783 protein-coding genes, 5 tRNA genes, 6 pseudogenes and 2 riboswitches (2 of these 796 cut by a window edge) are annotated in these 922,746 nt (G+C 51.2%); of the genes and pseudogenes, 427 read left to right on the forward strand and 367 right to left on the reverse strand.

From position 1 onward, the window contains the following. On the reverse strand, positions 1-524 hold the 5' end (the start) of the coding sequence (locus FW415_RS03840; protein WP_148382970.1) for a BatD family protein. 1,426 nt of this gene lie to the left of the window's left edge; only the first 524 of its 1,950 coding nucleotides appear in the window; it begins with the start codon at positions 522-524; its stop codon lies off the left edge, out of view. Between the two features lie 96 nt (positions 525-620). Continuing rightward, entirely contained in the window at positions 621-1,331 is a 711-nt protein-coding gene (locus FW415_RS03845; RefSeq protein WP_148382971.1) for an SDR family oxidoreductase, read from the reverse strand. Between the two features lie 137 nt (positions 1,332-1,468). Between FW415_RS03845 and FW415_RS03850 the strand changes: the two genes are divergently transcribed. Then, a complete protein-coding gene (locus FW415_RS03850; RefSeq protein WP_148382972.1) occupies positions 1,469-2,164 on the forward strand; it encodes a YjjG family noncanonical pyrimidine nucleotidase in 696 nt (231 codons plus the stop codon). Between the two features lie 181 nt (positions 2,165-2,345). Next, positions 2,346-2,561: a hypothetical protein gene (locus FW415_RS03855; RefSeq protein WP_168208656.1), complete on the forward strand. Its 216-nt coding sequence runs from the start codon at positions 2,346-2,348 to the stop codon at positions 2,559-2,561. Between the two features lie 11 nt (positions 2,562-2,572). Here the strand turns inward: FW415_RS03855 and FW415_RS03860 are convergent, their stop codons facing one another. The 4 genes from FW415_RS03860 to FW415_RS03875 all read right to left on the reverse strand — a co-directional run bounded on the left by FW415_RS03860 (position 2,573) and on the right by FW415_RS03875 (position 5,399). Continuing rightward, complete coding sequence (locus FW415_RS03860; protein ID WP_148382974.1) at positions 2,573-3,229, reverse strand: phosphatidylserine decarboxylase family protein; 657 nt, start codon at positions 3,227-3,229, stop codon at positions 2,573-2,575. Between the two features lie 64 nt (positions 3,230-3,293). Continuing rightward, positions 3,294-4,178 carry a phosphatidate cytidylyltransferase gene (locus FW415_RS03865; protein ID WP_148382975.1) on the reverse strand — a complete coding sequence of 295 codons (885 nt, stop codon included), beginning with the start codon at positions 4,176-4,178 and terminating at the stop codon, positions 3,294-3,296. Between the two features lie 30 nt (positions 4,179-4,208). Then, positions 4,209-4,448: a putative signal transducing protein gene (locus tag FW415_RS03870; protein WP_148382976.1), complete on the reverse strand. Its 240-nt coding sequence runs from the start codon at positions 4,446-4,448 to the stop codon at positions 4,209-4,211. Between the two features lie 3 nt (positions 4,449-4,451). Further along, entirely contained in the window at positions 4,452-5,399 is a 948-nt protein-coding gene (locus FW415_RS03875) for a CPBP family intramembrane glutamic endopeptidase (protein ID WP_148382977.1), read from the reverse strand. A gap of 80 nt (positions 5,400-5,479) precedes the next feature. Here FW415_RS03875 and dusB point away from each other — a divergent pair, with 80 nt between their 5' ends. The 3 genes from dusB (at position 5,480) to proC (ending at position 8,086) form a co-directional block, all read left to right on the forward strand. After that, the gene (dusB, locus tag FW415_RS03880; RefSeq protein WP_148382978.1) at positions 5,480-6,547 is read left to right on the forward strand and encodes a tRNA dihydrouridine synthase DusB; all 1,068 of its coding nucleotides are present in this window, start codon (positions 5,480-5,482) and stop codon (positions 6,545-6,547) included. Between the two features lie 31 nt (positions 6,548-6,578). After that, positions 6,579-7,148 carry an NUMOD4 domain-containing protein gene (locus tag FW415_RS03885; RefSeq protein ID WP_148382979.1) on the forward strand — a complete coding sequence of 190 codons (570 nt, stop codon included), beginning with the start codon at positions 6,579-6,581 and terminating at the stop codon, positions 7,146-7,148. A 137-nt stretch (positions 7,149-7,285) separates the two neighbouring features. Next, complete coding sequence (gene proC, locus FW415_RS03890) at positions 7,286-8,086, forward strand: pyrroline-5-carboxylate reductase (protein ID WP_148382980.1); 801 nt, start codon at positions 7,286-7,288, stop codon at positions 8,084-8,086. A gap of 125 nt (positions 8,087-8,211) precedes the next feature. Here the strand turns inward: proC and FW415_RS03895 are convergent, their stop codons facing one another. The 6 genes from FW415_RS03895 to FW415_RS03920 form a co-directional block, all read right to left on the reverse strand. Beyond that, a complete protein-coding gene (locus tag FW415_RS03895; RefSeq protein ID WP_148382981.1) occupies positions 8,212-11,406 on the reverse strand; it encodes an efflux RND transporter permease subunit in 3,195 nt (1,064 codons plus the stop codon). A gap of 36 nt (positions 11,407-11,442) precedes the next feature. Further along, positions 11,443-12,507, reverse strand: coding sequence for an efflux RND transporter periplasmic adaptor subunit (locus tag FW415_RS03900; protein ID WP_148382982.1), 1,065 nt, complete (start codon positions 12,505-12,507; stop codon positions 11,443-11,445). Between the two features lie 8 nt (positions 12,508-12,515). Next, positions 12,516-13,874, reverse strand: a complete 1,359-nt coding sequence (locus FW415_RS03905) for a TolC family protein (RefSeq protein ID WP_148382983.1) — start codon at positions 13,872-13,874, stop codon at positions 12,516-12,518. A gap of 27 nt (positions 13,875-13,901) precedes the next feature. Then, positions 13,902-14,513, reverse strand: a complete 612-nt coding sequence (locus FW415_RS03910) for a TetR/AcrR family transcriptional regulator (RefSeq protein WP_148382984.1) — start codon at positions 14,511-14,513, stop codon at positions 13,902-13,904. Between the two features lie 3 nt (positions 14,514-14,516). Continuing rightward, positions 14,517-15,125, reverse strand: coding sequence for a TetR/AcrR family transcriptional regulator (locus FW415_RS03915; protein ID WP_148382985.1), 609 nt, complete (start codon positions 15,123-15,125; stop codon positions 14,517-14,519). 252 nt (positions 15,126-15,377) lie between these two features. Then, on the reverse strand, positions 15,378-16,637 hold the full coding sequence (locus FW415_RS03920) for a pyridoxal phosphate-dependent aminotransferase (RefSeq protein WP_148382986.1): 1,260 nt from the start codon (positions 16,635-16,637) through the stop codon (positions 15,378-15,380). A gap of 286 nt (positions 16,638-16,923) precedes the next feature. Between FW415_RS03920 and dnaN the strand changes: the two genes are divergently transcribed. From dnaN to FW415_RS03935, 3 genes are all read left to right on the forward strand, one after another. Beyond that, positions 16,924-18,042 carry a DNA polymerase III subunit beta gene (gene dnaN / locus FW415_RS03925; RefSeq protein ID WP_148382987.1) on the forward strand — a complete coding sequence of 373 codons (1,119 nt, stop codon included), beginning with the start codon at positions 16,924-16,926 and terminating at the stop codon, positions 18,040-18,042. A 403-nt stretch (positions 18,043-18,445) separates the two neighbouring features. Continuing rightward, the gene (locus FW415_RS03930) at positions 18,446-19,282 is read left to right on the forward strand and encodes a sterol desaturase family protein (protein ID WP_148382988.1); all 837 of its coding nucleotides are present in this window, start codon (positions 18,446-18,448) and stop codon (positions 19,280-19,282) included. Positions 19,283-19,317: 35 nt separating this feature from the next. Then, positions 19,318-19,572 (forward strand): hypothetical protein, encoded by a 255-nt coding sequence (locus FW415_RS03935; protein WP_148382989.1) that lies wholly within the window; start codon positions 19,318-19,320, stop codon positions 19,570-19,572. 108 nt (positions 19,573-19,680) lie between these two features. Here the strand turns inward: FW415_RS03935 and FW415_RS03940 are convergent, their stop codons facing one another. Then, positions 19,681-20,169 carry a lipocalin family protein gene (locus tag FW415_RS03940; RefSeq protein ID WP_148382990.1) on the reverse strand — a complete coding sequence of 163 codons (489 nt, stop codon included), beginning with the start codon at positions 20,167-20,169 and terminating at the stop codon, positions 19,681-19,683. A gap of 91 nt (positions 20,170-20,260) precedes the next feature. After that, positions 20,261-20,359: riboswitch (TPP riboswitch) on the forward strand. 53 nt (positions 20,360-20,412) lie between these two features. On the opposite strand from FW415_RS03940, the gene thiS reads away from it, so the two are divergent. The 8 genes from thiS to FW415_RS03980 all read left to right on the forward strand — a co-directional run bounded on the left by thiS (position 20,413) and on the right by FW415_RS03980 (position 28,053). Further along, positions 20,413-20,616 (forward strand): sulfur carrier protein ThiS, encoded by a 204-nt coding sequence (gene thiS / locus FW415_RS03945; RefSeq protein WP_148382991.1) that lies wholly within the window; start codon positions 20,413-20,415, stop codon positions 20,614-20,616. Between the two features lie 138 nt (positions 20,617-20,754). Beyond that, a complete protein-coding gene (gene thiC / locus FW415_RS03950) occupies positions 20,755-22,605 on the forward strand; it encodes a phosphomethylpyrimidine synthase ThiC (protein WP_148382992.1) in 1,851 nt (616 codons plus the stop codon). Between the two features lie 22 nt (positions 22,606-22,627). Further along, complete coding sequence (locus tag FW415_RS03955) at positions 22,628-23,206, forward strand: thiamine phosphate synthase (RefSeq protein ID WP_148382993.1); 579 nt, start codon at positions 22,628-22,630, stop codon at positions 23,204-23,206. Positions 23,207-23,339: 133 nt separating this feature from the next. Next, entirely contained in the window at positions 23,340-24,098 is a 759-nt protein-coding gene (locus tag FW415_RS03960; protein WP_148382994.1) for a hydroxymethylpyrimidine/phosphomethylpyrimidine kinase, read from the forward strand. Beyond that, positions 24,099-24,722 (forward strand): thiamine phosphate synthase, encoded by a 624-nt coding sequence (locus FW415_RS03965; protein ID WP_148382995.1) that lies wholly within the window; start codon positions 24,099-24,101, stop codon positions 24,720-24,722. It begins immediately after the preceding gene. A gap of 29 nt (positions 24,723-24,751) precedes the next feature. After that, complete coding sequence (locus FW415_RS03970) at positions 24,752-25,525, forward strand: thiazole synthase (protein ID WP_148382996.1); 774 nt, start codon at positions 24,752-24,754, stop codon at positions 25,523-25,525. A gap of 116 nt (positions 25,526-25,641) precedes the next feature. After that, complete coding sequence (thiH, locus tag FW415_RS03975) at positions 25,642-26,748, forward strand: 2-iminoacetate synthase ThiH (protein WP_148382997.1); 1,107 nt, start codon at positions 25,642-25,644, stop codon at positions 26,746-26,748. Positions 26,749-26,844: 96 nt separating this feature from the next. Beyond that, positions 26,845-28,053, forward strand: coding sequence for an MFS transporter (locus FW415_RS03980; protein WP_148382998.1), 1,209 nt, complete (start codon positions 26,845-26,847; stop codon positions 28,051-28,053). On the opposite strand, the gene FW415_RS03985 is transcribed toward FW415_RS03980, so the two are convergent. From FW415_RS03985 to FW415_RS04000, 4 genes are all read right to left on the reverse strand, one after another. Continuing rightward, entirely contained in the window at positions 28,050-28,430 is a 381-nt protein-coding gene (locus FW415_RS03985) for a group III truncated hemoglobin (protein WP_210420827.1), read from the reverse strand. The two genes, FW415_RS03980 and FW415_RS03985, sit on opposite strands and share 4 nt — an antisense overlap. A gap of 129 nt (positions 28,431-28,559) precedes the next feature. Further along, positions 28,560-29,636, reverse strand: coding sequence for an iron-containing alcohol dehydrogenase family protein (locus FW415_RS03990; RefSeq protein ID WP_148382999.1), 1,077 nt, complete (start codon positions 29,634-29,636; stop codon positions 28,560-28,562). Between the two features lie 52 nt (positions 29,637-29,688). Then, complete coding sequence (gene kdsB, locus FW415_RS03995; RefSeq protein ID WP_148383000.1) at positions 29,689-30,426, reverse strand: 3-deoxy-manno-octulosonate cytidylyltransferase; 738 nt, start codon at positions 30,424-30,426, stop codon at positions 29,689-29,691. Between the two features lie 16 nt (positions 30,427-30,442). Further along, positions 30,443-31,636 carry a DegT/DnrJ/EryC1/StrS aminotransferase family protein gene (locus FW415_RS04000; protein WP_148383001.1) on the reverse strand — a complete coding sequence of 398 codons (1,194 nt, stop codon included), beginning with the start codon at positions 31,634-31,636 and terminating at the stop codon, positions 30,443-30,445. Positions 31,637-31,737: 101 nt separating this feature from the next. Between FW415_RS04000 and FW415_RS04005 the strand changes: the two genes are divergently transcribed. Together FW415_RS04005 and FW415_RS04010 are read left to right on the forward strand one after the other, a co-directional pair. Further along, the gene (locus FW415_RS04005) at positions 31,738-32,169 is read left to right on the forward strand and encodes a DUF4440 domain-containing protein (RefSeq protein WP_148383002.1); all 432 of its coding nucleotides are present in this window, start codon (positions 31,738-31,740) and stop codon (positions 32,167-32,169) included. 12 nt (positions 32,170-32,181) lie between these two features. Beyond that, the gene (locus tag FW415_RS04010) at positions 32,182-33,753 is read left to right on the forward strand and encodes an amidohydrolase family protein (RefSeq protein WP_148383003.1); all 1,572 of its coding nucleotides are present in this window, start codon (positions 32,182-32,184) and stop codon (positions 33,751-33,753) included. 32 nt (positions 33,754-33,785) lie between these two features. On the opposite strand, the gene FW415_RS04015 is transcribed toward FW415_RS04010, so the two are convergent. The 4 genes from FW415_RS04015 to FW415_RS04030 all read right to left on the reverse strand — a co-directional run bounded on the left by FW415_RS04015 (position 33,786) and on the right by FW415_RS04030 (position 38,028). Then, complete coding sequence (locus FW415_RS04015) at positions 33,786-34,139, reverse strand: phage holin family protein (protein WP_148383004.1); 354 nt, start codon at positions 34,137-34,139, stop codon at positions 33,786-33,788. Positions 34,140-34,206: 67 nt separating this feature from the next. Beyond that, positions 34,207-35,490, reverse strand: a complete 1,284-nt coding sequence (locus FW415_RS04020; RefSeq protein ID WP_148383005.1) for a pitrilysin family protein — start codon at positions 35,488-35,490, stop codon at positions 34,207-34,209. A 9-nt stretch (positions 35,491-35,499) separates the two neighbouring features. Further along, complete coding sequence (locus FW415_RS04025) at positions 35,500-36,714, reverse strand: pitrilysin family protein (RefSeq protein ID WP_246858905.1); 1,215 nt, start codon at positions 36,712-36,714, stop codon at positions 35,500-35,502. Positions 36,715-36,819: 105 nt separating this feature from the next. Continuing rightward, positions 36,820-38,028: a pepsin/retropepsin-like aspartic protease family protein gene (locus tag FW415_RS04030; RefSeq protein ID WP_148383007.1), complete on the reverse strand. Its 1,209-nt coding sequence runs from the start codon at positions 38,026-38,028 to the stop codon at positions 36,820-36,822. A 74-nt stretch (positions 38,029-38,102) separates the two neighbouring features. Between FW415_RS04030 and mqnC the strand changes: the two genes are divergently transcribed. The 3 genes from mqnC to FW415_RS04045 all read left to right on the forward strand — a co-directional run bounded on the left by mqnC (position 38,103) and on the right by FW415_RS04045 (position 40,754). Then, positions 38,103-39,257, forward strand: a complete 1,155-nt coding sequence (mqnC, locus tag FW415_RS04035) for a cyclic dehypoxanthinyl futalosine synthase (protein WP_246858906.1) — start codon at positions 38,103-38,105, stop codon at positions 39,255-39,257. Between the two features lie 203 nt (positions 39,258-39,460). After that, positions 39,461-40,108, forward strand: a complete 648-nt coding sequence (locus tag FW415_RS04040; protein ID WP_148383009.1) for a hypothetical protein — start codon at positions 39,461-39,463, stop codon at positions 40,106-40,108. Between the two features lie 103 nt (positions 40,109-40,211). Further along, entirely contained in the window at positions 40,212-40,754 is a 543-nt protein-coding gene (locus FW415_RS04045) for a GNAT family N-acetyltransferase (protein WP_148383010.1), read from the forward strand. Positions 40,755-40,764: 10 nt separating this feature from the next. Here the strand turns inward: FW415_RS04045 and FW415_RS04050 are convergent, their stop codons facing one another. Beyond that, positions 40,765-41,658 carry a hydroxypyruvate isomerase family protein gene (locus FW415_RS04050; RefSeq protein ID WP_148383011.1) on the reverse strand — a complete coding sequence of 298 codons (894 nt, stop codon included), beginning with the start codon at positions 41,656-41,658 and terminating at the stop codon, positions 40,765-40,767. A gap of 98 nt (positions 41,659-41,756) precedes the next feature. On the opposite strand from FW415_RS04050, the gene FW415_RS04055 reads away from it, so the two are divergent. Next, positions 41,757-42,062 carry a hypothetical protein gene (locus FW415_RS04055; protein WP_148383012.1) on the forward strand — a complete coding sequence of 102 codons (306 nt, stop codon included), beginning with the start codon at positions 41,757-41,759 and terminating at the stop codon, positions 42,060-42,062. Here the strand turns inward: FW415_RS04055 and FW415_RS04060 are convergent. Next, positions 42,059-44,872 (reverse strand): outer membrane beta-barrel protein, encoded by a 2,814-nt coding sequence (locus tag FW415_RS04060; RefSeq protein ID WP_148383013.1) that lies wholly within the window; start codon positions 44,870-44,872, stop codon positions 42,059-42,061. The two genes, FW415_RS04055 and FW415_RS04060, sit on opposite strands and share 4 nt — an antisense overlap. A gap of 39 nt (positions 44,873-44,911) precedes the next feature. Then, complete coding sequence (locus FW415_RS04065; RefSeq protein ID WP_168208657.1) at positions 44,912-45,766, reverse strand: GLPGLI family protein; 855 nt, start codon at positions 45,764-45,766, stop codon at positions 44,912-44,914. 161 nt (positions 45,767-45,927) lie between these two features. On the opposite strand from FW415_RS04065, the gene FW415_RS04070 reads away from it, so the two are divergent. Together FW415_RS04070 and FW415_RS04075 are read left to right on the forward strand one after the other, a co-directional pair. Then, the gene (locus tag FW415_RS04070; RefSeq protein WP_168208658.1) at positions 45,928-47,481 is read left to right on the forward strand and encodes a cell wall metabolism sensor histidine kinase WalK; all 1,554 of its coding nucleotides are present in this window, start codon (positions 45,928-45,930) and stop codon (positions 47,479-47,481) included. Positions 47,482-47,501: 20 nt separating this feature from the next. Continuing rightward, a complete protein-coding gene (locus FW415_RS04075) occupies positions 47,502-48,188 on the forward strand; it encodes a response regulator transcription factor (protein ID WP_148383016.1) in 687 nt (228 codons plus the stop codon). 19 nt (positions 48,189-48,207) lie between these two features. On the opposite strand, the gene FW415_RS04080 is transcribed toward FW415_RS04075, so the two are convergent. Then, on the reverse strand, positions 48,208-51,936 hold the full coding sequence (locus tag FW415_RS04080) for a DEAD/DEAH box helicase (protein WP_148383017.1): 3,729 nt from the start codon (positions 51,934-51,936) through the stop codon (positions 48,208-48,210). A gap of 219 nt (positions 51,937-52,155) precedes the next feature. Between FW415_RS04080 and FW415_RS04085 the strand changes: the two genes are divergently transcribed. Then, positions 52,156-52,602 (forward strand): DoxX family protein, encoded by a 447-nt coding sequence (locus tag FW415_RS04085; RefSeq protein WP_148383018.1) that lies wholly within the window; start codon positions 52,156-52,158, stop codon positions 52,600-52,602. A 151-nt stretch (positions 52,603-52,753) separates the two neighbouring features. Here the strand turns inward: FW415_RS04085 and FW415_RS04090 are convergent, their stop codons facing one another. The 3 genes from FW415_RS04090 to gcvT all read right to left on the reverse strand — a co-directional run bounded on the left by FW415_RS04090 (position 52,754) and on the right by gcvT (position 55,148). Continuing rightward, positions 52,754-53,482, reverse strand: a complete 729-nt coding sequence (locus FW415_RS04090; protein WP_148383019.1) for a 2-phosphosulfolactate phosphatase — start codon at positions 53,480-53,482, stop codon at positions 52,754-52,756. A 10-nt stretch (positions 53,483-53,492) separates the two neighbouring features. Beyond that, positions 53,493-53,966: an SRPBCC family protein gene (locus tag FW415_RS04095; protein ID WP_148383020.1), complete on the reverse strand. Its 474-nt coding sequence runs from the start codon at positions 53,964-53,966 to the stop codon at positions 53,493-53,495. Positions 53,967-54,059: 93 nt separating this feature from the next. Continuing rightward, the gene (gcvT, locus tag FW415_RS04100) at positions 54,060-55,148 is read right to left on the reverse strand and encodes a glycine cleavage system aminomethyltransferase GcvT (protein WP_148383021.1); all 1,089 of its coding nucleotides are present in this window, start codon (positions 55,146-55,148) and stop codon (positions 54,060-54,062) included. Positions 55,149-55,349: 201 nt separating this feature from the next. On the opposite strand from gcvT, the gene FW415_RS04105 reads away from it, so the two are divergent. The 3 genes from FW415_RS04105 to FW415_RS04115 are packed head-to-tail and all read left to right on the forward strand — an operon-like array spanning position 55,350 to position 58,096. Beyond that, complete coding sequence (locus tag FW415_RS04105) at positions 55,350-56,978, forward strand: M20/M25/M40 family metallo-hydrolase (protein WP_148383022.1); 1,629 nt, start codon at positions 55,350-55,352, stop codon at positions 56,976-56,978. A gap of 23 nt (positions 56,979-57,001) precedes the next feature. Next, positions 57,002-57,385 (forward strand): hypothetical protein, encoded by a 384-nt coding sequence (locus tag FW415_RS04110; protein ID WP_148383023.1) that lies wholly within the window; start codon positions 57,002-57,004, stop codon positions 57,383-57,385. An 18-nt stretch (positions 57,386-57,403) separates the two neighbouring features. Further along, positions 57,404-58,096 (forward strand): NUDIX domain-containing protein, encoded by a 693-nt coding sequence (locus tag FW415_RS04115; RefSeq protein WP_148383024.1) that lies wholly within the window; start codon positions 57,404-57,406, stop codon positions 58,094-58,096. Between the two features lie 241 nt (positions 58,097-58,337). Here FW415_RS04115 and FW415_RS04120 read toward each other — a convergent pair whose 3' ends face one another. The 5 genes from FW415_RS04120 to FW415_RS04140 all read right to left on the reverse strand — a co-directional run bounded on the left by FW415_RS04120 (position 58,338) and on the right by FW415_RS04140 (position 66,199). After that, positions 58,338-59,447 carry a TlpA disulfide reductase family protein gene (locus tag FW415_RS04120; protein WP_148383025.1) on the reverse strand — a complete coding sequence of 370 codons (1,110 nt, stop codon included), beginning with the start codon at positions 59,445-59,447 and terminating at the stop codon, positions 58,338-58,340. Between the two features lie 62 nt (positions 59,448-59,509). Next, the gene (locus FW415_RS04125; protein WP_148383026.1) at positions 59,510-60,940 is read right to left on the reverse strand and encodes a RagB/SusD family nutrient uptake outer membrane protein; all 1,431 of its coding nucleotides are present in this window, start codon (positions 60,938-60,940) and stop codon (positions 59,510-59,512) included. A 12-nt stretch (positions 60,941-60,952) separates the two neighbouring features. Then, a complete protein-coding gene (locus FW415_RS04130) occupies positions 60,953-64,321 on the reverse strand; it encodes a SusC/RagA family TonB-linked outer membrane protein (protein ID WP_148383027.1) in 3,369 nt (1,122 codons plus the stop codon). A 151-nt stretch (positions 64,322-64,472) separates the two neighbouring features. After that, positions 64,473-65,579 carry a FecR family protein gene (locus FW415_RS04135; protein WP_148383028.1) on the reverse strand — a complete coding sequence of 369 codons (1,107 nt, stop codon included), beginning with the start codon at positions 65,577-65,579 and terminating at the stop codon, positions 64,473-64,475. A 62-nt stretch (positions 65,580-65,641) separates the two neighbouring features. Beyond that, on the reverse strand, positions 65,642-66,199 hold the full coding sequence (locus tag FW415_RS04140; protein WP_148383029.1) for an RNA polymerase sigma factor: 558 nt from the start codon (positions 66,197-66,199) through the stop codon (positions 65,642-65,644). A 197-nt stretch (positions 66,200-66,396) separates the two neighbouring features. On the opposite strand from FW415_RS04140, the gene FW415_RS04145 reads away from it, so the two are divergent. After that, positions 66,397-67,533: a polymerase gene (locus tag FW415_RS04145; protein WP_148383030.1), complete on the forward strand. Its 1,137-nt coding sequence runs from the start codon at positions 66,397-66,399 to the stop codon at positions 67,531-67,533. A gap of 71 nt (positions 67,534-67,604) precedes the next feature. On the opposite strand, the gene FW415_RS25510 is transcribed toward FW415_RS04145, so the two are convergent. From FW415_RS25510 to FW415_RS24885, 4 genes are all read right to left on the reverse strand, one after another. Next, positions 67,605-67,733, reverse strand: coding sequence for a hypothetical protein (locus FW415_RS25510; protein ID WP_256378905.1), 129 nt, complete (start codon positions 67,731-67,733; stop codon positions 67,605-67,607). 76 nt (positions 67,734-67,809) lie between these two features. After that, positions 67,810-68,496, reverse strand: coding sequence for a DUF4377 domain-containing protein (locus FW415_RS04150; RefSeq protein WP_148383031.1), 687 nt, complete (start codon positions 68,494-68,496; stop codon positions 67,810-67,812). A gap of 177 nt (positions 68,497-68,673) precedes the next feature. Continuing rightward, on the reverse strand, positions 68,674-69,366 hold the full coding sequence (locus FW415_RS04155) for a DUF4241 domain-containing protein (RefSeq protein ID WP_168208659.1): 693 nt from the start codon (positions 69,364-69,366) through the stop codon (positions 68,674-68,676). 10 nt (positions 69,367-69,376) lie between these two features. Continuing rightward, positions 69,377-69,553, reverse strand: a complete 177-nt coding sequence (locus tag FW415_RS24885) for a hypothetical protein (protein ID WP_168208660.1) — start codon at positions 69,551-69,553, stop codon at positions 69,377-69,379. 448 nt (positions 69,554-70,001) lie between these two features. Here FW415_RS24885 and FW415_RS04160 point away from each other — a divergent pair, with 448 nt between their 5' ends. Both FW415_RS04160 and FW415_RS04165 read left to right on the forward strand, forming a co-directional pair. Beyond that, on the forward strand, positions 70,002-70,559 hold the full coding sequence (locus FW415_RS04160) for a CAP domain-containing protein (protein WP_148383033.1): 558 nt from the start codon (positions 70,002-70,004) through the stop codon (positions 70,557-70,559). A 217-nt stretch (positions 70,560-70,776) separates the two neighbouring features. Further along, complete coding sequence (locus FW415_RS04165; protein WP_148383034.1) at positions 70,777-71,316, forward strand: CAP domain-containing protein; 540 nt, start codon at positions 70,777-70,779, stop codon at positions 71,314-71,316. Positions 71,317-71,334: 18 nt separating this feature from the next. On the opposite strand, the gene FW415_RS04170 is transcribed toward FW415_RS04165, so the two are convergent. Continuing rightward, the gene (locus tag FW415_RS04170) at positions 71,335-71,589 is read right to left on the reverse strand and encodes a hypothetical protein (RefSeq protein WP_148383035.1); all 255 of its coding nucleotides are present in this window, start codon (positions 71,587-71,589) and stop codon (positions 71,335-71,337) included. A 73-nt stretch (positions 71,590-71,662) separates the two neighbouring features. Further along, positions 71,663-72,433, reverse strand: a complete 771-nt coding sequence (locus FW415_RS04175; protein ID WP_246858907.1) for a glycoside hydrolase family 25 protein — start codon at positions 72,431-72,433, stop codon at positions 71,663-71,665. A 112-nt stretch (positions 72,434-72,545) separates the two neighbouring features. Here FW415_RS04175 and FW415_RS04180 point away from each other — a divergent pair, with 112 nt between their 5' ends. Then, the gene (locus FW415_RS04180) at positions 72,546-73,571 is read left to right on the forward strand and encodes an SPASM domain-containing protein (RefSeq protein ID WP_148383036.1); all 1,026 of its coding nucleotides are present in this window, start codon (positions 72,546-72,548) and stop codon (positions 73,569-73,571) included. Here the strand turns inward: FW415_RS04180 and FW415_RS04185 are convergent. From FW415_RS04185 to FW415_RS04195, 3 genes are read right to left on the reverse strand one after another with little or no spacing between them, the layout of a single operon-like run. Next, positions 73,568-73,942 carry a hypothetical protein gene (locus FW415_RS04185; RefSeq protein ID WP_148383037.1) on the reverse strand — a complete coding sequence of 125 codons (375 nt, stop codon included), beginning with the start codon at positions 73,940-73,942 and terminating at the stop codon, positions 73,568-73,570. The two genes, FW415_RS04180 and FW415_RS04185, sit on opposite strands and share 4 nt — an antisense overlap. Before the next feature lie 17 nt (positions 73,943-73,959). Further along, positions 73,960-74,364: a hypothetical protein gene (locus FW415_RS04190; protein WP_148383038.1), complete on the reverse strand. Its 405-nt coding sequence runs from the start codon at positions 74,362-74,364 to the stop codon at positions 73,960-73,962. 30 nt (positions 74,365-74,394) lie between these two features. Next, the gene (locus tag FW415_RS04195; protein ID WP_146859111.1) at positions 74,395-74,589 is read right to left on the reverse strand and encodes a YtxH domain-containing protein; all 195 of its coding nucleotides are present in this window, start codon (positions 74,587-74,589) and stop codon (positions 74,395-74,397) included. Positions 74,590-74,818: 229 nt separating this feature from the next. Between FW415_RS04195 and FW415_RS04200 the strand changes: the two genes are divergently transcribed. Beyond that, complete coding sequence (locus FW415_RS04200; protein WP_148383040.1) at positions 74,819-75,895, forward strand: AI-2E family transporter; 1,077 nt, start codon at positions 74,819-74,821, stop codon at positions 75,893-75,895. Between the two features lie 16 nt (positions 75,896-75,911). Here FW415_RS04200 and nadD read toward each other — a convergent pair whose 3' ends face one another. The 5 genes from nadD to paaA are packed head-to-tail and all read right to left on the reverse strand — an operon-like array spanning position 75,912 to position 79,161. Then, complete coding sequence (gene nadD, locus FW415_RS04205) at positions 75,912-76,484, reverse strand: nicotinate (nicotinamide) nucleotide adenylyltransferase (protein WP_148383041.1); 573 nt, start codon at positions 76,482-76,484, stop codon at positions 75,912-75,914. Positions 76,485-76,516: 32 nt separating this feature from the next. Next, positions 76,517-77,002, reverse strand: a complete 486-nt coding sequence (gene paaD / locus FW415_RS04210) for a 1,2-phenylacetyl-CoA epoxidase subunit PaaD (protein WP_168208661.1) — start codon at positions 77,000-77,002, stop codon at positions 76,517-76,519. Between the two features lie 10 nt (positions 77,003-77,012). Then, positions 77,013-77,777, reverse strand: a complete 765-nt coding sequence (paaC, locus tag FW415_RS04215) for a 1,2-phenylacetyl-CoA epoxidase subunit PaaC (protein ID WP_148383043.1) — start codon at positions 77,775-77,777, stop codon at positions 77,013-77,015. Beyond that, entirely contained in the window at positions 77,764-78,147 is a 384-nt protein-coding gene (locus FW415_RS04220) for a 1,2-phenylacetyl-CoA epoxidase subunit B (RefSeq protein WP_148383044.1), read from the reverse strand. The genes paaC and FW415_RS04220 overlap by 14 nt, the downstream gene beginning before the upstream one ends. Before the next feature lie 15 nt (positions 78,148-78,162). Continuing rightward, positions 78,163-79,161, reverse strand: coding sequence for a 1,2-phenylacetyl-CoA epoxidase subunit PaaA (paaA, locus tag FW415_RS04225; RefSeq protein ID WP_148383045.1), 999 nt, complete (start codon positions 79,159-79,161; stop codon positions 78,163-78,165). A 280-nt stretch (positions 79,162-79,441) separates the two neighbouring features. On the opposite strand from paaA, the gene FW415_RS04230 reads away from it, so the two are divergent. Beyond that, positions 79,442-80,053: a hypothetical protein gene (locus tag FW415_RS04230; RefSeq protein ID WP_148383046.1), complete on the forward strand. Its 612-nt coding sequence runs from the start codon at positions 79,442-79,444 to the stop codon at positions 80,051-80,053. 71 nt (positions 80,054-80,124) lie between these two features. Beyond that, entirely contained in the window at positions 80,125-81,570 is a 1,446-nt protein-coding gene (locus FW415_RS04235; RefSeq protein ID WP_148383047.1) for a S41 family peptidase, read from the forward strand. A 32-nt stretch (positions 81,571-81,602) separates the two neighbouring features. Here the strand turns inward: FW415_RS04235 and FW415_RS04240 are convergent, their stop codons facing one another. The 4 genes from FW415_RS04240 to FW415_RS04255 form a co-directional block, all read right to left on the reverse strand. Further along, positions 81,603-82,496, reverse strand: a complete 894-nt coding sequence (locus FW415_RS04240; RefSeq protein ID WP_148383048.1) for a M28 family peptidase — start codon at positions 82,494-82,496, stop codon at positions 81,603-81,605. Positions 82,497-82,550: 54 nt separating this feature from the next. After that, positions 82,551-84,695 carry a ferrous iron transport protein B gene (gene feoB / locus FW415_RS04245; RefSeq protein ID WP_246858908.1) on the reverse strand — a complete coding sequence of 715 codons (2,145 nt, stop codon included), beginning with the start codon at positions 84,693-84,695 and terminating at the stop codon, positions 82,551-82,553. Positions 84,696-84,844: 149 nt separating this feature from the next. After that, positions 84,845-86,647, reverse strand: coding sequence for a PspC domain-containing protein (locus FW415_RS04250; RefSeq protein WP_148383050.1), 1,803 nt, complete (start codon positions 86,645-86,647; stop codon positions 84,845-84,847). Between the two features lie 43 nt (positions 86,648-86,690). Further along, a complete protein-coding gene (locus tag FW415_RS04255) occupies positions 86,691-87,029 on the reverse strand; it encodes a PadR family transcriptional regulator (protein WP_148383051.1) in 339 nt (112 codons plus the stop codon). A 383-nt stretch (positions 87,030-87,412) separates the two neighbouring features. Here FW415_RS04255 and FW415_RS04260 point away from each other — a divergent pair, with 383 nt between their 5' ends. The 3 genes from FW415_RS04260 to FW415_RS04270 all read left to right on the forward strand — a co-directional run bounded on the left by FW415_RS04260 (position 87,413) and on the right by FW415_RS04270 (position 90,302). After that, positions 87,413-87,718 (forward strand): hypothetical protein, encoded by a 306-nt coding sequence (locus FW415_RS04260; protein WP_148383052.1) that lies wholly within the window; start codon positions 87,413-87,415, stop codon positions 87,716-87,718. Between the two features lie 231 nt (positions 87,719-87,949). Further along, on the forward strand, positions 87,950-89,596 hold the full coding sequence (locus tag FW415_RS04265) for a SulP family inorganic anion transporter (protein WP_148383053.1): 1,647 nt from the start codon (positions 87,950-87,952) through the stop codon (positions 89,594-89,596). 28 nt (positions 89,597-89,624) lie between these two features. Continuing rightward, positions 89,625-90,302 (forward strand): carbonic anhydrase family protein, encoded by a 678-nt coding sequence (locus FW415_RS04270; RefSeq protein ID WP_148383054.1) that lies wholly within the window; start codon positions 89,625-89,627, stop codon positions 90,300-90,302. 84 nt (positions 90,303-90,386) lie between these two features. Here FW415_RS04270 and FW415_RS04275 read toward each other — a convergent pair whose 3' ends face one another. Together FW415_RS04275 and FW415_RS04280 are read right to left on the reverse strand one after the other, a co-directional pair. Beyond that, a complete protein-coding gene (locus FW415_RS04275) occupies positions 90,387-91,478 on the reverse strand; it encodes a mannose-1-phosphate guanylyltransferase (RefSeq protein WP_148383055.1) in 1,092 nt (363 codons plus the stop codon). 3 nt (positions 91,479-91,481) lie between these two features. Then, the gene (locus FW415_RS04280; RefSeq protein WP_148383056.1) at positions 91,482-92,456 is read right to left on the reverse strand and encodes an SIS domain-containing protein; all 975 of its coding nucleotides are present in this window, start codon (positions 92,454-92,456) and stop codon (positions 91,482-91,484) included. A 177-nt stretch (positions 92,457-92,633) separates the two neighbouring features. On the opposite strand from FW415_RS04280, the gene recQ reads away from it, so the two are divergent. The 4 genes and pseudogenes from recQ to FW415_RS04295 all read left to right on the forward strand — a co-directional run bounded on the left by recQ (position 92,634) and on the right by FW415_RS04295 (position 95,525). Further along, positions 92,634-94,838 carry a DNA helicase RecQ gene (gene recQ, locus FW415_RS04285; protein WP_148389829.1) on the forward strand — a complete coding sequence of 735 codons (2,205 nt, stop codon included), beginning with the start codon at positions 92,634-92,636 and terminating at the stop codon, positions 94,836-94,838. A gap of 126 nt (positions 94,839-94,964) precedes the next feature. Continuing rightward, positions 94,965-95,028: pseudogene (locus FW415_RS25265) on the forward strand (DUF3050 domain-containing protein); the annotation flags it as partial. A 27-nt stretch (positions 95,029-95,055) separates the two neighbouring features. Further along, entirely contained in the window at positions 95,056-95,391 is a 336-nt protein-coding gene (locus tag FW415_RS25270) for a DUF3050 domain-containing protein (protein ID WP_246858909.1), read from the forward strand. A gap of 61 nt (positions 95,392-95,452) precedes the next feature. Then, positions 95,453-95,525, forward strand: a tRNA-Phe gene (locus FW415_RS04295). A 354-nt stretch (positions 95,526-95,879) separates the two neighbouring features. On the opposite strand, the gene FW415_RS04300 is transcribed toward FW415_RS04295, so the two are convergent. From FW415_RS04300 to FW415_RS04310, 3 genes are all read right to left on the reverse strand, one after another. Continuing rightward, entirely contained in the window at positions 95,880-96,473 is a 594-nt protein-coding gene (locus FW415_RS04300) for a Crp/Fnr family transcriptional regulator (RefSeq protein WP_148383057.1), read from the reverse strand. Between the two features lie 127 nt (positions 96,474-96,600). Next, on the reverse strand, positions 96,601-97,368 hold the full coding sequence (locus tag FW415_RS04305; protein WP_148383058.1) for an SDR family NAD(P)-dependent oxidoreductase: 768 nt from the start codon (positions 97,366-97,368) through the stop codon (positions 96,601-96,603). A gap of 218 nt (positions 97,369-97,586) precedes the next feature. Beyond that, complete coding sequence (locus tag FW415_RS04310) at positions 97,587-97,871, reverse strand: hypothetical protein (protein WP_148383059.1); 285 nt, start codon at positions 97,869-97,871, stop codon at positions 97,587-97,589. An 89-nt stretch (positions 97,872-97,960) separates the two neighbouring features. Between FW415_RS04310 and FW415_RS04315 the strand changes: the two genes are divergently transcribed. The 3 genes from FW415_RS04315 to FW415_RS04325 all read left to right on the forward strand — a co-directional run bounded on the left by FW415_RS04315 (position 97,961) and on the right by FW415_RS04325 (position 100,773). After that, positions 97,961-99,262 (forward strand): MFS transporter, encoded by a 1,302-nt coding sequence (locus tag FW415_RS04315; RefSeq protein ID WP_148383060.1) that lies wholly within the window; start codon positions 97,961-97,963, stop codon positions 99,260-99,262. Positions 99,263-99,335: 73 nt separating this feature from the next. Continuing rightward, entirely contained in the window at positions 99,336-100,217 is an 882-nt protein-coding gene (locus tag FW415_RS04320; protein WP_168208662.1) for a carotenoid biosynthesis protein, read from the forward strand. 19 nt (positions 100,218-100,236) lie between these two features. Then, the gene (locus FW415_RS04325) at positions 100,237-100,773 is read left to right on the forward strand and encodes a CopD family protein (protein WP_148383062.1); all 537 of its coding nucleotides are present in this window, start codon (positions 100,237-100,239) and stop codon (positions 100,771-100,773) included. 1 nt (position 100,774) lies between these two features. Here the strand turns inward: FW415_RS04325 and FW415_RS04330 are convergent, their stop codons facing one another. From FW415_RS04330 to ybeY, 4 genes are all read right to left on the reverse strand, one after another. Continuing rightward, the gene (locus FW415_RS04330; protein ID WP_148383063.1) at positions 100,775-101,935 is read right to left on the reverse strand and encodes an outer membrane beta-barrel protein; all 1,161 of its coding nucleotides are present in this window, start codon (positions 101,933-101,935) and stop codon (positions 100,775-100,777) included. Beyond that, a complete protein-coding gene (locus tag FW415_RS04335; RefSeq protein ID WP_148383064.1) occupies positions 101,932-102,513 on the reverse strand; it encodes an RNA polymerase sigma factor in 582 nt (193 codons plus the stop codon). Before FW415_RS04335 ends, FW415_RS04330 begins: the two co-directional genes overlap by 4 nt. 328 nt (positions 102,514-102,841) lie before the next feature. Further along, the gene (gene mnmG, locus FW415_RS04340; protein ID WP_148383065.1) at positions 102,842-104,710 is read right to left on the reverse strand and encodes a tRNA uridine-5-carboxymethylaminomethyl(34) synthesis enzyme MnmG; all 1,869 of its coding nucleotides are present in this window, start codon (positions 104,708-104,710) and stop codon (positions 102,842-102,844) included. A 1,545-nt stretch (positions 104,711-106,255) separates the two neighbouring features. Continuing rightward, a complete protein-coding gene (gene ybeY, locus FW415_RS04345) occupies positions 106,256-106,678 on the reverse strand; it encodes an rRNA maturation RNase YbeY (protein WP_148383066.1) in 423 nt (140 codons plus the stop codon). A 133-nt stretch (positions 106,679-106,811) separates the two neighbouring features. Between ybeY and FW415_RS04350 the strand changes: the two genes are divergently transcribed. After that, the gene (locus FW415_RS04350) at positions 106,812-107,045 is read left to right on the forward strand and encodes a FeoA family protein (protein ID WP_148383067.1); all 234 of its coding nucleotides are present in this window, start codon (positions 106,812-106,814) and stop codon (positions 107,043-107,045) included. 377 nt (positions 107,046-107,422) lie between these two features. On the opposite strand, the gene nadA is transcribed toward FW415_RS04350, so the two are convergent. Next, positions 107,423-108,430, reverse strand: coding sequence for a quinolinate synthase NadA (nadA, locus tag FW415_RS04355; protein WP_148383068.1), 1,008 nt, complete (start codon positions 108,428-108,430; stop codon positions 107,423-107,425). 756 nt (positions 108,431-109,186) lie between these two features. On the opposite strand from nadA, the gene FW415_RS04360 reads away from it, so the two are divergent. Together FW415_RS04360 and FW415_RS04365 are read left to right on the forward strand one after the other, a co-directional pair. Next, on the forward strand, positions 109,187-111,304 hold the full coding sequence (locus FW415_RS04360) for a peptidylprolyl isomerase (RefSeq protein WP_148383069.1): 2,118 nt from the start codon (positions 109,187-109,189) through the stop codon (positions 111,302-111,304). Between the two features lie 194 nt (positions 111,305-111,498). After that, on the forward strand, positions 111,499-112,002 hold the full coding sequence (locus tag FW415_RS04365; RefSeq protein WP_148383070.1) for a DUF2480 family protein: 504 nt from the start codon (positions 111,499-111,501) through the stop codon (positions 112,000-112,002). Positions 112,003-112,004: 2 nt separating this feature from the next. Here FW415_RS04365 and corA read toward each other — a convergent pair whose 3' ends face one another. After that, the gene (gene corA / locus FW415_RS04370; RefSeq protein ID WP_148383071.1) at positions 112,005-113,102 is read right to left on the reverse strand and encodes a magnesium/cobalt transporter CorA; all 1,098 of its coding nucleotides are present in this window, start codon (positions 113,100-113,102) and stop codon (positions 112,005-112,007) included. A gap of 120 nt (positions 113,103-113,222) precedes the next feature. Between corA and FW415_RS04375 the strand changes: the two genes are divergently transcribed. Then, complete coding sequence (locus FW415_RS04375; RefSeq protein ID WP_148383072.1) at positions 113,223-114,353, forward strand: hypothetical protein; 1,131 nt, start codon at positions 113,223-113,225, stop codon at positions 114,351-114,353. A 26-nt stretch (positions 114,354-114,379) separates the two neighbouring features. Here the strand turns inward: FW415_RS04375 and FW415_RS04380 are convergent, their stop codons facing one another. The 3 genes from FW415_RS04380 to FW415_RS04390 all read right to left on the reverse strand — a co-directional run bounded on the left by FW415_RS04380 (position 114,380) and on the right by FW415_RS04390 (position 115,923). Further along, positions 114,380-114,910, reverse strand: coding sequence for a hypothetical protein (locus FW415_RS04380; protein ID WP_148383073.1), 531 nt, complete (start codon positions 114,908-114,910; stop codon positions 114,380-114,382). 53 nt (positions 114,911-114,963) lie between these two features. Beyond that, a complete protein-coding gene (locus FW415_RS04385) occupies positions 114,964-115,320 on the reverse strand; it encodes a septal ring lytic transglycosylase RlpA family protein (protein ID WP_148383074.1) in 357 nt (118 codons plus the stop codon). Positions 115,321-115,428: 108 nt separating this feature from the next. Then, entirely contained in the window at positions 115,429-115,923 is a 495-nt protein-coding gene (locus FW415_RS04390; RefSeq protein ID WP_148383075.1) for a GNAT family N-acetyltransferase, read from the reverse strand. A 61-nt stretch (positions 115,924-115,984) separates the two neighbouring features. Here FW415_RS04390 and FW415_RS04395 point away from each other — a divergent pair, with 61 nt between their 5' ends. Further along, positions 115,985-117,055, forward strand: a complete 1,071-nt coding sequence (locus tag FW415_RS04395) for a lipase family protein (protein ID WP_168208663.1) — start codon at positions 115,985-115,987, stop codon at positions 117,053-117,055. Here FW415_RS04395 and FW415_RS04400 read toward each other — a convergent pair. The 5 genes from FW415_RS04400 to FW415_RS04420 form a co-directional block, all read right to left on the reverse strand. Further along, positions 117,052-117,606, reverse strand: coding sequence for a putative glycolipid-binding domain-containing protein (locus FW415_RS04400; RefSeq protein ID WP_148383077.1), 555 nt, complete (start codon positions 117,604-117,606; stop codon positions 117,052-117,054). The genes FW415_RS04395 and FW415_RS04400 overlap by 4 nt on opposite strands. A gap of 29 nt (positions 117,607-117,635) precedes the next feature. Then, on the reverse strand, positions 117,636-118,475 hold the full coding sequence (locus FW415_RS04405; protein WP_148383078.1) for a neutral zinc metallopeptidase: 840 nt from the start codon (positions 118,473-118,475) through the stop codon (positions 117,636-117,638). 334 nt (positions 118,476-118,809) lie between these two features. Continuing rightward, on the reverse strand, positions 118,810-120,285 hold the full coding sequence (locus FW415_RS04410; RefSeq protein ID WP_148383079.1) for a glutamate synthase subunit beta: 1,476 nt from the start codon (positions 120,283-120,285) through the stop codon (positions 118,810-118,812). Between the two features lie 81 nt (positions 120,286-120,366). Beyond that, a complete protein-coding gene (gene gltB, locus FW415_RS04415; RefSeq protein WP_148383080.1) occupies positions 120,367-124,896 on the reverse strand; it encodes a glutamate synthase large subunit in 4,530 nt (1,509 codons plus the stop codon). A 276-nt stretch (positions 124,897-125,172) separates the two neighbouring features. Then, a complete protein-coding gene (locus tag FW415_RS04420; RefSeq protein WP_148383081.1) occupies positions 125,173-126,714 on the reverse strand; it encodes a glycoside hydrolase family 10 protein in 1,542 nt (513 codons plus the stop codon). 160 nt (positions 126,715-126,874) lie between these two features. Between FW415_RS04420 and FW415_RS04425 the strand changes: the two genes are divergently transcribed. Continuing rightward, on the forward strand, positions 126,875-127,900 hold the full coding sequence (locus FW415_RS04425) for a DUF3500 domain-containing protein (protein ID WP_210420828.1): 1,026 nt from the start codon (positions 126,875-126,877) through the stop codon (positions 127,898-127,900). A gap of 103 nt (positions 127,901-128,003) precedes the next feature. On the opposite strand, the gene FW415_RS04430 is transcribed toward FW415_RS04425, so the two are convergent. Then, complete coding sequence (locus tag FW415_RS04430; protein ID WP_148383082.1) at positions 128,004-128,456, reverse strand: methylglyoxal synthase; 453 nt, start codon at positions 128,454-128,456, stop codon at positions 128,004-128,006. A 93-nt stretch (positions 128,457-128,549) separates the two neighbouring features. Here FW415_RS04430 and FW415_RS04435 point away from each other — a divergent pair, with 93 nt between their 5' ends. The 4 genes from FW415_RS04435 (at position 128,550) to FW415_RS04450 (ending at position 132,055) form a co-directional block, all read left to right on the forward strand. Beyond that, positions 128,550-129,131, forward strand: coding sequence for a NifU family protein (locus FW415_RS04435; RefSeq protein ID WP_148383083.1), 582 nt, complete (start codon positions 128,550-128,552; stop codon positions 129,129-129,131). A 98-nt stretch (positions 129,132-129,229) separates the two neighbouring features. Further along, a complete protein-coding gene (locus tag FW415_RS04440; protein WP_148383084.1) occupies positions 129,230-130,897 on the forward strand; it encodes a PNGase F N-terminal domain-containing protein in 1,668 nt (555 codons plus the stop codon). A 7-nt stretch (positions 130,898-130,904) separates the two neighbouring features. Next, positions 130,905-131,528: a nicotinamide riboside transporter PnuC gene (gene pnuC / locus FW415_RS04445; RefSeq protein WP_148383085.1), complete on the forward strand. Its 624-nt coding sequence runs from the start codon at positions 130,905-130,907 to the stop codon at positions 131,526-131,528. After that, positions 131,525-132,055 (forward strand): AAA family ATPase, encoded by a 531-nt coding sequence (locus FW415_RS04450; protein ID WP_148383086.1) that lies wholly within the window; start codon positions 131,525-131,527, stop codon positions 132,053-132,055. The genes pnuC and FW415_RS04450 overlap by 4 nt, the downstream gene beginning before the upstream one ends. Positions 132,056-132,172: 117 nt before the next feature. Here the strand turns inward: FW415_RS04450 and mtgA are convergent, their stop codons facing one another. Next, positions 132,173-132,901: a monofunctional biosynthetic peptidoglycan transglycosylase gene (gene mtgA / locus FW415_RS04455; protein ID WP_148383087.1), complete on the reverse strand. Its 729-nt coding sequence runs from the start codon at positions 132,899-132,901 to the stop codon at positions 132,173-132,175. Positions 132,902-132,992: 91 nt separating this feature from the next. Between mtgA and FW415_RS04460 the strand changes: the two genes are divergently transcribed. Beyond that, positions 132,993-133,610: an L-threonylcarbamoyladenylate synthase gene (locus FW415_RS04460; protein WP_148383088.1), complete on the forward strand. Its 618-nt coding sequence runs from the start codon at positions 132,993-132,995 to the stop codon at positions 133,608-133,610. Between the two features lie 47 nt (positions 133,611-133,657). On the opposite strand, the gene FW415_RS04465 is transcribed toward FW415_RS04460, so the two are convergent. From FW415_RS04465 to polA, 3 genes are all read right to left on the reverse strand, one after another. Next, positions 133,658-134,800: an aminopeptidase C gene (locus tag FW415_RS04465; protein ID WP_148383089.1), complete on the reverse strand. Its 1,143-nt coding sequence runs from the start codon at positions 134,798-134,800 to the stop codon at positions 133,658-133,660. Positions 134,801-134,899: 99 nt separating this feature from the next. Further along, the gene (locus tag FW415_RS04470; RefSeq protein ID WP_148383090.1) at positions 134,900-135,454 is read right to left on the reverse strand and encodes a GNAT family N-acetyltransferase; all 555 of its coding nucleotides are present in this window, start codon (positions 135,452-135,454) and stop codon (positions 134,900-134,902) included. A 180-nt stretch (positions 135,455-135,634) separates the two neighbouring features. Next, entirely contained in the window at positions 135,635-138,454 is a 2,820-nt protein-coding gene (polA, locus tag FW415_RS04475) for a DNA polymerase I (RefSeq protein WP_148383091.1), read from the reverse strand. Positions 138,455-138,717: 263 nt separating this feature from the next. Between polA and FW415_RS04480 the strand changes: the two genes are divergently transcribed. Next, positions 138,718-139,077, forward strand: coding sequence for an arsenate reductase family protein (locus FW415_RS04480; RefSeq protein WP_148383092.1), 360 nt, complete (start codon positions 138,718-138,720; stop codon positions 139,075-139,077). A 13-nt stretch (positions 139,078-139,090) separates the two neighbouring features. On the opposite strand, the gene FW415_RS04485 is transcribed toward FW415_RS04480, so the two are convergent. Then, a complete protein-coding gene (locus FW415_RS04485) occupies positions 139,091-140,191 on the reverse strand; it encodes a glycosyltransferase (RefSeq protein ID WP_148383093.1) in 1,101 nt (366 codons plus the stop codon). 437 nt (positions 140,192-140,628) lie between these two features. Between FW415_RS04485 and FW415_RS04490 the strand changes: the two genes are divergently transcribed. The 4 genes from FW415_RS04490 (at position 140,629) to FW415_RS04505 (ending at position 144,032) form a co-directional block, all read left to right on the forward strand. After that, positions 140,629-140,877 carry a hypothetical protein gene (locus tag FW415_RS04490; RefSeq protein WP_148383094.1) on the forward strand — a complete coding sequence of 83 codons (249 nt, stop codon included), beginning with the start codon at positions 140,629-140,631 and terminating at the stop codon, positions 140,875-140,877. Positions 140,878-141,035: 158 nt separating this feature from the next. After that, positions 141,036-142,175 carry a formimidoylglutamase gene (locus tag FW415_RS04495; RefSeq protein WP_148389831.1) on the forward strand — a complete coding sequence of 380 codons (1,140 nt, stop codon included), beginning with the start codon at positions 141,036-141,038 and terminating at the stop codon, positions 142,173-142,175. A 30-nt stretch (positions 142,176-142,205) separates the two neighbouring features. Then, entirely contained in the window at positions 142,206-143,120 is a 915-nt protein-coding gene (locus FW415_RS04500) for a YitT family protein (RefSeq protein WP_148383095.1), read from the forward strand. Between the two features lie 21 nt (positions 143,121-143,141). Next, on the forward strand, positions 143,142-144,032 hold the full coding sequence (locus FW415_RS04505; protein ID WP_148383096.1) for an alpha/beta hydrolase: 891 nt from the start codon (positions 143,142-143,144) through the stop codon (positions 144,030-144,032). Positions 144,033-144,140: 108 nt separating this feature from the next. Here FW415_RS04505 and FW415_RS04510 read toward each other — a convergent pair whose 3' ends face one another. Both FW415_RS04510 and FW415_RS04515 read right to left on the reverse strand, forming a co-directional pair. Beyond that, positions 144,141-144,770: a GDSL-type esterase/lipase family protein gene (locus FW415_RS04510; RefSeq protein ID WP_148383097.1), complete on the reverse strand. Its 630-nt coding sequence runs from the start codon at positions 144,768-144,770 to the stop codon at positions 144,141-144,143. A 12-nt stretch (positions 144,771-144,782) separates the two neighbouring features. Further along, entirely contained in the window at positions 144,783-145,706 is a 924-nt protein-coding gene (locus FW415_RS04515) for a hydroxypyruvate isomerase family protein (protein ID WP_148383098.1), read from the reverse strand. A 220-nt stretch (positions 145,707-145,926) separates the two neighbouring features. Here FW415_RS04515 and FW415_RS04520 point away from each other — a divergent pair, with 220 nt between their 5' ends. From FW415_RS04520 to FW415_RS04530, 3 genes are all read left to right on the forward strand, one after another. Then, positions 145,927-146,892 carry an SUMF1/EgtB/PvdO family nonheme iron enzyme gene (locus FW415_RS04520; RefSeq protein ID WP_148383099.1) on the forward strand — a complete coding sequence of 322 codons (966 nt, stop codon included), beginning with the start codon at positions 145,927-145,929 and terminating at the stop codon, positions 146,890-146,892. A 105-nt stretch (positions 146,893-146,997) separates the two neighbouring features. Further along, on the forward strand, positions 146,998-148,338 hold the full coding sequence (locus tag FW415_RS04525) for a Gfo/Idh/MocA family oxidoreductase (protein ID WP_148383100.1): 1,341 nt from the start codon (positions 146,998-147,000) through the stop codon (positions 148,336-148,338). 113 nt (positions 148,339-148,451) lie between these two features. Next, on the forward strand, positions 148,452-149,747 hold the full coding sequence (locus tag FW415_RS04530; protein ID WP_148383101.1) for a D-alanyl-D-alanine carboxypeptidase/D-alanyl-D-alanine-endopeptidase: 1,296 nt from the start codon (positions 148,452-148,454) through the stop codon (positions 149,745-149,747). Positions 149,748-149,888: 141 nt separating this feature from the next. Here FW415_RS04530 and FW415_RS04535 read toward each other — a convergent pair whose 3' ends face one another. Beyond that, positions 149,889-152,030: a S46 family peptidase gene (locus FW415_RS04535; RefSeq protein ID WP_148383102.1), complete on the reverse strand. Its 2,142-nt coding sequence runs from the start codon at positions 152,028-152,030 to the stop codon at positions 149,889-149,891. A 161-nt stretch (positions 152,031-152,191) separates the two neighbouring features. Between FW415_RS04535 and FW415_RS04540 the strand changes: the two genes are divergently transcribed. Together FW415_RS04540 and FW415_RS04545 are read left to right on the forward strand one after the other, a co-directional pair. Then, on the forward strand, positions 152,192-152,668 hold the full coding sequence (locus FW415_RS04540; protein WP_148383103.1) for an META domain-containing protein: 477 nt from the start codon (positions 152,192-152,194) through the stop codon (positions 152,666-152,668). Positions 152,669-152,697: 29 nt separating this feature from the next. Continuing rightward, positions 152,698-153,138 carry a hypothetical protein gene (locus tag FW415_RS04545; protein WP_148383104.1) on the forward strand — a complete coding sequence of 147 codons (441 nt, stop codon included), beginning with the start codon at positions 152,698-152,700 and terminating at the stop codon, positions 153,136-153,138. A gap of 101 nt (positions 153,139-153,239) precedes the next feature. Here FW415_RS04545 and FW415_RS04550 read toward each other — a convergent pair whose 3' ends face one another. Continuing rightward, entirely contained in the window at positions 153,240-154,688 is a 1,449-nt protein-coding gene (locus tag FW415_RS04550) for a Gfo/Idh/MocA family protein (protein WP_148383105.1), read from the reverse strand. Positions 154,689-154,906: 218 nt separating this feature from the next. On the opposite strand from FW415_RS04550, the gene FW415_RS04555 reads away from it, so the two are divergent. Further along, entirely contained in the window at positions 154,907-156,547 is a 1,641-nt protein-coding gene (locus FW415_RS04555; RefSeq protein WP_148383106.1) for a peptide MFS transporter, read from the forward strand. A 54-nt stretch (positions 156,548-156,601) separates the two neighbouring features. On the opposite strand, the gene FW415_RS04560 is transcribed toward FW415_RS04555, so the two are convergent. Together FW415_RS04560 and FW415_RS04565 are read right to left on the reverse strand one after the other, a co-directional pair. Then, the gene (locus tag FW415_RS04560; protein ID WP_148383107.1) at positions 156,602-157,285 is read right to left on the reverse strand and encodes a gluconate 2-dehydrogenase subunit 3 family protein; all 684 of its coding nucleotides are present in this window, start codon (positions 157,283-157,285) and stop codon (positions 156,602-156,604) included. Between the two features lie 3 nt (positions 157,286-157,288). Further along, positions 157,289-159,025, reverse strand: coding sequence for a GMC family oxidoreductase (locus FW415_RS04565; protein ID WP_148383108.1), 1,737 nt, complete (start codon positions 159,023-159,025; stop codon positions 157,289-157,291). Between the two features lie 100 nt (positions 159,026-159,125). Here FW415_RS04565 and FW415_RS04570 point away from each other — a divergent pair, with 100 nt between their 5' ends. Next, positions 159,126-160,616, forward strand: a complete 1,491-nt coding sequence (locus FW415_RS04570) for a gluconokinase (RefSeq protein ID WP_168208664.1) — start codon at positions 159,126-159,128, stop codon at positions 160,614-160,616. Between the two features lie 8 nt (positions 160,617-160,624). Here FW415_RS04570 and mutL read toward each other — a convergent pair whose 3' ends face one another. Further along, complete coding sequence (mutL, locus tag FW415_RS04575; RefSeq protein WP_148383110.1) at positions 160,625-162,457, reverse strand: DNA mismatch repair endonuclease MutL; 1,833 nt, start codon at positions 162,455-162,457, stop codon at positions 160,625-160,627. A 253-nt stretch (positions 162,458-162,710) separates the two neighbouring features. Between mutL and msrB the strand changes: the two genes are divergently transcribed. Together msrB and FW415_RS04585 are read left to right on the forward strand one after the other, a co-directional pair. Further along, complete coding sequence (gene msrB / locus FW415_RS04580) at positions 162,711-163,175, forward strand: peptide-methionine (R)-S-oxide reductase MsrB (RefSeq protein ID WP_246858911.1); 465 nt, start codon at positions 162,711-162,713, stop codon at positions 163,173-163,175. 120 nt (positions 163,176-163,295) lie between these two features. Then, positions 163,296-163,841 (forward strand): SRPBCC family protein, encoded by a 546-nt coding sequence (locus tag FW415_RS04585; protein WP_148383112.1) that lies wholly within the window; start codon positions 163,296-163,298, stop codon positions 163,839-163,841. Between the two features lie 34 nt (positions 163,842-163,875). On the opposite strand, the gene FW415_RS04590 is transcribed toward FW415_RS04585, so the two are convergent. Beyond that, positions 163,876-164,157: a YciI family protein gene (locus FW415_RS04590; RefSeq protein WP_148383113.1), complete on the reverse strand. Its 282-nt coding sequence runs from the start codon at positions 164,155-164,157 to the stop codon at positions 163,876-163,878. A gap of 175 nt (positions 164,158-164,332) precedes the next feature. Between FW415_RS04590 and FW415_RS04595 the strand changes: the two genes are divergently transcribed. The 4 genes from FW415_RS04595 (at position 164,333) to FW415_RS04610 (ending at position 168,594) form a co-directional block, all read left to right on the forward strand. Next, positions 164,333-166,060: a DUF4836 family protein gene (locus FW415_RS04595; RefSeq protein WP_148383114.1), complete on the forward strand. Its 1,728-nt coding sequence runs from the start codon at positions 164,333-164,335 to the stop codon at positions 166,058-166,060. Positions 166,061-166,255: 195 nt separating this feature from the next. Then, complete coding sequence (locus tag FW415_RS04600; protein ID WP_148383115.1) at positions 166,256-166,906, forward strand: ATP-binding cassette domain-containing protein; 651 nt, start codon at positions 166,256-166,258, stop codon at positions 166,904-166,906. 2 nt (positions 166,907-166,908) lie between these two features. After that, positions 166,909-168,105, forward strand: a complete 1,197-nt coding sequence (locus tag FW415_RS04605; RefSeq protein WP_148383116.1) for an FtsX-like permease family protein — start codon at positions 166,909-166,911, stop codon at positions 168,103-168,105. Between the two features lie 165 nt (positions 168,106-168,270). Continuing rightward, positions 168,271-168,594 (forward strand): Dabb family protein, encoded by a 324-nt coding sequence (locus FW415_RS04610; protein ID WP_148383117.1) that lies wholly within the window; start codon positions 168,271-168,273, stop codon positions 168,592-168,594. Positions 168,595-168,629: 35 nt separating this feature from the next. On the opposite strand, the gene FW415_RS04615 is transcribed toward FW415_RS04610, so the two are convergent. The 3 genes from FW415_RS04615 to FW415_RS04625 all read right to left on the reverse strand — a co-directional run bounded on the left by FW415_RS04615 (position 168,630) and on the right by FW415_RS04625 (position 173,615). Beyond that, positions 168,630-171,182, reverse strand: coding sequence for a DUF3857 domain-containing protein (locus FW415_RS04615; protein WP_148383118.1), 2,553 nt, complete (start codon positions 171,180-171,182; stop codon positions 168,630-168,632). Between the two features lie 19 nt (positions 171,183-171,201). Further along, on the reverse strand, positions 171,202-172,293 hold the full coding sequence (locus tag FW415_RS04620) for a DUF2891 domain-containing protein (RefSeq protein ID WP_246858913.1): 1,092 nt from the start codon (positions 172,291-172,293) through the stop codon (positions 171,202-171,204). Between the two features lie 83 nt (positions 172,294-172,376). Next, positions 172,377-173,615, reverse strand: coding sequence for an NAD(P)/FAD-dependent oxidoreductase (locus tag FW415_RS04625; RefSeq protein WP_148383119.1), 1,239 nt, complete (start codon positions 173,613-173,615; stop codon positions 172,377-172,379). Between the two features lie 66 nt (positions 173,616-173,681). On the opposite strand from FW415_RS04625, the gene FW415_RS04630 reads away from it, so the two are divergent. Further along, complete coding sequence (locus FW415_RS04630) at positions 173,682-173,996, forward strand: YbaB/EbfC family nucleoid-associated protein (protein WP_148383120.1); 315 nt, start codon at positions 173,682-173,684, stop codon at positions 173,994-173,996. A gap of 121 nt (positions 173,997-174,117) precedes the next feature. Here the strand turns inward: FW415_RS04630 and typA are convergent, their stop codons facing one another. From typA to FW415_RS04645, 3 genes are all read right to left on the reverse strand, one after another. Next, positions 174,118-175,932 (reverse strand): translational GTPase TypA, encoded by a 1,815-nt coding sequence (gene typA / locus FW415_RS04635; protein ID WP_148383121.1) that lies wholly within the window; start codon positions 175,930-175,932, stop codon positions 174,118-174,120. 262 nt (positions 175,933-176,194) lie between these two features. Then, the gene (locus tag FW415_RS04640) at positions 176,195-178,459 is read right to left on the reverse strand and encodes a patatin-like phospholipase family protein (RefSeq protein ID WP_148383122.1); all 2,265 of its coding nucleotides are present in this window, start codon (positions 178,457-178,459) and stop codon (positions 176,195-176,197) included. 66 nt (positions 178,460-178,525) lie between these two features. After that, positions 178,526-179,554 (reverse strand): COX15/CtaA family protein, encoded by a 1,029-nt coding sequence (locus FW415_RS04645; RefSeq protein ID WP_148383123.1) that lies wholly within the window; start codon positions 179,552-179,554, stop codon positions 178,526-178,528. A 96-nt stretch (positions 179,555-179,650) separates the two neighbouring features. On the opposite strand from FW415_RS04645, the gene FW415_RS04650 reads away from it, so the two are divergent. From FW415_RS04650 to recA, 4 genes are all read left to right on the forward strand, one after another. Further along, positions 179,651-180,262 carry a ribonuclease HII gene (locus FW415_RS04650; RefSeq protein ID WP_148383124.1) on the forward strand — a complete coding sequence of 204 codons (612 nt, stop codon included), beginning with the start codon at positions 179,651-179,653 and terminating at the stop codon, positions 180,260-180,262. 12 nt (positions 180,263-180,274) lie between these two features. Continuing rightward, complete coding sequence (gene rpoN / locus FW415_RS04655; protein WP_148383125.1) at positions 180,275-181,759, forward strand: RNA polymerase factor sigma-54; 1,485 nt, start codon at positions 180,275-180,277, stop codon at positions 181,757-181,759. An 8-nt stretch (positions 181,760-181,767) separates the two neighbouring features. Beyond that, positions 181,768-182,430 carry a phosphatase PAP2 family protein gene (locus FW415_RS04660; protein ID WP_148383126.1) on the forward strand — a complete coding sequence of 221 codons (663 nt, stop codon included), beginning with the start codon at positions 181,768-181,770 and terminating at the stop codon, positions 182,428-182,430. 297 nt (positions 182,431-182,727) lie between these two features. Further along, positions 182,728-183,732, forward strand: a complete 1,005-nt coding sequence (gene recA, locus FW415_RS04665; RefSeq protein WP_148383127.1) for a recombinase RecA — start codon at positions 182,728-182,730, stop codon at positions 183,730-183,732. Positions 183,733-184,010: 278 nt separating this feature from the next. Here recA and FW415_RS04670 read toward each other — a convergent pair whose 3' ends face one another. The 3 genes from FW415_RS04670 to FW415_RS04680 form a co-directional block, all read right to left on the reverse strand. Continuing rightward, positions 184,011-184,784, reverse strand: coding sequence for a DUF72 domain-containing protein (locus FW415_RS04670; protein WP_148383128.1), 774 nt, complete (start codon positions 184,782-184,784; stop codon positions 184,011-184,013). A gap of 105 nt (positions 184,785-184,889) precedes the next feature. Then, on the reverse strand, positions 184,890-185,474 hold the full coding sequence (locus FW415_RS04675) for an NAD(P)H-dependent oxidoreductase (RefSeq protein WP_148383129.1): 585 nt from the start codon (positions 185,472-185,474) through the stop codon (positions 184,890-184,892). A 44-nt stretch (positions 185,475-185,518) separates the two neighbouring features. Beyond that, positions 185,519-186,145 (reverse strand): Crp/Fnr family transcriptional regulator, encoded by a 627-nt coding sequence (locus tag FW415_RS04680; RefSeq protein ID WP_148383130.1) that lies wholly within the window; start codon positions 186,143-186,145, stop codon positions 185,519-185,521. A gap of 60 nt (positions 186,146-186,205) precedes the next feature. Between FW415_RS04680 and FW415_RS04685 the strand changes: the two genes are divergently transcribed. Continuing rightward, positions 186,206-187,399 (forward strand): J domain-containing protein, encoded by a 1,194-nt coding sequence (locus FW415_RS04685; protein ID WP_148383131.1) that lies wholly within the window; start codon positions 186,206-186,208, stop codon positions 187,397-187,399. On the opposite strand, the gene FW415_RS04690 is transcribed toward FW415_RS04685, so the two are convergent. The 3 genes from FW415_RS04690 to FW415_RS04700 form a co-directional block, all read right to left on the reverse strand. Continuing rightward, a tRNA-Thr gene (locus FW415_RS04690) sits at positions 187,399-187,472 on the reverse strand. The two genes, FW415_RS04685 and FW415_RS04690, sit on opposite strands and share 1 nt — an antisense overlap. 8 nt (positions 187,473-187,480) lie before the next feature. Then, the gene (obgE, locus tag FW415_RS04695; RefSeq protein ID WP_148383132.1) at positions 187,481-188,488 is read right to left on the reverse strand and encodes a GTPase ObgE; all 1,008 of its coding nucleotides are present in this window, start codon (positions 188,486-188,488) and stop codon (positions 187,481-187,483) included. Positions 188,489-188,762: 274 nt separating this feature from the next. Continuing rightward, entirely contained in the window at positions 188,763-189,356 is a 594-nt protein-coding gene (locus tag FW415_RS04700) for an adenylate kinase (RefSeq protein ID WP_148383133.1), read from the reverse strand. Positions 189,357-189,700: 344 nt separating this feature from the next. Between FW415_RS04700 and FW415_RS04705 the strand changes: the two genes are divergently transcribed. Beyond that, the gene (locus tag FW415_RS04705) at positions 189,701-192,724 is read left to right on the forward strand and encodes a glycoside hydrolase family 3 N-terminal domain-containing protein (RefSeq protein ID WP_148383134.1); all 3,024 of its coding nucleotides are present in this window, start codon (positions 189,701-189,703) and stop codon (positions 192,722-192,724) included. 146 nt (positions 192,725-192,870) lie between these two features. On the opposite strand, the gene FW415_RS04710 is transcribed toward FW415_RS04705, so the two are convergent. The 4 genes from FW415_RS04710 to FW415_RS04725 all read right to left on the reverse strand — a co-directional run bounded on the left by FW415_RS04710 (position 192,871) and on the right by FW415_RS04725 (position 198,679). After that, the gene (locus FW415_RS04710) at positions 192,871-193,326 is read right to left on the reverse strand and encodes a hypothetical protein (protein ID WP_148383135.1); all 456 of its coding nucleotides are present in this window, start codon (positions 193,324-193,326) and stop codon (positions 192,871-192,873) included. Positions 193,327-193,667: 341 nt separating this feature from the next. Beyond that, complete coding sequence (locus tag FW415_RS04715; RefSeq protein ID WP_148383136.1) at positions 193,668-195,422, reverse strand: RagB/SusD family nutrient uptake outer membrane protein; 1,755 nt, start codon at positions 195,420-195,422, stop codon at positions 193,668-193,670. 178 nt (positions 195,423-195,600) lie between these two features. Next, positions 195,601-197,109, reverse strand: a complete 1,509-nt coding sequence (locus FW415_RS25275) for a SusC/RagA family TonB-linked outer membrane protein (RefSeq protein WP_371417057.1) — start codon at positions 197,107-197,109, stop codon at positions 195,601-195,603. Then, positions 197,033-198,679 (reverse strand): SusC/RagA family TonB-linked outer membrane protein, encoded by a 1,647-nt coding sequence (locus tag FW415_RS04725; protein WP_148383138.1) that lies wholly within the window; start codon positions 198,677-198,679, stop codon positions 197,033-197,035. The genes FW415_RS25275 and FW415_RS04725 overlap by 77 nt, the downstream gene beginning before the upstream one ends. A gap of 171 nt (positions 198,680-198,850) precedes the next feature. On the opposite strand from FW415_RS04725, the gene FW415_RS04730 reads away from it, so the two are divergent. Next, positions 198,851-199,495 (forward strand): hypothetical protein, encoded by a 645-nt coding sequence (locus tag FW415_RS04730; RefSeq protein WP_148383139.1) that lies wholly within the window; start codon positions 198,851-198,853, stop codon positions 199,493-199,495. Here the strand turns inward: FW415_RS04730 and FW415_RS04735 are convergent. From FW415_RS04735 to rlmD, 9 genes are all read right to left on the reverse strand, one after another. Further along, complete coding sequence (locus FW415_RS04735) at positions 199,488-200,105, reverse strand: DNA-3-methyladenine glycosylase (RefSeq protein ID WP_148383140.1); 618 nt, start codon at positions 200,103-200,105, stop codon at positions 199,488-199,490. The genes FW415_RS04730 and FW415_RS04735 overlap by 8 nt on opposite strands. Before the next feature lie 4 nt (positions 200,106-200,109). Continuing rightward, entirely contained in the window at positions 200,110-200,328 is a 219-nt protein-coding gene (locus FW415_RS25280) for a hypothetical protein (RefSeq protein ID WP_246858915.1), read from the reverse strand. 86 nt (positions 200,329-200,414) lie between these two features. After that, positions 200,415-201,074 (reverse strand): M28 family peptidase, encoded by a 660-nt coding sequence (locus tag FW415_RS04745; protein ID WP_168208666.1) that lies wholly within the window; start codon positions 201,072-201,074, stop codon positions 200,415-200,417. A 16-nt stretch (positions 201,075-201,090) separates the two neighbouring features. Next, complete coding sequence (gene cysS / locus FW415_RS04750; protein WP_148383143.1) at positions 201,091-202,587, reverse strand: cysteine--tRNA ligase; 1,497 nt, start codon at positions 202,585-202,587, stop codon at positions 201,091-201,093. Positions 202,588-202,725: 138 nt separating this feature from the next. Beyond that, positions 202,726-203,856 (reverse strand): endonuclease/exonuclease/phosphatase family protein, encoded by a 1,131-nt coding sequence (locus FW415_RS04755; RefSeq protein ID WP_148383144.1) that lies wholly within the window; start codon positions 203,854-203,856, stop codon positions 202,726-202,728. 114 nt (positions 203,857-203,970) lie between these two features. Further along, a complete protein-coding gene (locus FW415_RS04760; RefSeq protein WP_148383145.1) occupies positions 203,971-205,029 on the reverse strand; it encodes an endonuclease/exonuclease/phosphatase family protein in 1,059 nt (352 codons plus the stop codon). Between the two features lie 77 nt (positions 205,030-205,106). After that, positions 205,107-206,066, reverse strand: coding sequence for a rhomboid family intramembrane serine protease (locus FW415_RS04765; RefSeq protein WP_148383146.1), 960 nt, complete (start codon positions 206,064-206,066; stop codon positions 205,107-205,109). Between the two features lie 40 nt (positions 206,067-206,106). After that, on the reverse strand, positions 206,107-206,934 hold the full coding sequence (locus tag FW415_RS04770; RefSeq protein WP_148383147.1) for a rhomboid family intramembrane serine protease: 828 nt from the start codon (positions 206,932-206,934) through the stop codon (positions 206,107-206,109). Between the two features lie 40 nt (positions 206,935-206,974). Beyond that, positions 206,975-208,384, reverse strand: coding sequence for a 23S rRNA (uracil(1939)-C(5))-methyltransferase RlmD (gene rlmD / locus FW415_RS04775; RefSeq protein WP_148383148.1), 1,410 nt, complete (start codon positions 208,382-208,384; stop codon positions 206,975-206,977). 42 nt (positions 208,385-208,426) lie between these two features. On the opposite strand from rlmD, the gene FW415_RS04780 reads away from it, so the two are divergent. From FW415_RS04780 to FW415_RS04795, 4 genes are all read left to right on the forward strand, one after another. Continuing rightward, positions 208,427-209,824 (forward strand): TlpA family protein disulfide reductase, encoded by a 1,398-nt coding sequence (locus tag FW415_RS04780; protein ID WP_168208667.1) that lies wholly within the window; start codon positions 208,427-208,429, stop codon positions 209,822-209,824. Between the two features lie 116 nt (positions 209,825-209,940). Further along, positions 209,941-210,642, forward strand: a complete 702-nt coding sequence (locus FW415_RS04785; protein WP_148383150.1) for a porin family protein — start codon at positions 209,941-209,943, stop codon at positions 210,640-210,642. 80 nt (positions 210,643-210,722) lie between these two features. After that, positions 210,723-211,358: a porin family protein gene (locus tag FW415_RS04790; protein ID WP_148383151.1), complete on the forward strand. Its 636-nt coding sequence runs from the start codon at positions 210,723-210,725 to the stop codon at positions 211,356-211,358. 377 nt (positions 211,359-211,735) lie between these two features. Then, complete coding sequence (locus FW415_RS04795) at positions 211,736-212,446, forward strand: outer membrane beta-barrel protein (RefSeq protein WP_148383152.1); 711 nt, start codon at positions 211,736-211,738, stop codon at positions 212,444-212,446. Positions 212,447-212,687: 241 nt separating this feature from the next. Here FW415_RS04795 and metF read toward each other — a convergent pair whose 3' ends face one another. Continuing rightward, on the reverse strand, positions 212,688-213,641 hold the full coding sequence (gene metF, locus FW415_RS04800; protein WP_148383153.1) for a methylenetetrahydrofolate reductase [NAD(P)H]: 954 nt from the start codon (positions 213,639-213,641) through the stop codon (positions 212,688-212,690). Between the two features lie 181 nt (positions 213,642-213,822). Here metF and lptB point away from each other — a divergent pair, with 181 nt between their 5' ends. The 6 genes from lptB to FW415_RS04830 all read left to right on the forward strand — a co-directional run bounded on the left by lptB (position 213,823) and on the right by FW415_RS04830 (position 226,407). Further along, entirely contained in the window at positions 213,823-214,587 is a 765-nt protein-coding gene (gene lptB, locus FW415_RS04805; RefSeq protein ID WP_148383154.1) for an LPS export ABC transporter ATP-binding protein, read from the forward strand. A 27-nt stretch (positions 214,588-214,614) separates the two neighbouring features. Beyond that, positions 214,615-216,138, forward strand: a complete 1,524-nt coding sequence (locus tag FW415_RS04810) for a GH3 auxin-responsive promoter family protein (RefSeq protein WP_148383155.1) — start codon at positions 214,615-214,617, stop codon at positions 216,136-216,138. A 64-nt stretch (positions 216,139-216,202) separates the two neighbouring features. Further along, on the forward strand, positions 216,203-216,952 hold the full coding sequence (gene fabG / locus FW415_RS04815) for a 3-oxoacyl-[acyl-carrier-protein] reductase (protein WP_148383156.1): 750 nt from the start codon (positions 216,203-216,205) through the stop codon (positions 216,950-216,952). Positions 216,953-217,105: 153 nt separating this feature from the next. Then, positions 217,106-220,540, forward strand: coding sequence for a hypothetical protein (locus tag FW415_RS04820; RefSeq protein WP_148383157.1), 3,435 nt, complete (start codon positions 217,106-217,108; stop codon positions 220,538-220,540). Between the two features lie 36 nt (positions 220,541-220,576). Next, entirely contained in the window at positions 220,577-226,069 is a 5,493-nt protein-coding gene (locus tag FW415_RS04825) for a DUF6443 domain-containing protein (RefSeq protein ID WP_148383158.1), read from the forward strand. Continuing rightward, a complete protein-coding gene (locus FW415_RS04830) occupies positions 226,057-226,407 on the forward strand; it encodes a DUF2019 domain-containing protein (protein ID WP_148383159.1) in 351 nt (116 codons plus the stop codon). The genes FW415_RS04825 and FW415_RS04830 overlap by 13 nt, the downstream gene beginning before the upstream one ends. Before the next feature lie 369 nt (positions 226,408-226,776). Here the strand turns inward: FW415_RS04830 and FW415_RS04835 are convergent, their stop codons facing one another. Further along, entirely contained in the window at positions 226,777-227,655 is an 879-nt protein-coding gene (locus FW415_RS04835) for an SMP-30/gluconolactonase/LRE family protein (RefSeq protein ID WP_148383160.1), read from the reverse strand. Positions 227,656-227,714: 59 nt separating this feature from the next. On the opposite strand from FW415_RS04835, the gene FW415_RS04840 reads away from it, so the two are divergent. After that, entirely contained in the window at positions 227,715-228,767 is a 1,053-nt protein-coding gene (locus tag FW415_RS04840; protein WP_148383161.1) for a nucleoid-associated protein, read from the forward strand. 116 nt (positions 228,768-228,883) lie between these two features. Here FW415_RS04840 and FW415_RS04845 read toward each other — a convergent pair whose 3' ends face one another. The 9 genes from FW415_RS04845 to FW415_RS04885 all read right to left on the reverse strand — a co-directional run bounded on the left by FW415_RS04845 (position 228,884) and on the right by FW415_RS04885 (position 240,927). Further along, positions 228,884-230,320, reverse strand: a complete 1,437-nt coding sequence (locus FW415_RS04845; protein WP_148383162.1) for a rhomboid family intramembrane serine protease — start codon at positions 230,318-230,320, stop codon at positions 228,884-228,886. Between the two features lie 122 nt (positions 230,321-230,442). Beyond that, positions 230,443-231,990 carry a regulatory iron-sulfur-containing complex subunit RicT gene (gene ricT / locus FW415_RS04850; RefSeq protein WP_148383163.1) on the reverse strand — a complete coding sequence of 516 codons (1,548 nt, stop codon included), beginning with the start codon at positions 231,988-231,990 and terminating at the stop codon, positions 230,443-230,445. Between the two features lie 134 nt (positions 231,991-232,124). Next, the gene (locus FW415_RS04855) at positions 232,125-233,261 is read right to left on the reverse strand and encodes a hypothetical protein (protein ID WP_148383164.1); all 1,137 of its coding nucleotides are present in this window, start codon (positions 233,259-233,261) and stop codon (positions 232,125-232,127) included. 95 nt (positions 233,262-233,356) lie between these two features. Continuing rightward, entirely contained in the window at positions 233,357-233,896 is a 540-nt protein-coding gene (locus FW415_RS04860) for a hypothetical protein (RefSeq protein WP_148383165.1), read from the reverse strand. A gap of 6 nt (positions 233,897-233,902) precedes the next feature. Continuing rightward, complete coding sequence (locus FW415_RS04865) at positions 233,903-234,424, reverse strand: glutathione peroxidase (RefSeq protein WP_148383166.1); 522 nt, start codon at positions 234,422-234,424, stop codon at positions 233,903-233,905. 67 nt (positions 234,425-234,491) lie between these two features. Next, complete coding sequence (gene recR / locus FW415_RS04870) at positions 234,492-235,118, reverse strand: recombination mediator RecR (protein ID WP_148383167.1); 627 nt, start codon at positions 235,116-235,118, stop codon at positions 234,492-234,494. A 19-nt stretch (positions 235,119-235,137) separates the two neighbouring features. Next, complete coding sequence (locus FW415_RS04875) at positions 235,138-236,526, reverse strand: Ig-like domain-containing protein (RefSeq protein ID WP_168208668.1); 1,389 nt, start codon at positions 236,524-236,526, stop codon at positions 235,138-235,140. Between the two features lie 117 nt (positions 236,527-236,643). Further along, a complete protein-coding gene (locus FW415_RS04880; RefSeq protein ID WP_148383169.1) occupies positions 236,644-239,811 on the reverse strand; it encodes an ATP-dependent DNA helicase in 3,168 nt (1,055 codons plus the stop codon). 3 nt (positions 239,812-239,814) lie between these two features. After that, positions 239,815-240,927, reverse strand: coding sequence for a DUF3298 and DUF4163 domain-containing protein (locus FW415_RS04885; protein WP_168208669.1), 1,113 nt, complete (start codon positions 240,925-240,927; stop codon positions 239,815-239,817). A gap of 97 nt (positions 240,928-241,024) precedes the next feature. Between FW415_RS04885 and pdxH the strand changes: the two genes are divergently transcribed. Next, positions 241,025-241,672, forward strand: a complete 648-nt coding sequence (gene pdxH, locus FW415_RS04890; RefSeq protein WP_148383171.1) for a pyridoxamine 5'-phosphate oxidase — start codon at positions 241,025-241,027, stop codon at positions 241,670-241,672. A 123-nt stretch (positions 241,673-241,795) separates the two neighbouring features. Here pdxH and FW415_RS25515 read toward each other — a convergent pair whose 3' ends face one another. The 5 genes from FW415_RS25515 to FW415_RS04915 all read right to left on the reverse strand — a co-directional run bounded on the left by FW415_RS25515 (position 241,796) and on the right by FW415_RS04915 (position 244,374). Then, positions 241,796-241,912 carry a 30S ribosomal protein THX gene (locus FW415_RS25515; RefSeq protein WP_148383172.1) on the reverse strand — a complete coding sequence of 39 codons (117 nt, stop codon included), beginning with the start codon at positions 241,910-241,912 and terminating at the stop codon, positions 241,796-241,798. A gap of 102 nt (positions 241,913-242,014) precedes the next feature. Then, positions 242,015-242,284 (reverse strand): HU family DNA-binding protein, encoded by a 270-nt coding sequence (locus FW415_RS04900; RefSeq protein WP_074241463.1) that lies wholly within the window; start codon positions 242,282-242,284, stop codon positions 242,015-242,017. A 296-nt stretch (positions 242,285-242,580) separates the two neighbouring features. Further along, a complete protein-coding gene (locus tag FW415_RS04905) occupies positions 242,581-242,883 on the reverse strand; it encodes a DUF4286 family protein (RefSeq protein ID WP_148383173.1) in 303 nt (100 codons plus the stop codon). Between the two features lie 2 nt (positions 242,884-242,885). Continuing rightward, positions 242,886-243,650: an exodeoxyribonuclease III gene (locus FW415_RS04910; protein ID WP_148383174.1), complete on the reverse strand. Its 765-nt coding sequence runs from the start codon at positions 243,648-243,650 to the stop codon at positions 242,886-242,888. A 445-nt stretch (positions 243,651-244,095) separates the two neighbouring features. Continuing rightward, positions 244,096-244,374 carry a hypothetical protein gene (locus FW415_RS04915; RefSeq protein ID WP_148383175.1) on the reverse strand — a complete coding sequence of 93 codons (279 nt, stop codon included), beginning with the start codon at positions 244,372-244,374 and terminating at the stop codon, positions 244,096-244,098. Positions 244,375-244,787: 413 nt separating this feature from the next. On the opposite strand from FW415_RS04915, the gene FW415_RS04920 reads away from it, so the two are divergent. Both FW415_RS04920 and FW415_RS04925 read left to right on the forward strand, forming a co-directional pair. After that, positions 244,788-246,644 carry a sensor histidine kinase KdpD gene (locus tag FW415_RS04920; RefSeq protein ID WP_168208670.1) on the forward strand — a complete coding sequence of 619 codons (1,857 nt, stop codon included), beginning with the start codon at positions 244,788-244,790 and terminating at the stop codon, positions 246,642-246,644. Positions 246,645-247,560: 916 nt separating this feature from the next. After that, the gene (locus FW415_RS04925; protein ID WP_148383177.1) at positions 247,561-248,067 is read left to right on the forward strand and encodes a hypothetical protein; all 507 of its coding nucleotides are present in this window, start codon (positions 247,561-247,563) and stop codon (positions 248,065-248,067) included. Between the two features lie 341 nt (positions 248,068-248,408). Here FW415_RS04925 and pyrH read toward each other — a convergent pair whose 3' ends face one another. From pyrH to FW415_RS04955, 6 genes are all read right to left on the reverse strand, one after another. After that, positions 248,409-249,122, reverse strand: a complete 714-nt coding sequence (pyrH, locus tag FW415_RS04930) for a UMP kinase (protein WP_148383178.1) — start codon at positions 249,120-249,122, stop codon at positions 248,409-248,411. Positions 249,123-249,330: 208 nt separating this feature from the next. Then, a complete protein-coding gene (gene tsf / locus FW415_RS04935) occupies positions 249,331-250,155 on the reverse strand; it encodes a translation elongation factor Ts (protein ID WP_148383179.1) in 825 nt (274 codons plus the stop codon). A 125-nt stretch (positions 250,156-250,280) separates the two neighbouring features. After that, positions 250,281-251,264 (reverse strand): 30S ribosomal protein S2, encoded by a 984-nt coding sequence (gene rpsB / locus FW415_RS04940; protein ID WP_148383180.1) that lies wholly within the window; start codon positions 251,262-251,264, stop codon positions 250,281-250,283. A gap of 45 nt (positions 251,265-251,309) precedes the next feature. After that, positions 251,310-251,699, reverse strand: coding sequence for a 30S ribosomal protein S9 (gene rpsI / locus FW415_RS04945; protein WP_148383181.1), 390 nt, complete (start codon positions 251,697-251,699; stop codon positions 251,310-251,312). Between the two features lie 13 nt (positions 251,700-251,712). Beyond that, positions 251,713-252,156 (reverse strand): 50S ribosomal protein L13, encoded by a 444-nt coding sequence (gene rplM / locus FW415_RS04950; RefSeq protein ID WP_148383182.1) that lies wholly within the window; start codon positions 252,154-252,156, stop codon positions 251,713-251,715. Positions 252,157-252,480: 324 nt separating this feature from the next. After that, on the reverse strand, positions 252,481-253,170 hold the full coding sequence (locus FW415_RS04955) for a zinc metallopeptidase (protein ID WP_148383183.1): 690 nt from the start codon (positions 253,168-253,170) through the stop codon (positions 252,481-252,483). Positions 253,171-253,738: 568 nt separating this feature from the next. Between FW415_RS04955 and radA the strand changes: the two genes are divergently transcribed. Together radA and FW415_RS04965 are read left to right on the forward strand one after the other, a co-directional pair. Beyond that, on the forward strand, positions 253,739-255,112 hold the full coding sequence (gene radA / locus FW415_RS04960; protein ID WP_148383184.1) for a DNA repair protein RadA: 1,374 nt from the start codon (positions 253,739-253,741) through the stop codon (positions 255,110-255,112). A gap of 11 nt (positions 255,113-255,123) precedes the next feature. After that, positions 255,124-255,804, forward strand: a complete 681-nt coding sequence (locus tag FW415_RS04965) for a ComF family protein (RefSeq protein ID WP_148383185.1) — start codon at positions 255,124-255,126, stop codon at positions 255,802-255,804. Between the two features lie 88 nt (positions 255,805-255,892). Here FW415_RS04965 and FW415_RS24890 read toward each other — a convergent pair whose 3' ends face one another. Then, positions 255,893-256,069 carry a hypothetical protein gene (locus tag FW415_RS24890; protein ID WP_168208671.1) on the reverse strand — a complete coding sequence of 59 codons (177 nt, stop codon included), beginning with the start codon at positions 256,067-256,069 and terminating at the stop codon, positions 255,893-255,895. 428 nt (positions 256,070-256,497) lie between these two features. Here FW415_RS24890 and FW415_RS04970 point away from each other — a divergent pair, with 428 nt between their 5' ends. Both FW415_RS04970 and metH read left to right on the forward strand, forming a co-directional pair. Beyond that, complete coding sequence (locus tag FW415_RS04970; RefSeq protein ID WP_148383186.1) at positions 256,498-257,514, forward strand: homocysteine S-methyltransferase family protein; 1,017 nt, start codon at positions 256,498-256,500, stop codon at positions 257,512-257,514. A 27-nt stretch (positions 257,515-257,541) separates the two neighbouring features. Beyond that, positions 257,542-260,250: a methionine synthase gene (gene metH, locus FW415_RS04975; RefSeq protein ID WP_148383187.1), complete on the forward strand. Its 2,709-nt coding sequence runs from the start codon at positions 257,542-257,544 to the stop codon at positions 260,248-260,250. 187 nt (positions 260,251-260,437) lie between these two features. Here the strand turns inward: metH and FW415_RS04980 are convergent, their stop codons facing one another. Next, positions 260,438-260,965, reverse strand: coding sequence for a hypothetical protein (locus FW415_RS04980; protein WP_148383188.1), 528 nt, complete (start codon positions 260,963-260,965; stop codon positions 260,438-260,440). A gap of 280 nt (positions 260,966-261,245) precedes the next feature. Beyond that, positions 261,246-263,225, reverse strand: a complete 1,980-nt coding sequence (ispG, locus tag FW415_RS04985) for a (E)-4-hydroxy-3-methylbut-2-enyl-diphosphate synthase (RefSeq protein ID WP_148383189.1) — start codon at positions 263,223-263,225, stop codon at positions 261,246-261,248. 144 nt (positions 263,226-263,369) lie between these two features. On the opposite strand from ispG, the gene FW415_RS04990 reads away from it, so the two are divergent. Beyond that, complete coding sequence (locus FW415_RS04990; protein ID WP_148383190.1) at positions 263,370-264,224, forward strand: helix-turn-helix domain-containing protein; 855 nt, start codon at positions 263,370-263,372, stop codon at positions 264,222-264,224. Positions 264,225-264,399: 175 nt separating this feature from the next. Here the strand turns inward: FW415_RS04990 and FW415_RS04995 are convergent, their stop codons facing one another. The 4 genes from FW415_RS04995 to kbl form a co-directional block, all read right to left on the reverse strand. Beyond that, positions 264,400-265,164: a tetratricopeptide repeat protein gene (locus FW415_RS04995; RefSeq protein ID WP_210420829.1), complete on the reverse strand. Its 765-nt coding sequence runs from the start codon at positions 265,162-265,164 to the stop codon at positions 264,400-264,402. After that, on the reverse strand, positions 265,161-266,204 hold the full coding sequence (locus FW415_RS05000) for a VWA domain-containing protein (RefSeq protein ID WP_148383191.1): 1,044 nt from the start codon (positions 266,202-266,204) through the stop codon (positions 265,161-265,163). Before FW415_RS05000 ends, FW415_RS04995 begins: the two co-directional genes overlap by 4 nt. 131 nt (positions 266,205-266,335) lie before the next feature. Then, entirely contained in the window at positions 266,336-267,139 is an 804-nt protein-coding gene (blaOXA, locus tag FW415_RS05005) for a class D beta-lactamase (RefSeq protein WP_148383192.1), read from the reverse strand. A 131-nt stretch (positions 267,140-267,270) separates the two neighbouring features. Continuing rightward, on the reverse strand, positions 267,271-268,470 hold the full coding sequence (gene kbl, locus FW415_RS05010) for a glycine C-acetyltransferase (RefSeq protein WP_148383193.1): 1,200 nt from the start codon (positions 268,468-268,470) through the stop codon (positions 267,271-267,273). Positions 268,471-268,608: 138 nt separating this feature from the next. Here kbl and FW415_RS05015 point away from each other — a divergent pair, with 138 nt between their 5' ends. From FW415_RS05015 to FW415_RS05045, 7 genes are all read left to right on the forward strand, one after another. Continuing rightward, positions 268,609-268,803: a hypothetical protein gene (locus tag FW415_RS05015; protein ID WP_148383194.1), complete on the forward strand. Its 195-nt coding sequence runs from the start codon at positions 268,609-268,611 to the stop codon at positions 268,801-268,803. Between the two features lie 54 nt (positions 268,804-268,857). Further along, positions 268,858-269,376: an RNA polymerase sigma factor gene (locus FW415_RS05020; protein ID WP_246858916.1), complete on the forward strand. Its 519-nt coding sequence runs from the start codon at positions 268,858-268,860 to the stop codon at positions 269,374-269,376. Positions 269,377-269,408: 32 nt separating this feature from the next. Then, positions 269,409-270,524: an anti-sigma factor gene (locus FW415_RS05025; RefSeq protein WP_148383195.1), complete on the forward strand. Its 1,116-nt coding sequence runs from the start codon at positions 269,409-269,411 to the stop codon at positions 270,522-270,524. Positions 270,525-270,567: 43 nt separating this feature from the next. Continuing rightward, positions 270,568-271,497, forward strand: coding sequence for an outer membrane beta-barrel protein (locus FW415_RS05030; protein ID WP_148383196.1), 930 nt, complete (start codon positions 270,568-270,570; stop codon positions 271,495-271,497). 104 nt (positions 271,498-271,601) lie between these two features. Next, complete coding sequence (locus FW415_RS05035; protein WP_148383197.1) at positions 271,602-271,931, forward strand: hypothetical protein; 330 nt, start codon at positions 271,602-271,604, stop codon at positions 271,929-271,931. Positions 271,932-272,111: 180 nt separating this feature from the next. Beyond that, entirely contained in the window at positions 272,112-275,048 is a 2,937-nt protein-coding gene (locus FW415_RS05040) for a pitrilysin family protein (RefSeq protein WP_148383198.1), read from the forward strand. 143 nt (positions 275,049-275,191) lie between these two features. Then, the gene (locus FW415_RS05045) at positions 275,192-275,719 is read left to right on the forward strand and encodes a murein L,D-transpeptidase family protein (protein WP_168208672.1); all 528 of its coding nucleotides are present in this window, start codon (positions 275,192-275,194) and stop codon (positions 275,717-275,719) included. Between the two features lie 80 nt (positions 275,720-275,799). Here the strand turns inward: FW415_RS05045 and acs are convergent, their stop codons facing one another. The 4 genes from acs to FW415_RS05065 all read right to left on the reverse strand — a co-directional run bounded on the left by acs (position 275,800) and on the right by FW415_RS05065 (position 279,727). After that, complete coding sequence (gene acs, locus FW415_RS05050; protein WP_148383200.1) at positions 275,800-277,713, reverse strand: acetate--CoA ligase; 1,914 nt, start codon at positions 277,711-277,713, stop codon at positions 275,800-275,802. A gap of 163 nt (positions 277,714-277,876) precedes the next feature. Then, a complete protein-coding gene (locus FW415_RS05055; RefSeq protein WP_148383201.1) occupies positions 277,877-279,022 on the reverse strand; it encodes a tetratricopeptide repeat protein in 1,146 nt (381 codons plus the stop codon). 146 nt (positions 279,023-279,168) lie between these two features. Further along, entirely contained in the window at positions 279,169-279,453 is a 285-nt protein-coding gene (locus FW415_RS05060) for a hypothetical protein (RefSeq protein WP_148383202.1), read from the reverse strand. A 64-nt stretch (positions 279,454-279,517) separates the two neighbouring features. Further along, a complete protein-coding gene (locus tag FW415_RS05065; protein ID WP_148383203.1) occupies positions 279,518-279,727 on the reverse strand; it encodes a hypothetical protein in 210 nt (69 codons plus the stop codon). A gap of 229 nt (positions 279,728-279,956) precedes the next feature. On the opposite strand from FW415_RS05065, the gene FW415_RS05070 reads away from it, so the two are divergent. The 8 genes from FW415_RS05070 to FW415_RS05105 all read left to right on the forward strand — a co-directional run bounded on the left by FW415_RS05070 (position 279,957) and on the right by FW415_RS05105 (position 290,904). Beyond that, entirely contained in the window at positions 279,957-280,466 is a 510-nt protein-coding gene (locus FW415_RS05070; RefSeq protein ID WP_148383204.1) for a helix-turn-helix domain-containing protein, read from the forward strand. Between the two features lie 230 nt (positions 280,467-280,696). Continuing rightward, positions 280,697-281,650 carry a tail fiber protein gene (locus FW415_RS05075; RefSeq protein ID WP_148383205.1) on the forward strand — a complete coding sequence of 318 codons (954 nt, stop codon included), beginning with the start codon at positions 280,697-280,699 and terminating at the stop codon, positions 281,648-281,650. A gap of 95 nt (positions 281,651-281,745) precedes the next feature. After that, on the forward strand, positions 281,746-282,168 hold the full coding sequence (locus FW415_RS05080; RefSeq protein WP_148383206.1) for a hypothetical protein: 423 nt from the start codon (positions 281,746-281,748) through the stop codon (positions 282,166-282,168). Positions 282,169-282,322: 154 nt separating this feature from the next. Beyond that, a complete protein-coding gene (carB, locus tag FW415_RS05085; protein WP_148383207.1) occupies positions 282,323-285,139 on the forward strand; it encodes a carbamoyl-phosphate synthase large subunit in 2,817 nt (938 codons plus the stop codon). Between the two features lie 129 nt (positions 285,140-285,268). Further along, entirely contained in the window at positions 285,269-287,338 is a 2,070-nt protein-coding gene (locus FW415_RS05090; RefSeq protein WP_148383208.1) for a ComEC/Rec2 family competence protein, read from the forward strand. 13 nt (positions 287,339-287,351) lie between these two features. Then, positions 287,352-288,866: a bifunctional phosphoribosylaminoimidazolecarboxamide formyltransferase/IMP cyclohydrolase gene (gene purH / locus FW415_RS05095; RefSeq protein WP_148383209.1), complete on the forward strand. Its 1,515-nt coding sequence runs from the start codon at positions 287,352-287,354 to the stop codon at positions 288,864-288,866. A 74-nt stretch (positions 288,867-288,940) separates the two neighbouring features. Further along, positions 288,941-289,504 carry an RNA polymerase sigma factor gene (locus FW415_RS05100; protein ID WP_148383210.1) on the forward strand — a complete coding sequence of 188 codons (564 nt, stop codon included), beginning with the start codon at positions 288,941-288,943 and terminating at the stop codon, positions 289,502-289,504. Continuing rightward, positions 289,504-290,904 carry an energy transducer TonB gene (locus FW415_RS05105; protein WP_148383211.1) on the forward strand — a complete coding sequence of 467 codons (1,401 nt, stop codon included), beginning with the start codon at positions 289,504-289,506 and terminating at the stop codon, positions 290,902-290,904. Before FW415_RS05100 ends, FW415_RS05105 begins: the two co-directional genes overlap by 1 nt. Positions 290,905-290,912: 8 nt before the next feature. Here FW415_RS05105 and FW415_RS05110 read toward each other — a convergent pair whose 3' ends face one another. The 6 genes from FW415_RS05110 to mutY all read right to left on the reverse strand — a co-directional run bounded on the left by FW415_RS05110 (position 290,913) and on the right by mutY (position 296,766). Continuing rightward, complete coding sequence (locus FW415_RS05110) at positions 290,913-292,289, reverse strand: LutB/LldF family L-lactate oxidation iron-sulfur protein (RefSeq protein WP_148383212.1); 1,377 nt, start codon at positions 292,287-292,289, stop codon at positions 290,913-290,915. A 32-nt stretch (positions 292,290-292,321) separates the two neighbouring features. After that, positions 292,322-292,897 carry a DUF3109 family protein gene (locus tag FW415_RS05115; RefSeq protein ID WP_148383213.1) on the reverse strand — a complete coding sequence of 192 codons (576 nt, stop codon included), beginning with the start codon at positions 292,895-292,897 and terminating at the stop codon, positions 292,322-292,324. Between the two features lie 7 nt (positions 292,898-292,904). Then, positions 292,905-293,504, reverse strand: coding sequence for a gliding motility lipoprotein GldD (gldD, locus tag FW415_RS05120; protein WP_246858917.1), 600 nt, complete (start codon positions 293,502-293,504; stop codon positions 292,905-292,907). An 8-nt stretch (positions 293,505-293,512) separates the two neighbouring features. Further along, complete coding sequence (gene gldE / locus FW415_RS05125) at positions 293,513-294,817, reverse strand: gliding motility-associated protein GldE (protein WP_246858919.1); 1,305 nt, start codon at positions 294,815-294,817, stop codon at positions 293,513-293,515. A gap of 172 nt (positions 294,818-294,989) precedes the next feature. Then, positions 294,990-295,448, reverse strand: a complete 459-nt coding sequence (locus FW415_RS05130; RefSeq protein ID WP_148383216.1) for a single-stranded DNA-binding protein — start codon at positions 295,446-295,448, stop codon at positions 294,990-294,992. A gap of 259 nt (positions 295,449-295,707) precedes the next feature. Beyond that, positions 295,708-296,766 carry an A/G-specific adenine glycosylase gene (gene mutY, locus FW415_RS05135; protein ID WP_148383217.1) on the reverse strand — a complete coding sequence of 353 codons (1,059 nt, stop codon included), beginning with the start codon at positions 296,764-296,766 and terminating at the stop codon, positions 295,708-295,710. 225 nt (positions 296,767-296,991) lie between these two features. On the opposite strand from mutY, the gene FW415_RS05140 reads away from it, so the two are divergent. The 4 genes from FW415_RS05140 (at position 296,992) to FW415_RS05155 (ending at position 301,992) form a co-directional block, all read left to right on the forward strand. Further along, positions 296,992-297,279: an HU family DNA-binding protein gene (locus FW415_RS05140; RefSeq protein WP_029464490.1), complete on the forward strand. Its 288-nt coding sequence runs from the start codon at positions 296,992-296,994 to the stop codon at positions 297,277-297,279. Positions 297,280-297,303: 24 nt separating this feature from the next. Continuing rightward, positions 297,304-298,146, forward strand: coding sequence for a tetratricopeptide repeat protein (locus FW415_RS05145; RefSeq protein ID WP_148383218.1), 843 nt, complete (start codon positions 297,304-297,306; stop codon positions 298,144-298,146). Positions 298,147-298,586: 440 nt separating this feature from the next. Continuing rightward, positions 298,587-300,137 (forward strand): Rne/Rng family ribonuclease, encoded by a 1,551-nt coding sequence (locus FW415_RS05150; protein ID WP_148383219.1) that lies wholly within the window; start codon positions 298,587-298,589, stop codon positions 300,135-300,137. A gap of 181 nt (positions 300,138-300,318) precedes the next feature. Beyond that, complete coding sequence (locus FW415_RS05155) at positions 300,319-301,992, forward strand: murein L,D-transpeptidase (RefSeq protein WP_148383220.1); 1,674 nt, start codon at positions 300,319-300,321, stop codon at positions 301,990-301,992. Here the strand turns inward: FW415_RS05155 and FW415_RS05160 are convergent. Beyond that, the gene (locus FW415_RS05160) at positions 301,978-302,769 is read right to left on the reverse strand and encodes a CPBP family intramembrane glutamic endopeptidase (RefSeq protein WP_148383221.1); all 792 of its coding nucleotides are present in this window, start codon (positions 302,767-302,769) and stop codon (positions 301,978-301,980) included. The genes FW415_RS05155 and FW415_RS05160 overlap by 15 nt on opposite strands. A 120-nt stretch (positions 302,770-302,889) precedes the next feature. Between FW415_RS05160 and FW415_RS05165 the strand changes: the two genes are divergently transcribed. The 7 genes from FW415_RS05165 to FW415_RS05195 all read left to right on the forward strand — a co-directional run bounded on the left by FW415_RS05165 (position 302,890) and on the right by FW415_RS05195 (position 308,027). Then, entirely contained in the window at positions 302,890-303,270 is a 381-nt protein-coding gene (locus FW415_RS05165; RefSeq protein WP_148383222.1) for a RidA family protein, read from the forward strand. Positions 303,271-303,274: 4 nt separating this feature from the next. Next, positions 303,275-303,898, forward strand: a complete 624-nt coding sequence (locus tag FW415_RS05170) for a 3-hydroxyacyl-CoA dehydrogenase family protein (protein WP_148383223.1) — start codon at positions 303,275-303,277, stop codon at positions 303,896-303,898. A gap of 11 nt (positions 303,899-303,909) precedes the next feature. Beyond that, a complete protein-coding gene (tsaB, locus tag FW415_RS05175; RefSeq protein WP_168208673.1) occupies positions 303,910-304,602 on the forward strand; it encodes a tRNA (adenosine(37)-N6)-threonylcarbamoyltransferase complex dimerization subunit type 1 TsaB in 693 nt (230 codons plus the stop codon). A gap of 304 nt (positions 304,603-304,906) precedes the next feature. After that, positions 304,907-305,266, forward strand: a complete 360-nt coding sequence (locus tag FW415_RS05180; protein ID WP_074241384.1) for a helix-turn-helix transcriptional regulator — start codon at positions 304,907-304,909, stop codon at positions 305,264-305,266. Positions 305,267-305,480: 214 nt separating this feature from the next. Next, positions 305,481-306,884 carry a rhodanese-like domain-containing protein gene (locus FW415_RS05185; protein ID WP_148383225.1) on the forward strand — a complete coding sequence of 468 codons (1,404 nt, stop codon included), beginning with the start codon at positions 305,481-305,483 and terminating at the stop codon, positions 306,882-306,884. Positions 306,885-307,116: 232 nt separating this feature from the next. Continuing rightward, positions 307,117-307,611, forward strand: a complete 495-nt coding sequence (locus FW415_RS05190; RefSeq protein WP_246858920.1) for a BON domain-containing protein — start codon at positions 307,117-307,119, stop codon at positions 307,609-307,611. Positions 307,612-307,652: 41 nt separating this feature from the next. After that, a complete protein-coding gene (locus tag FW415_RS05195; RefSeq protein ID WP_148383226.1) occupies positions 307,653-308,027 on the forward strand; it encodes a LysM peptidoglycan-binding domain-containing protein in 375 nt (124 codons plus the stop codon). An 87-nt stretch (positions 308,028-308,114) separates the two neighbouring features. Here FW415_RS05195 and FW415_RS05200 read toward each other — a convergent pair whose 3' ends face one another. Genes FW415_RS05200 through FW415_RS05220 form a run of 5 tightly spaced genes read right to left on the reverse strand, consistent with a single transcriptional unit; the run spans position 308,115 to position 314,066 of the window. Beyond that, positions 308,115-309,005 carry a lysophospholipid acyltransferase family protein gene (locus FW415_RS05200; RefSeq protein WP_148383227.1) on the reverse strand — a complete coding sequence of 297 codons (891 nt, stop codon included), beginning with the start codon at positions 309,003-309,005 and terminating at the stop codon, positions 308,115-308,117. A gap of 23 nt (positions 309,006-309,028) precedes the next feature. Continuing rightward, positions 309,029-310,627 (reverse strand): L-aspartate oxidase, encoded by a 1,599-nt coding sequence (gene nadB / locus FW415_RS05205; RefSeq protein WP_148383228.1) that lies wholly within the window; start codon positions 310,625-310,627, stop codon positions 309,029-309,031. 52 nt (positions 310,628-310,679) lie between these two features. Next, positions 310,680-311,345, reverse strand: a complete 666-nt coding sequence (locus FW415_RS05210) for a lysoplasmalogenase (protein WP_148383229.1) — start codon at positions 311,343-311,345, stop codon at positions 310,680-310,682. Positions 311,346-311,384: 39 nt separating this feature from the next. Beyond that, complete coding sequence (locus tag FW415_RS05215) at positions 311,385-312,719, reverse strand: PAS domain-containing sensor histidine kinase (protein WP_148383230.1); 1,335 nt, start codon at positions 312,717-312,719, stop codon at positions 311,385-311,387. After that, positions 312,720-314,066: a sigma-54 dependent transcriptional regulator gene (locus FW415_RS05220; protein ID WP_148383231.1), complete on the reverse strand. Its 1,347-nt coding sequence runs from the start codon at positions 314,064-314,066 to the stop codon at positions 312,720-312,722. A 311-nt stretch (positions 314,067-314,377) separates the two neighbouring features. On the opposite strand from FW415_RS05220, the gene FW415_RS05225 reads away from it, so the two are divergent. From FW415_RS05225 to FW415_RS05260, 8 genes are all read left to right on the forward strand, one after another. After that, positions 314,378-315,625 carry an efflux RND transporter periplasmic adaptor subunit gene (locus FW415_RS05225; protein WP_148383232.1) on the forward strand — a complete coding sequence of 416 codons (1,248 nt, stop codon included), beginning with the start codon at positions 314,378-314,380 and terminating at the stop codon, positions 315,623-315,625. Positions 315,626-315,656: 31 nt separating this feature from the next. Further along, entirely contained in the window at positions 315,657-316,346 is a 690-nt protein-coding gene (locus FW415_RS05230) for an ABC transporter ATP-binding protein (RefSeq protein WP_148383233.1), read from the forward strand. Between the two features lie 4 nt (positions 316,347-316,350). Beyond that, the gene (locus tag FW415_RS05235) at positions 316,351-316,542 is read left to right on the forward strand and encodes a hypothetical protein (RefSeq protein ID WP_148383234.1); all 192 of its coding nucleotides are present in this window, start codon (positions 316,351-316,353) and stop codon (positions 316,540-316,542) included. A gap of 71 nt (positions 316,543-316,613) precedes the next feature. After that, the gene (locus FW415_RS05240; RefSeq protein WP_148383235.1) at positions 316,614-319,013 is read left to right on the forward strand and encodes an ABC transporter permease; all 2,400 of its coding nucleotides are present in this window, start codon (positions 316,614-316,616) and stop codon (positions 319,011-319,013) included. An 8-nt stretch (positions 319,014-319,021) separates the two neighbouring features. After that, positions 319,022-319,684, forward strand: a complete 663-nt coding sequence (locus tag FW415_RS05245; RefSeq protein WP_148383236.1) for an ABC transporter ATP-binding protein — start codon at positions 319,022-319,024, stop codon at positions 319,682-319,684. 137 nt (positions 319,685-319,821) lie between these two features. Beyond that, entirely contained in the window at positions 319,822-321,267 is a 1,446-nt protein-coding gene (locus tag FW415_RS05250; protein WP_168208674.1) for a TolC family protein, read from the forward strand. A 30-nt stretch (positions 321,268-321,297) separates the two neighbouring features. Further along, positions 321,298-322,662 carry an efflux RND transporter periplasmic adaptor subunit gene (locus FW415_RS05255; protein ID WP_148383238.1) on the forward strand — a complete coding sequence of 455 codons (1,365 nt, stop codon included), beginning with the start codon at positions 321,298-321,300 and terminating at the stop codon, positions 322,660-322,662. Between the two features lie 120 nt (positions 322,663-322,782). Next, on the forward strand, positions 322,783-323,802 hold the full coding sequence (locus tag FW415_RS05260) for an NAD(P)H-dependent glycerol-3-phosphate dehydrogenase (protein ID WP_148383239.1): 1,020 nt from the start codon (positions 322,783-322,785) through the stop codon (positions 323,800-323,802). A 9-nt stretch (positions 323,803-323,811) separates the two neighbouring features. On the opposite strand, the gene hemW is transcribed toward FW415_RS05260, so the two are convergent. Next, complete coding sequence (hemW, locus tag FW415_RS05265; protein ID WP_148383240.1) at positions 323,812-324,936, reverse strand: radical SAM family heme chaperone HemW; 1,125 nt, start codon at positions 324,934-324,936, stop codon at positions 323,812-323,814. A 142-nt stretch (positions 324,937-325,078) separates the two neighbouring features. On the opposite strand from hemW, the gene FW415_RS05270 reads away from it, so the two are divergent. The 9 genes from FW415_RS05270 (at position 325,079) to FW415_RS05310 (ending at position 335,588) form a co-directional block, all read left to right on the forward strand. Then, complete coding sequence (locus tag FW415_RS05270) at positions 325,079-325,960, forward strand: DUF4271 domain-containing protein (protein WP_148383241.1); 882 nt, start codon at positions 325,079-325,081, stop codon at positions 325,958-325,960. Positions 325,961-326,117: 157 nt separating this feature from the next. Further along, complete coding sequence (locus FW415_RS05275; RefSeq protein WP_246858921.1) at positions 326,118-326,783, forward strand: uroporphyrinogen-III synthase; 666 nt, start codon at positions 326,118-326,120, stop codon at positions 326,781-326,783. A gap of 205 nt (positions 326,784-326,988) precedes the next feature. Continuing rightward, a complete protein-coding gene (locus tag FW415_RS05280; RefSeq protein ID WP_246858922.1) occupies positions 326,989-329,034 on the forward strand; it encodes a thioredoxin domain-containing protein in 2,046 nt (681 codons plus the stop codon). 392 nt (positions 329,035-329,426) lie between these two features. Then, entirely contained in the window at positions 329,427-330,725 is a 1,299-nt protein-coding gene (locus FW415_RS05285) for an SUMF1/EgtB/PvdO family nonheme iron enzyme (protein WP_246858923.1), read from the forward strand. Positions 330,726-330,843: 118 nt separating this feature from the next. After that, positions 330,844-331,578 carry a gliding motility protein GldL gene (gene gldL, locus FW415_RS05290; RefSeq protein WP_246858924.1) on the forward strand — a complete coding sequence of 245 codons (735 nt, stop codon included), beginning with the start codon at positions 330,844-330,846 and terminating at the stop codon, positions 331,576-331,578. A gap of 56 nt (positions 331,579-331,634) precedes the next feature. Next, a complete protein-coding gene (gene gldM, locus FW415_RS05295; RefSeq protein ID WP_148383244.1) occupies positions 331,635-333,167 on the forward strand; it encodes a gliding motility protein GldM in 1,533 nt (510 codons plus the stop codon). A gap of 23 nt (positions 333,168-333,190) precedes the next feature. Then, complete coding sequence (gene gldN / locus FW415_RS05300; protein ID WP_148383245.1) at positions 333,191-334,231, forward strand: gliding motility protein GldN; 1,041 nt, start codon at positions 333,191-333,193, stop codon at positions 334,229-334,231. An 88-nt stretch (positions 334,232-334,319) separates the two neighbouring features. Further along, entirely contained in the window at positions 334,320-334,892 is a 573-nt protein-coding gene (locus tag FW415_RS05305; RefSeq protein WP_148383246.1) for a Crp/Fnr family transcriptional regulator, read from the forward strand. A gap of 69 nt (positions 334,893-334,961) precedes the next feature. Beyond that, positions 334,962-335,588 (forward strand): DinB family protein, encoded by a 627-nt coding sequence (locus tag FW415_RS05310; RefSeq protein ID WP_148383247.1) that lies wholly within the window; start codon positions 334,962-334,964, stop codon positions 335,586-335,588. Between the two features lie 346 nt (positions 335,589-335,934). Here FW415_RS05310 and uvrC read toward each other — a convergent pair whose 3' ends face one another. The 4 genes from uvrC to gpmI form a co-directional block, all read right to left on the reverse strand. After that, positions 335,935-337,755 (reverse strand): excinuclease ABC subunit UvrC, encoded by a 1,821-nt coding sequence (gene uvrC / locus FW415_RS05315; protein WP_148383248.1) that lies wholly within the window; start codon positions 337,753-337,755, stop codon positions 335,935-335,937. Then, positions 337,752-338,351, reverse strand: coding sequence for a hypothetical protein (locus FW415_RS05320; RefSeq protein ID WP_148383249.1), 600 nt, complete (start codon positions 338,349-338,351; stop codon positions 337,752-337,754). Before FW415_RS05320 ends, uvrC begins: the two co-directional genes overlap by 4 nt. Before the next feature lie 145 nt (positions 338,352-338,496). After that, positions 338,497-339,771 (reverse strand): LVIVD repeat-containing protein, encoded by a 1,275-nt coding sequence (locus FW415_RS05325; RefSeq protein ID WP_148383250.1) that lies wholly within the window; start codon positions 339,769-339,771, stop codon positions 338,497-338,499. Positions 339,772-339,947: 176 nt separating this feature from the next. Then, positions 339,948-341,471, reverse strand: a complete 1,524-nt coding sequence (gpmI, locus tag FW415_RS05330) for a 2,3-bisphosphoglycerate-independent phosphoglycerate mutase (protein WP_148383251.1) — start codon at positions 341,469-341,471, stop codon at positions 339,948-339,950. Positions 341,472-341,694: 223 nt separating this feature from the next. Here gpmI and FW415_RS05335 point away from each other — a divergent pair, with 223 nt between their 5' ends. The 5 genes from FW415_RS05335 (at position 341,695) to FW415_RS25695 (ending at position 344,649) form a co-directional block, all read left to right on the forward strand. Continuing rightward, entirely contained in the window at positions 341,695-342,090 is a 396-nt protein-coding gene (locus FW415_RS05335) for a DUF4783 domain-containing protein (protein WP_148383252.1), read from the forward strand. A gap of 130 nt (positions 342,091-342,220) precedes the next feature. Then, complete coding sequence (gene nadC, locus FW415_RS05340) at positions 342,221-343,081, forward strand: carboxylating nicotinate-nucleotide diphosphorylase (RefSeq protein WP_148383253.1); 861 nt, start codon at positions 342,221-342,223, stop codon at positions 343,079-343,081. Between the two features lie 4 nt (positions 343,082-343,085). After that, complete coding sequence (locus FW415_RS05345; protein ID WP_168208675.1) at positions 343,086-343,973, forward strand: diacylglycerol kinase family protein; 888 nt, start codon at positions 343,086-343,088, stop codon at positions 343,971-343,973. Between the two features lie 11 nt (positions 343,974-343,984). Next, positions 343,985-344,320 carry a translation initiation factor gene (locus FW415_RS05350; RefSeq protein WP_148383255.1) on the forward strand — a complete coding sequence of 112 codons (336 nt, stop codon included), beginning with the start codon at positions 343,985-343,987 and terminating at the stop codon, positions 344,318-344,320. A gap of 23 nt (positions 344,321-344,343) precedes the next feature. Beyond that, entirely contained in the window at positions 344,344-344,649 is a 306-nt protein-coding gene (locus tag FW415_RS25695) for a hypothetical protein (RefSeq protein ID WP_371417058.1), read from the forward strand. 470 nt (positions 344,650-345,119) lie between these two features. Here FW415_RS25695 and FW415_RS05355 read toward each other — a convergent pair whose 3' ends face one another. Then, positions 345,120-345,692: a KilA-N domain-containing protein gene (locus FW415_RS05355; RefSeq protein ID WP_210420830.1), complete on the reverse strand. Its 573-nt coding sequence runs from the start codon at positions 345,690-345,692 to the stop codon at positions 345,120-345,122. Positions 345,693-345,858: 166 nt separating this feature from the next. After that, a complete protein-coding gene (locus FW415_RS05360; RefSeq protein WP_148383256.1) occupies positions 345,859-346,272 on the reverse strand; it encodes a helix-turn-helix transcriptional regulator in 414 nt (137 codons plus the stop codon). A 157-nt stretch (positions 346,273-346,429) separates the two neighbouring features. Here FW415_RS05360 and FW415_RS05365 point away from each other — a divergent pair, with 157 nt between their 5' ends. From FW415_RS05365 to FW415_RS05375, 3 genes are all read left to right on the forward strand, one after another. After that, on the forward strand, positions 346,430-346,648 hold the full coding sequence (locus FW415_RS05365; protein WP_148383257.1) for a hypothetical protein: 219 nt from the start codon (positions 346,430-346,432) through the stop codon (positions 346,646-346,648). 6 nt (positions 346,649-346,654) lie between these two features. Beyond that, a complete protein-coding gene (locus tag FW415_RS05370; RefSeq protein ID WP_148383258.1) occupies positions 346,655-347,143 on the forward strand; it encodes a JAB domain-containing protein in 489 nt (162 codons plus the stop codon). Between the two features lie 73 nt (positions 347,144-347,216). Then, a complete protein-coding gene (locus tag FW415_RS05375; RefSeq protein WP_210420831.1) occupies positions 347,217-347,693 on the forward strand; it encodes a hypothetical protein in 477 nt (158 codons plus the stop codon). Positions 347,694-347,960: 267 nt separating this feature from the next. Here FW415_RS05375 and FW415_RS05380 read toward each other — a convergent pair whose 3' ends face one another. Together FW415_RS05380 and FW415_RS05385 are read right to left on the reverse strand one after the other, a co-directional pair. Beyond that, on the reverse strand, positions 347,961-348,944 hold the full coding sequence (locus FW415_RS05380; protein ID WP_148383259.1) for an aldo/keto reductase: 984 nt from the start codon (positions 348,942-348,944) through the stop codon (positions 347,961-347,963). A gap of 410 nt (positions 348,945-349,354) precedes the next feature. Beyond that, positions 349,355-350,095, reverse strand: coding sequence for a biotin--[acetyl-CoA-carboxylase] ligase (locus FW415_RS05385; protein WP_148383260.1), 741 nt, complete (start codon positions 350,093-350,095; stop codon positions 349,355-349,357). A gap of 152 nt (positions 350,096-350,247) precedes the next feature. On the opposite strand from FW415_RS05385, the gene rsfS reads away from it, so the two are divergent. The 4 genes from rsfS (at position 350,248) to FW415_RS05405 (ending at position 354,250) form a co-directional block, all read left to right on the forward strand. After that, positions 350,248-350,652 (forward strand): ribosome silencing factor, encoded by a 405-nt coding sequence (gene rsfS, locus FW415_RS05390; protein WP_148383261.1) that lies wholly within the window; start codon positions 350,248-350,250, stop codon positions 350,650-350,652. A 72-nt stretch (positions 350,653-350,724) separates the two neighbouring features. Next, positions 350,725-352,758: an ATP-dependent zinc metalloprotease FtsH gene (gene ftsH / locus FW415_RS05395; protein WP_148383262.1), complete on the forward strand. Its 2,034-nt coding sequence runs from the start codon at positions 350,725-350,727 to the stop codon at positions 352,756-352,758. A gap of 13 nt (positions 352,759-352,771) precedes the next feature. Continuing rightward, positions 352,772-353,410, forward strand: a complete 639-nt coding sequence (locus FW415_RS05400; RefSeq protein WP_148383263.1) for a lactate utilization protein — start codon at positions 352,772-352,774, stop codon at positions 353,408-353,410. 75 nt (positions 353,411-353,485) lie between these two features. Further along, positions 353,486-354,250, forward strand: a complete 765-nt coding sequence (locus tag FW415_RS05405; protein ID WP_148383264.1) for a UDP-2,3-diacylglucosamine diphosphatase — start codon at positions 353,486-353,488, stop codon at positions 354,248-354,250. Here the strand turns inward: FW415_RS05405 and recO are convergent. Beyond that, positions 354,247-354,981: a DNA repair protein RecO gene (gene recO, locus FW415_RS05410; RefSeq protein WP_148383265.1), complete on the reverse strand. Its 735-nt coding sequence runs from the start codon at positions 354,979-354,981 to the stop codon at positions 354,247-354,249. The two genes, FW415_RS05405 and recO, sit on opposite strands and share 4 nt — an antisense overlap. Positions 354,982-354,999: 18 nt before the next feature. Further along, positions 355,000-357,177 (reverse strand): two-component regulator propeller domain-containing protein, encoded by a 2,178-nt coding sequence (locus FW415_RS05415; RefSeq protein ID WP_168208676.1) that lies wholly within the window; start codon positions 357,175-357,177, stop codon positions 355,000-355,002. A 98-nt stretch (positions 357,178-357,275) separates the two neighbouring features. Here FW415_RS05415 and FW415_RS05420 point away from each other — a divergent pair, with 98 nt between their 5' ends. From FW415_RS05420 to FW415_RS25705, 8 genes and pseudogenes are all read left to right on the forward strand, one after another. Then, the gene (locus tag FW415_RS05420; RefSeq protein ID WP_148383267.1) at positions 357,276-359,675 is read left to right on the forward strand and encodes an RND family transporter; all 2,400 of its coding nucleotides are present in this window, start codon (positions 357,276-357,278) and stop codon (positions 359,673-359,675) included. 253 nt (positions 359,676-359,928) lie between these two features. Further along, entirely contained in the window at positions 359,929-360,630 is a 702-nt protein-coding gene (locus tag FW415_RS05425; RefSeq protein WP_148383268.1) for an IS1595 family transposase, read from the forward strand. Positions 360,631-361,126: 496 nt separating this feature from the next. Then, positions 361,127-364,363, forward strand: coding sequence for a SusC/RagA family TonB-linked outer membrane protein (locus tag FW415_RS05430; protein WP_148383269.1), 3,237 nt, complete (start codon positions 361,127-361,129; stop codon positions 364,361-364,363). Positions 364,364-364,384: 21 nt separating this feature from the next. After that, entirely contained in the window at positions 364,385-365,851 is a 1,467-nt protein-coding gene (locus tag FW415_RS05435; protein WP_148383270.1) for a SusD/RagB family nutrient-binding outer membrane lipoprotein, read from the forward strand. Between the two features lie 288 nt (positions 365,852-366,139). Next, the gene (locus tag FW415_RS05440; protein WP_148383271.1) at positions 366,140-368,779 is read left to right on the forward strand and encodes a SusC/RagA family TonB-linked outer membrane protein; all 2,640 of its coding nucleotides are present in this window, start codon (positions 366,140-366,142) and stop codon (positions 368,777-368,779) included. After that, the gene (locus FW415_RS24895) at positions 368,748-368,981 is read left to right on the forward strand and encodes a hypothetical protein (protein ID WP_168208677.1); all 234 of its coding nucleotides are present in this window, start codon (positions 368,748-368,750) and stop codon (positions 368,979-368,981) included. Before FW415_RS05440 ends, FW415_RS24895 begins: the two co-directional genes overlap by 32 nt. Before the next feature lie 75 nt (positions 368,982-369,056). After that, positions 369,057-369,596: pseudogene (locus FW415_RS25700) on the forward strand (RagB/SusD family nutrient uptake outer membrane protein); the annotation flags it as partial. Between the two features lie 117 nt (positions 369,597-369,713). Further along, positions 369,714-370,394 carry a RagB/SusD family nutrient uptake outer membrane protein gene (locus FW415_RS25705; protein WP_371417059.1) on the forward strand — a complete coding sequence of 227 codons (681 nt, stop codon included), beginning with the start codon at positions 369,714-369,716 and terminating at the stop codon, positions 370,392-370,394. A gap of 170 nt (positions 370,395-370,564) precedes the next feature. Here the strand turns inward: FW415_RS25705 and FW415_RS05450 are convergent, their stop codons facing one another. Both FW415_RS05450 and gatB read right to left on the reverse strand, forming a co-directional pair. Next, positions 370,565-371,710, reverse strand: coding sequence for a TlpA disulfide reductase family protein (locus FW415_RS05450; protein WP_210420832.1), 1,146 nt, complete (start codon positions 371,708-371,710; stop codon positions 370,565-370,567). 187 nt (positions 371,711-371,897) lie between these two features. Continuing rightward, on the reverse strand, positions 371,898-373,355 hold the full coding sequence (gatB, locus tag FW415_RS05455) for an Asp-tRNA(Asn)/Glu-tRNA(Gln) amidotransferase subunit GatB (protein ID WP_148383273.1): 1,458 nt from the start codon (positions 373,353-373,355) through the stop codon (positions 371,898-371,900). A 90-nt stretch (positions 373,356-373,445) separates the two neighbouring features. Here gatB and FW415_RS05460 point away from each other — a divergent pair, with 90 nt between their 5' ends. Continuing rightward, positions 373,446-374,819 (forward strand): aldehyde dehydrogenase, encoded by a 1,374-nt coding sequence (locus FW415_RS05460; protein ID WP_148383274.1) that lies wholly within the window; start codon positions 373,446-373,448, stop codon positions 374,817-374,819. Positions 374,820-374,903: 84 nt separating this feature from the next. On the opposite strand, the gene FW415_RS05465 is transcribed toward FW415_RS05460, so the two are convergent. Then, complete coding sequence (locus FW415_RS05465; protein WP_148383275.1) at positions 374,904-375,914, reverse strand: PDZ domain-containing protein; 1,011 nt, start codon at positions 375,912-375,914, stop codon at positions 374,904-374,906. 328 nt (positions 375,915-376,242) lie between these two features. Further along, positions 376,243-378,855, reverse strand: coding sequence for an alanine--tRNA ligase (gene alaS, locus FW415_RS05470; protein WP_148383276.1), 2,613 nt, complete (start codon positions 378,853-378,855; stop codon positions 376,243-376,245). 288 nt (positions 378,856-379,143) lie between these two features. Between alaS and FW415_RS05475 the strand changes: the two genes are divergently transcribed. The 3 genes from FW415_RS05475 (at position 379,144) to FW415_RS05485 (ending at position 381,273) form a co-directional block, all read left to right on the forward strand. Continuing rightward, positions 379,144-380,115 (forward strand): M23 family metallopeptidase, encoded by a 972-nt coding sequence (locus FW415_RS05475; protein ID WP_148383277.1) that lies wholly within the window; start codon positions 379,144-379,146, stop codon positions 380,113-380,115. A gap of 122 nt (positions 380,116-380,237) precedes the next feature. Continuing rightward, positions 380,238-380,753: a MerR family transcriptional regulator gene (locus tag FW415_RS25290; protein ID WP_246858926.1), complete on the forward strand. Its 516-nt coding sequence runs from the start codon at positions 380,238-380,240 to the stop codon at positions 380,751-380,753. 10 nt (positions 380,754-380,763) lie between these two features. Continuing rightward, complete coding sequence (locus FW415_RS05485; protein ID WP_148383278.1) at positions 380,764-381,273, forward strand: hypothetical protein; 510 nt, start codon at positions 380,764-380,766, stop codon at positions 381,271-381,273. A 63-nt stretch (positions 381,274-381,336) separates the two neighbouring features. On the opposite strand, the gene FW415_RS05495 is transcribed toward FW415_RS05485, so the two are convergent. Both FW415_RS05495 and FW415_RS05500 read right to left on the reverse strand, forming a co-directional pair. Continuing rightward, entirely contained in the window at positions 381,337-382,437 is a 1,101-nt protein-coding gene (locus FW415_RS05495; RefSeq protein WP_168208678.1) for a mechanosensitive ion channel family protein, read from the reverse strand. Continuing rightward, entirely contained in the window at positions 382,430-383,578 is a 1,149-nt protein-coding gene (locus tag FW415_RS05500) for an amidohydrolase family protein (protein ID WP_148383280.1), read from the reverse strand. The genes FW415_RS05495 and FW415_RS05500 overlap by 8 nt, the downstream gene beginning before the upstream one ends. A gap of 121 nt (positions 383,579-383,699) precedes the next feature. Between FW415_RS05500 and prfA the strand changes: the two genes are divergently transcribed. The 3 genes from prfA to FW415_RS05515 all read left to right on the forward strand — a co-directional run bounded on the left by prfA (position 383,700) and on the right by FW415_RS05515 (position 386,327). After that, on the forward strand, positions 383,700-384,776 hold the full coding sequence (gene prfA, locus FW415_RS05505) for a peptide chain release factor 1 (protein ID WP_148383281.1): 1,077 nt from the start codon (positions 383,700-383,702) through the stop codon (positions 384,774-384,776). A 127-nt stretch (positions 384,777-384,903) separates the two neighbouring features. Beyond that, entirely contained in the window at positions 384,904-385,479 is a 576-nt protein-coding gene (locus FW415_RS05510) for a hypothetical protein (protein ID WP_148383282.1), read from the forward strand. A gap of 158 nt (positions 385,480-385,637) precedes the next feature. Next, positions 385,638-386,327: an OmpA family protein gene (locus FW415_RS05515; protein ID WP_246858928.1), complete on the forward strand. Its 690-nt coding sequence runs from the start codon at positions 385,638-385,640 to the stop codon at positions 386,325-386,327. Positions 386,328-386,396: 69 nt separating this feature from the next. On the opposite strand, the gene FW415_RS25295 is transcribed toward FW415_RS05515, so the two are convergent. Together FW415_RS25295 and FW415_RS05520 are read right to left on the reverse strand one after the other, a co-directional pair. Beyond that, a complete protein-coding gene (locus tag FW415_RS25295) occupies positions 386,397-386,576 on the reverse strand; it encodes a hypothetical protein (RefSeq protein ID WP_246858931.1) in 180 nt (59 codons plus the stop codon). Beyond that, positions 386,554-387,582 carry an aspartate aminotransferase family protein gene (locus FW415_RS05520; RefSeq protein ID WP_246858932.1) on the reverse strand — a complete coding sequence of 343 codons (1,029 nt, stop codon included), beginning with the start codon at positions 387,580-387,582 and terminating at the stop codon, positions 386,554-386,556. The genes FW415_RS25295 and FW415_RS05520 overlap by 23 nt, the downstream gene beginning before the upstream one ends. Before the next feature lie 139 nt (positions 387,583-387,721). Here FW415_RS05520 and FW415_RS05525 point away from each other — a divergent pair, with 139 nt between their 5' ends. Together FW415_RS05525 and FW415_RS24900 are read left to right on the forward strand one after the other, a co-directional pair. Further along, positions 387,722-388,204 carry a gamma carbonic anhydrase family protein gene (locus FW415_RS05525; RefSeq protein WP_246858933.1) on the forward strand — a complete coding sequence of 161 codons (483 nt, stop codon included), beginning with the start codon at positions 387,722-387,724 and terminating at the stop codon, positions 388,202-388,204. 114 nt (positions 388,205-388,318) lie between these two features. Then, on the forward strand, positions 388,319-388,468 hold the full coding sequence (locus FW415_RS24900; protein ID WP_168208679.1) for a hypothetical protein: 150 nt from the start codon (positions 388,319-388,321) through the stop codon (positions 388,466-388,468). Positions 388,469-388,637: 169 nt separating this feature from the next. Here FW415_RS24900 and rsgA read toward each other — a convergent pair whose 3' ends face one another. Genes rsgA through FW415_RS05550 form a run of 5 tightly spaced genes read right to left on the reverse strand, consistent with a single transcriptional unit; the run spans position 388,638 to position 393,545 of the window. After that, on the reverse strand, positions 388,638-389,612 hold the full coding sequence (gene rsgA, locus FW415_RS05530; RefSeq protein ID WP_246858934.1) for a ribosome small subunit-dependent GTPase A: 975 nt from the start codon (positions 389,610-389,612) through the stop codon (positions 388,638-388,640). Between the two features lie 4 nt (positions 389,613-389,616). Continuing rightward, on the reverse strand, positions 389,617-390,627 hold the full coding sequence (locus FW415_RS05535; protein WP_148383283.1) for a VWA domain-containing protein: 1,011 nt from the start codon (positions 390,625-390,627) through the stop codon (positions 389,617-389,619). Positions 390,628-390,634: 7 nt separating this feature from the next. Next, the gene (locus FW415_RS05540; protein ID WP_148383284.1) at positions 390,635-391,636 is read right to left on the reverse strand and encodes a hypothetical protein; all 1,002 of its coding nucleotides are present in this window, start codon (positions 391,634-391,636) and stop codon (positions 390,635-390,637) included. Positions 391,637-391,663: 27 nt separating this feature from the next. Further along, a complete protein-coding gene (locus FW415_RS05545) occupies positions 391,664-392,530 on the reverse strand; it encodes a DUF58 domain-containing protein (RefSeq protein WP_148383285.1) in 867 nt (288 codons plus the stop codon). A gap of 13 nt (positions 392,531-392,543) precedes the next feature. Next, positions 392,544-393,545 (reverse strand): MoxR family ATPase, encoded by a 1,002-nt coding sequence (locus FW415_RS05550; protein WP_148383286.1) that lies wholly within the window; start codon positions 393,543-393,545, stop codon positions 392,544-392,546. A 247-nt stretch (positions 393,546-393,792) separates the two neighbouring features. Here FW415_RS05550 and FW415_RS05555 point away from each other — a divergent pair, with 247 nt between their 5' ends. The 5 genes from FW415_RS05555 to FW415_RS05575 all read left to right on the forward strand — a co-directional run bounded on the left by FW415_RS05555 (position 393,793) and on the right by FW415_RS05575 (position 396,291). Continuing rightward, positions 393,793-394,125, forward strand: coding sequence for a hypothetical protein (locus FW415_RS05555; RefSeq protein ID WP_148383287.1), 333 nt, complete (start codon positions 393,793-393,795; stop codon positions 394,123-394,125). Positions 394,126-394,131: 6 nt separating this feature from the next. Beyond that, positions 394,132-394,794, forward strand: a complete 663-nt coding sequence (locus tag FW415_RS05560; RefSeq protein WP_148383288.1) for a peptidylprolyl isomerase — start codon at positions 394,132-394,134, stop codon at positions 394,792-394,794. Between the two features lie 43 nt (positions 394,795-394,837). Then, on the forward strand, positions 394,838-395,218 hold the full coding sequence (gene gcvH, locus FW415_RS05565) for a glycine cleavage system protein GcvH (protein WP_148383289.1): 381 nt from the start codon (positions 394,838-394,840) through the stop codon (positions 395,216-395,218). A 42-nt stretch (positions 395,219-395,260) separates the two neighbouring features. Continuing rightward, complete coding sequence (locus FW415_RS05570) at positions 395,261-395,644, forward strand: VanZ family protein (protein WP_168208680.1); 384 nt, start codon at positions 395,261-395,263, stop codon at positions 395,642-395,644. 212 nt (positions 395,645-395,856) lie between these two features. Continuing rightward, positions 395,857-396,291, forward strand: a complete 435-nt coding sequence (locus tag FW415_RS05575; protein ID WP_148383291.1) for a helix-turn-helix domain-containing protein — start codon at positions 395,857-395,859, stop codon at positions 396,289-396,291. A gap of 305 nt (positions 396,292-396,596) precedes the next feature. Here the strand turns inward: FW415_RS05575 and FW415_RS05580 are convergent, their stop codons facing one another. Continuing rightward, positions 396,597-399,104, reverse strand: coding sequence for a DUF5686 family protein (locus FW415_RS05580; RefSeq protein ID WP_148383292.1), 2,508 nt, complete (start codon positions 399,102-399,104; stop codon positions 396,597-396,599). A 268-nt stretch (positions 399,105-399,372) separates the two neighbouring features. Between FW415_RS05580 and FW415_RS05585 the strand changes: the two genes are divergently transcribed. The 3 genes from FW415_RS05585 to FW415_RS05595 are packed head-to-tail and all read left to right on the forward strand — an operon-like array spanning position 399,373 to position 400,731. Next, the gene (locus FW415_RS05585; RefSeq protein WP_148383293.1) at positions 399,373-400,029 is read left to right on the forward strand and encodes a hypothetical protein; all 657 of its coding nucleotides are present in this window, start codon (positions 399,373-399,375) and stop codon (positions 400,027-400,029) included. Positions 400,030-400,057: 28 nt separating this feature from the next. Beyond that, positions 400,058-400,354, forward strand: a complete 297-nt coding sequence (locus FW415_RS05590; protein WP_148383294.1) for a transcriptional regulator — start codon at positions 400,058-400,060, stop codon at positions 400,352-400,354. 11 nt (positions 400,355-400,365) lie between these two features. Beyond that, entirely contained in the window at positions 400,366-400,731 is a 366-nt protein-coding gene (locus tag FW415_RS05595) for a diacylglycerol kinase family protein (protein WP_148383295.1), read from the forward strand. An 83-nt stretch (positions 400,732-400,814) separates the two neighbouring features. Here the strand turns inward: FW415_RS05595 and FW415_RS05600 are convergent, their stop codons facing one another. After that, positions 400,815-404,183 carry a hypothetical protein gene (locus FW415_RS05600; RefSeq protein ID WP_246858935.1) on the reverse strand — a complete coding sequence of 1,123 codons (3,369 nt, stop codon included), beginning with the start codon at positions 404,181-404,183 and terminating at the stop codon, positions 400,815-400,817. 57 nt (positions 404,184-404,240) lie between these two features. On the opposite strand from FW415_RS05600, the gene FW415_RS05605 reads away from it, so the two are divergent. Beyond that, positions 404,241-404,903, forward strand: coding sequence for an MBL fold metallo-hydrolase (locus tag FW415_RS05605; protein ID WP_148383296.1), 663 nt, complete (start codon positions 404,241-404,243; stop codon positions 404,901-404,903). 31 nt (positions 404,904-404,934) lie between these two features. On the opposite strand, the gene FW415_RS05610 is transcribed toward FW415_RS05605, so the two are convergent. Together FW415_RS05610 and arfB are read right to left on the reverse strand one after the other, a co-directional pair. Then, positions 404,935-406,416 (reverse strand): polysaccharide biosynthesis C-terminal domain-containing protein, encoded by a 1,482-nt coding sequence (locus FW415_RS05610; RefSeq protein WP_168208681.1) that lies wholly within the window; start codon positions 406,414-406,416, stop codon positions 404,935-404,937. 21 nt (positions 406,417-406,437) lie between these two features. Next, a pseudogene (gene arfB / locus FW415_RS05615) lies at positions 406,438-406,821 on the reverse strand (alternative ribosome rescue aminoacyl-tRNA hydrolase ArfB); the annotation flags it as partial. 169 nt (positions 406,822-406,990) lie between these two features. Here arfB and dtd point away from each other — a divergent pair. From dtd to FW415_RS05630, 3 genes are all read left to right on the forward strand, one after another. Next, the gene (gene dtd, locus FW415_RS05620) at positions 406,991-407,443 is read left to right on the forward strand and encodes a D-aminoacyl-tRNA deacylase (RefSeq protein WP_148383299.1); all 453 of its coding nucleotides are present in this window, start codon (positions 406,991-406,993) and stop codon (positions 407,441-407,443) included. A 25-nt stretch (positions 407,444-407,468) separates the two neighbouring features. Beyond that, positions 407,469-407,795, forward strand: coding sequence for a nucleotide pyrophosphohydrolase (locus FW415_RS05625; protein WP_148383300.1), 327 nt, complete (start codon positions 407,469-407,471; stop codon positions 407,793-407,795). A 69-nt stretch (positions 407,796-407,864) separates the two neighbouring features. Further along, entirely contained in the window at positions 407,865-409,295 is a 1,431-nt protein-coding gene (locus FW415_RS05630) for a glycine--tRNA ligase (RefSeq protein ID WP_148383301.1), read from the forward strand. A gap of 150 nt (positions 409,296-409,445) precedes the next feature. Here FW415_RS05630 and FW415_RS05635 read toward each other — a convergent pair whose 3' ends face one another. Next, a complete protein-coding gene (locus FW415_RS05635; RefSeq protein WP_148383302.1) occupies positions 409,446-410,165 on the reverse strand; it encodes a ferredoxin--NADP reductase in 720 nt (239 codons plus the stop codon). 132 nt (positions 410,166-410,297) lie between these two features. On the opposite strand from FW415_RS05635, the gene mfd reads away from it, so the two are divergent. Together mfd and FW415_RS05645 are read left to right on the forward strand one after the other, a co-directional pair. Beyond that, positions 410,298-413,669, forward strand: coding sequence for a transcription-repair coupling factor (mfd, locus tag FW415_RS05640; RefSeq protein ID WP_148383303.1), 3,372 nt, complete (start codon positions 410,298-410,300; stop codon positions 413,667-413,669). A gap of 139 nt (positions 413,670-413,808) precedes the next feature. Then, positions 413,809-414,528: an SIMPL domain-containing protein gene (locus FW415_RS05645; protein ID WP_148383304.1), complete on the forward strand. Its 720-nt coding sequence runs from the start codon at positions 413,809-413,811 to the stop codon at positions 414,526-414,528. A gap of 207 nt (positions 414,529-414,735) precedes the next feature. On the opposite strand, the gene FW415_RS05650 is transcribed toward FW415_RS05645, so the two are convergent. The 3 genes from FW415_RS05650 to FW415_RS05660 all read right to left on the reverse strand — a co-directional run bounded on the left by FW415_RS05650 (position 414,736) and on the right by FW415_RS05660 (position 419,328). Then, positions 414,736-415,236 carry a hypothetical protein gene (locus FW415_RS05650; protein ID WP_148383305.1) on the reverse strand — a complete coding sequence of 167 codons (501 nt, stop codon included), beginning with the start codon at positions 415,234-415,236 and terminating at the stop codon, positions 414,736-414,738. A gap of 282 nt (positions 415,237-415,518) precedes the next feature. Beyond that, entirely contained in the window at positions 415,519-417,498 is a 1,980-nt protein-coding gene (gyrB, locus tag FW415_RS05655) for a DNA topoisomerase (ATP-hydrolyzing) subunit B (protein WP_148383306.1), read from the reverse strand. A gap of 144 nt (positions 417,499-417,642) precedes the next feature. Beyond that, complete coding sequence (locus FW415_RS05660; RefSeq protein ID WP_148383307.1) at positions 417,643-419,328, reverse strand: hypothetical protein; 1,686 nt, start codon at positions 419,326-419,328, stop codon at positions 417,643-417,645. A gap of 115 nt (positions 419,329-419,443) precedes the next feature. On the opposite strand from FW415_RS05660, the gene FW415_RS05665 reads away from it, so the two are divergent. Then, the gene (locus tag FW415_RS05665) at positions 419,444-420,370 is read left to right on the forward strand and encodes an AraC family transcriptional regulator (protein WP_148383308.1); all 927 of its coding nucleotides are present in this window, start codon (positions 419,444-419,446) and stop codon (positions 420,368-420,370) included. Here the strand turns inward: FW415_RS05665 and FW415_RS24905 are convergent. Together FW415_RS24905 and FW415_RS05670 are read right to left on the reverse strand one after the other, a co-directional pair. Then, positions 420,356-420,499, reverse strand: a complete 144-nt coding sequence (locus FW415_RS24905; protein ID WP_168208682.1) for a hypothetical protein — start codon at positions 420,497-420,499, stop codon at positions 420,356-420,358. The two genes, FW415_RS05665 and FW415_RS24905, sit on opposite strands and share 15 nt — an antisense overlap. Positions 420,500-420,859: 360 nt before the next feature. After that, entirely contained in the window at positions 420,860-421,324 is a 465-nt protein-coding gene (locus tag FW415_RS05670; RefSeq protein WP_148383309.1) for a PepSY-like domain-containing protein, read from the reverse strand. Between the two features lie 228 nt (positions 421,325-421,552). On the opposite strand from FW415_RS05670, the gene ileS reads away from it, so the two are divergent. After that, the gene (ileS, locus tag FW415_RS05675) at positions 421,553-424,879 is read left to right on the forward strand and encodes an isoleucine--tRNA ligase (protein ID WP_148383310.1); all 3,327 of its coding nucleotides are present in this window, start codon (positions 421,553-421,555) and stop codon (positions 424,877-424,879) included. Here ileS and FW415_RS25300 read toward each other — a convergent pair. Continuing rightward, positions 424,859-425,548: a hypothetical protein gene (locus FW415_RS25300; RefSeq protein WP_246858938.1), complete on the reverse strand. Its 690-nt coding sequence runs from the start codon at positions 425,546-425,548 to the stop codon at positions 424,859-424,861. The two genes, ileS and FW415_RS25300, sit on opposite strands and share 21 nt — an antisense overlap. Here FW415_RS25300 and FW415_RS25305 point away from each other — a divergent pair. Continuing rightward, positions 425,535-425,981, forward strand: coding sequence for a TraR/DksA C4-type zinc finger protein (locus FW415_RS25305; RefSeq protein WP_246858940.1), 447 nt, complete (start codon positions 425,535-425,537; stop codon positions 425,979-425,981). The two genes, FW415_RS25300 and FW415_RS25305, sit on opposite strands and share 14 nt — an antisense overlap. A gap of 269 nt (positions 425,982-426,250) precedes the next feature. Here FW415_RS25305 and FW415_RS05685 read toward each other — a convergent pair whose 3' ends face one another. From FW415_RS05685 to FW415_RS05695, 3 genes are all read right to left on the reverse strand, one after another. After that, the gene (locus tag FW415_RS05685) at positions 426,251-426,529 is read right to left on the reverse strand and encodes a hypothetical protein (protein ID WP_148383312.1); all 279 of its coding nucleotides are present in this window, start codon (positions 426,527-426,529) and stop codon (positions 426,251-426,253) included. 179 nt (positions 426,530-426,708) lie between these two features. Further along, the gene (locus tag FW415_RS05690; RefSeq protein ID WP_148383313.1) at positions 426,709-428,232 is read right to left on the reverse strand and encodes a glycosyltransferase; all 1,524 of its coding nucleotides are present in this window, start codon (positions 428,230-428,232) and stop codon (positions 426,709-426,711) included. A 136-nt stretch (positions 428,233-428,368) separates the two neighbouring features. Continuing rightward, the gene (locus FW415_RS05695; protein WP_246858941.1) at positions 428,369-430,177 is read right to left on the reverse strand and encodes an ABC transporter ATP-binding protein; all 1,809 of its coding nucleotides are present in this window, start codon (positions 430,175-430,177) and stop codon (positions 428,369-428,371) included. 157 nt (positions 430,178-430,334) lie between these two features. Between FW415_RS05695 and rbfA the strand changes: the two genes are divergently transcribed. After that, positions 430,335-430,703, forward strand: a complete 369-nt coding sequence (gene rbfA / locus FW415_RS05700) for a 30S ribosome-binding factor RbfA (protein ID WP_148383315.1) — start codon at positions 430,335-430,337, stop codon at positions 430,701-430,703. Position 430,704: 1 nt separating this feature from the next. Next, positions 430,705-431,937: an ABC transporter permease gene (locus tag FW415_RS05705; RefSeq protein WP_148383316.1), complete on the forward strand. Its 1,233-nt coding sequence runs from the start codon at positions 430,705-430,707 to the stop codon at positions 431,935-431,937. Positions 431,938-432,032: 95 nt separating this feature from the next. Here the strand turns inward: FW415_RS05705 and FW415_RS05710 are convergent, their stop codons facing one another. Then, positions 432,033-432,869, reverse strand: a complete 837-nt coding sequence (locus tag FW415_RS05710; protein ID WP_148383317.1) for a transketolase — start codon at positions 432,867-432,869, stop codon at positions 432,033-432,035. Positions 432,870-433,028: 159 nt separating this feature from the next. Here FW415_RS05710 and FW415_RS05715 point away from each other — a divergent pair, with 159 nt between their 5' ends. Both FW415_RS05715 and frr read left to right on the forward strand, forming a co-directional pair. Beyond that, complete coding sequence (locus tag FW415_RS05715) at positions 433,029-434,171, forward strand: glycosyltransferase family 4 protein (RefSeq protein ID WP_148383318.1); 1,143 nt, start codon at positions 433,029-433,031, stop codon at positions 434,169-434,171. Positions 434,172-434,264: 93 nt separating this feature from the next. Then, positions 434,265-434,828, forward strand: coding sequence for a ribosome recycling factor (gene frr, locus FW415_RS05720; RefSeq protein WP_148383319.1), 564 nt, complete (start codon positions 434,265-434,267; stop codon positions 434,826-434,828). Between the two features lie 51 nt (positions 434,829-434,879). Here frr and FW415_RS05725 read toward each other — a convergent pair whose 3' ends face one another. Beyond that, on the reverse strand, positions 434,880-435,746 hold the full coding sequence (locus FW415_RS05725; protein ID WP_148383320.1) for a DMT family transporter: 867 nt from the start codon (positions 435,744-435,746) through the stop codon (positions 434,880-434,882). A 69-nt stretch (positions 435,747-435,815) separates the two neighbouring features. Here FW415_RS05725 and FW415_RS05730 point away from each other — a divergent pair, with 69 nt between their 5' ends. From FW415_RS05730 to FW415_RS05785, 12 genes are all read left to right on the forward strand, one after another. Beyond that, on the forward strand, positions 435,816-436,571 hold the full coding sequence (locus tag FW415_RS05730; RefSeq protein ID WP_148383321.1) for a PPK2 family polyphosphate kinase: 756 nt from the start codon (positions 435,816-435,818) through the stop codon (positions 436,569-436,571). Between the two features lie 76 nt (positions 436,572-436,647). After that, a complete protein-coding gene (mscL, locus tag FW415_RS05735; RefSeq protein ID WP_148383322.1) occupies positions 436,648-437,022 on the forward strand; it encodes a large-conductance mechanosensitive channel protein MscL in 375 nt (124 codons plus the stop codon). 77 nt (positions 437,023-437,099) lie between these two features. After that, the gene (locus FW415_RS05740) at positions 437,100-438,041 is read left to right on the forward strand and encodes a DUF3078 domain-containing protein (RefSeq protein WP_148383323.1); all 942 of its coding nucleotides are present in this window, start codon (positions 437,100-437,102) and stop codon (positions 438,039-438,041) included. A gap of 66 nt (positions 438,042-438,107) precedes the next feature. Continuing rightward, the gene (locus FW415_RS05745; RefSeq protein WP_148383324.1) at positions 438,108-438,899 is read left to right on the forward strand and encodes a ScpA family protein; all 792 of its coding nucleotides are present in this window, start codon (positions 438,108-438,110) and stop codon (positions 438,897-438,899) included. A gap of 10 nt (positions 438,900-438,909) precedes the next feature. Next, on the forward strand, positions 438,910-439,812 hold the full coding sequence (locus FW415_RS05750; protein ID WP_168208683.1) for a helix-turn-helix domain-containing protein: 903 nt from the start codon (positions 438,910-438,912) through the stop codon (positions 439,810-439,812). Between the two features lie 105 nt (positions 439,813-439,917). Beyond that, entirely contained in the window at positions 439,918-440,793 is an 876-nt protein-coding gene (locus FW415_RS05755) for a pirin family protein (RefSeq protein WP_148383326.1), read from the forward strand. Between the two features lie 41 nt (positions 440,794-440,834). Beyond that, positions 440,835-441,362, forward strand: coding sequence for a YceI family protein (locus tag FW415_RS05760; RefSeq protein WP_148383327.1), 528 nt, complete (start codon positions 440,835-440,837; stop codon positions 441,360-441,362). 10 nt (positions 441,363-441,372) lie between these two features. Then, a complete protein-coding gene (locus FW415_RS05765; RefSeq protein ID WP_148383328.1) occupies positions 441,373-442,002 on the forward strand; it encodes an NAD(P)H-dependent oxidoreductase in 630 nt (209 codons plus the stop codon). Positions 442,003-442,123: 121 nt separating this feature from the next. After that, positions 442,124-442,534: an OsmC family protein gene (locus FW415_RS05770; RefSeq protein ID WP_148383329.1), complete on the forward strand. Its 411-nt coding sequence runs from the start codon at positions 442,124-442,126 to the stop codon at positions 442,532-442,534. 155 nt (positions 442,535-442,689) lie between these two features. Then, positions 442,690-443,403 (forward strand): pirin family protein, encoded by a 714-nt coding sequence (locus FW415_RS05775; RefSeq protein ID WP_210420833.1) that lies wholly within the window; start codon positions 442,690-442,692, stop codon positions 443,401-443,403. Positions 443,404-443,495: 92 nt separating this feature from the next. After that, positions 443,496-444,554: a mechanosensitive ion channel family protein gene (locus FW415_RS05780; RefSeq protein ID WP_148383331.1), complete on the forward strand. Its 1,059-nt coding sequence runs from the start codon at positions 443,496-443,498 to the stop codon at positions 444,552-444,554. A 236-nt stretch (positions 444,555-444,790) separates the two neighbouring features. Further along, positions 444,791-445,165, forward strand: a complete 375-nt coding sequence (locus FW415_RS05785; RefSeq protein WP_148383332.1) for a hypothetical protein — start codon at positions 444,791-444,793, stop codon at positions 445,163-445,165. Here FW415_RS05785 and FW415_RS05790 read toward each other — a convergent pair. From FW415_RS05790 to dxs, 3 genes are read right to left on the reverse strand one after another with little or no spacing between them, the layout of a single operon-like run. Then, positions 445,154-446,341 (reverse strand): PAS domain-containing protein, encoded by a 1,188-nt coding sequence (locus tag FW415_RS05790; protein ID WP_168208684.1) that lies wholly within the window; start codon positions 446,339-446,341, stop codon positions 445,154-445,156. The two genes, FW415_RS05785 and FW415_RS05790, sit on opposite strands and share 12 nt — an antisense overlap. 48 nt (positions 446,342-446,389) lie before the next feature. Continuing rightward, entirely contained in the window at positions 446,390-447,442 is a 1,053-nt protein-coding gene (locus FW415_RS05795) for a ferredoxin--NADP reductase (protein WP_148383334.1), read from the reverse strand. Positions 447,443-447,489: 47 nt separating this feature from the next. Next, positions 447,490-449,418, reverse strand: a complete 1,929-nt coding sequence (gene dxs, locus FW415_RS05800) for a 1-deoxy-D-xylulose-5-phosphate synthase (RefSeq protein WP_148383335.1) — start codon at positions 449,416-449,418, stop codon at positions 447,490-447,492. Positions 449,419-449,596: 178 nt separating this feature from the next. Here dxs and FW415_RS05805 point away from each other — a divergent pair, with 178 nt between their 5' ends. Continuing rightward, positions 449,597-450,622 carry a sensor histidine kinase gene (locus FW415_RS05805; RefSeq protein WP_148383336.1) on the forward strand — a complete coding sequence of 342 codons (1,026 nt, stop codon included), beginning with the start codon at positions 449,597-449,599 and terminating at the stop codon, positions 450,620-450,622. Positions 450,623-450,781: 159 nt separating this feature from the next. Continuing rightward, complete coding sequence (locus tag FW415_RS05810; protein WP_148383337.1) at positions 450,782-451,510, forward strand: LytTR family DNA-binding domain-containing protein; 729 nt, start codon at positions 450,782-450,784, stop codon at positions 451,508-451,510. A gap of 574 nt (positions 451,511-452,084) precedes the next feature. On the opposite strand, the gene FW415_RS05815 is transcribed toward FW415_RS05810, so the two are convergent. Then, entirely contained in the window at positions 452,085-452,846 is a 762-nt protein-coding gene (locus FW415_RS05815; RefSeq protein ID WP_148383338.1) for a geranylgeranylglyceryl/heptaprenylglyceryl phosphate synthase, read from the reverse strand. A 285-nt stretch (positions 452,847-453,131) separates the two neighbouring features. Between FW415_RS05815 and FW415_RS05820 the strand changes: the two genes are divergently transcribed. After that, the gene (locus FW415_RS05820; protein WP_148383339.1) at positions 453,132-456,452 is read left to right on the forward strand and encodes a vitamin B12-dependent ribonucleotide reductase; all 3,321 of its coding nucleotides are present in this window, start codon (positions 453,132-453,134) and stop codon (positions 456,450-456,452) included. Positions 456,453-457,390: 938 nt separating this feature from the next. On the opposite strand, the gene FW415_RS05825 is transcribed toward FW415_RS05820, so the two are convergent. Then, on the reverse strand, positions 457,391-458,137 hold the full coding sequence (locus FW415_RS05825) for a diphthine--ammonia ligase (RefSeq protein ID WP_148383340.1): 747 nt from the start codon (positions 458,135-458,137) through the stop codon (positions 457,391-457,393). 87 nt (positions 458,138-458,224) lie between these two features. Here FW415_RS05825 and FW415_RS05830 point away from each other — a divergent pair, with 87 nt between their 5' ends. The 3 genes from FW415_RS05830 to FW415_RS05840 all read left to right on the forward strand — a co-directional run bounded on the left by FW415_RS05830 (position 458,225) and on the right by FW415_RS05840 (position 460,859). Next, on the forward strand, positions 458,225-459,601 hold the full coding sequence (locus tag FW415_RS05830) for an alkaline phosphatase (RefSeq protein ID WP_148383341.1): 1,377 nt from the start codon (positions 458,225-458,227) through the stop codon (positions 459,599-459,601). Between the two features lie 223 nt (positions 459,602-459,824). Next, positions 459,825-460,313: a hypothetical protein gene (locus FW415_RS05835; RefSeq protein ID WP_148383342.1), complete on the forward strand. Its 489-nt coding sequence runs from the start codon at positions 459,825-459,827 to the stop codon at positions 460,311-460,313. Positions 460,314-460,355: 42 nt separating this feature from the next. Then, on the forward strand, positions 460,356-460,859 hold the full coding sequence (locus FW415_RS05840) for a YcxB family protein (RefSeq protein ID WP_148383343.1): 504 nt from the start codon (positions 460,356-460,358) through the stop codon (positions 460,857-460,859). Here FW415_RS05840 and FW415_RS05845 read toward each other — a convergent pair. Beyond that, a complete protein-coding gene (locus FW415_RS05845) occupies positions 460,835-461,266 on the reverse strand; it encodes a GNAT family N-acetyltransferase (RefSeq protein WP_148383344.1) in 432 nt (143 codons plus the stop codon). The two genes, FW415_RS05840 and FW415_RS05845, sit on opposite strands and share 25 nt — an antisense overlap. 184 nt (positions 461,267-461,450) lie before the next feature. Here FW415_RS05845 and FW415_RS05850 point away from each other — a divergent pair, with 184 nt between their 5' ends. Continuing rightward, positions 461,451-462,212: a carboxypeptidase-like regulatory domain-containing protein gene (locus tag FW415_RS05850; protein ID WP_148383345.1), complete on the forward strand. Its 762-nt coding sequence runs from the start codon at positions 461,451-461,453 to the stop codon at positions 462,210-462,212. A 160-nt stretch (positions 462,213-462,372) separates the two neighbouring features. On the opposite strand, the gene FW415_RS05855 is transcribed toward FW415_RS05850, so the two are convergent. From FW415_RS05855 to FW415_RS05865, 3 genes are read right to left on the reverse strand one after another with little or no spacing between them, the layout of a single operon-like run. After that, positions 462,373-463,701, reverse strand: coding sequence for a TolC family protein (locus FW415_RS05855; protein WP_148383346.1), 1,329 nt, complete (start codon positions 463,699-463,701; stop codon positions 462,373-462,375). A 14-nt stretch (positions 463,702-463,715) separates the two neighbouring features. Further along, on the reverse strand, positions 463,716-466,844 hold the full coding sequence (locus FW415_RS05860; protein ID WP_148383347.1) for an efflux RND transporter permease subunit: 3,129 nt from the start codon (positions 466,842-466,844) through the stop codon (positions 463,716-463,718). A 20-nt stretch (positions 466,845-466,864) separates the two neighbouring features. After that, a complete protein-coding gene (locus FW415_RS05865) occupies positions 466,865-467,941 on the reverse strand; it encodes an efflux RND transporter periplasmic adaptor subunit (RefSeq protein ID WP_148383348.1) in 1,077 nt (358 codons plus the stop codon). Between the two features lie 476 nt (positions 467,942-468,417). Between FW415_RS05865 and FW415_RS05870 the strand changes: the two genes are divergently transcribed. Genes FW415_RS05870 through rnc form a run of 3 tightly spaced genes read left to right on the forward strand, consistent with a single transcriptional unit; the run spans position 468,418 to position 470,667 of the window. Further along, positions 468,418-468,654 (forward strand): acyl carrier protein, encoded by a 237-nt coding sequence (locus FW415_RS05870; protein ID WP_012788038.1) that lies wholly within the window; start codon positions 468,418-468,420, stop codon positions 468,652-468,654. Between the two features lie 23 nt (positions 468,655-468,677). Further along, positions 468,678-469,931, forward strand: coding sequence for a beta-ketoacyl-ACP synthase II (fabF, locus tag FW415_RS05875; protein WP_148383349.1), 1,254 nt, complete (start codon positions 468,678-468,680; stop codon positions 469,929-469,931). Between the two features lie 55 nt (positions 469,932-469,986). After that, a complete protein-coding gene (gene rnc, locus FW415_RS05880; RefSeq protein ID WP_246858943.1) occupies positions 469,987-470,667 on the forward strand; it encodes a ribonuclease III in 681 nt (226 codons plus the stop codon). On the opposite strand, the gene FW415_RS05885 is transcribed toward rnc, so the two are convergent. Both FW415_RS05885 and FW415_RS05890 read right to left on the reverse strand, forming a co-directional pair. Further along, the gene (locus FW415_RS05885; RefSeq protein WP_148383351.1) at positions 470,668-471,270 is read right to left on the reverse strand and encodes a GyrI-like domain-containing protein; all 603 of its coding nucleotides are present in this window, start codon (positions 471,268-471,270) and stop codon (positions 470,668-470,670) included. It abuts the gene before it with no gap. A gap of 63 nt (positions 471,271-471,333) precedes the next feature. Continuing rightward, a complete protein-coding gene (locus tag FW415_RS05890; protein ID WP_148383352.1) occupies positions 471,334-472,287 on the reverse strand; it encodes a YafY family protein in 954 nt (317 codons plus the stop codon). A 758-nt stretch (positions 472,288-473,045) separates the two neighbouring features. Between FW415_RS05890 and FW415_RS05895 the strand changes: the two genes are divergently transcribed. After that, the gene (locus FW415_RS05895; protein WP_148383353.1) at positions 473,046-475,082 is read left to right on the forward strand and encodes an ATP-binding protein; all 2,037 of its coding nucleotides are present in this window, start codon (positions 473,046-473,048) and stop codon (positions 475,080-475,082) included. 4 nt (positions 475,083-475,086) lie between these two features. Here the strand turns inward: FW415_RS05895 and FW415_RS05900 are convergent, their stop codons facing one another. Beyond that, entirely contained in the window at positions 475,087-475,305 is a 219-nt protein-coding gene (locus FW415_RS05900) for a hypothetical protein (RefSeq protein WP_148383354.1), read from the reverse strand. A gap of 65 nt (positions 475,306-475,370) precedes the next feature. Next, positions 475,371-475,718, reverse strand: a complete 348-nt coding sequence (locus FW415_RS05905) for a PleD family two-component system response regulator (RefSeq protein ID WP_148383355.1) — start codon at positions 475,716-475,718, stop codon at positions 475,371-475,373. A 412-nt stretch (positions 475,719-476,130) separates the two neighbouring features. Continuing rightward, positions 476,131-476,328: riboswitch (cobalamin riboswitch) on the forward strand. Positions 476,329-476,473: 145 nt separating this feature from the next. Here FW415_RS05905 and metE point away from each other — a divergent pair. Together metE and FW415_RS05915 are read left to right on the forward strand one after the other, a co-directional pair. Further along, the gene (gene metE, locus FW415_RS05910) at positions 476,474-478,780 is read left to right on the forward strand and encodes a 5-methyltetrahydropteroyltriglutamate--homocysteine S-methyltransferase (RefSeq protein WP_148389846.1); all 2,307 of its coding nucleotides are present in this window, start codon (positions 476,474-476,476) and stop codon (positions 478,778-478,780) included. 205 nt (positions 478,781-478,985) lie between these two features. Further along, entirely contained in the window at positions 478,986-479,765 is a 780-nt protein-coding gene (locus FW415_RS05915; RefSeq protein ID WP_148383356.1) for a DUF4350 domain-containing protein, read from the forward strand. A gap of 228 nt (positions 479,766-479,993) precedes the next feature. On the opposite strand, the gene FW415_RS05920 is transcribed toward FW415_RS05915, so the two are convergent. Then, the gene (locus tag FW415_RS05920; protein WP_148383357.1) at positions 479,994-481,076 is read right to left on the reverse strand and encodes a metallophosphoesterase; all 1,083 of its coding nucleotides are present in this window, start codon (positions 481,074-481,076) and stop codon (positions 479,994-479,996) included. A gap of 194 nt (positions 481,077-481,270) precedes the next feature. Here FW415_RS05920 and FW415_RS05925 point away from each other — a divergent pair, with 194 nt between their 5' ends. After that, positions 481,271-482,710, forward strand: a complete 1,440-nt coding sequence (locus tag FW415_RS05925) for a capsule assembly Wzi family protein (RefSeq protein WP_148383358.1) — start codon at positions 481,271-481,273, stop codon at positions 482,708-482,710. On the opposite strand, the gene FW415_RS05930 is transcribed toward FW415_RS05925, so the two are convergent. Continuing rightward, on the reverse strand, positions 482,691-483,056 hold the full coding sequence (locus tag FW415_RS05930; protein ID WP_148383359.1) for a response regulator: 366 nt from the start codon (positions 483,054-483,056) through the stop codon (positions 482,691-482,693). The genes FW415_RS05925 and FW415_RS05930 overlap by 20 nt on opposite strands. A gap of 27 nt (positions 483,057-483,083) precedes the next feature. Then, a complete protein-coding gene (locus tag FW415_RS05935) occupies positions 483,084-484,163 on the reverse strand; it encodes a sensor histidine kinase KdpD (RefSeq protein ID WP_148383360.1) in 1,080 nt (359 codons plus the stop codon). Between the two features lie 351 nt (positions 484,164-484,514). On the opposite strand from FW415_RS05935, the gene FW415_RS05940 reads away from it, so the two are divergent. The 22 genes and pseudogenes from FW415_RS05940 (at position 484,515) to FW415_RS06045 (ending at position 509,323) form a co-directional block, all read left to right on the forward strand. After that, positions 484,515-485,147 carry a response regulator transcription factor gene (locus FW415_RS05940; protein WP_148383361.1) on the forward strand — a complete coding sequence of 211 codons (633 nt, stop codon included), beginning with the start codon at positions 484,515-484,517 and terminating at the stop codon, positions 485,145-485,147. A gap of 155 nt (positions 485,148-485,302) precedes the next feature. Further along, positions 485,303-486,103, forward strand: a complete 801-nt coding sequence (locus tag FW415_RS05945; RefSeq protein ID WP_148383362.1) for a polysaccharide biosynthesis/export family protein — start codon at positions 485,303-485,305, stop codon at positions 486,101-486,103. Between the two features lie 86 nt (positions 486,104-486,189). Continuing rightward, positions 486,190-488,532, forward strand: coding sequence for a polysaccharide biosynthesis tyrosine autokinase (locus FW415_RS05950; protein ID WP_148383363.1), 2,343 nt, complete (start codon positions 486,190-486,192; stop codon positions 488,530-488,532). 151 nt (positions 488,533-488,683) lie between these two features. Continuing rightward, positions 488,684-489,193, forward strand: coding sequence for a UpxY family transcription antiterminator (locus tag FW415_RS05955; protein ID WP_148383364.1), 510 nt, complete (start codon positions 488,684-488,686; stop codon positions 489,191-489,193). 18 nt (positions 489,194-489,211) lie between these two features. After that, positions 489,212-490,228: a mannose-1-phosphate guanylyltransferase gene (locus FW415_RS05960; RefSeq protein WP_148383365.1), complete on the forward strand. Its 1,017-nt coding sequence runs from the start codon at positions 489,212-489,214 to the stop codon at positions 490,226-490,228. 10 nt (positions 490,229-490,238) lie between these two features. Further along, positions 490,239-491,192, forward strand: a complete 954-nt coding sequence (locus FW415_RS05965) for a GDP-L-fucose synthase (RefSeq protein WP_148383366.1) — start codon at positions 490,239-490,241, stop codon at positions 491,190-491,192. 172 nt (positions 491,193-491,364) lie between these two features. Continuing rightward, a complete protein-coding gene (locus FW415_RS05970) occupies positions 491,365-492,699 on the forward strand; it encodes a UDP-glucose/GDP-mannose dehydrogenase family protein (protein WP_148383367.1) in 1,335 nt (444 codons plus the stop codon). After that, positions 492,696-493,793, forward strand: coding sequence for a GDP-mannose 4,6-dehydratase (gene gmd / locus FW415_RS05975; RefSeq protein ID WP_148383368.1), 1,098 nt, complete (start codon positions 492,696-492,698; stop codon positions 493,791-493,793). The genes FW415_RS05970 and gmd overlap by 4 nt, the downstream gene beginning before the upstream one ends. A gap of 64 nt (positions 493,794-493,857) precedes the next feature. Next, positions 493,858-495,348, forward strand: a complete 1,491-nt coding sequence (locus FW415_RS05980; protein WP_148383369.1) for a hypothetical protein — start codon at positions 493,858-493,860, stop codon at positions 495,346-495,348. Positions 495,349-495,366: 18 nt separating this feature from the next. After that, entirely contained in the window at positions 495,367-496,365 is a 999-nt protein-coding gene (locus FW415_RS05985; RefSeq protein ID WP_148383370.1) for a nitroreductase family protein, read from the forward strand. After that, a complete protein-coding gene (locus FW415_RS05990; protein ID WP_148383371.1) occupies positions 496,362-497,606 on the forward strand; it encodes a polysaccharide pyruvyl transferase family protein in 1,245 nt (414 codons plus the stop codon). The genes FW415_RS05985 and FW415_RS05990 overlap by 4 nt, the downstream gene beginning before the upstream one ends. Then, positions 497,603-498,757 carry a glycosyltransferase gene (locus FW415_RS05995; RefSeq protein WP_148383372.1) on the forward strand — a complete coding sequence of 385 codons (1,155 nt, stop codon included), beginning with the start codon at positions 497,603-497,605 and terminating at the stop codon, positions 498,755-498,757. Before FW415_RS05990 ends, FW415_RS05995 begins: the two co-directional genes overlap by 4 nt. Then, positions 498,750-499,994, forward strand: a complete 1,245-nt coding sequence (locus FW415_RS06000) for a hypothetical protein (RefSeq protein WP_148383373.1) — start codon at positions 498,750-498,752, stop codon at positions 499,992-499,994. The genes FW415_RS05995 and FW415_RS06000 overlap by 8 nt, the downstream gene beginning before the upstream one ends. 461 nt (positions 499,995-500,455) lie before the next feature. Then, positions 500,456-500,596: pseudogene (locus tag FW415_RS25710) on the forward strand (DapH/DapD/GlmU-related protein); the annotation flags it as partial. A gap of 25 nt (positions 500,597-500,621) precedes the next feature. Continuing rightward, positions 500,622-501,407, forward strand: a complete 786-nt coding sequence (locus tag FW415_RS06010) for a glycosyltransferase family 2 protein (RefSeq protein ID WP_168208685.1) — start codon at positions 500,622-500,624, stop codon at positions 501,405-501,407. Positions 501,408-501,410: 3 nt separating this feature from the next. Next, positions 501,411-502,577, forward strand: a complete 1,167-nt coding sequence (locus tag FW415_RS06015; RefSeq protein ID WP_148383376.1) for an XrtY-associated glycosyltransferase XYAG1 — start codon at positions 501,411-501,413, stop codon at positions 502,575-502,577. Next, a complete protein-coding gene (locus tag FW415_RS06020; protein WP_148383377.1) occupies positions 502,574-503,482 on the forward strand; it encodes a glycosyltransferase family 2 protein in 909 nt (302 codons plus the stop codon). Before FW415_RS06015 ends, FW415_RS06020 begins: the two co-directional genes overlap by 4 nt. Further along, positions 503,479-504,084 (forward strand): WcaF family extracellular polysaccharide biosynthesis acetyltransferase, encoded by a 606-nt coding sequence (locus FW415_RS06025; protein ID WP_246858945.1) that lies wholly within the window; start codon positions 503,479-503,481, stop codon positions 504,082-504,084. The genes FW415_RS06020 and FW415_RS06025 overlap by 4 nt, the downstream gene beginning before the upstream one ends. 3 nt (positions 504,085-504,087) lie before the next feature. Beyond that, positions 504,088-505,314, forward strand: a complete 1,227-nt coding sequence (locus FW415_RS06030; RefSeq protein WP_148383378.1) for a WcaI family glycosyltransferase — start codon at positions 504,088-504,090, stop codon at positions 505,312-505,314. Between the two features lie 3 nt (positions 505,315-505,317). Next, complete coding sequence (locus FW415_RS06035; RefSeq protein ID WP_148383379.1) at positions 505,318-506,703, forward strand: undecaprenyl-phosphate glucose phosphotransferase; 1,386 nt, start codon at positions 505,318-505,320, stop codon at positions 506,701-506,703. A 201-nt stretch (positions 506,704-506,904) separates the two neighbouring features. After that, entirely contained in the window at positions 506,905-507,609 is a 705-nt protein-coding gene (locus FW415_RS06040; protein ID WP_148383380.1) for a HAMP domain-containing histidine kinase, read from the forward strand. 226 nt (positions 507,610-507,835) lie between these two features. Continuing rightward, complete coding sequence (locus FW415_RS06045) at positions 507,836-509,323, forward strand: glycosyltransferase family 39 protein (protein WP_148383381.1); 1,488 nt, start codon at positions 507,836-507,838, stop codon at positions 509,321-509,323. 73 nt (positions 509,324-509,396) lie between these two features. On the opposite strand, the gene FW415_RS06050 is transcribed toward FW415_RS06045, so the two are convergent. The 6 genes from FW415_RS06050 to FW415_RS06075 form a co-directional block, all read right to left on the reverse strand. Then, entirely contained in the window at positions 509,397-510,521 is a 1,125-nt protein-coding gene (locus FW415_RS06050; protein WP_148383382.1) for a DUF4998 domain-containing protein, read from the reverse strand. 18 nt (positions 510,522-510,539) lie between these two features. Next, the gene (locus FW415_RS06055; RefSeq protein ID WP_148383383.1) at positions 510,540-511,703 is read right to left on the reverse strand and encodes a DUF4959 domain-containing protein; all 1,164 of its coding nucleotides are present in this window, start codon (positions 511,701-511,703) and stop codon (positions 510,540-510,542) included. Positions 511,704-511,767: 64 nt separating this feature from the next. Next, a complete protein-coding gene (locus FW415_RS06060) occupies positions 511,768-513,684 on the reverse strand; it encodes a RagB/SusD family nutrient uptake outer membrane protein (RefSeq protein ID WP_148383384.1) in 1,917 nt (638 codons plus the stop codon). Between the two features lie 170 nt (positions 513,685-513,854). Next, positions 513,855-517,301, reverse strand: a complete 3,447-nt coding sequence (locus tag FW415_RS06065; protein ID WP_148383385.1) for a TonB-dependent receptor — start codon at positions 517,299-517,301, stop codon at positions 513,855-513,857. 159 nt (positions 517,302-517,460) lie between these two features. Then, complete coding sequence (locus FW415_RS06070; RefSeq protein ID WP_168208686.1) at positions 517,461-518,417, reverse strand: FecR family protein; 957 nt, start codon at positions 518,415-518,417, stop codon at positions 517,461-517,463. Positions 518,418-518,544: 127 nt separating this feature from the next. Then, positions 518,545-519,129, reverse strand: coding sequence for an RNA polymerase sigma-70 factor (locus tag FW415_RS06075; protein ID WP_210420835.1), 585 nt, complete (start codon positions 519,127-519,129; stop codon positions 518,545-518,547). A 249-nt stretch (positions 519,130-519,378) separates the two neighbouring features. On the opposite strand from FW415_RS06075, the gene FW415_RS06080 reads away from it, so the two are divergent. Next, the gene (locus FW415_RS06080; protein ID WP_148383387.1) at positions 519,379-522,363 is read left to right on the forward strand and encodes a glycosyl hydrolase; all 2,985 of its coding nucleotides are present in this window, start codon (positions 519,379-519,381) and stop codon (positions 522,361-522,363) included. Between the two features lie 2 nt (positions 522,364-522,365). Here FW415_RS06080 and FW415_RS06085 read toward each other — a convergent pair whose 3' ends face one another. The 10 genes from FW415_RS06085 to FW415_RS06130 all read right to left on the reverse strand — a co-directional run bounded on the left by FW415_RS06085 (position 522,366) and on the right by FW415_RS06130 (position 532,439). Next, positions 522,366-522,788 carry a hypothetical protein gene (locus FW415_RS06085; RefSeq protein ID WP_148383388.1) on the reverse strand — a complete coding sequence of 141 codons (423 nt, stop codon included), beginning with the start codon at positions 522,786-522,788 and terminating at the stop codon, positions 522,366-522,368. 74 nt (positions 522,789-522,862) lie between these two features. Then, on the reverse strand, positions 522,863-523,711 hold the full coding sequence (locus FW415_RS06090) for an AraC family transcriptional regulator (RefSeq protein WP_148383389.1): 849 nt from the start codon (positions 523,709-523,711) through the stop codon (positions 522,863-522,865). Between the two features lie 9 nt (positions 523,712-523,720). Continuing rightward, on the reverse strand, positions 523,721-524,317 hold the full coding sequence (locus tag FW415_RS06095) for an NTP transferase domain-containing protein (RefSeq protein WP_168208687.1): 597 nt from the start codon (positions 524,315-524,317) through the stop codon (positions 523,721-523,723). Between the two features lie 11 nt (positions 524,318-524,328). Continuing rightward, a complete protein-coding gene (locus FW415_RS06100; protein WP_148383391.1) occupies positions 524,329-525,486 on the reverse strand; it encodes an XdhC family protein in 1,158 nt (385 codons plus the stop codon). An 84-nt stretch (positions 525,487-525,570) separates the two neighbouring features. Continuing rightward, a complete protein-coding gene (locus tag FW415_RS06105; protein ID WP_148383392.1) occupies positions 525,571-526,731 on the reverse strand; it encodes a cysteine desulfurase family protein in 1,161 nt (386 codons plus the stop codon). Further along, positions 526,728-528,854, reverse strand: coding sequence for a xanthine dehydrogenase family protein molybdopterin-binding subunit (locus FW415_RS06110; protein WP_148383393.1), 2,127 nt, complete (start codon positions 528,852-528,854; stop codon positions 526,728-526,730). The genes FW415_RS06105 and FW415_RS06110 overlap by 4 nt, the downstream gene beginning before the upstream one ends. 24 nt (positions 528,855-528,878) lie before the next feature. Continuing rightward, complete coding sequence (locus FW415_RS06115) at positions 528,879-529,328, reverse strand: (2Fe-2S)-binding protein (RefSeq protein WP_148383394.1); 450 nt, start codon at positions 529,326-529,328, stop codon at positions 528,879-528,881. A gap of 4 nt (positions 529,329-529,332) precedes the next feature. After that, a complete protein-coding gene (locus FW415_RS06120) occupies positions 529,333-531,438 on the reverse strand; it encodes a molybdopterin cofactor-binding domain-containing protein (protein WP_148383395.1) in 2,106 nt (701 codons plus the stop codon). Between the two features lie 18 nt (positions 531,439-531,456). Then, positions 531,457-531,897, reverse strand: a complete 441-nt coding sequence (locus FW415_RS06125; RefSeq protein WP_148383396.1) for a (2Fe-2S)-binding protein — start codon at positions 531,895-531,897, stop codon at positions 531,457-531,459. A gap of 179 nt (positions 531,898-532,076) precedes the next feature. After that, positions 532,077-532,439, reverse strand: coding sequence for a helix-turn-helix domain-containing protein (locus tag FW415_RS06130; protein ID WP_148383397.1), 363 nt, complete (start codon positions 532,437-532,439; stop codon positions 532,077-532,079). 81 nt (positions 532,440-532,520) lie between these two features. Between FW415_RS06130 and FW415_RS06135 the strand changes: the two genes are divergently transcribed. The 6 genes from FW415_RS06135 (at position 532,521) to FW415_RS06160 (ending at position 542,213) form a co-directional block, all read left to right on the forward strand. Continuing rightward, positions 532,521-533,399 carry an NAD(P)H-binding protein gene (locus FW415_RS06135; RefSeq protein ID WP_148383398.1) on the forward strand — a complete coding sequence of 293 codons (879 nt, stop codon included), beginning with the start codon at positions 532,521-532,523 and terminating at the stop codon, positions 533,397-533,399. 320 nt (positions 533,400-533,719) lie between these two features. Then, positions 533,720-534,325: an RNA polymerase sigma factor gene (locus FW415_RS06140; RefSeq protein WP_148383399.1), complete on the forward strand. Its 606-nt coding sequence runs from the start codon at positions 533,720-533,722 to the stop codon at positions 534,323-534,325. Positions 534,326-534,375: 50 nt separating this feature from the next. Further along, positions 534,376-535,578 (forward strand): FecR family protein, encoded by a 1,203-nt coding sequence (locus FW415_RS06145; RefSeq protein ID WP_148383400.1) that lies wholly within the window; start codon positions 534,376-534,378, stop codon positions 535,576-535,578. 277 nt (positions 535,579-535,855) lie between these two features. Continuing rightward, positions 535,856-539,446, forward strand: a complete 3,591-nt coding sequence (locus tag FW415_RS06150; protein WP_168208688.1) for a SusC/RagA family TonB-linked outer membrane protein — start codon at positions 535,856-535,858, stop codon at positions 539,444-539,446. 24 nt (positions 539,447-539,470) lie between these two features. Next, a complete protein-coding gene (locus FW415_RS06155; RefSeq protein ID WP_148383402.1) occupies positions 539,471-540,904 on the forward strand; it encodes a RagB/SusD family nutrient uptake outer membrane protein in 1,434 nt (477 codons plus the stop codon). A 37-nt stretch (positions 540,905-540,941) separates the two neighbouring features. Next, positions 540,942-542,213: a TlpA disulfide reductase family protein gene (locus FW415_RS06160; RefSeq protein WP_148383403.1), complete on the forward strand. Its 1,272-nt coding sequence runs from the start codon at positions 540,942-540,944 to the stop codon at positions 542,211-542,213. Between the two features lie 111 nt (positions 542,214-542,324). On the opposite strand, the gene FW415_RS06165 is transcribed toward FW415_RS06160, so the two are convergent. The 6 genes from FW415_RS06165 to FW415_RS06190 all read right to left on the reverse strand — a co-directional run bounded on the left by FW415_RS06165 (position 542,325) and on the right by FW415_RS06190 (position 550,817). Next, positions 542,325-544,676: a TonB-dependent receptor gene (locus tag FW415_RS06165; protein WP_148383404.1), complete on the reverse strand. Its 2,352-nt coding sequence runs from the start codon at positions 544,674-544,676 to the stop codon at positions 542,325-542,327. Between the two features lie 104 nt (positions 544,677-544,780). Next, positions 544,781-545,980 (reverse strand): PepSY domain-containing protein, encoded by a 1,200-nt coding sequence (locus tag FW415_RS06170; RefSeq protein ID WP_148383405.1) that lies wholly within the window; start codon positions 545,978-545,980, stop codon positions 544,781-544,783. Between the two features lie 70 nt (positions 545,981-546,050). After that, complete coding sequence (locus FW415_RS06175) at positions 546,051-548,399, reverse strand: TonB-dependent receptor (protein WP_168208689.1); 2,349 nt, start codon at positions 548,397-548,399, stop codon at positions 546,051-546,053. A gap of 152 nt (positions 548,400-548,551) precedes the next feature. Then, on the reverse strand, positions 548,552-549,463 hold the full coding sequence (locus FW415_RS06180; RefSeq protein ID WP_148383407.1) for an AraC family transcriptional regulator: 912 nt from the start codon (positions 549,461-549,463) through the stop codon (positions 548,552-548,554). A gap of 19 nt (positions 549,464-549,482) precedes the next feature. Next, the gene (locus FW415_RS06185; protein ID WP_148383408.1) at positions 549,483-550,247 is read right to left on the reverse strand and encodes an SDR family NAD(P)-dependent oxidoreductase; all 765 of its coding nucleotides are present in this window, start codon (positions 550,245-550,247) and stop codon (positions 549,483-549,485) included. 231 nt (positions 550,248-550,478) lie between these two features. Next, entirely contained in the window at positions 550,479-550,817 is a 339-nt protein-coding gene (locus FW415_RS06190; RefSeq protein WP_148383409.1) for a helix-turn-helix domain-containing protein, read from the reverse strand. Positions 550,818-550,943: 126 nt separating this feature from the next. Between FW415_RS06190 and FW415_RS06195 the strand changes: the two genes are divergently transcribed. The 3 genes from FW415_RS06195 to FW415_RS06205 all read left to right on the forward strand — a co-directional run bounded on the left by FW415_RS06195 (position 550,944) and on the right by FW415_RS06205 (position 553,838). Next, positions 550,944-551,867, forward strand: a complete 924-nt coding sequence (locus FW415_RS06195; RefSeq protein WP_246858946.1) for a bifunctional 2-polyprenyl-6-hydroxyphenol methylase/3-demethylubiquinol 3-O-methyltransferase UbiG — start codon at positions 550,944-550,946, stop codon at positions 551,865-551,867. Positions 551,868-551,934: 67 nt separating this feature from the next. Further along, positions 551,935-552,786 carry a helix-turn-helix domain-containing protein gene (locus FW415_RS06200; RefSeq protein WP_148383410.1) on the forward strand — a complete coding sequence of 284 codons (852 nt, stop codon included), beginning with the start codon at positions 551,935-551,937 and terminating at the stop codon, positions 552,784-552,786. 62 nt (positions 552,787-552,848) lie between these two features. After that, positions 552,849-553,838 (forward strand): aldo/keto reductase, encoded by a 990-nt coding sequence (locus tag FW415_RS06205; protein ID WP_148383411.1) that lies wholly within the window; start codon positions 552,849-552,851, stop codon positions 553,836-553,838. 199 nt (positions 553,839-554,037) lie between these two features. Here FW415_RS06205 and FW415_RS06210 read toward each other — a convergent pair whose 3' ends face one another. Genes FW415_RS06210 through FW415_RS06220 form a run of 3 tightly spaced genes read right to left on the reverse strand, consistent with a single transcriptional unit; the run spans position 554,038 to position 556,112 of the window. Further along, the gene (locus FW415_RS06210) at positions 554,038-555,141 is read right to left on the reverse strand and encodes a hypothetical protein (RefSeq protein ID WP_148383412.1); all 1,104 of its coding nucleotides are present in this window, start codon (positions 555,139-555,141) and stop codon (positions 554,038-554,040) included. Positions 555,142-555,148: 7 nt separating this feature from the next. Further along, positions 555,149-555,559: a hypothetical protein gene (locus FW415_RS06215; protein ID WP_148383413.1), complete on the reverse strand. Its 411-nt coding sequence runs from the start codon at positions 555,557-555,559 to the stop codon at positions 555,149-555,151. Next, positions 555,549-556,112 carry an RNA polymerase sigma factor gene (locus FW415_RS06220; protein WP_148383414.1) on the reverse strand — a complete coding sequence of 188 codons (564 nt, stop codon included), beginning with the start codon at positions 556,110-556,112 and terminating at the stop codon, positions 555,549-555,551. Before FW415_RS06220 ends, FW415_RS06215 begins: the two co-directional genes overlap by 11 nt. A 216-nt stretch (positions 556,113-556,328) precedes the next feature. Between FW415_RS06220 and FW415_RS06225 the strand changes: the two genes are divergently transcribed. Further along, on the forward strand, positions 556,329-556,937 hold the full coding sequence (locus tag FW415_RS06225) for a dihydrofolate reductase family protein (protein ID WP_148383415.1): 609 nt from the start codon (positions 556,329-556,331) through the stop codon (positions 556,935-556,937). A gap of 556 nt (positions 556,938-557,493) precedes the next feature. Here the strand turns inward: FW415_RS06225 and FW415_RS25715 are convergent. After that, complete coding sequence (locus tag FW415_RS25715) at positions 557,494-558,075, reverse strand: transposase (RefSeq protein WP_371417060.1); 582 nt, start codon at positions 558,073-558,075, stop codon at positions 557,494-557,496. 1,106 nt (positions 558,076-559,181) lie between these two features. Between FW415_RS25715 and FW415_RS06235 the strand changes: the two genes are divergently transcribed. Beyond that, positions 559,182-559,267, forward strand: a tRNA-Trp gene (locus FW415_RS06235). Between the two features lie 94 nt (positions 559,268-559,361). Here the strand turns inward: FW415_RS06235 and FW415_RS06240 are convergent. From FW415_RS06240 to FW415_RS06255, 4 genes are all read right to left on the reverse strand, one after another. Then, positions 559,362-559,985, reverse strand: a complete 624-nt coding sequence (locus tag FW415_RS06240) for a tyrosine-type recombinase/integrase (RefSeq protein WP_168208691.1) — start codon at positions 559,983-559,985, stop codon at positions 559,362-559,364. Positions 559,986-560,005: 20 nt separating this feature from the next. Next, on the reverse strand, positions 560,006-560,617 hold the full coding sequence (locus FW415_RS06245) for a hypothetical protein (RefSeq protein WP_148383418.1): 612 nt from the start codon (positions 560,615-560,617) through the stop codon (positions 560,006-560,008). A gap of 89 nt (positions 560,618-560,706) precedes the next feature. Further along, a tRNA-Ser gene (locus FW415_RS06250) sits at positions 560,707-560,793 on the reverse strand. Between the two features lie 70 nt (positions 560,794-560,863). Then, complete coding sequence (locus FW415_RS06255) at positions 560,864-561,109, reverse strand: YdeI/OmpD-associated family protein (RefSeq protein ID WP_148383419.1); 246 nt, start codon at positions 561,107-561,109, stop codon at positions 560,864-560,866. Positions 561,110-561,222: 113 nt separating this feature from the next. On the opposite strand from FW415_RS06255, the gene FW415_RS06260 reads away from it, so the two are divergent. Then, a complete protein-coding gene (locus FW415_RS06260) occupies positions 561,223-562,149 on the forward strand; it encodes a sugar phosphate isomerase/epimerase (protein WP_168208692.1) in 927 nt (308 codons plus the stop codon). Positions 562,150-562,271: 122 nt separating this feature from the next. Here FW415_RS06260 and FW415_RS06265 read toward each other — a convergent pair whose 3' ends face one another. Together FW415_RS06265 and FW415_RS06270 are read right to left on the reverse strand one after the other, a co-directional pair. After that, positions 562,272-563,306, reverse strand: coding sequence for an asparaginase (locus tag FW415_RS06265; RefSeq protein ID WP_148383421.1), 1,035 nt, complete (start codon positions 563,304-563,306; stop codon positions 562,272-562,274). 43 nt (positions 563,307-563,349) lie between these two features. After that, a complete protein-coding gene (locus FW415_RS06270; RefSeq protein ID WP_148383422.1) occupies positions 563,350-564,120 on the reverse strand; it encodes a TatD family hydrolase in 771 nt (256 codons plus the stop codon). A gap of 119 nt (positions 564,121-564,239) precedes the next feature. Here FW415_RS06270 and FW415_RS06275 point away from each other — a divergent pair, with 119 nt between their 5' ends. Further along, entirely contained in the window at positions 564,240-565,109 is an 870-nt protein-coding gene (locus tag FW415_RS06275) for a hypothetical protein (protein WP_148383423.1), read from the forward strand. Here FW415_RS06275 and FW415_RS06280 read toward each other — a convergent pair. Beyond that, the gene (locus FW415_RS06280) at positions 565,093-565,725 is read right to left on the reverse strand and encodes a polysaccharide deacetylase family protein (RefSeq protein WP_148383424.1); all 633 of its coding nucleotides are present in this window, start codon (positions 565,723-565,725) and stop codon (positions 565,093-565,095) included. The genes FW415_RS06275 and FW415_RS06280 overlap by 17 nt on opposite strands. Positions 565,726-565,790: 65 nt before the next feature. On the opposite strand from FW415_RS06280, the gene gltX reads away from it, so the two are divergent. Further along, positions 565,791-567,326 carry a glutamate--tRNA ligase gene (gltX, locus tag FW415_RS06285; RefSeq protein ID WP_148383425.1) on the forward strand — a complete coding sequence of 512 codons (1,536 nt, stop codon included), beginning with the start codon at positions 565,791-565,793 and terminating at the stop codon, positions 567,324-567,326. Positions 567,327-567,532: 206 nt separating this feature from the next. On the opposite strand, the gene FW415_RS06290 is transcribed toward gltX, so the two are convergent. Further along, positions 567,533-569,203, reverse strand: coding sequence for a glutamine--tRNA ligase/YqeY domain fusion protein (locus tag FW415_RS06290; protein ID WP_148383426.1), 1,671 nt, complete (start codon positions 569,201-569,203; stop codon positions 567,533-567,535). A 93-nt stretch (positions 569,204-569,296) separates the two neighbouring features. Between FW415_RS06290 and FW415_RS06295 the strand changes: the two genes are divergently transcribed. The 4 genes from FW415_RS06295 (at position 569,297) to fumC (ending at position 572,969) form a co-directional block, all read left to right on the forward strand. Further along, positions 569,297-569,716 carry a cobalamin B12-binding domain-containing protein gene (locus FW415_RS06295; protein WP_148383427.1) on the forward strand — a complete coding sequence of 140 codons (420 nt, stop codon included), beginning with the start codon at positions 569,297-569,299 and terminating at the stop codon, positions 569,714-569,716. Positions 569,717-569,800: 84 nt separating this feature from the next. Next, positions 569,801-570,619, forward strand: coding sequence for an outer membrane beta-barrel protein (locus FW415_RS06300; protein WP_148383428.1), 819 nt, complete (start codon positions 569,801-569,803; stop codon positions 570,617-570,619). A gap of 108 nt (positions 570,620-570,727) precedes the next feature. Next, entirely contained in the window at positions 570,728-571,504 is a 777-nt protein-coding gene (locus tag FW415_RS06305; protein ID WP_148383429.1) for an enoyl-CoA hydratase-related protein, read from the forward strand. A 64-nt stretch (positions 571,505-571,568) separates the two neighbouring features. Next, positions 571,569-572,969: a class II fumarate hydratase gene (gene fumC, locus FW415_RS06310; RefSeq protein ID WP_148383430.1), complete on the forward strand. Its 1,401-nt coding sequence runs from the start codon at positions 571,569-571,571 to the stop codon at positions 572,967-572,969. Positions 572,970-573,056: 87 nt separating this feature from the next. Here fumC and FW415_RS06315 read toward each other — a convergent pair whose 3' ends face one another. The 8 genes from FW415_RS06315 to FW415_RS06350 form a co-directional block, all read right to left on the reverse strand. Further along, positions 573,057-574,028, reverse strand: a complete 972-nt coding sequence (locus FW415_RS06315; RefSeq protein WP_148383431.1) for a sulfite exporter TauE/SafE family protein — start codon at positions 574,026-574,028, stop codon at positions 573,057-573,059. Positions 574,029-574,253: 225 nt separating this feature from the next. Continuing rightward, the gene (locus tag FW415_RS06320) at positions 574,254-574,919 is read right to left on the reverse strand and encodes a lipoprotein signal peptidase (RefSeq protein WP_246858948.1); all 666 of its coding nucleotides are present in this window, start codon (positions 574,917-574,919) and stop codon (positions 574,254-574,256) included. A 64-nt stretch (positions 574,920-574,983) separates the two neighbouring features. Then, the gene (locus tag FW415_RS06325) at positions 574,984-577,476 is read right to left on the reverse strand and encodes a bifunctional UDP-N-acetylmuramoyl-tripeptide:D-alanyl-D-alanine ligase/alanine racemase (protein ID WP_148383433.1); all 2,493 of its coding nucleotides are present in this window, start codon (positions 577,474-577,476) and stop codon (positions 574,984-574,986) included. A 67-nt stretch (positions 577,477-577,543) separates the two neighbouring features. Continuing rightward, on the reverse strand, positions 577,544-578,494 hold the full coding sequence (locus FW415_RS06330) for a TerC/Alx family metal homeostasis membrane protein (RefSeq protein WP_148383434.1): 951 nt from the start codon (positions 578,492-578,494) through the stop codon (positions 577,544-577,546). A 69-nt stretch (positions 578,495-578,563) separates the two neighbouring features. Continuing rightward, entirely contained in the window at positions 578,564-580,279 is a 1,716-nt protein-coding gene (gene gldG / locus FW415_RS06335; RefSeq protein WP_148383435.1) for a gliding motility-associated ABC transporter substrate-binding protein GldG, read from the reverse strand. Between the two features lie 10 nt (positions 580,280-580,289). Continuing rightward, positions 580,290-581,027 (reverse strand): gliding motility-associated ABC transporter permease subunit GldF, encoded by a 738-nt coding sequence (gene gldF / locus FW415_RS06340; protein ID WP_148383436.1) that lies wholly within the window; start codon positions 581,025-581,027, stop codon positions 580,290-580,292. A gap of 346 nt (positions 581,028-581,373) precedes the next feature. After that, the gene (locus FW415_RS06345) at positions 581,374-581,700 is read right to left on the reverse strand and encodes an iron-sulfur cluster assembly accessory protein (RefSeq protein ID WP_148383437.1); all 327 of its coding nucleotides are present in this window, start codon (positions 581,698-581,700) and stop codon (positions 581,374-581,376) included. A gap of 13 nt (positions 581,701-581,713) precedes the next feature. Further along, entirely contained in the window at positions 581,714-582,892 is a 1,179-nt protein-coding gene (locus FW415_RS06350; RefSeq protein WP_148389850.1) for an IscS subfamily cysteine desulfurase, read from the reverse strand. Positions 582,893-583,011: 119 nt separating this feature from the next. Here FW415_RS06350 and mce point away from each other — a divergent pair, with 119 nt between their 5' ends. Continuing rightward, the gene (mce, locus tag FW415_RS06355; protein WP_148383438.1) at positions 583,012-583,410 is read left to right on the forward strand and encodes a methylmalonyl-CoA epimerase; all 399 of its coding nucleotides are present in this window, start codon (positions 583,012-583,014) and stop codon (positions 583,408-583,410) included. A 191-nt stretch (positions 583,411-583,601) separates the two neighbouring features. On the opposite strand, the gene murF is transcribed toward mce, so the two are convergent. After that, positions 583,602-584,876, reverse strand: coding sequence for a UDP-N-acetylmuramoyl-tripeptide--D-alanyl-D-alanine ligase (gene murF / locus FW415_RS06360; protein ID WP_148383439.1), 1,275 nt, complete (start codon positions 584,874-584,876; stop codon positions 583,602-583,604). A 132-nt stretch (positions 584,877-585,008) separates the two neighbouring features. Between murF and FW415_RS06365 the strand changes: the two genes are divergently transcribed. The 5 genes from FW415_RS06365 (at position 585,009) to apaG (ending at position 587,866) form a co-directional block, all read left to right on the forward strand. Beyond that, positions 585,009-585,380 (forward strand): hypothetical protein, encoded by a 372-nt coding sequence (locus FW415_RS06365; RefSeq protein ID WP_148383440.1) that lies wholly within the window; start codon positions 585,009-585,011, stop codon positions 585,378-585,380. A 76-nt stretch (positions 585,381-585,456) separates the two neighbouring features. Next, entirely contained in the window at positions 585,457-586,002 is a 546-nt protein-coding gene (locus FW415_RS06370; RefSeq protein WP_148383441.1) for a YceI family protein, read from the forward strand. A 13-nt stretch (positions 586,003-586,015) separates the two neighbouring features. Beyond that, positions 586,016-586,942, forward strand: coding sequence for a DUF5777 family beta-barrel protein (locus FW415_RS06375; protein WP_148383442.1), 927 nt, complete (start codon positions 586,016-586,018; stop codon positions 586,940-586,942). A 93-nt stretch (positions 586,943-587,035) separates the two neighbouring features. Then, positions 587,036-587,365 (forward strand): DUF4157 domain-containing protein, encoded by a 330-nt coding sequence (locus FW415_RS06380; protein ID WP_148383443.1) that lies wholly within the window; start codon positions 587,036-587,038, stop codon positions 587,363-587,365. A 114-nt stretch (positions 587,366-587,479) separates the two neighbouring features. Continuing rightward, positions 587,480-587,866, forward strand: coding sequence for a Co2+/Mg2+ efflux protein ApaG (gene apaG, locus FW415_RS06385; protein ID WP_148383444.1), 387 nt, complete (start codon positions 587,480-587,482; stop codon positions 587,864-587,866). 19 nt (positions 587,867-587,885) lie between these two features. On the opposite strand, the gene FW415_RS06390 is transcribed toward apaG, so the two are convergent. Next, positions 587,886-588,908 carry a hypothetical protein gene (locus FW415_RS06390; protein WP_148383445.1) on the reverse strand — a complete coding sequence of 341 codons (1,023 nt, stop codon included), beginning with the start codon at positions 588,906-588,908 and terminating at the stop codon, positions 587,886-587,888. A gap of 20 nt (positions 588,909-588,928) precedes the next feature. On the opposite strand from FW415_RS06390, the gene FW415_RS06395 reads away from it, so the two are divergent. The 9 genes from FW415_RS06395 to FW415_RS06435 all read left to right on the forward strand — a co-directional run bounded on the left by FW415_RS06395 (position 588,929) and on the right by FW415_RS06435 (position 598,642). Next, entirely contained in the window at positions 588,929-589,654 is a 726-nt protein-coding gene (locus FW415_RS06395; protein WP_148383446.1) for a porin family protein, read from the forward strand. 25 nt (positions 589,655-589,679) lie between these two features. Continuing rightward, positions 589,680-591,347 (forward strand): NAD+ synthase, encoded by a 1,668-nt coding sequence (locus FW415_RS06400; RefSeq protein WP_148383447.1) that lies wholly within the window; start codon positions 589,680-589,682, stop codon positions 591,345-591,347. A 40-nt stretch (positions 591,348-591,387) separates the two neighbouring features. After that, positions 591,388-592,665, forward strand: a complete 1,278-nt coding sequence (serS, locus tag FW415_RS06405; protein WP_148383448.1) for a serine--tRNA ligase — start codon at positions 591,388-591,390, stop codon at positions 592,663-592,665. 98 nt (positions 592,666-592,763) lie between these two features. Next, positions 592,764-593,060 (forward strand): cytochrome c, encoded by a 297-nt coding sequence (locus FW415_RS06410; protein WP_168208693.1) that lies wholly within the window; start codon positions 592,764-592,766, stop codon positions 593,058-593,060. A gap of 71 nt (positions 593,061-593,131) precedes the next feature. After that, positions 593,132-593,677 (forward strand): GNAT family N-acetyltransferase, encoded by a 546-nt coding sequence (locus FW415_RS06415; protein WP_148383450.1) that lies wholly within the window; start codon positions 593,132-593,134, stop codon positions 593,675-593,677. A 3-nt stretch (positions 593,678-593,680) separates the two neighbouring features. After that, complete coding sequence (locus FW415_RS06420) at positions 593,681-594,721, forward strand: M48 family metallopeptidase (protein WP_148383451.1); 1,041 nt, start codon at positions 593,681-593,683, stop codon at positions 594,719-594,721. Between the two features lie 78 nt (positions 594,722-594,799). After that, positions 594,800-595,876: a ThiF family adenylyltransferase gene (locus tag FW415_RS06425; protein WP_148383452.1), complete on the forward strand. Its 1,077-nt coding sequence runs from the start codon at positions 594,800-594,802 to the stop codon at positions 595,874-595,876. A gap of 104 nt (positions 595,877-595,980) precedes the next feature. After that, positions 595,981-597,429 (forward strand): DUF1800 family protein, encoded by a 1,449-nt coding sequence (locus FW415_RS06430; RefSeq protein ID WP_168208694.1) that lies wholly within the window; start codon positions 595,981-595,983, stop codon positions 597,427-597,429. A gap of 10 nt (positions 597,430-597,439) precedes the next feature. Further along, positions 597,440-598,642 (forward strand): DUF1501 domain-containing protein, encoded by a 1,203-nt coding sequence (locus FW415_RS06435; protein WP_148383453.1) that lies wholly within the window; start codon positions 597,440-597,442, stop codon positions 598,640-598,642. Between the two features lie 148 nt (positions 598,643-598,790). On the opposite strand, the gene bla is transcribed toward FW415_RS06435, so the two are convergent. The 4 genes from bla to FW415_RS06455 form a co-directional block, all read right to left on the reverse strand. Continuing rightward, entirely contained in the window at positions 598,791-599,732 is a 942-nt protein-coding gene (gene bla / locus FW415_RS06440) for a class A beta-lactamase, subclass A2 (RefSeq protein ID WP_148383454.1), read from the reverse strand. 100 nt (positions 599,733-599,832) lie between these two features. Then, entirely contained in the window at positions 599,833-600,345 is a 513-nt protein-coding gene (locus FW415_RS06445) for a hypothetical protein (protein ID WP_148383455.1), read from the reverse strand. 24 nt (positions 600,346-600,369) lie between these two features. Beyond that, positions 600,370-602,439 carry an OPT family oligopeptide transporter gene (locus tag FW415_RS06450; protein WP_148383456.1) on the reverse strand — a complete coding sequence of 690 codons (2,070 nt, stop codon included), beginning with the start codon at positions 602,437-602,439 and terminating at the stop codon, positions 600,370-600,372. A 106-nt stretch (positions 602,440-602,545) separates the two neighbouring features. Next, positions 602,546-604,249, reverse strand: a complete 1,704-nt coding sequence (locus FW415_RS06455) for a peptide MFS transporter (RefSeq protein ID WP_148383457.1) — start codon at positions 604,247-604,249, stop codon at positions 602,546-602,548. Between the two features lie 194 nt (positions 604,250-604,443). Here FW415_RS06455 and purD point away from each other — a divergent pair, with 194 nt between their 5' ends. The 7 genes from purD to FW415_RS06490 all read left to right on the forward strand — a co-directional run bounded on the left by purD (position 604,444) and on the right by FW415_RS06490 (position 612,428). Beyond that, a complete protein-coding gene (purD, locus tag FW415_RS06460; protein ID WP_148383458.1) occupies positions 604,444-605,724 on the forward strand; it encodes a phosphoribosylamine--glycine ligase in 1,281 nt (426 codons plus the stop codon). 153 nt (positions 605,725-605,877) lie between these two features. Then, the gene (locus FW415_RS06465; protein WP_146860025.1) at positions 605,878-606,900 is read left to right on the forward strand and encodes a rod shape-determining protein; all 1,023 of its coding nucleotides are present in this window, start codon (positions 605,878-605,880) and stop codon (positions 606,898-606,900) included. A 66-nt stretch (positions 606,901-606,966) separates the two neighbouring features. Next, positions 606,967-607,869, forward strand: a complete 903-nt coding sequence (gene mreC, locus FW415_RS06470; RefSeq protein ID WP_148383459.1) for a rod shape-determining protein MreC — start codon at positions 606,967-606,969, stop codon at positions 607,867-607,869. Continuing rightward, positions 607,866-608,375, forward strand: a complete 510-nt coding sequence (locus tag FW415_RS06475) for a rod shape-determining protein MreD (RefSeq protein WP_148383460.1) — start codon at positions 607,866-607,868, stop codon at positions 608,373-608,375. Before mreC ends, FW415_RS06475 begins: the two co-directional genes overlap by 4 nt. A 30-nt stretch (positions 608,376-608,405) precedes the next feature. Beyond that, positions 608,406-610,370: a penicillin-binding protein 2 gene (gene mrdA / locus FW415_RS06480; protein WP_148383461.1), complete on the forward strand. Its 1,965-nt coding sequence runs from the start codon at positions 608,406-608,408 to the stop codon at positions 610,368-610,370. Positions 610,371-610,377: 7 nt separating this feature from the next. Then, entirely contained in the window at positions 610,378-611,664 is a 1,287-nt protein-coding gene (gene rodA, locus FW415_RS06485; protein WP_148383462.1) for a rod shape-determining protein RodA, read from the forward strand. A 17-nt stretch (positions 611,665-611,681) separates the two neighbouring features. Continuing rightward, positions 611,682-612,428 carry an MBL fold metallo-hydrolase gene (locus FW415_RS06490; RefSeq protein WP_168208695.1) on the forward strand — a complete coding sequence of 249 codons (747 nt, stop codon included), beginning with the start codon at positions 611,682-611,684 and terminating at the stop codon, positions 612,426-612,428. On the opposite strand, the gene FW415_RS06495 is transcribed toward FW415_RS06490, so the two are convergent. From FW415_RS06495 to FW415_RS06530, 8 genes are all read right to left on the reverse strand, one after another. Beyond that, positions 612,425-612,922, reverse strand: coding sequence for a hypothetical protein (locus FW415_RS06495; RefSeq protein ID WP_148383463.1), 498 nt, complete (start codon positions 612,920-612,922; stop codon positions 612,425-612,427). The genes FW415_RS06490 and FW415_RS06495 overlap by 4 nt on opposite strands. Positions 612,923-612,926: 4 nt before the next feature. Beyond that, on the reverse strand, positions 612,927-613,556 hold the full coding sequence (locus FW415_RS06500) for a hypothetical protein (RefSeq protein WP_148383464.1): 630 nt from the start codon (positions 613,554-613,556) through the stop codon (positions 612,927-612,929). 22 nt (positions 613,557-613,578) lie between these two features. Then, positions 613,579-614,142, reverse strand: coding sequence for an RNA polymerase sigma factor (locus FW415_RS06505; protein ID WP_148383465.1), 564 nt, complete (start codon positions 614,140-614,142; stop codon positions 613,579-613,581). Between the two features lie 146 nt (positions 614,143-614,288). Next, positions 614,289-615,251 (reverse strand): transketolase family protein, encoded by a 963-nt coding sequence (locus FW415_RS06510; protein ID WP_148383466.1) that lies wholly within the window; start codon positions 615,249-615,251, stop codon positions 614,289-614,291. 42 nt (positions 615,252-615,293) lie between these two features. Continuing rightward, complete coding sequence (galE, locus tag FW415_RS06515) at positions 615,294-616,325, reverse strand: UDP-glucose 4-epimerase GalE (protein WP_148383467.1); 1,032 nt, start codon at positions 616,323-616,325, stop codon at positions 615,294-615,296. Positions 616,326-616,409: 84 nt separating this feature from the next. Next, the gene (gene rfbA, locus FW415_RS06520) at positions 616,410-617,270 is read right to left on the reverse strand and encodes a glucose-1-phosphate thymidylyltransferase RfbA (RefSeq protein WP_148383468.1); all 861 of its coding nucleotides are present in this window, start codon (positions 617,268-617,270) and stop codon (positions 616,410-616,412) included. 202 nt (positions 617,271-617,472) lie between these two features. Beyond that, positions 617,473-618,477, reverse strand: coding sequence for an inorganic phosphate transporter (locus FW415_RS06525; RefSeq protein ID WP_148383469.1), 1,005 nt, complete (start codon positions 618,475-618,477; stop codon positions 617,473-617,475). Between the two features lie 22 nt (positions 618,478-618,499). Then, positions 618,500-619,150 (reverse strand): DUF47 domain-containing protein, encoded by a 651-nt coding sequence (locus FW415_RS06530; RefSeq protein WP_148383470.1) that lies wholly within the window; start codon positions 619,148-619,150, stop codon positions 618,500-618,502. Positions 619,151-619,304: 154 nt separating this feature from the next. On the opposite strand from FW415_RS06530, the gene FW415_RS06535 reads away from it, so the two are divergent. From FW415_RS06535 to FW415_RS06560, 6 genes are all read left to right on the forward strand, one after another. Next, positions 619,305-620,138 (forward strand): UDP-2,3-diacylglucosamine diphosphatase, encoded by an 834-nt coding sequence (locus tag FW415_RS06535; protein ID WP_148383471.1) that lies wholly within the window; start codon positions 619,305-619,307, stop codon positions 620,136-620,138. A 248-nt stretch (positions 620,139-620,386) separates the two neighbouring features. After that, a complete protein-coding gene (locus FW415_RS06540; RefSeq protein WP_148383472.1) occupies positions 620,387-620,755 on the forward strand; it encodes a hypothetical protein in 369 nt (122 codons plus the stop codon). A gap of 371 nt (positions 620,756-621,126) precedes the next feature. Next, positions 621,127-622,473: a hypothetical protein gene (locus tag FW415_RS06545; RefSeq protein WP_148383473.1), complete on the forward strand. Its 1,347-nt coding sequence runs from the start codon at positions 621,127-621,129 to the stop codon at positions 622,471-622,473. 126 nt (positions 622,474-622,599) lie between these two features. Continuing rightward, positions 622,600-625,515, forward strand: a complete 2,916-nt coding sequence (locus FW415_RS06550) for a TonB-dependent receptor (RefSeq protein ID WP_148383474.1) — start codon at positions 622,600-622,602, stop codon at positions 625,513-625,515. 182 nt (positions 625,516-625,697) lie between these two features. Further along, positions 625,698-626,801, forward strand: coding sequence for a M57 family metalloprotease (locus FW415_RS06555; protein ID WP_148383475.1), 1,104 nt, complete (start codon positions 625,698-625,700; stop codon positions 626,799-626,801). 102 nt (positions 626,802-626,903) lie between these two features. Beyond that, positions 626,904-628,223: a porin gene (locus FW415_RS06560; RefSeq protein ID WP_210420836.1), complete on the forward strand. Its 1,320-nt coding sequence runs from the start codon at positions 626,904-626,906 to the stop codon at positions 628,221-628,223. Here the strand turns inward: FW415_RS06560 and FW415_RS06565 are convergent. The 3 genes from FW415_RS06565 to FW415_RS06575 form a co-directional block, all read right to left on the reverse strand. Next, complete coding sequence (locus FW415_RS06565) at positions 628,220-628,696, reverse strand: hypothetical protein (protein WP_148383476.1); 477 nt, start codon at positions 628,694-628,696, stop codon at positions 628,220-628,222. The genes FW415_RS06560 and FW415_RS06565 overlap by 4 nt on opposite strands. Positions 628,697-628,755: 59 nt before the next feature. Continuing rightward, positions 628,756-629,808, reverse strand: a complete 1,053-nt coding sequence (locus FW415_RS06570; protein WP_168208696.1) for a cell wall metabolism sensor histidine kinase WalK — start codon at positions 629,806-629,808, stop codon at positions 628,756-628,758. A gap of 143 nt (positions 629,809-629,951) precedes the next feature. Further along, the gene (locus tag FW415_RS06575; protein WP_168208697.1) at positions 629,952-630,641 is read right to left on the reverse strand and encodes a response regulator transcription factor; all 690 of its coding nucleotides are present in this window, start codon (positions 630,639-630,641) and stop codon (positions 629,952-629,954) included. Between the two features lie 270 nt (positions 630,642-630,911). Here FW415_RS06575 and FW415_RS06580 point away from each other — a divergent pair, with 270 nt between their 5' ends. The 7 genes from FW415_RS06580 to atpA all read left to right on the forward strand — a co-directional run bounded on the left by FW415_RS06580 (position 630,912) and on the right by atpA (position 639,484). Further along, entirely contained in the window at positions 630,912-633,098 is a 2,187-nt protein-coding gene (locus FW415_RS06580; RefSeq protein ID WP_148383478.1) for a hypothetical protein, read from the forward strand. Between the two features lie 86 nt (positions 633,099-633,184). Next, entirely contained in the window at positions 633,185-634,951 is a 1,767-nt protein-coding gene (locus tag FW415_RS06585; protein ID WP_148383479.1) for an ABC transporter ATP-binding protein, read from the forward strand. Between the two features lie 251 nt (positions 634,952-635,202). Beyond that, complete coding sequence (gene atpB, locus FW415_RS06590) at positions 635,203-636,345, forward strand: F0F1 ATP synthase subunit A (RefSeq protein ID WP_148383480.1); 1,143 nt, start codon at positions 635,203-635,205, stop codon at positions 636,343-636,345. A 58-nt stretch (positions 636,346-636,403) separates the two neighbouring features. After that, positions 636,404-636,667 carry an ATP synthase F0 subunit C gene (gene atpE / locus FW415_RS06595; RefSeq protein WP_120518686.1) on the forward strand — a complete coding sequence of 88 codons (264 nt, stop codon included), beginning with the start codon at positions 636,404-636,406 and terminating at the stop codon, positions 636,665-636,667. A 90-nt stretch (positions 636,668-636,757) separates the two neighbouring features. Continuing rightward, complete coding sequence (gene atpF, locus FW415_RS06600; RefSeq protein ID WP_148383481.1) at positions 636,758-637,252, forward strand: F0F1 ATP synthase subunit B; 495 nt, start codon at positions 636,758-636,760, stop codon at positions 637,250-637,252. Positions 637,253-637,257: 5 nt separating this feature from the next. Next, positions 637,258-637,818, forward strand: a complete 561-nt coding sequence (gene atpH, locus FW415_RS06605) for an ATP synthase F1 subunit delta (protein WP_148383482.1) — start codon at positions 637,258-637,260, stop codon at positions 637,816-637,818. Positions 637,819-637,906: 88 nt separating this feature from the next. After that, a complete protein-coding gene (gene atpA / locus FW415_RS06610) occupies positions 637,907-639,484 on the forward strand; it encodes a F0F1 ATP synthase subunit alpha (protein WP_148383483.1) in 1,578 nt (525 codons plus the stop codon). An 82-nt stretch (positions 639,485-639,566) separates the two neighbouring features. Here the strand turns inward: atpA and FW415_RS06615 are convergent, their stop codons facing one another. The 5 genes from FW415_RS06615 to FW415_RS06635 are packed head-to-tail and all read right to left on the reverse strand — an operon-like array spanning position 639,567 to position 649,609. After that, positions 639,567-639,980: a hypothetical protein gene (locus tag FW415_RS06615; protein ID WP_148383484.1), complete on the reverse strand. Its 414-nt coding sequence runs from the start codon at positions 639,978-639,980 to the stop codon at positions 639,567-639,569. Positions 639,981-639,991: 11 nt separating this feature from the next. Beyond that, on the reverse strand, positions 639,992-641,833 hold the full coding sequence (locus FW415_RS06620; RefSeq protein WP_168208698.1) for a RagB/SusD family nutrient uptake outer membrane protein: 1,842 nt from the start codon (positions 641,831-641,833) through the stop codon (positions 639,992-639,994). An 11-nt stretch (positions 641,834-641,844) separates the two neighbouring features. Then, positions 641,845-644,925, reverse strand: a complete 3,081-nt coding sequence (locus FW415_RS06625; RefSeq protein WP_148383486.1) for a TonB-dependent receptor — start codon at positions 644,923-644,925, stop codon at positions 641,845-641,847. A gap of 15 nt (positions 644,926-644,940) precedes the next feature. Beyond that, positions 644,941-646,734 carry a RagB/SusD family nutrient uptake outer membrane protein gene (locus FW415_RS06630; RefSeq protein ID WP_168208699.1) on the reverse strand — a complete coding sequence of 598 codons (1,794 nt, stop codon included), beginning with the start codon at positions 646,732-646,734 and terminating at the stop codon, positions 644,941-644,943. A 10-nt stretch (positions 646,735-646,744) separates the two neighbouring features. Beyond that, entirely contained in the window at positions 646,745-649,609 is a 2,865-nt protein-coding gene (locus FW415_RS06635) for a TonB-dependent receptor (RefSeq protein ID WP_148383488.1), read from the reverse strand. A gap of 416 nt (positions 649,610-650,025) precedes the next feature. On the opposite strand from FW415_RS06635, the gene FW415_RS06640 reads away from it, so the two are divergent. From FW415_RS06640 to FW415_RS06660, 5 genes are all read left to right on the forward strand, one after another. Next, positions 650,026-651,033, forward strand: coding sequence for a LacI family DNA-binding transcriptional regulator (locus FW415_RS06640; RefSeq protein ID WP_148383489.1), 1,008 nt, complete (start codon positions 650,026-650,028; stop codon positions 651,031-651,033). Between the two features lie 153 nt (positions 651,034-651,186). Continuing rightward, the gene (locus FW415_RS06645; RefSeq protein ID WP_148383490.1) at positions 651,187-653,343 is read left to right on the forward strand and encodes a TonB-dependent receptor; all 2,157 of its coding nucleotides are present in this window, start codon (positions 651,187-651,189) and stop codon (positions 653,341-653,343) included. Between the two features lie 14 nt (positions 653,344-653,357). Further along, entirely contained in the window at positions 653,358-654,005 is a 648-nt protein-coding gene (locus FW415_RS06650; protein WP_148383491.1) for a hypothetical protein, read from the forward strand. Between the two features lie 73 nt (positions 654,006-654,078). Further along, on the forward strand, positions 654,079-654,378 hold the full coding sequence (locus tag FW415_RS06655) for a transcriptional regulator (RefSeq protein ID WP_148383492.1): 300 nt from the start codon (positions 654,079-654,081) through the stop codon (positions 654,376-654,378). A gap of 94 nt (positions 654,379-654,472) precedes the next feature. After that, positions 654,473-655,309, forward strand: a complete 837-nt coding sequence (locus FW415_RS06660; RefSeq protein WP_148383493.1) for a class I SAM-dependent methyltransferase — start codon at positions 654,473-654,475, stop codon at positions 655,307-655,309. 18 nt (positions 655,310-655,327) lie between these two features. On the opposite strand, the gene pdxA is transcribed toward FW415_RS06660, so the two are convergent. After that, the gene (gene pdxA, locus FW415_RS06665) at positions 655,328-656,398 is read right to left on the reverse strand and encodes a 4-hydroxythreonine-4-phosphate dehydrogenase PdxA (protein WP_148383494.1); all 1,071 of its coding nucleotides are present in this window, start codon (positions 656,396-656,398) and stop codon (positions 655,328-655,330) included. A 95-nt stretch (positions 656,399-656,493) separates the two neighbouring features. Here pdxA and rsmA point away from each other — a divergent pair, with 95 nt between their 5' ends. The 4 genes from rsmA to FW415_RS06685 all read left to right on the forward strand — a co-directional run bounded on the left by rsmA (position 656,494) and on the right by FW415_RS06685 (position 659,302). Continuing rightward, positions 656,494-657,246, forward strand: coding sequence for a 16S rRNA (adenine(1518)-N(6)/adenine(1519)-N(6))-dimethyltransferase RsmA (gene rsmA, locus FW415_RS06670; RefSeq protein WP_148383495.1), 753 nt, complete (start codon positions 656,494-656,496; stop codon positions 657,244-657,246). After that, positions 657,243-658,187 (forward strand): NAD(P)-dependent oxidoreductase, encoded by a 945-nt coding sequence (locus FW415_RS06675; RefSeq protein WP_148383496.1) that lies wholly within the window; start codon positions 657,243-657,245, stop codon positions 658,185-658,187. The genes rsmA and FW415_RS06675 overlap by 4 nt, the downstream gene beginning before the upstream one ends. Before the next feature lie 135 nt (positions 658,188-658,322). Then, complete coding sequence (gene greA, locus FW415_RS06680) at positions 658,323-658,796, forward strand: transcription elongation factor GreA (protein WP_148383497.1); 474 nt, start codon at positions 658,323-658,325, stop codon at positions 658,794-658,796. Positions 658,797-658,912: 116 nt separating this feature from the next. Beyond that, positions 658,913-659,302, forward strand: a complete 390-nt coding sequence (locus FW415_RS06685; RefSeq protein ID WP_148383498.1) for an HIT family protein — start codon at positions 658,913-658,915, stop codon at positions 659,300-659,302. Here the strand turns inward: FW415_RS06685 and FW415_RS06690 are convergent. After that, positions 659,297-659,998: a response regulator transcription factor gene (locus FW415_RS06690; protein ID WP_148383499.1), complete on the reverse strand. Its 702-nt coding sequence runs from the start codon at positions 659,996-659,998 to the stop codon at positions 659,297-659,299. The genes FW415_RS06685 and FW415_RS06690 overlap by 6 nt on opposite strands. 159 nt (positions 659,999-660,157) lie before the next feature. Further along, complete coding sequence (gene ruvC, locus FW415_RS06695; RefSeq protein WP_168208700.1) at positions 660,158-660,718, reverse strand: crossover junction endodeoxyribonuclease RuvC; 561 nt, start codon at positions 660,716-660,718, stop codon at positions 660,158-660,160. A 13-nt stretch (positions 660,719-660,731) separates the two neighbouring features. Between ruvC and FW415_RS06700 the strand changes: the two genes are divergently transcribed. From FW415_RS06700 to FW415_RS06710, 3 genes are read left to right on the forward strand one after another with little or no spacing between them, the layout of a single operon-like run. Next, the gene (locus FW415_RS06700; protein WP_168208701.1) at positions 660,732-661,739 is read left to right on the forward strand and encodes a lysylphosphatidylglycerol synthase domain-containing protein; all 1,008 of its coding nucleotides are present in this window, start codon (positions 660,732-660,734) and stop codon (positions 661,737-661,739) included. Between the two features lie 9 nt (positions 661,740-661,748). Then, positions 661,749-662,537 (forward strand): DUF3108 domain-containing protein, encoded by a 789-nt coding sequence (locus tag FW415_RS06705; protein ID WP_148383502.1) that lies wholly within the window; start codon positions 661,749-661,751, stop codon positions 662,535-662,537. A gap of 40 nt (positions 662,538-662,577) precedes the next feature. Then, positions 662,578-663,279 (forward strand): response regulator transcription factor, encoded by a 702-nt coding sequence (locus FW415_RS06710; protein WP_148383503.1) that lies wholly within the window; start codon positions 662,578-662,580, stop codon positions 663,277-663,279. 119 nt (positions 663,280-663,398) lie between these two features. Here the strand turns inward: FW415_RS06710 and ruvB are convergent, their stop codons facing one another. Beyond that, positions 663,399-664,427: a Holliday junction branch migration DNA helicase RuvB gene (gene ruvB, locus FW415_RS06715; protein WP_148389855.1), complete on the reverse strand. Its 1,029-nt coding sequence runs from the start codon at positions 664,425-664,427 to the stop codon at positions 663,399-663,401. Between the two features lie 58 nt (positions 664,428-664,485). Here ruvB and FW415_RS06720 point away from each other — a divergent pair, with 58 nt between their 5' ends. Further along, complete coding sequence (locus FW415_RS06720) at positions 664,486-665,463, forward strand: M20/M25/M40 family metallo-hydrolase (RefSeq protein WP_148383504.1); 978 nt, start codon at positions 664,486-664,488, stop codon at positions 665,461-665,463. A gap of 194 nt (positions 665,464-665,657) precedes the next feature. Here FW415_RS06720 and FW415_RS06725 read toward each other — a convergent pair whose 3' ends face one another. After that, positions 665,658-666,518 carry an endonuclease/exonuclease/phosphatase family protein gene (locus tag FW415_RS06725; RefSeq protein ID WP_148383505.1) on the reverse strand — a complete coding sequence of 287 codons (861 nt, stop codon included), beginning with the start codon at positions 666,516-666,518 and terminating at the stop codon, positions 665,658-665,660. 176 nt (positions 666,519-666,694) lie between these two features. Here FW415_RS06725 and FW415_RS06730 point away from each other — a divergent pair, with 176 nt between their 5' ends. Together FW415_RS06730 and FW415_RS06735 are read left to right on the forward strand one after the other, a co-directional pair. Then, complete coding sequence (locus FW415_RS06730) at positions 666,695-667,081, forward strand: hypothetical protein (protein WP_148383506.1); 387 nt, start codon at positions 666,695-666,697, stop codon at positions 667,079-667,081. 17 nt (positions 667,082-667,098) lie between these two features. After that, complete coding sequence (locus FW415_RS06735) at positions 667,099-667,395, forward strand: hypothetical protein (RefSeq protein WP_148383507.1); 297 nt, start codon at positions 667,099-667,101, stop codon at positions 667,393-667,395. 24 nt (positions 667,396-667,419) lie between these two features. On the opposite strand, the gene FW415_RS06740 is transcribed toward FW415_RS06735, so the two are convergent. After that, positions 667,420-670,593, reverse strand: coding sequence for a S41 family peptidase (locus FW415_RS06740; protein ID WP_148383508.1), 3,174 nt, complete (start codon positions 670,591-670,593; stop codon positions 667,420-667,422). 145 nt (positions 670,594-670,738) lie between these two features. Here FW415_RS06740 and FW415_RS06745 point away from each other — a divergent pair, with 145 nt between their 5' ends. After that, on the forward strand, positions 670,739-671,554 hold the full coding sequence (locus tag FW415_RS06745; RefSeq protein WP_148383509.1) for a CHRD domain-containing protein: 816 nt from the start codon (positions 670,739-670,741) through the stop codon (positions 671,552-671,554). 16 nt (positions 671,555-671,570) lie between these two features. On the opposite strand, the gene leuS is transcribed toward FW415_RS06745, so the two are convergent. Beyond that, positions 671,571-674,348: a leucine--tRNA ligase gene (gene leuS / locus FW415_RS06750; RefSeq protein ID WP_148383510.1), complete on the reverse strand. Its 2,778-nt coding sequence runs from the start codon at positions 674,346-674,348 to the stop codon at positions 671,571-671,573. Between the two features lie 99 nt (positions 674,349-674,447). Between leuS and FW415_RS06755 the strand changes: the two genes are divergently transcribed. The 3 genes from FW415_RS06755 to FW415_RS06765 all read left to right on the forward strand — a co-directional run bounded on the left by FW415_RS06755 (position 674,448) and on the right by FW415_RS06765 (position 676,471). After that, entirely contained in the window at positions 674,448-675,320 is an 873-nt protein-coding gene (locus FW415_RS06755; RefSeq protein ID WP_148383511.1) for an ABC transporter permease, read from the forward strand. 19 nt (positions 675,321-675,339) lie between these two features. After that, positions 675,340-675,591 (forward strand): DUF3098 domain-containing protein, encoded by a 252-nt coding sequence (locus FW415_RS06760; protein WP_148383512.1) that lies wholly within the window; start codon positions 675,340-675,342, stop codon positions 675,589-675,591. 85 nt (positions 675,592-675,676) lie between these two features. Then, positions 675,677-676,471 (forward strand): undecaprenyl-diphosphate phosphatase, encoded by a 795-nt coding sequence (locus FW415_RS06765; protein ID WP_148383513.1) that lies wholly within the window; start codon positions 675,677-675,679, stop codon positions 676,469-676,471. 1 nt (position 676,472) lies between these two features. Here the strand turns inward: FW415_RS06765 and FW415_RS06770 are convergent, their stop codons facing one another. Further along, entirely contained in the window at positions 676,473-677,690 is a 1,218-nt protein-coding gene (locus FW415_RS06770) for an alanine dehydrogenase (RefSeq protein ID WP_148383514.1), read from the reverse strand. A gap of 65 nt (positions 677,691-677,755) precedes the next feature. Continuing rightward, complete coding sequence (tsaE, locus tag FW415_RS06775) at positions 677,756-678,217, reverse strand: tRNA (adenosine(37)-N6)-threonylcarbamoyltransferase complex ATPase subunit type 1 TsaE (protein ID WP_148383515.1); 462 nt, start codon at positions 678,215-678,217, stop codon at positions 677,756-677,758. 252 nt (positions 678,218-678,469) lie between these two features. Here tsaE and FW415_RS06780 point away from each other — a divergent pair, with 252 nt between their 5' ends. Together FW415_RS06780 and FW415_RS06785 are read left to right on the forward strand one after the other, a co-directional pair. Continuing rightward, a complete protein-coding gene (locus FW415_RS06780; protein ID WP_148383516.1) occupies positions 678,470-680,575 on the forward strand; it encodes a cation-translocating P-type ATPase in 2,106 nt (701 codons plus the stop codon). 22 nt (positions 680,576-680,597) lie between these two features. Further along, complete coding sequence (locus tag FW415_RS06785) at positions 680,598-682,496, forward strand: ATP-dependent DNA helicase RecQ (RefSeq protein ID WP_148383517.1); 1,899 nt, start codon at positions 680,598-680,600, stop codon at positions 682,494-682,496. A 74-nt stretch (positions 682,497-682,570) separates the two neighbouring features. Here FW415_RS06785 and FW415_RS06790 read toward each other — a convergent pair whose 3' ends face one another. From FW415_RS06790 to FW415_RS06835, 10 genes are all read right to left on the reverse strand, one after another. Beyond that, entirely contained in the window at positions 682,571-683,617 is a 1,047-nt protein-coding gene (locus FW415_RS06790) for a Gfo/Idh/MocA family oxidoreductase (protein WP_148383518.1), read from the reverse strand. 43 nt (positions 683,618-683,660) lie between these two features. Further along, positions 683,661-685,205 carry a helicase HerA-like domain-containing protein gene (locus tag FW415_RS06795; RefSeq protein WP_148383519.1) on the reverse strand — a complete coding sequence of 515 codons (1,545 nt, stop codon included), beginning with the start codon at positions 685,203-685,205 and terminating at the stop codon, positions 683,661-683,663. An 86-nt stretch (positions 685,206-685,291) separates the two neighbouring features. Continuing rightward, positions 685,292-685,735: a hypothetical protein gene (locus tag FW415_RS06800; protein WP_148383520.1), complete on the reverse strand. Its 444-nt coding sequence runs from the start codon at positions 685,733-685,735 to the stop codon at positions 685,292-685,294. Between the two features lie 12 nt (positions 685,736-685,747). Further along, complete coding sequence (locus tag FW415_RS06805; RefSeq protein WP_148383521.1) at positions 685,748-686,587, reverse strand: MBL fold metallo-hydrolase; 840 nt, start codon at positions 686,585-686,587, stop codon at positions 685,748-685,750. Continuing rightward, positions 686,568-687,872: an MFS transporter gene (locus FW415_RS06810; protein WP_148383522.1), complete on the reverse strand. Its 1,305-nt coding sequence runs from the start codon at positions 687,870-687,872 to the stop codon at positions 686,568-686,570. Before FW415_RS06810 ends, FW415_RS06805 begins: the two co-directional genes overlap by 20 nt. Positions 687,873-687,886: 14 nt before the next feature. After that, on the reverse strand, positions 687,887-688,507 hold the full coding sequence (locus FW415_RS06815) for an ATP-binding cassette domain-containing protein (protein WP_148383523.1): 621 nt from the start codon (positions 688,505-688,507) through the stop codon (positions 687,887-687,889). Then, positions 688,491-689,291: an acyl-ACP--UDP-N-acetylglucosamine O-acyltransferase gene (lpxA, locus tag FW415_RS06820; RefSeq protein ID WP_148383524.1), complete on the reverse strand. Its 801-nt coding sequence runs from the start codon at positions 689,289-689,291 to the stop codon at positions 688,491-688,493. The genes FW415_RS06815 and lpxA overlap by 17 nt, the downstream gene beginning before the upstream one ends. Before the next feature lie 4 nt (positions 689,292-689,295). Further along, complete coding sequence (locus FW415_RS06825) at positions 689,296-690,711, reverse strand: bifunctional UDP-3-O-[3-hydroxymyristoyl] N-acetylglucosamine deacetylase/3-hydroxyacyl-ACP dehydratase (protein ID WP_246858953.1); 1,416 nt, start codon at positions 690,709-690,711, stop codon at positions 689,296-689,298. Positions 690,712-690,756: 45 nt separating this feature from the next. Then, on the reverse strand, positions 690,757-691,812 hold the full coding sequence (gene lpxD, locus FW415_RS06830) for a UDP-3-O-(3-hydroxymyristoyl)glucosamine N-acyltransferase (protein ID WP_148383525.1): 1,056 nt from the start codon (positions 691,810-691,812) through the stop codon (positions 690,757-690,759). 91 nt (positions 691,813-691,903) lie between these two features. Next, positions 691,904-692,974, reverse strand: coding sequence for an HD domain-containing protein (locus tag FW415_RS06835; RefSeq protein ID WP_246858954.1), 1,071 nt, complete (start codon positions 692,972-692,974; stop codon positions 691,904-691,906). A gap of 395 nt (positions 692,975-693,369) precedes the next feature. Between FW415_RS06835 and FW415_RS06840 the strand changes: the two genes are divergently transcribed. The 6 genes from FW415_RS06840 (at position 693,370) to FW415_RS06865 (ending at position 699,864) form a co-directional block, all read left to right on the forward strand. After that, positions 693,370-694,923, forward strand: coding sequence for a response regulator (locus FW415_RS06840; protein ID WP_148383527.1), 1,554 nt, complete (start codon positions 693,370-693,372; stop codon positions 694,921-694,923). A gap of 20 nt (positions 694,924-694,943) precedes the next feature. After that, entirely contained in the window at positions 694,944-695,267 is a 324-nt protein-coding gene (locus tag FW415_RS06845; protein WP_148383528.1) for a hypothetical protein, read from the forward strand. 11 nt (positions 695,268-695,278) lie between these two features. Further along, positions 695,279-696,040 (forward strand): MBL fold metallo-hydrolase, encoded by a 762-nt coding sequence (locus tag FW415_RS06850; RefSeq protein ID WP_148383529.1) that lies wholly within the window; start codon positions 695,279-695,281, stop codon positions 696,038-696,040. Positions 696,041-696,077: 37 nt separating this feature from the next. Continuing rightward, the gene (locus FW415_RS06855; RefSeq protein ID WP_148383530.1) at positions 696,078-696,809 is read left to right on the forward strand and encodes a helix-hairpin-helix domain-containing protein; all 732 of its coding nucleotides are present in this window, start codon (positions 696,078-696,080) and stop codon (positions 696,807-696,809) included. 14 nt (positions 696,810-696,823) lie between these two features. Continuing rightward, positions 696,824-697,963, forward strand: a complete 1,140-nt coding sequence (locus FW415_RS06860; protein ID WP_148383531.1) for an acyl-CoA dehydrogenase family protein — start codon at positions 696,824-696,826, stop codon at positions 697,961-697,963. Positions 697,964-698,235: 272 nt separating this feature from the next. Further along, positions 698,236-699,864: an NADP-dependent glyceraldehyde-3-phosphate dehydrogenase gene (locus FW415_RS06865; protein WP_148383532.1), complete on the forward strand. Its 1,629-nt coding sequence runs from the start codon at positions 698,236-698,238 to the stop codon at positions 699,862-699,864. Between the two features lie 594 nt (positions 699,865-700,458). Here the strand turns inward: FW415_RS06865 and FW415_RS06870 are convergent. The 6 genes from FW415_RS06870 to FW415_RS24915 all read right to left on the reverse strand — a co-directional run bounded on the left by FW415_RS06870 (position 700,459) and on the right by FW415_RS24915 (position 705,733). After that, entirely contained in the window at positions 700,459-700,653 is a 195-nt protein-coding gene (locus tag FW415_RS06870) for a hypothetical protein (RefSeq protein WP_148383533.1), read from the reverse strand. A gap of 10 nt (positions 700,654-700,663) precedes the next feature. Beyond that, positions 700,664-701,902: an ATP-dependent Clp protease ATP-binding subunit ClpX gene (gene clpX, locus FW415_RS06875; RefSeq protein ID WP_148383534.1), complete on the reverse strand. Its 1,239-nt coding sequence runs from the start codon at positions 701,900-701,902 to the stop codon at positions 700,664-700,666. A gap of 170 nt (positions 701,903-702,072) precedes the next feature. Next, complete coding sequence (clpP, locus tag FW415_RS06880; protein ID WP_148383535.1) at positions 702,073-702,777, reverse strand: ATP-dependent Clp endopeptidase proteolytic subunit ClpP; 705 nt, start codon at positions 702,775-702,777, stop codon at positions 702,073-702,075. Further along, positions 702,767-704,140 (reverse strand): trigger factor, encoded by a 1,374-nt coding sequence (tig, locus tag FW415_RS06885; RefSeq protein ID WP_148383536.1) that lies wholly within the window; start codon positions 704,138-704,140, stop codon positions 702,767-702,769. Before tig ends, clpP begins: the two co-directional genes overlap by 11 nt. Before the next feature lie 653 nt (positions 704,141-704,793). Continuing rightward, positions 704,794-705,567, reverse strand: coding sequence for a hypothetical protein (locus tag FW415_RS06890; protein ID WP_148383537.1), 774 nt, complete (start codon positions 705,565-705,567; stop codon positions 704,794-704,796). Positions 705,568-705,589: 22 nt separating this feature from the next. Then, on the reverse strand, positions 705,590-705,733 hold the full coding sequence (locus FW415_RS24915; RefSeq protein WP_168208702.1) for a hypothetical protein: 144 nt from the start codon (positions 705,731-705,733) through the stop codon (positions 705,590-705,592). Between the two features lie 18 nt (positions 705,734-705,751). Here FW415_RS24915 and FW415_RS06895 point away from each other — a divergent pair, with 18 nt between their 5' ends. After that, entirely contained in the window at positions 705,752-706,324 is a 573-nt protein-coding gene (locus FW415_RS06895) for a hypothetical protein (RefSeq protein ID WP_148383538.1), read from the forward strand. A gap of 45 nt (positions 706,325-706,369) precedes the next feature. On the opposite strand, the gene FW415_RS06900 is transcribed toward FW415_RS06895, so the two are convergent. Next, positions 706,370-707,362, reverse strand: coding sequence for an AraC family transcriptional regulator (locus tag FW415_RS06900; RefSeq protein WP_148383539.1), 993 nt, complete (start codon positions 707,360-707,362; stop codon positions 706,370-706,372). An 818-nt stretch (positions 707,363-708,180) separates the two neighbouring features. Here FW415_RS06900 and FW415_RS06905 point away from each other — a divergent pair. The 5 genes from FW415_RS06905 (at position 708,181) to FW415_RS06925 (ending at position 716,274) form a co-directional block, all read left to right on the forward strand. Beyond that, positions 708,181-708,747 carry an RNA polymerase sigma factor gene (locus FW415_RS06905; RefSeq protein WP_168208703.1) on the forward strand — a complete coding sequence of 189 codons (567 nt, stop codon included), beginning with the start codon at positions 708,181-708,183 and terminating at the stop codon, positions 708,745-708,747. Between the two features lie 82 nt (positions 708,748-708,829). Then, complete coding sequence (locus tag FW415_RS06910) at positions 708,830-709,990, forward strand: FecR domain-containing protein (protein WP_148383541.1); 1,161 nt, start codon at positions 708,830-708,832, stop codon at positions 709,988-709,990. A 283-nt stretch (positions 709,991-710,273) separates the two neighbouring features. Further along, positions 710,274-713,510, forward strand: a complete 3,237-nt coding sequence (locus FW415_RS06915) for a SusC/RagA family TonB-linked outer membrane protein (protein ID WP_168208704.1) — start codon at positions 710,274-710,276, stop codon at positions 713,508-713,510. Positions 713,511-713,531: 21 nt separating this feature from the next. Continuing rightward, a complete protein-coding gene (locus FW415_RS06920) occupies positions 713,532-714,965 on the forward strand; it encodes a RagB/SusD family nutrient uptake outer membrane protein (RefSeq protein ID WP_148383543.1) in 1,434 nt (477 codons plus the stop codon). Between the two features lie 10 nt (positions 714,966-714,975). Next, the gene (locus tag FW415_RS06925; protein WP_148383544.1) at positions 714,976-716,274 is read left to right on the forward strand and encodes a TlpA disulfide reductase family protein; all 1,299 of its coding nucleotides are present in this window, start codon (positions 714,976-714,978) and stop codon (positions 716,272-716,274) included. A gap of 209 nt (positions 716,275-716,483) precedes the next feature. Here the strand turns inward: FW415_RS06925 and FW415_RS06930 are convergent, their stop codons facing one another. The 16 genes from FW415_RS06930 to FW415_RS07000 all read right to left on the reverse strand — a co-directional run bounded on the left by FW415_RS06930 (position 716,484) and on the right by FW415_RS07000 (position 733,907). Next, complete coding sequence (locus FW415_RS06930) at positions 716,484-716,750, reverse strand: hypothetical protein (RefSeq protein ID WP_148383545.1); 267 nt, start codon at positions 716,748-716,750, stop codon at positions 716,484-716,486. Positions 716,751-716,930: 180 nt separating this feature from the next. Next, positions 716,931-717,380 (reverse strand): MauE/DoxX family redox-associated membrane protein, encoded by a 450-nt coding sequence (locus FW415_RS25720; RefSeq protein ID WP_371417043.1) that lies wholly within the window; start codon positions 717,378-717,380, stop codon positions 716,931-716,933. 11 nt (positions 717,381-717,391) lie between these two features. Then, a complete protein-coding gene (locus tag FW415_RS06935; protein WP_148383546.1) occupies positions 717,392-718,009 on the reverse strand; it encodes a redoxin domain-containing protein in 618 nt (205 codons plus the stop codon). Positions 718,010-718,466: 457 nt separating this feature from the next. After that, the gene (locus tag FW415_RS06940) at positions 718,467-718,820 is read right to left on the reverse strand and encodes a helix-turn-helix domain-containing protein (protein ID WP_148383547.1); all 354 of its coding nucleotides are present in this window, start codon (positions 718,818-718,820) and stop codon (positions 718,467-718,469) included. 262 nt (positions 718,821-719,082) lie between these two features. After that, entirely contained in the window at positions 719,083-720,162 is a 1,080-nt protein-coding gene (locus tag FW415_RS06945) for an alpha/beta hydrolase (protein WP_148383548.1), read from the reverse strand. Positions 720,163-720,758: 596 nt separating this feature from the next. Further along, positions 720,759-723,305 carry an AAA domain-containing protein gene (locus tag FW415_RS06950; RefSeq protein ID WP_148383549.1) on the reverse strand — a complete coding sequence of 849 codons (2,547 nt, stop codon included), beginning with the start codon at positions 723,303-723,305 and terminating at the stop codon, positions 720,759-720,761. 433 nt (positions 723,306-723,738) lie between these two features. After that, positions 723,739-723,810: transfer RNA gene (locus FW415_RS06955), tRNA-Arg, on the reverse strand. A 55-nt stretch (positions 723,811-723,865) separates the two neighbouring features. After that, complete coding sequence (locus FW415_RS06960) at positions 723,866-725,620, reverse strand: long-chain fatty acid--CoA ligase (RefSeq protein ID WP_148383550.1); 1,755 nt, start codon at positions 725,618-725,620, stop codon at positions 723,866-723,868. Between the two features lie 18 nt (positions 725,621-725,638). Next, the gene (locus FW415_RS06965) at positions 725,639-725,923 is read right to left on the reverse strand and encodes a 2TM domain-containing protein (protein ID WP_148383551.1); all 285 of its coding nucleotides are present in this window, start codon (positions 725,921-725,923) and stop codon (positions 725,639-725,641) included. A 58-nt stretch (positions 725,924-725,981) separates the two neighbouring features. Beyond that, a complete protein-coding gene (locus FW415_RS06970) occupies positions 725,982-726,653 on the reverse strand; it encodes a YceI family protein (RefSeq protein ID WP_148383552.1) in 672 nt (223 codons plus the stop codon). A gap of 12 nt (positions 726,654-726,665) precedes the next feature. Further along, positions 726,666-728,327: a phenylacetic acid degradation protein PaaN gene (gene paaN / locus FW415_RS06975; protein WP_148383553.1), complete on the reverse strand. Its 1,662-nt coding sequence runs from the start codon at positions 728,325-728,327 to the stop codon at positions 726,666-726,668. Positions 728,328-728,378: 51 nt separating this feature from the next. Beyond that, positions 728,379-729,458 carry a lipopolysaccharide assembly protein LapB gene (locus FW415_RS06980; protein ID WP_148383554.1) on the reverse strand — a complete coding sequence of 360 codons (1,080 nt, stop codon included), beginning with the start codon at positions 729,456-729,458 and terminating at the stop codon, positions 728,379-728,381. A gap of 83 nt (positions 729,459-729,541) precedes the next feature. Continuing rightward, positions 729,542-730,777, reverse strand: coding sequence for a DUF1015 domain-containing protein (locus FW415_RS06985; RefSeq protein WP_148383555.1), 1,236 nt, complete (start codon positions 730,775-730,777; stop codon positions 729,542-729,544). A 185-nt stretch (positions 730,778-730,962) separates the two neighbouring features. Beyond that, entirely contained in the window at positions 730,963-732,069 is a 1,107-nt protein-coding gene (gene serC, locus FW415_RS06990; RefSeq protein WP_246858955.1) for a 3-phosphoserine/phosphohydroxythreonine transaminase, read from the reverse strand. A gap of 135 nt (positions 732,070-732,204) precedes the next feature. Beyond that, positions 732,205-733,173, reverse strand: a complete 969-nt coding sequence (locus FW415_RS06995) for a zinc dependent phospholipase C family protein (protein ID WP_246858958.1) — start codon at positions 733,171-733,173, stop codon at positions 732,205-732,207. Positions 733,174-733,262: 89 nt separating this feature from the next. After that, positions 733,263-733,907, reverse strand: a complete 645-nt coding sequence (locus FW415_RS07000) for a DUF502 domain-containing protein (RefSeq protein WP_148383556.1) — start codon at positions 733,905-733,907, stop codon at positions 733,263-733,265. 169 nt (positions 733,908-734,076) lie between these two features. Here FW415_RS07000 and FW415_RS07005 point away from each other — a divergent pair, with 169 nt between their 5' ends. The 4 genes from FW415_RS07005 to FW415_RS07020 are packed head-to-tail and all read left to right on the forward strand — an operon-like array spanning position 734,077 to position 740,795. After that, a complete protein-coding gene (locus tag FW415_RS07005) occupies positions 734,077-734,688 on the forward strand; it encodes a TetR/AcrR family transcriptional regulator (protein WP_148383557.1) in 612 nt (203 codons plus the stop codon). 16 nt (positions 734,689-734,704) lie between these two features. Continuing rightward, positions 734,705-736,066, forward strand: a complete 1,362-nt coding sequence (locus FW415_RS07010; protein WP_148383558.1) for a TolC family protein — start codon at positions 734,705-734,707, stop codon at positions 736,064-736,066. A gap of 36 nt (positions 736,067-736,102) precedes the next feature. After that, positions 736,103-737,212 carry an efflux RND transporter periplasmic adaptor subunit gene (locus FW415_RS07015; protein WP_148383559.1) on the forward strand — a complete coding sequence of 370 codons (1,110 nt, stop codon included), beginning with the start codon at positions 736,103-736,105 and terminating at the stop codon, positions 737,210-737,212. A gap of 34 nt (positions 737,213-737,246) precedes the next feature. After that, a complete protein-coding gene (locus FW415_RS07020; RefSeq protein ID WP_148383560.1) occupies positions 737,247-740,795 on the forward strand; it encodes an efflux RND transporter permease subunit in 3,549 nt (1,182 codons plus the stop codon). A gap of 89 nt (positions 740,796-740,884) precedes the next feature. On the opposite strand, the gene FW415_RS24920 is transcribed toward FW415_RS07020, so the two are convergent. Then, positions 740,885-741,022, reverse strand: a complete 138-nt coding sequence (locus FW415_RS24920) for a hypothetical protein (protein WP_168208705.1) — start codon at positions 741,020-741,022, stop codon at positions 740,885-740,887. 25 nt (positions 741,023-741,047) lie between these two features. Here FW415_RS24920 and FW415_RS07025 point away from each other — a divergent pair, with 25 nt between their 5' ends. From FW415_RS07025 to FW415_RS07065, 9 genes are all read left to right on the forward strand, one after another. Further along, the gene (locus FW415_RS07025; RefSeq protein ID WP_168208706.1) at positions 741,048-742,136 is read left to right on the forward strand and encodes an SGNH/GDSL hydrolase family protein; all 1,089 of its coding nucleotides are present in this window, start codon (positions 741,048-741,050) and stop codon (positions 742,134-742,136) included. 35 nt (positions 742,137-742,171) lie between these two features. After that, a complete protein-coding gene (locus FW415_RS07030; RefSeq protein ID WP_148383562.1) occupies positions 742,172-742,963 on the forward strand; it encodes a TIGR00266 family protein in 792 nt (263 codons plus the stop codon). 778 nt (positions 742,964-743,741) lie between these two features. Next, positions 743,742-745,115 carry a 2'-5' RNA ligase family protein gene (locus FW415_RS25520; RefSeq protein WP_256378906.1) on the forward strand — a complete coding sequence of 458 codons (1,374 nt, stop codon included), beginning with the start codon at positions 743,742-743,744 and terminating at the stop codon, positions 745,113-745,115. Positions 745,116-745,312: 197 nt separating this feature from the next. After that, the gene (locus FW415_RS07040; RefSeq protein WP_148383563.1) at positions 745,313-745,909 is read left to right on the forward strand and encodes an RNA polymerase sigma factor; all 597 of its coding nucleotides are present in this window, start codon (positions 745,313-745,315) and stop codon (positions 745,907-745,909) included. 82 nt (positions 745,910-745,991) lie between these two features. Continuing rightward, complete coding sequence (locus tag FW415_RS07045) at positions 745,992-747,158, forward strand: FecR family protein (protein ID WP_168208707.1); 1,167 nt, start codon at positions 745,992-745,994, stop codon at positions 747,156-747,158. 413 nt (positions 747,159-747,571) lie between these two features. After that, positions 747,572-751,045 (forward strand): SusC/RagA family TonB-linked outer membrane protein, encoded by a 3,474-nt coding sequence (locus FW415_RS07050; protein WP_168208708.1) that lies wholly within the window; start codon positions 747,572-747,574, stop codon positions 751,043-751,045. 10 nt (positions 751,046-751,055) lie between these two features. Continuing rightward, complete coding sequence (locus FW415_RS07055; RefSeq protein ID WP_168208709.1) at positions 751,056-752,675, forward strand: SusD/RagB family nutrient-binding outer membrane lipoprotein; 1,620 nt, start codon at positions 751,056-751,058, stop codon at positions 752,673-752,675. A 23-nt stretch (positions 752,676-752,698) separates the two neighbouring features. Continuing rightward, the gene (locus FW415_RS07060) at positions 752,699-753,199 is read left to right on the forward strand and encodes a DUF1735 domain-containing protein (RefSeq protein ID WP_148383567.1); all 501 of its coding nucleotides are present in this window, start codon (positions 752,699-752,701) and stop codon (positions 753,197-753,199) included. Between the two features lie 136 nt (positions 753,200-753,335). Beyond that, positions 753,336-753,923, forward strand: coding sequence for an RNA polymerase sigma factor (locus FW415_RS07065; protein WP_148383568.1), 588 nt, complete (start codon positions 753,336-753,338; stop codon positions 753,921-753,923). A 53-nt stretch (positions 753,924-753,976) separates the two neighbouring features. On the opposite strand, the gene FW415_RS07070 is transcribed toward FW415_RS07065, so the two are convergent. From FW415_RS07070 to FW415_RS07105, 8 genes are all read right to left on the reverse strand, one after another. Next, positions 753,977-755,665 carry a hypothetical protein gene (locus FW415_RS07070; RefSeq protein WP_210420837.1) on the reverse strand — a complete coding sequence of 563 codons (1,689 nt, stop codon included), beginning with the start codon at positions 755,663-755,665 and terminating at the stop codon, positions 753,977-753,979. 37 nt (positions 755,666-755,702) lie between these two features. Then, positions 755,703-757,400 carry a RagB/SusD family nutrient uptake outer membrane protein gene (locus FW415_RS07075; RefSeq protein WP_148383569.1) on the reverse strand — a complete coding sequence of 566 codons (1,698 nt, stop codon included), beginning with the start codon at positions 757,398-757,400 and terminating at the stop codon, positions 755,703-755,705. Positions 757,401-757,409: 9 nt separating this feature from the next. Next, complete coding sequence (locus FW415_RS07080) at positions 757,410-760,790, reverse strand: TonB-dependent receptor (RefSeq protein ID WP_168208710.1); 3,381 nt, start codon at positions 760,788-760,790, stop codon at positions 757,410-757,412. Between the two features lie 287 nt (positions 760,791-761,077). Beyond that, on the reverse strand, positions 761,078-762,232 hold the full coding sequence (locus FW415_RS07085; protein ID WP_148383571.1) for a FecR family protein: 1,155 nt from the start codon (positions 762,230-762,232) through the stop codon (positions 761,078-761,080). A 434-nt stretch (positions 762,233-762,666) separates the two neighbouring features. Further along, entirely contained in the window at positions 762,667-763,653 is a 987-nt protein-coding gene (locus FW415_RS07090; RefSeq protein WP_148383572.1) for a FecR domain-containing protein, read from the reverse strand. 21 nt (positions 763,654-763,674) lie between these two features. After that, positions 763,675-764,184 carry an RNA polymerase sigma factor gene (locus FW415_RS07095; RefSeq protein WP_168208711.1) on the reverse strand — a complete coding sequence of 170 codons (510 nt, stop codon included), beginning with the start codon at positions 764,182-764,184 and terminating at the stop codon, positions 763,675-763,677. Between the two features lie 110 nt (positions 764,185-764,294). Continuing rightward, positions 764,295-765,056 carry a head GIN domain-containing protein gene (locus FW415_RS07100; RefSeq protein WP_168208712.1) on the reverse strand — a complete coding sequence of 254 codons (762 nt, stop codon included), beginning with the start codon at positions 765,054-765,056 and terminating at the stop codon, positions 764,295-764,297. Between the two features lie 227 nt (positions 765,057-765,283). Next, entirely contained in the window at positions 765,284-765,601 is a 318-nt protein-coding gene (locus FW415_RS07105) for a carboxypeptidase-like regulatory domain-containing protein (protein ID WP_148383575.1), read from the reverse strand. Positions 765,602-766,072: 471 nt separating this feature from the next. Between FW415_RS07105 and FW415_RS07110 the strand changes: the two genes are divergently transcribed. Both FW415_RS07110 and FW415_RS07115 read left to right on the forward strand, forming a co-directional pair. Further along, positions 766,073-767,923 (forward strand): 2-oxoacid:acceptor oxidoreductase subunit alpha, encoded by a 1,851-nt coding sequence (locus FW415_RS07110; RefSeq protein ID WP_148383576.1) that lies wholly within the window; start codon positions 766,073-766,075, stop codon positions 767,921-767,923. Positions 767,924-768,050: 127 nt separating this feature from the next. Beyond that, positions 768,051-768,635, forward strand: a complete 585-nt coding sequence (locus FW415_RS07115) for a DUF6134 family protein (protein ID WP_148383577.1) — start codon at positions 768,051-768,053, stop codon at positions 768,633-768,635. Positions 768,636-768,771: 136 nt separating this feature from the next. On the opposite strand, the gene FW415_RS07120 is transcribed toward FW415_RS07115, so the two are convergent. The 7 genes from FW415_RS07120 to gldA all read right to left on the reverse strand — a co-directional run bounded on the left by FW415_RS07120 (position 768,772) and on the right by gldA (position 774,935). Continuing rightward, positions 768,772-769,962: a Gfo/Idh/MocA family protein gene (locus FW415_RS07120; protein WP_148383578.1), complete on the reverse strand. Its 1,191-nt coding sequence runs from the start codon at positions 769,960-769,962 to the stop codon at positions 768,772-768,774. Positions 769,963-769,983: 21 nt separating this feature from the next. After that, entirely contained in the window at positions 769,984-771,159 is a 1,176-nt protein-coding gene (locus FW415_RS07125) for a nucleoside permease (protein WP_148383579.1), read from the reverse strand. 89 nt (positions 771,160-771,248) lie between these two features. Beyond that, the gene (gene nth, locus FW415_RS07130; RefSeq protein WP_148383580.1) at positions 771,249-771,893 is read right to left on the reverse strand and encodes an endonuclease III; all 645 of its coding nucleotides are present in this window, start codon (positions 771,891-771,893) and stop codon (positions 771,249-771,251) included. An 18-nt stretch (positions 771,894-771,911) separates the two neighbouring features. After that, positions 771,912-772,133 carry a hypothetical protein gene (locus tag FW415_RS07135; protein WP_148383581.1) on the reverse strand — a complete coding sequence of 74 codons (222 nt, stop codon included), beginning with the start codon at positions 772,131-772,133 and terminating at the stop codon, positions 771,912-771,914. Between the two features lie 153 nt (positions 772,134-772,286). Continuing rightward, on the reverse strand, positions 772,287-772,595 hold the full coding sequence (locus FW415_RS07140) for a septum formation initiator family protein (RefSeq protein ID WP_148383582.1): 309 nt from the start codon (positions 772,593-772,595) through the stop codon (positions 772,287-772,289). Positions 772,596-772,683: 88 nt separating this feature from the next. Further along, positions 772,684-773,976 (reverse strand): phosphopyruvate hydratase, encoded by a 1,293-nt coding sequence (gene eno / locus FW415_RS07145; protein ID WP_148383583.1) that lies wholly within the window; start codon positions 773,974-773,976, stop codon positions 772,684-772,686. A gap of 59 nt (positions 773,977-774,035) precedes the next feature. Further along, positions 774,036-774,935: a gliding motility-associated ABC transporter ATP-binding subunit GldA gene (gene gldA / locus FW415_RS07150; RefSeq protein WP_148383584.1), complete on the reverse strand. Its 900-nt coding sequence runs from the start codon at positions 774,933-774,935 to the stop codon at positions 774,036-774,038. A 343-nt stretch (positions 774,936-775,278) separates the two neighbouring features. Between gldA and FW415_RS07155 the strand changes: the two genes are divergently transcribed. Continuing rightward, positions 775,279-776,967 carry a M23 family metallopeptidase gene (locus FW415_RS07155; RefSeq protein WP_168208713.1) on the forward strand — a complete coding sequence of 563 codons (1,689 nt, stop codon included), beginning with the start codon at positions 775,279-775,281 and terminating at the stop codon, positions 776,965-776,967. Positions 776,968-776,975: 8 nt separating this feature from the next. Beyond that, positions 776,976-777,365: pseudogene (gene bcp / locus FW415_RS25310) on the forward strand (thioredoxin-dependent thiol peroxidase); the annotation flags it as partial. Positions 777,366-777,457: 92 nt separating this feature from the next. Here the strand turns inward: bcp and FW415_RS25315 are convergent. Further along, the gene (locus tag FW415_RS25315; protein WP_246859050.1) at positions 777,458-778,471 is read right to left on the reverse strand and encodes a hypothetical protein; all 1,014 of its coding nucleotides are present in this window, start codon (positions 778,469-778,471) and stop codon (positions 777,458-777,460) included. A gap of 92 nt (positions 778,472-778,563) precedes the next feature. After that, entirely contained in the window at positions 778,564-780,111 is a 1,548-nt protein-coding gene (locus FW415_RS07165; RefSeq protein ID WP_148383587.1) for an SUMF1/EgtB/PvdO family nonheme iron enzyme, read from the reverse strand. 184 nt (positions 780,112-780,295) lie between these two features. On the opposite strand from FW415_RS07165, the gene porU reads away from it, so the two are divergent. From porU to FW415_RS25725, 7 genes and pseudogenes are all read left to right on the forward strand, one after another. Next, positions 780,296-783,664: a type IX secretion system sortase PorU gene (gene porU, locus FW415_RS07170; protein WP_148383588.1), complete on the forward strand. Its 3,369-nt coding sequence runs from the start codon at positions 780,296-780,298 to the stop codon at positions 783,662-783,664. Between the two features lie 116 nt (positions 783,665-783,780). Next, positions 783,781-784,932, forward strand: coding sequence for a type IX secretion system outer membrane channel protein PorV (porV, locus tag FW415_RS07175; RefSeq protein ID WP_148383589.1), 1,152 nt, complete (start codon positions 783,781-783,783; stop codon positions 784,930-784,932). A 104-nt stretch (positions 784,933-785,036) separates the two neighbouring features. Then, positions 785,037-785,519, forward strand: a complete 483-nt coding sequence (ispF, locus tag FW415_RS07180; protein WP_148383590.1) for a 2-C-methyl-D-erythritol 2,4-cyclodiphosphate synthase — start codon at positions 785,037-785,039, stop codon at positions 785,517-785,519. 31 nt (positions 785,520-785,550) lie between these two features. Next, positions 785,551-785,994, forward strand: coding sequence for a dUTP diphosphatase (gene dut, locus FW415_RS07185; protein WP_148383591.1), 444 nt, complete (start codon positions 785,551-785,553; stop codon positions 785,992-785,994). Between the two features lie 2 nt (positions 785,995-785,996). After that, on the forward strand, positions 785,997-787,736 hold the full coding sequence (locus FW415_RS07190; RefSeq protein WP_148383592.1) for a tetratricopeptide repeat protein: 1,740 nt from the start codon (positions 785,997-785,999) through the stop codon (positions 787,734-787,736). A 38-nt stretch (positions 787,737-787,774) separates the two neighbouring features. Further along, on the forward strand, positions 787,775-788,605 hold the full coding sequence (locus FW415_RS07195; RefSeq protein WP_148383593.1) for a DUF4292 domain-containing protein: 831 nt from the start codon (positions 787,775-787,777) through the stop codon (positions 788,603-788,605). Positions 788,606-789,748: 1,143 nt separating this feature from the next. After that, positions 789,749-790,024 (forward strand): annotated as a pseudogene (locus tag FW415_RS25725) (murein hydrolase activator EnvC); the annotation flags it as partial. Positions 790,025-790,155: 131 nt separating this feature from the next. On the opposite strand, the gene bshA reads toward FW415_RS25725, so the two are convergent. Next, positions 790,156-791,334 carry an N-acetyl-alpha-D-glucosaminyl L-malate synthase BshA gene (gene bshA / locus FW415_RS07205; RefSeq protein ID WP_148383595.1) on the reverse strand — a complete coding sequence of 393 codons (1,179 nt, stop codon included), beginning with the start codon at positions 791,332-791,334 and terminating at the stop codon, positions 790,156-790,158. A 131-nt stretch (positions 791,335-791,465) separates the two neighbouring features. Here bshA and FW415_RS07210 point away from each other — a divergent pair, with 131 nt between their 5' ends. Next, complete coding sequence (locus tag FW415_RS07210) at positions 791,466-792,839, forward strand: M20/M25/M40 family metallo-hydrolase (protein WP_148383596.1); 1,374 nt, start codon at positions 791,466-791,468, stop codon at positions 792,837-792,839. Positions 792,840-792,846: 7 nt separating this feature from the next. Next, a complete protein-coding gene (locus tag FW415_RS07215) occupies positions 792,847-793,242 on the forward strand; it encodes a hypothetical protein (RefSeq protein WP_148383597.1) in 396 nt (131 codons plus the stop codon). Positions 793,243-793,292: 50 nt separating this feature from the next. On the opposite strand, the gene FW415_RS07220 is transcribed toward FW415_RS07215, so the two are convergent. Continuing rightward, the gene (locus tag FW415_RS07220; RefSeq protein WP_210420838.1) at positions 793,293-794,003 is read right to left on the reverse strand and encodes an SAM-dependent methyltransferase; all 711 of its coding nucleotides are present in this window, start codon (positions 794,001-794,003) and stop codon (positions 793,293-793,295) included. Next, complete coding sequence (locus tag FW415_RS07225) at positions 793,987-794,766, reverse strand: EI24 domain-containing protein (protein WP_148383598.1); 780 nt, start codon at positions 794,764-794,766, stop codon at positions 793,987-793,989. The genes FW415_RS07220 and FW415_RS07225 overlap by 17 nt, the downstream gene beginning before the upstream one ends. Positions 794,767-794,860: 94 nt before the next feature. On the opposite strand from FW415_RS07225, the gene FW415_RS07230 reads away from it, so the two are divergent. Continuing rightward, the gene (locus FW415_RS07230; RefSeq protein ID WP_148383599.1) at positions 794,861-795,466 is read left to right on the forward strand and encodes a DNA-3-methyladenine glycosylase; all 606 of its coding nucleotides are present in this window, start codon (positions 794,861-794,863) and stop codon (positions 795,464-795,466) included. Between the two features lie 6 nt (positions 795,467-795,472). Here the strand turns inward: FW415_RS07230 and FW415_RS07235 are convergent, their stop codons facing one another. From FW415_RS07235 to FW415_RS07245, 3 genes are all read right to left on the reverse strand, one after another. After that, on the reverse strand, positions 795,473-796,492 hold the full coding sequence (locus FW415_RS07235) for a PorP/SprF family type IX secretion system membrane protein (protein ID WP_148383600.1): 1,020 nt from the start codon (positions 796,490-796,492) through the stop codon (positions 795,473-795,475). 241 nt (positions 796,493-796,733) lie between these two features. Then, on the reverse strand, positions 796,734-797,387 hold the full coding sequence (gene upp, locus FW415_RS07240; RefSeq protein WP_148383601.1) for a uracil phosphoribosyltransferase: 654 nt from the start codon (positions 797,385-797,387) through the stop codon (positions 796,734-796,736). A 76-nt stretch (positions 797,388-797,463) separates the two neighbouring features. Further along, on the reverse strand, positions 797,464-799,326 hold the full coding sequence (locus FW415_RS07245) for a von Willebrand factor type A domain-containing protein (RefSeq protein ID WP_148383602.1): 1,863 nt from the start codon (positions 799,324-799,326) through the stop codon (positions 797,464-797,466). Positions 799,327-799,421: 95 nt separating this feature from the next. Between FW415_RS07245 and FW415_RS07250 the strand changes: the two genes are divergently transcribed. After that, entirely contained in the window at positions 799,422-800,513 is a 1,092-nt protein-coding gene (locus FW415_RS07250; protein ID WP_148383603.1) for an anhydro-N-acetylmuramic acid kinase, read from the forward strand. Here FW415_RS07250 and ade read toward each other — a convergent pair. Continuing rightward, on the reverse strand, positions 800,493-802,136 hold the full coding sequence (ade, locus tag FW415_RS07255) for an adenine deaminase (protein ID WP_148383604.1): 1,644 nt from the start codon (positions 802,134-802,136) through the stop codon (positions 800,493-800,495). The genes FW415_RS07250 and ade overlap by 21 nt on opposite strands. A gap of 104 nt (positions 802,137-802,240) precedes the next feature. Here ade and FW415_RS07260 point away from each other — a divergent pair, with 104 nt between their 5' ends. The 3 genes from FW415_RS07260 (at position 802,241) to FW415_RS07270 (ending at position 804,102) form a co-directional block, all read left to right on the forward strand. Further along, positions 802,241-802,963, forward strand: coding sequence for a hypothetical protein (locus tag FW415_RS07260; RefSeq protein WP_148383605.1), 723 nt, complete (start codon positions 802,241-802,243; stop codon positions 802,961-802,963). Positions 802,964-803,048: 85 nt separating this feature from the next. Beyond that, positions 803,049-803,375, forward strand: coding sequence for a hypothetical protein (locus FW415_RS07265; protein WP_148383606.1), 327 nt, complete (start codon positions 803,049-803,051; stop codon positions 803,373-803,375). A 4-nt stretch (positions 803,376-803,379) separates the two neighbouring features. Further along, the gene (locus FW415_RS07270) at positions 803,380-804,102 is read left to right on the forward strand and encodes an AAA family ATPase (RefSeq protein ID WP_210420839.1); all 723 of its coding nucleotides are present in this window, start codon (positions 803,380-803,382) and stop codon (positions 804,100-804,102) included. 9 nt (positions 804,103-804,111) lie between these two features. Here FW415_RS07270 and FW415_RS07275 read toward each other — a convergent pair whose 3' ends face one another. Next, complete coding sequence (locus tag FW415_RS07275) at positions 804,112-805,116, reverse strand: YafY family protein (RefSeq protein ID WP_148383608.1); 1,005 nt, start codon at positions 805,114-805,116, stop codon at positions 804,112-804,114. Positions 805,117-805,271: 155 nt separating this feature from the next. Between FW415_RS07275 and FW415_RS07280 the strand changes: the two genes are divergently transcribed. Together FW415_RS07280 and FW415_RS07285 are read left to right on the forward strand one after the other, a co-directional pair. Next, positions 805,272-805,859, forward strand: coding sequence for a hypothetical protein (locus tag FW415_RS07280; protein ID WP_148383609.1), 588 nt, complete (start codon positions 805,272-805,274; stop codon positions 805,857-805,859). A 199-nt stretch (positions 805,860-806,058) separates the two neighbouring features. Further along, on the forward strand, positions 806,059-806,694 hold the full coding sequence (locus FW415_RS07285) for a peroxiredoxin (RefSeq protein WP_148383610.1): 636 nt from the start codon (positions 806,059-806,061) through the stop codon (positions 806,692-806,694). Between the two features lie 520 nt (positions 806,695-807,214). On the opposite strand, the gene FW415_RS07290 is transcribed toward FW415_RS07285, so the two are convergent. The 5 genes from FW415_RS07290 to FW415_RS07310 all read right to left on the reverse strand — a co-directional run bounded on the left by FW415_RS07290 (position 807,215) and on the right by FW415_RS07310 (position 813,825). After that, entirely contained in the window at positions 807,215-808,750 is a 1,536-nt protein-coding gene (locus tag FW415_RS07290) for a S41 family peptidase (RefSeq protein ID WP_148383611.1), read from the reverse strand. Between the two features lie 244 nt (positions 808,751-808,994). Continuing rightward, on the reverse strand, positions 808,995-809,729 hold the full coding sequence (locus FW415_RS07295) for an RluA family pseudouridine synthase (RefSeq protein ID WP_148383612.1): 735 nt from the start codon (positions 809,727-809,729) through the stop codon (positions 808,995-808,997). Between the two features lie 37 nt (positions 809,730-809,766). After that, the gene (locus tag FW415_RS25320; RefSeq protein ID WP_148383613.1) at positions 809,767-811,236 is read right to left on the reverse strand and encodes a pseudouridine synthase; all 1,470 of its coding nucleotides are present in this window, start codon (positions 811,234-811,236) and stop codon (positions 809,767-809,769) included. A gap of 40 nt (positions 811,237-811,276) precedes the next feature. Further along, complete coding sequence (gene rlmN, locus FW415_RS07305; RefSeq protein WP_148383614.1) at positions 811,277-812,317, reverse strand: 23S rRNA (adenine(2503)-C(2))-methyltransferase RlmN; 1,041 nt, start codon at positions 812,315-812,317, stop codon at positions 811,277-811,279. A 134-nt stretch (positions 812,318-812,451) separates the two neighbouring features. Further along, entirely contained in the window at positions 812,452-813,825 is a 1,374-nt protein-coding gene (locus tag FW415_RS07310; RefSeq protein WP_148383615.1) for a serine hydrolase, read from the reverse strand. A gap of 210 nt (positions 813,826-814,035) precedes the next feature. Between FW415_RS07310 and FW415_RS07315 the strand changes: the two genes are divergently transcribed. After that, a complete protein-coding gene (locus tag FW415_RS07315) occupies positions 814,036-815,235 on the forward strand; it encodes an acetyl-CoA C-acyltransferase (RefSeq protein WP_148383616.1) in 1,200 nt (399 codons plus the stop codon). A gap of 78 nt (positions 815,236-815,313) precedes the next feature. Next, the gene (locus tag FW415_RS07320; protein WP_148383617.1) at positions 815,314-816,237 is read left to right on the forward strand and encodes a DMT family transporter; all 924 of its coding nucleotides are present in this window, start codon (positions 815,314-815,316) and stop codon (positions 816,235-816,237) included. 41 nt (positions 816,238-816,278) lie between these two features. Here FW415_RS07320 and FW415_RS07325 read toward each other — a convergent pair whose 3' ends face one another. Beyond that, complete coding sequence (locus FW415_RS07325) at positions 816,279-816,860, reverse strand: RNA polymerase sigma factor (RefSeq protein ID WP_210420840.1); 582 nt, start codon at positions 816,858-816,860, stop codon at positions 816,279-816,281. A 785-nt stretch (positions 816,861-817,645) separates the two neighbouring features. On the opposite strand from FW415_RS07325, the gene FW415_RS07330 reads away from it, so the two are divergent. From FW415_RS07330 to FW415_RS07345, 4 genes are all read left to right on the forward strand, one after another. Beyond that, positions 817,646-818,995, forward strand: coding sequence for a sensor histidine kinase KdpD (locus tag FW415_RS07330; RefSeq protein WP_148383618.1), 1,350 nt, complete (start codon positions 817,646-817,648; stop codon positions 818,993-818,995). Positions 818,996-819,048: 53 nt separating this feature from the next. Beyond that, positions 819,049-819,858 carry a HesA/MoeB/ThiF family protein gene (locus FW415_RS07335; protein WP_148383619.1) on the forward strand — a complete coding sequence of 270 codons (810 nt, stop codon included), beginning with the start codon at positions 819,049-819,051 and terminating at the stop codon, positions 819,856-819,858. 66 nt (positions 819,859-819,924) lie between these two features. After that, positions 819,925-820,734: an alpha/beta hydrolase gene (locus FW415_RS07340; protein ID WP_148383620.1), complete on the forward strand. Its 810-nt coding sequence runs from the start codon at positions 819,925-819,927 to the stop codon at positions 820,732-820,734. Between the two features lie 113 nt (positions 820,735-820,847). Continuing rightward, the gene (locus FW415_RS07345) at positions 820,848-821,264 is read left to right on the forward strand and encodes a hypothetical protein (protein WP_148383621.1); all 417 of its coding nucleotides are present in this window, start codon (positions 820,848-820,850) and stop codon (positions 821,262-821,264) included. An 88-nt stretch (positions 821,265-821,352) separates the two neighbouring features. Here FW415_RS07345 and FW415_RS07350 read toward each other — a convergent pair whose 3' ends face one another. Further along, the gene (locus FW415_RS07350) at positions 821,353-821,730 is read right to left on the reverse strand and encodes a hypothetical protein (protein WP_148383622.1); all 378 of its coding nucleotides are present in this window, start codon (positions 821,728-821,730) and stop codon (positions 821,353-821,355) included. A 175-nt stretch (positions 821,731-821,905) separates the two neighbouring features. On the opposite strand from FW415_RS07350, the gene FW415_RS07355 reads away from it, so the two are divergent. After that, positions 821,906-822,940, forward strand: a complete 1,035-nt coding sequence (locus FW415_RS07355) for an AraC family transcriptional regulator (RefSeq protein WP_148383623.1) — start codon at positions 821,906-821,908, stop codon at positions 822,938-822,940. Between the two features lie 60 nt (positions 822,941-823,000). Here FW415_RS07355 and FW415_RS07360 read toward each other — a convergent pair whose 3' ends face one another. Beyond that, on the reverse strand, positions 823,001-823,912 hold the full coding sequence (locus FW415_RS07360) for an LD-carboxypeptidase (protein WP_246858965.1): 912 nt from the start codon (positions 823,910-823,912) through the stop codon (positions 823,001-823,003). Between the two features lie 264 nt (positions 823,913-824,176). Here FW415_RS07360 and metG point away from each other — a divergent pair, with 264 nt between their 5' ends. The 7 genes from metG (at position 824,177) to lpxB (ending at position 832,928) form a co-directional block, all read left to right on the forward strand. Then, the gene (metG, locus tag FW415_RS07365) at positions 824,177-826,288 is read left to right on the forward strand and encodes a methionine--tRNA ligase (protein ID WP_148383624.1); all 2,112 of its coding nucleotides are present in this window, start codon (positions 824,177-824,179) and stop codon (positions 826,286-826,288) included. A 119-nt stretch (positions 826,289-826,407) separates the two neighbouring features. After that, positions 826,408-828,810, forward strand: coding sequence for a 3-hydroxyacyl-CoA dehydrogenase/enoyl-CoA hydratase family protein (locus FW415_RS07370; RefSeq protein WP_148383625.1), 2,403 nt, complete (start codon positions 826,408-826,410; stop codon positions 828,808-828,810). A 21-nt stretch (positions 828,811-828,831) separates the two neighbouring features. Next, complete coding sequence (locus tag FW415_RS07375; protein WP_148383626.1) at positions 828,832-829,725, forward strand: ABC transporter ATP-binding protein; 894 nt, start codon at positions 828,832-828,834, stop codon at positions 829,723-829,725. 12 nt (positions 829,726-829,737) lie between these two features. Further along, positions 829,738-830,520 carry an ABC transporter permease gene (locus tag FW415_RS07380; protein WP_148383627.1) on the forward strand — a complete coding sequence of 261 codons (783 nt, stop codon included), beginning with the start codon at positions 829,738-829,740 and terminating at the stop codon, positions 830,518-830,520. Between the two features lie 98 nt (positions 830,521-830,618). After that, positions 830,619-831,389: a 5'/3'-nucleotidase SurE gene (surE, locus tag FW415_RS07385; protein ID WP_148383628.1), complete on the forward strand. Its 771-nt coding sequence runs from the start codon at positions 830,619-830,621 to the stop codon at positions 831,387-831,389. Positions 831,390-831,407: 18 nt separating this feature from the next. Further along, positions 831,408-831,707 (forward strand): hypothetical protein, encoded by a 300-nt coding sequence (locus FW415_RS07390; RefSeq protein WP_148383629.1) that lies wholly within the window; start codon positions 831,408-831,410, stop codon positions 831,705-831,707. Between the two features lie 33 nt (positions 831,708-831,740). Beyond that, the gene (gene lpxB / locus FW415_RS07395; protein WP_246858966.1) at positions 831,741-832,928 is read left to right on the forward strand and encodes a lipid-A-disaccharide synthase; all 1,188 of its coding nucleotides are present in this window, start codon (positions 831,741-831,743) and stop codon (positions 832,926-832,928) included. Here the strand turns inward: lpxB and FW415_RS24925 are convergent. Then, positions 832,925-833,092, reverse strand: coding sequence for a DUF6728 family protein (locus FW415_RS24925; RefSeq protein ID WP_168208715.1), 168 nt, complete (start codon positions 833,090-833,092; stop codon positions 832,925-832,927). The genes lpxB and FW415_RS24925 overlap by 4 nt on opposite strands. Positions 833,093-833,121: 29 nt before the next feature. Between FW415_RS24925 and FW415_RS07400 the strand changes: the two genes are divergently transcribed. The 3 genes from FW415_RS07400 to FW415_RS07410 are packed head-to-tail and all read left to right on the forward strand — an operon-like array spanning position 833,122 to position 837,155. Continuing rightward, positions 833,122-835,557, forward strand: coding sequence for a glycoside hydrolase family 2 protein (locus tag FW415_RS07400; RefSeq protein WP_148383630.1), 2,436 nt, complete (start codon positions 833,122-833,124; stop codon positions 835,555-835,557). Beyond that, a complete protein-coding gene (locus FW415_RS07405; RefSeq protein WP_148383631.1) occupies positions 835,472-835,681 on the forward strand; it encodes a glycoside hydrolase family 2 protein in 210 nt (69 codons plus the stop codon). Before FW415_RS07400 ends, FW415_RS07405 begins: the two co-directional genes overlap by 86 nt. A 58-nt stretch (positions 835,682-835,739) precedes the next feature. Continuing rightward, a complete protein-coding gene (locus FW415_RS07410; protein WP_148383632.1) occupies positions 835,740-837,155 on the forward strand; it encodes an alpha-L-fucosidase in 1,416 nt (471 codons plus the stop codon). A gap of 26 nt (positions 837,156-837,181) precedes the next feature. On the opposite strand, the gene FW415_RS07415 is transcribed toward FW415_RS07410, so the two are convergent. From FW415_RS07415 to FW415_RS07430, 4 genes are all read right to left on the reverse strand, one after another. Continuing rightward, positions 837,182-837,967: a hypothetical protein gene (locus tag FW415_RS07415; protein WP_148383633.1), complete on the reverse strand. Its 786-nt coding sequence runs from the start codon at positions 837,965-837,967 to the stop codon at positions 837,182-837,184. Between the two features lie 58 nt (positions 837,968-838,025). Further along, positions 838,026-838,835 (reverse strand): hypothetical protein, encoded by an 810-nt coding sequence (locus FW415_RS07420; RefSeq protein WP_148383634.1) that lies wholly within the window; start codon positions 838,833-838,835, stop codon positions 838,026-838,028. Between the two features lie 24 nt (positions 838,836-838,859). Further along, positions 838,860-839,891: a LacI family DNA-binding transcriptional regulator gene (locus FW415_RS07425; protein WP_148383635.1), complete on the reverse strand. Its 1,032-nt coding sequence runs from the start codon at positions 839,889-839,891 to the stop codon at positions 838,860-838,862. A gap of 320 nt (positions 839,892-840,211) precedes the next feature. Next, complete coding sequence (locus FW415_RS07430) at positions 840,212-842,779, reverse strand: zinc-dependent metalloprotease (protein ID WP_148383636.1); 2,568 nt, start codon at positions 842,777-842,779, stop codon at positions 840,212-840,214. Between the two features lie 572 nt (positions 842,780-843,351). Here FW415_RS07430 and FW415_RS07435 point away from each other — a divergent pair. The 5 genes from FW415_RS07435 to mnmE all read left to right on the forward strand — a co-directional run bounded on the left by FW415_RS07435 (position 843,352) and on the right by mnmE (position 847,908). After that, positions 843,352-844,206: a MotA/TolQ/ExbB proton channel family protein gene (locus FW415_RS07435; protein WP_148383637.1), complete on the forward strand. Its 855-nt coding sequence runs from the start codon at positions 843,352-843,354 to the stop codon at positions 844,204-844,206. A 71-nt stretch (positions 844,207-844,277) separates the two neighbouring features. Then, a complete protein-coding gene (locus FW415_RS07440) occupies positions 844,278-844,943 on the forward strand; it encodes a biopolymer transporter ExbD (protein ID WP_148383638.1) in 666 nt (221 codons plus the stop codon). A gap of 52 nt (positions 844,944-844,995) precedes the next feature. After that, on the forward strand, positions 844,996-845,583 hold the full coding sequence (locus tag FW415_RS07445; protein ID WP_148383639.1) for a biopolymer transporter ExbD: 588 nt from the start codon (positions 844,996-844,998) through the stop codon (positions 845,581-845,583). A 46-nt stretch (positions 845,584-845,629) separates the two neighbouring features. Continuing rightward, positions 845,630-846,466: an energy transducer TonB gene (locus tag FW415_RS07450; RefSeq protein ID WP_148383640.1), complete on the forward strand. Its 837-nt coding sequence runs from the start codon at positions 845,630-845,632 to the stop codon at positions 846,464-846,466. 74 nt (positions 846,467-846,540) lie between these two features. Further along, positions 846,541-847,908: a tRNA uridine-5-carboxymethylaminomethyl(34) synthesis GTPase MnmE gene (mnmE, locus tag FW415_RS07455; protein WP_148383641.1), complete on the forward strand. Its 1,368-nt coding sequence runs from the start codon at positions 846,541-846,543 to the stop codon at positions 847,906-847,908. A gap of 158 nt (positions 847,909-848,066) precedes the next feature. Here mnmE and FW415_RS07460 read toward each other — a convergent pair whose 3' ends face one another. The 4 genes from FW415_RS07460 to FW415_RS07475 all read right to left on the reverse strand — a co-directional run bounded on the left by FW415_RS07460 (position 848,067) and on the right by FW415_RS07475 (position 854,674). After that, complete coding sequence (locus FW415_RS07460; protein ID WP_148383642.1) at positions 848,067-849,524, reverse strand: IPT/TIG domain-containing protein; 1,458 nt, start codon at positions 849,522-849,524, stop codon at positions 848,067-848,069. A gap of 12 nt (positions 849,525-849,536) precedes the next feature. Continuing rightward, positions 849,537-852,959: a TonB-dependent receptor gene (locus FW415_RS07465; RefSeq protein ID WP_148383643.1), complete on the reverse strand. Its 3,423-nt coding sequence runs from the start codon at positions 852,957-852,959 to the stop codon at positions 849,537-849,539. Between the two features lie 89 nt (positions 852,960-853,048). Then, the gene (locus FW415_RS07470) at positions 853,049-854,029 is read right to left on the reverse strand and encodes a FecR family protein (protein ID WP_148383644.1); all 981 of its coding nucleotides are present in this window, start codon (positions 854,027-854,029) and stop codon (positions 853,049-853,051) included. 63 nt (positions 854,030-854,092) lie between these two features. After that, positions 854,093-854,674 (reverse strand): RNA polymerase sigma-70 factor, encoded by a 582-nt coding sequence (locus FW415_RS07475; RefSeq protein WP_168208716.1) that lies wholly within the window; start codon positions 854,672-854,674, stop codon positions 854,093-854,095. Positions 854,675-855,239: 565 nt separating this feature from the next. Here FW415_RS07475 and FW415_RS07480 point away from each other — a divergent pair. The 19 genes from FW415_RS07480 (at position 855,240) to FW415_RS07570 (ending at position 883,965) form a co-directional block, all read left to right on the forward strand. Beyond that, positions 855,240-856,262 carry a type IV toxin-antitoxin system AbiEi family antitoxin gene (locus tag FW415_RS07480; RefSeq protein ID WP_148383646.1) on the forward strand — a complete coding sequence of 341 codons (1,023 nt, stop codon included), beginning with the start codon at positions 855,240-855,242 and terminating at the stop codon, positions 856,260-856,262. Further along, the gene (locus tag FW415_RS07485; RefSeq protein WP_148383647.1) at positions 856,246-857,085 is read left to right on the forward strand and encodes a nucleotidyl transferase AbiEii/AbiGii toxin family protein; all 840 of its coding nucleotides are present in this window, start codon (positions 856,246-856,248) and stop codon (positions 857,083-857,085) included. Before FW415_RS07480 ends, FW415_RS07485 begins: the two co-directional genes overlap by 17 nt. A 371-nt stretch (positions 857,086-857,456) precedes the next feature. Then, positions 857,457-858,062, forward strand: a complete 606-nt coding sequence (locus FW415_RS07490; protein ID WP_148383648.1) for an RNA polymerase sigma factor — start codon at positions 857,457-857,459, stop codon at positions 858,060-858,062. Between the two features lie 57 nt (positions 858,063-858,119). Beyond that, entirely contained in the window at positions 858,120-859,310 is a 1,191-nt protein-coding gene (locus tag FW415_RS07495; protein WP_168208717.1) for a FecR family protein, read from the forward strand. Between the two features lie 343 nt (positions 859,311-859,653). Continuing rightward, entirely contained in the window at positions 859,654-862,947 is a 3,294-nt protein-coding gene (locus FW415_RS07500; RefSeq protein ID WP_168208718.1) for a SusC/RagA family TonB-linked outer membrane protein, read from the forward strand. A gap of 11 nt (positions 862,948-862,958) precedes the next feature. Then, positions 862,959-864,362 (forward strand): RagB/SusD family nutrient uptake outer membrane protein, encoded by a 1,404-nt coding sequence (locus FW415_RS07505; protein ID WP_148383651.1) that lies wholly within the window; start codon positions 862,959-862,961, stop codon positions 864,360-864,362. A 20-nt stretch (positions 864,363-864,382) separates the two neighbouring features. Further along, positions 864,383-866,551: a redoxin domain-containing protein gene (locus FW415_RS07510; protein WP_148383652.1), complete on the forward strand. Its 2,169-nt coding sequence runs from the start codon at positions 864,383-864,385 to the stop codon at positions 866,549-866,551. A gap of 276 nt (positions 866,552-866,827) precedes the next feature. Then, a complete protein-coding gene (locus FW415_RS07515) occupies positions 866,828-868,189 on the forward strand; it encodes a DNA mismatch repair protein (protein ID WP_148383653.1) in 1,362 nt (453 codons plus the stop codon). Continuing rightward, positions 868,170-869,492, forward strand: coding sequence for a DNA mismatch repair protein (locus FW415_RS07520; RefSeq protein ID WP_148383654.1), 1,323 nt, complete (start codon positions 868,170-868,172; stop codon positions 869,490-869,492). The genes FW415_RS07515 and FW415_RS07520 overlap by 20 nt, the downstream gene beginning before the upstream one ends. Positions 869,493-869,602: 110 nt before the next feature. Beyond that, positions 869,603-870,190: an RNA polymerase sigma factor gene (locus tag FW415_RS07525; protein WP_148383655.1), complete on the forward strand. Its 588-nt coding sequence runs from the start codon at positions 869,603-869,605 to the stop codon at positions 870,188-870,190. Positions 870,191-870,420: 230 nt separating this feature from the next. Continuing rightward, positions 870,421-871,128 carry a hypothetical protein gene (locus FW415_RS07530; RefSeq protein ID WP_148383656.1) on the forward strand — a complete coding sequence of 236 codons (708 nt, stop codon included), beginning with the start codon at positions 870,421-870,423 and terminating at the stop codon, positions 871,126-871,128. 97 nt (positions 871,129-871,225) lie between these two features. Further along, positions 871,226-871,972 (forward strand): hypothetical protein, encoded by a 747-nt coding sequence (locus FW415_RS07535; protein ID WP_148383657.1) that lies wholly within the window; start codon positions 871,226-871,228, stop codon positions 871,970-871,972. A gap of 188 nt (positions 871,973-872,160) precedes the next feature. Continuing rightward, positions 872,161-873,378, forward strand: a complete 1,218-nt coding sequence (locus FW415_RS07540) for a FecR family protein (RefSeq protein WP_148383658.1) — start codon at positions 872,161-872,163, stop codon at positions 873,376-873,378. Between the two features lie 106 nt (positions 873,379-873,484). Then, the gene (locus FW415_RS07545; RefSeq protein WP_168208719.1) at positions 873,485-876,820 is read left to right on the forward strand and encodes a SusC/RagA family TonB-linked outer membrane protein; all 3,336 of its coding nucleotides are present in this window, start codon (positions 873,485-873,487) and stop codon (positions 876,818-876,820) included. Then, a complete protein-coding gene (locus tag FW415_RS07550; RefSeq protein WP_148383660.1) occupies positions 876,820-878,220 on the forward strand; it encodes a RagB/SusD family nutrient uptake outer membrane protein in 1,401 nt (466 codons plus the stop codon). The genes FW415_RS07545 and FW415_RS07550 overlap by 1 nt, the downstream gene beginning before the upstream one ends. Before the next feature lie 22 nt (positions 878,221-878,242). Then, positions 878,243-878,950 carry a DUF4843 domain-containing protein gene (locus FW415_RS07555; RefSeq protein WP_148383661.1) on the forward strand — a complete coding sequence of 236 codons (708 nt, stop codon included), beginning with the start codon at positions 878,243-878,245 and terminating at the stop codon, positions 878,948-878,950. Positions 878,951-878,955: 5 nt separating this feature from the next. Beyond that, entirely contained in the window at positions 878,956-880,479 is a 1,524-nt protein-coding gene (locus FW415_RS07560; RefSeq protein WP_168208720.1) for a PKD-like family lipoprotein, read from the forward strand. Positions 880,480-880,555: 76 nt separating this feature from the next. Continuing rightward, complete coding sequence (locus tag FW415_RS07565) at positions 880,556-881,491, forward strand: ABC transporter ATP-binding protein (RefSeq protein ID WP_148383663.1); 936 nt, start codon at positions 880,556-880,558, stop codon at positions 881,489-881,491. A gap of 155 nt (positions 881,492-881,646) precedes the next feature. Next, positions 881,647-883,965, forward strand: a complete 2,319-nt coding sequence (locus FW415_RS07570; RefSeq protein ID WP_148383664.1) for a Gldg family protein — start codon at positions 881,647-881,649, stop codon at positions 883,963-883,965. Between the two features lie 188 nt (positions 883,966-884,153). Here the strand turns inward: FW415_RS07570 and FW415_RS07575 are convergent, their stop codons facing one another. The 6 genes from FW415_RS07575 to FW415_RS07600 all read right to left on the reverse strand — a co-directional run bounded on the left by FW415_RS07575 (position 884,154) and on the right by FW415_RS07600 (position 890,109). Next, positions 884,154-885,062: an AraC family transcriptional regulator gene (locus FW415_RS07575; RefSeq protein WP_148383665.1), complete on the reverse strand. Its 909-nt coding sequence runs from the start codon at positions 885,060-885,062 to the stop codon at positions 884,154-884,156. 3 nt (positions 885,063-885,065) lie between these two features. Continuing rightward, entirely contained in the window at positions 885,066-885,425 is a 360-nt protein-coding gene (locus FW415_RS07580) for a hypothetical protein (protein ID WP_148383666.1), read from the reverse strand. A 212-nt stretch (positions 885,426-885,637) separates the two neighbouring features. After that, positions 885,638-885,826, reverse strand: a complete 189-nt coding sequence (locus tag FW415_RS25730) for a DUF2147 domain-containing protein (protein WP_148383667.1) — start codon at positions 885,824-885,826, stop codon at positions 885,638-885,640. Positions 885,827-885,938: 112 nt separating this feature from the next. Beyond that, positions 885,939-888,320, reverse strand: coding sequence for a TonB-dependent receptor (locus FW415_RS07590; protein WP_148383668.1), 2,382 nt, complete (start codon positions 888,318-888,320; stop codon positions 885,939-885,941). Between the two features lie 4 nt (positions 888,321-888,324). Beyond that, positions 888,325-889,107, reverse strand: coding sequence for an SDR family oxidoreductase (locus tag FW415_RS07595; protein ID WP_148383669.1), 783 nt, complete (start codon positions 889,105-889,107; stop codon positions 888,325-888,327). Positions 889,108-889,356: 249 nt separating this feature from the next. Further along, entirely contained in the window at positions 889,357-890,109 is a 753-nt protein-coding gene (locus FW415_RS07600; RefSeq protein ID WP_148383670.1) for an SDR family NAD(P)-dependent oxidoreductase, read from the reverse strand. A gap of 90 nt (positions 890,110-890,199) precedes the next feature. On the opposite strand from FW415_RS07600, the gene FW415_RS07605 reads away from it, so the two are divergent. Beyond that, the gene (locus FW415_RS07605) at positions 890,200-890,577 is read left to right on the forward strand and encodes a helix-turn-helix domain-containing protein (protein ID WP_148383671.1); all 378 of its coding nucleotides are present in this window, start codon (positions 890,200-890,202) and stop codon (positions 890,575-890,577) included. 122 nt (positions 890,578-890,699) lie between these two features. Then, positions 890,700-891,395, forward strand: a complete 696-nt coding sequence (locus tag FW415_RS07610; protein ID WP_148383672.1) for a FadR/GntR family transcriptional regulator — start codon at positions 890,700-890,702, stop codon at positions 891,393-891,395. Positions 891,396-891,611: 216 nt separating this feature from the next. Here FW415_RS07610 and FW415_RS07615 read toward each other — a convergent pair whose 3' ends face one another. Beyond that, positions 891,612-891,884, reverse strand: coding sequence for a hypothetical protein (locus FW415_RS07615; RefSeq protein WP_148383673.1), 273 nt, complete (start codon positions 891,882-891,884; stop codon positions 891,612-891,614). 73 nt (positions 891,885-891,957) lie between these two features. Here FW415_RS07615 and FW415_RS07620 point away from each other — a divergent pair, with 73 nt between their 5' ends. From FW415_RS07620 to FW415_RS07675, 12 genes are all read left to right on the forward strand, one after another. Beyond that, a complete protein-coding gene (locus tag FW415_RS07620; RefSeq protein WP_246858967.1) occupies positions 891,958-893,004 on the forward strand; it encodes a sialidase family protein in 1,047 nt (348 codons plus the stop codon). A gap of 12 nt (positions 893,005-893,016) precedes the next feature. After that, a complete protein-coding gene (locus FW415_RS07625) occupies positions 893,017-895,998 on the forward strand; it encodes a TonB-dependent receptor (protein WP_148383674.1) in 2,982 nt (993 codons plus the stop codon). An 18-nt stretch (positions 895,999-896,016) separates the two neighbouring features. Continuing rightward, entirely contained in the window at positions 896,017-897,513 is a 1,497-nt protein-coding gene (locus FW415_RS07630; RefSeq protein WP_168208721.1) for a RagB/SusD family nutrient uptake outer membrane protein, read from the forward strand. After that, positions 897,507-897,773 carry a hypothetical protein gene (locus FW415_RS07635; protein ID WP_148383676.1) on the forward strand — a complete coding sequence of 89 codons (267 nt, stop codon included), beginning with the start codon at positions 897,507-897,509 and terminating at the stop codon, positions 897,771-897,773. The genes FW415_RS07630 and FW415_RS07635 overlap by 7 nt, the downstream gene beginning before the upstream one ends. Before the next feature lies 1 nt (position 897,774). Next, positions 897,775-900,336 (forward strand): sodium/solute symporter, encoded by a 2,562-nt coding sequence (locus FW415_RS07640; protein WP_168208722.1) that lies wholly within the window; start codon positions 897,775-897,777, stop codon positions 900,334-900,336. Positions 900,337-900,338: 2 nt separating this feature from the next. Then, the gene (locus tag FW415_RS07645) at positions 900,339-901,268 is read left to right on the forward strand and encodes a DUF6772 family protein (RefSeq protein WP_148383678.1); all 930 of its coding nucleotides are present in this window, start codon (positions 900,339-900,341) and stop codon (positions 901,266-901,268) included. A gap of 15 nt (positions 901,269-901,283) precedes the next feature. Beyond that, complete coding sequence (locus FW415_RS07650; RefSeq protein ID WP_148383679.1) at positions 901,284-901,622, forward strand: hypothetical protein; 339 nt, start codon at positions 901,284-901,286, stop codon at positions 901,620-901,622. 3 nt (positions 901,623-901,625) lie between these two features. After that, positions 901,626-902,300: a DUF1080 domain-containing protein gene (locus tag FW415_RS07655; RefSeq protein WP_148383680.1), complete on the forward strand. Its 675-nt coding sequence runs from the start codon at positions 901,626-901,628 to the stop codon at positions 902,298-902,300. Between the two features lie 56 nt (positions 902,301-902,356). Continuing rightward, on the forward strand, positions 902,357-903,199 hold the full coding sequence (locus tag FW415_RS07660) for an oxaloacetate decarboxylase (RefSeq protein WP_148383681.1): 843 nt from the start codon (positions 902,357-902,359) through the stop codon (positions 903,197-903,199). 665 nt (positions 903,200-903,864) lie between these two features. Next, complete coding sequence (locus tag FW415_RS07665; protein WP_148383682.1) at positions 903,865-906,975, forward strand: SusC/RagA family TonB-linked outer membrane protein; 3,111 nt, start codon at positions 903,865-903,867, stop codon at positions 906,973-906,975. A gap of 55 nt (positions 906,976-907,030) precedes the next feature. After that, positions 907,031-908,470, forward strand: coding sequence for a RagB/SusD family nutrient uptake outer membrane protein (locus FW415_RS07670; protein WP_168208723.1), 1,440 nt, complete (start codon positions 907,031-907,033; stop codon positions 908,468-908,470). A gap of 197 nt (positions 908,471-908,667) precedes the next feature. After that, entirely contained in the window at positions 908,668-910,131 is a 1,464-nt protein-coding gene (locus FW415_RS07675) for a hypothetical protein (protein ID WP_148383684.1), read from the forward strand. Between the two features lie 51 nt (positions 910,132-910,182). On the opposite strand, the gene FW415_RS07680 is transcribed toward FW415_RS07675, so the two are convergent. Next, positions 910,183-910,794: a phosphatase PAP2 family protein gene (locus FW415_RS07680; protein WP_148383685.1), complete on the reverse strand. Its 612-nt coding sequence runs from the start codon at positions 910,792-910,794 to the stop codon at positions 910,183-910,185. 975 nt (positions 910,795-911,769) lie between these two features. On the opposite strand from FW415_RS07680, the gene FW415_RS07685 reads away from it, so the two are divergent. The 10 genes from FW415_RS07685 to FW415_RS07730 all read left to right on the forward strand — a co-directional run. Further along, entirely contained in the window at positions 911,770-912,312 is a 543-nt protein-coding gene (locus FW415_RS07685; RefSeq protein WP_148383686.1) for a discoidin domain-containing protein, read from the forward strand. A gap of 149 nt (positions 912,313-912,461) precedes the next feature. Beyond that, on the forward strand, positions 912,462-915,536 hold the full coding sequence (locus FW415_RS07690) for a TonB-dependent receptor (RefSeq protein ID WP_148383687.1): 3,075 nt from the start codon (positions 912,462-912,464) through the stop codon (positions 915,534-915,536). Positions 915,537-915,590: 54 nt separating this feature from the next. Continuing rightward, entirely contained in the window at positions 915,591-917,408 is a 1,818-nt protein-coding gene (locus tag FW415_RS07695; RefSeq protein WP_148383688.1) for a RagB/SusD family nutrient uptake outer membrane protein, read from the forward strand. 11 nt (positions 917,409-917,419) lie between these two features. Continuing rightward, positions 917,420-918,361 (forward strand): hypothetical protein, encoded by a 942-nt coding sequence (locus FW415_RS07700; protein WP_148383689.1) that lies wholly within the window; start codon positions 917,420-917,422, stop codon positions 918,359-918,361. Between the two features lie 152 nt (positions 918,362-918,513). Further along, complete coding sequence (locus tag FW415_RS07705; protein WP_148383690.1) at positions 918,514-918,972, forward strand: carboxymuconolactone decarboxylase family protein; 459 nt, start codon at positions 918,514-918,516, stop codon at positions 918,970-918,972. Positions 918,973-919,038: 66 nt separating this feature from the next. Then, positions 919,039-919,530: a DUF1097 domain-containing protein gene (locus FW415_RS07710; protein WP_168208724.1), complete on the forward strand. Its 492-nt coding sequence runs from the start codon at positions 919,039-919,041 to the stop codon at positions 919,528-919,530. Between the two features lies 1 nt (position 919,531). Then, positions 919,532-920,377, forward strand: a complete 846-nt coding sequence (locus tag FW415_RS07715) for a sigma-70 family RNA polymerase sigma factor (RefSeq protein ID WP_148383692.1) — start codon at positions 919,532-919,534, stop codon at positions 920,375-920,377. Between the two features lie 62 nt (positions 920,378-920,439). Further along, complete coding sequence (locus FW415_RS07720) at positions 920,440-920,646, forward strand: hypothetical protein (RefSeq protein WP_148383693.1); 207 nt, start codon at positions 920,440-920,442, stop codon at positions 920,644-920,646. 35 nt (positions 920,647-920,681) lie between these two features. Beyond that, positions 920,682-922,469: a DNA methyltransferase gene (locus FW415_RS07725; protein ID WP_168208725.1), complete on the forward strand. Its 1,788-nt coding sequence runs from the start codon at positions 920,682-920,684 to the stop codon at positions 922,467-922,469. 104 nt (positions 922,470-922,573) lie between these two features. After that, a protein-coding gene (locus tag FW415_RS07730) for a GH92 family glycosyl hydrolase (RefSeq protein ID WP_148383695.1) crosses the window boundary here: on the forward strand, positions 922,574-922,746 show its beginning. Its footprint extends 2,062 nt past the window's final position; 173 of the gene's 2,235 nt are visible here — the first part of the coding sequence; the start codon lies at positions 922,574-922,576; the stop codon falls past the right edge of the window.

Raw genomic sequence — 922,746 nt, forward strand, 5'->3', positions numbered from 1 at the left:
TTCCGCAGTTTTTCCTTTACATCTTCACCCGGGCGAAGCACACCGGGTTGCGATTCCCCACGGTCCGGGTACGCTCTGCGCGGCGCCGGCTGCTGGCGTTGCGGCGGAAGCTGCGAACCTTCGCCACCTTTCACCACCTCGATATTCACGGGATTGCTTTTCACGATCCTGCCGTCTACCCGCGCGGTAGCGCCGGGAATGGTAAAAGAACCGGCTTGTTTCGGTTGCAGTACATAACTGAAAGCGATGTAAGTGGATGCGCGGCCGTTGATGATGGAACTGCCCTGCATCTGCTGCTGGCCCTGCACGATGTTGAACCCTTTGAATTCGGGAGGATTGAAAGCGCTGAGATTGACAGGATTCTCAATCAGGAATTGTATCCTGACCAGTTCATCCAGCGCAATGGTATTTGAATTTACAGCAGCCGTGAACCGGAACTCCTGGGCATTCGCCATAACGGCTACACAACAGGTCAGCAGGAGTGTGCAAACAGATCTTTTAAAATTGGCAGTAATAACCTTCATCCTGGAAACAAATTTAACCAAAGCGCCCGGCGCAGCCTTTCTATGCTCGTTAAAAGTTAGTTAAAAATAGGCTCAAATTAGCCACTGGAAAGGATTTCATTCGAAATCACCCAACATGGGCCGCATCAGTATATCTTCCACAACAGCCTGTTTGCTAAGGGTATAGGCGGCCCAGATCATGGCCGATACGTCAGCGGGCTCCATCAGGCGGTCCTCCGGCCCGCTGAACCCCTCCCACGAAGCGGTAAGCGTGGGGCCGGGACTAATGGAAGTGACTTTCACGTTAAAAGGCTTCATCTCTTCCCGCAGATTTTTGGAGAACCCCAGCAGCGCAAACTTTGTGATGCTGTATGAACCCCCATTGGGATATGCTTTGTGGCTGGCAGTGGAACAGAGGTTGAAAATATGCCCCCTGCGGGCTTCCTGCATAGCCGGCAGCAGTTGCCGCGTGAGATGATAAGCGCTGTAAACGTTCACATTCATCATTTTCTCCAGATGCCCGTCCGCTTCCTCATGCACCGCCCCCGGTACAAAAATGCCGGCGTTGTTCACCAGGATGTCCGCTGCAGGGCCGAGCTCCTCCTGAATTTTACGGGCAAATGCCAGCACTTCCGCTTTCACGCCCATATCCACCACTTCCGCCAGCACTTTCGCCCCGGCCCGCTGCGCTTCTATCGCAGCCTTCGCAACGGCAAGCGCCGCCGCATTCCGCGCACATATGGCAATATCAAAACCTTCCGCCGCCAGCTTTTCCGCTATGGCACGGCCGATTCCCTTACTGGCTCCTGTTATGACTGCATACTTCATGCTGTTCTTTTATTGTTATAAACACATAAAAATAAGCTGTGCGAACGAAAACCGGAAAAAACGTTAAAACTACGTTACGCCGGGCAGTTCTGGCACAGTTGTCGTACTTTTGTTATTGTAAGCACTGTGGCACCATTATGAGATACAAGCATATTTTTTTCGATCTGGATCATACCCTTTGGGATTTTGAGGCCAACGCCATCGCAACACTGCAGGAACTTTATGAGGAACATTCGCTGGAAAGCCTGGGGATACCCTCGTTTGACAAATTCTACGCGTCTTATTCCGTTATCAACGATAAACTGTGGGACCGCTTCCGGAAAGGATTCATCAACCGGCAGGAACTGCGTACCAAACGTTTCAGCCTGACCTTCCTGGATTTCAGGATCTGCAACGATAAAGTGTGCCATGACCTCGGTATGCGCTTCCTGGAAGTGCTGCCTACCAAAACGGCCCTTTTCCCGCACACCACCCATGTGCTGGATTACCTCCGCGAAAAAGACTACCCCATCCATATCATTACAAACGGCTTTGAGGAAACGCAAAAGCTGAAGATGGCACATTCCGGCATACAGCATTACTTCACGCATATCATCACCTCCGAGACCTGCGGAAGGCTGAAGCCGCACCGCGAGATCTTCGATTATGCGGTGAACCTGGCTTCCACGAAGCATGAGGAAAGCATCATGATCGGCGATACGCTGGATGTAGATATCCTCGGCGCGCAGGAAGCGGGCATGGACCAGGTGTATTTTGCGCCGGATAAAGTACAGGAAGGAGTGAAGCCCACTTATACGATCAGGTGTTTGCAGGAATTGAAGGAGATATTGTAAGTAAAGGGGAAGCGCCTGTCCCGTTAATTTCCCGTGCAAACTTCAGCTGTGCCGCGACTACCAGCCTCTCATCAGGTACCCGAATAAAAAGAGGGTATATCGTACTTGACACACCCTCCTTTGGATATCTTTTTTCAATCTTTATTTTTCCGTTTCGACCGGTTTTGCATTGGCCGACCTCATGGTTGCTGCTTTTGAAGGCATGCAGCAGGATTTGCCGATTGCGGAACTATCCCCGTCATTACAGGTCACCGTTTCTTTCTTCGTTACCGGCGCATTTTCAGCTGGTTTTCGCTGTGCGGCTATGATCACACAGGTTAGTAATACCAGCACTGCAAATCCCAACAAAAATTTTTTCATCACTGATTATAACAGGTTAAAAAATGAAGCAGGCTGAAGGTATGGTATTTACCCCAGCTTCGCAATCACCGTTTGCCCGCCTCTCACGGTCTGCTGCAACTGCACATCCACTTTGGTGCCAACGGGCAGGTAGATGTCCACACGGGAGCCGAATTTGATAAAGCCCATTTCGTCGTTCTGTTTTACCTGCATACCGGCTTTGAGATAATTGACGATCCTCCGGGCGAGGGCGCCGGCAATCTGCCGTACCAGTATTTCCTGCGTGCCGTTGCCGATCACCACGGTATGACGCTCGTTTTCGGTGGATGATTTCGGGTGCCAGGCCACGAGGTATTTGCCGGCATGGTACTGGCTGAGTTTTACCTCCCCACTGATCGGGTTCCTGTTCACATGCACATTGGCCGGGCTCATAAAAATGGATACCTGCAGGCGTTTGTCTTTGAAATATTCCGTTTCCACCGTTTCTTCGATCACCACTACCCGTCCGTCCGCCGGAGCGATCACCAGCTGTTCATTCAGGGTATGCTGGCGTTTGGGAATGCGGAAAAAGGAAACGATGAACAGGAAGAACACCAGGGAAAAACCCAGAACGGTCCAAAAAAGCACCGGCGATCCGGGCAGGAAATAAAATATCGCGCCATTGATCAGCGCCAGCAGTATAAAGGTCAGGGTAATAGTGGCTGTTCCCTCACGGTGGATAGTCATTGTTCTGTTTTATGATGTTAAGTTCGGCACGAAGTTATGAAGAAAATGCGGGATGTGTTTTCTGTTATGCAATAAAGAGCCTGGCATAGATCCAGGCAAAAGGAGCAGCTACCAGCAGGGAATCGAACCGGTCCAGAAACCCGCCGTGCCCGGGCATGATGCTTCCGGAGTCTTTAATGCCGGCCAGGCGTTTCAGGCGGGACTCCAGCAGGTCTCCCGCCGTTCCAAACAGCGCTGCTATGCAGGCCAGCCCGATCCAGTGAGGCCAGTGCAACCACTGATCGCCCCAAAAATAGCCGAAAACACCAGCCGCGGTGATCGCCAGCACCATCCCGCCGACTGTTCCTTCAATGGTCTTTTTCGGGGAGATGGAGGGAAAGAACGGCGTACGGCCGATCAGGGAGCCTACGATATAGGCCATCGTATCATTGATCCAGATAAAAATGATCAGCAGGAGCGGAATGAGATAACCGTATCCCCGGTGAACAATGGTATGCCATCCGGGTACAACACCACCTTCGTATAAACGCAGATCCACGATCAAACTTAACGGAGCGGTCACATATAACAGGCCGAGCAGCGAATACCCGATAGTCTTCAGCGAGAAGTTACGGCTCATCAGTATCTCGCCCAACGGCAGCAGGAGAATGAAAATAAAGGCCATCACCCAGCCGATCTCCCCCAGTGAAACACCACAGCCGGCAAAATGCTGGTCCGTTACCGCCATCATCATCGCGCAACCGGCAACCAGCACGCCATAGCGGTGCCAGGCAGACACTTCACTGTATTCCGCATCGATCTGGCGAACCAGCCGGAAGTACTCCTGCAGGGCAAAAAAATTGATCAGAAAAAAAAGAAGGAAAAATGACAGCTCATTCCACAGGATGCCCCCGAGCATGATGGCAACAAAAAAAAGGGCAGTAACGGTACGCGTGACGAATGTCTTCATGCTTGACTACGATGTTGAACCGGCGTAAAGCTACACATTGTTTTCCACGTTACCAGCCTGCCCGCTGCCTGCCGCGATCAGTTCTTTTGCCTTCGTTTCGTTGGACTGGTGCACATACACCTCGTCCATACCGGGCAGCATGGTCACAAAAGACGAATCCTGCCGGTTGACCACCACGGCCTCGATCTCATTTTCAAGCAACATTCCCTTGATGATCTCCGCTTCGTAGGAGACGTTGCTCCCATAAACTTTCACCCAATCTTTTTCCATATATCAGTCTTTAAATATTGAATCTTCATTCTCCTCTTCCTTTTCCGCCGGCAGTTCAAAGGTCTGGCCCGCCGCTTTTGCACGTTTGTGTAATACAGTCAGCAAAAATCCGACCAGTAACAGGCTGATGGCACCGTAATAAAGCGGGGTATGCTCGTCTTTCAGCACATCATAATCAATCATTTTTGACTGGTACAGGTACACCAGCACTACCTGCAACCCGTTGTTGAGGAAGTGGGCGGCAATGGACAGCCAGAGGTTGCCGGTGAGCAGGTAAATGGCGCCCATGACAAAGCCCAGCACTACTCTCGGTATAAAACCAAGGAACTGCATATGAATGGCACTGAACAGTATGGCGGTAATGATCACGGCCAGCCAGCCATTCTTTACGATCTGCATGATCAGCCGTTGCAGCACGCCCCGGAAGAACAGCTCTTCCGCGATGGCCGGCAGGAGGGCCAGCAGCAGCAGGGAGAAAAGCATATCGCTCAGGCCGGGCATATCCAGCAGCAATTTCGTCTGTTCCGCCGCCAGGTCTTCCATATCCCGGATGGCATAGGATACCTGCCAGCTGTTGTTCCATTCCGCCGTTACGCCCACCAGCGGCAGGGCGCAGGCCAGCACCAGAACGGCCAGCACCAGCTGGCTTCCCTTCGGGGCCTGCCGCATGCCCAGGTATAGCGCCGGGCGGGGATGCGCCAGGTAGGCGAAGATCAGCGCCGGCGCCAGAAAGCCCACCACCGTGTACAACAGCTGTACGGTCTTGAGCCCCCGCACAAAAGCCGGATCTTTCCAGACTGTGGCATCGCGGAACTGTTCTATCGTATAGCCGCCGCTGATAGCCGGAAAAAATCCGGCCATGAACAGGGAATGCAACATCATGAACGCAAACATCAGGCCCAGGAAGGTCACCAGTTGCATGAAAGGGGAATATTGACGGAGGTAGCCCATAAACAATCGCTGTAGTAAATTTGCGTAAATTTACAGCGTGTTTGCCAGTGTTCGGCAAAATACATTTGAATACGGATTATATGGTGAAAATAGGCGATATAGAACTGGGTGAATTTCCGCTGCTGCTGGCGCCCATGGAAGATGTGAGCGATCCTCCCTTCCGTGTGGTATGCAAAGCGAACGGGGCGGACCTGATGTATTCCGAGTTCATTTCTTCGGAGGGGCTTATCCGTGATGCGATCAAAAGCCGGCAGAAACTGGATATTTTCGATTACGAACGCCCCGTGGGCATACAGATCTTCGGCGGGGACGAGGAGCCGATGGCGATGGCCGCCCAGATCGTGGAAGCTGCGAATCCGGATTTGCTGGACATCAATTTCGGCTGCCCGGTGAAAAAAGTGACCTGCAAGGGCGCCGGAGCCGGCATCCTGAAAGATATTCCCAAAATGGTACGGCTTACCGAAGCCGTGGTGAAGGCCACACGCCTGCCCGTGACCGTCAAAACCCGGCTGGGGTGGGACGATAACACCAAAAACATCGAGGAAGTGGCGGAGAGGCTGCAGGACGTGGGGATCAAAGCGCTCACCATCCATGGCCGCACCCGCACGCAGATGTATAAGGGGAATGCGGACTGGTCCCTCATCGGCAAAGTGAAGAACAATCCCCGGATCCGTATTCCCATTTTTGGTAACGGGGACATCTGTACGCCGGAACAGGCCCTGGCCGCCCGGCAGAAATTCGGGATAGACGGGGTAATGATCGGCCGCGCCGCCATCGGGTACCCCTGGATTTTCAATGAAATAAAACATTACCTTCAAACCGGCAGCCACCTGCCGCCGCCTACGGTGGAGGAACGGGTGAAAGTCTGCAAGCAGCACCTTCACCACAGCGTCAGCTGGAAGGGCGAGATCGTGGGCATACTGGAGATGCGCAGGCATTATGCCAATTACCTGAAAGGTTTGCCGCACATCAAAGAATTCCGCGCACAATTAGTAACTTGCAATACACCGTCAGCGGTAGAAGAGGTCTTGGATGCCATCGCATTACAGTATAAAGATCATATATTTGAGCGGACAATGCCCCTGATAGCTGATACAACCGAATCGTCAGTTCATCCAGATGAAGTAGTGTGTGGTTTCCCTGGTTGATCCCTTTGAATCACAAAAAAATACCTTCACAATGGCCACGATTAAAAATCTGAGGAACGAAGTCTGGAAAGACTTGCAGATTAAAAACAAAGCTGCGCTGCGCAAACGGTACGCAGTGTCCAACATGGGACGGGTGATCAGTTACCGTGAAAGCATCGAGGATGGCAAATTGTTGACCGGCTCTACCGTAGAGGGATATACGGTGCTGAACATCAAACCGGCGGATACCTACCAGTCCCTTTACCTTCATCGTGAAGTGGCCAAGCTGTTTTCCCCGAAATCAGGCCGATCGCAGAAATACGTCATACATCTGGATTTCGATAAAAAGAACAATAAAGTTTCCAATCTCCGCTGGGCGTCCAAGGAGGAAATGGAAAAACACCAGCAAAAAAGCCCGGCCAAACTGGCCTACAAGGAAAAACAGCGCAACCGTCTGAAAGGGCTCAAGCTGAACGTTGCGAAGGTAAAAAGCATCAAACGCCTGCTGGAAAAGCCCGGCCGGAAAACGATGAAACAGATCGCCGAACAGTTCGATATCAGTGAAATGCAGCTGTACCGCATCAAAAGCGGCGAGAACTGGGGGCATGTAACACTGGATTAAAGCCTGAGTCATCAGGAATAGTCATATTGATGTTGTCTGACGATGGTCTCCGGTTTTCGGAGGCCATCGCCTTTTTACACTGCCTTGCAGGGTTGCAGGTTTTGTCATACCTTACTCTTCCAAAATGATAGACTGTTATGTCCGGTAAGAAAATAGCCATTATCGGCGGAGGGAATTTAGGCTCCGCCATTGCCGAAGGCCTGCTGAAAAGCGGGTTTTCCCAGGCATCCGATATCACCATCACCAAAAGGAATATCGCCACCCTGTCCGCCCTCCGCGATCAGGGCGTGCAGGTAGAATCAGACAATGCAAAAGCCATCAGCCAGGCAGAAGTGGTGGTGGTAGCGCTCAAGCCATATAATGTAAAGGAAGTGCTGAGCGAACTGCGCGCTTCCTTTGATGTGGAAAAGCAGATCCTCATCAGCGTGGTCACCGGTGTGTTGCTGGATGACCTGGAAAAGATCACGCTGCCCGGCCTGCCTATCTTCCGTGCCATGCCCAACACCGCCATCGCCATACAGGAATCGATGACCTGTATTTGCCACCGCAATGGCAGCGCAGAACAGGTAGCTTTCGTGCAAAAAATGTTCGATCAGCTGGGTGTGACCGTCAGCATCGACGAAAAGCTCATGGATGCCGCCACCGTGCTTGGCGCCTGCGGTATTGCCTACGCCTTCCGTTTCATCCGCGCCAACATCCAGGGCGGTATAGAAATAGGGTTTGATGTGCGTACCGCCAACCTGATCGCGGCGCAGACCGTAAAAGGGGCGGCCGAGCTGCTGATCAGGGAAAAACGCCATCCTGAAGAGGAGATAGACAAGGTAACCACCCCCAAAGGTTGTACCATTGCGGGTTTGAACGAAATGGAGCATCAGGGGTTCAGTTCTTCGCTGATCAAGGGGATCATGGCTTCGTATGACAAGATCATCAAGGGGTAAAAACACACCGCAGTTGAAGGCAAAACATAAAGGCCGGGGTAAGACTACCCCGGCCATTTAGTTAAACCTACAACTGTTACACTGTTTGTAACACTTATTCTTTATAGTGCTTACCTGAAACTTTATCAGTTCATCATCGAAGCGGTGTCCATTTCCATCACTTCTATTTCCGCTTTGGTGGGCGCTACCATCCGCTGACGGATCAGGCGCTTTTTGGAAATGCGGCCCATGCCGAGTTTTTGCATGCCTTTATCCACCACATAATAGATTACCGGTACAACGATCAGCGTCAGGAACATGGAACTGATCAGGCCACCGATGATCACCCAGGCCAGACCGTTCTTCGTGGAGGCCACACCTCCCGTTGCCAGCGCGATCGGCAGCATACCGATCACCATGGCGATGGTGGTCATCAGAATGGGACGGAGACGCGCCTGGTTCGCATGGACCAGCGCATTGTAAGTACTTTGTCCTTCCTCCTTCATCTGGTTGGTAAAGTCCACCAGGATGATCGCGTTCTTTGCCACAAGACCGATCAGCATGATCATACCCAGGATGGTAAAGATATTCAGCGTATTGTTCGTCAGCGCCAGCGCCAGCAACGCACCGATGATGGAGAGCGGGATGGAGAACATCACCACGAACGGGTAAATGTAGTTATCGTACAGCGCCACCATGATGAGATATACCATCACGATGGAAATGAGCAAAGCAACGCCCAGCGTGGAGAAGGAATCGCCCTGGTTTTCCGCGTCACCGCCGAATATATAAGACACGCCGGTCGGTTTCTGCAGTTTTTCTACCGCTGCCCCGAACTCCTGGGTCACGGTACCGGACGGGCGGCCCATTACCTGCGACTGTACGGAAACGGAAGTATTCTTGTCACGCCGCTCGAGGTGGCTGGGTCCCGAACCTTCGGTTACATTCGCGAACTGGGCCAGTTTTATCAGCTCTCCGCGATTGTTCACAAAGTCGATGTTCTTCACATCATTGATATTCTTGCGGGAGAAATCATCGAAACGGATATTGATATCATATTCATATTCCCCCTGACGGAATTTCACCTTGGAATCATCCGCCGTACCGCTGAACGCGGTCTGCATAGTACCACCCACTGTTTCGAGCGAAAGGCCCAGGGCAGACATCTTATCCCGGTCCACCTGCACATTGATCTCCGGGTTGCCTTCTTCTACCGACAGTTTCACTTCGCTGGAGCCTTCTATCTTCTGCAGTTCACCCATGGCCAATTTGGCAAAGCTCATCACACTGTCCATATCCGTGCCCATAACCACCAGTTCCACCGGAGCACGCTGCGCGGTACCGAGGATGCTCACCGGCGTGGTTTTCACTTTCACGCCCGGCAGCTGCTCTTTCAGCTCTTTCTTTACCTGGGCGCCGAATATGTCCGCAGCCGGCCGGAGGTGCTGATCTACCAGCATCACCGTTATCTCCGCCTTGTATGCTGTGGATTGGGACGCGCCGAAACCATCTTCCGAGGTCTGGCCTACGGTGGTGATCAGCGAAGTGATCTCCTGCTTTTTGTCCAGTATCTGCTCCGCCTTGCGGGTAGCCAGGTTCGTCTGTTCCAGAGAAGCGTCTTTCGGCATTTCCAGCATCACGATGAACTGGCCGCGATCACCCTGCGGAATGAACTCTCCGCCGATATACCCTCTGCCCACGAGCTGGAAAGAAGCGATCAGCAAAGCTACGGCGGCAACAATGGTGATGGTCTTGTGCGCCAGCGCCCATTTCAGCGTGCCGGTCATCCACTGTGTGAATTTATTCAGCTGCTTTTCAAACCAGAGAATGAATTTTTCAAAAAGGTTTTTGCCCGTGAGATGCTCCAGCTTGCCGAAACGGGAAGCCAGCAGCGGCACGATCATGAAAGATGCCAGCAAGCTCAGCATGGTAGAGATCATAACCACCACGCAGAATTCCCGGAGGATCTTGCTCACCAGTTCATTCGTCAGTGAAATGGGTAAGAACACCACCACAATTACCAGTGTAATGGAGGTAACGGTGAACCCGATCTCCTTTACGCCGTCAAACGCCGCACGTACTTTGTTCTTGCCCATCTCCATATGACGATAGATATTTTCCAGCACCACAATGGCATCATCCACCAGGATACCTACCACCAGCGAGAGGCCCAGCAGGCTCATCAGGTTCAGCGAGAAGCCGAACAGTTTCATGCCAATGAATGTGGCGATAAGCGATGCGGGGATGGAGATCATCACGAAGATAGCGTTCCGCAAACTGTGCAGGAACAGCAGCATCACCGCAGCCACCAGCAGGATAGCGATCACCAGGTCATGGATCACGGAATCCGCTGATTCCAGGGTGAACACCGAAGCATCGTTCGCAATTTTTATTTTCAGGTCGCTGGATGCATATTCTTTTTCAATGCCGGCGATCGCTTTCTGCATCAGCTCACTCACGGTCACGGCATTTGCGTCCGTCTGTTTTTGCACCTGCAGGGCGATAGCGCTTTTGCCGTCTACCCTCGCCACTCTTTCTGCATCTTTCTGCGCATCCTGCACATCCGCCACGTCTTTCAGGCGTACCTGGGTGCCGGTAGCGGTAGTGGTCAGCACAAGATCTCTCAGCTGGTCCACATCCTTATATTTACCGGCAAGGCGCACCAGTATCTGCTGGTCCAGGGTTTTTACCTTACCGGTGGGGAAGTCGAGGTTCGCATTCGTCACGATCTGGCGCACCTGCAGAATGGACAGTTTGTAGGCTTCCAGTTTTGCAGGATCTATATTGATCTTGATCTCCCTTTCCTGTCCCCCGATGAGGGTGATCTGCGCAACGCCCGGCAAGCGGGACAGCTGCGGCTGGAGTTTTTTATCCACCAGGTCGAAGAACAGGCGGTCATCCATATCCGCCGTGGCGGAAAGCGTCATGATCGGCAGGTCATCCAGCGAGAACTTGTTCAGGGAAGGCGGTTTGGCATCGCCGGGGAGGTCCGCCAGGATAGCGTTCACTTTCCGTTGGGCGTCCTGCAGCGCAATGTCCACATCCGCATCGTTATTCAACTCCACGGTTACGATGGACAGGCTTTCGGATGACTTGGCGGTCAGTTTCTTGATCTTTTCCATGGACGCCACCGCATCCTCGATCTTTTTCGTCACCGTACTTTCTACTTCCTGCGGCGAAGCGCCGGGATATACCGTAGCGATCGTCACGATCGGGGAAGAGAACTTGGGCAGCAGCTCATAGTTCAGCGACTTGTAGCTGATGAAGCCGAGCAGTGTAAGGATGGTGAACAGCACCACTACCACTGTTGGCCTTTTTATCGAAATCTCTGTAATCTTCATGAGTAATTAGTTTGTTAGCATACCGGTAATCCAATCCTACTTTTGGAGCACTGTTACTTTTGCGCCCTCGGTCAGGTTGATCTGGCCGCTGGTGATCACCGTTTCGCCTTCATTCAGGCCTTCCCTTATTTCTACTTTATCGCCGAAGATCCTGCCTGCGGTAACCTTGCGGATCTTTGCGGTATTGTTTTCCATGACATACACGTTGTTGCTGTTCACACCGCCGATGAATGCCGCGCGGGGGATCAGCATGGCAGCGTCCTGCTTCGGCATGGCGAAGTGCGCTGTGCCGTACATGCCGGCCTTCAGGGCCTTTCCGCTCACGTTCGCCACTTCCATTTCCACCGGATAGCTCAGGCTGGCATCGCCTTTGGCAGCGATAAAGGTGATCGTGCCGGTATATTTGATCTCGGGGTACACATTGCTGCTTACCTCCACTTTATCGCCATTCTTCAGATGGATCACCTGTTGTTCCGGAACGGTCACGCGCAGTTTCAGGCGGGATACATCCACGATGTCGAACATTTTGGTGCCGGGAGAGAGGTATGCGCCTGTTTCCACGTATTTGGCGTTGATGGTTCCGGAGATGGGCGCTTTCACATGCGTATCGCGGATACGGCGGCTCGCAGCGTCGTATTTGTTTTTAGCGAGGTCGTATTGCAGACGGGCATCATCCATTTGTTTTTTGGTCACGCCGCCGGTCTGGAAAGCGCTTTCATATCTTTCCTTGTCTACTTTCAGCTGTTCCAGATTTACTTTGGCAGATTCCAGGTCAGTACCCACGATCTCGTCGTCCACGCGGGCCAGCGCCTGGCCCTGCTTCACATAGCTGCCTTCGTCCACATACAATTTGGTCACGCGGCCGGACACTTCACTCATGAAGGTCAGTTCACGGAAAGGCTCAAAATTGCCGTTGGCATCGAACTGCTGTTCGAATGCAGTGAGGGTCACCTTTTCGGTCAATACCGGAACATCGCCCGTATTGCTTTCCTTTACGTATTCCGTTTTTTCAGCGTTCGCCTTTTTGTTGGCGTTCAGCTTCCAGATGATGGCGGCAAGTGCCGCTATTGTTAAAGTGCCGTAGATTAAAACTTTCTTCATGGCTTGCATTAGTTTAAGAGTGATGGCAGGTTACCGTTGGATTTGATCAGTTCCAGTTCTGCAAGTTTGTATTGCAGGAGCGCTTCGTTATAGCTGTTCTGTGCTTCCGCCAGCGAGGTTTCTGCATTCAGCAGGTCGGTAAGGCTGGCGAGGCCCAGGGTGTAGTTGTTCCGGGTGGAGTAGTACACTTCATCCGCCAGCGAAACGTTCTCTTTCTGTATGCGGATCGTGCTCAGGTTATTGAGCATCTGCAGGCGGGCGTTCTCGTAGGAAGTGTTGAGGTTGATCTTGTTCTCTTCCAGTTGTTTGCCCACTTTCTGAAGGGTGATGTTCGCCTGGTTGACGCGTGAGCGGCGGGCGAAACCATCAAAGATGGGGATGCGCAGCGTAAGGCCTACGGAAGCCATGCTGAACCAGTTGGCGGTAGAGCCGCTGCCACCGAACAGATCGAATTTATTGGACATGCCGTTGTAGGAATAGTTGCCTTTGAAAGCCAGGCTGGGGAAGTATTCCGCGATGTAAGCCTTTTTCTGCAGCGTTTGCAGTTCTTCTGTTTTTCTCAGTATCCTCGTCTCCGTTCTGTTTTCCAGGTTGAAGCCGGCAAAATCAGCCGTTCCGGCAGCTTTCCGCTCAATGTCGCTCAGCTCCAGGGAAGGTAACGCGATGGGTGTTGCTACAGGCATGCCCATTTTTTGCTTCAGCTGGTTTTCCTGCACTTTCAGCTGGTTCACCAGCTGGCTTTTCTGCGTCTGGTAGTTCACCAGGTTCACTTTGATCCTGTCCAGATCGATCTTTTTGGCCAGGCCGTTCTCGAACTGGCTTTTGGTGGTGGCCACCAGTTGTGTAAGTTTATTGATATTCGTGTCCAGCACGTTCATGCGTTCTTTTTTTACCAGCAGCTGGTAATAAAGATTGGCTACGTCATAGATCACATTTTCTTTCGTCTGTTCGGTCTGCAGGGAATAGTATTCCTCGCCGGACCTTGCGGCTTTGAGGCCGGTGAACACGCTCTGGTTGAAGAGCTGCTGGTTCAGTTCAGCCGAGGCGGTAGCATTCCAGGTGGTGCCGGCTTCCACGAGCGTGGTTTTGCCCGGCTCGCCGGTAAGTTCTCCCGGTAATACAAGCACCTGTTTCTTCAGGTTATCGGTCAGGTTACCGTTGGCGGTCACCTGGGGCAGGGCCTGTGCGCGCACCTCGGCGGTCTTCTGCCTGCCGATCTCTTCTTCCAGCCTGCTGAGTGCAAGGCGCTGATTGTTGGACACTGCGTACTGCAGGCATTCCTGCAATGTCAGTGGTTTCGTTTGTGCGTTAGCGTTATAAATCCCCGCTGTTGTTATCAACAGGAAGGATAGCATCCATCTTTTCATGTTGTTATGCAATTATGGCAAATGGTTTTATGTGATCCGGTGATGGGCGGCAAGGTATTGTTCTGCCTTCCGGTGCCCTTCGGGTGTGGCGATGCCGTGTATATAATGTTCCGTTACTTCATACATCACTTCATGGATGTCAAACTCGGTTGCGGGAAAGTGGAGAGGGTTGAAGGCAGAATCCAGCTGCATCAGGCGCATGTGCACCATGATGTTCGTTCGGATGTTACTGCGGTACAAGCCCTCGCGGATGCCGCGTTCGAGGTTATCCTGAATGTTCTTTGCAATGAACTGATGTTTGAAATCCGTGATCTTCTTCCAGGCTGTCGGGTGATATTTCTCCAGTTCAAAAAGCAATATCGGGTTGATGCTTTTGACGAGCACCTCTGTTTGTCTGAGGGACAGCACCAGTTCCTCAATGGCATCCCGCCCTTCTGCGCAGGCTTTGGTGATCCGCATGCAGTGCGCATTGGTCAGGAATCCCGTAAAAGCCTCCACCAGTTCCGATTTATCGGCAAAATGCTCATACACCGTTTTTTTGGAGATGCCGCATTCCCGGGCAATGTCCTGCATGGTGATGCTTTTGATGCCATAGATACTGAACAGGCGCAGCGATGTTTCGAGTATTCTGTCACGCATGCCCTACTTTTTTAACCCTTTTAGAAACAGGCCGGTCAGCAATACCTGCCATTCATGGATCGTATCAAACTCTTCGTCTGTAATATCGTCCGTGATGGAGTTGTGTGCCAATACCGACATTCGGAGGCCCATCATCGAATGGATATACAGTGCCGCGACCTTTTCGGGATCCTCCGTATGCAATTCCCCGCTCTTCACTCCTCTTTGTATAATATCGTTAACGATACGGGTTTCCCGCTCGCGTGCCGCTTTAAATAATCCGGCAGTATTGTGCATCTGTTTCTCCCGCAGCACCTTGAAGAGTTCCAGGCGGCAGAATTTTTTCACAAAAGCCTGGCGGGTACCGAGCATATCGGTCAGTGCCTGTTCGGCGGAACCGGCTTTGGCGGCTTCCTGCTCCAGTTCGTTAAAATACCCGTCTGCCACTTTTTCCAGCACGGCAATATGCAGCCCGTTCTTGTCCGGGAAATAGTAATAAAGCGATGCCTTCGAGCAATGCAGGTCATCGGCGATCTCATTCATGGTGGTCTTCGACGCACTGTAATGAGAGAACCTTTTCAGAGCCGCATCAATGATCCGCTCCCGCATCTCGTCTCTGTTTTCTGTGTGCATTAACTTTCTGACTTTTTTAGTTACAAAGTCAAAATTATAACGAAATATCGAATTTGGTAAAAGAAGTTGACCATTTAACGGTTTTTTAACTTTTGGATGACAGGAATGGTTTTGGGAGTTTCCGTGGTGGGGGTTGATAATCAATCAATTGCTATACTGACCCTGGGGAAGGGCATTTCGGGGCGTTAAAGGCAAAAAAACAGGCTGTACCGGATGATACAGCCTGTTCCCATTATGTTTAACCTTCGAGGATTATTGCAGTTGTTCCAGTGTGGCTTTCAATTTAGCCAGCATTTCGGGGATCTCCGCTTTCACGCAGGTGCCCACGCTCAGGCGGTACCAGGGAGAGTCTTTCGCGGAACCAAAAGCGTAGAATGGCACTACGGCCAGTTTTGCTTCGTCCAGGATGTAGGAGGTCACAGCAGCCTGGTCCGCCAGTACGGTGCCGGCGGCGGTCTTCTTGCCCACCAGGTCCAGCTTGATGGTCAGGTAAATAGCCGCCTGCGGCGCGATGGCATCCACGGCGTGACCGGCCTTTTTCAGGGCATCGAAGCCTTCATAGATCTTCACCAGCCTTTCTTCCACTTCTCCCTTGAAATGCGCGAGATATTTGTTCACGGCCTCTTTCTGCACGAGGTATTTGGCGGCGGCTTTCTGTTCAGCCATAGGGCTCCAGGCGCCAACGTGGGAAAGGATGGCTTTCATCTTGCTCATGACGTGCTTCGGGCCCAGTGCCCAGCCCACGCGCACCCCTGTACCCGCAAAGGCTTTACTCATGCCGTCGATGAAAACGGTGTAGTCTTTCATCTCCGGGCGGAGGGATACGGGGTTGTAGTGCTGGGTTTCCCCGAAGGTGAGCACCCAGTACATCTGGTCGAACAGCACGTACAGTGGTTTTTCACCGGCGCCGCGGGATTTGTTCTCTTCCAGCACCATATCGCAGATATCTTCCAGTTGTTTTTTACCGAAGGTGGTGCCTGTGGGGTTCTGCGGAGAGCAGAGCGCCAGCAGGGTAGCACCTTTCAGCAGCGGCTTCAGCTCAGCTGCCGTGGGCATGAAATCATTTTCCACTTTGGTTTCCAGCACTACGTGCTCCCCTTCCATGAAATGCGTGTAGTGATTGTTGTTCCATGACGGGGTAGCGTAGATCACCTTCTCGCCACGGTCTACGATCGTGCGGTAGGTGGCATATATAATGGGGCGGCCACCGCAGGAGATCACGATCTCGCTGGCGGGATCATAGGTCAGCCCTTCCCTTTCAGCAATAAAGTCACCCACGGCCTTGCGCAGTTCCGCAATACCATCCGCCGGGGGATAGTTGGTATATTTATCCTTGTATGCCTGGATGATCTCGTTCTCGAACTCCACCGGGATCGGGAACACCTTGGGGTCAAAATCACCAATGGTGAAATTGTAGATCTTTTCGCCCTTAGCCTGCTTTTCCTTGATCTCTCCGGCCAGTTTGATAATTTCGGAACCTATCAGCGTTTCGGCTAAATGAGACAGTTTCATAACCCCAAATTTTAGTTTTTTATGAATGATGATTTTTGCGCCGCAAAAGTAACCGTTTTATTAATAATTTGAAACAATCACGCCCGGTCTTTTCACTATTTTCAATGAACCGCGCATTTCTACGTGATTTGTCTAAAAAATACCCGTTATTCTGCATTTTTCCGCAAACATTCCGCCCGGCAGGATGCTGGTTGCCTGTTCTGTATGTTGACAAATGCACCGGGGCGGATAACCAAAAGATTTTATCTTTGTTTACTTACATTTGCAACAATTATCAAGTAACCTTATGAAGTTTATCGTTTCTTCCTCTACTTTATTAAAACAATTGCAACAGATCAGCGGTGTTATTAACTCCAACACAGTATTGCCGATCCTGGAAGATTTCCTTTTCCTGATAGACAAGAATGAGCTCACCGTAGTGGCAACGGACCTGGAAACCGTTATGAAGGTAAAGCTGGAGGTGGAAGCCAAAGAGAATGGCCGCATCTGTATTCCCGCCAAGATCCTGATGGACTCCCTCAAGAACCTGCCGGATCAGCCGCTGACCTTCAATATCGATCTCAACTCCTTTGCCGTGGAGATCACGTCGGACAATGGCAAGTACAAAGTAATGGGCGAGAACCCGGAAAACTTCCCGAAGGAGCCCGCCGCCGAAGATGCCACCAATTTCACGATGACCGCCTCTGCCCTCATCACCGCCATCAACAAGACGCTCTTCGCCGTGAGCAACGACGATCTCCGCCCCCAGATGACCGGTGTGTTCTTTGAGCTGCAGCCGGAAAATATCACTTTCGTGGCCACCGATGCACACCGCCTCGTCAAATACATCCGTACCGATGTGAAATGCCCGCAGGCAGACAGCTTCATCGTGCCCCGGAAACCGCTGAACCTCCTCAAATCCGCCATTCCCGATAACGAAAGCGAGATCAGGGTAGCCTACAGCAGCAACCACTTCTTTGTATCGCACGACAATGCGCAGATGATCTGCCGCCTCATCGATGCCCGGTTCCCGGACTATAAAGTAGTGATCCCGAAGGAAAACCCCTACCGCCTCACCCTCGTGAAAAGCGACTTCCAGAACGGCCTGAAAAGGGTCAGCGTATTCGCCAACAAAAGCACCAACCAGGTAGCCCTCAGCATCAGCGGCAGCGAATTGCAGCTGTCCGCCCAGGATGTGGACTTCTCCTTCGAAGGTAACGAGCGCATGAACTGCCAGTACAGCGGGGAAGACATGCAGATCGCCTTCAATGCCAAATTCCTCATTGAAATGCTGCATGCCGCAGAAGGAGACGAGATCACCATCGACCTGAGCGCCCCCACCAAAGCCGGTATCCTTCGTCCTGTTGAAAAAGCGGAGAATGAGGATCTGTTGATGCTGGTCATGCCTTTGCTGCTTAACAACTAATCTATCTTTTTCAGATATCAGAAAAGCCTGCACCGAAAGCGATGCAGGCTTTTCTTATGCAGATGCCTGTCATTGATGCTATATTGTACCCTTTTCAAATATCCCGCCTGTAAATTCTCATCTGCCCTCAAATACTCCTGGCACTCCCTTTTTCCTAATCACTCCCCCCGTCTCCCATTAGTTAAACTTATACATTATCAAAACACTCTATCTGACAAACCGCCCGGATTAATTAACAATTTGTTATTATATAAAGTATTCTATCAATGAATTGCTTGATTTTCCCGGAACAAAAAATCCGCTGAAACCCGCTACAATTGGGCGAAATGTCGTAATTTTTCACTGTCGTTGTAACTGATACATGTTCTAACCCTAGCCTACCTACGAAATACCCCTTAAATTTATGATCGACTTTTTTGAACATATTCCATCTTATTACAGAACTGCTATGCTCGTAGCCGGCCTGGTACTGCTATGGGTCATAGAAGGGGTTATTCCCCGCATGCGTTTTTCGGATAAGCATAATAAATACCGGCATGCCGGCACCAACCTCTTTTTTACCCTCACCACCGCAGCGGTGAATCTTGCATTTGCCTTTCTTATTATAAAAGCATCCATGTGGACGGCCCGGGAGCAGTTCGGCCTGCTGTACAGCCTTTCCCTGCCCCTCTGGCTGCATGCCCTGCTGGCTGTGCTGATGATGGACTTCATCGGGGCTTACCTGGTGCATCTCGTACAGCATAAAGTAGCCTGGATGTGGCATTTTCACAAGATACATCATACGGACAAGGAAGTGGATGCCACCACGGCCCTGCGCCATCACCCCGTGGAAAGCGTTTTCCGCGTAGGGGCGTTGTTCATTGCTATTGTGACCATGGGCATACCGGTATGGATGGTGATGCTGTACCAGTCTTTATCCGCCTTCATGAGCCAGTTCAATCACGCGAATATTCATTTACCGCACTGGCTGGACAAAACGTTAAGCTGGATCATTGTGTCGCCGGACATGCACAAGGTGCATCACAGCCGCTATCAGCCGGAAACAGATTCAAACTATGCCAATATTTTTTCGATATGGGACCGCCTCTTTGGTACGTTCGTGACGGTGAAAGATACGGCCAGCCTGCGTTACGGGCTGGATGAATACCAGGATGCGCGGTACAGCCAGATAGGTCCCTTGCTGAAAGCGCCTTTTGAAGAAGTCCCTGACCCTGGCGGACAGGCAAGCTTGCAACAATAGTCATTTATTTTTATCACCTATATAATCGATTCAACATGCCACACACAACAAGTCTCCCCAAGATCGCGGGATACGTTTCAATTTTCATCGGTGTGCTGTCCGCTGCATTCTCTTTTGTGACCAGTTCGCCGGAGGCGGCCATGTACCTGGGCGGAGCTGCCGTGGTAGCCTGCCTTGCAGCCGGAGTGATCGCCCGCAAGAATATTGATGAACTGCAAATGGCCGTGGCGGGGTTATTCCTGTCTATCGTAGGTTGCGCTGTCGGCGCATGGCAGGTCTATAATTTCTAGGTCTGAACAGAGCGGGGCTACAAGTTCCTCTTTTCGGGTGCCGGCGTAAAAACCGTAACCTGATGAAGAAAACCTCCCGAATCCGGATCGGGGAACTTGCCACGCGTCTTATTTTCCCTTACGCTGCCGCGTAAACCGCTCCAGGTAACCCGCCGCAGCATTGATCGGGAAAAGCACCAGCGCAGTATCGTTCAGCGCCCTCACCAGCATGGTGTCAATCGCAGGGCCCGCATTCTCCACGCCCTCTGCATGGCTCCATAATATCAGCGTATCATGTGAAAGTTCCCATTTATCGTACAGCAGCGTATGCATGTTGACGGATACTGCTTTGCCATTCTTCCGCAGCTCGATCCCCTGTAAAATACTGTCTATACCCGGTACCGGCTGTATCCATTTGCCCGGCAGCAATGTTGCATCCACTTCGGCCATTGCTGTATCTGCCTGTGCCTTCAGCGTATCCGGAAATTGTGTGCCCGTATCCAGAGATGGCACCAGGCTGTTGTTCCGCGCACTGTCGCTATCATTCGCCGCCTGCTGTTTTGGTTGACAGGCCGCCAATATCAACGCCAGGCCTGCTATCATACCGGGTTTTATCATACCGAAAATTTATGGGTCAGTTACCGATATATCAAAGATAATGCTAAATGCCGGTCCCGATTTGGAAATTGGAAAACAAGGCCCTAGATTTACATCACTTTAGGGGTGTTCCGGGAAACCGGAACTGAGATGATACCCTCAGTCACCTGATGCAGTTCACACTGCCGTAGGGAAAAGTAAACTGAACTCCTTCTCATCTTCACATCCTTAAAGTTTATTGTTTCACCTAAACTCCTTGCAAACATGGAAGTGCTTGTAAACAATAAACTTTATGCGGTGCAGCCGGAAACAACCGTTACTGCACTCTTACAGTTTATTCAACTCTCATCGCTAAAAGGCGTTGCCGTCGCCGTCAATCAACAGGTAGTCCCGAAAACGGACTGGCCCGGAACATTTTTGCGCCCGGATGACCAGGTGACCATCATACGGGCCACCCAGGGCGGTTGATCCGATCTGTGAGCCGGGCCGCCGGCCGCTGTTCAGCATCGTTGCGTCGCACACTTGTACGGCTGTTCCGCTATGGGCGGACGAAGCATCCTTTTATTCATCATGGCCGGCCAGCGCCGCCGGCACAATACGATCACCATGAAAAACATCATCAGCCGGGAACCCTTCCCCGCGTCAAAAAAGATCCATGTCAAAGGCTCCCGGCACGATATCAGCGTAGCCATGCGGGAGATAACGTTAACGGACACACGTCTGCATGGGCGGCATGGCGAAACAGAACCCAATGCGCCCGTTACCGTGTACGACACCAGCGGTCCATATACCGATCCTGAAGCTATGATAGATGTCCGCAAGGGCCTGCCACGCCTGCGGGAACCGTGGATCAGCGGTCGCGGAGACGTGGACCAGCGCGGTGAGTTCACTTCTCAATACGGCCGCGAACGTCTGGCGGACCCTGCAACACAGCAGCTCCGCTTTGAGCACCTGCGCCTGCCTTACAAGGCAAAACCCGGCGCCAATGTCTCCCAGATGCACTACGCCCGAAAAGGCATCATCACTCCCGAAATGGAATACATCGCCATCCGGGAAAACCAGCGCGCGGAAACGCTTTTCTCCGCCAGCAATGCCCTCTGGCACCAGCATAAAGGCAACAACTTCGGTGCGGGTATGTCCGAAAAATGGATCACACCGGAATTCGTTATGCAGGAAGTAGCCGCCGGCCGCGCCATCATCCCCGCCAATATCAATCACCCGGAAAGCGAACCGATGATCATCGGCCGCAATTTCCTCGTGAAGATCAACGCCAACATCGGCAACTCGGCCGTTACCTCCAGCATAGAGGAAGAAGTGGAAAAGGCCGTGTGGGCCTGCCGCTGGGGCGCAGATACCATTATGGACCTCAGCACCGGCAAACACATCCACGAAACCCGGGAATGGATCATCCGCAACAGCCCTGTGCCCATCGGCACCGTGCCCATTTACCAGGCCCTGGAAAAAGTGAACGGGAAAGCGGAGGAGCTGACCTGGGAACTCTTCCGGGACACACTTATTGAACAGGCGGAACAGGGAGTGGACTATTTCACCATCCATGCCGGGGTGCTGTTGCGGTATATACCGTTAACGGCTAAACGAATGACGGGAATTGTGTCGCGCGGCGGTTCGATCATGGCCAAATGGTGCCTCTCCCATCATAAGGAAAGCTTCCTTTACACCCATTTCGGAGAGATCTGCGAGATCATGAAAGCCTATGATGTGGCCTTCTCCCTGGGAGACGGCCTGCGGCCGGGCGCTATTGCCGATGCCAATGATGCGGCACAATTCGCGGAACTTGAAACACTCGGAGAACTCACCAAAGTGGCCTGGGAACAGGATGTGCAGGTGATGATAGAAGGGCCCGGACATGTGCCGATGCAGCTCATCAAAGAGAATATGGACAAGCAGCTGAAGCACTGCCATGAAGCGCCGTTCTACACGCTCGGCCCCCTCACCACGGATATTGCCCCCGGCTATGACCATATCACCTCCGCCATCGGCGCGGCCATGATCGGCTGGTTCGGCACGGCCATGCTTTGTTATGTTACGCCCAAGGAACACCTGGGGCTGCCCAACCGGGAAGACGTGAAGCAGGGTGTGATCACCTATAAACTGGCCGCTCACGCAGCTGACCTCGCCAAAGGGCACCCTGGCGCGCAGCACCGGGACAATGCCCTGAGCAAAGCCCGCTTCGAATTCCGGTGGGAAGATCAGTTCAATCTCTCCCTCGATCCCGATACGGCTCGCAGCTATCACGATGAAACGCTGCCGGCGGAAGGCGCTAAAGTGGCGCATTTCTGCTCCATGTGCGGCCCGCATTTCTGCTCCATGAAGATTACGCAGGAAGTGCGGGAGTTCGCCGCCGGAAAAGGCGTAGCGGAAGAGGCCGCGCTGTCCGCCGGAATGGAGGAACAGTCAAAAGCCTTCATCCGGCAAGGTGGGGAGATCTATTTGTAACACCGCTATTTAACAGGCTTGCATGATCTGGGTCATTACATCTCCTGAACGGATATACGAAGAAGTGGAGCGCATCAATCAACTGATGACCGTAGCGGACGTGCTGTTGCTGCGCAAACCGGGATGGATGGAGGAAGAATATGCGGCCCTGCTGGAACAGTTGCGCCCTGCCTTCCGCAACCGCATCATGATCGGAGAACAACCGGCCCTCGTGCAGCAATATGGACTGATGGGCCTGCATCTCAGCGAAAAGAAACGGTTGCAAGCCTCGCCCGGGGAGCTATCGGATTATGCAGCTCTCGGTGTACCACTCAGCACGTCCATCCATCGGCCGGTTTGTCCTGGTAAAATGTGGCGGCACCTCTTGCTGGGCCCGGTGTTCGACAGTATTTCCAAACCCGGTTACGCCGGTAACAGCGCCGTGACGAAGAACATCCCGTCCAATGCGGTAGCCATTGGCGGGGTAAATGCGGCAAATGTTGGTACGGTGCGGTCCATGGGATTCAGCGGGGCTGCGGTGCTCGGCGCCATCTGGCAGGAACGTTATGATCCGGCGGAGGTCTATCGGCAGATCAAAACAGCCTGGGTGGCAGGCCGCTGATGGGCACCGGTAGCGGGACAAAGTAAATCGCTGCCCGGGTAAGCAGGCATCTGTCCGCTTACCTGATCTGCCGGACTAAGCCATCATGGCAACCGGGAGCAGGTTATACAACATCATTAAACAACCGCGAAGTATGCGCAGGCAAACAACAAAACCATACGTCATGAGCCTTGCCGGCCTGGACCCTTCCGGCGGCGCCGGGCTGCTGGCGGATATCAAGACTTTCGAAGTGCATGGGCTCACCGGCTTTGGCGTCTGCACCGCGTTAACGGTACAAACGGACAGCGAGTTCCTGGGCGTGGAATGGGTGCCGGCGGACAGGATCATTGCCCAGGCAATGCCGTTACTGGAAAAATTTCCGGTACAGTTCTGCAAAGTGGGGCTGATCGCTCACCCGGACGTGCTGCTGGAGGTGCTGCCCGCCCTGCGTTCCATACGGCCCGGTCTGCGCTTTATCCTTGATCCCGTACTGAAAGCATCTGCGGGATACGTTTTTCACGCAGCGCTGACCTCACAATGGAAGGCCGTACTGCCGGAACTGATGTTGCTGACCCCTAACAACGGTGAAGCCATCGCCATGAGCGGGCTGCCTGACGGCCCAAAGGGCGCGCAACTGCTTTCCGCCTCCTGTGCGGTACTGCTGAAAGGCGGGCACAGAACGGACAAACCGGGATGGGATACGCTGTATCACGATAACGGATACACGGAGTTTCCTCCGGCCACAGCAGACGCTCCACCAAAACACGGCTCCGGATGCGTATTATCGGCAGCAGTTACCGCGGCACTGGCCAAAGGGCTGTCGCTCCCGGAAGCCTGTCACGCTGCAAAGAATTATACATTGAACTATTTACAAAGCAGCCCCGGCTTGCTGGGGCATCATCAATATTCATAAATGGAGCATCTTTTATACATCTCGCAACAAACACCTTCCGCATCACATACGGATAATATCCGCGCGGCCTGCGAAGCAGGTTGCCGCTGGGTACAGCTGCGGGTCAAATCACCCGATGCGGGGCTGCGAGAGCAGCTGGCTTACGCAGCCAAAGCGGTCTGCGATGAGTACGATACGCAACTCACCATCAACGATCATCCCTCGCTCGCTGCGGCGGTCGATGCTTTCGGCGTGCATGTGGGCAAGCTGGATATGCCGGTGAAGGAAGCGCGAAGCATCGCCGGCCCGCAAAGCTGCATCGGCGGAACGGCCAATACCCTGGAAGATGTGCTGGCACATGCTGCGGGTGGAGCGGATTACATCGGCATGGGGCCTTATCGCTTCACCACCACCAAAGAAAAATTAAGCCCGGTACTTGGGCTGGAGGGCTATCAGCAAACAATACCGCGCCTGCGTGAAATGGGTATTCATATTCCCGTACTGGCGATCGGCGGCATTCAGCTGGCGGATATCCCCGGACTAAAAGCCGCGGGGCTAAGCGGCATCGCCGTATCCGGACTGATCACACATGCGGCGGACAAGAGAAGCCTCGTGCAACGGATAAATGAATTGTGGAACGGATAATATCCTGTTACTAAAACAAAAAACTGCTTATGGAACCTTTGATCATTGCCGGAAGGACCTTCGGCAGCCGGTTGTTCACCGGTACAGGGAAATTTGGTTCCGTTACCGCCATGGAAGAAGCAATCCTCGCTTCAGGCTCCGAGCTGGTAACGGTAGCGCTTAAACGAATTGATACGGGCAACCCGCAGGAAGACGATATGCTGGCCTACCTGCAGCATCCGCACCTCCATCTGTTGCCCAACACCTCCGGCGTACGCACGGCCAAAGAAGCCATATACGCCGCGCAGCTGGCCCGCGAGGCGATGGAGACCAACTGGATCAAGCTGGAAATACACCCTGATCCAAGATACCTGCTGCCCGATCCGGTGGAAACGCTGGAAGCGGCAGCGGCGCTCGTGAAGCTGGGATTTGTGGTATTGCCCTATGTACATGCCGATCCGGTGCTTTGCAAAAGGCTGGAAGAAGTTGGCACCGCTGCCGTTATGCCGCTTGGCGCGCCCATCGGCAGCAATAAAGGCCTGCGGACGCTGGATTTCCTGGAGATCATTATTGCCCAGAGCAATGTGCCGGTAGTGGTGGACGCCGGCATCGGCGCTCCGTCCCATGCTGCGCAGGCCATGGAAATGGGGGCTGACGCAGTGCTGGTGAATACGGCCATCGCCGTGGCGCGGCAACCGGCGCTGATGGCCGCGGCATTCCGGAAAGCGGTGATCTCGGGCAGGGAAGCTTTTGAAGCCGGCCTGGGAAGCATCAGCGCACAGGCGCATGCCAGCAGTCCGCTGCTTTCGTTCCTGGATGAATAGGGACAAAATATGTTCATCATCGCGCATCGCCCGGATAGGCAGTTGCATACGCGACAGATGCAGTTGATGTAATAATAAAACAATACCGGGTTCCCGAATCATAAAAACAAACCCAAATGAGCTTTGAAAATATATTCCGGCAATATGCCTGGGATGATGTGAAAGCATCGATCTATGCAAAAAAGCCGCGGGATGTGGAAATGGCGCTTGCCAGGAAGCAGCGTACGCTGGATGACTTCATGGCGTTGATCTCCCCGGCCGCAGCACCGTACCTGGAGCAGATGGCCATGTTAAGCAGACAGCTCACGCAGCAGCGTTTCGGAAAGACGATCCAGTTATATGTTCCCTTGTACCTCTCCAACGAATGCCAGAATATCTGCACCTACTGCGGGTTCAGCTATGACAACCAGCTCCGCCGCAAAACGCTGACCGGCGCGGAGATACTGCGGGAAACCGCCGTGATCCGGGAGATGGGGTATGAGCATGTATTGCTGGTTACGGGTGAAGCGCACCAGACAGTGGGAATGGACTACTTCAAAAAAGTATTGCCGCTCGTCCGCGCTCATTTCTCGCAGGTTTCCATGGAGGTGCAGCCGATGGACCAGGAGGATTATGAGCAGCTGATCCCGCTGGGATTGCATACGGTGCTGGTGTACCAGGAAACTTACCATGAAGGGGACTACCGGAAACATCATCCGAAAGGCAAGAAATCCCGCTTCGGCTACCGGCTTGAAACACCGGACAGGCTGGGGCGCGCGGGCATTCATAAAACAGGGCTGGGTGTGCTGATAGGGCTGGAAGACTGGAGGACGGACAGCTTTTTTACGGCTCTTCACCTTGACTACCTGCAACGGACCTACTGGCAGACAAAATACAGCATTTCCTTCCCGCGCCTCCGGCCCTTCTCCGGTGGCCTGGCGCCCAAAGTGGATATGCAGGACCGTGAGCTGGTGCAGCTGATCTGTGCTTACCGGTTGTTGAATGCGGACCTGGAACTCAGCCTGTCTACCCGTGAATCCGAAAAGTTCCGGAACCACCTGGTGCAACTCGGCATCACCGCCATGAGCGCCGGTTCCAGAACCAATCCCGGCGGGTATGCCGTAGATACGCAATCCCTGGAGCAGTTCGAGATCAGCGACGAAAGAAGCGCGCAGGAAGTGGCGGCAATGATCCGGGAACAGGGCTACGAGCCGGTATGGAAGGACTGGGACGGGTTTGCGTGATGGCAAGTGTTTGCTGACGAATCGCATTCGTAAAAGACTTCCGGGGAAGACGGTTTTTCGCTCGGCAGATTCAAGCCTTCCCGCTAACTTTGCGGCATGGATCAGCAGAAGGGGAAGATTTACACCGTGCAATTCTGGCTGCTTTGCTCCAGCAGCCTGCTTTTTTCCGCCAGTTTCAACATGATGATCCCGGAACTGCCGGCATACCTCACCAGCCTCGGCGGGGAGGATTACAAAGGGTACATCATCGGGCTTTTCACGCTGATGGCGGGATTGTCCAGACCCTTCAGCGGCAAGCTGACGGACACGATCGGGCGGGTGCCGGTAATGGTATTCGGTTCCCTTGTTTGTGTCGTTTGCAGCCTGCTGTATCCGCTTGTGGGTTCCGTCTCTGCATTTCTCTTACTGCGTTTCTTTCACGGGTTTTCCACCGGCTTCAAGCCTACCGGTACATCGGCCTATGTGGCGGACCTGGTGCCGTACACCCGCCGTGGCGAAGCCATGGGCATTGTAGGGCTGTTCAGTACTATCGGGCTTTCTCTGGGGCCTTCCATCGGCGGACAGATCGCGCATATGTGGGGCATCATGAGCATGTTCAGGATATCGGCAGTTTTTGCCCTGTTGTCCGTCGTGATACTCATTGGCATGAAGGAAACACTGCATAACCGGCAGACCTTCAGCCCCACTTTATTAAAGATCTCCCGGCATGAAATATTCGAGCCGCTGGTGTGGGCGCCGGTGGTCATCACTTTTCTCACCTACTTCAGCTACGGCGCGCTGCTCACCGTCATTCCGGATTTCAGCGCTTACCTGGGCATGGAGAATAAAGGACTGTTCTTCACTTTTTTCACCGCCAGTTCCATTGCCATACGGCTTGTTGCGGGCAAGGCATCGGACAGGTTCGGGCGGGTGCCTATGCTGAAGATATCGGCAACGCTGATGGCAGTGTCCATGCTGATGATCGGGCTGGCGCATACGCCGGCGGCGCTGATCGCTGGGGCGCTGGTGTACGGTGTTTCACTGGGTATCAATTCCCCGGCAGTAACGGCCTGGACGATCGATCTGGGGAGGCCCGAGCACAGGGGCCGCGCGTTGGGAAGCATGTATATTGCTTTGGAAGCGGGTATAGGGCTGGGGGCCTTCTGTTCAGCGGAATGGTATAACAACAAACCGGAGCATTTCTCTACGGTATTCTTCATTATGGCGGCCGTGACCATCTTTGCCACCATCTACCTGATGTTCATTTACCGGAACAAGTATGTGCGTTACATGCGCAGGAGCCTGAAACTCCGCGCGCGTCACTAAGCCTTGTAAATACCTCTTTCAAACAGGATCTTGCCCAGGAATACCTGCGCGATGGACCTTGCTTTGACCCTGGCGGTGGAAGCCCTCGGGCCTTCAAACAGTTCGTCCAGCGTCTGGTTGAACAACAACAGCCATTGATCAAAATGTTGGCCATCCACCGGCAGGGTGCGGTGTTTGGGGAAGGGGCGGCCATGATACTCCATGATGCCCAGCAGCTGTGCGCCCCAGAACTTGTACATGGTTTCCAGATGCGGCGTCCAGGCATCAGGGGCTATGCGCTCCGCAAAAACAGGCCCCAGCAGTTCATCCTGCCGGATCTTGTCATAGAACGTATCTACCATCAATTGTATGTCCGCCATTGTTGCTATGTCTCTCATGATACCCCAAAGTTCCGGATTATTGTACAACCGGCCGATGACCGTGGTCATGTTTCAGACTGCGCGACAGTCATTACAGTTTGCCCGGATAGCTTCCGGAGCCTTTAATGCGTCACATATTCTGCCGCATTAAAGCTGCTCGTAAAGTTTCCGCAACCTGTCACGCGTCATTTTCTGCTGCCAGTCCTTTCCCAGGGCATTCTCCCACAACGGCGCCAATCCCATCGATACATCGATCATCTTATCGAAATCAGCATCTGTCAACCCTTTGGTAATATGCTGCGGAATGGCGACCTGGTGTTTCTCTACCATCTGCTTGAATTCCTTCACGCCTGCGGGATAAAATTCTTCCAGCTTGTCAAACACAATGCAGTTGCCCACGCCGTGTTTGGTGCCAAGCAGGTAACTCAGGCCATAACTCACCGCATGGGCCACGCCTACCTGTGAATAGGCGATACTCATGCCGCCTGCGTAGGAAGCCATCATCAGTTTCTCATCGGAATCCCCGTCCCAGTTGCTTTTGTGCAGGTAGATCTCCTGGCACAATTCCAGCGCCTTTTCACCGTAGGAACGGCTGAAAGCGTTGAGGTACGTGCCTTCCAGGGATTCGATACAGTGGATATAACAATCCATTGCCGTATAGAAACGCTGGTTGACCGGCGCACCCTGAATCAGTTCGGGATCCAGCACGATCTGGTCGAACGGTGTATAGTCGGAATTCATGCCCAGCTTTTTCGTCGGGCCGGTCAAAACGGTTGTTCTGCTCACTTCCGCACCGGTGCCGGACAACGTGGGAATGCCCACCTTATAGACTGCCGGATTCTTTATCAGGTCCCATCCCTGGTAATCGGCGGATGATCCGGGGTTGGTCATCATCAGGGATACGGCCTTGGCCATGTCCATTGTGGAACCTCCGCCGATGCCGATGATTCCGCTTACCTCGCCGAATTCCGCTTTCAGTTCATCACGCAAACGGTCCACATAAACGGTCTTTGGCTCATGGGTCACATCGATGAACACTACTTTGTCTTTGCCGCGCAGCGGAATGCGGGAAACAAAGGACGGATCGCCCTCAAAGAAATGGTCCACAAAAAAGATCATCGGCGCATCGCCCTTACGGTGCGGCGCAATGATCTCGTCCACCTGGTTAAAGGCCCCGCGGCCGAAGATCACGTATCCAACCAGTTTAAAATTCCTGAATTTCATCTGTTACAGATTAATATTTGTTCCGTTCAGCGATGAGATGAGCGGTATTGGTTTAATTGTTTTCCAGCAGTTTTGATGCCCTGTCCAAATCCTCCGGTGTATCGATCTCCACGCCCATATATTCGGTCACCACCATCTTTATGGGAATACCGTTTTCGAGGTAGCGCAGGCATTCTATCTTTTCGGTGGATTCCAGCATGCTTACCGGTGTTCTGGTAAATTCCAGCAGGGCTTCACGGCGGAAAGCGTAGATGCCGATATGTTCGTAATAACTGGAGCCGGAGGAGGTATCGCGCGGATAAGGGATCACGGAGCGGGAGAAGAAAAGTGCATTGAATTTCTTGTCCACCGCCACTTTCACGAAATTGGGATCTTCAATATCGTTCCAGTCCGTCAGCTCCTGCATGAGCGATGCCACCTGCACCTTACGTCCTTCTTCTCCTTCAAAGACCTGCATCAGCTTTTCGAGCGGTTCTTTCTGGGTGAACGGTGTATCGCCCTGTACATTCACAACGATCTCCACATCTTCCATTGTTTCCACGGCCTCGGCTATCCTGTCGGACCCGCTTTCGTGCTCACGTTTGCTCATCACCGCCCTGCCGCCGTTCCGGATGATCTCGTCATAGATAACATCGCTGTCCGTCACCACCATTACCTCATCAAAAACACCGGTGCCACGTACGGCTTCATACGTGCGCCAGATCACGGTTTTACCGGCCAGCGGGGCCATCAGCTTCCCCGGGAAACGGGTTGCAGCATAACGGGCGGGGATCAATGCAATTTTCTTCATTGGGTTGGTCTTGGGTTTATAAAACGCTTTTCACAGCTGCCGCCAGCTTCGCAGCCCTTTCCTGCAGCTCCTGGTCTGTCCATGCGAGGCTGATGGGGAAGGATATACAACGGCTGATGATCGCATCTGAAGCGGGAAATTCTTTTGTTTTATACACTTCCATGGCCTTTGCCAGCGGTGCGGCAAAGGGGTTGAGCGTGGCGCCTGCTTTAAAATGATTCCATTTGCGGAAGTAATGCCAGTTATTGTCGAACCAGTAAAATGCCGGCAGGCCCGCAGCTTTGATGGCCGTGGTGGCTGCGCGGGCGGTGCTTTCATCCGGCAGGAAGAAGGACAGGTGCGTAGCGCTGTCCCCCGCTTCATCGGGAATACGGCGGAAAGTGACCTGCGGGATTTCGCTCATGGCGGATTTCAGCACCTGCTTGCTGTTGCGCAGAATGGCCAGGAAACGGTCCAGCTTGCGGATCTGCGCCAGGCCAACGGCTGCATGCAGTTCGGAGATACGGAAGTTGAAACCCAGGTGCGGATGGCCGTCAGCGCCCCGGTCAGCACCCCCGAGGTGATCGTGACCATGGTCTGAATAAGCATCCGCCCTGGTGTACACGGCCTCATCATTAGTGATGATGGCGCCGCCTTCCGCGCAGGTGATGGTTTTCACAAAATCGAAAGAGAATGTACCGGCATTGCCGATGGAGCCGAGGGCTTTGCCTTTATAGGTTGCGCCGGTAGACTGGCAGGCGTCTTCCAGCAGGAGCAGCTGGTGTTCACGGCAGATATCCAGCAGGGCATCCATGTCCGCCATCGAACCGCACATATGCACCGGCATAACGGCTTTTGTTTGCGGAGTGATCGCCGCTTTTACGGCAGCGGGAGCAAGGGTAAGGGTGTCGTCTACATCTACCAGTACCGGTGTGGCGCCAACCGACAGCACCGCTTCAAAGCTGGCCACAAAGGTGAAGGTGGGCATGATCACCTCATCGCCCGCACCAATGCCCAGGGCCGCCATAGCCGTTGTCAGCGCCGTAGTGCCGCTGGAGGTCAGCTGCGCGTATTTCACATTGAAACGCTCGCAAAGGGCCTGCTCCAGCTCCTTTGCCTTCCATATTCCTTTGCGCGGGCCTTCGAAGCCATAACGCATATAGATGCCTGTTTCCAGCACATCGTTTACTTCTTTTTTTTCTTCAGCGCCAAATAGTTCAAATCCTGGCATATTGATCAAGTTTTTATTTTTCCGGAACGATTGTGCAAAGGTAGTATAATCAAGGTATGCATAAATGACAAAAACTGTTTATCTTTTGCTAAAAATCTGCCATGCGTTCACTCGTCATTATCATAGCGATATTCACCTTAACAGGGCCGCTGCAGGTCGCTGCCCAGTCAAATGACATTGCCAGTATCCGCACGCTGATGGATGCGCAGACCAGCGCCTGGAACGCGGGAGATATCGACGGTTTTATGGCGACCTACTGGCAGTCGGATTCCCTTCTTTTTGTGGGCAAGAATGGGGTTACTTATGGCTGGAAGGGCACGTTGGCCAATTACAAAAAGAACTACCCGGACAAAACGGCGATGGGCACCCTCTCTTTTAACCTGCTGGAATTTAAAAAACTCGCCGCCGATGTGTATTTTGTAGTAGGCAAATGGCATCTGGCCAGGACCATCGGTGATCTCTCGGGGCATTTCACACTCGTGATACGCCGGATCGGTGGCGAATGGAAGATCGTGGCCGATCACAGCAGTTAAAAATATCTTTGTATGATAAAGCATTACCTTCTCTTTCTGGCCCTCGCTGCCGGCACAGCCTGCAAGGGGCAGGATTGTGACATCCTTATCCGGAATGCCAGGATCGTGGACGGAACGGGGAATTCCTGGTATTATGGGGACCTGGCGGTGAAGGATGGGCGGATACTGGGAACCGGCCGGCTGCCGGAAACCCTGAAGGCAACACGAACAATTGACGCAGGCGGCCTGGTTGTGGCGCCGGGGTTTATTGATGTGCATACCCATATTGAAGGGGATGACTTCAAGGTACCCACTGCCGATAATTTCATTCACGATGGCGTGACCTCTGTAATAACCGGCAACTGCGGCTCTTCGCATACCGATCTCTCCAGGTATTTCTTTCAGCTGGACAGTATGAAACTTTCCATCAATGCCGGTTCCCTGATCGGGCATAATGATGTGCGCCGTGCGGTGATGGGCAGTACGGACCGTGCGCCCCGCCCGGAAGAACAGCAGCAGATGGAAGCGCTCGTGGAAAAAGCAATGCAGGATGGGGCCGTGGGCCTCTCTACCGGGCTGATCTATTTGCCGGGATTGTATGCCCGTACGCCGGAAGTGGTGGGCCTGGCAAAAGTGGCGGCGGAATACGGCGGCGTATATGCCACGCATATGCGCAACGAAGGGGATGCCGTAGAAGCGGCCATAGAAGAAGCGCTGACGATAGGAAGAGAGGCGAATATCCCCGTGGAGATCTCTCACTTCAAGATCGGCGGCAAACAGAACTGGGGGCGTTCGAAAACTACGGTGGCCATGGTGGAAAAGGCGCGCCGGGAAGGGCTGGAAGTAACGATCGATCAGTATCCTTATACGGCCAGCAGCACCAGCCTGCGTACCATGCTACCTGACTGGGCGCTGTCCGGCGGAACGGACTCGATCACCTGGCGCCTGCAGGACGCCGCTACCCGCAAACAGATCGCTGACGAAATGATCGCCGTGTACAAACGCCGGAAGCTGAAGCACCTGGATTATGCGGTGGTGGCCTATTACAAAACAGATACCACACTGAACGGGAAAAATATCGCGGAGATCAACAAACTGCGGGGAAAACGGCCGAAGCTGCGGGAGGAGGTGAATACCGTGCTTGACCTGCTGGCACAGGGGAATGCCGGCATGGTATTCCATGGCATGAGCGAGGCTGACGTGAAATATATCATGCAGTATCCTTTCAATATGTTCGCATCTGATGCCAGTATCCGGGAATATAATGTAGGCGTGCCGCATCCGCGCGGCTACGGTACGAATGCGCGTGTGCTCGGGAAGTATGTGCGGGAAGAAGGGGTGTTGCGGCTGGAAGAAGCCATCCGGCGGATGACCTCCCTCCCTGCGCAGAAATTCCGCCTGCAAAACAGGGGATTGCTCGTTCCCGGATATGCGGCGGACATTGTGATCTTTGATCCTGCCACGGTTAAAGACCTTTCCACTTTCACGGAACCGCATCAATATTCAACCGGTTTTCAGTATGTGCTGGTAAACGGAAAGGTAACGCTGGATAACGGAAAACATACCGGGATCAGGAACGGGGAGGTATTGCGATTGCGGTATTAGTTTGCAGTTGCGGTATTTGGCCGGAACTGCTTTTACTTTTCGCGGTCGGTACCGGGCCCCAGGGACAGCAATACGCTGCTGATCACAGACAGCACTACGCTGAACAAAAGCGCCCACCAGAAATTATCTACTTTGAATCCCTTCACCAGGCTGCTGGCCCACATTACGATCAGTGCATTGATCACCAGCAGAAAAAGCCCGAGGGTCAGCACGGTGACCGGCAGGGTGAGGATCACCAGCACCGGTTTTACGATCAGGTTAAGCAATCCCAACACGATCGCTACCAGCAGTGCGGTCGTGAAGTCAGAAATAGATACCCCCGGCAGAATATACTGCGCCAGTAAAGCTGCCAGCGCAGTAACAAGGATACGGATGAGTATTCCCATAGTGAGGCTGTTGTTTGTTATTGTACCTTTCAAATTACAAAAATAGGCGCAGAAAGTTCACAGACACCTATATCACGATCAATTCATAAAAATCCTCCCGGTTATAATACTGCTTTGCCAGCTGTTGCAGTTCTTCGGCAGTGATCGTTTTGATCGTGCGGATATTATTGTAAAAGTAGTGCTCGTCGAGATCGTTCAGGATGAGATTCTTCCAGCGCTGGATCACCTGGAAAGCACCATCGAGGTCTCCAAGGATGGAGCCGATCATGAAGTTGCGTACCAGGCTCAGCTCTTCTTCGGATATGATCTCCTTTTGCAGCAATTCCAGTTCCTTGTATATCTCCGCTACGGTGGCTTCACAAACATCCCGCCCGGCTTCGGTCTGGATATTGATGGCGCTGGCCTGCCGGAAATTATACATCTGGGAATGGATGCCGTAGGTATATCCTTTTTCTTCCCGGATGTTGCTCATCAGCCTTGATCCGAAATACCCGCCAAATATGGTGTTGAGCACCAGCATTTTCGGGAAATCAGGGTGATAGCGGTTCGGGAAAGGCCGGGCGATGCGCACGGCGCCCTGTACACCGTTCTCGTCATTAAAAATGCGGAACTTCCTTTCCTCTGCTGGCAGAATGGGCAATTCCGGCCGGAGCATATGGTTTTCCCCGTTCCAGTTCGTGCTGCCAAAATACCGGTTGAGCAGCGGGATCATATCCGCAGGAAGATTGCCGGCCAGGAAGATCTTGCAGTTGTTGTAGGTATAGTGTTTTTTATAGAAGGCGCGCAGCGATTCCGCCTGCAGCGCATCAAACGCTTCCATGCTGCTGACGCGGCCATAGGGATGGAATTCTCCGAAGAGGTATTTATCGATATGGCGATTGGCCACGAACTCGCATTTCTGCAGGTTCACGGCCAGCTTTTGTTTCATGTTCTGCGTATAGATGGCCAGCTCTTCCTCCGGGAATACCGGGTCCTGGATCACTTCCTGCAGTATGGGCAAAAGGTCTGCCGTATGTTTGGTAAGGCAATGCAGGGTAAAGGTGGCATTTTCGTGGAAGCAGTTCCTGTTGAGATAAGCACCATAGTACTCTGCCATTTCGTTGATCTCCAGCGCGGAGTGTTTGCTGCTGCCGTTCTTCATCAGGAAGTTGGTGGAGGCGGCCACCAGGGAGCCCGTTTCGAACCAGCTGCCGGCGGGAAATACCAGCTCCAGCTGCAGGGTTTCCTGCTCTTCTGACCGGATCACATACACGGGAATCCCGTTATCCAGCCTGAACAGTTCATATGGCTTCAATAAAACTTCAAATTCAACGGCGTCTTTTATGGCGGGTGCCTGGCTTCTGTCGATCATAATTCGTTCCTAGTTTCCTGCGTAATAGTGAATGGTATTGGAGTTCTTTTCCGAGAATATGGTCTGCGCTTCCTGGTGGATATCCGCCGTTGTCACCCTTTCATAATGCTCAAACTCCTTGTTCATAAATCCGGCATCGCCCATCAGTTCATAATAGGCAAGATTGTTGGCGCGGCTCAGCAGCCCCATATCCTCAAAAGCCAGCATGCTTTCCACACGGTTCTTTACCTTTTGCAGCTCTCTTTCCGGAATGATCTGCTGCTGCAGCTTCTCCAGTTCCTCCTGTATGCCCTTTTCAGCGTCTTTCATCTTCACCCCTTTTACCAGTTTGCCTTCAATGGACAACAAACCGGCATCCAGGCTGCCAAAGTGGGCGCAGTCGATATAGCTGAACAGCTTCTTTTCTTTCACGAGCGCCTGGTGCAGGCGTGATGAGCCGCCGCCGCTCAGGATATCGGAGATCAGGTCCGCGGTGTAATACCGCTGGTCTTTCCGGGGATAGATGTGATAGGTTTTGTACAGGGCGTCCAGCGGCACCTTGTTGCTGATCTCCAGCAGGTGCGGCGCTGTCTGCGCCGGTTCCACGGGCAGGTTGCGCACATATTTTTCGCCGGAGGGAATATCCCCGAACCATTTTTCGGCCAATGCTTTCACCTGTGCGGTGGTCACTTTCCCGGCAACGGAGAGAATGGCATTTACGGGGCGGTAATGACGAAAAAAGAAGGCTTTCACATCATCGAGCTTTGCGTCCTCGATATGCGACAGCTCTTTACCGATGGTCATCCAGCGATAAGGATGGCGGCTGTAGGCCAGTTCCCGCATCTTGTGCCATACATCGCCATACGGTTTGTTGATGTAATGCTCTTTAAATTCCTCACAAACCACTTTCCGCTGCACATCCAGGCTTTTCTCTGAAAAAGCAAGGGACAACATGCGGTCGCTTTCCAGCCAGAAAGCGGTTTCCAGGTTCTCCGCCGGCAACTCTACATAATAATTGGTAAGGTCGTTGGTCGTATAGGCATTGTTTTCGCCGCCGGCCATCTGCAATGGCTCGTCATATTCGGGAATATTTACAGATCCGCCGAACATCAGGTGCTCAAACAAATGTGCGAAACCCGTCTGCGCAGGGTCCTCGTCCCTTGCCCCCACATCGTACAGCACGTTCACTACCGCCATGGGTGTGGTATTATCTTCATGAACGATCACGCGCAGACCGTTAGCCAAAGTGAATCTGTTAAAATGGATCATAGCTTGTCTATAGATAAAAATACGGCGCTCACCGGCTTCCGGTTGCGCCCAAACATACAAAGTTAAAACAAAAGCAGCTAGCTACAATATGCTCCGGATCGGGAGTTTCTTAAGGAGCAGCTTCCCGTCGCGCAGCAGCAGCAGGGTGGGGCGTGTGCCGATGTTCTTGAGCTGGTCCCGGTACACCTGCAGGCTATTGGAGAAGTTGTTGTTCACGGCCAGAATAAAATCCCCTTTTTTAAATCCGGCCTTTTCCGCAGGGGAGCCTTTTATCACATCCGTGACCTCTATGCGCCCATCTATCAGGTAGATGATCAGTCCGGTATAGGAATAGTCGAACTGGTCCCGGAAATGGGTGTTGGGCATCAGGTATATCTCTTTGCGGGCATAGTTGAGGGTGATGTTGAACCTTCTCAGCAGGTCGTTGCCGATCATGCCGCCGAGAGAAGGGTAGGATGTGATATTGGTCACATCATCGAACAGGTAGGTAGGCACGTTCCGGAAATTGTAGATGCCAACCCTGAATTCGGTGATGGTGGTGATGAACATCTGCATTTTGCCGCCAAGCCCCTGTGCTTCGGTGGGGATCACCTTTACTTTCCGGCGCTGCAGCAGGGAGCTGTCTTTCACGAACCGGGTACTGAGCAGCAGGCACATCCCGGCGCCGGTATCAAAATAGAACCTGTGGCTGGTTTCGCGCTTGCCGCTGCGCATCGGTGAACTAACCACCGGAATGAAGGTCAGGTTGGGCCGCATGAGGTGCCCTCCGCGGGGATACCGGAAGTTGCCGAAGGTGTACACCAGTATCAGTTCCTTGTCGTAGTCGATATGCACGATGTATTTGCTCAGAAAGCTGTAGCCAATGATCCCGTCTATCTGGAGGCCGTACACCTGGCTGATGAGCTGGTAGTCATTGACGTGAAAGTCAAGACTGTCTATACTCAGCCCCGGAAAGTGCAGTGTGCGGTCGTGTGCGAAGGAAATGTTCTTGCTGGCGCCCAGCCCGCGTACGATCTTGTCTGAGGGTGTCAGGTCGATGCCCAGCCTGATGCAGGTGCCGGTATCCAGCGAAATGCCCGCGCTGCCGGTATCCAGCAGGAACTGAAGGGTGTCGGGATATTCATCCAGCTTTGCCTCCAGTACCACAACACCACCATAATACTGTCTGAAGGGGAAACTGGTGACGAATTGTGCTTCCGGCTCCGTCGTGGTTTCGTCCTGGGCATATACAGTGATATTGCACAGCAGCAGGCTCAGGATAATACATACGTGGAAGTAGATCTTGTGCATAACAGTAACAGGCTCTCCATTAAATTTAGCATTTTACTTCCTGAATACCGCAGCGGATTTATACGAACGGCAAAATGCCCACTTTTCTTACCTTTGATGTCAAGATGCAATTACAGGATTTATACAAAAAGGCGCAGCAGTTTGAGTTTCTGACGGCGGAAGAGGGTGTTTACATGTTTGAACAGGCGCCGCTGGCGGAGCTGATGCAGATCGCCAATGAGTTGCGGAAGCAGCAGGTGCCGCATGGCAAGGTGACCTGGCAGATAGACCGGAATGTCAATACCACCAACGTCTGCACCGCCAACTGCAAGTTTTGCAATTTTTACCGGATTCCCGGCCATAAGGAAGCCTATATCACTGAAATTGATGAATATAAGCGCAAAATAGACGAAACCCTGAAATATGGTGGCGACCAGCTGTTATTGCAGGGCGGGCATCATCCGGAGCTGGGTCTCAGCTTTTATGTGAACCTCTTCCGTGAACTGAAAAGCCTGTACCCGGAACTGCGGCTTCACACCCTCGGCCCCCCCGAGGTGGCGCATATCACCAAACTCGAAAAAAGCACGCATATCGAAGTGTTGCGGGCTTTGCAGGAAGCGGGAATGGACAGCCTGCCGGGCGCCGGCGCCGAGATACTGAACGACCGGGTGCGCCGCCTGATCTCCAAAGGAAAATGCGGGGCACAGGAGTGGCTGGATGTGATGCGGGCTGCTCATAAACTCAATATCGCCACCTCCGGCACCATGATGTTCGGGCATGTGGAAACGGTACTGGAACGTTTTGAGCACCTGGTGGACATCCGCCAGGTACAAAGCGAAAAACCGGAAGGGCATTACGGCTTCACCGCCTTCATCCCCTGGACGTTCCAGGACGTGGATACCCTGCTGGCCCGTATCCGCGGTGTACATAACATGACCACCTCCGAAGAATACCTCCGCATGATCGCCATGAGCCGTATCATGCTGCCGAATATCACCAACATTCAGGCTTCCTGGCTGACGGTGGGCAAATCCGTGGCGCAACTGTGCCTGCACGCCGGCGCCAATGATTTCGGGTCTATCATGATCGAAGAAAATGTGGTCAGCGCAGCAGGAGCGCCGCACCGTTTCACCTATAAAACCATCCAGGATGCGATCCGCGAAGCAGGATTTGAACCGCAGCTGCGTACACAACTTTACCAGTTCCGGGAGATTCCCCCGCAGATCGAGGAGCAGGTGATCAACTACTAAAAGCAGGCATTACAACAACGTTTTTTCTTCGTTTTTATTGTGTCGCGCCGCCTTTACAACCGATTGTATTACATATACTTAAAGGGCCTCACGGCCCTTTTTTCATTCCTTTAACAGTAACGCCAAATTATTGTTAAAGCAGGAAACGCCATGTATCTTTTGCACCCTGTTTACCGTCTAATAGATACTAAAACACTCGAGCGATGAAGAACGAAATGAAATTTTTAAGCGTGGGTGTGCTGGCAGCGGTAGTGTTATTCCTGGCTTCCTGCTCCGGCACAAAGGTCACTTCTTCCTGGAAGGAGCCGGAAGTGAAGCTGGACCAACAACAGAAGATCATGGTGCTGGCCCTCGTAAATGACAGGCAGGACGCTCTCCGGAAGAATATAGAAGCGGAAATGACCGCGCTGCTGAAACAACGCGGCTACGATGCCGTTCCGGCATTTGCCACATACCGGAAAGAAGACCTGAAAGGGCTCTCCGAACAAAATGCCATCAACAAGATCCGAAGAAACAATATCGACCAGGTACTGACCATTGTGATGAAAGACAAATCGAAAGAGAAAAGTTATGTACCGTCCAACGGATTTTATGGTCCTTTTCCCATGTATTACGGCCGGTTCTGGCCCTATTACGGCATGATGAACGACCGCATCTACCGCCCGGGGTATTACACGACCAATACAAGGTACTTCCTGGAGGGCAACCTCTACAGCATGAAAGACAACAAGCTGCTGTATTCCGTGCAAACGGAAACCTTCGACCCCTCTTCTGCCGCAAGGATGGCTGTAGTGTACAGCCAGCAGGTGGTAAAGGATATGACGAGACAGCAACTGATCACCAAACGTTAGCGTAGTACAGTACCGTCATAATCAAAACTGACAGGTGATCTGCCCCCGGGTGGATTGCCTGTTGGTGTTTTAAGGGGGTTTGTTTACCTTACCGGTCTCTGTTATGTTGGAACTCAATGTAAATGAAAATATCCGGCTGAGGCAATTACAGGTGGAAGATGCGCCCGCGCTGTTCCAGCTGATACACGCATCCCGGAAAAGCCTGCGGCGCTTTCTGCCCTGGGTGGACTACACAACAAAAGAAGACGATTCCCTGCGTTTCATTGAACTGATGCAGCGTAAAACAGATGAAGAGGAAGCCGTAGCTTTTGGCATCCTGTACAACGATACGTTATGCGGGGTAGTGGACCTGCACGACTGGGACCATGCGCTGCAGAAAGCCGAGATCGGTTACTGGCTGGCACCGGCCTGGCAGGGAAAAGGAATCATGCTGCATAGCTGCAAAGCACTGATCGGTTACGCATTTACCGCCTTGCGGCTGAACAAGGTAGAGATCCGTTTTGTGCTGCAGAACGACAAAAGCGCACAGATACCCATCAAACTGGGATTCACCAGGGAAGGCATTCTGCGGCAAAGCGCAAAGCTGCACGGGCATTATGTGGACATGGTAGTGATGGGCATGCTGCGGCCCGACTGGAAATACTGAGCCGCCCGGATCAGATATCGCAGATCCCTACGGCCTGTTTCAGCGAACCCAGCTTGTCCGGGCGCTTGGGCACAAATTCCTGCGCCACAAAGCCTTTAAATCCGGTATCGAGCACGGCCTGCATGATGGCGGGGTAGAACAGCTCCTGTGTTTCATCGATCTCGTTGCGGCCCGGCACTCCGCCGGTATGGTAATGCGCGATGTATTGCTGGTTCTCCCGGATGGTGCGGATCACATCGCCCTCCATGATCTGCATATGATAGATATCGTACAATAATTTAAACTGATCGGAGCCGATAGCCTTGCAAAGCTCTACCCCCCAGGCGGTATGATCACACTGGTAATCGGCATGGTTCACTTTACTGTTCAGCAGCTCCATAACGAGGGTGACCTTTTTCTTCTCCGCATAACCCATGATCTTTTTCAACCCGGAGGCACAATTCTCCAGCCCCTGCTGATCATCCAGCCCGTCACGGTTACCTGAAAAACAGATAAGGTTCGTGAATCCGGCCTTTGCCGTTTCATCGATCATATGCTGAAAGTATTCGACCAGCTTGTCGTGATGCTCCAGGCGGTTCCAGCCCCTGGTAATGCCCCAATCCTTGTTATTGCTGGCTACCATGGCGCAGGTAAGGTCATATTTCTTTGCCGTGGCAAAGTCATCCGGCCCCAGCAGGTCGATGGACTGTATACCGATGTCTTTAGCGGCCTTGCACAGCTCTTCCAGCGGAATGCCGTTATAACACCAGGCGCAAACGGAGTGATTGATCCTGCCTTTCAGTTTTTCGCCTACTGCATTTTCATGCGCGGCTACGCGATTGGTGAGGGAAGAGAGGGCGGTGCCTGCCAGAGCCATAGTTGCTACTTTTTTGATCGCATCTCTGCGGGAGTGATGGGTTGTCATATCCACGTGGTTTACAGGGGTGAATTTAACAGAAATTTTTAGTCTGTGAAAGTAACATTTTGGTAGGCTATTTGATTATACTATAAAAAACTGTGCAAATGGAAAGAAAAGCTACCCCCAGTTTGCTTGTTTGCCTGGTGATGGACCTGATCGGCTGCGCCAGTTATGCGGTGCCGCTGCTGGGAGAGGTCAGCGATGTGACCTGGGCGCCGATATCCGCTATTGTCTTTTACCGTTTGTTTGGCGGGCCGGTGGGGATGTTCGGCGGGCTGTTCAACTTCATTGAAGAACTGTTTCCCGGCCTTGACTTCATCCCTACCTTTACCATCAGCCGCCTGGTGATATATCTGCTCAGGCAACGGCAGCCTTATCAGCATGATCTTCAAGCCGGAAAACGGGCCTAGAAGCGCATTCTTCCGCCTCCGCCGCCCCGCATTCCACCGGGCAAACGCATCCCTTCTCCGCGATTGCGGGAAGGCCTGCCGCCAAAGCGGTTCAGGAAATACGTGAAACTCACCATGAAATACTGCTGCAATACCATCGTCTGCGAATCCTCAATATAGTTGTCTTGCACCGTTCTGGACACGCTTACGTTCTGGTTCAGCAGGTCGAATACCTGGAATTTAAGCAACCCCTGTTTCTTTTTGAACATCGATTTTCCCACGAACCCGTTCAGCATTGTGTACTGCACATTATATCCTTCCCCTCTCCCCGTGTTCGCGGTATAATCGCCATCGGCGCCGATACTGAAGCCCAATGGCAGGTTTACGTTCGCATCCAGACTGAAACCGTAGTTGAGGTAATTGTAATTGGCTGTTTTATCGATGCTGAAACGGGCGGAATTATAGTTCACATTACCGCCGGCATTGATATCCAGCAGATCTTTATAGGCAAACACGAGATTGGCGCCCTGCATGATATTGAGGTTGCCCGTGAAGTTCTTCTGGTTGTTCACAAAACTCACTCCACGGCTGTAGCTGACGGAGGTATTGGAATTGAGACTGAGCTGCTTGTCCTGCACCTTGCTGAGCGTGAAGCCATTCACCACATAGGCATTCATGCTATAGGCGCCGTTGACGTTCACCGGCTGGCTGATCTGTTTTCCTTCTTCCGTGAGGAATGTGGCGTTCACGATCTGGTTCAGCACCATGTTGCCGCCCAGGGAGGCAAAAAAGCTGCGCATGCTCACCGGGTCGAAATTATTGAAGGTAATGTTGAGGTTATTGGTAAACGTTGGTTTCAGATCAGGGTTGCCTAAACGGATGTATAGCGGATTGGAGTTGTCCGGTACCGGCTGCAGCTGCTCCAGGCTGGGCTGCTGGGTTTGCCCGCGATAGGAAAGGCGCAGCCTTTTGTTCCGGGAAAAATTGTAGTTGAAATGTGCCAGCGGCGCAAAGTTCACGGTACTTTGCGTGATGATGCTGTCTTTTGTGATATTCTTGCTGTTGAGATTGTTGAATTGCAGATTGAGGCCGAGTGTGTAGTTATATTTCAGGCGCTGCGTTTTTACGCTGAGGCCCGCCTGATGATTGCTGTAGGTATTGTTGAAGGCATTGGTCAGGCTGTCGTCCAGAACGTCATACACATCGCTGATCTTGTCCTTGTCATAAGTGCGGCGGTCCGTTGAACTGAAATTGTTGGTATAGCCGTAGTTGGCTTCCAGAAACCGGTCGTTCCCCAGCGGCTCCGTGTAACTCATGCGCACCCCCAGCCTGCGGCTGCTGTTGGATTGCAGCACTTTCTGGTCTATGGAATCAGTGAAGCGCGTGTTCTTCAGCTCATAAATGGTTTGCGACTGGTTGACGGATTCCCTTTCCGTGCTGCTGAAGCCGAAGTTCAGGTTGGCGCTGAACGTCCGGCCCTTTTTATCGAATTTCTTGCGGAACAGCGCATTTCCGCTGAAGTTCGGGGATTTTGCGGAAGACGAGTTGTAGGTCTGCCCGGTATTCACCGTGTCCCGATCGTTATTCAATGTGGTGTTTCTGCTTTGGGAATAGCTATCGCCCGAGCTGTAGCTGAAATTCGGTGTAATGAGCAGGGAATGCGAGGAATCGATATCGTACTCGATGCGCATGTTGGCACTGTGGCTGCCGTTATTGCTGAGGGAAGCGCTGTTATGGTCCACGTAAGACGATGAATCCGGCTTGGGTTTGTTGGTACGCTGGCTGATGGTTTCATTCTTCCGCTGTACATCGCTCATAAAATAGCTGCCGCTTACACGGAGTTTTTTGGAAAATTCATCACTGAAGTTGATGCCGCCATTCCAGTTGCGCATCAGGCCGTTGCCGCCGTTGGAACTGCCGCCACTGTTCCCCGCACCTCTCATTCCGCCGCCGAAGTTGAAGCCGTCGGAAAAGGTGAACCCGGTATTGTTCACATTATTGCCGCCACCCAGAACGGACAGCTGCTGCCCCTCCCGGAACCGGTTGAAGCTGGCGTTTGCGGAAAAACGGTCATCACTCCCATATCCTGCGGTGGCACGGCCGAAGACGCCCTTTCGCCGGTCCGGCTTCACGGTGATATTGATGGTTTTTTCCCGTTCTCCGTCATCAATGCCGGTGAACTGCGCCTGTTCGCTTTTCTGATCGATGAGCTGGATCTTGTCCACAATTTCCGCCGGCAGATTGCGGGTGGCCATTTTGGGATCGTTGCCGAAAAATGGCTTTCCGTCCACCAGCACTTTCTTCACGGTTTCCCCATTCGCGGTGATCTTCCCTTCCCTGTCCACCTGCACGCCCGGCAGTTTCTTAAGCAGCTCTTCTACCAGGGCGTTTTCGCGTGTTTTGAACGATCCCGCGTTGAATTCTATGGTATCTTCCTTTATCACGATGGGCGGTACGATCTTGATGATCTCCACTTCCTCCAGGTCCAGCCCTTTGTGCCGGAGCGCAAGATTGCCGAGGTCCACCAGGCCGGTGGTGTCTTTTATACTGATCTTGCGGGCCAGCTGCTGGTATCCCAGGAATGATACAACGAGCAGGTAATTTCCCGGCTGCGGGTTTTTGATGGCAAAAACGCCATCCGCGTCGGACACCACACTGGTGAAAACCGCGGAGTCCTTTGCCATCAGCAGGGCCACTGCGGCATTCGGCAGCGCTTCCTTGCTGTTCGCATCTGTCAGCTTTCCTTTGATCTGGCTTTGCCGGGTCTGCGCCGAGGTAACGGCAGTAGCGGCCAGTAACGCCATGGTAGCGAGTAAAGCTCTTATCTTCATATCTAGGGGATAAAGGGTTGATCCGTTCTGCCGTTTTTTTTATTCGGCAGACATCTGTGTCTGAAATCTTTCCATTTGTTCGTTGGCGAACTGCTGCATAATCTGACGCCTTTTCTCTTTCAATTCTTCGCCGGTAATTTGCTCTGCGTCTGCAGGAAGGCTTACATCCGCCAGGGGAACGGGTTTCAATTCCACTTTTTCTGCTACGTAGGACCGTCTGCTGCTTTCGATGGACAATACTACCCCTTTTTCCGGAAGCACGCCGTTAACCGGAGAATACGTAAACGGGATGTCCGTTGTGTACCAGAGCACAAAGGTCTCTTCGCCCTGTTTGGCCGTGGCCTTGTGACAGGTATATCCGGCAATCACCTTCGTCCGGGAAGATTTTTTCAGGGTAGCGGGCTCCTTGAAATCTTCCTCGGAATACCAGGTATGCTTCACCACACTGTCCTTCATCTCTTTCAATACGTTCTGGTATTTTTTCCTGTCAAGATCAATATACGATGCGTTGCTGAGAGGAGGTCGCAGTGAGGACGGGGGGCGGACGGAGCGGGTAACAGGCATGCCGCCGGGGACCGCGGACGTGCTTGCCACAGCGCTGAACATTACCGGACCACCCATGGGGCCACCGCCCTGGGCTTCAACTTTTACCTTTCCGCCCGAAAAGGAGATCACCTGTTTGGAATCGATCACGTCGGGAAGGTCCATAGGCGTGCCGTCCGGGTTCATCGGGGCGGCCGCACCCGAGGTACGCACGCCATTTTCTATTCTTACAACGCGCATCTCGCTCATATCTATCCGTGAGGTCATGGTATATGTTATCGTTCCTGATGTTGTCTGTGCCTGTACGCCGGTTACGGTCGCGAGCAGAAGGGCAAAAAACGTTGTTTTCATGATCATGCGGTTTTGTACTGTAAAGTTGCAGTATGCTGTGGAGGACAGCGGTTAAGCAGTCTTATTTACTGTTAAATAGTGTTAAGCCCTGATCGGAGATGCTCCGGAATTGGATAGCTTTACATCCGATGCGTAACAGAATCCGAAATATACTTATCCTGATGTGTACCTGCATACTGGGTATTTTTGCCTTTCAGGGTTACTGGCTGTATAATTCCTACCGCCTGAATCTGGAAGGGTTTCATAAGGATATCAACGATGCGCTCCGCATGGCGGTGTTCAATAAGCAGTTTACGGATGCCGCGCGGTATATCCGTTACCGGACTTCCGGCGCTTTTCCTTCTGCCGCCTCCGTCCCTGTCGTTCCCGGGCAGGGTATGAGCACAGTGGTTTACCTTGAAACGCATACCATAGAGGATTCTTTACCGGGGCGGGCCGGGGTGGCGGGACGCGTAATTGAAGGCAGGCTCGCCGAAGACATACAGCCGGAGAAAGGGTCGCGTGTTCATGCGAACCCGCCTTTCCGCAAAAGGATGCGTACACAGCACTGGACAAGGAGCGACAGCATCTACCGTACAGATTCGGCGCGGCCGGGAATGGTTGCCATGCGCGCCATGGCGCTGGACGATGCCGGAACGCGGGTATATGCGGATTCCATGGCCCAGAGCATTTCCAATATGCTTATCCTCAACAAATTCTACGGAGAGCAATTCTCCATTCAGAAGCTGGATTCCGCTTTCACCGGCGAACTGCTGAGCCGCGGCATTACAACGGACTTCCGGCTGGATACCATGACCTTTCCCGGAAGAGACTCCGTATCCGTAACGCGGGAGCATCAGCCGGACCTGCTGAAAACGGCCCGCATCCCCTTCAACCCGCTGAGCAACATCCTTGTGCAGGCTTCTTTTAACAGCCCCATGAGGCTGATCCTCGGGAAAATGACGGGCACCCTGCTCAGCTCCGCGATCCTGCTGATGCTCACCGTGCTCTGTTTCCTGTATATGCTGCGCACCATCCTCCGGCAGAAAAAATTGTCAGAAGTGCGGAACGACTTCATCAACAATATGACGCATGAGCTGAAAACGCCCATCGCTACCGTATCGGCTGCGGTGGAAGCCATGCAGAACTTCAACGCGCTGAACGACCGGCAAAAGACCCGGCAGTACCTGGATATTTCCCAACAGGAGCTGCAGCGCCTGGGCGACCTGGTGGAAAAAGTGCTCCACATCGCCGCAGAAGAAAAAGAAGATATGGAACTGTTCCGCGAACCGGTGGACCTCAACGAGCTGATCCGCCACATCATCGTCAACCACCGCCTGAAAGCCAACAAAAAAGTGGATTTCACCTATACCATGCTGGCCGATCCGGTGGTGAATGTGGACAAAACCCATCTGTCCAATGCGCTCAACAACCTGGTGGACAATGCGATCAAATATTCCCGCGACCCTGCGGAGATCACGATCCGCGTGGCCCGGCAGCAGGACCGGTTGCAGGTTTCCGTAACGGACAACGGCATCGGTATCCCGTATAATTATCAGGACAGTATCTTTGAAAAGTTCTTCCGTGTGCCTACGGGCAATCTGCACAACGTCAAGGGTTTCGGGCTGGGGTTGAGCTACGTGAAAAAGATCATCGAGAAACATGGCGGCAGTATCCGCGTGAAAAGCGAGCCTGAAAAAGGCAGCGAGTTTTTACTGGAAATCCCCCAGGTATGACCCCTTTAAAAGAAAACATCATGAATGCGAGCATATTACTGGTAGAAGACGAATGGCAGCTTGCGCAGATCGTGAAAGACAGCCTGGAAATGCGGGGCTTCCGCATGTTCTGCGCGAAGGACGGGCGGGAAGGGCTCCTGCTTTACCAGGAGCAAAAACCGGATGTCATTGTGCTGGATATCATGATGCCCAATATGGACGGCTTTACGTTCACCTCCGAGATCCGGAAGGCGGACAAACAAACGCCCATCATCTTCCTGACCGCCAAATCGCAGACGGCGGACCTGGTGAAGGGTTTCGAGCTTGGCGGTAATGACTATCTGAAAAAACCCTTCAGCATGGATGAGCTGATCGTGCGTATCCGTTCCCTGCTGAGCCGCTTCCAGGCATCCGCTCCCGCAACGGAAGAAAGCACGGTGGTTGCCATTGGCCAGTACAGCTTCAATTACACCAAGCAAACGCTTACCCGCAACAATATCTCCGAATTTCTTTCCCACCGCGAAGCGGAGGTGCTGTGGCGCCTGTGCAAACACCGCAACCAGGTGATGGAGCGGAAGCCGATACTGATGGACCTCTGGGGCGATGATAATTTCTTCAATGCGCGCAGCATGGATGTGTTCATCACCAAGTTACGGCGTTACCTGAAGGAAGACCCGCGCATACAGATCGTGAACATCAGGGGCGTAGGCTACAAACTGATCAGTTGAACATGCCCGTTGCTCCGGGTTAACTGAAGAGGTAGAGCACATCTTCTTTGGAGAGCTTCTTGATGAAGCCGGAGTCGTCCGCAATGATATCTTTCACGAGCGATTTTTTTCGTTCCTGCAGTTCCAGTATTTTTTCTTCCACGGTATCCTTGCAGATCATGCGGTAGGCGAAGATGCTTTTCGTTTGCCCGATACGGTGCGTACGGTCGATGGCCTGCTGTTCCACCGCGGGGTTCCACCAGGGGTCCACGATGTACACGTAATCCGCAGCCGTGAGGTTCAAACCCACGCCACCGGCTTTGAGCGAAATAAGGAATACCCGGCAATCTTCGTTGTTCTGGAAATTCTGGATGGCCTTTTCCCGGTCTGTGGTGGAGGTGCTGCCGTCAAAATACTCATAGGGTATTTTCATGTGCGTCATCCGTTCGCGGATCAGGCCGAGCATGCCCAGGAACTGGCTGAACACCAATACCTTGTGATGCCCGCTGTTTTCGGCTATTTCGCGCGTCAGCTCATGGAGCTTGACGGAGTGGTTAGGGTATTTCTCAGCTTCATTGAGGATGGCCGGCGAGTCGCAGATCTGGCGCAGTTTCATCAGCCCCTGCAGGATCGTCAGCTGGCTGCGTTCCATGCCCTGGTCTTCTATCACGCCTAATATCTTGGAACGGTACGTGTTGCGGTAGGCATCGTAAATATGCCGCTGCTCGGCGTCCATCTCGCAAAAGATCACGGTCTCGATCTTCTCCGGAAGGTCTTTGGCCACCTGCTCTTTGGTGCGGCGCAGGATAAAGGGATAGATGAGCTTTTTAAGATGCTCTTTGCGCTCCTCATCCTGGAACTTGTCGATAGGCGTGGCAAATTCATTGCGGAAGAAGTCCACACTCCCCAGCATGCCGGGATTGAGGAAGTTCATCTGCGCATAGATATCGAAGGTGTTGTTCTGCATCGGCGTACCGCTCAACGCAATGCGGTTGCGGGTATTCAGCAGCTGCGCGGCCTTCGTTACTTTGGATTGCGGATTTTTGATCGCTTGTGATTCATCGAGTATCACATAATCGAAATCCATTTTCATCAGCAATTGCACATCACTGCGCAGGGTACCGTAAGTGGTGATCAGCACATCGAATTTCTGCAGTTCACCGGAATCGCGCATACGGGCGGGGCCGTGATGGATATGATAGGTGATGTCCGGCGTGAATTTTTTGATCTCGTTCTCCCAGTTATAGATCAGCGTTGTAGGGCAAACTACCAGTACCAGGCATTGCTGGTTGATGTTCTTGTAATGCTGAACGAAGGTGAGGGCCTGTACGGTTTTACCAAGACCCATATCATCGGCCAGGATACCGCCCCACTTCACTTCATCCAGGTAATTCAGCCACTGGAAACCGCTTTCCTGGTAGGGACGGAGGTTGGCGTTCACATTCGCGGGCAGGTCCACCGTTCTGATCTCATCGAACTGCAGCAGTTTGCGGCGTTTCTCATCCAGTTCCACAAGAATGGCTTCATCATCAATGAACTCGTACAGTTCATCGATCACGGAGAAGTTGTATTTGCTCAGCTTCAGTCCGCCGCCTTTATCTTTTTCTTCCCCAACCTTGAAGAGCAGGGAATATTTTTTCAGCCATTCTTCCGGCAGCAGGCCCAGGGTACCGTCCGCCAGTTGCACGTAATTCTGTTTGTTGGCCAGTGCCCGCTTGATATCGCGGATGCCTACTTTCTGATCGCCATACAGCACTTCCACCTGCGCATCAAACCAGTCGATACCCGAACTGATCTGCAGATTGGTGACCGGCTTGGCCTGGTTGAAGCGGAAGTTGCGCAGGTTGTCGAACCCGAAAATGCGGACATCCATTTCCTTCAGCGCGTCAAAGAAGAGGAAAAACCAGTTGTTCTTCAGGGCTTCCTTGGAGCGGAGGAAGAAATAATTGTAGTTGCTGAGATTGGCAAAATTGGTATGGAGGGTGCGCAGCCTGGCCACGAAAGCGTTCTCTGCTTCCTTGTTCCGGTGAATAATGAGCACTTTATTCCCTTCCTGTACGGTGATGCGGGTATCGTCATTCCATTCCACTTCATGCCCGTGATAGGAAAAGCCGGGCTGGATCACGAAGGTCTCCCCCATTTCCTTCAGGTACACGCGGCTTTCCGGCACTACATCGTCCACTTCGGAGAGCAGGGCGGAATCGAACTGAACCGCATAGTTCTTTCCGAGGGGCAGCATGACATCTTTCAGGAAGTCCTGCCACTCGGAGGACGGTACTTTCAGGGCGCTCATTTGCTGGTAGCGCATGATGCTGATGCTGTCCTGGGGGTTTTTGAAATGGTAGATGCTGCCGTTGTGCAGGAAAAGCATGGGGCTGGCCCACTGGTTTTCGGAAACGTTCACCGGCTGGTCTTCAATATCCACCCAGGCGGTCACTTCCACATGCCCATCGGCCGATGATGCTTTGAAATATGGCTGCAGCGGCTCTTCCTCCACCTGTACGGGTTGCAGGTTCTTGGTCTTGAAGCTCTGCCCGTCCCGCAGGAGGAATACCAGGCGGTGTTCCGTTAGCATGGGAAACAGTTTTACCAGCTTTGGGTGCAGGTATTCAACGATCAGCTCCATGGTTTCCATGGGCAGGCCGTCTTCGTTCTCATGCATGATATTGTCCCAGATGCCGGCGAAAGGCGAGTTCTTGTTGAGGAACTTGCTCACTTCCGCATGCTGGATCTTTCTGATGGGTGTGATAAGGTCGCGGTCCCGTTCCTTGAACTGGTAGAAATCCACGTATTTCCCAAGGTCCAGTTTGCTCACGAGGGAAACGAATTCCGTTTCTTCTTCATTGGCGTCTCCGCTGACCAGTTCTGCCTGAAAATAGGGGAAGAGGGTATCGTTCGCGTTCAGCACCACGCCGAGGCGGCGTGTAACCGTGATCGTTTCTTCCTCCGCAGGCTCCTGTTTCACCGGTACCGGTGCTTCCACTTTTTTGATGGACGGGTCCAGCACGCGCAGGAAGGGTTTGCCGTTAAGATAGGAAAATGTGAATTTCCCCTCGAGGTCATCATTCAGGGAGTATCCGTAAAGTGCCAGGAGCTTGTTCTTTTCCTTGTCCCAGTTGCGTAAAGTATCGAAATAGAACGGGCCGTGCGCATTCAGCAGCTGCAGGAACAGTGCGGTCTTGTGCACGCAAAGCGGATGCTCATGTTCATCGCAGACGCAATGGGTATCGAAATTCCTTTCTTCGTTGCGCTGCAGGATGAGCGTATATTTTTTGCCTTCAAACTTCAGCTCCGCCTCTACTTTTTCATCTTTTGCCGATTTGATGACGGCTTGCGTTTTCCGGAGGATGCGTTCCGCTTCCGCCATGATAGCGCTGGAAGTCAGGAGCTTCACCGTTTTCAGGTCTATCGATTTCATTTTGATCAGCGTATGCTGCTGATCGTATTGCGTTTCGTAAGATTCAAAATGATTCCTGTCCAGCATTTCCTGCAGCTGGAAGAGCGCAGCGGCCTCATGGCGGCAGATATCGCCGAGATTGTAGGGGCACTGGCAGCGAACGCTCATGGTTGCCGGCTCATGGTATTTGCTGATAGACACCTTGTAATAGTTGGCGTGGGTATCGCTTTTTACGCGGAATATGGCGGATTTCAGCACCGGATCTCCTTCCAGTAATTCCACGCCGCCTGTGGCGAATATGCGTTTACCCCTGCGGATCACCTCATCAGTGCCGTTATTATAAACATATTTTAATAAGTGGGGTAGCGACATGCTTTTCCTGCGATTGCCTCCTTTTACACGAACCGGGGCTATAAATTCTGTTTAAACGGCTCGTAAAAAGGCAATCCACAAAAGTAAGCATAAAATTTCAAATCGGGGCCCCTCCTGTGGCCCTATACGAAGCCATTTCAAAAAAATGTGCAACTCAAACGGTAATTTATCCATTGAGTGAGGGGGCAGGAGCGCACTACTTTTGTAAAAAACTTTTCTATGGGAAACACACGCACTATTGACAACGAAAAAGCCCTGAACCTTGGCTATCTGATCCTCCGCCTTGGCGTGGGCGTGCTGTTCTTTATATTCGGCTGGATGAAGTTTGCCGGTGGGGAGCAGTTATGGCAGGGTGTAGGCAGCGCAATGGGAACACTGGGCATTACCGCCTGGCCGGTTTTCTGGGGGTTGCTGGCCACTGCGGCCGAATTCCTGGGCGGACTTTTGCTGATACTGGGCTTGTTCACCCGTTTCGCCGCGCTTTCCCTGGTGCTCACCATGATCGTGGCGGTAGTCTTTAAGCTGAGCACAGGCGCAGGAATGGCGGAATTTTCCTCTCCATTCACCATGCTGCTGGTCAATATTTTCTTTATGCTGGCCGGTGGCGGGGTGTATTCAGTGGACCATATCCTGAAACTGAAAAAACGGTCCGCTTCGATCGTATAGTGAGCTTGCTCAAGACGCAGCCTGCTGTCACGGGCAGATACAGCGCATGCAGCAAAAGCGGCACAGCCAAACTGAAATGCCCCCGGAAAGTCAGCTGCTTTCCGGGGGCATTTTTATAGCTGGAAAATACGATAACGGACCCGGCAGCGCTCTACTTCCCTTCGATCACCAGCTCCCCATTCCGCAGGATGGGCAGTACATTGGCGCCGTCGTTGGTCAGGCAGTAGCGGATATCTTCCTCCAGGCCGAATTTAGCGAGCCGCTGGAAATGCGAGGCTTGTTTCATATAGCCGAAAATATCGGCTTTGGCGGAGTTGTACAGTGTTTCGGCAGTCAGTGCGGAATCGCAGTTCATCTCAAAATGCGTTTTTATCCGGCTGACCACAGCGCCGGCAAACAGGGTATCTTCCATGTTCACCCTGTCTTTCCAGGCGGCGCACCCCAGGATCACATTCTGCCCCTGCCCGATCAGGTATTCACATACCGCAGAAATATTGGGGAAGGAACCGGTGACGATCTGTATGGCATCCTTTGCCATATGCAGCAGCTTCGTGCCGTTGGTGGTGGTCAGCACCAGCACTTTCCCGCCGATAAATTCGTTGGGGTATTCAAAGGGGGAATTGCCGTGCAGCAGACCATCAGCGATCTTCCCGTCCCGCTCCCCGGCGGTGATGGCATTGAGCAGGCGCCCGATGCTTACGCATTCTTCAACGCTGGCCACAGGTATCACTTTAGCCGCACCGTTGTAAAGGGCGGTGCAGATCGTTGACGTGGCACGCAGTACATCAATAATTACAACAATACTGTTCTTTACATCGAACAAATGCAGGAGGGCGGGTGATAAACACACTTCCAGCCTGGGTTTGGTATTCTCACTCATGCTTTGTTTTTTAATCCAGGATCACTCTCCACTTTTCAGACTCCGCATATTCCTTAATTATTTTATTCCGTTGCTGCAGCAGCCGTGTCATGTATCGCTTCAGATATATCTTTTCAAACCACTTGCCAAAAATGCTGTACGGCGCCGCGAATTCAAATATATCCATCATCACGGTACCATTCTCGATTTCCCGGAAATGGTGCTCATGCTTCATATAGGCAAAATCCCCTTTTTCCATTTCATCGCAGAAATACGTGTGTTTCTGCATGGCCGTGACCCTGACGGAGAGCTCCCGCATTTTCCGCAGGTGCTTTGCGCGCCAGGTAACCGTCTCATCAAATTCGATCAACCCGCTCGTCCGGCCCTTGATGGCCTGTTCCTGGCGATGTTCCATGCTGCGTTTGTGCAGCGTGATGCTCCGGCTAAGGTCAAAGACCCTGGATGGCGGAGCATGAATGACCGTGGTCAGATGAATAAGCGGCATAGCAGTGATATGGTTTAAAGATATGGTCTTGATGTTGCCGGCAGGCTTTCAATAACGCCGCATTTTCCCGCTAAATTGTATGCCCTCTGCGTATCAGCTGAGGAACGGCACCTTGGAAACACGGGCTTTCAGCGCTTTGTCCCGCACGGCGATATATATTTCTGTGTCAAGTGCTGCGAATGCTGTTTTCACATAGCCCAGCCCGATAGCCTTTTGCAGGGAGGGAGATTGTGTGCCGGAGGTTACCCTGCCGATGACATTGCCTTCTGCGTCTTTGATCTCGTAATCGTGACGGGGAATGCCTTTTTCGATCATTTCAAAACCCACGAGCTTCTGCTGCGCGCCTTCCGCTTTCACTTTCTCCAGGATGGGACGGGCAGTGAAGTCTTTGGTGAATTTGGTGATCCATCCCAAGCCTGCTTCGAGCGGATTGGTACGGTCATCGATATCGTTCCCGTAGAGGCAGAAGCCCATTTCCAGACGCAGGGTGTCACGGGCGCCCAGGCCGATGGCTTTGATGCCTTTATCCTTCCCGGCTTCAAATATAGCGTCCCAGATCTTGTCTGCCGCGCCATCTTTGTCCTCAAAATAGATCTCCACGCCACCCGATCCGGTATAACCCGTTGCGCTGATCAGCACATTTTCCACACCGGCAAAAGTGCCTTTTACGAAAGTATAGTACTTCAGATTGATGATATCCTTGTCTGTCAGCGTCTGCAATGTGCTGGTGGCATTGGGCCCCTGAATGGCCAGGAGACAGGTTTTTTCGGAAATGTTGTGCATTTCCACCCCTTTGGTGTTGAAGCCGCTGATCCAGTTCCAGTCCTTTTCAATATTGCTGGCATTGACCACCAGCATATACACGTTATGCTCTTCAATGCAATACACCAGCAGATCGTCCACGATCCCGCCTTCCGCATTGGGCAGGCAGCTGTACTGGGCCTTGCCGGCAGTGAGCTTTGCGGCGTCATTGCTGGTCACCCGCTGGATCAGGTCCAGGGCGTTCTCTCCCTTGAGGATGAATTCACCCATGTGGCTAACGTCAAAAACGCCCACGCTGTTGCGTACTGTTGCATGTTCATCATTGATGCCGGTGTAGGATATCGGCATATTGTATCCCGCGAATGGAGCCATTTTTGCTCCCAGTGCAATGTGCTTGTGCGTAAAGGGCGTGTTTTTCATCCTTTTGTCTTTTTTTGATCATGGAACGGCCGTAGCGCCGTTTTCATGTGTTGGTTGTTTTTGATGCTGTTTGGTTTGCTCCCCTGCGGGGCCGCGCAAATTTAGTATTTAAGTTTGACTAAAAGATAAAGTCGGGGCGGAGCAGGACAATCCCGTGATAAATACATCAATTGGCCTATTTTTACCAAAAATTCCCCTGCAGTGAAAAAAAGTTACCTGTTACTCCCGCTTGTTTGTATAACACTGGCGGCGTACCCGCAAAAGAAAGCAGACCGTAGAATATTGGCGAACCTGCAATCCCATGTGACTTACCTTTCGAGCGACAAGCTGGAAGGCCGCCGCACCGGAACTGCCGGAGAGCAGCTGGCCGCCGCATACATCGCGGAACAGATGAAGCTGGCCGGCCTCAGCCCCAAAGGCGCCGAAGGTTATCTGCAACCCTTCATCGTCCGGGAAGGGAGAGACCCCGGCCCGCAAACGCTCCTGTCCATCAACAATACCAGACTCGTTCCCGGTGAGGACTTCCTGCCGCTCCCCTTCAGCGCCGTCAAAGCGGCAAAAGGGGAAGTGCTGCCCGGCGTGAATGAAGTAGATAATATCTGGCTGATCGATGTAAAGGAATGGGAGGATGGCAATAACCCGCATGCACTGGCACAGGAAACCTACATTAAAAAGGCAAAGGACGCTAAAGAAAAAGGTGCCACCGGTGTTGTCTTCTACAATGGCCCCGAAGAACGCAGCTCCGTTGCGCGGTGGCTGGATCAGCCGGGGGGCGAAACACTCACCATCCCGGCCGTCTGGTGCAATGAAAAAACCAGCGCGCTCCTGGGAGCAGGCGATGCAGGCGGATTCGAGATAGCCATGCAGGTGGATTTCAAGCCCGTGCGGCGCACCGGTACGAATGTGGTCGGGTATGTGGACAACCAGGCCGCCACCACCATCGTGATCGGTGCCCACTACGATCATCTCGGGTATGGAGAGGACCGGAACTCCCTGGCCCCCAACGAAAAAGCCGTCCACAACGGCGCGGATGACAATGCCAGCGGCACTGCCGCCATGCTGGAACTGGGCCGGATGCTCAAAACATCGAAACTGAAGAACAACAACTACCTGCTGGTAGCCTTTTCCGGGGAGGAACTGGGGCTGTTCGGCAGCAAATACTTTACGGAAAGCAATATCATCCCGCCGGGCAATGTAAATTATATGGTGAATATGGATATGGTGGGACGGCTGAATGACGAAAAAGGCCTGCAGGTCGGCGGCATAGGCACATCACCCGCCTGGGGCGCAATCCTGCAGAAAAGCCTGCCCTCGTCCCTCAAAGTGCATTACGATTCCTCCGGCACCGGCCCATCCGATCACACCTCGTTCTATCGCAAAAATATTCCCGTGCTGTTCCTCTTTACCGGTACGCATGCAGATTACCACAAGCCAACGGACGATGCGGACAAGATCAATTACAACGGCGAGCTCACCGTACTGAAACTTGTGTACGAGATCGTTGAACAGACCAATGCGCGGGAACGCCTGGCCTTCAGCAAGACCCGCGAAATGCAGATGGGCGCCAGTACCCGTTTCACCGTAACCCTCGGCATCATGCCGGATTACACTTATAGCAAGGGGGGCCTCCGGGTGGATGGCATCTCCCCCGGAAAACCGGCAGAGAAAGCCGGGATGCAGGCAGGCGATGTGATCGTTCAACTGGGTGAAACCCCTGTCAGCGATGTGGAAACCTATATGACCGCCCTGTCAAAATTCAAAAAAGGAGACAAGACCACCGTAAAAATCAAGCGGGGGGAAGAAGTCAACGTTTTTGATATCCATTTTTAAATCCGGTTTTTATAACTTGCGGCATGCGTTATCTTTTTCTCACATTGGTGGTGCTGGCAGCGTGTAACCCTGTACGTGAGCGCACGGATACAGCCAACTATGATCTGATCACCGAAAAATGTTTTGTGCTGCGGGAGCATCCTGACCGTTCGGACAGTGTTGTGAATGTGCAGCGCGACAGTATGGTGCGTTTCCTGGAACAACATGATTACAAGGCCCGGTATATGGAAAAGGACAGCCTCGTATTCCGCCGGGTAAACGGCCAGGAGGTGGCGATCGCGCTGCTGCCGCCGAAAGACGCCTGGGAATCCAACGCCATTATTATATTCGATCCTGTAAAAAGCCCGCTGTTCGTAAACCTTCACCGAGGCACAGACCAGGTGAAGCGGTACCTCGGCGAACATTGAACTGATAAATAATATCCCTTGCCTGTACACCAACACATCAGGGTAACAGCCGAAGCAGTAGCACTTCGCTTTACCTCGAAAGACGGTTTTATGGTGCTGCTCAGCAAACGCAGCATTCCCCCGCACATTTTCAAATGGGGCCTTCCCGGAGGGTTCGTTGGTAATGACGAATCGCTGGAAGATGCCGCACATCGCGAGATCCGCGATGAGACCGGCCTCCGCGCAGATTATCTTGAACAGTTCCGCACTTTCGGCGCGCCGGACCGGGACCCGCGGGGACGGGTGCTTAGTGTCGCGCACATCGCCCTGATAAAACCCGCCGCCTCCCGCCTCATCCCCGGCGCAGGCAACAAGGAAGCAAAATGGTTTCCCGTTCGGGAACTGCCCCAGATGGCATTTGATCATACGGAAGTGATCTCATCCGCCCTGGAATACCTGCGCATGCGTATGCGCCACGAACCGCTGGCATTTGAACTGCTTGATGCCAAATTCCCGGTTTCCGAACTGGAAAAGCTCTATGAGTGGTTATATGACCGCCCGGTTGACCGCCGCAACTTCCAGAAAAAGATCCATAATCTTGGCTTGCTGAGCGCTGAACAGGAAAAGTTGAAGCATCCGTTGCAAGGCCGTCCCGCTCAACTATATAGCTTCAACCGGGAGAAATTCTCCGAATTGCGGGAAAAAGGCACGGTGGTGGAAATTTTTGCATAATCTGCTGATTGTCAGATTTCATGTTCTTAAAACACAAAAAAATATATTTCGAACTGGTTGAATATCAGCATTTGTGTATTAAGTACGATAATTGTCTAAAAGTCTTTACTGTGCTGTATTTCAGGTAATTGGGCGGGTTATAGGTAAAATAACCGGCCAGGTGCTGCCGGCCGGTTGCAAAAACAGAAAATTACTGTTGATTCACCCTTTTTACGAACAGGCCTCCTTCCGGCGACCACAGTTACTCCCTCCCGAATATCTCATTCAGTTTCTGCTCCAACGCATCCCCCCGCAGGTTCTTTGCGATGATCACTCCATCCGGCCCAATCAGCAGGTTTGCCGGAACGGCCCTGATGTGGTATTGCAGGGCCACCGCATTTTTCCATCCTTTCAGATCGCCCAGGTTTACCCAGTTCAACTTGTCGTCCCCGATCGCCTTCAGCCATTTTTCCCTGTTGTCGTCCAGCGAAATGCCCACTATCTCGAAGTTGCTGTTCCGGTATTTGTGATAGGCTTCCACCACATTCGGGTTTTCCGCACGACATGGTCCGCACCAGCTTGCCCAGAAATCCAGCAGCACATATTTTCCACGAAACCCGGAAAGCGTCACCGGCCGGCCCTTCACATCCTGCTGTGTGAAATCCGGCGCTATTGCACCCACGGCCGTCAGGCCCTGCTCATACAACGCAGCAGCCAGCGCCTTCCCTTTCCGGCTGTCTTTCAGTGCGGGAGACAAGCCCTCGAAAACCGGTCTTATCTTCATCACATCCGGGTCTTTTCCGGCCAGCTCTGATAATGCCTCCAGGCTTAAATAAGACGCCGGGTGATGTTGAATGTAAATATATTTCAGGCTGTCCCGCTCCGCCCAGGTTCGTTTCAGCAGCGTGGTAAGACTGTCCATCAAGCCCAGCGTCTGCCGCTCCGGTGATGCCGCCCTGAAAACCGCATCCATTTGCAGGCCGGCCTCCTCCGAAGGCGCCAGTACGCCGGCATAATATCGGGCATATTCGGCATTGAGCGGAGAGCCGGAGACCACGGCATTTTTAACGGAATCCCGTCCTTTTATCAACATTTGCCCGTTATCCAGCCATATCAGCCTGGCATCTGCATCATGGCCGGCGTGGCCGATCACGATATGCACCTTCGATGGCTCCTCCACCTGATGATGGAAAACAAAGGCGCCATTTTGCTGTGCGGCAGAGTCGATGATCTTCTGATCGGTCCAGCCCCAGGACGATATTAAATACGCTTTTTCCGTATGCTTCAATTCCGGCAACAATACGGTTATCTGCTGTGCAAAAGACAGCGCGGGCGCAAACGCCAGCCATGCTATCAGAAAGTATCTCATCATAAAGGTTTATACATGCGGAATCAGCCGGGAAGTCAGGCTCCCGGCCGATTTCCTGTGTTATATCAATAACCGGGGTTAGGTGTAAGCGATGGATTAAGCAGCAGATCGTTTTCCGGGATCGGGAAAAGCTGCTTATCAGAATTCCAGGTGGCGTCTTTCAACGGCGCGGCTGCAGCCATTACCGCATCGATGGTCCCCGACCTTTTGAGGTCGAAGAAACGGTTGGCGAATTCGGTGAACAGTTCCACTTTTCTTTCTTTAAGAATGGCCGTCAGCAACCCGGGTTGTGTGGCGGCTGTTGTGGGGAGCAGGCCTGCGCGGATTCTTACGGAATCAAGATCGGCCTGTGCGCCGCCTATGTTGCTCTGCTGCGCACGGGCTTCGGCCCTGATCAGGAACAGTTCGGCCTTACGCAGAAAAATAGCGCGTTCGGCGCCTGCAGCATTCGATCTGAACTTATTGGGGAAGTGGTAGGTAACCGCTGGCGTTACGCCCGTATATTCGGTAGACCGCACCCAGGTGGAAAAGCGGCCATCGTTCGTTTCAAACGCGTCCAGCATGGTATTGTTAAAGGCAACCAGCACAAGGTAAGACGAAGGAGCGTTGGTTATAACGGGCGGCATTGCGTTATTATAAAACCCGTATTCAAAGGCCTTTTCATCATTCTTGTTGGCTATGGCCCAGATCGTTTCCTTATTGATGCCATTATTCGCCAGGAACACCTCGCTTAAGGGGGACAATTTGTAGGCCGGATCTGTCAATACAGCAGTGGCCGCGATCTCTGCATTTTCCCATTCCTTCATATACAGATATACTTTGGCCAGGAAAGCGGTAGCCGCGCCTTTGTTGGGCCTCACCCTGTGCGTAGTGGCGGTCCCGTACCCGTCGCGATACCCGGTGCTTAACATCGCCTCCGCATCCTTCAGGTCCTGCACGATCTGCGCATAGACCAGGTTGACCGGTGTTCTGGGCATACTGCCATTTGTACGGTAGTCCGTCGTCAATACCAATGGCGCATCTCCATACAAATTCACCAGGTAGAAATACAGGAATGCCCTGAGGAAAAGGCTTTCTCCCAGCCACTGGTTTTTGTTGTACAGCACTGCCGATGTACTCCTGATACCCTCTATGGTGGCGTTCACCGCAAAGATCTTCGCATAGATATTGCTCCAGTGGCTGGTATTGGCAGATGTGATGCTATTGGCATAAAAGGCGAGGCTGGTGGTATTGCTCGTGGCGATGGGCATCAGCTCGTCTGTGTACAATCCCGTAAGATAAGGGATATTGGAGCCCGTGGCGCCGGAAAAAACACCGGACCCCGTTAGGCTCAGGAAGTTGCCGGTAACTATGGCGGATACGGAATTGTCGGATACATAGGCATCGGTACCGGCGATGGTGCCTGCCGGCAGTTTGGTATTGTCCAGGTATTTTTCGCAGCCGGTGAAAGCGAATAAAGCAGCGGCTATGATAGTGCTTGTTATGATCGTTCTCATGTTGTTACGCTTTTATAAAGTAAGATTGATGCCCGCGGTGAATACACGCATGGGCGGGATAGTTCCCGCATCCAGATTTTCAGGATCGAGGCCGTCATAACCGGATATGGTCAGCAGGTTTTGCCCTTGCAGGTACACGGACAGGTCTTTTATCCGCATTCTTTGCAGCAGGGCGGCTTTCACGTTATACCGCAGGCTCAGGTTCTGCAGCCTTGCATACGAGGCGTCGCTGTAAGCCCCGCTGCTGGCCTGGTAGTAGAAGTGCCTCGACCAGTTGCTGAAGTCCGCGCTGATTTTCGGTACGTCCGTAACATCCCCCGGCTGCTGCCATCGGTCCAGCCAGAACGTACCGCCGTTAAGGCCCATGTAACCCAGCGGGAAACCTGTCTGCGCCAGCATATTCTTTCCCAGCCGCTTTGTGTACGCGAAAGAAACGTCCAGCGACCATCTCTTATAGGTGAACGAGTTCTGGAAACCACCGTAATATGCAGGAGCAAGGTCGAGGAAAACGGTTTTGTCCTCATTTTTCAATCCGCTCGTATAGTCTCCTTTGGTACCATCCAGGGTTATAAAACTGTAATAGCCGGTCTCCGGATTGATGCCGGCATAATTATACAGCACGACGCCGGTTACCGGTTTGTCCAATACATAATTCGCGTTCAGTGTGGTATTCACAGGCAGCTTGACGAGCCTGCTTTTTGGAATGGAAATATTGAAACGGGTAGACCAGCGGAAGTTCCGGTGTTTGATGTTCAGGGAATTCAGGCTGGCCTCCCAGCCGCTGGTACGGATGGTAGCGTCCGAGTTCACGGCCATGGAGCTCATGCCCGTTACGCTGTTCAGGGGCTGATTGATCAGCTGGTTGGATGAGATGTTCCGGTATGCGCTCACCTCCGCATATATGCGGTCATCAAAAAATCCCAGCTCCAGCCCTATTTCGGATTTCCTGTTCTTTTCCCAACTCAGCAGCGGGTTGGCCAGCCTGTTGGGACTGAGGCCGGTTTTGCCCAGGTATGTTCCGGACGCTGCGCTGTATGTGCTGAGATAAGCAAAGTCGCCCACAGCATCACCACCGATAAGCCCCGTGCTTCCCCTGAGTTTCCCGAAGCTGATAAACGGCGCCAGGCCCTGAAAGAATTTTTCTTCGCTGAAAAGCCAGGAGAGCGCCACTGAACCAAAGTTGCCGAACTTTCTGCCCGGCCCGAATTTGGTAGAGCCATCCCGCCGCCCGTTCAGGTTGACGATGTACTTTTCATCCCAGATGAATTTCAACACAGCATAAGCGCCTACGGAGCGGTAAGGGGTTTCATTAAAGGAGGTCGTTACCCTCGTGCCGACAGAAGGATTGCTCAGCAGCGCATCAGACGCAAAACCTTCGCCATGGATCTCGTTGGAGAAGGACAGCTTGTTATCCAGCCGGCCGCCGGTCCTGATATTCAGGTCACCTTTGCTGAAGACCCGGGTAGAAAATTCGGCATAAGGCGAAAAGCTGATCGTGCGTACGTTGTATACGTTGGACAAGCTGTGCGTTTCAGCGGCGGCATTGGCATAGGTGGGCGGTTTGGCCGTAGTGGGGTATGCCATGAACTCGCGGCTGGAGATCTCGTTATAGCTGATATCCGCATGCAGTGTCAGCCCGTTGAAAGGCCGGTACACGAGGGAGCCATTCCCCAACAGGTTGTTGGTGACATTCTTGTATATCTTGCTGATATCGCCCGCCAGGTCATTGGTGCCTTCTTCCCAGCTGATGTTGCCATCCGGGAGGAATAATGGAGGGCCGTTGGGCGCTGCCAGCGAAATGGAAGAAGAAAAGTCCATCGGCACCATATCGTTGCCGGATGACAGATATGTTGCCGCCAGCATGATGCTGAATTTGTTGTCATTCGTCGTGCTGTTCAGCGACAGCCGTATTGAACCATCTGTATGAGAGCCCCGGTGGCGCTGGATGTTCCCGTTATTCCGGAAGCTGCCGCCAACAAGGTAGCTGGTGTTTTGCGATCCGCCACTGTAGGAAATGGAAGCGTTGGTGGTTTGCGCGTAGCTGCCCAGCAGGTCTTTCCGGTAATCATTGTAACGGTCTTCTGGCCAGGTACCGTTGATGTCCTTATCCATCGCTGAGGGTGTTCTGCCATCGTTCTTCAGTCCCTCGCGCCGCAACATGAGATATTGCTCCGTATTCATGATCGGCGGTGTTTTCCCTAATACAGATACGCCGGTATATACATTTGCATTGAAAGTGGGCGATGTTCCCAGTTTTGCTTTTTTTGTGGTCACGAGGATCACCCCGTATGCGCCCGAGGTGCCGTACAATGCGGTAGCGTCCGCGTCTTTCAGCACGCTGATGCTTTCGATGTCATTTGGATTAAGATAATTCAGGCCGTTGCCGCCCTGAAGGAAGGATGCCGTACCATAACTGGTATTGGCAGATAGCGGCAATGTGGCGCCGGGATACATTACGCCGTCCACAACCACCAGCGGCGGCGGTGCGCCGGTGGCCAGATTGGCCGCGCTTCTTAACCGCAGCCTGAAGGCGCCGCCCGGCTGACCGGTCACCTGCTGAATGAACAGGCCCGGCACTTTACCCTGAATGGCTTCGAATACGTTGTTCACAGGGTTCTTGCGGATCTCTTCCGCCGTGATGGTCGTTACGTTGCCGGTATTGAACCGCTTGGATGTGGTGGTATTGCCGAAGCCGATCACCTGCACCTGGTCAAGTTCCGAAGAACTTTGCGGCAAGGCCACCATGATGTCGTTCTTATTTGTCAGCGTCAGCTCCTTCTCCTTGTATCCGATAAAACTTACGATCAGCACTGCCTGCTCCCTGACATTTTTCAGCCGGAAGTTCCCTTTACCATCGCTGCTCACGGCGTTATTGGTCCCTTTAACCCTGATGCTGGCGCCCGGTAGCGGCTGTCCGCGTTCATCCGTCACCTTGCCGGTAACGATGCGCGTTGTATCCATATGCGGAGCAGTAAGGACCGGGAGCATCACTTTCCCCGGCCGGATGTACACGAATTTTTCCGGCTCTTTTATTTCGTAGATGAATGGCAACCCTTTCAGACAAAGGTCCAGTGCCTGCATCAGCGAGGCGTCTTTCAGGTGTACCGTTACAACCGGCGCCTGAGCGATCAGCTGGTCGGACCAGAAAAAAGAGTAGCCGGTCTGTTCCTGTATCTGATCCAGCACTTTCTCCAGTGATAAAGCGGATGCGGAAATCGTGACCTTTTGCGAATAGGCGCCGGCCGTCACATGCAGGCTGGCCACCATCAGGATAAATGCTGTGAGTTTCATTGTCAACCACCATTTGGACCGGAAAAGACCTTTACCCGGCAGGTACATGCACAGGCCATCCCATGCCTTGCAGAAAGCAGTTAGTTTCATACTTTTGTAATGTTGGGTTTTAGCTGAAAAATTGCTGTTAGCGAACACTTTTTGCAGGGTAGCCCAACGATATCCGGATTCCGAGTTCCAGTCGGGATCCGTTTTTTTTGGGCCGGCCCTGATATTTTACTTGTTACATATGCTTTATTGATTATGGTATAGTCCCCTTTACGATCAGTTTGCCGTTGGTCCATTCTACAGGCAGCCCGTTGTCATTCAATGCCTTTATGACGAGCGACAGGTGTACACTCCGGCTGATGGAGCCACTGAAGCTCATTTCAGGAATATTTCCTTCAAAAACCACATCCACATCGTACCAGCGGGATACCTGGCGCATGAACGCAGCAACATCCAGATATTTCATGGATAATTGCCCGTGCAGCCATGCGGTTGCCTGCCGGGTGTCCACTTCTCTCACCGCCCAAACCCCCGTTACGCCAAGCGCTCCCTGTTGCCCGGGTTTCAGCACGGTTTGCCCGATACGCACAGCGCCTTCCAGCAATGTGGTCTGTATGGCCGGCTCTTCTTTATATGCCATGACGTTGAAGCGGGTACCCAGTACCTCTACCATGGCCTCACGGGCTTTTACAACGAAAGGTTGGCCGGCATTCCCGGCCACTTCGAAATATACTTCCCCGGTGATCTCCACTCTTCTTTCCTCACCGCTGAACGCCACCGGATAACGGATGGAGCTGGCGGCATTGAGCCATGCGCGGGTACCGTCCGGTAAATCTACCTGATACTGCCCGCCTCGTGGGGTGGACAATATATTGTAGGCGAGCATGCCTGAATTTGCGGATGGCTGTGCATAGGCAAGGCGACCACTGTCCACTTTCATGATCTTCACTCCGTTCTGTTCCGCCAGGTGCCCATTGGCGGCATCATCCAGTGCGATCTGTGCGCCATTGGCGAGGGTGAGCGTGGCTTTGAGGGTGCCGGGTGCATGGTCAGCCAGCTGCAGGGCCGGCGGTGACGGTCTGAACCAGAAATAGGCGATAGCAGCGATGGCAAGCACTGCCGCAGCAACAGCCAGTTTTTTGTAAATGGAAAAGGTGCGGGCTTTGCGGATACGCATGTGTATATAGGCAAGCGATTGCGCTTCCAGCTGTGCGCGGCCCGCCAGTGTGTCCGCATCCACTTCCGTGCTTTCCGTTTCAAAAGAAGCATAAAATTCCTGCAGCAGCTTTCTTTCTGCAGCAGTGGCCACGCCGGCGTTATAATGTTCGATTGCCTGGTTGATATCTTCTGGTAAATTCATAATGTGCCTACAATTAGTAGTATAAAAAGAAGCGGGGGAGTATGAGCCTCCCTAAACATATTTTATATCTTAAATAGTATGGTGATGACTTTAAGCACCTTGCGAAAATGAGAGAGGGCTTTGGTGAGGTGGCTTTTCACGGTAAAGGGGGATAGGTCGAGTTTATAGGCGATCTCCCGGATGGTGTACCCTTCCAGCCGGCTGTAACGGAATACCAGCTGCCGGACCGGCGGCAGGGTATTGGTTTCTTCCAGGATGATAGCCAGCAGATCTTTGGTGTACAGCAGCTGGTCAACGGAAACGTCATCCGGCAATGTCTCCGGAAGCGCTTCATCTATCAGCCGCATTTTTTTTCCGGAGCGGAGATATGCGAGGGATAGATATTTGACGGCGGTAGCCAGGTAATTCTCCAGCTTTTCGATGTCGGTTTTATGCCGGTTGTTCCAGAGGCTGATGAAGACTTCCTGCATGATGTCCTTTGCCGTATCGGCATCCTTTACACGCTGCAGGGATATCGCCATCAGTTTCTCCCAATAACGGCGATGTATTTCGTTGAAAGCACGGTGATCATCCTGTTTCACCCGCAGGAAGAGCTCGCTGTCGCTTAGCGCTGTGTACATATGGTCAGCTTCGTTCTGGTTGATATCGGGAAATAAAACTTTGTGCGCGAACAGGTACAAATGTTGTGGTTGGCCCGTCAGGACGCGTTAAATGTAGTGATCTTTCAGGAATATTTCCCGATTATAAGGCAGGCATCTGCCATGCCATGACGGCCGTCCATGATCGTACTTCCGGTTTTTTTTGCATCTTGCGGCCTATGCGTAAAACCATAACAGCAGTCTCCTTATTGATACTGGCCGGTTCCGTGAAAGCACAGGACACCATCCGGCTGCGCAAAAGCAGCTTGTTCCCCCTGCCGGTCGTCGGGTATTCCCCGGAGAAGGGGTTTGAGTTCGGCGTCGCCGCGCTGTATTCCTATTACGCAGATAAAAAAGACCCTTCCCCGCTGACCCGGAACTCCACCGCCAGTGTGCTCGCTACTTTCACCACCCGCAACCAGTTCAAGTTCGACGCCCGCTCCGAGAACTGGACGAGGGGCAACGACTATCATTTCAAAACCAATTTCCGCTACCATAATTTCCCTTTCTATTTCTTCGGACTGGGAGACAGTACACAGTACGACAACCGCTCACTTGTGGGGAACAAACGCTACAAGCTCCTGCTGGAAGCTGAAAAGCGCGTCACCAGTCACTTCTACGCGGGCCTTTCCCTGCAATACCAGCATGACAGGTTCACAGCCGATGATGAAAAAGGCGCTTATCCGATGGCAAGCCTGCAGGACAAGGAGGGAGGGCATGTTACCTTCATCGGTGTCACGGGCGTCTTTGACAACCGGGATAACCAGAACTATACTACCCACGGTTCCTTTTTCCGCTTCAATGTGGCATACGCACCGGCTTTTCTGAGCAAACACCCGCTCTGGCGCCTGGAAGCGAAGGCCAATCATTTCTTCCCCCTCTCCCCCAAAAGCACGCTGGGCCTGAACGCCTACGGGCATTCGTTGCAGGGGGAAACGCTGCCTTTTTACCTGCTGCCGGAACTTGGGAACGATAATATTATGCGCGGCTACTATACCGGCCGATACCGCGGACAGAATTACCTGGCGGCACAGGCGGAATACCGTTACCTGATAGATCCGAAGATCCGCATCAAGCTGTGGTTCCTCGATCTGCAACCCACTTTTGCACTTGCGGGCTTTGCAGGGGCCGGTAGCGTTACAGGGAACCGTGACTTTTCCTTTTCGCGGCTGAAACCCAACTATGGCCTGGGCATCCGTTATTTCTATGACAAGGTTTCTCGTCTCACCGTGCGGCTGGATTACGGTTGGGGTGAAAAGCGGCCGGGAGAGAAGCGCCAGGGCGGGTTTTATCTTTCGCTGGCAGAAGCCTTCTGATCATTGCCGGGCAATAAAAAAGCTACCTGCCGGAGAGCAGATAGCTTGCATATAAATAAAAAGTTGATCTTCTAGCGCTTTACATATTTTACCATGGCATAGAGGAACATCAGGCCAAACAGGATGATGAAGAACCACGCACCGAAATGACCGATCTTATTGCCGATCTCATAAAAAGAGTTGAGTAATACAGTCAACATGATATACAATTTTAGAAATTTCAGGGGGCAAGTTAGCGCTTTATCAGGAAAAAGACAATGAGTTTTCTCCCTGCTGTTATGCTTTCTCTTTGATCAACACCCTCGCAAGGCGGTATTCATAAGCGCCGATATCCTGTATCCGGCCGTCGCGGGGAATGCGGCGGACTTCCAGCTGGTAGATAAACCCTTGTTCGAACGAAAAACCGTCGATCGGCTCAGAGAGCTTTTCCCAGGTATCCCCGCGTTTATTGCCGTATTGCACTTCATAACATTTTGTTTTGCCGAAGCCCGGGCCACGATCGCATTCAGCTTCACTTTTCACCCAGATCAGCAGCGTTTTTTCCGCCGGCGCCGGTTTTTCCCTGCGCGTGAGCTTCAGGCCCTGTTCCCCATAAGCCTGCCCCTCGTAAATGAGGCTGCTGTCCGACAGCCGGAAACGCAGGGAATCCTTTACCGGGTCTCCGCTGCCCACCGTTACCATAGACAGCAACACCGTATCGTCAGACATCTTCCAGTTACCGATCTGCACTATTTCCGGGGCCTGGTTCAGATAGTCTGTCAGCATTACGGCATCGCCGGTTGGCCTTAATGTGAGCGCGATCATCCGCCCGGGGGAGGACGCGGCAGGGAGGCTGGTCTCGTAATACCCGTCCGGCGATGCGGTAACGGTATTGATCGTATCCTGCGTGGCGGCGGTTTTAGGATTGTTCTGGCACGAGGAGAACACCCCGGCCAACATGGATAGCCAAAAGATTCGTTTCATATAAAGCATAACAATAAAAACCAGGTTCGGTTTGGTCATTTCCCGGGGGAAATATTGCTTTGAAAAATGATATCCCCTTCTGAAAACAGTGCTTTTGCGCGTGCAAAACCGGCGTTATTAACAACAACAATGTCAAGCAGAACAATCCTTTCTCGCTGATTAACATATAATTAGTATTTATAGCACCAGAAAATCAATGACCAGGCTGCATACCTCGCCTTCTTTTGAAATGCCCCAGTATGCAGGATAAATGCCATCCCCATAGCCGGTATTGAACATGATCACGTTGAGGCGCGGACGGGATGGAAGATAGAAATTAAAACAGCTTCCCTCCCTGTCCGTATGATTTCGCCGGTTAAATGCTTCGGCAAAGAGCGAATCGTAAATATCACCCTCCGGATGATCGCGGAAGAAACTGTCCAGATAGCGATTGTAGTGTTTCTGCGAATACGCATCACAAAGGCAGCCGATGCCCGCCTCCGCCGTAAACCCATAAAACTGCGCGCCCCCTTCCCGGGAGGTCCCGCTCAGCCCGGGCACCATAGCCAGTTCCCAATGAATGGCCCGTTTGTCGGAGAACATCATTTTGATCAATGCATTGCGCCGGTTGTTCCGGTGGCCTGCCAGCACCACGGAAACCGGATATTCCCCCGGCGCCATGCGCCTGGTGAACGGCAAGGTGTCTTGCAGCCCCAGGAGCGGGTCGCAGGCTACCACAAAGCCGCTCGGCAACACCAGTTTACCCAGAAAACGGCATTCCAGATGGGAATCTTCTCCCCTGGCCCTTTCAAAATATCTCCCGTAATCAATGCCGGAATGCCTGACCCTTTTGACGCCGCTCCTCCTGAACAGATTTTGCAAACATTTCATGCTGTACCCCTTAATACCTGTGCGCTGAATAGATACATATTTCCATTGCCTGATGGTCATCAGGGGAAAGCAGGTCCGCTGTGAAGAAGACGACTATGCGGGTGTTTTGTTGCGCACTGGCGGGTTTACCGGGATCATGGCAGATGATGCGCCGGAACCGCAGCGCTGTGAGGGAATGGTTTGGCATTTTGATACAGTTATAACAGCGAAATGGATAAGTTACCCGATTATATCGTCGCCTTAAAAATACAACCTGTCCACCGGAAAACCCCTGTTGTTCCGCCTCATATTGATATATAAATTTTTATATTTTATTATTGTTTTATATATTTGGTGCGCTATGGAAGGAATATTGGTATGAAAGCCCGGAGTACCCTATGCCACAAGGAACACAACAGTACGGACCGCCAACAGACGCGGCAGTTATTCACTATTAATTAACGATCAATGCCTTAACAGGAATTTTACATGCTGAAGGTGCGGGTTAACAAAAGTCGACCGTAATTTTGCCGGCGTATATGATACATTTCATTTGCCAACTTTAGTTTCATCGCGCTATACTCCGCCGGTGAAATATGATAACCTCTTCCTTTCGCAAAAGCCAGCATGATTTAAGGACCTAAAAAAAATCTGATATGAGATTTACATTTGCGCGCGCCGCTATGGCCGCGACTGCATCCGTATGGCTGCTGCTGACTGTTGCTTGCAACAAAGAACCGCTGGAAAACATTATTGCACCGCCCCCGCCGCCGGTTGCGGACACTGCTTTCGTCATGAACAACCCTGTTGACCAGGTGTTGTTGCTTAAACTGATCAACGACATTCGCGCCAGGGGTTGCGACTGCGGCGATACCGTTATGGGCCCGGCACCGGCGCTCCGCTGGAACAAATCGCTGGAAAGAGCGGCTTATCTTCACAGTAAGGACATGGAGGCCAAAGATTATTTTGCCCACAATGACAAAGAGGGTAGAAATGCCGGTTACCGCATCTCCACGATGGGTTATCCCTGGCAATCCTGGGGCGAAAACATTGCGCTGGGTATTCTGACGGAATATTCTGTGGTTGACGGCTGGAGCAAAAGCCCTGTGCATTGCCGCGTAATGATGAATGCCAGCTTTTCGGAAACGGGGATCGCCAGGATAGGCTACTTCTGGACACAGGAACTGGCCAGTCCAAAGACGGCTACCCATTAAAAACATAACAGCTTTTCAGGCTCACATCATCCTGATTTATAATCTGTTATTTTCATTAACATCTTTTTTGCAAGGCTTCACTGGATTATTTCCAGGTTCCCGCTATCTTTGGAGCCTTGTTTATACGTTTTAACCCTTTCCTCTGAAAAAGCCAACGTGCTTTAACCTCCTCCTATCAAGAACCCAGTACCGATTTTTTTAATTAACTGGGATTTTCATGTATTCGATAAAACGTTTTGTACCCTTTATTCTTTTAATAGCTGTGCTGGCCGTTGCCTGTACAAAGGAAGCGCCCGTTGTGCCGCAGGAACCGGATACGGAAGACCCTGGCACCGTGGTGGTGATCACCAATAATGTCAACAAAGATACCCTGCTGCATCTCGTCAATGAAGTGCGCGCGAGCGGCTGCAACTGCGGCGGTACGGTGATGCCTCCGGTACAACCGCTCACCTGGAACGTATTGCTGGAGCTGGCGGCGGCCAATCATAGCAAAGACATGCAGGAGCGCAAATACTTTTCCCATACCAGCCCCAATGGCACTACCCCCAAAATGCGGGTGCAGGCGGCGGGCTATAATTATGCCTGGATGGGGGAGAATATTGCATCGGGACCAAAAACCGAACTGGCGGTCATCAATGGCTGGCTGGGCAGTCCTGACCATTGTAAAAACCTGATGGGGGCGCAATTCCGGGAAATGGGCGTTGCCAGAGCGGGCAACTACTGGACACAGGTGCTGGGCGCCGCCACAAATAAATAGGAGTACCGCGGACGTTCATCAGGCGTCCGGAGGCGGCATTTTTTTCCGCCATAAGCGCCAGACGAGATAGATATAGGCAGCAAGGCTCAGCCCAAACCAGGTATAGAATCCCGTCAGCCGGGCGGGCGTGGATTCTTCCGGCACAGCAAACCCGAGATACAAACCGAAAAAAATATTGATCATCATCCAGAAAAGGAAAATGAACACCGTCCGGATGATCTTCACAAAAAACTGCAGCAGCTTCCAGTCAAAGTTCTCATTTGGCTCCTCCATATTGTAATGATTAATGCTTTAAAGGTCCGGATTTTGCCCCGCACGGCAAACTGTTTGTCGCGCATACGGCGAACTATGGGATGCACAACTCCCGCAGCGCAGCGCTGTCTCCCTGGAAAACGTTAAAGTCCACCGTTGTACGGATACCATTCACCCGCCCGATGTCGCTATGCTGCCAGAACAACCACTTCCGGGGGCTGCGCGGCCGGTCTTTCTGATAATAATGGGCTACCCATAGCGGGTATTCATCAAACTCTTTTCCGAGATAGGTTTCATAAAAATGGATATTGGTATAGATGATGGGTTTTACACCGTATGCCTTCTCCATTTCTTCCAGCCAGATGCGGGCGGTACTGCGGATAACAGCGGCAGGCTGATTGTTATGCACTTCGACATCCAGCACCGGCGGGAGGTCCCCGGACCGGAGCGAAACCACGTTACGGAAATTCGCTGCCTGTTTGAGGGGATCGCGGGTGGAATAGAAAAAATGGTATGCTCCGCGAATGATCCCCGCCTCTCCGGCTTTCTCCCAGTTCCGTGCAAAAGCAGCGTCCTGCCGGGTGATCCCTTCGGTGGCTTTGATAAAGGCAAAGGATATACGAATATCATCCACCTGCATCTGCCGCACGGCCATCCAGTTCACCTTTCCCTGAAATTTGGAAATATCAATGCCATGCATCGCATAGCTAACGGGCATATCAATACCGAATTCCTCATACCGCACAAACTCCAGCTGCTGCTTCTCACGCAGCCACAGCCAGCCAATGACGGCCATTCCGGGAAGAATGATCGCCAGTATTAAATAGATGAACGGGCGCTTGCGTATGCGTCTGGTTTTTGCCACGGTGAGTACTGTTGTCCTTGAAAATACGCAACAAGTATAGGGCTATTTTTTGTCCCCTGCATGAAAGCCGGGATAGTTGTGCTAAATTTATACTTCTAAAGAGGCCCGAATTATGCCGAAACCGAACCTGAACGACGCACTCAATTTCCTGTCAAAATTCACATTCCGCCGTGGCTGGAATGCCGGAAAGGTACTGGGAAGCTATTACTGGAGCAAATGGCGGAACAAACCCGTGCAATGGGGCTTTCCCATTTCCATCTCCTTTGAGCCCACCACTTCCTGCAACCTCCGCTGCCCGGAATGCCCGAGCGGCCTCCGCGCATTCACCCGGCCAACGGGTATGCTGCAGAACGATTTTTTCCGGCAAACCATCGATGAACTGCACCGCGACCTGTTATACCTGATCTTTTATTTCCAGGGGGAGCCTTACCTTAATACCGCTTTCCTGGACATGGTAAAATACGCTTCGGAAAAAGGCATCTACACGGCCACCTCCACCAACGCGCACTATCTAACGGATATGAATGCACGAAAGACTGTGGAAAGCGGGCTGGACCGGCTGATCATCTCTATCGACGGCACTACGCAGGATGTTTACACACAATACCGCATCGGCGGCAATCTCTCCAAGGTGATCGAAGGCGCAAAGAATATCGTGAAATGGAAAAAGGAACTGAATTCCAAAAAGCCGTTCGTATTCTTCCAGTTCCTGGTGGTAAAACCCAATGAACATCAGATAGAGGATATCAAAAAACTGGCGAAGGAGATCGGCGTGGATGAAGTGCGGTTCAAAACGGCGCAGGTATATGATTATGAAGAAGGCAACAAACTGATCCCGACGATCGATAAATACTCCCGTTATCACCGGAACGACGATGGCACCTATGCCATCAAACACAAGCTGGATAACCATTGCTGGCGTCTCTGGCATTCCCCGGTAATTACCTGGGACGGGCTGGTGGTGCCCTGCTGTTTCGATAAGGATGCGCAGCACCGGCTGGGAGATCTCAAGAGCAGTTCCTTCAGAACGCTCTGGCATAACGAGAACTACGTCAGGTTCCGCACGCAGATACTAAAGGGCAGAAAACACATCGATATTTGCGCTAATTGCAGCGAAGGCGCTAAGGTCTGGGGCTAGTCGTCAGACCGGGAAGTTTCGCCGGAGGCCGCTTTTGCGGCCGCTTTCCTGCGGCGGCGTTTCCGTTGGAAATTATCCACCAGCTTGATCCCCAGGCGTACGCCTATAAATTCCAGCGCGGTCATCAATGCCGTGGACAATACAGATTTGGCCTGGCTGCTTTTCCAGGCCACTTTAGCCACACTGCCTACAATACCCATAATACCGCTGTTGGCGATACCGGGCACCACAGTGTTCATGGCCATGGTCTTATAGTTGCCTTTCAGATGATCCACCCTGGCCCCCAGCTCGTTCTCCAGCCGCCGGGTTTTATGTTTGAGACGGGCGATCTCTTCATCCAGCATCTCGAGGTTCTTGATCTTTTTAGGCATGAAAAGCGCGTATTAAATTATTCATTCGATACTTTTTCTGTTACTTTCTCGTCTATCTTCTCCTCCATCTCTTCGATCTCCTCTACCAGCTCCGCAGCCAGCATATTCGCCAGCGGCCGCTGTATCAGCGTTTTTCTGAATGCCAGCATCAGCAGCAGGAGCAATACAAAAAAGCCCGCAGCGCAGGAGAATCCGATCGTAAAGCTGTTGGTCATTTCCCCGATCCAGAAGCCTACGACCATTCCCAGGAACACGATCACAAAAAAGAACAGCAGGAAAGCGAGCAGCAGCGAAAAGAACAAACCTAACGCCTTGCTTAACTTTCCCGCTGCCTGTAACTTGATCAGATCAAGCCGGGTTTCAAGGTAATTTTTGGCCACCTTGCCTGTCTCGGTGAAATACTTGGAAAAATTATCTTCCATGCAATTGTTTTTAGGATGCTAAGAAGGAATTCAGGTCAATTCATTTTCGATCGCATCTTCATACTGCTGCTTTTTTGCACGGAACTTTTCCTTCAGTTTATCCGCCTGGTATTTCAGCTTGTCTACCAGCTCGTCCTTTTTATCGGAATTCAGAAAATAACCAACGGCTACGCCAACGGCGGCTCCCACGATAAATGATACGACTGCTTTTGAACTTCTGCTCATAGTCATGTGTTTTTAGATGTGAAAGATTTGGGTTCTTTGGTGCTGTACGGTGGTGATAAAACCCCGCACGGTAAGGTTACAAACTTTGTTCCATATTTGTTCCAAAGGTATAAATTTAATCTTGAAACAGCCATATAATATTGGCGGGGTGTCCGTTTCAGCGGATTGGCATACTTTGTGATCCCATGAAAATCGCGTAAGTTTAACATACCACCACACCACAGATATTATGAGCCATCTTGACAATGAACGCCTCAAACAGGTCCTTTTTTTATTGATCATCGCCTTTCTGAGCATCGTCCTGTTCCGGGAACTGTATGTCCTCTTCCCGGGCTTCCTCGGGGCGGTCACGTTCTACGTGCTGTCCCGCAACTATATGTTCCGGCTGGTGGAGAACCGCAAGTGGAAGAAAAGCTGGGCCGCTACGCTGATTATGGTGTTGTCTTTTCTCATCATTCTGTTGCCCATCGGGATGCTGATAAACATGCTTACCGCCAAGGTGTCTTATGCCATTACCCATTCGTCCGACCTCATCAAAGGTCTGCAGAGCATTAATGCACAATTGCAGGAATCCATGGGCGTCAACCTCATGACCCCGGACCGCTTGTCCAAATTGCAGGAATACATCACCAATGTGCTGCCGGCCTTTGTTGGCGCCACTTTCAATACACTCACCGCTGTTGCCATCATGTATTTCATCCTGTATTTCATGCTGGTGAATGCCCGGGAAATGGAAGAAGCGTTGTATGAATACATTCCTTTGAAGGATGAAAATGTAGAACTGTTGGGGAAGGAAATGAAAAATATGGTGGTGAGCAATGCTATCGGCATCCCGCTGATCGCCCTGATACAAGGGGTGATCTCGCTTGTCGGCTATCTGATATTCGGCGTGCCGGAACCGGTCTTCTGGTTTGTGGTAACCTGCTTTACCGCCATGCTGCCGATTATCGGCGCGGCGGCCGTGTATGTGCCCATGGGCATTTACCTGCTTTCATCGGGACAGACCTGGCAGGGTATTGCCGTGCTGGCATATGGCTTCGGCGTGGTGGGTACGGCGGACAACCTGTTCCGCATGCTGCTGGCAAGAAAGATCGGTGACGTGCATCCGCTGATCACCATCTTCGGGGTGATCGTAGGGGTGAACCTGCTCGGTTTCATCGGGCTGATATTCGGCCCCCTGCTCATATCCCTGCTGATCGTGCTGATGAAGATCTATTCCAATGAATACCTCGTAAAGAAAAGGGAGGTAAAGGTGGTGCGAACGGCCCATTCCAAAGAAAAGAAAATGAAACAAACGGGGGAATAATTCCACAATCCGTGATTCAACCCCTATAATAGTTATTCTCCATCATGTATTTCCACACATTGTCCGGTACCATGTAACGGACGGATTTCCCTTCCTGTATCCAGCGGCGGATACTGGTAGCGGAGATATCCAGCATAGGCGCGTCCACCAGTGTTACCCGCGCGCCGTAGGTGTCTTTTACCTCATGGCCGGGACGGTTATAAACGTATATCGCATAATTATCCAGCAGCTGCTGGTAATTCTTCCAGCGGGGAATATTCTGAAAACTGTCGCTGCCCATGATCACCACGAATTCCTGCGAAGGGAATTTTTCGGTGAGGTAAGTGAGGGTATCGATCGTGAAAGACGGGCGGGGCAATGAGAACTCGATATTGCTGACGCGAAGACGCGGCTCGTCCTGCACGGCCATTTCGGCAAGATGCAGGCGATGATGTTCGTTCAGCAGGGTAGTGGAAGTTTTCAGCGGGTTGTGCGGAGACACGACCAGCCACACTTTATCCAGGTCCGTGTGATAAGCCATAAAGTTCGCAATGATCATATGGCCGGTGTGCACAGGATTGAATGAGCCGAAGTATAATCCGATTTTCATGGCGGCAAGATACAAAAGTTGCGGGAAGGGCTTTATTCCAGCGGCTTGAATTGTTCGAACACCTGACCGCAGTCCCTGCAGTAATGAATGGCCCTGCAGAGGGTGGAGCCGAAGGGTGAGCGCAGATAGGTGTTTTTGCCGCCGCAATGGGCGCAGGGCGTTTCCAGCAATATCTCCGAGTAGGCTTCTCCGTTAGCGATCTGCGGCGGCGCAATGCCGAAATTCTTCAGTTTTTCCTTGGCGGCCGCCGTCATCCGGTTGCTGGTCCAGTGCGCTTCCTTGTCTATCTCCACATTCACGGTCGTATGCAGCGCGCCTTCCACCACGGTTTTGATATTCCGCCGGATCAGCTCCACTGCCGGGCATGCCGCAAAGGTGGGGATCATCCGTATCTGCACTTCCCCGGCAGACAATTCCACGCTGGTGATCATGCCCAGGTCCAGCACGTTCAATACGGGGATCTCCGGGTCCATCACCTGTTCCAGCGCCTTGTATATATTTTCTTTGCTGACCTTCATATGGGTGGTTTTACCAGGTTGCTGCGGGGTCTGTACGGAATACGGCGCCCATTTCATCCAGCAGCGGCTGCAGGTGTTCCGTATGATATCCCTGCCTTCCGCCATAAGCGGGCTGTACATTCTTTTCATCCGGCAGGTTAAGCGCAGCAAGCGTCAGTATGGAATAGATCCGTTCCATCCATAATTCCTTCAGCGCCTTCTCTCCGGGATATACTTTCTCCTCTACCAGCAATGCCTCTGCATCGCCACCCGGCTCAAAAAGCCCGAGCGCCAGGGGGAAGCAAACGTTCAATGCGGATTGCATGCGGGCGTAACTTTCTTCGCCACCGCGGCATAACTGGGTGATCCATGCATTGGCGTGCAGGGTATGATACTTGATCTCTCCTTTCAGTTTCTTCGCGAGCGGCTGAAGCGGGGCAAAGCTGCTCTGTTGCAGCTGCCCGTACCGTATGGCCTCGGCATGATCGAACAGGAAATGCCGCATCAGGCTGAAATCGTATTCGCCATTGGGCTGCTCCACGAGATGGCAGCAGCGGTAGTCCTTTTCGTTACGCAGAAAAGCGAACTGATCGGGGTCTGCTCCGCCGAGCGCTTCCTGCTGAATGCGATACAAGGCCCAGGCATGGCCGATCTTGTCCTGCGCCATGGAAGAGAATGCGATGTCTTCTTCCATTACCGGGCCCAGGCCGGTCCATTCGGAATTGCGGTGCCCCTGAACCAAAGCATCATCCGCCATCGCGGTAAGCAGGTATGTTAATGCGTTATTTTTCGTCATGCTGGGATGATTTCCGGTATTTGTTGATCTTTTCCATCACTTTGAAGCCGCTGGCATCGCGATAGGTCTTTTCCAGGTTGTTGGCGAACATGTCCTCGTCTTCCGCGCTGAAAGCGAGGATGTCCGCACTGCGCACGACCCAGATATTGACACATTTCTTCCGGCGGCCGAACTGTTCCTTGGCGAAAATAAGCGCCATCTGCGCATTCGGCGCATGTACGCATCCTACATGCTCGTGGTGGGCGCCGCGTTTTTCCTGGTGAAAGACTTCGAATACATTCCAGTTCTCGCCGTCCTGTACGGTTACCGCTTCGCCGGAGGGACTAAGCTGCAGGCGGTTGACGCGTGGATCTAATGATTGGTTGTTCATGCTGTTTTTATCTGTTTAAGCTACGGGAGCCGCTATCCTGTCTTTCGGGTCCATAAGGGCCTTGCGTACCCATCGCCCGTGGGTTTCCGCCCATTTGCGCACATCCAGCCTTTCCCTGTTGCAGGGGCCGCCGCCATTGATCACTTTCTTGAAAAGTTCCCAGTCGGGGTCCGAATATTCCCACCTGCCGGTCGATTCGTTCTTCCGCAGGTTTTCATCCGGCAGGCTGAGGCCGAGGTCCCATATCTTGGGCACATAAGCGTCCAGGAACTGGTTGCGCATATCATCGTTGCTGGCCATTTTTACTTTCCATTGCATCAGTTTTTCACTATGCACGGAATTTTTATCCGGCGGGCCGAAAAAATGCATGATGGGCTGCCACCAGCGGTTCAGGGCATCCTGCAACATTTCCCGCTGCGCCGGTGTACCGGTAGCCAGCTCAATGAATGCATCGTGGCCCTGCTTGAGATGAAAGCTTTCCTCGTAACAGATCCTTTCCAGCGCGCGGCAATACGGGCCATAGGACCCTTTGGCATTCGCCACCTGGTTCACAATGGCCGCGGCATCGATCAGGAAACCGATCACGGTCACATCCGCCCAGGTCTCCGCCGGATAGTTGAATACATTGGAGTATTTGGATTTTCCGCTCAGCAGGTCATTGATCATTGCTTCCCGGCTTTTGCCGAGGGTTTCGGCAGCATTGTACAGCAACTGGCCGTGACCGATCTCGTCCTGTACCTTGGCAATGAGCGCCAGTTTACGTTTGAAACCCGGTGCGCGGGTGATCCAGGTGCCTTCCGGCAATGCGCCCATGATCTCTGAATGTGCATGCTGTTCTATCAGCCGGATGAGCTGGCGCCGGTATTCAGATGGCATCCAGTCCCCTGGCTCTATCTTTTCTCCGCGGGTGATGCGGGCCTCGAACTCCGTCAGCTTTTCCGGATCGTCATGAAGATGCTCTTCCGTCAGCTGCCGCTTGTTCGGCTCATCGAAAATATATCCGCCTCCGTACATGGGACGATTGTTTTGGTTACTTGTAAATTAGTGAATTTTGAGCGATCACCCAATTTCGCTGCATATGAGCCCGCTGTTCTGTACACCGGGACGAAGCGGCAACGCAGGAGCTGGTGGCGTCAAAAGAGAAATAAGAGAACGGCAGTTCGCCGGGGATTTCCGAACTTTATATGCATTGGCAGCGCAATTTCCGGAGGAAGGCCCCGGCCCGGCCGCATGTGGCGATGGCTGCACGGCTCCCGGATAAAGGATCCTGCCGCAACCCGAATTTCAAAAGCTTATGACGACCCATACGCTGTTCACCACGTTCTTCTGCTGCCTTGTCTTCCTGCATCCGGCAACGCTCACCGCACAAAAAGTGGTAAAGGTCATTTTCCGGGAAGACGGCCGGCCGGAAGACCGGAACTCGGATACCCTGTTCTACCACCAGCGCGCCGCATCGGCGGAAGACTACCGCGGCAGGGCGCCCTTGTCCCCGAAAAGCGAGGCCGTCAGCTTCACCAGCTTCGCATTCGAAGGCGGCAGCAGGCAATTCAAAGACACCCTGGAAGTCACCCTCGTACTGCAGGTGTTCTGGGTAAAAAGCAGTTCCTGGCTGCGCCGCCGCCCGCCGGATGAACATACCCTGGAACATGAACAGATCCATTTCGATATTACCCGCCTCGTTGCCGAGCGCTTCCGGCGCAAAGTACTGGAAATGGAACTGACCGCCGATGACCATGACAGCCGCATCCAGTTTGAATACCTCGAATATTTCCGGGAAATGAACCGCATGCAGAAAGCATTCGACGATGAGGTGCGGAGCGGTATGGACCATGCCGGTCAGCAGGCCTGGCGGGAAAATATCCGTAAAGCCCTCCTTGATGCCGGCGTAAAGCCTGCCCGTTCATAAAATTTTTGCCCCCCGCACACCGTTTATTCGTTTATATTACATAAAGATTTTATTTACGCTCAAGCCGATTTATGAAAAAGCGAACCATGCCCCGCTTCAGCCTGCTGTTCCTCTGCACAGCCATGCTGGCGTTTAATGCCTGTAAAAAGAAAGACACGGCGAACCCGGACCAGGCGAATACCAATAAGTATGTGAACGACTGGATCTATGCCAATATGAAAGACTATTACTACTGGACTTCCAGCATTCCGGCCAATCCCGACCGGACGAAGGCGCCGGATGATTTCTTTTATGGCCTGCTGAAAAACCCGGACGACCCCTATTCCTGGATAGAGAACAATTTCGAGGAACTGCTGGCTTCCCTCAGCGGGGTACAGAAAGAGGCCGGATACGGTTATACGCTCTTCCTGCATAATCAAAATACACTGCTCGGCGCACAGGTGACCTATGTCAAAAAAGGCTCTCCCGCGGAAATAGCGGGACTGAAAAGGGGGGATATGTTCTTCCGGATCAACGGGCAGGATTTTCCGTATTCCGAGGCCAATGGGGGACAGCAGATCAATGCATTCCTCTCCGCCCTGCGCGAGAACCACACGATCAACGTACAGCAGTATTTCCTGTCGGCTGCCGGAGAGGACAGCCTGGGCGCTGCCCGCAGCCTTTCGCTGAACACGGTCGTATTTGCCGAAAACCCGGTGTACCTGGATACCGTGTACACCATCGAAGGCAAACAGATCGGTTACTTCATGTACAATTTCTTCTCCCCGGATAAAGGGGATTCCACCAACGCGTACGACAATGCGGTGGACGCCGTGTTTGCCCGGTTCAAAACCGCCGGGGTGCAGCACCTGATCCTCGACCTGCGTTATAACCCCGGAGGGGACCAGGTATCCACCATCAACCTCGGCAGCCAGATCGTAAAGAATTATGCCGATAAAAAACTGTTCTTCCGCCGGGAATACAACACTTTGCTCACGACCGAATTTACCCGGGATTACGGGGCTGATTTTTTCAACATGTACTTTACGCCGGAAGCGGGAAATATCGGGAACAGCCTGCAGGACCTTGTTTTGCTGACCAGCAGCGAAACCGCCTCCGCCAGCGAGCTGATCATCAACGGCCTGAAACCCTATATGCCCGTGTACATCATCGGGGACACCACAGCGGGCAAAAACGTTGGTTCCACAACGCTCTACGAGGAAAACGACCGCAGGAACAAATGGGGCATGCAACCCATTATCACCAAAGCCTTCAATTCCCTGGGTCAGTCGGATTACGGGTTAACGGGCTTTTACCCGGACCAGTGGTTCTTTGAAAGCTTCAATCTCGGGGTGCTGGGGGATACCAGAGAACCCTTGCTGAACCTGGCATTGAAGAAGATCGTTGGTGCGCAATGGGGAAGGATGGCGCCGCCCGCACCGGGTTCCCGCACCAAAGTGAAGAAGGTCGGGTCTTCCAATATGTCCCGGGCCTTTTATCAGAAAATGTTCGAACGCCTGCCGGCTAGAAGGCCGTAAAGCCTGACCGGCACTATCACGAAAAAGACGGGCTACCCCCTTTCATCGATCTTTTTCACCACCTCCAGCACACTACGCGCTGCCTGGTAAAAAAAAGAAGGATGGATCGTACTGAACTCGTCCGTCACCTTATGATAATCCGGATGGTCTTCCACGCCAAAATAGAGGAAGGGGATCTTGCGGAGATGGAATACGTGGTGATCGCTCTGGCCCGTCCAGTCATTGCCGCCATCCTCCGGCCGGTCATGCCCTGTCAGCAACCGGATGGGGCTTCCGGCAGCAACAGTGTTGATGAAGGGTTTCAGAAAAGGATAATGATAGGTGCCGCAGACGTACAATTCCCGTTTGTCGCTATGACTGATCATATCCATATTGATGTTCAGGATGATGCGTGCAGCCGGTACCGGTAGCCGCGCTGAAAAATCCTTCGCCCCCTGCAATCCCGTTTCTTCCGCATCAAAAGCGGCAAAAATGAGGGTGTGCTTTGGCGGACGCTGGCTGAAGTATCTGGCCATGGCCAGCAGGCCGGCCACACCGGAAGCATTGTCATCCGCGCCGTTATAAATGCTGTCTGTTCCCGCGGATTGCGCCCTGGTGCCGATATGATCGTAATGTGCGCTGATCACGATAAAGCTGTCCACCTTCCCTTTGATATAGCCGTAAAGGTTAGTTCCCATGATGCGGCTGCCGCGGGAGTTGAAGAAAAATGCCTGTTCATACGTGTTGTGAAACTGCTGCAATCCCGCTTCCCTGAACCTGTCCAGCAAATAGAACTGCGCCATGCGGTTGCCTTTGGTGCCGGTCCTTCGTCCTTCCATTTTGTCAGCGGAAAGGGTTTGTACATCTTTCAGCAGTTGTGCGGAATCGATCTGTGCGGTGGCGGACAGGGCTGCCATACAGGCGGCAATGGATAGTAATTTTTTCATGCGGGCGCGTTTCTTCAAAAATATAAAATCTTTGCGAGCGCGGGGAAAGATGTGCTATTTGAACAATTCGTAGATGATCCAGCTGCAAACGTAGGCCAGTGCGGTCATGTATATGAACTGGATAATGGGGTATTTCCAGGACCGGGTTTCCCTTTTTACAATGGCCAGCGTGCTCATGCATTGCATGGCAAAAGCGTAGAAGATCATGAGCGAAAGGCCGGTGGCCAGGGTGTACACCGGGGTACCGTCTACCCGGGTGGCGGATTCCATTTTCTGCCGCAGCGTGGCGTCGCTATCCTCGGAATCACCCACGCTGTACAGCGTAGCCATGGTTCCCACGAATACTTCCCGGGCCGCAAAGGAAGTGATCAGGGCGATGCCGATCTTCCAGTCGAAACCCAGCGGCTTCACAGCCGGTTCAATGGCATGGCCGAGTATGCCGGCATAGGAGTGGGACAGTTTTTCCGATTGCAGTTGTTTATCCAGTTCTTCCAGCTGTGTTTCATCTGTGGTCTGCGCCTGCAGCTGTTCGTATTTTGTTTCTACGGCCTGCATTTGCGCTCCGGGCCCGTAAGAGGCGAGGAACCAGAGGATAATGGAGATCACCATGATCACCTTGCCGGCATCCATAACAAATATCTTCGCTTTCTCCACCATGGTCACGGCGGCGTTCTTCCAGCGCGGGGCGCGGTACACCGGCAGCTCCATAATGAAATAGCTTTTCTCCCGTATTTTGATGAACAGCTTCATGACAGCGGCTACAAGAATAGCCATGACGAAACCCAGCAGGTAAAGGCCCATCATCACCAGGCCCTGGAGGCTCAGGAAACCCAGTACCATACGGTCCGGGATCACCAGCGCGATCATGATCGTATAAATGGGCAGGCGTGCGGAGCAACTCATGAGCGGCGTGATCATAATGGTGATCAGTCTTTCCTTCCTGTTCTCGATATTCCTGGCAGCCATAATCGCCGGAACGGCACAGGCTACGCCGCTGATCAGGGGCATCACGGATTTGCCGTTCAGGCCCACCTGGCGCATCAGCCGGTCTGTAAGAAAACTGATCCGGGCCATATAGCCGGTATCTTCCAGGATGGTGATCAGCCCGAAAAGGATCATGATCTGCGGAATGAACACCGCTATCCCGCCAAGGCCGGCAATAATGCCGTTGATGAATACATCGCTGACCTGGTTGGCCGGCAGCACATCCGTCAGCCATCCGCTAAGCGAACCGAAGCCGGCATCGATGAGGTCCATCGGGTAGGAAGCGATCCAGAAAATGCTCTGGAAGAGCAGGAAGAGGACCACCAGCAGAATGAGGTATCCCCAGAAGCGGTGCAGCAGGATATTGTCGATCCTTTCCGTCTGGAGCTGTTGCTGCAGCGGGTCCGTTTCCACGACGGTGCCGTTCATGACTTGCTTGATATGCGCATAACGCTGCATGATCTCGTCCGCCTGTATTTTGGTCTTATTGAACCCGTGCTGCTGCAGTGAGGCCTTTATGGCCGCCTGCTGCGGTTTCCCCAGAAAATGCAGTTCGTCATAATTGACGGCTACATGCAGGGCGGCGTAGTCGCTCGTAACGGCACATATCTTTTTAATATCTTCTATAACGGCGGGGGCCAGCTCGTGATTGGGGATAAAATCCCGGGCGGGGGCGCCGAATTTTTCCTGCGCGATCAGTTCGATGTTCTTTTTCAGCTGCTGCAGGCCCTTGTTGCGGCGGGGGTTGATGGCTACTACAGGTACGCCCAGTTCCCGTTCCAGGCCGGCCAGGTCCACTTCCACACCTTTTTTCTTCGCGAGGTCCATCATGGTCAGTCCAATGATCACCGGTACTTTCAGGTCTATGATCTGGGAGCAGAACAGGAGGTTGCGCTTGAGATTGGAGGCATCGGCAATTATGAGTACCATATCCGGCCTGTCTGCCCCCTTCGGGTTGAGCAGCACATCATACGTCACAAATTCATCAGCGCTTTTGGGATACAGGCTGTAGGTACCGGGCAGGTCAATGATATTGGCCTCCAGCTGTGGAGCAATGCGGGCAATACCGGTCTTTTTGTCCACCGTTACCCCCGGGAAGTTGCTTACTTTCTGGTTTAAACCCGTCAGCGCATTAAAGAGAGAACTTTTGCCACTGTTAGGATTGCCTACCAGCGCAATATTGATTGGTACCTTCATCCTGATCTGATCCTCCAAAATTTTGAATATGCAAAACTAGCAATTATCGGGGGATGGGCGTGATCGAATCGGGAAAAATACTGTTAAAAGCGGCTGGGCGTAAAAAAACCGCGGTGGATACCGCGGTGATCGTTCATGTATTGAAACTAAACTTATTGTGACGAAGATCAATTCAATTTTTCGAATGTGTTCTGGAACATGAAGCTGGCCACCGCCAGCGTCAGGCTTTTTTTGTCTTCCGCATCTTTCCTGCTGCTATCCTCCACCGGGGTGGTGTTCTGTTGTTCCGGCCGTGTTCCGGGCCCGCGGTAGCGGTACTCGTTGCGGGGGGCGGTTGTGTCTGCCGGGGTGTTCCGCTCTTCCGGTTTTCTTTCATGCAGGTCCTTCCGCTCCCAGCCGTCAGGTGTCATCCTGATATCGATCTGATCATTATTACGGTCCCAGTTATAACGATCATCCCACCATTCCTCGCGCCAGTTGCGGATAAAGCTGTAGTGATGCCTTACTTCCCGGTCTATCACGATGTGTTTGCCTACCGGCACCCGTATCCGTACGGTCACTTTCTGGTTGCGGTATTTGGAATTGCGGGGAATGGAGAATCCGGAGGGTATGTAGAGCACGGAGTCCTTCTGCTCCAGTCCGAAATATATCTCGCGGGCCAGTTCTTCCGCCTGGCGCCAGTTCTTTCCCCTGGAGCTTCTTTCCACTTCCACCTCAAAGCTGTCCGTTTCGCTTTTCAGGACCTGGATCCTGATATCATCGATGATCACGGTATCATCCAGCACACGCAGATTGCCGTCGAACAGGTTGATCTCTTCCATTTCCAGCACGGTCCGCGCCTTCTTGACGATCAGCCGTCCCTTTTCAGGCTGGACGATATTTACGATCTCCGGTTCGGGCGTATTATACCGGGCTTTGAAATCCTGCGCCAGGGAAACGCTCAGCCAGACGGAGAATACCACTCCCATCAACCAGAAGAATCCGAGCGTATATCCTGCAAATCTATTTTGCTGTTTGATGCCCGTCATCTTGCGGATGAGGAAGGCCACCAGCGAAAGGATAGGGATGCCTACCAGCAGGGCCAAGGCCGGCCAGAAGAGCATGGTTTGCACTCCATTATCCAGTAAGAGGTCTTTGACAGGGATCAGGACCGCGGAAAAGACAGCTGACATAATCAGGCCAACTACCAATACGAAGAGTATCACTACAGCGAGGAAAAGGAAAAAGCCCTTTGCAATGAAAACAATGACATTTGCCAATCCTTTGAAAAACCCTTCTATTGCAGTACCGGCATCTCTACCGTACTGTTTCCCGCGGCCCTCCGAAAAATTTCTGACATCATCCCCCATTCTTTCCATACGGGAACGGAAAGTGTTCATTTCTTCCTGTACGGTGGCCTTGATATTGTTCAGATCTACCCGTTCGCCGCGCATTTCCAACTTTTCCGCTGCGGTATTGGCCTCGGGAGTGGCAAACCAGAGGATGAAGTAAAGCAGGATGCCTCCGCCCCATAAACCGATGGCAGCAATGGCAAATATGATCCGGAATACCAGCGGGTCCACATTAAAATATGCGCCCAGCCCGCTGCAGACGCCGCCGAGCACTTTGCCGTCCGGGTCCCGGTAGAACCGTTTACGCGGACGTATATAAGGGGCGAAAGACTCGGAGGCGGATTTATGATGGCTGCTGCCTGTTGTATCGCCGTCTTCTTCCACAAATTGTTCGGGCGTGCCCATGGAAGTTTTGATGGCCTGCACATCCTCATCGGTGATGCAATGCGCTCCTTTACGGATCTTGTCCTGGAATATCTCAGCGATCCGGCTTTCAATATCTCCGACGATCTCTTCCGCGCCCTCCTCCTTGGAGAAGTAACGCCTCAGGCTATCAAGATACTGTCGAAGGATCTCGTAGGCGCTGTCCTCGATAGGGATCAGGCGACTCGACAGGTTTATGTTGATAATCTTTTTCATCTGCTTAATCTGATTTAGGTTTTAGGTAAACTCGGATTGTATATTATTGGATGGTGTTGGGTTGCGTTAACTGATGGACCGCATTGGCCAGTTCATTCCAGGTATTCTCCAGGTCCCGGTAAAAGAGTTCTCCTTTGTCGGTCATGGAAAAATATTTCCGCGGGGGGCCTGAACTGCTTTCCACCCACCGGTAGGTGAGCAGCTCCGCATTTTTGAGGCGTGTCAGAAGCGGATATAAGGTCCCTTCCAGGATATCCAGCTTCGCTTCTTTCATTTTTTCAATAATGTCTGAAGGATAAGCCTCGCCTTGCTTGATGATGGAGAGAATGCAAAACTCCAGCACCCCTTTCCGCATCTGCGACTGTGTATTATCAATATTCATGGCAAGTGAGCTTTAAAAACCGTTATTGTTTCAGTTGAGTGTATAATATTCAACCTCATGACACAAAGATAGAAAGAATTTACTACTATGCAATACACAATACTCTTTAATGCAAAATAACTTGCTTTGAACATTACCGGTAAAATGAGGTTATACGCGCTCTGGCATTAGATTTGATGGGTTTCAGGATGATGAGGGTGCTGTTCCCGGATTGTGATGAGCGGTTATATGAAAGGATGAAGGAGTTTTCCGGGTCGATCGATATAAATAGCAGAAAAAGAAGGGAGTACAATCGATTTAACATTTCTTTGACCCTCGAAAATATGATTTATGGATTGCGAGGGTTACTTTTGCTTACATACAAATAAGTGATATAGGTATTGATGAAAAAGTTACTCAGTATATTTCTTCTTGGCCTGATGTGCGTTCAACTGCTCCCGATCGAGCAGATGGGGAAATTACTGTTCAACAACCAGATCGTGGAAGAACACGTGGATGGTGGTTGCTCTTCATCAAAGAACCTGAAGCTTAATTCCGGCGACATCAATTGTCACCGGTACGGTGACCTGGATGTGGAGCTCAATCCCGAGCTTTTCGCAAACGCACTTTCTTTCCGTTATCATGAGGATATTCCTGCGAGCCCCGTCCAGGAGATCCAAACGCCTCCTCCAAACAGTCATGTTGCTTAAATGACGATCACGTGTGCCGCCTGTTTCAGCGTGCGCGCATGTATTTCCTTCTTATTTGTACAATTCTGATTACACATTGATGTGTGCCTGACTTTCTTCGTATGGTCTTTCCGGAACATACAGGAGCGCCGGGCCTTGTGGCCTGGCCGTTAAACCGGTAGTGCATTGTTGACTGCATGCAATGCCGGATATGGCCGCATCTGTGTTATGATCTGCCTAAATCAACGCTATATGAGCAAGAAAATTGGACTTTTTTCGAATATCAAAGGTGATCTACCGGCCGGCCTTGTTGTATTTCTGATCGCTGTGCCGCTCTGTCTCGGCATAGCCCTGGCATCCGGTGCGCCATTATTTTCCGGCATGATCGCCGGTATTGTCGGCGGTATAGTCGTCGGTTCCCTGAGCGGCTCCCAGCTGAGCGTCAGCGGTCCTGCCGCAGGCCTTACGGCCATTGTGCTCAGTGCCATTACCCGGCTCGGCGCCTTTGAAACCTTCCTGCTGGCCGTTGTGCTGGCCGGACTGTTCCAGCTGGTGCTCGGTTTTGTAAAAGCCGGAACTGTCGCCAACTATTTTCCTTCCAATGTTATTACAGGTATGTTAACGGCCATCGGCCTGATCATCATCCTGAAACAAATACCGCACGCCTTCGGATATGATGCTGATGCGGAAGGGGATTTCGCCTTTATCCAGACGGATGGAGAGAATACTTTTTCCTCGCTCATCAGTATGCTGAATCACATCCACCTTGGCGCGGTGCTGATCACACTGCTCTCCATCGGCATTCTGTTATACTGGAGCAAGATACCGAAGGTAAACCTGGTACCGGCGCCGCTGGTGGCCGTGCTCGTGGGCATCGGTCTCAATGAGCTTTTTGTGTCAGCCGGCTCACCGCTTGGCCTTTCTCAAAGTCACCTGGTGACGCTGCCGGTGGCCGCATCATTCGGGGAATTCGTGGGGCAGTTCACCCTGCCGGATTTCAGCCAGCTGGCCAACAGCGAAGTATGGGTCGTTGCCGCAACAATAGCCGTGGTAGCGTCCATAGAAACACTGCTGAACCTGGAGGCTACCGACAAACTGGACCCGATGAAACGGTATTCACCGCCTAACCGGGAACTGAGGGCACAGGGGATCGGCAATATGGTCAGCGGCCTGATCGGCGGTATCCCCATTACCTCCGTGATCGTCCGCTCCTCCGCTAATATCAATTCCGGAGGCCGTACAAAATTGTCCGCCGTTTCCCATGGTATATTACTTCTGGTCTGTACTGCACTGATCCCGGGGCTGCTGAACAAAATACCACTGGCTACGCTGGCTGCTGTTCTGCTGGTGACCGGTTATAAGCTCTGCAAGCCCACCGTCTTCAAACAGATGTTCGCAAAAGGCAAATATCAATGGATCCCCTTCCTGGTAACCGTTTTGGTGATCGTATTCACCGATCTGCTGGTCGGCGTTGCGGTTGGCCTCGCTGTGAGCGTCCTGTTCATCATGTGGGGTAACATGAAAAGCCCTTACTTCTTCCAGAAAGAAAGGTACCGTACGGGCGATCTCATCCGCCTGGAGCTGTCACAGGAAGTATCCTTCCTGAACAAAGCGAACATCCTGCTGACGCTGGACCGCCTGCCGGAAAACAGCACAGTAGTGATCGACGCCAGCAAAACGCTGTATATAGACCAGGATGTGCTGGACATTATTCGTGAATTCGCGCAGATCAAAGCCGCCCAGAAGAAAATAAAAGTGGTGCTGAAAGGATTCAAAGAAGCATACAAGATCAACAACACAGATCATCTTTTCCTGGAAACGCCGGAAAAAGAGAAACCGGCAGCCGTTGTCGCCAATGGCACACACAAAGACCTGCTGAAAGAGTTATCTGTAAACTAAAACAATCATCGATTAAAATAACTGACCAATGAAAGCACACAATAAAGTATCACAAAGCAGCCTCACTCCGCATACCGCACTGGAGTTCCTCCGCGAAGGCAACGAACGTTTTGTAAGCAACCTTCGCATCAACCGCAACCTGCTGCAGCAGGTGAATGAAACTAAAGAAGGCCAGTGGCCTTTTGCTGCCATCGTGAGTTGTATGGATTCCCGTACATCCGCGGAACTGGTCTTCGATCAGGGCCTGGGCGATATTTTCAGTATTCGTTTAGCCGGCGCCGTTATCTCCGACAACGTGCTTGGCAGTCTTGAATATGCCTGCAAAGTAGCCGGCTCAAAGATCATTGTTGTACTTGGGCATACGCATTGCGGCGCCATCAAAGGCGCTTGTGACGGCGTAGAAATGGGCAATCTCACGGGATTGCTCAACAAGATCCGGCCTTCCGTACAACAGGAAAAGTCGGTTGCGCAAAACCGCACATCCCAAAACCAGGAATTCGTGCATGCGGTAACTTTACTGCACACAGAGCGCTCCGTACAGCAGATACTTGAACAGAGCGCCATCCTGCAGGACATGGTAGAGAAAGGAGAAGTGGGTATCATCGGGGCGGTGTACGATGTGGAAACCGGTGTAGTTACTTTCTGCGAGCATACCAAACGGATCGGACAACGGACAGAAAAAGTTGTGGAGAGTGTAGAGGCATAAGCCATGTACAAATAAGCAAAAGCCGGAAGAGCAGTCACTTCCGGCTTTTTTTATGCGTTGATGTCTTTGATGGTCTTTGGGTGGTTACAGGAACTTGTCCCCTTTATGGCGTTTCACCTCCGCCACATATTCCTTGATCTGCTGCTCGTTCTCCTTTTTGCAGACCAGCAATACATCGGGAGTATCTATCAGGATAACATCATCCAGCCCCTGCAATACTACCAGCTTGTCATTCGGCGCTTTCACCATGCATCGTGTGGCGTCTATCACCATCACGTTCTTTCCCTGCACGGCATTGCCGAGGTAATCCTTCTCCAGGTTCTCATATGCGGAAGCCCAGGTGCCCAGATCGCTCCAGCCAAAGTTGGCCGGGATCACATACACATTGTCCGCTTTCTCCATGATGCCGTAGTCGATCGAGATATTGGTGCACTGGGAGTAGATCATTTCCATCATTTCCTTTTCCCCGGGAGTGTTCAGCGCGGCGTGCTCCTGTACGAACAGCTCATCCATTTCCGGCAGGTAGGTGGCAAATGCTTTCAGGATGCTTTTGGTATTCCAGACGAAGATGCCCGCGTTCCAGAGGAAGTCCCCGCTTTGCAGGAAGGTCTTGGCCAGCTCCAGGTTCGGTTTCTCCGTGAAGGTCTTCACCTTGTACACGTTATCCGCCGCCTGCTCTGTTTCGAACTGGATGTACCCGTAGCCGGTATCCGGGCGGGTGGGTTTGATGCCCAGCGTGAGGAGCGCATTGTTCTTTTGCGCAAAAAGCAGCGCATTCAGGCAGGTCTGCGTGAATTGCATGGGGTCCATGATCAGATGGTCCGCCGGTGCGCAGATCATGCTGGCCTTGGGGTCCTTTTTGTGGATCTTGTGGGAAATATAGGCCACGCAGGGCGCCGTATTCTTCCGGGAGGGTTCGCTGACGATATTCTCCTGGGGAAGACCGGGTAATTGCTTGCTCACTGTGGCGGCGTATTGGTGATGCGTCACCACATAGATGTTCTCTTCGGGGATGAACTGCTGGAAGCGCTCATAGGTCCATTGCAGCAATGTTTTCCCCGTATTCAGGATATCCAGGAACTGCTTGGGATAATCCGTCCGGCTGTAAGGCCAGAAGCGGCTACCGATACCCCCGGCCATAATGGCCACGTAAAAATGGTTATTCAATGGTGTCATCGCTCAAATAATTCCTTCTCTGATTAAATCGTGTAAATGTATAATTCCGTGATACTGATCACCGTTCATGACCAGCAATTGGGTAATATCGTATGCTCTCATGAGCTCCAGGGCATTTACGGCCAGCTCATCGTGACCAATGGTCTTGGGGTTGCGGCTCATGATGTCTTCAGCTATTACGCCGCTGGCATCCATGTTCTTTTCCAGCATCCGCCGGAGGTCGCCGTCCGTAATGATCCCTTCCAGCCCGCCTTTGTCATTCACCACACCGGTCACCCCGAGCATTTTCGAGGAGATCTCCACGATCACTTCCCGCAGGGTGCTTTTCAGCTTAACTTTCGGGATCTGGTGCAGGCGGCTCAGGTCGCCTACCCGGAGATACAGTTTCTTCCCCAGTGTGCCGCCGGGGTGAAATCTGGCAAAATCCTCCGCGGTGAACCCTTTCAGTTCAATAAGACAAACCGCCAGGGCATCACCCATAACAAGCTGGGCCGTTGTGCTGGAAGTAGGGGCCAGGTTATTGGGACAAGCCTCCTGGGCTACGCTGGTATTCAGCACAAAATGTGCCGACTGCGCCAGGTAGGAATCCATTTTGCCTACCATGGCTATCAGGGTATTGCCCATATTCTTCAGCAAGGGAACCAGTACCTTTACCTCCGGGGATTCCCCGCTTTTGGAGATGCAAAGCACCACATCATCAGGAGTGATCATCCCCAGATCGCCATGGATGGCGTCCGCAGCATGCATAAAGAGGGCGGGAGTGCCCGTGGAATTGAAGGTGGCAACAATCTTTTGGGCGATAACCGCGCTTTTGCCTATCCCGGTGACCACCACCCGGCCCCGGCATTGCGCGACCAGGTTGACCGTTTGTTCAAAATCGTCATTGACAAAGGCCTCCAAACCTTCAATGGCAGCGGCCTCCAGCTTGATGGTCCTCTTTCCTGTTTCCCGGATATTAACGGTGATCTTCTGTTTCATGCGGCAGCTACAAATTTATCATTTTTTAGTCAAGCCAGGCGGTCCTATAAATTATATTGTCATAAAGTAGTTTTTTGAGTAATTTCGTGTCCCCCAAAAAAACATGTTGAATAAATTTCATCTATCGGTTCTGTTGATTTCGTCTCTGGATTACACTAGTATTAAACATTTAACGTGATGGCAGTTGCAAAGGTAAGTTTGTTGGATGCATTACACGAACATTTTGGGTTTGATTCCTTCAAGGGAAACCAGGAGAAGATCATTAAAAATATACTTTCCGGAAAAGATACATTCGTGATAATGCCTACAGGTGGCGGTAAATCCCTGTGTTACCAGCTCCCCGCGCTCATGAGCCCGGGCGTGGCGCTCATCGTAAGCCCCCTGATAGCGCTGATGAAAAACCAGGTAGACCTGGTTCGGTCATACAGCAGTAAGGACAATGTGGCCCACTTTCTCAATTCCACCCTCACCAAGGCCCAGATCAAGAAAGTACGCACGGACCTCCAGTCCGGAAAGACCAAAATGCTGTATGTGGCGCCCGAAACGCTTACGAAACAGGAAAATATCGACTTCTTCAAGGAACTGGAAATATCCTTTATCGCGGTGGACGAAGCGCATTGCATCTCCGAATGGGGGCATGATTTCCGGCCGGAATACCGCCGGCTGAAGGAAATGATCGACATGATCAGCAGCAAGCTGCCGGTCATCGCCCTGACGGCTACCGCTACGCCAAAGGTGCAAAGCGATATTGTCAAGAACCTGGAATTGAGGTCGCCCGAGATCTTCATGTCCTCCTTCAACCGCCCGAACCTGTATTACGAGATCAGGCCCAAGCGGAAAAAGGACCAGACGATCCGGGAGATCGTTAAATTCATTCACCTGCACAAAGGTAAAAGCGGCATCATCTACACGCTGAACCGCAAAACCACCGAGGAGCTGGCCGATATGCTCGTGGCCAACGGCATCAGGGCCGTAGCCTATCATGCGGGACTCGATTCCGGCACCCGGGCGCAGCGGCAGGATATGTTCCTGCTGGAAGATGTGGAGGTCATCGTGGCCACTATCGCCTTCGGTATGGGGATCGATAAACCGGACGTCCGTTTTGTGATCCATTACAACATTCCCAAAAGCCTGGAAAACTATTACCAGGAAACCGGCCGCGCCGGACGGGACGGGCTCGAAGGCATCTGCGTATGTTTCTACTCCTACCAGGATGTGCAGAAGCTGGAGCACCTGATGCGGGACAAGCCGCTCAGCGAAAGGGAAATGGGCGCGCAGCTCATCAACGAAACCGTTGCCTACGCAGAGAGCGCCGTCTGCCGCCGGAAAGTGATCCTCCATTATTTCGGGGAGAAATATGAACAGGAGAATTGCGGCAAATGCGACAATTGCCTCAATCCGAAAGAGAAAATAGAGGTGAAGAACCGCGTGGTGATCACCCTGAAGGCCATTCAGAAGCTGGAAGAGCGCTTCGGGACGGATTACGTCGTGAATATCATCACCGGTAAAGCCAACCCCCAGATCACCACTTTCCGGCACGACAAGCTGGATGTATTCGGGGAAGGGAAGGAGTTTGACGCACATTTCTGGAATTCCCTCATCCGGCAGATGATGCTGGAGGGCTTGATAGAAAAGGATATTGAAGAGTACGGCCTGCTGAAGATCACCGAAAAAGGCCGCAAGTTCATCAAAAAACCATTTTCCATCTGGGTAGCACTGAACCATCAGTTCGAAGAAGATACCGCCGCGGAGGAAGAAGACGCCCTGTCCGCCGAAGCCCAGGCTTCCGCAGATCCCGTGCTTTTCGACATGCTGAAAGAGCTGCGCAAAAAGGTCGCCAAAGAAAAGAATCTCCCCCCATTCGTCATCTTCCTGGAAACATCCCTGGAAGATATGGCCACGCAATACCCCACCACCGTTCAGGAACTGGAAAAGATCCAGGGAGTGAGCAAAGGAAAAGCGGTCCGCTACGGAAAGGTTTTCGTGGATGTGATCGCCCGGTTCGTGGAAGAGAACGACATCGTGAAACCCGATGATTTTGTGATGAAAAGCGTGGTGAATAAAAGCGGGCTGAAAGTTTTCATCATCCAGAACATCGACAAGAAAATGCCGCTGGAAACCATCGCCAAAAATAAAGAACTGAGCATCCCGCAGCTGCTGGACGAAATGGAGACCATCGTAGCCAGCGGTACCAAGCTCAATCTGGATTATTGCATCGATGAGGAACTGGACGATTATGCGCAGGACGAGATCATCGAATACTTCAAAGGCTGCGAAACCTCCAGTCTGCAGGTAGCCAAAGATGAACTGACGGAAGGAAACTATACGATCGAACAACTGAAGCTGATGCGGATAAAATTTCTGGTGGAATATGGGAACTGAGTTGATCCGGCAGCAGATCTCCCCGGTACGCGCCCGCATCGTGGAACATCCGCTTTACAGCCGTTTACAGACCATAGAGGATGTTTGCCGCTTTATGGAGCATCATGTTTTGCGGTTTGGGACTTTATGAGCCTGTTGAAAGGCCTGCAAAGGGAGCTGACCTGCGTATCCACCCCCTGGGTACCCCAGGGTGCTCCCGGGACCCGGTACCTGATCAATGAGATCGTTACAGGGGAGGAAAGCGATGTGGATGCTGAAGGCAGCCGTGTTTACCTACGGCCGGGAAGACCTGATCCCGGACATGTTCCATTCCCTGGTAAAAGACCTGAACGCCCAATTTCCCGGCAAGCTGGATATCTTCATTTATTACCTGGAAAGGCACATTGAAGTGGACGGGGACCATCACAGCCGGCTGGCGCAACAGATGGTGGAAGAGCTTTGCGGGGATGATGCTGGTTTATGGTCGGAATGCGCAGCATATGCCGCGAAAGCCCTGGCGTTGCGGGACCGGTTGTGGAGCGGCATCCTGGAGGGACAAGAAAATCTTCAATAAACTTTTTGTTTTTTAAAAGTTTGTCTTACTTTTGCAGTCCCCTTAACAAAACGGGGTACCTGGTGCGGTAGCTCAGTTGGTAGAGCAAAGGACTGAAAATCCTTGTGTCGCCGGTTCGATCCCGGCCCACACCACAGAAAGCCTTCGGTTTCCGGAGGCTTTTTTTATGCACCAAAGGCGCCGGCTGGCGGGAGATTGATCTGTTTTGGCACGAAAAGCAGCACTGGCATAATACGGGGTTAAACGCAGGTTTATTTTTGCCGCCTTTTCGGCACTCATTGTGTCATTATATTGAGTTATTTAAACAAACGGACCCGTAAGGGTTAAAGGGAATTCCCTCTCTTTTTCCACAGAACAGCCTTCGAAGTTCGAAGAACCGGGGGAAAACCGGAAAAGGCCATATTGAAAAAACAGCCCTTTTTTGTTCCTCACAAATGATTGATTTTCATTGTAGGTTTCTTCTCGTTCTCACTTCAAATAACATCTGCTCAAGGATCATTCCTTCGCTTTCTTGCATGCTGCTGCCTTACCCGGCTAAGCGTTTCCCGGGACAAACCGAGGAACGAAGCGATCATATGCAACGGTACCCGGTCGTAGATCGTGGAATATGTTCTGAGGAAGTTATCGTATTTCTCTTCTGCGGTGTCACTGATATTGCTAAAAATTCTGTTTTGGTGTGCTTCATAATTGTTAGCTGTCAGTTGCTCTATCAGGTTTTTAAAATTGGGGATGGTCTCAACCAGATAATTGAATTTTCCCTTCTCTATCATCAGCAATTCGCTGTTCTCCAGCGCATCGATGTTATACCTGGAAGGTTGGCCTGATTGATAACTGGAATAGTCATTTATCCACCAATTCTCTATAGCAAACCTCATAATATGATCCCGACCGTCTTCGCCAACACGATACAGCCGAAGGCATCCTTTCGCAACAAAACTCTGGAAATGGCTGACATCGCCTTCCTGCAATAAATACTGGTGTTTACGGATCTTCTTTGGTATGGTCACTTCCTCTACAAGTCTAAGTTCATCCCCGGTCAGACTACCTTTTTCAACCAGGTATTTTGCTAAAGATTCGAACATTATCAAACAGCTTTCCCCAAAGCTATTTAAAAATCTTATCAATCGAATCGGGTAAGATGCGAACAGAAAGACGAACAAACGGCAGTATGCCTGAATCCGGAGTTCTGCATACTGCCGTTTGTTTCAGTTATTTCATCAGGCTGATATTGGTCAACCCGCCATCTGAAAGAATCTCGCTGCCGAGGATGAAGGAAGAATCATCAGAAGCGAGGAATGCGGCGGCCTTGCCTATATCGGACGGCAAGCCCTGCCTCCCCGCAGGTGTTAGGTCTTTCCAGATTTGTTTAACCTGATCAACCTGCTCCTGTGGTACGATCTTGGCAAATACGGGTGTATCAACTGAACCTGGCGATAGTGCATTCACCCTGATCCTTCTAGATAACAAATCGAGCGACAATCCTTTCGCCAGTGAAATTACAGCTGCTTTAGCGGCACTGTATATGGTCATTCCTGGTGCTGCGCGATGCGCGGCGCTGGACCCAATCAGAATAATTGAGGCGCCATCATTTAAATATGGCAATGCTTTTTGAACCGTGAAGTAGCTGCTCTTCAAATTCAGATCCATATACTGATCATAGTTGTCTTCTGTGACATCGGTAATCACTGCCATTGGACTGCCATCTACAACGCCGCCAGCATTGACAACCAGGGTATCAATTTTTCCGAACTTATCAAATGTCCCTTTGAATATTCGTTCCAGATCGTCCATGTTTGTCACATCTCCTTTGATACCCATGAAACCCGTTCCAAGTTCTTTAACGGACCTGTCAAGTGTTTCCTGATTTCTTCCGGTGATAGTACCGGTTGCACCTTCGTTGCTGAATGCTGCTGCAATGCCAAACCCTATACCGCTGTTACCTCCGGTTATTACGGCTACTTTGTCTTTTAATTTCATCGTTTTCGATTTTATTATAAAGCAAAGTTGAGCCATTTATGCCCTTGGGAACAAGGACATCTGACACAAAATATTCGTGATAAATGTCACCGAAATAAGGCTGTGTCAGGAGGTTCGTGCATGATACCGGACTTCATGATACAACCCTGAAGCACCCTTCTTTTGATCAGCATTACGCTACTTCACATTCCCCGCAAAACATGCGGAGAATAACGCGCTTATTCTCCGCACCGCTCCCGGAACTCGTCTCCTGTATTTCCCCCAGCCTCCAACACACCCCCATAACGCCGCACAAGTGCCGTCAATTCATCAAAATAAACCGGCTGCCGCCATAGCTGATCCAGCTTTTCCCCAAGCCGGCCGGCCTTCAACAGATTTTCAGACAATGGCTTCCGGTGAATGGAAACATTTGTTCTCATATTCCTCAACTCCCGCTTCAGCTGTGTCAGCTTCGTTCTCAACTGTTTCTTGCTATGACGGCGCCTTGATTTCATTCTTTGCATATTGAGTGTTTTTGACGCACATATTCCGGATACTGCTGCTAAACTTTTGCTAAACACTTGTTAATCGAAGGATTAATTATTTTTGATGAATGACCACGAACCAGATCCCGCAAAATGCTACAACTGCCTGGCGGCTGAAAGCCATATTCACCGGCTCCATCGGTAACCTGGTAGAGTGGTACGACTGGTATGCCTATGCCGCATTCGCCCTCTATTTCGCGCCGGTTTTCTTCCCCACAGGCAATCCCACCGTACAATTGCTGAACACTGCTGCCATCTTTGCCGTTGGCTTCCTCATGCGGCCCATCGGCGGATGGCTGTTCGGCAGCATTGCGGACAGGCAGGGCAGGAGAACGGCCATGACCTTATCCGTATTACTGATGTCCTTCGGATCATTCATGATCGCCTGCACACCTTCCTACAAATCCATCGGCATCATGGCGCCGGTGCTGTTGCTGCTGGCGAGACTGCTGCAGGGGCTGAGCGTGGGAGGGGAGTATGGCACTTCCGCCACCTATCTCAGCGAAATTGCTACGCCGGACCGGCGGGGATTCTTTTCCAGCTTTCAGTATGTTACACTGATAGGCGGGCAATTGCTGGCGCTGGGCATTCAGCTCTTGCTGCAAAAGATCTTTCTAACGCCCGAACAGCTGGCTAACTGGGGCTGGCGCATTCCTTTCGTGATCGGCGCCATCCTCGCGCTTGTTGCACTATATCTCCGGCGGAACATGCACGAATCCATTTCACTGGAAAACAAAGGGAAAGACCGGGGATCGGTTATTGTGCTGTTCACCAGGCATCCTAAAGCGGTGCTGACGGTTGTGGGCCTGACCCTTGGAGGGACCATCGCTTTTTATACTTATACTACCTACATGCAGAAGTTCCTCGTGAATACGGTGAAGCTTTCCAAAGAAAATTCCACGCTGATCTCTTTTTCCCTGATGCTGATCTATGCTGCGCTGCAACCTTTCTTCGGATGGCTGTCTGACAGGATCGGGAGAAAACCCCTGCTGATCGGCTTTGGGGTACTGGGCACGCTCTTTACGGTACCGATACTCACCGCAATAAGCGTGGCTTCCTCCGCCTGGGCTGCCTTCTTTCTGATACTGGCGGCGCTGCTGATCGTCAGCGGATATACCTCCATCAACGCCGTTGTGAAAGCGGAACTATTCCCGGCAGAAGTACGTGCGCTGGGCGTGGGCCTTCCCTATGCCCTTACCGTGGCTATTTTTGGCGGTACTGCGGAATACCTGGCGCTGCACTTCAAAAATATCGGGCAGGAATCATGGTACTACTGGTACGTTACGGCATGTATCTTTGTTTCCCTGCTGGTGTACGTCACTGCTAAAGACAGCCGCAAGACCTCATTTATTGATAAAGAACAATTGTAACGCTATGCTCCCTTTTGCCGGAATGCCCTATGGCCCTGCCCCTTCGTTTTGTTTTCCACTGACTGAACTGTGCATGTATATCCTCTTTGCGCTTTGCTGCATGCACGCCTGGAAGCGCGGGGCGGGCAGCATGGCCTACCTGCTTGGGGGACTGGGGTTCGGATTATTGCTGGAGTACGTGAATGTTGCCACCAGCGCAGGTTACGTGTATGGCAAATTTATGCTGATGTTGGGTGTGCCGCCGAACGATATTCCCGTTTGCATAGGCATGGGGTGGGCGGTAATTATGTACACGGCCCGGCTTGTTACCGATGCCTTGCATGTTCCCCTTTGGGCCGCCGCCGCGATAGACAGTTTGCTGGCCATTAATATTGATCTGAGTATGGATGTGGTCGCCTATCGCCTGCATATGTGGCATTGGGATTGGGAAAACCGTGCGGGTGTTGAGTTTTCACTGACCGGAGGATGGTTCGGCATTCCATACGGCAACTTCTACGGATGGCTGCTCGTCGTTTTCTACTATTCCTCTTTCGCGCGGTTGCTGGAAAAGACAAAGCTGGCAAAACATACTGCCTGGCGTATCCTTACCCCATTGCTGTCCATCCTCCTTTCACAGATCGCCCTGTATATTTCCCTGTTTCCCCTGTCTGACTGGCTGAAGCTGCTGGGCGTTACCAGCACACACCGGTTCATTGCGGTGCTGGCCATCTTTGCCCTCCTCGCGGTTGCCGGCTTGCGTCAAAGAAAAATACAGACCGGCGCTAAACTGCCCCTGGTCACCTGGCTGGTGCCGGCATGGTTCCACGTGTATTTCATCAGCTGGTTTTTCGCAGCGGGATTTTACCAGGAGAACGGCTGGATGACTTTCTGGAGCATCACGAATTTTATAGCCGGCTGCATTATCCACTGGCTGTTGTATAAAACGCTGACAAAACGCAGCACCGCATCCATCTGAATTATGTAATTTGCAGCACATGTATTACTTCTACATCAAGGCGCTGCACATCATTTTTATCGTTACCTGGTTTGCCGGGTTATTTTATATCGTGCGCCTTTTTGTATATCATACGGAAGCCCTGGCGGAAGAGGAACCTCGCCGCAGTATTCTGCAGGATCAATTCAGGATCATGATGAAACGGCTCTGGCTGGGCATTACATGGCCTTCCGCTATCCTTACGCTGATATTCGGACCATGGATGCTGATCCTCTATGGCTCCATTCCCGGATGGATGTGGGTGAAACTGGCTTTCGTTGCTGGCTTGTACGGCTATCATTTTTTCCTGCACAGCATTTACAAGGGCTTCGGGCAAAACAAGTTCAGGTTTACTTCCACACAATTAAGGGTATGGAACGAAGTGGCCACCCTCTTCCTCGTGGCCATCGTTTTCCTCGTGGTGCTGAAAAGCATGCTGAGCATGGTGTGGGCAGTAGCCGGACTGGTCATTTTTGCGATCGTGCTGATGATCGCTATCCGGGTGTACAAATCGTTGCGGGAGAAAAAGAACCGCTGATCTATTTTTTCCCCATCGTTACCTGGAGGGAAAGGCCCGCGGAATAAAGCTTCACCCTCCCTTCTCCAACTCCGCCCAGCGGCACTTTTACATACGGCTGCAATGACCATTGCAACATGCCGGTTGTACGTTTTTCCCAGTTCACCCCAAGGTTCAGTACGGAAAAATAATGGTGGTTGCGGTTGCTGTATTCATGAGAACGTTTTGTACCGTTCTCGTAGAAGTAATCATACTTTTCATTGAGCATAAAATAAGAAGATGCGCCGGCAACCAGGCTCCAGCTGCCTCCTGGTTGTGTGAGAAACCGGTAACTGGCGTTCAGCGGAATATCCAGTACATTACAATCAGCATCGATCTTTGTATAGGTTACAGGATAATCGAAATGATAATCCTTAGGCGTTGCCCCATAAAGTTTTTTGGAATAGACCGCACCCGCCTGAATGCTCCAGCGATCATTAAAATGATATCGCAGGATAATACCGGTGCTTAACCCCACCCGGCCCATTTTCATCGAGGATGCAATATTCACATCAGGCCCGATGGTGATGCCTCCCTCAAAACCTTTCCGTTTCTTTTTCTCCGGCAAGCTGTCTGCCGGTGCGGCTACCGGTGCGGCGGTTTCTTCCACCTTCGCAGGGAGTTGCTGTCCGCTGGTATCCGTCTTTGCAGTAGCGGCGCCTGGCGATTGCTGCGCTACGGTAACTTGTTCCGTTTCCCCCGGTAAATTCACCGCCTCCTTATCCACATCTCCATTGTTTTTTTCCTTTTGATGATGCACCGTTGCAACGCTTCTTCGGGGAGCAGACGGCTCCGCTGCAAACGATGATGGGTTCCCAGGAGAAGCTGGGGGCAATACCGCAGGCAACAACGGTTCGGTTTCACCGGATGCTTTTTCCGGCGATGGAATGGTTGTGGAATGTGGAATATCCTCAATACTTGTAAGTGGTCTTTCTGCTGATGTTTGCTGCTGCCCGCTCCACCACCAGAAACTTCCTGCGGCAATAAAGATCAGCAGCCCGGAAAGTATCCACCAGAAAAAAACAGGACGGCGGCGGCGCGGATCATCGAGCCGTTTCTTCATTTGTTCCCATGCGGCGGGATCAAATGGCATTTCCGCATCCTGCAGTTTTTTACGAATACTATTTTCAAACTGTTCGCTCATTTTTGCATGGTTGCACCGATCATGCCGGTGTCGGGATAATTATTAAATGATGATTGTTCCTCTATCTTCTCTTTCAATATCCGTTTTGCCTTGAATAAATTGGATTTGGAAGTGCCTTCGGAAATACCGAGCATCGCGGCAATTTCCTGATGCTGGAACCCTTCCATCACATATAGATTAAAAACTGTCCGGTAAGCAGGGGGAAGCTTTTGAACTAGCTGGAGAATTTCATCGTAAGAAAGTTTATCCATAGCTGCATCGTCCGTTACACCAAGATCATAGGCCTGGGTAATATCATCGGAAAAGGAGATCTTCTTTCTGCTTCTTAAATGATCAATGGCGGTGTTGGCCATGATCTTGCTTAGCCAGCTTTTGAAAGGCCGGGATATATCGTAGGAATCGATGTGGTTAAAAATTTTAAGGAAGCCGTCGTTCAGTATTTCAATCGCTTCCTGTTTATTGTTCGAATAACGTAAACAGATAGCCATGGCATATCCAAAGAACTGCCGGTAAAGTGCTTCCTGGCTGCTGCGGCTCCATTGCCTGCAACCTTCGATAATTTCAGATATGTCCTGCACTGCTTAACTACGTTAACGTATAAGTTTTACCCTCTTCTTACGGTCATGGGTACAAGTGGGTTGCCTCGGATGGATAAATCAATAACATTGTCCCTGATTTTTGGTTCAATTTCCCGATTTCTTCAAAAATCGCATTTTCAGGCGATATTTCGGACTTTATCCTTTTTTGATAGCGTTACCTTATCCAACCCGGGATCATTAAAATTTGAGGGGTCTGGTAAAGTCGACTTTTCTTACTGAAAATCAATATCTTATCTATTTTTGGCGTGCTGACGCAAAAAAAGGGCGCCAACACCATGGCACCCCGCGTATTTGAACAAATGATACGTCATCGCCCCATGTACACCATGAGAATTTGAACATCACTGGGATTCACTCCGCTGATCCGGCTGGCTTGTCCTAAAGTCCGTGGTTTGATCTTCGTAAATTTCTGACGGGCTTCGTTGGAAAGGGATACGAGTTTTGAATAATCAAATGCATCCGGTATCACCAGATCCTCCAGTTGGCTCATTCTTTTTACCAGCTCATTTTCCTTTTCTATATATACATCATACTTTACCTGGATCTCTACCTGTTCCAGTACATCTCTTCCGAAATCTTTAAGGGCGTTTGCCACACTGGGAAGATGATCTTTCATGGATATAATATCCAGTCCGGGGCGAAGCAATAGCTGATGCGCTCTTTGTTTTTGCGTAAGCGGAGCAGAGTTATTGCTGTTCAGCCAGGCATTGGCCTCCCCGGGTTCCAGCGCCAGTTCCTTCAGTATAGTCTTTGCCTTTTCCACACCGGAAAGTTTATCGCTCATTTTCTGCATTCTTTCTTCGGTAGCCAATCCCAGTTTGTAGCTTCTTTCCGTCAGGCGGAGATCAGCATTATCCTGCCTGAGCAGCGTGCGGAACTCTGCCCGGGAGGTAAACATGCGATAAGGTTCATCGGTCCCTTTGTTGATCAGGTCATCTATCAGTACACCGATATAGGCTTCACTGCGTTTCAATACCAGCGGTTCCTGTTCCCTGACTTTGAGGTGTGCATTGATACCTGCCATTAAACCCTGGCATGCTGCTTCCTCATATCCGGTAGTGCCGTTGATCTGGCCCGCGAAGAATAGGTTCGATACCTGTTTTGTTTCCAGGGAGAACTGCAGCTGGGTAGGGGGGAAGTAATCATATTCTATCGCATATCCTGGTCTGAACATTCTGGCATTTTCAAAACCGGGTACCAGGCGCAGCGCTTTTTGCTGAACGTCTTCGGGCAAGGAGGTAGAAAAACCATTTACATATATCTCCACGGTGTTCCAGCCTTCCGGTTCTACGAAAAGCTGGTGCCTTTCTCTTTCAGCGAAACGGTTGATCTTGTCTTCAATACTTGGGCAATACCGGGGGCCTGTTCCCTGTATTCTGCCCTGAAACATGGGGGAGCGATCAAATCCTGTACGTAAAATATCATGCACCTGTTCGCTGGTATAGGTAATGAAACAACTTCTTTGTTGCTCAGGTCTGATCTTTTCCACGTCCATATAAGAGAAGCCAACGATCTCTTCATCCCCTTTTTGTTCTTCCATTTTGGAGTAATCGAGACTTCTGCCATCTATCCTGGGGGGAGTGCCTGTTTTAAGGCGATCGCTTTCAAGACCCAGTGACAGGAGTTGTTCCGTTATGCCGGTCGCCGCTTTTTCCGCAACACGTCCTCCACCGAACTGTTTATCCCCGATATGGATCACCCCGTTCAGGAATGTTCCATTGGTCAATACCACTGCTTTGGCCTCAATCTCATGTCCTAATCCGGTAACTACACCATGGCAGACCCCGTTTTTCACGAGCAGTCCCTTTACCATATCCTGATAAAAATCTACCCGGGAGGTATTCTCCAGCGCTTCCCGCCATTTGGCAGCGAACAACATGCGGTCGTTCTGTACTCTCGGGCTCCACATAGCAGGTCCTTTACTGCGGTTCAGCATCCTGAACTGGATCATGGATTGATCGGTAACAATACCAGAGTATCCCCCAAGTGCATCAATCTCCCGGACGATCTGTCCTTTTGCGATTCCTCCCATGGCCGGGTTACAACTCATCTGGGCGATGGTCTGCATATTCATGGTAACAAGCAACACCCGGGACCCCATATTTGCCGCCGCTGCAGCAGCTTCACATCCGGCATGGCCGGCCCCGACAACAATAACATCGTAAGATGGGAACATATTTTAAAATTGAAGTGCAAAGTTACATATAAAGATTGATGGGAGTGGGGCAAAAACAGGAGGATAAATATAGGTATCCCGATGTTCCACGTGGAACATCTTGAACTGCGCTGCTGATAAATAAGGAAGAAGTACGGTTTTTACTCAAAGCAACTATGCAATATGCACAAGACACAGACGGCTCCGATCCTCTTTCAACTCTTGCACACCCCAATGCATGACAACCAGCAAACTCCAGGTTAACCAGGTAGCTATTCCGCAACCTAAATACTATTCCCGTAACCCAACCACCGAAAATATCCGTAGATGACTGTCGTAGTCAACCGCCTAATAGTGCAAGATGGAATATGTCATTCACTAGTTGCAACCCCTCTTTACAGGTTTAGCAAATAAATAATTACTTCATTCACCTCGGATAAGAAAGCTCTTAAATGAAAAAATCCACAACCAACTCTGACACATATCACTCCATGTTTCCGCAACAGGCCGGTTAATCACCAGGCAAAATGATGTTCCCCTTCCCTGACATTCCCCTAATATTTCCAGAGGAAAGCTTGAGATGCCGGACTACCGTATTCCATCAATAGCTAAACCCGGCGCCCGAAACCGGTAAGGATCGGGTTAACCCCGCAGTCTGGGTTATTATTAGCTTCAATCAGGACTAACGAACGGTACGAAACCTTACAAAATTCCCATAGAAACACCTAACGTCATCTAAATGCATCTAATAAATACACAGATACGGGAGGTACCATCAAAGGTTCAATCCATAAACAGAAGAAAAACAAAGCTGATTACAAACAGCAAGGTCTTATGCAATTGTAAAGAGTAGGACAAAGCAACTAAATTCAGGTGAAATAGTTCAGATGTAATCTAACGGTTGAATAAAGAAGTTAAGGTTTGATCTGACGGCTATCCCGAATCTTTTCAACTTTTTGAATGCCCATCTCCCTCCGGAGGCATTCAAAGAGGGGTAAAGAATCATCATTTTTATGGCGATGATATCGAAGCTGTCCGATAGCTATTGTAAGATTAAACAGTAGCAACTCAAATATCAGTCTGTACCCGCAGATGGAATCATCAAAGGCTCAAACCAGGGTCTGCCAACGGAACGATCATCCTGCAGATCCTCATATAAAACGCCCGAAAGGAGTGAGCCAACCAGGTACGATAGACAACTACATAGGTTCAATCCATAAACAGTAATAAGAACAAGTCCGCTTGATAAAAGCAAGGCCTCATGTCGAAGAAGAGGGTAGGGTAACAACTAACTCCATCAGCTTAACCTGAAAACTAATAGGGAGTAGTTCGAATCTATGTAGAGAATCGTTCACGCTGAGGGAAGGATCGAAAGCCAAACATCCAACAAACAATAAAGAATAGTAACCTCATTAAAGGAGGCTTCATTATTACGAACATCAGGTGCCGAAAGAAGGCATGACCACTGAAACCTAATTAAAGGAGACTTCATTATTACCCTCCTGAAAATATTCCATCCCATGTGGCTGACTATAAAAAGATGTTCCACGTGGAACATCAATACTACTACTTGTCGAAATACAGCTTCAAATATTCATCCTCTTTCTGGCGCATGATCTCCACTTCCTTTTTGGTCTTATCCCGGTATCCGCACAAATGCAACGCACCATGAAACATCACCCGGTGCAATTCATAATTCTCGGTTATCTCATAGCGCTCCGCATTTTCCTTCACACGATCTATGCTGATATAGATTTCCCCCTCTGTTATATCCGGGTCGGGTGACAGTTCGAATGTAACGATATCCGTGTAAGTGTCGTGCTTCAGAAACTCCTGGTTGATACGCAGCAGATACTCATCATTGCAAAAAACATATTGCAGATTGGAAAGCCCCTGTTCCTCCCGTTCGAATAACTCCCGGATAAACCCTTTGAGCCTGGTCCTGTCCTTTAAACCAACTTTAACTTCGTGCGCAGAGAAATAAACCATTTTGTAAAATTATAGTGAAAAGTTCGTTCACGCTTGCTCATTTTTTGCATATTGATGTTTGTGCGATACCTTTGCGATGTAATAGCTGCGGCCCTGGTCACAGACTGGTTTTAAACCCGCTTAACAAAAAAATATGATCAAACTATCTTCTCTCATGATTGGAAAAAGCGCAGTGATCCGGGAATTCGAAAAAAGTGATGTTTATATCAAACTCATGGAAATGGGTTGCGTTCCGGGAGAAACCGTCAAGGTGGAAAAAATCGCTCCCCTCGGCGACCCCATTTGCATCATCGTTGCCGGCTATAACCTCTCGCTCAGGAAAACAGAAGCAGATAACATCTGGGTAGAAGAAATTCTGGCCGTTTAATCCATTCATCAAAAAATAGTAAAAGAGGGTGTATCATCAATTCGATACACCCTCTTTTTATTTTTGCAGATGTTGTTACCCAGGTCATAAAAGAAATCCCGCATCAAGATTACATACGGCATCGGCGATGTCGAAAACCTTCTAGTCAGATACCCAAACCTTCACCAGCTATCAAACATCATCTGGTAAACATCTGGTAATCTGGCAGCGCATAGACCCTAATCTCCCTCATTCCGCAGCTTCTTTTCCACATCCCAACCACCAAAATACCATTTAAAACACCCTCAAAATCGCATCATAAAATTGAATATCAAATAAATATATAGATCACATAATAAACATAAAATAAATTCTTCACCACTTCCTCACCCCACAATCTACAACCCGGCTTTTGCACTGATATCCAACATCCTGTCTATCGGCTTCTTCGCCGCAATCCGCAACTTCTCATCCATCGTGATCTCCGGTTCCTCATACTCCATACACAGGTACAACTTCTCCAGTGTGTTCAGTTTCATATGCGGACAATCATTGCAGGCACAAGCGTTGTTCGGCGGCGCCGGAATAAAGGTCTTCCGCGGATTCTCTTTCTGCATCTGGTGCAGGATACCGGTTTCGGTCACCACGATGTACTCCTGGGCATCATCCCGCTGGGTAAACTTCAGCAAGCCTGTTGTTGAACCTATGAAATCAGCGATCGCCAGCACCGGCGCCTCACATTCCGGATGGGCAATGATCTTTGCCTCGGGGTGCCGCATCTTCAGCCGGGTGATCTTTTCCAGGCTGAAAATCTCATGCACCATGCACGCCCCGTTCCAAAGCACCATGTCCCTACCCGTCTTTTTGATCAGATAAGCCCCAAGGTTGCGGTCAGGTGCAAAGATGATCGGTTGGTCCTTCGGCACGCTTTCGATGATCCTTTCGGCATTGGAGCTCGTGCAAATGATATCGCTGAGTGCTTTGATACCCGCAGAACAATTAATATAGGAAATCACGATATGGTCGGGGTACTTTTCGCGGAATTTCCGGAACAACTCCGGCGGCGCACTGTCCGCCAGCGAACAGCCGGCTTTCAGGTCCGGCAAAAGCACCTTCTTCTGCGGGCTCAGGATCTTCGCTGTTTCGGCCATAAAATGCACACCGGCAAACACAATAATATCCGCATCCGTTTTTGCAGCCTGCTGGCTGAGGCCTAAACTGTCACCAATATAATCCGCCACATCCTGTATATCCGGCTCCTGGTAATAATGCGCCAGGATGATCGCGTTCTTTTCTTTCTTGAGCCTGTCGATTTCCGAAAAAAGATCCAGCTGAACATCCACCTCCATATCCAGGAACCCTTTTTTCTGCAAATTTTTTTTTGCTTCCGATAACGCCGTAATCATAACTATAGATTTAATTTTCTTTTTAAAAAGAAGAAAAAGCCCACTACTATTAGGGGTGTGAATATGGGGGTAACTCAGATTCACAACCATATACAAATGTACTTGTTATAATTATTCCTGCCGCTATCCACAGGAAATTAACAAGCCTTTTTCGCGCTGCTGCTGACTTTGGCATGTTTTATCCACAGTGTGGACAGTGGGGGGACTGAACAACTTTCTGCCGCCCGGAGTATTAAGAAAATGTTAAGAGAGGGAGGTTATCCACGGTGTCGAATGCCGGAACTGTTCCGGCCGTAAAAACAAATTTAGTTTTACCTCCTTCGGGAAGGCAGTTTACCCACAGAAATCAGGGTTAACCCCACGGTTGTTAACATAAACTGTGGAAAAAACGACCCGGTTTTCTGAAATTTCTCCGGGGTAGAAAAATACCGGCAACCGCCATTTTAATTCACAAATTCCTGTGGATTATATAACCGATATCCTTATTTTGTGGATAACCCGCATACAGTTCCACGGATATGCTTGTTCCAAAAACCCGTGTACTTAAAGGCTTTCCCGGAAAACCGGCGGAGAAATGAATAATGCATCAATAAAAAACAAAATGTGGATAATGTGTGGATCAAATGGGAAAACACTGCCCGGAAAATGTAGCTCAAATCCTTTACTGTATTGACTTTCGGGGCTAAAAAACCGATTTTGTAGTTACAACTATTTTATTCTATTTTTGCTACCTCTAAAATTTAGACTATATAATATATGTCAGTTATTCAGAAAATCAGGGACAAATATGCCGTTGTCATTATCGTATTGATATGCCTGGCTATTGTGAGCTTTTTGCTGCAGGATGTTTTTTTCGGCAACAACTCAATGTTCAGTCAACCTACGGAAGTAGGTGAGGTAAATGGAGAAGAGCTGGATTACCGCGAGTACCAGCAACGTATTGAGAGCATGCAGGAAAGAATGCGCCAGCAGATGCAGGGTGCCAGCCTGGATGACCAGACGCAGCAATATATCCGTGAACAGGCCTGGGACCAGTTCCTTCGTGAAAAGATCATGCAGGCGCAATATGATGAGCTTGGCATAGCCGTCACCGAAGCGGAGATCACAGACCAGATCTACGGCAAGAACCCTCACCCCCTCGTGCTCCAGTATTTCGCTGATCCGCAGACCGGGGAGTTCGATCGCAGCGTGTTGCAACGTGTAGCCGAACAGGTTAAGCAGGACCCCACCGGCCAGATGAGCCAGCAGATCCTCGCTTTCGACCAGATGATCGCTGAATACCAGAGAAATCAGAAATATATCACCCTTGTTCACCAGGGTATCCACTATCCGAAATGGCTGGCAGAAACAGAGCACGCTGCCAACGCACAAAATGCTGACATCAGCTATGTACAGGTTCCCTACGCTTCCATCCCGGACAGCACCATCAAAGTAACCGATGCAGAACTGAATAAATATATACAGGAAAACAAAGCGCTCTTCCAGGTTGAAGACAATCGCAAAATTGAATATGTGGCCTTCAATGCACTGGCTTCCGCTGCGGATTCCGCACTCGCATTCGAAGAATTCGAAAAGCTGAAAGCTGAACTGGATACCACACCCGATGTAGCCGGATTCATCAAACTGAATTCAGAACTGCCTTTCTATGATGGCTATGCCCCGCGCAATACCATCCAGGTACCTGCCAAAGATTCTATTATTGATCTGCCTGCAGGAAAAATTTACGGCCCTTACCAGGATAACAATCTCCTGGTTTTTGCAAAAGTACTGGACCGCAAAACACTCCCCGATACCGTAAAGATCCGCGAAATACTGATTGCCATACAGCCGGGTGTTTCTGATTCCCTGGCAAAGAAAAGAGCAGACAGCCTTGAAGCCGTGATCCGCGGCGGCGGCGATTTTGCTGCACTTGCCTTGCAGTTCTCCGATGATCCCAACAGCAAACAGAACGGTGGTGAATACACACTCACCCCCAACGGATATTTTGCCAATGAACTGCAGGCCGTAAAAGACTTTGCTTTCGAAGGCAATTCAGGTGCGCTGAAAGTAGTGAAAATGCCCATCGGTTACGCCGTTGTAAAGATCACGGAACAGAAGAACTTCGGGCCTGCCCTGAAGATCGCCTACCTCGCCAAGAGAGTGGATGCCAGTCCGGCTACGAGCAGTGAAGCCCTGGCCCTGGCCAACGACTTTGCTTCAAAGAACGGTGACTGGAAAACTTTCCAGAAAACGGTGGAAGAAAAGGGGCTTGATAAACGCCGTCAGGACAATATCGGCCCCATGGACTTTGTACTTCCCGGTCTCGGTAGCGCCCGCGAAATTGTAAGCTGGGCTTATAATGCAGACAAAGGTGATGTGAGCCCCGTGTTCACTTTGGAAGATAAATTCGTTGTAGCGGTACTGACCGGCGCCCGCGAAGCAGGCACTGCTCCGCTGGATGAAGTTCGTCCGCAGGTAGAAGCAGAAGTAAGGAAGAACAAAAAGGCAGACCAGATCATCGCGAAAATGAAATCGCCTGAGACCATTGAAGCCGCAGCCAGCGCCACCAACCAGCCCGTGCTGACCGCAGAGGCCATCAGCTTCGCTTCTCCTTTTATTCCTTCCCTCGGGTTTGAGCCGAGAGTAAGCGGCGCCGCCTTCAACAAGGCCTGGGGCACCGCCAAATCCACCGCGCCCATCCAGGGCAACAGCGGGGTATATGTACTGAAAGTGAGCAACTATGTACCATCCGGACAACCCGCCCTGGATTATCCGCAACAGAGCGCCGCATATGTACAGAACCTCCGCCAGGCTGTAGATAACAGGTTATTCGAAGCGCTGAAAAAGAAAAGCGACATCAAGGATAACCGCGCATCCTTCTTTACCGCCAACTGATCTGATATTTATTATAGTTATTATAGTCTAAGGGCTGACCATTACATTTTGGTCAGCCCTTATTTATTCAGGTACTGATCGTCCAAGCCATCCTCAAAGTCTTCGTTTTTCCTTTTGGTCAGCCGCTTTGTTGACCCCGTGTCATCCTTAACCCCCGTTGTTCACCGCGCGGCCAAATTCCGTAATTTTGCAGTATGGAAGAAATTGTGAATAAAGTAGCGCAAAGCGCACTGACCACCATCGACCTGGAAAAATTCTATCCGCAGGGAGAAACGGCTGTATTTGATCTGAAGGATCATCTTTTCATGGAATTGATCCTGAAGGAAAAGGAATTTCGTGCCGCCTTGCAGGGGCTGGACTGGGAAGTGTACCGTGGAAAGAACGTAGCGATCGTGTGTACGGCGGATGCGATCATCCCCATCTGGGCTTATATGCTGGTGGCAGCTTACCTGGAACCGGTGGCTGCTTTTTACGCATTCGGGGATGAGGAATTCGTGCACAAAACGCTGTTCCTTAAAAATATCGCCACCATTGATCCGGAACAATACCGGGACGGGCGCGTGGTGATCAAAGGTTGTGGCGACAAAACAATTACCGAAGCGGCTTATGTGGAAGTGACCCGCCTGCTCCGCCCTGTGGTGAAAAGCATCATGTACGGTGAACCCTGCTCTACAGTGCCCGTATTCAAGAAGAAATAATTTCAGAACCAGCCGCGCTTCCGGAAAATAATGATCATGGCGGAGAAGATGAACAGCATAACCCCCAGCACAATAAAATAGCCGTTGGGGTTCCTCAGTTCCGGCATCCGTTCGAAGTTCATTCCGTAAATTCCCGTGATCACCGTCAGCGGCGCCAGCAGGGTGGTTACCACCGCCAGTACTTTCATCACTTCATTCAGTTTCTGCGACATCTGCGCATGGTAAAGCTCCTGCAGGTTCATCACCATGTCCCGGTAGTTATCAGCAAGATCATTTGCCTGCACAATATGATCGTACACATCTTTGAAATATTTGTAAGTGCTTTCGTCGATCAGGCTGCTTTCCGATTTCAGCAGGCCATTGGTGAGCTCCCGCACCGGCGCGATTCCCCGTTTGAACAGCAGTATCTCTTTTCTTAAATAGTTGATACGGGCCAGCGTCCGGTTATTCGGCTGCCGGGGAATGATCTCTTCCAGCAGCTCTACCCGTTCCCCCAGGCTGTCCATGACCATAAAATAATTATCCACGATCTCATCCAGCAAGGCATACAGCAGGTAGTCCGCTCCCGAATTGCGGATCTTGGTGCCGTTGCTGCGCAGCCGCTCCCGGATCGGATTGAATACATCCCGCCCCGGATCATCCTGGAAAGAGATCACCACATTATTGAGCAGCAAAAGGCTCACCTGCTCTTGGTCTACCGAAGCGCTTTCCGCGCGGAAGCTCATCATCGGGAGGAGACAAAAAAGAGAATCGCCGATCTCGTCCATTTTCGCGCGCTGCCCTTCGCTCATGATATCTTCCATCAACAGGTGATGGATATTGAAACCCCGGCATATGGCCTCTACTTCCTGCCTGCGCACACCATCCACATTGATCCATTTTACACAATCGCCTTTTGAAAAACGCAGGCAGTCTTCCACCTGTTCCATCACTTCTTCCCGCACCGTTTGGGCATCATATTCGAAAACAGTGACTTTCACATGATCTACCGGTTTGCGCGAAGTAGCGGCTGTGACCGGGTTAAAGTTCATCAGCCTTTTTTTTCTGACCTTGAATGGATTGATGACATCGGGAATGGGCAGAAGTCCGCGTTTAGCCATACGGGTACAATTTAGATACTGCTAAAATACTTCTTATTAAATTAAGATTGTCGTAACAGCCGGATAACATACGCGGTGTAGCTTCATTGCATGCGCACAGGCATTTTATTCCTGGCTGCAATGGCTGCCACACTTTTTTCCGTTATTTCCGGCCAGCGGGCCCGTCACCTTTCTCCACAGGCCAGGCATACCTGGAGCTGGTATCAGCTGCAGCTCCGGCAGCTGGAGAAAGAAGCCGGCTTTCTGCTGGAATCCGTACAGCAACAAGATAGCGACCCCGAGATCCAACAGCAGTTCCTGGAAACAAGACGGGTGTATAAACGGCTGGAGTTGCTGCTGGAATATTTTCAGCCAGCTGCTGCGGCAATGCTGAATGATCCGCAACGCAGTTCCGGTTTGGGCGCATTGGAAACCAAGTTGTTCCCGTTTATCCGGGAGAAAGATACCGGGGGCATCCGGGCGGTTTCGGAAAAAATGTTATCCGGTATCCGCGCTTTGAGGGCGGAGGCGGATTCTCTGTCTGTCGGCGACGCACAGCTTTTTGATGCCATGCGGCAGGAGATCGTGAGGATACTGGCTTTCGGGATCAGTGGCGCCGATTCTCCGCTGGCGCAGGAAAGTATGCTGGAAACGCGATCTGCGCTCAACGGGATAAAGGCCGTTTGGCTTTTTTATCAGGAAAAACTGGAAAAACGCAATCCGGAACTGGTGGAGCATACCCTGGAGCTTTTCGCCGGCGCCCGCCGGATGCTGGATACCGCCACCGGTTTTGATACATTTTCCCGGGCGGAGTTTATCAATGATTACCTGAATCCCTTGTCCGTCAGGATCAAGCTGGCCCGCGAAGCCCTGAAGATACCCTACGCCGATTCCGTTGCCTTTCTTGACCCCGCCGCTTCGCACGTATTCGCCAGGGGCGCCTTTCCTTTTTCAGCGGAAGAAGAGGCCGCTACCAGGATGGAAAGCCGTTTCGACCGGTTCATGCGCGGAAATGGGGAGCAGCTGGACCGGAAGGAGATACGGGGCTTCAATCTGTTCATGGGGAAGGCAAAATGCGGCACCTGTCATATAGCCCCGCTGTTCAACGGGCAGGACCCTTTGTCCGGAAATGACACGCATAATGCTACCGCTGTCATCCTTCGCAATTACCGGGACACTATTTCCGGCATGCATTATTCCCGGCAGCTGACATCAGGGGAACAGCAGGATGTGATCGCCTTCGTCAGAAGTCTGCATGATGTGGAAATATAACGTTTCGTGAAACGCAGCCCGTATTGTCAGGGTGTTTGAATGATGCATCCGCACCAATGCACAAAAATGAGATGATAGGTTTTCACCAGCCTCCGGATCGTCTTTTCCGAGGATTCGCCAACTTCCAGCAGGCCCAGCGTTTTCACGATACCGTTTTCCTCCAGGCCGTAATAGCAACCGGAAGGAGTAGACAATGCAAAACCATGTTTTACAAAACCGGATTGTATTTCCCAGGCAATACTGCCCACTACCTGTGTGCGGAGGATCGCTTTCAGCTCGAAGAGGGGAATGAAAAGATCAGCAGGCCCGATCCGCTGGCGGACGTGTGTGCGGAAAAATGAACGCTGGCCATCGGCAATTTCTCTGCTGTAATTGATCCGGATGTCTTTGATCTCATCCATTTCTTCTCCCGCGCAACACAGTTTGTCGATATTGATAAACTCGGCCTGTCGCCAGTCGTCTCCGGTAAGGGTCAGGGTAAAGTCCGGGTAAACAGGCAAGTTGGTCATGGCAGGGCGTTCATTGGAAACGGTAGGCAGGGTAAACCAGGTATCCATATTTGAACACATCAATTACCCCGAATATATGACGAAAAATTGTTAAACAGCGATCATTTTTTGTACCGGATCTTCACATTGACAACACCGGCGTTCAGCATGCCGAGCCTTCCGGCGGCCTTTCTGGAGAGATCTATGATGCGCCCGGCAACGAACGGGCCGCGGTCGTTGATACGCACTTTGATGGTGCGGCCATTGGAAAGATTGGTGACCTTCACCTTCGTGCCAAAGGGAATGGTCTTGTGGGCAGCCGTCATCCGGCGTTGCCGGAAGATCTCGCCGCTGGCCGTTTTCCGGCCCTGGAACTTGTCAGCATAATAGGAAGCCTTGCCATTCTCTGTGATCTTGCGCGCACAGGAGGAAAAGAGGAACAGGGAAATGATGGATAGTAAAACGAGGGAATGGTTCATCAGTTCATTATAATTTTTACGGATCAGACGGCGTTTTTAATGACGGCATAATAGTTTATAACGGATGTCACCGAAGGCCGTTTGAAGATTAAAATAATCGTGCCGGCTTTACAGCGTCAATTGCATGATGGTATCATTCATAAAATATCCGTTGCCGATGTCAATATCTTCTTCACCTGTTTTTATGAAACCGAAACGTTCGTAAAAACCGGTAGCTTTATTTTCGCGGTTCACGTTGAGCCATACCTGTTGCATGCCAGCTTCCCCCGCGATCCGGGATACTTCCTGCAGCAGGGCTTTACCCACCTGTTTCCCCTGCATGGAAGGGAGAACATATATCTTGTGCAGCTTGGATACGGGCTGATGGTGATAGTTCAGTTCATACGCGGCAAATCCGCCGGGCATTCCGCTCCATTCCGCCAGCAGGAAAACATGGCCGCTGCGCATTTGCTGCAGAAGGGCGTTTTCATGATACATCATGTGCAGCATATACCGGATCTGTTCGGGGGAGAGAATATCCCGGAATGTATCCGGCCAGGTATCATACGCAATTTGTTGAATGACCGGTATCTGTTCTTCCCCGGCCCTTGCGATCGTTAACATGCCTGCAATTTACAGCTTATCAACATTGGCGCATCTTTTTTGTTATTTTACAAAAAAACATATGCGCAGAACGCTATGCGGATTACTGGTATGCCTGTATTTCCCGCTGCAGGCTCAACACCTCCGGCCAGGATTCGATGCAAATGAATATGCGGAACTGTTGCAGCTGCCCGAGCGGGGAGACAGCACCGTGATGCAAAAACACCCTGATAAATATACCCTGCTATACACCAGCCCGGAAGTGGGCTTTTATAACCGCTGGCTGCTCTGGAAACGGCAGGACGGAGTGGGAATAGTGCAGATACGCGGCACGATCGGGAAAACGGAGAGCTGGCTGGCTAATTTTTATGCTGCCATGATACCGGCAAAAGGTTCGCTGCAGCTGACGGACAGCAGCCGTTTCGATTACCAGCTGGCAGCGGATACCGTCGCGGCGTATGTACATGTGGGCTGGACGATGGCGCTGGGCTTCATGGCCCCGGATATCGTCAGGCATATCAGGGCACTGTATGCAGAAGGCGTAAGGGAGTTTATTATCACCGGGCACAGCCAGGGTGGCGCCATCGCATTCCTCACACGGTCTTACCTGGAATACCTGCCCGGCATGCCGGATGATATCGTGTACAAAGCCTATTGCAGCGCCGCGCCCAAGCCGGGCAATTTATACTATGCCTACGATTTTGATCTCATTACCCGCAATGGCTGGGGATATCGTGTGGTGAACAGTGCGGACTGGGTGCCGGAGACGCCGCTTTCGCTTCAGACGGTCAATGATTTTAATGCCGTGAACCCTTTTATCAATCTGAAAAACGGGCTTAAGAAACAGAAGTTCTTTGTGCGCCTGTACGGCAATATGGTGTATAACAAAATGACCCGGGCAACGAACCGTTCGGTACGCCGTTTCCGCAAATATCTTGGCAACACGGTGTATAAACTCTCTGCCAAAGGCCTGCCGCAGCTGAAACAGCCGGAGTATGCGCACAGCAATAATTACATGACCGCGGGAGCGCCGGTGATACTGATGGCGGATGAAGCGTACCACAGCAAATTCCCGTTCGACGGGCAGAACGTTTTCGTACATCATATGCCGGCGAAATATCTCTACCTGCTTAAGCAGTACTATCCGGATTAGCTGTTCAGCCGCTGGAACAAACCTTCATAGTCTTTCACGAAACCTTCATCGTCTACAATGATCTCCGCCTTGAAATCTTTCGCAACGCCTTCGTAGCGGTATTTATTTGCCGAAAGCCGGGTGTACCACTGTTTCACGGGCTTGATCTCGCCTTTGAAGATATTGATGTAAAGCACATCTATTTCCTGGCGGTCGTTCAGTGTTTCGGCGAGGCGCCGGATGGGAAGGGTATTGGTGAGCGGGGTGAGGGAGATATCTATATCCGTACAGTCATCCCACTCCGGGCGGGCATGGCCGCTCTGGGTCCAGTGTTTGCCCGGTTCCCGCTGCAGGGATATCCATTGTGTTTCACCGGCTTTTTCGATGGCCATTTCCAGGGAAGTAGCCTGCCAGAGCCGGTCCGTAATGATATCGTAGGTAACGGAGAACGGGGTGTCTTCCGCAAAACCTACGATGGTGCCATCGATCCGTATATCTGTATCCGTTACTTCCACGTTACAGTATTCCATCATCTGATAGTGTAATGCTTTCCAAACAATTTGTCTTTTCATGTCAGCCTTATTGGTGGATATGTGATCATTTACAATTCGGAAAATGTGTCACCTTGCCGGATATCACCGGTTTCAAACCCCTTTTTGAACCAGTACATGCGTTGCCGGGAAGTGCCATGGGTGAAAGCGTCCGGCACAACATAACCCTGTGCCTGCTGCTGAAGGCGGTCGTCCCCGATGGCATTGGCCGCATTGAGGGCCTCTTCGATATCGCCGGGCTCAATGATGTTCTGTAACTGCTGGGTATGATGCGCCCATACGCCGGCCAGGAAGTCCGCCTGCAGTTCCAGCTTTACGGAGAGTTTGTTGTATTCCGTTTCGCTGACGCGGCCGCGCATGCGCTGCACTTTGTCCGAGATGCCGGTGATCTTCTGGATGTGATGCCCCACTTCGTGAGCGATGACGTAGGCCATGGCAAAGTCCCCGGGAGCATTGAGCTTGTGGTGCAGTTCGTCGTAGAAAGACAGGTCGATATACACCTTTTCATCCGCCGGGCAGTAAAACGGGCCGGAGGCGCTGCTGGCGTTGCCGCAGGCGGATTCCACCACCCCGGTGAAGAGCACGAGTGTCGGTTCCCGGTATTGCTGGCCCATTTCGGAAAATACCTTGTTCCATACATCTTCGGTTTCCGCGAGCACCACTTTAACGAACCCGGCGGCCTCGTTTTCCGCGGCCTGTTGTTCCGGGGAAAGTTGCTGCTGTGGTCCTGCCTGTTGCATGTTCATGACCTGGGAGGGATCACCGCCGAGGAAATAGATGAGCAGGGCTATAACGATGCCGCCGATGCCGCCTCCGGCGATGAGGCCGCCCCGGGAGGCGCCGCGGCGATCTTCTACATTACCGCTTTCGCGGCGTCCTTGCCAACGCATATGGAATGAGGTTTTGGTTAGTCGTATAAAATTAAGAAATAAACCAGATGCCGGGTCAGAATTCCGGTCGTTCTCCGGCTGGCCATCTGGACAGGAAATTTGGGTGTTAACACCGGTTGGGAAAATGAACAAAATGAACAGCGCGGGAGAGCGGAGAACCCTGTTAATTTGTGATTGTTCACATAACCATAAGTGGGGTTAAGATTTTTATGGCTGGCGGCGGTCTCTACCGCTGCCATTCCCGCCCAAGCAAAAGGCCGGGTAAAAACCCGGCCCGGCTGAAGGTTACAACAAAATCTAAACCTGCTTATGAGAAATCTTGAATTATTCGTTTTTAGATGGACAATGCCATCACGGAATGGTCCTTGCTTTCCAGCTGGGAACTGCCCATCAGGAACTCGTCCACTTTCCGCGCACATTCCCGTCCCTCACTGATCGCCCACACCACCAGGGATTGACCCCGCCGCATATCGCCCGCAGTAAATACCTTGGGAATGGATGTCTGGTATGCCTTTTCGGTGGCTTTTACATTTCCCCGGTCATCCGTTTCCACACCAAGATCGTCAAGCATGCCCTTATGTTGCGGATGCAGGAAGCCCATTGCCAGGAATGCCAGTTCGCAAGGCACTTCCCGCTCGGAACCCGGCACTTCCGTAAAGCGCGCCGGACGGCCATCTTCACCGGAAGTCCATTGCAGGTCTACCAGCAGCAAACCTTTCAGGTTCCCTTTATCATCGCCGACAAAAGACTTGGTAGCGATAGCCCATTTGCGGTCCGCCCCCTCCTCATGAGAAGAAGATGTTTTCAGCACCATCGGGTAAGTGGGCCAGGGCATGTAAGGCGTTCTTTCGCCGGGAGGCTTGGGCAACAGCTCCAGCTGTGTGATGCTCCGCGCACCGTGACGGTTGGATGTGCCAACACAATCCGAACCCGTATCGCCGCCACCGATCACCACAACATTTTTGCCTTTGGCGATAATATCTTCTCCTTCCACTTTCAGTTTGCTTACCCGTTTGTTCTGCTGTTTGAGGAAGTCCATCGCAAAATGAACACCTTTCAGCTCACGGCCGGGAATGGTCAGGTCCCGCGGGATGGTAGAGCCACCGGCGAGCACCACCGCATTATATTCGCGCAACAGGTCATTCACACTAACGTTAACGCCTACATTGGCATTGCACTGGAACACAATTCCTTCTTCTTCCATCAGCGTGATCCTGCGGTCGATCACCCATTTTTCGAGTTTGAAATCCGGGATGCCGTAACGGAGCAGTCCGCCCGGCCTGTCATCCCGCTCCAGCACGGTCACCTGGTGGCCGGCGTAGTTCAGTTGTGCGGCGGCCGCGAGCCCGGCGGGACCGGAGCCGATCACCGCTACTTTCTTGCCGGTGCGTACGCGGGGAACTTTGGCTTTCGCCAGCCCTTTATCAAATGCGATCTCGATAATGTGTTTCTCTATTTCCTCGATGGCTACCGGCGGCTGGTTAATGCCCAGTACGCAGGCGCTTTCGCAGGGGGCGGGACAAATCCGGCCGGTGAATTCAGGGAAGTTGTTGGTAGCCGTAAGAATATCATAGGCCTCCTGCCAGTCCTTCCGGTACACGGCATCGTTAAACTCCGGGATCACATTCCCCAGCGGGCATCCGCTGTGGCAGAAGGGAACACCGCAGTTCATGCAGCGTGCGGACTGCTCATTCAGCTTCGGCTCCGGGAAGCGTTCCACAAATTCATTATAGTGTTTGATCCGCGCTTTCGGATCAGCCTTTCCGGGAAGCTCCCTTGTAAATTCCAGAAATCCTGTAGGTTTACCCATATCTCTTTGCCCCGTGAGGGGACGCTTTTTAAAGTGAATCAAAGCATTCTCCGGTGCCTGTGCACCGTTTCAGAAGGCCCGTCAGACCTTGTTTTTTACGCCTTTCTGCGCAGCAGCTTTCAATGCGGCCTTGTATTCTTTCGGGAATACTTTTACGAAGTGGCGGAGCTGGTTTTCCCAGTCTTTCAGAATGAACTTCGCCACCGTACTGTTCGTATAAGCGTGATGTTTCGTGATCAGGTCCTGCAGCTGTGCGGCATCTTCTTCGCCCAGCGGGTCCAGGTCTATCATATCCGTATTGCAGCGGCTGCTGAAAACGCCTTTCACATCATATACATAAGCGATCCCGCCGCTCATGCCCGCGCCGAAGTTGCGGCCGGTTTCACCCAGGATCACCGCTTTGCCCCCGGTCATGTACTCGCAACCGTGGTCGCCGGTGCCTTCTACCACAACCGTTGCGCCGGAATTCCGCACGCAGAAACGCTCACCCGCTTTACCGCGGATGTATGCCTCTCCGGATGTGGCCCCATAAAGCGCCACGTTACCGGCGATGATATTTTCCTCTGCCTTGAACCCTGCTTCCGTAGATGGATACAGGATCAGCTTGGCCCCGGAGAGCCCTTTCCCGAAGTAGTCGTTCGCTTCGCCTTCCAGCTCCAGCGTTACCCCTTTGGTATTGAATGCCCCGAAGCTCTGCCCGGCGGAACCGGTGAACTTGAAGTGAATGGTATCTTCCGGTAATCCTTCGCTTTTGTAAATCTTGGATATTTCGTTGGACAGGATGGTGCCGATGGTACGGTCCGTATTCTTCACCCTGAACTGTCCGAACAGGCGGGTTTTATTTTCCAGCGCCGGTTTTGCGGCTTTCAGCAATTGCCAGTCCAGCACTTCCGCCAGGCCATGGTCCTGCTCCTCCTGCTTGTACAGGCCGGTATCTGCTGCAGCCGGCTCACGGTACAGGATGGGAGAAAGGTCCAGGTGTTTATATTTCCAGTGGGAGATATTGTCCCGCACTTTCAGGGTATCTGCCTGGCCCACCATTTCTGCTACGGTACGGAAGCCCAGTTCCGCCATGATCTCACGGAACTCTGCTACCAAGAAGTGGAAGAAGTTCACCACATGGGTGGGATCTCCGGCGAAGCGTTTCCGCAGTTCCGGGTCTTGTGTGGCAACGCCAACGGGACAGGTGTTCAGGTGGCATTTGCGCATCATGATGCAGCCTTCCACCACCAGCGCCGCGGTGGCAACGCCCCATTCTTCGGCGCCCAGCAGGGTAGCGATGGCAATATCGCGCCCGGTTTTCAGCTGGCCGTCCGTTTGCAGGGTCACGCGGCCTCTTAATTTATTGCGGACAAGTGTTTGATGTGTTTCCGCCAGGCCCAGCTCCCAGGGCAGGCCGGCATGTTTGATGGAACTGATGGGCGAAGCACCGGTACCGCCATCGTGGCCGGATACGAGTATCACGTCCGCATGTGCCTTGGCCACACCGGCAGCAATGGTGCCTACACCGGCTTTGGATACCAGCTTCACGCTGATGCGCGCGGCGCGGTTCGCATTTTTCAGGTCGAATATCAGCTGCGCCAGATCCTCGATAGAATAAATATCGTGGTGCGGCGGCGGGGAGATCAGGCCTACGCCGGGCGTAGCGTGACGGACCTTCCCGATCCATTCATCTACTTTATGGCCGGGCAGCTGGCCGCCTTCCCCGGGCTTGGCGCCCTGGGCCATTTTGATCTGCAGTTCGTCAGCATTCGTCAGGTAATAGCTGGTCACGCCGAAACGTGCGGAAGCTACCTGTTTGATGGCCGAGCGCATGGAATCTCCGTTCGGCAACACCTCATAGCGGATCTCATCTTCTCCGCCCTCACCGGTATTGCTTTTTGCACCGATGCGGTTCATGGCGATCGCCAGCGTGGAGTGTGCCTCATGGCTGATGGAACCGAAGCTCATGGCGCCGGTGGCAAAACGTTTCAGGATGCTTTCCGCTGATTCCACTTCTTCCAGCGGAACGGAGGGGCGGGTACGGTTGAACGTGAACATGCTCCTCAGGGTAGCGGCTTTTTCGCTCTGATCGTTTACGGCTTTGGAATATTTTTTAAAGATGTTGTAGTCGTTCATCCTTGTTGAATACTGCAACAAGTGAATGGTGGTAGGATTGAAAAGGTGGAATTCCCCTTTCCTTTTCCACTGGTAAATACCGCCGGTGCTGAGGCGCTGAACGGGTGTTTCCTTGCGGCCGTAGCTCGTCCAGTGCTTGGCCAGCGTTTCCTGCGCGATCTGGTCCAGCCCCATACCCTGAATACGGGAAACAGCGCCGGTGAAATACTTGTCCACCACAGATTTGTTGATGCCCAGTATTTCAAAGATCTGCGCACCCTGGTAGGACTGCAGGGTGGAAATACCCATTTTGGAGAACACTTTCAGCAATCCTTCGCAGATCGCCTTGATGTAATTCTTTTTCAGTTTATCCACATCCAGGTCCGTCTGCAATTTGCCGTTCAGGCGCATGTTGCGGATGGTGCTCAGGGCCAGGTACGGGTTGATAGCCGTAGCGCCGAAGCCCAGCAGGCAGGCGATATGATGCACTTCCCATACGTCCCCGGCTTCCACGATCAGGCCCACCTGGCCGCGGTAACCTTTGCGGATCAGGTGGTGGTGAACAGCGGAAAGCGCCAGCAGCGAAGGTATCGCCGCATGTTCAGAATCAATGGCGCGGTCAGACAGGATGATCACTTCAAAACCGTCTTCCACCGCATCCACCGCATAACGGCACAGCCTGGCCAGGCCCTTTTCGAGGGAGCCGGGTTTACCGTCTGCCTTGAAATAGGTATGTAATGTCTTGGCCTGGAAGATGCCGGTATCTATACTGCGGATCTTTTCAATATCGTAGTTGTTCAGGATGGGATGCGGCAAGGCAACACTGTGGCAGTGCAGCGGATCTTCATCCAGCAGGTTGCCGTTATTGCCTACGAAAGTGGCGAGGGACATCACCAGTCTTTCCCGGATGGGATCGATGGGCGGATTGGTCACCTGGGCGAACAGTTGTTTGAAATAGCTGCTCAGATGCTGCGGCTGATCGCTCAGCACGGCCAGCGGAACGTCCGTGCCCATGGAGCCAATGGGCTCCTTGCCCTCAATTGCCATGGGAGCGATGATGCTTTCGAGATCTTCGGTGGAGTACCCGAAGGCGCGTTGATATTTGAAGATCTGCTCTTGTTCCAGGTGAGTAAAAGTTACCCTCGGCTCAGGCAGCTCATCGATGCGGATCTTGTATTTATTCAGCCATTCGGCATAAGGCTGCTGGGAGCAGATGGACTGTTTCAGTTCCTCATCGCCGATGATGCGGCCCTGTTCCATGTCTACCACGAACATCTTGCCGGGCTGCAGGCGGCCTTTCTCTTTTACATTTTTCGGGTCGATGGGCAGTACGCCGGCTTCCGAGGCCATAATTACCCGGTCATCCTTCGTTACCACAAAACGGGAAGGGCGGAGACCGTTACGGTCCAGCGTAGCGCCGAGTATCTTGCCGTCTGTGAAGGAGATGGAGGCGGGCCCGTCCCAGGGTTCCATCAGCGAAGCATGGTATTCATAAAAAGCTTTCTTTACCGGGTCCATATCCTCGTTGCCGTCCCAGGCTTCCGGGATCAGCATCATCATGACATGCGGGAGGGACCGGCCGGTAAGGTTCAGCAGTTCAATCACATTGTCCAGGCAGGCGGAGTCGGATTGACCGTCTTCCACGATGGGGGAGAGCATTTCCATCTCTTCCGGTGTGAAATACTTCGTCACAAAGCTGCTTTCGCCGGCGCGAAGCCAGTTCAGGTTGCCTTTCAGCGTATTGATCTCGCCGTTGTGCGCAATGAAGCGGAACGGATGGGCCAGTTTCCAGCTGGGGAAAGTATTGGTCGCAAAACGGGAGTGGATCAGCGCGAAAGCGGAAACTGCGCGGATATCCCGGAGATCAGGGTAGTAATGGCCCACCTGGTAGGTGGTCAGCTGACCTTTATATACGATGGTGCGGGACGAAAGCGAAGCAAAGTAGATCTCCGCCTTGTCTTTCGGAATGGAGTTGCGTACGGTCTTGGTAATATAATTACGCAGCACGAACAGTTTGCGTTCGAACTCTTCCTGGTCTGAAATATGATATGGGCAGGCGATGAACAGCTGTTCCATCTCCGGCTCAACGGACAGGGCGGTTTCACCGATACCATCGGGACGAACGGGCACCTTGCGGTATCCGAGGATGTCCAGCCCGATCTTTTCCGCACAACGCTGTATGATCTCGCGGCACTCTTCGCGCCAGCGCGGTTCTTTCGGGAAGAATACCATCCCCACACCATATTTGCCCGTCTCCGGAAGACGAATGCCGAGTTTCAGGCATTCGGCATAAAAGAATTCATGTGGCAGTTGTATAAGTATGCCGGCACCGTCGCCCGTAGTACGCTCACATCCACAGGCGCCGCGATGTTCCATATTTTCCAGCATTGTTAATGCATCCTGGATGATCTGGTGGGATTTGCGTCCCTTGATATGGGCGGTAAAGCCCGTACCGCAGGCATCATGTTCAAATTCCGGTCTATACAAACCTTGCAATTGGCTCACTTCACGCATTGGCTTAGATTTTTTTCCTTTTATCAGATACCTCACTCCACGGCAGGCAAGGCCTATCTCCGTGGAACAGTACCGTAATTTGTATTGGGAACGTTTAAAGATACTAATAGAATGCGGAATTTTTTATAGAATGCACTATTAAAGCCACAAAATTTAGAAAAATGTAAAAATCAACGGGCTTCTATTTAAATTTTATAAAAATTGAACGGTACATCCGGTGATGGCGGGCATAAAAAAGCCGGGCATCACTCCCGGCTCCTGAAAGACGTGTGCTGGCTAGGGTTCGAAATGAAAATGCGGCTTTCCCCCGATGATTTCCATACGCAACGGATCACTCTGAAGGCTTTCATTTTGCATACGGTCAAGTGCCGTAACAATATAAACATAAGGCCTGCCTTTAATGTATGTTCGGTCCATCCAGAAAGGGTCCGGCATCTGCGGCACAATGGCCAGGATGTGGGCCGGATCGTTCAGGTTGATGGCCTGTTGGGCTTCAAAGCGATACAATACATACTGGCGGGTCTGACCGGAAGTATCATCGTCTGACCACCGGATCTCAAGGCCCTGGGGCCTTTCAAAAGCATCAATGAAATACGGCGCCAGGGGCGCTTTATCGTCCAGCCAGGGCATGGTGGGGCGCAGCGCCGGATAGCGGTAAAAGTGGTTTTTCAGGGAATCCGCGAATCCCAGCGGATTGTCCGCAAAGGTTTTGCCACTGTAAAAAACGCTGCCCTGCACGGTATTGAGGGAGCGGGCAGCCTGTATCTGCCGGGGCATTTCCATCGTGCTTTTCCAGCCGGCTGTGCTGCCGATGCGGTAGGGGGCATGGCCGATGTACATATGACGGCCATAAGCATGGTCCGCCCACCAGTTCACCAGCACCTCGAACGGCACCAGGCGATGACCGAATTCCCAATAAAGCTGCGGGGTCAGGTAATCGATCCAGCCCAGGCGCTGCCATTTGATCACATCCGCATAAAGGTCATCGTAATTGGTAAGGCTCCCTTTGGTGGGGGTACCGTTCGGGTCTTTGTCCTGGCTCCGCCAGACCCCGAAGGGGCTGATCCCGAACTTCACCCAGGGCTTTTCCTCCCGGATGGCCGTGTGCAGCATATATATAATACTGTCCGTATTCGAGCGCCGCCAGTCATCGATGCTTTTCCCCCGGCCATAGGTACGGAAGGAGCGGCTGTCCGGGAAATCCCTGTTGGCGATGCGGTAAGGATAGAAATAATCATCGAAATGAACGGCATCAATATCATACCGGCGCACCACATCCCGGATCACACTGGTCAGATAACTGCGCGCCTCGGGAATGCCCGGATCGAAATATTTGTTATTGCCATAAGTAACGAACCACTGCGGTTTCATGATGGAGATATGGTTGGGCGCCAGCCTGGCCGAGCGGTAGTTGATCACTGCGCGGTAAGGGTTGAACCAGGCGTGGAACTCCATTCCCCGTTTGTGCGTTTCTGTTATGATAAACTCCAGGGGGTCGTAATAAGGAGCGGGCGCTCTGCCCTGGGTTCCGGTGAGGTACTCGCTCCATGGCTCATACGGGGAAGGATAAAAAGCGTCGCTGGCCGGTCTTACCTGGAAGATAATGGCATTGATGCCGGTACGTTGATAATCGTCCAGCAGCCGGATCAGTTCCTGCTGTTGTTCCGCGGTGCTCATGCCCTTGCGGGAAGGCCAGTCGATATTGCTGACAGTAGCGATCCATACTGCCCGGAGCTCCCTTTTCGGAGCCAACTGGGCCTTGCTTTGCTGGATGAGACAGCAACATCCTATTAATCCTGCCAGAATAAACTTCAACATGAACTCAACTGTTTTACCGGAAATGGCCTTTACCTGAAAAAGTGCGAAAATAAAGTACTGCGGTTAATTACCAAATACGGAAGATGCTCATTTTCAGCAAAACAAGCGCCATATTTTACAAGCGGTAAAAAGATCGTACTTTGTAGAAAGCGTCCGCGGTATGAAACGAAAAACGGTTATTTATGTTGTTTTGTTCTTTGCCGGCATGTGCCATGCATGCCGGGCGCAATCCGTTCCAACCGGAATGGAAACGGCTGCGCAGCAGTTCATCGCTTCCCTGGATGCGCCTTTGCGGCAGCAGGCCTGTTTCCCCTGGGAAGATGAGGAGCGGTACAACTGGCATTTTGTGCCGAAGCAACGGAAAGGGTTGCCTTTAAAGGACATGACGGCGGCGCAGCGGGAGAAAGCATACCTGTTGCTGAAGGCCTGTATGAGTGGCAGCGGTTATCAGAAAGCCCGTGCTATTGTGGCCAATGAAGAGATACTGAGAGCGCTCGAAGGGCGCGGACCGGAAGACAGCTATCGTGATCCCGGGAAATACTACTTTACCGTATTTGGCGAACCCGCTGCCGGAAAGCCCTGGGGCTGGCGGATGGAAGGGCATCACCTGTCGCTGAACTTTTCAGCGGTGGACAGCAGTCTCGTGGCTGGTACCCCGGCTTTCATGGGCGCCAACCCGGCCATTGTGCCCGATGGGCCAGCTAAAGGCAGGCAGGTTTTAAAAGAAGAGTCTGCCTTGGGGTTTCAATTGCTGCATTCGCTGAACAAGGCCCAGCTGCAGCAGGCGCTGGTCATGGATAAAGCCCCGGCGGATATTATTACCGGCAACGCCCGGAAGGCCTGGCTGCCGGAACCTCCCGGTCTGCCGTTCCCGCAGCTGAACCCGGAACAGCAGTTGCTGCTGAAGCGGCTGCTGGCGGTGTATGTGGACCGGTACACCAGCCTGATGGCGGATATCCTCTGGAAAGAGATCACGGCGGCCGGGCTGGACAATCTGCATTTCGCCTGGGCCGGAGCGCAGCAATGGGGTGGCGGGCATTACTACCGCATACAGGGGCCTACATTCATTATAGAATATGACAATACGCAGAACAACGCCAACCATGTGCATACAACGTTCCGGGACCTGAAGAATGATTTCGGGGAAGATATGCTGAAACAGCATTATGAGCAGGCGCACCGGTAAGTGTGATAAAAAAGGGGTTTCTCCCGTAAAAAAGGTTCCCCGTTGCTCTGCATGACCAGGAACAAAGGGTGTGGAATTTGCCGGAAAACCGCCATGGTGGCGGTCAGACCTTTCTGCCGAGGTACTGCCCGTAATCCGGGAGGATCACCGTGTACTCCTGGTGCATCAGGGGAGAGGTCAGCAGGAAGTCTGCTGAGGCCCGGTTGCTGGCCATCGGGATGTTCCAGACCACACCCAGCCGTAACAGGGCTTTGATGTCCGGATCATGCGGCAGGGCTTCCATCGGGTCCCAGAAAAAAATGATCACATCCACTTTTCCCTCGGCAACCAGTGCGCCGATCTGCTGATCGCCACCCAAAGGGCCGCTTAACAGCTTGCGGACAGATACGTCCAGCGTATCTTCCAGTAGTTTCCCGGTGGTTCCGGTGGCATAGAGCTCGTGGCGTTTCAGAACGGTCTTGTTATAAACAGCCCATTCCATCAGTTCCGCCTTTTTGTGGTCGTGCGCAATCAGAGCGATCCTTTTGCGCGCTTGCAGCGTTTTGGTTTGTACCATATCACAAAAATAGTCAAATTGATCACAGTTGGGATTTTGCCCGGGTACTCTCGGCTATTTTTGCTAAATTTGCAGGAGAAAATTGTTAATAAAATGATCAAAACAGGAAATCCAATCATCAGTATCTATACGGAAATGACGCCGAACCCGGAAACGATGAAGTTTGTGGTGAACAAGCTCCTGTATCCGAATAAATCGATAGATTTCCCAGATGCAGCCAGCACCGGCCCATCTCCCCTCGCAGCAGAACTCTTCACCTTTCCCTTTATCCGGGGGGTGTTCATCTGCAGCAATTTTGTAACGCTTACCAAAACGGCTGATACCGACTGGACGGATGTTATTCCTACCATCAAACAATTCCTGAAGGAATACCTGGAAGACAACCGCGCGGTGATCAACGAAGAGGATATTGTATCCAACATCACCCTGAGCGGGGATGAGACCGAAGTGGTGCAACGCATTAAAGAATTACTCGAAAACTACGTGAAACCTGCAGTTGAAATGGACGGCGGCGCCATCCAGTTCAAGGATTACCAGGAAGGGGTTGTGACCCTCGCCTTGCAGGGTTCATGTTCTGGCTGCCCCTCCTCCATGATCACGCTGAAAGCCGGTATCGAAGGCATGATGAAGCGGATGATCCCGGAAGTGAAAGAAGTGGTAGCCGAAGCAGAATAAGCCATAGTTGAGTGAATGATAGTGTTATAAAGCGCAGCAAGCAGGCTGCGCTTTTTTCATTTATGATGCTTAGCTTTACAACCTTCAAATAACCAGCTATGAGAGGAATTATCATCGCCTGCGCACTGAGCCTGGCCGCAGGGCCGTTATTCGCACAGCAGGAAGCCGTAGTCACTTACGGGTTTCGCAACAACGGGAAAGAATCGGGAGGAGAGCAAAAGCTGTATATCCGCGGTAACCGCGCAAAAGTAGCCGGAATGGGCAGACAGACGGAACAGCAGTTCCTGCAGCTTGCGGAAAAGGCCAGCTACCAGGTGCTGAACAGTAACGGGAACACCTATACGCTGAAGAAACCTTTCAGCGAATATACGCGGCCGGAATTACTGCCCGGTGCAGATACTATTCTCGGCATTCCCTGTAAAAAGGCCAGGGCGATCATCCGTTCCAATACCATCGAAATCTGGTACACCAATGACCTGAAAGTGAAAGGTACGCCGAACATCACGGTGGCGCCGGGGCTGGGGCTTGTGCTGAAGATCGTCCGTAACGGCAATTCGGAAACCTTTGCAAAACAGATTGAATATCGGCAAGTGACCGACGAAGAGCTGGATTGGCCCAAACAATGGGGGAAAATGGTGGATGAACCGGCTTACCAGCGCCAGATCATAGAGAGCAGATACAGTACAATTACCATTTTCGACCGGGAGCAGATCAGTTTTGGCAACGAGATCAACAACCCTGCGGACGACCAGCGCGATGTGACCTACCGCTATTCCGGCGGTACGGTGATCCTGAAAAAAGTGCAACTTCCCGCTGTGAGGCGCGGTCAGCGCATGTTTGCAGAGCTTGTGCAATATTCCAACGGGGACGCGTACGACCGTACCGGTTCCGTATTCATGATCCCCGGAGACCGGCCGCTTTCTTTTCTCAACGGCCTGAAGGATGGCGTGAATGCGCTGCCGGTGTACACCGCCAGGAATGGAAAGCGTTACCAGGGCGTGGTGGCCACGGAGAATTATCTGCCGCCGCTGGAACTGATGCGTTTTTTCACACCATTCGGGGTAAGGCATTTCAATGAACAGGTAAGGATCAAAGGATATGACTGGGCGGATTCCGCAGTGTATAAACAGGATATTTCCGCACTGCTGCCGCGTTTGCAGGGGAATGTATGGATAGGGGTGTTTATCGGCAACTACGATAAAGGCGGGCATAAGGCCAGCCTGCAGTTCAAATATTATCCGGGCTTCGACGGAGAAGCACAGGAGGAAGAAAGCAAAACATGGGTGATGCCGGTATTCAACAGCACGAATGTGATGGAAATGGCGGGTCAGGAATACGGCACCATGTTCGAAACAGATTCCCTGACGGTCACGGTAGATATACCCGAAGGGCTGAAAAACCTGAAGCTGCGGTACATCACCACCGGCCACGGCGGATGGGGAGGAGGAGATGAATTCAATCCCAAGCTGAATGAGATATTTGCGGATGGTAAACGGGTGTACCATTTCATCCCCTGGCGGGAAGATTGCGGCACCTACCGTTTCCTGAACCCCGCTTCCGGTAATTTCGGCAGTGGTCTGTCCTCCTCCGACCTGAGCCGTTCCAACTGGTGCCCCGGCACGCTCACGCTGCCGGCAGAGATCCCGCTGCCGGACCTGAAGCCCGGCAGGCATACCCTGCAGGTGGCTATCCCACTTGGCAAACCGGAAGGCGGCAGTTTTTCCGCCTGGAATGTTTCCGGCGTTTTGATCGCAGACAAAGAATAAGCCCTTCATGGAAAATATCTCGCAGGAAATTATGGCCGGCTTTCAGCACCTGACGTGGCTGGAAGCTATTGCCGTGCTGTTTGGCGTACTGAGCGTGCTTTGCTCGCGCCAGAACAGTGTGTGGGTGTATCCCACCGGTCTCGTCAGCACCGGCATCTATACTTATATGCTGGCGCAGCAGCACTTCAAGCTGTACGCGGAATCCGCATTGAACGCCTATTATTTCATCATGAGCGTGTATGGCTGGTATTACTGGATGAGGAAGGATGCCGCGAAACAGGAAACGGCAATAACGCGCATGGATAAACGGGAATTCGGCATCGCTTCCGCCATTGCGGTAATTGGCTGGGCCGTGATCTACACCCTGCTGCGGAACTTCTCCGATTCCGATGTGCCGGTGCTGGATGCATTCGTTTCCGCTACGGCCTGCGCCGGGATGTGGCTGCTCGCCAAACGCAAGGTGGAGAACTGGATCTTTTTGAACATTTCCAACTTCGTGGCGGTGCCGTTGTTGTTCTATAAACATCTTGCGCTCACCGCGCTGCTGACAATATTTTTATTCATCGTGGCGGTGACGGGATACTTTCACTGGCTGAAGATCTACCGTCGGCAGCAATTGACAGCACCATGAAGAAAATAGTGATCATAGGGCCGGAGTCTACCGGAAAAAGTACGCTCAGCGCTCAGCTGGCCGCTCACTACCAAACGGTATGGGTGCCGGAGTTCGCGCGGGGGTACCTGGAAACGCTGGGCCGCCCGTACGAACAGGAAGACCTGCTGCGCATTGCGGAAGGCCAGTTGCAGCTGGAAGATGAACAGGCCGCAAAAGCAGAGCGGCTGATGATCTGCGATACGGACCTGCAGGTGATCAAAGTGTGGAGTGAGGCGAAATACGGGGATTGCGATCCCCGCATCCTGGAGCTGATCGCCTCCCGGCAGTATGACATGTACCTGTTGACCTATATCGATATCGCCTGGGAAGATGATCCTTTACGGGAGCACCCGCTTCCCGAAGAAAGAATGCATTTTTACATGGTGTACCGGGATATTGTGGTGAATGCGGGACTGCCCTGGGCAGACATCAGGGGAGGTTATGCACAGCGGTTGCAGACGGCGATCGAAGCTATTGACGAACTGTTGAAGGGAAATCAAGAATAGCCCGATACCCGGAGCGTATTTGCCGGTGTTTGCAGCGCTCTTGCAGATCAAACAGCATTGAGAACTGCCGTTTGCGACAAACTTCAGGATGTCCTGGCCTCAACCGGATAACAGCCATCATTTTTTAACAGCCCTGCTATTCGAGATAAGCTCCGCAATATCCGGGTCCGGTCCGATGTTGCGCATTTGCTGCAATATTCTGCGCTGCCGCCAGACGGTGATCTTTGCGGGAGGAACAACCGTGTACCTTACGGGATTAGGCAGGCATGCCGCTATCATGGCCGCTTCCTCGCGGTTCAGCCGCGATGCGGATTTTTTGTAGTAATGCTTTGCGGCCGCTTCAATGCCAAATATGCCTTCGCCGGTTTCCGCCACATTGAGATATACTTCCAGGATGCGCTTTTTGCCCCAGAGCTGTTCGATCATAAACGTGAAATACACTTCCAGTCCCTTTCTGAACCAGCCACCATGCTGCCATAGAAAAACATTCTTCGCTACCTGCTGGCTGATGGTGCTGGCGCCCCGCATGTTCTTGCTTTTGCGGTTGTGTTTCATCGCTTTTTCTATCGATTTGAAATCAAAACCATTGTGGTCAGGGAACAACTGGTCCTCACTGGCGATCACGGCCAGCTTCGCGAACTGCGAAATTTCATCCATATCCGCCCAGCTTTTCTGCAAGGGCTTATCGGTCCCCCACAGGCTGAACCAGCTGCTGATCATCGTAATGGTAACAGGGGGATTTACCCAGCGTAACAGGACGATGTACAACAGTTGCGCGATAAAAAGGGCGATGAATATTTTCTTCAGTAACCTCCAGGTCCGGGGCACAATACCTTTTAATTTCATACCGGCCGGCAAGTTAGCAAGATTAATTCGTATTTTCCGGCAGGCAACATTGCCCTGCCGCCGATTGTTATAACTAATAAAACCCGGGACCATGCTGTTACAACTACACCCGCAGAATCCCAATCCGCGCAACCTGAAAACGATCATCGAATGCCTGAAAGACGGCGGTGTGGTGATCTATCCAACGGATACGGTGTACGGAATGGGCTGCGATATTTTCAAAAGCAATGCTGTTGAGCGGATATGCCGGATCAAAGGGATCGATCCTAAAAAGGCGCATTTCTCTTTTATCTGTTATGACCTCAGTCATCTGACGGACTATACGAAAAGTGTAGGCACTCCGCTTTTCCGCCTGCTGAAGAAGGCCTTGCCCGGCCCTTACACTTTTATTCTTCCGGCCAGCAGACAGGTGCCGAAGATGCTGAAAACAAAGCGTGATACCGTGGGCATCCGTGTGCCGGACAACCTCATTTGCCGTACTATCGTCAAGGAGCTGGACAATCCTTTGATGAGCACCTCCCTGCCCATTGAGGAATATGTGGAGGAATATACTGATCCGGAGGTTATTCACGAAAAATTCGGGAAACTGGTGGATATCGTCATTGACGGCGGTCCGGGCGGCCTGATCCCCTCTACGGTGATAGATTGTACCGGGGAGGAGCCGGAAATGATCCGGGAAGGAGCGGGAAATTTTGCGGAACTGGTATAAAAAAGGGCTGGCGAGTTTAAACCGGCCAGCCCTGCAAACAGGATATCCTACAATCCCATTTTCCTGGCAATTTCTTTAGGGATCGCCTTTTTATTCACCATATAACAGGTGGTCTTGTAAGCGAAATACGGCATGGACGCAAAGAAGTATCCGTCACCGTTTGCAGTGCCCCAGGAATTCTTCACCCGGAAGAATTTGTTGCCCTGCTGATCTTTTACGATACCGGTGATGTGCATACCGTGATCATCCTGCGTTTCAAAATTATCGAAAGCCTGTTGACGGTTTTCCTGTGTGATCTCTTTTTCCTTCAGCGGCTGAACGAACATGTTTTTGCGCTCTTCGTCACTGTAATCTGCCCAGTCCTTTTCCGGCACAATGGCCAGGCCATCCCGGAACGAGAAACCTCTTTCGCTCACATCAGCCGCCCAGGCCAGGGTGTAGCCGTTCAGCAAAGCCTCTTCCGCAATGCCGGTGAATTCGGACAGGGGAACGTTGTACACTTTTTCCCAGTTCCAGTTATCCGGCACTTCGAGCACAAATTGTTCATAAAAAGGGTGATGGGAAAAGGAAGAGATGATCACATAATCATCCGCATTCAGGCCAAGTTCTTTGGCGAAGGATTGCGGCGTGTATGTTTTGCCGTTATGGGTGAATTTTTCCGGCGCCGCGCCGAGGTAAGCATCCAGCACCCCGTCGAAAGCTTTCTGCCAGTTGGGGTTAACGGTTTTGGCATTGCCCAGTTGCTTCACCATACCTTCCAGCAGCCCCGCCATTTCCGCATGGTTGTAAGTTTTTCCGCGGTTGCCGTCGTAAGCTTCCTGGGGAACGAGGCCATAGTTTTTCAGGCAAAGCAGGTCATCGGGAAATCCGCCGCCTTCACCAAAATTGGCTTTACCATGCATCCGCACGTAATTGGCGGCTTTCAGCGGGTACATTTTCCGCACTACGTACATTTCGCTCAGGTTGAGGTTTTTGCCTTTTCCGGAGCGCAGCAGTTCGGACTCAAAAAAGGAAAGACCGGAAAAGGACCAGCAGGTGCCGGTCATGCCCTGGTTCTGTACATCGAATGCATCCTGATTTTTGAGCACGGTAAACTGATACCTGCTGCCTTCCTTGTTGGTGAGGGTCGCATCCTGTGCAATGGCGGCCATGCTGAACAGCATTGCGGCGCCAACCAATAACTTCTTCATGTGCTGTTTTTGATTTTGCTGTAAAACTAAAAAATAAAGGACTGCCGGCCGGTGCTCCGGCCGTTGTTCAGATAACGGCAAATGTAATGGTTAAGGCCCTTATCCCTGCCCGGAGGATTGATGAGCGGTAGCAGGGGCCTGATATTGTTCCCTTGTGATCTCCCAGCGCCACAACTCTCCGGCATCGGTGCCATTTACCGCGCCGGCAAACCGGAGGCCGCATTTCTGCAGCACTTTCACGGCCGCATTGTATTCTTCCAGGGTATGTGCGATCACTTTTGTGACGTATGGATGGCCGAAGGCAAAACGGATCAGCGCCTGCCCTATTTCAGTGGCATAACCCTGTTCCCGGTAATCGGTGGATACCTCATAGCCGATCTCCACAACGCCATCGGGCGTGGGGCGGCCTTTAAAGCTGGCCGTGCCAATGAGACGGTTATCTGCTTTATGGATGGCGAGGTAAAAGAACCACCCCATCAGCGAAGGGTCATTGCGCAGTTTATCATAAGCAACCAACACCATTTCAGGATATTCTGTCCAATTTTCTGGCACGTCTATCCCCAGCGTTTGGGCCAATGCTTCATTTCCATGCAAGAGCTCCTCAAAATGTAATAACGTGCAAGGCAACAATTGTAACCTCAAAGTTTGGATCATAAGCGAAAACTAATAAAGGATTTTGGGAAATGCAAGGGGCATAGCAGGAAGAAGCGGAACAAAAATTATGGTCAAAAAGGGTGACGAAATGAGTGAAAAGGGGAAGGCCAGGCGTAAAAATGGCAGCCCGCTTTTACGCCTGGCGGGCAAGGGTATTTTTTCCCCTTCCGGGAAGATGATCTAGTGTGCTTCCAGCCAGTTTTTACCGGTGCCGATCTCGGCCTCTACCGGTACGGTCAACGGCATGGCATTTCGCATTCCTTCGATGATGAGCGGTTTGATGGCCTCCACTTCGTCCACATGGGCGTCAAACACCAATTCGTCATGCACCTGCAGGATCATGCGGGACCGCAGGTTATGTTCCCTGAACGTTTTGTGCAGCGAGATCATGGCCAGCTTGATCATATCCGCTGCGGTGCCCTGTATGGGCATATTGATGGCATTCCGCTCCGCATAGCCGCGCACAACGGCATTGGAGGAATTGATGTCTTTCAGCCAGCGTTTGCGGCCCAGGAGCGTTTGCACATATCCTGTTTGCTGCGCGAATTTCACCTGGTCTTCCATGTATTTTTTGATGGAAGGGTATTGGGTAAAGTAGTTGTCGATAAGCACTTTGGCTTCACTGCGGGCGATGCCGAGGTTTTCGCTCAGGCCGAAAGCGCTGACGCCGTAGATGATGCCGAAGTTTACGCTTTTGGCATTGCGGCGCATTTCCGGCGTAACATCGGCCAGTTCCACACCGTAGACCTTTGCTGCGGTGGCGGTATGGATGTCCAGCCCGCTGCGGAAGGCTTCTATCATATTGGCATCTTCACTGATGGCGGCGATGATCCGCAGCTCTATCTGGGAATAGTCGGCGGACAGCAGGGTGTATTCGGGGCCCCTCGGCACGAACGCTTTCCGCACTTCACGCCCTCTTTCGGTACGGATGGGAATATTCTGCAGGTTCGGGTTATTGGAGCTGAGCCTTCCGGTTACCGCTACGGCTTGATTGTAGGAGGTGTGTACCCGCTGGGTGCGGGGATTGATCATTAACGGCAAGGCATCTACGTAAGTGGATTTCAGCTTGCTCATTTCCCGGAACACCAGGATGTTTTCCACGATGGGATGTTTGCTGGAGAGCTTGGCCAATACATCTTCCCCTGTGGCGTATTGCCCCGTGCGGGTTTTTTTGGCTTTGGGGTCCAGCTGCAGTTTTTCGAACAGCACTTCGCCGAGCTGTTTCGGGGAGGCCAGGTTGAAACGTACGCCGGCCTGCTGGTACACGCTTTCCTCTGCCTTCCGGATCTCCGTTTCCAGCTCCCGCGAGTAGTCCGCCAGCGCCTGCGTATCTATTTTGATGCCCTCGTACTCCATATCGGTCAACACTTTCACGAGCGGGTTCTCCACATCGTAAAACACTTTCTCCACTTCCCGTTCTTTCAGCAGCGGCTGGAATTTGCTTTTCAATTGAAGGGTGATGTCCGCGTCCTCGGCCGCATATTCCTTGATCTTTTCGATCTCCACATCGCGCATGCTGCCCTGGCCCTTTCCTTTTTTGCCGATGAGGGTTTCGATGGAAACAGGCATGTACTGGAGATATTGGGCACTGAGCAGGTCCATGCTGCGGCGCCCTTCCGGCTCAATGAGATAATGGGCGAGCATGGTATCGAAAAGCTGACCCTTTACGGGGATGCCGTACCATTTCAGCACGATCATATCATATTTGATATTCTGACCGATGAAGATGGCATCTTCCCGTTCGAATACCGGGCGGAATTTTTCAAGGATCGCCCTGGCGCCGGCTTCTTCGGGGGGAAGAGGGATGTACCAGGCTTCTCCCGGCCTGATGGAAAAGCTCATGCCAACGATCTCGGCCATATTGGGGTCCGTTCCCGTGGTTTCTGTATCGAAGCAGATCTCCTTTTCATTCATCAGCACGGCGATGAGGGCCCCCTGTTTTTCAGGGGTATCCGCCAGTTCATAATTGTGAGGGGTATTCTCGATGTTCTTGTCCGCCGGGATGCCAAAATCCTGTGTTTCCGCGGCGGGCGCTGCAACCGGAGGCGCCGGCGCTGCGGTGGCATTGCCGAACAGGTCCGTCTGCACCGGTCTTCCTGAAGCGGCATCTCCGCCCAGCGCGCTGTAACCTTCTCCCAATATGCGTTTGCCAAGGGTCTGGAACTCCAGTTCCGCAAATATCCCGGACAGCTTTTCCTTGTTCAGTTCCGTGCAGCAGAAATCCTCTTCGTGGAAGCTCACCGGCACATTGGTGATAATGGTTGCGAGCTTTTTGGAGAGGATGGCGCTTTCGGCGCCGGCCCGGATCTTTTCGCCCATCTTGCCGCTGATCTTGTCAGCATTCGCCAGCACATTTTCCAGGGAGCCCCATTCCGCCAGCAGCTTCATCGCCGTTTTTTCCCCTACACCGGGGATACCGGGGATGTTATCCACGGCGTCGCCCATCAGCCCCAGGATGTCCACTACCTGCCCAACGTCCTTGATCTGCCAGCGTTCGCAGACCTCCTTCGGGCCGAGCACTTCCACTTTACTGCCGAGGTACGGCGGCTTCCAGATGAAAACATTGTCTTTCACCAGCTGGCCGTAATCTTTATCCGGCGTAACCATATACACTTCGTACCCCTCTGCGGCGGCCTGCCAGGCTACCGTGCCGATGATATCATCAGCTTCATATCCGTCTATCTCCAGTACGGGAATGTTGAACCCTTCAATGATCCGCTTGATGTCGGGGAGGGCATCCAGGAGATCTTCCGGCGCGTCTTCCCGGTTGGCCTTGTAGTCTGCAAAATCAGTATGCCGCTCCGTGGGGGCATGTGTATCGAAAGCCACCGCAATATGGGTAGGTTTTTCCTTGTTGAGAAGGTCCAGCAGCGTAGTGGTGAACCCGAACTGGGCATTGGTGTTGCGTCCTTTGCTGGTAAGCCGCGGGTTCCTGATCAATGCATAATAGGCGCGGTATATCAACGCCATGGCGTCTAGTAAAAAGAGTTTCTTGCTCATGCGGTAAAAGTAAACAATTACCATTATGCAGAACACGGGATTTCCTAATTTTGCCGCCGGGAAACCAACAGTCATTATCACATGGGATGGGACCGGCAGTCTATACCGGGCATCCCGCAGCCACTGCGCAAAACTTTGGGAGCAGCGGAAAAATCAACAGGAAGAGATGGAGCCGGCATGTTTGAAATAGTCATCAAGCCTTGGGAAATGATTGTTTCAAACACCTGAGGCGCCATCCGGCCTGTAAAAAATAAAATGAACGAATGAAAAGGATGTATTATTTATCGACCTGCGGCACATGTAAAAAGATTCTTGAAGAAACGGATGCCGTAGGGAAGGGCTTTGCTTTACAGGATATTAAAAAGGACAGCATCACACCGGCGCAGCTGGATAAAATGAAGGAGCTGGCGGGAAGCTATGAATCGCTTTTCAGCAGGCGCTCCCAGAAATTCCGGCCTATGGGGCTGCATGAGCGCGATCTGACGGAAGAGGATTACCGTGCGCTGATCCTGGAGGAATATACTTTCCTCAAACGCCCGGTGACGATCGCGGGCAACAGGATATTTATAGGGAACGATAAAAAGACGGTGGAAGCGCTGAAGGGATTCGTTAATCAATCCTGAATGCATTTTTTTTCTAAAGTGTTTTCACGAAGTCTGCCACCACTTTTTTATACGCCTGCATGTCCTGCCCGTGCTGAAAACCGGTGAACGGGAAAGATTTAACATTTTCTAAAACTTTCGGGAGCGAGAACTGGTGTTGAGGGATGCTGTAGAAGTACCCTTTTTCCATCAGGTATTTGCCGAGGTACTCCTGTTCGGATTGTCCGGGAGTGGGTATGAGGATGGCTTTTTTGTTGAGTTTAGCGAGGTCCATCAGGGTGGTGTAGCCGGACCGGCTCAGCACCATATCGGCGGCCAGCATGGCTTCGTTCAGTTCCTTTGCGTCGAGGTGGCTGACCTGCCAGATGCCGGGGGCGATCTCTTTTTTCTCCGCCTGGTCCGGCCGGCCGCTGACGATGAGGGCGGCAATGCCAGGCTGCTGTTTCAGTTGTGCCAGGAGCAGTTGTTCCAGGTTGGTGCGCTGGGGCTCGGGGCCGGAGATCAGCGCCAGCAGATCATACTTCTTTTGCACGCCGTCCCGCGGTTCAAAGCGGGACAGGCAGCCGATGTAGGTGGTATGCGGGGGAAGGCTGGCGGGATGGGCCAGTTCGCCGCTGAGGTTGGGTTCGCCGGCAAAATCCGGTATCCAGCAGGCGGAGTACCGCCGGATGAACCGGTAGTTGATCCGCTGCAGTAAACGTTCGGTAAACCCGCCGAAAGGCGTTTTTATCAGCAGCTGATGGGATATGAAAATACAGGGAATATCGGGATGGTACAGGCCGAAGCGATTATCAGAAATGACGGCATGTATGCCCAGATCAGCCACAGTCCTGCGTAGCCAGGCTTGCTCATACCGCACGGCCCGCCATATCTTGGGGATCTGCCCGATGATCTTGAGGCCAAAAAAAGCACCCTTTTGTGAATAGCGGATATTGTATCCCGGCAGGGGCAAAATGGTCAGCCGGGGGAATTCCCGGGCCAGCAAAGCCGCATGTTTCCCTTCGGCGGCAATAACCACCTCGCAGCCAGCGTTTAATAATTCGTGGATCAGCGGAATGTCGCGCGTGGCGTGGCCAAGCCCCCAATCCAGGGGAACGATGAGCACTTTTTTTTGCACCGGGGAGTATGTGGACAAATAAATAGAAATTTTTTGCGAAAATAGTTTAATTTAGAAATGACCATTGTTAAGAAAAGGTAAACTCTCTCATCGCTTGGCCAGCTTTATTGAAGATTTTTATCAATACCGATATCGGGCAGGGGGAATTTCCGGATCAAAACAGCATAGACCGGTAGAGAAAAATACATCGCATCGCCCGGAATAAACAAGATGAAGAGATGAAAAAGTTTAAATGGTTATTATTATTTTCCCTTGTTCTGGGGAGCATAATGTGGGAAGGTTGCAGCGTGTTGAAGAAAAATGATTGCGGATGCCCGTCCAGTCCCAAAGGGCGAATGAAACATTAATTATCAGACACACTATACCTGGCTCAAACTGAAAACCTGAAAAGTAATACAGGGAGGGTACACGTTATGAAAAAAAACAAAAGAGAAAACAATCAAACGTAATTAAGCATGAAGCCTGTAGAGAGGGATTTACTCATCTTGCTGCATGAAGACCGTTACAATGAGCAGGAAATCCAGCATGAAGTTAAACAGATCAGCGATATGTTATCGTCGGTTGAAACCATGGAGTACCTGACCCGTGCCACAGAAGTTGCGGATTGTAACAGGCACCGTATCAGCAGCAAACGCCGCGTGCTGGAACGGGCCTTCTATCGCAAGGAGCCAAAGGCATTCGAGTTTATCATCCACAAAAACTGACTGATCTTCCCTGTTCATCCGGCGGATATTATTCCGTCTGTTCTTTGCTGTCCCATTATCCGCTCTTCCCTGTCTCTCAACCGGTTGCCAGTATGTGCATGGCATGTTTTTTTCTGAAATTCTTGTTGTAGGTTTGCGACCAAACAATATCCGTTGTGATGATAGATTTTACGCACTTACAAGACTTCCTGAAACCGGTTTCCAAAACAATGCTGAATGATGACGAAGCATATGACGATCTGCAGATCGGCCGTATGATCGACCTGTATGAAGAAGACCATACTCCGGACCTTGATGCTGCCGATATTGTGCTGTTGGGAGCCAATGAAGCCCGCGGCAACGGCATGCCCAACAGCAGTAACACCGCGCCGGACGTTATCCGCCGGCAATTCTACAGACTCTATCACTGGCACCGGGATGTTCGCCTCGCAGATGCCGGCAACCTGCAGACCGGGCGTTCCGTTACGGATTCTTATGCCGCGCTCAAAGCCGTGGTCACCGAACTGATCGATGCCGGCAAAACCGTGATCATCCTCGGCGGTTCGCATGACCTCACCTACGCACAATACCAGGCTTATGCCGGCAAAAAATATATCATCGAAGCAACCGTTGCCGATGCGCTGATGGACCTGCAGGAAACTTCTTCCCTGCGCTCGGAGCGTTTTCTGCTGGACATGTTCATGGAACAACCCAATTTTCTGCGCCACTACAACCACATCGGTTTCCAGAGTTATTTCGTGCAACCACGCATGCTGGAAACGCTGGACAAGCTGCGGTTCGACTGTTACCGCCTCGGCAAAGTGCGCGAGAACATGGAAGAGATCGAACCCGTGTTGCGGAATACGGACCTGTTCAGTGTGGACATCAATATGATCAAACACACCGATGCACCGGCCAGTTCCCTCTCTCCAAACGGCTTCAGCGGAGAGGAAGCCTGCGCCCTTTCCCGTTATGCCGGTATGAGCGCCCAGCTTAGCAGCTACGGCATTTACGGGTATAATCCTGATAAAGACCGCGATGAACTGACAGCCAAACAGATCGCACAGATGCTCTGGTATTTCATGGACGGGCGTTCCGTGAAGAACAAGGAAGCACAGCTGGCCGAACGGGAATCATTCCTTGAATTTCATATAGCCTTTACCGATATAGATACCGTGTTCCTGAAAAGCAAAAAAACAGGGCGCTGGTGGATGCAGTTGCCGGACAAGGAATTTATTCCCTGTGCTTACAGCGATTATCTGCTGGCGAGCAACAACGAAATTCCGGAACGCTGGCTGCGCAGCCAGGAGAGGCTGTAAGCATATCATACATATATTCGCATACGTCCCATGGTTAACAAATCGCAGGCATTGGTCACCAACCGCCGGGCCAGGATCGCCCGCCTCGCGCTCATACAGGGAGTGCAGGACATAGTATTGATCACGATAGGGGTACTGCTGGCGGCGGTAGGCCTGAAAGCTTTTCTTTTGCCGAATGGCTTCCTGGATGGAGGGGTGACGGGAATATCCCTGCTGGTGAACCAGCTGACCGGTGTTTCCATTTCCATTCTGCTTGTTACGATCAATATTCCGTTCATCATGCTGGCATACAGGCAGCTGTCGAAGGCTTTTACCATAAAGACCATCGCTGCGATCGTCGGGCTGGCCATCTGCCTGGCGCTGATCAAGGTGCCCGCCATTACGCATGACAAGCTGCTGATCGCCCTCTTTGGCGGGTTTTTCCTGGGCGCGGGCATCGGCATGTCTATCCGCGGCGGCGCTGTGCTGGATGGTACAGAAGTGCTTGCCCTGTACATCAACCGCAAAACGGTAATGACAGTAGGGGAGGTGATCATGTATTTCAATGTGGTGATCTTCAGCGTAGCCGCTGTGCTCATTAATGTGGAAACAGCCATGTACGCGCTGCTGACCTATCTGGCGGCTTCCAAAACGGTGGATTTTGTGATACAGGGCTTTGAAGAATACATCGCCCTTACCGTGGTGTCCCGGGAGAGCGAGCTGGTGAGAAAAACGCTCACCCTGAAGCTGCGCAAGGGGGTGACGGTGTTTAAAGGGAAAAGCGGGTTTGGCAAAAGAGGGGAATCAGACCAGGAAATAGATATCATCTATGCGGTGGTAACGCGCCTGGAAGTACACCGGATCATAGACGAGATTGAAAAAATCGATGAAAAAGCGTTTATTGTGCAGCATAATATCAACGATACCCGTGGCGGGATGATCAAACGCCGCGCCACGGCGCATTAATGAACGCATCAATTCTACCGCATGAACAAACGGATAAAAAACGGCTTCGCAGCTGCACTGATGATGACAACAATTACGGTATCTGCACAGGAAAGGATCGATTTGTACCCCGGCCAGCCGGAACTGCAGATCGCAGGCGGCAGAAAAGTGGCGGATGTGCCGCACATCGAGTATTATAAAGCACCGGCGGACAAAAAGAACGGCGCGGGCATACTTATTTGTCCCGGTGGCGGATATACGCACCTGGCCACAGGCCATGAGGGGAAAGACATTGCGGAATTTTTCAACGCCCAGGGCTACGATGCCATTGTACTGCACTACCGCCTGAATGATGCTGCGCAGCAGGGTTCCCGCTTTCCCGCACAATACAATGATGTAACGAACGCCATGCGCCTGGTGAAATCCAAAGCGGCATCTTGGCAGATCAATCCGGAAAAGATCGGTGTCATCGGATTCTCTGCAGGCGGGCATCTGGCCTCCATGCTCACCACCATGCATCTCCCGGCCAAAACCAACGCCGGTAACGAACTGGAAAAATGGAGCAGCCGCCCCGCTTTTTCCATCCTTGTTTACCCGGTCATCAGCATGTCTGAAAGTTTTATGCATAAAGGAAGCATGCAAAACCTGCTGGGCCCCGATGCCAGCGCGGCCATGAAGGATTCACTGTCTACCGACAAGCGGGTAACGGCACAAACGCCGCCGACCATGCTCATCCATTCTACAGACGACAAAACGGTGCCGGTAGAGAACAGCCTTGTGTTCTACCAGGCATTAAAACAGCATAAAGTGCCGGCATCCCTGCATGTGTACGATCACGGCGGGCATGGCTACGGCATGGCGCCCAAAGACGCTGTGCTGAACAGCTGGCCGGGCCTGTGCATCAGCTGGCTGAAAGATGTTGTTTTCAAATAGATCAGGACCGGCGTTACGGCTTCGTAACTTCTTCCCATAAAAAATGCCCCCGGAAGCGACCTGCTTTCCGGGGGCATTTTATTTTCGGGCACTTTTATATGCCGCGTATCATTTTATTTTTTTCTTCACCGCTTCCGCCAGCAGTACAGCGCCCTGTTTGTCCGGATGCACCCCGTCCGCGAAATATTCGCCATGCCCGGTCAGTGCTTTATAGAGATCGATCGTCTTCACCTTTTCCGCTTTCGCGATCTTTTTAATGGCCGGAATGATCTCTCCTTTCACTACCGCTTCGCGGATACCGAAATTATCCCGGAACACCGGCACCGGATAGCAGAGATATATTTTTGGCCGGGAAGCCAGTTGCTTCCATTCCCCTACAAATGCCCGGTAGTCCGGAATAAAATCCGCCTTGTTGGCATCCCAGTTATGCGGTTTGGAATCGTTGGTGCCCAGTTTGATGATCACAATATCGGGCTGCCATGCCTTGGCTTCTTCGAAAGGCTTTTCTATCCAGTAAGGATGATCGCCTTTTTTCAGCAGCGTTCTGGCCCCGATGCCGTAGTTGCGCACTTCGTAACCCTCGCCCAGCAGGCGTTGGAGATGTTTGGGGTAGGTGCTGTCTCCCAGGCCTCTGCCGGCGGTGATGCTGTTGCCTATACAGGCTACTTTGATTTTCTGCTGTGCATGAACGGACAGCATACCTGCCGCCAGGAGCAACAGGAGGAGTATTTTTTTCATACGGGAAGTTTATCAGAGGAAATTATCACTGTCACGGTAAGCCTGTATCAGGGCCTGCTCACCTTCTTTGCCCGGTTTGGCATTGCCGTGTTCCATGCCCATCACGCCTTTATAGCCTTTATTGTGCAGGTGTTTGAATACATTTTTGTAGTTGATCTCGCCGGTGCCGGGCTCCTTGCGGCCGGGATTATCACCGATCTGGATGTAAGCGATCTCATCCCAGCACAGATCGATGTTCGGGATCAGCTGGCCTTCGTTCTTCTGCATATGGTAGATATCGTAGAGGATCTTGCAGGAAGGGCTGTTCACCGCGCGGCAGATCATGTAGGTCTGATCGGAAGTGCGCAGGAAAAGCTCCGGGGTATCGCTGAGCGGTTCCAGCACCATGGTAAGGCCGCCTTTTTCCAGGATCTCGGAGCCCCGGCGCAGCGCGTCTATCACATGGCCGGTCTGCACCCCGATGGGCAGCCTGCGCTCGAAGAAGCCGGGCACTACCGTTGCCCATTTGGCATTGACACGTTTGGCCAGCTCCACGGAGCGTTCACAGGTTTTGAGGAACACATCCAGGTGCTCTTTTTTACCGGTGGTAAGGGATACTTTCCAGTTCTCTCCGCCGTCTATCACAAAAACGCCCATCCGCATGTTCAGTTTGGCCAGCAGTTCACCGATCTTGTTTTGCATGGCCGTATCCCGGCCCAGCATGCCATTATCCTCTATGGAGCGGAAGCCCTGATCGTGCATGAACCGGATCTGATCGAGGAAGTTATCACCGGCGCTGTTCTTGAACATACCGGCATGCGGTGCATAGTCCAGATTAAAGGTCTTTTGCGCAGACCCTTTACCGGCGGCTGCAGCATTTGCGGTAGCAGTGCCTCCGAATGCCAGTGCCGAAATGCCGGCGAGCGTGCTTTGTTGGAGGAAGGTTCGTCTTTCCATACGTGTTTTTAGTTAGATGAAGGGTGGATGATCGTTTGCGATCCGAAATTTAATCGCTTTTGCAGGTAAAACCCAGTGATTTGATAAAAAAATCCCGAACCGGCATTTTTCGGGATAAAATGCAAGGATAATTGCCGTTTATTGACGTTCATAAAAAAAACATTGCTTTCGTAGCCCGGAATTAATAAATTCACACGCTTAATATTACCACGTATTGCCCATGACTAAAAGAACAGCAGCCCTGTTGCTTGCAGGATTTATCCCAGGCGCAGCCTTGGCACAGAACGGAGAGCCATTTGAAGCCTACGCACAGAAAATACCGGGAACGGAAGTGACCATACAAATGGTCCCTGTAAAGGCCGGGGAGTTCCTGCTGGGCAGCCCTGCAAAAGAAAAAGGCCGCAATGCAGATGAAGGCCCGCAGCAGAAAGTGAAAATCGATGCTTTCTGGATGGGTGCATATGAACTGACTTTCGATCAATTTGATATTTATACCGATGCGGAAAAGGATAAAACGCCTTTACCGGACGGCATGACGCGGCCCAGCCCGCCGTATATCGATCTCACCCTCGGGATGGGCAAGAGCGGCGGATACCCGGCTAACAGCATGAGCCAGTACAGTGCGCTGATGTATTGCCGCTGGCTGTATAACAAAACAGGGGTGTTCTATCGCCTGCCCACAGAAGCGGAATGGGAATACGCCTGCCGTGCGGGCTCCGCTACCGCGTATCCTTTCGGTGACGATAGCGGGCAGTTGGACGAATATGCGTGGACGGTTGCCAACAGCGGGGAAGTATATCACAAGGTTGGAGAGTTGAAACCCAATGCTTGGGGCCTGTACGACATGCTGGGCAACGTGGCGGAATGGACGCTGGACCAGTATGATGAAAAAGGCCTGCAAAAGGCCGCAGCTGTCAATCCCTGGAACAAACCCACGGAAAGCACACCCCGGACCATCAAGGGAGGGCATTACCTGGATGAGGCATCGGCCGCCCGTTGCGCATCCCGCCTGAAATCCGAGGAGTCCTGGAACTTCCGCGACCCGCAGATCCCCCGCAGCAAGTGGTGGAATGCGGACGCGCCATTCATCGGTTTCCGGATCGTCCGTCCCCTGAAACAGCCCACAAAGGAAGAAGCGGAGCAATTCTTTGCAGCGGTGGCGGACAAGTTCGTCGGCGCCCGCTAAGTCGTTTATTTGTTAAATCCGCGCAAGGGCATGGATTTAACAAGAGTAAGTTGTAATTTCTAGGTTCCATATATCATCTAAAACTCCCCGGTAAAATATACCAACATGGAAAACGAAAAAGCACAAACATTCCACGGGCAAAGCCGCAGAGACTTTGTCAAGAAAACAGGCGTACTGGCAGGCGGGCTTATTGCAGCACCGTACCTGTCGTCCCAGGCAAATTATTTCTCCGGCGCGCCGGATGTGATCAAAGTTGCGCTGATCGGTTGCGGTGGCCGCGGTACCGGTGCTGCGGTGCAGGCATTGAGCACCAAGCAGAATGTTCGCCTCGTTGCGATGGCAGATGCCTTCCGCGACAGGCTGGACGGCAGCTATAATAATATCAAGGAAGCCATCAAGGCAACACCGGAGCGTTTGCAGGTGCCTGATGAAAATAAATACACCGGCTTCGATGGATATAAAGAAGCCATTGCGAAAGCGGATGTGGTGATCCTTACCACGCCTCCGGGCTTCCGCCCCATTCATTTTGAAGAGGCCGTTCGCCAGGGCAAGCATGTGTTCATGGAAAAACCGGTGGCCACAGATCCCGCCGGTATCGCCAAGGTGCTGGCTACCGCAGAGATCGCCAAACAAAAGAAACTGAATGTGATCGTGGGGCTGCAACGCCACTACCAGACCTCCTACCGCGAGCTTTACAAACGCGTACAGGACGGCATGATCGGAGATATCCTTTCCATGCAGGTTTGGTGGAACCAGGGCGCGCTCTGGGTAAAACCGCGTAAACCCGAATATACGGAGATGGAATACCAGATGCGTAACTGGTATTATTTCAACTGGCTCTGCGGCGACCATATCGTGGAACAGCATATCCATAATATCGATGTTGGCAACTGGTTCATGGGCGAAACGCCGGTGACCGCGGTAGGTATGGGCGGCCGCGCCATCCGTACCGGCAAGGAATACGGCGAGATCTACGACCATCACTACGTGGAATACCGCTACAAGAACGGCGTGGTGATGAACAGCCAGTGCCGCCACTGGAAAGATTCCGTTAGCCGGGTGGATGAAGAGCTCGTGGGCACCAAAGGCCGCGTGATCTGCGACAGGGGCGTGATCCTCGATCATAAAGGCAAACCGCTCTACCAGTTCGACCGCAAGAATCACAACCAGCCCTATCAGCAGGAACATGACGAACTGTTCGCTGCCATTGCCAAAGGCGAATACAAATTTGCCGATACGCAGCAGGGTGCCGAGGCTACCCTGTCCGCCATCATTGGCCGTCTGGCGACCTATTCCGGGCAGTCCATTGCATGGGACAAAGCGCTGGCCTCCGGCCTGAGCATTCAGCCGGAACGTTATGCATTCGATGCGCCGCCGCCGGTTATGCCGGATGCCGAAGGCAATTATGCCTACGCCAAGCCGGGCGTTACAAAGTATTTCAGCTGATGATCCATATTATTTAAAGGGAATACCCGCATAATGGAGGGGACGTATCAAAAGGCTGATACGTCCCCTTTTTGTGCCGGCACTTTTTCCATAAATGTTTTATCTTGATAAGCATGAGATCATTTCTGTTCAGCATCATCGCTTTCCTGATCACAACGGCGGCCCTGGCCCAGCCGAAGAACATCCGCAAATGGGCCGATGAAGAGCTCCTTCGTAAAAAAGATATCCGGAATGCCCATACCGGTATCTGTATCATGGATGCCGCCACAGGAAAATACTGGCTGCAGTACCAGGATGACAAATTTTTCACGCCGGCCTCGAATACCAAGATCTTTACCCTTTTTACCGGGCTTGAGCTGCTGGGGGATTCCCTGCCGGCCATGCGTTATGCGGAAGATGATACGGCCATCTACATACAGGGGACCGGAGACCCTTCCTTCCTGCATCCCGATTTCAGCTACCAGCCGGTCATGGAAAAGTTAACGCAAACGGATAAACGTATCTGGCTGGCTCCGGCACTTATCCGGAACAAACGTTTCGGTCCCGGTTGGGCCTGGAGTGATTATGCGGACTACTACCAGCCGGAGTTGAATGCATGGCCGATGTACGGGAACGTGGCCAGGATCAATATCACCGGCAGCGCTTATACGGTTTCGCCCGCTTATTTCGCCAGGGACCTGCAGCTGGTCCGGGAAAAAGCGCCGGAAGAGGTATTGGCAGACCGGGATGAGCGCAGCAACCGCTTCATCCTGCACTATCGTACGGATGACAGAGCGAGCCATGATTTTGAAGTGCCTTTCATCACCGGGGGCAATGAACAGCTGGTACAGCGCCTGCAGGACACACTACGCAGGGAAGTGGGTTTGCTGAACACCCCCATCCGCGGGCCCCTGCTCAAAAGCATACCGGTGGATACCCTGTTCCAGCCGATGATGCACCGCAGCGATAATTTTTTCGCGGAACAGATACTGATGATGTGCTCCGCCATGCTGGGAGACAGCATCGATTCCAGGAAAACGATCCGGTATATGCTGGACAGCACATTGAAAGACCTCCCGCATCCGCCGCGCTGGGCGGACGGTTCGGGGCTTTCCCGTTATAACCTCATTACGCCGCGGGATTTCGTGTATGTGCTGAACAAAATGTATAAAAAATACCCGAAGGAGAGGCTGTTGCCGCTCTTCCCGAGCGGCGGCAAAGGCACGCTGCGCACCTATTATCAGCAGTTGCCGGGCCGGCTGTATGCGAAAACCGGCACCCTCAGCGGCTGCGTGGCCCTCAGCGGGTACATTGTCACCAGGTCGGGGAAAACACTGGTGTTCAGCGTACTGGTCAATAATCATGATACAACGTCAACGGTTGTACGAAGAGCGGTGGAGCGCTTTCTGCTGAAAGTAGCGAACGGGTAGGGAAGCAGCGTTTCGGTGAGCCGGTCTGCCCGGGAGATCACGGCAGAAAACGCAAAAGAAAAGGAGTTGTTTTAAAAGTAACGCTTACGGGTGTCCGTATTACTTTTAAAACAACTCCTTTCCGGATGACTGTTGCCGCGATTACTTCACCAGCTTCAGTTCATTAATAATATGTTTGGCGCCGCCAAGTTTATCAATACACCACAGCACATAACGCACATCAACGCAGATGGTGCGGTTGTAGTTCTTATCGAACTGTATCTTGTGGCTTAACGCTTCATAGTTGCCGTCGAATGCCAGCCCGATCAGTTCTCCGTTCCCGTTGATCACGGGAGAGCCGGAGTTGCCGCCGGTAATATCGTTGGTGGTAATAAACCCTACTACCAGGTCTTTACGTTTCGCATCGATATATTGCCCGAAATCTTTCTTTGCTACGAGGTCCGCAAACCCCGGAGGCAGATCGAACTCATAGTCGCCCGGCACGTATTTTTCCATTACACCGGATGCGGTGGTAACGTAGTCATACGCCACGGCATCACGCGGGGAGTAGGGTTTCACCTGGCCATAGGAAAGGCGCATGGTGAAGTTTGCGTCCGGGTAGCGGGATGCATTGGGCTGCTGTTGCATCACACCCTTCAGGTACAGACGGCCCAGTTCATTATTTTGCGCAGTGAACTGCTGGTGCAGCGGGAGGTATTTGCCTACATAGTTCTTCACAAAGGCGGAAGCATAGGCGTAGGCAGGGTCTTCCTGCAGCACTACGGCATCAGGGTTGGCCGTGAAGGCCTTCCATTTTGCATCGTTGAAGATCATGGTATTGGCGAACACGGATGCGGCCCAGGTCTGGTAGGTTTTGGCATCATCGAGGCTGCCGTAGGATTTGAGCCCTTCATAGAACCCGATGGGATGCTGGTCTTTCGGGATGTCCATATAATAACGCTGGGCCATGGCCGCCATTATCTTCTGGTCACTGGGCTTGTTCTCATCTTTCAGAAAGTTGGCGCGGGCGGCGTCAGCTGCGGCTACGGCAGCTTTTACATCACCTTTTCTGAGGATGGCGTTTTCTACTGCAGCCAGGTTGGAAGCGTAGGCGGCAAGCGCGGAGCCGAAAATGCCTTCATTCAGGTACACGCGCACTTTGGCATAAGGCTCCCAGGCTTTGTAGATCTTCTCATAATCCGGGAAAATGTGCTCAAATTCAGGTTTGCCTTTTGCCCACTGACGGAAAGCGGCTTCCTGCTTTTGTTTATCCTCGTACACATGATATTTGATGAGCTGTTTGCTTTCACCATCGAAGAACTTCCAGTAGTTGGCGATACCGGCGTAGGAGGAGGCAAGCTGCAGTTTTACGGCCGGATCTTTTTTCATTTCCTCGAACATGTATTTGAGGCGGATGTCGCGGAGATTGACGGTGGAGGGATTCTCCACATCGATCTTCAGTTTTACGCCATATGATGTTTCGTAACGGTTGGTACCGCCGGGATATCCGAAGATCATGGCATAGTCATTCTCTTTCACGCCCTTGATAGACACCGGCAGGAAATACTTCGGTTTCATCGGAACATTGTCCGCTGCATATGGTGCGGGTTTGCCATCCTTGCCGGTATACACGCGGAACACGGAAAAGTCTCCGGTATGGCGCGGCCATTCCCAGTTGTCCGTATCGCCGCCGAATTTGCCCACGCTTTCCGGCGGTGTGCCAACGAGGCGGATATCGGTATATCGTTCATATACAAAAAGCAGATACTGATTCCCTTTGAACATCGGGTTCACGCGGGCCTCGTAGCCCGTGCCTTCCGTGGCCGCGGTGATGATGCCGGATGTAACAGCCTGCAGCCGTTGTGTGCGTTCTGCATCAGGAGCGCCGGCAAGCGCCGAGTCCACTTTCGCTGTTACGTCTTCCACCCTTACCAGGAATTGTACGGAAAGTCCTTTGGATGGGATCTCCTCCTGTTTGTTCTTTGCATAAAAACCGTCGCGGAGATAATTCTTCTCCATGGTGCTCGCATTCGCAATAGCGCCGTAGCCGCAGTGATGATTGGTAAAGATGAGGCCCTGGTTGCTGACGATCTCACCGGTACAGCCACCGCCGAAAATGATGATGGCATCTTTCATGGAAGATTTGTTGATGCTGTACAGCTGTTCCTTTGAAAGCTTCAGCCCTTTCTTCACCATGTCGGCATATACTTGCTGTCCTAACAGGTAAGGCAGCCACATGCCTTCATCAGCCCTTACCAGCTTTACGGAAAGCAGGAGCAGCAGGAGGAATAGATTTTTCTTCATATTGCAGGTTTTGTAAAAAGAGGCCCAAACCTACCGAATTTTCACAATATTCAACAATAAGGCTTGATTCTTGTTAAGATTCCTTGTGGCATGGACCGCTACATGAATCTCCTTGCTTTGCCCGGCCCCGGGTGGCCGCTTAAATAAAAAACAAAACAGAGATGAAACAACTATTATGCTGTTGCGCATTTGGCCTTACCGGCCTGTTATTTGCCTGCCAGGGGACCAATAAGCCCACAGGCCAGGATACCACCACCGTGGCCGGAGTATCTTCCGCCACCACGGACTGGCAGCTGGAAGGTACCCGCTGGAAGCTGAAGGAATTTCCCGGCAGCGCTACCCCATTACCCGCGATGGAAAAAGAAGTTTTCATGGTCTTCCAGGACTCCTCCGCACAGGTGATGGGTTTTCTGGGGTGTAACGGATTTGGCGGGAGTTATGTGGCCGATGCCTCCGGGGGGCTGGCTATCACCAATGTTATGTCCACCCAGATGGCCTGCCCAGCCCTTGATGTGGAGAATGCTTTTTCAAGGGCGATGGAAATGGCCAACCGGTTCACTATTGAAAAAGACCTGTTGAGCCTGCAGAAAGGGGATTCTGTTATGGTCACCTTTGAGGCCGGGCCGTTACAGGAATAATATTCATCACTCACCAAAATAAACAAGTCATGCAGAAGTATTTTCTTATTCTGGCTGCGGCCGCCTTCATGGCCTGCCAGGGAAACAGAACAGATAACACATCTGACAGCGCCTCCGAAAAAATGCAGGAAGGCATGGAAGACATCAGGGAGGGCGCCGAAATGGAAGCCGATACTGCCGGGGCCTATTTCCGGGAGCAAAGGGATAAACTGGCCAAAAGCATTGAAGAGCGCCGGGCTGAGCTCGATGCCAAGATCGAGGAACTGAAAAAGGATGGCAGCGCGAAAAGCGAAAAGGCCCGCAAACGCCTGGAAAAAGTGCGTGATGATCTGGATGCGAAGCTGCAGGATGTAAAGAACAGTACTGCTGAAACCTGGGACGATACCAAAAAGGGGATCGACGAGACCATGAAGAAAGTAGATGACGAATGGCAGGAGTTCAAAAGGGATTTCAAGGAGTTGTTCCGCTAGTACCTTTTTTGTTAACCGATACACCACTGAACCGCAATAAAAGAAAAACGCTGTGGGGCGAAAATTCCACAGCGTTTTTTTATGATCAGATGCAAAGGTGATTATACACCCAGCGTCCAGCCGTCGCGGTAATTGCGTTTTACGAACTGGTTGGCATCATCGAAGTTGGTGATCTTCATATTCGGCCCATCCCACAACAGTTTGATGTAACGTCCCGGATAGTCGAAGCCGTTGCCGTTTGCTTTGGGCTTGCGCACATCATAGCTGCGGATGGCCAGGTTGCCCATCAGGATGGTTTCCGTAAGCGGACCGGAGATATCGAACGGAGCGCTCAATTCTTTTTTGCCATAACCGGCGATACAGGCATTCACCCATTGCACATAGTGGCCTTCCGGAACACGCGCGATGGTCTGCTTCACATTTACTTCCTTGTTGCGGGAAGAGGGCAGCAGGGATGGGTACATACCGTAGGTGCCGCACATCATCTTGCCTTTGGAGCCGATAAAGATAGCGCCGTTCCCGCCGTCTCCCATTCTTTCGTTCGGGCCCAGCTCTTCCGGACGGGCAGGTTGAATACCGCCATCCATCCAGTGCAGCTTGATGTCCGATTTGCCGCCTTTGCCTTCGAAGTTCATGATCACATGAGAAGAAGGAGGGCAGCTGTCCGGGAAATAGCCCTGTTTGAATTCATCTACATACACACTGCCCACGCTGGCTTCCGCAGAGGTCGGATAACCGAGGCCCAGTACGCGGAAGGGAGGTTCCACAATGTGGCAACCCATGTCCCCAAGTGCGCCGGTACCATAGTCCCACCAGCCGCGCCAGTTAAACGGCACCAGTTTCTCTACATAATCCTTTTGGGGAGCAGTGCCAAGCCAAAGGTCCCAGTCCAGCCCCTTGGGTATCTCCGCTTTCTGGGTAGGCCAGGGAATGCCCTGGGGCCAAACGGGGCGGTTCGTCCAGCAATAAACGGTATGCACGTCACCGATCAGGCCGGCGTTGTACCATTCCATCAGCTGGCGCACACCATCGCCGGAGGCGCCCTGGTTGCCCATCTGGGTCACTACTTTATATTTTTTCGCGGCTTCGGTAAGCATGCGCGCTTCGTAGATGTCGTGGGTGAGGGGCTTTTGCACATAAACGTGCTTGCCCAGTTGCATGGCCGCCATAGCTTGTATAGCATGGTTATGGTCCGGCGATGATACCGTTACGGCATCGATGTTCTTGTGCTCTTTTTCGAGCATCTCGCGGAAGTCCTTGTAGTACTTCGCTTTAGGGAAGCGTTTTATGGAATTTGCGGCACGGCGGTCGTCCACATCGCATAATACAACGATGTCCGACGGGCCTTTTGCGATCTCGGTAAGGTCGCTTTCGCCTTTACCGCCAACGCCGATACCCGCAACCCTTAACCGGTCGCTGGGCGCTGTGTACCCTTTACCTCCCAATACGTGACGTGGAACGATCATAAAACCGGCAGCCGCTGCGGTGCTGTTCGTTAGAAATGATCTACGGGAAATCTGGTTTCTTTTGTTATTTTTTTCCTGAACCATGATTTTATAAATTTTCGTTCAATATAATAGAAAAACAGTAGTCATTAATAAAAATATCTATGAATGGTTGCGCTGCTAAAACGATTTTCACAAAGGATACGGCATGCGTTCCCGAGAAAGGCTTCCAAGTTAATAAATTGATGAATAAGCCGTCATTAAATTTGGGGCTATTGCCGTTTTGTTGTTATTTTTAGCAGATCACCAAAACTGGTCGCTATATGCCATCCAACCATAAACATCCGGCCGCGCTGCCCTTTCTCTTTTTTTCTGAAATGTGGGAGCGGTTCGGGTTCTACCTGCTGCTCGCCATCCTGCAACTGTACCTGACTGATGCGGAATCCGGCGGATGGGCGATGGACCGGAGCAAGGCGGTGGATATTTTCGGCACTTTTATCGCTTTCGTTTATCTCACACCATTTATCGGGGGGCTGCTGGCGGACCGGAAACTGGGATATGCCAGGTCCGTCATCATCGGCGGCATACTGATGGGCCTTGGTTATATGGGGCTCGCGGTGCAGAACCTCACGGTTTTTTATCTGTCGCTGGGACTGATCTGCGTGGGCAACGGCTTTTTCAAACCCAATATTTCCACCCTGCTGGGGAATGTATATAATGATGAAAAATACCGTTCCCGGAAGGATACGGGGTACAATATCTTTTACATGGGCATCAATATCGGCGCCTTCATCTGTACGTTCTTTGCGGCTTACCTCCGGAACAGCATCAACTGGGGCGCGGCTTTCATGGCTGCGGGTATAGGGATGTTCCTCGGTGTGCTGATCTTTATCGTGGGCCTGAAACATTACCGGCACGCGGACGTCCGCAAGCCCGAGCAGCCGGGGGACATGCCGCTGGGCAGCATTTTTGCCCAGGTGTTCCTGCCGGTGCTGGTTGTCGGATACATCGGCTGGGTGATACCCGGCAATATTTTCGGCTCTGATTCCACGGATGCCTTCATCTTTGCCTGCCTGCCCATCGTTTATTTCTTCACCAACCTGCTGCGCAAAGCCAGCGGGGCGGACAAGCAACCCGTAAAGGCATTGCTGGCCATCTTTGCCGTATCCGTGATGTTCTGGGCCGTATTCAAACAAAATGGTACAGCGCTCACCACCTGGGCGCAGTTTTATACGGACAGGGAATTGCCTGCCGCCATTGAAGGGCCGGCCCGTTCATTGTATCTGGCGGAAACCGTTGCCAATACAACCGATTCCGTTGTTGCCTATGATGGGGAATTCCGTGTGATCAAGGATGCGCAGGGGCAACCGGTAAAAGAATATGGCAAGCCCGTGTACCTGAAAAACGTGGCGCCGGAAGAAATGCCGGCGGAAGGGGAGACCATCAGCGTTGTCAATACAGAACTGTTCCAATCCGTCAATCCTTTCTTTGTTATTGTGCTTACTCCGCTGATCGTGGCTTTCTTTGCCCTGCTCAGGCGGCGGAACAAGGAGCCCTCCACGCCTACCAAGATTGCCTGGGGGCTGCTGATCTCATCCCTGTCTACTTTTATGATGGTGGCTGCGGTGGTTTATTGCGACAATGGCGCCAGCAAGGCATCGTTATGGTGGCTGTTCGGATGTTACGGCGTGATCACGGTAGGAGAACTGCTGCTCAGCCCGATGGGCCTTTCGCTCGTATCCAAGCTTAGCCCGCCGCGCCTTACTTCACTGATGATGGGCGGATGGTTCCTGGCTACTTCCATCGGCAACAAATTGTCGGGCGTGCTGGCTGCGATGTGGGACACGTACGACAACAAAGTGAATTATTTCCTCGTGAACTTCGTGCTGCTGGGTTTTGCCGCCGGGCTGATATTCGTGATGCTGCGGTGGCTGAACAGGGTGTTCAGGGAGCATACCTCCTAGGGCATTGCTTTCCGGCGGCACTTTTATCGCAGCGCTGCCGGAAAGCATCCCGAATTACTCTTCCCAGGTCATGATCGTACCGCGGTCTTCCGGTTTGAGGCATTCGCGCAGGGTTTTTTCATCGTAGGCCAGGTTGTATTGCGCCAGCACATCCTCCGGTACGCCGTCCCATACATTCGGCTGGTTGCCTTTGTATCCGAGATCGCGGATACCAGTTTCACTTGTGAAAAAGCCCGAAGCCGTGAGGTTGCGCAGGGTGCTGAAAAATGCTACCCCCTGGCTCAGTTCCGGCGCGGCATTATAAGGGAAGGCGATCTGGTCGATGATCTTTGTCTGCTCGGCGGCCGGCAGTTCCGTAAAAACCTTGTTATGTAATTTGAGGCAATGCACATCCAGCCAGCGAAGCCCTCCGCGCAGGGGCGTCTGGTATTGCGGCATATCCTTTGCTATAAACGCTATGAAGTCCGGCACCCCGGCATCCGAAGCGCTCCCCGAATGGTCGTCCGCGGGGATGATGATATCCACCAGCACCGTGATGGTCTGCATTTCCGCTGGGGTGAAGAAAGTCTCCTTGGAGAGTGATTCATCCCTTATAACCTCATCAGACGTGCGGCCATAATCTTTGAACACACCCTTGCCGATGGGGGCTTTATCTCCTTGCTGTTCACATGCCGATAATATCACGCCTGTAGATACGGAGCCAATGAGCAGGGCTTTCAGCGATTCTCTTCTGTCCATGTGTTAAAGATTTTGTTTTTTCAGTTCACTTACAATGTATTCAGATGCCCGCATGGAAAGCGCCAGGATGGTCCAGGTGGGATTTTTGTCCGCCTGCGAAACAAACGCGCCGCCATCCACCACAAATACATTCTTCACATCATGCGCCTGGTTGAATTTGTTGAGCACGGAGCGGGAAGGATCATCGCCCATGCGGGTAGTGCCCACTTCGTGGATGATGCGGCCGGGATTTTCCAGTCCGTACATGCTGTCCGCACCAGGTTTGTTGCCAAGCGGGATGCCCCCCAGCTCATGAATGAGCTTTTCAAAGGTATCCTGCATATGTTTGGCCTGTTTGATCTCATGATCGCTCCAGGTATAATGGAAACGCAATACCGGGATACCGAACTTGTCCACCACATTCGGATCGATCTCGCAGTAATTATCTTCCCGGGCAATGGCTTCCCCTCTGCCGGCGAAACCTACTGTGGCGCCATAGAAGCGGCGGTAGTCGTTTTTAAGAGAAGCGCCGTAGCCCCCCGGCATAAGGCTGGCCGCGCGTTTCGGATCATTCTTCTGCAGTTGCTCGATACCGAAGCCAAAACCATACATGGGCATGGACAAGCCGCCGCCCATCTCGATATGATAACCTCTTGCAAAGTCCAGCTTCTTGTTATCCAGCCACCAGGGCACATACACATGCATGCCGCCCACACCGTCCTCATTATATCGTTTGCGGTCCATCAGCTGCGGAAGGAAAGCGCTGCGGGATGAACCGGTGGAATCATGCAAATACTTGCCGACCACGCCGCTGGAATTGGCCAGCCCATTGGGGTGCGCCGCGGATTTGGAGTTGAGCAGCAATCTCGCTGATTCGCAGGCGCTTGCCGCCAGTACGACCACCTTTGCATTCACCTGGTATTCCTGCAGATCATTACGGTCTACATAAGACACGCCGGTGGCTTTGCCGGAACTGTCGGTCAGCACTTCCCGGGCCATGGCATCGGTATAAAGGTCCACATTGCCGCTTTTCATGGCGGGTTTAACGAGGCAGGTGGAGGAGGAAAAGTCTGCATACACCGTACATCCGCGGTTGCACTGCCGGCAGAAAAAGCAGGTCCCGCGGTCTTTATTGACCGGCCTGGTGAGTATAGACAGCCGGGAGGCGATCACCGGCAGCCCCATCTTTGTACCGGCCTGCCTGATCAGCATTTCATGCAGGCGGGGTTTGGGCGGAGGAAGGAAGAGACCATCCGGTTCGTTGTAAATACCTTCCTTGCTGCCGAATACGCCGATCAGTTTGTCTACCCGGTCGTAGTAAGGTTTGACGTCATCGTAGGAAATGGGCCAGTCGTCTCCCAGCCCATCGAGACTGCGGTGCTTGAAGTCGTTCGGCCCGAAGCGGAGCGAAATACGGCCCCAGTGGTTGGTTCTGCCGCCCAGCATGCGGGAACGGAACCAGTCGAATTGCGTGCCGTTCTTTTTCGTGTATGGCTCACCGTTAATTTCCCATCCGCCGTATGCGGCATCGAAATCGCCAAAGGGACGGGTAGTGCCGGCCCCCCTTCGCGGGGATTCATAAGGCCATTTCAGCTGTGTCTGTTGTTTCGGGTCTGCCGGATCGTAGTTGGGGCCCGCTTCCAGGACCGCAACCGTCAAACCTGCTTCGGAAAGGACTTTGGCGGCCATACCGCCACCGGCGCCGGAGCCAATGATGCATACATCATATGCCTTCGGCTGTTTTTTGATCTCAAATGCCATTGAATCGTGGATTTTGTAAAAGATTTGACCCGCTGAGTATTTAAATCTATAAATTAAATGCGGAAAATGGAAGCTGTTTTTTACTTTCGGCATGTATTCTATGACAACTACTAACACAGCGCCTTATATCCTTGGGGTAGACATTGGCACAGGAAGTGCAAAAACGGTGGCGGTAACGCCGTCCGGACAAATATCCGCGTCGCATCGGCAGACCTATACCTCCTTACATACAGAATCCGGCTTCAGTGAGCAGGACCCGCAGGCGGTGCTGGCCGCTATCATCGACACCATTCATCATACCGTACAGCAAATGGGCACCGCCCCTGCGGCGATTGCGCTAAGCTGCGCCATGCACAGCTTTATGGCCGTGGATGAGCACGGGCAGGCGCTGACGCCGCTGATGCTCTGGTCGGACAGTCGCAGTGAGGCATTTGCCGCCGCATTGAAAGACACGGATTTGGGACGGCGGATCTACCAGGCCACGGGAACGCCTATTCACCCCATGTCTCCTTTTTGCAAGCTGCAGTGGCTGCGGGAACACCAGCCCGAGATATTCCGGAAGGCCGCCTGTTTCATCGGCATCAAGGAATTATTCCTGCATCGCTGTTTCGGAGAGTTCATCATAGACCATTCCCTGGCTTCGGCAACGGGGATGTTCGATATCCGCACGCTGGACTGGTATCCGGAAGCGCTGGAGGTAGCCGGTATTACGGACGAGCGTTTGCCGATACCGGTGGAGACCACGAGGCTGCTCATCGGGATGGACCCTGCCATGGCAGCGGACCTGGGTGTACCGCCTGAAACATTGATCCTGGCGGGCAGCAGTGACGGTTGCCTGGCCCAGCTTGGCAGCGGGGCTGTTGAGCCAGGCCATGCCGCGTTAACGATCGGTACCAGCGGCGCTATCCGGATGATGACGCCCAAGCCGGCGGAAGACGAGCAATCCCGTTTGTTTTCCTATGCGCTGACACCCTCGCATTATGTCTGCGGCGGCGCGATCAATAACGGCGGCGGCGCTTTGCAATGGTTCACACAGGCTTTCCTGCCCTGGTCTGACTACAATACTTTCGTGAAAACGGCCCTGTCTGCACCACCCGGAGCGGACGGGCTCCTGTGTTTGCCTTACCTGCTTGGCGAACGGGCCCCGGTTTGGGATAGCCGTTCCCGTGGCGCCTTTGTAGGCGTGCAGCAGCAGCATACCGCCGCGCATTTCCAGCGGGCAATGATAGAAGGGATCTGCTTCGGGCTTTACAGTGTGGGAGAAGCGCTGGAAGATGCGCTGGTGCCGATCGATGAAGTGACCGTGAGCGGCGGGTTCACGGCATCTCCGCTGTGGATACAATTGTTGGCGGATATTTTCCAGAAGCCGATGTTATTGCATCAGGATGAGGATGCTTCCGCCCTGGGGGCAGCCCTGCTCGGCTGGCATGCGCTGGAAAAGATCGATGCCTGGAAGTTCAGCCCGGCCGCGGCCGCGCGGGTGTTCACGCCGATGGAGAACGATCATGCCGTGTACATGCGGAATTACAAAGCGTATTCCCTGCTGTATCACCAGTTGAAGGATGTGATGGAGATCCTGCGGGAGGGATGATCACGGGCTTAAGCTCCCCGTTCAAACATCCTTTCCAGATCGTTCAGTTTGAAAGAAATGAATGTGAAGCGCCCGCCCGGTGAAACATTGGGTGCGGAGCAGGCAAACAGTTCATCTATAATATTCTGCATTTCCCTGGTGTCCAGGAACTTTCCCGCAGGGATGGCGTTATTGCGCGCCATGGAACGTACCAGCTGCTCCCGGCGGCTGAGCTTCAGCTCATTGCTGAAGTGCTTGAATTGCTCCAGTAATCCTTCTATGCTCGCCTGTTCGTTGCCCGTCTGAATGTCCGCCGGAGTACCGCGGACCACGAAGGTATGCTGGCCGAAGGGCTCAAGATCGTATCCCAGCGCCTGCAGGTCAGGCAGCATTTCGGTAATGATCATGGCATCCGCCGGCAGCAGCTCCAGCGTTTGCGGGAAGAGGCTTTGCTGCGTGGCCACCGGCTTTTCCGCCAGGGCGCGCAGATAGCGCTCGTAAAGGATGCGCTCATGCGCCGCCCGCTGATCTATCAGGATGAAACCTGATTTTATCTGGGACAGGATAAATTGCTGATGTACCTGTACCGGCACTTTCAGTTCCGTAGCGGCTTCCTGCCAGCGTTCGTCGATCACGGAAGCGGTTTCCGTATGCACAAAAGGCGTTTTCTCGGGGGGCGGGCCCTCGTAGAGATCTTTCCAGTGGCGGAGGTTGCTGCTCTGGTCGATGATATGCGCCTGGTTGGCGTGGGTGAAAGTTTTGTAAATGGAAGTACTGGCGGACTGTGCTTTCTTTTGTTCGGTGAAAGGCTGGGTCACGGCATCCAGCTGCTGGATGCCCGGGTCCAGGTCGAAATCGAGCGCCGGTGTTACGCTGAATTGCGCCAGGGCGTGTTTGATGGCGGATTGTACAAAGGCGTAAAGGATCTTTTCATCATCGAATTTGATCTCCTGCTTGGTGGGATGTACGTTGATGTCCACATGAGCAGGGTCGAGATCGATAAACAGCACATACAGGGGGTAATTCTCCGTGGGGATCATTTCGGAAAAGGCATTCATGACGGCATGATGCAGGTATCCGCTTTTGATGAAGCGGTTATTGACGAAAAAGAACTGGTCGCCGCGGGTTTTTTTTGCGGTCTCCGGTTTTCCCACGAACCCGTTGATATTCATATAGTCCGTGCTTTCCTTCACGGTGACGAGCTTGGAATTGTAGTGCTGGCCGAGAATATTGACGATCCGTTGTTTGAGGGAGCCTTTTTCCAGGTGGAACATTTGCTGCCCGTTGCTGTTGAGGGAGAATTGCAGGTGCGGGAAGGCAAGGGCCACCCGGATGAACTCATCCACAATATGCCGCATCTCGGCAGCGTTACTCTTCAGGAAATTGCGGCGGGCCGGAACATTGAAGAAAAGGTTCTTCATGGCGATGCTGGTGCCGACTGCGGTTTGGCAGGGCTCCTGGCGTTTGACGAAGCTATTGTCTATTTCAATGAAGGTGCCGACCTCTTCCGTATGCATGCGCGATTTAAGCTCCACCTGCGATACGGCGGCAATGGAAGCCAGTGCTTCGCCCCGGAAACCCATGGTACGGATATGAAAAAGGTCGTCGATGGACTGGATCTTTGAGGTAGCATGACGTTCGAAACACATGCGGGCATCGGTCTCGCTCATACCGCTGCCATTGTCAATTACCTGGACGAGTTCCTTCCCGGCATCTTTTATAAATAGTTGAATCTCTGTAGCTCCGGCGTCCACGGCATTTTCCAGTAACTCTTTGACTGCCGATGCCGGCCGCTGAATGACCTCGCCTGCTGCTATCTGGTTTGCTATATTGTCCGGTAACAAATTGATGATATCCGCCACTTGCCTGCCTTTTGGCGTAAAGGTAGCAATTTTTACGCTGGTGCCGCCCCGCGTCGCCCATGCACAAAAATATTGTTAAATGCCCCGGCCCGGCAAACTATACGCCCGTTGGTTTCGTACCTTTAATAACAGATTAAACGTATTTAATACATAATTACAGATTGAAATGAGGGCATGGAATCTTCTTATTTTGGGACTGACTTTATTGATCAGCCATTGTACATACTCGCAAAACGGAGTTAAAAAAAAATCGATGGAAGAAAAAAAGAATCCGGTGTACTCCCGCACGGATACTGGTAAAGTAAACCTATCAGACACAGAGTGGAAAAACCTGTTAGCAAAAGACGTGTATGATATCGCCCGCGGAAAAGGCACCGAATGGGCGTTTACGGGTAAATACTGGAATCACAAGGAAAAGGGCACCTATTATTGCGCCGCCTGCGGAAATCCGCTGTTCGTATCAGACACAAAATTTGAAAGCGGCTGCGGCTGGCCCAGTTTTTACCAGCCGATCAGTAAAACCAGCGTATTATACACGCCGGACAATTCACACGGCATGCAGCGAACGGAAGTGCAATGCGGCCGTTGCAAGGCACATCTGGGCCATGTTTTTGATGACGGTCCTCCGCCAACGGGATTGCGTTATTGCATCAATTCCGTGATCCTTGATTTTGACAAGGCGCAGGATGCTGAAAAACAATACAGGAAGAAGGAATAGCCCGTCCCGGCAATGCTTGTGAGTAAAGGTCAACCCCGTGCTGTCCCCCCGCTCAGCTATAAATGCCTATGCCGCCCCCCTGAGAACAATGTATATTTAGCCGCCCCTGAATAAATCATCATGAGAGGTTTAATTGTTTGCGCCTGGATGGCAGGTATTATTCTCGTGTTGTTCGTGTTGCTGCTGCTGGCAGCCCCGGTAAAGGTACATATTGAGCGTTCCCGGGAAATAAGGGCGCCGGCTCCGGTGGTCTGGGAGCATATTGTAAAGCTTGAAAAGTTCGGGGCCTGGAGCAACTGGTGGAAAACCGATCCGGCAGCCGCATTCCGGCTGGATGGAGTGGATGGCGCCGCAGGAGCATCTTCGTCCTGGAAAGGGCAAAAGCTGGGGAAAGGGAAACTGGAGCTCGTTTTTCTCCTCCCTTATTCCGAAGTACGGCAACGCCTGAGCCTGTATGAGCCGTTGGAATCCGGTTATGACGTCTGGTACCGGCTGGCGGAAAAAGATAGCATTACACAGGTCACCTGGGCGATGGACGCCAGTTATCCCCGCCCGCAGAATGTTCTGGGCCTGTTCATGAAAAGCAGCATAGAAAGGGATTTTGCACAGGGGCTGGAAAACCTGCAGAGAATTGCGGAAACAGATGCTGCCGGAAGGAAGCGGTAATCGGCCGGCATTGGTAATGACCGTGCTGTACGGATCAGGAGCTTATGCTGGCCAGCTCGAAAGTATTCGGCTCAAATTCAATGATGTCATATACAGCCAGCTGGAACTTATCAAGCGGATCTTCCGCAAGGATGGCCTCCACCTCTCGCCGGCTGCCGGCATTACAAAGAATTATTCCGCCCGTACGGGGCTTGCGGCGGCCGGAAAGAATAAAACGGCCTTCGCGGGACTGCTTTTCCAAAAACGCATTGTGGGCGTCAATGTAGTGGTCTATAGCCGCCACCGGGCGGATATACTGTAACAGGATCAAATACATGGCTTAGAGGTCTTTTCAGTAAAGCAAATGGTTAAAAATCAGAATATTTACAAAGGTAGATAAATTGTTGATAGTAGCATCTTTCCTGCCGGATATCAATAAAATTAAACGTATTAGCAAAAAACCTTGTATTTTTAACCGTAATTTTCAAATCCAATTTAACATTCACCTCTTTATGAAAAGAACGTTTACAAGGGCTTTCCTGTTTATGTCCGGGGCAGCCGTGCTATTGTTAGCCGCATGTTCCAAAACCCCGGAACAGGGTAAGCATATTCCGAAAACGGCTGCGCTCGTAGTAGGGATCAACTCCAAGCAAATACAGCAGAAACTCGTGACCGAAGGGCTCACGGTAGATAAACTGTTTGAATCACTTCAGCAGAAAGATACCAGCAGCGCCATGGGCAAAGCATTGAAAGATGCCGAGAACTCCGGAGTGGACCTGCAGGGGGATGTATATGTTGCTATGGTGCCGGGCGAAAACGGCAAGGCGTACTTTGCAGCATACGCTTCCCTGAAAGATGAAAGCAAATTCGAAGCGTTCATCAAGGAGAAAACGCAAAAAGAAGTAACGGCAGGTACCGACTTCAAATACGTTGCGGACGGCAACGGTAAAGGCATTATCGGTTTCGACAAGAATATGATCATCGGTGTTTTCGGCTTTGATCCCAACGCTTCCCAGTATGGTGGCGGAAATGAGGGGCTGGACGAGAAAAGCGCCGTAGATATCGTGAACAGCCTCTTCCATATGAAAGCAGACGAATCCATCGCGGGCGTTGAATCTTTCAAGGACGTACATAAAGAAAAAGGCGATGCCATCTTCTGGATGAGCAGCGAGCAGATCTATGCTTTCAATCCGGGCACCCCTTCCGGCATGGCCGCGCTCATGACCACCAATGTGAAAAAGCTGACAGCCGGCTCTTATCAGACCGCTGCCGTGCATTTCGAGAACGGCAAGATCAAGGTGAACAGCCTGTCTTATACCGGCGAGGAAATGCAGGCCATCATGAAGAAATATCCCATGGAGAAAGTGGATATCGATATGCTGGAAAAATATCCTTCAGAAGATATCTTCGGGTTCATGCTGGTGAACTTCGATCTCCGGATGCTCGGTGATATCATCAAACTGGTAGGTATGGACGGTCTTGCGAACGTTGGCCTTGCAGAAGCCGGCATTACGCTGGATGATATCCTGAAAGCATTCAAAGGCGAGATCGCGCTGATCGGCTCCGATTTTTCCGTGAAAAGCCAGCCTTCTGAATGGGATCCTTCCTACAGCACCACCAAACCCGAACTGAAGTGGGCATTCAATATGAAAGTGGGCGATAAGGCTGCTTTCGAAAAAGTAATGAACTCCCCGATGGTAGGCCAGATGTTTACCAAGCAGGGAAATGAATATGTTCCCAATCAGCCGCTCGGGCCGGTTGCCCTGTCCGTTAACGACCAGCGCATCCTGGCGGCCTCTGATGCGGAGCTGCTCTCTGCCTACGATGCCGGCAAAGAAAAGGCATCAGTAGAAAGCGGCGTACTGAGCAAAGTAAAAGGAAGTGTGATGGGCATGTACCTCAACGTGGAGAAACTGGCAAGCAATATTCCCGCTGAAGAAATGAAGTTGCCGGATAGTGTGCTGAATGATCTGAAAGGCCTGCTGAAAGACGTGACCGTTGTGTCAGAACCCGCCAGCGGCAAAACCCAGAAATCCGTGCTGGAGCTGAACTTTAAAAATGAAAATCAGAATACGCTGGTGCAGATCACCAATTTCACCACCAGGATGTACCACTACTACCTGGCGAGGAAAGCGGAAGACAGGGCCAAATGGGGCGCAGTGATAACAGACACCGCAGTAACCACCGTACCACCGCCGCCCATTGCAGAAGGCGAAGAAGTGGTGCCGGGAGATAATTAATTGCAGCGACCGCTGCAGCAGAAGGAGGGAGTATCAACAGCCGGATACTCCCTCTTTTTATGTGAGGCCGGTCTGTTTACCCGCTCCCGGGTTGTGCTGCGGAGGGCACGGATTTATTTAACGCTCCCCGTTCCGCAAAACAGCGGGAAAACTTTATATTTATCTTCTTCATAGCCCATCAAACAGAACAGCAATATGCAGATCCAGCTTTCTGCGGTAGTGCCCGTTCCGCTGCGTGAAAAAGTGCTGCAGCAGCAATCGGACATCTGGAACCGCGATATCAGCTTTTTGCCGGCACAGACCATCAAGATAAAGGCGCCTTCCGGCACCGGCAAAACCACGCTGGTACACTATCTCTACAATATCCGTTACGATTATACCGGCAGCATCGCGATAGACGGAAAGCCCTGGCCTTCTTTTTCGAAAGATCAACTGGCCGCCATCCGTCAGCAGCAGATCAGCGTTGTGTTCCAGGATCTCCGCCTGTTCGATCAGCTGACAGCCAGGGAAAACATCGAACTGAAAAGGGTAATGAGCCCCCAGCCCTACCATCCCGAAAGCAAGATCGGGGAAATGGCGGACCGCCTGGGCGTCAGCCATGTGCTGAACCAGAGCAGCGCCACCCTCTCCTACGGAGAAAAGCAGCGTATCGCTATCATCCGCGCGCTGATGCAACCTTTCCAATGGCTGATGATGGACGAGCCTTTCAGCCACCTGGACGAAGCCAACACCACAAAAGCGGCACAGCTGATCGCAGAGGAATGCCGTGCCCGGAACGCGGGGTTCGTGCTGACGGACCTGGACCATGACAACCATTTTGATTACCAAGTGACCTATCATCTTTAGCCATGCATTTTTACCAGATACTGAAAAAGATCATCCGTACCGGCGTTGGCAAGGCCCGCTTCCTTATGGCGGCCATCGGCCTGGGCATAGCCATGCTCCTGATACTGGTAGCGCTGCAGGTACATCACAACTTTTCGGAATTGCTCTACGGGGAACGGAACCAGAATGAACGGGCGGATTTCCTGGTGATCAACAAAAGGATTACCAATGAGATGATGGGCAACAGTGCATTAAGCACCTTCAAACCGGAGGAGATCGAAGCATTTAAGCAGCAACCCTTCGTAGATGGCTTTGGCGTGATCACAGCGGGACAATATAACGTGAAGATGGTGGCGGACCAGCTGGGTTTTTCCACAGAGCTTTTTTTCGAAGCCGTGCCGGACAGCTTCATTGACGTGCAGACGGACCAATGGAAATGGCAGCAGGGCCAGGAAGTGGTACCGGTGATCGTGCCGAGCGATTTCCTGGATATGTTCAACTTCGGGTTTGCCATGGGCAACAACATCCCGCAGTTCTCCGAAGAAACCATCTCTTCCCTCACCCCTGGCATCGTGATCAGCCAGGGTATGCGCAGCAGCCAGTTCGCCGGGCGTATCGTGGGATTTTCAGACCGGATATCCACCGTGCTGGTGCCCATGTCCTTCATGGAGTGGGCCAACGGCGCATATGGTACAGGCGAGGAAAAACCGCCGTCCCGTGTGATCATCAAAACCAAAGACCCCAGCAACCCCGTGCTGACGGATTACCTGGAGCAACACGGGTATTCCACCAACAAGGAGAAAACCCGCTTCAGCAAAGTGCGGGTGATCGTGCAGACTATCGTAAGCGTAGTAGGCTTCTTCGGTATTGTGCTGCTGATGTTCGCCCTGCTGGTGTTCAGCATGTTCATTCAGCTGGTGATCGCTTCCTGTAAAAGAGAGATCAGGCTGCTCATTACCCTGGGCGCTGCACCGGGACAATTGCAGCGGTACCTGCTGAAACAGTTCGTTCCCCTGTATATCATCATCGGCCTGCTGGCGCTGGTAATGGTTACGGGCCTGCAATGGTGGGCCTCCGGCCTGCTGGCCAGGCACCAGATGTTCGTTCCGGCGCTGCCCGGCATCATCACCTTCATTGCCGCGGCCGCCATCCTGGTACTGGTGTACCTGGTGAACCTGTTTGCCGTCAGAAAACATATCGCCGGAATGGCATCATCTTAATCCATCAAATAAAGAACAATGAAAAAGACCCTCTTTCTGTTACTCACAATGGCCTGCGCAGCCACCGCCTGTCAGCAAAATGGTTCCTCAGAGGCTGGCCAGCAGGACAGCTTGACTTTTCTGGAAGGAAAAGCTAACTTGGCCGCCGTTCAAAACAGATTAGCCATGCCCGCAACAAAAAAATTCGTACACGTTGTCAATTTTTACCTGAAACCCGGCCTGTCTGCCGAAGATGTGAAGAAATTCGAGGATGGCGTAAGCTCACTCGGGAAAATTGAAACCCTGCTGGTGTTCAATGTGGGTAAACCCGCGGAAACAGACCGTCCTGTTATCGACCGGAGCTACAGCTATTGCCTGCTCACCGTTTTTAATGACAAAGCCGGGCATGACGTTTACCAGGAAGCTCCTATACACCTTGAGTTCATCAAGAACTGTGAACATCTCTGGGAGAAAGTGGTGGTCTTCGATTCCGAAACGATCGATCAGTAATAAAACGGCGCTGACCAGCGGATGTTTTGCATCCTTTAGTCAGCGCCTTCTTCTTCGTATGGAATAATGAAAGTATGCCTGGCCCGTTCGGAGCTGAGCAGGTAAGGCACACAGAAGGCGGCGGTCATTACAGGCAGCGCAAAGACGGTATTCTCGCTGGCAAGGTAACTGGTGCCATTCAGAAAGTCCGTCAGTATGTAATCCAGAATGATGATAACCGGAGTAAAGATCAGGAGAAAGCTGAATGTACGGGGGAAAATATCCCGCCGTTTGAAGAAAAGCACAGCCGCAAAACAGCCCACCACCAGCATGAAAACAGCGATGACGGCCTCCATCAACATCACCAGCTGAATAACGGAAATATTCCTGCCGGGGTTGGCAGTGTACAGCAAAGTCCAGGCCCGGTTCGAGAAGGTATTCATGTCGAAGATCGCAATGATGGTGATGAGGGGGTAAACGACCACCAAAAGTCCGATCACCAGCAGCCCCCGCTGTATATTCCAGGCTTCATGCGCGGCAGGCTGCCGCCGCAGGGAACGCCGGTAAAAAAGCTGGCATCCGCGGATGAACAGCCCCCCGCAGATAAAAGCCACGGCAAAGGCCATCCAGTTCATATCTCCGGGCGTCCCGCGGGTTGTTTTGCCCGCCAGTGAGGGCCTCCAGGTAAAACGGAAAGCCGTCAGCTCCGTTATCTTATTCATATCTTCCACATACTCCGCCATTTCTTCCGGCTTGATATGGTCCCGCAATACATGGAACTCATAGTTCAGGGACACATGGTTCTCAAATAACACCGGCCCGAATGCCACTTCATACGCCTCTTTCTTGTAGGACAACGGCTTATAGTCCAGTTTCCAGTTCTCCGGAAATATGATGTTGATAAAGTGTTTGACATGATAGGGAAAATTCATGGCCAGCGGAGTGGCCCTGCTTTTGTCCGTGCTGATGATCTTGTCCGTCAGCAGGTGCGCGGACGTATTGAACACATATACATCCGGCTGGAGGCTGTCCTGCTTCCAGGGACTGCTGATGTCGTACTGTTCTTTTACCCGGATGATGTTTTCATTTTCATTATCATCGATGATGAGTGAATCCGTCATTTCCGCATCACCGAACAGGCCGGCATAGAAGTTCGTATAGGATTGTTGCGTATTGTTCCTGCTTTCGCCGGACAGGTAACTGCGGAAATTATCGGCATGATAGCCTTTGTATTCGGTTTCCACCACCAGTTTGGCGATGCCGTTCCGGGTGTCCGGCAAAGTGATATTCTCCTGTGCGAAAATGCTGCCGGTGTTTTTTACAGGGATCTGTGTAAGCCCGCTGGTGGTATCGGTGATCACCAGGGCTTGTCCATATGCGGGATTATACCGGTCCTTCAGTTTCCCGCGCTGATAGCTGACGGTGGCATCCACAAAATAGGTATGGTCATCGGTTTGAAACCTGGTGATCATATGGTTGAAACGGTTGGGGCTGGGCAGCATGCCGGCTATTTTATCCCTGACGTCCGTATTCACATAGACGATATTGGCCTCTATGCCCGCCGCGCGGAGGAGGGCGCAGAGCAGCAGGGCTTTATCCTTGCAGTCGCCGAACCGTTGTTTGCAAACTTTCTCCGGCGTATTCGGGCGCTGTGAATATTCACCCATTTCGATGCCCATATAACGGATATCGTCCTGCACGAAGCGGATCGCTTCAAGGATATACTGCTCTTTGTCCCCGGCGGCGGTTTTTTTCAGGGAAGCCACCCGCACGGTTATTTCCGGGCCGGAGAAAGGCATATCGGTGACCTGGCGGGCCCATTCCGCCACATCGGCCCAATTGGCAAATTCACTCACCTGGGTATAGGGATACCCCGTGTACCAGGAGGGAAGGTTTTTGTCGGTATTCTCCCTCACCTGTACCGTGTCCTGCAGGTTCCATTCATACAGCGTCAGCCCGTTACGGTTTTTTTTCGCCGGCTGGGGCGCATCGTTGAAACGTTTGAAGGAGAGCTTGCGGGAGGGGCTTACCAGCATCGATTTATAAAAATTCAGGATAGGCTCATATGCCGTGAAATAGAAGGTATGACTGAATTTGCCTTTATAAATGGGGTTCTCGCCAACGATCGAATAGGCATATTCGATCTGGTCGCCCTTGCGCACATCCTCCACAATATAGTAAGCGTTGTAGATGCCGCTGTAGATGAACATGGACAATTCCGTTTCCTGCTGCAGGATCTTGAACCTGGATGGATCAAGCCGGTTGATGACCTTTCCGTTGCGCCGGATGGTGATCTGGTGGAATTGCAGTTTTTCATATTGCGGATCATACTCCGCATTGATCTCTGAGCCGTTTTGTATGCCCGCTTCGGAAACGATCTGGCGGATGATGTGGCGGTACACGGTTTTCTGCTCCAGATGCCGTTGTTCTTCAAACAACAGCTGGTAGTACCCGTCGCTTATTTTTTTCAGGTCCGGTTTACGGTTCAGGTCCGGCTGATACGGCACCAGCCATTCCGGTGCCGGCGAGATGGAGAAATTCCTGCCCTGGGCCGACAGCAGCGCGGGAAATAATAACACCAGGCATAGCAGGAAGGGATAACGGCGCATGGGATAAATATTTTTGATGCTAGTATTCTACCGTCAACGCATATACGGCAAAGGTAGCCAGCCAATGTTCCCCCGCATAATCGCCACTGGCCACATGCGGCAGGGCGGCGTGCAGATGACGGTTGGCCATTTCGCGGATGGCATTGCTATTGGCGCCTGCATGCCTGGCAATGCCGTAGAGGCACCATGCCCGGCTCAGGTTAAGTCCGTCCAGATGCACCAGCTTTCCATCTGTACGGTCATTCACCGTAGCGATCCGGAAAAGTTGGCTGTCTTTTTCGAACAGGCCCGGCAGGAATGCCTTCACCCAGCGCTGATAGCCGGCTGCGGGCAATATCCGCCACATCAGGTCAGCTTCTTCGAGGCAGGGAGAGAGAAAATCGTATCCGCCGGGCTCCCATGTAGCGGGGCAATCACGGTCTTTCGCATAGAAACGCATGGCTGCATCCCGGATGGAAGATTGCAGGGAAGTGTCATTGGAGAGGGCGGCATAATCCCAGGCGAGGCGCAGGCCGAATGCCAGGTTGGTATGTTCACCCACACGGATGGGATAGGCGATCTTCTTCAGGAAATCCTGGTAGGCCTTGCTGAAAAACCAGGCCAGCGGCGCGATGTTATGCCGGAGTTCCCGGGCCAGGGGATCGTTCCAGGTCATCAGTTCGGATTGGAGCTGCAGGAGCCAGCTCCATCCGTAAATGCGTTCAAAGCCTTTATTGTCCTTCCCGCGGAAGATCTGCAGCTCCGTTCGGATGTTGTCGGCCGAGAGGTTTTCGGACAGCTTCTTCCGGATGAGCGTAGCATTCGGCAGGTCAGGGAAGGTTTTCAGCAGGCGTATCAGCATCCAGTGGCCGTGTACGCTGCTATGCCAGTCGAAGCAGCCATAGAAAGCGGGATGATATGTTTTAGGCGGCCTGATCAGGGAACTATCGGGGAATACGATACCCGTCTTGTACGGGAATTCGTGCTGCATACATTTCAGCGGCAGCTGTGCAAAGTGCATGGCGCCTTCGGTGGTCAGCCGCAATTGCCCGTTCTTTTCTTCGTATAACGGCGTTTGTGCGTAAACGTTTGCTGCCATCAGGCAGGCGGTCAGCAGGGATAGCAGTTTCATCCGTTGATATTTTATTTTTTTACGGGCCGGATGGAACCTAGCACTAACATTCCCCTGTGTGATAAAATGTATCAAGCTCGGTTTCATCGGTTCAATAACAGTTTGAAATAAAAGGAAGGTCTGGTGAGCTTCTTGCGAAGGTCTACTTCATAGAACATACAGGAGATGACATCTTTCAGCTGTTTGTTTTTGGCGCCCATTTTCATCAGCCAGTTAAATAACCGCGGATACCTGACCAGTTGCTGCAGGCGGTGACTGAGCTTCAGTTCCGGGCCCAGTACCCGGTACACGTTTTCATCGTACGCCATCATCGTTTCGGCAGAGAAATCCCCTGTTTCCAGGCACGCCGCAGCTTGTTTGGCGGCGATAGCGCCGCTGTAAATGGCATTGCCGATGCCTTCCCCGGTAAACGGGTCGATAAGGAAAGCGGCATCACCCACCAGCATGTAATGCCGGCCGGAAATACGGCGTTTCCGGGAACCGAGCGGAAGGCCGTAACCATCCAGGCTGCTGGTCATTTCCGCTTCGCTGAAGCGTTCGGCAAAAACGGGGTCCTGTTTAAGGGTATCGGTCATGAGTTTTTTCAGGTTCACTTTCCGGTCCCGTACCGCATCGCTCAGCATATCCATCCCTACATTGGCTTCGCCATTGGGCAGGGGAAAGATCCAGAGATAACCCGGCAGAAGATCTTTCAGGAAATGCAGCTCTATAAAGCTGTCCGGATGCATGCCCTTTACGCCTTTATAATAGGCGCGGATGCCCGCGGCATAGTATTTCGGTTCCATCCGGATGCCCGCCACATCGCGGGTAAAAGAAGAGTGCGCGCCATTGGCAATGATGAGGAGCTTTGCTTTTACAACAAATTCCCCTTTGGCATCGGATACGAGATAACCGTCTTCCTGCTCCTCGTATTGATCGATACTAACGCCTTCGAACAAACGAACATTCTGACAACGCTTCAATTCATCCACCATAAAGTTGTCGAAGTGGATGCGTTTGCACACGAATCCGATGGGGGCGTCTTCAGTTTTGTTGTAATCGGGTTTGTAGGGAACATTGAGGCTTTGGCGGCCGGGGGAAACGAAGTTGACGCCCCAGCTGTTCTCCTTTTCGGCGAATTGCCGGAGCCGTTCTGCGATGCCTTTGTCGATCTTCTGAAGGCCGGTGATCACTTTGCCGCTGAGCCCGTCCCCGCAGACCTTATCGCGGGGGAATACCGCTTTGTCTGCCACCACGCAGGGAATGCCAAGACGGTCCAGCTGCAGCGCAGCGGTTGCGCCTCCGGGGCCTGCGCCGATAATACATACAGGTGTGGTTATCATAATTTGCCAAGATACGTATTCTGGCGCCGCGGAGGAAATATATATCTTTACCAAAATTTGTCAATTATGTTCGGAGATCTGTTCGGAAAACTGCAGGAAGCGCAGCAGAAAATGAATGACAGCAAGGAGCGCCTGAAATCCGTGATTGTGGAAGGCGAAGCCGGTAACGGCCTGGTGAAAGCGGTGGTAACGGGCAACCGTGAAGTGAAAAGCCTGGATGTGGATGCCTCGTTGCTGGCTGCGGACAGGAAGGAAGAGCTGGAAGACCTGCTGATCACGGCGCTCAACCGCGCCCTGAAAAATGCAGAAAATGCCTGGGAAAGTGAAATGAAGGGTGTTGCCGGCGGTATGCTGGGCGGCATTGGTTTGCCCGGGATGTGAACGTAACAAAGCATTTTAAAGGCCGGCCCTCGTATAGAACGGGGGAGCTCTCCGGCAGCCGCAAAAAAAAGGCTGTACCAATTTTGATACAGCCTTCTCATATCCTTTTTGTCTTGCCAGCTTAGCTCACCTCTTCCGCTTTCATCTGCTTTTGGAACCTTTTCCGTTCTTCTTCGTCCAGGATGGTCTTACGCATACGGGTATGGTTCGGAGTCACCTCAATGCACTCGTCCTGCTGAATGTACTCCATACATTCTTCCAAAGTCATCAGTATCTTGGGCGCGATGTTGGTGGCACCATCGGTACCGCTTGCGCGCATATTCGTCAGTTTCTTGCCTTCGTTCGGGTTTACCACAAGATCGCCGGGTTTGTTATTCTCACCGATGATCATGCCTTTGTACACCTCTTCTCCCGGATCAACGAAGAATGAGCCCCTGTCCTGCAGCTTGTCGAGAGAGTAGCCGGTAGTGGTACCCGCTTCCTTGGCGATCAGCACACCGTTGCCGCGGCCGGGGATGGGGCCTTTCCAGGGTTTATAATCATTGAAGCGGTGCGCCATTACGGCTTCACCGGCAGTGTTGGTCAGCATTTGGGTACGCAGGCCGATAAGACCGCGGGAAGGGATCTCGAATTCCAGGTGCTGCATGTCGCCTTTCGTCTCCATGATCAGCATTTCACCTTTACGGCGGGTCACCAGGTCGATCACCTTGGATGCAAATTCCTGCGGAACGTCTACTACCAGGGTTTCATACGGCTCGCATTTTTTACCATCGATCTGCTTGATGATAACGGTAGGCTGACCTACGGTCAGTTCATATCCTTCGCGGCGCATGGTTTCTACCAGTACGCCCAGGTGAAGGATACCGCGGCCATATACCATGAAGCTGTCCGCAGAATCGGTATCCAGTACCCGCAATGCCAGGTTCTTTTCGGTCTCTTTCATCAGGCGGTCGCGCAGGTGACGGGAGGTCACGAACTTGCCGTCCTTACCGAAGAAAGGAGAGTTGTTGATGCTGAACATCATGTTCATGGTCGGTTCATCAACACTGATCACCGGGAGTCCTTCAGGGTTTTCGAAGTCGGCGATGGTGTCGCCGATGCCGAACGTTTCCAGGCCTACTACAGCGCAGAGATCGCCGGGTTGCACTTCCGTAACGCGTTTTTTGCCGAGCGATTCGAACACATACAGTTCGCGGACGCGGGATTTCTTGATGGTACCGTCAGCCTGTACGAGGGAGATGGGCTGATTTTCCACAATGCGGCCCCGGGTCACTTTACCAACGGCAATACGGCCGAGGAAAGTAGAGTAGTCCAGGGAAGTGATCTGCATTTGCAGCGAACCTTCGGATATTTTGGGTTCCGGCACATGCTCAAGGATACCGTCGAGCAGGGGCAGGATGTCTTCGCGGGGAGTCAGGGAATCATTGAACCAGCCGTTCTTGCCGGAACCGTAATAGGTCGGGAAGTTCAGTTGTTCTTCGGTAGCGTCCAGGTTAAAGAACAGTTCGAATACCGCGTCATGTACTTCATCGGGACGGCAGTTCGGTTTGTCCACCTTATTGATCACCACGATCGGCTTCAGATGCAGGTTCAGGGCTTTCTGCAAAACGAAGCGGGTCTGCGGCATGGGGCCTTCAAAGGCATCCACCAGCAGGATCACCCCATCGGCCATTTTCAGCACGCGTTCAACTTCACCACCGAAGTCGGCGTGGCCCGGGGTGTCTATTACGTTGATCTTCACGTCTTTGTACACCACGGATACGTTCTTGCTGAGGATGGTGATACCGCGTTCCTTTTCCAGGTCGTTATTATCCATTATCAGGTCTCCCGTCTCCTGGTTGGAACGGAAAACGTTGGTAGAGTGGAGGATTTTATCCACCAGGGTAGTTTTACCATGGTCTACGTGCGCAATAATGGCGATGTTTCTGATTTGCATGTGAATTGTGTGTGTTTCGGCCGTTTTTTTTGCCAAACGGCGCTTAAGAAGGCGCAAAGGTACGAATAATAAGGGAACTTTGTTGCAGGCCAGTCTTAAATAAGTGTGAAATTAAAGCCCGCCGGGGCATCGCATTTGCGGCCTGTTGTATTGGTTTATAATCAATGCTTTATGAGAGGGGGGCTTGGATGCCAATGACGCATTCTCCTGAATGGGGCAGGATGCAGAACCGCGGGATGCCGCATATCGAAGCACTCCCGGGTCACCGCGCCGTTGAAAGCGCTTCAGCGGCAACCGGCGGCAGGGCTTCCTGCAGCATTTTGAAAGCCTGTTGGTTCGCGGGATTGTCCAGCGCCCGCGCAATGTCCAGCTTTTCGCGTGGCGTAAGGTGCCAGCTGAGCGCCGCCGCTTTGTCCGCCTGCTGCGGCACATACTGGAAGATGAGGCGTTTGAACTTCCCCGGAAAATAAGCTTCCATATAGTTGATCAGGTGATCCTGGTGAAAATCCTGCATGGACATCCAGTGCGCCTGCATGGAGAACAAGGGTTCAAAGAGCAGATCGCCGAGATCTTTATGTTGTTTGATAGGGCTTACATCGTTCTTGCGGGTATCGCGGATCTGCATGAACACCACGCCACCGGTATTTTCATTGATCCACTGCCGGAAGGTGTAGAGGAACCGGAGGCTGGTCTCCTGCCCGAAATTATCGCGTATGCCCGCATCCATCACATCCACGATCGGTTCACTGGGCAGGAACACATTCGGCAGTACATAAGGAAAGGTGGCGCTCATGCGGATGGCGCTGGTCACCCGCAGCTGGTCCGCATGCTGGCGCGAAAAGAATTGCAGAAAGTCCACACCGTCCACATCCCGCATACTGCGTGTCGGATAACGGTAGTCGGCGGCACAGAGGTAGCTGACCGGTTGTGGGGAGATCATCAGCCTGCGGCCATCCGCATTGATCGTGGCGCACCAGATCAGCAGGGGGATCTGCGCTTTGCGCTCGGCCTCCCGGTATGCACCCACCGTTTTGTTCAGCACATTGTCCGTATTAATGTTGAGCTGCATTTCAAAGGCATATCCCCTGTCTTTTGCATAAGTATTCTTGCCGATGCTGAAATGCCGGAAAGGCGTGATGAAATCATTTACAGCAAATGAGCTGAACACGGAATTGAGCAGGTCGCGGGAGATCTTTTCACAATAAAGGCTGTCATACAGATTGCGGGATGCAGGCAGCTCATTCAGCTGCTTGCGCAGATAGAGCTCACGGAAATAAGTGGCGCCGAGCATGCCGCCCGAGGCACCCGTCATCAGCATGGTATGCCTGAGCAAACGGCCTTTCAGCAGGCTGTCGTACCGTTGCAGCACATTCATCGTCCATGCTGCGGAACGGCTGCCGCCGCCGCTGGTATTGATGATGATCAGCGGCGGTTTCGACCCTTCCGGGAATTTCGCTTTCCAGTTCTCCAGTATCTGCAGGGTGTGCTTTTTGTCCGCCTCGCTTCTCGAAGCCGTAAAGAATGCCTGGAGATGCGGCACACTGTATTCCGGCCGTTCCCCCTTATCCCGGTAATTCAAACCGTATGCCTTGTTGCGGTTATCTATCCACTGGTTGGTCACCATCCAGTTCAGCCCCAGCACCACCAGTACCAGCACAGGAATGGCCCAGCTTTCCAGCAGGTAAGCATATGCGCCCGCTATACCGATCAGGAATGCAAAAAAGATCAGTACGCTGGCCCCTGCGGGAATGCGGAAGGCGTTGTAATCCATCAGATAGGCCATCACAACGAGGAACAGCAGCGCCAGCCCTACGGTGATAATAGCAGCGAAATGGTGTTGCCGGAAGATATTGTCCAGATAATGTTTGTTATAATGATCCACATTCCTGGCCCGTCGGATCCGCCAGGGGCTTGAAAAATAGTTGGTCACGGGCAAGGCGTTCTCATCCCTTTCCTGGTTGGGCTTCATCACGGTGCGCAGAAAATTGCGCGGGTTGCCGAACTTTTTGATCAGCCGCCGCCCGATATTTTTGTCAGCATTGAAAAAATAGAAAAAGGAAAAGAAGATCACAGCCAGGTACCCGCAGATAAAACCCTCCACCAGCAACAATATCTGTGGGATGGTATTCAGTTCCTGAAAGCGCTGATACTGCCAGCCCCGCCAGATCAGGCAGATCAGGAAGGCAGTGGGGATGATGGAATTATTCAGGCAATAGCGGAAAAATGGCTGGGAGGTAGTGGCCAGGAACTTGAAGCGGCCGCTGTGGAGGATGAATGTAGTGATGTTCCAGCTCATGGTGAAAACGGCCGAGGCGACCCCCAGTACCGTAGTGCTGTAAAAGTTCACTTTCCCCAGGTACTCCGGCGCCAGGAACAGCGCGTCCCCCCCGAACAGCTTGGCAAAGCCGCCGTTGATCGTGCTGAATAAAATGGCCCAGAAGATCAGCAAAACCTGATACTTGCGGAAATGCAGCAGCAGCAGCTGAATAGGGAAGGAGTAGAAGGTCCTTAACCAAAGTCGTTTCACCAAATCAAATTACGAATTATCCGCTACGAATAACGTAAGGATTTACATAATAAACAAATTCATAATTTATTTTTTTGTCTTGAAGCGGGCCCAGACCATCACCATCAGCAGCAACATGCCCACGAACTGGTGTGCCAGTGCGAAGCCCAGCGGGATCTTTACAGCACTGTTCAGCACCGTCAGCACCCCCAGGAACACCTGCAGCAGCACTACCAGCAAAGCCAGTATGCGCACTGCGGCCAATTGGGGAAACCTGCGGCTTTTTACGTACCATACGGCGATCAGCGCTGTCAGCAAATAAGCCAGCCCGCGGTGGATGAACTGGATGGTGATCCGGTTATGGGTGATATCCTCCAGGAAGCCGCCCTGGGTAAACATGCCCCCGGGCCACCACATGCCGTTGATGGTGGGCCAGGTGCTGGCGGCGAGCGCAGCGTGGATGCCCGCCATGAAGGCGCCGTAGATCAGCTGCAGGGTCAGCAGGGCCAGTATCCATCCCGCCAGATTCCGGAGAGCAGGGGCGGAAACGGTTTGCTGCGGCGGTATGGATAGCTTCAGTGCAAACCAGAGCGTGTACCATAGCAGGCCGAGCGCCGCTATAAAGTGAATGGCTAAACGAATATGACTGACGTACAGGTCCTCCTCATTCAGGCCGCTTTGCACCATCACCCATCCGATCAGCCCCTGCAGCGCGCCCAGCAGAAAGAGAACGATCATGGGGCCGATCATGCTTCTGCCGATCTTTTTCCGGATAATAAAATAGATAAAAGGCACGGCGAAAACGATACCGATCAGCCGCGCCCAGTTCCGGTGCAGCCACTCCCAGAAGTAGATCCATTTGAAGTCGGACAGCTCAAAATGGCTGTTGACATATTTATATTGTGCAATTTCCTTGTATTGTTCGAAAGCGGCTTTCCAGGCGTCCTCATTCATCGGCGGCAGCGCACCCAATATGGGTTTCCATTCCGTAATGGAAAGCCCCGAACCTGTGAGCCGCGTGATCCCGCCCAGCAACACCTGCACGATGATCATTCCCACACCCGTAAAAAGCCAGGCCACAATGGCCCTGTTCTGCTTATTTTGCTGTATGTCCATAAACCCTGCAAAATTAGGGGGAAATTGCCGGGCGGAGGGATGATTTTTGTCAATCCCTTTGATTTTGTAATTTTAGCGCGAATAAAAACTGTTAACTTGTTACTGCCATATTACCAGGATGCATTGACCGAGGCCGGATGCGATGAAGCCGGAAGAGGTTGCCTCGCGGGCCCCGTATTTGCCGCTGCGGTAATATTGCCAAGGGATTTCCACCATCCCCTGCTCAATGATTCCAAGCAAACGAAAGTATGCGACAGGGATACGCTGAGGATGGTGATCGAAGCGGAAGCGATAGCCTTCGCCGTAGCCAGCATCGACAATGAGGAAATAGACCGGATCAACATCCTGAAAGCCTCATTCAAGGCCATGCACGAGGCTTTGGCACGATTATCGCTACAGCCCCAGATGTTACTGATAGACGGTAACCGTTTTCATCCCTATGGCAATATCCCGCATACCTGCGTTGTCCAGGGCGATGGCAAATATGCATCCATAGCGGCAGCTTCAATCCTGGCAAAAACCTACCGGGACGAATATATGCAGCGGTTGCACGAGCAGTTCCCGCATTACGGCTGGAAGGAAAACAAGGGGTATCCAACCCGCTTTCACCGGGATGCCATAAGGCAACACGGCGATACGCCCTACCACCGGAGGACGTTCAGATTGTTACCGGACCAGCTAAGCCTTGAAGGGGATGAAAAGTGGTAAAAGAAACGAGCCATGTTAAAGCAAACGCAACAACAGAAACTATTACAGAAATTATCACCGCAACAGATTCAGCTGATGAAACTGTTGCAGGTACCCACGGCCGTGCTGGAAGAACGCATCAAGGAAGAACTGGAAGAAAACCCTGCCCTTGAATACAGCGAAGACGGCCAGGAAGATGATTTCAAGGAGAACAGCGAGGAATTTGAAGCCGGTTCGGAAGACGAGTTTGAACCCGATGGCAGCGAAAACGAATACGATAATATCGACATTTCAGAATACGTTTCAGAAGGGGATGATGAAATTGCGGATTATAAGCTGCGCGATGATAATTATCCTGACCCGGATGAGAACCGTACCATCCCCGTCCGCGTGGAAACCACCTTTCACGACCATCTGCTGACGCAGCTGGGTATGCTCAGCCTGGACGGCGACCGGCAACGCATCGCGGAGCAGATCATCGGCAGCATAGATGATGACGGGTATCTCCGGCGCGAAGTAAGCGCCATTGTGGACGATCTTTCCTTTTCACAGAACGTGCAGACGGATGAAGAGGAAATACGCCAGCTGATAAAGCTCATCCAGCAGTTCGATCCCGCGGGCGTTTGCTGCACGGACCTGAAGGAATGCCTGCTTCTGCAACTGCGGCGCAAAAACCCCGAAGACCCCGGCGTGATCACCGCCACCCAGATACTCGATCACTACTTCGAAGAATTCACCAAAAAACATTACGAAAAGATCCAGCGCTCCCTCAATCTTTCGGATGAAGACCTGAAAGAGGCCATCGGACAGATCATCAAGCTCAATCCCAAACCCGGCGGCAACTATAGTTTGCTGAACAAGGCGGAGAGTTACGTGATCCCGGATTTTTTCATCCTCAATAACAACGGAAAACTGGAGCTTTCCCTGAACAGCAAGAACGCGCCGGACCTCCGGATCTCCGAAGGCTACCGGGACATGCTGCGGGAATACGACCGTGGCGATAAAAAGGACAAGCGCCAGAAAGAAGCCGTGCTGTTCATCAAACAGAAGATCGATGCCGCCAAGTGGTTCATAGACGCCATCAAGCAGCGGCAACATACCCTGCTCAGCACCATGGAGGCCATCATGAACTATCAGTACGAGTTCTTCCTTACCGGTGATGAGACCACCATGCGCCCCATGATCCTGAAAGATATTGCGGACGTTACCCAGCTGGATATCTCAACCGTCAGCCGTGTAGCCAACAGCAAGTTCGTACAAACGGAATTCGGCACCTTCAAGCTGAAGTTCTTCTTCTCTGAATCATTGTCTACCGACAGCGGCGAGGAAGTATCCACCCGCGAAGTAAAAAAGATACTGGCGGATATGATCGGCGGAGAGAACAAACGCAAACCGCTGAGCGACGAGAATCTCACCAAAATGTTGCAGGACAAGGGGTACAACATCGCGCGCCGTACCGTGGCAAAATACCGCGAGCAACTCAATATTCCTGTAGCACGTTTACGCAAAGAATTATAAAAACTTTCATGGAAGAGCGCACCACCGTTAAATTTTCGCCCGGCCTGCGGGCAGCAGCACAGGTATTTTCTTATCTCCTGCACCCCCTGTTCATTCCCCTGCTTATCACGCTGATCGCAGTTACCGCTCTGCCGGAGTACTTCGTTAATTTCAAACAGATCAGCCTCCGTTTCCCGTATGATGCGCTCTTCTTTCGCGTGATCGTTACCTGCCTGCTCTTTCCCCTGCTGGTAGTGGTGCTCGCGCGGCTGCTGCGGTTTGTGGACAGCATACAGCTCAGCGGGCAGCGGGACCGTATCATTCCCTATGTAGGTACCATTATTTTTTATTTCTGGGCTTTTTATACCTTCAAACGCCAGGGCATCAGCCCGGGTTTCTACAACGCATTTTTCCTCGGCATCTTCATTTCCGTCGTTGTTTCTTTTGTTGCCAACAGTTTCGTGAAGATCAGCATGCATACCGTAGGCTGGGGCGGCGTGCTGGGTTTTCTGCTCGCCCTGATGTGGGGGCTGGGCATGAACGTATCCATCCCGCTGGCAGTAGCCTTCATCCTCGCCGGCCTTGCCGCCACAGCGCGCCTGGTGCTGAATGCGCATACGCCGGGTGAAGTATATGCAGGCTTCATCGTGGGCATTCTCTCCCAATTGATCGCCTACGCTATCGTCGGTTAGTTGCTGGCAGCCGGCTGAAAATCGCAGCCAGACATCGTTGCGTCGCACACTTCATCTTTTTGTGCAATGCCGGGCAACGCTTTTCGTGCAAAAAAAATAAATTTTCCGCTACGCATGTTCCGTGCGTAAAAGCGATGCACCTTTGTATCGTCCTTTGCGTGTTACCCCAAATTCAAACACAAAAAACGGATACTATTAATATTAGCAATCAAATTAAAAATGCTAAATTTTTTAGGATGATTCGAAAATTGGATTATATTTGCACAATCAATAACTACTAACCTAAACGTACCAAAGATGTCAAACGTTAACGCAGATAAACTGAAGGCGCTCCGTCTTACGATGGACAAGATCGAAAAGGATTTCGGCAAGGGATCCGTGATGATGATGGGAGAAAAGGCAGAGGCGCCGATGGAGGTGATCTCCACCGGATCATTGGGACTGGATATTGCGCTCGGTATCGGTGGTTTCCCCAAAGGCCGTATCATCGAGATCTACGGTCCTGAATCTTCCGGTAAGACCACCGTGGCTATACATACAATTGCAGAAGCACAAAAGAAAGGCGGCATTTGCGCCATCGTCGATGCGGAACACGCATTCGACAGCTCATATGCCCGCAGGCTGGGTGTGGATGTGGATTCACTCCTGATCTCCCAGCCGGACCATGGTGAGCAGGCGCTTGAGATCGCAGACCGCCTGATCCTTTCCGGCGCGGTAGATGTAGTCGTAATCGATTCCGTGGCAGCGCTGGTACCGAAAGGTGAGCTGGAAGGTGAAATGGGCGAAAGCAAAATGGGCCTCCAGGCACGTCTGATGTCCCAGGCATTGCGGAAACTCACGGCCACTATTTCCAAAACGAACAGCTGCTGCATTTTCATCAACCAGCTGCGGGAAAAGATCGGTGTGATGTTCGGTAACCCGGAAACCACTACCGGCGGTAACGCCCTCAAATTCTACGCTTCCGTGCGCCTGGATATCCGCCGTATGAGCCAGATCAAGGACGGCGATGAAGCGGTAGGTAACCGCGTAAAAGTAAAAGTTGTCAAAAATAAAGTTGCACCTCCCTTCCGTCAGGCTGAGTTCGATATTATCTATGGCCTGGGCATCTCCAAAGTGGGCGAGCTGATCGATATGGGTGTGGAATATGGTATCGTCCAGAAAAGCGGTAGCTGGTTCAGCTACGAAGGCAACAAACTGGGCCAGGGCCGCGATGCCGTCAAGCAACTCCTGCTGGATAACCCTGAAGTGGCTAACGAAATAGAAGCCAAGATCAAGGCAAAACTGGCAGAACAACAGGCATAAATAATTTCAATGCAGCAAAAACTAGCCCGTTGACAACCGCTGCAGCGAAGAAGAGTTAAACGTTAATTAGAAAGATTAAACGTTTGTTTGGGTTAGTTAGTAAAAGGTCCGTTGTCCAGCGGACCTTTTCGTTTTTCATCAGGGCCTCTGTCCCGCGGACTTTTTCGTTTTTCATCAGCGTCTCTGCCCGGCGGACCTTTTCATTTTTCACCGGGGTCTCATCAGCACATTTTGCTCATCCCCATACCCGTTCATTGCTCCCGGCCTTCTTTTCCGGATCAAATAGCCCGTTTCCCCGCCATCCCTTCAAGGATATATTTTTCCAGCAACCGCGCATTTTCGATCGAATAACCATAAAAATCATTATTGAAGAAGATCCACAGCTCATGGCCATCCCGCAGCCAGCGTACGCACTTCCGCGCATAAGCCAGCAGGGTATTGTGGTGATAGCTGGACGCATATAACTTGCCCGGCCCGTGAAAACGGATGTAGATATGCCGGGCTGTAACCATTTCGTGATACGGAAAAGGCATGCCGGACTGGGCAATGACCAATGTTATATCGAATTGTTGCAGTAATTGCACACTTTGGGGTTCCAGCCAGCTCTCATGCCTGATCTCCAATGCAAACGCATATTCCCCGTAATTTTTTTTCAGCAGCTCGAAAAACGGCCGGGCAACTTCAACATGAAAGGGAACATGCGCAGGCAGCTGTATCAGCACCGGACCGAGTTTTTCCTTTACAGGGTCAAAGCGGTCGAAGAACAAACGCAGGCTTTCCGCTGCATCACGTAATTTCTGATAATGACTGACATAGCGGCTCAGCTTCGGGCAGAACCGGAAATCCTCCGGCACCGCTGCTGCCCAGTTCAATACAGTCTGCGCTTTGGGCAAATGATAAAAGCTGGTATTGATCTCCACACATTGGAATTCCCGGCTGTAATATTCCAGGTATTGAACCGGCTTGAGCTTCTCCGGATAGTAAAGCCCCTTCCAGTCCTTATAGCTCCATCCGGAAGTGCCGATGTGCAGGTGTTTCCTTAAATCCTTCATGCAGCCGTTTACGGCATGTCATTCAATATTGGTGCCTGTGTCACGGTCTTTCATGTTGCGCATGTTGTACATGGCGTGGCATGTCATTCAATATTGGTGCCTGTGTCATATGCCTTTGCCGCCAAGGCGACGGATTTTTTCCAGCCATTTCCCTAGCTGTACTTCCTTTTTCCAGCGCACCTGGCTGATGGTGGTGATCCTGACCGGCTTCACACCACAAAAAGCCAGCGTAGCCTGCTTCATGGCATGATGCCCTGCTGCGCGATACACCAGGGCATTATACCAGGCGGGGCTATCCATCGTTGTGATCAGCCGGGCCGATCTTCCTTTCAGCAGTTTATCCCAGAACACGGAATCTTTGCGGTATTGAAAGGCTTTTCCGGGCAGGAACACCCTGTCAATAAAGCCCTTCATCAGTGCCGGCATAACGCCCCACCAGGTGGGGTACACCCAGACCATATGATCGCACCACTGCAGCCTTTCCCAGGCCATTTCCAGATCCGGCTCCCAGGGTGTGCGCTGCTTGTAGCCGTATTGCAATACGGGATTGAATTGCAGCTGGTTCAGGGATAACAGATAAACCTCATGTCCCGCCGCGGCAGCCCCATCCCGGTAAGCCTCCGCAACCGACCGGCAGAAACTGTTATCGTCCGGGTGCGCCATGATGATCAGTATTTTCTTTGCTTGCATGATACAAAGGTGAGCATTCCACCGTCTGCTTTTTTTGACAAAAGTCAAATTCCCGAATGATAGCGGTCTGACCCGCCCCATTTTGCCCGGATACGGCTTAGTGTGGCGGGAGTAATACCAAGATAGGATGCAAGATACCCCAGTGGCGTGCGTTGGAGTAGCGCGGGGTTATTCATGAGCAGATCCTGGTAGCGTTCTTCCGCTGTTTGAAAACGAAGCGAACGTAACGCCGCTTCCTGCTCAAGGTAATAGCGGCTGATCATCAAACGGCCCAGCCGTTCGACCTCGTGAAACTCATTATAAAGCAGTTCCAGATCATTGTAGGCAATGGATATCACCTCACTTTCCTCAACGGTCTCGATGCTGTAATAGGAAGGCTGATGGCTCAACAGGCTGTCCATCGCGCACAAAACACTGTTTTCCATACCCAACGCAATTGTTACCTCTTTCCCCTGGTGGTGGTGATAGCTACGCAGCAGCCCCTTTGAAACAATATAAAGATGGGCCGCCACCCGGTGCTGTTGATGAAGCAGATGCCTGCGGGGATATTTCTCCTGGTAGAGGCAGCAGCTCATAGCAGCCATGGCCTCGGGGGAAAGCGGTGTTACCGCGTGAAAGAAGCGCAGCATTGATTCAATGGCGGGATTATATAATTGTTCCTTCGTTGCCACAGTACCAAGGTAACAATAAATGGGGCTTAAATACCGTTCGATTTTGTATGTTGTGTACGCATGCGTGATTATTACTACATACTGGGCGTAGATGAGAACGCTTCCCCTGACCAGATCAAAAGCGCATTCAGAAAGCTATCCATGAAATTCCATCCCGACAAGAACAACGGGGAGAAATTCTATGAAAACCGGTTCAAAGCCATTCTCGAAGCCTGGGACGTACTTTCTGATCCGGCCAGAAAAGCAGGGTATGACCGCCAGCTGAAAAGGTTCCGTACAGCCGCAGAAAGCATCGCGTATAAAGATGCTTTGATCCGGAGGTACGAAGCTGAATTGCGGCAGCGTTCGCCGTCTGTCCGGCAAACAGGGCAACCGAGTTATCTGGCGAATTCCCGCATGCCTGTCCGCATGATCATCATTACGGCCGGCATCATGATATTGTTTTTTGTTTCGCTTTACCTGTTTGCGCCGCGTGACCCAGAATTGCCTGGCAAGAAACGTTATGCCCTGGTGCCTGATACGGAAGACGCTCTGCCGGCGGCAGCTGTTAAAACAGGAATGCCCGTTCCGCTGCAGGATATGCGGCTGCTCTGGGATGGGAAGCCGGTCAGCCTCAGGGAAATTCTGGAAAGCCCGCGTCATTACCGCAGCAATTATTCCACGACTGATATTAACGGCGATGACATCCCCGAACTGCTGGTCACCTACCACACCGGGGGAGCGCATTGCTGCAATGTCGATCACCTTTTTGTGCTGAACGAAGCTGACCGGTTTGAACTGGCCTTTTCTTATATCGGCGGGCTGTATGTTTTGGGGAACAAGCTGACGCTGTACTTTTATCAGGATATTGGCGAATATCACAGCTGCTACAGCTGTACGGTTTCCGGAAAGCTGCCCCGGCAGGATGTAAACGCGGAAATAAACACTTTTTTCGAGGGAGGGAAACCGGTATTGGCGGAAACCGACACACAGCTTAACGCGTCCATCGTGGTAAACCTCGCCTACCTCTCAGGCCGCGGTATCCCGCCCCTTGATGCCCGTGGAAGGGACGACGGCAGCCGCAAGGAGATCATGCTGCATATGATCGCCTATCATTTTAACAATCACGACGCGGTTAAAACGAAAGCGTTGTTTGACCAATATTACAGGTGGGATGATCATGCTGCAAGATGGAAAGATCTGCAGACGATGATCAGCAGGTACGAAGAGATCATTTTTTCCAATGCCGCTTACAGGAAGAAGCAGATTTTCTGAGCCACCCATCGGGATCGAACCGACGACCTGTTATTTACGAAACAACCGCTCTGACCAACTGAGCTAGGGTGGCTGGTAAATTTATATTGACGACGGGCTTACTTCGGCGTTCAGCGCGTCCCATAATACATCTTTAAGCTCCTGCAGGCCGGTTTGGGTGACCGCGGAGATGAACACATGCGGGATGTTTGGCGGCAGCTCTGCAGCAATAGCGGCCTTCAGTTCATCATCCAGCATGTCGCTTTTGCTGATAGCGATCAGGAACTGTTTGTCCAGCATTTCCGGGTTGTATTGTTCCAGCTCATTTACCAGCACATTATATTCTTTGCGATGGTCCGCACTGTCCGCCGGGATCACAAAAAGCAGCACGGCATTTCTTTCAATATGCCGCAGGAAGCGGTGTCCCAGGCCTTTTCCTTCATGTGCGCCTTCAATGATGCCGGGGAGGTCTGCCATGCAGAAGGATTTGTCTTCCCGGTAAGCCACCATGCCCAGTTGCGGGGTAAGGGTGGTGAACGCATAGTTGGCGATCTTCGGCCTGGCCGCAGTGATCGCTGAAAGGAGGGTGGATTTCCCGGCATTGGGGAATCCTACCAGTCCCACATCCGCCAGCACTTTCAGTTCCAGCAGCTTCCATCCTTCGCGGCCGGGCTCTCCGGGCTGGGCGTATTCAGGAGCCTGGTTGGTGGCGCTTTTGAAGTACGCATTGCCGCGCCCCCCCTGCCCGCCTGGCATGAAGATCACTTCCTGCCCTTCTTCCATGATCTCCGCTTCCACTTCGCCGGTTTCCTCATCCCGTACGATGGTGCCCAGCGGCACTTCAATGATGATATCCTTGCCATTGGCGCCCGTGCAGTTGTCCCCACTGCCGTTCTCGCCGTTCTCCGCGATCACATTCTTGTACCAGCGCAGGTGCAGCAAGGTCCATAACTGGCCATTGCCTTTAAGGATAAGGTGCCCGCCGCGGCCGCCGTCGCCGCCATCAGGGCCTGCCATCGCCTTGAACTTGGTGCGCATGAAATGCCTGCTGCCCGCGCCGCCATGGCCGGATTTACAAAATACCCTGATATAGTCTACAAAATTCTCCATAATTCAATCTCCCGTTTGCGGGCAGGACTCGCGTATGTTGTCAGCAAAAATAGCCCTAAATGTATTTACTGTAAAAAGCAAAACGCAAAGATCGTAAAGTTTCGCTTTACATGATCTTTGCGTTTTGAAAGCATGCAGAAGGCTGCCCTCTTTTATGCCGTTATCCGGTGGGAGGAAGCTTCGGGTATCCGCCGCTCCGGCTCCTTCAGATATTGTTTAAAAATGTTTGCCGGCCTGAACTTTTCCCTTGCGGGGCAAAGCTCCCGGGGCCTGGCTATACTCTTTCCCTTTCACCTACCAGCAGGTCTATTTCCTTGCACAGCAGCTCAAAGGTCGCTTCAATCGTTCCATCGCCCTTAACTTTCCTCAGCTTGCCGAATTTGGCATAATGGTCCGCTACCGGGGCGGTTTTGTTATGATATTCCACGATGCGGTTCTTTACCACGCCTTCGTTGGCATCATCGCTGCGGCCGGAGGTCTGCCCGCGTTCCAGCAGGCGGCGCACCAGTTCGTCTTCCGGCACTTCCAGGCTCAGCACCATGGAAATGGCTGTTTTTTTGAGCGAAAGGAGCTTGTCCAGCGCATCAGCCTGTGCCGTAGTACGGGGGAACCCGTCGAATATAAAGCCCCTGGCATCGGGGTTGGCGTCCAGTTTTGAGCTGATCATCCCGATCACCACTTCATCCGGCACCAGGTTGCCCTGGTCCATGAACTTTTTTGCTTCCATCCCAAGCGGCGTTTTGTCCGCGATCTCTGAACGCAGCAGATCTCCGGTTGACAGGTGGAGAAGTCCGTATTTCTCAATGATGTTGGCACTCTGAGTTCCTTTTCCGCTTCCGGGAGGGCCAAATAAAATAAGATTGACCATGTTCTTCGATAATGTGTTCAATACGTAAGCCGGGGCTCACATGTAAGGTAAACAAGTTACAGTTCTTCTGTAACTTTTGTAAGCTGCAAATATAACAAACAATTGAATGTATTGGTAATTAAATTCAAATTGCTTGAATAACATGAAATAATAATGGAAAATAGTAAATAGATTTTAATAAATAAAGCAAAATGATAGACGAATTAAAAAAACATTCTTCCACTATACGGTAAACATCTCCCAGACGGTCTTTAATATGAAATCTGGCCGTAATGTATTAACCGCCAGTCACTTTTATCGCTGCTACAGCTGTTTTAGCAGCACAAATTTTGTATGTTTATATCATGATGAAGCAAATTTTGGTATTAGGACTCACGGGGCTGCTACTCTCCGCAAACGGGAACCCGGGCCCGGCATCATACATCCAGCCATTACAGCAGGAAAAGCCGGCTCCAACGCCGGCAGAGCGATGGGTAGACAGTGTATTCAATTCCCTCAGCCATGAGGAACGGATCGCACAGCTGATCATGATCCGCATGCACTCTAATCTGGGTGCGGACCATATAGCCTCCGTCATGGCGGATATCCGCAATAACAAGATAGGAGGGCTGGTGACCTTCCAGGGCGGCCCGGTGAGGCAGGCGCATCTGGTGAACAGGTATCAGGCCATGAGCAAAGTACCGCTGCTGGTGGCGGTGGACGGTGAATGGGGCCTGGGCATGCGCTTTGTGGACAGCGTGATCTCCTTCCCAAGGAACCTTATGCTGGGCGCGGTGCAGGACAGCACCCTGATCTACGAAGTGGGGAAGGCCATCGGCGAACAGTGTAAACGCATGGGCATCCAGTACAACTTTGCGCCTGTGCTCGATGTCAACAACAATCCCGAGAACCCGGTGATCAACGACCGTTCCTTCGGGGAAGACAAATACCAGGTGGCCCGCCACGGTGTGGCCATGATCAAAGGCATGCAGGACGCGGGAATTATGGCCTGCGCCAAGCATTTTCCAGGGCATGGGGACACGGACGTTGATTCCCACTATGATCTGCCTTCCATCAACAAATCTCTCGCAGAACTGGACTCACTCGAGTTATACCCTTTCCGCAGAGCCATAGAGGCCGGTGTGGGATCGATCATGATCGCGCACCTGTATATCCCCGCTATCGATAAAAAAGCCAACACGCCCACATCCATCTCTTATAAAGCTGTGACCAACCTGCTGCAGAAAGACCTGGGTTTTGACGGCCTGATCGTGACGGATGCGCTGGAGATGAAAGGGATTTCCAAGTACTACAGCAAAGGGCAGGAATCGCTCCAGTCCCTGCTGGCCGGGAACGACCTGATGGAACTGCCTTCCACGGCCAAGGGCAGCATCACCGCCATTGCGCAGGCCATCAGAAAAGGCGCCATCAGCAGGAATGAAGTCTACCGCCGCGTTAAAAAAGTGTTGCGGGCGAAATATGAACTGGGCCTGCACGATCTTAAGCCGATAGATCCCGCTAATATCACGAACGACCTGAATGCAGCCGTGCTGCCGTTACGGGAACGCATATCCCGAAACGCGATCACGCTGCTGCGGAACGATAACCACCTGTTGCCCTTCAAAGCGGTTGACGCCACCCAGAAGATCGCCGTGCTTTCAGTGGGGGTAGACGGCAATAACACTTTCCTGGATGCGGTGAAGGAATACCGGCCCGAGGTGGATTCCTACGTGTTTTCCTCCCGTCAGTCCGCCACGCAGATCCCGGCCATGGTAAAGCGTTTGAAAGACAACTATGAAGCAGTGATCATCGCTGTTCAGAATTATAGCCGCAGACCCGCAAATGATTACGGGCTTAACCGCGCCTCGCGTCAGCTCATCAATCAGCTGCAGGAGGAAATGCCGGCAGTGACGATCGCGTTCGGGAACCCTTATGCGATCCGCTATTTCTGCGATGCCACCACCATTATTGCCGCATACGAGGATGACAGCATTACACATAAGGCTACGGCCCGGGTGCTGTTCGGCCAGGCTGAGCCAAAAGGCAGGCTGCCGGTAACGGTTTGCGACAACTATCATTTCGGGGCGGGTATCACCGCCATCATCCCGCCACCGCCGCCGCCGGCATTACTGCCATCCGCCACGCCGGAATCCGTGGGGCTGGACGGCCGGATACTGGAACGTATCGACTCGCTTGCCTATGATATGATCGATAAAGGCGCCGCTCCGGGTTGCCAGATCCTGGCACTGAAAGACGGCAAGATGATCTACAATAAAAATTTCGGGCATTATGATTACAGCCAGCGGGAAGCCGTCACCGAAAACTCGGTATATGACCTGGCATCCGTGACCAAGATATGCGCCACCACTTTGTCGGTCATGCGCCTTTATGATGAGGGGAAGCTGGACCTGGACAGTACCCTGGGCAAGTATCTGGTATGGGTAAGGGGGAGTGACAAGGAAAAGCTGCGCATCCGGGACATCCTGCTGCATCAGGCGGGATTGGTCTCCTATATCCCGTTCTACCGGGAAACGCTGTATCCCAATGGCTGGCCTGATACCATGGTCTACAAGCCTGTTCTGGATTCCACCTATTCCGTCAGGGTAGCGGAAAGCCTGTATATGGCCCCTGCCTTTATCGATACGATCAAACGCCGTATCCTGGACAGCCGGATAAAACCATCCGGCAGGGCCTATGTGTACAGCGATAACGATTTTATTTTTCTCGGCAAGGTGGTGGAGGCAGTTTCCGGCATGCGGCTGGACCGGTATGTGCGGGAAACATTTTATGAGCCGCTTGGGTTGCTGACCACCGGTTTCGGGCCGCGCAGCCGTTTGCCGCTGAAGCAGCTGGTGCCTACAGAGTTCGAAAATTATTTCCGGGTGCAATGGATCCGCGGGGATGTACATGACCCGGGGGCCGCCATGTTCGGCGGTATTGCCGGTCATGCCGGGCTTTTCTCCAACGCTACTGATATTGCGGTGCTGATGCAAATGATGCTGAATGGCGGAAGCTTCGGTGGGCAGGAATACATCAAGCCCGAAACCATCCGGCTGTTCTCTGCCTATGGCAGCACCATCAGCCGCCGCGGCCTGGGTTTCGACAAGCCGGAGAAGGATAACCTCACCCGCAGGCCCAACCAGGCATATCCCTGTAAAAGCGCATCGCCGCTTACTTTCGGTCATACGGGTTTTACCGGGACCTGTGTATGGGCCGACCCTCAGTACAACCTGGTATTCGTATATCTGAGCAATCGCGTATGCCCTAACGGTGGCGCAAACACGAAAATATCGCAGCTGAACGTGCGGGGAAATATGATGGAAGTGCTGTATGATGCGATGGTGGACAAAAGCGCCATGAGCAACGGCCTGCTGTCCGGGAATTTCTGATGACCGAAAAGGAAATGCAAAAGGCTGTACCAAAAGTATGCTGGCCGGATCTTATCCGGTTGCCTGACGGCGGGATCATCGTTTGCACGATTCGCAAGCCGTCAAGATTACTTTTAGTACAGCCCCTCCTTTTTTGGGAATATTAATTACTCTACTGAAGCTCTCCGGCGGATCACCGTTTGCGTTCTGATGTCAACGGCTTTTTCCAGCTTGCTTTTACCATTGCGCACCTCGAATGTATAAGATCCATCGTCCAGCTTGTCCATATTATACCGGGCAACAATCCTGGATGAAGCAGCGTCCAGCACTTCCCTGTGCAGGGTGTTATTATTCGCATCACGGATGAAAAGTGTCAGTTTCTCCCCTGCCGGGTTGTCGATCTGAACAAGGAAACGGAGGTCTCCGGTGTTTTCCTGCTGGATATCCAGCTTATATTTTTTGATCATGTCATTCGTCTCTACCGGGGCAACTTTTGTCTTGCTGTTTTTGCTGCCGGCGAAGGCAAATGTTTCCTGCTGTGCGGAAGCCTGCATGGAGAGGCCAAGTACGAGCACTGTAGCCGTAAAGAATCGTTTTGGTGAGAAAACAATACTGTGTTTCATAGTCTTGTTAAAATTTAAATAGTTAACTCTGTGGGTCTTTGTAAGTAATTTTTTACAGCACAAAGTTCTGAGGCTATCATTAACGCAACATTAAGGGGGCATTAAGTAAATATGAGCAGATGATTGCCTTAATGTTATGGCCGGGCTGATGTGTCTTAGTGGAATCTCCTTAAGCTAATACTATTTTTTGAGGTTAATGTTTTGTTAACCGGAAGACGAAAGTACGACTTCTATCCTTTCAACGATCAAACCGGCATAGAAATTTTTCAAAAAGAAATGTGTATTTATGACGCAAACGCTGTCCCGGTCCATATGGACCGGGATCAGTGTTGCAGCGGGATTTAGTACAATGGATTCTGTATCATTTTGTTATTCCTGCGGATCTCTTCCGCGAGAACAGGCAGGAGGTAGTGTTTTTCCGTGAATTTCCGTTCCTGTACACCGGATGTTAACACTTTGTAAGTGTATGTGAGGGTATTGTCCGGGTTCAGCTTTCCTTCTATATCTATCGCTTTGGCCGGGCCGCTGAATGCGGAGGTGGCGATCAGCCAGCGGCGTGCATCGAAGTAGCGGTGTTCTTCAAACGCCAGTTCATACCTGCGTTCGTAGCGGTACATTTCCATCAGGGCCTGCCCGGTGACGGTTGCGGTGAGCGCAGGCATGCCTGCGCGGGTGCGCACTTCGTTGATCGTTTCCCGGGCTACCGGCTCTTCGCCAAGGGCGAGGGATGCTTCTGCAAAGTTCAGCTTGATCTCTGCATACCGGAAGTACAGCCAGGGCTGATCTCCACGAAAGAATTGCGCGTCCAGGTTGATGTCCATGAACTTGCGGAGGTAATAACCGGTGTAGGTGCCATTCCAGTTTTCAATGGGACTGTTGCGTGTATCCAGACCATTTACCAGCTCAATGGTGCCGTCCGCTCTTTTGCGCTCATAACGGGCGGTCTGTATAACACCTACCGGGTCGTTGGACTGGGCATCACTGGGGCGTTTTTTCCAGGGAGCGCCGTTGTAGAGGATGGTGGCGTAGAAGCGGGGATCGCGGCCTACATACGGCTGGCTGGCCATGACGGGGTCGTTCCAGCTGAAGTTGGTGCCGTCCGCCATCTGGTATCCTTCCACAAAGTTTTCCAGCGGCACATTGCCGCCCCAGTTATGGTATCCGTTCGGCCCATTGTACAGGTCATGGGAAGTGCCGAGTTGCTGGCGATTGAAGTATTTGCAGAAGATCACTTCCGGATTGTCCTTGTCCAGGAACACCCTGGTGTAGTTCTCCACCGGGGATGCAGTGGGTTTGTGCAGGGAAAATACATTGCTGTCGATAATAGCTTTCGCAGCATCCCTGGCCAGCCTCCAGCGCGCCATACGGTCGCCGCCCACATAGCCGAATACAGGTTCTGTGTTTCCCGGCCTGTTGAAGAGATCGCTGGCAGCGTACAGGAGTATGCGTGATTTCAGGGCCATGGCCGCGTAGTTGGTAGCCCTTCCCTTATCATCCCGCTCATGTACGGCCGGCAGCAATGCCATAGCGCTGTCGCATTCCGCAACGATATAGTTCACGCATTCCTCAAAACTGTTTCGGGGGATCAGCATTTCCTCTCCGTCTCCCAGTTCAAAGATCTGCGTCACCAGCGGCACTCCGCCCCAGTATTTCACCAGCATATGATAGAAATAAGCACGCAGGAAATGTACTTCTCCTTTGAGCCTGGTGCGTTGGGCTTCGTCTTTGAACGGGGCATTGTCTACCATCTCGAAAAAGATGTTGCAATTCCGGATGGCTTTGTAATGCACGTCCCATTGCCCGAAACCGCCAAGCGCTCCAAGATCTTCGGCGGACTGTGCTTCCGTAACGGAAGTGGTGGTGCCGTAGTTGTGGATAAAGCGGCTTTCATCTGTTATGGAGGACAGCATTACTTCGTTGAAACCATGCCGCATTTTGGTGTAGAGGTCGTTCACGTAAGCCTCAACCAGATTCGGGTCTTGCCAGACGTCTTCCTCCGTAAACTCCGTCAGCGGTTTTTTCTCGAGAAAATCCTTGTTGCACGCGGTGTTAAGAGCGAGCACAGTTATGATGAGTATGTTGATGATCTTTTTCATCGGGTAATATTTTATTTTTTACTGGCCGGATGACATCGAAGATGCATCGTGGCTAATAAGGTTTAAACATGCCTGAGCTAAACCTTGCATTAACACGGCCCTGTATGATAAAACGTATCACGCCCGGTTTCACCGGGTTATTTTTTTGATCAGGACCAGGTGTTTCGTAGCGCAAGATTTAGAAGGTTACGTTCAGGCCGGCGTTGAAGATCCTTGTTTGCGGGTAGAACTGGCCGCTGCCGGTGGGGGATTCCGGGTCAAAGATCTTCACTTTGTCGAATGTCAGCAGGTTCTGTCCGCTGATGTAAACACGAAGCTCTTCCAGCCCGGCCTTTTTGCGAAGCCGTTCGGAAACGGAATAGCCGATCTCCAGTGTTTTGAGGCGGAGGTAGTCGGTATCCCAGAGCCAGAAGGTGTTTGGCCGGCTTACCCAGTATTCGCGGTCCCGGTCATACGGGCGCGGCATGGAAGCATCTATGTTATCTTCCGTCCACCTGTCCGCCGCGATCTTCATCGGGAAGTTGCCGATCAGCCCGGATTCTGTGCGGATGTACTGGCTGGAACCTGTTGCGGCCTGCCAGAGCATGGTGAGGTCAAAGCCTTTGTAATCGGCGCCCAGGGTGAGACCATAGTTCCAGGTCGGGTATTCGGAGCGGTTCACGCGTACGCGGTCCAGGTCATTGATCTGTCCGTCTTCGTTCACATCCCTGAATATTACGTCTCCCGGAACGGCGCCGCCGATGTGGGGATAGTCGTCTATCGCCTTCTGGTCCCGGAAAATGCCGATGGCTTCGTAGTAGAGGTTTGCGCCGATCTGCTTGCCCGTGGAGCGCTGCCATTCCGGAACGTTGGGCACTTCATCCCAGAACACGATCCTGTTACGGGCATGCGAGATGTTCGCCACTACTTCGTAAGTGAATTTGCGAACGGTGCGCTTGTGCGTCAGGTGCAGATCGATGCCCTGGTTCTCTACTTTGCCGATATTCTCATCCGGTAGTGTGAGGCCGGTGTAAATGGGCACGGATGCGGAGCGGGTGGTGAGAATGCTGTAACGATGCGTACGGAAGTACTCTGCTTCCAGGCCGATCAGTCCATTGAAGAACTTGGCTTCGATAGCCACATCCAGGTTGTTGGACACTTCCCAGGTGATGTTCTCATTGGGAATGCGGAGGGCGTAGATGCCCTGGTACAGCTTGTCTCCGAACACCATGCCGCCACCCGCAATATTGAACGTGTTCAGGTACTGGAAGGGGTCCACCTGGTCGTTCCCCATTTGTCCGTATGAGGCGCGCAGTTTGAAGTAGTCCACCGTGGAGCCGACGTTGTTCTTCCAGAAATTCTCGCGGGATAGCACCCATCCCGCGGAAACACCCGGGAAGAAGCCGAAGCGGCGGTGGGAGGGAAAATTCTGGGAGCCATCGTACCGCCAGTTGAAGTCGAACAGGTACTTCTCGTCGTAGTTATAAGACAGCCTGCCGAAGTAATTAAGCCTCGCGTAGTCGAACCCGCGTCCGGTATTATCTTTTTCTTCGTTGCTGCCGGCAAAGAGCTGATCTACTGCGCCTGACATGAAATACCGTCTCCTGGCCCAGAGGTTGTCCCCTTTCGATTCATTGCGTTCGATTGCAACTATGGCGCCTACATTGTGTTTGCCAAAGGAGCGCAGATAATTGATCTTGGCATTGATGGTAACGCTTTGGTTCTGGTTGAACCATTCTTCCCAGTTCGGGGGAGGCGATGCCGCGCTGCGAGGCTTCCAGCTGCGGCTGGTCATTGGCGTCAAAGCCCTGCAGGGTGTAGAGCGTCCAGGGTTTGATGAAGCGTTTATTGAAGTTGAAATTCTGGTCCAGCGCAAAATTGCCGTCTACGAAGAGCCCTTCCACCCCCGGGATATATAACATTACGCCGAGATTGGAGTTGATCACGTATGTTTTGTCGCGCTGGTAACCGATCTCATTGGTACTGGTCACTACGGGATTGTCGCCGTACTCAATATCCGGTCCCGGCAGCCCGTTCGGCCAGCGGGCGGCTTCTGTTGGCCTGCCGCGCAGCAGGGCGCGGAAGATGGAGCCGGCACTTCGGGGCGGGAAATTCCGGTCTTCCAGTCTGCCGGCAAGGTCGAGGCGAAAGGTCAGGTATTTGTTCACATTGGCATCCAGGTTGGCGCGGAGCTGATGTTGCCGGTAATTGGTGGCGCTGTTCTTGAAGATGCCGTCCTGGAAGAGTGTGCCGAACGAAACGAAGTACACGAACTTGTCCGATCCTCCGCGGAGGGAGAGGTCGTGCCGGCTTTGGCTGGAGAGCGGTTTTACCACTTCATCGATCCAGTCGGTATTCGGATAGCGCCAGGGATCGGAGCCATCTGCGAATTTTTGTATTTCTTCTTCCGTGAATTTGGGCTGATCTCCGCTGTTGACATTGATCTCGTTCACGATGCGCGCATATGTAGGCGCATCCGCCATTTCCGGCAGGCGCGTAGCCTGGGTGAATCCCTGGTTGAAACTGTAGCTCAGCAGGGGTTTGCCAGTGCGGCCGCGCTTGGTGGTGATGAGGATCACACCGTTCGCGGCACGGGAGCCGAAGATGGCCGCTGATGCGTCTTTCAGTACGGAAACGTTCTCGATGTCGTTCGGATTGAGCCGCTGGAAGCCATCGCGCGGAATGCCGTCGATCACCACGAGCGGGTCGGAGTTGCGGAAAGTGCTGCGGCCGCGGATCAGGATGCGGGAGCCGTCATATCCCGGCTCGCCGCTGTTATTGATGGCCATCAGGCCCGAAACCCTTCCTACGAGGGCATTGGAAACGTTCACCGTTGGGGCCTGCCTGATCTCGGAGCCTTTCACGGTGCTGACGGAGCCGGTCTTGGTCACCTTTTTAGTGGTGCCGTAACCGGTAACAACATACTCGTCCAGCTGTTGTTCTGTTTCTTTCAGCAGGATGTCGAAAGTGGTTTTTCCATTTACCGGGTACTCCTGCTGTTCGTACCCGATGAATTGCAGCACCAGCGTGGCTTGCGGGTCTACGTCCGTAAGGGTGAAGTTCCCCTTTTCATCTGTGGCCGTGCCTTTCTGTGTGCCTTTCACCATCACGGTAACGCCGGGAAGGGAGAGGTTCTTTACATCCCTGATCCTGCCTTTTACGGTGATGGTTTTCGATTGCTGGGCGGTGGGTTGCTGAGATACGGAAACGGGCATGTTTCCGAACAAGGCGAATGCCGCCATAAGGATGGCGCCGCCATAACGTGGAATGGGTCGCATAAAGATTAGGTTTTCGTTGGGTTAAAAAATAATAACGCTCACTGTCGTATGTCTTATTCTTGTCTAGTCAAGTTATCTAGTTTTTCTTTAAATATTTTCGAAATTAAGCGTCTGCGATACGCGTTTTGTTTAAAAAACATTAGCTACCTTCAATCCAGAATCCACAACGTCATGAAATTGAGCCGTCTCCCTGGTTTGATCGTTGCCATCGCTTTACTGGCTTCCTGCGGAAAGGAAGAAAGCCTGGAAGAGCCGTTCCGCGGCAATTCCTGCGATTATGCGCCTTATACGGCGGGTTCTTCTTTTGAGTATGAGCAAACCGGAGGTGATCCGGCGGACACTTTTCAATACATCCTGGTGGCGAAAGGGGATACGGTCTTCAACGGGGAAACTTACCTGTGGCTGGAAGATGATGCTTCTTCCGGGTTTTCCCTTTTCAAATGCGGGGAGGGGGAATATGAGCAACTGGTGGATGTGAGCAATATTCCTTATGCGCCGGCGGACCCGGTCAAAACGGTTTACCTGCGGGATGATCTGCCCCGCGGCGGCAGCTGGATAGAGCAGTTACCGCTGACCATCCCGGGTGTCGGGGACCTGTTGCTGGTGATGCAGTACACGATCGTGGAGAAAGGCACGAACAAAACAGTACTTGGAAAAGAATACAGTGATGTGATCGGTGTGCAGATGGATGTGTCCATGCCGCCGCTCATTCCGGCCCAGGTGCTGAGCACCAGTTTTTACGCGAAGGGAGTGGGATTGATCCAGGCGGACCGGGAGGAGGATACTACAAGATTGGTGACGTACACGATCAGGTAACGGGCACAGCATCTTTCCAGGCCCAGAGGTACCGGCAGGCATGTGTTCTGTAAGGCGACCATTTCTCAGAGAGTTTCATTAACCTGGCCCGGTAAGTTTTCCGGTCAGCCGTATCCAGTTTATAAAGTTTGGTCATTGCCTGTTGCAGCCCCAGGTCATCACAGGCAAAAATATCTTCCCGCCCCAGGTAGAACATCAGCAGCATTTCCACCGTCCATCTGCCAACGCCTTTGATCTTTGTGAGATAGGCGATCACTTCTTCATCCTCCATTTTGCGAAGCCTGGCATCCGTCAGTTTTTCGGTTATCACAAAATTGGCAACGTTATGCACGTAGCTGACCTTGGCATTGGAAAGCCCGATAGCCCGGAGCCGTTCCGGAGGGGTGTCCAGTATCTGCTGTGGCCGCGGTTCTTTGCCGCCGTATAGTTCCAGGAAACGTCTGTAGATCACGGCAGCCACTTTCACGGAGAGTTGCTGGCTCATGATGGAGCGGATGAGTTTCAGCGCGATGTTACGCCCGGCCGGCAAAACTTCCAGCGGAGCGCTGACGATGGCCTTCAGCTTTTTGTCCTTTTGCAGGTGTGCAATGTAAACGTCGTGAGGTGTCATGAGTTCAATAATTGAATGGCTGACCGTAGATCACGTTGAGGAGCGTCTGGCCCACGGCCTGCATGGTCCTGCGGTCTATGACGCTGATGTTGTCTTTCGTGGTATGGTGATGCGGCATGAAATTGCCGTTGGGTTGTGTGGCGATGATGTTCCAGCGTGGGGATCTTTGCGATGGTATTGATGTAATAGTGGTCGTCTTCCGCGCCGGCGCCATTGTCCTCATACCGGAAAAAGTCCGAGAACCCGCTTTGGTTGCCAACGTCCCAGATCATTTTGGCCTGGGGGAAAGCGAATTGCCTGGAGTAGCTTTCATAGTAGAAAGCGGAATTCCGTCCGCCCACCATATCCAGCAGCACGCCATAATCCGCCTTGTAGCCGGGGGATATGCGGATTTTTGGCCCAGTATTGCGCGCCGAGGCAATAGCTGGCTTCCACCTTGGATTCACCGTAATCTTCCACGTCGGTCAGCAGGATATCGATACCGGTTTCCGGCCGCTGTGCGTGGAACTGCCGGGCCATTTCCAGCAATACGGCTACACCGCTGGCGCCATCGTCCGCACCATCGAATTTTTTGTTGCCGCCGCCGGCCTCTTTATCGGCATAAGGCCGGGTATCCCAGTGGGCAAGCAGCAATATGCGGCGTTTGGCGGCCGGATTAAAGGCAGCGATGATGTTGATGCAGGGGAGTGACCGCTGTTGGGGGGCAATAACGGTGGCGCGTTGTACATACACCGTGTCCGCCAGGCCCTGCAGGCGTCCGGTGAGCCAGGCTGCGCAGGCTTCCTGTTCCGGGGTCCCGGGGATGCGGGGGCCGAATGCGAGTTGCTGCTCAACATAGGCGTAAGCAGAATCTGCGGAGAAGACAGGGGCTTCCGGAGCGGATGGCCCTGTGCCGGTACCGGTATTTTGCCGGTTCCCCTGGTTACAGGCTGCGAACAGGATCACAACCAGCATGATCATCCACCTCATAGCGTAATATGCTGTTTTATTCAATGGCATAACTCACTGTGCCGTCTTTTTCGTCCTTCAACTGTATGCCGATGGATAGCAGCTGGTTACGGATCTTGTCTGAAGTGGCGTAATCTTTTTTGCCTTTGGCTTCCTTGCGGATATCGATGAGCAGTTGCAATACGCCGTCCAGCTTGTTATTGTCCTCTGCTTTTTCGGGCCTGAGGCCGAGGATATCGATGAGATAGGTTTGCCAGGTCTGTTTCATGAATGCGAAGGTGCTTTCATTCAGCTCATGCATTTTCACCTGTCCGCTGCGGAGGGAATTGATGACCGGCGCCATTTCAAAAAGGTTGGCGAGCACTTTGGCGGTGCTGAGGTCATCGTTCATGGCGGCCTCGCAATCGCGGCACCAGGCGGTCACCTGCGTATCCAGCTCCTCATTAATGGCGGCGCCGTTGCTGACATAGGTGAGTTTTTGCAATACTTCGTAAGCCTGCCAGAGGCGTTGCAGTCCTTTTTCCGCGGCCTGAAGGGCCTCGTTGGAAAAATCCAGCGTGCTGCGGTAGTGCGTCTGCAGGATGAAAAAACGGATGGTCATCGGGCTGTATGCCTTTTCCAGGAGGGGATGTTCACCGGAGAAAAGTTCTGTCAGGCGGATCTGGTTGTTATAACTTTTACCCATCTTCTTGCCGTTGATGGTGATCATGTTGTTATGCACCCAGTAGCGTGCCATCATTTCTCCCTGTGCAATTTCGCTCTGGGCAATCTCGCATTCATGATGGGGGAACTGAAGGTCCATGCCACCGCCATGGATATCGAACTGTTTGCCGAGGTATTTGCTGCTCATGGCGGAGCATTCGATGTGCCATCCGGGGAAGCCGTCGCCCCAGGGGCTTGGCCATCGCATCAGGTGTTCCGGCGGCGCTTTTTTCCAGAGGGCAAAATCCACTTTGTTCCTTTTCTCATCCTGCCCGTCCAGGTCGCGGGTGGTTTCCAGCTGATCTTCGATCACCCGGCCGCTGAGGATACCGTAATGATGGGCTTCGGAATATTTCTTCACATCGAAATAAACAGAACCGTTCACTTCGTAGGCGAAACCGGCATCGATGATCTTGCGGATCATTTCTATCTGCTCCACGATATGGCCCGTGGCGGTTGGCTCGATGCTGGGGGGCAGGGTATTGAACTGCTCCATGGCCCAGTGAAAGAGGTTGGTATATTTCTGTACCAGTTCCATCGGTTCGAGCTTTTCGAGCAGGGCGCCTTTGGCGATCTTGTCTTCCGCGGCCCGGCCTTCTTCCTCAAAATGTCCCGCATCAGTAATGTTGCGCACATAGCGTACTTTATAACCGAGGTGGAGGAGGTAGCGGAACAATACATCAAATGTGATATTGGGCCGGGCATGACCGAGGTGCGATTCCCCCGAAACGGTGGGACCGCACACGTACATACCAACGTGGCCGGGATATAAAGGAGTAAAGATCTCTTTTTGCCTGCTGAGGGTATTGTGCAGTTTAAGCTGTTCTGACATATCTGTTATTTCGGACCGGCAATTTCGGACTTTCTATGCCGAATTTCGAATTTTTTAAGCAAAAAGCAGCGGGATTTATCAATTACCAGTCATGTTGGTCATCCGGACTGTGCTGCGCTGCGCTGTGACAGCAGCGGGTCAGGGTTCGGCAGCGGTTTGCCGCAGTGTAAGGTTGGTGATGACCGGATAATGGTCGCTCAGGTCGGACCGCAGCGTCTGGAAGCCGTTTACCGTAAAACGTTTGTCCGCAAAAATATAGTCTATCCGGAGGGTAGGCGAAAGGCCGGAGAAGGTTCTGCCGATGCCGCTTCCTTTCCGCAGGAATGCATCCTGCAGGCTGCCTTTTACCTTGAAATAGGTGTAGGAGGCCGGCGTATCGTTGAAATCCCCGCAGACGATCACGGGATGAGGGCTTGTTTTGATGAAATCCGCCACGATATTTGCCTGGCGGCTGCGGCGGGTATAGGCATCGCGCATTTTGTTCATGATACCTTTGGCGGCTACCAGCCCGGTATCTTCCTGTTTTTTTATTTTTTCGATGGATTGATAATCCTGTGCATTGAAGCGATAGGATTCCAGGTGCATGTTCACAATGCGGATGGTGTCTTTACCGCGGACGATATCGGCATAAATGAGGCTTTCGCCCATCGGGCCGGGGGACATCTTTACCTTGTCCGACCGGATGACCGGATACCGGGAGAAGATGATAGAACCCCAGTGCTGGCTTCCCTGCCGGTTAAAATCGCTGGAAAAGAAGCGGTAGGGCAAATTCATTTCTGCGGAGATATCTTCCCTGTTGTTGAAGTCGTCCTGCTTTTCGCTGGTGTAGAAATCCTGCAGGCACAGGATATCCGGCTTTTGTGCCTTGATAAGCCGGAACATGGCATCACGGGTGGGCCTGCTGTTCTTCTTTGTATAGAGGCCAAACAACGCAACGTTATAGCTCATTACGCTGATGCTGTTCTTCGGTTTATCGTTCGTATCCCATGACGAAGGCCAGCGAACGGCAATAAAAGCGGAAACGGATTTCCAGCCGATCACCAGTGCCATCAGGGGAAGCAGTGCGTATTTTGGATGGAATATCAGCCAGAAGATGAGGAAAAGCACGAGGATAACAAGCATGAAAGGGAAGCCCAGCGTCAGGAAACTGATCGGCCAGAACCTCACCGGCGAAATAAAAGGCGCCAGGCAGGCCAGGAGGAAAAACAGAACAGTTACCACGTTCACGATCAGGAAAAATCCCTTTGTAAAAAGCCGTAAAAATTTCAAAAGGCGAATCGTTTGTCCGCCATAAATTTAACGCATTAGCAAACAACACGTTAATAATTTTGTAAGCGGATAACCCGGTTGCGGAAGAAAGCGCTGGCGGGAGTGCCGGCGTGATCATTTCGGGAGGGACAATCTTGCCATGATCGGAAAGTGCTCAAATTCCTTTCGCCGCAATATGGAAAAGTCTTCGACGGCGAACCGTTTATCCGGAAGGATATAATCTATCCGAAGGGTGGGCGATAGTGCCGAGAACGTCCGCCCGAAACCTGAGCCGCGTTGCAGGAAGGCATCCTGCAAGCCACCGCGGATAGTGGTGTAAGTGTACGAAAGCGGGATATCGTTGAAATCACCCAGTACGATCAGCGGGTGCCTGCTCTTCGTTATTTCCCGTCGCATGAACTCCGCCTGGCTGGACCGCAGGCCGAAAGAGCGCCGCATTTTACCGAGCAGGCCTCTTACCTTATGTTTATCCGGAGCGGTGACGGTTCCGTAATCCTCTGCATCCAGCTGATAACTGGCGAGATGCGCGGAGATAATGCGGACGGTATCGCCGTGTATGAGCAGGTTGGCTGTCAACAGATTCTCGGCTGTTGGCCCGCCGCCGAGGTCCGCCATGGCGGAATCTATGATCGGGAACCTGGAAAAGAGCACGGTGCCGTAGTGCCAGGTATCCCAATGCGTACGGTGTTCCACAAAATAGTAATAAGGATAGCGGAGCTTCGTACGGATGCTGTCCAGGTTATTGGTCTTATCCGGATGATCATTGGTATAGAACTCCTGCAGGCAGAGGATATCCGGGTCAGCTTCTGCTATTTCCCCGTTTATGCGCAGGCGTATATTTTCGATGTTCTTGTAATCCTTCAGCCCCATGCTGCTGCAGTTAAAGGTCATCACGGTAAAAGAGCCGTCCGAAGCGCTGCTACTGCTGAAAAGATGAAAGCCCCAGGTGACTGCCATGGCCGGTACTGTCAGCAATATTCCTCCGGCGGAAAACAGCCAGTACCTTCGCCGGTACAGTACCCATATAACAATAAAGATGGCGCAGGCGATCCACAGAAAAGGGAATGCAAGACCGGCGAATCCGGCTATCCAGAAAGCTGCGGGGTTCAGGAAGCGAAAATAAGCGGAGCAGAGCAGGCCAATAACCAGGAGAACGTTGGTCCAAAGCAACAAACGCCGGACAATTACAGGGATATATTTCACGACCGGGGATAATTAATCTCCTGAAAAATAATAAAACTATATGGAAATCAAAATTCCCCGCTTTTTTCCTTGCTGGCGCGAAGCAGGGTTTCTTTTTCTTCAGCGGTAAGGCTCTGCATTCCCGCTTCGTTGATCTTGTCCAGAATCTCATTCACTTTCTGCTCGCTTACCGTAGGCCCTCCGACCTTGATGAACGGCGCTGGCGATGTGCCGGCACGAAAAGCGGTGCTGGTGCCGGCGGACTCGTTTTTTCCTGCTTCTTTACCGGATTTGGGATGGAACACATGGGAAATATGGAAAAAGAGGTTGTTGATGCCATTTCCCCAGTTACGGCCTTTTTTGAAGCTGGCCATGAACAGGTAACCCATGAGAGCGCCGCCGGCCAGGAAAAACAGGTAAGCGTAGCTTGCGCCACTGCTGAAAACGGCTACTGCATTCAGTGCAAGATAGATGAGCGTGATCACCCAAACCGGCAGGCCGCCTTTCACCAGGAGGGGGAATACGCGGTTATTGGGGGCCAGTACGGTAACGCCAACCGCGAGGGCCATTACGCCGGCCCCTGCGCCCATGATGCCGTTGCCGGCGGCAAGGGACTGCAGTGCGGGAACGAGGTTCATCCCGGCGAGATAACAGGCAAATCCGGTGAGGCTGCCGAAGATATATAGGGGGACAACAAGCCGGTGGCCGGAAATATTCTGCAGGAGGCTGCCGAAGCAGAACAGCCATATACCGCTGCTGAAAATATCCCAGAACTGCAGGTGCGCAAATGGCGCCGTGATGAGCGTCCAGGGTTTTTGCAGCAATAACATGGGATCTGCCGGAACGCGGGTATTGCCCAGGATGTCCCGGTTAAAGGCCGGCACACCATAATCCTCCATCTGATAGATGATCTTGATGAAATACAGCAGGATATAAACGGTGATATTCAGGACCAGCAACTGAGTCACCATATTCTTCTCTTCCCCGAGGGACAGCCGGGGCAGCCGCTCTTTTTCCGCTACGTGCATGGCTCAATGGTTTGTATGACAAAATTAGGCATTTTTGCCCTCAATAGAACGTTCGCCGGTTGCGTTTGTTCCATATCTTCAGCAGTATATAAGCAAATAGTACGCCACCCAGATGCGCAAAATGCGCAACATTGTCGCCGGCGGAATTGCGGAAGCCCAGGAACAGTTCCATGAGGATGTAAAAGCCCACAAAATATTTTGCCTTGATGGGGAAAGGGAAGGGAATAATGAAAAGCGTACTGTTGGGGAAAAGGTAGCCGAAAGCGAACAACACGCCGAAAACCGCGCCTGAAGCCCCTACAGTAGCCGTATCCCGGTAGCTTTCCAGGTATCCGGCCAGGTAAGTCTTGCCCAGCTGGATCATTTTCGGGCTTTCGGCGGGCCCGGCGCTCCAGGCATCATAGAGGCCATCGAGCGCGGGAATCTGGTATTTTTGCTGGAAAGCGGCGAAAGTATCAAACGAGGGGTTGGCGAAAAATGCGCCCACGTAGTTCGATAGCTGGACGTTGTCGTATGTCAGCACCAGCATATGGCAGAATGCGGCGCCCAGGCCGCAGATCATATAAAAGATCAGGAAGCGTTTCGGCCCCCAGACGTTCTCCAGCGTACTGCCGAACATCCAGAGCGCAAACATATTGGAGAACAGGTGGAAGAAAGATCCGGGATCATGCATGAACAGATGGGTAATGAACTGATGCGGCATGAACAGGTCCGAACCCCAGTAATGCAGGGCAAAGAGGGTGGACATATTGTAACCGTACATATTACCCAGGGTGACCTGCGCCAGGTACACCAATCCGTTAATGATCAACAGGTTCTTGATTACCAGGGGCAACATCTGGAATCTGCCGGGTCTAAACTCACTCATTTGCGTATATACTTAATCGTTAGTGATCCGTTTTCCTTTTTTAGTATCTCCGTTGCAACAGCACTACATTTTCTATGTGGTGGGTATGCGGGAACATATCTACCGGCTGTATTTTTTCGATCGTGTATTTTTCGTTCAGCAATGCCAGGTCCCTGGCCTGCGTTGCAGGGTTGCAGCTGACGTACACGATCCGCGGTGCGGCCACTTCCAGCAGTTTGGCTGTCAGTTTTTCGTGCATGCCGGCCCTGGGCGGGTCTGTAATGATCACGTCCGGAGCGCCGTGCGCGGCAAAGAATGCATCATCACAAATATCGGTCACATCCCCTGCAAAAAACGTAGCGTTATCCACGGCATTGGCGGACGCATTCTCCCTGGCATCGTCAATAGCCTCGCTGATCAGTTCTATACCGATCACCTTTTTTGCCTGCCGGGATACGAAAATGCCGATGCTGCCTGTACCGCAGTAAAGGTCATACACTACCTCAGCGCCGGTGAGCCCGGCAAAATCACGGGTAACCTTGTACAGCGCCTCCCCCTGGTAAGTGTTTGTCTGGAAGAACGATTTCGGGCCAATCTTGAAAGTAAAGTCTTCCAGCTTTTCCGTTACATACCCTTTGCCCGAGTACACTTTTGGCTCCAGGTCAAATATACTATCATTCTTTTTGGGATTGACGGTGTACAGCAATGTTGTGATCTCCGGAACGGTAGCCAGCAGATGATCCAGCAACGCTGTCCGCTCTGCTTCCAGTTCGTGGTGGATCACAAGGTTTACCATCACCTCGCCGGTGGTGCAGATACGCAGCACCAGGTTGCGCAACCAGCCTTCCTGGCGGCGGATGTCGTAGAAGGGGAGGTGATGCTGTTCCGCCCAGTCCCGTACGGTATTCTTGATAAGATTGGCGGGCTCTTCCTGCAGATGGCAGGTCTGTATGTCCAGCACTTTGTCAAATAGCCTGGGTATGTGAAACCCCAATGCGTTGCGTTTGGGCCACTCCTCTCCGGCCGCCCTGATCTCTTCGTCCGTCAGATAGGCTTTATTGGAGAAGGTGAACTCCAGTTTATTGCGGTAACGGCGTGTTTTGGATGCGCCGAGGATGGGGGAGATGGCGGGGAATTCCAGGTGCCCGATACGCTGCAGATTGTCTTCCACCTGCTGCTGTTTGTATTCCATCTGCTTTTCATACGGCAGCATCTGCCATTTGCAGCCACCGCAAAGACCAAAATGATCGCAGAACGGAGTGGTCCGTTCCGGAGAAAAGGTGTGCACCTGCGTTGCTTTTCCCTCCGCCCAGTCTTTTTTATTCTTGCTGAGCCTTACATCCACCACATCTCCCGGCACCACGCCACCTTCAATAAAGATCACTTTACCGTCTACCCGTGCTAATGCCTTTCCTTCGGCAGCATAGCCTGTTACGGGAACTTTTTCCAGAACTACGTTTTTTTTCCTCACGGGTGCAAAGGTAGGATGGTTTTCCTTACTTTTATTGCACCTATGCAAAATCTGCTATGCTTATTATGCTGCCTTTGCAGCGCTTTCACCCTTAAGGCACAGGGTTATGAGATCACCGTCAGGATCAATGGATACCAGTCCGGATACCTTTATCTCGGGCATTACATGGGCAAAACCACTTATGTGATGGATTCCGCCCGCATCAATGCGGATGGTGTAGCCGTTCTCAAAGGCGCGGAGAAACAGCCCGGGGGCATTTACCTGATCGTATTGCCCGGCAAGAAAAGGTATTTCGAGATGCTGATGGACGAGGTCCAGACCTTTTCCATAGTCGCGGACACGGCGGACCTGGTAGGAAAAACCGAGTATAAAGGGTCTCCGGACAATGATATGTTCAAGGCCTATAACCGTTTCCTGGCATCCCAGGGGGCGGCACGGGGAGAGATACAACGGCAGCTCGCCACAGCCCGTACGGCAGCGGATACCGCCAAAGTAGCCCCGCTCACCGCCGAACTCGGCAAAAAGCTCCAGGAGTATCGCGATGAAGTGATAAAACAACACCCCAAGTCTCTGCTGGCAGCCATTTTCAGGGCCATGCGGGAGCCGGAGGTGAAACCCATGGCGCGGAAAGCAGACGGCTCGCTGGATTCCACATACCCCTACCGTTACTTTAAAGCCCATTACTGGGATGATGTGGACCTGTCCGACGGAAGGCTTGTACGCACACCCATCATCGAAACAAGGTTGAACCGTTATTTTACCCAGCTTGTGGCTCCCGTACCCGATTCCGTGATCGTGGAAGCGGATGCGCTGGTGAAAAAAACAGGCGGGGATAAAGAAAGCTTCAAGTTCCTGGTATGGTGGCTTACGCTGCAATATGAAGCATCGCCCATCATGGGGATGGATGCGGTATTCGTACATCTTGTAGAGAAGTATTACGTAAGCGGCCAGGCATTCTGGGTAACAGAGGAGCAGAATCAGAAGATCATCGACCGTGCTTATACCATGGCTCCGAATCTCATCGGGCAGAAAGGAGCGCCTCTGCCGTTGCAGGACACGGCCGGCAAACCCGCATCCCTGTACGACATCAAGTCAAAATACACCATACTCGTTTTCTGGGACCCCACCTGCGGCCACTGCATCACCGAAGTGCCCCGGCTGGATTCCGCTTTCAACGCCAGCTGGAAGCAAAAGGGCGCGGTAATGTTCGGTGTCAAAACCGAAGGGACGCAGGAAGAATGGCTGAAGTTCATCAAAGAAAAAAAACTCAAGGGCTGGATACATGCCTGGGACCCCGGATATAAAAGCAATTACCGGCGTTTTTATGACGTGTACAGCACACCGCTCGTATATCTGCTCGACGAAAACAAAAAGATATTAGCAAAGCGCCTGGGTGTGGAACAATTGGAAGATTTTCTGCAACGGGCAATGCGGGAATAAAATATCAAACCGTCCTTTCGGGCTTCTGTAACAAATTGATTTTCATCATGATATAGGTTGATAAAAACCCTTTGGCACAGTCTTTGACTTTATCATCATAACCAAAACTTAAGGTTATGACGAAAAAGATAGTGCTATCACTTATGGCAGTCGGGTTGTCTGCAGCAGCAATGGCCCAGGTACGTGTCGGCATTAAAGGTGGGCTGAACATGGCAAATATTACTACAACAAACAGCGGAGCTGTTGACAATAGCAGAGTTTTACCTTCTTTTCATATCGGTGCCATTGCGGACTTTCCTCTTTCAGAGATTATCTCCTTTCAGCCTGGTGTTTTCTATACCGGTAAAGGCTCCAAGCTGGAAAGAGGGGACGACAGCAACGTTACCGGTTACTTCAGATCGGAAACAAACCCACGTTACATTGAGGTCCCTCTTAACTTTGTAGGCAAGATTCCCGTTGGCGGACAAACGAAACTGTTCCTGGGCGTTGGCCCGTATGCCGCATTTGGCGTAGGGGGACAGAATAAATATGAGTTTAATTCCCCGCTTGGTGAAATGACAGGTGAATCTTCCATCAAATGGGATGATGACACCCCCTTCACCGATGACGACCCCAACCAGGGCTTTGACAAATACAAGAGATTTGACTACGGCGGTAATATTCTGGCCGGTGTGGAGTTCGGCAACTTCCTGATCTCCGCCCAATACGGCCTTGGCTTAGGTAAAATACTGTCCGGTTCAGACAACAGCAGCAACGACAAGAGCAAAAACAGGGTATGGGCCTTCTCTCTGGGATACCTGTTAGGCGGCAACCGTTAAAGAATTTTGCTGTTCAGCACGATTTATACTGTCCCATTCATCCTGACATATAAGTTTTTCTAAAACAACAAAAGTAAATCATGAAAAAAGTACTGTTATCCGTAGCAGCGCTGTTCTTCGCCGGTGCATCCTTTGCACAGGTGAAGTTCGGTGTGACTGCAGGACCGAGTTTCTCCAGTTACACAAGTAAAGTAAGTGGGGACAAAGAAACCAGCAAACTGATGACTGGCCTGCGTGCAGGCATAACCGTGGATCTTCCGCTGGCAGATGAATTCTACATTCAGCCGAGCCTGCTTTATGTAGGTAAAGGCGGGATGATGGAGTCGGAGAACTTTGATCTGAAGCTGAAAACCCGTATCAATTACCTGGAGTTGCCGATCAATTTTATGTACAAACCGGAAGTAGGCAATGGCAATATCTTTATAGGGTTCGGCCCTTACATCGCATACGGTTTGGGGGGTAAAAGCGAGTTGGCGGACGATAACGGCAATAAGCTGAGCAGTGACATCGAGTGGGGCAATGACAACATGAGCCAGATGAAAAGGCTTGATGCCGGCGCCAACTTCCAGTTCGGCTATGAGTTCCCCATGGGCTTCAACATCGGCCTGCATACAGACCTGGGCCTGGTGAATGCGCGCGGTAACGGTGACGACGACAACTCCTTCCGGAATACTTCATTCGGGGTATCCGTAGGATATAAGTTCGGTGCGCGGTAAGTAAGGCAAGCAACTGATATACCGGCTGGTTAGGCATTACCATTAATTGTAATGCCTGACCAGCCGTTTTGTTTTGCCGGAATTTTTCTGCCGGCCGAACTTTTCCGATGAATGACTGTTATACATCTTGCCCCTGATAGCATTTTGAATGAGCGGTCTGCCGGGCGCCGGGTTATTTTTTTGTTATCGGCCGGCCTCCTTTGGCAGAGGGCTTTTATTTCGAAAATTTAAGCAGTATGTTTGGGTCATTATTCTTTCGAGGGACAGTCATTTACATTCATCGTTTAATTAACTGAAAGCCGCTGCATCCGAATACACCCAGCGGAAATTTAGGTACTCTCCTATTACGAAAACCCCCTGTTTAAAACCTTATCTGTATGAAGAGAGTTTTACTGCTTTTTATTGTTCTGATCTATGCATTCCATAGCAGCGGACAGGTGAGTATGGGCCTGAGGTCCGGCTACACCGCTGCGAGCCTGGAAGTGACCGGCGAAACCGGGGGCGGCACCGGGGAAACGGCGGGAGGGTACACCACCTTTCACGGCTGGCATCTTGACCTGGTGATAAACGTGCCCGTGTACGAGGGGCTTTATTTCCAGCCTGTTATCCGTTACATCACAAAAGGGACGGGTTTCGGCAGGCCGCAGCCCATTAAGCCGGAGCTGTCCGGTGCTTATGTGCCGGCCGGCAGCAAGTTGCAGCTCAACTACCTGGAGTTGCCGTTAAACGTCGTATATAAGTTCCCGTTAGGCAGCGGCAAGGTCACCGCAGGGCTCGGACCATATGTGGCCGCCGGCCTGAAAGGGCGTTATCATTTCAACATTGTGCAGAACGGGCGCAACATTACCAACAATTCAAAGCAGGTGCAGTTTTCGCGAAAGGCCAACGATAACCTGGCTGTTGTCAGGATGTATCCCTGGGATGCGGGGGCCAATTTTGCCCTGGGCTATGAATTCAACAATGGCATTATGCTGGGCGCCAACTACAGTATGGGAATGACCGATGTTGACCGCAGCGAATACACCACCAGCCGGAACCGTTACCTGGCCGTAAGTGTAGGGTTCCTGTTCAATCGCGAAGATTACTGAATAATTTCCCCGGACGGGGACGTTTCAAAAGATAAGACCTGAGGGAAACCAGTTCCGGAAGGTCAGAAAATAGCGGGTATTCCGGGTTTCCGGGGTATCCGCTTTTTTTATTCCGGCCATGGGGGTAAGGATATTTTGCCGCGTCTTAATAGCAGCAATACATCACAATAAGTTTCTAAACAAAAGGTGTGACAGTTATAGGGAAAAAATGCCATCGCGTATCTACGCAATGGCCATTTTTTTATTTGATAGATTCTACCACTTTACGGATCACATGCGGTTTGCCCAGGGTATAGTAGTGCAGGACGGGCATTCCGGCGGCTTTAAGTTCTTTGGATTGCTGGATGAGCCATTCCGTGCCCACCTGTTCCACTTCCTTGTCCGTTTTGCATTTCATGGCTTCAATGGCCAGGTCGTCCGGCATGTCCACATGAAATGTGCGCGGCAGTATGGTCAGTTGTTTTTTAGTGGTCAGCGGCTTCAGCCCCGGGATGATGGGTATTTTAATGTCCGCTTCGCGGCATTTGGCCACGAAATCGAAGAACTTCTGGTTATCGAAGAACATCTGGGTGACGATATAATCCGCTCCGGCCTCTACTTTACGCTGCAGGTATTTCATGTCCGTAGCCATATTCGGGGCTTCGAAATGTTTTTCCGGGTATGCCGCCACGCCGATGCAGAACTTCGTTTTAACACCGCCCATGAGTTCTTCCTCCAGGTAAATGCCGTTGTTCATCTGCGCGACCTGGTGAAGCAGGTCGATCGCATAGCGGTGGCCGTTGGGGTGCGGTTCGAAGAATGTTTCGTTCTTCGGGGCGTCGCCGCGCAGCACCAGCACATTGTCAATCCCGAGGAAAGCCAGGTCGATAAGGGCATTTTCCGTTTCTTCCTTGCTGAAGCCTCCGCAGATGAGGTGAGGCACGGCGTCCACATTGTAATGGTTCATGATGGCGGCGCAGATACCCACAGTGCCGGGGCGTTTGCGGATCTCCACCTTGTCGAAAGACCCGTCCGCACGTTTTTTGAACATATGCTCGCTGCGATGGTAGGTCACATTGATATACGAGGGCTTGAACTCCATCAGGGGGTCCAGGTGGTCGTAAATAGACTCAATGCTTTTGCCTTTGAGCGGAGGCAGTATCTCGAAAGATATCAGGGTGTCCTTTGCCTGTGCAATATGTTCAGTAACTTTCATCTGTTAATAATTGATTTTTTAGTGGCCAGATGAAACCTCGCATCACCATGCTTGGTTTCATAATATTTGGGTATTCTTGTAAAAACCTCGCAAAAATAGTATTTAGCCCAATAATTAACTAATAGCTGTTCAAACCGCTGTCCATTCACCGATTTTGTTATTTTTGCTAAGTTTCAATAATATGGCGTTAAAAATACACACACAGGAGCTGGTAAAGCGTTACCGCAGCAGAACGGTGGTCAACCATGTGTCCGTAGAGGTTACACAGGGCGAGATCGTGGGGCTGCTGGGGCCCAACGGAGCGGGCAAGACCACTACATTCTATATGGTAGTGGGCCTTGTGAAGCCGGACGAGGGGGAAGTGTTCCTGAATGAAGAGAATATTACCAAGCTGCCGATGTACAAGCGGGCACAGATGGGTATCGGCTACCTGCCACAGGAGGCCAGCGTTTTCCGTAAGCTGAGCGTGGAGGACAATATCGCTGCCGTACTGGAGATGACGAAGCTGAGCAAGGCGGACCAGAAGGAGAAACTGGAATCCCTCCTGGGCGAGTTCCGCCTGCAGCACGTACGCAAGAGCCCCGGAGATGTATTGAGCGGCGGGGAGCGCCGGAGAACGGAAATTGCCCGCGCACTGGCCGTTGACCCCAAATTCATACTGCTGGATGAGCCTTTCGCCGGGATCGACCCCATTGCGGTGGAGGATATCCAGGGCATTGTGGCCAAGTTGAAATACCGGAACATCGGTATCCTGATCACGGACCACAATGTACAGGAAACACTCTCCATCACGGACAGGGCCTATCTGTTGTTCGAGGGCAAAATACTGAAGGCCGGCACCGCAGAGGAACTGGCGGAAGATGAACAGGTGAGAAAAGTGTATCTTGGCCAGAATTTCGTACTTCGCCGGAAAGATTACCTCGACGAAGCCGCTAAGAATCAATAACCTATCAAAACCCTGGCAAAAACCGGTATGAAGATTTTAAGTCCAGCGCTGTCACAATTGGCCAGAATTCGCATGGGCCGCATTGAGCATTTCATGCAATATCCGCTGCAGATCCAGCAACAGGTATTCCAGAATCTGCTCAGCGCTGCGCAATACACCGAATTTGGCAAACAGTACGGCCTCTCCACGCTTTTCAGACTGGAGGAATTCAAGCAGCGGGTCCCGGTTCACAACTATGAAAGCATGAAACCTTACATCCAGCGTGTGATGGAGGGCGAGCAAAATGTGATCTGGAACACCCCCATCAAATGGTTCGCAAAATCCAGCGGCACCACAGCAGACAAAAGCAAATTCATCCCCATTTCCCAGGAAAGCCTCGATGAATGCCATTATCGCTCCGGGCGCGATGTTTTTTCCCTTTATTACAACAACTTTCCCGATTCCGATGTGCTCACCGGCAAATCGCTCGTGATCGGCGGCAGCCACCAGGTGAATAAACTATCCCCTGACAGTGACAGTTATTATGGGGACCTGAGCGCCGTGATGCTGCAGAACATGCCCTTCTACGGGCATATGATCCGCACGCCGGACCTGTCCATCGCGCTGATGGACGAATGGGAGGAAAAAATAGAACGGATGGCCAATGCCGTCATCCACGAAAACGTGACCTCCATCGCCGGTGTGCCTACATGGACCATCGTGCTGATCAAAAGGATATTTGAACTGACCGGCACAGACAACCTGGCCGACGTCTGGCCGAACCTGGAACTGTACATGCACGGCGGCGTGAGCTTCACGCCCTATCGGGAACAGTTCAAAAAACTGATCCGCAAGCCGGGGATGAACTACCTGGAATCATACAATGCCTCCGAAGGCTTCTTTGCCGCCCAGGATGTGATCGGCGAAGAAGGGCTGCTGCTGTTCCTCAACCACGGCATCTTCTATGAATTCCTGCCGATGGAGGAATATGGGAAGGATTTCCCCCGCACCTTGCAACTGCATGAAGTAGAGACAGGCCGGAACTATGCCCTTATCATCAGCACCAACGGCGGTCTCTGGAGATATCTTGTGGGTGATACCATCCAGTTCGTGTCCTTGTCGCCCTTCCGCATCAGGGTGAGCGGCCGCACCAAATCTTTTATTAACGCTTTCGGTGAAGAACTGATCGTAGATAATACGGATAAAGCTATTGCAAAAGCCTGCGAGGAAACCGGCGCTACCGTGAACGACTATACGGCGGCTCCCGTTTATTTCAGCGATGAAGGCAACGGCGGGCATGAATGGCTGATAGAGTTCGAGAACAGGCCGGCTGACATCGAGCGGTTCATAGACGTGCTGGACGACACGCTCAAAGCCATCAACTCCGATTATGAAGCCAAACGGCACAAGAATATTGCGCTGTACCGCCCCACTGTGCATCTGCTGGAAGCGGGCACTTTCACCGAATGGCTGAAAAGCAAGGGCAAACTGGGCGGTCAGCATAAAGTTCCACGACTGAATAATGAAAGGAACGTATTGGAAGAGATCCTTCGTTTTATTGAAAAACACTGAGCGACAGGATAATTTTTCTATTACCTTCGTTCATCAAATTAAAGCTAAACCTATCTGTTAAAAAATGAAATTACTTAACAACAAAGTAGCCATCGTAACAGGCGCCAGCCGTGGGATCGGTGAAGCGATAGCGCTGAAATTCGCGGATGAAGGCGCCCATGTTGCATTTACTTATGTTAGCTCGGACGAAAAGGCGAAAGCGCTGGAAGCAAAACTGATCGCCAAAGGGGTGAAAGCCAAAGCCTATAAAAGCAATGCCGGTGTTTTTGAGGATTGCGAAGCCCTTGTGAATGATGTGATGAAGGAATTCGGTACGGTGGACATCTGTGTGAACAATGCCGGTATCTCAAAAGATAACCTGCTGTTGCGCCTCAGTGCTGAACAGTGGGATGAAGTGATGGACGTGAACCTGAAGAGTGTATTTAATATGACCAAGCTGGTGATGCGCCCGATGATGAAAGCCAAAAGCGGCAGCATCATCAACATGAGCTCTATCATCGGTATAAAAGGGAATGCCGGCCAGAGCAGCTATGCGGCATCAAAGGCGGGGATCATCGGTTTTTCCAAATCCATCGCGCAGGAGATCGGCAGCCGCAATATCCGCGTGAATGCAGTGGCGCCGGGTTTTGTGGAAACGGATATGACGCATTACCTGAAAGATGGCGAAGGCGCGAAAGCTTACCTGGACCAGATCCCGCTGGGCAAGTTCGGGTCTCCGGAGGATATCGCGAATGTATGCCTGTTCCTGGCTTCCGATATGGGGGCGTATGTAACGGGGCAGGTGATCAGTGTTTGCGGGGGGTTGAATACGTAATAGATTATTTTTTATATGTCGGCCGCAGGTTTACAGCCTGCGGCTTTTTTTATTGTGTTAAAAAGTGGAATACAGAACAATGCCGGATTAAGTTGCATTTTTCAAATAATAATGTATTTTTAAAGTATTGTTTAAGCCGTAGCCCGATTATCTATGAAGTATATTCTAACTCTTGTCTTATTATTCGTTTTAAGGGTACATACTTTTTCCCAGGTTGATCTGTCAACTGGCAAGGCGGAATTTTCAACGCCTCTTTTCAGCTATAATGACCCAAATAGATTAAACTATGGTCTTGTTCTGAACTACACAGGAGGGGGCGGTGTTAAAGTTGATGAAATTGCTTCTGAAGTTGGGCTGGGCTGGAATCTGAACAGCGGAGGGGTCATTAGTCGTCAGCAGAATGGAGAACCAGATGACCAGCACAGAAGTGGAGTTACATATCTGTTAAGCGGGTATCTTTACTCGCAATACGCTCCGGGAAGTGCTTGCAGCAAAAGACTTGGATGGGTTCCCATTTCCCAGTTTTATGATCAGGTTAATTTTCTGGATAGTGACGCTGCGGACAAAGAGCAGGACATTTTTCATTTTAATTTCAATGGCAAATCTGGTTCATTTGTTATTGGAAAGAATAACGAATGTGTTAGCCTTACTAACTCCAGGTTGAAAATAACGAAAGTAGATGAAGATATGTCTGCCAATAATATTGTTACCCGGATTACGAAATTTATTATTACAGACGATGACGGCATTCAATATATATTCAATGAGAAGCAGCTAAGCAGGCTTTACAAATATGGGGACACTCATACTAGCATTGGCGTTACCCCGGAATTTAGTACGCCCGGATTTTGCTCGTTAAGCCAGGAAGGATATTTATTGACAGATTATTCTATAGTGACCGATTGGTATCTGTCTGAAATTAAAAACCCGTTGACCAATAAAAGTATAGTTATAAACTATGAAGGATATGATCTGTCATACCTGGGCGCACGGCGGCCATTTTTCACCAGATCATATATGAATGGGGAATACAGAACCAATATTGTTGATGTACGTCAAAGATTTATTGGTGTTTTGAAACGAGTAAGCAGTGTGTTGTTTCCCAATGACAGGAAGATAGAATTTGAGTATAACTCCTACGACCGGGTTGACTTACCGGGATCGAGATCATTGAACAAGGTACTTGTTAAACAAGGGGCAACCTTGCTATTTGGATATCAGTTTGGTTACAAATACTTTTCGAAAGGGGATCTTAGGGACGTTACATATACGTTTCCAAGCGCAGAAGCTCCAAATGCCAGAATGTGTTTAACTTCTTTCCGAAAGTTCGGGCCAAATGATTTTTTTGACCAGCCATACGAGTTTACGTATTATCAGGGCCCAAGCTCTACAGATAAGGAAAATTGGGTGCCTCCTCGAAATAGCATTATGCAGGATTATTTCGGATACTATAATAATATTCCCGAAGGAGCTTATGAAGGAACTAATCAATATCAAACGGCGGATTTTACCTTTCACAACCTTCACAGAAAATTTCATACTCCAAGGAACAACCTACCTTATAATGATCCCGGGAGGCTTCCCGGTGGGGCAACTCACATTTATGTTGCCGCGAAAAACGGTGCATTAAAGAAGATAAAATTGCCAAATGGAGGCTTCATGGAGTTTGAATACGAGCCGAATACAGCGCAATCTTCATCAGGTCAGAAAGTTATGGGAGGTGTGCGCGTAAAGAAAGTTATTTTGAATGATGGATTGAGTGGCACTAATGATATGACCACCGAATATAAGTATGTTCGGGAAGATGGAACAACATCCGGTTGGGGATATGAAGAGCCAGTATTGACGGGCACAAGAAGAGCAATAAGCAAACAACCTGCTGGTGGAAACTACTATGTATCTACAGTTGTCTACGCATTAGCCAGGGCTCCAATCGGAGGAAAGTTCATTTATTTCAACAATGGGGCAAGCATGGTTCATCAGGATAAATCTTATTCTGATCAATCAAATAGTGCTATTATATCTATTGTTAAAACGTTTTTTATTTACGTTGCACTGCAAATTTTTAATGGAGGAGGAGCGACTATCACAATTGATTCTGATATAGCTGTAACAGTTCCATTTACGGCTCATAACCCGCTCCCGTTCTCATACTCAAGAGTGGAAGTATATAAAGGCAGTTCAACGGACTATATAGGTAAAACCGTTTATGAATATACTTCCCCCGAAGATTACCCCCTTCTGGTCCCGGTACTTGAGAAACCGTATTCAGGCAGGCCCCGGTTTATGCCATGGGCATATGGGCTATTAAAGCGAATGACAGTGTACACTAAAAATAATCGAATTGTAAAAGACATATTTCATAAGTATGCTATTTACTCTTCGAACATGAACAGTGATTTTGCAAATAGTAAATGTCAACCATTACAGACGTACATGTCTACATTGGCAGACGCGGAAGCAGGGCAGCATTATATTACGTTCAACAGCGACTTTTATTTTCAAATATCGGGGAGATCGGAGTTAGTTTCAACTGTTGATAGAACATATGATCTGACAGGGCACTATAAAGAATCGGTTTTAGACTATTCGTATGATCCAGACAGCTACCTGATAAAGAAGATCAGTACTAGCAATGATCGTGGGGAACTGGTGGAAAAGAGAGTTTATTACCCCCAGGATTATACTGTTGCCGGTGTTCTTCAGCAAATGAAAGCTGCCAATATTGTTGGTGAGCCGGTTTCAACTGAAACATGGCTTTTCAAAACTCCTTCAGACCCCCGTCTCATGGAATTGAACGTGAAGGATTTTCAAGGTATTTCAAATGGCGACTTCATGCCGGTGAGGAAATATGAGTTGCAAACAGCGGCTCCTATACCAGAATCAGTGATTCAATCTTTTAATCCGAGTCAACTTATCAGAAATACTACGTATATAAAAGAAGACAGTTACGCAACGTTTAATAGCAACGGATCCCCATCGCAAATAATTCAGAAGAATCATTTGGGAAGCATTATTTATGACGCGGCTGGTATGACCGGCATCGCAACGGTAGAGAATGCTTCAATATCCAATATAGCGTTTACCAGTTTTGAGGCGGGTGAACCAGGAAACTGGACAATTGTCGGTTTACCACAATATGTCAGTGATACAACTGTCCCTACAGGGATCCGATGTTTGTCAATACAGAGTGTTACCAGGCTTGAAAAATCGGGTTTGGAAGCCAATCGAAAGTACCGGGTGACGTATTGGTCAAAAAATGCTAGTATTTCTGTGACAGGGGGAACATTGCTGGAAAATAAAACGGGCAACACAATAAATGGATGGACTTTTTGTCAACTCCTGTTTTCAGGCGCACAAGCCATTTCGATTTCTGGAAGTGGGTTGATTGACGAAGTGCGCCTGTTCCCGTTGGGTGCCAGGATGAATACAATAACGCATGATGAGGGCGGGAATGTCACCTCGGAATGTGCGACTGACAATACGGTGTTAAAATATGAATTTGATGAATTGGGCAGGATAAAATACACTAAAGACCAGTATGGAAATATTCTCAGATACATGGAGTATCATAATAGACAACTATAAAGAAAAGAATCAAAAGTTACACCCTAAACCTGTACAATGCAGAATTTCATCTTTAGAATTGCCTTGTTTTCCCTTGTGCTTCAATTTGGGTGGACAGAATATGTATGTGGCCAGGCAAATATTTCGGGACCTACTACCGTTCATGTAAATTCGACTTACACATACGTTCTGTTTGGCGGTTCCGGAAACATAATGTGGGTAGCCCCACCAGGCGGCAATATTGTCTCGTACGGATCGGGTAACCAGTCGGTCACCATTCAATGGACGCAGACGGGAATTTTTGAACTGGAGGCGTATTATGGCGGCACCTTTGATCCTGCAACGCTATCTGTGATAGTTGCTACTCCACTGCAAGGCGGCACAATTGGATCCCTGAAACCATCCTGGGTGTACGGAGAGGAAATGGAGGTGCTTACAAATGTCACGCCCTCCACGGGAGGTGCTTGTGCTGTCCCTAATTCACCATCATCAGTATCATATCTATGGGAGCACTCTTATGATAATGTGGTATTCAATTACATACCTGGGGCAACATCACCCGAATACAGGGCAAAAGAACCCATAACAAAAACTACATATTATAGACGTAGAGCGTATTGCGGTTCAGAAGAGGCGTCTAGCAATACTGTTACGGTAAATGTTCAGCCTTTGCTGGTTGCAGGACGAATCGCGTCGTCACAGGTGATTGGTCCTTCCGGTACTCCCACTGCGCTAGCAGGTGTTGATAATCCAGGTGGTGGAACAGGTACTTTTACCTACCAGTGGGAACAATCTTTGGATGGACTTGCCTGGAACCTCATAAATGGAGCAACGGGAAGTTCTTACCAACCGCCGTCACTTTCACAGAATACCTTTTATCGCAGGAAGGTAGTGTCGGATGTTCAGACGAGATATTCAAATACAGTAAAAATTTTGGTTAAGAATAATATTGTACAAAATAAACCGGCAAATACCATAGTAAACCCTTCTGAAGCGGAAAGAACTATTCCTGATTACTCAGGCATTACATCCAGCCATCTGAACAAGGTCTCACAGTATGATATTTCCAGACCAGGTGTTACCAATGAAGCACAGGTTCTTGCCCTAACACAAAGAACGGATTTCAAAAGAACAACAGCGTACATTGATGGCATCGGGAGGATGTTGCAATATGTTCTACATAAATCAAGTACCTCCGGGAAAGATATTATAGATTTTGCAGTCTATGACAAATATGGCAAACAAACCGTAAAATTTTTACCCTACCCGGCCTCAACGGATCAGAATAATGGAGGAAGCTTCCGTACCAATGTAGCATCGGAACAGGAAGCCTTTTATGATGGCCTTACACAAAATTCAGAAGGATACTATTATAGTGCTTATCAGGCGGAGCAATCCGAATTCAGCAGGATCAGTCAGGTGATGGCTCCTGGCAAAAGTTTTGCCGGACAAAAGTCAGGAAATCGTGAAGAAAGCCGTATTAGCAATACTTTTGATAAAGTCCGTCTTTGGACTATAGGAGATGAAGAGGGGGCATTTCCTGTCAGCTTAGAGGAGTATGGTTCCGGTAGACTAACCGTAAACGTTCATACCACAGCCCAGGAAGAAACAGTGACAACATATCTTGATGCCAAAGGGAAGGTAGTATGCACATCCCTGAAGTCCGGCATTACAGATATGGAAGATGAAGGCATCCGAACCTACTATGTGTATAATGATCTTGGACAATTAAGGTATATTATTACTCCGCAAGCGCTTAAATACTGCAAAACAAATAACATTTGGGACCTTAATGCATCCACAGCAACCAGGAATATTGCGAAGGAACTTTGTTATAGGTATTATTACAACAACAAAGGATGGTTAATACAAAAGCAGTTACCGGGTGTTGAAGGAGGTGCAGAATATTTTATTTATGATTCCAGAGGCCGGCTGGTTTTTGCCCAAAATCCATTGATGCGTGCTACAAATCCCGGTCAATGGGTACTTTATTTTTATGATGAGTTGGACAGGCTGCTTATAACAGCATTATATACTGATCCATCAGCAACGTATTCCAGTCTTGAAGCAATGCTTGACACTCCTTCAGGAAATGTAAGCATTGTTCATACGCTTCCGCCCATTGAAGATCTTTATATAGATACAAGAGATGTAAGTGTACCAAAATATGAAGCAACCAAAAGCATAAATATTCTTTCAGGTTTCGAAACGGAAGCTGGCGCAAATATTACATTTGAGATAAGCGCTACCCCTACTCCCCGAACAGAGACTTTTATAGTCAATAACCCTGTTCCTGATATCTCAGGATACGAAGTATTAGCCATTTTATATTATGATAACTACGACTGGTCTGGAGCCCACCCTTTTAGCACAGCATTTCAGAACACCGGCGGAAGCAATCCGTATGTTGAGGCTGTTATACCAAGGCGTATTGCTACCGGGAAGCTAACAGGCGTCAGGCAGGCAGTCAGGGAGAAGGGCATTATGCTCAGCACAACCATTTATTATGATGAATATAGCAGAGAAATACAGAGCCATTCAGAAAATATTGCAGGAGGTGTGGATGTTTATACAACTCAGTATGACTTTTCCGGGAAAGTTGTATCAAGCTATATTCATCATAAGAATCCGCAATCCGCCAGTACCCCTGAACTCAATGTATTGACAAAGTTCATATATGAAAACGGTGACCAATTGAAAGAAGTGCATCACACATTGGTAGGGCAGCCAGGAATGAGCGAAAAAATACTGAATTCGTTTACTTATGATGAAAGAGGAGCCGTAAAAACCCAGACCCTTGGTAATCTCGAAGCATTGAATTTCGATTATACGCTCCACGGGAACTTGAGCGGGATTAATGCGGGGTACTCCCGAGATAAAGGAGATCCACATTATTTTGGGATGGAGATTTTTTATGATAAAGGCTTTGAAGCTACCAGAAAGGATGGTGGAATTGCGGGCGTTACGTGGAGAAGAAGAGGAAATGATGATGAGGCCCACGCATATGGATATAAGTATGATCATGCAGGACGTCTGGTAAAAGCAGACTATACCCAAAACACTGCAGGTACCTGGTCCAGCGATTTGGCGGATTTTAAAGTCGCAATTCCTGCATATGATGATAATGGGAATATTAAACAAATGACCCAGGATGGAATGTTGCTCGGCAATGTCAAAGCTGTTCTGGACAATTTGGTATATCAATATGAAAACAATGAATACAGCAATCGGCTAAGATCAGTTACCGATGACAAAGGAAACCAACAGCAGGGGGATTTTAAGGATTTTAATGACGGCGGAGCAGACTACTTTTATGATGTTGAGGGGAATATAATTAAGGATAAGAATAGAGGTATTTCCATCTCGTACAATTATTTGGTAAATAAGCCCGCTAAAATATCTTTTGATGATGACCCCGGCAAAAGTATTGAATATGTGTATTCCGTAAACGGAAATAAGCTACAGCAAATTGTAAAATCGGAGGGAATCACTACCACATATTCATACATTAATGGATTTATTTATAAGAATAATGAACTGATGCTGTTCCCGCATTTTAGCGGCCGTGTCAGAAAAAATGCAAATAGCCAATGGATATATGATTACTTTATACAGGACCATGTGGGGAATGTACGAACTGTGATAACTGAGGAAACAAATATAGTCCCGTACAGAGCAACGCATGAAGTAACTCCCCAACCTACACCACCTGTTCCCGAACGGGAGATGTTTAATTTTGCAGTTGAACCGGAGAATATACCTGTAGGGCATAAATTCTACGACTATGCGGGCACTAATAGAAAGTTTATCAAACTGAATGGAAATACACCGGAAAGGAGAATTGGCACAAGTAAAGTGCTTCGCGTGATGGCTGGAGATAATATAGAAGTTGGAGTAATGTCATATTATGCCCAGAATTCTCCCGATAATAATGTGCCCAACCAGCCGGTAAATCAGATCCTTTCCCAATTGGTGAACGCATTTTTGGGGTCTGCCACGACAGTTATACCTAATGGTCATGGTAACTTACTCCAAAGTACCAGCAACGGAACAGTGCTGAATACACAGGATATTTCCTCTTTCATCTCAACCAACCAGGGCAATAATCCAAGTTCTCAGGTACCGAAAGCATACTTGAACTATGTTTTATTTGATGACAACTTCAAAATGGTGACAGGCGGCGCATTACGTGTCAGCCAGCCTGATGCCATCACCCCATTGGCCGCACAATTAAGCATAACAAAGAATGGCTACGTATATGTGTATCCTAGTAACGAAAGCCCGACAGATGTATATTTTGATGATCTGATAGTAAAGCACACAACAGGTCATTTGCTTCAGGAAGATTCCTATTACCCGTTTGGGTTATCTATTAGGGCCTTGAGTAGTAAGGCATTAAACCGGGAAAAGAATAACTACCTGTTCAATGGCATTGAAAAGTTATCCGAGTTTGACCTTGAGATATATGATGCATTTTATAGAAACCTGGACCCACAAATAGGCAGGTGGTGGCAGCGTGACCCTGCATCTGAAAAGTACGCGTCTCATTCGCCGTATAATCTTAGTGGGAATAACCCTGTTAATTATTCAGACCCATTAGGTGATGATTGGTTCAAGGGGCGTGGAGATGCTTATATTTGGTTGGAGAGCACGGATATGCGTGTAGTTTACAATGGTGAATTATGGGAAAACATAGGTAAAGTACTGAAAATAGAGAAAAACGGGCTTTCTCACCTTTTTATAGGGAAAGATTTAACGCATATTGGCCTGGTTGATGGAAGTGAAGGAGCAACCCCTTTTCATAGCGGACAACAGGAGTTCGTTCGTTTCCTTGTCGCAAATATTGATGCAGAAGTGGTCAATAACCTTCAACGAGACATGCTCAGGGGAAAGCTGAAAAGGGAGACTACATATGCAAAGGGTATATATGGTGGAGTTCCTGCTGAGCGAATTGACCAGTTGAGGCGTGAAGTTAGTGAAGAGTTTATTCCGTCCCTCAAGGATGCTTACGCTGCAAAAATTTCCGGCATTGACCCCTCTACTTTTGGGTATGCAATAAACCCGCTTGCCAGGGCAAATTATGCGGGAGCAAGAGCAAGGACGGTATTTACGAATGATGAGGCTATGAGTTTGTTCTCTAAAACCGGGTTCGAAGTGGCAACCGCATGGGCCGGGTCCCTTTCTTTTGTCAAACCGCAGTTTAAGGCTGCTACAAGGGCGATTGTTAAGGAAGCGGGACGGGGATTTAAGTCTTTTTCAGCGTTTAAAAGAGCAATGGGGCCGGCCGGAGAAGGCCTGGCCTGGCATCATATAGTAGAACAACATGCGGATAATATTGCAAAGTTTGGAGCCGAAAATATTCATAATATAAACAATCTTATTAAATTGCCACATGGCGCAGGCTCAATTCACGCTAAAGTAACGGGACATTATAACTCCCTCATGCCTGGTACGAGCATGCGGGTTAGAGATCACGTAAAAACATTAAGCTTCGAGCAACAGTACCAATATGGAATAGACGTATTAAAACGATTTGGATGGACTCCTTGACAATAAGAGAAAATATAAAGGCGAAATTTCTGGATAAAGCCATAGAGCATGGCAACGCCATATCGGTTGGCGACCATAAAAAGGCAAATAAGATTCACAAAAAAATACAAGCCTTGTATAATCAAGCAAAAGAACAGAACCAAGCTGATGTTTTTAGTGAATTGCTTGACAACGCTGATGAAAATGTTAGACTTTGGGCAGCCACATTTACTTTAAAAGTATTTCCTGAATTAGCTGAGAAATCCTTAATAAGTTTGTCGGAATTATCAAGTATAACTGGTTTATCAGCAAAGACAACACTTCATTTGTGGAAAGAAGGCAAGCTAAATTTACTTTAACAGAGGAAGCTGTCAGTATAGGTAAAAAAAGACAGTCGGGGGTTACGGTCGTATCTCTTATTCCGGTAAATCAGTCCGTTTTCAGAAGCTTTTGTTATAGACGGCATCGACTTTATTTCTATAGGAACAGCACCGATTATTAAATGCGCTGCTTCAGCAATTCCAACAAGGCAAAAAATTTTCAAACAGCTTACCCGGCCAAGTATGATTGGCCAACTGGACCTCGTTCTAAATTCCTATAGTCGCTTTTCTTGACGAATATGGAATCCGATCCCGTACTCGTTAAGAAGTTATAAATCTAATTGATTAGTTGTTTGAGGCATTCATCCGCATCCATGATGAGAAATTCTCACATCTGTCGCACAAACCTCAATACCCCTTCCCCGCAATCTCCACCCTGAACATCTCTATGCACTTCCGGTCCTGCATCGTTACAAAAACCGTTTTCCCGTCTTCCCCGCCGAACACCAGGTTGCTGCAGGATTTGCCTTTCAGCGGTATTTCCCGGATCTGGTCGCCGGCCGGGGAAAGCACCACGATAGTGCCTTTACCGTAACGGGTGATATACAGGTTGCCCGCTTTATCGCACTTCATGCCATCCAGCCCGAAATCCGGGAAAACAGCAAAGAGTTTTTTATTGGAAATGCTGCCATTTTCGGCCACATCGTACTTCCAGACCTTGCGTTGTACGCTTTCATTGAAGTACAGCACTTTTTCATCAGGACTCAGCTCAATACCATTGGTGGTACCAAGGCTATCCGCCAGCGGAAAGGGCCTGCCCCCTTTGAGAATGATCCAGAGCTTGCCGGTGCCGTCTTTCCAGTTGGGATCGGAGGCGTAGAGGTGGTCTTTTTTGCTGATGCAAAGATCATTGGGCTGGTTGAAAGCCGGGTTATGCAGATAGGTGCTGATCTTCTTTGATTTCATATCCACCTTCAGCACTTTATGCCCTTTGAAGTCGGCCAGGAACATTTCCCCGCCCTTGCGGGAGAATTGAATGCTGTTGGCGATGCTGCCTTCCGGCAGGGTCACGAAAATCTCGCCGGTACCGTCTTTGGCGATGGCGCCGACAGTACCGTCCTGCCCGAAGTTCACCACATAGAGATTGCCGTTTTTATCGAAAGCCGGGCCTTCTATATTCGAGGAAAAAAGATTCTCGGCCGTGAAATCTTTGGCGGTGTACAGGGAATCCTGGGCGGATGCGGTAATAACGCCAAGCAGGCAAAGGGCAGTGAGCAGCTGTTTCATGCAGGTAAATTAAATTTTTTTAACGGAAAATTTCCAAATGCTCCTAATTTGCAGCCCGTATGATTCATGTATCAGATATCAAAGACCTGGAAAGGCTCACGATCCACAAGGTGGGCAACGCCACGAATGAAGACCCGCTGGTATTGTCGCAACAGCCACTGGAGCTGAAAGACGAGACCATCGGCGCCCTGCTGCTGAGCTATTTCATCCAGCCCTTCACGAACAATGCGGAATATTTCCGGTTTTACCATGAAGCGGATATTCAGCTCAATGAAGTGTACAAATATTGCAGCCTGATCTTTGAAGACCCGGAAAACTTCCAGGAACAGTCGGTCAACATCGCCAAACATCTTTATAAACACTCTACCCACCCCAAGATCAAAGGGGGAGAATTATACATTGTGCATTTCTCAAAATGCCAGGTGGATGGGGAAGAAGTGGAGGCGATCGGCATTTTCAAGTCGGAGAACCGGGATACTTACCTCAAAGTGTTCCTCAGTAATGACAATTATGAGGTGAATTATGATGATGGCATCAATATCAACAAACTGGACAAAGGCTGCCTGGTATTCAACGTGGGGAGGGAAGAAGGATATAAAGTGAGTATTGTGGACAGCATCAGCAAACAGAACGAAGCGGTGTACTGGAAAGATGCTTTTCTGCAGGTACAGCGGCGGGAGGACAGCTACCACCAGACGGAGACCATGGTGAGCATCTGCCAGCAGTTCATCCAGAAGAAGTTACCGGAGGAATTTGACATGAACCGGGTAGACCAGATAGAGCTGCTGAAAAAATCCGCTACCTACTTCAAGGAAAAGGAACAGTTTCAGGCAGATGAGTTTGCCGAAGAAGTGCTGGGGCACCCTGATGCAGTGGATGCTTTCCGGAATTACCGGGAACATTTCCGGGATGAATACCGGCTGGATGTGCCGGACGAATTTGATATTTCCTCTCCCGCGGTAAAGAAACAACAGCGGGTCTTTAAAAGCATCCTCAAGCTGGACAGGAACTTTCACGTCTATATCCATGGCAACCGCGAGATGATCGAGAGAGGATTTGACGAAGAACGGAACATGAATTATTACAAGTTGTATTTCGAGGAGGAGAAGTAAACGGGTGCATACCATGGAACCCCTTCATTGTTTTCCTGCGGATCGGGTGCAACTGGCAGATCAGTTGCTTCCTTATTGTGACCTGCGGTTGACCGGTCTTCGGCCGTCCGGAGTCACTACCAGTTCAGCTGCTTCCTTATCCTGCTCAGTTCCTGCAAGGCATCGATGATCTGTTTGTCATACGCGTTCCCACCTTCACGAAGGGTCCTGTAGCTGTAGGCAAACATGTTCCGCTGTGTCACAAAAAGCCTGCGCATGATCCTGTTGCGCTCCCGCGCGTCCCGGCTAAGGGACAGGGAATCGATCTCATCCATAATGCGCAGGTTCTCATCCATATAATAAATACCAAAATTCCGCAGCCATTTTTTCCGGGCTTCCTCGGATACTACGCTGTAACTGCCCTGCGCCATGGTAAAATTGTATCCGAGCGTTTCCACTTTTGCGATGTAGATGCTGACATCGCGCGGCAGGGCAAAGTAAACAGCCAGGATAAGCATGAGGATGGCAGATGTTGCCACCCGGGTGCTTGTTGCCCGCCTGGAGGGATCTATAAGGCCGGGATACAACAGCCACGCCATGAGCATACCGCAGAGCAGGCCGCTGATATGTGCGGCATGGTCTATCCGGTTGGTGAAGAAAACGAGCGACAGCCGGAGGATGATGTAAATACCGATGCTGATGAGCAGTGCGCGGCGTTCTCCGGGGGGTAGCAAACGGCGCAGCAACAGCATGAGTATAAACCCGAACAGGCCGAACATGGCGCCGGAAGCCCCGATGGAGGGCGTAATGTCATACCACCACAGGCTGCCCAGGGCCGAAACGACAGCGCAGGAGAGATACAGCAGGAGATAGCGCCATTTGCCCAGCAGCGGCTCCAGGTAAACGCCGCAGATCATGATGCCGTACATATTGAAGAAGAGATGGAGCAGGTCCGCATGCAGGAAAGCAGCGCTTAACAGCCGCCAGGGCTGCCCGAACAGGGTCACTTCCTTGTAGTTGGCGCCGAAGGTTTCCAGCAGGCCGGTATCTATCATCCACCAGGCGCCTCCCTGGTAGAGCGTGACCAATGCCAGCAGGAGGTATATCACCACATTCAGCCCGATAATAACGGGTGTGATGTAATAACCGCTGACCGGCCGGAACACCCCGAAAGGCCCTTTTACCACCTGCCTGCTGTGGCTGAGTTGCGGAGCGATTGCGAATTGCTCTTCCGCTATATCTGCCAGTATTTCGGGACTGATGGTGAGCCCGGTTTGCGTGATGGCTTCCACCAGCCGCCGGATATTCTGCCTGTTGCGGCCAAAATCCAGCACCTGTGCGCCGGTGGAGAAACTGAACAACTCCAGTTCTCCGTCTGCTGTCAGGGTTACGCTCACCTGTTCATTCCAGGAGCGCAGGCTGAACGGGGTGAATGCGGTGATGCCATTTGCCGTGATCGCGGATATTTCCCAGCCCAGATCTGCCATGGCCATCCGGGTAATGAGCAGTTGTTCCGCCAGGCTGCGGTTTTCCAATGTGAATGTGGTGCTATATCGGGGAGGGAATCCGATCATTTACGGGATAATAAATCCGGGCGGTGGTATATTTGGTTCAGTCGTCCTGCCATGTTCCTGCAAGAAAAGAGGGTGTATCAAAATGATGCACCCTCTGGTATAATACGGTTCAATATTGCTTTTTATTGTTTGGGGTCCGGTTTCCGGGGAGGCCGGTTACGGTTCCTGTTGTTACCGCCCTGGCCACCAGGCTGTTGTGGTTTGTCTTCTCCCGGCACCCGTGGTTCGCGGTTTTCCTGGCGGGGAGGCCGTTCGCTGCGGGGCTGGCGTTGTTCACGTTGTTCGCCGGACTGCTGCGGCCGTTTTTCCCTTTGTTCGTTCCGCCGGGCTTCCCTGGGTTCTCCGGCTTTTTGCTCGGGGCGCGGGCCTTTTTGTTCTCCCCGTTGCGGCCGCTCTCCTCTTGGAGGGCGTTGCTGGCGGTTATCCGGACGTTGCTCCCGCTGTTTTTGCGGCTCCTTCTGTTCGCTGCGTTCTCCGCGGGGCTTTTGTTCCTGGGGTTTTTGTCCCCCTTTATTCGGCCGGGCTTCTTTCTGGTCTTTCTGCTTTTCGCGGGATTTCTGCTTGCGTTTCTGCGAAGCTTTTTCCAGCGAGCGGAGGCTGATCTGCCCAACCACATCTGCAAAACCAAGATCTGCTTCCTTGGGTTTGGTGGTCACCACTTCCACTGCTTTCAGTTCATCCGGTTTGATGCCCTGCTTGTTCTGCTGGTGGATCTCCTTTACGCGGGAGATGGTCAGCGGGTACTGTTTGCTGCTGTTGTCATAAGAATACCACATCAGGCTTTTGAAGATATCCCGCTTCTGCAGGGTAGCTTTTCCTCCCGAGGTTTCGATGGTATCACAGTCATCAGGGAAATCTTTCAGGGCATCCAGGTAGGTATCCAGCTCGTAATTGAGGCAGCATTTGAGGCGGCCGCACTGGCCGGAGAGTTTGGCCTGGTTGATGGAAAGGTTCTGATACCGCGCTGCGGTGGTATTAACGGATTTGAAATCAGTGAGCCAGGTGGAACAGCACAACTCCCGTCCACAACTGCCGATACCGCCCACCTTGCCGGCTTCCTGGCGGGCGCCGATCTGGCGCATTTCCACCTTTACCCTGAACTCGGAGGCATATATCTTGATCAGCTCACGGAAATCCACACGATCATCGGCGGTATAAAAGAAAGTGGCTTTACGGCCATCAGCCTGAATCTCCACTTCGGCCAGCTTCATTTCAAGGCCAAGCCCACGGGCAATTACCCGCGCCTTGATCAGCGCGTCATGCTCCCGTTTCTTGTTCTCGGCCATACGGTTCATGTCTTCCTGGGAAGCACGGCGCAACAGTTTTTTCACTTCAGGAGTGTCTTCCACCCGCCGCTTCTTCATTTGCAGCTTTACCAGTTCCCCGGTAAGACTGACCATGCCCACATCAAAACCGCTGATGCCTTCCACGGCCACCATCTCTCCTTTTTCAAAGAGCTGTTTGGTGGAATTGCGAAAGAAATCCTTGCGACTACCGTTATTGAAACTAACTTCTAAAATATCAAATGGTGCTACGCTATCACTCAAGGGTATATTGGACAGCCAGTTGAACACATTCAACCTGTTGCAACCTCCGCTGCTGCATCCTCCATTACTCTTGCATCCCGACGGCTTCCCTTCCGCACCCGTACCACATCCGGCACAAGCCATATATTACGGTTTATTTTTATTATGAAATAATTATTATCCCTGCATTCCCAGGTCACTAAAAGTACATATTTACTTCCATAATCAAAAGTGAGCATAGGGAATGAAGGCACAAAGGTAAGGGAAATTGTTGACAGCTAGACCGGCAGGGGCTTTCCCGAAAAAATGTACTGCAAGCGGATGGACAGGGCATGGAACAGTATTTTGCCGTTGGCATTCCGCTCGATATGGTAAAAAGCATTGTCCAGCGCTTCCGCGAGCTGCTCCATTTGCCCGAGATTGGCCAGTTTCTTCAGTTTTTCCGCAAAATCCACCTCCTCGTCCGAGAAGGCCAGCTGGCTGCTGTCCATATACTGCAGCCGGAGGCTGTGTTCCAGTACGTTAATGAAATACCGGAGGAACTGTTTCTGGTTCTCCCGTCCCACTTTCGGGCTGGCCATATGGTCTACCCACTCCTGCAGGCCTTTGCGGTTCTGCATGAAAATGCAATTGAGCCAGGTGCGCAACAATTCATGATAATCATTATCGGAATGTTGCAATAGTTGCAGGGCTTCCCGGTAATTGCCGGAGGCGATGGTGGCGATCTGGCGGGCCCGCTGTTCCGGAGCCTGGTTGCGCTCCACGAGGGCTTTTACCACTTCGTCCTTCGACAGGGGAGGGATCTTGATCAGTTGTGTGCGGGAGAGGATGGTGGCCAGTATCTGCTCCTGGTTTTCGGCAACCAGGATAAAAATGGTATTGAGAGGCGGCTCTTCTATCAGCTTTAATAGACGGTTGCCCTCATTGCCAAGGTATTCCGGCATCCACATCAGCAATATCTTGTACGGGCTTTCGAAACTTTTCAGGTTGAGCCTGCGGATGATATCCTGGCATTCATGGGCGGTGATATTTCCCTGTTTGTTTTCCGCGCCGATGAACTGCAGCCAGTCGTACGCATTGCCGTAGGGTTGCTGCGAGATGAATTCCCGCCATTCGGCCGCATAGTCTGTACTAAGGGGTTTATCCCCGGTTTTACGGGGGACGACGGGATAGGAAAAATGGATGTCCGGATGAATATATTGCGCTGCTTTCCTGCAGGCGGCGCATTGCCCGCAGGCGTCCTGCTCCCGGCGGTCCTCACACACCAGGTATTGCGCAAAGGCAAGCCCTGTCGGCAGTCCTCCCGCACCTTCCGGCGCCAGCATAATCATGGCATGACTGAGGCGGTTATGGTTCACGGCATGTAACAGCTGTTGCCGCGTTGCATCCTGCCCGATGATCTCTGAAAAATACATGGGCGTAAAAATACTTCATTTTAACATTCGGGGAGGACGGCGATTTTATACCGGATGGCAAACCGGCCTGTTCCGGGAATAATACCGGCGCCCGCCTAGTGAATGGACAGGAAACAGACTTCAGAGAAAGTGCCGGTGGCGGTGATGACCGGTGCGGTGGTCCGGAAGAAATAGTTACCGGTTACGGTACGTCTTTCCGGGTTTACAGCCGTGATATGGATGGATGCGGTATCTGTTGTATGGAAGCTGTATTGCTGCCCTCTTCTGACGCCGATCAGTACGCGTCCTGTGGTGTCGCTTCCTGCTGTTCGGGAATAGGTATATGTCCTGGTGCCGATGGAGTCCTGCCGCAACTGGTCGTTCGTGAAATAGCCGACATCGGCCACATTCAGCACTACTTTAACGGTATCGATATATGCTTCCACACTCAGCAGCTTGAACCTGCCTGTGTTCCCGGAAGGGCGCAGCAGTGTGGAGCTGAGTATTTTCAAAGGATACAGGTTGCCGCTGTAGTGAATGTCTGCAATGGCGTTTTCACAGTTTTGCAGCGAAGGATCATCGGATTTCGAACACGTGGTAAAAAACAGGACAGCACAGCCCATGGCTGTGAGAGAAAGCAGTAGGCGTTTGGTCATGTATGCTTATTTTTCGATCGCGGCAATTATTTCCGGCGCGTCCGGCTGTGTCCTGGGTTTGAAAACAGCGATCAACTCGCCTTTTTCATCCAGGAGGTATTTCTGAAAATTCCAGGTCACTTCTTCCGGGTCCAGCTGTTTTTTCCGGCTTTCTTCCTGCAGCCATTTATACAGCGGATGGATGTCAGCGCCTCTTACGGAGACTTTAGCGGCCATCGGGAAAGTGACAGCATATTCTTTTGTGCAGAATGCCTTGATCTCCTGGTTGGAGCCCGGTTCCTGGCCACCGAAGTTGTTGGCCGGGAATCCTACGATCACCAGTTTGTTCTTGTATTTTTTATGCAGTTTTTCAAGCTCCGCATATTGCGGGGTGTTGCCACACATGGAAGCGGTGTTGACGATAAGGATCTTTTTGCCTTTAAACCCGGAGAAATCTATTTTTCCGCCGTCAAGTGATTCAACTTTGAAGTCATAGACATTGCCGAAAGCAAATGAAAAAAATGCGGAGAGCAGCATTAACTTGATCATGGCACGGATGATTTTTAACGTTGTGTTTCATAAAGTTAAGCATCCTTGCGCTAAAATCCATGTTATTCTAACGTGAACCCTGTTGCAGGTAATTTTCGAGCGGGAGGCGGTTGGTCAGGGAGCGGGCCAGCGTCATTTCATCGGCATATTCCAGTTCCCCGCCGAAAGCAATGCCCCGGGCGATGGTGGTGATCTTTACCGGCCATTCCTTCAGTTTTTTGGAGAGGTAATATATGGTGGTATCTCCTTCGATGGTGGGGCTCAGGGCCATGATGACCTCTTCCACGCCCTGCTGCTGCACCCTTTCAATCAGTGTATGGATGTTCAGCTGTTCCGGGCCGATGCCGTCGATCGGGGAGATGATGCCGCCCAAAACATGATACACACCGTTGAACTGCTGTGTATTCTCTATGGCGATCACATCCCGGATGCTTTCCACCACGCACACCACATTGGAATGCCGGGCGGTATTGGCGCAGATGCTGCAGGTGTCGTCATCGGACACATTATGGCAGTATTTGCAGAATTTGATCTGCCTGCGCATGCGGGCCACTGTTTCGGAGAACAGCTCTACCTGGGCGGTATCCTGCTTGAGCAGATGCAGCACCAGCCGGAGGGCCGTTTTCTTGCCCACGCCCGGCAGCCGGGCAAATTCATTAACAGCATTTTCTATCAGTGCGGAGGAAAAGATCATGTCACAAAGTTACAGATAACTACAGATTCACGTTAACGGGCACCGTCCAGTTCTTTTTGATGTTGATCTTGTCGTGGATGGGGAATACCTTTTCGGGCTGTTTGCGCGGCATGCGGTAATATCCTCCGGTATCCCATATCCCGTTGCCGTCCAGGTCCACCAGCACACGGATCTCGTATTCGCCGGGTTGTATAAGCCCCCGTTCCCATGCGCCGTTGACGATCACCCCGGAGTATTTGATCTCTTTATTGGCGACCATCTGTATCACGAAGCGGTAGCTGGTGTCCGCCGGGAGTTCGTTCCTGGCGCTGTCCCCGATGGAAAGCTTTACTTTCACGATGCCGTAGTCATCCAGACCTTTGGCGGAAAAGTCCGTTGTATCCGCCTTGTTCGTCTGGCCGGTGGTGTCTGTGGCGAGGCCTTCCGGGAGGATGAGGCGGTAGGGCTTGGAGGGTTTCCAGTTGTACAGGAGCCGGAAACTCTTGCCGAGCGTGTCTGCACGGTGGAAAGTAAAGGCCACGGGCACAAAAGTGGTGTCTTCCAGCAGGAGTATGCGGGAGGAGTCTATGGTTGCCAGGGGAAGGCTGGCTTGCAGGGGAAGCGAGTCTCCCAGTTCCTGCTTGCCGCTGCTAAGCCCCGCGCTGAGGGTCAGCTTTGGTTTTTTTGCCTGTTTTTTGTTATCGGCCGGCTCGGGCTCCGGTTCGGGCTCATCTTCCGGGAACAGCACAGTGTCTCTTTCCTTGAACAGCGCCAGGTTGATGCCATCGATGTTTTTGTCGAGATGCACGAGGCTGTCCGCGAAAGCGATCAGTTCCGTGGGTTGTGTATATTGAAAATCACGGTCTTCTTCCTTAAGCGCAAAAATGCGGTAGGTGCCGGGTTTCAGGTTCTTGAAGCGGTATCCGCCATTTCCCTTGGTCCTTGCCACGTACAGCGGTTTTTCCTTCGATACGGCAGAGTCTTCCAGGTTGGCGTATAACATTACGGACACATTACTGTCCGGCAGGCCCGTTTCCGCGGTGATCAGCTTGCCGGTGAGCTGCAGGGAATCCAGGTAGGTACCGGTGGATACCACATATTGGAAATCCTCGATAGGGTTCCGTTCATTCACGTCCTTGACGGCGTCGCCGAAGTTGAAAGTGTAGGTGGTATTGGGTTGCAGGGAATCCTTGATCTGCATGGTAATGATGCGCAGCTTGGCGGTAATGGTGGGTGTGCGCTTGAGCGTTGGCGAAATGATCAGCTTGTCGATCACGTTATCCAGCTCCACATATTCGTTGAACCGGAAGGTCACCAGTTTGCTGTTGAAGTTCAGCGTGGAGTCCCGCGGAGAGATGCCCAGCAGCTGCGGAGGGAGGGTATCCCTGGGGCCGCCGCCCGGCGGCACGATGTTGGCACATCTTGTCAAGCTGCTGCTAATAGCCAGTAGTACGATCAGTGAGCAAATCCAGCCCGGGAAGTTCCGATTCATTTTTTCCTAACCTGTATATTTGATTTGATGTGCAAACTTACTGTTTGTTGCCGATTATTCTTCTTCCTCCTCTTCCACCAGTGAATGCAGCGCTACCTGCAGCCGGTTGTCCTTCACGAAATTGCACCAGCGGCAATCCTCTTTTCCGCAGCCGGTATAGAAATCCTTGTTCTGGATCTTCGCCCAGGTATCAGTGATCTGCTGTGTAACAGTGGTCGTATCTTCCGCGGTGATGGTGATCTTTTCCCGGAAATACTCCTTTTGCCTGTTCGGCTCAATGAAATCAAATTCCGTGCTAACAACCTGCCAGTCCTTCTGTTTATAATTATCTAACAAAATTTTATAAAATACTCCCTGCCGCCAGTAGTCGCCACCATCCGGATTGCGTTCATTCGGGCGGTCAAACTTCCGGAGGTCTTTCTTCGCTTTCTCGAAATCCCCCGTTTTGTAATCCACCACATTCACTTCCTTGCCGTTGAATTCCAGCTTGTCGATCTTTCCTTTTACCGGAACGCCGTTCACCACAACGTTGCGGATATTGCGCTCGATGCTGACCACGGTGTTCCAGGTGTGGACGTACTTATCGTAATATTCCGTGAGAATGTCCCGCCCGTATTCCATCCTTCGTTCAAACGCTTCCCGGGTAAAGCATTCCCGGTTGCGCCGCATGCTGTAGGAGAAATCGCGGATGAATTCTTCCACCGGCGGGAAGATGCTGTTGTTGTTCTGCATTTTCTGGAACAGCTTTTCCAGCGCATAATGCACTGCGGAACCGAATTCCGTGCTCTCGGAGCGGCCAACGGGCACGCGAACGAGGTTCTGGTAAAAAAAGGCGAGCGGACAGCGCAGGTAGTTGTTCAACGCGGTAACATTCATCACAAACCCGCTCAGCAGGGTATCTATGAACAACTGGTCCACTTTCTCTATCTCCGGTGCGGATTCTTTCCCGTATTGCAGCAGCTCGAACTGGAAAAGCGTTTCCTCAGGCAGCTCGATCTTTTGCTCGGGCAGGATGTGCGATTGCAGTATCTCGGAGATGAACATGCTCGGCTCCAGCGGTTTGCCGTCCTGCCGGAACTCCGGATAGCTGATGTATAAATATTTTTCCGCCCTTGTCATGGCCACATAGAAAAGACGGCGAAGCTCCTGTTCATCGGTGGAGGTAGCTTCCGTGGAAAACACGGTATCAGGCAGGGTGAATCCGGAGGCGCTGCGCTTTTTCTTTTCCCAGAGGTGGGAATTGGTGCCGGCCATGAACACATATTCAAATTCCAGCCCTTTGGCGCCGTGCGCGGTGAGCAGGTTCACGCCTTTTTCATTACCGGATACCTGTACCAGCGGGATGGGCAGTTTATTGCTTTCCATGAGGGCGACGGTTTCCATCATGGACACGATATTCATATCCGGGTTGCGGCGGGTTTCTTCTTTTACAAAATCAAACAACGCCTGCAATATCTTCATCAGCCAGATCTTTTCCGGCGATGCCATTACGTAGGACAAGATGCCGCCTTCACTGATGACCTGCGCAAAAAGCTGCTGCAGGGTTACGTTATAGGCATCCCCGATCCACTTCTCCAGCAGGTTGCCCAGGCGCATGGCTTCCTCATGCGGGGCGAGAGAGAACAGCGTAGGGTTGCGGGTCTTGTTCCACTCCTGCAGGTATTTCCGGATGGATGTTTTTTCTTTTTCGCTGTAGCCTTTTTCCGCCACTTCTATACTGATCCGCGCGGCTTCGATCGGCGGCACGCGGTAAAAGTCGTAGTGCATGATCTCGAAAAGCAGGTCGTCCCCGCTATAGGGCGTTTCCAGCTCGCTGGCAATGTAACGCAGGATGTGGATCACTTTCCGCGAGAAGGGCTGTTCGAACAGGTTGATGCTGCGTTTGGAATAAAAAGGCAGTTGCTTCAGGCGGAAATATAATGCCAGCTCTTCTCCGTATTTGTTTTCCTTGTAGATGATGGCGATCTTGCCTGGTTGTACCCCCGTTTGCAACAGTTGCTCCACTTCCAGCGTGATGGCGGCCATCTCGTCGCGGGGAGTGTTGTACCGGCGGATGACGGGCGGAATGTCCAGCCCCTGCAACTTTTCATTGGAGGCCACCAGTTGCTTGCTGAGGCCGGGGAGCTGGTCTACCAGCCGGGAGCCTTTGTTGTTGCTGATGAGCGCCATGGATACGTCCAGTACTTGCTGCACGGAGCGGTAGTTCTGGGTGAGCACCACCGTAAGCAGGTCTTTGGCAAAACCTTCCGCAAACTGTGCCATGTTCTCGATATTCGCGCCCTGAAAGCGGTAAATGGACTGGTCATCATCGCCAACCACGAACACGTTGGGTTTTTCTTCACCACCGGTCAGCAGCGAGATAAGCTTGTTCTGCGTGCCGCTGGTATCCTGGTATTCATCTACGAGAAGGTACTGGAAGCGTTCCTTATAATCGGCCAGCAGGTTGGGATATTGTTCAAAAGCCCGGATCACCCAGTTGATCATGTCATCAAAGTCGTAACGGTTGGCTTTGTGCATCATCTGCTGGAAGATATCGAACTGTTCCACCGCAGCAAGCAGCCGGACCATTTTCTCTTTTTCGCCGGCCAGCTTCTCCTCTTTCAGGTCGCCTTTTTTGAAACGTCCGCTGGCCCTTTTATAGATGTAATCCTCCCGTCCCGGCAGTGACGCCACATAGGCCTCCACTTTTTCTTTGATGAATGCGGGGCTCCATCCTTCCCTTTTCATGGTGGAAAAAAGGTTGGCCAGGTTGCGCATATCAAAATACACATCCCCGCGGTAACGCTTCAGGGGATTGTCTTTCTGAAACCCGTCGATCAGTGTTTTGAGCAGCTGGATCTTTTCGAGATCGGAGATCGGGTCCAGCACGTTCTTTTCAAAGAGGGACAGGTTATCCTGGATGACTTCGTTACAAAAAGAATGGAAGGTATGGATGTTGACGCGGTAGGCATCGGGACCGATAAAATCGGTCAGCCGCTTGCGCATGGCTACCGTGCCGGCGTCCGTATAGGTGAGGCAGAGGATGTTATGCGGGAGGAAGTCCGTATCCCGCAGGATCTTGCCGATACGGGAGGCGAGGATCTGTGTTTTTCCAGTACCCGGTCCGGCAATGACCATTACCGGGCCTTCGGTATTGTCTACCGCCAGCCGCTGGCGTTCATTCAACCGGGCATAAACATCCTGGAACCTTTGGTTATATTGTTGCGGATCTCTCAGACTCATATATTATTGCAGGTAAGCTTCATTCACAATATCTTTCACATCCTCAAAGGGAACGAACAGGGTGATCTGGCCCATGACATAAGCGGCGATCTCATAGGGAGTATAGCAAAAGGTAACGCCTTTGCCGGTGATAAAAAAATTCTGATTGGGCATGATGGATGCTCCGAAGAGATACCCCTGGTTCAGCTTTTCGTTGGCCGGTACGTTATACTTTGCGCGGAAGGCCTTTTCGAGGGCGACGGACAGCACTTTTTCATACCCTGGTTTGAAGACATCGGCCGGTGCAAGCACTTTTTTCCTGGCCAGATCGATCACGGAAAATATGCTGCCGTAATTGCCATGCGCGCCGCCGGTATATTCGTAGCCCGCGGATTCCAGCACAACAAGCGGATACTGGTTCCATACTACCCGGGTACGGCTTTCGGCAGTCCAGTTCCAGGTAGCGCCCATTCCGGTTTCGAGGGCATTCGTGTCCACTTCGCCGCGCTGCTGCAGATAGTCCTTCAGAAAGCCGTTTACCGGTGCTTTTACCAGGCTGTCCGGGTTCCGTATGGATTTTCCGATGGCCTGCCGGATCACCTCCAGGCCGGCCTCATCCGTGCCGCCAACCGGCCATACGATGCTGGCGGAAGCGATGGCCATGGGAGACCCGGGATCATTATAGAAAAGAACAGCGGAATCTGAAAAGCTGAATACATCGAACAGCACGGCACCTTTCGTATCTTCCTGCAGGTCGAATTCGAACTGGCGGCTGCCCACCCAACGGCCTTTGAAATGACCGTCCGGCGTGATCTCCCCTGTGAAAACAGGGGGTGTATCGTCCATGCCGGAGTATTCCGCGAGAACGATCCTGCCGGACGAATCCTGCTGGTGATACAGGGGGATGGGATGGCCGATACTGTCATAAGCATACCATCCTTCGTACTGCTGCTCTCCTGATCTGACGAGTTGCATCGTCACAGGCTGCCCCGCGAGTGTACCTTTCAGCCTTGTATAAAAAACGGGGCGTTGTGTTGCGGCGGCAACCGTTGAATCCTGTGACGCCTGTTGCTTTGCCGGCTGCTGGCAGGCCGCCAGGCAGATGATGAAAGCAGGCAGGCAGCGCTGTATTTTCATGAATACCATTTTAAAAACTGATGTAAATTACCACTTCTACAAATACTGGTCAGCATCTGTGGAGAGATAAGCATTAATTTTGCCAAAAAGTTCACCGATGATCAATCAAAAGATAGCAGCATTGCGGCAGGATTACAAAAGAGCAACACTTGACGAGCAGGATGCGGCGCCGGTGCCGGTGGCTCAGTTTGAGCGCTGGTGGCAGGAGGTGATACAGAGCGAGCTGGAGGAGCCGAATGCCATGACATTGGCTACCAGCACCGCGGATGGCCGGCCTTCAGCGCGGATCGTGCTGTTGAAGAGTTTCGATGAGCAGGGTTTTCTTTTCTTTACGAATTACGACAGCCGGAAGGGGCATGAGCTGGCGGAGAACCCCAGGGCAACCCTGCTGTTTTTCTGGAAAGAGCTGGAGCGCCAGGTACGTATAGAGGGCACCGTTACAAAAGCGGGTGCCGCGGTGAGTGATGCATATTTCCTGTCTCGCCCCATGGGCAGCCGGATAGGTGCGATAGCCTCGCCACAGAGCCAGGTGATTCCCGGGCGGGATTTTCTGGAGAACAGGGTGTTGGAACTGGAGAGGGAGCTTGCACAGACCGGGCCGGGGCGTCCGGAACATTGGGGGGGATATGTGGTGAAACCTGAGGTGGTGGAGTTTTGGCAGGGGCGTAGCAGCAGGCTGCACGACCGTCTGCGGTATGTTTTGCAGGAAGGGAATAGCTGGAAAATAGAGCGCCTGGCGCCTTGAGGGGCCATATCGGCGGAATAAAAAGGCTGTATCAAAGATATATTGGCCGGAACGGAAGATCAGGGCATCAATGCCCCGGTGAACAGGTGCGGGTTTGTCTTTGATACAGCCAGACTATTGGTGCTAGGCTTTCTTCTCAGCTTTAGGCGCAGCAGTCTTTTTGACTTTGGCAGGACGGCTTTTGCCGAATGATCCGTTAGAGATTTTGCCTTTCTTTGTTTTGATATCTCCTCTACCCATGGTTTAAGTAATTAATGATGAATGATAGTGTTTGTGCTGCAAAAATAAAAAAAGCAAGAAACAAATAATGTTCCTTGCTTAAATAAGTTGGGTCGCCAACTCCTAGAGCTTGTCAGACAGTGCTTTACCAGCTTTGAATTTAGCAACTTTCTTAGCTTTGATCTTGATGATCTGGCCAGTCTGGGGGTTTCTACCGTTACGTGCAGCACGTTTGGAAACAGAGAAAGTACCGAAACCAACCAAAGTTACTTTACCACCTTTTTTCAGGGTATCAGCAACAGCTTTAGTGAAAGAATCCAAAGCATCGTTAGCTTGTGTTTTAGTAACGCCAGCATCTTTGGCGAGTTTGTCGATCAATTCGGCTTTGTTCATAGTTAGTTAAGATTTAACTAGTGAGAAAATGTTTGATGTGAGCAAATATAAAGCGTTTTACGAGATTGCCAAATTTTTAAAATATTTTTTTAAGCGCTGAAAAACCCTACAGGTAACGGTTAGAGCAGATTGGCTCTTTCAGGCTGCTAAACGAAAAGGGAATAACCGGTACTTCAATCCCTTTACTGCATTGAGTTTTAATGATTCCTGCTATAAAACGTCCTTATTCTTCAACTATTGTACCAAAGCCTGAACCCCTTGAAAATAGTGAATTTCCTGTGGATAAGTTTGCGCTGTCAGACCACCTGCATAACGGTCCGGAACGCTACAAACTGGTCTCCGAAGGCATCGAAGCTCTTCTGGCGCAGCAGGCCCGCATGCTCCTGGAGATAGGTATGATAGTTCTCCAGGGTATCGGTGAAATACTGCACGGCATAGGTGGGGCCATCGGAATCGTCCTGATCCAGCAGCCTGCATATCCGGTAATCGTGGAAAAGGCCGGTGGCGATGATCTCCGGGATATGCTCCTTTTTCATCCATTCCAGCCAGCTTTCATGGATCATTGGCGATACCTTGGTCGTTACATTATATATAAGCATGCTTATGGTTTCAATTGAAGGTAAACGGGACAGTGGTCGGAATGCTTGACGTCCTGCCAGATACTGGCATCGGCAAGGCGGTCCTGCAACGGCGAGGTTACATTGATATAATCGATGCGCCAGCCTTTGTTGTTGTTCCGGGCATTGGCGCGGAAACTCCACCAGCTGTATTGATGCGGTTCGGGATGAAAATGCCGGAAGGTATCCACAAAGCCGTTATCGAACAGTTTGCTCATCCATGCCCTTTCTTCCGGCAGGAACCCGGAGGAGTCCTTGTTGCTGACGGGGTTGTGTATATCGATCGGCTTATGGGCGATATTATAGTCACCCACCACAACGAGGTTCGGGCGTTCTTTCCGGAGCTGGTCAAGGTATCCGTAGAACTCATCCAGCCATTGATATTTATAGGTCTGTCTTTCTTCCCCGGTAGTGCCGGAAGGGAAATAGGCATTAATGAGGGTGATGTCCCCGAAATCGGCCCGTAAAACCCTTCCTTCGGCATCGCTTTGCATGTAGCCGTTACCGTATTGGACGTTATCGGGTTTTATTTTGGTCAGGATGGCAACCCCGCTATATCCTTTTTTCTGGGCGGGGTACCAGAAATCCTCATACCCCAGCGTTTCAAACTGGAGATAGTCCACATTCTCGCGGTGTGCTTTTACTTCCTGAAGGCAGATGATGTCTGCCGGATCGGTTTTTAGCCATTCGCAGAAGCCCTTGGTCATAGCGGAGCGCAGTCCGTTTACATTATAGGTAACGATTCGCATGGGAGTATAGTTTATGACAAAAATAAGGATTCAAATGGCGGAATGAAAAAAGGTTGCCTGGTTTGATGCGGCAACCTTCAGGTGTATTTGGTATAATAGATCAGGAGAGTTCGTTATATGGCAGAGAGGAGGACCGGTCAGAGGCTTGCGATTTGATGGGTATGTCGGGATCGGGGCGGCCTTCGGTTGCTGGGTACAGGATGAAAGAAGCGTCGTTATGTAATATGGGTCTGTATCATGCAAAGCGGCTGCATCTGTCTCCGGGTCTGTGTATCATGCAAAGCGGCTGCATCCACCATCCGGGTCTGTTGTATATGCAAAGCGGCAGCATCTACCATCCGGGTCTGCGTATCATGCAAAGTGGCTGCATCTACCTCCGGGTCTGCGTATCATGCAAAGAGGCTGCATCTACTATGGATACAGCCTCTTTTGCTTAATGAATTGATTACAGGCGGAGCAGACCACCTCCCAAACCGCCGAGCAGGCTGTTCAGCAGGTTGGTAACCGGTGCCAGTAAATCTCCGAGACCGCCGAGGCCGGGCAGGGACCCACCGCCGCCGCCGGGTAAACCGGAGGTCAGGCCGCTGGTATCCAGCTGTGCGCCTACAGTGATTTTTCCATCCACATTAGTGATGCTCAGGGCGAGAAATCCGCCATTAACGTCTTTTGCATTGGTTGCGTCCAGTTCCTGGCAACCATAGTTGTGAGCTTGCAAGCTTTCCATATGATAGGATTTTTGGTTAAAAACAGCGTTATAACATGGGAACCGGTATTTTCTTTTCAGGAAAACAAACCAGGCGCTGGTCACGCCGGGTATGGGGACAACCATGATCATTTTCTATGACGGAACTAAATTAAGCCACCGGAAGCGTTCCTGCGCTGTTCATTTTGTTCATTTTTAAGTGATTGGCCTCAACGTGTTCATTCTTATAAAAAGCTGTAATTTGCAAATGCTTAACAAAATATTTCACAAATAGCCATGATATTGAGTTGTATAAAGCTGTTCCCTGGCCTACTGTTACTGCACAGCGTTGTTATGGCGAACTTTAAGCCCCAGGCAGTTTCCGGGTTGATATTAACGTTTACTGAGCCTTGTATATTGATATGGTAAAGATCCTCTACTGCCTGATGCTCTGTATGCCAACCGCACTCTTCGCTCAGAAGCAGGCCATCAGCCAGTTAAAAACAGGATTGCCGCTACATGGGGGGGACAGCCTTCAATATGCCGATGCACTCAACCGTCTTGGCCTTCTTTACCTCTTCCGGCAGCTGGACAGCAGCTATTATTACGCCAGGGAAGGGTATGCGCTTTCTCACCGGCTTCGCTACAACAAGGGAATTGCCGATGCCGGGATAAATCTTGGCTCCTGTTTTACCCTCTTTCACAACAACAGACTGGCCACCCGGTTCTACCAGGATGGCCTGCAGCGTTACCGGCAGCTGGGGGATTCTGCCGGTATCTGCAAGGCGTTGTTTTGTATCGGTATCCTTTATCAGCAGGATAACCGGCAGAACATGGCAGCGTCTTATATAAATGATGCGATGGCCATTGGCAGCCGGCTGCTCCACGACTCTGCCTGGGCGCCCGTGCTGACCGGTTATTATATGGTGTTTGCGGGGGACAGCTCCCGCCAGGATTCTGCACGACTGGCCCTCCGGAAATCGCGGGAGATCGCCGGAATGTATGGCGACAGGCAGACGATCATCAGTACAGACCTCTGTTTTGCCCGGGAGCAGATGCGTGCCGGAAAGCCGGGGACTGCTGTGCAAGATCTCACAGTGCTTGCGGCTGACGCAGCAGAAGGGGGATTTTTATATCTCGCCGCCTCCGCTTATGGGCAGCTGGATGAGTATGCGGCGATTTATCATCTGCCTGATACCATTCAATACCGCCGGAAAATGATGCAGGCCGCCATGGATGGCGGATATAGACAACTGCTCATCCGGCCGGCCGCGGCACTTTACCGGTATTACAAACAACAGGGCCCCGCCGCTGCCTTGCCATATGCGGATGTGCTGGAAAGGATATCGGAAGACCGCGAAGGCATAACCCGGCAGGAAGGCGGGAGTTATCTCGAGGTGCTTCTTCAGGAAGAGGAGCGCAGGACACAGCGGCTCAGCAATGCGCTGCAGCAGCAGAACCTGGTCCTGGAGTCCCTGGAATCGAGGAACAGGAACCTGCTGATCTCTTTTTTTGTGGTCTGCGGCCTTCTGCTGACCGGCCTCATTATTATGAATTTCCGGTTAGTCCATTTCACCCGCCGGAGCACAAACCGCCAGGAGCAGCTCAACCGTGCGCTCAATGAAAAGAACCGGCATCTCCAGCATCATGACGATTTCAAGAACAAACTGCTGAGCATTCTGGCGCATGATTTCCGTTTACCGCTCGGGCATATCATCAATGCATCCCAGTTATTCGCCCGGGAAGACATCCGGAATGAGGAGATGCGGGAGATATCATCCTCCATCGCGTCGATGGCAACCGAGACGCTGCACCTCTTCGAGAGTGTGCTCAGGTGGGTGAAGTCGCAGCTGGCCGGCTTCGAGTACGAGCCGAAGCCCTATCTGCTGCATGAGTTGTGGAGGGAAGTGCAGGAACCGATGGCCGGGGATATCCAGGCCAGGGCGCTTCAGCTTGCGCTGAATATTCCGGGGGAGCTTGTGGTGCAGGCTGACAGGGAGATGCTGCAATTCGTGAACCGGAACCTGCTGCATAACGCGGTGAAGTTTTCGCCGGATGGAGGAAATATAACGATCGACGCCCGACCGGAGGACGACCGTGTAATCATTACCGTTACAAATGAAGGAGGGATCGCTGCGGCGGACATTCCCTTTGTTTTTGATTACAAGATCGCGGGTAGATATGCCCGGGAAACCGGTCGTGGTGCGGGAATTGCCCTGATCATCTGTAAGGATTTTGTGGAAAGGATGGGCGGAACGATATCCGTGCGGAGCGATGGCCGGAGTTTCACTGCTTTTGAATATGTGATCTGAATTTATGGTGTTAACACCTGTAGTTGAATTGAATAAAATGAACAGCCTTTTTATCATCCCGGCTCATTAAATTGCACTCGTTAATTTATTTGTTTAACCCGTAACAAGAACCCGTTACCATGAAAAACACCAAAACAAATTCTTTTTCGAACGGCCGTATTCAGGCATCATTTTTCGGCAGGGCCGTGTCTCCTGACCGCTCACCTGAAAGAGGGCTAAGCAGGATATTGATGCAGTTGTCAACTTCCTTTCTTCCTCCTCGTCATGCCGGGGATATTGCTGCCCGGGAGCAGCCGGAACGTTGCGGCCAAAAGCAGGAATAATTCAGTTATCCCTGGTAGTGAACACCAGCCATTTTTTGGACCGGGATCAATTGCTCTGCTGTTATCTCTTCCCTCCACCCGGAGAAGTATTCATTGGCAACCGACACTCCACTTCTGGCGATGTGCCGGGCATGGGTTGACTTGAGGAGTATCGCCTGGTCAATATGCAGAAGGATAGCGGGCGGAACAGAAACTGTATGAACTATGTACAGCGGGATGCCGTTTGGTCTACGTTTGATCCGCGTTTGATCCACACGCATCGGTATCCCGAAGTTTGTCTGCTCACGATATACGATGCATGGCGGCCTCGTGACGCTTCCCCGGAAAGCCCAGGGGGGAAGAGTTCCCGGTTTTTATATCCGATAGCAAAATGACTGCCTGAAGGCTTGCTGATGTTGGATGGTTGGCCTGTGGGCTGAACCGAGCGCTGTGTCGCGTTCATTAGCGTAGATGACCTTTCCCCGGATTTAGCCCGTTATGCGATGCGCCTCCGGTAAGCCGCTACGCAGGCGCAACCATCCGCTATCAGCAGCACTTCCGGTCATCAGCCACTTTGTCTAACGGTTTATATCCTTCACCTCATTTCGGACATCATGGAATATTTTTCCGCGAGTTGCCGTCACGGGACCTTGCTGTTCCGTGATGATTATCATAAAGAGATCATGCTGAACAGCCTGGCCTTTATGGCCAGGAACGAACGTATATGGCTATACGGCTTTGTTATCCTGGAAGACGAGATACACCTGTTGTGGAAAAAACGACCCGCCTGGGAAAACAGGAACATCCGGCAGATGCTGCTGAAATTCACGGCGCAGCAGATCAAGCATCGCCTCAGGAATGCCCGCTCGGGAGAACTGGAGCAGTATCAATGTCAGCGGGCCGACCGGCAGTTCCAGTTCTGGGAACCCGCTGCCTATAGCAGCCCGGTGCCGGATGCCTGTGCCGCCACAGAGAAACTGGAGCAAATGCATGATGCCCCATTTACCGGTGGACTTTGCCACCACGGTGCGGCATATGCCTTTTCTTCCGCCAGATTTTATCACAGCGGGGAAGATCCTCACAGGATGATGACCCACTACCACCAATACTTTCCGCCATGACGTGCTGGAATTTGGGGTAAATTTTATTCAAAGTACATTTTATCTATATGGGGTTAACATATATGAAATATGCCGGGGGATTCCTCTCCTGGTACTACTCAGGTTAATGACCATATAAAATACCGGTGCGCCGGCATTTGATTTAATCACATACGTAGATGGGGCTGTTGTCAAAGGTAATGGTATCCGGCTTTTATCCGGATACCCGATGGAGAGAATTGTCGTTGCACGTCGCTCAATCCGTCAGATTACTTTTGAAACAGCCCCATATTATCAATCCGAACGGTGTTATAAATGGCAATTGCCCACCGCGCGAAAGAGGATCGTCTTTTTAAACAGGGTTATCCTTTTACCAAGGTGCCAACATTCCTGCCCATAATGACGTGCAGGAGGTTTCCCATTTTGTTCATGTCAAACACAATGATCGGCAGCTTGTTTTCCTGGCAGAGGGTGAACGCGGTCATATCCATTACGTTCAGAGATTTCTGGTACACTTCGGCGAAGGTGATCGACTCAAATTTTGTGGCTGTAGGGTCCTTCTCGGGGTCTGCGGTGTAAATACCGTCTACCCGCGTTCCTTTCAGGATCACGTCCGCCTGTATTTCGATGGCGCGAAGGGAAGCAGCGGTGTCCGTAGTGAAATAAGGATTTCCTGTTCCGGCGCCGAAGATCACCACACGCCCTTTTTCCAGGTGACGAATGGCGCGGCGGCGGATATAAGGTTCCGCGATCTGTTCCATTTTAATGGCAGATTGCAGGCGCGTGTACATCCCTGCTCTTTCCAGACCACTCTGCATAGCCATACCATTGATGACCGTAGCCAGCATGCCCATATAGTCGCCCTGCGCTCGTTCAATACCGGTTTCCGCTTCATTCATTCCCCGGTAAATATTCCCTCCGCCGATCACGATCGCTACCTGCACCCCGAGGTCGGTAACCGATTTGATATCATGCGCATACTGGGAAATTACCTTTGGATCGATTCCATAATTACTATCTCCCATCAGGGCTTCGCCACTCAGCTTGAGCAGAATTCGTTTGTACTTTGGCAACATGTCAGCTATGATTATTTAAGATCTATTTCTCGTTCTTTCCGAACATTCCCTGTCGGATGCTACCGTTGGGGTACCCGGGCGCAGCTTCCGGACCGCTCTATCCGGTATTAAATATACAAATCCATCCTCAAAAATATCCCCCGGATGTGTATATGCAAAAAAAAGGAGAGAATTTTTACATTCTCTCCTTTTATATGATCTGGTAAGATTATCCCAAAGCCACGCGTTTGAAGGAAGAAACCTTCAGTTCCGCATCTACGGATTTCAGGTGGTCTGCTACAGATTTGTTGCCGTCTTTTACGAAGGCTTGCTGCAGCAGGGTGCTTTCCTTATAGAATTTATTGATCTTGCCGGCAGCGATCTTTTCGGCCATTTCAGCGGGTTTGCCTTCTGCCTTGATCTGCTCAACAGCGATCTCTTTTTCCCTTGCGATCAACTCAGCAGGAACACCATCCGCATCTACTGCGATCGGGTTCATGGCTGCGATCTGCATAGCTACGTCTTTACCTACCTCTTCAGAAACCGGTTTGCTGAAGCCAACCAGTACGCCCATGCGGTAGTTACCGTGGATGTAGGCAGTCACAGCAGCAGCTTCGATCCTTTCGAATTTGCTCAGGGTGATCTTTTCACCGATCTTGGCCACCTGGTCGTTCACTTTATCCGCAACGGAAGCGCCATCCAGCTGGGCAGCATTCAGTTCATCCGCAGACTGGATATTATTGGCCAGTGCCAGATCAGCAATGGATTGTGCAAATTTGATGAACTCGTCATTCTTCGCCACGAAGTCGGTTTCGCAGCTCAGGAGTACGATCACGCCTGCTTTGCTGTCTGCAGTGGTCTTGGCGATCACTACGCCTTCTTTGGTTTCGCGGTCGGAACGCAGGGCAGCTACTTTTTGTCCTTTTTTGCGCAGGTAATCAACTGCTTTTTCAAAGTCACCGTCTGTTTCCACCAGCGCCTTCCTGCAATCCATCATACCAGCTCCTGTTTGCTGACGCAGTTTGTTTACATCAGCTGCTGTAATTGTTGCCATGGTATATAATTCAGTTTAGAGTTATTACTTAGTTTGAGAGGGGCCCGCCGAGGGGATGTTATAATGTGAATCGTGAACGACGGTTATCATTCACGATTCACATTATTTTCTATGTATTGTGCTGATTATCTGGAGGGGCCGGGTCTGCCTGCTCCTGAGGGACGGAATCCTCCGCCACCACCGGGGCGATTGCCACCAGGACGGCTTCCGCCTGGACGGTTACCACCGCCGCTTCTGCCGGGTCCGCCACCGCGGTTACCACCACCGGGTCCACGGTTACCGCCGGGTCCGCCGGTTCTGCCACCGGGACCACCAGGCCTGCGGCCTCTTTCGCCACGTTCATCACCGCCTTCCAGTTCAAACTTGCGCAGTTTGTTGTCTGTTTCTTCTTCCTCTACCTCGTCTGTTTTTTCAACAGCTCTTTCGGCCAGGCCTTCTGCGATAGCTGCTGTAATGTAGCTAACGATGATAGCGATGGATTTGGTAGCGTCGTCATTCGCAGGGATAGCGAAGTCAACCTTGGTAGGATCGGAGTTGGTATCCACCATACCGAATGTAGAAACGCCGAGGCGTTTGGCTTCAGCCAGTGCAATGTGCTCATGGCTGATATCTACGATGAACAGGGCAGCCGGAACACGTGCCAGTTGAGCGATACCGCCCAGCACTTTTTCCATTTTGTCCTTATCGCGGGAAAGCGTCAGACGCTCTTTCTTGGTAATGTTATCGAAAGTACCATCCGTCAGCATTTTCTCGATGCTCTGCATTTTCTTTACACTCTTCCGGATAGTTGAAAAGTTGGTCAGCATACCACCCAGCCACCTTTCGGTCACGTAGGGCATGTTAACACGTTTTGCTGCATCGGCAACGATCTCTTTCGCCTGCTTTTTGGTAGCAACGAACATGATCTTTTTGCCGCTTTTTGCGATGGATTTCAGCGCAGCTGCTGTCTCCTGCAGACCTTCAACAGTTTTGTTCAGGTCGATGATATGAATACCTTTCTTTTCTGCGAAAATATAAGGCAGCATCTTCGGGTTCCACTTTTTCTTCAGGTGACCGAAGTGTACACCGGCTTCCAGTAACTGCTGCTGTAATGAAGTATTATTTTCCATGTTGTTTTAATCAAATTGATGTTCAGGAATTGAATGCTGCGATCATTAACGTTTAGAGAACTGGAAGCTTCTTCTTGCTTTAGCCTTACCTGGTTTCTTACGTTCAACTTGCCTCGGGTCACGTTTCAGCAGGCCCGCAGCTTTCAGTGCAGGGCGAAACTCGGGATTGATCTCGCATAATGCGCGGGCAATACCCAGTTTTACTGCTTCAGCCTGACCTTTGATACCGCCGCCCTGTGCATTCACTTTTACATCGAATTTATCCAGCGCGTCAATGGTTTTGAAAGGGGCTTCTACCTGGTTCTGCAGATAGATCAGCGCAAAATATGTTTTATAGTCTTTGTCGTTCACCATGATGGTGCCGGTACCTTTGCTCACATATACGCGGGCAACTGCTTCCTTACGACGACCGATAGTATTTTTCTGTTTTTCCATTATTCAGGTGTAATTAGAAAGTTAAAGTCTGCGGTTTCTGAGCGGTGTGCGGATGTTCAGCACCGGCATAGACAAAAAGTTTTTTGTACATCGCCCGGCCCAGACGGTTTTTAGGCAGCATGCCTTTCACAGCTCTTTCGATCACCACTTCCGGACGGCGGCGGAGCAGGTCCTTCGCAGTTTCGGCTTTCTGACCACCCGGGTAACCGGAATAGGTCTGGTATTCTTTATCGTTCAGCTTGTTGCCGGTGAAAACCACCTTTTCGGCGTTGATCACGATAATATTGTCGCCACAGTCAGTATGAGGTGTGTAGTAAGGTTTGTTCTTACCTCTCAGGATCGCTGCGATCTTGGCGCTCATTCTGCCCACTGTTTGATTGGTAGCATCTACAATGTACCAGTCGCGCTTAACATAAGCGTCATTGGCAGATTTTGTTTTGAAACTTAAAGTATTCATTGCTTAATAAAATAAATTTAATCTCGCCCTATTTGGGACGGCAAAGCTAAGATGGAAAAACAGAATAACCAGCGATTTGAGGTTATTTTTTCCAGCGCCCCTTTGTAATTGATTGATTTTCAATAAAAAATTTGACAAACAATTATCAACAGGTTATACAGGTGCCGGTTTTGCTGGTGTTTTAGCTCCCCGGCAGGCCGGAGCCCGCCCTCCGGAAGGCCTCCGGCTATCCCGGAATGCGGGAGCCTGCGCGCCGGTACCGGAACAAAAAGCGATTCCCCGGCAGGGAATCGCTCTTATATTATACCTCATCTTTATAGCCGGTCAATTCCTGTCCCGCGCACCCAGATAGATCATCAGGTACTGGAACAGTATCACGATGGAGGACACCGCCGCCACCACATAGGTCATAGCCGCCCACCACAGCGCATCCTTGGCCATTGCATGTTCTTTCTGGTAGGTGATGCCCGCATTGTCCAGCCATTTCAGCGCCCTGTTGGAAGCGTCAAACTCCACGGGGAGCGTGATCACGGAGAACAGGGTGGTCACCCCGAAAAGGATCACGCCACCCAGCAACAATTGCGGGAATACCTGTAACAGCAGAATGCCGGCCAGCAACACCCACTGCACGAGGCTGGAACTTACCTGCACCACAGGCACCAGCCTGGAACGCAGGGTCAGCCAGGAATAGGAGGTGGCATGCTGCACGGCGTGCCCGCATTCATGGGCCGCCACGGCTGCTGCAGCCACACTGTTGTTATGATATACATCCGGACTGAGGTTTACAGTCTTCGTCTGCGGGTTATAGTGGTCGCTCAGGTGCCCTTCAACAGATATTACTTTTACGTCATGTATGCCGTTCTCACGGAGCATTTTTTCCGCGATCTCCCGCCCGGTAAGGCCTGAGGAGGTCGGTACCCCGCTGTATTTCTTGAATTTGCTTTTTAACCGAAAGCTCACCAGCATGCTGATTCCCACGAAAATCAGCGATACGATCATTATTCCAGGTGTCATAGTTTATCTTGTTAAATGTAATTGTTGTAAAAATACCCCTATGCTATATCAAAACCCTTACCAGTCCCCATATTTAACAATTTTTACAGGAAACCACCCGGTTACGGGAGTATTTTGACAGCACCAAAAAATTAACACTGACAGTTTGGCGGAAAGACGGGTTTTCCACCCCTTATTCATGATGATTTTATCTCTTGAATTATAATTATAATATATAGTTAAATTAATATATGAATGCTTGTGTTACTGCCCCTCTCTATCAATAATTTACGAAAGTTTGCAGAAAATAACTTGGAGGCGAAACAGGCTACAATAGTGGATTCCAGCCGACGGACTGCCAGTAGAATTAACACTTTAAAAGTTATTAACATCCTTTAAATAAACTTTTTTATTCTCAACCCATTTAGTAATTTAGTCCTGAATTTAATGGGTTAGTAAGTAGAAAGAGTCAGCGGAATCATCCGTTGGCTCTTTTCTCTTTTATGCATTTTTTGCGAACGTTTTCCTTGATCTCTCCCTTCGAAAAATATATCGGCGATCTCGTTGCTTTATTATTTTACTTTGCTGCATGGCTAAAATCAAAACGGCTTTTTTTTGTCAGAACTGCGGATATGAATCGGCAAAATGGACGGGTAAATGTCCTTCCTGCAATCAGTGGAACACTTTTGTAGAGGAAAAGGTACAGAAAGATATGCCCTTGCGTCAACAGGAATGGAAAGAGAAACCGGAGAGCCCGCGTGCGCCGAAAGTAGTGAACCTGGAAGCAGTGGAAGGCATTGCAGAAAAAAGATGGCTTACACCTGACGCCGAATTGAACAGAGTGCTGGGAGGCGGCATAGTGGCGGGTTCGCTGGTGCTGGTGGGTGGGGAGCCGGGCATCGGAAAGTCTACCCTCTTCCTGCAGAACGCATTGCTGCTGAACGGGATCAGAACGCTTTATATCAGCGGAGAGGAAAGCGAACAGCAGATCAAAATGCGGGCAGACCGTTTGAAGATAAGTAACGAACAATTTTACCTGCTGACGGAAACGTCCACACAAGTCATCTTCCAGGAAATAAAAAAGCTGCAACCGCAGCTGGTGATCATCGACTCTATCCAGACGCTGCAATCCCCGCTGATCGAATCAGCACCGGGAAGCGTGTCGCAGATCAGGGAAACGACCGCCGAAATGCAACGTTTTGCCAAGGAAACGAACACCCCTGTTTTCCTCATCGGCCACATTACCAAGGACGGGGTCATTGCCGGCCCGAAGATATTGGAACACATGGTGGACACCGTGCTCCAGTTTGAAGGGGACCAGCATTATGCCTACCGCATCCTGCGTACGATAAAGAACCGCTTTGGGTCCACATCGGAGCTGGGCATCTACGAAATGACGGGGCAGGGCCTCCGGCAGGTGAGCAATCCCTCCGAAATACTGATCTCGCAAAGGGAGGATATGCTCAGCGGTATTGCCATCGCAGCCACTATTGAAGGGCTGCGACCGCTGCTCGTGGAGGTGCAGGCGCTCGTTACCCAATCGGTGTACGGTACGCCGCAACGTACCGCTACGGGGTTCGATCTGCGCAGGCTGCAACTGCTGTTGGCCGTACTGGAAAAACGCGGCGGCTTTCATTTCGGGGTGAAGGATGTGTTTCTCAATATCGCGGGTGGCCTGAGGGTGGAAGATCCTTCCATTGACCTTGCGGTACTTTGTGCGCTGTTATCCTCTTATGAAGATGCGGGCATTCCCCATAAATACTGCTTCGCGGGGGAAGTGGGGCTGAGCGGGGAGGTTCGTGCCGTGAACCGCATCGAACAGCGTATTGCCGAAGCGGAGAAGCTGGGCTTCGAGAAAATATTTATATCCAAATACCATCAAAAAGGACTTGATTTCAGTAAATTCAATATTGAAGTCGTTGCCCTCGGAAGAGTGGAAGAGGTGTACCGGCTGCTGTTTTAAAGCTGGACTTTATGTTTGGACCATTGTTGCATTTGTTATACCCCCACACCTGCGAAAGTTGTGGCCACGATCTTTCCCGTACGGAAGAAGTCCTCTGTCTTGCCTGCGCTCACCGGTTGCCGGTCACCGGTTTCCAGTTAAGCGAGGGTAACCCGGTGGAGCGGATATTTCATGGCCGCATTGCCCTGCGGCATGCCACTGCAGGCTATTACTTCGGCCGGCAAAGCCGCCTCCAGCAACTTGTGCATCAGTTCAAATACCACGGCCGGAAAGACATTGCCCTCTACCTCGGGCGGCAACTGGGCCTGCAGTTACGGCAAAGCGCCTGGTGGCAGGAGATATCCGCCGTCATCCCCGTGCCGCTGCATGCCGTAAAACAACGGCACCGCGGATATAACCAGGCATCGTTACTGGCCGCCGGTATAGCGGGGGTACTGGGTTGCCATACGGCCGAAGCGCTCGAAAGGATCCCTAATTCAGATACCCAGACGCGTAAATCAAGAATGGAAAGATGGGAGAATGTTTCCACTGCATTCGCCCTGAAGGCAACGGATGCATTAAAGCCCGGACATGTATTGCTGGTAGATGATGTGCTGACCACGGGCGCAACGATGGAAGCCTGTGCCCGCGCGATAATGACGGCAAACAACATGGAAGTGAGCATTTGCAGTCTGGCTTACGCAAACAGATAGAAGAAAATACAGGTGCTCGAAAACACCTGTCTCAGGTAACTATTCCACGTTATGAATACGCAATTGTTGCATTAGGTCACTACAGCTGTCAGGAAGCGTCTTTCTTCTTCCGTTTGCCCGGAGCCTGCGCCCCCTGCTGCAGCTGCTTGTTTACATACACCACCCTGAAAGATTCATCTGCCAGGGAACTTTCCGCCAGCACTTGCTGCAGACCCAGCTTCGCCAGGTTACGGCTTAATGCTTTCACGTCATTTTTGATGTTCATAAGGATTGCTTTACAGGTTCAATGATATTGTTTCCAGCTGATGGGAGAGATATCAGCGGCACATATATGAACACCCGGCGGCTGCACGATGCCGGTAGGAAAATGCCCGCTGCGGGACAACCTGTTTTTGTTGCAAAGGTCTTGTAAGCATGATAAAGACAAGTTAATGGTTGGTTTCTGTTATTACTCTACAAAAGTAGTAGACTTTGTGGAGTAAACAAAATTCTTTCGAAATATTTTTATGAAGACGTTTAATGATATTGATAACCAGTAGTTTAATGTTATTTGTTGCCAGCTGCTCCTCACAGGAAATACCATATACGGTTATTACCTGAGACTTTTCTATCTTTGCAAACGCCTGCAGGTAGATTTGTTTATTGTTCGGCCTGCGGGTTCATTCTAAACCGTAACTAATAAACGTAATTGCCATGAAATCTTTGCAACAGTGCGCCGCCGAGCGCATTCTGATAATTGACGGTGCGATGGGCACCATGATCCAGCGCTACAAACTCCAGGAATCCGATTACAGAGGGGAACGTTTTAAAGACTTTCACACGGATGTGAAAGGGAATTCCGATTTGCTGTCCATTACCCAGCCGGAGATCATTGAAGCGATCCACCGGGAATACCTGGAAGCAGGAGCGGATATTATCGAGACCAATACTTTCAGCAGCACCGTGATCGCGCAGGCGGACTATGATATGCAGGACCTCGCGGTTGAAATGAACACGGCTTCGGTGACCATCGCCCGGCGTGCTGCGGACGACTATACCCGCCGCGATCCCGACAAACCCCGCTTCGTTGCCGGCGCCATCGGTCCGCTGAACAAGACGCTTTCCATTTCCCCGGATGTGAACAACCCGGGTTTCCGTTCTGTAACTTTCGATGAGGTGGTGGATGCCTACTATCAACAGGTAAAAGCGCTGGCAGAGGCCGGGGCGGATATTCTGCTGATCGAGACCATCTTTGATACCCTGAATGCCAAAGGCGCCATCTTCGCTATCAAGAAATACTTCCGTGACTCCGGTAAACCTGAATTGCCGGTAATGATCTCCGGTACCATCACCGATGCATCGGGCAGAACATTGAGCGGCCAGACGCTGGAAGCGTTCTATATTTCCGTGATGCATGCAAGGCCGTTCTCCATCGGGTTGAACTGTGCACTGGGCGGTAGCCAGATGCGGCCTTATATAGAGGAGCTTTCGCAGATCGCAGGCTGTTTTGTCAGCTGCTACCCGAACGCCGGATTACCCAATACTTTTGGTGAATACGACGAGCAGCCGCATGAAACGGCGCATATTATTGAGGAATTTGCCCGGGAGGGTTTTGTAAACATTGTTGGCGGCTGTTGTGGAACCACTCCGGACCACATCCGTCATATGGCTGAACACGTGAGATCCATTCCACCGCGTCCTTTACCGGTACTGGAAGCAACGCTGGCATAATCAGCACATGAACCACAGTCATTAGTAATGAACACTACGCGTACGATCAGACCGTACCTGCGCCTCAGCGGCCTGGAGCCGCTTGTGGTAAGGCCGGAAACCAACTTTATCAATGTCGGGGAACGCACCAATGTTACCGGCTCCAAAAAATTCGCAAGGCTCATCCGTGAAGGATTGTTTGAGGAAGCGCTGTCCGTTGCCCGCCAACAGGTGGAAAATGGTGCGCAGGTGCTGGACGTGAATATGGACGATGCTTTGCTGGATGGCGAAAAGGCCATGACCACATTCCTTAACCTGCTGGCCTCAGAACCGGACATTTCGCGTATCCCCGTGATGATCGATTCCAGCAAGTTCAGCGTGATAGAGGCGGGCCTCAAATGCCTGCAGGGCAAATGTATCGTGAACTCCATCAGCCTGAAAGAAGGAGAAGAAAAGTTCATCGAACATGCCGTTATCTGCCAGAGCTACGGCGCTTCGGTTGTGGTCATGGCATTTGACGAGAACGGCCAGGCCGATACGCTTGAAAAAAGGGTTACCTTCTGCCATCGTGCTTACAAAATACTTGTTGATAAAGTGGGTTTCGACCCCCAGGATATTATTTTCGACCCCAACATATTCGCCATCGCTACGGGTATTGAAGAGCATAACAACTATGCCGTTGATTTCATCGAAGCCTGCCGGCAGATCAAAAAGCTGATGCCGCTGGCCAAGATCAGCGGTGGCGTTAGCAATGTGTCCTTTTCCTTCCGGGGTAACGATACGGTGCGGGAAGCCATGCACTCCGTATTTCTGCTGCATGCGATCAAAGCGGGACTGGATATGGGGATCGTGAACGCGGGGATGATACAAATTTATGATGAGATCGAACCGCAGCTCCGGGAGCTTTGTGAAGACGCCATCCTCAACCGCCGTGATGATGCAACCGAAAGGCTGATCAATTTTGCCGAGACCGTAAAGGCCAAAGGCAAGGTAGCCGAGAAGAGCGAAGCATGGAGAGCCGGTACCGTGGAGCAAAGGCTCAGCCATGCCCTGGTGAATGGTATCACCGATTATATTGAAGCAGATACGGAAGAAGCCCGGCAGAAATATCCTCGTCCACTTGAAGTGATCGAAGGCCCGTTGATGGACGGCATGAATATCGTAGGCGACCTCTTCGGCAGCGGCAAGATGTTCCTGCCGCAGGTCGTGAAAAGCGCCCGCGTGATGAAAAAATCCGTAGCGGTGCTGACGCCTTATATCGAAGAGGAAAAAGCACAATTTGTGGCGCTGAACGGCGGACAGGTCAAATCCGCCGGAAAGATACTGCTGGCAACCGTGAAAGGAGATGTGCACGACATTGGCAAGAACATCGTGGGTGTTGTATTGGGATGTAACGGGTATGATATCATCGACCTTGGCGTGATGGTGCCGGCAGAGAAAATACTGCAGACGGCGAGGGAGCAGGAAGTGGATATCATCGGTCTCAGCGGCCTGATCACACCCAGCCTGGATGAGATGGTGCACATTGCGCGGGAACTGAAACGCCAGCAATTCAATATCCCCCTGCTGATCGGCGGCGCCACCACATCCCGCACGCATACAGCGGTGAAGATCGCGCCGGAATATGAGAACGGGGTAGTGCATGTACTGGACGCTTCCCGCAGTGTGACGGTTACCGGTAACCTGCTCAACAAGGCACTCAACAAGAACTTCCTGGAGGAAGTGAAAAGCGAATACGTGAAGCTGAACGAAGCCTTCCGGAACAAAAGGCCCGTAAAGCAATACCTGCCCATTGCGGAAGCCAGGCAAAACAAGGTGAAGATAGACTGGGAAAAATTCAACCCTGTGAAACCGGCTTTCATCGGCACAAAAACATTTGCCAACTACGATCTCGGTGAGATCGCGAAGTATATCGACTGGCAGCCGTTCTTTATTTCTTGGGAACTGCACGGCAAATTCCCGCAGATACTGGAAGATAAAGTGGTAGGCAAGGAAGCCACCAGGCTGTTCCAGGACGCGCAGGACATGCTCCGGCGCATCATTGCCGAAAACTGGCTGACCGCAAGGGCGGCGATCGGCATTTTCCCCGCCAACAGCGATGGGGCAGATACCATTCATGCTACTACGGAAGACGGCGCCATCATACCCCTGGAGTTCCTGCGCCAGCAGATCAAGAAAGCACCCGGACAACCGAATATCAGCCTGGCCGACTTTATTGCGCCGGCCGCTTCCGGCAAGCAGGACTATATCGGCGGTTTTGCCGTAACGGCGGGTGAGGGCATTGAAAAGTGGCTGGATCAGTTTAAAAAAGAGCATGACGACTATAGCAGCATCATGTTAAAGGCGCTGGCTGACCGTATGGCGGAGGCATTCACAGAACTGATGCATGCACGGGTGCGGAAAGAATTCTGGGGATATGCCAGCAAGGAGCATCTTAGTAATGAACAGCTGATCAAGGAGGAATATCTCGGTATCCGCCCGGCGCCGGGTTATCCCGCCTGTCCCGAGCATACCGAAAAGTATAAACTCTTTGATATGCTGGGTGCAACGGAAGCTACCGGTATTACACTCACCGAATCGCTGGCCATGTACCCTGCATCCAGCGTAAGCGGCTGGTATTTTGCCAATCCGGAATCGAAATATTTCGGGCTGGGCAAAATAGAAAAAGATCAGCTGGAGGATTATGCACAAAGAAAGGGCTGGACCGTGGAAGAAGCAGAAAAATGGCTGCGGCCCAATCTCGAATATGATATTTAAGCGGGGATCATACCTGCATAAAAGGGGAGGCTGTATCAAAGGTAGATACAGCCTCTTTTTATTCGGGTCCCTGATTGGAGATAATTTTCGTTTACGCGGTTTTCAGCGCCTTCATTTTACCGTTGAGTCATCCTCCTCATTTTTTGCTCACGGCTGACAAGTGTTTGTTTACCTGATGCTCCAACACTTACCTGTCGATATCAATGCTTTTGATCAGCTCGTCTCCCCGGTAGAAACGCACTTCTTTCAAACCTTCTGTTTTAGGGAGAATGCCGGCCCATACCGCCGCGGTATTATATGTCCTCTTGGGCGTATCGATCCTGATCGAAAAGTGAAGGTGAGCGGCTTCCTCTGTTTGTGCAGCGGAAACCAGTTCCAGGTGCTGCGTCAGGCTGGATGGCATAAGCGTTATGACCGCCATCATCTCCCGGGTAAAATCTGCCGTGTCGATAATATTATTCATTGTTTTTGCAATGCCCAGCACGCTGTCACGCGCTGCTGCGGATTCAAACAGCCAGCAGGCAATGCTGTCGTTCTGTTTGATATCATTCCGGGCAAAGTAGCCGGTTGCGGGTTTGACGGCCAGTTCCTTCTGCTGAAGGCTCAACGCCCGGGCGCTGTCATATGATGATACTCTTCTTTCCGAGGTCTGGGAAGTATTGGGGCCGCAGGCAGTTATCATGATCAATGCCCCGGCAGCAAGCAGATTTTTCATATCGAACGTTTTCAGTTGTTCAGCAAGCGGAATACCAACCTTAACTGGTTGATTTACAGCGGATAATTTGTGGAATGATCTTAATAAGCGGGAAACTACGCAACATTTTGCGTATAACTACGCTTGACCTACCCTCATGAGGGTAGTACTTTTGTGACACGCTAATAATGCAATTAACCCCAAAGCCCTTCGGGGAAATTCAGAACACAAAAAGTTAAGGTACACTGCTTTTGTTAACCCCAGTTACAGTTTTAGAAGGGATGCCGTGATGCGTCCCTTCTTATTTTGTGTCCACCCACATGCCGTTATCACGGATGAGGTTGATCAGTTCGTCTACGGCAACATCGCTGTTCAGTCCCCTTTTCACTACTTCTTTGCCACGGTACAATGTGATCTTTCCCACACCGCTGCCCACGTAGCCGAAATCGGCGTCCGCCATTTCTCCCGGGCCGTTGACGATGCATCCCATAATGGCGATCTTCACGCCTTTGAGGTGATTGGTGACTGCCCGGATGCGTGCGGTGGTTTCCTGCAGGTCAAAGAGTGTCCGGCCACAGGAGGGGCACGAGATATATTCTGTTTTGGAGATCCTGGAGCGGGTGGCCTGCAGGATGCCGAAGGCAATATTGTTGATGAGACCTGCCGGTTCGGTCACCGCAGCAGGCTGATGTGCGATCGTAAGGTCCGGCTGCGCTTTCAGCCAGAGACCGTCCCCGAATCCGTCCAGCAACAGGGCGCCGGTTTCCGTAGCATGATGGATGAGGTCTTCCTCCGCATTGTTATGCGTGCTGTTGCACAGCAGCATAACGGGCTGGGTTATACGTTTTTCCATCATCCCGGCTATCGCTCTCCTGACAGTGGCCATGGCATGTATGGAGTTGGAGTAGATGACAGGCACCACATTTTCCTGCAGCTGTTCCAGGAAGGCGGAAAAGCTTTCCCGGCCAAAGTCGTCCGCGTTGGCCGCAACGAAGTTGATCGTTGCAAGGCGGTCATGCTGGCGGGCGGCCAGGTAACCGGCGATATCCATCCAGGGGAAATACTTTTCTTTATCGGCGGCCTCCAGCCAGGTATGATATTGCACGATCACCTTCAGGGTGCCGGGCAGCGCGAAATGCAGCACTTTGTCCCCAGTGAACAGGTAGTCGGCTGCCGCATCTCCGATGTTCCATTTATCCGTGGGCTCATCGTAGGTGTATCCGATGGGTTGAAGGTCTTTTGGCGTAATCGTGTGAAGGTGGCTGAGGTCGGCCACCACCACGGGAACCTGTTTGCCCCCGATATTATCTACGGCAACGGTTTCCCGGCGTTTGTAGGCGAACGGGGAATAGGGCAGCCTGTTTTCATCCAGCGGTTCGATGGCGGGATGTGACACCCGCCGGGTATAACGTTTCACCAGGTCGCGGCAAACGGGCAGTTCAAATTCAGGGTCTTCCGTGAGGGAAACCCGGATGGTATCGCCCACACCATCTTCCAACAGGGTACCGATGCCCACGGCGGACTTGATCCTGCCGTCTTCCCCGTCCCCGGCCTCGGTTACGCCGAGGTGCAGCGGGTAGGCATGGCCCAGTTCCTGCTGCATGGTCTGCACCAGCAGGCGGTAGGCCTGTACCATCACCTGGGGGTTGCTGGCTTTCATGCTCAGCACGATGTTCCGGTAATGAAGGTCTTCTGCGATGCGCAGGAACTCCATGGCGCTTTCCACCATACCCATGGGCGTATCGCCGTAGCGGCTCATGATACGGTCGCTCAGCGAACCGTGGTTGGTGCCGATGCGCATAGCTGTACCATACTCCTTGCAGATCTTTACCAGCGGTGTAAAGCGTTCCCGGATGCGGTCGATCTCCTCCTGGTACTCCGCGTCTGTATATTCCAGCAGCTCGAATTTCTTCTTGTCAACATAATTACCCGGGTTCACCCTTACTTTTTCCACGATGCGCGCCGCTACTTCTGCCGCATTGGGGGTGAAATGAATGTCCGCCACCAGCGGGGTCGTGTACCCCCTGCGGCGCAGCTCTTGCTTTATCGGGAGAAGGTTCTCGGCTTCGGTTTTATTGGGTGCGGTGATGCGTACGAGCTCCGCCCCTGCCTCAATACAGCGGATGGACTGCTCCACGGTAGCCTGTGTGTTCATGGTGTCCGTGGTGGTCATCGTCTGGATGCGGATGGGATGAAAGTTGCCGATAAGGAGGTCTCCCACCTTCACTTCGAGCGTGGGCAAACGTTTATATTGGGTAAGTGATTGGCAGTACAGTTGCATGAATGATCAGAATAGATGTAGGCACAAAATTAACAAATCCCGGCGGACCTGCAGTTTTGTTATTTTATATGAACGGTAAAGAACACAGACCGGAATTGCCTAGTTTTAATCCGATAAGCCGTTTGTAGCCATTATAAAGATCTCGTGGACACCATACCCTATCAGCAATTACCCTTCAGCGGGCAATTCAGCATTTTTGAAGTGGAGCATTTCCATAGTGAGCTGACCACACAGCCTCACCGGCATCATGATTTCCAGATCGTCTGGTTCACAAGGGCTTCGGGGGAGCATATTGTGGATTTTGTGTCTTATCCGCTGGAGGACAATATGGTTTTTTTATTGGGACCGGGGCAGGTGCACCAGCTGCTGGACGCGAGCATTTTCGGCTTCAGCATCACCTTTACCGAGGCTTTTTATTTCAGTAACCGGCACGACCGGGAAGCACTGTATGATTTCACAACGCTTTTCGATGATTCCCAGGCGTATGCGCCCATCCGGGTGAGCCGCCCCGCTGCGGAGAATTTTTCGCACCTGATCACGCTGATGCGCAGTGAGCTGGCCGTTCAGATCGAAGGCAGCAACAGTGCCGTCATCAAGCATTATCTTAATGCCTTTCTTTTGTTGATGGAACGGGAAAAGAAGCATAATGCCGCCAATTCCCCCGGGCTGCAGCATCATGACGCCCGGATCGTAAAGCTGCGGCAGCTGGTAGAGCGATATTTTCGCAGTGAGCATAAGGCCGATTTTTATGCCGGGCAGTTCGCGCTCACCGCCAAGCGGTTGAATGAGATCACCCGTGAAGTGCTGAACAAAACGGTAACGGATATGGTGCGCGACCGGCTGGTACTGGAGGCAAAGCGGCAACTGGCCTTTAGTCACAGAAGCGTAAAGGAGATATGTTATGAACTTGGGTTTGAGGACCCGGCCTATTTCAGCCGGTTTTTCAGGAATCATACCGCATCGTCCCCGCATGCATTCAGGGATGCGATGTTCAAATAGTACCATTCATTCGCCGGTTTGTCCAATCACGATGAACGGATACACACTAATTTTACATATCGTTTAAACGGAAACTATGTGTTTAACGCGTTTGACTGACGCGTTTTTTATTTGGAGAGGAAAGTTACGGAAAGCCGCCTTGTTCAATACAGGAGCGGTTTTTCTGTTTCTGCGCCTACCAGTCCTTTTCTACCATGCCTGGACTGGCCTTTGCCTTTTTCATCTTGTCTTCCTGTAATTTCTTCTCCTGCTGTGCGAGGGCCTGCAGGAGGCGCTTGGCTTCTTCCTGCGTCAGCTTGCTGGGTTTGGGCTGATTCTGCTGCTGCTCTTTTTCCTGGTCCTTGTCTTTCTGCTGGTCTTTTTTATCCTGTTGGTCTTTATTCTCCTGATCTTTATTCTGGTTGTCCTTCTTGTCTTTATCCTTGTCCTGATTCTGCTGGTCTTTCTTATCGTTTTTATCCTTATTATTTCCTCCGCCCTGTTGTTGCTGTTTTTTCAGCATAGCCTGCGCGTAGGCGAGGTTATAACGGGCCTGTTCATCTGCAGGATTGGCTTTGAGCGCAGCCTTGTAGCTTTTAATGCTTTCTTCCCATTTTTTGCCCTCCATGAAAGTATTGCCGATGTTATAATTGGCATCCGCTTTCACGTCTTTGCCGGCCTCGTTTTTCAGCGTGTTGGCATATTGCTGGCGGGCCGCGTCGTATCGTTTCTGCTCGTAAAGTGAATTACCAAGGTTGTAGTGCCCGGCAATGGATTTATTGTTGCGTTCCAGTGCTTTCTTGTAACTGGCTTCGGCATCTGCATACTGCTGTTTTTTATACTGTTCGTTTCCTTTCCGGATCAGTTTGCTGGTGCCTTCCTGTGCGGATGCAGCAAGGGCGGAGCAAAGCAGTAGGCCAATAACGGCAACGGGTATATGTAAAAAGCGGTACTTCATCATCTGGCGTTTGCGGTTTTAAGTCCCGGCAATGCATCTGCATCGGCTTTTTTCTTTTTGCCTTCCGGCAGAAAGAATTCGAGCAGGATCAGTAGCAGGCAGATCCCCAGGAAGTATTGAAAATAGCTGTTATAGTCAGAGAATACGTTTTCGCCGAATTCTTTTTGTTCCATACTGTCGATCTTCGCGGCAAGCGCTTCCACTACATCATCTGTGTTGTTCATCAGGTGCAGGTACATGCCTTTGCCGGTAGAAGCGAGGGATTTCAGGGCATCTTCATTCAGTTTCGAGATCACTGTTTTTCCATCGCGGTCTTTTTTCAGGCCGCCGGCGGCAGGATCGGGCAGAGGCGCGCCGGTGGGGGAGCCTATGCCGACAGTGTTGATCACAACGCCGTTCTCCAGGGCTTTTTTGGCTTCGGCAACGGCGCCTTCGTTATGGTCTTCCCCGTCTGAAATGATGATCAGCGCTTTATGTTTGCGTTCCTTTTTGTTGAAAGCTTCATCGCTGATACGGATGGCCTCATTGATCTCGGTGCCCTGCCTGGGAATCAGGTCCGGCGTAATGCTGTTCAGGTACATGCGCGCCGCGGAATAGTCTACCGTCAGCGGCATTTGCAGGTAGGCGTTCCCGGCAAAGACCACCAGGCCCACCCGGTCATTATCCAGTTTATCCATGAGTCGGGTCACCAGCTGTTTGGCGCGGGTCAGCCGGTCGGGTTTCGCATCGGTGGCAAGCATGCTTTTGCTCACATCCAGCGCTATAATGACATCCACGCCTTTACGGGTGATCTTTTCCAGCCGGCTGCCTTTCTGCAGGTTGGCCAGGCCGGCCACACCAAAGAAAAAAGCGATGAACACCAGCAGGAACTTGATCGTGAACAGGCGGCGGGAATATCCGCTGAATAGTTTCTCTACCATTACCGGATCACCTATGCGGCGCACGGAGCGCCTTTTCCACCAGGTAACCCAGGCAAATGCCAGTACCAGTACGATCAGGAGCACAAATGCCCAGAGGTATTCCGTATGTTGAAATCTTAACATGGCTAAAATGACGCACCCCGGTCAGCGCCGGGGCGATAGTCAAAAATAATTTTTTTATAACGTATTACAAGGGTGGGCCGAAAGGATTTATGAGTTTTTTAACAGCGAAGCCGGTAACCCCGGGCTGTTGGCTACTTTTCCCCTTTGAAAAATCCTTCTTCAGTGAGGATGCTGCGCATCAGTTCTTCCCTGACGGCGGGAATATCCAGGGCCGGATCTTCCGTTTCAAAGTTCAGCACAAAAAAGCTGGGATGTTTGTTCTCTTCGATCCAGCCGACCATCCAGCCGATCTTTTTCGGGCCGGTAATGCCCCATCCTGTTTTATAGGCCAGTTTGTACTTCGGCGTTTCTTCCCGCAGCATAAGGGCGGATACCAGTTCCTGCGCGCGGCGCTGGAAGGGAAGCTGGTTGAAATACAGTTGTTTGACGAGGCCAAGTTCCTCATCGGGAGAGATCTGCAGGGAATTGTCCAGCCAGAAAGTATCGACCTTGCTGATGATATGGTTGCCGTATTGCACGGTATCCAGCCAGTGCTGCATGGTATCCCGGCCGATGCGGCGGGCCACTTCCTGGTAGTAAGGCACGGATGACAGGCGAAAGGCCTGCGCCATGGTGAGGTCCTGGTTCCATTCCTGGTCCGGGCGGGAAATACTGTCCCAGGGAATGATCATATTGGTATCGCTGATTGCGCCGGTGTGGAGGCCAACCAGGGAATTAAATATCTTGAAGGTGGATGCCGGGGTGAACCGCTGTTTTGCCCGGTCGATATTATAGGCCCTGAAAGTGCCCTGACCGTTGTCGAACACCATGAAGCAGCCTTCCAGCTTGTATTTGGAAAAATATTTTTCCCAGCTTTTTACTTCTTTGACGTTGTTGGGCGAGCAGGCGCTGAGCCAGAGGGCGGCGGCAAGCATGAACAGGCTGATCGGTTTCATGGGCTTTTGTTTTTCGATAATGTGCAAAAGTAAGGCTTGCGGAATGGATTTGCTGCAAAAAAGGGGGCTGATTTTGGTCAGCCCCCGGGTGTGTATATATTTTAATGGTGGTAATATCAGCGGAGTTGTGTTCAGGCGCCGGCAGGTTTCAGCACGCCCAGTTCATTGCCCACTTTGGTGAAAGCGGCAATGGCCTTGTCAAGATGCGTCTGTTCGTGCGCAGCGCTGAGCTGAACGCGGATGCGGGCCTGGCCTTTGGGCACTACGGGGTAGAAGAACCCGATAACGTAGATACCTTCCTCCAGCAGCCTGTCTGCGAATTGCTGGCTGAGTTTTGCGTCATAGAGCATCACGGGCACGATCGGGTGGTCGCCGGGCTTGATATCGAAGCCGGCTGCCGTCATTTTCTCCCGGAAGTACCGGGTGTTGGATTCCAGTTTATCCCGCAGTTCGGTAGTTTCGCTGAGCATATCCAGCACGGCGATGGAAGCGCCGACGATGCTGGGGGCTACAGAATTGGAGAACAGGTAGGGCCTGCTCCGCTGGCGCAGCATATCGATGGTGGCCTTGCTGCCGCTGGTGAAGCCGCCGGAGGCGCCGCCGAGGGCTTTGCCGAGGGTGCCGGTGATAATATCCACGCGGCCCATGACATTGCGGTATTCATGGGTGCCGCGGCCGGTTTTGCCGAGGAAGCCGGAGGAATGGCTTTCGTCTGACATGACGATGGCATTGTACTTGTCCGCCAGGTCGCAGATCTTGTCCAGCTGCGCAATGGTACCATCCATGCTGAATGAGCCGTCCGTTACGATGATACGGCTGCGGGCGCCCTGGGCTTCCTGCAGTTTGACCTCCAGGTCCGCCATGTTATTGTGTTCGTAACGGAAGCGCTGGGCTTTGCAGAGGCGTACGCCGTCTATAATGGAGGCATGGTTCAGGGCATCGGAAATGATGGCGTCCTGCTCTGAGAACAGGGGCTCGAACACGCCGCCGTTGGCGTCAAAGGCCGCTACATAAAGGATGGTGTCTTCCATGCCGAGGAAGCGGGATATTTTTTGCTCCAGCTCCCGGTGAATGTCCTGCGTGCCGCAAATGAAGCGTACGCTGCTCATGCCGTAGCCGTGTGTATCGATGGCTTCTTTGGCCGCTGCCACCACTTTGGGGTGGGACGACAGGCCCAGGTAGTTGTTCGCACAGAGGTTGATCACGGTCTTCCCGCCCACGGAGATCTCGGCGCCCTGCTCCGATGTAATGATCCGCTCATGCTTGTAAAGCCCTGCAGCCTGGATCTCTTCCAGCTCCTGTTGTAACCGTTTTATAAAGTCCTGGTTCATATCTGACAAAGTTAGGCATTAAATGTATCCAGTATTTTATATGCGTGCCGCCTGATTTTGCAGAATGGTAAAAAGTTTGACGGAGGTGTAACATTTATCTGCCGGTTTGCGTCATATTATTATCATGGACGGTAGATTATGACGAAAGGTACTGTACATTCGGTCATCCGGCGCTTGCCGGTGGTAGCTTGTGTGGCCATACTGGCGGGTTTCCTGCTGCTCACCTGGTCTGCGACCGGCCCGGGAATACCCTGGGAGCCGGCGGAGAAGGGGCAGTTACCGGCGGTTGTCAGAAACCTGCATATCGTAGAAATATTGTCATGGAGCTGGTAGAAAGGGGCATTTGCGCCACCCCGGGCAAAGGGTGGGCAAGGCTTTTCAACCAAAATGTCGGAAATTGCACAAAAGACCTGCCACCGGATGACGGAAAAGGAGTACAACAAATGCGTGGATCTGTACAGCGATAACCTCTTCCGGTTCATTGTAAAGAACCTGGAAAATGCGGAAGATTCGAGGGACGTGGTACAGAACGCGTTTGAAATATTATGGAAGCATAATAGTGATGTGCCTTTTGAAAAGGCCAAGAGCTATTTGTTTACCGTAGCGTACCATAATATGATCGATCATGTGCGGAAAGTGAAGCGTATTACACTGGTGGAGGAATTCAAGGAAGAAGCGAGGATTTCCGAACAAAAAGTGCATAATGCACGTAATGTCATAGAAAAAGCCCTCAAAAGGCTGAGCGATGTACAGCGTTCCCTCATCCTGCTGAAGGATTATGAGGGTTACAGCTACGAGGAGATCGGGGAGATCATGCAACTAAACCCTTCGCAGGTAAAGGTATATTTGCACCGGGCAAGGGCCCATCTGAAGGAATACCTGGTTAAAATGGAAAACGTGATCTGAAAACAAACAAGGTATTCATCAAACAACAGCCTATGTCGGCAGACATCAACATATCGAACTACGAAAGCTACCTCTACTGTTATGTGGACGGGGAGTTGAATGCGGAAGAAACGGCAGCCCTGGAACGCTTTATCGGCGCAAATCCCCAGGTACGTGCGGAGCTGGAGCTTCTCATGGCCACCCGCCTCCGGCCGGAAGTTGTCGTGTTTGACGCCAAGGCATCCCTCTATCGCGGCAGCGAAATACATGTACAGAACTACGAAGGATATTTACTGAGTTATATCGATGGTGAGCTTGATCCAGCGGAAGAAGAAGCCCTGGAACAATTCATGGCCAGCCATCCAAAAGTGCGGCAGGAGCTGGTGATGTGGCAGGGTACGAAGCAACATGCCGACCCGTCCATCAGATTTGATGATAAATCCGTTCTCTATCGCCACAGCAAGTCCCGGACATTCCGGATGCGTACGGCTTACTGGTGGGCTGCCGCAGCGATGATAGCCGGTGTGCTGGCTTTCCTGGGACTTTCCGACCGGTTTAGGGACCATCAGGCCCTTACACCCCTGGCAGGTGTTGAAAAAGTACCGCCCGCCGCCAATATCGAGCCGTACACAACAACTGATCCGGAAGAGCAGGTTCCCGATAGCCGCGTTACCGTGAAAGGGGAGACGTTGCCGCCATCAGCCGCGCCAACAGCGCCTGACAGCCGTACCGCGACTACCGTTGGTGAAGATATAGCAGCCCCGGCCCCTCCGGTTCTGGCGCAAACCACCGCTAAACAAGGAGCCGCTACACCCCGGCAACAACCGGAGCAGCCCCAACAGGCGGTAACAAAAACAGCAACAACAACATCATCAATAAACCTGGACAATCTCCATACCGCAGAGAAAGCAACGGCCCTGATCGACAGGCAGGAACTGGATGCAGCCCTCAGCGCCACGCCAAAAGAAGTGCCTGGAACGGAGATGCTGGCAGCGGCGAAGCCAAGACCGTCCCTCGACGAGCAAGCGCCGGCTGCATTGGCAACCCCAGCGCCGGCTGCGGCAGAACCGGGGGAGCTTATCCTCTCCGTTACCGGTAATGGGTTGGAAAGCAAGGTGTTAGATAAAGTATCCAACGTAGCAAGATTCTTTTCAAAGAAGAAAAAATAGTAATCAGGCGGGGAACCGCTAATGAGAAAACAGGCACAGCCATATGAAGCATAAAATTTTACTCACTCTCCTTACCGTGATCCTGGCGCTGGGTGTTAAAGCCCAGCAGACAGCGCTGGATACGATACAGATCAGGGGACTGATCATGGTAAAAGGCAAGGACGCCAACGGGAAAAGCATATTCAGAGCTTACCAGGATACCGCCTATGCCCGCAAGAAACTGGAAAGGAACCTTCACACCCGCTGGCTGGTATTTGATGTGGGGTTCAATAATTACCGGGACCGCAGCGACTACAGCGCAGCGATGATCATGTCCCTTTATTACCCCGGGCAATCCAATGCCATCCCCGTTTACGCGGATTATCTCTCCAATGACAAAAGGTACGATTACTCCGGAGGAGCGCTGAACACCTTTGCGCCCCGTAATGCCAGCGAACCGCTGACACCCTCCGAGTTCAAGCTGATCCCCGGCAAGTCCATGAACTTCAATATCTGGCTGCTGATGCAACGGCTGAACATTCACAAGCATAAACTGAACCTCGTCTACGCCCTCGGGGTGGAAATGAATAATTACCGGTATGCCCGCAGCATCAGCTATGTGCCGGGCTACCCCACCACCATTATCCGGGATTCGATCGAGTTTTCAAAGAATAAACTGTTCGCGCAATACCTGACCATCCCCGTAATGCTCAATTTTAACTCCAATCCTGCACGCCCCGGCCGGTCATTTGAGCTGAGCCTTGGTTTTTCAGGCGGATATTTGCTGAAATCCCGTACCAAACAAGTGAGCGAGGAAAGAGGGAAAGTGCGGCGTACAGACGATTTCAACCTGAACAAATGGCGCTTTGGCCTCACGGGGGAGATCGCCTACGGCCCCATAAAGCTGTACAGCAACTTCGCGCTGACGCCTTTGCATGACTATGGCCTGGAGCAATATCCGTTTGCTGTAGGGTTCCGTTTTAATGGATTTTAGAAAAAAAAGAAGCAACTTTAGGACAGAATCAACATTCCAGGGGGTAACATTTCCCCCCGTTCATTTATCCTATAAAAACTGTACACAACCAAATCCTGACCAGTATGCGTTCAATCCTGACATTTGTAGCTGTTGTAAGTGCGATCATATTTATCCATGCCAGCGATATCAAACTACCGGAAACCCCGGCCCCGGCCAGCCCTTCAAATGATGTTTCCATTCCCGGTACCATGCGCGTCCTGCCAGCTCCGGCTGCAACCGAAGCCATGGTGTATATGAACGACAGCCTGTTCCAGGCCTACCGCGGCAACCACAATTACTTTGTAACCGGCCATTATCATGTATTGTATGTCAAGACAGATTCCGGTTTTGTTGCCGCTAAAGGCCCCCTCGCCGCCAAACGCCTGGCTACCCTGAGCCTTTTATACCGGTAAACCCGGTTTCGGTGCTTCTCCCCGCCATTCCATTGCATCTCACTCAACCCCTCCTGATAAACAATCCGTCACAGCTATTTCGATTTAGCCGCTTCATCCGGATAAAACTTGCCGCCTGCTGCACGAATGTGCCGTAGCATTTTTATATTTGGTGTAAACACAACATTTCAACCCAGCCATATGAGACCATTCAAACTCTTTTTATTCCTGTTCCTTACCGCTACCCTGCAAATCTCCGCCCAGGGCAGATACGAGTGGAAGGAAGCCACCTCCGGCGGTTATACCTACCGCTACGTTACCGGAGACCCGATGCAGGCGCGCTATTACACCCTGAAGAACGGGCTTACCGTTATATTCAGTGTGAACAAAAAGGAACCCCGCATCCAGACCCTGATTGGCATACGTGCCGGCAGCAACAGCGACCCGAAGGACCATACAGGCCTGGCACATTACCTGGAGCACCTGCTGTTCAAAGGCACGGCCCAATACGGATCGCTGGACTGGGCAAAGGAAAAGCCGTACCTCGACCAGATTGAGGGGCTTTACGACACCTACAACCAGACCACGGACCCGGAACTGCGCAAAGGGCTGTACAGGCAGATTGACAGCGTTTCCGGCCTGGCCGCCAAATATGCCATCGCCAATGAATACGACAAGATGATGTCCAACATGGGCGCACAGGGGACCAATGCCCATACCTGGGTGGAAGAAACGGTGTACGAAGAAGATATCCCCTCCAATTCCATTGACAAGTTCCTCTCCGTACAAGCCGAGCGCTTCCGCGATCCGCAATTCCGCATCTTCCACACGGAGCTGGAAGCCGTGTACGAAGAAAAGAACCGGGGGCTGGACAATGACGGCCGCAGAATGTATGAAAAGATGCTGGAAACGCTTTTCCCTACCCACAACTACGGGCAGCAATCCACCATCGGCACAGTGGAGCATCTGAAGAATCCTTCCCTGAAAGCCATTCGCAAATTCTACAACGAGTATTATGTGCCCAATAACATGGCCATCATATTTGCCGGGGATTTTGATCCGGATTATGTCATCCGGCGCATCGACGAAAAGTTCAGCTATATGCAGCCGAAACCGGTGCAGGAATACAAAGCACCCGTGGAAGCGCCCATCACCGCGCCGATCGTGAAAGAGGTGTTTGGTCCTGATGCGGAGAATGTGAACCTCGCCTTCCGCATGCCCGGAGCGCTGGATACGAAAAATGCCGTTATGCTGACGGTGATCTCCCAGATCCTGTCCAATGGCAAAGCCGGCCTGCTTGATCTGAACCTGAACAAACAACAGAAAGTCCTCGGCGCTGGCGTGAGCACACTGCCCTGGAAAGATTATACCGTATTTGCACTGAGCGGCCGCGCCAAACAGGGCCAGTCGCTGGACGAAGTGAAAGATCTCCTGCTGGGGCAGCTGGATATCCTCCGCAAGGGCGAATTCGATGAAACCCTGATCACCGCCATTGTCAATAATTTCAAACTCTACGAGATACAGGGCCTCGAAAGCAACGGCAATCGTGCCAACAGCCTGATGGACGCCTTCATCAAACACCGCGGCGAAAACTGGCTGCACGACGTAGCGTATATCGATGACATGGGTAAAGTAACGAAACAGCAGATCGTAGCATTTGCCAATGAATACCTGGTCGACAATTATGTACTGCTTTACAAACGCAAAGGAGAAGATAAAGACATTGAAAAAGTAGACAAACCACCGATCACCCCGGTAGAAGTGAACCGTGATGCGCAGTCCGAATTCCTGAGAACGGTTTCCGCCATGCCTGCTACTCCCGTAAAACCCCAGTGGCTGGATTACAGCAAGGACATTCAGAAAGGGAAGGCCGGCCATGCGGATATGCTGTATGTGCAGAACAAGGACAACAGCCTCTTTCGGCTTTACTATCGTTTCGACATGGGCGCCTGGAGCAACAAGAAGCTGCCGCTGGCCGCACAATACCTGCAGTTTCTGGGAACGGACAAATATTCATCTGAAGAGATCAGCAAGCAGTTTTACAACATCGCCTGCTCATTCAATATCGCCGCGGGATCTGAGGAAACCACCATATCCATTTCCGGCCTTCAGGAGAATTTTGACAAAGCCGTTGAACTGTTCGATCACCTTTTGCTGAACTGCAAAGCGGATGAGGCTGTGCTGGATGGATTCCGCAACCGGATACTCAAACAAAGGGCAGACAACAAGCTCAACAAAGGGCAGATACTTAACGGCCTGCGTTCTTATGCCACCTACGGCCCCAGGAACCCGTTCAACAACCAGTTGAGCAACGAGGAGCTGGAAGCCGTAACTGCAGCCGAATTGGCAGCATTGCTGCACGACCTCCCCGCTTACCGGCATACAGTGATCTACTATGGGCCGCAGTCCCTTTCCGCAGCATCCGCCGCAGTGAAACGGCTGCATCATGTGCCTTCCTCTTTCAAGGCATATCCGGTTGCACAGCAATTCGAAAAAACAACGCAAGCTGCCAGCAAGGTATATTTTGCGGACTATGATATGGTGCAGGCCGAGGTAAGCTGGGTACGCAACGGCAATCCTTACGACCCCTCCCACACCGCTGTGGTAAACCTTTTCAACAACTATTTCGGTGGCGGTATGGGTTCCATTGTGTTCCAGACCATCCGGGAATCGAAGGCGCTGGCCTATTCCACTTATGCCTATTATGCGGCGCCCAACAAGAAGAATGACCGGTACGCGATCATGGCCTATGTCGGCAGCCAGGCAGATAAGGTAAATGAAGCCATCGCGGGAATGAACGAATTGCTCAACGCACTGCCGCAGTCGGAAAAAGCCTTTGAGACCGCGCGCAGCAGCATGAAAAAAGATATTGAAACAGAACGCATTACGCAGGACGGCATTATCTTCAGCTACCTGAGCGCGCAAAAGCTCGGCCTGGATAAAGACATCCGCAAAAGCGTGTACGAAAGCATTGACAAACTGACGTTTGACGACATCAAACAGCTTCACCAGCAAAATATTGCCGGAAAACCTTATTCCTATTGCATCCTGGCATCGGAGAGCCGCTTGAAGCCGGAAGATCTGAAACAATATGGCGAGGTACAGAAAGTGTCGCTGGAGGAGATCTTCGGGTATTGATCGTTATAATCATAAAGAAAAAGGGGCGCATCAGATTCGTGATGCGCCCCTTTTTTGTGCCAGACAATATTCCCGCTCTTCCTGCCGTTAATTCTTCTTGAAAAACCTCCGGGCAAATGTGGCGCTATTGTTTCCTTATCATCTTGTTACCTTTATTCGCGTTTGAGCACAACGCGGTGGACCTGTACAGTGTACGTCTTAACCCTTCCGCCATCGACGCGGAAAAGGTCTTTCTCCTGGTAGATAAAAGCGATTACCGTATGTATCTGTACGAAGATGCCACCCTGTTAAAGATATACAAGGTGGTGTTCGGCAACCGTGATGTTTCCGACAAATTCATGCAGGGCGACCGCCGTACGCCCAACGGTACTTTCCGCATCCGCGCCAAGCGGGTAGATAATCGCTGGAGCCGTTTCCTGCTGCTCGATTATCCGAATGCCGAATCGTATCAGCGTTTTCAGCAACGCCAGGCAAGGGGCCTGATCGGCAAGGGGGCGGATATCGGTGGTGGCATCGGCATACACGGTGTGGAGCCCGCAGCCGGTATCCGGGATAATTATGTGGATCAGCGGATCAACTGGACGCTGGGCTGTGTGAGCATGAAGAACAGCGATGTCAACGAGCTGTACAATGTTGTGATCGTTGGCACACCGGTGGTGATCCGCCCGTAAGCGTCCGCAGCCACATAAAAAATCCCGGCAGCCAGCAGCTACCGGGATTGTGATGTACAAGCAAGCTGACAGGAATTCTCCTACAGCTTTCCCTGTTTTATTTCTTCTACCACCGCGGGATCAAGCAGCGTTGAGGTATCACCGAGATTATCCAGTTCTCCTTCCGCTATCTTGCGCAGAATGCGCCGCATGATCTTGCCCGAGCGTGTTTTGGGCAGGCCCGAAACGAACTGTATCTTGTCCGGCTTCGCGATCGGGCCGATGATGCGCGAAACGGTCTGGATAATATCCTTCTTTGTCAGTTCCAGATCGTGATGTTTCCTTTCAGTAATGACGAATGCATAGATGCCCTGCCCTTTGATGTCGTGGGGAAATCCGACTACTGCGCTTTCCACAACGCCGGCGTGCATGTTAATGGCATTCTCCACTTCGGCGGTGCCGATGCGGTGGCCGCTGACGTTCAGTACATCATCCACCCGTCCGGTGATGCGGTAATAGCCGTCTTCATCACGAAGGCAGCCGTCGCCCGTGAAGTAAAGGTTTTCGTAGGTCGCAAAATAAGTGGTCCTGCAGCGCTCATGATCGCCGTAGGTGGTGCGGAGCATGCCCGGCCAGGGGAACTTGATGCAGAGGTTGCCGTTCACGCCGTTACCTTCTATTTCCTTGCCATTTTCGTCAACAAGAATGGGTTGGATACCGGGCAGCGGCAAGGTGGCGTAACCGGGTTTTTCTTTCGTAATGCCTGCCAGTGGCGCGATCATAATGCCCCCCGTCTCTGTTTGCCACCAGGTATCCGTGATGGGGGCTTTGCCTTTGCCGATCTGATCTTTATACCAATGCCAGGCTTCCTCGTTGATCGGTTCACCCACAGTGCCCAGGGTGGTCAGCGAACTGAGGTCCTTGTGGTTTACCGGTCCCAGGCCAAATCCCATCAGGCTGCGGATAGCGGTGGGGGCGGTGTATAGCACGTTCACCCTGAATTTGTCTACAATATCCCAGAAGCGCCCCGCATCCGGATAGGTGGGAATGCCTTCGAACAGCACTGTTGTTGCCCCGGCGCTCAGCGGCCCGTACACGATATAGCTGTGCCCCGTGATCCAGCCGATGTCTGCCGTGCAGAAATACACCTGTCCTGGTTTATACTGGAAAGTATTGATGAAAGTATAGTTGGCATATACCATATAGCCTCCGCAGGTATGCACCACCCCTTTGGGTTTGCCTGTGGAGCCGGAAGTGTAGAGGATGAAAAGGGTATCCTCGGCGTCCATCTCTTCAGCCGGCGCCGGTGGGTTGCCCATGGTCTCCACTTGCTTGATCTCGTCTTCCCACCACACATCGCGGCCTTTCAGCATGCTCACAGGGGTGCGGGTGCGGGTGCAGACGATGACCTTTTTTACGGATGGGCAGGCCATTAGCGCATCATCTATCACAGATTTCAGCGGAATGTCCTTACCACCGCGGTAAGCGCCGTCGCATGTGATCACGAGGCTGGCCTGAGCATCCTGTATGCGGTCGGCAATGGACTGGGCGCTGAAACCGCCGAACACCACAGAATGGATGGCGCCCACGCGCGCGCAGGCCAGTACGGCGATCGCCAGTTCCGGGATCATTCCCATATAGATACATACCCGGTCTCCCTTCTTTACGCCGTTATTCTTCAGCACGTTGGCGAACTGGCAGACTTTATTATACAATTCCCGGTAGGTAAGAATACGATGCCTTTCTTCCGGATCGTTCGGCTCCCAGATGATCGCCGGCTGGTTGCCAAGTGTACCGAGATGCCTGTCCAGGCAGTTTTCCGTAATGTTGAGTTTCGCGCCCGTGAACCATTTTACATCCGGGTCCTTGAAATTCCATTCCAGCACTTTGTCCCATTTGCGGCGCCAGTAAAAATGGTCCGCCACATCCGCCCAAAATCCTTCCGGGTCTGTTACACTGTGCTGCCATGCTTGCTGATATTCATCGAAATTGCTGAGTTGGTATGGGTACGACATGATTCCCAATTAGATTTAAAGAGTTTATACAGTTTTTTTAACGGGGCTTAAATTTAATGATTTATGATTGAAGATTATCGAATTTGCGCACCGGATGATTGTAAAAAAATTAATCCCGGCCTTTTGAGTGCCGGGATTAGCAGGATCGTATCCATAGTTGTGTTTACAGCGTTTTTACCCTTTCTTTTACATATGCATGGATGGAAGTTTCGTTCTTACCTTCCGGTTTGGCCACTTTCAGGTACTGCTGGTAGTGCCTTTTGGCCTTCAGCGGGTCGCGGAGGGACTGATCATATATTCTGCCGATACCATATAGCCGCATTGGATCTTTGAACAGGTAATAGGCCGTATCGTAGTGGGCGATAGCATTTTTGTACTGTTTCATCTGCTCAAAATTATCCGCCATGCCCGCGTAGTAGGAATCCAGGTTTTTTGACTTCGCCATGTCGATGCAGGCCATGTACATCTGGTTGCTCTGGTCATACCGGCCGAGCGCTGCATAGGCCACGGCGGCGTAATACATGACGGATTCCGGCGCTGCCTGCGCGATGGTGACCATCCGGTCGTGCACGCGGATGCAGCTGTCATACTTTTTCATTTGAAGGTAAGCCGCCGCCAGATAAATGCAGGCCATAGGCTCCACGGTATTGGTGCTCAGCAGGCGCTCACCGTATATTGCCGCTTCTCCGTATTGCTTTTCCAGGAAGGAAAGCTTCACCATTTGCACGATCACGCTCACCTGGCTGCTGTCAATTGCATAATAAGCTTTCAGCACACTGTCCGCTGCTGCATTTTTCTTTTGCAGCATCAGTTCCGAAGCCATGGAGGTGACTACGGATACATCTTTCGGATTCAGCTCGTATGCCCGCCGCAGGAAATGGAAAGCCGTGTCCTGCAATCCGACGATGTTTTCGCACACACGGCTCAGCTGTTTATAATAGGCTGCATTGTGCGGCCGTAGCGCTACCAGTTTTGTAAAATGCCCGAAAGCCACTACCGGTTGTTGCTGTTGCCTGGCGATATTCCCGAGGTGCTGATGCGCCTGGATGTGGCTGGAATCCTTTTCCAGTACCAGGTGATAGTATTTTTCCGCCTGCGGGAACTGCCCGTTCTGGTAATAGGCGTTGGCCAGCAATCCCAGCCCGTATGCTTCCCGGGGCTTTATGCCTTCCAGGTACCGGATGGCCAGGTCATACTGCTGTTCCTGGAAATAGTCCATCAGCAGCGGCTTGTCTATACTATCCTGTGCCTGGCCCATAACAATACTGGCCGGCAGGAGCAATATCAGGAGAAAACGGGTACAGCGCATCGCTCAAATTTTTATAAAACTAAATATTTAGTTTTATAAAGAAAAATTTAGTTCACTGTCTGGAACCACAAAAAAGCTAAAAAGCATATCGCTTTTTAGCTTACCATAAGGTAGGGGGGATGTGTGGTTTTTGATGATCCGGGGGTTCAGACCGGTTGGTTTTCGTTTTCCGCGGCAACCAGGGTAACGGTACTGGGAATTGGGGCGTTCACTTCAAAATCCTGGTAGGAGAGGGTGGTGATGCCCTGGATCTTTTTGACGGCAATGGCATTAATGCGTCGGGTATCGCAGAAATGTTCCGGTTTGCCATGAAGGGTGATGGTTACGTGGCGGATGGCCTCACCTCCGCTTTCATAAAGCTGATGAATGAATCGGGCGATGATATTCCGCAATTGTTCTTCCCGGAGGGGAGATGGCTTGATGGTTTGCATGCTTTCAAGGTTTACGCAATGGTGCTTTGTTGTTCATAGTGGAAGGGCTATTTACGCAATTGTGTCAGGAGCGCCCCCTGTGTTTGCTGTTCTGTTCCTGGATGTTCTTCAGCAGGGTATCCGCCACGGCCAGGATCTTATCCTTTTCTGCATTGGAAAAGCTGTTTTCCCCTTTGGCTTTCCGGTAGAATGTAGCCTCGCTCCAGCCGCATTCTTCACAGACGCTTTCCCGGAAGATTCTGGGCAGTTGGATTAACCCTGCATGTGTTTCCATGAGGAGGTTTGAGGATGAAAGTTTCTTTGCTCGCATTTGATAGAAATTTTATCATTTTTAAAATACGATTCTCCAAATGTCAATTAAAATGTTATATTGATATAGAGATCATCATACAATACATTGACATTCAGTACAAGTATAACAAAATTTATTTACAGTGGAAGCTGTCTCCAAAAATATTATTCACGAAGGCGCACGATTGAAACAAATAGTGAGGGACAAGAAGATGAAAATCCTTGCCTTTGCTGACATCGCAGGTTTTTCGAACCAGATAGCCCATTATTATTTCCGCCAGGAGGCCATTAAACGGGCTACGTTGCTGGAGTTTTGCACGTTGCTTGGCATTACCCTGGAGGAATTCTATGCCTGGTCCAACCCCCGGAAACCCGCTCCCGCTGCCAATGATCTCCACCACGGCCAGCGGCTTGGGACACTGATAGATGAAAAAGGGCTGAATAAAACAAAACTGGCGGAAAGGATGGGACTAAGCCGCCGGGCCTTGTATAACCTGCTGGATAAAGCTGCTTTCACCCCGGAACAGCTTAAGAAGGTCTGCCTCGCGCTGGATATGACACAAAAGGAGTTCCTTGGCAACGCGCGGGTAAATGATGGCGGCGATCCTTTGCAGGAAGTGGAAAGCTGGAAGGACAAATACTACAAGCTGCTGGAAGATCACAATAAAGTGCTCATAGAACTGTCCAGATTAAAAGAACAACTGCAGTCCGGCACTTCCTGAAACTAAGATGCCATTGCGGGAGCAACAGCATCTTCAGGGTTGTCACAGGTAAGGAATGTAAGGGTTGTTGTTAACATAGAAAGGATGAACGATGGCTGCAAGTTAGCAGGCTTTCATCAATTAGTGGCCGCCGATCAGGAAAATAACTTTCGGGATTGGGAAAAAGTATTCTTTCCGAAATACGTATATATTTATATTGTTATCTCTCTTAACCCACATCGCTATTATCTATGAAAAAAAGAATCGTTGGCCTGATCTTCCTTTGCTTCTTTGCATCAATTTCTTTATTTGCGCAAACCGTGACCTATAACTGGAATGGCGTGGCTTTTGGCGTTAATGGAGAACCGTCAGAACGCTATACCATTGGCCGTATTTATTACAATGCTATCCAATGGGGATATTACAGCACAATCAAAATAAAGCTGAGGAGCAAATGGTATCGCGCGGGTTATGCGGAGTACATGATCATGAATGGGCCGAACTTTGCCAACAGTTATTGTATTACCTCCTACGGTCCCGGTACTGATCATGTACGAATAACGCTCGGCCCTCAAACTTCTGCCGGCAGCTCTGCGGGTGGCGGTGAAAATTATTATAAAGATATTTATCTTGACGCCGGGTACTATACCTTATGGTATGCAGAGGCAGAAGCAACCGGACAGCTGTTTAGCATGGACAGAACAAGTATCACAGCGGGAGAGTATTATGCCGCCACTTTGTATTCGTCGCCGGCAGTACAAACGGTCGCCGCGTTTGCCGAACATAAGAGAGTGATGTTCACAAGCGGCAGTGCCACCGCTTATTTCCATGATAAAGTCGGCATCGGCACCCTCAACCCCCAGGCCTCCCTCGCCGTAAACGGCGATATCCTCGCCAAAAAAGTAAAAGTCAGCACCGCCGCCGCCAACTGGCCGGACTATGTGTTCAAAGAAGAATACAAGTTGCCCTCACTGGCCGAAGTAGAAGCTTTCGTCACCACCCATCACCACCTCCCCGGCGTTCCCTCCGCGGCACAGGTAGCAACGGATGGGCAGGACATCGGCGAAATAAACAGGCTCCTCCTCCAAAAAATGGAAGAAATGACCCTCTACATGATCAACCAGGATAAAATCATAAAATCCCTTGAAAAGCGCATCACACAGATAGAAACCCCCGGGACCGACTCATTATCAGCTATTAAATAGCCACTTTTTTCCGCTGCGGGAAAAAAGGCTGTCAAAAAACGAATAATTTACATATATTAGCAATAATATATCTGTAACCACTTATTCCTGTGACTATGAAACGCGGCTTATTATCCCTCATCATGTGCCTGCTCCTCCTGGGCGGGAAAGCGCAAGGCCCCGATCCTGCTTTAAAGGAATTTGAAAACTTCTGGAAGAAACTTTACACGGCCATCGTACAGAAGGACTTCCAAACCATCAGCGAGTACATCGAATTTCCGCTGGTGGTGGAAAAGAACCCTGCAGATACCTCCGTTCAGACCATTCGCAAGGAAGAGTTCGGGAAGTTTTTTACCATCTACCTCAACCTCCCCGTCAATGAAACATATCATAACAAATATGAACTGCTCAGGGCGAGAAAAACCCTGAACGAGAACGACCTCTCCCTGCTTTCCGACGATTCGGCCACCATTGAGGATTTCGAGTTCCAGAAAATTGACGGGCAGTGGAAACTGGTGTACATTTACGCCACCGAATAAACATATATCGTTATATATACGATCCTTCCGGGCACTTTTTTTAAATTTAATCTCCTTAAAAACCAATTATTCCCGTAATTTTGCACGATTTTTTTGTCCGATCAGGACAGTAAGAGTCGCATGGTTTTTCATTATCAATAGCTAATAAAAAAAGATGCCCAAAGACACCTCTATCAAATCAGTCCTTATTATTGGCTCCGGTCCCATTATTATTGGTCAGGCCTGCGAATTTGACTATTCCGGTTCCCAGGCAGCACGTTCGCTGCGGGAAGAAGGAATTAAAGTGATATTGATCAATTCCAATCCGGCCACGATCATGACTGACCCGATGATGGCTGACAGGGTGTACCTGCTGCCGCTTACCGTGGAAAGTATTGAACAGATACTGGAAGAGAACCAGATCGATGCGGTGTTGCCCACCATGGGCGGCCAGACTGCGCTCAATCTTTGTAAGGACGTAGATGAGCTGGGCATATGGGAGAAAAACAACGTTCGCCTCATTGGTGTGGATATTAAAGCCATAGACAAGGCGGAAGACCGGGAACAGTTCCGGCAGTGGATGATAGAGCTGGGCATACAGGTAGCCCCTGCCCGTACGGCCAACTCTTTCCTGGAAGGAAAGGAATTTGCCCAGGAGATCGGTTTCCCGCTGGTGATCCGCCCCTCCTTCACCCTTGGCGGTACCGGCGGCGGATTCGTACATTCAAAGGACGATCTGGACGAAGCGCTCGACCGTGGCCTCAAAGCATCGCCCATCCATGAAGTACTGGTGGAAAAGGCCGTGCTGGGATGGAAAGAATATGAGCTGGAGCTGCTGCGGGACAAGAACGATAATGTGGTGATCATCTGTACCGTGGAGAACCTCGACCCGATGGGCATCCACACCGGAGACTCCATCACCGTGGCCCCGGCCATGACCCTCAGCGATACCGCCTACCAGGATATGCGCAACAAAGCGATCGTTATGATGCGCCAGCTGGGCAACTTCGCCGGCGGCTGTAACGTTCAGTTCGCCCTCAATCCTGAAAATGAAGAATTGATAGCGATCGAGATCAACCCGCGTGTAAGCCGGTCCTCCGCCCTTGCATCCAAAGCAACCGGTTATCCCATCGCCAAGATAGCGGCCAAGCTCGCCATCGGCTACTCGCTGGATGAGTTGAGCAACCAGATCACCAAAACCACCTCCGCATACTTTGAGCCGGCGCTGGACTACGTGATCGTTAAAATGCCCCGCTGGAATTTCGACAAATTCAAAGGCGCAGACGATACCCTCGGCCTGCAAATGAAATCCGTTGGTGAAGTAATGGCCATCGGCCGCACCTTCCCCGAAGCCATTCAGAAAGCCTGCCAGAGCCTCGAAAACGAAGCTGTTGGTCTGGGTTACTACGGCAAATCCCTCATGAAGAGCGAACAGCTGGTGGAAAAGCTGAAGCGCCCCACCTGGGACCGCATCTTCCGTATCAAAGACGCACTGATGGAAGGGATGTCCGTAAAATCCCTGCACCAGGCTACACAGATAGACCGCTGGTTCCTCCACCAGATCAATGATATCGTGACCATCGAAAAACAGCTGATGGAGCACGACCTGGCTTCCGTTCCCACGGGACTGCTGAAAGAAGCCAAGCAAATGGGCTTCTCCGATAAACAGCTGGCACTGATCTTCGGCAACTGTGAAGAAGATGAAGTGTACGAAAAAAGAAAAGCCGCAGGCATTGTACGTACCTACAAAATGGTGGATACCTGCAGCGCCGAATTTGAAGCAAAAACACCCTACTTCTACTCCGCCTTCGATACACAGAACGAAAGTATCCCTACAGAAAAAGAAAAAGTGATCGTACTCGGCTCCGGCCCCAACCGGATCGGCCAGGGGATAGAATTTGATTACTGCTGCACGCACGGCCTGCAAGCCATCCAGGAATGCGGTTATGAGGCCATTATGGTGAACTGTAACCCCGAAACGGTGTCTACAGACTTTGATATGGCGGATAAACTGTACTTCGAGCCGGTGTTCTGGGAACACCTCTGGGAGATCATTGAACTGGAAAAACCGGTAGGCGTGATCGTACAGCTGGGTGGACAGACCGCTTTGAAACTCGCCAAACGCCTTACAGAGAAGGGCATCAGGATCATCGGCACTTCTTTCGATAACATGGATATTGCAGAAGATCGCGGCCGCTTCTCCGACCTGCTGAAGGAACTGGGCATTCCCTACCCTAAGTACGGCACCGCCTTTAATACCGATGATGCGATAGAGGTGGCCAAAGAAGTCGGTTATCCCGTACTGGTGCGCCCGTCCTACGTGCTCGGCGGTCAGCGCATGAGGATCGTGATCAATGAAGAAGAACTGGAACAATCCGTACTGAGCCTGCTGAAGCATCTGCCCGGCAACAAAATACTGATCGACCACTTCCTGGACCGTTGTCAGGAAGCCGAGATAGATGCGATCTTCGACGGGGAGAACTTCCACGTCATGGGTGTAATGGAACACATCGAGCCGGCGGGCATCCACAGCGGGGACAGCAATGCCGTGCTGCCAGCCTTCAACCTCGGCCCACTGATCGTGACCACCATGGAGTACTACGCGGAAAAGATCGCCAGGGCGCTGGATATCCGCGGCCTGATCAACATACAGTTCGCGATCAAGAACGGACAGGTATTCGTGATCGAAGCCAATCCGCGCGCATCCCGCACCACACCGTTCATCGCCAAAGCCTACCAGGTGCCTTACCTCAACATTGCCACCAAAGTAATGCTGGGCGCCAACAAGCTGACGGACTTCAAGATCGTGAAGAACCTCAAAGGTTTTGCCATCAAGGAACCTGTATTCTCTTTCAACAAGTTCCCGGGCGTGAACAAAGAGCTCGGACCTGAAATGAAATCAACCGGTGAAGCCATCCGCTTTATCAAAGACCTTAGAGATCCTTACTTCAGAACGCTCTATAAAGAAAGGAGCATGCACCTGAGTAAATAATTTGCTGAAATTTATCGGCAGCGGCTGTACAGATGTGAAACACCACATTTTGTACAGCCGTTTTTTATGGCAAGCATCGCAGCGGATTGATTTTTTCTTTAAATTGATGACGCAAAATCATTGTTTGTTATGTTTGTTAATCTTTGGAAACGAGCGCCCTTCCTGCGTTTGATCATACCGCTACTTACCGGGATGATCATTGGAATGTTTACACATCCTCCGTTCATTCCCTTATTGCTGATCTTTTTTTTAGCAGGATGTTTTGTTCCCCTGCCGGTCAAATGGCGCTTTGCATGGCGTAACATCCGCGGGGCCTTGCTGTTGCTGGCCATTACCTGTTTCGGTCTGCTGCTCATGCAAAGAGCCGATGTCCGCCGTCATCACAACTGGGTCGGTCATCATATCAACGATTCCGCCCGCCTCATCCTCACCCTTCGGGAGCCGCCCGTGAAAAAGAACAAGTCCTGGAAAGCGGAAGCAGAGGTTACCGCTATCCTGAAAAATGCCGGAAGCAAGCCGGTACGCGGCCGCATTTTTCTTTATTTCCGGGAAGAACCGGATTTGCAGTATGGGGACAGGCTGATGGTACAGACCGTATTGCGGCCGGTCAAAAGCATGGGTAATCCCGGAGAGTTCGACTATGGCAGGTATTGCAGCTTCCGGAACATTTTTCATCAGGCCTGGCTGCAACGCCGCGAATGGCAGCAGCTTCCCGGCACAGATAAGGAATGGTTGCAGGACCATCTTTTCAGGGCCAGGGATTATTGCCTGCAAACGCTGAAGACCTATATTCCGCATCCCGGGGAATATGGCATTGCGGAGGCGCTGATGATCGGATATCGTGGTGATCTGGACAAAGAGGTGGTGCAGGCTTATACCGATACCGGCGTTGTGCATATCATCGCCATCTCGGGTCTCCATCTGGGGCTGATCTACATGTCGCTATTGCAACTGCTGCAGTGGCTGCCGCAAAGAAGATGGATGAATATCGTCAAGGCATTGTTGCTTATCATTGTGCTTTGGGCGTTTTCACTGCTTACAGGGGCTTCCGCTTCCGTATTACGTTCAGCCGTGATGTTTACCACGGTTGCTGTGGGGCAGCTGATGATCTCCCGGCATACGAATATCTATAATACACTGGCCGCTGCCGCTTTCCTGCTGCTTTGCTACAATCCTTACTTTCTGCTGGATGCAGGTTTCCAGCTGTCTTTCCTGGCAGTTGCGGGCATCTTGCTGTGTTACCGGCCGGTGTATGACTGGTGGATGATCAGGAACAAATGGCTGGACAAGGTATGGCAGATGATGGCGGTTTCCCTGGCGGCGCAGGTGTTCACCTGGCCCGTCTGCCTGCTCTATTTCCATCAGTTCCCGAATTTCTTTCTGCTGGCAAATATCATTGCCGTGCCGATGGCGACCATCCTGTTGTACAGCGGTATATTATTGTTGTGCTTTTCTTCCCTGCCGCTGATCGCCGCATGGCTCGGGAAGCTGACGGGCTGGGGGATCATGGCGATGAATGCCGTCATCGCAGCGATTGGCCGGGTACCGGGTGCGGTGACCAGGGACATTAATGTGGACCTCCTGCAGACCTTTTGCCTGTATGGCATCACGATAGCGCTGTGCGCCTGGCTCCTGGCGAAATGGAAAGCGGGGTGTTACTGGATGTTGGGCGCAGCGGTCATTTTTGCCGGATGGCTGGCCGTTATCCGCATTTCCGCAGCCCGGCAGCACCGCATTATCATCTACAATGCTCCACGCCTTTCCGCTATCGAGTACATCCGCGGGCGGCGAAGCGCGTTGTATGCGGACAGCGCAACGTTAATACAACGCTATATTCAGCCGGCCCATGCCTTCTACAGGATAAAAGATACGCTGCCGCACTTCAAACGCGGTGCGGTTGATTCCTCGTATAGCCGTAAAAGTGAGTTGTTCTGTTTGGGCGGAAAAACGTTCCTCCGGCTGGCGGGAGTGCTGCCGGTAAAGGCACCGGAAAATCGCATCCGGATAAATTATATTTTATTGTCACACAATTCAAAGGTCGATATCAGGCGTTTGCGGGATTTTTTTATATACGATCAGCTGGTTTTTGATGCTTCGAATGCAGCTTTCCTTATCCGGAAGTGGAAAAATGCCTGTAACGAACTACCTTTGCGCTGCTTTTCGGTTCCGGATGAAGGGGCCTTTGTCGTAAATCTCTAATTAATATTGTTGCATGCAGAAGCAAATCAAATCCGCTTTGATCTCCGTTTTCTATAAGGATAATCTGGAGAATATCGTTAAAACATTGGGCCGGCAGGGCGTGACCATTTATTCCACCGGTGGTACGCAGAAATTCATTGAGGACCTTGGCGAAAAATGTGTGGCGGTTGAAGATCTGACTGCTTATCCGTCCATCCTGGGCGGCCGGGTAAAAACCCTCCATCCCAAAGTTTTCGGCGGCATCCTCGCCCGCCGGGAGAATCCCCAGGACCTGGAGCAGCTGAAACAATACGAGATACCGGAAATAGACCTCGTGATCGTGGACCTTTATCCTTTTGAAGAAACGGTAAAAAGCACCACGGAAGAACAGGCCATTATCGAGAAAATAGATATCGGCGGCGTTTCCCTGATCCGCGCAGCCGGCAAAAACTATAAAGATGTTGTGATCGTAGCGTCAAAGGACCAGTATGCTGCGCTTGAGCAGGTACTGACGGAAGGCAAAGGCGCTACCAGTCTTGAGCAACGCCGTCACTTTGCATCCAAAGCCTTTGAAGTATGCGCACACTATGATGTGGCGATCGCCGGATATTTCCTGAAGGACAAGGAAAAAGAGCATTTCCAGCTTTCCGCTCCGCAGGGCCAGGTGCTCCGTTATGGCGAGAACCCCCATCAGCAGGGCGTTTTCTATGGCAACCTGGATGAGATATTCGATAAGCTGCACGGCAAGGAACTGTCTTACAACAACCTGGTAGACGTAGATGCCGCCGTTCAGCTGATCGCAGAGTTCTCTGAAACAGCATTTGCGGTGATCAAGCACACCAATGTTTGCGGCATTGCCACCCGGCCCACACTGGCTGCTGCCTGGGAAGCGGCGCTGGCGGGCGACAAGGAAAGCGCCTTCGGCGGTGTACTGGCCTGCAACAGGCCAGTGGACGCTGAAACCGCCAAAGCGATCAATGAGATATTTTTCGAGATACTGATAGCGCCCGCTTTTGAGCCGGCTGCATTGGAAGTGCTTCAGGCAAAGAAGAACCGCATCCTGCTGTTACAGAAACAACCCGTACAATCTCCGCAGATGTTCAAGAACGTGCTGAACGGAGTGCTTGTGCAGGATAATGATAAAGGCAGTTTCGATACCTGGAACGATACGGGCGCTCAACCGGCCACGGCAGCGCAGAAAGCAGATCTGGAATTTGCCAATATTGTTTGCAAGCACCTGAAATCCAATGCAATAGCCTTGGTGAAAGACCTGCAGCTGGTAGGCAAAGGCTGTGGACAAACCTCCCGCATCGATGCCCTGCGCCATGCCATTGAAAAGGCACGCCAGTTCAATTTCGGCCTGAATGGTGCGGTTATGGCCTCGGACGCATTCTTCCCGTTCGATGATTGCGTTCGCATCGCCCATGAAGCAGGCATAACAGCAGTGATCCAGCCGGGCGGCTCCATCCGTGACAACGATTCCATCAACTACTGCAAGGAGAACGGCATGGTAATGGTGATCACCGGCATGCGGCACTTCCGTCACTAGCAAAAAAGGAACAATAACATAAAAGGAAAGGCTGTTGAAAGACAGTCTTTTTTTATGTAGTATTGCCAATACAGATGCCGTTTTTGCAGCAACATATGATGAAAGATGCCGATGACGCCACGCTGATCCGGAACTACAAGGAGTCCGGCCGGCTGGAATATCTGGCGGCGTTGTACGAGCGGTATATGGACCTGGTTTATGGCGTATGCCTCAAGTACCTGGACGATGAATCGGCGAAAGATGCCGTGATGCAGATATTTGAAGAGCTGATCGGAAAGGTAAAGCAGCATGAGATACAGCAGTTCCGCGGATGGCTGCATGTGCTGAGCCGGAACCACTGCCTGATGAAGATCCGGGCCACGAAGGGCAGAACAGTGTCCATTGATGAGCAGGTGTTTATGGAAACCGGGGAAAATAATCATCCTGATAACGGATTCAGTCTGGAAAACAACCTCCAGGCGATGGAAAAGTGCCTGGATACCCTGCCCGAGGAGCAAAAACGCAGCGTAAACCTGTTTTACCTGCAGGAAAAAAGCTACCGCGAGGTAGCGGATATCACCGGCTACGAAATGAATAAAGTAAAGAGCTATATTCAGAATGGGAAGCGGAACCTGAAAATCTGCATGGAGAAGAACTGATGGCTGATCATAAATTACATATCACTGCTGAGCTTATCCGCCGGTACCTGGAAGGGAAACTGGACGACAAGACCATGCATGCCATTGAAAAGCAGGCGCTGGACGATCCTTTCCTTGCTGAGGCGCTGGAAGGTTACGCGCGCCAGGCGGAAGACCGGCAACCTGTGCCGGCCGATCTCCGGAGCAGGCTGGAACAACGGGTATCGCCGCCGAAAGGGGGCCTTCTCCGTAAAATGGAATACCGCTGGCTGGCCGCCGCGTCCGTGTTGATCCTGCTTTGCATAACAGCTGTGATGTTAATGAGACCGGCAGAGAAAGAGTTGGATATGGCACAGGTGAATCCGGTTAAAATAACGGATACCGTAGCACCGCAAAAGCAGCCCGCCGATACGGCCATTCCGCGGCCCATGCCCCCGGTCCCTGTGGAGGAACAAAAGGGCCCGGAGCAGGACTCGCCCGAAAAAAAGGCCGGTGAAGCCAAACAACCATCTGAAGTAACGTTCCAGCCATCACCACCGCCTGCGCTTGCCGCAGCAAAGGCGAAAGCGGAAGCCGCCGATGCAGCAGTTGCGCGAACGGAAGCGACGCAACACGCCGCGGCGAGGGAAAGGAACTTTAATGCCGTCACCGCACCGGTAAGGCAGGATTCCGGTCTTTTTGCCAAAGCTAAAGTGGACACGATCAGGATCCGCGGCATTGCCCGGAACGATAACCAGCCGCTATCCGCAAAGGCGGGGGAAAAAGTGGAAGGGCTCATTGCCGGTGAACCGGCCCCATACCCTGATTTGCATGCGGATGCCAATGCCCGCCTCATCAGCGGTGTGGTGATCGATGAAAAGACCGGTTCCAGGCTGCCGGGAGTGCTGGTGTCCCTCGAAGGCTCCAACCGCGGTGTGGTCACAGATACCTCCGGCGGATTTGCTTTACAGGTGGATAAAAAAGACAAGATACAGCTGGGATTCTCCTCGATCGGATATGAAAGGAAAAGTGTTGCCGTAGCGCAAAATACCAGCCGGGTCAATGTAGCTTTGCCCTCCAATAACGAAAAGCTGGAGGAAGTGGTGGTGACCGGGTATGGCCGCAGCCGGAAAAAGGCGGTTATCTTGCCCTCGCCTTCCACAGGAGAGCCGGCTTACCGTGCTTATCTCGAATCAAGGAAAACGATTCAGCTAAAAGGCAACAACATCCAGCCCGATTCCGGAACCGTGTTGTTATCGTTTACGGTAATGCCTGACAGTACCCTCCGCGATTTCAAAGTGCTGCAAACGATGGGCAGCGTAGCCGATGAGGCCGCCATCAGGATCGTAGCAGAAGGGCCGCGATGGCATCCCGTTCCCGGTAGGAAACGCGGAGCAACAGCAACGTTAGAGGTCCCTATTATTATAAAGAAAGAAGAGTAAAGGTGAAGTTATTTCTTCCGTTCTTTCCACATCTGGTTAAAAGACTTGGGCGCAAAGACCGGCAGCGCACGATCATCTCCCCAGGCTTTTCCAAACAGTCTCCCGATAACGAAATTTTTTGTTTTGCCTCCTACCAGGTTCATCATCCTGCGGCTGAGGCAGGCTTGTTTCCAGCCGTACCAGCCTATCTTTTCCCCGCCGGAAGTATGATGCTCCTCCACCGCTTTGTGGCGGTTGTGCAGCAGCAGTTCATGCAGGTTGATGCGAACCGGGCAAACCTCCGTGCAGTTGCCGCACAGGGATGAGGCAAAGCTCAGGTGCATATATTTTTCAATGCCCTGCAGATGAGGGGTAATTACCGCGCCAATGGGGCCGCTGTAAGTCGTTTTATAAGTGTGGCCGCCGATATTCTTGTAAACGGGACAGGCGTTCAGGCAGGAGCCGCAGCGTATGCAGTACAGGCTTTCACGGGCCACCTCATCCTTGAGGATGTTCGTGCGGCCGTTGTCCAGGAAGATCACATACATTTCTTCCGGTCCGTCTATTTCCCCTTCCTGTCTTGGACCGGAAAGGATGGTATTGTAGGAAGTGATCTGCTGCCCGGTACCATAGGTGGCCAGCAGGGGCCAGAACAATGCCAGGTCGTTGATCGAAGGCAGTACTTTTTCAATGCCTACCAAAGCGATGTGCGTTTTGGGAAAGGATGTGCTGAGCCGTGCGTTTCCTTCGTTCTCGGTAACGGCAATGCCGCCGATGTCCGCAATGATGAAATTGGCGCCGGTGATGCCCACTTCTGCGTCCAGGTATTTCTGGCGGAGCTTGTCACGCGCCACCAGGGTCAGTTGTTCAGGGGAAAGCGCAGGGTCGGAGCCAAGTTTCTCATGGAAAAGCTGTGCTACCTGTTCCTTGCTTTTATGCATGGCCGGCGTTACGATGTGGTACGGCGGCTCATCGTCCAGCTGCTGGATGTATTCGCCCAGGTCCGTTTCCACGCTCTCGATATTGTTTTGCTGCAGGAAGTCATTAAGATGGATCTCTTCAGTGGCCATCGATTTGCTCTTCACGACCGTTTTGCAGTTTTTCGCCCGGCAGATGGCCAGTATCTCTTCCCGCGCCTGTTCCGCATTTTCTGCCCAGATCACCTTGCCCCCGCGTTTCATGAAGTTCATCTCGAAATCCTCCAGATGTTTGTCCAGGTTCTCGATCGCCTTCCACTTCACATTCTTCGCGCGTTCCCTGGCGGTAGGCAGGTCTGCAAATTGCAGCTTGCCGTTCTTCACAGCAGCATTATACTTGCTTATATTGAAATTGATCGTATTGCGGTGACCCAGATCAGCCGCTTTTATTTCACTCTCGGAAAGAAAGGTGCTTGCCGTCTTATTCATGTCTGTAAAGATAGTCAAAAAGTGATCTGCTGTTATCCTGCCCTGTACTGCTTTTGCGCGATCTTGTCCAGCACGTCGTAGAATTCCGTGCCGTATTTGCGGGTGATCGCTTCCCGGAGGAACTTGTACACCGGCACCTGTAGCTGATTTCCCAGCTTGCAGGCGGGTTTGCAGATGCTCCATTTATCGTAGTTCACGGCTTCGAAGGATTCGTATTTAGTGATGCGGATGGGGTAGAGGTGGCAGGAAATGGGCTTTTTGAAATCCACCACCCCGTCCTTATACGCTTTCTCGATACCGCAACCCACATGCCCCGCTTCGTCTATCGTGGCATAAGCGCAGATGGCGCCGTTCACGATGGGGGTAACGTGACCGTGCTCGTCGTCCCAGGTATGCAGGCCTGTTTGCGTTATTTCCCGGATGCCCTCCTCCCGCAGGTAAGGCTTGATCTTCGGGTAGATCTTTTTCAGCACAGACAGCTCCGCCTCTTCCAGCGGGGCGCCACAGTCGCCCGCAACGCAGCAGGCGCCTTTGCAGGCAGACAGGTTGCAGACGAAATTTTTCTCGACGACATCGTCACTTATGTATTTGTCATCTATCACTATCATCGTTCTCTCAGTTAGCTTTCCATTTCAGCGTTTCCACCATATGCCACATATCCTCTTCCAGGAATTTGTGCATCGGCGCCAATGAATCCGCATTGGGCGGCGCATAAAAATACAATGCTCCGCGCAAAAAATGGCGGGCGGAATCGGTCACAAAGAACTGTTTGGCAGAGGCTGCATTGCCGCCAATCTCGTAAAACAGTCCGTGGGCGTGGTTTGTGGTATTGATGCTGCTTTCCTCGATGGATTCAGCTTTGGCGGTGTGTTTATAAGTGAGTTTGAAGGCGTCGCCGATCAGCTTGTCCAGCGAGTTATTTGCGCCAACGGCCTTATAGCTCATGTAGATCTTTCCGTTCATTTCCGGGAAATCAACATTGATCCACCAGGGATTTTCGGCTTTCTCGTCGAAGAACAGCGTATCCTTCACGATATTGGCATATACCGGGTATTCAAAGGAATAAGGGTAACCCGGCTCATCGAAAAGGCGGTATTGCTTTTCGGGCAGGTCTATCCTGAAATATCCCCTCGGCTTGGGTGTGAAGGTCTGTTGCTGGCAGGCGGCAAATACGGGCAGCAGCGCTATAATGACGATATAAAAGGCTTTATTCACAACTCGCTTTATTCAGTTTCCGTTCCGGGTTTGAAGCTGACCTGTATTTTCTGGATGCGCATTTTGGTCACTTCAAGGATGGTGAAGTCGAAATGCGCATAGCTGATCACGCTGTTCTCTTCCGGGAATTTTCCGGAAAGCTCAAGGATCAGGCCGCCGAGGGAATCGCTTTCGCCCTTGACGGTCTCAAAGGTATCCGGCGCAATGTTCATGATGCGGCAAACATCGTTCAGCATGGTTTTGCCTTCAAATACGTAAGTATGGTCATTGACCTTGGAAAAGTTGAATTCTTCCTCATCAAATTCATCCTTGATATCTCCGATCACTTCTTCCATGATGTCTTCCAGGGTCACGATGCCGGAGGTGCCGCCAAACTCGTCCACTACCACGGCAAAGTGCATATGCCGGGTCTGGAATTCATTCAGCAGGTCTTCAATGAGCTTGTGCTCATGTACAAAGAAAGGCTGGCGCAGGACCTCGTGCCAGTCGAAATCATTTTTTTTATCCAGATGCTGCAGCAGGTCCTTTGTATGTACAACGCCCACGATCGTATCCAGATTGTCCCGGTACACCGGCAGGCGGGAGTAATGAAGGTCTGCCACGGTTTTCACGACCTCACCGAAAGGCATGTCGTATTCCAGTCCGTTCACATCCAGGCGGGTGCGCATGATCTGTTTTACGGCGATATTCCCGAATTTAAGGATGCCCCTGACGATATTCTTTTCTTCCTGTGATGCACCCGGTTCCACACTCATTTCTATCACTTCGTCGATCTCGTGGTAATTGATCGGGCGTGTGCTGCGGTGGAACAGGCGGGCCTCTATGCCTTCGCTCATGCTGACGAAGAAATTGCTGACCGGCTCCAGCGTGGCGTGAATGAGATGCACGAACCAGGCGAAGTAGGTGGCAAAGCGCATATTGTTCTGCGTTGCCCATACCCGTGGCAATATTTGCCCGAAGAACAGCAGTACGACGGTGATGATGGCAATGCGGACGATAAAGGACAGAAATTCCAGGTCCCGCAAGGTTTCTACCTGGGCAATGAGATAGTTGGTAATGAAGATGAATGCGATATTGAAAAGGATGTTGGCGATCTGAAGGGATGCCAGCAGGGATTTCGGCTTTTCCAGCAAGCGGGTGATCATTCTGCCGGCATTGCTCTGCCGGGTCTTTAAAACGTTAAGGTCCTTATAGTTGAGGGAGAAAAAGGCCACTTCGGCCCCGGACACGATAAAATTGAGCAGTAATAATGTAAAAATGACCAGCAAAAACACGATCACATTTGGTGCAGGTGCCGCCAGCTCTTGTAACAAAACACTCCTGATGGGTAAAATGCTAGCCGATAGGTAAGCCAAGATATTTAAGCTTTGGTCAAAAATAATGGGAAAGTAATTCAGGTCTTGAGTGATGAATCGCTTTCCCCGCATGCAAATATAAAGAATGTACCGTTACGGGAGATAGTATATAAAAACTTAATTTGACGGGTCAGAAGGGCAGATCATCCGCCGGCTCGCTCATGGGCGGCACTTCCATACCGGTGTACCCTTCACCGTGGGAGCCGCTGCTCTGGCCGGAGTGATGATGTGTGGAGTGGTCGCCGTTGTTGACATCCATTCGTTTGTCGAGCATAACGAGGTTATCGCCTACTACTTCGGTAGCGAATTTCTTGTTGCCTTCCTTGTCTTCCCAGCTGCGGGTACGGAGGCGCCCTTCAATATAAACGAGGCTTCCTTTGTGCAGGTATTTTTGAGCAAGTTCGGCCAATCCTCTCCACAAAACTACGGTATGCCACTCTGTTTGGGAGATCAGTTTGCCGGCGCGGTCTTTAAATGTTTCTGTTGTAGCCAGGGAGAATTTGGCCACGGCTATATTACCTTCCAGGAATTGAACATCGGGGTCTCTGCCAAGATTGCCAATCAGGATTACTTTATTAACACCTCTCATAATTGTAGGTTTTAATCTGTCCTATTAATAGATTCTTCTCACGGTCAACCTTTCTAAAGTTAGTGTTTTTTTCAAATCAACGGATAGAATTTTTGACCTGTTGTTTTACTGCTAATGCGTTGCCAATGTGATATTTAAGCAATATTGCCAAAAGCATGCCCGTTTATAGACAGGGGACAGGAAAATAGATCCGTTGAATGGATGGTTGACGGCTTTGCGGTGCCGTTGGGCCTTCCGGGGGCACCGGGCGGTATTATGTTCATCGTTGCAGAAAGTCTACAATGATCTTTGGGAATGCGTACTGCCCCAGATCAGCGGGGGCCACGGGCAGGAAGCCCTCCGGTGCCGGGAAGGCCCTGGTTACGGAAAGCCTGATAAAGCGGGCATGGATGGTTTGATGGGTGAGTTGCTGCTTTATTGTTGCGGAGGAATGTACGACCTTGTAAGGGTGCTTTCCCAGGATGCGCCGGAAAGCCGGGCTTTGCAGCAGTTCAGCATCTGTTGCCGGCGCCGGTGTTTCGAGCAGCACAAATTCATGAAGGTTCTGCCAGATATCCTTTTCCCGGCGTTTGCGGATATATATCCTGCCTTGTTGTTCCAGCAGCAGGTAATGGAAGTATCTTTTTTTGATAACGAGCTTTTTGGATTTTACCGGCACCAGGTCCGTCAGTCCTTTATTATAAGCCTCACACCGCGTTGAAAGGGGGCAGGTGGTGCAAAGCGGCTGCCGGGGTTTGCAGACAACAGCACCAAAATCCATGATAGCCTGGTTGTAGACGGCTGACTGATCTTTGGCAAGCACCTCCCCGGCAAGCTGCGTGAACAGCTTTTTGCCCGCTGTGGAATCCGTAGGGGTGTCTATTCCGAAGAAGCGCGCCAGCACCCGGTAAACATTCCCGTCCAGTACGGCGAAGGGCAGATCGAAAGCAAAGGAGGCAATGGCGGCAGCAGTATAGGCGCCTATGCCTTTCAGTGAACTGATGCCTTCATAGGTGGATGGGAATACGCCATTGAACCTGCCGGCGATCTCCCGGGCGGCGGCCAGCATGTTCTTGCAGCGGGCGTAGTAGCCCAGGCCCTGCCAGAGGCGGAACACTTCCTCCTCGGGAGCGGCGGCCAGCAGGTGTACAACCGGGTATTTTTCGATAAAGCGTTCATAGTAAGGCCAGCCCTGTTCCACCCGGGTTTGCTGGAGGATGATCTCGGATAACCAGATTTTATAGGGGTTTTTTTCGCCTTTCCAGGGCATGCTGCGGCCGTTGTGGAGGCGGTTCCAGGTAAGGAGACAGTCCGTAAAAAATCTCTTTGTGTCGGTCATTTGCCCAAAATAATTTATATATGTCGCTATTTTTTTATATATTCGTGTTCCCGGAGTCTCCGTTATTGCTGGATTATAGCGTTTTAGGGCTGCTGCGGGAGCACAAATAAACGTATTTTTAATGGCCGCTATCTATAATAAAAAAAGATAAATTTTATTTGCTTGAATATTCAGCAATTAAATTTTTTTTAATAACTTTGAAAACAAGTAATCCTCCGCTTCATTATGAGAAAAGCTGATTTGATTAACAACATTGCTGAAAAAACCGGCATTCCGAAAGTAGACGTGTTAGTAACACTCGAGGCCATGTTCAAGGAGGTAAAGGAAGCGTTGGCAAATGGCGAGCATATCTACATTCGCGGATTTGGCAGCTTCATTACCAAGAAACGTGCAGCCAAGATTGGCCGGAACATTAAAAAGAATGTTGCTGTGGAGATTCCAGAGCACTACATTCCAGCATTTAAGCCATCTAAAGAGTTCGTTGCCGAAGTAAAGAAGCTTAAAAGTTCTTAGATTTGCATCCTAACATTTTTTAGGATGCGAAGAAATCAACTACTCCTCATTGGCCTTGCTGTTGCTGTTGTAACGGTACTGTATGCGTTTGGCCGTATCACGCCAAAGGTACATGATCATGCTCATGCTCCCGCGGGCGTAATGCCGGAAGGACAGGCCGCTGTAGCCGATTTCAAGGATTTGCTGCAGAAGGCCAAGGAGAAAGTTCCTGCTGAGAAGCTGGCAGAGATCACCAGTCTCGAGAACACCGTTGTACGTGGTGATGTGAAGTCACAGCAGATCACTGCCTACATGCAACTTTACACGATCTGGGACAACCTCAATGAACTCCCCGTGGCGGCATATTATCTCGCCGAAGCCGCCAAGTTGGAAAATTCCGGAAAAAGCCTCACCTTTGCAGCCAATTTATTTTTAGACCATCTCTCGCACACCCAGGACGCGGGCGTAAGAATGTGGGAGGCGAACAACGCCATGGAATTGCTGGATAAGGCTATCGCGCTGCAGCCAAACAATGACACACTGAAGATAAAACTGGGTTCCCTTTTGGTCAGCAATACCAATGAACCCATGAAAGGGATCGCAATGTTAAGGGATGTAGCGGAAAGGAAACCCGATTTCCTCGATGCACAGCTTGCATTAGCGAATTTCAGCATTACCTCCGGCCAGTTCGATAAAGCGATCGAAAGGATGGAAGAAGTGCTGAAACGCCACCCGGACGAGCCGAAAGCACTTTTCCTGCTGGCAGTAGCGTACCAGAACAAAGGAGAGAAGGACAAGGCAGTGGAACTGCTCCGGCAGTGCCGCAAACTGATCAAAGATCCTTCCCTGGCGGCAGAGATCGATGAGTATATTAAAAGCATTCAATAGTATATTTTAAAACATTAAAAATTTTTTTAGCATGCCCTGCGGAAAGAAAAGAAAGAGACATAAAATAGCAACCCACAAACGGAAAAAAAGGCTGAGAAAGAACCGTCATAAGAAAGGCAAGAAATAATTTCTCCTGTTTCCCCGCCATTTATACTGTTCAGGTATAAAGTTGTCGGAACGGCAGACTTGATAAAATTTTTATGTGAATCCTGCATGGTTTTAGCGATAATCATTAAATTGCTGAAGTCATGCAGGTTGTTTTCATAGGTCGGCCTTAATATCCGTACTTTACCTGTATATCACTAAACCCTTTGCAATCCTCATCATCTCGTAGTGAAGCTGGTTTTTCCCGTGCCGGCGTATCATTTGGGCATGCTGTACCCTGTTCTTTAACAGGCGGGCGCATAAAAGTGAAGTATTTATGGATAAAATTTTGACGCTTGAATAAGGAATTGATTATAAATGCCGCACCATCCGGTGTTGAAATTGCATTGCTGGAAGATAAGAAGTTGGTAGAACTGCACCACGAAAGCGGTAATCCCAATTTTGCAGTGGGGGATCTTTATTTGGGCAAAGTGAAGAAGCTCATCCCCGGGCTGAACGCAGCCTTTGTAGATGTCGGTTTTGAAAAAGACGCATTCCTGCATTATACAGACCTGAGCCCCTACATCCGCTCCATTCTCAAATTTACCCAACACGCCATCACGGATAAATCCGGGGCATTCGACTTTGCAAAATTCAAGAACGAGCCCGAGATCATCAAGACCGGCAAGATCACCGAAGTGCTCGGCGGAAAGCCCAATATCCTCGTGCAGATACTCAAAGAGCCCATTTCCTCCAAAGGGCCACGCCTGAGCTGCGAGATATCCCTTCCCGGCCGGTTCATCGTGATCACCCCTTTCAACAACGTAGTGGCCGTCTCCAAAAAGATCCACTCGTCTGAAGAAAGAAAACGGCTCCAGAAGATCGTGGAAGCCATCAAGCCGCATAACTTCGGCGTTATCGTGCGCACCGCGGCAGAAGGCAAGAAAACAGCGGAATTGCATGAAGACCTCACCACCCTGGTCAGTACCTGGAAGACCATCCAGGAAAACCTCCGCAATTCACAAGCCCCGCAAAAGATACTCAGTGAGCAGACAAAGACCACCAGTATCCTCCGCGACCTGCTGAACGAGAGCTTCAACCGTATCGTGATCAACGACAAGAACATTTACACCGATACCAAAACATACATCCAGAAGATAGCGCCGGAGAAGCAGGACATCGTTACCTACTATCATAACGGCGCACCCATCTTCGATCATTTCGGCATTACCCGCCAGGTGAAAGCTTCTTTCGGCAAAACAGTGAACCTGGACAGTGGGGTGTACCTCATCATTGAAGCTACCGAAGCCCTGCATGTTATTGACGTGAACAGCGGCTACAAAAGCTCCAGCAACAACCAGGAACAGAATGCCCTGGCCTCCAACCTCGAAGCTGCGGCCGAAATTGCCCGGCAACTCAGGCTGCGCGACCTCGGCGGCATTATCATCATCGATTTTATCGATATGAAACTGCCGGAAAACAAAAAAAACGTGTACGAGGCCATGGAAAAATTCATGGTGCAGGACAGGGCCAAGCATACCATTCTGCCGATCTCCAAGTTCGGCCTCATGCAGATCACGCGCCAGCGTGTGAAACCGGAGATCACCATCTCCGTTGCGGAAGACTGCCCCGCCTGCAAAGGCACCGGCAAGATCGGCGCGTCCATGCTCATTGTGGAAGACATTGAAAAGAACCTGCTCTACCTGCTGAACCACCAGCACAAAGGGCTCACCATCCGCATCCACCCCATCCTTCATTCCTATCTGACCAAAGGATGGATGCTCCGGTCACGGCAATGGCAATGGTATTTCAAATACAAGAAATGGATCAAACTGAAGGCGGATTCCAATTATCACCTCACGGAATACCGCTTTTTCGACGCGAATGATGAAGAGATCAAATTATAAGGTTACATCAGACAAGATATTCAGGCAAACCGTCCCGGTAACAACAACCAGGGGCGGTTTCCTTTTTAACACCGGCCCCCGTTCGGATTAACTTCTTTTTACCTTTGCACGATTGTTGATTACATAAAGCCCGCAACATACGGCGCATATTTATTGTTATCCTTCCGAAAAACATTGGACCATGATAAAGAAGATACACTTATTACTCGTTTTACCGGTTTTGCTCGCTGCCTGCGGCCAGGGCGGAAACTCCGGCAGGCATGGCGTGCTGCGCGATACCAGCCACTATACTAAACAGGAATACATCAACATTCCGCTGGACAGTAATAAAGTGTCGGATTTTCTGCAAAAGCACCCGGAATATGCCCCTTTCGGGGAAGATATACGCGAGTTTTACCTGAAAAGGGATTTTCACTATGCATGGATCGATGAAGAAGGCATAACGGAACAGGCAGGCGGCCTGATCAACATGATGCGCAGCGATGTGGAAAACGGCATCAGCATAGACAGTTCACTGGATAAAAGCGGCCTGCAGGCGATGTACGACAGTATTGCGCTGCGGGGGGCTGATATAGACCGGAATGATCCCGAGGTAACGGCTACGGAACTGACCCTCACCGGCCAGTTCTTCGTATATGCGAACAAGGTATGGGGCGGAATGACCAGTGATTCCGCACGCAACCTGGAGTGGTACATTCCCCGTAAAAAGATCAATGTGAACAGTGTGCTGGATACCATTATCTCCAATCCTGAAAAAGTGCTGTCCGGAGAAGAGCCGGTAAATCGCCAGTACAAGCTGCTGCGCGATGAGTTGCAGAAACTGGGCACCCTGGTGAAATCAAATCCCCGCTGGGATTCGTTAAAGATCGAAAAGAAGACGGTGACCTTTAAAAGCGGAGATTCCTCCACTGTGATCGCGGGCGTGAAGTCACGCCTTCAGCTGTTGGGGGACCTGAAAGAAAAAGACTCTTCATTATTGTTTACGCCGCTGCTGGACTCCGCTTTGCGGACCTACCAGTCCCGCATGGGCCACAAGGCAGACGGCATTATCCGCCAGCAAACGCTGGATGCGCTGAACCGCCCCCTGACCCATTATATGCACCAGTTGCTGCTGAACATGGAGCGGCTGCGCTGGGTGCCGGTGGAGGTGTCCACCGACTACATCCTGGTGAACATCCCCGAATTCAAGATGCATGTGTATGAAGCGGGGAAACTGGCCTGGTCCTGCAACGTAGTGGTGGGCACACCGGGCGCCAGCACCGTGATCTTCAGCCGCGAAATGAAATACGTGGTGTTCAGCCCTTACTGGAATGTACCGCCGGGCATCCTGAGGAATGAAGTGTTGCCGGGCATCCGCCGCAGCAGGTCTTACCTTTCCCGGCATAATATGGAAGTTGTGGGCGCCAGCGGTAAAGTGATCTCCCCGGGGTCCATCAACTGGAGCCAGTACAAAGGGTCCGGCTTCCCCTACATTGTGCGGCAGAAACCCGGCGGCGCCAATGCTCTCGGCAAAGTGAAGTTCCTCTTTCCGAACGAATACAATATTTATCTGCACGATACGCCTTCGCGCAACCTGTTTTCAGAGACACGGCGGACTTTCAGTCACGGATGTATCCGGGTGCAGGAACCCAGGCGCCTCGCTTTATGGTTATTGCGCAACGATTCCACCTGGACGGAGAAAAAGGTTGATGCAGCGATGAGTGCCGGAAAAGAAAAATATGTCACACTGAAAGAAACCATACCCGTGTTCATCGGTTATTTTACCGCCTGGGTGAACAGCCAGGGCCAGCTGAATTTCCGTGATGATGTGTACGGCCATGATGCAAAACTGGCCAGGCTCCTATTCGGAAAGTAAGGCCGGAGAGGGCTTCACGGCACCGACCGTCAGCCTTTTCAGCAGGAAATAACCGCCCCATAACACCAGTACGCCGGTCAGCAGCAGTCCATAGTAAAATCCCGGCTCCATCGTACTGAAAAAGAGGGAACTGTTCAGCATCAGGATGGCGGTTACCACATTATTGGTCAGGTGAATAAAGAAACACATGCAGAGGTCCCGCTGACGCAGGTAAAAATATCCCGTGAGCAGCCCGAGCAGAAAAGCGCCCGGCATCTGCGACGGATCAGGATGCGCAAGCATGAAAAGCAGCGAGCTCTGCAACAGGGCGATCCTTCCTGAATAGCGTTTTAATAACGCTTCCATGATAATTCCCCGGAACAGGATCTCCTCCATGAATGCCGCGATCATCACCGAGCCGGTTATCGTATAAAGGGAGGCAGTATTCACGCGCGTAAAGGAGACCTCCGGCCAGTAGGGAAGCGGAAGCCATTGTGATGCCGCATCATTCAGCACTACAAGCGAGAGGCCCATTACCAGCGCCAGCAACATGGTCTGCGCTGTGATATGGACCTGCGGCACAAAACGAAAATTCTCTTTCTTTCTGATGAGGGCATAGAGGATGACGGCGGTGCCGCTTACCAGGTGAACCGTGAGTAAAGTAGCGGGATATTGCAGAAGGTTCTGCCGGGTAAAAAGAAAAGCCAGCGCAGCGCAGGCGATCCAGGCAAAATAGAGGCGGAGCTGCATTTGCCATGCTCCGTTCAGTGAAAGACCATGCAGGGTTTTGACATACATAATCAGCAGATAATGTTTGCAGATATGGTTTTTCCAATAACGTCGGACTGCTAATATAAGCTTTTTCAATATCTGATGCAATAAGTTATTGCGAATGCGAAAACCTTATTTTTGCCTATTATGGAAAAACAGGTCATTAATACAAACAGTGCACCCGCACCCATCGGTCCTTATAACCAGGCTATCAAGGCGGGCAGCATGCTTTTCGTATCCGGACAGATTGCCCTGAATGCCGAAACCAATCAGCTGGTAAAGGATGATATCATTGCGGAAACGCACCAGGTCATGCAAAATCTGCGTAACATCCTGGCGGAAGCCGGAATGGATTTCGGTGACGTGGTGAAGAGCACCATTTTCATTATGGACATGAATGATTTTTCACAGATCAATGAAGTGTACGGCAAGTATTTTACCGGTTACTTTCCCGCACGCGAAACGGTACAGGTGGCAGCGCTGCCTAAAGGCGTGAACGTAGAGATCTCCGTGATCGCCATCAAATAGTGTTATGCGGATTCTTGTTACAGGAGAAGGGTTACGGCAGGAGGAGCTGCGCAAGGGCAGGGATTTCGGGGCACATGAACTATTGTGGTCCGATGTTTTTGTGCCGGGCACGGACCTGGTGATCGATCTTTCGCTGGATGAGCAGCCGGACCGGCTGGAATGGTATGCCGCACAGCCCGGGGTGCCGGTGCTGGGATGCATGGTAAAAAAGACTTTCAGCCAGCCGAATGTTTTTGGCTGTAACTGGCTGCCGGGATTTATCGGCATGCCGCAGCTGGAAGTGGGGCTGACGCCGCTGGCAGATCTACAGCGGCTTGACAAGCTGATGCAACAACTGGGATGGGCGTACGAAACTGTGAATGCCGTGCCGGGCCTGGTGACGCCCCGCGTCATATGCATGATCATCAATGAAGCATATTTCACCGCGGAGGAAGGCACCGCTTCCCGCGATGATATTGATATTTCCATGAAACTCGGTACCAATTACCCTTTCGGCCCCTTTGAATGGAGCCGCAGGATCGGTATCCGGAACGTACGCGATGTGCTGCAGGCCGTATATGCACATACCGGTAACGGGCGGTACAAAGCATGCCCGCTGCTGGAGCAGGAATGCGGCGCAAACCTATAAATCACACAAGTTTGGCATTGATCCTTCATATAGACACGGCAACCGCAACAGGTTCCGTTTGCCTTTCCCGCAACGGCGAAGTTTTGGAAACGATGGAAAACGCTGATCAGAAAGATCATGCGGCCACGATAACTTTGTTTATTCAGCAACTGATGAAGCGCCATCACATCGGTCCGGAAGCGCTCGATGCCATAGCCGTAAGCGCCGGCCCCGGCTCTTACACCGGCCTGCGTGTGGGCATAGCCACGGCAAAAGGGCTTTGTTATACGTGGGACAAACCGCTGATCGGCATATCAACGCTGCAAATGATGGCAGCGGGAATGCTGCAGCAACTGATACGCGAAGGAACATCTGCCGGCGATGCATACCTTGTTCCCATGATAGATGCGCGGAGGATGGAGGTGTTTACAGCAGTGTACAGCACCGCGCTGGAAGCCGTGCTGCCTCCTCAGGCCATGGTGCTTGAGCCTTCTTCCTATGGCGCTGTTACCGGCAGTAAACCGGCCTTTTTCTTTGGCGATGGCGCTGCCAAATGGCAGGCCTCCGCTATTGCTGTTCCTGATGCTTTTTTCCCCGAATACGGCATTTCTGCTGCCCATATGGTGCCACTAGCCGAAAAAGCCTTTGCTGATAAGGATTTCAAAGATGTGGCCTACTTCTCCCCGGATTATCTTAAAGCCTTCTATTTCCCCCGGAAGACCTGACATGCAATAATTTTTTAGCAGATTTTTAGCATTTCACCGCATCATATTACGCATTCCGATTCGTTATTATTTGAAGACAGGGAAGGGCGCTGAAAAGCAGTGCAGTATTGTCATGATAATGTCAAATTACAGAAAAATGAGGTATATCCGGCGTGATATATTAAAAAAGAAGGTATAGAAATTTTTTTTATTGTGACAGATATTATAATTTTGTATAATCAATATCCGTGACTGTTTTCTAATAGTCGCGTTTTACTGTCCGTTGATCCCTGTCATTTCATTATTTTTTTAAAACTATTTTGCGATGGAAAAACAATTATTAACTACCTCTTCTAATACTCTTATTATTTCTAGGGGTAACAATGAAAAAGATCAGATCAAATTGGATTACATTGCCGTTAAGAAGGCCGCGATGGTGTTGAGAGCGATCAACCACAAGCTGCGCCAGCAGATGATCAAGCTGCTGGAGGATCACAAGCGCATGACCGTGACGGAGATTTATGTGAAGCTGCGACTGGAGCAATCCGTAGCATCTCAGCATCTGGCTATCCTGAGGCGTGCCGGTATCGTGATCACCGAAAGGGACGGTAAGTTTATCCACTATACGATCAACAAGCAACGCATTGCTGAAGTGGCCAAATTTGTCGAGGAACTGGTTGGTTAATCCGCTTATCTTTTTCAATTCCGAGGGCCGGACGGCCCTGCACCATACTGAGGGCCCCGGGGATTCCGGGGCTTTTTTATGCCCTTTTCCCCGCATGGGTGCCCGGGGTGTCATGTTTCTGTGTGCTGCCGCTACCGAAGGTTTGACCTCAAATTGACATCGGCGGACGCTCACTTCTGAACTTCTTTGTATTTTTGCCAAAATCAAAAACCATATGTTCATTAAGCAATTGTACACCGGATGCTTATCCGAAGCCGCGTACTTTATCGAATCTGAAGGAGTGGCCGCCGTGATAGACCCCCTGCGTGACATAGCGCCCTACCTGGAACTCGCCCGTGAGCGCAACGCTACCATAAAGTATATTTTCGAAACACATTTTCATGCGGACTTTGTGTCCGGCCACCTCGATCTTGCTGCGGCAACGAAGGCGGACATCGTTTACGGGCCGGAGACCACTACCGGTTTCCCCGTGCATATTGCGGCGGACGGTGAAGCATTCAGCATAGGAAAGCTTGTTGTACAGGCCCTGCATACCCCCGGGCATACGATGGAATCTACCTGTTACCTCCTTTTAGACGAACAGGGGCAGCCGCATGCCGTATTTACGGGAGATACCCTGTTTGTGGGGGACGTGGGCCGGCCGGACCTGTTCAGCGGCAATCAGAGCAAAGAAGAGCTGGCGGGATATCTGTTTGAATCGCTCAACTCGAAAATAAAAACACTGCCGGATAATGTGATCGTATATCCTGCGCACGGCCCCGGATCTGCCTGCGGGAAGAATCTGGGCCCCAATACCTATAGCACCATCGGCGATGAGAAAAGTTCCAATTACGCACTGCTGGCCACCTCAAAAGAAGAGTTCATCCGCCAGGTGACCGAAGGGCTGAGCGCACCGCCGCAGTACTTTCCCATCAACGCAAAGATCAACAAGGAAGGATATGATGCGCTGGACATGCTGATGGAGAGAAGCCTTCGTCCCCTTTCCATCCAGGATTTCAAAGCAAAGGCAAAAGACGGCGCTGTGATACTGGACACCCGGCACGCCAATATTTTCACGGAAGGATTTGTGCCGGAATCCATCAGCATAGGACTGGAAGGGCGCTTCGCAGAATGGGCCGGCAGCCTTTTGCCATTTGACAAACCGGTTATACTGGTAACGGACCCCGGGCAGGAACAGGAAACCATCGTCCGCCTCGCCCGTGTAGGGTTCGATAAAGTGGAAGGCTATCTTGAAGGCGGTTTTGAAGCCTGGAAGGCAGCAGGGGAAAAGATAGACCTGATCATTTCCGTAGACCCCGACGAACTGGCTATGGACCTGCCGCATGATCCCAATCTCGTTGTCATTGATGTACGCAAACCTGCAGAGTATGCGGACGGTCATATCAAGGATGCACTGAACATCACACTCAGCGAGATGACAGATCCCGGTTCCCTCGCAGATCTTGAAGATAATCACAACCTTTATGTGCATTGCCAGGGCGGCTACCGCAGCGTGATCGCCTGCTCCGTCATGAAACGGGAAGGCATTCACAACCTCCGGAATGTTAATGGAGGCTTCGCAAAAATGAAAGATCAGAAAGGACTGGCCGTTGTACAGGAGAAAAATGTGCTGAACTGACATCGGCATAAAAAAATTTGAAGCCCGGAGGTACACATACTCCGGGCTTTTTGCATGCAGTTAACAGCAATGGATGAACGCTTATACATTTTAGTAATTAAATACATACAATTAATTACACTTATATTTAATTAATACTTTTATCATATCTCGTTGCTTAACAATTATTTAAATCAAAATAAAATTGATATTTGGCGCAGGATTTGCTAACTTCTGTTAAAATTTTAATCTTATGAAACAGCGTAAATCCATTTTAACCACCTGTCTTGTTATAATGATGGGTGTGTTCCTGTACGCTTGCAAACCAAGCGACGCCAAAGTTCAGCAGGAAGTGAACGACAAACTTTCTACATCAGCACCGGGCGTGATTGCGGAAGTGAAGGATGGTGTAGCCACGTTAAGTGGTGAAGTGGTGGACGAGGCAGCAAAAACCTCCGCTGAAGAGACGGCAAAAGGCGTAAAGGGCGTGACTTCCATTACCAATAACATTATGGTGACCCCGCCACCGCCACCACCGCCGCCGGTAGTGATCAATCCTGACGATATATTGAGGAACAGCGTGGACTCTGCGTTCCAGGCGAAAGGGATCTCCGGCGTTACCGCTACGGTAGCCAACGGTGAAGTAACGCTTACCGGCACCATCAAGCGTGCGGACCTGAAGAAAGTTATGCAGGCAGCAAACGAGATCAAGCCCAAGAAAGTCAACAATAAACTGACCCTGGAATAAAAGCGTTCATTCCGGATAATTAACCTTAAAAAAGCAAGATCATGGCATTACAGGAAAAATATGCCGAGCTCATCCAGCAGGCAAACAGCGCCGGAGTAACCGGTTTACAGGTGGCGGAGCAGAACGGGGTGCTTTATGTGACCGGGACCGCACCATCCGTTGCTGTGAAAGACCAGCTGTGGAGCACGTATGAAAAACTTGATCCCGATATGCGTTCAGGGGACGTAGTATTGAATATCGCTATTGCCGCCGGCGCCGAAGAAGAATACGAGGTAAAGGCAGGCGACAGCCTGAGCAAGATCGCAAAAAACTACCCCGGCCTTACCTGGCAGAAAATTTTTGAAGCCAATAAGGACCAGATCAAGAATCCGGATATGATCCATCCGGGTCAGAAGCTGAAGATACCTTCTGCGTAAGCACTCCATGTTATTCGTGCAAAACGGGGCCGCCTTTGATCTTCAGAGGTAGTCCCGTTTTCATTTGCAGCCGTCTGCAGTATCGTTTCAATTATTCCCTTCATATGCCGGGTCATCATACTCCAGCTTGTATTCATGTTTCCAGCGGCGGTGGCTCCATACCCATACTTCGGGCTGTTCGCGGATGTTATTTTCCAGGTATTTCACAAATGCTTCCGTAATTGCTCCTTCCGGCTCGTTGAGCGGGTACTCGAAGGCCAGTGTCAGCGTAGCTTCATAATAACCGCGTTTCAATTTGCGGATATTTCCAAAAACAACAGGAATATTATACCTGCGCGCACTCATTTCAGGCCCTTTATAGAAAGCCGTCATTTTGTTGAGGAACGGGTACCAGTAACAGCGGCGGGGATTACCGGGGTTCTGGTCGGCCACCAGTGCCAGCAGGTATTGTTTTCCGATCCAGGGCGCCATCCCGTTGCGCATATCATTGGCAGGGATCAGCTTTGTGCCCAGTTTTTCCCGGAAGTGCAGGAACATCCGGTTCACGGCTTTGTTGGTAATGGGCATGAATACCACCAGGAAAGGAAATTGTACGCCCTGACTGCAGATCATGTTAGCCCATTCCCAGTTGAAGTTATGCCCCAGGTGCAGCTGGCAGCTGCGCCCTTCATCGTACAGCTTTTGAAAGATCGAAAGATCGCAAATGAAACGTTTCCGGAGAGAACGTTTGCTCATGGTGAGCAGCTTGATGGTTTCCACCATCATATCGGTAAGGTTGCGATAGTATTTTTTTGCCAGCACACGGATCTCCCTGTCCGTTTTCTCCGGGAAAGCCTGTTTCAGGTTGCCTATCACCACTTTCCGGCGATAGCCGATGACGTTGTACACCAGAAAGCACAACCCGTCGCTGATGAAATACAGCAACCATAAGGGGAGTAAAGAAAAGCCATAACAAAATGCCAGCAGGATATAATACATGTCCAATCGCGCTTTTAATCCGGTTACAGGATGATGTTCTGCACCAGGTTACTCTTTTCAGGATAATCGGTATTAAAGTGCAGCCCCCTGCTTTCTTTCCGGAAGCTGGCGCCTTTTACGATCAGGTAAGCCGCAGTAATGAGGTTCCGCAGCTCGCAGAGTTGCGGGGATACGGCGGTTTCCTTGTACAGGGCCTCCGTTTCCAGATGCAGCATATCCAGCCGCCGCATCGCACGGGCAAGCCTCACATTGGTCCGTACAATGCCCACGTAATCGCTCATGATCTGTTTAAGCTCCTTGAGGCTCTGGGTGATCAGGATCATTTCCTTGGGTGCATTGGTACCGGTGGCATTCCAGTCCGGCACGTTTTCCCCGAAGGGGATATTATCGATGATTTGTACGGTCTCCAGGTAGCACCGGTGGGCAAATACCATGGCTTCCAGCAGGGAGTTGGAAGCGAGGCGGTTGGCGCCATGCAATCCGGTACTGGCGCATTCGCCGCAGGCGTATAGGTTACGGATGGACGTTTGCCCGTTGCTGTCAGTTTTAATGCCGCCGCAGCTGTAGTGGGCGGCGGGGGCTACCGGTATCATATCTTTTGCAATGTCGATGCCGATGGACTGGCATTTCTCGTAGATATTGGGGAAATGATGGATGAACTTCTCTTTGTCCATATGCCGGCAATCGAGGTACACATGTTCCGTACCCGTGATCTTCATTTCGCTGTCTATGGCGCGGGCCACGATATCACGAGGCGCAAGGGAGAGGCGGGCATCGTACCGGTGCATGAAGTCTTCCCCGCTTTTGTTGCGCAGGATGCCGCCGTCGCCGCGAACGGCTTCAGTGATCAGGAAAGAAGGGCTTTCGCCGGGCTGAAAAAGGGCGGTGGGATGGAACTGGATGAACTCCATGTTCTCGATGCGCCCCTTGGCCCGGTACACCATGGCCACACCGTCACCGGTAGCGATCACGGGATTGGTGGTCGTGCGGTACACCTGGCCATTGCCGCCGGTGGCCAGCAGGGTTACGCGGGAAAGGATCTTTTCGATCCTGTTGGTGCGCAGGTTCATGACATAAATGCCATAACATTCAATATCGAGGGTGGATTTTGTAACGAGGTAACCCAGGTGGTGCTGGGTGATAAGGTCTACCACAAAGCAATGCGTGACCAGTTCTATATTCTTTTTGCTGCGGATGGCTTCCAGCAGCGCGCGTTCTATTTCGCGGCCGGTCACATCCTTGTGGTGGATGACCCGGAACTCGGAATGCCCGCCTTCCTTGCCGCGGGAAAGATCACCGTCTTTCTCCTTGTCGAAATTGGCGCCCCAGGCGATCAATTCATTGACTCTGTCCGGCCCCTCTTTCACCACGATCTCCACGATCTTTTCATTACAAAGCCCGTCCCCGGCAACGAGGGTATCTTCGATGTGCTTTTCAAAGCTGTCATTCTCCAGGTCGTTCACCACGGCTACGCCACCCTGGGCGTATTTTGTATTGGTCTCGTCCTCCCGGGTCTTGGTAATGATCGTCACTTTTTTATCGGGGCATTGTTCGGCCACTTTCAGTGCATAAGTAAGGCCTGCAATCCCCGAGCCTACTACCAGGAAATCTGTCTGATGCATAAGACACCAAAATTAGGCAATTTCAACATTGTTCCGTGTAAAAAGATGGTACTCAGCCCTCCGATCGCAGGTGCCGGGTGGCGCCTTCCACGATCATCCACTGGGCGCACCCGTAGGTAAGCATAACCAGCCCGCTGCCGCCGGGGATGTTCATATAGAATTTTTCCACTGCCAGCAGGGAATCCGAGAACACAAAAAGCACTGCTCCGGAAACACATAGCCGCCCCGCCTGTGAGCCGTTCAGCCCAAAAGCAAGGATGGCGGACAGCAGCATGATGCTGATGACCGCCGCGTAGAGTATTACCGGTGTTTTCAGTTCGCCCAGCTGGGGGGCATTGAACCAGACTAACCCTGAAGTATATACGGCTACAAGGGCCATGACGGCCAGGGCTTTCCTGGTCAGCGCGGGCCTGGGCTTTACCAGCAGAAAGAAGGAGATGTAAAGGATGTGGGCGATCAGAAAGCAGGCCAGTCCTTCCACGAACATTTCACCGAACAGCAGCAGCACATCTCCCCACCAGGAGAAGATAAGCGCGGCGAAAATGAGATTGCGCGAGCGTTGCGGCAATCCGCCGGCCTGCGCCCAGCAATAACAGCCGAGCCCGATCATCAGTAAAGGCTTGGAAACATAACGTGCTTCGGGGATATCCAGTGCTATCAGGCAGATGTCCGCCAGCAGCAGCAGGAAATAGATCGCCCCCCATGAAATTGATTGCATAAGCCGGGAGAAATATATTCCTCAACTTACTACATTTTATCAATTATTCAGCAATACAAAGAAGGTAGTGCCCTTGCCGGGAGGGCTGCTTACTTTCAGCTGACCGCCATGCATCTGGATGATCTGCTGCGAAAGGCTCAGCCCGATGCCGGAACCTTTCTTTTTAGTGGTGAAAAAGGGAATAAAGATCTTTTCCATCGCTTCTGTTTCAATGCCGGGCCCATTGTCCGTTATTTCGATGATGATCTGTGAAGCGTTGCCCATAGAGCCTTTCACACTGATCCACGGTTCTCCGGTATGTTCCAGTGCATCCATGGCATTTTTGATCAGGTTGATCAGCACCATCTGCAATTGTGCGGCATCGGCATGCACCATGATATTGTCCGGTGAAACATGGGCGCGGTACGAAATACCGGCGGCTTTCATTTCAGGCTGCAGCAGGTTGCTGATGGTATTGATCAGTTGTTTCAGATTGATGCTGGTGAACTGCGGCTTGGGCAATGTGGTATAGTCGCGGTACGCGTTCACAAAATTCATGATGCCCTTGCTCCGGCTTTCGATGGTGACCAGTGCTTCTTTCAGGTCGTCCATCGCTTCTGTCTGTGAAGTGTTCATCGGGATATCATGCTCCACGATCTCCTGCATGGTGCCGATGAGGCTGACGATCGGGGTCACGGAATTCATGATCTCATGCCGCAGTATCTTCGTGAGGTTCTGCCAGGCCTCCAGTTCTTTTTGCTGCAACTCTGCATGGATGTTCTGCAAAGAGATGAGTTTCACAAAGCGCCCCTGCAATCTTACGGATGCGGCATGGATGGAAAGCTGCTGCCCGTTCTGCGTGGCGTACAGGGCCTTCTGGCCGGCCGGCAGGTCCTGCAACAACTCCGCCAGTTTGGGATGGGCATGCTTCAGTTCATCCAGGTAGCGGAGACGGTAGATGCCCATCAGCCGGAAAGCCGCGGGGTTGATCAGTTCTATCTTTCCGTCACTGCCGAAGGATAGTATGCCGATGCTGATATGCTGAATGATGGTATCAATGTATTTGAGGTTGGCCTCGCGTTCGGCCCGTGTTTGCCGGAAAGCTTCCAGCACTTCGTTGAACTGGTGGTTGAGGGCGCTGAAGCTTTTGCCCAGCTTGTTGTCCGCACTGAAACGAATGGAGAAATCCTCATACCGGATAGCTTCCAGGAACAGGGTGAGCTTGCGGTTCACACGGTTCAGATAATGATAGAGGGAGAATACCTGTGCCAGCAGTACGGGAACTACCAGTACTGCCATTAGCTGGTAGTCATTCCACCAGCACCAGCACCCGGCCGTGATGGTAAATACCAGCAGCAGGATGCGCAACAGGATATTGTAACCGAAGCGCTTCATTCAGAGGTTATATTTTTCCATGCGGCGGTACAGCGCGGCGCGGCTCAGGCCCAGTTCTTTTGCGGCATCTGTAATGTTGCCATTGCATTTTTTCAACGCCTGGGATATCATGTTCCTTTCCATGTCTTCGAGGTTGAAGCCGGTATCCAGTGTTTCGGCGGCTGTATTTGTTTTTACAAACACGTCCCTGGGCATTAATGTTTTGCCCTGGCAGAGGATCACGGCTCTTTCGATGGCATGTTGCAGTTCGCGGATATTGCCGGGCCATTCGTATTGCTCCAGCTGGGTGATCAGCGTATCATGAAGAAAGGCCACCGGCCGGTTGTACTTTCTGCGGTAGATGCCGAGGAAGTATTCTGCGAGCGGCACAATATCTTCTTTTCGTTCCCGGAGCGGTGGAAGATGTATTTCGATGGTATTGACACGGTAAAGCAGGTCCTGGCGGAATTGCTGCTGCGCGGCCATTTGCTGGATGTTCCGGTTAGTGGCGCAGATAAGGCGCACATCCAGCGGAAGGGCTTTGTTGGAGCCTACCCTGGTGATCTGGCGGTTCTGTAGTACGGTGAGGAGCTTGGCCTGAAAGGGGAGGGCAATGTTCCCGATCTCGTCGAGGAAAATGGTGCCGGAGTTGGCTTCTTCAAAGCGACCGCTGCGGTCTTCCCGGGCATCCGTGAAGGCGCCTTTTACATGGCCGAAAAGTTCGCTTTCGAACAGCGTTTCGCTCAGCGCGCCGAGGTCTACCGGAACGAATTTTTTATCCTTCCGCTGGCTCAGGGCGTGAATGTGCCTGGCCAGCAGGTCTTTTCCCGTGCCGTTCTCCCCCAGGATGAGGATGTTGGCATCCGTAGCGGCTACGCGGGAAACGGTTTCCATCACTTCCTGCATGCCCGGGCTGTCGCCGATCAGCACATTATCAGTATGCAGGGTAGCGCCGCCGGACTTTTTCTCCTGTGCCGCCTGGTGCGTAGTGACGGCCGTCTGGATAGTCGCCAGCAGCTTGTCGTTCTCCCAGGGTTTCAGCACAAAGTCCACTGCGCCGGCCTTGATGGCACGCACGGCCATTTCCACATCGCCATAAGCGGTGAAAAGCACCACTGTGGCCTTGGGATTGATGTCCAGTATCTTGTCCAGCCATTCAAAACCTTCTTTTCCGCTGCTCAGGTCACGCGTGAAGTTCATATCCAGCAGTATGACATCATAGTCGAAATTGGTGACCAGGTAGGGGATCTTCTGCGGGTTCTTCTCGAAATCCACCTGCGTGAAATGCCTTTTCAGCAGCAGCCTTGCGGCGCGCAATACATCTACATCATCATCAACGATCAGGATCTTTCCTTGCTGAGTACTCATCTTTTGAATAAATTAATAGTTCCAAATGGTGATCGCAAAACGCATTCCGTTCGGCGTGGATGCGGCAGGTTCCCGCCAGGTCATAACAGAGAAGCGGCCCTGAGCAATATTAAACAAAGATTTTTTTCTGCCGGCGGCTTATTTTGAAAGCGTCCGGGCGCCTCCGGAACTGTCCGATACCGGACACCCCTTGTCCGCTTTGGAACAGGAGGTATATTCACTGACTTGTCTGAAAGGGCCACAGCCCTGTGTTTGAGCGTTTGGCACGGCTTGGCACATGGATTGGGTATGTTCCGGCAGCAATTACGATCATGGACAGACAACTTAAAAAGAAATTCTGGAACAAGCAACGCATCTTCCTCGCTGGCGGCGGCGGTACACTGGTACTGCTCGTACTCTGGGGATTCATTTTTGCCGATAAAAGAAGCAAACTGAATGTGGAGAAAGACAAGATCACCATTTCCGCTGTTTCCAAAGGTGTTTTTGATGAATACATCGTGGTAACCGCCGTGGTGCACCCGCTCAAGACCATCCGCCTGGATGCTATTGAAGGCGGCTATGTGGCCAACAAATTCCTGGAAGGCGGCAGCATGGTGAAAGCGGGGGATTCCATTCTCCGCCTGGAAAACCAGCGGCTGACCATGGAATTCGTGAACCGGGAAACAGAAATGTACCGGCTGATCAACGAACTGCAGAATACAAGGCTGCGCTTGCGGCAAGACCGGTTTGCGCTGGAAAAGACCCTCAGCGACCTCGATTATCAGGTGGACCAGGCCAAAGACCTGTATGAACGCAACCACAAGCTGTTCAAAGACAAGGTGGTGGCCGAACAGGAATATCTGAAAACGAAACGGGACTATGAACGGCTGGCGCGTCAGCGCGAAATAGAGGTGCAATCGCAGGACTATCAGATCAAAAATTCGGTGACGCAGATCGAGCAGTTGGAGGGCACCATCTCCCGTACGCAGCGCAACCTCCAGCTGATGAAGGAAAATCTTAAGAACCTGGTAGTGAGGGCCCCGGTTGACGGGCAGCTGTCATCCATCAATGTGGAGGTAGGCACGAGTATTCAGGCAGGGGAGAATATCGGGCAGATCGATGATATGGACGGGTTCAAGATGCGCGCCGAAGTAGATGAACACTATATTTCCCGCGTATTCACCGGCTTGAACGCCAATTTCGAGTTCAACGGGAAAGCACACCCGATGACAATAGCCAAAGTGTACCCGGAAGTAAAGAACGGGCGCTTTGAAGTAGACATGAATTTTTCAACAGCGGTGCCGGAAGGGATCCGCCGCGGGCAATCCTCTCCTATCCGCCTTGAATTGGGAAAAGCATCAGAAGCTGTATTATTGCCTGCAGGAGGATTCTTTTCCGACACCGGAGGCAACTGGGTGTATGTGGTGGACAACAGCGGGAAACGTGCTGTGAAACGCAAGATCTCCCTGGGCCGCAAGAACCCTGTTTATTTCGAAGTACTGGAGGGCCTGCAGCCGGGCGACCAGGTGATCACGTCCTCTTACGAGAATTTCGGGGACAAGGAAGTATTGGAATTTTAAATCATCATCCATTTACCAACAATCTGAAAAAATGATCAGAACAGTCAACTTGCAAAAACTCTTTACAACGGAAGAAGTAGAAACCACAGCGCTGAACGGCATTAACATGGATGTGCAGGATGGTGAGTTTGTGGCGATCATGGGGCCCTCAGGCTGCGGTAAATCCACTTTGCTGAACATTCTGGGCCTGCTGGATAATCCTTCCGATGGTGAATATCATTTCTGGGATAAGGAAGTGGCCAGGATGAGCGAACGCCAGCGTGCGCAGCTCCGTAAAGGCTCTATCGGCTTCGTGTTCCAGAGCTTCAACCTCATTGATGAACTGACCGTGTTCGAGAATGTGGAGTTGCCGCTGCTCTACCTCAAAGTACCCGCCAGTGAAAGAAAACAGCGGGTGGAGCAGGTTCTGGAGCGCATGAGCATCATGCATCGCCGCAACCACTTTCCACAGCAGCTTTCCGGCGGTCAGCAACAGCGGGTGGCTATTGCCCGCGCCGTAGTGGCAAAGCCAAAGCTGATCCTTGCGGATGAGCCTACCGGTAACCTCGATTCCGCCAACGGCGAAGAGGTCATGAAGTTGCTGCAGGAACTGAATGATGCGGGAACTACCCTCATCATGGTTACGCATTCCCCGTACGATGCCGGTTTTGCGCACCGCATTGTGAATCTTTTCGACGGAAAGGTGGTCACCGAGAATATCAAGGAACAGTTTCACATATAAAGTCATGGAAAAGCTGATCGCCGCCTTCGTCAACAGGTCTACCGCACCGCCACCCGTTTCCGGGGACGGGCTCCATTATTCCGGTTGGGCGATGATGGACATCATCCCCTGGATGGCCATTCCCCTGCTGCTGGTGCTGTTTGCAGGGCTTTATTTCATGAGCCTCAGCAGAAGGAAACATCAGCCATTGCATTAATCGTCCCCGGAAGCTGCATTGTTAAATCGTCATACATTTTTTGCGAAATCAGCATAAAAAAATATACCGGCATGTTCAGGAACTACATCAAAATAGCATGGCGCAACATATGGAAAGCAAAGCAAATCTCGTTCGTGAATATCACGGGACTCGCAGTTGCGACCGCAGTGGCTTTACTGTTATGTCTTACGGTGTACAGGGAATTCACTTTTGATGATTTTCACGAAAGGAAGAAAGACATTTACATGGTCTACATGGACGAGTATTACCCCGAACGGACCAGCTCCCGGGCGAACATGGCGCATCCCCTGGCGCCTGCCCTCCAGCAGGAAATACCGGGCATAAAAGCAGTCACCCGTTACGCGAATGACGGGGCCAGCGTGCGTGTCGGCGAAGCAACGGGGGACGCGAGTGTTCATTGTGTGGATACCGGCTTCCTGCAAATTTTCTCCTTTCCTGCTGTGAGCGGACGACCTGAACTGGGCGTGAATGATGTGATCATCACCGAAGAAACTGCATTGCGGTTCTTCAAAGGCCAGGACCCCGTAGGAAAAAGCATGACCCTGAGCCGCGGCAACAAATGGGAAAATTTCAGGGTCACCGCCGTGCTGAAAGATCCGCCTTCCAATTCGAGCCTTGAGTTCGATATGCTACTGCGCATCGAGAATGGCTATGGTTACCAGGACAATAAAAACGAATGGGAGCATTTCAGCCTGATGACCTTCGTGGAGCTCATGCCCGGCGTTACAACGGAATCGTTTTCAAAAAGAGGGAAGCTGCTGCTTGACAAATATTATGAAGAGAAGATGCGCGATATGAAAGCCGATGGCGCAAAACCCGGCAAGTACGGCGGGGTGATGCACATCGGGTTAATCCCGTTGAAAGATGTGCACTTCAGCAAAACCAGCTCGCTTGGCAGTGCCAACAAGACCATGTTGTTCATGATGGTCTTCGTGGCCGGATTCCTGCTTTTCATCGCCGGCATCAACTTTATCAATCTCACCATTGCACGGGCCTTTACCCGTGCAAAGGAAGTGGGGATGCGTAAAATGATGGGGGCTGGAAAAGTGCAGGTAGCCTTGCAGTTCTGTGGCGAGGCGCTGATACTTTTCATCATTGCGCTGGTGCTTGGCATTTTGCTGGCACTTGTTTTAATGCCGCAGTACAATGCGCTCCTGAACTATAAATTGTCGTTCAGTATATTGAAAGAACCGCAGGTGCTGGCGTGCCTTGCCGGAGTTTTTCTGCTGGTTGCCCTGCTGGCCGGCGGCTACCCCGCCCTGGTGCTTGCGCGCTCTCATACATTGCAAATATTGAAAGGAAAGATCAGCACCGGCAGGAGTAATTACCTGCGCAATTCGCTCATCGTTACACAGTTCGTTTTTTCATCCCTGCTGATCTGTTGTACGCTGATCGCGTGGCAGCAGATGAATTACCTGCGCAATAAACCGCTTGGTTTCAATACGGAGGAAGTGGTGAGCATTCCGCTCGGGAATCTGCCTCAAACACCGCTGGTAGTAGAGCGCATGCGCGCCGGACTTGCAGGGCAGCCGGGCATTATTGGCGTGACGTCCGCAGACAATAACTATGGCCGTGGCCGCGATGGCAGCATGTCCGTTTCTTTCGTAGGATTCCGGCACAAGAACCGCGAAGTGGGGTCCAACTTGTTGACGATCGGGTATGACTATGTGAAAACGATGGATCTGCAGCTGATTGCCGGACGTGATTTTGACCGGGACATGCGCACGGATTCCAGCGGGGTGGTGATCAATGAACGGATGGTTGCGGAACTGGGAGAGAAAGATATTATCGGGTATCGTTTCCGTTTTGATGAAGATGGAAAAGAGTACCATGTACTGGGGGTAGTAAAGGATTTTCACTTTCAGTCCCTGCATAAAAAGATCGAGCCGATCACAATGGTCATAGCAGGAACGCCGGCCTACGTGTTCGTAAAAGTAAATCCCCGTAACCTGGAAGCAACCATGAAGATCATTGAAAAGGCCTGGGACAAGGTGGCGCCCGAAACGCCGTTCCTCGGATCATTCGTAAACGAGAATACGAACCGCCAGTATAACCGGGATAAAAAACTTTCACAGATATTTGTCAGTGGAGCGGTGCTGACCATCATCATTTCCTGCATGGGGCTGTTTGCCATTGCGATGCTCGCCATCGGTCAACGCACGAAGGAGATAGGTGTACGCAAGGTGCTGGGGGCCAGCGTTCTGAGCATCACAACGCTGATATCCAAAGACTTTCTGAAGCTCGTGGGCATTGCGATCCTGATCGCATCGCCGCTGGCGGGTTGGATCATGAACGAATGGCTGCAGGAGTTTGCCTATAACATTGGCATCAGCTGGTGGGTTTTCGTGGTCGCGGGATTGCTGGTCCTTACGATTGCCGCCTTTACCATTAGCTTCCAGAGCATCCGGGCAGCCCTGACGAACCCCGTAAAATCCTTACGAACAGAATAATCAATATTATGATCCAATTACGTCACATCAGCAAATATTACCCGGTAGGGTTCGGCAAACACGAGATACTGAAAGATATTGACCTGACCATCCATGAAGGGGAATTTATATCCGTGATGGGACCTTCCGGTTCCGGGAAATCCACCTTACTGCACATCCTCGGCCTGCTCGAAGAGCCCTCCGGCGGAGATTACCTTTTCCAGGGAGAACTGGTACACCGGATGAATGAGAAGAAACGCACCCAGCTGCACCGGGGAGCTATCGGTTTTGTATTCCAGGCCTATCATCTGATAGACGAGCTTACCGTATATGAAAATATAGAAACGCCGCTGCTATACAAAAACATGCCGGCCGCGGAACGCAAGAGCAAAGTGGCCGACATTCTGGACCGGTTTAACATTGTAGCGAAGAAAGATCTCTTCCCCAACCAGCTTTCCGGCGGTCAGCAGCAACTGGTAGGCATTGCCCGGGCCATTGTGGCGGAACCGGCGGTGATCTTTGCCGATGAGCCAACCGGCAACCTGCATTCCGACCAGGCCCGGGAAATCATGGAATTATTCGCAGAACTGAATAAAAAAGATAAAATAACCATCGTTCAGGTAACCCACTCTGAAGCCAACGCAGCCTACGGCAACCGGATCATCCGGCTCCGGGACGGGCAGGTCTTATAAATTTCTGCTATCTAAAAACTCATCATATGATGTTTTACCTTAAATTCGTGTGGCCCGGTGCCATACCCACCCGGGATTTGCCATTTATCAAGAACATGGGAATAGTCACCACTCAATTACAATATTTTTGTCAGGCTATGAGAATAAAGACCCTCGCCATTGCGTCCGCGCTCATTTTGCTGCTGTTTATCTCACCATTGTCCGTGTCCGCACAGGACAACTGGAGTTATCAGCGTTGCCTGGAATATGCACTGACGCATAACCTGACCCTGCAGCAAAGCGTATTGCAAAAACGGCTGTCAGAACTGACGCTCAAGCAGAACCGGCTTTCCCAGCTGCCCACCATTAATGCCGGGGTAAGCGGGGGATACCGTTTCGGCCGCTCCATCGACCCCACGTCCAACACCTTTGTTACGCAATCGTTGATGAATAGCGGTCTGAGCCTGGATATGAGCGCAGACCTCTTTGGATGGTTCTCCAAGCAAAACACCATCGCGGCCAGCAAATACCAGCTGTATGCCAATAATTTCCTCCTGGAGAAGGCAAGGAATGACATGGGTGTGAATGTGGCCAATGCTTTTTTGCAGATATTATTGGCCAACGAACAGGTAAAACTGAGCAAATCCCAGGTTGCCCTGAGCGAAGCGCAGCTGGATAACACCAGAAAACTGGTATCGGCAGGCTCGGTGCCGGAAAGCAACCAGGCCGATATGGAGGCCCAGCTCGCCAGGGACAGCTCCACTCTCGTAGATGCGCAGAATAATGCCATTGTGCGGGTATTGCAGATGAAAGCCTTGCTCAATCTGGACTTCGCCGTGCCGTTCACCACTGAGTTGCCGGAGGATATTGAATCCATACCCATGCTGAGCCTCACGGAGACCGCTCCCGAGATGGTTTTCAGCGCGGCGCTGGCATCGCAGCCGCAGTACAAATCGGACGAAATGATGGTCAAGGCCGCAGAGCGGACGCTGGCCTCCGCCCGGGGAGCATTGTATCCCAGTCTCCGTTTCAACGCCGGCGCCGGTACCAATTACGCCAATACCAATTTTCAGCCCTTCGGGCCATTGATCCCGAAAGTGGATACCATCGGGCTGGTGAATGTGAACGGGACCGACTATAACGTTGTGCGCCCGAGTGTCACCAGCGATGTAAGAAGAGTGCCGTTCGGCGATCAGCTGAATAATAACTTCGGCCAGAACATCGGCCTTTCCCTCAGCATTCCCCTGCTCAATGCCTGGCAGCTGCGCGGGAACGTGGAAAGAGCGAAAATAGATATTGAGAACAAACAGCTCACGCTGGACATCAACAAGCAACAACTCCGCCAGGATGTGTACACCGCGCATGCCGATGCGGTTGGCGCTTTTCAGAAATATCAGGCAGCGATCTCTACCGAAAATGCATCACAGAAAGCATATGATTTTGCTACCAAGCGGTACAATGTAGGCCTGATGAACACCGTAGAATACGTTACGACACAAACGAACCTGTTCAGGGCACAGATCGACAGGGTATCAGCGTTATACGATTACATTTTTAAAATCAAACTGCTGGAGTTCTACCGCGATCAGCGAATATCGTTGTAGGATAACAGCCGCAGCAACACACAAGCGTATATGAAGAAGAAGAAACTCCTTTTCTGGCTTATCGGCATACTGGCCGTTCTTATTATCATCGTGATGATCGTGAAGAGAGCGGGCAAGGATGATGGCATAAAAGTGTCCGTTGATAAGGCGGCAAAGAAGGACATCATAGAAGTGGTATCCGCCAGCGGAAAGATCTATCCTGAAATAGAAGTAAAAGTAAGCTCGGACGTTTCCGGCGAGATCACCGATCTTCTTGTGCTGGAAGGGGATTCCGTAAAAAAGGGGCAGATACTCGCCCGCATATACGCAGATATTTATGGCTCCATGCGGGACCGTGCAGCCGCCGCCGTCAGCCAGCAGGAAGCAGAGCTGGCCAACAGCACCGCTTCTGTCAATGCTTTCAAGGCCCGGCTGGACCAGGCAAAAGCTGCATACGACCGGAACAAGGAACTGCTGGACCAGAAGGTGATCTCCCGTTCAGAATTTGAAACCGCCGAAGCTACTTATAAATCTGCCTTATCCGACTACAATGCCGCCCTGCAAAGGATCAACAGCAGCAGGTTCGGGGTAGCCAGCGCACAGGCCAATCTTACCGAAGCCAACAAGAATCTTGGCCGTACGACCATCCAGGCGCCAATGAGCGGCACCGTGTCCCTCCTTTCCGTTAAAAAAGGGGAACGCGTGGTGGGAACCGCGCAGATGACCGGTACGGAAATGCTGCGCATAGCGGATATGAGCACCATGGAAGTGCAGGTGGATGTGGGCGAGAACGATATCCCGAAAGTGAAATTCGGCGATTCTGCTATCATTGAAGTGGACGCATACAATACCCGTAAATTCAAAGGCGTGGTCACCCAGATCGCCAGTTCCAGCAAGGGTGCAGCCACCTCTTCCGCCGCTACCACATCTGCGGAGCAGGTGACGAACTACATCGTGCATATCCGCATCCTTCCGGAATCGTATGCAGATCTGATGGACCCGGGCAGCAGGAGATTCCCCTTCAGGCCAGGCATGAGCGCCAGCGTGGATATTCAGACGCGTACAGAAAAACAGGTGCTCTCGATCCCCATCAACGCGGTAACCACCCGTTCGCTGTCCGATACCGCCAAAGTGAAGGAAGCCCAGCCCGCAGGTCCGCCGCCGCCATCTGCCGCCACCGGGGAGGAAAAAAGGGATTTCAGGGAAGTGGTGTTCGTTTTACAGGCCGACGGCACGGTAAAACTTGTGGAAGTGACCACCGGCATCCAGGATGATAACAATATCCAGATCACCTCCGGCCTGAAAGAAGGGGAAGAAGTGATCAGTGGCCCTTATACCGCTGTTTCCCGAACACTGGAAAACGGTAAAAAGGTAAATGTAGTACCCAAATCGCAACTCTTCGAAACCGCGAAATAAACCATGCATTTTTGCAGGAGAGCAGGCATATCTCGGGATGTGCCTGCTTTTTTATATGCGCCCTTTAAGGCATAGCCCGTCGATTTTTTTTACCTTGCAGGAAATTTAGAGCAGTTGAGTATGGTCAATCACATTGGAATTATTGGAAGCGGGAGCTGGGCAACAGCACTGGCAAAGATACTGACAGACAACAACCAGCATATTCACTGGTGGATCCGTAACCAGGATACCATCCGTCATATGCAGCAACGGCACCACAATAAACATCACCTCAATTCCGTCTATTTCGATACCCGGCTTTTGGAGCTTAACAGCAACCTTGAAGAAGTGGTTGCCGCGTGCGATACGCTCATCCTGGCCGTACCTTCCGCTTTTCTGCGGAGCGTGATGGAAACGCTCCCCGCAGATGCGCTGAAAGGCAAGAAGGTGGTATCTGCCATAAAAGGGCTTGTATCAGGCTCTAACCAGCTGATCAACGATTACCTGGCGGAGAGGTTCGATCTGCCGCTGGAGCAGTATTACACGATCACCGGACCCTGCCATGCGGAAGAAGTGGCGAATGAAAAGCTGTCTTACCTCACTTTCTCCGGCATAAAGGATGATGTGACCGAAGCTATTGCCGCATTATTCAATAACAGCTATCTGCAGACCATCGTCAATAAAGATGTGATGGGCGTGCAATTTGCCTCTGTGCTGAAGAATATCTATGCGATGGGAGCGGGTATTGCGCATGGGCTTGAGTATGGCGATAATTTCCAGAGCGTGTTCATCACCAATTGCTTCCGCGAGATGCAGGAGTTCCTGGAAAAATACGAACAGATACAGGCCGGTTCAGGCAAAGAACCTTCAATGCACAACTATAACGCCAGCGCTTATCTGGGAGATCTGCTGGTAACCTGCTACTCCCTGCACAGCCGCAACCGTACTTTCGGCAACATGATCGGCAAGGGATACAGCGTAAAGGCTACACAGCTGGAAATGAACATGGTGGCGGAAGGCTATTATGCCAGCCGCTGCATCTTCGAGATCAACAAAGAGATCGGCGCGTATATGCCCGTAGCCCAAAAAGTCTACGCTATCCTGTGGGAGAACCTGCATCCGGAAGAAGCCTATATGGAACTGGAAAAGGGTTTTATATAGCTACCGGTATCAAAAGAACATCGCTGCCGCAATTCCGTCGGCAAAGAATTTTCCCTGGCGCGTAAGCCGCAGCATGGCGCCTTCCTGCTGCATCCATCCTTTTTCGGTAAACTCTTTGGCCGCCGCCAGGATCTGTTCGCTTTTGTCCTGCCCGAAACGTTCCGTCACCCGCTCCAGGTCAGCGCCCTGCGAGGTCCGCAGCGAGATCATGATGTATTCGTTCAGTGCCATTTTCGGGCTGAGCATCTCTATTTCAAAGGGCACAACGCCCTTCCGGATATTTTGCATATAGAGGGAGTTGTTGGCCACGTTCCATTGCCGGGAAAGCCCGTTAAAGGAATGTGCGGAGGGGCCGATACCAAGATAGGGCCGGCCTTGCCAGTAGCTGCTGTTGTGCCTGGACTGTTTGCCCGGCTGCGCGAAATTGGATATCTCATAATGCTCGTACCCCGCTTCTTCCGTCCATTGCATCAGCATTTCAAAATGAAGCGCCGCCCTGTCCGGATCAATGGGAGCGATCTTGTGATGCTGAATGAAATGGTCCAGCGCAGTGCCCGGCTCTACGGTCAGCGCATAACAGGACAAGTGGGGGATTCCGAGGGCGGTGGCCTGCTGCACGTTCTGCTCCCAATGTTTGTCCGTCAGGGTAGGGGTGCCGTAGATCAGGTCTATGCTGATATTGTCGAACCCTGTTTTCCCCGCCAGCTCAAGGCAGCCGGTCGCCTGGGATGCATTGTGCGCACGGTTCATCCATCGGAGGTCTTCCTCAAAGAATGACTGCACGCCGATGCTCAGGCGGTTGATATCCGCATCCCGCAGGGATTGCAGTGTGGTGGCGGTAAGATCGTCCGGATTGGCTTCCAGGGTGATTTCGGCATCTGCCGTAACCGAAAAATGACGGTGCAGCTCCTCCAGGAGCCGGGTGATGTCCGCCGGTGGCAGGAGGCTGGGCGTTCCGCCGCCGAAATAGATCGTTTCTACCGCATGCCCCGCCAGATATTCCTTTTGCAGAGCAATTTCAGCAAGCAGGGATTGCACCATCTCATCGCGGTATTGCAGGGATGTGGAGAAATGGAAATTGCAATAATGGCATGCCTTTTTGCAAAACGGAATATGAAGATAGATACCTGCCATGAGTTGTTTTAAGAAAGAATCGCCGCGAATATTTGCAAACCTCGAAAATACATCTGAGTTTTGTTGATATTTTTGGAACAAGAATAGTTAATTGCATCACAAAACATACCCTCGTTTGCGCATCCTCTTGATATTTATATTGATGATCTGTTCCTCAACCGCCCTCCGGGCGCAGTCGGGCGATACATCCTTCAAAGTTAAGCCAGATTCTTCGCAAGCCGCTGCGGTATTTCTGCAGGACTCCGTGGTGAAGAAGGCAAGGGTACACATGTATGATACCGTGATGCAGCAGCTGGCCAAAACGAACCGGTACCTGAATACCGCCGGTAAAACCCCGGTGTACGATATCAATCCCCTGCGGCATGATCAGCGGCAGGATTGGCTGGTGTACCTTGTTGGAGGCGTGTTACTGCTGTTGGGCATTATCCGCACCGCTTACCTGAAGTATTTTTCGGACCTGTTCCGGGCTTTCCTGAACCCCACGCTCAGCCAGCGGCAGCTGAAAGACCAGCTTTCCCAGTCGCCTTTCCCCAACTTCCTGCTCAATGCGTTCTTTGTGGTCAGCCTGGGCCTGTATCTCTACCTCATGATGTACCGGCTCAATTACCCTACCGATGCCATTGCCTGGATGCTGATCCCCGGCCTGATGCTGCTGGTGGGCCTGATATATGCCGTCAAATACATTGTGCTGAAATTCTGCGGATGGCTGTTCGGCAACGAAGACCTGATCGATGCGTATGTTTTTATCCTGTACCTGATCAACAAGATCCTGGGCATTCTGCTGGCGCCGTTCCTGGTGATACTCGCTTTCTGCCGGCCGGAAATTGCCGCCACCAGCCTATATATTTCGGTATTCTTTATTGTATTATTGATTGTGTACCGATACGTAAGGTCCTATTCCCTGGTGCGCCAATACTTGTCTTTTAGCAAATTGCATTTTTTTCTTTACCTTTGCGCATTCGAAGTAGTGCCGGTATTAATAATTACAAAGGTGTTACTGATTTGGTTAACTGGTAATCCGTAGATTACTGCGATTGTTAACACAAGAGCAAATACGTATGATTAAAGGCGGGTCAAAAAAAGATTTGCAGGAGAAACAACTAACGATCCTAATTTCCCAACCTAAGCCAGAGACAGAGAAATCACCTTATTTCGACTTGGCTAAGAAATTCAATGTTCGGTTGGATTTTCATCCTTTTATTAGAGTAGAAGGCGTAGCGGGTAAGGACTTTCGCAAGCAGAAGGTGGATATCACGAATTATACTGCCGTGATCTTTACCAGCCGCAATTCTGTTGATCATTTTTTTCGTGTATGCGAAGAACTGAAGGTGAAGGTGTCCCAGGATTGCAAGTATTTTTGTATCACGGAAGCAGTGGCGCTGTACCTGCAAAAGTTCATTCTTTACCGCAAGCGCAAGGTTTTTTATGGGGCTGACGGCTCTACCAAAAGCCTGCTTGAAGTAATGAACAAGCACCGTGAGAATGAAAAATTCCTTTTCCCTAGCTCGGATAGTCAGAAGAAAGATATTGAAGAGTGGCTCAAGACCAACAAATGCGAGTATGCCACCGCTTCGCTTTACAAGACCGTTTCGAACGATGTGAAAGAGATACTGACGAAAACGGAGTACGATATGATCGTATTCTTCAGCCCCTCCGGTGTGAAATCTCTTTTCGAGAATATGCCGAAGTTCCAGCAGAATGGTACACATATCGGGGCTTTTGGTCCCACTACCTCCGCGGCAGTGGAACAGGCCGGCCTCCGGCTGGACATCAAAGCCCCCGCGCCCCAGGCCCCCTCTATGGTGGCCGCGCTGGAGCAATACCTGCTGGGATTGAATAAAAAATAGGATGGCGAAGGCCGGACGAGATATTAAAAAGGGCGTACCGCACAGGCACGCCCTTTTTGCGTTCAGGCATTGCCGGCCGGCCTCCTGCAGCATGCGTGCTTCCCGGAATAATCCAACAACAATAGTATTTGGCACAAAGAATGATGCTTTCATGGGATGTTTTGTAATCATTTGATCTTTAACTTGCACCTGTATTTGACCATCTATGATGAACCGACTAGCAAAGGAGACCAGCCCCTACCTGCTCCAGCACGCGCATAACCCGGTAGACTGGTATCCCTGGGGAGAGGAAGCGCTGCAGAAAGCCGAACGGGAAGACAAGCCCGTTCTCGTGAGCATTGGCTATGCCGCCTGCCACTGGTGCCACGTCATGGAGCGGGAAAGCTTCGAGGACGAGGAGACCGCCCGTATCATGAATGAACATTTCGTCAACATCAAAATAGACCGGGAAGAGCGCCCGGACATCGATCATATTTACATGGACGCCCTGCAGGCCATGTCCGGTTCCGGCGGCTGGCCGCTCAATATGTTCCTGCTGCCCAACCGCCAGCCCTTTTATGGCGGCACTTATTTTCCGCCAAAGCAGGCATATAACCGGCCTTCCTGGAAGGAAGTGCTGCTGGCCGTTTCCGAAGCCTTCAAAACAAAACGTGCGGAGCTGGAAGAACAGGCCACCCATCTTACCCAACACCTTCATCAAAGTAACCAGTTCGGCATGGAAGCCGTGAATATGCAGCTTCCACGGGAAGAGCAGTTCACCTCCGCCCAATGCAACGCGATAACGCTGGCCATCATGGGCCAGGCAGACCGGGAATGGGGCGGTTTTGGCCGTGCCCCCAAGTTCCCCGCGTCTTTTACCATCCAGTACCTGCTGCGTTATTGCCGCGCCCATCCAGATGAAGAAGCATTGCAGCAGGCGCAGCTGTCGCTCGACAAGATGATCGGCGGCGGTATTTACGATCAGCTGGGCGGCGGCTTTGCCCGGTATTCCACTGATGAAAAATGGCTGGCCCCGCATTTTGAGAAGATGTTGTACGACAACGCCCTGCTTACGGATACGCTCTGCGAAGCCTGGCAGCTGACAGGTAAGGCGCGCTATGCGGCAACCATCCGGCAGACGCTCGCGTTTATCCGGCGGGAGATGACATCTCCGGAAGGAGGCTTCTATTCAGCGCTGGATGCGGATTCAGAGGGCGTTGAAGGCAAATTTTATGTGTGGAGCGAAGAAGAGATACAAGCTGTGCTGGGGGATGATGCCGCGGCATTTAATGCATACTACGATGTCAGCCGTCAGGGCAACTGGGAAGACCATAACATTCTCTGGACGCCGCGCCCCCTGGAAGAAGTGGCGGCCGGTCTGGATATGACCCCGGAGCAGCTGGAAGCGCTGCTGGAAAGGAGCCGCGCGAAGCTTATGCCCGTTCGTGACCTGCGCATACGCCCCGGTCTGGACGACAAGATACTCCTGGGCTGGAACGCCCTGATGATCCACGCCTGCTGCAAAGCGTATGCAGCACTGGGAGAGAAGGCCTGGCTGGATATGGCGGAAACCGCCATGCACTTCATCTGGGAAAAAATGCGCCGGAACGAAGCATCTTATGCCTTCTGGCATACGTATAAAGAAGGGGATGCCCGTTATCCCGCTTTTCTTGATGATTATGCCAGCCTCATCCGCGCAATGATTGCTTTACAGGAAGTTACAGGAGAACTCGACTGGCTGCGCAAGGCAAAAGATGTAGCGCAGTACGTTGCAGAACAATTTGGAGACGAAACGGAACGTTATTTCTACTACACTGCAGCGGGACAGGCCGATGTGATCGTGCGGAAGAAAGAAGTGTACGACGGCGCAGTGCCCAGCGGCAACGCCCTGATGGCGCATAATCTCTGGTACCTGTCCATTGTGTTCGACCGGCGTGACTGGGCGGACCGGGCGGTGGCGATGACGGCGAGCCTGGCGCAGTCCGTTACCCGATACCCCACCTCTTTTGGCATATGGGCATCCATGATCCTCAGAATGGTGGAAGGCACGCCGGAGCTGGCGGTCTCCGGCCCGGAGTACCGGTTGCGCATGGAAGCGCTCAATAAAAGGTATATCCCTGGAAAAGTGTTGCTGGGTGCGGAACATGATCAGGAAGACATGCCGCTTTTGCAGCAAAGGGAGCAAAAAGGGAAAACCCTGATCTATCTCTGCCAGGATTATCATTGTATGAAGCCTGTGGAAGATATGTCAGAAATACATAATTTAATATGATATTTGTTGTAAATTGCAAGCCCTTTGATTAAATTGGGTTTGCCGGGAATAATTAACATTGGGAATTCCAAAATAAATATTATATTTATCTTAAATGCGTTTATAGGGTTGACAGTAAAGCATTTAAAGATTCCCCGAAATGGTATTCCGCTGTGGCTAAATACTGAAACGAAATGTTGATTGCATAATAAAATGTTAAAAGTCACGTTTAATTTAGTTACGAAGCACCGTGTAGAAGGCATGAAAAAGTTGGATAAAAACTAACTACGGATTAAAAATAATTATTACATTTGCTATCTTTCTGATAAACAACCAGGTGAAAAGTGTGACTAAAAATGATATCTTGCGCGTGGGCCATTGCATCTGGCAGGTTAAAGAAAAATCGTATTCTAATGAAAGTCACCCTTATGAAGCTTAATTATTGCAGTGGGCTGATGGTTGTATTGCTGCCACTTATCCTGGCGAGCTGCGGTGGTGGTAAAACCCCTAAAAATGCTCAGGGACAGTTGATAGGTGTAAGCCCCAGACCAAAGTACTCCCCCCCCGTACCTTACGGAATGGTATATGTACCATCCGGCACCTTCCACATGGGACCGAGTGATGAGGACGTGAACTACGCCTACACGGCAAGGAACAAGTCCATTTCCATCTCCGGTTTTTACATGGATGCCACAGAGATCACGAACAACGAGTACCGTCAGTTCGTGAACTGGGTGAGGGATTCGATTGCCCACATCCTGCTTGGACATGTAAAGAACGATGACGGACAGGATTATATCGACTGGAAACAGAAGATCGACTGGAAGGATAAGGCTACCTACGAGAAGCTGGATGCGATGATCTATTCCGCGGAAGACCGTTTATACGGCCGGAAGGAGATCGATATCCGCAAGCTGCTGTATCACCAGGAAACTTTCAACTGGGAGAGAGCAAAGCAGCGGGAGAACAAAGATCTTTCCCGCTCGACCTTCATCGAGAAGAAAGACGTGGCCATTTATCCGGATACATTATGCTGGATACGTGACTTCTCTTACGCATATAATGAGCCCATGACGCGCATGTACTTCTGGCACCCGGCGTTTGACGATTACCCGGTAGTTGGGGTCACCTGGCATCAGGCGAATTCTTTCTGCGAATGGCGGAGCAAGTTCTGGGAAGACTACCGGACTTCGAAGAAGCAGTTCACGGAAGACAAGTTCCAGTTGCCTTCTGAAGCACAATGGGAATATGCTGCACGCGGCGGCCGCGAACAGGCGCCTTATCCCTGGGGCGGTTATTATATCCGCAACAAGAAAGGCTGTCTGCTGGCGAACTTCAAACCCGGCCGCGGTAATTATCCGGAAGACGGCGGTTTTTACACCGTACGGGCGGATGCTTACTGGCCTAACGACTACGGGCTTTACAACATGGCCGGTAACGTAGCAGAATGGACGCAGGACATCTTCTATCAGAATGCCTATTCTTTTACTTCCGATATGAACCCTTATCTGAAAATGGACATACCGGATGATGCTGCACCAAGGATGAAACGCAAGGCAGTAAGAGGCGGCAGCTGGAAAGATATCGGTTACTTCCTGCAGAACGGCACCCGTTCATATGAGTACCAGGATAGTGCTAAGTCCTACATCGGCTTCCGTTGTACGATCGCCTTCCTCAGCAGGTCCAAGAACGATTTTAACAAAAGAAAATAGGAAAATAGCTAATCTCTGGCGATGAAAAACCTCCAGTAAAAATCACAGATCATGGCAAATTTGAAACGAGCTTTTTACCTTTTAATCACCCATAAATATTAAATTTTAACCTATGGCTATGAATCCTAAAACAGCAAAATGGCTTAACTTCTTTGTATGTATCGGCGCTTGCGTCGTGATCATCGGAGCATTGTTCAAAATCCAGCACTGGCCCGGCGCAGACGTTGCGCTGATCGCAGGCCTCAGTGTGGAAGCCGCAATCTTCTTCGCATACGCATTTGTTCCGTCTGACCACGGTCCGGAAGCACCTCCCGCAGCAGTTGCCGCTGGTTCTCCCGCACTCGCCAATATGGACAAAATGCTCCAGGAAGCAGACATTACACCCGTAAATCTTGCACGCCTGAGCGATAATTTCAGCAAACTCGGTTCAACCGTAGATAAAATGCGCGACATCAGCGATGTGGTTGCCGCTACCGGCGATTATACGCAGAAAACGCGCGAGGCAGCCACTGCCATTGGTTCCGTAACACAGGCATATACCAATGCAGCAGCAGCGGTAGCTACTTTCAATAACGCGTCAGAATCTACCCGCAGCTTCCACGAGCAGGTGCAGTCCATGACCAAGAACCTGGCTTCGCTGAATGCGATCTATGAACTGGAACTGCAGGATACCAATAACCACCTGAAAGCAATGAATGGTTTCTACAGCAACCTGCTCTCTGCTTCACAGGCAATGTCCGGCAGCGTGGATGACGCCAAGAAAACGCAGGAGCAGATATCGCTGCTGGCCCGCAACCTTGGCAACCTGAACACGGTTTATGGTAACATGCTTACGGCCATGCAAGGCAGATAAGGTAAAGCTAATAGTAACAGAAACAAGAGACTTTCATTTAAAACTTGTAATTCACTATGGCATTACCCAAAGACCCCAGGCAGAAGATGATCAACTTCATGTACCTGGTGCTGACAGCGATGTTAGCGTTGAACGTATCCGCCGAGATTATTAATGCATTTGATATTGTAAACGACTCAATAAAAACTTCCAATAATTCTATTGATAGCAAAAACAGCATTACATATAACCAGTTCGCCAAGCTGATGTCTACGGATGCCGCGAAAGTAGGCCCGTTGAAAACAAAAGCCGACCAGGTGAAGAAACTATCCGCAGCTGCGGTAACATACATAGATTCGCTGAAAAGCCAGATCATCGCTGCGAGCGGTGGCCTGAATGAAAATGGCGAGATCAAGAAGAAAGATCACCTGGATGCCGCCACCCATGTGATGGAAAATGAAAAGAAAGGCCCTGAACTGCAGGCAGAACTTAAAAAACTGCGAAGCAGCATGCTGGCGCTCGTCAACCCGAAAGACAGGGATGCTATGGCCGCACAGTTGCCGCTGCAGGTGGAAGAGCCGCCTGTAAAGAAAGGGTCCGTAAAGAAGAACTGGACAACTTACCATTTTAACATGGTGCCCACCATCGCGGCTGTCACCATCCTTGGCAAGTTCCAGAACGATATCAAGAACTCTGAATCCATGATCATTGACAAACTGCTGAAAGAAGTATCGGAAGACGATTTCGTGTTCGACCAGCTGGATGCCTTTGTTTCATTGAACTCAAAGAACTTCACGGCCGGACAGACGCTGACCGCTACCGTGGTGATGGGCGCTTACAGCAGCACCGTGAACCCTACCATCGTAGTGAACGGTTCGCCGGTGCCGGCTACCGCGGGTAAAGGGGTGTATTCCCTGGAAATAGGCAATGCGCTGGGTGAGCACACGATCTCCGGTACTGTACAGCTGACAAAGCCTAACGGTGAAGTGATCAACAGGCCATTCACGGAAACGTACAACGTAGGGGCATCCGCCACCTCCATTTCCGCGGATAAAATGAATGTACTGTACATCGCCCTGCAAAACCCGATCTCGATCTCCGCGGCCGGTGTGCCTGCAGAGAAGATCCAGGCATCCATCAGCAGCGGATCGCTGACAAAGACTGGCCCCGGCCGGTATCTGGCCACAGTAAGCTCAGGTACCAAGGCAACGATCAGTATCTCTGCAGAAGTAGATGGCAAGATGAAGGACCTCGGCGCTAAAGAGTTCCGTATCAAGAATATTCCTGACCCGATCATGAAAGTGGGCTTCAACAAAGGTCCCGGCATGAAAGCGGCAGAATTTAAAGCACAGGGCGGCCTTCGGGCTGATCTGGAAGACTTCCTGTTTGAAGGGGTAAAGTATGCTGTGGTAGGTTACCGCATGGGTATTGAACCGAAAGGCCGTGATTATATCGAAGGTGACGCCACCTCCGAATACTGGCCCAAAAACCTGACAGGCGCGATCCAGTCCATCAAGCCGGGCGACAACGTTTACTTCGATAACATCAAGGTAAAGGGTCCGGATGGCAGAGTTCGCTCTATGCAGAATATCAATTTCAAGATCAATTAACGAAACACATTAATTACTGGGTTATGCGAGCAGTAATATTAAAAAGGCTTAGTTGGAGCGCGTTTCTGGCGGTAGTGATGATATCCACCGCAGATGCACAATCCCGGCGTCGTGGCAGTACCACACCAGCCAATGAACCGGCGTCCCAGGAAAGCGCCCCGGTCACCAATCCGGCTACCGGCAATCCTGTACAGGTACCAGCCCCTCCTCCGGGAACAGATCCTTCAGGCGTGGCGCCCTCCCTGCGTCAGGACGGCGTTGGCACCCCGGTGGACACGCCCCGCAGGTCCCTGCGCATAGACGGTGTTTCCGAGAGAAGTCCGAACCGCGATCGTGTGCCGATCACTTATGATCACATCCGCGAAGACGACAAGTTCTGGGAAAAACAGATATGGCAGGTGATCGACGTGCGCGAAAAGATGAACATTCCCTTCCAGTACAATGTGGAAGACGAGAATGGCATCAACCAACTGCTGATCAATATTCTGCTCGAATCTATCAAGAACCAGGAGGTGGAAGCCTTCAACCCGATCGATGACCGTTTCAGCACACCGATGCCTTACCAGGAGATCATGACCAGGCTGACGGGAGAAGTGAGGACGGTACGCAGCATAGACCCCGTAACCGGTGAAGAAAAACTGGTGGAAACAAGGGATGAATTCAATCCCGAGACCATCCGGCAATACAAGATCAAGGAAGTATGGGTGTTCGACAAGGAAGCCTCTGCATTGAAAGTGCGTATCCTGGGCATTGCGCCCATGGTAGCCCGCCTCAATGACGATGGCTCCGTACGCGCCTCCATGCCCCTGTTCTGGGTATATTATCCTGATCTGCGCCCAATCCTGGCCAAATACGATGTGTACAACCAGAATAACGACGCCGCAACGATGACCTGGGAAGACCTTTTTGAAATGCGCTTTTTCGCCAGCTTCGTTGTGAAGGAAAAGAATGCCTTCAACCGCGAGATCCAGCACTACATTAAAGACGGTGTGATGCGCCTCCTCGAAGGTCAGGCCATCAAAGACAAGATCTTTAACAAGGAGCAGGACCTGTGGGAGTATTGATCTGCACAACAACGTTCAAATCCTGTTAGCAATAATGAAAAGCTGCCTTCCGCATGGGAGGCAGCTTTTTTTATGATTATCTTGCGTTATGCAAATGCTCCGTTCCGCCATAGATGCCGTGTTGCCCTTCCCGGAGGAGGAATGGGAAGCCATGGCGGCCTGCTGGCATCCGGTGTCTTACCGGCGCAAGACGGTGATTACGGCGGCAGGGGATGTGGAGCGCTATGCCTACTTTGTAACGGAAGGAGTCCAGCGCGCTTTCTGCCTCGCGGAAGGTGACCGGGACGCAACGCTGGTCTTTTCCTATACCGGTTCATTTGCCGGTATCATCGATTCCTTTTTTCTTCAGCAACCTTCCCGGTATTATTTCGAAACGCTGACCCACAGCGCATTCCTTCGTGCCTCCTATGCGGATATCCGCCGGTTGATGGACACCTACCCCCTTATTGCCAGATGGGTGCACCTCTCCACCATGTATGCCATGGCCGGCATGATGGAACGGCATATCGAGGCCCTCACCCTTGGCGCTGAACAGAAGTTCCGGCGCCTGCTCACCCGCAGCCCCCACGTACTGCAACTTATTCCGCATAAATACCTCGCGTCCTACCTCGGCATCGATCCCGCCACTTTCAGCAAATTGCTGGGAAGCACCCGCCTGTAAGAAATCTTGGCGGCGGCAAAGATTTCCGGCAGAAGGATACGATAGCTTTGCAGTAGAAAAATAAAAAGCATGCCCTCATTCAACAGCCATACATTGCTGCAGGCCCTGCACCAGGATGTCAGCGCCTTGCTAAACGAAACGCACACACGTTTTCGAGCCGTTAGCGAAACCATTCTGCTGCAGCAGCCCGCGCCGGGAAGCTGGAGCGTAGCGCAGTGCCTGGATCATCTCAACGGATACGGCCGTTATTATATTCCCCGGCTGCGCGAGGCGATCGCCGAAGGGGAACAGCGGCAACTGGAGGCCAGACCGGTATTCCGGAGCAGCTGGCTTGGCAATTATTTCACGAACCTGATGAAGCCGGAAGCAGACGGCTCCCTGCGCGGGAAGATGAAGACGCCTAAAGATCACCGGCCGGCACCGCAACCGGACGCAAAAGCGGTGATCGCGGAATTTGTCAGCCAGCAGGAACAATTGCAGGAATTGCTGACCCGCGCACGTAATGTTGATATCCGGCGGCTGAAGGTGCCGATCTCGTTAACGAGATTCATCCGGCTGTCCGCCGGTGACACCTTCCGGTTCCTGATCGCACATGAACAAAGACATATATTGCAGGCAGTGCGGGCATTGCTTGTTGTAACAGGAAAATCGCCCACTGCGGTATCAGTGCAGTCACTTTCCGGCAACGCCCGCTAACATTACAAACAGGCTGTAAGCTGCTCCTGTCGCTCGTTCCGGCAGGAGCTTTTTTATTAACCGATAACAAATACTTAACAACTGTTAATCAGTTGGAATATTACTTTAGTGAAGGAAACAGCTAAAAATTGTCGCTGCAACAACAAAGAAGATTCCCGGTATTATCCGGTTTCCAAAATAAATCTGTGTCTTTTAATGGTTAACTTGGGGAAAGGAGCCTGGTTCTCAAACCGGGCTCTCTTATTTTACATGAGCGTTGACTGAACCTCGTGTAAACGCTGGAACAACTATATTTCTCTCCCGGATTTCTCCATAACACATGGTGTTCGAAAGCATTAACAACTAATTATGCCTCTTCCGTTCCGTTCTCATGAAAATGTTTCCATACCAGTTCGGCTTTGCGTTGTCCCACTTCTTTCACCAGTTCCTCCATTGACAGTTGTTTGATCTTGTTAACAGAGCGGAAGGCCTGTAATAATTGCGTAGCTGTGCTCTCTCCAATGCCTTTAATACTTTCCAGCTCATTTTTGAATGTGCCTTTGCTGCGTTTCTGCCGGTGAAAAGTAATGCCGAAACGGTGCACTTCGTCCCGGATGCGGCGGATCAGTTTCAGGCTTTCACTGTCGTATGGCAGTTTAATGCTCTCCTTGTCACCCGGAAAAAATATCTCTTCCTCGTTTTTGGCGAGGCCCACCACCGTCATGCTGCCAATGAGGTCCAGTTTGCGGATGCTCTCCATGGCGGCGCCCAGTTGCCCCTTGCCGCCATCGATCACCACCAGCTGAGGCAGTGGCTGCTGTTCATTCCGCAGGCGGCTATAACGCCGGAAAACCACTTCTGTCATAGAGGCGAAGTCGTTGATCCCTTCAACTGTTTTGATATTGAAATGCCGGTAGTCTTTTTTGGAAGCCACACCATCTTTGAACACCACGCAGGCGGAAACGGGATAGCTGCCCTGGAAGTTGGAGTTATCGAAGCATTCGATATGTACCGGCAGCTCGGAGAGTTCCAGGTCCGCCTGCAACTGGTACAGCACTTTTTTCCGTTCTGCATCGCTCTTGCCTTCCAGGTGGAGGATCTTTTTCTTGTGTAGCTCTTCGCGGAAGTAATTGACATTTTTGGTGGAGAGGTCCAGCAGTTTCTTTTTATCACCACCTTTGGGAATGGTGACGGCCACCCCTTCTTCCGGATACGCTACTTCAAACGGCAGTACGATCTCGCGGGCGAGGCTGTTAAACGCTTCACGGAGATATGCGATGGCATACTGCATCACTTCTTCGTCCGATTCCTCCAGTTTCTTTTCGAGGGTCACTGTTTTGGTATCGGCAATTGTGCCGTTCAGTACCCGCAGGTAGTTCACATAGGCAAAATTCCCTTCACTGAGAATGGTGAATACATCCAGGTTGCCCACCCGGGAGCTGACGATGGTGGAACGGGCCTGGTATGCCTGCAGGCTTTCGATCTTTTTCCGCTGTATCTCCGCTTTTTCAAACTCCATATTGGCCGCATGTTCCTGCATGCGTGCCCGGAAAATATTCAGCACCGGGGACAGGTTGCCCCGCAGGATCTCCTTCACCTGCTGCAGCCCGTCCCGGTAATCCTCTTCCGTCTGCAGTCCTTCGCAGGGGCCTTTGCAGTTGCCAAGATGGTATTCCAGGCAAACCTTGAATTTGCCCCGCTGGATGTTATGCGGACTGAGGTTCAGGTTGCAGGTGCGCAGGGGGATATTGTAACGGATCACTTCCAGTACCTCCCTCACACGGCCCACCGAAGTAAAAGGCCCGAGGTATTCCGAGCCGTCTTTGATAATGCGGCGGGTCAGGAAAACGCGGGAGAATGGCTCGTGTTTGATGACGATGAAGGGGTAAGTCTTGTCATCTTTCAGATTGATGTTGAAGCGGGGCTGGAACTGTTTGATCAGTGAATTTTCCAGCAGAAAGGCATCCTGCTCCGAATCCACGATGGTGAATTCGATATGATGGATCGTTTCAACCAGCTTGCGTGTTTTGAAATTGTCGTGGTGCTTCACGAAATAGGAGCTGATCCGTTTGCGGAGGCTTTTGGCCTTTCCGATGTACAGCAGTTCTCCTCCCGCATCGAAATATTTGTAAATGCCGGCCTGAACGGGCAATGTATGGGCTATCTGTTGGAACTCCGCGGCTGTCATATCTTGTATGTTGACGGGTAGAAGAGCGCTTCCACTTCCATATGCTCCGGTTTCATGAAGATGATCTGCTGGAAAGTGCTTACCCGTAATGCTTTATTTCGTTCGTAAAATACTTCCTGTTCATACCGGTACATCAGGTTGCGGGTGTGGGAACTGACCTGTGCCGTTTTGATGCGGCCCCGGTTGTCCACGTCCACGATCAGCTGATAGGGCCAGGTCTGTTTGCCCAGTGAGCGGATAATAAAAGTGGTATCGCTGCTGAACTGGTTGGCGATGGTGTCCGTCCTGTAGCCGTCTGCCAGGGAAGGTTTGCTGACATCGGCATCCATCAGCGGACGGAACAGCGCTTCCAGCGCCGTGCTGTCCGTTACCATGCTGGAATCCTGCTGTCCGTTGATCCGCACGACCTTGCGTATTTGCAGCCCTTGCGCCATCAGCCGCGCCATCTCCTGCCGGTAGTAACCGTCTGGTGTACGGTAGCTGGTATCCAGCTGTGAGGGTTCCGGTGTGCCGGGATCCACAATATTGCAGCCCGCCAAAATCAGGCAACACAGCAACATTGAACGGAGAGACCCTGATAAATCGCATTGTTCCATATCAGCAAATTTAATGGCGAATCCACAATCATCACATAAAAAATAATGCGCCGTGAAAACGGCGCATCTGATGCATGAGCAAATCTGTCGAGAGCACTAAAAAGGTCTGGCTATTAAAAGCCGGTATGGTAAAGCCCTGAGGCTGTTATTCCGCGTTTTTTACATTGATCTTGCTGAGCAGCACGGGGTTGCTCATATTTTTATAATCATATTGATATATCCCGTTTACAGCGCTGACGATCAGCCCCTGATTATAAGGGATCACATCATATGCATTAACACCTTCCACCAGTTTGGTCGTTTTGATCTTCAGCGGGTCCGGCGCATCGAGGAACCGCAGGCCATGCACGCCTTCACAGATGAAGAGCTTCCCGTTGTCTATTCCCAGGCCATGCGGGTTTTTCATCTGGTAGGTAGCCAGTTTCACCGGATTGTCCACATCCGCAACATTGAACACCTGCAGTTCATTGAACGTACCGGCGCAGGTGGTGCCTGTCCGGAGCGTTACGTAAGCGGTAGTTCCTTCCACCACTACCGGGTCGCAGGCGGTGAAGTGGGTAACGGTGGAGCGTTTGGCCGGGGCTGCCGGGTTGTCTATATCGTAGATATACATCGCATTGGAACTGCCGATGAAAAGGTATTCGCCATACGGGAATATCGTTTCAATAGCCCATCCGATCTGTTGTTCGCCTTTGAATGCCGGATCGGCGGAGTTGCCGAGATCGAATGCTTTCAGCTGTGAATAGTTCACCGTGTACAAATGGTCTTTCGCAATGGTGAAACGGGCCATGGAACCACCTTTCCCGGTTCCTCCACCGCTGTTGCTTTTCAATGCGGAGGCAAATGACTGCGCGCTGGCGTCAAACATCATTTCCGGCCACGTTTGTGCGCAATCGTAATTGTATGTAGTATCCCGGGAGGTATATCCCACGATCAGGCTGTCCTGCTGCGCATAGTGGTATCCTAATACCAGCCCCTCCGTGGTGGTGGGATAATTGATCACTCCGGGAATGCGTTTTTCCACCCGAACGTCCAGCGGATTGCTGATATTGAACACCAGCAGATCGCTGTAACTGTCTGCATACAGATAATTACCCTTTACCGCCATGTCAATGTTACCGAGAATGTTGATGAAAGACACCGGCTTCGGCGCCGCCGGATCACTGTTGTCGATAACGTGAATGCCTTTGAGCACCTCATTCACAAAGAGATATTGATCTTTTACGTATATCTTCCCCGCCTGTTCAATTTCCACTGGTGCTGTTGACATAGCGGAGGCATAATATTCTTCCATCGACATCCAGATGGGCGTAAAGATCTTGGTTTGGACGGTCCTGTTGCACTTTTCCTTCACACATCCGCCGAAAGTCATTACAACAGCCAGCAAGGCTATTGGTATCGCAAACATTGACGTACGCATAGGGGTGGATTTTGGAAGTAGAACGGGAGGCGTAAGGGGAAAGTTACAGGGAGGCTAAAAATTAAGGGGCCCCGGCAGTAAATTGACTGTTCCGCGGAGTTGTTCCGGAGGAGAATTGCCTTGCCGGAGTGCGGTGAATTTACTGTCGTGGCCCCTTGAAGAAAGCGGGATATCGTTTATACCAGTACGTTGCCGGTCATTTCTTTCGGTATGGGCAAGCCCATGAAATGCAGGATGGTTGGCGCAAGATCACCCAGTTTGCCATTTTTTACCGGCCCTCTGAAATCGGCGCTGATAATGAAGAACGGCACGAGATTCAGCGTGTGCGCGGTGTTGGGGGTTCCGTCCTCATTCACCATATAGTCCGCATTGCCATGGTCCGCCGTGAGGAATACTACATAATTGTTGAGCAGGGCAGTCGTTACAACTCTTGCTACGCAGGCATCTACGGTCTCAACAGCTTTGATGGCCGCCGGCCAGATACCGGTATGGCCTACCATATCAGCATTGGCGAAGTTCAGCACTACAAAATCGGCCGTTTTTTGTTCCAGTTCAGGGATGATCATATCCGTCAGTTCGGGAGCGCTCATTTCCGGCTTCAGGTCGTATGTAGCTACTTTGGGAGAAGGCGCCAGCAGGCGTTTTTCTCCAACGAAAGGCGTTTCACGGCCTCCCGAGAAGAAGAAGGACACATGCGGGTATTTCTCCGTTTCGGCGATGCGGATCTGTGTTTTGCCATTTTTCTCCAGCACCTCGCCCATGGTCATCACCAGGTTATCGTTCGTGAAAATCACATGTACGCCACGGAATGATTTGTCATATTCCGTCATGGTCGTATAGTGGAGGGCCAGCGGCTGCATGCCGGCTTCCGGGAAGGCTTCCTGTGTGAGTGCTTCGGTGATCTCGCGGCAGCGGTCTGTGCGGAAGTTGAAGCAAAGCACGGCATCGCCTTCGTTGATGGTGGCAATGGGAAGGCCCTGGTCGTTCACTGCAATAACGGGTTTGATAAATTCATCCGTCACCCCTTCCGCATAGGAAGCTTTGATGGCCATCGGAATATCTTTGGTGGGCGTGCCTGTGCCATGCACCATGGCATCGTAAGCGAGTTTTACCCTTTCCCAGCGCTTGTCCCGGTCCATGGCATAATAGCGGCCGGTTACGGAAGCGATGCGGCCGGTGGTCTGCTGCATATGCAACTGCAGGTCTTCGATATAGGCCAGTCCGCCTTTCGGGTCCGTATCCCGCCCGTCCGTGAATGCGTGTACAAACACTTTCTGCAATCCACGTTGATGTGCAATGCTGATCAGCGCTTTGAGGTGATTGATGTGGGAATGCACGCCGCCATCGCTCACCAGTCCGATGAGGTGGAAAGCCTTGTCGTTTGCTTTGGCATAGTCCATTGAGGCCAGCAGAGCGGTATTGGCCGCCAGTTCACCCGTACGGATGGCCACATTGATGCGCTGCAGTTCCTGATATACGATGCGGCCCGCGCCGATATTGAGGTGACCTACTTCGGAGTTGCCCATCTGGCCTTCCGGCAGCCCCACTTCCTCACCGCAGGTAACGAGGGTAGCATGCGGGTATTGATGATATAAACTGTCTACAAAGGGAGTATTCGCACTTGCGATAGCGTCTGCGGCGGGAACCAGCCCTTGTCCCCAGCCGTCCATAATGATCAGGATCGCTCTTTTGTTTTCCATACTTGTCCGTTAAATACTTGATGATTGAATCGAAGGGTGAAATTAATCAACAAATCTGTTATGTATAGCACTTTAGTTTAATTTCACATGCCGGTAATTTATTATATCTTAACCCCCGCATTTGTAGCACAATAATGTGATTTAGCTTGATCATCAACAATTTGGCATAGTTTTCGCCATTCTTGCAGTTGATAAAAGTATAATTCGACTTAAACAACGGATAATGAAAAAGTTAATCTTTGGGCTTGGGGTTTTGTTAGCATGTGGTATGTTTACGGCCTTCACCCTGATGGCCGGACCTTTTGAGGATGCCGTCAGCGCCATTAAGAAAGGAGACGCTGCGGCCCTGGCCAAAATTCTGGATAATACCGTGGAAATCAGTATGCACGGAAAATCCAATTCCTACAGTAAAGCACAGGCAGAGATCATCCTGAAGGATTTTTTCAGCAAGAACACGGTAAAATCTTTCGAGATCATTCACAAGGGTGGTCAGGAAGGCGGTTCACAGTTTGGCATCGGCACCCTGGTAACATCAGGCGGCAACTACAGGACCTCGTTTTTCCTTCAAAAGAAGGGCAACACATTAGTATTGAATGAATTAAGATTCGAAAATAAGTAACGGAAATTAGCTTGGACAGATGGAATTTGAAAGGCCGCACTGAAAAGCGCGGCCTTTTTGCTGGCCATCGGTGCATCTGTTGTTGAACTTAATAAGTAACTTGGCGCATTATTTCAAACCAGCAGTTGATATGATACAGAAAGAAGCATTGACGGACTTTATCAGCAGTGCGCTGAAAGAGGATATTGGCAGTGGGGACCATACCACGCTGGCATCCATTCCCCCGACGGCGCGCGGCACCGCACGGCTGAAAATAAAGGAAAACGGGGTGCTGGCCGGTATGGAAGTGGCGGAAGCCGTTTTCCGGTATCTGGATATGTTCACTGTTTTCAAACCGTTCAAGCAGGACGGCGACCTTATGCAGGCAGGAGAACCCGCCTTTGAAGTGGAAGCAGCCGTGCATACCCTCCTGATGGCAGAGCGCCTGGTGCTTAACTGCATGCAGCGCATGAGCGGCATTGCCACCCTCACCAGGCAATACACCAACAAACTCGCCGGATATCATACTAAAGTGCTGGACACCCGGAAGACCACGCCCAATTTCCGCATGCTCGAAAAAGAGGCCGTGCGCATTGGCGGAGGCGTGAACCACCGGATGGGCCTGTATGATATGATCATGCTGAAAGACAATCATATTGATTTCTGCGGGGGCATCACCCCGGCTGTTAACAATGTGGTGACTTACCTGGAACGCAACGGTATGAACCTGCGCATAGAAGTGGAAGCGAGGAATATGGAAGATGTGAAAGAGATCCTGGAAGTGGGGAAAGTGCATCGCATTATGCTGGACAACTTTACACCGGAGCAGATTCCCGCGGCGCTTGAGCTGATCGGCGGTCGCTGCGAAACGGAAGCGTCCGGCGGCATTAACCTGGAAAATGTGGAGGCCTATGCGAAAACGGGGGTAGACTTCGTTTCTGTCGGCGCCATTATTCACCATGCCGTAAGTCTTGACCTGAGCCTGAAAGCCGTTACCCATCCCCATAAATAAAGCCTTGAGGAAAATACTGATCATCATCAACCGCAAAGCCGGTACAGACCGGGAAAAGCGATTGGGCGCGTCCATCCGTCAGCACCTCCCATCTCCCGGGTTCTCCGTGGAAACCACCTATCTGCAATACCTCGGGCATGGTACGGACCTGGCGCGGGAAGCCGTAAAGCGGGGCGTAGATACCGTGGTGGCCGTTGGCGGCGATGGTTCTATCAACGAGATCGCGCAGGGCTTGCTGGGTTCCGGCACGGCGCTGGCGATTGTGCCGCTGGGCAGTGGCAACGGGCTTGCCCGGGCGCTGAAGATCCCGCTGGATGCGGGGCTTGCACTGGCAGTCATTGCTGCGGGCCATAGAAAGCCGATGGATGCGGGCTTTGCAAATGAACATCTTTTCCTGAGTAATGCAGGCGTAGGTTTTGACGCACTGATCGCCGACCGCTTCCAGCATAGCAGAAAACGCGGACTGATGAACTACGCGCGGCTGGTGATCGGCGGGTTCGCCTCCTATCGCCCCGCCCGATACAAGATCAATACAGACGGTGCCCAGCGCGAACAGAAAGCCTTTCTGATGACGGTAGCCAATGGCAATCAATTCGGTTACGAATTCAAGCTGGCCCCCAAAGCCAGCGTACATGACGGCCTGCTGGATGTATGCCTGGTGCCGCCGCTGCGGTTCTTTGACCTGCTGCCGCTGAGTTTCTTTTCGCTCCGCGGGAATATCGACCAGAGCCGTTATATGGAACATTTTACCGGCAGGGAAATTGAAGTCAGCAGCGATGAATTATCCTGCCTGCAGGTAGACGGCGATGCCGTGCCGCTCACCAATGGCAAAACAGTGTATTTTCGTGTTGCGCCCGGCGCATTACAAGTGATCGTTCCTGCTGAACAATAAAAAACAGTGTTATGAGCAAGAAAAAACATTCCTCCTCCAGCGGTATTGTATATTCTACTGACCCGAATTTTTCCTATCCTGAAGCAGCGCGCCGGGATCAGGACACACTACCTCCCGCACAGCAGCAGCTGAAAGTAACGCTGGATAAAAAGCAGCGCGCCGGCAAAACCGTTACCGTTGTAGACGGGTTTATCGGTAAAGATGCCGATCTGGAAAAGCTGGGCAAGGAATTAAAAACAAAATGCGGCACCGGCGGAAGTGTGAAGGATGGATTCATTCTGATACAGGGCGATTACCGGGAGAAGGTGATGAAGTGGTTGGGGGATTGGGGGTATAGGGTGAAGTGATGGGGTATATTTTTTATATGCAGATGAATCCTGAAATAGCAAAACCGGCATTATCGCGTCGTGGTTTTTGGGATGTAGACCTGAAACGACTTGATTTTGATCGTTACCCTGATTTTACAATCGTCAGGGTAATGGAGCGGGGTACGTCAAATGATATCAGGGAAATCATACGTTATTACGGCAGGAAAAAAGTTTGCGCTACCGTTACTAATTCCGAACGTCTTTTACCAAGAGCCCAGGTAATTTCCCGCCGGCTCTTTCATCTTCACAATAGCGATTTCAAATGCTTCACCGCGAAATCGCAGGTGATGAATTATTCTAGATATTGATCAGATCAAAACGCTCAAAACATTATTGGAGAACAAGGGGCTTAACCGGTAATTCCGCAGCTGACCGGGCATCGTTTTCGCCTTCGGGAATGATACAAATACCCAGCGCATCTTCCAGCTTGGTGATGGTTTCCAGCGTCAGGTTTTCGTGCCCTTTTGCAATTTTATTGATCTACTGCGGCGATATGCCCATCTTTGCCGCAAGATCTTTTTGCGACATCCCCTGCGCCCTTAATGCACCCATCACCTTTACGGTAATTGTTGATTGATCGCAGCGTCTCTCATCATTTCGTACCGTTCTTTCTTGCCGATTCCCTGTCTGATCCAAACTGCATTAAGGTTTTCAAGATTGGAAAGGACTATAAGACGATGAGTGTCGGCACAATCTCTTATCGTTTTACGTTCGTATGCTTCTTCAGGGTATTGTTCTCTCCATTGTTTTGCAGTGAGACCGAACACCGCTAAATTTATCAAGTCCGCCTCTTCAGCGTATATGTACACATCATTTTTTTGGGGTGTGTCCCCCAGGGAATGAGTTTCTCTTTTATAGCATCGGTATGAATCCTGTAGTTTGTAGCCGCTAAACTTCTTCTAAAGTTCCATTCCAGATGATGCGCATTACTTTCAATTTCTTTCAGCCGTTGAAACTCTTTTATTAAGTATAACTTAAACGCCGGACTTATCCATGTGCCGAATTCAAAGGCAATATCCTTGTGGGCATAAGTCCCTCCATACCTGCCTGTTTTTGCAATAAGCCCAATAGCATTTGTTTTTTCAGTCCATTCTTTTACGCTTATTTTATAATTATTTAATCCAGCTTGACTTTTAATTATGGCAGATTCGCCATAATTAAAATCAGGGTTATTGATTGATTCCCATATGCTTAAAAATTCAACAGTATTCCTGTTCCTAAGCCAGTCGGATATAAAAAAATCCCCTTCCTTGGCTTTAAGCATATCAGTTATTGATATATAGTCATCGTTGTTATAATCAACAACGCGTATAGTAGTATTATTTACTATTATTTCTCTTTTCTTAGCCATTTATCTCACGATTAATTGTCTTTCTTTAAGAAAAATGCTGCGTGATTTAACTATTTTCTCAATGACAGGCTGTATGATTGCGGTTGAAGTATTTGGTATAACAATGGTTTTATCTTTCTGCTTTATTGGGCCAATGCCAAATTGGAGTTTGGTCTTTCAGGGATGGCTACTGTTGAGTTTGCTTGCCTTGCATCATTTCAATTTTCTCTCTTTCAGCAGTAAGCAGACGCTCGTATAACTCTACTAATTTTTCAAGCGGGTTAAAGGTGAAAGTCGGATAATGACTGTAAAGACCATTGAGGCCATTCGAAATGGCGTGATCATTAAAAGTGTTATTGATAATGCTGATCGCAGCTTCCTCACTAAAATTCCTTATCGCTTCCGCCGGAACTTTCAACACATTCGCTACCTGTTCCAACAACTCCGGTTCAATGCTCTCTTTTGCTTCAAGCAAAGAAACTTTTTTTTGCGTCCAGTCATCGCCCAGTTCATCGGCAAGCGCCTCCTGTTTGATACCGAGCATTTCCCTGAAACGCTTTACGTTCCTGCCTTCGTGTACGGTTTTGTTTTGTGTTTCCATGTTAAATGATTTGTACAAATATAAAGGTATAGCCAATACGAAATCATCATCACCACAGAATATTTTAGTACTGAACAGAATGGGTTATTCACAGCATGACATATAGCTTCGCTTCCCGAAATCATGAAATATTTTGTTAACCGAAAATGTGTTTATCATGTGCAGCAACAAACTCTTTAAGCTCTTCGAAGGCTTCGTTTTACTGGCTGATGTATTCCGCGATCTGATCTGTAAAAAATTAAAATGGTCGCCTTCCGATTTTTATTTTCACTTGCATCATCCGGGACATCTTCGCAAAAAGGAGATCAGGAAAATTTGCAAGATCGCTAAAATGCTGCTGGCCGATATGCTCAGCAGCCATCCTAACCTTAAATGAAATACCATGGAAACATCATCGATCCTTATCCCGGAAATTGAATTGACCTACAAGCCTTCCCGCCGGCTATCCTCGCTTCCCGAAGTAACAGAACCTGAAGATGCCTACAAATTGTTCACAGCTTCCTGGGCGCGGGATAAACTGGAATTTGTTGAACAGTTTAAAGTCATGCTGCTGAACAACGGAAACCGTCTGCTGGGCATATGCCAGCTGTTCACCGGCGGCGTTCGCAGAACGACCATTGATATTAAACTGGTAATGGTTACCGCTATCAAAACATCTACGCAAAAAATGATCGTTGCGCACAATCATCCCGGAGGATCGTTGCTGCCAAGCGATGCGGATATTATTTTAACACACAAACTTCTTAGAGCCGCAAACATATTGGACATCGATTTGCTGGATCACCTGATACTGTCCGCCGAGGGCTATTATTCATTTCTTGAACACGGGAAAATGAACAGAAATGAACCATTCCTCACCATTAATGAATAAAATGGTCGCTTTCCGTTTCGGGCGAATATCTTAATATTCAGTTTTTAATCATTAACCCTAAATATTTCTACACATGAACAACCAGATCGCGTTGGACATTCCTGCAGAAACCATCCAGCAGGTGCAGGAAAAACTCTCAGAGGCCCGTCAACTGCTGGAGCCATTCCTTATCTCCCTCACCAACGATCAGCGGCGGACAACGCCCAAAATGGGAGACAAAACCCTGCCCTTTGTAACAAAAGTGCTGGAGTACAGCAGGAGCAATCCCACGTTTGTGCCTCCGTACATGAACATTCCGGAAATGGAAACAGATGTGCAGGCAGCGGAAGTACTATTGGGCATGCTGCGCAGTTCCGAACAACTGACCAGTAACCTGGATGATACCGTTATGCTCAGCGGCAGCGAAGCATATATTGCGGCACTTGGTTACTACAATGCTGTGAAACATGCTGCTAAAAGCAACATCCCCGCAGCTAAAGTGATCTATGAAGATCTTCGTAAACGTTTCCCGGGACGTCCCCGGAAGGATGGGTCGGACAACGGGGAATAGCCTTCCCCAAGCACTGAAAAATCCTGATCGGAGCTGTTTCCGGTCAGGATTTCTGCATTTAAGGGCCCTTTTAATACCTATGGACTTCCAAAAAGTCCCTCGAAGGGGGTAAAAAGTACTTCCGAAGTACAAAAAGGTACTTTCGGGGTAGTAAAAAGTGCTTCCGAAGTACTTTTTAATGCTGCAGGGGAGGAAAAAACCAGTTCCGAGCTACTTAAATACCCCGCAACAGTACTAAAAGGTACTTCCCAGGTACTTTTGCCCCGCCTATTTGTTCACCAGCTTCAACGCTCCCTCGGAATACCGTTCTCCGCTCACACTATACCCGGCCATCAGCGTTTCTATTTCCTGTACATCGGAGGGGGAGAGCTGTATATCCGCCGCCGCGGCATTTTCCTGCAAATATTTCCTGCGCTTGGTACCGGGTATGGGAATGATATCATCCCCTTTGGCCAGCAGCCATGCAAGGGAGAGCTGTGCTGCCGTGCATTGCTTGCCGGCCGCCATTGTCTCCAGCGCTTCCACGATCTTCAGATTATTGGCGAATGCTTCTGTCTGAAAGCGGGGAAGCCCCCGCCGGAAATCGTTCTCTTCCAGCTTGCCCAGGTCTTTCACCGCACCGGTCAGCGCCCCCCGCCCAAGCGGACTGTAAGGCACAAGCGCGATATCCAGTTCGCGGCAGACGGGCAATATCTCCTTTTCTACGTCCCGCACCCAGAGGGAGTATTCGCTTTGCAAGGCCGTAACGGGATGCACGGCATTGGCTTTCCGGATGGAAGCCGCGGAGGCTTCAGACAGGCCGAGATACCGCACTTTCCCCTCTTTCACCAGTTCCGCCATGGCGCCCACGGTTTCCTCGATAGGCACATTCGCGTCTACCCGGTGGGCATAGTACAGGTCGATGGTTTCCACGCCCAGCCGCTTCAGGCTGGCTTCACAGGCTTGTTTGAGATAAGCGGGGGAGCCATCGATATAAGTGCTGTTGTCATCGCGGTAGCGGAAGCCGAATTTCGTGGCGAGGAAAACATCCTTACGCCGGGTGGCAAGCACTTTGGCCAGCTGCAGCTCATTCTGGCCGTTGCCATACATATCGGCGGTGTCCCAGAAATTGATGCCCAGGTCGAGGGACAGCTCCAGTGTGGCCTGCGATTCCGCATCGTCCCTATGGCCATATGCATGGGCCATGCCCATACATCCCAGCCCGATGGCGGATACTTTTTCACCTGATTTGCCTAAAGTTCTGTATTGCATCGTAATAGGATTTTAGTGATACAAAGGTACCGCCGGAATAACTGCGGCTATTGTGCTGATCAAACAATTACTTGCAAAATTCAAAAGGTTTCCCTCAAATTGCAACAACTGTTGCAATTAATTTTTTGGATAGTTTCAAAAGAATGGCCATCTTGTAACCCTCCATTTATTGACCAAGATGCGGGATAATTCCCATTGCTGGCGTTTTTGGAGAAGCTGAACGTTTGTCTTTACAATTTCCACTTCTCCAGAAGCCAGTTAAATTAACTGGCTTTTTGCTTGCTCCTTTACTAACACAACTGACCCAACGCCAACCAACCCGCATGTACTATTTTACCACGTTTTGCTAAACGTTTACCTTGTGTTCTCCTTGGGTTGGGCTTGTGTTGAGGCAAAGTGCTAATCCGGCATCACTTCACCATCACAAATTCCACCTCTCCGAACCCCAGTTCCAGTACTTCCCCGCTTTTTTCCAGGCACAGCCGCCCATCGGGCAGCACATCCCGGATCACTCCGGAAAAGATATCGCCATTCATTTTATACAATCCCGGCTCATTGAACCGGTAGAGGCAGGACTTGTATTCTTCCAGCCAGTCGCTGAAAACAGCCGGATGCAACCGACTATGCCTTTCTTCAAGACAGTTGCAGAGTTCCCGCGCCAGCGCCAGGCTATCCCAGGTTCGGCCGGTGATCTGCCGCAGCGATACGGGATTGACCAGATCTTCCGGAAAGCGGACAGTGTTAATGTTAATGCCCAGCCCTGCGATGGCATATTGCCAGATATTCCCGCGCAAAACGTTCTCAATGAGGATGCCACCTGCCTTTCTGTCACGCCAGTAAATATCATTGCTCCACTTGATACGGGTTTCATCGCCGGCGTAGCGGGAAAAGAAATCATAGGCGCCCAGTGCAACGGCTACGCTGAGCATGAATTGCTGCTGAAGGGTCAGGGCTGGTTGCAGCACGGTGGTTAACATGATATTCTCACCGGGAGCGGAATGCCATGACTTGCCGCGTTGTCCTTTCCCGGCCGTCTGCTCCATGGCGAACCAGGTACTGCCGTCTGCCACTGGCCCGGCATTCACCTGCCCCATGGCATAGTTATTGGTGCTATCAACAGAGCTCAGTATATGAAATGGGTAACCTATCACAAATCCATTTTAAAGTCCGGAGAACAAAGTAAAGGATTTTAACAATTTTTTACCGCTTCATTCGTCCTCATACTGTGAAGCAGCGATGATATTTTGACGCTGGTTTAGTAATTTTGAAGATTAAAGATTATTTTTAACAAAAACAGCATTTATTGGCACCCTTAACCATTCTAAATTCCAGGAAAAAGGCGGTAACCCGCGTTAACAGGAACAGCAAGATATTTACTACCATCATAAAGGCCATCCAGGATAAAAAGGGAGAAAATATTGTTTCCCTCGATCTTCGCAAGATCCCTGAAGCTGTAGCTGACTTCTTTATCTTATGTGAGGCCAATTCCAATACTCAAGTTAAGGCAATTGCAGACTTCGTGGAAGAGGAGGTGAAAAGGAATACGGACGAGACGCCCTACAAACATGAAGGGTTTACCGCCCAGCAGTGGATATTGGTTGATTATGTGAACATTGTAGTGCATATTTTTATCCCCGAAACCCGCAAGTTTTATGGGCTGGAGGAGATGTGGAGCGATGCCGGGCGTATGGAACACCTTGAAAACTGAACAAAACCCCCGGTTTTGTATTAATTATTTGTATAAAAAGACAACACTCACTCGTAAAGGAGCGAAAGAATCATGGAAAAAGGAGGCAACAACTATAACAAGGGATCCGAAAAATCTCCGAAAAAAGGCCCTAAGTTCAATATATACTGGGTCTATGCCTTCATCGGCATAGCTCTCCTGGCAATGAACCTGTTTGAATTCAAGAGCCCCACCAAAGAGCTCAGCAGCTTTAAGGAATTTCAGCAGAAATTCCTGCAGACCGGAGATGTGGAAAAACTGGTGGTCGTGAACAAGAAGATCGTGGAGGTGTACATCAAGAAGGACAGATTGAACGATCCCAAATATGAAGAAGTGTCCAAAGGCCGTTTTGGCGCACAGAATCCCGGTCCGCACTATCAATTCACAATCGGTAGTGTAGAAAGTTTCCAGAAGGAGCTGGACAAGGCACAGGCGGATATGCCGCTGGAAGATCAGATGAACGTGTCCTATGCGGACCGCCAGAACTGGTTTGATCCGCTCATGCAGATACTGCTGCCCATCCTGCTGCTGATAGGCATGTGGGTATTGCTGATGCGTAAAATGGGCGGCCCTTCCGGCGGAAGCGGTGGCCCCGGCGGCATCTTCAACATCGGAAAATCAAAGGCTACATTATTCGACAAAGGCACCCGCGTGACCATCACATTCAACGATGTGGCCGGTCTTGATGAAGCCAAAGTAGAAGTAATGGAGATCGTGGATTTCCTTAAAAACCCGAAAAAATACACCGCCCTCGGTGGCAAAATACCCAAAGGCGCATTGCTCGTTGGCCCTCCCGGTACAGGTAAAACCCTGCTGGCTAAGGCTATGGCCGGGGAGGCACAAGTGCCTTTCTTCTCCATGAGCGGGTCCGACTTTGTGGAACTCTTCGTAGGTGTAGGCGCCAGCCGTGTGCGCGACCTGTTCAAACAGGCCCGCGAAAAAGCGCCCTGTATCATATTCATAGACGAGATCGATGCCATCGGCCGCGCCCGTGGCAAGAATGTGATGATGAGCAACGACGAACGCGAAAACACCCTCAACCAGTTGCTGGTGGAAATGGATGGTTTCGGAACAGACAGCGGCATCATCATCCTGGCCGCCACCAACCGTCCGGATGTGCTGGACAGCGCCCTTTTGCGCCCCGGCCGTTTCGACCGCCAGATATCGATCGACAAACCGGATCTCAGCGGCCGTGAGCACATTTTCAAAGTGCACCTGAAACCGATTAAAACTTCTCCCAATCTCGATATCCTGAAACTCGCCTCCATGACCCCCGGTTTTGCCGGAGCGGACATCGCGAACGTCTGCAACGAAGCTGCCCTCATCGCAGCGCGTAAAGGCAAGAGCGAAGTGGAAATGGAAGACTTCAACGATGCTATCGATCGCGTGATCGGCGGTCTCGAAAAGAAGAACAAGATCATTTCCCCCGAAGAGAAAGAAGTGATCGCATACCACGAAGCCGGCCACGCCATCTGCGGCTGGTACCTGGAACACGCGAACCCCCTGGTGAAAGTGACCATCGTACCGCGCGGCGTTGCAGCGCTTGGCTATGCCCAGTATCTCCCGAAAGAGCAATACCTCTATAATACGGAACAGCTGCTGGATGATATGTGCATGACCCTCGGCGGCCGTGCCGTGGAAGACCTGGTATTCGGCAAAGTATCCACCGGAGCGCAGAACGACCTGCAGGTGATCACCCGCATGGCCTACGCCATGGTGACCGTGTACGGGATGAACGAAAAGATCGGGAATGTATCCTTCTATGATCCGAACAGCGATCAGGCCTTCACCAAGCCGTATTCAGAAGAAACGGCCAAGATGATAGACCATGAAGTACGCCTGCTCATAGAAAAAGCATACAACCGTACCAAAGCCCTCCTGGCCGATAAAATGGATAACGTGAAAATGCTGGCGCAGGAACTGCTGAAGAAGGAAGTATTGTATAAAGATGACCTGGAAAGGCTTATCGGCAAACGCCCTTACGATACGCACAAAGAACATCAGGTGCCGAAAGAAGGCATGACCACTGATGGCGTGCATCCTTCCGATATCATCAATCCTTCACCTGCCAACGTTATTTCAGAATAGGATTGCAGATTTTATGAAAGTATCTCCTGCCAAAGAAAATATCCTGAAAAGGGTCAGGAACGCCCTCAGCCAGCCGGTGCAGCTACCTTTTCCCCATGCGGAAGGCAGTAACCCGGTGTTTCAGACGGCACATGACGGACTTGAGATCAAGTTCGCCGAAGAGTTTACCAAACTGCAGGGCAAATTCATCTTCTGTTCTTCCTGGGACGAACTGTCCGAAAATCTGCAGGCGCTCGTGGAAAACAAGGAATGGACGCATGTGCATTGCAAAACGCCTTCCCTCCTGAAAGTGCTGAAGCCCTACAATCCGGCTTATCTGAATGTAGGGGATGAACATACGCTGGATGCCGCTATCACGGACTGCGAATATCTTGTGGCGCGTACCGGCTCCATCGTGCTGAGCGCCGCACAGCCATCAGGCCGGGCTTTACCGGTGTTCGCTCCCGTACATATCGTCATCGCGCATACCCATCAGCTGGTGTTCGATCTGAAAGACGGGATCGCAAAGATGAAGGAGAAATACCCGGGGCAGCTGCCTTCCATGATCTCCTTCGCCACCGGCCCAAGCCGTACGGCGGACATCGAGAAAACACTGGTAGTTGGCGTGCACGGCCCCAAGGAGGTGTACGTGTTTTTGCTGGATGAAGTGTAAAAATTACTGAACATACGATCCGTAAAATGCAAAAGGAAATCATCACTTTTGCATTTTACATTTATAGCAATACCCATGGAGATCTCATTACCACCGGATAAACGCATTTACTTCGCTTCGGACTTCCATCTCGGCGCACCCGATATGCAGAAAAGCCGTGAACGCGAACGGCTGGTGGTACAGTGGCTGGATGAAGCGGCCAAAGACGCGCAGCATATCTTTCTCGTGGGCGATCTCTTCGATTTCTGGTTCGAATACAAACATGTGATCCCCAAAGGCTACGTCCGCCTCCTCGGCAAACTCTCCGAGCTGCGGGACAAAGGCATCGGAATTTCCGTTTTCATCGGCAATCATGATATGTGGATGAACGGCTATTTTGAAGATGAACTGGATATCCCCGTGTATTACGAGCCGCAGCAATACGTTATCGCCGGAAAGAAATTTTACATCGGGCATGGCGATGGGTTAGGCCCCGGCGACCACGGCTACAAATTCCTGAAAAAAGTATTCCGCAACCCCGTTTGCCGCTGGCTGTTCTCCTGCATCCACCCCGGCTGGGGCATTTCAATGGCCAATTACTGGAGCCGCAAAAGTCGCGCTGCTACCGGATCGCAGCTGGAAGAGTTTTTAGGTGAGCAGGATGAATGGCTGGCGATATACAGTAAAGAGATATTGCAGAAAGAGCATTTCGACTATTTTATCTTCGGTCACCGTCATCTGCCGCTGGACCTGAAAGTGGGGGACAACAGCCGGTACATCAATCTTGGGGACTGGCTGAATTATAATTCCTACGCCGTGTTCGATGGTAATACAACAGCGTTGAAGTACTACGGGCGTTAGCCCAGTATCTCGTGCAGGATGGGCGGAGAATGCAGCTCCGTAAAATCAGGCAGATGCAGCTTGTAGAATTCCAGGTAAGCATACAACATATTCCTCCTTCTTTCTTTATTCAAAGCGATCTTGTCCAGTTCAGCCGGATGCGTGATCTGCTGCAATCTTGCGGTGATCTCGCTGGAGGTTTCATCGAGGTAATTGGAGTGGTGAGGCGGCAGATCGGTAAAGGTGCCTTCCTGCAGATCCAGGTACGGCGTGTATTCCGAATAATGTCCCGCAAAGTGGAAACCCAGATGGGCTGCCAGTTTCAGCGTGAAGTAAAGCGGAAGATTGGCGGCTACGGTATTGGATTCTGTATCCAGCGCCCTGAATACGCTTTCCGCAAAATGATACATGTCGGGATTATGTTCCGGTTGCTTCAGGCATTTCTGCAACAATTCGATAAGATAAAGCGCTACCGTATTTTTTACGATGCTCACATGCATGGACGTGTACACATGACCCAGCTTGAATTCCGAAATGCGCTGGAGGTTCTTCTGCTCATGATGGTACACCACCAGTTCCAGGATATTGCCCGGTTGCAGCAGGTTGCCCCTGGCGGCTTTAGGCTTGGAAGACCGTACGCCGTTCACGATGTAGGATTGAATGCCGAACAGTTCTGTGAAGATGCTCAGGATCACACTGGTATCGCCATACTTTACGCTGCGCAGCACTATGCCGGGTGTTTTGTGGAGCATGTTTGCAAAAATCGGATATCAGTGGATAAATACCAGCTTTGTGACTAACTTTTCCCGGCCGGTGTCGTCTGCCGCGAAAACCAGGTACACGCCGCTCTGGGGCCGGTGGCCGGTGTAATCCCTGCCGTTCCATACCGCCTGCCCGCCGCTGGCACGGGGCTGGTACACAAGTTTCCCCGTTACATCCGTGATCTTCACAATGGCATTGTGCACCAGCCCGCGTATGGCAATGGTGCCTTCATAACCGCGTGGCACCGGGTTCGGGAACACCAGCACGTCGTTGCCCTGCGTGGTGCTGCCCTCCGTGGCCGTCCCGCGCCAGGAAAGCAATCCCGTGGCCGTGGCAAAGAACACTTCGCCGGATACCGGATGCACGATAATACGATGAACGATATTGGAAGATAAAGGGCTGTTGCCGGTATTAAAATGCTGCAGGATATGCTCTCCGTCCGCGCTGATCAGCCATGCCCCGTTCTGTGTGCCCACCCATTTGCGGTCGGCGCCGTCTACCGCTATAGTGTTCACCTGTTCATTTTGAAAAAGGTAACCCGCAAAATTGTCCTGCTTCACCACCGGCAGATAAGCATCGCATTGCTGCAAAGGGCATTGCACAACGGCTACGCCCCGCGCCGTACCGATCCATATCCAGCCGCTCCGGTCCTTTGCCAGGCAACGAACGTCAGCGCTCGGCAGATTGCCCCGCCCCGCGCCGGTCTGGTACAGCTTCCACTGATCGTCCGCCGTCTGCTCCAGGCTGCTGCCGTGATTAAAAACAAATACACCATTGTTGCGGGGAGAAACGATCCATTTCTGGTCCGCATCATCCACCAGTATCTGACTGACGGCATTGGACAAATGAAAAATCGGGATGCGGAAAGACAGCCAGCTATTGTCCGGCTTCTTTACCAGCAGGTTTTCCGGAGAGCCGAAAGCGCTCACCCACAGATTACCCGCCTTATCCGCAGCAAGACCGCTGATCAGGTGAGGCGATGACGGTTTTTCCACCGTGTACCGGCCATTGCCGGAAAGGGATATTACACCGCCTCCGAAAGCGCCGGCATATACCGCCCCGCCTGCTGCCGCTACCGTAATAATATCCTGCAGGGAATCCGGGAAAGTATGGTTTATCCATTCCTCCTGTGCAAACTGATACAGTCCGTTCCCGTTTCCGGTGGCCTGCCAGTTGGCACTGACGCTCCCCGCCGCCGCCCAGAGCGATTCCCCGATGATGGTCATCTCTCCCGTAACGATGCCGCGCGGCCCATTTGGCGTGTAGTTGCGGTAAGTGCCGTCATATTCCACCAGTCCGTTCTCCATATCCGCGAACCAGATATTCGTGCCCGTGATCAGGGCATCCGCAGGATGGGGGATGGCTGCGTCCCGGAAGGTATTCGTTTCCGGATGCAGCTCCAGCACACGGTCCTCCTGAATAGCAAAAAGCACATTGCCGGAAGCCCTGAGCCGCTGAATGGGCTGTCCATTCCCGAACCAGGGCTGCCACTGATCGTTCTGCAGGATGTACACGGAATCTCCCTGCAGGCAGAACAGCTGTCCGCCGCTTTGCGCCACAGCGGTTACCGGTCCTGCGCCGAGGCCGGCGGAAACGTCCGCCCAGTTTGCCGGGTCCGCCAGGTTGCTGCCTTGCAGCAGGCCACGCCGGATGCCGTCCGTTGCAGCGGCATAGAGGTATGGCCCGTCCACCGCCGTAGCGTGAACATCTCCCGCCGTATAAGTGTCTGTGATCTCGTGTTTTTCCAGGTTCAGGGTTATGATGCCAATGCCGGTAGAGAGGTAGGCATGAAAGCCATGGAAGGCAATATGCCGTATGCGTTTATCGCCCGGCACCGGGCGGAGCCAGATATCCGGGATGTTGATAATGTTCCCGTCCTGCAGCACATCCAGGTTACTGTTGTCATAAGCGATCACCAGCGAACGGGTACTTTCATGGAAGCCAATGGCCGAAATGCCTGCGTCATGAAGACCGTTCACCTTGCTGTAGCGCGTCAGCGTTTGATCATCCGGCGAAATGGAAAAAAGGCTGAAGGGCGTGGCACAGTACACCTGTCCATCCCCGGCCGCCAGCGCAGTGGCTTGCCGGTAGGGGAAATGCCCCCGCCAATGCCCTATCGGAACGGACTGTGACCAGCCGCAAAAGGCCCAGCTGAAAATGCATACCAGAAAAGCACGACGGAACATGATCCAAAAATAACCGCTTTGCATAAATTATTTTGAATATTCATAATTTATAATTCCTTTATTACCTTTATGGCCTTTACCAAACCAAAGCAATATTTATGTGGCAGCGCCTGGCAGGTTTTGTTCTGAAATCCCGATTATGGCTACTGGCTTTGTTATTGATAGGCACCGGATTCATGGCCTACCATGCGAGCAAGGTTGAATTATCTTACGACTTTACCGGGGCGATCCCCCGCGATAACCAGAAGTTCCTGGAGTATCAGCAGTTCAAAAAAACATTCGGGGAAGACGGGAATATGATGGTGATCGGCATCGAAACCGACAGTCTCTTCCAGCTTGATTTCTTCAAAGACTACGTAAAACTGAATGACGATATCCGCAAGATCCCTGCGGTGGAAAATACGCTGAGCGTCCCCGTGGCGGTGAATCTCATAAAAAATGACAGTACCCGCAAACTTGCGGCGATGGAGCTTTTCCGGCCCGTTCCGCAGGACCAGCAGGCGCTGGACAGCCTCGCAGCTGTCTTCTATTCCCTGCCCTTCTACAAAGGCCTGCTTTACAGTGAAAAAGGCAATGCCTTTCTCCTCGCTGTGCAGATCAACAAGGAGGCCCTCAATTCCGCCCGGCGGATAGAAGTGGTACAGGCGATATCCGGTGTTGCACTGGCCTTCGGGGAACAGCATAACATGGATGTAAAACTCAGCGGGCTGCCCATGATCCGCACCATCATGGCCACCAAAGTAGCGGACGAGCTGAAGATGTTCCTGAAGATATCCTTTGTGCTCACCGGGCTGATCCTGCTGCTGTTCTTCCGTTCCTTCAGCGCCGTAGTCATGAGCATGATTGTGGTGGCGATAGGCGTGATCTGGTCCGTAGCCACTATTGTGCTGTGCGGGTACAAGATCACTTTGCTGACCGGGTTGATTCCTCCACTGATCGTGGTGATCGGGATTCCCAACTGTGTATATTTCCTGAATAAATATCATTCGGAATACGCCCTGCACGGCAAAAAAACGGAAGCGCTGGTGCGCATGGTGCAGCGAATGGGTATTGTGACCCTTTTTACAAATCTTACCGCAGCCATTGGCTTCGGCGTGTTCTATTTTACGAATAGCGCCATCCTGAAAGAATTTGGTGTGGTAGCCGGGGTGAACATCATGCTCATCTTCCTGATCTCCTTCATCTTTCTGCCTTCGGTGCTCAGCTATCTGCCGCCGCCGAAGACGAAGCATACCAGTTACCTGGAGAACGGGATGTTCCTGGCCGTGCTGGACTTTCTCAACCGGCTGGTCTTCCGGTACCGGCCTATGGTGTACCTTTTTACAGTAGTGATGGTTGTTGCCGCTATCATCGGCATGATGCGGCTGCGGCCGGTAGGGTTCATTGTAGATGATATCCCCAAGTCCGACAAGCTGTACACCGATCTGAAATTCTTTGAGCGTAATTTCAAAGGTGTAATGCCGCTGGAAATTGAAGTGGATACCAAACGGAAGAACGGCGTTGTCAACCTGTCCACCCTCGAAAAGCTGGACCAGCTTAGCAAGATCATTGCGGAGCAACCGGCTTTTGCGCGGCCCCTGTCCGTTGCCGAAGGCATCAAGTTCGCCAAGCAGGCTTATTATGGCGGAGACAGTCTAAACTATGCTGTTCCCAACCAGTTCGATATCGGCTTCCTGGCGCCCTACCTCCGGATGAAAGCCACCGGCGAAAGTTCATCGACCTTCACCAGGCTGGTATCCTCTTTTATGGACAGCAGCCGGCAGATCGCGCGGGTGAGTGTGAATATGGCTGATGTAGGCTCTGTGGAACTGCCGCGCCTTATCGATTCGTTGCGTCCGCATGTGAACGAGATATTCGATACCGCAAAATACAAGGTCACCTTCACCGGTACCAGCATCATCTTCCTGGAAGGGAGCCGGTTTATCATTAACGGGCTGGCGGAGAGCATCGTGCTGGCCTTCGTGCTGATCGTGTTCTGTATGCTGTACCTGTTCCGTTCCTGGCGGATGCTGGTGATCTCGCTTATACCCAATATCATTCCGCTGCTGGTAACAGCCGGGGTCATGGGCTGGCTGGATATAGCTATCAAACCATCCACGGTGCTGGTATTCAGTATCGCCCTCGGTATAGCCATCGACGTTACCATCCGTTTTCTCGTGAATTTCAAGCAGGAGCTCCCGCTGAACAACTACGACATCTCCGCTACCGTGCGGCAGACCATCAATGAGACCGGGTTGAGCATTATCTATACTTCCCTGATCCTCTTTTCGGGTTTCATGATCTTCGCGTTCTCCGAATTTCAGGGTACGAAGGCGCTGGGATGGCTGACCTCGCTTACCCTGATCATGGCCATGGTCACCAATCTTACCATCCTTCCGGCTATGTTGCTGTGGATGGAAAAAGCCCTGCAGAAAAAGGCCAGAAAGAGGGAGCCGACACCTGTGGATGAGGAGGAAGACCTGGCGTTGAAAGACATCGGATTGGAAGAAGAAGGCTGAAATGCTGTTTTTCATTCATCCTGAAATTTTGCCGCTCACACAAATTAATATTATCCGGGCATGATAATTATTTTTCATGCCTCAGTTTCAAAACCTTAGTCCGTGGCCGAAAGCCACGGATTTTTTCATTTCGGCCCCGTATTTTAATCTAGTAGGGTGCGTTCATCACAGGCATATCACCGTTTGTAATAAACAATTATATATACCAGAGAAAAAGTAAGAGGTTTAGCATGCCATTCTAACCTCTTAGTCCATGAAAAATAAGTTCCTAAAAGGCGCTCATTTGTCCGAGCGCAAGTTTAAGGAGATACTTAAGTTATTCTCCGAGGATTTAACAGCCACGCAGATCGCAAACATCAGCGGGGTAAGCAGGGTAACCATCAACAGTTACCTGAAAAAGATCCGGTTGCAGATCGTAAAATATTGCGAGTCCCTGCAGCCGGAAGCCTCCACCAACAGCGTTTCCTGGATTCAAAGGACGCATTCCCACGCTAACGGGCATGATACGGCTGTAGCTGTTAAAGCAGACGTAGACCGTATCATCAAGCCGGTAATTTTCGGTATTTACAAGCTGGATGACAAGGTGTTCACCGAGATCCTGCCGGATGTCAGCCGTTCTATGATACAGGCGATATCGCGCGGAAGGGCCGTACTGGAAACAGTAGGCAGCGCCGAGCGTATCCGCCGGTTCAACGGTGTGGTGGACCTGGGCCAGTACCGGCTGTATCATCTGGGTAACAACCATCAGGACCCTGAAGCCGGCAAATCCACGCTGGATGATGTAGACGGGTTCTGGGGGCTGACCAAGCACCGCCTTGCGAAATTCAAGGGGTTGAACCGGAATACCGCTTACCTGCATCTGAAAGAATGCGAGTTCCGTTACAATTACCGGCATGAAGACCTGTACAACGTTCTGTTGAATCTCTTGAAAACATTCCCCTTGAACTTGTCTTGACCGTATAACGCCGGTGTAAGGAGCAACATGAAAACGATGTTGCCATGGTAGATTTAAGCACCAAAATCTGCCGCTTATGAAAAGGAAAATACGGACGCAACCGGTATGGATGTTAACATTCATATCAGCAGACAAAGGTGCCGCAGCAGCACCGTTGGCTGAAAACCCTTTACTGGAAAGGGTTACACAGAATAGAAGAAATCTGCACGGATCAGGTATCTGTGTTCAAAATATTATAAAGAGTCTCGATTTAGATTTTGGTTGATGATAAGCGGGTGATAATCTTGTCGCCTGCTTTTTCTTTTTGTACTCCGAAAGCCCCTGTGGCCTTGCATTGCAGGCACCCCCAACGTTATTTTTAACTTATCTTGATTACCTCATCTTAAAACCAAAACTCATGTCACCTCCTAAAAATTATTGTGGGGTTTGCGTTAAGGAATCCCTAAGAACCTTATCTTTGACTGTTAAATTTTCGTTAAACAACTAAATTATGCTTATGAGGAAAGGTCTAACAGCCCTGTTCCTGCTTCTGGTATGCCTCTCAGGACAGGTAATAGCGCAAAGTCGTACCGTCAAGGGAACGGTCACGTCTTCTGAAGACGGTTCACCCATACCTGGTGCAACCATTCTTGCTAAAGGAACAAATGTCGGAACAGTAACAAATGCAGAGGGCGCGTACACGCTGAATGTGCCTGAAGGCGTTACAACACTGGTTGTCAAATTCATCGGTATGCGTGATCAGGAAGCGCGGATCACCGGCACTACCGTGAATGTTGTGCTCAGCACAGACGTTACGAACCTGACGGAAACGGTGGTGACCGCGCAGGCGATCCGCAGGGATAAACGCTCCCTGGGCTTTGCAGCTCCCACTGTGAAGAATGATGAACTGACCAGAGGCCAGAGCGTAAGCGCCCTGAATGGACTTACCGGTAAAGTAGCCGGTCTGAACATTTCCGGTACAGCTTCCGCACCCGGTAGTTCTACCCGTATTGTACTGCGCGGTGGTTCTTCCATCTCGGGTAACAACCAGGCGCTGCTGGTGATAGATGGTGTGCCTATCGACAACAGCGGCCTGATGGGCGGTGGCGACAGCCGTTCTTCCGTTGACTTCGGCAACAGGGGGAACGACATCTCCCCTGATGACATCGAATCCATCAACATCCTGAAAGGTCCTGCTGCAGCAGCCCTTTATGGTTCCCGCGCATCCAACGGCGCTTTGATCATTACTACGAAGACTGGTAAAAAAGGTCAGCAGAAAATGAATGTGACCTTCAACACGGCCAACACATTTTCCAATGTGCTGAAAATTCCCGAGTACCAAAACGAATTTGGCCAGGGTTATGATGACCCAAGCTATCCTAATGGTTATCACACCGACCCCAAAGAAAACTGGAGCTGGGGCGCACCTTTCACCGGCGAAATGCAGGAATGGGGTCAGGAAATCAACGGCGTAAGACAACAAAAGCCTTACAGCGCCCTGCCGGATAATGTGAAGGACTTCTTTGACCTGGGGATGGCTACGAATAACAACCTGGCATTCTCCGGCGCAGGGGACAAGACCACCTACTTCCTGTCGCTGAACGCCCTGAACTCAGACGGTGTAATGCCCGGTCACTCCGATACCTACAACCGGTATAATGTGCGTTTCAATGGTTCAGCGGACCTGGCGCACAACATCACCTCTTCCCTGAACATCAACTATTCCAAGATCAAGTCCAACATGGTACAGGGTGGTCAGGGGGATGGTTCTGTATGGAACTCCGTGATCCAGACGCCGAGGGATATTCCACTCACCAGCCTGAAAGATCTGAACAACCCGTACAACAGCTTCGGTAGTATCTTCGACGTAGCAGGCAACCCGCTTTATGGTTATTACGGCGCTTATACCGTAAATCCATACTGGCAGCTCGCCAATTACCGCAACGAAAATATGGTGGACCGTGTGACCGGTAACTTCCAGCTCGTTTGGAAGCCGCTCTCCTGGCTGAACATTACCGAAAGACTTGGCGCAGACGTGTATGCTGACCGCCGTAAATACAAATATCCGAAGTTCAGCTTCGCGCCGGCAGATAATACTTCCGGCGAATATGACGCGGCTGCCAACACGCAGACCGCACCCGGCAAATACCAGGAAGAGACCTTCAATCTGAGCGAGATCGTGCATGACCTGATGGTGACCGCCGAGCACACTTTCAGCAGCGACTTCAAAGGAAGCCTGATGGTGGGCAACAACGTTCGGCAGCGTCAGTTCGATGTTTCTGATGTACAGACCAACGAATCAGGCGGCCTGGTAGTACCCGGATGGTACAACTTCGGCAACAGTAACGGTCCCATCGACGCGGTGAACACTTACTCCAACCGCCGCCTGGTTGGATTGTATGCAGACCTGAACCTGAACTACAGGGAAATGTTGTTCCTGGGTGCTACAGCCCGTAACGACTGGTCGTCCACCCTGCCGAAAAACAACCGTTCCTTTTTCTACCCCAGTGTGAACCTTTCATTCGTGTTCACTGAATTGCTGAAGGATTCCAGAACTACCAACTGGCTGGACTACGGTAAGATCCGCGGCAGCTGGGCCCAGGTAGGTAACGACGCTGATCCTTACCAGCTCACCACTTACTTCGACCGTACCAATGTGAACTCTACAGGTTTTGGCTCCACCCGCTTTCCGCTGAACGGCGTTCCGGGCCTGACTCAATCCAACGTCATCGGCAATCCCGAACTGAGGCCCGAGATCACCACCGCCTTTGAAGTAGGTACTGAGCTGAGCTTCTTCAGGAACAGGCTGAGTGTAGATTTCTCTTACTACCAGAATAAATCCAAAGACCAGATACTGAGCATTCCCGTTACTGCCGCAACAGGTTATACCTTTAAAGTGGTGAACGCCGGTTCTATCCAGAACAGAGGTGTGGAACTGGCGCTGCGCGGTACGCCCATTCAGACATCTTACGGTCTGAGCGTGGAGCTGTACGGTACATTTGCAAAGAACAACAGCGAAGTGCTCTCGCTCCTGCCCGGTGTGAACCAGGTAGTGCTCGGCGGTTTCGGCGGTATGGCTATCGTTGCAGCGGTGGGTAAACCTTACGGCACCTTCTACTCACAGGAAGTACAGCGCACACCGGAGGGCAAAGTGATCGTAGGCACCAACGGTATGCCGCTGCTCACCACTACTTCCGTATATCTTGGCACTTACAACCCTGACTACCAGGCTTCGCTCGGCACCAACATCAAGTTCAAGAACTGGAGTTTCTCCGCACTGTTCGACACTAAACAGGGAGGCATGTTCTTTTCCCGCACCAAAGACATGATGGACTTCGTAGGTGTGTCTAAAGAAAGCGCCGCCAACGGCCGTGTTCCGCACCCGTTCCCGAATTCAGTGAGAGTTGATCCGAGCGATCCCACCAAATATATCGAGAACGATACGCCTTATGACATGGTCGGCTGGTGGACACAGGTGATCCCTTCCGGTGCACATGTGCTCGATGCTTCCTTCGTGAAACTCAGGGAAACGAGCCTGACCTACCGCCTGCCCAAGTCACTCCTCAACAGGGGGCCTTTTGGCGACGTAACGGTAGGCCTGTTCGGCAACAACCTGTTTATGTGGACGCCGAAAGAAAACGAATACGTGGATCCGGAAGTTAACTCCGGCGGTTCCTCCAATGAACAAGGTCTTGACTTCTCCGCACAACCTTCCTTGCGGAACTTTGGTTTCAATGTAAAAGTCACTTTTTAATAGTTAACTAATAATCTGACAATGAGAAAACTGAATATAAAACTGATGACGTTAGCGTTTGCGATGGTGGCTTTTGCTTCAGGGTGTAAAAAATTCCTGGACATCAACGAAAGCCCGAACCAGCCGACAGACGCAGATGTCAAGCTGCTCCTGCCTTCTGCGCAGGCCGCAACGGCCCACGTTCAGGCCAATCAATTTGGCATCAACTCCGGCCTCTGGGCGCAATACTGGACGCAAAATCCGTACTCTTCCCAATACAGGACCAACGAGCGCCACCTCAACCAGCCCTCTACGGCTAACACGCCCTGGTCACTGCTCTACGCAGGGGCATTGCAGGATTATAAAAATGTATTGGAAAAAGCGGGCAACTATACGCAACACGCCGCGATCGCATACATCATGAAGGCATATACCTTCCAGCTGATCACCGATGCCTGGGGCGACGTTCCTTTGACAGAAGCGCTCAACGAAGGCGGCAGCCTGAGTATCGCTTATACTGCTCAGAAGCAGGTGTACGACAGCATCTTTGCGTGGATCGATAAAGGCACCGCCCTCATCGACCCGGCCAGCCAATACGTGGTAGCAGACGAAGATCTCGTGTTCCAGGGCGACATGGATAAATGGACGGCCTTTGCGAATACACTGAAACTGCGCGCATATCTCCGCCTGGTAAGAGTGGATTCTGTTTTTGCCGTAAACGGTGTTAAGACCCTGACGGGCAAACCATTTCTGACCGAATCGGCACAGATCCAGTATTCCACCACCGGCGGCAACGAAAATCCGATGTTTGCAGAGATCCTCGGTCTTGGCAGAACGCAGAACCTCGTAGCCAGCACTACTTCTGTGCAGGTGCTTACCGATAATGACGATCCGCGTCTGACGAACCTGTACACCACTGTAACGAGTGCCACCACAGGGGCGGATACCGTAACCGGCATTACACAGGGCTTCTACAACCAGTCCCCTACTTATGAGTTTTCCTACCCGAACATCGCAACAGGTGGTCTCGGTAGCGATAACAGGTCCGCCCTCGCACCCGTAGTGTTCATTTCCGAAGCAGAAAGTCATTTCCTGCAGGCTGAAGCGCAGGCCCGCGGCCTGATCGCCGGCAATGAGGAGGCTTCCTACGAAGCAGGCATCACTGCCAGCTTTGATGCAAATAACGTTGGCTCCGATGCCGCCGGTTATATTGCTAACGCGCCAATAGCCGAATACCCGGCGGTGGATGCCAATCTGGACCTGCTGCAACGTAAACTGAAGGCCATCATCACCCAGAAATGGCTGGCAATGAACGGCTGGCAGACCTTCGAAGCATGGACGGAATGGCGCCGCACCGGCTTCCCGGACTTCCTGGTAAGATCCAGAACAAGCGCACTGGCCGCCGGTCAGTTCCCGGTTCGCTGGCCTTATCCCGAAACAGAAGCCAATACCAATGGCAGCTTCCCGGGGCACCAAACACTTGTAACACCCGTATGGTGGGATAAATAAGTAAAGCGAATATTCAATATTCCTTGGGGGGACTAAAAAGTAAACTTCGTACTTTTTAGTCCCCTCGTTTTTTCCGGAACCTGGCGCAAACCGGGCTACGCAGTTATTAAAAAAGACGGGGATTTTTAGCTGCCGCCCGTTTATAGCCGATAACATTGTGGGTCCCGGTGATTGATTTTCAGGGACCTCTTCATGTTAATTTTTCATATAACATGTTTGTGTACTAGTATTAGCGCCTGAAAGCCAGTATCTTGTGCATTTATCTTCGAGGGGAATAAACACGATGTTATGAAACAAACGCTACCCTTATGGCTTTTACTGACCATGGGCTTTACCAGCGTTGCGCAAGAGCCGGCAAAAACAGATACCACCATCCGCAAACTGTTGGATGAAGTGGTGATCACCGGCTACAACACTGCCACGCGCAAGCAATACACCGGCGCTGTATCCACTGTTGGCGCGGAGCACATCAATGATGTGCCGATGGCTTCATTCGACCAGATGCTGCAGGGCCGCGTACCGGGCCTGTATGTTGCTTCGGGCAGCGGGCAACCGGGCGCTCCCGCCAGGATACTCATCCGCGGGCAAGCCACCAAAGGCGGCCTTGTATCTCCCTTATATGTAGTGGACGGCATTGCCGTGGAAAGCGGTGTCTTCATGACCATGAACCCCGCGGATTTTGCCACTGTCAGCGTATTGAAAGATGCGAATGCAACGGCGTTATACGGCTCCCGTGGCGCCAACGGCGTGATCCTGATCACCACCAAAAGAGGCAAGGCCGGAGATATCAGGCTTTCTTTCAACACCCAGCATGGTATATCCATGCCTACCCGCGCCCGCTTTAACATGATGAATGCACAGGAGCGGCTGCAATTCGAAGAAGAAATAGGCCTCGAAACCGGCCGCAATATCGGCGCGGGCTGGCGCTTCTCAGCGCTTAATCCGGCTAACGCAGCCCTTCCTGACGATGAAAAGGCACGATATGCGGGCATACTGGACAGCCTGCGGAATATCAATACGCAATGGGATGAAGTTTTCCTCCGGCATTCGGCTCCCTTTCACGAATATGAGCTCAACGCATCCGGCGGATCGGACGCCATCCGCTTTTATTCTTCCGCCAACTACTATCAGCAGGAAGGCATTGCATTGCGTTCGGGCATTGAACGTTACAGCTTCCGCACCAATCTGGATGTAAAAGCGGAACGCTTTACCGCTGCCATCAATATGGCGGTCGGTTATTCAAAGAACGACCTGATCGAGAACGAAAATTTTTCTTCCGCCACCAATACTTTTGCCGCGGTATATTATGCCTTGCCTTATGAACAGCCTTATGTGAACGGCCAATTGGTGCATTCAGGGAATAAAGCCCGTTTTGGTGGAACATACGATACCCGCGAAGGGTCTGATGCGCTGGAAAGAGTGCAAAACACCACTTACCAGGTGAACCAGCTCAAGGGTGCGCTGACCACCAATCTGCGGTATAATTTCACCGACTTCCTGTATGCCTCTGCCAATCTCGGTCTGGATTACCGGGACAATGCGGAAACCCGCACCATCCGCCCCGGCTCTTACAGCGGAGGCTTGCCTGCAGTGCCGGGGAGGCAGGGTTCCCATCGCGAGGAATCTGCCCGCTATTACCAGTTCACCGCCACCAGCGGCCTGACCTTCAACCGGACCTTCCGCCAGGTGCATGACCTTACCGTGGCCGGTTTTTATGAGTTCAACCGGATGAAATCTTCCGTGTACAACTTCACCGGTTATGGGATCACACCCGGGCTGGCCGGCACCGTTTCAGGCATTACGCAAGGCTCTGCCCTGAACGGTTTCATCCCCACTGTGGGCGGCGGCAAAACAGGTTCCGCACTGGCTTCCCTTGTGGGCCTGGCCCGTTATGTGTATGATGATAAATATACCCTCAACCTTACTTTCCGCCGGGACGGCTCTTCCACGGTTCCCAAAAAGAACCGCTGGCATAACTTTTACTCCATCGGCGCGGGATACGATATCAAAAAGGAAGCTTTCCTGCAACCGCTGAACTGGCTGAATACATTGCGCCTGCGCAGCAGCTACGGCACTTCGGCCTCTCCTTTTGCGGGTAACTTTGCCTACACCTCCGGCTACGGCGGCACCCGGTATGACGGTATGCCGGCTATCGCTCCGATATCTGTTGGCAATGAAGACTACGACTGGGAATATACAAAGATGCTGAACATCGGCATCGATATCCTGTTGCTGCATGACCGCATCCGTTTGATCGCAGACTGGTACAACCGGCGTACCGAGGGCGTTTTCGTGGATGAACAGCTTTCGCAGACCAGCGGGTTTTCCTCCCGTACCATTAATGCCGGCGTGATCCGTAACCGTGGCATTGAACTGGACTTGAGCGGGGACATCATCAGGAATCAAACGTTCACCCTCTCTGCCGGCTTTAACTTCGCCTACAACAAAAACCGTGTGCTGAGCCTCGGCAAAGCCAATGAATTCACGCAAGGCGCCAGTATTGTTCGTGTAGGGCTTCCCGTTAATTCCCACTATGTACAGAAATGGGGCGGGGTAGATCCTCAAACGGGCAAGACGATGTATTATGACAAGGAAGGCAATCTGACCAACGTGTACAGTCCGGCTACGATGAGCGTTGCCGGGTTCGGCACCTGGGACCCTCCCTACACCGGTGGTTTCTTCACCCGTGCGTCCTGGAAGGGCTTCACGGCTGATGTGCTCTTCAGCTTCGCACAGGATTTCTACCGGTACAATTCGGAAGAATATTACATCCTCAACAGCAACCAGTTCGTGACCAGCAACCAGTCACGCAAGTGGCTGAACCGCTGGCGGAAACCGGGCGATATTACGGATCAGCCGGGCATTTACGGAAACGCGCACCTTCACTTCCCGCGATGTGCAGGATGCTTCGTATGTCCGTCTCCGTAATGTGCAGCTGAGTTATACGGTCCCTTCGCGGATACTGGAGCATACCAGGATATTTCGCAACGCAATGATATATGTACAGGGCCAGAACCTTCTTACATTCACGAGCTGGAGCGGCTTTGATCCGGAAGACAACAACGGTACGGCATTCTTTGAATACCCTGCCGCCAGGACCATCACCGCCGGCGTCCGCGTACAATTCTAATCATTCAAATTGAAGCACATGCAATCCCTACGTTTATATAGTGTCCTTTTCATCAGTGCCCTGGCAACTTCCTGCATGGCAGACCTGGATGTGAAGCCAACAGAGAATATTGACCAGTCGGTCGCGTTCAGCTCGGTGGATGATCTCAATGCCGGGGTATTGGGGGTATATGCCGCCATCTCTACCCATTCCATCAGCGTCAGTTCCCTGCTTTCTGACGAGAACATGTGGCCGCTGGAGAATAACACCGGCCGGGGAATATTGGCCTTCAGCTGGAAGCAGGACGGGCTTACTTCCGATGTTATCGCAGCCTGGGCCAACTTTTACCAGGTGCTGGACCGCGCCAACCGGATTCTCGCCGTGATCGACGGCGTGTATGCCACTTCGCTGGAAGAACCTGCGAAGCGGCAGATGAAAGGAGAGCTGCTGGCCCTCCGCGCCTTCTGCCACCTGGAATTGCTCCGGCATTATGCGGTGGACTATGCGCCGGCATCCCCGGGCATTCCGCTGATGCTCAGATCGGAGATCGGGAAACCGGGCCGGGATACCGTGAGGAAAGTGTATGAACAGATCAATACTGATCTCGCCACCGCAAAAACGCTCATCCCCGCAACATTCACCAACAGAAACCGTATCACCGGCCTTGCCGTCAGCGCTATTCAGGCCAGGGCTGCTCTGTGGCAGGAGGATTGGGATGCTGCCATTGCCGCCAGCACGGAGGTGATCGAAGCCATGCCGCTGGCAGACAGAGCGGAATTCCCGGAGATCTGGCTGGACCGGTCCAATGCCGAAGTGGTGTGGAAACTGAAGCGGGAAGCACAGGATGCCAAGTTCGGTGACTTCTATCGTGATGGTTCCAACAGGGTGCTGTTTGCGCCATCATTCAAACTGATCGCTGCGTTTGATGCGGTAAACGATGTACGGTTCAATGCGTATGTGAAAGATCTGGCGGCGGGTGAACCGGTACGGCGGTGGACAGTTAACAAATACACCGGCGGCCAGGCAGCCCTTGTCAACCTGGCGGATATCAAGCTTTTCCGTGTGGCGGAAATGTACCTGATCCGTGCGGAAGCCTATGCAGCAAAAGGCGTAACCGGCCTGGTGCCGGGAACAAAAGACCTGAACGATCTCTGCGCGGAGCGCATCGATGGTTACCTGCCGCAGACCTTTGCAACATCTGCGGCCCTTGTGGATGCCGTATTGCTGGAACGTTACCGGGAACTGGCGTTTGAAGGGCACCGGTATTTTGATCTCCGCCGTAAAGGCCGCAATGTGGAAAGATGGCCGGAGGATGTAATTCAGGCGCCCACGGCACTGACACTCACGCCGGATGACAGGGGATATTACATTCCTATCCCGGTACGGGAGAGACAGGCGAACGAGAACATTTCCGAACATCCGAAATATGAATAGCCGGAATGGAGCCATATAAACAGAACAAGCCTTCCCGGATACGGACGGGAGCGTTACGGTTTTAAGCCGGGCCTTGAAGCGATGAACGGAACAGGCTTACCGGATATCCAAACAAAAAGCGGGTGTATCATCGTTCGATACACCCGCTTTGTTTATAATTTCGGCTTGTTTTACTGCAGTACTTCGCTGAGCTTTTCTTCCAGCCCGCGGCCCCGCAGATTCGCGGCAACGATCTTGCCCTGAGGGTCTACCAGAATGTTCGTAGGAATGCCGGATATGCCGTACAGCGGCACCACGGCAGATTCCCAGAATTTCAGGTCGCTCACATGGCTCCAGTTCAAACCGTCATCGGCAATGGCTTTCAGCCAGGCATCCTTCGTTTTGTCCAGCGATACACCCAGTATCGTGAAGTTTTTATCCTTGTATTTGAGATATGCTTTTACCACGTTCGGGTTTTCCTGGCGGCAGGGCCCGCACCAGCTGGCCCAGAAGTCTACCAGCACATATTTGCCTTTGAAAGAGCTGAGGCTGATCTGTTTACCGTTGGGATCGGGTAGCGTAAAGTCCGGCGCCTGCTGGTCGATCATGGATTCGGGACCGCTGGCGGCTCCTTGTGTGGCTTCCTTCTCCACATCGGCTATATAAGCGGCCATGTCTTTCGCCATGGTATTTTCAGGAAAGCGTTTGATAATGCTTTCGAATTGTGCTTTATGGTCCAGCAGGTCCTTTGCGTCGTCAAAGCGTACCAGCTGCATGGCAAATACGGCGGAAACAGGATGTTTGGTCTTTTGCGCAGCGTCCAGGAAATGCTGGCGGATGTTCTTTGATTCCTGCTCGAACGCTGTCCGGCGTGCTTCCAGCAGGCTGTCCGGGGCCTCTGCCATGCGCAGGCTATCAAGTTCCTGAATATCCCTGCTCATGATCTGGGCCTTTTCACTGTAGGTGTTCAGCAGTTGCTGTATCTCCGAAGTGGCTTCGGAACCTTTTATCCTGATATCTTCCAGTTCGTTATAGTCTCCATTGATGCTCATGTCCCCGGCGTCGAGGGCAAGCAGGATGTATTTGCCATTCTCGAAACGGATACGGTAAAGGCCCTGTTCGGTCACCATCCCGTCCAGATCAAATTTCCCGCTGGCATCCTTCACTGCCGTAGTGTCTACAATCTTCGGCGCCTGGCCGGTCAGTTCTTCGAGATATACTTTTTCCAGCGGAGCATTGGCCAGTTGTACATCGATTTTGAAAGCACCCTTCTCCGGGTGAGAATTACAGCCCGCAAAAAAAGCAACGGCCGCAAAGCATATGGCTAATTTTTTCATCCTTTTTTCCTGTTTTCTATGATGTCTTCAAAATTAGGGTTAAAAATCGGACCCTTTTCAGCAGAATTGTTAAATTATGTAACCGGTCCGCCAATGTTACAACGGTCTGGTGAACTTATGGCAACAGACAGCATTTACTCCGCAGTGGCATAAAATGTATTCCCGCTGAAATGGATGAGCGGTTTCTCTAGCTGTTCAAACGTTTCATCAACAGCTCGTTAGTGAGTTTCGGATCGGCTTTGCCTGCGCTCATTTTCATCACTTCTCCCACAAAAAGGCCGATCAGCCCCTTCTTTCCGGCTTTGAATTCCGCCACCTTGCCGGGGAATTTTGCCAGTACTTCTTCTATCACCGGCAGTATGCTGCCTGCATCGGTGTCTTGTATGAGGTTCAGTTCCGTGGCAATAGCGATGGGTGTTTTCCCTGGTTCTCCGATCATAACGGGCAGAATGCGGGATGAGGCGATGGAGAAATTCACTTTGCCATCCACGATCAGCGCGATCAGCGCAGCAAGGGAGGCCGGAGGCAGGGGGAATGTTTCCATGCCTGCACTTTGGTCGTTCAACCAGGATTTGACAGGTCCCAGCATCCAGTTGGCGGCGGCTTTGTGATGAGGAGTGGCTGCAATCAGCTCCCCGAAATAAGCAGCGGTCGCCTTATCGTCACAGATCACCCGTGCATCATATTCCGGCAGCCCCAGTTCCCGGATATATCGCTCAATCATCTCTTCCGGCAGTTCCGGCAGGCTTTTGCGGATATTTTCCAGGAACGCGTCTGTAAGATTGAAAGGAGCCAGGTCCGGGTCGGGGAAATAACGGTAATCATTGGCTTCTTCCTTGGAGCGCAAAGGGAAGGAACTGCCGTTGGATGCATCGAAACTGCGCGTTTCCTGCACCACGCGGCCCCCTTCTTCCACCAGGGTGATCTGCCGTTTTATTTCATTGTCGATCGCACGTTTCACATTGCGGATGGAGTTCATATTCTTTACTTCCACCTTTGTACCCAGTGATGTGTCGCCTTTAAGGCGGATAGAGATATTGGCGTCGCAGCGCATGCTGCCTTCTTCCATATTGCCGTCACAAACGTCCAGCCAGCGTACGAGGCGGCGCAGTTCGGTCAGGTAAGCGTAGGCTTCGTCACTGTTATGAAGGTCCGGCTCCGTTACGATCTCTACCAGCGGAACACCCGCGCGGTTGTAATCTACCAGCGTATTGTCGGCGTCCTGGTCGTGCATGGATTTACCGGCGTCTTCCTCCAGGTGAATGCGGTTCAGCTGGATGTGGCGGCTCTTTCCGTCAACAAATACCGGCACATGACCGCCGATGCAGATCGGTGCCGTATGCTGACTGATCTGATACCCTTTGGGAAGATCCGGATAGAAATAGTTCTTGCGGGCGAAGAAGTTCTCCCGCGCTATCTCGCAGTGGCAGGCAAAGCCCAGCTTGATGGCAAGCTCCACCGCCTTTTTGTTCAGAAATGGCAATGTACCGGGATGACCGAGGGTCACCGGGCTGATATGTGTATTGGGCAGGCCCCCAAAAGCAGCACTGTCGCCACTGAACAGCTTGCTTTGTGTTAAAAGCTGGGCATGTACTTCCAGGCCTATCACTGCTTCATACTTGTTATAATCGATGCTCGCGCTCATATTGAATTGTCCGGACTGATTCGCACAAAGATATTCAAACTGCAAAAAAGCAGGGAATTTTCGCGAAATTGTAACAGATAATCTTGTCCTATGGCTTCTATTACAGCGATATACACAGCCCAGCGCAGCTTTTTCCATTCGGGAGCTACCCGTTCTCTTTCATTTCGCAAGGCGCAACTGAAAAAACTCAAAAAGGTGCTGAAAAAGTATGAAACGGCTATCCTGGAGGCTTTGTATGCGGACCTGCGCAAGCATCCCATGGAAGCTTTCGGCAGTGAAGTGGGCCTGCTTTATGAGGAGATCGATCATACACTGGCTAATCTCCGTGACTGGATGCGGCCGCAGCCGGTCACTTCGCCATTGCTGCAATACCCTTCCGCCAGCATGGTGTACCGCGAACCGAAAGGCCTGACCCTGCTCATCGGCCCCTGGAATTACCCTTTTCAGCTGGTGATCGCGCCGCTCATTGCCAGCATCGCGGCCGGTAACTGCGCTATCCTGAAACCTTCCGAGCTGGCGCCGGCGACTGCTGCCGTTACGGAGGAGCTGATCCGGGAAGCCTTTGACCCTGCTTTTGTGACGGTCATCACCGGGGAAGGGCAGGCCGTGATACCCGCCGCTATGCAGCACCGCTTTGATCACGTATTCTTTACCGGCAGCATTCCCGTAGGCCGGAAGATACTGGAAATGGCCGCGCCCCATCTTACGCCGGTGACGCTGGAACTTGGCGGCAAAAGCCCCTGCATTGTGGATAAAAGCGCGGATATGAAAACTTCTGCCAGGCGGATCATCTGGGGCAAATGCTGGAATGCCGGACAAACCTGTATCGCGCCGGATTACATCCTTGTACAGGAACAGGTGATGGAACCGCTGACAGTCCAGCTGAAAGCCGCCATCCGGCGTTTCTTTGGTGAGGACCCGGAAAAAAGCCCCGATTATGCCCGGATCATCAACGAAAAACGTTTCGACCAGCTGACGGCCTATCTGCAGCAGGGGCGTGTTATCGCAGGCGGGCAAACGAACCGGGCTGAACGGTACATCGCGCCTACCTTGCTTGCCGATGTGCCGCTGGATGCACCCATCATGCAGGAAGAGATCTTCGGCCCGCTGCTGCCGCTGATCCCGTACAAAACGATTGAAGATGCACTGCAGATCATCGCCCGCAATCCGAATCCCTTATCGTTATACCTCTTTTCGAAAAGCCGCCGTATGGAAAAGACGTTTATAACGCAGGTGCCCTTCGGCGGCGGGTGCATCAATAATACCCTGGTGCATTTCACCAATGAGGAACTGCCTTTCGGCGGGGTGGGACAAAGCGGGATGGGGCGGTACCACGGCCATGCGGGGTTCGGGGAATTCTCACAGGTGAAAAGCGTGATGAAAACCGCTACCTGGCTGGATATTCCGGTGAAATACCCGCCCTACGGCAATAAACTGAAGATCGCCAGGATGATGATGCGGTAAAAAAACGGCCCGCATCATGCGGACCGCTTCTTTTTGCTTTACACTTAAACTATAATCAAACTTTACTTTATACGATGTTGCCGGTTACAGGTGCTCTGTATTCAGTGTCTTCGGCACTGCGATATTCAACGTTTGTTCGTTGCCGTTACGCTTTACTGTTGCCTTGATACTGGTTTTATCTTTATTGTCCTGGTAAATTTCCACCACATCTTTTGCGTTCTTTACGGCCTTGCCGCCGATGCCGGTGATCAGGTCATCTGCTTTGAAGCCCGCTTTGGCAGCCGGTGAGCCAGGGGTTACGTTCAGTACTTTGGCCCCGCTGTTGTTTTCTGTGTCCTGTACGGAAAGGCCGAGGCGGGTGCCGCTGTTCTCCCCGAAGAATTGCCCGAAAGGCGATCCTTCGCGGCGGTCGGGCATCCGGAAACGGAAGAAGTCGTTGCCCTGCCCATCCGGCGTCCGGAACAAATTGTTATCCCCGTCCGGTGTCATCCGGAAGGATCGGGGCGCAGTGTCCGGCCTTTTATCCAGCGTGGCGGTAGCCTTGCCTTCCTTTCCATTACGTTTATACGTTACGGTGATTTCGTCGCCGGGACTCATTTCACCTACGGCTTCGTATAATTCCTGCGGTTCACTAACGGCTTCGCCGTTCAGATGGGTGATCACATCCCCGGCTTTCAGTCCGGCTTTTTCCGCTGCGGAGCCTTTGGCAACCTCTTTGATGGTGGCGCCTGCGGCTTCCAGCTTTTCGGTGATCACGCCCAATACCGCCCGGTTGGGTGTAAAGAACGACCATGCGTTATCGCCACCGGGCAGCGTCATTTCGCCGCCGGAAGACAGATTGCCGTTCCTTGGCCTGATCACGCGGTGCTGTACGATGATGTCACCGTTTTTATAGTCTTCGATCTTTTTTCCATCAACCAGCACTTTTCCGTCTTTGATCTCCACGGTCACTTTGGCGTCTTTTTCACCGCCTTTTCGCTTGATGACGATCTCGTCATATTCGCCCATTTTATCGGAGCGTTTTTCCTGTGCAGCAGCCGGAATGGCCAGTGCCGGGATCGCCGTGAAACTGAGGATGTATAAAAATCTGCGCATGAAGCAAATTTAGGGGCTGCGGGAGGAAAAAAAATGTTAAAAACGGGCGGCAGATTTTAAGGGATTGTTAAAAATCAGGTATGGAAACCGATTAAGTTGGGACTACACCAAACCAAAGATTTGCTCAGGTTGACCGGTAACCTGGTCAAGCGGGAGGCCCTGATTTTTCACAGCGCTTTTATATCGCTAACATTTTTTTGCACGGTAATTTATGTCAATGTGCTTTTTTTGGATGGCAATCTGATTGAATTATGCAATATGGCCTTTAAAAACAAGGGTCGGCCTTCGCGGCCGGCCCTTGTTTCGATGTAATATTTCAACCTTGGTTTTACAGCAATGCTTTCACCTTCGCGATCACCTGCTCCAGCTGCCCTGCGTCCTGCCCTCCGGCTGAAGCCAGCACGGGCTGACCGCCGCCACCGCCTTTGATAAGCGGGGCCACCTGCTCCTTGATGATCTTCTGGGCGTTGAGGCCTTTATCTTTCACCAGCTGCTCATCTACCAGTACGGTTACCTGCGCTTTGCCGCCTACGTTGGCGCAAAGCACGGCCAGGTAAGGAGTTGCAAGCTGGTCTTTTACCGCCATCGCAAATTGTTTCAGCATGTCAGCATTGCCGGCTTCAACAATGGCGCCCAGGAAGTGTACGCCGTTCACGGTTTCTGCCTGCTGCGGGAGGGACGCTGCCTGTTGCTGCACCTGTTTAAGCTCCAGTGCAGCCAGCTGTTTTTCCAGGCTGGCCTTGTCGCTGATCAGCTGATCGATCGCTTTGGCCAGCTCTTTCGGATTCTTTAACAGCCCTTTGGCTGATTTAAATTGCTGCAGCTGATCTGTTACAAAGGCTTCCGCCTTTGCGCCGGTAACAGCTTCTACACGCCGTACACCCGCGGCCACGGCGCTTTCCGCGGTGAATTTGAACAGGCCCAGCTCCCCGGTGCTGCCTACATGTGTGCCGCCGCAAAGTTCTATGGAATATGCCGGATCGATGGTTACCACACGTACCGTTTCACCGTATTTTTCGCCGAACAGGGCCATGGCTCCAAGCTTCAGGGCTTCCTCGCGGGGCAGCTCCCGGATCACAACAGGGATATTCTTCCGTATTTTTTCATTGACGATCGCTTCTATCTGCGCCAGTTCCTCATCTGTTACCTTGGCAAAATGAGAGAAATCGAACCGGAGATAGTCCGCATTCACAAGCGAGCCCTTTTGCGCAACGTGCGTACCCAGTACCTGGCGTAAAGCGGCATGCAGCAGGTGGGTGGCGGTATGGTGACTGGCCGTATCCTGCCGTTTGGGTGCATTCACGGAAGCGATGAGGCCGCCGTCTATCGCTGCAGGCAGTTTGTCTACAAAATGTACGATCAGGTCATTTTCCTTTTTGGTATCGGTGACCGGTATTTTCTCCGTCCCGAAGGTCAGCGTGCCGGTATCACCAACCTGTCCGCCGCTTTCTGCATAAAACGGGGTTTTGTCCAGCACCAGCTGGTATTGTTCTTTGCCTTTTGCTTTGATCTTGCGGTATTTCAGCACTTTGGCAGGCATTTCCAGTTCGGTGTACCCTGCAAAGATGCCCGAGGGCTGGTCCATCAGCACGGTCCAGTCGCCCATATCCAGTTCTGTAGCGGCCCGGGAACGGTCTTTCTGTTTTTTCATTTCCGTCTCGAAACCTGCTTCATCCACCGTCAGTCCCTTTTCGGAAGCGATCAGCATGGTAAGGTCCAGCGGGAAGCCGTAGGTATCGTATAATTCAAATGCTACGGCCCCTTCGATGTTTTTGGCCCCGGATGCGGTGATATTATCCAGCCTGCCCAAACCGCTGTCCAGCGTCCGCAGGAAACTGTTCTCTTCTTCGAACACCACTTTCTTCACGAAATCTTCCTGTTGCTGCAGCTCGGGGAATACCTTGCTGAACTGTGCCGCCAGCACGGGTACCAGGTCGTGCAACAGCGGTTTTTTGACCTCGAGGAAAGAAAAGGCGTAGCGCACTGCCCGGCGAAGGATGCGGCGGATCACATAACCAGCGCCGTTGTTGGCAGGCAATTGCCCGTCCGCGATCGTGAAGCAGATAGCCCGGATGTGATCGGCGATCACCCGGAAGGCGATATCGGTCTTTTCTGTCTGACCATATTGTTTACCGCAAAGTTTTTCGGTGGCGTGGATGATGGGCATGAACACATCCGTATCGTAATTGCTTTGCTTGCCCTGCAGTACCCGTACCAGGCGCTCGAAGCCCATGCCGGTATCCACATGCCGGGCGGGAAGCGGCTCCAGGCTCTTGTCTTTCAGACGGTTGAACTGCATGAACACGTTGTTCCATATTTCAATCACCTGCGGATGGTCGTTATTCACCAGTTCATGGCCCGGTTGCAATGCCCTTTCGGCATCGGTTCTGCAATCCACATGAATTTCCGTACAGGGGCCGCATGGTCCGGTATCCCCCATTTCCCAGAAATTGTCCTTTTTATTGCCCATCAGGATGCGGTCTTCCGCGATATGTTTTTTCCATTCCGCGATCGCTTCACTGTCCGCCGGCAGTTTTTCTGCCGTATCTCCTTCAAAAACAGTCACATACAGCCGGTCTTTTGGCAGTTTGTACACTTCGGTCAGCAGTTCCCAGCTCCAGGCAATGGCTTCCGGTTTGAAATAGTCGCCAAAGCTCCAGTTGCCCAGCATCTCGAACATGGTATGGTGATAAGTGTCGATGCCCACCTCTTCCAGGTCGTTATGCTTCCCGCTGACCCTCAGGCACTTCTGCGTATCCGCAGCTCTTTTGTAAGGCGCCGGTTTGTTTCCGAGGAACAGGTCTTTGAATTGGTTCATCCCTGCATTGGTGAAGAGCAGTGTAGGGTCGTTTTTCACCACAATTGGGGCTGAAGGCACGATTTGATGGCCTTTGGAAGCAAAAAAATCCAGGAACTGTTGTCTGATCTCGGCTGCGGTCATAAAATATTACTACGTATTAATATCTAATTTTAATTTTATAATTGCGTCAATCCCAAATTTGGCTTTTATTTGTGATCTGAAAAAGGTCACTCATAAAATTGAGATTCAAAAGGTTGCCGTTTTAGCCTAATTCTATTAGGTTTGTGAGCTCCTGAATAAACCGTATCCGTTTTCCGCGAGGGTTGAACGCGGTGCAAAAATATCGAAATAATTAAAACAAGGTATAATCGCCATTTGCTTCGTTAACAGGGACGAATGGGCGGCACCCTCATCAAGCCAACAAGGTTCATGAAGAAGATCAAATATTTTTATAATACGCAGACGCTGAAGTATGAAAAGCTGGTGGTGTCTGCGCGGGTGAAGATCTTGAGGGTTCTGGGTTTTATTTCCGCGGCGATCGTTACCGGCATCCTTTTCCTCTCTGTAGCTTACCGTTTTCTGGACTCTCCCAAGGAAAAGATGCTCCGCCGGGATATTGACAATATGAAAGAGGAATATGACGCTTTGCAGGGCCGGCTGGTGGAATTGAAGGGGCAACTGGACGAGTTGCAGCACCGGGATAATGAGATATACCGGGTCATATTCGAGGCCGCACCGATCCCGGACAGTGTACGGGTTGGAAATGTGGAGAAAGATGCAGAGATCGCCCGGCTCCAGTCCAAACCGAATGAAGCGATCATCAGCGCTACCGCCGGGATGCTGGAGCGGTTGGTGAACAGGGTAGCCGTACAGGAGAAATCATATATCCAGATAGAAGACCTCATCCGGAACAAGCAAAAGATGCTGGCTTCCATTCCGGCCATCCAGCCGGTGTCCAATAAGGACCTGGACCGTATCGCCTCCGGATTCGGATATCGCATCGACCCTATTTACAAGACCATGAAGTTCCACAGCGGCCTTGATTTTACCGCGCCTTCCGGTACGCCTATCTATGCAACGGGAGACGGAAGAGTGGAAGAAGCCAGCCTCAGCGATGTGGGATATGGCAACCATGTGGTCATCAATCACGGGTATGGTTACAAATCCCTGTACGGACATATGGTCCGCATCAAAGCGAAACGGGGACAGACCGTGAAACGGGGAGATGTGATAGGATGGGTAGGCAGCACCGGCAAATCTACCGGTCCGCACTGCCATTACGAGGTAAGCAAGGGCGGTATCAAGCTGGACCCGGTTTACTTTTTTTACAACGATCTTACACCTGAACAATTCGACCGCATGCTGAAAATTGCCCGCTCCGGCAACCAGTCCTTCGATTAGTGGAATGATTATTGGAGGAAAAGCGCGATTGTGCATAAAAATGACAGGTGCGCCCGGCGGGGATGCGTGAGCTATTCCGTAATATTGTATCCGTATTCTCTTATCTACAATTGATCTCGGTTATGATGCAGCAACTGGACTTATTTGGAGGCGAGCCGCAGCAGGCACCTGCAAAGCCTGCGTCAGCGGCGCAACCCGGAAAGGACAAAGATGGCGCTGTGCCCGCAGAACCCTTGCCCGTCAAGGGTAAAAAGCGTGGCCGCAAAAGTCTGAAAGAGCTTGCCGGTGATCCGCATGTGATCCAGGAACTGGAAAAAATGACGCTGGACAAGCAGTACTATTCCATCAGTGAAGTAGCCGGCATGTTCAGGGTCAACACTTCCCTGGTCAGGTATTGGGAGAACGAATTCGATATCCTGCAGCCGAAAAAGAACCGGAAGGGTGACCGGCTTTTCCGCCAGGAAGACATACAGAACCTTAAACTCATCTATCATCTGTTGCGCGAGCGCAAATACACAATTGAAGGCGCCAAGCAGAAGCTGCGGGAAGACAAAAGGGTAGCCTCCCGGAATTTTGAAATGATAAAGTCCCTCCAGAAAGTGCGGCAATTTTTAACGGAATTAAAAGATCAATTATAAAACACAAATTATGCGTTTACACACAGTATTATTAGGATGCGGGTTGTTGCTGTCTGCTGTAACAATGGCCCAGAACGGGAGCAGCGACAAACAATTGAAAGGCAGGATCCAGATGAAACAACTGATCAGCGATTCCGCTTATGCCTGGTTTCATACGGGCGTGAATAAATACCAGGTGAATGACAATATGGTCAATTACATCAAGACCAACAAAGATAAAGTGCAGCTGGTAGCCCTTGTGAATACCTCAGATGCAGGCAGCCGGGCATTATTGCCGAAATTCTATAAAGTAATGATACTCGCCAGCGTTCCGGAAGAAAGCATCCACCTTTACGGATTCGATAACAGCGGAAACTCCGGCGATGCTGTGGCAGATGGTTATAAGGCAAAGAAGCTGCCGGTGATCCTGGTGATGCGCGATGGAAAAGAGGAGGGCCGCATCAGCGGTACGCCTAAAGAGACGGTGGAGCAGGACCTTGCACAGATCATCATGAATATGAATAAGAAAGAAGCGAAATAGGTCATACAACCTGTATATAACAAAGGGACCATGTCGATAAGATATGGTCCCTTTGTTTGTGGGTTACGCGGCAGGAGCATCCGCTTTGACCGCCAGCCGCACCCCATGGCTTTCCAGTATCCGGATCGCTTCCAGGTTCACCTCTTCCCGCATTTTTATATATTGGGCGTTTTCCAGGATGTTCGTCATATAGATGACCTGCAGCATGAATGAATCCTTTCCGAAATCAAAAAGGCTTACGGAGAAATCTTTCTCTACGTCCCGATGGCTTTGCAGGTAATCCTTCAGGCTTTTGATAACCAGCATCAGCTTGTCCGAAGGCGTGTCAGGGGCCAGTTCCAGTTTCAGCACAACCCGCAGCTGGGTGCGGAGGGAAAGGTTATCCAGCACACTGTCTACCATCTTTTTATTGGGCACCGTTACGAATGTTTTATCCAGTGTGCGGATGCGGGTGCTTCGCAGCCCGATCTTTTCCACTACGCCCTGAAAGGTATCCACTTTAACGCTATCGCCTACACGAAACGGTTTATCGAAGAAAATAATGAAGGAACCAATGAGATTTTCTATGCTTTCCCGTGCAGCCAGGGCGAGGGCGGCCGCACCAATGCCCAGGCCGGCAACCAGCTTTTCCACCAGCTCCCGCCCGAACAGGATGTTTATCAGCGCTATGGCGCCGATGATGAAGATGATGGCTTTGAAGAAATCGCGAAAGAATACGATGAACTGACTATCGCTTCTGTCTGCCGCCAGGCTGGCTTTCTTTTCGATGATCAGCGCAATGAAATCTATCAGCCTGATCACGATCCAGATAACGGTACAGGTGAAGGTGATCTTCACGACAACCTGGGATAACATTTGCAGGGTGTAGGGCTGCCCCGTCCGGTTGTAGAGTATAAGGTCAAGTTCCTGCGGGAATACCAGGTGGTTGCTGCCCATGATAAAGGCCGTCAGCAGCAGGAAGTATTCCAGCGGTTTCAGCAGCAGTTCCACAAATTGGTGTTCTGCTATCTGCGGCGACCAGTGGCGAATGAGCCGGAAAAGCCGGGAGGCGATATTCCTGGAGAGGAATCGGCGGATGAAGAAAACGATCAGCACGATGCCGGTCACAATGCCGTAGTTGCGGAGGCTGTTGCCCAGAATGTCCGTATTCAGTAGTTCATTCATAGATGGTATATGCTTTTGCTTTGTTGCCATGGACCTGTACAATGCCCGGGCGTTTACCTTTTTCAAAGCTGCCGAGCGTATCTGCAAAACCCAGTGCTTCGGCGCCATTGATGGTGGCCCATTGCATGATGTCAGACAGGGGAATGGCAGGATAATGGCGGCGCAGGGCCTGTATCTCTTCCCAGATAGACAATTGATGATTGGAAGCAAGGCTGTCGGTGCCCAGTGTCAGTGTTGCACCATTCTCCAGCAACGCGGGAATATCCGGAAGACGATTTTCAATATAGCTGTTGGCGTTGGGGCAGAGGCACCAGTACACGCCGGGCCGGGCTGCAAAACGGATATCCTCCGCTGAAGTATAGGTATTATGCACGAGCAGCAGGTTGCCGCTGTCTTTAAAATACGGGAAAAAGCTTTGCAGGCTGCTTTTGCCCGTGGCCTCAAAGCCATCGGGATGAATGCCGAAATGCCGGTAAAACTCCAGGAAAGGCCCTGCTTTCCGGCGGTACAGTTCATCTTCCGCCGCGCACTCCTGATTGTGGATGGTCAGCGGGGTATTGTTTTCCTTGGCCGCGATCATGCGGAACAGGGTAGGCGAAACGGAATAAGGCGCATGTGGTACGAGGGAAGCCGGGAGGTTTTGCGAACGGAACTGGGCGTACACGGTGGCGGAGTGCTCCAGGCGCTGGGGGGCAGTGGCATCCACGAAACCCATGCATTCAATAAAATTGTGCCAGCGGATGGGGGAGCCGAGCTTGTAGGGCAGGGTGGCGGCGGTATTGCAAATATCCCCTACGGCCACGATGCCCTCCGCCTGCATGGCGTTCCCGGCATCGGTAATGGCCTGCTGCAAAACGTCCGGTCCCGGCGGCAGCCGCTGTTCCATGACGGTGGTCAGAAACACCGGGAGGCCGGTATGCTCCGGAATAACCCCTTTCATATGCGACAGCTCCAGGTGGCAATGGGTATTGATAAAACCCGGGCAAAGCCACCCTTCCAGCTGCCGGATATCATCCCCCGCCCAGGAACGCGGCACCACGGCGGATACCGTTCCCAAACCATCCAGTATCAACACCCGGTCCGGCCCAAGGAAACGCCTCCCGTCAAAAATATCGTCGGCTGCCAGCTTGATCATCTCCATACTTATTGTCCGCTTCGTTCTTTTTAATAGGCAAAAATGTAATTTTGCAACCCGAAGCAATTACGAAATACGGGTTTTTCCGGGAAATGTTAATCTCGTAATTGATAATTCGCTGGTAATTATGATAGATAAATTAGATGCCATCAGGGGAAGGTACGAACAGGTAGAGCTGGCGCTTACCAATCCCGAGATAGTAAAAGATAACAAACAGTTCAGCAAGCTGAGCAAAGAGTTCAGGCAGCTGGAAAAGATCGTGAAGGTATATGATGCCTATCGTAAGCTGCTGGATACCATTGCCTTTAACAAGGAAGTGCTGGAAAGCGGGGATGAGGAAATGCGGGAGTTGGCCAAGGAGGAAACCGAGTCCCTGGCGGAACAGAAAGAAAAGATGGAAACGGATATCCGCAACCTGCTGATCCCGAAAGACCCGCAGGACGAGAAGAACGCGATCCTGGAGATCCGCGGCGGCACCGGTGGTGATGAGGCGAGCCTTTTTGCAGGCGACCTCCTCCGCATGTACCTGCGCTTTTGCGAGAACAAAGGCTGGAAAACAGCCATCATGAACGAAAACCCCGGAGCCGTAGGCGGCTACAAGGAAGTAGTGGTGGAAGTGACCGGGGATGATGTGTATGGGACACTTAAATTCGAATCCGGCGTTCACCGCGTGCAGCGTGTTCCGGCCACGGAAGCATCCGGCCGGGTGCATACTTCGGCGGCTACAGTGGCCGTATTGCCCGAGGCGGAAGACGTGGACGTAGAGATCCGGGACGCCGATATCAAAATGGATACCTTCCGCTCCTCCGGTGCGGGCGGCCAGCACGTTAACAAAACGGAGTCGGCCGTACGGCTGACCCATATCCCTACCGGCGTTGTCGTGGAATGCCAGGAAGGCCGGAGCCAGCACTCCAACCGGGACATCGCCATGCGTATGCTGCGTACCCGCATCTACGAAGCGGCCGTGCGCAAACACGAAGACGCTATCGCTTCCAAGCGCAAAAGCCTCGTTTCCACAGGTGACCGCTCCGCCAAGATCCGTACCTATAACTACCCCCAGGGCCGTATTACCGATCACCGCATCGGCATGACGGTATATAATATGGATACCTTCATGAACGGGGAGATCGGGGAAATGATAGAAACCCTCCAGTTTGCCGAAAATGCTGAAAAGATGAAATCCGGCGATCAGATGGTAATGTAACCTTAATGTTGCAGGAAACAACAATTTGCCAGTACGGCTGTTATTATCCATACAACAGTTCGGGATCAGCTAATGACAGTCATTATACCTGTATCATATCTTTTCATTCCATCTTAAACATTTCAACATGTTGGACCAATTATTACAACTGGTGCGCGACAACGCCCAGGAAACCGTAGTGGCGAACCCCGCCATTCCCAATGAGCAAAATGAAGCGGTGATCAGCGAAGCCAGCGGTACTATCGCAACCGGACTGCAGGACGCCCTTGCCAGCGGCAACCTCCGGGAGGTCATGAGCCTCTTTAACGCCGGCGGTGAGGTGGATAACAGCAATCCTGTGGTGAACAACATCTCCGGGAACCTGATCGGCAAACTTCAGGAGAAATTCAACCTCAACGGGGGGAACGCCTCCGCTATCGCCGGTTCGCTTATCCCTGCCGTGCTGGGCTCCCTCGTCCGGAAAACCAATGACCCCGGTGATAACAGTTTCTCGCTCGATGGTATTTTCAGTTCCCTCACCGGCGGCTCCACACAAGGTCTCAATCTCAATGGCATCCTGGGTAAATTTGCCGGCGGTCTGGATAAAGACGGTGACGGGGATGTGGATATGGAAGACTTCAAAAACTTGATCAGCAACGGCGCCAGGCAGCAGCAGGGCGGTGGCGGACTTGGCGGACTGCTGGGCGGCCTCTTCGGAAAATGAACCTCGGTTGGTTGTTTTTGTTAATTTGTTTATTGCTTGTTTTACAGTTGTTTATGCGGGGAAAATTGATCTTGGCAGACTATTTGCTTAGGTTACTAGGTAGTGAAAACAGGCAAGCAAATTTTCTGATAAATCTCTATTAATGTTAAAACTTAACTATGATGAAAAGACGAATGAATGCAATGGTGGCGATAGCGTTGGCCGGAACCCTGATGTTCGGCAGTTGCAGCACCTGGCAGGGAATGGATAATACGAAGAAAGGTGCTGTGATCGGTACCGGCGGTGGCGCAGCTGCCGGCGCGGCCATTGGTAAAGCTGCCGGTAACACGGCTCTTGGGGCCATCATCGGTGCGGCAGTGGGCGGTACCGCAGGGGTGCTGATCGGCAAAAAGATGGATAAGCAGGCGGAAGAGATCAAGAACGAAGTACCCAACGCTACGGTTGAACGTGTAGGAGAGGGTATCAACGTGACCTTTAATTCCGGCGTACTGTTCGGGTTCGACAAATCCGACCTCACCGCTACCGCGCAAAGCAACATCCGTGAGTTGGCAGCTGTGCTGAACAAATACCCGGATACGCATGTTCGTGTAGAAGGCCATACGGACGATACCGGCGCCGATGCTTACAATTACAGCCTGTCCGAACGCCGCGCCAAGTCGGTAGCGAACTACCTGACTGCCCAGGGCGTTGCCTCCGGCCGCGTGCAAACATTCTGGTATGGCGAAACACAACCGAAAGTAGCGAATGACAGTGAAGCCAACCGTGCCCAGAACCGCCGTGTGGAGTTCTCCATCTATGCCAACGAAAAAATGAAGGCAGAGGCGAAGAATGAAGCGGGCAACCAATAGAAGAAGCGTTAGATTTTAATTCTCATAAGCAAATGAAGTCGATCCTCCCGGTTATGCCGGGAGGATTTTTTATACCAGCCTGTCCAGCCCCGCCAGTATTATCCGGCAGGCTGCCCTGATCTCTTCTTCACTGATGATCAGCGGCGGAACGATGCGCAGGCATTGCGGGGCAAACAGGAACCAGTCCGTGATCAGCCCGTTCGCTATACAATAATCGATGACCTTTTTATTCGAGGGAAAGTCTTCCAAGTTCCACCGCAAGCATCAACCCTTTGGAGCGCACTGCCTTGATCTTCGGATGCTGCAGCAGTTGCAGGAAAAGCTGCTCTTTGGCCGCAACCCCGGGGATCAGATCTTCGCTGAGAAGCGCTTTCATACCTGCCAGTCCGGCTGCGCAGGCTACGGGATGTCCGCCGAAAGTGGTGATATGTCCCAAAACCGGTTGATGGGTCAGGCTCCACATCACATCCCGGTTGGCAATGAAAGCGCCCATCGGCATGCCGCCGCCGAGTGCCTTGCCCAGGAGAAGGATGTCCGGCACCATATCATATTGTTCAAACGCCCAGAGGCTGCCGTTTCTGCCCAGGCCGCACTGTATCTCGTCCAGGATAAGGAGGGTGCCGGTTTCCGAGCATTTCTGCCGCAGGGCGCCGAGCCATTCCCGCTGAGGCGCCAATACACCGGCTTCTGCCTGTATGGTTTCTGCGATCACGCAGGCGGTACGCCCGGTTATCGCGGTTATCGCCTCCATGGAGTTGTGGGTGAGGTGCTGTACATCCGGCAGCAGGGGACGGTAGGCATTGCGCCAGTGCTCGTCTCCCATAATGCTGAGCGAGCCTTGTGTAGAACCGTGGTAGCTGTTGCGGAAAGCAATGATCTCCGTGCGGCCCGTGTGGCGTTTGGCCAGCTTCATAGCGCCTTCCACCGCTTCACTGCCGGAATTGGTGAAATACACGCTGTTGAGGCCCGCAGGCAAATGATCCGTCAGGTATTTCGCATAAGCCACCTGCGGTGATTGCACAAACTCGCCATACACCAGCAGATGCATGTAAGTGCCTGCCTGCTCCCGGATCGCTTCCACCACGGCCGGATGGCAATGCCCCACATTACAAACGCTGATGCCCGCTATCAGATCCAGATATCGTTTACCCGCCGCGTCCCACATATACATTCCTTCCGCTTTCACGATCTCCAATGCGAGCGGGGCATCGGACGTCTGCGCCACATGCTGTAAAAAAAGCTGCCTGTTATTCATTGCGTAGTAAGAAAATGGAACTTAAAAGTATAAAGTTAATCCCGATAACAGGCCGCATATTCCTTATTAATTTTTTACTTTTAGCATTCAACTTTTGATGATGCCAGTAATTTTACCAGTAAAAGGAGTAGCTCCGCAGATGGGCGAACATTGTTTTATTGCGCCCAATGCCACGATCGTAGGCGATGTGATCATGGGAAAAGATTGCAGCATATGGTTCAATGCCGTTGTACGCGGGGATGTGAACAGCATCCGGATGGGCGACAAAGTGAATGTGCAGGATGGCGCCGTGATACATGCTACTTATCAGAAAACCAAAACGGTCATCGGCAATAATGTTTCCATCGGGCACAACGCGATCGTGCATGGCTGCATCGTGGAAGATAATGTGCTGATCGGTATGGGGGCTATCGTTATGGACAATGCCCACATCGGCAGTAATACCATCATTGCCGCCGGAGCTGTGGTGCTGGAAGGCACAATTGTGGAAGCCGGCACCATTTACGCCGGCGTACCTGCCAAAAAGGTGAAGAACGTCAGCCAGGAACTGATCCACGGTGAGATCGATCGTATCGCCAATAACTACATCATGTATGCGGACTGGTTCAGGGATCAGGTGTGAGCCATAAAGCGTCCGCGTATGCCCCCCGCTTTCCTGCAAACAGCTGCTCCGGCTATTTAATGGAGGTCATGTTACAAAAAAATGTTATATTGCATAGATAAATTCGCTATCCCTATGAAACGAAAATGGCTCTTGCTCCTCTGGCTGGGTTTTTTACTGGCCGGCTGCGGATCGCAGAAGTATGGTTGCCCCGGCAGCACGTATTATAACAAGAACAACGCAAAGCAGAACGCCAAGGCGTCGAAGCAAATGAAACTATTCTAAATCACGTAGTTATGCGTAAGCTGTGTTGTTTATTGCTGGTCTGCGGATTTTTTGCGAGCGGTTGCCGTACGCAAAAAACCGGCTGCAAGGTACCCAAACGCAATATGGGTGCAGAAAGAATGATGGATGAAATGAGCCAGCCTCAGAAAAAGGGGCTTTTCAGGAGGGGTTAATAATTATTCTCTTCGATACTGTGCCAGATGGCCACATAACTCAGGTAGCGCTCCATATCCAGCTCACCGGCTTCCACCGCTTCTTTTACCGCACATCCCGGCTCATCCAGATGCTGACAGTTATTAAACTGGCAGTCGTTGATATAGGGCTGCATGTCCAGGAAGTAATGTGACAGCTCGGTACGGGAAATATCCACGATCCCCAGTTCGCGGATGCCCGGAGTATCGATCAGTCTGCCCCCGCCCGGCAGGTCGAACATTTCCGCGAAAGTGGTGGTATGCAAACCCTTCCCGCTCCATCCGCTGACATTTTTGGTACGGAGGTCAAGCCCCGGCAATATTTGGTTGATGAGGGTGGACTTCCCCACGCCGGAATGCCCGGAGATGAGGGTGGTCTTGTCTTTCAGCAGCGCTTTTATCTCATCGATGCCGTCGCCGGTATGGGCAGCAGTGAGCACTACCGTGTAGCCGATGCTCTCGTACACCGCTTTCCAATGCTCGAACTTTTCCATTTCCTTTGCTTTGTACACGTCTTTTTTGTTGAAGATCAGTACAACAGGGATGTGATAGGCGGCTGCCGTTACCAGGAAACGGTCGATGAAGCCCTGCGACGTGCGGGGCTCTTTTATGGTGCAGACCAGTGCTGCCTGGTCCAGATTGGCGGCAACGATATGTTTTTTGTGTTTGCCCTGCGGGGAGCTGCGGACGATGTAGTTTTTTCGTTCAGCGATGTCCGTTATCATGGCAATGCCCTGTTCCGCTTCTTCAATGGCAATGGTCACCTCGTCACCCACGGCAATGGGATTCGTGGACGTGATATCTTCATTTTTCTTGAAAATACCTTTCATTCGCGCCTGGAAAACTTCGCCGGTGGCGGTTATAGCAGTGTACCAACTGCCGGTGGATCTATATATCCTTGCTTGCACGGGGCAAAGATACACGAATTGCGGCGTTTCATGAGAAAACGCCATGCGGTCAGGGGAGCCTTTTGAACAGGGTGTACCGCAGGAGGACTTCCAGCAGCAGACAGGCCAGCGCGATCATCGCCAGCGGGAAGAAATGCTCCTGGAACCGTTTGTACGAGGTGATCTCCACCTTTGTACGTTCCAGTTTGTCGATCTCCTGGTAGATATTTTGCAGGGATGCATTATCTGTGGCGCGGAAGTAACGGCCGCCGGTTTCTGTAGCGATCTTCCTCATCAGCGGTTCATCGATCTGTACATCGGTCATCTGCATTTGAACGCTGCCATCAGGCATTGTGGCGGGGGAGGGGGCTTTGCCCGTGGTGCCAACGCCAATGGTATATACCTTGATCTTGTAGGCCTTTGCTATTTCCAGTGCCGTGAGTGGGTCTACGAGCCCGGTGTTGTTCACGCCGTCTGTCAGCAGGATGATGACCTTGCTTTTTACCTTGCTGCTGTGCAGGCGGTCCACTGCCGTAGCCAGTCCCATTCCGATGGCGGTGCCGTCCTGCAGCATGCCGCTGCGGATCTGGATGATCTGTTGTTTCAGCACCGCATGGTCCATCGTGATCGGGCATTGGGTAAAGCTTTCGCCGGAGAAAACAACCAGGCCGATACGGTCGCTGATGCGGCTGTCCACAAATGTCATGGCCGTTTTCTTGGCGGCCTCCATGCGGTTGGGGCGGAGGTCTTCCGCCAGCATACTGCCGGATATGTCAATGCTCAGTACGATATCGATCCCTTCACTGTCGATGCTTTCTGAAGTATTGGATGTTTGCGGGCGGGCCAGCGCGGTCACCAGCGCGGCAAAAGCGATAATGCGCAGCGCCGGCAGCAAGGGGCGGAAGCGCACTTTCCAGGATACCGGTAATCCTTTCAGGCCCTGCAGGGACGATACCTGGAAGGAGCCCTGCCATTTGCGGCCGGCTCTGACCGTCCACCAGATCATCACAGGGATGAGCAGCAGCAGCCAGAAAAAGGCCGGGTGAGCAAATTCAATATTTTTCCAAAGTTCCGCGTTCATCTTTGAATTACTGGTTTGTGCTGTTGTCTGACTGATTGTTTGCTGCCGCAATGGCGGAGGGCTTCGTCCATTCCACGATGGCAATGGCCTTCTGCAGGCAATCTTCATGTTCCTGCGGCGATGGCTGCAGCTTGGCGAATTTTGCCAGGTCCGCCAGCACCAGAATGTTCTGCAGCTTGTCCCGCTGCTGGTTCAATACGGTAACAGGCTTGATGTTCTGCAGCAGTTCCGCGCTCGTTTGTTCCAGTGCGGCAATATGGAACTGCTGTTCAAAATACAACCGCAATATATCGGTGAGCTGCGTGTAATACAATTTCACCTCCGTATTCCAGGTCTTTTCCCGGCCAAGTTGCTCCAGCTGCTCCATGGCCAGCTGGTACGGCAGCTTCGAAGGTTTCGGCGGTTCGGGCGCTGCCGCGGGTTTCCGCTTGCGCCAGAATACGAAATAAAGCACGATCAATGCAATGAGCAGAATGCCCCCAAGCAGGAACGGCCAGTAGTCCAGCAGATTCCAGGATACGCTCCGCAAAGGTTTGATGGGTTTGAAGGCCTTGGTGGTATCTACGGCTACGGTATTTACGTCAATGAAGATCGGATCTGTAAAAACGGAATCATATGAACCATCTGTTACCGAAAACACCTCGAACTTCATCGGCGGCAGTTCCCAACGGCCGGAATCAAAGCTGGTGAGCCTGATCGTTTGCTTCCAGAGTTTCTGGTTTTCATTGGAGCCGGTGGTATCGAGGGAACTGCGTTCCACGATCTCCAGGTGATTCAGGGAATCCGGGAGGTTGGGGAACACCACTTTGATATTTGCGCCTTTAAGCGCATAAAGCATCACTTTGGCGGTAACCGAGATATTCACCGCTTCGCCTATACGAATTTGCGTGGTATCGGGTACTGCCGTTACCTTGAAGTAGTCCTGGTATTGTTCCTGGGCCCTTGAAGAGCTTGCGGCAAGCAGGAGTACCGGCAGTGCAAAAATGAATATTTGTTTCTTTAATCTCATCCGGTGTAACAGTGCGCTGTTTTAAACTTATACCCTGTTAAGGAAAAATGTCTGTAATACTTTCACGTAATCTTCATCCGTGCGAACGCTGATCAGCTCTGCACCGCTTTTCAGGAAAGCGCTCCGGCAATACTGTGCGTGTTGCTGGAACTGCTGTGTATAGTACTCGCGAACTTTCTTGTCGCTGGTATCCACCCATTGCGAAGCGCCTGTTTCGCCATCGGTCATTTTTATCATGCCTACCGGCGGCAATTCCTTATCCCGCGGATCATACACCTGTACGCCTACCACATCATGCCGCTTGGAAGCAATGTTCAGCGCATCCTGGTAATTGCCGGAAAAGAAATCACTGAGCAGGAACACGATGCTGCGTTTTTTGGTGGCATTATTGAAGAAGCGTAATGTTTCGGAGATATTGGTGCCTTTTCGTTTAGGCGTAAAAGATAACAGTTCGCGGATAATGAAAAGGATGTGCGATTTGCCCTTTTTTGGCGGGATGTATTTTTCCATCCCGTCGCTGAAGAAGATCACGCCCACTTTATCGTTGTTCTTGATGGCGGAGAATGCCAGCACGGCGCAAAGCTCTGTGACCAGGCTACGTTTGGAATGCCTGGCGGTGCCGAAGGATTCGCTCTCGCTCACATCCACCAGCAGCATTACGGTCAGCTCCCGTTCTTCCTCGAATACTTTCACAAAGGGATGATTGAAGCGCGCTGTCACATTCCAGTCGATCGAACGTACATCATCCCCGAAGTGATAATCGCGCACTTCGCTGAAGGACATACCCCGGCCTTTGAAGGCACTGTGGTACTCTCCGGCAAAAATGTGATTGGTCAGCCCTTTGGTCTTGATTTCCAGCTGGCGGACCTTTTTGAGTATTTCTGACGTCTCCATGTTTGTTGCAGATTTATGGCACTTCTACCACGTTGAGGATCTCGCTGAGGATGTTCTCGCTGGTCACATTCTCTGCTTCCGCTTCATAGGTCAGCCCTACGCGGTGGCGCATAACATCGAAGCACACACTGCGCACATCTTCGGGAATAACATATCCCCGGCGGCGCATGAAAGCATATGCCTTGGATGCGAGGGCCAGGTTGATGCTGGCACGGGGCGAGCCGCCATAAGCGATCAGCGGTTTCAGCTTCGCCAGTTTGTATTCTTCCGGATTACGGGTGGCAAATACCACGTCGATGATATATTTTTCGATCTTTTCATCCATATATACCTCGCGTACAAGCTTGCGGGCTTCCAGGATTTCCTGCGGTTGCACAACGGGCTGTATTTTGATATGCCCGTCCGGTTGCAGGTTCTGGCGGATGATATGACGTTCTTCTTCCTTGGTCGGGTAACCGATGACCACTTTCAGCATGAAACGGTCTACCTGCGCTTCAGGCAGCGTATAGGTGCCTTCCTGTTCGATCGGGTTCTGGGTGGCCAGCACGAGGAAAGGTTCTTCCAGCTTGAAGGTGGTATCGCCGATGGTCACCTGCTTTTCCTGCATGGCTTCCAGCAGGGCGCTCTGCACTTTTGCCGGGGCACGGTTGATCTCGTCCGCCAGAATGAAATTGGCGAAGATGGGCCCTTTACGCACCATGAATTCATTGCGCTGCTGGTTGTAGATCATGGTACCTACAACGTCGGCCGGCAAAAGGTCCGGCGTGAACTGGATACGGGAAAACCGGGCATTGACAGCTGATGACAGCGTTTTGATAGACAGCGTTTTGGCCAGTCCCGGCACACCTTCGAGCAATACGTGGCCCTGTGCCAGTAAACCGATCATTAGTCTTTCTACCATGTACTTCTGGCCCACGATGGCTTTGTTGATCTCCAGGTTCAGAAGATCAACGAAAGCACTGGCCTGATGGATCTTTTCATTGAGTTGACGGATATCGTACGATGTATTTTCCATGTATGTGCATTTCGAGTTTGCTAAAATACGTTTTCTGCTCCTAAACTTCTGCCGGTAAGGGTCGGGCGCCGTTAAAATGCTGTTAAATCATCCCCCGGAACGGCTTTCCCGGTAAGCAGATATGAGTTAAAAAAAATTCCAATTTAATAAAGCACTTTGATATTTACGTCAATTTTTTAGGTAAACCGTACATTTGTCGCCGTTAACCGGCTGCAATCGGTATGCCATAGATCAATAAAACCAACGAATGAACAACGACGACTTTGATATAAGATGGAAAAAGGTGGAGACAATGCTGGCGGAACGCTTCGGCAAAACCCCGAATATGGAGGCTATCCTGATGCTGGTAGGGATACAGGAACTGAACAGCGTCAAAAAGAAATTCACGAAGGAGCAGAAGCAGGACCTCATGCACATTGCTGTTTGCACCCTGCTGAGCCAGAGCGGGTACTTTGAACCGGAAGGCCGGGATAAGGACGGGTGGCCCCATTTCAAAGAGGTCAGTCCCGTTCCGAAAATGGAGCTGGAAGAGCAGGAAAGGTTCCTCAAAGAACATGTGATCGCTTATTTCGAAGAATAGAAACATATGCCGAGAGCTTTACTCCTTTCATTTTTGCTTTTCGCCGCTTTCGCGGCCAGTGCCCAGCGCAACCGGAAGGTGATCGTATCAACGGACCACGGCACCATGGTGATCCGGTTGTATGACCAGACGCCTTTACACCGGGATAACTTTATCAGGCTGGTGAAGAAGCGCTTTTATGACAGCCTTCTTTTCCACCGGGTGATCGGGAATTTTATGATCCAGGGCGGGGACCCGGATTCGAGACGGGCGAAAGCCGGCGCACAACTTGGGAACGGCGGTGTGGGATATACGGTTCCTGCGGAGTTTCAGCTGGACCTGTTCCATAAAAAAGGGGTACTGGCAGCGGCGCGGGACAATAACCCGGCAAAGGCGTCCGATGGCTGCCAGTTCTATATCGTACAAGGCAAGAAGTTCACGGACGGGCAGCTGGACACCCTGGAGCAAACCCGCCTGGGTGGCCGCAAGATCCCGGTAGACCAGCGGGAGGTGTATAAACAGATTGGAGGAACGCCGCATCTGGACCAGCAATACACGGTGTTTGGCGAAGTAGTGAAAGGGCTTTCGGTGATAGACAGCATCGCCGCGGTGAAGACGGATGCGAACAACCGGCCCCTGCAGGACGTGCGGATGCGGCTGCGTCTGAAGAAGAAGTTTTTATTTTTCTGAACATAATCTTTCTTTATTTTTACCGCTCAAAATCAAAATCAACATGAATTTTCCGTCACAGTTACGTTATACCAAAGACCATGAATGGGTTTTGCTGGAAGGGAATACTGCGAAGATCGGTATCACGGATTTTGCTCAGCGTGAGCTGGGCGATATCGTATTCGTAGATATCAATACTATCGGCAAATCCCTGCAGGCAGAAGAGATCTTTGGTACGGTGGAAGCGGTAAAAACCGTTTCAGACCTGTTCCTGCCGGTATCCGGCACAGTTTTGGAGATCAATCCACAGCTGGAAAGCAATCCTGAACTGGTGAACAGCGATCCGTACGGCGAAGGCTGGATGGTAACCGTTCAGGTAAGCAATCCCGCGGATGTTGAAGCGCTGCTGACCGCAGATGCTTACAAAGCATTGGTGGGTGAATAAAAGATGAATGAGACTAATACGAATAGTAAACCATCGCAAAATATGAGGATGATCCGTTATTATCTGCCAGCAATGGGATGGATCATCCTCATCCTTTTTTTATGCACGATGCCGGGCTCTTCCCTGCCTTCTTCATCGTTGTTTGACCAGTTGCATGTGGACAAGATCGTGCATTTCTTTTTGTTCGGCGGAACGGTGATCCTGCTGGCATACGGGTATTACCGGCAGCGGCAGGGGATCAGCGGATGGGCATTGCTGGCCATTGCGCTGGTGGCGGGTTTATATGGACTGATCATTGAGTTCATACAGAAGTATTTTACCGTGAACAGGAGTTTTGAGATCATGGATGTGGCTGCTGATACTGCGGGGGCACTTATGGGGGCCCTGATCTTTCAGGTTATCGGCAAAAGGGTGCTGAAAAAATGATCTTCATATAATATGCAGGAACAGGATAGGATGATGCGCTCAAATGAGCGCTTTTTTTATGCCAGCCATGCAGAATGTCCGAATTTCGGAGAGTACATTAACCGGGAGTGATAATTTCTCGGAATTGATGTTTTAAATTTGGCAACAGCAGTGAATTCCCCTAATTTTATCCGGATAGTTTTTGTTAACTTCTTAAGAATCATAGCATTCCTATGGACATAGGTCCCACCATCAGAAAGCTTCGTGAAGCCAGAAATATCACCCAGGAGTATATGGCATCACGGCTGAATATTGGCGTTACGGCATATGGCAATATCGAACGAAGTGATGTAAAACGACTGCCGGTAGAGCGGGTTTTTGAGATCGCGGCGATATTGCAGGTACATTATTCCGAGATATTTGGCGGCCCGGAGAAGGAGATGCCGGAGGAAAAACGGTTCAAGATGGATGCCTGTGTTCTCGCGATGATGGAATACTTCAGGAAAGACAAGCAGTTACTTTGCGATATGCTGAACGCGTACAAGGAGATTCACATGGGTGTTGATGCCATGCTGCAGGAGCATATCAATGCTTTGAACCGGATCATGAAGATGCAGGTAGAGATACATCAGAGCCTCATCGCATCGGCGAAACAGTCGCGGAACTGAACGTTGGCGGTAGTGCTTTCCGGCTGTTGATGTGTTCGGGGAATCTCCGGATGGGGGTGTTGCGGGTGAAAGTGTTAGGGGGAATACCCGGATTGGGTATTGTGCGTAAATGTGTTCGGGAAAATCCCCGGATTGGGTGTTGTGGGTGGAGGTGTTCGGGGGAATCTCCGGATCGCATATTGTGCGTAAATGTGTTCGGGGAAGTCCCCGGATATCGCATGCTGTGTTATCTGCTGGCAAGGGGGACAAGGGAAAGCTGTGCGCTGGAGAAGGGCCGGGAAGAACGCCCGCCCGCGGCCTCTACCCTAGAATTGCAGCTTGAAACTGCCGAAGATGCCGAACCTTTTCTCATAAGGCTCCTCGGGCAACGGTTTGGGGGCCAGGCGCCAAACAAAATCAACCCGTATGAACTTGAGTATGTTCTCGATACCGGTACCTACTTCAAGGTATGGATTGCTTTGCAGCGTCTTGAAAGGATAGCCGTGATTGAGGTTCAGCGCCTGGTTGTCGGTTGACAGCTTGCCGATGATACCTTTGGCGGTCCAGAATTGCCGCAGCTTCAGCTTGCGCACCAATGGGATATAATTAAAGATGCCATTGCCCAACGAATGCTCCACATTGAAACCCGCATATTCGTCACTCAGGAATTCGAAGCGGTTCATCATGTTGAAAGCATATTTGTTGTAGTAGTAGATTTCGTTGCCGGGGTGTATTTCCAGCAAAGGATAAGGCATGGCGGATCCAAAGATCTTGCCGCCGAACACATTGTAGTAGAAACTGCCGAAGGGCGGCAACTTCACATAATCCGATACGGTAAAGGCTGCTTTATGATAGTGATAACTACTTTTCGCAATACCCTTAACACCCATCGCATACTTCAATTCCACGATCGGATATTTGCTGCCCAGGCTGAAACGGTAATAATTGCCCTCCAGGAATTCTTCGCGGAATGCATACCGAAGTTTTACCGCCACCTCCATGTTCGTCATGGGATCCAGCCCATTTCCGTTGTGAGGATACAAGCCGGCTGCCGGCAAAGGGTCGAACGGCATGAACTGTTTATGTACCAATGAAAAGTGATGGGAGAATCCGGAATAGTATTCTTTATAGAACTCCGCACGCTTTTCATCTATCAGCATAAATTTCTGCGGAACATTGGGTTTACGGATAGCCAGTGAAAAAATGTTGTCTGTCCCCACTTCATCATAATAGGTGGCGCCATTATCCAGGTCCCGCACAAAGGAACCATATACGTACATGCGCGGATGGCGTTTGAGCAGCCACAGGCCCGAAAGCTTTCCTTTAAAGCGGTCATCACCGAAACCATAGGCAAGGTATCCGTTCAGGTACAGGTCCTTATGAAACTGCGGTGTAGTGCCCAGATCCAGGCGCAGCCTGAAACCTTCCAACCGGTTCTGGGAAAACAGGTAAAAATATGGCCCCCATTCCAGCGGCCCGAAGGGTTTGTAACCGGTTGCCAGAAAGCGGATGGTGTTGGAATATTTCTGAAATAACGGGATCTTCTGCAGGGTATCCACCATTTTATAGATCGCCTGCTCATTCTTTGACAGGCTTTCGTGCCGGTTGCTGTTCCAGAAAACATCGGTACGGTTCCGCGCGCTGTCCACCACCACAATATTCTGCGGATACCGTTTCTCAGTGAAAATGTTCGTGGCTGCGGTATCATTGACGACCATATCCTGGTAGGTGGTGGTTTTTCGCCCGATGAACTCGATGCTTTTCGTTGGCTTGGGACTTGGCGTCCAGAAGTCCACAATGAACTTGTCTTTAGCCAGATACCAGCCGCTGCTGTCGGGGAAAGGTTTGAACTCCTGCACCAGGCTTACCTTCCGAACAAAATTGATATTGGCATCCCCCGGCACCGCCATGGTCATTTTCTGGATGGCGTAGGTAGAGTCCTGTACCCAAAGTTCCCCGGCAAAAACGTTCTCACCCCTGCGCCTGGGCTCAAAGTTCATTTTGATGAACCGCTGGTTATGAACATATTGTGTATCCGTGATACGATAGTTATAAAAAGTGGCGCCGCTGTTGCTGATCGGGCTCACGAAACTTTTATCGAATACCGGGATATAATTGTCATATATGTTGATGTTCTGGTACATGCCGCCGAGGAACTTCGTCACACTCTCATTGTCAAGACCCGAGGTACGGCTGGCCTTGATCACTTCCTTCGTTTTCTTCGGATTGCGCTGAAAATAATAGTCCGAGATGCTTTCCGTGAGGAACACCGGCAGGAAGGGCTGGTTTTCGGTGGTGCTGTCAATATTCTGAAGGATAAAGGAAAAGGGCTTGGTGAAACGATTGCGGGATAACTTGGTGGTATTGAGGTTCTTGATGTCCAGTTCGAGTTTATTGTAGATCTCATATTTATAGCTGGCCAGCCGGTCGTAGTTATTATCCGGCTTCCGCCGGATAATATGCCGGAGCAGGATCAGCGCGAAATTCACATTCGCTTTTACCTCGTATTGCTTGAGCGAAACATCACCGCGGCTGATCTCGAAATGAATGGTTTGCTCCCGGAGGGTGCGGTCTACATACATCACCGTGCGCTGATAACCCATAACCCTCACCAGCAGAGAGTCCGCCGGTATGGCCGTCAGGTCGAAGATATAAGCGCCTTCTGCATCGGTGACCATGCCGGTATTGGTGCCAACAAACTGTAATGTGGCAAAAGGGATCACTTCCTGGGTATGCGCATCTTTAACAATGCCACTGATCTTATATTGGGCGCTAAGGGGGAAGAAGCTGATGATGCAAATAACAAAAGCTATGGTTCGTTTCCAGCCAGTCATACACGAGGCAAATTAGATATTTTCATATTAACAACATTAGATCAGGTCCAAAAGCGACAGTTTTATAACAAAATTCAGGTTATGGTGCCTCCTGCCTGGTTGAAGACGGACGAGCCGCCGTTTTATTGTATGATGGCAGGTTACCTTAAAGTAACCCTCAAAGCGGCTGCTTTGCAAACATGACGGATCAGCGCAGCAGCAACCCCTATCTTACTGTCATAATAGTGTGCCAATTTTTGCTAACTTTGATGCACAAAGTGCTTTTCTTATGAACGAGCAACAACATCTCGACACCCTCAGTGACATCAAACGTATCATGGAGCGCTCTACCCGCTTCATGTCCCTCAGCGGCCTCGGCGGTATCGGAGCCGGTATCAGCGCACTTGCGGGTGCATGGGTCGCCAGGAACATCCTGGCGGCTTACAGTGCCTCTTCCGGTAAAAGCGGTTACGAGGCGCTGACCCGCAGCGGCAATGGACCCGAAAGCGACCTGCTGCTCCGGCTTTTCTTGCTGGCATTGGCAGTGCTGGCCGTGGCCCTGGCTTCGGGTTTTTATTTTACCTGGCGCAAGGCCCGCCAGCAGGGGCTTCCCGTCTGGGATACCTCGGCCCGGAAAGTCTTTATAAACCTGGCTATCCCCCTGGTAGCCGGCGGCTTGTTCATCCTGGGTCTGCTGTACAACCATCTGCCCGGACTGGTAGCGCCTGCCTGTCTCGTGTTTTACGGCCTGGGGCTCGTGAACGCCAGTAAATACACGGTGACGGACATACGTTACCTTGGGCTGGCGGAGATACTCCTCGGCATCATCGGCCTGTTCTGGCTCTATAACGGACTGGTTTTCTGGGCCCTGGGTTTCGGCGCCCTGCATATTATATACGGAGCACTGATGTGGTGGAAGTACGAGCGTATCCCCGCCGAAAAATAATCGCTGCTTGTCCAATAAAAGTATGGTCATGAATCCGATCGGTAACCTGAACAAAATATTCGAAAGCCGCATACGCCTGGGGGTGATGAGTGTGCTGATAGTGAATGAATCCGTCAGCTTCAACGATCTCAAGGAAATGCTGGAAGTGACGGACGGTAACCTTGCCTCACATCTCTCCACACTGGAAGAGAACGGCTATATCAAGGTGCACAAAGGCTTTATCGGCAGAAAGACCAATACCACCTATTCCATCACCAAATCCGGCGATAAGGCATTCAGGGGCCATCTGGCCGCACTGGAAGCCATGATCAGATTCAGCCAGTAAAAATTTCCCATATGTCTTCTTTCACCCGAACCATCACCCGGCGCCTGCAAAGTTTTGCCTTCGCATTCAGCGGACTGGGGGCTTTTCTGCGCAGCGAACCCAACGGCCGCATCCACCTCGCCGCCACCCTTGTTGTGCTGATCCTCGGGGCAATACTGCATTGCAGCACAGGTGAATGGGCTTTGCTCCTTATCGTGATGGCCATGGTGTGGGTGACCGAACTGCTTAATACCGCTATTGAAAAGATAATGGACCACCTCAGTCCCGAACAGCATCCCCGCGTAAAATGGATCAAAGACGTGGCTGCCGGTGCGGTACTGATAGCGGCTATCGCCGCCCTCGCTGTTGGCGGGCTGATCTTTATCCCCAAATTATGATCTCCGGATCAGGCGCCTGCCTAAAAAAAGATCGGGTGTATCCAGACAGATACACCCGATCTTTTTTATAATCAATGCAGTTATTAAAAATCAACACCCAACGCAAAGTAAAGCATGGGTTTACCGCGGAAGAAACCGGTCATCGGCCAGCCTGCATCGAAGCGGGCAAAATAGCCCAGCAGCGTAGTTCTTGCGCCAAACCCGTAACCACCTACGAAAGGACCGAGGAAACCTTCCTTGATCCGTACTGTAATACCATCCTGACTGGTGTAAGTGGTATAGTTGGCATCCTTGAAGCTCAGCTTCTGATTCCATGCCGTACCGATATCCACAAAAGAGGTCAGCTGGAAATTCCGGAGGAACGCCGAGTTAATGGGTTTGTCTATGAAAGTGGTGAACACCGGCAGGCGTAATTCCGTGTTCATCAGCATAACATTGTTGCCGTTTTTGATATTCTGCTTGTACCCGCGAAGATTCACCGCCAGCGTCTGGTACGCATATGTATCGTTATTCATCGGGGTATTGGTGTGGATGGATGGCGTGAACATCCAGTTATCTACACCGCCCAGGAAGTAAATGAGCTTGCGGGTGCCCCAGGAAAGATCCGCCGCAAAGCGCGTAGCCCAGATGAAGTTACGCTTGATCTCCACATAGTGACGGAAATCAACGCCCATGTTGTAAGTAAACTTGCCCTTCGGCACATTCTCGTTGAATAACGCCGTACGGTTGCCGGATATCTGGGACATCAGGTCCGCATATATCTTGTAACGTGTTCCCTTGAAGATATTGATCGCCGGGTTGAGCGTATTGTCATGCACATATTCCAGGCGGCCCATCGCGTAGGTTTCCTTGTAGTTCGGCTCCTTGAGGGACAGCTCGTCGTTCGCCAGAATATCCAGATCATCAGTACGCATGCCTACGGTCAGGCGAAGGCTGCGTACCACATCAAACGGGTAGCGCACTTCCAGCTGGTAGATATTCGTCTTGTTCTTCACCGGGTAACCAACGTAGGAGTTATCCACCTGTACGCCGAGTTCACCTTTATCCACTTTGCGGTAATAGGTCAGCTTATAATCGAATCGTTTTTTCAGATAGCCGAAGGAGAACATGTACTCGCTGCCATCCAGTCCTGACGGAACGCGGAAGGCCCCGCTGAATTTGTAATCTTCCATGAGATCGCTCACACCGATGCGGATCAGGCCGTTGACGGGGTCAGTAAGCCGGATGGGTGATTGCGGCCGGCCGCCGAACGGCTGGTACCGGTTCATCAGCACCGAATTATCCAGTTGCGCTACCAGGTAATCCGATGAGAACCTCAATTTATAAGCGCTCAGCCTGGCTGATCTGAGTATCGGGGGCTCTTTAGGTTCCGGTTCGGAGGCTTCCGCCAGAATGGAAGAATCCACCGGTTCATTGGCAAATTCGCTCTGGAAGAAATCGGCTTGTTTTTTTGCCGTATCCTGCTGATAATAGCTCGGCAGTCCCATTTTAATGCTGTCTTCCCGCATTTTGCCGGCCATGAAACGCGTTGGCCTGGCCGTTACGTTCCTTCTGCGGAGGGTGTTCGTATCTACTTTCAGTTTGTACAACCGTTTGTAGTCGCCTACCTGTATGACCTCGGACACCAGTCCCTGGTCCCCGGCAATGCGGGATTCCCGGATACCGTACTGGTAATTGGTGATGGGGAATACATAGGTTGAATCATTCGTGATAGTGATCACCTGCATGGAATCCGGTGCCGTAGCGCCATATTCTGCCAATGCAGAGTCCAGCTCAAGCTGATCAGGGTTGTGGAGAATGTCCGCCCCGACATAAAACAGCGAATCCACTCCTGCCCTTTCCGCCTTGAAGAAGCCGGCATAACGGTTGTTGATACCATTGGCATCGCTTACAAAAGTGAAGTGGGTGGTATTGTATTGAACAGGCATACGGGCATTGCCGTAAGCCAGGTTTGTCAGTTGGGAGATCTGTTTTTCGGAAGACTTGTTCCAGTTATCGATCAGGAAGATGTTGTAATTGTTATGCGGCAGCACCGTGTCTGCGCTCCTGGCCCTGGGCGAAGGGCGGTTGGAGGAATAGATGATCCCGCTCTTGCCGGGGAAAGCCACGAAAGAAGGGTCGAGGTCATCATACACATCATTGGTGATCTGCTCCGTTTTACCGTTGCTGATGCTGTAGGTAAAGATGTCCGTATGCCCGTTCTTTACTGCGGACAGCAGCAGGGAGTTATCGAATTCGAAGAAATATTTCATATCTATCACCCGGTCGAATTGCGGGAGGTCCTGCCGGATCTTGATCTTTGTGATGAGGTCGTACACCAGCAGCTTGTTCTTGCCTTCGTGTTCATAAATGACGGCAAGGCGGTTGCCTTTCTGGTTCCAGGCGAGGAGGGGATAGTTGGGATCGAGTTTCGATGTCAGCTGTCTTACACCGCTTTTCAGCAATACCTTATTGGTTCTCCAGCCCTGGTTGATCTCCACCTGGTAGAGGCCTTTGGTATATTTGATCACCGCGTAGGTATTGTTCTTCGGGTTAGCCTGATAGCGGTAGTAATCTGTTTTTTTGGTCACTTCGTTGGAGATCACACCGGTGCCGCGGGTAACCTGGCGTCTGCGGCGGTTATCTTCCTGGTAGCGCTTGAGGGTATGCATCATGAAATCCTGCTGCGCCTTTTTTGGTGTCATACGCAGTACCTGCTCAAAGCCTTTTTTCAATCCGCGGTTGATGCGGGTGATATACATGAGGTAGGGAACAGCGTCCCTGCCGTATTTTTCCTGTACATAATACCAGAAAGCCTGGCCTGCCAGCAGCGGTTTGTCGTATGAAAGCTGGTTGAACGTACGGTATTTGCCGGATACCATGATGGCTTTCAGCTCTTCGTCCAGTTTGGGATTCCAGTTCTCGGCGGCGTATGCAATAAAGCCATCTGTAAACCAGTTGGGAAAATCCATCAACACCGCATTGCCCGCAAATTCTCCGATATCTTCCCCGAACAGCAGGGTTTCCAGCATTACCCGGGCAATGCCCTGGCGGATCTGGCGGCGGAGATTCTCATGATCGCCATCGAAATATACCAGTAATTTATTGCCGACGAGTTTGGTCACCCCGCCGGTATTCTGCCAGTCGATACCAATCCCCACATTGGATTGCTTGAACTCGCCGAAGCTGTTGTAGACCACAATATTCACCTTCGAGCGAAAGGTAAATTCCATGAACTCTTCCATGGAGGGCAATTCTTTCTCCGCGGTCTGTGCCACGTATTTACCAAGTTCAAGGCCGTTCTGGGAAAAATAGGTATTAAAATGACGGGTGGTATAGAAACGCCATTTGAAATTCTTGTGTTGAACCCTGTTTTGCCCGAACTCCACTGTATTAGTTTGCGCCTGAACGTGAAACGTGCCAATCAATAGGATACCAAAGAAAAAGAATGACCTGGTAATAAATCGGTTCATACGGAAAGTATTGATAATATTGTGTTCTGAATTAAAATTAGCAAAAATCGGTCAACAATGTTTGAAATCAAATATTTCACGGTTAATCCCCTCCAGGAAAACACGTACGTCCTTATAAACGACAAAAAGGACTGTATCATTATAGATCCGGGCTTTTATTATCAAAATGAACGGGAAGAATTCCTTCAATTCATACGGGAAAACGGCCTGAAGGTTGTCCGCCTGCTCAATACGCACTGTCATCTCGACCATATTTTCGCCAATAGCCTTGTGGCAAAGACCTTCAGTGTGGGGCTGGAGATCCACCGGAAAGACCAGGTGGTGCTGGACCGGTCGCCCCAGTCTGGCATCATGTACAACCTGCCTTTTGAGCCTTCTCCGATGCCCAAAAGTTACCTGGAAGAGGGAGATAAAGTGGTGCTGGGAGATGATGTGCTGGAAGTATTGCTGACGCCCGGGCATTCACCGGGCAGTATTTCCTTTTACTGCGCCGCACAGCAGTTTGTGATCGCCGGGGATGTGCTGTTCAGGCAGAGCGTTGGCCGGTCCGACTTCCCGGGCGGGAATTTCGATACCCTGGCCCGCAGCATCCGGGAAAAGCTGTACAATCTGCCCGATGAAGTGGTGGTCTATCCCGGCCATGGCCCCTCTACCACCATTGGATTTGAGAAGGAACACAACCCCTTTGTTCCGGAGGACCCGAACACGAGATTTGCATAACCGGCTGTTTGTCAATCTTTCGCATGAGATATCAGGGCTTGCGCAACAACAGCCGCCTGAAATCGCCCCTTTCCATCCAGCCGGTAACGGCCATGTATATACCCAGCCCCACGAGGCCGCAGGCATGTACCGTCCAGATACCCGGCTGCAGCGACCGGATATAATGGTGGACGATGTAAATGCCCGAAGCCAGCAGCAGGAAGAACAAGACCCGTTTCGCATCATAAGGCACCGGGTAGTATTTCTGCCCCAGCAGGTAGGAAACCATCATCATAAAGGCATAACAGATAAAAGTGGCCCAGGCGGAACCGGTGTAGCCGAAGTAGGGTATCCACCAGATATTCAGCAGAATGGTAATAGCGGCACCGGCCAGCGTGATGTAAGCGCCGGTCATATTCCGGTTGGTAAGTTTATACCAGATGGACAGGTTGTAATAAATGCCCAGGAACACCGTGCCCATGGTAAGGATCGGCACAATGTTCAGCCCCTCCGCATATACCGGGTCTTTCCGGGTGATCAGTACTTTCCACACATCCAGGAACAGGGCCACCACGAGAAAGACCGCCCCGGAGGCTATGGTGAAGAATTTCATCACACGGGCATAGGTAAAGCGGGAATCCTCATTTTTGCTCTGGTTAAAGAAGAACGGTTCCGCACCCATCCGGAACGCCTGTATGAAAATGGTGATCAGCATCGCCAGTTTATAATTGGCGCCAAAGATCCCAAGTTCTGTGAGCTTCTCTTCTGCCGGCAGGGTAGACACCTTGGTGTACACCAGCCTGCTCAGCATTTCATTGATCATCCCTCCGAATCCCACGATCACCAGCGGCATGCTGTAACGCATCACATCATTCCATAACTGTTTGTCGAACAACCAGCGGAAAGCCGTCACCTCGCGGTAAAGGAACACCAGTGCAAAAAAGCTGCCCAGCATATTGGCGATCAGGATGTAACCCACCCCGAAAGAAGCGTTGTACCAGCTAAACAGCGGATTACCGGCAAATTTCGGGCAGATGATGAGGAAGAAGATCGTGAACAGTATCTGCGTGATGATCGTCAGTACCTTTACCAGCGCATATTTACGCGGCCGGCCTTCCTGGCGCAGCCTGGCGAAGGGAAGGGTGGCGAGCGTGTCGAAGAAGATGATCCAGGCCATGTAGACGACATAATCCTCCCGCCCGGAGATCTCCAGAAAATCTGCCAGCGGCCTGGCTCCTGCAATGATCAGCACGGTGAGCACCGTGGTGGACACGAACAGCGAGATGCAAAGCGTATTGTAAAGCTTCGTTTTGTCGGTTAGCTGTACAAAGCGGAAATAGCTGGTTTCCAGCCCGTAGGTAAATAAAATGTTCAGGAAAGGGATGGCGGCATACACCTGGGTAATGACCCCGAACTCGTCCGGCGAAAATATGCTGGTGAAAAATAGCTGGAGGATAAAGCCGAGAAACCTGGCCGTTATTGTTGGCAGGCCATACCAGATGGTCTGGCCCGCAAGTTTTTTGATACTTCCCAAAACGCTGATTTTGTGCTAAAATTAATCGTTTCCAAATTGATTGCGGCGGTTGCTTTTCTTTTCGCTTATGCGTTTCTTGAATTGCAGCCTTTTCTCGATCATCGCTTTCGTCGGTTTTACCTTGATCCGTTTTTTCGGGACGATCAGTGCCTGCTGCAACAACCGGCTCATCTTTTTAATGACCTCCACCTTGTTGCCCAACTGGCTGCGTTCCGTCTGGGACCGCACCTGCAGCAAACCTTCGGCATTCAGCCGGTCGCCCAGTTTCTCCATCAGCCGCGCTTTCTGCTCTTCCGTGAACACCGCTGAAGCAGCGATATCAAAATAGCCTTCCACCATGGTTTCCACCTTGTTCACGTTCTGGCCTCCCTTGCCGCCGCTGCGCGCCGTTTTGAATTTTATTTCCGATGATATGTCAGGCATAAAGCATTGCTTATCTTTAAACACAAATTTAAAGGGAATACACGGAATAAATATTAACTGATGAAAGCGGGCATGGCGCAAGCGACGCACACTGGAATGATTATTCACCATGCGAGATGCCATGTGACCGCTAAAAAGCAATTATAAACACATGAAAGCGGTGATACAAAGAGTGGCAAATGCGGCGGTAACCATCAACGGTGTGGTGAAATCGGCCATACAGCAGGGCTTGCTGGTGCTCGTGGGGATAGAGGATGCAGACGGTGCGGAAGATATCACCTGGCTCAGCAGCAAGATCGTGAACCTGCGCATCTTTAATGACGATAATGGCGTTATGAACCGGAGTGTGCTGGAAACCGGCGGAGACATCATCCTCGTCAGCCAGTTCACCCTTCATGCTTCCACGAAAAAAGGCAACCGCCCTTCCTATCTCAAAGCCAGCAGACCGGAAGTGGCCATTCCGCGCTACGAAAAAATGAAAGCGCAGCTGGAAGCGGACCTGGGCAAGCCCGTTGGCTCCGGGGAATTCGGCGCAGATATGAAAGTTTCCCTGCTGAATGACGGCCCCGTTACCATCATCATCGATACAAAACACCGCGAGTAACCTTCATCAAAAAAAAGAAACGATTATGACCATCAAAGAAGCCCAGGAGCAGGTGGACCAATGGATCAACACCACCGGCGTACGGTACTTTTCCGAACTAACGAATATGGCGATATTAACGGAAGAAGTGGGAGAAGTGGCCAGGATCATCGCCCGGCAGTATGGGGACCAGTCATTCAAAGAATCGGATAAGCATAAGGAGCTGGCTGATGAGCTGGCAGACGTGTTCTGGGTAGTGCTTTGCCTGGCCAACCAGACGGGTATTGACCTGACCGCCGCGCTGGAGAAAAATTTCGATAAAAAGAACATCCGGGATGCTACCCGGCATAAGGACAATGAAAAACTCAGATAGCAAGCATTATACAAGTAGTTAATTAATATAATACGTCTTTTCAAAATTCAAATTTATCTTTGCGCGACTATGGCAACAGATCAGAATAAATTCCAGGCGATCATTTCGCATTGTAAAGAATACGGTTTCATCTTTCAGTCCAGCGAGATTTACGATGGATTGAGCGCAGTATATGATTATGGCCAGTATGGTGCTGAGCTGAAGAAGAACGTTCGTGATTACTGGTGGAAGAGCATGACGCAGATGCATGAGAATATTGTGGGGATCGATTCTGCGATCTTCATGCACCCCACGATCTGGAAAGCTTCCGGGCATGTGGATAATTTCAGTGATCCGATGATCGATAATAAAGACAGCAAGAAGCGTTATCGTATAGACCATCTGATCGAAGCCCATGCGGAAACCCTGCCTGAACCGGCCGGCGCTGCATTGATACAGAAGATGGAAGACCTGCTGAAAGAAAATGATTATGCCGGCCTGAAAACACTGATAGAAGAAGAGAAGATAAAGTGCGCCGTAAGCGGCACCAGCAACTGGACGGAAGTACGCCAGTTCAACCTGATGTTTTCCACCCAGTTGGGCAGCGTAGCCGAAGACGCCAGCGAAATATACCTGCGCCCGGAAACCGCGCAGGGCATTTTCGTGAATTTCCTGAATGTGCAGAAGACCGGCCGTATGAAGATACCTTTCGGTATCGCGCAGGTGGGCAAGGCTTTCCGCAATGAGATCGTAGCCCGTCAGTTCGTATTCCGGATGCGGGAATTCGAACAGATGGAAATGCAGTTCTTCATCCGCCCCGGCACCCAGCAGGAGTGGTATGCCTACTGGAAGGAAGAGCGCATGAACTGGCACAAAAGCCTCGGCCTTAAACCGGAGCACCTGCAATACCACGATCACGTAAAGCTGGCGCATTATGCTGATGCAGCTGTGGATATCGAATACAATTTCCCGATAGGGTTCAAGGAAGTGGAAGGGATCCACTCCCGCACGGATTTTGACCTGAAGCAGCATCAGCAATACTCCGGCAAGAAGATGCAGTATTTTGATACTGAGATCAATCAGAATTATATTCCTTACGTCATTGAAACTTCTATCGGTCTGGACCGTTGCTGCCTGATGGTGTTAAGCGAGGCTTATGAAGAGCAGGACCTGAGCACTGCGGAAAAAGCGGATAGTCGTGTTGTATTGAAATTCCCCGCGAAACTGGCGCCCATTAAACTGGCTGTTTTCCCCCTCACTAAAAAAGATGGCCTGCCGGAACTGGCAAAAGAACTGATGGCAGACTGCAAAAAGAATTTTTATTGCTATTATGAGGAGAAGGATAGCATCGGTAAACGCTACCGCCGCCAGGATGCCATCGGCACACCTTTCTGCGTAACGGTAGACCACCAGACCAAAGAAGACGGCACCGTAACCATCCGCCACCGGGACAGTATGGAGCAGGAGCGTATTCCCATGAGCAGCGTGAAGGAACTGGTGATGAAAGCGGTGATGGATTAAGGGCGTATTCACCGTGCAGACCAGCCTCAAGCGGTACAGATTTACCCACGAAAGGACGTTTTGAGCCTTAAGAAGAACCTGCAAGCCGTGCCTGTAACTGCATTGTGGTCGCAGTAAGAGAGCGGATTGACCTTTCTGTTCATTCCCGCATCACCCATACAGTTCCAGGTGAACATCATGCCGGTCATACCCCATGGCCTGTATCTTCTGCCGTGCTTCATCGATCATGGCTTTCCAGCCGCAGAGGTAGAAATGCGCCGGCCTTTTGTCCGCCAGCAACTCCTCGTACACAGCATGCACATATCCTTTCCGGCCGCTCCAGGACGGGTCGCGGGATAAAGTGGGAATGTACTGGAATCCCGGCATCTCCTGTTGCAATTGCATCATCTCCGCCTTGTACAGCAGGTCGCTTTCCTTCCGGGAGCCGGAGATCAGGTAAATATCAGGGTGTTCGATGCCGTGCAGCCTGAGGTGATGCAACATGGAGCGGAAAGGCGCAATGCCGGTACCGGTGCAGATGAGGAAAATGTCACGGTCCATCGTCTCCGGCAGCACGAAATGGCCAAGCGGCCCCCGCAAGGTCAGCTCACTGCCTTCTTTTACTTCCGTAAAGAGGTAAGTGGAGCCGGCCCCTCCTTCCAGTAATACGATCACCAGTTCGATCTCGTTACTGCCGTTGGGATGGGAGGCGATGGAGTAGCTCCGCCATCGTTTATTTTTCTGTTCGTGGATCGGCAGGTCCAGGGTCACAAACTGTCCGGGTTTAAAATCAAACTTGTCTTTTTCGGTAACGCGGATCCAGAACCTTTTCGTGTTATGCGTTTCGTCCACGATCTTCGTGACCACGCCTGTTTGCCATTGTTCCAGCATGCAGCAAGGATTTATGCATTATCTACTCCCTTATCAGATCAGTATCCTATCAATTTACACAAAAATCCAGAATTTATAAAATCGCGGCAGCTGCGCCTGTCCAATATAAAATGCATTATCTTTGCATCCTTCATGAATTTGCAGGGAGTTTTACAGTTGTTTGATCGCGATAACCGTCTGAAATCACTGGCGGCCGGGATCGCCTTGCCCGAACCCCGCTATTTTCACCTGACAGGCCTCTCCGGCAGCGCCGCAAATTTCGTGGCGGCCCATGCCTGGGGCTCAACGGACGCCAATCATCTCATCATCCTGAACGACAAGGAAGAGGCCGCCTACTTTCACAACGACCTGGAGCAGCTCACCGAAGCCCTCGATATCCTTTATTTCCCGGATTCCTTCAAGAAAACCGGCCAGTTCCATGAACTGAACAGCAGCCACAGCATGCTGCGCACGGAAGCGTTGATGAAGTTCACCGGCCGGAACGTCCATAAAAAGATACTCGTTACCTATCCGGAAGCCCTTTGGGAGAAAGTAGCCGGAAATGCCGCGTACAATGCCAATATGGTGCATGTGAAAGTGGGCGAAACATTGAAGGTGGATGAATTGCTGGAAAAGCTGGTGAGCTGGGGCTTCGAACATTCCGATTTTGTTTACGGCCCCGGTCAGTACGCGGTCCGTGGCGGGATACTGGATATTTATTCCTTCGGCAATGAAAAACCCTACCGCCTGGAGCTTTTCGGAGAGGAGGTAGACTCTATCCGCCTGTTTGACCCGGAAACCCAGCTCAGCGAACGCAAACTCATGCAGGTGACGCTCATTGCCAACATGGATACCCGCGCCAGCACTCACCTTAAGATGAGCCTGCCGGATTTCCTTCCGGAAAACACGGTGGTCTGGATCAAAGACCCGGTATATGTACAGGGCGTAATACAGCAAATGGAACAACGGCTGGACGACTGGTTGCAGACCGGTCAGAAAGTAAAGGCCGGGGAAGAGGAGGAGATGGAAATTGCTGAAGCGGATTTCGTAAAGGGCAGGGAATTGATGGAACTGCTGTTGCAGCGTTCCTGCGTGGTGTTCGGCCCGCATTTTTCTTTTGAGAAAGTCCCGGCCGCCGTAGAGACCTTCCCCTTCAGCACAGCGGAACAACCCGTATTCAACCGGCAGTTCGATCTGTTAATCAAAGACCTCGCACAACATAATACCAATAAATACACGCTCTTCATCTTCGCCGAAAACCCTCGCCAGCTGGAACGCCTGCGCAGCATTTTCGAGGACCTGAAGGCCGATTTTGTCTTTTACCCCATTCCCGTGGCCATCAGCAGCGGATTCATCGATCATGACCTCCGCATCGTCTGTTATACCGATCATCAGATCTTCCAGCGTTTCCATAAATCCAGGGTAAAGCAGGCCTATAACAAGAACAAGGCTATCACGCTGAAAACCCTGCGGGAGCTGCAGGCCGGTGATTTCGTCACGCATATCGATCATGGTGTAGGCGTGTACAGCGGATTGCAGAAGATCGAGGTTGCCGGTAAAATGCAGGAAGCCATCCGCATCATCTACAAAAACAATGATCTGTTGTATGTGAACATCAACTCACTGCACAAGATCAGCAAATATACCGGCAAAGAAGGCGTTGAACCCCGTGTCAACAAACTCGGCAGCGATGCATGGGACAAGCTGAAGGAAAAGGCCAAGACCCAGGTCAAAGACATCGCAAAAGACCTCATCAAACTGTATGCCGCGCGTAAGGCGCAGCAAGGGTTTGCTCACGCGCCGGACACCTATCTTCAAACTGAACTGGAGGCATCTTTCCTGTATGAGGACACGCCCGATCAAAGCAAGGCCGTATCCGATGTGAAGCGCGATATGGAATCCCCCGCCCCCATGGACCGGCTTGTATGCGGCGATGTAGGGTTCGGGAAAACGGAAGTGGCCGTCCGCGCCGCCTTCAAAACCGTTGTGGACGGCAAACAGGCCGCCGTACTTGTGCCCACCACCATCCTCGCTTTTCAGCATTACAAAACGTTTTCGGACCGCCTGAAAGACTTCCCCTGTACGGTCGACTACATCAACCGGTTCAAATCCGCAAAAGAAAAAAAAGAAACCCTGCAGCGGCTGGCGGACGGAAAGATAGATATCATCATCGGTACGCATGCCTTGCTCGGCAAGGATGTGAAGTTCAAAGACCTTGGCGCGATGATCGTGGACGAAGAACAGAAGTTCGGCGTTACCGCGAAGGAAAAGCTCAAAACACTCAAAGTAAACGTAGACACGCTGACACTAACGGCAACGCCTATTCCGAGAACACTGCAGTTCTCGCTTATGGGCGCGCGCGACCTGTCCGTTATCAATACCCCGCCGCCCAACCGTCAGCCCATAGAAACGGAAGTGCAGGTGTTCGACAAGGATGCCATCCGCGACGCGATCTACTATGAAACGGAACGCGGCGGCCAGGTCTACTTCATCCACAACCGCGTGAACGGCCTCCGCGAAATGGCCGGCCTGCTCCAGGAGCTTTGTCCCGATCTGAGCATCGCCACGGCGCACGGTCAGCTGGAAGGGCACAAGCTGGAAGAAGTGATCCTCGATTTTATCGACCGGAAATATGATGTGCTGGTTTGCACCAATATCGTGGAAAGCGGGGTGGATATCTCCAACGCCAATACCATCATCATCAATAACGCCCATCACTTCGGGCTGAGCGACCTGCACCAGTTGCGCGGCCGCGTGGGCCGGAGCAACAAGAAGGCATTCTGTTATCTGCTGGCGCCGCCGATGAGCACACTTCCGGCGGACAGCCGCAAACGCCTGCAAACCCTCGAACAGCACAGTGAGCTGGGCAGCGGCTTCCAGATCGCGATGCGGGACCTGGATATCCGCGGCGCGGGGAACCTCCTGGGCGGCGAACAAAGCGGCTTCATCTCCGAGATCGGCTTCGACATGTACACCAAGATACTTGATGAAGCCATCCGCGAACTGAAACAAACGGAATTCAAAGACCTGTTCAAAGAACAGCTCGAAGAGAAACGGGACTTCATCAGCGATTGCACCATCGATACCGACCTCGAAATACTGATCCCCGATTCCTACGTGGAAAGCATCCAGGAACGCCTGAACCTCTATCAGGAACTGGATAATATCACACAGGAAAACAAATTGCAGGAGTTCGCGGCCGGACTGGAAGATCGTTTCGGACCGACGCCTGATCCGGTGAAAGACCTTTTTACCACCATCCGCTGCAGATGGATGGCCATCGAACTGGGATTCGAAAAGATGATCCTCAAAGAAGAAACGTTGCGCTGTTACTTTATCAACAACCCGGACAGCCCTTATTTCGAATCACCCACATTCCAGCATCTGCTGCATTATATCCAGGCACGCACCAATAACGCCCGGCTGAAGCAGACCGGGAAGAATTTTATGCTGATCGTATCCCGCATCAAAACGATGGATGATCTGTACACCTTCCTGAAAGGCATTATCGATGCGCGCAGCTAAAGAAATGTAACTTATTTTTGCCCGGAACGTTACATGCTGAACAACTCCTTTAAAACTTAAAAAAAAGTTAAAGCCTGCAAGGGCATATGGAAACAAACCTTAACCCTGCATCCTGAGATTGAATTTAAAAAGCAAAACCATGAAAAAATTGACCGTATTATTAATGGGACTCTTTATGACAGCAACATCTTTCGCCCAGACCACCGACAACAAGCCCCCGGTGAAGAAGATCGAAGTGAACGGCTCCGCCGAAATGGAGATCACTCCGGACGAGATCTTTGTGAACATTACCCTGCGGGAGTATATGAACAGGAACACCAAAGTGGCGATCACCACGCTGGAAGCGAAACTGCAAAAGGCCGTGCAGGATGCCGGTATCCGGAAAAGCGATTTCACCATCGAAAATGTATTCGGCTACAATTACGACCAGTGGTGGCGTAAAAAGAAGAACGATGAAGACTTCCTGGCGCGTAAGCAATACCGGCTGAAGCTCAACCGGCTGGACAAGATCAATGGTATCCTTGCGGCAGTGGATGAAGAAGGTATCGAAGCCGTGAATGTAGCTTCTTATACCCACAGCAAAATGGAGGATTTCCGCAAACAGGTGAAAATGGATGCGCTGAAAGCAGCCAAAGCAAAAGCGGAATACCTGCTCGGTGCCATCGATGAAAAGATCGGTGGTGTAATAGAGATCCAGGAGTTCAATACAGACCATTACAGCGATGTGCGCCCGGAAATGGCCAATGTAAGGATGTTCGCCTCCAAGGCTGCCGATGCGGGAGGAGCGCCGGATTCCAACATTGATTTTAAAACGATCAAGATCCGCGCAGAAGTAAAAGCGGTGTTCGGCATAAAATAGTGCGGAAGAAAGGAATAGAAAGAGGGTGTATCCGATGCGGTACACCCTCTTTGCGTTTGCAGTGGTGGCCATGGGCAGAAGCCGCGTGGCCGTTGAATGCCGTTAATGCTGTCTTAAGTTGTCTGTTTTTTCCGGTTGGCTCGCCGTAGCTCGCTGACCGGAATTTTCGTCATAGGTAAAGGGATAAATAGGACAACAGTTGTAAGGTTATTTCAATGTCAATACGGATACTTCAAATTTGCCCTCCGAGACCGTTTTGCTCAGCGAAGGATCATCATCGCTGATGATCACACCGGAAAAAGTGCCTTTCGCCCGGGTCTCCGAGATCGTTTCGAGCTGAATGCTCGCGGCGGCGCCCTCACTGATATTATCGGCAGAATAGATGCCTGCGTACAGGTTGCGCGACCAGGCAATGGAATTCAAAGCCTCGTCACTCAGGGAATAGGTGCCGGTTTTCAGTTGTTTGTCAGGAAAGATCACGTTAACGGTGACCATGTTGTTCTGCGCCGTCAGGCCGGAAATGACCAGGAAAGCGCCGGTTTCTGCGGTATCATGGAGGGTGGCCGTCAGTTGCCGGGTGACCGTATAAAGCGTATCATTCACCTTCAGGGAGAAGGAACCGGCAGCGGTGTTCTTCTCTTTCTCGCAGCTAAAGAACAAACCGGTAACCAGGAGGCCAAGGGCCAGGGTAAGGTGATTACATTTCATAGGATAAATAAAAAATTGAGCGATTATATATAGCAATATATAGTTGTCATCAGAAAAGCCCCCTTTTTAGCGGCCTCCTGGTGCGGTTTTCATACAAGTTTTGATGTTTTTATTGCGGTAACACTGCGGGGTGTTACGTTTGATTGTTTTCGTGTGCAATATAATCTTTATATATAGATTACAGAAATTTTTTATAGATAAAATTTGATATTTGTATGATCCTGATAAAAAAAGAGCCGTTTCGGTTAGAAAACGGCTCTTATACTATGACTTTTTGAAATGTTATGCGTCGATTTTAGCGTATTTGGCATGAGACTCGATAAATTCCCGGCGTGGGGGCACTTCATCACCCATGAGCATGGTAAAGATCCGGTCGGCTTCAAATGCGCTGTCGATCGTCACCTGTTTCAGGGTGCGGGCGTCCGGGTTCATGGTGGTATCCCAGAGTTGTTCTGCGTTCATCTCACCAAGACCTTTATAACGCTGTATGGTTACACTGTCTTCCCTTCCGCTGCCCGCTAGTCTGGCCACAGCTGCTTTGCGCTGTTCTTCCGTCCATGCATAGATATGTTCTTTCCCTTTCTTCACCTGGTATAAAGGTGGCTGGGCGAGGTACACAAACCCTTGTTCCACCATTGCCTTCATATAGCGGAAGATAAAGGTCAGGATCAGTGTGGCGATGTGGCTTCCGTCCACATCGGCATCCGTCATGATGATCAGTTTATGATAGCGGAGCTTGGTGAGGTTCAGTGCTTTGTCATCTTCCGGTGTGCCGATGGTCACGCCAAGCGCTGTAAAGATGTTCTTGATCTCTTCGTTTTCGTAGATCTTGTGTTCCAGCGCTTTCTCCACGTTCAGGATCTTTCCCCGCAGCGGGAGAATGGCCTGGAAATTACGGTTGCGGCCCTGTTTGGCCGTACCACCCGCGGAGTCTCCTTCGACGAGGTAGAGCTCACATTTTGCGGGGTCGTTATCGGAGCAGTCCGCCAGCTTGCCGGGCAGCCCGCTGCCGGTCATCACGCTTTTGCGTTGTACCATTTGCCGGGCCTTGCGGGCGGCTTCACGCGCCTGGGCGGCCAGTACCACCTTGTTAATAATGGTCTTTGCCTCACGGGGATGTTCCTCCAGGTAAGCATCGAGCACACTGGCCACAGCGCTGTCCACAATACCCATTACATCGGAGTTGCCCAGCTTCGTCTTGGTTTGCCCTTCGAACTGCGGCTCGGGAACTTTTACGCTCACGATGCAGCTGAGGCCTTCCCGGAAGTCGTCCCCCGTCACTTCCACCTTGGACTTTTCAAACATCTTGTTCTTGTCGCCATAGGCCTTGAAGACCCTGGTGATAGCCCTGCGGAAGCCGGCTACGTGGGTGCCGCCTTCTATTGTGTTGATATTGTTGACATAAGAGAAAACATGTTCATTGAAGGAGTCATTGTACAATATGGCCACCTCTACTGCTACGTTGGAAGCAGGATCATGTGTTTCGATATAGATGGGGGTAGGTACCAGCGGGTTGCGGCGGCCATTCTTGTCCATCAGTTCCACAAATTCTACAATACCGCCTTCGCTGTAGAATACTTCGCTGAATGCGTTGCCGTTTTCGTCCTTTTCGCGCTCGTCGGTGAGTGTGATGCGGATCTTCCTGTTCAGGAAGGCCAGTTCGCGTAGGCGGCCGGCCAGGGTTTCGCGGTTGTATGTGGTTTCAATGAAAATGGTGGCATCGGGTTTGAAATGCACGATAGTACCGGTAATATCACTGGTTCCGATCTCGCGGACACTGTACTGGGGATGGCCCATTCTGTATTCCTGCTCGAATATCTTGCCCTCGCGGTGAACGGTTACATGCAGCGGGTCGCTCAAAGCGTTCACGCAACTTACGCCCACACCGTGAAGACCACCGGATACCTTATAGGTGTTCTTGTCGAATTTGCCGCCGGCATGAAGCACGGTCATCACCACTTCAAGCGCCGAGCGTTTCTCTTTGGTATGCATGCCGGTGGGGATACCACGGCCATCGTCTTTCACACGTACGGAGTTATCCTCGCAGATCGTCACTTCAATATTCTTGCAATAACCGGCGAGGGCTTCGTCAATAGAGTTGTCCACTACTTCATATACCAGATGGTGTAACCCTTTGACCCCGATGTCGCCAATATACATGGCGGGACGTTTCCGCACGGCTTCCAACCCTTCCAATACCTGAATACTACCCGCATCATAGCCATTGCTAGGGGTAGTTGCTTGCACTAGTTCTTCACTCATATTATTAGCTGAAAATCTTTTTTAAACAAATCAGTAGACAATCGTGCAAAAATAAGCAAAATCAGGCTAATTTCCATGAAAAACAATGCATATTTGAGAGGGGTGGATACTATGTGAATAGCGCATAAACAATGGGGTAACACATTACTTTTTTCGTTTACCCATTGACTCCAGCAAAGGGGTGCCCACGGTCTCTTTTACCCCGGTGAAAATCGTTTTCCAGACCAGGTTGAAGAATGACTTCCGGATATCCCGGCGGAAAACTGGTTTGACCACCCGTACAGCCTCGCCGGGGGAGGGGTTTTCGTTCTTGATAGCCAGCAGGTTCGCGAAAAGGGATGCCAGCCCCTTCCGGCGTTTGTTCCCCTGTTTATCCTCTTCGTCTTTCAACATGCCGATCTTCAGGTTGGAATACAGGAATTTCAATGTGCCGGAAGCGCTTCTTTCATTGCCTTTCATGCTGAATTCCAATTCCCTGATATGCGCTGAACGGATCTGGATATTTCCCATTGCTGTGGTCATACCATTTAATTCCTTTCCGTCCATATTATTCAGCTGCCCGGAAACCGCAAAGGCCCCGTTGGTGTCGCCCAGCGTAAAATCAAAGTGGGCCCGGAGCTTGCCGGTCTGCATCAGGATGGCATGCAGGTCTGCCTTGCAGTGGTTATCTTTCGCCACCGCTGAATCCACATTGGAAATGTTCCGGAAAATGCCGCCGGCATTATGGAACATCACCTTGCCGGTTTCCCCGGTTTCGGCACTGACCTCCGTGTAGGAAATATCCACCCCTTTGACGTTTATCGAATCTATATGGAGCGGCATCTCCATTTTGTGCAGCAACTGGTTGGGGAATTGCCCCAGTTTGTTGCCCGGAGGCATCGGCAGTTTGCGGTTACGGTAGGCGTGCAGTTCACCGCCATTGATGTCGATGGCCTTGACGAAGAATTCCTGCCGCTGGAGGAGACTGATGAAGGGAATGCCCTGGAAGCGCAGTTCCCGGAATGCCAGCTGGAAGCGGTCTTGCTGCGTTTTTATCTGTTTGTCGAAATCAGCCTTGCTATAACGGGGCTCCAGTTTTATCTCTCCTATGTTCATCTCCCGTGCCACGGCATTGTAGCTGATCTTGTTCACATGCAGCCAGTACAGGCTGTCCGGTGTCCGGTAATCCCACTTATCCAGGGTCAACTCAAATTCCCGGGCGTAGAGGAAACGCGCCGGGTCATGCTCACTGATGGAATCTATCTCCACACCCCGGATATTCATGCCCACTCCTTCCAGTTGCGTGATCGCCCTGCTGCTGTCTTTCCGGATCTGCGTAAAGGTCAGTTTTGTGTCAGCCAGGTCGATCCGCCCCACGCTGAAACTGTTGATATTTTCATGAATGGAGGCATACAGGCTTTGCCTTGGCGTGGTATCAACGCTCCGCAGGTCATCTATGATGGTGATCTCCGGATCTTTAACCACAATAGCCTTCACATCCACCTTTTTACCCAGAAAATACCGGAGAACGTTCATTCCGCTGATCTGCAAATGGCTCATTGTGGCATTATACACCGTGGATGGGGCGCGTTGTTCAGCTACCATACGGGCGTACACGGCACTGTCCGGCAAAAGCACCACATTTTCAATGCCCATGCTGCCGGTCAGCAGGTTAAGACTGATCTCCCGGTAGGCAAGGGTATAAAGGCTGTCGGAGCTTTCTTTTACAGAACGGCTCAGCTGTTTGTCCAATATCCCTTTCCAGTGAACGCTCAGATACCATGCAGTACCAAGTATAAGGACTATTAATATAGCCAGTGACATGAGTATGATCTTCCAGATACGTTTCATTATGGACGGTTGTTGCTAAATCTGTACCAAATCAGCTGTTTGGGGGCTGAATTGTAAGGTGTTTGTAAAACTGGTAATATTATAACAACGATTCATTAGTTTTGTGTGGCTTTACATGAAAGAAGTACAGGAAATATTATCAATTGCGATCCCGCAACCAGCGTTGAGCGACCAGCTGCAACTTGCCGAAACGGCCAGTGTGTCAGTGCCCGACTGTCTGGATTACAGCCTGCAGCGCTACGTCTTCGAGCGTCCCCTGCCGGTGGAGGATGTGGCAATGGTGGTATACCAGCCCGCAAAACGTGGACAAACGGCAGCGATAGAGCTGCGTTACTGCGTGGCGGGGAACAAGTATTGCAAGAATCCCAACTGCACGGACGAGGTATGCGCGGGAGGCCATAAAAAGAATGATTGTAATAATAAGCTGCCATCTGTGGATATGATCACGGTGCGTTTTCAGCCGGCTTTTATTCAATCGCTCCAGAAAGGGAACTCCTCCTCCACAATTTTCGAAATGCAGTCCAGAAAGCCTTTTGTGAAAACCATTCAGCTCTGTACCAAATCGAAAGCGGTGCTGGAGCAGATGGTGCATAACAACTATGAAGGTGTGCTGCGGAATATCTTTCTGCAAAGCAAGTCCCTTGAACTGCTCCTGTTCAGCTCCGATCAATTCATCCAGAATGATCCTGATGAACGTTATGGTTGCCGTTTCCTCACCCAGATGGAAGATCGCGGGAAGATCGAGAAAGCCAGAAGCATCCTTTTGGAGCAGCTGGATGCACCGATCACCATCCGGGAGCTGGCCCGCCGGGTAGCGATGAACGAATGTTACCTGAAAAAAGGTTTCAAAGCGATGTTCGGTACTACCATCTATGATTATTTCCAGAAAGAAAGAATGGAAAAAGCGAAAGGCCTGTTATACGAAAAAGGGCTCTCCGTTTCTGAAGTGGCCATCATGATGGGGTATTCCTGTATTTCCCACTTTTCCACGGCTTTCAAAAAACATACAGGCCTTAAGCCATGTGAATTATTGCTCCGCTAAACGAGCCGTGACGTTGCGTTTCCCCGTTTCTTCCCAAGTTGCACGATACATTTTCCCTTTACGATCATTTGTTTTCCCGATTTCGAAAGCCATTTCATGGTGTTTGCCTTTTCTTTGTGCTACGATCATTGGATGTTTATCCGCGGGTCCTTATAAGCTTCCTTATCAGATTTGACCTAAGGAAAAGCTTGCAGACGATAGTAAAGCCATTATAAAGCAGTACCTATCAAACACCACTTGACCTTAAGAGCGGGGACTGCGAGTCAGTAAGTTTTTCCACCGTAATTTGCATAAAGCCGTTACTTTTCAAGTAGCGGCTTTTTCGGTTTTTGAACACAGCAAGCGCGTGTTCGGAACCCATGTTAAAATAACATCACTTTTGGCTAATTTTGTTCATTTCAAACAAAAGAAAAACCCCGCCCAAAAGAGCAGGGTCTGTCCTATTTATCCCTATACCTATGAAATACTTAATTAAATTTCTTTTATTTTCTACTCAACAATAGTGCCAATATCATTCAAAAGTACAGTTTTGGCAGCTCCGTTGTCGTCAATGTTTACCTTATAATAAGCCGCTACATCAGCCCTTTCTATCTTCCATCCATCTTTAACAACGGCGGAAGGATATTTGTTCTGTAAAGTACCCAAAACTGATTCGGGCAGATTATTGCTTGCATATTCGCTGCGGGTAGCGACCCAGGTACCTTCGGTACTATATTCTACTGCAGTTTTTACTCCTTCCTGCTCAAAAGCTGCGATCCAGTTGCCTGATGCAGTCTTTTTCCAGGACGCGTCAGCTTTCCCTGTGAATTGCGCGTTCTGTTGGAAAGCTTCTTTCACAGCGGCCGGAGCCTCTACTTTTTTTGCAGCGGATTTGGTCTTAGATGATTTTTTTTGCGAAAATGCTACGCCGGAAGAAAATATAGCAGCGCATATGATTAACGTTACTTTTTTCATAAAAGATATGGTTTACTGCGTTGTGATCTTTTTCCAATCTAACCAAGAACAATGCCAAAAACGCAAAGAAAGTATAGTTTATTGTAAATTAATTAATTTTTGGTTGAATTTATTCAACAAACCTGTTATTTTTTATGAGCGGTAAGGCCACTCATAATCCTCCCTGTATTTTCGTAACTTTGCACGATTTTAAATACCGTCAATAACAATAAAGGAGAGGAATTGTTTATGTCCAGCAAATATCAGGAATATAATCAGTTGAACTTGCCACAGATAGAACAGGATATACTGCAAGCGTGGGAAGAGCACCAGATTTTTGAAAAAAGTGTATCGATCCGCGAGGGCGCTGCGCCTTTTGTATTCTATGAAGGGCCTCCCAGTGCCAATGGGTTGCCGGGCATTCACCACGTAATTTCCCGCGCCTTGAAGGATCTCGTCTGCCGTTACAAAACGATGCAGGGGTTTCAGGTAAAACGTAAAAGCGGCTGGGATACCCACGGCCTGCCGGTGGAACTTGGTGTGGAAAAAGCGCTGGGCATTACAAAGGAAGATATCGGTAAAAAGATCTCCATTGCTGAATATAATGATACATGCCGCAGAGAGGTATTGAAATATAAGGACCGCTGGGAGGAACTGACCCGTAAAATGGGGTACTGGGTAGACCTGGAACGGCCTTATATCACCTTTGATAATAATTATATTGAAAGCCTCTGGTGGTGTCTGCAACAGCTGTATAAAAAAGGCCTGCTGTACAAAAGCGTCAGCATTCAGCCGTATTCACCCGCAGCGGGTACCGGCCTCAGTTCTCATGAACTGAATCAGCCCGGTACATATAAAGACGTTAAAGACACTACGGTGGTAGCCATGTTCAAAGCCATTGACGCTGAGAACTCCAGGTTCCTGTTTGATGCCGCCGGCTCTGATCAGGTGTTTTTCCTGGCATGGACCACCACGCCCTGGACCCTCCCGTCCAACCTGGGGCTGACCGTTGGCGCCAATATCGAATACCAGTTGATTAAAACATTCAATCCCTATACCAGCCTGCCCATCAACGTTATTGTGGCAAAAGACCTGGCGGGCAAATATTTCAAAGCGGAAGGGGAAAATGCTGATTTTGAAGCCTGGAAACCGGAGGATAAAGTCCTGCCCTGGAAAATCCTGACCGCTTTTAAAGGAAGCCAGCTGGAGAATATCCGTTATGAACAGCTGCTGCCCTATGCCCAACCCGAGGAAGGAGACCCGTTCCGGGTATTGCTGGGAGATTTCGTGACCACCGAGGATGGTACCGGCATCGTGCATACAGCACCTGCCTTCGGCGCGGACGATAACCGTGTCGGTAAAAAATATGGCATCGGCATACTGACGCTGGTGGACCGGCAGGGCAAGTTCCTGGATAATGTGGGCGAGTTCGCCGGCCGTTATGTGAAGGATTACAAGAATGATCCGGCGTATAAGGACGTGGATGTGGACATTGCCGTCAAACTGAAAAAAGAGAACCGCGCCTTCAAAGTCGAAAAATACGAACACACCTACCCGCATTGCTGGCGTACGGACAAACCGGTATTATACTATCCCCTCGATGCCTGGTTCATCAAAACAACGGCAGTAAAAGACCGGATGGTGGAATTGAACAAGACCATCAACTGGAAACCGGCGGCTACCGGTACCGGTCGTTTCGGGAACTGGCTGGAGAATATGGTGGATTGGAACCTGAGCCGGAGCCGTTATTGGGGAACCCCATTGCCGATCTGGCGTACAGAAGACGGCAGCGAAGAGATCTGCATCGGCAGTATTGCCGAACTGAATGCCGGCATACGTCTCGCTAATGAAGTGCTGGGCGGGGATGTGAATAAGCATTACCTGCATGAAGGCATACTGGACCTGCATAAACCGTATGTGGATGATATCATACTCGTTAGCTCCACCGGCAAGCCCATGCGCCGTGAGCCTGACCTGATCGACGTATGGTTCGACAGCGGAGCGATGCCGGTAGCGCAATGGCACTACCCGTTCGAGAACAAGGAAATGATCGACAACGGATCTGCCTTCCCCGCTGATTTCATTGCGGAGGGGGTGGACCAGACCCGGGGGTGGTTCTATACGCTGCATGCCCTGGCCGTGATGCTGTTTGACAGCGTAGCTTACAAAACCGTTGTTTCCAACGGCCTGGTGCTGGACAAGAACGGCAACAAGATGAGCAAACGCCTTGGCAATGTGGTGGACCCGTTTGCCACCATCAACCAGTTCGGCGCCGACGCCACCCGCTGGTACCTCATAACCAATGCATCTCCATGGGATAGTATGAAGTTCGATCTGGACGGGATCAGGGAGGTGCAGCGCAAATTATTCGGTACATTATATAATACGTATAACTTCTTTGCGATGTACGCCAACCTGGACGATTTCCGGTTCAGGGAAACATACATTCCGCTGGATCAGCGCCCGGAGATCGACCGCTGGATCATTTCACTGCTGAATACCCTCGTGAAACAAGTGGGCAGCAGTCTGGATGATTATGAACCCACCCAGGCCGGCCGTGCTGTGCAGGAATTTGTGGACGAGCACCTGAGCAACTGGTATGTAAGGCTTTGCCGCCGCCGGTTTTGGAAAGGGGAATATGAGCTTGACAAGATCAGTGCTTATCAGACCTTATATGAGTGCCTTGAGAAGATCGCGCAGTTGATGGCCCCCGTTTCTCCATTCTTTACAGACTGGTTGTACCGGAACCTGAATACAGTGAGCGGTCGCCGCGAGGCAGCCTCTGTTCACCTGACGGATTTTCCGGTGGCTGACGAAAAAGCAATTGACAGGGGCCTGGAAGAACGGATGCAGCTGGCGCAGGATGTTTCCTCACTGGTGCTGTCTCTCCGGAAGAAAACCAATAACAAGGTGCGGCAGCCTCTTCAGAAGGTATTGATACCGGTGCTGGACCCGCATATGCAGACTCAACTCTCGTTAGTGGAGCATTTGGTAAAAAGCGAAGTGAATGTAAAAAGTATTGAGTATCTTACGGAAACGGAAGGTTTCATCAAGAAAAAGATTAAGCCAAATTACAAAACGCTGGGCAGCAGGATGGGAGCGAAGATGAAAGCGGTTGCCAGTGCGATCAGCGGTTTTTCCCAGCATGACATTGCTACGCTTGAAAAGGACGGGGAATTTGGCTTAATAATTGATAATGAGCGTATTCCGATTTCATTATCCGATGTCGAGATCATTTCTGAAGATATTCCCGGGTGGACGGTAGCCAACAAAGGTGCGCTGACGGTGGCCCTGGATATTACAATCACTCCTGCGTTACTGGATGAGGGCAATGCCCGTGAGCTGGTTAACCGGATCCAGAAGATACGGAAAGACAGTGGTTTTGAGCTAACTGACCGGATTGCTGTAAAAGTGCAGGAGGTTGATGGCCTGAAGTCGGCGATAATTAACTTTAATGACTATATTTGCACGGAAATTTTGGCAGATAGCCTGGATGTGGTGACGCAATTACAGGAAGGCATTGAAGTAGAAGTTAACGATCTTAAGTTCAACGTATTAGTTAACAAAAAAAGCTAATCCCATGGCAACAAAGAAGAAGGTTGCTAGTAAAACTACCAAGAAGGCGGTACCTGCCAAGAAAACTGTAGCTAAGAAAGCGGCTCCTGCGGCAAAGAAACCCGCGGCTAAACCCGTGCCTGCCAAAAAAGCGGCTGCTCCCAAAAAAGGGGCATCCGGCAAGGCAAAGCCGATAGCAGCGAAGCCCGCATCCGGTAAAGCGGCAGTAAAGAAAACACCAGTGAAAGCCGCTCCCAAAAAAGCGGCCGCCGCCAGGAAACCCGCAGTTGCCCCAAAGAAAGCAGCCGTTGCCAAAGGACCCGCGAAGAAAGCACCAGCAAAAAAAGCACTACCGGCTCCAAAAACGCCGGTAACGAAGTCAACTCCGGCGAAAGCAAAAGCGCCCGCAGCGAAGAAGGCTCCCGTGACGAAAGCACCGGCAGCAAAACCAGCGCCGGCAGCAAGCAAGCCCGCAGCGCCGAAAACGATTGCCAAGCCGGTTATTTCTAAACCCGTAGAAAAAGTCGATATAATGCCAGCAAAGAATAAACAGGAAAAACCAGCGAAAGAGACAGTCAAGAAAGCGAGCAAAACAGAAGAACCTGTAAGAAGGACAACTGAAAGGCCAACTTCAAGAACTGTTGCCAGTAAATCTTCTACTCCAGGCAGGCCAACGATGAAGACGGTCACCACTTATGCTCCGGAGTTCACTAAATCCGTGCTGGATCAGCCGGACGCGCCTACCGGACCGATCTACCGTTACAGCGATCCCGAACTGCAGGAGTTCAAAGAGATCATCCTGAAGAAACTGGAAGCTGCCAAAAAAGAACTCGTCTATCTCCAGGGGCTTATCACCCGCAAGGATGAAGCCGGTACTGATGATACCGAGAATAAGTACATGAGCATGGAGGATGGCAGCGGTTCACAGGAAAGGGAACAGTTGAACCAGATGGCCAGCCGCCAGATCCAGTTTATTGATCACCTTGAGAAAGCCCTCATGAGGATCGAAAATAAAACATATGGTATCTGCCGCGTGACCGGTAAGCTGATAGACAAAGCCCGCCTGAAGGCAGTACCTCATGCCACCCTGAGCATCGAAGCCAAACTGGCCAAAAGCAAGTAAATAATATTCGTCTAGCAAAATAACTGAGAGGGCTGTTCGAAAGAACGGCCCTTTTTCATACATCGCTTTTATCAGCGGGTATGCCATAAACCCTGCTTACAATAAGGCCGGGAAATCCCGGCCCCTGAACGCGGTCAGGAAAAAGCAAATCCGAAGCACTGCGCGGTCAGACTGGCATCTCCCATATTTCAAATCTACAATGCGTGCAAATAGATGGCTGTCGATGATCACCAATCTGCCTCAACCCCGAACACCAAATACCAAACACATCAAGCCGCACAATCAGCACCACTCCGTGTTCCCCTGATCTTTTGCATGGTTTCAAGTGCCACCCTCACCCGCTCTATCATTGCCTCTAGCAAATCGTCAGAAGGATGCATTTCCGCAGATGCCTCCGCATCGCTGATCAATTCCCGGATCTCTTCAAGCGTCAAATGCGCACTCCTGCTGATTTCCAGCGTAACCATATTGAACTGCTGAATGATCTTTTCATCTGTGGCAAGATCAATTGCTTCATGCAACCGCTCCCGCATTACCGAAACTTTCATAACGTTTTAGTTTTTTACGAATGTAGCAGCAAGCATGAAAACAGCCCGCAAAAAACAGCGATACTTCCTTCGCGAAACCGCAAACTTTCTCCGTTTTTTAAACATTCTGAGCACCACAGCACAAAAAAATGCCTCCCGGTTGACCGGAAGGCATTATCTGTTAATTGATAATCAAATTGTTATTCTTCTTCTGCCACAGCAGGAGCCATCGCTTTTCTAACCTGCCTTGCCGCCAGGTACAACAGGCCGGCTGTAGCCACTACCGCCAGGCTGCCCAGCCCGATATTGCGCATCTGCCGTTTGGATGGCCAGCGTCTTCCGTTCTTTACGGGGCTCGCCTGCGCGATATCCAGCAACGGGGCCATGCAGGGATCTTCAATCACCTTGTCTGCCATGAAACCAACCTCCACAAGTTGGGGATGATAGGCAACACCGATACCCGCTTTTTCCAGCATGGCGTGGTCGCTTTCCCCATTCCCCACATAGATGATGTTCTGCGGCGGGATGTGGTATTTGTCCGCAATATATTTCAGGATATGACTCTTGTCGTAATGCTGCGTATTTTCCCCCGGCTCCAGGAAGTAATCGGGAATGCTGAGCTCGCCGGTGGCCACACTATGGATCAGGTGAAGACGGTTCGCAAAGGCGAAATCTGCCCCCAGTTTGTTCTTCATATGTTGTGCAACGCATTCGAAACCATCTGTAATGAATCCGCAGACATACCCGCGTTTCTTCAGCTCCCGGATCACATGGCGGATATCCGGTGTGTATGGAATATTGTCCGCCACTTCCAGCAGCTCAGCCAGGTTCCTGCCCTGGAAAAGCGCCGCAGAGCGCTGGAGGATCGATACCGGGTCTGAATAGTGCTGCAATATCTGGATCAGCGCTTCCTCCTGGTCAAAAGCGGCCGCAGCGAGGTAAGTATAGTTCTGTGTGAAAACGGCTTCATCCAGGTTAAAGATCACCATCTTCTGCAGCTTGTCGATCGATTCGAGAATGGAATATTCCATCTGTTCCCGGATGATATTGATATTCCCCAGCGTCTCCAGGTTCTGCAGGGGAATGCTTTCCGCCTTGCGGAGGATAGTGCGGGATACTTCGCGGGACATTTTGCTGAGCTGCTCCCAGGTCTGCATCGCATTTTCCAGCCTTCCGATATTTACTTCCTTTATGCGTGCGTTTTGCAGGTACATATCTATCAGCAGGCCAATATCAACGCCATAGTCATTCTCAAAATGCACTTTCTGCAACAGCGATTTACGCGCAGCGATCATTCCGCTCAGCGGTTGCTGAAAGTTTGCCAGTCCGGGGAAAAGTATGCTCAGCAAAGGTTTTGCTACCAGCTGGGTAACGCGGCCCGCCTGCCGTTCAAAATATGATTTTACAAAATCAGCTTCATCATTTACAATATCGTCCGTCAGCAGTTCTACCAGATTGTCAGGGTAAGTAAGAATATCTCCGTCGACATACATGATCACATCATGTTTTGCCGCCATCATACCTTCGCGCATGGAAATACCTTTGCCACGCTGACTGCTGGTGATCACACGCACTTTTTCTTTCATCGCTTCCTCTACGGTACGGTCTGTTGAATTATCGTCCACCACAATGATCTCTATAGGCCGGGAAGTTTTCCCGATCGTCTTTATCACCTGGCGTATGGTGGCGCCTTCGTTAAGCACTGGTATAATTACGGAAATCACAGGTGCAATTAGTTTTAGTGAACAAATAAGGTTCCTTCAGGCAGGCTCAAAGTACCAAAAATAATACCATTTGCCAATCAAAGTTAAAGCACCTTCGCAGCGGTGAAGATGCTTTAAATATGTGAATATTTTTCTACTATTTAAATTCCTGCATCTCTACCAGCTTCTTGTAAATGCCGTTAGCAGCAAGCAACGCATCGTGTTTGCCTCTTTCCACGATCTCCCCTTTATCCATAACAATAATGTCATGCGCATGTTGAATGGTGGAAAGCCGGTGTGCTATCACGATAGTAGTGCGGTTTTGCATCAGTTTGTCCAGCGCCTCCTGTACGAGTTTTTCGGATTCTGTATCGAGTGCGGAGGTAGCTTCATCAAGAATGAGAATGGGCGGGTTCTTGTAAATGGCGCGCGCGATCGTCAGACGCTGCCGCTGGCCGCCACTGAGTTTGCTGCCACGGTCACCAATATAGGTCTCGTACCCGTTCTCCAGCTGATCGATGAATTCATGGGCATTGGCGATCTTTGCCGCTTCCATGACTTTTGCTTTATCCACATCAGGCTGACCAAAGGCAATGTTGTTGAACACCGTATCATTAAAAAGAATAGCTTCCTGAGACACAATACCCATCAATTGCCGGAGATCTTTCAGCTGCAGATCGCGCACATCCCGGCCGTCTATTCGCAGGCTGCCCCCGGCGGCATCATAGAAACGCGGAAGCAGGTCTGCCATGGTTGATTTGCCTGCGCCGCTTTTGCCCACCAACGCTACCATCGTCCCTTTTTCTATCCTGAGGTTGATATCCTTAAGCACGTACTGCTGCTCGTATTTGAAGGAAAGATGATCGTAAGCGATATGACTGTCAAATGATGTGATCTTTTGCGCATCAGGTTTGTCCTCGATCACATTCGGCTCGTCCAGCAGTCCGAATATCCTTTCGCCTGCAACAATACCGCGCTGCATGGATGTAAAGGCATTGGATATGTTCTTGGCGGGTTGCAGGATCGTAAAGTAGAGGCCGAGATAGGTAATGAACTGTTCCGCCGTCAATTCCTGATCCCCTTCGAAGATCATATATCCCCCTACCATTACCAATACCACCACCAGGATCACGCCCAGCGCTTCGGATACCGGGGAAGCCATTTCACGCTGATTATAGATAGCCTTGCTGAGTTTTGTAAATGCCCGGGTAACCTCACCGAACTTTCGCTGCATGTAACTTTCCGCCGTAAAGGCCTTGATAATGCGTATGCCGCCAAGGGATTCCTCGGAAATGTTGAGCAGTCTGCCAAGCATCTCCTGGCTGTAATATCCTTTCTTGCGCAGTTGTTTGGAGATATAAGCCACCAGGAAACCGGATATCGGGAAGAAGACAAGCGTGAACAGCGTCAGCTTTACCGAGATGTAGAACAGCGCGAAGAAAGTGAAAATGATGATGAAAGGATCACGCAGCAACACCTGTATCGAGTTGGCAATGGTGTACTCCACTTCAGATACGTCATTGGTCATGACAGACAGCAGATCACCCTTGCGGCGCTGATTGAAAAAGGACATGGATTGCGAGGTGATGCGTTCGTATAGCCGGTTCCGTATCCTTTCCAGGATATTCATCCGCAGGCGTACCATCACCCGTACGCTCATGTAACGGCCAACATTGGCGATCAGTGTGGAAGAGGCGATAACGATGCAGACAAACGCCAGCGCATAGCTCTTCCCGTTTTCCGTAGCGAACTTCTGAAAATAGAAGGTGAACAGATCGATGAAATATCTGATCGTAAAGGAAAATTCAGGTATTGCCGCCACGGTGGCCTGCTCCGGAGGATCGAACAATACCTGCAGCAGCGGGATCAGCATGGTGAAGTTGATCAGGCCGAATATGATCCCGATCAGGGCGTAGATCACATATTCAGGTATATAGTGATGCAAAGGCCGTACAAACCTGAGCATTCGCAAAAAAGTATTCATTCCGGTAAATTGATGATCCGCAAAAGTACGCTAAAAGGGCGAATGTTGGGAAGGCCGCGGGTTTTGCGGATAACCGGTTAAAATGGTTATTTTTGGCCGGATTCCTGTGATATATCATGCAGGTTTAAACTGAGAAAAGATGCAAGAAACAAAAAGGCAAAAGCAGGTAGGGCAGCTGGTGCAGCAGGAGTTGAGCGATATATTCCTGCGCATGGGCTTCAATGTTACGGAGGGCGGCATGATCTCCATCTCGTCCGTGAAGATGACGCCGGACCTGCTGGAAGCGCGTGTGTACCTCAGCATGTTCCAGATCAGATCACCCGAGGAAATGCTGGGACGTATGAAAGAAAAGATGGGCGAGATCAGGCGGGAACTGGGCAACCGTGTGGCCAAACAGCTGCGCAGGGTGCCTGAACTGGTTTTCTTCCTGGATGATACGCTGGACCAGGTGTTCAAAATGGAAGAGTTGTTCAAGAAGATCAACGAAGAGAAAAACCGGGAATCATAACATGATCTGGCAATTCGCTTTACGTTATTTCCGTGCCCGCAAGTCCACCAGCGCCATCAATATCATTGCATGGGTGAGCGTTGCGGCCATTGCCGTCGGCACGGCTGCGCTGATCACCGTGCTGAGTGTCTTCAACGGATTCACCGGCCTGGTGAAATCCCTGTATTCTTCTTTTTACCCTGCGCTGAAAGTGATGCCTTCCAGCGGCAAGACCATCCTGCTGACCGATGCGCAACTGAAAGAGATCGCTGCCGTACCGGGTGTAGCGCATTTCTCCCAATCCATAGAAGAGAAAGCTGTGCTGCGTTATGGAGAAGATCAGACGATAGCTGTGCTGAAAGGGGTGGACCGGCAATTCGTTCAGGTTGCGGGAGTGCAGGACAAGATCGTGCGTGGAGAGTTTGACCTGGGGCAGGAGAACGGGTTCAGTGCAGTACTGGGTATAGGTATTGAAACGGCGCTTGGGGTGGATGTAGAGCATAGCTTTGTGCCGGTGAACGTGTACATGCCCAAAAGGGACGCCGGCATCTCTTTCAATGCGGCCATGCCGGAGCAGTCGCTGAACAGTGGTGTGATCTATCCTGTAGGCACATTTGCCATCCAGCAGGAGTTTGACAGCAAATACGTGTTGACGGATATCGGCTTTCTCCGTAACCTGATGAACCTCCGCCCCGGGGAAATGTCTTCCCTGGAGATCTCGCTGCAGCCGGGTGCTTCGGAGAAACGGGCGAAAAGGAGCATACAGGCGTTGCTTGGAGATGAGGCTAAAGTGCTGACCCGGGTAGAGCAGAATGCCACCATTTACAATGTGATGCAAACGGAGAAATGGGTAGTGTATGTATTCCTCAGCTTCATCCTGGTGATCGCGGCGTTTAACATGATCGGTTCCCTGTCCATGCTCGTCATAGAAAAGCAGAAAGATATTACCATTCTCAAGGCGATGGGCGGACGCAACAGTCTTATTCAGCGGATATTCCTTGGGGAAGGCCTGATCATTGCCGGTGCCGGCAGTGTACTGGGTTTCACCATAGCCATTACGATCTGCCTGTTGCAGCAGCGCTTCGGGCTGGTCAAACTGGGGGGCGGCTCATTCCTGATAGATGCTTTCCCGGTGGAAATGCATTGGGAGGATTTTGTGCTGGTGATCGTAACGATCCTGGTCATTGGTGTGCTGGCAAGCTGGTATCCGGCCAGCCGTGCGGCAAAACAGGAAATCACGCTCAAGGCGATGTGATACCGCATCAGGGAAAACCGACTTGTGCAGGCATAAAAAAACCGTTCCGGAATACGTTTCAGAACGGTTTTTTTATGATATCAGTCTGACAGTGATCAGTAATCTCCTAAAGTCTCGGGCAGTTGTGCCAGGGCTTTGGCCAGTTGCTCGTTATTCGGAGCGATGCCGTGCCATTCGTGTGAGCCCTCCATGAAATCCACGCCTTTGCCCATTTCCGTTTTCATGAGGATAACGATGGGCTGGCCTTTGCCGGTGAGCCCCTGGGCTTTTTCCAGTGTGGCGATCACTTCGTCCATATCATTTCCATTCATGGTCAATACTTTCCAGCCGAAGGCCGTGAATTTGGCATTGAGGTCGCCCAGGTCCATCACCTTGCTGGTAGGCCCGTCGATCTGCTGGCCGTTGTAATCCACGGTGGCAATGAGGTTGTCTACTTTATGATGTGCCGCGAACATGATCGCTTCCCAGTTCTGCCCTTCGTCCAGCTCACCGTCCCCATGCAGGGAGTAAACCAGCCGGGTATCCTTGTTCAGCTTCTTGGCCAGCGCCGCACCGAGCGCAACGCTGAGGCCTTGTCCCAGGGAACCGCTGGCAACGCGAACGCCGGGCAGGTGTTCATGCGTGGTGGGGTGGCCCTGAAGGCGGGAGTCGATCTTGCGGAAGGTGGCCAGCTCCTCAATGGGGAAATAGCCGGAACGAGCCAGCGCACTGTAGAAGACAGGGGAAATGTGCCCATTGGACAGGAAAAAAACGTCCTGGTCTTTCCCGTCCATATCAAAAGGCTGCGGATGATGCTGCATCACCTTGAAGAACAGGGCCGTAAAATAATCGGTGCAACCGAGGGAACCTCCGGGATGCCCGCTTTGTACTGCATGTACCATCCGTACTATGTCCCGCCGTATCTGGGAGGCAATATCTTTCAGTTCTGGCATGATAATTGGCGTTTTAGAAGCGCAAAAGTAATAAGAAATTGCCCGGAAATACAGTACAGCGGTCAAAATTTTGCCAGAGATGGTTAAAAACCATGGTTTTTAAAATTTGTTGATACGCATTTCACTGAAATTAATATCTTTGCAATCACAACCCCCCGTATGGAGAATGTAATTATCGCGACTGTCCTGAGTTTCGTTATAACCTACTTTGCCATCCCCGTTCTGATCCGGGTGGCTGAGTTAAAGCATCTTTATGACGAACCAGACGAGCGCAAATCACATAAGTCCCGTATCCCAACGCTAGGCGGTCTGGGCTTTTTTGCAGGTTTCCTGCTGGCAACCGCTGTTTGTGCCCCTGCGCAGCAAGCCTTTCCGTTGCAATACCTCCTCGCCGCATTTTTCATCATTTTCATAGTGGGAATGAAGGATGATATCGTTGGATTATCACCTGTAAAGAAACTGATCGGCCAGCTGGTAGCCGCTTTTGCTATTATATATCTCGGTAATCTCCAGATCCAGAGCATGTATGGCTTCTTCGGTATCGGCCAGTTGCCCTATCACTTCAGTCTGTTGCTGACCTACTTCACGTTCATCGTGGTGATCAATGCCTTCAACCTGATAGATGGTGTGGACGGGCTTGCGGGTAGCATCGGCATGCTGGTGTCCGCTGTGCTGGGTGCTTACTTCCTGTACGCGAACGAGTTGTTGTATGCCGTGATGGGCTTTTCCATGGCTGCGGGCCTGGCGGCATTCCTGATCTTTAATATCACCCCTGCGAAGATATTTATGGGCGATACCGGTTCCCTGCTGGTGGGACTGGTGAATGCCACACTGATCGTGAAATTCATCGAAGTCGCCGGCAATCCGGCCGGAAAGATGCCGTTACAGGCCGTTCCCGGCATTGCTTTCGCCATCCTGATCGTTCCGCTGTTCGATACCCTGCGGGTATTTGCGATCCGTATGTCCAGGGGCCGCTCTCCTTTCACGGCGGACCGCCATCATATTCATCATTATATGCTGGCACTGGGGCTTAGCCATCGCCAGACCACCCTGGTAGCGGTATTATTCAACATCGGCTTTATAGGGATGGCCTATTCCCTGCAATATATCGGCAGTACTTACCTGCTTCTCCTTGTGGGCAGCACTGCTTTTGTGCTGACCAGTGTTCTTTTCGTTCTGAAAAGGAAAAAGGAAACCGCCAGAACCACGATTATTGTGGCAGAACCGGTGGAAGTTCCGCAAACCATTACCAAGCCAAAGATACTGCGTATGAACCCCGAAGGGGTGTTGCAGGACAAATGATCTGTCTTCAGTTTCTGCATTGTCCCGGGGCCTTCATCCTTTGATGATTAAAAGATTTCATGTAGGTTTGCAAGCACTCAAGTAACAATTCTTATGCAAGACGATCTAAATTTAATTCTGGAGGATGCGCAGGATTCCATGCAGAAAGCTATTTCCCACCTGGAAGCAGAGCTCACCAAAATTAGGGCCGGCAAGGCAAATCCTGTTATATTGGATGGTATCACAGTAGACTATTACGGAGCGCCTACAGCATTGAACCAGGTTGCCAACGTTAGCGTAGCAGATGCGCGTACGCTTACGATCCAGCCCTGGGAGAAGAACATGCTGCAACCCATTGAACGTGCGATCATCGCATCGAATATCGGGCTTAATCCACAGAATGACGGCCAGATCATCCGCCTTTTCCTGCCGCCGTTGACAGAGGAACGCCGGAAAGAACTGGTGAAAAAGGTAAATGCAGAGGGGGAACAAGCCAAGGTAGCAGTACGGAATATCCGGCGCGATGCGATCGAAGCCATCAAAAAACTGCAGAAAGACGGCCTGAGCGAAGATACTGCCAAGGATGCCGAGGCAGATGTACAGGAGCTAACCGATAAATATATTGTTGCGGTGGACAAACATTGCGCCCAGAAGGATAAAGAGATCATGGCTATCTGAAGCGATAGCCGGAAAATACAGATACAGGGGACGGGCCGCAAGCCCGTCTTTTTATTTGCGGTTCACCAGGTACACTCCGCCCATGATCAGTACCAGGCAAAGCACCTGCAGCATGTTGACCAGTTCCCCGGCCAGCAGCCCCCAGCCGATGGCTACCACCGGAAGGCCATAAGTGACCATTGACGCGAATATAGCGCCTGCGGACTTGATCAGCTGGTAAAAGAGCATGGATGCGATCCCCGTACCCATGATACCCAGTACCATACTGGCGCCGAGGCTCATCCAGGCTTTGTCCGACTGCCCGAAAACAGTGAAGAAATCACCGGAAAGCAATACCGGCAGCGCGAATACCGCCATAAAGAACAAAGAAACAGACACCAGTTGCAGGGAGGCAAAGCCTTTCAGATGATGATGCACAATGGCGATATTGAGCCCGTAGCACGCCGTGGCCAGTAACACGAAGAAGCCGTAGTACCAGTAGGCGTTCGTATGAATGCCTTTGGCCAGGAAAAGACAGATCACGCCGGCAAGACCAATGGCCAGACCGGTCAGTTGCCGCCGCGTCACCGGCGCACGGAAGATCATCAGCCCGAACAGCAGCGCAAATACCGGCGTAAAAGAATTGAGCATGCCCGCCAGTGAGCTGTCTATCCTCGTTTCCGCGATGCAAAAGAGATAAGCGGGTATCCCGTTCCCCAGGAGCCCCGAAAGAATAATGACAGGGAGCTTGTTTTTAGGGGTCTGCCGGATGAACCGGAAAAAGAAAGGAAGCATGGCCAGCCCGCCGGATATCAGCCGGATGCTGGCTACCTGGTAAGGGTTGAAGGCCTCCAGCCCAAGCTTCATCAATATAAACGAACTGCCCCAGGTAAGGGAGAGCAACAGGAAGATTCCCCAGTTCAGCAAGCGATGGTCCATACAGGTGCAAATATACAGTTTCCCGCAGTCTGCATCATTTTGCTTAAATTTAGTACATAACTAACGCATATGCCTACTGTTAAACTCTCGGAGATCGCCACCGGCGCTCCCAAAAAAGTATCAAAGGAAGCCGCTGAAACGGCGATGAAAAAGATACTTGATGAACTGGACGAACTACAAAATCTCCTGTATGCTGAACATAAACACAGTTTATTGGTTGTATTACAGGGAATGGATGCCGCCGGAAAAGACGGGGCTATCAGGGATGTTTTTGGCCAGCTTAACCCGATGGGCGTAAAAGTTCAGCCTTTCAAGGCGCCCACGGAAAGGGAAACCGACCATGATTTTCTCTGGCGTATTCACCTTCATGCACCCCCGAAAGGGGTGATCCAGGTATTCAACCGATCCCATTATGAGGATGTATTGGTACAAAGAGTGCATAAATGGGTGGATGAAAAGACGATCCGGAAGCGAATGGACGCCATCAATGATTTCGAAAAGCTGCTCACCGTCCATAACAACACGCATATCCTGAAATTCTATTTGCACGTATCTCAAAAGGAGCAGGCGCAGCGGCTTGAGGAACGGACCAAAGACCCGCGGAAGATGTGGAAGTACAACGAGAAGGACCTTGCGGAAGCGAAGCTGTATAAAACATACTGGAAGGCGTATGAAGATGTGTTCAAACATTGCGGGAAAGTGCCCTGGCATATCATCCCGGCGGATGACAACTGGTTCAAGGAATTCCTGATCGCAAAAACGGTTAGGGATACACTGAAATCCCTGAAAATGAAGTACCCCCGTCTTCCGGAAGCCAAAAAATAACTAAAATAAAATTCCATATTTTATTAATATCGCACTTGTCTGAGCACATTTATTAACGATTAAAAACCTGGAACGTATGTCTTTTTTCAGCGAGTTTAAAACCTTTGCCATGAAAGGCAATGTAATTGATCTGGCCGTAGGCGTTGTTATCGGCGCAGCATTTGGCAATATCGTAAAATCCCTGGTGGACGCGATCATCATGCCGCTGGTAGGTATTCTGCTGAATGGTGTCGATTTTAAGGAAAAGATGATCAAGGTCGGTGCGGCTGAAGTCAAATACGGCCTGTTCATACAGGCGACGCTGGAATTTATCATTGTAGCCCTGGCCATCTTTTTTGTGGTAAGGACCATCAACAGGCTCAAGAAAAAAGAAGAACCGGCCCCTCCCGCAGGCCCTACTGTGGAACAGCAACTGCTGATGGACATCAGGGAAGAACTTAGAAAAAAATAATACTTTTGCGCATCGGTAAACGGTTGGCTGTACTATACAGCCAACCGTTCAGTTATTACACCATTTAATCTACAATAATGAAGAAGATCTGTTTGTTCCTTTCTTTGTGCGCGCTTTCTTTTTATTCGGCACAGGCACAGGATGACAGCATGAAAAAACTGCGGGAGGAAGCTGCCAAGAAAATCCAGAACAAGGAAATCGACAGCGGCAAGCACTGGATAAGAGGAGCCACCTTTGGCCTTACATTCAATCAGGGCTCCCTGACCAACTGGGCCGCAGGTGGAGACAAGCTGTCCCTTTCATTGCTCGGTACCCTCAATCTCATGGCCAATTATAAAAAAGGAAGACATTCCTGGGACAATAACCTCGATCTCGCGTATGGCTATGTGAATACCACCAGTCTCGGCAGCCGGAAGAATGACGACCGTATCGACCTTACCTCCAAGTATGGGTACGAAATCGGCAAAAACTTCTATCTGAGCGGGCTTTTCAATCTGCGCACGCAATTCGACAAAGGATATCTCTATCCCGCGGATACCACACCGGAGCTGATCTCCCGGTTTTTCTCCCCGGCGTTCATCGTGCTTTCGCCGGGTATAGACTTTATGCCGAACAAGGAGTTTTCACTGTTCGTATCCCCGATTACCGCCCGCTGGGTGTTGATGATGGACGATTCCCTTTCTGCCAAAGGCGCTTATGGCGTGGATACCGGCAAACATGTTAAAAGTGAATTCGGCGCTTACCTGTCCGCTACCTGGAATAAGAACATCACCAAAAACATTAATTACCGCTCCAAACTGGAGCTCTTCTCCAATTACAAACACAATCCCGGCAATGTGGACGTGTTCTGGACCAATATGATCACCCTCAAGGTCAACAAGCTGATCTCCGCCAATGTGAGCGTAGATATGATCTATGATGACGATGTGAGGGTATTCGAGAACAGCAAGACCGGGGTGCTGGGGCCACGGCTGCAGGTCAAGCAGACCATCGGGGTAGGGCTAACCGCCAAATTCTGATTCAGCGGGAATTTCCTTATTTTTGATAAACCTGTCGGGCATTCCGGCAGGTTTTACTGTTTAATTATGAGTTCCGAACAAGATATATACAAGATCAAGCTGCCCCAGTTCGAGGGGCCGTTCGACCTGTTGCTGTTCTTTATCGAGCGGGATGAGCTGGATATTTATAATATTCCCATCAATAACCTGACGAAAGACTTCCTGGACTACATACACCATCTGGAAACGCTGAACATTGAACTGGCCAGCGAATTCATCCTTTTCATTTCCACCCTCATGCGCATCAAAGCCAAAATGCTGCTGCCGCGAAAGGAAGTGGATGAAGCCGGGAACGAGATCGATCCCCGGCAGGAACTGGTGGACAAGATACTGGAATACAAGCGCTACAAACAGGCCGCGGCAGAGCTCGCCGAGCAGGAAGCCGAGCGCATGCTGCTGGCCAAACGCGGTAATATCGCCAAGGAACTGGCCATCATCGGGGAGGCCACCAGCGAAGGTTCCGAAGTGCAGACACTGACGCTTTTCAAGCTGACCAAAACCTTCGAAAAGGTGATGCAGCGCGTAAAGGAACGGACCAACAAGCCCCAGCACGTGGTGTACAAGTACGATTATACCATGGAAGGCTCCCGTGAATACATGATGGACCTGGCGAGGTCTGAACGCACAATGGCCTTTGAAAAGATATTCGATCATTGCAAGGACCGCGTGCATGCCATTTTCCTCTTCCTCGGCATGCTGGAGCTGGTACAGGCCAAATACCTGAGCATTATGGTGGGGGATGGCCGCAACAATTTCATCATTGAATACGTAGATCCTTCGGAAAGACCGGAGGATGCTCCTGTTGTTTTTGAAGATTGATTGTAAAACGATGGCAGAAAAAAAAGAACAGATCGAGATAATTTCCCTGCCGGAATACGCGCATGGAACACATGAGGATACAGATTTCAGTGTATCTACCCTCTGCGGGCTGGGGGAAGGATTCTTTGAGCATCAGTCCGCCCCGCACCGCCATGATTTCTACACCATTTTCTGGATCAAAAAAGGTCAGCTGACCCATACCATCGATACCGTCACACATGTGGTGAAGCGCAATACCCTGTTTTTCCTCGCGCCCGGCCAGGTACACCAGATGAACTTTTCGGAAAAAGTGGATGGATACATGATCGCATTCCACGATTCCATGATGTGCCCGAACGAACAATCCCGGATGGTACATGTCAGAAAAGGGCTTTTCGTGAACGACCGGTTCAGTTCCGTTATCCAGATCAATGATGCCAATGACGAAAAGGAACTGGAATGGATGGTGCAACGCATGATCAGGGAAACAGCGGACAAGCTGCCCAACTATGAAGTGGTGTTCCAGAACCTCCTGCAATATTTCCTCGTGATCGCTTCCCGCCATGCGGAAAAAGCGGTACAGGTCATCCCCGAATATCATGCAAAGCATAACAGCGCGCTCTTTCTCAACTTCAAATCGCTGATAGAGGAGAAATTCACAGCGCTGAAGAACGTATCCGACTATGCAGCGCTGCTGCATGTAAAACCTGTGCTGCTGAACGAGATCAGCAAACAGCTGTCCGGCATCACCGCAGGGGAGCATATCCGCAACCGTGTGATCCTCGAAGCGCAGCGGTACCTCTACAACACTGATCTTACCGCCAAGGAGATCGCTTACAAGCTCGGTTTTGAAGATCCCCATTACTTCAGCCGCTTCTTTAAAAAATATACGAACCAGTCCCCTTCCGGCTTCAAGGAGCTTGCAAAGGTGTAAGGGCTCCCGTCTTGAAAAAAGTCCACCTTTAACGGCAAACTATCCATTCTATTTAGATGTTGTAACATGTATTTTTGTGTTGTCATTAAAAACAGGAGGAACAAGATGGCAACGGTTAAAAAAGCAGCACATGTTTACAAAGGCGCCGCAGCCCATATGGTGGGCGACGGGTTTAAGGTGCAGAACCTTTTCCCCAACGGCAATCGCATCATCGGGAAGCAGCTCAGCCCTTTTTTCCTGCTGGATTATGCCGCTCCCAGCTATTTTCCGCCTTCTGACCAGCCTCGTGGCGTGGATGAACATCCGCACAGGGGATTTGAGACAGTGACCATCGCTTATCAGGGCACGCTGCAGCACCGGGATTCCGGCGGTAATGCCGGCCGTATTGGTCCTGGTGACGTACAGTGGATGACTGCAGCCTCCGGTGTGGTGCACGAAGAAAAACATGATGAGGAATTCACAAAAAACGGCGGTACCCTTGAAATGGTACAATTATGGGTGAATCTGCCCAGGGCGCATAAAATGGACAAGCCCCGTTACCAATCCCTGCAAAAAGATGATATTCCCGTTATCCGCTATGATGACGGCAGTTATGTGCGGCTGATCGCAGGTGAATGGGAAGGGCAGCAGGGGGCGGCAAAAACCTTCACCCCGCTTAACGTTTTTGATATGCAGCTGAAAGCGGGCAAAACCATTCAGCTCAGTCTGCCGGACGGGCATAATGCCGGCCTCGTGGTGATGAAAGGTGAAGTAAGTATCAATGACAGCCATCAGGCCAAGGCAGTGGAGATCGCTGTATTTGAGCAGGCCGGTGAAAACATAACGGTCACCGCCCGGGAGGATAGTTCCCTGCTGTTGCTGAGCGGAGAGCCGATACAGGAACCCGTCTTCGCTTACGGCCCCTTTGTTATGAATACGAAAGACGAGATCATCACGGCGATAGATGATTTCAACAACGGCAAGATGGGCCGCCTGAATTAAGACCACTCTAATCATTTCATAAACTACTAAAAACACAAAAAATGGCAACCTGGAAAATTGATCCCGCGCACAGCGAGATCGAATTCAAAGTAAAACACCTGATGATCACCAATGTGACCGGTCACTTCGGGGAATACAGCGCTACACTGGAAAGCGGAAAAGATGATTTCAGCGATGCAGTCATCAGCTTCGAAGCCGATGTGAACAGCATCAGCACCAAGAACCAGCAGCGTGACGAGCATCTGAAAAGTGCAGATTTTTTTGATAGCGCCAAATATCCGAAGATCACCTTTTCTTCAACGGAAGTGAAGAAGAAGGATGCAGAGAATTTTGTACTGACCGGAGACCTCACCATCCGCGATGTAACCCGTCCCGTGGAGCTGGAGGTGGAATATACCGGTACGCTGGTGGACCCTTATGGTCAGACCAAGGCTGGTTTTGAGCTGAAAGGAAAGATCAACAGGAAAGATTTCGGCCTTACCTGGTCCGCTACCACAGAAGCCGGCGGATTGGTACTGAGCGACGATGTTCGCCTTGTACTGGCCGTACAGATGGTTAAACAGGCATAAAAGCATAACAATGGATATCCTTGAGAAATTGACATGGCGTTATGCCACAAAGAAATTCGATCCGGCAAAAAAGCTGGATGAAAGGCAGCTGGACAGGATACTCCGTGCCACCCGGCTTTCAGCATCTTCCTACGGGCTGCAACCCTACAGGATCATTGTGATAGAAGACCCGGCGGTGCGTGAAAAGCTGAAAGCGGTGTCGTACAATCAGTCACAAATAACAGACGCCTCCCATCTCATTGTGTTCGCAAGGCATGATCAGTTGAGCCCGGAGCATGTGGAGCGTTATGTTGAAAATATTGCCAGTACCCGAAGATTGGAAAGAAGTCAGCTGACAGGGTTTGAGAATGTGATGAAAGGAACGCTGAATAGTCTGGATGAAGAAAGAGCCGCAAACTGGACGGGCAAGCAGGCTTACCTGGCGCTGGGTACGCTGCTCACGGCATGTGCGGCAGATGGCATAGACACTTGCCCGATGGAAGGATTCGATGCGGCCGCATACGATGGGATTTTAGGACTGAAGGAGAAGAACCTGCGCACGGTAGTAATTGCAGCGGTAGGATTTCGCGCAGCAGAAGACGGTATGCAGCATGCAGAGAAAGTGAGAACGCCCCTCGAAGATTTTGTTGAAACAGTGTAGTAGAAATGTTTGGGGTTTTACGGTAAGACCGGGAGACGTATGTCCCCCGGTTTTTTATTGGTGATAATTCATTAATTTAGACGGCTCTTAACGAACAAATCACCCACAAAATAATAACACCATGAAAAGATCTGCATCCGCTAACTGGAAAGGTACGGGCAAAGAAGGAAAAGGCACCGTTTCAACTGAGACCGGCGTTTTAAAGGATACACAATATTCATTCAGCAGCCGTTTCGAAAGCGGTGCCGGCACTAACCCTGAAGAACTGATCGCTGCGGCGCATGCCGGCTGTTTCAGCATGAAACTGAGTTTCATCATTTCAGGCGCAGGCCTCACGCCGGGCAGCATTGATACGAAATCGATCGTTACTTTCGAGAACGGCGCCATCCCCAATATACACCTGGAAGTAACTGCCAGTGTGCCCGGTCTGGATGCCGAAAAGTTTGCTGAGTTTGCCGAAGATGCGCGCGCCAACTGCCCCATTTCCAAACTGCTGAATACCAACATTACTATGGATGCCAAACTGGTGTAACCAGGCATTCCGGAAACATGGCGAAAAGGCCGGACAAGCAGAGGAAACCTGCGTCCGGCCTTTGTTTTGTGCATCCTTTTGTCGAAATTGTCCATTGCCGGACGGAGGGAATTGACCGACCTTTGTGAGAGAAAAAATAATACAAGGAGGACATCATGAAAAAAGTAATTCACCGCGGCAATACCCGCGGATTCGCAGACCATGGATGGTTGCAGTCTTTTCATACCTTCAGCTTTGCAGGGTATTATAACCCGGAGCGTATCCACTTCGGTGCGCTGCGCGTATTGAACGATGATACCGTAAAAGGCGGCATGGGCTTTGGCTCGCACCCGCACGACAATATGGAGATCGTGAGCATTCCGCTATCCGGTGCACTGGAGCATAAGGACAATACCGGCCGCCACAAGATCATCAATCAGCACGATGTGCAGATCATGAGTGCAGGATCGGGCATACAACACTCCGAATTCAACGCATCAAAGACCGAGCCGGTGAAATTCCTGCAGATATGGCTCTTCCCCAAACAAAAGGATATCACACCGCGCTACGACCAGAAGACATTTGATCCCGAAGGACGGAATAATCAATTGCAAACAGTTGTTTCCCCCGAAGAAAATGATGCAACGCTCTGGATCAACCAGGATGCATGGTTCTCGCTCGGTAAATTCGACAAGGACAGGACCATCAGCTATACCCCGAAGCTGGAAGGGAACGGGGCCTATCTGCTGGTATTGAAAGGCAAAGTGGAAGCAGGTGGTGAAGTGCTTGAAAATCGCGATGCACTGGGCGTTTCCGAATACGGATCATTGGATATAAAGGTGCTGGAGGATGCGGAATTCCTGCTGATGGATGTACCTATGCTGAGTTGATCGTATCATCATCTTGTTAATTATATGAGAAAAACCTGTGTCGTTCCGGCACAGGTTTTTATATTTGCCGGAGGACCAATACGATTTGAATTATGGATGAGATTTTACAACAACAGTTCCTGGGCAACAGCGTGCAATCCTGGATCATCGCTTTGCTCATCTTTTTGGGAGGAATGCTGATCATCAGATTGTTCAGAAAAGGGTTATTGTCCGCATTGAAAAAATGGGCAGAAGGAACGGAAGGCGATTACGACGATTTTATTGTTGCTGAAACAGGGCGCTCGGTTGTTCCCCTGTTATACTTTGCTGCTTTTTACGCCGGATTTCACTATCTGACGTTCTCTCCGGCAACAATGCGTGTGTTCAAAGCAGCAGCACTGTTATACCTGACCTTTTTTGTGGTACGTCTGATCACAGCCGTATTGCAGTTCATTATTATGCAATACCTTTCCCGGCAGGACAATGGTGAGGAAAAGCAGAAGCAGGTGAATGGCCTCATGATCATCATTTCTGTGGTGATCTGGGCGTTGGGACTGGTATTCCTGATGGACAACCTCGGATTCGATGTTACGGCCATCATCACTGGTCTCGGTATCGGCGGTATTGCCATAGCATTGGCGACACAACATATCCTGGGTGACCTGTTCAGCTATTTCGTGATCCTTTTCGACCGGCCTTTTGAAGTGGGGGATTTTATTATTGTGCAGGATAAAGTGGGAACGATCGAATACATCGGCATCAAAACAACGCGGCTGCGCAGCCTAACGGGGGAGGAGATCGTATGTTCAAACACTGATCTCACCAATTCCCGCATACATAACTTCAAGAAGATGCAGCGGCGGCGGATCGCGTTTAAAATATCCGTTACTTATGATACGCCTCCGGAAAAGCTGGAACTGATCCCCGGTATGGTGAAACAAATTATTGAAAATGAAGCTAATGTGGCGTTTGACAGAGCCCATTTATTCAACCTGGCTGATTCCTGGCTGGAATATGAATGTGTGTATTTTGTGGACACGTCGGATTATGTGCAGTATATGGATGCGCAGCAATCGATCAATTTGCAGCTGATCAGGAAGTTCGGCCAGGAGGGTATCTCGTTTGCATTCCCGTCACAGTCGATCTATCTTAACAAAGTAGATCCGGCATAAATTTTTAGCGGGACGGGCGGCTCTAAAAGGAAAAAGTGTCGTAAATTAGAAGTGAAAGGCAGTAAAGTATCGTGAGCATGTACCCGTCTCTTATCTCACACGCAAAGTATATTGACCATTTGGTTCCTTCGGGGAAGGAAAGACGATTGTTTTAACATTCACAGGATGATTGACACATAAGCATGGGATGTATGACGGAACAAAGCTCCGCATCATTTAACTTAAATCAATACATCATGGAAGTACCAACACAGTCCGCTGACCTGCAGGAGCAGATCATTACCTGGAAAGGTGAAGTAGATCATGTGCGCAATGACTTGCGCGCTATGCGTTGCAGGTTGGAAGAAATGGCCGCACATCAGGCCAACCATGAAAGAATGATACAGACAGAGCATTTTCAGAACCAGTTCATCCGGCAACTGGAAGTGGCAGATGAAATGTTCCACGACCTTAAACAGTCTGCCAAAAGCATGGGTAACGGCCGGCCGGCTATTGTGCATGACGACAGGCCTGTGGCCGATTACGATACCTTGCAGGACCGTATGCAGGTTTTCCACAAACTATATAGTGAATTGAAAGGGGACTTTTCCCGGTTTGAGTCATTCCGGTAAATTGCCGTTCCGCAGCTGTTTTAATTTGTCCCGGATCTTGTGAAGCATCACGTCCAGTTCAGACGTGCTTTCCTGCAGCATGCCAAAGAGCTGGGTGTTCAATGCCGCATCATTGTTTTCCAGGTCGATCACCGACATAATGCCCAGAATGGAGGCCACCGGTTTTCTGATATCATGTGAATTGATCCGGGCGATCTCCTTCAGCGTTTCATTCTGCTGCTGCAATTGCTGAATGGATTCTTTTCGTTCGGTAATATCCTGTATCACGCCTATCACACGTACGGCATCCTGTTTTTCGTTGTAGATGATGTGGCCGCGATCGTGTACATATTTGTAACTGCCGTTGGCGCAACGGAAGCGATATTCGGCTTCCCAGTTCAGCTGTCTGGCGGTGGTGGCTTCGCGGAAGGAGGTGAGCATATCTCCCGCATCATCCGGATGGATCCTTTCTATCCACCAGCTGCTTTCTTCCTGTATATCCGTTTCTTTGTAACCAAATAGCGAAGAGGGGCCGTGGTTGCGGGTGACCCGGCCTGATATCATATCCCAATAATAAATGGAGTCCTGTGTTACCTTGGCCAGCAGGTCATACCGCGTACCAATATCCTTTGCGATGATGGTGGAGCGGATCTCGGCCTCTACGTCCACCGCCATCACCAACCGGGCATCCCGCCCGCCATATTTCGTGCTGTGCGACCAGATCTCTGCGGAAAACACCTCCCGGTTCTTTTTCTGGTGCTGCCAGATACCGCGGTACACCATCTCCTGCCGGGTGTTCTTCACATCGTCCAGCAGTTGCTGGATGGTAGAGGGTTCCCGGATATTGAGAATGCTCATGCGCATAAATTCCTCCTCACTGTAACCGTACTGCCGTACGGCAGCTTCGTTCACGGCGAGGAAGCGCAGTGTTTCCCAATCGTATATCCACATGGGAACGGGGTGCTCGTAGAAGAGCTGCCGGTATTCACTACGATTTACCGGGGAGCTTTTTGCCAGCACATACACGAACACAGCAGAAACTGTGATAAAGGCCGCATGCAGTAGATATTCCAGCAAAGCGGGGCTAACCTGGGGCAGTTGTGCTGAAAGAAAAAGCCATATTCCGCGATAGCCGCACAGCCATATTATTCCAAGCAGGAGATAAAGGCCGGCTGCTTTCAGAGCAGCATAGCTCATGGCAATAGTTTGATTGAAATTATGGCATTTTGAGATACCGGCAAACATTTACCATACCAGTGTGACATTTTTACTTTGTGCATACCCGGTGCAGGTCAGCACCAGTCCCTGGGACAATTCCCTGTCCGTCAGCACTTCGTTAACGGACATCCAGACCGATCCTTCCGCACATCGCGCTATGCACGAGCCGCAGACGCCGCCATTGCAGCTGTAGGGCAATTCTATGCCCTGCCGCAGCGCGGCATGCAGGATGGTTTCATTGCCCGGTACGGGAAAGGTCGTTTCTTTTCCATTGTGCCGGAGCAAAACCTGTTTAATGCCCGTGTCTTGCGGGATGGGGGTCCTGGCGATCTTCGTTTCGGTATTGACAACAAAGTTCTCTTTGTGCAGCTGCGCATTACTGAAACCCATAAAGGTAAGCGTGAACTGCACCACGCGCATATAGGCAGCAGGGCCGCAGATGAAGAACTGGGCTTTGTCCCGCTCGTACTTCAGGTGTTGCGGGGCGATCATTTCCAGCAGGCCGTTACTCATCCTGCGATTGGTCGTAGCAGTATCCGCCGGGTCGCTGAACAGCCAGAGGATGGTCAGGCGGTCCGGGAACTTTTGCTGTAACGCCAGTATCTGTTTCCGGAAAATAGTATTCTTCTCGTTGCGGTTCGAGTAGATGAGCGTGATGTGGGCGGCTGTCTCTTTGTACAGGGCTTCCTGCAGAATGGAGAACAGGGGTGTAATGCCGCTGCCGGCGCCAAGCAGGAAGATGTCCCGGCGGGCATCCGGCATACTGTCCAGTGTAAACCTCCCGGAGGGAAGCAGTGATTTTACCTGGTCGCCCACCTGCCAGGTGCGGTGGATATGACGGGATATCTCCCCGTTCGTGATCTTTTTGATGGTAACAGCCATGAACGGGTCTATGCCCGGGGTCGTGCAAAGCGAATAGGAGCGGCGGTATTCTTCGCCATTCAATTCAACAAGAAAGGTAAGGAACTGGCCGGCTTTGTACGGAACGGGTCTGCCCTGCACTTCTTCCAGCCGGTAGGTGAACGTATCCGGTGTTTCCTGGATAATAGCCGTAATGCGAAGGTGTATATATAGATCCATTAGATAATTCCGGAGCCGTCTCTGCTGCTGCTCCGTATGATCTGTTATCAGCTTGCGTGAACAGTAATGGTACTTTTAAGCATTTCCCGGACAGCGTTGGCGATGGCCACGGCATCGTAGCCGCATTCGCGCTGCAGTTCCGCGGGTTTTCCATGTTCTACCAGGCGGTCCGGTATGCCCAGCCGGCGGATGTCCGCCTTATAATCGTTATCCGCCATGAATTCCAGCACTGCACTGCCGAAGCCGCCCTGCAGGGCGCCGTCCTCTACGGTGATCACACGGTCGTAGCGCTGGAAGATATCATGGAGCATGTCCGTATCGAGCGGTTTGACGAACCGCATATCGTAATGGGCGGGCTGGAGGCCGTCGGTCATCAGTTCTTTGAGCGCTTCGGTCACAAAGTTGCCGGGATGGCCCAGGGAAAGGATGGCTACATCGCGGCCGTCCTGGACCTTCCTGCCGGTACCGATGCGGATGGCTTTGAAGGGCCTGCGCCAGTCTGCCATCACGCCTTCCCCGCGGGGATAGCGGATCACGAAAGGCGCGTTGTTCTCCGGCAATTGCGCCGTGTACATGAGGTTGCGCAACTCTTCTTCGTTCATGGGGGCGCTGATCACCATATTGGGGATACAGCGCATATAGGGGATGTCGTACGCGCCATGGTGGGTGGCGCCATCTTCTCCTACGAGCCCTGCCCGGTCCAGGCAGAAGATCACCGGCAGATGCTGGATAGCTACATCATGCACTACCTGGTCGTACGCCCTTTGCATGAAGGAAGAGTAAATATTGCAGAACACGCGCATACCCTGTGTGGCGAGGCCGGCGGAGACGGTCACGGCGTGCTGTTCGCAAATACCTACATCGATGGCCCGGTCCGGCATCTTTTCCATCATGAGTTTGAGGGAGGAGCCGGAGGGCATGGCGGGCGTAATGCCCATGATATTTTCGTTCTGTTCAGCCAGTTCTATGATGGTATGGCCGAAAACGTCCTGGTATCTGGGAGGTTGCGGCGTTTCTACGCTTTTTTTGAAGATCTCGCCGGTGATCTTGTCGAACAGGCCGGGAGCATGCCATTTGGTCTGGTCCTTTTCCGCCAGGGCATATCCTTTCCCTTTGGTGGTAACGATATGCAGCAGTTTGGGACCCGGGATGTCCTTCAGGTCCTGCAGGGTATCCACCAGTTTGGTGATGTTATGGCCGTCGATAGCGCCGAAGTAGCGCAGGTTAAGGCTTTCGAAGAGGTTGCTGGAGCGGGATACCATGCCTTTGACGCTGGCTTCCAGCTTGGAGGCCATGTCCCGCGTGAATTTCCTGCCTACCGGCAATTTCCCGAGCAGGTTCCACACATCATCGCGGAACTTGTTATAGGTGTGGGAAGTGGTGATATCGGTAAGATATTCTTTCAGCGCCCCTACATTCGGGTCGATGGACATGCAGTTGTCGTTCAGGATGATCAGCAGATTGGCGTTGGCCACACCGGCGTGGTTCAGTGCTTCGAAGGCCATACCCGCCGTCATGGCGCCGTCGCCTATTACGGCAATGTGCTGGCGGTCATGCTCGCCCCTGTTCCTGGATGCGATGGCCATGCCCAGCGCTGCAGAGATGGAAGTGCTGGAATGCCCTACCCCGAAAGTGTCATATTCACTTTCACCGCGGTTCGGGAAACCGCTGATACCCTTATACTTGCGATTGGTATGGAAAACGTTCTTGCGCCCCGTCAGTATCTTATGGCCGTATGCCTGATGCCCTACGTCCCATACCAGCTGATCATATGGCGTATTGTAGGCATAATGCAGGGCTACGGTAAGCTCTACCACGCCCAGGCTTGCGCCGAAATGGCCGCCATGGACGCTCACTACATCGATAATGAACTGGCGCAGCTCATCGCAAACCTGGTGCAGCTGCTCCCTGCTCAATTTTCGCAGATCAGAGGGGTAATCGATCTGGCTCAGTAATTGACCGGCCGTAATTTCCATATTCGCATCAGGGTTTAATGCCCAAAAATACAAGTTTTTGCGCTATTTCCCGGCCCCCATTTAAACGCCAATTCCACCATTGATAAAAATTGCCTTCCGGGAGAGTGCTGCAGGTGCTATTTTTGGAATAAGCGCCCGGTGGTCACTAAAGTCGCAGGAGTTTGCTAACTTTTCATGAATGTTTAAGCGTTTGTCAAAATATTGGTGGTGCCAGATCCTGGGGTGGGGAGCTTATGCCTTTCTATATTTCTTTTTCGGCTTCTTTTTCGGTATACTGGGTTGGTTATGGGTAAAGTACGTGCTATCCGTAGTGGTGCTGGGTATCCTGATCACGCATGCTTTCCGGGCAATTATCGTCAAATACAAATGGATCCAGATGCCATTTGAGAAGCTCGCCATTTATTTCTTCTTCGGGGTACTGATCTGTTCGATACTTGACTCTTTTCTGCTGACCTCTCTCGGGATGCTTTTCAACGATGAGCAGCATGATTTTTATGATATGTGGGTAAGGTCTTTCATCCAGCAGACAGTTTTTCTCTCCCTCTGGGCGGTGATCTACTTTCTCTGGCATTATGTGGAGGAAAGCCGGAATTCGCAGATGGGCAACCTGCAGCTGGAGGCTACCGTAAGAACGCTGGAGCTGAAAACGATCAAATCGCAGCTGAATCCGCATTTCATCTTCAACGCCCTGAACAGCATCCGGGCGCTGGTAGACGAGAATCCCCGCCGGGCCCGTACCGCCATTACCGAACTGAGCAATATCCTGCGCAGTTCCATGCAGGCGGACAAGGCGGAGACAGTCAGCCTGGAAAATGAACTGAGCATCGTAAAAGATTATCTTGCACTGGAAACCATCCGTTTTGAGGAAAGGCTGAAGGTGGAGTTTGATATAGATCCGGAAACAATGGAATTGCCCGTTCCGCCCCTGATGTTGCAAACGCTGGTGGAAAATGCCATCAAGCACGGTATTTCAAAAGAGGTTAGAGGAGGGCATATCCTGATCGGGTCACAGGTGCGTAACATGCAGCATGAGATCACCATCCGCAATACGGGCCAGATCGTCGAGAATCTGAGCGGTAACGGCTTCGGCCTGAACAGCACCCGGCAGCGGCTTGGGCTGCTGTTCGGTAAAAAGGCCTCTTTCGAGATCTATAACCTGGATCCCGCAACGGTGGAAGCAAAGGTGCAGATGCCGTTGCTGTAAATATATCATCAACCGAAAAGTAAAGACAGTATGAAATCGAGCAAAAAAACTGTAGTTCACACCGCGAAATGTTAATGCGAGGTTCCATCTGCCCATTGAAACGCAAAACGTTCACCGCGGCAAAACCTGGTGAACGAAGTAAAATACAAATATTACCAGATGAAAAAAGCATTGATCATAGACGATGAACGACTGGCCAGAAGCGAACTGAAAAAGCTGCTGGCAGACCATCCGGAGATCGTTGTAGTAGGAGAGGCGGTGAATGCAAAAGACGGAATCGAGAAGATCGAGACGCTCCGGCCGGACCTGTTGTTCCTGGACATCCAGATGCCCGATAAAACGGGTTTTGACCTGCTGGCGGAACTGGAAAGATCGCCGCAGGTGATATTTACGACCGCATATGACGAATATGCGCTGAAGGCATTCGAATACAATGCGCTGGATTACCTGCTCAAACCCGTGGAGCCCAAGCGCCTGGCGGACGCCATTCAAAAATTGCATCAGCTGGACGAAAAAGAAAGGCTGGCCGCAGCATCCGGCATCCGCAACATCCTGGGAGAGAACGACCAGGTGTTCGTGAAGGATGGCGACCGCTGCTGGTTCGTGAAACTTCAGGAGATACGGTTGTTTGAAAGCGTGGGCAACTATGCCCGGGTCTATTTCGAGACCAACAAGCCGCTTATCCTGAAATCCCTCAATGCGCTGGAGGAGCGGCTGGACGAGCGGGTGTTCTTCCGCGCCAACCGCAAGCATATTGTGAACCTGCGGATGATCGAACGCATCGATACCTATTTCAACGGCGGGCTGCTGCTGGAAATGCGCGGAGGGGAGAAAATTGAAGTGAGTCGCAGGCAGGCGGTGAAATTCAAGGAAATGATGAGCCTTTAAAAGGCCGCGGCCTGGCGTAATGTTTGCATTTATATCACTGAAGGCCGGTGTTTTGCCGGTTATATTAAAACGAAGAGGGACGATTCCTGGCGGAAGATCGGCCCTCTTTCATTTTAAGTAAAAGGGCCGTCCTTGAAAGGACGGCCCGGCTAAATTATGCTTATGAAAAAAGGCCTTGTGGGCCAAAACTTATGTCTGCGTTTATCCGTTGCCGTTAGTGACGTTTCCTGTGCCTGCATACGCCAGCCATACCCTTTCCGGGGTATTAACACTGTGCATTGCAAACAGCAGTATCTGCCGCATACCTGTAACGTCCCCATTTCAGGGGGCTTGTGAAATCCGTTCAGGTCGATTAACAAGGGAATGAAAAAACTTTGATCTCAACTGGATGGACAATTGCTTTCACGGGAGCATACTTCACGTTATGCCAGGGATCGGTTGGTTTGTTCTGGTTTTCTACTAGCTCTAAATTTCCGTGCTAAGATATATAACCTTCGTGAAGTTTTTATTACTTTCTACAAACAATCAATAATTTTTGGAATACTGGAAAAGTTTACGGCAATTGAAGTGGTGTTCAGTGCCTTGAGGAGACGGGCGCCTGGTGTACAGCATCTGCTATTTCCTTGATCAGGGACGTATCCTTTTCGATAGCATTGCCAACAACAATAATATCAGCTCCGGCTTTGCAGTTGAGGTATGCTTTTTCGGCATCTTTGATGCCGCCGCCAACGATCACGGGAACTTCCACCTGGCTGGCTACGCGATGGATCATACTTTCGGCAATGGGTTTCCGGGCGCCGCTGCCGGCATCCATAAAGATTACTTTCATCCCAAGCATATCACCGGCCATGGCTGTGCACATGGCAATATCATCCTTGTCCGCCGGAATCGGGGCGGCATTGCTGATATAGGAAACCGTGGTGGGCGCGCCGCCATCAATGACCATATAGCCGGTGGAGATCACTTCCAGCCCGCTTTTTTTAACGGCTGCGGCAGATACCACATGCTGGCCGATCAGCAGTTCCGGGTTGCGGCCGGAGATCATGGAGAGATAAAGCAGGGCATCCGCATATTTCGACACCTGCGAAGGACTGCCCGGAAAAAGGATCACTGGAATTGAGCAGGTGGCCTTGATCTGCTGAACCACCTCATCGAGGTGATGGGTGATCACAAGACTGCCTCCCAAAAAAATATAATCAACCCCGGCTTCCGTACATTTAGCAGCCAGATCAACGATCCCGGTAGGGGTCACCTTGTCCGGATCTATCAGCACTGCGAATGACTTTATACCTTTTGCCTTTCTCTCGATGAAGGAACTGTATATTTTTCTGTACATTAATTTTGCATTGTTCCGGTTGTCGCAAATGTATAAATTTTTTTCTAATAAGGTACAGGGTTTCATAAATATGTATGACGTTGAATCTCCAACCGAAATAACGCCAAAAGGATGCCAATTCCCCCTCTTTTGCCGTTAAATGTTAATCGGCGCAGACAACACCCTTATGCACAGGCTGTGGATAATAAAACTGGGAATCGATATCATTAAAAATTATTTTAGTAATCCCGCATAGAGAGTTATTAATTAATCGAATTGCTAATCCTGTATTAAATTATTTAGGGCATGAAAAATCAAGTTACCAAGGCTGGAGGCCTGGCGTTTTCCCGTCACTTCACCCGGGAAGGCGTGAGTCCGTATGACCAGTTTGAATACGATCTCCGTACCTCCGTGATCCGCAACCCGGGAGGTGATGTAGTGTTTGAGATGAATAATGTGGAAGTCCCCCGGTCGTGGTCGCAGATCGCCACGGATATCCTTGCCCAGAAATATTTCCGTAAAGCAGGCGTACCTCAGCCGGACGGTTCTACCGGCCGCGAAACCTCCGTCAGGCAGGTTGTGCACCGTATGGCCAATTGTTGGCGCGCCTGGGGAGAAAGATATGATTACTTTGCCTCAAAGGAAGATGCGCAGGTGTTCTATGAGGAACTGGCGTATTGCATGCTCAACCAGGCCTGCGTACCCAATTCCCCACAATGGTTCAATACCGGCCTGCATGAGAGTTACGGCATCACCGGCAAACCCCAGGGCCACTACTACGTGGAACAGCGCACCGGCAAGCTGGAAAAATCAACATCCGCCTACGAAAGGCCGCAGCCGCATGCCTGTTTTATATTGAGCGTGAGCGATGACCTGGTAAATGATGGCGGTATTATGGACCTCTGGGTCCGGGAAGCCCGGATCTTCAAATACGGTTCAGGCGTGGGCACGAATTTCTCGCAGATCCGCGGTGAAGGCGAAAAGCTGAGCGGCGGCGGTACCTCCAGCGGGTTGATGAGCTTCCTCAAGATAGGCGACCGGGCGGCCGGCGCCATCAAATCCGGCGGCACTACCCGCCGTGCAGCCAAAATGGTGTGCCTGGACCTGGACCATCCCGAGATACTGGAATTCGTGAACTGGAAAATGGAAGAGGAAAAGAAGGTAGCGGCCCTCATTGCCGCCGGCTATTCCGCTGATTATGAAGGAGAAGCCTACCGCACCGTCAGCGGGCAGAATTCCAATAATTCCGTACGCATCCCCAACAGCTTCTTCCATACGCTGGAAGCGGATGGCGACTGGGAACTCAAAGGCCGCATGAACGGCAAGACCGTTAAAACCGTGAAAGCCAGTGATCTGTGGAACCAGATCGCCTACGCGGCATGGCGTTGTGCGGACCCCGGCACCCAATACGACACGACCATCAACGAATGGCATACCTGCCCCCAGGGCGGGCGCATCAACGCCTCCAATCCCTGTTCCGAATACATGTTCCTGGACAATACAGCCTGCAACCTGGCCTCCGTGAACCTGCGCCGCTTTTTCGACGAGCGTACCACGCAATTCGATGTAAGCGGGTTCGAGTACACGGTGCGGTTATGGACCGTAGTGCTGGAAATATCCGTGCTGATGGCTCAATTCCCCTCAAAAGAGGTGGCCCGCCTCAGTTACGATTACCGTACCCTGGGCCTCGGGTATGCCAATCTCGGTTCCATGCTCATGGTCAGCGGGATAGCGTATGACAGCGAGGAAGCCCGCGGCATTGCCGGCGCTATTACCGCTATCATGACCGGCGTATCCTACCGGACCTCCGCCGAAATGGCCGCCCACCTCGGCCCCTTCCCGAAATTCGAAGAGAACAAAAGCGATATGCTGCGGGTAATGCGCAATCACCGGGCCGCCGCCTACGATGCCGCGGACGCGTATGAAGGCCTGGAGATCAGGCCGCAGGGGATCAATGCCCGGTATTGCCCGGATTACCTGCTGAAAGCCGCCACAAAAGCCTGGGACGATGCCGTGAAGCTCGGTGAGCAGCACGGGTACAGGAATGCACAATCCACCGTGATCGCCCCCACCGGCACCATTGGCCTGGTAATGGATTGCGATACGACCGGTGTGGAGCCTGATTTCGCGCTCGTGAAGTTCAAAAAACTGTCCGGCGGCGGGTATTTCAAGATCATCAATCAATCCATCCCCACTGCCCTGCGCCATCTAGGGTATAAGGACAATGAAGTAAAAGCGATCGTGGACTATGCCAAAGGCACCGGCAGCTTCTCCGGCGCCCCTTATGTCAACAAGCAGAGCCTGAGCGAAAAAGGCTTCATAGCAGAGGAACTGAAGAAACTGGACAGTGCGGTGGCCTCTTCTTTCGATATTGCTTTTGTGTTCAATGTGTACACCCTGGGCGAAGAATGCCTGCAGCGCCTTGGATTCAAGCCGGAACAGTATTTCAATATGGAATTCAGCCTGTTGCATGAACTTGGGTTTACAGATGAAGAGATAGAGGCCGCCAACGATCATGTTTGCGGTACGATGACCGTGGAAGGCGCACCTTATCTGAAGGATGCACACCTCCCGGTATTTGATTGCGCCAACAAGTGTGGCAAAAAAGGAGAGCGTTTCATCCACCCCCATGGCCACATCCGCATGATGGCCGCTGCACAGCCCTTCATTTCCGGCGCCATTTCCAAAACCATCAACCTGCCGAACGAGGCCCAGGTGGAAGAAATAGCAGATGCTTACAAGCTGAGCTGGGAGCTGGGCCTCAAAGCCTGCGCATTGTACCGGGATGGTTCCAAGCTGAGCCAGCCGTTAAGCAACAAGAGTGACAAACGGAAGAAAAAGGAGGATACCGCCGAAGCAGCGGATACCGGGGCACAGATCATCGATATGAACCAGCTGACCATCGATGAGCTGCTGGAAGAGCTGAACAAGCGCATGCTGGCCAGTTCCGACACCTCTCTGAAACGTGCGCTGAGCCGCATCGTGGAAAGAAAGACCCTGCCTGCCAAACGCCGCGGGTTCACCCAGAAAGCCAAAGTGGGGGGACAGCCCATCTTTCTGCGCACCGGAGAGTACAACGATGGCACACTGGGAGAGATCTTCATCGACCTGGCCAAGGAAGGTTCCACCCTGCGCAGCCTGATGAACTGCTTTGCCATAGCTGTGTCCGTAGGCCTGCAATATGGCGTGCCGCTGGAAGAGTTTGTGGACAAGTTCGTGTTCACCAGGTTTGAGCCGGCCGGTATGGTGGATCATCCGAATATCAAATCTTCCACATCACTGATCGATTATATCTTCCGTGTGCTGGGATATGAATATCTCGGGCGGACGGACCTCGTGCATATCCTTGACGGACCCGGCAATACCGGGGAAGAGGAATGGGATGAGCCGGCAGTAAAACCGGAGCTTTCCAATGTAAGGGTGATCGGCGCCGTAGCCGGACAGGCGCCCCAGAAGGCCGTAAAAAGTCAGCCTGTGGCTGCAGCCAGCAGCGAAGGAGGAACGCAGGAATACATGCGTAGCATGCAAAGCGATGCGCCGGCCTGTAATACATGCGGTCATATCACCGTTCGTTCCGGCACTTGTTACAAATGTCTTAACTGCGGCAACAGCATGGGCTGCAGCTGACAAAAACGGGATGTAGTTTAGGAATGTTTAACAAAGCATAATCCGTTTTTGTGTTTTTTGCCGATCGCTGAAAGTCGCTGTGGTATTGGCTTTGTGAGGGACAAATGATAAAAAAACTTTGTTAATTATTTGTTATTCGGAGGTAAAAATTTCAAATAAAGTTAATATAGATATACCTTTGATTTTAAATAGGGTTTTCATAGGATAGTAACAAATTGAGGGCGCTTTTCTAGGTGCCCTTTTTCTTTTCCCCTAACTGAAGAAGATCATCCTGCTTGTTCCTCCGGAGCAGGCAAAAGAAGATGAGGAATAGACCTTACCAGGTATGACTAGCTTCCTTTATACGCTGAAAACCAATTCCCTTTCGACCTTTATCAGACCCCGTTAAACCGCAGTCCGCAATCGCCTGCCAGGGAACGGCTCGTTGGATGTTTTCCGATATCCGTTGACCCGGCTCCGGGCGCCTCCAATCCCGCATGCTCGTACCAGGGAATGTTCCGGTAGTAGTCCTGCGCAAAAAGCAGTGCAAAAACCAGCCAAACGAAATATCCCGAAAGCCGTTTGTTAGCGATCGAATTCTTCCGATGCCCTTTTGTAGTGGAAAATCTTCAGTTTTGGGACGCTATTTGTTAAGAACAAAAAATAATCTGCCCCTCAAAAAGCGAAGTTTTATTCGATTACATCTAAAAAAACACCATTTTTTTGATATTTGACTATTTAACAGGGTGTATTTTGAGGTTTTTAAATATTACATGTTAATCCTTTCTATTTATTTAATTTATTTTATATTTGTTTAAGTATTAATTTTTATATGGTTACTGTCCTATGAAAAACCAAATATTCCTACACCGCAAGAATCTTCTTGCACTGTAAATGACTCTCGAAAGCAATGGATTTTTCCATTGCTTTTGTTTTTTCAGGAAATGCGGGTGAAACGATCAGACGGGGAGCAGATCGCAGAAATAAAACCGGGTGTCCCAATCGGTGGGTGTGGTGTTGAAGCAGTCATCGCCCTCATCTTTATAGCAATTACTTCCTTCATCCCGGGCCGGGGTGTATAAACGTTCTACCGTTTCGCCTGTTTTAAAGGCGACAGGCGCTTTAAAAATGGGGCCTTCGAAAACAAAGCTGTGAAACTCGCCGTTTTCTCCGCAGGGGTCAACGCCTGCAGGGAGATCGGCGAGGAAGGCCTCGTCTATCAGCCGTCCCGCAAAAGAGGCCGGGAGGTATTTTGCATTCACACAAACAACAACAGCTTTAAATCCGGCTGCGATGAAAGCTTTTACCAGCCGGGCACTGTCCTGTTTCCACAAGGGAAAAAGGCCCTGCATGCTCACTTTCGACAGTTGTGTTTCCCGGTAAGTGCGCAGGTCTTCCAGGAATATATCCCCGAAAACGGCATGTTCAACACCTTCGGCCCCGAAAGCGGACAGCTGTTCCTGCATAATGGCATTATAATCTTCCATCGATGCATTTTCCGGCAGCCAGGCCTTTACCAGCGGGATGCCCGTTTGCTTCGCCTGCTCATCCAGCAGCGCTTCTCTCACGCCATGCATCGATACCCGGCGGTGAGCGCCACTGAGCGTAGTGAACAGGTAACGGATATCGTATTTTCCCTCCTGCTGCAATTGCCACAGGGCAAAGGAGGCGTCTTTGCCCCCGCTCCAGTTGATATATGCCTTCATTTAACGTAAAAATAAATAAATCCGGTGTCTGTGCAGGCAAGTCCCTCCCCGTAATGCCATATATTTGAAATCGTAATTTCTACCCTTATGGCAAACCGTTTCCTGTCCCTCTTTCTCCTGATCTGTTTTACCGGCAGCGCCCTGGCGCAAGGTCCGCCTGCCGTTACCGCACAACGATCGCTCATTGCCGGCCCGATGGCGGGATCGGTGGAACTGCGCGATGTTATTATCTGGCTGGAAGTTGCCCCCGCCGTAAAGCAGGTGGCGATCCGGTATTATCCGAAAGGGAAACCGGCCCTGGCAAAGACCGAAGCCTGGAAGGGGGCGTTGGGCAACCGGTACAATCCGCTGAAGATCACCCTGGCCAACCTTGAGCCGGGCACGACCTATGCATACGATGTTTTGCTGAACGGCGGGAAAGTGCGGCTGCCTGCCCCTGCGATGTTCACCACCAAGGCTTTATGGCAGCACCGCGTTCCGGCGCCGGACTTCACTTTCCTGGCCGGCTCCTGCGCCTACTTCAATGAACCGCCGTTTGACCGCCCCGGCAAGCCTTACGGGAACGATTCCTCCATTTTCGAAACGATGGCCCGCACTCCGGCCGATTTCATGCTGTGGCTGGGCGACAACTGGTACACCCGGGAAGTGGATTACAGTTCGGTGCCGGGTTTGCAGTACCGTGCGCACCGCGACCGGTCCATGCCGGTGCTGCAAGGCTTTCTGCAGGCCATGCCGCACTACGCCATCTGGGACGATCATGATTTCGGGCCCAATAACGCCAATAAATCCTACATCTTCCGGGACGTTTCCCGGGAGATATTCTCCCAATACTGGCCGAATCCCACTTTTGGGGAGAACGGCCGGGGCATTTATACCAAATACAGTTACAGCGATGTGGATTTCTTCCTGCTGGACGGCCGTTACTGGTCCAGCGCCGGAGAATTGCCGGACAGTGTGGACGGGCAGCCCAATCCGGACAAAAAGATGTACGGGGATGAGCAGATGGAATGGCTGCGCAATGCCCTGATACAGAGCAATGCAACCTTCAAGTTCATTGTGACCGGGAGCCAGGCCTTGAACCCGATCTCCATTTATGACAGTTTTCATCATTTCCCCGTTGAATATGAATCGTTTATGCGCTTTTTGAAAAGCAATGACATCCCCGGCATCATTTTCCTCACCGGAGACCGGCATCACTCGGAGGTGATCCGCCTGCCCAGGGAAGACACCTATCCTTTATATGATATTACCAGCTCTCCATTGACCTCCGGTGTGGGCGGAGTGCTGTACGGCAATGAGAAGAACAACCCTTACCGGGTGCCCGGCACCCTGGTGGTCACGCAGAATTTCGCCAGCCTGAGCGTAACGGGCGTGAAAGGGAAACGGCGGTTGAAAGTGGTATTTATGGACAGGGAACAACGGGAATTGGCCGTTTTTGAGGTATCCCAGCAGGATCTGCGGTGAGCAGATTGCCGAAATCATACCCTCAAAGCGGGCTTTTCAGCATTTTTTTAGAAAAATCCGGGGCATGTTGCAACTTTTTGAACAACCGGTCGTCTTTTTAGTACATCCCGCGAGCAGTTGATACCGTTAAAACCACTGTTTGTACCGTAGAAATACGGATTTGTACCGGGAACATATTTTATATGATTTATTTTGTATTTTTAGGCTCTTAAAATATACCCTTATGAAAAAGCTGTTGTTTTTGCTGATGCTCGTTACGGTAGCGGCCACTGCAGCGATCGCCAATAACGGTGATAAGAGAAATAATGGTGATAAGCCCGATAAAGGCGCTAAAGCCAAAACTGCCAATGTAAACAGGTTGGAAGAGTTCATCTGGACGCTTCCGCAATCCCAATCCCAGGTGGAGAAGGTAGACGATTGTGAAATGCAAAAAGCAATGGTCGATCTTTATAAATGGTATCTGCAAAATGAAACCCGCATCAACAACAGCCCTGTGCTGACCGGTGATGATCATGAAGCAGTGGTGGCTCCTTTCAAGGTAGATCCCAAAGTGCTGCAGCAGTACCTTAAGTTCATCAAAAAGAATTTCCCCGGGCTCAACGAAGATGATCTGACGGACAAACACGATGTTTCCGCCACAAAGAAAAAGAGCGCACCGGTATCTTACCGTGATGACCTGGATGCGCCTATTTCCGTGACCGCTTCGAAATAATTCCTCCTTTTCCTGATTTGAAAATTTTCGTAAGTTCGCTGAATGCACTTTTTGCAGTTTACTTACAACAAGGAAGAGGTCATTAATGCATTACGTTTCCACTTTCTCAGAAGAGGCGAGATAAAGGTTTTCCGCAATACGCTGATCATCCTGCTTATTGCGGCTATTGCCGGTTATCTCTTCAGGGTCGTCAATTTTAATGCATTGCTCGGGATCTGTGTGATGATGATCATCATCGGGTGGGCATTCTGGTATCTGCTCCCTGTATCTACCTACAACAAGGCGGCAACTTTCAAAGACAATATCCGTTTACGTTATAACGAAGAAGGACTGGCTATTTCTACCGGAACGGCCGGTGAACGTTCCTTGTCCTGGCGGAATTTTTCGCAGATCGTGGAAACGCGGTCGTTCTTTTTTTTGTACCGGGACAAGCGGAGTTTCTTCCTCATCCCCACCAGTGCATTTGCCAGTGAGGACGCCCGTAATGCTTTCAGCATCCTGCTGCAATCCATTTTTTCAGATTACAGCCGTTTGAACATTTCATAGTGGGGGATACCTACTTCCACAAATTCCTCTCCCCTGACCGAGTAGCCATTTCTGATGTAGAATGGCGCAGCTACCTTCCGGGCATGCATCATCAGTTCAGCAAAACCGCTGTTCCGGGCCTGTTCCTCCGCAAAAGACAGTATCCGGCTGCCGGTCCCTTTACCATGCAGGTGCTCATCTACTGCCATCTGCCGCAATTGTACCGTTATATCGTTCACGGGAGTGAGAATACAACAGCCCAGGATCCGTTCCTCTTCAAAACAACCGATCAGCACATCATTTATCTCCTGCCGGAGGTATTCCGGTGAAAAAACGAGACCCAGGGGCTTCCGGAGTATCCTGTCCCGCAACTGTATCATGGCCTGGTGATCGCAGCTGCCATATTCAATGATGCGCATAGTGTCCATCCCGTAAAATTACTGCGGAAAACCCTGAAAATGATCATCAGCGTTGGGGAGCCACCGATGGGCGTATGGCATGATATTCGGTTGATGAATGCCGGATTTATGCGCGCGGGTCAGGTGTATTGATCCGCCGGAATTATTTTTAACTTTTCATTTGGCACGGGAACGCTAAATTTGAAAGATTAGTATGAAGTATTCTCTGTTTAGATACGCTGTTGCACTTTTCGTATGTACGCTGTTCCTGTTGCAGGAAGCGGCAGCCCAGGTGCGCATTACGGGAATGGTAACGGACGCGGACAGCCGTGCGGGCCTGCCCTCTGTAAGTATATGGAATAAAAGATCGAAGTCCGGCACCATCAGCAACGAAACGGGGCGGTATTATATTGAGGCATTGCCCGGGGATACGATAGAGTTTTCCATGCTCAGTTATGTGCGGTACCAGATGGTTGCACCCGGCATTTCCTCCAATCAGAACGTGGAGCTGAAACGACAGATATTCGGATTACAGGGCGTAAATGTGCGTGGCCGCATCTATCACCGGGATTCGCTGGCCATCCGTGATGAGTACGGAAGGTATTTCGGCTATAAAAGGCCCGGGGCCATGGACGTGCTGAAAACCCTTCCGGCCAACCCCATTACAGCGCTGAGTTACCTCATCCCGAGCAAGACGCGCAAACGTAAAGAGAAATTCGGTGAACAGCTGGTGTACTGGGAAAAGGAAAAACATATCGATTACCGCTATAACCCTGAACTCGTTGCCAAGCTCACCCGACTGGAAACGCCGATGCTGGATACCTTTATGCTGGTACACCGGCCCAGCTATAGTTTCCTCATGAATGCATCTGATTATGATCTGATGCTCTTCATCAAACAATCGTATGCGAAATTCGTGAAAGACCGCGGGCTGAAACCGGAAGACCAGGATACTACCGGCACGGCGCAGCCTTAGGGCGTTTTCATTTCACCGCAGGGGCTTTATCATGGCGGCAAAAAAGCCGGCCGCTTTCGCAACCGGCTCCGCATTCATCATTTCCGTTTAAATTATTTCAGAGAACCCGGCTTTCCGCCGCTTGGGTGTTGTACCTCGCCTGGATGAGGCGGGTTCCCGTTTATTTCAACAATTCTCCTTTCAGCCGCATCAGTTCCGTTTCCGCCACTTTGGTGTTGTATCTCGCCTGGATCAGGCGGTATGCGGCGAGTTCCAGGCTCTCCTGTGCTTCTCTCAGCTCCAGCGTAGTGGAAACTCCCTGTTTGAACCGTTCCAGCGCCACCATCACATTTTCCCTGGCCAGCTCTACACTTTCTTCCTCAAGACTGAGGGCCTGTTTATAATATTCATAATCCCGGAACGCATTCCGCAGGAACAGGTTGACCTGTGACTGCTGATTCTCCAGCGCCAGCTGCTGGTACTGGATGTCCAGCTTGGCGGCCTTGATCTGCCGGTGTGCGTTAAGCCCGTTGAAGATGGGCACTGTGGCAGAAAAACCGTAATTAAAGCCCCTGTTCTGGTTGAACACCGGGCTGAACTGGTTCACGGCAGCACTGGCGCGGGACTGGTTAAAGTTGTATGCCGAGTTGAAGGAGATTACCGGGAAGAGGTCGCCGGTCCGTTCTTTCAGTGTGATGCGTGATATTTCCAGGTTCTGCCGGGCCACCTGCAGCAGCGGATTGGTGTTCCCGATATTTTCCAGGATGGCCCCGAAGGAGAGGCCAAGGTTCACCGGTATGGTGTCCAGCACATCGTAGTTGGTGCTTTCATCCGCAATGGCCAGCAGCTGGTTAAGCGCCGCTTTGCTCTGCTCAATGGCCGTTTGCTGGCGCAGCCACATGGCGCGCTGGGCATTGTAATCCACTTTCGCCTGAAGCCAGTCCGTTTTAGGAGCAAGGCCTGTCTGGAATTTGGCGTCCGAGAGTTTCACCCGTTCGCTGGAAATATCCATTTGCTCCGCCAGGGCCCGCAGCTGCTGTTTTTGCTGGGCGATGTTGTAATAGCTGTTGATGATATTGGCGATGGTGTTCTCCACCTGATTTTTAACGCTCAGTTCCCCCAATATCTCTATGGCCTGGAAGCGCTGCCGGGTGGCAAACATTTTGAGACCGTCGAACAATGTCCAGTTCAGGTTAACAGCGGTCTGCCACTGCTGGTTTTTCAGGCCGCTGGTATCTCTTTTGGAGCCGTTGCCGAATTCCTGTTTGGTGGCCATATTGCTCCAGGTTTTGGTGGCTGTGCCATTGATACGGGGAGCAAAGGCAAAGTTGGCATATGCAAAATCATTCGCGGCTACTTCCGCATCATTGCGGGCCATCCGGATGTCGAAATTATTTTTTAGTCCGAGGTCTATCGCCTGTTCCAGCGTCAGCACTTCCTGTGCGCGGGCGGCCTGTGCGAACAATATTGAAAAACATCCTGCTGCAAAAAGCTGTCGTGTCAATTTCATGGTGATTTATACATTTATGCGTGTGCCGCTGCTGCAGCTGCTTCCGGATTCTCTTCACGGAGCGCGTTTTCATATTCAACATTCTTTTTCCTGCGGCTGAGGAAAGTGTACATCGCCGGGATCACGTAAAGCGTCAACACCAGGGAGAACATGATGCCTCCTACGATCACGATGCCCAGCGGAATACGGCTGGTTGCCGCAGCGCCGATACTCAGCGCGATGGGCAGTGCACCCAGCGCCATGGTAAGGCTGGTCATCAGAATAGGGCGCAGGCGCATGACGGAGCCATCTACCACAGCGGCGGCCTTTTCCTTGCCGGAATCGCGCATGTGATTGGCGAACTCCACGATCAGGATACCGTTCTTGGTCACCAGGCCTATCAGCATGATCACCCCGATCTGTGAGAAGATATTCCAGGTTTGCCCGAATATCCGGAGCGAAAGCAGGGCGCCTGCAAATGCCAGCGGCACGGTAAGCATGATAATAAGGGGGTCTGCCCAGCTTTCAAACTGAGCGGCCAGTACCAGGTAGATCAGCACCAGCGCCAGCAACAGTGCAAACATGGTATTGGAACCGCTTTCCGCATAATCGCGGGAAGATCCGCTGAGGGCGGTATCAAAAGAAGCATCGATCACCTCTTCCTGTTTAAGCTTGTCATAAATACCGCGCATGGCCGCAATGCCATCGCCAATGGTGTAGCCGGGCGCAAGGCCGGCGGAGATGGTGGCGGACTTCATCCTGTTGAAGTGATAGATCACGGGAGGGCTGGTCTCTTCCTGAATGGTGACCAGGTTATCCAGCTGTATAGCCTCACCGCGGGTATTCCTGACGTAAATGCTTTGCAGATCGATCGGGTCATCACGGTCTCCGCGGAACACCTGCCCCATGACCTGGTATTGTTTGCCGTTGCGGATGAAATACCCGAAACGGCGGTTGCTCAGGGCCAGCTGAAGGGTGGAAGAGATATCCTCTACGGAAACGCCAAGTTCGCTTGCTTTTGCGCGGTTGATATTCACGCGCAGCTCCGGCTTGTTGAATTTAAGATCGATGTCCACCGTTGAAAATACAGGATGATCGTTTGCTTCTTCGAGGAAGCGGGGAATAACGGAGGAAAGTTTTTCGAAGTTCACGTTCTGCAGTACGAAAGCTACGGGCAAGCCGCCGCGCCGGCCTACCTGGATAGTCTGCTGTTCTATGGCAAATACTTTTCCCTGCGGGAAGCGGTACATGTTGCGGTTCACCATGTTCACAATATCATTCTGAGAGCGCTCTCTTTCATGCGGATCGTTCAGCGCCACGTTGGCGAATGCAGAGTTGACCGCACCGGCGCCCGAAAATCCCGGAGCGGTAACAGAAAGGATCACCTCCTTTTCCGGAATGGAATCCTGCAGGAACTGCACGAGGTTGGTCACATACGTATCCATCGCATCATAGGATGTGCCTTCCGGCGCGGTGATGGAAAGGCGGAACCTGCTTCTGTCTTCCACCGGCGCCAGTTCAGACTGCAGGCTGTTGAATATGATGTAAATCATGCCGAGGCAGACCGCGATGATGACCACCGCCGCCCAGCGGGCTTTCATAAAAGCGGAAAGTGAGCTCCTGTAACCCTCTTCCATCCAGCGAAAGAAAGGTTCTGTTTTTTCGTAGAACCAGGAATGTTTATGGGTTTTACGCGCCAGCTTTACGTTCAGCACCGGCGTGAGCGTGAGCGATACGAATGCGGAGATCAGCACCGCGCCGGCCACTACGATCCCGAATTCCCGGAACAGGCTGCCCACAAAACCCTGCAGAAAGATGATGGGAAGGAATACGAAGGCCAGTGTAATGGAGGTGGCGATCACCGCAAAAAATATCTCCTCGGAGCCTTCCTTGGCGGCGCGCATCCTGGGCAGGCCTGCTTCTATCTTTTTATAAATATTCTCCGTGACCACGATACCGTCATCCACCACAAGTCCGGTTGCCAAAACAATTGCCAGCAGGGTAAGGATATTGATGGTAAAACCGCAGAGGTACATGATAAAGAATGCACCGATCAGCGATACCGGAATGTCCACAATAGGGCGGAGGGCCATCAGCCAGTCCCGGAAGAAGAGGTATATGATAAGGATCACCAGCACCAGTGCGATGATGAGTGTTTCCTGCACTTCATGGATACTTTTTGTGATGAAGCTGGTATTGTCCATCGCAATATTCAGCGTGAAATCTTCCGGTACTTCCGCTTTCAGGTTCTCGTATCTTTTATAGAATTCTTCCGCGATGGCTACGTAATTGGTGCCGGGCTGGGGGACGAGCGCGAGCGCGATCATGGGAATGCCGGATTCCTTCAGCTGGGTCTCTTCGTTCTCGGGGCCGAGTACGGCCTGTCCTACGTCGCGCAGGCGGATCTCGGCGCCATTGATATTTCTGATGATGAGCGCGTTGAACTCTTCTTCCGTGTCCAGCCGCCCGAAGGTACGCACGGTCAGTTCCGTGGCATTGCCGGTGATCTTGCCGGAGGGCAGTTCCACATTCTCTCTTTGCAGGGCCTGCATCACGTCTCCGGGTGTGAGGCTGTAAGCGGAGAGCCGGGCAGGGTCCATCCAGATGCGCATGGCGTATTTTTTTTCGCCCCAGATCTGTATGGCGCTGACGCCGGGAATCGTCTGCAGTTTCTCCAGCAGCACGTTGGTGGCATATTCCGTGATCTCCAGCTGATTGCGGGTATTGCTTTGCACGGTCATGGAGATGATAGCATCCGAGTTGGCATCCGCTTTGGTTACCACGGGCGGTGCTTCCAGATCCTGCGGCAGGTTGCGCGCAGCCTGGGAAACCTTGTCGCGCACATCGTTGGTAGCGGCCTCCAGGTCTTCTCCCAGTTCAAACTCCACGGTGATATTGCTGCTGCCCTGGCTGCTGAGGGAAGATATATTCTTGATACCGGCTACGCCGTTGATGGCTTTTTCGAGCGTTTCGGTGATCTGTGTTTCAATGATGTCTGAGTTGGCGCCCGGATAGGAGGTGCGCACGTTCACTATCGGGGGGTCAATGGCGGGAAGGTCCCGCACCCCGAGGAATGAAAAGCCCACAAGGCCGAAGATCACAATGATGAGGTTCATCACTATGGCCAGTACCGGCCGTTTGAGGGATATGGAAGGTAAGCTCATGTTCTTCTTTTTGATATCGGTTACTGCACCTTGTTATACTGAAAAGGCATGCCGGGCTTAAGTTGCAATATGCCGCTGGTAATAACGGTGTCGCCTGGCTGCAAGCCATTCAGGATCTGTACGTTATTCTCGTTCCGGACACCGGTTTCCACGATCACGAATTTTGCGCGGCCGCTGTCCGCCACGATCACCTGTTTGTTGCGGGTGCCGGGGATCACAGCCTGGGAAGGGATCATGATGGCGTTCGGGTTATCTTTCAGGGAGATGGACGTTTTGGCAAAAGAGCCCGGGAACAGCCTTCCGTTTGCATTGGGTACCATTGCGCGGATCTTCACGCTGCGGGTAGCCAGATCGATCTTCGGGTCGATGGCGTAAATGTTACCCCTGTATTTACTGGTGTCTCCGGTAACGGTGAAGAACACAGGATCGCCTTTATGAATGGCATTGCGGTATTTTTCCGGTACGGAAAAGTCGATCTTCAGCGGGTCCAGCTGCTGGAGTGTAGTCATGATCGTTGTTGGTCCCACAATGGCGCCTTCGCTGACATACCGGAGCCCCAGGGTTCCGCTGAATGGTGCGCGGATCTCCGTTTTCTGTAATTGCGCCCTGTTGAACTCAATATCCGCGCCGTATGCGCTGAACTGGTTGGCCGTTACATCCACATCCTGCTGGCTGATGCCGTTGATCTTCAGCAGGTTCTCCTGGCGTTCCAGGGTGGTTTTCGCGAGCTGTTGCTGTAATTCGAGCTTCCTGATCTGTGCCAGAATGTCCCCGTCGTACAGTTTGATGAGCAAAGTGCCTTTGCCTACCTTCACGCCTTCTTTAAAATTGATATGAGTGATCCGGCCGGTGATCTCCGGTTTCAGTTCCACTTCTTCATTGCTCTGAAGTGTACCGCTTGCTTCAATACTCTCATCCAGCGTAACGGGTTTAACTACATAAGCATCGGCAAGGATCGGTCTCCCGGCGGGGCGTGCTGCAGCCTGCTGGCCGGAAGGTGTTTTTTTGCCGCTTTTCGTGAACAGTCTGTAGGCAAAGTAGCCGGCGGCTACCAGAACTAGTAACAGGATGATGATTCGTATGGACTTGTTACGCATGTTTGGATATTATAAATATAGTATGATGCTATTGTCAGTTTTCATTCAAGGCGCCGGAAAGGCGGATGCTTATCTTTAATAATGTTCGGGTAATCGCAAGTTACGGGAATTCGTAGCTGGACAAATTTAATAATTGGACGTCAGGACAGTGGCCATCAGGTTTCAAATATGGTTAAGTGGTGGATTTAGCGGGTTGAATGGTCAACCTGAATGTCGTAACACTTATATGCTATATAAGAGTATATTTGGAGACGGATACCATATATATATGGTGTAAATACGGGAGGTGACATAAGGTTTTTTGCGTATATGGAAAAGCGTGAAACTTGGTCGCAACCCGCCATAAGCGCGATTCACGGGAGATTAGAGAAGTTAAGTAATTGGTAAATTATGGGGTAAAATTTGAGGTTCGTCTTGGCAATTCAATAAAAATTATATTTTTGCAGTCAAGTTTTAAACCAAAAACACTTAAAATTATGTCAGACATTGCATCAAGAGTTAAAAAGATCATTATCGACAAATTAGGCGTTGACGAGGCCGAGGTAACTCCTGAAGCCAGCTTTACCAACGACTTAGGCGCTGACTCTTTGGATACTGTAGAACTGATCATGGAATTCGAAAAAGAATTCAACATCTCCATTCCTGACGAACAAGCAGAGACTATCACCACTGTTGGCCAGGCAGTTGCTTACCTGGAAGAACACGTAAAATAATCCAACTAATCAGAACTGTTTTAATGCAACCAAGACGAGTAGTCGTTACAGGTTTAGGCGCGCTGACACCGCTCGGTAATTCCGTTGATACTTTTTGGCAGGGATTGGCGGGCGGTGTATCCGGCGCTGACTTCATCAAGCAGTTTGACGCTTCTAAATTCAAGACCCGTTTTGCCTGTGAGCTGAAAGATTTTGATCCCGCGCATTACCTCGACAAGAAGGAGGCCCGTAAAATGGACCCCTTTACGCAAACAGCCGTTATTGCAGCCGACCAGGCCGTGTCCGATGCAAAAGTGGACCGGAACAGTGTGGATGTTGACAGGGTGGGTGTGATCTGGGGAACGGGTGTGGGTGGAATGATCAATTTCAGTCATGAGTTGAAGGAGTTTTATGCCGGCGATGGAACGCCGCGTTTCAGTCCTTTTCTCATCACACGGCTGATACTGGATATTGCCGCAGGGCACATATCCATGCGTCATGGGTTCAGAGGCCCTAATTTTTCAGTTGTTTCTGCGTGTGCTTCGGCAACAAATGCGATCATCGATGCCATGTACCATATTCGCTGGGGCAAGGCAGACATGATCATTACAGGCGGATCAGAGAACATCATCAATGAGCCTTGTGTTGGCGGCTTTAATGCCATGAAGGCACTGAGTGAGCGGAACGATGATCCGAAAACAGCATCCAGGCCATTTGACCTGGACCGCGACGGGTTTGTGATGGGCGAGGGCGCCGGTGCACTGGTACTGGAAAGCTACGAGCATGCCATGGCCCGCGGAGCAAAGATCTATGTTGAACTGGCCGGTGGCGGTGCTACGGCAGATGCCCATCATATCACGGCCCCTCACCCGGAAGGGCTGGGCGCCATGAATGTGATGAGGACCGCGCTGAACGATGCCGGTCTCAAGCCGGAAGACATAGATTATATCAACGTACATGGCACCTCTACTCCGCTTGGCGATATTGCGGAAGTAAAGGCCATTCAACAGGTATTTGGAGAAGCGGCATATGCATTGAACATCAGCTCCACCAAATCCATGACAGGGCACCTGCTGGGTGCAGCAGGGGCAGTTGAATCCATCGCCGTTATCAAAAGCATTCTGGAAGGCCTTGTTCCCCCTACCATTAACCATTTTACAGACGATCCCCAACTGGATCCCAAGTTAAACTTTACCTTTAACGTCGCACAACAGCGAAAAGTAAGAGCAGCCTTCAGTAATACCTTCGGGTTCGGCGGGCATAATGCCTCTGTTATTTTCAAAACATTTGTTCCTTGATTGTGTGAAAATACTTCCAGGTTTCTTATATAAGCTCGTTTATAGAAAAAGGCAGTTGTACAAAGACCTTTATAACCTGCTCGGATTTCATCCCGGTAATATGGCTTTGTATGAAGTAGCCCTGAGCCACCGTTCCAGCAAAGAGAAATTTCTCGAAAGCAATGAACGGCTGGAGTACCTCGGCGATGCCATCCTGGGAGCAATCATCGGTGATTACCTCTTCAAGAAATACCCCTACAAAACAGAAGGTTACCTTACAGAAATGCGCTCCAAGATCGTGAACCGGCAACAGCTCAACGATATTGCCATCAAAATGGGCCTGCGCAAGCTGACGATCTACGACAAGTACAACAGCTTTCTCAAGATCAGCCAGATCTTCGGCAACACCCTGGAGGCCCTTGTTGGCGCCGTGTACCTGGACCGCGGGTATAACCAGACCAAGCAGTTCGTGCATAAGCGTATCCTGGTGCCGTATATCGACCTGGAGGCGTTGGAGACCGTGGAGATGAACCACAAGAACAAACTCTATGGTTGGGCCAATAAACAGGGTAAAACGCTGGAATTTGAGCTGATAGAGGAGCAGATGGACAACGGGCGCCGTATTTTCACCGTTGGCGCCATGCTCAACGGGGAACTGATCTGCACCGGCAAGGCTTTCAACAAGAAAGACGCCAGCCAGATCGCCGCCTCCCAGGCGATAGAAATGCTGGGTATCGGCGGCGATGACGGCAAATGATCATTTCGATCTTACATCCAGCCTCAGTATTGTTTTCAATTTTTCTTCCGGCGTGCGGCCGGGCTGACTCAGATAGATCTCGTGGTGCATACCGCTGACCTCCAGCTGGTGCTGCGCGATGTATTCCAGGAGTTTCATGATACTGGCAGTTTCCTGGTGATAAGGGCCGGTGTGAAGGATCTGTACGGCCAGCGTACCGGGCAACCGCTCGAACCGCAATTCATCCAGGTGCGCGGTTTTCCTGTTGCCCGCAAGCGCCACCGCCTGCCGGAAATCATGAATGGACACAAATCCGGGCATTTGCATGACCAGTTTCCAGTACCACTCGCTTTTGGGAACGTCGGACACCTGATCTCCGCTCTGCGTCCACCAGTAGCCTTCAAACGCCGGCACTTTGAAATCTTTCTCCTGCAGCTTGCAGATCTTTTTAATGGTATAGGCTACGTTGTACAGGGCTTTTACCCTGGCGGCAAAAACAAGCCCATTGGGGTCTCCCGCGCCTTCAATGGTAAGGTAGTCTGCCGGGGCGATAGTCACCAGCTCGGGGGTGGGCCTTGCCTTGTAGTAGTATTTCTGCTCTTTGGAAAGGTCTGTCTTTTGCATACGATGTAATTTTCAACAAAGAAAATACGGCGCTTTGACAACCTTATGTCAGCAGCAGTACCCTCAGCCATAATGTTTCGCCAGCTCCTGTATCCTTTCCCGGATCAATATCCTCAGGTCCTCCGGCTCAACAATGGTGGCGCATTTGCCCATCATCAGCAGCCACCGGGCAAAGTGACCGAGGCTATGATAGAGAAAGCTCATTTCCACATGATCTTCTTCGGTTTTTTCTTCCACGAAGCCGTAATAATATTTTTGTTCCTGCAGCCAACGCGCAACATCATGTGTGAACCGCACTTTTACGAGCACAGGCTGGTCCGGGTCCGACTCAAATTCATGGGTGATATATTCCTGCAGGCTGATACGGGCGGATTTGTCGAATGCCTGGTCGGTGAGGGTCAGGCTTTTGATCCGGTCGGCCCGGAAGTCCCGGTAGTCCTGCCGCAGCCGGCAGAAGCCGATAAGATGCCAGTTGCTGCTCATATGGAAAATGCCGATCGGTTCCACTTCACGGCGGGAAACGGAATCGTTGTAAAAGGAGTAGTATTCGATGGAGAGGACCTTTTGCCGGGCCAGCGCCTCCTGTATCTCGCTGAGGAACCTGTTCGGGAACTGGCTGTCCCCGCGATTGCTGCCTAATACCGCAATGTTGCCGTCCAGAGATTCCAGGAAATCCTTGTCGCTCCCTCTCAGAACGGCCCGGACCTTTTGCATGGCGTTGCTGAACTGCTGCTGATTGGAAATGTCGCTATGTTTTTCCATGAGTTTTTCCCCTGTCAGCAATGCCGCAGCTTCACTACGGTTGAACATGACGGGAGGCAGATGATATCCGTCTACGATATAATAGCCGGTGCCAGCTTCAGCGCCGATGGGAACGCCGGCCTCCATCAGCGCCTTCACGTCCCGGTACACGGTACGGAGGCTGATATCGAAGCGGTCAGCAATTTCCTGGGCCTTCACTATTTTTTTCCCCTGGAGCTGTACGAGAATGGCGGTAAGCCGGTCTATGCGGTTCATGCTTCAAATTTACATCTTCCGGGCTGCTGCTGTTAGCTGTCCCGGTAATTTTTCCTGCAGATATATGGTGCCACGCACATGTTTTTGACAGAAAGGCCGTCTAAATACTTGAATAGTCTCAATACCCAACATATTAAAGTACTAGTTGCTGTTACAGCATATAGTTAGGTTAAATGGTAAAGCCCTGGCAATTCCTTGCCGGGGTTTCTTTATGCAATGCCATGATGGGTAATGGCCCATCAGTTGCGCAGCCATTCACACGTTCGTGTAATAACAGACTTTTAACATTATAACCTGTCGGGCTGATCTATATTTGGGCGCATATGGCAGTTTTGGGGTCCAGGGTGACCATAAACGGGGCTGTCATAGGTTAATTTGGAGCGTATTTAACAGGTCTGGAGGTCTCTCCGGACCTGTTCAGTTTTCCTTCTTCATGCTTTTTTGTTAACAAGCGTTTAACAATTATTACTATTTTGTGTTATTATCTTAGTTCAGCGGGCTTCCGGTCCGTGACTATTTCGATTACCAGTAAGTTCATCATAAATTGGAGAGTAAATTTCGAATGGCCCGATCTTCATCGGGCTAATTTTTTGCCAACGGATGTTTTGTTAATGGATTGTTGTTGGTTTGCCCGACAAATTTCATTGAATTAAACATATTTTATTGATAACCAATAATTTGATAATGAAATTGCTCCTATCTGAAAAGTTGATCATATGTGAAAAAGGCTTACATTTGGAGCAGGTAGTGTTATATCAATGATCAGCCACTGGCTCAATATCATTAAGAAAACAGGCCTTACTTCAGCGGTGAAAGATGACGAGGCGAAGAGGATTATGGTGGTGAACTCTTTCAGTTTTATTACGGCCCTGTTATGCAGCCTCTACGGGGTGCTGTTATCTGTTATTTCCGGACAATGGATCATCTGTTATACGGCAATGGCTTTTGTTTCCGGCTTCTTCAGCATTCTGCTGCTCAATAAAAAAGGACATTATCCACTGGCCAAGTTCGGGCTGACATTCGTCTTTTCTGCCGTCATGCTCTACTATGGCATATTGTTCGGTGAACAGACCCAGGTGCATTTCCTGGGGCTCTTTCTTATTTGTGTGCCATTGCTTGTATGTTCCCGGCGTGAGAAGGCGTTACGTTGCATTTGTATTTCCCTGCCTATCGTTGGTATGATCATGCTGGAATCGAATTATTATTTCGGTGTTTTTGAGCCGATGATGCTTTCTGCTTCAGACAGCAATCTGTTCCGCTGGCTGATCATGTCCGTTGTGGTATTCCTGCAGGGCCTGGTCATCAGCTTTCACCAGAGCAGTATCATTGGCCTGCTCAGGACGCTTCATGTGAGGAATGATGCGTTGAAACTGAGCCGGGACGATATTGCAGGCAAGGAAGCAGAGCTGCAAACCGCCTACCACAAGCTGGAGAATTATAACCAGGTGCTGGAGGAAGAAGTGAAACAGCGGACGCATGAGATCAACGAGAGCAGGATCGTTGTAGAGAGCATCCTGCATCACCTGCAGGGCAATCACGAGGAACTGCAGCGGAAAGATATGCTGCTGGAGCAGCACGTATCCGAATTGGAAAGCCTGAAAGCCAGTCTCATTGAGGCAAAGGATGAGGCAGAACGGGCCAATGCCGCCCAATCAACCTTTCTCCGGGAGATCAGCCATGAGATCCGGAACCCGCTGAATGCCATTATCGGCATAAGTTACCTGTTGCTGAACGATCGCCGGAACAAAAACAAGATACCGCGCAGTGTGGTGGATTATATTGAGAATATCAATGCCAGCAGCCATGGTCTCATGGAGATCATCAACAATGTGCTGGAGCTGGCGAAGATCGAGGCCGGGCGTACGGATGATCTGCAAATTGCACCTTTTCATCTGGGAGAATGGGTACGCGGTGTAGCAAACATCTACCAGAATGCCGCGAAGATAAAGGGGGTAAGCCTGCAGGTACAGGTAGATCCGCAATTGCCCGAATACATTTTGGGGGACCGGGTGCATCTCGCACAGGTATTGAATAACCTGCTCGCCAATGCCATCAAATTCACTCCCGGCGGCAGAAAGGTGCATCTGCATTTCCATTGCCCGGATGCAGACCATTGGCATATTCGTGTTGTGGATGAGGGGATGGGTATTCCAAAAGAAAAGTTTCCGTTGATCTTTCAGCCATTTGAACAGGCCGACCGTTCTGTGTACCGGAAATTTGGCGGTACCGGCCTGGGGCTTGCCATTTCGCGCCGCCTTGTGGAACTGATGGAGGGCCGCATAGAGGTCCGCAGCGAACCGGGCGAAGGCACGGCCTTTACCGTGATCCTGCCCCTGAAGCAGGGACTTCTGGCGCCACAAGCTTTCCAGCTTCCCGCTAAAAAAACATACTCCGCAGTACCGACAGATAAAAAAGTGCTGCTGATGGAAGACAGTGAAGTGAACCAGATGATCATGGACCGCTTCTTTGCCAATCTGGGACTGCAGCTCACGATTGCCTGCAACGGGGAAGAAGGCATCAGTAAAGCCCGTCAGTTACTTCCGGACCTGATCGTGATGGATATGCACATGCCCAGGCTGGATGGGTACGATACCCTGCGCCTGATCCGCCAGGATCCCCTGTTAAAGCATATTCCCGTGATCGCTATATCAGCGGATGCGTTCAGCGAGCAGCAGGAAGCTGCACTGATGGCAGGTGTGAACGATTACCTGACAAAGCCCGTAAATTTTGACCGGTTATACGAGATGGTAAAAAAATATCTTCAGCAGCAGGCCCTGCACCGGGAACTGGCATAACGGCTCATTTCAAGAAATGTTTTGTAATAGCCTCCGCCAGCTGCATCACCAGCTCCGCATCAACCGGCTCGCCGGCGGTTACGGCACGAAGCTGGTCTTCTTCATCCAGCTCAAAAATGATCCTGCTGTCTGCCGCCGTCACATGAAAAGATACCGTATAGCCTTTAACGTAAGGACTGACCTCATAAGCCTGATCACGGATGAGAATGGAAAAAGGTTCCATGAATGCGAGTTTCCGCAAAGATATACATTAAAAGAAGGGAACGAACAACAGATGGAAGGCCGGCATTACACCTCTACCTGCCCGTATCCGAGCAGCCGGTTTACCTTTCCCGCGAGGTCGTATGGCGACAGCGGTTTGTGAATGAACTCATCCGCATCGATCCCGAACCAGCTGCCTACGCTGTTTTCAATGAATGATGAGATCAATATCACCAGTACCGGAAAGTAACGCGCAGCCTGGCTTATACGTAACTGTTCCACCATTTCCTTAAGATGGGAGAAGGGCAGCTTCAGATCTATCAGGATGAGATCATACGTTTTCGTCCTGAGGCTAAGCGCCGCTTCTCTCCCGTTCATGACGGTATCTGCTTCGTACCCTTCCCTTCTGAGCACCATTTCTATAATCCGGAGCATCAGCAGATCATCTCTACTACAAGTATCCTATTCATATACAATATACAATTCGATCATCCGGAGACATAACGCACACATATCCGGCTGCTGATGCCAGCGGTGCGTATGGTTATCCGGATATGTTAATATTATTACTCCTTACCGAGTGTGTAGCGTGTGTACGTCTCCGTTAGGTTTAGATAAGACGGGATATACCGTGCCATAGGTTAAAATCAGGATTGCTAATCATCAAACTTTCGGTAGCAATACATTTTGTTGCGAAGATATTTGCATATTCTATGCCAAAAATACATTGTTAATCATTCTTAACAATATCAGGTATGCATGGTATGCCTTTAACCCTCACTTAACAAAATATAGGAAATTATTGGCCACCTTCCTATCTTTGCCCTCAAGTTCTTTACTTTATTTCTTTTTTCTTTCTACAGCGCGGTAGGCGACGAAAGTCGCCTTTAATAAGGAACCGTGTGCAAATCACGGGCTGTCGCGCAACTGTAAGTAACTACCTGAATTATTACCAGATTGGTCCATTGTCCTGACCTGAACAGGGATGAGAAGGACGGTAATAATGTTACAAGCCAGGATACTTGCCCGCTGTATAAGACAAATGCTTTCGCGATTTGAAGCAGTAGTCGGGAAGGGACAGGTGTGCCCTGTCTTTTCGTTCCTCACCTTCTACACAATTCCTGAAAGCATACCGGAAACTGTAAGGAGCATTAATGCACAATTAATGTTTAACCAAAAGTTTTATGCGTATGCTCAAACACAACCTTGGCTATCCCAGAATGGGAAGCCGCCGCCAGCTGAAGAAAGCTTGCGAGCAGTACTGGCAGGGCCTTATTGGCCGCAGTGATCTGTTCCTTACCGCAAAAAGGCTGCAGGAGGAACACTGGAAGATCCAGCAGGATGCCGGGATGGATCTCATCCCCTGTAATGATTTCAGTTTTTATGACCAGGTGCTGGACATGAGCCTGCTCCTCGGCGCTGTGCCGGACCGTTATGCGCCCGTTGTTACAGAAGTGGGCGGGAACGCTGAGATCGATCTGTATTTCGCCATGGCCAGAGGATTCCAGCAGCAGGGGCTGGACATTACCGCCATGGAAATGACCAAGTGGTTCGATACCAATTACCACTACATCGTTCCCGAATTTACGGCAGACCAGCAGTTCCGCCTGTTCTCCAACAAGGTATTCAATGCCTTTGATGCTGCCCGGCATTTTACGGGTGTTATTCCCAAGCCGGTGCTGATCGGTCCGGTTTCATATCTGCTGCTTGGAAAGGAGAAAGGCAGCGGATTTCACCGTATAGCGCTGCTCAACCGGCTGCTGCCCGTGTACATAGAGATACTGCAAAAGCTGCGGGAACAGGGAGCGGTATGGGTGCAGCTGGACGAGCCCTTCCTGGCCACCGATCTCACGGAAGCAGAAAAGGAAGCGTATGTGCAGGCATACCGGGAGATCGCCCGGCAAACCAAAGGCCTGAAGCTGATCGTAGCCACTTATTTTGAAGGGCTGCGGGAGAACACAGCGCTTGCCGCCAATTTACCGGTCTGTTGCCTGCATATAGACCTTACCCGCGCGCCGCAGCAGCTGGATGCCGTTCTGCAAGCCATGCCGCCGAAAACCTCCCTGTCCCTCGGTGTGGTGGACGGCCGGAACATCTGGAAGAATGACTATGATACATCCTTGTCTTTCATCCGCAAAGCAGTAGCTGCGCTTGGAGAAGAGCGCGTGATGATCGCCCCCGGTTGTTCCCTCCTCCATTCACCCGCTGACCTGTCCCTCGAAACGGAGCTTGACCCCGAGATGATTTCCTGGATGGCCTTTGCCCGCCAGAAGTTGCAGGAAGTGCAGGCGCTTGATCTTATCTTTCAAGGCAATATGGCCTTGCTGGAGGCGAACAGGGCTGCCATCTCCTCCCGCCGGGGATCCAGCCGTATCCACAAACCGGAGGTAAAACAGCGAACCGCCGCCATTACGGATGCAGGTGTGGCCCGCCAAAGCGCTTTCCCGCAGCGGCAACAGCTGCAGGCGGACCGGTTCAGGTTGCCACTGTTTCCGACAACTACTATCGGTTCTTTCCCGCAGACGGATGATATCCGCCAACTGCGCGCGCAGTTGCGCAAAGGCGCCATCACGCAGGAAGCATATGACGAAAAGATCGCGGAGGCTACGGCATCGGCTATACGCTGGCAGGAGAAGATAGGGCTGGACGTACTGGTGCATGGGGAATTTGAACGGAATGATATGGTAGAGTACTTCGGCGAACTGCTGGATGGATTTACGTTTACCCGTAACGGTTGGGTGCAGAGCTATGGCAGCCGTTGCGTAAAGCCGCCGGTGATTTACGGCGATGTGAGCCGTCCGGAGGATATGACCGTGAAATGGACGAAGTACGCACAATCCCTGACCAGTCTGCCGATGAAGGCCATGCTTACCGGACCGGTAACGATCCTGCAATGGTCCTTTGTGCGGGACGATCAGCCGCGTTCGCTTACAGCCAGCCAGATCGCGCTCGCCATCCGGGACGAAGTAGCGGCACTGGAACAGGCCGGTATCGGTATCATCCAGATAGATGAACCAGCCGTCAGGGAAGGATTGCCATTGCGTAAAGAAGATCGTGAGCCGTATCTGGACTGGGCTATCCGGGCTTTTCGTATATCGGCTTCCGTTGTCAGGGATGATACGCAGATACACACGCACATGTGTTACTCCGAGTTCAACGATATCATTCGTCACATCGCCGCAATGGATGCTGATGTGATCACCATTGAAACCTCGAGGTCACAAATGGAGCTGCTGGAAGCATTTGCGGATTTCCGTTATCCCAACGAGATAGGCCCGGGAGTATATGATATCCACTCGCCCCGCATACCCACCCGGGCAGAGATGTTCAGCCTTCTGCAAAAAGCAGCGGAGCGCCTGCCGGTGCGTAATCTTTGGGTGAACCCGGATTGCGGCCTTAAAACGAGAAAATGGCCGGAAACGGAGGCCGCGCTCGCGAACATGGTAGATGCAGCCAGGGAAGCCCGGGCCGGCATCAGTGATCTTGTGAAAGTATAATTACAAGGCTGTCTCAGAAGTATGTCTACCGGAACGGAGGGCTTCTTTACCCCGCAGGCAAGATTACTTTTGGGACAGCTGATTTTCCCGCATGGCAAGCTGTAATTCCAATTTTTTTGCCCTAAAAGCCTTGACAGTGCTTCTTCCGGGATGATTTTCTGCAAACGTTTGCATATGTCGGTAAACAATAGTAATTTGTTTTACGATGAAAGCATTAATATATACCACGTTAATGATGGCCTCGCTGCAGGCCTCCGCGCAAACCGTAGTGCTGGACAGTTATTTTAACAATGAGCAGAAGAAAGACGCCAACGGTGTACTTCGCTCCTGGCATTATAAATGGTCGGAGAAGGAAATGAGCGGGTTCTCTATACTGGGAGACCTGTTCCTGAAACACGGTGCGGATACCGCTACGTTATACGAAGCGCCCGATGCAGCAAATCTGCGGAATGCCGATGTGTACATCATCGTAGATCCGGATAACGAAAAAGAGAATCCCGCACCGGCTTTTGTTGAAAAAAAACATATCAATGCCATTTATAAATGGGTTAAAAAAGGAGGGGTACTGTTACTGATGGGCAATGACAGCGCCAATGCGGAACTGCAGCGTTTCAGTGAGCTGTCCGGCCGCTTCGGCATCACTTTTACCAATAAAAGCCGGAATATGGTGAAGGGAAAAGACCTGCCAACGGGTGCGGTGCATATCCCTGCAAACCATGCTGTTTTTCCCTCCATTAAAAAAGCCTATCTGAAGGAGATCAGCGTGCTGTCTCTAAGGCGTCCGGCAAAAGCGGTGATAAAAGAAGGAGAGGATGTGATCATGGCTGTAGCCAAAGTGGGCAAAGGCACTGTGTTCGCCGTGGGTGATCCCTGGCTGTATAATGAGTATGTGGATGGCACGAGGCTGACGCCGGATTACGAAAATCCCGCCGCCGCGGAGGATCTCGTGAAATGGTTGTTGCAGCAGGTGAAACGGAAAAGGTAAAACTGGGAATTTATTATTAAGGGCTGCCTCAAAAGTAATTTTACCCGTTTTTATCTGGGTACTTGGTGGAGAGAGTTTTCTTTACACGATGCTCAAATCCATCAAATTACTTTTGAGGCAGCCCTTTTTATTGGCTCCGGGCGTTATTTAAACCATGCGCTTTAGTGCTTTGCAGTTGGCTGCCTGATCTTCTCTGAACAATGCCGGGCCTATTATTTTACTTTCATTTTAGTCGATCGGGATCTCAAATTCATCGTGCGACGCTGTTCTCCAGGCGAACTGTTGCGTTGTGGGAGAGATCGCAAACAGCGGAGAGAAAGTTTTTACTTTCACCGTATTGTTGGCGGTGAACTCCAGGATACGGAGCCACCCATCACCACCATTCCCGTACCAACCGCCGCCGAGGGCCTGTGCATTGAATACCATTTGCTGCACTTTTTTGCCGGCGGCATTCACATCCGTCCTGAAGGCAATATGACCCAGCGGATCATCCGGTTTACCGATGTGCCCGCCAAATACCATGCGGATATTTCTGGAAGGTTTGATCAGGCGCTCGAAAATGGCCGCGCCGTAATTCCTGTCCTTCAGCTTGTACTTTTCCTCTTTGATGTGTTCGTTTTTGCTGTTCATATAGGAATGCGTCAGCACGATCACAAAATGGTCCTTATACCGCGGTTCATCCACCAGTGCCTTTGCCCAGGTGAGAATGGTATCCCGGGGCGCAAACTCCAGGTTCAGCACCAGCATTTTCTTCCCGTGCGGGGACGTAAATTCAAACGAAGCATTTTCCATGGTGGGGATGCCTTCGCCATTGAGCGCCACATCACGGATCATCTTTTGCGTGAGAAAATTCTTGTCTACCGGGAAGTAGGTATTGTATTGCGTTCTTCTTACCTCAGCGCTGCGGTAGCCATAGTCGTGATTACCGGAGGCATTCACATAAGGCACTTTACCGTCCAGCCGGGAGAAGGAGCGGGCAACGGATTCCCATTGTCTTTTGCTGGGCTGGTTCACTTTAATGCCATCAGGGTTGATGATGTCGTTCTGCTCCACCAGGTCTCCCGTGCAGAGGACGAGCTTGATGCGCATGGAATCGATGTTCTCCGCGATCCAGCAGGTCATCAGTTCCAGCAAGGGCTGGTTGCGCTCGAACTTGACATAACTCTGCGGGTCCGGAATAAGGATCATGGACCAGGAGTCCGGCTTCGTCAAAGCCGGTGGCGCATATTTTTTTTGCGCATGAACGTGGAAACCGGCCAGAACAATAATGAGTAGCGTGCAGAGGCCGCTGCGTAATGATTTGCGTGTCATGAAAATATAAAGATTTGGAATAGCGGGAAGATAGCAGCATTCTTGTCAACACGCAATGCTTTAGTTGAATTTTATTAAATTTTGTTGAAAAATATTTATTCTTCCTCCCTTTAGTATCATTTTTCAGCCCCCGGGGGGGATTTATACTAGTTTAAGTATCATCCCTGCCGGAGGAACAGGGTTAACTTGGTGTTGTGAAGTGTTTATTGCAGACCATATCTTTTATCCTGCTGTTCTCCTGTGCGCAGGCACAGTTCGCGGACTCGCTGGATATCCGCGTGGGTACACAGGGAATGGTGGCCACAGCGGACTATCAACCCTTGTGGCTGGTATCCAACCGCTTCGGCACCATCAGCGACCGCAAATCGGACCTCTCGTCCTATATCCGCATCCGCAACCGGCATGTGCTGGGGCAGGGGGAAAACTTCCAGCTGCGCTATGGCCTGAGTCTCTATAACAACAACCGCTTTGGCGATGTGCTTTTGCAGGAAGGCTACATAAAGGCCGCATTCAAAAAACTGGAGCTGAGGGCAGGGCGGTATGAGGAGATCATCGGGGAGATGGACAAAGACCTTTCTTCCGGCTCCCTTGGTCTCAGCGGAAATGCCATGCCTGTTCCGAAGATCAGCATTGCGTTGACGGATTATGTGGATATTCCCTTCACCAATGGCTGGGTACAATTCAAAGGCCAGTTCGGGCATGGCTGGATGGGGAAGCGGCAGTATATCCGGAATGCTTTCCTGCATGAGAAGACCATCTATCTGCGCATCGGGAAAAACCGGCTGAAGCTCTTCGGAGGATTGCAGCATTATGCTGTATGGGGCGGCAACCGCAAAGATCTGCCCAATATCAAAGCTGATTTTTCCGATTATCTGAATGTGGTATTTGCAAAGGAAGCGGATGACGGAACGGTGATCAGCGATGAAATATTGCCCAACCGGCCGGGGGATCATCGGGGTGTGCTGGAAGGAGGGATCGACTGGGAGAATGACAACATGCACCTGCGCCTCTTCAATCAAACGCCTTTCGAAACCGGCCAGGGGATCGATCTGCGGAATATAGACCGGTTGCTGGGCATCGTTTATACCAACAAGAAAGAGAACGCGATCCTGCAAAAATTGACCGGCGAGTTCATCTACACAAAACAGATGAATGACTTCTTTCACATACAATACCGCGAAAGCTACTATAACAACGGGATTTACCTGACCGGCTGGGAGTATCAGGACAGGATAGCGGGCACACCGCTGTTCATCAACCGCCAGCGCGGAAGCAAATATTTTGAAAGCATCCGGCCGTTCGACTGGGATGCTCCTAAAGATTCGATCAGTGGTAAAGGCTGGAATATTCTCAACAACCGGGTGACCGGTCTTCATCTGGGAGCGATGTACAACATCGGGCTTTCGCTGGCCGGCAAAACCTTTCTGACCTGGACAAAGAATCACGGCACCTATCATAACGGGTTGTTCGACCCTGCGAGAACGCAATGGTACACGTTGCAACAGGTGAGTTACCGGACGCCGGTGAACGGTCTTTCCCTCACCGGCAGTGTGGGGCTGGACTGGGGGGAGATATCCGATAATACAGGATTCATGCTTGGCGTGCAGTGGCAGTTCAGCGGAGCGCGTCCCTGATCACGGCATGCAGGTTACGGAAAAGGAAAGGTTTGGTCACATAACCAGCGGCGCCTTTTTTCATGGCCAGGTTGATCTCGTCTATTTCTGTTTTGGCGGACAACATGACGATGGGGATTTTCTTCAGCTGTTCATCCTTCTTGAACAGCTCCAGCATGTCATAGCCGTTCAATACCGGCATATAGATGTCGCTGATTACAAGATCAGGTTTGTGACCACGGGCGAGCCTGAGGCCTTCATTGCCGTTAACAGCCGTGATCACATCATAATGATGCAGTTCCAGCAATGATTTCAGTGTTTCGGATAAGCCAGGCTTGTCTTCGATGAGCAGTATTTTCTTGTTCATTGTCTTTACTTTGGAATCCACACTTCCTTAATCCTCTTCCTTGTATCTAAAGACCAGGGTGAATGTCGTTCCTTTTCGTTCCTCGCTCTCTACTGAAATCATGCCGTTGTTGGCTTCAACGAAAGTTTTGACAATAGCGAGACCCAGCCCCGTTCCCTCGTAGCCATCCACATTGCTGCCCCGGTAAAAGGAAGTAAAAAGATGCGGGATATCTTTCTGCGGTATGCCAATGCCGTGATCGCAGACCTTCACGACCAGTTTGTGTTTATGATAGGAAAGTGAAATGGCGGGATCTTTCTTTTCGGAGTACTTGAATGCGTTGCCGATGAGGTTGGAAAATATTTTTGCCAGATGGTCCTTGTCGGCAAAGACCTGCCGCGGTGTGCCGGTCGTTTTGATGATGAGGGACCGTTCATCTTTGCGGTTGGAGAAATATTGATATTGCAGGGTAGCGATGAGTTGCTGCACATCTACGGTTATTTTCTTTGCCGCGAAGTTGTTGGAGACGATCTTGCTCAGTGTGAGTATCTCGTCCAGCATCGTATTCAGGTTGAATATTTCGTCTGATATCTTGGTGATATTGTGCCGGAAGAAATCGTTGTACCGGTCATCCAGCTGCAACCTTGTTTCCAGCAGGTCCATTGTGGAAGCGATGGCGGTCAGTGGTGTTCTGAACTCATGCGATGCCATGGACATGAAGTTCACTTTCATTTCGTGCAGCATTTTTTCCTTCTCGAGATTTTGCAGCTGCAATTTGAGTGTTTGCTGCTTTTCCACGGTCCTGCCGATGGCCAGCCAGTAAACTTTACGTTGGACCTTGATCAGGCTGACCCGGAAATCGATCAGTTGTCTGCGACCGTCAGGGTACACGGGCAGGAGAAATGCATCAGGAAGGGGAAAGGGCATGTCTTCATTTTGCAGGGAGCTTCCGCCGTAGCCGGATCGAAGGGGTTTGCCGGTGATGCCGGAAGCTTTGCCGTTGCCCAGCGCGGCCAATGCCGGTTTATTGGCTTTGATAATGATCAGCTCCTTGGTGCTAAGTACCAACGCGGGTTCTTTGATCCCGTTCAATAAATGGGAAATCCTGATATGCTGATGCGGTTTCATCCTTCAGATAAAAGATATGGTTCTCTTCGTAAAAATAAATCCAGGCGGAAATTCTTCCCGTCAAGTTAAGCATTGCCAGCCGCATTTTGTGGAAAAACTTTAACAATTTCTTAGGATACCTAACAGGAACAATGGTATATATATTTCCTTAATATAATTTTTTTTAATTTATTACTTAGATTAATAATTAATGAATAAGCATGTCTAATTGAACAGTTATCAATAAATTAAACTATACCCTAATGAATTTTTAATTTTTGGACTTATCTTTGATAATAGACAATCCTTGGAACCGTATTGAAGAGCTAGGCGATAGCTTTTGAGAAAAACCATATCAACGTTAACCATTATATGATAACTATAGGCATCATTGAAGACAATCATTTTCAGCTCAATAACTATAGAGAATTTCTAGAAGATTTTCAGGAGTGCAAGGTCGTATTTGCCTGCCGGTCCATGGAAGAATTCAAGGCATTGCCGTATAAAGATCCGGATGTGAAAGCTATCCTGCTGGATATTTCGTTACCGGGGGAATCGGGTATTCAGGGGATCGAGGAGCTGAAAAAGACCTTTCCCGATGCAAAGATCATTGTTTTGTCCGGCCACGATGGCCAGCAGTATGTTATAGAATCCATCATGAATGGCGCGAGCGGTTATATTATTAAAACGAGCCGGCTCATGGAGATCTATCATTCCATTCTTGACGCTGTTAACCAGGGCGGCACACTTTCCCCGAAGGCAGCGCACATGCTCATCAATCACATCAGCAAAGACCCGCTGGAAAGCATTAAAGACAAACTGACCAGGCGTGAATACGAGTTGTTGACCCTTTTGAAGGAAGGGCACACTTATAAAGAAATGGCAGAAAAACTCTATGTTACCGTCTTCACGATCAATCAACACCTCAAAAAGATCTATCAAAAGCTGAATGTAGCCTCAAAATCAGAGCTTATCTCCAAGATATGGTCGAATAATCTTTTCTGAAATATATGCTGGCAGCGGCTTCCTACTTTAATGAGTAAGCGCATTCGGAAGTATCAGGGGTTTTGTACTTCAGTAAGTAGTATTGTTGGCGCATGAGTTGTTTTAATATTGTAGTGTGAAGATGGAAAGTAGCACGCTTAAACTAAATCGATATTATGCGGAAGAAGCGGGGACCATTTCTTGTATTGAAAACCATATTGATAACCTTAACCAGCTGGACTTTCACGTCCTGCGTCAGCACAAAGAACGCCGTATATTTCCATAATGTGAATGATACGACGGTGCAAACAGTAAATGCGGCCTTTGAGCCGGTGATACAGAAAAATGATGTACTGCAGATCACGGTCAGCAGTTTGAGCCCGCAGGAAGCGGCTATGTATAATCTTCCGAATGCAGGCACCGCGCCGCCGGCCATGGCCGGGGCAGCCGCAGGAACAGGTTTCCTGGTAGACCAGCAGGGCTACATACAATACCCTGTATTCGGTGCCGTTAAAGCGGAAGGGCTTACTACAAAAGCACTGACCGATACATTGCGCAATCAGTTCAACGAGCGCAGATTACTTTTAAATCCCGTTGTGAATGTACGTTTCCTCAACTACAGGGTAACTGTGTTGGGGGAAGTAGCAAAGCCTGCCGTGGTGAACGTGACAAGCGAGAAGATATCCATACTGGAGGCATTAGGCATGGCGGGAGATATTACGGTGTACGGAAAGAAAGATAATGTAATGCTCATCCGGGACGTGGAAGGGCAGCGTACCATCAAACGGCTGAACCTGAATGAAGGTACCATATTTACATCGCCATATTATTTTTTGCAACCCAATGATATTGTGTACGTAGAACCCAATAAATCAAAAGTGGCAGGCGCCGAAAGATCGAGGCAGGTGTTACCGGTAGTGCTGAGCGGGCTTTCACTGCTCGTTATCATACTGGACAGGCTGGTGATAAATAACTAGAACGTACATACGTAAATATTGAAAAACCATTTCTGCGCACATGCTGTGTGCGGACAGGGATAACCATATTCAGAAGGGACCATTTTATGCAGCAGACAAATTCACATAAGCGAGTACAACCCCAGGAGCAGGTAGATCTGCTTGCCCTGATCCGGTACAGGTACCTGGCATACTGGCCTTTGTTCCTGCTGGCGATTGCCGTAGCGCTTGGAGGTGCTTACGTTTATCTCCGTTATGCAACGCCTGTATATAAAATATCAGCTTCGCTGCTGGTAAAAGATGAATCGAAAGACCTGAGCGAATCCAATATCATGACCTCGCTGGACCTCTTCGGTTCCAAAAAGAATATCGAGAACGAGATACAGATACTGACCTCCCGCACGCTGGCGCGCGATGTGGTGCGCAACCTGCACCTGTATGGCGAGATATTCCAGCAGGGGAACATCCGTGATATTGTGGCATACAAGGATGCGCCGGTGCAGATCAGGTTCCTGGAGCCCTGGAACATCAAGAACGGCGCTCCGGAAACCGTGCCGCTGGAGTATGATTCCGCGCACAGGAGGGTGCTGCTGGACAGTAAGGCGTACCCGCTTTTTGACACCGTATCAACACGCTGGGGCAAGTTGGTGATCACGCCCAGGGCTGGCGTGGAAGTGCCGGAGAAATCCTGCTACCTGCGGGTGGCCAACGAAAAACAAACCATGTCCGCCGTTCTGAGCCGCCTCAAAGTGACGCCCATATCCAAGCTGGCGACCGTCATCAAACTTGAATACAGTGATGTGGTGCCTGCCCGTGGGGAAGATGTACTGAACAATCTGATCAGCGAATACAACAAGGCCGCTGTAGCGGATAAGAACAGGCTGGCCGCCAGTACCATGGCTTTCGTGGAAGAGCGGTTGCGCATTGTTACGGGCGAACTGAGTGAAGTGGAGAAAGAAGTGGAACGCTTCAAAACCGGTGCCGGCATTGTGGACATGGGGGAGCAGAGCAAGCTTTTTCTGACGAGCGTGCAGGAGAATGATACCAGGATCGGTGAAGCCAATATGCAGCTTTCCGTGCTGGATGAAGTGGAAAGATATGTCAGCGGAAAGACGGAAGGCGTAAATGTAGTGCCTGCCACCATTGGCATTTCCGATCCCGTTTTGCTGGAACTGGTGGGTAAACTCTATGAAACGGAGCTGGAGCGGGAAAGAATGGCGAAGACCACCGCAGAGAACAGCCCCATTATGCAAAGCCTGAAAAAGCAGGCCGAAATGCTGAAACCCGGGATCATGGAAAATATCAGCAGTCAGCGTGCCAACATCCTGGCCAGCCGCGAAAGGCTGGAAGCGGCGAACGACCGTTTCATGGGCATGCTGCGCACTGTTCCCGGAAAGGAAAGAGCATTGCTGGAAGTAAGCCGTCAACAGGCCATAAAGAATAACATTTATACTTTCCTGCTGCAGAAAAGAGAGGAAACCGCATTGGCATACGCTGCGGCTATTTCAGACAGCCGGATCGTTGATGCCGCAGAGTCCGCTTCCGGACCCTTCAGCCCCAGGCGCTCCATGATCATGGGCGTGGCTGCTCTGGCAGGAATAGTGGCGGTTGCCGGTTTCATCACCCTGAAAGATATGCTGAACCGCGAGATTACATCCCGTGCGGATATTGAAAAAGTCACATCCGCCCCGATCGTTGCGGAGATATTGTTTGACGAAAGCAAAGAGCCGGTAGTGATTGCAGATGGCAGACGCAGTCTTGTTGCAGAGCAGTTCCGTTCCCTCAGAACATCGCTCTCCTACATCGGGTTGAATGGAGATAACAAAACCCTGCTGGTCACTTCTTCCATTTCGGGGGAAGGGAAGAGTTTCGTATCCCTCAACCTGGCTACCAGTCTCTCTTTGCTGCGCAAGAAAGTGGTGCTGCTGGAATTTGATCTGCGCAAACCGATGCTCAGCAATATGCTGGGGGTGCAGCGGGACCCTGGCATCACCAATTACCTCGTGGGTAAATCCTCCCTGTCTGACGTGATCCGTCCCGTGCCGGGGAACGAATTCCTGTTCCTCCTGCCGGCTGGCGTTATTCCGCCGAACCCTACGGAGCTGATCCTCAACGGCAGGATGGAGGAAATGGTCCGCCACCTGAGAAATATGTTCGATTATGTGATCATTGATACCGCACCGGTAGGGCTGGTAACTGATGCCCGCCTGCTGGCGCCCCTCACAGATGCCTGTCTGTACGTAATGCGCCACCAGGTAACGCCGCGGCTTTACCTGAAGCTGATAGACGAATTGTACCGCAACGGTGAAGTGGGCAAGCTCAACCTGGTGTATAATGGCGTGAAGCCGCGCGGTGTGGCCGGTTACGGCTATGGGCACGGATACGGATATGTGGATGAGCCGAAGAACGGCAAATCGAAAAAGTTGATACGGAACATCTTTAATATTTGAAGAGAATATAACCATGTATGCTATTGAAAAACTCGTCATGTGACTGAGAGAGCGAAGCTGTGCTATAACCCGGCAAGCTTCGCCGCCCGCCTTTTATTATTCCACGTTATGAAAAACGAACCAGCTATCGTTAACCATAAAATTGAAACTTATGCAACAGGAAGTGCATGCTTGGTATGCCGTTTATACCAAAGCAAGATGGGAAAAGAAAGTGGCTGATCTGCTGGCCCGCAAGCAGCTGGAAAGCTATTGTCCGCTTAACCATGTGGAGCGGCAATGGAGCGACCGCCGCAAGTTGGTGCAGGAGCCGCTGTTCAAGTCCTATGTATTTGTGCGTATCCCTGAGAGCAGGAAAAATGTGGTGCGCGAAACAGAGGGCATCATCAATTTTGTTTACTGGCTTGGGAAACCGGCAGTGATCCAGGATGATGAGATCGATCTGATCAAACGTTTTCTGCGTGAATACAAAAGCGCCACGCTGGAACAATTCCCCATCCGGCAGAATGACCTTGTGGAGATCACGGCCGGGCCGCTCATGCATCAGCGTGGAAGGATCGTGGAAGTGGGAAGGAACAAGGTGAAAGCAGTGCTTGACAGCCTGGGATTTGCCATGATAGCCACCGTGCGTAACAACGAAGTGGCCGTATTGGACTATGCATAACTAAACCCGACATACCAAATGCAGCATATTATTCTATGCGGTGGCTCCGGCACCCGCCTGTGGCCGCTATCTAACCGGCACACGCCCAAGCAGCTCCTGCCCTTGTTCGAAGGCCGCAGTTTACTGCAACTGACATACCTGCGCAACAACGCTGCCTGTTCCGGCGTGCTGGCGATTGCCAATGAGCAGCAGGTGGAGGTGATCTCCTCCCAGTTGCTGGATGCCGGCGCAACCGTGCGCTGCATTGCAGAGCCGGTTGGCCGCAACACCGCCGCCGCTATTGCACTGGCTGCATTCATGGCCGATCCTGAAGAGATATTGCTCATCACACCTTCAGATCACCTTATTGGCACACCCGATGTATATGCTGCCACCATTGCAGCCGCCAGGCAACTTGCGGAAGAAGGGAACCTGGTGACCATCGGCCTGCGGCCGGCATATCCCGAGACGGGGTATGGCTACATCCACCACGACGGCAACGATGTGATCCGTTTCGTGGAAAAACCGGATGCCGTCAATGCTGTACGCATGATGGAGAGCGGAGACTACCTCTGGAACAGCGGCATCTTTTGCAGCAAGGCTTCCGTAATGCTGGATGAACTGGAACGTTTCGCTCCGAAGATCTATGCCGCCGGCAAACATGCAGCGGAAGAGCTGATACGCACCGGCAGCATTTCCCTGTCTGCCATGGAAGCCATTCCGTCGGACAGTATTGATTATGCTGTTATGGAAAAGAGCCTTCGGGTGAAAGTGGTGCCCAGCACCATGCAATGGAGCGATGTAGGCAGCTATGAAGCCCTCACGGAAGCGCTGATGGTACATTACCAGTACAGCAATCAGCAGGCCGTGTTCATCGAAAGCGATCCGCGCAACAGCATGGTCATTGGAAAAGAGAAACTGGTCGCGCTTGTGGGTGTGGACAATATGGTGGTGGTAGACACGCCCGGCGCATTGCTCATCATGCAAAAGGGGAAAGGACAGGAGATCAAACAATTGCATAACTGGGTAAAAGAGAACCGCCCGGAATTACTCTAAAAGCATAACAATGGAACTGAAATCCAGGATATACATAGCAGGGCACCGCGGAATGGTCGGCGGCGCCATCAAAAGAAAGCTGGAGACCATGGGCTACCAGCATATCATCACCCGTACATCCGGTGAGCTTGATCTGCGTGATCAGCAAAGCGTGCAAGCCTTTTTTGCGGAAGAAAAGCCGGAGTATGTTTTTCTGGCGGCGGCCAAAGTGGGCGGCATTCATGCCAACAATACCTACCGTGCGGAATTTCTCTACGATAACCTGATGATAGCGTCCAACATCATTCATGCCGCATGGCAGCAGCAGGCAAAGAAGCTGATGTTCCTCGGCAGTTCCTGCATTTACCCGAAACTGGCGCCGCAGCCCTTAAAGGAAGAATACCTGCTCTCCGGTCCGCTCGAAGCCACAAACGAACCATACGCCATCGCGAAGATCGCTGGCATCAAACTCTGTGAGGCTTACCGCGACCAGTACGGCTGCAATTTTATCAGCGTCATGCCTACCAACCTTTACGGTATCGGGGATAACTATCATCCTGAAAATTCACATGTACTGCCTGCGCTCATCCGGAAGTTCCATGAAGCAAAGCAGGAGAACAAACCGGCAGTGACTGTTTGGGGAACGGGAACGCCTAAACGCGAATTTCTTTATGCCGATGATCTCGCGGATGCATGCACCTACCTCATGCTGAACTATGATGGACGGGAACTGGTGAATATCGGGTCCGGTGAGGATCTCAGCATCCGTGAACTGGCGGAAACGGTGAAAGAAGTGGTTTGCTATGAAGGTGATATCGTTTTTGATACCGCCAAGCCGGATGGCACGCCGCGCAAGCTGATGGACGTTTCCCGGCTGCATGCGCTGGGCTGGAAGCACCGTACTGATCTGAAAAAGGGGATAGCGCTGGCTTACGGGGATTTTTTGAAAGAACAATACCATCACATGAATGCTATGCATCATTAGATATACCGGGGTATTGAACAGGCGTCCCTGCTTATATAGAAAATCAACAGAGGCTGCCCTGTAAAGTAAAATATGAACAGATGAAATAGCATTCCATCTGCCCATGAAAGGATCAAATATTCATAGATGAAATAACATTCCATCTGACCCGTGAAAAATCAAATATGAACAGATGAAAGTAGTCGTTATAGGAACAGGATATGTGGGATTGGTGACCGGGGCATGCCTGGCGGAAGTAGGCACCACGGTTGTTTGTGTGGATGTGGATCATCAGAAGATCGATAATCTGCGCAAGGGCATTCTGCCGATTTATGAGCCCGGTCTGGAGGAAGTGGTGACCCGCAATGGTCAGAACGGCCGCCTGTCTTTCAGCACCGATCTGCAGGATGTGATCGGCGGGGCGGACCTGGCATTCATCGCCGTTGGCACACCTCCGGGGGAGGATGGCAGCGCGGACCTGCAATACGTGCTGCAGGTAGCGCGGGAGATCGGCACCTATATGACGGATTACCTGGTCGTGGTTACAAAGAGCACCGTACCGGTGGGAACGGCGGTAAAGGTCAACCGCGCCATAAAAGAAGCCATGATGAAAAGAGGCGAGCTGATCGATTACGATGTTGCCTCCAACCCCGAGTTCCTGAAGGAAGGCGCTGCCGTGGCGGATTTTATGAAGCCGGACAGGATCGTTGTGGGCGTGAATACGGAACGCGCGCAGAAAGTGCTGGACCAGTTGTACTATCCTTTCCTGCTGAACGGGCATCCGATCATTTTCATGGATATCGCTTCCGCGGAAATGACGAAATACGCGGCCAATGCCATGCTCGCCACAAAGATCTCTTTCATGAACGATATCGCCGGGCTTTGCGAACTGGTGGGCGCTGATGTGAACAAAGTTCGCAAAGGCATCGGCAGTGATCCGCGCATCGGTCACCGGTTCATTTACCCGGGTATCGGCTATGGCGGTTCCTGCTTCCCGAAGGATGTCAAGGCGCTGGCAAGAACGGGTCTCGAATACGGCCGCCGCCTGCGCATACTGGAAGCTGTGGAAGCGGTGAACGATGATCAGAAAAAAACGATGTTCAGCAAAATAGACCGGCATTTTGAAGGCGACCTGCGCGGGAAAACATTCGCGATCTGGGGCCTTTCCTTCAAACCGAATACGGACGATATGCGGGAAGCACCATCACTCGTGCTGATCGATGCATTGCTGGAGGCGGGCGCAACGGTGCGGGTCTTCGATCCCGTGGCCATGCATGAAGCCCGGAAGGTGCTGGAGGACAAAGTTGCCTGGTGCACAGACCTCTATGATGCCGCTGCAGGTGCGGATGCCATAGTACTGGTAACGGAATGGAACGAGTTCCGCCTGCCGGACTGGCAACGCATCAGGGCGAGGGTGGTATTTGACGGCAGGAACATCTACGACGATGTGATGCTGCAGAAAAGCGGATTTACCTATTACGGTATCGGAACAACACAACATACACTTACTAAAATCATGACCACATGAAAGTTGCTTTAATTACTGGTGTTAACGGGCAGGATGGCGCCTATCTGGCAGAGTTGCTGCTGGAAAAAGGATATATGGTGCATGGCGTAAAACGCCGCGCCTCCCTGATCAACACGGAAAGGATCGATCACCTGTACCAGGACCCCCACAGCGCTGATGTACGCTTCAAGCTGCATTACGGCGATATGACGGACAGCACCAATCTCATCCGCATCATCCAGGAAACCCAACCTGACGAGATCTACAACCTCGCCGCCATGAGCCATGTGCGCGTGAGTTTTGATACACCGGAATACACCGCCAATGCAGACGGCATCGGCACACTGCGCATCCTCGAAGCCCTGCGCATCCTGAAAATGGAGAAAAAAACAAGGGTGTACCAGGCCAGCACCTCCGAACTGTACGGTCTTGTGCAGGAAGTGCCGCAAAAGGAAACTACACCCTTCTATCCCCGCTCTCCATATGCTGTGGCAAAGCTTTACGCCTACTGGATCACGGTGAACTACAGGGAAGCATACGGGATGTACGCCTGCAACGGTATACTGTTCAACCACGAAAGCCCGCTCCGCGGTGAAACATTTGTAACGAGGAAGATCACCCGCGCAGCTGCTGCCATCGTGTTGGGGCTGCAGGACAAATTATATCTCGGCAACCTGGATGCCCGCCGTGACTGGGGGCATGCCAAAGATTATGTAGAAGCTATGTGGCGCATCCTGCAGCAGGATGAACCGGAGGATTATGTGATCGCCACCGGCATCACTACCCCGGTACGTGATTTTGTAAGAATGGCATTTGATGAGCTGGGCATTGAGCTGGAATTTATGGGTGAGGGCGTAAACGAAGTTGCTGTGGTGAGCGCCTGCCGGAACAAGGACTATCTGCTGCCCATCGGCAAAGAGGTGGTAGCCGTAGACGCGAAGTATTTCCGGCCTACGGAAGTGGACCTGCTGATCGGGGACCCTACCAAATCCAAAACAAAACTGGGCTGGGAGCCGGTGTACGATCTTCCGGCGCTGGTAAAGGAAATGGTGGCGATGGACGTGGAGCTTTTCCGGAAGAAAGACGTTGCACAGTTTGAGCATTTGATGGGATAAGGAGAAATATAAAATGCAGGCAGCAAACAGAGTTGTATTAAATACGGGGTTCCTATACGGGAAGATGGTGGTCTCCATGTTCATCGCGTTGTATGCAACACGCCTGGTGTTGAATGCGCTCGGTGCGGAGGACTACGGGATATTCAACCTGGCGGCGGGCCTTGTCGCTTTACTTTCTTTCCTGAACGGCGCCATGACGCTGGCTACGCAACGGTATATGTCCTTTTCCCTAGGCGCGGGTGATCGCGCACAGCTGCGGAAGGTCTTCAATTCCGGCATACTGCTCCACCTCATTATCGGTATAGCGGTAGTGCTGTTGCTCGAAGGCGTGGGCATGTACCTCTTCTCGAATGTATTGCGTATTCCGCCGGAGCGGCTGTTTGCGGCCAAAAGCATTTTCCATTTCATGGTGGTCACCGCGTTCTTTACGATCGCTTCGGTGCCTTACGACGCTATTATCAATACGAATGAAAATATGTTGTTTGTGGCTGTGCTGGGTATCATTGAGTCGGTCGCGAAACTGAGTCTTGCCATCTACCTTCCTTACGCTTTCAGCGACCGGCTCATTTTCTACGGCGCAGCGCTCGCCATATTGTCCGTGCTGCTGCTGATCGGGAAAAGGATCTATTGCACCAGGAAGTATGCGGAGAGCAGGGTACGGAAGCAGGAGCTGGACAAAGGACTGATAAAAGAGATGTTCGCATACGCCGGCTGGTCCGCCATCGGTGCGTCCGGTGTGATCGCCAAAAGCCAGGGTGTAGCCGTTATACTGAACGTTTTCTTCGGGGCAGTGATCAATGCAGCATTTGGTATCGCCAACCAGATCAATGCACAACTAACATACTTCTCGGTGACCATGCTGCAATCACTGAACCCGCAGATCGTCAAGAGCGAAGGAAGCGGCAACCGGAAGCGCATGATACAACTGGCCATGATGGCCTGCAAGTTTTCTTTTTTTCTGCTGGCATTCTTCGCCATTCCGGCCATTATTGAAATGCCCTTTGTGCTGAGAATGTGGTTGCAGAACATTCCGGAACACACGGTGATGTTCTGCCGCCTGATCATTACCGCCTCTCTGATCAATCAGCTGTCTTCCGGTTTGCAGATCGCGGTACATGCCGTAGGCAGGATCAGAAAATACCAGATCATCATCAGTGTACTGTTGCTGCTGAACCTGCCCGGCGCATGGCTGCTTTTGCATATGGGGCTGCCGCCATTTACCGTGATGCTGTTCGCCATATTCGTAGAGATCATTTCCTGCGGCTTCAGAGCCATAGCCGCCCGGCGGCTGACAGGGCTGAAAGTGAGCGAATATCTTTTTAAAGTGATATGGCAGGCACTGGTACCGGTAACCTTAGCGGTGGGCATTGCCGTAATACCCTCCCTGCTGATGGAAGAAGGATTTTTAAGACTGCTGATCACCGGTTTGATCAGTTCCCTCTCTTTCTTTATCAGCATCAGATACCTGGGGCTGACGGCCTATGAGCAGGAGAAACTGGAAGAGATGCTGGAGAAGCTGATCACAAAAGTAAGTACGAGACTAAAACCTGTTTAAAACTGAAACTTTCCTGCTATGTCAGTGAGAAACCTGGTGGGCCGGATGATTCCCGGTGATCTGAAATATTACATGTATTCGCTCAACTATTATTGGGAGGATATCAGGCGCTACAAGAAGTATTCCAACGGGTACCTGTCGCCAAACAAGGAAAAGATATTGCTGGGCAAGATCATTGTGACCTATCATATCATTGAAAAGGGACTGACCATGCCGGATATGCGCCCGGGCTTCGGAAAAGATGCCCTGCACACGCTCATCGGCCTTTGCCATACTTATATCGGCAAACAATGCAATCAGCAGGACGATCACTTTACGCATGCCGTGAAGTTGCTCAATGAATATGTGCGCGTACACAAAGCATTGCAGTTTTCCCTCGATCCGCTGTTGCTGGAAAAGATCAAAGCGCTCAGTGAGCGGACGAAGGTCATGGACACCTGTTCGCAACTGGGTTGTGACAATGATGAATATTTCAGGCATGCGGACAGCCCCTTCCGGGATTTTGCGTTCTCCCGCCACAGCATCCGCAATTTCATCAATAAACCGGTGGACCGGGAGCTGATCCTGAAAGCCGTGGAGATCGCGCAGAAAAGCCCCTCTTCCTGCAACCGCCAGCCCAACCGCGTGTACATCCTGGAGAACAGGGAAAATATTCAATGGCTGTTGGAAAGCCAGAAGGGCAACCGGGGTTTCGGGCAGATGATCGACAAGGTAATTGTACTGACCGCGGAAGTGGGCGTGTTCAATGGGTTTACGGAAAGGAACGAGGCATTCCTCAATTCCGGCATGTATGCCATGAGCCTGTTGTACGGCCTGCATTACTACAGGATAGGTGCGGTATCGCTGGCATATGTGCGCGTATCCAGGGAGGATGATAAAAAGCTCCGCGCGCTCTGCGGTATCCCTGATTCGGAAGTAGTGTCCATGCTCATTGGCTGCGGCCATGTTCCCGGCAAGCTTTCCATTGCAAGTTCACCGCGTTACAAGGTGGATAAAATCGTAAAAGTCGTATCATGAGAGAACACAAAAGAATAGGTATCCTTACTTACCGCTCCGTTTACAATTTCGGCGCCAACCTGCAGGCCATGTCCACCGCAGGATACCTGCGCAAACAAGGATATGATCCCATTTTCATCAACTGGATACCTTTTGACCTGGAGAAACAGTACCTGAATGCCGTGCCCGCGGAACAGGCGGAGGCCCATCATCTGGTGCAGGACCTGCATTTGCCCGCCACTCCTGTTTGCCGTACGGACCAGGATATTGCCGATGCCATTGAACGGTACAACATAAAGGGCGTTATCACCGGCAGCGATGCCGTAATGCAGCACCGGCCGGTGCCGCTGAAGCAACGCCTCTACCTGTCCCGCAACGTAAAGCCGCCCACGAGTGACAGGATGTTCCCGAACCCTTTCTGGGGCAGCTATTTCCCTTTGCTGAAAGAACCGGTCCCGCTGGCGATCCTGTCCGCCTCCTCCCAGAACGCACCTTACCGGTTGTTTGAAGAGGAAAAGAAAAGAGGCATGCGCACTCACCTGGATTATTTTTCCTACATCTCTGTGCGCGACAAATGGACGCAGGGCCTCGTGAAATATGTGACACGCGGCGCCATCATTCCGCCGGTCACACCTGATCCGGTATTTGCATTCAATCATAATGTGGATGAATCGCTTTACAGCAAACAGCTGCTGGAACGATTCCATCTCCCCGAAAAATACCTGCTCATCAGCTTTAAAAAGAAAAGCGTGCCGGATGAATGGATGCGCTCTTTCAGAAAGCTGGCGGAACAGGAAGGATATACGCTGGTGGGGCTTACCTACCCTGAGGGTTTCGCGGATTATGGTCTGGATATCAACATCCGCATTCCCCTGGACCCGCTGGAATGGTATTCCCTGATCAAGCACTCCGGCGGTTATATCGGCCACAACATGCACCCGATCATCGTATCGCTGCACAACGGCGTGCCTTTCTTCAGCTTTGACAATTACGGCATTGTGAAGTACCGCTTTTTTGTGAACAAGGATTCCAGCAAGATCTATCATATTCTGGACAAAGCGGGTTTCCTGGAAAACAGGTGTTCCGTACTGGGGTATGCTCCCGAGAAGGTAAGTCCCGCCCAGGTGCTGGACAGGATAGTGCGTTTCGACAGCCGGCGGTGCCTGGCCTTTGCCGCGGAGTATTATCATGAATACCAGGAGATGATGACAGGCATTGAATCCGCATTGGAACATCAACACAGTAACCTGCTGGTATCATGAATATCCTGTTCTTTACCACCATATCGCCCTTTCCGCAGAACGGCGGGGAAAAGATCCGGAGCAGTTATCTGCTGAAAGCGCTGGCGGAGCTGGGGCATCGTGTGTTTGCCATTATCCGTAATGAAGAGCAGGCGGACCTGGAGCAATACCGGATCAGCGGTGTGGAGTTCCTTACGCATCGGAAAGTGCCGCTGGGTGTAATGGACCGGATTACGGGAAAACATTACTTCCGGCAATCCGGGGAAGTACTGCGTTTATTCAAGACCGTTTGTACCAACTACGATATTGATGTAGCATTCCTGGATTACGGCTTCATTGGCCAGTACATGCAGTTCTTTTCGGATCGCGGCATTCCGGTGATCCTCGGCACACATAATGCTCAGGCCATGCATACGTTGCAGGTGCCGGCGCATAATTTTTTACAGAAGCTGCGCCGCTCCCAGCTGGTGGCGCTGGAGAAGATGCACGAGCGCCGGTATTTCAAACAGGCTGCAGCCGTACTGGTCGTAAGCGGGCATGACAGATCATACCACGAAGATTTCATTGAACCGGAAAAAGTATTTGTTGTGCCGAATTTCCTCGATGAAAGGGAATACAATATCCGGGAGCAGCGGGAACCAGACCTCCTGGTGATGACCGCTAACTTCGGCATGTTCATGAATAACCAGGGCTTGAAGTGGTTCCTGGAGGAAGTATGGAACGACGATCTGGCCGCACGTTTCCGGCTCTGGCTCGTTGGCCGCCAGTCCAAAGAAGCCCTGGCCCGGCTTGCCGGGAAAAGTAAATGGAAAAACGTTACCGCCATCGGCAGGGTAGCGGATATGAAACCTTACATCGCAAAAGCAGGCGCTGTGATCATTCCCCTGCTGCACGGCAGCGGCACCCGCCTGAAATGCCTGGAGGCCATGGCATTGCAGACACCGGTCATCGCCACTTCAAAAGGTGTGGAAGGGGTGGACAGCAGCCATTTTACCATAGCAGATACCGGAGAAGGATTTCGGAAAGCCTTGCTGGCCTTCCGTGGGAACGGGCGGACCGGCGCCGCGTTGCGGGAGGACTTTATGAAGGAATACAGTGCGGACGTAAACCGGCAACGGCTGGAACATATCCTGCAATTCGTTTATAACCGACAAAAGGCCATGCATGTATAAGAAGATAGGCGTAGTGTTATATGCACTGTTAAGCACCATTGATGTGAACGTGATCGGTCAGCTGCGGCTGAACGAAGTGGTGGTATTGCTGGCGGCGCCCTTTGTTTTCCGGCAAACGGACCTCCGGGAATACCCGTACCTGAAAAAGGCGCTGGCGGCATTGCTCATGCTGCTGGCCTTCCAGATCATTACGGATGTACTGGTGGTGCATGCTTCGCCGCAGAACTTTATGCGCGGATGGGCTGCCACCATTATTTCCATGTTATCCCTGGTATTCCTCTTCAAAACGCTGAACGACCAGTCCACGATCCTGCTGTTCATCGGCATGACCATTCTCCGCAATATCATTTATACGGATGATATCGTGGATTCGGACATGAGTTATTTCAAGTTCAAAATAGCCCCCATTCTCTCCTATACCGTGTACCTCATTATTTTCTGGCTGTACGCGCGGAATGAATTGAAACTGGTCATGACAGTGATGATCGCATACAGCCTTCTGTGTTTCGCTTCGGACACCCGTTCTACCGGTGTGATCTTCTTTCTCGCTGCGGTGATCATCTATTTCATGAACACGAAGGCGAGCATTTCAGGGCGGCGCATTGCAGCGTTCTCTATCGTTGCGGCCGTGCTCTTCCAGGTATGTTACATGTTTTATGTGAATGCGGTGATGAACAACGAGATCGGCGGGGAGCATTCCCGGGCGCAGCTCTCGCGGCTGGAGAACCCCTACAATCCCCTCGGCCTGCTGATGACCGGTCGTGCTGAAACTTTTGCAGCCGCCACCGCTATAGCCGATGCGCCGCTGTTTGGCCACGGGTCCTGGGCGATAGACAAGACACTGAAATATTATATGATCCTGCTTGCTTTTCATGAAGAGGAGATGAATGTGATCAAAGCGTATGAAAAGGACAGGCTGATACCCAGCCACTCGGTACTGATGGGGGCCTGGGTGAATGTGGGGCTGGGAGGGTTCATTGCTGTTGTATGCCTGTTCTGGTTCCTGATGAAAATGGGGTTCCATATTATACGGAACGGTCAGGAGCTGCAGCTGTACCCGGTGCTGGTATTGATGGTCATCGGCCTGATCTGGACGTTCCTCTTCTCGCCGATACAGCATTTGCGCTTCAATATACCGGCCATTGCCGCGATTGTGATGACAACGTATTACGAACTGGCGGGGGCTGCATCCCGGCAGGAGGAAGAAATAGAATTAGCTGAACTCAACCCGATATAACTATGATCACCGAACAATTATTCGAAGAAAAAAAGGACGCCGGAACAGGAAAGGTGAAGATGTACCGGGATAATCCCCTGTACTTTCTGAAGCGTTCGAACATTTCCCTGTACAAGAGCTTTTTGCTTTATCTCTACTACAGTGTGGCAATATGGCTCCCCGATCCGCCGCGGCCTATCGGCGGTCTTTGCCTGTCATTCAGGACCTGGCTGGCCTCAAAGTTATTCCTGAAAGCGGGGAAACACATCAAAGTAGGCAGGAACACCCGTTTCGGCAGCGGCAGGAATGTGGTGATAGGAGATTATACCGGACTCAATACCAACTGCTGGCTGGGTAACGATACTGTTATTGGCAGCGATGTGATGTTCGGTCCGGAAGTCACCATTCTCTCCGGCAGCCACCATTTTGAGCGGACGGACATTCCCATGCGGGAGCAAGGCGCTACGCCGCGCAAGCCGGTAGTGATCGGGGACGATGTGTGGATCGGCACCCGGGCCATCATCCTGCCTGGCATCAGGATCGGCTCGCATTCCATTATCGGCGCGGGCGCCGTGGTAACGAAGGATGTTCCCGAGTATGCCATCGTGGCCGGCAATCCCGCCGTCATCAAAAAATTCAGAAAGTAATATGAGCAGAACCATATCTGTTGTTATACCGGTATATAACGGGGAAGAATATATCAAAGATACGCTGGACAGTATTCAGCGGCAGACCTTCCGTGATTTTGAACTGATCGTAGTGGATGGTTTGTCTAAAGACCGCACGCTGGAAGTGGTGCGGTCACATGCGCAACGGCCGGACATCCTGATCTCCGAAAAAGACGAAGGGATGTATGATGCGCTGCGGAAAGGGCTGGACCTCGCCAGCGGGAAATATCTCTGCTATATCAATGCAGATGACAGGCTGTTGCCTTACACGCTGGAGAAAGTAGTGAAGAAGTTTGAAAGCGGGTGTTATGATATCGTATTCGGCGATGTGAACTACATTTCGGAGACCGGCGCCATCGCTTACACCTACAAGGGCGTAAACCTCGGCCATCAGGCCATCCGGAACCTGCGCCGCGTACCTTTCGCACAGCAAAGTTCCTTCTGGACGCGGGAGATATATCACCGCAAAGGCGGATTCGACAAGTCCCTCAAATATTCGGCAGACTCAAAGTTCCTGCTCTCCATCTGCCTAGACCCCTCCGTGAAAAAGGGTTACATCCCCTTCCCGCTGGGAGAGTACAGGATGCATGGCAATTCTTTTTCTGTATCTGTTACCGACCGGATGATCGCCGAGCATCAGCGGATGAAGAAAGAGCTGGACCTGGCGGAAAACAATGTTGCCCGGTATTTCTACGAGATGATCACCAAAGTGGTGAACGCCCGCGGCATCTATAAAAAACTGACTTATAAAGGCACGAAATTCTGACACATGAAGATCCTTTTTATCGTACCCTCATATAAACCCGCTTATATCTACGGCGGCCCGATCGTATCGGTGGCGCGGCTTGCGGAAAGCCTGGTGCAGATCGGCCATTCGGTGACGGTGTACACCACCACAGCCAACGGCAGAACGGAGCTGGACATGCCGCTGAAAGAACCCGTGATGATGGATGGCGTGCAGGTGAAATTCTTCAAAAGGATCACCAAAGACCATACGCATGTATCGCCTTCATTATGGAAGGCAACCTGGTCCACCGTAGACGAATATGATGCCGTGCATATCCATTCCTGGTGGAATTTCCTGATCATGGGAGCTTCGCTCATCTGTACCATGAAAGGCGTGAAGCCTGTACTGAGCCCCCGCGGCATGCTCTGCGAGTATATTTTCAACAGCAGGAACCAGTTGAAGAAAAAAGTGCTGCATAACGTGATCGGAAAATACCTGTTGTCAAAAACTTATCTGCACGTTACCTCCCAGGTGGAATGGAACGATTGCCTGCGGCTGAATGACAGCTGGCGTGGCGGGCTGATCCACAATATCGTTGACCTGCCCTATCTGCCCGATAAAAAGGAACAAAGTAAGGCAGATGGCATTTTTACGATCAGCTTTCTTTCGCGCATAGACCCGAAGAAAGGACTGGATATTTTGCTGCATGCCCTCTCTGGCGTGAATTTCAACTACCGGCTGCGCATCGCGGGATCGGGAGAAGAAGCTTATGTGCAGCAGATGAAAAAGATCATCAGCAACAATGGTATGGACGATAAAGTGGAGTGGGTTGGATGGAAAGGCAGCCAGGAGAAGTTCGCCTTCTTCGCGGAATCGGACCTTTTTGCGCTCACCTCGCATAATGAGAATTTCGCCGTGGTGGTGATAGAATCCCTCTCCGTAGGCACCCCTGTACTGGTCAGCGAACATGTGGGCCTGGCGAAGTATGTGCAGGACAAACGGCTGGGCTGGGTCACCGGCATCGGCAGCGTGGAAGAGGTCAGGATAAACCTGCAGCAGGCCTACCATTCCCGGGAAGACCGCCGCCGCATCCGCGAACAGGCGGTAGAGATCATCCGGCAGGATTTTGACGAGGTCAAACTGGCAACCGATTACGTGGACATGTACCGGAACGTTAACGACATCAGGATAAAAAGGAACCAAGCATGAAAATAGCCGTCGTCATCCTCACTTACAATGAATCAATGCATATCCGCCGCTGTCTGGAGAGCGTGCGGCAGATCACGGATGAGTTGTATGTGATCGATGCCTATTCAACAGACGATACGCTGGAAATAGCAGAATCATACGGCGCAAAGATCTTTCAGCGCAAATGGGTGAACCACGCCAACCAGTTCCAGTGGGCGCTGGACAACTGCGGCATCAGCACTCCCTGGGTCATGCGCATGGATGCGGACGAGTACCTGGAGCCGGCATTGGTAAAGGAGATCAAGGAGAGAATGGATAGCATTCCGGCATCGGTGACCGGCATCTACATCCGCAGAAAAGTGTTGTTCAAAGGAAAATGGATCCGTTACGGCGGCTTTTATCCCCACACCCTGCTGCGCATCTGGCGGAATGCCAAAGGCAGTATAGAACAGCGCTGGATGGATGAGCATATTGTGGTATCCGAAGGCGAAACGATCATGTTCCGCGAGCACATCGTTGACTATAACCTGAATTCCATCCACTGGTGGGTGAACAAACATAACAACTACGCCATCCGGGAAATGATAGACCTGCTGAACATCAAATACGGTTTCATGGAAGGCGATCAGCGGTTATTGCATAGCGGCGGCAGTTCACAGGCCCGCCGTAAACGTTTTCTGAAAGAAAAGGTATATGCCGGCATCCCGCCGGGAGCGAGGGCTTTCCTGTATTTCTGCTTCCGGTATTTTGTGCGGTTCGGCTTCATGGATGGTTACCGCGGGTTCATTTTTCATTTCATGCAGGGATACTGGTACCGTTTGCTGGTCGATGTGAACGTAAAGGAATTTGAACAGAAGATGGAAGGGGATGCCAGCAAGGAACGGCTCAAAGAAATATTGCGAACCGATTATAACATTGCGATTTGATACAGGAGATCACAACCATCCGTCAGGATACGGCGGCGGAGAAAACGCGGAGGGCAACAACGGACCTCTCCCGGTTCAGTGCCGGGGACTATGTTGCCGGACCGAAATGGAAAGTGCTGATATGGTATTTTATCAATTACTACATCATGAACAGCGCCTTCCCCTGGCCTTATGGCCTGAAAAGCCGGTTGCTGCGCCTTTTCGGGGCAAAGGTCGGCCGGGGGCTGGTGATAAAGGCAAAAGTGCGGATCAAGAATCCCTGGCGCCTCAGCATCGGGGACCATTGCTGGATAGGCGAAGAAGTATGGATCGATAACCTGGAGGATGTCACCATCGGCGATCATGTGTGCATATCCCAGGGTGCGCTGCTGCTCACGGGCAATCATGATTATACGCTGCCGGATTTTCCTTACCGACTGGGGAAGATCACACTGGAAGATGGCGTATGGATCGGCGCCAGGTCCGTGGTTTGCCCGGGTGTAACCTGCGGCTCGCATGCCATCCTTACCGTCAATTCAACTGCAACAAAGCACCTTGAAGCCTGGCGGATCTATGGAGGAAACCCTGCCGCATTCGTCAGGGAAAGGGTCATGAAAATATAAATTATGGGTAAAAGACTATTGCTGATAGGCGGGAATTATGCGCCGGAACCCACTGGCATCGGGAAGTTCAACGGAGAGATGATGAACTGGCTGGCAAATAACGGGTACGAATGCACGGTGATCACCAGTTATCCGTATTACCCGCAATGGGAAGTGCAGAAGCCGTACGACAGGCTCCGTTCCTGGTACGGGAAGGAAGAAATGAGCGGCGGCAGGCTGAAGGTGTACCGCTGTCCGCAGTACGTGCCGGCCAAACCTTCGGGGAAAAAGCGGATCATGCTGGATTTTACCTTTGCGGTTTCCGCATTTTTCAAGTTGCTGCAATTGCTGCCCGGCAAAAAATATGACCTGGTGATCAGTGTAGTGCCGGCATTTCACCTGGGATTGCTGGCGATCATGTACAAAAAGCTGCGCAAGTCGAAAGTGCTTTATCACATACAGGACCTTCAGATAGAAGCAGCGCGGGACCTGCAGATGATCCGTTCGGGGAGGGTCATCAATATGATGCTCAGGCTGGAAAGGTTCATCCTGCGGAAGGCGGATTTCGTCAGCAGCATCTCCGGAGGCATGATGCGCAGGATAGCGGAGAAGGTGGACAAGGAGATCAGTTTTTTCCCGAACTGGGTGGATGTGGAGCAGTTCCATCCACTGGAAAACCGGGATCAGCTGAAAATTAGCTATGGTTTTTCTCCCGAAGATAAAGTAGTGCTGTATTCCGGTGCCATCGGGGAAAAACAGGGATTGGAGGCCATTCTGCATGCTGCCGCGGCGTTGCGGGAGGTGAAATTCGTGATCTGCGGATCAGGGCCGTATAAAGAAAAACTGGTGGCGCTGGGCAAAACGCTGGGACTGGAAAATGTGTTTTTCCTGCCCTTGCAGCCGCTGGAAGAATTTAACCGTTTTCTGAACATGGCGGACGTACACCTGGTCATACAAAAAGCCAGCGCCAGCGACCTGGTGATGCCCTCCAAGCTCACAACAGTGCTGGCAGTAGGGGGCCTGGCCCTTATAACGGCCAACCCCGGCTCCAGCCTGTACGAACTCGTCAAAGAACAGCAGATGGGCATACTGGTGCGTGCGGAAGACCAGCAGGCGCTGACGGACGGCATCCGTCTGGCTGCACAAGGCCATCATGCGGAATTGAGAAACAACGCGCGCGATTATGCCGCTGAACATTTGTCCATATCCAGGGTCATGGCCCGATTTGAAGAAACCATCGTCAACCGGTAAAGTATGTTGTACAGATATCTGAAAATATTTCTGGTTCAGATCATAGTGCTTGATTTCATTTGCCTTAACGGCCTTTTCTTTCTCGCCGGCTTCGGTCTGCGGCAGTATGATCTGGAATTGCACCAGGGCGCCGATGCCCTGCTGCTGGTGTCCAATATTGCCTGGGCCATTTCCCTGTACACCTCCGGATTGTATTCCGTCAGCCAGCGGCTGTCATATGAAAAAATGGCGCGGAAAACGGCGCACAGTGTGGTGATGTACCTGCTCATCCTCCTGCTGTTCCTCTTCCTTTATCAATATCTCTACTCCCGCTTTTTTGTGATGATGTATTGCTCGCTGTTCATGGTGGCAGTGATCATCAACCGCCTGTTGTTCTACTGGATCTCGGATTCCGTACGCCGGAGCAAGGGCGTGGAACGGAAGATGGTGATACTGGGATATAATGAAATGTCCAAGCAGCTGGCGGACAACCTGCTTACGGAAAAGAGCAATCTTAAAATGGAAGGCTATTTTGAAGAGTACAACAAAGTGCAGGAGTTGTCGTATTACCCGGTAATCGGCAACCTGAGAGATTGTGTGCCGTATGCGAAGACCAATGGCATACGGGAGATCTATTCCACACTGTCACCCGAACAATTTCCTTATCTGTACACACTGGCGTATGAGGCGGAGCAGCATTTTATCCATTTCCGTTTTGTGCCGGATTTCAAAATGTTCGTGAACCGGCAGATACATGTGGACTACTTCAACAACATTCCCATTATTTCCCTGCGCGCCGAGCCGCTTGATGATATTGCCAACCGCATCCGCAAACGCCTTTTTGATATTGTGTTCAGCTCCCTGGTGATCGTTTTCCTGCTGAGCTGGCTGATCCCTCTGCTGGCGCTGCTGATCCGGCTGGAATCCAGCGGGCCCGTGTTTTTCATCCAGCACAGAACGGGAAGGAACAACCGGTCTTTCCGCTGCCTGAAGATGCGCAGTATGTATGTGAACAAGGATGCCAATTCCAAACAGGCTACACGGAACGACAAGCGGTTTACGAAGATCGGCCGCATCCTGCGGAAAACCAATCTTGATGAAATGCCGCAGTTCTTCAACGTATGGCTCGGCGATATGTCCATCGTAGGCCCACGCCCGCACATGCTGAAACATACCGAAGAATACTCCGCCATCATCCAGCAGTACATGGTGCGTCATTTCCTGAAGCCCGGTATCACAGGATGGGCGCAGGTAAACGGTTACCGCGGCGAGATCACCGACAATCAGCATCTGCGCAGAAGGGTAGAGCACGATATCTGGTATATGGAAAACTGGTCTGTTTACCTGGATCTTCGCATCATTTTCCTGACGGTCGTCAACACCGTGCGCGGAGAAAAAAATGCATTCTGACAGCAACCTGTTATTCAACATTTTAGGGGCCGGGACTGTTATAGCCTTTAACGGCGCGTGTTTGATATATTGTTTATAGAAATTTATAATATATATTTGGCGTCAGAAAAAATAGTATTTTGTAAGAACACGTTATGGCGACCAATGCCAGGCAGCCTGAGTTCAAATTTTGAAACTGAATACAAAAACAAGGGGTCTATAATGAAATCTTCCACAGGAACACGCAATCTTCCTGAGAATAAGTGGCTGATCGATGATGTTTTTCATGAGTTACGGTCTATTCTCTCCGGCATACTCTCCAGTGTAGAGTTGATAGAACTGTACGCAGCCAGGCCGGGTTCGGAGGAGAAGATCAACCGGCAGGCCGGGTCTGTGAAATTGCAGGTAACGGAGCTGGAATTTCAGTTGCAGAATGTAAAGATCATTCAGCATATCCTGAACAATACGCTCAGGCCTCATCTTGCGCCGGTTAATATATTGCATACGCTGGAAGCTTTTGTGCAGGATGAACGTTACGGCTTTCTGTTCAGCCAGGGAGTATCGTTTCAGGTGAATACGGAAAACGAGATGGCGGAAGTGGATGAGTTGTTGCTGAAGCAGATGGTCCTGAATATGGCTTACCGGATGATGAAGAACGCCATGATAAATGACCAGCCTTCCATGAGCTTTATTTTCGATGCGGACCAGTTGACCATCAGCGCCAGATATACCGCTAACGGCACTGTTTCGTCCACGCTCAGGGCTTTTACAGGGGAAGACCGGCTGTATGCCGGTGCTTTTATGGATCAGCGGATATGCCAGTTGATCGCGATGATCGCGGAGATGCATGGCGGAAGCTTCGGCATTGAAGTAGAGCAGGAGCGGAATGTGGAAATGCTGGTAAAGATGCCTTTGTCGATAACATGACCGGTTTCGGCGATATATTGATGATGAAATCTCCTAATTTTGGATAAATTAGGAGATTTTTTGTTTTTTGGGGGGTATCGGAACAAACTGAGCAGGTAATTATGGACTGGTGGCCGGAGGATGTTTGCAGAAAGAGGAGCGTGAAAGAGCCGGTTCCTGCCTGTCCGGGAATTGCTGAAAAGTGGCAGGGTGATCTTTCCATATCATGACCGGTTAAACACTTCATATGAACATTGCGGATCTGTCAGCTTGGGCAAAGGTAAACAGGCTTGTTGTTGCAGCACTACTCATCATCTTTTCACTAAGGATCATCTTTACCGGCGTAATGGGCCTGATGCCGCAGGACGCTTATTATTATTTCTATTCGGAGCACCCGGCGCTTTCCTATTATGATCATCCTCCGGCCATTGCCTGGCTGCTGAAAGCATTCACGACAGTACTGGGAAAGGAGGTGTTCGTTATCAAGCTGGCGGATACGGTCACTACCTTGCTGACCTTGTTCTGCTTTTACCGCCTTGCGCGGCTTTTTACGAGCCGTCATGTCGCCGGAAAGGCGCTGCTGCTATTGTTTCCCACGCTGATGATCACCATCCTGTCGCTGGTTTCCACTCCGGATGTTCCCTTAATGCTCTGCTGGACGCTGACGCTGCTTTGTCTTTACCATGCTGTTTTCCGGGGAAAGAAGATGTGGTGGATATGGGCAGGCGTCATGATGGGCCTGGCATTCGATAGCAAATACACCGCGGTATTCCTGCCATTCGGGTTGTTGCTGTTCCTTGTTTTTTCGGCGCAATACCGCCGCTTGCTCTGGTCTCCCTGGCCCTGGCTGTGCTTTCTTTTCATGGCGTTGCTCAGCAGTCCTGTTATTATCTGGAACCTGCAGAACGACCTGGCATCTTTCCGTTTCCAGTCTTCGGGACGTACGGGAGGTATAGCATTCCGCCCGCTGGACATCCTGGGCGTCATCGGTCATCAGGCAGCCATCCTGCTGCCGGTGCTGTTCTTCGGGCTGATGGTCATATTGTATAAAACGGTACGTAAATACGGGCTAAGGATCGCAGCTGTCCCTCCAAAGAAATTGTTTCTCCTTTGCTTTTTCATCCCGGCGTTCGCGGGCTTCTTCCTGATATCCGGTATTTATTGGGTGAAGCTGAACTGGATGATGCCGGCATATATCAGCGGTATCATCTGGGCAAGCGCGTACTTCTCCCATAAATACATCCGCTGGCAGCAGGTGGCCGCGGTGATCGTACATCTTGCCATGGCTGTGGAACTGCTTTTTTATCCCGTTCCGGTAAACTCTGATGATGTATGGATGGGATGGGGGCAGATGGCGGGAGCCGTTCGCGAGGTCAGGGAACAGTACCCGGAAGACTTTGTTTTTTCAGCGGATAGCTATAAGACCAGCGCCGTGTTGAATTTTTATTTCGATGAGATGGTGTATGGCGAGAACATCATCGGGGAGCCGGCTTTGCAGTTTGATTATGTGAATACCGATCTGAATGCGTTAAAAGGCAGGAACGCTTTATTCGTCAATTCTGTAAAGGAGCTGGGGGATGAGGTGGATGAAAAAGCCTTTGTGTTACGATTGAAAGCATATTTCACTTCGGTGGAAGCATTGCCGCCGGTTATCAGTAAACGCGGCGGAAAAGTGGTGCGGAAATTCCTGGTGTACCGGTGTTTTGATTACCATCCGGAAGGGGTGGGGAAGTGATCTGCTGCCCCTCGGAAACAAAAAAAAGAGCCGGCGCTAATGCACCAGCTCCTTTTACAATTAATTGCGATCATCACTGCTCCACTCCATACACCGCAAACTCCGCCAGGTGCGAATGCACCGTCACCCCTTTCGTCATATACACCCTGATGTGCCGCATTACCGGTGCGCCGATGATGTTGAATGATTGCGGACCAGTCTGATCAGGCAGCGTAAATGTTCCGCAGGTACGCCATTCCACACCGTCATCACTTCCCTGTATGGAGAATTCTGTAAAATCTTCCCGGTAATAATCCGGGCGGGAGATCAGTTCTACCCGCGTCACCTGTACGGGACCTTGCATATCGAATGCCAGCCAGTAAGGATAGCCAGTGATGGCCGAAGTATGGCGGGAATGCCAGTAGGTATCCGTTCTTCCGTCCAGCACAAATTCCGCCGGGCCGCCATTGGGCAATTGTCCCGTTGCTTCAAAAGTACTGGCCGTTGCCGTCCATGCAGTCCGGTCAATCTTCGATGCCGGTGTTTGTTCTGTGTAATCCGTATAGAAGGTATCGATGGCGAGGGAATCCGGCAGGAATAGGGTCCTGTAAGCATAGGATGTATTGGGCTGGTAGTCCATGATCCAGCTGGAATCCGATCTGGCGTCGAATTGCATGGTGGCCAATTCGCCATCCGTATTCGTGTACCGCACTTCGGTGGCAATGGCGCCGCCGGTGGTGTCCGCTGCACCCCATTCGATCAGCATAGAGCCGTCTGTTCCCAGTGTGCTGGCGTTGAGCGCTCTGGTGAGGAGGCCGGACTGGTAGCGGCTGCCGAAAACTGTTCCGGAGACTTCTACCGGGATGGAAACGTTGCCCTCTTCATCATAAGTACGGATATTGAATGTGTAGTCGTTTTCCGCCAGGCTGGTAAAAGTGTACCGGACGGTATCTTCTTTTTCACCGATGTTCAGCTCAATGGAATCGGTATAGTTATTCCAGTAAATACGGGCTTTGACCACCTGCGGGTCGGGGCCGCGGAGCCAGGAGATCATGGCGCGGTTGTTACCGGGGTGAACTCTCGGGGAAAGGGCCTTGCCGGGGTAGATGATGCCGCCCGGCGCCAGGAACTCCTTGTAGTTATCGTCCATTTTTCTGCAGGCCGCCAGCAGGCAGATGGCGGTGCAGATCATTGTCAGGTAATATAGTGGTCTTTTCATGTTAGTCGTTTTGTGTCATTACTGTATCTGTCCCCAGAAGAATATTTCCGCGATGGTTACCTGGGGGCCGCCGCCGTAGGTGGCCAGCGTTTTCCAGCGTACATAGCGGTATGGCGGGGGAACAAAATCGAGGTCATGATCTTCGCCGAGCACATGAGCGGCATTGATCTCTTCGGCCGTCGGGGTGCCGGAAGGCTGGTAGTTGCTGAATTTTCCCAGCAGGTGCCAGTTGTTCCAGCCTCCATCCGGGTCGGGATCATTGGAACCGTAAAGCTCGTACACCTTTACATTCCCCCCGGTGAAAGTATAGTTGGGAAGGCGCTGGTGCATTCTCACACGGCTAAGCACTACGGATACACCCAGGTCTACCGTGAACCATTGCGGTGTGAGCGTGTTGTGCTTTGATGCGAAGATGCTGCCGATGTCTCCATCCCACATCCTTTCAATAGGATATTGCGGTTCCACCGGATCATAAGTATCAGTGGGGAGGCGGACAGCCGCAAAGGGCTTCGGGATGATCTCTTCGAAGAAAGGTGTGAGCGTGGCAAGGAGTGTGTCAGAGCGGTTATTCCAACGGTCCCGCAGATAAACAGCGAAGCGCTTTTCCGTGGGTGGCAGACCTCTGAAGGATAGCACACCCTGTGGCGCCCTGGTGTAGAAGGCCTGCAGTTCCGTCCAGAACCCCTGCCCGCTGGTATCCGCCAGCAATATCACGGTCAGGTTCGCTTCCAGGGGATTTTTGAAGCGCATTTTCACACCGCCGAAGGCGGCTTCTATTGTCAGGGAATCGAATACGGTGCGCACCGGGGGAAGTAGCGGAGTAACGGAGATGGTGACCGGCTCGGATGATCTTTCATTTTTGCCGACGCTGTACAGTTGTATATCGTATTTGCTGGTATCGCCAAATCCGTTCAGCATCAGGGTATCCGAATAAATGGAGGACTTCGCTTCCATGCGTACGCCCGGCCTGATATCGTACACGGCTTTCACGTATTGCAGTCCCGGATCTTTGGGCAGTTTGTAGGTCAATATCGCGCCGCCGGGAGTGCTTACTACTTTGATATCGCTGATCTGTGCGGGAATGGCGGTTGAAGTGTCGATATGGTCCAGCCGGTCCATTTCCTTGCAACCTGCCCATAAGAGGAACCCTGCGCAGGTTGAGATATATAATAGCTTTTTCATCAGTTCATATTTTAGTTTTTACGGGTCAGATGAAATGGTTATTTCATCTGTTCATTTTAAGTATTTACCAACCGATGTTCTGTACCAGGTTCCGGTTGTTCACGATCGTGGCTTCCCGGATGGGGAAGAAATAGTCTTTCAGGCTGAAGGTCTGGTTGAACAACACTTTCGGACGGTAGAAGAAAGATTCTGCTGACTGTTCTATATCCCATCCTTCTATCGGGCGCCGGTATTCGCCGACGGCGGTTTTCCAGCGGCGGATGTCCCAGAACCGTTGTCCTTCGAAGGCCAGTTCTATCAGTTGTTCCTGGTGGATGATCTCCCGCATTCCTTCGGGGGTAGCGTATTTCCCGGGCAATGTGGACCAGGTGTCCCAGGAGTATTGTACATCTTCCAATCCCGCGCGTTTGCGTACCAGGTTGATGTATTGATGTACTTCAGGCGTGGGGCCTTCCGATTCGTTCAGGGCTTCTGCATACATCAGATAGAGGTGAGCGAGGCGGATGACGGGCCAGGGATAGGAAGTGATCGTGTAATCAGAAACGGAGGAGCCCTGTGTGTTCTGGAAGTGCACATATTTTTTGATGAAATATCCCGTCACTGATCCTTTGTCCGGCTGCACCTTGCCGTTGGGTTGCCCTTTTTTGGCGGCAACGTAGTAAAGTGTGGCAGGATTGGCGTCATCGTACTGTCCCTGTCCGTACCATACTCCGCCATCGAATCCAAGGTTGGCGTAGAAACGCGGTTCGCGGTTGAAGTTCAGCGAAGCTGTCGTATAGCCGTTCCGGATATACAGCGCTTCATCAGGCTCGGCGCTGCGCAATGCATATTTGTTGGCCGCCCATGTTTTGTCTTCTGTGATCGGTACGCCTTTATCCGAATAGAACATTTCAACGATCTTCAGCGGTGGCGCCAGTTCAGACACGATGCGCGGGTTATCGATATAGCGGTGGTCCACATTCGGCGTAGCCACTCTCTGGATCAGGCTGGCGATGCTCTGGGTGTTGGCCCAGATGATCTCGCTGTTCCATCTTTCTGTGAATACGTTGCGGATGGCCAGCTGTGTTTTGGTCGTATCGGTGAGATTGTACTGCTGTACATTGGGCCTGTATTCATAAAGGGCCAGGCCGGCATCGTGGCAAACATCGATCGCTTCCCGGCAGGCCGTCACGGCGGAGTCCCACTTGGCGGCGGACACGGTGGTATTGAACAGTTGTACGCCATTATTGTTTTTCAGGGTGGCCTGGTCTCCGTTGCCGTTAAAAAGCGGGCTGGCGGCTGTTACCAGTACTTTGGCCTTCAGCGAGTAGGCGATCGGCTTTGTAATGCGGCCGAGCATTCTGGCAGGATTGGCGATGTTCAGCGGCAGCTCGTCCTTGGCTTCATCCAGCAGTTGCGTGATATAGCGGAAGCAGGAATCCACGGGATCACGATACACTTTCACCCGGTCTATATCCACATCAATCGGCAGGTTTTCTTTGATGATGGGGATGGGCCCGTACATTCTCACGAGATAGAAGTGATACCAGGCTTTGAGGAATTTCACTTCTGCGATCCATTCTTTCCGTTCATTGATCTCAAGGTCCGGTACCTTGCCGATGTTTTCGAGGAAGATGTTGCAATCGCGGAGACCTCTGTACAGGCTTGTCCAGGAGCCTTCGCCGTAGGGGTTTACGGTATTTTGCAATCCGCGGGCGATGTTGAAAATATTGTGATCGAACTCAGGGAAGCCGGGGTCTGTCAGCGCCCACATCTCATCCCCACCCAGAATTGCAGGGTCCGCGGTGAGATCACCGTCCCTGGGCATATACGAATAACAGGTGTACAGGAATTTTTCCGCTTCTGTACGCATGGTAAACGCATTATCGATCGTGGAGATGTTGTCCGGCACCACATCGAGGTATTTGGCGCAGGAACCGAATACCGTCAGGGCAACGAGCATGCATCCTGCTATACGTTTGCTGTTCATTATCTTTTTCATCCGTTCATATTTAGTTTTCTACGGGCCGGATGGAATGTTATTTCATCCGTTCATATTTGATTTTTGCAGGTCAGATGGAATGTTATTTCATCCGTTCATGTTTGATTTTTTGCAGGCCGGATGGAATCCTATTTCATCCGTTCATGTTTATTTTTCAGCTAAGCATTCATTTAGTTAAAGGTCACATTCGCGCCGATGTTGAAAACACGCTGTACAGGATATCCGAGGCCATTGCCGGCCATTTCCACATCCCACATTTTAAACTTGCTGAACAGCAGCAGGTTTGTACCGGTGAGGTAGAGGCGGACATTGCTGGTATGCAGCCTGCGCTGGATGTTCTGCGGCAGCGTATAACCCACTTCCAGCTGCTTCAGCCGGAGGAATGCGGCATCGCGCATGAACCAGGTGCTGGTCTGATTATTATTGTTGTTCAGCGTTGCGCTTAGCCTGGGCCAGATGGCGTAGATGTTCTGATTGTCTTCAGACCAGTGGCTTTCCGCATATGCCTGGAGCAGTTGTGTTTCGTTCTGGGCGGCAATGTTATTGTCCCGTTTGAATGGAGAGGTGGCATTCGCATCTATCCAGAACGACTGGTTGGCAGCTCCCTGGAAGAAAGCGGAGAGATCGTAATTTTTATAGCGCAGCGAGAACCCGGCGCCGTAAATGATCTCCGGTACCAGCGGGTAGCCGATGGGCACCTGGTCTGCTTCCGTGATCTTGCCGTCCCGGTTCACATCCATGTATTTGATATCGCCGCCGCCATATACAGCGCCGAATTCCTGGCGGGGCGAGTTGGCGGCTTCCTTGTCATCCACGAACAGCCGCTCTGCGATGTAGCCGAACTGCTGGTTGAGGGAATTGCCCACACGGTAGCGCCAGAACTCGGCGTACTGCGGTTCTTCGAATACCCGGTATTTGCTGGTGGCATAGGTGAAATTCCCGCGCACGGAAAGCCAGAGGTCTTTGGTCCAGGATTGCCCGTAATCCAGTGAAAGGTCCACACCCTGCCCTGAAGCTTCGCCCACATTAGCCCTGATGGGTGCGGAGAGGCCCATGGTATTGGGGATGGCTTCACGGGTCATCAATATGTTATCCCGGTATTCTGAAAAGTATTCTGCAATGATGTTGATCTTGCCGAAAAGGCCCAGCTCCATGGCCACGTTCTGTTTGCGGGCTGTTTCCCAACTGATCTCGGTATTGGAATAGCGGGATACAAGGATGCCGTTCTTGAACTCGTCCAGTTCTCGGCCGAAGCGGGCGCCTCTGCCGGAGTTGTTCATATCTACATTGGAGAGATAGAAGAAACGGTCCTGTGCCGTACCGATCTGGTCATTGCCGACCATTCCGTAAGAGTAACGCAAACGCAGATTGGAAACCGTTTTCAGCATTGGTTCCCAGAATTTTTCCCGGGAAATGCTCCAGGCCGCACCGCCGGAAGGGAAGAAGCCGAACCGGTTGCTTTTGTAAAATCTTTCCGAGCCATTGTATCCGAAATTGAATTCGGCAAAGTAGCGGTTGTCATAGGAGTAGGTAGCGCGACCGGAAAGCCCTACGTTCCGGGAGGGGAGCGATTGCTGAAGGTCACCGGCATTGGCATTGAGGCTCTGTCGGGTGATGAACACCAGCAGGCCGCTAACGCCGTGTTTGGCGAAATCGCGGTTGTAGTTCACCATGGACTCCATGTAAAAAGTGGAGTTCAGTGTTTTGGGACCTTCATTGTAACCGAGGTATTCCGTACCATCATCGTTGATCTTTGATATCGTATAGCTGTCGCTTAACCGGTCATAGCTGGCAATGTTGTACCAGAAGGGGTTGTAAAAGCGGTTGACATCGAAGTTGGAGGTGCGGTTGGTATTCATCATGGTTCTGACGGAAAGCCCTTTCACCAGTGCGCTCAGGTCCTGCTTCAGTTCAAACTGTGCCAGCATCTGGGCGCGGGATTGGTCACGATAGCCTCTCACCATGTCCGCATAAGGGTTCAGGTATTCGCCGCGTTCGCCGTAATTTCCGAACATGATATGGCGGATATGCTTGTGCTGTTCGTCTACCGGATAATAGGCCGGGAACAGTACGGGATTGGACTGCATGATCTTGCGGTACATGCCCGCACCGCCGTCTATCGGTCCCGTATAGTCGTCGAAGTTACCACTGAGCCTTACGATCAGTTCGGTTGATTTGGTGAGATCAATGTTCACATTGGCGCGCAGGGAATAGTTCTTCAGATCGATATTATTATTGAAGTTATTGCGCTTGTCCACTTTCAGTATGCCATTATCTCTGCTGAAGGAGCCCGCCACATAATACCTGGCTACGTTCCCGCCGCCGCTTACATTGAGGTTCACGCGCTGGTTCATGGTATTGTCTTTGAACAGCATTTCCCTCCAGTCGTTAGCAGGGTACACGAGCGGGTTCATGCCGGCAGCGGTATTGGCGATCTTTTCTTCCGTATAGGGAAGTGTGCCGAGAGGGTTGCGCGTCAATACCGCTTCGTTGTGCAGTTTCATATAGGTGACAGGGTCGGCCAGTTCGATATTCTGCGTAGGTGCGGAGATTGAATTTTCAAGGCGGAAGGAGATCTTGGCTTTTCCGGCAACCCCCTGTTTGGTAGTAACGAGGATGATGCCGTTAGCGCCACGGGCGCCGTAGAGTGCAGTAGCCGTGGCATCTTTCATGATGGAGAAGCTGGCGATATCGTCCGGTTGCAGGCGGGCGAGGTCTGTGGTGGTCAGCTCAATACCATCGATAAGGATAAGCGGGCGGGTATTGTTGCCAAAGGTGGTAATGCCGCGTACGAAGAAGTCCGCATTATCTGCGCCTGGCTCACCGCTCCGCTGATAGGCGATCACACCGGCCAGGCGTCCGGCCAGGGCGGTGGTCAGGTTGCTGGAAGGCACTTTCAGGTCTTTGGGATTGATGGTCGTGATGGAGCCGATAACACTTTCTTTTTTCTGCACCCCGAAGGCAACGATGGTGACTTCATTGAGAGCGTTGGCAGGGTTGGGCTCCATCTTTACATCCAGCGTGCTTCTTTTGCCGACGGTGATCCTGCGGGTAATAAAGCCCAGGAAGGAGAACACCAGCACCTCATCATCGTTATTGATCTGCAGGGTATATTTTCCTTCGGCATCCGTAACCGCGCCGCGGGTGGTGCCATCCACTTTTACGGTGGCGCCGGGAAGCCCGCCGTTCTCATCGTAGATCTTGCCTGTGAGAACGCGTTGCTGAGCCGGAGCTGCAGGAGAAAGCGGAGCATCGTATTGCACAACGATCTCGTCTCCCAATACCCTGTAGCTGATCCGTTGCCCCTGGAAACATTTGTTCAGCACATCTTTCAGCTTGTTGTTTTTTGCGGTTACGTTTACTTTGACGGTGCTGGCGGCGATCTGCCCGTTGTAGGTGAATTTCACGGACGCGGCATCTGCGATCTTTTCCAGCGCCGGGCCGAGCAGCTCATTCTTCAGGTTGATCGTTACCTGTTTGTCCAGCAACTCCTGCCCCCTGGCATGGCCCGCCAGAACGGTGAGTGCCGTGGAACACAACAGGCAGAAAATAAAGAAACCATGCTTCAGGGAACACAGCACTTTACCCCTGCCTGACAGGGCGTACTTTTTTTTCATACTTTTACGCATATTTAATTGTTAGATAATGGCTGTAACGGATGCTGGTTGGCACTTTCGCGTCCGTTATGCAGTTGAATTGTGAACATAGGCACTCCTTTCATGCCCGTGGTGCGGACATCGCGGGTATGAAAGAAATTTTTACAGATCACTTTTCTTTCATCGACAAGTTCCTTGTGTAATGATATACTGTTCCCCCTTTTTAATGAGACTCGCATTGATAACCAGGCAGAGCTTGTTCAGGAATGCTTCAACATCTTCCCCTGCTTTTAACCTGCCATAGAAGAGACAGTCGCCTGTTGATCGGTCTGCCGATATTTTCACGCCGAACATATGCTCCAGGTCTTTTCCAATGGCATTGACACTGGTATTCCGGTATTCTATATTGCCTTCCCTGCGCTGGAGCATGATTGCCGCGTCAGGATAAGCGAAGGTGTGGATCGCGCCATCCGCTTTATTGAAGACCCCTTGTTGCTGTGGTTCCAGTTTTTGCTGTTGCGGCCCCCGGGCCAGCAACACAGCCCCGGTAAGCAGGGTTACCTCCACTTCCGTATCATCGGCGTATCCCCTGATATTGAAAGATGTGCCCAATACCCTGGTGCTAAGTTCCCCGGTATGGATCAGGAAGGGACTGCTTTCATTTTTTGCCACTTCAAAGAAGGCTTCGCCTTCAAAAGTGACTTCGCGCTTTTCTCCGGTAAATTTTTCGGGGTACCGGAAAATGCTGCCCGGCGCCAGCCATACCCATGTGCCATCCGGCAGTTCGATCTTTTTTCGTTCGCCAAAGCTGGTGGTGACAAGCCGTGTGATTTGCTGCGCGACGGGCTGGTACAGGAGCTTGCGGGTGATGAGGCCCGAGAGGATCAGCAGGATGAATACTGCCGCGTATTTCAGGAACGTGAAACGTTTGCGGGGCTTTGTTTTACGGATATGTGCGCGCAGATTGCCAAGCATCCGTTCTTTCAACTGCGTTTTTTCTTCCGTTGAAGCCACCGGCCATTCCGATACCTTGTCGGCTTCCCCGCGGTACCAGTTGAGTAATTCCTGCCGTTCAGCCTCCGTGGCGGAACCATCAAGATATTTTTCTATAAGGTCGTAAATGTTGGTTCTCTCCATTGAAAAATCGATTTTGCAATGATCGGCAAGTATATAAGTACCATAACCGGGCATGATCCCTTAGTAGGGGCAGGAAATTTTTCAGGGATTTTTTTGATGAAAAACCGCTGGTGCGGTGGAGGGTAATTTACTGTTGACTGATGAGCAGCAAAAGCATGGGCGCCGAATGCTTCAGATTGATCCTTATGGTTTTCAATGCTTTCGTCAGATGCGCTTCCGCTGTTTTGGGAGAGATGTTCATCTTCGCAGCGATCTCGGGAATGGTCAATCCTTCCCGGCGGCTGTATTCGAATACGAGGCGGCATTTTTCGGGAAGCTGTTCCACGATGCCTTCAACATATTCTTTCAGGAAGCGGGCATATATTTTTTCCTCTTCGTCATTGACGGACCATTTGTGGTAATTGTCCTTCACGATCTCCAGCCGTCTGCGCTGCCGGCGGATATGCTTGAAGACAGAGAACTTGATGGCGGTAGCCAGGTAACCATTCAGCGTATCGATCCGTACATCGCCTTTCCTGTCCCACAAACTGATAAATACCTCCTGCGTGATCTCTTCCGCCAGCACCTGGTCTCTTGTAAGATTATAGGCGATGGTGAACAACTTTTCCCAATAACGGTGATAGATCTCGGTAAAAGCCTCCTCCCTCCCCGCAACGAGAAGGCTGATCAACTCCTTATCCGAAAAAGTATAACCGGACACTGTTTTGGCCACAGATTTGAAATTTAATAGCCTCTAAGATTAATACTGCTCGTGGACGACCGGTGCTGCCAGGTCCTTTTAAAGTTAGGTCCATGTTGCGGGCGGAACACGCCTCCCGTGACCGGCTAAAGTTAGTATTTCATTTTATACGATGATAGTGAAAACAAAAAAGGACAGACAGTACAGGATGCCGGTTTATTTTGGATAAACGAACTTTAAAAACATTAAAATATCTTTATTTTTATTTACATTTTTGTGTTTATGCCTATTGACCGCAGAAAATTTATCCAGCTATCCACGTTTTCGGCAGCCAATTTCGGTCTGCTGGCCCTGGCCGGGAAGGCCGGTTTTGCGCTCGGCGTTTCGGCTCCGGCAGATGATCTGTATCGCAATTTTCTTACCCCGGCCCTGCCTTACCGCCCCGGATGTTATTGGTGGTGGTTCAATGGGCTGGTCAGCCGGGAGGGGATCACGCGGGATCTGGAGGAGTTCATGGCCAAGGGGTTTGGTGAGGTATATCTGATCAACACCTCCGGCGGTCTTGGTGGCGCGCAGGTGCCGCAGGGCGCGCGGCTGCTGTCCGATGAATGGCGGGAGCTGTACCGGCATGCGCTGGATGAGGCTGCCCGGTTAGGCATCGTAGTAGGGGTGAACTTTTCTTCCGGCTGGTGCATGGGCGGCCCCTGGATAAAGCTGGAGGATGCCGGCCGCTGGTTCCTCCAGTCAAAACTGCAGGTCACCGGGCCGCAGCGTTTCTCGGGAAAATTGCCCCTGCCGGGAAACCGGGATGGATATGATCACGTTTTCAACCCGCCGGGTTTCAAAGATTATATCGATCTGCCACTGGAAAAACTGGATTACCGGGATACCGCCGTAGTGGCGTTTCGTGTGGAAGATGAAATGCTTTCCCGTTTCCGTGAGCCTTTGAAAGCACTGCTTCCCGCGAAAACCAACCGCAAAGATGCCAGCAATTTCATCCAATCAAAAGATGTAATGATGCCGGTGCTGGAACCCTGGCATTCCGGCGAAGATGACCGCCCCATTGCGGTGCAGGATGTGGTGGATATCACAGATAAAATGGGGGAGGACGGGCATCTGGAATGGGAAGTGCCGGCAGGGAAATGGGTGATCCTGCGTACCGGGCACCGCATGACCGGCTCCAAACTTCTGATCGCACAACCGGAAGCAAACGGACTGTCGGTAGACTGGTTCAGCAGCAAGGCGGTTGATCTGCAGTTTGAACATATGGGTAAAATATTGATTGGCGATGCCGGTAAGTTGACCGGCACTACATTGAAATACCTGGGTGATGACAGTTTTGAGGACGGTTTTCCAAACTGGACCCATACCATCCTGGAAAAATTCAGGCATTACCGGAAATATGACCCAACGCCATACCTGCCCGTGCTGAACGGTTACATTATCGGCAGTGCGGAAGTATCAGACCGTTTTCTGCATGACTACCGGAAAACCGTTGCCGACATGATGGCCGATGAACATTACGGTCATTTTGCGAAACGCTGTCACGAGCACGGCATGCTCGTACGGAATGAAGGCGCCGGCCCCAGCCGTTCCGGTACCATGTGTATGGATACCCTGAAGAACCTTGGCAGGAGCGATCTGCCTACGGGCGAGTTCTGGCTGGGCCTGCGGCATGATGAAGCGGGCGGGCTGGATGAAAAACAGTCTTACGGCATCACCCGCCTCGAAGGCGGGCAGAACAAGGTGACCAAAATGGTGGCCTCCGCGGCGCACATCTACGGAAAGAAAACCGCTTCTGCCGAATCGTTTACCTCCTTCCGGCATTGGCTGGATTACCCGGGCAATATGAAACAGGCTACGGACAGGGCCTTCTGCGAAGGCATCAATCAATTCCTGGTGCATACGTCTACAGCTACACGCCCGGAAGACGGTAAGCCAGGATATGAATACGGCGCCGGCACACACTTCAATCCCAATGTGACGTGGTGGAGCCATTCCGCTCCGTTCCTGACCTACATTACGCGATGCCAGTACCTGTTGCAGCAGGGTCTTTTTGTGGCGGACGTCCTGTATTACAACGGCGATGTGGCACCGAACATCGTAGCGCCGAAACATACCGATCCCTCCCTCGGTAAGGGTTATGATTATGATGTCTGCAATGAGGAAGTATTGCTGACAAGATTGTCTGTAAAAAATGGCCGTATTGTCTTGCCGGACGGGATGAGCTACTGCCTGCTCGTACTGCCGGATGATAAACGTATGCCCGTTCCTGTTATAGAGAAGATCCGGGAGCTTGTTAACGCAGGCGCTACCGTTGTCGGCCCCAAACCCGGGCAGGACCCGGGGTTATATAATTTTCCGTCCAGCGATGCAACGGTGCGAAGGGTAGCGGAGGAAGTCTGGGCCAGCCTGCGGGTTCACGCCGGCGTTACGATCCGTGAGGTATTGCTGAACGCCGGGGTGCAACCGGATTTTGAGTATGATGATCCGGATGCTTTCATCGATTTCATTCATCGCCGGGATGGCGATACGGAAATTTATTTTATCGTGAACCGCAACAACCGCCCCGAAAAAGTACAAGCCACTTTCCGGGTGGCAAACCGGCAGCCTGTGCTGTGGGATGCGGTGACAGGTGAACGGCGTGCGCTGACGGTATCGGCAACAGCTTCCGGCAGCACCACCGTGCCGCTGGAGTTTGAACCTTTCCAGTCCATGTTCATCATCTTTTCCGGTCCTTTAAAGAAGAATAGCAGAGGGGTAAATTTCCCCGCTGTCCGCGAGTTGCAGGAGATCAAGGGGGCCTGGAATGTGCAATTCGATACGGAATGGGGCGGCCCTGCTTCCGTAGTATTCCAGGCGCTGATGGACTGGACGCAGCATTCCGATGAAGGTATCAGGTATTATTCCGGTTCCGCTACTTACGTCAAGCAGTTTGATATGGATGTGATGGCACCTGCCGGTACAAAGGTGCTTTTGGATCTCGGTACGGTCAAAAATATCGCTTCGGTAAAACTAAATGGGGCGGACCTCGGTATTGTGTGGACGTTCCCCTGGCGGGTGGATATCAGCAAAGCGTTGAAAGCAAAAAGCAACCGTCTTGAGGTGGAGGTCATCAATCTCTGGCCCAACCGTTTGATCGGAGATGCCAGGCTCCCGGCGGAGCAAAGGCTGACGCGTACCAATATCACACTGAAGAAAGATGCGGCTTTACTATCATCGGGATTGCTTGGGCCGGTGAGGGTGTTGGTGGAGGATGGTATATAAACTCACACCTGCTCCGCCAACCCCGCATACTTCCTCACCAACAGCATATTCACCACCGAAAGCAGCAAAAAGCCCCCCGGAATATAAGGCGGCTTGATTTTCAAGGGCAGCACACTGGCCGGAACATCCGGATGCAGATGCACATAAATGCCGGTCAGCATCATGATGACAATGATGAACGATGCCAGGGTCAGGCAAAAGCGCATTTTATACCGGAGGGCCAAACTTGCGATCAACAGGCATCCGGTCGTGATTTCTCCCGCTATGCCCATTATGTATGATGTGGTCCCCAAACCACTGGTTTCGATCTGTACCGCATACCAGCTTTTAAAGGGATCTGCAAATTTAAGGATGCCAAACATCAGCATCGCTATGCCCAGGAACCAGGAAATGGATTTAAAGACAGCAATAGGTGAGATGACCATTTTTTTTGCCATGAAAGTATAAAGCAATGGAGGATGGTAATTGACCGGGAGGTTCAAATTGTTGTATAAAACGTTCAGACTTTTTTTATCGATTTTCTGTACGCTGAAGGAGAGCGCCCGTGCACCTGGCTGAATGAGCGGGAGAAATGCGATTGATCGCTAAACCCGGTTTGGTAGCATATCTCGCTGATGGAGAGCGTGGACGAGGATAGCAGGTTTGCGGCCTTTTCGACCTTTTTTCGTTTGATATAATTGGCCGGAGTATCATTGAACTGTGCCTGAAATGCTCTTTTAAAGCTGGAGAGGCTTTGGCCAGACAGCGCCGCCAGTTGATTAATGCTCAGGTTCGAATACAAATGGGTGTCAATTATTTTTTGCAAGGCGGCTTTTCGTGGATCGAACAAAAAGGACAATAACGTCGAAATGGTTTCCGCTTTGTCTGACTGCAGCAGCAGGTGCATCAGCTCTTTCAGTTTCAGCAGGACCAATTCCTCATTGACGAGTACGGGATTATCAAAATAGAAAAGGAGGCTGTCAGCGAAATGGGCAAATACGGAGGATGCCGTTATTTTTTTGACAAATCCATTCTGCGGCTGGTTTGTCAAGACTGCGGGCATGTCATTTTTATATATTTCTGCCAGCACTTCAGGATGAAGATGGATCGCCAGTATCTCACAGGTATCAAACCCTGTGCTTCGCACGATGTCAGCAAAATAGCTGCCGCATTTCAATAGTACGCTTTCAGCGGCATTGATCTGCAGTTTTTCTTCCGGTGAGGAAAGTTCTGCCGCACCGTTCTTCACATAAATAAAACAGGCTTCATCTCCGAACACAGCGCTGTACCTGAAAGGGGCTTTAACGACCAGTTTTTCAACGATATATTTCTGCTTCAGCCTGAAAAATTGTTGTCTGCTTACTATCATTGATCCATATTATTCATTGCCTGTCAATTCCCTGTAACCTTCATCCGTATCGATATCCACGGCCCCCGCAGGGAATGGGACCAGTGCAGTGCCTGTTCCGTGCTTTTCGATGATGCCCCTGGCCCCGGTGTCCCCCGTCAGTGCCAGCAATTCCGGGAATACCGACCGGTGGAACAATGCCGGCACGCCTTTTCTGTCCGCATAAAAGCTGGCGGTAATTTCCGCGCCGGTGTGCTGCTGTTTGGCGATTAATGATAAAATGTGCGAGGTATCCACATGCGGCTGATCACAAACCATCAATATGATATGGGTTACCTTATCCTGGTGATCCATCATATGCTGCACGCCGCAGCGGATGGACGATGCCATTCCTTCCCGGAACCCTGTATTCAGTATAACAGCAACATCCGGCGATCTTATTTCCCGCACCAGCTTTTCCGCTTCCGCGCCCAGCACCACAACAATAGCAGCGGGATTGGCCTGTTGCGCTGTCTGGATGGTATTATTCAGCAGGGAATCCCCTTTGTACTGCAGCAATTGCTTGGGCCTGCCCAAACGGCTGGATGTACCTGCGGCCAGGATGACAATTCCATATGCATGTTCCAAGGCAGTTCGTTTTAGCGTGAGAGGAAATCTGTTTTTCGCTGATGTATATGGCCGGTGTAGTTCCGGAGGTATGCACCGGCTTTTTCGGAGAAGACGGCCTTTATCTCGGCACAGATGGCCAGTGCGATCTCCTCCGCAGTTTCCGCGCCGATATCCAGGCCAACGGGACTGTATATGGCGGATAACTGTTCGGGTGTGAGCGTTGTTCCTTCTTCTTCCAGTTCCGTCAGCATCCTGGCGAGTTTCTTTTTTGGGCCAAGCATGCCGATATATTTTACCGGAAGGGTTACCAGTTTTTTCAGCATGGCCTTGTCGTAATGATAATTATGCGTCATCAGCGCTATTGCAGTGCGGTCGTCTATCACCACCTGCTGCAGGGCGCTTCCGGGATCGGCGATGATCAGTCTGCAATCCGGGAAACGGCGTGCGTTGGCATAGTTCGGCCGCCCGTCCAGCAGTGTGATATCCCAGCCCAGTATGCCCGCGATCTGCACAAGGGGAAGCACATCGTTTCCTGCGCCGGCAATTACCAGTGAAACCGGAGGGGCCATATACTCCAGGAAGGCGGAGAGGGGAGCCTGTTCCGGTTGTTCTTTCGCGGGGACGTATTGTATGAAGGCGGTGTTCTTTGCTGCCAGAATGTTTTCCGCATCCCGTGTTACCGCATGCAGCGCTACCGGCATACTCCCGGACTGGAACTGTTCTCCGCCGGCTTTGAGCAGCAGGCGGGTACCTTGTTGCGGATGCCACTTGTCCTGCAGGGAAAAGAAAGTAACCAGTACGGATGCCTCCCTTTTTTCCACGGCATGTTGCAGCAGTGTAACGGGATTGATTGCTTGTTCAGGGTTCAGCGGTTCTATCAGCACGCGGATGATCCCGTTGCAGCCCAATCCGGCACCGAACACGGCATCCTCTTCATCGGCGGTGTCGTAAGTGGCCAGCAGGGGTTTCTCCTGCATGATCACGGCCAGCGCTTTCCGTAACGCGTCCCCTTCAAGGCAGCCTCCGCTGATCGCGCCGGTGAGCATCCCGTCTTCCGTGATGAGCATGCGGGCGCCCGGCCCTCTGTAGGATGAGCCGGATACATGCACTACCGTTGCCAGTGCTGCTTTTTGTCCCTTCCCGGTGGCCGTTTCACAGGCTGCTATGATCTGTTTGATCTCTTTCATGGCTGTTGCACGCTTATGTACTGATGAATGTAATCCTTCCGAAGCGCTGCGGCCTGATCCTTTCATGGCAGTCAGGCGATTGTTTTATATATTGATGCATTGCAGTTGCCGTACTGTTTCCGTTAATATTTCCACGGCGATATCTACTTCGTTATCTGTTGTAAACCGCCCCAGGCTGATGCGGACGGAATTGCCGGCTTCTTCACCGGTTAAGCCCATGGCTTGCAGCACATGGGACGGCTGTTGCACGATGCCGCTGCAGGCGCTTCCACGGCTGAGGGCCAGCCGTCGGGATACGGTCAGCAGCAATTGCTCGTTGTCTGTTCCCGGGAAACGGATATTGCTTACATGTGGCAGGCGTTCTCCCGCTCCGTTTATACCTGCACCCGGGATTTTTTCCAGCAGCGCAGTTTCCATCCTGTCCCGCAACTGCCGCAATCGTAATGCTTCTTCTTTCATTTCCAGGCGGCAGATGTCCGCCGCTTTGCCAAATCCGGCAATCCCCGGCGTATTGAGCGTTCCGCTGCGGGTCCCTCTTTCCTGTCCGCCGCCATGTTGCTGCTGTAAAATATTTACGGGCGGACGGCGATGGCGGACAAATAATGCCCCCACGCCCATCGGGCCGTACAGCTTATGTGCGGAAAAGGCCATCAGATCGATATGCGCATCCGCCACGGAAACCGGGATCTTTCCAACCGCCTGCGTGGCATCGCACATAAAGCATATGCCATGTTTTCGTGCGATCTCGCCGATCTGCCTGACGGGGTTGATCACGCCGGTTTCATTGTTGGCATACATGATGGCGATACAAACCGTGTCTTCCCGGATAGCCTGTTCCAGCTCATCCAGCGATAACATGCCCTGCCGGTCTACCGGAAGCCGGGTGGTGGCATAGCCGTTTTTTTCAAGATGATCGCAGGTATCCAGCACGGCTTTATGTTCAGTGGCTGCGGTAATGATATGACGGCCTGCGGCGGGATTTGCTGCTGCAAGCCCTTTCAGCGCCAGGTTCACCGCTTCTGTGGCCCCGGAAGTGAAGATGATCTCCCGGGGTGTGGCCTGCACCAGGGCTGCCACCTGTTCCCGGGCCTGTTCAACAGTCTCTTTGGCCAGCCATCCGAAACTATGGTCCCTGCTGGCCGGGTTCCCGAACTGCCGGGTAAAATGCGGCAGCATGGTCTCCACCACCCGCGGGTCGCAGGGTGTAGTCGAACAATAATCCAGGTATATGGGCGCAGCTATCATGCGAACAGCCCGCTTTTGATGAATGGCTGATCTTTCAGTCTTACGCCCGACGCGGCAAATACGGCATTCGCCAATGCCGCACCGGCGGGTGGCAAGGCCGGTTCCCCGAGGCCGGTGGGAGGGGCATCGCTTTGGATGAAATGCATCTCCACTTCCGGCGCTTCGTTCATGCGGATCATCCGGTAGGTATTGAAATTGGTCTGATCCGGTTTCCCTTTTGTGAGCGTCAGCTCTCCGTACATAGCATGCCCGATCCCGTCAATGATACTGCCTTCCAGCTGCGTTTCCGCGCCACTCAGGTTCACCACTCTGCCGCAATCCACAATGCAATACATTTTCTTCAGCCGGAGTTTGCCATCGGAAAGTTTTTCTACTTCCGCGATCTGCGCTACATAACTTTCAAAGGAGAAATGAGCGGCAAATCCCTGGAAGATATTTTCGCCTTTGGGTTTTCCCCATCCTCCCACTTCCGCTGCCTTTCTGATCACCGCGGCAAACCGGTCCGGCTGATAATTCACTTTCCCCACCGGCGTATTTTTGGCCTGCTCCAGCAGCTCCAGCCGTAATGCCACCGGGTCTTTCCCCGCCTGTCGCGCGATCTCGTCGAGGAAGGACTGTTCCGAGAATGCGATGTAGTTGTGGGTTGGTCCACGCCATGGGGCGGTGGGGACCGGTGATTTGTAATTATGGGTATCTACCTGCAGGTTTTCCACCGCTCCGGCGGGGAAGCTGTCCGGACTGGCAGAGCCGCCCATGCCTGCGGAGTGATGATGCCAGGCGATCAGTTTATTGTCTTTATCCAGTGCAGCCCTGTATCTATAGCTGTACATCGGGCGGTAGAACCCACCGCCCATATCGTCTTCTCTCGACCAGATCACATTCACCGGCAGGTTTCCCGCCAGGCTGGATACGAGCGCCGCTTCTTCCACAAAATCCGTCATCAGCCTTCTGCCGAAGCCACCACCCATCCGGGTCATCATCACCGATACTTTTTCCGGGGGAAGTTTCAGCAGCTCCGCTACGCGGCCTCTCGCCCTTTCCGGCGTCTGGATCGGGCCATAGAGTTCAGCGCCGTCCGCCGTTACGTGCGCAAAAAAATTCATCGGTTCCATGGTATTGTGGGGCAGGAAGGGCGCATCAAAGTCCATTTCCACCACTTTTGCCGCGCTCCGGAAAGCGCGGGAGATATCGCCATCTTTTCTTCTGGGTTTCTCTTCAGGGCTTTTCACCAGGAGAGCATGCAGTTTTTCGGTATAATCGGCCGTGCTTTCCAGTTCACCTTCCGCTTTCCAGTTTGCTTTCACTTTTTTTGCGGCCTGCATCACTTCCCAGGTAGATGATCCCAGTACTGCGATCTTGTTGTCGAACCGTAATACCTGCTTTACGCCCGGCGCTTTTTCGGCTTCGGTATCATCAAAGGATTCCAGCGTCATGCCAAATGCGGGCGGGCGGATGATGGTGGCATACAGCATGCCTTCCCGCCTGGTATCGATACCGTATTTGTATTGCCCGGTAATGATCGCGTGATTGTCTACATTGCTGATGCGTTTGCCGATCAGTTTGAATGAAGACTCCGGTTTAACGCTTACATTGGCCGGCACTTCCAGTGTTGCGGCTTTTTCCACCAGTTCGCCGTAGCTCATTTTTTTGCCGTTGGCCTTTTGCACCACCATGCCGTTCTCCGTGGAGCAGGCATCCGGCGCAACCGCCCAGGCCGCCGCCGCGGCATTGATCAGCATCTGCCTTGCCGTAGCGCCCGCCTGCCGGAAGGATTCCCAGCTGGTGCGCACCGAGCCGCTGCCTCCGGCTACCTGCCGTTTGTATTTTTCAGTGTCCAGCCCCGCCTGTTCCACTTTGATGTTTTTCCAGTCCACATCCAGTTCTTCCGCTACCAGCATCGGCAGGGAGGTTTTCACCCCCTGACCCACTTCCGGGTTGGGGCTCATGATGGTCACGCGGCCTTTTGTATCGATTTTAATAAAAGCGTTCAGATCAACGAGCTGTCCGCTCTCTTCTTCCGCAGTGCAGGAAGAAAGAAAATTGAATCCGAGAACGAGACCGCCGCCGGTTAGTGCGCTGATGCGGATAAAATTCCTTCTGTCCAGTTTAACCTGACCCTCCATAGTTGCTTGTTTAAAGATTTACAATTATTCAGCGGCCAGCCTGATGGCTTTTTTGATGCGGTTGTATGTGCCGCAGCGGCAGATATTCGTCATGGCATTATTGATGTCTTCATCAGACGGATGGGCATTGGTTTTCAGCAATGCCGCCGCAGCCATGATCTGTCCGCCCTGGCAGTAGCCGCATTGCGGCACATCCGTTTCTTCCCAGGCGCGTTGCAGGGGATGATCGCCTTTTTCGGACAGTCCTTCGATGGTGGTGATCTTTTGATCGCCCACGTTGGATACGGGCAGTACGCAGGAGCGCACAGCGGTATCGCCAATGTGTACCGTGCAGGCCCCGCATTGGGATATGCCGCATCCGTATTTTGTCCCGGTAAGCCCGATGACATCCCGGATCACCCATAGTAGGGGCATTTGCGGGTCCACGTCCACTTCATGTTTTTTGCTGTTGATCGTCAAGCTGAATGTAGCCATAATGTCAAGATGTTTTTTTGAGCCCTTGCGGGATCAGTGGCAAAGTGTATAGTTTTATTCCGGTGGCATCGGCGATGGCATTGCGGATAGCGGGGGCGATGCCTACGATGGGCGTTTCTCCGGCCCCTGCGGAGGGGATGTCTTTCCGGTTGAGCAGCACAATGTCCAGCGGCGGGATGTCGGTGAACCGCGGCACCCGGTAACTGGAGAGGGAAGGGTTCAGGATACGCCCGTCCGCAAAGTCGATCTCTTCGAACAACGCGCCGCCAAGGCCTTGCAGGATGCAGCCCATGACCTGGTTTTCCAGGTGCAGGGGATTGATGATCGTGCCGCAGTCGTATGCCGCTGTGATGCGGAGGACCTTCAGTTGTTCAGATGCCTCGTCGTACATGACTTCCGCACAGGTAGCGATGTAGGAGTTCTTCACAAATCCGCAGGCGATGCCCTGGCCGTGACCTGCTTTTTTTGTTTTATTCCAGCCGAATTTATCCGCAGCAGCCTGCAGCACATGCTTCAATCTTTCATCATCCAGGTTGGCCAGCCGGAATGCCAGCGGGTCCCGCTGCAATGACCTCGCCAGGTCGTCTATCACGCTTTCCATGGCAAATATATTGGCCGTAGCGGCCAGTCCGCGGTAGGAGCCTTGTTTTAACGGTGTTTTGGAAGGATGGAACCGGATGTGTTTCGTGCCGGCCTGATAGGGGAGGTCAATGCCCGCGCTGCCGGAGTTGTAATTATGGAATTCCCAGGATTGCAGTTTCCCGTCTTTATCCGCGCCTGCCGAAACTTCGATCAGTCCGCCCGGCCGCAGATATGCCCATTTGAATTCTTCTTCTCTCGTCCATACCACTTTTACCGGTTTGCCTACGGATCTGGACAGCTGCGCTGCTTCCAGCGCCGCCTCCCCGCTGTGTTTGCCGCCGTATCCGGAACCGGTATCGGGCATGATGACGCGGACCTTTTCCTTGGGCATGGAGAAAGCCCGGGCCAGTTCTTCCTGCACGCCGAATGGCCGCTGCGTGCCGGTCCATACCGTCAGTTGCCCGTCTTCCCAGGTAGCCAGCGCGGCGCGCGGTTCCAGGGGAACGTGCGCAATGTATTGTACTTCAAACGACTGTTGTATGCGTTCCGGTGCATCCGCAAACGCTTTTCGGGCGGCATCTCCATCGCCTTCCCGCCCTCCGCGTTGTTCGGAATGTTCTTTCAGGTAAGCGAATATATTCGCCTTTGACGGTTGTGGCGTGGTATCCCAGCGCGCATCGATCCTGCTCAGCGCATTCGCGGCTGTTTGCGGGTCGGCCGCCGTTACACCGATAAAATCCTTTTCCCGCACGACGTTCACTGCGGGGGATATGCGGGCTTTTTCCACATCGGCGGACACGAGCGACGCGCCATTGGCCGGTGCGCGCAGCACCTTTCCATACACCATGCCCGGCAGTACCATATCGGACACATATTTGTGCCGGCCGGATACGAAACTGCTGCCGTTGACTTTCGGTACGGCTGTTCCGGCCACTTTCCATTGATCTGCCGGGGTGAGTTTTACCTGGTCATTTACCGGCAGCACGGATTTTTTGCCTTTGGTAAGTTCCGCGTAGGCCACCGAACGGCCGGAGGATTTATGCGTTACCCGGCCGTTGCCGACCTGGATGCTTTGTTTATCCACTTTCCATTCCGCTGCAGCCATGTCCACCAGCGCTTCTCTAAGCGAGGCGGCGGCTTTCCGCAGCCGGGGCCCCATGGTGGGGGTGGAGAGGCTGCCATATGTACCACGGTCATATGGTGTCAGTAAAGTATCGCCCATGATCATGTCGATCGAATCCACCGGTACTGCCAGCTCTTCCGCCACTACCTGCGCCAGCGAGGTGCGGATATTCTGTCCCACTTCCACTTTGCCGGTGAATACGGATATTTTCCCGTCTTCATGAATATGTACCCAGGCGGCTATGGACCCTTCATCCGGAGCGGCGGTGAGGGAGCGCGACAGTCCGTTCAATTCCGAGTAGGTGAGCACTACGGCAATACCGCCGCCAAGCAGCCTGATGAAATTCCTTCTGTTGATGCCGCGGCCGGTGCCGGGTGTTTTGTCTGCTGTGCCTGGTTTATGCATGACTTTCCATTTTGAAGGTTAGGCTTTGATGATGGCATTGATGATGCGGGGATATACGCAGCAGCGGCAGATATTGCCCTGCATGGCTTCGATGACCTCCTGGCGGCTCGGTTTCGGATTTTGGGCTTTGAGCGCAACAGCAGCCATGATCATCCCCGGTGAGCAATAGGCGCACTGAAAGGCGTCCTCATCCAGAAAGGCCTGCTGTACCGGATGCAGTTTCCCGTCTTTTTCCAACCCCTCAATGGTAACAACGGCTTTGTGCTGCACGCTGGCCACCGGTGTAATACAGGATGGCACCGCATGCCCGTCTACCAGCACTTTGCAGGCGCCGCAGGCGCCCTCTCCGCAGCCGTATTTACTGCCTGTCAGGTTCAGATGCACACGCAGGGCATCGAGCAGACTGGTATTGTCCGGCACATCGAGGGTATAATCTGTAGCGTTTACATTGATTTTCATAAGAGGCGATTATGATATTGAGCGATCGGGAGTGGTCTGTAACCAAATATAATAATTATCAGATACAAGGCACAGTTAAATGGGATGACCGGAAATGGCCGTCGTTGGAGCAGGAATTTCCGGAAAGCTCCGCTGCGATGATGATGTGGAAGGGGGGGAAGTGCTGATCCGGGTTTTTTTTACCGGCGGGTTGCTTTACGTTCTTTAATTGCCCATGAGGCCATGGCATTGATCACCGGTATCAAACCTTTTCCTGCCCTGCTCAGCTTGTAGATCACATAGGGCGGCACAACGGGTTTGGCTTCCCTGATCACGAGGTCATCCGTTTCCAGTTGTTTCAGGTGCTGTATCAGCATTTTTTCCGTTATCGCGGGTATGGCCCTTTTCAGTTCACTGTACCGCTTGTTGCCGGTTGACAGATGATAGAGGATGATGGGTTTCCAATAGCCGCCAATTCTTTCCATCACATAGGTTACCGGGCATTGTTCCAGTGCATACCGCTTGTTCTCCTGGATGGTGGATGCTGTTTTGATCGCTGCCATATTGATACATACTTTAGGGTAAGTACTTGTCTAAAAGTAAGTACAAAAATACCTTTGTTCCGAAATAAAAACAATACTGACATGAAAATAACAATTGCAGGCTCTCTTGGAAATATCGGAAAGCCTTTGACACTACAACTGGTGGCCGCGGGGCATGACGTAACGGTTATCAGCAGTAATGCGGACAGGAAGGCGGACATAGCGGCGCTTGGCGCCAGCGCCGCTATTGGTTCGGTAAGTGATGCCGCGTTTTTACAGGAAACGTTCAGGGGGGCGGATGCTGTTTTTGCCATGACACCTCCCGGTTTGGGTGGCGTTAACGTAGTTGCCAATACTACTGCCGCAGGAAGGGCTTATGCAACCGCTATCAGGGAGGCCGGTGTCACCCGCGTGGTGATGCTGAGCAGTGTAGGCGCTGATCATCCTGACGGGAACGGGCCAATTGCAGGCGTGCATAATATAGAGCAGCTGTTCAATGATCTTGAGGGAGTAGCAGTGACCATCCTTCGCGCGGGCCTGTTTTATACCAACTTTTACAACAATGTGCCTTTAATCAAAGGCATGGGTATTATGGGCGCGAATTATCCGGCCAGCCTGAGCCTTCCGCTGGTGCATCCAAAGGATATTGCCGCTGCTGCCGCCGAAGAGCTGCAAAGGCCGGCAACCGGCAAGAACATACGGTATATTGTCAGTGATATACGCACACCGGCTGATTTTGCAAAGGTGCTTGGCGCGGCTGCCGGCAAGCCGGAACTGCCCTGGGTAGAGTTTACGGATGAACAGTCGTTGCAGGGTATGCTGCAGGCCGGATTAACGGAAGAAATTGCCGGGCTGTACACGGAGATGGGCGCAGGCTTCCGCAGCGGCAGACTTTTGGCGGATTTTAAGCAAAACGGTGCACCGGTGACCGGCCGCACCAGGCTTGAAGATTTTGCGAAGGAGTTTGCGGGGGCATTTTGATAGCGGGGTGATTTGTAATGCCAATATGCAAAAAAGTATAGTGAACCGTTGAAGCATCGTGTAAACGATTGCCCGGCGCTGTCAATACCTGAATAACAGGAGGCTGTATCAAAAGATCGATACAGCCTTTTTTTATTCGGGTCCTGGTGGAGATAATTTTCGTTTACGCGATGCTCAGCGCCTTCATTTTACTTTTGAGCCATCCCCTTTTTGCATGCCGGAAGTAATGGCGAACGGGATTGCTGACAAATGGCATATAGGCTATTTGAAAGTTTTATATAAGTTTACACTTTCGTAAGTTGAAAATCACAGATCGCTGATTGACAGACTATTTACCAGATAACGAGAGCGAATTGCTTGCAAGAATAGCTGAAGGAGATGAGGCTGCCTTCAGCCAGGTATTTCATTTCTATTATCCCCGCCTGCTCAGTTTCGTCAGCCGTTTCGATCAAAATTCCGGTAATGTGGATGAGGCCATCCAGGAAACCTTTATCCGGGTATGGATATCCCGTGATCAGTTGCCTGATATTGATAATTTCCGTGCCTGGCTGTTCACGATTGCATCCAGGGAAGCGATTGCACTGATCAGGAAAAATCTGCTAAAGCAAAAGACCGGTCAGGCCTTTTTAAAGAACCGGCCTTTCCCTGATCCGGCAACGCCTGCGGAGCTCACGGAGACCGGAGAGATAAAGCGCCTGGTGGGCGAGGCTGTTGCCCGTATGCCGCCGGCGCGCCGCCGTATCTACCTGATGAGCCGGGAAGAAGGCCTTAAACCGGCAGAGATCGCTGCCAGGCTAAATCTTTCCGTCAGCACAGTCAAAAACACACTTGTTTCCGCATTGCAGGATATCCGCAGGTTCCTCGCCCTGCATGGCCATATGATCGGCCCCCTGCTCGCCGCTTTAATTTTTTTTCGGGGTGAATAGTACGTTCTTCCCCGTCATGCTTCTATAATGTATCAAGCCATCATCAGGTCATGGAATATCCGGTAGTCAGACAACTAATAGAGAAATATCTGCATAACACGCTCTCCGATGAGGAAAAGCTGCAGCTGCTTCGTTTGACGGAAGATGCGAACGATCCTTCGCTGATAGCTTTACTGCAGGAGATGCTCGCGGAAACCCCGGAGGCTCATCTTCCGGTTGATGAGGAACGGCTAAGGCTTTCATTGATGAAGGTACTGGAAGTGGATAAACCCGTCGCTCCGCAAGGCGTGCCGGTGAAATACCGGCGTATGCGGGCCATCAGCACTACCTGGTTGCGTTATGCGGCTGCCGTAATATTGATAGCCGGTGCCGGTACTTATCTATGGCTTAAAGATGCGGACCGGGGTACGCCAGCTGCTACAAATGCTGCTATACCTGGTGATGATATTGTTCCTGGCGGACAGAAAGCCGTGCTTACGCTGGCCGACGGTACGGTCATTCAGCTGGATAGCGCCGCTAATGGTCAGCTCGCAGTCCAGTCCGGCAGCCAGATCATGAACAGCAACGGGCTGATCTCCTATACGCCATCAGGCAGTGAAGCGCATGTAATGGCTTACAATACCCTGCGTACGCCCAGAGGGGGCACATACCAGCTCAGTTTGCCCGATGGCACCAGGGTATGGCTCAATGCGGCCAGCTCCATCAGCTATCCGGTGGTTTTTTCCGGTAAAGAGCGCATAGTGAAAATGACGGGAGAAGCTTATTTCGATGTAGCGCAGGATGCGCAGGCGCCGTTTAAAGTGAAGGTCGATGAAAACAATTTGATAGAAGTACTGGGAACACAGTTCAATGTCAAGGCCTATAAAGAAGATGACCTTGTGAGCACTACCCTGCTCGAAGGTGCGGTGCGTGTGGCCGGCAATGGAAAACAGCTCACCCTGAAACCGGGGCAGCAGGCACAGGCTTCCGTTGAGCAATTGTCGGTAAAAACACTGGGCCAGGCGGGTATCTCACAGGTGATAGCCTGGAAGGAGGGACGGTTTAATTTCCAGGATGCCCATTTGCAGGAGATCATGCGTCAGCTGTCCCGCTGGTATGATATTGAAGTGGTGTATGAAAAAGGTATCCCTGATCTGGAGTTTATCGGTGAAATTGAAAGGTCATTGCCGCTGGGGGAAGTGTTGAAAGGCCTGAAAATGTCCGGCGTGAATTTCCGTCTTGAGAAAGGGAAACGGCTGGTAGTATCTCCATGATGAATTAAATAAACAGCCGCAATCTATCTCGCTTCAGATATTTAAAGAACGACAGCACCAACCAAAATTGCGGGGCTGAACTAAAAAGTAAAATGATGGGACCGGTATGGCATAGTGCGATCCGGTTTACATCACCTGCCCGGGAAGGATACTTTTCAGTTCAGTCTCCCGGATGACTTTTTTATTCACTTTATCAACTAAAAGCATTTTAATGGCTGCTCAACCAAAACCTGCCGCATTCCGATGGCAAGCTGCATGGCCTGTGTTTATGTTCCTGATGATGACTTGCCTCCGTACGAACGGCCAGTCCACCGGGCCACTGATCACCTTTACCGGAAAAGATGTGCCGCTGGTCACCGTATTCCAGACTATCAAGGAACAGACGCGGTACAGCGTATTTTCAGGCAAGAATCTTTTGAAATCAACCCAGCCTGTTACCTGCGCGGTGCGCAACATGCCGCTGCCGGAGTTCCTGGACCTTGTGCTGCGCAATCAGCAACTCTCCTATGAGATCAGTAACAAAACCATTTTCCTGAAAGCTGCTCCCGCCGGCTCCGCCAACGAACGTCCCGGTGAAACGGGAAAGATCAGCGGCACAGTGAAAAACAAGGCCGGCACTCCCATAACCCCTGCAACGGTCATGCTGGAGCCGTTGAAAAAGGGTGCCGTTACCAATGAGCGGGGGGAATATAATTTTAACGATCTGCCGGAAGGGTTCTATACGATCCGGGTCTCCTGTATAGGGCATGCCGTGGAAGAAAGAGAAGTATTTGTGAGTAAAACCGGCGGTGTTTTGTATGCTGATTTTGTGCTGAATGAATCTTCGAGCCAGCTGAAGGAAATAGTGGTGAGCAGCGGCTACCAGACGTTTTCCGTAAAGCGGAGCGCCGGTGCGTACGCGAAGCCCGATATGCAAACGCTCCGGAACAGGACTACCTCCATGAACATACTGCAGCGCCTGGACGGGCTGGTGCCGGGCCTTACCGTTAACAATGCGCCTTCCGCTACGGGTACCCCGGTATTGATCCGCGGCCTTACTTCCATCAACAGCAACAAGTCGCCGCTGCTTGTGGTAGATGGTGTGCCGCTGGACAACATCACCTCCCTGAATCCGCAGGACGTAGAGGACATCACGGTTTTAAAGGATGCGTCCGCGGCTTCCATCTGGGGGGCGAGAGCGGCCAACGGCGTTATTGTGATCACCACCCGCAGGGGTGGCCGGAACGAAAAGCTCGCTATCGAATACGATGGTTTTGTGAACTTCCAGGGGCGGCCGGATGTAGACTACTACCCGGTGCTCAGCAGTCAGCAATTCATGCAGGCCGCCAGTGATATCTTCCGGCCGGACCTGTATCCCTGGGCTAACGTCAGCGCCTACACCGGCCTTGGTTCTACAGGCGTTCCGCCGCATAACGTCATCCTGTATAACCGCTACCGTGGCCTGATATCCGATGCGCAGGCCAATGCAAGTCTGGATAGCCTCGCATCCATCAATAACCTCCGCCAGATACGCGACATCTGGTACCGGCCCGGTCTGCTTACCAATCATACCCTTTCCGTGAGAGGCGGCGGGGAGTCGTATGGCATATATGGTTCAATTGCCTACACCGGCACGCAAAGCAACCGGCCCGGTGAAACGAATAACACCTATAAGATCAACGTCAGGCAGGATTACCAGGCCAACAAACATCTTGATCTGTTCCTGATCACGGATCTTACCAACGTCAATACCAGCTCCCCCAGGAACATTGAAGCGGATAACCGTTTTCTGCCCTATCAGCTGTTCCGTGATGCGCAGGGCAACCCGATCTCCATACCCTATGTGAAACAATTGTCCGATTCAACAAGGGCGGCATTTGAAGGGAAAAGCGGCATCAACCTGGATTATAATCCCCTGCAGGAGAGGCAGTACGGTTATACCAAAGGGGACCTGCTGGCGGCGAGGATCACGGCGGGGCTTACAGCCAGGATCGTTGACGGATTATCCTTTACGGGAGTGTATGGTTTGTTCAGAACGGCGGAAAGGGTACGGTCGTATGACGACAGCCGCAGCTATCTTGTCCGCTCTGAAGCCGCGCAGTTCACCGTGCCCGCCGCCACACCGTCCCAGCGCCCTGTATATTACCTCCCCGTTACCGGCGGAAGGTATGCGCTGACCAACATCGCACAAACCAACTGGACGGTGCGCAACCAGCTTGCGTATGACCGTTCATGGGATGGCAGCAGGCACCGGCTTTCCCTGCTGGCGGGTCAGGAAGCGCAGGAGCAACTGGCGGTGAGCAGCCAGTCGCTTATCCGCGGGTATAACGAGTTGCTGCAAACCTATCCCGCTATCGATTATGCAACGCTGTCCACAACCGGCGTAACCAATCCGGTAATGCCCAACAACGGTTCACGAAGCCTGCTGGCAAATGCGCAACCGTTCACTGAAACAGAGGGGCGCGTCCGCTTCCTTTCCTACTATGGCAATATGGGCTATACATATCTCGACCGCTATACGCTTAGCGGCAGCATCCGGCTGGACCAGTCCAATCTCTTCGGGCGGGACCGCTCCACGCAAAGCAGGCCGGTATGGAGCCTTGGCGCACGCTGGGAACTCGGTGATGAGGCCTTTATGGAACAGCAGCAGGTGTTCAATAATCTTTCACTGCGCGTGTCGTACGGCCTTACCGGCAATTCACCCATTCCCGGGACCGCCGCGTCGTATGACATCCTGGGGGCGCAATCCGGCGCTACATTACCGGGCAATACGGGGCTTTCAATCGTAACGCCGGCCAATGCGGCGCTGACCTGGGAAAGCTCCCGCACCTTGAATATCGGGGTGGACTTCGGCATCCTGAAAGGTAACCGGCTCAGCGGTTCCGTTGATTTTTACAGCAAGCAAACGGAGAACCTGATCGGCCAGATGGAAGTGAACCCGCTGTCCGGCTACAACAACGTTACCGGGAACTTCGGGAATATGCGCAATACCGGCATTGAGGTTTCGGCGCGTTCTGTCAACATCGAAGCCGGCCGTTTCCGTTGGATCAGCCAGCTGGTGCTTGCTTACAACCGCAACAAGATCACAAAGCTAAACCAGCCCGCGGTGATTGCTACCGGGGCGCAGAAGGCCAGTACGGTTTACCTGGCGGGTTATCCCGCATTTGCAGTTTTCGCGTATGATTTTGCAGGGCTTGATGATGAGGGCGATCCGCAGATCATGCTGCAGTCCGGCAAGCTGACCAAAGAAAGGAACGCGGCTTTACCGGATGATATACGCTACATGGGCACTTATCAACCGGTATGGAACGGCGGGCTTTCCAATATTTTCATTTTCGGCAACATTGAGCTGGCGGCCAATATGGTGTACAATTTCGGCAATGTGATGCGCCGGGATGTGAATGATTTTTATGCCGGGAACGGCCTGATCCCGCTGACGGCCAACAACGCCATGCAAAGCGGTGACCTGCGTTTCCGCAGCGGGAATGTGCATGCGGAATTTGCGGACAGGTGGATGCAGCCGGGTGATGAGCTGACCACGAATGTGCCGTCCTGGATACCGGTAGCCAGCGTCAATAACAGCAGGCGGGATATACGATACTACACGCAGGGCGATATCAATGTAGTGAGTGCAGCTTTTGCAAAACTGCGGGATATGTCCCTTTCCTACGATGTTTCCCGCAAGCTCGTATCGCGCGCCAAACTGAGCGGTGTCAGGCTGCGCCTGCAGGTATCCAACCTGATGTTGTGGAAAGCCAACCGCTACGGCATCGATCCGGAGTTTCAGGATGCGCCCGGCGGCAGCATTGCCGGGGAAAGGGCCGGGGGGATCCGTTATATGCGTACCAATCAGGGCACCGTTACCGCAGGTTTGAATATTCGGTTTTAACAAGGAACACTACAAAAAAAGGACATGAAAAAATATACTGTTGCACCGGCTTTACTGCTCCTTTTGCTGATAGCCGGCATATCCTGTAAAAAGAGCTTCCTGGAAGTTTTGCCTAAAGGGAAAGTAATTGCGGTCGGCTATCAGGATTACGAACTGCTGCTGAACAACACGAACCTCCTGAATGTGGGCACAGATGCCCAGCTGATGATGGGAGACGAAGTAACAGCGGCAGAGCCGTATTACAGCGGTCTCACATTACGGGAACAGCGGCTTTTTACCTGGAGCGCCCAGATCTACCAGCCCGATGAGAACAGTCCGGAAACCTCCGGGCCGCTGGCCAGCATCTATACCTATAACAAGATCATTAACGAAGTGATGGAGGCGCCTGACGGCACGGTGGAGCAGAAAAAGGCAATACTGGCCGAAGCGCTTGCGGGGCGTGCCTGGACGTATTTTCTGCTGATCAATTATTACGGCAGGCCCTATGAGGCCGGCACGGCCGCCAGCGATCCGGGTTTCCCGCTGATCACCACGGCGGATATTACCGTCAACCGTTTCAGCAGGGCTACTGTGCAGGAAGTGTACGATCTCATCACCGGAGATCTGCAAAAAGCGCTGCCGGACCTGTCCGCCGACGTTTTTCATCGCCTCCGCATGAGCAGGCCCGCCGCGCAGGCCCTGCTGGGAAAGGTGTATGTATTCATGCAACGGTATGAAGAAGCGCTGCCGCTTCTTGAATCGGCTTTGCAGGGGCTGGCAACGGCACAGACGCCTGTGGGCCTGTATGATTATAATGAAACATTTGCGCCGAACGGAGCGTTTATGCCGATCGATATCTTCGGGCCGAATTATCCTGTTACCGCCAACAACCAGGAAGCATTATACCTGCGGCAGTTTTCGAACTTCCATGTGCTGTTCAATACGCTGCAGGTAAATGGAGAAACCATGTCGATATACGAGCCGTCAGACCTTCGCCTGCTGCTGTATTCGAAAACGCCTTTCCCTACCGGGGCGGAATTTCCCGCAGGCTCACAACGGAGGACCGCTCCCAGTATCGTTCCCTTCGGTGTGGTAGTGCCGGAGATATACCTGCTGATAGCGGAGTGCAAAGCCAGGGGAAACGACCGGGATGGCGCCGTGACCGCACTGGAACAATTGCGCATTAACCGCATGCCGCCGGCGGATGCAGCCGTGCCGGCGCCAGTGGCCGCGGATCAGCTGCTGTTGCTGCAATTTGTGATGGAGGAACGCCTGCGGGAATTTGCGGGGCTTGGGGTCCGCTGGTTCGATATGAGAAGGCTTTCTGTTGACCCATTGTTCAGCACTCCTGCTTACACCCATACCCTGCACCAGGCAGATGGCAGCACCACCGTTTACAACCTGGCACCGGAACGTTTTGTGCTGAAGGTCCCGCCAAAGATACTGCTGGCCAATCCGGGCATGGAAGACAACCCATAATCAAGATTCAATGAACTGAAAAAAAATATATCGTTATATGAAAAAGATCAAACTATCGTTACTTGCTTTGTTGACCTGTTTTTCATTATGCGTGCATGCACAGCAGCAGAATGCTTTAATGGAGCAGATGAAAGCCATGACGAAGGAACGTGATCCGCAGAAGAATGTACTGTTGATGAACAGGATCATTGCGGAAAACAAGCTGGATACAATCGGGGATGCGGAAACGATTGATGTACTGAAAGGCACGGTAGCACTGGCTTTTCTGCGGGAACGCCGGTACGATGCATTCAAGGAATACATCGGCGGGATAAAAAGCAAGTTCAACCAGACTTCTTATATGGACATGGGCGCCAGTATGCTGGTGCGGGAGAAGATCGATACGAAGATGGCGGAAAAGCTCGCCAGGGAAACGATCGATCTCTATCTATCGTATAAGGACGATCCGTCCGCCAAACCCGAAGGCATGTCCGCCGCCGACTGGAAGCGGTTCATGGATTTTGCGCAGTACCCGTATTATGATACTTACGCCAGCGCGCTTTTCGCCAATGATAAATTCAGGGAAGCCCTGCTGTACCAGGAAAAAGCGTTCAACGGTCCGCCCGAAGAGGGGCTGTCAACTTCAGTAGAACGATATGCGCGTTTGCTGGCGCTGAACGGTCAGGAAGAAAAAGCGTATGATCTGTTGGTATCACTGACCAGAAAGGGTAAATCAACAGCAGATATGAATGCGCAGCTGAAGGAACTGTATGCCCGGAAAAACGGAGACACTGCAGGGTTTGAGGAATATCTCGGCAAGCTGCAGCAGGATGTGCAACTGGCGCTGAAGGAATCGCTGAAGGCCAAAATGCAGGACACGGAAGCGCCCGGCTTTGCCTTATATGACCTGGCTGGAAAAAAGGTATCCCTGTCTGACTTCCGGGGAAAAGTAGTGGTACTGGATTTCTGGGCCACCTGGTGCATGCCCTGTATTGCCTCTTTCCCTGCGATGCAAAAAATGGTGGAACAGCATCCCGAAGTGGTATTCCTGTTCATAGCAACGCTGGAGAAGGAAAAGGATGCGCTGCCAAGGGTCAGGTCATTCATCAAGAAAAGAAAATATCCCTTTCATGTGCTGATGGATGTGCCTGTTGCTGACAAACCCGGCAATTACCAGGTTGTTTCCGCATACAAGCCCAATGGCATCCCCGCAAAAGCAGTGATAGACGGCAAAGGAAGGCTCCGCTTCCTGAGTACCGGATTCTCGTCCGATTCGGAATTGATCAATGAATTGGAAGCGATGATCGATCTTGCCAGGCAAGGGTCGTAGCGGGGTATGAAATGGTTTATTCCCAACGGGTTTACTGTTCCTGATAGAAAAGGCCCGGGTTTTAGCCCGGGCCTTTTCTAAACCGTAACCGGTTATTAATATTTATGCAAGCTAGAATTTAAATGTCACGCTTCCGAGGATGTTCAGTTTTTTCTGCGGCGTGCCATTGGAATTCCAGTATTCTTCGTTCAGCAGGTTGTTCCCTTTCAGCGACAGCCTGAACATGGGTTGATCATAAAAAACGGCCAGGTTCAGCAAAGTGTAGGAAGGCAGCACAAAAGTGTTGGTCGCCTCAAACCAGGAGTCGGCCACGTAGTTGCCACCTGCACCGAAGCCCAGGCCTCTTGCTTTGCCGCGGGTGATGTAGTAGCTGATCCACAGGTTCACCACATCTTTGGGGCTGGCAGTTATGTACTTGCCTTCCAGTGCAGCGTTCGCTTTTTCATATTTGTTCTCGTTATGTGCGTAGCCGGCCACGATGTTCAGGCCGGCAACAGGGTTGGCTATCAACTCCGCTTCATAGCCTTTGCTGTGCTGGGTAGCATCTTGCCGGGTGAAGTTCCTGCCATCCACTACTTCAGTACGGGTGGAGTTGCTGACGGAAATGTCATAATAGCTTATGGAACCATTCAGCTTGTGCTGGATAATGTCCAGTTTTACACCGGCTTCCCACTGGTTGCCGTACTGCGGTTTCAACTCCAGTACCGTATTGTCCGGCTGTACTACCGGCGCCCGGTTTACGAACCCGTTCATGTAGTTGCCAAAAATGGATACCTTATCCGGTACCGGCTGGTACACCAGGCCGAACTTGGGCGACAGGGAAGTCTGATCATACCCTCCGGCGTATTTGCCGGTAGCCACGCTGTAGGAGCCGTCTGTTGTGAAATGGTCCGCACGCAGGCTCAGCATGGCCATTAACGTGGGAGTGAGGTTCAGTACATCGGAAATATAGGCGCCGTAGCTGTAGGATTTGTTGCTGCTGGCGGAAAACCCTTTCTGGAAGGCCAGCGCGTTGATCTTTTCCGCATTGATGTCCGGCAGTGAACGGTTCAGGTTCACGGTATCAAAGCTTACGGTCGCGCGGTAAAGGTCATTGTAATTATAATTGTAGTCCAGCCCTATCACCACGCGGTTGCGCAGCTTTCCCAGGTTAAAGTCGCCGATAAAGTTCTGCTGGAGCTGGATGTTCCCGAACGTTTCCGGCGTCTGGTTCCTCACGGAGCGGGCAATGGTGGAGTCCGTGAGCATGCTCAGGGTGGTCCACAGGAAATGTTTGTAGAAGCCTTCGGAGAACAGGACGTTGGTTTGCGACTTCCATTTTTCGGAGAACTTGTATTCCATCTGCCCCTGCAGGTTGTTGATGCCGTTGCTCACGTCCACGCTGTTGTTGATCAGTGATCGCTCGTAACCCAGGGGCAGGTCCCTGAAGCTGCGGGCTGTAACATTGGCCATCGCGCCAATGGCAAAAGAAGTGGTGGTGTAATTGCTGCGCGTAATCTCCGCGTCTATGATAAATTTCAGGCGATCGTTCACCTGGTAGCTGAAGCTGGGCGCAATGGTGTAGTTCCCGGCGTAGCCCTGGTCCTGGAAGGAGCTTTCCGTTTGCCCGGCCACATTGAGGCGGAACAGCGCAGTATTCTCCTTGTTAAGGGGGGTATTGATATCCGCTGCTATCCTGGCAAAGCGGAAGCTCCCGCCGGTAAAGTTCACTTCTCCGCCAAAGCCCTGGTATGGCTTTTTGGTAATGTAATTATATACACCGCCGAAAGTCACGTTGCGGTTGCTGCCGAACAGGGTGCCGGAAGGGCCCTTGATCACCTCCAGGCTTTCCAGGATGGCGGGGTTCAGCGGCACAATGGCGCTAGTGACCATGCCGTTGCGCATGCCGGTACCAGTGGCAAAGCCGCGCAGGCTCATACCCTGGGAGCCGCCCGCAGCGAAGTTGGGCACGGCGCCGGGAATATTCCGGTACAGGTCTGTTCGCTCGGTGATCAGCTGCTCCTGCATCAGGGCCTTGCTTACCACCTGGTACACCTGCGGGTTTTCCAGATTTTTTAAAGGCAGGCGGGCTACCTGCTCCGTTTCCTTATTGGCAAACTTGTTCTGGCTGCTGGTGATGATGATCTCCTGCAACTGCGTGTTGGACACCTGCAGTTGCAGCACCACCGCGGTAGTCATGTTCTTTTCAACGGTTACAGCTTGCACCAGCTTCTCATATCCTACCAGTGAAACTTCCAGCTCATATTGGCCGGCAGCTACCCTGCTGATGGTGAAAGTGCCGTCTGCCCCTGTAATGGCGTTCTTGCCGGTGCCTTTTAAAACTATGCTAACGGATGGAGCCGGTCTGTCGTCATTGGTGGTTACCTTTCCCTTAATGGTCCCATAGCCGGTTTCCTCTTCATGTACATTCGCAAAACCAAGCACGGGTAGCAGTAAAAGTAGAAAGGGTATAATTCGCATCATAATATTTTTTGCAAAGGTGTAATATAAACGCCTGACACATTTACTCAATCGGGAAAATCTTTTACGCAATAGGGAAACTTATTGAGATAGAAGCGTAAAGTATTTCAGGGCGTATGCAAACGGCCGGGAGACTGATAATTTATTGGCTTTGCCGGAGTGCCGCTGACAGCGCTCATTTTATTGACAGGTCTGGAAGCCGGTTTTTTCTTTTTCCTTCTTCCCCACCAGACCAGGAAACCGGTGATGGGCAAAGAAGCAGCTATCAGGGCGGCGAAGAACATCAGGAGCCGTCCGGGGAGCCCGGCGATACTGCCCACATGGATGTCGTAGTTCATGCGCACAGCTTTTTCCGCCAGGGTGGCGTTTTGGTATTTGCCTAAGTAAGGAGCGGGGATCTCCCGGCCGGTATGCTGATCGAAATAGAGATAGTCTGCATTATAGAATTGGTTAGGACTCGGATAGGCCCTGACAATGACGGCTGCGGAGTCGTTCGCGGGCAGGGAAATGCTGTAGCCTGCGGCGTTCGGATAACGGGCCAGGAACGCTTCAAACACCTGGTTGATGCTGGTGCTGTCTTTCACGGGTGCATGATTATCGGACTTCACGGGTACGGCGCCCGGCCTTTTCTTTCCACCGCTGAATACCCAGAACTCGGCCTGCGCCATCCAGGTAAAACTCCACACCAGTCCCGTTAGCGCGGCGAAGGCAACGATCCAGCTGGCGTAAAAGCCCAGTACATTATGCAGGTCATAGTTCCGTCTTTTCGGCGAAGCATTCAGTTTGATGCGGAAGCTCACCTTCCGGCGGGCCTTGTTGCGTGGCCACCATAGCACAATACCGGTCACCAGAACGAGGAAGAAGACCAGTGTTCCGTACCCGACGATCACATCGCCGATTTCGCGCGGCAGCCACAGGTACATGTGGCCGTTCAGTATGAAATGAAAGAATTCATCATCGCGGTTGAGTACCTTCTGCACTTTGGCGGTGTAAGGATTCACATACACGTTGTAGTAGTGATACGGGTTCTTCTGGAAGAACTGGACCACCGCCGCTTGGTCTTTTCCTCTATACAGGATGCGGAACGCCTTTTCTCCGCCCATACTGGCCTCCCCGGCTGCGCGGATGGCGGTTACGGGTTGGAAAGGCTGGTCCTTCGGAGTCACATGCCGGTAAGGCTCCGTGTATTCAGATAATTCCGGTTCCCAGGAGTAGATGGCACCGGTAATGGAAATGATGAATACGATGGTCCCGGACACGAGTCCCAGCCATAGATGCAGCCAACCGAAGATCTTTTTGAAGCGCATGTGTTAAAATATAAAATGAAAGCAGGTGTTTGTCCTGCTTTCATGGATGTATTATTAATGGCCGGAAATCCTATAATTTGATAACGAGATTCACCGCATAGTTGCGTGGCGGCTGCGGCTCGCCCCATGGACCCCAATACATGGTATTTGAAATATTATCCAGCTTCACGCCAATGCGGTAACCGGGCCGGTCGTAAAACACGGTGCCGTTCACGAGCGCATAGGAAGGGAAGAACAGTGTATTGGCGTCATCAAAGGGCGTTTCGCTGTTGTAGAACACACCACCGCCGATGCCCAGACCCTGCAGTTTCCCGTTCATCAGCCGGTAGCTGATCCAGGTGTTGGCCATATGCTTGCCACCGGAACGTGCCGGCCGTTTGCCCACGTTGGCATTTGCTTTGGTGATCTCGCTTTCATTGAAACCGTAACCCGCCAGCACGTTGAGGCCGGGGAAGGGGTTAGCGATTACCTCGACTTCAAAGCCTTTGTTCTGCTGTGTTCCATCCTGTATCATGAAAGCCGGGTCTTCCGGGTCAGCGCGCAGCTTGTCGGTCACGCTGATGTCGTAAGCGCTGAGCGTAACGTTCAATTTGCTCTGGAACAGGTCCGCTTTCACGCCGCCTTCCCATTGGTTGGCCTGCTCCGGTTGGAAGAGGTCACCCTGTCTGTCAGTTTGCGCGCTGTAACTGAAACCGTTCTGGTAGTTGGCGAAAACAGATAGCTGATCTTTGATCACCTGGTACACCGCGCCCAATTTGGGAGAGAAGGAGGATTTGCTGTAGTTGCCGGTAACGACGCCGTTCAGCATGTTGGTAGTGCCCTGGTTGTCCACCCTGTCCCAGCGCAGGCTTAGCATGAGCAGCAGGCGTTCCGTAAAATTGATCACGTCTGAGGCATAGATACCATAGCGGTCCAGGTGGCTCTTGTAGAAGTTGCGGGCCGCTGCAGTAGGCGTGGGGAACAGGGGGTAGATCTTTTCCATCATCAGGAAGGGAGTGGGAGCTGACGCGCTCACCGTATCGAGGATGAAGCGGGAGGTATAGGTGGGCTGCGTAATGTCAGCCAGGTAATCCACACCCGCCAGCACACGGTGTTTGATCGGGCCGGTATGGAAGGTGCCGTTCAGGTTCTGCTGGATCTGGACGGTATTGTAGTTGTGGCTGTACTTCTGGAGCGTCCGCGTGATGCTGTCTGTGCCGGGCCGCCAGGTGCCGGCGAACTGGTACTGGTTGCGGGCATTCACGCCGCCGGTGGAGAATACGGTGGTGGTGTTCCAGTTGCTGCTGATCTTGTAATTCATCTGTGCGAACACGTTGTAGCCGGGGAAAGTGGATACGAGATCGTTGGTGTAATAGGTGCGGTTGTAATACCTGCCCATCGCTTCCTTGTAATCCGTAACACCGGCTGCGGGGTTGAGGTAAGCGATGGAAGGTGTTCCCTGGTTGCGGAACATCTCAAGGTCTACGAGGAAGCTCAGCCGGTCATTGGCTTTGTAAGAGAAGGCGGCGGACAGGAAGTAGTTTCTTTTGAAGCCAGCTTCCTGGAAGCTTTCCACGCCATGTCTGCCGAAATTCACACGCAGCAGCGCCGTTTTTTCGTTGTTCAGCGGCGCATTAAGGTCGATGGTGATGCGGTTCAGGTTATAACTTCCCGCGGTCAGGCTGATGTCTGTTTTGAAGGTTTCAAAAGGCTTCTTAGTCACGCGGTTCACCAGCCCGCCGTAAGACACGGCGCCGGTGCCGAACAGTGTGCCGGAAGGGCCTTTGATCACTTCGATCCTTTCCAGGTTGGATACGTCTACCATGACCAGTTGATTGGCCATCATGCCATTGCGTATATAGTTCTGTGTACGGAAACCGCGGATGATGGTAGAGGTACGGCCATTGCTCACCGTTTCGGTGGAATTCACCCCGGCTGCGTTCTTGATCGCATCTTTATAATCGAGAATAACCTGCTCCTGCATCAGCTCAGCACCCACGATGTTGTACACCTGAGGGTTTTCCAGGTTTTTCAGTGGCATGCGCGCCACGTAATCCGTTTCTTTCTTCGCGAATTTGTTACGCCCGCCTGCCACGATCACTTCCTGCAAGGTTTGCCTGGAGACGCTGAGCCGGAGATCGGCTTCCACCGTCTGCCCCGCGGCTACGGTCACGGAACGGCTGGTTACATCATGCCCGGCTACAAAGGCTTCCACAACATATGTTCCGGGAGCGATATTGCGGAGTGTATAGGTCCCGCTTTCGCCGGTAATCGTCTGTTTACGGGAATCCTTCAAGCGGACGCCCACACCGGGAACCGGTGCGCCGTCTTCCGCTGTAACGTGACCTTTAATGGCGCCGTGTGCCGGATTCTGGGCTTGGGCATTCATGCTCAGGAGGACAAAAGACAGGCATGCCGTTGCCAATGCAATAACTCTCATAGTCAGTTTATAGTTTAGGAATATAGCGGGTATGCGACAATGGATGAGCATTGTATTGCCGCGGCAAAGGTAGCAGTCAAGTCCCGGGAAACGGGATCGAATCCGGAATTTGATTTATGCAATCGGGAAAATGAGGTAATGGGGCTACGGAATCAGTTGAAAGCCTGCCTGAATTCCAAAGGAGAGCATTTTGTCTTTGCTTTAAACAGTTTGCTGAAGGATTGCGGGTGTTCAAACCCCAATTCATAGGCGATCTCGGAAACGGATAAGCTGGTCGTGGAGAGTTTCTCCTTCGCCTTTTCTATCAGTTTTTCGTGTATATGTTGCTGGGTGCTTAACCCTGTGATCTGTTTCAATACGCTGCTTAAGTATTTGGCGGAAATGTTCAGTGAATCAGCAATGAACTGAACGGAAGGCAATCCTTTCGAGATCAATTCCTCATTGTTGAAGTAGTCTGATAATACACCATCCAGCTGTTCCAGTATCTCATAATTCTTCTTCTCCCGGGTGATAAACTGGCGGTTGTAGAACCGTTCAGCATAGCTGAGCAATAATTCGATCTGGCTGATGATGATCTTTTTACTGAAATTGTCGATGTTGGACAGGTATTCCTGCTGTATTTTCATCAGAATATCCGAAACGATCTGCTCTTCTTTTTCAGAAAGGAACAAAGCTTCATTGAGCGAATAATCAAAGAATGCATACTTCCGGATGGTTTTTGCGAGCGAGGTATTCCATAAAAAATCAGGATGGATGAGCAATATCCATCCTGAGGGTTTCTTTGTCAGCTCCTGGTCGTTCATCTCCACACGCAACACCTGGTTGGGCGCAAAAAATGACATCAGGCCTTCGTCAAAATCATATTCCAGCTGTCCGTAGCGGAACTTGCCCATCACATCTTTCTTCAGGGCGATGGAGTAAAAGTGCTGCAACCAGTGCGAGACACGATTCCCGTGATACATCGCTCCGTAATCCACCACACTGATCAGCGGATGTGCCGGTTTGGGCAAATGGTTCAACTCATGAAACTGGCTGATAGTAGTGATTTTAACTAATTCGCTCATATCCCAAAGTTAACAAAAATCAGATGTGCACACCTCCGGAAACCTCAATGCGCTGTGCATTGATCCAGTAGGCTTCGTCCGTGCACAGGAAGGCAACAACAGCGCCAATGTCGGTTGGCAGGCCCACACGGCCCAGCGCTGTTTCCGCGGCTATTGTCTCGTTCATTCCGGCATTGTCACGCACGAAACCGCCCATGATATCTGTTTCTATCGCACCCGGCGCCACTACATTGGTCCTTATTTTCCTTTGTCCCAGTTCCCGGGCCATATATTTCGTCAATACTTCCACCCCGCCTTTCATAGCGGCATAGGCAGCAAATCCGGGTGTTGCGAAGCGTGTGAGCCCGGTAGAAATGTTTACGATTCCCCCGCCGTCATTCATGATCTTCAATGCCTGCTGGGTGATGAAAAACGGCGCCATCAGGTGAATGTGGATCATGTCCTTAAAGTCCGAAATGGAAGCATCGGCAAATGGGGCCGGGGAAATGCTGCCCGCATTGTTCACCAGATAGTCTATCGTGGAGGTGCCGAATTTTTCGGCCAGTGCCGGCTGTAATCTTTCCCGGAAGAAGGGTTCGTAGGCTTCATAATCAGATACGTCCAGGGGAATTGCCGCGGCTTTTTGTCCCAATGCTTCAATTTCAGCTACTACTTCCTGAGCGGCTGTTACATTGGATTGATAAGTGAGTACCACATCCAGCCCCTTTTTTGCCAGATTAACAGCCATATCTCTTCCCAAACCACGGCTTCCGCCGGTCACTACCGCAATTTTACTTTTCTTCATTGTTTACATTTTTTGATAAAGCAAAGTTCAGGCGGAGTTCATGCTTTGAAGTGCCGAAAAGTCAGAATGTTGTAGCCAAAATTCAGGGGAAGGTAGATAAGGGCCTTTCGGGGCACGGCATGCCCTTTCCCGCCGGGTGGCGGACTCCGGGCTTTTTTTGTTGCCGGGATGGTGGTTGACCAATGTCAGGGGCTTATATCGCTTTAATTTGCGATGTGATCATCAGGGATGCTATTTGCCAATAACCTCCCTGCGATGAAGAAGTCCCCAGCTCCAGAGTTCGTACAACACTTTTTTAAGTGACATGCCATGGGCTGTCATGGTGTATTCGATCTTTGGGGGGAAGGTATCATGTACATCTCTTTTGACAAGTTTGTTGGCCTGCATTTTTTTGAGTTCCGCGGACAGCGTTTTGTCCGTTATCCCATTCACTTCTCTTGCAATTTCCTTAAACCGTTTAGGCCCACTGCACAGCGAATACAGGATCAGCAACGTCCATCTGCCCTCAACAGCCTCCAGCGCATCTTTGATGGAAAGCATGGCCTTTGAGCAGTCTTCTTCTAACAGCATAGTCTTGATTTTATACTTACTTTCTTCCGGGAAAGCGCTTTCATTTTGGAAAGTGCTATCATTTGGAAAGCAAAGGTAAGTACTTTTGTGAAGTGAAGACCTTGGCATAATAAGGACCAATGTCACATGATCGGCATCAGCATAGTATTTCCGGACAAAAAAAGCAAGAACGTGATAGAGATTTTCAAAACAAATATTCAGCAGCAAAGTCAGACTGAAGCACTAGGCAGGGTACTGACAAGTATCTTTCCGGATTGCAGGATCAATTTTGACATCGATGATCGCGATAAAATACTTCGGATGGAAGGTTCGTTTGTAGATGTCCGTGCAGTGATCTCAGTTGTGGAAGACCTTGGTTTTTCGTGTAAGGTGATACCTGACCGGGTCTGTGAAGATACCGCCAATCCGCCGGAGGAAATGCGGGCATTCTGGGAAACCGGTTTTCTCGAACATAAGACCATGTGGGGTTTTGAGCCGGCAAAATCAGCCATCATCGCCAGGGATGTATTTGTGGAAGAAGGTATCAGGGATGTACTGGTGCCAGGCATTGGCTACGGCAGAAATGCGCGTGTTTTCATTGACAGCGGTATAAAAGTAACCGGTATTGAAATATCCGGGGCGGCAATTGAATTGGCAAGAGAACATTATGGTACTGATATGGACATTTTCCATGGATCAGTGACTGATATGCCCTTTGATGCGCATCTGTATGAGGGGGTTTTTTGTTACGGGCTTGTTTATCTGTTAGACCCTGACCAAAGAAAGAAGATGATAAGCGACTGTTATCATCAATTGAAGCCCGGCGGCTGGATGATCTTTTCCGTCGTCTCCAAAAATTCCCCGAATTACGGAAAGGGCAGGGAAGTTAGAAAAGACACGTTTGAAGTCGGGAGAGGGGGACAGGTGTTTTTCTATGATATGAACGCCGTTAAGCGGGACTTTGGAGGATATGGTTTGGAGGATTTTTTTGAAATTGAGGAGCCGAATAATGCTGCGGGGAACCGGCCATCCTTCAGGTTTATTGTTATCAGATGTAAAAAGGGGGAATAGTCATTAGCCACCGGAAGGAACAGGCGCCATCCACCGGTTTATTTCATTAATTTTGTCAAAACAATGTATGGGTTCTCTGCTGGATGACATCAAACAGAACGATAAACTGCCGATCCGCCTTGTTTCGCCAGGATTTGGCCAGCTCCCTTCAGATGAGCTCTTCAAACAGGGCCATACCCATCGTAAAGCCTATTATTTCTTTCTGTTCATGGTGGATGGCTGTACGCAGCACCGTGTCGATCTTCAGCAGTTTGATATCCATACAAACGAGTTGCTGATCGTTCTTCCTCACCAGATGCACGAGCTTCCGAAATCGAAGCATGGTTCAGATTATTTCAAGATCGGTTTTGATGAAAGCTGCCTTTCCCTGTTGCCCAGACAATATCCTTTCCTGGTGAATCCCCTGAACACCCAAAAGGTGATTTTCAGTCCAGCTGCCGCTGCCAGGCTTAAATCGATCTTCGAAATACTATTGGAGCTGTTGAGCGTGATGACCACTGATCCGGAGCTTATCCTGGCGCACCTTAACAGCTTGCTGACAGAAATAAATGCCGCATATTTTAATGCTGACCGGGTGCCGGCTGATGAAAAACTTTCCAAATACATCGACTTCAAGGTTTTTGTGGAGAACAACCTCACCGATCATCCTACGATCAGGGAGATTGCAGAGAAACTGGCCATTAACACCAATAGTTTATATGGCATTGTGAAGCAATATTCCGGCCTTTCCCCCAAAGAGTTCATGATCAATCGCCTGATACTCGAAGCACGCCGCCGGCTGTATTATGGTGAGAGCGCCTCTGTCAAAACGCTTGCCTTCGAGCTGGGTTTTAATGATCCCGAATATTTCTCCCGGTTGTTCAGGAAGGTCACGGGTAAAACGATTGCCGCATTCTTTCAGGATTTGTCAGGGAAGTAATACGTTTTGTCCGGCTGTTTAAAGAATGTTCAGCTCATTTTTGTTCTTCAAAAAGATCAACAATGAACAGAACATTAGGAACAAACGGCCCGTTAGTGTCCGCTACAGGTTTGGGATGCATGGGCATGTCCGGCGCATACGGGCAATCAGATGAAAAGGAGTCCATCGCTACCATCGAGCGGGCGCTTGAGCTCGGGCACAATTTTTTAGACACCTCCGATCATTATGGCGCGGGCCACAATGAGGACGTGATCGGCCAGGCTATCAAAGGTAAACGTGAGAAAGCCTTTCTCTCCGTTAAAACAGGCCAGCTGCTTGCTCCCGCCGCCAATGGAGGTATGGCCCCCGGTCCGGTAAATACGCATCCGGATTACCTGCGCAATGCCGTTATTTACAGTTTGCGGAGGCTTAAGACGGAGTATATCGATCTTTATACCCCGGCCAGAGTTGATCCGAACGTCCCTATCGAAGAAACCATCGGTGCGCTGGCTGATCTTGTGCAAAAGGGGGTGATCCGCTACATTGGTTTGTCGGAAGCATCAGCGGAAACCGTTCGCAGAGCTGCCGCTACGCACCCGGTTATCGCGCTGCAAACAGAATACTCGTTATGGAGCAGGGATATAGAGGCGGAGGTGTTGCCTACTATAAGGGAATTGGGTATTGGTCTGGTTGCCTATGCGCCTTTAAGCCGGGGTTTTTTAAGCGGGGAATTCAGGAAACCGGAGGACATTAAAGATAACCGGGCGCACATGCCCCGGTATCAGGGCGAGAACTTTTACAAGAACCTCGAGCTGGTTGAAAAGATCAGGGCTTTGGCTGCCGGTAAAAATTGCACACCCGCGCAATTGGCCATCGCCTGGGTGCTTTCTCAAGGCGATGATATCATTACTATTCCGGGTTCCAAACGAATAAAACATCTGGAAGAGAATATCGCGTCTGAGGATGTTGAACTTACCCGGGAAGATATTGAAAGCATTGATGCCATTATGCCTGCGGGGATTGTTTCCGGTGCGCGGTACCCGGAGCGGTTTCTGAGTACTTTAAACCGGTAAATGCAGTGAGCAGGCTGCTTTTTGAATTGGCGTAACATCTTCCGGGTTTGATCTTAGCCTTGGGGATAGTGCCCGATGGCAAAGATCACACCACAACAAAAACGCTGATCCCCGGCGTTTTTGTTGTGGTGAATATAGATGATTACTTTCGGACGGATAGGAAAGATCAGAAAGCGGAGTTTAGCAGCTGCACGCATGCTTATTTCCTTTTTACGGCATACAATATCATCGCCCCCAATACGATAAAAGCTGTTGCAAGAAACGCCCAGCGGTTTGTTTTTTTAGAGGATGCTGCAATAGTATAATTCGCATTCAGCAACCGGTATGTATCTATTTTCCAGGTTAATGTGTCATTAGACAAAATGCCATCCGATTCAACAATATCACCCGGCATCACCAGTTTGTAATCAATAGAAGCATTAAAATAGGTTGACAGGCGCTCAAACGCTTCCGGTTCGATAATTTGCTGTACCAGGCTATCGTTACCGGATTTGGCGAAGTTGCCGAACGCCTGTGTATTAAATGACTTGTCCAATATCGGCATCAAATCAGATTTGGTCAGCTCTTTAGCATGCCGGGCATAATACAAGGCAAAAACACTATCCTTTTGCGCTTCCATGATAGTTTTGGAAGGATGGTTGGCAATTAATTCCAGATGCCTGATCAACTCGCTGTACTGCATTTCAAATAAGTTGTGCAGCAGCCACTTTCCCGCTTTTTCCTCAATGCTGTTCAATATATCATTAGCCTCTACGCCGTTCATTCCTTTCAAAATATCAGGTTTGCCGGTCAGCCAATAGCCAGCCTCCTCTGCACTCAGGTACCTGGTCACCGGAATGGCGAATGTGATGGGCAGTTTGGAAAAGGACTCTTTAAAGTTGTAGTAGGTATAGAAGAAACGGAACCGCTTTTCCAGTGCCGGCTTCATCGTTATATCGCGCCAGGCATGCGATGACTTTATCTGGAAGGAATCTGCCAGATGCTGTACGGTGTTATAGTGCTTGCGGGCTATTGCGGTGATGACTTCCATGCTATCCTGCGGATCTTTCTTCCAGCCTGTTACCGGCCAGTCGGTCCTTATTTCCTCCCCTTTATATTTCCATTGTATATCCCAGCCCGTAAGGTCCATTATAAACGGGTGGTCAGCAGTGTCGCCCTGTATGAACTTTTCATCTACAGCGGCGGTCGATACCCTGTTGAGACTTCCATCGCTGTTTAGCGTAGTGGTCATGTTGACATTATTGTTGCAGGCTGCCAGCAACGAACCGGTCACTATTATTAAACCCCTGATAGTTGTTTTCATGGTATGATTATTTTCCTGGTATATGATTATATCGTTCTCTGAAGGAGGCTATAGGACTTTTTTCTTTCTTATACTGTATATAATAGTCCAGCAGATCATCTATGGATTTCGTTTGAGGTAACCTGCTGTGATCGCGGACAGCTGTTTTATAGTATGGATTACCCATAGCGTTTGATTGATGATCGCCCCCTTCAGCCAGCTGCTGATACAGCAGAAAAGAAAGCAGTATGACAGCTGCCGCAGTGGAAACAATCCGGGCCATACTTAGCAGTTTGCCGCCGGTATTGCCGGCCTGCTTTTTATTAACAATACCGGATAAAATGTTGTCCGTAAGTTTAGCCGCATCCATTTCTTTCAACGCAGGCCGGGCGGCCCGCAATGCAGCCAGTATTTCTTCCAGTTTTTTATCACTTTTCATAGATCATCATTTTGCGTAGTGCTTCCTTTATATTTTTCTTGGCCAGATACAGGTTGCTTTTCACTTTTTCAGCAGTCAGTCTGGTGATCACCGTTATTTCCTCCGTTTCCAGGCCTTCCAGATATTTCAGCGTAAATACCAGTTTTTGTTTTGGGGTGAGGGAATGCGTAAGCTGTGCGATGACGGATGCAATATTCCTGTTCAATAGCTGTTGCTCCAGGTTGGAATTTGCCAACTGGTCGCTCAGCAATATGATATTTTCTTCTGCATACGGTACCAGCGTTTTCTTTGAGCGCAGGTAGTCGTAGCTGCAGTTGGTGGCAATGGTGTACAACCAGGTACGGAAGCGAAACTTCGGGTCATAGGTTTTACAATAGGTCCATGCCCTTAAAAAAGTCTCCTGTACCACATCCTTTGCATCATCTTCGTTGCCCACCAGTCTGAATACATAGGCGAAAATCTGAGACTGGTATAGCGTTACGATCTGCCCGAATGCAGCCGTATCGCCTTGTTGGCATCGTGCTATCCATTCGTTAAGGCTTTGTTCGTGCATGAACTGCTTGTTTGTAGTAGTTATACTGTTGCATTCCGGGGAAAGTCGAAAAAATAGGTAAAATAGTTGGTTATGCAATTAGCCGGGTCATGCTCGAGCTTTAACAGCCATTGCTACCAGGACTTTGCGCATTCTGCCCCTGTAATTGTCGTATTTCACACTGTAGTGGTTCCATGTGTGTTGACGAGATTTGTAGCATAATAAATCGGAGATAATATGAGAAAAATAATTGTGCTGTCAATGATTTCATTGGATGGGGTCATGCAGGCACCCGGTGGGCCTGAGGAAGATACTTCAGGCGGTTTCAAATATGGTGGCTGGGTAGCACCGTATTCTGACGAAGTTTATAATGAGGTGCTGCAGAAAGAGTTGAAACCTGCAGATTATCTTTTGGGTAGGAAAACATTCGAAATTTGGGCCGGCTACTGGCCTGACCATGCTGACTTTTGGCCAGGTGTTAATGAAGGCACAAAATATGTGTTTTCCAAAAGTATGAAGAAGTCGGACCCGATGGTTACCGGGTGGAAAAACTCCGTGGTTGTAAGAAATCTGGCGGATATCAAAAAGCTCAAGAATTCAAATGGCCCGGACATTCAGGTGTGGGGTAGCAGTGAACTCGTTCAACTCCTCCTTAAGAAGGATATTGCGGACGAACTCAGGCTTAAAATTCACCCCTTGACTTTAGGCAAGGGAAAAAAGCTTTTTGGGAATGGAACGATTCCGGCAGCGTTTACACTGGCAGAGAGTATTGTTACGCCAAAAGGAGTCATTATTGCCCATTACAAGCGGGCGGGGAACGTTGAGACAGGTACTAGCGGGGCCTGAAATAAAGTAAAAGGGATCAAGTCAAATTCCCGGGCGGCTCACCAGTTTGTTATTGCGCCTTATTGCGGGTAGGAGTTATTCATACTATTCAGTACCGGATCGCAGCCTTGTGAAAAGCGAAGGATAACCGAAGGATCACACCGGGGCATGTGGACTTCTATGTTGTAAACCAAATTTTGCGGGATATTTTTTCGGCCTTTTTACCCTTCCATTGTTTGAAACCCTGCCGGGAAGGGGGGAACGGCGCGGCAGCAGCGCCTTCCCCGGTTTGGGAAGTCTTTTGCCGGCATCTGTTTTTAAGGAGATAAAAGTTCACCTTCGCCATTTTTCAATGGACGCCAGGCACATAACCCATAAAACAGACTTCTCTTAGCAGACATTGTGGTTAAACAAGCTGCAATTTGATATTATTTTCTATAGGATGCCAGTTGCAAACTTGATAAGAGCGGTCCAGGGCAACGATAGTTGCAACGGCCGCAGTCCACCTGCTGCATTCCCTGGCATAAATGTGTTTTACAGGCCTTATTTTTCGTGAATGTTTACTACTATCTTCAGGCTATCCCCCAATTATATAAGTTTGTTGCTTATGGAGTACCGCCCTGATCCTGGCTAGTAATTTACGGGTGACCTTGATAATGGCTTTATTAGCATTCATCCGTGGCAGTACGGATTTGTAATATAGCAACAAGACCGGATCTTTACGGATGGCCATCCAGGCACATTCGATGATCATGTGCTTAATAGTGGCATTGCCTCTTCTGCTAAGGCCCCTGACCCTCTCATGCTCCCCACTGCTATAGCTATTAGGGCTTAATCCACAAAAACTGCAAAGGTGGTCCAGACTCCGAAAGCGGTGAATATCCCCTACCACAATACATCCATGCGGCATATGTGCATCTTCCATGCTATTTCCGTTGACTTTGATCAGGAACATAGATGGCGACATGCCGATAAGTTCTTCGGGGGTAATTTCGTTCTCGTGGTAGTCCTGCGCTGGCGATGGGAAACCGGCATTGATGGCCGTGTCGAAGAAGGGAATTTTACGGGTAAGTTTATCCTGCCGCCCTTTGGCAGATTTCTTAGCTACTCTCGTGCCACTAAATTTATTAGCAATATTGGCTAATAAATTTAGTTTTATTTACCTAATTATTTTGGTTTACTGAAAAAATTATTGCTAATGTGTCAATTATACGCATAGGCCATAAATCACATATTTAAATACAGTAAGTACTCTCGAATTTTTCTTAAATAATTCGACATAAATAAGTGAAATTCAATAAGTAATGAGAGTATTTTAAATTTAGATGGGGGGCAAAGGTAAATAAAAAAACAACACGCCACAAGCCAATTTGTGCGCATTTTTTTGTGGATAATCGTTGCTGGAAAACACTGATAAAACATTTATTTTTGAAAATAATTAAGCCTCGGCTGTAACCGAGGCTTAATAAAAATATTGATTTGGGCTACCAGGTGTGGAAACATCCTTAGGTTGTAAGAGTAAAGTAACGATACTTCTCTCACTTTTCCAACCTTGAATTTTCCCCACTTTGTGTAAAAAATAGAATTGTTAAGGATTTGGCGGATATGAGCGGGACACTTATATTTGCCGAGTCATTAAACATTTGTCGATGGTTTATTGCTAGAAACAGGAAGCCTCCCGACGAGTTAAAAAAGCTAAAGCCCAGTCTGTGTGTCCAAACAGCCTGGGCTTTTTAATTTTTTGCAATTCTTTGCAAAGCTCCACTGTCGCCAGGAGCAAGGTTGGCGGCGAAATAGAACAAATGTTTAATGACACTTGAACAATGTTCTTGCAAATGCAAAGACGGATGGGTGTTTACTCCCTACATTACCGTAAAAGGTATTCGTAGGAGACACCCACAAGGGCGAGTTTACCGATTCGCGTGCCGTTGTTGCTGCAAGAACTGAAACCGAATCCCTGTGGTGGACACACAGGAGAACTCCTAAAGGGGAGTCGTTGAAACCGGACAAAACGTGAGATTCCGGATGCCCTCCAAGTCGCACAACTTGGGGGGCTTTTTATTAAACGAATACTAAACGTTTAATGTTGGACAAATTTGAAAGATTTAATCCACAAATCATACCTTATTCATCAGTTAGAAATCATTTTTTACATTTTTTTAACATTTGTTATTCGCTCTGACGGTCATAAAATTAAGCATCATTAATATTTGGCACAATATTTGAGTGTATTATGCACTCCGTATTAAACAGACCTAACGGTCAGTTTAGCATGGCAGAGTGGCTTATAGCGCCCGTCTCCAAAACGGGTGAGGGTAAATCCTCCGCGGGTTCGAATCCTGCTGCTACCTCATAAGCTTTATTTTTTAAAGGCTCCTCACCTATCCAACGGTACGTGAGGAGCCTTTAAAGGTTTGGGATGCCGCCGTAAAAAAATTCGAGGGGTTAGAAATCCGGTGAATTTGCAATGATCTGCTTCCGCATGCGCTCCCCCTCTTTCTCCAGGTAGATCTTCGAAGTATTCACCGAGGTATGCCCCCATCCCACCGATACGGCCGGCCGGTCAATGCCCACATCACGTTTCGCGTCCCCGCCGGCACCTTTGAATGAATACAGGCTGACATCCAAACCGAGTTGCGCTTTCACGTATTTATTCCACAGGCGGGAAAAATTGTTGGTGGTCAAGCTGCGGGGGCCGGACTGGAGCTTACGGCCGAAAAGGTAGTTCGTGGCCGGCTGGTCACCTTGGCGCTCCCTGATCCAGTCCAAAAGGAAAGCCGGTACAGGCACCAGACGGAAGACTTTAGTTTTTCCTACTTCATAGCTCAGCTTGATAACCGAGTTCAACCAGTCCACCATAGTATACTTCACCTGCAGTATTTCATCTGGGCGCATACCGGTTACATATTCCACTCGCAGCAGGTTCAACAATTCTGGGTGGGCCTTCGCTAGGTGATTTTTAATCACCTCTGTTTCTTCGTCGGTTGCATGGCGGTGTATGCCGAACGCAATGGGCGGCTTGTCGTCAATCTTATCACAAGGATTGTACTCGATAGCATCCAGCCCCACAAGGGTGTCAAAAAAGGCACTCAGATATGATTTGTACCGGTTGAATGCATTGGGCGTCCAGGTCTTGCCTTTTCCTTCCTTGTCGTACTCTCCTGCCGGTCCTTCCCGATCTGTTCCAGGATCATGCGGACGTGAAGCCTCTTCAGCCGATTCAGGGGGATCATATCAATTCCAAGTGCTTTGGCAGCTGGCACGGCATACCGTAGCCCGGTTTCGTAATTGAACTTGGTCTTTCGCTTCAGATACTTCTTTTTTATTTGATAGGAGAGATCCAGCGCCTCGGCAAGTGGCGTGTCGGGTGTTGCGATTGGAATGCCATCTGGCGTTTTCAGAATGATTGCTGCCGGCGGTGGGGTAGGTTCATTCGGCTTGATGGAGTTGAGGTAAGTTTCGATGTTGCAGTCGAAGGGATTCCAGCCATCTTCCAGGGCTTTGGAAACAACCTTCTTTACCATTTTGCCCTCTATATCTCGTTCACGGGCGGTTTTGAAGAAGTTGATACCCAAACGAACTTGTACAGGCTTGCGTTTCATCCGGACCGGACATGTAAAGCGGAAGCCCACATACCATTCCTTATCTGTATCGCCGCCGTACCTGTACAATTCGGGGTCAGAATAACCTTGTTTCAACATACTAACTAAAATTAATGTTTGACTTTTCGTTTGACATTATTCTAGTTAGCATTTCGGAAATTGCCGAAAATCAAGACTATAAAGAACTGCGGAGGAGAAGGGATTCGAACCCTTGATAGGCTTTCACCTATACACACTTTCCAGGCGTGCCAGTTCAACCACTCCTGCACTCCTCCGTACGGTTGAATTGATTATTCAGGGCTGCAAAGATAATCCTTTGCACAAATAATCCAAAAAATCCCCCCTTTATTCTCCCCGGTACACCATATTCATGTATTTCCCGCCTTCCCGCAGTTCATCCAGCATCTGGTTCAGCCGCTTCTGCCGCGTTTCCTCCCGTTTAGCGCTGCTGATCCAGAATATATAGTCGTTTTGCTGGTAGGGCGGGCGTTTTTCGTACTTTTCGTACAGTTTGTTCCGGGTCAGGGCTTCGGCAATGAAGTCCGGCATCGGGTATCTCGGGCGCTTCAGGGAGCTAAAATCCTTTTTCATACTCACTTTTTACGGGTCAGATGGAGCCAACATCTGCTCAAAATCGTGCTGGCTTCACAAGACATTTTTGTATTTTGTTTACCCACGTAATTTACCAAAGAAACGCAATCATCATGCCGTACACCCGCCGTAATTTCATTCAGACTTTAGCCATGGCCGGGGCTGTCCTGCCTTTGAAGGGCCTGGCCTTCCAACCCGCCGACAGATGGGAAATCCATTGCTTCTCCAAGCCCTTTCAATGGATGGATTATGACCTGCTTTGCGAAACCTTCGCCGCGGCGGGACTGGATGGCGTGGATTACACCGTGCGGCCGGACGGGCATGTGTTGCCGGAAAGGGTAAAAACAGACCTCCCCCGGGCCGCCGCTGCCGTAAAACGGGCGGGCATGAAAAACCTGATGATGACCACCGCCATCCTGGACGCAAAGGAGAAATACACGGAACAGATACTGGAAACCGCTGCCGGTGAGGGTATCCGCTACTACCGGATGGGCTGGTACGATTACCTGAAAGGCAAACCCCTGCTGGAAAGCCTCCAATACCGCAACCGCCAGCTGAAAGAGATCACGGAACTGAATAAAAAGTACAATATCCAGGCGGCCTACCAGAATCATGCGGGCATCAAGGTCGGGGCATCTGTATGGGACCTGTACGAAATGATCAAAGATGTAGATCCGGCTCTTACCGGCGTACAATACGATATCCGGCATGCCACCGTGGAAGGCGCCAACAGCTGGCCGCTGGGGCTGGAGCTGATCAGCCCCCACATCAATTCACTGGTCATCAAAGACACTAAATGGGTGCAGCGCAATGGCCGCTATGTATTGGAGAATACGCCGCTGGGGGAAGGGATGGTGGATTTCAAAGCGTTCTTCAGAAAGGTAAAGGCCCTCAACATCCATGTGCCGCTAACCCTGCACCTGGAATATGCATTGCTAAGCAAAGCGGAGGAAACGCTGCCGGTAAAGGAGAAACAGCAGATCGTATTGAATAAACTGAAAAAGGACGTGCAGACGTTGAAAGGCTGGCTGAAAGAATAACGCGGGGCGCTTGCTTACCTGATATTCCCGGCTTGAGGGCGGTTTACAGCACCCAATCCCGGGCGCCTCTCCCTACAACCCCTGCTCCGGCAGGTTGCGTTCACGGCGCAGGGGCAAAGCTCCTACAACTCCTGCTCCGGCAGCGTCAACTCCCCGCGCAGGGGCATTTCTATCAGCCGTTTGATCTCATCCGCCGGAATGTTCTGCCCCAGCAGGAACATCAGCTTGGTAGTGGCGGCTTCAAACGTCATATCATGACCGCTGACAACGCCTATTTTCTGCAGTTGCTGGCTGGTCTCATACTTGCCCAGCTCCACTGATCCGCCATCGCACTGCGTAATATCCACCATAATGATCCCCTTGTCCGCCGCTTTTTGCAGGCAGTCCGTGAACCACGACTGGGTGGTGGCGTTCCCGCTGCCGAAGGTCTCCAGCAACAGGCCGCGCATGCCGGGGGTATTGATGATCGCTTCTACCGCCCGGCGGGTAATGCCCGGGAAGATCTTCAGCACCCCGATGTTCGGGTCCATATTCTTGTGCACCACCAGCCCTTTTTCCGGCGCGGGCAGCACGTACTGGTTTTTATATTTTATATCGATGCCGGCCTCCGCCAGTGCGGGGTAGTTCATCGAATAGAACGCCTCGAACTTCTCCGCGTTATACTTCTTGGCGCGGTTGCCGCGGAACAGCATAAAATCGAAATAAATGCAGACTTCCGGCACCATACAATGCCCGTTGCTCTTTGTGGAAGCTATTTCCATGGCGGTGATGATGTTCTCCTTCGCGTCCGTTCTGATCTTGCCGATAGGCAGCTGGCTGCCGGTAAGGATCACGGGTTTGGAGAGATTTTCCAGCATGTAGCTGAGCGCGGAAGCGGTGAAAGCCATGGTATCGGAACCGTGCAGTATCACAAAACCATCATACCGGTCGTACCGGTCTTCAATAATACCGGCCAGTTCAGACCATATCTCCGGTTGCATGTCCGACGAATCCAAAGGCGGATTGAAGGCATAAACATAGAAATCAATTCCCATCCGGTACAGCTCAGGCAGGTTGTTCCTTATTTCATTAAAACCGATGGGCCGTAAAGCCGCCGTCTTTTCGTCGTAGATCATCCCCACGGTACCCCCGGTATAGATGATGAGAATTTTCGTCATTTATTCGATCAATAGAATTGCTGCAAATGTATTCACTTATCAGTTAAAGCATTTTAAATAATTTGCGGGCATTACCTGTTGTAATCTCAGCTACTTCTTCAATTTTTAGATTTTTTACATCTGCGATCTTCTGACCGATCAACGGAATGTATGCGCTTTCGTTGCGTTTACCGCGATAGGGGACGGGTGCGAGGTAGGGGGCGTCGGTTTCCAGTACGATATGTTCCAGCCCGATATCGGCCAGCAAAACATCAAGCCCGGCCTTTTTGAAAGTGACCACCCCGCCGATGCCGAGGTAAAAACCCATATCGATGATCTCCTGCGCTTCCTCTCTTGTACCCGAGAAACAATGGAACACGCCGGACAGGGTGCCGTCATGCAGCTCCTTCACCACGTCTATGCAGGCCCGCGTAGCCTCGCGGCTATGGATCGAAATGGGCAGCTGATGGCGGATGGCCATGGTTATCTGCTGACGGAATGCGGTATATTGCTGGTCTTCATACGTTTTATCCCAATAAAAGTCCAGCCCGATCTCCCCCACAGCATGAAAAGGGCGTTTTTCCAGCCAGTGCCGCACAATAGCCAGCTGCGCTTCAACGTTTTCTGTCACGTAACAGGGATGCAGTCCCATCATCGGCAGGCACTCCCCCGGGAATTGGGCCTCCAGGGCCAGCATCCCCTCAATGGACCCCTCGTCGATATTCGGCATCAGCAGCGGGCTGACGCCCAGGCGAAGCGCCCGTTGCACCATTTCCGCCCTGTCGCCGGCAAACTCTTTGGAATACAAATGGGTATGGGTGTCGGTCCAGTTCATTACATATAGTTTTTTTCAATTAATTGTTTATCTTTATTTTCGCAAAAATTATAATATTTAAAATATACCTTTTCGCAAAGGTACAGTCTGAATACCATACCTATAAAAACCACTATTGCATGAAACACTATTTTAACACCAACAAAGTACTTACGCTGACGGCTGTGGCTATCAGCTCTATAACAATTTTCTTTGCCTGCAAGAAGGAGGATAAGGAGGGTGCAGACGAACAGCAGGATGTGCAGGTGATGGGCGTAGCACAGAAAGAAGCCGAGATAAATGCCATATACGAAGATGCGCTTGAAGTGACGCTGGAAACCAGTGCCAGCGATAATGGCCTGGATGGTTCCAGCCGTAAAGCTCCCACAGGTACTGAGCCACAGGCACGCTTCTGCCCCAGCATGGAGATCTCCTACCTGCCGGCGGACCTGGAGACCTGGCCCAAAACAATCCGGATCGATTTCCTGACCGGTTGTACAGACCAGTTTAACCGCACCCGTAAAGGCGCCATCCTGGTTTCACTGAATAAACCGATCTTCCTCCAGGGCGCCGAAGCTATCATTACTTTCGAGGATTATTATGTGAACGATATTAAAGTAGAAGGTACGCAAACGGTTCAGAGCCTCTTCCCCGGGTATGCATACAACGTATCCGCCGGCAAGCTCACCTTCCCCGGCGGCAAAGTCATGGAATACAGCGGCTCCCGCACCATCACGCTGAAAGAAGGCGCGGAAACGCCGCTGGTGCTGATGGACGATGTATATGAATTAAGCGGGAACGCCACCGTGAAAGACAGCCTGGTAACGGCCCAGGTCGTTACAACCGAAAAGCTGATCCGCAAACTGAATTGTGCCTATATCGATAAAGGCATCCTTACCATTACAGCCAATGGCCAGGTAGCCACACTGGATTATGGCAATGGCGAATGTGACAACAAGGCCATGCTCACGCTGAAAGATAAAAGCAAAGAGATCACCCTGCCGAGATAAGCGGAGGAATCGCCTCCACCCGCAGCCCCTGACGTTTACAATGCTCCAGCACCCGCGGCAGCGCATGGCTCATGCGGTCCCAGGCTTTTTCACTATCGTGGAACACCACGATCGATCCCGCCTGGAGCTTGAAGATCACGTTCTGCAAACAGGCTTCGCCGGTGAGACTGGTATCGAAATCACCGCTCAGCACATCCCACATGATAATGCGGTAACTGCTTTTCAGCTGTTTGATCTGGAAAGGGGAGATACGGCCGTAAGGCGGACGGAAAAGATCGGAACGGATGTACTTGGCCGCCTCGGCAATATTGTCGAGATACGCCTGCGTACCGGTTTTCCAGCCGTTGAGATGATTGTGGGTATGATTGCCGGTGGTATGCCCGTCCAGCAATATCTGCTGGTAGATATCGGGATGTTCCACCACATTTTTGCCGATGCAGAAAAAAGTGGCCTTTGCGTCATATTTTTTCAGCTGTTCCAGCACAAAGGGCGTGGCTTTGGGATGCGGACCGTCGTCAAAAGTGAGGTACACTACCGGTGCAGCGGGAGAGAAATTCCAGATACAGCTTTTGTACAGTGATTTGAGTAATGCCGGTGTTTTCGTAAAATATAACATGCATTGCAGTTTATCCGTTATCCAAAATCGCGTTCCCAAGCCCGAAATTATTATTTTTGCCCCGTATGAGTCAGAAAAAAGTACGGGTGCGCTTTGCGCCAAGTCCCACAGGAGGTCTCCACCTGGGCGGTGTCCGCACCGTGTTGTTCAATTACCTGTTTGCCCGCCACCACGGCGGTGATTTTGTATTGCGAATAGAAGATACCGATCAGACCCGGTTTGTGGCGGGAGCTGAGGAATATATCATGGAATGCCTCCGCTGGTGCGGACTGGAACCGGATGAAAGCCCCCTGAAAGGCGGTCCATACGGCCCTTACCGCCAGAGCGAGCGGAAAGCGTTGTACCGCCGATATGCGGAGCAGCTGGTGGAAGCGGGGCACGCCTACTATGCTTTTGATACACCGGAAGAGCTGGAAGCCATGCGGGAAGTGGAGAAGGCGAAAGGCAACTACGCACCGCAGTACAATCACACCGTACGCAGCGTCATGCGCAACTCCCTGTCGCTCGGCGAAGCGGAAACGAAAGCGCTGCTGGAGAAAGGCGCGCCGCATGTGATCCGCATCCGCATGCCGGAGGAGGAAGAAGTGAAGTTTAGCGATATGATCCGCGGGGAGGTGAGCTTCCAGGCCAGTACGGTGGACGATAAGGTGCTGCTGAAAGCCGATGGCATGCCTACCTATCACCTGGCGGTAGTAGTGGACGATTACCTGATGAAGATCACCCATGCCTTCCGCGGGGAAGAATGGCTGCCCTCCGCACCGGTGCACATCCTGCTGTGGAAATACCTGGGCTGGGAAGCGGATATGCCGCAATGGGCGCATCTGCCGCTGATCCTTAAACCGGACGGTAACGGAAAACTGAGCAAACGGGATGGCGATCGTTTAGGCTTCCCCGTATATGCCATGAACTGGACGGACCCCAAGACCAATGAGCTGACCCGGGGATTCCGGGAAAATGGGTTCCTCCCCGAAGCTTTCGTGAACATGCTGGCCATGCTGGGCTGGAATGACGGTTCCGGGCAGGAAATATTCTCCATGGCGGAACTGATCGAAAAGTTCTCCATCGAACGGGTGCATAAAGGCGGCGCGAAATTCGACTACGAAAAAGCCAAATGGTTCAATCATCAATACATCATCCAAACGCCGGACGACAAGCTGGCCGCATTGTTCCAGCCGGTGCTGAAAGAAAAAGGCATCGCCGCGGATGATGCGTATGTTGCCCGTATTGCCGGCCTGGTGAAGGAACGCTGCCATTTTATCAATGAGATATGGGATCACGGATTCTTCTTCTTCGCAAAACCGGAGAAGTACGATGTGGATGCCGTGAAGCCCAAATGGAGCGCTGAAAAACAGGCTTTCTTCGAAGAATGGACGAGTGCGCTGGAAATGCTGTCGGACTTTACCTTCACACCCATTGAGGAGAGCTTCAAACAGCTGGCTGCCGCTAAGGGCATCAAACCTGGCGAGCTGCAGCTGCCTTTCCGCATCATGCTTTGCGGCGGAAAATTCGGGCCGCCGGTATTTGCTATTGCGGAAACATTGGGGAAAGGCGAAACGATCGAAAGAATACAACAGGCGCTGGCGGCTTTTGCCGGATCATGAAGATTTTGATACGCGGCCGGCCGCGAGGAACCGGTCTGTGGAGGCAGGCACCGTCGGGCCTTCAAATAGAACGAGGACGACTCAAAAGTTAAATGACGGCCCGGAGAATCGTGTAAACGAAAATTATTGCTATCCGGGCCTCCAAATAAAACGGGGGTGTATCAAAGCAGATACACCCCCGTTTCCTTTATCAGTCAAAATTCTATCTATCCTTTCTTCGATTCCTTCGCCCAGGTATCCTTCAACGTTACCGTACGGTTGAACACCGGTTTGCCCGGCGTTGAATCCGTATCCGCCACAAAATACCCTTTCCGGAGGAACTGGAACCTGTCACCGGCCTTTGCTTCCAGCAACAATGGCTCCATATATGCCTGCCGGATCACCTGCAGGGAATCAGGATTGATATAGGATTTAAAATCACCTTCTTCCGCAGCGGGGTTTTCTACCCGGAACAGCCGGTCGTACAGCCGTACTTCCGCTGTAGCGGCATGCGCGGCGCTTACCCAGTGTATGGTGCCTTTCACATTGATGCCGCTTTTGTCCGAACCGCTATGGCTTTCGGGTAGATAACTGCAATAAATGGTGGTGATATTGCCCTCCGCATCCTTGTCGAAGCTTTCGCATTTGACGATATACGCGTATTTCAGCCGTACCATCAGGCCGGGGCTGAGACGGAAGAATTTTTTATTGGGCGCTTCTTCCTTGAAATCTTCCCGCTCGATGTACAGGGTATTGCTGAAAGTAACCGTACGGCTGCCGGCGCTGGCATCTTCAGGGTTGTTTTCCGCCTGCAGTGCTTCGGTCTGCCCTTCCGGGTAATTGGTGATCACCAGTTTCACCGGATCCAGCACCGCCATCACGCGGTTGGCCGTTTTATTCAGCTCTTCGCGGATACAGAATTCCAGCAGGCCCACGTCTATCAGGTTATCCCTTTTCTGTACGCCCACACGGTCTGCAAATGTGCGGATGCTGGAAGGGGTGTAACCCCGGCGGCGATAGCCGCTGAGCGTTGGCATCCGCGGATCGTCCCAGCCGGTCACATGTTTTTCGGTCACCAGCTGCAGCAGTTTTCGTTTGCTCGTTACCGTATAATTCAGGGCAAGACGGGCGAATTCATATTGGCGGGACGGGAAAATTTCCAGTTTTTCGATGAACCAGTCGTACAACGGCCGGTGCGGCACAAATTCCAAAGTACAGATGGAATGCGTGATCTGCTCGATGCTGTCGCTCTGCCCGTGCGCGAAGTCGTACATCGGGTAAATGCACCAGGTATCGCCGGTGCGGTGATGGCGGGCATGTTTGATGCGGTACATCAGCGGATCGCGCATATGCATGTTGGGGGAAGCCATGTCCACTTTCGCCCGCAGCACCTTGGCGCCGTCAGGGTACTTGCCGGCCTTCATGTCGGCAAACAGCTGAAGGTTCTCTTCCACACTGCGGTCCCGGTACGGGCTGTTCTTTCCCGGTTCGGTGGGGGTGCCTTTCATGGTGGCGATCTCGGCGGGCGTGGAATCATCTACATAAGCCAGCCCTTTTTCGATCAGCTTTACGGCAAAACCATATAATTGCTCAAAATAGTCGGATGCATAGAACTCTCCGGCCCAGTCGAAGCCCAGCCATTTGATATCTGCTTTGATGGAATCCACATATTCGGTTTCCTCCGTAACGGGATTGGTGTCATCGAAACGCAGGTTGGTCTGCCCGTTGTATTTTTTTGCCAGGCCGAAATTGAGGCAGATGCTTTTGGCATGGCCGATATGGAGATAGCCGTTCGGCTCCGGCGGGAAGCGGGTCAGCACCCGTCCGCCATGTACACCGTTGGCAATGTCTTCTTCAACGATCTGTTCCAAAAAGTTCAGTGATCTTTCTTCGCTCATATATTGCTGCTTTTACCGAATTGCAAATGTAAGATAAACTGGTAAATCCAGTTCAGCCCGGAAAACCCTACATTTACACTCCAATAACGTATTATGATCCAACCAAATCAACGTCCCATACGTGTGCTGGTGGCCAAGGTAGGGCTCGACGGGCACGATCGCGGCGCCAAGGTGATCGCCGCGGCACTGCGCGATGCCGGTATGGAAGTGATCTACACCGGCCTCCGCCAGACCCCGGAAATGGTCGTGAACGCCGCGCTGCAGGAAGATGTGGACGCCATCGGCATCAGCATCCTTTCCGGCGCCCATATGACCGTATTCCCCAAGATCATTGCGCTGATGAAGGAAAAAGGCATGAACGATGTGCTCCTCACCGGCGGTGGCATCATCCCCGATGCCGATATGCGGGAATTATACGCCCTGGGTGTCGGGAAACTCTTCCCGCCGGGCACCCATACGCAGGAAATTGCGGGCTATATCGCGGACTGGACAAAGGAACACAGGGAATTTTAAGATTTTTGAAACTTTTTTGTAACCCGGTCGTCTTTATAATTATCAAGGCATTGAACATCCATTCACAAGCTTAAAGAAGTCAGTATGAAATTTATCCGCTACACATTGATCCTCCTGTCCCTCGTTGCCACCACAGCACTTCACGCACAGGAAGCTCCGGAAACGGAGAAAAAAGAAAGCAACAAGAAAATCAGCTATCATTTTCACCTATATTCCCCGCCCAAACCGCGCCACAGCTACATCACACACGGCGGGAACGGTCCGCTGCTGTCATTTGCCAATGTGAAGGATAATGGCGAGTCGATCAGGAATATCCCCAGATTTACCATGTTCTTCAACGTTGGTTCCAACTATAACTACGATTTCTCTAATAACGTAGGCATATTTACAGGGCTGAATATCAAGAATATAGGTCTTATTACCAAAGAGGACTCCCTGAAGCTCAAGCGCCGGGTGTACACGCTGGGCGTGCCGCTGGGCCTCAAATTCGGCAATATCCGCGACGGGTTCTTCTTCTTCTTTGGCGGGGAATACGACATGGCCTTCAATTACAAGGAAAAAACCTTTATCGACGGGGACAAAAAGAGCAAATTCAATGAATGGTTCAGTGACAGAACACCCACCTTCATGCCTTCCCTGTTCGCCGGCTTCCGCTTTCAGCCCGGCTTTGGCGTGAAAGTGCAGTATTATCTGAATGATTTCTTCAACAAAGACTTCTCCCAGACCATCGATGGCGTGAAGACGTATCCCTATGAGAATATGGAGGCCAAAATGGTGTTCGTAACCCTGAGCTACAACTTCGGCGGCTCCGGCATCAAACATCATGATTATCACAAAACGAAGACCAAATACCGCAAAGGGACCAAAGTGATCATCGAAAAGAAAACCGTGATCGATAACTGATCCCTGCAACAGCCATAATATGGAAGGGCGCCGGAATACGGTGCCCTTTTCATTTCGGTGATGGCATATTAAACCTTAATTTAGATGCAGGTAAAAACTGCTTTAGATATGTATAAGACCTTAACAACCACGCTGAACGACGGTATCCTGGAGATCGCCGTCAACCGCCCGGACAAGATGAATGCGCTGAACCAGGACGTTATGAAGGACCTCGGACTGGCTGTAGACGAGATATATAAACGGGACGATGTGTATGCCGCCATCATCACCGGTACCGGTCCTAAAGCCTTTGTGGCCGGGGCTGACATTGCGGAGTTCCTGACCCTGTCCCCCAACCAGGGACTGGAGCTGGCGAAGCGCGGGCAGGTGGTGTTCCGGCGGATAGAGGTAAGCCCCAAGCCCATTGCGGCCGCGGTGAACGGTTTTGCGCTTGGCGGCGGCTGCGAGCTGGCCATGGCCTGCCATATCCGCGTAGCCAGTGATAATGCGAAATTCGGCCAGCCGGAAGTGAACCTGGGCATTATCCCCGGGTATGGCGGTACGCAGCGGCTGGTGCAGCTTGTAGGGAAAGGGAAAGCGCTGGAACTGATGATGACGGCGGATATGATCGGGGCGGAAGAAGCCCGGCAACTGGGCCTGGTGAACCATGTGACCACACCGGCGGAACTGATGGACAAAACCCGCTCCATCCTGCAGAAGGTCCATACCAAAGCCCCGCTGGCCATCGCCAAGGTGATCAGGTGTGTGAACGATTACTTCCAGGAAGATGTGGACGGCTTCGAAACAGAAATGCAGGAATTCGCCAAATGCTTCTCCACCAGCGATTTGAAGGAAGGTGCCGCCGCTTTCATCGAAAAGAGGACGGCAAATTTCAAAGGGGAATAATATGATATTTGACAGCCTTTCCTAAACCGTAATTGCCTATTTTTACGGCCCAAAATACTACCATATGGATTTCAGGATAGAGAAAGACACGATGGGAGAGGTGAAAGTACCGGCAAATGCATACTTCGGTGCCCAGACCCAACGCTCCATCGACAATTTCAGGATCGCACAGGACACGAACAAAATGCCCAAAGAGATCATCGCGGCATTTGCTTACCTGAAGAAAGCGGCTGCCCTCACCAACCAGGAAGCCGGAGTATTGCCCGCCGAAAAAGCCGCGCTGATCGGCAAGGCCTGCGATGAGATACTCGAAGGCAAGCTGGACGCGGAATTTCCGCTGGTGGTATGGCAAACCGGTTCCGGTACCCAGTCCAACATGAATGTGAATGAAGTAGTAGCCTACCGCGCACATGTGCTCAACGGCGGCCAGCTGACCGATAAGGACAAAGTGGTGCACCCGAACGATGATGTGAACAAATCACAATCTTCCAACGATACCTTCCCCACTGCCATGCATATTGCAGCATATAAAATGTTGCTGGAAGTAACCATCCCCGGCATCAAAAAACTCCGGGAAACGCTGGCGAAGAAATCAAAGGAATTCATGCATGTGGTGAAGATCGGGCGAACCCACTTCATGGACGCCACTCCGCTGACGCTGGGGCAGGAGATCAGCGGGTATGTTTCACAGCTGGATCATGGCCTCCGCGCCATCAATAATACCCTGCCGCACCTGAGCGAACTGGCGCTGGGCGGTACGGCCGTGGGCACCGGCATCAATACGCCGGAAGGATATGCAGAGAATGTAGCGAAGAAAATAGCGGAGCTGACCGGGCTGCCTTTCGTGACCGCGGAAAATAAATTCGAGTCGCTTGCCGCGCATGACGCCATCGTGGAAGCCCACGGAGCGTTGAAGACCGTAGCCGTAAGCCTGATGAAGATCGCCAACGATATCCGTATGCTCAGCTCCGGCCCACGCTCCGGTATCGGCGAACTGTATATCCCGGATAATGAACCCGGCTCTTCCATCATGCCCGGTAAAGTGAACCCCACGCAGTGCGAGGCCCTCACGATGATCGCCGCGCAGGTGATGGGGAATGATGTGGCGATCAACATCGGCGGAGCTACCGGCCATTTTGAGCTGAACGTGTTCAAACCGATGATGATCTATAACTTCCTGCACTCTGCCCGCCTGCTGGGTGAAGGCTGCGTAAGCTTTAACGACAAATGCGCGGAAGGCCTGGCGCCGATCGAAGCCAATATCAAAAAGCATGTGGACAATTCCCTGATGCTGGTGACCGCGCTCAACACAAAGATCGGCTACTACAAAGCCGCCGAGATCGCGCAGAAAGCGCATAAGGAAGGCACTACACTGAAGGAAATGGCGGTGAAGCTCGGATATGTGACCGAAGCGGAATTTGATGCCTGGGTAGATCCCGCCAATATGGTCGGGAAAATCTCCTGAATGTATAGAGAATAACACTTTAAGAAAATAAAACGGGCTGCCTCTTTTAATGGAAGCAGCCCGTTCTCTTTTATGGCAAGGATCGATCTATTGCATAAAAGCCATAATGATCGTGCGCAGGCTCATGGCGATCACCAGCACACCCACGATGATCATCAGCGGTTTTCTTTTCATCCGCTTCACCAGCACTGCCGCAAAAGGAGAGGCGATCACACCGCCAAGGATCAGCCCTATGATCACCTGCCAGCTGTCCACACCATTGAATAACAGGAAGGTACCGGCGCTGGACACGGAGATAAAGAACTCAGCCGCGTTTACGGAACCGATGGTATAATTTACCGTGCGTCCTTTGCTCAGCAGGGTAGACGTAACGATAGGTCCCCATCCGCCGCCGCCCACAGCATCCATGAAGCCGCCGAAGAAAGCGAGGGGCCCCAGCCTGCGGGTCTTGCTCTTCGGTTTGTGGCGCTGCAGCGCCTTGCGCAGGATGAGCACACCGAGGATCATGAGATATGCGCTCATAAAGGGTTTGATCACTTCGCCGTCTATCTTGTCGGACAAAAGATAAGCGCCGATAATGGCGCCGAGCATGCCGGGGATCAGTAAATGGAGGAATAATTTCTTGTTGACGTTGCCGAGTTTGAAATGGGCGATACCCGAGGCCCCGGTGGTGAATACTTCCGCAACATGCACACTGGTGCTGGTCATCGCCGGGGATACGCCGAGGCCCAGCAACAGCGATGAAGAAGTGGCGCCATAGGCCATGCCCAACGCCCCGTCGATCACCTGCGCCGTAAGGCCCACACCCATAAAGAAAAGCAGCTTGTCCGTAAAAATATTCCTGGTGATCCGGGCGATCTGCGTTTGCGTATCATGCGAAATGCCGTAAACATAAGTGAACCACAGCCCGGCTACCACCGCCAGCACGGAAACGCCGATGGATACCCAGATCCAGCGCTTTCTGTTATTGTCTTCATTTACAAGATCAATAAGCACCTTTTGCGTTTCAACGGTAGCGACGCGTTGCTCAACCTTATCGATCACCTCGTTATTCGACATAAATTATAATACTTGTATAGTCTACAGGAATTGTGGACTAAAAATATACTTAATCCCCGGTATATCCAAATATTTTGCCCCTGATCCGGAAAAATGGCGGGGAACTGCGGCGGGGCTTCAGTCCCCGCCGGAAATCACAGGGCTGCCCGAGCAAAAAACGGACAAAAAAGGGGTGTATCATCATCCTGATACACCCCTTGCTTGCGGAATATTTTTGACGATATCTTACATCGCCTGTTGCTTGTCATTTACCATAACACCGCTTTCCACCCCCGCAGGCGCTTCCTCTTTTTTGACCAGGAAGCGTTTCTGGAAGAGCAGGATAGCGATCACGCCAACGGAGATCGCAGCATCCGCGATGTTGAATACCGGGCGGAAGAAAATAAAATGCTCACCGCCCCAGAAAGGCACCCAGTCCGGCAAAGTACCGTCGAACAGCGGGAAATACAGCATGTCCACCACATTGCCGTGCAGGAAAGTACCGTAACCGCCGCCTGAAGGCATGAACTGCGCTACATCATAGCGGGTGCTGGCGGAAAAGATCAGGCCATAGAACATGCTGTCTATCAGGTTGCCTGCCGCGCCGGCCAATATCAGGGCGCCGCAGATCAATAAACCTTTATGGTATTGTTCCTTGACCAGTTTGTTCATATAGAAGAATCCCACTACTACCGCAACAAGCCGGAACAGTGTCAAGGCTATCTTGCCGAATTCTCCGCCGAATTTCAAACCATAGGCCATCCCTTCATTTTCAATGAAATGAATATAAAACCAGCTGGATATCACCGGGAACTGTTCTGCAATGGTCATATTCGTTTTGATCCAGAACTTCAGCACCTGGTCAGCCAGCAGGATCAGCACTACTATCAGGACAATGTGACGATATTTCAAAATTTTCAAATTTTCTCAAAAATAATGTATTATTTGAAAGATGCTAATCTGCCAGCGTTATGTTTTATTCCTGGAAATACACCCTTTTTACGCGTTGGGATATACCGGTGAGTATTTCGTAGGGAATGGTTTCCGCCCATCCCGCCAGCTGCTGTACGGGCAGCTCTTCTCCGAAAACGATCACTTCATCACCTTCCTCTACGCCGGGAATGTGGGTCACATCCAGCATGAGCATATCCATGGCCACAACTCCCGCCACAGGGGCAAGCTTTTGCCGGACGAGCATTTTGCCTTTACCGTTGCCCAGCCGCCTGGGGTACCCGTCGGCATAGCCGATGCGGACGGTCGCAATAACGGAAGGCACTTCGGCTTTCCATTTCCCGCCGTATCCGACAGTATCTCCCGCGTGTATGCGTTTCAGTTGCGCCACCGTTGTTTTCAGCGTGCTTACATTCCGCAGGTTCTCCTGGAATCCGCCCGCATTGTCCACCCCGTACATGCCGATCCCCAGCCTTACCATGTCCAGTTGCAGCTCCGGATGCCGGTGAATGGCGGCGCTGTTGGCAATATGGCGGATCACGGCATAACCCAGCTGTGTCTGCAGGTTCACGCTCATTTTATTGAACAGCTGGCCCTGCCTGCGGGTAAGCTCATCATTATCCGCATCCTCGCTGGCGGCGAGGTGACTGAATACGGATTGCACTTTGAACAGCCCGTCTATTTTCAGCCGCTGTACGAGTGCGGGCATATCCTGTTCTTCAAACCCGAGGCGATGCATGCCCGTATCCAGCTTGATGTGTACGGGATAATCCGTTTTATTGGCATAACGTACTACTTCTTCGAATTGTTCCAGGCTGTGCATGGAATACAGCTCCGGTTCCAGGTTCCATTGCAGAATGGCATCAAAAGTGGTCGGTTCCGGGTTCATGACCATGATCGGTACCGTGATGCCCGCGCGGCGCAGTTCTACACCTTCATCCGCATATGCCACGGCCAGGTAATCCACGCCGTGGAACTGCAGCAGGCTCGCGATCTCGTAACTGCCGCTGCCGTAAGAGAAGGCTTTTACCATGGCCATCAGCTTTGTGCCGGGTTTCAGCGTGGCCTGGTATGCTTTTATATTATGCGCAATGGCACTGAGATTGATCTCGAGGATGGTCTGATGGGCTTTCTGTTCCAGCAGCTTGCTGATCCGCTCGAACTGGAATACCCTGGCGCCTTTCACGAGGATGGACTCATGCTGGAAGTCCGCCGGGTTGAACTCCTGCAGGAATTCTTCGGTGGTGGCATAAAAGGCGCTCTTCAGGCTACGGAAGCACAGCTTTTCGCGGACGATGCTTTTTCCGATGCCGATGATCTTCTGGATGCCTTTTTGTTCCAGCATGCCCGCCACTTCTTCGTATAAAGTGGCTTCGCTTTTGCCGCTCTGCAGGATGTCGCTCAGGATCACCGTGCGGGCCGAATGCTGCCGCTGCTGCTGCAGGAAGTCCAGCGCAATGGCCAGTGATCCGAGGTCTGAATTATAGCTGTCATTGATGATGCTGCAATCGTTGATGCCCTGTTTCAATTCCAGCCGCATGGCGATATTGCCAAGATGGTCCATCCGTTCCTGGATCACTTCCTGCGGTTTGCCGAGGTAAAGCATGAGCGCCCAGCAGTGGATCGCATTCTCGATGGAACCCTCATCCACAAAGGGAATACGGATGAACAGCGGTTCCTGTTTGTAAAGCGCATCTATGCGGGTGTGACTTTCGTTCCTGTCAACACTGACAATACGAAGGTCTGCATCCGTTTTCCGGCTCCAGGTCAGCAATTGCAGATCATTATCCACTTCCCGTTTACCAACCAGGTTATGGAAACTGTTGACGCATTCGTTGAGCGCCAGATAATCCTTGCAATAGATCAGCACATCACTTTTCATGAAAAGGATGAGCTTTTCATTCACTTTCTGGCGGATGTTCAGAAAGCCTTCGTCATGGGCTTCGCCGATATTGGTGAAGATGCCGATGGTGGGCCGGATGATCTTTTCCAGGTTCACCATTTCGCCGGGCTGGGAAATACCGGCCTCAAAGATACCGAGCTGATGGTCCGCATTCATCTGCCATACGGAAAGCGGTACGCCGATCTGCGAATTGTAGCTTTTCGGGCTGCGGACGATGCGGTAATCTTTTTCCAGCAGCTGAAAAAGCCATTCTTTTACGATGGTCTTGCCATTGCTCCCCGTGATACCGATCACCGGCACCTGGAACTGCTGGCGATGCCAGGCCGTGAGGGTGTGCAGCGCCTGCATGGTATGTTTTACCAGGATGATGTTGGCATGCGGGAATTCGTGCAGCGGAGGCGGTTCGCTGACCACAAAGTTGCTGACGCCTTTCCGGTAAAGTTCCTGCATGTATTGGTGCGCATTCCGGCGGTCGCTGACAAGGGGAAAGAACAAAGAAGTTTCTGCCGTTAACAATTTGCGGCTGTCCAGCAAAATATGCTCAATCTCCGGACTCCCCGTCTGCTGCAACAATTCACCCTTCAGGATCTTGCTGATACTTTCTGCTGTGTACAATTTAATATGGTTTTTTTAGCACAACCTTACGGGGACTCTAAACCCGCAAGGTTCAATATGATGATCACTAGTCCTCCAGCCTGCCTTCCGGTTTAACCGGCAGCTTTTTCTGGAACAGTATGGAGTAAACGATGGAACCGGCAAGGCAGGCAACGATAACGATCAGCGATACCCATACCGGCAGTTTGAAATGCCAGATCTCGGCCAGCATTTTCAGGCCGATGAATACGAGAACGATGGCGATGCCCTGTTGCAGGTAATCGAACTTGTCCACCGCGCCGCGCAGTAAAAAGAACAGCGAGCGCAGGCCAAGCACGGCAAAGATATTGGAGGTATAAACAACCAGCGGTTCCTTTGAAATGGCAAAAACGGCCGGAATGGAATCCAGGGCGAAAACGATGTCTGTCACCGCCAGCATCACCACTACAACGGCGAGCGAGGTAAAATACACTTTGCCGTTGTGGTTGATGGTGAACCGGTCATGCGGCTCCGCATGGGAAATACGCATGTATTTCTGCATGAACCGGTAAGCGAAATTCTCTTCCGGCTTGAACTCTTCATGCTGGTCTACCACGAACATCTTGATGCCGGTGTACACCAGGAAGGCCCCGAAAATATAAAGTATCCATCCAAATTTCGCGATCAGCGCAACACCCACTGTTATGAAGATGGCGCGGAATACAATGGCCATGAGAATGCCGATCAGCAGCACACGGGCATAGCTGGTTTCTTTTATCTTGAAGAATCCGAAGATCAGGATGAATACAAAGATGTTGTCGATGGAAAGCGACCATTCCATCAAGTAGGCGCTGATATACTCGATAGCCATCACGGAGCCGTCCTCATACCAGATAAATCCGAAGAAACCGAGTGACAATGCCACCCAGAAACAGGTTTGGAGCAATGCCTTTTTGATAGATATGGTCTGCCCTTTTTTACTCAGCAGGCCAAGGTCGAAAATAAGCGCTAACACAATCACAATACCAAATACGGCATACGTCCATTGCTGTGGTGTCATTTGACGGTGAAAAATTTAATGAATGGCAAAGATAATGTTTTCGAAGTTTCCTTTCCGGGAAAAGGGCGCTTATGCGGCATACCTGCGTTGGCGGATGAACTGGAACACCATGGCAAACAGCAATATAGCGCCGATGGGGACTGCAAATGCGATCAGCTGCCACCTGGTGCGGTCCTGTTTCACTTTTTCGGCATCCAGCAGCCGGAGCGTCAATGCTTTATTGCGGGTGTCCATCACCGGCGTTTCATTGGTCAGGTATTCCAGGCAGTTGAGGAAGAATTCCTTGTTGGCGAACACATATTGAGGATTGAACTCGTTCACACCCATCTGCATGGGGCCGTTCTTTTGTGAGACCACATTGGTGACAATGTCCGCATCACTGACCACGATCATACGGTTGAGGGTGTCCGATATTCCCTTGAAATCCTTTCCGGTAGAGGCTTTAAGTGCAGCGCGATCTGCTGCGCCGAGCCGGTTGTTATACAGGGAAGGGAACCTGCCTTCAAGCAAAACAGCTGTTGGTATGTGCTGCTGGCGGTATTCCCGCGGGTTGGGTTGCTGTTGCACGCTTTCAAGGCTGATCTCCGCAGGCGCCTTGATGGTCCGGCTACGGGCCGAGGTGGCCAAAAGAACGGTTTTACGGATATCCCCGCCTTTGATGGTATCTATGGAACTGGCAAAACGGCTCATCACCAGGTCCATATTCCGGACAATGGGGTGGGTATTGCCGGGTGTCAGCAGGGGGAAGTAGGGGAAGGGTACCGGCCGTATCTGCGGTTTGTCCCCGATGTTGCCCACCACAAGCGGGATCATATCGCTTTGCAGGTCCATGACCAGGTCCTGGTTCACCCGCGCGCCATATTTGAAAAGCAGGTCTTCCAGCTGAAGGTCCCGGCTGAAGGCCACAAAACTGCTGCCCCGCAGGCTGTCCACCGAGGCCGTGAGCGGTTCGATGAACCAGAACACTTTACCGCCATGCATGACATACTGGTCGATCTTCAGCTTGTCCTGCTCCGTAAAAGTTTCCACGGGCCGTACGAACAGCACGGCATCGAATTCCTGCGGTATGAAAGGGTCGTATTTCAGGTTGATGGTATCTACCTGGTAAATTTCGTGAAGGGTTTTCAGGGCATCATAAACGTTGCTGCCTTCCGGTTGGCCATGCCCCAGCATATATCCTACGAGCGGGCGTTCCGGTTGCAATAACTGGCTGATGGCGCTGGCGAATTTGTATTCCAGGAGGGCTTCCGAGCTGTTGAGCGCCTGCATCGGGTCCAGTCCGCCCTGGCTTTTGAGCAGGTTGATGCCCGTTTCCCGGCCTTTGGTGGAGAGCACCGCGCCGGGGAAAATAAGCCTTTCGGCAAAGGCGTCGTTATTGTCTTCCTGCACCTGCAGGTTGAACGGCAGGATGCCTTTGGCCATCAGCGTATCCTGGAAAGACATCCGTAACGAATCCGGCAGGTCCGTACCGGGATTGACAAAGCGAAAGCGGATATTGCTGCCGCCGTACTGCTGGAACTCTTCCAGCAATTCCCGCGTAGCATCGGCCAGCTGGCGGAACCCGGCGGGGTAATTGCCCTTCAGGTACACCTCGATGTTCACCGGGGCGTCCAGCTTGCGCAGCATGTCACGGGTGGAAGGCGCCAGCGTATAACGTTTTTCGGCGGTAAGGTCCCACCGCGCATGAAAATACGAGGCGGCAATATTGACAGCCACCAGCAGCAGTACGATGCCGATGGTGCGTTGGAGGTATTTCTTGCGTTTATCCGTTCTTGTTATTTCCATGGTTCATCGGTTATCCCTGCCAGATCTTGCGTTGCAGGGATATTTTTGTCAAATAGAGCATCAGCCCCGTTACACTGAAAAAATAGATGATATCCCGGCTGTCTACCACGCCACGGCTGATGGAATTATAGTGATAACGGATACCGGCCATTTGCAGATAATAGTCCGCACCACCCGAGAATACCGGTACTTTGCTCAATGCATCAAAGCCGTTATAGAAAATGTAACAGGTAAAGATCGCTACAAGAAAGGCCACCACCGCATTGGTCGTGAGGGAGGATGCCCATATGCCGATGGCGGTGAAAGTGCCGCCCAGCAGGCACAGGCCGATGTAAGAGCCGATGATGGCGCCATTGTCCAGCTGGCTGCCGCCGGCTGCAAGAGCGGAAATGGCAAGATAATAAACAATGGTAGGCACCAGGGCGATCAGCACGATCAGCACACAGGCGCCGAATTTTCCCATCACGATCTGCCACCAGGTGATGGGCTTGGTGCTGAGCAGCTCCATTGTGCCGCTTTTGAACTCATCAGAAAGGCTGCGCATGGTAATAGCCGGTATCAGCAGCAGGAATATCATCGGCGCCAGTTCAAAAAGCCCGTCCAGATCAGCATATCCCATATCCAGCAGGCTGGTGTCCGGGAAAACAAAGAGGAACAGCCCGTTTGCCAGGAGGAACAGGATAATGGCAACATACCCGGTGATGCTGCTGAAAAACTGGTGGATCTCTTTTTTGAATATTGCGAACATGACGATGGCAAATATATAATTTACAAATTATGAATTTTCATAAAACGGGATAATTGCGGTAAAAGAAAAAGGAAGGGCCTTCAGGGGCCGTTTGCCCCAAAACGTTGCGGCCGGTGTATATATTTTCCGTTGTGGCAGACATAATGTATGTGCAGAGGGCGGCCTGGTGGTGTGCGCCGGGGGCAGGAACAATAGTAAATAAAAAAATGAGAGGATGACTCAATAGTAAAATGAAGGCGCTGAGCATCGCGTAAACGAAGATTATCTCCATAAGGAACCCGAAAAAATGAGGCTGCATCAGCGGTTGATGCAGCCTCGTTGACCCTGAAGATCGTATGTATACCGGCTATACGGCGAAGCTCTCGCCGCAGCCGCAGGTGCGGCTGGCATTGGGATTATTGAAATAAAACCCTTTGCCGTTCAGTCCGTCAGAAAATTCCAGTATTGTATTGCACAGGTAGAGGAAACTTTTCAGGTCCGTCACCACCTTTATACCTTTATCTTCGAACACCTGGTCCTTCGGTTTGTCCTCGTTATCAAATTCCAGCTTATAGCTGAGGCCGGAGCATCCGCCGCCTACAACGGATACACGCAGGAAATAATCCTCCCCTAATGTGCCGTCCGCTCTGAGTGCCGCTACTTTCTCCCGTGCCTTGTCGCTGATGTAAATCATGGCAGTCCTCTTTTTATATATGATTAAAATCCCCTAAAGGGCTCATTTCCCGTAATTTATCCACCGATTCCTTGACGGTTCGTATCGCAAAACCGATCTCCTCCTCCGTTGTGAACCTTCCCAATGCAAAACGTAGCGAAGAATGTGCCAGATCATCCGGCAGGCCCATGGCTGTCAGTACATGACTGGGTTCAATGGAGGCGGAAGTGCAGGCAGACCCTGAAGAAACGGCCAGGTCCCTGTTGAAGCCCGTCATCAAACCCTCTCCGCTGGCATATTTGAAGGAAATATTGGTCACATGTGGCAGGCGTGGGGCCTGCGCGCCGTTCACGCTTGTTCCTTCCAGCCCCAGCAAGCCCTGCTCCAGATTGTCCCGCAAGATTGTCAGGCGGTCCGTTTCGGCTGCCATTTCCTGCATGGCCAGTTCACAGGCTTTCCCGAAACCCACGATAGCCGGTACGTTTAGCGTGCCTGAGCGCATCCCTTTTTCGTGGCCGCCGCCGTCCATCTGGGCGGCCAGCTTCACGCGGGGCCCTTTCCGGCGCACGTACAGGGCGCCTATGCCTTTGGGACCGTACAACTTATGTGCGCTGATGGCCAGCAGATCGATCCCGTCATGCTGCACATCCACGGGAATTTTGCCAACCGCCTGCGCCGCATCCGTCATCATTAAAACGGCGTGTTTTCGGGCGATCTCACTGATCTCCTGTATCGGCTGGATCACCCCGGTTTCATTATTGGCATACATGATGGCTACCAGGATGGTTTCGTTCGTGATAGCCGCTTCCAGTTCGGACTGATCGATGAGGCCGTTGGCGCCGGTTTTGAGCAAAGTCACCTCCGCGCCCTGCTTTTCAAGATGCCGGCAGGCATCCAGCACAGCTTTATGCTCGGTTTCGCAGGTAATGATATGGCGGCCTTTGACGGCATAGGTCTCAGAAACGCCCTTGAGCGCCAGGTTGTCCGCCTCCGTAGCGCCGGAAGTGAACACGATCTCCGACGGCTCGGCACCGATCAGCGCCGCTACCTGCTCCCGGGCTTTCTGCACCGCTTCCTCCGCTGCCCAGCCGTAAGCGTGACTGCGGCTGGCCGCATTGCCGAAATGCTCCGTGAAAAACGGCAACATCGCCTCTACCACCCGCGGATCGCAGGGAGTAGTAGCGTTATTGTCCAGGTAAACAGGTAATTTCAGCATCATATATCCAGTTTCAGCACTACCACAAATTTACGATATAAGTTCTATTTTTGGCCGGTTGGCACTATTGTAAATCCGATGCCCCGCATAGGCTGCATCTATATTATCTGAAGATTATGCTGAAAGTAGAACATATCGGTATCGCAGTCAGGTCGTTAGCCGTATCTGTACCCTTATTCGAAAAACTGCTGAACACCCCCTGTTACAAAACGGAGGAAGTGGCTTCCGAAGGGGTAACGACGGCTTTCTTTCAGCAGGGGGAAACAAAGATCGAACTGCTGGAATCCGTAAAGGCAGGCAGTGCGGTGGCCAGGTTCCTGGAAAAGAAGGGAGAGGGAGTGCATCATATCGCCTTCGAGGTGGCTGATATTCATGCCGAAATGCAACGGCTGGCAGGCGAAGGCTTCGAGATCATTCATCCGGAGCCCCGCATCGGGGCGGACAATAAGCTGGTTTGTTTTCTCCATCCAAAATCAACGAATGGTGTATTGATAGAGTTGACCCAATCCCGCTGAAAATATTTTTTTGATTTCCCGCAACCTTTTTATCGCCTGCATGTTGTAGATAAGTAGGGAAACCTTACCGTTTGAAGCAATGAATGCAATGCCGAAAGGCTTCATGATACTCTAAAGTTGGCATAGGTTATGAAAACCTGTGGGTTCTTTAACTCGCAGGTTTATTTTTTACCCACACCTGCCGCTGCCGTTCATTCCGGCAATACCTTTTCCATACCCACGCTACGCGAACCTTTCACAAGGAAGCTGGTATCTTCAAAAGCCTGTTGTTCCACCCAACGCCGGGCATCCTCTGCTGTTGGCAGAAAGATGTAAGGATGGCTGATCTTTTCAAAATCACCACCTACCAGTACTACTGCTTTCCAATGGGTTTGCTGCAGCAGTTCCGCCAGTGCCTGGTGTTCATGCAGACTGTCGGCTCCCAGTTCCTTCATGGCGCCCAGCAACAATACTTTGGCCGGGGCATTCAGGCCGGCGAAGTTGGCGATAGCTGCTTTCATGCTGGAAGGATTGGCATTGTAGGCATCCATGATGAAGGTGTTGCTGCCGCGTTGCACGATCTGCGAGCGGTTATTGGAAGGGATGTATTGCTCAATCGAATCGCGGATCTTTTCCGGCGGCACGTTGAAATGCAGGCCGATAGCGATGGCGGCCATCACGTTCGGGAAATTGTAATCGCCCACCAGTTGCGTGGCGATCCTGCCGGTGGCTTTTGTTTCCAGTTCCAGGAGCGCGGTGCCGGCGGCGGGAGTGCCGGTGTAGTCAGCATTTTCCCTGCCGTAGGTGATCACGGTGCCGATGCCTTTGCTCATTTCCACCAGATAAGGATAATCCCGGCAGACAAAAGCCGTGCCGCCGTTGGCGCGCAGGTGATCGTACAATTCGCCTTTGGCCTTGCGTACGCCTTCTTCGCTCCCGAACCCCTCCAGGTGGGCTTTGCCGATATTCGTGATCAGCCCGTGCGTAGGCAATGCCACTTTACAATAACCTTCGATCTCCAGCTGGTGATTGGCGCCCATTTCAATAACAGCCATTTCCGCATCGGGGGGAATCCCCAGGAGGGTGAGCGGCACGCCGATGTGGTTGTTCAGATTCCCGGCGGTGGCATATGTGCGGTAAACGGAACCCAGTACGGTACGTACCATTTCCTTCGTAGTGGTCTTGCCGTTAGTACCGGTAATGCCGATAAAAGGGATGCTGAACTGGCGGCGATGATGGTTCGCAAGTTCCTGCAGTGCCTGCAGGGCATCGGGTACCAGCATCATCTTCTCCGGAACGGTATAAAAAACAGGGTCATCTACTACCGCGTAAGCCGCTCCAGCATCCAGCGCCTGTTGCGCATATCCGTTCCCGTTAAAGTTGGGCCCGCGCAGGGCAAAGAAGATATCACCGGGTTTGAGCTTGCGGGTATCCGTCTGTACAGCCGGATACCGGCGGTACACCTCGTATAGTTGTTCGATGTTCACGGTGTATTGTTTGCCTGCAAAAATAAGAAATGGAATCCCTCGTTTTATTTATATCTTTCCAAGGCAACTGTAGCCCTTGCGGTTGCGTATAAAAATCCTGGAAAACCTGTGTTTCACTAACTCGAAAAATTTATGAGATCTTTTCTGACCGGCCTTGGTTTTATCCTTTGCTGTGCTTATGCCTGGAGTTGTTCATCGGAAAAAGCTCCGGAACCGTCCAATACCGCCTGCGATACGATGATGGTCACCAGTGCGCGTATTTATGCCATTATACAGGCAAGCTGTACGAATTTCAACTGCCATCCCGGTGGCGGCTCACCGGTAGTGGCTGATTTTTCCAGCCTGGCTGAACTGAAGGGTTACATCGGGAGTCATGGTGCAGACTTCCGGCTGCGGATGACCAGCGCCAATGCGGATATGCCGCAGTCGCAGGGCTTTCCGCCCCTGTCCCGCGCAGTACGGGATTCCATTGCCTGCTGGATGGAAAAGGGAATGCCGGACTGAAGGTACAAGACAGAAATTTCGGGATAACCGCGCTAGTGGCGGTATCCTGTATTTAAAGGACAAGATATTCATGCACATGAGATCACTGATCATTTCCGCCATTTTCCTGCTAACGGGCTTTGCGGGTACCGGACAAGACATCTACTCCTGCCGGAACGTCTCGTTCAGCTTCTATTCCAGCGCTCCGATGGAAGATATCGAAGCAAAAACCGCCCGGGGCGTATCCGCCATCAATATCAAAACAAAAGCCGTCTACTTCCAGGTGCAGGTCAATACCTTCCAGTTCAAAAAAAAGCTGATGCAGGAGCATTTCAATGAAAACTACCTGGAAACCGACAAATATCCGTACGCATCATTCAAAGGCAGGATCATTGACAATGCAGATATGACAAAGGATGGTGTCTATCCGGTTACCGTGGAAGGCACGCTCGGCATACATGGGGTGGACAAGATCTATAAAGAAAAGGGTACCGTCACCGTGAGCAACGGCAAGCTGACGGTCAACGCAAAATTCAATGTGCGTGTGGCGGACCACAAGATCAAGATACCCAGCCTGGTCATCAAGAATATCGCAGAAGTGGTGGAAGTGACGGTGAATGGCGTGTATGAACCCGTGAAATAATCAAATCAATAATATGCTGTATTTACGTGTACTGGCTGCCGCGCTGCTGTTATCTCCGGTGGCCCTGGCACAGGATGACCTGAGCGCCTTGTTCGAAAAGGATACGGTGCGCCGCGAACCGGTGATCGCAACTTTTAAAAGCACCCGTATCATCAACGGGCAATCCAATGAGACTTTGGCGAAAGGGGACCTGGACTTCCGGGTGGCCCATCGTTTCGGGGATATCGGCGGGGCCGATGGCGGGAGCAAGACCTTTTTTGGAATGGATAATTCCACGGATATCCGTATCGCATTCGAGTACGGGATCACGGACCGGCTGACGGCCGGCATCTCCCGCGCCAAGGGCAGCGGCAACCATGCTCAGCTGTATGAGGCCATGGGGAAATTCAAAGTGTTGCAGCAAACGATGGATAATCGTATGCCCGTGGGCGTAACATTGTTCGGCAACGCGGTGGTAACGGCCATGAAAAGCAGTACGGATGAGGCGGATGCCAGCTATTTCGGCAATTTCAGCCACCGGATGTCTTATACCGGGCAGGCAGTGATCACCCGCAAATTCGGGAATATGCTGTCCCTGGCGGTATTGCCTACCTACATTCACCGCAACCGCGTCGCATTCATGGATATGAACGATATGTTCGCCCTGGGCCTCGGCGGCCGCCTGCGTTTTTCCAACCGGGTAGCGCTGGTTGTGGACTATTTTCTGCCGTTCCGGGATCAGGCGGGGAGAGATTATTTCGAAGGCCGGGGCATGAAATTCTACAATCCCCTGGGGGTAGGCGTGGAGATCGAGACCGGTGGGCATGTTTTTCATCTCAACTTCACGAACTCCACGGCTACGCTGGAAAACCAGTTCATTCCGGAAACCACTTCCACCTGGATGGACGGGCAATTCAGATGGGGCTTCAATATCTCCCGCAGATTTTCCCTGGGCCGGTAGGGGTAACGATCGGCCGGAAAGCCGCTGACCGGAGCAGGGGGCATGCTCAACGTGGCCATGCCCCGGCACCCATCTAAAATAGTAAATTGCGGGATGGACAATAACATCCATTGCCGCATCCGCGAGAACTCGCTTTTCGCCCGTTTCGCCGCCTGGAAGCTCAAAAGCTCCGGAGCGGCGATCGTTTTCGGGAACGTGATACATCTGTACGGCGTTACCCGCGAGGCCTTTCTGAGAGACCGCCGCTGGGTACGGCACGAGGTTTGCCATGTAAAACAGTACAGGAGATACGGCTACAGGCGCTTTCTGTGGCGGTATGTGGTGGACTGGATCAGGGCCGGGTACTGGAACATCCCCTTCGAAAAAGAGGCCAGGCTGGCCGAAAATAACCCGCGGGAGCTGGACGGCGTGGAAATAACCTAAAGAATCGTTAAATCCATCCCACACATATAAAAAAAAGTTGCAACGCAGTTATTTTCCTTATTTTTACGTTACTGGGTTTATTAGGTTTATTTACTACGTAAAAGGATTGATCTTATGGTAAAGAAGGTCACAGAGGGCATTACCATCAGCGTGGAAACATTCTACCAGCCGGATTATTCCAATCCAATCGGGAGTGAGTTCATGTTTGCGTACCGCATCACTATTGAGAATAACAATACTTTCCCGATCAAACTGTTAAGACGCCACTGGTATATCATAGATTCGAATGGCTCACACCGCGAAGTGGAAGGCGAGGGCGTAGTAGGGGTTCAGCCGTTACTGGCGCCGGGTGAGAGTTATCAGTATGTTTCCGGCTCCAACCTGAGAACGGAGATCGGCAAGATGTACGGAACCTACCAGATGGAAAACCAGCTGAACAAGAAACTGCTGGAAGTAAAGATTCCCGAGTTTCAGATGGTAGTGCCGTTTAAAATGAATTGATTTTTTCCCTGTTGCTTTTTTAAGGCCGGTACCTGGCCTCATTGAATATGCTCATGATCTGCTGCATATTCAGCAATTTTTCCAATGTCACTTCCGGATGTTTTTTCATGTAGGCCTGCACAATGCGGTAGCCCGTGAATGCGCCTATCTGTCCCGGTGCTTCCGCCGGCATCCCCTGGGTAGAGGGGCCTTCACCGAGGTAACGGAGTATGTCCTGCCAATCGCCCGTATAGAGCAGTTTGTGCTGTATGAAGAACTGCCAGATCATTTCTTCATTTTCATTGCAGAAGTCCAGCTGCGCCTTCGTGTACCCCAGGCGCACTTCTTCCGGGGTATCGGGCAGCACCATTTCCAGGAAGTACTGCTGCCGTCCGAGGTCCAGCATCTGCTCTACGAGTTTGCTGCCTTCACTGCGCAGCGGAAAGTATTGCTGATGCAGCACTTTCATCACATTCGGCGCAATATATTCCGGGGTGAAGCGGCGGACGATGTAATCCGGGTAATCGGGCACCAGCCTGTACACCGGGAAATCCGCGCCCATATACATATCCAGTCCGATGCCGAGGGTGGAATCCACCGTTACCGCGCCGTAGTTGCTGATCGCCGAAATGAAGCTGACCACCCGGGGCGCCTTAAATGCAGGAAGGTAATAGCTGGCCAGCCGGAAAGATTGTGTGAGCGAACGCTCCACAGGTTCCATATCCGCGAAATGCGCTTCCACCGAATCCTGCAGATCGCGAAAGTCCCGGTTGCCAAGGAACTGCCGCAGCGGCACCTCCAGGTATTGGCTGGAATCTGACAACCCGCCGAAATTCATGATCTCCCGCAGATACACGGGCAGGAAGTCCGGATACTGTTCCGCCAGCAATTTTATGCCGCTCATCACGTTATTGGTATCGATCCGGAACAGCTGCTGATCGAAGCGTTCCACCGTTACATTAATGGGGATATGGCTCACATCGGGGACGTTCTTCCTGGCCTTGCAGGCGGTAAATATCAAAATGAAATAAAGCGGGATACATTTATTCAGGTAATTTCGCATCGCCTATAAAAACTTTAGAAATGGTAAAAATATTGCATCAGAACGTATTATCGAAATCTTTGATCCTTTTGTTTGCACTGGCAGCCATGGGCAGCAGCGCCAGTGCCCAGCGTTTCAGCGACCATGTTTCCGGCAATATCGGCCGCAAGGTGCGGCTCGGTTTCCGGCTGGACCCCGGCGGGTCCGTTATGCGCCCGCAGGACAACGGTGTAACCCGTAATGGCGGCAGGTTCTATTTCAGCTATGGCGTGCTGGCGGATTTTTATCTCGATGCCAACAGCAACTATGCGCTGGCTACCGGGCTGGGCATCAGTCACATGGGCAGTGTATTGAAATATGATGTGGGAAAGGGGCTGGACAAGTTCAGGGCTGAGCCCACCGAATATGATCTCCGCCTGCAGTACATCGAGATACCCTTTGCACTGAAGCTCAAATCCAATACCGCCGGCGGCATAGGCATATGGGGACAATTCGGCGCCTTTGCCGGTTTCCCGGTACGGGCCCGCGCCAATGTGATCAGCGCCCTGCAGCAATATGAAAAGGAAAATGTGCTGCAGGATATCAACCGCATCAATACCGGCATGCTCATTGGCGCAGGTATCGAATATCCTTTAACGGAAACGCTCACAGCCGTGGCCGGCTTCAACTTCCAGAACGGCTTTACCGATGTCACCAGGAACAAAAAGTGGGATGATGGAAGAGTGAATATGAATGTATTTGCTGTACGCCTGGGCGTTTATTTTTAGACAGGATTCACCGTAACTTTGCCCCATGAAAATATTTTTGGCCCAGCAGAACTACCACATCGGCAACTTCGAAGCCAATACGGCCCGGATCATTTCCGCTATTCAGGAAGCCGCGCAGCAGGGAGCCGACCTTGTGCTTTTCTCCGAGTTGTGCGTCTGCGGCTATCCGCCGAGGGATTTCCTGGAGTTTGAGGATTTCATCGCCAAATGTTATGCCGCCATAGACGAGATCAAAGCCCACACCGGCGAAGTGGCCGTATTGCTCGGCGCACCCTGCAGGAACCCCGTGAAAGAAGGTAAAGATCTGTTCAACGCCGCCTGGTTCCTGTATGAAGGAGAGGTACAGCAGGTGGTGCATAAAACCCTGCTGCCTACCTATGATGTGTTCGATGAGCATCGTTATTTTGAACCGGGATATGAATGGAAGGTGATCCCCTTCAAGGGAAAGAAGCTGGCCGTCACCATCTGCGAAGATATCTGGAACCTGGGCGACAATCCGCTTTACCGCATCTGCCCGATGGATCAGCTGATGGAGCAGCAGCCTGATGTAATGCTGAACCTTTCCGCATCCCCGTTCGATTACGATCATGATGAAAGCCGCAAAGAGATCATCAGGGCGAATGTGCGTAAATACCGGTTGCCGATGTATTACTGCAATACCGTAGGATCGCAGACGGAGATCGTGTTCGACGGCGGCTCCATGGTGTTTGACGCGCAGGGGAACATCGTAAAGGAGTTGCCTTACTTTGAGGAAGCCCTGGACCATGTGGAGCTGGATACGCTGACCGGTGGCGCCGGAGAGGCTGTGTCCGCCCATGCCACCGCCGATCTCTCGGCCCTGGAATTCGATCACAACATCCACCGCATTCATGACGCGATCGTACTGGGCATCCGTGATTATTTCGGGAAGATGGGATTCAAACAGGCCATCCTCGGCTCTTCCGGGGGGATCGACAGCGCGGTGACGCTGGCCCTGGCCTGTAAAGCACTTGGCAGGAAGAACGTGCGCGCCGTGCTGATGCCATCGCCCTATTCCACCGAACATTCGGTGGATGATGCCGTGGCCTTGTCGAAGAACCTGGAGAATCCTTACGACATCATCCGTATCAACAATATTTATGAGAGCTTCCTGGAAACGCTGGACCCTTATTTTATGGGGCTGCCTTTCAACGTAGCCGAAGAAAATACCCAGTCCCGCATCCGGGGAAACCTGCTGATGGCGTTGTCCAACAAATTCGGGTACATCCTGCTCAATACCTCCAATAAAAGCGAGCTGTCCACCGGTTACGGCACCCTGTATGGCGATATGGCCGGCGGTCTCTCCGTGCTCGGAGACGTGTACAAGATGCAGGTATATGCCCTGGCCCGCTACATCAACCGCGGGCGGGAGGTCATCCCGGTGAATATCATCGATAAAGCCCCTTCCGCCGAATTGCGCCCCAACCAGAAGGACAGCGACAGCCTGCCGGACTATGCCGTGCTGGACAGGATACTGTACCAGTACATTGAAAGACGCCAGGGGCCGCGCGAGATCATCGAACAGGGCTTTGATGCGGCACTGGTGGCAAGGGCGCTGAAACTGGTGAATACCAATGAATACAAGCGCAACCAGTTCTGCCCCATTATCCGCGTATCATCAAAAGCCTTCGGCGTAGGCCGCCGGGTGCCGATCGTAGGGAAATATTTGAGTTAAGGGAGAAGCCCGTTATCTTTGTCCAAATTCAACAGTAATAATGTTACAGGTACAATTTATTCGTCAAAACAAGGAATTGGTGCTGGAAAGGCTTGCGCTCAAACATTTTTCAGAGCCGGGCCTCGTGGAGGAGATCATAACGCTGGACGACCGGCGGAAGAAGCTGACACTGGAATATGATGAAACCCAGGCGAAAGTGAATGCGGCATCGAAGGAGATCGGAAAACTGATGGCATCGGGAGACAAGGCTGCCGCCGAAGCCCGCAAGCAGGATGTAGCGAACTATAAACAGGCCCTTGGCCCGATTGACGAATCATTGCGATCCACCGAACAATTATTGCAGGACACGCTTGTGAAGCTGCCCAATCTCCCCGGGCCGCAGGTGCCTGCCGGCAAAACGCCGGAAGATAATGTGGAAGTGTGCGGCGGTGGCAGCAAACCATCCCTGTATGAAGGGGCGGTGCCGCATTGGGACCTGGCAAAGACCTATGATCTGATAGATTTCGAACTGGGCAACAAGATCACCGGCAGCGGATTTCCCGTGTACAAGAACAGGGGCGCGCGGCTGCAAAGGGCCCTGATCAGCTATTTCCTGGACTATAATACCGCTAACGGCTACACGGAAGTAACGCCGCCGTATATGGTGAATGAAGCTTCCGCCTATGGCACCGGACAGCTGCCGGACAAGGAAGGGCAGATGTACCACGTAACAGCGGATAACTTCTACCTGATCCCCACCGCCGAAGTGCCGGTAACGAATATCTACCGGGACGAGATATTGAAGGAAGCGGAGCTGCCGGTAAAGATGACGGCCTACACCCCCTGTTTCAGAAGGGAAGCCGGCTCCTATGGCAAAGATGTGCGCGGGCTCAACCGCCTGCATCAGTTTGAAAAGGTGGAGCTGGTACAGCTTGTTCGTCCAGACCAGTCCTACGCCGTGCTGGAGGAAATGGTGGCCCATGTAGAGCAGCTGATCATTTCGCTTGGTTTACCCTACCGCATCCTGAACCTCTGTGGCGGCGATATGAGCTTTACCTCCGCACAGACCTACGATTTTGAAGTGTATTCCGCTGCGCAGGATAAATGGCTGGAAGTAAGCTCCGTGTCCAACTTTGAAAGTTATCAGACCAACCGGATGAAGATCCGTTATAAAGATGAAAACGGGAAGAACCAGCTGCTGCATTCCCTGAATGGCAGCTCACTGGCGCTGCCCAGGATACTGGCCTGCCTGCTGGAGAATAACCAGACAAAAGAAGGTATTCTGCTGCCGGAAGTGCTGCACCGGTATTTCGGAAGCGACCGCATAAGCAACGGATAAGGATAGATCATCGTATTAAATATAAAAGCGTACCGGCAAACCCGGTACGCTTTTTGGTTTTTTAATGTTATTTTACGGAAGGTCTTAAAATGCAAATTATGAAAACACTAGGTCTGATTATGCTGGTGGCTATTGTTCTGGCAGGTTGTGCCATGGGCCTTAACCCCAAGAATACCGCGAAAGTGGAAGCTGCTTTTGCGAAGTATGAGGAATCGGAGGGCAAATCCGTTTTTCGCGAAAAATGTGCAAAATGCCACGGGTACATGCTGCCCGAAACCCGCACTGCGGAAAAGTGGCCGAACATTCTTGACCGGATGGCGAAGAAAGCAAAGTTAACGGACGACCAGAAATCGGCCGTGCTGGCATTCGTGACCGCACATGCCAAAGCCTCCTGATTTGGGTGGCCCCGAACTTACCAAAGGCGGCTGAGGCCGCCTTTTTTATTGACATACCATTATATTTGTGCATGCGCCATTTCCTTCCCAATGGTAAACAGCTTGTCATCCGGCCGCCGGAGGTCCGCGATGCGCAGGGCTGCCTGGATTGTTTTCTGCAGCTCACGCAGGAAACGGACTTCCTGTTATACACGCATGAAGAAGCAAAAGCTTTTGACCTGCATGCGGAAGAGGCGTTCATCGCCTCTTATGTGAACCATCCCAATCATCTCTTCCTTGTAGCGGATGTGGAAGGCGAGATCGTTGGCACCCTGACGCTGAACCAGTACAAATTCAGAAAGCAGCAGCATACGGCGCTGCTGGGCATTGCCGTGCTGCATAAATACTGGAATATGGGCATTGGCAGGCGTTTGCTCACCGCGGCTATCCGATGGGTGGAAGAACATCCGTCCATTGCCGTGATCCATTTTGAAGTATTGGCCAACAATGAAAGGGCCATTCAGCTATACCGCAATTTCAACTTCTCCGAACATGGCCGCATTCCCCAGGCGATCCGGCAGCCCGATGGCAGCTGGGTGGACCTGGTGGTGATGAGCAAACGCATCAAACCCCTGTGACCCATGCAGCGATTCGAAGGTTTTTACAGTTATGATTCGCGGGACAATGTTCAGCAGGCGATAGTAACGGTATCGAACAAACGGGTAGAGATACACCTGAAAGATGCACATGGCAATCCGCGTGTGGTGCATTGGTACTGGCATAATGTGCAGAAGGGCCAGGGCCCCGATTGGCATCATACCGGTCTTCCGCAGCAAACCCTGCGCATAGCGGATACCGCCTTCGGAAACATCATGGAGAAGCAGCTGTCGAAGAAACGGCGTAACCCGGCGATCCCTTTTTTACTGGGGCTGGGCGCATTCCTGATCGCCTTGCTGCTGGCGGCTTATTGCTGGCTGATCCCTTTCCTGGCAGCACGCGCGGCGAACGCCTTGCCCGTGGAATATGAAGTGGAGATGGGAGAGCATGCCTACAATGCCCTGATCGGTGAATTCAAAGTCAATGATACACAAACGGTGAAGGTGAACCGCTTCTTCGAAGCATTGCACATCGCTTCGAAATACCCGGTAAAGATCACGGTGGTGGAGGAGGAACAGGTGAACGCCTTTGCGGTGCCGGGCGGGCATATTGTGGTGTTCACGGGGCTGCTGGACCGGATGTCGCGCCCCGAAGAACTGGCGGCCCTGCTGGCGCACGAGTTCTCCCACATCGAAAAACGCCATACCACCCGTTCCCTGTTGCAGGGGCTCGGCACCTATACGATGATCAGTCTTGTCTTCGGCGACCTTTCCGGCATTGCGGCCGTGGTGGCGGAGAACGCCCATACCCTCCGGCATCTCGAATACTCCCGCTCCCTCGAAAAGGAAGCAGATCTGAACGGGCTGGCACTGCTGGAAGCACGGCATATCAGCGGCGAAGGGTATATTCAATTGTTCCGCACGCTGCAAAAAGGAGCCGGCGCTGCACCTTCCGAATGGCTGAGCAGCCATCCGGACCTGGACAACCGGATCAGCTACGTGAAGGAACGGCTGAAAGATCCGCCTCCTGCAAAAATTTCCGGGGAGCTGGAAGCTATCTGGCTGGATATCAGCACGGGCCGTTGATTCCCCGGCCCGCAATTCCGTTACAGCATCATTCACCTGTTGACAGCGTCCAAAAAAATTACGAAATTAGCCCTCGATATGGATCGCTATGACCGACAAACACGCCTGAATGGTTTTGGGCCCGAAAAACAGGAGATGCTTTGCAATGCTGCCGTACTGGTAGTGGGAGCAGGGGGGCTCGGGGTGCCGGTATTGCAATATCTTACGGCAATGGGCGTCGGCACGATAGGGATCGTGGAGCAGGATACGGTTTCCGTGACCAATCTTCAAAGACAGGTGATCTATCGTACGGACGATGAAGGGAAACCGAAATTGCAGACGGCCATCTCCAGGCTGGAAGCCCTGAACCCCAATGTACAATTCAACCCTCATCCGGCTTATCTTTCAACTGCCAATGCATTGGAGATCATCGGGCAATACGACGTGGTGATCGACTGCAGCGATAATTTCGGCACACGTTATCTCGTGAATGATGCCTGTGTAATACTGGGCAAGCCTTTTGTATCCGGTTCCATTTTTGAATATGAAGGGCAGGTGAGCGTATTCAATTACAAAGGCAGCGCCACTTACCGTTGTCTTTTTCCCGTTCCGGGCGATGCGCCGGATTGTAATGCCATTGGCGTACTGGGCGTGCTGCCGGGTATCATCGGCTGTTACCAGGCCAATGAGACGGTGAAAGTGATCTGCGGGATAGGGGAACCGCTCACCAATCAGCTGTTAAGCATCAATATACTGGATAACATCCACCAGATCTTTACCTATCAGACGATATCCGCCAATCTCCGGATCAGCGAACTGCAGGATAGTTATGGGGACAGCGTGTGCGATCCCGTGACGATGGAGCTGCTGACCGTTAAGGAATTGCAGCAGTGGCTGGAGAACGGCCACGACTTCCTGCTGGTGGACGTACGGGAGAAGGATGAATGGGACATCTGTCATATTGATGGCGCCGTGCACATCCCCATGCGCCGGGTGGAAGCCTCCGTGTCCAGCCTCTCCAAGAAAAAACCGGTGGCGGTGATCTGCCATCATGGTATGCGCAGCAAGGCCGTAGCGCAGCTGCTCGTACAGGTGGGCTTCAGCGAAGTGTACAATGTTACCGGCGGTATTCATGCCTGGGCGAGTGAAATTGACCCGGGAATGGCCACCTACTGACCCCAAACTACTCATCTGGAATGAATTTTGCACTTTTCATCGTGACCGGTTGTTCGCCGGTTAAACCTTCTGTTTATCCTGCCGTCTCATTGTAAATCTTTTTTATGGCTCCTGTTCCCGAACACATACAACTGCAGCACCTGGGCTGGAGGGCGGGCTTTGGCGAAAGCCTCCCGGTGATCCGCACCTGGGCAAAAAAACGACGCCGGGAAGTCGTCCGGAAATTGGTCCTCGGTCCCGAATCCGCGCCGGAACCCGTACGGGTGGTAGATGAAACAGATCTGCCGGATTACAAAAAACTGCGGAACATGGGCGCCGAAGAACGGAGGGCCCTTCAACGCATGAACGCAAACGGCATTAAAGACCTGAATGTGCTGTGGACGCATGCGATGATCAGCAGCGCGCATCCGCTGCGGGAAAAAATGGGCCTTTTCTGGCATGGCCATTTCGCCTGCAGGACGCAGAACGTGCTTTTCAACCAGCAACTGCTGCAGGTCATCCGCCAGCACGGGCTGGGCAACTTCGGCACATTGCTGACGGAAGTATCCAAAACTCCCGCCATGCTCGCTTTCCTGAATAACCAGCAGAACAGGAAGCAAAGACCGAACGAAAATTTCGCGCGGGAGGTGATGGAGCTTTTCACCATGGGACAGGGCAATTACACGGAAAAAGATATCAAAGAGGCCGCGCGGGCCTTCACCGGCTGGTCCTTTGATGCAGCCGGACAATTCAGGTTCAGGAAGAATGTGCATGATGAAGGCAGCAAGACGATCCTTGGTAAAACCGGCCACTTCAACGGTGACGACGTGATCAAAATTCTGCTGGAGCAAAAACAGACCGCCAGGTACATTACCGGGAAAATATACCGCTACTTTGTCAATGAAGAACAGCCGGATGACAAGCATATCGCGCAGCTGGCGGACAAATTCTATCAATCGGGTTACGACCTCCGCGCGTTGATGCAGGAGATATTTACGGCGGACTGGTTCTATGATGAAAAAAATGTAGGTAGCCGCATCAAGTCCCCGGTAGAACTGCTGATCGGCCTGCGAAGGGCCATTCCCATGCAGTTTGAGCAGGAGGAGGCCATGCTGGTGTTCCAGCGCGTGATGGGGCAGACCCTGTTCTATCCCCCCAATGTGGCCGGCTGGCCGGGCGGGCGCAACTGGATAGACAGCTCCAGCCTCATGTTCAGGATGCGGGTACCGCAGATCATCCTCTACTCCCAGGAACTGAACATCAAACCGAAAGAGATCACCCCCGAAATGGAAGAAGGGCAGAACTACAGAATGACCATGCAGGTGAATGAATTCCTGAGACGGCAATATGCCCGTAAGGTGAATGCGAATATCGACTGGACAGCCTACATCGAAGGATACAAAGATGTGCCGCGGGAGCAGCTGGCGGACCAGATCGCACAATCCCTGCTGGTAAAGAACGGGAATATCGATAAACAACTGCTCGAAAAATATTCAGACAGCTCCAGCCGGGAGAACTATATCAAAACGGTGACCATCGATGTGATGAGCACACCGGAATATCAACTCTGTTAAATCTGCTTTTATGACCTTACATCTCAACAGGCGCCGGTTTTTGCAGGTAGGCTCGCTCGCTTCCGCCAGCCTGATGCTGCCCCGTTTCCTCAAAGCCATGGAGCAGGGAAATATGGTGCCCCCCGGCAATAAAGTGCTGGTGGTGGTGCAGCTCTCCGGCGGGAACGATGGTCTCAATACCGTGATCCCTTACCGCAACGATATTTATTACAAATTACGCCCGCAGCTGGGCATTAAACGGGAAAATGCGCTGGCGCTGAATGATGAACTGGGCATTCACCCTTCGCTGGACGCCTTCAAATCATTCTACGATGATGGTGCGCTGGGCGTGCTGAACAGCGTGGGATACCCGAACCCCAACCGCTCGCATTTCCGCTCCATGGATATCTGGCAAAGCGCCAGTGATGCCGAAGAGCACTGGAGCACAGGCTGGCTCGGCCGTTACCTGGATGTGCAGTGCAAGGACTGCGGAAAACCCACGCAGGCCCTGGAGATCGATGATACGCTCAGCCTCGCCATGAAAGGGGATGATGTAAAAGGCCTTGCCCTCACCGATCCCAACCGGCTTTTTGGCGCCAGCAATGCCAGGTACTTCCGGGAATTGCTGGAAAGGCAGCATGCGGACGAGCATCAGAATGTAGGCTATCTGTATAAAACGATGGCGGAAACCATGTCATCCGCTGCTTACATCCAGCAACAATTCAAAACGTACAAAAGTAGGGAATCCTATCCCAATTCCGAGCTGGGGCGCAATATGAAGACGATTGCCGAGTTGATCATGACAGACATCAATACCAGCGTGTATTACGTTTCACATGGCAGCTTTGATACGCACGTAGGGCAGGAAGGGCAGCAGAAACGTTTGTTCACCCAACTGAATGATGCGTTGAAAGTTTTTGTGAGCGACCTGAAAAAGAATCACCGTTTCCAGGATGTGCTGGTGATGACGTTCTCCGAATTCGGGCGGCGTGTAGGGCAGAACGCCAGCGGCGGTACGGATCATGGCACTGCGAACAACATGTTCCTGATCGGTGGCGGGCTGAAGGAAAAAGGAGTGCTGAATGAGGGGCCGGACCTGCATCATTTGCAGGATGGCGACCTGCAGTACAAAGTGGATTTCAAGAGCGTGTATGCCACCCTGCTGAAAAAGTGGCTGGGAGCGGATGACCGGATGATCCTGAAAAAGGAGTACGAACATTTGACCTTTATATAGCGGAGGGAATGCTGTATAGACCTTTCCGCAAAACGGCAAGAGGGTGTATCAAATGCGATACACCCTCTTTTTATTCTGGTACCTGATGGGTAGTTATTTCAGCGATGCGCAGGACCTTTGGTTATTCCTGATACATCTTCTCTTCCGTTTACCGTACAGCTTTATCGAATGCAGCTTTCGCTATTTGCGCGATAGTGGCTTCCCGCGTGGCTTCATCGGATTTTGCGTTCATCACATATACGACAACGGCAAGTTTCTGGCCATTGGGCAGGAGGATAATGCCGGCATCGTTGGTGGCGGCGGCAATGCCGTCCCTTGTGCCGGAGGTGCCTGTTTTATGGGCAACCTGCACGCCTTCCGGCAGCAGGCCCTTGAGACGTTTGGGACCGGTACTGGTTTTGAGCATGATGTCCCACAGAAAATCATTGCTGGTCTTTGACAATGCAGTGCCTTTGTTGAGGATGTCCAGCAGCTGCACCATGGCGGAAGGGGCGCAGAAATTGGTGAACTGTACATCCCATGCTGTTGCCATCTTTGCTTCACTGGCCACGATGGCGATCTCTTTTACGCCAAGGCCATGCACATAATCATTGATCACAGCTTCACCGCCGGCAAGGTCTATCAGGAAGTCGCAGGCGATGTTATCGCTCTGGGATACCATGTATTCCAGCAATTGCGCCAGCGTCTGGTCAATGTTGCCATCAGGGAAAGCATCCCGGAGCGGGCTCCAGGTATTCGGGACCATCCATTTCTTATCGATATAGATCTTCTGGTCCAGTTTGAGCTTGCCTTCATCTACCTGATGCAGAATGGCCATGGCGATGGGGAATTTGAAAACGCTCTGCATCGGGTACACGGGATCGTTCTGGAAGAAGAGGGTATCCCGGGTATCGAGGTTCATGATCCCTGCGCCTATTGTGCCGCCGGAGCGGGCTGCAATGGCCGCGATCTCGCTTCGCAGCGAATCGTTGAGTTTCGATGGGCTGGCAGCAGCGGCATCAGTAGAATCGGCGGAATTGTTTTTAGTGGCAGGCGCATTGCAGGCAGCCATCATCAGTAGTGTTACGGCGGATATCGCAGTCAGCTTCATATAGTCAGATTAACGGTGTTTGGGAGCATCAAGATAAAAAAAAGGTCATCACGATGTATCGCGATGACCAATATAATCTGGATTTTTTTCAGAAGACCTGTCAGGGATAATTCCTGTACACGACTTTAAAATATCCGTCCCTGATCTGTTTCAGACTTCCATCATCCAGGCTTACCAGTGTGCCGTTGAATTGCCCCACCACCACGGAATCTTTCAGTTCATGAATGGTCACGGTCAGTTCTCCGAACTGATCGTCCGCCGTGATCAGTTCGAACGAAGGATTCATTTCCATCAGCATGGCAGTGCCCGGCGTTGTGTTCCGGTACACGCCCGGAGTGATGGCCGGCAGCGGTGTGGTGACGCGGATATTGATCACATCTTTCTGATAGCTGTACCCGGTGATCAGCAGCTCCGCATGATCATTGTCCGGGTCCGTATCTGTGAGGATGCCGGGTGCATAATAGGCGCGATGGGTCTGCTCCGATAGCACTACTGCGTCATCCATTTTAAAGGAGATGAATTTACGCCGTGGCGCCACATCTTCGTCTGACTTGCAGGCGGCCAGCAGCAGCAGGGAAGCGATCACGCCTGTGATGGGCAAAGTCTTTGGCATAGGATAATACCGTTTTATGAATAACTATAACTTGTCGATCGATGTTTGCTTTTGTCTGCCGATGCGGTACAGGGTGTAACCCATTACAGCAAAGAACAGCACGCCGAGCAACTGGTAACCGCCGCTTCCCAGGAAACGGCTCAGTCCGTGTTCCGCATTTACTTTCGCCAGACCGCCAGCTACGTTGTCGTTCACCGAAAGGATCGCTACGATCACACCGGCTACGGCGCCGCCAGCTACCAGTCCTGTTGCAAAGAGGTTGCCCTTGCCCAGTTCTTCTTCCTCAGCGCTCAGCTGCACACCGGAACGCTTCTGTTTCCATTCCACCAGCCCGCGGATGGCGCCGCCGATGAAAATGGGGAGCGTGGTGGCCAGCGGAAGATATGCGCCTACGGCGAAGGACAGGGATTTCACACCGCAAAGCTCCAGGGTAATGGCGATGAATACGCCCACCAGCACAAACTGCCAGTCGAGGTTGAAGGACAATATGCCTTTAACCAGTGTCGCCATCAAAGTAGCCTGCGGGGCGGCATATTTTTCCGTACCAATAGCATGTTTGATGCCCTGTGCGGCCATTTCCGCTGTCGGCGTATCCAGTATATGCACCGTCCACCCGATCACCAGCGAAGATACGATCGCTCCGATGAATAACGCTATTTGCTGGTTTTTTGGTGTGGCACCCACGATATATCCTGATTTCAGGTCCTGCGAGGTGGCGCCGGCGTTGGCTGCCGCGATGCAGATCATGCCACCTACCACCAGGGCCATCGGTTCGAATACTTTGCCCGTCCATCCCACGGAAATGAAGATCAGGCAGGTGCCCATGATGGTAGCGATGGTCATGCCCGAAATCGGATTGTTGCTGCTGCCGATCAGGCCAACAATGCGACTGCTCACGGTTACGAAGAAGGCGCCGAAGATCACCACCAGCAGGCCTATCAGCAGCTTGTTCCAGATCGAGTCCCCCGGCAGCTGCGGCAGGAAGGCCATCAGCAGAATGAGGGCGATGCTGCCGAAGATCACCACTTTGAAAGAGATATCTTTTTCTGTTCTGGGCACGGCATTGGCCTGATTTTTTTCTTTGAGTGACCCGAGGCTGTCCCGGAAGGAAGATACGATGGTGGGGATGGTTTTCAGGAGGGTAATAAAACCGCCTGCCGCTACGGCGCCTGCGCCGATCTGTTTGACGTAGGCCTGGTAGATGGCAGAGGAGTAGTCCCCGAAAGTGCGGGTAGCCGGGTCCCATCCGCCGCTGCCGCCTGCGGTATTAAGGTCCGCCAGCATTCCGAGCTTTACCAGCTGGGCCGCGATCACCTCTCCCGGAATGAGTGAAGCCAGCAGGGGGATCAGGCAAAGCCAGGCCAGCACCCCACCAGCCACCAGCACCCCGGCGATGCGGGGGCCGATGATGTATCCCACACCGAGGTATTCCGGCGTGATCTCGCCGCTGACCTTTGCGGAGGGGAAAATTTTATTGGCCTGCCTTGTCATGAACGTCGGCACTTCGGCGATCACATGCAGTACTTTTTGCAACAGGGCGTAAGCCAGGGCAAAGCCAAGTCCAAGGAAAGCCGTTTTGGCGAATTCGCCGCCTTTTTCGCCGGCTTTGAGCACGGAGCCGCAGGCGGTACCTTCAGGGTATGGCAGGGTATCATGCTCTTTCACGATGAGGGAACGCCGCAGGGGGATCATCATCAGTGTGCCGAGAATGCCGCCGAAAATGGCGAGTATCAGGATGGTAACGTAATCGAAATAAGCTTCTCCGGTGCTGACACCCAGTTCATTAGCGGAGAGGAACAGGAATCCCGGAAGGGTGAACACTACCCCCGCAGCGATGGATTCCCCCGCGGAACCGGTGGTCTGAATGATGTTATTCTCCAGGATAGTGGTTTTGAAGAACTTCCGGCCCAGGGTGATGGCGATCACGGCGATGGGTATGGACGCCGAAACCGTCAGTCCCGCCTTGAGGGCCAGGTACACCGTGGCGGCGCCGAAGATCACGCCTGCAATACATCCGAGGAGGATGGATTTAAGGGTCAGTTCTTTCATTTTGACTTCCGGCGCTACAAAGGGCTTGAATTTGGTGGATGACATACAGGAAGTTGTTGGTGGATGGATTTTATTAATTTATATATTAAATATAGTGATTTTTAGCGGGGTGCAGATAAAAAATGCGGAGTTGACGGCTCCGCATTTTTTGTTATTGTGCATTCATCATTTTCTGTAACTGCTTGGTAAGGGCGAACAGGATAATGGATGCTATCCCGGCCATCGCTACAAAGAGCATGAAGAATTCATAATGGTTATTCATATGGTAACCCAGGAAAACGGTTGTTTTGCCATCCGGGTACAAAGCGCTCAGTTCGCCGGCCAGCTTGTTGGCTACGGCATTGGCGAGGAACCAGACGGCCATCAGCAGCGATGCGAATTTTGCCGGCGCCAGCTTGTTCACCAGGGCCAGGCCAATGGGGGAAAGGCAAAGCTCGCCCCAGGTATGCAAGGCGTACATGCTCACGAGGAACATCATCGTTACTTTGGTGCCCGGCGCTACGTCTTTTACCCCGAAGGCGATCACGAGATAGCCGACGGCCAGCAGCATGAGGCCGATGGCCATTTTGGTGGGGGAAGAGGGTTCATATTTCCCGAGCTTCAGCCAGATAAAGGCGAATATCGGGGCAAAGGCCACCACAAAGATCGAGTTGAGGGATTGGAAGGTGCTGGCAGGCAATTCTTTAAGGATGATATTGCCCTGATCACCTGTCAACAGGGAGATATTCAGGTAAACCACATAAGCTGATGCAGCGGCGAGCAGCAGGTAAATGATCACCCTTACGCCCTTGGGGTCTTCCTGCAGGTTCTTGTGCGCGCTTTTGAAAGTCTTGAACATCAGGTACAGGAAACCGGCGGAAAGAATGGAAACAAGCCAGGTCGGGATGTTTAGGTTCAGTTCGCGGTTGGTTTGTTCATCGGCAAAGAAAGTAAGGGAAGCGCCGGCTTGTTCGAATGCGGTCCAGAAGAAGATCACGAAAAAGGCGACGATGAATATCACGGCTACTTTTTTCTTTTCGGGTATCGTCAGTTTTTTATCGGTGAAGATCATGACGGCGATAGCCAGCACCGCCAGGAGCAACAGGTAGGTAAGGAAGGGGACCACGCGGGCGTCTGTGTACAGCATGCCTACCATGGCGCAGGACATTACGAAAAGGCCGATATACACCAGAACGGCCTTGCCTTGTTTGGCATCTGCAGGAGGAGTGCCAAGCGGGGTGCCATCCGGACGGCGGAGGTAATGGTCTTTCAGCCAGCGGAAGGTGATCACGCTCAGCAGCATGCCGATACCTGCTGCCAGGAACGACCATTTGAAATCAGCGGGATTGCCGGTGTCGCCTACAGCGCCGCAGATAGCAGGCCCCAGGGCGCCACCCACATTGATACCCATATAAAAGATGGTATATGCGGCATCTATCCGCCGGTCACCCGGATTATAAAGCTGACCCACCATGGAGGAAATGTTCGGCTTGAAGAAGCCATTCCCCGCAATGATCACGCCCAGACCGGTAAAGAACAGAAAGGTGGAAAGGTCCGGAGAGGTATTGTACACCGATGCACAGCCAAATAATATAAACTCGCCCAGCGCCATCAACAGGCCGCCGACGATGATAGACCGACGGTTGCCCCAGTACCTGTCTGCCACGAAGCCGCCGATCAGCGGGGTGAGATAGGAAAGGCTGGTGTAGCTGCCGTATAAACTTGAAGCAAACGCTTTGTCAAAAGCCAGGGCTTTGGTAAGGAAAAGCACGAGAATAGCTCTCATGCCGTAATAATTGAAACGTTCCCACATTTCCGTGGTAAACAATACGTATAAGCCCTTCGGATGGCCTGTTGATGCTAGCTTCGCATTCATAAATGGTTAGTTTGATTTAGTTGATTTCTCTTTGATAAGCAGTTTCTGTGAAAATAAATGCGGCAATATAAAGAAAATCAGGTATCCCGGTGAAAAAACTGGCTTTTTTGGGTTTACTTTGCAAAAAATTTTCCGTTTGCAACTTTGTTGCCTTGCAACCGGGATCCCCTCATGTTATTACTTTTCAATCCATTATGAAGATTTTACTTTTAGGTAGTGGTGGCCGGGAACACGCCCTGGCATGGAAAATAGCACAAAGCGCTGCCTGTGAGCAGTTGTACATTGCCCCCGGAAATGCGGGCACGGCGGCGCATGGCACGAATGTGAACATCGCCGTGAATGATTTTGAGCAGATCAGGTCGTTTTGCATCGATCATCAGATAGATATGCTGGTGCCGGGTTCCGAAGAACCGCTGGTACTGGGCATTTATGATTTCTTCAAGTCGGATGACGCCCTGCGGCATATCCCGGTGATCGGCCCTTCCAAAGAAGGCGCGCAGCTGGAAGGCAGCAAGGCTTTTGCCAAGCAGTTCATGCAACGTCACCATATTCCTACCGCCTCCTATCGTGAATTTGACGACAGCAGCTTCGAGGAAGGCCTGGCTTACCTCCTGCAGCATCCCGTGCCCATCGTGCTGAAGGCAGACGGCCTGGCGGCAGGCAAGGGGGTGGTGATCACCTCTGCTTATGAGGAAGCGGCAGCGGAATTTGAAGGCATGATCAAATCGGCCAAGTTCGGGGATGCCGGCAGGAAAGTGGTCATAGAGCAGTTCCTTACCGGGATCGAGCTTTCCGTTTTTGTGCTGACAGATGGCAAAAACTATAAGATATTGCCTACGGCAAAGGATTATAAACGTATCGGAGAAGGAGACACCGGCCTGAACACCGGTGGCATGGGCGCGGTATCCCCGGTGCCTTTTGCGACTGACGCCTTCATGGAGAAAGTGGAAAATACCATTATCCGCCCTACAGTTGAGGGATTGCGCAAAGAAGGCATTATCTATCAGGGCTTTATTTTCTTCGGGCTGATCAATGTGGAGGGTGAACCATTTGTGATCGAATATAACTGCAGGATGGGGGACCCGGAAACGGAAGTAGTGATCCCGCGCCTGCAGAACGATCTGCCGGAGTTGTTCACCGCGGTGCAGCAGGAACGGCTGGATACCATGCAGATAGCGGAAGACCCGCGCGCTGCGGCAACGGTCATGCTGGTCAGCAAAGGTTATCCGGAAGCCTATGAGAAAGGCAGGGAGATCACCGGCATACCATTGCCGGCGAAAGACCAGCTGGTATTCCATGCAGGCACCAGGGCGGCTGATAATAAAGTGCTGACGAATGGCGGCCGGGTGATGACCGTTACATCTTTGGCAGGCGATTTGCGGATAGCGCTCGCTCACTCCAGACAGACGGCAGAAGACATTCAGTTCGAGGGCAAGTACTACAGGAGAGATATTGGATATGAGTTCATTAGCTGATGAACTTCGTAGAGGGATCAGGGATAGATAAAAAACGCATGTTGCAGCTGTGGCATTTAATTCGCGTACCTGCTTGAAAAATCCGATAATTGCATCGTATATTCGTTAGAATTATTCATTTTTGTATTCAAATATTTTTGACCGTATCAAACAATGGGCTTCTTTAACTTTTTAACTCAGGAGATTGCAATAGACCTTGGAACCGCCAACACGCTGATCATTCACAATGATCAGGTGGTTGTGGACGAACCTTCCATTGTGGCTATAGAAAGAGCCAGTGGCAAGATCGTTGCTGTGGGCAAAAAGGCGATGATGATGCACGAGAAGACGCATGAGTACCTGCGTACCATCCGCCCGCTGAAGGACGGTGTGATCGCGGACTTCAATGCTGCGGAAGGCATGATCCGGGAGCTGATCAAAATGATATATCCCAAGAAGCCCCTGTTTGCGCCCAGCTGGAGAATGGTGATCTGTATCCCTTCCAGCATCACGGAAGTGGAGAAACGTGCAGTGCGCGATTCCGCGGAACAGGCGGGCGCAAAGGAAGTGTACCTGATCCATGAGCCGATGGCGGCTGCCCTCGGTATAGGCATAGATGTGGAAGAACCCGTAGGTAATATGATCATCGATATCGGAGGCGGTACCACCGGCATCTCCGTGATCGCCCTGGCGGGTATTGTTTGCGATCAGAGCATCCGTATCGCGGGCGATGAATTCACAGCGGATATCATGGAAGCGCTGCGCCGCTACCATAGCCTGCTCATTGGTGAGAGAACAGCAGAGCAGATCAAGATACAGATCGGTTCCGCACTGAAGGAACTGGACAATCCGCCGGATGAGATACCCGTTAACGGCCGTGACCTTGTAACCGGCATACCCAAACAGATCATGGTCTCCTACCAGGAGATCGCGGAAGCCCTGGACAAATCCATCTTCAAGATAGAAGAAGCCATTCTGAAAGCGCTGGAAACAACACCGCCCGAGCTGGCATCCGATATTTACCGCCGCGGCCTGTACCTTACCGGTGGCGGCGCCCTGCTCCGGGGGCTGGACAAACGCCTTTCCCAGAAGATCAAACTGCCTGTGCACGTTGCGGACGATCCGTTACGCGCCGTGGTGAGAGGAACCGGCATCGCCCTGAAACATATCGGCAAATATCCTTTCCTGATGCAATAAAAATACTGGTACGGCCCCGCACACCCGGGGCCTGCCGTTTACCCGGAATCCTTACATTCGAATCAAGTGCGAAACCTGATCATTTTTTTAAGGCGGTATTTCAACTTCTTTCTGTTTCTGCTGCTGGAAGTGATCTGCTTTATTTTCGTATTCCGGCATAATAACTTTCAACGCACGGTGTACCTCAACTCTGCCAACAACCTCAGCGGCAGGTTGTATTCCCGGTACAACGATGTCACCTACTATTTCCACCTGCAGACCACGAACGACAGTCTCGTCAAAGAGAACACCATACTGCGGAACGAGCTGCTTTCGAGTTTTTCCGCGGCCGATACCGGCAGCACGGTCCGGTTCGATACCCTCCGGCGGTTCAGCAATGATTCCGCCCGCAGGCTGCTGGGTGTTGAGGCCCGCAAATTCCTTTATCGCGAAGCCAAAGTGATCAACAATTCCGTGAACCGGGAGATCAATACCGTTACCATCCGCCGGGGAAGCAAGCACGGCATCCGGCAGAACATGGGCGTGGTCAGCTCTACGGGCATCGTAGGCGTGGTGCGGAGCGTTAGTGAGAACTATGCGGTAGTGGTATCCCTGCTCTACAAATCATCCGCTTCGGCTACTTCCAACTTCGGTGTCAGCGCCAGGCTGCGCCGTTCCGGCGAGATCGGCACGGTGTACTGGGACGGCGACAATGCGGCCTATGCACAAATGAAGGACATCCCGCGCAGCGCCATCCTGCAAAAAGGAGATACGATCGTTACCAGCGGTTTCTCCGCATTCTTCCCGGAAGATATTCCCATCGGGTACATCGATACCTTCCGGGTGTCCGACCGGTCCAGCACCTCTTACAGTATCCGGCTGAAACTGGCGACGAACTTTTATAACCTGCAATATGTGTATGTGATCGAAAATCTGCTGCGTGATGAGCAGACGAAACTGGAAGATTCAACACGCAACCTGCTAAAATGAGCTTACTGTTAAAAAATATCATCCGTTTCATACTGCTGATCCTGTTCCAGGTGCTGGTGCTGGATCAGATATTGATACATCAGCTGGTGAACCCGTACCTGTACATGCTTTTCATCCTGCTGCTGCCTTTCAACCTGCCCCGGCCCGCCGTGCAGTTGCTGGGCCTGTTCCTTGGCCTTACGCTGGATATGTTCTCGGACACGATGGGCCTGCATGCGGCAGCCTGTGTGTTCATCGCCTATCTGCGCCCTTTCATTCTCAATATCCTCTCCCCGCAGGGTGGCTTTGAGGTGATCCAGCGCACCCCGTCCGTGACCAGCATGGGCACTTCCCAATTTGCTATTTACGTGTCTATCCTTGTTCTGTTGCACAACATCGTATATTTCTGCCTGTCCGTTTTCAGTTTCGCTGATCCCCTGTACCTGTTGATCAAGATCCTGTTATCCACAGCGGTCAGCCTCTTTCTTGTGCTGATATATGAGTTGTTGTTCTTTAGCAGGAAATAAGTATATTATGACATTAATTCAGGAACCTGCATGTCTGTTTACAATCAGCCCAGAAAGAGAATTATCCAGTTGATCATCCTTGGCATGGTGTCGCTCATCGTGGTGAGGCTGTTTTTTTTGCAGGTCATCGAAACGAAATATTCCAAGCTGGCGGATGCCAATGCCGTATTGAAGAAGGTGATCTATCCCAGCCGCGGCATTATTTATGACCGGAACGGGCGGAGTATTTTGCGGAATGAAGCGATGTACGACCTGGTGGTGACGCCTTCCAATGTAAAAAAGATCGATACCGCCTATCTCTGCGATATATTGGGAATTGACGGGGAAGAGTTCCATAAACGTATTGTTGATGCTATCGTCAGGAATGGCCGTGTACGCCAGTCCGTTTTCGCTTCCCTGCTCACGCCGGAGATGTATGGACGCCTGCAGGAGAGCATGCACCGCTTTCAGCCGGGGTTTGAACTGGTACTGCGGCCGGTGCGGTCCTACCCCTATGGTGTGGGAGCGAATTTCCTCGGGTATATCAGCGAAATATCCCCGCAGTTGCTGAAAGATCCTTCCGGCGCCTACAGCGCTTATCACCAGGGCGATTACATCGGCGCAACCGGGCTGGAGAAAACATATGAGAGCATTTTAATGGGGCAGCGGGGTATCCAGTACCTCATGAAAGATAACCTGAACCGCCCGCAGGGCTCATTGGAGAACGGGGAGTTCGATACGGTCGCCATCGCCGGAAAAAACCTGCGGCTCGCGCTGGATATCGAACTGCAGGTGCTGGGAGAAAGATTGATGAGGGGCAAGGTAGGCAGTATCGTCGCTATCGATCCGCAAACCGGCGGTATCCTGGCCATGGTCAGCGGTCCTTCCTTTGACCCGAATCTGCTGTCCGGCTCCTTCCGGGCAAAGAACTTCAACAAATTGTATGTAGATACGACGAAGCCGCTGTACAACCGTGCTATTCAGGCCGCTTATCCACCCGGTTCAACATTCAAGCCTATTACGGGCCTGATCGGCCTGGAAATGGGCGTGATCACGCCTTCTTTCGGGTTCAACTGCCTCGGCGGATATGGGTTATGTGGCCGTTTCAGCCGTTGCCTGCACAGCAATTTCGGCCATGCGGCCAATATACGGCTGGCCCTCGCCAACTCGTGCAACTCCTATTTCATGCATGTGTACCGGCTGTCTGTTGATGCAGGCAAATGGGGAGGCGTCATGAAAGGGCAGGCGAAGTGGACGGAATATTTAGAAGCCATGGGCTTCGGACATCGTCTCGGAATAGATATCCCGAGTGAGCTGGGCGGTATTATACCGGATACGGCCCGAATGAACAGGCGATATAATAATTTATGGAATTCCTGTTCCGAAATGTACGTGGGGATGGGCCAGGGGCTGTTGGGCGTTACGCCTCTGCAACTGGCAAATGCCATGTGCATCATCGCTAACCGGGGGCATTATTATATCCCGCACTTTGTAGAGAGTATCGATGGGGATAATTCAGACATCTTGCATAAGTACAAAGAGCAACACCAGGTAGCGCATATTTCCGACGAGGCATTCAATTCAGTGGTGCTGGGACTGGAAGATGTGGTAACACAAGGCACAGCACGCGGAGCGGCCATTGACGGAATTATCGTATGCGGCAAAACCGGTACTGCGGAAAACAAAGCCAGGATCAACGGGAAGATCGAAAAACTGAAGGATCACTCTTTGTTTGTAGGTTTCGCACCGCGGGACAATCCGAAGATAGCGATTGCAGTGATCGTGGAGAATTCCGGCTTCAGTACAACGTACGCGGTACCTATCGCCAGCATCCTGATGGAAAAATACCTGACGGATTCAATTTCGGCGAAACGCAGGCCCGTTCTTCAACGGATGTTGGAGGCCACTACCATGTCGCCTGAAATGAAAGCAAAATCGAAACTTGATTCGTTGAACAGTGTGAATTACGGCGTAACCGTGGGAGAAGACCTGTTGAACAAGATCATCTCAAAATAACCGACAAATGAACCGCTCACAAGCGAAGCTGACAGCAGGAATCGACTGGCCCATATTCGGGATGTACCTTGCACTGGTGCTGATCGGGATAATGGCCATCTTTGCGGCGGAATACCGGGAAGGGGATGATATCATCCGGAACCTCCTGGGGCAGAACAAGAACTGGGCCCGGCAGGCGCTCTGGTTCGCGGTGTCTATGGTACTGGCGGCGGGCATCTGGCTGACGGACAGTAAATTCTTCACGGCAACGGCCAATCTGTTGTATGCCTTCGGGATATTGCTTTTATTGCTGGTGCTCGCCATGGGGACCGGCGTGAAAGGCTCCAACTCCTGGCTGGAGCTGGGCGGTTTCCGTTTCCAGCCGGCGGAGCTCACCAAGCTCTGTACGAACCTCGCGCTGGCAAAATACCTGTCATCGCTTGAAACGGATTTCAGCAAGTTGCGTTCCCGGTTGATCGCGGCTGCCATGGTGCTTTTCCCCTTTGGGATCATCATTCTGCAGAATGAAACCGGCCTGGCGCTGGTGTACCTGGCTTTCTTCCTGGTGATGTTCCGTGAAGGCCTGCCAGGTATTCTGCTGGTCATCGCCTTTTCTGTGGTCATCCTCGTACTGTCGGCCCTGCTGGTAGACAAGTTTATCCTGTTGTACATATTCTCGGGCATTGCCGCACTGGTGATCTATTTCAGCCGGCGGGAGATCCGGCGCAAACGGTCCAGGATGGTGCTGATATTGACGATATGGGCTTTTTGTTCGGGATTTGTAATGTTCATAGTGCCTTTCATCTTCACTAAAGTGCTGAAAAATTACCACGTGCGCCGCATTGAGGTGATGCTGGGCAAGGAGAACGATCCCGAGGCTACTTACAACACCCGCCAGAGCATGATTGCCATCGGCTCCGGGGGATTCTGGGGCAAAGGGTATCTCAAAGGCACACAGACCCGGTTTGATTTTGTGCCGGAACAAAGTACGGATTTCATCTTCTGCACCATAGGCGAAGATTTCGGCTTCGCCGGCAGTTTCCTCTTCCTGGCCATTTATGTAGCCCTGCTCTTCCGGATCATCCAGGTGGCGGAACGGCAACGGTCCACTTTCAGCCGCGTATATGCGTACGGGGTAGCCAGCATTATCTTTTTGCATCTTTCCATCAATATATCCATGACCATCGGCTTAGCCCCGGTGATCGGTATTCCGCTGCCCCTCGTGAGTTACGGCGGCTCTTCGCTGATGACCTTTACCATGCTGATATTTATTATGCTGCGGCTGGATGCGGACAGGCAGATGGTTTTACGATAAAGCCGTACTTTTGCCGCATGGCTCGCATTATTCCCCTGTCTGAAGGCAGTTTTACAGTAGACGGCACCAAAAGCTTCGTTCCCTTCGATGAACAGCAAGATTCCCTGAAAGACCGTAACAGCGGTTCTTTGCTCGTGGAGATCCAGCCTTTCCTGGTGATCACGGACCGCGATATCCTCCTGCTGGATACCGGCCTCGGCTTCCGCACCGCGGACGGGGTGCTGCAATTGCACCAGAACCTGATCAACAACGGCATCAACCCTATGGAAGTCACCAAAGTACTGATGAGCCATCTGCATAAAGATCATGCCGGTGGTATCAGCGTGGAAGACCCGGTGACCGGTGAACGCTCCCTGAGTTTCCCCCATGCCACGTATTATGTGAACCGGGAGGAACTGGAATATGCTTTTGCGAATGACGGTAAATCTTACCTGAAGGCTGAAATCGACCTGTTGGCGAAGCGGGACAATGTGGTGATCACCGATGGGAATGGCAGTATTGACGGGTATATCCACCATGAAATGACCGGGGGGCATTGCCCTTATCACCAGGTATTCCTTATTGATGACGGGGAGGATAAAGTATTCTTCGGCGGCGATGTGGCGCCGCAGATATCGCAGATGAAAAGCCGTTTTGTGGCGAAATATGATTACGATGGAAAGCGCAGTATGGAATTACGCCAGGAGTTCATGGAGCGGGGCAAGGCAGCGGATTGGACCTTCCTGTTCTATCATGATACGAAACTGCCCACAACGAAGTTCTAGGGCCGGTTCTGCCGTTTGATCATCTTATTGTCCCGGCGTTCCTTCATCTGCCGGATCATCATATTCCGGAATTCCCTTTCCGAGCGATAGAGGATGCCTACTTTGCGGGCGGGGATGGCTTTCAGGAATTCCTGTTTGTAGCGCGTCTTGATATCCAGCATCTTCCTTTCATATCCCAGTTCTTTGTCCAGCGCAGCTGCCGCTACTTTATCATCTGTGCGGGGTTTTCCTTTCAGCTCCTGGGTTTTGCGCTTGCGTTCGGCGATCAGCTGGTTCACCTCATGGGTGTATTTGTTGTAGAGCGGCCAGAATTTCTGCGCCTCTTCCGGCGTAAGGTCCAGCTCCCTGGAAATATAGGCGATCTCCAGTGACTTGATCTTGTCCTGCTTGGATTGTGCCTCCTTTGCATTGTCCTGCGCCAGGGTCACCTGTGCAGGCAAAAGCATGATGCAGAGCAATCCGGAAAACAGCCGGATCAATAAACCTGGTTTCATATTTTTAGTTGAACGGAACATCTTTTAACAAGTTATCTTCCAGTATTTCTTCGATCTCTTCAGCGGAAAACTCCTCCGGCAGCGCAATGTCCGGAAGATTAACCGTTTCTTCATTCACTGATGCATTGGCGAAGATATTTTCAGTATCGAAAGCATCTGTGCGGAACTGCAGGTAATCTATGATCTCCTGGTCGCTCAGCTGGGCCAGCTGCTTGTCCAGCGATTTTGTGCCGAATTGTTTGGAAAGCAGTACAGCGCCGATGCTGATGGCGCCGGCAATAGCTGCGGCCACCAGGCATTTTTTATACAGGCGAAGCCTGCGGCCCATTTTTACCACCCTGCCCGGAGGCGCTTCCAGTTTGCGTGCAGACACGTTGCGGGTGAGCGCATCAAAATACCCATCTTCTACCGTGAAAGGCGACTGGCGGGGAATAGCAGCCAGGAAAGGGGATAACTCAGCCAGTTCGGCGGTTATTTCCTCTTTTTTTTCCATGGCACGGATCTGTGCCATCATTTTGCCCGGGAAATCCTCAAAATATTCGCCCGGCACATCGAATTCAGGAGCCGGGCCCAGCGCATCAAGCCCCGGAGCGATCTCCCGTAATTCCTTTCCGATATCATTCCCTTTGTTCATATAAATAAGACGGCAATTGTCGTCAATGGTTTAAATCAGCGTTCTTCATGAATTCTTCCACTTTTTTCACGGCATGATGGTAGGAAGCTTTCAGCGCCCCTTCCGATGTATCAAGCACATGGCTCATCTCTTCATAGGGCATTTCCTCATAATACCTGAGGGAGAAGACCGCCCGCTGTTTCTCCGGCAGTGAAAGGATCGCTTTTTGCAGCTTCCATTCGATCTTTCCGGCGTCGAAATGGCTGTCTGCCTGAAGTTTATTGCTCAGGCCGGACTCCACGTCCGAGAGGGAAATGGCGGCCTTCCGCTTCTGCTGCTCCAGGAAAGTGAGGCACTCATTCGTGGCGATCTTGTACAACCAGGTATAAAGGCGGGCATCCTCCCGGAAGTTCCCGAGGCTCTTCCAGACCTTAATGAACATATTCTGCAATACATCGTTTGCATCCTCATGATCGATGACCAGGCGCCTGATATGCCAATACAACCTTTCCTGGTACTTCCGCATGATCAGCGTAAATCCCTTTTCTTTTGTTTCAGGCTGCCTGTATAGCGACAGTAGTTCGTTATCTTCTTGCGATACAGCCATAAATGGGTAGACAGTGAAAAAGACAGATCCCCGGTGGAATAAGCATTTGTTAAATATATCAAATTCCATGGATACAAGCTCCCTTGAAAAAGAAAAACCATCATTGAGATGGTTTTTATTGTAAAAGGTTTAATCGCCTGTAAAATTTAACTTTTCTTCCGGGCCATGGCCTTGAGGGCTGCTTCTACGATCTGGGGAGTATCCAGCCCGTATTTTTTCAGCAGTTCCAATGGCGTGCCGCTTTCCCCGAAAGTATCTTTTGTGCCGATGTATTCGATGGGGATGGGCATATGGCGTGCGGCTACCTGTGCCACGCTGTCTCCCAAACCGCCGAGCACATTATGTTCTTCCGCGGTAACGGCGCAGCCGGTTTTGGTGATGGATTTGAGGATGGCCTCTTCATCCAGCGGCTTGATGGTGTGGATGTTGATCAGTTCTACGCTGTAACCCTGTTCTTCCAGGATGCGGCCGGCTTCCACGCATTTCCATACGAGGTGCCCGCAGGCAAAGAGGGTAACGTCCGTTCCTTCGCTGAGCACCTGGGCCTTTCCGATCTCGAATGGCTGGTCTTCCGGGGTGAAGTTGGGCCATTTCGGACGGCCAAAACGGAGATATACGGGACCTTCATAGTCAGCAATAGCTATGGTGGCTGCTTTGGTCTGGTTGAAATCACAAGGCACGATCACGGTCATCCCGGGGAGCATCTTCATCATACCGATGTCTTCCAGGATCTGGTGCGTAGCCCCGTCCTCACCGAGGGTAAGGCCGGCATGGGATGCGCAGATCTTCACATTTTTGCCGGAATAGGCAACTGACTGGCGGATCTGGTCATATACGCGGCCGGTGGAGAAGTTGGCAAAAGTAGTGGTGTAAGGTATTTTGCCGCCGATGGTAAGGCCCGCGGCCACACCGATCATATTGGCTTCTGCAATACCGCATTGAACAAAGCGGTCGGGAAATTCCTTGATAAAGGCCTGGAGCTTCATGGAGCCCAGCAGGTCTGCTGTCAGCGCGATGACGTTCGGGTTCCTGCGACCCGCTTCCAGGATGCCCTCGCCGAATCCGCCGCGGGTTTCCTTTTCATTCAGTACTTGTATGTCTTTTACCATTATGCCTGAGATTTGTGCCGCAAAGCTAGTAAAATAAAAAAATTAATTGTTCAAAACCCTGTCGCGCAGCGCTACTTCCCATTGCCAGGCTGTGCGCATCATGTCTTCGATACCGGATTCCGGCACCCAGCCCAGTTTTTCCCGGGCTTTGGTATTGTTGGCGTAGATGGCGATCACATCCCCGGGGCGGCCTTCACCCAGCTCATAGTTCAGTTTGAGGCCGGATACCTTTTCGAATGCCTGGATGGCTTCCAGCACTGTTACACCATTGCCTGTGCCGAGGTTGAGCACCTCGCAGTTCTCCGTATTGCGGCTTTCCAGCAGATACTGGAGCGCTTTGGTATGGGCATTGGCAATGTCCATCACATGGATGTAATCGCGGATGCAGGAACCGTCGCGCGTAGGGTAATTGGTGCCGAAAACGGTCATTTTAGGCAGTTTGCCGATAGCCACCTGCGTGATCACCGGCACGAGATTGTCCGGCTTGCCCAGCGGCAGCTCCCCGATCAGTGCGGAAGGATGCGCGCCTACGGGGTTGAAATAACGCAGCAGGATGCTTTTAGTGCTGTTCACCCGGCTGTAGTCCTCAATGATCTGTTCACCCATCTGCTTGGTGCGGGCGTATGGGGACTGGGCTTCGCCGAGCGGGGTTTCTTCCACCACGGGCAAAGCTTCCGCATTGCCGTACACGGAACAGGAGGAGGAGAACACAAAATTGGGGATGTTGAATTCCTTGATGCATTTCAGCACATTCACCAGGGAGGTAATGTTGTTCTGAAAGTAGTACAGGGGATCATTTACGGATTCCCCTACGCTTTTGAGCGCTGCAAAATGGATCACACCGATGATATCCCTGTTCTCGTGGAAAACCGCATGGGTATCCTCCAGGTTGCAAAGGTCCACTTTGTAGTTGCGCACTTTTTTACCGGTGATCTTTTCCACCCCTTCCAGCAACTGCGTAGAGCTGCGGATATTGCTGTCTACGGATACTACTTCAAATCCATGATTGATCAGATCTACGATGGTATGGGACCCGATGTATCCACACCCGCCGGTGACGAGGACTTTTTGCATTTTTTATCAGTTAGATTATATGAGGTAAATGTAATCGTATTCCTTATGATATCGTCCGCTCCGGCTGCGTGCTGAACGGGCCGGTTATCTGATCAGGTTCATCAGGTACTGTCCGTACCCGCTTTTTACGAGCGGTTTGGCCAGTTTTTCCAGCTGTGCCTTATCAATGAACCCTTTTCTGTAAGCGATCTCTTCTATGCATGCGATCTTGATGCCCTGCCGTTGTTCGATCACCTGTACGAACTGGGAGGCCTGCATGAGCGAGTCGAAAGTGCCGGTATCCAGCCAGGCGGTGCCGCGTGGCAGGATGGAAACTTTAAGGTTGCCCCTGCGGAGGTATTCCCTGTTCACATCTGTGATCTCGTATTCCCCGCGCGGGCTGGGCTGCAGGTCCCGGGCGATGTTCACTACTTCATTATCGTAAAAATAGAGTCCCGGCACGGCAAAGGATGATTTGGGCTTTTCCGGTTTCTCTTCGATGGACACGGCTTTCATGTCCGCATCGAACTCCACTACGCCGTAACGCTCCGGGTCGGATACCTGGTACGCATATACGATGCCGCCATCAGGGTTGACGTTATTGGCCAGCTGCGTGCCGAGGCCCGCGCCGTAGAATATATTGTCCCCCAGTACCAGGGCCACATTGTCGTTGCCGATGAAATCTTTCCCGATCACGAAAGCCTGGGCCAGTCCGTTTGGCACCGCCTGCTCCGCATAAGAGAGCTGCAGGCCGAACTGGCTGCCGTCCCCGAACAGCCGCTGGAAAGCGGGAAGGTCATGAGGGGTGCTGATGATCAGGATCTCCCGGATACCTGCCAGCATCAGCGTGCTCAGGGGGTAGTAGATCATCGGTTTGTCGTACACCGGCATGATCTGTTTGCTGATGGCGTAGGTAATCGGATGCAGGCGCGTTCCGGACCCTCCGGCGAGAATAATTCCCTTCATGAATAAAAGCGAGTTTTGGAGGCACAAAAATAGGGGAGGTGGGCTATTTGTCCTAGTAATGCGCAAAAAAATTAGCAGATACGCATAAAATTAACGGTGTTTGGCGGTAAACAGGGTTCAAACGGCAGAAAAAAAGGCTGACAGCACAAGCAGGATGCCGGAATTGGCGGGCTTGTGCTGTCAGCCTCGTATGAAGTGATTATTATATGAAGAGGTCTACAATGAAATACACCCCTGCTGCCAGCAATGCGCTGATGGGAATAGTGAGTATCCATGCCCAGAGCAGGTTCACGGTAACGCCCCAGCGAACGGCGGAGAGCCTTTTGGTAGCACCCACCCCGATGATGGCGCCGGTAATAGTATGGGTGGTGCTCACGGGGATACCAAAGCTTTCCGTGAGGTAGAGGGTAACAGCACCGGCTGTTTCCGCGCTCACACCTTCCAGCGGGGTTACCTTGGTGATGCGGGTGCCCATGGTTTTCACGATCTTCCAGCCACCGCTGAGCGTACCCAGGCCTATGGCGATAAAGCAGGAGAAAGGCACCCAGTCCGGTACGTCCTTCAGATTGCCGATGCTGCCCTGAGCCACCATGGCCGCTGCAATGATACCCATCACTTTCTGGGCATCGTTACCGCCGTGACCGAGACTGAAGGCCGCTGAAGACACCAGCTGCAGACGTTTGAACCAGCTTTCCGCCCGGTAGGGATTGCCTTTTTTACAGATGTTCACGATCAGCACGGTGATCACAAAGGCTACCACCATGCCTATAAAAGGAGCCAGTACAATGAAATATACGGTAGGCAATACTTTGGCGTAGTTGATCACATCGAAAGACCCGCCGGCATTGGCTACAGCTGCCCCGATGAATCCTCCGATCAGGGTATGGGAGGAGCTGGAGGGGATGCCGTACCACCAGGTCAGCAGGTTCCAGGAAATGGCCGCGATCAGGCCGGAAAAGATCACTTTAAGGGTGATAAACTGTTCAAATACGGACTTGGCAATGGTATTGCCCACCTTGAATTCGCCATAAATATACTTGGACACAAAAAAGGCCGCAAAATTGAAGAGGGCCGCCCACAATACCGCCTGGAAGGGTGTGAGCACCTTGGTAGACACGATGGTGGCAATAGAATTGGCTGCATCATGAAAACCGTTGATATAATCAAAAATAAAGGCCAGGATTATAATAACAACAAGAAAGACCATGAGAAGGATAAATTAGGCTGCACTAAGCATATTTGATGATAATGGTTTCTATCACATTGGCGGAATCTTCGCACTTGTCGGTAGCGATTTCCAGCGCCTGATAGATCTCGCGCATCTTGATCAGCTCTACAGCATTGCTTTCCTGGTCGAACAGATCGGCGATGGCACGGTCATAAATATCATCCGCATGATTCTCGAGGCTGTTGATCTTTACACAGGCATCGGTGATCACGCGCATATTGCTCATATTGCGCAGTTCCGGAATGGCCCGGGCCAGCTCCTGTACGCCCTGATTGATCAGGTCCGCCAGCTTGCGCACACTGTCATTGATATTGGTCACCTTGTACATGTCTATACGTTTGGCGGAACCATGTATGTAGTCTGCCACATCATCCAGCGTGGAGGCCAGGTAGTGGATGTCTTCCCGGTCAAAGGGAGTAATGAAGTTCTGCCCCAATTCTACGAAGATACGGTGCGTATAATCATCGTTCTTGTGCTCCAGCCGCTCGATCAGGTGCACTTTGTCCTTACGGATATCCATGTCTTTTGTCTCCACCAGTTCCACCAGCACTTTGCCCATTTCCACAAGATTCGCCGCCACATCCTCAAATAAGGAATAAAATACCCGGTCTTTAGGCATGAACAGTTTAACAATAGAATTAAAGCCTCCCATATAAGTTTGTATTAGATGACAAAATTTGCGGCAAAATTAGCTATCCAGCTGTATAGGAGCCAAAGAAAAGTGAGAATTAATAATTACTTAACACTGAGTTAATATAAAAGTAATATAGTCATTTTTTCTTTGCATACGAACCGAAGGTCTGAAAATGTCCGAAAAACGCCCATTAGATATAGTCGTAATCTCCGATGTTCACCTTGGGATCTACGGCTGTCACGCAAAAGAGCTTGTAAACTACTTGGACAGCATAGATCCGCGGATCCTCGTTCTGAACGGGGATATCATCGATATCTGGCAGTTCAGCAAGCGCTTCTTCCCTAAATCCCATACCAAAGTGATCCGCCGCATCCTGAAAATGATCGGCAAAGGCACGGAAGTCTATTACCTCACCGGCAATCACGACGAAGCCCTTCGTAAATACGCAGGCTTCGGGCTCAGCAATTTTGTGATCGATAACAAGCTCATCCTGGATGTGGACGGCAAACGGCACTGGTTCTTTCACGGGGACGTGTACGATGTGACCATGAAAAATTCCAAATGGCTGGCCAAGCTGGGTGGAAAAGGATACGATCTGCTTATTATCCTGAACCGCCTGGTGAACCATATGCTGGAAAAAATGGGCAGGGAGAAGATGTCTTTCTCCAAAAAAGTGAAGGAAAGTGTAAAGCAGGCCGTTAAGTTCATTTCCGATTTTGAGCAGACCGTTGTGGAAATAGCCGTAGATAAACAGTTCGATGTGGTTTGCTGCGGTCATATTCACCAGCCGGTCATCAAGGAAATGAGCAGCAATGGTAAAACTGTAACGTACCTCAATTCCGGCGACTGGGTGGAAAGCCTTACCGCTCTGGAATACATGCAGGGGGAATGGAAGCTTTACCAACACCCGGCTTCATCCGTCAAAACCGTGATACCGGAAGAGGAAGAAGAGACCATTGCCCTCGAATGGGCAGCGTCCCGCGTCATTTCTTTCCCCGGAAGCTGAAGATCATGTCTGGCCTTTTAATGAACATTTCATGTAATAACTACTGCTCTGAGCTTGCCTGTCGCCGGCATTCGTGCCAGTTCAGGAAGAGTGCGATGTAACCGCAGTCAATTCGTTATTTGCCAATTTGTTAAAAAAAACCTTATTCATAATTACATAACCTGCTGGTAATATTTAATTAACCAAGCCATTGTAAGTTTGGGGAACCAGTAAGAAAATTGATGAAGACGCTCAAGTTACATCCATTAATGACCATCTCCCTATTGCAGATGCAGATCCAGCGGCTACTCCATTGCAATGTTGCGGTGTATATCCGGCATTCCCCGGGTAATGCCTTCAATACCCTGCGCGATGCCGGCCTGGAAGAAGAAATGATGGTGGAGCACCCGATCGATGAAACACTCAGTCTCCGGGAATTTGAAGAAGAGGTGGAAGAGAAGTTCAATTTTTCGATGGAGTTGTGCAACAAGGATTCCAAACCATTTACCAATAAAAGCCTGCGCCTTTTTCAGATCACTCCCTGCAGTGAGGAAGAAGGAGGGCGGCAGCTGGATATTTCGCTGGAACTGCTGGCCAGGCAGGGCAGGCATGGTAACCAGCAGAACCGTGCGGTATAGATGCATTGTATGTTAACCTGTTTTTTTCTCTTTCGCCTTCTCTTTGGTAACAATTATTTAATACACAGTTAACATTGCGATAAAACAATTGGATTATTGCTCCCCGTTCGATGTTTTTCAAGTGAATATATCATTACCGGAATTCCTCCCTAAATCAATCCTGTAGCGGATTCTTAATAATTCCTTAATACGCTTTTTGCCCTTGCTCCGGGATGTTATCTGTTTCTTTGCACAAACAAAGTTTTGTTATGATTACTGCTAAGAATTTTCTCTCAATCCTGACATTGTCTGCTGTTGTTACAGGCATGTACGCTTGTAAAAATGACGATAACCCTAAGCCGACACCGGAAGACAAACATCCTTATGCTGACATGATCGTTGACAATGGAGTGATCCTCTACGAACCGATCAAAGGCGGGCGCCTGCTGTCCAATGACTCCGTATATTATCTTGATGGATATGTTTTCGTAGAAAGCGGCGAGCTTAAGATCGAAGCTGGTACGGTGATCATGGGTTTTGAAAATCCTTCTTCTGTTGCTGAAGGAAATGAAACATCACTTATCATTACCCGTAATGCAACGATCAATGCAGCCGGTACAAAAGAGAACCCCATCGTTTTCACTTCTGAAAAAGACCAGGAAGCCCTGGGTGGTACACCCAATCTGGGCCCGACCAACTCTAAACTCTGGGCTGGAGTGATCATTCTGGGTAAAGCTCCGGTATTCGCCGGCGGCGCCACCGAATTGCAGATCGAAGGTATTCCTGACGGGGAAGCCCGTGCGTTATATGGTGGCACAGAATCTGCGCATAGCTCCGGTATCCTGAAATATGTTTCTATCCGTTTCACCGGAGCCGAGATCGGTCCTGGCGACGAAATTCAGGGTCTTACACTGGGTGGCGTAGGTAGCGGTACAACTATTGAAGATATCGACATTTTTGTATCTGCAGATGATGGCATCGAAATTTTTGGCGGTACCGTGAACATCAAACGTGTAAGCGTTGCATTCGCAGAAGACGATTCTTTCGACTTCGACCTCGGCTGGTCAGGTTTTGGTCAGCACCTGTTCACATTGCAGAACAACGACAATTCCGATTTCCTTGGCGAGTGGGATGGTGCTGATCCCGATGATGCCACTCTCTACACTACCGCCCGTATCTATAACTGGACGGCGATTGGCCAGGGTGCTGCAGGAACGCGTGATGACGGATTCTCCGCACTGGTGATCCGTGATGGTGGTGCACTGTCTATCTACAACAGTATTCTGACCGACTTTAACGGTAAAGGTATTGAAATAGAAGACCGCGGCGAAGGCTTTGATTCCTATAGCAAATACATGGCAGGTGAAAACAAGATCACCGGCAACATCTGGTACGGTCACGGAGCAACTTCCATCCTGGATATGGTGGTACCGACCACTGCAAGCGGTTTTACACCTGCTGATCCGACTGGTGCTACCATCGGTGCAAAACTGACCACTGACAACAATGTATTTGTAAATCCGCAGCTCAAAGGTATTTCCCGTACCAACGGCAGCGCAGGCCTGGACCCCCGTCCGGATGCCGCCGCCGCAACAACCAATGTAGCAACAATACTGGCTGCCGATCTGGCCAATGGTGCTGTTCAGACCAACTACAAAGGTGCATTCGACCCCGCCGGCGATGGCACTACCTGGTTAGCAGACTGGTCTACCCTGGCAAGGTTCGGTTACCTGAAATAATTCAATATATCACAATGAAAAAAAGGAGGCATTCAGCGAGCTTCCTTTTTTTCATTGGTAGTCAAATGATGTAACAGCAAGTTTTATAGTATATACACAAGTTTTATCTGTGTAATTCAAACAGCCATGAGATATATTTTTACAGCGTTATTTTTATTGACCCTCATACCGGCCGCAATGGCACAGGTAGGCACTGTTTCGGGCACTGTGGTAGATGGAGAGAATGGGGACCTGCTCATAGGGGTGAATATCCGCGTTAAACAGACCAACGGCGGCGCCGTTACCGGCATTGATGGCAAGTATAACCTGAAATTGCCTCCCGGTAAATACACACTCGAATTCTCTTATGTTTCCTACCAGTCCAAACTGGTAGAGCAGCTGGATGTTAAATCAGGCGGACTGACCAGCCTGGATATTGCGCTTTCCCAAAAATCGGTAGACCTGCAGCAGGTGGTTATCACTGCCAGTGCTATTGATAATAGTGAAGTATCTGTTTTACGGCTTCAGAAAAACTCCCTGTCTGTTCAGGATGGCATTTCCTCCCAGGAAATCGCCAAGATCGGCTTCAGCAATTCCGCTGAATCCATGAAACGGGTGACCGGGGCCTCCGTAGAAGGCGGCAAGTTCATTGTTATGCGCGGGCTTGGCGACCGTTACAGTATTTCACAGATGGATGGCATGTCCCTGCCCAGTACAGACCCCTATCGCAATAGTGCGAGTATGGACCTCATCCCCTCTACAATGGTGGACAACATCGTTGTAAAAAAGACATTTACGCCGGACCTTCCGGGAAACTTCACTGGCGGCGCGGTAGATATTACTACCAAATCCCTGCCTGACCGTTTTTACCTGAATGTCTCCGCTTCTGTTGGCATAAATGATCAGGCTACTTTCAATAACAATTTCCTGTCCGATCCCATCAAAGGGAAAACAGATTGGCTGGGTTTTGACGATGGCTCCCGGAAACGCCCGGACCTGGCCCGCAATAATCCCTATATGACCAGTCTGGGTAGTACGATTGCGAATATTCAGAACAATCCGGACAACCAGCAGCTCATCAATGACTTCAATACATCGATGCGGGTATTTGCTGACCGGCCATATTCCGTTTCAGCAGGTTCTCCTGGCCTCAACAGAAGCCTTAACCTGGCTACCGGCAACCGCTTCAAGACGGCGAACGGAAATGCTTTCGGGTTTAACCTCGGCTTGAATTACCAGCACGATAACAGGTTCTACGACAACCGTTCCATTAACAACTATAAGGCAAACATCTCCAGTGAGAACAGGATGCAGCGTTTTCTTTACAGTTCGGGATCGGAAAGCCAGTCTACTGCCACTGTCGGAGGGATCGCTTCGGCAGCCTATCAGTTTGGCAAGAATGAAGTAGGCGTTAGCGCCATTTATAATAATACCGGAGACCAATCTGTGCTGAACCTGGATAAAGGGTCTTTCCCCGGCGCGCTTTCCTCAGGGGAGTATCGCAACAGGGTGATCGGCTTTCAGCAGCGCAGTTTATTGAATACGCAGCTGAAAGGCAAGCATATGGCATCCTTCTTCGGAGAAACCAAGATAGAATGGGCCGCCAACTATATACTTTCCAGCCAGTATGAACCGGACCTGCGTTTCCTGGGTGCACCGGTTACCACCGCAGGCACCTATTATTTTGTTCGCGAAGTGCCCAATCCTTTCCATTTCTTCCGTGATCTGAAAGACAATCAATATATGGGGAAACTGGACCTGACCAGTACCCTCAAAAAATTCACGTTGAAGTATGGCGGGTTCATCAGCAGGAAGGAACGTGATTTTACGGAATACCGCTACCAGTTGTCCACCACCGGCACCAACCCGGCTGATGCGGAGTATCTGAGTTTCGGCGAGGCCGGCGGCGATTTTGACCGTTTCTTTAGTGCAGGCAATACCGGCGTACTGGGCAAAAGCGGATCACAGGCCATTTTTGGGAACTCTTATGAAGATCAAACCCAGCCTTCCAATCTGTATGAAGGATACGAGCAGGTGATGGCCGCATATCTGATGGGAACGTTCAATATCACCCCGAAGTTGAAAACCGTGGTGGGTGCAAGGATAGAAACTACAGATTATGAAGTGGCTGTGAAATCGAGCAACAAAGCTCCCGGCAAGATCGATGCGCTCGATGTATTGCCCTCCCTCAACTTTATCTATGCGTTAAACGATAAAACCAATCTCCGTCTTAGCGGCAGCCGTACCTTAGCGCGCCCTAACATGCGGGAAATGGCGCCGTTCATTTCGTTCGATCTGCTGGGTGGATTTCCTATCGTGGGCAACCCGGACATTGAAAGGACCAATATTACCAATGTGGATTTCCGCTATGAACTGTTCCCGAAATCGGACGAACTGTTTGCAGTCAGCCTCTTCTACAAGAATTTCCAGAATCCGATCGTTACAGAATTAGACGCAACCTCCGATCAGCCGCAGTACAAGTACGTAAACAGTGAGCAAGCCAATCTCGCGGGCGCCGAAATAGAATTCAGAAAAGGGCTTGCTTTCATCGATCCGGCCATGAAGAATTTCAAATTTGGTGTAAACTTCACGTACATATATTCCAGGGTGAGGTTGCGGCCGGAGGAATATGAGATCCGTAAAGTGGTAGATCCTGAACTGAAGAACTGGCGTCCGTTCGCGGCACAGTCCCCGTACATATTCAATCTGTTGTTATCTTATGATCAGAAAGAAAAGGGTTGGGAATCCACCGTGTTTGCCAACCTGTTCGGCCCCAGGCTTTCTGCCAACGGCGCCGGTGCAGCTCCGGATGTTTATGAGGTGTTTGGCCGCCTGAAAGATAAAGCGGAAAACAGGCTCAAGAATAATGTTCCCGTTCCGGAGCTGAACTTCCGGATCAGGAAGCAATTCAAAAGCCACTTCTCTGTTGCATTGAATGTGAATAATATTCTCGATTACGATGTGGTGAACTACCAGGAGCATAATGGAGAATATTTCACGACACAAAGTTATAACCCGGGCAGGGTCTATAAACTGACACTAGGGTACTCTATCAGCAGGTAATTCCTGATTTTGTCAATAATTGTTTCGCAAAGGGCCGTTTCCGCAAGGGAACGGCCGCTTTGTTTGAATTAACAATAGCTTAATGATGTGGTAATATTACCTGTGTATATTTCAATAAATCTGTTCATACTATTTGCATTAACCCTGTATAACCCGATTTCTTACCCTCAAAGCTCACCCTTATGAAAATGTTAAAACCCTTTCTGCTTCTTTGCTCGATCCTGTTTATTATCTCCTGCCGGAAAGAGGTGGCCCCTGAACAGTCTGCCGTCAGCGAAAGCACTCAGTCCCGCGTGAACCCCGAACACCTGCAGGCCGCCTGGCTGCTCGGCTTTGATACGGTCGGTGCCCGTTACCTCAACGACGGACTGCTGGTAGGCGGAGACGTATTGATGGATAAACAGTACCTTGAAAATTTACTGAAGGCTTACAAGGCCTCTTCAGCTAACGAGCGGCATGCCCATACGGCAAACCTCGTAACAGGAAACAATACCAATATCACAGTCAGCCTTCAGGATAATCTGATCAACACCTATTCTGTTGTACTTGCTTTGCAGGGAGCGCTGAGTCATCTGAATGCAGTCAGTGACTGCCGGCTGAATTTCATGTATGCTTCCAATGATGCAAATGCGGATATCAAAATATACAGGTCTTATGATTTCAACAGTTATGCCTACGCATTCTGGCCTACCGGAAACGGGCAGCCAGGCAGCAAGGTCTATTTTAATCTGGACCTGGCCAATGGCAGAACGCAAGGGCAAAATATACTGCTTTTTGTTCATGAGATCGGTCACTGCCTTGGCCTGAGACACGCGGACTGGGACAATATCGGCGAACCTGTAGCAGCCTATGACGATGACTGGACGTATGGCGGGGCGACCTATATTCCAGGAACACCCACGTACGATGCCAGTTCGGTCATGAATCATGATATCGGTATCCTCGGCCTGTCATGGTCTTCCTTTTCCACCTATGATATTGTGGCACTGCGTTATCTGTATCCATTGGAAACAGGAACAGTATTCGAAAGCTATATCAATGGCCCTGTGAACATCAGCCAGGCAGGGCAGCACAACCATTCAAACGGCGCTGCGTACAGCTGTGGCAACTACGAATGGCGTTTATTGAATGCCAGTGCCCAGGTCATTTACGATTTTTGGGATGAAGAGTGCGGCGGGCTGGAATGGAGTAATATCCTTTCGCCGGGAACCTATTACCTGGAAGCCCGGCTGAAGAATACGGAGGCGCCGGGAGTGTGGTATTCCAAAGCCGTAAACGTTCAATAAAACAATAATACAGGGTTAGTCAGGAAGAAGCCGGTCGGAAAGACCGGTTTTTTCTTTTAAAAACTGGACTGTATTTTTGCGATTCTATAAAAATGGCTACTCATGATCCGAATCAGGCAAGTTGCATTGACTGTTTTTTTTATATGTTTTGCTTTTTCCGCCCGGGCACAGTTCCTGATGGATATGATAGATACCACTACCGCATTGGGAAAGGGCATGATAGCCATGTACCAGAATTACGACCATCTCCGCATCAGCGGGTATATGCAACCGCAGTACCAGTACTCCACCGGAAAGGGTATGGGAGACTACCAGGGCGGGGCTATGGCGCCGGAATCGGATAACCGTTTCATGTTCCGCAGGGGCCGTATCCGCTTTGACTATGCACACTACAACAAAAAGAACCTGCCTACCGTACAGTTCGTATTCCAGTTCGACGGAACGGAGCGGGGCGTGAATATCCGTGACTTCTGGGGACGTTTTTTTGATGGTAAATGGGATGTGATGTCGCTCACCATGGGCATGTTTGCGCGGCCTTTCGGCTTTGAAGTCAACTATTCCAGCAGCGACCGTGAGGCGCCGGAACGGGGACGGATGTCCCAGATACTCATGAAAACGGAGCGGGATATGGGAGCTATGGTCAGCTGGGAACCCCGCCAGAAATCCCATCCCCTGTCATTCCTGAAAGTAGATTTCGGACTTTTCAACGGCCAGGGCCTCGCCGGGCCGGAGGATTTCGACAGCCACAAAGACATTATCGCAAGGGTAGCCCTGAAACCAACGGCGATCAATCAGCAAAAATGGCTGCTCTCCGTAGGCGCATCCATATTATACGGCGGCCTGGAACAGTTCACTCCTGTCATCTACCGCATGCAGAAGGGCCGCAGCACCGAAGATTTCGCGCGGGACTCCTCGGCCGCCAACATCGGCCTGATCGCTCCGCGGCACTATTACGGCGGAGACGCCCAGTTCGTGATTCCCAACACCAAAGGGTTCACCCAGTTCCGCGCGGAATACATCCGCGGCACACAAACATCCACAGGCGACAGGTCCGAAACACCCGGCTCCATCCCCATGATCGATGAAGCTTACGCCCCGCTGTATATCCGCAACTTCGATGGCGCCTATCTCAACTTCCTGCAGCACCTGGGCAGCGAAAAACATCAGCTGGTCCTTAAATACGACTGGTACGACCCCAACACCCGCGCGAGCGGCAGGCAAATAGGGAAAGATGGTCTCAACCTCACCGCGGCCGATATTCGTTTTGATACTTTCGGGGCAGGGTATGTGTACTATTTCAACGAGCATATGAAAGCTACGCTGTGGTTCGACCGTATCTGGAATGAATCCACTTCCCTCGAAGGGTATGAATCCGATGTAGACGATAATATGTTCACCTGCCGGTTGCAGTACCGGTTCTAAAAAACAACACTGCATTCCATATAGTATTCATATTTTTTGCTGAAATACTTCGACGAATCGGATACAGGAGCGTAGTCAATCCTGATTTCAAAAGGGGAGAGCCTTTCGGCAAAAAGCGTATCCAGGTAGTCATCCGGTGTATCCAGTACAAGTTTTACGATATTGCTGTCTGCCGTTGGCCAGGCTTCGTAAGTGCCGATGAAGTTACGGCCGTTTCCGTTGATGAGGGAGAAGTGGCCTTTCGGGTGCAGCCTGAGATTTTCGCCTTCCCCGGCGGTATAATCGATCTGCTTCCAGCTCGTATCTGCCGTATATTTTCCGGACAATGCTTTCAGCCCCCAAATTCCGTGATAAAATGTGGTTGCGGGCTCGGATTCGGATTCTTTGTGTTTATCTTCCTCACTCGTATTGTCTTTCTTACATGCCGCAAAAAATAGCAGGAGGGCGGGTAAGCAACGGAAAAGATGTTTCATGATAAGGGGTATTTGGGTTGATAACTATGAAACGTTGCCTCTCCCCGAAAAGTTACAGGTCAATTGTCCTTCCCAAGCTCCAGCGTGAACCCGAAGGTAGAACCCACATCCAGCTTGCTCCGCACATTGATGGTCTGGTCATGCGCCTCCACAATATGCTTCACGATCGCCAGGCCAAGCCCCGTGCCGCCGATATCCCGGCTGCGGGCCCGGTCCGTCCGGTAAAAGCGCTCGAATACACGCGGCAGATGCTCTTCAGACATGCCGATGCCGCTATCCGAGATCTCTATCAGCACCCGTTTCCCGTCCATATTGTAAATGCTGGCAATGGTCTGCCCTTCGGGCTTGCCGTACTTTACGGAGTTCTCGATCAGGTTGATCAGCACCTGGCGGATCTTTTCCTTGTCCGCCATCACATGTATCGGCGCTTCGCAGCCTTTCTTGATGCTGAATTTGATCTCTTTCTGATTGGCTTTCAGGGACAGGGTGTCGAATACATCCTTCACCAGGTCCTGTATCACGAACAGTTCCTTGTTGATGGTCATCTCCCCGCTTTCGAGCTTGGATATCTCGTCCAGGTCATCGATCAGCCTGCAAAGGCGGTCAATATTCTTGGTCGCGTTCTTCAGGAACATCTTGTTGACGGAAGGGTCTTCAATAGCGCCGTCCAGCAATGTATGGATGTAGCCCTGCACGGCAAAGATGGGCGTTTTCAGCTCGTGGGAAAGATTAAGCAGGAATTCCTTGCGGAAAGCTTCGTTACGGCGCAGGTTCTCCAGTTCTTCCTTCTTCTGGGACGCCCATTTTTCCACATCCTCGCTCACTTCATCTATCGTTTTCAGCGGCAGGATGTTCTTGTTGAAAAAATCTTCCCTTTTGGACGCCTTGGTCTGGTAGATGAATTTGTAGATCAGTTTGATCTTCCGGTAGATGAAATTCTGCAGCGTATAGAGGTACAGGTAGTAGGATACGAGGAACGTCAGTACGAACGCGATGAGCGTTACCCTGAGGCTCATATCCAGCACCAGGCAGCCCAGTACCATAATAAGGGAAAGCACCAGCGCGGTAAAGCCGGCGAGTTTCTGCGGAGAAAGGTTTTTGGCTTTGAACATACTCCAGAGTGAGTAGTGATTGTAATACTGGGAAATTAACCCAAATTTTTTATTTGCCATGACAATAAGGGGAAAAGCAAAAAATAAAAGCCGGGGCTCCGGCTTATTGATTACTTGACTCCTGCTTTTCTGTTAACGGTTTATCACATCTCGAATTTGTACCCCACGCCCTTGACAGTGGTGATCAGGTCTACCCCCAGCTTCTGGCGTATTTTACGGATGTGCACATCGATGGTACGGTCACCTACGATCACTTCGGTGCCCCATACCTGGTTGAGGATCTCGTTACGGAGGAATACCCGCCCGGGTTTGGAGGCGAGCAACTGTAACAGCTCGAATTCTTTTTTGGCCAGGATGATCTCCAGCCCTTTATACGTTACCGTGAATTTCTCCCGGTCAATGATCAGGTCTCCCAGGTGCAATTGCTGTTCTTCCACCTTGTTCAGCCTCCGGAAGAGCGCGTTGATGCGGCTGACCAGCAATTTGGGCTTTATCGGCTTGGCGATGTAATCGTCCGCCCCCATATTCAACCCCTCTATCTCGCTCTTTTCATCGTTCAGCGCCGTCAGGAACAATACCATGGTTTCCTTGAACTCCGGCAGCTTGCGGATCTCCTTACAGGTATCGATGCCATTCTTGTTCGGCATCATGATGTCAAGCATGATCAGGTCCGGCCGGAAGATCTTGGCCTTCTGGATAGCCTCGCTGCCATCCTTGGCCGTTACCGTATCATATCCGGCACTTTTCAGATTGTAGCTGATGATTTCCAGGATGTCCGCTTCATCATCCACGACAAGTATTTTTCCAACAGCAACCGCTTGATCCATCAACATAAAACTTTGTTTTAGACGGCACAAAATTAATCACCACATTGCCGATTCATGAAATGATAACATTATGTAATTGTTAATTCGGCCTGCACTGCCATTTTCAGCACAATTGCAAAGGTACTGTTTTTTTGCCCGTGAAGGCATGAGAGGGTATGATCTGTTTGATATAAAACGACTTTCAAATGAATCATTTTTTGCATAACATACCGGGGATTGGTAATTCGCAATAATTGGTAGTAAATTTGCAGTATAGTGTCGGCGTAATTCAGTTATATGAGGAAATTATTACTAGTCATATCTTTGGGGATTGTTTACAGCGGATCGTCCTTTGCACAGCAGGTGAATATCCCGATCTCCCGGCAGGGCTTTCATGACAATATCGACAAGGAACAGGTAAATGCCGATAAATTCGACGGCAAGGCGGATAACTATGTGAAGGTCTCTGACGACCGGAACATGAGCCTGCAGGTGACCAGTGCGCTCACCACCGGAGTAGATGAATTGCAGGTGGAAATAGAGCTGGATACCGCGCTGGACCATCGCCTGAAAGTCAAATATCTCTCCGGCCTGCAGCAATTGCTGAAAGATTATAACAGCAAACGGGCTTTCAACCGTATTGACGCGGAAGAAGCACCGGCCATGGTACAGGCTTACCGGGGTATGATGAAGGCCGATATCGCCGGGAAAAGCATTTATCCGGTGGCCAGGACCCTGAGCTTTGAAGCCGGGGAACGCATTATCGAAGCCTTTTCTTCCAATCCCGGCTACAAGGATTCCCGCGCGGAGATGTTCTCCAAATACGCCTTCAAGAACCTGGAGACCATCATGCCGAAGCTGGGGCCTTACCTGGACTACTCCGTGACTGATTCCATCATAGCCGCCGTAGCAAAGAAATACCCCAACCAGGTATTGACCTATGCTACTTCCTATACACCTACCGCCGGGGCCATCCGCCGTAATCCGGACCCCCTGGTGCAGCAGATCGTGCAGATCGGCCGCTCCCCCCAGTCCACCAAGCTCATGCCCTTCATCGATCAGCTGATGAGCGGTTCCGCTACCATTTCAGCACTGGAACAGGCGGTAGAGAACGATGACAATTACTTCCGGCAGATGGTGAAAGCCTCCATCATACTGCATCGCAGAAAAGCGGACGGAGAAAACCCCATCGGGCTGAAAGCCATGAGCGAGAACATGCATGCCAAATCCCTGCGGTATATCCGCGAGATCAACGACCTGCACGACGAAAGCCATACCGTGCGCTTCCGTATCGTAAAAGACTTCACGCCCGAAGAGCTGTACTACCTCATCATCAACGGGCAGGAAGAACTGTTCACCTCCAGCTATACCAATGCCGCGAAGAACGGGTTGTACGATCAGATGATGCTGCGCATGAACCCTTCCCGGGGAGACAGCCTGCTGATGCTCGTGAGCTTCGACCGGTTCAAGAAATTCATTGCCATGGCCGCGGGCTTCAATACGCTGGACCACTTCCTGAAATCCATGGCGCCGGAGAATGCCAACTACCTGATGGTGAAATTTGTGCGCAGCCTGGAAAAAACGGAAGATCTGGAAGACGCGGTGGACGTGGCCAACTCCTTCGGCAGCATCCGCGATCCCAAGCTGCTGGACTTCCTGCGAACGGAAGTGCGCAAGAACCTCGTGTTCGTGACCGGCAAAAAAGATAAAAGAGGGATGACCATATACGAGCTGCTCAACAGCATCTTCATGGAACAGGGCGCCGATGGCGATTCCGCCTGGGCCTCCGGTATGTCCGCCAAATTGCAGCTGCCGCCGATCAACTATGTGGCGTACAACACCCTCCCGAACGACAGCGGCCGTGTATATCAGCAGGTATTCTTCTATGGCGATGATGACGGCAAAAGCTCCTACGCCAGCTTTATGGGCAACTTCCCGGCCAGTGACTGGAAAGTGAACAAAGGCCAGTACTGGACAACCATCACCTCCCAGAAAGGCAAACCCACGACCATTTTTGCCAATAATCCGCTGGAAGAGCCGGAGGACAAAACGGCCATCGACAAACTGGCGCAATACCTGGATGAACAGGATATTCACCCCACCATATTCATCCACCGCGGCCACAGCTACCATGTGAACACCACGCTGGACAACCTGCAGAGCACCGCCCGCATCGTGATCCTCGGCTCCTGCGGCGGCTATCATAACCTGGCCACCGTACTGGAAAAAGCGCCGGAAGCGCATATCATTTCCTCCAAGCAGGTAGGTACCCGCTGGGTGAATGAACCCATCATCCGCAGCCTGGAAGATGTGGTGCGCGCGGGAAAGGATGTGGACTGGGTGGAGATGTGGGCAGGCCTGAGCAGGAAGTTCGATGCAGACCGCGCCAACAAACCGCTGTTTGATGACTATGTGCCGCCGCACAAGAACCTCGGCGCCATCTTTATCAAGGCATACCGCCAGGTGATGAAAGAAACGAACTGATCAAAAAAAGCTGAAATAATAAAAAGGGAGATGACCGTACGGCTTCTCCCTTTTGCATTTTACGATTAAGCCTTACTTTTACACAGATGGAAAACGTTAAACGGGTATTGAATGTAAGTTTGCTAAGACGGGTCTTTTCCTTTGCAGCGCCCTATAAGCGCTACTTTTATCTGTCCATATTCCTTACGGTAATGCTGGCGCTGGTGTCGCCGGTCAGGCCCTTTTTGATCCAGCTTTCCGTTGACAAGTATATTACCAATCAATGGGTGCAGATGCTGGTCATCGTTACCATCATCCAGATAGGGATGCTCCTGCTGGAAACCGTGGTGCGCTTCCTGTTTTCCTATATGACCAGCTGGCTGGGGCAATCCGTGATCAAAGACCTGCGGCTGGCCGTGTACCGGAAAGTGGTAAAGCTCAATCTCGCTTTTTTCGACAGAACGCCCATCGGTACGCTCACCACCCGTACCATCAACGATATTGAAGCCATCAATGATATTTTTTCCGAAGGCATTATCTCTATCATAGCGGATCTCCTGATGATCCTGGCCATACTTGGCGTCATGTTCCATGAGGACTGGCGCCTGACGCTCATCAGCCTTTCGCCTTTTCCCGTGCTGATACTGGCCACATACTGGTTCAAGGAAAGCGTGAACAAGTCGTTCCACCGCGTACGGAACGCAGTGGCCGCGCTGAATGCCTTTGTGCAGGAACACATCACCGGGATGTTCATTGTACAGGCCTTTTCCGCCGAGAACCGCGAGTTCGGGAAATTCCGCAATATCAACAAGGACCACCGGAAAGCCAATATAGACGCCATCTTTGCGTATTCCATCTTCTTTCCTGTGGTGGAGATCATTCTGGCTATTTCACTGGGATTGATGGTGTGGTGGGGCTCCAACAAGGTGCTTAACCACGAAGTAACGCCCGGTGTGATGATCGCTTTCATCATGTACCTGAACATGCTGTTCCGCCCGCTCCGCATCCTGGCGGACAAGTTCAATACCCTGCAAATGGGCATGGTAGCCAGTGAACGGGTGTTCAAGGTGCTGGACAGTACCGAATACCTCCCGGATAACGGCACGCATTCCGCCGCAGGCATGAAAGGCGCCATCAATTTCGAGCACGTCTGGTTTGCCTATAAGGAAGACCGGTATGTGCTGAAGGATATCACCTTTCAGGCCAAACCCGGGCAGACCATTGCGCTGGTAGGGCATACCGGCTCGGGGAAAACCACCATCATCAGCATTCTCAACCGCCTGTACGATATACAGAAAGGCCGCATCTGCATAGATGACATCCCCTTGCAGGATTATAAACTGGATGAATTGCGCAGCCGTGTGGGCGTTGTGCTGCAGGACGTTTTCCTGTTCGCCGGTTCCGTGTACGAAAATATCACCCTGCGGAACCCCGCCATCAGCCGGGAGCAGGTGGAACATGCAGCCCGGCTGATCGGCATGCACGATTTTATCATGCAACTGCCCGGCGGGTACGATTACCCGGTCATGGAGCGGGGCAGCACGCTTTCCCTCGGCCAGCGGCAGCTGATCTCCTTTATCCGCGCCCTCCTGTATAATCCCGCCATACTTATTCTGGACGAAGCCACCTCTTCCGTGGATACCGAATCCGAAATGCTCATCCAGCATGCGATAGACAAGCTCATTGCCGGCCGTACGGCCATCGTGATCGCGCACCGCCTCAGCACCATCAGCAAGGCGGACCAGATCATTGTGCTGGATAAAGGAGAGATCAGGGAGCAGGGGTCCCATGAAGAACTGCTGAAGCAGGAAGGCTATTATTACAAGCTGTACACCATGCAGTTCAAGAAAACAGCGACCGGCACCACGGCATGATAACCATCAGGCAATTGGCAAGTACAATATGTATTTCAGACACTAAGTAAGCGCGCGCTTTTTTTTACAACAAATGATGATTTTATGTAAAATGAACAGCGTTTTGATACGCTTTATTTACCTTGTAAGCAGTTGATCCTTAATTCTTTGCTCATGCATGCCCCTACGCGATATGATCCTCGTCAGTTTTTTACTTCGCCGTTACTATTTTATATAAAATCGCCTACCTTTGCACAAAATTTCAGAAAACGGTGATTTCCTTGAATCGGTTCAAATATAAGCTGGTAGCCCTGATAACAGTTTTTTCCATAGCTGTTTCGGGAGCATTTGCTTCAGGCAATGAAGGCCATGGTCCTCATGCTGAAGGCGGACATGAAGAAAAGAAAGGGTTTAATGCGAAGGAAGTGATCCTTGGCCACGTAAAGGATGCCCATGACTGGCACCTGCTGAGCATTGGCGATCTGCATGTGACCATGCCGCTGCCGGTGATCATTTATAACGAGGAACGCGGTCTTTCCGTATTCTCCTCTTCCAGGTTCCATCACGGTCATGAAGCGTATGACGGGTATCGGCTCGTGAATGCGCATTACCTGGAAGAAAAGGGCCTGAACGCAAAGGCGTATACGGACGGCAGCATTATTGCAGTAGACGCCCAGGGCAACCCCACCGGCGAGAAGATCTACGATCTGTCCATGACCAAGAACATTACTTCCATGCTGGTAGCAGCCATTCTGCTGATCATCATTATGCTGAATGTAGCGAAGAGCTATCGCATCCGCGGTCACCGCCAGGCCCCCAAAGGCCTGCAAAGCCTCATCGAACCGGTGATCATCTTCATGCGCGATGAAGTGGTGAAACCCAATATCCCCGGCAAAAAAGCAGATAAATACGTACCTTTTATACTTACCATCTTTTTCTTCATCCTGATCAACAACCTGCTGGGCCTGTTGCCCGGTTCCGCGAACGTAACCGGTAATATCGCCGTTACAGCCGCTCTGGCGCTGATCAGTTTTGTAGTGATGATGGCAAGCACCAACAAGCATTTCTGGGCCCACATCTTCAACCCTCCGGTTCCGGGCGGTGTGAAAGTGATCCTGGCGCCGGTGGAGCTGATCGGTGTATTCACCAAGCCGATCTCCCTGATGATAAGGTTGTTCGCCAACATCCTGGCAGGCCACATTATCATCCTGAGCATCATTTCACTGGTATTTATTTTCGGTTCCCTGAATAAAGTGGCCGGTTACGGATTTTTACCGATCACTATTGCCTTTAATATCGTGATGATGCTGCTGGAACTGCTGGTAGCGTTCATCCAGGCGTTCATCTTTGCGAATCTGACAGCAGTGTTCATCGGCCAGGCCATGGAGCATCAGCATGATGAGCACCATCACTAAGTTTAGTGCAACCAGAATAATAAACGTTTAATCTTTAATATCAAATACACATTTCATTATGGCACTTTTAACTGTTTTAATGCAGGCTACTGAAGCTGCTTCTACGGGTCTGGCACAAGCCGGTGGCGCTATCGGTGCTGGTATCGCTGCTATCGCAGCCGGTATCGGTGTAGGTAACATCGGCAAGAGCGCGCTGGAATCCATCGCCCGTCAGCCTGAAGCGGCTAATGACATCCGTGCAAACATGATCCTCGCTGCGGCGCTGGTAGAGGGCGTTGCCCTGTTCGGCGTTATCGCTGGTCTGCTTGCAGTAGTTCTGTAAGAACAAATTTTTACTGCATCCGGCGCACAGGGCAATGGATGCAGTAATTACATTCCCGGAAAAGTATAACAACTATTTAAATACTGATATATGGATTTGTTGCAACCGGCGTTAGGCCTGTTTTTCATTTCATTACTTATCTTCATCATCGTTTTCCTCATCCTGAAGAAGTTCGCGTGGAAACCGATCCTGTCCACACTGAAAGAAAGGGAAGATTCCATTTCTGACTCCATTGCCACAGCCGAGCGGGTGAAAGAGGAAATGGCGCAGATGAAAGCAGAGCACGAACATGTACTGGCCGAAGCGAAAGCCGAGCGCAGCCTCATCTTGAAAGAAGCAAAAGAAGCCAAGGAAAAGATCATCAGCGAAGCCAAGGCGCAGGCCCAGGCAGAAGCCAAAAAGATCATCCAGGACGCTTCCGTAGCCATCGAGAACCAGAAAATGGCGGCCCTTACCGATGTGAAGAACCAGGTAGGCACCCTCGTGATAGAAGTAGCGGAGAAAGTATTGCGCAAAGAACTGTCTGACAAGCAGAACCAGGAAGCTTACATCAGGCAACTGGCTGAGGAAATAAAAATGAATTAAAGATTATGCAGAATCCCCGTTTAGCATCCAGGTACGCTAAGTCGCTGAAAGACCTTGCAGTGGAGAGAGATCAGCTGGAAGCCGTACATAGCGATATGTTGCTGCTGAAGGCCATCACCCGCAGCAATGCGGACGTGGTAGTCCTGCTGAGAAGCCCGGTGATCAAAGCCGATAAAAAGATCAAGATCCTCGGCGCCATCCTCGACGGCAAGATCAGTGCCATCACCACCGGTTTCATCCGCCTGCTCAATACCAAGGGCCGCGAAAGCCTGCTGCCGGAAATAGCTGTAGAGTTTGAAAAGCAATACAACATACTGAAGAATATTACCCGTGTGAAACTCACCTCCGCCGCTCCCCTGGAAGCCGGCCAGCTGAACATGATCCGGGAAAAAGTAGAAGCTTCGGCAGGCCGCAAGGTAGAGATCGAAACAGCCGTAAACCCCGATCTGATCGGCGGTTTTGTACTGGAGACCGGTAACGAGCTGTTCGATGCATCCATACAGCGTGATCTGAAAGACATCAAAAAACAGTTCCTTAAAAATATTTACGTACCTGAGCTCAGGTAGGTATTTAACAGCAGCCGCTGCGTAACCGCAAAGCTGTTGTCGTTATATTTAGTTTAAACCTTAACGACTCTTTAAAAAAGCATAACAAATGGTTGACATTAAGCCAGATGAAATTTCGGCGATATTACGCCAGCAACTCAGCAACTTCAACGCCTCCGCGGAGTTGGAAGAAGTAGGTACCGTGTTGTCTGTAGGTGATGGTATCGCGCGTGTATATGGACTGAACAACGTTCGCTCCGGTGAACTGGTGGAATTTGAGGACGGTGTAAGAGCGATCGTACTGAACCTTGAGGAAGACAATGTGGGCGTGGTATTGATGGGAGATGCCAAAGGCATCAAGGAAGGCAGCACTGTACGCCGTACCGGCCAGATCGCCTCTATCAATGTAGGTGAAGGGCTGATCGGGCGTGTTGTGAACACCCTCGGTACCCCCATCGATGGTAAGGGCCCCATTACCGGAGAGCTGTATGAAATGCCCCTGGAGCGTAAAGCACCGGGCGTTATCTTCCGTGAGCCGGTAAAGGAACCGCTGCAGACCGGTATCAAGGCTATCGATGCCATGATCCCCATCGGCCGCGGCCAGCGTGAGCTGGTGATCGGTGACCGCCAGACCGGGAAGACCGCCATCTGTATTGACACCATCATCAACCAGAAAGAATTTTACGATGCCGGTAAACCCGTGTATTGCATATATGTAGCCATCGGCCAGAAAGCCTCCACCATTGCAGGTGTGATGAAAACCCTGCAGGACAATGGTGCTATGGCCTACACCACCATCGTGGCCGCTTCCGCATCCGAGCCCGCTCCGCTGCAGTTCTACGCTCCGTTCGCAGGCGCTGCCATCGGCGAGTTCTTCCGCGACACCGGCCGTCCGGCGCTGATCATCTATGATGACCTGTCCAAACAAGCCGTAGCATACCGTGAGGTATCCCTGCTGCTGCGCCGCCCGCCCGGCCGTGAAGCTTATCCCGGTGACGTATTTTACCTGCACAGCCGCCTCCTGGAGCGCGCCGCGAAGATCATCTCCAAAGACGAGATCGCACAGCAGATGAACGACCTGCCCGATTCCATCAAACACCTCGTAAAAGGCGGTGGTTCCCTGACGGCTTTGCCGATCATCGAAACACAGGCCGGTGACGTATCCGCATACATTCCCACAAACGTGATCTCTATCACCGACGGACAGATCTTCCTGGAAGGCAACCTGTTCAACGCCGGTATCCGTCCCGCCATCAACGTAGGTATCTCCGTGAGCCGCGTAGGTGGTAACGCACAGATCAAGTCCATGAAGAAAGTGGCCGGTACGCTGAAACTGGACCAGGCGCAATACCGCGAAATGGAGGCCTTCTCCAAATTCGGCGGTGACCTGGACGCGGCTACCAAATCCGTACTGGACAAAGGCGCCCGTAACGTGGAGATCCTGAAACAGGCGCAATCAAGCCCCTTCTCCGTAGAGAAACAGGTAGCTGTGATCTATCTCGGTACAAATGGACTGATGCGCGAAGTGCCGGTGAAAAATATCAGGGCATTCGAAGAAGCCTTCCTGCATGAAATGGAAGTAAGGCTGCCCGATGTACTGGCTGAATTCAAAAAAGGCAATCTGCCCGAAGATGGCCTGAAAAGAATGGTGGCCCTGGCCGATGAGCTGAAGCCCCGCTTTGCATAAGCAACATTCGATCATGTAAATAGAACAGCCCTCCGGACCATCCGGAGGGCTGTTTTTTGTATGGGAATAGTATGGGGACAGATCAGGGTGTTACTTTGATCACGAAGGTCCTGCTGGTAGGCTTGTTATCCAGGTCCACCGCATTGATCCTTACCGTGGTCTCCGCCGTGATGCCGGTGAGCGGGTACACCAGGTTGAACACCGTAGGTGTGGAAGTGGCCTGAAAGCCGTTGTAGGTTTCCAGCAACTCTTCATTGCCGCTGCCCGTTTTTTTGAACAGCTGTACTTCTTTCAGCTGCAATGGCGCGCTGACGCGGGCTTTCACGTTCCATTCCGTAACGCCTGCATCCAGGGTAGTGGTCACGAAATCCGCATTCTCCACCTGGCTGCCCTCATAGAACAGTACTTCCGGCGGGAACTTGTCGTAGAAGTTATCTTTTTTACAACCGCTGAAAGCCAGCAGCATAACACTCAATATTAACAGGATGTTTTTCATGATTCGTCGGTTTACCAGCCGGGGTTTTGCTGCATGTTCGGATTATTGTTCACTTCAGACTGCGGGATGGGCAGCAGGTTGTGGCGGGACTCGAATACCCTTCTCTCCCAAACCTTGACGGTGTACAGGAAAGAGCCGTCCAGCCGTTTGAGCACATCGTGCTCATACACCACTTTCTGTGTTTGCTCCCCAATGAGCCAGCGGCGGATATCGAAGAAGCGGTGTTCTTCGAAGGCCAGTTCTATCCTGCGTTCGTTGCGGATGAACTTGCGCACATGCTGCTGGTTATTCACATCCCAGCCGTTACGGGCAAAGGTGGTGGCCATGTCCGGCATATCCGCGCGGGCCCTGATCAGGTCGAGCACCTGATGCACTTCCGTACGGGCAGCCCCGTCCGGCAGGTATTCATTCATCGCCTCGGCATAGTTCAGCAGCACTTCCACATAACGGTACACCGGGAAGTTATGACTGGTCTGCCCGGTAACGCCGTTGTTCAGGGAAATGTTCTTCGGGTCCATGAACTTGCGGAGGAACAGGCCGGTGTGACCATAACCGTTCAGGAACTCCTGTCCGAAGGAACCATCCTCACCGCGCCAGGTGTTGAAGGTAGCGCCGCCGAATTTGGAGCCGTTGTACCAGAGCGAGTGGTAGAAACGGGAGTCCCTGTTCTCGTATGGTTGCTGCGGATCGAAGCCGGAAGCGGGGTTCACGATGAACTGCCCGTTGCCGTCCAGCAGGGGAACGCCGTATTCATCGGTCTGGTAAACGGGGTAACCTTCCCTGGTCTCGAAGCAGGCGGCATAGTTGAAGGTCGGCAGCGTGTAAGAAGCGTCGCCTGCGCGTTGCATGGCGCCGGGCAGCTGCCATTTGTCCAGCTCATTGGTGAGGCCCTTTCTGCCATACCCCAGGATGTATTCCGTATTTACACGGGTGATGAACACATTGAACCATCCCATGGCATCCATGGAACCGGGATAGGTGACCCTGGTGCCGAAATAGTTGGCGGGTTCTGTTCTGACTACCAGGCTGTACACCTGGCCGCCGTTCTCGTCTGTATGGTCCATCACAGCTTTGGCCGCATCAGCCGCTGTTTTCCAGCGGTTGGCATCGTAGCCGCCCCATGCCCAGGGGCTGGCCTGGCCGGAAGTGGTGTTGTTGAACAGCGGGCTGGCCAGGTGCAGGAGCAGCCTTGCCTTGATGGCCTTTGCCACGCCGCTGGTCACCCGCATGAAGTCGATACCCGTCTGGCGGGCAGGCAGGTGAGCGGCGGCGGTGTCGCACTCATCCAGGATGAACTGCTGCACTTCCGCCAGTGTGGCGCGCGCGGTGTACAATTCGGGGGATTCGCGGGTCAGCACTTTGGTGATGACGGGCACACCGCCATACCAGCGTACCAGCTCTGCGTAGAAGAAAGCGCGCAGGCATACGGCCTCATATTTCAGGCGCTCCCTTACTTCTTCGGAGCTCATATATTGCTCCGGGTCCAGCGGCGCACCGTCGATCTTGCTGAGGAAGAGATTGCAGGCACGGATGGCGGCATAATAATCGGCCCAGCGCTTGAACTTGTCCGGCATGCTGGTGGGATTGTATGCGCCCACATGCACGGAGTTTACCCAGCCCCACCAGGGACGGGATTCACCATCGTCCGTGCAGGCATCGAGATATACGTTGTTATCCCAGCCGTAGGGGATACGGCGGTAGATATCGGTCAGGAACTCCTTGGTGTATCTGGAATTGGTGAATACACGTTCCTCGTTCAGGTCTCCTGATTCAGCCTTGTCCAGCAGCCCCGCACCGTCTTTGGTACAGGATGCCAGCATCAGCAGCAGGAGGAAGTATGTGAGTTTTTTCATGGTCATCTTTTTTACAAGGTTACTTTTATACCCAGGTTCCAGGTCCGCAGCTGCGGATAGGAATTGCCGATCTCACTGCCGGATTCGGGGTCCCAGTTCATCATTTTATCCCAGGTGATGAGGTTGTTGCCATTTACGAACACCCGGGCGGTGGACAGCCTGATCCTTGACAGCAGGGCTTTGGAGAGACTATAACCGATCTCCACGTTCTTCAGGCGCACATAGTTCCTGGTGTACAGCCAGTAGGTAGATTTGCGGTGATTGTTCGTATTCTCTGAAGGGTGAAGCCGGGGATAGGTGGCATTGTCCCATGAAGAGGGGTCATTGGGGTTCCAGCGGCCGAGGTGATGTTGCATCACTTTGCCCAGCTGGCTGAATTCCCATACAGCATCTTCGCGGAAGTACATATCCGCATTGCCCGCGCCCTGTACCAGCACATTGATGTCGAAATCCTTGTAGCCGCCGCCTATGGTAATGCCATAGATGAATTCCGGTACGCTGCCTTTGCCGATCGCGCCTTCGTCGTAGCTGTCCACCAGGCCATCGCCGTTCAGGTCCTTGTATTTGATATCACCGGGATATACCACGCCGTAGGAGGGGATGGGCAGTTCTTTTTTGAGCACGGGGAAACCGCCTTCCAGCAGAAGCTGTCCATTGCCGTCCAGCTCAAAATCATTCATGGAATAGAGGCCCATGTCCGTCAGGCCGAAGTGCTGGCCGATGCGTTTGCCTTCTCTTTTCTGCCAGTCATACCGTTTGCCTTCTTCGTCTATCCGCCGGATCACGTTGCGGGCGTAGGTGAAGTTGCCTTTGATGAAATAGTCGAATGCGCCTTTTTTGTCGCTGAAGCCCAGTTCCATATCAAAGCCCTTGTTATGCACACGGCCGATATTTTCGGGCGGCAGGCCCTGACCGTCCCTTCTGCTGGAACCCTGCGGGTTGTTCATGCCGAACACCAAGGGAACGGAATAGGGAATGGCGAGGATATCGTTGCGTTTTTCGGAGAATACATCCGCCGTCAGGCTGATGCGGTTGTTCCACATCCGCGAGTCAAAACCGATATTGGATTTTTGGGCCCTTTCCCATGTCACGAATGCATTGCCCGGCTGGCCTTCGATGATGCCCCTTTCGGAATAGGTGTTCTCGCCCCAGTATATCCTCCAGCCGTCTTCATTCGGCGCATAGATGTAGCGCTGCTCATAGAGATAGCTGAAGTTGCCGATCTGGTCGTTGCCGATCTCTCCGTAGGAGCCCCTGATCTTCAGGTAATTCACGAAGCTGTTGGCGCCCCAGAAAGTTTCCTCTGAAGGCACCCAGCCCAGTGAAACGGCGGGGAAGAAACCGAAACGGCGGCTGGGATCGAATTGACGGGAACCGTTGTAACCGGCGTTCACTTCGAACAGGTATTTGTTCTTGTAGCCGTAGGTAGCGCGGCCTACCCAGCCCAGGTACCCTGTGGGGATCTGCGCTTCCCAGAAGTTCTGGATCTGCTGGTAGAGGATCATGCCGGTTACCGCATGGTCACCGAAAGCATTGGTATAGTTGAGCGCGCCTTCGAATGACTGCCTTCTGCTGCCCGGGCCTTTGCCGGTGGAAATGGACAGCTCGGTCTGGGATTTGTTCAGCGTGTACATGCCGAAGCGGTTGTATTCGAATAGTTGCGGTTTCTCCACAATATCCCGGCGGGATTCGTAGCTGCTGTTGAAACCGATGAGGGTGCGGAAGGAGAGGCCTTTCAGTATTTTGCCCAGATCCTGTTTAATGGTGAAAGCGCCTTCCAGCACATTGGTGTTGCGGCGGCGGTTGCCGAATTGCGACAGGAGGGCGTAGGGAGAAAGGCGGCTTTCGTCGGAACGGCCGCCCATGGAGCCATCAGGATTGATATAAGCCTGGAAGTTGGGCGGCAGCCTTCTCAGCTTGTCGAACAGGTCTTCCCCGAAATTCGGCTGCTGTCTTTCTTCGAAGCGGCCCGTCAGATCGATGCCGATCTTCAGGGTAGGGTTCACGGTAAAATCCAGGTTGGAGCGGAAGCTCATACGGTCGAAGACGGTGTTGGTCGGATAGCGGCTGTTCGGGAATTCCTTGTACAGCCCTTCCTGGTGCAGATGGTTGGCGGAGATGTAATACGCCAGCACATCATTGCCGCCGCGTACGCTGATGTTCGTCAATTGCTGCCAGGAAGCCTTGCGCATGAAGTCTTCATAGTAATCATTATCAGGGTGCGTGTAGGGAGAGTTGCCGAGGCGGTAATGCTCCAGGTCGCTTGCCGTATATTCTACCGGTTTGCCTTCGTTGGTCAATGCCTCGTTGGTGAGCATGGCAAAATCATACGAGCCGAGGTATTCCGGTTTGCGGATCGGTTGCTGTACGGCGGCCTGGGTAGACAAGCTCAATACCGGCCGGCCTTTGCTGCCGCGTTTGGTGGTGATGAGGATCACGCCGTTCGCACCGCGCACACCGTACACAGCAGTAGCGGAAGCATCTTTCAGTACGGAGAAGGTCTCGATGTCCACCGGGTCTATCTGCCGCCATTCCCTTTCAATACCATCTACCAGCACAAGCGGCGCGGTAGTGTTGGTGGTAGCCATGCCGCGGATGAGGATCTGCGCATTGTCATCCCCCGGTTTACCGGAACCCATTACGCTGATCACACCGGACACGCGGCCCGCGATAGCGTTGGACAGGTTGGGCGTGGAAGCGCGTTGCAGGTCTTCTGAATTCACCTGGGAGATAGCGCCTACTACGCTGGCTTTCTTTTGTGTACCGAAACCAACGACCACGTAGTCGCTCAGTTTGGTGGCATCCGCCTGCAGCGTGATGTGCAGTACGGACTGGTTCGTGATGACCACTTCCTGCTGAACGTAGCCGATATAGGTGACCTGCAGCGTGCCGGTACTGCCGGTCAGCGTAAGTTTGAACTCGCCCGTGGCATCAGTGATGGCGCGGTTGGAGGTGCCTTTTTCCACGATGTTGGCGCCGATGAGCAGCTCGCCATCCTGGTCCACCACCTTGCCGGTGATGGCTTTGCCCTGTGCCATCAGTTGCGGGATGGACAGGCAGAGCAGTATGATTACGGATAATAGTTTTTTCATCTGTCGCGTTTTAATTTATTGCCAATCCGGATTCTGGCGCATGTTGGGATTGCGGTTCATTTCTATTTGCGGGATGGGGAAGAAGTAGTGTTTGGATTCGAACACCTTGTCCTCCACGCGTACATCCGGGTTGTAGGTCAGGTTGCCGCCCGGGTCCCTGGTGATCACCATGCCGCGGATAAATTCCGGCAATGTTTCGATGATCATCCAGCGGCGTACATCGAAGTAGCGGTGATCTTCAAAAGCCAGCTCTATGCGGCGTTCGTTGCGGATCTGCTCGCGGAGCGTTTCTTTCGTCAGGGCCTGGCCCCGCCGTGCGAAGGAGGTTTCGATATCGGGCATGCCGGCGCGTGCTCTCACCAGATTCAGGGCCTGTACCGGTGTCAGAGCATTGCCGGCGCCGGGAACGGTGTAAGCCGGCCCGCCTGCCTCGTTGCCAGCTTCGGCAAGGTTCAGCAATACTTCCGCATACCGGAAATATACCCAGTTGTGATAAGCGGAACCGCTGTTGTTCACGGGGTTTACGTTGGCGTAATCCATGAATTTGTTCAGGTAGTAACCTGTTTTGGATTTGGCATTGCCCGAGGCATTCACACCGCCTTCGAACAGCTGGAAGGTGTAATTGGAAGCATTCGCAAAACGGGCAAAATGGGCGCCGTTGTGAATGATGCTGGCATAAAAGCGGGGATCTCTCCCGGTGTACGGCGCGCCGGCATGCGCCGGATCGTTCCAGTTGAACAGGGTACCGTCTTCCATTTCGTAGGCATCTACCAGGTCCTGGGAGGGGCAGGTACCGCCGCGGGCATTGGTGAAGCCTGCGGGGAAGTTGTCGTTTTCCGTATCGCGGTTAGGCGTGCGGAGGCGCGCGAAGATCAGTTCGCGGTTGGTATTGCCTGCTCCCCAGGCGTTGAAGAAGGAGGCGTAATTCGTCCGGCCGTTGGCACCGGGGGTGTAAAGCTGATACCAGTTCAGGTCTACCAGGTCCTGCGCCGCCTTGGCGGCCGGTTCCCAGCGGGTGGCGTCCACATTGCCGTAGGAGGTCAGGGAATCTTCGCCGGCGCGGTTATAAAGGGGGCTGGCGGCGTAGAGCAATACCTTGGCTTTCAGGGCAAGGCAGCTGCCACGGTCCGCGCGGCCTACTTCCGTCGGTTGATTGTAGGGTTCATCAGGCAATAGCGCATAAGCTTTATCGCATTCGGCAACAATGAAATCCACGACGGACCGCACCGAATTACGGGGGATCAGCACATCTTCGCTGGCTTCGAAAGAACGGTCTACTATAGGAATGCCGCCCCAGCGCTGGAACAGGAACCAGTGGTGCAGGGCGCGGAGAAAGTGTGCTTCGCCCACCATACGTTTCCGGAAGCGTTCGCTGGAAGTAAGGGGCAGCAGGTGCAGGTTTTTCAGCGCCGTATTGGCCTTCCGGTTACCGTGATAGCCGCCGTATTTCATCCAGGAACCGATCTCGCCCGCACCGTCGCTGTTGCGCCAGTAACGCATGTTGGAGGGGTTCCAGTTGCCGGCGCTCATGCGCTGCGCAGCGGATTGAACGGTCTGGTTGGTGGACACATGCGCAGCCTCGTCTGTTGCGGAAGCCAGCATGGCATTTCCTTCCAGCCAGTTAAAAGAACCGGATACATCAGCCGGGAGGTCTGTATAAGCATTATTGATGAACAGTTCCGCCCGCGCAGAGTCCGAGAATACGTACTCGGCGGATTTGAATTCCACCGGCACCACGAAAAGCGGCTTCCTGCAGGAGGCGGCTGCAATGCATAGCGCGGAGGATATGATGATAGTACATTTTTTCATGATCATGTTTTTAGAAGGTTACACTGATGCCGGCATTCAGCACGCGCTGGATCGGATATACAACATAGTGGCTGGAACGTGCTTCCGTATCGATCAGGTCGGTTGGCGACCAGGTGAACAGGTTGTAGCCGCTGCAATACACCCGCAGATTTTCCATGCGGATCTTTTTGCTGAGTTTTTCGGGGAAGGTGTAACCCAGTTCCAGCGTTTTCAGACGTACCATTTTGGCATCTCTCAGCCAGTAGGTGGAGGTGCGCTGGTTGTTGGCCTTGTTGCTCAGCGAAAGGCGGGGATAGGTGGCATTGGCCCAAGTGTTCGGATCTTCCGGGTTGTAGCGGCCCAGGTGATGGTCGCGCACCGTGCCGTTGTCGTGAAACTCCCAGATGGATTCGCCGGTCAGGTTCTGCATGGAGCCATTGTGACCGGTGAACAGTACGTTCAGATCGATACCGCGGAACCTGGCGCCGAGGCCTGCGCCATATTGCAGGGTGGGGAAACCGCCCTGGCCCAGGAATACTTCGTCATATGCATCGATCACCCCATCATCGTTCTGATCTTTGTATCTGATATCGCCGGGCCTTACTACGCCGAAAGTCTGGCGGGGGCTGTTGTCGATCTCCGGCTGGTCTTTGAACAGGCCGATGGCCTCCAGCCCGAAAATGGCATCCAGCGGCCGGCCGGTACGGGCCTGGTAATCGAAGCGCGGTTTTTCCTCACCCCGGTTGACCACCGTATTATTGGCCTTGGTGATGATACCGGTCAGCGCCAGCTCCAGGTCGCCGAATTTTTGCGTATAGCTTACGGAAGCATCAAATCCTTTGTTCTCGATCACGCCGATGGGAAAGTCAGGGAAGCGGATACCCATCAGATAAGGCAGCGCCGGCTGGATCATGATATCCGTGTTCTTTTCATGGAAGTAGTCGAATGATACGTTCAGCTTGTTATTGAAGAATACCGCATCGATGCCCACATCTGTTTTCCTGACCTTTTCCCAGGTTACATTGTCCAGCGCGAAAGCTGTTTCGTTCCAGCCGGAATAACCGATGGAAGTGTACCCGAAGTTCACCCCGCCGGCGCCGGCATATTTCTGGAACCACAGGAAGTAACCGCCAATGTCGTCGTTGCCGGAAATACCGTGAGAGGCGCGCAGTTTAAGGAAATTCACCCATTTGTTGTGCTTCAGGAAGTTCTCTTCCGTCAGTACCCAACCGATCGCACCGGCAGGGAAGAAGCCGAATTTCATGCCGGGCAGGAACTGCTCGGAGCCCTGGTATCCGAAGTTGAATTCCGCCAGGTATTTCTTGTTGTAGGCATATGCAATATGGCCGTTACCGCCCAGGTAAGCCTGGGGAATGTCGCCGTTGTTCTCGGAGTAGATGATACGCTGTGCTACGGCGGCAAAGCCGGAAACGGCATGTTTGCCGAAAATGCGCTCGTAGTTCAGCGAGGCGTCCGCATTCAGGGTGCGGCGGGTGGAAGGATATTCCACGCCGGAAGACATCTGGGTATCCGAGCCCGTTTCCACATACCTGATGGTGCCATCCGGTTTATATTCCACGTTGCCGTTCGGCTGGCGGAGGTCGAATACCTTGAAGCTCTTGCTGCGGTTGGTGACCATATCGTACCAGCTGTCAAATCCAACGCTGCCGCGGAGGTAAAGGCCTGGTGTGATAAAGTCAAGTTCATGCCTGGCGCGTAATGTGGCGAACATGTTGCGCACATAATAGAGGGAATACCCCTGTTTGTTCAACAGGCCATAAGGGTTGCCGGTAAAATCCTTTGTGCCGCCCAGGTAGCCGTCCGGCGTGAAAACGGGGAAAGCGTTCGGCGGCGTTTTATAGAGGGAGCGGAATACGCGAAGGGAGGATTCAGACCGGGAACCGGGGAAGGTGCGCTGCTCCTGGCGTCCGGAAAGGTCCAGCTGCAGGGAGAACCGTTTGTTGACATTTACATCGATATTCGATCGCAGGGTGATCAGGCCGAAGTCCGCATTCGTGTTATAAGTATTGGCGGCCTTGTCAACATTATAGAGACCGCTGTTGCTGGTGTAACCGGCGGAGACGAAGTACCGTGCCGTTTTGTTGCCGCCCTGCACATCTACGCTGTACCGTTGCTGCCAGGTATGCTGGTTCACGTATTCATCATACCAGTTGATGTCCGGGTACAGATAGCGGTCCATTTCCGTTTCATAAATTCCCTGGGAAGCCTGCTGGTATTTGTCCAGGTCCGCGGCCGAATAGCGGGGCTGGTTGCCGTCGTTCACCAGCGCCTCGTTGTACAGGGTAGCATACTGGAAGGAGTTGAGCAACCGGGGTTGGGTGGTAGGTGTTTTAACACCGGTCCGGGCATTGAAGGATATCCTGATATTGCCTTCCTTCCCTCTTTTGGTAGTGACGAGAATGATGCCGTTACCTCCGCGCAGGCCGTATTGCGCGGTTGCCGCAGCGTCTTTCAGCAGGGTAATGCTTTCGATCTCGTTCGGGTCCAGCAGGTCCATGCTGCGTTCAAAACCATCTACGAGAATAACCGGGGTATTGGTACGAAAGGTGCGTTTGCCGCGCATCTGGAGGGAAGCGCCCTCGTCCCCCGGCTCACCATTGTTTTGCATGACGAACAGGCCAGCCAGCCGACCCTGCATTCTGTTCAGATTGTTGATGATGGGGACGTTCATGACAGCAGCCCCGCTCATTTGCGAGATGCCGCTGGTCACTTCGGAAGACAACTGCCTGCCCATAAAGGTATGGATGATCGTTGTGCTGTCCGGCTGCTGTGCCAGCGCAGCCGGCGAAATACCCAGACAGGCAGCGATCCCGATAGCCGCTCCCAGGTATCGCCGGTAACCGGGCCTGGCCATGGATGATACTGATGCTTTCATAGCGTGATAATTCAAATAATTAGGAAATAACGTGGTTGATGGAGGCAAATAACGCCCCGGTCCCGTTACTACGGAACATGGTGGTTATAGCGGTTCAAGAAGGAACAGATCGTTCTTTTGCCGGACAGGAAAGGGGTACGCCAGTTTTTCAGTGTCCGGGAAAAGGCTGTTGATAAATAAAGGTTAATGGGCTGCGAATGCCCTTGATCTCATCATGGATAATACTGTTTTTGCTAACGTGAATACTGTTTTACGACTTCGTCTGCTTTCGTGGAAAATCGATTTTGCCGGTAACTTAGGAAAAAGTATGTTGGCTTCCGGCTTTTTTTACGGAAACGTTTCCGTAAAAATGCGGGGGCATTTAGTTGCTTTATCATCGGGATAGGTTTATTTTATAGGGAGGATGTGTGTGATTCATGATCAAGATAGATATCAAATACCTGGCAAAGGAGTTAAATCTTGCCATTTCTACAGTATCAAGGGCATTACGGGACAGTCACGAGATCAGTGCGGAAACCAAGGAAAAGGTGTTTGCGCTGGCGAAGCGATTGAACTATCAGCCCAATGCAAATGCGAGCGGTCTTCGGGGACAGAAAACGAAGATGATCGCTGTTGTGATACCCGAAATGGTGAACGACTTCTTTTCACTGGTCATCAGCGGGATCGAGAAGGTGACACAGGCCCAGGGATATCACATCCTGTTATATTTCACACATGGTGATCATGCGCTGGAAGTATCCTTCATCAACACGCTGGCCAATGGAAGGGTAGATGGCGTTTTACTGTCCATCACCGATGAGCACAACGATAATTCGCACCTGGAGCTGCTGAACAAAAAAGGTATTCCGCTGGTGCTTTTCGATCGGGTGAGCGAGCGCATGGATAATGTAAAAGTGACGACCGATAATTATGATAGCGGCATTCTGGCCACCCGGCACCTGATCGACATGGGGTGTAAAAAGATCGGGTACCTGAAAATACACAAGAATATCCCGGTAGGCACCATCCGGATGAACGGTTACCTGGATGCGCTGAAAAAGCACTCGGCGCAGAAAGTTCCGCTGGTACTGGAATGCCCGAGCGGTAACGACGAAGCGTTTGAATCTATCCGGAGGATGCTGGTGGCGGAAAAGCCTGACGGGATCTTTGCTTCGGTGGAAAAGCTGGCCGTGATCTGTTACCGTGTCTGTGAACAGATCAGGCTTCACATCCCGCAGGATATCAGGATCATCAGTTTTTCCAACCTCCATACCGCTTCATTGCTGAATCCTTCGCTGACCACCATAACACAACCTGCATTCGAGATCGGGGAAACGGCGGCAAAAGCCCTGCTGCGCATCATCCAGAAGAAAGGAGGGTATAACGCCGGGGGTAATGTGGTGTTGCAGTCCCGGCTGATCAAACGTAATTCCACGGCGCGTTAATTTCAGGAGTATGATATTGCCGTTCTCTCCAATGTAGCTTCGCCGGAATGTTGTGATTCAGCCGTATTGCAGTTCCCTCCCGCTGACTAAACTTTAATTTGGTTTATATTGTAAACTACTTTACATTTGTCGTACCCAAATCATTTAACCTGTATGCACAAGCCATTCTTAACCCTGACCGTACTGTTTTTCCTGCCGTTGCTGCTGCAGGCCCAGCAGACCATCAGCGGCCGGGTGACCACCGCCAAACGAAAACCCCTGGCGGGAGTGAACATCGCCATCAAAGGCTCGTACGATGGTACGTCCAGCAAAGCGGACGGCACTTTTTCCTTTACCACAGCCGCCACCGGCGAACGTTTCATCACCGCCAGCCTTACCGGCTACCAGACCCTGGAGATCAAAGCGGATGTGGCCGATGCGCAACAGTTGCAGCTGGTGCTGCGGGAAACCGTCAATGAGTTGAAGATGGTGACCATCTCCGCGGGCAGCTTTGAAGCCAGCGACGAGAAAAAGAACACCATGCTCAAACCCCTGGATATTGTCACGACGGCAGGTGCGAATGCAGACATCGTCAGCGCCCTGCGGACGCTGCCCGGTGCACAACAGGTAGGCGAGAAGGAAGGGCTGTTTGTGCGTGGCGGAACCGGCTATGAAACACAAACGTTCATCGACGGCATGATGGTGCGCAATCCCTTTTACAGCGGAATGCCCGACTTTGCGGCACGCGGGCGTTTCTCCCCTTTTCTCTTCAAAGGCACTACCTTCAGCAGCGGCGGTTACTCCGCGCAATACGGCCAGGCCCTCTCTTCCGCGCTGGTACTGGAATCCACAGATCTGCCGGACCGTTCTTCCTATTCCCTCGGCCTGGGCACCGTAGGGCCAAGTGTGGGCGTGGACATTCTTACGGAGGACAAAAAGAAAGCCTACGGTTTTGAAGCGGATTATACCAATCTTGCCCCTTACTTCGCGCTGGTGAAACAGCAGCAAAAACCCACCATCGCACCGGAAGCCACCAACGCCTCCGCCAACTACCGCCTGAAAACATCCAGCACCGGCATGCTGAAATTCTTCGTTACCGGCAGCTGGAACCGCTTCGGGTTCCAGGGCGAAAGCCTGGAGCATCCGGGATACAAGGAAGACTTTGAGCTGGAGAACTATAACATCTACACCAATCTGAACTATAAGGAAAGTCTCGGTAAAGGATGGCGGATGAACCTGGGAACGTCCTGGAGCACTAACCGCGACCGTATTTATATGGACACGATCGGCTGGAGCCCTGATCCTTCAAGGGTCCGCGCCCGGCAGGACCTCAGCCAGTTCCGCATGGTATTCTCCAAAAATATCGGCCGTTATTCCCTGCTCCGCTTCGGCAGCGAATACCAGTACGCCGATGAACGGTCCGCCTTCGATCAGTATAACGCGGATTATGTGGACAGTTATGCCGCGGGTTTCGTGGAGGGCGATATCTATTTCACACCGCGGTTCGTGGGCAGGCTGGGCGGACGGTACGAATATTCCTCCCTGCTGGCGAACGGCAACATTGCGCCGCGCGCTTCCCTTGCTTACAAGCTGGACGGCCGGAGCCAGGTAGCCCTGGCCTACGGTGAATTTTACCAGAAACCGGAACCGCAATTCCTGCGCTTCTCGCATGATCTGGGGTATATGCGCGCCACCCACTACATCGCCAGCTATCAGCGCATATCCGAATTTTATACGCTGAGGGCGGAAGTTTTCTACAAGGAGTATTACGACCTGGTGAAAACAGTACCGGACTACAGCAATAACGGGAACGGATATGCGAAAGGCATAGAACTGTTCTGGCGGGACCGCAAGACGATCAAAAACGTGGATTACTGGCTGTCCTACTCCTGGCTGGATACCAAACGGGATTATCTGAATTATCCCTACCGTGTGCAGCCGGATTTTGCCGCAGACCATACCGCCACGCTGGTGTACAAGCATTATATATCGGCACTGCAGCTGAACCTGGGCGCCACGTATTCATTTGCAACAGGCCGCCCTTACTATAATCCCAACCGCCCGGAAAGCGAGTTCATGGAAGACCGGACGAGGACGCTCAATACGCTCAGCCTGAATGTGAACTACATCACAAAGATCGGGAAAGCATTCACCGTGTTCGTATTCACCATGACCAATGCACTGGGCAATGACCAGGAATACGGGTTCCGTTATTCATCGGACAAGATGCGCCGTGCGATGGTAGGGCCTATGGCGCCGAGGTTCTTTTATCTCGGTATGTTCATGAGCTTTGGTATCGACCGTACACAGGAAGTAATTAACAGGCAATAATAAATTTCCCAAAAATGAAGCACATCCTTTTTTCTCTTATGCTGGCCGGCGGTTTTACGCTCGCCGCGCAGGCCCAGAGCGGGCAGTTCGAAGAAGCCATGAAACAGCAGGTGGGTTTGCTGGACAGCAACAGCACCTATAGCGCCAGTGGCATGCAACAGCTGGCCAATACCTTCGAACGCATCGCCGCGGCAGAACAAACGCAATGGCTGCCTTATTATTACGCTGCATATTGCCGCGTGAACGAGGCTTTTATGACAAAAGACAAGGGTATGATAGATGAACTGGCAGACAAGGCATTGGTAAATGCCGAGAAAGCGCAGGCGCTGAAAGGAAAAGATGCGGACATCCACTGCATTCTCTCCATGATCCTCTCTGCCCGCATTGGTGTGGACCCTATGACCCGCGGCATGAAATACGGCCCGGAGTCCGGCGCGCTGCTGGAAGAAGCAAAGGCCATGGACCCGGAGAACCCGCGCGTGTACATGCTGCAGGGGCAGGCGCTGCTCTATACGCCTGAAGCCTTCGGCGGCAGCAAATCCAAAGCAAAACAGCTGTTCGGTATTGCGCTGGAGAAATTTGCCGCAGCAAAGCCGGAAAGCTCCATCGTACCACAATGGGGCGAAGCCTATACGAAAATATTGATCGGAGAGATCAAATAAATAATGGCGCCGGCTGAAGAGCATGCGCTTTTTGGCCGGCACTTTATTATTTTTATCGCCAAAACCACGGTGCATGAATTTCAAGGAGCTGGATCCCGTGCTGCATTCCCAGTTGAGGCTGGCAATCATCTCGGTATTAGTGCGTGAGCAGGAAGCAGAATTCACGTTTTTAAAAGAGCAAACCAATGCTACGGCAGGGAACCTGAGCGTACAGATCAATAAGCTCAAGGATGCCGGGTACATCGATGTGATCAAGCAATTCAGGGAAAATTATCCGCAAACCATCTGCAAGATCACCAGAGAAGGGCAAAAAGCCTTTGAGAACTATGTAAAATCCATTCAATCATATCTTTATACCGGCAAAAAGAAATAATGCCGGATATTCCCCACTGTTAACCCGATGCAGTGTGTTGCTTTACCTTCAATATGCGCGCAACGCATCTTGCATACCATTAAAGCAGACACATATGGAACTACAGGATCATCCACTGAAGGTAGCCCCCACGGCCGCATTAGTACTGTCTTATGCCCATTCGTTATACACCCGGGGCCTTGCGAAAACCTATTTTGAGCAGCTGGACCTTGCGGAAGGGAAAGCCCTGGCCGCAAAATTGCCCACGGAAGCGGGCGGCCTGGTATGCTGCCGCAAACGCTTTATCCGGCACCAATTGGAGCAATTCCTGGACAATGAGGACCCTGTGCAGGTAGCCATACTGGGTGCGGGGTTGGACCCGCTCTCCCTGCATCTGCTGGAATTTCACCGGGAAGCCGTACACAGCATCTATGAAGTGGATGCAGATCATCTCAGGCAGAAGGAACAACATTACCATACATTGCTGCCGGCCCGTCAGCCGGTACGTTTTATTCAGGCGGATATGAACGATACCCTGCATCTCCCGGACCTGCTCCGGGATGCGGGGTATTCCTTCGGCCGCCCGGCCATTATCATATTCGAAGGAGTGGCCCATTATATGAGCGATGAGCAGTTCCTGAACCTGATGCAGCTGTTCAGGACGCCGAACAAGACCAATGTGGTATTCATGGATTATACGCTGCCGGAGTATGCCATGAGCCCGGCTTCCAGGCCTGTTTTCAAAGCGGTGAAAAAGCAGATAGAATCCCTGGTCGGGCGACCGCTCAGCGTATATAGCCGCCCGGATATTTTTCAGCTGGTGGAAATGTTACAGGGAGATGTGGCCGGCGTTGACTCCATGAAAGACATGGAATTCAAACTGAACGGCCGCAATGAGCGGTATCATGAAGAAGGGGAAGGATTGATCGAGATGATATCCTTTTATTTGTGAAGGCTGGCCGCGGCGGGATCAGATCCCTTCCGATGCCAGTTCAGATTTCTTCAGCGGGTTCTTCGTGTTCTCCGCATAACGTTTCCGCTGCCCGATGATATCGATGCAGGTATAGATCGCCTGGCGGAAAGAGGATTCATCTGCGGTATTCTTGCCGGCAATGTCGAAAGCGGTGCCATGATCGGGAGAGGTACGCACTATGGGAAGTCCCGCCGTGTAGTTGATCCCTTCTCCGAGGGCCAGGGATTTGAAAGGGATCAGCCCCTGATCATGATACATGGCCAGTACGCCATCGAACCTGCGGTACATTTCACGGGCAAAGAAAGCGTCTGCACTGTAAGGCCCGATGCACAGGATACCCTGATGCTTGGCTTGCCTGATGGCCGGTGTGATGTGTTTGATCTCCTCATCACCGATCAGGCCCTCGTCCCCGGCATGGGGATTCAGTCCAAGTACGGCAATACGCGGGTTATCTATCCCGAAATCCCTCACCAGGCTGTCGCGCATGATCATGATCTTGCTCAGGATATTTTCCTTGGTGACATATTTTGCGATATCGGCAACCGGCACATGCTCTGTAAGCAGGCCGATGCGCATGTTCTCCGCGGTCATGAACATCAGTACATCCTTGCTGCCGAAAGCATGCTGCAGATAAGGGGTGTGGCCGGTAAAGCTGAAATCCGGGCTCTGGATGTTCTTTTTATGGATAGGGGCGGTAACGAGACCTTCCACTTGTTTGTCTTTCAGGCATTCGATAGCCACCGCCAATGAACGGGCCGCATATTTGCCGCCGGTTTCATTCAGCGATCCGGGCATGATCTGCACTTCTTCCTCCCAGCAGTTGAAAACGCTCACCTGCTTGGGGTTCAGACGGGAAAAGTCTTTTATGCTCTGGTAATTGAAATTGTTCTCGTTGAGCAGTTTCCGGTAGAAGTTGACCGCCTTGTTGGAAGAAAAGATCACCGGGGTGCACAATTCAAGCATACGGGTATCAGTGAAGGTCTTGATGATGATCTCGGTCCCGATGCTGTTCAGATCTCCTACCGTGATCCCGATCACGGGCCGGTGCGTATGTGTGGCAGTACTCATGCGATGCTGTATAAAAAGTATCTGACAAATATACGGGGAATAGTTGACTTTGCGGGGCCGCTTAAACTGAAGACTATTCCTTAATTTTGTGCCGGATGTACACGCTAAAAAAGTCACTGGGACAGCATTTTCTCAAAGATGAGAACATTTGCAGAAGGATCGTTGAGGCATTGCCGGTGGCTGCCGGGGATCAGGTGCTGGAAGTAGGGCCGGGCGCCGGGGCTATCACAAAATACCTGCTGGAGCTGCCCGGGATCACCTTCAGGGCCGTTGAGCTGGATACGGAAAAGGTCCGGTACCTGGAGCAGACCTATCCCGCCATCAAGGGAAAACTCGTCAACGAAAGCTTCCTGGACATGCAGCCGCCCTATGAAGGCGCATTTGCTGTCATCGGCAATTTCCCGTACAATATCTCCACACAGATCATGTTCCGCATACTGGACTGGAAAGCGCAGGTGCCGGTGGTGGTGGGCATGTTCCAGAAAGAAGTGGCGCTGCGTATTGCGGCAAAGCATGGCAACAAGGATTATGGCATCCTGAGCGTATTCCTGCAGCGGTTTTACGATGTGGAATACCTGTTCGAAGTGCATGAAGATAGTTTCAATCCGCCGCCCAGGGTGAAATCCGCCGTGATCCGGCTCACCAGGCTGGCATCACCTTTGCCGGTGAAAAGCGAGAAAAAATTTACGCTGCTCGTCAAAACAGCATTCGGACAGCGCCGCAAGCAGCTGCGCAATCCGCTGAAAGGTTTTTTCGACAAGGCATTTTTACAGGAACCGATATTTACAAAAAGGGCGGAAGAGCTGACCGTAGCGGATTTCGTAGCCCTGACCGAACATATGTTATGAGCCAGAAAGTTTTAATTACCGCCAAAGTACATCCATATCTGATCGATCAACTGGAAGCAAAAGGATATACCGTCAGTTATCAGCCTTCTGTTACCTATGATGGTGTGATGCAGGAAGTGCACGATTGCGTGGGGATTATTGTCACCACCCGCATCAGGGTAGACAGGGCGATGATCGACCGTGCAGCGCAGCTGATGTGGATCGGCAGGCTGGGGTCGGGAATGGAACTGATCGATGTGGCCTATGCAGAAAGCAAAGGCATACGCTGCGCCAGCAGTCCCGAAGGCAACCGGGACACAGTAGGGGAACAGGCCGTGGGCATGCTCATCATGCTGATGCATAATCTTTTGAAAAGCAACCTGGAATTAAGGGAAGGCATCTGGGAAAGGGACGGCAACCGTGCGTACGAGCTGGGCGGGCTGACGGTAGGCATTATCGGGTACGGCCATACCGGCAGCGCTTTTGCCCGGAAGCTGCGGGGCTTCGACGTGCGCATCCTGGCATATGACAAGTACCGGCAGGGATATGGGGACGAGCTGGTGGAAGAAGCGGCTATGGAGCGATTGTATGCTGAGGCCGATATTGTGAGCACGCATCTGCCGCTGACGGAAGAAACGCGGCACCTGGCCAGCAGCCGGTTCTTCGGATCTTTTCACAAGCCGGTATATTTCATCAATACCTCACGCGGCAAGGTGGTCAACACAGCTGACCTCATTGAAGCTATAAAAGCCGGTACAGTCCGCGGCGCCTGCCTCGACGTGCTGGAAAACGAGAAGCTGGATACTTTCAACGCAGCAGAGAAAGCGCAGTTCCGCTTTTTGCTGGAAGACCCCCGTGTGGTGCTAACGCCGCACATCGCGGGATATTCTCATGAAGCCAGCATCAAAATGGCGGAATACGTGTTGCGCAAACTGAATATCCAGCCTGCGTTCAGCGTATAAATTATGCTTTTTTAAATGTGAAAAGGGGCTTTCATCCCGATTAAAAAACATTATATTTGCAATCATCACACTTAATGACGTCTTTGCGAAAGCGGGGACGTTAATTTTTTTTCTTTATACTAAATCATTCAGGTTATGTCTGGCGTCAACTATGTAACCAAAGAGACCCTTGAATTAATGAGGGAGGAGCTTACGCAACTCAAAACCAAAGGAAGGGCCGAGATAGCCAGAGCTATTTCGGAGGCTCGTGAGAAAGGGGATTTGAAGGAAAATGCAGAATATGATGCGGCCAAGGAAGCCCAGGGCCTCCATGAAGCGAAGATCGCCGTGCTGGAGAATGCCATTGCTACGGCAAGGGTGGTGGAAGCCGATTCCATCGATACCTCCAAGGTATCCATTCTTTGTAAAGTGACCATTACGAACGTAGCGAATAAGAAAACTGTCACGTACCAGCTGGTATCCGAGCAGGAAGCCGATCTGAAAGCCGGCAAGATCTCCGTTACATCGCCCATCGGAAAAGGCCTGCTGGGCAAGCAGGTTGGAGAGGTGGCCGATGTTATTGCCCCCAATGGCAAAATGAAGTTTAAGATAGACAATATTACGGTGTAGCCGCAAGCTCTTTTTCTCTCCCGAAAAGGCTCCGTAAGGGGCCTTTTCTGTTTCAATTACAAATTATTAGGCTTAGCTTCGTATTTGCACTTGTTTCATCTATAAGCTTATTTACCATGACCATCTTTTCCAAGATCATTAAAGGCGATATCCCGAGTTACCGCATTGCCGAGAACGACCGTTTTTATGCCTTTCTCGATATTTTTCCCCTGGTGAAAGGGCATACCCTGATCGTACCGAAAGTGGAAACGGATAAGTTCTTTGACCTGGAAGATGACCTGCTGCGGGAATGGCTGGTTTTCGCGAAACCGATAGCACAGGCCATAGAAAGAGCGATACCCTGCAACCGGGTGGGGATCAGTGTGGTAGGGTTGGAAGTGCCGCATGCGCACATGCACCTGGTGCCGGTCAATTCCGCGGATGACCTGAACTTCACCCGATCGAAGCTGAAGCTGTCGCCCGAAGAGTTCAGGGAAGTGCAGGCGCTGATTACCGCAGGACTATAAGGTGGGGACGTAGAATTTGAACCCGATACCGTGGAGTGTTTCGAGCTTCACATCTTTGTCATCACTGAAGTGCTTTCTTATTTTGGTGATGAATACATCCATACTGCGGCCAAGGAAATAATCGTCTTTCCCCCATACGTGATAAAGAATCTCCTCGCGTTTAAGGGTTTTGTTCGCATTCTCGCAGAAGAATTTCAGCAGGTCGGCCTCCTTTTGTGTAAGGGTGGCTTTCAATTTACCATTCTTGTCTGTCAGTTTGAGTTCCCCATAATCAAAGGTGGTCTTGCCAACAGTGAAAGTAGCCCGTTTGTCCGCATTCAGCGGGCGGGTACGTTTCAGGAATACTTCAATACGCAGCAACAGTTCCTGCATGCTGAAGGGCTTGGTCACATAATCGTCCGCGCCATGTTTGAAGCCGCTGATCTTGTCCTCATCCTCCGATTTGGAGGTCAGGAACAGGATCGGGATCAGATCGTTTTTCTGCCTGATCTGTTTGGCCAGCTCAAAGCCATTTTTCTTCGGCATTACAACATCCAGCAGACATATATCGAAAAGGCTTTTCTGGAACTGTTTCCAGGCTATGTCACCGTCAGAGCAATGGATCACCTCGTATCCGGATTCTTCCAATCGCTTTTTGGTTATTGCACCCAGGTTGTAATCATCCTCAACTAGTAAAATTCTAGCCTTCGTATCCATCTACGAAAAAAATTAGGGGTGATAAATGATTGATCTTCATATAGATAAGTACGCGTTGTTAGGTACAGTTGTAGCGCGCCAGCCATAATTTAGTTCAAAATAAGTACAATTTCTCAATTAACAAACAGCGGTCATCTGCTATTTGTTCATTTGATCGGCTTACTTGCCCACCCGTTCGGGATGTTGCTGCAGAAACTTTTCCCAGCCTTTTGATTTGCCGGCAGTTGCAAAAGGGCTGCTTTCCTGGAAGTGATGGCAGACGGCTACGGCCAGGGCATCGGTGGCATCAAGATATTGCGGTTGCTCCGAAAAGTGCAGGATGCGTTGCAGCATTTGCCAGACCTGTTCCTTGTTGGCGCTGCCATTACCGGTGATGGACTGCTTTACTTTCTTCGGGGAATACTCCGCCACAGCCACCCCGGCCTGCATAGCGCTGGCGATGGCTACGCCCTGGGCGCGTCCCAGCTTGAGCATACTTTGTACGTTCTTGCCGAAAAACGGCGCTTCAATGGCGCAACTGGCCGGCCGGTGCTTCAGGATAAGCTCGTTTACCCGGTGATGGATCATCCGCAGCCGTTCATAATGATCTTTTTTAGGATTGAGCTTGAGCACATCCATATCCACGATCTCCACCTTCTGACCCTGAACAACGATTAATCCGTATCCCATAATGATCGTACCCGGATCTATGCCAAGAATTATTTTTGAATTGTTTGCCAAGTGGAGGTTATTTTTGCCAAAATCCGAAAGTCTGAACAAAAGTACCAAAATAATCCTCAATTACGTGCTGGGCGGCGCCCTCTTCATCTGGTTGACCTACGCCATCTATCAGCAGCTCATACATCAGCAAAACCTGCCGGCTGCATTGGCCCATATGCAAAGCACGATACTGGAGAAGGGTTTGTTGCTTTTGTTGCTGGTGGTGGTGTTGATGTTCGTGAACTGGGGACTGGAAGCGAAAAAATGGCAAATGCTGGTAGCTCCCCTTGAAGCAGTGCCCTTTGCTAGAGCCTTTGGGGCCATTCTCAGCGGGGTGACGCTCTCCGTGAACACTCCGAACCGGATCGGCGAATACGGCGGCCGCATCCTTTACCTGGAGAACCGGAACAAGCTCAAAGCCATTGCGGCTACCATCGTGGGAAGCTACAGCCAGCTGATCATTACCATCGTGTTCGGCCTCTGCGGCCTGATCTATTATATTAATAATTTCCAGTTGATCAAGGCGGACAATTACTTCGCGCCGAATTTCTGGGAGAAATTATTGTTAGGAATACTCATAGTCATTTGCGTCTTCATTGTAATACTTTACTTTCGGTTACAGATCATCGTAGCCGTATTTGAAAAGGTGCCGCTGTTACGAAAATTGAAGGTGTTTATCCAGATCATCGCCCGGTATTCCCCAGGCCAGCTGCGGAAATTGCTGCTGCTGAGCACCCTGCGTTATATGGTGTTTACGGCACAGTATTTGATTTTGCTGTACGCACTGGGCGTGACTTTCGTGTGGTGGCAGGGGTTCTTTATGATCAATATGATCTACCTCATTATGGCTATAGTGCCCACTATCGCCATTGCGGAGCTGGGGCTCCGGGGGCAGGTCAGCATCTATTTCCTGGGCCTGTTGAGTGCAAATACGGCAGGGATCGTGGCTGGAACGGTAGCTATCTGGCTGATCAACCTGGTACTACCGGCGGCAATAGGCAGCATTTTGCTGCTGGGCGTCAAAATTTTCAAGGATAAATAGCAACGATCGATGAAGTATTTTCTATTACTGATGGTGTTAACCATAACCGGGCGTTCTTTTGCACAAGATAATTTTTGTGGTATCTCCAATACGAGCTTCAAAGCCGGTGAATCCCTGACCCTCAAAGTATTCTACAACCTGGGCAGCGTATTCGTGGGCGCAGGAGAAGCCACCTTCAACTGTAAACTGGAAAAATACGGGGGGCGCGACGCCTATCATGTCGTAGGCGAAGGCAAGACTTTCCGCACGTACGACTGGATATTCAAAGTGCGCGACAAATACGAAAGCTATATCGATACCTCCACCATGCTGCCTATCCGCTTCATCCGCAACGTCAGCGAAGGGGGGTACAAGATATACAACAACGTGGGGTTCAACCGTGATGCAGGCACCGCCACCAGCACCAACGGTACTTTTAAAGTGCCGGACTGCATCCAGGACGTGATCAGCGCCATTTATTACGCCAGGAATATCGACTTCTCCAAATACAAACCCGGGGACCGCATACCTTTTGCCATGTTCCTGGATGACGAGGTATATAATATCTATATCCGGTATATGGGAAAAGAAGAGGTCAATACCCGCTACGGGAAATTCCGGGCCATCAAGTTCAAACCCCTGCTGATCAAAGGCACCATTTTCGAAGGCGGGGAGCAGATGACCGTATGGGTGAGCGACGACGGCAACAAGATCCCGCTGCGGATAGACAGCCCCATTTCCGTAGGAAGCATTAAAGTGGATATGACCGGATACGCGAACCTCCGCCATCCCCTGACATCGCTGATAAAGAAAAGGTAAGCCTCAACCTTATTCACCTTTAACCGTTATATTTGTAATTATGGAAGAACGCAAACCCAAGATACTGCTGGCAGAAGATGATACCAATCTGGGCATGGTACTGAAAAACTACCTGGAGCTGAATGACTATGATGTAGAGTTGTGCCGGGACGGTATTCTAGCGCTGGCTGCATTCCGCAGGGATAAATTCGATATCTGCCTGCTGGACATCATGATGCCGAATATGGACGGTTTCAAGCTGGCGGAAGAGATCCGCGATGTGGACCCGGACATTCCCCTCTTCTTCCTCTCGGCCAAGACCATGAAGGAAGATATCATCCAGGGGTATAAGCTCGGGGCGGATGATTATATTTCCAAACCTTTCGACAGCGAACTGCTGTTGCTGAAGATCAAGGCCATCCTCAAACGCAACCAGGAGCTGAACAACAAGGAAGAAGAACTGTTCGAATTCAATATAGGGCAATACCATTTCAATTCCCGCCTGCGTACCCTCACAAAAGGCAGCGACTCCAGCACGCTTTCCCCGAAGGAGAACGAACTTTTGCATATGCTCTGCGAGCACAAGAACGATCTGTTGCCGCGCGAGGTAGCCTTGAAAAAGATCTGGGGCAGCGATACCTACTTTAACGGCCGCAGTATGGATGTGTACATCGCCAAACTGCGGAAATACCTGAAAGAAGATCCCAATATCGAGATCGTGAACATTCACGGCAACGGGTTCAGGCTGGTGGTAAAAGATTAAATGGAAAAAGGGGCGACAAGCCCCTTTTTTTATGATGTTTTTTTAACGATAGGGTTTGAGGCCACTTCAACACAAGGAGAACACAAGGAGAAGCACCCGAGCGAAGTGTTTAAATAATATCAGAACAGCAGCTGCGGCCCTCCTTTGTGGGGAGATTTCCCCAAATGCGTATAAGCCTTCTCCGTTACCTCCCTTCCCCTCGGCGTACGTTTGATAAAGCCTTCCTGGATCAGGAATGGCTCGTAGACTTCTTCCAGCGTACCCGGCTCTTCCCCTACGGCGGTAGCAATGGTGGTGAGGCCAACGGGACCGCCTTTGAAGTTCTCTATGATCACGTTCAGGATACGGTTATCCATTTCATCCAATCCATATTCATCCACGCTCAACGCTTTCAGGCTGAACTCGGCAATGCCCATATCTATCACCCCGTTCCCCATCACCTGCGCAAAATCCCGCACCCGGCGCAGCAGGCCGTTGGCGATACGCGGCGTACCGCGGGAGCGGCGGGCAATTTCCATGGAAGCATCGGAAGTTATTTTGGTGCCGAGCAACCCGGCTGCGCGCCAGATGATCTTTTGCAGGATGGCCGAGTTGTAATATTCCAGGCGTGACTTGATGCCGAAGCGGCTCAGCAGCGGAGCGGTCAGCAAGCCGGAGCGGGTGGTGGCGCCCACCAGCGTGAAGGGGTGCAGGTTGATCTGTACGGAACGGGCATTGGGCCCGGAATCGATCATGATATCAATACGGTAATCCTCCATGGCCGAATAAAGGTATTCCTCCACAACGGTGCTCAGCCGGTGGATCTCGTCCACGAATAGCACGTCTTTTTCCTCCAGGTTGGTGAGCAGGCCCGCCAGATCGCCCGGTTTTTCGATCACCGGCCCGGAAGTCTCCCGGATATTTACGCCCAGCTCATTGGCCACAATACGCGACAAAGTTGTTTTTCCCAATCCCGGAGGGCCATGGAAAAGTATATGGTCCAGCGCCTCATCACGGAGCTTGGCCGCCTTGATAAAGATCTTCAGGTTATCAATGATCTGGTCCTGCCCCGAAAAATCAATGATCTCCCTGGGCCGGATACTGTTCTCGAACTCCTTTTCGGCGGCGCTCAGCCTGTTCTCATCTGGTCTTATGTTGGAATTGGACATTAGATCTCCTTTCAAAACCAAAAGTAATCGTTTATTTTTAACGAAATCCGAATCTGCTATGAAATGTAAAGCGCTCAGCCTGTTTTGCCTGCTGCTGACAGGCGTATTATCCGTAAAAGCCCAGCAAATCAGCGAAGATGAAGTAAAAAGGATCATCAGCATGCTTGCGGCGGACGACATGCAGGGCCGCGCCACTTATTCTCCCGGCATTGAAAAGGCATCCATATTCATTGAACAGGAATTCACCGCAGCGGGACTGGAGCCGCTGCCCGGGCAGCAGGATTTCCGCCAGCGTTTTGCCACGGTGGGCCGCCAGGTAAGGGCACTGGATTCCGTAACAGAGGAAGAAGGGCCGAAGTTCCTGCATAACGTGGCCGGTATGATCAAAGGCAGCAGCCATCCGGATGAATACGTGATCTTTTCCGGACATTACGATCATATCGGTATCCGTAAGGCCGTGGAAGGGGACAGTATCGCCAATGGTGCGGATGACGATGCATCCGGCATCACCGCCGTTATATTGCTGGCGGAATATTTTAAACAGCATCCGCCTGCCCGCTCGGTGATCTTTGCGGCCTTCACGGCGGAAGAGATCGGCGGTTTCGGTTCCCGTTTCTTCTCACAGCAGCTTGATCCTGAAAAGATCGTCGCCATGTTCAATATCGAGATGATCGGGAAGGAATCGAAGTTTGGCCGCAACAGCGCTTTCATCACCGGATTCGAACGGTCGGATTTCGGGGAGATGTTACAGCGGAACCTTGAGGGCTCCAGCTTTCAGTTCCACCCGGACCCCTACCCGGAGCAACGCCTGTTCTATCGCTCCGATAACGCCACGCTGGCCCGCCTTGGCGTTCCGGCGCATACCATTTCCACTACGCAGATCGACAAGGATACCCTGTATCATAGCGTTGATGATGAAGTGGAGAGCCTGGATATGAAGAACATTGCCGATATTATCGAAGCGATCGCCGTCAGCGCCAAAAGTATTGTGGACGGGAAGGATACACCGGTGAGGATCAGGAAAGAGGAAGATTAAAGAAGTGCTTTAACGTAAAAAAGGCTGTTTCAACGGTAATGTACCCGGTTTTTCCGGATACCTGACGGGGAAAGGTTTCGTTTGACGATGCCCGGTCAGCTTACAGTTGGAACAGCCTTTTGTTTATCGGTACTTACTTCGATCAATGCGGCCTATTCTTCGCAGATGCAGGAACAGCCTCCTGCAGGTAGTACTTACCTGGCGAATGTCAGCTTTGCGACCTGTGCGAAGTGATCGGATGCGAACAGCCCCTTCCAGGTTTGCGTGATACAGGCATGCTGCCATACTTCCCATTTGCCTTTCAGGAAAATATAGTCGATCGGCTGATCGCCAATTTCGTGTGCTTTGAAGCTGTTGAAAGTGCTATGCGGACCGTAATGCGGTGTTTTGCTGAGGGCTTTGGCGTCTTTCAGGTGGAGCGGGTTCTGTGCGTCCACGATCACGCGGATGGGCTCATCCTGCGGTTTGGCGTTGAAATCACCCGTGATGATGGCGGGTGTGCTGCCGGCGATCTCGTTCACCTTTTGCAGCAGCAGTTTTGCGCTTTCGCGGCGCGCCACTTTGCCGATGTGATCGAAGTGCGTATTGAAATGATAGAATTCCCTGCGTGATTTGCGGTCGCGGAAACGCGCATAGGTAACGATGCGGCAGATAGCAGCGTCCCAGCCTTTGCTGCCAATGACTTCTGGTGTTTCCGACAACCAGAACGTTTTGGAGTCCAGCAGCTGCATGCGGGCGGTATCATAGAAGATGGCGGAAAATTCTCCTTTTTTATCGCCGTCATCCCGGCCTGCGCCCACGAATTTGTATTGCGGAAGCGCCCGGGAGAGGTCCTGCATTTGTCCCCATAAAGCCTCCTGAACGCCCAGTACGGCAGGCTGATGATAAAGTATCTGCGATGCTACTTTGTCCGCCCGGTTAGGCCATGCATTGATGCTGTCCCCTGGGTTGTTGTAGCGGATGTTGAATGTCATTACCTGCAGGCTGTTATCTTGTGCCATGGCAGCAATTGTTGTGAAGAAACAGCACAATAGTGCGATGATGTTCTTTTTCATCTCTTTGTTTTCGTTGTTTTTTTCAGCTGATCGGGAGCCGGTGTGTACAATATTGCCAAGTTAGAGATTTGTATGCTAAAAGTGATATGTTAGTATCTAATTCCGAGATATTCCCTACGTTAAATAATTGTTTCCACCTTTTTTTCTCCTAGTTTTGAACAAGAGAACGGAACGTTATGGCAACGGTTATCGGGCAAGCAGAAACGGGTTATTATTCAGGCGGGCGGATGCATTTGCGGGGGATACTTTTCCGGGATGAGCGTTCCTGCTACCATGCCTGCATCCCTTCGCTGGATGTGTCCGGTTATGGCGCCAGCAGGCAGGAAGCGAAGCAGTCGCTGCTGGTGATGATGAACTGTTATTTTGAGCGGGCGATGAGATTGGGGGCGTTGGAAGAAGACCTTCGCCGGCGTGGCTGGGTAACGGACCCGCCGGTGATGTATCCACCGGCTTTCAGCCACTCCGATATGCAGGACGTTTTTGATTGTATCCGGAGCGGTACGGGGATTTACAATATTTCCTGCACTATTGAGTTGCCGCCGGCGGAGCGTATGTTGACCTGAAAAAAATCATCGAACATATGAATACCATGAATTTGTCCAACATTCCGCTGGATGCGGTACGCGCATTCCTGTTGCAGCGGGATTACCATTTTGGTTTTGTGCATAGCGGCCATGAGTTATGGGTGAAGGAAAATATGGTGCGGCCGGTGGTCTTGCGGGCGGGGTTTGACCCGGTGCCGGAGTTCATGATACGCAACATATTGCGGAGCATGGACGTGCGGGGAGAGGAGCTGGAAGGTTTTGTAGCGGCGAGGTACGGCTGTACAAGCGGTGGAGGAAGAAAAAAGGACCGGAAAGTTCCGGCCCTTTTGTAGCAGTTGTTATATTGCTGTTGCAATTTATTTCAGGTCATTCATGATCTCCTGCACAGCCTTTTCCAGCTGCGGATCTTTATCTTCCAGGCGGTCGGTAAAGGATGTCTTTACATAGATGTCCGGCGCCACACCTTCCTTCTCCAGGTTTTTACCGTCCAGGGTATAGCAGCCCCAGGAAGGCAGGCGGTAAAAAGAGCCGTCTACCAGGCCTTTGCCGGACGTGAAGATGATCCAGCGGTAGGATTCCGTACCGATGATCTTGCCCAGTTTCAGGGCCTTGAAACCGGCAGCGGTCATTTCCGCGTCACTGAGCGATTGCTCGTTGATCAGCAACACGATCGGTTTGCCGGCAGGTGCAAAGTTGGGCTGCGGAGACAATTTGCCGCCGCGGTATTGCCATTGCAGGTAGGGTTTCTGAGAGAGGAACTTCAACACCTCATCGTGTACATTACCACCGGTATTGTAACGGAGATCGAGGATCAGGGCATCTTTGCTGCCGATCTTCGCTGCCATGTCTATAAGGAATTTTTCCAGTTCGCCGCCACCCATATTTTTCATATGCGTGTAAGCGATCCGGTTATTCCCCAGCTTGTCCACCTTTGATTCATTGGAAGCGGTCCATTCATCGTACAGCTGTTCGCCCAGCGCACCATAACTTTGCGGGTGCAGCCTTACATCGTAAGGTTTGCCTTCACGCTCAAAGGTCAGTGTGATCTCTCTTTCGAAAGAAGGACGGGTGAAGTACTGATCGCGGCACAGCGATTTGTCTACGTTCACACCATTGACCTTTGTGAGCACGTCACCGGCACGAACATCTACATTCACCCGGTCTGCATTGCTTTTGGCAACAATGCGGGAAACCGTATAAGGATGCTGATCATTGAAAAGAATACCGGTTTCCATTGTACGGTAACTGAGGTTGATCTTTTCTTCCTCACCGGAAGAATTGAAACCAAGGTGAGAGGAGTTCAGCTCACCCAGCAGATCATTCACCAGTATCCGCAAATCGGTCCGGTTATTCACATAGGGAATGAAACGGGCATATTGCTCACGCAGTTTTTTCCAGTCCGCCCCATGGAACTCCGCATTGTAAAAATTCTCTTCAACGTTCGCCCAGGTTTCATGGAATATCTGTTCGAATTCAGTGCGGAGATTGCGGTAGAATTGCTGGCTGATCTCAATCTTGTCCAGCTTGTTGGCATCAGGATTGAGCTTCTGGATATGGCCGCCGGCAAGGATATACAGTTTACCGTCCGCTTCTTTAATATCCGAGCCGCCACCCATCTCGGTACCGTTGATCTTGTCCGTCTTCGGCGCTTCGAATGGCTCCAATACGGTTTTCCATAATGCGGACCTGCCATCGGCATGATTGGAGATATAGAAAACAGAGGTCTTGTCCCCTTTCTGCAGGATATACAGCGGACCGTACTGCGAACCGAAGGAAGGAGAGATCTGATCGATCCTGTCCATGATCTTCGCCGTATTGATCGTTACCGGTTCAGGCGTTTTTTTCTCCGCAGGCTTCTTGTCATCCTTCTTGTCATCTTTTTTCTCCTCTTTCTTCTCCTCTTTTTTCTCTTCTTTTTTGAAAAGCTCATCAAATTTGTCAGCACGGAAAGGATCATCAAACTTGTCCAGCGCTACGCGATAGACCTTTGGATTTTGCAGGCCGAAGGGATAGGCCGGCTTCGTACGGGAGGAACTGAAGTAGATATATTTCCCGTCGGGCGACCAGTAAGGGTTGGTTTCCGTGACGCCGGTATTGGTCAGGTTGATGGTGGTCTTTTTCTTCAGGTGATGCACCAGTATGTCCTGCTCGAAATTCCGGTACGCGGTGAACACCACATATTCGCCATCAGGAGAGAAACCGGGCATGGCATTCTGGAAGGCCCATATCTCGTCTTTTACAATGGTACGGGATTCGAGTGTTTTCAGGTCGATCACCCGCACTTCATCACGGCCGCTGAGGTACACTCCCTCTGTACGCTCCTTGTTCACCGCGAGCATGCGGTTGTTCCGTTTGTCTTTTGTCAGCTGTTTGGGCGTCCCGTTGCCGTCTGCGGCCACAGTGAACCAGTTCAGGTATCCTTCCACCGTTTCATTGTACAGCAGGGTGCGGTTATCTTTCAGCCACTGTACCTGCACCGCCCGTTCCGAGGCACGGGGGATCTGGCGGACGAACTTGCCTTCTATATCGGAGACGAAGATCTCCCCGCGGGAAACGAAGGCCAGTTTCTTTCCGTCCGGGGACACATCGTAGTGGGAAATCTTGCCGGACACTTCAAAATCCTGCTCCTTGGGCAACACCGGGTTGCGGAAAAGCCTGATGGGCAGTTTTTCGGACTTGCCGGACGCTACATCGTACACCCATACCTGGTAGTCCCGCTCAAAGATCACCTTGCTGCCGTCAGCGCTGGCGAAAGGGCGTTTGATGGAGGAGGTGAACTTCGTGAGCGCTTTCTTCCGGCCATTGCTGAAAGTGTACAGGTTGTATTCTCCGTTCTCTTCATCGGAAACGAAGTACACATTGCCTTTGCGGTCGATGGTCGTCCACATGTCCTTGCCGCGGTAGTCCGTATAGCGTTTATATGTTTTGGAAGCAGGGATGTAGGACTGGATGTCCGGATTGAAATCTCCCTTGTAACGTTTGCGGTTGGCCGCGAAGCTGCTTTCCCAGGTATCGTTGAAGAACAGTTCGCCGGTAAGCGGATGTTCCGCGATATTATGAATGAGGTTGAAGTGATGATCGAATACACGAACGGGTGTACCGCCATTCAGCCCTACTTTATAACTGGTGGGGTTGCCGTTGCGGTTGGAAGTGAAATACACGTGTTTCGAATCCCAGCTCCAGGATTCCATCTGGTCTGAGGCTTCGTGCATGGTCAGCTGCTTCACTTCGCCGCCGTCCACCGGCATCAGGAAGATATCCGCATTCCCGAACTGGGTGGCCGTAAATGCGATCCACTTGCCGTCGGGTGATACTTTTGCGAGGGTTTCATTGCCCGGCATAGCCGTAAGGCGGGTGGCACCGGGCTGCTGAATGGTTGTTTTCCACAGATCACCCTCAAAACTGAAGATCACGGTACGCCCGTCAGGTGTGAGGGTGGGGTAAGTCGTGAAATAAACTTCGGATGAAGATTGAGCTGTGGCAGGCAGGGAAAGGGCTGCGGCCAGCAGCCCGGTAAGGATTGCTCTCATATGGCGGGTAAATTTGTTGATTCGGGATGAAGTTAATACAGAATCGGCTGATCCCGAAACCACTTATCCAAAAATGGCGGGGCGGGAATATGCCGGTAATTTGGACTGATCATTGTATGAGAAAGCTTGAACAAAACCTTTCGTTATGAAAAACAAACATGTATTTGCCGTGACGGCCTTTGCGCTGGCTGGTTTTATCTCCTTCTCCTCCTGTAATAAGAATGACGACGATGACCGCCCCATACTGTTGTTCGAGATACCGCTCAGCACTAAAATGGAAAATCCTGCCCCGGCGGGCAGATCGGAAACAGGTTTGCTGACCATGCAGCTTAATGCTGATAATACGCTCCACTACACTTTCAAGGTAGATAATCTCGCCTCGGGTGACGCGCTTACGATGGCCCACTTCCATGCGGGTGATCCCGTGACCAACGGTCCCGTTATTCTTCCTTTTCCAGCCTGGACGGGAAATACCAGTAGCGGCTCACTTACGCTGCGGCAATCGCTGGTGGACAGTCTGAAGGACCCGGACAACGACATTTATTTCAACGTTCACTCCACCCAGCAGCCTGCAGGTTTGGTGCGCGGCACCGTGAACAGTGACCTGGTGCTGGCAGAAACTATCAACATGTCCGGCGTGAATGAAGTGCCCCCGGTAGTGACTACCGCCACAGGTGTTGCTTTGCTCCGCCTTACTGTAGACAGGAAGCTGTATTCCAAAGTAACGGTAACCGACCTTCCTGCCGGTGATGCGCTCACTATGGCACATATTCACAGCGGCGCTACAGGAGCGAACGGAAGTGTGCTAGTGCCGCTCTGTGCCACTGCCGCCGACTTCGGAATATCCAAAATGACACAGCTGGACGAAGCTAAGGCCAGTGCTCTGCGCACAGAAGCATTGTATGTGAACGCACACTCTTCCACCTGGCCGAATGGCGTGGTACGTGGACAGATACGGTAACTGCTGAAAAAGGGTGCTAGATCACTACATTGATCATTTTCCCTTTCACAAAGATCACTTTCTTCGGCGCTTTCCCATCCAGCCACTTCCGGATCACTTCGTTGGACAGTGCGATCTTTTCCGCCTCTTCAGCGGACGCGTCCAGGGAGATATTGATCGTTGTGCGGAGTTTGCCGTTTACGGACACGGGGTATTCCTTGGTGCTTTCAGTCACGTATTTCTCTTCAAATACAGGGAACGCGGCATCGAGGATGGAACCTTTGTTGCCGATGGTTTCCCAAAGCTCTTCGCTGACATGCGGGGCAAAGGGCGTCAGCAGCACAAGGAGCTGCTCCAGGATGGCTTTTTTATGGCATTTGAGGTCTGTCAGTTCATTTACGCAGACCATAAAGCCGCTCACAGCGGTATTGAAAGAGAGCCTTTCGCTGTCGTCATCTATCTTGCGGATGGCTTTATGGAGGGCTTTCAGTTCGTCCGGAGAAGGGGCTTCTGTGGTGACGATCAGCCCTTTCTGTTCGTCCATGAAGAGGCGCCAGAGCTTTTTCAGGAAGCGGTGAACGCCTTCAATGCCTTTGGTTTCCCAGGGTTTGCTTTGCTCTACCGGGCCGAGGAACATTTCATACATCCGGAAGGTATCCGCGCCGTACTTCTCTACCAGCACATCCGGGTTCACGGTATTGAAAAGGCGTTTGCTCATTTTTTCCACCAGTGTTCCGCAGATGTATTTGCCATCTTCGAGGATAAACTGTGCGTTGGCAAAATCGGTGCGCCATTTTTTGAAGGCTTCGGTATCGAGTTCCAGGCCGTCTACGATGTTCACATCTACATGCAGCTCGTCCGTTTCATATTGGTCACGGAGGCCGGCGGACACGAACTGGCTGGTGCCGCGTACGCGGTACACGAGGCGGGAGCTGCCGGTGATCATGCCCTGGTTGACCAGTTTTTTGTAAGGCTCGTCAAAACCGATGTATCCGAGGTCGAACAGCACTTTCGTCCACATACGGGAATAGAGCAGATGCCCTACGGCATGTTCGGTACCGCCGATGTAGAGGTCTACCTGCCCCCAGTAATCGGATATGCTGCGGTCGCAGAAGGTTTTGCCGTTATGCGGGTCCATATACCGGAGGAAATACCAGCTGCTGCCGGCATAACCGGGCATGGTATTGGTTTCCCGGCGCAGGGAGGTGCCGTTTTCCGCAGGCAGGTTCACCCAGTCCGTGATATTGGCGAGAGGGCCTTCTCCGTCCTCGCCCTGTTGGTAATGTTCAACGTGGGGGAGTTCCAGGGGAAGATCTGATTCCTTCATGGCCTCCGGCACACCGTTCCGGTAGAGGATCGGGAAAGGCTCACCCCAGTAGCGCTGGCGGCTGAAACCGGCATCGCGCATACGGTAATTGATCTGCCTTTTGCCGATGCCCAGGCCTTCGATCCTGGATAACACCGCTTCGGATGCATCTTTCATCTCCATACCGGTGATGAAATCGCTGTTGAACAGTTTGCCTTCCTTGGTGGGATTGGCCTCCGAGCCATTGAAGGCTTCACCGAGGATATTGGTAATGGGAATGGAGAAATGATTGGCGAAACTGAAATCCCGCTGGTCGCCGCAGGGCACGGCCATGATGGCTCCCGTGCCGTAACCGGCCAGTACATATTCAGATATCCATACGGGGATCTTGCGCCCATCGAAGGGATTCACGGCATAAGCGCCGGTAAAGCAGCCGGTGATCTGTTTCACTTCAGCCATACGTTCCCGCTCGGAGCGGCTTTGCACGTATTCTTTATATGCGGTGACCGCATCGCTTTGCTCATTTGTAGTGATGCCGTCTACCAGTTCATGTTCCGGGGCCAGCACCATAAAGTCAACGCCAAAGATGGTATCAGGCCGGGTGGTGTACACCACGATGCTCTCCATGGAGCCGGCGATGTTGAATTTGATCTCGGCGCCCTGGCTTTTCCCGATCCAGTTGCGTTGCATGTCTTTCATGGCCTCGCTGAACTGTACTTTCTCCAGCCCCTGCAACAGGCGGTCCGCATACTCGGTAATACGCAGGAACCACTGGCGCATTTTCTTTTTGATGACGGGGTGGCCGCCGCGTTCGCTGACGCCGTTGATCACTTCGTCATTGGCCAGCACAGTGCCGAGGGCGGGGCACCAGTTCACTTCCGCGTAGGCGAGGTAACCGAGGCGGTATTCCATGAGGATGCGTTGCTGCTCTTCATAGGAAAATTCGTTCCAGGAATCGGCGCTGAAGCGGATGCTCCGGTCGCCGGGGCATTCGTGGTGGTGGTTGCCGTCCTGCTCAAAGATGCGTACCAGTACTTCAATGCGCTCGGCTTTACCGGCATGGCGGTTATACCAGCTGTTGAACAGCTGCAGGAAGATGTGTTGCGTCCATTTATAATAGGCAGGGTCGCTGGTACGGAATTCGCGGTCCCAGTCGTAACAGAACCCGATATTATCCAGCTGGCGGCGGAATGCTTTGATGTTCTCCTCCGTGGTAACGGCGGGGTGTTGCCCGGTTTCCAGGGCATATTGCTCTGCCGGCAGGCCAAAGGCATCGTAGCCCATGGGATGCAGCACATTAAAACCTTTGAGGCGTTTGTACCGGGCGTAGATGTCCGATGCAATGTATCCCAGCGGGTGGCCTACATGCAATCCGGCGCCGGAAGGATAGGGGAACATATCCAGCACATAACATTTGGGTTTGCTGCTGTTGTTGCTCACCTGGTATGCTCCGGATGCCGTCCATCGTTGCTGCCATTTCCGTTCTATCTGCCTGAAATTATATTCCATACCTAATAATATACTAAATAATGTTAAATTACCGTTAGGGAGGGCAAAATTAAACATAAGTCCCAAATTTTATTATTTTCGCCCATAAACTATAGATGAATGGCTCAATCAGGGAAATCGTCAGCTAAGAAATCGAAGCCTTCGTATGTATATTCTATCATCGGTATTACCCTTGTGTTGCTGCTGCTCGGGGTGCTTGGCCTTTTTATGATCAATGCCAAGAACCTGAGCGACTATTTCAAGGAAAGCATTGAGTTGCAGGTGATACTGCGGGATAATGTGAAGGAGGAACAAGCCGTATTGCTGAAGGACTCACTGGCGGTAAAACCGTACGTGAAGAGCATTGAATATGTGACCAAGGATATGGCCGCCGAAAAGTTCAAAGCCCAGAACCCGAACGAGAATTTCGCTGTACTGGGGTTCAATCCCCTGTATTCCAGCATTGATATACGGCTGTATGCCTCTTATGTGCATGCGGACAGCCTGAAGGCGATAGAGAATGATATTGCCAACCGCAGTGCCGTAAGGGAGCTGTTCTATCAGCGTACCCTGGTGAGCGAAGTGCTGGATAAAGCGAAGCAGATAGGGCTGGTGATGCTGGTGATCAGCGGTCTGATGGCCGTTGTGGTGCTGTTCCTGATCGACAATACCATCAGGCTGGCCATGTTCAGCAACCGCTTCCTGATAAAAACGATGCAGATGGTAGGCGCCACCCGGGGCTTCATTGCCCGGCCGTTTGACGTCCGCAGCATCATCAATGGCGCCATAAGCGCCGTAATTGCCATAATAGGGCTGATATTCCTTATTTATTTCGCGGAATCCACCCTGCCCGGCCTGCGGGGGATGCGGGACTATTTCATGATCGGGCTGTTGTTCATCGGGCTGATCGTGATCGGTATCAGCATTTCCCTGGTGAGCACGCACCGTTCCGTGATGAAGTACCTGAAACTGAAGCTGGACGATCTGTATTGATCCTGATTAAAACTGCAATATGTCAAAAGAAGTTAAACAAACACAACAAGAACGCGGGCTTTTCGATAAGACCAGCTACCAGCTTATTATCGCCGGTGTGGTGGTTATCGTGATAGGGTTTCTGCTGATGATGGGCGGTGGCGGAGATGATGCCGCCCGTTTCGATGCGAAGGAAGTGTACAGCTTCCGCCGGATCACCCTGGCGCCCATTGTGATCATGCTGGGCCTGCTCCTGGAAGTATATGCCATAATGCGCCGGCCGAAGCAGTAGGGTTTTTGTTGTCAACATTTTTTATTCAGATCCACAGCGATGAGATGATCATCGCTTTTCTTATGTGAATCGGTAAACGGGATTTATGAGCATTGTAGAAGCCATTATCATAGCCATTGTAGAAGGGTTAACAGAATTTCTGCCGGTATCGTCCACCGGCCATATGATCATCGTCAGCAGTCTGATGGGGATCAATGAGGACGAGTTCACCAAAATGTTCGAGGTCTGCATTCAGCTCGGGGCCATCCTGGCTGTGGTGGTGCTGTACTGGAAGAAGTTCTTCAACTTCAGCAAGCCCGCTTTTTATATCAAGTTGTTCCTCGGCGTACTGCCGGCGTTGATCCTGGGTTACCTGTTCGCGGAGCAGATCGATTCGCTGCTGGAGAAACCGGAAGTAGTGGGATTGATGCTTTTCCTCGGGGGGATCGTGCTGTTGTTCGTAGATAAGTGGTTCAAAAACCCGGTAATTGATTCGGAAGAAAAAATGAACTATTTCCAGGCGATCCGGATCGGCTTTTACCAATGCCTCGCCATGATCCCGGGAGTGAGCCGCAGCGCTGCCTCCATTATCGGGGGGATGCAGCAGAAGCTGACGCGCAATGCGGCGGCGGAATTTTCCTTTTTCCTGGCAGTGCCTACCATGGCGGCGGTTACAGGGTACAAGCTGCTGAAGAGCCATGAACTGGTGACCGGTTCCATGGAAAACCTGAAACTCCTCCTGATCGGGAATGCGGTAGCCTTTGTGGTGGCCATGATCGCGATCAAATTCTTTATAGATACCTTGAAGAAATTCGGTTTCCGCGTGTGGGGATATTACCGTATCGTAGTGGGCGCAATTATTCTTGGCGCTTACTTTATGGGCTACGAACTGGAAATGTAACCTAGCCTTTCACGGCCAGCAGCAGTTCCAGATCTGTGTACTTCAGCTTGAATTTTTCGCTCAGGTGATAATTGGTCAACGCGCCTTTGTAGAGGTAAATGCCGTTGCGGACCCCTCTCTTTATCCAGACCAGGTTCTCGAAGCCGCCATCATCCGCCGCTTCCAGCAGCAGTGGCGTCAGTACGTTGCTGATGGCCTGTGAAGCGGTACCGGCGAAGCCGGAAGGGATATTCGGCACACAGTAGTGGATCACATCATATTTCTTGAACACGGGGTTTTCGTGGGTGGTGATCTCCGAGGTTTCAAAACATCCGCCACGGTCTATGCTCACGTCTACGATCACAGATCCTGCTTTCATATTGCTGACCATGGATTCGGAGACCACAATGGGGGTACGCCCGCTCTGGGAAGACAAAGCCCCCACCGCCACATCTGCATTGCTCAGCTGTTCCGCCAGCACACGGGGCTGGATCACGGAGGTGAATACCCTTACACCGATATTGTTCTGCAGCCTTTTCAGCTTATAGATGTTATTGTCGAAAATCTTTACCGAGGAACCGAAGGCCAGTGCCGTGCGCGCGGCAAATTCGCCAACAATTCCCGCGCCGATGATCACCACCTTCGTTGGCGGGATGCCGGTAACGCCGCCCAGCAGGATGCCTTTGCCGCGGTTGCTGTTGCTGAGGTATTGCCCGGCAATGAGCATCACCGCTCCGCCGGCAATCTCGCTCATGGCGCGTACGATCGGGTAAGTACCGGCGTCATCTTTAAGGTTCTCGAAGGAAAGCAGCGTAATGCGCTTGTCCATCATTTTTTGCAGCTGTACCGCTTTCAATACAGACAGATGGATGGGTGAAATCACGATCTGGTGGGGGTGCAACAGCTCTATCTCTTCATCGTTCAGTGGTGCGGATTTGACGATGATATCCGCTTTGAACACGTCTTTCTTGTCATACACGATCTCGGCGCCGGCTTCGGAGTAGTCCGTATCATAAAAGTGAGAGCCATCTCCCGCTTTATGCTCCACAACTATATGATGACCATTATTGGAGAGGATGCTCACGGCATCCGGCGTTAATGCTATGCGGCTTTCCTGAAAAGATGTTTCTTTCGGGATACCGATGAACAGTCGGGAGTTTTTTTGCGGAATATCCAGTGTTTCTTCCAGCGGTGAATAAGTAAATCCGGCGCTCACAACAGTTTTTTGCCTTGGCTCCATAATCGTAGACAGTTGATTGTTAGGTCTTTTTCAAAGATACATTTATTTGTTTACTGCTGTAGCTGTTATTGCGGCGAGGGCGTAAGATCGCCGGGTCGGGCGCTTCCCGCCACGATCCTGCGCTTCTGGTCCGGCGTAACGGAAAGGAACACATATACCGTATCGGCCGGCAGCAGCGGTTCGATGATCTCCGGCCATTCCACGAAACAGATCGCATCGGGGTGATAGAGGCAATCTTCCACACCGGCGCCGGCGGCTTCTTCCAGGCTGCGCAACCGGTAAAGGTCGAGGTGATAGATGATGCGCTCCTGTTGCCCGCCGTTCTTGAAGCGGTATTCATTGATGATGGAAAAGGTGGGGCTGGCTGTAGCATCTTCCACGCCCTGGGCGGCGCAGAGCGCTTTTACGAAAGTGGTTTTCCCGGCGCCCATTTCCCCGTCCAGCGCAAACACCTGTTTGTCCGGGAATGTTTCCCAGAAACGGCGTGCTGCCTCGGGCAGTTCGTCATATGAAAAAGTCAGCTTCATACAGGGCTTAAAATTAGTGATTTATATTAGCACTATTGTTGCGAAAAAATTGCGTTTCTTCGGTACCGGCCAACGGGACTGCCTCCCCAGCGATCATGCCGTTGAAAAGCACCCCGGTTGCAATAAACGGCCCATCCTGCCGGAAGACCCGAACAGCAGGCTGACAGCGCTTTTTAGGCGTCCTTAAAAAGCACCGCCGTTGCATTAATATATTCCCTTTCAAAAGTCGATATGGGGTAATTTTGTACCATTATGGAAACGATCAATTGCAAAGTAAAAGGGATGAATTGTTCCAGCTGCGCGCTGACGATCTCCAGATATCTTGAGAAGAAAGGCATGGAAGATGTGGTGATCAGCGTGGCAACGGAGGAATTGCAATTCAATGCTCCCGGAGGGGCGGATACGGAAGATGTGCTCAAAGGCATCAACCATCTCGGCTACCAGGTGATCCTGCCGGATGCGGCGGGATCAAAAACGCCCTTTTTCAATACCCTGAACTTCAAATTCATTTTCTGCCTTGTATTTACCGCGCCGTTACTGCTGCATATGTGGGTGGACTGGCATTGGCTGCATAATCCCTGGATACAGCTGGCGCTTACCATTCCCGTGTACATTGTGGGGATGCTTCATTTCGGTGGCAGCGCCTTCCGTTCCCTCCGCAACGGCATGGCCAATATGGATGTGCTGATCACCCTGGGCGCAACGGCCGCCTTTGCCTACAGTCTCACCGGTACATTGCAAAACCTGGGAGAGGATTACCTCTTTTATGAAACCACTGCCGCCATCCTCACCCTGGTGTTCCTGGGGAACCTGCTGGAGGAAAGGTCCGTTAAATCCACCACTACCGCCATTGCGGAGCTGGCCAGAATGCAGCATACCCGTGCAAAGCGCATCCATGCCAACGGAGAGGGACAGGAGCATATCGATGAAATAGACAATGCGGAGCTTCGTGTTGGCGACCGGGTACTGGTGAACACCGGGGATAAGGTGCCGATGGACGGTACGATCTACTGGGGCAACGGGCATGTGAACGAATCGATGATCACGGGAGAAAGCGCCCCGGTATCAAAAAAGGAAAAAGACAAAGTGATCGGCGGCACCATCCTGGAAGACGGGTCGCTGAAGCTTTATATCACGGCCACCGGTAAAGACACGGTATTGTCCTATATCATCGATCTGGTAAAGCAGGCGCAGGGCAACAAGCCGCCGATGCAAAAGCTGGCGGACCGGATCAGCGCCATTTTTGTGCCGCTGGTGCTGGGCATTGCGCTGGTGACCTTCCTGGGATGGTATTTCCTTGGCGGCACTTCCCTGGACGTAGCCCTGATGCGCAGCATTGCAGTACTGGTGATCGCATGCCCCTGTGCGATGGGACTGGCCACACCGGCTGCGGTAATGGTAGGCCTGGGCCGCGCCGCGCGCAACGGCATCCTGATCAAAGGGGCCAACACACTGGAAGCCTTCCGGAACATCCGCCAGATCGTTTTTGATAAAACCGGCACACTCACCACCGGAAAGCTGCAACTGGGCCAATGGCAGGCCATCGGCATGCCGGAAGAAACTTTTAGATCCATGGTGTTCAGCCTTGAAAAATATTCCTCTCACCCCATCGCCCGTTCTGTTGTCACATTCTGGAAAGGCGTGCCGGAAACTCCTTTGCAGCAGGTGCGCGAACACAAAGGTGTGGGCATGGCGGCAAGGGATGCGGAAGGAAATGAATGGAAGCTGGGTTCTTTCATCATGGCAAAAGCGGCAACACCCGATGATACACACAATATTTACCTGCTGAAGAACGGGGTGCTTGCCGGGTGGCTGGACTTTACAGACGAATTGAGGTCCGATGCCAAAGCGGTGATGGCGCAGCTGAAAGAAAGCGGTATCCGCACCATTCTCCTGAGCGGGGACATGCAGCGGAAATGCGATCAGATTGCACAGGAGCTGGGGATGGACGAGGTGTTCGCAGAACAATCCCCGGAACAGAAACTGCAAAAGATCGATGCACTGATGGCACAGGCGCCGGTGGCAATGGTGGGCGATGGCATCAATGATGCCCCTGCGCTGGCGAAAGCAAGCATCGGCATATCCCTGAGCGACTCCACACAGGTAGCCATGCAAAGCGCTAATGTCATCCTGCTGAATAACCAGCTGGGTTCCCTGCCGCTGGCATTGGGCCTCGGCCGGCATACCTATCTCACCATCAAACAAAACCTGTTCTGGGCCTTTATTTACAATGTGGTGGCTATTCCCGTTGCTGCGCTGGGTTACCTCAACCCCATCATCGGGGCATTGGTCATGGGCCTGTCCGATGTGGTGCTGGCGATCAATTCGGTAAGACTAAGGTTCAAGCGGGTAGTGTGACCGTTTTCCTTAATTTTACATCTTGTCTTCACCACTTTCCATACTAAAACAATTCTGGGGCTTTGACCGGTTCAGGCCGTTGCAGGAAGATATTGTGCTTGCCGTAGCGGAGGGCCGGGATACGCTGGCGCTGTTGCCTACAGGCGGCGGCAAATCCATTTGCTTCCAGGTGCCGGCCATGATGAACGATGGCCTTTGCCTGGTGGTCACCCCGCTGATCGCATTGATGAAAGACCAGGTGGAGAACCTGAACAAACGCGGCCTTCCGGCGTTTGCGATCTATGCCGGCATGCAAACGAGGGATGTGGACAAAGTGCTGGCGCTGGCCCGGGAAGGGGAAATAAAATTCCTGTATGTATCTCCGGAAAGGCTGCAAAGCAAACGCTTTCTCTGGTATTGCGAGGTGTTGCCGGTAAAGCTGATCGCGGTGGATGAAGCGCATTGCATCTCCCAGTGGGGATATGATTTCCGGCCGGCCTACCTGCAGATTGCGGCCATCCGTGAGCATTTTCCGGAAGCAACGGTGCTTGCGCTAACGGCCACGGCTACACCCAAAGTAAAAGATGATATCTGCGAACGGCTGCAGTTGAAAGATCCGGCAGTGTTCGTAAAAAGCTTCGCCCGCGCCAATTTATCGTACAGCGTACTGGAGGAGGAAGGTAAACTGGCGAAGATCCGCCAGATACTGGAACGGGTACCGGGCAGCGCGGTGGTGTATTGCCGCAACAGGCGCCAGACGAAGGATATTGCCGGCCTGCTGGTGGCACAGGGAATATCCGCCAGTTATTACCATGCCGGCCTGCCCTCCACAGAGCGGTCTGCCCGGCAGGAGGCCTGGATAAAGAACGAAGTGCGGGTGATGGTTTGTACCAATGCCTTCGGGATGGGTATCGATAAACCGGATGTGCGGCTGGTGATCCATGCGGATGTGCCGGACAGCATAGAAGCTTATTACCAGGAAGCCGGCCGGGCCGGTCGTGATGAAGAAAAAGCCTATGCCGTACTGCTCTGGCATGAGCACGACCTGCTGGAAATGCAGGCGCGCATCCCCCTGCAATTCCCTTCTCTCGAAGAGATCCGCGAGGTGTACCAGGCGGTGGTGAACTACCTGCAGGCGCCGGTAGGGAGCATGGAAGGCGTGTATTACGATTTTGATATCAACGATTTTGTCAAACGGTTTTCCATCAATATTACACTGGCATTCAGTGCGCTTCGCATCCTGGAGCAGGAAGGGTTCCTGCAGCTGAGCGAAAGTGTGTTTTTACCTTCGCGGGTGGAATTTGTGCGGGACAGGGATGGGTTGTTCGAATATGAGCAGATCAATCCGGATATGGAACCGCTTATCAAAACACTGCTCCGCACCTATGAAGGCATCTTCGATAATCCTGTTCCTGTTTACGAGAAACAGCTGGCGCGCCTGATGCGGATCGGGGAGCAGGATGTGATACATGATCTGCAACTGCTGCACCGGCAGGCCGTGATAAAATACCAGCCCCGCAAAGATGAGCCGCAGCTGAGCTTCCTGCAGGAACGGGTTTCCGTTCCTTATTTGCGGATAGATATGGCGTTGTTGCAGCAAAGACAGCAAGCGATGGAAGAGCGTATTGCGGCTATGGCCGCTTATGTGCGTAACAAAGAGACCTGCCGCACGCAACAGCTGGTCGCTTATTTCGGGGAGCGGGATGCTGCGCCTTGCGGTGTTTGCGATGTATGTACAAAAAAGCAGCGCGGAGCCATGAAGCTGCATGAGTTTGGCGAGGTATCGAAAGCCGTGCTGGAAATCCTGAAGGAAAAGCGCTCGCTGGAAAGCCTTATGCAGCAGGTAAATGCGGAGGAAAGCAGGGTACTGGAAACCCTGCAGTTCCTGATCGCGGAAGGTTGTGTGCAGCGGGACAAAGATGGTATGCTGCAGGCGGTGTAGGTCTTGCCGCATTTACCGTGGTCTGCGCTCTTGCTGACTGTACGATGCCGTTATATTGTGTATGCTGTTGAGCGTTACAGACTAACCTGCCGCCCTTCTTCGCTGCTCCGGAATGCCGCTTCGATCACCCTTACCACATTCAGCCCTTCTTCAGCCGTCACCGGATTAGGTTTCCCTTTCCGCAACGCTTCATAAATGCCCTGGTAGTAATCCAGGTAGTTGCCGTTGCCGGAGGGCAGGAATGCTTTCATCACTACCCCGTCTTTTTCCGTATGCAGCAATCCCCATTCGTTGGGTGCTTCCGCCCCCCAGTCCGGCGTATCCGGCAGCACGCCTTTCATCAGCAGGGCTTCCTGGATGTCTGATTTCGATTTGATGAATGTGCCTTTGCGGCCGTGGAGGATATAAGCCGGCAGCGCTTCGCGCACGAGGTAGCTGGATTTGAGGCGTACGCGCAGCTGATCGTAGTACAGCAGCAGCTCAAAGTAATCATCTACTACAGAATCTTTACGGATGATGCGGATATCGCCGTAAACGGATTTGGGCATGCCGAAGATGGTCAGCGCCTGGTCTATCAGGTGAGAGCCGAGATCGTACAATGCGCCTGTTCCTTTTTCCGCTACTTCCTTGTGTTTTTTATAGCTCAGTTCTTCCTTGAACCGGTCGTAATGGAATTCCACTTCCAGCACATCGCCAAGTAATCCGTCTTCCACTACTTTCCGTACGATCTTGTAATCGCTGTCGTACCGGCGGTTCTGGTACACGCTCAACAGCAGTTTTTGGGAAGCGGCCAGTTGCACCAGCTCTTCGCCCTGCGCAACGGTAACGGTGAAGGGTTTTTCCACGATCACGTTCTTGCCGGCCAGCAGTGCTGCTTTGGTATAGTCGTAGTGGGTATAGTTCGGTGTGTTCACAACGATCAGTTCCAGGGAAGCATCCTGCATCAGGGCATTCACGTCCCCGTAGATCTTCACGTAGGGATAACGTTGCTGTGTGAGGTGTTTGCTGCGTTCTACCACGGCTGTCAGTTCAAAATCGGGATGCACATGAATGAACGGAGCGTGGAATGCGTAGCCGCTGTGGCCGTAGGAGCATAGTCCTGTTTTGATCGGTGATGACATGGTAACTGAATTTCTGTTGATGCGAAAAAATATTTCAAGTGCGTTATTTCCTGCTTTTGCCGCCCATGCCCAGTACGCCCAACAATGCGCGGACGCCTACGCTGGTCAATGTACGGGCGGCCTGTCTGCCGGCAGAGCTGCCCAGGAATTTATCCAGGAAACTTTTTTCCTGCTTTTGTCTTCCTTTCCGGGCCGCCGGTTGCTCAGCTTCTTCCTCTTTTGCTTTCTCTGCCGCCGCTTCCAGCTTTGCCGTCAGTATTTCGTATGCGCTTTCATTATCGATCTCCTGGTTGTACTTCCTGATGAGCTTCGAGCTGCTCACCAGCTGATCGATCTCGGTTTCCGTCAGCACGTCCATGCGTGATCGCGGGGACGTGAGCATGGTGGCGGCCAGCGGCGTGGGGATGCCTTTTTCACTGAGGCATGTCACCAGCGCTTCACCGATGCCGATCTGCGTCAGCAGTTCATCCGTTTTATAGAAATCGGAAAGCGGGTAGTTCTCGGCGGTTTGTTTGATGGCTTTGCGGTCATTCGCCGTAAAAGCGCGGAGGGCGTGCTGCACTTTCAGGCCGAGTTGTCCCAGTACGGCCGGTGGCACGTCCATGGGATTTTGCGTGCAGAAGAAAATGCCCACGCCTTTGGAGCGGATCAGTTTGATGATGGTCTCGATCTGTTGCAGGAGGGCATCACTGGCTTCCTGGAAGATCAGATGGGCTTCATCGATGAACATCACCAGCTTGGGCTTGTCCAGATCACCTTCTTCCGGCAGCGTGGCATATAGTTCGGCCAGCAGACTGAGCATGAAAGTGGAAAAGAGCTTGGGCCGGTCCTGCAGGTCCGTCACCCGCACGATGGATATTTTACCGCGACCGTCATCGCTGATGTGCATGAGGTCTTCCACTTCAAAGGATTTTTCCCCGAAGAACAGCGCGGCGCCCTGTTGCTCCAGTTCTATCACTTTCCGGAGGATGGTGCCGGTGGAAGTGGTGGATATCTTGCCGTAGTCTTTTTCCAGTTCTTTTTTGCCCTCATCGCTGGCGAACTGCAGCACTTTTTTGAAGTCCTTCAGGTCCAGCAGCGGGAGCTTGTTATCATCGCAGTATTTGAATATCATGGCTACGAGCCCGGCCTGCGTATCGTTCAGTCCAAGTATCTTGGAGAGCAATACCGGCCCGAATTCGCTGACGGTAGCCCGGAGGCGTACGCCCTTTTCCTGGCTGAGGCTCAGCAGCTCTACGGGGTAGGCGGCGGGATGATAAGTTTCGCTGATCTTCACATACCGTTCTGCTATTTTGGCGTTGGAGGCGCCTGCGGCGGCGATGCCGCTGAGGTCTCCCTTGATGTCCATCAGCATTACCGGTACGCTGGCATCGCTGAGGCCTTCGGCAATGATCTGCAGCGTCTTGGTTTTGCCCGTACCGGTGGCGCCGGCAATGAGGCCGTGGCGGTTGAGGGTCTTTAAAGGCAGCAGCACGTCGGCGCCGGTCACTACTTCTCCGTCGAGCATGGCACAGCCCAGCTTGAAGTATTCGCCTTTGAACGTGTAGCCTTTCCTGATATAGTCGAGAAATGCTTCCTGATTAGCCATGACAGGGTATTTTCAATTTTCAAGATAAGCGGAGGATAGCCGGTTTTTTTAAGCCGGCCTGTTTCCGGTAAGCAGTGAAGCTGCGGTTACTCTTCTTTCAGCAAGGCTTTCGCCTCTTGTACGCTTTTTTCCATCAGCGCCTTGATGTCCGTCATTTTCTTTTTCTCCGCTTCCAGGTAGGCTTTCTTCTCTTCGAGGGTTTTGCCTTCCTGGGTGAGGTCGAAAGTATGCATCCAGGTGTTCATTTCCCTGTTGGCGCTGTCCAGCAGGGCATTGGCGGACCGGTAGGCCGTGGCATCGGCTTTTTTGCCCTCCAGGCTGTCCGCTACTTCAGCCGTGCGGGCAGTCAGGCGGCGGATGGCCATGGTATAGGTCATGCCTTCATCATGCAGGGAGATCACCTCCGTTTGCAGGCTGTCCACCAGCAGGGAATCGCTGTTGGCCGCTGTCTGGGAGCTGGTATTGCCCTGGCAGGCAGCCAGTGTAAAGATCGCTGCCACCGGCAGGATACGGGTCATGCGTTTATACATAAGGTCTGATTTTTACAATGAACTTAACGGGAATGATTCTTTCAGCCGGATACCTTTTTCCGTGGAATGCAAGATACCACATTCAATAGAAGGATCATGCTCAAAATACAACACGTATTCCTTTTCGTTGGCTTCGAGGAGGAAACGTTTTTTCTCTTCGAGGGTAGTGAGCGGGAACATATCGTACGCCATCACATAGGGCAGGGGGATATGCGCCGCAGAAGGCAGCAGGTCTGCCATGTAAATGATCGTCTGGCCGTTGTATCGGATCTCCGGCAGCATCATGGCGTCTGTATGCCCGTATGCGAAGCGTACGCGCATGTGATCGGAGAAAGATACCCCATCGTGCTGCTCAATGAATTTCAGCTGTCCGCTTTGCTCGATGGGCAGGATATTTTCTTTGAGGAAGGAGGCTTTCTCGCGGTCATTGGGGTTCACGGCCCATTTCCAGTGCGCTTCGTTGCTCCAGTACACGGCGTTCCGGAAGGCAGGCACCAGTTTGTCATTCTCCCTTTCTATACTGCCGCCGCAGTGATCGAAATGGAGATGGGTGAGGAACACGTCCGTGATATCGTTCCGGTGGTAGCCGAGGGCCTGCAATGACTTATCCAGCGTATCCTCTCCATGGAGATAGTAGTGGCTGAAGAATTTGTCGTCCTGTTTATTGCCGATGCCGTTATCGATCAGGATGAGGCGGTTGCCGTCCTCCACCAGCAGGCAGCGCATGGCCCAGGTGCACATGTTGTTCTCGTCCGGCGGGTTGAGTTTCTGCCAGAGGGTCTTGGGCACTACGCCGAACATCGCGCCACCATCCAGCTTGAATAATCCTGTATTAATCGTGTGTAGTTGCATACGCTAATCTACGTTGTTTATGCAAAGCAGAAAACAGCCAGATCAAACCAATGGAGAAAAACAGGATCAGCACCAGCACGGAATTGCGCATGCCGAATTCCTGGTCTATCCATCCGAAGGAGAAAAGGCCGATCACGATAGCCAGTTTTTCGGTGACATCATAGTAACTGAAAAACGAGGCGGTATCACGGGTTTCGGGGATCAGTTTCGCGTAAGTGGAGCGGCTGAGCGACTGAATGCCTCCCATCACCAGGCCCACCAGTACGGCAAGGATATAAAACTGGGTGACGGTATAGGTATTGTAAGCGCCGATGCATACGCCGATCCAGAGCGCTACCGTAGCGATGAGTACCTGGAAGTTGCCGAATTTTTCGGACAGACGGGCCATGCCCCAGGCGCCGAGTATGGCTACCAGCTGTATGGCTACGATAGTGCCGATCAGCTCGGAATCGCCCAGTTTCAGTTCTTTGGTGCCGAATATGACCGCTACCATCATCACCGTTTGCACGCCCATGCTGTAAAAGAAGAAGCTGCGGAGGTAACGTTTCAGCACCGGCATGTTGCGTACCTGGGCAAATACCTTTTTCAGTTCTATGAACCCTTCAGTGAATACGCCGGCATAATGTTTCTCTACGGCCGGCGGGGAGGGCGGGAGCCGTGCAAAGGTGATCTGTGCGAAGCCGATCCACCATACGCCCACCAGCAGGAAGGTGATCTTCAGGGCCATGGCGGCGCTGATGCCCATGGCGTCCGCGGACAGCACGAGGGCAAAACCCACGAGCTGAAGAAGGACGCTGCCGATGTACCCCAGGGAGTAACCGCGTGCGCTCACCCGGTCCCGCAGCTCCACCGGCGCGATCTCCGGCAGGTAGCTGTTATAGAACACCAGGCCGCCGCTATACCCCATTGCGGCCACCATCAGGCCGATGATGCCCAGCGGAATGCTGTCCCCGTCGAAGAAGAACATCGCGGAGCAGGCCAGCCCGCCGAGGTAGCAGAAGAATTTCAGGAAACTCTTTTTATTCCCGCGTGTATCCGCGATGGATGACAGGATGGGGAGGCTCAGCGCAATGATCAGGTAGGCGAGGGAAAGGGCATAATCATACAGCACGGAATTCTTGAAGGTCATGCCCAGGAAAGGCACTTCGCCATCCTTATACTTGTCGCTGGTAACGCCCATGTAGTATAAAGGGAAGAAGGTGGTGGTGATCACCAGGTTGTACACGGAATTGGCCCAATCGTACATGGCCCAGCCGTTAATGACTTTCTTGTTCGGGAGATTCATAGTGGGAAGTTAAATCAGCTTTTAAAATCGGTTATTCTTATCCGTTCTTCACAGAATCCGTATTCCTGTTCATCGTTGGAGCTGACGATCACCATGCGGTTGCCGCAATGATCGCGGATCAGCTGCTGGTAAAGGGCAACACCGGCGGCATCCAGGTTGGTGCAGGGTTCATCCAGCAGCAATACCTGCACATCCGAGAAAATGGCGAGTGCGAGGCGCGCGCGCTGTTTCATGCCCGAAGAAAAATTGCGTACTTCCTTGCGCCATGCTTTCTCCAGCCCCACAAGTTCCGCGATCTCCGCGGGTTTATACCCCGGGAGGAAGGATTTGAAATGCAGGTGGAAGCTGAAGCACTCCTGCAGGGTGAATTCTTCTACCAGTTCGAGATATGGCGCAACGATAGCGCTATGGCGGAAGAACTGGTCCTGCGGGAGCGTTTGTTCATTAAAAAGGTATTGGATATCGCCTTCGCTGTGGTGGTGATGCCCGCTGATGATCTGCAGCAAAGTGGATTTGCCGGAGCCATTGGGGCCAAGGATGGCGTAGTGCCCTGTACCGGAGAATGTATAGGAAAAACGACGGAATATCCAGTCGTAGTTGAACCGCTTGCCTGTCTGGTTAAGCGAGATCGTCATTCGCCCTGGTGCTGTATCCTCTCATGATGCCGCGCCCGGAGTCGCGAATGAAGGAGAGTATCTCATCCCTTTCGTCCGTGGCCGGGAATTCGGCTTCAATGATGCGGATGGCTTTTGAAATATTGTTGCCTTTTACGAAGAGTATGCGGTAGATGTCCAGGATGTGGTTGATCTTTTCCAGGGAGAAGCCTCTGCGTTTGAGGCCGATGGAGTTGACGCCTACATAGGACAGTGGTTCGCGGGCGGCTTTCACATAGGGCGGAACGTCTTTACGTACGAGGGAGCCGCCGGTCACGAAGGCATGGTTGCCGATCTTGCAGAACTGTTGCACGGCTACCATTCCCGCCAGTACCACATGATCGCCTACCGTGATATGGCCGGCGAGGGTGGTGTTGTTGGAAAATACGCAGTAATTCCCCACGGTGCAGTCATGCGCGATGTGGCTGTAGGCCATGATCAGGCAGTTGTTGCCGATGGAGGTCTTCCAGCGGTCCTTGGTACCGCGGTTGATGGTCACATACTCCCGTATCGTGGTGTTGTCGCCGATCTCCACAGCGGTATCCTCACCTTCGAATTTGAGATCCTGCGGGATGGCGGCGATCACAGCGCCGGGGAATATACGGCAGTTCTTGCCGATACGGGCGCCTTCCATGATGGTGACATTGGAGCCGATCCAGGTGCCTTCCCCTATCTCTACATTCTTGTGAATAACGGTGAACGGATCAATTTTTACATTGGGCGCTACTTTGGCGTCCGGGTGGATGTATGTGAGCGGATGAATCATGCGTTTATTTTCCTTCGCGTTTAACAATTTGGGCAACCATATCTGCTTCTGCGCATACTTTGTTGCCAACGAATGCCGTTCCTCTCATTTCCACCAGGCCTCTGCGGATGGGGCTGAGCAGCTCCATTTTCAGCACCATGGTATCGCCGGGCATTACTTTCTGTTTGAATTTGCAATTATCGATCTTCAGGAAGTAAGTATCATAGTTTTCGGGATCGGGCATGGGGTTCAGGGCAAGGATGCCGCCTACCTGCGCCAGGGATTCACAGATCAGCACACCCGGCATTACGGGGTTTCCGGGGAAATGGCCCTGGAAGATCTGCTCATTGAACGTTACATTTTTGATCCCCACCACACGGGTATCGCTCAGCTCTATGATCTTGTCCACCAGCAGCATCGGGTAACGGTGCGGCATGGTGCGTACAATGTGGTTGATATCATAGATCGGCGGCTGATTGGGATCGTAAATGGGAACGTCCCTGTTATGTTTGTTCTTCTTGATGTATTGTTTGATCATGCGCGCAAATTCCACGTTGGAGGCGTGGCCCGGGCGGTTGGCGATGATATGTGCCTTGATGGGGAAGCCGATCAGGGCAAGGTCTCCCACAATGTCCAGCAGCTTGTGGCGGGCCGGTTCATTCGGGAAGTGAAGCTGTGTATTATTGAGAATGCCTTCGCGTTGCTGTACGGACATTTTTTCCCGGTCAAAAGCCTTGGCCAGCCGGTTCAGCTCTTCTTCGGTCACCGGCCTGTCCACCACCACAATGGCGTTGTTGATGTCGCCGCCTTTGATGAGGTTGTTGGCCAGCAGGTATTCCAGTTCATGCAGGAATACAAAAGTGCGGCAGGGCGCTATCTCCTTGCGGAAGGCCCCCAAGCTTTTGAGATTGGCATGCTGGGTGCCCAGCACCTGGGAGTTGAAATCTATCAGGGCGGTAATGCGGTAGTCTACGGAAGGGAGCGCTACCATTTCCACTTTCTTTACCTCATCGTAGTATTTGATATTGGTGTCGATGGAATAGTAGATCTTTTTGGCATCCTGTTCCTGGATACCGGCTTCTTCCAGTATTTCGATGAAAGGCTGGGAGCTGCCGTCCATGATGGGGATCTCCGGGCCATTCAGTTCTATCAGCACATTATCCACGCCCATGCCTACGAGGGCGGCGAGGATATGCTCAACGGTGCTGACGCGGGCGCCGTTATGCTCCAGGGTAGTGCCCCGGGCGGTATCCACTACATAGTCCACGTCTGCTTTAACGATCGGTTGATCAGGCAGGTCAATACGCTGAAATTTAATGCCAAAGCCAGGCATGGCCGGCTTCAGGGTCATATTCACTTGTGCTCCCGTGTGCAAGCCAACTCCCGATATCGTCGCAGGGGCTTTAAGGGTTTGTTGGTTTGGCTGTTGATTTTCCATCATTAATAGCTTCGTATTCAATGCGTTAAAAACTCCCCGTCAACGTGGTCATACTCCTTCCCGCTCAGATAAAAATTGCTTCACCATATCTTCCAGCTCTTTGACCCTTTTTTCAAGATCGGGCAAATTTCTAAAAATTGCCTGACTTTTCAGCGAACTTTTATAATCATAGGCCGGAGAACCCGTCAAAGACGTGTTGGGCGTAGTAATTGATTTTGAGAGGCCGCTCTGGGCGTTGATCTTTGTACCATCGGCGATCTGTATGTGCCCCACGATGCCTACCTGCCCGCCGATCACGCAGTTTTTGCCGATCTTGGTGCTGCCGGAAACGCCGCTTTGCGCCGCAATAACGGTGCTGTTGCCGATCTCCACGTTATGCGCGATCTGGATCAGGTTATCCAGCTTCACGCCTGCATGGATCACGGTGGAGCCCATGGTAGCCCTGTCTATGGTCGTGTTCGCGCCGATCTCTACATCGTCATGGATCACCACATTCCCTACCTGCGGTACCTTTTTATAAGTGCCGTCCGCCTGCGGGGCAAAACCGAAGCCATCGCCGCCGATCACGCAGCCGGCATGCAGGATCACCCTGTTGCCCACCACACTGTTATCATACAGCTTCACGCCCGGATATAATACCGTGCCATTGCCGATCTTTACATTATCCCCAAGGTACACGCCGGGGTATATCTTTACATTGTCGCCCAGCACCACATTCTCACCGAGATAGGCAAAAGCGCCGATGAACACGCCCTGACCCATTTTTACCGTGGGCGGAACGTGCGAAGGCTGCTGAATGCCGGTCTTGGCGCCAGCTCCTACCATCTGCTGGTATTTTTCCAGCAACAGGGCAAAGGCGCTGTAGGCATCCTTCACCCGTATCAGGGTAGGCTTTATACTGCCTTCGATCACGAGGGAATCATTCACGATCAGGATAGAAGCCTGTGTGGAATAGAGGAATTCCTCGTATTTCGGATTGGCGATAAAGCTCAGCATACCATCCCCCGCTTCCTCTATCTTCGCGATATTGTGCACCTTCACTTCCGGGTCACCTTCCAGTTTCCCGTTCAGTATGGTAGCCAGCTGTAATGCGCTAAATTGCATAGTTATAAATTAAAATGTTTCACTCCGGGCTGCCGCTGCAAGATATAAATATATTCCGTAACATATTAAGTACCTATAAATCGTTGTTAGCCTAGATTTTTGGATGACAAATGTAGAATTTTTTTATCGGTCTTGCCAATGTATGCGATATAAGCGCATTATCTATCGAAGAAATGTCCCTTACAGTGCCATCCTTGAATAAAATATTGATCTGTTCGTCGCCGTCATTATAGGCCCTGAGGCTGGCCGTATCCGTAAATACGAAGTATTCCGCCTCGGCATCCGTCAGGTCCCACCGCCTTTTCACCTTGTCCCTCAGCGCTTCCACCTGCTGCGTGGTAGCAGTCTCCTCGGTGAAGGTCACCTTGAAAAGCTGGCGGTTCACCAGCCACTGGCAAAGCAGGCTCAGCACCTTGTCCTCATGCTGCATCCAGACCTTGATAGCGCTCATGATGTCGTAATCGTCCAGCAGGCAGAACTGCAGCAGGCATTCCTCGTCATTCTCGAACGCTTCCCGGCTGATGCGGTTGTATAAAAAGTATTGCAGCGCCGGGGAGGCAAAAAGTTCTTTTCCGCTGATAGCCAGCACTTTAGCTCTGTGCAGTACTTTTACCAGCATGTTCTCCGCGCTCAGCACCGTTTTATGCAGGTACACCTGCCAGTACATCAGCCGCCTCGCCACAATGAACTTTTCTATAGAATAGATACCTTTTTCCTCCACCATCAGTTCGCCATTGAACACGGTCAGCATCTTGATGATACGGTCGTAGCTGATAACGCCTTCGGAAACGCCGGTATAAAAGCTGTCCCGGCTCAGGTAATCCATCCTGTCCACATCCAGCTGGCTGGAAACCAGCTGGTGCAGGAAATGCTTGTGATAGCGGTCGTTGAAGATATCCAGTGTCAGGTCCAGCGCACCGTTCATTTCGCGGTTGAGCACCTGCATGAGCAACTGGGATATCTCTTCGTGGGACACATCTTCCACCAGCGCATGTTCCAGCGCATGGGAATACGGTCCGTGGCCGATATCATGCAGCAATATGGCCATTTTGGCCGCCACTTCCTCGTCCTCCGTGATCGCCACGCCCTTTCCCTTCAGCTCGCTCAATGCACAACTCATCAGATGGTATGCTCCCATACTGTGGTGAAAACGTGTGTGCATAGCGCCGGGATAGACCAGGTGTGCAAGCGCCATTTGATGGATCCTGCGTAAACGCTGGTAACAAGGGTGGGATATGAGGCTGAAAATCAATGGATGATCTATAGTAATGAATCCATACACCGGATCATTTACAATCTTGCGTTTTCGGTCATTCATTCGGAAAGTTTAAAAACTGTCGCTACAAAGCTAACTTTTTCCGATAGCAAGGTATTGCGTGACAGTTGATATTTTAACAAATATTTTAACGAACGAAGGGCGTTTTCCAAATAAAATCCTCGGGGGGGAATGATTTTTGACAGATAGGCGTAATTTTAAGCAACACCAGAAAAGCTGCAAGGAGACCGGGCATACCATATGCGAGGTTCCATCTGGCCCTGGAAATCAAATAATAGCAGATGAACCAGATCAACATACTTTGGGTGGATGATGAAATAGACTCCCTGAAATCCCAGATCATTTTCCTCGAAAGCAAAGGTTACAACGTTTCCGCCCTTACCAATGGCTATGATGCCCTGGAATTCCTGAAGGACAATATTGTGGATGTGGTGCTGCTGGATGAGTCCATGCCGGGGATCACCGGCCTGGAGACCCTGGCCAGGATCAAGGAGATGCGCCAGCAGGTGCCGGTGGTCATGATCACCAAGAACGAGGCGGAGAATGTAATGGACGAAGCCATCGGCTCACAGATATCCGATTATCTCATCAAGCCGGTAAACCCTAACCAGGTACTGCTTTCCCTCAAAAAGATCATCGACAACAAGCGGCTGGTAGCGGAAAAGACCACCACCGCCTACCAGCAGCAGTTCCGCACCCTGTTCATGGCGCTGAACGACAACCCTAACCATGCCGAATGGGCCGATATCTATAAAAAGCTGGTGTATTGGGAAATGGAAATGAGCAAAAGCGACAGCCCTGAAATGCAGGAAGTGCTGCAATCCCAGAAAGCGGAAGCCAATACCGAGTTCGCCAAATATATCGGCCGGAACTACGCGGACTGGATGCGGCCCGGCACAAAGGACGCGCCCGTCATGAGCCATACCCTCTTTGCGGAGAAGGTCGTGCCTTACCTGGACCCCTCCGTGCCGAATTTCTTCATCCTGATCGACAACCTGCGGTACGACCAGTGGAAGACCATCCTGCCGATATTCTCCGAATCTTTCCGCCTCGTGGAGGAAGACACCATCTACAGCATCCTGCCCACATCCACCCAGTATTCCCGTAACGCCATCTTTGCCGGCATGCTGCCGGTAGATATAGAAGCCAGGTTCCCGCAGGAATGGAAGAACGATGATGAGGAAGGCGGCAAGAACCTGTATGAGGAGAAATTCATGGCCTCGCAGCTGGCCCGCCTGAAAATGGACCCGCGTTTCTCCTACACCAAGGTGGTGAACCATACGGACGGCCAGCACCTGGTGAATAATGTGCATAATATGCTGGATTACCCGCTGAATGTGATCGTGTACAACTTTGTGGACATGATGTCCCACGCCCGTACCGAAATGGAAGTGCTGAAAGAGCTGGCGGGCGATGAAACCTCCTACCGCTCCATTACCGCCAGCTGGTTCGAGCATTCCCCGCTGCATCAGGCCCTGAAGAAGCTGGCGGACCGGAAGATCAACCTGATCATTGCTACGGACCACGGCAGCGTAAGGGTGAAAACACCGGTAAAAGTGATCGGGGACAAGCAGACCACCACCAATCTGCGCTACAAGCACGGCCGCAATCTCAACTACGATCCGAAAGAGGTGCTGGCCTTCCGGGACCCCCGCGATGCCGGGCTGCCGAAGCCAAATGTCAATTCTTCTTATATCTTTGCCCGCGAAGACGGATATCTTTGCTATCCCAACAACTATAATTATTTCGTGAACTATTACCGCAACACTTTCCAGCACGGTGGCATTTCCCTGGAGGAGATCATCGTACCGGTAGCGAGGATGGTGAGCAAATAGCGGAAAAAAATGAGACCATCATGAACCTGAAGAGTACCCCCAACAACGTGGCGAAACTGGAGAAGATCTTTGAGGAGGCCAAGTACATCCTGCGGTACGAGAAAGGCACTTTCAACTCCGGGTACTGCGTGCTGGAGCACAAGAAAGTGGTAGTGATCAACAAATTCCTGAACATCGAAGGCCGGATCAACACCCTCATGGATATTCTGCCTTCCATTACCCTGGAAGAAGGCTTCCTGACACCGGAATCGCAGAAGCTGTACCGGCAGGTGATCGACAACCGCGCCGCGGAAGATGCGGCAGATGCCGCAGCAGGAACGCCGTCTACTGAAACACCCGAATAACCGAGACCATTTTGAAAGTAACATTCCTTGGAACAGGCACTTCACAGGGCGTACCGGTTATAGCCTGCCCCTGTAAAATATGCGCTTCCGCTGATCCGCGGGACAAACGCCTGCGCAGCAGCATTCTCATCAGCGCTGAAGCCGGCAATATTGTGATCGACACCACGCCGGACTTTCGTTACCAGATGCTGCGCGCGGATGTGAAATCCCTGGAAGCGGTATTGATCACCCATTCGCATAAAGACCATATCGCCGGAATGGACGATATCCGCGCCTTCAATTATTTTCAGCAGCAACCGATAGATATCTGGGCTTCGGCCTTCTCCCAGGAGATCATCATCCGAGAGTTCGCCTATGCCTTTGCGGACTTCAAATATCCCGGCATCCCGGAGATCAATCTCAAACCCATCACCGATGAGCCGTTTTTCATCAATGGGCTGAAGATCACACCCATCAGCGTCATGCATCACAAAATGCCCGTGCTGGGTTTCCGCTTTGGTGACTTCACCTATATTACAGACGCCAATTTCATTGCGCCCGAAGAAAAAGAAAAGATCAAAGGTTCAAAAGTGCTGGTGCTGAATGCGCTCCGCCGGGAGCAGCATATCTCGCATTTCACGCTGGATGAAGCCATCGCGCTGGGAGAAGAACTGGAAGTGCCGCAGGTATATTTTACGCATGTCAGCCATCAGATGGGCTTCCATCAGGAAGTAGACCCCACGCTGCCCGAAGGTATGGCGCTCGCATATGACGGGCTGACCGTGGAATTGTAAAAAATCCGATATTCGGCACAGATCAAATCCATTGTTTGTGCCGAAGAATTTTCTCACCGATTATTGCAGTTTTTCCCGCCGGGAACGTACCGGTATCGCCGTGCTGCTCGGCCTCATCACTTTGCTTTGCTTCCTTCCCGATGCCTGGGAACATTGGCGGAAAGAAGAGCCGCCGCTGGATACCGCAGGGTTCCATCATACCGCCATGCTGCTGGAAACGGCGCTGGCCGCAGCACCGGAAGCGCCCCGTTACCCCGAAAGATATCCGCGTAAAGCGCAATACACCACCTACCGGAAAAAAAGCCCCTACCGGAAAGACAGCGCTTACCGCCAGTTTACCCGCCCCGTCTTTGAACGACCTAAGCCTCCGTCCGCCGTAGATATCAATACGGCGGATACACTGCTGCTGGACCGCCTGCCGGGCATTGGCCCCGTTCTTGCAAGAAGGATCGTACTGTTCCGGGAACGGCTCGGCGGATTTTTCAGTATAGCACAGGTGGCGGAAACATATGGACTGGCGGATTCCGTATTCGTGAAAATTCAACCTTTGCTGCAACTGGGTAATGTTTCTCTAAGAAAGATCGATCTCAATGAGACAGATGAAAAATCTTTGGCCGATCATCCATATATAGATACGAAACTGGCCCGTACCATTATACGATACCGTAATAGCCACGGGCCTTTCAGGAGTGTAGAAGGACTAAAAGCCATTGCATTGGTGGATGAGGTTATTTATCGTAAACTTGAAAATTACTTAGTGGTCAAATAAAAATAATTTCAGTTATGAACTTTCAGCCGACGGAAATGCAACAACAGATCGCGCAGGTGATCCGGGATTTTGGTAAAACGAACATCCTGCCCAATGTGCTGGCCTGGGATGAAGAGCAGATATTTCCTGCGCCATTGTTTAAACAGATGGGGGAGCTTGGTTTGATGGGCGTACTGGTGCCGGAAACCTACGGCGGCTCCGGTCTGGGTTATCTTGAGTATGTGACCGTGATCAGCGAGATATCCCGTTTCTGCGGCGCCATCGGCCTGAGCGTGGCCGCCCATAACTCGCTTTGCACCGGGCATATTCTCCAATTCGGCAATGAAGAACAAAAACAGGCATATCTTCCCAAACTCGCCACAGCAGAGTGGATCGGCGCATGGGGACTCACAGAGCCGAACACCGGTTCAGATGCCATGAACATGAAATGCACCGCCCGTAAAGATGGGGACGACTGGATACTGAACGGCACAAAATGCTGGATCACCCACGGCAAAAGCGGCGATGTAGCCGTGGTTATTGCCCGTACCGGCGAAGTGCGGGACAGCCACGGGATGAGCGCGTTCATCGTGGAGAGAGGAACACCCGGTTTCAGCGGCGGCAAAAAGGAGAACAAACTGGGCATGCGCGCCTCCGAAACAGCTGAAATGATATTTGACAACTGCCGTATTCCCGGTAAAAATCTCCTGGGCAATGAGGGCGATGGCTTCATCCAGTCCATGAAAGTGCTGGACGGCGGCCGCATTTCCATTGCGGCGCTGTCGCTCGGCATCGCCAAAGGCGCTTACGATGCCGCATTGAAATATTCACAGGAACGCTATCAGTTCGACCAGCCGATCGCCAATTTCCAGGGCATTTCGTTCAAGCTGGCGGATATGGCCACACAAATAACCGCAGCTGAACTGCTGACCCTGCAGGCTGCCGATATGAAGAACCGCCATGTGCCGATGACCAAACAGGCCGCCATGGCAAAATATTATGCCTCTGAAGTAGCGGTGGCCGTAGCCAACGATGCCGTACAGATCTTTGGCGGTTACGGCTATACGAAAGATTTCCCCGTGGAGAAGTACTACCGGGACGCCAAACTCTGCACCATCGGGGAAGGCACTTCCGAGATACAGAAGATCGTGATTGCCCGCGAAGCGCTGCGGTAGACAACGCTGCAAATTTATTTCCCTTCCCTTTGGGACTTTTCAGTATCGATGGCACATACTATATGTGACTGCCCGGGGCTTGTTTCCGGGCAGCATGTCATTATCTGAAAAGCATTAACCGGATTTAGGTAGTCTTTTCTTTGCATAAGTTTTCTCTATACTGCCATGAAGGAATGCTATAAGACAATTAAGGAATTCGATGTATTTTGCAATCGTTTGCAATTTGAGCATTGAAAAATGCCCCGCACTGATACCTAATTATATATACTGATATGACCACTTTTGAAGAAAGACTCAATGCCCTTTTCCCGGCAAATGCTGACATTCCTGCGGAATTCAGGTTGCCGGCGGAAGTCCATCAGCGGGAGTACCTCTCCGATGGCGTTATGAAAACATGGAATGGAGCAGTGCATACGGTGCTGTCTCCCGTTTGCCTCAAAACCCCCAATGGCCTGGAGCGCAAGGTGATCGGCTCTTACCCGCTTTGCGGAGAAGAAGAGGCTATGGCCTCTCTTGATGCCGCCATCAACGCGTACCGGGATGGCCGCGGTGAATGGCCTACGATGCCGGTAGCGGAGCGCATCGCCTGCGTGGAGAAATTTACGGGCAGGATGATCGCAAAGAAACAGGAAGTCGTGCAGCTGATCATGTGGGAGATCGGCAAGTCGTACGCGGATTCGGTGAAGGAATTTGACCGTACCGTGGAATACATCAATGCCACTATTGACGCGCTGAAGGAGCTGGACCGGAAGTCTTCCGGGTTCACCATAGAGCAGGGCATCATCGGGCAGATACGCCGCTCTCCGCTGGGTGTGGTGCTGTGCATGGGCCCGTTCAATTACCCGCTCAACGAAACATTCACTACGCTGATACCGGCGCTCATCATGGGCAATACCCTGCTCTTCAAACCGCCGAAACACGGCACCCTGGTACATTATCCGCTGCTGGAAGCTTTCCGGGACTGTTTCCCGAAGGGTGTGGTGAATACTATTTACGGTCGCGGTAACGTGATCATTGCGCCGCTGATGGAATCCGGGAAGATCAATGTGCTGACGCTGATCGGCTCCAGCAAAGTAGCCAACCAGCTGAAAAAGATGCACCCGAAAACGAACCGCCTCCGCGCCATCCTGGGCCTGGATGCCAAGAACGCCGCCATCATTACGGAGAAGGCAGACATCGATCTTGCTGTAAAGGAATGTGTGCTGGGTTCATTATCGTTCAACGGTCAGCGTTGTACCGCCATCAAGATCATCTATGTGCATCGCAATGTTGCGGATGCTTTCCTGGAGAAACTTTCGGCGGCGGTAGCGCAGCTGAAGTTCGGCATGCCCTGGGAGAAGGACGTATTCCTTACCCCTGTGCCGGAACCGCATAAACCCGGTTACCTGCAAAGCTGCGTGGCCGATGCAGTAGCGCATGGCGCAAAAGTGATGAACAAACACGGCGGGGCCTCCAATGCTTCTTTCGTATATCCGGCAGTGGTATATCCGGTCAATGAAAAAATGAAGCTTTACCGCGAAGAGCAATTCGGGCCGGTGATTCCCGTGTTGCCGTTCGACAGTATCGAAACGCCGATCGAATACCTGATAGCATCCGATCACGGGCAGCAGGTGAGCATCTTCACGAATGATGCGGATGAGCTGGCTACGCTGATAGATCCGCTGGTGAACCAGGTCAGCCGTGTGAACATCAATTGCCAGTGCCAGCGCGGGCCGGATATTTTCCCCTTTACCGGAAGAAAAGATTCCGCGGAAGCTACACTGTCCGTCTCCGACGCTTTACGTGCATTTTCCATTCGCTCTATGGTGGCCACTAAACAGACGGATGAGAACAAAGCGCTCATCAATGAGATCGTAACGGCGCAGTCCTCGAATTTTCTTTCGACAAAGTATATTTTTTGATAAATTGTAAACGCACTGTCCTGCTAAAACTTAGCAGGACAGTGCGTAATTATTTTGATAATAATTATGATTTACATCATTTGTGTGATGGAAATGTGTAAACAGAAAGTTAAATTTGGGTTAAATACTTTCCTTACCAATTTATCAACCTAAAAACAAAACAGAAAGATCGAGAAAATTTTACTCCAAAATTAAGCCGCCTCCCTCGGGGCGGCTTAACTATTATGCGGATTCATCCTTTTCTTTGATCAGCTGCAGGAACCCGATCAACCCGATGGCTTCGGTATTGCCGGACATGGGGAAGGGGTAGCTAAAATCGTGTAAATTGAAAGTCTAACTTTCAAATAGCATGGTTTTGGAAATGAGCACTTATTTCACTGGTAAAAAAGAATTTTCGCCGCCCGTAGGGGTGAGGGGCTTTTGGTCGCGTTATATACACGCATCTATTTATAAAAAAACAGAGACGCTTGTTAAGGCGCCTCTGCTTCAAAAAATTGCGAATATGTTATTGTTGATCGTTGCGTATATCAGGAATCTCGGAGATATGATCTTTTGTTTCCTGCACGATGTGTACCGGATGATGTTCCGTACGGCTTAGTCCAGGAAGTCTTCCGCCGCATCCGTTTTTTTCGGTTGGGCGGCCATACCTGAGAACCAGGTGTCCACATTTCCGGCGATCATCGGCGGAAGTTTGCTTTTCACAAAATCCTTCACGGCTTCGATGGCTTTTATGGCCTGTTCCTCGTTGATGCCGGCTTTGTCTTTCAGTTGATCTATCAGTTCCTGCATGGGATCAGTTTTAGGCTACTTTTAATTTCACCAGTGTGCTGTTCTCCAGTTTTTCTTCTGCGAAGGCACGGGTGAGGGTGAATGTTTTTTCGTCGCTGGAGGGGAGGTGGAACATGGCATCGGACAGCAGCACTTCGCAGATGGAGCGGAGGCCACGCGCGCCCAGTTTGTATTCCAGGGCTTTGTCCACAATGTAGTCCACGGCGCCGTCTTCCACGTCCAGTTCAATGCCTTCTACTGAAAAGAGTTTTTTGTACTGTTTCATGAGGGCATTGCGGGGTTGCGTGAGAATATTGGTGAGCGCGTCCTTATCCAGCGTATTCAGGTAAGTGACTACGGGCAGGCGGCCGAGCAGTTCGGGGATGAGGCCGAAGGTCTTCAGGTCCTGGGAGTTCACATACCGCAGGATGTGCTTGCGCGCGTCTTCTTCTTTTTCCTTGTTGACGGTGAAACCGATGGAATGCGTTTGAATCCGGCGGCTGATGATCCGGTCCACCCCATCGAAGGCGCCTCCGCAGATGAAGAGGATGTTCTGGGTGTTTACCTTGATGAGCTTCTGTTCCGGGTGTTTGCGGCCGCCTTGCGGGGGCACCAGCACTTCGGTGCCTTCCAGCAGCTTCAGCAGGCCCTGCTGCACGCCTTCGCCGCTTACATCGCGGGTAATGGAAGGGTTATCGCTTTTGCGGGCGATCTTGTCAATTTCATCGATATACACGATCCCCCTTTCGGCGGCTTCCACATCGTAATTGCAAACCTGGAGCAGACGGGTAAGAATGCTTTCCACATCTTCCCCAACATAACCGGCTTCGGTAAATACGGTGGCGTCCACGATGGTGAAGGGCACATTCAGCAGCCTGGCGATGGATTTGGCCAGCAGGGTTTTGCCCGTACCGGTTTCGCCTACCATGATAAGATTGCTTTTTTCGATCTCCACGTCATCATCTCCTACTTGCTGGTTCAGCCTTTTGTAGTGGTTGTACACCGCTACGGCCATTATTTTCTTGGCATCATCCTGCCCGATCACGTAATCGTCCAGGAACTTCTTGATCTCTACGGGTTTGGCTACTTTGGGAACAAAATGCGAGGGCGTGGTCTTTTTGGCATCCTGGGGCATCAGTTCCTGTTCGATGATCTCCTGCGCGTTGGCTACGCAGTTTTCACAGATATGTCCATCGGCGCCTGCAATCAGTATGCGCACTTCATCTTTTCCGCGATTGCAGAACGAGCAGCGTATTTTGGACTCTTTCATTTAATATTATTTATATGTTTTGCTTTTTCACTCTTGCGGAGGGATACAAATTTACATTTTTTTGCCGAGGGAAGCCCGTTTTAGGGGATTTCCGGGCAAAAAACCTCCGTTGAGGAACAGCTATTGGCCGTTAAAAAGAGGGCCGGCCTTAGTGGCCAGCCCTTCCGGTATTATTGGGGGGTATTTTCCCCTCTTTTCTTCGGGTTCTTTTCGAGCACATCATCAATGATGCCGTACTCTTTGGCTTCCTCCGCAGTCATCCAGTAGTCGCGGTCTCCGTCCTTTTCCACTTTTTTCACGGGCTGGCCGCTGTGGGAGGCGATGATCTCGTTCAGCTCCTTTTTCAGCTTCACGAACTCGCGGGCGGTGATCTCGATATCGGAGGTCTGGCCTTCCGCGCCGCCGTGCGGCTGGTGGATCATCACACGGGCATGTTTCAGCGCCGTACGTTTGCCTTTCTGGCCGGCTACGAGCAGTACAGCGCCGAAAGAGGCGGCCATACCGGTACAGATGGTCGCGATCTCGGGAGATACGATCTGCATGGTATCATAGATGCCGAGGCCGGCGTACACGCTGCCGCCGGGGCTGTTGATATACATCTGGATGTCCCGGGTGCGGTCAGCAGATTCCAGGAACAGCAGCTGGGCCGTGATCACGTTCGCCACATAATCGTTGACAGGATCGCCCAGGAAAATGATGCGATCAGCCATCAGGCGGGAGAATACGTCCATTTGCGTTACATTCAGCTGACGCTCCTCAATGATGTAGGGGGTCAGGGAATTGATCTGGTGACGGGCATAACTATCTACCACCAGGCTGCTGATACCGCGGTGATGGATGGCATATTTCCTGAATTCGTTGTTATTAATGTTCATGATGGTGATGTTTATGAGGTAATTTTACAAATTCTTCTGCAGTTATTTCCTCCTCTTTTACGTTCACCTTGGTTTCTACCCAGTCAAACAGCTTTTGGGTGATCATTTCCCGGTAGGTCTGGTCCACATACTTTTCATCCTGCAGCAGACGGTCCAGGTAGCTGTCCAGCCACTCGGCCTGCTCGCCGCCCATTCCGTAGTATCCGGTGATCTTGGCGCGGGCATTTTCTTTCAGTTCCTCGAAGGACACTTCCAGGGAATTATCACGGATCAGTTTGTCGCTGATCAGCGTCCAGCGCAGCTGATGGTCGAAATTCGGGTATTCGTTCTCGGCTTCCTCGGCAGTTTTGGGGTTATCGCCACCCTTTTGCAGCCAGCGTTTGAGAAATTCTTTCGGAAGCTCGATGGGAGTTTCGTGCACCAAAGTTTCGAAGAGGTCGTTATGAAGGTGGTTGGTGGCTTCCTGTTTCCAGTATTTGCCGATCTCCTCTCTCAGTTTTTCCCTGAAAGCCTCAACGGTAGTGATATCCTGACCGGGATAAACTTCTTTGAAGAATTCTTCGTTCAGTTCTCTTTTTTCGATCAGGCCTACTTTGGTGATGGTAAGTTGGTAGTATTTTTTGCCGGTTTCCTTGTCACCTGCGTCCAGGCCGAGGTCTTTGGCAATAAATTCCAGTCTTTCTTTATCGAATGCCTTGGAGAGCTGCACAACGATGGTATCGCCGGCTTTTTTCCCCTGCAGTTTCTCCTGGATGGCGGGAGCGAAGTATTTCAGCAGGAGGGAGTTTTCCTTTTTCTCCGCGCCTTCGGCGATGTTGCCTTTGGCATCGCTTTCGAGGAACTCGATGGTCAGCACATTATCTTCTGAAGAGATGGTTTCGGGTTCGGACATTTTGCCGCCTTTCAGCTGCAGGCGTTCGATCTCCTGGTCCACCATTTCGTCGGATACTTTCACTTTGTAGCGGGTGATGGCTGTTTTGGCCAGGAGTCCCTCCACGTCAAAAGCAGGTTTGAGGCCTACTTCAAAATCGAAGTCGTATTCGGCGGGTTGGTTGTAGTCGAAATTTTTGGCTTCTGTGTCCAGGGAAAGGGGTTGGGCGAAGATCTCCAGCTTTTCCTGCTGCAGGTAGCCCATCAGTTCTTTTTCCACGGTTTTGAGCACTTCATCGGCAAAGAGGGCCTGTCCGCTCATTTTTTTGATCATGCCCGGGGGCACCTGGCCTTTCCGGAAACCCGGGATGTTGGCGGTTTTGGAAAAGTGTTTAACAGCTTTGTCGAAGTTGGGAAGGTAGTCTTCCCGGCTCACTTTCACAGTGATCTTATCATTCAATAAACCAATGTTCGCTCTGGTTACGGTTGCCATTTTTGTTTTTTGTTATAGTATTAAAACACAGAATAAACTAGTTATTCAGGCCGGTGAAGCACTGTTACGCGATAATTGTGCCATGCGCCTGGAGGTGCGGGAGTCCCTGCCTTTTTAGCAGGCCGGTGGCAGCAATTGTCAGCCAATGCTGTTCGCTTACTGTCAAACCGGATTGAAGATCAATAGGGGAGGAAGGGACCCGAACCTGTAACTGGCCACATCCCTTTTGTTTAAAATATTGATTAGCAACAATTTGTAAAATTCCGGGTGATGTGGCGAAGCGCGAAGATAGTGCGTTTATATGATTCTAGCCTGTGGAGGGGGCAAAAATTTGGGTTGGGGGTGGGTGGGGATTGTTGTTTTGTCGGCGCCCGGCCGTTCCGCGCTTGCGGGGGAATGACGGGTGAACCGTCTTTGCTTCCTGGCGGTAAGGTGGAGTTGATGCGGCGTTCAGCTGTGGCGGCAAGATGGATGCTTTTGAAAGAAAATAGCCCGGAAAGAAAGGAGGTTGTCAGCAATTCCGGCCTGTTTTCGGGGAATGCAGGTGTGTGATGGGGAGTGCCGGGCACGGGGGACCGGGGGCGAAGCCCGGATGGCAGGAATAGATATATGTATATATTAGGAGGGATGGATATCTGGACGGCGGTAAAAGCCTATTCCCGCAATATTTCAGATGCAGCATCTCCGATAACGATGGATAGCGGTTTCCGTGCCGGGACGAAACACGGGTGATCTTCCTGCCAGGTCTTTTTTCCAGCCATCGCTTTTTTGCGGGCCGGAGGCACTACCGCCACGATGTCCGCCGCTGTCAACCGCCTGTCTCCGGAGGGTGTCAGCCGGTTCTCTTTTACATGGCAGCCCTGCACCTGCAATATCATCAGCAAACTGCCCTTGCCAGGCACATGTACGGTTAAATTTTCACCGGCAAATGATCCATCCAGATCTACCGTTTTTGTGATCTTGCCGGAACCTGTTATCCTGCGTTCCGCGAAATTGATCCGGACGGCGATGAGGCTTACCTGCATATGAGATATTCCTCCCGGCGTGGGGAATTCCTGTGCGGGGATATGCAGGGTGTCGCCATACCGTACCGGCATTTTCCGGAAGAACTTGTCTGTGCCGGCGTACCTGTTGAACTGAAAACCCGTCAACATATCTGAATTACGCTGTCCGGCTTTTACCAGGGTGCTGTTCAGGCGGTTTACCAGTGATCCGTCGTATGGCACGTCCAGCAGACCGCAACATGCTTTTCGTATCAGCCTTCCTTTCCGGCTGGCGGCGCCAAATTGCCTGGCAGCCTGCCGGCTGGCTGTAGTTTGCCGCACCTGTGCGGGCATGCTGCGGATAAAATGCCGGCCGTTGCGTTCGTAGCCGATCACATTATCGAGCTTGCCGGTGAAGATGAATAGTCCTGTTTGTTTTGCCATATCAAAGGATTTGACCGGGAAATTACGGGAAGAAATTATTCACAAAAAGGGCATACACCACTTTCTGCACAACTGCATATTTTTTCTGCACAAATACAAATCCTTTCCTTTCCGGATACCGGAGCTTTGTTCCCGATATCAAAAGCGCTTTTGTCCATTTTTTCATCACAAAAACTTTTATCAAATGGCAAAAAATTCAGAGAACGTAGTAATGGCCGGGACCTCCGGTAAATTGGCGGATCAGCTTGTTATCCGCCGTGAACAGAATGGCGACCTGGTTTATGCGAAGAAGCCCAGGAAAACGGAAAAGACGCCCTCCGCCAGCGTGGTAAAGCAGCGGTCCCGTTTTGGCGAAGCTGTCCATTACGCCAAGGCGGCCCTGAAAGTACCGGACATCAGGGCTGTATATGAGGCCAAATCAAGGACAAGAGACAACGAGTCCGCCTTCAATGTTGCCGTAGGAGACTTCTTCCATGCGCCCCGGATCAGGATGGTCAATACAGAAGGCTATACCGGCCAACCGCAGAGCTCCATCGTCATTCGCGCGATAGATGATGTGAAAGTGGCAGCCGTGTATGTCACCATCCAGGACCCGGACGGGGCCGTGGTGGAGCAGGGCGCGGCTGTGCAGCATGAAATGGAGCTGGACTGGACGTACACGGCTACCGCCACGCTGGCAACCCTGGAGGGCAGTATCCTTACCATCAAGGTGAGTGATCTGCCGGGTAACCAGGTAACGGAGGAGCACCTCCTGTAATCGCTGGTGGTCATAAGTATGATTTTGGTGATGCCGGGCGGATGTCTATCTGCCCGGTTTTTCATGCCGGTACTGCAACGGCGTTTGACCAACATTTTGTTTAAAAGCGCGTATAAATGCCGAGCTGTCGGTATAACCCACTTGATGCGCAATTTCATTTACGGGCATGTCAGTTTCCAGGAGCAGGATACAGGCTCCGGTAATGCGGGTCTGTATTTTCAGGCTGTTCATATTGATGCCGTATTTTAGATTGAGTCCGTCCAGGAGCTTGCGTGGATGCAGATGTACCAGTTTTGCCAGATCTTTGTGGTGGCGTATATCACCGGGATTGGCCCGCTGCAGCTGAATGGCGGCTTCCAGTGCCCGGAGATCGTCATCCGTATAGTGATAGGCAGACCGGGTATCCGTCTCCCTGCCAGCCGCCTGTACGTCTTCGATGTACAGCAGCAACAGCTCCAGCACGTGGGCATGGAGCTGCAGTTCCCGCAATGGTCTTTCGAGCCGGCAGTGCAATATCCTGTGCAGCACCTCCCTGGTGCGCGGCCCTATATGGCAGGAGGTTTGCTGCAATCCCTGCGGAAGGCCCCTGACCGCGCTGCTCCATACTTCCCGGATGAGACGGTATTTTCCTGCCAGTTCCTTGAGCATGGATGGTAACAAGGCGACCTGCAGTACGGCATATTCCCGAGGCTCCAGGTGTGCGAAGTGCGAGCCGGGCGGTACATAGCTCAGGTGGCAATGATTTTCTGTGAAACTGGTCCTGCCCAGCCCGGCTATTGTGCCAGCCGTACCTCCCTGCATGAAATACCCGAGCGTGATCATAGGGGATGTTGACCGGACGTGTACATCAACCGGCTGCCGGATCTTGAAAATGTGTTGCGTAAGGGAAAACTGGGGGCAGGGGACACGTTGTACCGCCACGCTGCCAAAGGTGCCCGTCAGGCAGGAAGCCTCCGCATACCGGATAAAGTAAGGGTGATCGTAGGGCGGCATGAGGGTCTTTTCCATCGTATTTCCATCGGGAATCAGGTATTCCATAATGACGTGGTTTTTGGTGTTGTTTCTGGTTGGCGCTAAAGTGGAGAATCGGTTGTTTGTCTTGCTGTAATGGAGGCGTTAATTTATATCAACAAGCGATAGCCGCCAAAAAGTTTGACAGTTAAATTGTCATAATGCGTGTAATTGCGTATTTCTACGCATGCGTAGAAATACGCAGGGGTCAGTAAAATCAATATGTGCCGGGTCTCCACCCTGCGGCGGCCGTGAATGGTTACCCGTTCGGCGTTGGGGGATGTGTGTACCTGTTCTGATCAAAGAGGCGTCGTTTGACCGGTTTCGAATGTGCAATACAATATGAAGATGCGGGTGCCGCCTTTATTGAGGGTGATGAAGGAGTAAATTTTATTGTCTTTGACAAGTACGGAAAGGAAGGTTTGCTGTTTGTACTTCACTTGGTAGATGTATTGTTCATGGGTTTTGTTTAGCGCCATTAACATTTATAGTGTATGCCATACCGTTAGCATTAACATTTGACGTTAGCCCTTGCTGGTAAACACTTTAGTATTTTCGGGGGAATTGACTTTTGTTAATGTTTTGTTAGAGCGCAGCAAACCCCTGTGATAATTTAACAAACCGGTTTATTTTTCCGTTAATAATAATGAAACTGTAACGATTTCCCGACCTATGCAAAAAAGAACCGTACAGGCACCAACCGCTGTTTTCTTTTTCTTCATGCAGGCTTAGGGCAGCACATCTCACTGTTGTTACCCCAAACAAATACAGGCATATCTCTTTAGATATGTGTACAAGGAGGCTAACTTTGTATGATTGATAGTGTACCGACTAACCGTTTTGCGATGAATGTTCGAGGCGAACCGGAGGATCACTTGCTGCTTGAGCGGATGAAGCAGGGTGATACTGCGGCGTTTGCTTTGCTGTATGACCGTTACTGGCCGGCACTTTGGCGGTACGCGGTAAATGCCATGCGGGATGCGGATGACGCGCAGGATGTGGTGCAGGATATTTTCACCACGCTGTGGGATAAACGGGATACTCTTCAACTGCATACTTCTCTTAAAGCTTATCTATATCGTGCAACACTGAACCGCATCATCAACCTGCGGAACCGCACCAAATACGCCGAGGAATACATCGCTACTTTTAAGGACGCCTTTGCATCCGGTGACTATACTACAGACCATGCCGTACTTGTGAATGAATTGATGGAGCGTTTTGAGCACGGGCTGGAAGCCATGCCCTCAAAAATGCGTACCATCTTCGAGCACAGCCGCATGGAGTATAAGTCGCATGCCGAGATCAGCGAAGAGCTGGGCGTGAGCCGGGAGAATGTAAAACGGCAAATCAAGAACGCCCTTATCATACTGAAAAAGAGAATGTTGACCCTTGTGTTATGCCTGTATTAAAAAATCTTTAAGTTTTTCTTACCCCGTTGGCCCCTTCATTTGTCTCAGGTTGTAAAAGAGGGAAAAACCGCAGTTACCGCATATGAATGAAGAGGAAATAATAGCACTGTTACATCGCTACGACAATGGAGCATGCACACCTGAAGAAATTGCCATCATTGAAAGCATACAGCTTCGCAGGTTCAGCAAGGAAGGCGCCGTGAGTTACGGTGAGCGCCGGGAGCAGGTAAGGCTTGCGCTGATGGCGAACATTGAGGCAGAAGCTGCCGCCGGCCGGCGCTCGGGGATGATGCGGTTTGCGCGGATCGCTGCTGCTGCGGTGCTGGTATTAACCGTAACAACCGGCCTTTATTTCCTGCTCAAAGATCGTCCTGAAGCAAACGAAGCGCTTGTAAGCGTTAAGCCTATTGAGGATGTGGCCCCCGGAGGCAACCGCGCTTATCTCACCCTTGCCGATGGCAGGCAGATAGCGCTGGATAGCATAGACAATGGCACATTGGCGCAGCAGGCCGGTATGGTCATCAGTAAAACGGCTGAAGGCGAAGTTGTTTATACACCATCGAAAACGTCCCCCCATATTCCAATAACAGAAAACCCTATTTTCAACACCATAACAACTCCTAAAGGCGGCCAGTATCAGGTAGTTTTGCCTGATGGCAGTAAAGTTTGGCTTAATGCCGCATCATCCCTTACATTCCCCGCAACATTTGACGGCATGACCTCCCGGTCTGTAAATCTTACCGGTGAAGGTTATTTCGAAGTAACGCATCAAAACAAAAAACCATTCCTTGTAAAGTCCATTACACAAACCGTCCAGGTTTTGGGAACCCATTTCAACATCAATTCCTATCAAGACGAAGAGGCCGTTAGAACCACACTTTTGGAAGGCGCTGTTCGCATTTTCTCCACTAAGCTTAATCTAAGCAAAACACTTAGCCCCGGCCAGACGGCCACACACCAAAACGAAAGGATTACGATTGAAGCAGCGGATGAAACCGCTGTCGCATGGAAAAACGGCATGTTAGAATTTAAACAGGCTGACCTGAAAAGCATTTTGCGGCAGGTAGCCAGATGGTATGATCTGACGATCGTTTACCAGGGAGCAGCCAGTACAGAAAAATTCACCGGAGGTATCTCCAGAGAAAGTAATCTGTCAGAACTGCTTTACATCCTGGAAGGGATGGGCATCAATTTCAGGATCGAACGCCGGGAAAATGAGAATTTCCTGATCGTGAAGAACTAAATAAACAATTAACCATAATCTAAACAAAGTATGAATAGAGCAGAATAGCACCTATACTATTCCCTCCCGGCATATAAAAGCCGGATACGTGTTCAGACGCATCCGGCAGCGTGTTTGAGGAAGTTCAATATCAATTGACAGAGACATTTCACTAACCAACAAACGAAGCAAAAGTATGAAATTATTTACATGCTGCGCCTTTCCTTTTTCAAAGGGAAAGAGGAGGTATTTCCATTTGCCAAATGTAATACCTGATCAATCTATACCCATAAAGAAAATAATCATGAGGATTCAGCTAGTAACCTTTTTGATTTTGATCTCCTGCCTTAACGTCTTTTCCAGGGCTAATGCCCAAAAAATCAGCTTGCAGGTCAAGCAGGCTGACCTGGAGACGGTTTTCAGGGCTATAGAAAAGCAAACGGATTATCATTTTACCTATGCAGTTTCCGTTCTGGCAAAAAGCAAAGCAGTTACTGTGGAGTTGAAGAATGTAAGCGTAACTGAAGCGCTTGATCATATTTTTATGGAATTGCCTTACAGGTATGAGATACTTGGTAGGACGATATTGATTAAGGCTAAGCCGGTGGAGCAAAGTGGACCTGAAGTTAACAAAGCCATTATCATCCGGGGAAAGGTTACCGATAAACAAAACCGGCCTTTGGAAGGAGTTAGTGTTCGTATTAAGGGAACCAGTACCGGAACGCTTACGGATAAGGATGGGAGTTACTCCGTAGAAGCGGAGCCCAATGGTGTTATTATATTCAGCTACGTGGGCTACCAGACCTTTGAGATCAGGATCAATGGACAGACTGAGATCAATATGACAATGGTTGAGAATACCAACCAACTCGAAGAACAAGTAATCAAAGGTTACTACACCACCACCAAAGAGCTCAACACTGGTAGCATTTCAACTGTGAAAGCTGAAGTGCTGGCGCAACAACCCGTTGGCGACCCGCTTGGAGCGCTACAAGGCAGGGTTTCCGGCTTTTACGTTCAGCAAAGCAGCGGCGCTCCTGGCCGTGCATTCACAGTACGGCTACGTGGCCAGAACAGTCTTCGGCGGGACGCCAATGACCCGCTGTACATTATAGATGGTGTACCGTTCAACTCTGCGCCCATGAATTCTTCAAATTTCGTTCCGGGCGCCAGCGCACCAGCAAGCCCGCTGAATGATATCAATATCAATGATATTGAAAGCGTGGAGGTGCTGAAAGATGCGGACGCTACGGCCATCTACGGCAGCCGCGGCGCCAACGGCGTAATCCTCATCACCACCAAAAAGGGAACGGCAGGGAAGACAAGCTTGACTGTAAATGTGTATCGAGGTGCCGGAAAGGTAACCCGTATGATGGACCTAATGAATACGGAAGAATACCTGGCTATGCGTCGCAAGGCTTTTGCTAACGATAATCTGCAGCCTGGTGTGGTCGATTATGACCTGAACGGTACCTACGATCAAACAAAAAACACCAATTGGCAAAAAGAACTCATTGGTGGCACGGCGCACTTAACCGATATTCAAGCTTCTGTTGGCGGTGGCAGTGCCGAGACTCAATTTCGGCTGTCAGGGGGTTACCGCAGTGAAACCACCGTATATCCAACCGATATCCCGAGCCGAAAAGGAAGCGGGTCGTTTTCACTGTCGCACCTTTCTGAGAACAAAAAGCTGAAACTGAACTTCAGTGGCTCCTATGTCGTTAACCTAAACCGCCTGCCGACCTCCGACCTTACGCAAAGCATCTTACTGGCACCGAATTCGCCAAATGTGTACTTGCCGGACGGAAACTTGAATTGGGCCAATGGCAGTTTCCAGAATCCAATAAAAGATATAAAGCAACGCTACAAGGAACTCACAAATAATTTCATGGTAAATTCTGGTTTTAATTATGAATTGCTGCCGGGCCTGCTTGCGGGGGCAAAATTTGGGTACTCAAAAAATACCATGGAATCTTCCCGTGCTATTCCATTTATATCGTTTAACCCAACGCTTTCAAATCCTGCTTCCAGAAGATCCAGTACAAAAGCGAATACCAATAGGAGTTTGTGGATTGTCGAGCCTCAAATCAGCTATCGAAAGGAACTCTGGGTCGGAACACTTGATGCGTTGATAGGTACAACCTTCCAGAGCGGCATGGAAAGTAGAATTTTAAGTACCGGATCGGGTTTTTCAACCGATGCACTGATAGATAATATTGCCGCCGCAACGACCAAGGGCATTGGTGAAGATACTAGAACAGATTACCGCTTCAATTCAATATACGGCCGAATTGGCTATAACGTCAACAGTAAATACGTTCTAAATCTCACCGGAAGGCGCGATGGCAGCAGCAGGTTTGGCCCGAGAAAGAAATTCGGAAATTTTGGGGCAGTTGGCGCAGCATGGATTTTCTCAAATGAGCGATGGGTAAATTCTTCATTTACCTGGCTGAGTTACGGAAAGCTCAGAGGTAGCTATGGCATCGCGGGAAGCGATAAACTGGATGATTACAAGTACATGAGTACCTATTCCGGAATAACCAGCAATCTCACATACCAGGGAATAAGTGGCATCACTGCTACACAACACACCAACCCAAATTATAGCTGGGAGGCAGTTAAAAAGCTGGAACTAGCAATTGAGCTAGGCCTGCTGGATGATAAGTATCAGGTCAGCGCAAGTTGGTACAGGCACCGGACCAATAACCAACTTGTAGGCTACAGCCTACCAGATTTCACGGGATTTTCCGTTGTACAAGCAAATCTTCCTGCAACTATACAGAACCGCGGCCTGGAACTCGAGCTTAACATGACCCCAGTCGAAAAAAGGAACTTTAAATGGCAGGTGAGTACCAATGTTTCGTTCCCGAAGAATAAACTTGTTTCCTATCCCGGTATTGAAACATCTTCGTATGCAGACACTTACGCCGTCGGTTATCCTTTATCGATGCAGTACACTTACGATTACACAGGAATTGACCCCCAAACAAAACTATACACATTCAGGGATATCAACAAGGATGGTAACATTACGCTCGATGCTGATAGAATTCCCACGTTTATTGGGCAGCGCGCTTTTGGTGGGGTGAGCAATTCCCTTTCATACCGAAACTGGAAGTTGAATATTATGGTATCCTTCGCAAATCAGCAAGCACTGAATTTTTACTTTAACACAATGCCTGGGGCATATCTCGCCGGGAAAAGTAATCAGCCGAGGAGTGTGCTAAATGACCCAAACTTGCAACCCTACTCACAAAGTTTCTCGGGAGAAATATTTAAGGGGAATCGATTGTTTGATCAAAGTAACGCCAAAATTGGCGATGCTTCTTACGTAAGGTTGAAAAACATTTCGCTCGCATGGAGTATTCCGAAGGCCTGGCAAAATGCAATTTCAATAAAGAATGCAAGTATTTATTTGCAATGTCAAAATCTGTTGACGATTACCAAGTACAAAGGACTTGACCCGGAAAATCCATTTTCCGGAGCGCTTTGGTTGCCTCCTCTGTCCATGACGACGCTCGGTATTTCAGTCAACTTATAATTCAATCCTAATCCGAATCTTATGAAACGTTACATAATACCGACATTGATGCTCATTTCGCTGAGCCTAGTATCTTGCAAGAAGTTTCTCGATGTAGAAGCACCAAAGGATAAGCTGGTTACGGCGACCGTATTTGAAAATGACGAAACCGCTATTGCCACAATTACTGGAATTTACAGTCGAATGTATGTTGAAAGCAACAATTTACTGGGCTATCATCTTAATTTCCAATTTGCGCTACTCGCGGACGAATTGCGAAATTACTCAAGTGGTGCTGAGGTTGTAAGAGTATATACAAACAGTTTGAACGCAGCGAATCCAACCACGCCCAATTACTGGCAACTGGGCTACAACTTTATCTACAATGCCAATTCAATTTACGAAGGGTGTGAGAATTCAAAAGCCATGACACCGGCAGTAAAAAAGCAGATAATGGCCGAATCGCTATTCGTTCGCGCATGGTGGCATTTTTTCCTCACGAACGTTTATGGCGATATTCCAATTTTAACGAACACCGACTATGAAACTAACCGGATAAAAAGCCGGTCGGCCCAGGCGGACGTGTATAAGCAGGTTGTTGCTGATTTAGTCAAAGCAAAATCCGAGATCAGCGAACTGTACCTTGCAGGAAACACAATTGCCGCATCTACGGATCGGGTTCGGCCTAACAAATCGGTCGTATCGGCATTTCTCGCAAGGGTTTATCTCTATGCTGGTCAATATTCCGAAGCCGAAGCTGAGGCAACAACGTTGATCACTAACACAGCCCAATACAAACTTTCCGCAACCGGCTCCACGTTTTTAAAGTCGAGTACGGAGGCAATTTGGCAGCTAATGACGCCCCTGCCATCTACGACAACTGCGAATACCTTTGAGGCCTTGCATTTTGTTTTGAATACTAAACCGTCTTCAGTTGCTGGCACCAACTGCGTTACCATCAGTTCATCACTGCTAGCAGCATTTGAAGCCACTGATAAAAGAAAAGGAGATTGGATTGGCAAATTTACAGACAATACAGTAACCCCAAATGTAGATTACTTTTATCCTGCAAAATACAAATCCATTAGCACTACGGTTTCAACGGAATATACAACACTGCTCCGTCTGGGAGAACAGTTTCTTATCCGGGCTGAAGCCAGGCTTGCTCAGAATAATTTAAACGGAGCTGCAGAGGACGTTACGGCAATACGAGTGAGGGCTGGTCTGCTGCCGACAACAGCAAGCGATAAACCCGCCTTGACAGCTGCCATTGCCCAGGAGCGAAGATTGGAGCTTTTTGTTGAATATGGGCATAGGTGGTTTGATCTGAAAAGAACTAATAAAATTAATGAGGTAATGGAATTCGCTGCTCCAGCAAAAGGAAGTACGTGGGCAAGCTATAAGCAGCTTTTCCCAATTCCAATACGAGAGGTGCAGAGCGCACCAAACTTAAAACAGAATTTAGGGTACAATTAAATAAATCACAATGAAGACGATCGTAACATCAATAATGTTAATATTCCTTTTCACTTCTGTACTAGGGCAGGAGTCTGAAAGCGTATATCCGAAAATCGGAGAAAAAATCGCGCCGTTTCAACTTACTGGAGCTGGGAATGACGGAGATAAAGTCATTACTTCAGAGCAATTAAAGGGCAAGTTTACAATTCTTGATTTTTGGTCAAAGTATTGCGGCGCTTGTATTGCTAGTTTTCCGAAAATGGATTCTTTGCAGAAGAGCTTCAGTGATGATTTGCAAACTATTCTTATTGGCTACCTTGATGACCAACAGCGAATTAAATCAGTTTTCGATCTCCACAAAAGGAAGAATAACCTAAATTTAACAACTGTTTACGATACAGCAGTTTTTAATCGATTCCGAGTTCATGGCGTACCACACTTAGTATGGATTGACAAGTCTGGTATCGTAAAGGCCGTAACTTTACCTCAAGATGCCAATAAAGAAAACATAAGCAAATTCATTAAAGGTGAGGACTTTGATTTTGAGGACATGAGTTTTGATAGTAGAAAAAAGACTAATTTCGATATTAGTAAGCCCTTTCTAATTAAAGGTAACGGCGGCCAAGAAGACAATTACCTTGTTAGATCAATTTTAACGAAATGGGAAGAAGGCATGCCGATATCAGGGCCTGGGCAAATAACAAAAAGAACGAAGCGGATCGAATGCCTTAAGATGAATATCGAATCACTTTACCATACGGCATTTTTTACTAATGTTAACAACGGTTCACCAAATTGGAATTTTCCAATTTTTGAAACAAAGGATTCATTGAAATTCAAAGGAGACGATAACCTATTCTACTGCTACAGTCTATCTTCACCACCAGGATTTATTTTGGGAGTTCAATTGCAAAGAATTATGCAAAATGAACTCAAGAACTATTTCGGATATGGTGCGCGCATTGAGAAGAGGGATTTACCCTGCTGGAAACTTGTTGTCATAAACAAACAGAACCTCGAAGAATTCAAGTCGAAAAGTTCGGATAAAATTAGTTATTGGGATGATTCAGGAGGTTACGTTTATAACACAGCTATGGAAAATATTGCTAGTTTTATTGGTTCGCGATTAAAACCTGCTTTAAACGTTGTTGATGCTACCTACATTGATTTTAAAATCGACATGGGATTTAATATAGATATGTCAGATTATGAATCAGTACGGAGAGCGCTTAAGAGGTATGGGCTCGATTTGATCCTTTCTTCCACTCAGCAAAATGTCTTGGTGATTACGGATTTTCAAGACGAAAGGCTACTTTCTAGGCAATAGGATTCTTCGGATTTTAAAGCTACAACAGACTTCTCTTTTAATATTTCTATTAGTCTAACATAGGTAACTTTTTTTAAGTAAATCATATAATTAATTTGCATAACTACTTGTGCGAGCATTTGTTTGCCGGGGGGGGGACGCAATTGCAATTATACAAGTGAAAACTGTAACCATCGAACGATGGCTACAGTTTGTTAACGCAACTCCAATTATGGTTTTTGCAGTGGTTCAATGCAGTCCTGTGTATCAGGATCAATGCGGTTGAAAAGTTGCAAGTTAGCACTTGCTTCGGGAACGAACTCAACGCAATCAGAACCTAAAGTAGTGCAAGGGTGAACTACCTGAGTGGAGAAAAGGCAATCTTGGGTTGATGGGTCGATGTAGTAGGCACCTACAACAGCAGTTCTAGCGGAAGCAAAAGCGCCAACGGCAGCCAACAGTAATGCGCCTGTGCCGAGAATGATGTTTCTTTTCATGACTTAAGTTTTAAATTTGGTGATAAAGATGCTTACTCTTTTTAAGGTTTTCAGCTGCCCCTTTTTTATAATTGACTGATCAGTTTTAAGGTTACTGTTTTAACGGTAGCCGATCGGCTCTATACATTCTTTTGTTACTGGATCTAAGTTCATCTCCAATATTCAAATTTGTATGCACAATTAGTTTGCTGTTGAGTATGACAACTTCGTCGAATTGCGGTTATCCTTTTTTCGTATAAGCCATATTCCAATAGCCGACAGGAGCAGGAAACAAATATTGAATATCATATGTGCTGGCCACGATAGTTCTCTTATTATGCCCCCGCATTGGCATGGTCTTTCGTCTGTGAAGCTAAGTACATATCCAACATAAATCGTGAACACAGACATCAGAATGAAAGAAGCATACATTCCAATTTTTCTGGTTCTTTCAAAGAACAGAAGTATTGAAACAACGATTTCGGAGAACGGAATCACAATTGCCAATGATATCGATAAAGGCGCGAGGGCCGGCGAAGCCTGGAGATCTAGGATGTATGTGTCGTACAAAAAGACCTTATTGAGCGCTGTATAAAGAAATAGCAGAATGAATGCGTATGAGATAACTTCAATCAAAATGTTCTTTTTCACAGATTTTGTGTTTATTGGTATGAACTAACTGACTTTTTAAGTTTTTCTATTGTTGTCTTTCCCTGGTATAGCACCTTGAGATTTTTTCGCTTATCGTAAACCGCTACCAGTGGAGTAGAATGCATTTTAAAGTGTGCGGGAAGAAATTTGGAATAGTCATATCCCACAGTTACATTGTGATAATTGTTCAACTTGTAATGCGAAATAAAAACCTTCATCCGCTCAAATGGCTCGTATGTTATAAAGTAAATGTTGGTGTTTTTGAAGAAGTCTATGTTTGCCAATATTTCACTGGTTTCCTCCTGGCATTCTTTGCAATCTGCGCTGAACTGAATCAGCAATACTGGTATTCCGTTGGGAATATTTTTTGAGTTGAAAATAGTGGTGCTGTCTTCTAGTAATATTTCAAACTCCGGCAATTTGGCTATGGGATCATTATTGCAAGCGGTGGCTAGTATGATGACTGACACGATTAAAATGCGGCATTTTTTCATAAAGCAATCAATTTGAATACGCGGCAGCAGGCGGACCTGACAAGTTTCAAATAGCACCGCAGACACAGGAAACCCTGGCACAACCCAAGCCGCGATGGATGACCTGTACACCTGCGGAACCCTTTCTGTTAACATTAAGAATAAAAAAATGGAACTAATAGATTCTCAATTTATTTAAGTGTTTTTAGTTATGATTCGTGAATTTCAACAGGACAGCTAGTGCTAACAATTCCATTCGAAAAGATCAGCGTCGGCGGATTCATATTGATTCAAGGCGCCGCTGCTGAGAATGAATCTTTCATTTTGATAAACGAAATTGAAAGACTAAGACAAAGCTATGTCTGCTGAATCCGGTACGGATTCAGTGGAATAAATGCACCAATATAAAAAGTAACGGGTTTCTGGTCCTAAGCTATCGGCTAACAATTCCGGGCAATCAATCGGGATTAGATCCGGCGTCTTACATTTTTCTGTCTGCTAAATCTGCTTCAGGTCACCCTGTAAGGCTGTGGAATTAGGTTACTGTCTCTGTGTCTTCTTGATGTGAAATTAGGGCAACTGATTTAGACAACCAAGCACAAAGTGTTGTCATTTATTGCCCGTTTCCTGCATTGTTACCGCAGTCAATCGTAGAGGGGTAGTAGCCGAAAAACCGCTTGTAAGCACGGCTGAAGTTCGCCGTATTGCTATATCCCTGGACGATGGCCGCTTCTTTAATCATTGCACCGTCCTGTATCAATTGTTTTGCATGAAGCATGGATTGGCGGAGGTAGTAACGGTGAATGCTGACTTTAAACAAGCGCTTAAACCCCCGAAGCAGCTTGTTTTCCTCTATGCTAAACAGTTCCGGAAGGTCGGGGATATGAATGGGATAGTTCCTGCTGTCTTCTAAATACCAGCGGATGCGTATAAGGGTTTTGATTTCTGCGTGGGTTAATCGTAACATAGTTTTGTCTTTTAGGTTAAGCGTTGGAGTGAGTTCACTATGTGATAGGATGGCAATTTAAGAATAATTTGCATTCGGTTGTTGCAAAAATTTATCGATTTTTATTTTCGTTTTGCCCAGTTGTCGCATCAGGAACTTATCAAATCAGGAGGGCAAGCCGTCCTGAATGATATGAGGTTCATGATGCCAGGTTTCCGTTCGAGTTATTTCACGACGTGAATATCAACAATGAGTATGTATAATACTCCCCAAAAACTGATGATCATCGCAATATTTTATCGATGTAACGATAGGCCTCCATGCGTACGTCTTCCGGAAAATCGTGCCCCGCATCAGGATATCTAACCTGCAGACGATCGGCGGCGTTAAGGAATTGATATACTTCAGCGGCTTCGCGGATACCCTTTTTCACACCTTCAACATCGAAATTGCTGTCTTTCAACGGCGAGTTTGAAAAGAATGCACGCGGCGCAATAAGGGCGATCACTTCCGGAAAATCAAACGGCACTTTTTCCAGCTGATAATGGTCGCGGATCAACGGCATATACCTGTCCTGCGCCCAGGGGCCAAGTTTTCCGCCATACCGTTTTGAGGCTTCTTCCCCGATGTTGTAATGATCGAACTTCGTCCAGCCGCAACTGGCCACTACTACTTTCAGCCGTTCGTCAAAAGCTGCGGCGAACATAGCGTTGTGCCCACCAAGCGAATGCCCGAGCACACCGATGCGCTCGGGGTCTACATCATTCCGCGCAGTCAGAAGGTCGATGCAGCGAATATGGTTGAACAGGGCCTTCATGGTGCCGGACCGGTAGCGGTCGGCATGAAAGTCATAATCGCTCAGATCGCCCATGCTGGGATAATCGGGGGCAATGACCACATATCCCCGTTCCGCCAGTTCTCTGGCATGTGCGCGGTTGGGCTTGGGACTCGCGCCATCCACGATCTTTTTCCCCAGTGCGCCTGTGCCGTGCAGTACCAGCATGGCAGGCAGTTTTCGTATAGTGCCATGTTGTTCTGGTATGTATAGATATGCCGGCACCCATTCACCGGGAGCGGCTAGGAAGCGGATCTCGTGGCGGGTGTAACCATCCCTTTTTTCGCTGCTTTTTATCTCCATTTGAGGGGCCTTCTCCTGAGCGGTTTCCGGTAGCGGCCCCATGACCTGTTGCATGCTGTCCTGGATCTGCCTGCGTTTTATAGCCCAGTCAGCTTTTGTTTTTACGGGTTGATGATCGCCGTTTTTATCAATATATGTTAACAGTCCGCCGGGAAGCTGGAGGTCGAAGCTGAATAATGAAGCAAGGCATGCAGTGAGCAATAAAACGGGAAGTAGCTTTTTCATCGATGGGTGTTATTGATGCTCATCCAAAATAAGCACAAAAAAACGCAAATAAAAGTGAGGTTCAGCTACGGGAAGACCGCTGCTAGATATCCCGAGGACTCCAAAGTTGATCATATATTAGTTAGGGAACATCCTGCCTATTTCTTCAGCGGGCAAACAAAATCAGCCTCCTTCCGGATTCAGTGTTACATATTCTGCTGAGAACAACGTGTAGTAACCAAAGCTATTTGGAAAGACAGGATTTTTCCTGTGGGAATAGTTTTTTTATCTAGTCGGGATTTGGATGGTTTTGGAGGATTCCATTTTACAGGCGACGAATCCTACCTGTAGGGATGAAAATCTGGCAACATAAATAGATAGCCAATGGTTTATCTTACCATCGGTTCACAGCGAGGTCGTGCCCTCTGTTTCTTTTTAAGAAGGCATCACGTTTGCGCCAATTTAGATCTATGAGATGGTGATAGGAATGGTAAAAATGCAAGCAGTAGAATAGTTCAGAAACGAGGTAAATTAGAAAGGCCGGGATCAAAAAAAATGTCTGTAAACAAAACGCCGTCATTTTGGTGAGTTGCGCCGAAAAAAATAGCGAGGACTATCTAATTCTGTATTTCACTTAATTTCTTTATCAGAGTCTCTTTTTCATTACTGCCGTTTGTTGCAAAACGCAGGAGAGATAAACCGTATTTTTCTAATATTTTATCCTTTATCCTATCTCTTTTTTCTTGTTGTGAGCCATATCTATGATATTCAAACCCATCAACTTCTATAGCAAGGACAGGATTTTTACCGAATTTGTTGTAAATCAAAAAATCTATATGAGTTAACGGATTATTGGCATATTTATGTTCTATCTCATTTAGATTGGAAAAATCTTTGATAAGACCCCTTACAGGAAAATGCAAGAGGACGTCATATTTTGAGAAATTGTCGCATGATAACACTTCTTTAATGAGAGCATACGTTAAGTTTTCACTGTCAAATTTTGATACTCTGCCTCTTCTTGAAATAATTGTTGCCCGCTTCTCCTCATACCCTTTGTACAGATAATCGAATAGGGAGTTCAGGCTACTTTGAACTACTGAAAAGTTATGGTACTCAATATATCGTATTAAATCGGCAATGTTGCCGTCTTTCTCGCTGTCATTCCCATTTACAACCAATATCAGTCGCTCTATTGCACGAGAAACTGCCACATTTAAACGATTAGGGTTATCCGTAAAATCTGAAATTTCATTATCAACAGTGGAAAGTATGATAACTTCATTTTCTCTACCTTGAAATTTATCAACCGTATCCGCTTTTATTGCCGTTCCGGTAAATGCTTTTTGCAGTGCGTTAGTTTGATTGCGGTATGGGGTAACAATTCCCAGATCAACCGTTTCAAGGCATTCGTTTGGGATGATTTCCTGTTTTATAACGTCAATTTGCCTTTGATTCATTCTTTCCCGTGCATGATTGCCAGGAGAGGTTTTGTAAACAATAAGGGGAGGGTGTTTGTTTGCCTGTTCCGTAAGTACAACAAGTTGATTTTTGTAAAACTTTATATTGCAAAATTCTATGATTTTCGGATGACAACGATAATGTTCCTTCAAAAGTGTTTTTGGCATGCCGGGGAAAAGTTCCAATACTGAGGATAGTAAGCTGTGATTTGAATAGCGATAAGGTTCAGGAAGGGTGAAAGAACGAAAAATCAGGTCGGTTTTATCTTTCGTGACATTATCAACCACATTGGGGAGCTGTTTCAGATCGCCTACAATTACGGCTCGTTTTGCACAGGATAACGCAAGCGCGCCTGTTGTCAGATCAACTTGTGACGATTCGTCTATTATTACATAATCGTAAAAAATATTATCAGATAAACTTTGTCTTAACGAGTATGTTGTACTCATAATCACGGGATAGTCCCGGATGAATTCGGACGATTTGGAACGAAGTTCTTCTATGGCATAAATTTCCCTTTTATTGCTTTGGTATCTCTTGTATAGTTCTGCTTTCAATAGTTGCATCGAAAGATTTGTGTATTCTTGCATTTTACTGTCAAAGGAAATCCGCTTGATGAAATCTTTCAATATTTCTATTCTCTTTGTAAATTCAGAAATTTTCGTTGGATAATATTTTGACTGGCATATCCAAATCATCCTTTCAAAAGAATATGCATAGAACAGTTTCTCTTTGATCCCGTATTTTATTCGGAGAATGAACCTTTTAATAAAGCCAAACTCCTTTCTTTTACTGGCTTGGGTTTCAATAGACAACCACAACAAGAGCAAGGCATCAGCACTTATGTTTTTCTTAAATGTAATGGACTCACCTGTTTGTTCTTTGTAAGTGTTTTGAAAATGTTGATATTCGGTTTTTATATTATCAAGTTCCTGTTTCAATAAGGCTAATTCGTTCTTTCTGGAAAGATATTCAGTGAGTTGATGGAATAGTTTTTGCACATTTTCTATTAGTTTCGATTTTTCCGTGTCAGATAAACTGAACCTTGATAAATCGGGAATATTTGTTTGGCAATCAATAAACTCTTTTTTGTTTTGAGCATTTCCAAGCAGTGCGGCGATAAATCCGATGCCATTTTTTTCAAGTTTTTCGTAAACGTTTTTTGTCGCAGAATTATTACTTGATACAACTGCAATGCTTTGCCCATTCATAACGGCATTGGCAATAATGTTTAATATGGATTGTGTCTTTCCTGTTCCTGGAGGTCCCTCAATAACGCTCATGGAACAAGAAAAGGCGGTATTTACGGCATTTTTCTGACTAATATTAAATCCAAAAGGGAAGATCTCTACTGATCGGCTATTGCTACTAGTCTGGGGAATGGTTCCACTCAAGTAATTTGAAAGAATACAATCTTCTGGTAGAAATGATATCTGCTGGTAAATTTTTGCAAGTATATTGTTGCCGTCTTCCGTTTTTAATCCGACTGTATCCGCTAACTTTCCCAGATAGTTAAAGATATTGCAGGATTTGTCATCACTTATTGCTGTTCGGACAACTTTTATTCTCTTTGTATTGTATGAATATGGTTTACCATTATTCTTGAAAACTATAACGCATTTGTCGTCGCGATATGAATAGGAAACAATGCGGTTTGTTTCGTCTTTCCCGTCAATATATATCAGTTCTCTTTTTAGTGACATAGTTTGGAGTCTATCATTTATTCAGTTTTCAAGGTTGCCATATGTTTTTTCCGTGTTGATTTTTAGTGAGGTGAAATATGTCGTCGGATGTCAGGTTACTAATATACCTAATTTCTGCCAGATGAGTTGCATGCCTGCATGCGATATAAAAATGTTGACCTTGTGGTGATCTGGGCCTGTGAATCCAACCCACGCAGGAGCGCTTACTAGGATATTTTATTCCTTGCCAACGTGAGGCTAGGAAAAAATACTGTACTTATTCTGCTAATGGCTACTATGTGGAAATTTTCAATGTAACTATTTGATTATACAAGGATCAGTAATGAAAAGACTGGAGGAAGGGGTAATAAGTCAACAAGGTCAATCAATGGGACAACTAATTGCCCAAAATGAAAAAGGTGCCGATTTTATCGACGCCTTCGCGAAAAAATCGTAGCCCGGACAAGAATCGAACTTGTATCTAAAGTTTAGGAAACTTCTATTCTATCCATTGAACTACCGGGCCATCCGCCATCAGCGGGACGGCAAAAATAAGCGTTTTTATGAAATTTCCTCAAAATTTATGCATAGATCCGCTCAATGACATCCCGGTACTTCTCCAGGATCACTTTGCGCTTCAGCTTCAATGTGGGCGTCATTTCCCCGCCTTCCACCGTCCACTCATGCGGCATCAGCTCGAATTTTTTTACCTGCTCAATATGGTTGAACGACTGGTTATACCGCTCCACCGCCTGTTTGTACAGGGCCTTGACTTTCGGGTCGTTCAGCGCGGGTTGCACATTGTTCTTCCTCGCCCAGTCTTCCAGGTTGCGGAAGTTGGGCACGATGAGTGCGCCGGCGAATTTACGGTCCGCGCCCACCACCATGATCTGCTCGATGTAAGGGGATTCCCGGAATTTGTTCTCGATGGGTTGCGGCGCCACGAACTTGCCGCCGGAGGTTTTGAACAGTTCTTTTTTACGGTCGGTGATCTTGAGGAATTTGTTATCCACCAGTACGCCGATGTCGCCGGTATGGAACCAGCCGTCTTTGATCGCATCGGCTGTGAGGTCCGGCCGCTTGTAATAGCCCATCGTCACATTGGGACCTTTGCAGAGGATCTCTCCGTCCTCCGCTATCTTCACTTCCACATTGCTGATCACCGGGCCAACGGTGCCGAACATACGGTCTTCTTTCTCCTTGCGGTTCACGCTGATCACCGGGGACGTTTCAGTGAGACCGTACCCTTCCAGGATGTTGATGCCTGCGGCCGTGAATATCTTCAGCAGCCTCACCTGGCAGGCGGCGGCGCCGGTAACGATGCATTGCAGATTGCCGCCCAGAGCCTCCCGCCATTTGCTGAAGATCAGCTTGTTCGCGAGCCTGAGCTGCATATTGTACCAGATACCCTGGTTTTTATTCAGCTCAAATTCCCGGGCAATGGCTACGGCGCGGAAGAACAGGGCGCGTTTGATGCCTTTCAGCTCCAGGCCCTTCTCCATGATCTTTTCATAGACTTTCTCCAGCAGCCGCGGCACTGTGGTAAAGATACCGGGTTTGACCTCGCGGAGGTTATCGGAGATCGTTTCCATGGCTTCGGCATAATAAACCGACACACCGGAAAGCAGGTAGATGTAGGTCACCATCCGCTCGAATATGTGATTGAGCGGCAGGAAGCTCAGCGCCCGCGCCTGTTCGTTCACCGGCAGGTATTCCTTGCAGGCGGTAACGTTGCTCATAATGTTCTCATGGGAGAGCATCACGCCTTTGGGTGTGCCGTTGGTGCCGGATGTATAAATGATGGTAGCCAGGTGTGCGGGCTGGATGCTGTCTTTGATGGCCTGTACTTTCTCCTCATCGCCGGGTTGCGCCAGCGCGGGTATCTCGCTCCAGTGCCTCACGCCGGGTATTTGGTCGAACGAATAGATATCCAGGCCGGCCATGTCTTTCACCTTGTTGTAAAGCTCTTCCCCCTGCACGAACAGTATCCGCGCTTCGGAATCCTGCAGCACATATGCCAGTTCGGCTTCGCTGATGGTGGGGTAGATGGGCACCAGTACGGCGCCGGTCTGCTGGCAGGCCAGGTCGGTCAATATCCATTCAGGGCGGTTGATGCTAATGATAGCGATCTTGTCCTGCCGCTCAATGGTCATATCGTTGCCGCTGATGCCCAGCTGCAGCAACCCTGCGGCGAACCTGCCGGTGATCTCCATGACTTCGGCGGTGCTGTAGGTGCGCCAGGCGCCGTTTTCTTTACCGGCCAGCATGTCCTGTTGGGGATAATGGCTGTGCTGATGTGTTACAACATCAAATAAGCGGGTGGGCAGTTGGTGCATGATGCAGTATTGAGGTGGCTACAAGCCCTGGCGTTCTTTCTCCTGCTGCAGTTTTTCGTACTCACGTATGGTATCGCCGTAGGGGTCTTTGTGGAATGCGTTGTAGTATTGGAAGGCCAGCGCCAGTCCCCATCCGAGCATGGGCCATACCGGCCAGGGCACTTCTCCGTGAGTGCCGGTCAGCAGCCAGATCGCCCATAAAGCGCCGTTGATGATCAGGTAGGTCATCAGGTGATTCCGGAAGTTGGCCCGGGCTTTTGCGCGGCGCCACAGCTGTTCGTCTCTTTGCTGGTTTGTTTCCATATAGCAGGTTTTTGGGAGCGGGAACGTTTTGTACAATATAGCAAAAAATCCGGATTTTCTATCGGGCCGTGATATCGAAACGGATATTCACAATGGAGTTGATGAGCTTGTCCTGCAACGATTTGTCGGCGCGGTAGGTCATTCCCCACAGTGTTCTGTCGATATTGAAATTCGCGGTGGCTTTCACTTTCCCGTTCTGCAGCACGATCCTGGCGGGGAAGGTGATATTCTTGGTGACGCTTTTCATGGTCAGGTTGCCTTTGATCATATGGGTGGCATCCTTCAGCAATACGCCTTTATCGGTCTCACTGGGGTGATAGGGACTGACACCGGTGATCTCGAAGCTGGCAACGGGGAACCGGGCGGCGTCAAAGAAATTTTCGCCGCGCAGTTCCTCTTCCAGTTTTGTGCGCATATCCGGTTGTGCTTCCAGGTCGGTATCCCGGAGGCTGTTGATGTCGATGGTGAACTGGCCGCCGGTTAAAATACTGTCTTTCGCAAACAGCTGTCCCTCCGTAAAACGGAAGGAGCCGCGATGCTCGCCGGTGGGTTTGGTGCCTATCCAGTACAGGGCACTGGCGGCGGTATCCAGCCGGTAAGTATGCTCATGTTCATCTGCCGGCTGTTGTACGGCCTGGGCTTCGGTCACTTCAGCTTTATCCGCTTTGGGTACCTGCTGACAGGCGGCGGCAAAAAACATGACAAGGAAAACAAGTACTTTATACTGCATAACGGGCGCGTTTTAATCCACATATGTTCTGTTCCCGACCCAGACGAACCTTTTCACGATGAATTCCTGGTTGGTAAAACTGGCATTCCCGGCCGGGTTGCCCCCGGTCACATGAAAGTCTGAGAACGCGGCATGCTGGTTCACCCAGATGAAGCCGGTAAAGTTGAAAGATACGGGGGTGAACACGCTGTTCATGACCGTAGCGATCTTTTCTTTCACGGTGTCATCCGTAGTATATGCGCCGCAGGTGATCGCGCCGTGCTGTGCGGCCATCCGGGAGGCCAGCAGCAGGGAGTGATCGGTATCTTTTGTTTTGATCAGGAGCACCACCGGGCCGAACAGCTCTTTTTCAAAGATGCCCTGATCTGCGGAACTGACTTCCAGTATCGTGGGAGAACAGGTCCTGGCTGAACCATATTCTTCATTCACAACCGGCGTGCCATTCAGCCATACTTTGCCGCCCAGTTGCCCGGCTGCATTCACGCGTTGCAGGGTGGCTTCGTTCTGGATGGCCCCCAGGGTACCGGCGCCCATTTTCGGATTGTTCACCAGCGCGGTTACGGCATCCCTGAACTTTGCGGCTACTTCGTTAAAGCTGATCTTCCCTTCCGGTGTGCTGATGCCCGATTCCGGGATAAAGAAATTCTGCGGGGCGGTGCACATCTGCCCGGAGTAAAGGCTGACCGAAAAGGCCAGGTTCTGCAGCACGGCATCGATATCTTTCACGGAATCGAGGATAACGGAGTTCACCCCCGCTTTCTCCGAAAATACGGTTTTGCCTTTTGCGGCAAGGGATTCCACATAATTGCCAAAGGAGCTGCCGCCGGTATAGTCGATCAGCGCGATCTGCGGATGTTCGCAGAGTTCCTTCGTGATCAGGTGGTCGCTGCTGTCTGCCGCCAATTGGCAGAGGTAAGGGTCCTGCCCGTTCTCTTCCAGCACTTCCTGTATGGCGGCAATGGCGATGGCGATGGGCAATACGGCTTTGGGATGCGGCTTGACGATCACGGGATTGCCGGTGATCATGTCCGCATACATGCCTGGTAAGGAATTCCACACCGGGAAGGTGGAGCAGCCGATAACGAGACCGGGCCCTTTGGGTACGGTGCGGAAGGATTTTTCCAGTTTGATGCTGAATTTGCCCATCGGTTTTTCCCACTGCAGTTTTTCCGGGAAATGCCGGAGCTGCTGATATCCCATGGCAATGGCTTCCAGTGCACGGTCGTTCGCATGGGGGCCGCTGGCCTGGAAGCTCATCATAAAGCTCTGACCGGTGGTGTGCATGGTGGCATGGGCGATCTCGAAGAAATGCCCGCTGATCCTTTCCAGCGTTTCCGTGAGGATGCCCGCGCGGTCTGCCGCGGATAATGCAGCCCAGCGGTCGCCGGCGCGCCTGGCGGCTTTCACCAGTTCTTCCGTGGCGGTAACGGGATAAGTGATGCCCAGCGGCTCCAGGGTGTAGGGAGATACTTCCTCCCCGGCCCGGCCTTCGGATACATGCTGTTTCAGCCGGGTAAAGGGTTGGTTCAGCAGGCTTTTGAAGGCCGCTTCGCCCTTTGCGGGCGCATCTTCACCGTAAGCTTTGGGATGTTCGGGGTACTGGGCGTAAAATGTCCTTTCGTGGTTGGCTTTTACCGCGTTGTCAATAATGTTTTGGTGTTTTGTGATCAGCATAATCTATGGTTTAGGATATTGTTGTTATGCCTCCGTAAAAATGCAGCCGGCCTATTTGATGACCGCCAGCTTGCCCGTATTGTAGAACTCGTCCTGCCGCAGTTTCAGGGGATGATTCCGCTGCCAGGCAGTGAAAGCATCGTAATTGGTCTTGTGCAGGGTGGTCCATGCCTTGTACTCCGCCGGGTTGGCAACCGGACCGAACATCCAGTGGTTATATGCCTCGAACATGCCGTCTTTCAGCAGCCTGCGCTGGAAATCGAACAGCGCATACGGATATTTCATGCCGTAGAAATTGTACCAGTCCAGCAGGAACCTGGTGCGCAGCATGATCAGCGATTCCGGTTCTATGCCGGTGGCGATCACGCTGACCTGTTTGGCCATGATACTTTTATAGGCATCCATGAAGCCGGTTTCGGAAGATTTTTTGCCTTTTTTGTCTGATGGTTCACCGGGGATGGAATTGAAGATGGCCGGATCATCGAACAGTTTTTTATAACATTCTATAACGATGCTCCTTACCTCCGCGGTGCGGGTGGTATAACTTTCCAGGTTGATGAATGTTTCGCCGTAGAGGATGGCCCAGATGGGCTCATTGGTCCACAGGTAGCTGCGGGCGGCGTGGTAGTAGTTGCCGGGGAAATTGGGATCTACTTCAATGCCCTTCACCCATTGGCGCAATGCGCCGTCGAAATTCTTCATATTCTGCAGCAGATCACCGTAGTCGTTATGCAGCTCCCCGCTTTTCGGGAATCTTTTCAGGCCGCGGATATAGAGCTTTTCGGCCCCTTTCCAGTCCTGCTTGCCCTGGTAGATGTTCCCGGCGATCTGGTAGAGATGGATATCCGCATCCTTTTTATCTACCAGCGGGGATACCACGGCGTATGCGCGGTTGATGTCGCCCTTCAGGTAGTATGCAAATGCCAGGTCCCTTTTCAGTTCAATATCGTCCGGAGCGGTCTGGATCGCCTGGTTCAGCACAAGTATCGCATTGGCATAGTCGCCGCTGCGCAGGAAAGTGCGCGCAGTGTTCTGCAGATCGGTGTTATCCTGCGCCGCCGCCCATTGCAGCAGGGTAAGCATACCAGCCAGCACAAGGGACCATCGTTTAGTTACCTTTTGCCATTCCATCGTTCAATGCGTTTTTTGTAAATGTAAGAAAAAAGCGTTGACCCCGGAGCAAGGCGGGGCCAACGTTTCAGATGAGTTTAGTTTCAGATCAGGTGGGTCAGCAGCCCGTCACGCAGCTTGGGCTCAAACCAGGTGGATTTGGGGGGCATGACGTTCCCGCTGTCCGCAATGTCGAACAATTGCTGGATCGTTACGGGGTACAGGGCGAAGGCTACTTTCATCTCGCCGCCGTCCACTCTTTTTACCAGTTCGCCCAGTCCGCGGATGCCGCCAACGAAGTCGATACGCCTGTCCGTCCGCGGGTCTTTGATGCCCAGCAGCTTGTCCAGCACATTATTTTGCAGGATGGTCACATCCAGGATGCCGATGGGATCGGTGGTATAAGTGCCTTCCCGCGCCACGAGGCGGTACCAGGTCCCTTCCAGGTACATGCTGAATTCATGCATCATGGATGGCCGCTGTTCATGGTGGCCCACGGCTTCAACAGTAAAATCATACTCCAGGCTGGAGATGAATTCCTCTTTGCTGAGGCCGTTCAGGTCTTTTACCAGGCGGTTATAGTCCAGTATCACCAGCTGGCTGGCCGGGAAAATGGTGGTCAGGAAATAGTTCAGGTTGGCGCCGCTGTGAATATCTTCTCCCGAAGCTTTCTGCACCAGCGCGGCGGAGGCGGCGCGGTGATGGCCGTCGGCAATGTAGGTAGCCGGAACCTTTTCTTCGAACAGCCGGGATATCTCATCGCCTGCGCCGGCTTCGTCCACTACCCAGATCGTGTGGGAAATGCCGTCTTCCGCCGTGAAATCGTACACGGGAGCATGCTGTTGCTGCCATTGGTCGATGATGGTGTTCAATTCAGGCACATCATCATAAGCGAGGAACACGTTCCCCGTTTGCGCGCGGGTGGCGGTAATGTGATTGATACGGTCCAGCTCTTTATCCGGGCGGGTGAATTCGTGTTTTTTGATGATGCCGTTGTTATAGTCATCGATCGATGACGCACATACCAGGCCTGTCTGGGAACGGCCGTCCATCACCAGTTTATAGATATAGTAACAGGGCGTCTCTTCATGGAACAGTGTGCCGCTTTCCCGCAGCTGCTGCAGATTTTCGGCGGCTTTGGCATACACTTCATCGCTGTGTACGTCCGTACCTTCCGGCAGATCGATCTCGGATTTTGATACGTGATAGAAGGAGTGCGGGTTACCGGCAGCTTCTGCGGCTGCTTCTCTGGAATTCAGTACATCGTAAGGCTTCGCGGCTACCTGTTTTGCCAGGGCCGGCTGTGGACGTAATGCGCGGAACGGTTTGATGATTGCCATGATCGTATAGTTTCAGTTAAGAGGCGTAAAAATAGTAAAACGAGCGGGGTATAAAGAAAAGTAGGGGTTAAAATGTGAAAAGCAACCTGGGGGGAGGGGAACTGCTGAACGGGAAACACAGGCCTGCGGTAAAATAAGAGAGGGTGCGCCTTGTGACGCACCCTCGTATATAATATTTTGTTATGTTATGCTTTCTTGAGTGAGAAGAATTTCATGGCTTCCACCATTACTTCCACACTTTCCAAAGGCAGCGCATTGTACAGGGATGCCCGGAAACCGCCGGACAGGCGATGGCCTTTGATGCCAACGATATCTTCTTTCTTGCAGAATTTCAGGAATTCTTCTTCCAGCTCCGGTTTGTCTATCGTAAAGGTAACGTTCATCCGGCTGCGGTCTTCTTTCACTACATTTCCGCGGAACAGCGGGTTATGGTCGATCTCGTCGTACAGGAGCGCGGCTTTTTTATTGTTGATCTTTTCGATAGCGGCTACGCCACCCTGGCCTTTCAGCCAGCGGAGGGTGAGCATGGTGATGTACACGGCGAATACCGGCGGTGTGTTCAGCATGGAGCCGTTTTCGATATGCAGCCGGTAATCCAGTATGGAGGGGATCTTGCGGGTCACCTTGCCCAGCATGCTCTTCCTTACGGCTACCATGGTGGCGCCCGCGGCGCCCATGTTCTTCTGCACGCCGGCATAGATCAGGGCAAAGCGGTTAAAATCCATCTGGCGGCTGAGTATATCGGAACTCATATCGGCGATCAATGGCACATCTGTATCCGGTATCGTTTGCCACTGTGTACCATAAATGGTGTTATTGGTGGTGATATGCAGGTATTTGGCTTGCTGGGGTACCGTAAACTGCTTCGGGATGTGATGGTAATTCGTTTCTTTGGAGCTGGCAATAACATCTACATAACCAAACTGTTTGGCCTCCTTGATGGCTTTGTTGGACCACACGCCGGTGTCAATATAGGCAGCTGTTTCACCGCTGTCCAGCAGATTCATCGGGACCTGCATGAATTCGGTGGTAGCGCCTCCGTGAAGGAACAGCACTTCAAAGTCGTCATCCAGTTGCATAAGCTCCCGGGTGAGACTGCGCGCTTCTTCCATCACGGCGGTGAATTGCTCCGTGCGGTGTCCTATTTCGAGGATGGACATTCCCGTGCCGTCAAAGTCAATCAGCGCTTTGCTGGCTTTGTACAGCACTTCGTTTGGTAATACAGAAGGACCTGCATTAAAGTTGTGCACCTTCATGTTGCGATCTAAATTGAATACGTTTTCTTGTTCCACTTTCTATGGTTTTTCGAAGGAATTTGGTAAAAAATCGCGGTTGCAATGTAAAACCGGAAGGATTGGTCAGTGAGGACAGGTTAAAAGACAGATAGAGGGACAAATATAATCCTTCTTTGTCAATTCTTAAAATTCTTAATGTTCCCTCCCAAATATTTTCCCCTGCTGCCAGAGACTGTCCATCTGCCGTAATGCTTCCTGTTCCTGTACTGTGGGCGATCCCGGCGCCAATGTGGCCAGGGACGGCTGCCCGGCGTCCGCCCAGGCGGTGTACCAGCAGGCTGCCACGGCAGCGATGGAACCCCGCATGCGGCGCTCCACCATATCGCCCAGCAAGGCCTGGTAGGCCCGGGTATATTCCGAGGAATAATTCCTGACCAGTACCCCTTTCCGTATCTCGTAGGCATACCGCCGGTCTGCCGGGAAACTCAGGCTCAGCTGCTTTTCCAGCCACAACACGGTATCCGACGCCCTGGCGCTTTCCCCGATCACCTGCCAGGCAAATGCCCGGAAGTCCCGGATGTAGGCCGCGCGGCCGGTCCAGTAATCAAACCGGCTGTCCGCCAGCAGCTCCGGGATGCGCGATTCCCACAGCCCGTGGATCCCGTGCTGCCCCGTGAATTGCCCGTTGTGGTTGGAGCAGGCATGCAGCGGCACATGCGCATCGGCCATGTAATGCCCCAGCTCGGCCGATAACCGCAGGATACGCGGCCCGTCGCCCGCCAGAAATGCCTTTGTGAGCTGTGCCATCATCCGTTCCAGGTGCCAGGGCAGCATGCCGTAGCGCTGCAGCGTGTCCGCGGTGAACTTTTCCACCGCCTGCGGCCAGGTGCGCGGGATGTTGAGGAAGCCGTAATGGTCCACATCCAGGTAATGCCTCGGGCCCTCTTCCGGTATCATATACCGTCTCTTGTCAGGCGCGGTGGACTGCTGCATGATGTACTCGATATGCGGTTTGTACAACACCATCATTTCCGGCGGAAGGGAGAACACGGCCAGCCGGTTGATCCGTTCATGCCCGAAGAATCCCCAGGCCCGGGATGGCGAACGTAAAAGAAAGAGCGCTGCCAGCACTAATGCTGCGGTTTTGAACAATGGATGCATCGGTAAAAATTATGGATGCAAATTCGGATTTATTTCAGCAGTTTGATCATGCCGTTTGATGTATCGCATTCATTTCGGATGACTGCAGATCATCGGCCTGGTTCAACCGGTTGCGCCGGCATTTCCGTGATATGTGTCACCCCGCCGGACACCGCGAATTTCATGGCCTCACCGGCGGAAATATTGGTCAGCGGCCGCACTTTTTCCTGCCGCACAATGAACACCTTGCCCGTGATCGCATAGGCATGCGGCACATACACCGCCAGGAAACCCTCCAGTCCCAGGCTTTTCACATCTTTCTGGGTAATGAACCCCATCTCCCAGACATCCTCCCCGTACACATTCACCAGCACCGGATGATCGAACTTCTTCTTTTCCCCCACAAAGGCATCGAAAACATCCTTCACCGAGGAATAAATATATTTAATAAAAGGTGTGCGCTCCAGGATATGATCGAACATATCTATCAACCGCCCGACGATGAAGGAGGAACTCACGTAGCCGACAAATATGATGAGTATCAATACGATAGCAAATCCCACCCCCTGGTAGCGCAGGAAATTCATCGGGTGATTGGTGGGGATCAGGTCCCGCGGCAGCAGGTTGTCGATCGTGATAAAGCCCCAGTACAGCGTAAACGCCGTGATGCCGATCGGGGCCAGGATCAGCAGACCCTGGAAGAAGTAGCGCAGTATCCGGGAGACCAGCACCTTGAATCGCAGTTTTGGAGACATATATAGACAGGATATTGAGCGCTAAAGGTACGGAATACAGGGCTTTTACTGCCGGTTACCCCCAAAAGTGATGACGAACCGCATTTATCATAAAATTCAAAAAATAACTACTGGAAACTTTGGCGGTTTAAATAGTTTCCATAGTTTTGACCCTGTATTAAAATAGCTAATGGAAGTACAAGAGCGAATCCTGGACACGGCGTTTCACCTTTTCCGCCAGTATGGCACCCGTTCCATCACGATGGACGATATTGCCGTACGGATGGGTATATCCAAAAAGACCCTGTACGCGCATTTTGCGGATAAAAGCGATCTGGTGATGAATGTGATGGACCGGCACCTGAAGCTGATGCAGGCACAATGCATCGAAAGCAGGACGCAGGCAAAGGATGCTGTGGAGGAATTGTTCCTGGTGATGAAAATGCTGGAGGAAAGGCTGCGGAATATGAACCCCGTGGCCATGATGGACCTCCAGAAATTCCATGCGAAGGCCTTCCGGCTATTTGAGGACCACAAGAATGTGTTCATGCTGGACATGGTCCGGCAGAACCTGCAGCGCGGCATTGAGGAGGGATTATTCCGGCCGGACCTGGAGCTGGATATCCTGGCGCATTTCCGTACGGCTTCGGCCATGTTCTGCTTCCAGCCCGAACTGTTCCCCATGAACGGTTATGATATGACGAAAGTGCAGCGGGTGCTCCTGGAACATTTTCTTTACGGCGTAGCCACACTGAAAGGATATAAAGAGATAGAAAAATACAAAAACGAAAGATTACCCTAAATAAATACTGAGAATTATGCACTTTAAATGGAAGCTCATCGCTCTCACGGGCACGATGATGCAATTTTTAACCTACGCTTATGCTCAGCAGCAACCGGATCCCGGAACGACCATGCGGTTTTCGGCAAAGCAGGCGGTGGATTATGCACTGGCAAACCAGTACGCCGTCCGTAATGCGAGACTGGACGAGCTGAAGCAGCTGGCCATCAACAAAGAAGTGAGCGGCCTTGCGCTGCCGCAGGTTTCTGCATCCGGTACGTTCCAGGACAACCCGATCATTCAGAAACAATTGCTGGATGCGTCCAACTTCGACACTTCCGCTCCCAAAGGCACGCTCGTTCCCTTCGAATTCGGCCTGAAATACAATGCTCTCGGTACCGTGAACGTCAACCAGGTGCTGTTCGACCCCAGCGTGCTGGTGGCGCTGCAAGCCAGGAAAACACTGGAAGAACTGGCCCACAGAGGGATCAAAAAAGCCGAAGTGGATGTAAAAGCAGAAGTCTATAAAGCCTATTATAATGTTGTGGCGGCGGATAAAGCCCTGTCCATTCTCCAGGAGAACATCACGCGCATGCGCAAATCCCTGGACGAAACCCGGGAGATCTACAAGAACGGACTGGTAGAGAAACTGGATGTGGACAGGCTCGTTGTGCAGATGAATAACCTCACCACCCAGGAAGTAAGCCTGCGGAATCTTCGTGATGTGGGCATAGCCGCCCTGAAATACCAGATGGGCATGCCCATTAAACAACCGCTGGAACTGACGGATACCCTCAGCACCGATGAGATCAAATCCGTACTGGTAGAAAACGAATCCTTTGTGTACCAGAGCCGCGTGGAATACATGCTGCTCGAATCGCAGAAGAAAGCGAACGAGTATAACCTGAAACGGTATAAGCTGCAGGCGCTGCCTACACTGTCCGCTTTTGGCACCGGCGGCATATCCCGGCAAAGCAACCAGTTCGATTATTTCCAGTCTGAATTATGGTATGGCTATACCTCATGGGGCCTCAATCTTTCCATTCCCATCTTCTCCGGCATGCAACGCAGAAGGAAAGTGGACCAGGCATGGATAGACGTGAAGAAATCGGAACTGGACCTGGAGAATATGCGGAATGTCATCGATCTGGACCAGGTACAATCAGCCACCACGCTGCGCAACAATATCAAAACACTGGAAAGCCAGGAAGAAAATATGCAGCTGGCGCAGGAAGTGATGCGGATGACGGACATCAAATACAAGGAAGGTGTTGGCTCCAGCCTGGAAGTGATCACCGCGGAAACTTCCCTGCTCACCGCACAGAACAACTATTTCTCGGCACTGTTCGAGGCTATGGTATCCCGTATTGATTATCTTAAAGCATACGGCAAACTCTAATCATCAACTATTACATCTGCCTAAATCCATCATATCATGACCAGAAAATATTTCACGCTTCCATTGATCACTTTAATCCTGGCTGCCTGCGGCGGTGAGGGCGGCAACAAGGCTGAGCAGCTGCAGAAGCTGAAACAGGAGAAAACCGCACTGGACCAGAAGATCACAGCGCTGGAAAAAGAACTGAAAGCCGGTGATTCTTCCGTGAAAATGAAAACCGTGACCATTGCCCCGCTGGAGACGACAACTTTTGAACATTATCTCGATATACAGGGCCAGGTTGACGCCCGGGAGAACGTAAATGTTTCCCCCCAGCAACCGGGCATCATCAAATCCATCCTCGTGCGGGAAGGCCAGCAGGTCTCCAAAGGCCAAACGCTCGCCCAGCTGGATAACCAGGTGCTGCGGGCCAGCATTGCGGAACTGCAGACAAGGATAGACCTGGCCAAGATCATGTACGAAAAGCAGGAGAATCTCTGGAAACAGCAGATCGGTTCCGAAGTGCAGTACCTCAATGCTAAAAACCAGTACGAAAGCCTGCTGAAAAGCAAGAAAACGATGGAAGAACAGGCAGACCTGACCCGTATCACCTCTCCCATCAACGGTACTGTGGATGCCGTGATCGCCAAACTGGGCGACAATGCCGCTCCGGGAATGCCTGCATTCCGCGTGGTGAACAGCACCAACCTCCGGGTAGTGGCCAATATCGCAGAATCCTTTGGCGGCCGCGTAAAAACGGGAGATGAAGTGATCCTGTCCTTCCCGGATATCAATAAAGAGATCCGCACCCGCATCGGCTTCGCTTCCAAAGTAATTGATCCGCTAAGCCGTACCATCAATGTGGAAATACCGCTGAAGGCCGACAAGGATATCCGCCCGAACATGATCGTCCGGCTGCGCATTGTGGATTATAAGGCAAATGATGCCATCGTTATACCGGTAAGCGTGATACAGTACTCCATGGGAAAACCGTATGTGCTGACCGTAAAAGGCCAGGGCAAAGAATTGCAGGCCGTAAGGAAGAATATTGAAATGGGGCGTACCTATAATGATAAAGCAGAGGTGAAGTCCGGCCTTACCGCCGGTGAAAGGATCATTACAACCGGCTTCCAGGGACTGAACAACGACGATTACGTGAAATTGTAAATGGCGTAGTGCAACCCAATTAAAAAATTACCCAATGAAGGACTTAGAAAAAGAATTTAAACCTACCAGTTGGTCGATCGATAACAAGGTGAGCATCTATGTGATCACCATTATCATCTCCATTGCAGGTATCTTATCCTATCAGGCGCTGCCCAAGGAACAGTTCCCGGAAGTAGTATTCCCGCAATTCTATATCAGCACAGTGTACGACGGCACTTCCCCGGAAGACATGGAAACGCTGATCACCAAGCCCATCGAGAAAAAGCTGAAATCCATCTCCGGCGTAAAGAAAATATCCAGCAGTTCCGTACAGGATTACTCCGCGATCAATATTGAATTCGATGCGGACCAGGATATTGAAGCGGCCCGGCAGGAAGTGCGTGAAAAAGTGGATGAGGCCAAAAGCGAACTGCCCTCGGACCTGGAGGATGATCCGCAGATCATCAAGATAGATGTGTCCCAGATCCCCATCATGAACGTGAACCTGAGCGGTGATTTCGACCTGCAGACCCTGAAAAAGTATGCGGATGATATGCAGGACCGTATTGAATCGCTGAACGAGATCACCCGTGTGGATATTGTGGGCGCACTCGAAAGAGAGATACAGATCAACCTGGACAAATACAAGATGGAAGCGGCCCGGGTGAGCTTTGAAGATGTGATCGGCGCCGTAGCTAACGAGAACAGGACCGTGACCGGTGGTCTCGTGTCCATGAACGGACAGAAACGTACACTCAGTGTGAAAGGGGAATATAAAGACCCCCTGAAGATCCGCGACATCGTGATCCGCAGCGCTTCCGGCTCCGTGGTGTATCTCCGCGATATCGCGGAAGTAGTGGACGGCTTTGAAGAACAGGAAAGTTATGCCCGCCTGGATGGTAAAAGCGTGATCACCCTGAACGTGATCAAACGAAGCGGTCAGAACCTGATCGATGCGTCAGACAAGATATTCAAGATCGTGGATGAAATGAAGGAAAGTACCCTTCCCAAAGGGCTTGATGTGACCATCACGGCAGACCAGTCCGAATCCACCCGCGTTACCCTGCACGATCTGATCAATACCATTATCATCGGGTTTATTCTCGTAACCTTTGTGTTGATGTTCTTCATGGGCGCCGTAAACGCGATCTTCGTGGCCGCATCTGTGCCCATCTCCATGTTCATTGCCTTCATCATCATGCCCGGGCTCGGTTTTACCCTGAATATGATGGTGCTCTTCTCCTTCCTGCTCGCATTGGGTATTGTGGTGGATGATGCCATTGTGGTGATCGAGAACGTGCATCGTATCTTCTATGAACGGAAGGACCTGGGGATCGTGAAAGCCGCGAAAATAGCGGCTGGCGAAGTATTCATGCCGGTGCTCTCCGGTACATTGACGGTGCTGGCGCCTTTCGTGCCGCTGCTGTTCTGGCCGGGCATCATCGGTAGCTTCATGTACTTCCTGCCAATGACCCTCATCGTTACCCTGCTGGCCTCGCTGTTTGTGGCATACATCATCAACCCGGTGTTTGCGGTGGACTTTATGGACCGCCATGAAGGAGAGAACCATCCCAAACCGAAGTTTGACAGGAAGTTCAAAGTGCTCACCGCAGTTTTCTTCTTCGTTGCGCTTATCGGTTATATGAGCAGCTTCGGTGTAGGCAACTTCGTGGTATGCATTTACCTGCTCATTGTACTGGAACGCTTCTGGCTGGGCGGTGTGGCGCGCAAGTTCCAGAATGGTTTCTGGCCGCGCGTGCAGAACAGGTACCGCCGCATCCTGAGCTGGTGCATCGTGGGATGGCGCCCGGTGAAAATATTGTTCGCTACCTTCGGGCTGCTGTTGTTCAGTATTATGATCACCGGTCTCCGCAACCCGAAAGTGGTGTTCTTCCCGCAGGCAGATCCCAACTTCATCTACGCATACATTGAACTGCCTATCGGTACAGATCAGAAATATACAGACTCCATCACCAATATCATCGAGCAACGCATCACCAAGGTAGTGGACGGGAAAAATAACCCGCTCGTGAAATCCATTATCTCGAACGTAGCCGTTGGCGCAGGCGATCCTTCCCAGATGGACCTCAGCGTGCAGCCAAATAAAGGCAAGGTGACCGTAGCATTCGTGGAGTTCGCCAAACGTGACGGGCAGTCTACCGTAGAGTATCTGGACAAGATCCGTGATGCGGTAAAAGGTGTGCCTGGCGCAGACATCACCGTAGAGCAGGAACAAGGCGGGCCTCCCACCGGCAAACCGATCAACATCGAAATTTCCGGAGATGAGTTCGAACTGCTGGCTACTACATCCGAACGCATCAAACGTTACCTGGACAGCCTGCAGATAGGTGGGGTAGAAGAACTGAAGAGCGATTTCCAGAGCAATAAACCGGAGATCATCGTCAACATAGACCGGGAAAGGGCCAACAGGGAAGGGATATCCACCGTGCAGATCCAGAACGCTATCAGGATAGCGCAGTACGGCGTAGAAGCGTCCAAATTCCGTGATCCGGAAGATGATTATCCCATCAGGGTAAGGCTGAAGGAAGATCAGCGCAACAACATCAACACGCTGATGAACCTGCAGATCACTTACCGGGATATGAACATGGGCGGACAGATACGCCAGGTGCCTTTGAGCGCCGTAGCGGATATCGAATACTCCAACACCTACGCCGGCATCAAACACATTGATGAAAAACGCGTAGTGACCTTATATTCCAACATCCTCACCGGTTACAACGCCAATGAGGTAGTAGCCGCCATCACCCAGGCAGTACAGGAATTCAGCCCGCCGGACGGCATCACCGTAAAAATGACCGGTGAGCAGGAAGACCAGCTGGAGACCATGAACTTCCTGTTGATGGCAATGCTGGGAGCAGTAGGCCTGATCTTCATGATCATGGTAGCACAGTTCAATTCCGTTGGCCGTGCGCTGGTGATCTTCCTGGAGATACTGTTCAGTATCATTGGCGTGTTCCTGGGCTTTGCGATATTTGGTATGGACATCTCTATTGTAATGACCGGTGTAGGTATCATGGCGCTGGCCGGTATCGTGGCACGTAACGGTATTGTACTGGTAGAGTTTACAGACCTGCTCGTGCAGCAGGGCGTACATATCAACGAAGCCGTTGTAGAAGCCGGCAGAACACGTATGACGCCGGTATTGCTCACCGCCATCGCAGCCATCCTTGGCCTGATACCGCTGGCCGTAGGGTTGAATATCGACTTCGCGGCGCTGTTCTCCGAATTCAATCCGCATATATTCTTTGGAGGTGATAACGTAGCCTTCTGGGGACCGCTGGCATGGACCATGGTATTTGGCCTCGTGTTCGCCACCTTCCTCACCCTGATCCTCGTACCCGTGATGTATGCCATGAACAAACGTGTGATAGATGTACTGGATCATTACAAGCTGCCCCGCGGACTGAAATATGTTCCGTTCCTGGTGCTGATCCTGAAGATCTTTTTGAAAAAAGAAACCATCAGGAAAATGCACGACCCGGAATATGAGTCGCCCCGCCCTTACAACTTCTTCAACGGTCATGCCGACGAAGCAGACAAGGAGCAGGCGAAACAGGCGAAGGGAGTAGCCATTCATTAAGAACTGTTTTTTCTATAGTTATAATCAGAGCAAACAGTGTAACAGTTGTAGGTTAACAAATGCCGTCCCGAATCTTCGGGACGGTTTTTTTATGCCGGCTGCCGGTGAAACGATGCGCCCAGGGCGAAGGACTGGGAGGATGCGCAACCGGCTGCGGAAGCGTTTACGGGGAACCTTTCCGCGCCGCGTTTATTTTCCGGGAAGCCCCGGTAGCGGAGTTTGAACATGCCGGAAATTGGATTATTTTTCAGTATGAAATATTCACTTGCCTTTTTGCTCTCTTTATTGTTGTGCGGCGCAACCGTAGCCTTTGCTCGCCAGCAGGACACTACCCGTTATACCGATGCCCGCGAACTGCTGATCATCGGCAAGGCCCTGCCCACAAACCCCGTATGGGTGCGGTGGGACAGCAGCCAGTCCATTCCCATGACGCCGGCAGTCAAATCCCTGGCGAGGCACAGCGCCGGTATAGCTGTGTTATTTGAGACCAATTCCACTTATCTCCGGGTAAAATGGTCCGTTGCACAGCGGAAGTTCTACAACAATATCACACCCATTGCCCACAGCGGGCTGGATCTGTATGCCATGGAGAACGGGCGCTGGCAGTTCGTGAACACCGCACGGCCGGGGGACCGGGAAACCAGTTTCGCTTATCCGGTTGTCAGTAATATGGATGGCGCTACCCGTCAATACATGCTGTACCTTCCGATCTACAATGAACTGACATCGCTGGAGATCGGCGTATCGCCGCAGGCCATGTTGGCCAAACCAGTAAAACCCGGTATTGATACCACCCGGCGCATTGTTATTTATGGCTCCAGTATTCTGCAGGGCGCGTCCGCCAGCCGTGCGGGCATGACCTATCCGTCTATTATCAGCAGGCGTACAAGCTGGGAAATGGTCAATCTCGGTTTCAGCGGCAACGGCAAAATGGAATTTCCGGTAGCGGAACTGCTGGCCACCATGCCGGCAGCTGTTTTTGTGCTGGACTGCATCCCGAATCCCACACCCGCGGAGATCCGCGAACGCGCTTATCCTTTTATCAAACATCTGCTGGACAAACGTCCCGAAGTACCGGTATTGCTTGTGGAAACATCCAACCGGGAAACAGGCTTTTTTGACAGGAAGATCGGCGATGTGGTGCGGGAGAAAAACCGGCTCATCCGTGAAGTGTATGAGCAGTTGCGCAAGGAGGGATACAAGCAGTTGCATTACCTGCGCGGGGCAGACCTGATAGGGCATGACCACGAGGGAACGATCGATGGAACGCACAACACGGATATCGGCTTTATGCGGCAGGCTGAAGTAATCTTGCCCGTACTCAAAAAGCTGATGAAATAACAAATTTCGTAACTTGCTTTTCATAAGATGAACCTATGCTTAAAAATCATGAGATCGACTACCGCATACACGGTGAGGAGATGCAGATCGTAGAAATAGAACTGGACCCGCAGGAAAGTGCCGTAGCGGAAAGCGGCAGTTTTATGATGATGGACGGAGAGATCAGGATGGAAACCCTCTTTGGCGATGGCTCCGGCCGTCAGCAGGGGATCTTCGGCAAACTGATGTCCGCCGGCAAGCGCCTGATCACCGGTGAAAGCCTTTTTATCACCGCGTTCACGAACGTCGGGCAGGGCAAGAAACGGGTGAGTTTTGCCGCTCCCTATCCCGGCAAGATCATTCCGATGGATTTATCCTTATTAGGCGGAAAGATCGTCTGCCAGAAAGATGCATTCCTTTGCGCGGCGCGCGGCGTGAATGTGGGCATTGAATTCCAGCGCCGCCTGGGCACCGGTATCTTTGGCGGGGAAGGCTTCATTATGCAAAAGCTGGAAGGCGATGGCCTGGCTTTCGTTCACGCCGGCGGCCTGGTGGTGGAAAAGGAACTGCAGCCCGGGGAATTGTTGAAAGTGGATACCGGTTGTGTAGTAGCATATACACAGCAGATAGATTTTGATATAGAGTTTATCCGGGGGATCCGCAATATGGTATTCGGTGGGGAGGGGCTGTTCTTCGCCGTGCTGAGAGGGCCGGGCAAGGTATGGCTGCAAAGCCTGCCGATCAGCCGGCTGGCGAGCCGGGTACTGGCATACGGCACCGGGCCCCGGAAAGAGGAAGGCAGTATCCTTGGCGGGCTGGGAAATTTGCTGGATGGGGATGGCAGATAACGAAATTATTGATTTGCAGATATTTAGTTGCCGGATTGCTGAAATTTATATTTGTTCCCCGCAGTCCGGCAGCAACTTAAACAAGTAGTTTTGTAAAAAAAGATGGCCATTTATCCTTTTTTTGCAAATTATTAACGAACAGAATGCTAGTATTGTCTTAATATTGCCCGGAGGCTTGACCAGATACACCAGATTATTTGTATATTACAATCAGGAAAAGCGGCTGGCACTGTGTGGGTGTCACTGCAAGTAAAACAGATGTGATATCTTTTTTTTAGGATCCAAAAAAGCTGACGCAGATAGAAAGTAGACCCTGGTGCTATGAATAAGAAATGAAAACTTACTCATGTTAATTTCAGGTGAATCCAAGGCAAAAATAATGTAAAAACCAGGTTTTCTAATGGTAGCCCTGAGAGCATTCCAACAGCGCAATTGTAACTGGCATGTGGAGGTTTCAGGATGATATCCGGTTAACCAATTACCTTAAGTTCCTGTCGAAAAGTTCCTGTCGAAGCGGCGAAGGGAATAATTTTTAAATTTTCCGCAAAAAAATTGTAATGCAGACGGCACTCAATTATCTTTGCTGTCCGAGAAAAAACAGATAGAGAAAGTTAAATTTTTATTGAAACGGAAGCCGGTATTCTTGTAAAAAATATAACAGATTTGTCCCGACGTTATGCGGGTGACCGGCACCCTAGTAATATAAACCTAAACAAGTAGGTGAATTTCATTTTTATGAAATCATTGAAAAATTGCTTCAAACGCTTAATCAAGTAAGATGAATTTTGAGAGAAACGAACGCCCCCGAAAGTATTCTCCTGGCTACAACAGAGATCAGCAAGAACCCAACCAAGACCAGGAAGGTGGTGAATTCAAGAAACCCGAATTTGGCAAAGACGGAGAAAGACCTTACACTCCCCGTAGTGAAGGCGGTTACACTCCCCGCGAAGGTGGTTATACCCCGCGTGAAGGAGGTTATACGCCCCGCCGGGAAGGAGGTTATACCCCCCGTGGAGAAGGCTATACTCCCAGAGGAGGAGATGGCAATTTTAACCGTGAAGGAACATACAACCGCGAAGGCGGCGGCTATCCCCCCCGTAATGAGGGTGGTGGATACCGCGACCGTGATGGCGGCGGTGGTTACAATCGTGATCGTGACGGCGGCGGCTATAACCGCGACCGTGGCGAAGGCGGTGGTGGCTACGGCGGCGGTTACGACCGTGGCGGCGGTGGTTATGACCGTGGTGGCGGCGGGTACAACCGCGGCGGCGGCGGATATGATCGCGGCGGCGGTGGTGGTGGCTACGACCGTGGCGGTGGTGGCGGTTACGATCGCGGTGGCGGTGGTGGCTATGGCGGCGGCGGCGGATACAACCGTGGCGGCGGTGGTGGTTACGATCGCGGCGGTGGCGGCGGCGGTTATGACCGTGGCGGCGGCGGTGGATACAACCGTGGCGGTGGCGGCGGTGGATATAATCGCGGCGGCGGCGGTGGTGGCTTCAACCGCGGTGGCGGTGGAGGCGGCTTCAACCGTGGCGGCGGCGGACAAGGCCGTGGCCAGGGTGGTCCCAGAAATTTCAACCGTCCTCCCAAAGTAGATAACAAGATCTATTTTATCGCTTTGCTGCCCACAGCTGAAGTAGGTAAAGAGATCATCAAGATAAAACAGGACTTCGCGGAACAATATGGTCCCACTTACGCACTGAAAGTATTACCGCACATCACCCTGCAGGTACCTTTCACCGCAGACCCGAGCCTCGAAAGAGCATTCTGTGAGGAACTGACGGAATTTGCCAAGACGCAGGCGCCATTTGAAGTGTCCCTGAACGGCTTCGGCACCTTCCCGAACAAACAGAACCGCGTACTGTTCATCAACGTGGAGAAAAGCGAAACCATGAGCGCCATGCATCGCCAGCTGATCAATTTCCTCCGGAAAGAATTCGGCTTCAGCACTATGCTTGCCCGTACAGGCTTCACTCCGCACGTAACCGTTGCCTTCAAAGACCTCGACGACGCACAGTTCGAAAAGGCATGGCCGGAATACGAAAACAAAGAATATACCGCTACTTTCAAAGTCAACAACCTCTACTTCCTGCGCCATAACGGCAAGTCATGGGAAGTACTGCAGAAATGCAAACTGGGCGGCGCCTGAGAAAGAAACGATGGTAAATAACAGATTCCGGATCTTGCAAAAGGTCCGGAATTTTTTTTGCAGATATCGTTCCCGCTGACTGGTGTGCATGTTCTTTATATTTTTTGTTATTTTACGCCATCGTGATCAACCATGCCTGGCTGTAGCCCTGCCTGCTTGACATTCAATCCGGATCAACCATTATCTTGTAGTACTATATGCAGGACCCGTCGCTTATTGAAAAGAATATATTGCTTCTTGTTGCGGAAGGGGACAGGGCGGCTTTTAACAGCCTCCTGCATACATGCTGGAACAAAGTTTATACCCTGTCACTCACCTACCTCCGGTCTGTGGAAGATGCACAGGAGATCACACAGGACGTTTTTCTGAAAGTCTGGCAATCCCGCAGCCAGTTGCCTGCCATCCGGAATTTTGACGGATGGTTGTTTGTGCTGACCCGCAATGAAGTGCTCTCTGAACTGCGTAAAAAGAAAGTACGCCCGGTTATTTCCGCAGAACCGGGAGAAAGGGAGGAAGATACCATTCTGCCGGATCACCCGCTGATCTATAAAGAAGCCAGTGCCTTTATTGCAAAGGGAATAGCAGCGTTGCCGCCCATGCGTAAGAAAGTGTTTATGCTTAGCAGGATGGAGGGGAAAAGTTATGAAGAGATCGCCACGCTGCTGCAGATATCCCGCAATGGCGTGAAGGACCATATCGTAAAGGCCCTGCATTTTCTCCGCAATTACCTGCATGAACATGAGGGTGATGTATTGTTGCTGATCCTGCTGTTCATGCAGCATATGAAAAGTTGACCCCCCTCAAAAAATAATGCTGCCCGGAACTACCCTCCCGCTTTTTTTATGCGTCTCTATTAATAGTGCCAACATCTATGCTATGAGCGAAACGCGATTCAGCGCCTTACTGGAATTATATGTTACCGGCCGTTTGTCGGCAGCCGATAAAGCGGAATTCTTTCAAATGCTGCACAGTGGCCATTATGACGAGCAACTGGAGCAAATAATGGAAGAGGACTGGCGTACCGGCCGTTATGAGGAGGAAGAGAACCAGCTCCTGCGCTCCCTGATTGCCGAAAAAGTAAACTTCCGGATCGACAGCGAGCTTGCTGACAAGAAAGCCGTTCGCCCGCGTATATCATGGCTGCAAAGCCCCTGGCTGCGATATGCAGCGGTACTTGCATTGTTGCTGAGCATCGGCGCATACTTCTGGCTGCAACAGCGGCCTGCGGGAAATACTGCCGTGGCGGACGTAGCCCCTGGCGGCACAAAAGCCATACTCACCCTGCAGGACGGTTCCGCCATTCCGCTGGATAGTACCGGCCGGCAAAGCATCCGGCAGGGCCGGAGCACGGTACTGCAACAAGGAGGGCAACTGCAATATGATGTACAGGGGAAAGCAGATGTGATCCTGCATAATACGCTGACAACTCCCCGTGGCGGACAGTTCAGGATCATACTGCCCGATGGCAGTAAAGTTTGGCTGAACGCAGCTTCCTCCATTCGTTATCCTACTGCATTTGCCGGAAAAGAGCGGCTGGTGGAAGTTTCAGGAGAAGTATATTTTGAAATAGCCCCGGACGCGCAAATGCCTTTTGTGGTAAAAATGCAGCAGGGCAACCGCGTGGAAGTATTGGGCACACATTTTAACCTGAACGCATATACGGACGAACCTGCTATACAAACAACACTGCTGGAAGGCGCCGTGCGTGTGAGCAATGCCACCGGCAATGCGGTGTTGTCGCCCGGCCAGCAGGCGCTGGTATCGCCGGATAACAGCATCCGGGTTGTACCGCACAGGAATGCGGCGCAGGTAGTGGCCTGGAAGGACGGGCTTTTCAATTTCGAAGGCGCCACGCTGGAAGACGTTATGCGCCAGCTCGCACGCTGGTACGACATCGATATTGTATATGAGAAGGGAATACCGCCCATTGGCTTTGGCGGAAAGATAGAAAGGGACCTTACACTGACGGGGGTATTGAAGGTGCTGCAAACAGCAGGGGTACATTTCAGGCTGGAGGGGAAACGGCTCGTTGTAATGCCGTAATATTTTAAAGCGACAACAACCAATCATAAGGGTTTATCAAGAAAAAACCGCTCCGGCGTAGGACCCGGAACGGCGAATAGCTGATAGATCCTGTAAACAACCAAGTTCAATGTCAATTGCTTTATTCATCTATCAACCAATGCAAAGCTATGCAAAAAAAGGCTCTTTGTAAGTGCATGCCTGTGTCCGCTTCGGACATTCCTTTTAGCCTGTACCGCGACCGGTATAAGGCCAATATTAACCAGATTGAGAAACAGGGCTTTGAGGCAACAGTCCGCAGCAGGATCAGCCGGGTAACCGGGAAGGCAACCAGATGGGCATTCCGCCGCTTCGACAGCGATATAATCGTGCATGCAATGAGACCGGCCGGGGGAAGCTCCCGCCGCCCGGGTGTAAATATAATTGTGAATACGATGAAACTTACTGCAATACTGCTCATCACGGCATTACTCGGCGCACACGCCTCCGTCCGTTCGCAGACCGTTACGTTCACCGGTCAGCGTGCTGACCTGCGGAAAATATTTTCCGTTATTGAAGAACAAACCGGTTATGTCGTGTTCTATAATATCGGCCTGCTGAAGGATGCAAAGCCGGTGACTGTCAGCGCGCAGGACATGCCGTTAGACCTTTTCCTCAACAAGATACTGTACCAGCAATCGCTTAACTATAATTTCAATAACAAGACGATCGTATTATTCAGGGATGCGGACATCATCGCCCGGCTCCATGCACAAATACCTGTGCTGACGGATCTGAAGGGGCAGGTACTGGATATGGAAGGCAACCCCGTACCGGGCGCCACTATTGCCGTGAAAGGCAGCAGCAAGGCCACTTCCGCATTGGGCGACGGAAGCTTCGCATTAACCGGCATCCCGGATGATGTTACGATCATTATCTCCGCCGTAGGCTTCACCCCCACGGAGATCGGCATCCGCAACGGCATACCGTTCAAAAAAGGGAAAACAGGCAACGTATCGCCCCGGGATGACGGCGGCTGGATGATCCGCCTCGTTAAATCGGATATCAAACTGAACGAAGTACAGATCACCGCCTACAATATTGAAAAGCGGACCAAAGAACTGGGGTACTCCATTGCCAGGGTGAGCGGGGAAGAGATCAACAAAGCCAACTCGGGTAATGTACTGACGGGATTGATCGGCAAGGTATCCGGTATGACCATCACCACCCAAAGCTCTGACATGACGCCGGAAATGCGCATCCTTGTACGCGGCATCCGCTCGTTCGGGCAGAACAGCAATAACCAGCCGATGTTCATTCTCAATGGCGCGCCTTTGTCTTTCGGTACAGATCAATCGGCGGCGCAGCAGGTGATGAGCTTCATCAATAATATCAATCCGGCGGATATCGATAACGTGACCGTACTGAAAGGCGCCAACGGTACCGCCTTATACGGTCCCGAGGGCATTAATGGTGTGATCATCATCACTACCAAAAAGGGCCAGATGGGTAAACCTGCCATCAACTTTCGGAATAATACGTCGTTCCAGCGTGTGGATTACCGCCGGGAAAGAAGGCAGCGCACTTATGGCATTGGCAGCGGGCTGACAGACGAGTTCGGCAACGGTATTTATGATGCCAGATCAACTTATGGATGGGGCCCTGCATACGATGGCAGCATGGTACCCATCGGCTATCCGGATGAAAATGGCGAATTGCAGAGGGTGCCTTACCGCGATACAAAAGATGCCCGTAAATTTTTTCAGGTAGCCAAAACGGTACGGAACAATTTATCCTTTTCATCATCGGATGCCCGTTCGTCGTTTTACCTGGGGCTTGGGCATGCTATGCAAACAGGCCTGCTGCCTAAAGACAAACAAAATCAGTCCACCATCCTGCTGAACACCAGCAGGAATTTCGGGGTGATAGACATCCGGCTGAATATCAATTACGCACATACCTCGGATGACCGCGGCCCCGATATTACATCGAACGTACGCGGTCTGCCGACTTTTATTCCGATTCTGCAATACAGCGACTACATAAACGATCACTGGTCGCATCAAGACCGCTACTGGAACGGGATCAGTCCATATCAACAAATAGATAACCGGCGTACCCGGTCCACCGTCAACGCAGTGTCCGGCAATCTCATCCTGGAAGTAAAGCCCTTCAGCTGGCTGAGTATCCGGGACCAGCCCGGTATCAACTACACGGGAACATATGCAAAATCAACCTCCGCGCCGCTATATTTTTCGGATTTCGCAGCGCAGGATTACAACAAAATGTATGACCGTTTCGCTACTGTCGGAGAGGATATGTCCGTGTCCACCTCCATCAACAACGATTTTGTTATTTCCACTATCCATCATCCCGGTAATTTTCTCATTCGCACCAATGTGGGCAATACCATTCGCGAGAACTACTACAAACAACTCAAAGCGGGCGCGGAACTGGTAGTGCCGGTATATAACCTTGCCTTTACCTCATATGGATTGTTTCCGGAGGAAGTTGCGGTGCTATCCAGATCATGGTCTTTATTCGGCAATGTAACTGCGGGGTATAAGGACCGCATCTTCCTGGAACTGACAGGCCGTAACGAGTGGGATTCCAAACGGGCGAAGATAGCGCGTGGGCAGGATATGTATTTCGGGGTGAACACATCGGCAGTACTGTCAGAAATATTCCCTTCCCTGAGGGACTGGAAATGGCTCACTACAGCGCGTTTGAGGGCATCAGTCGCCCAATCTGCCAATATGAATATTGTTCCCTATCAGGCGGAACGCACGCTGGGCCTGATGGGTGGTTATCCTTATCAGGACAATTCGACCGGAGATTACCTGCTTGGGTATGCTTTCTATCCCGGTAATCCCAATCCGTTGCTGAAACCGGAAAGAGTGATCTCCCAGGAATATGGCGGTAATTTTTCCTTTCTGAACGACCGCATTACGGTAGACGCTACTTACTATTACCAGCGCAACAATTCCGTGATCCTGAATGTGGATAATGCATGGCTCAGCGGTTATCCCAGTATCGACAATGCCGGCTCCTTCCGCAACAACGGATTTGAATTTGACCTGAAAGTAGATCCCTTGTTCCAGTTGCCGAACAAAATGGCGCTTTCCGTAGAAGGAAGGTTCGCCATCAATGATAACAAAGTATTGTACCTCACAGATGTATATGGCGGGCTGTTTCCGGTATCAGACGGCGCCGGGCAGAAGTACTATGCGCAGGAAGGGTCTCAGGCATTTTCCTTTGCGTTCAGGGACTGGGTGCGCGACCCCCAGGGCAGGGTGATCGTGGACAAGGTTACGGGCCTGCCGGAAGCCCAGGGATATGAGGAATTTTCCCTGCGCGGCAGAACCCTGCCAAAATATGCCGCATCTGTTGGTCTGAACTTCAACTGGAAGAATTTTTCCGCCAGCATATTACTGGATTATCTGGGCGGATATGAGCACAAGTTCAGCACGGATTATGATCTGTGGGCCGGTCTCCACACACTGACGACACTCAATGGAAGGGAACGTTTTGTATTCCCGCATTCTGTGTATGATGATGGTTTTGGCAAATATGTGGAGAACAAGGATGTGGTGGTGAACAGCGCCAACCAGGAATTGTATTCCAGGTTCGAGCAGGTAAGTCTGCATGGTCTCACCAGCGCCGCTTTCTGGAAATTGCGGGAAGTAGCGTTCCAGTATGTGCTGCCTTTCAAAAGAGGAATACTGAAGGATGTCACCTGCAGCCTGTATGGCCGCGATCTGTTCTCCATTTATCCCCGCTCCAATATCAACGGCGATCCGGGATTGATCAAAGGGCCGGGACAGCGCCAGTTTTCGTCCGTACCCAATAATCTCTCCGGGGGAAGCTCCGATAACACGGCATTGCCGGGAACGGTTTTGTATGGTTTCACAGCAGGACTTAAATTTTAAAATGATGACAATGCGTTTTTTATATAGAATATGGTCATACCTCTTATGCATGGTGCTGTTAACAGCAAGCTGCAAGAAAGGCTGGCTGGACGTGAATTATAATCCGAGGGACCTGACCGATACAGAGGCTACACCGGACCAGGTGCTGGCGCCACTGATGGAAAGTTCTATCGCTTCAAAGGATACCCGGTTCCTGCAGCATTGGATGGGTTACTGGGCCTATTACCAGTTTCCTCCGGGCCATACTGTGGTAACATATAACCGCACAGAGGCGGAACCAGGGGTATTCTCCGCAGCGATAAGCCCGGAGATCAAATTCCTGGAAACCAGATCGCAGGAACTTGGACAGACATTTTATACCGGTATTGCAAAGGTATTGCGAGTTGTACAATTTCAGCGTGCAGTGGACGTGTTGAACAATATGCCTTATACTGATGCATTCAATTCGTCCGTATTGCAACCGCGGTATGATGATGCCATGGCTATCTATGAAGAGCTGATGCGGGAGCTGGATCGTGCGTCTGATCTCATCAGCCATGCAAAGCCGGAGCAGAACCTGAAGATCAGCAGTACAGATATTATGTTTCATGGAGATCAGGTCAGCTGGTTGAAATTCATCAACACACTCAGGCTGCGCTTGCTGATACACCAGGCGAACCGCACAGACCGCGCAGCATATATTGCAGCAGAAATGGAAAAGATCACAAGCGAAGGCAGCGGTTTCCTCGAAAGCGGTCAGGATGCATCCGTGAATCCGGGTTATGTGATCAGGAAGCAGCTCTCGTATTACTTCGGATGTTATTCCAATCACAACCAGCATGGCGGAGGAGATTATGACGCTGTGCTGCAAATAGGTTCCTATCATTGGTCGCATGCGAACATCTATGCCATGAACCTGCTCAAAGCCGATAATGATCCGCGCCTGGAGTTGTTTTACAGCAGCATTGATTTACCGGTGCCAGCCGGCGCTCCGGAGCCTTTTCCGCAGCCGGGCCGGCAGGATTTCAGGGGGAACAGGTTCGGGGATTATGTGAACAGCAGCCTGTATCCCTATCAGGACGTAACCTATATATCCGCGGTAGGCGGATCGCGCAATAATGACGTAGTATCGCCCGCGGCCAAAGGGATCATTAAAGGAAGAGATATGGCGGACTGGGTGATGACCAGTGTTGAAAGTAAATTTTTGCAGGCGGAGGCAGTGCAGCGTGGATGGTTGCCAGGCGATGCGGAGAATGCCTATAAGGATGCGGTAAAGGAATCTTTCCGCTGGCTGAATGCGGGCGGTAATACAAGTATGCCCGAATTGTCCGATGCCATTTTTGATACCTGGTACATACAGCAAGCTGCCAATCCCAACGTAAGCTGGGCTGCGGCGCCGGATAAATACAAACTGCTGATGTTTCAGAAATACATGGCCTTCAACGGCATAGAGCCGCTCGAAACATGGACGGATTACCGCCGCAACGGCCGCTTCCCGGATCTCCCTGTTTCTGCGTCGCCGCAGCGTGTGGGCAATGCCATTCCTTTCCGCTTACTTTACAACAGCAATGAATATATCGTCAATCCAAAGAACGTAAACGCACAGGGCCAGCTGGATATATTCACCAGCAAAATCTGGTGGATGCCGTGATCGTCAAATCAATACTACAACACATGAAACAGATCATTCTATTCTTCTTAATACTGTTCGTTCTTCCAGGATGCCTGAAGAATGAAGTTACACTGGATTATACCGGCATCCAGCCAATAGTGCTCATCCCCAATGCCAACTGGCCTGTGAAAGGCTATGCTTCGCAGCCGGAAGATAGCGCGGCGGGCACTGTGCAGCTGAACCTCTATGCCAAGGTATCTTATGAAAAACCGCTGGACAAGAACGTACTGGTGAAATTTACGCTGGATAATGCATTGGCAGATGCTTACAATGATCAATGGGGGACCGCTTACCGTTTACTGTCTGCAGACTGTTACGAGGTGAGCAGTCTTGACCTGGTCATTCCTTCAGGTGCACAGCAGGCCATCCTGCCCATAACGATCATTTCCGAGAAGATCGATCCGCAGTATGATTATATTTTGCCATTCACTATTGCTGCTGCTGATGGCAATACCGTAGCATCGAATTTCAAGAGTATGATCTTTACGTTGAAAGGACAATAAGTTATATACTACCTGAGTGGAGGGCTGACCAAAAGGTCGGCCCTTTTCTTTGCCAACACCCCTCATCCTTTGCCCCTTGCTGAATGTTCTTTATATTTGTCAGGGTATCCCGATTTACTTTTTATTTTATTCATAAATGGAACTAAGCGATCTGGAACTGATCCTTTTATGGCAAAAAGGGGAAGAACGGGCATTCGAAATGATCTATAAACGATACGCCGTTCAACTGCTGTCCATTGCTTATCGCAAAGTCGGGGAGCGAGATATTGCCGAGGATATTGTGCAGGAAGCTTTTATTACGCTATTCAAAAACAAGGAGTCCGCCAATACCATTGCTTCCCTGTTCGCCTACCTCTATGTTACCCTGAAGAATAAAATCCTGGATGCTTACCGTCGTGATGCACTGCAGAAAAAATATGCGCAGCATGCCAACATCCGTTTTGAAGTAGAGGATAACTCCCCTTATTTCCAGATAGAAACCAGGGACCTGGAGAAAAAACTCGAATCGGAGATCGAAAAATTGCCGCCGCAATGCGGGAAGGTATTCAAACTCAGCCGGCAAAAGCATCTTTCCAACAAGGAAATCGCGCTGCAACTGGGCATTTCGGAAAATACCGTGGAACAACATATGCGCAAAGCGTTAAGGATACTGAGAGGCAACCTGCTGTATTATGATAAAAGCATCATGCTGCTGATCGTTATGGCATATGAGTGCCTCCAATAAAAAAATCCCGGCCGTTTGACAGGCCGGGATCTTTCAATATCCATTCCCTTCCGCTAATTGCCATTCGAGAGTTCCAGCGTCAGTGTACCGACGTTGGGAGATATCCTGAATACCTTCCCTTCTCCCGGTGTTGAAAAGCGGCCATTCAAAGCCTTTATCACATAGTTCATGCCTTCTGATGCGCATTGTATGCGATCCGGCTGGATATCCCGGAAGGGAAGCGCCGCTGTTCCCGCCGTTGTCATATCCAGGAACCACTGCGCTTTTTGCCGGTTTCCTTTCAGCTGTATTTTCATCGTTCTTTCGGTGATTTCCATATCCAGGCGGCCGGTGATGGTCTTCAGCGGCCAGGAGATCCGGAGTTTTCCGGCAGCATTGGTGATCACGGGATCGCCGCCGGTGATGGGGACCTCTTTCCCGTTGACCAGCGCTTTGAACCGGATGCCCGCGTAGTGATCTTTTGTGCTCCACAGGTAACCGTCCACGAAGGGGAGCGTGAGAAAAACACATTCATTGGAAGTGGCTTTCTGTGTGGTGTACACGGAAGGAAATTGCTCATCGAACAGGTGGATGTCCCGGATGCGCAGCTGCCCGTTTTCCCAGAGCAGGTTGAGCCTGTAGAAGCGGCTGTTGAACCATACCGTTTTGCGATCGCTTCCCGGAAGATCGTTATTGACGGTAAAAGCGGTAGCCGGGGTGACCGGAAATTTTTTGCTGAACCATCTGCCCGAGGCTTCGAGTGTTTCCACCCTGATCTTCCCTTCATCCCGTAACCGTGCGATCAGCGGCATCTGTATCCTGAAACCTTTTTCCATCGCCTCCCAGGTAAAGGAGTTTTCCTGCCCGGCCTGGGTGTAGTTGAATGCCAGCGAGGCCCCTTCCACAAATTCCCGCATGAACCAATGCACCCAGGTGGAATCGCCACCTGCTTCCGGGTAAACGGGTTCCAGTGAGATCACGCCCTGCCTTCTGGCGCCGGGATGCATGTCGTACTGGCGCACAGGATCGCTGCCCAGCATCCTGAAAACAGGTACCGGCAGCTGGTTTTCTGCATGCTGCGCCGGCATGTAGGAATTGATCCTGCTGGGATAATAGGCCTGGTTCCAGTACCCGCCCCAGAGGGTATAGCCATCGGTACCATACTGGTCTTTACAATTCGCGGATGCCACTATGCCATACTTGTCATACATATAATTCAGCGTATGGGCATCAATGAACCAGGAAGCTACGGACCGGGGATAGTACCCGAACACCGCTTTGAAGTCCGCCATATAAACATCCACGATCTTCTCCCGCTCCTCCGGTGTGTAGCCGGTGGAGAATCCTACATCCGCGTGCCAGTCCCAGGGATAGCGGCCCCGCCATTTCAGCCCGGCCTTTTCTATCAAAGGTTGCGGCAGCTCCCACCAGGCGCCTATTTCATATTTTTCTCCCGGCAGGGCTTTTAACAGCTGCTGATACCGCTGATCCATCAGGGCATCATACTGCAGTAAAAAACTGCCGCCAAGATCGTATTGCCGCATGCTCTCCACCTGCTTTACGACCGTCTGAAACAATACATCCTGTGTGATCTTTGCATCGCGTGGCTCCAGCAGGCGGATAAAATTGACGATGTTCACGATCTTCGGGCCGTCATTCCCTTTTCCCGGACCGCTGTGCCAGGACGCTTCCCCGCAGAACGGGGCGAGCAGTATCATGATCAGGCATCCATACTGTACAGCTTTTCTTGCGCTTTTGTGCATATGTTGATTGTTGTTTACGAAATTCTCTATGTGGCTTTTACCATTCCGGGTTTTGCGGCAGCGAATAACCGCTGGCCAGATAAAAAGCTACCTCTTTTGTTGGCAACGGCTGCCAGTAATGTTTAGCCGGATCGAAGATCCTGTTCGATTCCGCGATCAGGAAGCCGTTGGCATCGGTTCTGTTCTGATAGACGGGATCGCTGTAAGGCGCCCTCGTTTCCCAGTCCGTTCCTTTTATTTTGATGCCTTTTACATCCTGCGGCAACACTGTTTCCGCGGTTTTCCAGCGCCGGAGATCGTCATACCGGAATCCTTCCAGCGCCAGCTCGATCGTCCTTTCCCGCCGGATCTCCTCCCGCATATCCAGCCCGTTTGTTGTAACAAAAGCATTGGTCAGATGCGGCATATCCACTCTGTCCCTTAGCAGGTTGACCGACATGTTGAGATCAGCATCCGTGATGGCCCCGTTCCTTTCAAACTTTGCTTCGGCGTAGATCAGCAGCACTTCCGCATAACGGATAAGATGACGGTCGAACTCGAAAAGGCTGGCATCTCCCATACGCCCCGAGTTATTGGCTGTGGCGTCTTCCGACATGTATTTGTAGAGTATATATCCCGTATTGAAATTACGCTGCGGTTTATCCGGCCAGTTCTCCACTTTCGTCACCGGGTTGAATACACGGTTGGTAAGCGTACCGGGGATGATCATGGTCATGGTCATCCGTGGGTCCCTGTCTGCAAATTCGGATGAAAATGTAGCGTATCCGTGGAATACGCTGGCGGGATGGGTGATGGGTAGCCCGGTATCATCCAGGTACATATCCACCAGTTTCCGGGTGGGGTTGTAACCGGACTGGTCATATGCATACGGCATGTCGTGCCCCAGGATATTCCTGGCGTAACGCCTGTCCAGGATGCACTCGCGGGAATCGTCGCCGGGTTCGAGGAAGAGGTAGCGGTAGCTTTGCCCGGCGCTGCCGGTGTACAATCCATATTGTCCGCTGGTCATCACTGTTGTGGCGGCGGTGATGGCGGCATCCAGGTACTTGTTCGCATCGCCCTCTCCATGGAATTTCTGCCAGGTGCCTTCGAACAAAGCTACCCTCGCTGCGAGCGACAACGCGGCGCCGCGGGTGATCCGGCCGATATCGCCGCCGGCCAGTTCTCCCTGCAGCTGCAGGTCTGCACTGGCATCTTCAAGGTCTTTCAGAATGAAATCCACAGTTTCCGTGCGGGTAGACCGTGGAGTGAAAAGCTCCGCATCGCCCGTATTCAAAACTTTGGTGATCAGTGGTACGCCACCGAACACGCGCATCAGCTTGTAATAATACCAAGCCCTGAAAAAGCGGGCTTCGGCCACATAGCGTTTGATCAGCGGATCGGTAGTACCGGCTCCTTTTTCGATCACGTTATTGGCGGAGCGGATGTTGTTATAGCTGCCGGTCCACTGGCCGGAGGTTTCGGTGGGCTGGTAGGTGCCATTGCTCACGGAATTGGGATCGTTGAAAGCGATATCGGATTCGGTGTCCTCGAACCCGAACCGGTCCAGCCCGTTATAAAGCTGATTGGCGCCCAGTTTGAAATCATTGGGTGTTTTCCAGAAGATACCATCTGTGATACTATCTTCGGAAACCAGGTCCAGCTCACTTTTGCAGCCGGTGTACATGAGCAGTGCCATGCATAACAGTATGCCGGTACGCGCTTTTTTATGATGGATAAGATTTGTCGATTTCATGAGATTGAATTAGAATTTAACATTCAGCCCTGCAGCAAATATTTTATTGAACGGATAGGTGCCTTCATTCCGGAAGCCGTCTTCGGGATCGAAGTTGTTGCCCAGCGTACCTTTGGAAATGGTGAACAGGTCCTGTCCGCTGAAGTATATCCTGGCGCTCTTCATCCTTAATCTCGCCGCCAGCGTCCGGGGGAGATCATAACCCAGTGTGATCACCTTGAACCGCAGGTAGGCCACGTTCTGCATGACGAGGGCGGAAGTGCGGTAATTGTAGTTCCTTACATCGTCATAACCCATGTTGCCGGGGATGTAGCGGGGATATTGGGCATCCGGCCTTTCGGGGCTCCAGGTTTTGTTGTGGTAGTACGCCAGCGAAGGCCAGAAGAATGTATTGGGCGTACTGATGGCACCGCTGTATTGAATATTGCGTTTGCCTACGCCTTGCAGGAAAATGGAGAGATCGAAATTTTTCCAGCCGAGATTGATGTTGGAAGAAAAGGTGTAGCGGGGCAGCAGATTGCCAAGGTATTTCATGTCACCGGACAGCCCTCTGGTCTGATCGCCGAATGCGGTCAGCCTTCCATCACCATCCAGGTCTTTATACATCACATCGCCTATGGCTATCCTGGCGGGAACGTTCTCCAGCTGCTTGTAGTCATCCAGTTCCTTCTGCGTTCTGATAATACCCGCGTATTCATATCCGAAATAGGAGTAGATGGAGTAGCCTTCCCGCACGAAATTAAGGCCTTCGCTATAGTTGTCGCTGTTCTTCAGTTCCACCAGTTTGTTCTTGCTGTCGCTCAGCTGCAGCATCACGCTGTAACGGAAATCGTTGATCTGGTCTTTCCAGGTGAGTGCTGTTTCAAAACCCCGGGTAACGAGGCGGCCCTGATTGGAGGAGGGCGGTGATCCGCCATAGGTGGCCGGTACGGCGATCCCTACCAGCATGTCGTCATTGATCTTGGTAAAATAATCAAAGGTGAATGACAGCCGGGATTGCAATACCGCAACATCCAGCCCTATATTCCTGTTCTCGATGGTTTCCCATGTTCTGTCCGCTGATGCGGGATTTGAGTTGGCCCCGGTAAGGCCGGCATTCGGTGAGCCGATGGGATAGTTGCCACCGATGGATACCAGCGGGATGTAATCATACAAGCCCAGCGAACCGATTTCCTGGTTACCCATTTTGCCCCAGGAAACCCTGAGCTTCAGCATATCGAAGATATGCAGCGGCTCAAGAAAACGTTCCTGCGTAAGGTTGTAGGCGAGCGCTACTGACGGGAATACCGCGCTCCAGCGTTTGTCCGGCGCAAATTTGGAGCTGCCGTCCGCACGGGCGGTGATATCCAGGATGATCTTTTCCTTATAATCATAGCTGAGCCGTCCGAAGTAGGAAGCCAGTGCGGAATTGGTAAGGCTGCCGGTAAAGTTGGCATACGCCGTTTGGGTGCGGTCGGCCAGATTCAGGGTAAAGATGTCGTTGCTCAGGAAATTGTATCCCCAGGTGGTTTGGCCCGAAGCATTGTTCTGCTCCAGGGATGCGCCGCCGGTGAGGTTGATGCCGTGTGTGCCGGCAAACCTTTTGGTATAATCGAAATACACCTGGTACAGTTTATTCAGCGTTTTGGTGTTCTGATAGTAGGCGGAATTGGGGTTCTGCCTTACATCCTGTACATCGCCCGCATAATTCCAGCGGGTGAAGGTGCGGTAATTCGCATGATCGTTGTAATAATCCATTTTAACGGAAGCCTGACCGGTGAGCTTCAAACCTTCCATTACCGCGTAGTCGATCTTCAGGTTGGTGGTGAACCTTGAATAATTGATATTCCGTTTACCGGTTTCTGCCAGCGTCTGCGCGGGGTTTTCGTATCCCTGGTATCCATAGAACTGACCTTCGGGATTGTGTACCGGTGCATATGGGAACTGGCGTGGAACGTTGGTCAACGCATTGCCGAGGTTGCTCGGCTCCCTTGTTACCTGGTTCTCGAAGCTGGTGCGGGTTTCCACGGTCAGGCCTTCCAGCAGCCGGAAATCGTAGTTAAGCCGCATGTTATAACGGTCCATATTGTTCTCGCCGAACCGCAGGTTGCCGTTATCCCGGTTATAACCGAGGGACAGGAGATAGCTGTTGTTTTCGCCGCCGCCGGATACGGAGATATTGTGTATCTGCTGGCTGGAATTCTTGTAGATCTCCTTGTTCCAGTCCGTGTACCCGTAAAATCCCGGATAGTTGGTGACCCCGTAGTTCCAGCCCCCGTTAGGCTCTACCGGCGCATTGGCTTTGATCTTCTCAAAAACGGAAGGGTCGAATCCCGCCTGGCCAACGGTGCGCAATCCTTCATCCAGCATTTCCGCGAACTGGAGCGTATTGGTGATCTTGCGCAGGTAGGTAGGTTTTTTGAGACCGAGGTTGAGGGTATATAGAACTTCCGGCGGTCCTTTTCTGCCTTTTTTGGTGGTCACGAGGATCACGCCGTCTGCCGCTCTGGCGCCATAAATGGATGCCGCCGCATCTTTCAGTACCGTGATATTGGCAATGTCGTTCGGGTTGATCACATTCAGATCTCCGGGTATGCCATCGATCATGACCAGCGGTACATTACCATTGATGGAGGAGTATCCGCGCGTCTGCAGGGTATAGCCCTGGTTGCCGGGCTGACCGCTGGCCCTGGTGATGGTGACGCCGGGCAGGGTTCCCTGTAAGGCATCGAAGCTGTTATTCAGCGGACGGTTCTCAAAAACTTCGGAATTTACCGTGGAGATCGCGCCGGTCACCGCTCCCTTTGTACGGGTGCCGTAACCCACTACCACCACTTCATCCAGTTTGGTATTGGCTTTCTTCAGCAGTATGGTGATCTGCGTCTGGCCGGATATCACCACCCGTTTTGTTTCGTATCCGATGTAGGATACAACCAGCGCCGCGGATGGCCCCGGAAGGTTCAGCGAAAATGCCCCGTTCTCGTCTGTACTGGTTCCGGTGCTGGAGCCTTCCACACCAACGGAAACGCCGATCAGGACTTCTCCGGTAATGGTATCCCGCACTACGCCGGTCAGCTGCTGTCGTTGGCTTGCGGTAACCAGTTCCGGTGCGCGGGGCGTTTTCTGCATGATCAGGATCGTATTGTTCCTGACCTGGTATTCAAACGGCTGATCCCTGAAACAGCTGTCCAGGAAGCGCATGATGGGCATTCCTTTTGCGTGGATGGTGATCGGCTTTGCATGTTCAAGCGTAGCGTTGTTGTACAGGAAGTCATAGCTGGTCTGCTTCCGGAGTTTTGCAATAACTTCGGACAGTGAGGCATCCTTTACGATGACCGTTACTTTCTGGGCGTAGCTTTCAGCTCTTACCTGCAGAAACGTGGCTGTTAATAATAGAAATATCAGTTTCATTTTTAGGAGCAATCTGGAAAACGCATAGGCATCCCACCTGAAAAACGATTCAGTGAATTTTTTGTACATTTGAATAAGATTGACGTTAGTAGATAATTTAGACCTTAGATTATGTATTACCTGCGTCAGCAATCGCTAATAGACCAGGGGCGGCTCTAACGTCCTTGGTCTTGGTAATTTTGGCCATTGCGGTAACATTCTGTATAAGCACCTCCTTTTTTAATGATTTTGGCAATACTGCACCCGATGCCTGTGCTGACTGGCGCCGGGCGCAAATTCATACGTGGCTATTTTGTAACAATGATCTTTCTCTGGTCTATTTTAAAGTGTACATCACCAAGCTCCTGCAGGTTATTCAAAATGTTATGCAGATCGGAAGAGCGTGAGAAAGTACCACCGAATTTTTCATGTTTGCCGGTGTAGTGAAATTCAATTTCCACATCGTACCATCTGCTGACAGTTCTTAAAATGGCGGCAAGGTCCTCGTTGTCAAACAGGAAGTAACCGTTCTTCCAGGCCATCACCTCTTCTGTATTTGCCTGCCGGATCTTTATATCGCCTGTGCTTCTGGATAGCTGTGATTGCTGCCCCGGTACCAGTACCTCCGCATCTTTTGTCAGCATGTTGCTGACCCTGATGCTTCCCTGCAGCAATGTGGTGCTGATCTCCTGTTCATCTTCATATCCTGCTATGTTAAAATGTGTGCCAAGCACTTCGATGGACTGGTTGCCGGTAGTAATGATGAAGGGCATGCTTGTCATATGCCGCACTTCAAAATAGGCTTCTCCCGTCAGCGTTACTTTACGTTCTTTCCCCTGAAAGGCGACCGGAAAGCTCAGTTTTGAATCGGAATTGAGCCAGACCGTGGTGCCGTCCGGTAATGTTATCTGGTATTGCCCTCCCCGGGGCGTGTATAAAGTATTCAGCGCGGCCGGGGCATCTATGCCGGATGCATTGGCAGAAACGCCGTATAACAGCCGGCCGTTGGCAGCCTTGATAATGCTGGTGCCCTGCTGGCTGGCGAGCTGTCCGTCCGATGCGTCATCGAGCGATATCTGTGAGCCATCGGCCAGGGTAAGGATGGCTTTGTTCTTTCCCGGTGTTATCGTTGCGGCTGCAAGCTGATCCGCCGGTGCTTTTGAGGGTAGCAAATAGGTCCTGATGGACCAGGCCATGCCGGCTAATAACGCAATAACGGCAACGGCCTGCCAGATACGCCTGAGTGGTCGCCCGGCCTTTTCCCTGCGGGTAGTTCTCCGGAAGTTCATATATAATTTACCGGCCAGTTCTTTCGCCCCGCTTTCCTCTTCCAGCCACTTGTTAAAATCAGCAGGATCATAGTTCAGGGAATGATACCATTCATTGATCTCGGCCAGTTCTGCTTCGTTGCATTGGCCATTGCGGTAACGTTCCAACAGGTATTTCAATCGTTCTGCATTCATGAACTTATATCTTGGTTGTTATGATTGCCTGTGATCACAGGCCTCCTTTAAGAATAGACGTTCAACGAAAGCGCACCCGTTACCCCGGTGCGCCGGCAAAAAAATGAAGAAAAGCTATCCGGCTCCTGTGGTTTCTCCGGAAACCCTTAACTGTATTGTGTTTTAGCGGAATGTTACAGACACCTTCACAAGGTGGGGAGCAGGATGGAGCAGGATGCCGATGGGGTAAAAAGCAGGTTGGGGCAGGGGAGGTTAGGCGTATATCGGGTAGTAGGAAGGTGCGCCGGAAACTTCCGGTGCACCTTCGTGTTGTTTGAAAAAACTGATAGAATAGTTTCCGTTGATGCTTTTACAATAATCATGCGATGAGACAACAATTCAAAGCGGGCAGGCTTCTACATGAAATGCCACGCGCTGCCGACTGCGGCAATGATCTACCGGCTGATGCGGTACAGGCCCTCTTCCTCTTCCGTAAAAGTCACATGGGCGGCCGTGCTGATCACTTTCAGTATTTCCTGCAATTCCGGATGATCGAATGTTCCGGTATAGGTCAGCATCAGCAGCGAAGGATCGTCTACGATGAACCGGACGGAGAAATATTCTTCCAGTGTGCTGAGGGTGCGGTTCAGTGGCAGGTTATTGAAATGCAGCCGGTTTTCTTTCCAGGCCATGAAATTCGGATCGGCCTCCTGGATTTGCTGCGGTGCTTTGTTCTGCTGCAAGATGGCCGTATTGCCTGCCGTCAGCACCAGTGATCCTTTGTTATCCTGTTTGCCCGAGAAAGCCACTTTGCCGGTCACCACATTCAGCCGCACGGTTTTATGTTCATAGGCCCTGATCACAAATGAGGTACCCAGCACCCGGGTTCGGGAAGCGCCGGCGGACACAATGAAAGGACTGGCGGCATCCGGTGCTACGTCAAAGAATGCTTCCCCTTCAAGCGCTACATTCCGGTGGTTTGCGGCAAATCCTTTTTTGTAGCTGATGCGGCTGTTGCGATTGAGGAATATTTTGCTTCCGTCCGGCAGGGTCACTTCTTTTTTGTCAGCTGCTGCGGTGATCACCGTAGTGCTGTTCATATTGGAGAGGAATGTGAAGCCAAGGCCCGCTGCAGCGATGATCACTACAGCTGCGGCCGCCAGCCGCCACCAGTTCCTGCGGGGGGTGACCACTTTCAGCGGCACAGGGGTTTCTTCCTGCTCCATGTGCTGCCGGAACCGCAGCCAGTTCAGTGTCACATCCGGTTCGGGCGCGTCTGCGGCGTCCCCGGTGAGGTCCCAGGTCTCCCGCAGGGCGTTGTAATATTCCCGGTTGGCGGGGTCCGCCTGCAGCCAGGAATGCAGTTCCGCCCGCTCTGCTGCGGTGATCTCCCCTTCTATGTCACGGGCGATGAGGGCGTCTATATGGTCGTTGTTGAACATGCGCTGTAATTTATTTGTTCCCTACTCCAGGTACTCTTTTAATGATACACGTAATTTCTTCAATGCGGTGATCATCTGGTTCTCGACTGTTTTGACAGATATCTGCAATGTTTGTGCGATCTCTTTATAACTCATTTCCTCGTACCGGCTCAATACAAATATCTCGCGGCATTTTTCCGGCAGCTGTGCAACAGCCTGGCGGATGCGTGCCTTTGTTTCCTTCAGGTGTACCGCGGGGGCGGGGGCTGCCAGTTCTTCCTGGCCCGGCCCGATCTCCAGTGGTGTGCCGCCGCGGCGCTTCTGCTTGTCGATATGATCCAGCGCCATATTTACCGCGGCCCGGTGCAGATATGCTTTGAAATACACTTCTGTAAGCTGCTGGCGGCGGTTCCATATCTTGATGAAAACCTCCTGTGCCAGATCTTCCGCGGTGGCCATGTCCGGCACGAGGCGGTAAATGGCCTTGCATACCATCGGGAAATAAGCGGAGAAGAGCGCTTCCATGAACCTTCGCTCATCTTCCTGTAACAAATTTTGTAACCTCGCATTTTCGGGCATGGTGCAAAAATAACCATTACCGGCGTTCGTTGCTGCTGAGGGGGGTGACAGTATTCCGGTAGCTTTCATGGCGATGTTCATTCCTATAACTTGATAACCTTTCCTGATCCGTTGATGCTGGTATTGACCGTACCGGGCGTTTCCTTGTACCTGATGTTGCCGCTGCCGGTGATGCGGGCGTCCAGGAGATCCAGCACCCAGATCCGCTGTTCGCCGGAGCCGGAGATCCTGATCCGGGCGTTCTCCACCTGCAGGCCGATGGCGTTGATATCCCCGGAGCCGTTGATTTCGGCGCGGTAATCGCCTGCCCTGCCTTCGACCTCCATATCCCCGGAGCCGTTCACGATCAGTTCCACTTCGTTGGCATCCAGCTTCAGCCGGGCGTCTGCACTGCCGTTGATCTCATAGGAGAACAGGGTGGAAGTGATGGTGTCGTTTGCGGTAAGGGAGCCCGAGCCGGAGAAAATGATCCTGCGGAACTCGTCGTTCTGCACATATACGTTTATCGGGCGGAAGCTTTTCAGGTTGACGTTATTGCGGATCTTGACGTGAAGGGTGGTGCCATTCACGAAGGTTTCCACGAAACGCATCACATTGTCTTCTGCTTCAATGACCACCGGCACGCGCTGGTCCTGCTCAAGATGCACCTGCAGCGGTCCTTCCAGGGTGATATCCTCGAACCGGCCCACGGCCCTTTCTTCGGTGACCATGCGGCCAGAGCCGTGTACATTCTCACGGCTGCAGCTGCTGAGTATCAGGCCAAAAATAACAAGGAGGCAAAGCAGCAGGCTCACGCTGAGCCCGCTGTTGGTAATCACGATCGTTTGTTTAGTTGTCAGTTTCATGTTGATTGATCTTTTTAGGGCAAGCCACAATGGGTGACTTTCTATTATGACGGGAAAAGAAAAGGGCACCCCCAGAGCGCCCTTAAATATTCTTTTCGTTATACCGGTGCGGCCATCGTGTTGCCTCCCCCGTAATTCCGCCATGATCCGCCGGATTACCTGCCGGACAAAAAAAGCCGGGCCCCGTAATCACGGAACCCGGCTCGATTAACCCCTATGAAAACCAACTATTGCACTAATTTGATCTCACCGAGATCGGTAGCTTTACCGTCTTCCACTTTTACATCAGTGATAGTGGCATCCTGGAATGGTTCTTTGGCGTCAACAATCACGGTGTAAGTGCCGGCTTTTGCATCAGTAAAGGAGAATGTTCCTTCAGCGATCGCAGTTTTCAATGTGTCCGTTCCGGAAACAGCCCATGCTTCAGTGGCTCCGTCAGCAGGAACTACTTTACCGGAAATGGAACCGCCTTCGATACCTTGGAAGGCAAAAGCGCCGATTGCTACGGCCGCTACAGCTAACAGACTCAGTTTTGCTTTTTTCATAGCATACAAATTTTGAAAGGTTTAAATAATAAAGAATGGTTCAGGTAGATGTTTTTGCCGATAGTTCTCAATTTTGATCCGTAAATCTGTTCTCAGGGAATATTTTGCAATTACCATGCCTATAACACGTTCGTGTTAGTGTTTAACAATTCTTTAAAGAATCTTTAACATTTAGGCCATTCAAATGACCGCTTACACAGTTTTTCGTATATGCGTTGAAGTGGAAAAAGCGAGGTGGCGGGTTTTCCGGCTTCGTGCAGGGCTTTTCCCTGCAGACGCCTTGAGAACCAATTCTATGCCAAATAAACGGCAGTAGGACTTTAGGGAAGTTGAAAAATGGCTATGGTAAAGGGTTTCAGGATATTTTGGAAAAGTCTACAAGGTTTGTGTACTTTTGTTTCCCGTTTCGAGCAGGAAGTTATCCGGTGATTTCATAATTTTACAGACTATATCATAATAAAGAACAAGTCAATGTCCAATAATACATCAATCCAGCAGATAGAGGATGTCGTAATAAAATTCGCGGGAGATAGCGGGGACGGGATGCAGCTGACCGGTACGCAGTTTTCCAATAATACTGCGCTGATCGGGAATGACCTGAGCACCTTCCCGGACTTTCCGGCCGAGATCCGCGCCCCGCAAGGCACATTGCCTGGCGTGAGCGGTTTCCAGCTTCACTTTTCCTCCAACCGCATTTTCACCCCGGGCGATGCCTGTGACGTACTGGTAGCCATGAACGCGGCTGCGCTGAAAGCCAACCTGAAAGGGCTCAAGAAAGGGGGGATCATCATCGCCAATACGGACGGCTTCGACAGCAAGAACCTGCGCCTGGCCAATTATCCGGATGGCGTCAATCCCCTGGAAGACGGCTCGCTGGTTGATTATCAGCTGCATACGATGGATGTGACGAAGATGACCCGTGAAGCGCTGAAAGACATGAGCATGGGCATGAAGGAAAAGGACCGGGCGAAGAACATGTTCGTACTGGGTTTCCTGTACTGGTTGTATGACCGGGATATGCTCAGCACCGAAAACTTCCTGCGGGAAAAATTCGGTAAAAAGCAGGAGATACTGGACAGTAACCTGAAAGTCCTGCATGCCGGGTACAATTTTGCAGACACGGTAGAAGCGTTCTCCACCCGTTTCAAGGTGGAAAAGGCCCGCATGGAGCCGGGCACTTACCGCAGCATTACCGGCAACACGGCCTTGTCATACGGTCTGATCGCTGCTTCGCAGAAGTCCGGCCTGCCCATTTTCCTGGGAACCTACCCCATTACGCCGGCTTCCGACATCCTGCATGAGCTGAGCCGTTACAAGAACTTCGGCATCCGCACCTTCCAGGCGGAAGATGAGATCGCCGGCATCACCTCGGCCATCGGCGCCTCTTATGGCGGCCACATGGGGGTGACCACCACCTCCGGTCCGGGTATGGCGCTGAAAGGCGAAGCCATGGGCCTGGCGGTTATGCTGGAAATACCTTTATTAATAATAGATATCCAGCGGGGAGGGCCATCTACCGGGCTGCCGACCAAAACGGAGCAATCCGACCTGCTGCAGGCATATTATGGCCGCAATGGCGAATGCCCGATGCCGGTCATCTCCGCATCCACCCCCTCAGATTGCTTTGACGGCATCTACGAGGCATTCAGGATAGCGGTGAACCACATGACACCCGTGATCTTCCTGAGCGATGGATATATCGCTAACGGCGCGGAACCCTGGCGTTTTCCCAAGAGCGATGACCTCATCCCGATCCCGGTAAAATTCAAAAAAGGCCTGGAAGAAGGAGAGGAGCAGTTCCTGCCTTATGAAAGGGACGAAAACCTGGTACGCCCCTGGGCTGTGCCCGGCACAGCGGGACTGGAGCACCGTATCGGCGGGCTGGAGAAGCAGAATATCACCGGCAATGTCAGCTATGATCCTGAAAACCACCAGTTAATGGTGAAGATCCGCCAGGAGAAAATCGACAAGATCGCCGATCACATACCCCTGCAAAAAATTGAAGTAGGTCCCGAAAAAGGGAAAGTACTGGTGCTTGGATGGGGGTCCACTTTTGGCGCCATCAAGAGCGCTGTGCTGGAACTGGTAGCTGAAGGGCATGCAGTGGCCCACGCACATCTGCGCCATCTGCGCCCCTTCCCGAAGAACCTGGCCGAAATACTGCATAGCTATGACCAGGTGCTGATCCCCGAGATCAATAACGGTCAGCTGATCCGGATCATCCGCGACCAGTTCCTGATTCCCGCCCAGGGTTATAACAAGATCATGGGTGTGCCTATCACCAAAGGAGAACTGGTAGCCAGGATCCGGGAAATGCTTTGATCCGCCGGTAACTTTTTTTATAATGACGGAATGCATATTATTGTATTTCGTCATTTGTTTTGTATATTGATGCACGTAAACCATGCCCGGCGCCGGTAAATCATACCGCCAATTACGGACCTTTCTGATGTGTTGCTTCGGATGGGCCCTTCTTCTGACAGCTTCCGCGGCGGCCGGCCAGACCCGCATTTACGAAATACGTTACGGCAACAACGTCATTGGAACACTGGATGCCAGGCAGGAAACAGCCGGCGTCATCCGCAAGCTCTTCCTTAAAAGCCGGGTACAGATGAAACTGCTGTCCCGCATGGAAGTGGATATTTATGCGGAATACCGGAACAAAGTGCTGCATACGGCGAAAGCCATGCGCCTGCAGGGTAAATCAGCGGCAGATAATAAAGATACCTACACCGAAAAAGCCGCCAAAGGGTACACGGTAACCCGGAAAGGGGAACGCAGCAGCCTGCCCCATGCCCAGATCACCTATTGCGTCAGCGACCTTTACTTTTCGGAGCCGAAGGATATCCGGCAGGCTTATTCGGAAACGCTTGGCGTCTTTCTGCCTGTCAAACTGCTGGCGGATAAACGGTATGAACTGACGCTCCCTGATGGCAGGAAAAGCCTCTACCGTTATGATAAAGGAAAGCTGAAAGAGGTGGAGTTCTCCCATCCCCTGGGAAAAGCGTATTTCACCTTCCTGGAGGAGAAGTAGCCTGTCTGGTCAAACAAAAAGGATGTACCTTTTGCGGTACACCCTTTTACCTGGAAAACATAGTATCATATCTGTTCGACAGCAGCATGCACCTGTTGGTGAAGGAGGCGCAATGCGCGTGTCGATCCAATTACGGTCACACTTCTTTTTCGATGATCTGCCCCGTTTTCTTGTCCTTCAGAATAAGTTTGGAAGCGCCGTAGTGCGTGGTTTCCTCTTTGATAAGATAATACTGATCGTTATAACTGTTGAGGTCCTTTTCCTTTCCAACGTCTTCTTTTCCGCGCCATACCGGCAGCTCTACCGGCTCCCAGCGTTTCGATCTTGCTGATTTGTAGGCAGCATCGAGGATGGCATTCACCACGTAACCGTCATAGAAGGTCTCGCGGGGTTCGCGGCCTGCTTCCACGGCATTGAACATGTCTGCAAACATATGATTATAGCCCAGTTCATTCAGTTCATCACCCACGGGGAAGAGCCAGCCGGTGTTGCTTTCCGCTTTTTCGGCCACGTAGTCCGCGCCCTTGCCGGTGGTGAACATATCAAAGCCTGTTCTCAGGAAGCTGTTCAGCCAGATGGTGCCTTCAGAACCCATCACCTCATCCCGCAGATCAAGACCGCCGCGGAAGGTCCAGCTCACTTCGAACTGCCCGATCGCGCCGTTGTCGTATTTAACCAGGCCGATGGCATGGTCTTCCGCATCGATCGGCTTTACCTGGGTATCTGCCCAGCACATGACCTCCAGGGGCCGGATATCTTTCCCGATGAAACTGCGCCCGATCTCTACACAATGACAGCCCAGGTCGAGTATGCAACCACCGCCTGCCTGCTCTTTATCCCAGAACCATTCGCTATGCGGACCGGGGTGCGTTTCCCTTGATTTGGCCCAGAGGATACGGCCCAGCGCACCGTTTTGCACACTTTGCAACGCCTTCAGGAATTTCGGCGTGTACACCAGGTCTTCCAGGTAACCGTTAAAGATACCCGCCTGCTCTACGGCATCCATCATGCGCTTGGCCTCCTCCGCATTCCGCCCCAGCGGTTTGGTGCACATGACGGACTTCCCCGCCTTGCAACAGGCCAGCACGGCCGCTTCATGCAGGTTATTGGGCAGGGAGATGCAAACCATGTCCACTTCAGGATGATTGATCGCTTCTTCCATATCCGTTGTCCAGTGATCGCACTTGTAGTCCTGTGCGAACTTCTTCGCGGTTTCTTCACGGCGGGAATAGATGCTTACGATCTTGTCCCGGCTCCTTTGTCCCTGCAGGGAATCTGCATAAAATCGCCCGATGAATCCGGAGCCCAGCATTGCAATTTTTGCCATATGAATTGTGTTATTTTTTTGTCAGACAGGTTTTTTATCCCGGAACGCCAGCACGAAATACAGCATCACGGCTGCCGCGATGTACACCGGCACCATCCAGATCGGTTCCCATTGCCGTATGCCGTTCACCGTGTAGTAATCCGCCACATATCCGGAGAATAGCGTGCCGATGACCATGCCCAGCCCGTAGGTAGCGAAGGTGAACAGCCCCTGCGCCGCGCTTTTGATCTTTTCTCCCGCCCTGTTCTCCGTGTACATGTAACCGGTAACGAAGAAGAAATCATAACAGACGCCGTGCAGGATGATGCCGGCATATAACATCCAGATGTTCGCGCCGCTGTCCCCATACGCAAAGAGCACATACCTCAGCACCCAGGCCGTCATCCCCAGCAGCAGCATGTTCTTTACGCCGATGCGGCGCAGCAGCAGGGGAATGGCGAGTATGAATACCGCTTCCGAAGCCTGGCCATAGATCATTTTCCCGGCGGCGTTCTCCATACCCGCTTCATGCAGGAAGAGATTGGCGAAGCCGTAATAGAAGCTCAGCGGGATGCAGATGAGGATGGCCGATATGAAGAATACGAGATACGAGCGGTTCCTGAACAGCACGAGGGCTTCCGTGCCAACGGCGGATGCATCGCTTTTGCCTTTCGGCGGGGTATCCGGCAGCAGGAATCCGTAGATGCCGAGCAGGGCGGAAGCTCCGGCCGCAATATAAAAGGTGCCGGCTGTCTTCTCAATGAGCATATAGCCGATCAGCAAACCGGCCACGATCCAGCCCACGGTCCCGAACATCCGCACGGCAGGGAATTGCTTCCCGGGATCGCTCATCTGTCCGAATGCCACACTATTGGTTAGCGCGATAGTAGGCATGTACAGCAGGGAATAAAAGAGCACGATCCCGATAAAGATCCAGGTATCGGATGTTTGTGTGGCGAGGTAGAGCGCCGCCGCGCCAACGAGGTGGAGAACGGCCATGACCTTTTGCGCCGGAAAGTACCGGTCGGCCACCATCCCCACGAAGAACGGGGATATCATGGTGGCGATAGCCAGGGCCATATAGGCGTAGCCTACTTCTGCACCTGTTGCGTGCAGATTGGTGACCATATAGGTATTCATGGTCACATACCATGCGCCCCAGATGAAGTATTCGAGGAACATCATGAGTGAGAGCTGGAACCGGGTGTTGCTGTTCAAGTGAAACGGGTTTTAGGTTAACCAAGATAAGGAAACAAACGATTAAAAACCCCGGTATGGCTTCTCTGCCTGCCGGCGCTTTTCCGCTGTCAGGCTTTAACCAGCTGTTGGTAATATTTGCAGACCGGCCGGAGCCCGCATTCCCCGCATTTGGGGCTGCGTGCCAGGCAGATGTAACGGCCGTGCAGGATCAGCCAGTGATGCGCCACATGTACCTTTTCTTCGGGAATGTATTTCAATAGCTGCTGCTCCGTTTGCAGCGGCGTTTTGGCATTTACGGTCAGGCCCAGCCGGGCGGATACGCGAAAAACATGGGTATCCACGGCCATATTCGGCTGATGATGGATAACGCTGGTGATCACATTGGCGGTCTTTCGGCCCACACCGGGCAGTTTCACCAGTTCCGGCACAGTAGCCGGTATCTCGCCATTGAAATCGTCCATTACCATGTTAGCCATGCCAATGAGGTGCCTGGTTTTATTGTTGGGATAGCTGATGCTCCGGATCAGCGGAAAAAGGTCATCGAACGTGGCTTTGCTCAGGGCGGCAATGTCCGGGTATAACTCAAAAATGGCGGGAGTGGTCATATTCACCCGTTTGTCCGTGCATTGGGCGGACAAAATAACGGCTACCAGCAACTGGTAGGGATTGTCATAGATCAGTTCTGTTTCTGCATCTGGAGCATGCTGCTCGAAATAATCGATCACGTACTGGAATCGCTCTTTCCTGGTCATGCCTGCAAAATAGTAAAACTAGCGCTCTTCTTTTTCGCTTTGGGCATAGTCAAAAATAGCGATCAGGGTGCTGGTGCGGGGGGTGTACTGCACTTTATCCAACGCCTGCAAGGTAAAAAGGTGCTGTTGATGCTCTTCACGGGCCAGTTCCATATGCTCTTTCATGTTCATCGTTGTTTTGCCTTCCGGGTTAGTCACAGTACAGTTAGCAGTAGAAAAAGGGAGTGTAAAATTGCTCATGCGATTGATTTGTTTTGTTTTAACGGAATTTACAAGATTAACACATACATAACGGAGAATGACGGGGCGGTATTGTTAATTTAAGCCTTTTTTTTGAGAAGCGCAATTTTTTAACAAAAGTGAAACATCTGTATCAACTTGAAATACAGAAGATTAGTTCTGGCTGGTGGTAGGGTCGGGGATGATGAACAGGTCTTCATCATCTTTTTTCATACGGTATTTCTCCCGGGCGAATTTTTCCAGTTTTTCGGGGCTGGACAGCAGTTCGTATTGATCTTGCCGGGTCCTTTCAATTTCCTTTTTATAGAATGCTTTCTGGGCTTCCTGTTCCCTTACTTCGGAGTAAAGCTGGTATTGGGTAAAGATATTATTGCGGTCGAGGAACATCAGCCATATGAAGAAGGCTGCTCCGCTCACAACATATTTGTTGCGCAGGACGGCTGGTATGCTGATCTTCTTCATTCGCTAATGTTTTAGAATATCCGGGTACCGGACGGACATCCGGCACCCGGAAAGATTTGAATATTGACCACTATAAAAAATAATGCTGTTATTTCTTACCAAATTTAACGGAATTTCCCGGATAAAAAGCGCTGCTGTCCAGCAGTTCTTCGATGCGGATCAGCTGGTTGTACTTGGCCATGCGGTCTGTACGGCTGGCGGAACCGGTCTTGATCTGACCGCAGTTCAGTGCTACCGCCAGGTCGGCGATGGTGGTATCTTCGGTTTCACCGGAGCGGTGGCTCATGATGGAAGTGTAACCGGCTTTGTGGGCCATGGTTACCGCGTTGATGGTTTCCGTCACTGTACCGATCTGGTTCACTTTTACCAGGATGCTGTTAGCGATATCCTGGTCGATACCCTGTTTCAGGCGTTTTACATTGGTTACGAACAGGTCGTCACCCACGAGCTGAACATTGGCGCCGATGGCTTCGGTCAGTTTTTTCCAGCCGCTCCAGTCGTCTTCGGCCATACCGTCCTCGATGGAAACGATGGGATATTTTTTCACCCATTCTGTCCAGTAGGCCACCATTTCATCGCTGCTGATGATTTTCTGGGAGCTTTTGTAGAATTTGTAGGAGTTGGTCTTCTCGTCGTACATTTCGCTGCTGGCGGCATCCAGGGCGATATTGATCTGGGAGCCGGCTTTGTAACCTGCGGCTTCGATAGCCTGGAGCACGGTTTCGATCGCTTCTTCATTGCTCTGGATCTCGGGAGCGAAACCGCCTTCGTCACCTACGTTGGTGCTGTATCCTTTCTTTTTCAGTACGGATTTCAGGTGGTGGAATACTTCCACGCCCCAGCGGAGGCCTTCGGAGAAGGAGCCGGCGCCATTCGGTACGATCATGAATTCCTGGAAATCGATCTTGTTGTCAGCATGTGCGCCGCCGTTCACGATGTTCATCAGGGGAATGGGCAGCGTGGTGGCATTTACGCCGCCGAGGTAGCGGAACAGGGGCAGGCCGAAGGCTTCTGCGGCCGCTTTGGCTACCGCCATGCTCACGGCAAGGGTGGCATTGGCGCCCAGCTTGGCTTTATTTTCAGTTCCATCCAGTTCTATCAGGAGCTTGTCTACACCCGCCTGGTCGCTGATATCCCAGCCGATCAGTTCATCTGCTATCGTTTCGTTCACATTGGTCACAGCTTTGATCACGCCTTTTCCCATATATGCCCCTTTGTCACCGTCACGGAGCTCAACGGCTTCGTGTTTGCCCGTGGAAGCGCCGGATGGCACAGCGGCCCGTCCAACATGGCCGTCTTCCGTAGTTACGTCTACTTCCACCGTCGGATTGCCGCGGCTGTCTAAAATCTGTCTGGCATGGATCTCTGAAATGATACTCATGGGTAAAATTTTTTATTTTTTTAATTCTGGAAAAGTGAATCCGGACGGCAAACGTACCACTAGTTTGTCAGTTCCCTGAACACGTCTTCGAGCGAATGCGAATTGCTCTGCAAAGAAAGGATGTTCCGGTTATTTATCAAAGCGAATTGCAGGAGGTTTTTCCGTACGGTCTCCGCATCTGCCGTATATAGTCTCCATTGATGGCCTTCGGCGGCCACAGCACGGGTTACGCCGGGGAGGGCCTCCAGTTCGGCAAGGCTGACACTTTCCCCGAAACTCACCTGGATATAACTGCCTGAGCCCCGTTGCAGGGCGCTGATAGCGTCATCGGCAATGATCCGCCCCTTGTTGATGATGATCACCCGGCTGCACAGGGCCTCTACTTCCTGCATGATATGGGTGGAGAGCATCACCGTTTTGTTCTCTCCCAGCGCTTTGATCAGCGTTCTGATCTCCGCCAGCTGATTGGGATCGAGCCCGGAGGTGGGCTCATCCAGGATGAGCACTTCCGGGTCGTGCAGCAGCGCCTGGGCCAGGCCCACCCGCTGTTTATACCCTTTGGAGAGAGCCCCGATCTTTTTATGCTGTTCCGGTGTGAGGCCGGTAAGCCCGATCATTTCGCTGATCCGCTTTTGCGGACTGCTTAGCCGGTGCATGCCCGCCATGAATTCCAGGAATTCCCGCACGTACATGTCCGGGTACAGCGGATTTGCTTCGGGAAGGTATCCCACCCGCTGCCTGACCTCCATGGGGGCTTTCGCAACATCAAACCCGCAAACGCTTGCCTGCCCCTCACTTGGTGGCAGGTAACCGGTGATGATCTTCATGGTAGTGGATTTGCCGGCACCATTTGGACCTAAAAAGCCCACGATCCCGCCTTTCTGCAGCTCAAAAGAGATGTTGTCCACTGCTTTCTGCTGACCATACAGCTTCGTGAGTTGTGAAACGAGAATAGACATGGATAGTTTTTGCGGAGACTAAAGTAAGCGAAAATTGTGAAAACGGGACCGGGCTTTTGGCCGGTCCCGCCAGTTTCAGGGTGCTTGTTGATAAAAGAACAGTTGTAGGTTGTTATGATTAGTAAGAGACATTATGTTACAGGGGGAAAAATACAGAAATCCGCGGAGCTTTCAATTTAAAAATTATGTTAAGTTCTGAGGCATGTTTTTTGATCCACTGTCAGGCTTTCCTGTGTGCCGATAATTTTTACTATTACATTTGCAGGATGAAGCCTGCATGTTTAAAGTAACCAGCTTGAATATCCAAGGCGCAGTCCCGCCCGTAAAAAATAAAAATAAACGGATGAAAAGATCGATCGTTTTTTTGCTGCTGCTTCCGCAGTTCATGCAAGCCCAGCAATTGCCGGAAAAGCACTACCCGAAAGGATATTTCAGAAACCCGATGAATATACCGATAGAGCTGGCCGGTAATTTTGGCGAGCTGCGCCCGAACCATTTTCATTCGGGTATAGACATCAAGACGCAGCAGCGCGAGAACCTTCCGGTGCATGCTGCAGCGGAGGGATTTGTAAGCAGGGTGGGCATTTCCCATCTCGGTTTTGGAAATGTGCTGTATATCGATCACCCGAACGGATATACGACCGTGTATGCGCATCTGAACAGATTTTATCCCAAACTCGAAGCATATATCACCAGCAAGCAATATGAGCAGGAAAGCTGGGCAACGAATATTACGCTGCCTGCGGGACTTTTTCCCGTGAAAAAGGGGGAATTTATTGCCTGGAGCGGAAATACCGGCGGTTCCGGCGGGCCGCATGTGCATTTCGAGATCAGGGATACCAAAACCGAAAAACCGGTCAATCCCATGCTTTTCGGGTTCAGCATTCCCGATACGCGCAAACCCGAAATATCCCGCATTGTGGTGTACGACCGGAACAAAAGCCTGTATGAGCAGACTCCCAAAGTAGTGACCGTCAAAGCCACAAAAGGAGGGTATGTAGCCAGCACGCCCGTAGTGAAAGTGGCGACGGACAAGGTGAGCCTGGGCCTGAGCGCCATCGACCGGCAGAGCAATTCCCCGAACCCCAACGGGATATATGAAGCTATGCTGATAGAGGATGGAGAGATCAACTGCGGATTTCAGCTGGATAATATCGGGTATGATGAAACCCGTTATCTCAATGCCCATATCGATTATAAAATGAGGAAAGGCGGCGGGCCTTATGTACAGCTGTTGTTCTCCCTGCCCGGCAATAACCTGGGAGTGTACCATGAGGTCGTGGGCAACGGCATTGTTGATCTGTCTGACAAGCAACCCCATCCCGTGACGCTGCGGGTGACGGATGCTTACGGTAATGCCTCCGATGTAAAACTGACCCTGCAGCAGTCAGGGGATGTGGTAGAGACCCCGGTTTGTACGAATGCCATGTATCCCGGTTCGCGGAATATATTCGAGAACAGCGAGGTGGAATTTTTCCTGGAAGAAGGTTCCCTGTATGACGATATATGTTTCCGCTACCAGGAAATTCCCAACAGCAAGGCCTACTCCAACACCTTCCGGCTGCATACCGCCCTGGTACCGGTGCATCACAGCTTCAGCCTGCGCATCATGCCAAAACGCACGGTGCAGCCCGAATTGCAGGATAAAATGGTGATCGTACGCAAAGGGTTTGGAGAGGGCATTTCCGCTGCAGTGTATGAAGACGGCTGGTATAAAGGCACTTTCCGCGATCTTGGCGATTTTTATCTGACGGCGGACACCATATCTCCGAGGATCACCCCACTGGGAGGGATCAGGTCAGGCGCAAACCTTTCCAAAGCCAGCCGGATCGCTTTTTCCATGAGCGATGCCAGCGGCATCAAGTCCTACCGCGCGGAGCTGGACGGTAAATGGCTGATGTTCTCCCGCCGGGGCAATGTGTTATCCTACAAATTCGATGAACACTGCCCGCCCGGGAATCACAAGCTGACGCTGAAGGTGACCGATATTGTAGATAATGAAACCACTTATATATTGACTTTTAAAAGATAGCCATCATGATGCATCTAAAACAGGGCGACGTTGCGCCCGACTTCACCGCAAAAGACCAGCAGGGGAATACGGTTTCCCTGACCGATTTCAAAGGCAAAAAAGTAATCCTCTATTTCTATCCTCACGACATGACGGAGGGATGCACGATCCAGGCCTGCAACCTTCGTGACCACTACAGCGTGTTGCTCCGCAAGGGGTATGTTGTCATTGGTGTGAGTGAAGATGATGAAAAGAGCCATCAGAAGTTCACCGAAAAGTACGATCTGCCTTTCCCCCTGCTGGTGGATGTTGACCATACCATCCTGAACGACTATGGCGTTTGGGGAGAAAAGACGTTCATGGGGCGTACCTATGACGGCACGCACCGCACTACCTTCCTGATCGATGAGGAAGGTGTAATCGCGCACATCATCAACAAACCGGATAATGATTACCATGCCCAGGAAATACTGGAGTTATGGGAAGGCGCCGCTCCGGAGGAGGAGACCGCTCAGGCAGATGCAGAGCGTGCCGGGGAGGAAGTCGTGGAGGCTGAAGTGGTTGAAGAAGAAATACAGGAAACACCGGTATCATCCGATCCCGTGGAGAAGGCGAAGGCGGTGGTGCAGGAACTGAAGGAGACCGGCACACATTCATCAGTGAAAGCCCGCAGCAGAAGGGTGCCGGCTGTTGCAAAGGAAGCTGCGAAAAAAGCGGAAGCAGAGAAGACAGCTGTGGCGCCGAAGAAAGCTGCAGCAAAGAAAGCGATGCCTGAAAAGGCAGCATCGAAGGAAGTAAAGAAATCAGCACCTAAAAAAACAGCTGCTAAAAAGGCCACACCGGAGAAAGCTGCTGCAAAGAAAACCGCAACCAAACCGGTGAAGAAATCGGCACCTAAAAAGGCAGCATCTAAGAAAGCCACGCCAAAGAAGGCCGCTGCTAAAAAGGTGGCAACCAAACCGGTGACGAAATCGGCACCAAAGAAGGCAGCCGCTAAAAAAGCCACGCCGAAGAAATCTGCTGCTAAAAAGGTGGTAACCAAGCCGGTGAAGAAATCAGCATCCAAAAAGGCAGTAGCGAAAAAAGCCACGCCGAAGAAATCTGCTGCAAAGAAAACCGCAACCAAACCGGTGAAGAAATCGGCACCAAAGAAGGCAGCCGCTAAAAAAGCAACACCGAAGAAAGTTGCTGCTAAAAAAGTAGCAACCAAGCCAGTGAAGAAATCAGTACCAAAAAAAGCAGCCGCTAAGAAATCAACGCCAAAGAAATCCGTTGCAAAAAAAGTGGCAATCAAGCCGGTGAAGAAATCAACACCAAAGAAGGCCGCCGCGAAGAAAGCCACGCCGAAGAAAGTTGCTGCAAAGAAAACCGCAACCAAACCGGTAAAGAAATCAGCACCCAAAAAGGCTGTATCCAAAAAAGCGACGCCGAAAAAATCAGCACCCAAAAAAGCTACAACAAAGCCGGTAAAAAAAGCCGCCAGTAAAAAGGCAGCAACCAAACCGGTGAAGAAATCAACACCCAAAAAATCCGCAAAGAAAAAATAGCCCTCAAAGCATCAAAAAAAACGGGAAAGAAGTTAAACCTCTTTCCCGTTCCTATTTTTATCAATTTGAATTATCTCTTCTGACGCTGTTTCTTGAATATCTGCCCGGTTTTGAACTTGTTACCTTCAGGGCTGCCCACACGGTCCATCGCGCAACGGAACCCTACGGTATTGGTCGCCATATCTTCCTGCATGAAACGGCGTGTACCGGGAGACAGCCAGTAAGCACGGTCGTTCCAGCTACCCCCTTTGATCACACGGGATTTGTCGTTCACCAGTGAAGTGATACCATAACCATATTCCACCAGGGAAAGGGAGTCACCATCCAGGTAGTTGATCACGTCGCCTTTCTGATAGTTCAGGCGGCTGGCGGATTCCTCATCGGTCACATCACGCATTTTCAACGCACCAAGGCTGTCTTTTTCAAATTCTTTCTCGGCATTCTGATATACCGTCTGGAATTTGTTACCGCGGAAGTAGTTGAAATCATCGCCATCGATAGTGGTCAGCGGTCTGTACACATCCTGTACCCATTCGCTCACGTTACCTGACATGTTATAGATACCAAAAGTGTTCGGGAAGTAAGATTGAACAGGAGCGGGGATAGACGCACGGTCATTCAGGCCGCCTGCCATACCCATGTTGTCACCTGAACCGCGTTTGAAGTTCGCCAGGAACTGGCCCTGCCAGTTACCGCGGCGGATATCGCGGAGGCCGCTGTTGTTCGTACCCCAGGAATAGATCTGTTTGTTCATGATCAGCTCTTCACCGCGTTTACCTTCCTTTTTGGAGGGGTTCGGGTTCTGGCCGATATATCCTAATGCGGCATATTCCCATTCCGCTTCAGTGGGCAACCGGTAGGCGGGCAGCATGATGCCGTCCTCAAACTGTGCGCCGCGGGGAGAACCGTCAGCATTACTGAACTGCTTGCGGGTGCTTTTGCTCAATTTACCCGGTGTACCTTCGTACAGGCCGGCCATATAAGACTTGGAATCAAAAGTATTGTCATCCGCCTGGTTCATGATATCTGCCTGCGAAAGAAGGCCGGCATCCATCAGCAATTTCTCGTTCACGCGGTTGGAACGCCATTTGGCATAGTCGGTCGCCTGTTTCCAGGTCACACCCACCACCGGATAATTGTTATATGCAGGGTGGCGGAAATAATATTCCACCAGCGGCTCATTGTAAGCCAGTTCGCTACGCCATACCAGGCTGTCCGGCAACGCATTGCGGTACACTTCGGGGAATGATTCGCCGTACATCCGGCTCAGCCAGTACAGGTATTCACGGTAATTGATGTTGGATACTTCGCTTTCATCGATATAAAATGATGAAACCGTGATACGGCGGGGAATGTTATTCCAGTCGCCCATCACGTCCTGCTCGGTAGCGCCCATGGCGAAAGTACCGCCCTGAACGAATACCAGGCCCGGACCAGTGAACTGGTCTTTGCTCTTGGCAACGGAAAAACCACCCATTTTAGGGTCGTTATACGCCCATCCGGTGGCTGAAGAAGATTCCTTCTTCTTTCCAAAAAGCCCACCGTTCTTACAGGCCGACATCGACATCATCAATACGCCGGTGCCCAGGATCAAGGATAAGGAGGTTAATCTGCGCATGCTAAAACAGCTTTTATCGATACAATTTAGATATTCATACAAGTAAACGCAAATGTAGTAATTTTTATTTTATAGCAAAAAAAATTAATCTATAATCAAATGCGGCTAATGCTGTATCGTTTAGGTTTGATAACTCCCGGATATACATTAGGTTTGTAATAAATATAAACATCCTGCCGCCCTTATGCTCCGCTCCGGTTTTGCCCTCATCAGCGCCATTTTCCTGCTTTGCCGTACGGAAAGTACCCTGGCACAGCGTGTTTATGCGGACAGGTCCGTACTGGCGGACGGCAACTGGTGCAAACTGGCGGTCAAGGCCGCCGGCATTTACAAAATAGGTATTCCCCAACTCAATGCCATGGGAATTTCCACGGCCAGCCTGCCATCTTCCCACATCCGGCTTTTCGGTAACGGCGGCGCCATGCTGCCGGAGGACAATGCCGTTCCACGGGCAGATGACCTGCCGGAAATCGCCATCTCTGTAATGGATGGAGGGGATGGACTGCTGAACGGGAATGATTACATTTTATTCTATGCCCCCGGTCCCCATACCTGGCAAAAAGACGCACAGGGCTACCGCCACACGTATAATTTATATGCGGATTCCGCCTGTTATTTCCTGCATATCTCTCCCGGCGGCTTGCGCGTGCAACCTGCCCCGGCCGTGCCAAACCCTAATTTCAATGTCAACTCCTTTGATTTCCGGGTATTTCGTGAAGATGAGCTGCACAACATCCTCTCCAGCGGAAAGCAGTGGCTTGGAGACGAGTTTGGCAACGGGAACGGCAGCACAGCGGAACGCACCTATACCATCAGCCTTCCGCCCGGCGGGCTGACGGATGTTTTCGTTCGTTTTCAGGCCGTGTCGCGCAGTACGGGCAGCTCCCGTTTTGATGTGCTGGTGAATAATGTGCTGGCCGAAAGTTTTTACCCCGCGCCGGTCAGCGGTAATATCTTCGAAGAATATGCAAGTCCGGCCGGTGGCTGGTTCCCCGCACAGGGCGGTGGTACCGTTACCCTCCGTTACCAGGGCAATGCCTCGGCGCAGGGCTGGCTGGACTTCCTGGAAGTGCAGGGCCGTGCTGCATTGCGCATGCCGGCCCAGGGCGCGCTGTTGTTCAGGGACGCATCCGGAACAGGGCCGGGGCGCATCGGGCGGTTCACTATTGACAACGCTGCCGCGCAGACGCAGGTCTGGGATGTCACCATTCCCGGGCAGCCCCGCAGCCTTCCGGCCTCATTCAGTGGCGGCAGCCTGCAATTCAACGCAGATTGCGCCACCCTGAGAGAATTTGCGGCGTTCACACCGGAAGCCCTGCCGCAGCCGGAATACATCGGCCCGGTCCCCAATCAGAACCTGCACGGCGCTTCCACCCCGGATATGCTCATTATCACCGCCACCGGCCTGGAAAGCGCCGCCGCCCGCCTCGCGGCCTGGCATAACACCGCACAGCAACTGCAGGTGTCGGTTGTAACAGTGGACCAGATCTATAATGAATTTGCGTCAGGCTCACCGGACCCCACAGCGTTGCGGGATTTTGTGAAGATGCATTACGACCGCGGCGGCATCCGTTACCTGCTGCTCTTCGGACGGGCCTCGTACGACTACCGGGACCGGTTGCCCGGCAACACGAATATTGTGCCCACCTGGCAAAGCAGCTCCTCCTGGCATGGCATCACTGCTTATATGTCTGACGACTATTTCGGCTTCCTGGATGATGGGGACAATATCGGCAACAACGGCCAGGTCAATCTCCTGGACGTGGCTATTGGCCGCCTGCCGGTGAGGAATGCGGCTGAAGCGGACGCGGTGGTAGACAAGATATCAGGTTACCATACCCCCCGGAGCTTCGGCCCTTGGCGGAATGAAATGACCTTTGTGGCGGATGATGAAGATAACAACCTGCACCTGGAAGACGCAGAGACCGTCAGCCGGATCATTGAAACGGAACAGCCCGTTTATAATGTTGACAAGATATATCTCGATGCCTACCCCCAGGTATCCTCCTCCGGCGGCAGCCGTTACCCCGCTGCCAATGAGGCCATCACCAACCGGATCAACAGCGGAACGCTGGTGTGGAACTACACCGGGCATGGCGGTTTTTCCCGGCTGGCGGAAGAAGCCATCCTGGAGGAAGCTTCTTTGTCGGGATGGAAAAATGCGGGCCGCCTGCCCCTGGTAGTAACGGCTACCTGTGATTTTGCGCCGTTTGACAATCCGGCCTTCCAGTCCCTCGGTGAAAAACTGGTGCTGATGCCGGAAGGCGGCGCTATTGCGCTGATGACTACCACCCGTGCAGTTTTTGCCGCATCCAACCTGGTGATGAACGCCAATTATTTCCGGTTGGCCTTTCACCCCGGCACCTCGCTCGGTGAGGGGGCGCGGCTGGCGAAGAACGAAACATATGCCGCTCTCGGGGACGTGATCAATAACCGGAAATTCCAGTTGCTGGGCGACCCGGCGCTGCTGCCGGCATTTCCGTTATGGCGGGTGTACACAGATTCCATCAACGGGCAGCCGCTCAACGGCGCAGACACCCTGAAAGCCCTCGGTAAATACACCATTCAGGGCAGCGTCAGGGATACGGATGGTATGATAAAACAGGACTATAACGGGATGATGACCACCACGGTGTATGACAAGCCCGCCGGGAGCAGCACCCTGGGCAACGACCCCGGCAGTACCGCCGTGGTGTACCGGCAGCAGGACCGTATATTGTTCAAAGGCACGCAACAGGTGCGGAACGGCCGGTTCAGCTTCACCTTTGTGGTGCCGAAGGATATACTGCAGGAAGATGGCCATGGCAAGATCAGTTACTATACGCAAAATGAGACCAGCGATGGCGGAGGGGTGTACGGGCAATTGCCCGTGAACGGCACTGCCGCAGCGCCTGCGGATAATGAAGGCCCGCAGATACAAGCCTGGATGAACGATGAAAACTTCCGGGACGGTGGGCTGGTTAATGAAGAGCCGCTGCTGTTTGTGCGCCTGTACGACGATAACGGCATTAATGCCACAGGCAACGGCATCGGGCACGATATTGTCGCTATCCTGGACGACAGTACCCGTTTCTATAATCTGAATGCCTGGTTCGAAGCCCTGCAGGACGACTACCGGCAGGGGGATATCCGTTTCCCCATGGCCGGCCTCGCACCGGGAGAGCATACGCTCACCATCAGGGCCTGGGATACCCATAATAATTCTTCCACCATCCGCATCCGGTTCAAGGTAGTGCTCAAAGCCGCGCTGGCAGTGGAAAATGTCTTCAATTACCCCAACCCTTTCCGCGATCAGACCCGCTTTGTATTCACACATAATCAGCAAGGAACTGATCTTGATGTGGTTATCCGTATATTTACACCCGCCGGACAACTGGTACGTACCATGAGCAGCACAATAAATTCCGTCAACGGCCGTTATGATGGCGTTCCCTGGAACGGGACCGCCGATTCGGGAGCGAGATTGACCCCTGGCATATATTTTTATCAGATTGTGGTTAAAGACGAAAAGAGCAAAGAAAAAGTGTTTGGCGGAAAGATGATATTATTGTAGATTACATATTATTTTTTATATAAATCTGATAGAAAAAATGTATGCATTCTACCCATCCCTTGAAATTTATAAATTACAGATTAATTTTACATTTAAGCTAACTAAATAAGTATTGCATGTTTTCCAGGATAACAATAGCTTTGGTATGCACCTTTTCCCTGTTCCTATGCCAAGATACTTTTGCTCAGATCAGTTCCGATGAAAGGGACGGAAAAGTAAATGCCATCAACACAGCTGTACCTTTCCTGCGCATATCCCCCGATGCCAGGAGCGGAGCGATGGGAGACGTGGGCCTTGCGCTTTCACCGGATGCCAACGCTGTTTACTGGAACCTCTCCAAACTCCCCTTTGCAGAAAAGAAAGCCGCTATCGCGGTCACCTATACGCCCTGGCTGAAGGAGCTGGTGAACGATGTATTCCTGGCGCAGGTAGCCGGCTATACGCAGCTGGACGAGAACCAGTCCATCGGTGCTTCCCTGCGGTATTTTTCCCTGGGCGACATTCAGTTTACAGATATGAACCAGGCGGACAATGGTACTTTCCGCCCGCGCGAGTTCGCGTTTGATGCGGGATATGCCCGCCGGCTGAGCCAAAACTGGTCTATCGGCCTGGCGCTCCGCTATATCCATTCCAGCCTGGCTACCGGCCTGAGCGTGGACCAGCAGACCATCCGCCCCGGCCGGGCCGTGGCAGCGGACCTCACTTCCTTTTACACGAAGAATTTCGAGACCGATAACGGCGTTAACACATTGAGCCTGGGTTTTGCGATGACCAATATCGGTACCAAAATATCTTATACGCAATCCGCCCAGAGAGATTTCCTGCCCACCAACCTGGGGCTGGGCGCAGCCTACACGATCGGTATCGATGAATATAACAAGTTCACGTTTGCACTGGACATCAACAAGTTGATGGTACCTACGCCGCAGACCGACAGCACTTACCCGGATAAAAGTGTGCTGGAAGGCCTGTTCTCCTCCTTCGGTGACGCTCCGGGCGGTTTCAAGGAAGAACTGCACGAGCTGATGTATTCCGTGGGTGGCGAATACTGGTACAATAACCAGTTTGCCGTTCGTGTGGGATACTATAATGAGCATGCCACAAAAGGCAACCGCAAGTACTTTACGGCCGGGCTTGGTGTGAAGTATGATATTTTCGGCCTGAACTTCTCTTACCTGGTGCCTTCCGGCGCCGGTATCCAGAGAAATCCGCTGTCTAACACCCTGCGCTTCACGCTTTCTTTTGATCTGTCGCGGAATGAGGAATAGCACCGTTTCTTTGCCATAAGAAATATACCATTAATAAATCCTCCGTAGCTAAGGGGGATTTATTATTTTAGCCCACCGCCGGAAAGGCGCAATTGATTTGGATTATGAGCAAACTAAGGATAGGATTAGGGGTGGATTTCCACCAACTGGTGCCGGGGCGTGACTTCTGGCTTGGAGGCGTATTGGTGCCGCACCACAAAGGTGCATTGGGGCACAGTGATGCGGACGTATTGTTGCATGCCATTTGCGACGCCATGCTGGGGGCCGCCAGCCTGGGAGATATCGGGCTGCACTTCCCGGATACGGACCAGGCATACAAGAATATCGACAGCAAGATACTGCTGGCCCGCTGCCGGGAGCTGATCGCCGAAAAGGGCTATAGCGTGGTGAATGTGGATGCCTCTCTCTGCCTGCAGGCGCCGAAGATCAAGCCATATGTGCCGCAAATGCAGGAGGTGATCGCCGCGCATATCGGGGTTACCATAGAAGATGTATCCATCAAGGCCACTACCACCGAGCAACTGGGGTTCGTGGGCCGGGAAGAGGGAGTCGTAGCCTATGCTACCGTATTGCTCGAAAAGCAGTAACCATTTATTTTTTACGTTTTACCTTTGTGCAATGGCTGAAATACAAGTTAAGATCATTAATCATTCGGATAATCCGATACCCGCATATGCTACGGCTGATGCCGCCGGCATGGACCTTCGCGCCAACCTGGACGGGCCACTGACCCTGCAGCCGATGGAACGCACCCTTGTGCCCACCGGCCTGTTCATGGAACTGCCGTCAGGTTACGAAGCCCAGATCCGGCCACGCAGCGGCCTCGCCATTAAACAGGGGCTCACGCTGCTGAACACCCCTGGCACGATAGATGCAGATTACCGTGGAGAGATCAAGATCATTATGATCAATCTGTCCGGGGAACCGCAGATCATCCGGCATGGGGACCGTATCGCACAAATGGTGGTAGCACCGTTCGTACAGGTGACCCTGCATGAAGTGAAGGAACTGAGCGAAACAGAAAGAGGGAGCGGAGGGTTCGGCCATACGGGAAAATCCTGAACATGCGTCACACTATCATCGCCATAACAGCAGGCGCCGCAATGCTGGCGGCAGCATGCGGAAGCAGCAGAAGGATTGCGTCCGTACCGGCTGCCCTGCAACAGGAGATACTGGAGCAAAGGGCGGACAGCCTCTTTTTTGCAGCCCAGCGCTCCAAAATGCTTGGCGATTATAGAACGGCCATCACGCAGTATTCCGATTATATCCGTCTCAACAAGAAGAACGCTACTGTTTTCTATGAACTGAGCCGTCTCTTTACCGAAGTGCGCAATCCCTCTTACGCACTGGGCTTTGCCCGCCGTGCTGCTTCGATGGACACTTCCAACAAATGGTTCCAGCTGGCGCTTGCGGACGCTTTCACCATGAACGAGATGTTTGACAGCGCCGCCATGGTGTACGACAAACTGATCCGCCTCAGTCCGCTGGATGAGGATCTGTTGTTCAACAAGGGGATGGCGCTTTCCAAAGGCAAGCATTATGCTGCGGCGCTGACCGTATTTGATACCCTGGAAAGCAGGGTGGGGGTGGTGGAAGATCTTTCTTACCAGCGGCAGCGCATTTTCATGCACCTTGGTATGGCGGATGAAGCGGCGGCAGAGGTCAGGAAACTGATCAGCCAGGACCCTGCTGAACTTCGTTACCGGGGCATGCTGGCCGAGATATACGAGTCCGTCGGCCGTCAGGGTGATGCCAGGAAAGTATATGATACCATCCTGCAGCAGGACCCCTATCATCCCCGCGCGCTGATTGCCATTGCCAACATGGAAAAAAGGAACGGGAATGAACCGAAATACCGTGCCTACCTGATCAAGGCATTCAACAATCCGGATTACAGTATAGACGAAAAAATATCCTTTGTATATCCGTACCTCCAGATGCTGGAAACAGATACAACAAAGCGGGATGAAGGGTTGCTGCTCACGGGGCTCATTGTGGAATCACATCCGGGTGATGCCAAAGCATACGCCCTCCGGGCGGATATGTTCTCCCAGGGTGAGATGCCGGACAGCGCGCTGGTGAATTACCGTAAAGCCCTCAGCCTGGATTCCACGCGTTTCAGCGTATGGTACCAGATGATGTGGCTGTATTCCCGTACAGATCAGCAGGATTCCCTGCTGCGTGTAAGCGATCACGTTATCGGTATCTTTCCGAAAGAATTTATGGGCTACTATTTTAACGGCCTTGCGAATTATTTCAAGCAAAGGCATGATGCCGCCATCCGCTCCCTTAACAAGGCATTGTCCATCGGCGGGGAAAGGCGTTTTGTAGCGGATGTATATGCTCTGCTGGGAGATACCTATCACGCCACCGGCCTGCACAACAGCAGCGACAGCAGTTATGATATGGTCCTCAGCCTTCGCCCGCGGGACCATCTCGTCATGAACAATTACAGCTATTACCTTTCCATGCGGGGAGATAAACTGGATAAAGCGGAACAGCTCAGCCGCCGTTCCCTGGAACTGCAGCCCGAAAGTCCAACCTACATGGATACCTACGCCTGGATACTGTTCCGGCTTGGAAGATATCGCGAAGCAAAAGAATGGATAGAAAAAGCCCTGCAACATCCGGAGGCACAGCAGGACCCGGATGTGCTGGAACACTATGGCGACATCCTTTTCAATCTCAATGAAAAGGACCGGGCCGTGGAATACTGGCAGCTGGCCAAAGCCAAAGGCGCTAATTCCATTGGCCTTGCCAGGAAAATAGCAGAGAAACGTTACATCAAAAGTGTGGACCGCTGAGCGAAACGGCCAGGGTAAGCATAAATCATGAGTTCTAAATGAAGCAGAAAAGAGTACTACAGATTGTTGCATGTTTGGTAAGCCTGGCACTATTCTCCTGCCGATCTACCCGTACCATTACACGCGCAACTTTCCCCTCAGATACTACCGCCGTGAGCACGGATTCCCTCAGCGGGGAAAAAGAAAGCGCCCTCGCAAGGTCCATTCTCGAAAAAGTGAATGCCAACCGTATGGAATTCAGAACGTTCACCGCTGAACTGAAAATGGATTATGAGGATGATAAAGGGAAGAAGATGAATAATCTGGGCGTGAATATCCGCATGATGTATGACAGCGTGATCTGGGTAAGGGTATCCGGCCCCCTGAATGTGGAAGGCGCCAGGGTGCTCATTACGAAAGACAGCATCAAGATCGTCAATCGCCTGGAAGGCACGGTTACACTCCGCAGCACCAGCGAGGCACAGGAGCTGCTGAAGCTTGGCACGGATTTCAAAACGTTGCAGGACCTCATCGTCGGCAACCCCGTTTTCCTGTCCGATTCCATCTCCAATATTGTTACGACGCAATCCGTTATATCGTTTGCATCCGTTCAGGAAGATGTGACCAGCCTTTTCAACGTCTTTGCGGATGACTACGTGCTGCAGCAATGCAAGATCACGGAAAAGGACGATGACAGTGATACCCCGCGCACCGGAGAACTGACCTATGGCGATCATAAAACCGTGAATGGCCGCAAGTTCGCCTTTCAGCGCAGGATATACGCGGAAGACAAGAGCGTGGTGAAAGTTGCGCTGGACTTTAAAAAGGTGGAGTTCGACAATGAACAGACCTTCCCCTTCCCCATTCCCGCCCGTTATACACGGGAGTAAGCAATTTCGTAGTATATTTAACGTTATAAAACATCACTAAACATCAAAATGGTGCATTTGAAAAAGTTTATCCCTGTTTTGTTGCTGATGCTGCTGGCATTGACGCCTGCCGTTCTGAACGCTCAGAACAACCAGCCTACGCGGGAAGAACTGGAGCAGCGGAAAAAGGAACTGCAGAAGGAGATGGACGCTGCTCAGGCCATGCTGAATGAAACGAAAAAGTCAAGCAAGGAAAGCCTGGCGCAGTTGCGGGCGCTCCGGAACAAGCTGGACCTGCGCAGCAGAATGATCCGCAATATCAATGACGAGATCAGGTTAATCAACAGAGATATCAATGCCGCGCTGCAGGATGTGAAAACACTGGAGCGGGACCTGGATACGCTCAAGCAGCAGTATGCGCAACTGATCGTATCCGCCTACAAGAACCGCAGCTCGTATGCCATGCTCAACTTCATCTTCTCGGCAGACAGCTTCAATGACGCCATCAAACGTTATCAGTATCTCAAGCAATACCGGGAATTCCGGAGCCGCCAGGCCGGCAATATCCTGGAAACCCAGGAGCAGCTGAAGCTGAAAGTAAAGAACCTGGAAGAGCAGCGGAAGAAACGTTCCTCAACCCTGCTGACCGAGCAGGAGCAACGTACCATCCTGGAGAAGGACAGGAAAGAAAAAGATGAAGTGGTCTCCAAGTTGAAAGGAAGAGAGAAAGAACTGCTGGCAGACATCAGTCAGAAGAAAAAAGACCAGAAGAAAGTACAGGACGCCATCCGTGCCGTGATCCGCAAGGAAATTGAAGATGCGCGGAGAAAAGCCGCCGCTGAGGAACTGGCCCGCAAAAAGGCCGCAGAAGCCGAGCGCAAGCGGAGGGAAGAAGAAAGGAGGCGTGCTATTGCCGCTGCCAACGAAGCAGCAAAGAATAATAATAATGCCACGGCAAACGTAAACATACCGCCACCGGTGGTGGACAAACCGGCGCCCGAGCCGGAGGAACCGGCCAAACCCACCAGGGTGATCAATGTGCTGGAAGCCACGCCGGAAGCCGTAGCCCTATCGGATAATTTTGAAGCCAACAAAGGAAAGATCCCCTGGCCCATAGAATCCGGCATCATCCTCAGTTTCTTCGGCAAACAGAAGAATGCGGACATGGAAAGGATCACCGAAGAAAACGACGGCATCCTCTTCGGCACCAGGCGGGGAGGCAATGTGAAAGCCGTATTTGAAGGAGAGATACGCAGGGTATTCTCGGTACCGGGTGCGGGATATGTGGTGATGATCCGGCACGGCCAGTACTTTACCAACTATATCGGTCTGCAGAATATCCAGGTGAAATCAGGGGATAAGGTAAGGACCGGGCAGGTGATCGGCACCGCCAGGTCCAATGAAGATGACAGCGCAGGGGTGGTCGAGCTGCAGATCTATAAAGGGCAGTCGTTGCAGAATACGAACATCTGGATCAAACGGTAAGAGACACAACAGGATATAAAGCAGGAGGGGGTGTATCAATAATCTGATACATCCCCTCCTGCTATGCGGTATTCGATAGTATTCGTTTACTTTATCGCGCCAGTGGATTTCCGCTGCATGACAGCGGCCGTATGCAGCTGCGCCTGCTGCAATACCATATCATACAGCGCTTCATATTGCGGGATGATATTATCGATATGGAAGCGCAGCGCCTGGTTCAGCGCGCCTTTGCGGAGACGGGCCAGCAATTGTTCGTCCTGCAATATCCTGATGGCATTGGCGGCCATCGTGTCTACATCCCCTACAGCGCTGCTGTACCCTGTCTGCCCGTCGATATTGATCTCGGGAAGGCCGCCGGCATTGGAAGAAAGCACCGGTACCTCGGAAGCCATCGCCTCCAGCGCTGCCAGGCCGAAGCTTTCATACTCGGAAGGCAGCAGGAACAGATCACTGATAGACATCACGTCCTCCAGTTGCTCCTGTTTGCCAACGAAGCGGATATCGTCGCAAAGGCCCAGTTCCCGGCACATACATTCAATGGCCGGCCTGTCTGGCCCGTCGCCCACCAGCAGAAGCTTTGCCGGTATTGCCTCGCGCACCTTCGCGAACACCTTTACCACATCCGGCACCCGCTTTACTTTGCGGAAGTTGGAGACGTGGAGGAGAATCTTTTCCCCCTCCGGCGCAATGGCCTGCCGGAAATGCGGCAGTTCCCGGCGGCGGAAGCGGCTGGTATCCACGAAATTGTAGATCACCGATATCTCTTTTTCGATGTCGAACGATTTGTAGGTCTCCTCCCGCAGGTTGTTGGACACGGCCGTGATGGCATCCGATTCATTGATCGAAAATGCCACTACCGGCGCATAGGTCTTATCCCGGCCTACCAGCGTAATATCCGTGCCGTGTAATGTTGTGATGAACGGTATATGCTTTCCCTGCTTGGCAACGATCTGTTGTGCCAGGTAGGCAGTGGACGCATGGGGAATGGCATAATGCACATGCAGCAGGTCCAGTTTCTGGTTCAGTATAACATCTACCATGGTGCTGCTCAGCGCGCTCTCATATGGCGGGAAATCAAAGAGCGGATAAGTGGGCACCTGTACTTCATGATAATAAATATTGGCGTGAAACGCGTTTAAGCGAACGGGTTGCTGATAGGTGATGAAATGTACCATATGTCCCTTATCTGCCAGTGCCTTTCCCAGTTCCGTAGCCAGCACACCACTACCCCCGTAGGTAGGGTAGCAAACGATTCCTATGCGCATCCGTAAAGTGGATTTTGTGAGACGCTAAGGTAAGTAATTTACCCGCATGACGGTATTGCCCTCTGTCATCCCACCTTCATTTGGGGTTGAGTGGCAGATTGATTAGTTTAGCTCAAAATCTATATCGCTACATGAGAAAGCCGCTTTTAATATGGATCGCCTGTTGCATGGCCCTGTTCTCCTATGCACAGCAGGGCGATTCCCTGACCATCCGCGGGATCGCAGACGAAATATTAACAAATAGTAAAGCCTATGAAAACCTCCGGGTGCTGACCAAGACCATCGGCGGCCGCCTGGCCGGTTCCCCCCAGATGGTCAAAGCCGAGTTATGGGGAGAGGCTGCGCTGCGCGATGCCGGTGCGGAACGCATCTTCCGGCAGGAATGTATGGTGCCGCACTGGGTGAGGGGTGAAAAGGAGCAGGCCCGCATCATCAGCAACCGCCGGGATTTTATTCCGCCCCTCAATGTTATTGCCCTCGGCAATTCCGTAGGCACGGGCCCGGAGGGGGTGACCGCGCCGGTGATGGAAGTACGGTCTTTCGAAGAGCTGGAAAGGCGGAAAGACGAGGTTAAAGGGAAGATCGTGTTCTACAATTACCCTTTCAACCCGCGGTTTATCAAAACCTTCTATTCCTACGGCGATGCCGTACGCTATCGCGGCCAGGGGCCAAGCCGGGCCGCCAGATACGGCGCCGTGGGAGTGATCGTACGGTCCATGACCCATGGTACGGACAATCACCCGCATACCGGCGGTACCCACTATAACGATTCCTTCCCGAAGATCGCCGCCGTAGCTATCGGTCTGCATGATGCGGAGCGCCTCAGCAAACGGATCGCCGGAGATGCCAGCGCAAAGGTCTTCCTCCGCACCACCTGCGAAATGCTGCCGGATACCATCGGGCATAACATTATCGGTGAGCTGCGCGGCAGTGAGTTCCCGGACGAATATATCACTGTTGGCGCCCATCTCGATTCATGGGATAATTGTGAAGGCGCGCATGATGACGGTGCGGGCTGTGTGCAGTCGATAGAGTTGCTGCGGGCCTTCAAAAAGCTGGGCATCCGCCCCAAACGCACTATCCGCATTGTATTGTTCGCCAATGAAGAGAACGGCACCCGCGGCGGCCGGAAATATGCGGAGCTGGCGAAAGCCAATGGGGAGCAGCACCTTTTTGCCCTTGAAAGCGATGCCGGCGGATTTACGCCCAGGGGGTTCATGTTCGAAATGGAAGATGCCCGCCGTGAAAAGGTGAAGCGCTGGGCGCCGCTGTTCCTGCCTTACGGCATCTATGATTTTGACGAAACCGGCGGCGGAGTGGATATCGGTCCCCTGCACCGCGAACTCGGTACACCGGTATCTGAACTTTCGCCCGACTCCCAACGTTATTTTGATATCCATCATGCCGCCTCCGATGTTTTCGAAGCCGTTAACAAACGCGAACTGGAGATGGGAGCAGTGGCCATGAGCGCATTGATATACCTGATTGACAAATACGGTTTATAGCACTATTATGAGAAGATTCGTATTCATTGTTGTCTTCATTCTCATCGCCATTTTCGGCATATTTTTCCTGTACCGCTATTACTTCGTCTTCGGCCGGGGTGCAAAGGCCGGTGAGCTGAACTTCTTTGTACAGAAAGGCTACGTCTGGAAAACATATGAAGGGAGGCTGATACAGACCGGCTTCAAGCCGCAGAACCTCGGCGGCGTACAGTCCAACGAGTTCGAGTTTTCCGTTACCGATGAAAAGGTAGCGCAGCAGCTGATGAGCAGCAGCGGAAAGGTCCTGGAGCTGCATTACAAGGAATACCTCGGTGCGCTGCCCTGGCGCGGCATGAGCACTTTCATTGTGGACAGCATCATTTCCGTGACCGATCCGGCAACGGGGAAGAGAGTGGCCTTTTAGCCCGCGGAAAGCGTCCCGCGGCCATGGTTGCATACGGGCCAGTGCGGAATCTACCCGGCATATAACAAAAAGATCGCGGGCCGTTTGTGAAAATCTGCCCCCGTTTGCTTTTTCCATTGCGCGACAGTCTGGGTGCGGATATATTCCGTGGGGGCCGTCAGGTCCGCCGCCACGCATAACAGTGTATTGTCCTTACAGTTGGCCAGAATGTCTTTGAGCACCTGGTTGTTCCGGTAAGGCGCTTCAATGAATAACTGGGTCTGCGATTTTCGGGCGGATGTGGCTTCCAGTTCCCGGATAGCCTGCGCGCGTTCAAGCGGTTTTACCGGCAGATATCCCGAGAACTGGAAATGCTGGCCGTTCATACCGGATGCCATCAGGGCCAGCAGCATCGAATTGGGGCCTACGAGCGGCACCACCGTTGCGCCCAGGCTGTGTGCTGTTTGCACCACCAGCTGCCCCGGGTCCGCAATGGCCGGGCATCCCGCTTCGCTGATCACGCCTATGTGTTTCCCCTCCTGCAGGAATTTCCGCGCCAGCGCAAGGTCCGGCGGATGATGCTCATTCATCGGCAGCAGCTGCAGGGCATCAATATCAATATTTTTATCCAGCGCTTTCAGAAAACGCCGCGCTGTGCGCTCGTTCTCCACATAAAAAATGCGGAGCCGCCGCACCGTATCCGTGATATAGGCCGGCAGGGAAAAAAGAGCGTCAGCGCTGAGCACGGTTGGGATGAGATATACTTTACCGGGCTGGCTCATCAGGGAGATTTTGTTGTTGCAAATGAATGGTAGCGGCAATAACGGCGTAACAGGGCGCCAGCACCCAGCCGATCACCGGAATGAACATCATCAGGTAGAAGACCAGGCCGTTGCCGAGGGCCATCCCCTTATGCTGCCCGATATAGGTTATGCTTTGCCCCATCGTCCACCTGCGGCGCTCAAAGCTGTAATCCATCATCGAAAAACCGAAATAGTAACACTCCACGAACAGCGCGATCAGCGGCGTCAGCCAGCCGAGAATGGGAACAAAGGCCAGGACGGCAATGATCAGCATGAAAACGGTCTGATAGAGCAAATTGCGCAGCGACAATTTGATGCCGCGCAGTACATCCTGCAACAGTTGTGAAAAAGAAAAGGGGAAATCCCTGTTATGCAGAATGGCTTCCGTTTTTTCAGACAGGTAAGCAAACACCGGCGAGCCAACGATCAGGAAAAGATACTTGAAGAACGAAAAATACATGATCAGAAATACGATCCGCACCGTAAAACCCACCAGCAGAAAGAGGAAATTCACCCATCCGTTCTGCAGCTCTTCCATCCACACCTTCAGCGTCAGCAGGTTCAGCACATAATCAATGAATACCCCCGAATAATCCCAGACGAAATAAATGCCGGTAACGAAAAGTATGCAATAGATGATGCCCGGCACGTAGATCCACTTCCACAGCCGGTGCTGTGTAATGAATTGATGCGCTTTGGCGTATGATTGTATCGCCCCGAGTACCTCTCTTAATGAAAACAACAGTTCTCCTTTTTAGTATGACAGAAAACAGGCATGCAGCAATACACCTGTGAATATTGCATGTAACGAAGCGAAATTAATAATATTTTGCAGCATGGCTAAACTGAACAGTGCTTTTTATGAGCGGGCAGATGTTTTGAAGATAGCGCAGCAACTGCTTGGAAAGTTGCTGGTCACGGAGATCGGCGGTGTGCGTACATCCGGGAGGATAGTGGAAACGGAAGCCTATGCCGGGGCAACGGACCGTGCCTCGCATGCCTGGAACAACCGCCGTACCCGCAGAACGGAAACGATGTATGCCGCAGGCGGATTGGCCTATGTGTATCTCTGCTACGGTATTCATCATCTTTTCAATGTGGTCACCAATCAGCGGGATATTCCGCATGCGGTGCTTGTACGTGGACTGGAGCCTGTGGACGGGATTGGAACGATGTTGTGGAGATGCGGCAAACAACGGCTGGATACCACGCTCACTGCGGGGCCCGGCAGCCTGTCGAAAGCCCTGGGCATTACCACGGCGCTGACCGGGGAAAGCCTGTCCGGCGATGTATTGTGGATCGAAGATGCGCCGGTTCTGCCGCGGTCGCAGATCGTCAGCGGCACACGTGTTGGCGTGGCGTATGCACGGGAAGATGCTTACCTTCCCTACCGTTTTTCCGTTAAAGGGAACAAGTGGGTGAGCAAAGGCAAAGGGTTGTAGCGAACGCTAGAATTTCGGGCAAAGTGTTCTGTTCCTGTTGTTCTCGTTTTTCGTGCGGATATATATCACCGATAATTCCATGCCTCCGCGGTAATTGGAGGCGGGTTTGAGGGTGGATACGTTCAGGTCGTACGAAAGGCCCACCTTGATGCTGTTGAATTCAAGGCCCAGATAAGGATTCACCGCATCTTTCATACGGTACCAGGCACCGAGATAGAAGATGGTAGGCGCATCCTGCATATCATTGAGCATAAACCCGTAAGCGCCGCCAAAAGTGGTTTCCGTGGCCTGGTTCTGCCGCATGTAGTGCGCGCTGATGTGAATGCGGTTACTGCCGTTCACGGGAAAAGAACCGCCGCCATGTACGGTATAACGGTAGCTCAGCCGGTTATTGTCCTGCCCCAGGAATGTTTCCGTGGGCTGGGTAAAGTGATAGTAGGATACGCCCATGTAGAGATTGGACGATTCACCTACCAGGCCGCTATATAGCAAACCCACATTATAATCAAGATAAGAGATATTCGGTGAAACGATGTTCTCATTGCTGGGCAGGGAAGGGTCGTAGCCGTTATCGCCGATCTGGTTCTCGAACTCCAGTTTGCTCTGATCTATCCTTTTCTGCACCCAGGCCGCCTGTACACCGAGGCCCAAGGTGTGATTGCCTTCCACATCCAGCCCTTTGTGGTACGCCGTACTGAGGCCAACGTAGTTGGATGTAAGCGCGCCCGCGCCGGTTTTATCATACAGGGCCAGTATGCCCACTCCCCAGGTATCCGTATAAGAGATCACGTTCTTCAATATGCCGAAGTCAGCTGACATGGTACCGGTAATATAAGGAGAAGCGATGCTGCGCCATTGTGACCGGTAGTTGCCGGCAAGACGGAGGTCTCCGGAAAAGTAGCCGGTAAAGGCCGGGTTCAAAGTGAGCGGTGACGCGAAAAACTGCGTAAAATGCGGGTCCTGTGCTTTAGCAGGACTCAAGGCAACATAAAGGGCTATGGTTAATAGGAGTAGAGCTTTTTTCATTACTTCTCGGTTAAAGCATATAGGGACACTATACAACGTGAAGGTACAAAACTAATTTCATATTTCAAATTAAATCTATATAACGTAAAGCCGCCATAGTAAGCCATTATAAAAGATTTAAAATGTGTGATGTAGATTAAAAACGCGCTGAAGGTCTCCGGTTGATGCTTCTGCATAACGCCACGATGCACAAAATATTGTGACGAATCCCGATTTTATAACGTTCGTTCGGATGGTTTTGTTACTGCTGCAGTTTCGGCCCGAATGCCAGGTCGCCGGCATCCCCGAGGCCTGGCACGATGTAGCCTTTTGCGGTAAGTTCGTCGTCGATATCGCCCGTCCATATGCTGATGTTGGCGTCTGCGTTCCGCTGTACATACTCAATGCCGATGGTGCAGGCAATGGCGGTTACGATATGGATATGCGCCGGTTTCCCGAAGGTCTGCAAATGCACGATGGTATTCACGAGGGAGGCGCCGGTGGCCAGCATGGGATCAGAGATGATCAGCACCTGGTCGTCCAGCGGAGGGCAGGAAACATATTCCAGGCTGATCTCGAAAGTCCCGTCCCGGTTATGTTTCCGGTAGGCGGAGATGTAGGCATGGTCCGCTTTATCGAAATAGTTCTGCAGGCCCTGATGGAGGGTGAGCCCTGCCCGGAGGATGGTCCCCAGCACCGGCTGTTGCTTCAATACCCGGCAGTTCGCAGTTCCCAGCGGGGTCTGTACTTCCTTGTCCGTGTACGTGAGTGTTTTGCTGATCTCGTAAGCCGCTACTTCACCCAGCCTTTCCAGGTTCCGCCTGAAGCGCATCCGGTCCGTCTGTATATCCGCATCCCTGATCTCGCTGACCCAATCCCCGATCAATGAATTGGTTTCACTCAAATTGATTATCATAAGCCCTGCCTTTTTGCTGAGCCAAAATACCACTTTATTTTGATAGGGCCGATGTTTGGCGGGGATTTTCAAAAGATCATTTCACGGCCACGGCTTCCTGCAGCAGCTTCGCCTTTTTCACCAGCTGGATGAACTCCGCGCGGTATCCTTCGGGGTCCTGCCCTTTGGCGCCCGCAGCCAGCGCAATGATGCCGTCGTAATTCGCGCTTCCGCTGAACTCGCTGTTGCGCAGCAGCATGCCGAATTGGGCAACCGCAGCCGCCAGGCGCAGATCTTCCGGGCTTTGTGTTATGGCTGTTGCGCGGGTGGATTGCACCTTTTCCAGCAGCCGGCTTTTGTTGCCGTCCGGGGCTTTATAGCGCATTTTTACGGTGAAGGCTTCGTGTTCCGCGGCCCCGGTGTTCCGCACCGGCCTGGTTTCCTGGTATTTGAGCGGGTCCACCGTGCTTCCCCGTGGCATGGGGGCGGTCACCGGCACGATCTCATACAGGGCCGTAACCGTATGCCCCGCGCCCATATCGCCCGCATCTTTTTTGTCGTCATTGAAATCCTCATCATTCAGCAGGCGGTTCTCATACCCAACTAACCGGTAAGCCCGTACGAATTTTGGATTGAACTCCACCTGCAGTTTTACATCTTTCGCAATGGTAAAGAGCGTTCCGCCGAACTCGGTCACAAACGTGCGGCGGGCCTCCTCGTAATTATCGATGTAGGCATAGTTGCCGTTTCCTTTATCCGCCAGTGTTTCCAGCTTGTTATCCTTGTAATTGCCCATGCCGAAACCGAGCACGGAAAGGAAGATGCCTTTTTCCCGTTCCTGCTCAATGATGCGCTGCAGTTCGCCATCACTGGAAGGACCTACGTTGAAATCTCCGTCCGTAGCAAGGATCACGCGGTTGTTGCCTTTGGGGATGAAGTGTTTCATTGCTGTGGCATAGGCCAGCCGGATGCCCTGCCCGCCTGCTGTGGAACCGCCGGCGGAGAGGTTTTCCAGTGCATCAATGATCTTTGTTTTATGCGCTCCTGAAGTGGGGGGCAGTATCAGCCCCGCCGCGCCTGCATACACCACGATCGCTACCCGGTCCTGCGGCCGCAGCTGCTGCACCAGCACTTTGAAGGCCTGCTTCACCAGCGGCAGCTTATTGTCCGCGTCCATAGAACCGGATACATCCAGCAGGAAAACCAGGTTGGATGCGGGGAGGTCATTTACCGGCACCTTTTTACCCTGTAATGCCACACGCGCCAGCAGATGATCTTTGTTCCAGGGGCAGGCCGTCATGTCCGTATGAATAGCCACGGGATCACTGTTGACGGGCGCGGGGTAGGCATAATCGAAGTAATTGATCAGCTCTTCCACCCGTACAGCATCAGCCGGTGGCAACAATCCCCGGTTGAGCATCTGGCGCACCTGGGAATAGGAGGCCCGGTCCACATCCGCAGAAAAAGTGCTGAGGGGCTTGTTTTTCACCTGGAAAAACCCGTTTTCATTGATGGGGCTGTAATCATTGGTATTGTAGCGGGGAGGAGGGGGCGCAACGGCAAACGATACGCTTCTTGTTGTCTTGCTGGCCATGGCGGTCACCACGCGGTTTTCCCTTTTCCCGGCATAACCGGTCACCACAACTTCGCTTAACGGTGTTTGCAGGGTATGCAGGGGAATGATAAAGCTGCCATCGTGTATCGAAAAACGTTTTTCCGCAGGCTGGTAACCCAGGTACTGCACCCGTACGGTAAAGGAATCCAGCGGGATGGTAAAAACGAAACGCCCTGCAATATCCGTAGCGGCGGTTTGTTTCGTTTCCCTGATCACCACCTGCGCAGAAGGCAGGGGGTAATTACCGGCAGCGTCCACAACAACGCCGGTGATGGTCTTTTTCTGCTGCGCGGCAACACCCAGTGTAAAGAGGACGCAGAGCAGCAATACAGCTAACTTTTTCATGAGAGCAGGATTTGATTACAGCAACAGGATGCATCAGGGGGCAGGTATTCCATAAAATATTTTTTCATCCCGTTATCTTTGCAAAAATTTGCAGCATGGTATATAATGTAATAGGCTTGATGTCAGGGAGTTCGCTGGATGGGCTGGATATTGCTTTTGTGGAGCTGACGGAAGTGCGCGGGGTATGGACCTACGTGATCGAAGCCGCGGAATGCATTCCGTATGATGACAAGTGGAAGGAAGACCTGCGATCGGCCGTGAACATGAATGCCCGTGACTACATGTTGCTGCATGCCGCATACGGACATTATACCGGAGCGCAGGTGAAGGCGTTCATTGCCCGCCATCAGCTGGATCACCGCGTACATTTTATTGCATCGCACGGCCATACTGTTTTTCATATGCCGCAAAACCGCATGACGGCGCAGTTGGGGGACGGCGCAGCCATCGCCGCGGTCACCGGTCTGCCCGTGATCAGCGATCTCCGTGCCATGGATGTGGCTTTAGGCGGACAGGGTGCTCCCATTGTGCCCATCGGCGAGCAATTGCTGTTCGGGGGATATGATTACTGGCTGAACATCGGCGGCATCGCCAACCTTTCCGCAAAGCACGGCGATACTTTCCACGCATTTGATATTTGTCCCGCCAACCGCGTGCTGGACGCCCTGGCCTCGGCGCTCGGCAGGCCTTATGATGAGAACGGGGACCTGGCTTCGGGCGGGGTGGCCGACAATGCCCTGCTGGAAGCGCTGAACAGCCAGCCCTACTATGCACAAACATTTCCGAAATCCCTGGCCAATGATTTTGGTACGGATGTGATACTGCCGTTGATCGGGCAGCACAGCTTGTCCGTACAGGGTAAACTGCGCACCTATGTAACGCATATTGCACAGCAGGTAGCAGCGGGTGCAGCCCTCGTATCTGAAGGGGAGACAGCCGGCAGGAAATTGCTGATCACCGGCGGCGGGGCCTTTAACCGCTTCCTGGTGCTGCAGATACAGGAATTGCTGGAAGCCGCGGGTATCACCGTGATCGTGGCGGATGAGCAGACGGCTGCTTACAAGGAAGCGCTGGTGATGGCCCTTATCGGGGCGCTGCGCTGGCGTCAGCAAACCAATGTATTGTCTTCCGTTACCGGCGCTTCGCGCGATAGCGTGAACGGTACGTTATGGCTCGGCGAAGGCTGAGGTAAAGGCAAAAGTATCGCCGTCGAATAACCCCTTGTCGCTGAGTTTCAGGTGAGGGATCACCAGCAGCGCCATAAAGGAAAGCGTCATGAAAGGAGCATCCAGCCCGCTGCCCAGCGCTTTGGCCGCCGCGTCAAGCTCACTGTAGGATGCCGCAGTCCGGTATCCGTCTTCCGCACTCATCAGTCCCGCTACGGGCAAAGCCAGTACTTTGCTGTCAGTCCCGTTATATACAGCAATCCCGCCGTTGTTCCTGACAAGCAGGTTCACCGCTTCGCAGATGCTTTCATCATCCACGCCCACGGCAATGATATTATGGCTGTCATGCGCTACGGTGGAAGCAATGGCGCCTTTCTTCAGGCCGAAATGCCGGATGAAGCCCATGGACACGGGAGCGTTGTGGTAGCGGTTCACCACGGCTATTTTGAGCGTATCCGTTCCCGTATCACTGTCGATCGCTCCGTTCTCTGCCGTCAGTGTGGCTTTCAGGGCATTGGTGATCAGCTGGCCTTCCAGCGCTTCGATCACTTTTACCGTTGCCTGCTTTCCTTCGCAGGGAATGCGGAAGTCCGCCGGTGTCAGCGGATCGCAATGGAACTGGTTGATGGTTTGTATGGGAACGGAATTGATGAGAGATCTGCCGTTTTCGGCAACCGCTTCTCCGTTGATAAAAGTCCGCATGACCTGAAATTCCTCCAGGTTGTTGACGATGATAAAATCCGCCGGATCTCCTTCCCGCAGCAGGCCCACCGGCATATTATAATGCACAACCGGGTTGATGCAGGCCGCCTGGAGGATGTTGTACAGGTCGTGTCCTTTGGCCAGCGCCCGTTTCACGAGCACGTTGATATGCCCTTCCACGAGATTGTCCGGATGCTTGTCATCACTGCAGAACATCACCATTCGGGGATGGGAGGAGATGAGGGGGGAGAGCGCTTCGAAGTTCCTTGCGGCGCTGCCTTCGCGGATGAGGATATGCATGCCGTGCTGGAGTTTGTCCAGCGCTTCTTCGAGGGTAAAGCATTCGTGGTCTGTGCTGATGCCCGCCCGGATGTATTTTGCGGCATCCGCGCCCCGGAGGGCGGGAGCGTGGCCATCCACCGGTTTGTTATATCGTTTTGCCGCCGCTATTTTGGCCATGACCTCCGGATCTTCGTGTAATACACCCGGATAATTCATCATTTCAGAAAGGTAATAGATATCGTTTCGTTGGAGGAGTTTTTCCACATCTCCGGCATTGATGGCCGCGCCGGCGGTTTCAAAGCCAGTGGCCGGCACGCAGGAAGGAGCGCCGAAACAGCATTTGAAGGGCACCTGTGCGGCATTGTCCAGCATATATTCCACCCCTTTGACGCCCAGTACATTGGCGATCTCGTGGGGATCCGAAATGGTGGCCACCGTACCGTGGCAAACCGCCAGCCGGGCGAACTCGGAGGGAACAAGCATGGAGCTTTCCACGTGTACATGCGCGTCTGTGAAGCCCGGCAGGATGTACTGCTGCGGTACCGCAGCGCCGGCAGGCGCGATATTTGTGATACGGCCATCGGCAACGGTCACTACGGCGGGGAAGGTCCTTCTGCCGGGAATGTCCACCAGGTGGCCGGCAACCTCGAATTGTTTCATCTGTCAATAGTTGAACGTAAAACTCGGCAAAAACCGTCAAAAGTCTTTGCTATTATCATTAAAAAGATACATTTGTATCGGATAACAATTAAATCATCTTTTTTATGAGGAAACTTAGCATGTTAACCCTATCCCTCGCCCTGGTAGCGTTAACGATCACCACAAAGGCACAGACGATCGATGAAGTGGTCGGCAAACATATTGAGGCCATGGGTGGCGCGGACAAGATCAAGGCAGTCAAATCCCAGTCTACAGAAGGAACCATGGAGATACAGGGAATGGAGTTCCCGTTCAAGACCTGGAGTGTGCACAATACGGCCATGCGTATTGATTTTGATGCGATGGGCACAACCAATACCCAGGTTGTATCCACCAGCGGCGGCTGGATGTTCATGCCCGTACAGCAGCAGCAGGCCCCTGTTGATTCCGATCCGGAAACCGTGAAAGAAGCCGCGTCGGAGCTGGACCTTACCGGGGAACTGTTCGACTACAAGGCCAAAGGCCATACGGCAGAGCTGATCGGCAAGGAAACCCTCGAAGGGCAGGAGCTTTACAACATCAAGTTCACCCGCAAGAACGGTACGGTAAGCACGATACTGATGGATGCCGGCACCTACCTGATCAACAAGAGGATCACCAACAAGAACATCCAGGGGCAGGAAGTGGAGATCACGGAGGTATTGAGCAATTACAAGAAAACGGAAGACGGCTACACTTATGCCGCTACCATTGAGCAGTTGCCGATGGGTATGAAGATGAATTTCGGGAAGTATGCATATAACCCCGTCATTGATGTGAAGATGTTTGAGAAGCCGGCGGCTGAATAAATATATTGGGTGTGATGCCTGAAAGCCCCTCGCTGCGGTGAGGGGCTTCGTTTTTTAATGATAAAATAGTCGTAACTTACTGCATATGAAATCCAGAAAAGCGAAAACAATACGTATTGCTGCGAACCAGACTCCCCGTTCGCGTGGGGTGCATGAGGAGGATCTGAGTGCAATGGAGGAATTCATGGACCGTTCATTCTTCAGGGAGATCGGCATCAAGGCAGCTACCAACGCTGTTAATGAAAATAAAGCGATGGGGATACCGGTTACCTTTCTGCAGGATGATTGGGTAGTGAGAAGAATGCCGGAAGGAAACATCGAGAAAGTAACCCGCGTATCCGGTTCGGACAGGATAAAGTACAGGCAATTAAAGAAAGGAACCGTGTTACATGTTAAAAGAACAGCACACTAGGCGGATGCGTGTTTTTGCCGGTCCCAACGGGTCGGGGAAAAGTACGATCATCAAGGAAATTCAGAAGAGATATAAAACCGGTGTGTATATCAATGCGGATGACATTGAGAAGTCCGCCAGAGAAAAAGGCTTCGTCAATCTTGGCGACTATGGGTTGGAAGCTACCCCGGATTCATTCAACACCTACCTGCAACACTCCACACTTTTCGCTAAAGCCCGGCAGGAGGGCTATCAGATCGACCTGACATTCTCGGATAATGTGATAAGAATTATGGAGAGCACCAATTCGTATGAAGCGGCCCTGATTGCCGACTATCTGCGGAATCTGCTGATCGGAAAAATGGAAACCTTCTCCTTCGAGACCGTCATGTCCCATTCATCCAAACTGGAAACTTTCAGAAAAGCACATGAGGCGGGATTCAAGATATATCTGTATTATATCGCCACAGAGTCCCCGGATATAAGTGTACGCAGAGTGGAAGAACGCGTCAAAAAAGGCGGCCATCCCGTACCTCCTGAAAAGATCGTTGAGCGGTATGTACGGTCGCTCGAACTGCTCAGTGACATGATCCCGTATTGTCACCGCTGTTTTATATTCGATAACTCACTTGATACCGGTTACCGGCTTATTCTCGATGTTGAGGATGGCGAACGGGTAACGGTACAGACAGAGGATGCCATTCCTATGTGGACAGATATCTATCTTTTGCAGAAACTGGGGATATGATCCGCCGGTTCATGAATACCGCTTCAACATATCTTCCGCTTCCTGCTTCAGCCGGTCCGCCAGGTGCTGCGGTTCCAGCACTTTTACTCTTCCTCCCGCACTGAGCAGGAGCATGATCAGTTCATGATTGACCACGATCTGCAAGCCTATCCGGCATTCCTCTTCATCATCTTTCAGAATGGTCTGGGAGGGATGGAGCGGTTGTGTTTTTACATATTTGCCCTGATGGGGGGTGTAGGATAATACGATGTTCTCCGGTTGCCCTTCGGTGACGGTGATGCCGATGGCATGCTGGAAATAGCTGGCATCATCGAAATTCTTTTCATCGAAATGCTTGTTGGTAGGCCATATCTGTACGATACGGTCCAGCGCAAAGGTAAGCACGGTGCCGCCTTTTGCTTTCTGGCTTTTGCCGATAAGGTAAAAGCGGTGGTTGTATTCCCGGAGGTGGTAGGGCTCTACCCAGTGCTCCTTGGGCTCACTGCGGTCGAAACTCTGGTAGGCAATGCGGATCACTTCCAGTTCCTTGATGGCGTCCACGATCTCGGGGATCAGTTCAGCGCCTTTGTACTGGCTGCCGCGGCTGAATTTGATGAGGCCCCGGTTCTCCAGTTCCTGGCGGTTCATTTTCAGGCTGGCGGCTATTTTGAGGATGGCGTCTTCAAAGCGCTGGATCACCGGCAGGCTGCGGAACTGTTCCAGTATGCCGATGGCAACTTCCAGCCCCTGCAGGTCCGCTTCGTCAATAGGGCTGCTGCTGATGGAGAAGTTCTCGTCCTCATACCGGTAAGCTTTGGAGCTGCGGTCATACTTTATCGGGGCGAAATAACTCAGCTCAGGGGCATTGCGCATGTCCTCGATATCCTTTTGAATGGTGCGCACGGCCACCGAATCGTCCATTTTATCAGATACATACTTTACCAGGTCATCCAGCGTGGGCTTTGGCAGGCGTTTGTTGCGCAAACGTTCATCTATCCAGCGGTACCGGGAAAGGGCATCTTTATTCTTGGGCATGTGGCTGCATTTGGTAGGGCGTAAAAATAAACATTTTTGCTACGCAGATCCCTTGCGTTCGGCCATGATATTTTCGTATCGTTAAAAATTCACAGCGCAACCGGGCGTAAAAAGCAAGGTGCCGCTCAATAAACGAAAAGGTAAACATTTGACGCATGAAAAAGGTATCTGTAAACATCGCAAGAGAAAAGGAAGTCACCGCTATTAAAGTTGGACAGATCATCCTGGACGATTCACATTACCTGACCTGCTGGGGTTATCTGGAAACAGCGGAAGGTTGGCGGAAATGTGATTTTGTAACTAACTACGATGTGCTGAACACGATGCTGCGGGCCATCGAGGATAAGAGTGAAGCGGTGCAGATGGCCATTGTGCAGCAGCTGGAATGTATGGGTGATAAACCGGAAATGATTGATTTTGAGGCACAACTGGGTGAAGCGGTGCTGTTCGATAACCTGCGTTTCCACCTGACCAGCCCCCGGTTCGATGGTTTTGAAGCGGACCTGGACGATGCCGCCGGCAGCTGTTTTTATATCCGAAAGGCAGAACCCTGCACCCGGGCGGAGGCCTTTGAGCATAAAGTTGACCAGTGCATGCAGACGCTGGGTAAACATTACGAGTTGTATCTGGGCTACCTGGAGCTGGATTTTGATGAAGAGGCAGCCCGGCAGCATGCGGATCTGGGTGATGACATGAAATACACCCTTGCCTACCATGCCTGGAAACAACTGTCCGGCCGATAGTGATAGCCTGATAAACCTGGAAACAACAGTTTACCCGCCAGGTGGCTTCCCCGCAGGGTTTGCACCGGTGACGGCGCGCTGAAATACACCCTTGTTTGTGTGCCGGGTGAAAGAAATCCCGAAAAATCAGAAAAAAAATCCTTTAAGTCTATAATATTTGTAGGAAATCAGTATTTTTGGTTCCTGTAAACGGAGTTATATGAGTTTAAGGTTAGGGGACGCGGCTCCCAATTTCAAAGCAAAAACGACCATTGGAGAGATCGATTTCTACGAGTATCTCGGCGATAGCTGGGGTGTTTTGTTTTCCCATCCCGCAGATTTCACGCCCGTTTGTACAACAGAACTTGGTAAAACAGCCCTGCTGAACGGGGAGTTTGCCAAACGTAATGTTAAAGTGCTGGCTCTCAGTGTGGATCCGCTGGATAAACACAAGAGCTGGATCAATGATATCAATGAAACACAGGGCTGCGATGTATCCTTCCCGATCATCGCGGATGAAGATAAAACAGTAGCGAACCTGTACGATATGATCCATCCGAATGCTTCGGAAACTTTTACCGTACGTTCCCTGTTTGTGATCGGGCCGGATAAAAAGGTGAAACTCACCATCACTTATCCGGCATCTACCGGCAGAAACTTCGTTGAAGTGCTGCGCGTGATCGATTCCCTGCAGTTGACCGCCAATTATAGTGTAGCTACCCCGGCAGACTGGAAAGACGGAGAAGATGTAATTGTAGTTCCGGCTGTAAAAACAGAAGATATTCCGGCTAAATTCCCGAAAGGACATAAGATCATCAAGCCGTATCTCAGAACAACGCCGCAACCCAACAAGTAACCCGGTGTTTTGAGTGATCCGGCATCCGGACCGTGTTATGAAAAAGCAAATCCGCTATATACTATTCAATGAACTTCCCTCCGGGAAGTAAAGATATTACTGGGGCTAATGGACCGCGTGACAAGTGGTGACCGGCGTTTGCTCCTTATCGTTTTTTTTAATGGTTGGTTTTTGATTTTACGAAACGGGGATTTTTCCCCGTTTTTTTATGTCCATAATGCAGGCTCCCCATGATTTCAGGATAAGACCACCTTGTAACGGTAAAGCGAATACCGTATCTGGCAACTTAACTGTAAAGCCGATACTGTATCTAAGTTTCGCCACTGTAAAGTTTTTTCTGTATAAGACAAGAATATATCGCGCCGCATCAAGTCCACCTCAAGTCCACCTTCTCTCCATAGATATTCCGGGGACCACCCGCCGTTCCTCCGCCGTCCACCCGCTATTCCAGGGCCTGCGGGTAGCCGTCACAAAAAAAGCCGCAAACCAGGTCTGCGGCTTCCATATCAAGGGAAATATCCTATTGTTTCAGTTTGCGGCGCTCTTCTACCATACCATTAAACCCTTCAGCACCAACATTTTGTGTGGTGATATCCACGTTGTTGGTGACCCTGCCGTTGACCATGATCCGGTCATCGGAAGTGCGCATGCCTTCGTTGTTGATATAGGCCAGGGCTTTGGAAAGACCGTTTTCCAGCGGGTCCCCGAAATCCCGCGTAACATCGTCAACAGAAGAGATATCTACATCAAAACCGGCGAAATAATCGCCCGTGCCTAGGGAGTTCACACTGCTGAACTGGCTCATATACACCGTGAATTTGTCGATCCCTATCCCGAAGAACCCTACGGGCTTGCCATACGTCTTGTCCGAACCAACGAGTTTGACGTTCATATGCGGCCGGAGACTGTTGATCGCCAGCTCACTGGCGGAAGCCGTGGACCCGCTGACGATGAACACCACGTTACTGATCGCGCCGAGACTGCCTTTTTTGGAAAAGTAATTGGTATTGCCCTGCTCGGAATAATCCACATCCGCATAGGTCAGCTTCCGGCCGTTTTGTACCACCTGCTGGTTATTGGCATCCAGGTAAGGAATGGCTTTCAGGATGGGGGCATTGCCTTCGCGGAGCAGCTTGTTGAAAAGCTCCTTGTACATGACCTTTCCGTTTAGACTGGAAGGGCCGATCAGGTTGGCCAGATATTCAAAGGTCTGCACATATCCACCGCTGTTATAACGGAGGTCTACCACCAGGTTATTGACGTTTTTGCTGGCAAATTCGGCAAAGGCGTTATCCAGACCTGGCTGTGCATTGGACAGGCGGGAAAAGCGCGCCAGGTTGATGTATCCTGTGATCTTGCCGCCTTCCGTGAAGGTCTTCCAGGTGTACACCGGATCATTGGTATAAGTGCCTTTGGTCAGTGTGGTGGAGAAGGTTTCCCCGGTCACCGGCCGTTTCAGGGTGAGCTGAAGGGTGTTGCCGGCCAAGGCTGCAGTCACTGCCGAGGAACTCACCACAACCGGAAGCCCGTTCATGGCGGTGACCTGGCAACCGCGGGTAATGGTGGCCTGCGCCGCCGGGCCGCCTTTTTCTACGAGGCGGACGTATAATGAATTGGTAATGCCATTATTCACGATGGTGAACCCTATCCCGAAGTCGTCTCCCTTCCCCTCGAGGTCTACCGTGCCCTGGATACCCTGGGCGGCGTTGCCCTTTTCGATAAAAGAGTATTTGGGACGGTTGCTGGTCGTGTATTCGTAGGCCTTACCTGTCAGGGGATTGATCTTGTACTGGGTGATCTTGAGCAGTTCCGCCTCCAGGCTTGTCAACTCGTCTGACCCCTCGAAAGAGCGGGGATTGAAGGTTTCGTAATCAGGCAGGGCATCGTACCAGAGATAGGTTTCTTTAGCATAGAGGAACAGCGAATCAAGACTTAACTGCAAACGGTTGCCCGAAGCGGGCGGAGGGTCTGGTGTCGGTTCCGTATTGGACTTTTTACAGGCTGGCATAGCGGCAGCCAGCAATATCATGCAGGCGGCGATCCTGAGCTTCATCATAAATTGAAACGGTTTACTATGAAAAGTTACGTTAATTCAGGCAGATTAAGGCCGGGAAACCGACGAATACGCTGATCGGGACGACCATTCCATTCTTCAACAATTTCAGCCTGAATGAATTATCCGTCGTTTAAAGTGTTATCATATAAACGAAAATTAATGTGGAGTTGATATGTTTACCGGCGGAATAACTGCCACCCTTACCTGCCGCCCGGGAGGATGCTTCCTGCTGTGTCTACGATAATTATGGCAGTTGGTTGCCTTTATGTTTCCGCAGTTGCTGCAATACGGCCTGCATATCTTTCGGCAGGGGGGCTTCCAGCTCATGGGTGATCCCTTTGTCGTCCGTGAATTTCAGCCGGAAGGCATGCAGCGCCAGCCTGTTCAGCAATGGTTTTTCTTCTTCCGTGAATTTCCCCAGTTTGAATTTCTTTTTGATGGCGGAGAGCAGCACCGGCGTTTTGCTGCCGTACAATTCATCCACGGCAATGGAGTGGCCGAGGGATTTCATATGCACCCTGATCTGGTGGGTGCGGCCGGTGTGGATGCGGAGCTTTACGAGGCTGAACAGTCCGAATGCCTCCAGCACTTCGTAATCGGTGTGGGAGGGGCGCCCCTTGGCATTGGTGACCATTTTTCCCCTCTGAACGGGGTGTTCCATGATGGGTGCGGTGATGCTGCCGGACGGCTCGGAAAGCTCGCCGCTTACCAGGCCCAGGTAATATTTCTCCACGTCGCGGGATTCGAACAGCTGCGAAAGGTATTTGTGGGCAGCTTCGTGTTTGGCGAACAGCACGATGCCGCTCGTATCCCTGTCCAGCCGGTGGACGGTGAAGATCTGGCCGTATTTGTTCTTCAGAAGGGTAGACAGTGCTTCGAGGGCATTGTCGTGCCGGTCCGGAATCGTCAGCAGGCCGGACGGTTTGTTGACAGCGATAAGATCGTCGTTCTCGAATATGATGAAGGAAGCGATGTGCATGGGCGTAAAAAGCGGGGGGACTGGCCCCCCGGTGTGCTTATTTAAAATGTTTGAGCAGGATCACTTCCTTGTCTGTCAGGAAGCGCCATTTACCACGGTTGACGTTCTTTTTCGTCAGCCCGGCGTACATGACACGGTCCAGCTTCTCCACCTGGTATTGCAGGTGTTCGAAGATGCGGCGGACGATGCGGTTCTTGCCGCTGTGGATCTCGATGCCGATCTGCTTTTTGTCTTTATTGTCCACATACCCGAGGGCATCTACGAGGGCTACGCCGTCTTCCAGGGTAACGCCGGCGATGATCGTCTCGAAGTCGGCTTTGGTCAGTGGTTTATCCAGTTCTACGTGGTAGATCTTCTTGATGTTGTGTTTGGGGTGGGCCAGTTTCTGGGCCAGCTCCCCGTCGTTCGTGAGCAGGAGCAGTCCGGATGTATTGCGGTCCAGGCGCCCTACCGGGAAAAGTCTTTCCTCTGCGGCTTCTTCCACCAGTTCCATCACGGTGCGGCGGCCTTCAGGATCATCGGTGGTGGTGATGTATCCTTTGGGTTTGTTGAGCAATACGTACACGAGGTTCTTTTGGATGTAGATGCGTTTGTCATTCAGCTTCACCACATCTTTGGCGGTCACTTTGAAAGCAGGCTCAATGATCTTTTCATCGTTCACGAGCACTTTTCCTTCTTTGATATAGTCAACTGCTTTGCGACGGCTGCAGATGCCGCAATGCGCGATGAACTTGTTCAGCGGCATTTCGTTTTCAGCGGCGTCTGTGGCGGGGGAATCTACGGCAATGCGTTTGCGGGTGCTTTTACCTTTGGGGGCTTTGGCGCCGTGTACTGCTGCCTTGCGCTCGCTTTTCTTCGGGCGGTCGCTATCATTGCCGGAACGCTTTTTCGGACTGGTTTCCCCGTCGCCGAAACTTCTTTTGGGTCTGTCTTCGTCTTTACTGAAACTTCTCTTTGGCCTGTCTTCGCTGCTGCCGAAGCTCCTTTTAGGACGATCTTCGTCTTTGCTGAAGCTTCTTTTCGGTTTATCTTCACTATTGCCAAAGCTTCTTTTGGGTCTGTCTTCGTCTTTACTGAAGTTTCTCTTTGGCCTGTCTTCACTACCGCCGAAGCTTCTTTTAGGACGATCTTCGTCTTTGCTGAAACTTCTTTTCGGTTTGTCTTCACTATTGCCAAAACTCCTTTTGGGCCGGTCTTCGTCTTTGCTGAAGCTCCTCTTTGGCCTGTCTTCGCTGTTGCCGAAGCTTCTTTTAGGCCGATCTTCGTCTTTGCTGAAACTTCTTTTCGGTCTGTCTTCACTATTGCCAAAACTTCTTTTCGGCTTGTCTTCATTGCTGCCGAAGCTCCTCTTCGGCCGGTCATCATCACTTCCGAAACGTTTTCCTCTCCGCTCTTCCCCTTTTGCAGCACGCTCATCTCCCGAACGTTTGGAAGATGCTGCGCCTGGTTTGCTACGGTTTTCTTTGAACGGTGTGAACCCTTTTTTAGCGGGTCTGCTTTTTTTCATGCTATTTATTTAAAGTTGCTGCATTCCTGCAGTAAAAGCTTTATGCTTTGTTGGCCAGTTGTCCGCAAGCTGCGTCGATATCTTTTCCGCGGCTCCTGCGCAGGCGGGCATTCACCCGGTTTTTGCCGAGATATTCCATGAATGCTTCCGTCGCTTCCGGTGTCGGTTTCTGGAACCTTGCCTGGTCTATCGGGTTGTATTCGATGATATTCACGAGGTCTACCGGCACCTGGCGGTAAATTTTGATCAGCTCATCCGCATCCTTTTCCGAATCATTGAAATCCTTGAAAAGGATGTATTCGAAGGATATCTCGTTCTGCGTGGCTTTATAGAAATAATTCAGGGCATCCGTCAGTACCTTGAGGTTGTTGGTCTCATTGATCGGCATGATCTGGCTGCGTTTCTTATCATTCGCGGCGTGGAGGGACAGGGCCAGGTTGAATTTCACCTGATCGTCTCCCAGTTGCTGGATCATCTTGGCTACGCCTGCGGTGGAGACCGTGATCCTTTTGGGGCTCATGGCCAGGCCGTCCGGCGAGGTGATCCGTTCGATGGATTTGAGCACATTCCTGTAGTTCAGCAGCGGTTCCCCCATCCCCATATACACGATATTGGTGAGTTTTTTGCCGGATTGCTCCATGGCCTGCTTGTTGATCAGGGCTACTTCATCGAATATCTCGTCAAATTCCAGGTTCCGTTTGCGGTCCATATACCCGGTGGCGCAGAACTTGCAGCTGAGGCTGCAGCCCACCTGGGAGGATACGCAGGCAGTCTGCCGGGTGGAGGTGGGGATCAGCACACCTTCCACAAGGTGGCCGTCGTGCAGGCGGAAGCGGCTTTTGATGGTACCGTCCGTGCTCTGCTGGGTGGCATCTATCCTGATGGAAGGCAGGGAGAAATTCTCCTCCAGCGTGGCGCGCAAAGGCTTGCTCAGATTGGTCATCGACTCAAAATCCGGCGCCTGCTTCAGCCACAGCCATTCGTACACCTGTTTTGCCCGGAAAGGCTTCTCTCCCATTGTTGCAAAGACCTCCTGGAGCTGGGGCAGGCTCAAATGCCTTATATTCTGCTTCCTCATCATCGCGCAAAGGTACGTCCATATTTCGGATTTGAGGCTGCCCGGGAGAAGGAGAAAGCCGGCAATTACCCCGAAAGGCTAAAAAGCAACGAAAACCGCTCATTCCACCTCCTTTTACGGGGTTCAATCGTCCTTCCTTAATCGACCCTTTTCCCTTCCATCTTCCTTTCCCCCTGAAAAATGTACAGTTTCCCGACTTTCCCTGCTTCGTCCGGAATAAACTCTACCGCTATATCAATGTCCCTCAAAAAGAACCGTTTTTCCGTTTCCGCATACAGGATCGATTTGGGCTGGTCCACAGGCTGGGCTGTCAGGTGACCGTTTTCGAATACGATCATGATCCGGAACCGGGATGTTTCATAGGTCCCCGTGTATGTCCGGAGGATATTTTCGCTTACCGTAATCGCCGGCCTCTTGAATGGCAGCACATATGATGTGTCGTAACAGATCTGTAGAACATGATTGACAATTTTATCGATCCCGTAACTATTGCCATTTGTGCAAAATGCGATCGCCAGGCTGTCCTTCGGATAGTAGGCCAGATTTGCATGAGAAGCGATATACCCGCCTCCATGCCCAAAGCCTTTTGACCACTGATCGGGTACGAGATGAATGCCCAGGCCATAGAATCCGGTGATGCCGGTCATTAGCGCCAGGCTGTTTTTCGAGATCAGCTGTCCGGTGAATAATCCATGGACGAACCTGGTCATATCAGAAGGGGTGGAAACGATACTGCCTGCCCCTCCCGGTACCAGGCCGCTAAAGTCACCTTCCTGCACCTCCATCCAGTGATCCTTGTCGTATTGATAGGAAAGGCTCTTGTTCTCAACAGTATCCAGCGCGCGGCCAAAATAGGTGTCGGACAGGCCGGTCCTGGAGGCTATCCTGTTGTTCAGGGCTGTACTGTAGGGCACGCCATCCAGTCTTTCAATGATATATCCAAGAAGAAGATAATTTGAGTTACTGTACTGGAATTTGTCACCCGGCTCAAAATCAGGCTTGAACCCCGAGATCAATTGCAGCATTTCTGCCGGTGTTTGTTCCTTAGGGGTTGCCGGTGCTCCCTCACCGGCATCGGTAAAGTCGTGTATGCCACTCTTGTGGCTCAGCATATCCCGGATGGTTATCGTATGCGCATTGGCTACCCCGGGAAAGAACAGGTCAAGCGTATTTTCAAGCTTGAGTTTGCCCTCTTCCGCAAGCTGCAGGATCATGGCAGCCGTGTACATCTTGGTGACCGACCATATATGGTATTTGGTATGCACATCTGCCGGGATTTTCTGCTTTTCGGAAATGAATCGATAGCCGGTAGCCCGGCTGTAAAGGATATTCCCGCCCTTTGATATGGTCAGGCTGCCCATGGCTTCGTTCCTGCCTTCCAGGTAACTGAGCAGTTCATCAAGCTTTGCAGCGTCCGGATCCTGGGCGGATGTTATGCTGCAAGTTGCCATCAGGATGACAAAGGCGATAGTTTTTGCCGTCAATGACCGGGTAATTTTTATTCTTTTCATGTTGATGGGGATTCGTTTTTAAACGCATAGCAAGATGGCTGCATTTCTAAAAAGCGTTGTCGTAAATGTGACGAAACCACGGAAGTAAGGGGTGGATATATCTCCTTTCAGCGGGAGGATTACCGGTTGAGGAGAGAAGGGATTTGCAGCCTGTCAGGTTATCCCGAATACTTACAATAAATTCGCACGCAAACATTCAACTGAGATCAAATGCAAGCAGCTTATATCGTTGATGCCGTTCGCAGCCCGATCGGCCGCTATGGTGGCGCATTGAGCACCATCCGTCCTGATGATTTACTGGCCCTGATGCTCCGGTCGCTCCTGGAGCGCAATCCTGCCGTTGATCCTGCCGCTATTGAGGATGTGATTGCCGGCGCCACCAACCAGGCGGGGGAGGATAACCGGGATGTAGCCAGGATGGCGGTATTGCTGGCAGGGCTGCCGGTTTCCGTGGCCGGCAACACGGTGAACCGCCTTTGCGCCTCCGGCCTTCAGGCCATTATGGATGCCGCAAGGGCCATCATGTGCGGGGAAGGAGAGGTGTATATCGCCGGCGGGGTGGAAAGCATGACCCGCGCCCCTTTGGTGATGCCCAAGCCGGACGCTGCTTTCAGCCGTAAAACAGAGATATACGACTCTACCATCGGCTGGCGCTTCACCAATCAAAAGCTGGCGGATGTATATTATCCCTTCTCCATGGGTGAAACGGCGGAAAATGTGGCCCGGGAATGGAAGATCAGCCGGGAGGAGCAGGACCGTTTTGCCTTTGACAGTCAGCGAAAGTATAAACAGGCACTGGAAGCGGGTTTGTGGGAAGATGAGATCATTCCGGTGAAGATCACGCCCAACAAGCAGGAACAGGTGATCTTTTCCAGGGACGAGCATCCCCGGGAGACCAGTCTGGAGAAGCTGGCCGGCCTCAGGCCCGCTTTCCGGAAAGACGGTTCCGTTACCGCAGGCAATTCCGCCGGTATCAACGATGGCGCTTCCGCCCTGCTGATCGTATCCGAAAGTGCATTGAAACGGTTCAACCTGCAGCCGCTGGCTATTGTCAGATCAATGGCCGTGGCGGGAGTGGACCCTGCCATTATGGGCATCGGTCCCGTTCCTTCCACCGCCAAGGCGCTGAAGCGTGCCGGACTGAAGGTGGGGGACCTGGATGTGATAGAGCTGAATGAGGCCTTCGCGTCCCAGTCTATCGCCTGCATCCGGGAATTGGGACTGGACCCCGCGAAGATCAATTTCAACGGTGGTTCCATCTCCATCGGTCACCCGCTCGGCTGCAGCGGCGCACGCATCACCACCACGCTCATGCACGAGATGAAACGGCGGAGCGGCGTGAAATACGGCCTCGCCACCATGTGCGTTGGGGTGGGGCAGGGTGCGGCCATTGTTTTCGAGAAGGTCTGACGGCCGGCCTTTTGTGATAGCCCTACCGGTTCCCGGATGGTATTTACCGAATACTGTCCGATTTTTGCCCCGTAAACCATGAAAAGATCCAGCTACGCCCTAGGCTTTGCCATGGCCCTGATCGGCGCTTTTATGTTCTCCGCAAAGGCAATTTATGTAAAACTGGTGTACCGTACGGAAGCCATCGATGCCATTTCCATGCTGGCATTACGGATGCTGTTCTCCCTGCCGTTTTATGCCGTTACCGCCTGGGTATTGGCCCGGCGGCCGGGTAATGTAAAGCTCACAGCGCGGCAGTGGGTATGGCTGCTGATTTTGGGACTGATGGGTTACTATTTCAGCAGTTTGCTGGATTTTATGGGCCTGGCCTACATTTCCGCCGGGCTGGAGCGGCTGATCCTTTTCCTCTACCCTACTTTTGCCCTGCTGATCGGGGCCGTGGCCTTCCGCCGGAAGGTCACCCGTTTTCAGTGGACCGCCTTGCTGATCGCTTACGTGGGCATGCTGGTAGCGTTCATGGGAGACGTGCAGCAGGAATGGAACCCGTCGGTGATCACCGGATGCCTGCTGATACTGGGTTGTGCGGTAACCTATGCCATTTATATCGTGGGTGGGGGAGAGCTGATACCGAAGATAGGGTCTATGAAATTCACGGCTTATGCGTCAATGGTGGCCGCGCTGGGTATTTTTGTACAGTATTTTGTGCAGCATGGTGCGGAAGTCCGTCATTTCTCGGGCCATACCTACTGGCTATGCTTCCAGATGGCTATCGTTTCCACGGTGATCCCCACTTTCCTGACCAGTGAAGGCATCCGGAAGATCGGTTCCGGCAATACGGCGATCGTCACCAGCATCGGGCCGGTGGCTACCATCGTGCAGGCCTATATTTTCCTGGATGAGCCGATCACCTGGCCGCAGCTGGCCGGCACTGCGCTGGTATTGGCCGGGGTACTGCTGATCGGGAGAAAAGGGAAAGAAGGGACAATAAAAAACGAGCGGTAGACATTACATCCCACCGCCCGTTCATGGCAAGCAAAAAAAGGTTACAAACAAATCTGCTTCTCCGTCATCATCTTCCGGAGATTGATCAGGCCATATCTCATACGGCCCAATGCAGTATTGATACTCACACTGGTGAGGTCTGCTATCTCTTTAAAACTCAGTTCCGCATAATGGCGGAGGATGATCACTTCCCGCTGCTCTTCGGGGAGCAGGTCCAGCATCTTGCGCACATTGTCATGGCTCTGGCGGGTCATCATCCGCTCTTCCGCGCTGGGCTCACTGAATCCCAATACATTAAAGATATCCTTGTCGTCACTGGTCTTGATCAGCGGAGTGCGTTTGATCTTTCTGAAATGGTCTACGCAGAGGTTGTGAGCAATGCGCATGGCCCATGGAAGGAACTTGCCTTTCTCCGTGTACCGCCCTGCCCGTATAGTGTCAATGATCTTGATGAAGGTATCCTGGAAGATATCCTCAGCGAGAAAAGTGTCTTTAACGAGCAATACGATGGAAGTGAACAGTTTGTCCTTGTGCCGGTATACCAGTTCTTCCAGGGCTGAAGAATGCCCCTTCCTGAAGAGGGTGATCAGTTGTTCGTCGTTCAGTTTGTACATTACTTGCATAAACGTCTACCAATAACGGTTAGTAAATAGTACGGACTTTAACAGTCAGTAGGTTGTGTGATAGCGTAGAGTTTATGCGATAATGTCCAGTTTTTTTGGTAATGAATTTGGCCGTATTAGGTATAAGACCCGGTTATTGCAAATATAGCGGAATACTTGAATAAAACAATATCCCGGAAGTAAATTTGGTATTAAAGATGTACGTAGGGCGCGGGATTCGGGATTGGCCGGCGGGAATTTTTCTGATAAGAAATAAAGATTACATTAAGAATTTGTTTAATCGCTTGTTTTCCAGGGAGAATGGGGGAACGGGGGAAATCCTTCCGGCGGGGATATTTTTTTATGATAAGCTTCCGGTAACTCTTCTGTCCGCGGTTTAGAATCGTCCGCCGGTTTCCGGATATTCCGCAACCTTTTTAACCGGGTCCCGGGTCAGGCCGGATGAAAAAGAAAAAGGGACCTAGACAGATCCCTTACCATTTTATCAACCAAAATCTAAATCGCTTATGGAACGAATCCACGTCGATGTATGTAGAAAGTTTATTCGCTTGTTTTGTGTTACCTATACAGTAGCAAATTTGATACCAGATAACACAGCAAAGTTATGGAAACTGGGTGCAATTACAGCATAAATTCTCCGTTAAAATTACGTTAAAGTAATGCTGTTTTCCAGAAAACAGTATGGATAAGGCTTTTAGCGGTTTAATTTTGTACCATAGTTGCTATAGCAAATAGTTTGAGGGGGATGGATTTTCCCTATATTTATCGTTTAGACGTCTTATAACATGTTGCCACTTAAGAAGATATTTCCTGTCATCATAGCACTGATCACCTTGTCGCTGTTGGGTATCATTTTCATACAGGTAAGCTGGATACGCAATGCCGCGCATATCAAGAAGGAGCAGCGCGATCAGCGGATGCAGACGGTTGCCTACACAGTGGCCGCGGAGCTTTACAAGGGAACGAAATTCCCGCTGGGAAAGGTGAAAGTGGACAGCCGGGTATCCAAGGACGGCAGTGCCAGCCGCTTCAGTTTCGACCCCATCGATCTGCAAAGACTGCCTTCTTCCGTGAGCGATGTATTTGATTCCCGCGATGTATATGAGATGATCAAGCGGGGCATGATAGAGAACAAACTCGATACGGTATTCGAATTCGGCGTGAATAACATCAACGGTGCAAAGCTTTATTCACCGGGCTATTGGAATGCTTCCCTCAGGGCTTCGAAAGACAGCGCCAACCTCCTGATGTACCTGTCTCCCGTTGTGGAAGACGGACAGCAGCTGAACCTGGAAACGGATGAAACGCTGGTGATCATCGTTCCCGAGAGCAGCCTCACCTCCCTGCAATCCCTCGGATGGATGATATTCGGCAGCGTATTGTTCACCACCATTATCGTTACCGCATTTGCCCTGACCATCCGCACCCTTTTCGGGCAGAAAAAGCTCTCGGAGATCAAAAGCGATTTCATCAACAATATGACCCATGAGCTGAAAACGCCACTGGCCACCATTTCGCTGGCCATCGATGCCATCGGCAACGAAAAGGTTATGGACAACCGCGACAAGATCCGTTACTTCTCCGGTATCATTAAAGAAGAAAATAAACGGATGAACAAGCAGGTGGAATCCATTCTGCAATCCGCCCTGCTGGAAAAGGAAGAACTGACGCTCAACCTTCAACCCATAGATATTCATCAGCTGATCACATCTACCGTGGAGAACCTGCAGCTGCAGCTGGACGGGAAGAACGGCAAGGTGTATCTTCAGCTGAATGCGCATCAGCCGATCATCAATGCGGATGAAGTGCATATCTCCAACCTGGTTTTCAACCTGCTGGACAATGCCATCAAGTATTCGAAAGAGAACCTTGAAGTGCGCATTACCACCAGCAATACCCGCAAGAGCCTGGTGATCTCCGTTGCGGATAACGGCATTGGCATGAGCCGCGATACCGTATCCCGCATCTTTGAGAAATTCTACCGCGCACATACCGGTAACGTGCATAACGTCAAAGGCTTCGGCCTGGGGCTCAGCTATGTGAAAGCGATCGTGGATGCACATAAAGGGAAGATAAAAGTAGAGAGCATTATGGGTAAGGGAAGCCGGTTCACGCTGGAGTTTCCGCAGGACTAGTCACACATTTCTAACTATCTTTGGACCAATAAAAGAAACATCAGCGCATACACATGTTGTCAGAAAAAGAACTATCAAGATATCAGCACGCTATTGCAGTGCCCGGCATGGGCGCCGCACTGCAGGAAAAATTAAAGGCCGCCCGCATCCTGGTGATCGGGGCAGGTGGATTGGGAAGCCCTGTGGTGCAATATCTTAGCGCTTCCGGTGTAGGGGTGATCGGTATTGCGGATTACGGTGTTATACTGGAAGAAGACCTGCACCGTCAGCCTTTATATAATATGCAGGACCTGCGGAAGCACAAAGCCAAGATGGCGGCCAGCCGGCTGTTTTCCCTCAATCCCTGGAACAAGCATTTTCCCTTCCTCGTGCAGATCCGTCCGGATAACGCCCTGCAGATATTCAGCAGTTTCGATCTGATTGTGGATTGTTCGCAACACCGCATTACCCATTTTGTGGTGAGTGATGCCTGCCTTGCGCTGGACAAGCCCTTTGTGACGGGGGAAGTCCACAACTGGGTGGCCTGGTGGGGCGGCTTTAATATGCCGCAGCCTGAACTGGCGGGCAGGGTGGCTTCCTACCGCTGTAACGACTTCAAGGTAGATGATTTCCGGAATTTCGATGCCGGCGCAATGGGCGCCACCCACGGCGCCACCGCCCTGCTGATGGTCAACGAGATCATCAAATACCTGGCGGGTGTTCCCGGTCTTGCCGGTAAACTCCACACTTTCAACTATCTGCACCGGAAGTTCGAGGTCAGCGACCTGGATGCCGATGCCGCAGGCATTGCCGCCGTAAAGGCCCGCGGGCTGCTCACCGCAGCGGAATATGGACTCGAAGTAGTGCCGGATGTAGAGGATTGACAGATACTCCTCAGCCCTCCCTGAATATACCTTGTCCGCTCCCGGGCAGCAATAAATCGCTCACTTATGTCATTCATCCGGAAACATCTGAAGAAAATAGCGCTCTGGGCCATTGGTATCTATCTGGCTGGTGGCATAACATTGTATTTCCTGCAGGACAAATTGCTTTTCCATCCCGAGGTGCTGCCGGCCAGCTACCGGTTCAAATTCGACGTGCCTTTCCAGGAAATGCTGATACCGGTCAACGATGAAGTGAAGCTGAGCGCCGTCATGTTCAAAGCGGAACGCCCGCGCGGCATGGTGCTCTATTTTCATGGCAATGCAAAGAATATCAACCGGTATGCGCGAATGATGACCAATTTTACGAGGAACAACTATGATGTGCTGATACTCGATTACCGGGAGTTCGGCAAAAGCACCGGCCGCCTTTCCGAGGCAGCTTTGTATGAAGATGCGCTGGTGATGTACAAAGTGGCCCGCTCCCGTTTTGCGCCCTGGCAGATCGTGATCTACGGCAAGTCCATCGGCACCGGCATTGCGGCGCAGCTGGCAGCGGTACGGGACTGCAGGCGCCTCATCCTGGAAACACCCTACTACAGCCTTGAAGACGCCGCCTCCGAAGTGGCGCCTATCTATCCTGTTGGCTGGATGCTGAATTATGAGTTGCCGACCTATGCATTCCTGCCGAAAGTGACCGCGCCTGTGACGATCTTTCACGGCACGGAAGATAATACCGTGCCGTATGCGTCCGGTAAAAAACTGGAGCAGCTCTTCAAAAAGGGAGATGAGTTCGTGACGCTGGAAGGCGGGCGACACAATAACCTGAATGACTATCCGCTGTTCCACCAGAAGCTGGATTCGGTGCTGAAGCAGTAGTTTCGATTGACAAATGCTTATCGATAATATCAACCCTTTTTGTTATTTTCACTATGATGGATTGCCGTCCAATTGTCTGATAATAATTGAGAGATGAGTATTAAATTTTCAAAATGATACGCTTTATTATAACTACAGCGATAGTACTCATAAAAATGAGTACTGGTTTCGGTCAAAAAATTCCTGAGATCGGGCAGCGTTGGGATGGCAAAGTTGATCACGGAGAGAAGATATATGCTCCACCTCCTCTTGGTATTCAGGATCAGATTTCATTTGATATTGCCGGTATCCTGTTTAAAGGGGCAGTAAAGGAAAAGAAGGTGGTTTTCATCAGTACGTCCGATCCTGACTTTGTAATTAACGGCAAAAAGTACATTGGAGCTACTTTGTCGTCTATCAGGAACAGGAATAGTATTTTAACTGTGCCAGGATGGGGCCGTTATTTATCAATCGAAGACAACTGGAATGCAGCATTCGGATTTGAAAGCGTGTCAGATTCTTCCAGGATTGTTTTCTTGTTTAAGCATTGAATCCCCTCATAGATACAGGTCTTCAAAAAGAAGGAGGCCATATTGCACAGCCTCCTGAATGGTTGAAAGAATGGCTGCGAAAGATGCATTACCCGGCGCTCGCCCTTAGCCCCCTGGTCTGCAGATACGCCATCAACCCCACCCATGCCGCCACAGCTACCGTAGCCACAATGCCGATAATGCTCATGCTTTGCCCGGCCACGACTACCACCAGCAAACTCGCTGCCACCCACAGCACGTCGAGCGTAGTAATAAAATTCACCCACCCCGGGTCTCCGCTTTTCTGAAAGGCGCTGAATATCACCAGCGCGGAAAAGAGCACGAGGAAAATACCCACTTCCGTAAATATTGCAGCAGGGCTGATCTGGAATAACCCGGCTATCGGGCCGGCAAATGCGATCAGGCCGATGCCGGTAGCACCTGAGCTGATCCCGTTGATGAATAACGTTGTTTTAACTGGTATCATGGTTTTGAATTTTTATGAAACAAAACTACGCCTGCGGATGCGCACGGATGATACCGGCAGATGCCATCGTTATACCATTTCGCGCCATTGTCCGGGCGCGACAAATACCTGTCATTAAACGCCACGGACATACTGCTTTAATGGAATGCAATATCTTTAATCATCAAAACAGATCATGGAGAACATTCAGCGACAATTCATCATGGCCTTACTGGCTTATGCCGTACAGCGGGATGTCAATCCCGCGCAGTTATGCAGCCTGGCGGACATCGATTACAAAGCCATTCATCAGCATCCCGATTTCCATATCACCCCGCAACAGCAGGAACAGCTCTGGAAGCAGGCCAGCCAGGTTACGCGCGACCCGCTGTTCGGCCTTCATTTCGGGGAATCCCTGCAGCTGGCAGCCCTTGGTGTGGTGGGGCAGATCATTCAGACCAGCGCCACCATCAGCGAAGCCCTTACCAATGCCTGTGCATTGGTGAAGCTGACTACCGATATGTTCGACATGCAGATCCGGCACGGAAAGAACAGTTTTTCCATCCATCTGCTGACAGATAAAAAAATGGCGGCATCATATCCTTTCACATACCGGCATACGGCGGATTACCTGATGGTATTCGTCATCCATGAGATGGATGGTTTGCTGCTGGAAAAAACAATACCGGTAGAAGTGAGCCTGCCGTATTACCAGGCGGAGCCTTATGAATATACCCGGGTGTTCAGGTGTGCGGCGGTAAGGAGAGGTGATGCGTTTGTGCTGGAATTCCCTGCCCGGTATCTGGACCTCCCGGTATTGTCCGCCAACTACGAGCTGCAGCACCTGCTACTTCAGAAAATGAATACCCTTTTGCAGCAGAGCGCACCCGCCGCCGGTTGGCGGAACAGGATATACAACTATCTGCTCACCAATTCCTACCTGCATACCTTGTCTCTGGAAGCTGTCGCGCGCAATTTCAACATCAGTACGCGCTCGCTTCAAAGGAAGCTGAAGGAGGAGGGATGTACATACCTTGAGATCGTGGATGAGGTAAGGAAGAACCTGGCCATTAATTACCTCACCAACCGGCAGTTGTCCGTCAAGGATGTGACGTATATACTTGGTTATAACGAACAGAGCGCCTTTTTGCGGGCTTTTAAAAGATGGACGGGAGGGACGCCGGGCAGTTACCGGAAAAAAGCGGAAGCGGGCAACCGGCCTGCCATCTGATACAGGCGGGAAGGAACATCGCCCGGGCCTGTTACGGGAGAGCGTGCCTTTGTCCCGCTGTTACTTTACCTCCCGCAGCGATACTTCTTTCCCGTTCACCTTCAGCTCATGCTGCACCCCCAGCTTCAGCGCAACATTCTGCTCCTGGTGCCCCACCGGAAAACCGTAACATACCGGGTAATCATACTCTTTCACCATATTGCGGATGATCTCGTATTCGGTTTGGCCGAAAGGGGTTTCCGTTTCATGTTCTTCGGTGAAGGAGCCTACGATCAGCCCCGCCAGCTTGTCCAGCCACCCGGCCCTTTTCAGGTTATACATCATACGGTCCACATTATACCGGTATTCCCCGATATCTTCCAGCACCAGTATTTTGCCTTTGGTATTCACCTGGGAGCGGGAGCCGGTAATATTGGCCAGGAGGGACAGGTTGCCGCCGGTGAGCCTGCCGGTTGCCTTTCCCTGGCGGTTCATGGGGTGAACAGGGCAGGTGTACCGGCTGCGTTTGCCCAGCAGCGCTTCGCGCAGGCTGTTGACGTAAATGTTCTCGAAAGTGGAGGGCGTAATGCCGCTGCACATGGTGGAATGGATGCTGGCAATTTGCTGGCGTTGCAGCAGGTGCGCATGCAGTGCGGTAATATCGCTGTAGCCGCAGATCCATTTCGGATGTTTGCGGAAACGGAAAAAATCGATCTTGTCCAGGATGCAGATCATGCCATAACCTCCCCGCCCGAAAACGATCGCTTTGATCTCCGGGTCGTCCATCATATCCTGCAGCTCTTCCAGCCGCAGTTCGTCAGGCGCGGAAAAATTGTGGAAACTGGTGCCGACGGTAATGCCCAGATGCACGCGGAAGCCCCAGGATGCAAGAACACCGGCGGCATATTCAGCCACCTGCAAGTCCATTTTGCTGCTGGAGCAGGTGACGCCTATCAGGTCGCCTTTTTTCAGATACGGCGGAATTTTGATCATTCTATAGCGCTTTAGTTTACCTTTGCTGGTTAAAAAGTGAAAAAGTTGAAAAATTAAAGCTGAAAAAGCGGCTTTAGGTCCCTTTTTCCGGATTTCCAAAGTAAGGGATATTCAGGTTACCGGGCTAATCATTTTTTACTTTTAATTTTTAATTGATGTTGATGAAGCCGCCATGTTCAAAATATCATTAAACACACCGTGGAATGATTATTTTAAACATCCGGGGCTCCATCCGGCCCGTAAAAAGTAAAAACAACGGATGAAATGAAACAATTCAACAGAACCCTGGTCACAGCAGCCCTGCCCTATGCAAATGGTCCCGTTCACATCGGGCACCTGGCCGGCTGTTACCTGCCGGCGGACATATACGTCCGGTATCTGAGGGCCAGGAAAGCAGACGTAAAATTTATCGGCGGAACAGATGAACATGGCGTGCCTATCACCATCAAAGCCATGCAGGAGAACGTCAGCCCGCAGGATATCGTGGACAAATACTATTTGATCATCAGGGACAGCTTTGATGCCATGGGCATCTCTTTCGATATATTTTCCCGCACCTCCCGCCAGATCCATCATGAAACAGCTGCCGGGTTCTTTAAAAAAATGTATGACGACGGCCTTTTCGAAGAAAAGGAGTCCGAACAATATTTCGACGAGATCAAACAGGTATTCCTGGCCGACCGTTACATCATCGGCACCTGCCCGAAATGCGGCAACCCGGGTGCTTATGGCGACCAGTGCGAGCGCTGCGGTTCGTCTTTAAGTCCGGATGAGCTGATCAACCCCCGTTCCGCCCTCAGCGATGCCGTACCGGTAAAAAAGAAAACGAAGCACTGGTACATGCCGCTGCAAAACTATGAACCCTGGCTGAAACAATACATCATTGAAGACCATAAGGAATGGAAGAACAATGTGTACGGGCAGTGCAAAAGCTGGCTGGATAACGGCCTGCAAAGCCGCGCCATGACGCGGGACAGCAACTGGGGCATCAAAGTGCCGCTGAAAGACGCCGAAGGCAAAGTGCTGTACGTATGGTTCGATGCGCCCATCGGTTACATCTCCGCCACCCGGGAGCTTACGGACCAGTGGGAAGATTACTGGTGCCGGGAAGACAGCCGCCTGATACATTTTATCGGGAAGGACAATATCGTGTTCCACTGCATCATTTTCCCCGCCATGCTGAAAGGCCACGGCGGATATGTGGTGCCGGACAATGTGCCCGCCAATGAATTTCTCAATATAGAAGGGGAAAAAGTATCCACTTCCCGCAACTGGGCGGTATGGGTGCATGATTATGTGAAGGATTTTCCGGATCAGCAGGACGTGCTGCGCTATGTGCTTTGCGCCACCGCACCGGAGACGAAGGACAACGATTTCACCTGGAAGGATTTCCAGGACCGCAATAACAATGAGCTGGTGGCCAACCTCGGCAATTTTGTGAACCGCACCATGGTGCTGATGCACAAACTCTGCGGCGGTAAAGTGCCGCCCATGCATGCCGCGGTAAAAGACGCCACCGATGACGGCATCTTTGCCATGCTGCAGGAAGCGAAAACGAGAATATCCGAATCCCTCGAAACCTTCCGTTTCCGCGATGCGCTGAATGAAGTAATGAACGTAGCGCGGGAAGGGAACCGCTACCTGCAGGAAAAACAGCCCTGGATACTGGCCAAAACCCCTGAGCTCCAGGCGCAGCATCAGCAGCAGATCGACAACTGCCTGCATGTATGCCTGCAGCTCACCGCCAACCTCGCCATTTTCATCAATCCTTTCATGCCCTTTACGGCAAAGAAGATCTGCCATATGCTGAAAGTGGTGGAGCGGCTGCTGGAATGGGAGAACGCCGGCAGTATGAAACTCGTCAGCGTAGGGTATTCCCTGCGCCCGCCGGAACTGCTGTTCAAAAAGATAGAAGATGATCAGGTAAAAGCCCAGGTGGACAAGCTGCATGCAGGGCTGAAGAAAACAGCGGCACCCGCAGCACCTACAGCTGCAGCACCCGCACCGGCAGCGCCCGCAGCCGCTGAAGCTCCCGTCCCCGAAGCCAAACCCCAGATCCAGTATGACGATTTTGCGAAGCTGGACCTGAAAGTAGGCACCATCACCCAGGCAGAGAAAGTGGAAAAAGCGGATAAACTGCTGAAGCTCACGGTAGACCTGGGTGCTGAGCAACGCACGGTCGTATCCGGTATTGCCATGCACTTTTTGCCGGAGGAGATCGTGGGCAAACAGGTAACACTGGTCGCCAACCTGGCACCCCGCAAGATGCGCGGCATCGAAAGCCAGGGTATGATACTGATGGCTGAGGATAAAGACGGCCGCCTGGTATTCGTGAACCCCGATAATGCGGTAACACCCGGCAGCGGCGTCAGCTGAATATTGCCGTTTGGTATAGATAAACCCTGCGTTGGTCACAAAGACGCAGGGTTTTTTCATTCCGGGCTCCGTACCCCGGCAAAAAATGCTAAATTCATTCATCAAAAAGCAGGAAAAACATGCAAAGAAGGATCAACAAGGTCGCCGTGCTCGGTTCCGGTGTTATGGGTTCAAGGATTGCCTGTCTCTTTGCAGGCGCGGGAGTTAAGGTACTGCTGCTGGACATTGTGCCGAAAGAGCCGAATGCGGCGGAGAAGGCCAAAGGGTTAACCACAGAACATCCGGCAGTCAGGAACAGGATCGTGAATGAAGCGCTGCAGGCCGCCATCAAATCCAACCCCTCACCCCTGTTCACGAAGGACTCCGCCCGCCACATCAGCACCGGCAATTTCACGGACGATATGAAATCCATCGCCGATTGCGACTGGGTGATAGAAGTAGTGGTGGAGAACCTGGACATCAAGAAGAAGGTCTTCGAACAGGTGGAGCAGTTCCGCAAACCCGGCACGCTGATCACTTCCAATACCTCCGGCATTCCCATCCACCTGATGACGGAAGGCCGCAGCGAAGATTTTTCAAAGCATTTCTGCGGTACCCACTTTTTCAACCCGCCGCGTTACCTGCGCCTGCTGGAGATCATTCCCACTCCGCTTACAGACCCTGCGGTGGTGGACTTCCTGATGCATTACGGCGATCTCTACCTCGGTAAAACCACTGTGCTGTGCAAGGATACACCCGCCTTCATCGCCAACCGCGTAGGCGTATTCTCCATCATGGCCATCTTTCATATCATGCAGGACATGGGTCTGGGCATCGATGAAGTGGACGCGCTCACCGGTCCCGTTATCGGCCGGCCAAAGTCAGCCACCTTCCGCACGGCGGATGTGGTAGGTATTGATACCCTCGTGAAAGTAGCGAAAGGTGTGGCGGAAAATGCTCCGGGAGATGAAGCCAAAGCCATTATGGAAATCCCGCCCTTCCTCCAGAAAGTAGTGGAGAACAACTGGCTCGGCGATAAAACCGGGCAGGGCTTTTACAAGAAAACAAAAGGAGAAGGTGGCCGCACGGAGATACTGACGCTGGACCTCCGGACCATGGAATACGGCCCCAAACAAAAGGCGAAATTCGCCAGCATTGAAGCCGCCAAACCGCTGGAAGACCTCAAGCAGCGTATCAAGGCGCTGGCACAGTCCGGCGACAAGGCCGGCCAGTTCTACCAGCGTTTTCATGCACACCTGTTTTCGTATATCAGCCACCGTATCCCGGAAATAGCAGACGACCTCTACAAAGTGGATGACGCCATGAAAGCCGGTTTCGGATGGGAAGTGGGCGCATTCGAAACATGGGACCTGCTGGGCGTGGAGAACGGGCTGAAGCTGATCAAAGACAGCAAGCTGACCGCCGCCGCCTGGGTGGAGGATATGCTGGCTGCCGGCGTGAAGCAGTTTTACAAGGTAGACGACGGCAAAAAGCATTATTACGACCTGGCATCCAAAAGCTATAAACCGGTATCGGGAGAAGATAATTTCATCATACTGGAAAACCTTTCCCATAACGTAGTATGGAAGAACAGCGCCTGCCATCTCTATGATCTCGGCGACGGCATCCTCAACCTGGAATGGAAAACGAAGATGAACACCATCGGCGGGGAAGTGCTGGAAGGCGTACATAAGGCAGTGGACCGTGCGGAAAAGGATTTCCGCGGGCTGGTGCTTGGCAACGACGGCGCCAACTTTTCCGCAGGCGCCAACGTGGGCATGATCTTCATGCTGGCGGCAGAGCAGGAGTATGATGAGCTGGATATGGCCGTGCGCCTCTTCCAGAAAAGCACCATGCGCCTCCGTTATTCCTCCATTCCCGTGATTGTGGCGCCGCATGGCCTTACGCTCGGCGGCGGCTGCGAAATGAGTCTGCATGCAGATGCGGTGCAGGGAGCGGCGGAAACCTATATCGGGCTGGTGGAACTGGGCGTGGGCCTGATTCCCGGCGGCGGCGGCACCAAAGAAATGGCCCTCCGCGCTTCCGATGCCTACAGCGAAGGGCTGGTGGAAAATGTGATCCTGCAGGACAAGTACCTGACCATCGCCCAGGCAAAAGTGGCCACTTCAGGGTATGAGGCCTTTGAGCTGGGCATTCTGCGTGAAGGGGTGGACGCCATCAGCATGAACCCCTCCCGGGTGATCGCGGACGCGAAGGAAAAAGCCATTGAGCTGGCGGACGCAGGATATACCCGCCCCATTGAACGGACGGATATCCGCGTACTGGGCCGTTCCGCGCTGGGCGCCATGCTGGCAGGCATCAACGGCATGAAAACCGGTAATTATATTTCAGCATACGACGCAAAGCTCGCCACAAAACTCGCCTATGTTATGTGCGGTGGCGACCTCAGTGAGCCAACGCTGGTCAGCGAGCAATACCTGCTGGACCTGGAAAGGGAAGCATTCCTCAGCCTCTGCGGGGAACGCAATACCCTCGAAAGGCTGCAGCATATGCTCAAAACCGGCAAGCCCCTGCGCAATTGATCATCACAATCAACATTACCCTTGGAACAGACACACATCTTATCCCTTCACCAGGTCTCCAAGCACTACGGCCCCATCCAGGCACTAAAGGAAGTATCCTTTGATGTACCGGCCGGCAGCGTGTTTGGCGTACTGGGCCCCAACGGCAGTGGCAAAACCACCCTGCTGGGCATTGTTATGGACGTACTGAAGGCCAACGCCGGCACTTACAGATGGTTCGGGCAGGAGCCGCATGCCGACCTCCGCAAACGGATCGGCACCCTCCTGGAAACCCCTAACTTCTATCACTACTATTCCGCTGTGCGCAACCTGCAGATCAGCGCCGCCATCAAAGGCCGCGGTGAAGATGATATCGAGCGCGTACTGCGCCTGGCGGGATTATGGGAGCGAAAGGACTCGAAGTTCAGCACCTTTTCTCTCGGTATGAAGCAACGCCTTGCCATCGCCGGGGCCCTGCTGGGAAAACCCGAGATATTGCTGCTGGATGAGCCCACCAACGGCCTGGACCCCGCCGGTATCGCAGAGATTCGGGACCTGATCCGCCAGCTCGGCGAACAGGGCACCACTGTTATTATGGCCAGCCACCTGCTGGATGAAGTGGAAAAGGTCTGCACCCATGTGGCCATCCTCAAAAAAGGCGTACTGCTTACGGCCGGGCATGTAGACGAAGTACTGTCCAATGAAGACATGATCGAGATCGGCGCGGCGGACCTCGCCATGCTGGAAAGTGTGTTGACCGCATTGCCCGGCATCAAGTCCCTCCGCAGGCACAACGGCAGCTTCCAGGTAGTGTTCACCGAAAGCCGTACGGCAGAACAGGTGAACCGGCACTGCTTTGAGAAAGGCATCACCCTCAGTTACCTTGCCGTTCGCAGAAAGAGCCTGGAAGCCAGGTTCATTGAATTAACCAATTGATCATCACACATCATGATAACAAGACTTTTACAGACGGAGTGGATGAAAGTGAGGTTTTACCGCACTTTCTGGATACTCATCGCATTGTTTACCGTAGCGGCGCCGCTGCTGTGCATGGCTTATGAAAGCCTCAACCGCAACATCACCAGCAAGCTGCCCATCCTGCATAATCCTTTTGCCTTCCCGCAGGTTTTCGAGACCGTTGGCTGGCTGACCAGTTTTATGACCCCCATCATGGGCATCATGCTCGTTATCCTGCTCACCAACGAGAATAATTTCCGCACCCTGCGGCAGAACATCATCGACGGCTGGAGCCGGGACCAGTACATTGCCGCCAAGTTCGGCGTGATGCTGAGCATGGTGCTGTTCATCACCATCCTGGTAGCTCTTACGGCACTGGTATTCGGCCTGCGTAACGGTGGAGATATGGATGGCAGCGCCTTCCGTTTCATCGTTTGGTCCGCCCTGCAAAGCCTGGGTTACCTGTCATTCGCCTTCTTTCTCGGCACCTTCATGCGGCGCTCGGGGATAGCGATAGCCATTTATGTGTTCTACGCCTATATCGGGGAGTTCATGATCTCCATGCTGCTCGATTTCAAGGTAAAGTTCCATTCCGGCGCTTTCCTGCCGCTGGAAGCAACCGACAGGCTGCTCGGCGGAGAATCCAGGATATTGCGGGACCTTATGAAACGCGCTGAACCGCCTTCATCCACCACTTATGTGATCATTGCACTCATCTATATCGGGTTGTTCTGTTTCCTCTCCTGGCGCAGGTTGAAGCGATCTGATCTGTAGCATGAACGGCACCCCGAAAGCAACGCCGGTGTTTATGAAAATGTTAAACACCGGGAATTGTAAACCTCAGCATGTAAATTTGTTAACAAAAGCAGAACGTGAAGAAGGAAAAACTGATACTGGTAACGAATGACGATGGCATAACCTCTCCGGGCATACGAACACTGATCGAGGCCGTAAAACCCCTGGGTAAAGTAGTGGTACTGGCGCCGGACAGTCCCCAGTCCGGCAAGGGACATGCCATTACACTGGGTTTTCCGCTGCGGATGAACCAGGTGGATATCTTCGAAGGCATTGAAGCCTGGACCTGCTCCGGTACACCCGTGGATTGCGTAAAACTGGCGAGGGACAAGATACTGGACCGCGCACCGGATATCTGCGTGAGCGGGATCAACCATGGCGCCAATCATTCCATCAACATCATATACTCCGGCACCATGTCCGCCGCCATGGAAGCAGCGATAGAAGGCATTCCTTCCGTCGGGTTCTCCTATCTGAACTATGATTATGATGCGGACCTGGCCATCTGCCGCGAAGTAGCGCATACCGTCACTAAAAAAATGCTGCATACGGACCTGCCGAAACATACGCTTTTCAATGTGAATATACCGGATGTGGACAGGGAAGACTACAAGGGCATCCGCATCACCCGCCAGGCCAATGCCAAATGGGTGGAGGAATTCGATGAACGGCGGGACCCTCACGGCAAAAAATACTACTGGCTCACCGGCGAGTTCAAGAACCAGGACCCCGGAGAAGATACGGACGTTTGGGCGCTGGAGAACGGTTATACCTCACTGGTACCCGTTCAGTTTGATCTTACGGACTACAGGCTGATGAAAACACTGGAAGCGGAATGGCGCTTCTGATACTATAATCCTATGAATATGCTCAAACAAGACAAATTATCATTGGGTATTCTGCTGGGCCTGCTGGCGCCGGTAGCCGCCTTGTTTATTTACTACCTGGTCACCTTCATGCCCCGGAGCCAAAGCCTGTCCGATTTTTTTACCATGCTCAAACAGAACCGCCATCTGCTGCCGAAGCTCATCAGCATTTGCCTGCTGGCCAATGGTGTAGTATTCTATCTTTATACCCGCAAACGCCGGGACCAGACCGCCAGGGGCATTTTCCTGATCACGATGTTATACGCAATCGTTATCTTGCTGCTGAAAATCATCCGGTAAAACAGCCGTTGAACACCGGGTGCCAAACGATGAATGGCTGCAGATGGAGCCTGCATGCAGGATGAATATTCAATCATCAAAGGCGCTATCTGGCCCGTAAAAGATAAACAGGAACGGATGAAGTATTATATCATAGCCGGTGAAGCCTCCGGAGACCTGCATGGCAGCAACCTCGTCAAACAGATCCGGTTGCAGGATACCAGTGCCGATATCCGTTGCTGGGGTGGCGACCTGATGGAGCAGGCAGGCGCCGAAGTGGTGAAACATTACCGTGAACTGGCTTTCATGGGCTTTGTGGAAGTGATCATGAACCTGCGCACCATCTTTTCGAACCTCGACTTCTGCAAAAAAGATATCCTGCAATACAAACCTGACGTACTGGTACTGATAGACTATCCCGGCTTCAATCTCCGTATAGCCGAATGGGCAAAACTGCAGGGCCTGAAAGTGGTGTACTACATCAGCCCGCAGGTATGGGCCTGGAAGGAAGGCCGTGTAAAGAAGATCAGGGAAACGGTAGATAAAATGCTGGTGATCCTGCCCTTTGAAAAGGCATTTTACCGCAAATGGGATTTCGAAGTGGAGTATGTGGGCCATCCGCTGATAGAGGCCGTAAAGGCCGAACAGGAAGCGCCGCCTGCCCCGCATTTCTCCGAAAAACCGGTGATTGCGCTATTGCCCGGCAGCCGGCAGCAGGAAGTGAAGAAAAAACTGCCCGTCATGCTGTCCATGGCGCGGTATTACCCGGAATACCAGTTCATCATGGCACAGGCCCCCAGCCTGGAAGACAGCTTCATACAGGGATTCACGAACGCCTATCCCAATGTGTCCGTTGTAAAAGGGCAAACCTATCAATTGTTGTTGCAGGCCTCCGCTGCATTGGTAACCTCCGGCACGGCCACGCTGGAAACCGCCCTTTTTGGCGTACCGGAAGTGGTTTGCTACAAAGGAAGCCCCGTGTCCTACTTCTTCGCCAAATACCTCATCAAAGTAAAATACATCTCCCTCGTTAACCTCATCATGGATAAACCCGTGGTGAAAGAACTGATCCAGCAAGACCTGACGGAAGAGAACCTCCTGAAAGAGCTGACGCTCATCCTGAAAGACAATGCCCGCAGACAGCAGATGAAAGCGGACTACGCCACATTGTGGACGCTCCTGGGAGACGGCACCGCCTCCCGGAAGGCTGCCGAAGCCATCGTTGGCATGGTGAAGGGCTAATGCCGGAACAGCCTGATCAGCATAACGATCAGTGCGATCAGGAACAGGATAATGGAGATGCGGTTCATGCCATGCATGAGCTTCGTATTGGTATTCTTCACTTCGGAAGGATCGCGTTTCCTGATATACAGATATTGCAAAATCTGCCGCCAGATGCTTTTCATGGCACAAATATCCGTTATTTTTACGCGCTATGAGAAATTTACTAAGCAGCCTTTTGCTGGCTATGCTCGCCATGCCGGCTTTTGCGCAGGAAGTCAGCACAGAACTGTCCGCCTGGGAATTCCGCCGGACGGATGAAAATATCTGGCGTTCCGCTACCGTGCCGGGAACCGTGCATACAGACCTGCTTTTTCACAAACTGATCCCCGATCCCTTCCGCGATGCGAATGAAAAAGGGGTGCAGTGGGTGGATAAAAAGGATTGGGAATACCGTACCCGGATTGATGTAACGCCCGCGCTGCTGCAGCATGATGCGGTAGCCCTGGCATTTGAGGGGCTGGATACTTATGCTGATGTGTATGTGAATGATGTGCTGGTGCTGAAAGCTCAGAACATGTTCGTGCGGAAGGAGATCCCGGTGAAGAAACACCTGAAAGCCGGGCAAAACAGCCTCCGCATACTGTTTCACAGTCCCATTGCGCAGGATATGCCGAAGTTCCTGGCAGACCGCCTGATCTATCCCGCCGGCAACGATGCCAGTGATATTCCGCTGAGCGTTCACGCCCGCAAAGCGCCGTACCATTATGGATGGGACTGGGGCCCGCGCCTCGTGACCAGCGGCATCTGGCGCCCTGTATATCTCCGGGCCTGGAATAAAGTGAAAATAACAGACAGCTGGATCCGGCAGCAGCAGCTCACGGACGCACAGGCCCAACTGGAAGCCGCCATCACGCTGGATGTACATAAACCGGGAACTTACCGGCTGATCGTGAAAAGTCCGCATGACGAGTTTGGGGCGGAACAGCTCAGCAAGACCCTCTCCGCCGGAAAACAACAGCTCCGACTGCCCTTTTCCATCCCTCAGCCGCAGCGCTGGTGGCCGAACGGACAGGGCGATCAGAAGCTGTATCCGGTGGAAGTGATCGTACTCAGCGGAAATGATACCCTGCAGAAAAAGCGGCAGCGCATCGGTCTCCGCACGATCGAGGTCGTGAATGAAAAGGATGCCATGGGTACCAGCTTTTACGTGAAGGTCAACGGCCGGCCGGTTTTTATGAAAGGCGCGAACTACATTCCGCAGGATAACTTCCTGCCCCGCGTGAGCCCGCAGCAGTACGAAAGGTTGTTCGATGACATGCAGGAAGCGCATTTCAACATGGTGCGCGTCTGGGGCGGCGGCATCTATGAAAACGACCGGTTTTATGAGCTGGCGGATGAAAAAGGCATCCTCGTGTGGCAGGATTTTATGTTCGCCTGTACGCTTTATCCTTCCTCGCCGGACTTTTTACAACAGGTGAAAGCCGAGGCGGAAGACAATATCACCAGGCTCCGCAATCACCCATCCCTGGCGCTCTGGTGCGGGAATAACGAGATCGCCGTGGCGATAAAGAACTGGGGCTGGAAAGATGGATATGCTTATACGGACAAACAATGGGCACAACTGCTCAAAGGATATGAGACCCTGTTCTCGCAACTGCTGCCCGATGCCGTAAAAGCCCACGACCCCGGGCGCTTCTACTTCCCCTCTTCCCCCATCAGCAACTGGGGCAGGGAGGAAGACTTCCGGCATGGCGATAACCACTACTGGGGCGTATGGCACGGTATGGAATGGTTCGAAGCCTTTGCCACCCACGTTCCCCGCTTCATGAGCGAATACGGCTTCCAGTCGTTCCCCGATATACAGACCGTGCGCAGGTATGCGGACTCCAGCCAGTGGGACATCCATTCCTACGTCATGCAGGCACACCAGAAAAGCTTCACGAGAGGAAATGCCGCCATCAAAACGTATATGGACCATTACTATAAAGCGCCGAAGGACTTCCCCGCATTCCTCTATCTCAGCCAGGTATTGCAGGCCGAAGGCATGAAGATCGGGATGGAAGCGCACCGCCGTGCCATGCCTTTCTGTATGGGCACCCTGTACTGGCAGCTGAACGATTGCTGGCCCGGGGCCTCCTGGAGCGGGATCGACTATTTCGGCCGGTGGAAAGCCATGCATTACTTCGTAAAGAAAGCCTACAACCCCGTGCTGATCAGCCATTCAAAGGAAAGCGGGAGAGTGTTGACGCATGTGGTCAGCGATCTGCCGGAAGAAGAGACGGCCATGCTGCATCTTCAGCTGATGGATATGTACGGAAAGGAGATATGGAACGAACAGGTGCTGGTGCGCACAAAAGCCGGCGGTAGCGAAATGGTGCACAGCATCCCCGTCACCGATATCCTGAAAGGGGCGGACAGCACCGGGGTAATATTGTATTCCAAACTGGTAAAGAACAATAAGCTATTGTCCTCGAATGTGTTTTACTACTTTGCTGCACCCCCGGTTGCTGCAGTTGCCCAAAGCCGCCATTGCCGCAGATGTACAGGAGATAAACGGGAAGATGAAGGTACGCCTCCGCTCGGCCGCACTGGCCAGGAACGTGTACCTCTCGCTGGAAACGGACGATCAGTCCCGCTTCTCCGATAACTACTTCGATCTGCTGCCAGGGCAGGAACAAGTGGTGGACGTCAGCACTAAAATGACCAGGGAACAGGTAAAGGAACAATTACGCATCATGCACCTCGCCAATGCGTGTATAGATAGTGAATAATGAAATGCCCCGGAGGATATTTTACCGTGGCGCTGACTAATCAAAAAAACATACAGAGATGAAGCAATTTTTTTTGGCAGGATGCCTGCTGGCAAGCCTCGCAGGATATGCGCAGGAAGAGCAGCCTTATGTGAAAGAGAAAGATCCGCTGGTGCTGCAGAAGCTGGATGAGTGGCAGGACTGGAAATTCGGACTGATGATGCACTGGGGCACCTACTCCCAGTGGGGCATCGTGGAATCCTGGAGCCTCTGTCCGGAAGACGAAGGCTGGACGCAACGGAAACCCGACGGCATTCCCTATTACGAATACGTGCAGCAGTATGAAGCCCTCGCCAATACCTTCAATCCTGTAAAGTTCGATCCCGCCAAATGGGCCACAGCCGCAAAAAAGGCCGGCATGCGCTATATGGTGTTCACCACCAAGCATCACGACGGGTTCAATATGTTCGATACAAAACAGTCGGAATACCGCATTACGGCACCGAACGTCCCTTTCAGCAAAGATCCCCGCGCGGATGTGACCAAAGAAGTGTTTAACGCATTCCGGAAAGAAGGTATTCACATCGGCGCCTATTTTTCCAAGCCGGACTGGAATACAGATTCCTATTGGTGGCCATACTTCCCGCCAAAAGACCGCAATGTGAACTATGAGATCAGCAAATACCCCGAACGCTGGAAGCAGTTTCAGCAGTTCACCTACAAACAGATCGAAGAGCTGATGACCGGCTACGGAAAGGTGGAGATACTCTGGCTGGACGGCGGATGGGTACGCCCGCTGAACATGCATTCCAAAGAATCCCTGTCATGGAACAAAACGCCCGCGCAGGACCAGGACATCAACATGCCCGCCATCACCGCCATGGCCCGCCAGCATCAGCCCGGCCTCATTGTGGTAGACCGCAGTGTGCATGGCCCTTACGAGAATTACCGCACTCCCGAGCAGCAGATACCGGACAAACCGCTCGACTATCCCTGGGAAACCTGCATGACCATGGCCGGTTCCTGGTCATACGTGCCGGACGACCGGTATAAGCCCGTGAACACGATCATTCATAACCTGGTGGACATTGTAGCCAAGGGCGGCAACTACCTGCTGAACATCGGCCCCGGTCCTGATGGCACCTGGCATGACGAAGCTTACCGCAAGCTGGACAGCATCGGTCAGTGGATGGCGGCAAACGGCGACGCCATTTACGGCACCCGCTCCATTGCGCCTTACAAGGATGGCAAAGTATGTTTTACGCAGAAGAAAGACGGCACCATTTACGCGATCTGTTTGCTGGATGAAGGCGAACAGTTGCCAGCGGTTATCCGCTTTGCAGGTATTATGCCGGCAAGCGGCGCGAAGATGGAGCTGCTGGGTGTGAAGGGGAAAGTATCCTGGAAGAAAGCAGGGAACGGGGTGGAGGTGAAGGTGCCGGAATCTGCCCGGAAGAAGAATTTAAGGCACGCGATCGCGATAAAGATCAAATAAATGGAGGGGGAACGCCCCCTTCGTTTTTAGAAGCCCGCTGAAATACCTGTAGTAATGATGATGAAAGGATAATAATCGGTTGGTTCAAGCACACTTGATATACATCCCTGCAATTGGAAGTGCCATTTGAAATGGGGTGTGCCCACCCGCAGCGTGAATGCCGGTTCATACAAAAAAGTGGGGCTGCTGGCAGCCTTCTTCATTTCGGGAAGATAGGTTATCTGGTAGGACCTGGAATGGTTTATATATGTCTGTGACACCTGGCTGCCTATGTAGGGCCTTGCGTAACCAAGAAACGTGAAGCGCGGTGTAAAAGTGAGCTCCACTCTTTTATGCACCATGCCAATACCAGGCTGGATAAAAAATTTCCGGAACCTGGTGCGTACGGTATGGTCATAGCGGGTCCCTTTTGCACTGTCGCTATAATATGCCTCTTCAACCATTCTGAACCCGCCAGCACCGTAGCCTGCATACAGGTCCAGCACCACGGGTGGCCTGGTCTTGTGAGAGAATTTTTTAAAAACACCAACCCCAGCTTCTGCGACCCCGCCCAGCGGTCTTGTAAAATGCCCCATACGCCCGGTACCTTTTCCGCCAAATCTTTCCCAGGTGTATTGCCCGTTAACCATCACCGCAAATTTGTCCGTGATGGCATAAGCCCCGTGCCAGCTGGAGGGCGTGACATTTATTTTAAACTGTTGCTTTTCATGCAGCAACGGCGCATTTACCTGGTTTGGTATATAAATGTTGCGGGAACAGGAGATGCAGCCTGTCACGCAGACAAGCAACATCCAGGGATAACGTATTTTCATTGGTGTGCATTTACAGGGTCGCTAATGAAGCGGATGGCCCCCTGGAAATGTTACATCACTACTTCTTCGCATCCTGCACCCACTGCCCGAAGTTCAGTGAAATGCCGGTGCTGAAAGAGACCGGCTGGAAAAAATCTCCCACCTGGTAGCCGCTGTAAGTTTCGTCATTGATCGGAACGGAGATCAGCAGCTGGCCATGCCATTTTATATACCGGTAACCCGCGCGTACGGTGAAGGTAGGCTCAAAGAAAGGCATCGCTTTGTCTCCCAGCTTCAAAAAGTTCTCGCGGCGGACGTCATCATTCTCGAAAACCTTGCTGCCCATGGTCTGATCGTAAAAGCGCACTACGGAAATGCGGGTGGAGAAAGCAGCCTCCACTACTTTGTGCGAGAAACCGAAAGTGGGCTGTATGAAGAATTTGTGGAATTTCGTGCGAAGCTGGTAATTGGTGTTCCCGCGGATGCTGTCCGCCGAAAATTCATTATCCAGTGTTTTGAAAGAGCCGTTGCCGTAACCGGCATACACATCGAATATCGCTCGCTGGCGGGAATCCACGGCTTTGAAGAACCCCACCCCACCTTCTATCAATCCCCCGCGAACATGCGGGTCCAGCAGCCAGTCGCCATCGCTGTCACTATCGTAAAGGAGGTTGCGCCATACATACTGGCCATTCACCATCACGGCAATATTGTCGGAAACCGCGTAGGCCGCCTGCCAGTTGGTGAGGGACAGGTTAGCCTTGAATTCATTCTTTTCTTTCAGTAGCGGAACATTCGCCGGATTAGGCACATAAGTATGCATCTGGCGGCTGCAGGAGGCAAATGCAAGTACCGCTAATGCCATTAACAAAAGACGGACAGTTTTCATAAAGTTGCAGGTTTTATATGAGCATTATAGCATAGACGATTCCCGTGGGATCAGTTCTACTTCAAAAACATAGTTTTTGGGTACTTTGATCTTTTCATCGTGGTTGATCAGCTGCACCAGTGTTTCTACCGCTTTTTCGCCCATCCTGTAACCAGATTGCTCAATGGTGGTAAGGGAAGGGGAGATGATGCGGGAAGAAAGGTCATTTGAGTAACCGACAACTTTCACCTGTTCCGGAACTTTTATGCCTTTGCGCCTGGCTTCCTGGATGAAAGCAACGGCGGAAGTATCGTTGGCGGAGAACATGCCGTCCGGGATATTGTCGCCGGAGAAGATATTTCGGGCGGCTTCCGTAGCAGCGTCCAGTGTCAGGTTATGTATGTGTATCAGTGATTCATCGAATGGTATCTTGTATTTGGCCAGCGCGGCTTTGTATCCTGCAAGGCGCTGCTGGTAAAGGTTGCAGGTCAGCACACCGGAAAAATGTGCGATCCTTTTGCAGCCCTGGCGGATCAGGTGTTCGGTAGCCAGGAATCCCCCTTTGAAATCATCGCCTGTGATGGTATATCCGGGAAAATCCAGCGGTACGCGGTCGTAGAATACCAGCGGGATATTGTTTTTGATGAAAGGGGAAAAGTGATCGAAGTTGGTGGTGAACATGGAAGCAACCGCCAGCAGCCCGTCCACACGCAGGGAAAAGAAGGTGTGCACCAGTTCTTTTTCCATCGCCACCGTTTCATCCGATTGCCCGATCACGATGCTGAAACCGTATTTATGGGCCTCATGCTGGATGCCGCTGATGGCGGTACTTTGAAAGTACATGCTGGTACGGGGAACGATCAGCCCGATGATATTGGAGCGTTTCTTCCGGAGGCTGGAGGCGATCCAGTTGGGCACATAGCCCATTTCGGTGGCCATCTGCTGCACTTTCTCCCTTGTTTCCTCGTTGATCAGCGGATTGTTTTGCAAAGCCCTTGATACCGTGGAAGCGCTCAGGCCCAGTGCCTGCGCAATGTCGTATATGGTTATCTTGTTCGTGTTGTGGCGTTCTTTCACTTTTGAGGCCTGTGGATTAGAAGGCGATATTAAGGAATTTTATTGATAGGTGTATTTTTGCGCCCGATGAAACACCAGATCAAAAGAACTTGCGGGACCGCCAGGCAGGTGATATACCGGGAAACGCCGGTAAAACACTACACTGCGCAGATACGCTGCAGCCGCTAAGGATATCTTTGCCCTGTACTTTTATTAGTATAGGGATAAATAACGGACCGCTTACTCATAGGCGGTCTTTTTTATGCCTGTGATAACCCCGAAACGGAGCAGGGCCGCCTTCCGGTAAGAAGACGGCCCTGCCATTGCAATATTGTTAATGACTATTTGGGATCGAGGATGTTATTGATACGTTCTACGAGATCCTGCAGGTGATAGCGGCTCATGCTGTCTCCTGTGCCTGCTGCTGCGGAGCGGGCTTCGCTGCGCAGGGTGATCAGCTGCGCGCGCGCAATGCTGGAGGCATCCGATTTGGTCGGATTAGGGTACATGGAAGCGTAGGCGGCAGGCAGGCCCTGCGGCACCACCGGCGCTTTCAGGAGGCCGGACAGGGAGTTCACATACGCCTTTTGCAGGTTGCGTCTGTAGATATCGATCTTCCGGTTGCTGTACAGCTCGGAAAAAATGCCTCTGCGCATATCGTTCAGGTACGCTACGGCGCTGTAGGCATTCTTGTCGGCAGCCTCCGCGTTGATCAGTTTGTTGATGGTGCCTGCGCCCAGCAATCTGCCGAGCACCGCTTCCTGGCGGGCCAGGATCAATGTGGGGCCTTCACCCTTGATGCGGCTCAGGATATCATTGTCCAGCAGCCAGGACGGCGTAGTGAACAGTTCTTTCTGCAGGAACTGCACCGCTTCTTTCTGGGTAGCTTTCGGCGTGATCTCGTATATGGCGCCCGCCTGTTCTACAGTCTTGGGCGTTTCATAAACGCCGCCGATGTTTTTGGCAACATGGCCCATGTAACGGAAGTACTGGCCGAGCACTTCGTTATACAGTTCAGCGAGGTTGGAATAACCTTCGTTCTCTTCGCGGGTCCAGGCCATGAGGTTGGGCACGATGCGCTGCAGGTTTTTCAGGCCGTAGGCGCTGGCTTTCATGGCATTGTCGCCCAGGTCTTCGCTCTGGGAGCGCGGGTCGTCAGGATTTGATTCCGTACCGAACCAGTATTTCTTGTCCTGCAGGCGGTTCATGGTCCATTTGTTGAGGGTGCTTCTTTCCGCATCCGCGTCCGCACCGGGGATGAATTTGTAGCCCCATTCGATCGCCCATTTGTCGTAATAGTTGATACGGGGATAGAGGTCTGCGCCGGTAATGCCGTCGCCCGGCTGGGCAACGTAGTTGAAACGGGCGTAGTCCATGATAGAGGCTGCGTGGCCGTGGGCTTTCACCCAGTCCTTGTCGCGCAGTTTTTCCACCGGGTAAGTTGAGCTGGAGCCGAAGTTATGGCGGAGGCCCAGGGTGTGGCCTACTTCATGGGAAGATACGAAGCGGATCAGTTCGCCCATCAGCTCGTCATCGAACTGCATTTTGCGGGCGCGCTCATCGTTCGGGGAAGCCTGGATAAAGTACCAGTTGCGGAGCAGGCGCATCACGTTGTGATACCAGTTGATGTGGCTTTCCAGGATCTCGCCGGAGCGGGGATCGTGTACGTGGGGGCCGCTGGCGTTCGGTACTTCGGAAGGTTTGTAAACGATGGCGGAATAGCGGGCATCCTCCAGGCTCCAGGTGGAATCTTCCTCACGGGTGGGGGCCATTTTGGCGAAGATGGCATTTTTGAAGCCAGCCTGTTCAAAGGCGCCCTGCCAGTCGTTCACACCCTGAATAAGGTATTTGCGCCATTTTGCAGGCGTAGCCGGGTCGATATAGAAGATGATCGGTTTCTTTGGTTCTACCAGTTCTCCCCTGCGGAATTTCTCGAGGTCTTCCGGTTTGGGTTCCAGGCGCCAGCGGGTGATCATGATCAGTTTTTTAACACCCTGTGGGTCCGCATCGAAATCGGTGAGGCCGGTGGCGAAGTAGCCAACGCGGGGATCGAAGTAACGCGGCTGCATGGGCACTTCCGGCAGCATAACCAGGGAGCTGTTCAACTCCAGGGTGGCAAAACCGCCGCCAACCGGAGGCATGCCGGGGCCGGGGGAGTTTCCGCTGCGGGTATAGGTCTTGACGGTCTTGATCTCCATATTCCCGGGGTAAGAGCGCACGTCCTCGATGTAGGACTTGTCACCCTGCGGAGCGCCGAGTTTCAGCTGGCTTTTGAGCCTGCCGTCGAAGAAGAGGACATCGTTATCCCCGTTGATGTAATCGGTCATATCCACTACGGTGCCGCTGCTGTCTTTCGAGACCGCTTTGATGTCAAAGGCCGCTACGATAGGCTGGATGTTGGAGTTCATCACGGAGATGTACATCGGCTGGGTAGAGTCTTTGGACCTTTCGGCGAAAGAGATGTTCTTGAGGAAGATGCGGTCGTTCGGGCCTTTTTCGAACCGGATCACGTTTTCATTGATCTGGTCGCCTCCAAAGCCCAGCATGCCCACCCGTACGCCGGCGGGAGCTTTGGACATACGGCTCACGACGAGTATGTCGCGTCCCAGCAGTTTGTCAGGGATCTCCACGAAGATCCTGTCGTCCTGTTTGTAGATGTTGAACATGCCGCTGTCGGCTTTTGCCCTGGGGGTGATCACCTCGGTGAATTTCTTTGGAGCGGCTTTTTTCGGGCCTCCTCCCATCATCGGGGGGCGGGCGGTGGAATCCTTGCCGGGTGCTGTGGCGGCAGGTACAGGTTTGTTATCCTTTTTCTTTTTTCGCTGGGCGTCCGCCGGATGGGTGGTGAGCAGGCAGGCTGCGCACACCATGCCGGCCAAAGCCGTTACAAATTTGCTCTGTAAATGCATGTATTGTTGGTTTAATTGATTTTAAGCGACTTAGTTGAGGCGCAAATAAAGGGATAAGAATTTATATATATTGTTAAAATCCATAAAAGCGTTAAAAGGCGGTAGGAGCGGAAATAAAAAGGGGTTTCCACCCGGAAGGTGTGGCAACATCAGTTGCATCGGCAACATTCCGGATGCGCGATGGTCAGAAACAGGGAGGTAAAATATGGATTTAAAATTTCTGTTGGAACAGTTTAAAATTTTCTTAAATTGTGCGTCCAACTTTGAAAAAAATCAATCGATTCCGTATTATAGCGGAATGTTTGGGAGAGGACAGTGAAATCAATATTAATTTTTTTGCTTATTTAAGTGTTTGCTCAATAAATGTGGAAAGGAGGAAAAGCCCTGCCAGTGGGCGTTTCGTGCTGAGGGTTAAATTTTTTGAGTGGCACTTGTTTTTTTGAGGAAGGCTTATAACTTTGCGAATCACTGATTATTAGTCTATTATTGAGGGTGTAAGGAAACAAAATCGATCTAAATCTTAATTACTAACAAACAAACAGTTTAATTTTTAACACTAAAATTCAATCAACATGGCTGAGACTAAAACAACTGTGACTGCAGCTGCTGCCAAAACCTCTTCTCATCAAGCGAAAAAGTCGTCCAACTTGTTTGCTTTGCTGGCTGTGCCCATTTGCATTGCCATTGCGTATGTGTTTTTCTTTCTTGTTTTAGGTAATCCGGACAACTTCATGGGCGGTAACGTTGAGAATCACCCTGTTGAGGAAGGTATCGGCAAATGGTTTGGTACAGTTTACAAAGGCGGTCTCATCGTACCGATACTGATCTCCATCCTGCTGATCTGTATCACTTTCGTGATCGAGCGTTTCCTGTATCTGTCCAAAGCAAAAGGTAAATTCAGCGGTGCTGAACTGGTAAGAAAGGTGCAGTATCACCTGGCCAACAAAAATGTTGATGCAGCCCTGGCAGAATGCGACAAGCAGAAGGGTTCTGTAGGTAATGTGATCAAGGCTGGTCTGAGAAAGTACAAAGAAATGATTTCCAATAATGAGCTGGATACTGATCAGAAGATCCTGACCATTAAGAACGAGATCGAGGAAACAACCGCACTGGAACTGCCGATGATGGAAAAGAACCTGGTGTTCCTGTCCACAATCGCTTCCGTAGCAACCCTGGTAGGTCTGTTCGGTACGGTACTGGGTATGATCAAGGCGTTCGCGGCGATGTCCAGCGGTGGTGCACCCGATTCTGCACAGCTGGCACTTGGTATCTCCGAGGCGTTGATCAACACCGCCCTGGGTATCGGTACTTCCGCTATCGCGATCATCATGTATAACTACTTCACTACCAACATCGACAGCATCACTTACGCGATCGATGAATCTGGTTTCACGCTGACTCAGAGCTTTGCTGCAAATCACAAATAATTTTCGTAAATTATATTGTGGAATTTCTGCAGAATTGAATCTAATTAAGTGAACCAATAAAAGGAGTAAAGATGCCTAAAGTAAAAATGCCCAGGAAAAGCACGAACATCGACATGACTGCGATGTGTGACGTGGCGTTCCTGTTGCTGACTTTCTTCATGCTGGCAACCAAGTTCAAACCGGACGAGCCGGTGGCTGTGGTTACTCCGTCTTCTATCAACACGCAATTACTGCCAGATTCTGACGTAATTCTGCTGACAGTAGCGAGCGACGGCAGGGTGTTTTTCAGCATAGACGGTCAGGGAAAGAGAAAACAGCTGATTGAGGATCTGAACGAGCAGTACAAGTTGGGCCTTGATAATAAAGAGATCAACAACTTTGCGATAGGGTCCAGCGTTGGTGCTGAGCTCAAAAACCTGAAACAGTTGCTGAACATGAGCGCGGATGAACGGAAAGCCTCGAACATCGAAAAAGGTATTCCTGTTGATTCCGCGAACAACGAACTGGGAGTATGGATTGAGTATGCCCGTAACGTACAGGGCCAGATGGGGAGCCTTAACAAGCTGAAGTATTGTCTCCAGGCGGATAATGATACACCTTACCCGGTGATCAAAAACATCCTGGATACCTTCAAGGACAAGAAGATACAGAAGCTCAACCTGGTAACCAATCTGAAAGGGAAGCCTCCGGGTTCTGCTGCCGCGCTGTATGAGGCTGAGCAACAGGGAAAACATTGACAAGAAGGCGCAGTATAATGCGAAGTTTCTAACAAACTAAAAAAATGCTACCATGGCTGAAATGGATACCAGCAGTAGTGGCGGTGGTAAAAAACACCAGGGGACGAAATCGAAAAAGCTTTCAACCCGTGTAGACATGACACCGATGGTGGATCTGGGTTTTCTCCTGATCACCTTCTTCATGCTCACCACCACTATGTCGAAACCGAAGACGATGGACCTGATCATGCCCAAGGATACAGAGAAAGAGGAGGAGCAGAACAAAGTAAAAGAAAGTACTGCACTGACCATCCTGTTAGGGAAAAAGGACCAGGTTTACTATTACGAAGGATTGGCGCAAGACCCCAATGCTTCCAGCAACCCGGATTTCTTCAAGGCCTCCTCATTTGCCAACACCGGCGGCATCCGCGATATCATCATCAAAAAACGTGATGAGGTTGCACAGCTGCGCAACTTTAAGGGAGAACCTGAGGATGTGGTGGTGATCATCAAGGCAGATGATGGCGCCACTTACAAGAACTTCGTGGATTTATTGGATGAAATGGCAATCAACCGTATCCAGCGGTACGCAACCGTGGATATCAGCGACCAGGACAAGCAATGGATCAAATCTACCGAAGCCTCCAACGGCATTCAGTAGTTATGGAAAAAACTAATTTTTTGCATCCATCAATAAACATTTAACAATGGATTCAGCTAAGATTCTTAAGACCGACTTTCTTGATATCCTGTTCGAGGACAGGAACAAGAACTATGGTGCTTATGAGCTTCGTAAGCACTACGACAAACGTGTGCGGAATTCCATCCTGATTACAGCTTCTATTGCGTTGTTGATCGTTGGCAGTTATCTCATTTATATGAATATCAAAGCCAATGATGTTGAAACCGTTAAAAAACCAATAGTTGAAGACATCAAGCTGGAAGACGTGAAGTTGCCGGACGATCCGAAGACTCCGCCTCCGCCACCGCCTCCCCCGGCGCCACCGCCGCCGGTGAAGCCCTCCGTGCAGTTCACGCCGCCGGTGATCAAAAAAGATGAAGAGGTAAAAGCCGAAGAGGAACCTCCGAAGATCGAAGAGATCAAAGAGAAAGCCGTATCTACCAAAACAGTAGAAGGTGATCCCAATGGTATCGATCCGGGCCTTATCAGCGACAGTAAAGGTACCGGTGTGGTAGAAGCACCGCCTCCCCCGCCGAAAGAAGAGATCTTCACCTTTGTGGAGCAACCTCCGACCTTCCCGGGTGGTGATGCAGCCCTTGCCAAATACCTGAGCAACAATATCCGTTACCCGCATCTGGCAACAGAAAACGGTATTTCCGGTACAGTATTCGTATCCTTTGTGGTAGACTCTGAAGGTCAGATCAAAGATGTGAAAACAGTCGGCGCCAAAAAAGGTGGTGGTCTCGAAGACGAAGCCATGCGCGTGGTGAAGAAAATGCCGAAATGGAAACCAGGCAAGCAGAACGGACGCCAGGTATCAGTGCAGTTCAACCTGCCGATCCGCTTTACCCTGCAAGAATAGTTAAAGTCTCAAGCTAACAGCATACAAAATTCCCCATCAGCCAGCTGATGGGGAATTTTATTTAATTTCGGCCCATGATTGGAAAGTTAGGCGGCCAGGACGATACCATCGTAGCCATAGCCACCGCCCCCGGCGTTGGCGCCATTGCCGTGATCCGGCTCAGCGGCAGGGAGGCGATAGCCATTACAGACAAGCTTTTTCCCGCGAAAGACCTGTCCGCGCAGCCGGGCTATACCCTGCACTTTGGTGCGCTGAGTTTGAACGGACAACTGATCGATGAAGTGGTGGTGAGCCTGTATCGCGCCCCGCGGTCTTACACCGGGGAGGAAGTGGTGGAGATCTCCTGTCACGGTTCCCCTTATATCCAGCAGCAGATCATCGACGCCTGTATTACTTGCGGCGCCCGCCTTGCGAGGCCCGGAGAGTTCACGCAACGCGCATTCCTTAACGGCAAGCTGGACCTTACCCAGGCCGAATCCGTAGCCGACCTGATCGCTTCCAATACCGCAGCATCGCATCAAACTGCCCTGCAGCAGATGCGCGGCGGCTTTTCGCAGGAGCTCCAGGCCCTGCGGGAGCAACTGATCAAATTCTCCGCGCTGATAGAGCTGGAACTGGATTTCAGCCAGGAGGATGTGGAGTTTGCGGACCGTACCGCGCTTTATACGCTGGTCAATTCTTCCACCGCGGAAGTGGAACAGCTTATCCGTTCTTTCCGTATCGGCAATGTGATCAAGAATGGTGTGAACACCGCGATCATCGGTCGCCCTAATGCCGGCAAATCCACTTTGCTGAATACCCTGCTGAATGAGAACCGTGCCATCGTCAGCGAAATAGCCGGTACTACGCGGGATACCATAGAAGAAGTATTGAATATCGGCGGCATCCTGTTCCGGTTGATAGACACCGCCGGTATCCGGGAAAGCACCGATGTGATCGAGAGCATCGGGGTACAGAAATCGCTCGAAAAGATGCGGGAAGCCGGTATCGTGATCTATCTTTTTGATGTATCCGAAATGTCTGCTGAAGAAGTGCAGGCACAGGCGGAAGCTTTTCAGGGATCTTATTTGCTGGTGGGCAACAAGGTGGATGTGATCGGGGAAGAAGCTGCGCGCGCGAAGTTCGGCAGCATTCCCGGGGTTATTTTTATTTCCGCGAAGGAGCATGTGGCGGACCTGAAGGAGAAGCTGATAGAGCAGATGACAGGAGGTTCCGTGAATACGGAGAATACGATCATTACGAATGCGCGGCATTATGCGGCGTTACAGGAGGTGCTGACGGCGCTGCAGGATGTGAAGCGTGGGTTGGATGAGGGGTTGCCGGGGGATTTGCTGGCGCTGGATATCCGGCGGTGTTTGTTTTTTCTGGCGGATATTGCGGGGGAGGTGACGAATGAGGATCGGTTGGATTATATATTTTCGAAGTTTTGTATCGGGAAGTAGGAGTCTTCCTTTTTAATCGCATCCGCTTTTCTTTATTCGCCTGATGTAATGCGTATCAGTCAGTATCCTGTTGATGAAATGTCCGGCTTTCATAGACCTCCGGTATGTGGTAACAAGCAACAGGCATGAAACCCTTTCACACCTGTTGCTTATTAGTATTATAGAAGAATCTCCAGATGATACGCTTCGGTCATATTTTCGATGATCCGTTGTACTCCTGTGCCGTCTGTTTTACAACGATACATTGTACCTGACGTCATAAAATCATATACGATCCAGTATAAGTATTGATTACCCGGGTCTATTTCCAGGTCTCCTACTCCGCTCATAAATTCCTTGGGGATCGGCAGCTTCCGGAGCGTTCCCGAGCCATCCCGCGCACCCACCAAAATCTCGTTGTTGCCGGCGTCCATGATATAAACGTGCGTGTCATCTATTGCAATGCTTGTTGCTGAAGCAATACCATCACTGCCATCGAATAACATTTTAGCTTCCTGTTCTGCCTCGCCATTCATGCTGCCTTCATAAGTCGCTATAAACATTTGATCTACCCAGTATATTTTCCCGCGGGCCTCATCTATTTTTAGTCCTCCGGGAATTATTTCTCCCAGCTTGTAGATCTCTTCTGCTCCGGCCCCGTCTATATTTATTCTCAGAACGTGATTCTTGCCGGAAAAGGCAAAGTCTGCCGCAGCTATATATACCCTGTTCTGGCTGTCAAAAGCAATATCTATCAGCATGAAGGTTTCCGGAAACGAGCAGATGAGGGTGGGAGGGATCGTGCCATCCGTGCTGCCGTAGTAAACTTTATTGATGTCCATCCAGTACAGGCGCCCATTCTTTTGATCAACTGTTAGCCCATTGGGATAAACGGCGGCGTTGTCATATAGGATTTCTATAACGGGATTGCCGTTTTCATCCATCACAGCCTTGTAGATCTTGCCCGGTGATGACCAGAAGATCTCTTTTACCCCCTTTGGTATTTCTTCCACCTCAAATCTCCCTGCCTGCACCGTATACGTACCCTGCTGTATAACAAGCGATACCATACCTGGCTCTAAAGCGGGCACTTTCACCGTTACGGAAGTGGCGGTGGTTGCCGTGACCGTACCTTCCGTTTCGCCGAAAAGCACCTTGCACTGCCCCTCCTTGAAATTATATCCGTTGATGGTGATCTCCGCGCCGGGCCTCCCCCGTGCGGGCAATACCTCCATGACCATCGGCAAGGCAATAACAGCCGCGTCAACCGTATAAACAGGCCCTGTAACAGCCGAATCTACCTGCCCGCTATAGTTATGCCCCCCGATCGGGTTCGTCCTGTTAAAATTGAATTCCAGCTTCCCGGTAACAGCGTCTTCCGGTATTTGTATCAGCATACTGTCCGGCGACATGGTAACGATATGTACCTCGGCATTGTTGATACGGACTTTTGCGTCTTGTGCCAGATGCGTGAAATTATGGCCACGTACAACCACGTAAGTACCGGCAGGCCCGGCAGCCGGTGAAATACTATTAATGGTCACTTTGCCGAAGTCCCGCACATCCAGCACTTCCTTGCGGCAGGCCATGAATGCGCACATCAGCACAGCGATGAATAAGTATATATGTCTTTTCATGATGTTATTCTTTTACAGGTTGAACTGGAAGCCCAGGGTATAATAAACACCGGGTTTGTAATCGCGTATGTAATAATCTCCCCGGATGTATTTTTTGTATTCCGTACGAATGGGACCATGTATGGTCCATTCAAAGTAAGTAGGATCGGTGTTGAACTTTTTGTTGAAGTCGTTGTCTACATAATGACGGATCGCCGCATTCAGCAGGTTTTGCGCGGCTAGTCTTACGCTGATCCTTTTATTGATCTTCTGCAATATGGACAGATCGAGCAGATGCCTGCTGCGCTCAATCATCGGGGGCTCCAGCTCTACATCTCTTCCACCGGAGGTATTGGTGATGATCCGCTCTGCGAGTACATTGTATTGCAGGGATATTCTGCTGCCGCTGGCTTTATGATCATAAAAAAGACCGGCGTTCAGTATCCAGGGGGCGGCGCCTGTGAAAGCCCTTTTTTCACCGCCGGGATAATAATTGAGGTGTTCCGGCGCATCCACCATCAACGCCTGGTTGCTTGCTTCTGTGAAATTATAGCAGGCATTGACGATAAGGCCCATATGCTCGAATACATCACCGCCCAGGAAGCCCAGTTGTTTACGTATTTCCAGCTCCATTCCATAGATACGGGCAAACGGCATGTTGCTGTGTGTGAACCCGGGAACGCCGGTGTTGGTGTTGGCCATCGTTTCCTCGATCGGCTGCTGGATATACTTGTGGTAAAAGCCGGCGGACATGGCTTCTCCCGGGGCAGGATACCATTCCAGGCGCAGGTCGTAGTTGTCGATGCGCGCATCATGCAGCGTAGGCTTCCCTATATAGGTAAATCCATCTGAAGGGTTATAGGTAACGAAAGGAGAAAGTTCGCGCAGTTCCGGCCTGTTCAGTGTTTTGCCATAGCTTGCCCGCAGCTGCCAGTGATCATTCAGGTGCAGCGTGGCGTTAATGGAAGGCAACCAGAAATACTGATGCGTGGGAGGCGCTGTGCCAACAAGCACCTGCTGGCCGGCTGAGTTGGGCAAATATTCCTCCAGCAATTGCCGCCCTTTCGTGTCCAACACAACGCGTTTGGAATATTCCACGCGCAGGCCGCCGTAGATATCCAGCTTCATCATCGGGCGTTTGCCCATCGGCCAGCGGAAGTGTACGGGAAGATTGGAAGCCAGGTAGCCGGCGAGGTTATCGAACGTGGCGGTGTACCCGTTCGTTTGCGCACCCCCTAATCCTACTTCCTGTACATTGGTGTACATGCGCAGATTTTTTGTTTGCAGCGCATACAACAGGCTGTCGCCGAGGTTATCCCAGGGGCTCGCACTGAAACCCAGTTCCGGGAAGTTCTTGTAAGCCAGTGCGCTGTAGAAATATCGCTTGCGGCGGCTTTCCACGAAAGCACCTGCACGTAGCAGGAAATCTTTTTTTTGTTGCAGCGGGGTGAGCGTATAATCTATATTTCCCTGCCAGCGCTGTTCGTCTCCCTCACCATCCGTAAATCGCCCGACCACGGTGTTTTTGCGCGTAGCCGCGTTTAACCGCCATGTTGTTTTATCTGTAGGAACGAACTTTCCCAGGCCAGCCACATCACCAGTGATGGAAGCATCGTCCGGATGATAAGTATTGGAGAACTGGTTGGGATCTTTCATAATGCCCCGGGAATAGCTGGCCGTCCATTCCAGCAGGTGTTTTTCATTGCCTGTCTTGTGTGAGCCACCTAGCATTCCCATGTAAAGGTCCTGCCTGTTGTAGGCATTCTCCATGCGGCGGATAAAGAGCGAAGCAGCCTCGCTCGTAAACCATTCGTTGACGGTATTGATCTGCAGCACCTGCTTCGTACTGCGGTTCATCAGGCCCATAGCGGTGATCTCGTTCCTGTCATTGATGATCAGCGAGAAGTGCTGCATGGCTGCCAGCCGTACGCTGGAGGAATAAACGGAATCATATCCCACACGGAAACCCGGAAGTGTTAAGGGCGTAAGCGCCACGCCCGGGGCAGGGAATACCGTATCTCTATACATATTGGCGCTACGTGCCGTGTTGGAATGATAGAAGCTGCGTTGATTTTCATAACGTCCTACCGTTACACTGTTCAGTTTCAGCTTGCCGATATTGGCGTAAGTATAGTAGGTTGCATCGCCCTGCAGGTCTGCCGGATGATATTTTTTGCTAAGGTTCCAGGATTTGACGCTGCGTGCCAGCAAAGCATCCGTAATGGCGGCGTTCGGGGTCAGGTAGGCGCTGGGTACAGACGGTACGTCTTCCAGGATGATCATGCCATAAGGATTACGCGGCATGTTCACCGGCATCGCCCGTGTACCATCATCAAACCCCAGCCAGTCATATTTTCCACTACCGGCCTGCACATGATCATCGAAGAATTTGTTGCCTGTGCGGTATTGTGCATTCAGACTGATCTCCAGCCTGCGGATGGGAACGGATTTTTTTGTGTACACCTTTACCACGCCGCCTGCGAAATCAGCGGGAAGTTCCGGTGCGGGCGATTTGTACACGATCATGCGGTCGATCACGGAAGAAGGCAGCAGATCGAAATTGAATGCCCTTTTGTTAGGATCGGTAGAGGGAAGAAAAGCATTGTTGAGATAGACGGGATTATACCGGGGCGTCATGCCACGGATGCTGATAAAGCCATCCTGCAGCGTTACACCGGATACACGGCGCGCTACTTCGGAAGCAGAACGGTCTACGCTGATAGTGATCTGTTCGGAAGAAATACCTGAAGCGATGCCTCTTGCTGATCTGATCTCTTCGATCAGCTGCCGGTCGTTGGTCGTAATCACGCGGTCTGCCCGCACGGTCACTTCCCCCAACTGACGCTTGTCTTTTTGTAAAACAAAATCCAGCGTGGAAGTAGAATCGTCCTTTACCGTTACATCTGGAATTTCCATATAGGCATATCCCACATAACTGATGATGGCGGTGTAATTACCAGCAGGGAGCGTAATGCTGAAGTGCCCGTTGGTATCCGTTACGCCGCCGCTGTTTCCGATGCGGATATTAGCACCGGACACGGGTTGCCGTTGTTCCTCGTCGATCACTTTACCGGTAACCCTGCCCTTTGCACGAACGGGAGCAGCCGGTGCGCTGTTTTCCTTGCTGATGATAATGTAACCGTTTGCTTCCCGGAATGAAAGGGAAGTGTTTTGCAACAGGCCTTGCAGTACCTGCTCCAGTGTTTTGTTGGTGTATTCGGTAACAGGAGCTTTGTAACCATTGGTGTTGGCAGCATTAAAAGCGAGTTTAAGCTCAACCTGTTTCCCTACTTTCTCCAGTGCTGCCGTCATGCTTTCGCCTGTAAAGCGAATGCTGATCTTTTTGGATAAAGCGGATTGTTGTGCATACAAATGACTGCCCGTAAAGAGGCATACCAGTAGCAGGAGCCGTTGCCATAGGCGGTACCGCGGTTTTGTCCGACTGAAAAATTTCATACCTTCGTTCTAGTTTATTTTGTTATAAATACCGGTACTTCCAATACCGGGGTTTGAAGACGCCTGCTTCCAACAGGCGTTTTTCTTTATTAGTGAATGATCACCGCCATACTGTCTTTCCGCCATTCCGCACGGTTCCCGTTCACTATGCAGATAACTTCCAGCAATGGTCGCGCGGCTGTTCCATATTTGACGGGCAGGCTATATTGATTTTGTTGTACAGATGAGTCCCCCGCTATGACGGTGATACCATAGAGTTGTTGCATCAGGCCGGCCATTTCTGCAAAACTGGCTTGGGAAAGACGAACTTCCCCGCTCGTCCATTCACCGATCTTTCCGGGATCAGTATGCATGGTTCGCGCCCGGGCCTTCGCAATATCGTAGAACACCCTGTCACCGGGCAGCAGGGTTGCAATGGCCTTCTGCTGCCGGTCAATCCGCACTTTACCGGTTTTGACGGCTACCTGCAAATGCCGGGTAACACTATCCGTCATAACGGTGAATGAAGTGCCTAATACGATCGTCTGCATGCCGTTGCGGCTCTCCACAATGAAAGGGGCTTCTTGTTTTGCAACATCGAAATAAGCCTGCCCCTGTAGTAATTGCACGGAACGTGTTTTCCCGCTAAAGCTGGCCGGGTAACGGATCGCGGAGCGGGCATTAAGGAAGATACGGGAACTGTCAGGCAGCATCACTTCTTTCAGTTCTCCGTTACCTGTTTTCAGGGTCAGCATACCAACGGAGGAGGACGTGTTCCCATCCTGTCGCCATAACATGCCAATGCCTGCGATCACCATCGCCACCGCGGCTCCGGCTGCAAGATGATGCCATGCGATCTTTCGTACAGGCTTGCGCGGTATTCTTTGCATGATCTGCTGAAAACGGATCTCCTGTGATGTTCCAGGCTGACCGGCAGCTTCCGGCATGTCGGAGAAATCAATGCCGGCTAGCTGTTCTTCCGCTTCGGGGGTAGACAAATACAAGCGCAGCAATACCATTTCACGGTCGGTAATGGTATTGTCTTTCTGTTTACGCAGCAATTGCTTCAACAGCTCGGGAGAAACAGGCATATCGGGAGGCTTTTACAGGAAGTACCCAATAACGCCTGCGAGGTAGTAACCGGTAACATTAAGTTAATATACGGGAAAGAGCAACAAGGCCAGGTTGAAGGCATAGGGAGTGACCTGTGTGCGTAAATGTGTAAGAGCAAGGTTCACCTGCTTCTTCACGGTCAGCACGGAAATACCGAGCTCATCGGCAATCTGCTGGTAGCTTTTATCTTCATCCCGGCTCATGAGAAATATCTTCTTCCGCATGGGTGGCAGGGATTGAATAACGGTATAGATGTATTGTTCGATCTCATCGAAATAGAGCTGTTGCAGCGGGTCAGACAAATCAGCGGGCACTTCAGGCAGGCTGTTGATGTCTGTATGCAGGATATGTCTGCGCAGAGATTTGAGGGCCTTGTTGCGGGTTACGGTAATAAGCCAGCCAGAGATATCGTCGCCTTCCATATCGGCCCGGTGTTCCCAGAGGCTGATAAATACATCTTGCACCACTTCCTCCGCATCCTGCAGGGTAAGGCATATTTTCGCCGCATACGCGGTAAGGCGGGCATCGTAAACTATGAATATTTTCCGGAAGGCCTCCTCCGATCCATGCCGGAATGCGGTAATAACGGAGGCTGGCACGGGAGTTTGATGGGCGACATGCATGTGAAGGCAGATTCGGCACAAATATAGCTGCAGCATATTACCAAACTGTTAAGGAGGATGTGAATGAGAAATCGTTCTCCGTGGCGTGTATGTGTTGGTAGACTTCCCGTAGGCTGGAGTGTACCCAGCCGCACAGCGCTTCGGACCTGTTGAACGCATCAATTCTGTTAAGGCATGTTCCTGTTTGTATCTAATGTTTGACAATTAATTCATATTCAATGATTTGTACTTTCTGTACCGGGAAATAACGGCTTTCTCCATAAAATTATCGCTGTTATTTCATGGTTATTTGGTTCGGCTTGTTCCATTTGCCCCCGTTTCCGGTAACCAGGAGAAGGCGTTATATGCCAGGGTCTGCAGTTAGGCATATGAATTTTATCTACAAGTATAGATATATGATTATCAGATTAAATATTTAAGTTTTATTAATCGATATTTTCTGTACCTGTTCATTATTTATGACTGTTCTCTGTCAGTGAACAAGGCTATTTATTGAACATCTTTTTGTGATTTAAAACATGTTCAGTATTTTTGATTGTTCACTGTCAGTGAACAATCAATTAAAATGAACGAATTAACGACAGATATTATCCATCGCGCCGTGGCGAAACTTAAGGAACTGACTGGTTGCACCGGACATTACCAGCCAATCGCTGATAAGGGCGCGCCAGGCATCGACGGAGTAATCGAACTGCACTTCAGCGAAGGTCGGATCATTAAACTCATGGCAGAAGCGAAAAGAGAGGTAAAGCCTTATCATATGCCCGCTTTCGAGGAAGCCAACAAGAAGTACAACAAATTTATAGTTATCGCAGACAGAATATATCCGGCTCAGCGCAGGATAATGAGGGAAAAAGGAATTGCCTATTTGGATACTGTGGGCAATATGAGCCTGGAAAAGGAGGGTATCCTTCTTTGGATAGACGGTCAGAAGCTTGCCGATGAGGAAAAGCCGGTCACCAATCGGGCTTTTACAAAGACAGGTTTAAAAACAGTATTTTATATTCTGGCTGACGAAAAAAAACTGAACCTGCCATATCGTGAACTTGCAGCTGCAACCGGGGTCGCTCTCGGCAACATCAAATACATTATCGAAGGGCTTGCTGATGCAGGATTTATCTTGCAGATAGGTAACGGGCAGAAAGTGCTTAAGAACAAAAATGGGCTATTGGATAGATGGTTGGCCGGTTATCAGGAAACGCTAAAGCCGGCTCTGCATTTGGGAGATTACGATTTCTTCAACAAAGATCTGAATAGCAACTGGCAGATGCTTCCTGCAGAAAACAACACCATTGCTTGGGGAGGCGAGGCTGCTGCAGAATTGCTGACCAACTATCTGACTCCGCAATACCTGACCTTGTACACTAACTACAAGGTGCCGATTGCTACAACATGGAAACTTATACCTAAAGCACACGGTAGGATAAAGATGTACAAGAAATTCTGGGAAAATATAGAGTGGGATGAAAAACGACTCACTCCACCCCTCCTGGTTTACGCCGATCTAATGCTAACCGGTGATCCTCGTTGTATTGAGGCAGCCAGGATTATTTATGAAAAGTATTTGAAGGATGAATTTGAGAGCTAGCAAGCACGGATATCTAAAAAAAGAATTCAGTGCAATGGAGGATGCCTTTGCGGCATTGGGAATAGATTTTTATTTAATTGGAGCCGTAGCCCGGGAAGTATGGTATGCCAAAGGAGATCAACAGTTCAGGACTACCAAGGATGTAGACTTTGCGGTGCTCGTCGGAAGCAAAGCGGAGTATGACGCGGTCAGGCAATATCTGATTCACAGAAGTGGTTTTACGGCCACAAAAGAAAATGCTTTTGTGCTGATTTCCCCTGCAGGCATTCAGGTGGATATTCTTCCTTTTGGTGAGATCGAGGAGCAAGGTGGCGTCAAAATCACCGGGTTCGGTATGGCCAGCATCAGTTTAGATGGCTTCCATGAAGTATATTTGTCGGGCACAGAGGAAACTGATCTGGGAACCGGGCATCTATTTAAGGTCGCTACCTTGTCTGCAATCGTACTTTTGAAGTTAATTGCATATGACGACCGGCCGGAGAAACGAGCTAAGGACGCCAGGGATATAGCCAATATTATTAGCTGCTTTTTCGAACTGCAGGCCGATCTTATCTATGATAACCATTCCGATATTTTTACCGGCGATGAAGATGTGCTCGATACTATAAGTCTGCCTGAAATCTCCGCAATCGTGATCGGTAGAGAATTGAAACGGATAACAGGGGGGAATGAAGATTTGTTAAAACGGCTGACATCAATTATTACGGAGCAGGCAACTTTAGCAGAAAAAAGTGCGTTTATCCGTAATATGCTGGAAGAAACCGGTCAGACCGTTGAGGAGGTCCAAAAATGGTTACAAGCAATGCAAAGAGGAATATCATGATTTTTACAGAACAACGGGAAATTCGCGTAACTCCCGCCATTCAGGTAGCGTTTGCCAGGTCTGATTTGTGAACCTGCGTGTCAAGGCTTCCGGTCGGTTGAGCCGGGTTTGCAGGCTGAATGTTCCTGTTTGTATCTAATGTCTGGCAATTAGTTCATATTCAATAATTTGTACTTTCTGTACCGGCAAGTAAAATCCTCATTTTTACTGCTAAAGCAGCGGCCCCACCTGTCCATAACATCGCCCCATTTCCCTTCCCCGCCCAAAATCCGGGGTTTTAGTTTAACTTCGCCCATATCCGTCCCAGAAAATTCTGCAAAAATCCAAAGAATCTGGGGCTTTTTTATTGAATTTTGGTCCAGTAAACTTCATTGTCAACTAACACTTCATACAACGAGAAAGAGCTGCTTTTACGCCTGGAAGCTGGCGACAAGTCCGCTTTTGATTCACTCTACTACCGTTTTGAGCCAAGGGTAAGATTATTCCTTCATCCCTTTGCAATTGGCGATACAGACATGATTGACATCGTTATCCAGGATGTTTTTGTAAAGCTGTGGCTTAAAAGACAAGAGCTATCCGGCATTGCAACCCTGGAGTATTATCTGCAAAGGATGGCCAAAAATCGCTTGCTGGATATCCTGAAGCTACGCAATATCCGGGATCGCCATAAAAAAAACTACGCAATACTGCAGTCAACATCAACCAATAATGCGAAAGAAGAACTGCAATTAAAGGAATATCTCGCTATAGCACGGGAAGGCATGGATAAAATGCCCTTGCGGCGACGTATCATCTTTTCCATGAACGAGCTTGATGGCTTTTCTATCGACGAGATCGCCACACAAATGCAAATTTCCCGTGATGTGGTGAAAAAGCAATTACAAAAAGCCAGGGCTTTCCTGAAGGAATATATATCAAAGCATGGTGACCTTCCGGGGGCAATTTGCCTGGCTATCCTGGTTTTGTTGGAGTATTAATTTTTTTTACTTACCCGTCTCCTCCGTCTTTCCACATTCGTCTTATATATGAGGGATATGATCAACAAGTCAACTATACTAGCTAAATACGCCCGGAATGAGGTGACTGCCGCGGAGCACGCTGCTTTCCAGGAATGGCTGAAAACGCGCCCGGCAGAAGAAGTGGAGGCCCTGATGAATGAATACGGGGAGATAATTGCCCGTTTGGACTTTTCGCAAGAGCCTGCAAATCCTGCATTGCTTGCAGCCATTCACCGGGAGATAAGCGGACAGGAAACAGCCGCTGAAACACCAGTCAGGCGAATGGCTATCCGCAAATGGAGCTGGGCAGCGGCCGTTGCCTTATTGCTGGCAGGTGCGGCATATGTCTGGACAACTTACCAGCCGGCGGCGGTACCAATGCCGATGGCCATCCATTCAACAGATATTGCGCCCGGTACCAACGGTGCGATCCTTACCTTGTCCGATGGTTCCCGGATAGTGTTGGATAGCCTCCATACCGATACCATTTCTTTACAGGATGGTACCGTGGCAAGGGTATCAGGGAACAAGCTTGTTTATGAAAATAACGGGAAAGAGAATATATATAATACGATGAGTACTCCCAATGGACGGCAATTTCAACTGCAATTGCCCGATGGTACCAGGGTGTGGCTAAACTCGGCCAGTTCTATCCGTTACCCTACTGCTTTTTCCGGAGCGGTGCGGGGTGTGGATATAACAGGGGAAGCTTACTTTGAGGTTGCCCGGGACGCGGACCGGCCTTTCCGGATAAATGTGCGCAACAAGGCGGAGGTGGAAGTGTTGGGAACAAATTTCAATGTAAACGCTTATGATAATGAATTGACGATCAATACCACGCTGTTGCAAGGATCTGTTCGTGTTCTTCAACGCGGTCATCAGGGCGTGGTAATAAAGCCGGGCCAACAGGCGCAGATTGCCAACACGCTTCCTCAACAGGAAAATACAAACGCCGGGGAAATAAAAGTAATAGCCGACGCCAACATAGAGAAAACCGTTGCCTGGAAAGATGGTCTGTTCAACTTCAACGGAGCGAAGCTGGATGAGGTCATGAGACAACTGGAACGTTGGTACGACATCCATGTTATTTACGAAAACGGAGTTCCGGATATCGAGCTGGCAGGGAAAATGACCAGGGGAGTAAGCCTTCAGGGGTTGCTGATCGTATTGAAAGAACTGGGTGTGCATTGCAAACTGGAAGGCAGAACGTTGACAGTATTATCATAGAACAAGCGTAAGATACAGCCGGCCACCAATAAAGGCCAAAAGCGGAAATGCAACGATAAAAATTGTAGCGTGCATTTTATTCCTGAATGCCATCGCCACAATCTCCCTTTAATGAAATATATGTTACATACAACCAACCATTTTTCATAACAAGATAAAAAACCGCCACGGCTGCTACCGTGACGGCTATAAATCCAGTTGATTCAAAAAGGTCGCAAACCAAATTTTAACAACCAAATCGTTGCAATTTATGCAAAAAATCTATTTGTTCCGTGCAAAGCGGAGCTGCAGACCGCCTGTCTGTTATGGGGGAGGGCGGTTTCTCAACCAAATCCGGAGGGTCATGAGATTAACAGTTTTATTCCTTACGGCGGCTTTTATATCCGTCCATGCAACCGGGGTAGCGCAGCATCTTACCATCTCCGGCAAGAAACTCACCCTGAAAAGAGTTTTCACCGAGATCGAAAATCAGACGGATTATGTTGTACTGGCCAACAAACGACTATTCTCTACGGACAAGACCTTTTCCTTGTCCGTTAGCAATATGCCGATTAAAGATTTCCTGGACAAATTATCGGAAGATCAATCCCTGAAATATGTCATACAGGATAAAACCATCGTGATGTCGCGCAAAGCAGCTTCAACTTTCGACATCACTGCTGTCATTGCTGACATACCCGCAACCCTTTCACTTTCAGGTCAACTGCTTGATGTCACTGACAATGAGCCCATCATCGGGAGCACTATCCGCGTGAAGAACACCGGGAAAGGAACTACCTCCGATGCATCCGGGCGTTTCCGGCTTTCGGAACTGTCTGAAGATGCAATGTTGGTCATATCATCCATCGGTTATACTGCTGCAGAGATCCCGGCAAAGAAATTCGCATCCCTCGAAGTTGGCGAGCCTGCAATGGTAAATGGTGCAAAGATCCTGAAGCTGGAATCGGGCAGTGTCATTTTATATCTGTCCAGGAGTACGAACAAACTCGATGAAAGTGTTGTAGTGGCATACGGCACCACCACGCAACGTTTTAACACCGGTAGCGTTGCCAGCGTGAAAGCGGAAGACATCGAACAGCAACCCGTCAGTAATGTACTGGAAGCATTGCAGGGAAATGTACCGGGCCTTTTCATCACCCGTTCCAATGGCAACCCCGGCAGCCGGATGCATATTTCCATCCGCCAGCAACAATCCATTCCCATGCCCGGCCAGGAAAAGAATATGCCGTTGTTTGTGATCGACGGTGTGCCCTTTGTGGAAACGCCCTTTGCCAGCGCGGGAGCTTCCGGAGATATTGATCCGATGAACTCCATCAATCCCGCGGATATCGCCAGCGTGTCCATATTGAAAGATGCGGATGCCACGGCCATCTACGGGTCAAGGGGTGCTAACGGTGTTATCCTGATCACCACCAAGAAAGGCAGCGCCTCAAAACCACAATTCGATTTTAACATTTATACCGGCGGCGGAAAAGTAACGCGCTACCTGCCGATGCTGGATCTTTCCGAGTATCTGGCCATGCGCCGGGCCGGCTTCGCGAACGACAATACGACACCTGATTTTTCCAATGCGCCGGACCTCACCGTTTGGGATACTACCAAATCCAGGGACTTCCTGAAAGACTATATCGGCGGTACCTCTAACCAGACCGAGGTGACGGGCGCCTTTTCCGGCGGAAGCGAATACCTGCGTTACCGCTTTTCGAACAGCTTCCGGCGTGAATCCACCGTATTCCCCGGCGACTGGGGCTACAAACGCTATTCCTCCCATCTGCGGATAGACAACACCTCCCGCAACGGTAAATTCGCACTGGGAGTCTCCGCGATGTACACGAAGGAATCCAACAACCAGGTGGCCAGCGATCTCACCCGCTACGTGTACATCCTGCCACCCAACTACCCGGTACACAATGAAAACGGCAGCCTGAACTGGATGGGCGGGTTCATCAACCCGGAATCTTTTTTACTGCAATCCGCCAGCTTCAAGTCAGACAACCTGCTGGCGAATGCCAATCTGCGGTACACCATATTACCCGGGCTGGATGCAAAAATCAGTCTTGGTTACAACAAAATAGCGCAGACGAATGAAACGCGCCTGCCGAAATCGTCCCTTGATCCCGGCAGCGGCACAGGAGAATCCGCCGCGACTTACAGATCCAATTACATCGAAAGCTATATCGTAGAGCCGCAGTTAACTTACAACAGAACGCTGGGTGACGGCAAATTGAGCGTGCTGGCAGGCGGCACCTGGCAACAATCCAACTTTGCCGAGCCTTATTTTGTAAGGGCCACCGGCTTCTCGAACGACAGGCTGATGAGCTCCTGGACAGCCGCTTCCACCATTACCTTTAAAAGCAGCAGCTTCAGGGAATACAAATATGTTTCGGGATTCGGACGGATCAACTACGTGCTGAAAGACCGTTATTTGCTCAACCTCACCGGCCGCAGGGATGGATCTTCCCGTTTTGGGCCCAACCGGCAGTTCGGTAATTTCGGCTCCGTTGGCGCAGGCTGGATCTTCAGCAGCGAGCAATGGGCGGAAACAGCGCTTCCCTGGTTGAGTTTTGGCAAGATCAGGGCCAGTTACGGAACAACCGGGAACGACCAGATAGCGGATTATGGATACCTGGCATCCTACGGCAATTTCTTTTACCAGTATGGCAGCGCGGGAATTTACCCCATGCGAAGCGCCAACCCCAATTATGGCTGGGAGGCCAACCGCAAGCTGGACATCGCGCTGGAAACAGGATTCCTGGATGATCAGATCTTCCTGTCCGCTTCCTGGTTCTCCAGCCGTACAGACAACCAGCTGGTGACGGCGCCGTTATCTTCCCAGTCAGGCTTCAGTTCCTTTACCGGTAATTTGCCGGCGTTGCTGGAAAGCTCCGGATGGGAACTGGATTTGAAAACGAAGAATATCAGCCGCAAGCGCTTTTCCTGGAGCAGCGCTTTCAACATCACTATACCGCGTAACAGGCTCATCTCTTTCCCGGGGGTGGAAAAGACGGCATATGCCTATGTATTTATAGAAGGGCAGCCGATCAATAACCATAGCGGTTATCATTATACCGGTCTGAAAGATGGCATAGCCACCGTTGAGGATCTCAATAAGGATGGAAGATTTACAACGGGGTTGTTGCAGACAGCCAATGGAGATTACCAGATCATATCCGCCAGCATTCCGGATTTCTATGGAGGATTCAGCAACTCGCTCAAGCTGGGCAGGTTCCAGCTGGATGTGCTGCTGCAGTTCGTGAAGCAGATCAAATCCTCTGTTCGCTCGGCAGTGGGCATGCAGCCGGGAGGGTTGTCCAACCAGGATGACCGCATCATTGCCGATGGCTTCCGGCCGTCCGTACTCTCCGGCAGCGACGCCACCTATGCCTATAAAAATTATTACCTGCTTTCTGACGGCAACTATTCAGATGCCAGCTTTATCAGGCTCAAAAACCTGAACCTGTCTTACCAGCTTCCATCCTCCTGGACAGAACACATCAGGTTGAAATCAGCCGGAGCATTTATCAGGGCGCAAAACCTGTTTACCATCACCAGTTACCTGGGATTCGATCCGGAAACCGGCGGAGCCGTGTTGCCGCCGTTAAGGCAGATCATAGCCGGCATCCATTGCTCACTTTAAACAACAAGGAAATGAAATCACAATTCTTTTTATATACCTGTATAGTGTTATTGGCCGGATCCATCATGAGCAGCTGCAAGAAACTGATCGAGATCGGTCCGCCCAGAGACCAGCTGGCATCTAACAATGTGTTCCTCGATTCAACTACGGCGGAAGCAGCCCTGGCAGGCTTATATGCCGGCGTGGCGAATCCCAGCCCCGCCAGTGACATGAGTACTTCCATCACCATGTTCAATGGCATGTCGGCGGACGAGGTGTATGCTTTTTCAATGAATTACTATGATGACTTCACCAATAATTCATTAACACCAATGATATATTATGTAGATGGGTTATGGGGCACGATCTATAAAAACATCTACATCGCCAATGCTGTTGTGGAGGGCATGGCCGAATCTCCCCTGTCCGAAGCATACAGGCAACGTACCACCGGGGAAGCTAAATTCCTCCGCGCATTATGCTATTTCTACCTGGTGAATGAATATGGCGCCGTGCCGTTGGTGACATCCACCGATGTACACACCACTTCCAGACAACCAAGGGATAGTGTGGACGTAGTGTATGACCAGATAGAAAAAGATCTTGCCGATGCGAAAAGCGTATTGCCGTCTACGTTAGATATATATGGCGGCAGGCGGATACGTGCTACCACCTGGGCCGCGGATGCATTGCTCGCCAGGGTGTACCTGTACCGGGGGAAATGGCAGCTCGCTGAAACCATGGCTACTGCCGTCATCAATAATCCGGGACTGTTCAGGATGAACGATTCCCTCAACCAGGTATTTCTCGCCAACAACGAAGAAGGCATCCTCCAGTTCGTGAACGGCATTGCCAGTTCATGGATGGCCAACAACTTTGTTCCTTCCGCACTGAACATAACGCCCAAGTTTGTAATACAGGACGGCCTCTTTGCGGATTTTGAACCCGGAGACAAGCGGAAAACCAACTGGGTAGGCTATAAAAGCTACGGTGGCACCGACTATCCCTATCCCGCCAAATACAAGTACATGGCGGGAGTAGGCGCTGTTGAATATAACCAGGTTCTGCGCCTGTCGGAACAATTCCTGATCCGCGCCGAAGCCCGGACGCAGCAATCCAATTACATACAGGCCGCAGCGGACATTGACAGCGTAAGGTTGAGAGCCGGGTTGCCTGAAACCGATGCTGCCGACAAAGCTGCGCTGATGGCCGCTATTGAACATGAACGCCGTATCGAATTTTTCTGCGAATGGGGGCAACGCTGGCTGGATCTCAAAAGATTGCCCGGAATCAATGATCCGCTCAAATCCAGGGCAGACGAAGTATTGTTCCTGCTCAAAGGAAGTAAATGGCAATCGACGGATGCTTTGTATCCCGTTCCGCAATCTGCTATCAATTCCAATCCAATCCTCAGCCAGAACGAAGGATATTTCTAGTGTAAACAGCAACCAGACATATGATGCGTTATCAATTATTTTTCAGGCAATGGCTGCCTGCCGCCCTGCTCATGACCGGAACGGTCGTTGCAAAGGCGCAGTCCGCCCGCGAAAAGCCGTTCACGCTCACCGGGCAGGTGACTGCCCCGCAATACCCTGCCAAACTATATCTTCAATATGCATTGAATGATAAGGAAATGGCAACCGATTCCGCGGTGTTGCAAAAAGACGGACATTTTGTATTCAAAGGCAAGCTGCGCAGACCCGTTTCGGCCAGGGTGTACATGAATCCCCGGGGCGGAAAATATGTTGCCCGGCGCTTTTACCTGCAACCCGGCAAAGTAACCATCCACGCCACCGGTTCCCTGGATGCGGCAACCGTAGCAGGCAGTCCCAATACCGCCGTGCAGGATGAATTTTATCAACATGGAGATGCATACGCAGATATATTTGCCTCACTGAATACAAGGGCATATTACAACCGCGGCATGCTGGACTCTATGCAGGTGATTGCAGCAGCGCAGGCGCAAACCAGGAAAAAATTCAATGCGGAAGTGGGGGATATCATCAGGCGGCATCCCGATGCTGATGCCTCCTGGGACATGGTGTACAGCTACCGCATAGCGCTGGACCCGGAAACGATCACGCCGCTGTTCGAAGCGCTCAGCCCGAAGTTTAAAAATTCAGACGAAGGAAAAGCCCTCGTCAAGCAGATCGCCAGCGTCAGCAAAATAGCCGTGGGTTCGCCGGCTCCGGATTTTACACAATCAGATCCGGGTGGAAATTCCATCCGGCTGTCCTCTTTCCGTGGAAAATATGTGCTCGTTGATTTCTGGGCCAGCTGGTGCGGTATCTGCCGCCTGGAAAACCCCAATGTGCTGAAGGCTTACGATGCTTATAAGGACAGCGGATTTACCGTACTGGGCGTGTCGCTGGACGATTCCCTGCACCGCGATGCGTGGATACAGGCCATCAAAGATGATAACATGCCCTGGCAGCAAGTGTCCGACCTGAAAGCAAGAAATAACGAGGCTGCTATACTTTACGGCATCAAAGGCATTCCGCAAAATGTGCTCATCGGACCGGACGGCAGGATCATCGCTAAAAACAAACGCGGCCGGGACCTGATGAGCACGCTGATGGAGATATTTGACAAAGGCTGTAATATGCGCCTGGATGGGAATATAAACGGGATCGGTGACGGCATGGCTATTTTCCGTTATTACAAAGACGATGCACCCCAAAGCGATACGGTATCCATCCGCGATGGCAAATTTACCTGGCTGGCCGTGATGCAGGAGCCGCAGCGGGTGAATGCCACCTTCCTGCCGAAACGCAAGCAGATCAGTTTCTTCTCGGATATTGGGTACCTGCAATTAACAGCCCATGCGGATTCCCTGCATGTTTTCACATTGAATGGCTCCGACCTGCAAAGCGAGGCCGACCGTTTCAATGCTGCTGCAAAGGAACTCAGCCCTGAACAGAAGGAATTGCTGCAACAGCTTACCGATGCCCCGCTGGAAAAAAGACCTGAAATAGGAGAAAAGCTGCTTGAGCTGGCAAGAAGCAGATATGCGGAGAGGGTCAGGAATTACGTTCAGGGTCATCCCCAAAGCCTGTTTTCATTGCAACTGGTAAAAGATATGGCAGAGGATATCGCTGGCCCAAGGTATAACGCTGTTCATCCACTTTATCATTCCCTTTCAGCAGTAATACGCGGAACACCATCCGGCAGAAGAATTGCTGCGATGCTGCCCGTCATGAAGAGAAGCGCGGAAGGGGAAGAAATTGCGGATCTATCGCAAGCCGATACCAGCGGCAGAAAAATTCTCCTTTCGGACTTTAAAGGAAAATATGTGCTGCTGGACTTCTGGGCCAGCTGGTGCGGGCCTTGCCGTGCCGGACATCCCGATTTGCTCAAAGCATATCATACTTACAAATCCAAAGGGTTTACCGTAGTAGGGATATCTCTCGATACCGATGCAAAGAAATGGAAGAAGGCCATCGAAGATGATCATCTGCCATGGACGCAGCTATCTGATTTGAAAGGCCGGGAAAATGAAATCGCACAGTATTACAATGTGCGCGGTATCCCCTGGAATATCCTGGTTGGTCCTGATGGCAGGATCATCGCCAGTAATTTAAGCCGTTCTGCCTTACAGGAGAAACTGCCGGAGCTGATAAAATAAGTTGTTACCCCGATGAGTACAGCCGTGAACCTGCCGGAAGGGAGGGCACGGCTGTTTTAATTCCATCACGGAAAACAGATGCCTTTACCTGATCAGGGAAAGGCGGCAAGGAAAGCGCACATCGCTTGATCCGGGGCGCTGTGCGGGTCTGTACCTTAAAGTGAATATCAGCCGGATTGCGTATTGCATGGATCGGGAATAAGCCGAAAATGTTATAACCGGCAAACCATTTCCGAAAATATTATAGATATTCGCTGGTATATTCAAAAAACAAAAATGTTATTTACTACAGATAGACAAACACTGGACGATCTGAATATCTTCGGAAAGCATGGCGGAGATTCCATTTACAACATCTTCAACCGCTGCGCTACAAGAGGCGGAGCGGCGGTTCTGGAAGAAATGTTCCGGTATCCGCTTTCCGACAGTGAAGCGATCAACAAACGCAGTAGTATTATTCAGTCATTTGCCGCGCTGGGCACTTCATTCCCTTTCAAGAGCGCCGACTTTGATCTGGCAGCTCCCTACCTGGCCAATACCGATGAACGTTCCAAACTGTCAACGCAGGAAAATTCACTGGCGCGCAAGCTCACCAATATGGTCGCAATGGACGCCGATACGCAGCTGATATATAAAGGTGTGGAATCCCTGGTGGACCTGATGAAGCATGCACGGGAATTTATAAAGGAACTGAGCGAGAACGAGTTTTATATAGCGGAAAAAGAAGAAATGCGCACGATTCTCGACAATCCTGCCTTTGCTGCAATTTATCAGAGCACCGGAAAGCTGTCGCACGTACAAATCGCGGAGTTTGATGTAGTGCTGCGTTTCCGGAACAGGGCCCTGGTGGAAAAGTTGTTGGGACTGATTTCTTACCTGGACGTGTACCTGTCGGTTGCCAAAGTGGCGAATGAGCGGAATTTTATTTTTCCGAAAGCCTTGCCCGGAGGCGGAAAAGAGCTGTTGAAACTGGAAGGGGTGTATCATCCCCAGGTAAAAAAGGCGGTGCCAAATACCATCCATATCACCACAGACAGCAATGTTATCTTCCTCACCGGCGCCAACATGGCGGGGAAGTCCACTTTCATGAAATCACTGAGCATTGCCATGTTCCTGGCGCATGCAGGTTTTCCCGTGGCGGCGAAGAAGATGGAATTTGCGGTACTGGATGGCGTTTTCACCACCATCAACCTGCCGGACAATCTCGGTATGGGCGCCAGCCACTTCTATGCTGAAGTATTGCGGGTAAAGAAGATGGCTCACGAGCTGGGGACGAAGAAGGACCTTTTTATTGTTTTTGACGAGCTGTTCCGCGGAACGAATGTGAAAGATGCCTATGAGGCCACAATTGCCATTACAACTGCCTTTGCGAAGAAGAGAAGGAGCATTTTTGTGATCTCTACGCATATTATCGAGGCCGGCGATGTGCTGAAAGAAAGATGCCCTAATATCAATTTTGTTTACCTGCCTACCCGGATGGCCGGCAATCAGCCTGAATATACCTATACATTGGAACAAGGCATCACCAGCGACAGACATGGTATGGTGATCATCAATAATGAAAGAATACTGGATATCCTGAGAAACGGGAAGAAAAAACTACAAAAAACTGCAGCATATGAGTTTCATAACGGATAAGCAAACACTGGACGATCTGAATATAACCGGGAAGTTCAGCCAGCAATCCTTATACACCCTTTTTAATGGTACGCAGACGAGAGGCGGGGAAAAGCTGCTGGATAAGATGTTCTATCAGCCGCTGTCGGACCCTGCTGCTATTAACAGCCGTAGCCGGGTGTTTCAGTATTTTCATGAAAGAAAACTGTCGTTCCCGTTTAACAGAACGGTATTTCAGGAGGCGGAAGCATACCTGGGCGGGGGAACCGGCAGTTCTTTCCTCATGGTTGCCGCGGAGCTTTTGCGGAAGAAGGTGCTGCATATAGTGGTGAAGGATGAACAGTTTGGCCTCCTGCAGAACGGCCTCCTGGCAACTATTGATATGCTGAATACCCTGCGGGATTTTCTGCAAAAGCTGGATGACGGAGACGGTTATCCTTTGACCGGCCAATTTGAAACCGTTAAAGCTGCTTTCGGTAGTCCACGGATGAAATGGCTGCAGGAAGCGCGTAACAATCAGCAACTTACGCTGTTCCAGCTGGCACGGTATGATCACCTCATCCGCCATGTGTTCCGGGAGGAAATTGAGCATATACTCGATCTCATTTATCACCTGGACGTCTATATAGCCGTAAGCAATGTAGCCCGCGCCAGGAACTTCTCCTATGCGCAGGCCCTTCCGAAGGAGGAGAACATTTTCCAATCCACCGGATTAAGCCATCCGGCCCTGGAAAAAGCGGTGGCTAATCCGCTTGGTCTGCAGGAAGACCGGAACGTCCTGTTCCTGACCGGCGCGAATATGGCCGGCAAATCCACGTTTATGAAGTCGCTCGGCATAGCTGTTTATCTTGGTCACATGGGATTTCCCGTAGCCGCAAAAGATATGGTGTTTTCCGTCAGGGACGGGCTTTATACATCCATCAATGTGCCGGACAACCTGAACCTCGGCTACAGCCATTTTTATGCGGAAGTGCTGCGGGTAAAGAAAGTAGCGGAGGAAGTGGCTAAAGGCAATGACCTCGTGGTCATTTTCGACGAGCTTTTTAAAGGCACCAACGTAAAAGACGCCTATGACGCAACATTGGCCGTTACAAAAGAATTTTCTACCTATCGTAACAGTTTTTTTGTTATTTCGACCCATATTATCGAAGTGGGCGACAGCCTGAAGGAAGATTGCGACAACCTGCAATTTTCTTACCTCCCGACAATCATGGAGGGGAGCGTACCAAGATATCCGTACACATTAACGGCGGGAATTACCAACGACCGTCATGGAATGGTGATCATCGAGAATGAAAAGATATTGGAAATGATAGAAGAATAAAGCTATTTTTCGGGAATTAAATATAATGCAGCCTTAACGATGTACATTCCAGGGTAAAGGAGTGATCTTTGCATCTTGATAAGTTTAAGGCTTATACCAACGAGGGTTTTATGTCAAATATTGAACTTGACAATGATGCCATATTGAATTTTAAAAGTGGGGATGAATCGGCTTATACCGTCATTTACAATCATTTCTACCCTGATATTTTCTCATTTTGCAAGTATCTCCTGCCTACTATCGAAGATGCAAGGGACATGACAGCACAACTTTTTATCCTGCTGTGGGAGAAAAGAGAGACGCTGGATTCCTACACAAATCTTCGGTCCTTCCTCTTTTTGAATGCGCGGAACAAGTGTTTTAATTACCTGCGGGACCAAAAGGCCCGGTCAGCAATTGATCAGCAGATCAACGATTTTACGGTCTCGGAGCAAAGGGCCATCCTCTTTTCTGAAATTGAATCTGAATTGGTTACCCGTATCCGGGAGGAAGTGGAAAAGCTGCCCGATTACTACAGGAACATTCTGAACTTATCCTATTACCAGGGATATAATAACCAGGAAATCGCCGATATGTTGCATATCAGTGAAAAAACGGTACGTAACGCGAAATCCATTGCGTTGAAGACGATCAGGATAATTTTTCTGAGCAGGGACACAAAAATAGGCTTTGCCCTGAGCCTTTGTTATTTTTTTTAAATCATTCGGGACAAACAGGACCCTTCACGGGTTATATAGATCAAGGAGTAATTTATCCATTGGTCAATGACCTCATTCAGATATGGGGCGAGTGTCGTATCGTTGTACATAAATCGAAGACCAGTGCAGAAAAAGCTCAGAAAAGGTATTGGTCATTTGGTGTATGATTAGACGTCTTTTGATTTCTTTCGGATTGTTTTTTAACTCACCCTCAATAAAACCCTTTTCACATGACCCAAACATTTCAAAAAAACTTCATTGCCCGTCAATTCTTTAAGTCTGAATTTCTTTTTGCATTAAGTTTTTTTACTGTAGTAATGGTGGCCTCTTGCAAAAAAGCAGATTCGGGCGATAAATTGACGCCGGAAACTGCAGATGAAAGTTTTAAACTGGCGCAGGAGAAATACTTTGATTTAACACGAGAATTTGTCAGCCAGACCGATCATTACAATTCACTTCCTGTAGAACAGCGCGAGGCGGCCATTCGCAATTATTTAGCTCGTTTAGATAGTTTAAAAGAGCCAATGAGTATGGTCCCCAAGGCGGATGTCAATTGCTCAGATTGCGATGACTGTATGGAAAATTTTTATTATTGTTCTCCACAGACGATGGTAATCGGCTATGCTCCCCCACCAGCTAATATTGAGGTCGACCCAGGCTCAGTAGTAGTAGATTGGAGGGTACTTACTCATGTATTCAATTGGTGGCAGGTTGATTCCTATGAATCATTGCACAATACTAATGCAGGTAGACAGATTAGCCATAACGGCAGCGTGCTGTCAGGTCCGGGATCAATTATAGTTACATGGACTGAGAATTACGAAGCCTTTTCTTATCAATTAGGTGGACTAGTCGCTACCCTGACACTTGGTGGATACGTATCATGCGGGGGATATAACAGCGCTACTGAATATAGGTCTCAGACTTTCATCCTTTAATTGCCTATAATATCCCAACGACCAGGTACACTATTCTTTCATGCTAACGTGTACTGCTCTTTGATAGAGCAGTACACGTATTGATTATAGAACTTTTATGAGATCGACGTTTTCGGTTTTTCTTTGTTATATAATTCTCTGTTGCATTTTTGTCAATTGCCAAAGTAAGGAAACCAGTGTTTCAAAAGGAAAAATTAATCTGAACATTTCAGTAAACGGTGTGCCAGTTCCATTTTTTAATGGTGTGTATTTGATATTTGATGGCGATTATTGGTTAGAGGAAATTTCAATGAAACAGGTAAAGATAGATCCGTTGCATAGGGCCTCCGACGGGGGCGCTGATAAAAGCAAACATTATATCCTGACAGATGTAAGAAGAAAAGAAGTTACAGCCTTTGAATATATTGAAGACTCATGGGAAGTTGTTTCGCGTTTCCCAATGAAAGATAAAAAGTCAGGGTTTCAATTTTTACCGGAAATCCCTCAGATTGCAGGTTATTCGAATAATTTCTTTTATAAGGGCGATACGATAATTGGAAATAAAACTGTTAAGATATTGGTAGATACACTTCCCAGGCCAAACCCGACAGGGAACAAGTCAGGAATTGTTCGGAAGACAATTGTATATCTGGAAACTGGTAGACAAAATATGCCGATAAGTATTAGTAATAATATTGATAAGAAATTTGGAGGCTGGAGTTACAGGACTGACATGTATATCGAGGTTAATAAGGGCGATTCACGTCAGAAACAATCGTATTCTACGGAATATGAAATGAATCTAACCGATGAGATCAGTGAACAACATCAAATTTTGATAGATGAGCTTAAAAGGCATGTATAATTTGTTCATAGTAAGTTAGTAATAGTTTTATCCGGCTCAAAGAAATGGTGTTACTTTGTACCCCGTAGTATTTTTTTAAATCATTCGGGACAAACAGGGCCCTTCACGGGTTATATACGTGCAAGGAAGAATTAAAGCCAACTGATTCTACCTGATTTCCTGCTTTACACCTTATCAATTATTGGTCTATGAGCGAAATATCGAAAGCTATTTCTGACCTGATTGCCAGGCATCTTAATGATGAATTGAACGATCAGGAAAAACAGGAATTGGACAAATGGGTTCAGCAATCTGAAGACCACCAGCGTTTTTTCCGGCAATTTACGGATGAGGGGTCTCTGGCGTCAACATTAACGGAATATGAAACAAGCAGGGACATCGTCTATAATAAAATAAAAGAAGCGATCCCTTTTGACAGGCAGGCCGATAAAAAAGTGATCAACATCTGGAGGTTTGACCTGCGGAGGTTTACGGCCATTGCTGCTTCAATATTATTGATAGGGGGGGCATTTGTCTGGTGGAATATATATGTGAAAGATAACAGGCTGGCTGAAGATCCGGTGGCGGGAACAACACGCGACAGGCAGCCGGCATCAGGGGGCGCTGTATTGAAGCTTGCTGATGGAGAAGAAATTATACTGGACGATGCGACGGATGGCGCTGTGGCAGAACAGGGGGATACCAGGATAACCAAACAGGGAGGGCTGCTTTCCTATAACAGTAATGTTTCTGCCAATAGTGTGCTTTACAATACCTTATCAACACCGAAGGGGAAGATCTATCAGCTGTTGTTGCCTGATAGCTCGAAGGCCTGGTTGAATGCGGCAAGCTCCATCCGTTTCCCTACGGCATTTATCGGAGGGGAGCGGAGCGTTGAAGTAACCGGGGAGGTGTATTTCGAGATAAAGAAAAATGCGGAAATGCCCTTTCATGTAACGGTCAACCAACGCGCAACAATAGATGTACTGGGTACGAGTTTCAATGTAAATGCCTATGATAACGAGGATGTACTTCGTACAACATTGTTGACAGGAAGCGTCAGGATACAGATCATACAACAGGAAGGCGGAAGCAGCGTAGTGCTGAAACCCGGTCAGCAGGCGCAAATAAAGCAGGTGTATGTTGCACAGCCCATCTCGGTTGTTCGCAATGCCAATATCAAAAACGTCATGGGATGGAGAGAAGGTTATTTCAGCCTGGACGATCTCACTTTAGCGGACCTGATGCGCGAGGTGGAACGTTGGTACGATGTAGAAGTAGTATATGAAAAAGAAATTCCCGTCAAGACTTTTTTCGGAAAAGTAGGCAGGGACCTCTCTTTACTGGATTTTATGGACGGTTTGAAGGATTGGGGAGTCCGCTTCAAACTGGATGGACGAAAACTAATTATTACAGGAGTTCAATAAGCATTTCAACAGGCTAACATAAGCTGCAACCAAAAATCAAAACAGTGCTGACATGAGATTAACAGCGTTATTAATTGCTGTTCTTCTCCTGGTCCACCTATCTGCTATGTCCCAGAGTATCTCATTCTCGGGTAAGGACATTGCCATGAAAGAAGTGTTCCAGGCAATCGAAGAACAGACTGGTCATGTGATCTCCGGCGACAGGAGCATCCTCTCTTCCTTAAAGCCGGTTTCCCTATCCGTTCAGAATCTTCCGGTAGAACAGTTCCTCAACCTTGTATTCAGGGAACAGGGCATCACTTATCGCCTTCGCGGAAAGAACATCTTCCTTTCGCGCCAGGCGCCGCCTCCTGACCCCGGCCGGCCCGCCGCGGCCACTGAGCAGCCGGCAACGATTACCGGCACCGTCCGCTCCCGTTCAGGCGAATTGCTGGTGGGCGTATCCATCCGGGTGAAGGGTACGTTATCAGGTACTACCACAGATGCACAGGGATCCTTCCGGCTCAACATCGAGCGGAGCACCGTCCTGCAGATTTCCAGCATCGGTTACGAAACCCTTGAAGTAGCCCTGCGCGAAGCAGCAGATGGCTATAGTGTTGCTGCTGTCAAAGCGGACATGAAGGATAACGTAAAAGCTGCTTCGGGTAGAGCGATCAATATGGAGCTGATCCTGGAGACGAGCAGCAACCAGATGAACCAGGTGATCGTCAACGGTTATTCCAATATCAATAAGAATAATTTTACGGGTTCAGCTGTCACTATCAAACGGGAGGAACTGTTGAAAGTTGCGCCCAATAACATATTGCGCAGCCTTCAGATCTTTGATCCCTCCTTCAAGGTACTGGACAATAACAGCCTGGGCTCTGATCCCAACAACATCAACCCGGTGTACATCCGCGGCCGTTCCGGCATTGGTGATGTTGCGCTCCCGGATGATGAGGTGGCGCTGTCTCCGACCCAGCTCCGCAACGATCCTAACCTGCCAACCTTTATCCTGGATGGCTATGAAGTGCCGGTACAAAGGATATTTGACCTGGACCCCACCCGGGTGGAGTCCATCACCATCCTCAAGGATGCGGCATCAACGGCCATCTACGGGTCGCGGGCCGCAAACGGTGTGGTGGTAATAGAAACCGTAAAGCCGGTGAGCGGGAAGCTGCGGGTGAACTATTCATTGAACGGCAGCGTTTCAGCGCCCGACCTCTCAGCTTATCATTTGCTGAATGCAAGGGAAAAGCTGGAACTGGAAAGGATATCGGGCGTATTTGAACGCCGCGATAATGAACATCCGGACCAGGGGATGAAACGTGAGCAAAACTACTACGGCAAACTGGCGGAGATCAACCGCGGCGTGGAAACAGACTGGCTCTCACAACCTTTGCGTACCGGCCTGAATCAGCGGCATAATCTGCTGGTAGAAGGCGGTTCAAAGGAGTTTATCTTCGGAGCGGACATCAATGTTGCCCGTACACAGGGCGTAATGAAGGGGTCGGAAAGGAACAACAATTCCCTTGGATTCTCCATTGCCTACAGGAAGAATAACCTGATGTTCAGGAATTATATTCAATGGAATAACATCCAGTCCGAGGAATCGCCGTTCGGCTCGTTTTCAACCTATGCGGAACAGAATCCCTATGAGGTCTTCCTGGACGAGGACGGCAACTACAAAAAGCTGCTGGGGGACTGGGGGCATCCCGGCGGGCGGGGAAATCCGCTATACGATGCCAATCTCAAAAGTTATAACCGGAAAAAACATAACGATTTCTCCAACAACTTCAATCTCCGATGGACGATTGCGGACGGCCTGATCCTGGACACCCGGCTTTCCGTCATGTTGCAGAAAAGCCAGCAACAGGATTTTAAAGACCCGGCTTCTTCACAGTTTGAAAATGTGGAATTCACAGAAAAGGGTACCAAAGGTATTCTGGATGACGAGATGCTCACCTGGGACTTCAATGCGCTGCTCTCCTACGGCAAGGGTTACGGCAAACATTACGTCAACACAACATTGGGAGCCAATGCCAACCAGAAGGAAATGACGCGGTCAGGTTATTCCGTACAGGGGTTTCTCACGGGCAATACAGACGATATCAATTTCGCTGCCGACATCCTGAACAAGCCCACCGGCGATAACGAGAAATCGCGCCTGCTCGGATTCCTGGCCTCCGCGAACTATAGCTATGACAATATCTACCTGCTCGACTTTTCCGGGCGTTATGACGGCGCTTCCCAATTTGGCGCTAATGTCCGTTTCGCACCTTTCTGGTCTCTCGGCGCGGGTATCAACATTCATAACTATGCAAGCATCCAGCGGAAATACCCCTGGCTGACCAACTTGAAAGTTCGTTCCAACTACGGGCAGGTGGGCAAGGCTGGATTTTCACAGAGTGTATCCAAAAGCACTTACCGTTATAATTTTGACGACTGGTATGCTTCCGGTATTGGCGCTAACCTGGTTACGCTTGCCAACCCCGACCTGGAGTGGGAAAAGACCACGATGTTCGACGCGGGATTTGATCTCACTGTTTTCAACAAGCTCAGCCTGACGGTGAATTATTACCATAAAAAAACGGTAGACCTGATAGGGGACATTACCTTGCCATTTTCCACCGGTTTCAAATCGTATAAGAGCAACCTGGGCGAGATACTGAATGAGGGCTATGAGCTGAACGCACGGTACCAGGTATTGACGACCAAGAATGTCAGTCTGAACCTGTATGCCACCACAGCGCATAACAGCAATAAATTCCTGAAGATCGGCGACGCGTTGAAAGAATATAACAAGCGTGTGGACGAATACTACGACGATCACACCGTGGTGAACAAGCCCCTGAACAAATACTTTGAAGGCGCTTCCCAAACTGCTATCTATGCCATGAAGTCGCTTGGCATCAATCCGGCGGACGGCAGGGAAGTATTCCTGGACCAGAACGGGGACGTGACCTACGTCTGGAACCAGAGCCAGCATGTGGTGGTTGGCGACTCTGAACCGGACTGGAGAGGCGCGTTCGGGTTCAATTTCAGCTATAAATCATTCCTCCTCTTCGCCGGGTTCCTGTATGAGTTCGGTGGTGATATGTACAATAATACGCTCGTAAGCAAAGTGGAGAATGCCAATGTTTACAAGAATGTAGACAGCCGTGTATTTACAGACCGCTGGCAGAAACCCGGAGATGTCACGCATTTAAAGGATGTACGCTTATGGAACACTCCTACACAGGTTACTTCCCGTTTTGTGCAACGCAATAATTACATTGATTTCAGTTCCGTGACGCTGGGATATGATCTTCCAAGGCATATTCTCAATAAGTGGAAAGTAAGTACCTGCAGAGTGCAGGTGACCAGTAATGAGCTGGGACGTATATCGAGCATCGACACCGAACGCGGAACGGATTTCCCTTACGCAAGAACCATCAACCTCACTTTAAACCTGGGTTTTTAATGAAAAAGGTATGCTTAATATTGGCTGGCGCCATGGTATTGCTTTCCGGATGTGTGAAAGACTGGCTTGAGCTGGAGCCCAAATCGGAAGTCTCCGGTGATGTGCTTTTCGAAACACCGGAAGGGTTCTCGATAGCGCTGAACGGCATCTATACCAATCTCTCCTCCGCTACTTTGTACGGGCAGGAGCTTACGCATGGTATGGTGGATGTACTGGGGCGCTGCTACGAACTGAAAAATACTACAGTGTACGACCCGCTGAAAAATTACGATTATGTATCCCTGGGAATGGAGCAGCGCATCAACGCCATCTGGGCGCTTGCTTATACCACTATCGCCAATTGCAACGGGCTGCTGGAAGAAATGAATAAAAAAGGCCCCGGGTTCTTTAAGGAACATGAGCGGGCCAGGCTGGAGGGAGAAGTGCTGTCGATCCGTGCCATGCTGCACTTCGAACTGCTCCGCCTGTATGCGCCGGCACCCGTGGTGCAGGATGCGGAAGCCATTCCCTATTATACAAAGCTGTCGCATGTACCCATGCCGGAAAAACGCACCAGCGAGATACTGCAGCTGGTCATAGCAGATCTTACACGCAGTAAGGAGTTGCAGAAGGGATTTGATAAATACGGTGCAGGCAAGGATGATTTCGTGAGATTCCGTTTCCGTTTTGGAACGGATCAGACCTTCTTTGGTACAGGAAAAAGAGGGTTCCGTATGGGGTATTATGCTACTACGGCGCTGCTCTCCCGCGTTGCACTATACGCAGGGAACGATCAGCTCGCTTACGCCAATGCGATGGAAGTGATCAATGATAAAAAGGATGACAATGAGCCCACCATTTCATTTACATCAGCTACCGTCATCGATGTAGGGGAATATGACCGGCTTCTGTCCGAGGATATTATTTTTGCCCTCTACCGGCTGGATTACGAGGAAGATTTCAACAAGGTTACCTTTTTATTGCCTAATACCTCCCAGATCTTTGGTAGCGACCTGAACTCGGATTACCGGAAGAAATGCTACCTCACCAGTAACGGAACCCAATTGTTAAAGTTTGACGTAGAGCAGGATCGCGAAGGAGACATTACTTCCGCCATTCCGGTAATGAGGCTTAGCGAACTATACCATATTGCCGCGGAGACATTATACGACACCGATCCTGACGGTGCACTGGCGCTGCTGAATACCCTTCGTGCGAAACGGGGCTGCACGATCCCGCTGTCCGCCATTGCCACCAAAGCGGCGTTCGAAGATGCGATCATCAATGATGCCCGCAGGGAATTCGTAGGTGAAGGCAAATTGTTTTTCCAGTACAAACGGCTGAACAAAACCATATTGGACGAAACCGGCGGGAACCAGACGCTGACGGGAAAATTTGTATTGCCGGTAACGGAAAGATAGCTGTTAATAAAAAAAATTATCGATGATGAAACGTTTATCTGTCATAACTATCGTATGCTGTTGGTTGATAAGCTGCAGCAAGGATGCGGTGGACGAATATGGCGAAACAAACTATGTTTATCTGGCTAACTACAATGCGGACATAGAGGAAGTGGACTCCGTTGAATATTCTTTTGCCTTCAATCCGGGGGCGGCGAGAGATACGGTGCCGGTGCTGATAAAGCTGATAGGCAAACTGAGCGATCAGGACCGGCCGGTTGCGCTGGCAATAGATACGGAGCAAACAACGGCTCTCGAAAGCGACTATGAGCTGCCGGACCCTATGCTGTTGCGGGCAGGGCGCGCTATAGATACTATAGCGCTGGTGCTGCACAATTCAGATCGCCTGAAGACCGGGAAATTCAAGATCAGGCTCATGCTGCAATCAAACGGGCATTTCCAGCTGGGGCCTCCCGGCAATCGGTACATCGACATAACTTTTTCCGACATGCTGGCCCGGCCGGGATGGTGGAACGAGGTTGTTGTAACCAATTTCCTGGGCCCATACTCGGATACCAAATACCGCCTTTTCATCGAGGCTACGGGCATCGCGGACATGACCGGCCTGTCGGAAACCGAACAAAGGGCCTATGCGATCATCTTCCGTGATTTTCTCGCCCGCGGCCGGGAAAACGGGGAAGTATATGAAGATGAAAATGGTATGATCAACGTTTCGCCTAATTTATTCTGATGCACATGAAACAGACAAAACTATACAGCCTTATTGTAACGCTGTTCTTACTGGCTTCCTGTTACAAGGACAAAGGCAACTATACCTATAACGAGTTCAATAAAGTAGAGATCGAATTTGAGGAAGGGAATTTTCTGACTCCAAGGGTCAGCGATACGCTCCGTATCAACCCCTGGCTCATCTATGGTGGGGATACGGTGCGGGCCAGCACTGTTGCAGAAACCTTTTCGTTTACCTGGTATTGCAATGGCGAGCAGATAAGTACAGCGCCGGTGCTGGATTACGCGGTGCGCGACCTGACCGGCCTGCGGCCTTATGTGAAACTGATGGTGGTCAATAAAACGGACGAATCTACTTTCCTGAACGGCTTCTACGTGGATGCCGTCCCCGCATACCTGACCGGATGGGTGATGCTGACAAAGAAGGACAATCGCAGTATCATATCTTTTATTGATCCTGTTACTTTTGAGGTGACGGCCGACTTTTATACCACTATCTCCGGGAATGAGCTTGGTCCGAATGCAGTGGAAGTAAGAGAGCATTGGATGGCGAGCTCCGGATTGAGCAACCCAGGGAACATCCTCATTGTAAGAAACGATGCCGCCGGTAATCTGGAGCTGGATGGCATCAATCTGGGACCCCTGTACAACACCAGTAATTTCTTTCTTGGGAACACTCCTCCATCAGATTTTCGCCCTCGTGGAGAGTTTTATATGTGGGATTACAGCATGATGCTTGATGATAACGGGAACATATACACGCGGAAGCATGTGAACAGCGCATTTTCCCAATCAGGCGTATATCCCAATAAACCCATGTTCATACCGGGTGGTGTGAAATTCGACAAGGGCTGGGCCAGCACGTACCTGAGCGGGCAGACGATCCTGTACGATAAAACGAAAGGTCAGCTTTTCCTGGGCTCGGACCGGGGCCTTGTATTGCCGGTCAACTATATGCCCGGTCCCCCCATACCTCCCGGCGCCACGCTTATCAACGCCATGGACAAAGAAATGGTGTATGTAGGCCCGCTGCAGCAAGGGCGGTTCACATCTTCCTATTACCTGGTGTTCTTTGATGGCAACCAGCACTATGTGCAGAAGATCATGATAATAGACCAGTTTTATACGATTCAGGCGATGTTCTTTTCTGAAAATGCCTTCGGTGCAGGCACCGCCAATGCGGAAAGTGTATTCTGCCAGTTACCCCGCATTGACAACTATCTCTTTTATTCAGGAGGCAGCGAAAACAAAACCCTTTACCTGTATGAACAAGGGCCCGGAAGAAGTTCAGCATATTTTTCCTTTGATTCCCCTATCAGAACCGTTACCGCCAGTCAGAACGAGATCATGGGTGTCAAGACCCATGATCAACTGATGGTGGGGTTGGAAAACGGTGATGTATATATTCTCGGGATACTGTCAGATCAGATGGCAGATCCTTCCCTCCGCCTGATAAAGAAGATCGAGCTGGGAGAAGGAGTACCTGTGAGCAGCATGTACAAGATGGGATTTGGCTATACGCAAATGTAAATGATATATGAAGCCGGCATGATTGCAATAATCGGAATGATCATCAAAGGCTCCATCTGACACGTAAAAATTAAATATGAACAAACAACCAATCATAAAAGCTGAACAGCTCTCGCATCGTTATACCGCGCAATGGGCTATCCGTGACATCGATTTTGAAATACCGGTTAAAGGTATTTACGGGCTGTTAGGATCCAATGGATCGGGCAAGTCTACCATGATGAACATTTTATGTGGCGTGCTGAAGCCGACCAAGGGAGATGTTTTTATCAACGGGATCAATATCCGTACAGATGCGATTACCGCTAAAAGCCTGATGGGTTTCCTTCCCCAGAAGCCTCCGCTGCATATAGACCTCACGATCGAAGAATATCTGACCCATTGTGCGGGACTGAGATTGATACCGCGGAAAGAGCAGGCGCAAGCAGTAAACAAGGTGCTTGACCAATGCGGCATCACCCATTTCAGGAAAAGGCTGATACGAAATTTGTCAGGAGGTTATCAGCAACGGGTAGGCATTGCGCAGGCCATTATCCACAACCCTGAACTGGTTGTATTGGATGAGCCTACTAATGGACTTGATCCCAACCAGATCGTAGAGATACGGAACCTTATTAAAGCAATCGCTCAGGAAAGAACGGTGATCCTGTCCACACACATGCTTTCCGAGGTGCAGGCAGCCTGCAATTATATCCTGATGCTGGCAGAAGGCAGCGTGGTTTTTTCCGGCAGCGTGGAGGAATTTGATCGCTATGCAGCGCCCGGGACTATTGTGCTGACTATGCTGGAACCCAGGGGAGCGGAGGAATTAAAAAGGCTGCCCAATGTGGTGGATGTAGAATCACTCGGCACGGCCCGGTACCGGGTGAAAGTAGACAGCGTAGATGATATGCTGGAAACGATCATTGGTCACAGTGTTCAAAATGGCTGGCGCCTCAAGGAGATCAATGCGGAGAAGAACTCGATGGATACCATTTTTGCTGAATTGTCTAAAAAGCAGCTTCGGTCCTGATCATCTAAGACTAAAATGTGAACAGATGAAATAGCATTTCGTCTAACCCGTAAAATCAAACATGAATAGATGAAATAACATTCCATCTAGCCCGTAAATCAAACATGAATAGATGAAATAACATTCCATCTAGCCCGTAAAATAAATATGAATAGATGAAACAAATTATAAGAATCGCCCGTACCGAACTGCAACTGCTTTTTTATTCGCCTATTGCATGGCTTATCCTTATCGTTTTTACCATCCAGGCCAGCCTCGTTTTTACCGGAGTGCTGGGAGGCGCCGTCAATTTTAAGGAATTGGGTTACAAATTGGAAGGCGTTACGCTGAACTTATACACCGATCCCCGGATGGGGTTTTATGCAAGGTTGCTGGGATATCTCTACTTCTATATACCATTGCTGACGATGGGCATGATGAGCCGCGAGTTGAGCAGCGGTTCCATCAAACTGCTTTATTCCTCGCCGATCAGCGATGCCCAGATCATTTTCGGCAAGTTTCTGTCCATTGCGAGTTACGCACTGCTGATGACCGGTATTGTGTTCCTGTTTACTTTATACGGGGCCTTTGTGGTGGACCAATTCGACTTCCCGGCTACCTTAACCGGTCTGTTGGGTATTTTTCTGCTGATCTGTGCTTATGGTGCTGTGGGACTTTTTATGTCCAGCCTTACCTCTTACCAGGTGGTTTCCGCCATGGGAACTTTTGCCGTCTTTGCCGTATTGAATTATACCAGCCAGTTATGGCAGGATGTCCCGTTTGTCCGGGATATTATGTTCTGGTTGTCCATCAGTGGCAGAACAAATGAATTCATTGGAGGCATCATCAGCAGTGAGGATGTAATTTATTTCATCGCCGTTATCGGCCTGTTCCTGGGGCTGTGCATATTCCGGTTCCGTGCTATACGGCAGAAAACCCGTCCCTCGGTTTCGATGGGCCGTTACCTGTTGGTGATCGGTAGTGCAGTGGTGGTTGGCTATCTGAGCTCGCGCCCTGCGGTGATGTATTTTTATGATGCTACCAGAACAAAATTACGCACATTGACCAAGGCTAGCCAGGATATTGTCAGTAAAGCAGAGGGTGGTTTGACGATCACGACCTATGCCAATGCGTTGGATGAAGATCGCTGGTTATGGATGGGCATGCCCAGAGCAGAGCTGGATGATATGCGCCGGTTGAGAGAATATGTCCGGTTCAAGCCGGAGATTAAAATGAAGTACGTGCACTATTTTGCGAAAGGCAGAAACGAGAAGTCCCTTGATCAGCGCTATCCCATGCTGGATGACAGGGCGCGGATGGGAAAAGTGGCCCAGGCCTATGGTGTGGATTCTGCTTTGTTCTTGCCGGTAGACGAAATCGGAAACATTAAGGAAACGTTGGCCGGTGAGGAATTCAGACATGTAAAGGTACTGAAGCGCGAAAATGGGCAGCAATCCGTATTGCGTGTTTTTAATGATGCCATGGGCTTTCCTTCTGAAAGAGAAATAAGCGCCGCCATTAAACGGCTGGTAACCACATTGCCAAAAGTGGCCTTTGTAGAAGGGCATGGTGAGCGCGATTGCATTAAAGAAGGTGATCGTGATTATAACAAGTTTGCCAGGGAGAATACTTTCCGTTACTCTCTCATCAATCAGGGCTTCGACTTCGAGCAGCTGTCGCTTGACAGGGAAGTGCCTTCGCATGTCAGCATTATGGTGATTGCGGACATGAAAACGGCGATGCCGGAGTCTCACCTGGAGCATCTGAAACAGTATATAGCCAGGGGAGGGAACCTGCTCATAGCAGCTGAACCAAAGCGGCAAGACGCCATGAACGGTATCACAGCACTTTTTGGTGTGCAAATGATGGAAGGCAGACTGGTAAAACCCAGCAGGGACTATCAGGCAGACCTGATATTTACGAATGCAACAAAAGAAGCTGGTGAACTGGCTGATGCATTTAGCACCATTCACCGCAACAAGGGAGTAGTAGTGATGCCATCAGTCGTTGGCCTCCGGTACAACGAGGCCGCTGCAAACGGATATACAGCAAAACCTTTGTTCGTAACCGATTCCGCCGGCGTCTGGAACGAACTGAAAACGGTTGATTTTGTAGATGACAGTGCGGCCTTTAACCCCGCTGCAGGTGAAACCGCAGCCGAAAATCTGGCCACTGCAGTTGCACTCAGCCGCAAAGTGGGTGAAAAGGAACAAAAGATCATCATCCTGGGCGATGCCGACTGTATGAGCAACGGAGAACTTGGCCATTCGCGCAAGGATATCATGTCAAGTAATTTCATGCTGATCGCAGGGTCCTTCAACTGGCTGTCCGACTACGAGGCTCCTGTAGATGTTAACCGTCCGCCATTTACGGATAACGACATCAAGATTGGGAAAACGGGTTTCAGGATATCTAAAATAGCATTCACAGGAGTTTTACCTGCTGCGATGGTGCTTTGTTATCTGATCATATGGTTTCGGCGCAGAAGGCAATAAACGCAGTCATTCATAAAGAAAACGGAGGCCCTCCGCCAGGGTCTTCCGTTAGAAAGCAGGGATATTTACCCTGCTTTCTGCTTTTTTAATACGAAAGAAAACAATATTTGGAAGTCGGTGTAATACGGAAAATACCCAATGCTCCATTTGCAACTACAATTAATGCAAATGGACGTTCTAAAAAGAGCTTAATTAAACCTCGCCCGAAACGCCAAGGGACTTTCCTTAACCTTACTTTTAAATAGTTTACTGAAACTTTGCGAATGCTCAAACCCTAGTTCGTAGGCTATTTCGCTGACTGACAATTCCGTGGTTGATAATTTTTCCTTCGCTTTCTGAATTAGTTTTTCGTGTATATGCTGTTGTGTATTTAGCCCTGTCAGCGTTTTCAGCAAACCTCGTAAATAAGTCGGAGAAATATTTAAGTTATCTGAAATATATTGAACAGTTGGCAGTCCTTTGTGAACCAAATCATTACTATTAAAATAATCCGTTAGCAGGCCTTCCAGGCATTCCAGTATTCGATGATTGGTAATTTTCCTTGTAATGAACTGTCGCTGGTAAAACCGCTCTGCGTAATTCAGCAATGTTTCTACATGTGAAAGGATAATATCCTGGCTGAATTTATCGATATTGGAATTATATTCATGCCGGATATTCTTCACAATCTCATTAATGATAACCTCTTCTTTGTCTGAAAGAAAGAGAGCCTCACTGACGGAATAATCAAAAAATTCGTATTTCTTGATTTTGCTGGCCAGGGACGTTCCCCAAAAAAAATCGGGATGTATAAACAGCATCCAGCCTTCAAGATTAATAGGGACTCCGTTGTGTTCGCCCCGCAAAATTTGCCCGGGCGACAGAAATGCCATCAGACCTTCATCAAAGTCATATTTTTGTTGTCCGTAATACAGTTTATCGCAGCCTCTTTTCAGCGAAATCACATATAAATCAAATATCACAGAATCGATACCTGAATTATTTGGCAGCTGACTTAGATCCACCCAGCCAATGAGCGGATGTAGAGGTTTGGGTAACCCCATCAAGCGGTGTATTTCAGTAATATTTTTTATCCTATACGGTTGTGAACCTGCCATGTTTTAAAATTTATCTTTAAACGGATATTTCAGCCATATCATAACCAAGGGCATCAGGAGAAAAGGGATTTCAATCATCGCCATCCTGAAATTGCCTGCTCGCATGGCCAACGCCATAATTATAACAATCGCAATGGCATTCAGTACATTTCCAAAGAAAAAAGTCTTTGGGAAAAGCAGCAATACACCTACCAAAATCGTTGCCGCTCCGAAAAAAGGAATCGCCGCTTCGCTGATTCCCAGTTCGTTCATCATCTTCAGGGATTCAGGATTATTTTTATAATTAAATGTGTCCCATCCGTGTTTGAATGCCAGAAAAACCGATACCAGCAGCAAGATCAGGGATATAATACTTTTTACCATCTCAATTAAAAATAAGACTGTTGAAAATATAGCTCGCAACTAATGCAATCGGAACACCGATCGCCGCACTTTTCAAGGCTTTTCTGGCCTTGTTGGGATATTGAATTCGATGTTTAAAGTACAGAAAAAATCCTATTGGCGGAATAGCGTTGGAGACTATGAACCAAAACCTGGACAGATCGTCGTAATTTTTATTTTTCATATTCATTACTTTATTTAATTCTTTTAAATTTCATTGTCTTGCCCAACAGCGAGATTCCCAGATACCCTCTAAAGTGTAGTTCATCCGCACTTTTTAATTTCGCTTTCAAACTGTAGGTGTCACCTTCGCTCGGGTTGTAGAGTTTCCCGCCGGTGTATTCGCAAAATGCAATTTGACATCGCCGTCTGTACTTTCCCATTTTCCGAAAATTTTATCGGCAGGCTGCGCAAAACCTGTTATGGACAGTAATTGCATACTTGCAATAAATAGTAATTGTTTAATTGTTCTATTTTTTTGATAGTTTATAATTATCAGAGTTCTACCCTTATGCCAAATGTTGGAAATACACCCAGGCCTACGTTCGAAATATTACCTGTATTTGGGATAAATAACTCTGAGTTTACATTGAAGCGATTTGAAATGTTTACGAGATCCACAAAAGCAGAAAAGGTTCCCCATTTTCTTGGGATGCTGTAATCAGCCCTCAAGTCCAAACTGATAAAATCCGGTAGTCTCTCTCCATTGATGGCTGTCGTTTCCTGGGCATATCGCATATTTTCAGGATTGTTCAGAACATTGCTGTGGACTATATATCTATCCGTTGGACGGCCGGTGCTGTAACGGAATTTTCCGGAAAAAATCCACCTGTCGTTTGGTTTATAGCTGCCCATTACGCTAATGGTATGGGGGATGCTGAAGATATAATTATAGTCACCCAGGCCGTTGTTGTCATTCCTTTTACTTTCCATAAAAGAATAGCTTATCAGGCCATAATAATTCTTGGAAAGTCTTTTGGTCAGGTTTAAATCCGCACCATAAGCATAGCCGCTTCCCTCATTATTCAAATAACTTTGTACCCTGTTGGGCTGTACGGCGAGGTCGTCAAATTCTTTATGCCATACTTCCGCTACAAATTTCAGGTCATTTGAAAACTGGATTTTATATCCAAGAATAGACTGTATGGAGCGTTCATTCTTAAGCATATTATCAGCTGACTGTCCCGCGATATCAGCATACGCCGCATCCTGATAATATATACCGGTAGCAAAATTCAAACTATGCCGGTCATTCAGTAGAAGGTTGCCGCTCAGGCGTGGAGAAACAGTATGTTGCGCTGCAAAGCCAGTATAATCATAGCGTACACCCGGGTTCAGGGTAAACCTGTCTGTAACCCTCCAGGACAGGCTGATATATCCGGAACCGTTAAATGCGTTGTCATCAAAAGTCGCATTATAAAGAGAAGGCGTCAATACCTGGTAATATTGTGCAGGATCCGGTCTGAAATCAGCGGAACGAAATGTGTAAATCGTGTCAGTCCTGCTTAACCTTCTTTCATAATCCAGATTCACCATCATTGCGTCGATTCCTGCCGTTAGGGTCAGTTTATTGAAACGCTTGGTGTAAATAGAACGGTAGCCGACTTCCTGCTGATTGTTTTTGATCGTTCTCAGTTCATCTTCATAGCCACCATGCCTGGGATCTATTACTGCGCCATCCGCATCAAGAGATGGATTAAACCTTCCGAACCGGTTATCTACAGTTGATGAACGGAAATAAAGTACATTTTTGATATAGCTGCTTGAATTGATCAACGTACGCAGGTTTAAACCTGCCAAAGTCTTATTGCCCCGATGATTAAAGAGTGTTGCCCCGCCACTGTTGTCGTCGTTGATGTTTGTTCCGGCTTCCATATCGTCTATTGTGCGATAAGGTCTTTCAGGATTATACATCGCAATAAAAGAAAGCTTATTTTTTTCATTCAGCTGTGTGGTGGTCTTTACAAGATAATCGCCGTAAGAAATGGAAGATCGCTGTTCATCCAGCAGGCTGATCAAAGCCGAAAAGTTTTGGTATCTGGCAGAAGCAAATACACTGGTTTTGGGTGATATAGGACCATCCGCTATTATGGTAGCACCCAATAAATCAAACTGACCGCTTAACGACCAGGTTTCCCTGTTTCCTTCCTTAACACCAAGTGAAAGATAGGATGAAGACCTTCTTCCATTAACGGCATCGAACCCGCCATTCTGGAATTGGACATTATCTATTACCCTTGGGGCAAAAATGCTGAACCTTCCGCCGTTAGGATCATTGAACCCTGAATTCAATCCTTCTGCTTCCAGATGCGACAGGTTAAACATCGGAATATCGTCCACCAGATATATGTTTTCCTGCGTACCCTGACCTCTTGCGGCAATGGCGGAAAATTGTCCTCCACTACTTACAACACCTGGCAGAACAGATAGCGCCCGCATAATATCCCCTTGTGCCCCCGGGTTACGGAATATTTCTTCTCTTGAATAAGCGTAAGTAGATACAGGGGTCAAGGGGTTATTTTCGCCCCGGTATACCTGAACGGTTACTGCAGCTAACTCCGTTGCATCTTCCAATAACTCGATTTCGGAGTAATAGGTTTTACCTGTAGTGATGATTACTTCACTTATAAACTTTGTTTGAAAACCGACACTTGAAATTTTTACATTATAGCTGCCGGAAGGGATATTTTCTATTATAAATATCCCAAGTGTATCTGTTGCGGCACCAAGCTGTATATTGTTTATGAATACTGTTGCACCAATTACAGGTTGTTTTGTGGATTGTTCGATTATTTTGCCTTTGAAACTACCCTTAGATTGGGCGAAAGAAGCAATGGACAATAAAAGTGCGAAGATAGTAAGAGAATACTTTTCCATATCGTTATAGTGATTTTGCTTTTGCTTTAAAATTTTTAAATTCCCTGTGACCAAATTTCATCAGCATACCGGGGGCAATACGGCTCATTGTCTTAAGGAGATTTATCAAAAACGGCTTCATTTCTAATGTGTCGTTTTTAAGGGATTTCACTACAACATTTACCATCTTATCCACCTCCATCATCTGGCTGGGCCTGGGATGTATTATCCATTCGTTTTGCAGGTTAGTGTTCACGCCTGGCGGGATCATTTCGAACACCTTTACATTAGTGTCCTGCAACTGCAAGCGTAAGGCTTGTGTATAGGCCCGCACACCCGCTTTGGTAGCACTGTAAACAGGTGCAGCCGAATAAGGCATAAATGCAATTCCTGACGATACATTCACTATTGCCGAAGCAGTTTGCTGCAAAAGATGCGGTAAGAATTGATGCACCATTTGTACAGTCCCCGTGAGATTGATATTGATTTCCCTGGTAACGTTTTCCAAATCAATCGAACTGTCCTGTAAATCAAGCAATCGCATTGCGCCGGCATTGTTGACGATGATGTTTAGTTTAGGAAATTGTTCCTTGACATCTTTGTACAGCTGCTCAATATCGCCAGGCTTGCTCACATCGCTTTGGAAAATATGTACTTTCGGATATTGCGCTTTGGTTTTATTGAGGGCATCCAGGTTTCGACCAGTGATAATAATTGTTGCCCCTTCTTCAGTAAGCTGCTTTACCATTTCCAGCCCGATCCCGCTGGAACCGCCTGTAATGAGTATTGTGCTGTTTTTTAAGTCCATTTTTCTGTTTTAGTCTGATGGTACAAAGGTCAGTACACATCAAAAAACAGAAGTATCCAAAACGACTTTTGATGTAGCCGAAAATGAGAAAGTAGCGAGGTGTTGATGACTTGGCGCGATGCGCTGGAATCGAAGTTCGAGCTGGTAGAAACACAGCTGCAGCAAATGCAGGCGGTTGTTGGCTTGTATGAGGCACTGGGCGGCGGATGGAGGTGATGGCCGGGCAATTCGTTTCCCGTTATTGACGGATCAGAACGGGTGGTGGCGCATTCCTCCATCCACAACAGCAACACTTCCGGTAATATACCGTGCACGGGGAGATACGAGGAAAACCGCCATGTTGGCCATATCCTCCGGCTCACCGAAATCGCCCAGCGGTATTTCCCTGGCGGCGAATGCTTTGCGTTCGTCACCAGGGAAGAACCGGCGGATGTTATCGGTGTCTATCAGCCCCGGTTGCAGGCAATTCACCCGGATGCCGTACTGCCCCAATTGTCCCGCCAGTTGTTTGGACCATGCTACTATTGCGGATTTGGCAACCGCCGAAACATTGATGCTGCGTAACTCGTATGTGCTGGCAAGGTTCAGGATAGCGCCCTGTCTGCGTTCTATAAAATGGGGCAACAGTTGTTGGGTGAGCTGCCTGGGGCGGTCAAAATCCAGCATCATGGATGCTGTCCAGTCCTCTTCCGGCCCTGTCATACCTACCGGTTGGCTGCGGCCTGCATTGTTGACGAGGATGTCAATATATCCCAGTCCGGTTAATGCTGCTGCCGTGATCTTTTGCGGGCCTTCCGGCGCCGTGAGGTCCTGCGTGAATATAACGGGTTCCACGCCGCCGGTTGCCGCTATTTCCGCTTTGAGGTCCTCCAGCGATCTTTCATTTCTTGCAGTGGCGAATACTGTAACACCTTCCATGGCAAGCGCTTTCACGATCGCCCGCCCGATTCCCTGGCTGGCGCCGGTCACCACCGCCGTTTTTCCTTTCAGATACAGATCCATAATTTTGAGATTTTCTTTGCAAAACTAACCGTCAGCAGCTAATTTGCCGGTGGTACAATCAATTGTATGATACATACAAACGTGTAAGTAATGGCAGCCAGAAAGAAAAACTCAACGTATTCTATCAATGAAAAATGCATCATTGAATGTGATCTGACCTATGCCGTTAACAAGATCGGTGGCAGATGGAAATTGCAGATACTGGACAAACTTGAGCATCAGACACTCCGGTTCAGCGAGTTGAAGCGTGGGTTTCCCCACATTACGGAGCGTATGCTGACCTTGCAATTGCAGGCCATGGAACAGGATGGTCTGGTGAAGCGGACCGTTTATGCGGAGGTTCCCCCGAAGGTAGAATATACGTTAACCCCGATGGCCCTGGAACTGGGACCTATTCTGAAGCAATTGAGTGAATGGGGAGGGAAGCAGCGGCGCCTGACGGAGCAGCCGGACAAGCCCCGGGCCTAGGTACATGCGCATCATGTAAGGTCTGCGCCAACCCCACAGACAATACTGTTTGCCGGATAAAGCAACTTACCGCCCGGACTTTGTATATTTGTTGGACATATTAGAAAAGTAACCGGACCAGCATGAATGAAGAATTGATCAATGATCTGAGCAAAAGTCTCGGGCGCATAAAGGCCAATACCATGGCGGATGATGTAGAGTTGAAACTGCGTCAATACCTGAAAAACATGTCTTTCAAACCCGGGGATGCCCTTCCTACGGAAACCGATCTCGCTGAAGCCCTGGGGGTTAGCCGGAATGTGGTCAGGGAAGCATTGAGCCGCCTGCGGATGCTCGGCATGATCGAAAGCCGTAAACGCAAGGGAATGGTCCTGGCCAGTCCGGATATACTCCTGGCCTTCGAACGTGTGCTCGATCCTCTTATCATCGATGACACTACATTGCGCGATGTTTTTGAACTGCGGCTGGTGTTGGAGATGGGTTTGGCCGATCTGTTGTACGCGCGTATGACGGATAAGGATATCGATGAACTGGAGCAGATCGCCAACAACGAGATCAATAAAGACAAATCCTTCCTGGTAAAGAACGAGATCGCTTTTCACGGCAAACTCTATGAAATGACGGGAAACAGCACCCTCAAAAGATTTCAGATCATGCTGCTCCCTGTTTTTGCCTATGTGGTTACCCTGGTGAACAAACCCGTCAGCGGCAAAGTGGATCACCGTGGCCTGGTGGATATCCTTCGCAAAGGCTCCAAAGAGGATTTCAAGAACGGGATGTACGAGCATCTGAAGCCTCATTTCGACCGGCTGAAATAATTCTTCCGGTTTATAACGCGGATAACGTCATCTTCCGGTTACGCTGCTGCCGGAAGGCTGCGTGTGCCGGGCGGCCAACGGTATCATCCTGAAACACTTTTTGTTCGCATTCACTTCATCAGAAAGTTACTCACACGTCAGCCAACGGCATCATCCGTAACACTTTTGTCCACTTCTCACTTCAGCAGAAAGTTACTCACCCGTCAGCCAACGGCATTATTCCATAACACCTTTGTCCACATCCCGCTTCATCAGAAAGCTAGTCACCCGTCCGCCAACAACATCTTCCCCGCAGCATATTTTCATCTCCCAATCCCCATTAACCGGCCATCCGCCATTGCGGCGGAGCGGCACACCCTTACCTCCAATGTTTTTCTCCCAAAAATTAGGAAAACTTGAAAATTCTCTTTTAATTTGTATATATGTAGTACATATAGGACAATAAACCGGCCGGATATTTAAACTTTCAAGTTCCACACTTATGAACATAAGCATGTATTTTCTGCTTACAGGGCTTCTTGCGTCAACTTTTTTGCAAAATGAAAAGTCGGCCGGCCTTCCGGTGATCGATCTGTCAACAGATACCGCGAGGCAAGTAGTGGTTGCGCAGGGTACAGCGGATATTTATAACGGACAGCCCACTACAGCGCTGATGCCGGATGGCAAAACGATCCACTGTGTATGGACTTACGGCCACGGCGGAAAATGCGGCCCGGCAAAAAGCAGCAGTGACGGCGGGTTTACCTGGCGTAATGAACCGGTGCCTGCCAACTGGATCACGGCGGGCAACTGCCCCGCGGTGTACCTGTTGCCGGACCCGGCCGGGAAACTCAACCTGATCGTCTTTGCCGGGTACGGGCCGGATAAAAATATGCAGCAGGCTGTTTTTAACGACGGGGGCTGGGGGCCCATGCAAAGCAATGGTCTCGGCCCGGTGGGCATGCCTTTCTGCACGATCGTTCCCGTTGAAGGCGGTAAAAAACTGCTGGGGATGACCAACAGGCGGAGGCCCGGCGAAATGGTGGAAAAGAAATCCTGCATCCTGGTACAAAGTATTTCTGAAGACGGTGGTTTTACCTGGGCGCCGTTGCGCACCGTGCTGGATACCGCGGGCCTGAAGCCCTGCGAGCCGGAGATCATCCGTTCCCCATCCGGGAAACAGTTGCTGTGCCTCATCCGCGAGAATGTAAAAAAGGTATCGCTGTACATGGTCAGCAATGATGAAGGCCGTACCTGGTCCGCCCCCGTTCCCGCGCCGGAACCGCTGTGGGGCGACCGGCACAAAGCGAAATACAGCACGGATGGCAGACTGGTGATCGTTTTCAGGGATACCGGCCCGGCCAGCGCCACCAAAAACAGTTACATGGCCTGGGTGGGCGCTTACGATGACATTATTCATAACCGGCCCGGCCTGTACCGTTTGAAGCTGCTGAACAGCTACAAAACCTGGGATTGCGGATATAGCGGCATCGAGCTGCTGCCTGATGAAACGTTCGTAGCTACCACCTATATCAAATACCGGCCGGGAGAAAACAAGAATTCCATCGTAAGCACCCGTTTCAAACTTGCTGAAACAGATCAATTGTTGACGGCGATATCAACACAGTAAAACTTCAACGTTATGAGAACGAAATTTTATTCCACGTTATTCACGCTTTGCGTGTTATGCACACTTGCTGCCGGCGCCCAGGAAAAAGGGCGGGTGATCACCGGCAGTATCCTTTCCGCAAGCGGGGAGAAGCTGGCCGGCGCCAGCCTGATCGAAAAAGGAACAGGAAATGCGGCCCGCTCGGATTCCGCCGGGAACTTCAGGATCAGCGTAACCGATGCCAACGGGGTGCTGGTGGTATCCTATATTGGTTTCAAAACAAAAGAAGTAAAGATCGGCGGCCGGTCGGCCATCCATATAATGATGGATGCTTCCTCTTCTTCCGTGCAGGAAGTTGTTGTGGTAGGCTACGGCACCCAGCAGCGGAAAGATATCACCGGTGCGATCTCCAGCATTTCGGCATCCACCATCAAGAACCAGCCGGCCGTCAGTGTAGATCAGCTGATACAGGGAAGGGCCGCCGGTGTTGATGTATCGCAGGCTTCCGGTGCACCCGGAGGAAGGCTGAACATCCGGATCAGGGGCGCCAGTTCGCTGAATGCAGGCAACGAACCGCTTTTTGTGATAGACGACATACCGGTATATAACAACAGCAAAGACCCTTCCGGCACTTCTTATGGCACGTTCACGCCAACCAATGCGCTGGCTTCCCTGAACCCGAACGATATCGAATCCATACAGGTGTTGAAAGACGCTTCTGCCACGGCCATCTACGGCTCCAGGGGATCGAACGGCGTGATCATCATCACTACCAAACGTGGCTCCGGCAGTAAAATGACGGTAGACTACAATGGTTATTACGGTGTACAGACCGTTGCCAACAAACTGGAACTGATGAATGGCCAGCAGCATGCCGAATACCTGAATGACTGGGCGGAATCGCGCAACCTGCCCATTCCCTTCGCAGATCCCGCTGCTATCGGGAAAGGCACTGACTGGCAGGACGAGCTTTTCAGGCCCGCTGCCATCCAGAATCACCAGGTTTCCCTGTCCAGCGCAAAGGGCAATCTGCGATACTTTGTATCCGGCAACTATTTCAACCAGGATGGTATTGTGATCAATTCCAACCTGAAGCGATATTCCTTCCGCGTAAATGCGGACGCAAAGCTGAACGAGAAAGTAAAATTCTCCCAATCCATGTCCTTCTCCAGAACGGTCAACCGCGCTGTGCCAACGACCGGCGCGGGCAGCGGGAACATCCGGTCCGTTGGTGAAAAGATCTATGCCACTTCGCCAACTGTTCCGGTCTTCGATGAAAACGGGAATTATGTGGATTACTGGTATAATGCCGCGAAGGCAGAAAGCCCTGTCGCCTCGCTCCTCACCATCAGCAACAAGCTCGAAGGCGATAATTTTCTCGGCAATCTTTCCCTGGAATATCAACCGGTGAAAGATCTGACCTTCAAATCGCTGATCGGCATCAACCTCATCAGCAGGAATAACCAGGAGTATTATCCCAGGGCCACTACCTATATCGGCGGGCTGTTGGGAGGCCTGGGCATGATCGGCGAACGCAAGGTCACCAATATACTCAATGAGAACACCGTGCGTTATGCAAAGATCTTCCGGGAAAAACATAACCTGGAACTGCTGGGCGGGTTCTCCTGGCAAAAGGAGCAGGACTTCAGCGCCACTACCCAGCCGTCCGGTTTTGCCGATGACCGGCTGGGCATCAACTCCATCGGAAGCGCCACCGGCTCTACCATCATCGCATCTTCCCTGAACGAATGGAGCATGGCCTCTTTCCTCGGAAGGATGAATTATCAGTACGATAACAAGTATCTGCTGACGGTATCTTTCCGGGCGGATGGCTCATCCAGATTCGGCGCGAACAACAAATGGGGATACTTCCCTTCCATGGCTGCGGGCTACCGCTTGTCGGAAGAACCTTTTATGGAAGGTCTGAAATTCCTGTCCGACCTGAAGATAAGAGGCAGCTACGGCCTTACCGGCAACCAGGAGATCGGCAGCTATCAGTCGCTGGCCACATTGACCACATCCAATACCTATATCTTCGATAACAAGTTATATCCCGCCGCAAGGCATACCCGCCTGGAGAATGGTGAGCTGAAATGGGAGAAAACGGCACAGTGGGATATCGGGCTGGACCTCGCTTTCTTTAACGACCGCCTTCGCCTGACGGCGGACTATTACCGGAAGAATACACGGGACCTGCTGTTCACGGTAGACCTTCCGGCATACTCCGGCTACAGCAGCGCATTGTACAATACCGGCGGTTTGCAGAACAAAGGCTTCGAACTGAATCTGGGCGCCGATATCTTCACCGGCGATTTCACCTGGTCCGCCGATATGAACTTTGCCCGCAACAACGCGGAGATCACCTCCCTTGGCCGGGCAACGTCCACCACGCTTTTTGTAGGTTATCCTCCCGGGAATTACCTGGGATATGTATTCGAAGGTGTGTTCCGCGATCAGGCTGAAATTGACGCCCAAACGGTACAAACGAATGTAAAACCGGGAGACGCGAGGTACCAGGATGTGAACCCGGACGGCGTGCTGGATGCGGATGACAGGATCGTGATGGGTAATTCGCTGCCGGAATTTATCTACGGCATCAATAATTCCTTTGGATACAAAAATTTTGCGCTCACCATTTTCCTGCAAGGTTCGGCAGGTGCGAACAGGGTAGAGGGCACCGGGCTTACCGATCCATCCGATTCAGGAAACAAATCCGTGAACCTGCTGAACCGCTGGTCCCCGGGCAATCCGGACGGCAACATTCCCCGCGCCGGTTACAGCAATGTGCTAACATCCACTTATCAGCTCATGGATGCTTCCTATCTGAAAGTCCGCAACGTTCAGCTCAGCTATACTTTTCCATCCACCGTACTGCCACGCTTCGCCGGATCAAGCGTTTACCTGTCCGGCCAGAACCTGTGGACAAGAACGGATTATGTGGGGTATGACCCCGATGGCGGCGGCGGTTACCCTACTGCCACAACACTCATGTTCGGCATTAACCTGAAGCTTTAACAAAAAATGGATCAGATCATGAAATATATATTCCTTTTTGTGCTGGCCGGTTTGCTGTGTACATCCTGCAGCAAATTCCTGGCGGAAGAACCGAAGAGTTTCCTGGCGCCGGAAAACTATTATAAAACAGCGGAAGATGCGTTCATTGCGCTGACCGGTGCATACGACGCCCTGGGCAACAACAGCGAATCCTATATGGCCAGAAGGCTGCATTATCTCACCTGGTATGCTTCTGATGAAGCGCTGCCGCCTACGCTTGCCGGGCAGCGTCCCCTCGATGAATTCACCTACGTGGCGGACAATGACGATGTATCCAGAGTGTGGAACAGTATGTATGCAGCTATCAACGCTTCCAATATTGTGATCAACCGGGTGGCGGGCATCGACATGAATGATTCCCTGAAAACGCAGTACCTGGCGGAAGCCAGGTTTCTAAGGGCGCTCAGCTATTTTTATGGTGTCAGGCTATGGGGAGATCTGCCGCTGGTGACCATTGAAGTGACTTCGCTTGATGAAGTAGACATCTCCCGTTCCCCGATTGCCGATGTGTACAATCAGATCATCGCAGACCTGGAATTTGCGGGGCTGCATCTTTCACCCGATAACCAGGATGGGAGAGCCAGGAAAGGCGCGGCCAAAGCATTGCTGGCGAAGGTATATCTGACAAGGGCCTCCTCCGGCGCCGCTCAGCCAGGCGACTATCAAGCGTGTGCTGACCTCTGCAGTGAAGTGATAGGCATGCCCCAGCATGTGTTGCAGCAGGACTATGAAAAAGCGATCGGCGCGGAGGATGAGTTCAATGCAGAATCTTTATTTGAATGGCAGGGCGACCGGAAATTGATCTCAATCGGTGAGCACAGTATTTTAGGCGCGTTCTCGTTGCCGAGGGGAATGATCGTCGTTCCCGGGCAGACGGCTTCCGATGGTGGATCTATAGCCTGTGAACTGGCATATTTCAATAAATATCCTGATGATGATTACCGGAAGGAATGCACTTTTTATACATCCGGTCCGGACAGGAACGGCAACACCATTACCTGGCAGCAACTGTCTGTTCCCTATCCCAGTCCCGCCAAAAAGTATATCGATAAAACCGCCGCTACCCGCGATGCCGCTGCATTTTCCGGGAACTTCGTGATGCTGCGGCTGGCTGATGTGTACCTGATGAGAGCGGAAGCGCTCAACGAAGTGTCCGGGCCTACAGCGGAGGCTTATCTCATGATCAATACCATCAGGGAAAGGGCGAGAAACCGTAATGGCGTACCTTCCGCTACACCGGCGGACCTCGAAGGACTGTCAAAAGAATCCTTCCGGGATGCGGTGCTGCTGGAAAGAGTGCTGGAGCTGGGGTTTGAAGGGCACCGGTGGTTCGATCTCGTGCGGACCAAACGACTGGTATCCACGATAAAGGCCATTCATCCGGAATACCCGGTTTCCGACAAACATTTGCTTTTTCCGATACCGGCCAACGAGCGATTGCTGAATCCTAAAATAGAACAGAACGACGAATGGTAAAGATCACAAGTGCCGCCATACTGCTGCTTACTTTGTGTGCCTGTCTCGCGAAAGGGCAGGACACCGTGCAGCGGACCACATTATGGAAAGCCAATGAAGACGGTATTTTCGCGCATTTCGTGTATGGTCTGACCGTGAGGGCCAAAGGTACCATCCTCGCATTTGCCTGCCTGTATGGTCACAGTGGAAACGGGCATATGCCGGAAACTGTTTCACCGGCCTGCTTCAGCTTGCAGTGGTTGTTGGAAAATGAAGAATAATATGCAGATCAGTCTGATAAAATATATACGCCTGTTGTGTACCGCTTTTTTCATTACCGTTTCCGTGGACGCGCGGGCGCAGGAAAGTTCCTGGTTTTCATGGCGGGATGCGGAAGAACTGCCGGTAAAGGACGGGTTGAGTCATGTTGTGGCGGGTATCAGCAACGGTGCATTGATCATTGCCGGTGGCAGCAATTTCACCGCTCCGCTGCAGCAGGGAGGTCTAAAGACGGTACACGACCGTATCTATGTAGCCACAGACCCGCAAACCATGCAATGGACCGAAGCAGGGAGGCTTCCATCGCCTTTGTCCAATGCCGCGTATGTAAACTTTCGTGACGGCCTGCTCGTCATCGGCGGAACAGATGGTCAAACGGTTTCAGACAGGGTATTCCTGTTGCGATGGAACCCCGTTGCCGGCAGAACGGAGACAGATACCAGCTTTCCCCGGCTGCCGTTTCCGCTGGCCTCATTGTCCGCCGCAAGGATCGGGGACAACATTTACATTGCGGGAGGGCAGGATGCTTATGGCAGGCCGCGGCGGATTTTCCGGAAGCTGGCGCTGGAAGAAGGGAGCTCAGGGCAATGGGAACAGTTGTCCGCCTGGCCGGGCGCTGCGAGATTCGGTGCGGCATTGACCGCCCAGAGCAACGGTGAATACGAAGGGCTTTACCTGTTCGGCGGTAAAGGTCCGGATGGATACCTTAATGATGCCTTTGCCTACGATCTCCGCAGGAACAGCTGGAAGGCCATTGCGCCAGTTCCCCGGCCGGCATTGTTCAGTTCCGCGATCACATTGGGGCAGACGCACATCGTGCTGTTCAGCGGATCAGACGGGCACGATGCGGATAAAGCCATTGCACAGGCCGGGAATTGTCATATGGTAAAGGATGTTTTCGCCTATCATACCATCACCGATACCTGGGTACCGCTGGAAGATGTTCCCACAGGCGTGGCGGGCGCAGCCGCAGTAAGGTGGCATGACCGGTTATTGCTTGCCGGAGGTGAGCTGCGGCCGGGTGTGCGCACCAGCAGCATACAGATCGCCACCCTGCAGACCGCCGGCCGCAAGAGCGAATTCGGCTGGATAGATTACAGCACGCTGGTGCTCTATCTCCTGGGGCTGGCGCTCATCAGTTATTATTTCTCCCGCAGGAAACAGGCTGCGGATGATTACCTGCTGGGCAGCAAGAACATGCCTTACTGGGCAGCGGGCATCAGCATCATGGCCACACAGGTCAGCGCCATCGGGTTCATGAGCATTCCGGCAAAAGCCTATGCGGTGAACTGGGCCTATTTCGCCGGCGTGTTCACCTGGTTCCTTGCCGTGCCGGTGGTCACCCGCGCATATATCCCGTTCATCAGAAAGCTCAACGTAGCCAGTGCCTATCATTATCTCGAAGAGCGCTTCAGCGCCGGTACAAGGCTCTTTGCCGCTTCGGTGTTCGTGCTGTTCCAGCTGGCCAGAATGGGATTGGTGCTTTATCTGCCGTCGCTTGCCCTCTCCGCCGTTACGCCGCTGGATACCATCACCTGCATACTCGTTATGGGCATACTAAGCACGCTGTACACGGTAGTAGGCGGAATAGAGGCCGTGATATGGATAGAGGTTGCACAGGCCATCCTCTTGTTCGGTGGTGCGCTGGTATGCCTCGTATTGGCGGTGGCTGGATTGAATGGCGGGGTGGCGGATTTTTTTCATACCGGCATGGCGGACCAGAAGTTCAGTTTGGGGCAGGCGGACTGGGGATTTACTTCTTCAACATTGCTCGTGATCCTGATCGGCAACACATTCATCCGCCTGGGCAACCTCACGGGAGACCAGGCCGTGGTACAGCGGTATATGACCACCAGCAGCCTGCGGCAGGCTCAGCGGAGCGTGTGGGCGGATGTAATGGTATCCATACCCTGGGCGCTGGTGATATTCGCTCTGGGCACCGCATTGTATGTTTTCTACAAGCAGCATCCGGAACAGCTGAGCCCGGCCATTGCTTCGGATGGCATTTTACCGATGTTCATTGCACAGCATGCACCGGTGGGATTGAGCGGGCTGATCATCGCTGCGATCTTCGCAGCTTCCATGTCCACCCTCGAAGGATCTATACACAGTGTAGCCACCATTTTTACCACAGATTTTTACGGGCGGTACAGGAAAAACATCACGCAGCGGCAGACAGCCAGAGTGGCCAGGATCGCCACGGTGATACTCGGGGGCTTTGCAACAGGGCTTTCGCTGATATTGGTGTATATGGACGTTAACTCCATCCTGGATGTTTTCCAGGAGATCACGGGCCTGTTCATCGGGGCATCCACCGCATTGTTCATGCTCGGCATTTTTACCCGCAGGGCCAATGCCACCGGTGCATTGACCGGCGCATTCGCCAGCGGACTGATCCTCTATACCGTCAAAACCTTTACTCCCCTGAGCTTCTGGTTATACAGCGCCATCGGCTTTCTGAGCTGCTGTATCATCGGTTATATCGCCAGCTGCCTGTTCGCCGGCAGAAAAGAGCTTCAGGGGCTGACCTGGTACACTATCAACGATCATTTGAAAGAAAAATAATTATGGAACACATCATTGCGCTGGATGCAGGACTGGGCAAATATCAGCCGTTAAAGAAGATCATATGTTATGATGATTTCGACAAAGGATTGAACGGATGGATGGACCTGCATCCGAATTATGTCGGCACAGATTTCAATACACTGAGATACAGCCATGTTGACAAAACACAGTGGGGGCCGCTGATGCTGAGCAGTGCCAGCTTCCGGCTTGCGGGAACGCATGGCTCGATGGACGGTACCTATTCCCTGAAACTATCCACACGGCAGGCTGCCAATCCCTATACGGAAGCACCCGCGCCCGGCAGTCTTTCGCATGGCATCAAACGGCTCACCACCCATCTCCCCAAAGGGTTGCGGCAATACGAAATGTGGTATGCCTACACACCGGAGCAGGACCGGCAGGGATTGAGCGAACAGGCGATGCGGGCCTTCGGTATTTTTTTCGATATCCAGGACGATGAGCACCGCTATTTTATCGGCGCCCGGTATTTGAATGCCGTCGATGGCAAAATGGTCCGCCGCTGGCAGATATTCAGGGCCAGGGAAACCAGTGATGTGGAATGGGCATACGGGGTGGAGGACGACTGGTGCAAATGGGGCATCGATGCCATGTGGTACGGAAAACGTTATCCCGATGGCGCTACCGACGGGTTCGAATGGGTGCCGGACGGTTACCAGGACCTCTGCTATAATGAAAGCGATGACAAGATCAACTGGAGTTATCTGCGCCTGCTGATCGATACGGAGAAACGGGAGTACGTGGAGTTGCAGTCCGGCAACAGGATTTTTGACCTGAGAGGCATGAAACCCTCTCTGACCGCCCCGTACGCACGGATCAAAGGATTGTTCAACCCGAGCATGTGGGTGGAGAATGATACGGACAGGCGGGTTTTTTTTTATGCGGATTCGGTAGTTATTTCAGCAGAATAGTTATTTACTGGAAAGATGAATATGAGACATTTTCACGCTGCTGCGGTAGAACGCAGGAAATATTTCAAAGGAACGGTCACCTCTCATCCCATGGAAGCAGGGTGGGCCGGCGAAGCCATTTTCTTTTTGATCGTTGAAGCGCTCAATGAGGGTGCGCAGTTGAAAGCCTGGGCAGAGATATCAGCGGATGGCATCAACTGGATACCCGAAGGATCGGTTTTTCCACTGATAGACCAACCCGGTCATTACTGCTGCAAGGTCGCGCATTTTGGCAACTGGTTAAGGGTGCATGGTGAAATAACCGGCGGGGATGCGGAAATGAAGCTATCCATACAGCTCCACCTTAAATCATAAGTTATGTACAAAAGCAGAAAGCTGCTGATGTTGTTGCTGCTCGCATTGCCGCTGGGCAGCTTTTCAGCCGGAGGCTGGATACCCTTGTTTGACGGCAGCTCTACCGCGCATTGGCGAGGATATCAGAAAGATCATCTTCCGGCGCAATGGACGATCGAAGACGGAGCGCTTGCGTTGACGCAAAAGGGCGGGGGATATATCGTTACCCGCGAACAATTCTCCAACTTTGAGCTGCGGCTGGATTGGAAAATATCCGAAGGTGGTAACAGCGGCCTGTTGTTCCATGTGTCGGAAGATTTCCGTTATGTGTATGAGACCGGTCCCGAAGTACAGATACTGGATGATGAGCGGCATCCGGATGCCGCAAAAGGCGCGGAAGGGACGCATAAAGCCGGGGCTAACTATGATCTGATGGCGCCATTGGCAAATGCCGTGAAACCTGCGGGAGCATGGAATCGTGTGCGGTTAAAGGTGCGGAACGGGCATGTGCAGTGCTGGCTCAATGGGAGGAAGGTGCAGGATTACCGCCTGGGCAGCACGCAATGGCAAAACCTGGTGGATAAGAGCAAATTTGCCGCGATGCCGCAATACGGGAAGACCGGGTATGGTCATATTGCATTGCAGGACCATGGCGATAAAGTATGGTTCCGGGATATCCGGGTGCGCCGTTTACCATAGCACCATCAAAAAAGCTAATTTGCATGGAGGAAAGGAAACCTGAAAAAAAGTGACCCATGCATACAGCATTCGACGAACAACAACATGCCAAAGCCATTGTATTTAAGGCCCTGCACGAACGGGCGGGGATATTTGCAGCGCCTAACCCCTGGGATGCCGGTTCTGCCAGGATGCTTGCGGGCCTTGGGTTTGAGGCGCTGGCTACAACCAGTGCCGGGCTGGCCTTTTCTCTCGGGAAACCGGACGGCGAAGGCGCCGTGAGCAGGGATGAAACGCTAAGGAATATCCGGGAGATCGTTACCGCTACACACCTGCCGGTGTCCGCCGATCTGGAGAATGGTTACGGCGATGCGCCGGAAGCCTGCGCTGCTGTCATTTTGCAGGCAGCCGGGGCAGGCCTGGCAGGAGGTTCTATTGAAGATGCCACCGGGCGTCCCGATGATCCCGTCTATCCTTTCGAACTGTCTGTTGACCGGATAAAAGCCGCAGCAGAAGCGGTGCGTAGCCTGCCATTTCCTTTCATGCTGACAGCAAGGGCGGAGAACCTTATTTATGGCCGGCCGGACATGCCGGACACCATCCGGCGCCTGGTGGCCTATGCAGAAGCCGGGGCCGATGTGCTTTTTGCGCCGGGACTGAAGACCCGGGAAGAGATCGAAACCGTTGTCAAAGCCGTGGCGCCGAAACCGTTGAATGTAGTGATGGGCCTTGGTAACGTCAGTTTTTCACTGCAAGAGCTGGCAGATATGGGCGTAAAAAGAGTGAGCCTGGGATCATCCCTTGTCCGTGCAGCTTACGGTGCGTTCTACAAGGCAGCGCAGGAAATACAGGAGAAGGGCACTTTCACTTATGCCGCAGGTGCAATTGCTTATGGTGAGATCAATGGGTTGTTGCGGTAGAGGCCCGGGTGCCGGTATTTTTTTAAGCGCGGCATATGATACAAACGTTGTATAATATGATATTTCCGCTCATTTACCCCAAATTTTTTTTGTAGAATTAATTTAAAGGACGAATTTCGAGCTAACTTAGGAACAGTGACCTGGCACCGGAGTGGTGCAATAAGAATTGTAAGATTGACCTAGTAGTATTACCAGAATCGAGATCGAAAATTATGCTTAACAATGTTGATAGACCCATAACGCCTAAATGGTTCAAATCTCCGCCAAATCTGTAAATGTATTGAACGTAACACCCTTTAATCGATTACCTGATCCAGGTTATTAGACATGTGGTACGACCATATTAAAGGACAACAAACGAAAAACATAATATCTAAATCGAGGACAATAGAATCAGAGTTTCAGCCTGAGTGCAGACTTATGCCATTAAAGCAGATCTAAATCGAAGGACAAGTACCAATTTCTAAATCGTAGTCATCAGCACAAAGCGCTAAACCTTGCACAGAACAAATAGCTGATTGCCGCTGTCAGAGAGGTGATCATTCTGTATTGAACATGACTCTGTTCAATGCGGACAGGCTGTTTATTGCCTTGCAATGTACCTGCTCTTCCTTGCATGAGATATTTTTTCTGATACCAATTTTCTAAATCTAAACAACTCGCACATGAGGAAATTTCTATTCTCTGTAGTTACGCTCTTACTAATTACAGGAACGTTATTGGCCCAGAGAACCATTACGGGCAGGATAACAGATGACACAGGTGAGACGGTTCCCGGAGCTACCGTCCAGATCAAAGGCACGACTACCGGTACGGTAGCCAACCTAGAGGGATTCTATTCCCTGAATGTGCCTTCATCAGCCAAAGTACTGGTGTTCTCCTCTATTGGTATGGAAACACTTGAGATCCCCATCGGCACAGGAGACGTGATCAATGCGACATTGAAAGTGAGTGATAAAAGCCTTACGGAAGTGGTGATCACGGGGTATTCCAGGATCAAGAAATCACAATACGCCGGCGCCGTAACAACGCTTGATTCCAAGGTCGTGGAGACCGTTCCTGTTGGTGCTTTTGATCAGGCCCTTCAGGGGAGGGCGCCTGGTTTGCAGGTAAGTTCCGGTAACGGACAGCCCGGAGCCAGTGCTAACCTGACCATCCGGGGTATTCAGTCTATCACCGGCGCTTTTGTGCAGCCGCTGTTTATCGTGGATGGGGTTCCCCTGCCGGCAGCTGATATGCAAACGATCAACCCCAATGACTTTGAATCCATTACGGTGTTGAAGGATGCTGCTGCCGCTGCATTGTACGGCGCCCGTGGCGGTTTGGGCGTGATCGTCATCACCACCAAAAGAGGCAAAGCCGGAGTTGGCACCTTTACTTTCCGTTCACAGGTAGGTATTACAGAAAAGCTTGGGGCAACCAATTTTGATATGATGAACACTGCTGAGGCGCTGGCATATGAGGAGAGACTGGGATTGATGGGCCTGAATATGGGTACCACCCCCGGATGGGCCTATTCACCACAGAATCCTACCTATGCTGGAGCACCCGATGCTGAAAAATCCCGGCGCGACCGTTTACTGGACAGCGTAAGGGCTATCAATACAAATTTTGTTGACCTGCTGTTCAGAACAGGATTTTCCCAAACGCATGAGATCAATTTCAGCGGGGGTAATGAAAAAACGAAATTCTATCTTTCCGCAGGTTATTTCGATCAGGAAGGTACTGACCTTACTTCAAACCTGAAACGTTATACGACCCGTTTCAACCTGGACCATACCTATAATAAACTTACCGTTCAGTTTAACCTGGGTGCCGGTTACTCCATCACGAATCTCTCGGAAGGTGTATGGCTGGGAAATAGTGCAAGGAATGCTTTCCAGATGAGCTGGAGGGCAAAGCCATATGAAAATCCGTACAAAGCGGATGGTACACTCAATTACGGGTCAAGCTCCGGTCTTTCCCTCAAAGCGATAGCGAACGTTATCGAGGGTAATCAGAACTCCATCCTCCGGCAAAACCAGATCAAGGCCAATACAGGCTTATATCTTGCGTATCAGCTGCTGCCCAATGTCATCGTGGCCAATCGCTTCGGTATTGACGTAACGGATGATCGCATGCTGCGTAATATCAATCCTAATTCCTATGTGGGCAGTATACAAACCAACCAGTCGGGGTACAATGCAGAAGCCTACAAGATCAGATCGCAGATGGTCAATACTTCCAGCGTTGTGTTTGCCAAAAATTTCAACAGCATCCATGATGTGGAGGTAGGAGCGTACTACGAGGCCGTAAGGGAATACCAAAAAGGCTTCGGTTTCTTCCAGTATAACCTGGACCCCCGCCTGCAGGAAACCGGCCAGGGTGCCGGTGCGTTACCGGTAGGCACCGGGCAGACCACCTATCCGCAGAACAGTTCCAGTGCGAAATCAGGTTTCGGGATTCAATCCTACTTTGCAACAGGGCGTTACACCTACATGGATAAATACACCATTACCGGTAATGTGCGCCGTGATGGTACCTCCAGGATCATCAATAAAGATAACAGGAGCATTACCACCTGGTCCGTCGGGGGAACATGGAACGCCATCAAGGAAGATTTTATGAAGTCCCAGAATGTGCTGACGAATTTGAATGTTCGCGGTTCATACGGCATCATACCGAATATCGGGAGTATCGCTACCACTACTTACAGTATAAGCGGTTCACTGGTTTCAGTAACCAATTATCTTGGTAATCAGCTGGCAGGTTACGGCACCACCACCGCTTTTGCCGGTTCTCCGATTACCGGGATCGTACCGGAAACACCGGGTTACGACGGGTTGAAATTGGAAAGGATCCAGAAGTTGAACTTCGGTGTAGACCTGGCAGGCTGGCAGAACAGGGCGAGGTTGTCAGTTGACTACTACCATAATAAAACAAAAGACCTTTTTGTAAGAAACCCGCTGTCTTTCCTGACCGGTTTTGAAAGTCTGGATATAAACGCAGGTATCATGACCAATAAAGGTATTGAATTCCTGCTGGGAGTAGATGTTTTGCAAACACAAGACCTGACTGTTACGCTGGGAATGAACCATGCGATCAACAAGAACATAATGGTGGATCTCGGCACAGTGGACGAATATGTTCTTGGAACTTACCTGATCAAAAAAGGTCTTCCTTATGGCAGTCATTATAACTACAATTATCTCGGAGCAGATCCGCAAACCGGGCGGCCGATGTATGAAGCAGAGGATGGAAAGACCGTATATGATATCGGAAGCGCCGGGCAGTTTGCCAAATTCGGAACCTTTATTCCCAAACATGTAGGTGGTTTTAACCTGGATGTGCGTTACAAGAGATTTACGCTTAGCGGATTGTTTTCCTATCAGTTCGATGTGGTAAGAAGCAATAACATCGAGAACTGGATAACCAGAGGCATATCAGGATATCAGGCGACAGTGAATGGCTCCCGCCGTTTGCTGACAGACCAATGGCAGCAGCCTGGTGATATCAAGAAATATCAGTCACCGCTGTATGACAGAGGATTTACCTCTTCCGATCTTCAGGATGCCAAGTTCCTGCGTTTCAGAAATCTGAACTTCAGCTATATGATCCCGGAAATAGGAATTAAAGGCACCCGTTTGGTCAAGTCTGCAAAAGTTTATCTGCAGGCGCAGAACCTGGCAATATGGAGCCCCTGGCGTGGCCCTGATCCGGAAGACAATAACAATATCAGCCTGAACGAGTTCCCGAACCCGAGGATGCTGGTGGCCGGTATTGATATTAATTTCTAATCCCTGGTCGCGATGAGGTCAAGACTGATTTTATTAATTAAAAATGAATTCTCTGATGAAACGATATGCTAAATTACTGCTGGCACCGATGATATTACTGTCAGCATCTTGCAACAAACTGCTTGATATTCCGGAGACGGATCTGATTGCGGGGCCCCTTGCCCTGAAGACCGTCTCTAACTGCGAGCAGGGCGTAATAGGTGGCTATGCTGCTTTGGGTGTTGAAATGCCGATACTGTTGAATGCTACTTTTTCCGATGAAGTGAAGAAATCGGAATTTTATAACGCCGGAACAACGCATGAATGGCAGTACGGAACGGTGGACGTAGGTATCCGCGACAACTTTACCGCCATGCGGCCTAATTACCGGATCGTGGACCGTGTGAATCGCGTGCTGGCGGCGTTGCCGGTAGCAGATTCTCTTAAACCGGCCGATAATACTGCGCTGCGTAACAGGGTGAAAGGAGAAGCCTTGTTCCTGAGAGCATTCGCACACTTTGAAGTATTCCGTTACTACTGTGGTCCCTACGCCGCCGGCGAGTTGGCGATGCCTTATATGGAAGTTTCTTCGCTTGATGTTGCAGCAAGGATCACAATGGAACCTTACTTCCAAAAATTGCTGAAAGACATCACGGACGCAAAAGCGCTGCTGCCGTCCAGCCTTACAGGCGATAATATCAATCGTGCTACAAAGGCTGCTGCAAGTGCACTGGAAGCCCGTATAAAACTGTATATGGAAGATTGGGCCGGTGCGGAAGCAGCCGCTACGGAGTACATCAATCAGTTGCCCTTGTCTCCCATCGATGAATTTGTTGGATTGTGGAAAGACCAGAATACCAACGAAACGGCTTTCCGCCTCGTCCGCACAACCACGCTCAGAATGGGCAGCCTCTGGCGTGGCACATCAGCGAACGCCAATAATATCGGTACCGTTACCTGGATGCCTACGGACAAGTTATGGGATATGTATGATCAGGCGAATGATGTGCGTTTCGAAGCCTATCTGAAAGACGAACCGTTACTGTCTTCCAAAGGCCGCCCTTCAAAGATCATTCAAAAGTATGCCGGTACAGATTACGGTACTGCTAACGAAAATGTAAACAACGCCAAGGTCTTCCGCACCGGCGAAATGTACCTCATCCGTGCAGAGGCCAGGGCGGAACAGAACAGGGTTTCCGGCGCCAATTCCGCGTCAAGCGACCTGAATGCACTGCGTGCTGCCCGTATCACAGGGTATCTGGCTGAGGTTTTTGCTTCAAAAGATGCCGTGATCGCTGCCATCATGGATGAGCGGTTCAAAGAGCTGTGCTATGAAGGCCACCGCTTCTGGGACCTGAAAAGAAGAGGCCTGCCGGTTGCGCGCCGTGCGGACGAAGCGCCTTCTACCACTGCCGTAACACTGCCTGCCGGCAATTTCCGTTTCCTCCTGCCCATCCCCAATGTGGAGATGCAGGCCAACCCGCTGATGGAACAGAACCCGGGTTACGGCGATTAACAATACATTCCTCACAACAGATATTTCAGCGATCCCCCGGATGTAAGCCCCGGGGGATTTCTGTTTTTAAGGACTTTACAGCATTTTTGCCGGTTTATTACCCCCGAATCTCAACAGAATGTTGTACTTTACAGTACCTGACCACCCCATGTAAAGCCTCCACAATCATTTTCAATAATTTATTAAACACCCCAACAATGAAACAGCAAATGTTTGTCTGGTTTGCAGCGTGCCTGTTTATGGCCGGTTCCTGCAAACGCATCCCGTTCCCCTGGGACCGGGACCCCAAAGATCTCCAGGTTGTCATAACCGATGTCTCCGGTAAACCGGTAGATGAGGCATATGCCGGCATGACCCTCAAACTCGTTTCCCCTGCATTTGTCGATCTGAACAAACAGGGACTGATCAAGCGGGAGGGAAAGATATATTTTGATAAAGAAGAAGCGCAGATCAGGGAGGCGTCAGGGGATTATGTACTGCTGACGTTGCCGGTACTGAATTTACCTTACCATCTCAGGGTTGATATTTCCCTGCTGCTCAGAAATGAACTTTTATATCGCTGCAGAGCATGTATGTTGTACAGGCCAACGGTTTCGGGCAGCGTGTTTGCCGGTTTCACGGAAGGCGCGGCTGACGGAACTTTCCACCTGCCGGCGGAAATGACGCTTGACGCCACAGGTAACCTCTATGTTATTGATCAGCGAAGCGGGCATGACCGTATTCTGCGTGTCAGTCCTGCTGGGGAAGTAGCGGATTTTGCCGGCGCCATGGATGAATTCGGGAGGCTGACGGGCATTGCCATCGATAATGGCCGGGGGCTGCTGTACGTTGCGGATGCTGCCAGCCAGCAGGTCAAAGCCATCCGGATAGCTGATCCTGCCAGTATAAATGTCCTCGCCGGCAGCGGGGCCCCTGGTAATGTTGATGGAACAGGGGCCGCAGCCTCTTTCCGTTTCGGAGACAATGCGGTAGATGATTTCGGCCAGTCGGAAACCGGGCAGGGGATGACCATAGACCCGATGGGTAATCTATATGTGGGGGAACATTATGGAACAGATATACCGTTTGCTTCGCAATTGAGGAAAATAACGCCGGAAGGGGTGGTGACAACGGTCACGGGCAGCCGGATCGAGCCGATGGAGCAGGCAACCGTAGCCCTTCCGGCAGGTTTGAGCGTCGATGCGGACAACAATATTCATTATGTAAGCGGCAGCTCCGGATTTTTCCAGGGCATCACCCGCATCACCCCGGTGGGCGCCGCATCACGACTGGCTGGCATGATATCGTTTGAGGGGCTGGCGGATGGGACCGGGGCTGCGGCACAGTTTTCATATCCCAAAGCTATCGCCGCATTTGGGTCCGATCTCTATGTAGCAGACGGTACGAATGGCGCATTGCGCAAGGTCTCCGGTACCGGTGTTGTACAAACGCTGGCGGGTGTAGGCCATTTTGAGACGGCTGCTTATTGCGCCTGCCCGTTCGTGGGGCCGAGGGATAGCAGTTACGTCATGCCCCCGGTCTTTGCGCTGCCGGATGCCTACGAGTCCGCCGCCCGGGCGATCAGGATGAATCAGGCAGGAGGGGTAGCCGTACAGCATCCGGGATTGATATATGTGTCGGATTACGGATACAGATGCATCTGGAAGATCGTCGTGTATTGATCATAAGCCGGTATGCCGCGGCGGGCAGAAGTCCCCGGCATACCGGTTGTATCATGCCTGCCGGCGTTTACGGACAAGCCGCTGCGGAAATGAATTTTCTTTCAGTGAATAACGGAGCAGGGCAGCGGTTGCCCAGCCTGCCAGCACGCCAAACATCGCGCCGGCGAGAATATCCGTAGGGTAATGCTTTCCCACATACACCTGCGCATATCCGATTGCAAACGCCCATATCCACACCCAATACCAGTTTCTCCCTTTTATCATTCTGACCGCGCTGAACCAGAACATTGCCAGCCCGAAATGATTGGCCGCGTGCGAGGAAGGCATGGAGTTGAAGCCTCCGCATGGCACAAGGGTCCGCATGCTCGCCTGCAGGTCCGGATCATGGCAGGGGCGGCCTCTGGCGAACAGCGGCTTCAGGATGCTGCTATTCCCGTAGTCGGTGATGGCAAAAGTGATCAGCGTCAGGATGACGAAGAGCCAGAGCTGACGGGGCATTTTCCACCAGACCCATAGCAGGATAGCGGCGTATAAAGGAATCCACGTCAGCGGTTCGCGCAACATCAGCATGAACCAGTCCAGCATCGGAATTGCCCAGCCGGTGTTTATCTTTTCGAAAAGGGTCTTATCCCATTGCCCGATGGTAGTGAAGATCATCATCATGTAGATTGAGGTTGCGCTCTTTTGTTGTTCCAATAAGCTTGCCGTTTTTGCGGAATATTCGCTTCATGGCATACGAAACCTGCGAACGCCGGTAATTCGCATATAAACTGTGGAAAAGCATCCTCAGATCGGCAAATTACCGGTTTCCCGGAATGAAGGGACCGCGGCATTTTACATGGAGGGCCACCGTTATACGGAATTATATGTTTTTGCCGGCGAAACAGGCTAGCAGACCGGTTTGAGAGAAGATGCACTGCCCCATTAAATATCCGTTAACAATTTGTTTGAATTCCGTTGACAGCTTTTGTTAAAGTTACGTTATACTTTTAGGCAAGTTTTGAGACTAGACTATGCCATCCCTATATGCTTTAGATAACAGGGTAGGATGAGGGAGAATAACAGGTAATAACTTCAAAAGCCACGATACTGTACTATCGAGTCGCGTCAGGCTGTATATCTATGCCCGGCTGGAATTGACAAGCCGCCCGGGAGGACAGGAAAATTATTTTAATACTAATATGCTAAATCGTTTTTGCTAAACTAGTTCAGTCAATCAGGTGTTCTTAATGAAATTTGCAACAGGGATTCCGCAACCGGAATTATACAGGAATTTTCAAAACAGCGATTTGTGACAAGATTTATTCTATGTTATTTACGCATAAGCAGGTTTCCTAATCGTGATTTACAAAGATGGTAGATTCTGAAAAGGGGTCTATGATACGTTGTTGATGGGACAAGAAGCGTCATCAACAGAAGAACTGACCGGATTGGTGGCGGGATTTACAACGAAAGATATTTACAACGAAAGATATTAACCGGGATTATTTAATCTAGTACTGATCGTCAGTTCCAGAGGGGGGGTGCATGCTGATACAACACAAATACGAATAACAGATCAACATTTCCATTAAAACGCATTTCAAAGCCAAAATCAATATTGATATGAAGATTTACAAATCGACCAAGATTAGCGCGGTGTTCCTGCTAACTCTGCTGGTGGCTATTGTCATGGGATGCAGCAAGAAAAAAGAGCGCGTCTATGAACTTTTGCCACCTGACCCTGAGACGGACAAGGATCTGACAGAACTGGCTATCAAGCTCAATGTGAACATTGAGAATAGCGGTGGTTCGGGTGCAGGAGAGGGTTCCAAAAAGGTAATTGACGGGGACCTTGATTCCAAGTTCCTGATCTTTTCTTTCGCCCCTGATTTCTACATGGAGCTGGAATATGATATCGCGCAAAGATTGGATGCTTACACACTGACATCTGCCAATGATGCCCCGTCCCGTGATCCCAGGAAATGGAAGATCGTGGCCTCTCATAACCGTGAGAGTTGGACTGAACTCGATTCCCGTGAGGGTGAAACCTTCCCTGCCAGGAGGGAAACCAAACGGTATGAATTTGAGAACGCCGATACCTTCAAGTATTACCGGATCAATATCGAAGAGATCGGGAATGGTACAAGCGGGCTTTTTCAATTGGCTGAATGGCGGGTTATCAGAAGGCCGCAGAACTGATCGTTCACTCAATGACTTTTCATGCTCACTGGAACCGAAAAGCAGGGCGATTATACAACAAATGATGAAGTGCGTCTGTTCAGCATACATTTCTAAATCATCTAACCAAATTAACTATGCTTAGAAATCGACTAAGAAAGTTTAATGTTATGAACTGCCTGTACATACTGGCTTTGTTCATATCTGTGGACGTGCTTGCACAGCAGGACGCCAAGATCCAGATCACAGGTAACGTAAAGGACGAATTGAAGTCCCCTATGCCTGGTGTAACGATTATCAACCTGACCTCCAAAGCAGGTATAAATACGGATGGGAATGGTAATTTCCAGATAATGGCGCAACGGGGAGACTCCCTGGTTGCCCGTTTGATCGGTTACGAACCATACTTTTTCATTATCAATAAAACGATTGATTTTGATATCACCATGAAAGCTACCAACAATAGCTTGAATGAGGTAGTGGTAGTGGGCTTTGGCCAGCAAAAGAAGATCAGTCTGGTTGGTGCGCAGTCATCCGTTAAAGTGGAGGACCTGAAACAGCCTGTGGCTAACCTCAGCGCCACACTCGCTGGCCGTATATCCGGTTTGGTAGGCGTTCAGCGTACAGGCCTTCCTGGTTCGAACGGTGCGGATCTCTGGATTCGTGGCATCTCCACCTTCAACCAGTCCGGCAACAACGCAGCACCGCTTATCGTAGTGGATGGAGTGCAGGGCCGTGATATCAACAGCTTCGATCCGGAGGACATCTCTTCCTTCACCATTCTGAAGGACGCATCCGCGACTGCCGTATATGGTGTTGCCGGTGCAAACGGTGTGATCCTCATCAATACCAAGAAAGGAATTGTAGGCAAGCCTACCCTGATGTTCAACTATAACCAAGGGGTCACTTCCTTTACAAAAATACCTGAGTTGACAGATGGAGTAATGTACATGATGCTCCGTAACGAAGCGCAACGCGCTACCGGCTTGACACCTGAGTATTCCAACAATACCATCAATTCCACCATTTTGAAGGAGGACGGTTTGTTATTCCCGAATGTGGACTGGATGGATGCCCTTTTCAAAGACGTTAGTCAGAACAGGCGGGCAAATTTCAGTGCAAGAGGTGGTTCTGAAAATGCGAATTACTATGTTTCGCTTGCTTACTATGATGAAGAAAGTTTGCTTAGAACTGATGCGCTGCAGAGTTACAATGCCTCAACCCGTTTCAGGCGTTATAATTTCACGTCTAACGTGTCGATGAATTGGACTTCCACCACGAAATTCGACCTTGGTATTAAAGGCTATATTTCAACACTGAATCTGCCGGGTGTTAATCCGCAGGATGCATTCAGCAGAGTAATGGAAACTAATCCTGTACTGTACCCGATTATGTATCCTGGTAACTTTGTTCCTGGTGTAAGCTCCGCCGGCGCGCAAAGAAACCCTTATGCAGAGGTTACCCAGACTGGTTACGAGAATACTTTCAATAATCAGATATTATCAGATGCCCGTATTACTCAGGATCTGAAAGGTATTCTGCCGGGATTGTCACTTACCGCCATGTTTTCTTTTGACGTTTGGAACAGACACACAATTGGCAGAACCCGTACAAGAAGTACCTATCTGATCAACAAGTCCCGTCCGTACAATTCCGATGGTTCTCTTAATCTGAACCTGATGTCTCAAGGTACCGATGATCTGAGCTACTCCCGGACCAATGATGCCAACCGTCAGTTCTATACAGAGGCATCTGTCAACTATACCAAGGATATAGATGCAAAGAATAATATCACCGCCATGCTGCTTTTCAACCAGCGTGAGGAGACGCGGGCATTTGCAACCAATGTTACCTCTTCCCTGCCTTACCGCAGTCAGGGGCTGGCTGGAAGGTTGACCTATGCCTATGATAACAAATATTTCGTGGAAGCGAACTTTGGCTACAATGGTTCCGAAAACTTTGCCCCCAGTGAGAAATTTGGTTTCTTCCCCTCATTTGGTGTGGGTTGGGTGCTCTCCAGCGAACCATTCTTCGAGCCAATGACCAATGTTTTCCAGTTCTTCAAGCTCCGTTATTCAAATGGTACTGTTGGAGATGGTGGAAATGGCGGCCGCCGTTTCGGCTATCTGACCCTGGTGAGCACTTCGGGTGATGGCCTTGATTTCGGTACTGGTTCCGGCAGAAGGAACTACGATGGTACACTGATCACAGACTATGGTACTGATGTAAGATGGGCGAAATCATACAAACAGAACTTTGGCGTGGAACTGAAAACACTGGGCAATAAAGTTTCTCTGAACGTAGACCTGTTCAAGGAAGAACGCTCCGGTGTATTCCTGCAAAGAGGGTCTCTTCCCAGTTTCATCGGCCTGAATAGTTCTCCCTGGGGCAATCTCGGTATCATAGAGAATAAAGGTATTGATGCAACATTGGAAATGATACCGATGCAGCTCAGCAAGGATATGACCCTTGATGTAAGAGCAACCTTTACTTATAACAGGGATAAGGTAATAGAGAACGATCAGCCGAAGCAGCCGTTTGACTATATGGAGAGAAGAGGGAACAACTACCTGTCCAGGTACGGTTATGTGGCGGAAAAGCTGTTCGATAATCAGGAAGAGATCGACAAGAGCCCGAACCAGTCGGCAATTGGCGCTCCCCGTCCCGGCGATATCAAATATAAGGATCTGAACGATGATGGCATTATCAACGCAAATGACGTTACCCGCATCGGAAATGGCGATGTGCCGACTACAGTGTACGGTTTTGGCTTTAACCTTACCTGGAAGCAGTTCTATTTCGGAGCCTTCTTCCAGGGCGTGGGCGGTGCTGACAGAATGCTGTCCGGCGATGGCATCATTCCGTTCAATAATAGCACCGGCCCGGAAAGAAGTAATCTTTTCCTGAAAGCAGAGGACCGGTGGACGGAAGAGAATCCGAACCCTTACGCATTCTATCCCCGCCTTGCTTACGGCAATCCAGCGAACAAGAACAATGCTGTGTCCTCATCCTGGTGGGTAAAAGATATCGATTTCCTGCGTTTGAAAACAGTGGATCTAGGTTATAATCTTCCCAAAGGCACATTGAGACGGATCGGGGTAAAAAATGCACGCATTTATCTGCAAGGTTTGAACCTGCTCTACTGGAGCAAATTTGATCTTTGGGATCCCGAACTGAATACCACCAATGGTACATCATATCCCAATACCAGGTCTGTGAACATAGGTATTCAGGCTAATTTCTAGCGGATCAGGCATCAGTTGATGCCCGATTATTGAAAAATGCAAAAACAGTAGTAAATGAAAAGAGTTTTCTTAATAATAGCAGCGTCACTTGCAATCGGGGTTTCTTCATGCTCCAAGTATCTGGACCAGATACCGGATGATGTGATCACGATAGATGACATTTTCAAGTCAAAAGCAAACACAGACAAGTTCCTGGCCAACGTGTACTGGAGCCTGCCCAATGAACATCGTCAGCGTTTTACCGGCGATCAGCGTTCAGGAGCATGGATCGGAGCATCTGATGAGGGGAAATACAACTGGAGCTTCAATTATTGCAATAATATGATCGCCAGTGTATGGAGCAATACCGATGGCAATGTGGCCACATACTGGACAGACTATTACAAGGCCATCCGAAATGCCACTTACTTTATCCAGAACATCGACAATGCCAATCCGGTGGAAGTAAATGATCTGGTAAAAACACGCTATAAAGCAGAGGCCAGGGCGTTGAGGGCGATGTACTATTACTTCCTGGTACGAATTTACGGCCCGGTGATCATGCTTGGGGATGATCTGGTAGATCTAAACACACCGGTTGCGGATCTGCAGATCCCCCGGTCTCATATTGATACCTGCATCAACTTTATTGTTCGTGAACTGGATGCTGCTTATGCAGACCTTGATGTGACTCCTTTCAACGACCAAGAATGGGGCAGGATGACCAAAGGCGTTGCCAAAGCATATAAGGTACAGGCACTAATGCTGGCTGCTAGTCCGCTCTGGAATGGTAATACAGCTTATGCCAACTTTACCAACAAAGATGGATCCAGCCTGACCAACACGGCTTACGATCAACTGAAATGGGAGCGCGCTGCGAATGCCGCAAAGGAATTTCTGGACGAATTTGTCCCCAGTGTATATGATCTCTATCGGGAAACGAATGCGGATCCTTTCACGGCTGCCTATCTTTCCTGTCGCAATGTGATACTCACTGACTGGAACAAGGAATGGATCTATGCCCGTCCGAATTCTTCCAGCCTGATGCGATATGATAGAACTCCGTTCCATGCCGGATATCCTTCCGAGCAAAAAGGTGGCGGTGCTATGGGGGTAACACAGACGATGGTAGACGCTTATTTCACGAGTAACGGTCTGCCCATCGATGCACCGGGATCCGGTTATGTGTCAACGGGCTTCTCCAGCTTCAGAGCACCCTTCGATAATACAACAAGAAGTACATTCAACCAATGGGTGAACAGAGAGCCTCGTTTTTACGTTGGCGTAACCTATAACAACAGCTTCTGGTTATACCAGGGAGGCAGTTCTACACCGATTGTAACAAATATGGAGTTCAGCGGTAACTCCGGGCGCTCTCAGAGCACTTCCGATGTATCTCCTACGGGCTACATCGTGAGAAAGAACGTAGCCACAGGTGATGGGGAGAGGGGCGCGCTCCTGTTAAGACTTGCCAATATCTACCTGGATTATTCAGAAGCGTTGAATGAATACGCACCCACCAATACGGATATCCTGAAGTACCTGAACCTTATCCGCGAACGCGCCGGTGTTCCTCAATACGGAGCAGGCCCGGATGCGCTACCCGCACCGGCTACCCAGGCTGAAATGAGGGAAGCGATCCGTCGTGAGAGAAGGGTAGAGCTGGCCTTTGAGAACTCGCGTTACTTTGATACCCGTCGCTGGAAGATAGCAGAAACCACGGACGGAGGGGCATTTTATGGAATGAATATGACGGCCGATGGTGCAAACTTCTATCAGAAGACACTCCTGGAAACCCGTGTATTCAAGGCGGATCGGGATTACTTGTTCCCCATTCCGAACAACCAGGTACTTATCAATGAGAACATGGTCCAAAATCCGGGCTGGCAATAAAATATTCAACCATGAAAACCCTGTTTTTCAGTTTTCTTCTGCTGAGTGCTATGTCTTCCGGCTGCAAAACCGAAACCCAGACGATAAAGCTCACAGGTAGCGAAACCGATCCCAATGCTCCTCCTCCCGAATGGAAGGAGCATTGGTTCGAACATAATCAACTCGTAAAACTGGTAGCCTACAATGATGAAGTAGCCCTGTATTACGATAACGACATGCCCAAGGAGATCACCTGGCCGCTGAGAATATCTACAGCCATATGGAAGTACACTAAGGAAACATATGGGGATTTCGGAAAAGCGAAACAGGACAAACGGATGTTCGTGATCCTGCATTTTAATAAATATGGTGGTGGTCATCCGGCTACCTTCTTTGATGCAAGTCACGATTACCGCAATATGATCGATGTGGGCTCTAACAACTCCTGGGAAGACAGCTCCGGCTGGAATCTGGACATTGTAGCACATGAGGTGGGCCATATTGTTGAAGGTGGATCCAAGGGTGTGCATAACTCTCCGGCTTTCCCCATCTGGCACGACAGTAAGTGGATGGAGATCTACCAGTACGATGTATACAAGAACCTCGGATGGGATGCAGAGGCACTGAGATGGTACAATGACAAGATGAATGCCGTTGATCCCTATCCCAGAGCGGGTACACAATGGTTCCGGAATTGGTTTTATCCTATCTACCGTGATCATGGGGGCAAGGATGTGCTGAATGGCTTTTTCACCTTATTATCACAGCATTTCCCCCAAAAAACGATCTCGCTGGGTAAAGAATATACCCGCAACATGAACCTCGGTGAATTCGTTCACTTCTGGAGCGGCGCTGCCAAAACCAACCTGAAGCAGCTTGCGCTGGACGCCTTCGGGCCCGATGATGAAAAGGGGAATGACTGGGTAGCGCAATTTGAAACCGCCCAGGTGCAATTTCCCGGAATTACGTACTAACACACACATACTGTTGTCTTTTAAAAGAACGTCTGCCAAAAGCAGGCGTTTTTTTTATCCCTCCCCAAAAAAATCCCGCTCACTTGTCACGTTTCCTTTCCGGACGGTGTCTTATATGCGTAAACCATTATTTTAAAGTAAAAAACAAGCATATGAACACAAGGATCACTTACAAGGACACTGCCCCCGGATTCGCGGACGGCCTGATGAAAACGGAATTTTACCTGAAGAAATCTCCCCTTGACCAGCTATTGCTGGAACTGATGAAATACCGTGTTTCCCAGATCAACGGCTGCGCTTACTGCCTGGATATGCATCACAAAGAGGCAATCAGCATGGGCGAGACGGAGCTTCGCCTGCATTCGCTTATCGCCTGGAAGGAATGCCCGTATTACAGCGACAAGGAAAGGGCGGTACTGGCATTTGCCGAAGCGCTGACCCTTGCCAGCGGACCGGAGACCGAAGATGCCGCTTTTGACGCGCTTACGCCCCATTTCTCCATTCCGGAGATCGCAGACCTCACGCTCGCCATTGCCCAGATCAATACATGGAACAGGATCAACAAGACATTCAAACCTGTACCCGGCAACTATCAGGTGGGAAAACACTGATCACTCATGCAGGCCGGTTGCTATTCGATACAAGCGCAACCTGCCTGTATCAACACCTCTTTTCCAATGACACTTTCACTCAAATTGATCAATGCGGCCATCTACGGTACACTCGGCGCCATAGCCGTTTTCCTGGCCGCAACCCTGGGATGGCCGGCCTGGATACTCTTCATCGGCTGGATCAGTTACTTTCAGTTCGGCGCAACCCTCCGTAATGCGGGTAACACGATTATACTGATGTCATTGGGCATGCTGCTGGCCATGTTCATGACGTTGTGCGCCGGCTGGCTGGCGCCGTATTGGGGTAATTATGGTATTTTGCCGGTGGTGTTTATACTGATAGCGGCCTTGTCTTTCCTGGAACATGATAAATGGTTCGGCAATATGGCGGCCTGGTTCCTGGGCATGGTCGTATTTTTTGCTGCTGGCCATCCGCCTGAACTGACCGGCTTGCCTGATCTCGGATTGCCGGTGGCAACGGGGCTGCTGTTCGGTTGGCTGTCCGCCTGGTTATTCAGCGTGGCTCGCCGCAATTTAACAACCCATAATCCTTTATAACGTGAAAGATTATCATAAAATATTGTTCCCATACGCATACAACATTCTCGGTTCTTCTGAAGATGCAAAGGATGCTATCCAGGATGTGCTGTCCAGTTACCTCTCTGCGAAAAAAGAAGGGATACAAAATGAAAAAAGCTATCTGATCAAAGCCGTTATCAACCAATCCATTAACATGAAGAACAGGAGAAAAAAGATCAGCTATGAAGATGTGTGGCTGCCGGAACCGGTAGCCACAGAAGCTGCTGATACCAATATCAATATGCGGGACATTGCTTCATATTCTCTTTTGATCCTGCTGGAAAAGCTGAACCCGAAGGAACGGGCGGTCTTCATCCTGAAAGAGGCATTCGGATATTCCCACGAAGAGATATCCGAGGTGCTGTCTGCCACAGTGGAGAACTCCCGCAAGCTCCTCAGTCGTGCCAAAATGAAGCTGGACCCGGCCAAACATCCTGTAGTTGTGCCCGAACGGGAGATTGTGCCTTCCGGTGTGCTGGACAAATACATCGGCGCGTTACGGGGAGGAGATGTCAAAACGCTCGAAGACTTGCTGTCCCGCGATATTGTCTTTTATGCAGATGGCGGCGAAAAACTTAATGTGGTAAGGAAGGTTTGCACCGGTCGTCATGATGTGACGGAACTGCTGGTATATGTGTATGAGAAATACGATAAAGGGCTATCCTCCGTTCCGGCGCGTATCAACCATCAACCGGCGCTATTGTATTATAACGGTGAACAGCTGGTGGCTTGCCAGGTATTCGGTCTATCCGCAGATGGCAGCCATATTGTGCAGATCAGCAACGTAATTGATCCGGAAAAACTTCGGAATTTACGTGTGGCATAGCAGTTACAGCTGTTTTGATGGCATGGTTTTCCGGGCAGTAACCGGAACCAAACCACATGGTCATGACAACAGAAGATAAACATAAACCGCAACCTGCGCCTTCTGAAGGAAACGCCAGTAACCCGGCGCCGGACGAAGGTAAAGGCACGCAGGCGGATACGCTGTTCGGCGAGAAAGCGGAAAAGTACCTGAAAGAGTCCGGAAATATCGAGGATATGCCCGATGCCGGCGAAGATCAGGCTGCGATAGACAAGACCCGTGAAAAGTAAAGGGAAAATCGCTATTTTTCAATACATTGATGTACATGGAAAATAGCATGCAGGCACTTTTTGATGAGTTGACGGGGCTGCTGACCGGTGACGCACGGTTTGCCGGCAGCAATGGCGCTGGCCTGCATATCATGGAAGACCTGGCCCGGAAGGCGGATGCGGGATTCCTGCAACTGCTGCTCTCCGGCGGGCTTACCCGGCAGCATTTTTTCGTGAATGCCGGGGAGGTCGTGGTGTTTGACAAGATGCGGTTTTTGCAATTCCTTCATAGCCGGCCCACCGGGCAAAACGGGCATACGGCTTCTGGCGGCAGGACGGGGATTGCCGGTGCGCAGGAACCGGTGCGGCTCACCTGGCCTTACAGCGGCTATGTGCTGGAGGGCACGCCGCAGCAGGAGAACGAAACGCTGGCTGCGCCGGAGATCGCACGGCTATTTTCCCCGAAGGTGCTGACGGGCTTTCTGCGTTACAGCGCTGCCGGGGAATGCCCTCCCGAGCAGCTGTCCGGCAAAGACAACCTGATCATCAGGGGCAATAACCTGATGGTGCTGCACAGCTTAAAAAAAGTGTACAACGGCGCGGTAAAACTCATCTACATCGATCCTCCTTATAATACCGGCAGCAGTACATTCCCCTACAATGATAATTTCGCTCACGCTACCTGGCTTACCCTGATTAAGAATCGCCTGGAGGCTGCGCGTGACCTGCTTCGGGACGATGGCGCCATCTTTGTGCAGATCGATTACAAGGAAGTAGCCTATCTCACGGTATTGATGGATGAGGTATTCGGACGGGAGAACATGGTACAGATGATCGCCGTCAAAACAGCTTCCCCGGCGGGATTCAAGACCATTAATCCCGGCCCCGTGGACGTAACGGAATATATCCTGTTTTACACAAGGAACAGGCAACATTTCCGCTTCAGGAAAAATTATGTACCGGTGGCTTATGATTCGAATTACAACCTCGTGATCACCAATCCGCATGATGAGCCGCAGCAATGGAAGCTGGAACCTTTGCGTGACGTGATCTGCCGGGAGAACGGAATTCCTCTCGGCCATTCCCCGCAGCAAACGGGCAAGAACGCCCGGGAACACTGGGGCCCATACTGGAAGCTGATCCGCGATCAGCTCATGGCTGCATATGCGCTGGACCATCCGGAAAACCTGGTGAGCATCCGCGACCCGCATAAACCATCGCCGAAGCTGAAGAAAATACTGGAATCGTCGAGACAACAACGGAATAAGGTATGCGTATATGAAAAGGAAGAAAGCGGAAAGTACGGGTACGTCATGAATGGCGGTGCATTGTCCTTTTACGCGAACAAGATACGGGAGATCGACGGGGTGAAAACGCCCAGCGAGCTGCTGACCGATTTCTGGAAGGATATCAGCTGGGATGGCATCGCGAAGGAAGGCGGCGTAAAGCTGAAGAACGGCAAGAAACCGGAAAAGCTGATCAAGCGGATCATCGAAATGGTGGTCGATTCACCGGAAGACCTGGTGCTGGATTTCTATCTTGGCAGCGGTACCACAGCCGCGGTAGCGCACAAGATGGGCCTGCGTTACATCGGTATTGAACAGCTGGATTACGGAGAGAATGACAGCCGCGTGCGCCTGCAGCATGTGATCAACGGAGATACTACCGGCATCTCGCAGGCTGTGCAATGGAAAGGCGGCGGCAGTTTTGTGTACTGCGCGCTTGCACAGGGCAACGGTCCCGATGGGCATCCCGGATATATTGCCTATAGCGAAATATCGGAGAGAAAGTTTGAGATGACGGAAGCAGAGATAATATTGAACCGCCAGTTTTACGGGGACTGACCCTTCCGTTGCGGCATCGCCGGGCGGCAAATATTCCCCTTTATACCTCACTGCCATCAAAATGCGCCTTTGACAAGGCAAATATTCCTGCTATATTTAGGATCATGCGAATCATCACCACGTTATCACTCCTCTTTTTCTTCACCGGGGCCATGGCTCAGCGGGTGTCTTATGTATCTTATGTGGACCCGCTCATCGGCACGTCTCCCGCTACAACTATCAGCGCCATGAAGCACGGTGCAGGTACAGAGCATCTGGCGAATGTAATACCCGCGGT

The sequence above is a fragment of the Chitinophaga sp. XS-30 genome (assembly GCF_008086345.1).
Classification (GTDB): domain Bacteria; phylum Bacteroidota; class Bacteroidia; order Chitinophagales; family Chitinophagaceae; genus Chitinophaga.

Excerpts from the sequence above, each read along its gene's own strand:
- FW415_RS06800 (WP_148383520.1), bottom strand. The coding sequence starts at position 685,735 with ATGTATAAACGCATGACCCGTATCCTGCCGGTGGCAGCGATCTTTACA.
- FW415_RS05430 (WP_148383269.1), top strand. The coding sequence starts at position 361,127 with ATGAGGAAAGGTCTAACAGCCCTGTTCCTGCTTCTGGTATGCCTCTCA.
- FW415_RS07310 (WP_148383615.1), bottom strand. The coding sequence starts at position 813,825 with ATGAAAAGAATAAAAATTACCCGGTCATTGACGGCAAAAACTATCGCC.
- FW415_RS04195 (WP_146859111.1), bottom strand. The coding sequence starts at position 74,589 with ATGAGCAGAAGTTCAAAAGCAGTCGTATCATTTATCGTGGGAGCCGCC.
- FW415_RS05075 (WP_148383205.1), top strand. The coding sequence starts at position 280,697 with ATGAAAAAAAGAATCGTTGGCCTGATCTTCCTTTGCTTCTTTGCATCA.
- FW415_RS04725 (WP_148383138.1), bottom strand. The coding sequence starts at position 198,679 with ATGCGACCCATTCCACGTTATGGCGGCGCCATCCTTATGGCGGCATTC.
- bshA (WP_148383595.1), bottom strand. The coding sequence starts at position 791,334 with ATGCGCATAGGAATCGTTTGCTACCCTACCTACGGGGGTAGTGGTGTG.
- FW415_RS07510 (WP_148383652.1), top strand. The coding sequence starts at position 864,383 with ATGATGCGTTATCAATTATTTTTCAGGCAATGGCTGCCTGCCGCCCTG.
- FW415_RS06410 (WP_168208693.1), top strand. The coding sequence starts at position 592,764 with ATGAAAACACTAGGTCTGATTATGCTGGTGGCTATTGTTCTGGCAGGT.
- FW415_RS04250 (WP_148383050.1), bottom strand. The coding sequence starts at position 86,647 with ATGAAAAAGATTATCAACATAAACCTGTCGAGTCGCCTGATCCCTATC.
- FW415_RS06930 (WP_148383545.1), bottom strand. The coding sequence starts at position 716,750 with ATGAAAAGAAACATCATTCTCGGCACAGGCGCATTACTGTTGGCTGCC.
- FW415_RS05310 (WP_148383247.1), top strand. The coding sequence starts at position 334,962 with ATGCCCTCATTCAACAGCCATACATTGCTGCAGGCCCTGCACCAGGAT.
- FW415_RS07165 (WP_148383587.1), bottom strand. The coding sequence starts at position 780,111 with ATGCGCAGATTAACCTCCTTATCCTTGATCCTGGGCACCGGCGTATTG.
- purH (WP_148383209.1), top strand. The coding sequence starts at position 287,352 with ATGCAGAAGCAAATCAAATCCGCTTTGATCTCCGTTTTCTATAAGGAT.
- FW415_RS07270 (WP_210420839.1), top strand. The coding sequence starts at position 803,380 with ATGCGTGTTTTTGCCGGTCCCAACGGGTCGGGGAAAAGTACGATCATC.
- FW415_RS04440 (WP_148383084.1), top strand. The coding sequence starts at position 129,230 with ATGAGAGGAATTATCATCGCCTGCGCACTGAGCCTGGCCGCAGGGCCG.
- FW415_RS04020 (WP_148383005.1), bottom strand. The coding sequence starts at position 35,490 with ATGATCGACAGAAGCCAGGCACCCGCCATAAAAGACGCCGTTGAATTT.
- FW415_RS05105 (WP_148383211.1), top strand. The coding sequence starts at position 289,504 with ATGGCTGATCATAAATTACATATCACTGCTGAGCTTATCCGCCGGTAC.
- FW415_RS07410 (WP_148383632.1), top strand. The coding sequence starts at position 835,740 with ATGAAGCAATTTTTTTTGGCAGGATGCCTGCTGGCAAGCCTCGCAGGA.
- proC (WP_148382980.1), top strand. The coding sequence starts at position 7,286 with ATGTCCGGTAAGAAAATAGCCATTATCGGCGGAGGGAATTTAGGCTCC.
- FW415_RS04880 (WP_148383169.1), bottom strand. The coding sequence starts at position 239,811 with ATGAGTCTGAGAGATCCGCAACAATATAACCAAAGGTTCCAGGATGTT.
- FW415_RS05225 (WP_148383232.1), top strand. The coding sequence starts at position 314,378 with ATGGACAGACAACTTAAAAAGAAATTCTGGAACAAGCAACGCATCTTC.
- FW415_RS07075 (WP_148383569.1), bottom strand. The coding sequence starts at position 757,400 with ATGAAATCGACAAATCTTATCCATCATAAAAAAGCGCGTACCGGCATA.
- pdxH (WP_148383171.1), top strand. The coding sequence starts at position 241,025 with ATGATCAATCAAAAGATAGCAGCATTGCGGCAGGATTACAAAAGAGCA.
- FW415_RS06530 (WP_148383470.1), bottom strand. The coding sequence starts at position 619,150 with ATGGGAGGCTTTAATTCTATTGTTAAACTGTTCATGCCTAAAGACCGG.
- FW415_RS04430 (WP_148383082.1), bottom strand. The coding sequence starts at position 128,456 with ATGGTACAAACCAAAACGCTGCAAGCGCGCAAAAGGATCGCTCTGATT.
- FW415_RS07335 (WP_148383619.1), top strand. The coding sequence starts at position 819,049 with ATGTTGTCAGAAAAAGAACTATCAAGATATCAGCACGCTATTGCAGTG.
- FW415_RS05705 (WP_148383316.1), top strand. The coding sequence starts at position 430,705 with ATGATCTGGCAATTCGCTTTACGTTATTTCCGTGCCCGCAAGTCCACC.
- FW415_RS04465 (WP_148383089.1), bottom strand. The coding sequence starts at position 134,800 with ATGAAGAAGTTATTGGTTGGCGCCGCAATGCTGTTCAGCATGGCCGCC.
- paaA (WP_148383045.1), bottom strand. The coding sequence starts at position 79,161 with ATGTACGGAGGCGGATATATTTTCGATGAGCCGAACAAGCGGCAGCTG.
- FW415_RS05080 (WP_148383206.1), top strand. The coding sequence starts at position 281,746 with ATGAAACGCGGCTTATTATCCCTCATCATGTGCCTGCTCCTCCTGGGC.
- FW415_RS05860 (WP_148383347.1), bottom strand. The coding sequence starts at position 466,844 with ATGAGCTTACCTTCCATATCCCTCAAACGGCCGGTACTGGCCATAGTG.
- FW415_RS04620 (WP_246858913.1), bottom strand. The coding sequence starts at position 172,293 with ATGAAACTGCTATCCCTGCTGACCGCCTGCCTGATGGCAGCAAACGTT.
- FW415_RS06625 (WP_148383486.1), bottom strand. The coding sequence starts at position 644,925 with ATGAAAAAACTATTATCCGTAATCATACTGCTCTGCCTGTCCATCCCG.
- FW415_RS06505 (WP_148383465.1), bottom strand. The coding sequence starts at position 614,142 with ATGGCTGTATCGCAAGAAGATAACGAACTACTGTCGCTATACAGGCAG.
- FW415_RS05595 (WP_148383295.1), top strand. The coding sequence starts at position 400,366 with ATGTCTTCTTTCACCCGAACCATCACCCGGCGCCTGCAAAGTTTTGCC.
- FW415_RS07030 (WP_148383562.1), top strand. The coding sequence starts at position 742,172 with ATGCTTAAAAATCATGAGATCGACTACCGCATACACGGTGAGGAGATG.
- FW415_RS04220 (WP_148383044.1), bottom strand. The coding sequence starts at position 78,147 with ATGAACAACCAATCATTAGATCCACGCGTCAACCGCCTGCAGCTTAGT.
- FW415_RS05665 (WP_148383308.1), top strand. The coding sequence starts at position 419,444 with ATGAAAGAAGTACAGGAAATATTATCAATTGCGATCCCGCAACCAGCG.
- FW415_RS06620 (WP_168208698.1), bottom strand. The coding sequence starts at position 641,833 with ATGAAAAAACTCACATACTTCCTCCTGCTGCTGATGCTGGCATCCTGT.
- FW415_RS04030 (WP_148383007.1), bottom strand. The coding sequence starts at position 38,028 with ATGCACAAGATCTACTTCCACGTATGTATTATCCTGAGCCTGCTGCTG.
- FW415_RS05500 (WP_148383280.1), bottom strand. The coding sequence starts at position 383,578 with ATGGAGATGATCAAGCTGGCAGCCGACGATATTTTTGACGGGAGGCGT.
- FW415_RS05260 (WP_148383239.1), top strand. The coding sequence starts at position 322,783 with ATGGTCAATCACATTGGAATTATTGGAAGCGGGAGCTGGGCAACAGCA.
- FW415_RS04885 (WP_168208669.1), bottom strand. The coding sequence starts at position 240,927 with ATGAAAATACAGCGCTGCCTGCCTGCTTTCATCATCTGCCTGGCGGCC.
- FW415_RS05520 (WP_246858932.1), bottom strand. The coding sequence starts at position 387,582 with ATGAATAACAGGCAGCTTTTTTTACAGCATGTGGCGCAGACGTCCGAT.
- FW415_RS07635 (WP_148383676.1), top strand. The coding sequence starts at position 897,507 with ATGGTAAAGATCACAAGTGCCGCCATACTGCTGCTTACTTTGTGTGCC.
- FW415_RS04845 (WP_148383162.1), bottom strand. The coding sequence starts at position 230,320 with ATGATCGGATTCCCTCCCCGATATAGCACCACATTCACATTGGAAAAC.
- FW415_RS06345 (WP_148383437.1), bottom strand. The coding sequence starts at position 581,700 with ATGATTTACATCAGCGACAAGGCACGGGAGAAAGTAGCGGCACTCAGA.
- FW415_RS06050 (WP_148383382.1), bottom strand. The coding sequence starts at position 510,521 with ATGAAAAGACCACTATATTACCTGACAATGATCTGCACCGCCATCTGC.
- FW415_RS07230 (WP_148383599.1), top strand. The coding sequence starts at position 794,861 with ATGGCTAAACTGAACAGTGCTTTTTATGAGCGGGCAGATGTTTTGAAG.
- FW415_RS06155 (WP_148383402.1), top strand. The coding sequence starts at position 539,471 with ATGAAAAAATATACTGTTGCACCGGCTTTACTGCTCCTTTTGCTGATA.
- FW415_RS05000 (WP_148383191.1), bottom strand. The coding sequence starts at position 266,204 with ATGTTAAGATTTCAACATACGGAATACCTCTGGGCATTTGTGCTCCTG.
- FW415_RS04360 (WP_148383069.1), top strand. The coding sequence starts at position 109,187 with ATGTCAGTTATTCAGAAAATCAGGGACAAATATGCCGTTGTCATTATC.
- FW415_RS04480 (WP_148383092.1), top strand. The coding sequence starts at position 138,718 with ATGAAAAGGATGTATTATTTATCGACCTGCGGCACATGTAAAAAGATT.
- FW415_RS25730 (WP_148383667.1), bottom strand. The coding sequence starts at position 885,826 with ATGGGAAAGTACAGACGGCGATGTCAAATTGCATTTTGCGAATACACC.
- FW415_RS06430 (WP_168208694.1), top strand. The coding sequence starts at position 595,981 with ATGGCTCCTGTTCCCGAACACATACAACTGCAGCACCTGGGCTGGAGG.
- cysS (WP_148383143.1), bottom strand. The coding sequence starts at position 202,587 with ATGTCAGAACAGCTTAAACTGCACAATACCCTCAGCAGGCAAAAAGAG.
- FW415_RS06550 (WP_148383474.1), top strand. The coding sequence starts at position 622,600 with ATGAGATATATTTTTACAGCGTTATTTTTATTGACCCTCATACCGGCC.
- FW415_RS07110 (WP_148383576.1), top strand. The coding sequence starts at position 766,073 with ATGTCCAATAATACATCAATCCAGCAGATAGAGGATGTCGTAATAAAA.
- FW415_RS04900 (WP_074241463.1), bottom strand. The coding sequence starts at position 242,284 with ATGAACAAAGCCGAATTGATCGACAAACTCGCCAAAGATGCTGGCGTT.
- FW415_RS06555 (WP_148383475.1), top strand. The coding sequence starts at position 625,698 with ATGAAAATGTTAAAACCCTTTCTGCTTCTTTGCTCGATCCTGTTTATT.
- FW415_RS05760 (WP_148383327.1), top strand. The coding sequence starts at position 440,835 with ATGGCAACCTGGAAAATTGATCCCGCGCACAGCGAGATCGAATTCAAA.
- FW415_RS06020 (WP_148383377.1), top strand. The coding sequence starts at position 502,574 with ATGAAAATAGCCGTCGTCATCCTCACTTACAATGAATCAATGCATATC.
- FW415_RS04395 (WP_168208663.1), top strand. The coding sequence starts at position 115,985 with ATGCGCAGAACGCTATGCGGATTACTGGTATGCCTGTATTTCCCGCTG.
- FW415_RS04390 (WP_148383075.1), bottom strand. The coding sequence starts at position 115,923 with ATGTTAACGATCGCAAGGGCCGGGGAAGAACAGATACCGGTCATTCAA.
- FW415_RS06630 (WP_168208699.1), bottom strand. The coding sequence starts at position 646,734 with ATGAAAAAATGTACTATCATCATATCCTCCGCGCTATGCATTGCAGCC.
- FW415_RS05695 (WP_246858941.1), bottom strand. The coding sequence starts at position 430,177 with ATGCTCAGGTTTGTACGGCCTTTGCATCACTATATACCTGAATATGTG.
- FW415_RS05170 (WP_148383223.1), top strand. The coding sequence starts at position 303,275 with ATGCGGATTCTTGTTACAGGAGAAGGGTTACGGCAGGAGGAGCTGCGC.
- FW415_RS07325 (WP_210420840.1), bottom strand. The coding sequence starts at position 816,860 with ATGCAAGTAATGTACAAACTGAACGACGAACAACTGATCACCCTCTTC.
- FW415_RS05850 (WP_148383345.1), top strand. The coding sequence starts at position 461,451 with ATGAAGTATTCTCTGTTTAGATACGCTGTTGCACTTTTCGTATGTACG.
- FW415_RS06060 (WP_148383384.1), bottom strand. The coding sequence starts at position 513,684 with ATGAAAAAGATAATGAACAGCAAACGTATAGCAGGATGCATGCTCGTT.
- FW415_RS07475 (WP_168208716.1), bottom strand. The coding sequence starts at position 854,674 with ATGCATGTCGCCCATCAAACTCCCGTGCCAGCCTCCGTTATTACCGCA.
- FW415_RS07295 (WP_148383612.1), bottom strand. The coding sequence starts at position 809,729 with ATGCACATCGCTTCCTTCATCATATTCGAGAACGACGATCTTATCGCT.
- FW415_RS05745 (WP_148383324.1), top strand. The coding sequence starts at position 438,108 with ATGAGTTCCGAACAAGATATATACAAGATCAAGCTGCCCCAGTTCGAG.
- FW415_RS06580 (WP_148383478.1), top strand. The coding sequence starts at position 630,912 with ATGAGGAAATTATTACTAGTCATATCTTTGGGGATTGTTTACAGCGGA.
- FW415_RS07210 (WP_148383596.1), top strand. The coding sequence starts at position 791,466 with ATGAGAAAGCCGCTTTTAATATGGATCGCCTGTTGCATGGCCCTGTTC.
- FW415_RS03915 (WP_148382985.1), bottom strand. The coding sequence starts at position 15,125 with ATGCACACAGAAAACAGAGACGAGATGCGGGAGCGGATCATTGATGCG.
- gatB (WP_148383273.1), bottom strand. The coding sequence starts at position 373,355 with ATGAGCGCGAGCATCGATTATAACAAGTATGAAGCAGTGATAGGCCTG.
- FW415_RS05100 (WP_148383210.1), top strand. The coding sequence starts at position 288,941 with ATGCCGTTTTTGCAGCAACATATGATGAAAGATGCCGATGACGCCACG.
- FW415_RS07115 (WP_148383577.1), top strand. The coding sequence starts at position 768,051 with ATGTGTTGCTTCGGATGGGCCCTTCTTCTGACAGCTTCCGCGGCGGCC.
- rpsB (WP_148383180.1), bottom strand. The coding sequence starts at position 251,264 with ATGGAAAATAATACTTCATTACAGCAGCAGTTACTGGAAGCCGGTGTA.
- FW415_RS05755 (WP_148383326.1), top strand. The coding sequence starts at position 439,918 with ATGGCAACGGTTAAAAAAGCAGCACATGTTTACAAAGGCGCCGCAGCC.
- FW415_RS05830 (WP_148383341.1), top strand. The coding sequence starts at position 458,225 with ATGGCAAACCGTTTCCTGTCCCTCTTTCTCCTGATCTGTTTTACCGGC.
- FW415_RS04365 (WP_148383070.1), top strand. The coding sequence starts at position 111,499 with ATGGAAGAAATTGTGAATAAAGTAGCGCAAAGCGCACTGACCACCATC.
- rpsI (WP_148383181.1), bottom strand. The coding sequence starts at position 251,699 with ATGGAAAAACAGAAAAATACTATCGGTCGTCGTAAGGAAGCAGTTGCC.
- FW415_RS04125 (WP_148383026.1), bottom strand. The coding sequence starts at position 60,940 with ATGAGAACGATCATAACAAGCACTATCATAGCCGCTGCTTTATTCGCT.
- FW415_RS05185 (WP_148383225.1), top strand. The coding sequence starts at position 305,481 with ATGTTCATTAAGCAATTGTACACCGGATGCTTATCCGAAGCCGCGTAC.
- FW415_RS07615 (WP_148383673.1), bottom strand. The coding sequence starts at position 891,884 with ATGTTCATAAGTGTGGAACTTGAAAGTTTAAATATCCGGCCGGTTTAT.
- FW415_RS07415 (WP_148383633.1), bottom strand. The coding sequence starts at position 837,967 with ATGAAAATACGTTATCCCTGGATGTTGCTTGTCTGCGTGACAGGCTGC.
- FW415_RS04685 (WP_148383131.1), top strand. The coding sequence starts at position 186,206 with ATGCGTGATTATTACTACATACTGGGCGTAGATGAGAACGCTTCCCCT.
- gldN (WP_148383245.1), top strand. The coding sequence starts at position 333,191 with ATGCGAGCAGTAATATTAAAAAGGCTTAGTTGGAGCGCGTTTCTGGCG.
- apaG (WP_148383444.1), top strand. The coding sequence starts at position 587,480 with ATGGTAAAGAAGGTCACAGAGGGCATTACCATCAGCGTGGAAACATTC.
- FW415_RS06490 (WP_168208695.1), top strand. The coding sequence starts at position 611,682 with ATGGCTCGCATTATTCCCCTGTCTGAAGGCAGTTTTACAGTAGACGGC.
- FW415_RS05140 (WP_029464490.1), top strand. The coding sequence starts at position 296,992 with ATGAGAAAAGCTGATTTGATTAACAACATTGCTGAAAAAACCGGCATT.
- FW415_RS06290 (WP_148383426.1), bottom strand. The coding sequence starts at position 569,203 with ATGAGCGAAGAAAGATCACTGAACTTTTTGGAACAGATCGTTGAAGAA.
- FW415_RS05575 (WP_148383291.1), top strand. The coding sequence starts at position 395,857 with ATGGACATAGGTCCCACCATCAGAAAGCTTCGTGAAGCCAGAAATATC.
- FW415_RS06115 (WP_148383394.1), bottom strand. The coding sequence starts at position 529,328 with ATGGCTACATTCAGCTTGACGATCAACAGCAAAAAACATGAAGTGGAC.
- paaC (WP_148383043.1), bottom strand. The coding sequence starts at position 77,777 with ATGACGAAAAATAACGCATTAACATACCTGCTTACCGCGATGGCGGAT.
- FW415_RS04780 (WP_168208667.1), top strand. The coding sequence starts at position 208,427 with ATGCAAAATCTGCTATGCTTATTATGCTGCCTTTGCAGCGCTTTCACC.
- FW415_RS06845 (WP_148383528.1), top strand. The coding sequence starts at position 694,944 with ATGAACCTGAAGAGTACCCCCAACAACGTGGCGAAACTGGAGAAGATC.
- FW415_RS06925 (WP_148383544.1), top strand. The coding sequence starts at position 714,976 with ATGAAGACGATCGTAACATCAATAATGTTAATATTCCTTTTCACTTCT.
- FW415_RS25515 (WP_148383172.1), bottom strand. The coding sequence starts at position 241,912 with ATGGGTAGAGGAGATATCAAAACAAAGAAAGGCAAAATCTCTAACGGA.
- FW415_RS05810 (WP_148383337.1), top strand. The coding sequence starts at position 450,782 with ATGAAAAAAGCATTGATCATAGACGATGAACGACTGGCCAGAAGCGAA.
- FW415_RS07550 (WP_148383660.1), top strand. The coding sequence starts at position 876,820 with ATGAAAAAGGTATGCTTAATATTGGCTGGCGCCATGGTATTGCTTTCC.
- FW415_RS24885 (WP_168208660.1), bottom strand. The coding sequence starts at position 69,553 with ATGCCAAACCATTCCCTCACAGCGCTGCGGTTCCGGCGCATCATCTGC.
- FW415_RS06105 (WP_148383392.1), bottom strand. The coding sequence starts at position 526,731 with ATGATAGCTGCGCCCATATACCTGGATTATTGTTCGACTACACCCTGC.
- ispG (WP_148383189.1), bottom strand. The coding sequence starts at position 263,225 with ATGCAACTGTACTGCCAATCACTTACCCAATATAAACGTTTGCCCACG.
- FW415_RS04385 (WP_148383074.1), bottom strand. The coding sequence starts at position 115,320 with ATGAACCATTCCCTCGTTTTACTATCCATCATTTCCCTGTTCCTCTTT.
- FW415_RS06220 (WP_148383414.1), bottom strand. The coding sequence starts at position 556,112 with ATGCACGAACAAAGCCTTAACGAATGGATAGCACGATGCCAACAAGGC.
- FW415_RS07580 (WP_148383666.1), bottom strand. The coding sequence starts at position 885,425 with ATGGTAAAAAGTATTATATCCCTGATCTTGCTGCTGGTATCGGTTTTT.
- FW415_RS04435 (WP_148383083.1), top strand. The coding sequence starts at position 128,550 with ATGATCAAAACAGGAAATCCAATCATCAGTATCTATACGGAAATGACG.
- FW415_RS04280 (WP_148383056.1), bottom strand. The coding sequence starts at position 92,456 with ATGAAACAGAAGATCACCGTTAATATCCGGGAAACAGGAAAGAGGACC.
- FW415_RS05090 (WP_148383208.1), top strand. The coding sequence starts at position 285,269 with ATGTTTGTTAATCTTTGGAAACGAGCGCCCTTCCTGCGTTTGATCATA.
- FW415_RS06365 (WP_148383440.1), top strand. The coding sequence starts at position 585,009 with ATGAGATCTTTTCTGACCGGCCTTGGTTTTATCCTTTGCTGTGCTTAT.
- FW415_RS05855 (WP_148383346.1), bottom strand. The coding sequence starts at position 463,701 with ATGAAATTGACACGACAGCTTTTTGCAGCAGGATGTTTTTCAATATTG.
- FW415_RS06375 (WP_148383442.1), top strand. The coding sequence starts at position 586,016 with ATGCTGTATTTACGTGTACTGGCTGCCGCGCTGCTGTTATCTCCGGTG.
- FW415_RS07155 (WP_168208713.1), top strand. The coding sequence starts at position 775,279 with ATGAAAAGATCGATCGTTTTTTTGCTGCTGCTTCCGCAGTTCATGCAA.
- FW415_RS05600 (WP_246858935.1), bottom strand. The coding sequence starts at position 404,183 with ATGAACCGATTTATTACCAGGTCATTCTTTTTCTTTGGTATCCTATTG.
- FW415_RS07020 (WP_148383560.1), top strand. The coding sequence starts at position 737,247 with ATGAAGGACTTAGAAAAAGAATTTAAACCTACCAGTTGGTCGATCGAT.
- FW415_RS05015 (WP_148383194.1), top strand. The coding sequence starts at position 268,609 with ATGACGAAAGGTACTGTACATTCGGTCATCCGGCGCTTGCCGGTGGTA.
- FW415_RS05960 (WP_148383365.1), top strand. The coding sequence starts at position 489,212 with ATGCAGCATATTATTCTATGCGGTGGCTCCGGCACCCGCCTGTGGCCG.
- gldA (WP_148383584.1), bottom strand. The coding sequence starts at position 774,935 with ATGTCTATTCTCGTTTCACAACTCACGAAGCTGTATGGTCAGCAGAAA.
- FW415_RS04565 (WP_148383108.1), bottom strand. The coding sequence starts at position 159,025 with ATGGCATTTGAGATCAAAAAACAGCCGAAGGCATATGATGTATGCATC.
- recR (WP_148383167.1), bottom strand. The coding sequence starts at position 235,118 with ATGATCTTTTCCTCCGCACTGATAGAAAATGCTGTTAATGAATTTGCC.
- FW415_RS07400 (WP_148383630.1), top strand. The coding sequence starts at position 833,122 with ATGAGAAATTTACTAAGCAGCCTTTTGCTGGCTATGCTCGCCATGCCG.
- mnmE (WP_148383641.1), top strand. The coding sequence starts at position 846,541 with ATGATTGGAAAGTTAGGCGGCCAGGACGATACCATCGTAGCCATAGCC.
- FW415_RS06890 (WP_148383537.1), bottom strand. The coding sequence starts at position 705,567 with ATGGCAAAACAAACAGGACTATTCATCTTCACCGGCAAGCTCGATAAT.
- FW415_RS05485 (WP_148383278.1), top strand. The coding sequence starts at position 380,764 with ATGCGTTTACACACAGTATTATTAGGATGCGGGTTGTTGCTGTCTGCT.
- FW415_RS03860 (WP_148382974.1), bottom strand. The coding sequence starts at position 3,229 with ATGACTATCCACCGTGAGGGAACAGCCACTATTACCCTGACCTTTATA.
- FW415_RS05460 (WP_148383274.1), top strand. The coding sequence starts at position 373,446 with ATGGCTTCTATTACAGCGATATACACAGCCCAGCGCAGCTTTTTCCAT.
- gmd (WP_148383368.1), top strand. The coding sequence starts at position 492,696 with ATGAAAGTTGCTTTAATTACTGGTGTTAACGGGCAGGATGGCGCCTAT.
- FW415_RS07000 (WP_148383556.1), bottom strand. The coding sequence starts at position 733,907 with ATGTCTCCAAAACTGCGATTCAAGGTGCTGGTCTCCCGGATACTGCGC.
- FW415_RS07280 (WP_148383609.1), top strand. The coding sequence starts at position 805,272 with ATGAAAAAGGTATCTGTAAACATCGCAAGAGAAAAGGAAGTCACCGCT.
- FW415_RS06215 (WP_148383413.1), bottom strand. The coding sequence starts at position 555,559 with ATGAAAAGTGATAAAAAACTGGAAGAAATACTGGCTGCATTGCGGGCC.
- FW415_RS05025 (WP_148383195.1), top strand. The coding sequence starts at position 269,409 with ATGTCGGCAGACATCAACATATCGAACTACGAAAGCTACCTCTACTGT.
- FW415_RS07435 (WP_148383637.1), top strand. The coding sequence starts at position 843,352 with ATGGCTGAGACTAAAACAACTGTGACTGCAGCTGCTGCCAAAACCTCT.
- FW415_RS04380 (WP_148383073.1), bottom strand. The coding sequence starts at position 114,910 with ATGGATACCTGGTTTACCCTGCCTACCGTTTCCAATGAACGCCCTGCC.
- fabG (WP_148383156.1), top strand. The coding sequence starts at position 216,203 with ATGAAATTACTTAACAACAAAGTAGCCATCGTAACAGGCGCCAGCCGT.
- FW415_RS06655 (WP_148383492.1), top strand. The coding sequence starts at position 654,079 with ATGAATTTCAAGGAGCTGGATCCCGTGCTGCATTCCCAGTTGAGGCTG.
- FW415_RS04450 (WP_148383086.1), top strand. The coding sequence starts at position 131,525 with ATGAAGAAAATAGTGATCATAGGGCCGGAGTCTACCGGAAAAAGTACG.
- FW415_RS04060 (WP_148383013.1), bottom strand. The coding sequence starts at position 44,872 with ATGAAGATAAGAGCTTTACTCGCTACCATGGCGTTACTGGCCGCTACT.
- FW415_RS07665 (WP_148383682.1), top strand. The coding sequence starts at position 903,865 with ATGAGGAAATTTCTATTCTCTGTAGTTACGCTCTTACTAATTACAGGA.
- FW415_RS05820 (WP_148383339.1), top strand. The coding sequence starts at position 453,132 with ATGAAAAATCAAGTTACCAAGGCTGGAGGCCTGGCGTTTTCCCGTCAC.
- FW415_RS06210 (WP_148383412.1), bottom strand. The coding sequence starts at position 555,141 with ATGAAAACAACTATCAGGGGTTTAATAATAGTGACCGGTTCGTTGCTG.
- FW415_RS07215 (WP_148383597.1), top strand. The coding sequence starts at position 792,847 with ATGAGAAGATTCGTATTCATTGTTGTCTTCATTCTCATCGCCATTTTC.
- ade (WP_148383604.1), bottom strand. The coding sequence starts at position 802,136 with ATGAAACAATTCGAGGTTGCCGGCCACCTGGTGGACATTCCCGGCAGA.
- FW415_RS06165 (WP_148383404.1), bottom strand. The coding sequence starts at position 544,676 with ATGATGCGAATTATACCCTTTCTACTTTTACTGCTACCCGTGCTTGGT.
- FW415_RS04310 (WP_148383059.1), bottom strand. The coding sequence starts at position 97,871 with ATGCAAAGAATGAAATCAAGGCGCCGTCATAGCAAGAAACAGTTGAGA.
- FW415_RS06510 (WP_148383466.1), bottom strand. The coding sequence starts at position 615,251 with ATGGTAAAAGACATACAAGTACTGAATGAAAAGGAAACCCGCGGCGGA.
- rsmA (WP_148383495.1), top strand. The coding sequence starts at position 656,494 with ATGTACACGCTAAAAAAGTCACTGGGACAGCATTTTCTCAAAGATGAG.
- pnuC (WP_148383085.1), top strand. The coding sequence starts at position 130,905 with ATGGAAAATATCTCGCAGGAAATTATGGCCGGCTTTCAGCACCTGACG.
- FW415_RS06905 (WP_168208703.1), top strand. The coding sequence starts at position 708,181 with ATGAATGTTCGAGGCGAACCGGAGGATCACTTGCTGCTTGAGCGGATG.
- FW415_RS07605 (WP_148383671.1), top strand. The coding sequence starts at position 890,200 with ATGGCAGCCAGAAAGAAAAACTCAACGTATTCTATCAATGAAAAATGC.
- FW415_RS06915 (WP_168208704.1), top strand. The coding sequence starts at position 710,274 with ATGAGGATTCAGCTAGTAACCTTTTTGATTTTGATCTCCTGCCTTAAC.
- FW415_RS05145 (WP_148383218.1), top strand. The coding sequence starts at position 297,304 with ATGCGAAGAAATCAACTACTCCTCATTGGCCTTGCTGTTGCTGTTGTA.
- ispF (WP_148383590.1), top strand. The coding sequence starts at position 785,037 with ATGAGCAAACTAAGGATAGGATTAGGGGTGGATTTCCACCAACTGGTG.
- FW415_RS05365 (WP_148383257.1), top strand. The coding sequence starts at position 346,430 with ATGTGCAGCAACAAACTCTTTAAGCTCTTCGAAGGCTTCGTTTTACTG.
- FW415_RS04530 (WP_148383101.1), top strand. The coding sequence starts at position 148,452 with ATGAGATCATTTCTGTTCAGCATCATCGCTTTCCTGATCACAACGGCG.
- lpxB (WP_246858966.1), top strand. The coding sequence starts at position 831,741 with ATGGCTGCAGATGGAGCCTGCATGCAGGATGAATATTCAATCATCAAA.
- FW415_RS05585 (WP_148383293.1), top strand. The coding sequence starts at position 399,373 with ATGAACGAGCAACAACATCTCGACACCCTCAGTGACATCAAACGTATC.
- FW415_RS06175 (WP_168208689.1), bottom strand. The coding sequence starts at position 548,399 with ATGAGAGTTATTGCATTGGCAACGGCATGCCTGTCTTTTGTCCTCCTG.
- FW415_RS05160 (WP_148383221.1), bottom strand. The coding sequence starts at position 302,769 with ATGTATGTCAAAACCCTGCATGGTCTTTCACTGAACGGAGCATGGCAA.
- FW415_RS04625 (WP_148383119.1), bottom strand. The coding sequence starts at position 173,615 with ATGATAACCACACCTGTATGTATTATCGGCGCAGGCCCCGGAGGCGCA.
- FW415_RS07515 (WP_148383653.1), top strand. The coding sequence starts at position 866,828 with ATGTTATTTACTACAGATAGACAAACACTGGACGATCTGAATATCTTC.
- FW415_RS04015 (WP_148383004.1), bottom strand. The coding sequence starts at position 34,139 with ATGGGAATACTCATCCGTATCCTTGTTACTGCGCTGGCAGCTTTACTG.
- lptB (WP_148383154.1), top strand. The coding sequence starts at position 213,823 with ATGGCGTTAAAAATACACACACAGGAGCTGGTAAAGCGTTACCGCAGC.
- FW415_RS07570 (WP_148383664.1), top strand. The coding sequence starts at position 881,647 with ATGAAACAAATTATAAGAATCGCCCGTACCGAACTGCAACTGCTTTTT.
- FW415_RS05535 (WP_148383283.1), bottom strand. The coding sequence starts at position 390,627 with ATGAACGCGGAACTTTGGAAAAATATTGAATTTGCTCACCCGGCCTTT.
- FW415_RS05355 (WP_210420830.1), bottom strand. The coding sequence starts at position 345,692 with ATGGCTAAGAAAAGAGAAATAATAGTAAATAATACTACTATACGCGTT.
- FW415_RS06295 (WP_148383427.1), top strand. The coding sequence starts at position 569,297 with ATGATCCAACCAAATCAACGTCCCATACGTGTGCTGGTGGCCAAGGTA.
- FW415_RS04120 (WP_148383025.1), bottom strand. The coding sequence starts at position 59,447 with ATGATGAGATACTTTCTGATAGCATGGCTGGCGTTTGCGCCCGCGCTG.
- FW415_RS05995 (WP_148383372.1), top strand. The coding sequence starts at position 497,603 with ATGAATATCCTGTTCTTTACCACCATATCGCCCTTTCCGCAGAACGGC.
- FW415_RS07105 (WP_148383575.1), bottom strand. The coding sequence starts at position 765,601 with ATGAAAAAAGCAAAACTGAGTCTGTTAGCTGTAGCGGCCGTAGCAATC.
- FW415_RS04505 (WP_148383096.1), top strand. The coding sequence starts at position 143,142 with ATGAACAAACGGATAAAAAACGGCTTCGCAGCTGCACTGATGATGACA.
- FW415_RS04235 (WP_148383047.1), top strand. The coding sequence starts at position 80,125 with ATGAAAAAGCGAACCATGCCCCGCTTCAGCCTGCTGTTCCTCTGCACA.
- FW415_RS05670 (WP_148383309.1), bottom strand. The coding sequence starts at position 421,324 with ATGAAAAAAGTAACGTTAATCATATGCGCTGCTATATTTTCTTCCGGC.
- purD (WP_148383458.1), top strand. The coding sequence starts at position 604,444 with ATGAAGATTTTACTTTTAGGTAGTGGTGGCCGGGAACACGCCCTGGCA.
- FW415_RS05710 (WP_148383317.1), bottom strand. The coding sequence starts at position 432,869 with ATGCCAGAACTGAAAGATATTGCCTCCCAGATACGGCGGGACATAGTA.
- FW415_RS06435 (WP_148383453.1), top strand. The coding sequence starts at position 597,440 with ATGACCTTACATCTCAACAGGCGCCGGTTTTTGCAGGTAGGCTCGCTC.
- FW415_RS06265 (WP_148383421.1), bottom strand. The coding sequence starts at position 563,306 with ATGACGAAAATTCTCATCATCTATACCGGGGGTACCGTGGGGATGATC.
- FW415_RS06450 (WP_148383456.1), bottom strand. The coding sequence starts at position 602,439 with ATGTCATCCACCAAATTCAAGCCCTTTGTAGCGCCGGAAGTCAAAATG.
- FW415_RS05070 (WP_148383204.1), top strand. The coding sequence starts at position 279,957 with ATGAAAATCCTTGCCTTTGCTGACATCGCAGGTTTTTCGAACCAGATA.
- rfbA (WP_148383468.1), bottom strand. The coding sequence starts at position 617,270 with ATGAAGGGAATTATTCTCGCCGGAGGGTCCGGAACGCGCCTGCATCCG.
- alaS (WP_148383276.1), bottom strand. The coding sequence starts at position 378,855 with ATGACCGCAGCCGAGATCAGACAACAGTTCCTGGATTTTTTTGCTTCC.
- FW415_RS07040 (WP_148383563.1), top strand. The coding sequence starts at position 745,313 with ATGCAGGACCCGTCGCTTATTGAAAAGAATATATTGCTTCTTGTTGCG.
- FW415_RS06495 (WP_148383463.1), bottom strand. The coding sequence starts at position 612,922 with ATGAAACCAGGTTTATTGATCCGGCTGTTTTCCGGATTGCTCTGCATC.
- rpoN (WP_148383125.1), top strand. The coding sequence starts at position 180,275 with ATGTTAAAGCAAACGCAACAACAGAAACTATTACAGAAATTATCACCG.
- rplM (WP_148383182.1), bottom strand. The coding sequence starts at position 252,156 with ATGAATACTTTAAGTTTCAAAACAAAATCTGCCAATGACGCTTATGTT.
- FW415_RS04855 (WP_148383164.1), bottom strand. The coding sequence starts at position 233,261 with ATGTATTTTTCAGAGATCATCGGGCAGGATGCAACGCGGCAACAGCTG.
- FW415_RS06380 (WP_148383443.1), top strand. The coding sequence starts at position 587,036 with ATGGACAATAACATCCATTGCCGCATCCGCGAGAACTCGCTTTTCGCC.
- FW415_RS04070 (WP_168208658.1), top strand. The coding sequence starts at position 45,928 with ATGTGTACCTGCATACTGGGTATTTTTGCCTTTCAGGGTTACTGGCTG.
- FW415_RS06980 (WP_148383554.1), bottom strand. The coding sequence starts at position 729,458 with ATGGAATGGCAAAAGGTAACTAAACGATGGTCCCTTGTGCTGGCTGGT.
- FW415_RS04065 (WP_168208657.1), bottom strand. The coding sequence starts at position 45,766 with ATGAAAACAACGTTTTTTGCCCTTCTGCTCGCGACCGTAACCGGCGTA.
- FW415_RS05885 (WP_148383351.1), bottom strand. The coding sequence starts at position 471,270 with ATGCAAAAGACAGACCTTTCCAAAGAGCAGAAATACTACTACAAGGCA.
- FW415_RS07700 (WP_148383689.1), top strand. The coding sequence starts at position 917,420 with ATGAAAACCCTGTTTTTCAGTTTTCTTCTGCTGAGTGCTATGTCTTCC.
- FW415_RS04535 (WP_148383102.1), bottom strand. The coding sequence starts at position 152,030 with ATGAAGAAAAATCTATTCCTCCTGCTGCTCCTGCTTTCCGTAAAGCTG.
- FW415_RS07315 (WP_148383616.1), top strand. The coding sequence starts at position 814,036 with ATGCAAGCAGCTTATATCGTTGATGCCGTTCGCAGCCCGATCGGCCGC.
- FW415_RS05795 (WP_148383334.1), bottom strand. The coding sequence starts at position 447,442 with ATGGATCTATATATACACCTTCGCATTACGGCTATTATCCAGGAAACA.
- FW415_RS04010 (WP_148383003.1), top strand. The coding sequence starts at position 32,182 with ATGATAAAGCATTACCTTCTCTTTCTGGCCCTCGCTGCCGGCACAGCC.
- porU (WP_148383588.1), top strand. The coding sequence starts at position 780,296 with ATGCTCCGCTCCGGTTTTGCCCTCATCAGCGCCATTTTCCTGCTTTGC.
- FW415_RS06395 (WP_148383446.1), top strand. The coding sequence starts at position 588,929 with ATGGTAAAAATATTGCATCAGAACGTATTATCGAAATCTTTGATCCTT.
- FW415_RS07195 (WP_148383593.1), top strand. The coding sequence starts at position 787,775 with ATGAAGCAGAAAAGAGTACTACAGATTGTTGCATGTTTGGTAAGCCTG.
- FW415_RS06475 (WP_148383460.1), top strand. The coding sequence starts at position 607,866 with ATGAGCTTACTGTTAAAAAATATCATCCGTTTCATACTGCTGATCCTG.
- FW415_RS06125 (WP_148383396.1), bottom strand. The coding sequence starts at position 531,897 with ATGAAAATCAATGTAAACGCTACAGATTATACCCTCGATGTGCCGGAC.
- FW415_RS06180 (WP_148383407.1), bottom strand. The coding sequence starts at position 549,463 with ATGAGCGAATTAGTTAAAATCACTACTATCAGCCAGTTTCATGAGTTG.
- FW415_RS07140 (WP_148383582.1), bottom strand. The coding sequence starts at position 772,595 with ATGAAGAAGATCAGCATACCAGCCGTCCTGCGCAACAAATATGTTGTG.
- FW415_RS07445 (WP_148383639.1), top strand. The coding sequence starts at position 844,996 with ATGGCTGAAATGGATACCAGCAGTAGTGGCGGTGGTAAAAAACACCAG.
- FW415_RS04260 (WP_148383052.1), top strand. The coding sequence starts at position 87,413 with ATGAAAAAGTTACTCAGTATATTTCTTCTTGGCCTGATGTGCGTTCAA.
- FW415_RS06260 (WP_168208692.1), top strand. The coding sequence starts at position 561,223 with ATGCCGTACACCCGCCGTAATTTCATTCAGACTTTAGCCATGGCCGGG.
- FW415_RS07485 (WP_148383647.1), top strand. The coding sequence starts at position 856,246 with ATGAATTTGAGAGCTAGCAAGCACGGATATCTAAAAAAAGAATTCAGT.
- nadC (WP_148383253.1), top strand. The coding sequence starts at position 342,221 with ATGATACAGAAAGAAGCATTGACGGACTTTATCAGCAGTGCGCTGAAA.
- FW415_RS06910 (WP_148383541.1), top strand. The coding sequence starts at position 708,830 with ATGAATGAAGAGGAAATAATAGCACTGTTACATCGCTACGACAATGGA.
- FW415_RS06780 (WP_148383516.1), top strand. The coding sequence starts at position 678,470 with ATGGAAACGATCAATTGCAAAGTAAAAGGGATGAATTGTTCCAGCTGC.
- FW415_RS07640 (WP_168208722.1), top strand. The coding sequence starts at position 897,775 with ATGCAGATCAGTCTGATAAAATATATACGCCTGTTGTGTACCGCTTTT.
- FW415_RS04160 (WP_148383033.1), top strand. The coding sequence starts at position 70,002 with ATGAGATTTACATTTGCGCGCGCCGCTATGGCCGCGACTGCATCCGTA.
- FW415_RS06585 (WP_148383479.1), top strand. The coding sequence starts at position 633,185 with ATGGAAAACGTTAAACGGGTATTGAATGTAAGTTTGCTAAGACGGGTC.
- FW415_RS04190 (WP_148383038.1), bottom strand. The coding sequence starts at position 74,364 with ATGGAAGATAATTTTTCCAAGTATTTCACCGAGACAGGCAAGGTGGCC.
- FW415_RS25270 (WP_246858909.1), top strand. The coding sequence starts at position 95,056 with ATGAGATCGTTACAGGGGAGGAAAGCGATGTGGATGCTGAAGGCAGCC.
- FW415_RS06965 (WP_148383551.1), bottom strand. The coding sequence starts at position 725,923 with ATGGAAACAAACCAGCAAAGAGACGAACAGCTGTGGCGCCGCGCAAAA.
- FW415_RS05965 (WP_148383366.1), top strand. The coding sequence starts at position 490,239 with ATGGAACTGAAATCCAGGATATACATAGCAGGGCACCGCGGAATGGTC.
- FW415_RS05375 (WP_210420831.1), top strand. The coding sequence starts at position 347,217 with ATGAACAACCAGATCGCGTTGGACATTCCTGCAGAAACCATCCAGCAG.
- FW415_RS06725 (WP_148383505.1), bottom strand. The coding sequence starts at position 666,518 with ATGAAAAAGAACATCATCGCACTATTGTGCTGTTTCTTCACAACAATT.
- FW415_RS05625 (WP_148383300.1), top strand. The coding sequence starts at position 407,469 with ATGACCATCAAAGAAGCCCAGGAGCAGGTGGACCAATGGATCAACACC.
- FW415_RS04525 (WP_148383100.1), top strand. The coding sequence starts at position 146,998 with ATGGAAAACGAAAAAGCACAAACATTCCACGGGCAAAGCCGCAGAGAC.
- FW415_RS05415 (WP_168208676.1), bottom strand. The coding sequence starts at position 357,177 with ATGTTCCGTCGTGCTTTTCTGGTATGCATTTTCAGCTGGGCCTTTTGC.
- FW415_RS04925 (WP_148383177.1), top strand. The coding sequence starts at position 247,561 with ATGGAATATTTTTCCGCGAGTTGCCGTCACGGGACCTTGCTGTTCCGT.
- FW415_RS04180 (WP_148383036.1), top strand. The coding sequence starts at position 72,546 with ATGCCGAAACCGAACCTGAACGACGCACTCAATTTCCTGTCAAAATTC.
- radA (WP_148383184.1), top strand. The coding sequence starts at position 253,739 with ATGGCTAAAATCAAAACGGCTTTTTTTTGTCAGAACTGCGGATATGAA.
- mnmG (WP_148383065.1), bottom strand. The coding sequence starts at position 104,710 with ATGTTCCCATCTTACGATGTTATTGTTGTCGGGGCCGGCCATGCCGGA.
- rbfA (WP_148383315.1), top strand. The coding sequence starts at position 430,335 with ATGCAAGAAACAAAAAGGCAAAAGCAGGTAGGGCAGCTGGTGCAGCAG.
- FW415_RS06895 (WP_148383538.1), top strand. The coding sequence starts at position 705,752 with ATGGCAAAAAATTCAGAGAACGTAGTAATGGCCGGGACCTCCGGTAAA.
- FW415_RS05200 (WP_148383227.1), bottom strand. The coding sequence starts at position 309,005 with ATGTATTATATCCTGCTGGCATTTTGTTATGGCTTTTCTTTACTCCCC.
- FW415_RS06710 (WP_148383503.1), top strand. The coding sequence starts at position 662,578 with ATGGAAGAACGCAAACCCAAGATACTGCTGGCAGAAGATGATACCAAT.
- galE (WP_148383467.1), bottom strand. The coding sequence starts at position 616,325 with ATGCAAAAAGTCCTCGTCACCGGCGGGTGTGGATACATCGGGTCCCAT.
- FW415_RS03940 (WP_148382990.1), bottom strand. The coding sequence starts at position 20,169 with ATGATAAAACCCGGTATGATAGCAGGCCTGGCGTTGATATTGGCGGCC.
- FW415_RS06245 (WP_148383418.1), bottom strand. The coding sequence starts at position 560,617 with ATGTTGAAACAAGGTTATTCTGACCCCGAATTGTACAGGTACGGCGGC.
- FW415_RS07630 (WP_168208721.1), top strand. The coding sequence starts at position 896,017 with ATGAAATATATATTCCTTTTTGTGCTGGCCGGTTTGCTGTGTACATCC.
- FW415_RS05130 (WP_148383216.1), bottom strand. The coding sequence starts at position 295,448 with ATGAGAGGTGTTAATAAAGTAATCCTGATTGGCAATCTTGGCAGAGAC.
- FW415_RS07530 (WP_148383656.1), top strand. The coding sequence starts at position 870,421 with ATGACCCAAACATTTCAAAAAAACTTCATTGCCCGTCAATTCTTTAAG.
- FW415_RS04410 (WP_148383079.1), bottom strand. The coding sequence starts at position 120,285 with ATGGGTAAACCTACAGGATTTCTGGAATTTACAAGGGAGCTTCCCGGA.
- FW415_RS24925 (WP_168208715.1), bottom strand. The coding sequence starts at position 833,092 with ATGAAAAGCATCTGGCGGCAGATTTTGCAATATCTGTATATCAGGAAA.
- FW415_RS07360 (WP_246858965.1), bottom strand. The coding sequence starts at position 823,912 with ATGATCAAAATTCCGCCGTATCTGAAAAAAGGCGACCTGATAGGCGTC.
- FW415_RS05750 (WP_168208683.1), top strand. The coding sequence starts at position 438,910 with ATGGCAGAAAAAAAAGAACAGATCGAGATAATTTCCCTGCCGGAATAC.
- FW415_RS03850 (WP_148382972.1), top strand. The coding sequence starts at position 1,469 with ATGAGATACAAGCATATTTTTTTCGATCTGGATCATACCCTTTGGGAT.
- FW415_RS07345 (WP_148383621.1), top strand. The coding sequence starts at position 820,848 with ATGATACGCTTTATTATAACTACAGCGATAGTACTCATAAAAATGAGT.
- FW415_RS04500 (WP_148383095.1), top strand. The coding sequence starts at position 142,206 with ATGGTTAACAAATCGCAGGCATTGGTCACCAACCGCCGGGCCAGGATC.
- FW415_RS06675 (WP_148383496.1), top strand. The coding sequence starts at position 657,243 with ATGAGCCAGAAAGTTTTAATTACCGCCAAAGTACATCCATATCTGATC.
- fumC (WP_148383430.1), top strand. The coding sequence starts at position 571,569 with ATGGATTTCAGGATAGAGAAAGACACGATGGGAGAGGTGAAAGTACCG.
- FW415_RS06660 (WP_148383493.1), top strand. The coding sequence starts at position 654,473 with ATGGAACTACAGGATCATCCACTGAAGGTAGCCCCCACGGCCGCATTA.
- dxs (WP_148383335.1), bottom strand. The coding sequence starts at position 449,418 with ATGGAAATTACGGCCGGTCAATTACTGAGCCAGATCGATTACCCCTCT.
- FW415_RS05815 (WP_148383338.1), bottom strand. The coding sequence starts at position 452,846 with ATGTACAGAAAAATATACAGTTCCTTCATCGAGAGAAAGGCAAAAGGT.
- FW415_RS04055 (WP_148383012.1), top strand. The coding sequence starts at position 41,757 with ATGGAAAGAAAAGCTACCCCCAGTTTGCTTGTTTGCCTGGTGATGGAC.
- FW415_RS04770 (WP_148383147.1), bottom strand. The coding sequence starts at position 206,934 with ATGAGTGAGTTTAGACCCGGCAGATTCCAGATGTTGCCCCTGGTAATC.
- FW415_RS07085 (WP_148383571.1), bottom strand. The coding sequence starts at position 762,232 with ATGAATGCAGAACGATTGAAATACCTGTTGGAACGTTACCGCAATGGC.
- FW415_RS05495 (WP_168208678.1), bottom strand. The coding sequence starts at position 382,437 with ATGAATGAACTACTGAATACGGACATTCTGGGCAACAGCCTCCGCAAC.
- FW415_RS05525 (WP_246858933.1), top strand. The coding sequence starts at position 387,722 with ATGGGCGAACATTGTTTTATTGCGCCCAATGCCACGATCGTAGGCGAT.
- FW415_RS25510 (WP_256378905.1), bottom strand. The coding sequence starts at position 67,733 with ATGTTGACTGTATTACTCAACTCTTTTTATGAGATCGGCAATAAGATC.
- FW415_RS07650 (WP_148383679.1), top strand. The coding sequence starts at position 901,284 with ATGAATATGAGACATTTTCACGCTGCTGCGGTAGAACGCAGGAAATAT.
- FW415_RS06160 (WP_148383403.1), top strand. The coding sequence starts at position 540,942 with ATGAAAAAGATCAAACTATCGTTACTTGCTTTGTTGACCTGTTTTTCA.
- FW415_RS04325 (WP_148383062.1), top strand. The coding sequence starts at position 100,237 with ATGTATTACTTCTACATCAAGGCGCTGCACATCATTTTTATCGTTACC.
- FW415_RS04300 (WP_148383057.1), bottom strand. The coding sequence starts at position 96,473 with ATGTTCGAATCTTTAGCAAAATACCTGGTTGAAAAAGGTAGTCTGACC.
- FW415_RS05210 (WP_148383229.1), bottom strand. The coding sequence starts at position 311,345 with ATGCAATCAATTTCATGGGGGGCGATCTATTTCCTGCTGCTGCTGGCG.
- FW415_RS05870 (WP_012788038.1), top strand. The coding sequence starts at position 468,418 with ATGTCAGACATTGCATCAAGAGTTAAAAAGATCATTATCGACAAATTA.
- FW415_RS05475 (WP_148383277.1), top strand. The coding sequence starts at position 379,144 with ATGAAGAAGATCAAATATTTTTATAATACGCAGACGCTGAAGTATGAA.
- dusB (WP_148382978.1), top strand. The coding sequence starts at position 5,480 with ATGGTGAAAATAGGCGATATAGAACTGGGTGAATTTCCGCTGCTGCTG.
- FW415_RS06015 (WP_148383376.1), top strand. The coding sequence starts at position 501,411 with ATGAAGATCCTTTTTATCGTACCCTCATATAAACCCGCTTATATCTAC.
- thiC (WP_148382992.1), top strand. The coding sequence starts at position 20,755 with ATGAAAAACATCATCAGCCGGGAACCCTTCCCCGCGTCAAAAAAGATC.
- gyrB (WP_148383306.1), bottom strand. The coding sequence starts at position 417,498 with ATGAGTGAAGAACTAGTGCAAGCAACTACCCCTAGCAATGGCTATGAT.
- gcvH (WP_148383289.1), top strand. The coding sequence starts at position 394,838 with ATGAATTTTCCGTCACAGTTACGTTATACCAAAGACCATGAATGGGTT.
- FW415_RS07470 (WP_148383644.1), bottom strand. The coding sequence starts at position 854,029 with ATGCCTGTTTCTCCCGAGCTGTTGAAGCAATTGCTGCGTAAACAGAAA.
- FW415_RS07545 (WP_168208719.1), top strand. The coding sequence starts at position 873,485 with ATGTCCCAGAGTATCTCATTCTCGGGTAAGGACATTGCCATGAAAGAA.
- FW415_RS07450 (WP_148383640.1), top strand. The coding sequence starts at position 845,630 with ATGGATTCAGCTAAGATTCTTAAGACCGACTTTCTTGATATCCTGTTC.
- eno (WP_148383583.1), bottom strand. The coding sequence starts at position 773,976 with ATGAGTATCATTTCAGAGATCCATGCCAGACAGATTTTAGACAGCCGC.
- FW415_RS05915 (WP_148383356.1), top strand. The coding sequence starts at position 478,986 with ATGAAAGCATTAATATATACCACGTTAATGATGGCCTCGCTGCAGGCC.
- FW415_RS04405 (WP_148383078.1), bottom strand. The coding sequence starts at position 118,475 with ATGCGTTGGCAAGGACGCCGCGAAAGCGGTAATGTAGAAGATCGCCGC.
- FW415_RS03980 (WP_148382998.1), top strand. The coding sequence starts at position 26,845 with ATGGATCAGCAGAAGGGGAAGATTTACACCGTGCAATTCTGGCTGCTT.
- FW415_RS07495 (WP_168208717.1), top strand. The coding sequence starts at position 858,120 with ATGATCAACAAGTCAACTATACTAGCTAAATACGCCCGGAATGAGGTG.
- FW415_RS05060 (WP_148383202.1), bottom strand. The coding sequence starts at position 279,453 with ATGCAAACCATCAAGCCATCTCCCCTCCGGGAAGAACAATTGCGGAAT.
- FW415_RS04995 (WP_210420829.1), bottom strand. The coding sequence starts at position 265,164 with ATGATGAAGTACCGCTTTTTACATATACCCGTTGCCGTTATTGGCCTA.
- FW415_RS05765 (WP_148383328.1), top strand. The coding sequence starts at position 441,373 with ATGGATATCCTTGAGAAATTGACATGGCGTTATGCCACAAAGAAATTC.
- FW415_RS05645 (WP_148383304.1), top strand. The coding sequence starts at position 413,809 with ATGAAAAAATTGACCGTATTATTAATGGGACTCTTTATGACAGCAACA.
- FW415_RS05825 (WP_148383340.1), bottom strand. The coding sequence starts at position 458,137 with ATGAAGGCATATATCAACTGGAGCGGGGGCAAAGACGCCTCCTTTGCC.
- FW415_RS06390 (WP_148383445.1), bottom strand. The coding sequence starts at position 588,908 with ATGCGAAATTACCTGAATAAATGTATCCCGCTTTATTTCATTTTGATA.
- FW415_RS04645 (WP_148383123.1), bottom strand. The coding sequence starts at position 179,554 with ATGGACATACAGCAAAATAAGCAGAACAGGGCCATTGTGGCCTGGCTT.
- FW415_RS06070 (WP_168208686.1), bottom strand. The coding sequence starts at position 518,417 with ATGGAGAGAACCAACATTTACGACCTTATAGAAAAATATCTTGATGGT.
- FW415_RS04110 (WP_148383023.1), top strand. The coding sequence starts at position 57,002 with ATGCGTTATCTTTTTCTCACATTGGTGGTGCTGGCAGCGTGTAACCCT.
- FW415_RS05845 (WP_148383344.1), bottom strand. The coding sequence starts at position 461,266 with ATGGACACTATGCGCATCATTGAATATGGCAGCTGCGATCACCAGGCC.
- FW415_RS04730 (WP_148383139.1), top strand. The coding sequence starts at position 198,851 with ATGAAATTGAGCCGTCTCCCTGGTTTGATCGTTGCCATCGCTTTACTG.
- FW415_RS07575 (WP_148383665.1), bottom strand. The coding sequence starts at position 885,062 with ATGGCAGGTTCACAACCGTATAGGATAAAAAATATTACTGAAATACAC.
- mrdA (WP_148383461.1), top strand. The coding sequence starts at position 608,406 with ATGTCTGTTTACAATCAGCCCAGAAAGAGAATTATCCAGTTGATCATC.
- bla (WP_148383454.1), bottom strand. The coding sequence starts at position 599,732 with ATGAAGCTGACTGCGATATCCGCCGTAACACTACTGATGATGGCTGCC.
- FW415_RS07350 (WP_148383622.1), bottom strand. The coding sequence starts at position 821,730 with ATGATACCAGTTAAAACAACGTTATTCATCAACGGGATCAGCTCAGGT.
- FW415_RS07675 (WP_148383684.1), top strand. The coding sequence starts at position 908,668 with ATGAAACAGCAAATGTTTGTCTGGTTTGCAGCGTGCCTGTTTATGGCC.
- FW415_RS24920 (WP_168208705.1), bottom strand. The coding sequence starts at position 741,022 with ATGTTCAAACTCCGCTACCGGGGCTTCCCGGAAAATAAACGCGGCGCG.
- FW415_RS03875 (WP_148382977.1), bottom strand. The coding sequence starts at position 5,399 with ATGGGCTACCTCCGTCAATATTCCCCTTTCATGCAACTGGTGACCTTC.
- FW415_RS03865 (WP_148382975.1), bottom strand. The coding sequence starts at position 4,178 with ATGAAGACATTCGTCACGCGTACCGTTACTGCCCTTTTTTTTGTTGCC.
- FW415_RS07725 (WP_168208725.1), top strand. The coding sequence starts at position 920,682 with ATGGAAAATAGCATGCAGGCACTTTTTGATGAGTTGACGGGGCTGCTG.
- fabF (WP_148383349.1), top strand. The coding sequence starts at position 468,678 with ATGCAACCAAGACGAGTAGTCGTTACAGGTTTAGGCGCGCTGACACCG.
- FW415_RS05780 (WP_148383331.1), top strand. The coding sequence starts at position 443,496 with ATGGATGAGATTTTACAACAACAGTTCCTGGGCAACAGCGTGCAATCC.
- FW415_RS05955 (WP_148383364.1), top strand. The coding sequence starts at position 488,684 with ATGCAACAGGAAGTGCATGCTTGGTATGCCGTTTATACCAAAGCAAGA.
- FW415_RS04400 (WP_148383077.1), bottom strand. The coding sequence starts at position 117,606 with ATGAAAAGACAAATTGTTTGGAAAGCATTACACTATCAGATGATGGAA.
- FW415_RS05900 (WP_148383354.1), bottom strand. The coding sequence starts at position 475,305 with ATGGAACCTTTTTCCATTCTCATCCGTGATCAGGCTTATGAGGTCAGT.
- FW415_RS07625 (WP_148383674.1), top strand. The coding sequence starts at position 893,017 with ATGAGAACGAAATTTTATTCCACGTTATTCACGCTTTGCGTGTTATGC.
- FW415_RS07590 (WP_148383668.1), bottom strand. The coding sequence starts at position 888,320 with ATGGAAAAGTATTCTCTTACTATCTTCGCACTTTTATTGTCCATTGCT.
- FW415_RS05370 (WP_148383258.1), top strand. The coding sequence starts at position 346,655 with ATGGAAACATCATCGATCCTTATCCCGGAAATTGAATTGACCTACAAG.
- FW415_RS05035 (WP_148383197.1), top strand. The coding sequence starts at position 271,602 with ATGCGTTCAATCCTGACATTTGTAGCTGTTGTAAGTGCGATCATATTT.
- FW415_RS05020 (WP_246858916.1), top strand. The coding sequence starts at position 268,858 with ATGTCGGAAATTGCACAAAAGACCTGCCACCGGATGACGGAAAAGGAG.
- FW415_RS06065 (WP_148383385.1), bottom strand. The coding sequence starts at position 517,301 with ATGAAAAAAAAGTACGCCCTGTCAGGCAGGGGTAAAGTGCTGTGTTCC.
- FW415_RS05380 (WP_148383259.1), bottom strand. The coding sequence starts at position 348,944 with ATGCAATACAGAACTTTAGGCAAATCAGGTGAAAAAGTATCCGCCATC.
- FW415_RS05255 (WP_148383238.1), top strand. The coding sequence starts at position 321,298 with ATGAAGAAGAAGAAACTCCTTTTCTGGCTTATCGGCATACTGGCCGTT.
- FW415_RS06200 (WP_148383410.1), top strand. The coding sequence starts at position 551,935 with ATGGGTTCTCTGCTGGATGACATCAAACAGAACGATAAACTGCCGATC.
- FW415_RS06920 (WP_148383543.1), top strand. The coding sequence starts at position 713,532 with ATGAAACGTTACATAATACCGACATTGATGCTCATTTCGCTGAGCCTA.
- gldM (WP_148383244.1), top strand. The coding sequence starts at position 331,635 with ATGGCATTACCCAAAGACCCCAGGCAGAAGATGATCAACTTCATGTAC.
- FW415_RS07355 (WP_148383623.1), top strand. The coding sequence starts at position 821,906 with ATGGAGAACATTCAGCGACAATTCATCATGGCCTTACTGGCTTATGCC.
- FW415_RS06790 (WP_148383518.1), bottom strand. The coding sequence starts at position 683,617 with ATGTCATCACCGATCAAAACAGGACTATGCTCCTACGGCCACAGCGGC.
- ricT (WP_148383163.1), bottom strand. The coding sequence starts at position 231,990 with ATGGCTTGTGCCGGATGTGGTACGGGTGCGGAAGGGAAGCCGTCGGGA.
- FW415_RS25305 (WP_246858940.1), top strand. The coding sequence starts at position 425,535 with ATGAAGACGGTCACCACTTATGCTCCGGAGTTCACTAAATCCGTGCTG.
- FW415_RS07010 (WP_148383558.1), top strand. The coding sequence starts at position 734,705 with ATGCACTTTAAATGGAAGCTCATCGCTCTCACGGGCACGATGATGCAA.
- FW415_RS25280 (WP_246858915.1), bottom strand. The coding sequence starts at position 200,328 with ATGAGGACAATGGCGCCGGCGCGGAAGACGACCACTATTACATCAATA.
- FW415_RS05040 (WP_148383198.1), top strand. The coding sequence starts at position 272,112 with ATGAGACCATTCAAACTCTTTTTATTCCTGTTCCTTACCGCTACCCTG.
- FW415_RS06960 (WP_148383550.1), bottom strand. The coding sequence starts at position 725,620 with ATGCACCAACTGCCCACCCGCTTATTTGATGTTGTAACACATCAGCAC.
- metH (WP_148383187.1), top strand. The coding sequence starts at position 257,542 with ATGAACACTACGCGTACGATCAGACCGTACCTGCGCCTCAGCGGCCTG.
- FW415_RS06745 (WP_148383509.1), top strand. The coding sequence starts at position 670,739 with ATGAAAAACAAACATGTATTTGCCGTGACGGCCTTTGCGCTGGCTGGT.
- FW415_RS06225 (WP_148383415.1), top strand. The coding sequence starts at position 556,329 with ATGAGAAAAATAATTGTGCTGTCAATGATTTCATTGGATGGGGTCATG.
- FW415_RS05935 (WP_148383360.1), bottom strand. The coding sequence starts at position 484,163 with ATGAAACCGCATCAGCATATCAGGATTTCCCATTTATTGAACGGGATC.
- FW415_RS24890 (WP_168208671.1), bottom strand. The coding sequence starts at position 256,069 with ATGAACATCAAAAATGACGTGAAAGCATTAAGCCGTAACCTGGCGAAG.
- FW415_RS06010 (WP_168208685.1), top strand. The coding sequence starts at position 500,622 with ATGAGCAGAACCATATCTGTTGTTATACCGGTATATAACGGGGAAGAA.
- FW415_RS03990 (WP_148382999.1), bottom strand. The coding sequence starts at position 29,636 with ATGAAATTCAGGAATTTTAAACTGGTTGGATACGTGATCTTCGGCCGC.
- FW415_RS04920 (WP_168208670.1), top strand. The coding sequence starts at position 244,788 with ATGCCAACCGCACTCTTCGCTCAGAAGCAGGCCATCAGCCAGTTAAAA.
- FW415_RS04600 (WP_148383115.1), top strand. The coding sequence starts at position 166,256 with ATGCAGATCCAGCTTTCTGCGGTAGTGCCCGTTCCGCTGCGTGAAAAA.
- FW415_RS06995 (WP_246858958.1), bottom strand. The coding sequence starts at position 733,173 with ATGCATCCATTGTTCAAAACCGCAGCATTAGTGCTGGCAGCGCTCTTT.
- FW415_RS05115 (WP_148383213.1), bottom strand. The coding sequence starts at position 292,897 with ATGATAGTGATAGATGACAAATACATAAGTGACGATGTCGTCGAGAAA.
- FW415_RS06570 (WP_168208696.1), bottom strand. The coding sequence starts at position 629,808 with ATGTTCAAAGCCAAAAACCTTTCTCCGCAGAAACTCGCCGGCTTTACC.
- FW415_RS05725 (WP_148383320.1), bottom strand. The coding sequence starts at position 435,746 with ATGGACCATCGCTTGCTGAACTGGGGAATCTTCCTGTTGCTCTCCCTT.
- FW415_RS06315 (WP_148383431.1), bottom strand. The coding sequence starts at position 574,028 with ATGTCGAATAACGAGGTGATCGATAAGGTTGAGCAACGCGTCGCTACC.
- FW415_RS06415 (WP_148383450.1), top strand. The coding sequence starts at position 593,132 with ATGCGCCATTTCCTTCCCAATGGTAAACAGCTTGTCATCCGGCCGCCG.
- FW415_RS03885 (WP_148382979.1), top strand. The coding sequence starts at position 6,579 with ATGGCCACGATTAAAAATCTGAGGAACGAAGTCTGGAAAGACTTGCAG.
- FW415_RS05660 (WP_148383307.1), bottom strand. The coding sequence starts at position 419,328 with ATGAAACGTATCTGGAAGATCATACTCATGTCACTGGCTATATTAATA.
- FW415_RS05715 (WP_148383318.1), top strand. The coding sequence starts at position 433,029 with ATGGAGAATGTAATTATCGCGACTGTCCTGAGTTTCGTTATAACCTAC.
- FW415_RS07065 (WP_148383568.1), top strand. The coding sequence starts at position 753,336 with ATGGAACTAAGCGATCTGGAACTGATCCTTTTATGGCAAAAAGGGGAA.
- FW415_RS05555 (WP_148383287.1), top strand. The coding sequence starts at position 393,793 with ATGAACAACGACGACTTTGATATAAGATGGAAAAAGGTGGAGACAATG.
- FW415_RS06835 (WP_246858954.1), bottom strand. The coding sequence starts at position 692,974 with ATGCACACACGTTTTCACCACAGTATGGGAGCATACCATCTGATGAGT.
- gldF (WP_148383436.1), bottom strand. The coding sequence starts at position 581,027 with ATGTTCGCAATATTCAAAAAAGAGATCCACCAGTTTTTCAGCAGCATC.
- FW415_RS05540 (WP_148383284.1), bottom strand. The coding sequence starts at position 391,636 with ATGAGATTAAAGAAACAAATATTCATTTTTGCACTGCCGGTACTCCTG.
- FW415_RS04275 (WP_148383055.1), bottom strand. The coding sequence starts at position 91,478 with ATGACACCATTGAATAACCATTTTTACGTGGCCATTATGGCCGGGGGT.
- FW415_RS07595 (WP_148383669.1), bottom strand. The coding sequence starts at position 889,107 with ATGGACTTAAAAAACAGCACAATACTCATTACAGGCGGTTCCAGCGGG.
- FW415_RS06740 (WP_148383508.1), bottom strand. The coding sequence starts at position 670,593 with ATGAGAGCAATCCTTACCGGGCTGCTGGCCGCAGCCCTTTCCCTGCCT.
- FW415_RS07560 (WP_168208720.1), top strand. The coding sequence starts at position 878,956 with ATGAAACAGACAAAACTATACAGCCTTATTGTAACGCTGTTCTTACTG.
- FW415_RS05990 (WP_148383371.1), top strand. The coding sequence starts at position 496,362 with ATGAGAGAACACAAAAGAATAGGTATCCTTACTTACCGCTCCGTTTAC.
- FW415_RS05790 (WP_168208684.1), bottom strand. The coding sequence starts at position 446,341 with ATGAGCTATGCTGCTCTGAAAGCAGCCGGCCTTTATCTCCTGCTTGGA.
- acs (WP_148383200.1), bottom strand. The coding sequence starts at position 277,713 with ATGTCGTACCCATACCAACTCAGCAATTTCGATGAATATCAGCAAGCA.
- tsf (WP_148383179.1), bottom strand. The coding sequence starts at position 250,155 with ATGGCAACAATTACAGCAGCTGATGTAAACAAACTGCGTCAGCAAACA.
- FW415_RS03985 (WP_210420827.1), bottom strand. The coding sequence starts at position 28,430 with ATGAGAGACATAGCAACAATGGCGGACATACAATTGATGGTAGATACG.
- FW415_RS05945 (WP_148383362.1), top strand. The coding sequence starts at position 485,303 with ATGCGGAAGAAGCGGGGACCATTTCTTGTATTGAAAACCATATTGATA.
- gpmI (WP_148383251.1), bottom strand. The coding sequence starts at position 341,471 with ATGGAAAACAAAAGAGCGATCCTGATCATTATGGACGGCTGGGGACAA.
- tsaE (WP_148383515.1), bottom strand. The coding sequence starts at position 678,217 with ATGAAGCTGACTTTTTCATATGACGAACTGCCCGAGGCAGCACGCCGT.
- FW415_RS07220 (WP_210420838.1), bottom strand. The coding sequence starts at position 794,003 with ATGAGCCAGCCCGGTAAAGTATATCTCATCCCAACCGTGCTCAGCGCT.
- FW415_RS06970 (WP_148383552.1), bottom strand. The coding sequence starts at position 726,653 with ATGCAGTATAAAGTACTTGTTTTCCTTGTCATGTTTTTTGCCGCCGCC.
- gldL (WP_246858924.1), top strand. The coding sequence starts at position 330,844 with ATGAATCCTAAAACAGCAAAATGGCTTAACTTCTTTGTATGTATCGGC.
- FW415_RS05550 (WP_148383286.1), bottom strand. The coding sequence starts at position 393,545 with ATGGAAAATACATCGTACGATATCCGTCAACTCAATGAAAAGATCCAT.
- FW415_RS05245 (WP_148383236.1), top strand. The coding sequence starts at position 319,022 with ATGATCCAATTACGTCACATCAGCAAATATTACCCGGTAGGGTTCGGC.
- FW415_RS04315 (WP_148383060.1), top strand. The coding sequence starts at position 97,961 with ATGACCACGAACCAGATCCCGCAAAATGCTACAACTGCCTGGCGGCTG.
- FW415_RS06150 (WP_168208688.1), top strand. The coding sequence starts at position 535,856 with ATGATGACTTGCCTCCGTACGAACGGCCAGTCCACCGGGCCACTGATC.
- uvrC (WP_148383248.1), bottom strand. The coding sequence starts at position 337,755 with ATGACAGCCGCGGAGTTCCAACAGATAGCCCATACATTGCCCGTTCAG.
- FW415_RS06640 (WP_148383489.1), top strand. The coding sequence starts at position 650,026 with ATGATCAAGATAGATATCAAATACCTGGCAAAGGAGTTAAATCTTGCC.
- FW415_RS07190 (WP_148383592.1), top strand. The coding sequence starts at position 785,997 with ATGCGTCACACTATCATCGCCATAACAGCAGGCGCCGCAATGCTGGCG.
- FW415_RS04470 (WP_148383090.1), bottom strand. The coding sequence starts at position 135,454 with ATGATCCAAACTTTGAGGTTACAATTGTTGCCTTGCACGTTATTACAT.
- FW415_RS04735 (WP_148383140.1), bottom strand. The coding sequence starts at position 200,105 with ATGACACCTCACGACGTTTACATTGCACACCTGCAAAAGGACAAAAAG.
- FW415_RS06865 (WP_148383532.1), top strand. The coding sequence starts at position 698,236 with ATGACCACTTTTGAAGAAAGACTCAATGCCCTTTTCCCGGCAAATGCT.
- FW415_RS06635 (WP_148383488.1), bottom strand. The coding sequence starts at position 649,609 with ATGAAAGCATCAGTATCATCCATGGCCAGGCCCGGTTACCGGCGATAC.
- FW415_RS03895 (WP_148382981.1), bottom strand. The coding sequence starts at position 11,406 with ATGAAGATTACAGAGATTTCGATAAAAAGGCCAACAGTGGTAGTGGTG.
- FW415_RS05405 (WP_148383264.1), top strand. The coding sequence starts at position 353,486 with ATGGAGATCTCATTACCACCGGATAAACGCATTTACTTCGCTTCGGAC.
- FW415_RS05420 (WP_148383267.1), top strand. The coding sequence starts at position 357,276 with ATGTGGCAGCGCCTGGCAGGTTTTGTTCTGAAATCCCGATTATGGCTA.
- FW415_RS04980 (WP_148383188.1), bottom strand. The coding sequence starts at position 260,965 with ATGAAAAATCTGCTTGCTGCCGGGGCATTGATCATGATAACTGCCTGC.
- ftsH (WP_148383262.1), top strand. The coding sequence starts at position 350,725 with ATGGAAAAAGGAGGCAACAACTATAACAAGGGATCCGAAAAATCTCCG.
- FW415_RS04610 (WP_148383117.1), top strand. The coding sequence starts at position 168,271 with ATGCCCGCAACAAAAAAATTCGTACACGTTGTCAATTTTTACCTGAAA.
- FW415_RS05560 (WP_148383288.1), top strand. The coding sequence starts at position 394,132 with ATGCCGAGAGCTTTACTCCTTTCATTTTTGCTTTTCGCCGCTTTCGCG.
- FW415_RS03935 (WP_148382989.1), top strand. The coding sequence starts at position 19,318 with ATGCCACACACAACAAGTCTCCCCAAGATCGCGGGATACGTTTCAATT.
- FW415_RS04140 (WP_148383029.1), bottom strand. The coding sequence starts at position 66,199 with ATGTACACAGCGCTAAGCGACAGCGAGCTCTTCCTGCGGGTGAAACAG.
- FW415_RS07660 (WP_148383681.1), top strand. The coding sequence starts at position 902,357 with ATGCATACAGCATTCGACGAACAACAACATGCCAAAGCCATTGTATTT.
- FW415_RS04785 (WP_148383150.1), top strand. The coding sequence starts at position 209,941 with ATGACGAAAAAGATAGTGCTATCACTTATGGCAGTCGGGTTGTCTGCA.
- FW415_RS06135 (WP_148383398.1), top strand. The coding sequence starts at position 532,521 with ATGAAAATAACAATTGCAGGCTCTCTTGGAAATATCGGAAAGCCTTTG.
- FW415_RS07555 (WP_148383661.1), top strand. The coding sequence starts at position 878,243 with ATGATGAAACGTTTATCTGTCATAACTATCGTATGCTGTTGGTTGATA.
- carB (WP_148383207.1), top strand. The coding sequence starts at position 282,323 with ATGCCCAAAGACACCTCTATCAAATCAGTCCTTATTATTGGCTCCGGT.
- FW415_RS05510 (WP_148383282.1), top strand. The coding sequence starts at position 384,904 with ATGTTGGACCAATTATTACAACTGGTGCGCGACAACGCCCAGGAAACC.
- FW415_RS06270 (WP_148383422.1), bottom strand. The coding sequence starts at position 564,120 with ATGAACTGGACCGACACCCATACCCATTTGTATTCCAAAGAGTTTGCC.
- FW415_RS06525 (WP_148383469.1), bottom strand. The coding sequence starts at position 618,477 with ATGGTCTTTCTTGTTGTTATTATAATCCTGGCCTTTATTTTTGATTAT.
- FW415_RS07260 (WP_148383605.1), top strand. The coding sequence starts at position 802,241 with ATGAGGAAACTTAGCATGTTAACCCTATCCCTCGCCCTGGTAGCGTTA.
- FW415_RS04425 (WP_210420828.1), top strand. The coding sequence starts at position 126,875 with ATGAAACGAAAAACGGTTATTTATGTTGTTTTGTTCTTTGCCGGCATG.
- FW415_RS05400 (WP_148383263.1), top strand. The coding sequence starts at position 352,772 with ATGAAAGTATCTCCTGCCAAAGAAAATATCCTGAAAAGGGTCAGGAAC.
- tig (WP_148383536.1), bottom strand. The coding sequence starts at position 704,140 with ATGGCAACCGTAACCAGAGCGAACATTGGTTTATTGAATGATAAGATC.
- FW415_RS06000 (WP_148383373.1), top strand. The coding sequence starts at position 498,750 with ATGTATAAGAAGATAGGCGTAGTGTTATATGCACTGTTAAGCACCATT.
- FW415_RS03930 (WP_148382988.1), top strand. The coding sequence starts at position 18,446 with ATGATCGACTTTTTTGAACATATTCCATCTTATTACAGAACTGCTATG.
- FW415_RS06705 (WP_148383502.1), top strand. The coding sequence starts at position 661,749 with ATGAAGTATTTTCTATTACTGATGGTGTTAACCATAACCGGGCGTTCT.
- FW415_RS25695 (WP_371417058.1), top strand. The coding sequence starts at position 344,344 with ATGAATCCTGAAATAGCAAAACCGGCATTATCGCGTCGTGGTTTTTGG.
- FW415_RS06500 (WP_148383464.1), bottom strand. The coding sequence starts at position 613,556 with ATGAACAAAGGGAATGATATCGGAAAGGAATTACGGGAGATCGCTCCG.
- FW415_RS06690 (WP_148383499.1), bottom strand. The coding sequence starts at position 659,998 with ATGGATACGAAGGCTAGAATTTTACTAGTTGAGGATGATTACAACCTG.
- FW415_RS06055 (WP_148383383.1), bottom strand. The coding sequence starts at position 511,703 with ATGAAAAAGCTATTATATATCTCAACCTGCGCAGGGTTCCTCTTATGG.
- FW415_RS06760 (WP_148383512.1), top strand. The coding sequence starts at position 675,340 with ATGTCAAAAGAAGTTAAACAAACACAACAAGAACGCGGGCTTTTCGAT.
- FW415_RS05635 (WP_148383302.1), bottom strand. The coding sequence starts at position 410,165 with ATGCTGGAACAATGGCAAACAGGCGTGGTCACGAAGATCGTGGACGAA.
- FW415_RS07235 (WP_148383600.1), bottom strand. The coding sequence starts at position 796,492 with ATGAAAAAAGCTCTACTCCTATTAACCATAGCCCTTTATGTTGCCTTG.
- FW415_RS06565 (WP_148383476.1), bottom strand. The coding sequence starts at position 628,696 with ATGAAACATCTTTTCCGTTGCTTACCCGCCCTCCTGCTATTTTTTGCG.
- FW415_RS07520 (WP_148383654.1), top strand. The coding sequence starts at position 868,170 with ATGAGTTTCATAACGGATAAGCAAACACTGGACGATCTGAATATAACC.
- FW415_RS05685 (WP_148383312.1), bottom strand. The coding sequence starts at position 426,529 with ATGAAAGTTTCGGTAATGCGGGAGCGGTTGCATGAAGCAATTGATCTT.
- FW415_RS04795 (WP_148383152.1), top strand. The coding sequence starts at position 211,736 with ATGAAGAGAGTTTTACTGCTTTTTATTGTTCTGATCTATGCATTCCAT.
- ileS (WP_148383310.1), top strand. The coding sequence starts at position 421,553 with ATGTCCAGCAAATATCAGGAATATAATCAGTTGAACTTGCCACAGATA.
- FW415_RS24905 (WP_168208682.1), bottom strand. The coding sequence starts at position 420,499 with ATGATCGTAGCACAAAGAAAAGGCAAACACCATGAAATGGCTTTCGAA.
- FW415_RS04320 (WP_168208662.1), top strand. The coding sequence starts at position 99,336 with ATGTATATCCTCTTTGCGCTTTGCTGCATGCACGCCTGGAAGCGCGGG.
- prfA (WP_148383281.1), top strand. The coding sequence starts at position 383,700 with ATGATAGATAAATTAGATGCCATCAGGGGAAGGTACGAACAGGTAGAG.
- FW415_RS05970 (WP_148383367.1), top strand. The coding sequence starts at position 491,365 with ATGAAAGTAGTCGTTATAGGAACAGGATATGTGGGATTGGTGACCGGG.
- FW415_RS06720 (WP_148383504.1), top strand. The coding sequence starts at position 664,486 with ATGAAATGTAAAGCGCTCAGCCTGTTTTGCCTGCTGCTGACAGGCGTA.
- FW415_RS07505 (WP_148383651.1), top strand. The coding sequence starts at position 862,959 with ATGAAATCACAATTCTTTTTATATACCTGTATAGTGTTATTGGCCGGA.
- FW415_RS07670 (WP_168208723.1), top strand. The coding sequence starts at position 907,031 with ATGAAACGATATGCTAAATTACTGCTGGCACCGATGATATTACTGTCA.
- FW415_RS04005 (WP_148383002.1), top strand. The coding sequence starts at position 31,738 with ATGCGTTCACTCGTCATTATCATAGCGATATTCACCTTAACAGGGCCG.
- FW415_RS05235 (WP_148383234.1), top strand. The coding sequence starts at position 316,351 with ATGGAAAAGCTGATCGCCGCCTTCGTCAACAGGTCTACCGCACCGCCA.
- recQ (WP_148389829.1), top strand. The coding sequence starts at position 92,634 with ATGGCAGTTGCAAAGGTAAGTTTGTTGGATGCATTACACGAACATTTT.
- FW415_RS06300 (WP_148383428.1), top strand. The coding sequence starts at position 569,801 with ATGAAATTTATCCGCTACACATTGATCCTCCTGTCCCTCGTTGCCACC.
- rsgA (WP_246858934.1), bottom strand. The coding sequence starts at position 389,612 with ATGGCGTTTTCTCATGAAACGCCGCAATTCGTGTATCTTTGCCCCGTG.
- FW415_RS03855 (WP_168208656.1), top strand. The coding sequence starts at position 2,346 with ATGGTTGCTGCTTTTGAAGGCATGCAGCAGGATTTGCCGATTGCGGAA.
- FW415_RS06330 (WP_148383434.1), bottom strand. The coding sequence starts at position 578,494 with ATGACACCACAGCAATGGACGTATGCCGTATTTGGTATTGTGATTGTG.
- FW415_RS06035 (WP_148383379.1), top strand. The coding sequence starts at position 505,318 with ATGTTGTACAGATATCTGAAAATATTTCTGGTTCAGATCATAGTGCTT.
- mfd (WP_148383303.1), top strand. The coding sequence starts at position 410,298 with ATGAATTTGCAGGGAGTTTTACAGTTGTTTGATCGCGATAACCGTCTG.
- FW415_RS07610 (WP_148383672.1), top strand. The coding sequence starts at position 890,700 with ATGAATGAAGAATTGATCAATGATCTGAGCAAAAGTCTCGGGCGCATA.
- FW415_RS07645 (WP_148383678.1), top strand. The coding sequence starts at position 900,339 with ATGGAACACATCATTGCGCTGGATGCAGGACTGGGCAAATATCAGCCG.
- FW415_RS06810 (WP_148383522.1), bottom strand. The coding sequence starts at position 687,872 with ATGAATCTCCCGAACAAGAAAGTCATTAACGGCTGGGCCATGTACGAT.
- FW415_RS07070 (WP_210420837.1), bottom strand. The coding sequence starts at position 755,665 with ATGCACAAAAGCGCAAGAAAAGCTGTACAGTATGGATGCCTGATCATG.
- FW415_RS07465 (WP_148383643.1), bottom strand. The coding sequence starts at position 852,959 with ATGAAATTTTTCAGTCGGACAAAACCGCGGTACCGCCTATGGCAACGG.
- thiS (WP_148382991.1), top strand. The coding sequence starts at position 20,413 with ATGGAAGTGCTTGTAAACAATAAACTTTATGCGGTGCAGCCGGAAACA.
- FW415_RS07705 (WP_148383690.1), top strand. The coding sequence starts at position 918,514 with ATGAACACAAGGATCACTTACAAGGACACTGCCCCCGGATTCGCGGAC.
- FW415_RS04560 (WP_148383107.1), bottom strand. The coding sequence starts at position 157,285 with ATGGACAGAAGAGAATCGCTGAAAGCCCTGCTCATTGGCTCCGTATCT.
- FW415_RS04630 (WP_148383120.1), top strand. The coding sequence starts at position 173,682 with ATGTTCGGAGATCTGTTCGGAAAACTGCAGGAAGCGCAGCAGAAAATG.
- FW415_RS06120 (WP_148383395.1), bottom strand. The coding sequence starts at position 531,438 with ATGCATAAACCAGGCACAGCAGACAAAACACCCGGCACCGGCCGCGGC.
- FW415_RS05270 (WP_148383241.1), top strand. The coding sequence starts at position 325,079 with ATGATCTGTTCCTCAACCGCCCTCCGGGCGCAGTCGGGCGATACATCC.
- FW415_RS05890 (WP_148383352.1), bottom strand. The coding sequence starts at position 472,287 with ATGAACCGCATAGACCGGCTTACCGCCATTCTCGTACAGCTCCAGGGG.
- serS (WP_148383448.1), top strand. The coding sequence starts at position 591,388 with ATGTTACAGGTACAATTTATTCGTCAAAACAAGGAATTGGTGCTGGAA.
- FW415_RS04270 (WP_148383054.1), top strand. The coding sequence starts at position 89,625 with ATGAAAGCACACAATAAAGTATCACAAAGCAGCCTCACTCCGCATACC.
- FW415_RS05440 (WP_148383271.1), top strand. The coding sequence starts at position 366,140 with ATGAAACAAACGCTACCCTTATGGCTTTTACTGACCATGGGCTTTACC.
- FW415_RS06145 (WP_148383400.1), top strand. The coding sequence starts at position 534,376 with ATGGAATATCCGGTAGTCAGACAACTAATAGAGAAATATCTGCATAAC.
- FW415_RS07390 (WP_148383629.1), top strand. The coding sequence starts at position 831,408 with ATGCTCAAACAAGACAAATTATCATTGGGTATTCTGCTGGGCCTGCTG.
- FW415_RS04820 (WP_148383157.1), top strand. The coding sequence starts at position 217,106 with ATGAAGTATATTCTAACTCTTGTCTTATTATTCGTTTTAAGGGTACAT.
- FW415_RS06730 (WP_148383506.1), top strand. The coding sequence starts at position 666,695 with ATGGCAACGGTTATCGGGCAAGCAGAAACGGGTTATTATTCAGGCGGG.
- FW415_RS05450 (WP_210420832.1), bottom strand. The coding sequence starts at position 371,710 with ATGAAAAAATTAGCCATATGCTTTGCGGCCGTTGCTTTTTTTGCGGGC.
- FW415_RS05570 (WP_168208680.1), top strand. The coding sequence starts at position 395,261 with ATGAGGATGATCCGTTATTATCTGCCAGCAATGGGATGGATCATCCTC.
- corA (WP_148383071.1), bottom strand. The coding sequence starts at position 113,102 with ATGGCTAAACGCGGACTTCTGCCCATTCCCGATGTCATCAATCCATTC.
- FW415_RS03965 (WP_148382995.1), top strand. The coding sequence starts at position 24,099 with ATGGAGCATCTTTTATACATCTCGCAACAAACACCTTCCGCATCACAT.
- FW415_RS06805 (WP_148383521.1), bottom strand. The coding sequence starts at position 686,587 with ATGCAACTACACACGATTAATACAGGATTATTCAAGCTGGATGGTGGC.
- FW415_RS07080 (WP_168208710.1), bottom strand. The coding sequence starts at position 760,790 with ATGAAACTGATATTTCTATTATTAACAGCCACGTTTCTGCAGGTAAGA.
- FW415_RS07285 (WP_148383610.1), top strand. The coding sequence starts at position 806,059 with ATGAGTTTAAGGTTAGGGGACGCGGCTCCCAATTTCAAAGCAAAAACG.
- FW415_RS07135 (WP_148383581.1), bottom strand. The coding sequence starts at position 772,133 with ATGAGCAATTTTACACTCCCTTTTTCTACTGCTAACTGTACTGTGACT.
- FW415_RS07245 (WP_148383602.1), bottom strand. The coding sequence starts at position 799,326 with ATGAAAAAGTTAGCTGTATTGCTGCTCTGCGTCCTCTTTACACTGGGT.
- FW415_RS04185 (WP_148383037.1), bottom strand. The coding sequence starts at position 73,942 with ATGCCTAAAAAGATCAAGAACCTCGAGATGCTGGATGAAGAGATCGCC.
- FW415_RS07710 (WP_168208724.1), top strand. The coding sequence starts at position 919,039 with ATGACACTTTCACTCAAATTGATCAATGCGGCCATCTACGGTACACTC.
- FW415_RS03955 (WP_148382993.1), top strand. The coding sequence starts at position 22,628 with ATGATCTGGGTCATTACATCTCCTGAACGGATATACGAAGAAGTGGAG.
- FW415_RS04080 (WP_148383017.1), bottom strand. The coding sequence starts at position 51,936 with ATGTCGCTACCCCACTTATTAAAATATGTTTATAATAACGGCACTGAT.
- FW415_RS07005 (WP_148383557.1), top strand. The coding sequence starts at position 734,077 with ATGGAAGTACAAGAGCGAATCCTGGACACGGCGTTTCACCTTTTCCGC.
- FW415_RS03970 (WP_148382996.1), top strand. The coding sequence starts at position 24,752 with ATGGAACCTTTGATCATTGCCGGAAGGACCTTCGGCAGCCGGTTGTTC.
- recO (WP_148383265.1), bottom strand. The coding sequence starts at position 354,981 with ATGCTCCACAAAACACCCGGCATAGTGCTGCGCAGCGTAAAGTATGGC.
- FW415_RS07540 (WP_148383658.1), top strand. The coding sequence starts at position 872,161 with ATGAGCGAAATATCGAAAGCTATTTCTGACCTGATTGCCAGGCATCTT.
- FW415_RS25705 (WP_371417059.1), top strand. The coding sequence starts at position 369,714 with ATGCCGCTGGCAGACAGAGCGGAATTCCCGGAGATCTGGCTGGACCGG.
- FW415_RS06860 (WP_148383531.1), top strand. The coding sequence starts at position 696,824 with ATGAACTTTCAGCCGACGGAAATGCAACAACAGATCGCGCAGGTGATC.
- FW415_RS04515 (WP_148383098.1), bottom strand. The coding sequence starts at position 145,706 with ATGGAAAGACGAACCTTCCTCCAACAAAGCACGCTCGCCGGCATTTCG.
- FW415_RS07690 (WP_148383687.1), top strand. The coding sequence starts at position 912,462 with ATGAACTGCCTGTACATACTGGCTTTGTTCATATCTGTGGACGTGCTT.
- FW415_RS05250 (WP_168208674.1), top strand. The coding sequence starts at position 319,822 with ATGAGAATAAAGACCCTCGCCATTGCGTCCGCGCTCATTTTGCTGCTG.
- FW415_RS07330 (WP_148383618.1), top strand. The coding sequence starts at position 817,646 with ATGTTGCCACTTAAGAAGATATTTCCTGTCATCATAGCACTGATCACC.
- frr (WP_148383319.1), top strand. The coding sequence starts at position 434,265 with ATGCAAGACGATCTAAATTTAATTCTGGAGGATGCGCAGGATTCCATG.
- mtgA (WP_148383087.1), bottom strand. The coding sequence starts at position 132,901 with ATGAAATTAAAAGGTATTGTGCCCCGGACCTGGAGGTTACTGAAGAAA.
- FW415_RS07060 (WP_148383567.1), top strand. The coding sequence starts at position 752,699 with ATGAAACAGATCATTCTATTCTTCTTAATACTGTTCGTTCTTCCAGGA.
- thiH (WP_148382997.1), top strand. The coding sequence starts at position 25,642 with ATGAGCTTTGAAAATATATTCCGGCAATATGCCTGGGATGATGTGAAA.
- FW415_RS04150 (WP_148383031.1), bottom strand. The coding sequence starts at position 68,496 with ATGAAACGAATCTTTTGGCTATCCATGTTGGCCGGGGTGTTCTCCTCG.
- FW415_RS05435 (WP_148383270.1), top strand. The coding sequence starts at position 364,385 with ATGAGAAAACTGAATATAAAACTGATGACGTTAGCGTTTGCGATGGTG.
- FW415_RS07090 (WP_148383572.1), bottom strand. The coding sequence starts at position 763,653 with ATGTTCAACAACGACCATATAGACGCCCTCATCGCCCGTGACATAGAA.
- FW415_RS07025 (WP_168208706.1), top strand. The coding sequence starts at position 741,048 with ATGAAATATTCACTTGCCTTTTTGCTCTCTTTATTGTTGTGCGGCGCA.
- FW415_RS04550 (WP_148383105.1), bottom strand. The coding sequence starts at position 154,688 with ATGGTTCAGGAAAAAAATAACAAAAGAAACCAGATTTCCCGTAGATCA.
- FW415_RS05280 (WP_246858922.1), top strand. The coding sequence starts at position 326,989 with ATGATGAACCGACTAGCAAAGGAGACCAGCCCCTACCTGCTCCAGCAC.
- FW415_RS05985 (WP_148383370.1), top strand. The coding sequence starts at position 495,367 with ATGTCAGTGAGAAACCTGGTGGGCCGGATGATTCCCGGTGATCTGAAA.
- FW415_RS07430 (WP_148383636.1), bottom strand. The coding sequence starts at position 842,779 with ATGCATTTACAGAGCAAATTTGTAACGGCTTTGGCCGGCATGGTGTGC.
- atpE (WP_120518686.1), top strand. The coding sequence starts at position 636,404 with ATGGCACTTTTAACTGTTTTAATGCAGGCTACTGAAGCTGCTTCTACG.
- FW415_RS06770 (WP_148383514.1), bottom strand. The coding sequence starts at position 677,690 with ATGGAGCCAAGGCAAAAAACTGTTGTGAGCGCCGGATTTACTTATTCA.
- FW415_RS04155 (WP_168208659.1), bottom strand. The coding sequence starts at position 69,366 with ATGAAATGTTTGCAAAATCTGTTCAGGAGGAGCGGCGTCAAAAGGGTC.
- FW415_RS06040 (WP_148383380.1), top strand. The coding sequence starts at position 506,905 with ATGAAATCTTCCACAGGAACACGCAATCTTCCTGAGAATAAGTGGCTG.
- atpA (WP_148383483.1), top strand. The coding sequence starts at position 637,907 with ATGGTTGACATTAAGCCAGATGAAATTTCGGCGATATTACGCCAGCAA.
- FW415_RS05305 (WP_148383246.1), top strand. The coding sequence starts at position 334,320 with ATGCAAATGCTCCGTTCCGCCATAGATGCCGTGTTGCCCTTCCCGGAG.
- FW415_RS04605 (WP_148383116.1), top strand. The coding sequence starts at position 166,909 with ATGCATTTTTACCAGATACTGAAAAAGATCATCCGTACCGGCGTTGGC.
- FW415_RS25520 (WP_256378906.1), top strand. The coding sequence starts at position 743,742 with ATGAATTTTGAGAGAAACGAACGCCCCCGAAAGTATTCTCCTGGCTAC.
- FW415_RS06170 (WP_148383405.1), bottom strand. The coding sequence starts at position 545,980 with ATGCGCTTCAAAAAGATCTTCGGTTGGCTGCATCTATGGCTGGGACTC.
- FW415_RS04045 (WP_148383010.1), top strand. The coding sequence starts at position 40,212 with ATGTTGGAACTCAATGTAAATGAAAATATCCGGCTGAGGCAATTACAG.
- FW415_RS03960 (WP_148382994.1), top strand. The coding sequence starts at position 23,340 with ATGCGCAGGCAAACAACAAAACCATACGTCATGAGCCTTGCCGGCCTG.
- FW415_RS06900 (WP_148383539.1), bottom strand. The coding sequence starts at position 707,362 with ATGGAATACCTGATTCCCGATGGAAATACGATGGAAAAGACCCTCATG.
- FW415_RS05190 (WP_246858920.1), top strand. The coding sequence starts at position 307,117 with ATGAAACAGCGTAAATCCATTTTAACCACCTGTCTTGTTATAATGATG.
- FW415_RS04230 (WP_148383046.1), top strand. The coding sequence starts at position 79,442 with ATGACGACCCATACGCTGTTCACCACGTTCTTCTGCTGCCTTGTCTTC.
- FW415_RS04585 (WP_148383112.1), top strand. The coding sequence starts at position 163,296 with ATGAGAGGTTTAATTGTTTGCGCCTGGATGGCAGGTATTATTCTCGTG.
- FW415_RS06755 (WP_148383511.1), top strand. The coding sequence starts at position 674,448 with ATGGCTCAATCAGGGAAATCGTCAGCTAAGAAATCGAAGCCTTCGTAT.
- FW415_RS07265 (WP_148383606.1), top strand. The coding sequence starts at position 803,049 with ATGAAATCCAGAAAAGCGAAAACAATACGTATTGCTGCGAACCAGACT.
- FW415_RS25320 (WP_148383613.1), bottom strand. The coding sequence starts at position 811,236 with ATGAAAAAAAGCAGACCCGCTAAAAAAGGGTTCACACCGTTCAAAGAA.
- FW415_RS05065 (WP_148383203.1), bottom strand. The coding sequence starts at position 279,727 with ATGGAAACACATGCAGGGTTAATCCAACTGCCCAGAATCTTCCGGGAA.
- FW415_RS07440 (WP_148383638.1), top strand. The coding sequence starts at position 844,278 with ATGCCTAAAGTAAAAATGCCCAGGAAAAGCACGAACATCGACATGACT.
- dut (WP_148383591.1), top strand. The coding sequence starts at position 785,551 with ATGGCTGAAATACAAGTTAAGATCATTAATCATTCGGATAATCCGATA.
- FW415_RS06030 (WP_148383378.1), top strand. The coding sequence starts at position 504,088 with ATGGGTAAAAGACTATTGCTGATAGGCGGGAATTATGCGCCGGAACCC.
- FW415_RS07460 (WP_148383642.1), bottom strand. The coding sequence starts at position 849,524 with ATGAAAAGACATATATACTTATTCATCGCTGTGCTGATGTGCGCATTC.
- FW415_RS04420 (WP_148383081.1), bottom strand. The coding sequence starts at position 126,714 with ATGTTGAAGTTTATTCTGGCAGGATTAATAGGATGTTGCTGTCTCATC.
- FW415_RS05775 (WP_210420833.1), top strand. The coding sequence starts at position 442,690 with ATGAAAAAAGTAATTCACCGCGGCAATACCCGCGGATTCGCAGACCAT.
- gcvT (WP_148383021.1), bottom strand. The coding sequence starts at position 55,148 with ATGAAAAACACGCCCTTTACGCACAAGCACATTGCACTGGGAGCAAAA.
- FW415_RS06825 (WP_246858953.1), bottom strand. The coding sequence starts at position 690,711 with ATGATGGAAAATCAACAGCCAAACCAACAAACCCTTAAAGCCCCTGCG.
- FW415_RS06190 (WP_148383409.1), bottom strand. The coding sequence starts at position 550,817 with ATGCTGTTAGAAGAAGACTGCTCAAAGGCCATGCTTTCCATCAAAGAT.
- FW415_RS06560 (WP_210420836.1), top strand. The coding sequence starts at position 626,904 with ATGATCCGAATCAGGCAAGTTGCATTGACTGTTTTTTTTATATGTTTT.
- FW415_RS04545 (WP_148383104.1), top strand. The coding sequence starts at position 152,698 with ATGCAGAAGTATTTTCTTATTCTGGCTGCGGCCGCCTTCATGGCCTGC.
- FW415_RS05905 (WP_148383355.1), bottom strand. The coding sequence starts at position 475,718 with ATGCTCCGGATTATAGAAATGGTGCTCAGAAGGGAAGGGTACGAAGCA.
- FW415_RS06685 (WP_148383498.1), top strand. The coding sequence starts at position 658,913 with ATGACCATCTTTTCCAAGATCATTAAAGGCGATATCCCGAGTTACCGC.
- FW415_RS04660 (WP_148383126.1), top strand. The coding sequence starts at position 181,768 with ATGGAAGAGCGCACCACCGTTAAATTTTCGCCCGGCCTGCGGGCAGCA.
- FW415_RS04570 (WP_168208664.1), top strand. The coding sequence starts at position 159,126 with ATGACAACTACTAACACAGCGCCTTATATCCTTGGGGTAGACATTGGC.
- FW415_RS06465 (WP_146860025.1), top strand. The coding sequence starts at position 605,878 with ATGGGCTTCTTTAACTTTTTAACTCAGGAGATTGCAATAGACCTTGGA.
- FW415_RS04835 (WP_148383160.1), bottom strand. The coding sequence starts at position 227,655 with ATGAAACAGCTGCTCACTGCCCTTTGCCTGCTTGGCGTTATTACCGCA.
- FW415_RS05835 (WP_148383342.1), top strand. The coding sequence starts at position 459,825 with ATGAAAAAGCTGTTGTTTTTGCTGATGCTCGTTACGGTAGCGGCCACT.
- mscL (WP_148383322.1), top strand. The coding sequence starts at position 436,648 with ATGTCTTTTTTCAGCGAGTTTAAAACCTTTGCCATGAAAGGCAATGTA.
- FW415_RS06100 (WP_148383391.1), bottom strand. The coding sequence starts at position 525,486 with ATGAAAGAGATCAAACAGATCATAGCAGCCTGTGAAACGGCCACCGGG.
- FW415_RS04745 (WP_168208666.1), bottom strand. The coding sequence starts at position 201,074 with ATGAGGTGGATGATCATGCTGGTTGTGATCCTGTTCGCAGCCTGTAAC.
- FW415_RS06400 (WP_148383447.1), top strand. The coding sequence starts at position 589,680 with ATGAAAATATTTTTGGCCCAGCAGAACTACCACATCGGCAACTTCGAA.
- FW415_RS06650 (WP_148383491.1), top strand. The coding sequence starts at position 653,358 with ATGAAGCACATCCTTTTTTCTCTTATGCTGGCCGGCGGTTTTACGCTC.
- mce (WP_148383438.1), top strand. The coding sequence starts at position 583,012 with ATGCTGAAAGTAGAACATATCGGTATCGCAGTCAGGTCGTTAGCCGTA.
- FW415_RS24900 (WP_168208679.1), top strand. The coding sequence starts at position 388,319 with ATGAAACGAAAATGGCTCTTGCTCCTCTGGCTGGGTTTTTTACTGGCC.
- FW415_RS05770 (WP_148383329.1), top strand. The coding sequence starts at position 442,124 with ATGAAAAGATCTGCATCCGCTAACTGGAAAGGTACGGGCAAAGAAGGA.
- FW415_RS05285 (WP_246858923.1), top strand. The coding sequence starts at position 329,427 with ATGAAAGTCACCCTTATGAAGCTTAATTATTGCAGTGGGCTGATGGTT.
- FW415_RS07420 (WP_148383634.1), bottom strand. The coding sequence starts at position 838,835 with ATGAAAACTGTCCGTCTTTTGTTAATGGCATTAGCGGTACTTGCATTT.
- FW415_RS06445 (WP_148383455.1), bottom strand. The coding sequence starts at position 600,345 with ATGCCAAAGACTTTGCCCATCACAGGCGTGATCGCTTCCCTGCTGCTG.
- FW415_RS05180 (WP_074241384.1), top strand. The coding sequence starts at position 304,907 with ATGGAAAAACAATTATTAACTACCTCTTCTAATACTCTTATTATTTCT.
- FW415_RS07100 (WP_168208712.1), bottom strand. The coding sequence starts at position 765,056 with ATGAAACTGACAACTAAACAAACGATCGTGATTACCAACAGCGGGCTC.
- FW415_RS07525 (WP_148383655.1), top strand. The coding sequence starts at position 869,603 with ATGTCAAATATTGAACTTGACAATGATGCCATATTGAATTTTAAAAGT.
- hemW (WP_148383240.1), bottom strand. The coding sequence starts at position 324,936 with ATGGCAGGTATCTATCTTCATATTCCGTTTTGCAAAAAGGCATGCCAT.
- FW415_RS05785 (WP_148383332.1), top strand. The coding sequence starts at position 444,791 with ATGGAAGTACCAACACAGTCCGCTGACCTGCAGGAGCAGATCATTACC.
- FW415_RS04595 (WP_148383114.1), top strand. The coding sequence starts at position 164,333 with ATGAAAAGAACGTTTACAAGGGCTTTCCTGTTTATGTCCGGGGCAGCC.
- polA (WP_148383091.1), bottom strand. The coding sequence starts at position 138,454 with ATGAGCAAGAAACTCTTTTTACTAGACGCCATGGCGTTGATATACCGC.
- FW415_RS06420 (WP_148383451.1), top strand. The coding sequence starts at position 593,681 with ATGCAGCGATTCGAAGGTTTTTACAGTTATGATTCGCGGGACAATGTT.
- FW415_RS03920 (WP_148382986.1), bottom strand. The coding sequence starts at position 16,637 with ATGAAACTGTCTCATTTAGCCGAAACGCTGATAGGTTCCGAAATTATC.
- FW415_RS04865 (WP_148383166.1), bottom strand. The coding sequence starts at position 234,424 with ATGATCAAGTTAATGCTGCTCTCCGCATTTTTTTCATTTGCTTTCGGC.
- FW415_RS04675 (WP_148383129.1), bottom strand. The coding sequence starts at position 185,474 with ATGCAAGCAAAGAAAATACTGATCATCATGGCGCACCCGGACGATAAC.
- FW415_RS05155 (WP_148383220.1), top strand. The coding sequence starts at position 300,319 with ATGATAAAGAAGATACACTTATTACTCGTTTTACCGGTTTTGCTCGCT.
- FW415_RS05350 (WP_148383255.1), top strand. The coding sequence starts at position 343,985 with ATGAGCAAGAAAAAACATTCCTCCTCCAGCGGTATTGTATATTCTACT.
- FW415_RS04040 (WP_148383009.1), top strand. The coding sequence starts at position 39,461 with ATGAAGAACGAAATGAAATTTTTAAGCGTGGGTGTGCTGGCAGCGGTA.
- upp (WP_148383601.1), bottom strand. The coding sequence starts at position 797,387 with ATGATAATCAATTTGAGTGAAACCAATTCATTGATCGGGGATTGGGTC.
- FW415_RS07720 (WP_148383693.1), top strand. The coding sequence starts at position 920,440 with ATGACAACAGAAGATAAACATAAACCGCAACCTGCGCCTTCTGAAGGA.
- FW415_RS07695 (WP_148383688.1), top strand. The coding sequence starts at position 915,591 with ATGAAAAGAGTTTTCTTAATAATAGCAGCGTCACTTGCAATCGGGGTT.
- FW415_RS06535 (WP_148383471.1), top strand. The coding sequence starts at position 619,305 with ATGTCCGAAAAACGCCCATTAGATATAGTCGTAATCTCCGATGTTCAC.
- FW415_RS07500 (WP_168208718.1), top strand. The coding sequence starts at position 859,654 with ATGAGATTAACAGTTTTATTCCTTACGGCGGCTTTTATATCCGTCCAT.
- FW415_RS05865 (WP_148383348.1), bottom strand. The coding sequence starts at position 467,941 with ATGCGTAACAAGTCCATACGAATCATCATCCTGTTACTAGTTCTGGTA.
- gldG (WP_148383435.1), bottom strand. The coding sequence starts at position 580,279 with ATGGAAATAACAAGAACGGATAAACGCAAGAAATACCTCCAACGCACC.
- kbl (WP_148383193.1), bottom strand. The coding sequence starts at position 268,470 with ATGAACCAGGACTTTATAAAACGGTTACAACAGGAGCTGGAAGAGATC.
- FW415_RS05240 (WP_148383235.1), top strand. The coding sequence starts at position 316,614 with ATGTTCAGGAACTACATCAAAATAGCATGGCGCAACATATGGAAAGCA.
- FW415_RS04910 (WP_148383174.1), bottom strand. The coding sequence starts at position 243,650 with ATGCGAATCGTTACCTATAATGTAAACGGACTGCGCTCCGCTATGACC.
- FW415_RS04255 (WP_148383051.1), bottom strand. The coding sequence starts at position 87,029 with ATGAATATTGATAATACACAGTCGCAGATGCGGAAAGGGGTGCTGGAG.
- obgE (WP_148383132.1), bottom strand. The coding sequence starts at position 188,488 with ATGGAGAATTTTGTAGACTATATCAGGGTATTTTGTAAATCCGGCCAT.
- typA (WP_148383121.1), bottom strand. The coding sequence starts at position 175,932 with ATGCAAATCAGAAACATCGCCATTATTGCGCACGTAGACCATGGTAAA.
- FW415_RS06765 (WP_148383513.1), top strand. The coding sequence starts at position 675,677 with ATGAGCATTGTAGAAGCCATTATCATAGCCATTGTAGAAGGGTTAACA.
- pyrH (WP_148383178.1), bottom strand. The coding sequence starts at position 249,122 with ATGTTGCCAAAGTACAAACGAATTCTGCTCAAGCTGAGTGGCGAAGCC.
- FW415_RS24915 (WP_168208702.1), bottom strand. The coding sequence starts at position 705,733 with ATGAAAAAATGGACAAAAGCGCTTTTGATATCGGGAACAAAGCTCCGG.
- lpxA (WP_148383524.1), bottom strand. The coding sequence starts at position 689,291 with ATGATTCATCCGCTCACATACATCCACCCGGACGCCAAAGTAGCGCCC.
- FW415_RS04490 (WP_148383094.1), top strand. The coding sequence starts at position 140,629 with ATGAAGCCTGTAGAGAGGGATTTACTCATCTTGCTGCATGAAGACCGT.
- FW415_RS06575 (WP_168208697.1), bottom strand. The coding sequence starts at position 630,641 with ATGTTGATGGATCAAGCGGTTGCTGTTGGAAAAATACTTGTCGTGGAT.
- FW415_RS06090 (WP_148383389.1), bottom strand. The coding sequence starts at position 523,711 with ATGATAGTAAGCAGACAACAATTTTTCAGGCTGAAGCAGAAATATATC.
- FW415_RS04705 (WP_148383134.1), top strand. The coding sequence starts at position 189,701 with ATGATGAAGCAAATTTTGGTATTAGGACTCACGGGGCTGCTACTCTCC.
- FW415_RS05630 (WP_148383301.1), top strand. The coding sequence starts at position 407,865 with ATGGCAACAGATCAGAATAAATTCCAGGCGATCATTTCGCATTGTAAA.
- atpH (WP_148383482.1), top strand. The coding sequence starts at position 637,258 with ATGCAGAATCCCCGTTTAGCATCCAGGTACGCTAAGTCGCTGAAAGAC.
- FW415_RS04000 (WP_148383001.1), bottom strand. The coding sequence starts at position 31,636 with ATGCCAGGATTTGAACTATTTGGCGCTGAAGAAAAAAAAGAAGTAAAC.
- FW415_RS06540 (WP_148383472.1), top strand. The coding sequence starts at position 620,387 with ATGACCATCTCCCTATTGCAGATGCAGATCCAGCGGCTACTCCATTGC.
- FW415_RS04200 (WP_148383040.1), top strand. The coding sequence starts at position 74,819 with ATGAGCCATCTTGACAATGAACGCCTCAAACAGGTCCTTTTTTTATTG.
- FW415_RS06195 (WP_246858946.1), top strand. The coding sequence starts at position 550,944 with ATGATCGGCATCAGCATAGTATTTCCGGACAAAAAAAGCAAGAACGTG.
- ybeY (WP_148383066.1), bottom strand. The coding sequence starts at position 106,678 with ATGGTTTATTTCTCTGCGCACGAAGTTAAAGTTGGTTTAAAGGACAGG.
- FW415_RS05730 (WP_148383321.1), top strand. The coding sequence starts at position 435,816 with ATGCCTACTGTTAAACTCTCGGAGATCGCCACCGGCGCTCCCAAAAAA.
- FW415_RS06205 (WP_148383411.1), top strand. The coding sequence starts at position 552,849 with ATGAACAGAACATTAGGAACAAACGGCCCGTTAGTGTCCGCTACAGGT.
- FW415_RS07380 (WP_148383627.1), top strand. The coding sequence starts at position 829,738 with ATGATAACAAGACTTTTACAGACGGAGTGGATGAAAGTGAGGTTTTAC.
- FW415_RS04555 (WP_148383106.1), top strand. The coding sequence starts at position 154,907 with ATGCCATCCAACCATAAACATCCGGCCGCGCTGCCCTTTCTCTTTTTT.
- FW415_RS06255 (WP_148383419.1), bottom strand. The coding sequence starts at position 561,109 with ATGAAAAAGGATTTTAGCTCCCTGAAGCGCCCGAGATACCCGATGCCG.
- FW415_RS04240 (WP_148383048.1), bottom strand. The coding sequence starts at position 82,496 with ATGAAAAAATTACTATCCATTGCCGCCTGTATGGCAGCCCTGTCCGCC.
- FW415_RS06645 (WP_148383490.1), top strand. The coding sequence starts at position 651,187 with ATGCACAAGCCATTCTTAACCCTGACCGTACTGTTTTTCCTGCCGTTG.
- FW415_RS06615 (WP_148383484.1), bottom strand. The coding sequence starts at position 639,980 with ATGAAAAACATCCTGTTAATATTGAGTGTTATGCTGCTGGCTTTCAGC.
- leuS (WP_148383510.1), bottom strand. The coding sequence starts at position 674,348 with ATGGAATATAATTTCAGGCAGATAGAACGGAAATGGCAGCAACGATGG.
- FW415_RS06950 (WP_148383549.1), bottom strand. The coding sequence starts at position 723,305 with ATGTCACTAAAAAGAGAACTGATATATATTGACGGGAAAGACGAAACA.
- nth (WP_148383580.1), bottom strand. The coding sequence starts at position 771,893 with ATGACCAGGAAAGAGCGATTCCAGTACGTGATCGATTATTTCGAGCAG.
- FW415_RS07320 (WP_148383617.1), top strand. The coding sequence starts at position 815,314 with ATGAAAAGATCCAGCTACGCCCTAGGCTTTGCCATGGCCCTGATCGGC.
- FW415_RS04350 (WP_148383067.1), top strand. The coding sequence starts at position 106,812 with ATGATCAAACTATCTTCTCTCATGATTGGAAAAAGCGCAGTGATCCGG.
- clpP (WP_148383535.1), bottom strand. The coding sequence starts at position 702,777 with ATGAACATTAATAACAACGAATTCAGGAAATATGCCATCCATCACCGC.
- FW415_RS04790 (WP_148383151.1), top strand. The coding sequence starts at position 210,723 with ATGAAAAAAGTACTGTTATCCGTAGCAGCGCTGTTCTTCGCCGGTGCA.
- FW415_RS07120 (WP_148383578.1), bottom strand. The coding sequence starts at position 769,962 with ATGGCAAAAATTGCAATGCTGGGCTCCGGATTCATCGGGCGATTTTAT.
- FW415_RS06815 (WP_148383523.1), bottom strand. The coding sequence starts at position 688,507 with ATGACGATCTCGCTTAACCAGACAGGCAAGCGGTTCAACTACGACTGG.
- FW415_RS03910 (WP_148382984.1), bottom strand. The coding sequence starts at position 14,513 with ATGCGTGACAGAATACTCGAAACATCGCTGCGCCTGTTCAGTATCTAT.
- metE (WP_148389846.1), top strand. The coding sequence starts at position 476,474 with ATGCTCAAACACAACCTTGGCTATCCCAGAATGGGAAGCCGCCGCCAG.
- porV (WP_148383589.1), top strand. The coding sequence starts at position 783,781 with ATGTTTTCCAGGATAACAATAGCTTTGGTATGCACCTTTTCCCTGTTC.
- metF (WP_148383153.1), bottom strand. The coding sequence starts at position 213,641 with ATGAAAGTTACTGAACATATTGCACAGGCAAAGGACACCCTGATATCT.
- nadB (WP_148383228.1), bottom strand. The coding sequence starts at position 310,627 with ATGCATCAGACAGATTTCCTGGTAGTAGGCTCGGGGATTGCAGGCCTT.
- FW415_RS05220 (WP_148383231.1), bottom strand. The coding sequence starts at position 314,066 with ATGAGTACTCAGCAAGGAAAGATCCTGATCGTTGATGATGATGTAGAT.
- FW415_RS07290 (WP_148383611.1), bottom strand. The coding sequence starts at position 808,750 with ATGATGAAGCTCAGGATCGCCGCCTGCATGATATTGCTGGCTGCCGCT.
- FW415_RS06080 (WP_148383387.1), top strand. The coding sequence starts at position 519,379 with ATGCCTATTGACCGCAGAAAATTTATCCAGCTATCCACGTTTTCGGCA.
- FW415_RS05360 (WP_148383256.1), bottom strand. The coding sequence starts at position 346,272 with ATGGAAACACAAAACAAAACCGTACACGAAGGCAGGAACGTAAAGCGT.
- dtd (WP_148383299.1), top strand. The coding sequence starts at position 406,991 with ATGAAAGCGGTGATACAAAGAGTGGCAAATGCGGCGGTAACCATCAAC.
- FW415_RS05320 (WP_148383249.1), bottom strand. The coding sequence starts at position 338,351 with ATGGAACAATGCGATTTATCAGGGTCTCTCCGTTCAATGTTGCTGTGT.
- FW415_RS03905 (WP_148382983.1), bottom strand. The coding sequence starts at position 13,874 with ATGAAAAGATGGATGCTATCCTTCCTGTTGATAACAACAGCGGGGATT.
- FW415_RS06940 (WP_148383547.1), bottom strand. The coding sequence starts at position 718,820 with ATGTTACGATTAACCCACGCAGAAATCAAAACCCTTATACGCATCCGC.
- FW415_RS04330 (WP_148383063.1), bottom strand. The coding sequence starts at position 101,935 with ATGAGCGAACAGTTTGAAAATAGTATTCGTAAAAAACTGCAGGATGCG.
- gltX (WP_148383425.1), top strand. The coding sequence starts at position 565,791 with ATGAGTCAGAAAAAAGTACGGGTGCGCTTTGCGCCAAGTCCCACAGGA.
- FW415_RS03900 (WP_148382982.1), bottom strand. The coding sequence starts at position 12,507 with ATGAAGAAAGTTTTAATCTACGGCACTTTAACAATAGCGGCACTTGCC.
- FW415_RS07480 (WP_148383646.1), top strand. The coding sequence starts at position 855,240 with ATGAACGAATTAACGACAGATATTATCCATCGCGCCGTGGCGAAACTT.
- atpF (WP_148383481.1), top strand. The coding sequence starts at position 636,758 with ATGGATTTGTTGCAACCGGCGTTAGGCCTGTTTTTCATTTCATTACTT.
- FW415_RS07250 (WP_148383603.1), top strand. The coding sequence starts at position 799,422 with ATGGTATATAATGTAATAGGCTTGATGTCAGGGAGTTCGCTGGATGGG.
- FW415_RS06280 (WP_148383424.1), bottom strand. The coding sequence starts at position 565,725 with ATGTTATATTTTACGAAAACACCGGCATTACTCAAATCACTGTACAAA.
- FW415_RS04965 (WP_148383185.1), top strand. The coding sequence starts at position 255,124 with ATGTTTGGACCATTGTTGCATTTGTTATACCCCCACACCTGCGAAAGT.
- FW415_RS07050 (WP_168208708.1), top strand. The coding sequence starts at position 747,572 with ATGAAACTTACTGCAATACTGCTCATCACGGCATTACTCGGCGCACAC.
- FW415_RS06045 (WP_148383381.1), top strand. The coding sequence starts at position 507,836 with ATGAACATTGCGGATCTGTCAGCTTGGGCAAAGGTAAACAGGCTTGTT.
- FW415_RS05920 (WP_148383357.1), bottom strand. The coding sequence starts at position 481,076 with ATGACACGCAAATCATTACGCAGCGGCCTCTGCACGCTACTCATTATT.
- FW415_RS04715 (WP_148383136.1), bottom strand. The coding sequence starts at position 195,422 with ATGAAAAAGATCATCAACATACTCATCATAACTGTGCTCGCTCTTAAC.
- msrB (WP_246858911.1), top strand. The coding sequence starts at position 162,711 with ATGGAAGAAAAAAAGAATCCGGTGTACTCCCGCACGGATACTGGTAAA.
- clpX (WP_148383534.1), bottom strand. The coding sequence starts at position 701,902 with ATGAAAGAGTCCAAAATACGCTGCTCGTTCTGCAATCGCGGAAAAGAT.
- FW415_RS03845 (WP_148382971.1), bottom strand. The coding sequence starts at position 1,331 with ATGAAGTATGCAGTCATAACAGGAGCCAGTAAGGGAATCGGCCGTGCC.
- FW415_RS06545 (WP_148383473.1), top strand. The coding sequence starts at position 621,127 with ATGATCGTTGACAATGGAGTGATCCTCTACGAACCGATCAAAGGCGGG.
- FW415_RS07535 (WP_148383657.1), top strand. The coding sequence starts at position 871,226 with ATGAGATCGACGTTTTCGGTTTTTCTTTGTTATATAATTCTCTGTTGC.
- FW415_RS06185 (WP_148383408.1), bottom strand. The coding sequence starts at position 550,247 with ATGAAGAAAAGTAAAATTGCGGTAGTGACCGGCGGAAGCCGTGGTTTG.
- FW415_RS04915 (WP_148383175.1), bottom strand. The coding sequence starts at position 244,374 with ATGGAAAGCTTGCAAGCTCACAACTATGGTTGCCAGGAACTGGACGCA.
- greA (WP_148383497.1), top strand. The coding sequence starts at position 658,323 with ATGTCTGGCGTCAACTATGTAACCAAAGAGACCCTTGAATTAATGAGG.
- FW415_RS07275 (WP_148383608.1), bottom strand. The coding sequence starts at position 805,116 with ATGCCCAAGAATAAAGATGCCCTTTCCCGGTACCGCTGGATAGATGAA.
- FW415_RS05325 (WP_148383250.1), bottom strand. The coding sequence starts at position 339,771 with ATGCGTACGTCAATGTTTGCGATACCAATAGCCTTGCTGGCTGTTGTA.
- mqnC (WP_246858906.1), top strand. The coding sequence starts at position 38,103 with ATGCCCACTTTTCTTACCTTTGATGTCAAGATGCAATTACAGGATTTA.
- FW415_RS04615 (WP_148383118.1), bottom strand. The coding sequence starts at position 171,182 with ATGCGCCGTTATCCCTTCCTGCTATGCCTGGTGTTATTATTTCCCGCG.
- FW415_RS06840 (WP_148383527.1), top strand. The coding sequence starts at position 693,370 with ATGAACCAGATCAACATACTTTGGGTGGATGATGAAATAGACTCCCTG.
- FW415_RS06110 (WP_148383393.1), bottom strand. The coding sequence starts at position 528,854 with ATGGAGGGTCAGGTTAAACTGGACAGAAGGAATTTTATCCGCATCAGC.
- FW415_RS06305 (WP_148383429.1), top strand. The coding sequence starts at position 570,728 with ATGTATAAGACCTTAACAACCACGCTGAACGACGGTATCCTGGAGATC.
- FW415_RS05030 (WP_148383196.1), top strand. The coding sequence starts at position 270,568 with ATGAAGCATAAAATTTTACTCACTCTCCTTACCGTGATCCTGGCGCTG.
- FW415_RS04765 (WP_148383146.1), bottom strand. The coding sequence starts at position 206,066 with ATGCACGTAGCGGAAAAAGAGCGGCTGCCCCGGCTGTCCCTCGGGGAA.
- blaOXA (WP_148383192.1), bottom strand. The coding sequence starts at position 267,139 with ATGAAACCGATCAGCCTGTTCATGCTTGCCGCCGCCCTCTGGCTCAGC.
- FW415_RS05215 (WP_148383230.1), bottom strand. The coding sequence starts at position 312,719 with ATGAAGCGCTTCGGTTACAATATCCTGTTGCGCATCCTGCTGCTGGTA.
- FW415_RS05895 (WP_148383353.1), top strand. The coding sequence starts at position 473,046 with ATGATCAGCCACTGGCTCAATATCATTAAGAAAACAGGCCTTACTTCA.
- FW415_RS07370 (WP_148383625.1), top strand. The coding sequence starts at position 826,408 with ATGCAAAGAAGGATCAACAAGGTCGCCGTGCTCGGTTCCGGTGTTATG.
- FW415_RS04825 (WP_148383158.1), top strand. The coding sequence starts at position 220,577 with ATGCAGAATTTCATCTTTAGAATTGCCTTGTTTTCCCTTGTGCTTCAA.
- FW415_RS04830 (WP_148383159.1), top strand. The coding sequence starts at position 226,057 with ATGGACTCCTTGACAATAAGAGAAAATATAAAGGCGAAATTTCTGGAT.
- FW415_RS04590 (WP_148383113.1), bottom strand. The coding sequence starts at position 164,157 with ATGTATTTGATCCTGTTACAGTATATCCGCCCGGTGGCGGCTATAGAC.
- FW415_RS06870 (WP_148383533.1), bottom strand. The coding sequence starts at position 700,653 with ATGCAGGAACTGATAGATCAACTGAAAGACAAAGCCGGCATCAACGAG.
- FW415_RS04095 (WP_148383020.1), bottom strand. The coding sequence starts at position 53,966 with ATGCCGCTTATTCATCTGACCACGGTCATTCATGCTCCGCCATCCAGG.
- FW415_RS07655 (WP_148383680.1), top strand. The coding sequence starts at position 901,626 with ATGTACAAAAGCAGAAAGCTGCTGATGTTGTTGCTGCTCGCATTGCCG.
- FW415_RS06275 (WP_148383423.1), top strand. The coding sequence starts at position 564,240 with ATGAAACACTATTTTAACACCAACAAAGTACTTACGCTGACGGCTGTG.
- FW415_RS04905 (WP_148383173.1), bottom strand. The coding sequence starts at position 242,883 with ATGCTTATATATAATGTAACGACCAAGGTATCGCCAATGATCCATGAA.
- FW415_RS05425 (WP_148383268.1), top strand. The coding sequence starts at position 359,929 with ATGAAAAATAAGTTCCTAAAAGGCGCTCATTTGTCCGAGCGCAAGTTT.
- FW415_RS05165 (WP_148383222.1), top strand. The coding sequence starts at position 302,890 with ATGGAAAAACAGGTCATTAATACAAACAGTGCACCCGCACCCATCGGT.
- FW415_RS06085 (WP_148383388.1), bottom strand. The coding sequence starts at position 522,788 with ATGGTCATCTCACCTATTGCTGTCTTTAAATCCATTTCCTGGTTCCTG.
- FW415_RS07405 (WP_148383631.1), top strand. The coding sequence starts at position 835,472 with ATGAAGGTACGCCTCCGCTCGGCCGCACTGGCCAGGAACGTGTACCTC.
- FW415_RS04700 (WP_148383133.1), bottom strand. The coding sequence starts at position 189,356 with ATGGTCAATCTTATTTTATTTGGCCCTCCCGGAAGCGGAAAAGGAACT.
- FW415_RS05605 (WP_148383296.1), top strand. The coding sequence starts at position 404,241 with ATGTTTGAAATCAAATATTTCACGGTTAATCCCCTCCAGGAAAACACG.
- recA (WP_148383127.1), top strand. The coding sequence starts at position 182,728 with ATGTCAAACGTTAACGCAGATAAACTGAAGGCGCTCCGTCTTACGATG.
- FW415_RS04510 (WP_148383097.1), bottom strand. The coding sequence starts at position 144,770 with ATGAAAAAAATACTCCTCCTGTTGCTCCTGGCGGCAGGTATGCTGTCC.
- FW415_RS05335 (WP_148383252.1), top strand. The coding sequence starts at position 341,695 with ATGAAAAAGTTAATCTTTGGGCTTGGGGTTTTGTTAGCATGTGGTATG.
- FW415_RS05580 (WP_148383292.1), bottom strand. The coding sequence starts at position 399,104 with ATGACTGGCTGGAAACGAACCATAGCTTTTGTTATTTGCATCATCAGC.
- FW415_RS05110 (WP_148383212.1), bottom strand. The coding sequence starts at position 292,289 with ATGAATAAGACGGCAAGCACCTTTCTTTCCGAGAGTGAAATAAAAGCG.
- FW415_RS06985 (WP_148383555.1), bottom strand. The coding sequence starts at position 730,777 with ATGGCAATCATCAAACCGTTCCGCGCATTACGTCCACAGCCGGCCCTG.
- ruvB (WP_148389855.1), bottom strand. The coding sequence starts at position 664,427 with ATGTCCAATTCCAACATAAGACCAGATGAGAACAGGCTGAGCGCCGCC.
- gltB (WP_148383080.1), bottom strand. The coding sequence starts at position 124,896 with ATGCGTGAAGTGAGCCAATTGCAAGGTTTGTATAGACCGGAATTTGAA.
- FW415_RS04265 (WP_148383053.1), top strand. The coding sequence starts at position 87,950 with ATGAGCAAGAAAATTGGACTTTTTTCGAATATCAAAGGTGATCTACCG.
- nadD (WP_148383041.1), bottom strand. The coding sequence starts at position 76,484 with ATGAAAATCGGATTATACTTCGGCTCATTCAATCCTGTGCACACCGGC.
- FW415_RS05740 (WP_148383323.1), top strand. The coding sequence starts at position 437,100 with ATGAAGAAGATCTGTTTGTTCCTTTCTTTGTGCGCGCTTTCTTTTTAT.
- FW415_RS25290 (WP_246858926.1), top strand. The coding sequence starts at position 380,238 with ATGATGCAGCAACTGGACTTATTTGGAGGCGAGCCGCAGCAGGCACCT.
- FW415_RS06455 (WP_148383457.1), bottom strand. The coding sequence starts at position 604,249 with ATGAATGCGAAGCTAGCATCAACAGGCCATCCGAAGGGCTTATACGTA.
- FW415_RS06735 (WP_148383507.1), top strand. The coding sequence starts at position 667,099 with ATGAATACCATGAATTTGTCCAACATTCCGCTGGATGCGGTACGCGCA.
- FW415_RS04170 (WP_148383035.1), bottom strand. The coding sequence starts at position 71,589 with ATGGAGGAGCCAAATGAGAACTTTGACTGGAAGCTGCTGCAGTTTTTT.
- FW415_RS03870 (WP_148382976.1), bottom strand. The coding sequence starts at position 4,448 with ATGGAAAAAGATTGGGTGAAAGTTTATGGGAGCAACGTCTCCTACGAA.
- nadA (WP_148383068.1), bottom strand. The coding sequence starts at position 108,430 with ATGATTACGGCGTTATCGGAAGCAAAAAAAAATTTGCAGAAAAAAGGG.
- FW415_RS05195 (WP_148383226.1), top strand. The coding sequence starts at position 307,653 with ATGGCATTACAGGAAAAATATGCCGAGCTCATCCAGCAGGCAAACAGC.
- rlmN (WP_148383614.1), bottom strand. The coding sequence starts at position 812,317 with ATGATGAGGAAGCAGAATATAAGGCATTTGAGCCTGCCCCAGCTCCAG.
- metG (WP_148383624.1), top strand. The coding sequence starts at position 824,177 with ATGAAACAATTCAACAGAACCCTGGTCACAGCAGCCCTGCCCTATGCA.
- FW415_RS05940 (WP_148383361.1), top strand. The coding sequence starts at position 484,515 with ATGATAACTATAGGCATCATTGAAGACAATCATTTTCAGCTCAATAAC.
- FW415_RS04075 (WP_148383016.1), top strand. The coding sequence starts at position 47,502 with ATGAATGCGAGCATATTACTGGTAGAAGACGAATGGCAGCTTGCGCAG.
- FW415_RS05805 (WP_148383336.1), top strand. The coding sequence starts at position 449,597 with ATGTTTAAGCGTTTGTCAAAATATTGGTGGTGCCAGATCCTGGGGTGG.
- FW415_RS06370 (WP_148383441.1), top strand. The coding sequence starts at position 585,457 with ATGAGATCACTGATCATTTCCGCCATTTTCCTGCTAACGGGCTTTGCG.
- FW415_RS04540 (WP_148383103.1), top strand. The coding sequence starts at position 152,192 with ATGAAACAACTATTATGCTGTTGCGCATTTGGCCTTACCGGCCTGTTA.
- FW415_RS07680 (WP_148383685.1), bottom strand. The coding sequence starts at position 910,794 with ATGATGATGATCTTCACTACCATCGGGCAATGGGATAAGACCCTTTTC.
- FW415_RS07055 (WP_168208709.1), top strand. The coding sequence starts at position 751,056 with ATGCGTTTTTTATATAGAATATGGTCATACCTCTTATGCATGGTGCTG.
- FW415_RS04840 (WP_148383161.1), top strand. The coding sequence starts at position 227,715 with ATGATTCATGTATCAGATATCAAAGACCTGGAAAGGCTCACGATCCAC.
- FW415_RS05055 (WP_148383201.1), bottom strand. The coding sequence starts at position 279,022 with ATGCGCTGTACCCGTTTTCTCCTGATATTGCTCCTGCCGGCCAGTATT.
- FW415_RS04710 (WP_148383135.1), bottom strand. The coding sequence starts at position 193,326 with ATGAAACACAGTATTGTTTTCTCACCAAAACGATTCTTTACGGCTACA.
- FW415_RS04520 (WP_148383099.1), top strand. The coding sequence starts at position 145,927 with ATGACTAAAAGAACAGCAGCCCTGTTGCTTGCAGGATTTATCCCAGGC.
- FW415_RS06945 (WP_148383548.1), bottom strand. The coding sequence starts at position 720,162 with ATGAAAAAGCTACTTCCCGTTTTATTGCTCACTGCATGCCTTGCTTCA.
- FW415_RS04130 (WP_148383027.1), bottom strand. The coding sequence starts at position 64,321 with ATGAAACTAACTGCTTTCTGCAAGGCATGGGATGGCCTGTGCATGTAC.
- FW415_RS06795 (WP_148383519.1), bottom strand. The coding sequence starts at position 685,205 with ATGGCTAATCAGGAAGCATTTCTCGACTATATCAGGAAAGGCTACACG.
- lpxD (WP_148383525.1), bottom strand. The coding sequence starts at position 691,812 with ATGCAATTTAGCGCATTACAGCTGGCTACCATACTGAACGGGAAACTG.
- pdxA (WP_148383494.1), bottom strand. The coding sequence starts at position 656,398 with ATGAGTACTGCCACACATACGCACCGGCCCGTGATCGGGATCACGGTA.
- FW415_RS05465 (WP_148383275.1), bottom strand. The coding sequence starts at position 375,914 with ATGCGCAGATTTTTATACATCCTCAGTTTCACGGCGATCCCGGCACTG.
- FW415_RS06935 (WP_148383546.1), bottom strand. The coding sequence starts at position 718,009 with ATGTTAACAGAAAGGGTTCCGCAGGTGTACAGGTCATCCATCGCGGCT.
- FW415_RS07565 (WP_148383663.1), top strand. The coding sequence starts at position 880,556 with ATGAACAAACAACCAATCATAAAAGCTGAACAGCTCTCGCATCGTTAT.
- FW415_RS05545 (WP_148383285.1), bottom strand. The coding sequence starts at position 392,530 with ATGGAGACGTCAGAAATACTCAAAAAGGTCCGCCAGCTGGAAATCAAG.
- FW415_RS05230 (WP_148383233.1), top strand. The coding sequence starts at position 315,657 with ATGATCAGAACAGTCAACTTGCAAAAACTCTTTACAACGGAAGAAGTA.
- FW415_RS04375 (WP_148383072.1), top strand. The coding sequence starts at position 113,223 with ATGGCTGCCACACTTTTTTCCGTTATTTCCGGCCAGCGGGCCCGTCAC.
- mutY (WP_148383217.1), bottom strand. The coding sequence starts at position 296,766 with ATGACCGACACAAAGAGATTTTTTACGGACTGTCTCCTTACCTGGAAC.
- FW415_RS04090 (WP_148383019.1), bottom strand. The coding sequence starts at position 53,482 with ATGAGTGAGAATACCAAACCCAGGCTGGAAGTGTGTTTATCACCCGCC.
- FW415_RS07015 (WP_148383559.1), top strand. The coding sequence starts at position 736,103 with ATGACCAGAAAATATTTCACGCTTCCATTGATCACTTTAATCCTGGCT.
- FW415_RS05650 (WP_148383305.1), bottom strand. The coding sequence starts at position 415,236 with ATGAAATGTAATCACCTTACCCTGGCCCTTGGCCTCCTGGTTACCGGT.
- FW415_RS05950 (WP_148383363.1), top strand. The coding sequence starts at position 486,190 with ATGCAGCAGACAAATTCACATAAGCGAGTACAACCCCAGGAGCAGGTA.
- FW415_RS04135 (WP_148383028.1), bottom strand. The coding sequence starts at position 65,579 with ATGAATTTACCAGAAGATATCAACCAGGCAATCGAACATTATAACGCC.
- paaD (WP_168208661.1), bottom strand. The coding sequence starts at position 77,002 with ATGAAGGTCAGCAAAGAAAATATATACAAGGCGCTGGAACAGGTGATG.
- FW415_RS07340 (WP_148383620.1), top strand. The coding sequence starts at position 819,925 with ATGTCATTCATCCGGAAACATCTGAAGAAAATAGCGCTCTGGGCCATT.
- FW415_RS04955 (WP_148383183.1), bottom strand. The coding sequence starts at position 253,170 with ATGACACCTGGAATAATGATCGTATCGCTGATTTTCGTGGGAATCAGC.
- dnaN (WP_148382987.1), top strand. The coding sequence starts at position 16,924 with ATGAAGTTTATCGTTTCTTCCTCTACTTTATTAAAACAATTGCAACAG.
- FW415_RS04670 (WP_148383128.1), bottom strand. The coding sequence starts at position 184,784 with ATGAAGGATTTAAGGAAACACCTGCACATCGGCACTTCCGGATGGAGC.
- FW415_RS05840 (WP_148383343.1), top strand. The coding sequence starts at position 460,356 with ATGCACTTTTTGCAGTTTACTTACAACAAGGAAGAGGTCATTAATGCA.
- FW415_RS06130 (WP_148383397.1), bottom strand. The coding sequence starts at position 532,439 with ATGGCAGCGATCAAAACAGCATCCACCATCCAGGAGAACAAGCGGTAT.
- paaN (WP_148383553.1), bottom strand. The coding sequence starts at position 728,327 with ATGCTGATCACAAAACACCAAAACATTATTGACAACGCGGTAAAAGCC.
- FW415_RS04305 (WP_148383058.1), bottom strand. The coding sequence starts at position 97,368 with ATGAAATTAAAAGACAAAGTAGCCGTAATAACCGGAGGTAACAGCGGT.
- FW415_RS04050 (WP_148383011.1), bottom strand. The coding sequence starts at position 41,658 with ATGACAACCCATCACTCCCGCAGAGATGCGATCAAAAAAGTAGCAACT.
- FW415_RS04165 (WP_148383034.1), top strand. The coding sequence starts at position 70,777 with ATGTATTCGATAAAACGTTTTGTACCCTTTATTCTTTTAATAGCTGTG.
- FW415_RS04145 (WP_148383030.1), top strand. The coding sequence starts at position 66,397 with ATGCGTAAAACCATAACAGCAGTCTCCTTATTGATACTGGCCGGTTCC.
- FW415_RS05515 (WP_246858928.1), top strand. The coding sequence starts at position 385,638 with ATGATGAAAAGACGAATGAATGCAATGGTGGCGATAGCGTTGGCCGGA.
- FW415_RS05980 (WP_148383369.1), top strand. The coding sequence starts at position 493,858 with ATGGTGGTCTCCATGTTCATCGCGTTGTATGCAACACGCCTGGTGTTG.
- FW415_RS07045 (WP_168208707.1), top strand. The coding sequence starts at position 745,992 with ATGAGCGAAACGCGATTCAGCGCCTTACTGGAATTATATGTTACCGGC.
- FW415_RS04860 (WP_148383165.1), bottom strand. The coding sequence starts at position 233,896 with ATGACCAAACGCCTACTGCTTTCTCTCACAGCCATGGGCTGTGCTGTC.
- FW415_RS04460 (WP_148383088.1), top strand. The coding sequence starts at position 132,993 with ATGCTGTTACAACTACACCCGCAGAATCCCAATCCGCGCAACCTGAAA.
- FW415_RS06425 (WP_148383452.1), top strand. The coding sequence starts at position 594,800 with ATGGATCGCTATGACCGACAAACACGCCTGAATGGTTTTGGGCCCGAA.
- kdsB (WP_148383000.1), bottom strand. The coding sequence starts at position 30,426 with ATGAAGAAAATTGCATTGATCCCCGCCCGTTATGCTGCAACCCGTTTC.
- FW415_RS04495 (WP_148389831.1), top strand. The coding sequence starts at position 141,036 with ATGATAGATTTTACGCACTTACAAGACTTCCTGAAACCGGTTTCCAAA.
- rodA (WP_148383462.1), top strand. The coding sequence starts at position 610,378 with ATGAACCGCTCACAAGCGAAGCTGACAGCAGGAATCGACTGGCCCATA.
- FW415_RS07600 (WP_148383670.1), bottom strand. The coding sequence starts at position 890,109 with ATGGATCTGTATCTGAAAGGAAAAACGGCGGTGGTGACCGGCGCCAGC.
- FW415_RS04085 (WP_148383018.1), top strand. The coding sequence starts at position 52,156 with ATGGGAAACACACGCACTATTGACAACGAAAAAGCCCTGAACCTTGGC.
- FW415_RS05590 (WP_148383294.1), top strand. The coding sequence starts at position 400,058 with ATGAATCCGATCGGTAACCTGAACAAAATATTCGAAAGCCGCATACGC.
- FW415_RS04970 (WP_148383186.1), top strand. The coding sequence starts at position 256,498 with ATGAAATCTTTGCAACAGTGCGCCGCCGAGCGCATTCTGATAATTGAC.
- FW415_RS05930 (WP_148383359.1), bottom strand. The coding sequence starts at position 483,056 with ATGAACAAGAAAATACTGCTCATCGAAGACAAGCCTGGCTTATCCGAA.
- FW415_RS04810 (WP_148383155.1), top strand. The coding sequence starts at position 214,615 with ATGAAGATTTTAAGTCCAGCGCTGTCACAATTGGCCAGAATTCGCATG.